General features: G+C 45.3%; 866 protein-coding genes, 12 tRNA genes, 1 other RNA gene, 10 pseudogenes, 3 CRISPR repeat arrays, 4 riboswitches and 2 other annotated features (1 of these 898 only partly in view). Of the genes and pseudogenes, 198 read left to right on the top strand and 691 right to left on the bottom strand.

The window, feature by feature from the left end:
- The 3 genes in view from MMB75_RS11835 to MMB75_RS11825 are tightly spaced (at most 24 nt apart) and all read right to left on the bottom strand, a layout consistent with a single transcriptional unit that may run on beyond the window.
- Window positions 1–2,187, bottom strand: the 5' portion of a protein-coding gene (locus MMB75_RS11835) for a transcription initiation factor TFIID (protein ID WP_039277215.1). Its footprint begins 180 nt before the window's first position; only the first 2,187 of its 2,367 coding nucleotides appear in the window; it begins with the start codon at window positions 2,185–2,187; its stop codon lies off the left edge, out of view.
- Between the two features lie 2 nt (window positions 2,188–2,189).
- A complete protein-coding gene (locus tag MMB75_RS11830) occupies window positions 2,190–5,579 on the bottom strand; it encodes a tubulin-like doman-containing protein (protein WP_025364741.1) in 3,390 nt (1,129 codons plus the stop codon).
- A 24-nt stretch (window positions 5,580–5,603) separates the two neighbouring features.
- Window positions 5,604–7,406 (bottom strand): vWA domain-containing protein, encoded by a 1,803-nt coding sequence (locus tag MMB75_RS11825; RefSeq protein ID WP_016821148.1) that lies wholly within the window; start codon window positions 7,404–7,406, stop codon window positions 5,604–5,606.
- A 301-nt stretch (window positions 7,407–7,707) separates the two neighbouring features.
- Between MMB75_RS11825 and MMB75_RS11820 the strand changes: the two genes are divergently transcribed.
- The 3 genes from MMB75_RS11820 to MMB75_RS11810 all read left to right on the top strand — a co-directional run bounded on the left by MMB75_RS11820 (window position 7,708) and on the right by MMB75_RS11810 (window position 9,672).
- Complete coding sequence (locus tag MMB75_RS11820) at window positions 7,708–7,860, top strand: hypothetical protein (RefSeq protein ID WP_017428401.1); 153 nt, start codon at window positions 7,708–7,710, stop codon at window positions 7,858–7,860.
- Window positions 7,853–8,770, top strand: a complete 918-nt coding sequence (locus tag MMB75_RS11815) for a hypothetical protein (RefSeq protein ID WP_019687097.1) — start codon at window positions 7,853–7,855, stop codon at window positions 8,768–8,770. The genes MMB75_RS11820 and MMB75_RS11815 overlap by 8 nt, the downstream gene beginning before the upstream one ends.
- Before the next feature lie 239 nt (window positions 8,771–9,009).
- Entirely contained in the window at window positions 9,010–9,672 is a 663-nt protein-coding gene (locus tag MMB75_RS11810) for a hypothetical protein (protein WP_155399765.1), read from the top strand.
- Between the two features lie 143 nt (window positions 9,673–9,815).
- On the opposite strand, the gene MMB75_RS11805 is transcribed toward MMB75_RS11810, so the two are convergent.
- The 8 genes from MMB75_RS11805 to MMB75_RS11770 all read right to left on the bottom strand — a co-directional run bounded on the left by MMB75_RS11805 (window position 9,816) and on the right by MMB75_RS11770 (window position 16,248).
- Window positions 9,816–11,039 (bottom strand): MFS transporter, encoded by a 1,224-nt coding sequence (locus tag MMB75_RS11805; RefSeq protein ID WP_230681853.1) that lies wholly within the window; start codon window positions 11,037–11,039, stop codon window positions 9,816–9,818.
- The gene (locus tag MMB75_RS11800; protein ID WP_045243808.1) at window positions 11,039–12,172 is read right to left on the bottom strand and encodes an MGDG synthase family glycosyltransferase; all 1,134 of its coding nucleotides are present in this window, start codon (window positions 12,170–12,172) and stop codon (window positions 11,039–11,041) included. The genes MMB75_RS11805 and MMB75_RS11800 overlap by 1 nt, the downstream gene beginning before the upstream one ends.
- Before the next feature lie 22 nt (window positions 12,173–12,194).
- Window positions 12,195–12,896 carry a polysaccharide deacetylase family protein gene (locus MMB75_RS11795; RefSeq protein WP_045243809.1) on the bottom strand — a complete coding sequence of 234 codons (702 nt, stop codon included), beginning with the start codon at window positions 12,894–12,896 and terminating at the stop codon, window positions 12,195–12,197.
- Window positions 12,897–12,926: 30 nt separating this feature from the next.
- A complete protein-coding gene (locus tag MMB75_RS11790; protein WP_031463414.1) occupies window positions 12,927–14,093 on the bottom strand; it encodes an MGDG synthase family glycosyltransferase in 1,167 nt (388 codons plus the stop codon).
- A gap of 24 nt (window positions 14,094–14,117) precedes the next feature.
- Window positions 14,118–14,639 carry a phosphatase PAP2 family protein gene (locus tag MMB75_RS11785; protein WP_016821141.1) on the bottom strand — a complete coding sequence of 174 codons (522 nt, stop codon included), beginning with the start codon at window positions 14,637–14,639 and terminating at the stop codon, window positions 14,118–14,120.
- Window positions 14,617–15,243, bottom strand: a complete 627-nt coding sequence (locus MMB75_RS11780; RefSeq protein ID WP_045244222.1) for a YqaA family protein — start codon at window positions 15,241–15,243, stop codon at window positions 14,617–14,619. Before MMB75_RS11780 ends, MMB75_RS11785 begins: the two co-directional genes overlap by 23 nt.
- A gap of 153 nt (window positions 15,244–15,396) precedes the next feature.
- Complete coding sequence (locus MMB75_RS11775) at window positions 15,397–16,026, bottom strand: YkoP family protein (RefSeq protein ID WP_045243810.1); 630 nt, start codon at window positions 16,024–16,026, stop codon at window positions 15,397–15,399.
- 21 nt (window positions 16,027–16,047) lie between these two features.
- Window positions 16,048–16,248: a hypothetical protein gene (locus tag MMB75_RS11770; RefSeq protein ID WP_045243811.1), complete on the bottom strand. Its 201-nt coding sequence runs from the start codon at window positions 16,246–16,248 to the stop codon at window positions 16,048–16,050.
- 300 nt (window positions 16,249–16,548) lie between these two features.
- On the opposite strand from MMB75_RS11770, the pseudogene MMB75_RS26230 reads away from it, so the two are divergent.
- Window positions 16,549–17,582: pseudogene (locus tag MMB75_RS26230) on the top strand (response regulator transcription factor).
- A 183-nt stretch (window positions 17,583–17,765) separates the two neighbouring features.
- Here MMB75_RS26230 and MMB75_RS11760 read toward each other — a convergent pair.
- A pseudogene (locus MMB75_RS11760) lies at window positions 17,766–18,857 on the bottom strand (serine hydrolase domain-containing protein); the annotation flags it as partial.
- A 767-nt stretch (window positions 18,858–19,624) separates the two neighbouring features.
- On the opposite strand from MMB75_RS11760, the pseudogene MMB75_RS11755 reads away from it, so the two are divergent.
- Window positions 19,625–20,209, top strand: a pseudogene (locus MMB75_RS11755) (IS3 family transposase); the annotation flags it as partial.
- A gap of 99 nt (window positions 20,210–20,308) precedes the next feature.
- On the opposite strand, the gene MMB75_RS11750 reads toward MMB75_RS11755, so the two are convergent.
- The 3 genes from MMB75_RS11750 to MMB75_RS11740 all read right to left on the bottom strand — a co-directional run bounded on the left by MMB75_RS11750 (window position 20,309) and on the right by MMB75_RS11740 (window position 25,315).
- Window positions 20,309–23,065, bottom strand: a complete 2,757-nt coding sequence (locus MMB75_RS11750) for a PHB depolymerase family esterase (RefSeq protein ID WP_277507785.1) — start codon at window positions 23,063–23,065, stop codon at window positions 20,309–20,311.
- A gap of 194 nt (window positions 23,066–23,259) precedes the next feature.
- A complete protein-coding gene (locus tag MMB75_RS11745; protein WP_016821133.1) occupies window positions 23,260–24,390 on the bottom strand; it encodes a bifunctional cystathionine gamma-lyase/homocysteine desulfhydrase in 1,131 nt (376 codons plus the stop codon).
- A 1-nt stretch (window position 24,391) separates the two neighbouring features.
- Window positions 24,392–25,315: a PLP-dependent cysteine synthase family protein gene (locus MMB75_RS11740; protein ID WP_277507783.1), complete on the bottom strand. Its 924-nt coding sequence runs from the start codon at window positions 25,313–25,315 to the stop codon at window positions 24,392–24,394.
- 253 nt (window positions 25,316–25,568) lie between these two features.
- On the opposite strand from MMB75_RS11740, the gene MMB75_RS11735 reads away from it, so the two are divergent.
- Window positions 25,569–25,931 (top strand): hypothetical protein, encoded by a 363-nt coding sequence (locus MMB75_RS11735; RefSeq protein ID WP_277507782.1) that lies wholly within the window; start codon window positions 25,569–25,571, stop codon window positions 25,929–25,931.
- Between the two features lie 117 nt (window positions 25,932–26,048).
- Here MMB75_RS11735 and MMB75_RS11730 read toward each other — a convergent pair whose 3' ends face one another.
- The 27 genes from MMB75_RS11730 to MMB75_RS11600 form a co-directional block, all read right to left on the bottom strand.
- A complete protein-coding gene (locus MMB75_RS11730) occupies window positions 26,049–26,348 on the bottom strand; it encodes a DUF6509 family protein (protein WP_019687094.1) in 300 nt (99 codons plus the stop codon).
- A complete protein-coding gene (locus MMB75_RS11725; protein WP_277507778.1) occupies window positions 26,342–28,309 on the bottom strand; it encodes an ATP-dependent DNA helicase in 1,968 nt (655 codons plus the stop codon). The genes MMB75_RS11730 and MMB75_RS11725 overlap by 7 nt, the downstream gene beginning before the upstream one ends.
- A gap of 223 nt (window positions 28,310–28,532) precedes the next feature.
- Window positions 28,533–29,537, bottom strand: coding sequence for an ABC transporter substrate-binding protein (locus MMB75_RS11720; protein ID WP_277507775.1), 1,005 nt, complete (start codon window positions 29,535–29,537; stop codon window positions 28,533–28,535).
- 100 nt (window positions 29,538–29,637) lie between these two features.
- Window positions 29,638–30,156 (bottom strand): RDD family protein, encoded by a 519-nt coding sequence (locus MMB75_RS11715; protein WP_025364737.1) that lies wholly within the window; start codon window positions 30,154–30,156, stop codon window positions 29,638–29,640.
- A 386-nt stretch (window positions 30,157–30,542) separates the two neighbouring features.
- Complete coding sequence (locus MMB75_RS11710) at window positions 30,543–31,685, bottom strand: glycoside hydrolase family 88 protein (protein WP_277507774.1); 1,143 nt, start codon at window positions 31,683–31,685, stop codon at window positions 30,543–30,545.
- 56 nt (window positions 31,686–31,741) lie between these two features.
- Complete coding sequence (locus MMB75_RS11705) at window positions 31,742–33,652, bottom strand: glycosyl hydrolase (protein WP_277507772.1); 1,911 nt, start codon at window positions 33,650–33,652, stop codon at window positions 31,742–31,744.
- Between the two features lie 16 nt (window positions 33,653–33,668).
- Window positions 33,669–35,585, bottom strand: coding sequence for a heparinase II/III domain-containing protein (locus MMB75_RS11700; RefSeq protein WP_277507771.1), 1,917 nt, complete (start codon window positions 35,583–35,585; stop codon window positions 33,669–33,671).
- 201 nt (window positions 35,586–35,786) lie between these two features.
- On the bottom strand, window positions 35,787–36,779 hold the full coding sequence (locus tag MMB75_RS11695; RefSeq protein ID WP_016821124.1) for a cation diffusion facilitator family transporter: 993 nt from the start codon (window positions 36,777–36,779) through the stop codon (window positions 35,787–35,789).
- A gap of 230 nt (window positions 36,780–37,009) precedes the next feature.
- Window positions 37,010–37,279 carry a 30S ribosomal protein S14 gene (gene rpsN / locus MMB75_RS11690; protein WP_277507768.1) on the bottom strand — a complete coding sequence of 90 codons (270 nt, stop codon included), beginning with the start codon at window positions 37,277–37,279 and terminating at the stop codon, window positions 37,010–37,012.
- Window positions 37,280–37,543: 264 nt separating this feature from the next.
- Entirely contained in the window at window positions 37,544–38,512 is a 969-nt protein-coding gene (locus MMB75_RS11685; protein WP_016821122.1) for an ABC transporter ATP-binding protein, read from the bottom strand.
- Window positions 38,505–39,488: an ABC transporter ATP-binding protein gene (locus tag MMB75_RS11680; RefSeq protein WP_019687089.1), complete on the bottom strand. Its 984-nt coding sequence runs from the start codon at window positions 39,486–39,488 to the stop codon at window positions 38,505–38,507. Before MMB75_RS11680 ends, MMB75_RS11685 begins: the two co-directional genes overlap by 8 nt.
- 13 nt (window positions 39,489–39,501) lie before the next feature.
- Window positions 39,502–40,428: an oligopeptide ABC transporter permease gene (opp4C, locus tag MMB75_RS11675; RefSeq protein ID WP_019687088.1), complete on the bottom strand. Its 927-nt coding sequence runs from the start codon at window positions 40,426–40,428 to the stop codon at window positions 39,502–39,504.
- A 15-nt stretch (window positions 40,429–40,443) separates the two neighbouring features.
- Window positions 40,444–41,397, bottom strand: coding sequence for an ABC transporter permease (locus MMB75_RS11670; protein ID WP_016821119.1), 954 nt, complete (start codon window positions 41,395–41,397; stop codon window positions 40,444–40,446).
- 107 nt (window positions 41,398–41,504) lie between these two features.
- Complete coding sequence (locus MMB75_RS11665) at window positions 41,505–43,229, bottom strand: ABC transporter substrate-binding protein (protein ID WP_017428377.1); 1,725 nt, start codon at window positions 43,227–43,229, stop codon at window positions 41,505–41,507.
- A 219-nt stretch (window positions 43,230–43,448) separates the two neighbouring features.
- Entirely contained in the window at window positions 43,449–44,363 is a 915-nt protein-coding gene (locus tag MMB75_RS11660; protein WP_277507758.1) for a class I SAM-dependent methyltransferase, read from the bottom strand.
- Window positions 44,364–44,490: 127 nt separating this feature from the next.
- Complete coding sequence (locus MMB75_RS11655) at window positions 44,491–45,429, bottom strand: ArsR family transcriptional regulator (RefSeq protein ID WP_016821116.1); 939 nt, start codon at window positions 45,427–45,429, stop codon at window positions 44,491–44,493.
- 218 nt (window positions 45,430–45,647) lie between these two features.
- Window positions 45,648–46,583, bottom strand: coding sequence for a dockerin (locus MMB75_RS11650; RefSeq protein ID WP_222821748.1), 936 nt, complete (start codon window positions 46,581–46,583; stop codon window positions 45,648–45,650).
- Between the two features lie 191 nt (window positions 46,584–46,774).
- Entirely contained in the window at window positions 46,775–47,932 is a 1,158-nt protein-coding gene (locus MMB75_RS11645) for an amidohydrolase (RefSeq protein ID WP_277507757.1), read from the bottom strand.
- A gap of 54 nt (window positions 47,933–47,986) precedes the next feature.
- The gene (locus tag MMB75_RS11640; RefSeq protein WP_167438428.1) at window positions 47,987–49,003 is read right to left on the bottom strand and encodes an LLM class flavin-dependent oxidoreductase; all 1,017 of its coding nucleotides are present in this window, start codon (window positions 49,001–49,003) and stop codon (window positions 47,987–47,989) included.
- Window positions 49,004–49,017: 14 nt separating this feature from the next.
- Window positions 49,018–49,770, bottom strand: coding sequence for an amino acid ABC transporter ATP-binding protein (locus tag MMB75_RS11635; RefSeq protein WP_025364725.1), 753 nt, complete (start codon window positions 49,768–49,770; stop codon window positions 49,018–49,020).
- A complete protein-coding gene (locus tag MMB75_RS11630; protein ID WP_016821111.1) occupies window positions 49,767–50,477 on the bottom strand; it encodes an amino acid ABC transporter permease in 711 nt (236 codons plus the stop codon). Before MMB75_RS11630 ends, MMB75_RS11635 begins: the two co-directional genes overlap by 4 nt.
- Window positions 50,474–51,253, bottom strand: a complete 780-nt coding sequence (locus MMB75_RS11625) for an amino acid ABC transporter permease (RefSeq protein WP_019687081.1) — start codon at window positions 51,251–51,253, stop codon at window positions 50,474–50,476. Before MMB75_RS11625 ends, MMB75_RS11630 begins: the two co-directional genes overlap by 4 nt.
- A gap of 76 nt (window positions 51,254–51,329) precedes the next feature.
- Window positions 51,330–52,181, bottom strand: a complete 852-nt coding sequence (locus MMB75_RS11620) for a transporter substrate-binding domain-containing protein (protein WP_016821109.1) — start codon at window positions 52,179–52,181, stop codon at window positions 51,330–51,332.
- 160 nt (window positions 52,182–52,341) lie between these two features.
- Entirely contained in the window at window positions 52,342–53,232 is an 891-nt protein-coding gene (locus MMB75_RS11615; protein WP_031463391.1) for a LysR family transcriptional regulator, read from the bottom strand.
- A gap of 107 nt (window positions 53,233–53,339) precedes the next feature.
- The gene (gene ssuE / locus MMB75_RS11610) at window positions 53,340–53,870 is read right to left on the bottom strand and encodes an NADPH-dependent FMN reductase (RefSeq protein WP_016821107.1); all 531 of its coding nucleotides are present in this window, start codon (window positions 53,868–53,870) and stop codon (window positions 53,340–53,342) included.
- Window positions 53,871–53,887: 17 nt separating this feature from the next.
- The gene (locus MMB75_RS11605) at window positions 53,888–55,228 is read right to left on the bottom strand and encodes an LLM class flavin-dependent oxidoreductase (RefSeq protein WP_017428369.1); all 1,341 of its coding nucleotides are present in this window, start codon (window positions 55,226–55,228) and stop codon (window positions 53,888–53,890) included.
- Window positions 55,229–55,257: 29 nt separating this feature from the next.
- Window positions 55,258–55,527 (bottom strand): glutaredoxin family protein, encoded by a 270-nt coding sequence (locus MMB75_RS11600; RefSeq protein ID WP_017428368.1) that lies wholly within the window; start codon window positions 55,525–55,527, stop codon window positions 55,258–55,260.
- Window positions 55,528–55,798: 271 nt separating this feature from the next.
- Here MMB75_RS11600 and MMB75_RS11595 point away from each other — a divergent pair, with 271 nt between their 5' ends.
- Window positions 55,799–56,668, top strand: a complete 870-nt coding sequence (locus MMB75_RS11595) for a DUF421 domain-containing protein (protein WP_019687077.1) — start codon at window positions 55,799–55,801, stop codon at window positions 56,666–56,668.
- A 120-nt stretch (window positions 56,669–56,788) separates the two neighbouring features.
- Here MMB75_RS11595 and MMB75_RS11590 read toward each other — a convergent pair whose 3' ends face one another.
- Window positions 56,789–57,118 (bottom strand): antibiotic biosynthesis monooxygenase family protein, encoded by a 330-nt coding sequence (locus MMB75_RS11590; RefSeq protein ID WP_016821103.1) that lies wholly within the window; start codon window positions 57,116–57,118, stop codon window positions 56,789–56,791.
- A 131-nt stretch (window positions 57,119–57,249) separates the two neighbouring features.
- Between MMB75_RS11590 and MMB75_RS11585 the strand changes: the two genes are divergently transcribed.
- On the top strand, window positions 57,250–58,116 hold the full coding sequence (locus MMB75_RS11585; protein WP_277507739.1) for a LysR family transcriptional regulator: 867 nt from the start codon (window positions 57,250–57,252) through the stop codon (window positions 58,114–58,116).
- Here the strand turns inward: MMB75_RS11585 and MMB75_RS11580 are convergent.
- Window positions 58,113–59,309, bottom strand: coding sequence for a GTP-binding protein (locus tag MMB75_RS11580; RefSeq protein ID WP_025364720.1), 1,197 nt, complete (start codon window positions 59,307–59,309; stop codon window positions 58,113–58,115). The two genes, MMB75_RS11585 and MMB75_RS11580, sit on opposite strands and share 4 nt — an antisense overlap.
- Window positions 59,310–59,493: 184 nt before the next feature.
- Between MMB75_RS11580 and MMB75_RS11575 the strand changes: the two genes are divergently transcribed.
- Window positions 59,494–60,474: a DMT family transporter gene (locus MMB75_RS11575; protein ID WP_045243817.1), complete on the top strand. Its 981-nt coding sequence runs from the start codon at window positions 59,494–59,496 to the stop codon at window positions 60,472–60,474.
- 69 nt (window positions 60,475–60,543) lie between these two features.
- On the opposite strand, the gene MMB75_RS11570 is transcribed toward MMB75_RS11575, so the two are convergent.
- The 5 genes from MMB75_RS11570 to MMB75_RS11550 form a co-directional block, all read right to left on the bottom strand.
- Complete coding sequence (locus tag MMB75_RS11570) at window positions 60,544–61,518, bottom strand: aldo/keto reductase (RefSeq protein ID WP_016821099.1); 975 nt, start codon at window positions 61,516–61,518, stop codon at window positions 60,544–60,546.
- A 274-nt stretch (window positions 61,519–61,792) separates the two neighbouring features.
- Window positions 61,793–64,468, bottom strand: a complete 2,676-nt coding sequence (locus MMB75_RS11565) for a YhgE/Pip domain-containing protein (RefSeq protein ID WP_045243818.1) — start codon at window positions 64,466–64,468, stop codon at window positions 61,793–61,795.
- A 447-nt stretch (window positions 64,469–64,915) separates the two neighbouring features.
- Window positions 64,916–65,089, bottom strand: coding sequence for a hypothetical protein (locus MMB75_RS11560; protein WP_155399767.1), 174 nt, complete (start codon window positions 65,087–65,089; stop codon window positions 64,916–64,918).
- 309 nt (window positions 65,090–65,398) lie between these two features.
- Window positions 65,399–66,028 (bottom strand): sugar O-acetyltransferase, encoded by a 630-nt coding sequence (locus MMB75_RS11555; RefSeq protein WP_017428360.1) that lies wholly within the window; start codon window positions 66,026–66,028, stop codon window positions 65,399–65,401.
- A gap of 69 nt (window positions 66,029–66,097) precedes the next feature.
- Window positions 66,098–67,417, bottom strand: coding sequence for an MATE family efflux transporter (locus tag MMB75_RS11550; RefSeq protein ID WP_045243819.1), 1,320 nt, complete (start codon window positions 67,415–67,417; stop codon window positions 66,098–66,100).
- Window positions 67,418–67,594: 177 nt separating this feature from the next.
- On the opposite strand from MMB75_RS11550, the gene MMB75_RS11545 reads away from it, so the two are divergent.
- A complete protein-coding gene (locus MMB75_RS11545) occupies window positions 67,595–68,485 on the top strand; it encodes an AraC family transcriptional regulator (RefSeq protein WP_039277189.1) in 891 nt (296 codons plus the stop codon).
- A 197-nt stretch (window positions 68,486–68,682) separates the two neighbouring features.
- Here the strand turns inward: MMB75_RS11545 and MMB75_RS11540 are convergent, their stop codons facing one another.
- The 6 genes and pseudogenes from MMB75_RS11540 to MMB75_RS11515 form a co-directional block, all read right to left on the bottom strand.
- Window positions 68,683–69,483 (bottom strand): Cof-type HAD-IIB family hydrolase, encoded by an 801-nt coding sequence (locus MMB75_RS11540; RefSeq protein WP_025364715.1) that lies wholly within the window; start codon window positions 69,481–69,483, stop codon window positions 68,683–68,685.
- A 348-nt stretch (window positions 69,484–69,831) separates the two neighbouring features.
- A pseudogene (locus MMB75_RS11535) lies at window positions 69,832–70,137 on the bottom strand (transposase); the annotation flags it as partial.
- 203 nt (window positions 70,138–70,340) lie between these two features.
- Window positions 70,341–70,949: a DUF2062 domain-containing protein gene (locus MMB75_RS11530; RefSeq protein WP_016821089.1), complete on the bottom strand. Its 609-nt coding sequence runs from the start codon at window positions 70,947–70,949 to the stop codon at window positions 70,341–70,343.
- Window positions 70,950–71,083: 134 nt separating this feature from the next.
- Complete coding sequence (locus MMB75_RS11525; RefSeq protein ID WP_045243820.1) at window positions 71,084–73,537, bottom strand: glycogen/starch/alpha-glucan phosphorylase; 2,454 nt, start codon at window positions 73,535–73,537, stop codon at window positions 71,084–71,086.
- 46 nt (window positions 73,538–73,583) lie between these two features.
- On the bottom strand, window positions 73,584–74,687 hold the full coding sequence (gene glgD / locus MMB75_RS11520; protein WP_016821087.1) for a glucose-1-phosphate adenylyltransferase subunit GlgD: 1,104 nt from the start codon (window positions 74,685–74,687) through the stop codon (window positions 73,584–73,586).
- A gap of 23 nt (window positions 74,688–74,710) precedes the next feature.
- Window positions 74,711–75,856: a glucose-1-phosphate adenylyltransferase gene (locus tag MMB75_RS11515; RefSeq protein ID WP_039277181.1), complete on the bottom strand. Its 1,146-nt coding sequence runs from the start codon at window positions 75,854–75,856 to the stop codon at window positions 74,711–74,713.
- Window positions 75,857–76,108: 252 nt separating this feature from the next.
- Here MMB75_RS11515 and MMB75_RS11510 point away from each other — a divergent pair, with 252 nt between their 5' ends.
- A complete protein-coding gene (locus tag MMB75_RS11510; RefSeq protein WP_014599694.1) occupies window positions 76,109–76,249 on the top strand; it encodes a hypothetical protein in 141 nt (46 codons plus the stop codon).
- A gap of 128 nt (window positions 76,250–76,377) precedes the next feature.
- Here MMB75_RS11510 and MMB75_RS11505 read toward each other — a convergent pair whose 3' ends face one another.
- The 6 genes from MMB75_RS11505 to MMB75_RS11480 all read right to left on the bottom strand — a co-directional run bounded on the left by MMB75_RS11505 (window position 76,378) and on the right by MMB75_RS11480 (window position 83,626).
- Window positions 76,378–77,190, bottom strand: coding sequence for a DUF3891 family protein (locus tag MMB75_RS11505; RefSeq protein ID WP_039277178.1), 813 nt, complete (start codon window positions 77,188–77,190; stop codon window positions 76,378–76,380).
- A gap of 135 nt (window positions 77,191–77,325) precedes the next feature.
- A complete protein-coding gene (locus MMB75_RS11500) occupies window positions 77,326–78,126 on the bottom strand; it encodes a response regulator transcription factor (protein ID WP_045243821.1) in 801 nt (266 codons plus the stop codon).
- A complete protein-coding gene (locus tag MMB75_RS11495) occupies window positions 78,116–80,038 on the bottom strand; it encodes a sensor histidine kinase (RefSeq protein ID WP_045243822.1) in 1,923 nt (640 codons plus the stop codon). The genes MMB75_RS11500 and MMB75_RS11495 overlap by 11 nt, the downstream gene beginning before the upstream one ends.
- Window positions 80,039–80,082: 44 nt before the next feature.
- Entirely contained in the window at window positions 80,083–81,729 is a 1,647-nt protein-coding gene (locus tag MMB75_RS11490) for a type 2 periplasmic-binding domain-containing protein (RefSeq protein ID WP_045244223.1), read from the bottom strand.
- A gap of 26 nt (window positions 81,730–81,755) precedes the next feature.
- Entirely contained in the window at window positions 81,756–82,643 is an 888-nt protein-coding gene (locus tag MMB75_RS11485) for a carbohydrate ABC transporter permease (protein ID WP_045243823.1), read from the bottom strand.
- A 14-nt stretch (window positions 82,644–82,657) separates the two neighbouring features.
- Entirely contained in the window at window positions 82,658–83,626 is a 969-nt protein-coding gene (locus MMB75_RS11480) for an ABC transporter permease (protein ID WP_045243824.1), read from the bottom strand.
- Between the two features lie 255 nt (window positions 83,627–83,881).
- Here MMB75_RS11480 and MMB75_RS11475 point away from each other — a divergent pair, with 255 nt between their 5' ends.
- On the top strand, window positions 83,882–84,772 hold the full coding sequence (locus tag MMB75_RS11475) for a hypothetical protein (RefSeq protein WP_045243825.1): 891 nt from the start codon (window positions 83,882–83,884) through the stop codon (window positions 84,770–84,772).
- A gap of 168 nt (window positions 84,773–84,940) precedes the next feature.
- Here the strand turns inward: MMB75_RS11475 and MMB75_RS11470 are convergent, their stop codons facing one another.
- The 4 genes from MMB75_RS11470 to MMB75_RS11455 all read right to left on the bottom strand — a co-directional run bounded on the left by MMB75_RS11470 (window position 84,941) and on the right by MMB75_RS11455 (window position 89,556).
- Window positions 84,941–85,798, bottom strand: a complete 858-nt coding sequence (locus MMB75_RS11470) for a DNA-binding protein (RefSeq protein ID WP_016821078.1) — start codon at window positions 85,796–85,798, stop codon at window positions 84,941–84,943.
- 177 nt (window positions 85,799–85,975) lie between these two features.
- Window positions 85,976–86,422: an acetyltransferase gene (locus tag MMB75_RS11465; protein ID WP_045243826.1), complete on the bottom strand. Its 447-nt coding sequence runs from the start codon at window positions 86,420–86,422 to the stop codon at window positions 85,976–85,978.
- A gap of 123 nt (window positions 86,423–86,545) precedes the next feature.
- The gene (locus tag MMB75_RS11460) at window positions 86,546–88,045 is read right to left on the bottom strand and encodes a UxaA family hydrolase (RefSeq protein ID WP_045243827.1); all 1,500 of its coding nucleotides are present in this window, start codon (window positions 88,043–88,045) and stop codon (window positions 86,546–86,548) included.
- A 17-nt stretch (window positions 88,046–88,062) separates the two neighbouring features.
- On the bottom strand, window positions 88,063–89,556 hold the full coding sequence (locus tag MMB75_RS11455; protein WP_017428346.1) for a tagaturonate reductase: 1,494 nt from the start codon (window positions 89,554–89,556) through the stop codon (window positions 88,063–88,065).
- A 314-nt stretch (window positions 89,557–89,870) separates the two neighbouring features.
- Between MMB75_RS11455 and poxB the strand changes: the two genes are divergently transcribed.
- Window positions 89,871–91,595 carry a ubiquinone-dependent pyruvate dehydrogenase gene (gene poxB / locus MMB75_RS11450; protein WP_045243828.1) on the top strand — a complete coding sequence of 575 codons (1,725 nt, stop codon included), beginning with the start codon at window positions 89,871–89,873 and terminating at the stop codon, window positions 91,593–91,595.
- A 102-nt stretch (window positions 91,596–91,697) separates the two neighbouring features.
- Here poxB and MMB75_RS11445 read toward each other — a convergent pair whose 3' ends face one another.
- The 3 genes from MMB75_RS11445 to uxaC form a co-directional block, all read right to left on the bottom strand.
- Window positions 91,698–92,702: a LacI family DNA-binding transcriptional regulator gene (locus MMB75_RS11445; RefSeq protein WP_016821073.1), complete on the bottom strand. Its 1,005-nt coding sequence runs from the start codon at window positions 92,700–92,702 to the stop codon at window positions 91,698–91,700.
- A gap of 86 nt (window positions 92,703–92,788) precedes the next feature.
- Complete coding sequence (locus MMB75_RS11440) at window positions 92,789–94,189, bottom strand: glycoside-pentoside-hexuronide (GPH):cation symporter (RefSeq protein WP_045243829.1); 1,401 nt, start codon at window positions 94,187–94,189, stop codon at window positions 92,789–92,791.
- A gap of 151 nt (window positions 94,190–94,340) precedes the next feature.
- Window positions 94,341–95,765 carry a glucuronate isomerase gene (uxaC, locus tag MMB75_RS11435; RefSeq protein ID WP_045243830.1) on the bottom strand — a complete coding sequence of 475 codons (1,425 nt, stop codon included), beginning with the start codon at window positions 95,763–95,765 and terminating at the stop codon, window positions 94,341–94,343.
- A gap of 514 nt (window positions 95,766–96,279) precedes the next feature.
- Here uxaC and alsS point away from each other — a divergent pair.
- On the top strand, window positions 96,280–97,989 hold the full coding sequence (gene alsS, locus MMB75_RS11430; RefSeq protein ID WP_026065499.1) for an acetolactate synthase AlsS: 1,710 nt from the start codon (window positions 96,280–96,282) through the stop codon (window positions 97,987–97,989).
- 163 nt (window positions 97,990–98,152) lie between these two features.
- Window positions 98,153–98,899 (top strand): acetolactate decarboxylase, encoded by a 747-nt coding sequence (gene budA, locus MMB75_RS11425; protein WP_016821069.1) that lies wholly within the window; start codon window positions 98,153–98,155, stop codon window positions 98,897–98,899.
- A 155-nt stretch (window positions 98,900–99,054) separates the two neighbouring features.
- On the opposite strand, the gene MMB75_RS11420 is transcribed toward budA, so the two are convergent.
- From MMB75_RS11420 to murI, 6 genes are all read right to left on the bottom strand, one after another.
- The gene (locus MMB75_RS11420; protein ID WP_045243831.1) at window positions 99,055–99,540 is read right to left on the bottom strand and encodes a tetratricopeptide repeat protein; all 486 of its coding nucleotides are present in this window, start codon (window positions 99,538–99,540) and stop codon (window positions 99,055–99,057) included.
- Window positions 99,541–99,687: 147 nt separating this feature from the next.
- Window positions 99,688–100,668 (bottom strand): S8 family peptidase, encoded by a 981-nt coding sequence (locus MMB75_RS11415; protein ID WP_045243832.1) that lies wholly within the window; start codon window positions 100,666–100,668, stop codon window positions 99,688–99,690.
- Between the two features lie 185 nt (window positions 100,669–100,853).
- Window positions 100,854–102,248, bottom strand: coding sequence for an MATE family efflux transporter (locus tag MMB75_RS11410; protein ID WP_025364701.1), 1,395 nt, complete (start codon window positions 102,246–102,248; stop codon window positions 100,854–100,856).
- Between the two features lie 68 nt (window positions 102,249–102,316).
- Window positions 102,317–102,739, bottom strand: a complete 423-nt coding sequence (gene fosB / locus MMB75_RS11405) for a metallothiol transferase FosB (protein WP_277507702.1) — start codon at window positions 102,737–102,739, stop codon at window positions 102,317–102,319.
- Between the two features lie 14 nt (window positions 102,740–102,753).
- Window positions 102,754–103,605 carry an aminoglycoside phosphotransferase family protein gene (locus tag MMB75_RS11400; RefSeq protein ID WP_025364700.1) on the bottom strand — a complete coding sequence of 284 codons (852 nt, stop codon included), beginning with the start codon at window positions 103,603–103,605 and terminating at the stop codon, window positions 102,754–102,756.
- 103 nt (window positions 103,606–103,708) lie between these two features.
- The gene (gene murI / locus MMB75_RS11395; RefSeq protein WP_045243833.1) at window positions 103,709–104,563 is read right to left on the bottom strand and encodes a glutamate racemase; all 855 of its coding nucleotides are present in this window, start codon (window positions 104,561–104,563) and stop codon (window positions 103,709–103,711) included.
- A 239-nt stretch (window positions 104,564–104,802) separates the two neighbouring features.
- Between murI and MMB75_RS11390 the strand changes: the two genes are divergently transcribed.
- Window positions 104,803–105,429, top strand: coding sequence for an FMN-dependent NADH-azoreductase (locus tag MMB75_RS11390; protein ID WP_016821060.1), 627 nt, complete (start codon window positions 104,803–104,805; stop codon window positions 105,427–105,429).
- A gap of 140 nt (window positions 105,430–105,569) precedes the next feature.
- On the opposite strand, the gene MMB75_RS11385 is transcribed toward MMB75_RS11390, so the two are convergent.
- The 8 genes from MMB75_RS11385 to zwf form a co-directional block, all read right to left on the bottom strand.
- Complete coding sequence (locus tag MMB75_RS11385) at window positions 105,570–106,079, bottom strand: hypothetical protein (protein ID WP_019687054.1); 510 nt, start codon at window positions 106,077–106,079, stop codon at window positions 105,570–105,572.
- Between the two features lie 174 nt (window positions 106,080–106,253).
- Window positions 106,254–106,409, bottom strand: coding sequence for a hypothetical protein (locus MMB75_RS11380; protein ID WP_013370850.1), 156 nt, complete (start codon window positions 106,407–106,409; stop codon window positions 106,254–106,256).
- Between the two features lie 510 nt (window positions 106,410–106,919).
- Window positions 106,920–108,005 carry a lactonase family protein gene (locus MMB75_RS11375; RefSeq protein WP_017428338.1) on the bottom strand — a complete coding sequence of 362 codons (1,086 nt, stop codon included), beginning with the start codon at window positions 108,003–108,005 and terminating at the stop codon, window positions 106,920–106,922.
- A 69-nt stretch (window positions 108,006–108,074) separates the two neighbouring features.
- Window positions 108,075–108,521 carry an OsmC family protein gene (locus MMB75_RS11370; protein ID WP_025364698.1) on the bottom strand — a complete coding sequence of 149 codons (447 nt, stop codon included), beginning with the start codon at window positions 108,519–108,521 and terminating at the stop codon, window positions 108,075–108,077.
- A 55-nt stretch (window positions 108,522–108,576) separates the two neighbouring features.
- Window positions 108,577–109,785: an MFS transporter gene (locus MMB75_RS11365; RefSeq protein WP_017428336.1), complete on the bottom strand. Its 1,209-nt coding sequence runs from the start codon at window positions 109,783–109,785 to the stop codon at window positions 108,577–108,579.
- A gap of 384 nt (window positions 109,786–110,169) precedes the next feature.
- Window positions 110,170–110,844 carry an SOS response-associated peptidase gene (locus tag MMB75_RS11360; protein ID WP_017428335.1) on the bottom strand — a complete coding sequence of 225 codons (675 nt, stop codon included), beginning with the start codon at window positions 110,842–110,844 and terminating at the stop codon, window positions 110,170–110,172.
- Between the two features lie 157 nt (window positions 110,845–111,001).
- Complete coding sequence (gnd, locus tag MMB75_RS11355) at window positions 111,002–111,895, bottom strand: phosphogluconate dehydrogenase (NAD(+)-dependent, decarboxylating) (RefSeq protein ID WP_025364697.1); 894 nt, start codon at window positions 111,893–111,895, stop codon at window positions 111,002–111,004.
- 58 nt (window positions 111,896–111,953) lie between these two features.
- Window positions 111,954–113,456 (bottom strand): glucose-6-phosphate dehydrogenase, encoded by a 1,503-nt coding sequence (gene zwf / locus MMB75_RS11350; protein WP_025364696.1) that lies wholly within the window; start codon window positions 113,454–113,456, stop codon window positions 111,954–111,956.
- Between the two features lie 291 nt (window positions 113,457–113,747).
- On the opposite strand from zwf, the gene MMB75_RS11345 reads away from it, so the two are divergent.
- Entirely contained in the window at window positions 113,748–114,068 is a 321-nt protein-coding gene (locus tag MMB75_RS11345) for a winged helix-turn-helix transcriptional regulator (protein ID WP_014599691.1), read from the top strand.
- A gap of 143 nt (window positions 114,069–114,211) precedes the next feature.
- Window positions 114,212–114,541: a hypothetical protein gene (locus tag MMB75_RS11340; RefSeq protein ID WP_025364695.1), complete on the top strand. Its 330-nt coding sequence runs from the start codon at window positions 114,212–114,214 to the stop codon at window positions 114,539–114,541.
- A gap of 10 nt (window positions 114,542–114,551) precedes the next feature.
- Here MMB75_RS11340 and MMB75_RS11335 read toward each other — a convergent pair whose 3' ends face one another.
- From MMB75_RS11335 to MMB75_RS11305, 7 genes are all read right to left on the bottom strand, one after another.
- Window positions 114,552–115,475, bottom strand: a complete 924-nt coding sequence (locus tag MMB75_RS11335) for an NAD(P)/FAD-dependent oxidoreductase (protein ID WP_025364694.1) — start codon at window positions 115,473–115,475, stop codon at window positions 114,552–114,554.
- A 236-nt stretch (window positions 115,476–115,711) separates the two neighbouring features.
- Window positions 115,712–116,314 carry a nitroreductase family protein gene (locus tag MMB75_RS11330; protein WP_016821049.1) on the bottom strand — a complete coding sequence of 201 codons (603 nt, stop codon included), beginning with the start codon at window positions 116,312–116,314 and terminating at the stop codon, window positions 115,712–115,714.
- A 106-nt stretch (window positions 116,315–116,420) separates the two neighbouring features.
- Complete coding sequence (locus tag MMB75_RS11325; RefSeq protein ID WP_025364693.1) at window positions 116,421–116,699, bottom strand: hypothetical protein; 279 nt, start codon at window positions 116,697–116,699, stop codon at window positions 116,421–116,423.
- A 129-nt stretch (window positions 116,700–116,828) separates the two neighbouring features.
- Window positions 116,829–117,155, bottom strand: a complete 327-nt coding sequence (locus MMB75_RS11320) for a (2Fe-2S) ferredoxin domain-containing protein (RefSeq protein WP_017428329.1) — start codon at window positions 117,153–117,155, stop codon at window positions 116,829–116,831.
- A 35-nt stretch (window positions 117,156–117,190) separates the two neighbouring features.
- Window positions 117,191–117,691, bottom strand: coding sequence for a metallophosphoesterase family protein (locus tag MMB75_RS11315; RefSeq protein WP_025364692.1), 501 nt, complete (start codon window positions 117,689–117,691; stop codon window positions 117,191–117,193).
- 24 nt (window positions 117,692–117,715) lie between these two features.
- Window positions 117,716–118,150 (bottom strand): Rrf2 family transcriptional regulator, encoded by a 435-nt coding sequence (locus tag MMB75_RS11310; protein WP_013310015.1) that lies wholly within the window; start codon window positions 118,148–118,150, stop codon window positions 117,716–117,718.
- A gap of 97 nt (window positions 118,151–118,247) precedes the next feature.
- On the bottom strand, window positions 118,248–118,625 hold the full coding sequence (locus MMB75_RS11305) for a DivIVA domain-containing protein (protein WP_016821045.1): 378 nt from the start codon (window positions 118,623–118,625) through the stop codon (window positions 118,248–118,250).
- Between the two features lie 143 nt (window positions 118,626–118,768).
- Here MMB75_RS11305 and MMB75_RS11300 point away from each other — a divergent pair, with 143 nt between their 5' ends.
- A complete protein-coding gene (locus MMB75_RS11300; protein WP_025364691.1) occupies window positions 118,769–119,338 on the top strand; it encodes a TraR/DksA C4-type zinc finger protein in 570 nt (189 codons plus the stop codon).
- A 115-nt stretch (window positions 119,339–119,453) separates the two neighbouring features.
- Here MMB75_RS11300 and MMB75_RS11295 read toward each other — a convergent pair whose 3' ends face one another.
- The 5 genes from MMB75_RS11295 to hrpB form a co-directional block, all read right to left on the bottom strand.
- Complete coding sequence (locus tag MMB75_RS11295; RefSeq protein ID WP_017428326.1) at window positions 119,454–120,458, bottom strand: Gfo/Idh/MocA family protein; 1,005 nt, start codon at window positions 120,456–120,458, stop codon at window positions 119,454–119,456.
- Window positions 120,459–120,477: 19 nt separating this feature from the next.
- Window positions 120,478–120,840 (bottom strand): replication termination protein, encoded by a 363-nt coding sequence (locus tag MMB75_RS11290; RefSeq protein WP_013310011.1) that lies wholly within the window; start codon window positions 120,838–120,840, stop codon window positions 120,478–120,480.
- Window positions 120,841–121,158: 318 nt separating this feature from the next.
- Complete coding sequence (locus MMB75_RS11285) at window positions 121,159–122,331, bottom strand: acyltransferase (RefSeq protein ID WP_025364690.1); 1,173 nt, start codon at window positions 122,329–122,331, stop codon at window positions 121,159–121,161.
- A 269-nt stretch (window positions 122,332–122,600) separates the two neighbouring features.
- Window positions 122,601–123,185 (bottom strand): general stress protein, encoded by a 585-nt coding sequence (locus tag MMB75_RS11280; protein ID WP_017428324.1) that lies wholly within the window; start codon window positions 123,183–123,185, stop codon window positions 122,601–122,603.
- Window positions 123,186–123,304: 119 nt separating this feature from the next.
- Window positions 123,305–125,833, bottom strand: coding sequence for an ATP-dependent helicase HrpB (hrpB, locus tag MMB75_RS11275; protein WP_045243834.1), 2,529 nt, complete (start codon window positions 125,831–125,833; stop codon window positions 123,305–123,307).
- 343 nt (window positions 125,834–126,176) lie between these two features.
- Here hrpB and gluQRS point away from each other — a divergent pair, with 343 nt between their 5' ends.
- Window positions 126,177–127,172, top strand: a complete 996-nt coding sequence (gene gluQRS / locus MMB75_RS11270; protein ID WP_080942654.1) for a tRNA glutamyl-Q(34) synthetase GluQRS — start codon at window positions 126,177–126,179, stop codon at window positions 127,170–127,172.
- Window positions 127,173–127,235: 63 nt separating this feature from the next.
- Here gluQRS and MMB75_RS11265 read toward each other — a convergent pair whose 3' ends face one another.
- From MMB75_RS11265 to MMB75_RS11210, 12 genes are all read right to left on the bottom strand, one after another.
- Window positions 127,236–127,610, bottom strand: a complete 375-nt coding sequence (locus MMB75_RS11265) for a DnaJ family domain-containing protein (protein WP_025364688.1) — start codon at window positions 127,608–127,610, stop codon at window positions 127,236–127,238.
- 788 nt (window positions 127,611–128,398) lie between these two features.
- Window positions 128,399–129,781: an MFS transporter gene (locus tag MMB75_RS11260; protein ID WP_045243836.1), complete on the bottom strand. Its 1,383-nt coding sequence runs from the start codon at window positions 129,779–129,781 to the stop codon at window positions 128,399–128,401.
- Between the two features lie 5 nt (window positions 129,782–129,786).
- A complete protein-coding gene (locus MMB75_RS11255; RefSeq protein WP_045243837.1) occupies window positions 129,787–130,320 on the bottom strand; it encodes a PadR family transcriptional regulator in 534 nt (177 codons plus the stop codon).
- Window positions 130,321–130,726: 406 nt separating this feature from the next.
- Complete coding sequence (locus tag MMB75_RS11250; protein WP_017427968.1) at window positions 130,727–131,536, bottom strand: SDR family oxidoreductase; 810 nt, start codon at window positions 131,534–131,536, stop codon at window positions 130,727–130,729.
- Window positions 131,537–131,801: 265 nt separating this feature from the next.
- Window positions 131,802–132,638: a hypothetical protein gene (locus MMB75_RS11245; RefSeq protein ID WP_025364682.1), complete on the bottom strand. Its 837-nt coding sequence runs from the start codon at window positions 132,636–132,638 to the stop codon at window positions 131,802–131,804.
- 12 nt (window positions 132,639–132,650) lie between these two features.
- Window positions 132,651–133,403, bottom strand: a complete 753-nt coding sequence (locus MMB75_RS11240; protein WP_013370788.1) for a vWA domain-containing protein — start codon at window positions 133,401–133,403, stop codon at window positions 132,651–132,653.
- Between the two features lie 85 nt (window positions 133,404–133,488).
- Window positions 133,489–135,534 (bottom strand): serine/threonine-protein kinase, encoded by a 2,046-nt coding sequence (locus tag MMB75_RS11235; RefSeq protein WP_025364681.1) that lies wholly within the window; start codon window positions 135,532–135,534, stop codon window positions 133,489–133,491.
- 202 nt (window positions 135,535–135,736) lie between these two features.
- Window positions 135,737–136,012, bottom strand: coding sequence for a WXG100 family type VII secretion target (locus tag MMB75_RS11230; RefSeq protein WP_007430133.1), 276 nt, complete (start codon window positions 136,010–136,012; stop codon window positions 135,737–135,739).
- Window positions 136,013–136,268: 256 nt separating this feature from the next.
- A complete protein-coding gene (locus MMB75_RS11225; protein WP_013370786.1) occupies window positions 136,269–136,805 on the bottom strand; it encodes a WXG100 family type VII secretion target in 537 nt (178 codons plus the stop codon).
- A 5-nt stretch (window positions 136,806–136,810) separates the two neighbouring features.
- Entirely contained in the window at window positions 136,811–137,653 is an 843-nt protein-coding gene (locus MMB75_RS11220) for a hypothetical protein (RefSeq protein WP_016821030.1), read from the bottom strand.
- 16 nt (window positions 137,654–137,669) lie between these two features.
- Window positions 137,670–141,665 (bottom strand): type VII secretion protein EssC, encoded by a 3,996-nt coding sequence (gene essC / locus MMB75_RS11215; protein WP_025364680.1) that lies wholly within the window; start codon window positions 141,663–141,665, stop codon window positions 137,670–137,672.
- Between the two features lie 67 nt (window positions 141,666–141,732).
- The gene (locus MMB75_RS11210; protein ID WP_013370783.1) at window positions 141,733–142,053 is read right to left on the bottom strand and encodes a hypothetical protein; all 321 of its coding nucleotides are present in this window, start codon (window positions 142,051–142,053) and stop codon (window positions 141,733–141,735) included.
- Window positions 142,054–142,442: 389 nt separating this feature from the next.
- Here MMB75_RS11210 and MMB75_RS11205 point away from each other — a divergent pair, with 389 nt between their 5' ends.
- A complete protein-coding gene (locus MMB75_RS11205) occupies window positions 142,443–142,682 on the top strand; it encodes a hypothetical protein (protein WP_013370782.1) in 240 nt (79 codons plus the stop codon).
- A gap of 128 nt (window positions 142,683–142,810) precedes the next feature.
- Here the strand turns inward: MMB75_RS11205 and MMB75_RS11200 are convergent, their stop codons facing one another.
- Window positions 142,811–142,960, bottom strand: coding sequence for a hypothetical protein (locus tag MMB75_RS11200; protein WP_016821028.1), 150 nt, complete (start codon window positions 142,958–142,960; stop codon window positions 142,811–142,813).
- Between the two features lie 215 nt (window positions 142,961–143,175).
- On the opposite strand from MMB75_RS11200, the gene MMB75_RS11195 reads away from it, so the two are divergent.
- The gene (locus MMB75_RS11195; RefSeq protein WP_230681838.1) at window positions 143,176–144,198 is read left to right on the top strand and encodes a flagellar motor protein MotB; all 1,023 of its coding nucleotides are present in this window, start codon (window positions 143,176–143,178) and stop codon (window positions 144,196–144,198) included.
- A 31-nt stretch (window positions 144,199–144,229) separates the two neighbouring features.
- Here MMB75_RS11195 and MMB75_RS11190 read toward each other — a convergent pair whose 3' ends face one another.
- The 3 genes from MMB75_RS11190 to MMB75_RS11180 form a co-directional block, all read right to left on the bottom strand.
- On the bottom strand, window positions 144,230–144,568 hold the full coding sequence (locus MMB75_RS11190; protein ID WP_016821026.1) for a L,D-transpeptidase: 339 nt from the start codon (window positions 144,566–144,568) through the stop codon (window positions 144,230–144,232).
- Between the two features lie 82 nt (window positions 144,569–144,650).
- Window positions 144,651–145,748: a ribosome small subunit-dependent GTPase A gene (rsgA, locus tag MMB75_RS11185; RefSeq protein WP_025364678.1), complete on the bottom strand. Its 1,098-nt coding sequence runs from the start codon at window positions 145,746–145,748 to the stop codon at window positions 144,651–144,653.
- A gap of 472 nt (window positions 145,749–146,220) precedes the next feature.
- Complete coding sequence (locus MMB75_RS11180) at window positions 146,221–146,817, bottom strand: DUF2087 domain-containing protein (RefSeq protein WP_013370777.1); 597 nt, start codon at window positions 146,815–146,817, stop codon at window positions 146,221–146,223.
- A 260-nt stretch (window positions 146,818–147,077) separates the two neighbouring features.
- Here MMB75_RS11180 and MMB75_RS11175 point away from each other — a divergent pair, with 260 nt between their 5' ends.
- The 3 genes from MMB75_RS11175 (at window position 147,078) to MMB75_RS11165 (ending at window position 149,167) form a co-directional block, all read left to right on the top strand.
- Window positions 147,078–148,049: a YpdA family putative bacillithiol disulfide reductase gene (locus MMB75_RS11175; protein ID WP_025364677.1), complete on the top strand. Its 972-nt coding sequence runs from the start codon at window positions 147,078–147,080 to the stop codon at window positions 148,047–148,049.
- Window positions 148,050–148,071: 22 nt separating this feature from the next.
- Window positions 148,072–148,515: a DUF441 domain-containing protein gene (locus tag MMB75_RS11170; protein WP_013370775.1), complete on the top strand. Its 444-nt coding sequence runs from the start codon at window positions 148,072–148,074 to the stop codon at window positions 148,513–148,515.
- Window positions 148,516–148,654: 139 nt separating this feature from the next.
- A complete protein-coding gene (locus tag MMB75_RS11165) occupies window positions 148,655–149,167 on the top strand; it encodes a hypothetical protein (protein WP_013370774.1) in 513 nt (170 codons plus the stop codon).
- 132 nt (window positions 149,168–149,299) lie between these two features.
- On the opposite strand, the gene MMB75_RS11160 is transcribed toward MMB75_RS11165, so the two are convergent.
- On the bottom strand, window positions 149,300–149,602 hold the full coding sequence (locus tag MMB75_RS11160; protein ID WP_016821022.1) for a HesB/YadR/YfhF family protein: 303 nt from the start codon (window positions 149,600–149,602) through the stop codon (window positions 149,300–149,302).
- Between the two features lie 585 nt (window positions 149,603–150,187).
- Here MMB75_RS11160 and MMB75_RS11155 point away from each other — a divergent pair.
- Both MMB75_RS11155 and MMB75_RS11150 read left to right on the top strand, forming a co-directional pair.
- The gene (locus MMB75_RS11155) at window positions 150,188–151,945 is read left to right on the top strand and encodes an ABC transporter ATP-binding protein (RefSeq protein ID WP_025364676.1); all 1,758 of its coding nucleotides are present in this window, start codon (window positions 150,188–150,190) and stop codon (window positions 151,943–151,945) included.
- Window positions 151,945–154,035: an ABC transporter ATP-binding protein gene (locus tag MMB75_RS11150; RefSeq protein WP_045243839.1), complete on the top strand. Its 2,091-nt coding sequence runs from the start codon at window positions 151,945–151,947 to the stop codon at window positions 154,033–154,035. Before MMB75_RS11155 ends, MMB75_RS11150 begins: the two co-directional genes overlap by 1 nt.
- 114 nt (window positions 154,036–154,149) lie before the next feature.
- On the opposite strand, the gene MMB75_RS11145 is transcribed toward MMB75_RS11150, so the two are convergent.
- The 3 genes from MMB75_RS11145 to MMB75_RS11135 all read right to left on the bottom strand — a co-directional run bounded on the left by MMB75_RS11145 (window position 154,150) and on the right by MMB75_RS11135 (window position 157,845).
- Window positions 154,150–155,118 carry an S-layer homology domain-containing protein gene (locus tag MMB75_RS11145; RefSeq protein WP_045243840.1) on the bottom strand — a complete coding sequence of 323 codons (969 nt, stop codon included), beginning with the start codon at window positions 155,116–155,118 and terminating at the stop codon, window positions 154,150–154,152.
- A gap of 276 nt (window positions 155,119–155,394) precedes the next feature.
- Window positions 155,395–157,119: an arginine--tRNA ligase gene (gene argS, locus MMB75_RS11140; RefSeq protein ID WP_045243841.1), complete on the bottom strand. Its 1,725-nt coding sequence runs from the start codon at window positions 157,117–157,119 to the stop codon at window positions 155,395–155,397.
- Between the two features lie 60 nt (window positions 157,120–157,179).
- Window positions 157,180–157,438, bottom strand: a binding site (T-box leader).
- A 77-nt stretch (window positions 157,439–157,515) separates the two neighbouring features.
- Window positions 157,516–157,845, bottom strand: coding sequence for a four-helix bundle copper-binding protein (locus tag MMB75_RS11135; protein WP_016821017.1), 330 nt, complete (start codon window positions 157,843–157,845; stop codon window positions 157,516–157,518).
- Between the two features lie 263 nt (window positions 157,846–158,108).
- Between MMB75_RS11135 and MMB75_RS11130 the strand changes: the two genes are divergently transcribed.
- Complete coding sequence (locus MMB75_RS11130) at window positions 158,109–158,624, top strand: MogA/MoaB family molybdenum cofactor biosynthesis protein (protein WP_016821016.1); 516 nt, start codon at window positions 158,109–158,111, stop codon at window positions 158,622–158,624.
- A 64-nt stretch (window positions 158,625–158,688) separates the two neighbouring features.
- Here the strand turns inward: MMB75_RS11130 and MMB75_RS11125 are convergent, their stop codons facing one another.
- From MMB75_RS11125 to MMB75_RS10610, 104 genes are all read right to left on the bottom strand, one after another.
- The gene (locus tag MMB75_RS11125) at window positions 158,689–160,152 is read right to left on the bottom strand and encodes a nicotinate phosphoribosyltransferase (protein ID WP_019687018.1); all 1,464 of its coding nucleotides are present in this window, start codon (window positions 160,150–160,152) and stop codon (window positions 158,689–158,691) included.
- A gap of 126 nt (window positions 160,153–160,278) precedes the next feature.
- Window positions 160,279–160,845 (bottom strand): cysteine hydrolase family protein, encoded by a 567-nt coding sequence (locus MMB75_RS11120; protein WP_045243842.1) that lies wholly within the window; start codon window positions 160,843–160,845, stop codon window positions 160,279–160,281.
- Between the two features lie 67 nt (window positions 160,846–160,912).
- Complete coding sequence (locus MMB75_RS11115; protein WP_013370763.1) at window positions 160,913–161,701, bottom strand: NUDIX domain-containing protein; 789 nt, start codon at window positions 161,699–161,701, stop codon at window positions 160,913–160,915.
- A 65-nt stretch (window positions 161,702–161,766) separates the two neighbouring features.
- Window positions 161,767–162,189 carry a PaaI family thioesterase gene (locus MMB75_RS11110; protein ID WP_045243843.1) on the bottom strand — a complete coding sequence of 141 codons (423 nt, stop codon included), beginning with the start codon at window positions 162,187–162,189 and terminating at the stop codon, window positions 161,767–161,769.
- Window positions 162,190–162,311: 122 nt separating this feature from the next.
- Window positions 162,312–162,764: a YlbF/YmcA family competence regulator gene (locus MMB75_RS11105; RefSeq protein WP_016821012.1), complete on the bottom strand. Its 453-nt coding sequence runs from the start codon at window positions 162,762–162,764 to the stop codon at window positions 162,312–162,314.
- A gap of 83 nt (window positions 162,765–162,847) precedes the next feature.
- Entirely contained in the window at window positions 162,848–164,401 is a 1,554-nt protein-coding gene (gene miaB, locus MMB75_RS11100) for a tRNA (N6-isopentenyl adenosine(37)-C2)-methylthiotransferase MiaB (RefSeq protein WP_016821011.1), read from the bottom strand.
- Window positions 164,402–164,696: 295 nt separating this feature from the next.
- Window positions 164,697–165,269 carry a phosphate propanoyltransferase gene (pduL, locus tag MMB75_RS11095; protein ID WP_016821010.1) on the bottom strand — a complete coding sequence of 191 codons (573 nt, stop codon included), beginning with the start codon at window positions 165,267–165,269 and terminating at the stop codon, window positions 164,697–164,699.
- Between the two features lie 144 nt (window positions 165,270–165,413).
- Window positions 165,414–166,499 carry a low temperature requirement protein A gene (locus MMB75_RS11090; RefSeq protein WP_031463338.1) on the bottom strand — a complete coding sequence of 362 codons (1,086 nt, stop codon included), beginning with the start codon at window positions 166,497–166,499 and terminating at the stop codon, window positions 165,414–165,416.
- A 187-nt stretch (window positions 166,500–166,686) separates the two neighbouring features.
- Window positions 166,687–167,754: a dipeptidase gene (locus MMB75_RS11085; RefSeq protein WP_045243844.1), complete on the bottom strand. Its 1,068-nt coding sequence runs from the start codon at window positions 167,752–167,754 to the stop codon at window positions 166,687–166,689.
- Window positions 167,755–167,872: 118 nt separating this feature from the next.
- Window positions 167,873–168,133, bottom strand: a complete 261-nt coding sequence (locus MMB75_RS11080; RefSeq protein ID WP_007430104.1) for a stage V sporulation protein S — start codon at window positions 168,131–168,133, stop codon at window positions 167,873–167,875.
- A 129-nt stretch (window positions 168,134–168,262) separates the two neighbouring features.
- On the bottom strand, window positions 168,263–169,057 hold the full coding sequence (locus MMB75_RS11075) for a TIGR00282 family metallophosphoesterase (protein WP_025364670.1): 795 nt from the start codon (window positions 169,055–169,057) through the stop codon (window positions 168,263–168,265).
- Between the two features lie 76 nt (window positions 169,058–169,133).
- Window positions 169,134–170,678 (bottom strand): ribonuclease Y, encoded by a 1,545-nt coding sequence (gene rny / locus MMB75_RS11070; RefSeq protein WP_013309958.1) that lies wholly within the window; start codon window positions 170,676–170,678, stop codon window positions 169,134–169,136.
- Between the two features lie 361 nt (window positions 170,679–171,039).
- Complete coding sequence (locus MMB75_RS11065; protein ID WP_031463337.1) at window positions 171,040–171,789, bottom strand: regulatory protein RecX; 750 nt, start codon at window positions 171,787–171,789, stop codon at window positions 171,040–171,042.
- A gap of 210 nt (window positions 171,790–171,999) precedes the next feature.
- A complete protein-coding gene (gene recA, locus MMB75_RS11060; protein WP_025364668.1) occupies window positions 172,000–173,061 on the bottom strand; it encodes a recombinase RecA in 1,062 nt (353 codons plus the stop codon).
- A gap of 225 nt (window positions 173,062–173,286) precedes the next feature.
- Window positions 173,287–174,555 (bottom strand): competence/damage-inducible protein A, encoded by a 1,269-nt coding sequence (locus MMB75_RS11055; protein ID WP_016821004.1) that lies wholly within the window; start codon window positions 174,553–174,555, stop codon window positions 173,287–173,289.
- Window positions 174,556–174,650: 95 nt separating this feature from the next.
- Complete coding sequence (gene pgsA / locus MMB75_RS11050; RefSeq protein WP_045243845.1) at window positions 174,651–175,238, bottom strand: CDP-diacylglycerol--glycerol-3-phosphate 3-phosphatidyltransferase; 588 nt, start codon at window positions 175,236–175,238, stop codon at window positions 174,651–174,653.
- A gap of 209 nt (window positions 175,239–175,447) precedes the next feature.
- Window positions 175,448–175,939: a YajQ family cyclic di-GMP-binding protein gene (locus MMB75_RS11045; protein WP_013370750.1), complete on the bottom strand. Its 492-nt coding sequence runs from the start codon at window positions 175,937–175,939 to the stop codon at window positions 175,448–175,450.
- A gap of 145 nt (window positions 175,940–176,084) precedes the next feature.
- Window positions 176,085–176,249 carry a hypothetical protein gene (locus tag MMB75_RS11040; RefSeq protein WP_013370749.1) on the bottom strand — a complete coding sequence of 55 codons (165 nt, stop codon included), beginning with the start codon at window positions 176,247–176,249 and terminating at the stop codon, window positions 176,085–176,087.
- Between the two features lie 84 nt (window positions 176,250–176,333).
- Window positions 176,334–177,428 (bottom strand): RodZ domain-containing protein, encoded by a 1,095-nt coding sequence (locus MMB75_RS11035; RefSeq protein ID WP_045243846.1) that lies wholly within the window; start codon window positions 177,426–177,428, stop codon window positions 176,334–176,336.
- A gap of 30 nt (window positions 177,429–177,458) precedes the next feature.
- Window positions 177,459–178,232, bottom strand: a complete 774-nt coding sequence (locus MMB75_RS11030; protein WP_013370747.1) for a DUF3388 domain-containing protein — start codon at window positions 178,230–178,232, stop codon at window positions 177,459–177,461.
- 229 nt (window positions 178,233–178,461) lie between these two features.
- On the bottom strand, window positions 178,462–178,716 hold the full coding sequence (locus MMB75_RS11025; RefSeq protein WP_016821001.1) for a DUF3243 domain-containing protein: 255 nt from the start codon (window positions 178,714–178,716) through the stop codon (window positions 178,462–178,464).
- Between the two features lie 102 nt (window positions 178,717–178,818).
- Window positions 178,819–179,586, bottom strand: coding sequence for an elongation factor P 5-aminopentanone reductase (gene ymfI / locus MMB75_RS11020; RefSeq protein WP_019687012.1), 768 nt, complete (start codon window positions 179,584–179,586; stop codon window positions 178,819–178,821).
- A 20-nt stretch (window positions 179,587–179,606) separates the two neighbouring features.
- Complete coding sequence (yfmH, locus tag MMB75_RS11015) at window positions 179,607–180,887, bottom strand: EF-P 5-aminopentanol modification-associated protein YfmH (protein WP_019687011.1); 1,281 nt, start codon at window positions 180,885–180,887, stop codon at window positions 179,607–179,609.
- A gap of 2 nt (window positions 180,888–180,889) precedes the next feature.
- Entirely contained in the window at window positions 180,890–182,170 is a 1,281-nt protein-coding gene (gene yfmF / locus MMB75_RS11010) for an EF-P 5-aminopentanol modification-associated protein YfmF (RefSeq protein WP_045243847.1), read from the bottom strand.
- Between the two features lie 160 nt (window positions 182,171–182,330).
- Window positions 182,331–183,182 carry a spore cortex-lytic enzyme gene (sleB, locus tag MMB75_RS11005; protein WP_017427950.1) on the bottom strand — a complete coding sequence of 284 codons (852 nt, stop codon included), beginning with the start codon at window positions 183,180–183,182 and terminating at the stop codon, window positions 182,331–182,333.
- Between the two features lie 225 nt (window positions 183,183–183,407).
- On the bottom strand, window positions 183,408–186,089 hold the full coding sequence (locus tag MMB75_RS11000; RefSeq protein ID WP_045243848.1) for an FtsK/SpoIIIE family DNA translocase: 2,682 nt from the start codon (window positions 186,087–186,089) through the stop codon (window positions 183,408–183,410).
- A 103-nt stretch (window positions 186,090–186,192) separates the two neighbouring features.
- Window positions 186,193–186,405, bottom strand: a complete 213-nt coding sequence (locus MMB75_RS10995) for a YlzJ-like family protein (RefSeq protein WP_016820995.1) — start codon at window positions 186,403–186,405, stop codon at window positions 186,193–186,195.
- Window positions 186,402–187,250 (bottom strand): ClpP family protease, encoded by an 849-nt coding sequence (locus MMB75_RS10990; protein ID WP_016820994.1) that lies wholly within the window; start codon window positions 187,248–187,250, stop codon window positions 186,402–186,404. The genes MMB75_RS10995 and MMB75_RS10990 overlap by 4 nt, the downstream gene beginning before the upstream one ends.
- A 229-nt stretch (window positions 187,251–187,479) precedes the next feature.
- Window positions 187,480–189,159 (bottom strand): ribonuclease J, encoded by a 1,680-nt coding sequence (locus tag MMB75_RS10985; protein ID WP_013370737.1) that lies wholly within the window; start codon window positions 189,157–189,159, stop codon window positions 187,480–187,482.
- Window positions 189,160–189,505: 346 nt separating this feature from the next.
- Window positions 189,506–190,387 (bottom strand): 4-hydroxy-tetrahydrodipicolinate synthase, encoded by an 882-nt coding sequence (gene dapA / locus MMB75_RS10980; RefSeq protein ID WP_016820993.1) that lies wholly within the window; start codon window positions 190,385–190,387, stop codon window positions 189,506–189,508.
- 41 nt (window positions 190,388–190,428) lie between these two features.
- Window positions 190,429–191,646: an aspartate kinase gene (gene dapG, locus MMB75_RS10975; RefSeq protein ID WP_016820992.1), complete on the bottom strand. Its 1,218-nt coding sequence runs from the start codon at window positions 191,644–191,646 to the stop codon at window positions 190,429–190,431.
- Window positions 191,647–191,682: 36 nt separating this feature from the next.
- Window positions 191,683–192,720 carry an aspartate-semialdehyde dehydrogenase gene (locus MMB75_RS10970; protein ID WP_016820991.1) on the bottom strand — a complete coding sequence of 346 codons (1,038 nt, stop codon included), beginning with the start codon at window positions 192,718–192,720 and terminating at the stop codon, window positions 191,683–191,685.
- Between the two features lie 134 nt (window positions 192,721–192,854).
- Entirely contained in the window at window positions 192,855–193,448 is a 594-nt protein-coding gene (locus MMB75_RS10965; protein ID WP_016820990.1) for a dipicolinate synthase subunit B, read from the bottom strand.
- On the bottom strand, window positions 193,445–194,344 hold the full coding sequence (gene dpsA / locus MMB75_RS10960; RefSeq protein ID WP_016820989.1) for a dipicolinate synthase subunit DpsA: 900 nt from the start codon (window positions 194,342–194,344) through the stop codon (window positions 193,445–193,447). The genes MMB75_RS10965 and dpsA overlap by 4 nt, the downstream gene beginning before the upstream one ends.
- A 192-nt stretch (window positions 194,345–194,536) precedes the next feature.
- The gene (dut, locus tag MMB75_RS10955) at window positions 194,537–194,983 is read right to left on the bottom strand and encodes a dUTP diphosphatase (RefSeq protein ID WP_016820988.1); all 447 of its coding nucleotides are present in this window, start codon (window positions 194,981–194,983) and stop codon (window positions 194,537–194,539) included.
- Window positions 194,967–196,226 carry a M16 family metallopeptidase gene (locus MMB75_RS10950; RefSeq protein ID WP_016820987.1) on the bottom strand — a complete coding sequence of 420 codons (1,260 nt, stop codon included), beginning with the start codon at window positions 196,224–196,226 and terminating at the stop codon, window positions 194,967–194,969. The genes dut and MMB75_RS10950 overlap by 17 nt, the downstream gene beginning before the upstream one ends.
- Window positions 196,227–196,292: 66 nt before the next feature.
- A complete protein-coding gene (locus MMB75_RS10945) occupies window positions 196,293–197,300 on the bottom strand; it encodes a polysaccharide deacetylase family protein (RefSeq protein ID WP_016820986.1) in 1,008 nt (335 codons plus the stop codon).
- A 224-nt stretch (window positions 197,301–197,524) separates the two neighbouring features.
- A complete protein-coding gene (pnp, locus tag MMB75_RS10940) occupies window positions 197,525–199,627 on the bottom strand; it encodes a polyribonucleotide nucleotidyltransferase (RefSeq protein WP_016820985.1) in 2,103 nt (700 codons plus the stop codon).
- A gap of 214 nt (window positions 199,628–199,841) precedes the next feature.
- Window positions 199,842–200,111, bottom strand: a complete 270-nt coding sequence (gene rpsO, locus MMB75_RS10935; RefSeq protein ID WP_007430074.1) for a 30S ribosomal protein S15 — start codon at window positions 200,109–200,111, stop codon at window positions 199,842–199,844.
- Window positions 200,112–200,243: 132 nt separating this feature from the next.
- On the bottom strand, window positions 200,244–201,182 hold the full coding sequence (locus MMB75_RS10930) for a bifunctional riboflavin kinase/FAD synthetase (protein WP_045243849.1): 939 nt from the start codon (window positions 201,180–201,182) through the stop codon (window positions 200,244–200,246).
- 167 nt (window positions 201,183–201,349) lie between these two features.
- A complete protein-coding gene (gene truB / locus MMB75_RS10925; RefSeq protein WP_045243850.1) occupies window positions 201,350–202,288 on the bottom strand; it encodes a tRNA pseudouridine(55) synthase TruB in 939 nt (312 codons plus the stop codon).
- Window positions 202,285–203,262, bottom strand: coding sequence for a DHH family phosphoesterase (locus tag MMB75_RS10920; RefSeq protein ID WP_016820982.1), 978 nt, complete (start codon window positions 203,260–203,262; stop codon window positions 202,285–202,287). Before MMB75_RS10920 ends, truB begins: the two co-directional genes overlap by 4 nt.
- Window positions 203,263–203,311: 49 nt before the next feature.
- On the bottom strand, window positions 203,312–203,662 hold the full coding sequence (rbfA, locus tag MMB75_RS10915; RefSeq protein WP_013370723.1) for a 30S ribosome-binding factor RbfA: 351 nt from the start codon (window positions 203,660–203,662) through the stop codon (window positions 203,312–203,314).
- Between the two features lie 20 nt (window positions 203,663–203,682).
- Entirely contained in the window at window positions 203,683–206,211 is a 2,529-nt protein-coding gene (infB, locus tag MMB75_RS10910; RefSeq protein WP_016820981.1) for a translation initiation factor IF-2, read from the bottom strand.
- Window positions 206,204–206,527 carry a L7Ae/L30e/S12e/Gadd45 family ribosomal protein gene (locus tag MMB75_RS10905; RefSeq protein WP_007430068.1) on the bottom strand — a complete coding sequence of 108 codons (324 nt, stop codon included), beginning with the start codon at window positions 206,525–206,527 and terminating at the stop codon, window positions 206,204–206,206. Before MMB75_RS10905 ends, infB begins: the two co-directional genes overlap by 8 nt.
- Entirely contained in the window at window positions 206,520–206,828 is a 309-nt protein-coding gene (gene rnpM, locus MMB75_RS10900) for an RNase P modulator RnpM (RefSeq protein WP_007430067.1), read from the bottom strand. The genes MMB75_RS10905 and rnpM overlap by 8 nt, the downstream gene beginning before the upstream one ends.
- Window positions 206,829–206,851: 23 nt before the next feature.
- The gene (gene nusA / locus MMB75_RS10895) at window positions 206,852–207,949 is read right to left on the bottom strand and encodes a transcription termination factor NusA (RefSeq protein ID WP_016820980.1); all 1,098 of its coding nucleotides are present in this window, start codon (window positions 207,947–207,949) and stop codon (window positions 206,852–206,854) included.
- 101 nt (window positions 207,950–208,050) lie between these two features.
- The gene (rimP, locus tag MMB75_RS10890; RefSeq protein ID WP_013370719.1) at window positions 208,051–208,512 is read right to left on the bottom strand and encodes a ribosome maturation factor RimP; all 462 of its coding nucleotides are present in this window, start codon (window positions 208,510–208,512) and stop codon (window positions 208,051–208,053) included.
- Between the two features lie 314 nt (window positions 208,513–208,826).
- Window positions 208,827–213,143 (bottom strand): PolC-type DNA polymerase III, encoded by a 4,317-nt coding sequence (locus MMB75_RS10885; RefSeq protein WP_025364654.1) that lies wholly within the window; start codon window positions 213,141–213,143, stop codon window positions 208,827–208,829.
- 202 nt (window positions 213,144–213,345) lie between these two features.
- Complete coding sequence (gene proS / locus MMB75_RS10880; RefSeq protein ID WP_277507642.1) at window positions 213,346–214,794, bottom strand: proline--tRNA ligase; 1,449 nt, start codon at window positions 214,792–214,794, stop codon at window positions 213,346–213,348.
- Window positions 214,795–214,845: 51 nt separating this feature from the next.
- A complete protein-coding gene (gene rseP, locus MMB75_RS10875) occupies window positions 214,846–216,117 on the bottom strand; it encodes an RIP metalloprotease RseP (protein ID WP_017427940.1) in 1,272 nt (423 codons plus the stop codon).
- 108 nt (window positions 216,118–216,225) lie between these two features.
- Entirely contained in the window at window positions 216,226–217,365 is a 1,140-nt protein-coding gene (locus tag MMB75_RS10870) for a 1-deoxy-D-xylulose-5-phosphate reductoisomerase (protein ID WP_016820976.1), read from the bottom strand.
- A gap of 145 nt (window positions 217,366–217,510) precedes the next feature.
- Entirely contained in the window at window positions 217,511–218,302 is a 792-nt protein-coding gene (locus MMB75_RS10865) for a phosphatidate cytidylyltransferase (protein WP_016820975.1), read from the bottom strand.
- A gap of 17 nt (window positions 218,303–218,319) precedes the next feature.
- A complete protein-coding gene (locus tag MMB75_RS10860) occupies window positions 218,320–219,087 on the bottom strand; it encodes an isoprenyl transferase (protein ID WP_016820974.1) in 768 nt (255 codons plus the stop codon).
- An 85-nt stretch (window positions 219,088–219,172) separates the two neighbouring features.
- Window positions 219,173–219,727, bottom strand: a complete 555-nt coding sequence (gene frr / locus MMB75_RS10855; protein ID WP_014599669.1) for a ribosome recycling factor — start codon at window positions 219,725–219,727, stop codon at window positions 219,173–219,175.
- The gene (gene pyrH / locus MMB75_RS10850) at window positions 219,727–220,455 is read right to left on the bottom strand and encodes a UMP kinase (RefSeq protein ID WP_013309918.1); all 729 of its coding nucleotides are present in this window, start codon (window positions 220,453–220,455) and stop codon (window positions 219,727–219,729) included. Before pyrH ends, frr begins: the two co-directional genes overlap by 1 nt.
- 120 nt (window positions 220,456–220,575) lie before the next feature.
- The gene (gene tsf / locus MMB75_RS10845; protein WP_013370709.1) at window positions 220,576–221,226 is read right to left on the bottom strand and encodes a translation elongation factor Ts; all 651 of its coding nucleotides are present in this window, start codon (window positions 221,224–221,226) and stop codon (window positions 220,576–220,578) included.
- Window positions 221,227–221,358: 132 nt separating this feature from the next.
- Window positions 221,359–222,057 (bottom strand): 30S ribosomal protein S2, encoded by a 699-nt coding sequence (gene rpsB / locus MMB75_RS10840; protein ID WP_013309916.1) that lies wholly within the window; start codon window positions 222,055–222,057, stop codon window positions 221,359–221,361.
- Between the two features lie 445 nt (window positions 222,058–222,502).
- Window positions 222,503–222,820 (bottom strand): MFS transporter, encoded by a 318-nt coding sequence (locus MMB75_RS10835; RefSeq protein WP_277507641.1) that lies wholly within the window; start codon window positions 222,818–222,820, stop codon window positions 222,503–222,505.
- Between the two features lie 431 nt (window positions 222,821–223,251).
- Window positions 223,252–223,899, bottom strand: a complete 648-nt coding sequence (locus tag MMB75_RS10830) for an endolytic transglycosylase MltG (protein WP_045243852.1) — start codon at window positions 223,897–223,899, stop codon at window positions 223,252–223,254.
- Window positions 223,896–224,420, bottom strand: coding sequence for a DUF6115 domain-containing protein (locus MMB75_RS10825; protein ID WP_045243853.1), 525 nt, complete (start codon window positions 224,418–224,420; stop codon window positions 223,896–223,898). The genes MMB75_RS10830 and MMB75_RS10825 overlap by 4 nt, the downstream gene beginning before the upstream one ends.
- A gap of 41 nt (window positions 224,421–224,461) precedes the next feature.
- On the bottom strand, window positions 224,462–224,782 hold the full coding sequence (locus MMB75_RS10820; RefSeq protein WP_016820970.1) for a hypothetical protein: 321 nt from the start codon (window positions 224,780–224,782) through the stop codon (window positions 224,462–224,464).
- An 81-nt stretch (window positions 224,783–224,863) separates the two neighbouring features.
- Window positions 224,864–226,273, bottom strand: a complete 1,410-nt coding sequence (locus MMB75_RS10815; protein ID WP_016820969.1) for a DUF342 domain-containing protein — start codon at window positions 226,271–226,273, stop codon at window positions 224,864–224,866.
- Between the two features lie 44 nt (window positions 226,274–226,317).
- Window positions 226,318–227,106, bottom strand: coding sequence for a FliA/WhiG family RNA polymerase sigma factor (locus tag MMB75_RS10810; RefSeq protein WP_016820968.1), 789 nt, complete (start codon window positions 227,104–227,106; stop codon window positions 226,318–226,320).
- A 14-nt stretch (window positions 227,107–227,120) separates the two neighbouring features.
- Entirely contained in the window at window positions 227,121–227,534 is a 414-nt protein-coding gene (locus MMB75_RS10805) for a hypothetical protein (RefSeq protein WP_013370699.1), read from the bottom strand.
- A gap of 2 nt (window positions 227,535–227,536) precedes the next feature.
- The gene (locus tag MMB75_RS10800) at window positions 227,537–228,034 is read right to left on the bottom strand and encodes a chemotaxis protein CheD (RefSeq protein ID WP_010346358.1); all 498 of its coding nucleotides are present in this window, start codon (window positions 228,032–228,034) and stop codon (window positions 227,537–227,539) included.
- Window positions 228,027–228,653 carry a chemotaxis protein CheC gene (locus tag MMB75_RS10795; protein WP_013309909.1) on the bottom strand — a complete coding sequence of 209 codons (627 nt, stop codon included), beginning with the start codon at window positions 228,651–228,653 and terminating at the stop codon, window positions 228,027–228,029. Before MMB75_RS10795 ends, MMB75_RS10800 begins: the two co-directional genes overlap by 8 nt.
- Window positions 228,654–228,656: 3 nt before the next feature.
- A complete protein-coding gene (locus tag MMB75_RS10790; RefSeq protein WP_013370696.1) occupies window positions 228,657–229,118 on the bottom strand; it encodes a chemotaxis protein CheW in 462 nt (153 codons plus the stop codon).
- Between the two features lie 62 nt (window positions 229,119–229,180).
- On the bottom strand, window positions 229,181–231,277 hold the full coding sequence (locus MMB75_RS10785) for a chemotaxis protein CheA (protein ID WP_016820967.1): 2,097 nt from the start codon (window positions 231,275–231,277) through the stop codon (window positions 229,181–229,183).
- Window positions 231,278–231,310: 33 nt separating this feature from the next.
- The gene (locus MMB75_RS10780) at window positions 231,311–232,855 is read right to left on the bottom strand and encodes a chemotaxis protein CheB (RefSeq protein ID WP_045243854.1); all 1,545 of its coding nucleotides are present in this window, start codon (window positions 232,853–232,855) and stop codon (window positions 231,311–231,313) included.
- A gap of 31 nt (window positions 232,856–232,886) precedes the next feature.
- Entirely contained in the window at window positions 232,887–233,774 is an 888-nt protein-coding gene (locus tag MMB75_RS10775) for a MinD/ParA family protein (protein ID WP_044785607.1), read from the bottom strand.
- A complete protein-coding gene (gene flhF, locus MMB75_RS10770; protein WP_031463320.1) occupies window positions 233,771–235,216 on the bottom strand; it encodes a flagellar biosynthesis GTPase FlhF in 1,446 nt (481 codons plus the stop codon). Before flhF ends, MMB75_RS10775 begins: the two co-directional genes overlap by 4 nt.
- The gene (flhA, locus tag MMB75_RS10765) at window positions 235,213–237,246 is read right to left on the bottom strand and encodes a flagellar biosynthesis protein FlhA (RefSeq protein ID WP_016820963.1); all 2,034 of its coding nucleotides are present in this window, start codon (window positions 237,244–237,246) and stop codon (window positions 235,213–235,215) included. The genes flhF and flhA overlap by 4 nt, the downstream gene beginning before the upstream one ends.
- Before the next feature lie 23 nt (window positions 237,247–237,269).
- On the bottom strand, window positions 237,270–238,382 hold the full coding sequence (gene flhB / locus MMB75_RS10760) for a flagellar biosynthesis protein FlhB (RefSeq protein ID WP_019686992.1): 1,113 nt from the start codon (window positions 238,380–238,382) through the stop codon (window positions 237,270–237,272).
- A complete protein-coding gene (gene fliR / locus MMB75_RS10755; protein ID WP_029514992.1) occupies window positions 238,382–239,167 on the bottom strand; it encodes a flagellar biosynthetic protein FliR in 786 nt (261 codons plus the stop codon). Before fliR ends, flhB begins: the two co-directional genes overlap by 1 nt.
- Window positions 239,168–239,177: 10 nt before the next feature.
- Entirely contained in the window at window positions 239,178–239,447 is a 270-nt protein-coding gene (gene fliQ / locus MMB75_RS10750) for a flagellar biosynthesis protein FliQ (RefSeq protein WP_007430038.1), read from the bottom strand.
- Between the two features lie 37 nt (window positions 239,448–239,484).
- On the bottom strand, window positions 239,485–240,240 hold the full coding sequence (gene fliP / locus MMB75_RS10745; RefSeq protein ID WP_013309901.1) for a flagellar type III secretion system pore protein FliP: 756 nt from the start codon (window positions 240,238–240,240) through the stop codon (window positions 239,485–239,487).
- Complete coding sequence (locus tag MMB75_RS10740) at window positions 240,237–240,773, bottom strand: flagellar biosynthetic protein FliO (RefSeq protein WP_013370688.1); 537 nt, start codon at window positions 240,771–240,773, stop codon at window positions 240,237–240,239. The genes fliP and MMB75_RS10740 overlap by 4 nt, the downstream gene beginning before the upstream one ends.
- A gap of 12 nt (window positions 240,774–240,785) precedes the next feature.
- A complete protein-coding gene (locus tag MMB75_RS10735) occupies window positions 240,786–241,151 on the bottom strand; it encodes a response regulator (protein WP_013370687.1) in 366 nt (121 codons plus the stop codon).
- 29 nt (window positions 241,152–241,180) lie between these two features.
- On the bottom strand, window positions 241,181–242,491 hold the full coding sequence (fliY, locus tag MMB75_RS10730) for a flagellar motor switch phosphatase FliY (protein ID WP_045243855.1): 1,311 nt from the start codon (window positions 242,489–242,491) through the stop codon (window positions 241,181–241,183).
- Entirely contained in the window at window positions 242,481–243,479 is a 999-nt protein-coding gene (gene fliM / locus MMB75_RS10725; RefSeq protein ID WP_016820956.1) for a flagellar motor switch protein FliM, read from the bottom strand. The genes fliY and fliM overlap by 11 nt, the downstream gene beginning before the upstream one ends.
- Before the next feature lie 43 nt (window positions 243,480–243,522).
- Window positions 243,523–243,996, bottom strand: coding sequence for a flagellar basal body-associated FliL family protein (locus tag MMB75_RS10720; RefSeq protein ID WP_013370684.1), 474 nt, complete (start codon window positions 243,994–243,996; stop codon window positions 243,523–243,525).
- Window positions 243,993–244,217, bottom strand: a complete 225-nt coding sequence (locus tag MMB75_RS10715; protein ID WP_013370683.1) for a flagellar FlbD family protein — start codon at window positions 244,215–244,217, stop codon at window positions 243,993–243,995. The genes MMB75_RS10720 and MMB75_RS10715 overlap by 4 nt, the downstream gene beginning before the upstream one ends.
- 60 nt (window positions 244,218–244,277) lie before the next feature.
- On the bottom strand, window positions 244,278–245,087 hold the full coding sequence (gene flgF / locus MMB75_RS10710; RefSeq protein WP_016820955.1) for a flagellar basal-body rod protein FlgF: 810 nt from the start codon (window positions 245,085–245,087) through the stop codon (window positions 244,278–244,280).
- Window positions 245,088–245,180: 93 nt separating this feature from the next.
- Window positions 245,181–245,561 carry a TIGR02530 family flagellar biosynthesis protein gene (locus MMB75_RS10705; RefSeq protein WP_019686990.1) on the bottom strand — a complete coding sequence of 127 codons (381 nt, stop codon included), beginning with the start codon at window positions 245,559–245,561 and terminating at the stop codon, window positions 245,181–245,183.
- Window positions 245,558–246,091, bottom strand: a complete 534-nt coding sequence (locus tag MMB75_RS10700) for a flagellar hook capping FlgD N-terminal domain-containing protein (protein ID WP_017427927.1) — start codon at window positions 246,089–246,091, stop codon at window positions 245,558–245,560. The genes MMB75_RS10705 and MMB75_RS10700 overlap by 4 nt, the downstream gene beginning before the upstream one ends.
- Window positions 246,092–246,110: 19 nt before the next feature.
- Window positions 246,111–247,565, bottom strand: a complete 1,455-nt coding sequence (locus tag MMB75_RS10695) for a flagellar hook-length control protein FliK (protein ID WP_045243856.1) — start codon at window positions 247,563–247,565, stop codon at window positions 246,111–246,113.
- 27 nt (window positions 247,566–247,592) lie between these two features.
- Window positions 247,593–248,594, bottom strand: coding sequence for a magnesium transporter MgtE N-terminal domain-containing protein (locus MMB75_RS10690; protein ID WP_045243857.1), 1,002 nt, complete (start codon window positions 248,592–248,594; stop codon window positions 247,593–247,595).
- Window positions 248,595–248,641: 47 nt separating this feature from the next.
- The gene (gene fliJ / locus MMB75_RS10685; RefSeq protein ID WP_013370677.1) at window positions 248,642–249,085 is read right to left on the bottom strand and encodes a flagellar export protein FliJ; all 444 of its coding nucleotides are present in this window, start codon (window positions 249,083–249,085) and stop codon (window positions 248,642–248,644) included.
- A gap of 10 nt (window positions 249,086–249,095) precedes the next feature.
- Window positions 249,096–250,415: a flagellar protein export ATPase FliI gene (fliI, locus tag MMB75_RS10680; RefSeq protein WP_016820950.1), complete on the bottom strand. Its 1,320-nt coding sequence runs from the start codon at window positions 250,413–250,415 to the stop codon at window positions 249,096–249,098.
- Window positions 250,402–251,238: a FliH/SctL family protein gene (locus MMB75_RS10675; protein ID WP_019686987.1), complete on the bottom strand. Its 837-nt coding sequence runs from the start codon at window positions 251,236–251,238 to the stop codon at window positions 250,402–250,404. Before MMB75_RS10675 ends, fliI begins: the two co-directional genes overlap by 14 nt.
- Window positions 251,231–252,247: a flagellar motor switch protein FliG gene (gene fliG, locus MMB75_RS10670; protein ID WP_045243858.1), complete on the bottom strand. Its 1,017-nt coding sequence runs from the start codon at window positions 252,245–252,247 to the stop codon at window positions 251,231–251,233. Before fliG ends, MMB75_RS10675 begins: the two co-directional genes overlap by 8 nt.
- Window positions 252,248–252,258: 11 nt before the next feature.
- The gene (gene fliF / locus MMB75_RS10665) at window positions 252,259–253,842 is read right to left on the bottom strand and encodes a flagellar basal-body MS-ring/collar protein FliF (RefSeq protein WP_277507640.1); all 1,584 of its coding nucleotides are present in this window, start codon (window positions 253,840–253,842) and stop codon (window positions 252,259–252,261) included.
- Window positions 253,843–253,879: 37 nt separating this feature from the next.
- The gene (fliE, locus tag MMB75_RS10660) at window positions 253,880–254,194 is read right to left on the bottom strand and encodes a flagellar hook-basal body complex protein FliE (protein WP_007430020.1); all 315 of its coding nucleotides are present in this window, start codon (window positions 254,192–254,194) and stop codon (window positions 253,880–253,882) included.
- A gap of 39 nt (window positions 254,195–254,233) precedes the next feature.
- Window positions 254,234–254,686: a flagellar basal body rod protein FlgC gene (gene flgC, locus MMB75_RS10655; RefSeq protein ID WP_013370672.1), complete on the bottom strand. Its 453-nt coding sequence runs from the start codon at window positions 254,684–254,686 to the stop codon at window positions 254,234–254,236.
- A 6-nt stretch (window positions 254,687–254,692) separates the two neighbouring features.
- Entirely contained in the window at window positions 254,693–255,100 is a 408-nt protein-coding gene (gene flgB, locus MMB75_RS10650) for a flagellar basal body rod protein FlgB (RefSeq protein ID WP_016820947.1), read from the bottom strand.
- 407 nt (window positions 255,101–255,507) lie between these two features.
- Window positions 255,508–256,908, bottom strand: a complete 1,401-nt coding sequence (gene hslU, locus MMB75_RS10645) for an ATP-dependent protease ATPase subunit HslU (protein WP_016820946.1) — start codon at window positions 256,906–256,908, stop codon at window positions 255,508–255,510.
- A gap of 36 nt (window positions 256,909–256,944) precedes the next feature.
- On the bottom strand, window positions 256,945–257,487 hold the full coding sequence (gene hslV, locus MMB75_RS10640) for an ATP-dependent protease subunit HslV (RefSeq protein WP_013370669.1): 543 nt from the start codon (window positions 257,485–257,487) through the stop codon (window positions 256,945–256,947).
- Window positions 257,488–257,513: 26 nt separating this feature from the next.
- Window positions 257,514–258,854, bottom strand: coding sequence for an FADH(2)-oxidizing methylenetetrahydrofolate--tRNA-(uracil(54)-C(5))-methyltransferase TrmFO (trmFO, locus tag MMB75_RS10635; protein WP_016820945.1), 1,341 nt, complete (start codon window positions 258,852–258,854; stop codon window positions 257,514–257,516).
- A 27-nt stretch (window positions 258,855–258,881) separates the two neighbouring features.
- A complete protein-coding gene (gene topA, locus MMB75_RS10630) occupies window positions 258,882–260,984 on the bottom strand; it encodes a type I DNA topoisomerase (RefSeq protein WP_016820944.1) in 2,103 nt (700 codons plus the stop codon).
- Window positions 260,985–261,199: 215 nt separating this feature from the next.
- On the bottom strand, window positions 261,200–262,318 hold the full coding sequence (gene dprA / locus MMB75_RS10625) for a DNA-processing protein DprA (protein WP_039277126.1): 1,119 nt from the start codon (window positions 262,316–262,318) through the stop codon (window positions 261,200–261,202).
- A gap of 228 nt (window positions 262,319–262,546) precedes the next feature.
- Window positions 262,547–263,476 carry a succinate--CoA ligase subunit alpha gene (gene sucD / locus MMB75_RS10620; RefSeq protein WP_013370665.1) on the bottom strand — a complete coding sequence of 310 codons (930 nt, stop codon included), beginning with the start codon at window positions 263,474–263,476 and terminating at the stop codon, window positions 262,547–262,549.
- Between the two features lie 49 nt (window positions 263,477–263,525).
- Entirely contained in the window at window positions 263,526–264,686 is a 1,161-nt protein-coding gene (gene sucC, locus MMB75_RS10615; RefSeq protein WP_039277123.1) for an ADP-forming succinate--CoA ligase subunit beta, read from the bottom strand.
- Window positions 264,687–265,026: 340 nt separating this feature from the next.
- Complete coding sequence (locus tag MMB75_RS10610) at window positions 265,027–265,497, bottom strand: MarR family winged helix-turn-helix transcriptional regulator (protein WP_039277121.1); 471 nt, start codon at window positions 265,495–265,497, stop codon at window positions 265,027–265,029.
- A gap of 147 nt (window positions 265,498–265,644) precedes the next feature.
- On the opposite strand from MMB75_RS10610, the gene MMB75_RS10605 reads away from it, so the two are divergent.
- Window positions 265,645–266,073 (top strand): organic hydroperoxide resistance protein, encoded by a 429-nt coding sequence (locus MMB75_RS10605; protein WP_013309874.1) that lies wholly within the window; start codon window positions 265,645–265,647, stop codon window positions 266,071–266,073.
- A 278-nt stretch (window positions 266,074–266,351) separates the two neighbouring features.
- On the opposite strand, the gene MMB75_RS10600 is transcribed toward MMB75_RS10605, so the two are convergent.
- The 31 genes and pseudogenes from MMB75_RS10600 to MMB75_RS10450 all read right to left on the bottom strand — a co-directional run bounded on the left by MMB75_RS10600 (window position 266,352) and on the right by MMB75_RS10450 (window position 294,635).
- Window positions 266,352–267,971 (bottom strand): YifB family Mg chelatase-like AAA ATPase, encoded by a 1,620-nt coding sequence (locus tag MMB75_RS10600; RefSeq protein ID WP_019686984.1) that lies wholly within the window; start codon window positions 267,969–267,971, stop codon window positions 266,352–266,354.
- Between the two features lie 220 nt (window positions 267,972–268,191).
- Window positions 268,192–268,354 (bottom strand): annotated as a pseudogene (locus MMB75_RS10595) (EscU/YscU/HrcU family type III secretion system export apparatus switch protein); the annotation flags it as partial.
- A 1,117-nt stretch (window positions 268,355–269,471) separates the two neighbouring features.
- Window positions 269,472–269,750 carry a hypothetical protein gene (locus MMB75_RS10590; RefSeq protein ID WP_260846456.1) on the bottom strand — a complete coding sequence of 93 codons (279 nt, stop codon included), beginning with the start codon at window positions 269,748–269,750 and terminating at the stop codon, window positions 269,472–269,474.
- A 40-nt stretch (window positions 269,751–269,790) separates the two neighbouring features.
- Window positions 269,791–270,033 carry a magnesium chelatase domain-containing protein gene (locus MMB75_RS10585; RefSeq protein ID WP_260846455.1) on the bottom strand — a complete coding sequence of 81 codons (243 nt, stop codon included), beginning with the start codon at window positions 270,031–270,033 and terminating at the stop codon, window positions 269,791–269,793.
- A 163-nt stretch (window positions 270,034–270,196) separates the two neighbouring features.
- Window positions 270,197–270,748 (bottom strand): nitroreductase family protein, encoded by a 552-nt coding sequence (locus tag MMB75_RS10580; protein WP_103042382.1) that lies wholly within the window; start codon window positions 270,746–270,748, stop codon window positions 270,197–270,199.
- 155 nt (window positions 270,749–270,903) lie between these two features.
- On the bottom strand, window positions 270,904–271,287 hold the full coding sequence (locus MMB75_RS10575; protein WP_017427917.1) for a YraN family protein: 384 nt from the start codon (window positions 271,285–271,287) through the stop codon (window positions 270,904–270,906).
- A complete protein-coding gene (locus MMB75_RS10570; protein ID WP_016819285.1) occupies window positions 271,287–271,586 on the bottom strand; it encodes an EscU/YscU/HrcU family type III secretion system export apparatus switch protein in 300 nt (99 codons plus the stop codon). Before MMB75_RS10570 ends, MMB75_RS10575 begins: the two co-directional genes overlap by 1 nt.
- Window positions 271,583–273,697 (bottom strand): DNA ligase, encoded by a 2,115-nt coding sequence (locus MMB75_RS10565; RefSeq protein ID WP_103042381.1) that lies wholly within the window; start codon window positions 273,695–273,697, stop codon window positions 271,583–271,585. The genes MMB75_RS10570 and MMB75_RS10565 overlap by 4 nt, the downstream gene beginning before the upstream one ends.
- A 90-nt stretch (window positions 273,698–273,787) precedes the next feature.
- Window positions 273,788–274,435 (bottom strand): ribonuclease HII, encoded by a 648-nt coding sequence (locus MMB75_RS10560; RefSeq protein ID WP_080942664.1) that lies wholly within the window; start codon window positions 274,433–274,435, stop codon window positions 273,788–273,790.
- Window positions 274,436–274,643: 208 nt separating this feature from the next.
- Window positions 274,644–275,504, bottom strand: a complete 861-nt coding sequence (gene ylqF / locus MMB75_RS10555; protein WP_044785701.1) for a ribosome biogenesis GTPase YlqF — start codon at window positions 275,502–275,504, stop codon at window positions 274,644–274,646.
- Between the two features lie 86 nt (window positions 275,505–275,590).
- Window positions 275,591–276,217 (bottom strand): signal peptidase I, encoded by a 627-nt coding sequence (gene lepB, locus MMB75_RS10550; protein ID WP_016819281.1) that lies wholly within the window; start codon window positions 276,215–276,217, stop codon window positions 275,591–275,593.
- 101 nt (window positions 276,218–276,318) lie between these two features.
- The gene (gene rplS / locus MMB75_RS10545) at window positions 276,319–276,663 is read right to left on the bottom strand and encodes a 50S ribosomal protein L19 (RefSeq protein WP_007429998.1); all 345 of its coding nucleotides are present in this window, start codon (window positions 276,661–276,663) and stop codon (window positions 276,319–276,321) included.
- Between the two features lie 227 nt (window positions 276,664–276,890).
- Window positions 276,891–277,706, bottom strand: a complete 816-nt coding sequence (gene trmD / locus MMB75_RS10540) for a tRNA (guanosine(37)-N1)-methyltransferase TrmD (protein WP_025364640.1) — start codon at window positions 277,704–277,706, stop codon at window positions 276,891–276,893.
- Window positions 277,706–278,221, bottom strand: a complete 516-nt coding sequence (gene rimM / locus MMB75_RS10535) for a ribosome maturation factor RimM (protein ID WP_045243861.1) — start codon at window positions 278,219–278,221, stop codon at window positions 277,706–277,708. Before rimM ends, trmD begins: the two co-directional genes overlap by 1 nt.
- A gap of 97 nt (window positions 278,222–278,318) precedes the next feature.
- Window positions 278,319–278,549, bottom strand: a complete 231-nt coding sequence (locus MMB75_RS10530) for a KH domain-containing protein (protein WP_013370648.1) — start codon at window positions 278,547–278,549, stop codon at window positions 278,319–278,321.
- Window positions 278,550–278,572: 23 nt separating this feature from the next.
- Window positions 278,573–278,845 (bottom strand): 30S ribosomal protein S16, encoded by a 273-nt coding sequence (gene rpsP, locus MMB75_RS10525; RefSeq protein ID WP_013370647.1) that lies wholly within the window; start codon window positions 278,843–278,845, stop codon window positions 278,573–278,575.
- A gap of 69 nt (window positions 278,846–278,914) precedes the next feature.
- On the bottom strand, window positions 278,915–280,291 hold the full coding sequence (gene ffh, locus MMB75_RS10520; protein WP_017427912.1) for a signal recognition particle protein: 1,377 nt from the start codon (window positions 280,289–280,291) through the stop codon (window positions 278,915–278,917).
- A gap of 51 nt (window positions 280,292–280,342) precedes the next feature.
- Window positions 280,343–280,711: a YlxM family DNA-binding protein gene (gene ylxM / locus MMB75_RS10515; RefSeq protein WP_045243862.1), complete on the bottom strand. Its 369-nt coding sequence runs from the start codon at window positions 280,709–280,711 to the stop codon at window positions 280,343–280,345.
- Between the two features lie 166 nt (window positions 280,712–280,877).
- A complete protein-coding gene (gene trhA, locus MMB75_RS10510) occupies window positions 280,878–281,528 on the bottom strand; it encodes a PAQR family membrane homeostasis protein TrhA (RefSeq protein ID WP_016819276.1) in 651 nt (216 codons plus the stop codon).
- 148 nt (window positions 281,529–281,676) lie between these two features.
- Window positions 281,677–282,693, bottom strand: coding sequence for a signal recognition particle-docking protein FtsY (ftsY, locus tag MMB75_RS10505; protein ID WP_039277112.1), 1,017 nt, complete (start codon window positions 282,691–282,693; stop codon window positions 281,677–281,679).
- 38 nt (window positions 282,694–282,731) lie between these two features.
- Window positions 282,732–286,301, bottom strand: a complete 3,570-nt coding sequence (gene smc / locus MMB75_RS10500) for a chromosome segregation protein SMC (RefSeq protein ID WP_103042380.1) — start codon at window positions 286,299–286,301, stop codon at window positions 282,732–282,734.
- Window positions 286,302–286,557: 256 nt separating this feature from the next.
- Window positions 286,558–287,256 carry a ribonuclease III gene (gene rnc, locus MMB75_RS10495; RefSeq protein WP_013309856.1) on the bottom strand — a complete coding sequence of 233 codons (699 nt, stop codon included), beginning with the start codon at window positions 287,254–287,256 and terminating at the stop codon, window positions 286,558–286,560.
- Between the two features lie 12 nt (window positions 287,257–287,268).
- Complete coding sequence (fabF, locus tag MMB75_RS10490) at window positions 287,269–288,507, bottom strand: beta-ketoacyl-ACP synthase II (protein ID WP_016819273.1); 1,239 nt, start codon at window positions 288,505–288,507, stop codon at window positions 287,269–287,271.
- A 227-nt stretch (window positions 288,508–288,734) separates the two neighbouring features.
- The gene (locus MMB75_RS10485) at window positions 288,735–288,968 is read right to left on the bottom strand and encodes an acyl carrier protein (protein ID WP_007429985.1); all 234 of its coding nucleotides are present in this window, start codon (window positions 288,966–288,968) and stop codon (window positions 288,735–288,737) included.
- A 109-nt stretch (window positions 288,969–289,077) separates the two neighbouring features.
- On the bottom strand, window positions 289,078–289,827 hold the full coding sequence (gene fabG, locus MMB75_RS10480; RefSeq protein ID WP_017427908.1) for a 3-oxoacyl-[acyl-carrier-protein] reductase: 750 nt from the start codon (window positions 289,825–289,827) through the stop codon (window positions 289,078–289,080).
- Between the two features lie 51 nt (window positions 289,828–289,878).
- Window positions 289,879–290,820, bottom strand: coding sequence for an ACP S-malonyltransferase (fabD, locus tag MMB75_RS10475; protein ID WP_103042378.1), 942 nt, complete (start codon window positions 290,818–290,820; stop codon window positions 289,879–289,881).
- Between the two features lie 81 nt (window positions 290,821–290,901).
- Complete coding sequence (locus MMB75_RS10470; RefSeq protein WP_017427907.1) at window positions 290,902–291,891, bottom strand: beta-ketoacyl-ACP synthase III; 990 nt, start codon at window positions 291,889–291,891, stop codon at window positions 290,902–290,904.
- Between the two features lie 8 nt (window positions 291,892–291,899).
- On the bottom strand, window positions 291,900–292,892 hold the full coding sequence (gene plsX / locus MMB75_RS10465) for a phosphate acyltransferase PlsX (protein ID WP_016819269.1): 993 nt from the start codon (window positions 292,890–292,892) through the stop codon (window positions 291,900–291,902).
- On the bottom strand, window positions 292,876–293,472 hold the full coding sequence (gene fapR / locus MMB75_RS10460) for a transcription factor FapR (protein ID WP_014599659.1): 597 nt from the start codon (window positions 293,470–293,472) through the stop codon (window positions 292,876–292,878). The genes plsX and fapR overlap by 17 nt, the downstream gene beginning before the upstream one ends.
- A 277-nt stretch (window positions 293,473–293,749) precedes the next feature.
- Window positions 293,750–293,923 (bottom strand): 50S ribosomal protein L32, encoded by a 174-nt coding sequence (gene rpmF, locus MMB75_RS10455; RefSeq protein WP_013370634.1) that lies wholly within the window; start codon window positions 293,921–293,923, stop codon window positions 293,750–293,752.
- A 190-nt stretch (window positions 293,924–294,113) separates the two neighbouring features.
- The gene (locus MMB75_RS10450; protein WP_017427905.1) at window positions 294,114–294,635 is read right to left on the bottom strand and encodes a YceD family protein; all 522 of its coding nucleotides are present in this window, start codon (window positions 294,633–294,635) and stop codon (window positions 294,114–294,116) included.
- Between the two features lie 354 nt (window positions 294,636–294,989).
- Between MMB75_RS10450 and MMB75_RS10445 the strand changes: the two genes are divergently transcribed.
- Window positions 294,990–296,225, top strand: a complete 1,236-nt coding sequence (locus MMB75_RS10445; RefSeq protein WP_025364636.1) for a nucleotidyltransferase — start codon at window positions 294,990–294,992, stop codon at window positions 296,223–296,225.
- Here MMB75_RS10445 and MMB75_RS10440 read toward each other — a convergent pair.
- Window positions 296,215–297,246, bottom strand: a complete 1,032-nt coding sequence (locus tag MMB75_RS10440) for a YlbL family protein (protein ID WP_025364635.1) — start codon at window positions 297,244–297,246, stop codon at window positions 296,215–296,217. The genes MMB75_RS10445 and MMB75_RS10440 overlap by 11 nt on opposite strands.
- A gap of 196 nt (window positions 297,247–297,442) precedes the next feature.
- Here MMB75_RS10440 and MMB75_RS10435 point away from each other — a divergent pair, with 196 nt between their 5' ends.
- Window positions 297,443–298,726, top strand: a complete 1,284-nt coding sequence (locus MMB75_RS10435; RefSeq protein ID WP_016819265.1) for a nucleoside recognition domain-containing protein — start codon at window positions 297,443–297,445, stop codon at window positions 298,724–298,726.
- Here the strand turns inward: MMB75_RS10435 and coaD are convergent.
- The 8 genes from coaD to MMB75_RS10395 all read right to left on the bottom strand — a co-directional run bounded on the left by coaD (window position 298,689) and on the right by MMB75_RS10395 (window position 305,728).
- Window positions 298,689–299,210, bottom strand: coding sequence for a pantetheine-phosphate adenylyltransferase (gene coaD / locus MMB75_RS10430; RefSeq protein ID WP_016819264.1), 522 nt, complete (start codon window positions 299,208–299,210; stop codon window positions 298,689–298,691). The two genes, MMB75_RS10435 and coaD, sit on opposite strands and share 38 nt — an antisense overlap.
- Window positions 299,203–299,841 (bottom strand): 16S rRNA (guanine(966)-N(2))-methyltransferase RsmD, encoded by a 639-nt coding sequence (gene rsmD, locus MMB75_RS10425; RefSeq protein WP_016819263.1) that lies wholly within the window; start codon window positions 299,839–299,841, stop codon window positions 299,203–299,205. Before rsmD ends, coaD begins: the two co-directional genes overlap by 8 nt.
- A 317-nt stretch (window positions 299,842–300,158) precedes the next feature.
- Window positions 300,159–300,281, bottom strand: coding sequence for a cyclic lactone autoinducer peptide (locus tag MMB75_RS10420; RefSeq protein WP_013370626.1), 123 nt, complete (start codon window positions 300,279–300,281; stop codon window positions 300,159–300,161).
- Window positions 300,282–300,286: 5 nt separating this feature from the next.
- Entirely contained in the window at window positions 300,287–300,802 is a 516-nt protein-coding gene (locus tag MMB75_RS10415; RefSeq protein ID WP_016819262.1) for an accessory gene regulator ArgB-like protein, read from the bottom strand.
- The gene (locus tag MMB75_RS10410; protein ID WP_016819261.1) at window positions 300,795–301,427 is read right to left on the bottom strand and encodes a hypothetical protein; all 633 of its coding nucleotides are present in this window, start codon (window positions 301,425–301,427) and stop codon (window positions 300,795–300,797) included. Before MMB75_RS10410 ends, MMB75_RS10415 begins: the two co-directional genes overlap by 8 nt.
- A gap of 170 nt (window positions 301,428–301,597) precedes the next feature.
- Window positions 301,598–302,716, bottom strand: a complete 1,119-nt coding sequence (locus tag MMB75_RS10405) for an acyltransferase family protein (RefSeq protein WP_016819260.1) — start codon at window positions 302,714–302,716, stop codon at window positions 301,598–301,600.
- Between the two features lie 164 nt (window positions 302,717–302,880).
- On the bottom strand, window positions 302,881–304,698 hold the full coding sequence (locus tag MMB75_RS10400) for an APC family permease (RefSeq protein ID WP_013370622.1): 1,818 nt from the start codon (window positions 304,696–304,698) through the stop codon (window positions 302,881–302,883).
- A gap of 193 nt (window positions 304,699–304,891) precedes the next feature.
- Window positions 304,892–305,728, bottom strand: a complete 837-nt coding sequence (locus MMB75_RS10395) for an AraC family transcriptional regulator (protein WP_016819259.1) — start codon at window positions 305,726–305,728, stop codon at window positions 304,892–304,894.
- Between the two features lie 137 nt (window positions 305,729–305,865).
- Here MMB75_RS10395 and MMB75_RS10390 point away from each other — a divergent pair, with 137 nt between their 5' ends.
- From MMB75_RS10390 to MMB75_RS10380, 3 genes are all read left to right on the top strand, one after another.
- The gene (locus MMB75_RS10390) at window positions 305,866–307,893 is read left to right on the top strand and encodes a beta-galactosidase (RefSeq protein WP_016819258.1); all 2,028 of its coding nucleotides are present in this window, start codon (window positions 305,866–305,868) and stop codon (window positions 307,891–307,893) included.
- A 67-nt stretch (window positions 307,894–307,960) separates the two neighbouring features.
- Entirely contained in the window at window positions 307,961–309,187 is a 1,227-nt protein-coding gene (locus MMB75_RS10385) for an MFS transporter (protein WP_016819257.1), read from the top strand.
- Window positions 309,188–309,396: 209 nt separating this feature from the next.
- Complete coding sequence (locus MMB75_RS10380; RefSeq protein ID WP_016819256.1) at window positions 309,397–310,023, top strand: BclA C-terminal domain-containing protein; 627 nt, start codon at window positions 309,397–309,399, stop codon at window positions 310,021–310,023.
- Window positions 310,024–310,096: 73 nt separating this feature from the next.
- Here the strand turns inward: MMB75_RS10380 and MMB75_RS10375 are convergent, their stop codons facing one another.
- Window positions 310,097–310,927 carry a DegV family protein gene (locus MMB75_RS10375; protein ID WP_016819255.1) on the bottom strand — a complete coding sequence of 277 codons (831 nt, stop codon included), beginning with the start codon at window positions 310,925–310,927 and terminating at the stop codon, window positions 310,097–310,099.
- Window positions 310,928–311,352: 425 nt separating this feature from the next.
- On the opposite strand from MMB75_RS10375, the gene MMB75_RS10370 reads away from it, so the two are divergent.
- Window positions 311,353–311,874 (top strand): hypothetical protein, encoded by a 522-nt coding sequence (locus MMB75_RS10370; RefSeq protein ID WP_016819254.1) that lies wholly within the window; start codon window positions 311,353–311,355, stop codon window positions 311,872–311,874.
- An 88-nt stretch (window positions 311,875–311,962) separates the two neighbouring features.
- Here MMB75_RS10370 and MMB75_RS10365 read toward each other — a convergent pair whose 3' ends face one another.
- The 3 genes from MMB75_RS10365 to MMB75_RS10355 form a co-directional block, all read right to left on the bottom strand.
- The gene (locus tag MMB75_RS10365) at window positions 311,963–312,544 is read right to left on the bottom strand and encodes an NAD(P)H-dependent oxidoreductase (protein ID WP_016819253.1); all 582 of its coding nucleotides are present in this window, start codon (window positions 312,542–312,544) and stop codon (window positions 311,963–311,965) included.
- Between the two features lie 72 nt (window positions 312,545–312,616).
- A complete protein-coding gene (locus MMB75_RS10360) occupies window positions 312,617–313,039 on the bottom strand; it encodes a MarR family winged helix-turn-helix transcriptional regulator (protein WP_016819252.1) in 423 nt (140 codons plus the stop codon).
- A 191-nt stretch (window positions 313,040–313,230) separates the two neighbouring features.
- Window positions 313,231–314,382, bottom strand: a complete 1,152-nt coding sequence (locus MMB75_RS10355; RefSeq protein WP_016819251.1) for an iron-containing alcohol dehydrogenase — start codon at window positions 314,380–314,382, stop codon at window positions 313,231–313,233.
- A gap of 246 nt (window positions 314,383–314,628) precedes the next feature.
- Here MMB75_RS10355 and MMB75_RS10350 point away from each other — a divergent pair, with 246 nt between their 5' ends.
- The 4 genes from MMB75_RS10350 to MMB75_RS10335 all read left to right on the top strand — a co-directional run bounded on the left by MMB75_RS10350 (window position 314,629) and on the right by MMB75_RS10335 (window position 317,823).
- Entirely contained in the window at window positions 314,629–315,663 is a 1,035-nt protein-coding gene (locus MMB75_RS10350; protein ID WP_045243871.1) for a stalk domain-containing protein, read from the top strand.
- A gap of 265 nt (window positions 315,664–315,928) precedes the next feature.
- Entirely contained in the window at window positions 315,929–316,453 is a 525-nt protein-coding gene (locus MMB75_RS10345) for a GNAT family N-acetyltransferase (protein WP_031463300.1), read from the top strand.
- Between the two features lie 33 nt (window positions 316,454–316,486).
- The gene (locus tag MMB75_RS10340) at window positions 316,487–316,858 is read left to right on the top strand and encodes an iron chaperone (protein ID WP_045243872.1); all 372 of its coding nucleotides are present in this window, start codon (window positions 316,487–316,489) and stop codon (window positions 316,856–316,858) included.
- Between the two features lie 287 nt (window positions 316,859–317,145).
- Window positions 317,146–317,823: a tetratricopeptide repeat protein gene (locus MMB75_RS10335; RefSeq protein WP_016819245.1), complete on the top strand. Its 678-nt coding sequence runs from the start codon at window positions 317,146–317,148 to the stop codon at window positions 317,821–317,823.
- Window positions 317,824–317,932: 109 nt separating this feature from the next.
- Here MMB75_RS10335 and MMB75_RS10330 read toward each other — a convergent pair whose 3' ends face one another.
- From MMB75_RS10330 to MMB75_RS10285, 10 genes are all read right to left on the bottom strand, one after another.
- Window positions 317,933–318,571, bottom strand: a complete 639-nt coding sequence (locus MMB75_RS10330; protein WP_045243873.1) for a GDSL-type esterase/lipase family protein — start codon at window positions 318,569–318,571, stop codon at window positions 317,933–317,935.
- Between the two features lie 69 nt (window positions 318,572–318,640).
- Complete coding sequence (locus tag MMB75_RS10325) at window positions 318,641–319,063, bottom strand: GNAT family N-acetyltransferase (protein WP_045243874.1); 423 nt, start codon at window positions 319,061–319,063, stop codon at window positions 318,641–318,643.
- Window positions 319,064–319,104: 41 nt separating this feature from the next.
- Entirely contained in the window at window positions 319,105–319,659 is a 555-nt protein-coding gene (locus MMB75_RS10320) for a nucleotidyltransferase family protein (protein ID WP_016819242.1), read from the bottom strand.
- Window positions 319,660–319,680: 21 nt separating this feature from the next.
- A complete protein-coding gene (locus tag MMB75_RS10315) occupies window positions 319,681–320,934 on the bottom strand; it encodes an MDR family MFS transporter (protein ID WP_017425771.1) in 1,254 nt (417 codons plus the stop codon).
- A gap of 34 nt (window positions 320,935–320,968) precedes the next feature.
- Window positions 320,969–322,702 carry an ATP-binding protein gene (locus tag MMB75_RS10310; RefSeq protein ID WP_045243875.1) on the bottom strand — a complete coding sequence of 578 codons (1,734 nt, stop codon included), beginning with the start codon at window positions 322,700–322,702 and terminating at the stop codon, window positions 320,969–320,971.
- Window positions 322,703–322,751: 49 nt separating this feature from the next.
- The gene (locus MMB75_RS10305) at window positions 322,752–323,816 is read right to left on the bottom strand and encodes a cobalamin B12-binding domain-containing protein (RefSeq protein ID WP_019686963.1); all 1,065 of its coding nucleotides are present in this window, start codon (window positions 323,814–323,816) and stop codon (window positions 322,752–322,754) included.
- 182 nt (window positions 323,817–323,998) lie between these two features.
- Entirely contained in the window at window positions 323,999–324,460 is a 462-nt protein-coding gene (locus MMB75_RS10300) for a MarR family winged helix-turn-helix transcriptional regulator (RefSeq protein WP_013309820.1), read from the bottom strand.
- 197 nt (window positions 324,461–324,657) lie between these two features.
- Complete coding sequence (locus tag MMB75_RS10295) at window positions 324,658–325,107, bottom strand: VanZ family protein (protein ID WP_016819238.1); 450 nt, start codon at window positions 325,105–325,107, stop codon at window positions 324,658–324,660.
- Entirely contained in the window at window positions 325,107–325,775 is a 669-nt protein-coding gene (rpiA, locus tag MMB75_RS10290; RefSeq protein ID WP_016819237.1) for a ribose-5-phosphate isomerase RpiA, read from the bottom strand. The genes MMB75_RS10295 and rpiA overlap by 1 nt, the downstream gene beginning before the upstream one ends.
- 60 nt (window positions 325,776–325,835) lie before the next feature.
- Entirely contained in the window at window positions 325,836–326,306 is a 471-nt protein-coding gene (locus MMB75_RS10285; RefSeq protein ID WP_019686962.1) for a GNAT family N-acetyltransferase, read from the bottom strand.
- Window positions 326,307–326,773: 467 nt separating this feature from the next.
- Between MMB75_RS10285 and MMB75_RS10280 the strand changes: the two genes are divergently transcribed.
- The 3 genes from MMB75_RS10280 to MMB75_RS10270 all read left to right on the top strand — a co-directional run bounded on the left by MMB75_RS10280 (window position 326,774) and on the right by MMB75_RS10270 (window position 333,501).
- Entirely contained in the window at window positions 326,774–328,543 is a 1,770-nt protein-coding gene (locus MMB75_RS10280) for a methyl-accepting chemotaxis protein (protein ID WP_277507639.1), read from the top strand.
- Window positions 328,544–328,688: 145 nt separating this feature from the next.
- On the top strand, window positions 328,689–332,384 hold the full coding sequence (locus MMB75_RS10275) for a non-ribosomal peptide synthetase family protein (RefSeq protein ID WP_090887272.1): 3,696 nt from the start codon (window positions 328,689–328,691) through the stop codon (window positions 332,382–332,384).
- Window positions 332,385–332,502: 118 nt separating this feature from the next.
- A complete protein-coding gene (locus tag MMB75_RS10270) occupies window positions 332,503–333,501 on the top strand; it encodes a polysaccharide deacetylase family protein (RefSeq protein ID WP_017425777.1) in 999 nt (332 codons plus the stop codon).
- A gap of 87 nt (window positions 333,502–333,588) precedes the next feature.
- Here MMB75_RS10270 and MMB75_RS10265 read toward each other — a convergent pair whose 3' ends face one another.
- Together MMB75_RS10265 and MMB75_RS10260 are read right to left on the bottom strand one after the other, a co-directional pair.
- Window positions 333,589–334,209, bottom strand: coding sequence for a TraX family protein (locus MMB75_RS10265; RefSeq protein ID WP_016819210.1), 621 nt, complete (start codon window positions 334,207–334,209; stop codon window positions 333,589–333,591).
- Between the two features lie 22 nt (window positions 334,210–334,231).
- The gene (locus MMB75_RS10260) at window positions 334,232–334,942 is read right to left on the bottom strand and encodes a CBS domain-containing protein (RefSeq protein WP_103042376.1); all 711 of its coding nucleotides are present in this window, start codon (window positions 334,940–334,942) and stop codon (window positions 334,232–334,234) included.
- 184 nt (window positions 334,943–335,126) lie between these two features.
- Between MMB75_RS10260 and fsa the strand changes: the two genes are divergently transcribed.
- From fsa to MMB75_RS10245, 3 genes are all read left to right on the top strand, one after another.
- A complete protein-coding gene (gene fsa, locus MMB75_RS10255; RefSeq protein ID WP_013370592.1) occupies window positions 335,127–335,774 on the top strand; it encodes a fructose-6-phosphate aldolase in 648 nt (215 codons plus the stop codon).
- Between the two features lie 233 nt (window positions 335,775–336,007).
- Window positions 336,008–336,463 carry a MarR family winged helix-turn-helix transcriptional regulator gene (locus tag MMB75_RS10250; protein WP_016819208.1) on the top strand — a complete coding sequence of 152 codons (456 nt, stop codon included), beginning with the start codon at window positions 336,008–336,010 and terminating at the stop codon, window positions 336,461–336,463.
- Between the two features lies 1 nt (window position 336,464).
- Window positions 336,465–337,664, top strand: coding sequence for an MFS transporter (locus MMB75_RS10245; protein WP_016819207.1), 1,200 nt, complete (start codon window positions 336,465–336,467; stop codon window positions 337,662–337,664).
- A 118-nt stretch (window positions 337,665–337,782) separates the two neighbouring features.
- Here MMB75_RS10245 and MMB75_RS10240 read toward each other — a convergent pair whose 3' ends face one another.
- Both MMB75_RS10240 and MMB75_RS10235 read right to left on the bottom strand, forming a co-directional pair.
- Window positions 337,783–339,099, bottom strand: a complete 1,317-nt coding sequence (locus MMB75_RS10240; RefSeq protein ID WP_016819206.1) for an MFS transporter — start codon at window positions 339,097–339,099, stop codon at window positions 337,783–337,785.
- A 90-nt stretch (window positions 339,100–339,189) separates the two neighbouring features.
- On the bottom strand, window positions 339,190–340,908 hold the full coding sequence (locus tag MMB75_RS10235; protein WP_103042375.1) for a methyl-accepting chemotaxis protein: 1,719 nt from the start codon (window positions 340,906–340,908) through the stop codon (window positions 339,190–339,192).
- Window positions 340,909–341,184: 276 nt separating this feature from the next.
- On the opposite strand from MMB75_RS10235, the gene MMB75_RS10230 reads away from it, so the two are divergent.
- A complete protein-coding gene (locus tag MMB75_RS10230; RefSeq protein WP_103042374.1) occupies window positions 341,185–342,135 on the top strand; it encodes a serine hydrolase domain-containing protein in 951 nt (316 codons plus the stop codon).
- 142 nt (window positions 342,136–342,277) lie between these two features.
- On the opposite strand, the gene yicI is transcribed toward MMB75_RS10230, so the two are convergent.
- Complete coding sequence (gene yicI / locus MMB75_RS10225; protein WP_103042373.1) at window positions 342,278–344,602, bottom strand: alpha-xylosidase; 2,325 nt, start codon at window positions 344,600–344,602, stop codon at window positions 342,278–342,280.
- A 181-nt stretch (window positions 344,603–344,783) separates the two neighbouring features.
- On the opposite strand from yicI, the gene MMB75_RS10220 reads away from it, so the two are divergent.
- The gene (locus MMB75_RS10220; protein ID WP_103042372.1) at window positions 344,784–345,713 is read left to right on the top strand and encodes a helix-turn-helix transcriptional regulator; all 930 of its coding nucleotides are present in this window, start codon (window positions 344,784–344,786) and stop codon (window positions 345,711–345,713) included.
- 118 nt (window positions 345,714–345,831) lie between these two features.
- Here the strand turns inward: MMB75_RS10220 and brnQ are convergent, their stop codons facing one another.
- Window positions 345,832–347,184, bottom strand: coding sequence for a branched-chain amino acid transport system II carrier protein (gene brnQ / locus MMB75_RS10215; protein WP_277375894.1), 1,353 nt, complete (start codon window positions 347,182–347,184; stop codon window positions 345,832–345,834).
- A gap of 558 nt (window positions 347,185–347,742) precedes the next feature.
- Here brnQ and MMB75_RS10210 point away from each other — a divergent pair.
- Window positions 347,743–349,017 (top strand): oligosaccharide MFS transporter, encoded by a 1,275-nt coding sequence (locus tag MMB75_RS10210; RefSeq protein ID WP_103042370.1) that lies wholly within the window; start codon window positions 347,743–347,745, stop codon window positions 349,015–349,017.
- A gap of 63 nt (window positions 349,018–349,080) precedes the next feature.
- On the opposite strand, the gene MMB75_RS10205 is transcribed toward MMB75_RS10210, so the two are convergent.
- Entirely contained in the window at window positions 349,081–350,784 is a 1,704-nt protein-coding gene (locus MMB75_RS10205) for a methyl-accepting chemotaxis protein (RefSeq protein ID WP_016819199.1), read from the bottom strand.
- A gap of 31 nt (window positions 350,785–350,815) precedes the next feature.
- Window positions 350,816–352,093: an ABC transporter substrate-binding protein gene (locus tag MMB75_RS10200; RefSeq protein ID WP_031463288.1), complete on the bottom strand. Its 1,278-nt coding sequence runs from the start codon at window positions 352,091–352,093 to the stop codon at window positions 350,816–350,818.
- Between the two features lie 243 nt (window positions 352,094–352,336).
- Between MMB75_RS10200 and MMB75_RS10195 the strand changes: the two genes are divergently transcribed.
- The gene (locus MMB75_RS10195) at window positions 352,337–353,185 is read left to right on the top strand and encodes a copper amine oxidase N-terminal domain-containing protein (RefSeq protein WP_103042369.1); all 849 of its coding nucleotides are present in this window, start codon (window positions 352,337–352,339) and stop codon (window positions 353,183–353,185) included.
- 137 nt (window positions 353,186–353,322) lie between these two features.
- Here the strand turns inward: MMB75_RS10195 and MMB75_RS10190 are convergent, their stop codons facing one another.
- The 5 genes from MMB75_RS10190 to MMB75_RS10170 form a co-directional block, all read right to left on the bottom strand.
- Window positions 353,323–353,664 (bottom strand): darcynin family protein, encoded by a 342-nt coding sequence (locus MMB75_RS10190; protein ID WP_016819196.1) that lies wholly within the window; start codon window positions 353,662–353,664, stop codon window positions 353,323–353,325.
- 84 nt (window positions 353,665–353,748) lie between these two features.
- Entirely contained in the window at window positions 353,749–354,330 is a 582-nt protein-coding gene (locus MMB75_RS10185; RefSeq protein ID WP_025364613.1) for a Crp/Fnr family transcriptional regulator, read from the bottom strand.
- A gap of 126 nt (window positions 354,331–354,456) precedes the next feature.
- Entirely contained in the window at window positions 354,457–356,298 is a 1,842-nt protein-coding gene (locus MMB75_RS10180; protein ID WP_103042368.1) for an adenine deaminase, read from the bottom strand.
- Window positions 356,299–356,401: 103 nt separating this feature from the next.
- Window positions 356,402–358,762: an RNA polymerase recycling motor HelD gene (gene helD, locus MMB75_RS10175; RefSeq protein WP_260846449.1), complete on the bottom strand. Its 2,361-nt coding sequence runs from the start codon at window positions 358,760–358,762 to the stop codon at window positions 356,402–356,404.
- Window positions 358,763–359,122: 360 nt separating this feature from the next.
- On the bottom strand, window positions 359,123–360,154 hold the full coding sequence (locus tag MMB75_RS10170; protein WP_031463284.1) for an FUSC family protein: 1,032 nt from the start codon (window positions 360,152–360,154) through the stop codon (window positions 359,123–359,125).
- A 355-nt stretch (window positions 360,155–360,509) separates the two neighbouring features.
- Between MMB75_RS10170 and MMB75_RS10165 the strand changes: the two genes are divergently transcribed.
- Window positions 360,510–361,679, top strand: coding sequence for a glycosyltransferase family 4 protein (locus MMB75_RS10165; protein ID WP_045243880.1), 1,170 nt, complete (start codon window positions 360,510–360,512; stop codon window positions 361,677–361,679).
- Window positions 361,680–361,712: 33 nt separating this feature from the next.
- Here MMB75_RS10165 and MMB75_RS10160 read toward each other — a convergent pair whose 3' ends face one another.
- The 5 genes from MMB75_RS10160 to MMB75_RS10140 form a co-directional block, all read right to left on the bottom strand.
- The gene (locus MMB75_RS10160) at window positions 361,713–362,345 is read right to left on the bottom strand and encodes a DUF2238 domain-containing protein (protein WP_016819190.1); all 633 of its coding nucleotides are present in this window, start codon (window positions 362,343–362,345) and stop codon (window positions 361,713–361,715) included.
- A gap of 27 nt (window positions 362,346–362,372) precedes the next feature.
- Window positions 362,373–362,576 (bottom strand): YwbE family protein, encoded by a 204-nt coding sequence (locus MMB75_RS10155; protein ID WP_016819189.1) that lies wholly within the window; start codon window positions 362,574–362,576, stop codon window positions 362,373–362,375.
- Between the two features lie 69 nt (window positions 362,577–362,645).
- Window positions 362,646–363,386: a DUF1361 domain-containing protein gene (locus MMB75_RS10150; RefSeq protein WP_045243881.1), complete on the bottom strand. Its 741-nt coding sequence runs from the start codon at window positions 363,384–363,386 to the stop codon at window positions 362,646–362,648.
- 215 nt (window positions 363,387–363,601) lie between these two features.
- Window positions 363,602–366,154 carry a beta-mannosidase gene (locus MMB75_RS10145; RefSeq protein ID WP_045243882.1) on the bottom strand — a complete coding sequence of 851 codons (2,553 nt, stop codon included), beginning with the start codon at window positions 366,152–366,154 and terminating at the stop codon, window positions 363,602–363,604.
- 208 nt (window positions 366,155–366,362) lie between these two features.
- Window positions 366,363–367,430, bottom strand: a complete 1,068-nt coding sequence (locus tag MMB75_RS10140) for a LacI family DNA-binding transcriptional regulator (protein ID WP_016819186.1) — start codon at window positions 367,428–367,430, stop codon at window positions 366,363–366,365.
- Between the two features lie 278 nt (window positions 367,431–367,708).
- Here MMB75_RS10140 and MMB75_RS10135 point away from each other — a divergent pair, with 278 nt between their 5' ends.
- Window positions 367,709–369,400 (top strand): ABC transporter substrate-binding protein, encoded by a 1,692-nt coding sequence (locus MMB75_RS10135; protein WP_016819185.1) that lies wholly within the window; start codon window positions 367,709–367,711, stop codon window positions 369,398–369,400.
- Between the two features lie 62 nt (window positions 369,401–369,462).
- On the opposite strand, the gene MMB75_RS10130 is transcribed toward MMB75_RS10135, so the two are convergent.
- Genes MMB75_RS10130 through MMB75_RS10120 form a run of 3 tightly spaced genes read right to left on the bottom strand, consistent with a single transcriptional unit; the run spans window position 369,463 to window position 371,672 of the window.
- Window positions 369,463–370,686 (bottom strand): MFS transporter, encoded by a 1,224-nt coding sequence (locus MMB75_RS10130; protein ID WP_016819184.1) that lies wholly within the window; start codon window positions 370,684–370,686, stop codon window positions 369,463–369,465.
- Between the two features lie 2 nt (window positions 370,687–370,688).
- Entirely contained in the window at window positions 370,689–371,249 is a 561-nt protein-coding gene (locus tag MMB75_RS10125; protein ID WP_016819183.1) for a GNAT family N-acetyltransferase, read from the bottom strand.
- Between the two features lie 60 nt (window positions 371,250–371,309).
- Window positions 371,310–371,672, bottom strand: a complete 363-nt coding sequence (locus MMB75_RS10120) for a DUF2500 domain-containing protein (RefSeq protein WP_025364603.1) — start codon at window positions 371,670–371,672, stop codon at window positions 371,310–371,312.
- A gap of 408 nt (window positions 371,673–372,080) precedes the next feature.
- Between MMB75_RS10120 and nrdI the strand changes: the two genes are divergently transcribed.
- From nrdI to nrdF, 3 genes are all read left to right on the top strand, one after another.
- On the top strand, window positions 372,081–372,440 hold the full coding sequence (gene nrdI, locus MMB75_RS10115; protein ID WP_016819181.1) for a class Ib ribonucleoside-diphosphate reductase assembly flavoprotein NrdI: 360 nt from the start codon (window positions 372,081–372,083) through the stop codon (window positions 372,438–372,440).
- Entirely contained in the window at window positions 372,427–374,511 is a 2,085-nt protein-coding gene (nrdE, locus tag MMB75_RS10110) for a class 1b ribonucleoside-diphosphate reductase subunit alpha (protein ID WP_045243884.1), read from the top strand. Before nrdI ends, nrdE begins: the two co-directional genes overlap by 14 nt.
- A gap of 217 nt (window positions 374,512–374,728) precedes the next feature.
- A complete protein-coding gene (gene nrdF / locus MMB75_RS10105) occupies window positions 374,729–375,694 on the top strand; it encodes a class 1b ribonucleoside-diphosphate reductase subunit beta (protein WP_013370558.1) in 966 nt (321 codons plus the stop codon).
- Window positions 375,695–375,835: 141 nt separating this feature from the next.
- On the opposite strand, the gene MMB75_RS10100 is transcribed toward nrdF, so the two are convergent.
- The 11 genes from MMB75_RS10100 to MMB75_RS10050 form a co-directional block, all read right to left on the bottom strand.
- Window positions 375,836–377,071 (bottom strand): MFS transporter, encoded by a 1,236-nt coding sequence (locus MMB75_RS10100; protein ID WP_017425800.1) that lies wholly within the window; start codon window positions 377,069–377,071, stop codon window positions 375,836–375,838.
- Window positions 377,072–377,224: 153 nt separating this feature from the next.
- Entirely contained in the window at window positions 377,225–377,698 is a 474-nt protein-coding gene (locus MMB75_RS10095) for a MarR family transcriptional regulator (RefSeq protein WP_016819178.1), read from the bottom strand.
- Between the two features lie 225 nt (window positions 377,699–377,923).
- Window positions 377,924–378,349, bottom strand: a complete 426-nt coding sequence (locus MMB75_RS10090) for a VOC family protein (RefSeq protein ID WP_016819177.1) — start codon at window positions 378,347–378,349, stop codon at window positions 377,924–377,926.
- Window positions 378,350–378,441: 92 nt separating this feature from the next.
- A complete protein-coding gene (locus MMB75_RS10085) occupies window positions 378,442–379,095 on the bottom strand; it encodes a hypothetical protein (protein ID WP_230681840.1) in 654 nt (217 codons plus the stop codon).
- 30 nt (window positions 379,096–379,125) lie between these two features.
- Window positions 379,126–379,656, bottom strand: coding sequence for a GrpB family protein (locus MMB75_RS10080; protein WP_045243886.1), 531 nt, complete (start codon window positions 379,654–379,656; stop codon window positions 379,126–379,128).
- Between the two features lie 87 nt (window positions 379,657–379,743).
- Window positions 379,744–381,852, bottom strand: a complete 2,109-nt coding sequence (locus tag MMB75_RS10075) for a class I SAM-dependent methyltransferase (protein WP_016819173.1) — start codon at window positions 381,850–381,852, stop codon at window positions 379,744–379,746.
- 341 nt (window positions 381,853–382,193) lie between these two features.
- On the bottom strand, window positions 382,194–383,162 hold the full coding sequence (locus tag MMB75_RS10070; protein WP_031463274.1) for a glycoside hydrolase family 43 protein: 969 nt from the start codon (window positions 383,160–383,162) through the stop codon (window positions 382,194–382,196).
- Window positions 383,163–383,202: 40 nt separating this feature from the next.
- Complete coding sequence (locus MMB75_RS10065; protein ID WP_045243887.1) at window positions 383,203–384,588, bottom strand: arabinan endo-1,5-alpha-L-arabinosidase; 1,386 nt, start codon at window positions 384,586–384,588, stop codon at window positions 383,203–383,205.
- A gap of 86 nt (window positions 384,589–384,674) precedes the next feature.
- Entirely contained in the window at window positions 384,675–385,517 is an 843-nt protein-coding gene (locus MMB75_RS10060; protein ID WP_019686936.1) for a carbohydrate ABC transporter permease, read from the bottom strand.
- A gap of 27 nt (window positions 385,518–385,544) precedes the next feature.
- The gene (locus MMB75_RS10055) at window positions 385,545–386,435 is read right to left on the bottom strand and encodes a carbohydrate ABC transporter permease (protein ID WP_013370548.1); all 891 of its coding nucleotides are present in this window, start codon (window positions 386,433–386,435) and stop codon (window positions 385,545–385,547) included.
- Window positions 386,436–386,527: 92 nt separating this feature from the next.
- Entirely contained in the window at window positions 386,528–387,871 is a 1,344-nt protein-coding gene (locus MMB75_RS10050; RefSeq protein ID WP_045243888.1) for an ABC transporter substrate-binding protein, read from the bottom strand.
- A 510-nt stretch (window positions 387,872–388,381) separates the two neighbouring features.
- Between MMB75_RS10050 and MMB75_RS10045 the strand changes: the two genes are divergently transcribed.
- Complete coding sequence (locus tag MMB75_RS10045) at window positions 388,382–389,299, top strand: ArsR/SmtB family transcription factor (protein ID WP_045243889.1); 918 nt, start codon at window positions 388,382–388,384, stop codon at window positions 389,297–389,299.
- A 73-nt stretch (window positions 389,300–389,372) separates the two neighbouring features.
- On the opposite strand, the gene MMB75_RS10040 is transcribed toward MMB75_RS10045, so the two are convergent.
- A complete protein-coding gene (locus MMB75_RS10040) occupies window positions 389,373–390,074 on the bottom strand; it encodes a DUF1361 domain-containing protein (protein ID WP_045243890.1) in 702 nt (233 codons plus the stop codon).
- A 90-nt stretch (window positions 390,075–390,164) separates the two neighbouring features.
- On the bottom strand, window positions 390,165–390,773 hold the full coding sequence (locus MMB75_RS10035) for a DUF1349 domain-containing protein (RefSeq protein ID WP_017425810.1): 609 nt from the start codon (window positions 390,771–390,773) through the stop codon (window positions 390,165–390,167).
- A 190-nt stretch (window positions 390,774–390,963) separates the two neighbouring features.
- Window positions 390,964–391,202, top strand: a binding site (T-box leader).
- A 42-nt stretch (window positions 391,203–391,244) separates the two neighbouring features.
- Here MMB75_RS10035 and MMB75_RS10030 point away from each other — a divergent pair.
- Window positions 391,245–392,429, top strand: a complete 1,185-nt coding sequence (locus MMB75_RS10030) for an aminotransferase class I/II-fold pyridoxal phosphate-dependent enzyme (protein WP_039277073.1) — start codon at window positions 391,245–391,247, stop codon at window positions 392,427–392,429.
- Window positions 392,430–392,476: 47 nt separating this feature from the next.
- Here MMB75_RS10030 and MMB75_RS10025 read toward each other — a convergent pair whose 3' ends face one another.
- The 4 genes from MMB75_RS10025 to MMB75_RS10010 form a co-directional block, all read right to left on the bottom strand.
- The gene (locus MMB75_RS10025; protein ID WP_016819162.1) at window positions 392,477–392,950 is read right to left on the bottom strand and encodes an NUDIX hydrolase; all 474 of its coding nucleotides are present in this window, start codon (window positions 392,948–392,950) and stop codon (window positions 392,477–392,479) included.
- An 84-nt stretch (window positions 392,951–393,034) separates the two neighbouring features.
- On the bottom strand, window positions 393,035–393,586 hold the full coding sequence (locus MMB75_RS10020; RefSeq protein ID WP_045243891.1) for an O-acetyl-ADP-ribose deacetylase: 552 nt from the start codon (window positions 393,584–393,586) through the stop codon (window positions 393,035–393,037).
- Between the two features lie 32 nt (window positions 393,587–393,618).
- Window positions 393,619–394,011 (bottom strand): hypothetical protein, encoded by a 393-nt coding sequence (locus MMB75_RS10015; RefSeq protein WP_016819160.1) that lies wholly within the window; start codon window positions 394,009–394,011, stop codon window positions 393,619–393,621.
- Window positions 394,012–394,033: 22 nt separating this feature from the next.
- Window positions 394,034–394,621: a TetR/AcrR family transcriptional regulator gene (locus tag MMB75_RS10010; RefSeq protein WP_016819159.1), complete on the bottom strand. Its 588-nt coding sequence runs from the start codon at window positions 394,619–394,621 to the stop codon at window positions 394,034–394,036.
- 195 nt (window positions 394,622–394,816) lie between these two features.
- Between MMB75_RS10010 and MMB75_RS10005 the strand changes: the two genes are divergently transcribed.
- On the top strand, window positions 394,817–396,052 hold the full coding sequence (locus tag MMB75_RS10005) for an MFS transporter (protein WP_045244227.1): 1,236 nt from the start codon (window positions 394,817–394,819) through the stop codon (window positions 396,050–396,052).
- 85 nt (window positions 396,053–396,137) lie between these two features.
- Here MMB75_RS10005 and MMB75_RS10000 read toward each other — a convergent pair whose 3' ends face one another.
- From MMB75_RS10000 to fabF (MMB75_RS09985), 4 genes are all read right to left on the bottom strand, one after another.
- Entirely contained in the window at window positions 396,138–396,878 is a 741-nt protein-coding gene (locus MMB75_RS10000; protein WP_025364588.1) for a zinc ribbon domain-containing protein, read from the bottom strand.
- 107 nt (window positions 396,879–396,985) lie between these two features.
- Window positions 396,986–397,939 (bottom strand): helix-turn-helix transcriptional regulator, encoded by a 954-nt coding sequence (locus MMB75_RS09995; RefSeq protein ID WP_181575632.1) that lies wholly within the window; start codon window positions 397,937–397,939, stop codon window positions 396,986–396,988.
- Between the two features lie 21 nt (window positions 397,940–397,960).
- Window positions 397,961–398,485, bottom strand: a complete 525-nt coding sequence (locus MMB75_RS09990; protein WP_016819155.1) for a GNAT family N-acetyltransferase — start codon at window positions 398,483–398,485, stop codon at window positions 397,961–397,963.
- A 121-nt stretch (window positions 398,486–398,606) separates the two neighbouring features.
- The gene (fabF, locus tag MMB75_RS09985) at window positions 398,607–399,845 is read right to left on the bottom strand and encodes a beta-ketoacyl-ACP synthase II (RefSeq protein WP_045243892.1); all 1,239 of its coding nucleotides are present in this window, start codon (window positions 399,843–399,845) and stop codon (window positions 398,607–398,609) included.
- Between the two features lie 164 nt (window positions 399,846–400,009).
- On the opposite strand from fabF (MMB75_RS09985), the gene MMB75_RS09980 reads away from it, so the two are divergent.
- The 4 genes from MMB75_RS09980 to MMB75_RS09965 all read left to right on the top strand — a co-directional run bounded on the left by MMB75_RS09980 (window position 400,010) and on the right by MMB75_RS09965 (window position 405,150).
- Entirely contained in the window at window positions 400,010–400,849 is an 840-nt protein-coding gene (locus MMB75_RS09980; RefSeq protein ID WP_016819153.1) for a helix-turn-helix transcriptional regulator, read from the top strand.
- Between the two features lie 135 nt (window positions 400,850–400,984).
- Entirely contained in the window at window positions 400,985–402,877 is a 1,893-nt protein-coding gene (locus MMB75_RS09975) for a DEAD/DEAH box helicase (RefSeq protein ID WP_045243893.1), read from the top strand.
- A 2-nt stretch (window positions 402,878–402,879) separates the two neighbouring features.
- A complete protein-coding gene (locus tag MMB75_RS09970; RefSeq protein ID WP_045243894.1) occupies window positions 402,880–403,830 on the top strand; it encodes a YqhG family protein in 951 nt (316 codons plus the stop codon).
- Between the two features lie 258 nt (window positions 403,831–404,088).
- Window positions 404,089–405,150: a hypothetical protein gene (locus tag MMB75_RS09965; RefSeq protein WP_045243895.1), complete on the top strand. Its 1,062-nt coding sequence runs from the start codon at window positions 404,089–404,091 to the stop codon at window positions 405,148–405,150.
- Between the two features lie 102 nt (window positions 405,151–405,252).
- On the opposite strand, the gene MMB75_RS09960 is transcribed toward MMB75_RS09965, so the two are convergent.
- Window positions 405,253–405,444, bottom strand: coding sequence for a YqzE family protein (locus MMB75_RS09960; RefSeq protein WP_025364580.1), 192 nt, complete (start codon window positions 405,442–405,444; stop codon window positions 405,253–405,255).
- Window positions 405,445–405,730: 286 nt separating this feature from the next.
- On the opposite strand from MMB75_RS09960, the gene MMB75_RS09955 reads away from it, so the two are divergent.
- Window positions 405,731–406,486: an N-acetylmuramoyl-L-alanine amidase gene (locus MMB75_RS09955; RefSeq protein ID WP_045243896.1), complete on the top strand. Its 756-nt coding sequence runs from the start codon at window positions 405,731–405,733 to the stop codon at window positions 406,484–406,486.
- Here MMB75_RS09955 and MMB75_RS09950 read toward each other — a convergent pair.
- The 3 genes from MMB75_RS09950 to MMB75_RS09940 all read right to left on the bottom strand — a co-directional run bounded on the left by MMB75_RS09950 (window position 406,461) and on the right by MMB75_RS09940 (window position 408,332).
- Window positions 406,461–407,396 (bottom strand): divergent polysaccharide deacetylase family protein, encoded by a 936-nt coding sequence (locus MMB75_RS09950; protein ID WP_045243897.1) that lies wholly within the window; start codon window positions 407,394–407,396, stop codon window positions 406,461–406,463. The genes MMB75_RS09955 and MMB75_RS09950 overlap by 26 nt on opposite strands.
- A 128-nt stretch (window positions 407,397–407,524) precedes the next feature.
- The gene (msrA, locus tag MMB75_RS09945) at window positions 407,525–408,037 is read right to left on the bottom strand and encodes a peptide-methionine (S)-S-oxide reductase MsrA (RefSeq protein ID WP_016819146.1); all 513 of its coding nucleotides are present in this window, start codon (window positions 408,035–408,037) and stop codon (window positions 407,525–407,527) included.
- A gap of 210 nt (window positions 408,038–408,247) precedes the next feature.
- Window positions 408,248–408,332: transfer RNA gene (locus tag MMB75_RS09940), tRNA-Leu, on the bottom strand.
- Between the two features lie 222 nt (window positions 408,333–408,554).
- Between MMB75_RS09940 and MMB75_RS09935 the strand changes: the two genes are divergently transcribed.
- Window positions 408,555–409,091 carry a YhjD family protein gene (locus tag MMB75_RS09935; protein ID WP_016819757.1) on the top strand — a complete coding sequence of 179 codons (537 nt, stop codon included), beginning with the start codon at window positions 408,555–408,557 and terminating at the stop codon, window positions 409,089–409,091.
- A gap of 135 nt (window positions 409,092–409,226) precedes the next feature.
- Here MMB75_RS09935 and MMB75_RS09930 read toward each other — a convergent pair whose 3' ends face one another.
- From MMB75_RS09930 to MMB75_RS09910, 5 genes are all read right to left on the bottom strand, one after another.
- On the bottom strand, window positions 409,227–409,556 hold the full coding sequence (locus MMB75_RS09930) for a carboxymuconolactone decarboxylase family protein (protein WP_016819756.1): 330 nt from the start codon (window positions 409,554–409,556) through the stop codon (window positions 409,227–409,229).
- A 116-nt stretch (window positions 409,557–409,672) separates the two neighbouring features.
- On the bottom strand, window positions 409,673–409,894 hold the full coding sequence (locus MMB75_RS09925) for a hypothetical protein (RefSeq protein ID WP_016819755.1): 222 nt from the start codon (window positions 409,892–409,894) through the stop codon (window positions 409,673–409,675).
- Window positions 409,895–410,034: 140 nt separating this feature from the next.
- Window positions 410,035–410,379: a hypothetical protein gene (locus tag MMB75_RS09920; RefSeq protein WP_013370520.1), complete on the bottom strand. Its 345-nt coding sequence runs from the start codon at window positions 410,377–410,379 to the stop codon at window positions 410,035–410,037.
- A 101-nt stretch (window positions 410,380–410,480) separates the two neighbouring features.
- Window positions 410,481–411,053 carry a xanthine phosphoribosyltransferase gene (locus MMB75_RS09915; RefSeq protein ID WP_045243898.1) on the bottom strand — a complete coding sequence of 191 codons (573 nt, stop codon included), beginning with the start codon at window positions 411,051–411,053 and terminating at the stop codon, window positions 410,481–410,483.
- An 85-nt stretch (window positions 411,054–411,138) separates the two neighbouring features.
- Window positions 411,139–411,744, bottom strand: a complete 606-nt coding sequence (locus MMB75_RS09910) for a DedA family protein (RefSeq protein WP_016819753.1) — start codon at window positions 411,742–411,744, stop codon at window positions 411,139–411,141.
- A gap of 141 nt (window positions 411,745–411,885) precedes the next feature.
- Here MMB75_RS09910 and MMB75_RS09905 point away from each other — a divergent pair, with 141 nt between their 5' ends.
- Window positions 411,886–412,992, top strand: coding sequence for a YkvI family membrane protein (locus MMB75_RS09905; RefSeq protein WP_016819752.1), 1,107 nt, complete (start codon window positions 411,886–411,888; stop codon window positions 412,990–412,992).
- Here MMB75_RS09905 and MMB75_RS09900 read toward each other — a convergent pair.
- Entirely contained in the window at window positions 412,989–414,113 is a 1,125-nt protein-coding gene (locus MMB75_RS09900) for a glycosyltransferase family 4 protein (RefSeq protein WP_031463252.1), read from the bottom strand. The two genes, MMB75_RS09905 and MMB75_RS09900, sit on opposite strands and share 4 nt — an antisense overlap.
- 205 nt (window positions 414,114–414,318) lie before the next feature.
- Between MMB75_RS09900 and MMB75_RS09895 the strand changes: the two genes are divergently transcribed.
- Complete coding sequence (locus MMB75_RS09895; RefSeq protein WP_045243899.1) at window positions 414,319–415,500, top strand: GGDEF domain-containing protein; 1,182 nt, start codon at window positions 414,319–414,321, stop codon at window positions 415,498–415,500.
- 125 nt (window positions 415,501–415,625) lie between these two features.
- Here the strand turns inward: MMB75_RS09895 and MMB75_RS09890 are convergent, their stop codons facing one another.
- Together MMB75_RS09890 and MMB75_RS09885 are read right to left on the bottom strand one after the other, a co-directional pair.
- Window positions 415,626–416,408, bottom strand: a complete 783-nt coding sequence (locus tag MMB75_RS09890) for a pseudouridine synthase (protein ID WP_031463251.1) — start codon at window positions 416,406–416,408, stop codon at window positions 415,626–415,628.
- Window positions 416,405–418,072, bottom strand: a complete 1,668-nt coding sequence (locus tag MMB75_RS09885; protein WP_031463250.1) for an RsmB/NOP family class I SAM-dependent RNA methyltransferase — start codon at window positions 418,070–418,072, stop codon at window positions 416,405–416,407. Before MMB75_RS09885 ends, MMB75_RS09890 begins: the two co-directional genes overlap by 4 nt.
- A gap of 163 nt (window positions 418,073–418,235) precedes the next feature.
- Here MMB75_RS09885 and MMB75_RS09880 point away from each other — a divergent pair, with 163 nt between their 5' ends.
- Window positions 418,236–418,763, top strand: a complete 528-nt coding sequence (locus MMB75_RS09880) for a thioredoxin family protein (protein ID WP_016819747.1) — start codon at window positions 418,236–418,238, stop codon at window positions 418,761–418,763.
- A gap of 85 nt (window positions 418,764–418,848) precedes the next feature.
- Here MMB75_RS09880 and MMB75_RS09875 read toward each other — a convergent pair whose 3' ends face one another.
- The 3 genes from MMB75_RS09875 to MMB75_RS09865 are packed head-to-tail and all read right to left on the bottom strand — an operon-like array spanning window position 418,849 to window position 421,360.
- Window positions 418,849–419,418: a DUF309 domain-containing protein gene (locus tag MMB75_RS09875; protein ID WP_031463249.1), complete on the bottom strand. Its 570-nt coding sequence runs from the start codon at window positions 419,416–419,418 to the stop codon at window positions 418,849–418,851.
- Window positions 419,419–420,231, bottom strand: a complete 813-nt coding sequence (gene yjbM, locus MMB75_RS09870) for a GTP diphosphokinase (RefSeq protein ID WP_016819745.1) — start codon at window positions 420,229–420,231, stop codon at window positions 419,419–419,421. It abuts the gene before it with no gap.
- Window positions 420,232–420,265: 34 nt separating this feature from the next.
- Window positions 420,266–421,360 carry a quinone-dependent dihydroorotate dehydrogenase gene (locus tag MMB75_RS09865; RefSeq protein WP_025364570.1) on the bottom strand — a complete coding sequence of 365 codons (1,095 nt, stop codon included), beginning with the start codon at window positions 421,358–421,360 and terminating at the stop codon, window positions 420,266–420,268.
- Between the two features lie 217 nt (window positions 421,361–421,577).
- On the opposite strand from MMB75_RS09865, the gene MMB75_RS09860 reads away from it, so the two are divergent.
- Window positions 421,578–421,724, top strand: coding sequence for a hypothetical protein (locus MMB75_RS09860; protein WP_016819743.1), 147 nt, complete (start codon window positions 421,578–421,580; stop codon window positions 421,722–421,724).
- A gap of 27 nt (window positions 421,725–421,751) precedes the next feature.
- Here MMB75_RS09860 and MMB75_RS09855 read toward each other — a convergent pair whose 3' ends face one another.
- The 3 genes from MMB75_RS09855 to MMB75_RS09845 form a co-directional block, all read right to left on the bottom strand.
- Window positions 421,752–423,176 carry a L,D-transpeptidase gene (locus MMB75_RS09855; RefSeq protein WP_025364569.1) on the bottom strand — a complete coding sequence of 475 codons (1,425 nt, stop codon included), beginning with the start codon at window positions 423,174–423,176 and terminating at the stop codon, window positions 421,752–421,754.
- A gap of 157 nt (window positions 423,177–423,333) precedes the next feature.
- Entirely contained in the window at window positions 423,334–423,576 is a 243-nt protein-coding gene (locus MMB75_RS09850; RefSeq protein ID WP_013309730.1) for a ferredoxin, read from the bottom strand.
- A gap of 160 nt (window positions 423,577–423,736) precedes the next feature.
- Window positions 423,737–425,017, bottom strand: a complete 1,281-nt coding sequence (locus tag MMB75_RS09845) for a DNA polymerase IV (protein WP_031463248.1) — start codon at window positions 425,015–425,017, stop codon at window positions 423,737–423,739.
- 292 nt (window positions 425,018–425,309) lie between these two features.
- Between MMB75_RS09845 and cimA the strand changes: the two genes are divergently transcribed.
- Window positions 425,310–426,926 carry a citramalate synthase gene (gene cimA / locus MMB75_RS09840; RefSeq protein ID WP_031463247.1) on the top strand — a complete coding sequence of 539 codons (1,617 nt, stop codon included), beginning with the start codon at window positions 425,310–425,312 and terminating at the stop codon, window positions 426,924–426,926.
- 56 nt (window positions 426,927–426,982) lie between these two features.
- Here the strand turns inward: cimA and MMB75_RS09835 are convergent, their stop codons facing one another.
- The 4 genes from MMB75_RS09835 to MMB75_RS09820 all read right to left on the bottom strand — a co-directional run bounded on the left by MMB75_RS09835 (window position 426,983) and on the right by MMB75_RS09820 (window position 431,054).
- Window positions 426,983–427,612 carry a TlpA family protein disulfide reductase gene (locus MMB75_RS09835; RefSeq protein ID WP_031463246.1) on the bottom strand — a complete coding sequence of 210 codons (630 nt, stop codon included), beginning with the start codon at window positions 427,610–427,612 and terminating at the stop codon, window positions 426,983–426,985.
- A gap of 173 nt (window positions 427,613–427,785) precedes the next feature.
- Entirely contained in the window at window positions 427,786–428,523 is a 738-nt protein-coding gene (locus MMB75_RS09830; protein ID WP_031463245.1) for an exonuclease domain-containing protein, read from the bottom strand.
- Window positions 428,520–429,602: a DUF294 nucleotidyltransferase-like domain-containing protein gene (locus tag MMB75_RS09825; RefSeq protein ID WP_017425836.1), complete on the bottom strand. Its 1,083-nt coding sequence runs from the start codon at window positions 429,600–429,602 to the stop codon at window positions 428,520–428,522. Before MMB75_RS09825 ends, MMB75_RS09830 begins: the two co-directional genes overlap by 4 nt.
- A 48-nt stretch (window positions 429,603–429,650) precedes the next feature.
- Window positions 429,651–431,054 (bottom strand): ammonium transporter, encoded by a 1,404-nt coding sequence (locus MMB75_RS09820; protein ID WP_016819736.1) that lies wholly within the window; start codon window positions 431,052–431,054, stop codon window positions 429,651–429,653.
- Window positions 431,055–431,347: 293 nt separating this feature from the next.
- Here MMB75_RS09820 and MMB75_RS09815 point away from each other — a divergent pair, with 293 nt between their 5' ends.
- On the top strand, window positions 431,348–431,779 hold the full coding sequence (locus MMB75_RS09815) for a MerR family transcriptional regulator (RefSeq protein WP_023988024.1): 432 nt from the start codon (window positions 431,348–431,350) through the stop codon (window positions 431,777–431,779).
- 42 nt (window positions 431,780–431,821) lie between these two features.
- Entirely contained in the window at window positions 431,822–432,493 is a 672-nt protein-coding gene (locus MMB75_RS09810) for a zinc metallopeptidase (protein ID WP_016819733.1), read from the top strand.
- A gap of 97 nt (window positions 432,494–432,590) precedes the next feature.
- Here the strand turns inward: MMB75_RS09810 and gltC are convergent, their stop codons facing one another.
- Window positions 432,591–433,520: a glutamate biosynthesis transcriptional regulator GltC gene (gene gltC / locus MMB75_RS09805; protein ID WP_025364562.1), complete on the bottom strand. Its 930-nt coding sequence runs from the start codon at window positions 433,518–433,520 to the stop codon at window positions 432,591–432,593.
- 98 nt (window positions 433,521–433,618) lie between these two features.
- Entirely contained in the window at window positions 433,619–434,242 is a 624-nt protein-coding gene (locus MMB75_RS09800; protein WP_031463243.1) for a rhomboid family intramembrane serine protease, read from the bottom strand.
- Between the two features lie 121 nt (window positions 434,243–434,363).
- Here MMB75_RS09800 and tpx point away from each other — a divergent pair, with 121 nt between their 5' ends.
- On the top strand, window positions 434,364–434,882 hold the full coding sequence (gene tpx, locus MMB75_RS09795; RefSeq protein ID WP_013370495.1) for a thiol peroxidase: 519 nt from the start codon (window positions 434,364–434,366) through the stop codon (window positions 434,880–434,882).
- Window positions 434,883–434,975: 93 nt separating this feature from the next.
- Here the strand turns inward: tpx and MMB75_RS09790 are convergent, their stop codons facing one another.
- The 4 genes from MMB75_RS09790 to cshA form a co-directional block, all read right to left on the bottom strand.
- A complete protein-coding gene (locus tag MMB75_RS09790) occupies window positions 434,976–435,368 on the bottom strand; it encodes a DUF1499 domain-containing protein (protein ID WP_016819730.1) in 393 nt (130 codons plus the stop codon).
- A gap of 215 nt (window positions 435,369–435,583) precedes the next feature.
- A non-coding RNA gene (gene ssrS, locus MMB75_RS09785) (6S RNA) lies at window positions 435,584–435,778 on the bottom strand.
- A 58-nt stretch (window positions 435,779–435,836) separates the two neighbouring features.
- Complete coding sequence (locus MMB75_RS09780) at window positions 435,837–436,598, bottom strand: YesL family protein (protein WP_016819729.1); 762 nt, start codon at window positions 436,596–436,598, stop codon at window positions 435,837–435,839.
- A 217-nt stretch (window positions 436,599–436,815) separates the two neighbouring features.
- On the bottom strand, window positions 436,816–438,393 hold the full coding sequence (gene cshA / locus MMB75_RS09775) for a degradosome RNA helicase CshA (protein WP_013370492.1): 1,578 nt from the start codon (window positions 438,391–438,393) through the stop codon (window positions 436,816–436,818).
- A gap of 326 nt (window positions 438,394–438,719) precedes the next feature.
- Here cshA and MMB75_RS09770 point away from each other — a divergent pair, with 326 nt between their 5' ends.
- The 4 genes from MMB75_RS09770 (at window position 438,720) to MMB75_RS09755 (ending at window position 442,861) form a co-directional block, all read left to right on the top strand.
- Window positions 438,720–439,541 carry a YitT family protein gene (locus tag MMB75_RS09770; protein ID WP_016819728.1) on the top strand — a complete coding sequence of 274 codons (822 nt, stop codon included), beginning with the start codon at window positions 438,720–438,722 and terminating at the stop codon, window positions 439,539–439,541.
- A gap of 172 nt (window positions 439,542–439,713) precedes the next feature.
- Window positions 439,714–439,902 carry a hypothetical protein gene (locus MMB75_RS09765; RefSeq protein ID WP_014599634.1) on the top strand — a complete coding sequence of 63 codons (189 nt, stop codon included), beginning with the start codon at window positions 439,714–439,716 and terminating at the stop codon, window positions 439,900–439,902.
- Between the two features lie 216 nt (window positions 439,903–440,118).
- Window positions 440,119–441,297: a putative glycoside hydrolase gene (locus tag MMB75_RS09760; RefSeq protein WP_044785497.1), complete on the top strand. Its 1,179-nt coding sequence runs from the start codon at window positions 440,119–440,121 to the stop codon at window positions 441,295–441,297.
- 193 nt (window positions 441,298–441,490) lie between these two features.
- Window positions 441,491–442,861, top strand: a complete 1,371-nt coding sequence (locus MMB75_RS09755) for an MATE family efflux transporter (RefSeq protein ID WP_019686907.1) — start codon at window positions 441,491–441,493, stop codon at window positions 442,859–442,861.
- Here the strand turns inward: MMB75_RS09755 and MMB75_RS09750 are convergent.
- The 5 genes from MMB75_RS09750 to MMB75_RS09730 all read right to left on the bottom strand — a co-directional run bounded on the left by MMB75_RS09750 (window position 442,858) and on the right by MMB75_RS09730 (window position 447,317).
- A complete protein-coding gene (locus MMB75_RS09750) occupies window positions 442,858–443,067 on the bottom strand; it encodes a DUF3906 family protein (RefSeq protein ID WP_016819725.1) in 210 nt (69 codons plus the stop codon). The genes MMB75_RS09755 and MMB75_RS09750 overlap by 4 nt on opposite strands.
- Window positions 443,068–443,183: 116 nt before the next feature.
- Window positions 443,184–444,155 (bottom strand): 6-phosphofructokinase, encoded by a 972-nt coding sequence (pfkA, locus tag MMB75_RS09745; protein WP_016819724.1) that lies wholly within the window; start codon window positions 444,153–444,155, stop codon window positions 443,184–443,186.
- A gap of 23 nt (window positions 444,156–444,178) precedes the next feature.
- Window positions 444,179–445,258: a tetraprenyl-beta-curcumene synthase family protein gene (locus tag MMB75_RS09740; protein ID WP_016819723.1), complete on the bottom strand. Its 1,080-nt coding sequence runs from the start codon at window positions 445,256–445,258 to the stop codon at window positions 444,179–444,181.
- Between the two features lie 237 nt (window positions 445,259–445,495).
- Window positions 445,496–446,911, bottom strand: a complete 1,416-nt coding sequence (locus MMB75_RS09735) for an MATE family efflux transporter (RefSeq protein WP_045243900.1) — start codon at window positions 446,909–446,911, stop codon at window positions 445,496–445,498.
- A 208-nt stretch (window positions 446,912–447,119) separates the two neighbouring features.
- Window positions 447,120–447,317, bottom strand: a complete 198-nt coding sequence (locus MMB75_RS09730) for a cold shock domain-containing protein (protein WP_016819721.1) — start codon at window positions 447,315–447,317, stop codon at window positions 447,120–447,122.
- Window positions 447,318–447,490: 173 nt separating this feature from the next.
- Between MMB75_RS09730 and MMB75_RS09725 the strand changes: the two genes are divergently transcribed.
- The 5 genes from MMB75_RS09725 to MMB75_RS09705 all read left to right on the top strand — a co-directional run bounded on the left by MMB75_RS09725 (window position 447,491) and on the right by MMB75_RS09705 (window position 451,446).
- On the top strand, window positions 447,491–447,724 hold the full coding sequence (locus MMB75_RS09725) for a hypothetical protein (protein WP_014599632.1): 234 nt from the start codon (window positions 447,491–447,493) through the stop codon (window positions 447,722–447,724).
- A 7-nt stretch (window positions 447,725–447,731) separates the two neighbouring features.
- Window positions 447,732–447,920, top strand: coding sequence for a hypothetical protein (locus MMB75_RS09720; protein WP_016819720.1), 189 nt, complete (start codon window positions 447,732–447,734; stop codon window positions 447,918–447,920).
- Window positions 447,921–448,119: 199 nt separating this feature from the next.
- On the top strand, window positions 448,120–449,916 hold the full coding sequence (gene pepF / locus MMB75_RS09715; RefSeq protein WP_017425846.1) for an oligoendopeptidase F: 1,797 nt from the start codon (window positions 448,120–448,122) through the stop codon (window positions 449,914–449,916).
- 56 nt (window positions 449,917–449,972) lie between these two features.
- On the top strand, window positions 449,973–450,395 hold the full coding sequence (locus tag MMB75_RS09710) for a LapA family protein (RefSeq protein ID WP_045243901.1): 423 nt from the start codon (window positions 449,973–449,975) through the stop codon (window positions 450,393–450,395).
- Between the two features lie 13 nt (window positions 450,396–450,408).
- On the top strand, window positions 450,409–451,446 hold the full coding sequence (locus MMB75_RS09705; protein WP_017425848.1) for a M42 family metallopeptidase: 1,038 nt from the start codon (window positions 450,409–450,411) through the stop codon (window positions 451,444–451,446).
- Window positions 451,447–451,535: 89 nt separating this feature from the next.
- Here MMB75_RS09705 and MMB75_RS09700 read toward each other — a convergent pair whose 3' ends face one another.
- The 9 genes from MMB75_RS09700 to hemE form a co-directional block, all read right to left on the bottom strand.
- Window positions 451,536–453,485, bottom strand: a complete 1,950-nt coding sequence (locus tag MMB75_RS09700) for an ABC-F family ATP-binding cassette domain-containing protein (protein ID WP_045243902.1) — start codon at window positions 453,483–453,485, stop codon at window positions 451,536–451,538.
- 121 nt (window positions 453,486–453,606) lie between these two features.
- A complete protein-coding gene (locus MMB75_RS09695; RefSeq protein WP_045243903.1) occupies window positions 453,607–454,185 on the bottom strand; it encodes a TetR/AcrR family transcriptional regulator in 579 nt (192 codons plus the stop codon).
- 65 nt (window positions 454,186–454,250) lie between these two features.
- The gene (locus MMB75_RS09690) at window positions 454,251–455,057 is read right to left on the bottom strand and encodes a DUF92 domain-containing protein (RefSeq protein WP_019686901.1); all 807 of its coding nucleotides are present in this window, start codon (window positions 455,055–455,057) and stop codon (window positions 454,251–454,253) included.
- Between the two features lie 163 nt (window positions 455,058–455,220).
- Window positions 455,221–455,844, bottom strand: a complete 624-nt coding sequence (locus MMB75_RS09685) for a fumarylacetoacetate hydrolase family protein (RefSeq protein ID WP_019686900.1) — start codon at window positions 455,842–455,844, stop codon at window positions 455,221–455,223.
- A 39-nt stretch (window positions 455,845–455,883) separates the two neighbouring features.
- On the bottom strand, window positions 455,884–456,654 hold the full coding sequence (locus MMB75_RS09680) for a glycerophosphodiester phosphodiesterase (RefSeq protein ID WP_045243904.1): 771 nt from the start codon (window positions 456,652–456,654) through the stop codon (window positions 455,884–455,886).
- Between the two features lie 81 nt (window positions 456,655–456,735).
- A complete protein-coding gene (locus MMB75_RS09675) occupies window positions 456,736–458,106 on the bottom strand; it encodes a CapA family protein (RefSeq protein ID WP_045243905.1) in 1,371 nt (456 codons plus the stop codon).
- 137 nt (window positions 458,107–458,243) lie between these two features.
- Window positions 458,244–459,689, bottom strand: coding sequence for a protoporphyrinogen oxidase (gene hemG / locus MMB75_RS09670; protein WP_045243906.1), 1,446 nt, complete (start codon window positions 459,687–459,689; stop codon window positions 458,244–458,246).
- Window positions 459,690–459,696: 7 nt separating this feature from the next.
- Window positions 459,697–460,638, bottom strand: coding sequence for a ferrochelatase (gene hemH, locus MMB75_RS09665; protein WP_045243907.1), 942 nt, complete (start codon window positions 460,636–460,638; stop codon window positions 459,697–459,699).
- A gap of 32 nt (window positions 460,639–460,670) precedes the next feature.
- Window positions 460,671–461,717 (bottom strand): uroporphyrinogen decarboxylase, encoded by a 1,047-nt coding sequence (hemE, locus tag MMB75_RS09660; RefSeq protein ID WP_025364552.1) that lies wholly within the window; start codon window positions 461,715–461,717, stop codon window positions 460,671–460,673.
- 231 nt (window positions 461,718–461,948) lie between these two features.
- Between hemE and MMB75_RS09655 the strand changes: the two genes are divergently transcribed.
- The gene (locus MMB75_RS09655) at window positions 461,949–463,169 is read left to right on the top strand and encodes an MFS transporter (RefSeq protein WP_016819707.1); all 1,221 of its coding nucleotides are present in this window, start codon (window positions 461,949–461,951) and stop codon (window positions 463,167–463,169) included.
- Between the two features lie 105 nt (window positions 463,170–463,274).
- Here the strand turns inward: MMB75_RS09655 and MMB75_RS09650 are convergent, their stop codons facing one another.
- Window positions 463,275–463,919: an O-methyltransferase gene (locus MMB75_RS09650; protein WP_016819706.1), complete on the bottom strand. Its 645-nt coding sequence runs from the start codon at window positions 463,917–463,919 to the stop codon at window positions 463,275–463,277.
- Between the two features lie 156 nt (window positions 463,920–464,075).
- Here MMB75_RS09650 and MMB75_RS09645 point away from each other — a divergent pair, with 156 nt between their 5' ends.
- Together MMB75_RS09645 and MMB75_RS09640 are read left to right on the top strand one after the other, a co-directional pair.
- A complete protein-coding gene (locus MMB75_RS09645; RefSeq protein ID WP_013370466.1) occupies window positions 464,076–465,236 on the top strand; it encodes a THUMP domain-containing class I SAM-dependent RNA methyltransferase in 1,161 nt (386 codons plus the stop codon).
- A 186-nt stretch (window positions 465,237–465,422) separates the two neighbouring features.
- Window positions 465,423–467,405, top strand: a complete 1,983-nt coding sequence (locus MMB75_RS09640) for an LTA synthase family protein (RefSeq protein ID WP_045243908.1) — start codon at window positions 465,423–465,425, stop codon at window positions 467,403–467,405.
- A 92-nt stretch (window positions 467,406–467,497) separates the two neighbouring features.
- On the opposite strand, the gene MMB75_RS09635 is transcribed toward MMB75_RS09640, so the two are convergent.
- The 13 genes from MMB75_RS09635 to MMB75_RS09575 all read right to left on the bottom strand — a co-directional run bounded on the left by MMB75_RS09635 (window position 467,498) and on the right by MMB75_RS09575 (window position 476,490).
- Complete coding sequence (locus MMB75_RS09635; RefSeq protein WP_017425860.1) at window positions 467,498–467,767, bottom strand: hypothetical protein; 270 nt, start codon at window positions 467,765–467,767, stop codon at window positions 467,498–467,500.
- Window positions 467,768–467,860: 93 nt separating this feature from the next.
- On the bottom strand, window positions 467,861–468,082 hold the full coding sequence (locus MMB75_RS09630; RefSeq protein ID WP_013370463.1) for a YuzB family protein: 222 nt from the start codon (window positions 468,080–468,082) through the stop codon (window positions 467,861–467,863).
- Between the two features lie 23 nt (window positions 468,083–468,105).
- Window positions 468,106–468,408, bottom strand: coding sequence for an iron-sulfur cluster assembly accessory protein (locus MMB75_RS09625; RefSeq protein WP_013370462.1), 303 nt, complete (start codon window positions 468,406–468,408; stop codon window positions 468,106–468,108).
- Window positions 468,409–468,615: 207 nt separating this feature from the next.
- Complete coding sequence (locus MMB75_RS09620) at window positions 468,616–468,882, bottom strand: hypothetical protein (RefSeq protein WP_017425861.1); 267 nt, start codon at window positions 468,880–468,882, stop codon at window positions 468,616–468,618.
- 136 nt (window positions 468,883–469,018) lie between these two features.
- Window positions 469,019–470,272: a M14 family metallopeptidase gene (locus MMB75_RS09615; protein WP_045243909.1), complete on the bottom strand. Its 1,254-nt coding sequence runs from the start codon at window positions 470,270–470,272 to the stop codon at window positions 469,019–469,021.
- 119 nt (window positions 470,273–470,391) lie between these two features.
- Window positions 470,392–471,201, bottom strand: a complete 810-nt coding sequence (gene racE, locus MMB75_RS09610) for a glutamate racemase (protein WP_016819699.1) — start codon at window positions 471,199–471,201, stop codon at window positions 470,392–470,394.
- Window positions 471,202–471,411: 210 nt separating this feature from the next.
- A complete protein-coding gene (locus tag MMB75_RS09605; protein ID WP_016819698.1) occupies window positions 471,412–471,735 on the bottom strand; it encodes a YtxH domain-containing protein in 324 nt (107 codons plus the stop codon).
- Between the two features lie 97 nt (window positions 471,736–471,832).
- A complete protein-coding gene (locus tag MMB75_RS09600; protein ID WP_016819697.1) occupies window positions 471,833–472,480 on the bottom strand; it encodes a helix-turn-helix transcriptional regulator in 648 nt (215 codons plus the stop codon).
- Between the two features lie 8 nt (window positions 472,481–472,488).
- Window positions 472,489–472,929, bottom strand: a complete 441-nt coding sequence (locus tag MMB75_RS09595) for a DUF86 domain-containing protein (RefSeq protein ID WP_016819696.1) — start codon at window positions 472,927–472,929, stop codon at window positions 472,489–472,491.
- 24 nt (window positions 472,930–472,953) lie between these two features.
- Window positions 472,954–473,241 carry a Dabb family protein gene (locus MMB75_RS09590; RefSeq protein WP_017425864.1) on the bottom strand — a complete coding sequence of 96 codons (288 nt, stop codon included), beginning with the start codon at window positions 473,239–473,241 and terminating at the stop codon, window positions 472,954–472,956.
- A gap of 80 nt (window positions 473,242–473,321) precedes the next feature.
- Complete coding sequence (locus MMB75_RS09585) at window positions 473,322–473,747, bottom strand: phage holin family protein (protein ID WP_045243910.1); 426 nt, start codon at window positions 473,745–473,747, stop codon at window positions 473,322–473,324.
- 330 nt (window positions 473,748–474,077) lie between these two features.
- Entirely contained in the window at window positions 474,078–475,214 is a 1,137-nt protein-coding gene (locus tag MMB75_RS09580) for a polysaccharide deacetylase family protein (RefSeq protein ID WP_031463238.1), read from the bottom strand.
- 964 nt (window positions 475,215–476,178) lie between these two features.
- Window positions 476,179–476,490: a hypothetical protein gene (locus MMB75_RS09575; protein ID WP_031463237.1), complete on the bottom strand. Its 312-nt coding sequence runs from the start codon at window positions 476,488–476,490 to the stop codon at window positions 476,179–476,181.
- A gap of 459 nt (window positions 476,491–476,949) precedes the next feature.
- On the opposite strand from MMB75_RS09575, the gene MMB75_RS09570 reads away from it, so the two are divergent.
- On the top strand, window positions 476,950–477,534 hold the full coding sequence (locus MMB75_RS09570; RefSeq protein WP_045243911.1) for a helix-turn-helix transcriptional regulator: 585 nt from the start codon (window positions 476,950–476,952) through the stop codon (window positions 477,532–477,534).
- A gap of 200 nt (window positions 477,535–477,734) precedes the next feature.
- On the opposite strand, the gene MMB75_RS09565 is transcribed toward MMB75_RS09570, so the two are convergent.
- The 3 genes from MMB75_RS09565 to MMB75_RS09555 all read right to left on the bottom strand — a co-directional run bounded on the left by MMB75_RS09565 (window position 477,735) and on the right by MMB75_RS09555 (window position 480,675).
- On the bottom strand, window positions 477,735–477,983 hold the full coding sequence (locus MMB75_RS09565; protein ID WP_016819689.1) for a hypothetical protein: 249 nt from the start codon (window positions 477,981–477,983) through the stop codon (window positions 477,735–477,737).
- 264 nt (window positions 477,984–478,247) lie between these two features.
- Window positions 478,248–479,333 (bottom strand): GntR family transcriptional regulator, encoded by a 1,086-nt coding sequence (locus MMB75_RS09560; RefSeq protein ID WP_045243912.1) that lies wholly within the window; start codon window positions 479,331–479,333, stop codon window positions 478,248–478,250.
- A gap of 190 nt (window positions 479,334–479,523) precedes the next feature.
- Complete coding sequence (locus MMB75_RS09555) at window positions 479,524–480,675, bottom strand: sn-glycerol-1-phosphate dehydrogenase (RefSeq protein ID WP_045243913.1); 1,152 nt, start codon at window positions 480,673–480,675, stop codon at window positions 479,524–479,526.
- A gap of 167 nt (window positions 480,676–480,842) precedes the next feature.
- Between MMB75_RS09555 and MMB75_RS09550 the strand changes: the two genes are divergently transcribed.
- Window positions 480,843–481,046 (top strand): hypothetical protein, encoded by a 204-nt coding sequence (locus MMB75_RS09550; protein ID WP_016819686.1) that lies wholly within the window; start codon window positions 480,843–480,845, stop codon window positions 481,044–481,046.
- A 109-nt stretch (window positions 481,047–481,155) separates the two neighbouring features.
- Here MMB75_RS09550 and fabV read toward each other — a convergent pair whose 3' ends face one another.
- Together fabV and MMB75_RS09540 are read right to left on the bottom strand one after the other, a co-directional pair.
- Complete coding sequence (gene fabV / locus MMB75_RS09545) at window positions 481,156–482,334, bottom strand: enoyl-ACP reductase FabV (protein ID WP_017425872.1); 1,179 nt, start codon at window positions 482,332–482,334, stop codon at window positions 481,156–481,158.
- 215 nt (window positions 482,335–482,549) lie between these two features.
- Window positions 482,550–482,906: a winged helix-turn-helix transcriptional regulator gene (locus MMB75_RS09540; RefSeq protein WP_016819684.1), complete on the bottom strand. Its 357-nt coding sequence runs from the start codon at window positions 482,904–482,906 to the stop codon at window positions 482,550–482,552.
- A gap of 197 nt (window positions 482,907–483,103) precedes the next feature.
- On the opposite strand from MMB75_RS09540, the gene MMB75_RS09535 reads away from it, so the two are divergent.
- Window positions 483,104–483,634, top strand: a complete 531-nt coding sequence (locus MMB75_RS09535; RefSeq protein ID WP_045243914.1) for an NAD(P)H-dependent oxidoreductase — start codon at window positions 483,104–483,106, stop codon at window positions 483,632–483,634.
- A 92-nt stretch (window positions 483,635–483,726) separates the two neighbouring features.
- Here MMB75_RS09535 and MMB75_RS09530 read toward each other — a convergent pair.
- Window positions 483,727–483,811 (bottom strand) — tRNA-Leu (locus MMB75_RS09530).
- A gap of 374 nt (window positions 483,812–484,185) precedes the next feature.
- Here MMB75_RS09530 and MMB75_RS09525 point away from each other — a divergent pair.
- Entirely contained in the window at window positions 484,186–484,620 is a 435-nt protein-coding gene (locus MMB75_RS09525) for an N-acetyltransferase (RefSeq protein ID WP_045243915.1), read from the top strand.
- Between the two features lie 101 nt (window positions 484,621–484,721).
- Here the strand turns inward: MMB75_RS09525 and MMB75_RS09520 are convergent, their stop codons facing one another.
- Both MMB75_RS09520 and MMB75_RS09515 read right to left on the bottom strand, forming a co-directional pair.
- A complete protein-coding gene (locus tag MMB75_RS09520) occupies window positions 484,722–485,231 on the bottom strand; it encodes a GNAT family N-acetyltransferase (RefSeq protein WP_045243916.1) in 510 nt (169 codons plus the stop codon).
- 71 nt (window positions 485,232–485,302) lie between these two features.
- A complete protein-coding gene (locus MMB75_RS09515) occupies window positions 485,303–485,818 on the bottom strand; it encodes a hypothetical protein (RefSeq protein WP_017425877.1) in 516 nt (171 codons plus the stop codon).
- Window positions 485,819–486,116: 298 nt separating this feature from the next.
- On the opposite strand from MMB75_RS09515, the gene MMB75_RS09510 reads away from it, so the two are divergent.
- Both MMB75_RS09510 and MMB75_RS09505 read left to right on the top strand, forming a co-directional pair.
- Entirely contained in the window at window positions 486,117–486,611 is a 495-nt protein-coding gene (locus tag MMB75_RS09510; protein ID WP_016819679.1) for a hypothetical protein, read from the top strand.
- A 335-nt stretch (window positions 486,612–486,946) separates the two neighbouring features.
- Window positions 486,947–487,444, top strand: coding sequence for a hypothetical protein (locus MMB75_RS09505; RefSeq protein ID WP_045243917.1), 498 nt, complete (start codon window positions 486,947–486,949; stop codon window positions 487,442–487,444).
- A 112-nt stretch (window positions 487,445–487,556) separates the two neighbouring features.
- On the opposite strand, the gene nspC is transcribed toward MMB75_RS09505, so the two are convergent.
- From nspC to MMB75_RS09470, 7 genes are all read right to left on the bottom strand, one after another.
- Window positions 487,557–488,696, bottom strand: coding sequence for a carboxynorspermidine decarboxylase (nspC, locus tag MMB75_RS09500; RefSeq protein WP_016819677.1), 1,140 nt, complete (start codon window positions 488,694–488,696; stop codon window positions 487,557–487,559).
- Window positions 488,697–488,704: 8 nt separating this feature from the next.
- Entirely contained in the window at window positions 488,705–489,904 is a 1,200-nt protein-coding gene (locus tag MMB75_RS09495; protein WP_103042361.1) for a saccharopine dehydrogenase family protein, read from the bottom strand.
- Between the two features lie 316 nt (window positions 489,905–490,220).
- On the bottom strand, window positions 490,221–490,481 hold the full coding sequence (locus MMB75_RS09490) for a bacteriocin immunity protein (RefSeq protein WP_016819675.1): 261 nt from the start codon (window positions 490,479–490,481) through the stop codon (window positions 490,221–490,223).
- 155 nt (window positions 490,482–490,636) lie between these two features.
- Window positions 490,637–492,517, bottom strand: a complete 1,881-nt coding sequence (gene htpG / locus MMB75_RS09485; protein ID WP_017425881.1) for a molecular chaperone HtpG — start codon at window positions 492,515–492,517, stop codon at window positions 490,637–490,639.
- A 181-nt stretch (window positions 492,518–492,698) separates the two neighbouring features.
- Window positions 492,699–493,322, bottom strand: a complete 624-nt coding sequence (locus MMB75_RS09480; RefSeq protein ID WP_016819673.1) for an SMI1/KNR4 family protein — start codon at window positions 493,320–493,322, stop codon at window positions 492,699–492,701.
- A 156-nt stretch (window positions 493,323–493,478) separates the two neighbouring features.
- Window positions 493,479–494,792, bottom strand: a complete 1,314-nt coding sequence (locus MMB75_RS09475) for a PQQ-binding-like beta-propeller repeat protein (protein ID WP_090887423.1) — start codon at window positions 494,790–494,792, stop codon at window positions 493,479–493,481.
- Window positions 494,793–494,847: 55 nt separating this feature from the next.
- Window positions 494,848–495,321: a DUF7716 domain-containing protein gene (locus tag MMB75_RS09470; RefSeq protein WP_029514331.1), complete on the bottom strand. Its 474-nt coding sequence runs from the start codon at window positions 495,319–495,321 to the stop codon at window positions 494,848–494,850.
- A gap of 132 nt (window positions 495,322–495,453) precedes the next feature.
- Here MMB75_RS09470 and MMB75_RS09465 point away from each other — a divergent pair, with 132 nt between their 5' ends.
- A complete protein-coding gene (locus MMB75_RS09465) occupies window positions 495,454–496,584 on the top strand; it encodes a phosphodiester glycosidase family protein (protein ID WP_045243920.1) in 1,131 nt (376 codons plus the stop codon).
- A gap of 130 nt (window positions 496,585–496,714) precedes the next feature.
- On the opposite strand, the gene MMB75_RS09460 is transcribed toward MMB75_RS09465, so the two are convergent.
- From MMB75_RS09460 to MMB75_RS09450, 3 genes are all read right to left on the bottom strand, one after another.
- Window positions 496,715–497,164 carry a DUF6386 family protein gene (locus tag MMB75_RS09460; RefSeq protein WP_045243921.1) on the bottom strand — a complete coding sequence of 150 codons (450 nt, stop codon included), beginning with the start codon at window positions 497,162–497,164 and terminating at the stop codon, window positions 496,715–496,717.
- Window positions 497,165–497,388: 224 nt separating this feature from the next.
- Window positions 497,389–497,487 carry a hypothetical protein gene (locus MMB75_RS09455; RefSeq protein WP_014599622.1) on the bottom strand — a complete coding sequence of 33 codons (99 nt, stop codon included), beginning with the start codon at window positions 497,485–497,487 and terminating at the stop codon, window positions 497,389–497,391.
- Window positions 497,488–497,587: 100 nt separating this feature from the next.
- Complete coding sequence (locus MMB75_RS09450; protein WP_045243922.1) at window positions 497,588–498,061, bottom strand: hypothetical protein; 474 nt, start codon at window positions 498,059–498,061, stop codon at window positions 497,588–497,590.
- A 150-nt stretch (window positions 498,062–498,211) separates the two neighbouring features.
- Here MMB75_RS09450 and MMB75_RS09445 point away from each other — a divergent pair, with 150 nt between their 5' ends.
- Window positions 498,212–498,550: a helix-turn-helix domain-containing protein gene (locus MMB75_RS09445; RefSeq protein ID WP_045243923.1), complete on the top strand. Its 339-nt coding sequence runs from the start codon at window positions 498,212–498,214 to the stop codon at window positions 498,548–498,550.
- 356 nt (window positions 498,551–498,906) lie between these two features.
- On the opposite strand, the gene MMB75_RS09440 is transcribed toward MMB75_RS09445, so the two are convergent.
- From MMB75_RS09440 to MMB75_RS09430, 4 genes are all read right to left on the bottom strand, one after another.
- The gene (locus MMB75_RS09440) at window positions 498,907–499,269 is read right to left on the bottom strand and encodes an ATP-grasp domain-containing protein (RefSeq protein WP_145958747.1); all 363 of its coding nucleotides are present in this window, start codon (window positions 499,267–499,269) and stop codon (window positions 498,907–498,909) included.
- Between the two features lie 650 nt (window positions 499,270–499,919).
- A complete protein-coding gene (locus MMB75_RS09435; RefSeq protein WP_045243925.1) occupies window positions 499,920–500,795 on the bottom strand; it encodes a hypothetical protein in 876 nt (291 codons plus the stop codon).
- The gene (locus MMB75_RS26225) at window positions 500,764–501,249 is read right to left on the bottom strand and encodes a S16 family serine protease (protein WP_194843093.1); all 486 of its coding nucleotides are present in this window, start codon (window positions 501,247–501,249) and stop codon (window positions 500,764–500,766) included. Before MMB75_RS26225 ends, MMB75_RS09435 begins: the two co-directional genes overlap by 32 nt.
- Window positions 501,250–501,588: 339 nt before the next feature.
- Window positions 501,589–502,044 carry a YciI family protein gene (locus tag MMB75_RS09430; protein ID WP_045243928.1) on the bottom strand — a complete coding sequence of 152 codons (456 nt, stop codon included), beginning with the start codon at window positions 502,042–502,044 and terminating at the stop codon, window positions 501,589–501,591.
- A gap of 623 nt (window positions 502,045–502,667) precedes the next feature.
- On the opposite strand from MMB75_RS09430, the pseudogene MMB75_RS26220 reads away from it, so the two are divergent.
- Window positions 502,668–502,754: pseudogene (locus tag MMB75_RS26220) on the top strand (hypothetical protein); the annotation flags it as partial.
- Between the two features lie 124 nt (window positions 502,755–502,878).
- Here MMB75_RS26220 and MMB75_RS09420 read toward each other — a convergent pair.
- The 7 genes from MMB75_RS09420 to MMB75_RS09390 form a co-directional block, all read right to left on the bottom strand.
- Window positions 502,879–504,018, bottom strand: a complete 1,140-nt coding sequence (locus MMB75_RS09420; protein ID WP_017425888.1) for a 5-methyltetrahydropteroyltriglutamate--homocysteine S-methyltransferase — start codon at window positions 504,016–504,018, stop codon at window positions 502,879–502,881.
- Between the two features lie 123 nt (window positions 504,019–504,141).
- On the bottom strand, window positions 504,142–505,044 hold the full coding sequence (locus MMB75_RS09415) for a LysR family transcriptional regulator (protein WP_044785462.1): 903 nt from the start codon (window positions 505,042–505,044) through the stop codon (window positions 504,142–504,144).
- A 135-nt stretch (window positions 505,045–505,179) separates the two neighbouring features.
- Window positions 505,180–506,589 (bottom strand): glycoside hydrolase family 1 protein, encoded by a 1,410-nt coding sequence (locus MMB75_RS09410; RefSeq protein WP_045243929.1) that lies wholly within the window; start codon window positions 506,587–506,589, stop codon window positions 505,180–505,182.
- A 74-nt stretch (window positions 506,590–506,663) separates the two neighbouring features.
- Window positions 506,664–508,544 carry a beta-glucoside-specific PTS transporter subunit IIABC gene (locus MMB75_RS09405; RefSeq protein ID WP_045243930.1) on the bottom strand — a complete coding sequence of 627 codons (1,881 nt, stop codon included), beginning with the start codon at window positions 508,542–508,544 and terminating at the stop codon, window positions 506,664–506,666.
- Window positions 508,545–508,727: 183 nt separating this feature from the next.
- On the bottom strand, window positions 508,728–509,585 hold the full coding sequence (gene licT / locus MMB75_RS09400) for a BglG family transcription antiterminator LicT (protein ID WP_019686863.1): 858 nt from the start codon (window positions 509,583–509,585) through the stop codon (window positions 508,728–508,730).
- A 242-nt stretch (window positions 509,586–509,827) separates the two neighbouring features.
- A complete protein-coding gene (locus MMB75_RS09395) occupies window positions 509,828–510,163 on the bottom strand; it encodes a carboxymuconolactone decarboxylase family protein (protein WP_016819660.1) in 336 nt (111 codons plus the stop codon).
- Window positions 510,160–510,546 (bottom strand): tautomerase family protein, encoded by a 387-nt coding sequence (locus MMB75_RS09390; RefSeq protein WP_045243931.1) that lies wholly within the window; start codon window positions 510,544–510,546, stop codon window positions 510,160–510,162. Before MMB75_RS09390 ends, MMB75_RS09395 begins: the two co-directional genes overlap by 4 nt.
- Window positions 510,547–510,658: 112 nt before the next feature.
- On the opposite strand from MMB75_RS09390, the gene MMB75_RS09385 reads away from it, so the two are divergent.
- The gene (locus tag MMB75_RS09385) at window positions 510,659–511,549 is read left to right on the top strand and encodes a LysR family transcriptional regulator (protein WP_045243932.1); all 891 of its coding nucleotides are present in this window, start codon (window positions 510,659–510,661) and stop codon (window positions 511,547–511,549) included.
- 124 nt (window positions 511,550–511,673) lie between these two features.
- On the opposite strand, the gene MMB75_RS09380 is transcribed toward MMB75_RS09385, so the two are convergent.
- The 5 genes from MMB75_RS09380 to MMB75_RS09360 all read right to left on the bottom strand — a co-directional run bounded on the left by MMB75_RS09380 (window position 511,674) and on the right by MMB75_RS09360 (window position 516,830).
- Entirely contained in the window at window positions 511,674–513,602 is a 1,929-nt protein-coding gene (locus MMB75_RS09380; RefSeq protein WP_016819657.1) for a PTS fructose transporter subunit IIABC, read from the bottom strand.
- 67 nt (window positions 513,603–513,669) lie between these two features.
- Window positions 513,670–514,581 carry a 1-phosphofructokinase gene (gene pfkB, locus MMB75_RS09375; protein WP_016819656.1) on the bottom strand — a complete coding sequence of 304 codons (912 nt, stop codon included), beginning with the start codon at window positions 514,579–514,581 and terminating at the stop codon, window positions 513,670–513,672.
- 2 nt (window positions 514,582–514,583) lie between these two features.
- On the bottom strand, window positions 514,584–515,330 hold the full coding sequence (locus MMB75_RS09370; RefSeq protein ID WP_016819655.1) for a DeoR/GlpR family DNA-binding transcription regulator: 747 nt from the start codon (window positions 515,328–515,330) through the stop codon (window positions 514,584–514,586).
- Between the two features lie 233 nt (window positions 515,331–515,563).
- Window positions 515,564–515,764, bottom strand: coding sequence for a hypothetical protein (locus tag MMB75_RS09365; protein WP_019686859.1), 201 nt, complete (start codon window positions 515,762–515,764; stop codon window positions 515,564–515,566).
- The gene (locus MMB75_RS09360) at window positions 515,748–516,830 is read right to left on the bottom strand and encodes an ankyrin repeat domain-containing protein (protein ID WP_045243933.1); all 1,083 of its coding nucleotides are present in this window, start codon (window positions 516,828–516,830) and stop codon (window positions 515,748–515,750) included. Before MMB75_RS09360 ends, MMB75_RS09365 begins: the two co-directional genes overlap by 17 nt.
- Before the next feature lie 197 nt (window positions 516,831–517,027).
- On the opposite strand from MMB75_RS09360, the gene MMB75_RS09355 reads away from it, so the two are divergent.
- The 3 genes from MMB75_RS09355 to MMB75_RS09345 all read left to right on the top strand — a co-directional run bounded on the left by MMB75_RS09355 (window position 517,028) and on the right by MMB75_RS09345 (window position 519,090).
- Window positions 517,028–517,702 carry a Crp/Fnr family transcriptional regulator gene (locus MMB75_RS09355; protein WP_045243934.1) on the top strand — a complete coding sequence of 225 codons (675 nt, stop codon included), beginning with the start codon at window positions 517,028–517,030 and terminating at the stop codon, window positions 517,700–517,702.
- Window positions 517,703–517,777: 75 nt separating this feature from the next.
- Entirely contained in the window at window positions 517,778–518,590 is an 813-nt protein-coding gene (locus MMB75_RS09350) for a DNA alkylation repair protein (RefSeq protein WP_045243935.1), read from the top strand.
- 89 nt (window positions 518,591–518,679) lie between these two features.
- Window positions 518,680–519,090: a DUF4183 domain-containing protein gene (locus tag MMB75_RS09345; RefSeq protein ID WP_019686855.1), complete on the top strand. Its 411-nt coding sequence runs from the start codon at window positions 518,680–518,682 to the stop codon at window positions 519,088–519,090.
- A 99-nt stretch (window positions 519,091–519,189) separates the two neighbouring features.
- On the opposite strand, the gene MMB75_RS09340 is transcribed toward MMB75_RS09345, so the two are convergent.
- From MMB75_RS09340 to MMB75_RS09330, 3 genes are all read right to left on the bottom strand, one after another.
- On the bottom strand, window positions 519,190–520,884 hold the full coding sequence (locus MMB75_RS09340) for a methyl-accepting chemotaxis protein (RefSeq protein ID WP_045243936.1): 1,695 nt from the start codon (window positions 520,882–520,884) through the stop codon (window positions 519,190–519,192).
- Between the two features lie 343 nt (window positions 520,885–521,227).
- Window positions 521,228–522,997, bottom strand: coding sequence for an ABC transporter substrate-binding protein (locus MMB75_RS09335; protein ID WP_230681842.1), 1,770 nt, complete (start codon window positions 522,995–522,997; stop codon window positions 521,228–521,230).
- A 312-nt stretch (window positions 522,998–523,309) separates the two neighbouring features.
- Complete coding sequence (locus tag MMB75_RS09330) at window positions 523,310–524,188, bottom strand: radical SAM/SPASM domain-containing protein (protein ID WP_016819646.1); 879 nt, start codon at window positions 524,186–524,188, stop codon at window positions 523,310–523,312.
- A gap of 156 nt (window positions 524,189–524,344) precedes the next feature.
- Between MMB75_RS09330 and MMB75_RS09325 the strand changes: the two genes are divergently transcribed.
- Genes MMB75_RS09325 through MMB75_RS09315 form a run of 3 tightly spaced genes read left to right on the top strand, consistent with a single transcriptional unit; the run spans window position 524,345 to window position 526,773 of the window.
- Complete coding sequence (locus MMB75_RS09325) at window positions 524,345–525,139, top strand: helix-turn-helix domain-containing protein (protein ID WP_045243937.1); 795 nt, start codon at window positions 524,345–524,347, stop codon at window positions 525,137–525,139.
- On the top strand, window positions 525,120–525,785 hold the full coding sequence (locus MMB75_RS09320; RefSeq protein WP_016819643.1) for a GNAT family N-acetyltransferase: 666 nt from the start codon (window positions 525,120–525,122) through the stop codon (window positions 525,783–525,785). Before MMB75_RS09325 ends, MMB75_RS09320 begins: the two co-directional genes overlap by 20 nt.
- Window positions 525,769–526,773: an alpha/beta hydrolase family protein gene (locus tag MMB75_RS09315; RefSeq protein ID WP_016819642.1), complete on the top strand. Its 1,005-nt coding sequence runs from the start codon at window positions 525,769–525,771 to the stop codon at window positions 526,771–526,773. The genes MMB75_RS09320 and MMB75_RS09315 overlap by 17 nt, the downstream gene beginning before the upstream one ends.
- A gap of 86 nt (window positions 526,774–526,859) precedes the next feature.
- On the opposite strand, the gene MMB75_RS09310 is transcribed toward MMB75_RS09315, so the two are convergent.
- The 3 genes from MMB75_RS09310 to nrdR all read right to left on the bottom strand — a co-directional run bounded on the left by MMB75_RS09310 (window position 526,860) and on the right by nrdR (window position 527,617).
- Window positions 526,860–526,932: transfer RNA gene (locus MMB75_RS09310), tRNA-Lys, on the bottom strand.
- 11 nt (window positions 526,933–526,943) lie between these two features.
- A tRNA-Ala gene (locus MMB75_RS09305) sits at window positions 526,944–527,019 on the bottom strand.
- Window positions 527,020–527,149: 130 nt separating this feature from the next.
- Entirely contained in the window at window positions 527,150–527,617 is a 468-nt protein-coding gene (gene nrdR, locus MMB75_RS09300; protein WP_013370366.1) for a transcriptional regulator NrdR, read from the bottom strand.
- A 105-nt stretch (window positions 527,618–527,722) separates the two neighbouring features.
- Here nrdR and MMB75_RS09295 point away from each other — a divergent pair, with 105 nt between their 5' ends.
- Window positions 527,723–527,947, top strand: a complete 225-nt coding sequence (locus MMB75_RS09295) for an alpha/beta-type small acid-soluble spore protein (RefSeq protein WP_013309613.1) — start codon at window positions 527,723–527,725, stop codon at window positions 527,945–527,947.
- A gap of 119 nt (window positions 527,948–528,066) precedes the next feature.
- Here the strand turns inward: MMB75_RS09295 and MMB75_RS09290 are convergent, their stop codons facing one another.
- From MMB75_RS09290 to citZ, 15 genes are all read right to left on the bottom strand, one after another.
- A complete protein-coding gene (locus MMB75_RS09290) occupies window positions 528,067–528,630 on the bottom strand; it encodes a lytic transglycosylase domain-containing protein (protein WP_016819641.1) in 564 nt (187 codons plus the stop codon).
- Window positions 528,627–529,223 carry a dephospho-CoA kinase gene (gene coaE / locus MMB75_RS09285; RefSeq protein WP_019686847.1) on the bottom strand — a complete coding sequence of 199 codons (597 nt, stop codon included), beginning with the start codon at window positions 529,221–529,223 and terminating at the stop codon, window positions 528,627–528,629. The genes MMB75_RS09290 and coaE overlap by 4 nt, the downstream gene beginning before the upstream one ends.
- Window positions 529,224–529,233: 10 nt before the next feature.
- Window positions 529,234–530,037, bottom strand: coding sequence for an MntP/YtaF family protein (locus MMB75_RS09280; protein ID WP_016819639.1), 804 nt, complete (start codon window positions 530,035–530,037; stop codon window positions 529,234–529,236).
- Between the two features lie 111 nt (window positions 530,038–530,148).
- Window positions 530,149–530,979: a DNA-formamidopyrimidine glycosylase gene (gene mutM / locus MMB75_RS09275; protein WP_016819638.1), complete on the bottom strand. Its 831-nt coding sequence runs from the start codon at window positions 530,977–530,979 to the stop codon at window positions 530,149–530,151.
- 71 nt (window positions 530,980–531,050) lie between these two features.
- Window positions 531,051–533,705, bottom strand: a complete 2,655-nt coding sequence (gene polA, locus MMB75_RS09270; protein WP_277375880.1) for a DNA polymerase I — start codon at window positions 533,703–533,705, stop codon at window positions 531,051–531,053.
- A 175-nt stretch (window positions 533,706–533,880) separates the two neighbouring features.
- Window positions 533,881–534,540, bottom strand: a complete 660-nt coding sequence (gene phoU / locus MMB75_RS09265; RefSeq protein ID WP_016819636.1) for a phosphate signaling complex protein PhoU — start codon at window positions 534,538–534,540, stop codon at window positions 533,881–533,883.
- A 40-nt stretch (window positions 534,541–534,580) separates the two neighbouring features.
- Entirely contained in the window at window positions 534,581–535,339 is a 759-nt protein-coding gene (gene pstB, locus MMB75_RS09260) for a phosphate ABC transporter ATP-binding protein PstB (RefSeq protein WP_016819635.1), read from the bottom strand.
- A 127-nt stretch (window positions 535,340–535,466) separates the two neighbouring features.
- Window positions 535,467–536,591, bottom strand: coding sequence for a methyl-accepting chemotaxis protein (locus tag MMB75_RS09255; protein WP_016819634.1), 1,125 nt, complete (start codon window positions 536,589–536,591; stop codon window positions 535,467–535,469).
- Between the two features lie 157 nt (window positions 536,592–536,748).
- Window positions 536,749–537,480 (bottom strand): response regulator transcription factor, encoded by a 732-nt coding sequence (locus tag MMB75_RS09250; RefSeq protein WP_013370356.1) that lies wholly within the window; start codon window positions 537,478–537,480, stop codon window positions 536,749–536,751.
- Between the two features lie 128 nt (window positions 537,481–537,608).
- Complete coding sequence (pnpS, locus tag MMB75_RS09245) at window positions 537,609–539,411, bottom strand: two-component system histidine kinase PnpS (protein WP_277507608.1); 1,803 nt, start codon at window positions 539,409–539,411, stop codon at window positions 537,609–537,611.
- A 120-nt stretch (window positions 539,412–539,531) separates the two neighbouring features.
- Complete coding sequence (locus MMB75_RS09240) at window positions 539,532–540,401, bottom strand: SDR family oxidoreductase (RefSeq protein ID WP_277507607.1); 870 nt, start codon at window positions 540,399–540,401, stop codon at window positions 539,532–539,534.
- A 216-nt stretch (window positions 540,402–540,617) separates the two neighbouring features.
- On the bottom strand, window positions 540,618–541,034 hold the full coding sequence (locus MMB75_RS09235) for a hypothetical protein (protein ID WP_017425909.1): 417 nt from the start codon (window positions 541,032–541,034) through the stop codon (window positions 540,618–540,620).
- Window positions 541,035–541,421: 387 nt separating this feature from the next.
- Window positions 541,422–542,363 (bottom strand): malate dehydrogenase, encoded by a 942-nt coding sequence (gene mdh / locus MMB75_RS09230; RefSeq protein WP_016819630.1) that lies wholly within the window; start codon window positions 542,361–542,363, stop codon window positions 541,422–541,424.
- Between the two features lie 16 nt (window positions 542,364–542,379).
- Window positions 542,380–543,675, bottom strand: a complete 1,296-nt coding sequence (gene icd, locus MMB75_RS09225) for an NADP-dependent isocitrate dehydrogenase (RefSeq protein WP_016819629.1) — start codon at window positions 543,673–543,675, stop codon at window positions 542,380–542,382.
- Between the two features lie 147 nt (window positions 543,676–543,822).
- A complete protein-coding gene (gene citZ / locus MMB75_RS09220) occupies window positions 543,823–544,935 on the bottom strand; it encodes a citrate synthase (RefSeq protein WP_277375878.1) in 1,113 nt (370 codons plus the stop codon).
- Window positions 544,936–545,279: 344 nt separating this feature from the next.
- Between citZ and ytvI the strand changes: the two genes are divergently transcribed.
- Entirely contained in the window at window positions 545,280–546,398 is a 1,119-nt protein-coding gene (gene ytvI / locus MMB75_RS09215; protein WP_016819627.1) for a sporulation integral membrane protein YtvI, read from the top strand.
- Between the two features lie 29 nt (window positions 546,399–546,427).
- Here the strand turns inward: ytvI and MMB75_RS09210 are convergent, their stop codons facing one another.
- The 7 genes from MMB75_RS09210 to MMB75_RS09180 form a co-directional block, all read right to left on the bottom strand.
- Window positions 546,428–546,826: an FxsA family protein gene (locus tag MMB75_RS09210; RefSeq protein WP_013370347.1), complete on the bottom strand. Its 399-nt coding sequence runs from the start codon at window positions 546,824–546,826 to the stop codon at window positions 546,428–546,430.
- Complete coding sequence (locus MMB75_RS09205; RefSeq protein WP_017425912.1) at window positions 546,823–547,341, bottom strand: acyl-CoA thioesterase; 519 nt, start codon at window positions 547,339–547,341, stop codon at window positions 546,823–546,825. The genes MMB75_RS09210 and MMB75_RS09205 overlap by 4 nt, the downstream gene beginning before the upstream one ends.
- A 135-nt stretch (window positions 547,342–547,476) precedes the next feature.
- A complete protein-coding gene (gene pelA / locus MMB75_RS09200) occupies window positions 547,477–548,685 on the bottom strand; it encodes a pectate lyase (RefSeq protein ID WP_277507606.1) in 1,209 nt (402 codons plus the stop codon).
- Between the two features lie 206 nt (window positions 548,686–548,891).
- Window positions 548,892–549,734 carry a phosphate ABC transporter ATP-binding protein PstB gene (gene pstB, locus MMB75_RS09195; protein ID WP_016819624.1) on the bottom strand — a complete coding sequence of 281 codons (843 nt, stop codon included), beginning with the start codon at window positions 549,732–549,734 and terminating at the stop codon, window positions 548,892–548,894.
- A 17-nt stretch (window positions 549,735–549,751) separates the two neighbouring features.
- Window positions 549,752–550,648: a phosphate ABC transporter permease PstA gene (gene pstA / locus MMB75_RS09190; protein ID WP_016819623.1), complete on the bottom strand. Its 897-nt coding sequence runs from the start codon at window positions 550,646–550,648 to the stop codon at window positions 549,752–549,754.
- Window positions 550,648–551,580: a phosphate ABC transporter permease subunit PstC gene (gene pstC / locus MMB75_RS09185; protein ID WP_013370343.1), complete on the bottom strand. Its 933-nt coding sequence runs from the start codon at window positions 551,578–551,580 to the stop codon at window positions 550,648–550,650. The genes pstA and pstC overlap by 1 nt, the downstream gene beginning before the upstream one ends.
- Window positions 551,581–551,685: 105 nt before the next feature.
- Complete coding sequence (locus tag MMB75_RS09180) at window positions 551,686–552,609, bottom strand: phosphate ABC transporter substrate-binding protein (protein ID WP_016819622.1); 924 nt, start codon at window positions 552,607–552,609, stop codon at window positions 551,686–551,688.
- A gap of 206 nt (window positions 552,610–552,815) precedes the next feature.
- Between MMB75_RS09180 and MMB75_RS09175 the strand changes: the two genes are divergently transcribed.
- A complete protein-coding gene (locus MMB75_RS09175; protein WP_016819621.1) occupies window positions 552,816–553,703 on the top strand; it encodes a LysR family transcriptional regulator in 888 nt (295 codons plus the stop codon).
- Between the two features lie 96 nt (window positions 553,704–553,799).
- On the opposite strand, the gene pyk is transcribed toward MMB75_RS09175, so the two are convergent.
- The 6 genes from pyk to MMB75_RS09145 form a co-directional block, all read right to left on the bottom strand.
- Window positions 553,800–555,230, bottom strand: coding sequence for a pyruvate kinase (pyk, locus tag MMB75_RS09170; RefSeq protein WP_016819620.1), 1,431 nt, complete (start codon window positions 555,228–555,230; stop codon window positions 553,800–553,802).
- A 125-nt stretch (window positions 555,231–555,355) separates the two neighbouring features.
- Window positions 555,356–556,339 (bottom strand): acetyl-CoA carboxylase carboxyltransferase subunit alpha, encoded by a 984-nt coding sequence (locus MMB75_RS09165; RefSeq protein WP_016819619.1) that lies wholly within the window; start codon window positions 556,337–556,339, stop codon window positions 555,356–555,358.
- Window positions 556,340–557,233: an acetyl-CoA carboxylase, carboxyltransferase subunit beta gene (accD, locus tag MMB75_RS09160; protein WP_016819618.1), complete on the bottom strand. Its 894-nt coding sequence runs from the start codon at window positions 557,231–557,233 to the stop codon at window positions 556,340–556,342.
- A gap of 180 nt (window positions 557,234–557,413) precedes the next feature.
- On the bottom strand, window positions 557,414–557,602 hold the full coding sequence (locus MMB75_RS09155; protein WP_007429680.1) for a hypothetical protein: 189 nt from the start codon (window positions 557,600–557,602) through the stop codon (window positions 557,414–557,416).
- 153 nt (window positions 557,603–557,755) lie between these two features.
- Entirely contained in the window at window positions 557,756–558,253 is a 498-nt protein-coding gene (locus MMB75_RS09150; protein WP_025364511.1) for a phosphatidylglycerophosphatase A family protein, read from the bottom strand.
- Window positions 558,254–558,421: 168 nt separating this feature from the next.
- Window positions 558,422–562,087, bottom strand: a complete 3,666-nt coding sequence (locus MMB75_RS09145; protein ID WP_045243938.1) for a DNA polymerase III subunit alpha — start codon at window positions 562,085–562,087, stop codon at window positions 558,422–558,424.
- 137 nt (window positions 562,088–562,224) lie between these two features.
- On the opposite strand from MMB75_RS09145, the gene MMB75_RS09140 reads away from it, so the two are divergent.
- Together MMB75_RS09140 and MMB75_RS09135 are read left to right on the top strand one after the other, a co-directional pair.
- On the top strand, window positions 562,225–562,554 hold the full coding sequence (locus MMB75_RS09140; RefSeq protein ID WP_013309582.1) for a YtrH family sporulation protein: 330 nt from the start codon (window positions 562,225–562,227) through the stop codon (window positions 562,552–562,554).
- Between the two features lie 12 nt (window positions 562,555–562,566).
- A complete protein-coding gene (locus tag MMB75_RS09135) occupies window positions 562,567–563,064 on the top strand; it encodes a sporulation membrane protein YtrI (RefSeq protein WP_016819615.1) in 498 nt (165 codons plus the stop codon).
- Between the two features lie 44 nt (window positions 563,065–563,108).
- On the opposite strand, the gene MMB75_RS09130 is transcribed toward MMB75_RS09135, so the two are convergent.
- The 3 genes from MMB75_RS09130 to MMB75_RS09120 form a co-directional block, all read right to left on the bottom strand.
- Entirely contained in the window at window positions 563,109–564,443 is a 1,335-nt protein-coding gene (locus MMB75_RS09130) for a DRTGG domain-containing protein (RefSeq protein ID WP_013370334.1), read from the bottom strand.
- A gap of 158 nt (window positions 564,444–564,601) precedes the next feature.
- A complete protein-coding gene (locus tag MMB75_RS09125) occupies window positions 564,602–564,886 on the bottom strand; it encodes a hypothetical protein (RefSeq protein ID WP_039276954.1) in 285 nt (94 codons plus the stop codon).
- Window positions 564,887–564,958: 72 nt separating this feature from the next.
- Complete coding sequence (locus MMB75_RS09120) at window positions 564,959–565,303, bottom strand: YlbF/YmcA family competence regulator (RefSeq protein WP_016819612.1); 345 nt, start codon at window positions 565,301–565,303, stop codon at window positions 564,959–564,961.
- Window positions 565,304–565,465: 162 nt separating this feature from the next.
- On the opposite strand from MMB75_RS09120, the gene MMB75_RS09115 reads away from it, so the two are divergent.
- The 6 genes from MMB75_RS09115 to MMB75_RS09090 are packed head-to-tail and all read left to right on the top strand — an operon-like array spanning window position 565,466 to window position 572,223.
- Window positions 565,466–566,845, top strand: coding sequence for a YheC/YheD family endospore coat-associated protein (locus MMB75_RS09115; protein WP_016819611.1), 1,380 nt, complete (start codon window positions 565,466–565,468; stop codon window positions 566,843–566,845).
- Window positions 566,846–566,888: 43 nt separating this feature from the next.
- On the top strand, window positions 566,889–568,043 hold the full coding sequence (locus tag MMB75_RS09110; RefSeq protein ID WP_045243939.1) for a YheC/YheD family endospore coat-associated protein: 1,155 nt from the start codon (window positions 566,889–566,891) through the stop codon (window positions 568,041–568,043).
- Between the two features lie 12 nt (window positions 568,044–568,055).
- A complete protein-coding gene (locus MMB75_RS09105) occupies window positions 568,056–569,426 on the top strand; it encodes a YheC/YheD family endospore coat-associated protein (RefSeq protein WP_016819609.1) in 1,371 nt (456 codons plus the stop codon).
- Window positions 569,423–570,529: a YheC/YheD family endospore coat-associated protein gene (locus MMB75_RS09100; RefSeq protein WP_017425918.1), complete on the top strand. Its 1,107-nt coding sequence runs from the start codon at window positions 569,423–569,425 to the stop codon at window positions 570,527–570,529. The genes MMB75_RS09105 and MMB75_RS09100 overlap by 4 nt, the downstream gene beginning before the upstream one ends.
- Window positions 570,530–570,547: 18 nt before the next feature.
- Complete coding sequence (locus MMB75_RS09095) at window positions 570,548–571,063, top strand: GNAT family protein (RefSeq protein ID WP_016819607.1); 516 nt, start codon at window positions 570,548–570,550, stop codon at window positions 571,061–571,063.
- A complete protein-coding gene (locus tag MMB75_RS09090; RefSeq protein WP_019686837.1) occupies window positions 571,045–572,223 on the top strand; it encodes a YheC/YheD family endospore coat-associated protein in 1,179 nt (392 codons plus the stop codon). Before MMB75_RS09095 ends, MMB75_RS09090 begins: the two co-directional genes overlap by 19 nt.
- 102 nt (window positions 572,224–572,325) lie before the next feature.
- Here MMB75_RS09090 and MMB75_RS09085 read toward each other — a convergent pair whose 3' ends face one another.
- From MMB75_RS09085 to MMB75_RS09075, 3 genes are all read right to left on the bottom strand, one after another.
- Entirely contained in the window at window positions 572,326–573,027 is a 702-nt protein-coding gene (locus MMB75_RS09085; protein WP_016819605.1) for an HAD family hydrolase, read from the bottom strand.
- Between the two features lie 83 nt (window positions 573,028–573,110).
- Window positions 573,111–573,773: a class I SAM-dependent methyltransferase gene (locus MMB75_RS09080; protein ID WP_016819604.1), complete on the bottom strand. Its 663-nt coding sequence runs from the start codon at window positions 573,771–573,773 to the stop codon at window positions 573,111–573,113.
- 24 nt (window positions 573,774–573,797) lie between these two features.
- Window positions 573,798–576,641: a bifunctional glycosyltransferase/class I SAM-dependent methyltransferase gene (locus MMB75_RS09075; protein WP_045243940.1), complete on the bottom strand. Its 2,844-nt coding sequence runs from the start codon at window positions 576,639–576,641 to the stop codon at window positions 573,798–573,800.
- A 394-nt stretch (window positions 576,642–577,035) separates the two neighbouring features.
- Between MMB75_RS09075 and MMB75_RS09070 the strand changes: the two genes are divergently transcribed.
- Window positions 577,036–578,109: a glycosyltransferase family 2 protein gene (locus tag MMB75_RS09070; protein WP_045243941.1), complete on the top strand. Its 1,074-nt coding sequence runs from the start codon at window positions 577,036–577,038 to the stop codon at window positions 578,107–578,109.
- 162 nt (window positions 578,110–578,271) lie between these two features.
- On the opposite strand, the gene MMB75_RS09065 is transcribed toward MMB75_RS09070, so the two are convergent.
- The 7 genes from MMB75_RS09065 to MMB75_RS09035 form a co-directional block, all read right to left on the bottom strand.
- Window positions 578,272–578,841, bottom strand: a complete 570-nt coding sequence (locus MMB75_RS09065) for a manganese catalase family protein (protein ID WP_016819601.1) — start codon at window positions 578,839–578,841, stop codon at window positions 578,272–578,274.
- 41 nt (window positions 578,842–578,882) lie between these two features.
- Window positions 578,883–579,365 carry a spore coat protein CotJB gene (locus tag MMB75_RS09060; protein ID WP_016819600.1) on the bottom strand — a complete coding sequence of 161 codons (483 nt, stop codon included), beginning with the start codon at window positions 579,363–579,365 and terminating at the stop codon, window positions 578,883–578,885.
- Between the two features lies 1 nt (window position 579,366).
- Window positions 579,367–579,591 (bottom strand): spore coat associated protein CotJA, encoded by a 225-nt coding sequence (locus MMB75_RS09055; protein WP_016819599.1) that lies wholly within the window; start codon window positions 579,589–579,591, stop codon window positions 579,367–579,369.
- Window positions 579,592–579,884: 293 nt separating this feature from the next.
- Entirely contained in the window at window positions 579,885–581,243 is a 1,359-nt protein-coding gene (locus MMB75_RS09050; RefSeq protein WP_016819598.1) for a hemolysin family protein, read from the bottom strand.
- Window positions 581,244–581,349: 106 nt separating this feature from the next.
- Window positions 581,350–582,480, bottom strand: coding sequence for a radical SAM/CxCxxxxC motif protein YfkAB (yfkAB, locus tag MMB75_RS09045; protein WP_045243942.1), 1,131 nt, complete (start codon window positions 582,478–582,480; stop codon window positions 581,350–581,352).
- A 97-nt stretch (window positions 582,481–582,577) separates the two neighbouring features.
- A complete protein-coding gene (locus tag MMB75_RS09040) occupies window positions 582,578–583,738 on the bottom strand; it encodes an HD-GYP domain-containing protein (protein WP_019686832.1) in 1,161 nt (386 codons plus the stop codon).
- Entirely contained in the window at window positions 583,692–585,146 is a 1,455-nt protein-coding gene (locus tag MMB75_RS09035) for a bifunctional metallophosphatase/5'-nucleotidase (protein ID WP_045243943.1), read from the bottom strand. Before MMB75_RS09035 ends, MMB75_RS09040 begins: the two co-directional genes overlap by 47 nt.
- A gap of 273 nt (window positions 585,147–585,419) precedes the next feature.
- Between MMB75_RS09035 and MMB75_RS09030 the strand changes: the two genes are divergently transcribed.
- Window positions 585,420–586,484 carry an HD-GYP domain-containing protein gene (locus tag MMB75_RS09030; RefSeq protein WP_016819594.1) on the top strand — a complete coding sequence of 355 codons (1,065 nt, stop codon included), beginning with the start codon at window positions 585,420–585,422 and terminating at the stop codon, window positions 586,482–586,484.
- Window positions 586,485–586,655: 171 nt separating this feature from the next.
- On the opposite strand, the gene MMB75_RS09025 is transcribed toward MMB75_RS09030, so the two are convergent.
- A complete protein-coding gene (locus MMB75_RS09025) occupies window positions 586,656–587,510 on the bottom strand; it encodes a manganese catalase family protein (protein ID WP_016819593.1) in 855 nt (284 codons plus the stop codon).
- Between the two features lie 227 nt (window positions 587,511–587,737).
- Here MMB75_RS09025 and MMB75_RS09020 point away from each other — a divergent pair, with 227 nt between their 5' ends.
- Window positions 587,738–588,577, top strand: a complete 840-nt coding sequence (locus MMB75_RS09020; protein WP_016819592.1) for a manganese catalase — start codon at window positions 587,738–587,740, stop codon at window positions 588,575–588,577.
- A 211-nt stretch (window positions 588,578–588,788) separates the two neighbouring features.
- On the opposite strand, the gene MMB75_RS09015 is transcribed toward MMB75_RS09020, so the two are convergent.
- The 7 genes from MMB75_RS09015 to MMB75_RS08985 form a co-directional block, all read right to left on the bottom strand.
- Window positions 588,789–589,151: a YmaF family protein gene (locus MMB75_RS09015; RefSeq protein ID WP_016819591.1), complete on the bottom strand. Its 363-nt coding sequence runs from the start codon at window positions 589,149–589,151 to the stop codon at window positions 588,789–588,791.
- Between the two features lie 257 nt (window positions 589,152–589,408).
- Window positions 589,409–590,806, bottom strand: a complete 1,398-nt coding sequence (gene sufB, locus MMB75_RS09010) for a Fe-S cluster assembly protein SufB (protein WP_016819590.1) — start codon at window positions 590,804–590,806, stop codon at window positions 589,409–589,411.
- A 30-nt stretch (window positions 590,807–590,836) separates the two neighbouring features.
- Window positions 590,837–591,259: a Fe-S cluster assembly sulfur transfer protein SufU gene (sufU, locus tag MMB75_RS09005; protein ID WP_045243944.1), complete on the bottom strand. Its 423-nt coding sequence runs from the start codon at window positions 591,257–591,259 to the stop codon at window positions 590,837–590,839.
- The gene (locus MMB75_RS09000) at window positions 591,249–592,472 is read right to left on the bottom strand and encodes a cysteine desulfurase (RefSeq protein ID WP_031463200.1); all 1,224 of its coding nucleotides are present in this window, start codon (window positions 592,470–592,472) and stop codon (window positions 591,249–591,251) included. Before MMB75_RS09000 ends, sufU begins: the two co-directional genes overlap by 11 nt.
- A complete protein-coding gene (sufD, locus tag MMB75_RS08995; protein WP_019686826.1) occupies window positions 592,469–593,773 on the bottom strand; it encodes a Fe-S cluster assembly protein SufD in 1,305 nt (434 codons plus the stop codon). Before sufD ends, MMB75_RS09000 begins: the two co-directional genes overlap by 4 nt.
- Before the next feature lie 23 nt (window positions 593,774–593,796).
- A complete protein-coding gene (gene sufC / locus MMB75_RS08990; RefSeq protein WP_045243945.1) occupies window positions 593,797–594,579 on the bottom strand; it encodes a Fe-S cluster assembly ATPase SufC in 783 nt (260 codons plus the stop codon).
- 392 nt (window positions 594,580–594,971) lie between these two features.
- Window positions 594,972–595,442 (bottom strand): Dps family protein, encoded by a 471-nt coding sequence (locus tag MMB75_RS08985; protein WP_013309551.1) that lies wholly within the window; start codon window positions 595,440–595,442, stop codon window positions 594,972–594,974.
- 309 nt (window positions 595,443–595,751) lie between these two features.
- Between MMB75_RS08985 and mtnK the strand changes: the two genes are divergently transcribed.
- Together mtnK and mtnA are read left to right on the top strand one after the other, a co-directional pair.
- Entirely contained in the window at window positions 595,752–596,984 is a 1,233-nt protein-coding gene (gene mtnK, locus MMB75_RS08980; protein ID WP_031463198.1) for an S-methyl-5-thioribose kinase, read from the top strand.
- Window positions 596,981–598,090 (top strand): S-methyl-5-thioribose-1-phosphate isomerase, encoded by a 1,110-nt coding sequence (gene mtnA, locus MMB75_RS08975; protein WP_045243946.1) that lies wholly within the window; start codon window positions 596,981–596,983, stop codon window positions 598,088–598,090. The genes mtnK and mtnA overlap by 4 nt, the downstream gene beginning before the upstream one ends.
- A gap of 147 nt (window positions 598,091–598,237) precedes the next feature.
- Here mtnA and MMB75_RS08970 read toward each other — a convergent pair whose 3' ends face one another.
- Together MMB75_RS08970 and MMB75_RS08965 are read right to left on the bottom strand one after the other, a co-directional pair.
- Entirely contained in the window at window positions 598,238–598,540 is a 303-nt protein-coding gene (locus MMB75_RS08970; protein WP_017425931.1) for a YunC family protein, read from the bottom strand.
- Between the two features lie 195 nt (window positions 598,541–598,735).
- Window positions 598,736–599,284, bottom strand: a complete 549-nt coding sequence (locus tag MMB75_RS08965; protein WP_045243947.1) for an RNA 2'-phosphotransferase — start codon at window positions 599,282–599,284, stop codon at window positions 598,736–598,738.
- A 919-nt stretch (window positions 599,285–600,203) separates the two neighbouring features.
- Here MMB75_RS08965 and MMB75_RS08955 point away from each other — a divergent pair.
- The gene (locus tag MMB75_RS08955; protein ID WP_045243948.1) at window positions 600,204–601,676 is read left to right on the top strand and encodes an amidase family protein; all 1,473 of its coding nucleotides are present in this window, start codon (window positions 600,204–600,206) and stop codon (window positions 601,674–601,676) included.
- A gap of 424 nt (window positions 601,677–602,100) precedes the next feature.
- Here the strand turns inward: MMB75_RS08955 and MMB75_RS08950 are convergent, their stop codons facing one another.
- The 20 genes and pseudogenes from MMB75_RS08950 to MMB75_RS08855 form a co-directional block, all read right to left on the bottom strand.
- Window positions 602,101–602,874: a Cthe_2314 family HEPN domain-containing protein gene (locus MMB75_RS08950; protein WP_045243949.1), complete on the bottom strand. Its 774-nt coding sequence runs from the start codon at window positions 602,872–602,874 to the stop codon at window positions 602,101–602,103.
- 176 nt (window positions 602,875–603,050) lie between these two features.
- Window positions 603,051–603,227, bottom strand: a complete 177-nt coding sequence (locus tag MMB75_RS08945) for a hypothetical protein (protein ID WP_277507575.1) — start codon at window positions 603,225–603,227, stop codon at window positions 603,051–603,053.
- A gap of 266 nt (window positions 603,228–603,493) precedes the next feature.
- Window positions 603,494–603,617: pseudogene (locus MMB75_RS08940) on the bottom strand (YunC family protein); the annotation flags it as partial.
- Window positions 603,618–603,812: 195 nt separating this feature from the next.
- Window positions 603,813–604,361 carry an RNA 2'-phosphotransferase gene (locus tag MMB75_RS08935; RefSeq protein ID WP_031463190.1) on the bottom strand — a complete coding sequence of 183 codons (549 nt, stop codon included), beginning with the start codon at window positions 604,359–604,361 and terminating at the stop codon, window positions 603,813–603,815.
- Between the two features lie 668 nt (window positions 604,362–605,029).
- Window positions 605,030–605,155, bottom strand: a complete 126-nt coding sequence (locus tag MMB75_RS08930) for a hypothetical protein (RefSeq protein WP_257126825.1) — start codon at window positions 605,153–605,155, stop codon at window positions 605,030–605,032.
- Window positions 605,156–605,284: 129 nt separating this feature from the next.
- Window positions 605,285–606,064 carry a hypothetical protein gene (locus MMB75_RS08925; protein ID WP_230681843.1) on the bottom strand — a complete coding sequence of 260 codons (780 nt, stop codon included), beginning with the start codon at window positions 606,062–606,064 and terminating at the stop codon, window positions 605,285–605,287.
- Between the two features lie 718 nt (window positions 606,065–606,782).
- Window positions 606,783–607,271: a hypothetical protein gene (locus tag MMB75_RS08920; protein WP_025364493.1), complete on the bottom strand. Its 489-nt coding sequence runs from the start codon at window positions 607,269–607,271 to the stop codon at window positions 606,783–606,785.
- Between the two features lie 222 nt (window positions 607,272–607,493).
- Window positions 607,494–607,823: a hypothetical protein gene (locus MMB75_RS08915; protein WP_031463189.1), complete on the bottom strand. Its 330-nt coding sequence runs from the start codon at window positions 607,821–607,823 to the stop codon at window positions 607,494–607,496.
- Window positions 607,824–608,061: 238 nt separating this feature from the next.
- Window positions 608,062–608,304 (bottom strand): DUF1871 family protein, encoded by a 243-nt coding sequence (locus MMB75_RS08910; RefSeq protein WP_045243950.1) that lies wholly within the window; start codon window positions 608,302–608,304, stop codon window positions 608,062–608,064.
- A 10-nt stretch (window positions 608,305–608,314) separates the two neighbouring features.
- On the bottom strand, window positions 608,315–609,469 hold the full coding sequence (locus MMB75_RS08905) for a WXG100 family type VII secretion target (RefSeq protein ID WP_230681844.1): 1,155 nt from the start codon (window positions 609,467–609,469) through the stop codon (window positions 608,315–608,317).
- Between the two features lie 290 nt (window positions 609,470–609,759).
- Window positions 609,760–611,133 (bottom strand): helix-turn-helix domain-containing protein, encoded by a 1,374-nt coding sequence (locus MMB75_RS08900; RefSeq protein WP_045243951.1) that lies wholly within the window; start codon window positions 611,131–611,133, stop codon window positions 609,760–609,762.
- A 232-nt stretch (window positions 611,134–611,365) separates the two neighbouring features.
- Window positions 611,366–611,491: a hypothetical protein gene (locus MMB75_RS08895; protein ID WP_016820449.1), complete on the bottom strand. Its 126-nt coding sequence runs from the start codon at window positions 611,489–611,491 to the stop codon at window positions 611,366–611,368.
- Complete coding sequence (locus MMB75_RS08890) at window positions 611,481–612,812, bottom strand: helix-turn-helix domain-containing protein (protein ID WP_045244230.1); 1,332 nt, start codon at window positions 612,810–612,812, stop codon at window positions 611,481–611,483. The genes MMB75_RS08895 and MMB75_RS08890 overlap by 11 nt, the downstream gene beginning before the upstream one ends.
- A 223-nt stretch (window positions 612,813–613,035) precedes the next feature.
- The gene (locus MMB75_RS08885; protein WP_019686805.1) at window positions 613,036–613,491 is read right to left on the bottom strand and encodes a GNAT family N-acetyltransferase; all 456 of its coding nucleotides are present in this window, start codon (window positions 613,489–613,491) and stop codon (window positions 613,036–613,038) included.
- Window positions 613,492–613,585: 94 nt separating this feature from the next.
- On the bottom strand, window positions 613,586–614,260 hold the full coding sequence (locus tag MMB75_RS08880) for a VOC family protein (RefSeq protein ID WP_045243952.1): 675 nt from the start codon (window positions 614,258–614,260) through the stop codon (window positions 613,586–613,588).
- 45 nt (window positions 614,261–614,305) lie between these two features.
- Window positions 614,306–614,830 carry a hypothetical protein gene (locus tag MMB75_RS08875; protein ID WP_045243953.1) on the bottom strand — a complete coding sequence of 175 codons (525 nt, stop codon included), beginning with the start codon at window positions 614,828–614,830 and terminating at the stop codon, window positions 614,306–614,308.
- Window positions 614,831–615,064: 234 nt separating this feature from the next.
- Window positions 615,065–616,240 carry an MFS transporter gene (locus MMB75_RS08870; protein WP_045243954.1) on the bottom strand — a complete coding sequence of 392 codons (1,176 nt, stop codon included), beginning with the start codon at window positions 616,238–616,240 and terminating at the stop codon, window positions 615,065–615,067.
- A gap of 75 nt (window positions 616,241–616,315) precedes the next feature.
- Window positions 616,316–616,627 (bottom strand): ArsR/SmtB family transcription factor, encoded by a 312-nt coding sequence (locus tag MMB75_RS08865; RefSeq protein ID WP_014599587.1) that lies wholly within the window; start codon window positions 616,625–616,627, stop codon window positions 616,316–616,318.
- 139 nt (window positions 616,628–616,766) lie between these two features.
- Window positions 616,767–618,815, bottom strand: coding sequence for an iron ABC transporter permease (locus MMB75_RS08860; RefSeq protein ID WP_045243955.1), 2,049 nt, complete (start codon window positions 618,813–618,815; stop codon window positions 616,767–616,769).
- On the bottom strand, window positions 618,812–619,807 hold the full coding sequence (locus MMB75_RS08855; protein WP_045243956.1) for an ABC transporter substrate-binding protein: 996 nt from the start codon (window positions 619,805–619,807) through the stop codon (window positions 618,812–618,814). The genes MMB75_RS08860 and MMB75_RS08855 overlap by 4 nt, the downstream gene beginning before the upstream one ends.
- A 171-nt stretch (window positions 619,808–619,978) precedes the next feature.
- Between MMB75_RS08855 and infC (MMB75_RS08850) the strand changes: the two genes are divergently transcribed.
- Window positions 619,979–620,494 (top strand): translation initiation factor IF-3, encoded by a 516-nt coding sequence (gene infC / locus MMB75_RS08850; protein ID WP_019686800.1) that lies wholly within the window; start codon window positions 619,979–619,981, stop codon window positions 620,492–620,494.
- Window positions 620,495–620,550: 56 nt separating this feature from the next.
- Here infC (MMB75_RS08850) and MMB75_RS08845 read toward each other — a convergent pair whose 3' ends face one another.
- A complete protein-coding gene (locus MMB75_RS08845) occupies window positions 620,551–620,853 on the bottom strand; it encodes a hypothetical protein (protein ID WP_031463177.1) in 303 nt (100 codons plus the stop codon).
- A gap of 98 nt (window positions 620,854–620,951) precedes the next feature.
- On the opposite strand from MMB75_RS08845, the gene MMB75_RS08840 reads away from it, so the two are divergent.
- Both MMB75_RS08840 and MMB75_RS08835 read left to right on the top strand, forming a co-directional pair.
- On the top strand, window positions 620,952–621,722 hold the full coding sequence (locus MMB75_RS08840; RefSeq protein ID WP_045243957.1) for an ANT(4')-I family aminoglycoside nucleotidyltransferase: 771 nt from the start codon (window positions 620,952–620,954) through the stop codon (window positions 621,720–621,722).
- Between the two features lie 443 nt (window positions 621,723–622,165).
- Window positions 622,166–622,714, top strand: a complete 549-nt coding sequence (locus MMB75_RS08835; protein WP_045243958.1) for a hypothetical protein — start codon at window positions 622,166–622,168, stop codon at window positions 622,712–622,714.
- 106 nt (window positions 622,715–622,820) lie between these two features.
- Here MMB75_RS08835 and MMB75_RS08830 read toward each other — a convergent pair whose 3' ends face one another.
- Window positions 622,821–623,204, bottom strand: a complete 384-nt coding sequence (locus MMB75_RS08830) for a DUF423 domain-containing protein (RefSeq protein WP_019686797.1) — start codon at window positions 623,202–623,204, stop codon at window positions 622,821–622,823.
- A gap of 219 nt (window positions 623,205–623,423) precedes the next feature.
- On the opposite strand from MMB75_RS08830, the gene MMB75_RS08825 reads away from it, so the two are divergent.
- The 3 genes from MMB75_RS08825 (at window position 623,424) to MMB75_RS08815 (ending at window position 626,562) form a co-directional block, all read left to right on the top strand.
- Window positions 623,424–623,897, top strand: a complete 474-nt coding sequence (locus tag MMB75_RS08825) for a hypothetical protein (RefSeq protein ID WP_045243959.1) — start codon at window positions 623,424–623,426, stop codon at window positions 623,895–623,897.
- A gap of 32 nt (window positions 623,898–623,929) precedes the next feature.
- Entirely contained in the window at window positions 623,930–624,781 is an 852-nt protein-coding gene (locus tag MMB75_RS08820) for a DegV family protein (protein WP_019686795.1), read from the top strand.
- 155 nt (window positions 624,782–624,936) lie between these two features.
- Window positions 624,937–626,562 carry an S-layer homology domain-containing protein gene (locus MMB75_RS08815; RefSeq protein WP_045243960.1) on the top strand — a complete coding sequence of 542 codons (1,626 nt, stop codon included), beginning with the start codon at window positions 624,937–624,939 and terminating at the stop codon, window positions 626,560–626,562.
- A 70-nt stretch (window positions 626,563–626,632) separates the two neighbouring features.
- Here MMB75_RS08815 and MMB75_RS08810 read toward each other — a convergent pair whose 3' ends face one another.
- Both MMB75_RS08810 and MMB75_RS08805 read right to left on the bottom strand, forming a co-directional pair.
- Window positions 626,633–628,222: an amidohydrolase gene (locus tag MMB75_RS08810; protein ID WP_039276946.1), complete on the bottom strand. Its 1,590-nt coding sequence runs from the start codon at window positions 628,220–628,222 to the stop codon at window positions 626,633–626,635.
- A 47-nt stretch (window positions 628,223–628,269) separates the two neighbouring features.
- Window positions 628,270–628,971 carry a 4'-phosphopantetheinyl transferase family protein gene (locus tag MMB75_RS08805; protein WP_045243961.1) on the bottom strand — a complete coding sequence of 234 codons (702 nt, stop codon included), beginning with the start codon at window positions 628,969–628,971 and terminating at the stop codon, window positions 628,270–628,272.
- 226 nt (window positions 628,972–629,197) lie between these two features.
- Between MMB75_RS08805 and MMB75_RS08800 the strand changes: the two genes are divergently transcribed.
- On the top strand, window positions 629,198–630,664 hold the full coding sequence (locus MMB75_RS08800; protein ID WP_045243962.1) for an RICIN domain-containing protein: 1,467 nt from the start codon (window positions 629,198–629,200) through the stop codon (window positions 630,662–630,664).
- 107 nt (window positions 630,665–630,771) lie between these two features.
- On the opposite strand, the gene MMB75_RS08795 is transcribed toward MMB75_RS08800, so the two are convergent.
- Both MMB75_RS08795 and MMB75_RS08790 read right to left on the bottom strand, forming a co-directional pair.
- Window positions 630,772–631,287 carry an acyl-CoA thioesterase gene (locus MMB75_RS08795; RefSeq protein ID WP_014599583.1) on the bottom strand — a complete coding sequence of 172 codons (516 nt, stop codon included), beginning with the start codon at window positions 631,285–631,287 and terminating at the stop codon, window positions 630,772–630,774.
- 99 nt (window positions 631,288–631,386) lie between these two features.
- The gene (locus tag MMB75_RS08790; protein WP_045243963.1) at window positions 631,387–631,935 is read right to left on the bottom strand and encodes a helix-turn-helix domain-containing protein; all 549 of its coding nucleotides are present in this window, start codon (window positions 631,933–631,935) and stop codon (window positions 631,387–631,389) included.
- Window positions 631,936–632,168: 233 nt separating this feature from the next.
- Here MMB75_RS08790 and MMB75_RS08785 point away from each other — a divergent pair, with 233 nt between their 5' ends.
- The 3 genes from MMB75_RS08785 (at window position 632,169) to MMB75_RS08775 (ending at window position 634,632) form a co-directional block, all read left to right on the top strand.
- Entirely contained in the window at window positions 632,169–633,407 is a 1,239-nt protein-coding gene (locus tag MMB75_RS08785; protein ID WP_017426681.1) for an MFS transporter, read from the top strand.
- Window positions 633,408–633,583: 176 nt separating this feature from the next.
- Complete coding sequence (locus tag MMB75_RS08780) at window positions 633,584–634,309, top strand: AzlC family ABC transporter permease (RefSeq protein ID WP_045243964.1); 726 nt, start codon at window positions 633,584–633,586, stop codon at window positions 634,307–634,309.
- On the top strand, window positions 634,306–634,632 hold the full coding sequence (locus MMB75_RS08775) for an AzlD domain-containing protein (protein WP_045243965.1): 327 nt from the start codon (window positions 634,306–634,308) through the stop codon (window positions 634,630–634,632). The genes MMB75_RS08780 and MMB75_RS08775 overlap by 4 nt, the downstream gene beginning before the upstream one ends.
- Before the next feature lie 6 nt (window positions 634,633–634,638).
- Here the strand turns inward: MMB75_RS08775 and MMB75_RS08770 are convergent, their stop codons facing one another.
- The 5 genes from MMB75_RS08770 to MMB75_RS08750 all read right to left on the bottom strand — a co-directional run bounded on the left by MMB75_RS08770 (window position 634,639) and on the right by MMB75_RS08750 (window position 638,946).
- The gene (locus MMB75_RS08770; protein WP_016820478.1) at window positions 634,639–635,373 is read right to left on the bottom strand and encodes an ABC transporter permease; all 735 of its coding nucleotides are present in this window, start codon (window positions 635,371–635,373) and stop codon (window positions 634,639–634,641) included.
- Window positions 635,374–635,386: 13 nt separating this feature from the next.
- Window positions 635,387–636,094 carry an ABC transporter permease gene (locus MMB75_RS08765; protein ID WP_016820479.1) on the bottom strand — a complete coding sequence of 236 codons (708 nt, stop codon included), beginning with the start codon at window positions 636,092–636,094 and terminating at the stop codon, window positions 635,387–635,389.
- A complete protein-coding gene (locus MMB75_RS08760; protein ID WP_016820480.1) occupies window positions 636,091–637,014 on the bottom strand; it encodes an ABC transporter ATP-binding protein in 924 nt (307 codons plus the stop codon). The genes MMB75_RS08765 and MMB75_RS08760 overlap by 4 nt, the downstream gene beginning before the upstream one ends.
- 145 nt (window positions 637,015–637,159) lie before the next feature.
- The gene (locus tag MMB75_RS08755; RefSeq protein ID WP_258957375.1) at window positions 637,160–638,095 is read right to left on the bottom strand and encodes a sensor histidine kinase; all 936 of its coding nucleotides are present in this window, start codon (window positions 638,093–638,095) and stop codon (window positions 637,160–637,162) included.
- Window positions 638,096–638,226: 131 nt separating this feature from the next.
- Window positions 638,227–638,946: a response regulator transcription factor gene (locus MMB75_RS08750; RefSeq protein ID WP_016820482.1), complete on the bottom strand. Its 720-nt coding sequence runs from the start codon at window positions 638,944–638,946 to the stop codon at window positions 638,227–638,229.
- Between the two features lie 163 nt (window positions 638,947–639,109).
- Between MMB75_RS08750 and yhbH the strand changes: the two genes are divergently transcribed.
- Complete coding sequence (gene yhbH, locus MMB75_RS08745) at window positions 639,110–640,276, top strand: sporulation protein YhbH (RefSeq protein WP_031463169.1); 1,167 nt, start codon at window positions 639,110–639,112, stop codon at window positions 640,274–640,276.
- Window positions 640,273–641,718 carry a SpoVR family protein gene (locus MMB75_RS08740; protein ID WP_016820484.1) on the top strand — a complete coding sequence of 482 codons (1,446 nt, stop codon included), beginning with the start codon at window positions 640,273–640,275 and terminating at the stop codon, window positions 641,716–641,718. The genes yhbH and MMB75_RS08740 overlap by 4 nt, the downstream gene beginning before the upstream one ends.
- 68 nt (window positions 641,719–641,786) lie before the next feature.
- Here MMB75_RS08740 and MMB75_RS08735 read toward each other — a convergent pair whose 3' ends face one another.
- The 4 genes and pseudogenes from MMB75_RS08735 to MMB75_RS08720 all read right to left on the bottom strand — a co-directional run.
- A complete protein-coding gene (locus MMB75_RS08735) occupies window positions 641,787–642,968 on the bottom strand; it encodes a hypothetical protein (protein WP_017426672.1) in 1,182 nt (393 codons plus the stop codon).
- Between the two features lie 113 nt (window positions 642,969–643,081).
- Window positions 643,082–644,665 carry a sensor histidine kinase gene (locus MMB75_RS08730; protein WP_016820486.1) on the bottom strand — a complete coding sequence of 528 codons (1,584 nt, stop codon included), beginning with the start codon at window positions 644,663–644,665 and terminating at the stop codon, window positions 643,082–643,084.
- Window positions 644,662–645,348: a response regulator transcription factor gene (locus MMB75_RS08725; RefSeq protein ID WP_016820487.1), complete on the bottom strand. Its 687-nt coding sequence runs from the start codon at window positions 645,346–645,348 to the stop codon at window positions 644,662–644,664. Before MMB75_RS08725 ends, MMB75_RS08730 begins: the two co-directional genes overlap by 4 nt.
- 32 nt (window positions 645,349–645,380) lie before the next feature.
- A pseudogene (locus MMB75_RS08720) lies at window positions 645,381–645,596 on the bottom strand (helix-turn-helix domain-containing protein); the annotation flags it as partial.
- 189 nt (window positions 645,597–645,785) lie between these two features.
- Here MMB75_RS08720 and MMB75_RS08715 point away from each other — a divergent pair.
- The 7 genes from MMB75_RS08715 (at window position 645,786) to MMB75_RS08685 (ending at window position 652,364) form a co-directional block, all read left to right on the top strand.
- Window positions 645,786–646,487, top strand: a complete 702-nt coding sequence (locus MMB75_RS08715; RefSeq protein ID WP_016820488.1) for a response regulator transcription factor — start codon at window positions 645,786–645,788, stop codon at window positions 646,485–646,487.
- Entirely contained in the window at window positions 646,484–647,845 is a 1,362-nt protein-coding gene (locus MMB75_RS08710; RefSeq protein WP_277507566.1) for a sensor histidine kinase, read from the top strand. The genes MMB75_RS08715 and MMB75_RS08710 overlap by 4 nt, the downstream gene beginning before the upstream one ends.
- A gap of 22 nt (window positions 647,846–647,867) precedes the next feature.
- A complete protein-coding gene (locus MMB75_RS08705) occupies window positions 647,868–648,461 on the top strand; it encodes a PepSY domain-containing protein (RefSeq protein ID WP_277507565.1) in 594 nt (197 codons plus the stop codon).
- A gap of 141 nt (window positions 648,462–648,602) precedes the next feature.
- Window positions 648,603–649,124: a PepSY domain-containing protein gene (locus MMB75_RS08700; RefSeq protein WP_346842753.1), complete on the top strand. Its 522-nt coding sequence runs from the start codon at window positions 648,603–648,605 to the stop codon at window positions 649,122–649,124.
- Between the two features lie 204 nt (window positions 649,125–649,328).
- A complete protein-coding gene (locus tag MMB75_RS08695) occupies window positions 649,329–650,339 on the top strand; it encodes an aminoglycoside phosphotransferase family protein (protein ID WP_019686778.1) in 1,011 nt (336 codons plus the stop codon).
- Window positions 650,340–650,357: 18 nt separating this feature from the next.
- Window positions 650,358–651,254: a phosphotransferase gene (locus MMB75_RS08690; protein WP_016820493.1), complete on the top strand. Its 897-nt coding sequence runs from the start codon at window positions 650,358–650,360 to the stop codon at window positions 651,252–651,254.
- A 243-nt stretch (window positions 651,255–651,497) separates the two neighbouring features.
- Window positions 651,498–652,364, top strand: coding sequence for an arylamine N-acetyltransferase family protein (locus MMB75_RS08685; RefSeq protein WP_277507563.1), 867 nt, complete (start codon window positions 651,498–651,500; stop codon window positions 652,362–652,364).
- A 169-nt stretch (window positions 652,365–652,533) separates the two neighbouring features.
- On the opposite strand, the gene MMB75_RS08680 is transcribed toward MMB75_RS08685, so the two are convergent.
- The gene (locus tag MMB75_RS08680; protein WP_277507562.1) at window positions 652,534–653,556 is read right to left on the bottom strand and encodes a globin-coupled sensor protein; all 1,023 of its coding nucleotides are present in this window, start codon (window positions 653,554–653,556) and stop codon (window positions 652,534–652,536) included.
- 249 nt (window positions 653,557–653,805) lie between these two features.
- Window positions 653,806–655,701, bottom strand: coding sequence for a PrkA family serine protein kinase (locus MMB75_RS08675; protein WP_013370145.1), 1,896 nt, complete (start codon window positions 655,699–655,701; stop codon window positions 653,806–653,808).
- Between the two features lie 283 nt (window positions 655,702–655,984).
- On the opposite strand from MMB75_RS08675, the gene MMB75_RS08670 reads away from it, so the two are divergent.
- A complete protein-coding gene (locus MMB75_RS08670; protein WP_107733919.1) occupies window positions 655,985–656,743 on the top strand; it encodes a DUF2161 domain-containing phosphodiesterase in 759 nt (252 codons plus the stop codon).
- Between the two features lie 19 nt (window positions 656,744–656,762).
- On the opposite strand, the gene MMB75_RS08665 is transcribed toward MMB75_RS08670, so the two are convergent.
- Both MMB75_RS08665 and MMB75_RS08660 read right to left on the bottom strand, forming a co-directional pair.
- Complete coding sequence (locus MMB75_RS08665; protein WP_016820497.1) at window positions 656,763–658,016, bottom strand: aminotransferase-like domain-containing protein; 1,254 nt, start codon at window positions 658,014–658,016, stop codon at window positions 656,763–656,765.
- Between the two features lie 49 nt (window positions 658,017–658,065).
- Window positions 658,066–658,722 carry a response regulator transcription factor gene (locus tag MMB75_RS08660; protein WP_016820498.1) on the bottom strand — a complete coding sequence of 219 codons (657 nt, stop codon included), beginning with the start codon at window positions 658,720–658,722 and terminating at the stop codon, window positions 658,066–658,068.
- A 271-nt stretch (window positions 658,723–658,993) separates the two neighbouring features.
- Here MMB75_RS08660 and MMB75_RS08655 point away from each other — a divergent pair, with 271 nt between their 5' ends.
- Window positions 658,994–659,401, top strand: a complete 408-nt coding sequence (locus MMB75_RS08655; RefSeq protein ID WP_017426660.1) for a hypothetical protein — start codon at window positions 658,994–658,996, stop codon at window positions 659,399–659,401.
- A complete protein-coding gene (locus MMB75_RS08650) occupies window positions 659,398–660,465 on the top strand; it encodes a phosphodiester glycosidase family protein (RefSeq protein ID WP_016820500.1) in 1,068 nt (355 codons plus the stop codon). The genes MMB75_RS08655 and MMB75_RS08650 overlap by 4 nt, the downstream gene beginning before the upstream one ends.
- Window positions 660,466–660,569: 104 nt before the next feature.
- Here MMB75_RS08650 and MMB75_RS08645 read toward each other — a convergent pair whose 3' ends face one another.
- The 12 genes from MMB75_RS08645 to MMB75_RS08590 all read right to left on the bottom strand — a co-directional run bounded on the left by MMB75_RS08645 (window position 660,570) and on the right by MMB75_RS08590 (window position 673,343).
- Window positions 660,570–660,818: an AbrB/MazE/SpoVT family DNA-binding domain-containing protein gene (locus tag MMB75_RS08645; RefSeq protein ID WP_014599574.1), complete on the bottom strand. Its 249-nt coding sequence runs from the start codon at window positions 660,816–660,818 to the stop codon at window positions 660,570–660,572.
- Between the two features lie 376 nt (window positions 660,819–661,194).
- Window positions 661,195–661,659, bottom strand: a complete 465-nt coding sequence (trmL, locus tag MMB75_RS08640) for a tRNA (uridine(34)/cytosine(34)/5-carboxymethylaminomethyluridine(34)-2'-O)-methyltransferase TrmL (RefSeq protein WP_016820501.1) — start codon at window positions 661,657–661,659, stop codon at window positions 661,195–661,197.
- Between the two features lie 245 nt (window positions 661,660–661,904).
- Window positions 661,905–662,996 (bottom strand): 3-phosphoserine/phosphohydroxythreonine transaminase, encoded by a 1,092-nt coding sequence (gene serC / locus MMB75_RS08635; protein ID WP_016820502.1) that lies wholly within the window; start codon window positions 662,994–662,996, stop codon window positions 661,905–661,907.
- A 268-nt stretch (window positions 662,997–663,264) separates the two neighbouring features.
- On the bottom strand, window positions 663,265–664,689 hold the full coding sequence (gene glnA, locus MMB75_RS08630; RefSeq protein WP_016820503.1) for a type I glutamate--ammonia ligase: 1,425 nt from the start codon (window positions 664,687–664,689) through the stop codon (window positions 663,265–663,267).
- A 272-nt stretch (window positions 664,690–664,961) separates the two neighbouring features.
- Entirely contained in the window at window positions 664,962–665,999 is a 1,038-nt protein-coding gene (gene aroF / locus MMB75_RS08625) for a 3-deoxy-7-phosphoheptulonate synthase (RefSeq protein WP_045243970.1), read from the bottom strand.
- Between the two features lie 266 nt (window positions 666,000–666,265).
- Entirely contained in the window at window positions 666,266–667,222 is a 957-nt protein-coding gene (locus MMB75_RS08620; protein ID WP_016820505.1) for a 4-hydroxy-3-methylbut-2-enyl diphosphate reductase, read from the bottom strand.
- 111 nt (window positions 667,223–667,333) lie between these two features.
- A complete protein-coding gene (locus MMB75_RS08615; protein ID WP_016820506.1) occupies window positions 667,334–668,812 on the bottom strand; it encodes a sensor histidine kinase in 1,479 nt (492 codons plus the stop codon).
- A 1-nt stretch (window position 668,813) separates the two neighbouring features.
- Window positions 668,814–669,503: a response regulator transcription factor gene (locus MMB75_RS08610; protein WP_016820507.1), complete on the bottom strand. Its 690-nt coding sequence runs from the start codon at window positions 669,501–669,503 to the stop codon at window positions 668,814–668,816.
- Window positions 669,504–669,652: 149 nt separating this feature from the next.
- Window positions 669,653–671,236 (bottom strand): S1C family serine protease, encoded by a 1,584-nt coding sequence (locus tag MMB75_RS08605; RefSeq protein WP_016820508.1) that lies wholly within the window; start codon window positions 671,234–671,236, stop codon window positions 669,653–669,655.
- 195 nt (window positions 671,237–671,431) lie between these two features.
- Window positions 671,432–671,740: a hypothetical protein gene (locus tag MMB75_RS08600; RefSeq protein ID WP_016820509.1), complete on the bottom strand. Its 309-nt coding sequence runs from the start codon at window positions 671,738–671,740 to the stop codon at window positions 671,432–671,434.
- An 84-nt stretch (window positions 671,741–671,824) separates the two neighbouring features.
- Window positions 671,825–672,400 carry a 3D domain-containing protein gene (locus MMB75_RS08595; RefSeq protein WP_016820510.1) on the bottom strand — a complete coding sequence of 192 codons (576 nt, stop codon included), beginning with the start codon at window positions 672,398–672,400 and terminating at the stop codon, window positions 671,825–671,827.
- 61 nt (window positions 672,401–672,461) lie between these two features.
- A complete protein-coding gene (locus MMB75_RS08590) occupies window positions 672,462–673,343 on the bottom strand; it encodes a putative sporulation protein YtxC (protein ID WP_016820511.1) in 882 nt (293 codons plus the stop codon).
- 239 nt (window positions 673,344–673,582) lie between these two features.
- On the opposite strand from MMB75_RS08590, the gene MMB75_RS08585 reads away from it, so the two are divergent.
- The 4 genes from MMB75_RS08585 (at window position 673,583) to MMB75_RS08570 (ending at window position 676,849) form a co-directional block, all read left to right on the top strand.
- A complete protein-coding gene (locus MMB75_RS08585) occupies window positions 673,583–673,978 on the top strand; it encodes a hypothetical protein (protein ID WP_016820512.1) in 396 nt (131 codons plus the stop codon).
- A 197-nt stretch (window positions 673,979–674,175) separates the two neighbouring features.
- Entirely contained in the window at window positions 674,176–674,670 is a 495-nt protein-coding gene (locus MMB75_RS08580; RefSeq protein ID WP_016820513.1) for a cation:proton antiporter regulatory subunit, read from the top strand.
- Between the two features lie 4 nt (window positions 674,671–674,674).
- Window positions 674,675–675,901: a cation:proton antiporter gene (locus tag MMB75_RS08575; protein ID WP_016820514.1), complete on the top strand. Its 1,227-nt coding sequence runs from the start codon at window positions 674,675–674,677 to the stop codon at window positions 675,899–675,901.
- Between the two features lie 84 nt (window positions 675,902–675,985).
- A complete protein-coding gene (locus MMB75_RS08570) occupies window positions 675,986–676,849 on the top strand; it encodes a YitT family protein (RefSeq protein ID WP_016820515.1) in 864 nt (287 codons plus the stop codon).
- Between the two features lie 146 nt (window positions 676,850–676,995).
- On the opposite strand, the gene mqnC is transcribed toward MMB75_RS08570, so the two are convergent.
- From mqnC to metA, 4 genes are all read right to left on the bottom strand, one after another.
- Window positions 676,996–678,129, bottom strand: coding sequence for a cyclic dehypoxanthinyl futalosine synthase (mqnC, locus tag MMB75_RS08565; protein WP_016820516.1), 1,134 nt, complete (start codon window positions 678,127–678,129; stop codon window positions 676,996–676,998).
- 340 nt (window positions 678,130–678,469) lie between these two features.
- Window positions 678,470–679,648 carry an aminotransferase class I/II-fold pyridoxal phosphate-dependent enzyme gene (locus tag MMB75_RS08560; RefSeq protein ID WP_016820518.1) on the bottom strand — a complete coding sequence of 393 codons (1,179 nt, stop codon included), beginning with the start codon at window positions 679,646–679,648 and terminating at the stop codon, window positions 678,470–678,472.
- The gene (locus tag MMB75_RS08555; protein ID WP_016820519.1) at window positions 679,645–680,829 is read right to left on the bottom strand and encodes a PLP-dependent transferase; all 1,185 of its coding nucleotides are present in this window, start codon (window positions 680,827–680,829) and stop codon (window positions 679,645–679,647) included. Before MMB75_RS08555 ends, MMB75_RS08560 begins: the two co-directional genes overlap by 4 nt.
- Window positions 680,830–680,953: 124 nt before the next feature.
- The gene (metA, locus tag MMB75_RS08550; protein WP_016820520.1) at window positions 680,954–681,871 is read right to left on the bottom strand and encodes a homoserine O-acetyltransferase MetA; all 918 of its coding nucleotides are present in this window, start codon (window positions 681,869–681,871) and stop codon (window positions 680,954–680,956) included.
- Between the two features lie 117 nt (window positions 681,872–681,988).
- Window positions 681,989–682,114, bottom strand: a riboswitch (SAM riboswitch).
- Window positions 682,115–682,663: 549 nt separating this feature from the next.
- On the opposite strand from metA, the gene corA reads away from it, so the two are divergent.
- Window positions 682,664–683,599, top strand: coding sequence for a magnesium/cobalt transporter CorA (gene corA, locus MMB75_RS08545; RefSeq protein WP_013370115.1), 936 nt, complete (start codon window positions 682,664–682,666; stop codon window positions 683,597–683,599).
- Window positions 683,600–683,719: 120 nt separating this feature from the next.
- Here the strand turns inward: corA and MMB75_RS08540 are convergent, their stop codons facing one another.
- The 12 genes from MMB75_RS08540 to MMB75_RS08485 all read right to left on the bottom strand — a co-directional run bounded on the left by MMB75_RS08540 (window position 683,720) and on the right by MMB75_RS08485 (window position 692,431).
- Window positions 683,720–684,727 carry an HRDC domain-containing protein gene (locus MMB75_RS08540; protein WP_016820521.1) on the bottom strand — a complete coding sequence of 336 codons (1,008 nt, stop codon included), beginning with the start codon at window positions 684,725–684,727 and terminating at the stop codon, window positions 683,720–683,722.
- A 166-nt stretch (window positions 684,728–684,893) separates the two neighbouring features.
- Window positions 684,894–685,772, bottom strand: a complete 879-nt coding sequence (locus MMB75_RS08535; protein ID WP_181955914.1) for an ROK family protein — start codon at window positions 685,770–685,772, stop codon at window positions 684,894–684,896.
- A 217-nt stretch (window positions 685,773–685,989) separates the two neighbouring features.
- Window positions 685,990–686,886: a 5'-3' exonuclease gene (locus MMB75_RS08530; protein WP_016820523.1), complete on the bottom strand. Its 897-nt coding sequence runs from the start codon at window positions 686,884–686,886 to the stop codon at window positions 685,990–685,992.
- A gap of 72 nt (window positions 686,887–686,958) precedes the next feature.
- Complete coding sequence (locus MMB75_RS08525) at window positions 686,959–687,324, bottom strand: arsenate reductase family protein (RefSeq protein WP_016820524.1); 366 nt, start codon at window positions 687,322–687,324, stop codon at window positions 686,959–686,961.
- A gap of 42 nt (window positions 687,325–687,366) precedes the next feature.
- Window positions 687,367–688,323 carry an RluA family pseudouridine synthase gene (locus tag MMB75_RS08520; RefSeq protein ID WP_016820525.1) on the bottom strand — a complete coding sequence of 319 codons (957 nt, stop codon included), beginning with the start codon at window positions 688,321–688,323 and terminating at the stop codon, window positions 687,367–687,369.
- 21 nt (window positions 688,324–688,344) lie between these two features.
- Window positions 688,345–688,908, bottom strand: coding sequence for a cob(I)yrinic acid a,c-diamide adenosyltransferase (locus tag MMB75_RS08515; RefSeq protein ID WP_016820526.1), 564 nt, complete (start codon window positions 688,906–688,908; stop codon window positions 688,345–688,347).
- Window positions 688,909–688,926: 18 nt separating this feature from the next.
- The gene (locus MMB75_RS08510; RefSeq protein ID WP_016820527.1) at window positions 688,927–689,496 is read right to left on the bottom strand and encodes a hypothetical protein; all 570 of its coding nucleotides are present in this window, start codon (window positions 689,494–689,496) and stop codon (window positions 688,927–688,929) included.
- A gap of 100 nt (window positions 689,497–689,596) precedes the next feature.
- On the bottom strand, window positions 689,597–689,803 hold the full coding sequence (locus MMB75_RS08505; RefSeq protein ID WP_016820528.1) for an aspartyl-phosphate phosphatase Spo0E family protein: 207 nt from the start codon (window positions 689,801–689,803) through the stop codon (window positions 689,597–689,599).
- A 114-nt stretch (window positions 689,804–689,917) separates the two neighbouring features.
- Window positions 689,918–691,129 carry an aminotransferase class I/II-fold pyridoxal phosphate-dependent enzyme gene (locus MMB75_RS08500; protein ID WP_045243977.1) on the bottom strand — a complete coding sequence of 404 codons (1,212 nt, stop codon included), beginning with the start codon at window positions 691,127–691,129 and terminating at the stop codon, window positions 689,918–689,920.
- A 12-nt stretch (window positions 691,130–691,141) separates the two neighbouring features.
- Window positions 691,142–691,642 (bottom strand): Lrp/AsnC family transcriptional regulator, encoded by a 501-nt coding sequence (locus MMB75_RS08495; protein WP_016820530.1) that lies wholly within the window; start codon window positions 691,640–691,642, stop codon window positions 691,142–691,144.
- Window positions 691,643–691,785: 143 nt separating this feature from the next.
- Complete coding sequence (locus MMB75_RS08490) at window positions 691,786–692,169, bottom strand: spore coat protein (RefSeq protein ID WP_016820531.1); 384 nt, start codon at window positions 692,167–692,169, stop codon at window positions 691,786–691,788.
- Between the two features lie 25 nt (window positions 692,170–692,194).
- Window positions 692,195–692,431, bottom strand: coding sequence for a hypothetical protein (locus tag MMB75_RS08485; protein ID WP_016820532.1), 237 nt, complete (start codon window positions 692,429–692,431; stop codon window positions 692,195–692,197).
- 115 nt (window positions 692,432–692,546) lie between these two features.
- Here MMB75_RS08485 and MMB75_RS08480 point away from each other — a divergent pair, with 115 nt between their 5' ends.
- The gene (locus MMB75_RS08480) at window positions 692,547–693,785 is read left to right on the top strand and encodes an NAD(P)/FAD-dependent oxidoreductase (protein ID WP_045243979.1); all 1,239 of its coding nucleotides are present in this window, start codon (window positions 692,547–692,549) and stop codon (window positions 693,783–693,785) included.
- Window positions 693,786–693,855: 70 nt separating this feature from the next.
- Here the strand turns inward: MMB75_RS08480 and MMB75_RS08475 are convergent, their stop codons facing one another.
- The 4 genes from MMB75_RS08475 to MMB75_RS08460 all read right to left on the bottom strand — a co-directional run bounded on the left by MMB75_RS08475 (window position 693,856) and on the right by MMB75_RS08460 (window position 698,824).
- Entirely contained in the window at window positions 693,856–695,109 is a 1,254-nt protein-coding gene (locus tag MMB75_RS08475; protein WP_017426641.1) for an MFS transporter, read from the bottom strand.
- A 116-nt stretch (window positions 695,110–695,225) separates the two neighbouring features.
- Window positions 695,226–695,933, bottom strand: coding sequence for a hypothetical protein (locus MMB75_RS08470; protein ID WP_016820535.1), 708 nt, complete (start codon window positions 695,931–695,933; stop codon window positions 695,226–695,228).
- A gap of 55 nt (window positions 695,934–695,988) precedes the next feature.
- The gene (locus MMB75_RS08465; RefSeq protein ID WP_014599569.1) at window positions 695,989–696,402 is read right to left on the bottom strand and encodes a DUF350 domain-containing protein; all 414 of its coding nucleotides are present in this window, start codon (window positions 696,400–696,402) and stop codon (window positions 695,989–695,991) included.
- Between the two features lie 52 nt (window positions 696,403–696,454).
- Window positions 696,455–698,824: an endonuclease MutS2 gene (locus MMB75_RS08460; protein ID WP_045243980.1), complete on the bottom strand. Its 2,370-nt coding sequence runs from the start codon at window positions 698,822–698,824 to the stop codon at window positions 696,455–696,457.
- A gap of 153 nt (window positions 698,825–698,977) precedes the next feature.
- On the opposite strand from MMB75_RS08460, the gene MMB75_RS08455 reads away from it, so the two are divergent.
- Window positions 698,978–699,337 (top strand): phage holin family protein, encoded by a 360-nt coding sequence (locus MMB75_RS08455; protein WP_016820537.1) that lies wholly within the window; start codon window positions 698,978–698,980, stop codon window positions 699,335–699,337.
- Window positions 699,338–699,486: 149 nt separating this feature from the next.
- Here MMB75_RS08455 and MMB75_RS08450 read toward each other — a convergent pair whose 3' ends face one another.
- The 15 genes from MMB75_RS08450 to ilvB all read right to left on the bottom strand — a co-directional run bounded on the left by MMB75_RS08450 (window position 699,487) and on the right by ilvB (window position 721,163).
- Entirely contained in the window at window positions 699,487–701,511 is a 2,025-nt protein-coding gene (locus MMB75_RS08450; protein ID WP_045243981.1) for a DNA repair protein, read from the bottom strand.
- A gap of 208 nt (window positions 701,512–701,719) precedes the next feature.
- Window positions 701,720–704,167 (bottom strand): phenylalanine--tRNA ligase subunit beta, encoded by a 2,448-nt coding sequence (gene pheT, locus MMB75_RS08445; RefSeq protein ID WP_017426637.1) that lies wholly within the window; start codon window positions 704,165–704,167, stop codon window positions 701,720–701,722.
- A 28-nt stretch (window positions 704,168–704,195) separates the two neighbouring features.
- Window positions 704,196–705,227 carry a phenylalanine--tRNA ligase subunit alpha gene (pheS, locus tag MMB75_RS08440; protein WP_016820540.1) on the bottom strand — a complete coding sequence of 344 codons (1,032 nt, stop codon included), beginning with the start codon at window positions 705,225–705,227 and terminating at the stop codon, window positions 704,196–704,198.
- Window positions 705,228–705,675: 448 nt separating this feature from the next.
- A complete protein-coding gene (abc-f, locus tag MMB75_RS08435; RefSeq protein ID WP_045243982.1) occupies window positions 705,676–707,526 on the bottom strand; it encodes a ribosomal protection-like ABC-F family protein in 1,851 nt (616 codons plus the stop codon).
- A gap of 361 nt (window positions 707,527–707,887) precedes the next feature.
- The gene (locus MMB75_RS08430) at window positions 707,888–708,925 is read right to left on the bottom strand and encodes a pectate lyase family protein (RefSeq protein ID WP_277507550.1); all 1,038 of its coding nucleotides are present in this window, start codon (window positions 708,923–708,925) and stop codon (window positions 707,888–707,890) included.
- Between the two features lie 264 nt (window positions 708,926–709,189).
- A tRNA-Gly gene (locus MMB75_RS08425) sits at window positions 709,190–709,260 on the bottom strand.
- Window positions 709,261–709,367: 107 nt separating this feature from the next.
- The gene (locus MMB75_RS08420) at window positions 709,368–711,509 is read right to left on the bottom strand and encodes a bifunctional diguanylate cyclase/phosphodiesterase (protein WP_019686643.1); all 2,142 of its coding nucleotides are present in this window, start codon (window positions 711,507–711,509) and stop codon (window positions 709,368–709,370) included.
- A gap of 341 nt (window positions 711,510–711,850) precedes the next feature.
- The gene (locus MMB75_RS08415; RefSeq protein ID WP_016820545.1) at window positions 711,851–712,954 is read right to left on the bottom strand and encodes an ATP-binding protein; all 1,104 of its coding nucleotides are present in this window, start codon (window positions 712,952–712,954) and stop codon (window positions 711,851–711,853) included.
- Between the two features lie 337 nt (window positions 712,955–713,291).
- Entirely contained in the window at window positions 713,292–713,708 is a 417-nt protein-coding gene (locus MMB75_RS08410) for a hypothetical protein (RefSeq protein ID WP_016820546.1), read from the bottom strand.
- A gap of 260 nt (window positions 713,709–713,968) precedes the next feature.
- Window positions 713,969–714,508, bottom strand: a complete 540-nt coding sequence (locus MMB75_RS08405; protein ID WP_013370083.1) for a peroxiredoxin — start codon at window positions 714,506–714,508, stop codon at window positions 713,969–713,971.
- A 320-nt stretch (window positions 714,509–714,828) separates the two neighbouring features.
- Window positions 714,829–715,905, bottom strand: a complete 1,077-nt coding sequence (gene leuB / locus MMB75_RS08400; protein WP_016820547.1) for a 3-isopropylmalate dehydrogenase — start codon at window positions 715,903–715,905, stop codon at window positions 714,829–714,831.
- 204 nt (window positions 715,906–716,109) lie between these two features.
- Window positions 716,110–717,651 (bottom strand): 2-isopropylmalate synthase, encoded by a 1,542-nt coding sequence (locus MMB75_RS08395; RefSeq protein ID WP_016820548.1) that lies wholly within the window; start codon window positions 717,649–717,651, stop codon window positions 716,110–716,112.
- A gap of 124 nt (window positions 717,652–717,775) precedes the next feature.
- The gene (gene ilvC, locus MMB75_RS08390; protein ID WP_013309387.1) at window positions 717,776–718,768 is read right to left on the bottom strand and encodes a ketol-acid reductoisomerase; all 993 of its coding nucleotides are present in this window, start codon (window positions 718,766–718,768) and stop codon (window positions 717,776–717,778) included.
- Between the two features lie 162 nt (window positions 718,769–718,930).
- Complete coding sequence (ilvN, locus tag MMB75_RS08385; RefSeq protein ID WP_016820552.1) at window positions 718,931–719,416, bottom strand: acetolactate synthase small subunit; 486 nt, start codon at window positions 719,414–719,416, stop codon at window positions 718,931–718,933.
- A gap of 1 nt (window position 719,417) precedes the next feature.
- Window positions 719,418–721,163, bottom strand: coding sequence for a biosynthetic-type acetolactate synthase large subunit (gene ilvB, locus MMB75_RS08380; RefSeq protein WP_016820554.1), 1,746 nt, complete (start codon window positions 721,161–721,163; stop codon window positions 719,418–719,420).
- 613 nt (window positions 721,164–721,776) lie between these two features.
- On the opposite strand from ilvB, the gene MMB75_RS08375 reads away from it, so the two are divergent.
- On the top strand, window positions 721,777–722,217 hold the full coding sequence (locus tag MMB75_RS08375; RefSeq protein ID WP_016820557.1) for a GNAT family N-acetyltransferase: 441 nt from the start codon (window positions 721,777–721,779) through the stop codon (window positions 722,215–722,217).
- A gap of 34 nt (window positions 722,218–722,251) precedes the next feature.
- Here the strand turns inward: MMB75_RS08375 and MMB75_RS08370 are convergent, their stop codons facing one another.
- The 9 genes from MMB75_RS08370 to MMB75_RS08330 form a co-directional block, all read right to left on the bottom strand.
- Window positions 722,252–722,602 carry a hypothetical protein gene (locus tag MMB75_RS08370; protein ID WP_016820559.1) on the bottom strand — a complete coding sequence of 117 codons (351 nt, stop codon included), beginning with the start codon at window positions 722,600–722,602 and terminating at the stop codon, window positions 722,252–722,254.
- A gap of 258 nt (window positions 722,603–722,860) precedes the next feature.
- Window positions 722,861–723,820: an ABC transporter permease gene (locus MMB75_RS08365; RefSeq protein ID WP_010349245.1), complete on the bottom strand. Its 960-nt coding sequence runs from the start codon at window positions 723,818–723,820 to the stop codon at window positions 722,861–722,863.
- Between the two features lies 1 nt (window position 723,821).
- Window positions 723,822–724,901, bottom strand: coding sequence for an ABC transporter permease (locus MMB75_RS08360; protein ID WP_045243984.1), 1,080 nt, complete (start codon window positions 724,899–724,901; stop codon window positions 723,822–723,824).
- Entirely contained in the window at window positions 724,894–726,432 is a 1,539-nt protein-coding gene (locus tag MMB75_RS08355) for an ABC transporter ATP-binding protein (protein WP_025364391.1), read from the bottom strand. The genes MMB75_RS08360 and MMB75_RS08355 overlap by 8 nt, the downstream gene beginning before the upstream one ends.
- A gap of 137 nt (window positions 726,433–726,569) precedes the next feature.
- Window positions 726,570–727,607, bottom strand: coding sequence for a BMP family lipoprotein (locus MMB75_RS08350; protein ID WP_016820568.1), 1,038 nt, complete (start codon window positions 727,605–727,607; stop codon window positions 726,570–726,572).
- A 367-nt stretch (window positions 727,608–727,974) separates the two neighbouring features.
- The gene (rplT, locus tag MMB75_RS08345) at window positions 727,975–728,334 is read right to left on the bottom strand and encodes a 50S ribosomal protein L20 (RefSeq protein WP_007429517.1); all 360 of its coding nucleotides are present in this window, start codon (window positions 728,332–728,334) and stop codon (window positions 727,975–727,977) included.
- A 52-nt stretch (window positions 728,335–728,386) separates the two neighbouring features.
- Window positions 728,387–728,587, bottom strand: a complete 201-nt coding sequence (gene rpmI, locus MMB75_RS08340) for a 50S ribosomal protein L35 (RefSeq protein WP_007429516.1) — start codon at window positions 728,585–728,587, stop codon at window positions 728,387–728,389.
- A 20-nt stretch (window positions 728,588–728,607) separates the two neighbouring features.
- Entirely contained in the window at window positions 728,608–729,105 is a 498-nt protein-coding gene (gene infC / locus MMB75_RS08335; protein ID WP_007429515.1) for a translation initiation factor IF-3, read from the bottom strand.
- 320 nt (window positions 729,106–729,425) lie between these two features.
- Entirely contained in the window at window positions 729,426–730,664 is a 1,239-nt protein-coding gene (locus MMB75_RS08330) for a glycosyltransferase family 2 protein (RefSeq protein WP_017426627.1), read from the bottom strand.
- A 600-nt stretch (window positions 730,665–731,264) separates the two neighbouring features.
- Between MMB75_RS08330 and MMB75_RS08325 the strand changes: the two genes are divergently transcribed.
- Both MMB75_RS08325 and MMB75_RS08320 read left to right on the top strand, forming a co-directional pair.
- Window positions 731,265–731,792, top strand: coding sequence for a phosphatase PAP2 family protein (locus tag MMB75_RS08325; RefSeq protein WP_013370069.1), 528 nt, complete (start codon window positions 731,265–731,267; stop codon window positions 731,790–731,792).
- 51 nt (window positions 731,793–731,843) lie between these two features.
- Window positions 731,844–732,977 (top strand): MGDG synthase family glycosyltransferase, encoded by a 1,134-nt coding sequence (locus MMB75_RS08320; RefSeq protein WP_404925993.1) that lies wholly within the window; start codon window positions 731,844–731,846, stop codon window positions 732,975–732,977.
- 44 nt (window positions 732,978–733,021) lie between these two features.
- Here MMB75_RS08320 and trmB read toward each other — a convergent pair whose 3' ends face one another.
- Together trmB and MMB75_RS08310 are read right to left on the bottom strand one after the other, a co-directional pair.
- Window positions 733,022–733,735, bottom strand: a complete 714-nt coding sequence (trmB, locus tag MMB75_RS08315) for a tRNA (guanosine(46)-N7)-methyltransferase TrmB (protein ID WP_016820575.1) — start codon at window positions 733,733–733,735, stop codon at window positions 733,022–733,024.
- Between the two features lie 104 nt (window positions 733,736–733,839).
- Complete coding sequence (locus MMB75_RS08310; protein WP_013370066.1) at window positions 733,840–734,037, bottom strand: hypothetical protein; 198 nt, start codon at window positions 734,035–734,037, stop codon at window positions 733,840–733,842.
- 307 nt (window positions 734,038–734,344) lie between these two features.
- Here MMB75_RS08310 and mnmL point away from each other — a divergent pair, with 307 nt between their 5' ends.
- The 4 genes from mnmL to MMB75_RS08290 all read left to right on the top strand — a co-directional run bounded on the left by mnmL (window position 734,345) and on the right by MMB75_RS08290 (window position 738,055).
- On the top strand, window positions 734,345–735,298 hold the full coding sequence (gene mnmL, locus MMB75_RS08305) for a tRNA modification radical SAM protein MnmL/YtqA (RefSeq protein WP_013370065.1): 954 nt from the start codon (window positions 734,345–734,347) through the stop codon (window positions 735,296–735,298).
- Entirely contained in the window at window positions 735,299–735,880 is a 582-nt protein-coding gene (gene mnmM, locus MMB75_RS08300; protein ID WP_044785870.1) for a tRNA 5-(aminomethyl)-2-thiouridylate-methyltransferase MnmM, read from the top strand.
- A 170-nt stretch (window positions 735,881–736,050) separates the two neighbouring features.
- A complete protein-coding gene (locus MMB75_RS08295) occupies window positions 736,051–737,025 on the top strand; it encodes a type I phosphomannose isomerase catalytic subunit (protein WP_019686638.1) in 975 nt (324 codons plus the stop codon).
- Window positions 737,026–737,050: 25 nt separating this feature from the next.
- The gene (locus tag MMB75_RS08290) at window positions 737,051–738,055 is read left to right on the top strand and encodes an alpha/beta fold hydrolase (protein WP_019686637.1); all 1,005 of its coding nucleotides are present in this window, start codon (window positions 737,051–737,053) and stop codon (window positions 738,053–738,055) included.
- 100 nt (window positions 738,056–738,155) lie between these two features.
- On the opposite strand, the gene MMB75_RS08285 is transcribed toward MMB75_RS08290, so the two are convergent.
- The 3 genes from MMB75_RS08285 to MMB75_RS08275 all read right to left on the bottom strand — a co-directional run bounded on the left by MMB75_RS08285 (window position 738,156) and on the right by MMB75_RS08275 (window position 743,026).
- Entirely contained in the window at window positions 738,156–738,686 is a 531-nt protein-coding gene (locus MMB75_RS08285; RefSeq protein ID WP_016820583.1) for a YfiT family bacillithiol transferase, read from the bottom strand.
- 141 nt (window positions 738,687–738,827) lie between these two features.
- On the bottom strand, window positions 738,828–740,123 hold the full coding sequence (gene odhB, locus MMB75_RS08280; RefSeq protein ID WP_045243985.1) for a 2-oxoglutarate dehydrogenase complex dihydrolipoyllysine-residue succinyltransferase: 1,296 nt from the start codon (window positions 740,121–740,123) through the stop codon (window positions 738,828–738,830).
- Between the two features lie 5 nt (window positions 740,124–740,128).
- Window positions 740,129–743,026 (bottom strand): 2-oxoglutarate dehydrogenase E1 component, encoded by a 2,898-nt coding sequence (locus tag MMB75_RS08275; protein ID WP_016820587.1) that lies wholly within the window; start codon window positions 743,024–743,026, stop codon window positions 740,129–740,131.
- 685 nt (window positions 743,027–743,711) lie between these two features.
- Between MMB75_RS08275 and MMB75_RS08270 the strand changes: the two genes are divergently transcribed.
- Window positions 743,712–744,983 (top strand): MFS transporter, encoded by a 1,272-nt coding sequence (locus MMB75_RS08270; protein WP_016820590.1) that lies wholly within the window; start codon window positions 743,712–743,714, stop codon window positions 744,981–744,983.
- A 240-nt stretch (window positions 744,984–745,223) separates the two neighbouring features.
- Here the strand turns inward: MMB75_RS08270 and MMB75_RS08265 are convergent.
- Window positions 745,224–745,297: transfer RNA gene (locus MMB75_RS08265), tRNA-Pro, on the bottom strand.
- Window positions 745,298–745,429: 132 nt separating this feature from the next.
- Between MMB75_RS08265 and MMB75_RS08260 the strand changes: the two genes are divergently transcribed.
- Window positions 745,430–745,738, top strand: coding sequence for a hypothetical protein (locus MMB75_RS08260; protein ID WP_031463148.1), 309 nt, complete (start codon window positions 745,430–745,432; stop codon window positions 745,736–745,738).
- Between the two features lie 85 nt (window positions 745,739–745,823).
- Here the strand turns inward: MMB75_RS08260 and MMB75_RS08255 are convergent, their stop codons facing one another.
- Window positions 745,824–746,189: a hypothetical protein gene (locus tag MMB75_RS08255; RefSeq protein WP_019686635.1), complete on the bottom strand. Its 366-nt coding sequence runs from the start codon at window positions 746,187–746,189 to the stop codon at window positions 745,824–745,826.
- A 284-nt stretch (window positions 746,190–746,473) separates the two neighbouring features.
- Here MMB75_RS08255 and MMB75_RS08250 point away from each other — a divergent pair, with 284 nt between their 5' ends.
- The gene (locus MMB75_RS08250; protein ID WP_045243986.1) at window positions 746,474–746,686 is read left to right on the top strand and encodes a helix-turn-helix domain-containing protein; all 213 of its coding nucleotides are present in this window, start codon (window positions 746,474–746,476) and stop codon (window positions 746,684–746,686) included.
- Window positions 746,687–747,211: 525 nt separating this feature from the next.
- Here MMB75_RS08250 and MMB75_RS08245 read toward each other — a convergent pair.
- Window positions 747,212–748,012, bottom strand: coding sequence for a barstar family protein (locus tag MMB75_RS08245; RefSeq protein ID WP_045243987.1), 801 nt, complete (start codon window positions 748,010–748,012; stop codon window positions 747,212–747,214).
- A 227-nt stretch (window positions 748,013–748,239) separates the two neighbouring features.
- Complete coding sequence (locus MMB75_RS08240; RefSeq protein ID WP_230681846.1) at window positions 748,240–748,608, bottom strand: HEAT repeat domain-containing protein; 369 nt, start codon at window positions 748,606–748,608, stop codon at window positions 748,240–748,242.
- A 202-nt stretch (window positions 748,609–748,810) separates the two neighbouring features.
- Here MMB75_RS08240 and MMB75_RS08235 point away from each other — a divergent pair, with 202 nt between their 5' ends.
- Window positions 748,811–749,569, top strand: coding sequence for a DUF2087 domain-containing protein (locus MMB75_RS08235; RefSeq protein WP_045243988.1), 759 nt, complete (start codon window positions 748,811–748,813; stop codon window positions 749,567–749,569).
- Between the two features lie 155 nt (window positions 749,570–749,724).
- Window positions 749,725–750,066, top strand: coding sequence for a GIY-YIG nuclease family protein (locus MMB75_RS08230; protein ID WP_016820599.1), 342 nt, complete (start codon window positions 749,725–749,727; stop codon window positions 750,064–750,066).
- A gap of 2 nt (window positions 750,067–750,068) precedes the next feature.
- On the opposite strand, the gene MMB75_RS08225 is transcribed toward MMB75_RS08230, so the two are convergent.
- The 12 genes and pseudogenes from MMB75_RS08225 to MMB75_RS08170 form a co-directional block, all read right to left on the bottom strand.
- Window positions 750,069–750,629, bottom strand: coding sequence for a GNAT family N-acetyltransferase (locus MMB75_RS08225; RefSeq protein ID WP_025364380.1), 561 nt, complete (start codon window positions 750,627–750,629; stop codon window positions 750,069–750,071).
- Window positions 750,630–750,659: 30 nt separating this feature from the next.
- Window positions 750,660–751,217 carry a hypothetical protein gene (locus tag MMB75_RS08220; RefSeq protein WP_016820601.1) on the bottom strand — a complete coding sequence of 186 codons (558 nt, stop codon included), beginning with the start codon at window positions 751,215–751,217 and terminating at the stop codon, window positions 750,660–750,662.
- Between the two features lie 279 nt (window positions 751,218–751,496).
- Entirely contained in the window at window positions 751,497–752,441 is a 945-nt protein-coding gene (locus tag MMB75_RS08215) for a class I SAM-dependent methyltransferase (protein ID WP_045243989.1), read from the bottom strand.
- Window positions 752,442–752,555: 114 nt separating this feature from the next.
- Window positions 752,556–753,767, bottom strand: coding sequence for a rhamnogalacturonan acetylesterase (locus MMB75_RS08210; protein ID WP_045243990.1), 1,212 nt, complete (start codon window positions 753,765–753,767; stop codon window positions 752,556–752,558).
- A 60-nt stretch (window positions 753,768–753,827) separates the two neighbouring features.
- A pseudogene (locus tag MMB75_RS08205) lies at window positions 753,828–754,309 on the bottom strand (ribosomal maturation YjgA family protein).
- Between the two features lie 193 nt (window positions 754,310–754,502).
- Window positions 754,503–755,090: a GNAT family N-acetyltransferase gene (locus MMB75_RS08200; RefSeq protein WP_016820606.1), complete on the bottom strand. Its 588-nt coding sequence runs from the start codon at window positions 755,088–755,090 to the stop codon at window positions 754,503–754,505.
- Window positions 755,087–755,800, bottom strand: coding sequence for an HAD family hydrolase (locus MMB75_RS08195; protein ID WP_045243992.1), 714 nt, complete (start codon window positions 755,798–755,800; stop codon window positions 755,087–755,089). Before MMB75_RS08195 ends, MMB75_RS08200 begins: the two co-directional genes overlap by 4 nt.
- Before the next feature lie 36 nt (window positions 755,801–755,836).
- Window positions 755,837–756,007, bottom strand: a complete 171-nt coding sequence (locus tag MMB75_RS08190) for a hypothetical protein (protein ID WP_186290455.1) — start codon at window positions 756,005–756,007, stop codon at window positions 755,837–755,839.
- A gap of 55 nt (window positions 756,008–756,062) precedes the next feature.
- On the bottom strand, window positions 756,063–756,620 hold the full coding sequence (locus tag MMB75_RS08185; protein WP_045243993.1) for an SMI1/KNR4 family protein: 558 nt from the start codon (window positions 756,618–756,620) through the stop codon (window positions 756,063–756,065).
- A gap of 58 nt (window positions 756,621–756,678) precedes the next feature.
- Window positions 756,679–757,074, bottom strand: coding sequence for a hypothetical protein (locus tag MMB75_RS08180; RefSeq protein WP_045243994.1), 396 nt, complete (start codon window positions 757,072–757,074; stop codon window positions 756,679–756,681).
- A 145-nt stretch (window positions 757,075–757,219) separates the two neighbouring features.
- Window positions 757,220–758,305, bottom strand: coding sequence for a saccharopine dehydrogenase family protein (locus MMB75_RS08175; RefSeq protein WP_045243995.1), 1,086 nt, complete (start codon window positions 758,303–758,305; stop codon window positions 757,220–757,222).
- On the bottom strand, window positions 758,292–759,107 hold the full coding sequence (locus tag MMB75_RS08170; protein ID WP_045243996.1) for a class I SAM-dependent methyltransferase: 816 nt from the start codon (window positions 759,105–759,107) through the stop codon (window positions 758,292–758,294). Before MMB75_RS08170 ends, MMB75_RS08175 begins: the two co-directional genes overlap by 14 nt.
- A 175-nt stretch (window positions 759,108–759,282) precedes the next feature.
- On the opposite strand from MMB75_RS08170, the gene MMB75_RS08165 reads away from it, so the two are divergent.
- Window positions 759,283–760,374, top strand: coding sequence for a LuxR C-terminal-related transcriptional regulator (locus tag MMB75_RS08165; protein WP_045243997.1), 1,092 nt, complete (start codon window positions 759,283–759,285; stop codon window positions 760,372–760,374).
- A 75-nt stretch (window positions 760,375–760,449) separates the two neighbouring features.
- Here the strand turns inward: MMB75_RS08165 and MMB75_RS08160 are convergent, their stop codons facing one another.
- The 18 genes from MMB75_RS08160 to MMB75_RS08075 form a co-directional block, all read right to left on the bottom strand.
- A complete protein-coding gene (locus tag MMB75_RS08160) occupies window positions 760,450–760,629 on the bottom strand; it encodes a hypothetical protein (protein ID WP_013370039.1) in 180 nt (59 codons plus the stop codon).
- Window positions 760,630–760,706: 77 nt separating this feature from the next.
- Window positions 760,707–761,708, bottom strand: coding sequence for an NAD(+)/NADH kinase (locus MMB75_RS08155; protein WP_045243998.1), 1,002 nt, complete (start codon window positions 761,706–761,708; stop codon window positions 760,707–760,709).
- A complete protein-coding gene (locus MMB75_RS08150) occupies window positions 761,705–762,766 on the bottom strand; it encodes an SPFH domain-containing protein (RefSeq protein ID WP_016820615.1) in 1,062 nt (353 codons plus the stop codon). Before MMB75_RS08150 ends, MMB75_RS08155 begins: the two co-directional genes overlap by 4 nt.
- Window positions 762,767–762,999: 233 nt before the next feature.
- Window positions 763,000–763,770, bottom strand: coding sequence for an alpha/beta hydrolase (locus MMB75_RS08145; protein ID WP_045243999.1), 771 nt, complete (start codon window positions 763,768–763,770; stop codon window positions 763,000–763,002).
- A gap of 118 nt (window positions 763,771–763,888) precedes the next feature.
- On the bottom strand, window positions 763,889–764,911 hold the full coding sequence (locus tag MMB75_RS08140) for a FecCD family ABC transporter permease (RefSeq protein WP_045244000.1): 1,023 nt from the start codon (window positions 764,909–764,911) through the stop codon (window positions 763,889–763,891).
- Window positions 764,904–765,911, bottom strand: coding sequence for a FecCD family ABC transporter permease (locus MMB75_RS08135; RefSeq protein WP_045244001.1), 1,008 nt, complete (start codon window positions 765,909–765,911; stop codon window positions 764,904–764,906). The genes MMB75_RS08140 and MMB75_RS08135 overlap by 8 nt, the downstream gene beginning before the upstream one ends.
- A 10-nt stretch (window positions 765,912–765,921) precedes the next feature.
- Window positions 765,922–766,902, bottom strand: a complete 981-nt coding sequence (locus MMB75_RS08130) for an ABC transporter substrate-binding protein (RefSeq protein ID WP_045244002.1) — start codon at window positions 766,900–766,902, stop codon at window positions 765,922–765,924.
- A gap of 167 nt (window positions 766,903–767,069) precedes the next feature.
- On the bottom strand, window positions 767,070–767,753 hold the full coding sequence (locus MMB75_RS08125) for an HD domain-containing protein (RefSeq protein WP_025364367.1): 684 nt from the start codon (window positions 767,751–767,753) through the stop codon (window positions 767,070–767,072).
- Between the two features lie 44 nt (window positions 767,754–767,797).
- Window positions 767,798–768,526 (bottom strand): HEAT repeat domain-containing protein, encoded by a 729-nt coding sequence (locus MMB75_RS08120; RefSeq protein WP_016820621.1) that lies wholly within the window; start codon window positions 768,524–768,526, stop codon window positions 767,798–767,800.
- 197 nt (window positions 768,527–768,723) lie between these two features.
- Window positions 768,724–769,758 (bottom strand): NAD(P)/FAD-dependent oxidoreductase, encoded by a 1,035-nt coding sequence (locus MMB75_RS08115; RefSeq protein ID WP_016820622.1) that lies wholly within the window; start codon window positions 769,756–769,758, stop codon window positions 768,724–768,726.
- A 152-nt stretch (window positions 769,759–769,910) separates the two neighbouring features.
- Window positions 769,911–770,414 (bottom strand): DUF1572 family protein, encoded by a 504-nt coding sequence (locus MMB75_RS08110; RefSeq protein WP_045244003.1) that lies wholly within the window; start codon window positions 770,412–770,414, stop codon window positions 769,911–769,913.
- A 24-nt stretch (window positions 770,415–770,438) separates the two neighbouring features.
- Window positions 770,439–770,888 carry a hypothetical protein gene (locus MMB75_RS08105; protein ID WP_016820624.1) on the bottom strand — a complete coding sequence of 150 codons (450 nt, stop codon included), beginning with the start codon at window positions 770,886–770,888 and terminating at the stop codon, window positions 770,439–770,441.
- 25 nt (window positions 770,889–770,913) lie between these two features.
- Entirely contained in the window at window positions 770,914–771,435 is a 522-nt protein-coding gene (locus MMB75_RS08100; protein ID WP_045244004.1) for a GNAT family N-acetyltransferase, read from the bottom strand.
- Between the two features lie 57 nt (window positions 771,436–771,492).
- On the bottom strand, window positions 771,493–771,984 hold the full coding sequence (locus MMB75_RS08095; RefSeq protein WP_045244005.1) for an 8-oxo-dGTP diphosphatase: 492 nt from the start codon (window positions 771,982–771,984) through the stop codon (window positions 771,493–771,495).
- A gap of 88 nt (window positions 771,985–772,072) precedes the next feature.
- A complete protein-coding gene (locus MMB75_RS08090) occupies window positions 772,073–772,534 on the bottom strand; it encodes a hypothetical protein (protein ID WP_045244006.1) in 462 nt (153 codons plus the stop codon).
- Between the two features lie 11 nt (window positions 772,535–772,545).
- Window positions 772,546–772,974: a GNAT family N-acetyltransferase gene (locus MMB75_RS08085; RefSeq protein WP_019686613.1), complete on the bottom strand. Its 429-nt coding sequence runs from the start codon at window positions 772,972–772,974 to the stop codon at window positions 772,546–772,548.
- A gap of 217 nt (window positions 772,975–773,191) precedes the next feature.
- Window positions 773,192–773,551: a FlxA-like family protein gene (locus MMB75_RS08080; RefSeq protein WP_016820629.1), complete on the bottom strand. Its 360-nt coding sequence runs from the start codon at window positions 773,549–773,551 to the stop codon at window positions 773,192–773,194.
- An 84-nt stretch (window positions 773,552–773,635) separates the two neighbouring features.
- Window positions 773,636–774,469, bottom strand: a complete 834-nt coding sequence (locus MMB75_RS08075) for a hypothetical protein (protein ID WP_277507511.1) — start codon at window positions 774,467–774,469, stop codon at window positions 773,636–773,638.
- A gap of 287 nt (window positions 774,470–774,756) precedes the next feature.
- Between MMB75_RS08075 and MMB75_RS08070 the strand changes: the two genes are divergently transcribed.
- The 3 genes from MMB75_RS08070 (at window position 774,757) to MMB75_RS26145 (ending at window position 776,181) form a co-directional block, all read left to right on the top strand.
- Window positions 774,757–775,332, top strand: a complete 576-nt coding sequence (locus tag MMB75_RS08070; protein ID WP_103042313.1) for a class I SAM-dependent methyltransferase — start codon at window positions 774,757–774,759, stop codon at window positions 775,330–775,332.
- A 15-nt stretch (window positions 775,333–775,347) separates the two neighbouring features.
- Entirely contained in the window at window positions 775,348–775,953 is a 606-nt protein-coding gene (locus MMB75_RS08065) for a DedA family protein (RefSeq protein ID WP_016820632.1), read from the top strand.
- A 138-nt stretch (window positions 775,954–776,091) separates the two neighbouring features.
- Entirely contained in the window at window positions 776,092–776,181 is a 90-nt protein-coding gene (locus MMB75_RS26145) for a putative holin-like toxin (RefSeq protein WP_305954445.1), read from the top strand.
- 230 nt (window positions 776,182–776,411) lie between these two features.
- Here the strand turns inward: MMB75_RS26145 and MMB75_RS08055 are convergent, their stop codons facing one another.
- The 3 genes from MMB75_RS08055 to recQ form a co-directional block, all read right to left on the bottom strand.
- The gene (locus MMB75_RS08055; RefSeq protein ID WP_045244009.1) at window positions 776,412–777,722 is read right to left on the bottom strand and encodes an alkaline phosphatase; all 1,311 of its coding nucleotides are present in this window, start codon (window positions 777,720–777,722) and stop codon (window positions 776,412–776,414) included.
- A gap of 183 nt (window positions 777,723–777,905) precedes the next feature.
- Window positions 777,906–779,762: a B12-binding domain-containing radical SAM protein gene (locus MMB75_RS08050; protein WP_016820634.1), complete on the bottom strand. Its 1,857-nt coding sequence runs from the start codon at window positions 779,760–779,762 to the stop codon at window positions 777,906–777,908.
- A gap of 50 nt (window positions 779,763–779,812) precedes the next feature.
- Window positions 779,813–781,711: a DNA helicase RecQ gene (gene recQ, locus MMB75_RS08045; protein ID WP_017426585.1), complete on the bottom strand. Its 1,899-nt coding sequence runs from the start codon at window positions 781,709–781,711 to the stop codon at window positions 779,813–779,815.
- Window positions 781,712–781,934: 223 nt separating this feature from the next.
- Here recQ and MMB75_RS08040 point away from each other — a divergent pair, with 223 nt between their 5' ends.
- Window positions 781,935–782,948, top strand: a complete 1,014-nt coding sequence (locus tag MMB75_RS08040) for an RluA family pseudouridine synthase (protein WP_017426584.1) — start codon at window positions 781,935–781,937, stop codon at window positions 782,946–782,948.
- Window positions 782,949–783,033: 85 nt separating this feature from the next.
- Here MMB75_RS08040 and MMB75_RS08035 read toward each other — a convergent pair whose 3' ends face one another.
- Window positions 783,034–783,882, bottom strand: a complete 849-nt coding sequence (locus tag MMB75_RS08035; RefSeq protein ID WP_016820637.1) for a hypothetical protein — start codon at window positions 783,880–783,882, stop codon at window positions 783,034–783,036.
- A 573-nt stretch (window positions 783,883–784,455) separates the two neighbouring features.
- Between MMB75_RS08035 and speD the strand changes: the two genes are divergently transcribed.
- Both speD and MMB75_RS08025 read left to right on the top strand, forming a co-directional pair.
- Window positions 784,456–785,262: an adenosylmethionine decarboxylase gene (speD, locus tag MMB75_RS08030; RefSeq protein WP_016820638.1), complete on the top strand. Its 807-nt coding sequence runs from the start codon at window positions 784,456–784,458 to the stop codon at window positions 785,260–785,262.
- Window positions 785,263–785,511: 249 nt separating this feature from the next.
- Complete coding sequence (locus MMB75_RS08025; protein WP_016820639.1) at window positions 785,512–786,930, top strand: NAD-dependent malic enzyme; 1,419 nt, start codon at window positions 785,512–785,514, stop codon at window positions 786,928–786,930.
- Between the two features lie 82 nt (window positions 786,931–787,012).
- On the opposite strand, the gene MMB75_RS08020 is transcribed toward MMB75_RS08025, so the two are convergent.
- On the bottom strand, window positions 787,013–787,693 hold the full coding sequence (locus tag MMB75_RS08020) for a protein kinase family protein (RefSeq protein ID WP_016820640.1): 681 nt from the start codon (window positions 787,691–787,693) through the stop codon (window positions 787,013–787,015).
- A 137-nt stretch (window positions 787,694–787,830) separates the two neighbouring features.
- Window positions 787,831–788,562 (bottom strand): HAD family hydrolase, encoded by a 732-nt coding sequence (locus MMB75_RS08015; RefSeq protein ID WP_025364352.1) that lies wholly within the window; start codon window positions 788,560–788,562, stop codon window positions 787,831–787,833.
- A gap of 360 nt (window positions 788,563–788,922) precedes the next feature.
- On the opposite strand from MMB75_RS08015, the gene MMB75_RS08010 reads away from it, so the two are divergent.
- The 3 genes from MMB75_RS08010 (at window position 788,923) to MMB75_RS08000 (ending at window position 791,100) form a co-directional block, all read left to right on the top strand.
- Complete coding sequence (locus MMB75_RS08010) at window positions 788,923–789,780, top strand: hypothetical protein (RefSeq protein WP_045244010.1); 858 nt, start codon at window positions 788,923–788,925, stop codon at window positions 789,778–789,780.
- 109 nt (window positions 789,781–789,889) lie between these two features.
- Complete coding sequence (locus tag MMB75_RS08005) at window positions 789,890–790,645, top strand: threonine/serine exporter family protein (RefSeq protein WP_013370006.1); 756 nt, start codon at window positions 789,890–789,892, stop codon at window positions 790,643–790,645.
- Between the two features lie 20 nt (window positions 790,646–790,665).
- The gene (locus MMB75_RS08000) at window positions 790,666–791,100 is read left to right on the top strand and encodes a threonine/serine exporter family protein (RefSeq protein WP_017426578.1); all 435 of its coding nucleotides are present in this window, start codon (window positions 790,666–790,668) and stop codon (window positions 791,098–791,100) included.
- Between the two features lie 99 nt (window positions 791,101–791,199).
- On the opposite strand, the gene MMB75_RS07995 is transcribed toward MMB75_RS08000, so the two are convergent.
- Window positions 791,200–791,709, bottom strand: coding sequence for a GNAT family N-acetyltransferase (locus MMB75_RS07995; protein ID WP_019686608.1), 510 nt, complete (start codon window positions 791,707–791,709; stop codon window positions 791,200–791,202).
- A 164-nt stretch (window positions 791,710–791,873) separates the two neighbouring features.
- Here MMB75_RS07995 and MMB75_RS07990 point away from each other — a divergent pair, with 164 nt between their 5' ends.
- Together MMB75_RS07990 and MMB75_RS07985 are read left to right on the top strand one after the other, a co-directional pair.
- Window positions 791,874–792,638, top strand: coding sequence for an MBL fold metallo-hydrolase (locus tag MMB75_RS07990; protein ID WP_031463144.1), 765 nt, complete (start codon window positions 791,874–791,876; stop codon window positions 792,636–792,638).
- Between the two features lie 64 nt (window positions 792,639–792,702).
- The gene (locus tag MMB75_RS07985) at window positions 792,703–793,791 is read left to right on the top strand and encodes a M24 family metallopeptidase (protein ID WP_017426575.1); all 1,089 of its coding nucleotides are present in this window, start codon (window positions 792,703–792,705) and stop codon (window positions 793,789–793,791) included.
- Between the two features lie 66 nt (window positions 793,792–793,857).
- Here the strand turns inward: MMB75_RS07985 and MMB75_RS07980 are convergent, their stop codons facing one another.
- From MMB75_RS07980 to MMB75_RS07960, 5 genes are all read right to left on the bottom strand, one after another.
- Entirely contained in the window at window positions 793,858–794,556 is a 699-nt protein-coding gene (locus MMB75_RS07980) for a queuosine precursor transporter (RefSeq protein ID WP_016820648.1), read from the bottom strand.
- Between the two features lie 254 nt (window positions 794,557–794,810).
- Window positions 794,811–796,208: an L-cystine transporter gene (locus MMB75_RS07975; RefSeq protein WP_016820649.1), complete on the bottom strand. Its 1,398-nt coding sequence runs from the start codon at window positions 796,206–796,208 to the stop codon at window positions 794,811–794,813.
- Between the two features lie 241 nt (window positions 796,209–796,449).
- Window positions 796,450–798,351: a beta-glucoside-specific PTS transporter subunit IIABC gene (locus MMB75_RS07970; RefSeq protein ID WP_045244011.1), complete on the bottom strand. Its 1,902-nt coding sequence runs from the start codon at window positions 798,349–798,351 to the stop codon at window positions 796,450–796,452.
- 166 nt (window positions 798,352–798,517) lie between these two features.
- Window positions 798,518–799,351, bottom strand: a complete 834-nt coding sequence (gene licT / locus MMB75_RS07965; protein WP_016820651.1) for a BglG family transcription antiterminator LicT — start codon at window positions 799,349–799,351, stop codon at window positions 798,518–798,520.
- Window positions 799,352–799,555: 204 nt separating this feature from the next.
- On the bottom strand, window positions 799,556–800,791 hold the full coding sequence (locus tag MMB75_RS07960; RefSeq protein WP_045244012.1) for a PTS transporter subunit EIIC: 1,236 nt from the start codon (window positions 800,789–800,791) through the stop codon (window positions 799,556–799,558).
- Between the two features lie 502 nt (window positions 800,792–801,293).
- On the opposite strand from MMB75_RS07960, the gene MMB75_RS07955 reads away from it, so the two are divergent.
- Window positions 801,294–802,997: a methyl-accepting chemotaxis protein gene (locus MMB75_RS07955; RefSeq protein WP_016820653.1), complete on the top strand. Its 1,704-nt coding sequence runs from the start codon at window positions 801,294–801,296 to the stop codon at window positions 802,995–802,997.
- 99 nt (window positions 802,998–803,096) lie between these two features.
- Here MMB75_RS07955 and MMB75_RS07950 read toward each other — a convergent pair whose 3' ends face one another.
- The 10 genes from MMB75_RS07950 to cobD all read right to left on the bottom strand — a co-directional run bounded on the left by MMB75_RS07950 (window position 803,097) and on the right by cobD (window position 813,524).
- The gene (locus MMB75_RS07950) at window positions 803,097–804,716 is read right to left on the bottom strand and encodes a cobyric acid synthase (RefSeq protein ID WP_031463141.1); all 1,620 of its coding nucleotides are present in this window, start codon (window positions 804,714–804,716) and stop codon (window positions 803,097–803,099) included.
- Between the two features lie 38 nt (window positions 804,717–804,754).
- A complete protein-coding gene (gene cobS, locus MMB75_RS07945; RefSeq protein WP_016820655.1) occupies window positions 804,755–805,624 on the bottom strand; it encodes an adenosylcobinamide-GDP ribazoletransferase in 870 nt (289 codons plus the stop codon).
- Window positions 805,621–806,181 (bottom strand): bifunctional adenosylcobinamide kinase/adenosylcobinamide-phosphate guanylyltransferase, encoded by a 561-nt coding sequence (gene cobU / locus MMB75_RS07940; protein ID WP_045244013.1) that lies wholly within the window; start codon window positions 806,179–806,181, stop codon window positions 805,621–805,623. The genes cobS and cobU overlap by 4 nt, the downstream gene beginning before the upstream one ends.
- Window positions 806,178–807,248, bottom strand: a complete 1,071-nt coding sequence (gene cobT / locus MMB75_RS07935; RefSeq protein WP_045244014.1) for a nicotinate-nucleotide--dimethylbenzimidazole phosphoribosyltransferase — start codon at window positions 807,246–807,248, stop codon at window positions 806,178–806,180. The genes cobU and cobT overlap by 4 nt, the downstream gene beginning before the upstream one ends.
- A 40-nt stretch (window positions 807,249–807,288) precedes the next feature.
- Window positions 807,289–808,125 (bottom strand): ABC transporter ATP-binding protein, encoded by an 837-nt coding sequence (locus MMB75_RS07930; protein ID WP_045244015.1) that lies wholly within the window; start codon window positions 808,123–808,125, stop codon window positions 807,289–807,291.
- Window positions 808,122–809,168, bottom strand: a complete 1,047-nt coding sequence (locus MMB75_RS07925; RefSeq protein ID WP_025364343.1) for a FecCD family ABC transporter permease — start codon at window positions 809,166–809,168, stop codon at window positions 808,122–808,124. The genes MMB75_RS07930 and MMB75_RS07925 overlap by 4 nt, the downstream gene beginning before the upstream one ends.
- Window positions 809,165–810,172 carry an ABC transporter substrate-binding protein gene (locus MMB75_RS07920; RefSeq protein ID WP_019686596.1) on the bottom strand — a complete coding sequence of 336 codons (1,008 nt, stop codon included), beginning with the start codon at window positions 810,170–810,172 and terminating at the stop codon, window positions 809,165–809,167. Before MMB75_RS07920 ends, MMB75_RS07925 begins: the two co-directional genes overlap by 4 nt.
- Window positions 810,173–810,381: 209 nt before the next feature.
- Window positions 810,382–810,597: riboswitch (cobalamin riboswitch) on the bottom strand.
- A 95-nt stretch (window positions 810,598–810,692) separates the two neighbouring features.
- Window positions 810,693–811,445 carry a histidine phosphatase family protein gene (locus MMB75_RS07915; RefSeq protein WP_045244016.1) on the bottom strand — a complete coding sequence of 251 codons (753 nt, stop codon included), beginning with the start codon at window positions 811,443–811,445 and terminating at the stop codon, window positions 810,693–810,695.
- Between the two features lie 14 nt (window positions 811,446–811,459).
- Window positions 811,460–812,431, bottom strand: coding sequence for an adenosylcobinamide-phosphate synthase CbiB (cbiB, locus tag MMB75_RS07910; RefSeq protein WP_045244017.1), 972 nt, complete (start codon window positions 812,429–812,431; stop codon window positions 811,460–811,462).
- Window positions 812,421–813,524, bottom strand: coding sequence for a threonine-phosphate decarboxylase CobD (gene cobD / locus MMB75_RS07905; protein WP_031463134.1), 1,104 nt, complete (start codon window positions 813,522–813,524; stop codon window positions 812,421–812,423). The genes cbiB and cobD overlap by 11 nt, the downstream gene beginning before the upstream one ends.
- A 161-nt stretch (window positions 813,525–813,685) precedes the next feature.
- Here cobD and lplA point away from each other — a divergent pair, with 161 nt between their 5' ends.
- Together lplA and MMB75_RS07895 are read left to right on the top strand one after the other, a co-directional pair.
- Window positions 813,686–814,687, top strand: coding sequence for a lipoate--protein ligase (gene lplA, locus MMB75_RS07900; RefSeq protein WP_013369984.1), 1,002 nt, complete (start codon window positions 813,686–813,688; stop codon window positions 814,685–814,687).
- Between the two features lie 162 nt (window positions 814,688–814,849).
- Window positions 814,850–815,650 (top strand): Cof-type HAD-IIB family hydrolase, encoded by an 801-nt coding sequence (locus MMB75_RS07895; protein WP_016820665.1) that lies wholly within the window; start codon window positions 814,850–814,852, stop codon window positions 815,648–815,650.
- 138 nt (window positions 815,651–815,788) lie between these two features.
- Here the strand turns inward: MMB75_RS07895 and MMB75_RS07890 are convergent, their stop codons facing one another.
- Complete coding sequence (locus MMB75_RS07890; RefSeq protein WP_025364338.1) at window positions 815,789–816,700, bottom strand: DMT family transporter; 912 nt, start codon at window positions 816,698–816,700, stop codon at window positions 815,789–815,791.
- 132 nt (window positions 816,701–816,832) lie between these two features.
- Between MMB75_RS07890 and MMB75_RS07885 the strand changes: the two genes are divergently transcribed.
- Window positions 816,833–818,341, top strand: coding sequence for an aminotransferase-like domain-containing protein (locus MMB75_RS07885; RefSeq protein WP_016820667.1), 1,509 nt, complete (start codon window positions 816,833–816,835; stop codon window positions 818,339–818,341).
- 14 nt (window positions 818,342–818,355) lie between these two features.
- On the opposite strand, the gene MMB75_RS07880 is transcribed toward MMB75_RS07885, so the two are convergent.
- Both MMB75_RS07880 and MMB75_RS07875 read right to left on the bottom strand, forming a co-directional pair.
- On the bottom strand, window positions 818,356–819,126 hold the full coding sequence (locus tag MMB75_RS07880) for an MBL fold metallo-hydrolase (protein ID WP_045244019.1): 771 nt from the start codon (window positions 819,124–819,126) through the stop codon (window positions 818,356–818,358).
- Between the two features lie 151 nt (window positions 819,127–819,277).
- Window positions 819,278–820,339 (bottom strand): sulfate/molybdate ABC transporter ATP-binding protein, encoded by a 1,062-nt coding sequence (locus MMB75_RS07875; protein WP_016820669.1) that lies wholly within the window; start codon window positions 820,337–820,339, stop codon window positions 819,278–819,280.
- Window positions 820,340–820,558: 219 nt separating this feature from the next.
- On the opposite strand from MMB75_RS07875, the gene MMB75_RS07870 reads away from it, so the two are divergent.
- A complete protein-coding gene (locus tag MMB75_RS07870) occupies window positions 820,559–820,960 on the top strand; it encodes a secondary thiamine-phosphate synthase enzyme YjbQ (RefSeq protein ID WP_013369978.1) in 402 nt (133 codons plus the stop codon).
- 173 nt (window positions 820,961–821,133) lie between these two features.
- Here the strand turns inward: MMB75_RS07870 and MMB75_RS07865 are convergent, their stop codons facing one another.
- The 3 genes from MMB75_RS07865 to MMB75_RS07855 all read right to left on the bottom strand — a co-directional run bounded on the left by MMB75_RS07865 (window position 821,134) and on the right by MMB75_RS07855 (window position 823,856).
- A complete protein-coding gene (locus tag MMB75_RS07865; protein WP_016820670.1) occupies window positions 821,134–821,715 on the bottom strand; it encodes a TetR/AcrR family transcriptional regulator in 582 nt (193 codons plus the stop codon).
- 5 nt (window positions 821,716–821,720) lie between these two features.
- A complete protein-coding gene (locus MMB75_RS07860; RefSeq protein WP_013369976.1) occupies window positions 821,721–822,353 on the bottom strand; it encodes a YigZ family protein in 633 nt (210 codons plus the stop codon).
- A gap of 147 nt (window positions 822,354–822,500) precedes the next feature.
- The gene (locus MMB75_RS07855) at window positions 822,501–823,856 is read right to left on the bottom strand and encodes a glucose-6-phosphate isomerase (RefSeq protein WP_013369975.1); all 1,356 of its coding nucleotides are present in this window, start codon (window positions 823,854–823,856) and stop codon (window positions 822,501–822,503) included.
- A 251-nt stretch (window positions 823,857–824,107) separates the two neighbouring features.
- On the opposite strand from MMB75_RS07855, the gene MMB75_RS07850 reads away from it, so the two are divergent.
- Window positions 824,108–825,007, top strand: coding sequence for an NAD(P)-dependent oxidoreductase (locus MMB75_RS07850; RefSeq protein WP_045244020.1), 900 nt, complete (start codon window positions 824,108–824,110; stop codon window positions 825,005–825,007).
- 108 nt (window positions 825,008–825,115) lie between these two features.
- Here the strand turns inward: MMB75_RS07850 and ppnP are convergent, their stop codons facing one another.
- From ppnP to MMB75_RS07830, 4 genes are all read right to left on the bottom strand, one after another.
- Entirely contained in the window at window positions 825,116–825,430 is a 315-nt protein-coding gene (gene ppnP / locus MMB75_RS07845; RefSeq protein ID WP_016820673.1) for a pyrimidine/purine nucleoside phosphorylase, read from the bottom strand.
- A 290-nt stretch (window positions 825,431–825,720) separates the two neighbouring features.
- Window positions 825,721–827,766, bottom strand: coding sequence for a transketolase (gene tkt, locus MMB75_RS07840; protein WP_016820674.1), 2,046 nt, complete (start codon window positions 827,764–827,766; stop codon window positions 825,721–825,723).
- Between the two features lie 406 nt (window positions 827,767–828,172).
- Entirely contained in the window at window positions 828,173–829,072 is a 900-nt protein-coding gene (purU, locus tag MMB75_RS07835) for a formyltetrahydrofolate deformylase (protein WP_045244021.1), read from the bottom strand.
- Window positions 829,073–829,094: 22 nt separating this feature from the next.
- Window positions 829,095–830,222 carry a deoxyribonuclease IV gene (locus MMB75_RS07830; protein WP_045244022.1) on the bottom strand — a complete coding sequence of 376 codons (1,128 nt, stop codon included), beginning with the start codon at window positions 830,220–830,222 and terminating at the stop codon, window positions 829,095–829,097.
- A 296-nt stretch (window positions 830,223–830,518) separates the two neighbouring features.
- Here MMB75_RS07830 and MMB75_RS07825 point away from each other — a divergent pair, with 296 nt between their 5' ends.
- Window positions 830,519–831,433 (top strand): TIGR01777 family oxidoreductase, encoded by a 915-nt coding sequence (locus MMB75_RS07825; RefSeq protein ID WP_025364332.1) that lies wholly within the window; start codon window positions 830,519–830,521, stop codon window positions 831,431–831,433.
- A gap of 206 nt (window positions 831,434–831,639) precedes the next feature.
- Here MMB75_RS07825 and MMB75_RS07820 read toward each other — a convergent pair whose 3' ends face one another.
- The 15 genes from MMB75_RS07820 to MMB75_RS07750 all read right to left on the bottom strand — a co-directional run bounded on the left by MMB75_RS07820 (window position 831,640) and on the right by MMB75_RS07750 (window position 848,939).
- Window positions 831,640–833,424 carry a DUF6382 domain-containing protein gene (locus MMB75_RS07820; RefSeq protein ID WP_045244023.1) on the bottom strand — a complete coding sequence of 595 codons (1,785 nt, stop codon included), beginning with the start codon at window positions 833,422–833,424 and terminating at the stop codon, window positions 831,640–831,642.
- Window positions 833,425–833,485: 61 nt separating this feature from the next.
- The gene (locus tag MMB75_RS07815) at window positions 833,486–833,998 is read right to left on the bottom strand and encodes an A24 family peptidase (RefSeq protein WP_013369967.1); all 513 of its coding nucleotides are present in this window, start codon (window positions 833,996–833,998) and stop codon (window positions 833,486–833,488) included.
- Window positions 833,999–834,085: 87 nt separating this feature from the next.
- Window positions 834,086–835,081 carry a pilus assembly protein gene (locus MMB75_RS07810; protein WP_045244024.1) on the bottom strand — a complete coding sequence of 332 codons (996 nt, stop codon included), beginning with the start codon at window positions 835,079–835,081 and terminating at the stop codon, window positions 834,086–834,088.
- Window positions 835,050–837,266 (bottom strand): DUF5702 domain-containing protein, encoded by a 2,217-nt coding sequence (locus tag MMB75_RS07805; RefSeq protein ID WP_045244025.1) that lies wholly within the window; start codon window positions 837,264–837,266, stop codon window positions 835,050–835,052. The genes MMB75_RS07810 and MMB75_RS07805 overlap by 32 nt, the downstream gene beginning before the upstream one ends.
- Before the next feature lie 40 nt (window positions 837,267–837,306).
- The gene (locus tag MMB75_RS07800) at window positions 837,307–837,975 is read right to left on the bottom strand and encodes a TadE/TadG family type IV pilus assembly protein (protein ID WP_016820681.1); all 669 of its coding nucleotides are present in this window, start codon (window positions 837,973–837,975) and stop codon (window positions 837,307–837,309) included.
- Window positions 837,975–838,169, bottom strand: coding sequence for a Flp1 family type IVb pilin (locus tag MMB75_RS07795; RefSeq protein WP_016820682.1), 195 nt, complete (start codon window positions 838,167–838,169; stop codon window positions 837,975–837,977). The genes MMB75_RS07800 and MMB75_RS07795 overlap by 1 nt, the downstream gene beginning before the upstream one ends.
- Before the next feature lie 10 nt (window positions 838,170–838,179).
- Window positions 838,180–839,064: a type II secretion system F family protein gene (locus tag MMB75_RS07790; RefSeq protein ID WP_044785809.1), complete on the bottom strand. Its 885-nt coding sequence runs from the start codon at window positions 839,062–839,064 to the stop codon at window positions 838,180–838,182.
- A gap of 6 nt (window positions 839,065–839,070) precedes the next feature.
- Entirely contained in the window at window positions 839,071–839,862 is a 792-nt protein-coding gene (locus tag MMB75_RS07785) for a type II secretion system F family protein (RefSeq protein WP_045244026.1), read from the bottom strand.
- Window positions 839,859–841,106 (bottom strand): TadA family conjugal transfer-associated ATPase, encoded by a 1,248-nt coding sequence (locus MMB75_RS07780; protein ID WP_045244027.1) that lies wholly within the window; start codon window positions 841,104–841,106, stop codon window positions 839,859–839,861. The genes MMB75_RS07785 and MMB75_RS07780 overlap by 4 nt, the downstream gene beginning before the upstream one ends.
- 13 nt (window positions 841,107–841,119) lie before the next feature.
- Entirely contained in the window at window positions 841,120–842,292 is a 1,173-nt protein-coding gene (locus MMB75_RS07775) for a P-loop NTPase family protein (protein WP_045244231.1), read from the bottom strand.
- A 530-nt stretch (window positions 842,293–842,822) separates the two neighbouring features.
- Complete coding sequence (locus MMB75_RS07770) at window positions 842,823–845,150, bottom strand: histidine kinase (RefSeq protein WP_045244028.1); 2,328 nt, start codon at window positions 845,148–845,150, stop codon at window positions 842,823–842,825.
- Between the two features lie 219 nt (window positions 845,151–845,369).
- A complete protein-coding gene (locus MMB75_RS07765; protein ID WP_016820689.1) occupies window positions 845,370–846,257 on the bottom strand; it encodes a metal ABC transporter permease in 888 nt (295 codons plus the stop codon).
- Window positions 846,254–847,183, bottom strand: a complete 930-nt coding sequence (locus tag MMB75_RS07760; protein WP_045244029.1) for a metal ABC transporter permease — start codon at window positions 847,181–847,183, stop codon at window positions 846,254–846,256. The genes MMB75_RS07765 and MMB75_RS07760 overlap by 4 nt, the downstream gene beginning before the upstream one ends.
- Before the next feature lie 5 nt (window positions 847,184–847,188).
- Window positions 847,189–847,953, bottom strand: a complete 765-nt coding sequence (locus MMB75_RS07755) for a metal ABC transporter ATP-binding protein (protein ID WP_045244030.1) — start codon at window positions 847,951–847,953, stop codon at window positions 847,189–847,191.
- 14 nt (window positions 847,954–847,967) lie between these two features.
- A complete protein-coding gene (locus tag MMB75_RS07750; RefSeq protein ID WP_016820692.1) occupies window positions 847,968–848,939 on the bottom strand; it encodes a metal ABC transporter solute-binding protein, Zn/Mn family in 972 nt (323 codons plus the stop codon).
- A 236-nt stretch (window positions 848,940–849,175) separates the two neighbouring features.
- On the opposite strand from MMB75_RS07750, the gene MMB75_RS07745 reads away from it, so the two are divergent.
- A complete protein-coding gene (locus tag MMB75_RS07745) occupies window positions 849,176–849,964 on the top strand; it encodes a DUF3153 domain-containing protein (RefSeq protein WP_045244031.1) in 789 nt (262 codons plus the stop codon).
- On the opposite strand, the gene MMB75_RS07740 is transcribed toward MMB75_RS07745, so the two are convergent.
- From MMB75_RS07740 to MMB75_RS07730, 3 genes are all read right to left on the bottom strand, one after another.
- The gene (locus tag MMB75_RS07740) at window positions 849,961–850,386 is read right to left on the bottom strand and encodes a thiol-disulfide oxidoreductase DCC family protein (protein ID WP_045244032.1); all 426 of its coding nucleotides are present in this window, start codon (window positions 850,384–850,386) and stop codon (window positions 849,961–849,963) included. The genes MMB75_RS07745 and MMB75_RS07740 overlap by 4 nt on opposite strands.
- A 125-nt stretch (window positions 850,387–850,511) precedes the next feature.
- Window positions 850,512–850,838, bottom strand: a complete 327-nt coding sequence (locus tag MMB75_RS07735; RefSeq protein WP_017426537.1) for a hypothetical protein — start codon at window positions 850,836–850,838, stop codon at window positions 850,512–850,514.
- A gap of 123 nt (window positions 850,839–850,961) precedes the next feature.
- A complete protein-coding gene (locus MMB75_RS07730) occupies window positions 850,962–851,381 on the bottom strand; it encodes an organic hydroperoxide resistance protein (RefSeq protein WP_013369947.1) in 420 nt (139 codons plus the stop codon).
- A 436-nt stretch (window positions 851,382–851,817) separates the two neighbouring features.
- On the opposite strand from MMB75_RS07730, the gene MMB75_RS07725 reads away from it, so the two are divergent.
- The 3 genes from MMB75_RS07725 (at window position 851,818) to MMB75_RS07715 (ending at window position 855,185) form a co-directional block, all read left to right on the top strand.
- The gene (locus MMB75_RS07725) at window positions 851,818–853,137 is read left to right on the top strand and encodes an Nramp family divalent metal transporter (RefSeq protein ID WP_019686568.1); all 1,320 of its coding nucleotides are present in this window, start codon (window positions 851,818–851,820) and stop codon (window positions 853,135–853,137) included.
- A 283-nt stretch (window positions 853,138–853,420) separates the two neighbouring features.
- Window positions 853,421–853,963, top strand: a complete 543-nt coding sequence (locus tag MMB75_RS07720) for a PadR family transcriptional regulator (RefSeq protein WP_016820697.1) — start codon at window positions 853,421–853,423, stop codon at window positions 853,961–853,963.
- A 13-nt stretch (window positions 853,964–853,976) separates the two neighbouring features.
- A complete protein-coding gene (locus MMB75_RS07715; protein ID WP_277507446.1) occupies window positions 853,977–855,185 on the top strand; it encodes an MFS transporter in 1,209 nt (402 codons plus the stop codon).
- Window positions 855,186–855,317: 132 nt separating this feature from the next.
- Here MMB75_RS07715 and kdpC read toward each other — a convergent pair whose 3' ends face one another.
- The 5 genes from kdpC to MMB75_RS07695 form a co-directional block, all read right to left on the bottom strand.
- The gene (kdpC, locus tag MMB75_RS07710; RefSeq protein ID WP_277507445.1) at window positions 855,318–856,046 is read right to left on the bottom strand and encodes a potassium-transporting ATPase subunit KdpC; all 729 of its coding nucleotides are present in this window, start codon (window positions 856,044–856,046) and stop codon (window positions 855,318–855,320) included.
- A 19-nt stretch (window positions 856,047–856,065) separates the two neighbouring features.
- Window positions 856,066–858,096 carry a potassium-transporting ATPase subunit KdpB gene (gene kdpB / locus MMB75_RS07705; RefSeq protein ID WP_277507444.1) on the bottom strand — a complete coding sequence of 677 codons (2,031 nt, stop codon included), beginning with the start codon at window positions 858,094–858,096 and terminating at the stop codon, window positions 856,066–856,068.
- A 52-nt stretch (window positions 858,097–858,148) separates the two neighbouring features.
- Window positions 858,149–859,825, bottom strand: a complete 1,677-nt coding sequence (gene kdpA, locus MMB75_RS07700; protein WP_016820701.1) for a potassium-transporting ATPase subunit KdpA — start codon at window positions 859,823–859,825, stop codon at window positions 858,149–858,151.
- A 145-nt stretch (window positions 859,826–859,970) separates the two neighbouring features.
- On the bottom strand, window positions 859,971–860,048 hold the full coding sequence (locus MMB75_RS26215) for a potassium-transporting ATPase subunit F (protein WP_481857100.1): 78 nt from the start codon (window positions 860,046–860,048) through the stop codon (window positions 859,971–859,973).
- 183 nt (window positions 860,049–860,231) lie between these two features.
- Window positions 860,232–860,627, bottom strand: coding sequence for a hypothetical protein (locus tag MMB75_RS07695; RefSeq protein WP_016820703.1), 396 nt, complete (start codon window positions 860,625–860,627; stop codon window positions 860,232–860,234).
- A gap of 113 nt (window positions 860,628–860,740) precedes the next feature.
- Window positions 860,741–860,912, bottom strand: a riboswitch (cyclic di-AMP (ydaO/yuaA leader).
- A 463-nt stretch (window positions 860,913–861,375) separates the two neighbouring features.
- On the opposite strand from MMB75_RS07695, the gene MMB75_RS07690 reads away from it, so the two are divergent.
- Window positions 861,376–861,861: a glutathione peroxidase gene (locus MMB75_RS07690; protein WP_016820704.1), complete on the top strand. Its 486-nt coding sequence runs from the start codon at window positions 861,376–861,378 to the stop codon at window positions 861,859–861,861.
- Window positions 861,862–862,010: 149 nt separating this feature from the next.
- Here MMB75_RS07690 and MMB75_RS07685 read toward each other — a convergent pair.
- A tRNA-Leu gene (locus MMB75_RS07685) sits at window positions 862,011–862,093 on the bottom strand.
- Window positions 862,094–862,356: 263 nt separating this feature from the next.
- Between MMB75_RS07685 and MMB75_RS07680 the strand changes: the two genes are divergently transcribed.
- A complete protein-coding gene (locus tag MMB75_RS07680) occupies window positions 862,357–863,094 on the top strand; it encodes an urease accessory protein UreF (RefSeq protein WP_031463112.1) in 738 nt (245 codons plus the stop codon).
- A 290-nt stretch (window positions 863,095–863,384) separates the two neighbouring features.
- Window positions 863,385–863,606: a Rha family transcriptional regulator gene (locus MMB75_RS07675; RefSeq protein WP_013369935.1), complete on the top strand. Its 222-nt coding sequence runs from the start codon at window positions 863,385–863,387 to the stop codon at window positions 863,604–863,606.
- Between the two features lie 116 nt (window positions 863,607–863,722).
- Here MMB75_RS07675 and MMB75_RS07670 read toward each other — a convergent pair whose 3' ends face one another.
- The 6 genes from MMB75_RS07670 to MMB75_RS07645 form a co-directional block, all read right to left on the bottom strand.
- Window positions 863,723–864,106: a helix-turn-helix domain-containing protein gene (locus tag MMB75_RS07670; RefSeq protein WP_016818371.1), complete on the bottom strand. Its 384-nt coding sequence runs from the start codon at window positions 864,104–864,106 to the stop codon at window positions 863,723–863,725.
- Window positions 864,107–864,192: 86 nt separating this feature from the next.
- Window positions 864,193–864,567 carry a helix-turn-helix domain-containing protein gene (locus MMB75_RS07665; protein WP_016818372.1) on the bottom strand — a complete coding sequence of 125 codons (375 nt, stop codon included), beginning with the start codon at window positions 864,565–864,567 and terminating at the stop codon, window positions 864,193–864,195.
- 186 nt (window positions 864,568–864,753) lie between these two features.
- Window positions 864,754–865,209 carry a MarR family winged helix-turn-helix transcriptional regulator gene (locus tag MMB75_RS07660; protein WP_017426529.1) on the bottom strand — a complete coding sequence of 152 codons (456 nt, stop codon included), beginning with the start codon at window positions 865,207–865,209 and terminating at the stop codon, window positions 864,754–864,756.
- Between the two features lie 165 nt (window positions 865,210–865,374).
- A tRNA-Leu gene (locus MMB75_RS07655) sits at window positions 865,375–865,457 on the bottom strand.
- A 15-nt stretch (window positions 865,458–865,472) separates the two neighbouring features.
- Window positions 865,473–865,548 (bottom strand) — tRNA-Lys (locus MMB75_RS07650).
- Window positions 865,549–865,634: 86 nt separating this feature from the next.
- Window positions 865,635–865,706 (bottom strand) — tRNA-Glu (locus MMB75_RS07645).
- Between the two features lie 246 nt (window positions 865,707–865,952).
- On the opposite strand from MMB75_RS07645, the gene MMB75_RS07640 reads away from it, so the two are divergent.
- Entirely contained in the window at window positions 865,953–866,714 is a 762-nt protein-coding gene (locus MMB75_RS07640) for a DeoR/GlpR family DNA-binding transcription regulator (protein WP_017426528.1), read from the top strand.
- 72 nt (window positions 866,715–866,786) lie between these two features.
- The gene (locus MMB75_RS07635) at window positions 866,787–867,662 is read left to right on the top strand and encodes a Cof-type HAD-IIB family hydrolase (RefSeq protein WP_017426527.1); all 876 of its coding nucleotides are present in this window, start codon (window positions 866,787–866,789) and stop codon (window positions 867,660–867,662) included.
- Window positions 867,663–867,830: 168 nt separating this feature from the next.
- Here the strand turns inward: MMB75_RS07635 and MMB75_RS07630 are convergent.
- The 3 genes from MMB75_RS07630 to MMB75_RS07620 form a co-directional block, all read right to left on the bottom strand.
- A tRNA-Ser gene (locus MMB75_RS07630) sits at window positions 867,831–867,919 on the bottom strand.
- Window position 867,920: 1 nt separating this feature from the next.
- Window positions 867,921–867,996 (bottom strand) — tRNA-Asn (locus MMB75_RS07625).
- Between the two features lie 44 nt (window positions 867,997–868,040).
- Window positions 868,041–868,553 carry a SprT family protein gene (locus tag MMB75_RS07620; RefSeq protein WP_016821162.1) on the bottom strand — a complete coding sequence of 171 codons (513 nt, stop codon included), beginning with the start codon at window positions 868,551–868,553 and terminating at the stop codon, window positions 868,041–868,043.
- 142 nt (window positions 868,554–868,695) lie between these two features.
- On the opposite strand from MMB75_RS07620, the gene cmpA reads away from it, so the two are divergent.
- The gene (cmpA, locus tag MMB75_RS07615; RefSeq protein WP_016821163.1) at window positions 868,696–868,830 is read left to right on the top strand and encodes a cortex morphogenetic protein CmpA; all 135 of its coding nucleotides are present in this window, start codon (window positions 868,696–868,698) and stop codon (window positions 868,828–868,830) included.
- 103 nt (window positions 868,831–868,933) lie between these two features.
- Here cmpA and MMB75_RS07610 read toward each other — a convergent pair whose 3' ends face one another.
- The 6 genes from MMB75_RS07610 to MMB75_RS07585 all read right to left on the bottom strand — a co-directional run bounded on the left by MMB75_RS07610 (window position 868,934) and on the right by MMB75_RS07585 (window position 875,751).
- Entirely contained in the window at window positions 868,934–871,156 is a 2,223-nt protein-coding gene (locus MMB75_RS07610) for a Tex family protein (protein ID WP_031463110.1), read from the bottom strand.
- 178 nt (window positions 871,157–871,334) lie between these two features.
- Complete coding sequence (locus MMB75_RS07605; RefSeq protein WP_007429335.1) at window positions 871,335–871,685, bottom strand: type II toxin-antitoxin system PemK/MazF family toxin; 351 nt, start codon at window positions 871,683–871,685, stop codon at window positions 871,335–871,337.
- 6 nt (window positions 871,686–871,691) lie between these two features.
- On the bottom strand, window positions 871,692–871,973 hold the full coding sequence (locus MMB75_RS07600) for a CopG family ribbon-helix-helix protein (protein WP_007429334.1): 282 nt from the start codon (window positions 871,971–871,973) through the stop codon (window positions 871,692–871,694).
- A 293-nt stretch (window positions 871,974–872,266) separates the two neighbouring features.
- Window positions 872,267–873,463, bottom strand: a complete 1,197-nt coding sequence (alr, locus tag MMB75_RS07595) for an alanine racemase (RefSeq protein ID WP_045244232.1) — start codon at window positions 873,461–873,463, stop codon at window positions 872,267–872,269.
- 267 nt (window positions 873,464–873,730) lie between these two features.
- Window positions 873,731–875,008, bottom strand: a complete 1,278-nt coding sequence (locus MMB75_RS07590; RefSeq protein WP_016821166.1) for an outer membrane lipoprotein-sorting protein — start codon at window positions 875,006–875,008, stop codon at window positions 873,731–873,733.
- 110 nt (window positions 875,009–875,118) lie between these two features.
- On the bottom strand, window positions 875,119–875,751 hold the full coding sequence (locus tag MMB75_RS07585) for a LysE family translocator (protein ID WP_045244041.1): 633 nt from the start codon (window positions 875,749–875,751) through the stop codon (window positions 875,119–875,121).
- A 234-nt stretch (window positions 875,752–875,985) separates the two neighbouring features.
- Here MMB75_RS07585 and MMB75_RS07580 point away from each other — a divergent pair, with 234 nt between their 5' ends.
- Window positions 875,986–876,957: an ABC transporter substrate-binding protein gene (locus tag MMB75_RS07580; protein WP_045244042.1), complete on the top strand. Its 972-nt coding sequence runs from the start codon at window positions 875,986–875,988 to the stop codon at window positions 876,955–876,957.
- 109 nt (window positions 876,958–877,066) lie between these two features.
- Window positions 877,067–878,788 carry a helix-turn-helix domain-containing protein gene (locus tag MMB75_RS07575; protein WP_045244043.1) on the top strand — a complete coding sequence of 574 codons (1,722 nt, stop codon included), beginning with the start codon at window positions 877,067–877,069 and terminating at the stop codon, window positions 878,786–878,788.
- A gap of 27 nt (window positions 878,789–878,815) precedes the next feature.
- Here the strand turns inward: MMB75_RS07575 and MMB75_RS07570 are convergent, their stop codons facing one another.
- The 11 genes from MMB75_RS07570 to MMB75_RS07520 all read right to left on the bottom strand — a co-directional run bounded on the left by MMB75_RS07570 (window position 878,816) and on the right by MMB75_RS07520 (window position 894,019).
- Complete coding sequence (locus MMB75_RS07570; protein WP_045244044.1) at window positions 878,816–880,447, bottom strand: formate--tetrahydrofolate ligase; 1,632 nt, start codon at window positions 880,445–880,447, stop codon at window positions 878,816–878,818.
- 252 nt (window positions 880,448–880,699) lie between these two features.
- A complete protein-coding gene (locus tag MMB75_RS07565; RefSeq protein WP_025364299.1) occupies window positions 880,700–881,203 on the bottom strand; it encodes a DUF6933 domain-containing protein in 504 nt (167 codons plus the stop codon).
- A 218-nt stretch (window positions 881,204–881,421) separates the two neighbouring features.
- Window positions 881,422–882,311: a CRISPR direct-repeat array (repeat unit 30 nt; unit sequence ATTTCAATACACCTCATGTTGTGGTTAAAG).
- A 177-nt stretch (window positions 882,312–882,488) separates the two neighbouring features.
- On the bottom strand, window positions 882,489–882,770 hold the full coding sequence (cas2, locus tag MMB75_RS07560) for a CRISPR-associated endonuclease Cas2 (protein WP_045244045.1): 282 nt from the start codon (window positions 882,768–882,770) through the stop codon (window positions 882,489–882,491).
- 4 nt (window positions 882,771–882,774) lie between these two features.
- Complete coding sequence (gene cas1b / locus MMB75_RS07555; RefSeq protein WP_045244046.1) at window positions 882,775–883,785, bottom strand: type I-B CRISPR-associated endonuclease Cas1b; 1,011 nt, start codon at window positions 883,783–883,785, stop codon at window positions 882,775–882,777.
- A gap of 15 nt (window positions 883,786–883,800) precedes the next feature.
- A complete protein-coding gene (cas4, locus tag MMB75_RS07550; protein WP_045244047.1) occupies window positions 883,801–884,295 on the bottom strand; it encodes a CRISPR-associated protein Cas4 in 495 nt (164 codons plus the stop codon).
- Entirely contained in the window at window positions 884,292–886,985 is a 2,694-nt protein-coding gene (gene cas3 / locus MMB75_RS07545; protein ID WP_123796910.1) for a CRISPR-associated helicase Cas3', read from the bottom strand. The genes cas4 and cas3 overlap by 4 nt, the downstream gene beginning before the upstream one ends.
- 122 nt (window positions 886,986–887,107) lie before the next feature.
- The gene (gene cas5b, locus MMB75_RS07540) at window positions 887,108–887,908 is read right to left on the bottom strand and encodes a type I-B CRISPR-associated protein Cas5b (RefSeq protein ID WP_123796909.1); all 801 of its coding nucleotides are present in this window, start codon (window positions 887,906–887,908) and stop codon (window positions 887,108–887,110) included.
- 34 nt (window positions 887,909–887,942) lie between these two features.
- Window positions 887,943–888,947: a type I CRISPR-associated protein Cas7 gene (locus MMB75_RS07535; protein WP_123796908.1), complete on the bottom strand. Its 1,005-nt coding sequence runs from the start codon at window positions 888,945–888,947 to the stop codon at window positions 887,943–887,945.
- Window positions 888,931–890,979 carry a hypothetical protein gene (locus MMB75_RS07530; protein WP_277507401.1) on the bottom strand — a complete coding sequence of 683 codons (2,049 nt, stop codon included), beginning with the start codon at window positions 890,977–890,979 and terminating at the stop codon, window positions 888,931–888,933. The genes MMB75_RS07535 and MMB75_RS07530 overlap by 17 nt, the downstream gene beginning before the upstream one ends.
- Window positions 890,980–891,000: 21 nt before the next feature.
- The gene (locus MMB75_RS07525; RefSeq protein ID WP_277507400.1) at window positions 891,001–891,750 is read right to left on the bottom strand and encodes a CRISPR-associated protein Cas6; all 750 of its coding nucleotides are present in this window, start codon (window positions 891,748–891,750) and stop codon (window positions 891,001–891,003) included.
- 264 nt (window positions 891,751–892,014) lie between these two features.
- Window positions 892,015–893,101: a CRISPR direct-repeat array (repeat unit 30 nt; unit sequence ATTTCAATACATCACATGTTGTGGTTAAAG).
- Window positions 893,102–893,797: 696 nt separating this feature from the next.
- Window positions 893,798–894,019, bottom strand: coding sequence for a hypothetical protein (locus tag MMB75_RS07520; RefSeq protein WP_045244233.1), 222 nt, complete (start codon window positions 894,017–894,019; stop codon window positions 893,798–893,800).
- A gap of 126 nt (window positions 894,020–894,145) precedes the next feature.
- A CRISPR array of direct repeats spans window positions 894,146–895,758; the repeat unit is 30 nt; unit sequence ATTTCAATACATCACATGTTGTGGTTAAAG.
- Between the two features lie 416 nt (window positions 895,759–896,174).
- On the opposite strand from MMB75_RS07520, the gene MMB75_RS07515 reads away from it, so the two are divergent.
- The 6 genes from MMB75_RS07515 (at window position 896,175) to MMB75_RS07490 (ending at window position 903,184) form a co-directional block, all read left to right on the top strand.
- A complete protein-coding gene (locus tag MMB75_RS07515) occupies window positions 896,175–896,882 on the top strand; it encodes a response regulator transcription factor (RefSeq protein WP_016821172.1) in 708 nt (235 codons plus the stop codon).
- A 1-nt stretch (window position 896,883) separates the two neighbouring features.
- Window positions 896,884–897,828, top strand: coding sequence for a sensor histidine kinase (locus MMB75_RS07510; RefSeq protein WP_016821173.1), 945 nt, complete (start codon window positions 896,884–896,886; stop codon window positions 897,826–897,828).
- A 102-nt stretch (window positions 897,829–897,930) separates the two neighbouring features.
- Entirely contained in the window at window positions 897,931–898,854 is a 924-nt protein-coding gene (locus MMB75_RS07505; RefSeq protein WP_045244053.1) for an ABC transporter ATP-binding protein, read from the top strand.
- Window positions 898,847–899,539 (top strand): ABC transporter permease, encoded by a 693-nt coding sequence (locus MMB75_RS07500; protein ID WP_016821175.1) that lies wholly within the window; start codon window positions 898,847–898,849, stop codon window positions 899,537–899,539. The genes MMB75_RS07505 and MMB75_RS07500 overlap by 8 nt, the downstream gene beginning before the upstream one ends.
- A gap of 124 nt (window positions 899,540–899,663) precedes the next feature.
- Window positions 899,664–899,808, top strand: a riboswitch (FMN riboswitch).
- Between the two features lie 171 nt (window positions 899,809–899,979).
- On the top strand, window positions 899,980–900,927 hold the full coding sequence (locus MMB75_RS07495) for a DMT family transporter (RefSeq protein WP_044785789.1): 948 nt from the start codon (window positions 899,980–899,982) through the stop codon (window positions 900,925–900,927).
- A gap of 226 nt (window positions 900,928–901,153) precedes the next feature.
- On the top strand, window positions 901,154–903,184 hold the full coding sequence (locus MMB75_RS07490) for a methyl-accepting chemotaxis protein (protein ID WP_277507397.1): 2,031 nt from the start codon (window positions 901,154–901,156) through the stop codon (window positions 903,182–903,184).
- A 139-nt stretch (window positions 903,185–903,323) separates the two neighbouring features.
- Here MMB75_RS07490 and MMB75_RS07485 read toward each other — a convergent pair whose 3' ends face one another.
- Both MMB75_RS07485 and MMB75_RS07480 read right to left on the bottom strand, forming a co-directional pair.
- Window positions 903,324–904,805: a carboxylesterase/lipase family protein gene (locus MMB75_RS07485; RefSeq protein WP_277507813.1), complete on the bottom strand. Its 1,482-nt coding sequence runs from the start codon at window positions 904,803–904,805 to the stop codon at window positions 903,324–903,326.
- A gap of 152 nt (window positions 904,806–904,957) precedes the next feature.
- Window positions 904,958–905,521 (bottom strand): GbsR/MarR family transcriptional regulator, encoded by a 564-nt coding sequence (locus tag MMB75_RS07480; RefSeq protein ID WP_019686546.1) that lies wholly within the window; start codon window positions 905,519–905,521, stop codon window positions 904,958–904,960.
- 514 nt (window positions 905,522–906,035) lie between these two features.
- Between MMB75_RS07480 and MMB75_RS07475 the strand changes: the two genes are divergently transcribed.
- Together MMB75_RS07475 and MMB75_RS07470 are read left to right on the top strand one after the other, a co-directional pair.
- Window positions 906,036–907,259, top strand: a complete 1,224-nt coding sequence (locus MMB75_RS07475) for a quaternary amine ABC transporter ATP-binding protein (RefSeq protein ID WP_017426515.1) — start codon at window positions 906,036–906,038, stop codon at window positions 907,257–907,259.
- Window positions 907,234–909,828 carry a glycine betaine ABC transporter substrate-binding protein gene (locus MMB75_RS07470; protein ID WP_277507395.1) on the top strand — a complete coding sequence of 865 codons (2,595 nt, stop codon included), beginning with the start codon at window positions 907,234–907,236 and terminating at the stop codon, window positions 909,826–909,828. Before MMB75_RS07475 ends, MMB75_RS07470 begins: the two co-directional genes overlap by 26 nt.
- Window positions 909,829–909,917: 89 nt before the next feature.
- On the opposite strand, the gene MMB75_RS07465 is transcribed toward MMB75_RS07470, so the two are convergent.
- The 6 genes from MMB75_RS07465 to MMB75_RS07440 all read right to left on the bottom strand — a co-directional run bounded on the left by MMB75_RS07465 (window position 909,918) and on the right by MMB75_RS07440 (window position 916,640).
- Window positions 909,918–911,141 (bottom strand): ABC transporter permease, encoded by a 1,224-nt coding sequence (locus MMB75_RS07465; protein ID WP_277507394.1) that lies wholly within the window; start codon window positions 911,139–911,141, stop codon window positions 909,918–909,920.
- A gap of 1 nt (window position 911,142) precedes the next feature.
- Window positions 911,143–912,507 carry an HlyD family secretion protein gene (locus MMB75_RS07460; protein WP_019686543.1) on the bottom strand — a complete coding sequence of 455 codons (1,365 nt, stop codon included), beginning with the start codon at window positions 912,505–912,507 and terminating at the stop codon, window positions 911,143–911,145.
- Window positions 912,508–912,531: 24 nt separating this feature from the next.
- Window positions 912,532–913,116, bottom strand: coding sequence for a TetR/AcrR family transcriptional regulator (locus tag MMB75_RS07455; protein ID WP_016821184.1), 585 nt, complete (start codon window positions 913,114–913,116; stop codon window positions 912,532–912,534).
- A gap of 255 nt (window positions 913,117–913,371) precedes the next feature.
- Window positions 913,372–914,739: an ABC transporter substrate-binding protein gene (locus MMB75_RS07450; protein WP_123796901.1), complete on the bottom strand. Its 1,368-nt coding sequence runs from the start codon at window positions 914,737–914,739 to the stop codon at window positions 913,372–913,374.
- A gap of 117 nt (window positions 914,740–914,856) precedes the next feature.
- Window positions 914,857–915,678 carry a carbohydrate ABC transporter permease gene (locus MMB75_RS07445; protein WP_016821186.1) on the bottom strand — a complete coding sequence of 274 codons (822 nt, stop codon included), beginning with the start codon at window positions 915,676–915,678 and terminating at the stop codon, window positions 914,857–914,859.
- Window positions 915,675–916,640 (bottom strand): carbohydrate ABC transporter permease, encoded by a 966-nt coding sequence (locus MMB75_RS07440; protein ID WP_016821187.1) that lies wholly within the window; start codon window positions 916,638–916,640, stop codon window positions 915,675–915,677. Before MMB75_RS07440 ends, MMB75_RS07445 begins: the two co-directional genes overlap by 4 nt.
- A gap of 193 nt (window positions 916,641–916,833) precedes the next feature.
- On the opposite strand from MMB75_RS07440, the gene MMB75_RS07435 reads away from it, so the two are divergent.
- Entirely contained in the window at window positions 916,834–917,154 is a 321-nt protein-coding gene (locus MMB75_RS07435; protein WP_044785783.1) for a hypothetical protein, read from the top strand.
- 117 nt (window positions 917,155–917,271) lie between these two features.
- Here the strand turns inward: MMB75_RS07435 and MMB75_RS07430 are convergent, their stop codons facing one another.
- Entirely contained in the window at window positions 917,272–917,646 is a 375-nt protein-coding gene (locus MMB75_RS07430; RefSeq protein ID WP_277507376.1) for a hypothetical protein, read from the bottom strand.
- Window positions 917,647–918,012: 366 nt separating this feature from the next.
- Here MMB75_RS07430 and MMB75_RS07425 point away from each other — a divergent pair, with 366 nt between their 5' ends.
- Window positions 918,013–918,801, top strand: coding sequence for a polysaccharide deacetylase family protein (locus MMB75_RS07425; protein WP_025364290.1), 789 nt, complete (start codon window positions 918,013–918,015; stop codon window positions 918,799–918,801).
- A 201-nt stretch (window positions 918,802–919,002) separates the two neighbouring features.
- On the opposite strand, the gene MMB75_RS07420 is transcribed toward MMB75_RS07425, so the two are convergent.
- From MMB75_RS07420 to MMB75_RS07400, 5 genes and pseudogenes are all read right to left on the bottom strand, one after another.
- Window positions 919,003–920,328 (bottom strand): prolyl oligopeptidase family serine peptidase, encoded by a 1,326-nt coding sequence (locus MMB75_RS07420; protein WP_045244061.1) that lies wholly within the window; start codon window positions 920,326–920,328, stop codon window positions 919,003–919,005.
- A gap of 100 nt (window positions 920,329–920,428) precedes the next feature.
- Entirely contained in the window at window positions 920,429–921,310 is an 882-nt protein-coding gene (locus MMB75_RS07415; protein ID WP_025364288.1) for an AraC family transcriptional regulator, read from the bottom strand.
- Between the two features lie 268 nt (window positions 921,311–921,578).
- A pseudogene (locus MMB75_RS07410) lies at window positions 921,579–921,653 on the bottom strand (phage terminase small subunit-related protein); the annotation flags it as partial.
- A gap of 64 nt (window positions 921,654–921,717) precedes the next feature.
- Window positions 921,718–922,341 carry a LysE family translocator gene (locus MMB75_RS07405; RefSeq protein WP_263560063.1) on the bottom strand — a complete coding sequence of 208 codons (624 nt, stop codon included), beginning with the start codon at window positions 922,339–922,341 and terminating at the stop codon, window positions 921,718–921,720.
- Between the two features lie 57 nt (window positions 922,342–922,398).
- Window positions 922,399–922,674, bottom strand: coding sequence for a phage terminase small subunit-related protein (locus MMB75_RS07400; protein WP_277507370.1), 276 nt, complete (start codon window positions 922,672–922,674; stop codon window positions 922,399–922,401).
- Between the last annotated feature and the right edge of the window lie 72 nt (window positions 922,675–922,746).

Raw genomic sequence — 922,746 nt, 5'->3', positions numbered from 1 at the left:
GTAAATTCGCGAAGTAATGTCCACTTCCATCGCATAAGGAAGAAACTCGCCTTCGTAATCACCAAAGAAGTACTTTTCTTCATACCGATGCTCATGGGTGTAGTCGAGCAAACGTACATTAATTCCGCCATGCTCTTCTAACGTTTGATACAGTTTTTTAAACAGTTCATCCTTTGGAACGACCAGCCGATTTTCATATGCAGCAGCTACATTGGCACGACGTAATAATTCTTCTTCGAATGTCTGATTAAATGGCTGTGAGCTGAGAATCAAGGTACGGCAGGTCTGTGTAAGTCTATCCACCAGCGCGGATAAACCTCCATCCAGCAATCCAGATACAGGTCCCATATGCCGGGTGTCAAAGAATATAGATTTTCCCCGCTTGCTTTCTAGCTCACGCATGACATCCTCTGTCACACGCTCATAGTACTCGAACAGGTTTTGGCCTGTGTAACTGTCAGCCTGCCGAATACTGTCCGTTGCAGTTTGATGCAGGTCACGCTCTAGGTTGGCAAGCTGTACTGTAATATGCTTGGCCTGTGCATGCCATTTTTCCAATGCCAGCTCATAGCGGCGAAGTAGCTCCAAATCCACTTGAATCCGCAACATGTGCAATTTATGTCCGTAGACTGTCTCGGTCAGATAACGGATCAAGCTGCGCACATTATGTTTATCCATAAGTGGCAGTCGTTGAAAGGGCTGATCCTCCACTCGTCCGCTATACAGCGCATCCAGTTCGGCTGCACTAATCTGCAAATCATTGGACGTATCACGAATCAGTCCCCGAATAGCCGTAAGCACATTTCCTGTTTGATTTTCATCTGTCCAATCTGTCAGCTCGAAAAAGCCGATATGAGGATGTTCTTTAGCAGCTGTATTCACAGCCATCTGCAAACGCAAATCCGCCTGAAAATCTCCCAAGCGTTTATGTACGATCCGTTCGCAGTTGTCACGGAAAAAGGCTTCACAGCCCTGACCAAACAAGGCTTCCTCTGCTTCACGTAATGTCATTCGTTTCAACGAGCCGTAACTGGCTCCGCTGGTCATTAGTGCGCTCATGTCCATGATCGCCTCATTGTCAGGAACTAGATCATTTCGCGTGCGGCCACGCTCGGCAGCATCTAAACCAAAATAATTTAGCTTATCACGTATGTCCCACTCTTGCTCGGTTCTCATACGCTCTAACAACTTCACATAAAAGTGATACAACACCGTAAGGGCAATCGATTGATTAGGGCGGTTAACTCGGGAAAATCCAGCCGACACATAACCCTGCCGCCCGGATTCCGTCATGATGTTGTTCTTAAACGATGTATTATTGTAGCCCCCATCCTGTGACCGATAGGAATCTCCTGCCTGATAACGGTTTTTTAGAAGCTGAATGTGACAAATAATATCACAGCTCTCGCGCAGACTATTCGGTACCGTTACGCCGCGCTCATTCTTGTCTGACAGCACATAGACAAGATCAAACAACGGAGATGGAGCATGGGATACCGGGATGGTCAATTTGTCCTCGGTCATATGCAGCGGTGCGGTAAACGTATATGCTGGGCTCTGGATATAATCCAACTCCCGCATAAAAGCAACGGACGTTGCACTCCTGTAGCCGAATTGGGCAGTCTGATCGCTTTCGCTCACCAACACATACAGATCCATTTGTACTGATTTAAAAGATTGCGCAAAAATATACTCTGCCAACAGCGTAATTTCAGGAATTAATACGTTCATGGGATCATCCGCTGTTGTCAAGATCGACAAATGTACACGCTCGAACGAGGAATACAACCGTCCGTAATCGGCCAGATGTCCACTAGCACGGCGCAACGCGGTGTTAAGTTCAATTAACTTCGATTCATGGGTATAAAAAGCCTGGTGCAAGTCACGGCGTAGCGTTTGGTGGCTACTTTCTTCCGGTACTGCTATCGTATGAACGATGGCATCCACCGAGCGGTCTACAGCCGCATGCTCATCCTGTGAGCGAATCTGAATATAGGTTACCCCTGTGCTGTTATCCCACTTGGTCCGGTTGATATCTGCAATTGTGTTCATCACCGGGCTCATGCGATCGCCGATAAAAAGAAACACGGACGGGAAATGGATGCTGCTGCGTCCATCCCCGCTTCCGATTAATTGGTCCTCTGCGGCTGCATAGTCAGCCGCATAACGTAACAGCTGCTCTCTCATACTTACTTCAACTTTCTGCGGATGTCGTTTAATTTTCCAGCCATTTGAGCATAGAATGCATAAAGTTCCGCTCCATTAGCCAGCTCTACCTTTTCATATTCCAATTGATTGCGAGCCTCTGTGTAAGTTGCAGCCAATTCATCCAACTTCGCCAGCAGTGGTGTAATATCCTCAGATGAAGTCAATACAGCATCACGGCGATCCGCCTTGCGCATTAGAGCTGCAAATTTCTTCTCTTCCAAACCACGGAAGTTTGTGAAGATTTCAAACTCCACATAATTGCGGCTTTTCATGACGTTGGCAAACGGCTCCCACGCCTCTTCCTCTTCATCACGATCATAGACGTACAAAGCGCCTTTTTTCGTAATCGTGTCCGTATAGAGTGCCTGAATGAACTGATCCAGCCATTTTTCTTCATCCTGATATTTGCCCAGTAAAGCTTCCAGTTCGGCGGCTTTTGCTTCGATTTGTATATATTTCGCCAGCTCATCACGAACCACCTGCGTTAACTCTGGTGAACGGATCAGGTTTTCCTTCGCCATCTCTTCATTGATGCTGCCAAAGATGTCCTTGCTTCCGGCCTGTTCGAGCCCTTCAGCCAGTAGACGTTTCAGCTCGGACCATGCTCTTTTCACCTCACCCAAATTCGGCTTGGATTCCTGCAATCGCATATCGTAGGCTGCCAGTAGTGCATTCAGATCTAGCGCTTTTGAGCGAATTACAGTAAAGCGGCTGCTTGTATTTTGATCAACATCCTTCTCCCGAATTACGCCGAGTGACTTGGCACGGTCGAAGTCATTGCGAATGCGGGCGTTGTGGGCTTGCACACGGGAGTTGACGTAAGTTTCTCCCCATGACTTTTCAGGAATCGGCGACGGCAAATTCGTCCAGTTGTTCTGACCTGTCTGCACCAGATGTCGGCCAATACCTTCGCGGTCAAGAATGGTTTTCTCATAGCTCTCTTCATACACTTTGAGCGGCGTATATACAAACAGAGGAACACCATTACGCGTATTGAGCCAGAAAATCCGGTTACGGACTTCACTTTCTTTAATAGTAAAGTGCGATTTGCCAATTGCATTATTTTGATAATTGCGAACGCCCTTCAGGATATTAGGCGACTGTACAGGTACCGAAACGAATCCCCATGACGGGAAGTACAAATTGCCAGAACTATTGCTCAAATGGAAGACAGGTACAGCCTCCTCATCCAGCTTGCTTGCAATGTAACGCTCCACAAATTTTTCAATTGCTTCGTCCTGTCCGTATTTCATGACCAGGAAATCTTCCATGGAACGGGTAATGAGATCACCGAATTTGTCAGTCAAGAAATTAGAAATCGAGCTGATGATATCCATATCCTGATCTTTCACCCATTGATCTGAATTTTCCAGCAATTCTTGGGCAAAATCACGGATCAAATCGTCACCATTGCGATTATCCAGCAGCTTGGTCACAACTTCTGAGATATCCGGTACACTTACCAGATTCCAATAGTACGTCTTGTTTCCTTTGTGATCGGATTGTTCCTCGCCGTTAATCAGCAGATCGCCATTCTTCTCGAAAATGGCACTCAGTGCATTCAAAATTTCAGTAAATACATTATAAATGCGGTTATTTTCTTTATTTAGTAGGTCATACAGATCTTCATAAAATTCAATGAGCTGCTCTGTACGTTCCACATCAGCCCGCAACCAATATTCATTAATTTTTGCTTCAATATATGCATTTTTCTTCTTATCCTTGGATACAAACGCGCTCTTGGCATCACCCAGCTTCTCATTCGCTTGCTCACGCGCCCATTCAATGTCCGTTGGAATACGGTGCAGCGATTCACGCAGCGTTTCAACATAGGAAAGCAGCATTTTCAGCAAGCTAAATCCTTTTTCAGTATAAATCATGCGAGATACATAAAACGGTCCTTGCTCGGGATGCAGGAACATTCGGCGGATTTGGTCTGTAAACTGTCCTGTAATTTCACCGGGAAGTTGTTTCTTCGCTTTGATATACTCTTCGCGGGCACGCGTCAGGAACGTTTGCTCCAACTCAGTGTCCATATTGACTACTTGCATTTTAACAACATTGTTATAACTTAACCGTTCACTGTTCTCAAAACCCGGAAGCGGCTCAGGTACACGAGATTCAAAGTTTTTGATCATGCTATCCAGATCGACACCCAGCTTGCGGGCAAACTTCTCTACATCCTCCTGATTCGGCGCTTGCTCAAACATTTTGGACATTTTACCAAACATCCGGTAAGCCAGATATGTCGTCATTTCCTCCATGGGCAGCACTGCCGAAGAAGCTCCGATAATATTGTAATCGTAGTTTGCTGGATACGCCTTATTCATTTGCGCGATATTGGTACGAATGTTGCTGATATAGTCATGAATGGCGAACTCTTCGCCTGACTGTTTTTCCTCACTCGCCATAAAGTTGGTGATGTTCTCAGCGGTAACATTCATGCAGTAATCATAAGCATTTTCCAGCAGCTTGCCTTCCGTATTCGTAGCCGAAATAAGGTGACACAGATTAAATGGCGGCAGCGGCGAGTTTACAGTCAAAATGTTACCGTACTGTTGCTTAAAGCGTTCGCCACGACTGTCCACATTCATCCAGTAGTCCAGTTCTTTCAATGCAGCATAGCCGTTCTTTTTAATATATTCACGCGTATGCTCGCTCAGGCTTTTATTCGCCAGATTAATATCCGGCGTGAACAGATAACCCAGTGTGTTAACACGGTCTACACCAGCGGAACCATAATCGCGCTCAATGATGCCTCGGACGATATATGAGATATCGAGGAAAGTACCGCTCCCTGTACCGCCTGACAATCCAGACAGCAGGAATACCATAAGCTTCTTGTTGGTGCCTTCAGACAGGGTTTTGATTTTTTTGTCAATGCTTTGTACGACCTGATTGATTTTGGTGAACAATAACAACCGTCCAGCCTGACGCACCCCTGCCGCCCCGTTCATACCGTCGGTAATGCTCAGCTCAGGAGACAGCCAGTCAGTGATATATGGCTCTAGAATACTGCGGTTTTGCAGCAATCCACCGATTTCCGCATTGGATAGCAGTACAAACTCATTGATGGGGTCCAAACCAATCCCTTTGTATTTTTTGTTACGGTCTTGTTCATTCGTTTCAAAAGCGAGAAATTCTACATTATCCGGCTTCTCGCTCTTTTTCTTGGAAATCGGGTCTGCAGGCAGCTTGAATCTGCGGTTTATTTGATATTTCAAGCGGAGAAGGGCGTCAATCCCCGTTCCCCCAAGTCCGATAATTAAAATAGGATTATCAATGGTATCTACTCTGATCTTATCGCTTACGATCCCTCCGCCGAGTGATACGTCTAATTGTTGGATATGCTCTCTAACTACTGGTTTCATAGATATGACCTCCTAAGGGTTCGTTTAGCTGTTTACTGAAATAAACTCCAGTAAAATGGTTTTGTCCACACTAGCCAGCGGGATCGTCAGACGATCACCGTTTTTCAGTTCAAGACCGTTGCCTGTGTCTACAGCACGCCCGGATTTTTCAATCGTAATCTCCGGAGTGCTACGCACCACGATCCGATCCTGATTCGCTGGCGTGAACACGACCTTATCGGTTCCGGCAAATTCCGGCGCCAGTTGCAGCAACTGGTGTAAATTGAATTTGCCCCGGAAGGTGTTCAGCTTCTTATACTGCGGGTATGTCTTTTCGCCGGTATTTTCATCCCGGATTTCCAGTACGATCTGGCCGACAAAGCCACGATTAGCTTTTTTGACAGCCTTCCAGATGAAATATGCCGCTACCAGCAGAACGAGCAGTCCCACCCCTAAAAGAATGAGTGGCAGCAGCTTAGACTTCTCAGCAGGTGTAGTAGGCTGGGTTGTGCCAGTATTCGTACCACTCGCCGCCCCAGCTTTGGCGCTGATGGTTACAGGCTGCGTTTCACGGTAAAAGCTCTTCTCCTCTGCTCTGACGGTTAGTTCATAGTCATGCTCATCTGGAATCGTATAAGAGCCGGTAAAAGCATCCCCTGCGTTAGTTAGGGGCACTTCATTCGTTGTACCCGTATCAAGGTCTTTGACCTTCAGGACAGCATTCATATTCGCATACAATTCCTGATCCTGATACTGCTGGTTATTGCTCGTCAGATAGGAATGAATCTCTACCGTGTCACCTTTTTTGTATGATTTGGCAGGCGGCGCGTCCAGCTTCAACTCCAAATCATAGTTAAATACCAGATTAATATCAATCTTATCCTGCTGCACTCCCTTGACTTGAAGCTTCCAGTCGCCAGCCACAGGCTTGAGCAATTTAATCAGCGAGTAGCTTTTCGACTTGGACAGCAGTACATCACTCGAAGGAATCGGCTTCGTATTGCCCGACGGGTCTATTAATCTCGCGTCCACTGGTTTCGAGGACATAATTGAAATATTGGCTTCCAGCACGCTATCGTTTGGTACGGTTACCGTAACGTCCTGATAGTCGCCGTTGGCCGTAATGGACTGCAAAGGCACCACTTTCAATTTCAGATTGCTGGCGAAAATTTCACTCAAAATGTTCGGCAGATCGTCCGCCGAGCTTGTAATAAAGGACTTGCCGCCCGTTTGCTGCGCGATGTCGGCGAGTTTATTCTTATTTAGCTTTCCATCTGCATTCAAACCGATGGTATAGATCGGCACACCGCTTTTTTTAGCCTCGGCTACAGCCTGCGCCATATCCTGAGTGGATTGGCTTTCAGTTCGACCTGTCGTCTTATTAAAATCGTTGTTACCATCAGCTAACATAACGATCATAGGCGCATGTCCGGCTGTTTTGCCATCCTGCAAAATACGGATCGCTTCCTTGACACCTACGGAGGTGTCAGTATACGCTCCCCGGTTCAGCCCGTCAATAAATGTCTTCAGTTCCTGCTTATCCGCTTCGGATGAAATATTAAGCAAGGCTTTCTCGCGTTGTACGACATCCGTATACGCTACAATCCCAACCTTGTCATTTTGCGTTGACAACATATCAATAAACATTTTCATGGCTTCATTGCCAATCTTCCCAGGATCACTGGTGTTCATCGAATTACTTACATCGACTACCAACACCGCATCCACTTTAGAAGCTGAGGGTGAAGCGGCATTCGCCGTCTGTGGCTGCCAGGCCGAAATCGAAGTCATGATCATTGTACATATGATTCCGATGACCAAAAACCATTTTCTGTCTCTACTAAACATCGCTTGTACCCCTTTGCCGATTAATTCTCATTCTAAATTACAGTTGTACTCCACTACTATTAAATTATAATGAGTTTTACATGAGCGCTAGCTGAAAATCCTGCCCGAACGGCCTGAATGCGACCAAAAAGCCTATTATATCGCGAGATTTTACCAATATCCTGCAGTAATGATATAATTATACCCCAACAAGGGCAATCGGGCACCAGTCTTCTCCTTTATACGACAAAAATAACCCTAGCGAAACCCACTCATGTAAAACAGTAAAAATAAAAATCTAAGCAGAAAGAGGAAGTACACTATGATCTCATACGGATGTTTGGCGATTATGTTTCTTTTTGTCGCCATTAAATCACTAATTTACTATATACATAAAAAACGCGCCCCGTCGATTGCACAAATCGACACCGAGCTTCTTGCGCTGCTGAATCGGAGAAGTGAGCACAATGAATAGTTCCAAGCAGGCTGTGCAATTTCGCCCCTTTACCCGCACAGAGCATGCCTTCCAAAAGCTGAGAGTCTGCAAGCGTTGCGGACAATTCACCGCCCTTTGGGAAGAGAAATGTACAGCATGTGGTCGGGATACGCTGGTTCCTGTAGAGCAATATGCTAAACTCAGAGCCAAACGTTATTTTCATAAAGACCTTGCTGTCGGCATTGCGTTGCTGGCTGCTTCTATCTTTTTCGCTCACTCGTCACAGCAAATGCTACTGTGCGGTATCGTCGGTGCGTTTCTCCTCCTGCCCTTGGTCCTTCTACAGCACCGCATTGTTCTTTATGAACAGCGTAGGCAGCTTATACGCCTATTCAGAGGCCGTATAGGACAGATCCAGGAAGGATTGGGCGTGAATCATAAGAACGCAGTTGCCCTGCGGCAGCTTAGTGAGCGTGTCTGCTATGAAATGCTACGCGAGATTGCCGTACTCATTCACAATGATCGGATAAGGCTCCAGCAGGTCGCTTTGCTGCAATCTTTTGTTCTCCGCAAAGATATGGAATTAACGCTCGATCCTCTTCTGATCAAAAGCTTTGAACCCCTTATGGTCAGATACATTGGAGAGGTTGCCAGACTCAATCGTGAGCTGATTAAGGATCGGACATTCCGATATGTGGTTTTTTATGAGCGTCGTATTTTGGAAATGGCCGGGGGCGAAGATATTCTCGTTCGCGTAGCCAGCGCAGCAGTCCGTAAAAAACGCTACGTAGTCACCCATGCCGCTTTCATCTCCAGATATGTTCGGAAGCTACCAAAGGAACGAATCCAACGTTTATATCATATCATTCAGGAGAATCCGTTAGAACCCTTTGGAGATTTGGCCGATGAAGTGAAGATCATGTACCTGATGGAGCAGTATAAAAGCTGACTGCCATAATGCCCTTTTATATATGACGTATCCCAATCAATGAATCACTGCAATGAATCAGCAAAAAAAACGTCAGGATCGCCAAGGGGAACGGGACTGGCCCCATAACATCAGACAAATCAAAACACCTTCAAGAGAATCAAGCCATGTCGTAAGATATGGAGATAACCTTGGAGGTGTTTTTACGTTGGCAACGAGAGTGAGTTCCCCCTTAGAAATTAAAGATAAAAGCTATTGAAATGAGATTGGCAGGAGTTTCGGTAAGAGAGGTTATGGAGCAGTTGGGAATACGGAATAAGACACAGAAAAAAACATGTATGAGGCGGTATCGAACAGGCGAAGTGCATCGTCTGGAGCAGCAAAATGGACCTAGTAAAAAAGTACAAGGAACTGGAAAGGAGGTGGAACCAGAAGTTCCCGTTGCTTGGATCGAGTCCATTCGAGACGAAGTGACGGTGTCTGAGGCTTGTACATGGCTCGGGATCGCAAGAGCGACCTACTACCGCTGGAAAGCAGCCGTGGAGACAGAGCGCACGGAAGCTATGGCGGAGAAAATCAGTGAGCTTTGCATCCATTCCCCTCGCGCTTCGAGCTTGAACCAGCAACCACACCCCCGCGAGAAAAGCCACTCCGATAAAAAAGAACTTCAAATATTGCTCAATGATGCTGAACATATTTGGCCACTGCTCCTCGATAAAATAGCCGATAAACTGCCGGACTCCAGGAATGAAGAAGCTGACCAGCAGCAATGGGCCCCCGTATTTGTCATAGTAGCGGTGCGTTTTCTCGACCAACTCCTGCTTGAGGAAGAGCCAGTGGCCGTAACGCTCGATCACATGCATACCTGCCTTGTAACCAATCACATACGTGATGGTGACCTCCCGTCAGGGCCATCGCATTAGCCGACAACCCATGAAGCACATCTTTAGAGGCTAAGAAACCGGTATGGGTCAAGGTGCTGTTGCCCCACGGAACGGGGAGCGCCATGAAGTCCAGCGGCAAGCCGATGAGCAAGACCAGGTATCCATATTCGTGAAATAATTGTTCAACTACCCCGATCAGGTCCATGAGCCTTCTCCCTCTTGTGCTGCAAAGTCCCGCCAGCCGAGACAAGCTTGTTTTGCGGCAAAATCAAATAAAAAAGTGCAAGAACCGCCAGTAAAGCAGCGCTGAGGCTAATGGCAGCAGCATTCGTATACTGGCTGGCTATCCATCCCCCGATGACCGGGCCAATCATAATACCGAGCCCTTCAATCCCGGAGAGTACTCCCCACCCGGTCCCCTTCTGATCCTCCGGAACAAGGTATGACAGCACCGCATTCCAGGCCGGAAGCACGGCTGAGTAAGACAATCCCAACATAAAGGCAAACAGCATCGTTAATGCAGGCGGCGGCATGGATACGATTAACAGAGCCAATACGACCGTAAGCGATACGAAACCGGCGAATAACATTTGCTTGTGCCCCCATCGATCGGCCAGCTTCCCCATCGGGACAAGAAACAGCATCGCGCCGGCCCCGCCTAATATGAGCATTAGCGAATATTGCGGCTGGCTCAGACCGAGATGGTCAGCGGCAAAACCGGGCAGTATCGGCAGCAGCAGTCCCGCGGCGGTCATCTGCAGAACCATGCCTGGCAGCAGCCATTTCAGCTGAACGAGTCTTCTTCGCAGTCCTGCCGCTTGTTCGGCAAAGCTGACGTTCTGGAGACGCAAGGAGGTTGTTCTGTTAATCCCGAACGATGCGATGCAGCCGACGGCGAGCAGCGCAACCATCAGCCGGAAGGCAGGTTCGAAGCCATAATCGAAGGTGAGATTGATTGTGACCGGCCCCAGACCGATGCAGGCCAGCCACACAGTGTATATCGCCCCAATCTGGGCCGCCCGCTCCGTCAGCCGGATTTTCTCCAGACAAATCAGCCATATAGGCGACGCCCCCATCCCAAGCATCACGGAACCGACAACGAGCCCCCAGGCATACGGGCTAAAGAACACGACGGCTAGTCCGGACAGCATCAGGACGAAAGTGGTGGGCAGCAGCCAGCGCAGCGAAAACCTGTCCAGCAAATATCCAGCCACACATTTAATCAGCGTATCGGCTGTATAATGAAGTGAGACGGCAAGACCGACCAAAGCAACGGTTTGCCCCGACTCGTTGACGGCAAAGTTCGGCAGAAACGAGAACAAGAAAGCGCTTCGGACAAACTCTGTGCAAAAAAGCACCGTGAACAGCGTCAGAGTAGAAAGCTTGAACGCGCTCCTCCCGCTCATCATATTCCACCCCTTCTTAAGGGACTTGCCTCAGGAAACAAATGCCGGACAATATGGTCCGCAGACGTTTTCTGCCTTACTGCGAGCAGCCCGTTCATCATCGACTGCTTGATCGGCTCAGAGGAGATCATCGCTTGTATCTGCAACACCAGATCATGAATCGTAAAGGCCACGACTGCCGCTCCTTTGCGCTGCAAGTACAGGGCATTTTCCTTCTCCTGCCCCAGAAACGGATTTAGGATGAAAATCGGAACCCCGGCCTGAATCGTCTCGGATAGTGTAACGCCTCCCGCTTTCGTGATGACGCAGCAGGCGCTGCTCATTAGAACATGCAATTGATCGGTGAAGCCGAATACATCCACTCTTGCATCATCCTCCCAGCTCTCCGCAAGCCTCCGTCTCCATCCTTCCTGCCGGCCGCAAATCACTTGAATGCGGACGCCTGACAAGAGCAGCAGCTTCCCGATGAGCTTCGATAGCGAATGCAATGTGCCGCAGACGTTAGCCATAAGCAGAATCACATGCTCATCTATTTCTTTAACGGAGCCAGAACCGATCATTGCCGCATCATAAAATGACTCCTTGACCGGAATCCCGGTCACGGTAATACGACTCTCGGGGACGCCCTGCCTGACCATAGCCTCTTTCACGTCGCTGGTAGGGACAAAATAATGATCCGGCTTGGCGAACAGCCATCTTCGGTGAACGTCAAAGTCCGTTATGACAATCGCAGTCCGGGGACGGATCGCAGATAATGCCTCGCTGCTTGGCAAGCTGCCGAACGGGAATGTATAAATGATGACTTCCGGCTGGTACTGGAGGATGATTTTCTTGAGCCTGTCGCCGCCAAGACTGTTCATCCAGGCTGCGATCTTTCCCTTCATGGGAAGCTGGTTGGTCAGATGGTAGGTCCATCCGTAATAGGGAATGCCCAGGCTGGCTGCATACAGGCTTTGCCGGTACAGATAGCGGATTATTTTGTTCAGTACAGGATAAGCTTCCCGGAACAAGTCGACAACCGCCACCTGGCTATAACCATTGCGAATCAAGCTTTGCTGCAATACCTTGGACACCTGATGATGACCTTCTCCGTAATCGGCCGTTAAAATTAAAATTTGTGGTTCCTTTCCCACTAGTGTCACCTCATTTCACTTATCAAGCCATTTCATCTAGACGAACGAATTGCAAGTTGCGTCCCTGTAATTGATGCAGTACTTCCTCCAGAGCCCGAAGCATAAAATATGGCGCGTGACAGTCCGCTCCCGGCGTATCTCCGCTGTCATGCAGCAAAATAACAGATCCGTCCGTAATTCCGTTCAGTAGCGTTGCCTTCAACTTCTTGCGGCAGCTTCTGCTGCGCCAATCCCCCGCCTTCAAGGACCAGAGTACGATGCGGTACGATTTGGGATGAAAGAAATCGAAAGCGTTCATGAGCCCCCATGGCGGACGATAGTGATCCGGCCTTTTTCCAATTATGGATTCAATAATATCTGCGGTCCGTTTCATATGATCACGCCGCACCGTCCAGGGAAGCATCAGCCAATTAGAGATGTGATCATAATTGTAGATTCCAATCTGATGACCTTCACGATCCATTCTTCTGATCAGATCCGGGTGCAGTTCCGCCTGTGAGCCAAGCACGAAGAATGTGGCCTTCACTTGATAATCCTGCAATAAATCCAATAATTCCGGTGTATACCTCGGATGCGGCCCATCGTCGAACGTGAACGCTACCTGGTTCTTGGTGGTTCCCTTACGAAAGGCTCCAAATCTGATGATTCGCGGCAGAAAACTTGGAATTAACATATACAGACTGATGAAGCCTATGAGCCCAATCATCAAATATTTAACAAGCAACGTCTTTATCCCCCTTAGTGAAAATTAAGCTTAAGCATACTGCTGCAAGGAGCAAACCCATTTTTCTTCCTGTGTATCGTTCTGCATGCTCAGAATTTGCATGACCGCATGTCTGGCGGAATCCTGCTGTCTGCACAGCCCTGCTTTCTCCCTCATTTCTTCCAATAGGGAAGGCTGTTGAACCAGCCGCTGAAGCTGATCCTGCAAATTGTCAATCTGACATAGATAAGCTACTCCCGTTTGAATCAAATAATCGGCATTATCCTTTTCCTGCCCCAGCCGTGGCTCCAGCAGCAGCATGGGAAGCTGAAGCGCCAGCGCTTCGGAGGTCGTCAGTCCGCCCGGCTTGGTAATCAATACGTCTGCGGACGCCATCCATTCATGGATTCCCTCCAGGAAGCCTGTCAGCATGACGTTATCCCTGTCTCCCAACGCTTCATGCAGGCGGTACAGCAGCTTCACATTGCGTCCGCATACAATGACAAATTGCACGTTAGGGGGAAAAGAGTCAGATTGCATTTGCTCGATGAAGGATTTATCGATAATCCCGCAGCCGCCGCCCATCACCAGCACGACAAAGGCGTCAAGATCCAAGGCCAGCTTCTCGCGCAGCCGGTCTTTATTGTCATGCTGACTGTAGGATGGGCGAACAGGGATGCCCGTTACAGCGATTTTGTGGTCAGCAACGCCTTTTCTCTGCAGAGCTGCACGCACGCCTTCAGAACCAACCAGATACAGATCCGTAGACGGATGTATCCAATAGCTGTGATCGGAATGGTCGGTAATGACCGTTGCCGCAGGCAGATCCGTCATCCCTTTTTCCTTAAGCAAGGAAATGGCGGCTGATGCCAGCGGGAACGTGCTGACAATCAACGTCGGCTGTTCCTCATTCAGAAGTTTGAGCAGCCGCTGCAGGCTGGTCGTGAGAAAATGCTTCAGGAAGAAAGTAAGTGTACTGTCCGTCCGGGTCTTCTGATACATATATCCGTATGAGGAAGGAAAATGCTTCACCCATTGCAGGAAGCAATACCGTTCAACCACATGCATGCGGGGATGGATCCATTGCATGAAGTCGACCACCTCTACTCCCTGTTTGTACAGCACCGATGCCTCCAAAATCGCCTTGGCCGCCTGCATATGTCCATCCCCGAGCGCGCCGGACAGAATCAGTAGCTTTTCCCGTTTCATGCTATTCATCAACAATCGCCTCCCTCGTGAAATTTAACTATGCATGAACAAAACAACCAGCACCGCCGTTAGGAATCCGACCATCCCACCAGCCACACAATCGATCGGATAGTGATAGCCCCAATAAACCCGGGATATGGCCACCAACAAGGCCAGACCAATCAAGACAAGCATAATTGCCGGCGATGAGGCCAACATAAAAGGTGTAACCAAGGCGAAAATAGCGGTTGTATGGCCGGACGGGAAGGAATAATCCTTCAACGGGAATTTGCCTACCTTTACCTGCTCCAGCTTGCGGAAAGGCCGGTCTCTGCGCACCTTTTTCTTGATCAGGACAGCAACGATATGGCTAACGGCCAGTGCGATCAAGCTTTGTAGCCCGATTCTGCTGAACTCCCCCTCGGCGAACCATGCCAAGGACACTGCGCAAATGATGGTAAACAAAGCTCCGCCCAAATGGGTAATCCATCCGAACAATCGGTCCAGGGTCCGACTGCTCAGCCGATGGTTGCACCAGAAGAACATCGTTTGATCAATTCGCCTTATCCACTGCATCCTGCTTTTCACCTCCGTTCCCTGTTTTTTCGATTGACTGATGTTCATTCCTTATCTTCCTCCACTCAGACAGCTTCCGTATCAAGAACCATATTGCAGCAATCGCTACACCAACGCCCACCAGCGTAATCGTGAGAACTTGGTTCACCATATTCTCTGCCGCGCGGCCATATATATAGAAGAGAAAACCGACTACATAAAACTTCACCGCTCGGCCAATGGCCGCATAGCTGAGCAACTTCCATAACGGATAATTCATGCATCCGGATAAAATCGTAAATATTTTAAACGGGATCGGAGTGAACGATCCGATCAGGATTGCGGCCTCGCCGCGGCGGGCAAATAAGTCGCTTGCCGAATCCAGCCATTTTTTCTTCATTACACCGCCCATAACATGCTTTCCCGACACCTTGCCGATCCCATAACCGATCGGTGTCCCAAGCAGACTTCCTGCAAAGCCAACCGTAGCGAGCCATAAAGCCGACTCCGGTTGCACCGCGCTTAAAGAAAGCTGCAGGAAGAACGCCGGGATGGGGAAAATAATCGCATCAAGCATAGCGTGAATGAAAAGTCCCGTCGCTCCGAAGTTCTGTAAAAATTCCATAATTTTATCCATGAATGCCTATCCCGCCTTTGTTACAGAGCATGATGAAAAATAGGTTGCCTCCGGGCGGTATGGGTTTCCACTCGCTGTGTTCCAACTCCATACCGCCCTCCAAGAACTTACTCACCACGCTCTTAGTTTCTTTTGTTTTAATTAATTGGAGCATGGTTTGGGTAGACATAACTCCTTTGAAATGGACTGCCTCTTCACCGTCATAAATCGGTTCCTCAACGAGCTGCGGGAGTGAATCAGCATCATCGGTATCAATTTTTCGGTCTTGCGGCCAATCCGCTTCTTGCCTTCAGGGTGCATGACGGATAACAATAATCGTAGATAAGCCGTTGTAATGCGTTGGAGCAGATCGGACTTCATCGGTTGTTGTTCGAAACCAAGACCATGTATCAAACCACGATGAAGCAGCGTAATGCCGACTAACGCCTTCACCTCTCTGAACTCCGGCTGACTTGCGAATGCCTCGCTGATCTGCTGCATGGATTTCCGTGTAAGCCGGGCCGCCACGAGCGCCGCGCGGTCTGAGTCTTCGGATTTGATCAGCGTCAGAATCGTTTCATTATTGAGATGGAGTTCCCCGACCAGATCGCCTTTATCGATGATGGTGGAGTCCGCACAGACGATGCTCTCCCCTCGGTGTTTCTTAATCATGACTTTGCAAATTCCAAAGTGCGATGTATGCGAGCCGCGAAAGCGTGAAATCCACTCGAACCCTCTTTCCCACACCATCCAGGCCGCCTGCATTGAAGATTTGCGTAAACGAAGAAACATTGATCCAACCATCCCTCATTCTTATTTTAATTGACAAATTTTATTGAAATTGTCAAACTGAAATGATATTTCTATGTGAATCTTGTCGATATTGGCAGCTTTATCGATAGCTTGATAAGTTGCCGTCTGACCCTCTGCGTGGACAGTTCCATCAGCCAGTGTACCCGCCAATATAGCTATCAAAGTAAGTGCTACTCCTTTTCGAATGGTGAATGATTTCATAACGCAATCGCTCCAATATTTTAGAATGTTGTTCTGCTTTACCCCTTCACCTTATCTCCAATATTGTTAAATCGAACAGTGATAAAACCGCCAAGCTTTTGATGACATCGTACTTGGTCCTGTCACATATACCGCATGACAAACTGTAAATTGTCTTATATGACGTGCTTGCTAGGCTACGTTTTAACCGCTGTTAGCCCACCCTCTTTCGCTTGGCGGATTGGGAAGTTATATTGCATGATAGGTCTGAATCATTCGAAAATTGATTTGCAAAAAAATATAAAAAGGTGTGCGTAATTCGTGTTCTCGATAATGAAAAAAAGGTTCTGGTATGATTGGATACTTGTAGCCATACGCACGCTTTGGCTAGTCATTATCGCGAGCGCTGGTTTTGTAGATCCGTCATTGACCGTTGTGTCGCTTTGGGTTGTACTTTCTCTTGCTTTCGTCGTTTATCTCGTTCCATTAATCATCCTCTATAGGAAAGAAGACTGGTATCTCACAATCGAAGTCACAGTAATGGGCTTTTTTATCTTTATTTAGCCTACGCAGCCCCGGGATTGCTTTGGTCTTTTGTTTTACTCACGATAGCTATCGGCTTGACGAGCAGTCGAAGAACCTATGTGTGGACAGGTATCCTTAGCGGAATCGTATTCCGGTATTGAACGGTTGGATTGCTAATCGTCTCCCGTATGAGTTTATCGCTAGCTGATCTATACCGACAGATTGAGTTAAATTTTGGATTTAACATGCTGATTTTAACGTCGTTGATACAGCCGGGGACGGGCGCGAAGCATTAGAACATTGTGATCCCTCCCAACCAGATATCGTGCAATGGATATTCGTATGCAGGGAATGGATGGGATTGAAGCTTTACTTGAGATGAAACAACGCTGGCCTAATATGAAGGTTTATTCATGACAACATTTAAGGATTTCTTGCAGGCAGCGACTGCATTGGAACGCGGGGAAGAAGGCTACATGCTGAAGTCGATTCATTCGCGGGAGATGAAGGAAGCCTTGAAACTTATTTATAATGGAGGAACCTGGATCGACCAATCAGTCGCTACGCGAGTTTTCGAAGAGATGAAGTGTCAACGTGAGCAGTTGGAGAAAATCGGTTCAAGTCAGGGAAACTACCGTACGGGCTTACAAAACGCGAAATGGAGATTCTGAAGCATCTGTCGAGCGGGACTGAGCTACAAATCGATCGCCGTCAAGATATTTTTATCGGAGGGAACGATCCGCAATTACTGCTCGATTCTCTACTCGAAACTCGGCGTCAACAACCGCGAAGAAGCAATAGAAATGGCGCGAATGAAGAATATCGTGTAGCTGATGAATTTCCCGATGGTACTCACGATATAGGGGTCACATTCAGTTTTTGCTTCTTGTGCTTCCTGACTCCCTTGCTCTTCGACTTCTATGACTCGGCGGTAAAGAATCTGTTGGCGGGAGTTAACCATAGCAGAAACCGACATCCGCCCTCAAATAAAGGGCACGATGTCGGCTTTAAACTTAACGACCAAACTCCTTATCGATTATTTTATTGTGAGCCAGCTCCACTTCCTGGGCTACCGAGTTGATGCACGTTACCAAAATATGCTGCCCGCCTAAAGATCCGAAGGCTCTCGATTCAAATCCGAAAGTACCGCCGGCATGCCCCCAGTATGATTGCCCGTCAGCTGTTTTTATTTCATAAATCCCTAGTCCGACTTTACCTATAGGTGAATCTACTGTCGTGAACATCTGGTCCATTATCTCTTGATTTAGAAGCTTTCCGCCCAACAGCGAACTAAAGAAGGTGGTCAAATCTTTAGTTGTTGAGACTATATCTCCGGCTGCATTTGCCCATGATTGACTCATTTCTGTTAAATCATACAAATGACCCGATCTGTCCATATTATATCCTGTGGCATGCTTACCTGGAATATTGTGACTATTTTCCATTACAAATGTCCCTGTCATGCCGAGCGGTTCGATCAACCGTTTCCTGATCTGCTCCGCATACGTATCTCCTGTTACCTTCTGAATAATTTGACCGGCTAGTATAGTATTCATGTTCGAATAGTTCCAGCCCTTCCCTGGCGCATATACAGGCGGCTTCGCTAGTCCCATGCTGATAAGCTCGTCGGACGAATAGTAACGGAATGGATTTTGAGGCAAGGTAATATCTCGAAAATCAAGATCAGTATAGCTCGCGAGCCCGCTTGTATGGTTCAATAGCTGACGAATCGTAATTTTGTTGCCGTCATACCCATTACCCTTTATGACCCCTGGCAGCCATTTTTCGACCGAATCATCCAGGTTCAACTTTTTCTCCTGAGCCAACTGCAATACAACGGTAGCAGTGAATGTCTTCGTGATGCTTCCAATACGGAATGAAAAATCCGGCTCCACCGGGCGTGGTACTTCGAAACTGGCTGTACCCGTAGCGTAGGACCAGCGTTCCCCATCCTGTAGCCCGCCTGCCACGACACTTGGAACTCTTTTGTTAGTAACTACTTGATCCATGACGCGTTTGACTTCTTCCCGATGCTTTCTTTTCTTTTCTTTCTCGTTGAGTTCTTTTTTGGATTCTTTTGCGAACTCCGACGATAAAATATTGTCGGTGTTGGCAGCTTTATCAATAGCTTGATAAGTTGCCGTCTGACCCTCTGCGTGGACAGTTCCATCAGCCAGTGTACCCGCCAATATAGCTATCAAAGTAAGTGCTACTCCTTTTCGAATGGTGAATGATTTCATAACGCAATCGCTCCAATATTTTAGAATGTTGTTCTGCTTTACCCCCTCACCTTATCTCCAATATTGTTAAATCGAACAGTGATAAAACCGCCAAGCTTTTGATGACATCGTACTTGGACCTGTCACATATACCGCATGACAAACTGTAAACTGTCTTATATGACGTGCTTGCTGAGCTACGTTCTAACCGCTGTTAGCCCACCCTCTTTCGCTTGGCGGATTGAGAAGTTATATTGCATGATAGGTCTGAATCATTCGAAAATTCATTTGCAAAAAATATAAGAAGGTGTGCGTAATTCGTGTTCTCGATAATGAAAAAAAGAAATGAGATTGGCAGGAGTTCCAGTAAGAGAGGTTATGAAGCAGTTGGGAATACGGAATAAGACACAGAAAAAAACATGGATGAGGCGGTATCGAAAAGGGGAAGTGCATCGTCTGAAGCAGTAATTGGACCTGCTAAAAAAGTACAAGGAAGTGGAAAGGTGGAACCAGAAGTCGTCGTTGCCTGGATTGAATCCATTCGAGACGAAGTGACAGTGTCTGAGGCTTGTACATGGCTCGGGATCGCAAGGAGCGACCTACTACCGCTGGAAGCAGCCGTGGAGACAGAGCACACAGAAGCTGTGGCGGAGAAAATCAGTGAGCTTTGCATCCGTCATAAATTTCGGTATGGTACCGGAAAACCGCACTCCTTCGGGCAGAGCAAAAAATGAATCACAAACGGGTTCAGCGGATGATGCAGCGTGATGGACTACAGTGCCGCGTGAGGATGAAGAAACGAAAGGTCACTGGGCAGCCCGCTCATCCAGCAGAAAATCTACTAAAGCGGCAATTCCATGCCGAAGCGCCCCTGCAAAAGCTCGTCACGGACATCACCTATTTGAATACGTTGAATCAACTTCCAAAACTGACAAAAATGCTGCTTCATAGCGACCAGGGAAGCGTATATCCGTCACACCGCTTATCAAGCAGCAGTAATGAGAAAAGGCATGACCATGAGCATGTTCCGTAAAGGAACGCCCGCTGATCATGCCCCCATCGAATCGTTTCATTCCACCTTAAAATCTGAAACGTTCTACCTTGAAGATCTCATCTATACAACGACTGGAATCGTTGAATAGACCGTTCGAGACCACATCACCCTTTATAACTCAATTCGGATTCAAACGAAACTAAATAACCAGTCGCCCGTAGATTTCCGACGACTGGCTGCCTAAACTTGAAAGGTGTTTTGATCCCTGTCTCACAAACAGGGGTTAGTCCCAAGGTGCATCAAGACGTTTTTTATATGGATTATGATAACACACTTGAATCTTTCATTGGCCTTGTAGCTTATGCTGCGCATGCCTAATGGAAGTAAAGTTAAATGCTCGTACTCCCTTGCTATCATACACAATAATCTCTTTATTCAAATACGGGTGTAGACCATTAAAATATCCGGGCATAATCAGTCTGCGCATAAAAAGGTTTTTACCCAGCAGACGGGGTGAATTGGTCGCTACAACAAGCATCTGCTGGGTTGCTGACCATGGGCTAGGCTGAATATATGACAAACAGTACTCGCCTGTCGTAAAATCGTCACCCCATGTATACCCGTCCTCGGTACATGCAATTTGAAGATGCGCTTGATACTTCTGAAGCAACTCATGTCTGGACAAATCCGAAGTGATACAAATCACGTTGCTTTCAGCTAGCTCTTTCTCTGAAATATCATTAGAAGACACCACCGGATAATGAACACCGATATACGGATTCCAAGTCGCTGTTCGTGGGCTAGCCAAGGCGTTCGCCGTCCGTCTCACCGCCTGCTCCTCCTCCGGTGTAGCATAGCTGGATGGAAGGACAATGTGAAGTCGATCCATATAAACGTCAAGTACACCCATACCATGACTAGCACCATTTCTTCCCACGCTTTGCAAACCCGCAATACTCTTAGCTGCATCCGCATTTTTGGTGGAGTCCTCACTGCTCCCTCCCTCCCGTTCAGCAATCAAACGGTATTCGGGTGAGGGGCGTTTGTGCGAGTGTGTTTTAACAAAGCGAAAGCGGCTGTATTCTCGTAAATCCAACATGAAAATGCGGGCTCCAATACGAACCTGAGCGAGTTCAAAGGACATGTCCTCTTGCGAGAGATGAATCACAAATTCTTCTGCGTGAACAGCCTCAATATCCAATTCACCAGTGGAGCTCATTTCGCCATACAACTCCGCATATTCCTCGTTTTCATCCATGCGCGTCAGTTCCAGCCAGTAAGCTCGATTATGTCTGCCACGTTCCGTCCGATAGGCAATACGCTGAGGCACGACATCTCTTTTCCATTGCATAAGCCAACCCAGTATGCCGTCCAAAAGTCTTAACTCATGCGTATCCCAATGATTAGACTGCCGCTCTATCACACCTTTAAAATGGTTCGATGAAAGCTCTGTTACAGGAGCTGTGTATGCTTGGGCAAATAAATAATCCTGGTCACCACATACATCTAATATTGGCATATTGATCAAATTTTTCAGATGCTTGGGATGTGGCGTCCCTGAGATTACTGCAATAGCTGCAAACCGAGAAGGATAAGCCTGTGCCATCGCCCAGGCAGCATATGCGCCATTCGAGTAACCCGTCAGATAGATACGTTCTTCGTCCACTCGGTACGCTTGCAGTATGACATCTAGTCCCTCCAAAAAAGCTGCTTCTCCAATATAACTGCCCAGCGTAACGCCACGACACGAAAAAGTAACAAATATAGCTTCGTCTTCCCAGCCCTGCCCAAAACCTCTATTCTGAAAATCTGGTAGCCCCAGCTCATATCGCTTGCCAGGCATTAGAACGATCAGAGGATACCGTCGCTCAGCCGTGTAGTTGCTGGGAAGCTGGATTGTATACCGTTGTAAACTATTGTCCAAACGGGAGACAAAAAAACCTTCGCCAATGCCGTCAGCCGTCAAAAAAATATGTTCTTTCTGGAGCAGCGATGGGTGCTGTGACTGTTCGGTATGTCCATGCATAAAAATTTGTTTTAATAGCTTGATATATTCACGCACCACCCGTGAATCCCAAATTTCAAAAGGATCTTCCGGCAAATCCGTTAATCGTTTTAATTCCTCAAGCAGGCCCTCTATTTGTATTTTCTGCGCAGAATGAAGAACATCTTTGGCGCAGGCTTGAATGAAATGATCATACTCTTCCTGTAAGCACTCCACGACGACTGACAAAGGCCGCACAAGTACCGAATACACAAAATGATGTTCTACGGCCTCATGATCCCGATATGTAACGGTGAAGTGCAGCATTCCCGTCTTCCTGGCCTTCTCCTCATCCCAGGCGTAGCTTTGCTCCTGCTCCCAATGGGCTGTAAACCGATCCAGCTTCATACCCTCATCATTCGTTACCTCGACCCATAACGTTTGATCTGAGGGAAGAAGTATCCGATCCTTACGCAGCAAGTAAAATAGGATCGGGCTGTTTTCTCCTTCCCTGCCAGCACTTTGCTCAACTTCTAACCAAGCCATATGATTACGTATATTACGCTCTACGAATTCACGATGCAGTTCTATCACATCTGGTTCATCGCATACCTGATTTCCACTGATACGAATAGAACGAGCCTCATCAGGAATAAACGCAGCAATGATAACGACCGTGTGGTCACCTTCCTCCAGATATAAGCGAAAGGGTCCAGATTCTGCATATACCAATGTTCCATCTATCCAAATTTGTCCAGTTCCTTCAAACGGTCTGAAAATCACTTCCTGTGCTGTCATACAACGTAGATTTGAAACCAGCAAAAGTCTTTCTTGTTCAGCCAAAGGCGGAAAAACACCTAGATTCAGTTCAGAGGTCCGGGGATCAAGCTCGGTCAATAACCGGCATGCTGCCCTTCCCCCTGCTGAAAGCTCAATTCCATCTTCACTACAAGCCTTTTCCAAATTCCATTCCTCATGCGTAAAATGACTAGACCATTCCCTGCCCACACCACAATTTTCCGGAAGCTCGACTGGACCGACTGCATAAGCAGACGCCAGACGTACCGGATGATCCAACAGCACAGTAGTTGCCTTTTCCAGATGTGTGAACCTCATAACATTCCCCCTCCAGGTTTTTGTTTCCTCAGAGACGTAGCCGCGTTATATTCGGTTTAACCTTCAAATGAACTATATAAAACTATTCGTTGTCACCTCTATGTACTCCTTTGTGCTTTCCAAAAAAGAAGCTATTCTCACAACAAAAAAAGAGGCAGCTTCTGCCACCTCTCTGGATCATTATGCTTATTTTCTTACAATGCTGATTGCAAGTCTTCGATCAAATCCTCCAGATCTTCAATCCCAACCGAAATCCGTACCAAGCCCTCGGTAATACCTAGCTCTGCGCGACGTTCTGCGGGAATGGAGGCATGCGTCATACGTGCCGGAACGCTAATCAGACTTTCAACCGCTCCCAGGCTCTCAGCCAGTGTAAAATACTGCACTTTTTTCAGGAGGGCAACCGCGTTGGCATCGCTACCTACATCAAACGAAATGATGCCGCCAAAGCCTTCAGCTTGAGTTTTGGACAGCTCGTGCTGTGCATGGCTTTCCAACCCAGGGTAGTACACCTTACTAACCTTCGGATGCTTTTCCAAAAAGGCTGCAATTTCCTTTGCATTTTTCTCGATTGCTTCCATACGCAGACCCAAGGTTTTGATACCGCGGATCAATAACCAGGAATCCTGCGGGCCGAGAATACCGCCAATGGCGTTTTGTAGAAAATGAAGCTGCTCGCCCAGCTCTTCACTGTTGACTACAGCCAAACCGGCTACAACATCGCTGTGTCCACCCAAATATTTGGTTGCCGAGTGAACGACGATATCAGCCCCGAGTGTAATTGGCGTCTGCCAGTAAGGGGTAGCAAATGTATTGTCCACAATCAATAAAAGCTCATGCTTTTTCACCAGCTCTGAAACCGCGCGAATATCAGTAACTTTCAACAGCGGGTTGGTTGGTGTTTCGACATACAATGCCTTCGTATTGGGACGGATTGCTTGGGAAATAGCCTCCAGATCAGTTGTATCCACAAATGTGGACTCAATCCCGATCCGACTAAGCACCTTGCTTACAATACGATAAGTGCCCCCGTATACATCATCGGTTAACAAAATATGATCCCCTGCTTTAAACAAGGAAAATACTGCATGAATCGCTGCCATACCGGAACCGAAAGCAAAACCACGTTTGCCTTCCTCCAGTTCCTTGATCAGCTCTTCCAGTGCAAACCGAGTCGGGTTGCCTGTACGCGAATATTCGTATCCCTTATGAACGCCGATTTCCTCTTGCTCATAAGTACTTACCTGATAAATAGGAACGTTAACCGCACCAGTATGAGGATCGGTAGGGAGTCCACCGTGAATCAGTTTTGTTTTGCGTCTCATTTTAAATCCCGCCTTCATATATTTTTTTGCTCAGATAACGTTCACTGCTATCTGGGAAAATGGTGACAATATGTGCACCATCCGGTGCGCTCTCTGCTTCCAGTAAAGCAGCGTGCAGGGCTGAACCGGAGGAACTGCCGACGAGAATACCCTCACGTTCCGCCAGTTCCTTGACGCGGTTGAATGCGTCCACATCGCTAATGGTATGAATGGCATTAAAAAAGCCTTTGTCCACAAACTCAGGGATTAATTCCATGCCGATCCCTTCTGTTTTATGAGGGCCTGACTCGCCACCATTCAGAATGGACCCTTCAGGCTCTACGATGACCGTTTTAATGGCTGCATTCTGCTCCTTAAGATAACGCGAGGTTCCCATAAATGTGCCCCCCGAGCCTGCTCCTGCCACAAATACGTCCACTTTTCCGTCCAGATCTTTCCAAATTTCAGGTCCCATTGTCGTATAATAAGCCTCTGGATTATCAGGATTGCTAAATTGCTGTGGCAAGTATGCGTCTTTGATTTCAGCAGCCAATTGCTTTGTTTTTTCAATGGCTCCCTTCATCCCCTCACTTGTCGGGGTATGAACGATGCGTGCTCCCAATGCCTTCATCAGGTCCTGCTTCTCCTGGCTGAACTTCTCAGGCACAGCAAAAATAACCGAGATATCATAATGAAGCGCGGCCATCGCAAGACCAATACCTGCATTGCCTGCTGTTGCTTCTATTAAAGTCCCGCCCGGCTTCAACTGGCCTGTCTTTAACGCTTTTTCAATTAGAGCCTTTCCCACCCGGTCCTTCACGCTGCCGCCGGGATTCATAAACTCCAGCTTGGCGAACAGGCGAATTCCTCTGGATAGAGAATAGCTATTCAGCTCCACTAATGGCGTGCGCCCTATGAGTTCAAGGGTATTGCGATATACATTCATAATTTCAAGCTCCTTTTAATGGCGAATCCAAAATAAACCAACGGTCAAAAATTAGCGCCCATTGTCGGAGAAATTCGCTGTCTTCTCCAAAAACATAGTAATGCGGTAAGTATTGATGCAATAAGATTTTATGTGTATTTGAAGCTTTTGTCAAATGGACCAGTCACAACACCCACACCCTTGATATCCTGCCTCGATATGATGGAGAATAATCTCTCAAAATTCCCTTTTCTAACATAGGAGGATGCTAGCTATGGGTAAGCAATGCTTAAAGATAGCTGCCGTATATTTTGCCCTCGGTGCGCTGCTCAGTGCAATCATTGGCGTGTCGGGTGATTATAGCCTGTCCCCTATTCAGTCTCATATCCATTTCCTGGGTTGGACGACTCTTGGGATCATAGGTCTAATCTATGTGGCCTTTCCTGCACTTTCAGTTACGATTTTGGCACGTATCCATTTTTGGATACATAACATCAGTCTGCCAATGTTGATATTGGCGATTATAGGTAAAAATTACGCGATTGCAGAGGCTGGAGTGTGGGTCGTCATAGGATGGGTGTTACTCGCGGCGGGTATTATGCTGTTTATGGTGAATATGTGGGACAGACTGCGTTAGAGCACATAGGTTCACTTCACTGGTCATAGAAAAAAGGAGCCTGGTCATTGCCAAGGCTCCTTGATGTCCTCATTATAGGTTGCAATATATAGCTGTGCTAGCTATGTGCCCTTACTGTTAATTTACTGCTCCATCCTGTACATGTTCTTTACAGAAGTTTTCAACTGCTTGCAGCTCATCCTCTTCAAGTTCAAGCTCGATGTAACGATCCGTTGCTTTTTCAAATAATTCATACTTCAGCAGTCCTGTCTTTCCTTCGTCTACTAAATAAAGAGCACGGATATATATTCCGTTTTCAGTGTATAGCTCGTCGTCTTCCTCTACCTCTATCTCAATGATAAATTCATAACGCTGTCCACTCAAAATACCAAAAGCATCTTTAATTTGATCTACTGTATATGCTGTAAAATTCAACATGTTTTTATTCCCTCCGGTTTTCCTTCAATTACGGTGCATTCTACGCCCGCAGGCAGTAGTTGTTCAACTTGTGTGCGTACTTCTGGACGATTCAAATCGTGACCCATGATCGAGATCCAGCCCTGATCATTACGCGAGCGGATTAAACGCCCTATGCCCTGTCGGAGCCTAAGTGCCATGTGAGGCATATCTATCTCATTGAACGGATCTGCTGCATCCTTGCGCAAAGCCGTAAAAACCGGATCGTTCGGAGGAAATGGCAGCGACCAGATGATAACATGTGACAGGGATGGTCCAGGGATATCCAATCCTTCCCATAATGTAACAGCGCACAACACACTCTCCTCATCATTCTGAAAAGCGGAGATCAGATGGCTGATTTCAGCCGAACCTTCATACAGAAAACGATAGGCAGATGCCTCTGGGTAAGCAGCGAGTCCCCTTTGGAAGGCAGTCAGTTCCTCCTGAGAAGGAAACAGGATAAGCGCTCTTCCCTGCGATTTCTTCAGTAGCGTCAGCGCTCTCTGGATTGGATTATGTCCCGCTTGCAGCGGGTACAATGCAGCTTGCATCTGATCACTGTAGTCATAAGGTGAAGCGACGGAAAACGTTAACGGGTTTTCGATACCCAGACTCTGCGCCATATAGTCAAATGAACCCTCCACGGAAAGTGTAGCCGAAGAGAATACGATTGGAATATGCTGCGCAAATACTCGTTCTTTGAGAATCTCTTTTACCATCTTCGGCATAACCACAAGCGTTAATCCATCCTGGTCCTCCGTCACCCACGAGATGAGAAGTTCAGGACGCTTAAACAAAGCCAAAGCAGTTTGAATCATTTCCAAATGTTCTTCTACAATTTTGACTTGATACTCATCCAGAGAGAATAACCCGCTTTCAAACACAAGCTCTTCCTCGATCGTGCCGATCAGTTCACCAAAACGGTTCACCTCTCGAATCAACGATTCATTCAGGATAAACTCCTTGCGATTAGACCCCTGTACTGGCTGACTGTTCTTATTGAGCGCGGCGAACAATGCCTCGCTTTGGGAGATTGCATCTTCGATCGTCATAGCCAGAGATTCCCGCACTTCCCCCTCTAGCAGTCGGGTAATAATAGACTCAAATTGAGTGTGCTTAAGCTTGTAAGTAAGCGCATTTTGTGCTGCTGTCTCCAGCAAATGCCCTTCATCAAAAACAACAGAGCTGTGCTCTGGCAGCAACGGCAGCTGACCCTCGCGCTTTCTCGCTTCGTAGGTCCATACATGCTCCATGTAAAAGTCGTGAGAGCAGATGACCAGATCTGCCGCTTTGCGGTAATGATCACGAGACAACGTCTGTCCGCAACGATGGCGCTGATGACAAACGAGACAGTCTTGAAATACATCCCATCCCAGTCTGCTCCACTGTCCATCTGTTAGCTCGGGATACTCTTTCCGGTTCCCGTATGGAGTGAAGGACTGTAACGTATCTGGAAAATGAACAAAATCAGGCAGACCCTGATAAATATCGCGGAAAACATCTGCGTCCTCATCCAGTCCGCTTCGCCCCTCATCCAGCTTGTTCAGGCAAATATATTGATCCGGTGACTTCCCCAATCGAGCATCAATCGTCAAGCTTAAGTGCCGTGCCAGCTTGGCGATATCTCCTTCTGGCTTCACCAGTTGTTCAATCAATGATTCATCCGCACAGGCGATAATCGCCGGTTTTCTCATGTATCTGGCATATGCAATAGCGTACAGCAGGTATACCAGCGTTTTGCCAGTGCCTACACCTGCTTCTGCAAAAATGGTCTTTTTTTCCTTATAGGCACGTTCCAACTGGAATGCCATATAAATTTGTTCATCCCGAACCTCAAAGCCGACTTCAGGCAAAACTTCATAAAATACATCTGCAATCCAGTCACTTGCCTGCTCAATAAACGGCTTGGACGGATCAAAGGCAAAAGGGTAAGTAGTCAATCGGGCTGTGCCTCCAATTCGTTCATAATGTGCATCCTTTCATTATAACGCAAAACAAGCTAAAAAGAACATGTAAACTGTAAGAATAACTTACATTTTTTATTTTTCATGAAATTCTATAAAAGATAGGACGTCGAGGGGTTTGTTTGTGAGGACGTTACACTGCCATAATGAAAAAACAAAGAAACCAGCAAATGCTTTCAGGCACTGGCTGGTTCCTTGTTTACTTTTGCTTCATCAAATCTGGAATTTGTTCCAGCAATCGTTCTCTCGTAATGGCATCATCAAAATTCCACGAGCTGTCAAGCGTATATACCCGTTTATTCTGAACAGCAGGAATTGTTTTCCACACTTCACTACTCATCAGGTTTCTGGTCGTTGCAATTGTTTCTTCACTCTGATCCGACAGAATAAAGAGTTCATCCCCGATAAATGAAGGAAGTACCTCGTTAGAAATGGTAGCAAAGCGCTCTTTTTTATCAATCAAGTCTGTCTGTACCTTGGAAGCTGGTATAAAACCGAGCATATCATACAACGACACGGATATACCCTGATGTCCCATAACATACAGGTTATCCCCCATAACTAACAGCACTGTTGCTGTCTCTCCCGGATTAATATCAACATCCAGCTTGGCCTTCATTTGTTTGGCCTTCTCGTCATATAAGGTTTTAAACTGATCTGCCTCTTTAGTTTTTCCAAGAAGTTTACCTAGCTCCTGCATACGTTCAAAAGTTGCCAATTCGGAATTAAGAACCACGGTAGGTGCAATTTTAGCTAACGTATCAATCGTCTTTACATCCCAATTATCAAAAAGAATAAGGTCTGGTTTCAGCATCGTCAGCTTTTCCAGATTCACCGGGTAGCCTATATCGATAATATCCTTGGTAAGGTCTGCGTACACTATTTGTGACTGAATGACACTCAGACTCGCACCTGCTGGACGTACACCCAAGGCAAGCAAATCCCCTGGATCACTGCCTACATAAACAATTTTCTGCGGATTTACCGGAATCGTGACTTTACGTTTTTGAAAGTCTGTATATTCCCGGGTGGTCGGCGTTGTAGATGCCGTTTCCTTTTGCTCCGTGCTGTTTGTAGCCTGTCCTGCCGTAAGGGAAGTTTGGGCATCATTTTCTTGTGAGCTACAAGCTGAAAATACAATGGCTATAATGAGCATTACACTCGTCAGCACGGGGAATCGAGGCGATATTTTTATATGTTGCATATGATGTATCCTCCAAGTTATGTAGTTTCATAGAAAATGATAATCATTATCATTTAATTTATATTACATAATAGTCCCATCATCTGCAACGGCGATTTCCTTAATTCATTCTATTAGAAGCTACTGGAGGTAGGGACGATTGCTGCTCATGTCGCTGCAACTCTTTTTTATTTACAACTAAGGTGCTGGCACAAAGATCGTGGACTCCCTGTTTTTTCGCAGTAAAAGCGACCACAATGTAAATAAGACGTAAAATCACAAAAGAAATGGCTTTAATCCAATAACGCCCTGAGGCATGTAAGAATCCAAGACGCTTTCCTTCCTTATCTACAACAACTAAAGAGAACACGAGCTTACCTGGTGTTGCTCTTACCTTCGACGACTCCCATAATACACAGTACAGCCATGGCACCATGAGCCAAAAGATTAGCGGCCACCACATAAGCAGTACTTGTATGAACACCGTCTCCTTTATACCCAAAATATCTGGGATGATGTAAATTGCTCCCCCTATTGAAAGGATTATGGCAGTAAGGATGATCAGATCAATCACAAACGCTGCCGTTCTCACCCAAAATCCTCCGTAAATCTTTCTTACACTATCACTTGTTACTGTCATAATGATGCATAACTCCTTTGCATTCGTTAAAATCCATTTTATCCCTTTACCCAAAGAGATATCATAGGTTCACTTCCCTAATTTGTCAATTTAAGAAGAAACGCCATATACAAGTGAAAAGACCTATTTCCATGCATTAAAATGGACATTTTTATAGGATTTAAGAGCTTATATACCGTGATTTCACTCTGATTAGGCACGAAATAAGCGCTGCTACAGTCTCTTATCTACCTACACGTAGTACTTTGGCATCGAATTAAAATCAGCCTTTTCACGCATAAAAAACAGCGTATGTGTAAATGAGTTTACACATACGCTGCCTCACTAGTTATTATATCGATTTGACAAGCAACAACTCAGCTCGAATGAGCTTGTTCCTGACCATCTTACTCACTATATTTTTTGCCCTCCACACTAAACAAACCTTCCTCACCACGCAGCTTTGCCAATGCTTCGACAAAGAAATAATCGCCGTAGATGATGGGCACATTGATGTGTTTTTGCTCAGGATAATGTACGGTTCCGTTCATCAGCAATCCCTCATGTTCTTCGCCCCACGCCGTACACGTGTGATGTAAGCCCTGGAGGATGGACTCTGCAGCTTTGGTAAATGGCTCAGCACGTGTCGAATATTTTGCCAGTTCCAGCAAACCACTGGCGGCAATGGCCGCTGCCGACGAATCCCATGCTTGGCAGTGCCCTTCTACTGCTCTAAAGTCCCATACTGGCAGACAAGCATCGCCCAACTGGGACAGGAAAAAGTCAGCCGTGTTCTCGGCCACCTTTAAATAACGCGGATCGCGTGTGTATCCATACGAAAGCGTAAAACCGTACAAAGCCCAAGACGTGCCACGTGCCCAGGCGGAACCGGGAGCAAATCCCTGTCCGCCATGCTCAGCGACCTTTTTTCCAATCTCCGGATCGAACTCAACCACATGCGCAATGGAGCCGTCCGAACGAACGAACTCACGTGCCACGGTATCTGCATGCTGGACAGCGAGAGCCGCAAAGCGTGGATCTCCACTTTCCTCCGAGGCCCAATAGAGCAAGGGTAAATTCATCATACTGTCTATAATCGCAACACCCCGTGTATCCATATCCTTCGAGTGGAAGTTCCACGCGCGAATAAAGCGGCCATTTACGTTAAAACGGGCAGCCAGCAAATTAGCAGCCAATAACCCCCGTCTTCTGGACTCTGAATCTCCAGTCAACCGATGGGCGGCAACACCGCTGAGCAGCCAAATAAAACCGAGATCATGGTCTACAGCTTCGCTATTATAGAGTATTTTTTCCAACCGGGCCTCACACCGTTGTGCAATTTTGGCAGACTCCCAATCAGGACGTGCCCGATGGGCCAGCCATAGCAGTCCCGGATAAAAGCCTGCTGTCCACCACGCTTCCTCACGATTATCATAACGCCCACCCTCTGCAACATGTGGAAAGGCGTCCCCCAGTCTTGCCGCCAAGGCAAGCGTTTTATCCAATGCCAGCTCCCACGATTGCTCCAGCCACGCTTCTGATTTTGTCATTCCTTTTTCCCTCTCCCTTTCCACATGATTGAAGATAACTATGGCTCCCGAACTATCTATTCAGGTAACCGAATGATAAAGGAAATGCGACTGCCGCCACACTCTAGACGCGCTCCCTTAAGTAAACCATTTCGGCAGGCTACGGCAGTCAATTCATCCGGCCATACGACGTTTGTTCCTTCCGTCGTGGGAATGACTTCAAGACTTGCGCCTGCGTATTCTACACGAATGCTTTCGGTTTCTTCCCCGGCTGCCATCACATGATGAATCACACTTCGTTCCCGACCGTCATACGCTATCAATGGAATAAGTGCCCCCACATTCTGAATATTGCCCTGAAGCTCATACGACACTTCAATTTTGCCGGGCACCTGACGATAATGCGTTCGGATTTCCCTAACCCCCGGGAATGGACCTTCCCACAGCAGAGTGAAATCTGTCTCTCCATCAGACGCTGAGCTGCGCTCCATCTGTACGTTTCCTCCGCCATCCTGCGGATCAATCCCTCCATCACGATCGAATTCCAATGTACCGGGGATTCCTTCTGACAAGCTGTGCCATTTTCCGTCTTCGGTTTGCCAGGCTGGTGTATAGCTCAGCGGGAAAATATCTCCCTCCGCGAAACCCGTAAAGCCGCGATCTGCGTGTCCTGCTGAGGATGGGCCGATCAGAGACGGCAGCGCAGAACGTTGAATACGTACGATGCCCGGAATATTGTACGGATCGTTGATTGAGGTCTGAACAAGCATTTGCTGCCCGTCTACAGCTGCAATGACGGTCTGAAACCAGCCGTCCGTTGCCAACACCCGACTGCCGATCTCCGCCGGGATGGAGGTCGGAGGAATACGATCAATCTCCTTCCCATGTAGGAGGGTATGGGCCAGCACCGCTGCCGTCCACAGACTGTAGCAGGTATGATTCGAGTACACCTCAAAGCCATGGCGTGCCTCAGACGAATAATGGTTGCGAACGATATGCAGCTTGCCATCATCGGTCTGCCATCGGCTAATGGATTGCCAGCATAGATCTGCTGCCCGTCGAAATGCACCTGCAAGCCCATGCTCGCCTGCTGTATACGCCTGCTGAGCATGTGTTGTAAAAACAAAAGCCGCAGCCGCTTCGTTCCATTGGTGCTGCGCGCTTCTTCCACGCGGAGGAATTTCCCCATGTGGGGATAAAGTCAGCAATGAGCTAAGTGCTCCTCTGCGAAGGTAGTCACGCACTTCGAGAGCACAGCCGCCATTATATCCGCTCTCCAGCATCACGCCCAGATGAAACCGTGTGACAATATCGTAGGCGAATGGGCTATTGGGCCGATCCAGCGGACCATCTTGATACAGCCCCAAACCGGTAAAGCGAGGTAAATGGTAGTTGCGGATATACGTCTCCATCCACTCAGAATCGGCTGCAATCCCTTCAGTGGCACGCAAAAACTCGCCGGAAATCATGATCGCGTTCCAGTTGATCATCCGGTTTGGATTTTTCATTTTGCTCATCGTAAAAATGTAAGTCTGCTCAGGTTGAATCCTGCTCAACTGCTGCTTCCAAGCCGTGGCTTGCTCTGGCAGCAGATTTTTAAGGATACGATACGCCCCCATCATCATAATTGGAAAAAAGTCCGGGTGATGATCTGGCGCTTTTTCGTCCACTACACAGGCTATGCTATGCGTCAAGGCCGCAGCAGCAGATTCGAGTAAATCATGCCGGCCTTCTTTGACCAGCACAGCCGCAGCCAACGCATAGGATGGGGTGGAGTAATACCGTTCACTTTCAGAATGAGGGTCAATGATAGCTCCGTTTTCATCTTGATACAAGGCATATGCACGAACCAGCTTTTCCAGCACAGCCAGCTTACGCTCGTGTGTCCATCCATCATTTTCTCGGTTTGGTGCGCTTTCCACCTGTTGTATAAATCTCTCCAGTTCCGTCTGCCAAGGGTATACGCTGCCTGTTTGAAGCTTATTCATTCTGTATGCCTCCCATTCAACATGAAGATTGATGTATGGTAAAAAATAGTTTGCATTCGATACTTGTTGAGCCGCTCCAGCGATTGGAGTCCAGGTGCAGCGATGTCTTATAAAATACAAAGGGCACTCCGTCATGATCTATATGCTTCACGGCCTCCAGCCTCTGCCTCAGCACGCCAGCATCATAATTTAGCCTAACCACTGCATTCGTTCCCTTCCATTCCACGAAGCCTGCTCCTGTATTAGGCTGAATACGGCTGATCAAAAGCTCCTCCACATCCCACGGCTTCACGTTCATACCAGACGTTTCAAACTCAAAATGATCTGTGACAGTAAGCCTTGCTCCCTCGTTTCCCTCCAGTACACTCCAGGCAAAGGAACGGGTGAAAACTGCCATTTCATCAACAGCATAAGCAGATGTCAAGTCGAGCTTAAAGCTTGTGACTGTCTGTGCTCCCTCCTGCTCATCCATAGCAACATCCAGCACAACCGCCCTTGCCTTTGCTCCGGATTGCTGTGTGGTCCCATTGATGATAGGCACGGAATGGCCGCTGGAGGAAATATTGATAATCGACTCCCGTCCGGGCGAAAAATAGGCTTTCGTGTACAAGCCTGCTCCCAGATCACAGAGTAGATTTTCGCCGCCGCCATGAAGGACGAAATGTCCAAGATCATTATGATTGTGCGGCTCATTGTTATGCCCACCCTTGGCTGAAAAAGCAAGTACGGCATCTGAATGATCCTGCTGCCCCCCAGATCCATGATGACTAGATCTGAGGCTACGGCACATCAACCAGCCGAGTTGCGGCAAATAATCGATTACGGCTTCTCCGCATCCATACACCAAGGGGTTCGTCCAGACTAGGTTACGCAATACATGAGCCCAGCGGCGACACGGATCTTCCAACAAACCAGGTACGCGAAAAGGAAGTGTAGATGGGCGTCCTTGCAAAAAATTCACATAGGAGATGAGTCCGGAAGGTAACCGTTCAGTTTCACTACTATCTGAATAATTAGCGAAAATACCGTCCGACAAATGGATCCGTTCTGCGAAGGCTGCGATTTGCCTTACCTTTTCCGAGTTCAAAATATCCACAGCTCCCTCGGTAAACTCACGCAGCATATCGGCAAAATATATAAAGTACCCAAAGCCATACACCCAATAACCTACGCCTTCGGGACATCCCCCGTCCTCTCTGTAGCCTGCCAAAAAACAATCCAGTGCGCCCAGCATACGCTCGATGGCTACCGCTTTGGAAAAGTCGTCTTTTGCCAGCAGCAATGCAGCAATTCCGCAACCCGAAGCGCATACTGCCGACCAGTTATGCTCTGCCGTTTCCCAATCATAATGATGAGGCTGCCAAAAAACAGGTTCCAGTACACGGCGCTCAACCTCTTTGTACACCTGAACGACTACGTGATCAGCCAGCTTTTCTCCAAGCAGCAATAAAATTTCAACCAGCATTTGCGCTGTTTCGGACGCGAATAAATCCACCTGCTGCCAAGGCGGTGTTACAGTGTCCTCTTCGTTGACATGTGCAGGAAGCGCCCAAGTGTACTCGCTGCATATGTCCAGCAGTCCGCTTTCCACCTCTTTCATCTTCCGAGGCACCGGATCGGCAACAGCTGCCAGCACGATAGCAACTAGTCGTCCGCGCCGTTCGAAGTATACATCCTCATACGGCTTGCGCTCCCCTGTATTAGCAAATTGCCGGAACAGAGACAATGGTAGTTCAGGCCAAGGCGCTTCCCGAACATCATTGCAGATGCGTTCGATGTCCTTCCAAAGCTCGGCGAATGCCGGTTTATCGACAGTTGCCCGTAGCCTTTGGGTCCAATTGCTCCTTAACCGTTGTCTTGCTGAACCCTGCACTCCGCCAGCCAGCGCGTTGACGAGCCGCGAAGCAGGCCAAGCCTCCTTCAGAAGACTCATTCGCATTTCCTCCCCATGAGAAGCATTCGTTTCACCCTCTTTTTGTTAACGCTTTCATTGTATCTAACAATCAGCCTAAATTCAAAGGGGTAGGAATACAATTGGAAAAATATAAAAGAACCTCCACGCCACGTTGTCGTGGTCATGAAGGTTCTTATTTACATTCTTAAGCTCCGTCCAGTTTCGCTTTGGTCCGTTTTTCTAAGCTTTAGGCTTCTCTTGTTTCCAGTTTCTAATCCCGTCATCCTCTAGAATCCCCAATGCGGCATCTGAAATATTAGGATCACGCAGCAGAGCATCCTCGACTCTAAATTTGATATCATCAGCATCGGCCAGCGTCATGCCCGAAGTAAGCTCAATTACCCCTTCGACGTGATAGTAACGCCCCTCCTGCAAAATACGCATTTGAGAAATATCGGTCACATGTGTATCTGCCAGGATAATGGAAGCCACACGTTCTTCGATATCGGGAGGTGCTGATACACCAATCAAGCCCACCATGTTGTCATAACCGACCCGGAACGCTACACCGACCATCAGACAGCCGATGAGAATACTCGAAATTCCGTCCAGCAACTTAAAATCTGTCAGCGATGTGACCACTACAGCTAGCAGGGCGAGTACCCCACCTGTCGTTGCAACCAAATCCTCATAGAATACCAAACGGGTTGGTGGCGCAGCACGTCCCACATGACGAAAGGCAGAAGTAAAAATACTTAGCCCCTTCGCTTCCACTCTGGATTCATGCAGCACTTCTTTCATCGCTTTGCTCCATACAAATCCGTCAACCGCCAATGACAAAACCAGCACCACTACATTAATCCAAAATCCTTGTGCAGATTCAGCCGGATGCTGTAGCAAATGAATTCCTTCCAATGCAGTTTCGTAGGCCATAATCGTTACGACAATAACAGCAACCATACAAAAAAGATTAATTACCCGTCCAAAGCCAGTAGGAAACCGTTTCGTAGGTTTTTTCTCTGCCAATACACTGCCCGCAAATACAAACATTTGGTTCACTGCATCCGCAATGGAATGCATCATCGTAGCAAACATAGAGCCACTGCCTGTCAAGGCAAAAGCAATCCCCTTAATCAGGGCAATGCCGGTATTACCCAACGCTGCCGAGCCTGAAGATTTATTTCCTTTTTTGACCATACTCCAAAAGGAGTCCTCTCTCTGTTTCACTTCCATCTTGTAGCTCCTCCTGAGGTATACATAATCTGACATATCCACATTATGTAATCGCTTGTTATGTATTATTTTTAACCCGTCCATATTCTACCTAACCAACTGAGGAGAATCAATACAAATGATAATATATTCCTTCGAAAAAGAATGCTCCACGCCACCCTACTGGCATGAAGCATTCTCGTTACAACCTGCTATCAGATAAACATACAAACAATTAATCGGTTTCTAAATTACCAGCTAGATTTCGTAATACCTGGAATTTGGCCTTTATGGGCCAGCTCGCGGAACGCAATTCGGGACAGCTTGAATTTGCGCAGGTATCCTCTCGGTCTGCCTGTCAGCTCGCAACGGTTTTTCAAGCGGGTTGGGGATGAGTCCCGAGGAAGCTTTTGCAAAGCTTCATAGTCCCCTTTTGCTTTTAATTCACGTCTCAAATCCGTATATTTCGCTACAATTTCCTGACGTTTCTTCTCTTTTACGATTTTCGACTTCTTGGCCATGTAAAGCTCCTCCTTGTTATATATGCCAATCATAAAGGTTCCCCATCGCGATCGCGGGACGGAAGGACACAAATATGGACATGCTTTTGCGTTTTAATAGTAACCATTACGATTAATGTTTAATATACCTCTGCTTCAAGTAGATTGTCAACTCAAACATTTCAAAACACTATACAGCAAAAAGCCGTTGCTCTAGCAGAACCGTTTCATTGCGGTGAACGGTCTGCCGTGACAACGGCACAAAACTTGCTGAGTTAACTTCGTTCATTCAGCCAAATGGCAAGCCACCCAGTGATCTGGGCGAGCTTCACGATAGAATGGAATCTCTTGAGAACAGCGGTCGATTGCAAAGGGGCAGCGCGTATGAAACTTGCAGCCCGAAGGCGGATTCACCGGACTTGGAATATCCCCTTTGAGCAAAATACGTTCTCTTTTTAGCTTCGGCACTGGTATAGGCACAGCCGACAGCAACGCCTTCGTATACGGATGCAGCGGATTGCCAAATAACTCGTCACGCGAAGCTGTTTCGACCATAGAGCCTAGGTACATCACGCCAATACGAGAACATAAATGTTCAACTACGCTCAAATCGTGGGAGATGAACAAATATGTCAGACCCCGCTCGGCCTGCAATTTGGCAAAAAGGTTAATAATCTGCGCCTGTATGGACACATCCAGCGCTGACACCGGCTCATCAGCGATGATCAGATCCGGTTGAAGCGCCAGCGCGCGGGCAATGCCAATCCGTTGACGCTGACCTCCCGAAAATTCATGCGGGAAACGGTCGATATGATATTCCGACAATCCACACAGCTTAAGTACGTCCAGCACGATCTGCCGGACCTCCTCTTTGGTAGCTATACCGTGGTCGAGCAGCGCCTCACCAATGGCATCTCCGATCCGTACACGCGGATTCAGCGAGCTGTACGGGTCTTGAAAGATCAGCTGAATTTTAGGACGAAGTTCCTGCATCCCTTTGGCCGACAAGCTGTGGAGATCCACCCCTTTGTATTTTACGGTACCATCTGTTTTATCCGTCAATCTGACAATTGTGCGGCCCACCGTGCTTTTACCGCTCCCCGATTCCCCCACCAGACCGAAGGTTTCACCCTGACGGATCGTAAAGCTTATATCGTCTACTGCCCGCACGTGCCCTGTAGTACGATTCATAAAACCGGACTTCACCGGGAAGTATGTTTTTAAACGGTCTATTTCCAACAACGGCTCAGCCATAAACAACCGCCTCCTCATACAACCAGCAGGATGCTTTCTGCTGAGCTGAAACTTCTTTTAATGTAGGCTCCTTTACACGACAAATGTCCATGCAATGCCCGCAGCGGTCATGAAAATAACAGGAAGTCGTCAGCTCCAGTGGATTAGGTACCTGTCCGGGGATGGAATACAGCTCCTTTTGGCGCTGATTAAGCACCGGTTTGGACTTGAGCAACCCCTGTGTATAGGGATGCTTGGGGTGATTGAATAGCTGCACCACTTCGCCTTCCTCGACGATCTTGCCCGCATACATCACGATTACATAATCGGCCATCTCCGCAACAACACCCAGATCATGAGTGATTAGCATGAGCGACATATTGGATTGGGCTTTAAATTCACGCAGCATGTCGAGAATCTGTGCCTGAATTGTTACATCTAGTGCCGTGGTCGGCTCATCCGCAATAAGCAGCTTGGGTCCGCAAGAAACAGCAATAGCAATCATAATTCGCTGCAGCATCCCTCCGCTCAGTTCATGGGGGTAGCTTTTTAAAATCTGCTCCGGTCGGGATATGCCGACCTGTTCAATCAGCTCTAGCGCCCGCTTGCGAGCTTGCTTTCGGCCCATCTTTAAGTGCTCAATCAGTGGCTCAGACAGTTGTTCACCAATGGTCATCACCGGATTTAATGAAGACATCGGCTCCTGAAAAATCATGGAGATTTCATGTCCGCGAATCGTGCGCATCTCATTTCTACTAAGCTCTAGCAGATCGGTTTCCTCAAAACGGATACTTCCACCAGCCACTTTACCACCGGGACTCTGAATCAGGCCCATGATCGACATGGCGGTAATACTTTTGCCGCAGCCCGATTCACCGACAATGCATACCGTCTCCCCCGGCTTCACGCGAAAGCTGATATCATCCACCGCTTTGACCGTTCCTTCTTCTGTATAAAAATGAGTGCTTAAATGTTCAATGGAAAGTAAATTGTCCATGGTGCATGATCACCTACCTCTTATGTTTCGGGTCGAGTACATCCCGCAGCCCGTCACCAAAAATATTAATAGCGATGACTGTTGCAAAAATAGACAGGCCTGGTGGTATCCACAACCAAGGTCGTTGCTGAAAATCCAGTACATTGTTGGCGGCATCAATCATATTGCCCCAAGTCGGTGTCGTGGGTAACACGCCAAGACCAAAGAAGCTGAGTACAGATTCACTCAGGATGGCTCCGCCAATGTTCAATGTAGCGATAACGATCAACAATGGCAAAATATTCGGCAGCAGATGCTTAAAAAGCTTTCGGCGATTCGATAGTCCTAGTACCGTCGCTGCCTGCATAAATTCACGTTCTCGCAAACTAAGCATCTGACCTCTCACCATCCGTGCAATCCCCGGCCAGTTGACCAGACTCAGCATCAACATGACGATATACATCCGTTGATCAGGCGGAACCTTCCAGTCAGATAACAGCGCACCCATAATAAATAGCAATGGCAAACTGGGTATAGTCAGCAGCAAATCGGCAATGCGCATAATGATTTGATCCGCAATTCCGCGAAAATAGGCGGATATAACCCCCAGCGTTGCTCCTAAAAAGACAGACAACACCATAGAAGCCAAACCCACAGTAAGAGAAATTTGACCTGCCTGCATCACACGTGTCAGCACATCCCGTCCCAGCTTGTCTGTTCCTAGCCAGTGATGGATATTCGGCGCCTTGTTCATTATTAATATGTTCGTTTTGTTATCGGAATAAGGAGAAAATAACGGACCGATAAAACAGAGCAAAAACATAAATACCACGACGAGCAGCCCAGCCATAGCAAGCTTGTTTCTGAACAGCTGCCGGAGCGCTTGCTGCCACATTGAAGATTTGGCATTTAATCGCAGTCTGCCGTTGCTCTTGCTCAAATTACTGCTCACGGATGACATTCCATAGCCTCCTTCTTACACTTTTACACGCGGGTCAGCAATGCGATACAAAATATCGGATAACAGCGTCCCGATCACGCTCAATATGGCAATCAGCATCGTGAAGCCCATCAGCAGCGGATAATCCCTAAGCGAAAAGGATAGCATGTACAGCTGACCGATCCCGGGCCAGTTAAAAATCTTTTCAATAATCAGAGATCCGCCAAACAACGCAGGCAATTCAAAGCCAACGAGCGTAATGGCAGGCAATAATGCATTTCTCAATGCGTGTGTAAAAAGCACCTTTCTTTCCTTTAAGCCCTTTGCACGAGCTGTGCGGATATAATCCTGCTGGATCACGTCGATCATATTGCTACGGAAGTAGCGGGTCAGCGAACCCAAACCCAGTAGTGTCATCACGATCACCGGCAAGGTCATATGCTGGAGAACCTCCTTCACATACTCCATGCCTGTAGCGTTACTGCCCGTATTGAGCATCCCGCCCGGTGGCAGCCATTTCAGATCGACCGCCGCAATTTTGATCAGATACAGTCCGATAAAAAAAGAGGGAACAGACATCGCGGCAAAAATCACCACCATGACCAGCGTATCGAACCATGAATACTGCTTGTAAGCAGCAACCACACCAATAATGACTGCAATCAGCCAGGTCAGGAAGGTGGATACAATGGCCAACAAGAATGAATTCCAGATATATTCATTAAATAAGGTTAGCACCGGTTTCTGTTGAGCGAGCGAATAGCCGAAATTACCATGCAGCGCATTGCCTAGCCAGTTTCCGTAGCGCTCAAGAATAGGCTTATTCAACCCGTAAATTTCCCTCAGCTCCGCTTTTCTCTCCGGCGACAGCTTCAGATTACCGCTAATGAAATCTCCCGGTGTCATGGCATACAGAAAAAAAATCATCATCGAAGCGGCCAACAAAATAATAATCATATACGTCAGTCTTTTCGTTAAAAACGAGCTCATGACAGACTCCTTTCAATTCATGGTCGGGCTACTCATTACGCGTCCTCCATTTGGCAGACCCCTTGATCCGAACCTGAAGTTCTTCACAAGGGGCCCGCAAAGGTGGCTTATTTAAGGGACCACTCGAACAGATTACCAGACAAACCAATGAATGGGCTGACCTTTACATGTTCCATTCGACCATTGTAAGCATATACAGTCTTCTTGTAGTTGGTGAAAATAACGGGTAGTTCATCATTTAGCAGTACATATAATTCCTTATATATTTTCTTACGCTCTTCCATATTCGTCGTAGCCAAACCTTTTTCATAGAGCTCTTTGAGCTTCGGATTGTTATATCCCTTGATTTCACCATTGACGAATGGCTCGATTCCATCAGATGGGTCTGTCAGCATGGCTGTCGAGAAGGCGGCGAGATCATAATCTTTACCTTCCACTTTGGCGACCATTGCATTAAAGTCTGCAAAGATTTCCGGTTGCAAGTCAACGCCAATCGCTTTATAGTTTTCAGCCGCAAGCGCGATAAAGGTGTCTGTTTCTGGACGTTTGGAGGTCAGCAAGTGAATGGTCAGCTTCTGGCCGTTTTTCTCACGAATGCCATCACTGCCTTCTACCCAGCCCGCTTCATCCAGCAGCTTTTTCGCTTGCTCCGGGTCATAGTTGTATGGATTGATTCCATCGGTCGTGTATGACCAGAATATAGGAGAAGCTGGAATGTTGGCGACCGCCCCTGCTCCCTGTGCTGCGTCAACATAAATGCTTTTGCGATCCAATCCATAGGTCAACGCTTGACGAACCTTTTTATCCTTCAGCTTTTCATTTTCCAGATTGACTTGCAAATATCCATAGGTGCTCGGTGTATAAGGCAAAATATTCAAAAAGCCGAGTCCTTTCAGCTTGTCGATATTTTCTTGCGTTGCGGTAAAGGAAGCAAAATCGGTATCCCCTGTTTCGATGAATTGCCAAGCATCGCCTTCCGCTGTTTTATATATGAAGTGTTTCGTTTTCGGTTTGCCTTTAAAAAAGTGATCGTTTGCCTCCAGACGAACTTCTTGCCCTGGAATGAACTTTTCCAACTTATATGCCCCATTCCCCAGTGGGCTACCATGCAAATTTTTAAAATAATCCAGCTGTCCGAACTTATAATCCTTGCCGTAGTAAGCTTTGGACAATACATATTCACCGAGAATAGTCAGAGCCAGCGCGTTTGGCTTTTCCAATGTCACAGAAATAGTCTGTGGATCTATTACCTTAATTCCATCAATTTGTTGTGCCTTGCCTTCCGTATAGGCTTTGCCGCCTTTAATGTTCAGCTTTCGGATTTGGCTATCGCCCGGATAGGCTTTGTCATAGATTAACGTCCAGGTAAAAGCGACATCCTCTGCTGTCAAAGGTGAGCCATCGCTGAATTGGGTATTGGGAACCAGATGAAACGTATATGTTAAATTATCCTTGGAAATATCCCAGCTCTTCGCCAGATTGGGCAGCGGAAGTCCCTTCTCATCTACCGTAACCAGCGGAGTCCATAACTGCGAAATGACGTTGCCGTCATAGCCGCTTTGGTTAAAATACGGCGTGAATACTCCGGCCGGGTCAGTCAGGCCTACAATAATGGTGTCGTTTCTTTTTTTGGACACTTCCGGCAATTTGGACATATCAGAAGCCTTTACCAGACTTGTTAATGGCTGCGCTGTAGCAGTTGTCTGTGTGTCCCCATTATTTTGGGCAGTAGTATTGTTGTTGCTTTCCGATCCACCGTTAGAGCAAGCTGCCAGCAAGGTAGAGCTCGCCAGAAGTAGACTGCTAAGTAAAATAATACCCTTTTTCAACATAATCCCCCCGAGTTAAATGATTAAATTCCGATAGAACAAGTTGTGATTAAGAAGATAAACCTCATTATAGGAATTTATTAGGGTTCTGTAAAGGGAGAACTGCATTTTTTTATATAAAAACTCTGCTCATCAATATCTATCCAAATTCTTTTACAAATTAAATAAAACCTCTCAATCCCTAATAGTAGATTGAGAGGCTGTCTCTTATTTATTGTTATATTATTTTTTTATAGCATGGATATAATGAATCGTTTCGAATGCGGACAAATAATCTGCCCTCTCACCAAAGAAAAGGCTATTTATTGTATCCGGGGATAGATGTTCATAAATTAGTAAATCTGAAGCTTCTAACATTCCCTCAATTTCATCATAAGCAAAGCATGATTTCATGGGTTCTCCACTTACTGAAGCCATTTTTACCATATTTTCAACTCGATTAGACATGCCTTTCTCTTTAAAAAGGTTTTCATCTGCATAGTCAAAAACGATCGAACTCCCCGATGGGACCTTGGTAAACAAATGATTTATTAATCTTGAAATTTCCTCCTTAGTTAAATAATAAGAAACACCCAGAAGGCTAAAGAATGTTTTTTTATTAGCAAACCCTTCATCCAATAGATTGGAATACGAAAATGGATGGGCAAAGTCCATAGAAACCAGATGAAGATTGCTCGGTATTTTTAAATTTGCATGAGCTAACCTTTTCTTTTTAGATTCCTGTGTTGCTGGATGATCCATTTCAAATATTTCTAAGCTATTTTTCAATTCTGGATGTCGGAAACAAAACGTATCTAACCCGGCCCCTAGTATGACATACTGCTGTAATCCTAACCTAACTTCATTAAGTAATACTTTTTCACAATATGCAGCACGTGCTAAGGTCGTTGGAGAAAGTTGAACTTGTGTAATCCATTTTAAAATTTCATCCGGATCATCTTGGAACCTTTGCGCAATATCTTTATTGAAAAACGCTATTCCTTTAATCATATTCTCTCTGATATCTGAAAACTCATTTTGGGAAATTATATCTTTAGCCATAAAATCATCAAAAATTTTGGGTGTGTCATGTTGACTATGATATGCTCGGCCAAAAGCTGATATTAAGGAAGTTAAACTAGACTCATTTGGCTTCATACATTGATCCTCCCATAAAAACAAAAATAAGATTCCCCTGGCCAGGAGAACCTTATTATAATATCAATATAATTAATTGTAAATTATAGCACAAATAAATAATTTTGTCAATGATTAATATTGCGACCTACCTTCGCTCCATATAACCAAGGATACTCCCATGCATCTCATCCACAGCCGTAAGCCGTGCACTGTAGCCAAGCAATGTTTCGCCATCAAAATGTGCATGAATAAAGCCAGCGGCACGGAGCTTAAATATATGATCATGCGTGATTCCCTTGGATAGCTTGAGATGACGGACAATCTCAATAAAGGTTCGCGGAGACTGGCTTTGGTACAAATATTTTAAAATCTTGAGCCTGCTCTTCTCCCCTAAACTTCGAATCATTCGGTATTCCTGTGGTGATAAAAAATCATCCTCCTGAACATATACTCCTGCGGAATAATGACATAACAAAAGTGACCCAAATCGATAAATAATATTCATCGGCTGAAAATGATATTGCGGTACCAGCAACACCTGCGTCAGTCCAGCGGAAGGCTCGAATCGGAAGCCATTAGTTATACGATCCACCCGCTCCATAGAGCTATATGCGTTCTCCTCCCGTTTTCTGCATTCAGCTTCCAGTTCCAGGCCGCTAAGGATACTTGTATCCACGTGACGAAAATACTCCTCGTTCCAGCCGGATAGCAGTTGCAAAGCAAGTTTACGGAGGTTCTCCATGTCGTCAGACAGCGGAATCCCATAGGCTGATGCCTGTTGCTTTAGTTCCTGTAAAGACTGGCTTTCCAAACGATCCACGACCTCTTCAACGCCCCCCTGATCAGAAAGCATACATACAAGTCCATAAATAATTTTCCAGTCTGCATTGATTTCCATGGACTCCAGTAACGCGGACAGCCTCGGAGACAGCGTTCCACGCACTTGGTCCGCCCATCTGGATGCTATTAAATCTGTCTTCTTATACGCTTTACGACAAATAAAAGTGTGTAAGCTGCTGAGCAGCTCAAACACTGGTCCATATGCTACATGTACATCATAAGGAGCATTCACGTCGTGACTCATCGCTTTCTGTCCTCTTTTCTTTCATATCTGATGTCCATTATACATACTATCGTACATCCGTTCATTCTTAGTGATTCATTCATACGAAAATGAAGGCACAATACTGATGCAAAGCCAAAGTCAGTCCCATCCGAGTCAAACTGTTTATCTATAAAATAAAAAAGGTTGTCTCCCACCAAAAATCGCAGGAGACAACCTTTGAATACATACATTTTCTTTTAACGGGTGGGAAAACGAGAGGTGTCCTTCTTGACCTGGCTCCAGGTATAACGCAACATCCAGGTATCCCACTCCGTAATTTTAGGAGAATTTCCGGCCCACATAATCGTAGGCACAGGGAACCCGCCAGGTGGACGCTCGTGCTCTTCATAGAAATCAGGCAAGCCGAATCCATGCCCCATCTCATGCTCTGTGATCTGAACTTCATCCGAATTCAAGGTGCTCAGGATATAATCATCAGGCATACGTTGTCCCCAGTCACCACCGGCTCCACCCTGAAAATTAGACGTTCCCCATAAGTACATATCAAATCGCTTGTCCAGTCCCCCCGGATACGTATAGTTAGGGTCCATAAAATGTTCAAATCTCGACAGTGCATTAGGAGCAACCGGAAGTTTTGCCGGAATATTGGGGTCTGTTTTACTCAAGTCATCGGTAATCGTATCCGTGTAAACGATTTCATTCGATTGTTTGTTAAGGATCTGCGACGGATTTGCAACGGCCCAGCCTACTATTTTTACAGTAATATAATCATACGGCCAGCCGTCATATCCTTTTAGCTGCTTATTCCAGTTATTTATTTGGCGACTTAGCATGGAAGCCATATCTTTACGTTGCTGAAGAGTGATATTTTTAGAGGATTGCCAGCGCACTACATAATTTATCGTTCCTTTTCCCGCATAAATTTGATCAAAAATCAAATTTTTACGGTTGGTCGAGCCTTCTTTGACTATCCTATTCTTCCAAACCCATTCTACCGAAGGCTTAAATCTAGCAGGTATTTCAGCGGCATCCAAGCTATTATTCGTTATTTCTATATTCGAGGTGCTTTCATAATCTGAGGCTGCTGAACCGACATTAGCTCCGCCAACCAGTAAAGAAGCAGCCATTACCAATGAAAAAGAAGCCATGATCATTCCTTTTTTCTTCGGCATTTTTTCAACCTCCGTACCTGTTATTTTTACGAGCACATTCAAAATAACAAACGTTTATCTCTCACCTACACCCACTCTCAATTTTGAATTAAATAACAATTTTATATTATCATTGGAATAATATACCGTCAAACAAAAAGATCCCCTCTTCATAGAGAGGGGATCAGCATCCATAGAGTAGCGTTGTGTTCCTACTCTATGGATTTCAACGCCGATTCAGCCAGTGAAGCTAGCAGCTTCGCTGTTCCCGGCAGCGCGCGTTCGTCCAGATCAAAGGCAGGATGATGCCATTCCTGGCTTCCCGCAGTGCCGACAAAGACAAACACACCTGGGACGTTCTTCTGATAAAATCCAAAGTCCTCGCTTGCCGAGGAAGGTATGGGGCGAACGACCTCCAGACCAACCGCTTCGGCCGCCTGCACCGCGATTACAGCCAACTTACCGTCGTTCAGTACAGGTGGCGGACCCTCGATCCAGCGAATGGTCGCTTTCGTGCCAAAAGCATCGGCTACGCCCTTGACGACCTGCTCGAAGCGTTCAGCCACCTGGGCTCGAACATTCTCGTCAAATGTGCGGATGGTTCCGTCCAAATGAGCGCGGTCTGGGATGATGTTCCAAGCATTGCCACTGTGCAGCTTCGTGACACTGATGACCGCGCTATCGAGCGGGTTAACGCTCCTGCTCACAATCGATTGCAGTGCCGTAATGATATGCGACGATACCACAATGGGGTCAATCCCTGCATGCGGAACTGCCGCATGTGTGCTCAAGCCCTCCACCTCAATGTAAAATCCGTCTGCCGCTGCCATTAGCGGTCCTTCTTTGATACCGACCGTGCCTACGGGCAGGTCTGGTTTGTTATGCAGGCCGAAGATGGCCTGCACCCCTGCCAGCGCACCGCTGTCCAGCACTTGAGCAGCGCCTTTGGCTTTCTCCTCGGCTGGCTGGAACACCAGTCGAACCGTCCCTTTCAGCTTGTGCTCCCGCTGCTTCAGCAATGCGGCTGCACCTAACAGGGATGCCGTATGAAAATCATGCCCACAGGCATGCATCTTGCCAGGATGTAGCGAAGCATAGGGCAATCCCGTCTCCTCCTGGATGGGCAGTGCATCAATGTCTGCACGAAGCGCAACCGTTGGACCTTCCTGCTGTCCGCCGATTTCCGCTACCAATCCGGTACGCAGCGGCACATCCAAGATCGTTATATCCTGTTCTTTGAGCAGGCGGCGAATATAGGCGGTAGTTTCAACCTCCTCGTTAGACAGCTCGGGATAACGGTGCAGATGACGGCGAATCTCCACCAATTTCTGCTCCAAAACCTGCTCCTTCGTCCCGGTTGATCCACTCATCCCTATTCCTCCTTCGTGGATCCATATTGGTTACAATTTTTATGTCAATAGTATCTAGGACTGCACAGGCAACCCGGCAAAAGCTTCATGCAACAACTCGAATGAGCGCACACGCTTGCCGATATCCCGTATGCCTGTCGTTACAATCAGCTCATCTGCCTGATACTTCGCTTGTATTTCCGTCAGCGCAGTATAGATTTCATCTTTATTTCCTTTGTTAATTTGTGCTTGTGTGACTTCAATTGTATATTTTTCACCCGATTGCTTACCGAATTCCTCTGCACTTTCCAGCGCCCCCACTGTAGCCGTTTTGCCACTGGCCAGATGAATCTTGTACAGCTTCTGCTCACCTGCCAACTCCGCTGCTTCCTCGGAAGTGTCTGCCACAATAACCGATAGCGCAAAAAGTGCCTTTGGTTCACGCCCATAACTGTAATCGAAAGACTCCCGATACGTACGGAATGAATCCAGTGCAACCTGCTCACTACTGTTAATAAATTGCGAAAAAACATAGGGCAACCCCAAACGCGCGGCAATGCCAGCGCTGTCTGTACTTGTACCCAAAACATAAATCTCTGCTGGGATTTCTGGAATCGGATTCGCCTGTAATCCGGCCAGCGGTCCTTCTTCAATCGGGATATTATGAATATAGCGGCTTACTTCATCAATTTTCTCTTCAAGAGAAGGCGCATCATGCACGTTACGTTGTAACGCCTGTGTAGATTTCGGCAACCCGCCTGGCGCACGTCCGATACCCAAATCTACACGCCCCGGTGCAAGAGAGGCTAGCACATTAAAGTTTTCAGCCACTTTATATGGACTGTAATGCTGAAGCATTACCCCGCCAGACCCGATGGTAATACGCTCGGTACGTGCTAATAGATGGGAAATAAGCACCTCTGGTGATGAGCCTGCAACCTGCTCGGAATCATGATGTTCTGATACCCAAAAGCGTGTGAATCCCAGCTCTTCTACACGCTGCGCCAGCTTAATTGTGTTGCGAAGGGCCTGTGCCGCCGTTTCACCTTCGTGTATAGGGCTTTGATCCAATACTCCGATTTTTATGCTCATGTCTCCCTCTCCCGTCAAATGGAATAGTTATATTCTGGTGTAATTCGCTTCAGAAATTGTTGGGTACGCTCCTCTTTGGGGTGGTTAAAAATGGCGTCCGGTGTGCCTTCCTCAATAATATGGCCGCCATCCATAAATACCACATGATTAGAAACATCACGCGCAAAGCCCATTTCATGTGTCACGACAATCATCGTTATGCCTTCCTTCGCAATCTTGCGGATCACCGACAGCACCTCACCCACCAGTTCAGGGTCCAGCGCCGAAGTCGGCTCATCAAATAAAATCACCTCTGGGTTCAGCGCCAAAGCACGCGCGATGCCGACACGCTGCTGCTGCCCACCGGATAGCTGGCTCGGATAATGATTCAGTTTTTCGCCGAGACCAACCTTTTCCAGCACTTCAATACTAATTTTTTTCGCTTCCTCTTGCTTAACCTTACGGACAACGACAAGTCCCTCCATGACATTTTCCAGCGCGGTTTTATGCTTGAACAAATGATATTGCTGGAACACCATAGCCGTCTTTTTACGCAAGGCCAAGACATCCTTCTTCGCAGGTCGCTTGCAGTTCACGGTAAAATCGCCAATGCTGACTTCTCCGTCATTCGGCTTTTCCAGATAATTAATGCAGCGTAGCAAGGTTGTTTTTCCTGAACCGCTTGGTCCTAAGATAACAACGACCTCGCCTTTGTTTACCGTCAAATCAATGCCTTTGAGCACTTCATGTTTGCCGAACGACTTTGTAATATTTTGCAGACGGATCATGATGCTCGACCTCCATTAAACACATTGATTTTTTTCTCTACCAAACCGGATATTCGCTCAATCAATACCGTCAAGCCCCAAAATAGCAGTGCTGCCGCAATATACACCTCTAAATATTTCCAGTTGGTGGATGCCAGAATTTCAGCCTGTGCCTGGATTTCTGTGACCGAAACCGTGAAGGCCAAGGTAGAGCCATGCAGCATCCCAATAACCGAATTCGTCAGGTTCGGCAAACTCACCACAAACGCCTGTGGAAATACGATGCGTCTCAATACTTGCCATGTCGTCATACCAACCGCATAAGCCGCCTCAATTTGGCCCTTGTTGACCGACTGGATTCCGGAACGGACGACCTCAGACATATAGGCGCCACTGGTAATGGAGAACGAAATGAGTGCAAATACCATATAAGGAACGTCTTTGGATTGCAGTGACCAACCGAAATGCTTCGCTCCTGCATCAATCAACAAGGGCAAACTGAAATAAATAAGCAGCAGATGCATCAGCATCGGTGTACCTCGGATAAAAGTAACGTAAGCGTGAGAGATTTGCGACAACACAGGAACGTTATAAATTCGTGCCAACGCCGTTATAATCCCGATGACCAACCCTGCCAGCACGGAAACCACTGTAATGATTAAAGTGTTGGGCAACGCCGAGAACAATCCCAAAAAGGCGGTGTATACAAATCCAAAGTCCAGACTCATATGCCTTTACCTCCTTTACTCAGACGAGGACTTCTCAGGTAACGCACCACAAAACCTTTTCGTTTTGCGGGCTCTTTCTGTACTGAATCTCTATGCTCATGCCGGAGAAGCGTATTTTCCAGCACCTTGAATAATTTTTGTACAATCAGACTGATCACCAGATAGATAAGAGACAATGCGATATACGTTTCAACAAAATGCTGGGTAGCCGAGCCTAATGTTTGCGATTTTCCTGTCATCTCCATCGCACCGATGGTAAACGCCAGCGAAGTATCCTTCAAATTACCAATGACCAGATTGGAAAATACGGGAACCACCACAGCCAGCGCTTGTGGCAAGATGATACGTGTAAAAGTCTGATAGCCTGACATGCCGACTGACTGTGCAGCCTCGATTTGTCCCCGATCTACAGCTCCTACACCAGACCTGATAATTTCAGAAATAAAGGCTCCACTGTTGAGCGCATAGGTCGCTACAGCAAACCACAGCACATCCCACCTGGAGGAATTGATATCCACCAGCTTTAGTAACTCTGGCAGGCCGTAATACACCAGAAACAATTGAATTAGAATAGGGGTTCCACGGAAAAAAGAAACATACACCTGAGAAACACGTTTGAGAAATGGAATGTTATACATGCGAGGCAGCGCAACCAACAGACCAATGATCAGTCCCAACACAAGCGAGCTTGCCACAATAAACAAGGTGATGTGCAAATAGGACAGCATTTTCGGGATAAAGCTAAAAACATAATCAATATTGAACTCTCTGCTCATATGCCTGCCTCCTTTCTATACATCAGCGGTCAGAATACATAAAGTACCCTGACCGCTGAAATGTCCAAGTCTGTCCTTACTTCTTACTGCTGGAACCTTCTTTTTTCACATCCTCCAGGGACTTTGTGAAGTCCTCTCCAAGCCATTTGATGCTCAGCTTCGACAACGTGCCGTCGTCCTTCACTTCCTGAATGGCTTTGTCCAGGTCATCCGCCAATCCTTGCTCATTTTTGTTCAGTACATACAGCACATCCGATTGAGTCAAAGGATCACCGACGGTTTTCAGAGCTACTTCTCCTTTTTCATCGGTGTTAAAACGGTTCGCAAAGTCTGTCGTAATGGTCGCATCTATACGGCCGCTCGTAATTTGTTGCACCGTATCATTGGCTGCACCAGACGTATATACGATATTCAGAGCATCCCCGTGGGTTTTGTTATACTCTTTCAGCACATACGCCGCATTACTGGTTGGACTGGTAAGTACCTTTTTCCCTTTTAAATCATCAATGGAATGAATGCTATTATTATCCTTCGCTACAGCCACTCTGTTCAGAAAAATGCTATACGGATTTTTGTTGAACAGATACTTGGCTTCGCGTTCCGGGTTTTTCTCCATTTGATGCGATACCAGATCAATCTTGCCGGCATCGAGACTGAGCAGCAGATTTCCAAAATCCATCGTTTTGAATTCAAACTCGTATTGAGGCAGGCGCTTGTCCAGCTCCTTAATCAGCTCCACATCAAAGCCTGTTAAATTTCCATTTTCGTCAATAAAGCATACATTTTTAAATTGAGTACCTGTGCCTACGATAATTTTCTTCACGTCTCCGCTTGATCCTGACGCACTAGACGTGTCATCTGAGGAACCGCAGCCTGCCAACACCAGAATGATTGCCATAACAGACAATATTGCAAACCACTTTTTCATATGAATCCCCCTCATCTCTTTGCATATCAGCAGTTTGCGACATACATGGTAGCTATAACATTTGATATTTTATAATTCCTATAAACTTAATCGGTTTTAGGATGTGATTAATTTAACACTTGGAAATCAATACGTCAATCCACCAACCTATAGAACTTTTCTATAACAAAACAGCCTCCCTGAAGCCTTCTGTCAGTGCATCTGCAAAATCCGAGGTCACTGCGCAGTCTTCTTTGGCCGCGATTATGCTAATCTGCATAGATACCCCAGCCACCTCTGGAACATGAATGCGGAACAGCCTCTGATCCTTCACTTCACGGTTCACACAGACATCCGGTAAAAAGGCAATGCCCGCCTCTTGCAATACCAGCTTTTTGGCCGTGACCACATTGTCTACCTGAAAAGCTATATCCGGTGGTTGCTCCAGTGATTCAAAAGATCGATGAATCCTCATCCAATCTAATGATCCGCACTCAAAAAACACCAGTGTTTCACGTTGGATATCCTGTATGCTAGCCTTACCTGTCTTCGTAAACGGATGGCCTTCATAAACATACAGGGAAATCGGGTCTTCATAAAATGCAAGCGTACGAATAGCCGGATGCATCACTTTACGGACAAAACTAATGTCTACCTCACGGTTCAATAGCTTATGTACCAGTTGATCCGTCGTAGCCGTCACAATTTTGTAGTTGATTTCCGGATACCGAGCACGAAGCTGCTTTAATATTTCAGGAATAATGTAGTTCGACACCGATATCGTGCAGCCGATTCGAATTTGCTGAGGGGCTTTCTTGCGCTGTTGAAGCTTTTGCTTCCCTTTTTGCAGCACTTGGAGCATCTGCTCCGCATAAGGAAGGAACTTTCGTCCATCCTCCGTTAGAATCGTTTGTTTGCTTTGACGGTCGAATAACTTACACTCAAGCTCGCGTTCCAGCGTCTGAATCCGGGCTGTGACAGAGGGCTGTGACAAGAACAACGCTTCTGCCGCCTTATTAAAACTTCCATAATGATTCACGTATACAAAGGCTTCCATATTCTCGATATTCATACGCAAGTCCCCCAGTAAGTTTTATATACATTTATCCAATGAGTTAACTTGGTTTTTTGTATCATAAAACTCACTGAACGACCTGTCAATGGAAATATTGAAAATATCTATAACTTTAACAGTTCATTTAGTTCTTTAACCGAACGGTCCAATCGTACAACCAACTCTTCGGACAATCCATATGCTCCACCCGGCAGGCGCTCGACCCACTGATCCACCGCATACACCCCACCAAGAATATGTCTTCCCCCCAGCGCGTTGAGCACCGGCTTCAGGGCGTAGTCAATGACCAGCAGATGGGCCAGTGTACCGCCGATAAATAAAGGCAAGACAGGCTTCTCTCTCAGACCTTCCTGCGGAACCAGATCCAGAAATATTTTCAATAGCCCTGAATAGGCGGCTTTATATACTGGCGAAGCCACAATGACGGCATCTGCGTCTGCAAGCAACGCAAGCGATGCTGTGACGTCGGGACTATTAAAGTTAGCTTTGATCAAATCCTCAGCTGGCAAGTCGACCACATTCAGTAATGTAACCTCTGCTCCAGCCTCCCGTAACTGCTCAGTTGCATAGTGAATCAGGCCGTACAAACGGGATTGTGTAGATGGACTGCCTGATAGGATGACAACCTTGGACATCTCATTCCCTCCTTCTGTTATGCGTCAACTTTCACTTTGGATCTGGCTGCTGTATAACGATTCTCAGGAATCGGTACGCCCAGGTTTTCACGCAATGTGCTAAATTCATAATCCTGACGGTAAATACCGCGCTCCTGCAAAATAGGCACAACTAGATTTACGAAATCATGTAGGCCCGTTGGCACGTCGGAACCGATAATGAATCCGTCTGCGCCTTTTCCTTCAAACCACTCTTGCACTCGATCCGCCACCTGCTCAGCAGTCCCAATAAAAGAGGTTCTCGGCGTAGCTGAACGTAATGCAACCTCACGCAGGGTCAAATTCTGCTCTTTGGCTGTTCGTTTGATTTTATCTGTACCACTGCGAAATGAATTACTGCCAATACCCTCAAGCTCAGGGAATGGCTCATCCAGCGGATATTGTGAGAAATCATGATGATCGAAGAATCGCCCCAAATATTTTAACGCAGCCTCGATCGTTACTAGATTGGTAATCTCCTCATACTTGCGTTCCGCTTCCTCTGGCGTACTGCCAATAATCGGCGAAATGCCTGGCAAAATGACAATATCCTCTTCTGATCTGCCATAGCGCACCGCACGTTCCTTCACATCACGGTAAAACTGCTGCGCTTCCTCCAAGGTTTCATGTCCTGTAAATACAGCATCCGCTTCCTTGGCAGCCAGGTTTTTGCCATCTTCTGAGGAACCCGCCTGGAAAATGACCGGCTGTCCCTGCTTGGATCGTCCAATGTTAAGCGGACCCTGCACAGAGAAAAACTCACCTTTGTGGTTCAGTGTATGCAGCTTGTCGGGATCAAAGAATACGCCGGCTTCCTTATCACGAACGAACGCATCCTCTTCCCACGAGTCCCATAGTCCTTTGGTCACCTGCAAATATTCATCGGCAATTTTATAGCGCTGTGGATGCGATGGATGCTCCCCTTTGTTAAAGTTAAGAGCAGAACCTTCCAGCGGGGAAGTCACTACATTCCAGCCTGCACGACCTCCACTAATATGATCAATGGAAGAAAACTGGCGTGCTACCGTGAACGGTTCGCTATAGGAAGTCGACAATGTGCCGACCAGTCCGATATGCTTCGTCACCCCAGCCAAAGCAGACAAAATCGTAATTGGCTCAAAACGGTTCAGAAAGTGAGGAATGGATTTTTCGTTAATAAACAAACCGTCTGCGATAAATACGAGATCAAACTTCCCTTCCTCTGCCTTTTGCGCCTGCGTTTTATAAAATTCAAAATTAACACTGGCATCCGCCGGTACATCAGGGTGGCGCCAAGTCGTCATGCTTCCCCCAACACCATGAATTATCGCACCCAATTTAATCTGTCTATTCTTAGCCATGGCTCTTCCACCTCTCTTGAATATAATTGTTATACCGCTTGATTATAACTTTCCAGCACTTTACCCAGCTCTTCCAGATCCGGGTTAAGAAGTGCTTCATATTTGTTATCTCCGCCTACCTCTACGACAGGAACATAGCGAATACCATATTTGGTCTCCAACACATCACGCAGTGCATCATTACCGTCCACTTGGATATTTTCATACGGCTGATTTTGGGATTCTAGGTACGATTTGATCTCTCCACAAAAATGACAGCCGGTTTTGCTCCACACTACAACTTTAGGTTTGGATGACATATACATACCTCCGCGAGTTTAATGTTTATAATCCCGATTGATTAAATATGAATTATATCTATAATGTATCCTGCTCCCTTCTTTCCGTCAATCGCTTGACTAATAGACAATGGTAATTGAACGATAGAAAATTTTAATTTTATATTGCATTGAATCGGATAGGTGACAGCCTGTTATTTAAATTTGGGTAGATTAGAGTTTAAATGGGACTTGGCGCGGACATCCTTGGAATAGTAGCGCCCTTATGGCGAAATGAAATGAGGTTGGACAAATGCAGGAATGGACCATTGTAGCTTTACGTACGTTATTAGCCATCGTTATTCTTTTTGTGATTACCAAGATTCTCGGAAAACGTCAGGTATCACAGCTTTCCTTGTTCGAATATATAACTGGAATCACCATCGGTAACTTGGCTGCTTCTATCCCTTTGGAACGCGAATCCTCCTGGTACTTGGGTACTGTATCGTTAGCCGTATGGGTACTGACAACACTTGGCATCGAATTTTTGCAAATTAAAAGCAAGAAAGTCAGGGATTTATCAGATGGAAAGACGACAGTCCTAATCAAAGACGGCAAAATTTTAGAGGATAATCTGAGAAAAGAGCGACTCACCCTGGATGAACTCATGGAACAGCTTCGAAGCAAGAATGTATTCAAAGTAGCTGATGTAGAATTTGCTCTTATGGAAACTAGTGGCGAAGTTAATGTGCTGTTAACCAAAGACAAGCAGCCTGTGACGCTTAAGGATCTGAATATGCTGCAGCTACCGGAGAAGGAACCTACAGCAGTCATTATGGATGGACAACTTATGGAGCAACAAATGGCATACATGGGGATTACTCAGCAATGGCTGGATGCCAAGCTAAAGGAAAAGAGTCTAACGGTCAAAGATGTGTTTTTTGCCCAGGTGGACACACAAGGAGAACTATATATTGACCAATATAGCGATAATGTACAACAATCCAAGGTACAGGACTCTAATCAAGCCGTGCTGACTCTATTAGAACAGTGCACTACTGAATTGCAAAAGCTCGCATCTGGCTCCAGTGAGCAGCAAAGAAAACAACTATACGAACAATGCTCACAAAGTTTGAAAGAAGCTATACAGGAGATGAAGCCGGTAAATACATCTAACTCCTGAGCATATACACATAGCCCGTAAGAGTATAAGCATAGGAACAAAAAAAGGAGCGTCCTGCCAGCCGTTTATGGCTTGGAAGACGCTCCTTTTGTAATTACAGGGCCAGTGCGCATTTCATGTTTACACTGTAAAAAAATAATCTCGCTCTACCTTGCTCACTCTTAAACCGAATGCTGTATACCACTCGGATTTCCCTTTCTCCTGTGCTACCTTGTGCAGCTCGTTATCCTTCCAATGTTTTATAGCGTCCAAAGACTCCCAATAGGACACTGTGATGCCCACTCCGTTTTGGTCACGAACACTTTCCACACCTAGAAAGCCAGGCTGCTTGGCAGCCAGTTCCACCATTTTGTCCCCCATCTTTCCGTATCCACCATCCCCTTCCGAACGTTCAGAAGTAAAAATAGCTGCATAATAAGGGGGCTGTGGTGTCTTTGCAATTGAACTCATAGGTACCTCCCAGAAATTAATGATTAATCGGCATTTTTCTCAAGTTCGATTATAACCACAGAGCTGAGATAAAAAAAATGAATATATATGATACTATGTATGAATATATTTCATTCTAAGTTGGAGGACATATGAATTTGTTTAAATATAAGGTCTTTCTTAGCGTAATAGAAGCAGGAAGCTTTACCAAAGCAGGAGAACTTCTCAATCTTACACAATCCGCTATTAGCCATGCCGTTTCCGCTTTGGAGCAGGAATTGGGCCTGACTCTTTTAATTAGAGGACGTTCAGGCATCCAATTGACCAGCAACGGAGAACGTCTGATGAAGCATTTCAGAGAAATCATACAAATGAATGAAAAGCTGTATCAAGAGGTCGCCCTCATCAAAGGATTGGAAACCGGAACTGTAAAGATAGGCACATTCTCAAGTGTATCCATCCATTGGTTGCCTGGGATTATCCAAAAGTTTAACGAGCAGTTTCCATTTATTGAACTAAAGTTGCTTGACGGGAACTACCATGACATTGAAAATTGGATAGCCAGCGGAGAAGCTGATTTTGGCTTCGTTAATTTGCCTACTCTCGATGGACTGGAAGTATTACCGTTAAAAAAAGAAAGAATGCTGTGCGTACTTCCATCTAATCATGTGCTTCGGGAGCAAACAAGCATACGTGTGGATCAGCTTCTCCATGAGCCCTTCATTATGCCGGCTTCAGGCTGTGACACAGATGTACAGAGAATTTTTTCCCAGCATAAGCTTGTTCCGAAAATCAAATATGAATTAGAAGATGATCATGCCATTATGGCTATGGTGCAAAATGGCCTGGGCGTAAGTATCCTGCCCGAAATGATTTTAGTTCAAAACCCTTATGAAATTTGTATTCTGCCCTTGGATGGACCATATTTCCGTTCCGTTGGTATCGCTACTGTCTCCTTAAAGAACCTGGCTCCAGCCGCCAAAAAGTGTATGGAGTTTATTACTGAATGGATCAACTAGTTTCTTCCTGTTGGCCAAGGCAACGGATTCTCAAAGCTGGACCAGTCCATTTCCATTTCGCTATCGTTCAGCAGACATTCATCTAGCTCTTCTTCCAAGTTCAGCCGATTCATTCCGATACCGATCATAACGATTTCGTTCAAGCGGTCTCCCCATTGCTCATCCCAATGGTCCAGAACCTCAGGGTTGGCCGCGACGATTTCCTGCTGTTCTTCTTCTGGCAACGCCGCAAGCCAGCTTCCCGCTGGACCAAATTGAATAGATGGACCTGCCTGGCTGATACTCGCTGCCCAATCCTGGGGGGCTGCAATCCAGGCCAAACCCTTGGCGCGAACGATTTCCTCCGGCCAGTAGCTCATAAATTCTGCCAATCTTGCAGGATGGAACGGTCTTCTGCGGCGATAAACAAAGGAGTTGATTCCATATTCGTCCGTCTCCGGTGTGTGGCTTTCCAGCTCCAGCTCGCGAATCCATCCAGCGGATTGACTAGCTTTGTCAAAGTTGAACAGCCCCGTATTTAAAATGTCCGTAGGCGTGACCTTTCCCTTGGAGGTGCGAATGATTCGGGCTTCAGGCTGCAATCTCCGCAGCACACCCTCCAGCTTGTCCAGCTCTGCGGGCTGAACCAGATCGCACTTATTCAGAATCAATACATCACAAGTTTCAATCTGGTCAATTAGCAAGTCCGAGATATCACGTGTGTCATCTTCTCCAGTAGCCTGCTTGCGATCCAGCAGCGTTTCTCCTGATTCAAAGTCATGCCAGAAACGGTTCGCATCGACTACAGTCACCATACAATCCAGTTTTGCCAGCGAAGCTAAATCAATGCCTGTTCCTTCATCAGCGTATGTGAAGGTTTGAGCGATGGGTACGGGTTCACTGATGCCTGTAGATTCGATTAATATATAATCAAACTCACCTTGTTCCGCCAGCTTCTTGACCTCAAGTAATAAATCTTCACGCAATGTACAGCAAATACAGCCATTAGACAACTCGACGAGTTTTTCTTCTGTTCGGGACAAGCCGCCCTCTTTTTTAACCAGCTCGGCATCTATATTCACTTCACTCATGTCATTAACGATGACTGCTACTTTCATTCCGTCTCGATTGTTTAATACATGATTCAGAATCGTCGTTTTTCCTGCACCCAAATACCCGCTCAACACGGTTACCGGGATTGGTTTCTTATTCATTGCTGGTGCACTCCCTTTAATATTGGTTTATTATTGTTTTTAATCGTAATTATTACTATTAAATCAGCATTCAGAAATATACATTATTCCTTTTGCTTTGTCAACTGTAAAGAAACTCTTGAAATGAATGATCTTGAGTCATTAATATGAGAAATAACGACACTTAAAGAATTAGGAGAATGCTATGCGCTCAATCTGGTTAGGTGTGTTTGCAGCTTTCTTTTTTGCTTTTACATTTGTTCTCAATCGGTCTATGGAGCTGTCTGGAGGAAGCTGGATCTGGAGTGCTTCGTTACGTTATCTGTTTATGGTTCCTATGCTGTTTGTCATTGTCATGGCCCAGCATAAGCTTAAGCCTCTGTGGAAAGTTATGAAGGAACAACCGGGAAGGTGGCTGTGGTGGAGCTTCATCGGATTTGGTTTATTTTATGCTCCGTTATGCTTCGCATCGGCATATTCACCAGGTTGGTTGATCGCAGGAACTTGGCAAATAACCATTATTTCCGGTTCTTTGCTTGTTCCTTTATTTGCTGAGGTTGTCCATACGGAGAACGGACCTGTCAAAGTACGAGAAAAAATCCCTATCCAAGGACTATTGATGTCTCTGATTATTTTAATCGGAATTATTGTGATGCAGGTCGAACAGTCGCAATCTATTTCTACTCAAGATTTTTTATTCGGTATATTGCCTGTCATACTGGCTTCTTTCGCATACCCTTTAGGTAATCGTAAAATGATGGAAGTTTGTGCGGGGCGGTTAGATGCCTATCAACGTGTGCTCGGAATGACTATAGCCAGCCTGCCTTTTTGGTTATTGCTTTCGTTATACGGGGTTTTTAGCACAGGATTGCCAAGCAAGGATCAGACCATACAGTCTGCTCTGGTGGCCGTGTTCTCAGGGGTCATTGCTACGGTTTTATTTTTTAAAGCTACAGATCAGGTACGTGGAAATATGCAAAAGCTGGCCACAGTAGAAGCCACACAATCGCTGGAAGTGCTTTTTGCACTAATGGGGGAATTAATCTTTTTGTCTATCCCCATCCCATCTGCTTGGTCATGGCTGGGAATGTTCATCGTTATCCTTGGTATAAGTCTGCATAGCTATGTATCACATCAAAAAACGACTGTTCAGCAAATACGATCTAAAAAGGCAGATTCCGTTTAGTGCAAAAGCAGCAGATCATAGAAGAGGCTTCTGATCTGCTGCTTTTTGCCGATTTATGATCAATCCATATTACCAAGCGTAGGCTTCTGGTGCAGGTTTTCCCGGACCCGGGAAAATCTCATCTAGCTTGGCAAGCACATCTTCACTTAATTTAACCTCAGGTACCCGCAGCGCATCCTCTAACTGTTCTAATGTACGTGGTCCGATAATTGGAGCCGTCACGGCCGGATGAGATAGCACCCAAGCCAGGGCAATAACGTCTTCCTTTTCGCCCAGCTCGCGGGACAACGCTGCAAATTGCTCCAGCTTCGCACGATTCTGCTCTACCTTTTCCTTGGCACGTGCGCTGCGGGAACCAGTACCTGCTAATGCATTGCGTCCCAGCAGTCCGCCCGCCAACGGACTCCATGGAATCACACCCAGACCCAGCTCTTGAGCTGCCGGTAATACTTCAAGCTCAGCTGAGCGTTCGTTCAGGTTGTACAAATGCTGCTCCGATACCAGTCCCAGAAAACGCCGTGCCTTCGCTTCGGCCTGCGCCACCGCAATGTGCCAACCCGCAAAATTACTGGAACCGATATAGCCAACTTGTCCCCGATCCACCACGGACTCAAATACGCCCCATAGCTCATCCCATGACACGTTGCGGTCAATGTGATGCATTTGATATAGCTCTATATGGTCTGTTTGCAGACGTTTCAGCGACGCATCCAAATGACGGCGAATTTTGTATGCAGATAAGCCCGACCCTGCATTGGGTCCGTCATTTTCATTTTTCATGTCTCCATATACCTTGGTCGCCAATACGACCTTCTCGCGTCTTCCACCACCCTGTTGGAACCATCGTCCGATAATTTCTTCTGTCCAGCCTTTACGGTCATGGCCATATACATTAGCCGTATCAAAGAAATTAATGCCCGCATCCAGCGCGGCATCCATAATTTTAAAAGCATCCTTTTCTTCAGTTTCCGGTCCGAAATTCATTGTGCCTAGACATAACCGACTAACCTTCAAGCCTGACTTTCCTAAGTATGAATATTCCATACTATCTCCCGCCTTTGCTTAAGGATTTTTTGAAAATTCCGAAAAATTGCATAAAAAAAAGACCATACCTACTTCATTCACCAGAATAACCCCCCTTTGAAACACCCCAAAATGCATTTAAAAAGGTAGATAGCGCATGCAAAAAAGCCTCCGCACCATGCCGAAGCATTACATGCGGAGGCCACCCCTACATACTACACGCCGAATGTTAAGAAAGTGACTTTACGGCGGAGCCGCTCACCTCAGCCACCGTAACTCACTCTCTTTTTAACAATCAAGGAATTAATTTTGTTTCTTTCGCTCGCTCTGCCATTTTCTTCGTATGCTTGCTAAGCGGCTTCTTAAGTACTAATCCAAACAAGAAGCAAATTCCGATAAACACAAACAGCATCACTACATCTCGTGTTACCGTTGACGGCAACATTCCTCCTACCGTTTCCCGTAGTAGACTAACCGCATAGGTGAACGGTACGAACGGATTCAGGGTCTGAAAAAAAGCTGTACTCGTCGCAATAGGAAATGTGCCCCCTGAACTGGAGAATTGGAGCACCAGCAGGATGACTGCCAGACCCTTCCCGATATTGCCGAACACCGAAACCAAAGTATAGGTCATGGCCGTAAACACTAGACTGATCAGCATAGAGGAGAGTACAAATGCTACTTTGGCATCCACATATGTTCCCAGCAGGAACAAATCACCGAGAGATACGCTCAGCGCCTGAAAAATACCAATTGTAGAAAACGTCATGAGCCGTCCAAAATACACCTGGTAGCTTTTATATTGACCTTCCGGGTCATCCACATCTACCCTGAACATGGAGACCAGCAGCATCGCACCTACCCAAATCGATAATGTAGTGTAAAAAGGTGACATCGCAGAACCATAGTTAGGAATCGGGTATATCCGCTCCTGCTTCAGTGATACCGGACTACCGAGGAAATCACTTTCCTTTTTTACATCTCCCTTAAGCAACGCAATAGCTCTTCCGAGGGCATTTTCGCCCTTAAGCTTACGGATCGTGTCTGCTGCCTGACGTATGGAATCCTCGGCAGCAGGAAGATCGGTTCTGACAAAATTGGCTACCTGGTGTACCGCTTTTTCAGCCTCAGGAAACTTGTTTTCAATCAAGTCTGCCATTTTAACAAACTGTTGTTCCGCTTTCGGCAAATCATTGCGTACAAAGTCTGCCGCTTGATGAATTTTACTTTTAACCGTTGGCAAATCGTGCTTCACGAAGTCTGCCGCTTTGTTCACAGCATTCGTAAACTCGCCCATGCGTCCCTGAATCGTCGTAGCGGCTTCATGCAGCTTTTGACGATATTGTGGCAAGTCCTGCTGGAGACGTGTTAGCTCTTGCTGCCCGAATTCGGCTGCGACCTGTGCATCATTTAATAGCTTATCAATATTCGGGAGCTGCTCTTGAGCTGTGGTCAACACATTGGCAGAATTGCGGGCAACAGATTTGATTTGATCCAGCGCCTTTTGAATGGCAGGAGCATATGCCGTATCATAATTGTCCAAAATGCTGTCAATTCCGCTACTGATTTCTCCTGCAAGGCGGTCAGCATCATCCAGCAGATTTTGGGCAGGCTTCTCACCACGCTGAATAGCATCCCCAATGCTAGTGACCGTGCTATTCAATCGGCGGAAGCGATCCTCTACCCCGTTTACCCGGGAAATAAGTGAATTCAGTGGCTGGCTAGGCAAATATCCGTTCACACGGTTCAGCAGTTGAGAAATATGGTCCAGCACACCTACGGCAGTCGTGAGCCTACCGCTAATCCGATTCGCCCCAGCTTGTGCTGCTTTAGGATCAAAATCCACACCACGAATGATGCCTGTAATCTGTGAAACTTCATTCGCAATTTGTTGCACCAGCTGTAAATCTTCTTTAACTATGGTTCCGATCGAATCAAGCGCACCTTCGTTTTTATCCAGAAAGTCAAGTATACCAGTTGTAAAATCCTTGCCTGTATCGGCTATTTTCTGTACTTCCGGCAGTGCTGTCCGGGCAGCATGAATGACCTTAAGGGCCGTTTGCGTATCCTCCAAGGCGGTAGCGAGTGCACTTTCTACCTTACTGAAATTCTGATCCAGCTCAACAATTCGATCACCGGCTTTTTGAATATCGGGCAGTTTTTTTTGTATATCCAAAATAACTGCGGCCACCTTGTCCAGCTCAGGCAGGTTTTTGTCAATTTTAAGCACCAGGTCGCCAGCACGGTTGATTTCAGGAATTTTTTCCTTCAATGCAATGATCTTTTGGCCCTGAGCCTTAATTTTCGGTAAATTCTGCTCCAGCTCTAATGCCTGCTTACCCAACCGATCGATATCAGGCAACCGATTATTCAGCTCCAACACCCGATTTTCAATGTTGCGAATCGTCGGCAACTCCTCTTCCAGCTTTACTCCGGCTTCCTTTAATTTCGTCAAAACCGCCTGGCTGGCCGTTTCAATAAAGTTTTGGCTAATTTGGTTTGTCAGAGAGGTTGCCCCTGAAGAAGTAATTTTCGGAGCGACCGCGTTGATTTTTTCATTCACAGCATAATCAATCTCCGGCTTCTGCGGATTTTCTGTAAGCACACTCGTAATTTTCTCTGAAAAATCTTTTGGGATCAGCAGGCTGGCATAATAATCACCGTTCAGTACCCCTTTTCGCGCTTCCGCTTCATTGACAAAAGTCCAACCCAGCTTCTTGTTATTTTGAAGGCTATGTATAACCTCGTCGCCGATATTAATCTTTTTACCATTTACCTCAGCACCCTGATCTTGGCTGGTTACTGCAATTTTAATACCTGATGTATTCGCATATGGGTCCCACATTGCTTTCAAATTCACCCATGCGTAGACGGAAGGCAAAAGAATGATGCCAATGACTAATAAAGTCCCGGTCGATACTTTGAATACATTTTTCCAGTCTGTTAAGTAGATTTGCCATATCTTCCGCAACTTCACCACTCCTCATATGTACATTAACCTATCGTCCAGTGTTGTATGCACACGTATTGTAAACGATTTGAGCGGCTGAAGCGAATGTAATAAACGAACTCCATTTGCAGGCATAGCCTCCATCAAATAAAAAGCACCCTATTTATTGATTTGGGGACTCCCCCCCCATTTGTGAGACAGGGATCAAAACATTGGTTCTTCGCCATTTCGATACCACCTCATTCATGTTTGTAGCTGTGCCTTATTCTTTATTCCCAGTTGCTCCATAACCTCTCTTATCGAAACTCTTGCCAATCTCATTTCAATAGCTTTCATCTTTATTTCTAAGGATAACTCACTCTCGTTGCTAACGTAAAAACACCTCCAAGGTTATCTTCATATCTTACGACATGGCTTGATTCTCTTGAAGGTGTTTTGATTTGTCTCACGTTATGAGGGCTGTTCCTCTTAAGCTGAAGGCAGTTCTTTCTTTAGTTTGCGTCTTAGTTTATATTTTGCCAGAAACATATAAAGAGACGGTACCACAAATAAAGTAAGGAGTGTAGAAAACAGCAAACTGCCAGTTACCGCGATTGGAATCATGCAGCCGACCACGTTGATCGGTTGCCTTTTAAGTTTCATTGAGTTATCGTCTCCCGTTAGCTTAATAATGCATTGCTATCGATTTGATACAATATGCTGATCATTTTGATGCGCATCTTCATTAAAGTAATGTTCAAACTGTTTTTCCATTTTATCGGCTACCAAGTTTGTGTGGCGTGAATGCACAATTGCTGTAATGACAAAATAAAGGGAAACTATTGTTAGAAAAAAATAAAGTATATTCATCGAAAAACCCCTCTCAGAAGGTAGATGATCGAAGATTGTATGGTTCCATTTGACTTTATGTGAGCTGCATTTTTATTTTATAAAACTATTGGTCACTTTTTCTTACCATTCAACTTGATCAAAACGCATGTCTTTATAGTAGAACTCCCTATCATGATCCGTAATCTCACGAAGAACTCTGCATGGATTTCCAACAGCTATTACATTCGCAGGGATATCCTTGGTTACCACACTACCAGCACCAATTACACTCCCTTTGCCAATCGTGACTCCTGGAACAATAATCGCTCCGCTCCCGATCCATGCCCCATCCTCAATGACCACTGGTAATGCAAACATCCCGCCTTCTTTGCGCTTTTCTGGATGTACAGGATGATTCGTTACAGCAATCGTTACATTCGGGCCAAACATGACATCATTCCCAATCGTAACTTTATAGTCGTCAACCACGGTTAGATTGAAATTGATATATACATTATTTCCTACGGTCGTATTTGAACCATAAGACATGCGAATTGGCGGCTCCATCCATACATTTTCTCCAATGCTTGCAAAGAGTTGTTTCATTAACGTTTTGCGCATTTCAACATCATCCGGATGCAAATTATTAATTTCATAGCATATTGCCTTACCACGCTGGCGTGCTTTCGCCAACTCTGCAGCCTCTTTCGGATAATTAGCATCGTGATCTGTAAATAATTGTTTGCTAGCCATTCGTTCTTGGATATTCATGCAACATTCTCCCTTATAAATGCTTGTATTTATTAGAGTAAATTGCATAACCCTTAGTTATGATCAGGTTTATGCAAAGTTTCTAGTTATGTTGTTAAGCCACTTAAACTGTCGATATCGAATAAAAGCAATGGGTAATTTAATCATCTCGTCTAAGCTGATGACGATATACAAAAAGATAGGCGGCACTTGCCAAACAAAAGCACATAGGTAACTAAGCGGCAGAATAATAAGCCACATGACAACAGTGTCGCACCAAAATCCAAATTTGGAATCCCCACCAGCCGTAAATATACCCGCTATAGTTGTGGAGTTTAAGGATTTAGCCATACAATAATACGCACTAATGTAAAGCATCCCATCTAGGTAACTTTGAGCAATTGAATTCAAATTGACGATGGAGTATACCAATGGTTTAATGAACAGAATCGTGCAGCCTGCAATAACTCCAAATATCAAAGCATAAAAACACATTTTGTTGCCCGCATGCTTTGCCTTCTCGATGTCACCCTGTCCCAAATACTTTCCAACAAGTACAGAGCCTCCAGTAGCTATGCCTCCACAGAGAACAACTGCTAGGTTTTTAACTACAGACGCTATCGAGTTAGCTGCTACCATATCGGAGTTCACATGGCCAATAATTGCAGCCGTAGCGGTAAGAGCTCCTCCCCATACAATATAATTCCCCTGTACAGGCAGAGTATATTTTAAGAAATCTTTTAATAAATTTCGTTGAATGCCATCACGTACAGGCAAACGAAAACGAATGCCCCCCTTGGTTACGGAGTGAATCATACAACATACTAGTTCAATAATCCGTGCTAAAACCGTGGCAAGAGCTACTGCGGAAATGGCCAGTTCGGGTCTTGATGGGAATAAAATAAAAATGCAAAAGGCATTGAACAAAATGTTTAAGATCAAACATAAGGAGCTAATCCACGCACTGAGTTTTGCATTTTCCATACTTCTAATCACACTGAGATACATCTGCGATATTCCCATCACGAGATAAGAAAAGGAATTCATTTGTAAAAACTTAGAGCCATATTGAATCAGTTCAGTATCATTGGTGAATAAATACATAAGTGCCTCTGGAAGAAAGAAGGAAGTCAAAAAAAACAAAATGGAGATACAAAAGGAGAACATGCAAGCAATACTAAGAATGCGCTGTATGGTTGGTAAATCCTCCCTTCCCCAGTATTGCGCAGTCAGGATACTTGCCCCCGCTGACATCCCCATGTAAAACAATGTTAATGCAAAAGTAATTTGCCCTGCGAGTGATACGGCTGACATTGCAGATTGACTAATCATACCCAGCATAAATACATCAACGGATATCACGGTTGCTGATATTAAATTTTGTAATGCAATGGGAATGACGAGCATCATTAACTCTCGATTAAAATCACGACTGCCAGATCCTCTAAATTGTATACGGTTTCTCACCTATACCCTGTCCTCTCGTTGATTTCCACAATATAAGAATAGGATAGTATCATTGTTATTTCCATTAAAATTGGCTATAATTTTATAAAAATCGTATATATTCAAAGGATGATTTTGTTGATGACAAATTTAGAGGTGTTTTCTGATTTATCAGAACGTTTAAATTATAATATTCCTGATTTACCACTTTACGTCAGAAAGGGAAGCCTTCATCAATTTAACAATCATACAGCAGTAGCGCATTGGCATGTGGACGTGGAGTTTATCTACGTATTAAAAGGAGCGATGGATTTCTCTGTTAATGGAACTATCACTCGATTGCAGCAGGGAGATGGACTTTTTGTGAATAGCCAACGTTTGCATTTCGGTTATTCTCTTGCAGACCACAACGATTGTTTATTCCTTGTCATCGTCATTCATCCGTCTATCCTTGGTGTGAAGCCTTCATTTGTTCAAACATACTGGGGGGATAAGTTTAGTTTAATGATGGATGATTTTGTCGTGCTTACAAATCAGATTGATTGGCAGCAAAGAATATTACTTTCCATTCAAGAAATCTATCAGGAAATGCACAAGGACCATACTCCTCCCAATCCGCTTCGTCTGGCATCACAAGCTTTATCTTTGTGTGCTACTATAGGGGATCATTTGCAACCCATTTCTGGGCAATCTGGAGTATTGACACATGTTCAGGAAATGACTCGTTTCATTCATCAAAACTATGATCAAAAAATAACTCTTGAGGAGATCGCATCTGCAGGAGCTGTTTGCAGAAGCCGTTGCTGTACATTATTTAACAAATATGTGGGCCAGACGCCCAACAACTATGTCACTCAATATCGCCTTCAAAAAAGTTGCGAAATGTTAAGAGAAACACGAAGATCCATTAGTGAAATCGCACTTGCCTGCGGTTTTCAAAGTGCTAGCTATTTTTCGTCCATTTTCCGTAAACAGATGGGTGTAGTTCCGCAAAATTATCGAAAACAAGTTTCGAATAACGATTCAACTTGAATGGAAGTAATACAAGCTGTTTTGGAATAATATGGATTACAACAGTCTTTCAACTCAAATATTATTTTGTCAAAAGCGTAATATAGAAATTCAAACAATAAGGAGTACGGGCACTGCAACTCAAATAATAAAGAGCGGGGCAATCACACCATTGCCCCGCTCTTTTACAGAATGCAATACCATTTGACAGACAAGGGTCACTGCAAATCCAGTATTTTTTGAATCGTGAGAAGAACACCATTTTCTTCGTTTGACTTAGTAATGAAGTTTGCTGCCTTTTTAGTATTTTCACAAGCATTACTCACTGCAAAGCTGTATTTCGCGATTGCCATGAGTTCCACATCATTCTCGCCGTCACCAAATGACATTGTTTCCTCGTATGTGACGCCCAACATTTCTTGCAGTTTCTTTACTGTCTCACCTTTATGCGTATGCAATGCCGTGATATCCAGCCATCTAGCTTCAGAATCAACAATATAAATTTGTCCACCCAACGTATTCTCAACATGTGCTCTTAATGCTGTACTTCGCCCCTCCGTGTCGAAGACCGTGATTTTGATAAAACGGCTATCTATGTTTGCAAAAGAGTCTGTTTTTAATACACGTTCATAGGAGCCTTTAACAACTTTATACATATCTTCTGAAATGGAAGAATGAACGTACGCAGCATCACTTGCACATACAATAAGCGTCATATTGTTGTCGAAGTCTTGAATTTGATCAATCGCCTGTAGAGCTAGATTCCGATCAATACTAAACTCTTTAACCACTTGGCCATCTTTTTTAATTCGAGCAGCACTGTCACCCAGTATCCAAACTCCCTTGCCATGTTCGTCAAACAATTTTTCAACACGTTCACATTGTTTACCTGTACATGCGACAAATGTAACTCCTTTTTGCTGCATCTCTGCATAAACTTTTTTGAAAAGTTCGACATCGTACTGACTTTTATTGTTCAGAAATGTTCCGTCTAGATCCGTGACTACAAGTTTAATCATACTTATGCCCTCCAGTTTTTTGCTTGTCTTTTTTGTCCTTTTGATTAAAATGATCTACATGTTTCACTTGCATGTTTTCCACAAGAATTTGAATTTTTTTGCGAATATACAATTGCGCTGATGATAAAATACGAACCTATCAAAATGCATGTGGTCAATATAATTCCCACTAATATTCCCATGAGTATTCGCTTCCTGTGAAGTTCATAAAGGTCTTTTTTTATATACTTTATAATGAATGTTTAAAAAGTATCTAAAAAAATTCAAAACGAGTTGGTAACATGCTTATCTATGATCTCTCGCTACAAAACAAGATTAAAATATGTAACTGGTTTCATGTCAATAAATTAATTTCAGTACATCAGACTTTAGCGTGGAATGAAACGATTCGATAGGGGCATAATCAGCAGGTGTTCCTTTACGGGACATGCTCATGGTCATGCCTTTTCCCTTTACTACAGCTTGATAAGCCTGTGACGTATATACGCTTCCCTGAACGCTGTGGAGCAGCATGCTTGTCTATTTTGGAAGTTGATTCAGCGTACCCACAACCAAGGACGTATCTTGCTTGTCCGCTATACTGTAAGCCATAATCTCCCCGTTGTACAGGTCTAGAATGCTAGAGAAGTACAATATCTTTCCGCCAAACGGTAAATTTTTCCCACAACAGTAGTCGTGCCTTTTTTAAGAATGTATATTCGTTTTTCTATATTTTCACGGTATATCCATCCAGGTTAATCCCAAAAAGAAACATACACATAATCCTTAGACGTGGCATAAAAGTAAAGATTTGCTTAACCCAAAAGAAGCCCCTCAAGGCCTAAACGATAGGCTCAAGGAGCTTCTGATGTACAACATTATCCATTCTTCAGCAATCTGGTCGGCGAAAATCCTGCGCCATGACGCAGTTTCCGCTTTTCCAACCGTTTGTGCAGCGAACGGTTATACAGAACCTGAATGACAAAATACGAAATTATGCCCAGCACCACACCGAAAATAGACATGCCGATCAGGATGTGGAGGCCTCCGTGCAGTAAGTCTCTGAATACAGACCAGTTGCCGTGAAAAAGCTCCATAAAAGAATGCTCGTGAAGTCGACCGCCCCTGACATGTACCGGATAATGTGATGGATAAATCCAAGCTCCCAGTTGCTTGGCGAATGGCATCAGTACAATCGGCAAAAAGGTCAGCTTGCCGACAACGTTACCCACAATGGCGGCAGGCAGCGAACCACCGGACAGCCGAACAATCGGGTAAAACACGAGGTATACGAGAGAGGCCGTGGAAATTACGATCATCTCCAGACCAAAGCCAATGGCGAAGCCCAAAGAGATCTTTTTAACTCCACCAGGGGCGCGCAACAGCTTAATAAAATTCAGACGAATCGCCCGCCATATATTTTGAAACACATTGTATTTCTTCCTTGATTTATGAGGTTTGAGCCTTTTCGGATTGAACTTTATCAATAGGAGGACTCCTTCAACAGTACAATTTCAAGTTTAGGAATGAGTTCAAATAACTCCCCATCCTTACTTAGTCTATACTGTCATTATAACCCTCAGCGTTCGAAAAGCAATGCTATTCCGCCTGTTTCGCTATTTTAGAACACAATTCGCTTATTGACATCGCTGGATAGAGGTACAAGGTCCCAAATCTCAGCCGCGTATTGCTGGATTGTACAATCACTGGAGAATTTCCCGGAATGGGCCATATTTACAATAGCACGTCGTGTCCACTCCGAAGGATTGCGATACACCTGTTCAATATGAACCTGCGTATCTACATAGGCTGCAAAATCCTTAAGCACAAAGTATTCATCATTATGATCAATCAGAGATTGATAAATGGCCTCAAATTCCCGTTCATGCCGCGTAAAAGGTGCATCGTTTACCAGTTGATCCAGCACTTCACGCAATCTTTCATCACTGTTGGCTGTTTTGCGTGCCGAATACTGTCCATTCCGATAATACTCTTCAATCTGATCTACCTTCAATCCAAAAATGAACATGTTGGCATCGCCTACCATTGCATGCATTTCAACATTAGCTCCGTCCAATGTACCCAGTGTGAGCGCGCCGTTCATCATAAATTTCATGTTCCCTGTGCCTGATGCTTCCTTGCCTGCCGTAGAAATCTGTTCACTGACATCCGCCGCAGGAATAATCAGCTCCGCCAGCGAGACCGAATAATTTTCAAGGAAAACGACTTTCAGCTTGTCCTTAACATCTACATCCCGATTGATCGTGTCCGCCACATTATTTATGAGCTTAATCGTCTGTTTAGCGAGAAAATAACCGGGGGCTGCTTTCGCGCCAAAAATAAATGTGCGTGGCGTAACATCCAGCGCAGGATTACTTTTGAGCTGGTTATATAGATGCATCACATGCAAAATATTGAGCAGTTGTCGCTTATATCCGTGCAACCGTTTGACCTGTACATCAAAAATGGAGGATGTATCCAGTCGTACGCCCTGTTTTGCAAACACATGCTCAGCAAGCCTGACCTTATTATTTCGCTTAATCACCTGAATCCGTTCTTGGAACGATTCGTCCCCACTGTAGCGAAGCAGGTCAATGAGTTCGCGTGGACGGGTTCTCCAGCGTGTACCGATAGTCTCATCATACAAGCTTGCCAGCTCCGGGTTGGCATGCATCAGCCAGCGTCTATGGGCAATTCCGTTTGTTTTATTATTAAACCGGTCAGGATACAATTCATGAAAGGACTTCATCTCTCGTTCCTTCAAGATTTGCGTATGCAGTGCAGCTACCCCATTCACACTGTAGCTGCCGACGATGGCCAAATGAGCCATACGAATTTGTTCACCATGAATAATCGCCATTTCACCAATTTTGATGTCCTGACCCGGATAACGCCCTAATAGCATAGCACAATAACGTTTGTTCATTTCTTCAATGATCAAGTAAATCCGAGGAAGCAGTTCTCTCACCATGTTGACGGGCCATTGTTCCAGCGCCTCACTTAATATCGTATGATTCGTATATGAAACGGTCCGTGTCGTAATATCCCATGCTTCGTCCCACCCCAAGCCTTTCACGTCCATCAAAATACGCATCAGTTCCGGTATAACCAGTGTCGGATGGGTATCGTTAATGTGCAATGCTATTTTATCAGGCAATTGACTGTAAGGTAAACGAAGCTTCTCAAACGTACGCAAAATGCTCTGTAATCCGGCCGAGCAGAGGAAATACTGCTGCTTCAAGCGAAGCAGCTTACCCTCATAATTGGAATCATCCGGATAGAGAAATGCCGAGATGGACTCTACCGATCGATTGTAATCGAGAAAGCGGTAATATCCGCCCTCGCCTCGAATCGGTCCTCGAACGGGATCAAGCGCGGATTCCGCACTCCAAATCCGTAGCGTATTCACCTGCGCATGACCATAGCCCACCAGCGGAATATCGTAAGGGACGGCCCAGACCGTCTCGGCATCCTGTGTCTCGAACACAAGACGCCCCTCCTGTTCACGAGTCTCCACACGTCCCCAAAAATGAACCTCGACCTTTTTGTCAGGACGACGTTCCTCCCATACATTCCCTTTCTGTAGCCAGTAATCCGGCAGTTCCACCTGATTTCCGTCTACAATACGCTGCTCAAACAGGCCATATTTATATCGAATCCCGCAGCCATGCCCTGCATAGCCAAGGGATGCTAATGAGTCCATGAAGCAAGCCGCCAGACGGCCGAGACCCCCATTGCCTAGCCCTGCGTCTGCTTCCTGTTCCTCGATTTCCTCCAGATTCCATCCCAATTCCCCCAATGCCTGCCGAACCATATCCAATACGCCCAAATTCAGCAAATTACTGCCCAATAGACGACCTATTAAAAATTCCAATGAAAAATAATAAATCTGCTTCACTTGTCCTTCTTTGTAGGCTTGGTTCGTTTCTGCCCAATTCTTGCCGACTTGTTCACGAATCATGCCACCCAAAACCTTATATACGTCTTCCGACTGAGCCTCCTGCATCGGTTTACCCAGTCTTCCGACTAGTTGCTCTCGAAAGGCCTGCTTAAATGCTTCTTTATTGCTGAACAAAGTGGTACCTCCTGTTAATTCCGTTTTAATGGCTAAGTATGATCTTTTAAATCACGCTATTCTTGGCAATCACATAGGGAACTTTAATGTCTCCAATCAGAGTTCGATCTGGTGAAAGCTGTACATCCTTATCCAAAACCACATTCTGCACAACTGCGCCTTTACGGATGATGCATTTTTGCATAATAATCGAGTTGCTTACCCGCGCGCCTTCCTCTACTTGCACGCCACGAAAAAGAATGCTGTTCTCGACCTTCCCCCCAATGGTGCAGCCATTGGCAACAAGGGAATGATCCACCTCGGCGCTGTACGTATAACGCGTCGGAGCTTCATACTTGATTTTGGTATGCACCGGCTGATTCTGGAACAGGGCTTGATATTGCTCCTGATCCAGCAGTTTCATGCTATTTTTATAATAGCTCTCGATAGAATTAATAACTGCATGATAACCATCATAGCGATACGCGTAGATGCGCAGGCCACTTGGATTTTTCTGAATCGCATCGCGAAAGAAATGATTATCCTGATGAGCAATGCAATGCTTTACCTGATCCAGATACAAGCTTTTGTCCATCACAAACATTTCTAGATAAATATTATGATGATCCTGCTCCTGATGAATACCGGTCACTCGTCCGCTGTCGTCAATCTCCAGCCGTACACACGGTGCATGCTCAGTTTCGAGCTGGTGAATGGGTTTATATACGAGGGTGACATCCGCATTCTTTTCCAGATGATATCGGTATACATCCTCTAAATCAACCTTGTTGATATGCTGAGTTCCTGCATGTACAATGGTTTGCCCCGATGAGCGATGGAAAAAATCCAGATTATTGTGCACATGCTGCAAGTCCCCACGTGATGTGTCCGTCGGATCGTTCCAGTCCGGTGGCAAAATAAACAACCCACCCCTTCTGCGGTCTAAATCCCATGGCCGACCTTCACCCAAATGATCCAGCAGCGAACGGTATTTGCGACGGATAAACAGTGCAATATCCTGCATCCCTGCATGCATCATATTGGATAAGGTGAAATCAATGAGCCGATATCGACTAGCAAAGGGTACTGCTGCCCCGCACCGGAAATAAGTCAACTCCTTCAATTGATCCAATTCGTGATCCAGGTTGATCACTCCAATGAGCCGGCTCATAGCGGACACCGTCCTTATCCGAGTTATATTCGTGCGTGAAGCTGGCTTTCCTGATCGAACAAAATAATCTCATCTAGGCTATCTTCAGGTCCAATGGCTGCGTTGTCTTCAATAACCATGTTCTCATTCACGATGGCCCGGTGAATACGTACATTGCGTCCGATTTTTACATTCGGCATGATGACAGAATCGGTAATAACGCTCCCCTCACCGACTTCAACCCCATAAAACAGTACGGAGTGTCTTACTTCTCCATCCACCATGCAGCCTTCATTTACGATGCTGTTTTTCAGGATCGCCCGCTGGGTGATGTACTGGGCAGGTTGATTGGGGCTGCGGGTATAGATGCGCCAGAACGGGTCATTCAGATCTAGCGGCGGGTCCTGAACCAGAAGATCCATATTAGACTCCCACAAGCTCTGAATGGTGCCCACATCCTTCCAGTACCCAGCAAACGGGTATGCATACAGCGACCGGCCATGCTGAAGCAATAGCGGAATGATGTCTTTACCAAAATCATGTGAAGATTCAGAATCACTTGCGCTTTCCAGTAAGTAGTGACGCAACACATCCCATTTGAATAAATAAATACCCATAGAGGCCAATGTGCTTTTCGGCTGTTCAGGCTTCTCCTCAAAGTCGTATATCTTCAGGTCCTCATCGGCGTTCAGTATCCCAAATCGTTGGGCCTCCTGAATCGTGACATTGATAACAGAAATGGTGCAATCGGCTCCCTTTTCCTTGTGATAGTGGAGCATTCGACTGTAATCCATTTTATAAATGTGATCCCCTGACAGAATGAGCACATGCTCCGGGTCATACTGATCCAGGAAATGCAGGTTCCGATAAATCGCATCCGCTGTTCCACGGTACCAATTATTCCCATTCTCTTTCTCGTGCGGTGGTAAAACGAAAACTCCTCCATCCAGGCGATCCAAATCCCAGTCGCTGCCTACGCCGATATAGGAATGAAGCACCAACGGCTCATATTGGGTCAATACGCCCACGGTGTCTATTCCCGAATGAGAGCAATTGCTGAGAGGGAAATCAATAATACGATAAGTTCCTCCAAAAAATACTGCCGGTTTGGCCAGTGTGCGGGTTAGTCCTTTGAGTCTTTTGCCTTGTCCGCCGGCGAGCAGCATGGCAACCACTTCCTTCTTTCTCATAACAAAGACCTCCCTGTCATGTGCGTCTGAAGCAATTGTGGCAGGATATTTGATAATATCCATTAAACGTGAAAAGACAGTCGTAATCGTTTCATTACCAATGGAACGGGTAAGATGTGATGGAAAGGGTAAATCATAGTTATGCGGAACGAGTGCAAGGAATCACTAAATCGTAAAATCCCGTTCATCATTTCACATTTTGGATGCTTTTTAGGCATTAGCGTATGACAACATGATCATAAGGAGGCGTTATTGATGAAGAATAAAAAATGGGTAGTAGCAGCATTGGGAATGGGTGTTACGTATCTGATGAAAAATAAAGGAGCGCGTGATAAAGTGTTGAATAAGGTACAGACGATGGTCAACCGTGCAAAAACATCTGCAAAATCTTAATCGTAAATTTTAAAGCCAGAAACAAACGAGCCTCTCTGAAAAATTGTTCAGAGAGGCTCTGCTCTGACGCTACTCAGCAACCACGAACAATGCACAACACATCGGTTCGAGGCTGAATCATTAGACGTTCAGGCATTCTCCTTTTGCTCTTCTACTTCCATGATATGTTCGATGGTAAAGGTTCGATGCGTGCATTCGGAGGAACGGTACGCTTCTAGAAGACCCGAGGTACGAATGTTCTCTTTACTCACCTTCTTGAAGGTATGAGTAATCTCTACTTTACCCTTGAAAGGGAAAAAGGACAGACCTACTGTCTGGTCCGATAACCACTCAGCCCGAACCCGTCCGCTTTCATGACGAACAGCCGGGAAGCTCAAACCTTCAGCAAACCATTCATAATCTGCTGTAGGGGTACCCGGCTCTCGGCTGCATAAAAACAGACTCAATTCGTCGCAAAACAACATTCTCCGTACATCCGTCCGCACTTGATGTTCGAAGGTTACACCGCATGCCAACTCCTGTCTGAGCCTCTGGCGACGCTGTTCCTCCGCCTCTTGATAAGCATGCGTAATCTGCTTGTCCTGAGCTTTTTCATGCTCGGTCCGTCCGACGAGCTCCTTGTACATCAAGCTGCACAGCAACGCCGCATACGCATTCTCTTGCTCGACTTCATCAATCCCGAGACGATAAAAAACAAAACGTGGACTAAGCGGAAAATCAATAAACGTATAAGGTGCTGACACATAATCATTCCAGAAAGGAGCAGCGTCCAGCCTAATCCAACCCCGGTCATGCTCCCTCGCTGCATATATAAAATCCTGTTTATGACGTCTATTTTTAAAGGCACTGTCTTCCCATTGTGAAGCCAACTCACCTGAAATACGGGCATGGTCATGCTGCGTCGTCATGATATAAGCTTGATCCGTTTCATAAATAACCATATGCTATCCCCTTCCGTTAGGCGTCTATCTGATATGTGTACAAACTTTCTGATCGAAGGCCATGGTTATGTTTACCTTCATTCATTATATCAGCATAAGGGTAAAAAGGCAGTGAAGTTTTCTCCATCCTTACTTTCAATTACCCCTTAGATTCTTCAGCCGAAACTGCTGCGGAGTCATCCCTTCCATTTCACGGAACACCTTGTTAAAATGCTTGGCATTGTCAAAGCCCACAGTAGCCGCAATTTCATAAATCTTGCCCTCTTGACGCCCTAGCAGCTTTTTGGCTTCTGCAATGCGCAGCCTTTTTAAATATTGAACAAAACTAAGACCTGTATAGGCTTTGAACGCCTGACTAAAATACGTATAATTCAAGGATACTACATTAGATACTACCGCCATGTTCAAATCCTCGCTGAAATGAGCATGGATGTACTGGATTGCTCTCGTCAAGCTGCCGCTTCTATCGGCAATCGCACTAGCAACGTTCGTTCTTCCAGTCAGTCTATCTATCTCCCCGCTATTCACACAATCGTTTATTAGAGAGTTCCTTTGCTGTAATTCTTCGTTCAAAACTGCTAACGCACTGAACAGTTCCTCTCTCACGATCGGCTTCAGCAAATACTCCCGCGCTCCACAACGAATCGCTTCGCGCGCATATTGGAACTCGTCATATCCACTGAGAATGATTACTAAAGGTCTGTCTCTTGGCTCCAGCTTGCGAATATGCTGCATCAGCATAATTCCATCCATAACAGGCATACGGATATCTGTTATCACCAACTCGGGTGAAAACTCCTTTACATGCTGCCAGGCTTCGCCTCCGTCCTTGACCAGCACGCATTCATAGAGATCGGAATACTCCCGTTCGATCATAGCTTGTAGCCCCATTCGAATGTTCTTCTCGTCATCTGCAATCAACAGCTTAGTCGTCATGGTTCGCCCCCCTCGTGATGTGACGTCTAGGCAAAATCAGGGTTACTGTCGTCGATTGTCCAGGAATGCTGGCCAGTTTTATGCCAAACCCTAGGCCATACTGCATACTCAAACGGCGATGCACATTATACAAACCGATCCCCCTATTTACCCCGGGCTCGTGGGAACCCATATCCGTCTGTTCCAGACCAGCCATGATGGCGTTTTTTCTTTCTTCAGACATTCCCACTCCGTTATCCTGTATACGCAGTTCAACGATATCTTGCTTGGAGAAGGCTTCAATGGTGATGCGCAGCGGGCTTTGTAATGCACTCCAACCGTGCTTTATCGCATTTTCGACTACAGGCTGCAGCGACATTTTCAGTATTTCCAGTTCCATAAACGTCGACGACAGGCGAATGTCCAGTGCAATTTGGTTATCATGGCGGATGTTCATAATGGCTACATAATGCTGAATATGACGGATTTCATCCCGCAAAGAAACACACGGCCCAGACCATTGGAGATTATAGCGCATCATCGAACCAAGGGAGGTGAGCGCATCCGACAACGGATACTGTCGCTCGATCTCCGCCATCATTTTTAGATTTTCCAATGTATTATATAGAAAATGGGAATCAATCTGATGTTTGAGTCCTTGTAGCTCGGCCTCCTGAGCAGCGGCCTGCTTCTGTACAGCCTCAGCAATGAGCACGTTAATCCGACTTAGCAAACTGCGAAAATATAGTGCCAGCTCCGCGACTTCTCCCCGCCCATATACGGGGATTGTAAGCTGAAAGTCGCCCTCCTGCTGTACTTTTTTCATAGATTCACGCAGTGTATGCAGCTGCTTGAGAATAAGGGCGTGCAAGGTATAAGAAATGACGGACATTAGCAATATCAATATACAAATAATGAGCAGCATGGCATTGCGTTTTTGACGAAGGTCACCCAGCGGACCGTCCAGCGCCACTACATTTAGCAGATAGGCATCTAGTCCTTCTATATAACGGTACAAACCGAGATAGGGCTTATTTCCATAGGTAAAGTCAAAAGCACCACCCTGTCCCTGAATGCGGGACTGTAACAGATGGTGCACATGGGACAGAGGGATCGGAATGGGATCAGGTTGAAAGGAAGCTGTAGCTATATCGGTAGAAGACACTGATTTTCCACCGTTCAGGATGAACATTTGCCATGCATAATCACGTGGTGCGGTTCCGAATACTCTAGGTGAAAAGAGCTCCAGCCTCATGTTGGTTTCCACCAAGCCTGCGTGTTTTCCCCCGCTAGCCTGAATTTCACGCAGCAATGCTATATACCGTACCGCTTCACTTTCCTGCCCTGCTTGCCCCAGCAATAAGCTCTTAGGTCCCTTGTATATATCCCACCATATTTTTCCTTGCTGATGTTGAGCCGTTGTCAGCCAGGAAGCCTTGGGCAGGCGTGATTCATTGAAAATCATGGGCCATATCTCATGTGCCTGGGGATTACTCGTATATAGCCGGATATTCTCTACGTTGGGATTGCTGTATAGCAAGTGCTGTAAATTGGGAAACACATTTAAGTTGAATTGAACCAGTTCATCGCTGCTTATTTCACGTTCCTCGGTTAGATAACGAAGTACGTTGCGATCTGAAATCGCAAGCTGTGCGGTCCGCTCCATAATTTCCATATTGCTGTGAATCTGGGCCAGCTCTGTATCCAGTACATACTGATTTTGTACGGTAATGTCATGCATGGTGTTCTCGTACAATTGATGAAAGGTATATAGCGAGAACAATACCACCGGGATTAAAATGACGCCGATATAAGCGACAATGAGCTTGACTTGAAGGGAGCAACCGCCTAGCCGATCGACCGTATCCGTCAGCCACTGCCATATATGGCGGCGCAGCAGGCTCTTCAGCTGTGAACGTACACGGCCTGACATGAAATCACATCCTTAACATTCAATAGATAAATGATTGAGCGAGATCATTTTGTGAACTGTTTCATTTTTTTGAGGTTTTCCTCATAGGCTTTTTGTTGATAAGCCATTACTTTGTCATAGCCTGCTTTTCTGCGGTCTTCCAAAAAGCGGGCAAACAGCTGATCGAACTCCTCATCCGAGGAAGCTAGCAGCAGCTTCGGTAATGCCTTGCCCCAAATTTTGTCTATCTGGCCTGAAGCAATGCCTTCTGCCGAGGTTCCGGTCGGTTTGATATTTTCATATTGGGAGAAGCTGTGGGTCTTGCCTTTCGTCCAATCTTCCGGCTGCTTATACGGCTCGACGCTGGGCGGCGCCCACTGCAAATTCATATTCGTATCCATCAGCATCCAGAAAGTGAAGGAGGCGCCATACTTTTTGTCAAAAGCAGAGCGATCCTTGTTCAGCAGTTCCAGTACCTCCGGCTTGAAGGCTGGCTTACCGTTAACCGTGTCCCACAGCTTTCCTTGCTCCCCTAGATATAGATCACGGTTCCCTTCCTCGCTAATCAGATAAGTCAGAAATTCAATAGCCCGCTCCTTGTCTTTGACATCCTTCGAAATGAGCGTCACCGTCCAACCGGAAATGCCCGGACCGGCCAGCGTCGGCGGGTCCAGCTTACTGTTGGAGGGTCCATCCACCGCAATGTAGACGGAGTTCGGGTCCTTCGCATGTAACATCACCTGTTGTGTAGCAAAGTCGGAACGCTGATATAGCATGGCAAAATATCGGCCTTGTGCCACCTTTTCCTCCATTTGCGGACGTTTGTCGATAAAAACGTCCTTGGCGATCAGACCCTGCTCATTTGCTTGACGGAATGTTTTGAGCCAGCGAATGTATTCTTCGTCTGAACGACGGTCGTACAGCTTTCCATCCTTTTCATGCGGAATGGCTAGAAAATTGAGTAAATAGTCTTCAAAAGAATAATTCCCGTTATCCGTAAATTCGTGGAACCCTATCGGGATCAACGGCTGACCGTTCACCTCTGGAAATTTCTCTTTCGCTTTTTGAAGCGCTTTCAAAAATCCTTCCGGTGTTCTCATATCCGGCTTGCCAATCGCCTCATACATATCCTTCCGAACCATAAACGTCTGATTGGAGACAAAATTTTGGCCGTATTTTTGGTAGTCCTGCGGTGAAGAGGACGCGTTGGGATACCCATATACATTCCCGTCTGTTTGACGATACCAGGACATTTTGGCCGGGTCAGCCATTTTAATCAGATACGGATCGTATTTCTCGGCCAGCTTGTTAAGTGGGAGAACCATCTTGCCCTCGATCATTTTTTTGACCGCATCTTCCCCCCAACCAAGCGTGACAAAATCAGGCAGCTTACCGGAGGCGAGCATGGTATTCAGCTTTTCATTTTCATTCCCAGCAGGTACGATAAAATTGACACTGACTCCAGTCTTTTGCGTCACATATTTCGAAGTCATATCCGTCCCCCACTTGTTCGGGAACCAGGAAAAATTTAAATACCAGTCAAACGTAATCGGCTCTGTATCGGCCTTCCATCCTGGCGCATCTGCCGAAGCCTTAGTCTTCTCGTCCTTCAATTCCGTGACAGCGCCACTTCCACCGGATGTACATCCCACGAGCGTTCCTACCAGTAGAACAACAGCCAACAGCCCCTTCTGCCATTTGCGAATGTTCATCATAAATCTCCCCCTTGGATGATATGCTAGCCCTTAACCGAGCCGATCATTAGCCCTTTGACAAAATATTTTTGCAGAAATGGATATACAAGTACAATCGGCAACGTTGTTATGACCATCGTCGCCAGCTTGATGGACTGCGAAGTAACGGACTGGGCGACAATCCCGGGTGCGGCAGACATCATTTGATTAGAGCTGGATTGGGCAACAACCCGGTACAAATACGTCTGAATCGGCTGAAGATCCGTATTATTGATATAGATCATTCCTGTAAAATAATCGTTCCACTGGTACACCCCATGAAACAACGAAATGGTCGCTACTACAGGCATCGATACAGGAAATACAATCCGGCAGAAGATGCTGAAGTCGTTAGCACCGTCTATTTTCGCCGCCTCCTCCAACGCATCCGGCAGCTCCCGGAAAAAAGCCATAAAAATAATAAGGTCAAAAAAGCTGAACATTGCAGGAATGATGTACACCCAAAAGCTGTCCAGCAGCCCAAGATCACGGATCAGCAAATACGTAGGAATCAAACCTCCACCGAAAAATAGGGTAATGGTGCCGATCAGCATATACAGCTTACGCCCGATCAGCTCTCTACGGGAATATGCATATGCAATCATTGCGGTAAAAAACACATGTACAATCGTACCAATTAGCGTCTTGGCAACCGTTACCCCCATCGCAGTCATGATGCCGCTGTTGGCAAAAACAGCCTGATAGCTATCCAGACTAAAGATTCTCGGCCACCAGTAAATGCCGCCTCGCATTGCGTCAGCTCCTTCGTTAAAGGAGTTCACCAGCACATACCACACGGGATATAAGGTCACAAAACAAATAACCAGCATGAAGATGTTGTTGAAGAAATCGAATATCGCTTCGCCTGCTGTTCTGCGTCGCAATAACTGCATACATCCGTCCTCCTTCAAAATAGAGAGGTATTATTCATCCGTTTGGTCACCGAATTGGCTATCAGCAGCAAAATGAGAGCAAGAACTGATTTTAGCAATCCCACCGCAGTAGAATACGAGAAGCGTCCCTGCTGAATGCCCACCTGATATACATAAATATCAACTACATTACTTGCACTTTCATTTAGCGAGTTACGCAGGACAAGAATTTGATCAAAGTTGGAGTTCAATATGCCGCTGACCGCTAAAATAAACAAAATGGATATTGTGCCCTTGATGGCGGGAAGTGTGACGTACCACATTTTCTGAAACCGTCCCGCTCCGTCAATGGTGGCTGCTTCGTACATGTCTGTAGATACGCCCGCCATGGCTGCCAAATAAATAATAGCTGACCATCCAAGCTCCTTCCAAATATCCGAGCTGACGACGATAGTCCAAAAATAGCCTGGCTCCGCTAAATAACTAATTGGCTGGTCGATCCAGCCCCAAGCCAGCAACAGTTGATTGATCATCCCGGTATCTGCCAGCCATGTGGTTAAAATTCCGCCAAGAATGACCCATGATAGAAAGTGAGGAAGGTACGAAATGGTCTGAATGGATTTTTTAAACCGCGTAGACCGGATTTCATTTAGAAACAGAGCAAATACAATAGGTAACGGGAACCCGATTGCCAGCTTGAGCAGGCTAATGCCCAGTGTATTTTTGACAATATACCAGAAGTTATCATCCTCTAAGAAGGCATGAAAATGTTCTAACCCCGCCCATGGTGCGCTTGATATAGTACCAATAATGTCAAAATGTTTGAAAGCAATCAAAATGCCGTACATCGGAATGTAATGGAAAATAATCATCCATACCACTCCAAGCAGTGCCATGGTCTGCAAATGTTTTTGCCCCCTCCATCTGCGGGCTAGTGACGTCCATCTCCCCGATCGGATCGGCGGCTGCGGCTGTGGCTGTGGACTCTTCCATCCTGTACTCATACAGAAGACCTCCCTTCTCCATAATGTAAGCACTTACATTAATTATTTTAGGGGCTTCTGCTTTTAATGAGTAGTACTGGATTTTTTGATTTTGGTGTCTAAAGTTCAGGTGAAGATAGGATAATACGCAAAAAAATTATCCCAGCCCTTGGATTTTCTATTTCTATTAATTTACGAAAAAGACTATCAGATGGTACGATAAGACTATATAGAATTCCAATCATTACCTATGTACCTAGATCAGGAGGATTAAGAATGGAAGAATTAGTTCGTTCGATTCAGAAACAGGTTCGGATTAAAAGGTTTGCCTGCTGGGCAGGGTTCTTCATGTTTGGCCTGTGTACTTTAGTCGGCGTGGCAGCTCAGGAATGGTTTATGACCCTCCTGGGGCTCGGGATGACAGTCCTATCGATTTATGGATTGACCATGCTACGCGGTATGACAAAGTTAAGTAAAGAGTATCAGCCAGGAAAGGGCTATGGTTATTATCGCCGTACGGCACAACAAAAGCTGCGTTATTTGACTTGGGGACAGTGGTTACTCGGCGGCTTTATCGTTTTGATGTTCTTTATATACCACGTCCGCCTTAGTGCTTTTCTTATAGCTATCTTGGGGATCTTGACCATTCAATTCAGTATCAAAAAACGAATTAAAAATCATCAGGAGCCCGACGTCACAGAGTTGGATGAGTTTGTACGGATGGGGATTGTCTCTCCGCATGAGCAAACTATTGGAGTGTATAAAGATTTCCTACACCTTAGCCATACGTTTCAGGGTAACCAAATTGTTATCGTTACTGACAAACGGCTGATATCTGTGTTTGTAGAGGAACAAGGACGTGCGTTGAAAACAGAAATACTACTTTCAGGTATAAACAAAGTACGCGCCATCGGTACGGGTTTTCAGGGTCAAGGTTTATTACTGTCTGTAAGCAACCGTGACCATAACGAGCTTCACATTCATATGGTCGGGAAAAACATTTACTTTTCGCCAGAGCAATTCGTGGGCTGCTTGCTACGAGCACTGGACGCAGCATTAAAAATTGGATCATACAGTACAGAAGAAACATTCCCCGCTTACCAACAGACAAGGATTTCATTGCATCCATTAGAACAAGGTTTGTTGCACAAGCCTACAACCGCTTAAATATTCCTCATAAAAAAAGCTAAATAGCAAGTAAGCTCTGATCTTCATGAGCTTACTTGCTATTTGGTTAATCAAAACATCCTACTTTTTACCATTCTCACTTATTAATGATTGGCTCCATGATAAAACACGGTGATGAGATCATGACTAGTAACAAACACCAGCAAACTAAACAGACTGAGCGACAACGGGCGTGAAATCAATTTTTTCATCCTTTAACACTCCTTTTAGAATAGTTATATATTGGTCTTGCTGTGTTGCCGTAGCTTGGGATCTGAAAATCTCAAATATAGCAGTACATTTCCTAAACTCATGCTCATGTTCCATACCCAGAGTATCGGACAGCTTGAGAGATTGCAGGATATAGCCCAACGCAACCCTAAACTGCCGCAGTTTTATATAATAAAGAGCCAACTGATAGCAGAAGCGAAAATAATATGAAACATTCACAGGCTCTTCAAAATATTTAAAATCCTCAATTTGTTCGGCAAATGATTCAAGCACGCGCTCCAAAGGATAGTCGTGTCTGGTCGCTCCCTCAACAATGGAAAGAAGTCCTGGTAACAGCTCTTCCGGATTGTCACGAAGAAATTGAACGTATTCCTGCAACATTTCGGAACGACCTGACAAAATATCAAGAGCATATAAATTAGCTCTCGCAGCATGGCGATAATAATCCACTTCTGCTTCTCCATATGGATCGAGACCATTAAACCAGCCTAACTCTGCATATTTTTCAATGCAGTCTCGGGCGGCCTCATACTTGCCCTGTTTTTGGAAGGCCATGCCTTTCATAAGATGACTGTAGCCGTAATAGTAGACTAACGGCCGTTTGGTATGTATCGGTTGTATAGGTTTCTTGAATGCTTTGTAGAGCTGCCACTCTTGATACTTCTGGTTGACGTGGTAATACAGCTGATCGCATAAAGCGATCATATGGGTACCATCCATAAACGAAAAGGACAGCTTAATCATGTTAACAAGTGTGTCTAGATCTGTGATGTCGGAGTGAACAAGATCATCCACCCTCCCCACCTCCTTGTCCGACTTTTGTACTCATCAAACAAACCATGATCTATATCCCAATCAAAAATAACTTAATTACGTATTTATAACGTAATTAAGTTATATCATGAAATCAAACATATGACAAGGAAAATTATAAAATATTCCAGTTTTCAAAATGTAGATCCTATAGAGCATTCATTTGTTCAGTTCCATATGAAGCAACGGAAATGCCCGGCCTGATCCATCCAGCGCAGATCGTCCTGTTTGTTTAAAGCCATAATGTCTATAGAAAGCATGCGCCTTCTCGTTTTGCTCATTCACATCTACTTTGAGGTGCGTCCCTTTTATTTTTTCAGCATGCTTGATAAGTCGGCTGCCTGTGCCCTGTCCATGCCGTTCTGGGTCGACAAACAGCATCTCTATTTTCCGCCCGTCCAGCCCGATAAAACCCGTGGGCTCCTGAAGTTCAGTACATTCTACCCAAACCTCAAGTTCTCTAAAAGCGCCGTTACTTACGATGTGATGGTAAAATTGAATGTCCTCTTCAGACAAAAATGTGTGCGTTTGGCGTACTGCCCGAAGCCAAATATCTACGAGTTGATCATGATTTTCTTCTCGATAAGCAATAATGTCATGTGGCACTGTATTTCCCCCTTATGCGAATATCCGTATAGTATGGTTTGCAGTAAGTCTAACATGTGTATTTAGCAGCATTCAAACACAAAAAGGAGGCGGATTCTTCCGCCTCCTTTAGGTTACAACCCTTTACAATGTAACACCATTTTTGAAGATAGCAAGCTCCCTGAAATTGTTTTTCTCATTATTCACCCAGGTTCCACTGGCTACGTCAATAATGTAATCTACAAAGTTGCGTAGCGCATCTTCCATACTGACATCCTCCACCAGTGAACCAGCGTTATAGTCGATCCAGTGAGGTTTAGCCTTATATAGCGGCGAGTTGGTCGACACCTTCATCGTCGGAACGAACGAGCCAAAAGGCGTGCCTCGCCCGGTTGTGAATATGACGAGCTGACAGCCCGCTGCAGCAAGCGCCGAAGAAGCAACCAGATCGTTCCCCGGCGCGCTGAGCAGATTAAGTCCCTTGGTCTTGAGACGCTCCCCGTACTGAATAACATCGGTGACCGTGGAGGACCCGGATTTTTGCGTACAGCCCAGTGATTTATCCTCCAGTGTCGTGATGCCGCCTGCTTTATTGCCTGGTGACGGATTTTCGTATACTGGCTGCTTATAATCCAGAAAATATTGTTTGAAATCGTTAATCAAATGTACGATCTTATCGAATACTTGCTCATCGGCAGCGCGCTCCATTAAAATCGTCTCCGCGCCGAACATTTCGGGTACCTCCGTCAGTACGGTCGTTCCACCCTGTGCTGCCATATAATCCGACAATCGTCCAAGCAGTGGATTGGCAGTAATACCCGACAGACCGTCAGATCCACCGCATTTCAAGCCGATGTTCAGCTCAGACAAAGGTACAGGCTCCCGTCGATCTTCTTGCACAGCTGCAAAAATTTCATGGAGCAGCTTTACCCCTTCCTCCACTTCATCCGACACCTCCTGGGAAAGTAAAAACTTCACCCGCTCCGCGTCATATTCCCCGATGGCTTCTTTAAATTCTTTCATTTCATTGTTCTCACAACCCAAACCAAGTACTAGTACGCCACCTGCATTCGCGTGTTTCACTGCATCAATCAAAATCGTGCGCGTATGTGCATGGTCGTCGCCCAACTGAGAACATCCATAGTTATGCTTGAGCACAAGTGCATTTTCAAAAGGTGAGATATCTCCCACTTCCTGCTTGAAGCGGTTTAAAATGAGTTCGGCAATTCCGTTCACACAGCCTACCGTCGGCACAATCCACAACTCATTGCGAATCCCTACACGACCATCCTTGCGCCGAAATCCTTGAAACGTCCGACTCTCCTGTTCATAAATATGAGGAGCTGGCTTAGGCTTGTAAGTATATTCCTCCACACCTGTCAGATTCGTTTTCGTATTATGCGTATGCACATGTTGACCTGCCTGAATGGGCTGAATGGCATGACCGATGGGATATCCGTATTTCAGAACATGCCCACCTTCAGGGATGTCCTGCAACGCAATTTTGTGCCCACGCGCTACATCCTCCGCCAGCTCCACGCATTGTTCTTGTTGTGCTCCCCATGCCAGCGTCTCTCCCTGCTTGTAATCACGCAAAGCGACAGCCACGTTATCTTGATCATGAATTTGAATGAATTCCAGCATTCCAGTCTCCTCCTTGCTTATGCTCCGGGTACGCTGTTCCCGGTTAGAGAATCGAGCGTCTCCTTCATTCCTCTGCTTGTAATTTCATACACGTGCTGCGCCGTTTGTTCAGCCAGCCCTTCGATCTGATTCAGATCTTGACCCCACCATGTCTGTTTGCTGAGTACCTGCTCGGTCAATTGCTTCGCTCCAGCGAGAGATCCGTCATACGTACTCCACAGTTCGCCAAACGTGCTCAATACTTCCGCTTCGTCGGCCAATGCAATCGACTCGCCATTTCTGTCTCCCCGGTAAAATACGAGTAAGGATGCTAGCGAAAATACGATTTTGGCAGGCAACGCCTTACGCTGTGCCACATACTGTAGCAAGGATGGCAAGTTCCGTGTCTTGAACTTGGATACCGAATTCAATGCGATGCTCATGACATAATGACTTACATAGGGATTACGGAACCGTTCAATCACATCGTCGGCATATACATTCAATTCCGCTGCTGGCGAGTCCAGTGTCGGAATAATTTCTTCTCGAATCAACGACTGGATATATTCGCCCATAACCTTATGCTCGACCGCTTGCCCCACTGTATCCAGGCCATATAGATAGGCTACTGGGGTAAGCGCCGTATGTGCTCCATTCAAAATGCGCACCTTCCGTGTACGATATGGCGCCATATCGTCGACAATCAGTACATTCAATCCAGCCAAATGAGCAGGTAATTCTTCTTTAAGCCACTGTGGCCCTTCAATAACCCATAAATGATACTGCTCGCCCACAACAACCAAATCGTCCTTGTAACCCAATTCCGCTTGGATTTCATGAATCCGGTCTTTGGGATAACCAGGTACAATCCGATCCACCAAACTGTTGCAGAACGTATTCGCTTTCTCTAGCCATGCAATAAATTCGGCCCCAAGCTCCCATTGGTTCGCATATTTTAGCACGATTTCCTTGAGAGCGTCTCCATTACGGTCGATGAGTTCGCACGGAATAATGACCAGTCCCTTGCTTTGATCGCCCTTGAAAAATTGAAAGCGCTTGTACAGAAAGGCGGTCAGCTTGCCTGGAAAGCTTTTTTGCGGGCGATCTTCCAATTGATCCTCAGGTGTATAAGCGATCCCTGCCTCCGTTGTGTTTGAAACAATAAAGCGCAGCTCTGGCTTTTGGGATAATGCTTCATACTCCATGAATTCCGGGCCGTATGGATTAATACCACGAGTGACGCACTCCACAACGGTATGCTCTTTCATGGCTTTCCCGTCCTTAATTCCTTCAAGGATAACCGTATAGAGACCATCCTGTACGTTAAGCTTCTCCACAAGGCCTCCTGGCTGCGGTTGTACAATCACAACCCCTGTATTCCATTCTGCCAGCTTATTCATTTTGTCAATTTGCCAGTCTACAAAAGCACGCAGGAAGTTCCCTTCCCCGAATTGCAGTACCCTCTCGGGATGTGGTTCTGTAATGATAAAGCTTTTTCTGTTTAATTGGTCTAATTCATCTACATGTTTCATCTGGAGTAGCCTCCCACTAGTACCATAATGATTTCACCGTTATTTTATCACAATGCACACGTTAACAAAATAGTTTTATCAACATTTTTAGTTTAAAAAAATAATAATGACAATAATATGAACACGTTAACATATACGTTTATATAAAAATATGCAAGTATATTGTCCTTCTTGCGTTGTTTCGCACCTGTTCCAAGACGGTTAAGGCTAACTATTACCCTATCCCGAGACCTTGTTCATATATACATTTCAGCAGAATAGACGCAAGAAAGCACGGGCAGGATAACACTACTTACTAGGCAGGAGGAGCATCTATGAAGACAATCGCAGATACTATTGTACAAGTTTTAGTTAATGCAGGGGTCAAGCGGATCTATGGCATCGTTGGAGATTCATTAAATAATATAGTGGATTCCATTCGCAGCAATGGTCAAATTGAATGGATTCATGTAAGGCACGAAGAAGTGGCTGCCTTTGCAGCTGGAGCAGATGCTGATCTTAGTGGCAGCATTGCCGTATGTGCCGGTAGTAGCGGCCCCGGGAATCTGCATCTGATTAACGGTTTATATGATTGCCACCGCAATCGAGTGCCTGTACTTGCTATTGCGGCTCATATTCCAAGTGATGAAATCGGAAGTGAATATTTTCAGGCTACACACCCTGAGCATCTTTTTGGAGAATGCAGTCACTTTTGTGAGGTAATTACGACACCGCGTCAAATTCCAAGAACAGTGACCATGGCTATTCAGGAGGCAGTTTCACGTTCAGGTGTTTCCGTCATTGTTCTTCCCGGTGACGTAGCAGCTTTGGAAGCGGAAAAGGTGCCCACTCCTGAACATGTCTATCACCCCACAGCACCTGTCGTCCATCCGTCCGCTTCTGAAATTTCCCGGCTGGCCGAATATTTAAATAACGGTAAACGAATTACGCTGCTTTGTGGCGCTGGTTGTGCTCACTCTCACGACTTGCTTATGCAGCTGTGCGACAAGCTAAAGTCTCCCATGGTATCCGCTCTGCGAGGCAAGGAATATCTGGAATATAACAACCCTTATTATGCTGGATTGACGGGGCTGATCGGGTATTCTTCCGGGTACCATGCCTTGATGGATTGTGACGTCCTGCTCATGCTCGGAACAGACTTTCCTTACAGACAATTTTATCCTGAAGATGCGATTGTCCTACAGGTAGATATAGATCCTTCCCATCTCGGCAGACGAACTCCGTTGACGTATGGTTTATGCGGGGATGTAAGGGCAACGTTGGAAATGCTGCTTCCTCATTTAACGTCGAAGCATGATACCAAGCATCTGGAAAAAACCGTCTCCCATTATGCCAAGGTACGCCAGGAGCTGGACGATCTGGCGGTTGGTAAGCCAGGTCATATGCCGATCCATCCGCAATATCTCGCCAAGGTTATCAGTGATGCCGCCCAGGAAAATGCTATTTTCACTTGTGATGTCGGTACTCCCACAGTATGGGCAGCACGTTATTTGCAAATGAACGGTCAGCGCCGACTTCTCGGTTCCTTCAATCATGGTACGATGGCAAATGCACTGCCGCAGGCGATCGGTGCGCAAGCCACTGAGCCTGACCGACAGGTGATTGCCCTCTCAGGCGATGGTGGACTCACGATGCTGATGGGCGACCTGCTCACCCTAAAACAGCATCAACTGCCTGTAAAAGTTATTGTTTTCAACAATGGCGCTCTCGGCTTTGTCGAGTTGGAAATGAAAGCAGCCGGATTCTTGGAAAACGGGACTGAACTGGTTAACCCTGATTTTGGTGCTGTAGCACAAGCCATGGGACTTAAGGGCATTCGGGTTGAAGATCCGACCATGCTGGAGGATGCCATTCAGCAAGCATTGACTCATGACGGCCCTGTTGTGGTAGATGTGGTGGTGAACCGTCAGGAACTATCCATGCCACCTAAAATTAATCTTAAGCAAGCAGAGGGCTTTACACTGTGGATGATGAAAGCCGTGCTGAACGGACGCGGGGACGAGATTGTTGAACTGGCAAAAACCAATCTCTTTCGTTAAATACATGACGAAGCAGTGCTCATTTCAACAAAAAAGGGGCAGGAACAGTGCTTGAACATTGTTCCTGCCCCTTTGGGGCTTGCCTCTTTTACATAACAAAACTCAGCGTAGTCTGTCTGCCGTCGATTTCCGCTTCATGAGCGCGGTTTCCATAAATATAAGCTCGCCCTCATTGGACGGTGACTGAATTCGTTCCAGAATGCAAGCGGCTCCGCGCTCGCTAATCTGCTCAATCGGTCTTTTGACCGTCGTTAACGGTGGAGTCGTATACATTGAGAAGCCGATATCGTCAAACCCAATGATAGAGATATCCTCCGGTACTTTCAAGCCATTTTCAAATACCGCATTCATCGCACCAATAGCCATATCATCGTTAGAGCAAAACACTGCTGTCGGTGGTTCTTCCAAGGCAAGCAGTTGCTTCATTGCCAGACTTCCGCTTTCCGTATCATAGTGACCCTGCACAATATATTCGTGTCGGATCGGCTTACCACGATCAATTAATGCATTCATGAAACCCTCGCGGCGTTGCTGGGTCGACTTGAAGCCTTCTACCCCCTCGATAATCGCAATGCGTTCATGCCCGCTTTCAATGAGAAAGGAAACAGCTTCATAGGAGCCTTCCTTATCATTAGAAATCACATTTACAATCCCAGCCCCAGACACCTGCCGGTTCAGTACAACTAGCGGAATGCCTTGACCTAGCACATGATAAATAAAAGGGTTGTCCGCTTCGCTTTGGCTCATCAGAATGATGCCATCAAAACGCTTGCGATGAATAGCAGAAAAATCAGCGTAATCGTCAATTCCTCGCACAAACAGATTGTAATCCACCCCAATGACGTTGTTAACTCCACGGATGGTATCCGCAAAAAAGCTGGAGCTGGTGCCTTCTGAAATACTGGTGAAAAACAGGCCTATCGTATGCGAGCGCTGGAGAACCAGGCTTTTAGCATTGTAATTTGGAATGTAATTGAGCTGCTCTGCCAACTCCATAATTTTGCGTTTCGTATCTTCTTTAATCAGCGGGCTGTTATTGAGCGCCCGGGAGACGGTTGTATGGGAAACATTAGCCAGTTTGGCAATGTCTTTAATAGTAGCTGCCATATACGTATCCTTTCCTTAGTAAGGCTCTAAAAAATTATATACTCACCATACCACAGGAGCCGCCCGGAAAAGAAGACCTTCACAAATTATACGCGGTTGTCCGCATGTCGACGCTGTAATTCTTGAACCATTTCTGCATGTCTGCTGTCCGTCAGTTTGTACATTTTACCGATTACTAGCATGGCCAATGCCAAGGCAACAGCCGGATAAAGACAAAGCAAGGCTTTGATTCCAAGCAGCGTTCCAGAGGATTGAATCACATTCGGTACATATCCTACAAGCGCCAGTCCAATACCCGATAGAAAGCCGGACAAGGATTGAGCCAATTTACGTGAAAAGTTAAATAGTGAGTAGGTAATCCCTTCCTTGCGCTCCCCGGATGACCATTCGCCGTAATCAATGATATCGGACACAAATGCCCAGGTAACCCCGTTGGGAATACTAATACCAATGAACGAAATACTCGCCAGAATTGTGAAAATATATACGTTGGAAGGCATCAAAAAGTTAATCGAATCGGCAATAACGCTAACTAGCATCCCTAAGATTGCTGTTTTTCGTTTACCAAAACGCCGTACCAGTTTGGGCAGGAACAATACACCCAGCAGTGACGAACCGATAATAATAAAATTCATATACGCCATTAATTCTACATGTCCCAAATTATATTCGGCAAAATAGATCAACAGTGCGGACTTGATATTGTAAGCGGAAATGGTGAAAATCGTCATTAAAACGAGCACCAGCAAGGGTTTATTATTCGTAAAGGTGTGCACAATCACGCCTAAAGATAGCTTCTCTTTTGGCCCGGACTGGCTAATAATACGTTCTTTCGTTCCTCGGTAACATATGATGAAAGCGATCACACCAATGAATGACATGATCCCCATGACCACCGGATAGCCAACATGATGGTTAGGAAACAATAAAATAAGCGGCATGACCACGACACTGGTTACGAATAATGCACCTAGTGATCCCGCCTGACGGAAAGATGACAACGAAGCACGTTGCTGAGTATCCTGCGTAATGGCAGCACCCAACGAGCCGTATGGAATGTTTACAATAGAGTAACCAATCCCCCAGATCATATAGGACGCGTAGGCGTAAATGAGTTTGCCTGTGGGTGAAATATTCGGCGAAATAAAGGTAAGAACCGTAAGAATTGCTAGGATAACGCTTCCAACGACAAGAAAAGGTCTAAATTTTCCGCGTGTACCGATATGTTTGCGATAATCAACAAAGGACCCTACAATGGGATCACAGACGGCGGCAAACAGCTTGCTGACCAAGAAAATGCCTGCGGCGGCTCCTGCAGAAACCCCTGCTACATCCGTAAAAAATTTCAGCAAATACAACTGCCCCAAATCAAACATGAATCCGTTTCCAAAGTCACCTATACCATACGAAATCTTTTCTTTCAGGCTAATATGCTCACCTGTCTTGTTGTCAGTTTGGACGCTCTCCTGCACGATAGGCACTCCCATACCTACACACTCCTCTACACTTGTAATTATTTTCACATACTCATTGATATCTATTTTGGTTTTTAATTGCTCTTGCCGGGAGTTGGGTACAAGCTCCTAGCAAGAGCTCCTTTTCTCTGAAGTTAGTGAGTCCTCACTTTAGAATGTAGCGTCACTTACTATGAACAACCGTTGGGAAGTTAAAATATTGCTCGGCGTTATTGTAGCAAATATTTTGTACCATGGCTCCGAGCAGTTCCAGATCCTCAGGGGCCTTGCCCTCCTGAACCCACGTTCCGATTAAATCGCAAAGGATACGGCGGAAATATTCATGACGTGTGTAAGATAGAAAGCTGCGCGAATCCGTCAGCATGCCAATAAAGCGGGATAGCACTCCGTAATTAGCCAGCAGCTTCATCTGCTCCTGCATGCCTTCGATATGGTCATTAAACCACCAAGCGGTACCAAACTGGATTTTCCCTACTGTACCACCGGATTGGAAACTGCCTGCGAGACTTGCCAATACTGGATAGTCAACCGAATTAAGCGAATACAAAATGGTTCTTGGCAATCCTCCTGCCAGTTCCTGTGCGTCCAGTAATGCTGCCAGTGGACGGGCGAGGGAACCATCATTAACAGCATCGTAGCCTGTATCCGGTCCCAAACGACGGAACATCGCAGTGTTGTTGTTACGCAGCGCGTGAATATGGTACTGCATCGCCCAGCCGTGTTCTGCATACTGTTTGCCAAGGAAGACCAGCACGTACGACTTATATTTCGCCTCTTCCAAAGGAGTCACACGGCCTTCCTCCAGCCCCTTGCTGAATATGGCTGCTGCTTCCTCCGGTGTTGTTTCTTCAAAAACTACAGTATCCAGCGCATGATCAGATACCCGACCTCCGGCAGCATGAAAATGGCGCACCCGGCTTGCCAGCGCATTCAAAAATCCTTCAAACCCGGAAACGTCCAATCCGCTGACTTCACCCATTCGAGCCACCCATGGCTGGAAGGTTTCACGATTAATTTCCAAAGCTTTGTCGGGGCGGAAGCTTGGCAACACAGCTACTGGGAAATCGGTCAGCTTGCTGATTTGTTTGTGGTATTCGAGATGGTCGGTCGGATCATCCGTGGTGCACACGACAGTTACCTTCGAGTTCACAATCAGATCACGTGCCCCATAGCCCGGACCCTGCAGCTTTTGGTTTACCTTTTCCCAAATCACAGGTGCGTTCTGTTCATTCAGCAACTCGTAGACACCAAAAAAGCGTTGAAGCTCCAAATGTGTCCAATGGTACAACGGGTTGCCGATCAATGTAGGTACAGTTTTGGCCCAGGCCAGAAACTTGTCATAATCTTCACCATCACCCGTGATCAATCGCTCCTCGACCCCATTGGCCCGCATAAGTCTCCACTTGTAATGATCACCGTACAACCAAGCTTCCGTAATATTCTTGAATTTTTTATTTTCATAAATTTCTTGTGGACTTAAATGACAATGATAGTCAATAATCGGCATATCCTTGGCATATTGATGATACAAGGTTTCAGCCGTTGGATTGCTCAACAAAAAGTTTTCGTCTAAAAACGTTTTGGTCATTACTTTCTCATCCCTTCTATAATCGTGTTTCTTAATTAATTGTTAACGTTAACAAAAATATTTGAGCTCTACTTACCTTTTAACAATTACATTCTCCATAACATAGAAATCCACGTGGTTATACAGGATGAAAAAGCTATAATATGATTCCTGTACATCCTATCACGCTGGATTACTTCACCTTAAATTTAATGTTTACGTTAACAACAATTACATTGTAACCGCTATCCTTTGTGGAGGAAAGTGATTTTTATCATGTGAGCGGATAAAAATGATCTGCCCCATTTGAGGAGAACTGTTCTAAACCTTCTCGATGACCGAGACCATAAGAAAATTCCACAAATTTTAATTTCCGCGATAAATCAAACTTTGAAAACGTTTTATACGATTTTCTCTTTTTTTCTGAAAATTTCTTTCTTGAAAATACCAGTTATTGTATTATAATTGCAATATACATCCATTGATTTACATTGAAAGTATTTCATTAGTTTATTTCACACACGAAGAAGAAGAGGTGGTAGCATTGAGTACAAAAGTGCAAGCTGTTCAAACTAAAACTAAAACCAAATCCGATACAAAAGGAGCCGACCTTGTTGTCGACTGTTTGATTAAGCAAGGGGTTACGCATATTTTTGGCATTCCAGGTGCCAAAATCGATTCTGTTTTTGATGTTCTTCAAGATCGGGGTCCAGAATTGATCGTATGCCGCCATGAACAAAATGCCGCCTTTATGGCAGCAGCGGTCGGTCGATTAACTGGTAAGCCGGGTGTATGCATTGTTACCTCGGGTCCAGGCGCGTCTAACTTGGCGACAGGACTTGTCACCGCGAATGCAGAAAGTGATCCTGTCGTCGCCATTGCAGGTGCAGTCCCAAGATCGGAACGCCTGAAACGCACACATCAATCTATGGATAATGCCGGACTATTCGAACCTATCACTAAATACAGTGTAGAAGTAGAACACCCTGATAATGTACCGGAAGCCATTGCTAATGCATTTCGGATTGCGACCTCAGCCCAGCCTGGAGCCACATTCGTCAGCCTGCCGCAGGACGTGTTGACTTCGTCATCCGAAGTAACAGTCATTGAGAAGGTTTCCCTTCCCCAGCTTGGGACTGCACCCGCCGAGCTCATCAAACAAGTCGCAGACCAAATCAGAAAAGCCAAACTGCCCGTACTTCTTCTCGGTATGAAAGCCAGCACGCCTGAAGCCACCGCAGCTATCCGTGCTCTTATTCGAGATACAGATCTGCCTGTTGTCGAAACCTTCCAGGCCGCTGGAGCCATCTCCCGTGAACTGGAAGACCACTATTTTGGAAGAGTGGGGCTGTTCCAAAATCAACCGGGTGATATGCTGCTTGGAGCCGCAGATTTGGTACTGACGATTGGCTATGATCCTATCGAATACGACCCAAAAAACTGGAACATCCCAGCAAATCGAACACTCATTCATCTGGATGACCATCAAGCCGATATTGATCATGATTATCAACCGGACTACGAGTTAATCGGGAACATAGGTCTGATTGTGAGTGGCCTCGCAGAAGAGTTGCCTACCTTAAAGCTACCTAAATCCTCCTGCGACCAATTGAATCGTCTACGCCATGATCTGAACGAGCAAGCAGCTGTTCCAGCCCACAAGCATGATTTTCTGATTCATCCATTACAATTTATTCGCACACTTCGCAGTCTGATTGATGATAACGTCACAGTCACCTGTGATGTCGGTTCACACTACATTTGGATGGCACGGTATTTCCGTTCGTATGAACCGCGACGCCTGCTATTCAGCAACGGAATGCAGACGTTGGGCGTAGCACTGCCTTGGGGGATTGCCGCTACACTCGTCAACCCCGGTCAAAAAGTCGTGTCTATTTCTGGAGACGGAGGATTTCTGTTTTCATCCATGGAGCTCGAAACCGCTGTACGTCTTAACTCACCGCTAGTGCATATTGTATGGAGAGATGGTACCTATGACATGGTCGCCTTTCAACAACAGATTAAATACGGCAGAACGTCTGGTGTAAAATTTGGAGATGTGGATGTTGTGAAATATGCGGAAAGTTTTGGGGCCACCGGATTACGCGTCCACTCTCCTGAAGAACTGGAAAACGTATTGCAGCAAGCTCTTCATACGGATGGCCCTGTGGTCGTTGATATTCCGATTGATTATCAAGATAATATCCAGTTGGGACGCAAACTGCTACCAAATCAATTAAACTAACTTTTACCGAGACTCTCTCGTGACGGTTTCGTGACAATTAAAGAGCAACACGTTATTTTTTATAATTTTTTTGAGCTATTTGTGTTATTTACTGAAACATTACGTTTATTATTGAAAAAGAAAGAAAATGAATGCATACAATTACAAAAGGAAGTGTATTACCATGACCGTTGCAGGACTGGAAACCAAGCAAGAAACTGATCATGATATTTACCAAACGTCCACTATGCTTGCTCTATTAGATGGTCTTTATGATGGAGTTGTTGCCTTTGAGGAGCTGCAAAAGCACGGGGATTTCGGAATTGGTACCTTTGATCAACTGAATGGCGAGATGATCGCGTTCGATGGTGAATTTTATCACTTGCTTCCAGACGGTACGGCCCATCGCGTAAAACCGGAAGAAACTACTCCGTTTTCCACCGTCACCTTTTTCCGCGAAGATTTCACATATACTATTGACCATCCCATGCATCGTGAAGAGCTGGAAGCTTTGCTGCTAAAACTATTTCCAAGCCGTAATCTGTTCTATGCCTTCCGTATGGATGGCACTTTTCGTGAAGTAAAGACACGTACTGTGCCTCATCAAGTGAAGCCTTACAAACCATTTATCGAAGCAACCAAGTCACAGCCTACCTTTACTTTTAATGACGCTTCCGGCGTGATCACAGGCTTTTGGACACCTGCTTATGCACAAGGGATTGGAGTAGCCGGATTTCATCTCCATTTTATTAATGATGAACGCACTGGAGGGGGGCATGTTTTTGATTTTGTTGTCGACAAGTGCACAATCCGTATTTGTCAAAAATCCAATCTACATCTTGTGCTGCCCGATACACCAGATTACTTGAAGGCTAATTTGTCCAGAGTAGACTTGGAGAAAGAAATCGCTGTTACTGAAGGTGCACAATAATTACGCATATAGCTTATCAAGGTACGGTCCCTTAGCTAGACAATAAAAAAGCAAAAGATCACAGTCAGAAAATGAGGCTACTGCTCTCTGACTGTGATCTTTTTATGTAGGCAACATATATACACAATGCCGCTTATGCTCTCACTCCGGCCTACTTATTCCTCGATCTGGTCTAACTTATCAGCATAATATTGAATGGCACGGGAGTACTCCTGTAATGTTATGTCTGCGGTCGTTTCAGCCAACTCCATGAGCAACCCCTCCATGGCCTTCCCGTGTTCCCCCAGATTATATAACACCATAGCGTAGAATACCCGAAACGGTCTGTAATCCGGAAATTCGTTCATTCCTGTGTCCAACCACGCTTTCGCCTTGGCGTAATCCCCTATTACACGATATGTACTGCTTAATCCTAGGATGGCTCCTCTCCTGGAATCTGCGGCTAATGCCATACCTAGGCTTTTTTCATAAAAGGGAACCGCCTCCCTTTCCATGCCCAATACGTCGTGCGTCCAGGCTGTCTGATACCATAACTCCGCTTCTTTCGGCTCCTGCTCAAGGGCCTTTAATAAAAGCTCACGTGCTTCCATTGCCTGTCCTGTACGTCTTAGATCGCTGACTTTTGCAATCATTTGTTCCATGCTAATTCCCCACTTTTTTCTTGACTATTTCCTTGAGATACATGTTACCCGACATTTGAATACGATGTAAATGGAGATTCTCAAATATAATGAAGCGCACAAAAAGACTCTCCGCTTAGGAGAGTCGTTATAGTCCGTTGTTACGACTTATTTAACCTTCAACGATGCTGTACTCAATATTCCCGCTACACGTTGCGTGTCGAAAATACAGGAAAGCTCCTCCACTGCTGTCAAGTACAGCAGGCCGTTGCCCTCCAGCTTAGGAGAATTGCCGAGTGGAATTGTGCGTTTGATGAGTTGGGCGTATAATTCCGGTTCGGTGAGATCACGCTCAAAGCTCGCATTCGCCAGCTGCTTAATCAACGCCAATGCACCTGCTACGTGCGGAGTAGCCATCGATGTTCCGCTAAAGGTCGCATATTTCCCGCCCGGAACTGTGGACAAAATATCTTCTCCTGGTGCAACCAAATCCACCTCATTATTAGAATTACTGAACTCTGAGGCGTGTCTGTCAAAGTTGATAGCACCTACGCTGATCACTTCATTATAGCAGCCAGGGTAGCCGAGCTCGTCCGTTCTGTCGTCACCGTCTCCCTCATTTCCAGCTGCACAGATGACCAGGATTTGGCTGGCTACAGCCTTTTTTACTGCTTCATGAAGCTCAGGCACATCCTCAGGGCCACCAAGCGACATTGAGATGATGTCTGCCTTTTGCTCAATCGCATAATAGATACCTTGGATGATCCAGTCATATTGACCGGAGCCCTGCTTGTTTAGCACTTTGATGATGAGCAGATCTGCCTCTGGGGCGACACCTACGACACCATTCTCATTTTCCGCTGCCGCAATGGTTCCTGCCACATGTGTACCGTGACCGTTGTAATCCTTGAAATTTTCCGGATCACCTTCATCATCATCCGTGAAATTGCGGCCACCAATAATGCGTGCCTTCAGATCCGGATGGTCCGCATCACAGCCCGTGTCCAGTACCGCCACCTTTACTCCTCGGCCTCGAGTCTGGTTCCATACCGCAGGTGCCTGGATCATCTCCACCCCTCGCGGTATTTCATTCACTTGTTGCTCCTGCTTGATCACTTGGTAAGGAATGATATGCACTTTACGTTCCATCTTATTCCCTCCTTCATGGATTCAATTGGAAACCATCCGTCTTTGAAACTTTGAAAACCTCTACTGCATTCGAGGTTACTATATTCTAGCAATTTTTGAAAAGTTTGAACATCCCAATTTGCTTATTTTTGCAAAAAAAACAGACATCAACCAAATCAATTGGGAAATGTCTGCCTCTATGAGCCTTAGATTGATTCCGCTTGTAGCTCAGCCTTAGATAGCAGCGATTTGTGCTGCCATTTCCGGCCTTTCCAGCGTAAATAGTGAAAAATACCTCGTACCCATTCATCGCATGCATGTGCAATCCACACACCCAGCACACCATATCCCATATGAATGCCTAGCACATATGCTAGCGGGATTTTGATCCCCCACATTGAAATAATGGCCATCATTAAGGGGAACTGAACATCTCCTGCTGCTCGCAGGGAGTTAATGACCACGTGATTGAACACACGGCCCGGCTCCAGCAATATACAGAACAACAAAATCGCTGCCCCTAATTGAATGATCGCTGGCTCGTCCGTAAAGATCGCCATCACTTCATATCGGAAAAAGGATACAGCCACGATCACAGCAATCGTAATGACTAGTGACCATTTCAGGCTTCGTAAAAGTTGATGATATGCTTTTTCCTTATCTCCAGCTCCAATCAGGCGAGCCACAATAATTTCGGTTCCCTCGCCGACGGCCATTCCAAATACCATAAAAAAATACACAATCGTATTCGTATAGAAATGAGTTGCAATCGCTGTTGTACCCATAAAGCTGACAAATCGGGTCACCATCATTTGGCTAAGCTGATAAGACAGCCACTCCAGCCCGGCAGGAATACCAATTTTCAGGATCGCCACCAGCTTGCTCCATTGAAGCTGTACATAATATTGGATACGAATCGGCGCACTTACACGTTTGTACAGCAGGATAAAAATCCACACACATGCGACGACGCGGCTAATAACCGTTGAAATCGCTGCTCCCGCCACTCCCATTTGCGGCAGACCAAACCAGCCGTATATGAGCAATGCATTTCCCACAACATGCAATATATTCATACCAATGCCTACGATCATCGTATCTTTGGTAAAACCATGCGAGCGAATGACCGGCCCTGCGGTTAGCATAAGGGCTTCCAGAAACAGCGAACCCCCTGCCAGCATCATATAGATTTCTGCATTTTCCTTAATGGTCGGAGTAATATGATAGAAGGATAGTAAAAAATCCCGGCTCACGATAAACATCAAACTCAGCGCCAGGCCAAATACCAGATTAAAGGTTAGTGCCGATGCGGTAACACGGCTTGCGTCCACATGCTTTCGCGCACCTAATAACTGAGCAATGATCACACCTACTCCAAGACCAAGCAGATTGAAGAGTATAATCGTAAATTCAATTAACTGTCTGGATACACCGACAGCCGATACAACCTCATCTGAAACATGGCTAAGCATGAACGTATCCACGCTACCCATTAAAATATGAAATAGCATTTCTATGAAGATCGGCCAAGTAATCGCGAAAACCGTCATCGTTTTAACGGCCTGCGCTTGCTTGGAGCCACTTTCCTGCGACAATGACATACTTCTGTATTCCTCCCGCTTCTGTATGTAAATCCAAATTTACTCATACATTTTTTGATAACGCTTACTTATTCGTAAAAAGTCATATGTTTTTTATCATTTTTATAGTATTCCAAGCGGTCCTGCAATTGTCCTGTGTGGAATTCGAACTTGTGTCCGTCTGGATCTGTAAAATAGACTGATCTTTTATCCTGTTCATTTCGCTCCCGTCCGGGCAGAATGGGGAGATTAAGAGTTTTCAGCTTGTTTAGCATACTTTCAAAATCCGCTTCCGCTACTGAAAATGCAATATGCGTGTAGGAATGATGGATTTCATTTCTCGGAATATCCTCTTCCACATTGAGAGCCAACCACATTCCCAGGCAATCCAGATAAGCCAGCTTGCGTCCTTTAACGAGCAGTTTTCCATCTAGTACATTTTGATAGAATTGTATAGACTTCTCCAAATTAGACACCGAAAAGCAAATGTGATTCCATCCTTGTATGCTCATGCTTCCTATTCCTTTCAGCGAACCCTGTTCAGCCAGTAGTTCCATGCTTCTGTATATTGGTCTAGATCTTCCGGATGATGGCGAATGCAGGTAGCTATACGAAAGTATAATCCCTGCAGCACTTCCCTGTTCAGCTCATATTCCCCTATCATCTCTGGACTAAGCTTCTCTACCGCCGGCAAAATGGTATCGATGGTCAGCCTATCCGGTGAAGAACAAAAGGCATATATCAAATCATACAGAGGTTCTCCCACCACTGGATCAGGGTCAATAATACCTGTCAATGTACCATTTTCGGCAAACACAAAATTATGTACTCCGAAATCGCCATGAAGCAAATATTTAATATTCCGTTGCGGTGATCCGGCCACAAGAGTATGGATGAACCGATGATTTTCTGAGGGTAAGACGTCTTGTATAATCTTTTCGGATTCTTTTGTTCTGTGGAGCAAAAAATCTCTCCATTCCACAAACGGATGATCCGAATAACCATACTTGCGTTCCTCTCGAAGGGATTTGTAGTGTGCAATGACCTCTGTCGCCAGACTGAGCAGCAAATCACCCTTATTTCTTTCACTATATTGCCTAGTGAACCCTGGCTTGAACGCATATACCAAATAACGATGTAGGGAATCTACATAAATCACTCGAGATAGCTTCTCAATCTGTGCATAGGTAAGCAAAAATTCTGCCTCGGCTTTTACAATCGCGGGATCATTTTGCTTAATGACATATCGTGGCCTGGTACCGTCCATGACAACAACCACTTCACTCGAAGTTCCGCCAGTCAGCGGTTTGAGATTTTGCATATGGCTTTCAAGCACGCCTGCTTCATACAGCTCATTCAGGATAAATTGAATGTCCATGTAAAACCTCCCTATGCATCTGATCCATAAATAATACGACAAATAATGCGGCTGGCGCTTCGGATTGCTAATCTAGCCCACCTGTTCGCCAGCCATTCTTTTCTTACAAATATATTTTTTCATGCTCCGCATAGATTTCAAGCGCCCGCTCCATCTTATGGACATAGGCCTTATCCTGACTGGTACATAGAAAAGTGACATGTCCCTCCTGCAATTGGCCCGTTGTCAACGGAGCTGCCAGTAAATTACGCTCGGACAGCACCTGTTTCAAGCGTTTGACCGTTCCCTGGCTCCCATCAATGAGCTGAATATGAGAAGGCAGCAGTTCTCTCAAAATTTCCTTATAAAATGGATAATGTGTACATCCCAATACGACCGTACCATAGACGTCTAAGTTAAACGAAGACAGCTTATGGTTAAAATAATTGAACAATTCCGTACGGTCAAAATTCAACTGTTCGCAATATTGTACGAGCTCCGGCAAAGGCAATGAGTCCACACTTCCGTGATCGTCAACTCTGGATACTAGTGCCGCATAACCGGATTGTTTTAATGTCAACGGTGTCGCCAGCACCAGAACTCTTTTACCATTGGCTCGGTTCATCTCGACTGCTGGCTTCACGGCTGGTTCCATTCCGATAATCGGAAATTTATATTCCTTCCTTAGCTCCGCCACCGCGATACTTGTAGCCGTATTGCAGGCAATCACCAATGCCTTAATATCCTCTTTTAGAATCGTTTGCACCGAAGCCTTGACATAACCAAGCACCTCTTGGGGTGTTTTCGTTCCATAAGGAACATGAAGCGTATCCGCCATGTAAACAAAATTTTCGTTTGGCAAACGTCTTAGCGCCTCAGACAATACTGTAATTCCACCCAATCCCGAATCAAAAAAACCTATCTTCAAGCTACTCACCTTTTTTCGTTCAACTATGGTGTTAAATCTTGATGGCACCATGTTCATTTCCTTCCTCGCCTATCCAAGCACACTCTTCATTAGACTTTACATTTAAATTTTACCGCAAAACTGATATTTTGCAAAAGAAACACGTAAATTTCACAGTGTAAAAAATAAAGCAGCTTTTCAAAGTAAATTTAATATAGAAGTGTTGACAGATATTATCTTTATATTGTAATATTACGTGGTAACTTACTAACTAAACTTACTTATTCAACTTACTTAGGGGGAAATAAATCATGTCTAAAGTATTATTTGTCAAAGCTAATGATCGTACAGCTGAAGAATCTGCAACAGTTAAATTGTATAACGCATTCGTGGAAAGCTACAAGTCTTCCCACCCATCTGATGAAATCACTGAACTGGACCTGTTCTCCGTCGAGCTTCCTTATCTGAACGCTAACATGATCAACGGCACGTTCAAATCCGCAAGAGGCATGGAGTTGAACGCAGAAGAAGCTCGCCTGGCAAACATCGCTAATGGTTACCTGGATCAATTCTTGGCAGCAGACAAAGTCGTATTTGCTTTCCCGCTCTGGAATATGACGATTCCAGCTGTACTGCACACATACATTGACTACCTGAACCAAGCAGGTAAAACATTCAAATACACTGCTGAAGGTCCTGTAGGTCTTGTAACTGACACTAAAGTAGCCCTGTTGAATGCAAGAGGCGGCGTTTATTCCGAAGGGCCTGCTGCTGCTGCTGAGATGTCTTTGAACTTCATGAGCAACATCTTAACCTTCTTCGGTGTTAAAGACATTGTGAAGGTTGTACTGGAAGGACATAACCAAGCTCCTGACCAAGCACAAGAGATCGTTGCTTCTGCCGTACAACGTGCAGTAGACGCAGCAAAATCGTTCTAATTATATATATGAAAAAAAGAGGATGTCCGCACCCTTTACGGGATGGAAATCCTCTTTTTTTTGATACAAAATACAAAAACACGTGCTCCCCTGATCTGTGATCAAGTAAGAAGCACGTGTCTGTATGAGCTTACCTCTATTTAAGGAATGAACTGCTGCACGATTTTTACAACCCTACCGTCACGAAGCGTAACATGGTATGGAAATTGGCTGAGGTCCAGAACATCCTTTTTAGCAAAATCCTTCTCAAACTGTGCCAAAGGAATGGATTCGTTCCATTGCACGTCTGTGTCTTCTATATTCCCTGTGTGGTCATAAATCTGCACCTCTACCGTAGCATCTGGTGCAACCTGATACACGTCATTTTGTACGGAATTGTTTACGATGTAGTAGCCATCCGGCGCTCCATCCAATCCTGTATTTCCTTCATGCTCCACAAATGCTTTGTCTGCTGCTGCGCCTTCGTACCATTCAATCGGGTCTGCTGACAAATAAATTTGTCCATCGCGAATGTCCATTTGGTTTATATATACGGTCTCCTGATTTTCAGCAGCTGCTACAGGTGTGTAGCCTTGCGCTGTTGCCCCTGCCGTCGTAATCAGCATCATCATCAAAGTCAATACGGTCCATTTCGAAGCTAATTTCATCATGTCTGATCTCTCCTTGCCGTTTGGGTATGTACACGGTGTCTGTAAGCTTCATTACCCTTGTGTACCTATCATAAACTTTGAACGGTTAAAAAGTGTATCAGATACATAAAAAATAAGTTACGATTTTTTAAGACTTGGTCTTAAAACTTGATGACATGTCCTAATTTACCTTTGTTATTTTAGTAATCCCACCTGACGTGCCTGTTCCTCGGTGAGAATAAACTCTTCATTTTGCCATACCTCGTCCTCTTTGGTTACAGCAAACATCCCCATAATCTCTGTCCAGATTCCTTTGTCGGCGGCTTCCTTTTGTGTAATGATTATTTTCATATGAATCCCATCCTCCTTAAGAATGCGTGCAATGTGTAGCCCACTGCGCAAACAGATGGTTTCTCCGATCGCTACTCCAAATCCAACTGCCCGCTTCGTTACTCAGCTTATCCTTGCCATTCTCATCTTTCATGAATTTGTCCAAAACAACAACGATCTAACAAACTGATACCAATACTCAGACTAAAATATATCTTTTCGTTTCAAAGCTCCAACCCTTATATATGGGAGCCACAGTGCTTGTCCTAAATTGCAAAAGGGATAACTGTTCCGCTTATAACATATGTACCCTTTTCCCACCGAGATTATTCGTATTTTATTTATGATCTTAAAACTTTATATTACTTCCGTGGGTAATGATCTATTTGGAACGACTGGGTATAAAATAAAAACGGCTGCAGTTATCCTACAAGCCGTTTCTACTAATAAATTTTTATGTTTGGTCCGTTCTCGTAGCGGTCACAAGCCGCATACCGTTACTTCAATAATTCTGATGTTTTTGCCCTATTTTTACACGGAAAAGTAAAATGGCTGTACGCATACAGGCTTGGACACAGTTACTTGTTGTCCAGTATAGGTCAAGCGGCCGCTTGCCTTGTCCACTTTGAAGGTAACAATATTGTTGGTGTCGCGGTTAGCCACGAGCATATAATCACCATTAGGTGTCAAAGCAAAATGACGCGGATGCTCGCCTTCAGCAGATACATGCTCCACTAGACTCAGCTTGCCTGTTGCAGCGTCTACAGCGTACACTACGATGCTATCATGTCCACGGTTGGAACCGTACAGATAAGCTCCATCCTGTGAGATCGCAATTTCTGCAGTTGTGTTTTCGCCAGTAAAGTCAGACGGCAATGTCGGTACACTCTCCAACTCAGTAAGCTTACCAGCTTCTGCATCATATGCGAAAGAAGTAATGGAAGAATCCACTTCGTTAATAACAAAAGCAAATTTACTGTTCGGGTGGAACGTCAAGTGACGTGGACCTGCACCTGCATGGGTTTTTGTTTCACCGTGCAGCACCAGTTGCCCTTTGCTGTCATCAATGGTATAAATACGGATCAGATCCAGTCCAAGATCTTGTACGAACAGGAAGCGGCCGTCCGGGCTAAAGAAGCTGGAATGTGGATGTGGACGATCCTGACGCTCAGGATGCGCTCCTTTGCCCTCGTGCTGTTTAACATCCAGCAACTCACCGATACGTCCGTCCTCAGTCAGAGAGACCAGCCCTACCATACCTCCGTGGTAGCTGACCACAATCAGGTAACGATCGGATGGATCACGCTGAATATGACAAGTTGTGGAGCCTACGTTTTCCGCACGATTTAGCAATGTAAATGTGCCTTTAACCGGGTCAATTTCAAAAGCAGAGGCTTCGCCTACCTTCGCTCCTGCAGCGGAAGTTGTCTCGCCAATAGAATACAGCTTCCGATTTTTAACGTCCACATTTAGGAATGTAGGATTTTTTAAGCCGGAGAACTCATCCTGTAGTGTCAGGGCTCCTGTCTGTTCATTAAAAGTATACGAATAAACTCCGTTACCTTCCAATTCGGCGTAAGAGCCTGCGAATACGAGCAATTTTTGTTGTGCTGTCATGGTTGTGTCCTCCTTGGATTAAAAAAATGATGGGCAATTGGAATGATTGCTCCTGTTACAGATATTGCTTTAAGAGGCGCGCTCCACCACAGGCTCTGTAGACAATGCTACATTTCCTGCTACGGCACGCGAGATCATGCATGAGGTTTCAGCCTGCTCTGCAAGGCGCAATGCTTGTTCGATTTGTGATTCTGCTGCATCGACGGACAATAGAACTCGCGGACGATGCACGATTCGGCGATATGTAAAAATGTTGTTCGTTACATCGACGATCCCTTCCGATTCCAGTGCCAGTGATACCACCGGGAGACTGGCACGCTCCATCATCGCCGCCAAAGTAATCAGATAGCAGGTAGCAGCTGCACCGAGCAGCATTTCATCCGGATTGGTGCCCACACCAGGGCCTCCCATCTCAGCCGGAATCGAAATCGCTGTTTGCAACTGTCCGGCCTCAATACGCCCGTCGCTGTTGCGCCCCCCGTTCCAGTCTGCCTTGAGCAGAAAGGTATGCTCCATTTCAGGTCACTCCTCTCTCTTGTATTATGAATCTTTACACAGGTGAATGTAAAGGTTAGTCAATCTCCTGATTTTTAGTTTCGGTACCCAGCAACCATACAGCAACTGCTCCGATCAGGATCGCTACGAAGAAAATCGCAAAGATAGATGGTAACGCTATGCCTTGTCCTACGAGTATACCAACCACAAAAGGCCCGATTACGCCCCCAATACGGCCAAATGCAGCTGCCATACCCACACCGGTAGAACGGGCAGACGTTGGGTATAGCTCCGGGGTATAAGCATACATGGCGCCCCATGCACCGAGATTAAAGAAGGACAAGCAGATACCAGCAGCCAGCAGCATCCCTGCCGTTTCCGAAGTTCCAAACCAAATAGCGGACACTGCTGTGAGCAACAAGTAGATAATTAGTACAAATTTGCGACCCAGCTTTTCAATCAGATAGGCAGCGGTAAAATAACCTGGTAATTGTGCAAGTGTCATGATTAGGACATACTCAAAGCTTTTAACCAGCTCAAACCCTTTCATAAACATTATGCTTGGCAGCCACAGGAACATGCCATAGTATGAAAATACAACTGTAAACCATAAAATCCACAGCATTAGCGTAGACTTGCGATGGGGTCCTGACCAAATCGCAGCCAAGCGTGCACGTAACGGAAGTTTGACGCTTTGCTGTTTGTATCGCGGTGAATCCTCAATAGCTCTGCGCAAATAAAGAGCGTACAGGGCAGGTACTGCGCCGAGAATAAAGGCAAGCTGCCAACCATATTTCGGAATAACAAAATAGGCAATAAGAGCCGAAAGAATCCAACCTGCCGCCCAGAAGCTTTCCAGCAGCACAACCGCTCTCCCTCGTTCTTTCACAGGCACTGATTCTGACACCAGTGTCGAAGCAACAGGCAATTCTCCACCTAAGCCTGCGCCAGCAATAAAACGCAGCACCAGCAGCATACCGAGGCCTGTAGCCAAAGCAGACAAGCCACTGGCAATGGAAAAGATCAACAGGGTCCACACTAATATAGCGCGTCTGCCGTAACGATCTGCCAAAATCCCTGCCAAAGCAGCCCCAAATACCATTCCTATCGAATTCATTGCAGTCAGCAGACCAATCTGCTCTGATCCGAGATGCCACTCCTTAGCCAATGCTGCAACTATAAATGAGAGCAGCCCCACATCCATAGCATCAAACAGCCAGCTAAGTCCTGCACTAAACAGCAATTTCCTTTTTTTGGCTGGTGGTAATGAAGTTAATTCACTCATGATCCGCTCTCCCTTAAAAATGCATCGTATGTAGACGTATATTCAGGTGTCTTGTCACCTGTAGTCCAGACTCTATTGTACCGCAAGCTTCCTCAATCCGCGAGCATTTTAACGCAGAAAAAAACGGAAGATTGCCTACGGCAATTCTCCCGCCTTCTGGAACCTGCCACTTACCGGTTTTGGACCAGACCGATGATCGTCACCATGAGCACCAGCAGCTGGATGAGTGTATCGTTACTCATTCCAATCGCCTCCATCCCATATGAGATACTCCTTCGGCCGTTTCCCCTCTCCCCGGATTATGACGCTTGTTCCCCACTACATACCTATGCAGGTGGCGGGAAGCTTATGATCAATATTAGACACAAATCTTCAAACATACATTTAAGGTTTAATCCAGGACCACTGCAAATCCATTTCCTGAATGCATTCACGACTATCATGTTCATCATTAGCCACCAGCGGGGTCACCGGATAGATGCTCATATCACCTTGCTCATACGTGCGCAATAAAGGCAGCAACTCATCAATGTTCTGGAGCGACGGATCTAGCCATGAATCTATTTGGTCTACTTCCAAAATAGCGGGCATACGGCTGTCAAATTCACGTATATCCGTATTAGCTTGAACCGTCATCATCGTACAGGTGCGTAACGGTTCCTTTCGGCTATCCTGCCATATCTCATATAGCCCCGCGACCGCAAACATTTTCTGTTCCGGCAATACCACTCGGACGGCACACATGCGTTTTCCTAATTTTCGCCAATAATAAAATCCATTGCACGGAATAATACAGCGACGGGTTTCCGCCATCTTGCGATAACTGGGATTTACCCGAACGGTATTCAGGTCTGCATTGACACAATCCTTGCCCCAATAGGGAATAAATCCCCAGCGAAATTCATCAAGCACCCGTTCTCCATCCTGATGCAGCACGATTGGAACATGCTGGGTGGGACTCATGTTATAACGTGTTTTATAATAATACATGACACGTTGTATACCAAAATGATCCCTGACCTCATCCAAATCTGCCGATAACGAAAATCTTTTGCACATATGCAATTCATCCCTCCGCCTTTTTTTACCTATTGTGCGGATATACAAGGAAAAATATGCATAAGGAAGAATTTTACAAAAATCTGATACTCAAAAACATATAGCAATATCCCCGCAGTCATGAAGCTACGGGGATAGATACTAACTTATATCGTTATTACTTCTTCTCTACAGCGTGGCCGCCAAATTCATTGCGCAGTGCAGCAACTACTTTTCCGTTGAATGTATCGGCATCCAGCGAACGGTAGCGCATCAGCAAGGACAAGGCAATGACCGGAGTTGCTGCCTGAAGATCCAGTGCTTCCTCAACTGTCCATTTACCTTCGCCGGAAGAGTGCATAACCCCACGGATTTCGTCCAGGTTTGCATCTTTGGAAAATGCGCGTTCTGTCAAGCCCATCAGCCAAGAGCGGATAACGGAACCGTTGTTCCACACACGCGCTACTTGTTCGTAATCAAAGTCAAAGTTACTTTTCTCCAGCACTTCAAAGCCTTCACCGATGGATGCCATCATGCCGTATTCCACACCATTGTGAACCATTTTCAGAAAATGTCCGCTACCGGATTTACCTGCATACAGATATCCATTTTCCACCGCTGTATCGCGGAAAATAGGCTCAACAACTGCCCAAGCTTCTGGATCGCCACCGATCATATAACAAGCACCGTTGCGCGCGCCTTCCATACCGCCAGAAGTTCCTGCATCCATGAAGCTAATACCATATTCTTTCAGACGGGCATGGCGAGCAATGGACTCTTTGTAATGAGAGTTTCCGCCTTCGATAATGATATCTCCTTTGGACAACATCGGTTGAAGCTGATCCAGTACAGAATCAACAATTTGGTGAGGAACCATAATCCACAGCACTCTAGGGGATTGAGTTGCTTGCACAAGCTCTTCCAAAGTAGAAGCACCCTTAGCTCCATATTCCTTCATTTCTTGGATTGCAGTTGCGTTGACGTCATAAGCCACAACTTCATGCTTATGATCGATCAGGTTTTTTCCAAGATTCAAGCCCATTTTTCCCAAACCAATTAATCCTACTTGCATTATAAAGGCCTCCTGCCGTAGCAAATATATATTTTGTATACACTTTTTTTATGTTGGGTTAAGCACGAACGACTGTTTTTTCAGAGCTTTCGGACTTTTCGTCCAACCACCATGTAAAGCCTTGTTCTTCCAACAATTGATCTGAAGCTTCTGGACCGTAAGAGCCTGCCGCATACGTGTGAAGCGGAACTTCACCACGGGCAAAAGCTTCCAGTACTGGTTGAACCCACACCCATGAAAGCTCCACTTCGTTCCAATGAGCAAAAAAGGTGGAATCACCGCGCAGCGCATCATAGATGAGGCGTTCATAGGCTTCTGGAACATCCTTGGCCTCGGAATGATAATTCATCAGAACCGTCTCCAGCTGGCCATTGTTCAGCGGATCTCTACTGTTCAAACGAAGTGTTACTTTTTCATCCGGGTTAACATGGATGATCAGCAAGTTCGGGTCTGTAGGCTGCCCTTGAGCAGCATAAGGATCTGTGTTGTCCTTTTTAAATTCCACGACGATACGAGTGGATTTTTCTTTCATGCGTTTGCCAGTACGAATATAGAACGGCACACCCGACCATTGTTCATTATCAATCCAAAGACGAGCTGAAATGAACGTATCATTTTGCGAATCAGGTCCGATGTCCGGCTCTTCTTTATAGGATGGAACTGCTTTTCCGTTGATTTCACCTTCGGTATATTGTCCTCTAACTACGTTGGATTTAATATCGGAAGGATCGAGGGCACGAAGCGCGTCCATCACCTTACTTTTCTCGTCCCGCACCTGGTCAGCTGTGATATGTCCCGGTTTGTCCATCGCCGTCATCATCAGCACCTGCAGCATGTGATTTTGTACCATATCACGAATAGCACCGGAGTGATCGTAGTATCCTGCTCGCTCCTCTACACCTACAGTCTCAGATGCGGTAATTTGCACATTGGCAATGTACTGGTTGTTCCATATCCCTTGAAGCAATGGATTAGCAAATTTCAAGGCTTCCAGGTTTTGAACCATGGGCTTACCTAAGTAATGGTCAATACGATAAATCTCATCCTCAGCAAAGGTTCTGCTCAGGCGATCATTCAGCTCACGTGCCGATTCCAAATCATGCCCAAATGGTTTTTCAATAATGAGTCGTTTCCAACCCTTCGTTTCAGCCAAACCACTTTCCCGAATGTTGTGGGCAATCACATCAAAAAATTCCGGTGCCACCGATAAATAAAACATGCGGTTCCCCGGAATTCCCAAGTCATTTTCACGTTGCTCAGCAAGCTGTAGCAGCTTTTTATAATCTTCCGGGTGGTTAACGTTCAATGCGCTGTAACGGAAAGCACTTAAGAACTGATCCATCTGTGCACGGTCTTCATTCACATGTCTGGAAAAATCCTTAATGGATTGCTCTACATTACTTTGAAATTTCTCGTCTGCCACTTCACGACGCCCCATCCCAATTACAGAAAAGGAAGCCGGAATTTTACCTTCTACAAACAAATTATACAAGGCAGGGTAAATTTTGCGTTTGGCCAAATCCCCTGTCGCTCCAAATAAGACAAATGTCATTGAATCCATGAAATATTCCTTCTTCCCATTATAAAAGATGAGGTTATTAAAAGTTACCTGAGGAATTAACGTAACCCATAATACACCCAAAATAAGGGGCAAGTCAATCAAATTTTAGCGAAATCGTGAACATTCGATATATCCTGTAATGATAACGTTTTCTGTGGTATGATTGACGTTAGGAAAGAGAAAAAACTGTTAAAATTGTCACAGTTGATACAATGCATTATAGTTACTATTGGTATACAGAGTTACTTTTAGTATACTGTTTAAAACAACAATGAAATTGAGGGGATTCAGATGAGCGACGACAGGCAGCCTAAGCTTTTGTGCGGTAAGGTGGAACAGTCCTTTCAGATCATCAGCAAAAAATGGACCGCTCTCATCATTCATACTTTGATGGAACATCCCAAACGATTTAGTGAAATTCAAGTCTCCATACCTGATCTTAGCAAACGCATGCTCAACGAGCGCATCAAGGAACTAGAGCTTTCCGGCCTAATCCTTCGCAATGTCATCACAGAGCGGCCTGTGCGTACCGAATATTCGCTGACACGTAAGGGTAAAGAGCTAGGTGATGCATTGAATGGTGTGGAGAGCTGGGCCGAAAGATGGCTCTAACCGCTAACAGGAGATCGCCAAACACGCTCTCCTGTTATTGTGTTACTCCATGTGGATCATAATACAAGCAATAGGACGAAAATAATGGGACAACCACGCAATAGCTCATGATTTCAGTAATGAGCCAGGAAAGGATGAGACCGATGGCATTTGGCATCACCCGACAGGAACTACTGACCTGGAAAAGAGAGGTCAGCCGTGGCGAGATTGCTTTTCTAACGCATTATTGGCTGGATGACCGCTTTCCAGGCATTACAACTGTCACCAAGGTGGGCTGTTCTGACTTGAATAAGCTACGCTCATGGTGCAAGCTCAACGGATTGGACCCCCAGTATATACATCAGCGTCAGCCCTATCCTCATTTTGATCTCACCGGTAACAAACAGACGGAAATTTTACGCAAGTATGGCATGAGCGATCAACTAAGACGCTTCGAGCCTCATCTTCAACCAAGTACACGCCCATCGTTCTAGACCGCAGCTCTCAGAGTTGCGGTATTTTTGTTTTCATACCAGATAATACCTTGTGTATCCAGATCGCTGACATAGCTCCTTCTCCCATTGCAACCGTCGCTTGCTCGGCATGAGCCCCTAAGTCTCCGGCCACCCAAACATTTTCCACGTTTGTCATTTTGCTGCGGGGATGCGTCTCAATATGCTTGTTATGCAGCAGATGCACACCCAGTTGCTCCGCAAGCTCTGAATGAACATGGTTGCTTCCAAAGGCTAAGAAGCCCCGCTCTGCTCGAACCACTTGTCCATCAGCCAGCCGCACTCCTTCAAAACAGCCCGGTTGTCCCGTGATAATCTCAGAAATGGTTGCTTCCTTATATTCAATCCCTTTTTCCCGCAGCTTCACGATCAGCTCGTCCGGTACTTCTGAACGCTCATGATTGACATAGACAAGGTGATCGGTACGTGCCGACAAAATCAAGGCCATGGAAGCTCCCGCTTTGCCCGCCCCCATGACGACTGTACTGCGTTCCTGGACCTCATACCCGTCACAGTCCGGGCACACATATACACTGTTGCCCAAGCAGGCTTGTAGCCCTTCCAGCTTTGGAAAACGGTCCGTCAGCCCTGTGGCCAATAACAGCGTTTTTGATGTATAAACTGACCCTGCCTCCACTTCAATATCAAAAAGCTCATCTCTCTTGGTCGCTTTTATCGCCTTACCATCAACAAATTCAGTGCCTAGCCTCGTGGCTTCACTACGTCCAAGCCGTCGTAGCTCTTCACCAGAAATCCCATCAGGAAAGCCCAAAATATTATGATACTGATGGCACAGCGTAGATCGACCATAGCCCGAATCGATCACCAGCACCCGATGACTGCTGTATCTACCCAATTGAATGGCTGCTTGCAATCCGGCAATTCCCCCACCGACAATAATGCAATCGTAGTTCATGTCCTAATTCCTCCTTCAAATACGCGCAAATGCTAAACATCTGCCAAAAAAAGCAATCACACTTATGTAAACTTCTCATCCAATTTCAAACATAATATCACCCACTTACGGATGAATTAACCTCGTGCTCTATGTATTCCAAAGGTCACAAGTTCAAAAAATGAAATGACAAATAGCACTGCGGATTATCCGCAGCGCTATATTCAGGTCAACCCAAGATCATACTATTATGAGCATTATTTAAATGTTTTTACGCGTTCCTCAATTGGTTGGAATTCCTTATCACCTGGTTGGAATGTCGGTTTACCAAATGGCATTTCAGCAATCAGTTTCCAATGCTCAGGAATGTTCCATTCATTTTTCACTTTTTCGTCGATCAAAGGATTATAGTGCTGAAGAGATGCGCCCAATCCTTCTTGCTCCAGAGCCGTCCATACAACCAGTTGCAGCATACCGTTAGATTGATTGGCCCAGATTGGGAAATTGTCCGCATACGCTTCAAATTGTTGTTGCAGACCAGCTACCACGTTGTTGTCTTCAAAGAACAAGACCGTTCCGTAACCGCTGCGGAAACCGTTCATTTTCTCAGCAGTAGATTTGAATTGTTCTTCATTGCCTACCACTTCCCGCAAAATATCTTCTGTAATATTCCACAGTTTGTCATGATGCTCTCCGAGCAACACTACAGCGCGTGAAGTTTGGGAATTGAAAGAGGTAGGTGTGTACTTCACAGCTTCCTCTACGATCTCTTGAATCCGTTGGTCAGAAATTACTTGTTCTTTGCTAATGCCATAATAGGAGCGTCTGTCTTTCAGAGCTGTGAAGAAGTCTTTAGTCATTTTGTTACCTCCTGAGAAAAATTAATTACTTTTCGTAACTTAATATACATCGTATATATCTTAAAGTCAAGAGATTTCTTTTTAAATATTACCAGTTAGTCGAAAATTATACGCCGCCATTATATTTTTTCTCACTAGAAGAGGTGTGCTTGGTTACATCCTTGTCTCTCTCCTCTTGTCTTTCCATCTTTAAATCCTCAACGGGAATGGCATCTACCGTCTGCTCGATTTCAAAACGGTCGAACAAGCTTTCCTGATCTGTCGGATACTGCTCTGCATGATCACGATTAATCGGCTGTTCCTGATGTTTAGATTCCGTTGTCTCTTTCCCCGTCTGGCTTTTTTGCTCATTCTCACCGTGTAGCTTATCTTCAAATGGGTTCATCTTTCTTCCCTCCCTATCGGATTGGTATCCACAGTATACTTTTACCTTTCAGGTTGGGGATTAAACGCAAAAAAGAGAAAATCTCCGAAAGATTTTCTCTACTCATGCTCTTATAGATCGTTGACTGGGTTATTCCGAGCTGGATTTACGTGTACACTCATGAAAAAGATGAGGTTCCAGCTTCTCTCCCGCTACGAGCTTCTGCACCAGCTCTGTACCTGAGGCGGGGGTCATTTGACCATACCAGTCCCCTTGCGGATATACGATCACAACCGCAGCATCATGACAGCGCCCATTACAACGAGTTCTGGTCGTATGAATATAGGCTTCTGCATGTTGTTTACGAATTTCATCCCGAATTGCTTGTGTAACTTCTTCGCCTTCATGTCGCATACATGTGCCTCCATTGCAGATCAACACATGATGCTTCATCGGTTCTAAATCAAAAATAGCCATAGCTTCCCCTTTAATCAACAGTTGTTGGTTTTATATCAATGTTTATCTGGATAAAGAACAAGCTGTGCTTCTAACTGCCCGTCTTCAATCGTCAGCACAATAAATGAATATTCGTCTTCACCGCGCTTGTCCGTCGGAGACCCCGGATTAAGGACAAGCAGATCATCTATCTTTTTGACCACAGGAATATGCGAATGTCCATAAATCAGGCAATCCAATGTTTCTCCCTTAAATGTATTCAGTGCGATATTCTCTGTCGAGCCGCGCCAGCCGTGACCATGAACCATGCCGATCCGCTTGCCTTGGACTTCAACGATTCGTTGATAGCCTAGACGCTCCACGATGTCGGTTCCATCATTGTTTCCGGCAATGCCCTTCACAGGGGCAAATTCAGCTAGACGTTCATATACGAACCAATCCGTCCAGTCTCCGGCATGGAGAATGAGGTCACTGCCTTTTAACTCCTGCACAAGCCGACTAGGCAGTGTTTTGCTTCTGTGTGGCATATGAGTGTCTGAAAGTACGATGATTTTCATATCAATTTCTCCTTACCGGCGTCTTTACACGGATGAACTTTGTTGCCCAACCCGCTGTTGGAGCGCCTGCTCCAGATCTCGCAACGTAACGGTCTCGAAAAACGCCTGGATTTTCTGCTCTGCCACGGTGTATAAACCATCCAACAAAGCGTCTATGTTCCTGCCAACCTCGCAATTGTGATTGCTGTCAGTATGAATGGCAAACAACGGACCTTCATCCTTGGTCGCTTCATAGATCATTTTCAGATTAATGTTTGAACTCGACATGCTTAGACGAAAGCCGCGCGCTCCTGGTGACGAATCCACCAGACCCGCTTGCTTAAGTCGGCTCATAATTCTTCTTACAACTACCGGGTTGGTATTGATGCTGGAAGCAATAAGTGACGAAGTCATTCGCTCGGGTGCCCCTTCGGCAAGAAGAAGCAGACAATGGATACTAACGGAAAAATGGGTACTCATGTTAACCACCTTTATATGTGTGCCTCATTAAATGTTTGGTAAAATGCATGTTTCCATCATACCACAATAGAGGCAACGACACAGTGCTAACTATTCCTTACTCCGGAAAATAGTCATTTTCAGGGCGTACTCTCACTTTTAATTGGCGCACACTATATTCCAACTGCTTAATGATATCCTCCAGTTGACGTCGGTCAAGTGCATTAAAGTCGGTGGCAGGCTTGGGTGCACTTTTCAAATCACGTATGGTTGCCTGCTGCTCCTGCCACTTGTCCATCAGGTCGGCTATATTCGCATAAAAGCGTTCATAATCCTTGATTACTTCATCCAGAAAGGCATCCACCTCATCCGGATCATAGCCGCGCATTTTATTTTTGAACTGTTTCTCATGAATGGAGAGCGCGTCCAGCTGAATGCCCAGTTGTTTAAACAACTGCTTTTGCTTATCCAGACGACGCTTCATATGTTCATCCATCGGTTTTCCCTCCTTAACACACTATTCTTTTTATATCACATTCTAGGCTGGGAATAAAAGTCTCTGCTGATTGCTAGGGTCTATGAACGGGTATAAAAGAGCATACACGCCACTCATACAGACCATGAAGGGGAGAGATGATCATGAACCATTTGAACGATTCGCAGCTTGCAGAGCTGAAACATATGTTATTGGAGCAGAAAAAGGATTTAGAAAAACATTTTAAACAAAATGGTCAGGAAAATACGAAATTGGGAGAAACACTGACAGATTCCACAGGGGAACTCTCATCCTATGATAACCACCCTGCTGATATAGGGACGGAAACCTTTGAACGATCCCGTGACCTGGCGATTAACGAGTCGCTGGAAAACGAACTGGAGCAGGTTAATGCAGCCCTGCAACGGATGGAAGATGGGACGTATGGAAGATGTGTGGAGAGCGGCGAAGAAATTCCTTTTGAACGGTTACAAGCCATTCCATATACAGCCTATACCGTCGAGCACACGCCAACACGGGAATTATCGAATGACCGTCCAATCGAGGAACAGGTTATGACTCCGCCGCCCAAAGGTGCAGGTGAGGTTCGCCAACGGAATGCAGGACGATTTGACGATGCGGGCGCATGGGACGCAGTAGAAAAATACGGCACATCGAATTCGCCTGCGACAGCCGCCAAGCGTGATGTCACAGATTATGATGAAAATATGTAATGCTCGAATGTGCAAAGACTCATTAAAAATACCTATGTATTGGTTCATCTAAAAAAGCAGCTTGTCCTTGGGACAGGCTGCCTTTTTATGCCTTCTGGGAATACGGTAATCCTGCTTATCCAATCTCTATCCGTTTACGACTGCGAGCTGATTCAATACAGGCGTCGATCACTTTCATATTACTAACCGCATCTTCTGGCTCATATGGCAAAGGAATACCGTCAAGCACGGCTTTGGCAAAAGCATCAGCTTGCAGTTCAAAAGAATTAAAACCCTTTAGACGTTCCTCACGCGTAACCGAACCAACGTGAACGAAAATTTGCGGTACGACAGACGTTCTTTCCCAACCGAACATTTTGGGCATCGCAATCGTACCCTTGCTGCCGAGAATTTCCATGTTGGAACGGTTGGCTGCCCACATGCCACAATCGAAAGTAAGGTTGACTCCACCCGGAAATTCCAGCAGACCGGAGGCCATCATATCAACGTTGTCATGCTCCGGGGAAAATAAAGCATGTACCGTCACTGCCTCCGGCTCCCGATCCAAATACATACGAGCGGCTGATATCGGATATACGCCCACATCATACAACGAGCCACCGCCCATGCTTTTATTAAAGCGCACATTATCTGCCTGATCGGTATTGTTAAATGTAAACGTGCAATGAATGCCGCGAATGTCACCAATTTCTCCACTATTGATGATTTCCTTAATTCTTCGATGTTTGGGATGATAGCGATACATAAAAGCTTCTGCAAAAGTCACTCCTGCACGGCGACATGCTTCAATCATACGGCTTGTCCCGGCCGAGCTAAGAGAAGATGGTTTTTCACACAAAACATGCTTGCCGGCCTCCGCTGCTTTTATGGTCCATTCTTCATGCAGATGGTTCGGCAACGGTATATACACTGCTCCGATTTCGGGATCGGCCAACAGCTCGTCATAGCTTCCATAACTTCTCGGAATATCGAACTCCCGGGCGGCCTCAGTGGCTTTATCCGCATTACGACTAGCAATTCCAAGTACTTCTCCGCGTTCGGATTGCTGAATCGCCGGAATTACAGCGATTTTGGCGATCTCCGCCGTGCCTAAAATTCCCCATTTCAGCTTTCTACCCATCATTCTCATCCTTTCGTCGTCAGGAATAGTTGTCTTGTTCCGCTTTATGCAGCATACCTAAGCAACGGTCCAGGTCGGCTTTGACCTGCTTTTTGTACAGCCGAGCTTTCTCCTCTCCATCGTCTGTGAAATGATAGAGCACAATCTCCTGGAAATCTACACGCGGGTCTGTTCCTTTTAATCGTTTGGTACGGTAAAAAACGCCTTCCTGAACCAGTTCATGCAGTGCCCGGTAGACCTCGCTTTGAGGCGGAACATATCCGAAACCACTAAACTCATCTTTCATCGATTCGAGCATCTGATATCCATATCCGCGATGCCTCTCTACCATTGTGATCAGATAAATTTTGATAAAAGCCCGCTGGGATATCATAAACGCCATTTCACAACCTCCTCTACACCTTATTCAAGTCTCTTATCTTCCATTATAAACCACTCTGCGTCCATAGACTATTTCCTTTCATAAATATGAGAGCTTACGAGAATTCTCCCTCCCTTGTGACCGGTGTTAAGATGACGAGAGCTATGGAATGAAGCATTCTAGGGTAGTGTGCGTAGCGCTGAGGGGTGATTTTATGATTTTCTATTGTGAATTTTTCATGTATTGTAATAGCATAATAACATTTAAAAAAGTATCCCTCGGCCTTCTTCTGAGGGCTTCGGGATACTTTTTGTGAAATAATGTAACTTGATCGCTGAATCAAGCTTGCTTTTGTATGGCTGGCGGACTTCCTGCCGGACGAGGACGAATCCGAAGACCCACAATCCATTTACCCAAAGGCAAATGTGCCAGCACCCATGTTCCAGCAATGGAAAAGATCATACAAAGAACAAATGAAGCCAATGTACGAAGAACGTGACTCCAATCGGCAAACAACGCACTATCAAAATAGTAGGTTGCGCGCAACATAAAGGCATGCATCAGATACGCTCCATAGGACAATGTTCCGATGGCCGTTAGCACCCTCGCCGCACGTCCTCCCTTGTGAGCAATCCACGTTGCTATCCGATAAGCTACAAAAATAGACGTGATGCAATATACAGCCATGACCGGACGTAGCAGAGACAAGTAATTAAAGGAAAGAACCGTACCTTGCGGCGTCTGGAACTGACCAATCATCTCATACAGCAAGTACCCTGTAATCACGATAAACAACGGCCAGTATACCAACTGTGCCTTGATGACCCAAGCATTCCAACGCTTGATGTTCATTCCGGCTGCCGCTCCTAATATAAAATAAAAGAAAAAATAGATCACATTCCGGTCAGCATATATGGTAAACCAAGAAGAAATGACGGGAAGCTGGAGCTGATCCATCACTTGATATACGGGTCCAACCGCGAACATAAGCAAAATATAGAGTACGCCGAATCCAGCCAATGCGGTGGGTCGCCATGTTGAAGGCAGTAGCGCAGACAAACGACGTACAGCATAACGAAACACGGGAAATAGCACATAACATTGAATAATCATAACGATATACCACAGATGATAGCTGCTTTTCCCGTTCAACAGCTTCTGGACAAAATCTAACGGGTGAATTAACTCTCCACCTTGCGCAAGCTGATTCCCCAACTCGTATAAAAGAGACCATATAATATAAGGAACAATGATGTCCATGAATCGTTTACGTAAAAACGTTCCATACTTTAAGGCTCCATCATAATTGTAAAATAGCACCATTCCAGTAATAAACACAAACACAGGCACTGCAAATTTGGCACACAGTAGTAATAGTGTCATCACAACTCCGTCCTGGATGCGCGCCCCCTGCGCAACCGCATAGTGTGCGACGGAATGCTGAAGAACAACGGCTGCAAAAGCCAGTCCTCTCAGCAAAGCAACTTCGGAAATTCTCTCTTTTTGACTCATGTCACTCTCCTGTTGCATCTAGCAATTTATAATCCAGGATTTTTGTAAAATCCCCAAATCTATTATAACGACAATTCTATAAAAATATATAGGAGGATAAACGTGCCAATGCAAGCCAAGCATCATCTGACTTAAGTGGTTTCAATAAGTAGTTAACACATAAAAGCAGCAGTCTTCCCTCTCGGGGAGACTGCTGCTGTAGAAATACTCTGTATACAAAGGAGATAGAAAAGCCTGTTAAATCACGTCCTCAAGTAGCCGTTCGGTGTTTACAGGTTCCTTCTAGTATCTGTGTACGCACCTGTCCGCGAATCCGCCACCGTATCATCATATGTTCTGTAACGATCCGCATTCAGAGAACGATTGGTGCGGAAAATATCATAAACATCCCTGTGATGATCAGCGGAATCCACCAGCACTAAAATCTTGCCCTGATCGACGTATGTCTCGTATTGACGGGCATCATCTTCTGGAATGCCTAGTCCGACCAGCCCACCGACCAAGCCACCTGCTCCCGCTCCGACAGCTGCCCCGGTAAGGGTAGCCGCAATAGGTCCAGCTGCAAGAATAGGTCCGATACCTGGAATCGCCAAGGCACCAATGCCTGCCAGCAATCCAGCGACACCGCCTACAACACCACCAGTAGCCGCTCCTGTAGCCACACCCTCCGGTGCTTTGGTGCCTGTCTCTTCACTAATCGTCCTTAAGTCGTCACGGTCACGTGTGATCACAGAAATTTCACTGCTTGGGATGCCTTTGCTCTGCAATTGTCCAATTGCACGAGATGCTTCCTGCTCGGTATCAAAAACACCAACAATTTTCTTTTCATTATAATCGTTTAAGTTATTAGCCATGATAGTTACCTCCCAATATGTTGTTGTTGAGTGGTTCGTTTTTTTATTACCCCACTATCCTGACGTTTAAACGATTTTACAAAATTCGCGGTGATGTCTATTCCAGGTTCGATTGCCGATTATCGCTTGGGCTTTGCTCTATTAGTCGCCACAGCTTCTAGTGGATCATCTGGCCAATAATGCTTGGGGTATCTTCCTTTTAGGTCCTTTTTGACTTCAAAATATGCCTCGCTCCAGAAGCTGGACAGGTCGGATGTCACTTGCACAGGTCGCTGGGCTGGTGACAGGAGGTGCAGCACAATCGGAACTCGTCCGCGTCCAATACGGGGCGTATCCTTCATGCCGAACAGTTCTTGTAGTCTCACGGCCAGTGAAGGTGCCTCAGGTTGCGAATAATCGACAGGAATACGAGAACCACTGGCTACACGTATATGCGTCGGTGCTTCCTGTTCGAGCTGCTGTCGCTGTTCCCAATTCAATCTGCCAAGCAGCAATTCACTACCGTCCAGTCGTTGCAGATCAGCTAAATTTTTGGCACCAACTGCAAATGGCAGCAGCCACGATTCCAGTGAATCCAGCAGCGCGGATTCCGAGCTGTCAGGCCAATCCTCGGGCGCAGAGAAGTGCATAAAAATCAGACGCGCCTGCAACTGAAGGGTTTGCCGATTCCAGGACAGCAGTTTGAGACCACGTTCCCGGACACCCTGCATTAAGGCAGCAGCGATTTCCTCTGCCGGAGGTCGCTCATAGGACGCTTCCTTTAGGATAAGCGAGCCCAGCCGAAGTACCTTGCGAGCTCTCACGGCTGAAGCGGAGCTATCCCAGTATACGTTGGCTTCTTCCAGCAGCAAATCGCTGCAATGCTGGATCAGCTCTTGCAGTTCAATCGGTGCCGCCAACTGAATGGCACCATCTGCTCCCTCGTCGTCCACTTCGGCGGCGACGAGATAGGGTGAACGCGACATCCACTCCACTTGTCGGAGTCGCGCCCCCCGGCCGCCGCTAAGCAAAAAGCGGCCATCCCCTCGGACCTGCGCGATCCGATCCGGATACGCAAAGGCCAGCAGTAGCCCGCAGGCCGCGGAGCCGTCAGGCTCGTCCTGCAATGCGGCTGTGGTCGGCAGCGTGGCTAGCAGCTGCCGACTCTCCTGCACGATACGACGAATCACCGTATCGTCTGCCGCTCCCAGCAGGCTGTGCGTGCTGCGGGCGTGAGCCGCCTCGCGCAAGGCATCCAGCCGCGGGCGCAAATCCGTTCCGCCATGAGCACGGAACGGGTCCCGCTCTTGCAGCAGCACCGCCAGACGGCTGGCGGTTGGGGCCAGGCCGAGAGCTGCTGCGCGCAGCAGCATGTGTCCTAAGCGCGGGTGCGTACCCAAGGCGGATACCTCGCGCCCATGCGCGGTGATGCCGCCTGCTGTGCCATCGGCTGCGACTTCCAGGCAGCCAAGCTGACGCAGTAGACCTGTTGCCTGGAGGTACGCCGCCTCAGGTGGAGCATCCAGCCAGGCCAGCTCGGCAGGCTCGCGCACGCCCCAGGCCGCCAGCTCCAGCGCGAGCGGGGCCAGATCCGCCGCCGCGATTTCCGGGCGGCTGGCATCAGGGAGCGCGGCATGCTCCTGCGCACTCCATAGCCGATAGCATACGCCCGGCTGGAGACGACCCGCCCGCCCGCGCCGCTGGTCGGCAGAGGCCTTGGACACCTTAACGGTGGTCAAACGGCTCATGCCGGTTCGCGCGGAAAACACTGATTCGCGTGACAGTCCGCTATCGATCACCACCGTAATCCCGGCGATGGTCAAGCTGGACTCGGCAATCGAGGTGGCTAATACCACTTTACGGCTGCCCGGAGCCGACGGGCGTATTGCCTCATCTTGCTGCTCCAGCTTCATGCTGCCGTACAGCGGAATGATTTTGACGTAGTCTGGTAAATTTCTGGACATCAGTTCTCGTTCTGTTCTATGAATTTCTCTAGCCCCTGGTAAAAACACCAGTAAATCGCCTTCATGGACATAAAGCGCCTTTTCTACCGTCTCAGCCGTAAAAGACTCTAATGAGGTTGACGAAGGCTTGGACATATGCAAGGTTTCTACCGGAAATACGGTGCCTGGGCACTCCAGTAAGGGTGCATCCCCTAGCAGTCTACATACAGGCTCTGCCTCTAGGGTGGCAGACATGATTAATATTTTCAAATCCGGTCGCAGCAGCGCCTGGCTTTGCAGGGCAAGTGCCAAGCCCAAGTCTGCATGCAAGCTGCGTTCGTGAAACTCATCAAAAATAATCAGCCCGACTCCCTCCAAAGCCTGATCAAGTTGCAACATCCGGGTCAGTACGCCCTCCGTAACCACTTCAATCCGCGTGCTTGGTCCTACCTTTGTATCCATACGAACCCGGTAACCTACGGTCTTCCCAGTTGACTCGCCTAGCGCCCTTGCCATTTGCGCTGCTGCCGCACGTGCTGCCAAGCGTCGCGGCTCCAGCATAATTATCTTTTGCTCCGCCAGCCACGGCTCATGCAGCAGTTCTAATGGTGTTACTGTTGTTTTCCCCGCTCCCGGCTGTGCAATCAGGACCGCCGCTGAATGGGATAGCAAGGCATGCTTAAGCTCGGGGATGACTTGCGTAATAGGCAATTGTTTATCTGTCAATGAAATCTCTCCAATGATACGCTTGAGGCGTAGAATCTAAGTTTTGAATTCTTTTTCTATTGTGAATTTTTCACTACCTGTAATTATTGAAAAGCGAATAAAAAATGTTAAACTGGTCCACAGCAAAGGGATTTCATCTCATCTGTCGTGCATGATTCTTCTAAATCTATTATACAGATATTTAAATTTGCCGTCTGGTCCTCGCAGGTATGCACACTTTCCCGTGCCAGTTCCTATACTTGTCGGGATGCACTCGCGGCAAGATCGTTTTATAATATGGTTGATATGGATTGCTAAAGGACGGATTGTAGAAACACGGAATACAGAATCGAGGTAACTTCGTATGGAATTACAAACCCAACCCATTAGAGGACGATTCGCCCCAACACCATCGGGAAGGATACACTTAGGAAACGCTCGCACCGCCTTATTATCCTGGCTGCATGTTCGTTCCCTAGGCGGAACCTATATTTTGCGCATGGAAGATATTGATATGACACGAGCTTGCAGCGCATTGGCGCAAGGAATTATGGAGGATTTGCGCTGGATCGGGCTGGATTGGGACGAAGGACCCGACATTGGCGGTCCCTATGGTCCTTACACTCAGAGCCAGCGACTGGAACGCTTCCAATCTGCATTGGAGAAACTCCAGGGGCAAGATTTACTGTATCCTTGTTTTTGCAGTCGGGCAGACATTATGGCTGCCGCCCATGCTCCGCACGGACTGTCGGGTGAAGGACCTGCATATTCAGGGACATGTCGTAACCTTAGCTCTTCAGAAGCTCTAGCTAAAGCACAGCATAAACTCCCTTCACTTCGTTTTAAAGTACCGCAGCATTCAGATGATATTATTTCTTTTCATGATCAGGTAGCTGGTCATGTATCCTTCCGTGCGTCGGAGGGGGGCGATTTTATCATCAAACGGGCGGATGGCATGTTTTCATATCAACTTGCCGTCGTCGTCGATGATGCGAATATGCATATGACCGATGTGCTGCGCGGATATGATCTTCTCGATTCGACTCCCCGTCAGCTATTGTTATACCAAGCACTGGGCTTAGTGCCGCCACGTTTCGCACACGTCCCCCTTGTCCTGGGTCCGGATGGACGTAGACTGGCCAAACGACATGGTGGCGTAGCACTCCGAGCCATGCGTCGGCAAGGAATTACACCGGAAGCCGTCATTGGCTGGCTCGCCTATTTTTCCGGGCTGTTGGATTCTCCTGAGCCTGTGAAGGCTATGGATTTAATCGATGGCTTTCATTTGGACAAGCTGCCTCGGGAGCCAGTCATCCTGACCAAGCAATGCCTCACGAAATTATCTGCACTGCAACGGTAATGAGATAAAACACGGAAAGAAAGTGTATGGGCAAGGGCATTCCGCCCTTTGCTCCTCTCGCTGTTATTCCTCCAGTCGCTGACGCACAGCAGACTCATATTCATAAAATACAGACGACATATTCAGCCCTCTTTCCTCCAGCAGCATACGAAGACGAAGTGATTTCTCAGTCAGCCTGCGACTGATCCGCTGTTGCTCTCCTGCCTCATGGCAAGCGTGAAGCAAATCACGTAACTGGACACATTCCTTTTGCAGCTGTAGCTCTTCCGGTAAAATACCTGCATTTTTCAACAGCTTGTACGACATCCGCAGCTCTTCTGGAACATGTGACAAATCCTCAATCACCAGTGGCTTGCCCTCTCCCGGCAAATGATCAAACTCACCTTTGGCCATCGCCTCGGCAATCTTCTGCTCTGCCATTCTAGAGAACATTCTCATCACTCCTTGTAATAAGCGTCCTATGTACAATCTATATTAAATAAACCGGGAGTCCTTTGCCACTGTTGCTTACATATAATGAGGTTGTCCTGTATTCCTGTAGGAGAAAACCGATTATTCTTCGATCCCAAGCACATATATGAGACATGACATGTTGGACGAGCGACATCCTAAAATGATTGGATTGATCCAAGTAAAGTATCCATAGTGTTGACAATGACTGAATTCATTTCTCTATGTGCATTCTCACCAGTAAAAGATATAGAAATTCCATTCAGAAACTCTATTCGATCTTTTAGTAACATGAAAAATCCCCTGATGTGGATGCAATCAAGGGATACATGGGTTTATTTCTCTCGCTTTGATAATACAAAGTTGATTATTAATCCAATCACAATTCCTGTGAAAATTGCAAAGAAGCCCATAGCGCTCATCTTATATCCCAAAGCGTAAAATAATCCTATAACTATTGCGTAGCTCAGCAAAATCGATGCATAACGCTTTAGAAACTTACTCATGAAACTTCTCATAAGCAACTCCTATCTTAAGTTATACTTCAACCATAGCAATGTTAGTTAATTATTGCACAAAAGTAAGGGGGAATTTGTTGAATAAGGAATCCGTTAAAAAGGAATTTGTACTATTTACTGCTGGGCGGGTCACAATACGAGACTTCTTTTTTCATGTCATCCATGCACGTACACGAAGTGAGGGGTATCACTAACATTCCCGACCAAACCCACTCTAAGACGATAAGAAATGAAGATTAGAACCATACAAGAACATACTCAGTTTTTTACATATGCAACGCCGATTGTTGCATGACCAATATTTTTAGGTAGAAACAGTACTTCAATTGCTGGGAATATCATCAATAGACCAAGAAACACAAAACCTAGTTCATATGCGATAGTAATTGGGAAGAAGATTTGTAATAAACCCACAACAACTGTCATAAGTGATATTCCCATCCCTTGAGCTAATGTTGAAACGACAGCATTCAAAGTATTGGCACTATTTCGATCTTTAGTGTCTACTTCAGAAAAACTCAGTCCACTGTAAGCAGTTAAGGCTAGTGATCGTCCTACACCTGAGACTAATGCAAGAAACATGATCATGATAGGAAAAGTATTAATTTGAATGAAAGCTAAAGCAATTGATGTAATAAATATCATCACAAATGATGACAATAATGCTCCACGATAGCCTAATTTACGAATAATTGCATTGGTAAAAGGTTTGATTCCAATATTTCCAATAAAAATAAATAACACATAACTACCTGCTTTTACTGCTGACCAGTGAAAGACCGTTTGTAAAAAAATTGTGAGGATATATGGCAATGCCCCAACACATAGCCACAAAACAGAACCACTTGTCTGGCAGATTCTAAAAGAAGTTATTTTTAATGCATCAAGTGAAAATAGTGGATTGTCTACTTTTTTCAAGTGCTTGAATACTATAAATCCTAGTATCACGCCTAAGATAATTAATCCTATTGCACTAAGCCAATAATTTTTTCCGTGAGTGGCTAGCTCTGCTCCAACTAGAATTATACTGGATGAAAAGGTAATTTCTAAAAATCCCAAAAGATCAAAAGTTGTTGTTTTATTTATCTTATCAGCATCGATTAATTTTATACCGATTAATACGATAATTAAACCTATTGGCACATTGATCAGAAAAATCCACTGCCAGCTCCAGTAAGTAACAATAAATCCGCCAATCAATGGTGCTATTGCGGGTGCTACAAGAGCAGGCCAAATGAGATAACTAAACATTTTCAATAGCTGTGAGGGCGGTGTCTTTTCTAATACAATCAGTCTTGCTGTAGGTGTCAATAAAGCACCAGAAATTCCTTGTATAATTCTCATTATTAAAAGGAAAGTGAAGCTTGGTGCTACTGCACTACCTAATGAGCTAAGGGTAAAAATAATAACAGCAATAATCCAAATCTTCTTTTTCCCGAATCGATTAGCCATCCATCCACTCAAAGGGATAAAAACGGCAACTGTAATCAAATACACACTGATGAGTAAAGCAATTGTTGCCGAACCTGTATGAAAATATTGAGCCATTTTAGGTAGTGCGGTAGTTACAATTGTTCCATCTAAAATCTCCATAAAGAGACTCGCAGCCATTAACAAGGCTATTTTTATTTCTTTTGTCATTCTGTTTACCACCCTCCTTTCTTTAATTCGTGTTTAAATTTCTCAATCCATTCAATTGCCACATTTGCTTGCTGTAGTCGTAACTCAAACCTCTTACTTGCATACCAGTGATCTTTTGAATCTTCCTCAGCTAATTCTTGTAGTGCGTCTTGCGTATCTTCTACGATATCTTTTTGTTCCTGATAGAATTGATCTAATAGTTGTATTTGTTCATCTAGAGCAAGATGCTGCATCACATCAAGCTTTATTAAATAGATATCAGCATTGTGAGCCCCACTTGGAACAGGCATTTTCATTAGTTCAAAAAAACGTTCCTTTCCTTTATCTGTAATAGTAGCAACCTTTTTATTTTTTCCGTCTGATTCTACATTAGTTATTTGTACAAAACCTTTGTTCTCTAATTTTTCAAGTAGGGGATAAATCACGCCATAGCTAATTTTTCTATGACGTCCTAAAGTGGCTTGTAATGCATTACGTAAACTATAACCACTTTGAGGTTCTTCCATTAATTCACCTAAAATAAAAAATTCGTTCATCATTTTAATCCCCCAATATATCTTTTAGATACATCAATTATATATCTTTTAGATATATAATGCGAATTATTTGTATAACAAATTTAAAAGCTATGTTGCAAAGCATCCTACCGACCGCGAATGGTAGCGATATGATGACTCCAATCCCACGCGTATAGAGTGCGACAACAAAAATGCAGGAATTAATACCCTAATGGTATCAATTCCTGCATTTTCGAAAAACACGATGCTTAAAAAGCTTGAATCCACTATTGACTTCTAACGATAAAAGTGAATATGAATTTATTTCTACAAATTCCGAGGTGCGAAGGATCTGTTTTTTATGTGAGCTTCACATTCGCACCGTAACCAATATAGTACACTTAAGATACCACAAAACATTTCTCTGTCCCAGAGAATACTCCATTTTCTAAAACAATAACGACTCTGCCCCATCAATCACAATTTGTGCGCCAGTGATGTGACGCGAATGATCAGAGGCCAAGAATGTTACCAAATCAGCAACCTGTTCGGGCTGTCCCGGTCCATCTGCTAACGGCTGATCTCCCTCGGGAAATTGCACAGGGATGGTAATCTGCTTCAACCCTTCCGATTTCTCCGTGGTTTCATCAATATTTGTCGAAATGGCCCCTGGATAAATGACATTGACACGAATACGGAACTTGGCCAGCTCTAGGGCTGCCATTTTTGCAAAACCGGTTTGACCTGCCTTCGATGTGCTATAGGCTGACATCCCAAAACTGGTAAAGCGCTGATTTCCATTAATCGAGCTGGTAATGATAATGCTGCCGCCACCGTTCTTTTTCAAATGTGGTATTGTATACTTCACCGTCAGGAAGGTGCCATCCAGATTCGTTGACAAGGTTTGCCGCCAATCCTCAATACTCAGCTCCTCGATTGGTCCGACGACCCCGTTAATCCCCGCATTGGCAAAGATGATATGCAGCCCGCCAAACAATTCAACCGCTTCAAGCACTGCTTTTTCCACACGCACCGGATCGGCAATGTCCACGTCAAAAGCCCGGGCTGACCCTTCACGTATGGCATTAATTTCTCTTTCCGTCTCCAAAATGCGATCATTACTTACGTCAAAAAGAGCGACATTTGCCCCTTCTCTAGCCATTTGAATAGCCGTTGCCTTGCCAATGCCAGAACCAGCCCCCGTAATTAGAGCAGTTTTGCCTTCAAAGCGCGCGCCTCCTGCATATGTATAGCTCATACGTATCGCTCCCTTTCAATAATCTGTATAATCACAAGATTACCCAAAAGGGTATACTTTATAATCACCATTTTTGCGCATTTTTTGCTGTTCCTTTGCGATATTCAGGAAAAGATTGAATATTTCGTGCATTAGTGCATCTTTTCTTCTTCTCTCTCGTTACATTCCGTAAATATCTTACCTATTCGCAGTTTTCTATGTATCTATCAAAAAAGGACGTTCTACAACCATCGATATGGATGCATACGTCCTTTGGCTTATTCATTTACCACTGTAGCTCAATAAATGCCGCATCATCATCAAGTCCCCCGGTATGAGACGCATCAAGTAATACCTGTATCTGCTCATCAGGGACAGGCTCGCGAATAGGATCTAAATCGGACAAACCGTCCGTGTATACCTGTAATCTCATTGGCATATCTGCGGGTATGCTTCTTTCGTACCAATGCGGCTTCCCTCCAATCGGTCCACGGCTTGTAGACCAGCGTTCCGCAGTAGAGAAGGTATGATTAAATAGTTCGCTGATTTCTTCCGTACCGTTCCACAATCGCAAACGTGAATCCCCTTGCCAGGCAAGTCGGAGACGACCACGGGTACCTCGTTTCGGCAGTTCGATTTTACCGCAAATATACATGGACTGGCTTCCCTGTCGACGTTTATCTTCCAATACTGAACGCATTAAGCCTGATTCGTGATCCAGAGGCTGCCGATCCAGTTCCTCAGTAGCTGCACCTGCCAGACGCTCAAGATACTCCCTTAATTGATTAGCAGACAGATCCTGTCTCTGTTCCATCCAATCCAGTAAAGAAGAACCCAGATAGCGAGCTGCAAAATCTCCTCGGTAACTGAGCCCGACACCATCACACAAGACAAAACAACAGACAGATTTATGAATACGTACTGCGGCAAAATCCTGTCCGCTTTCTCCCATACTGGCAGATTCAGCAGACCTTCCATAGCCATAACGACACATAAAACGACTGTGATGAGATGATAAAGGCTGATCGCCTGTCTGAGAGCTTATGTAAGCAAATTGCTGAGTCAGCCTTGCATTCAATCCCTTTTTTTTGCTCGTGGGGAGCAGGGACAGCAGTGGATTCATGCTTTTACCTCCTTACCGTACAGGCGTTGCAGCTGACATTTGAAAACCAATGGACACCAGTTCCGCACAGGTTCCAGGCAGCATCATTATGGCTCCTTCACCTAACTGATAATCTGCCTCAAACAGCATTTCCCGATAGCTTTCAGGAAGTACAGAAGACATATTACGTAATTTCACAGCATGCTCATCCTGCAACGGCGTATTATGCGTCAGACCTTTCCAGCGACGGGGGTCCTGAATAGGCGTTTCCAGCAACCTGTCGGATAAAAATATATTTTCCACCAGCACATTGCCATCTGGTACACTCATATTCATAATGCGCTTCGCAATCGGTTCCGGATCATCGCCTGTGGAAACACCATCTGTCATATGGCAGACCAAAGGTGCAGGACAATCCTGCATCCCTGGTAATTCCGCCTGCAAAATACGTTCAGCTTGCAAGAAGGCCTTTGCTGAATCTGAGAATCGTTTGGGTGTCAAATCAGGCAACGATCCAATAGCCGCGATTTCATCAATTCCCTTGACACCATTCAGCAGGTCATATACGTCGTCACTATAAGCCAAAATTGCAATCCGATAGCGCGCAGTCAACCGATTTCCCTTGGTCGATCGGAAAACCATCTGTCGGATCGCCAGCGATATAGCTTCATATACAACGTCAATACGTCGCCGCCCTTCCATCAGCATGTTCATCGACGCGCTGATGTCAATTAGGTAAATGATCAGGGCGGGAGTACGTTGTGAAGCCTGTATTGTATAATTCATGGTTTGTACATGCTCCCCTCAGTTACCTTCGATCTGTATCTGTTTCCTAATCTATCATTCCGCCATTATATAAACATATGAAACATCAAATTTTAGGCAGTCTAAAATTCGTATCTCCTAAAAAGTTATAAATAGAGGAAGCCCGATAGCCCACTTCACCTACTGAACGATAATAAGAAGGATTGCTATCATATAATGCTCTAAAACGTTTGGCAAAGCTCTTGGCCTTCGCGGTGCTTCCACCTTCCTGAGAAGCATACGCCTTGTTATAGAGGGAAATAAGCTGGAGAACATTCTCCTTGTTACGTGCCTGTACAGCATCTTTTCGCTTTTGTTCCGCCTCAGCTGCTGCTTTACGAGCTGCTTCTTCCTTGGCGGCACGAGCTTCCTGCTCCTTTTTCAAGGCCAGGTATTTTTCATACTTTTCCTGTTGATCATATGCTTTTTGCTTCGCCAACTTGGCAGCAGCCTGCTTGTTTTGTTCCTTTTGGGCGAGATAAGCTTCATATTTAACCTGTTGAGCGATCAGGGCTTGTTGTTTCTTCTGCTCTTCCTGTTGCTTTTGAGCAGCAAGAGCCTGTTGTTTAGCCTGCTGTTCAGCTTCCTGACGTTGTTTCTCCGTTAGCGATTTTTGAGCGGCCTCCTGCTCAGCTACCAACTTTTCCTCGGCTGCTTTTGCAGCCTTCACTGCTTCTTCTTGCTTTGCAGCCTCGATTTGTCGCTGATTAGACTGATCCGCAAGAATACTCACAGTTGGAATTCCAGCTGCCAACAGAACGACTGCGGCCGATGCTGTCACGATAAACATTTTGGAGCGATACCAGGCTTTCGATTTCTCAGGTTGCTCTGGCATCTTGGGGTTCAGCTGCTCCTCCAGTCCTGTGATCGCAGCCGACACTTCTACATGCAGAGGACTGCCATCTTCTACAAAGTGATACAACGAACGATATACTTCCAGCGCTGCAGCAGGTTTGTTCTGCTGCTCCAGTTCACGTGCCTGTCGAAACAGCTTGTCCGTTACTCCACGCTCTCCCTGCTCTAGGGCAGCCTGATTTAACATTTCAGCCTGTTCAGCTTTGAGCGGGGCAGGTGTTGCCAACGAGGATACCGCTTCACTGGAAGCGCCGCTCACAGCAGCCACACCGACTGTATCTGTCGCAGCTGGCTCCGTTTCTGTATCCTCCACTAGAATTTCCTGCTCAGTAACCGCATTAAGTACAACCAGCCATTCGCCAAAGGTAGGACAACTGCTTAGATCCTGACTATCCCAAGCACGGCTGAATAGCTCTACCACCTTGCTACCCCAGCGGGCTTCAAGCGATTTCCGTAAAATAAAATAACGTTCGCAAGGCGTCTGCATTTCATGCTGATCAAAATAACTTTCGCCCCACGCTTTATCGACCACCACACGGTCAGACCAGCCTAGCATTTCTCCAATAATGATAGCTCCTGCAAAACGGTCTGCATACGCGCTCCATAACCCGCTGTGAACGGTACGATGTGCAGCATACCCTGGCGATCCTGCCAATAGTGCATCTGGACGATCCATTTTGGTACTATACATTTGCTCCACGTCTACCAATTCCACAGCTGACGTGCCTTCAGGCAGTTCCACTTCAGAAAAAAACGGAAGCATAACATTGGGCGCCGATAAATCACAGTGAGCCAATCCTTTTTGCTCCATCGCTGAACCGATCCCTGCCAGTGCTCTGGCTAAAGCCAGACTATCGGAAGCCTCAAGCTGACGCTGATCTGTGAGACAATCGAACCATGTCATACCATGAACCCATGGCATCAGCACCGCATACAGCAAATCAGGCTGCTCAGCGATCAGACTTCCGTTTCTTTCTGGAGTGAGCACATCACGCTTGCATACCTGCAAACCGGGAATATCCCCGTATGTTTCCATATGCTCAGATTGATAAACCATAGCCGGGATGCGGAACTTCGGAAAAAACACTTTAAGGGCTTTCGCCTCATGCGGTGCTCCGTTTTTGGCAATCAGCTGGTATACAATTCCCTGCCTCCCTGCTTGTGCATAGGCTAAACCGGGTGCAGCGGGATGTCGTCCAACCACATAAGCTGTGCCGTTTATGATCAATTCGTCTCCCGGATTCGGTTGAAAAGACATGAAACATCCCTCTCCTTATATCATTCAGTATGCTAGTTTTCCTCACCTTATTATATACGTCTATGGATGGCAAGAAAACCGGGTATCCGAAGATCGCCCGGTTTTTCCTATACAATCTGTGCCAAACCGTGAGGAATAGGTTCACATATTGCTTCATTATAGAGTGATATATGATAAGTTAATGCCGATCAGGCACGACAACTTATTTCGCTTGGTCAACCGTACGGAATTTGTTAGCGATAGCTGTCAATTCTTGGCTAATGCTATTCAAAGTCGTTACGAAAGCTTGCATTTGTTTGCTTGCTTCTTGGAACTCTTGGAAAAAGCGTTGTTTAGTCATACCTTCCCATTGACCTTCCATACCGGAGATGGACTGAGTCAAACTGGAAACGATCTGCTGGCTTTGCTCACCACTTTGTTTAAATTGGTTAGCTACCTGATCAACCTGTTCTGGGGTAATTAAAATGCGTCCTGCCATTTTTTGCGTCCTCCTTGATGATAAAAAATGTTTTTGTTTAGCTGGTTCAAATTGTACTATGGCTATTTAATCCCCTACAAAAGGCAAAGGACCTAATTGCAATAATCCCACTTTTTAACTATAAAACAGCATCTAACAGTACAATCTTAATAAAACAACCACCTAATAAGTCCCATATTAGTCCCATAAAACCGGGAATGGTATAACAAATTCATATGGATTACAGGCCGATCCAAATATCCCGGAACGATCCGAACTAAGCGACAGGCTGATCTCTTGCTATAGACGGATCAGTAAAATACCAATCCTGCGGACTGCTAGAAGACGCCTGCTTCAGAATATCCTGATGCAAGGTGCCCACATCCGAAGGCTGTACACCTGCAATAGCATGTACGACAGACTGCGGGTTTGAAATTAGACTGCTTCCTTCCGAAGCTTGCCCAGGCAGAATAGACGGTGATTGTTGATTCGACCAATCGAGCATCGTGACGGGTCGTCCCAATGGTTGGCTGGCAAATGGCAGAATCGTTTGATAGTTGTGGTCAACAGACTGAAACTGCTCTGCCTTTCGGTTCAGTTGTGTACCTGATGTATGGAGATAAGCATGAATCTGTTCTGACATTCGTTTGGCTTGCATCCACTGATTCAAGATCGCCTCACGTGCAGATACATCCCAATCCAGCGATTGTAACGCCTGCTCCAAACCTGCTGTTAACTGTTGAATTTGCTCCGCCGCATGCTGTAGCTGCCCGCTAAGCCCCCGAAGCACATCCGGTTCAACTCGAATGCGCATATCCATCACCCTTCTTCTGTCACTTCTTCAGTCACTGCCGACTGTTTCAACCAATTCAATAATAAGTCCACAAACTGATCTCTCGAAGCCATAGCTGCAATTAACCAGTCTCCGTTACCCGCAGAGCTCATCCGAAATATCCAGTTCATTGCAGGACAAAGGACAAAAGCTGCCCGTTGTGACTCCCACTCTCTGCCGTTCCAGACCAGCAATTGCAATTCTCCCTCGGCTACACGGGAACTCAAAGACTGAGCCAGTCTCATTGCTCCCTCTTCATCTCCGCTAGCCTCAGTTAGCTTACTGCTGATTTGAGACAAACTTTCTCCTGCAGATTGCTCGTAAATTTTATTAAAGGCCTGCTTGGAAAACATAAGCGCGGGAGATTCAGGTACAAGCCGATCAACCCAGCCCATTTTATCAATCAATGTTTCGCAAGCCTTTTCCACATTACCCAGATCGTACAGACGATATTCATCGGGTTCGTCAACTGATTTCACAAGCTCCACCACACGCTCATTCGTGCAATGAAGATAGCCTTCAAACTGCTTACCTCCCCTTACATAGCGTATACGGCAAGCCCTGTTGGATAATCCCGCGATAGCAACTCTTGAAAAAACGGTAGGAGGCATAGCCAGCTCTTTACCCTTATCGGCCTGCTTCAGATAACCTTTTTCCAGAAGAGCAGCTTTGACCTGCTCCCACTCTTCCGCCAACTCCTCTGCTAGATAGCCCTTAAACGGATCTTCCACCCCAAGCAGTCTGTCAGAACCCAATACGCCTGCCAGAAAAAACAGTTCCTTTGCCTTGAGGGTTATTAACTTCTGCTTGGAAGCTTGAAACGTTAACATTATGAGCCACCTCCCTTCAAACTACAACATGCCATCGGTCACGAATTTTCGTTATCCAATCCTCACAACTCATTTGCTCTGAGAAGGGAATCGCCGCTTTTATCCTGGTAAATTTGCGTCGTACGTAGTATCCCTGCCCAGGAGGCAGGACTTTTAGGCCACCAGCAGCGGCATTCGCTTCTGAATAAGGGATACGAAAGAACGATAAATCATTCGAATCCAGTGTTCCAAAAAGCATACCGCTTTGGCTTGCTTTGACATCATTAAACCAGTCCACACCAAAGGTAGGAAAATCAGCTGGCACACCCGATAGCACGACATGCACATTGCGATCACGTCCCAACCGTACAATGGCGGAAAGCTGATCCTTTATCATAAAATCGTTCAGTTGCTTGCTTAACATATCCGCATCATCAATGACCAGGAGCAGTTCGGGATCATTTCCATCCTTGCTCCGTTGTTGAACGATATCATGCACCTGTTGTACCAGAGGTCCCATTTCTTCCTCGCTTTCGGCAGCAACCTTGACATGAGGAAGATGCCGTAATCGGGATAGTCCCCCACCTCCATAGCGTGTATCGATCGTATAGACTTGCATTTGATCTGGCGAGGTGTAATAAGCGAGCGATATAATCCAACTCATCAGGAAGGAGGTTTTTCCACCCTCCATTGGACTACCTACGATAAAATTAGGCCCTTCTTTTAAATTTAGGAGAAAAGGCTCAAGATCGTCACTCTGTAGGCCTACAGGTACTTCGTAAGGAAGCGCACCTGATGGTCCACTCGTCCGATCCCACTGCTGAAGCAGTTCCAGCAACGGAATCCGCTCAGGCAATGGGAGAATGGCCGGTGCGTGCTTACCCTTCCATCCCTGCGCAATACCAGCGATATTGCGACGTAGTTGTGCTGATCGTTCCGCTTCATCTTCTCCTGGTGAAGGCAGTGCCGTCTGGAACTCCAGCGGAGGAACATGCCCTTTAACCAGAGCCCGGCCCGGAATTAAAGGTCCTGGTGTTTTGGCCGGTCGTCCTACCGCATAATAGTAGTCACTAGGATCAGCCAATTCGAAAGAAACAGCATTAGGTATGTTACTGCGGAACTTCTCAAACACATCGGTAATCCGGTTCGCTGTAATGATGAAGGTGATGCCTAGACTGCCTCCTTCACGCAAGAGTGATTCCAGCAGTTCATTTTCATCCGGATACGCATTACGAAAATTAAGATATCCATCAATAACTACGACAATTTGCGGCACATCTTCAACAGCAGAACGTCGAAAAGAACTTATTGTTTTGACGCCAGCCTCAGAAAGCATTTCCTTGCGTAGGGCCACCATCTTGAACAAATAGCGGAACAACCGTTTAATCCGGTCATCCTCCTCTGCCATCATAACAGCACCGATTTGTGGAAGCTCTCCAAAGTCGCGCATGGTTCGACCCATGTCAATGATATAACCGTTCCAATGATTCACAGCGTAACGCTGTGCCGTGGACATCAGCAACGTATGCAAAAAGGTCGTTTTCCCCATGCCCGGCATGCCATACACAGCCCAATGACCATGATCCAGCGACGCATACATCGGCTCCTGGCGTTGATTCGGCAAATCATCGACCAGCCCAATAAGAGACTTCAGCTCCAACGATGATGATGTACTATCTATTTCGGTACATTGCGGTAGATTAGTTAAATCCAACATTTCTGGCAGCGGCGGAAGCCACGGTCCCTGAAGACGTTCGATTCCTGCCTTAGCTGCTTCTTTTGCAATATAATCAATAAATACTTGAAGCTGTTTAGGAGCTTCTTCTCCTTTTAAGCCTGAGCTTGCCCGTTCTCCGCCCGTCAATAGCGCTTCACGTTTGCCGTTCAGTCTCACTTCATGAACAGGTAAGGCAGAAGAAATGTCTCTGTTGCCTATATACGGCGCACCGCTCCAAGCAAATTGCATTTCTTCAAACACTTCGTCGCTACCCACTTGAAAATATCCTCGTCCCGGCTTCGTTATCCACGCGGCATTCGGTATTTTCAACATATCACGGCTATCACCTTCGCTTTGCACCCGCAAGCAGATGCGGAACCTGGAGTTACTCCAAATCTTATCATCGACAACACCTGCCGGCTTTTGAGTCGCCAAAATCAGATGGACACCTAATGTCCGCCCAATCGCGGCAATGCTGATTAGCTCGTCCATAAACTCTGGCTGATCCCGCTTTAACTGTGCAAATTCATCAATAATAATAACCAGATGAGGCAGCGGTTGTTCCTGCCGCTGCCGGAGTAGTCTGTAATATTCATCAATATGCTGTAAATTGCCTGCATCGTTCAATATCTTTTGTCGACGAACCAGTTCTGCTTTAAGAGATATTTTAGCACGTTCAATCAAATTATTGTCCAGGTTCGTGATTGTACCCACAACATGCGGCAAGTTAACGAACGTGTTGGACATGCCTCCACCCTTGTAATCGATCAGCATAAAAGCAAGATCATGTGGGTGAAACTCAGCAGCGAGCGAGGCTACGATAGACTGGATAACCTCACTTTTCCCTGAACCTGTCGTACCAGCGATCAAGCCATGGGGCCCATGCCCTTGACGCTCTATTTTATCATGCAAGTTAATCATAATCTTTTTGCCGCCTGCCCGCACGCCCATCGGCACAGGTAATGTATCAGGATGGCGGTTACGTCGCCACCGGTCTGCCACATCCAGTTCTTCCACACTTGCTACACTCATCATATCAAAAAGAGGCAGAACAGCGGGAATATCAGAAGCCGAAGAACGCTTCAAGCGAATAGGCGCCATGTACCGCGCCAGTGCATCGGCTTCCTCTTTGGACAAACGATCCGGTTTAAAACTTTGCTGTTCAACCTCCGCCGATTCTGATTTAAGGGCGTATACACCTTGTTCCTTGGAAGCTTCCACGATCAGCTGACACTGCATTGGCAAAGCTTCTTTACGAGAAGCCAGCACAATTGTACACGCATCTATGGCTCGACCGTCCTCCAGCAACAACGGCAACAAAGGTTCTTCCTCAATCAGTTGGGTGTCAGATAAAACAATCACATAACACGGGGCTTCCATCCCTTTGCCCTGACGTTCATTGCGATTATTTTTTCGACGGTTCAATCTAGCAAACAGAAAGTCAGCTAATTGATGGGCGCTACTACTGCGGTCTGACATCATTCTCTGGATTCGGTCATCATCCCATACATGTGGGAGCCAGCGCATCCAAGTCCATTCACTTTCCTCTCGCTCATCATAGAAGGAGGCGATTTTCACTTCATCTGGCGAATGACGAACCGTTACTTGTGCCAAGATGACTCTTAACGCAGCCAGGGTATGCTCCCGCTCGCCGACCAATCCGATCACTTTGGATTGAAACAGTGGCAATGTAATGGAAGCAGCGTCCACCAAACGAAATTCTTCTTCCAGTTCATCTGCAGCTCCCAACAAAGGATCTCGGTCATAACCGTCAGGTCGTGGGATTTGCAGTTTAATATGAAAGGGAACTTGTCCAGTCCCGATACGTACCTGCAAGAAATCTTCATCCTCCGGTGATCGTTCCCAAAGAGAACTGTTGCGGTTTTTTACGATTTGAGTGCATATTTGCGGATCACCGTGAATTTCATATAGCGTGCGAACTTGTTCTTCGCGTTTCATTTTGAGTTCTTCACGATGCTTTTGGAGCTGCTCCCGGTACATGCGGTCCCGTTCCTCCAACTTGCGCTTATATTCCTTCTTATTATTTAAATAGACGAAAAAAGGAATCGTATAAGATGTAAGCATCATGACCACCGTGACCATCTGGAACATCAAATAGTTACTGTTGCCCATCTTGCCTGTTCTGCTCATATATACATAAAAGCCTATAGTCACCAACGTCATCATTAACGGAATAAGTATAGATATAATAGAAAAAGACGGCTTGCTCGGCTCAGCCGGAGGCCGTAAAATCTCTAGCTTCTCCTCTCGGAGGGCCGGTCTTAATCTCGGGGATCGCTGGTATAATACATTCAAGACAAAAGTCCCCCTTTTCGCTTACTATTTCATTTTACCAAGGTTTCATATTATTTCATGTGTGTATTTACCCATTTTTTTCAGTTTGAAACAAAGAACGCCTTCCATATACAGGCGCCTCGTCCTGAGTTGTCGAAAAAGCTCGCTGAATGCGCACGGTGCAGCCTTCCCGTAAGCCTGCTCCTGTGAGTAGCTGGTTATCCTCCACTCTGAACCAAAGCCCTTCCGGGAACTTTGCTTCCATAATATATTGCATGCCTTCAGCCGGAGGCTCACCAAAAATACGCACACCCAGCATCAATTTTAAATGTTCTACCGAGTATTCATCTGCCACCTCAATATCAAACCACTCTGTTTCCTGTCGTCCTGAAAGCACGGTCAGGATCATCTGTCATCCCTCCCGATCCTTGATTTATACAGCAATACTCACGCAAAAAGCCTATTTCTACGGAAATATGGCTATCGTAACTGTAGCATCCGCCTATTAGACTGTCAATTTGTCACAAAATGCCCACGCTCAAAATAAAACGGTGACTATAGTCATACTTAAAATTAATAGTAGAGTCATATGAATCAAAAATAGGGATTTACAAATTTCATTTGCGTGCTTACGTCATTTTGTCGATTAGGTAGAACTAAATTCGATTGTTACCCAAATTGTTGTGAACACTTTGTAAATTTTTCAGACCTTTATGTTTTTATAAGGTGTTTTTAAGGTAATTTTAAGAAACGGGCACTACAATAAAGCCATGAAATAACTCAGGTGAGGTGATTTTTGTGAGAACATTAATTACATTTCAAAACAAACGTATTCCCGTATACTTCAATCAAGAAAATAAGCAACCGGTACAAAAAACCTTAAAACTTCTAAGTAATACTTTGGAGAACAAAATCTCCAGTGGCAAGCGTGCCCTTCAAAAATGTCTTAACTCTTTGATCAGTATAGAGATTGTCGGTTGTGAAGCCATCCTGCATAGCGTTAGTGAAAATGATTCATTGGCATTGTCCCTCTATTAAGAGGGACTTTTTTTTGTTTGCATTAGACACAAAAAAGAGAGGGGCATTTCAGCACCCTCTCCATATCAGCGGTTACGAAACATGCTACATGTGACTTACCGCAGCCTATGCATTTGATCAGACTCTATTTATAGTATTCTGCGATAACCTTTTTTACCGCCTCGTTCCTTTTTCTGCGCCTTCTCAATTCGTATTCTAAACAGTTCTAGTAAATTAGCGCGTGTATGTTCTTCCCGGCAGTTGTCCAGCTTTTTTAAGATAAAACGGTCAATGGACATATGACTCAGGCTCCTTTACAGCAAGCTGCCCCTGCTTTTCAAGGGGATGATCCGGCTATCCATTTTTAACCATTCCATCTGTTGTTTAAACACGTACGATTTGACTAGGATAAAGCAGGCGGGATTACATACCCTTTAAATAGGGTAAATACATAAAGTTTCGAAAGTTTTATCAGTTTAGCCTGGAAGCTACGGACAAGGAGCGAGCAAAAACCATGAGTAAGCACATAATGACCAAAATAAGCTGGAACCTTTTATGTATGTTCTTCATCCTAACTATGCTGGCTGCATGCAGCAGGGAGAAAGCCTCAACTCGAAGTATGGCCCAACACGAAGCTGAAGCACGTGCCTATACCGTGACAGGTAATCCGAACCAAGCTGCATCATCCCTTGATGAACGAGCTGCCAACGATGCACCTGTCCACCAGCAAGGCAGCAGCTATGTCGAAATATCAGGTGACGTAAGTATAGATAAAAATACAGTGAAGGTTACAGGGCATTCCAATCTGCCGGCTGGAGCACGGATCAAAGGGAATCTTGCAGTCAAAAACTCTCTGTTAACCGGATATACGGACGAGACAACTATTCAAAAGGACGGAAGTTTTATACTCCAAGTGCACCGACCTGGTATACAGGGGAGTATGGATCTGACTGTTCTGTTCCGTCCAGATGACCAAGACAAAGAAATACGAAATCTGTATGGTAGTGGTGGCAACAAATTAGAAGGCCCTTATGTATATCAATACGAAGAAAACGAACAACTTTTGCAAGAAATTCGGATAGGTGCTGAGTTTGATCCTGAACAAGACCGCCATGTCCCTCTAATTAAGCCTGTCTGGAACAAACCAAAGGACTACGGTAATCCTCAAGTGTGGATTAAGCCCGATGTGAGGCAAAAAGGAAATTATTATCACGTATATGCGCGCAGCAATTTGCTCGAGGGTTCGGACGTCAAGCTCACAATTGATTTTCCGGGACGATGGCAGTTTGGCTACGATGATCAAACCAAGGTCATGCCTGATGGTTCCTTCAGCATGAGGGTCAAAAAGCCGAGCCTTGCCAACCGCTACACCCTGGTCATAAGTTTCGAGCCGAACGAAGATATGTGGATCAACGCCAAACAGGCTTATGGTACAAAAGGAGAGCGTCTTGCGGGATCATTAGTTAAATCCGCAGACGACAAAAAGGGCTCCAAACGGATTGAAGCCCGTGTCCAAATTCAACCCAAATCGTACTAGGCAGCCAAAGGAATCCTATATCATCTAGCTGTTATGGCTGTATCGTGACCGGCGTCCCTATACTTACCTTCTCTTGAAGCTCCAGTACATCCTTATTATGCATTCGAATGCAGCCATGTGACACCAACTTGCCAATGGACCATGGCTCATTGGTGCCGTGAATGCCATAATGCGGCTTGGACAGCCCCATCCAGAACGCTCCGAAAGGACCGCCCGGATTGGGCTGTTTGTTAATAATCGTAAAATGCCCATGCGGTGTTTGTGTAGCCACCTTCCCAATACCGACTGGATAACTAAGAACGATCTGACTTCCATCTTTTAAATATAGACGACGATCCGATAAATCCACCACAATGCTGTAGTTCGGCATATGTTCACCCCTCTACACCATATGCCGACTACCACATAGATTTTCTTAAATTTCTACAAATGATGTTTCATGACAGCTCGCCTTACCACTCCACATCACGTCGCCAACCACCTCGCTGATCCCTGCGGCCCGGAGTTGTACTTGAACGGCTATCTTTTCTACGTCGGTCTGCTTCCTTGCGTGCCTGATATTCCAGTTCCCGCTGCATCTTGCGATAATTGTTCACTCTGGATTCAGATAATTCCCCTCTTTGGATAGCTTCCTCCACCGCACATCCAGCTTCTCCCTTATGCTTGCAATCGGCAAAACGGCATTGCTGAGCTGTTTCCATAATATCAGCAAAGGTATGAGCTACACCCGTGGAATCATCCCATAGATTAAGCTCGCGCATACCGGGTGTATCGAGCAGAACGGCTTGCTTTGCAATGGGAAAAAGCTGTCGGTGTGTGGTTGTATGCCTGCCTCGGCTGTCTTCCTCCCTCACATCCTGTGTCAGTTGAACTTCAGCCCCGGATAGCCAGTTCACTATTGTGGATTTGCCACTACCGGAAGAGCCAGTCAAAGCAACCGTACACCCAGGCTCAAGGAACGCCTCCAGCTGCTCTCTGCCTTCGTTCTGCAAAGCAGAAATTACGATAACGGGTACTCCAGGAGCAACTCCTTCCGCTTCTGCAACCCGCTGTTCGACATCTTCACAAAGGTCACTCTTACTCAACACGACAACCGGGTTTACTCCGCTATTCCAGGCCATGATTAAGTACCGTTCTAATCTGCGCATATTAAAATCATGATTCAGCGCATTAACAAGGAAAAGCGTATCTACATTGGTCGCGATCAGTTGCTCCTTCGTCTCAAAGCCTGCGGCCTGTCTAGATATTTGGCTTTTGCGTGGCAAGACAGCATGGATTACTGCATCCGATACTTCGTCCGACGTGGTGATGGCCACCCAATCCCCTACAGCCGGCATTTCCGCCGGGTCAACAATAGCATGTCTTAGCTTACCTGAAGCGGCTCCCCAGCGTTCCCCATCCATCGTAATAAGCTTCACCTTTTGTCCATAATCGGCAATCAAGCGGGCAGGGCGTATCTGCGTGTTTCCTGCTCGTTCCTCATAGTTTTGCTTCCATTGGTCCCACAAACCGTTCCAGTAATCAGACCAACCGTATTCATGTATACTCATTATTTTCCTCCTGAGATCATGTTTAATTTTTTTTGGTGTTACTCAATAGGTGTACATTTTTCTCTCCGCAAGCAAACAACGCAAAAAATCCGCAGGGAAACCCCTGCGGAAGGTATACAGCTCAAGCGATGTGATCCGTTCGTTCACTTATGCAAGCAGTCTTACACGGACTACTTTCGAAACCAACAACCGGATAACAAAACACTTGACCATAAAAAAATCCGCAGGGAATCACTCCCTGCGGATTTCGTTGGTTCTACTGTCCAACCAACTGCTGAGCTAAGACTATAGATCTAACAGTCTTTAGCCGTGCATCGTCCGTGCGGGAGACAAGTCATTCTGCTGCTGAACCCATTCACTCATGTTCGTACGCATATAACATCGCCTCCTCCTAAAATTTCCTTTATCATACAAGTCCATCAATTGTCTGTCAAGGCTGATTCTAAACATTTTAAACTATTTCAAGTTTTGTTTAACGTACCTGATCCCATCGTGTCCACATTTCACGCGGGTTCAATTCGTACATTTCTCGCTCCCTGTACATAAACTGATGCATGATCAGCTCACGCCGAATCGTCGCAAAATCCTCATGGTATTGCTTGATCCACTCGTTTAGTTCACGTTCAGGATAGATGCGCCCTGGCTCCAGCTTTTCGGCGAGCATCTGAAGTACGATCAATTTTTTCTTATACTGGGCAGGAATTTGACGCAACTTGCCGTCCTTGGCAAAAAAATTGCGTAAAACCGTTGCTTCCAGCGTTTCATTCAATTCGGACATATCTTCCTCTTCCTCTCCTTTTTCAAAAATAAAACGCACTGTCGCCTCGGCATGCTGCCGAATCAGCTCTGGGTTCAGTGTAAAATACACTGTGTTTTTATCACGGCGTTCCTTAATCAACCCGACCTCTCGGAGTTTGGAAGCATGATGCGTAACCGTAGGCTGTGACAGATTTAGCTTTTTCGCCAAAGCTTGACCATGCATCTCACCACGGGATAAAAGGAGTAATATTCGCATACGCGTTGGGTCCGCAAGTGCTTTATGATAATTGACCATTTTATCTAGTTGCACCGTAACTGCACCTCTTTTCATTACTACAGATTTGCTATGCAAGCAAATTCGCTTAATCTAAATAGATAATTATCTAATTATATATTTTTCAAATGTGTCTGTCAATTCTCCCTTCCATCATCTCTTTCTGAAAACGGCTGGATATTGTGCACACATTACGGTAGGATTATTATTTGAAAACTTCTCACACACTGAGCCATTTGCATCAATTCTGAGATCCGTTTGACGAAATAAACTAATACAACTGGAGGTTCATCCAAATGCACGACGTAATCATTATCGGTGGCGGACCTTGCGGACTATCCGCTGCAATCGAATGCAGCCGCAGAGGTTTGCGTACGATCATTATTGAAAAAAGCAACATCGTTCACTCCATTTTTCTGTATCCAACAAATATGCAGTTTTTTAGCACCGCTGAACTATTGGAAATCGGTGATGTTCCGTTCAGCACTCCCAATGACAAGCCTTTTCGTCATGAAGCACTTGCGTACTATCGCAAAGTAGCCTCACATTATAACCTGGACATTCAGCATTATGAGGAGGCTCAATCCATTCAGCGGCAGGAAGACGGTACATTTACCGTACATACTCTAAGCAAACGGGAAATAACCAAGAGCTATTCTTCACGCTATGTCGTCGTGGCTACGGGATATTTTGATCATCCGAACTATCTGGGCATTCCCGGGGAACAATTGGATAAAGTCACTCACTATTTCAGCGAAGCCCACCCCTATACAGGAACCCGGGTCGCAGTCATCGGCGGTAGTAACTCTGCGGTAGATGCTGCAATGGAATTGGTGCGGGTCGGGGCTACGATTGATATGGTTTATCGTCGTAATGAGTTGTCTCCATATATCAAACCGTGGGTTCGTCCATTGTTCGACAGTATGGTACAAAAAGGGAAGATCACGCTGCACTTAGGCGCACGCATTACTGAAATTCATCCAGACCATGTCATCGTCACTCCGATGAGCACAGAAGCATTCCAGCTCGAAAATGATTTTGTACTGGCACTGACTGGATTTCACCCAGAACGAAAACTACTGGAGTCTGTCGGCGTCCACATGGCTGAAGATCTGGACAAACCCGAATTTAATCCTGCCACGATGGAAACTAACATCCCAGGTATATATGTCGCCGGAGTTATCGCTTCAGGCAGCAATGCCAATGAAGTGTTTATCGAAACAGGTCGCTGGCACGGGCGTCAAATCGCCGAACATATCCAAAGTTAAACGATCGAAGGAGAACAACTGAATGGATTACAGCTCACTTATCCTACTGGTACTGGCTGGCCTTGGAATTATCAGTGGCAACTCAACCGTGACGATTGCTATGGTAGTACTACTACTGCTGCGGGTAACCAGCTTTCATACTGCTTTCCCCTGGCTTGAAAAGTATGGCTTGACGATCGGAATTATTATTTTGACGATTGGGGTCATGACCCCGCTAGCCAGCGGTAAAATCAGCATCAATCAGGTGACAGAGTCCTTCCTGCACTGGAAGTCCCTGCTCGCGATTGGTATCGGAATTCTGGTAGCCTACCTTGGCGGCCGCGGAGTAACTTTGATGTCCGGACAGCCTATTATTGTGACAGGTCTACTGATCGGGACCGTCATTGGCGTTGCCTTCTTTAAAGGGGTTCCTGTTGGACCTCTGATTGCTGCCGGGCTGCTCTCCTTATTAATCGGTCGCTCCTAAATTTCTAGACACAGGATTGAAAAGAGCCGTTCAACAAATATACAAATGAATGATGGCAATCTGCATATCTGGCTGAATTCAGTCCCGCTTTGTGTTATACTCAAATCGCATAATTTGGTAAATGCAGGAGGCTTGACCGATGTCTCGACAATTTGTAACGGAAGCTGTAATGGTGGCTATATATGGCCAGCTGCTTACATCTCCCGCCCCTGTGGAATATATAGTGCCTTACACATCACTGCTAGAGCTGTACGAATTCCAGGACAGTACAGAGCCTCTCATGGATAACCCTATGGACGATCAACATGTGAAGCGAAAGGTAAGTGAGCTGATCAGTTATTTTGAAGAACCGTTGAATCAGAAAAAAATTCGGCGTGCCCTTCAGATGCCTTGGGCGAAAAGCTTGCCAATCCTATTCGATGCCAATACATCACTCATTGTCATTAATGCTGTTGATACGGCGCATTACGGAGAATATTTTGATCCGATTGAAACCGAACTGGTGTTGACAGCTCAGCGTGAAGCATTACCCATCCTGACTGATCAACTGGACTGGATTCACCGCATTATCGAAGCTTCCGTACCTGTACATGTGTACGATATTGATGATTTTGATTTTGCAGTCGATGGTCCGATGTTTAACAACCCATAACAATACGGCATCCTGCCCTAACCACAATAAAGCGGCGGAGTATCATGTGCAGGTTCATCCCCTGCCACACGATACTCCGCCGCTTTTCATGCCATAAACCATTACTGGCATACTATTTTTAACGTGGAGGCATTAAGCTTGTTCATCCTTTTCATAGGTGTAAATAATGTCGTCATGTTCCTCCAAATACTTAACTTCCAGATGGTGGCCCTTCAGATACCAGTAATCCTGGTCCTCCATATAAAACGTAATGCCAGCCGCTTCATGCTGTAATGCAGGGTGCTGCGGAGGCTCTACGGCAATTCCCAGAGAAAAGCCTGGATGCAACCCACCGCCGGAACTATAGCGAACAAAAAAACGGATGGAATCTCCACGATTCAAACCGAGCTCCTTAATGTACCACTGTGCCGCAGGTTCAGTTACCTGTATGCTCATGCGTTATGCTCATCTCCTTGTACAATGACGTCCTGTTAACTATATCATAGCATCTTTTGGAATAACGACCAACCGTCTCTCCCCATGCGGCTTCCTGGACAAGTCATATACATTTTTTTGAAAAAGGTTTGACAATTCGTAAAAAAGGGTGTTAAGATTCAACCATACGAGATCCATTTTGAAATTTATTACCAATTTGAACGATAACTCATGTAAGAATAACCCAATTTTGAGGAAGAAAGGAGTGTTTCCGGTGCTAAAATTTATGATTGTATTTCACCCACATCTACAAACAAAACAACTTCATACCGGAGCATCTCCCCTGTCGCATCCTTAAGAATTGGGCCATTTCTGTTGTATGGTTTAATACGAGTGGCTGCCTGCGTTTGAGCAGTTTTTCAGTGGTGAGTGTGCTGAAAATACCTGCGCGCCATATGATATTGAGATTTAAGGCATATCGTCTGCGGACGGTATGCCTTTTTTGCGCCTGTTGCCGAATCGTACTTGTGGCAACAAGCCGCTGTTGTTTCTTCAAAATGGTACACAACTCTCGAATGAACTTGACATGAAAGGATGGGATTCCTCTTGTTCTCAGTACTCAAAAATTTAGGCTGGTTTTTTAAAAGAGAACGAAGCCGATACGCCATTGGATTGTTTTTGCTGATTGCGGTTGGCGTTTTGGAGCTTGCTCCACCTCGGCTGCTAGGCAGCGCCATTGATGAGATTGTACGCGGTTCGATTTCCTGGTCCTCGCTTTGGCGTTATATTTTGTACATCATAGGCATTCTTGCCGTCATCTACTACATTACGTACATATGGATGCACAAGCTGTTTGGTGGTGCTAATCTGGTGGAGCGCCTATTGCGCACACGTTTTATGAATCATCTGCTGCGGATGACCCCTCCATTTTTTGAACGCAATCGTACAGGCGATCTGATGGCTCGTGCCACGAATGATCTTCGATCTGTCGCAAGTACAGCAGGCTTCGGTATGTTGACATTAACGGACTCCACTGTCTACCTTACCGTTGTATTGGTTGCCATGGGCACCCTGATTAGCTGGAAGCTAACACTGGCGGCCATTCTGCCCCTTCCTTTTATTGCGCTGGCCATGAGTATTTACGGTAAAGCCGTACATGAGCGTTACACACTAGCACAAGATGCATTTGGCGATATGAACGACCAGGTGCTGGAGTCGGTGGCTGGTATCCGTGTCATTCGGGCTTATGTGCAAGAACGAATGGACGAAAAACGTTTTGCCGATATTACTGAGGATGTGTTTCGTAAAAACTTGGCAGTGGCCCGAATGGATGCTCTCTTTGAACCAACAATCCGTTTATGTGTAGGACTTAGTTACGTTATCGGACTCGGGTATGGTATTTATCTGGTATTTCATAACGATATCACGCTAGGCGAACTGGTATCTTTTAACATGTATCTAGGAATGATGATTTGGCCGATGTTTGCCATTGGCGAACTGATTAACATTATGCAGCGCGGTAGCGCTTCCCTGGACCGGGTCAATGAAACTCTCGATGTCCAGCCAGACGTTCAGGATGTAGCCCAACCTGTTCCAGTGGATCATCCCGAATCCATCACTATGAAAGACGTGACTTTTCGTTATCCTACCTCCACGGTTGACAATCTGTCACATGTTAATCTGGAGCTCAAACGTGGAGAAACACTAGGTGTCGTCGGTCGAACGGGCAGTGGAAAATCCACTTTGCTCAAACAGCTATTGCATGAATATCCGACTGGCAGTGGTGATATTTTAATCTCCGGCACTCGGCTGGAGGATATTGCAGCGGAACAATTACACAGCTGGATTGGCTACGTGCCGCAAGAACAAATTTTGTTCTCCAAATCGGTGCGCGAGAACATTCAGTTCGGAAAGCCTGGGGCCGATGATGATTACATCATGGAAGCGATTCGTACGGCCGCCTTTGATCAGGATCTGGGAACCCTGTCCGATGGGCTGGATACACTCGTCGGAGAAAAAGGCATCGCCCTGTCCGGCGGTCAGAAGCAGCGCGTTTCGCTTGCGCGCGCCTTTATCGGTGATCCGGATATTCTAGTACTCGACGATGCACTATCAGCAGTAGATGCCCGCACGGAAGCACGTATTATTGACAATATACGTCATAAACGCTCGGGTAAAACAACCTTGATCTCCACTCACCGTCTATCGGCTGTAGAGCATGCAGATCGGATCGTCGTGCTGGAGCAAGGACGTATTATTGAGGAAGGAACCCACAATGAGCTGCTTCAAGCTGACGGATGGTACCGACAACAATATGAACGGCAACAAGTGGAATCTGATCTGACCTCAGGGGAGGTATCCTAATGAAACCCAATATCGGCAAAAGGCTGTTCCAGTATGCACTGACGAGCAAAGCGGGTTTTATTGCCGCTCTCATCGCCCTGGCTATTGGAGTAGCCGCTGAGCTGGCCGGTCCCTTCATCGCCAAAACGATGATTGACGACCACATGCTCGCTATTGAAAAACCATTTTATGAAACGACTAGTGTGGACGGCACTATAAGTTATGCTGGAACCCATTTTAAACGTGAAGATCGCTTTGAGGCCGGGGAGACCAAAGGGCGCGAAGCGAGGATATTACAAGTCGGCAGATCTTTTGTATTTGTCGATGGTTCCGTCCAGGTAGCGGATGGTAACCGATCCTTTACGAACGGTACGCTGACCGTGACACGCGGCTCCGACACCTTTCGTTATAAAGCTAAGGCTCTAACGGCTGATGAACTGTATAGCTTTTACAAACCGGAAATGCCCGGCATTTTTCAGCTGATTGGGTGGTATTGCTTCTTTTTAGTCGTTTCGATTTTTGCCGAGTTCGGCAAAACATACTGGCTGCAATCCTCGGCGAACAAAGTCATTCAGAAGCTTCGGCTTGATCTCTATGCACACATTCAGCGCTTGCCAGTTTACTTTTTTGATAACTTACCCGCAGGCAAGGTCGTATCCCGTGTTACGAATGACACGGAGGCAGTCAAAGATTTGTTTGTGGCTGTACTCTCAAACTTCACTTCAGGGATTGTAACGATGACAGGGGTATATGTGGCACTCTTTCTACTGGATTTCAGACTGGGTCTTATCTCTCTATTTATTGTACCGTTGCTGATCTTATGGATTGTATTGTACCGCAAGGTTGCAACCCGCTATAACACGATCATCCGATCCAGGCTCAGCGAGATTAATGCGATTATTAATGAATCCATTCAGGGGATGTCCATTATTCGTGTATTCAGGCATCAGAAACAAACACAGCAAGAGTTTGAAGAGTTAAATGATGACTATATGAAGCATCAGAATAAAATGCTGAATTTGAACGCTTTTACTTCGCACAATTTGGTCAACGTGTTGAGAAACCTCGCCTTCGCTGTCGTGTTGTGGTATTTTGGATCTGCGGCGCTTGGTACTACAGGTAGTGCGATATCACTAGGGGTATTGTATGCCTTCGTCGATGTGCTGGGTCGATTGTTCCAACCTATAACGGGGATGGTCAACCAGCTCGCCGTACTGGATACTTCCATCGTATCCTCAGGACGCGTATTTGAATTGATGGACGAAACTGGAGAGCCGGTGACAGATGGTACGATGCCGCGTTACAAAGGCCAGGTAGAATTTAATGATGTTTCCTTTGCCTACAAAAAGGATGATGTGCTTAAGCATATTTCCTTTACAGCACAGCCCGGCCAAACGGTTGCTCTTGTCGGGCATACCGGATCAGGTAAGAGCTCGATTATCAACCTGCTATTCCGGTTCTATGATCCGCAAAAAGGAACGATCACCATTGACGGAACGCCTGTCAAAAGTATTCCTAAGCAATGGCTTCGCCATCATATGGGTATTGTGCTTCAAGACCCATATTTGTTCACAGGTACGGTAGCCTCTAATGTCAGTCTCGGAGATAGTAGAATTACGAGAGAGCAGGTGAATAAAGCGCTGAATGACGTTGGAGCCGACAAACTGCTAGCCCATTTGCCCCAAGGATTTGATGAGCCTGTTATTGAAAAAGGCAGCACCTTATCCGCCGGGCAACGTCAGCTTATTTCTTTCGCTCGCGCGTTAGCCTTTGATCCGGCCATTTTAATTCTGGATGAAGCTACCGCCAATATTGATACCGAAACGGAAGCGCTCATCCAATCTGCTCTTGAAGTGCTCAAAAAGGGACGTACGACCTTTATCATTGCCCACCGTTTGTCCACCATTCGTAGTGCAGACCAAATTTTGGTGCTGCATCGGGGTGAAATTGTTGAACGGGGTAGCCATGACGAGCTTATGGCCCAGGGTGGACGTTACTTCCAAATGTATCAGCTTCAGTCAGGAACGGTTGCAGCAGAATCTGCGTCTTCCTCAGCTACACCTTCTGCGCAAAATGACTTGCTTACAGGTAAAGTCGCATTTAAAGCTTAAATAATACTAGAGCCTGGGGATAACAATTAATATTTAGCATGAAAAAGCCAGCGGTCTCCATTCATATTGGGGACTCGCTGGCTTTATTTTATATATGACATATGGCTTATCTTTTTATTTAGCCACAGATGTGCCTGTTCCGGTAGGCGGAAGCACGGTTCCATCGACTGCTTTGAGCGTAACCTTATACTTACTGTCTACCAATGTACTGGTATGGGTATCCGTAATGACTTGAATGTTCATTTCACCCGGTTTTGGACTCGTCAGCTTGTAGTAAATGACTGCATTCGTTTCATCTACGTAGTCGATGTGATCCACTTCAATGCCATAACCCGGATTAGGTGCCTGCAGACGAGTGATGGTCACTTTGTTCTGCTGGTCATTCGCCTTCTCTATGCTCATACTAATATTGGTTTGTTGAGCCGGGTCTACAGGCTCAGCTGGATTTTCCGGAGTGGCTTGCACCGGTTTATGATTTTGTACAAACTCGGATGCATGATAGACCATTTCTGCTGCCTCCATCCGCGTTACTTTGCGATCCGGGTTAAAGTTACTCTTTTCATCCAATGTTGCAATTTTGGTCAACAAAAGAAATTGAACTGCTTCGTTCGACTCTTGGTCTAATTTTTTGCCATCTGCTACGTTAATAAGCATACGGACCGTTGGATATTCCCCCGTTGCACTCACTGCTTTATACAGAATATTCGCGAATTGCTCCCTAGTCATGCGGGTACTTGGATCAATATCCGGTGACAGAGGGATTTGGTGCTGGACTGCAATCCGATAGGAATCGGCATACCATGCGGAAGTCGGAATGTTTGCAAAGGAGCCCGTTGTAAAATCAGGCATAACCTGAAGATCCATCGCCCGAACAACCAAGTGTACTCCTTGTGCATACGTGAGCGTTTGATCCGGTGCAAACTTATCCTTGGTTATCCCTTGAATAATTCCTTTGTTCTGAAGTGAACTTACGATCTTCTCCTGCTCAGCTCCCTTTATATCACGAAAAGCAGAAGCCGACGTAGCCACAGCCAATGAACAGACGACAAGCAGCGCAGCTGCCACGCTTTTATTTTTGATCATGAGATACACCTCCATGTTTACTTTGCTTCTATACTTACGGACGCAATAAAACCATCAAATGTTTCAAATATGCACAAATTGGTTGCAAAACAATGGAATACCCTGCGATTAGTGTAACCCGTCTTGCTCTTTTCTGCTCACCATCTCCACACAAACCCAAAAGTGTCTATGATAGTTTTCCTTTTGCAGCGCCTTTTAGAGAAAAGAGCTGATTTGCAGTAATTTTAGCTAGCAAAAGCAGCAGTATACCTAACAAAAATACCCACTTGTGGTAGCTTACATCCGGTTAGGAGCTTTCAGTCCAAGAAGTCGCAGTGTACTTGCCAGCATATTTGCAGTCTGTTCCGCCAACTGAATGCGCCACTTTCCACCATCGACAATCCTTTCCTTAGCATAAAAACGGTTGAACGCCTGTGCCGTATCTAATGCAAATCTCGCAATAACCGAAGGTTCCAGTTGCTGAGCAGCACGTATCAGCTGCCCGTGATAGCGATCCAACTGCTTAAGCAAGGCCCAGCCTGCGTCACCCAGCATTTTATCCGAAACGATATTCCATTCAGGAGAATGCTCTTCTTGACCAAGGGTGTTGTTACTAGAATTAGAATCAACATCAGCGCGTGCGCGAGCTTTCTCCAGAAGACTGCGTATACGCGCATGGGTATACTGCACATAAGGGCCAGTCTCACCTTCGAAGGTCAATGCCTCCTCCAACGAAAAATCCACTTCATTCAGACGGTTATTTTTTAAATCGCCAAAAATAATTGCGCCGATGCCGACGTCTTCAGCTATTGCCTCTTGTTCCAGCAAATTGGGATTCTTCTCCGTAATAATGGCTTGAGCACGCGCTACAGCTTCATCCAGCACTTCCTCCAGTTTCACCACCTTGCCGCGTCTTGTGGACATTTTTTTGCCTGCAAACCGCATTAAACCAAACGGTACATGCTCACATTGCTCTGCCCATGCCTCCCCTGCATGCTTGAGCACCGCAAATACCTGTTGGAAATGTAACTTCTGTTCCCCGCCAACGACATACAGCAGCCGATCAGCCTTCATCACTTCATGACGATAAATCGCTGTTGCCAGATCACGGGTGGGATAAATGGTAGTCCCATCCTTCTTCAAAATAAGACACGGCGGCAGCTGCTCGTCTTCCAGACGAACCACAAGGGCTCCATCACTTTCCTCCAGCAATCCTTTTGCTCTTAATTGGGCAACAACTGCCTGCATTTTATCATTGTAAAAGCTTTCCCCCAACACATGGTCAAACGAAATGTTAAGGCGTTGGTACATACGATCAAATTCACCCAGACTGACTTCAACAAAAAACTCCCATAGTTGTTGAGCCTCAGTATCCCCGTGCTCCAAACGTCGGAACCACTCGCGGCCTTCATCCTCCAAAGACGGGTCATGCTCAGCCTCCTGATGAAAACGGACATATAGCTTCAATGATTCCCCGATCGGATCCTGTTGTAGCTGCTCTTCATTACCCCATCTTTTATAGGCCGCAATTTGCTTGCCAAATTGTGTTCCCCAATCCCCTAGATGATTCACACTAATCGGTACATATCCGGTTTCACCAAGTATGCGATACAAGGCGGCACCGATAACAGTAGAGCGAAGATGACCGATACCAAATGGTTTGGCAATATTGGGCGAGGACATATCAATTACTACTCGCTGTCCATGCCCAATATTGGGCTTGAGAAACTCAGTCTTGCTCAATTCAGCTAGCATCGGTGGAATATGAACAGATCGATCCAATGTAATATTTACATAGGCACCCGATGCTGTAGCGGTTAGACCCGCTTCATGGCTTACTAGCTCTGCCAATTCCATTGCAATATGCTGTGGAGACTTTCGAAATTTCTTAGCCAGCACAAAACAGGGAAACGCCACATCTCCCCATTCAGGCTGCGGAGGCACCTCGAATAAAGATAAAACTTCTTTCTCCTCCAAGCCCGTATGAGCTAAAATAGCTTGGGTAGCAATCATCAACAACATGTTCCTCTCTCCTTCTTTTTATAGGATCTAACAAAAAAAAGCCCTCGCCTCTTGATATAATCAAGAGACGAGAACTTCGATATCCCCGCGGTACCACTCTTTGTAAATCGGTTGTGTGGATAAAGCTAGCTTACACAAATCGCGATTTCACTCCATTGACAAATAACGGTGTCAGCCGGGTTGATCTACTAGAAGTTCTTATCGTTGGATCAACCGTCTCCCGGGTGCGCTTCACATCGGATTTCATACCGGCTTCCACCTCTTCCGGCTCGCTGTAATGATACGGTTCCGTTGCTACTCTCCCGTTCCTTGACGTTAATTCCCACCATTATACAAACCTATTTAGTAGAAAGCAACCTTTTATTCCCTCTTCAGGGACTAGTTCTGTATATGTAATTACACTGCCACCAATTGGCGACAAGCCTCAACACAATGACGGCAGGCCTCTGCACAATGTTTGCAATGATTATGGGAATGCTTGCTGCATTCAGCAGCACATACCTCACAGGCTTTGGCGCATAGCTCACAGATTTCCTCGGCAAAATCCGTTCCGCGCTGCAACATTTGAGCAGCAAACCCACATATCTCTGCGCATTCCCTACTCACTCGAATACATTCACGCAGCATAGCTAAATCATATTCCTTCAAACTTGCTACATAGCATACATTGCAAGCGTTCATACATTCCAGGCAAGCATCCACGCATTTTTGGTATGAATGATTCATAATACATTACCTCCCAGTTGTTGATCCTGCTGTACTATTACCCGCTGAGCCTTGAAATTAATCAATTGATGTTCGCGCTTTCAACAAAATAAACCCAGAAAATCCCGACTTATGTAAGGAAGTGTACTATATTCCAAGGTGCAAGCGCAAGGATATTAATCACATAACTTTTTATCCCTCGTTTCTGACTTGCATCCAGTCGGTCATTCCTCTATTGTAAAAAAAGAATATGCTTAACCATGAATCAAGGAGTGAACATTGTAATGAACATAACATCTGTAGAGGAGCACCGACGGGAGTCTCCGCAGCAGGTTAACTGCATGGTCGTGACCGTCTCTGATACACGAACCATGGAAACCGATACTGGGGGACGACTGCTCAAGGAACTACTAGAAACGAATGGGTATAAGGTTGTTCGATATGTTATCGTCAAAGACGACTATGAGGGTATCCGACAGTTGGTAACCGAAGCTGCAGCACATGAGGACATCGAGGCTGTACTTTTAACAGGTGGTACTGGCATTTCTCCGCGTGATACTACATATGAAGCCATCTCCTCTTTACTGGATAAGGAACTACCTGGCTTTGGTGAAATCTTCCGTTACTTAAGCTTTGCTGAGGACATTGGATCAGCAGCTATATTAAGCCGGGCTGTAGCGGGTACTGTGGGCCAGACAGCTGTGTTTTCTATGCCTGGCTCCCGCGGAGCCGTTCGTTTGGCAATGGAACGCATTATTGTCCCTGAACTGCGACATGTGATGAGAGAAATTTATAAATAAGCTCTTATTCCACACATGCGCCGACACAAAAAGGCACCCCATATGAATGAGGTGCCTTTTCACATTATTCTTTTTCTTCAACTTCGGGCTGCATGTAGCTATCAATCAGCTTTTGCTTCAGCTCCCATACCTTCTCGCTAAGATTAACACGATAAATTTCAGGATTCAGCTTCCGCAAATATTCTGGCCAAAACAGTTTCAACTGTGAAGCATGATAGGCACGAATTTCATCCAGTTCGGGAAGCTCGTATACCTTCTGTCCATTTATAAAAATAGGTTCAAGCATCGGTACAGCTTCGTAATTTTCAACATACTTCTTCATATATGGATGCAAAGGGTTAAACAGCTTCAGGCGCTTACCATTGCGCGGACGTTCTTCATCCGGGAAAGAAATGTAATCAGCTACAGCTCTCCCTTTCTTCTTATCCACAATGCGGTATACATCCTTTTTGCCTGGTGTAGATACTTTTTCCGGGTTACCCGAGATCTTAATCGTCGGCAGCATTTCACCGTCTACTTCCCGCTCAACCAGCTTGTACACTCCGCCTAATGAAGGTTGATCTGAAGCCGTAATCAGCTGTGTTCCTACACCCCATACATCAATACGTGCACCTTGGGCTTTTAGATTGAAAATCGTATTTTCATCCAAATCGTTGGAAGCAACAATTTGTACGTAATCCAAACCTTCGGCATCCAGCATTTCCCGGGCCTGAATAGATAGATAAGCCAAATCACCGCTATCCAAACGGATGGCATTCATACGCTTGCCTTGACTCTCCAGCATCTTTGCTGTCCGAATCGCATGAGGAACACCGCTCTCCAGCGTGTCAAAGGTATCTACCAGCAACGTAACCTGATCTGGCAAAACCTTCGCATACACGTCAAACGCCTCTTGCTCCGTCATAAAGGTTTGTACCCATGAATGGGCATGTGTTCCTTTTGTCGGAATCCCAAAATGTTCGCCTGCCAGCATATTAGAAGTCGCATCGAAACCTGCAACATAAGCTGCACGCGCTCCCCAAATGGCTGCATCTGCCTCCTGCGCACGCCGTGTACCAAATTCGAGCAGTGTATCGTCACTGGCCACCTGCTTGATACGCGATGCTTTTGTCGCAATGAGTGTCTGGTAATTCATAAAATTCAACAACGCCGTCTCGACAAGCTGCGTTTCCATAATTGTTCCTTCAACACGGACCAGAGGCTCATTTGGAAAAACAAGCGCCCCTTCTTTCATCGAATGGACCGTTCCGCCAAACTTAAACTGGCGCAATGCCTCCATGAACATGGGATCGTACTTTTCCTCCTGCTCTGACAGATAGCGAATGTCCTCTTCTGTAAACCGCAAATTTGAGATGTAATTCACAATGCGTTCCAGACCAGCGAACACGGCATATCCATTACCGAAAGGGAGCTTACGAAAATACGCCTCGAACACAGCTTTACGTTGGTGACTTCCGTTCACCCAATGGGCGTACATCATATTAATCTGATATTTATCTGTATGTAATGCGAGGCTCGTTGACTTCATCGTATCATCCTCTCTGACTGTCCCTGGTCCCTGGCTTGGTGACGGCATACCGTCTTATCTGCCCAGATTCAGCAATATCCGACTCCATTTTGTTATCGGACATTGGTGCACAATCATTCAGTTATTTTACTTCTTCTGGCGCAAAAGCGTATCTTCAGCCGACCACACCGTGGCTCCAAGACTTCCCTCAAAATGGCCCAAAGCCCAGTCATGTCCCGCCTGATTAAAGCTCGCCACAGCGTCCTTATATACGGTAATAGCAAAACCTTTGTTATAAGCATCTACAGCCGTATGCAGCACACAAATATCTGTACACACACCAATCAGATGTACTTCCAGAATCCCGCGTTCGCGCAACCTGAGTTCCAGATCTGTTCCAGCAAAAGCACTGTACCGTGTTTTATCCAACCAGTAGATACGATCACTTTGTTGCTCATATAGGCGATGAAGCTTACCATACAATTGTCGTCCATCGGTTCCACGTATATTATGTGGAGGAAACAGCTTACTCTCCGGGTGATAAGGGTCATTCTCCTCATGTAAATCAACAGCCATGACAACAAAGTCCCCTTGCTCTACATAGGCCTGCGTGATGGCTGTGATCCGTTCATCCAGCTCAATCGCAGGTTGCCCCACAGGCAGACTACCGTCCACAAAATCTTTCGTGTAATCAATAACAATCAGTGCTTTCATCGTACAGTCAGCTCCTTATCATCAAAGTGAGATTGCACGCTCTATGCGTAACCTATCCCAATAAACGTTACGTATAGATAGATAAACGCGGTACTCTATCACTAAAGCGATACAACTGGGCCGGTCTTTGTGAATATTGATTGGAACTCAGCGGTTTACCATTCTCATCCCGAACCTCTTCCAGTATTCCCTGTCTGCTACGAGTCGATGTTATTTTGCGAATAAAATTCGGCTCTTCGAAATCCGGTACGACGCTCTGAATCACCTGATACAATTCACCCAGTGTAAAATGTGGCGGTAAAAACTGCTTGGCTATCGTTGTCTGAAGCATCTGCAACTGAATCTTGCGATAAGCATCGACTATGATATCCCGGTGATCGAACGCCAGCTCCAACTCCTCCAACGCTTCTCTGATCGTAAATAACCCGACCTCAGAAGCATCATCAGCCGCCTGCCGCTGCTCTAGCATCCATTCCTCTACCAACGCAAAAAAAGCATGCGATATGATCCACCCGCGCGGATCACGGCCTGGTCCACTATATACGCCCAAATACTCCAGATGCCCGCCGTCTACACCGGTTTCCTCTAACAGTTCCCGCTTGGCCGCTCCATATATGGATTCATCTTCTTGACAAAACCCTCCAGGCAACGCCCAGCGTCCCGCAAACGGCCAACTCCGGCGCTTGATGAGCATCACTTTCAGCTCACGAATCGGCAATGTCTTTGTTACCGTCTTGCGCTCACGCTTCGTTAAAGTAAACATTACGATATCCGCCGGAGCACCATCCGGGGTACGGTATTTCTTAATGTTATAAGACGCCTTCTGCGCCTCTTCGTTTATACGATTGCTATCCATTGGCATCACCATATTATATCGTTTTGATAAATTCATTATGACATAATAAAAATTTTTGTCAAGCGTTAGGCCTTGCCTGAGTCACTTGCTTGTTGACGCAACACTCGGAACGTTGCTGTAGCTGTACAACCGAGTGTACCTTCGCTATCCCTTACTTCTGCCTCGGTGGTTATAGTGCGGCCTCCCTGATGAATAATCCGTGCTTTAACCTCCAGTCGTCCTTGTCCCATGGCTGACAAGAAATGAACATTCAGGTTCGTTGTTACACATGGATCCATATTTCTTGAAGCCATACTGACCATCCCCATCGCCTGATCCATCAATGAAGTGAGCACCCCCCCATGTACAATCCCCATCACATTGGTATGATGTTGTTTGGCCTCCAAAGCGATATGTGCCTCGTTAGCATCAGCTGTGATCAGCTCACATCCTAAATACTCCCAAAAGGTATTATCTTCATCCTCTAGCATCTTACGCAACTTATCCATTCCCTCTCTTCCATCCCTTCTATGCTGTCGCAATTCTCTTGACGTCCCATGAACATATACGATGACTAATTGCTTCCGAAAAAAAGGCGTGGAAGCTAAGCCTCCACACCACAAATCTTATTCTAGTCACTGCAATTAGAGGAGGAAGTGACCTTCCCCTCTTCTACGTTCACCTTTTCAGCAACCGTATCACGGATGGCCGTGATCACCATTTGCAGTAGCTCATTAATTTCCACCTGGCTCTGCTGAAACTCTGTTACAATTGGAATACCGTCAAGCTCTTCCTGTAGCTCCTGAAGTTCAGCCTCTATTTTAGCAATCATTTTTTGATTCTTTAAAGATTCAAATGCTACAATTTCCTTTTGCTTCTTCTTCATCGTTGCAATCAGTTGCTGGATGCGCTCATGGTCCTGAATCTTTTCTTCTGCTTTCCGGAACACCTGGACTTCCTCACTGCTGCCCAGAATACCCGCCAACTCTTTGGCCTTTGCCAATATCATATCGCGATTGACCAAATGATCATGCTGGCGCGCCGCCGATTGAAGTTCTGTTTGTTGCAACCGCTCCTCTGTCATTGTCCATCGCTCCTTTTCTCACTTAGATGGTCTTGCACGCAGCCTTTTATTCAAACCGCATGCAGCCCGCTAGACTATTCTTTTTATCCGTTAACCGCTACTGGCGTTTGAACCAAGTCACCTTTAATGTAGAAGGTCATAGGTTCTGTAATTTTAACTTGGACAAAGGAACCAATCAGATCCTTCGATCCTTCAAAATGAACCAGCTTATTGGAACGAGTCCGACCAGCAAGCACGTTGCTGTCATTTTTGCTCTCGCCTTCCACCAGCACTTCCACCACTTCGCCACGCAATCGACTATTAAAGCGAAGGCTGTTTTGATTCACAGCAATGTTCAGACGCCGGAGACGCTCTTTTTTTACCGACATAGGCACATTATCTTCCATCGAAGCCGCTGGTGTGCCTTCACGTGGTGAATAAATAAATGTGTAGGCAAAGTCATAGCCCACTTCACGCACCAAAGATAGAGTATCTTCGAACTGTTCGTCTGTTTCACCCGGGAAACCGACGATAATATCCGTTGTCAGAGAAGCATGCGGAACAGCTGCTTTTATCTTCGCGGCCAGTTCCAGAACACGCTCACGAGTATATTTTCGGTTCATTTTCTTCAATATATCCGTATTACCGGATTGTACAGGCAAATGAATATGCTCCACCAGATTGCCACCCTTACCAAGGACTTCAACCAAATGGTCGTCAAAGTCACGCGGATGAGAGGTCGTAAAACGTACACGCGGAATATTGATTTTGCGCATATCATCCATCAGATCTCCGAATCTGTAATTCATATCCTTCAAATCCTTGCCATAGGCATTGACATTCTGACCCAACAAGGTAATCTCTTTAAATCCTTGACGGGCCAAATCCCGTACCTCAGCAATAACATCCTCTGGTCGGCGACTTCTTTCCTTACCACGTGTGAAGGGAACGATGCAATAGGTGCAAAACTTATCACAGCCGTACATGATGTTTACCCAAGCCCGCATACCCTCGCGCTTCTTCGGCAGGTTTTCGATAATGTCGCCCTCCTTGGACCACACTTCGACCACCATTTCTTTGCTAAAGAGTGCTTCCTTAACGAGCTGAGGCAAACGGTGAATATTATGGGTACCAAAGATCATATCGACAAAACCATGTTTTTGCATAATGCGGTTCACGACATTCTCTTCCTGCGACATGCAGCCACACACTCCGAGCAAAAGTCCTGGCTTTTCTGTTTTGAGATGCTTGAGGTGACCCAGCTCACCAAACACTTTATCTTCCGCATTTTCACGGATAGCGCAGGTGTTCAGTAAAATGATGTCTGCTTCCTTCCGATCCTCGGTTGCCTGGTAGCCCATTTGCTCCAGCAAACCTTTGATTGTTTCGGAATCATGTTCATTCATCTGGCAACCGAATGTATATACAATATAATGCTTGCCCTCACCGATATGCTTTAGCTCATCCGGGACTGCGTTATCATACAATACCTGTACGTCCTCTTTACCACGCTGCTTTTCTTTTCTATGGTTCGGCTCCGCCATAATGTTGATTTCACGTCCGCGAATGCGAATCTTTTTGCTATGCTCATCTTCAGAAATAATCTTCGCATCCGAGAAATCAAAATATTGGGAGTAATCTTTTGTTTCCTTAGCCATTTGCTGGTCACTCCTTACACCATCTATTTCACGAGCTAATTTGTGATTTACTGTATCTTTAGGCATTGGTTATTTTATTTAAGCTCCAAAAAACCTTTGAAAAAGGCATTACACTAAATTATAGCATGATTTATAGGTCATAGCCATAGATCATCCCCGGATACGAATCAGATGCAGTGTGATGCACAAAGTTTTTTATGTATAAGGTGAGCATTGGTGTATTTATAGTATATAAAAAAAGCCCGACTCTTTTGCAAGAATCGGACTTTTACAACTTGTGTATTCAATACGTGTATTAGTCTACGATTTCAGCAGTGTCACCGTTTTTCACACCGGCTCCGTTCGCTTCATCCGTGTCAATATGCATATCCAAAGCAAAAGAATCGGACACACGTGCAAGAACATTTTCAAATACAAGGCCACGTTCGCCGCCAACACGTACTTTCAGCAACTGCTTGTCCTTAATGTCCCATTTAGCTGCATCGGATGTATGGAAATGGATATGGCGGGCTGCTACGATAACGCCTTCTTGCAGTTCCACTTCTCCGGCTGGTCCTTTCACTGTAATTCCTGGTGTACCATCAATGCTACCGGATTCGCGTACAGGTGCCTTTACACCAATAGCAAAGGAATCTGTGCGAGAGATTTCCAGTTGGGAAGCTGGACGAGCTGGTCCCAAAATGCGAACCTTATCAAATTGGCCTTTAGGACCAATTACAGCTACCGTTTCATTTGCGGCAAATTGTCCTGGTTGGGACAAAGGTTTAAATTCAGTCAATTGATAGCCTGCTCCGAACAAGATTTCAATATGCTCTTGAGTCAGGTGAATATGACGGGCGGAAACGCCGACAGGTACGATTTTAGTCATCGTGTGGTCACTCCTTTTTCTCTATACAATACTTTACACATCTATGCTATTATACTCCTATTTCGACAAGAATGAAAAGGATAGCGCATAAAGTTCCCTTTTTCGCCCTAACCAGCCATACATATCGTCCATATAAAACTGGGATCAAACCGTCATTTTTGCAAACAGAAGAAAGAAAAGCATGATCTCAGCTACGATGAGATGAGGAACTACAATAAATATATTCAGAATAAACAGCGCACAGAGGATTCCAGTTAAGAAAAGAATGACTCTGAGACGAGGTTTAAGATGACTCAATCTGTACTGATGGAATACCAGCAAAACTGACAAAAAATAAATAAAAACAGAAGCAAAAGTAAAGCAAAGCACAAAAGTATAGGCTGCTTGCCCTAAAAATAAGAGCTGTATGGAAGCCGCAAGCATGCTAAGAGAAAGATAAATAAACAAATGACCATAGATAATAGTCTGTCCTGCTGTTTGTTTGGATTTGTCTACGCGCTTCTCTATATTCTCAAAATATTGCCACCAGATTGCGATGACCAATACAAATGTCAAAGCAGCAAAACCAATGGAAGAGATCGTGAAATGATCGGATTGTAAAACAGAAAGTATACTTATCACTGATTCTCCAAGCAGGATTAAGGTGAACTGTGCAAAACGCTCCAAAAGATGCTCTGTATGGATAGGTGTGATCACCAATTTTTTACGACCGATTAATGGAACGAGGATATCAACCGCAATGCCAATATACAAAATTAAATATCGAACCCACGAGTCGAAGAAAAGGGAGAAGCTAGAGATTACGATCCCAACCCAAAGATAGGTTCCAAAAAAACGAGCTGTTTCCTGTTTATGAGCCGTTTCCTTGGGGGCCAAAAGCAAATATTGAACGACAGTCAAACCTCTTAAGCCAATATAGCCAACAAAAAAAGATACATAATACGCATCAAAATCTATATTAAGACTAGCAGTCATGATTAACACAAAAAATAATTGCAAAATCATAAAAATTCGGTGCATTATACTGTCTTGACCAAAACGATTGTTATAGACTGTTTGCCCCACCCATGCCCACCAGATCGGAATAAAAATCAAAATAAACTTCTCTAAATTATGCCAACCAACACTACCATGCTCAACATGTAGTAAAACATGAGTCGCCTTGGAGACAGCTGCTACAAACAATAAATCATAAAAGAGTTCAAGCCAGGTAACCTTTTTTATCAGCATTATGTAACGGAGCTCCCCTCTAGTATGGCGGTATAGCATGGTGCTTTCAGGCTCGCTTCTACGTATGCCCAATTTCGGAAAGCGTTATTTTAGCACCATGCAATCCTCGGATGCTCCAATTATTTCGTAATCGTTCTCGCTTTGTCAAGAAAATGCTCAGCCGAAAACAACTGCGATATTAAGCTATTTAGGACAACATTTTAGATGGCAGATTTGTTCTTAAATAGTCCAGTGCATGTTCTCCAAGCCATCCCTTGACCAGCTCCTCAGAGTAATGTTTCAGCAGTAGTTCTGCAAAAGCCGGATATTTCCCCGCGTGCTCCAGTCCTCTCACATGGGCCTCGATACCGTCAAAATCAGAGCCGAACATCAAATGTCTTTCGCCACCCAATGAACAAATGTGCTCAATGTGCGGTAACAGATCCTCAGCGTGTACTGTACCCTGCTCTTTCAGAAACATCGTGACAAAGGTCAACCCAATTCGTCCGTTACGGGCAATCAGTGCCCGAATCTGTTCGTCCCGCAAGTTACGGGGATGAGCACATCTCGCAAAGGCGTTCGAATGCGAAGCGATGGGCGGTAAGGCCGCCTCCTCCATCACTTCCCAAAAGCCTTGTAAGGACAAGTGTGATACATCTAGCAGCAGTCCCAGACTATTACACCGATTGACCAAATCACGTCCCTTGCGGGTTAGACCACCACCTCTAAGCTCCATAATGCCATCAGCTGCCCAATTTGCATAATTCCACGTCAGCCCGATCAACCGTATTCCCAATGCATAGCACACATCCGCATAAAACGGGTTTCCTTCCAGCGCATCTACCCCTTCAAGTGAGAGTAAAGCCCAAGGTGACTCTGTATGATTCGTTCCATTACCATCCCAATTCCTTATCTTTCCAGCTTGCTTCTCTACGTCTGTCTGGTGTACTTGCTCCATTTGACGTGCAGCGGACATATTTTTAAATGCTGCCAATTCCTCTCTCCATAGCAAAGGTTTTAACCCGCCTGAGGTAGAAGTCACATGCTGCCTGAACAGTTCAATTTGACGAACCACATGCTCAAATTTTGGCGTACCCAATACCTGTGAAATATATATAGCGAACGTTTGCAACTTTACGTTGCCTTCTAGCAAACGCTCTTTTGTGACATCAAGCGATGAATGACTGAAATCTACCTGCGAATCGAGTTGCATTTTACATAACACGTCGCAGTGAAGATCAACAACTGGCCAATTCGCTTCAAACTTATCATTCATGCACTATACCCCCATTGGATTAAAGCCCACAAATTTATTTTGAAAACCATAGTAATTAAACCACAAAGCAAAAAAGCCCGTTTACAAAACGTAAACAGGCTCAGGCAACTTCCATTTATTATCTTGGCTCTACAATCAATTTGATCGCAGTCCGATCTTCTCCATCAATAACAATGTCTGTAAAAGCAGGAATACAAATCAAATCCACTCCGCTTGGTGCGACAAATCCCCGGGCAATGGCTACCGCTTTAATGGCTTGGTTTAGTGCACCCGCTCCAATCGCCTGTAATTCTGCATTTCCGCGTTCACGCAGTACTCCTGCGAGTGCGCCTGCAACTGAATTGGGATTGGATTTTGCTGATACTTTTAATACATCCATAGTAAGTACCTCCCCTGGGAATGATGATGGTTTGATTCCACTATTAGATGTTATTCGAGGGTCAGCAAAAAATTCCTGCTTTTTGGTGACAGTTTTCCTTATTCTTTCCTTAAGTAGCTCACAACAAAGTTAATCCATCCGCCATTCGTCTTCTTTAAGCCTGATTTTCTGAATTTTACGGGCTTTCCCATCGTCATCATTGAGCTCTACGCTGATGGCATGAAAGTGCCATTTGCCCATGTCCACTTGAAAGCGTACCGGAAGCTGGGTCTGAAATTTCTGTAATACAGCCTCTTTCTGCATACCAAGCACGCCCTCATAAGGACCTACCATTCCCGCATCTGTCTGATACGCAGTTCCTTGTGGCAAAATCGTATCGTCATTACTTTGTACGTGTGTATGTGTTCCTACCACGATTGATGCACGTCCATCCAGATGCCAGCCCATGGCAATTTTTTCGGAAGTGGCTTCAGCGTGAAAATCTACTAGAATATGTTTATGTTTTTTGCGCAGCTCGTCTACAATTTCATCTGCTGCCCGAAATGGACAGTCAATAGCTGGCAAAAAGGTTCTACCTTGCAGGTTAACAATGGCTAGTTCCTTACCTCCACCTTTTACAACAGTATAACCCCGACCGGGTGTCCCTGGTGGAAAGTTAGCCGGACGGATGATCCGCGGCTCATCATCTATAAAATCAAATATTTCCTTATTGTCCCATGTATGATTGCCCATCGTAATCCCATGAACGCCCCAATCAAAAAACTCTCTAGCGATGGCTTGAGTAATTCCTCTTCCCGAAGCTGCATTTTCTCCGTTCACAATAATAACATGCGGGTTGTATTTTGATTTTAGCGAAGGGAGATTCTCCCTCAGTGCCTTTCTGCCTACACTGCCGACGATGTCTCCAATAAATAATACGTTGATAGAAAACCCTCCCTAGTCTGCCTTACATAATGAAAAGTGGCCCTACAAGCAGCGGCCACTTTTCATTGAAATGCTTTTATTTTGCGTATTCTACCGCACGGGTCTCGCGAATAACGGTAACCTTAATATGCCCTGGATAATCCAGTTCATTCTCAATCGTTTTCGTAATATCGCGGGCCAGTCGGAATGCTTCCGCATCATCAATTTTCTCTGGCTGTACCATGACACGAACTTCGCGTCCGGCTTGAATTGCGTATGATTTTTCAACGCCTTCAAAAGACTCGGAGATGCGTTCCAGCTTCTCAAGACGACGGATATACGTCTCAAGCGTTTCACGCCGCGCTCCCGGTCTTGCTGCTGACAGAGCATCTGCCGCCCCAACTAGCATGGCGATCACTGAAGTCGCTTCGCAGTCGCCGTGATGTGAAGCAATGCTGTTGATAACGACCGGGTGTTCCTTGTACTTCTTCGCCAGTTCCACGCCAATTTCAACGTGTGATCCTTCCACTTCATGATCCAGCGCCTTCCCGATGTCATGTAGCAAGCCTGCCCGTCTTGCCAGTACAACGTCCTCGCCCAGTTCCCCGGCCATCAGACCTGTCAAGTATGCAACTTCCATCGAGTGCTTCAATACGTTCTGTCCGTAACTCGTACGGAACTTAAGACGTCCCAAGATCTTGATCAAATCCGGATGCAAGCTATGCACACCCACTTCAAAGGTAGCCTGTTCACCATACTCACGGATTCGTTCGTCCACCTCTTTACGGGATTTTTCCACCATCTCTTCAATACGAGCCGGATGTATCCGTCCGTCCGCTACGAGCTTCTCAAGAGCAGTACGCGCAATCTCTCTACGAATCGGATCAAATCCGGACAATATAACAGCTTCCGGCGTATCATCAATAATGAGGTCGATTCCAGTAAGGGTTTCAAGTGCACGAATGTTACGGCCTTCGCGTCCGATAATCCGGCCTTTCATTTCTTCGTTCGGCAATGTCACAACAGAAACCGTCGTTTCTGCTACATGATCTGCCGCACAGCGTTGGATGGCCAGTGTGATGATTTCACGGGACTTTTTGTCCGCTTCTTCTTTGGCCTGCTGTTCAATTTCCTTAATCATCTGAGCTGTTTCATGACGAACTTCCTGCTCTACGTTGGTCAGAATAATACTTCTTGCATCCTCCATCGTAAGATTAGAAATACGCTCCAACTCAGTTACCTGGCTCTTGTAAATCAAATCAATTTGCTGCTGGGTTTCATCGATTCGTTTCTCTTTGTTGGCCACTTGTTCTTCTTTGCGTTCCAGCGATTCCAATTTTTTATCCAGCGATTCTTCTTTTTGCAGCAATCTTCGTTCCTGTCGTTGAATTTCATTGCGACGTTCACGAGTTTCTTTTTCAGCTTCGGCACGGATGCGATGAATTTCATCTTTTGCTTCCAATACCGTTTCCTTCTTCAGCGCTTCTGCCTCTTTTTTCGCGTTCTCCACGATTTGCGCGGCAGCTTCTTCCGCACTGGAGATCTTAGCTTCTGCAATAGATTTGCGAATAAAATAACCAATCCCGAACCCAAAGAATAACGCGGCTACAGCAACGAGAACGAACCAGATCGCAGTCATCATACTGTTCACCTCCCCGTTGGTTCCTCCAAGGCATTCCTTGGGACTTTTTGAAATTGTCACATTTACTTTGATCGTCAAACTAAGATAACGACTCAAGGTCGCTTCATTTCATATGCACATGCTTTCACACGTACAATTCCGCCTGGCATAGCGGCATCACTTGTTATTTGGCGATGAGAACTTTACCGTGGATTCCGCTTTTTTGGAAGGAAAAAGGGCACTCCACAAATATCGTTTCATATATATTTTATTATTTGACAAATGGCATTGTCAAGGGAATGCAAACATTAGTAGACTACCGTGCAGCTGTCCATATCATAATCAGCTCATCTAGCCAGAAGTTCAGCTACCGTTTTGCAACTTATTCCTCCCAATGCAGTAATTCCTCGTCATCGAAAGCTCCGTCTTGCTCAGCCGCACTGAGATGATTGACCACGCGGCGTGTCATATCCCCCGAATATCCGCGTCTCATAAGAAACGGAAATGTTTTCCTTTTTTTATCCATTATATCACCACGTACCTGATTCCATTTTTTACGTCCAATCGACAATGCACTCTCCCACTCCTCATTGTCAGTGATCTCACCTAATGCTTCCCCGATAGAAGCTTTAGAGATGCCCTTCTGACGAAGTTCTTGTCTGATCCACATCTTACCCTTACGTTGGCTTGTTATACGCTGTCTTGCCCACTGACGGGCGTATAAATCATCATCTACAAGCTTCTCCCGTTGCAATCGCACCAATATCTCATCAATAACAGTCTGATCCACTTCCTTTTGCGCTAAACGCTGGGCAATTTCCTGACGTGTACGAGGCTTTTGCCCCAAATAGCGCAGCGCATGTACATAAGCCTGTTGTTTTTCATCTGCCAGAACGATATCTTCTAGTTCTTTTTTGACGAATGACGTTCCTTTGAACATGTTGTACTTGATCATTACATCTTCCAATACAGACAGTGAATATGGACCAAAATGAATGATGTATCTTCCACGGTTGCGTCTCTGCCCCTGCTCCACTCTAGTAATCATCAATTCCTCATGATCTGGAAAAAGAGAAATCCCTTGCTGTTTATCTTCTTCCGAAGTGTATTCATCTTTATCGTCCAACTGCACTATGTTTCCCTCACTTTGAAATTCACGAAAGCAGCCTATGATCACCTGCTACGCAAAAGTTAGATTCTGCTGACAAAGCAGACTGTATTTGATGCAAAAATGCCCTGCACAACTGTGCAGGGCATCAGAATTATGCTATTCAAACGGACTGTACCATAATCCCTAGGCTACAGTTCACATGACAGATCAAAAGCGAAGTCTCAGGCAAGCTTATTCAAGCTCCAGCAATTCCTGTTCTTCCTTGGCCTCCTGCGCTAACTCTTCTTCTGTCGGTGGAGCAATTGTTGTAATCAAATTACTGGCCACCCGGATTTTTTGCTCGATCGTACTAGCAATGTTCGGATTTTCCTTCAAAAATTGCTTTGCATTCTCACGTCCCTGACCAAGGCGCTCGCCTTCGTAGGAATACCAAGCTCCGCTCTTGTCGACAATGTCATGCTCCGTACCGATGTCAATCAAGCTTCCTTCTTTGGAAATACCCTCACCGTACATAATATCCACTTCGGCCTGACGGAAAGGAGGCGCAACTTTGTTCTTCACGACTTTAATACGTGTGCGGTTACCCACGATGTCGTTACCCATTTTCAAGCTTTCGATACGACGAACATCCAAACGTACCGTAGAGTAAAACTTCAAAGCACGTCCACCTGGTGTAGTTTCAGGGTTACCGAACATAACACCTACTTTTTCACGGAGCTGGTTGATAAAGATAGCAATGGTTTTCGATTTATTAATGGCTCCAGACAGCTTACGTAATGCCTGTGACATCAAACGCGCTTGAAGACCGACATGGGAATCTCCCATTTCGCCTTCAATCTCTGCCTTCGGTACAAGTGCCGCTACAGAGTCTATGACGATAATATCCACTGCCCCACTACGCACAAGAGCTTCGGCAATCTCCAATGCCTGCTCACCTGTATCTGGTTGCGATAGTAACAACTCATCAATATTGACACCCAGCTTGCTCGCATACGACGGATCAAGCGCATGCTCGGCATCGATAAAGGCGGCTTGTCCGCCTGTTTTTTGCACCTCTGCGATAGCATGAAGAGCTACTGTCGTTTTACCGGATGATTCCGGTCCATATACTTCAATAATCCGGCCTCTTGGAAAGCCGCCCGTTCCTAACGCAATATCCAAAGCAATCGAACCACTGGGGATTGTTTCCACTTGCATGTGGGTAGACTCACCCAACTTCATAATGGAACCTTTACCAAATTGCTTTTCTATTTGACGGAGCGCCATATCCAGCGCAGCACGACGATCTGACAATAAACTCACATCCTTCATTGTTTGTACTTTAATAATACCTTGTTTTGACACGCTTGCCAAGCATTTTTTCGAACATACATTCGTTTTTTTATTTCCCACAACTCTCTTCTATAATTAAACCTTTCTCATAAAACGAAAAAAGAACCGCTAGCAAAAAGCTTTGCAACGGTTCTTCCGATAAGGAGATTATATCATGGATATCTATCTAAAACAACTCATCGATAATTAAGAGAGTTTCTCGTTCTCTACCAATCGACGCCACAATCTGTACAAGATAGCTTTGACGGATCGCAAGCGAATGGTCTCACGGTTACCGCTTAAATTTAGCTCATATACCTCCGTTTCCTTGTCACGCTGAGCAATACCAATATACACCAGACCGACTGGCTTCCGCTCGGAATATCCGGGCCCAGCTACACCAGTAACGGAAAGTCCGAAATCACTGTCCATAATCATTCTTGCCTGCTCTGCAAGCACAAGGGCTACTTCCTTACTCACTGCGCCTGGCGCATGATCGCCTTCCAAATAATCATAGGGCACATTGAGCAATTTCATCTTCATTTCATTGGAATAACACACGATGCCACCTTGAAACATAACAGCACTGCCAGGTATAGAAGTGATGTGTTCCATCAGCATACCGCCTGTACAGCTTTCCGCCGCACTCACAGTGAGTCCGCGTTTGGCCATTAAATCTACAATCACCTTCTCCAGCGTAACATCTTCACTTGCATACATATATTCGGAAAGACGTTGTTGAATTTGTACTTCCGTGGCAGTCAGCTTAATTAAAGCTTCACTCTCACTGGCCGCCTTGGTGGATATACGGATCGTAACTTCCCCTTCCTTGGCATAAGGAGCAATCGTGGGGTCCGTCTGGGATTGGATCAGATCTAGCAAGCGAGTTTCAAGAGCTGACTCACCGATCCCTGCAAATTTTAGCATTTTCGAATAAATCGGCATCTCCTCACCGCTCAATGCCTGCTGAAGCAACCATGGTTTAGCATGATTTGCAAACATAGGTTTAAGCTCCTTAGGCGGTCCGGGCAAAACCACATAAAATTTACCGTCCTGTGCAATCGCATCCCCTATAGCTAAACCTGTCTCATTTTCAAGCGGAGTGGCTCCTTCAATAGAAAGCGCCTGCCGGCGGTTATTCTCGGTCATTTCGACCCCGCGGTTCCGGAAAAACTGATCAAGCTTGTCCATGGCAAGACGATCTATCTGCAATTTCCGCCCCAATACAGCCGCTATCGCATCTTTTGTCAAATCGTCCTGAGTTGGTCCCAGCCCACCAGAAAACAAAATAATATCCGCACGCTTCTGAGCAAGTCGTACCGCTTCCTGAAGTCGATCCATGTTATCGCCAACTACAGTCTGAAAATATACATCAATTCCGATTGTAGCTAGCTCTTGTGATAAATATTGGGCATTTGTATTTACTATTTGTCCAAGTAATAACTCTGTTCCTACTGCAATGATTTCAGCTTTCATCAATTCGTCCTCCTATGATGCGTATATTGTGGGAATTATGTAAAGAAACAGCAATAAGTTAAGTCCCTATTGCTGTTTCCATAAGATTTATCCTGTTACACTTTAGAGGAGCTCAGCAAATGGATATTCTTCACAAAGTAATCAATACCCGAATAAATGGTGATTAACACAGCTGCCCATATCGCTATTAAATCAAACGGAATACCCAGAAAAACAAACGGGAAATTATTAATGAGCAGTGCTACAATAGCAACGATCTGGATGATCGTCTTTAATTTCCCCCAATTGCTTGCAGCAACCACAGAGCCATCCAATAAAGCGATCTGTCTTAGACCCGTAACCGCAAACTCACGACTGACAATCACAACAACAACCCATGAATCAATTTTTCCCATTTCTACCAAAGAAACCAAAATAGCAGTTACCAACAGCTTATCAGCAAGGGGGTCCAACAGCTTGCCCAAATTGGTGACCATATTATTTTTACGAGCCAAATATCCGTCAAGGCCGTCTGTGCTGGCTGCTACAAGGAAAATAATAGCCGCAATCAGCTGATTATACGGCAGCTTGAAAGCACCGATCTCAATTGGTGGCGGATAAAAACCAAAATCCACCAGCAAAGCCAGCATCATCACCGGGATAAGGCAAATCCGCGTTATTGTAATTCTGTTGGGTAAATTCACAACACACTCTCCCCTGATTATCGTACTTGATTACAAATGGCAGCTTTCAGATTGAAATCAATCCTATGTAAAATCGCTTTCGACGAGCGTTATACACCTCAATGTCTGCATTTTCGTTACAAGTATAATATGGCGCAAAACGCATGTCAAAATAACCTGCTGCACATCAAGCAACGTTTAGTCCTACAAAATCTATGAGAGAAAACGGCTTATTTCATGTTTGTAAATTGAAGCTCCAACGGCAGATCAGCTTTCCGCAGCAATTGAATAATGGCCTGTAGGTCATCCCTATTTTTTCCAGTTACTCGAATTTGATCACCTTGAATCTGACTTTTCACTTTTAGCTTGGAATCCCGAATAAGGATATTAATTTTTTTTGCGTTATCCTGATCAATTCCCTGCTTAAGAGAAAGACGCTGACGCACTGAACCTAAAGAGGCTGGTTCCAATTTTCCAAATTCCACATTTTTAAGGGATAGACCTCGTTTGACCATTTTAGATTGCAAAATATCAATCACCGCATTCAGCTTGTATTCATCTTCCGATGCAATCGTAAGAGCATCTTTCTCAAGCTTGAGGCTACTTTTGCTCCCCTTGAAATCAAATCTCGTTTCAATTTCACGCTCCGTCTGATGAACCGCATTTGTTAACTCCTGCATATCCATTTTGGAGACGATATCAAATGAATTTTCTGAAGCCATCGTTTCACTTTCCTTTCCACAACAAAGTTCAATATCTAATTATAGGCTAGTCATTTACAAAAATCCAATAATCCGTTCACTAAAAAGGCGTTCTTGCCAGTTCCCCGACAAAAACGCCTTTATTTACAATTGCAGTTTAACATTTCTAATAGTGACTTCGTGTTGGATTTCTAAACATATCCAAAATTCCAAGCACAATGTGAGCAAGACCAAAGCCTAATATGCCATAGCCCCATGCATTCGGTGTTAGATAATAGCCCAGTAAACTGACAATAATCCCGAGCCCAGTCACAATCCAGCTGACGGTCATAACGTATACACCTCACTTTGCGGAAAATGAAATGACTGACTTTCCAAGAATTACAGTCATTAGTATTTCCCCGCAACAAGGCGTTTATTCACCATCAGTAGTTGTACTAGAATCTGTCCCACTTTGTGTAGTATCCGTACTACCATTTGTCGTCGTATCCGTTGAACCCGTCACCCCAGTACTCGCTCCAGTGGAAGAAGCTTCCCCTTGCTGTATCAACACCCGGGTCGTCGATTTATTATCGGTTATCGGTTGGCCGGCGACGGAAATATCCGTGGCAGAAGACCGTCCTGATTTGATATATAAGCCTTCTGGACCGATATCGAAAGACATGGCATCTCCACTTTTAGTCATACCATAGCTCAGCTTTTCTCCACGGGAATTTTGTCCCTTGTACACCTCAAGCCAGCTTTCGCCCGTTGCTTTAATATCAACCTTGACCGTGGCCCCCGTTGCACTGGAGACTTTGAAGATCGTCGTCTTGCCTTGCTTACCATCCTGAGCCACAGTTACTCCCTGCGCTGGCGTAGTCGTATCCGGCTGCTGACCAGGATTTGGAGTAGTCGCATCTGTAGTTCCCGTACCACTTGGCTGGGTTTCCCCGGTTTTTCCCGTATCAGGGGTCTGCCCGCCAGCACCATTTGGTGCCGTTGTCTGACCATTATTCGGTGTCGTAGTTGTATTTGGAGTAGACGTGTTTGGTGTCGTACTTGGCGTTGTGTTAGGTGTTGTACTTGGTGTACTTGGTGTTGTAATCGGCGTTGTATTTTCTGCTGTTTTTGGAGTGGAATGGTTGTTACTCACCCAATAAGCATAAATAACCCCAACAATGAGAACTAGAAAAAGCCACATTAACGCTGTAGGCAACCATTTAAGATTGCCGATCGTCGCGGGACGGCTGGAGCGTTTTTGTGTAACAGGCTCCATGACTGCTTCCGGTTCAGGTTCAGGCACATTGCTTTGGTGCCCTTCCAGAAGCTCATCGGGATTCAACCCAACCGTTTCGGCGTATGTTTTAATAAAAGCTCTGACATAAAAGCTTCCCGGCAGCACTTTGTAATCGCCCGTCTCAATGGCTTCCAGATAACGTTTGCGTATCTTCGTCATTTCCTGAACATCGTCAAGGCTCAATCCTTTTTGCAGCCGGGCCTCCTTTAATTGCTGACCCAGTTCTGACATGTCATCATCTCCTTGTGTAATTACACTTATTTAAAGATCTTCTGTATAACTGGCTGTAAAGGTATCATAAATAATTTCCTCAGCCGGATTATTGCGAAGTTCAATAATGATATTGAAATCGTCAAAGCTGTATCCCGATTCACGCACAAATACATCAGGATGCTCAATCACTTTGGTACTTGGCATGCTCATAATTTCCTGAAGCAGGTGATAATGTCTTTCATTGGATCGAATGGTACTCACAATGCCGTCAATAATAAACACATTGTTGGGATTCATTTCTTCCTCAGAAAGCTGACTGCGTACCGTCTGTCGTAATAACGTCGACGACACAAAAGTCCAACGCTTCATTGCACATACACTACTGGCAATAATGGATTCCGTTTTACCAACACGCGGCATTCCGCGAAGACCGATTACCTGATTGCCATCCCTCTTTAATACTTCACCCAAAAAATCGACCAGCAACCCAAGCTCATCACGTGTAAAACGGAAAGTTTTACGATCATCCGAATCCCGATCGATGTAACGGCCGTGTCTTACTGCCAATATATCGACCAGTCTCGGAGCACGTAAGGCCGTGACTGTAATGTTGCTGGCTTTTTTCAACGTATCTCCGAGAATGCGTATTTTCTCGTCATCGTCTGTTTCGAGAAGCATCCCCCGTCTTTCGCCTTCAACACCGTTAATCGTCAGTATATTAACCCCCAGAATACCAAGCATGGAAGCAATGTCCCCCAGCAGTCCGGGTCGATTTTTATGTATCTTGTATTCCATGTACCACTGTTTTGTCTCTTCCGTCACGTTAGCACCTCATTCACATTCAAACCGTCAACAATGCCAAATCAAAGCCTTATTGTATCATAAGATAGCATCATTCGACAAAACCCAATTATTGAAATTCGATAGGCTACAGTGTGTTGTAAGCCTCAATCACGTTTATGATATATAAATTACAATGGAATTACAAGAACAGCTCTGTAACCATTACAGAAAAGCCCCCCAAAAGGGAGCTTTTCATGTTGGTTCCTACTTATGCGTTGCTCTTAGCTAATTTAACCATTAGCCGGGCGATGGTGTGACGTTCGTCCTCATCGGCAACTCCCCACAGTTCTTTCAGTGCGCGGTTGGAATGGTTAGCTGGATCGACCTTCTCATCCAGAAAATCACCGATTTCGTAAGCAAGCTCCGCAATGGTATCTTGACTGATTCCCAGCTTCTCTGCTTGCTCTACACGCTGACCAAGGAACTTTTTCCAAACATCAAAATTCTGAACAACTGTTGACATACTTAAATCCTCCTTAGATGATTCAGATTTAAAATCAACAGTTGTAATATGCTCTTCACAGACGCTTACTATACTGGTGGATTCCTCCAAGCGCTGTTTTCCTTACGTCACCCATCCTCCGTTAGGACTTATGACCTGGCCATTAATATAACCTGACTCAGGAAGCGCAAGAAAATAAACCAGGGACGATATTTCATCAGGCCGTGCCAATCGTCCAGCAGGGATTTCTTCTTCCAAACTGTTAATTTCGCCTGCATCCAAATGATCCAACATCGACGTGTCTACCGCCCCTGGAGCCACAGCATTCACGGTTACGCCAGAAGGCGCAACCTCTTGAGCCAGTGCTTTAGTGAAAGCGTTAATGCCTCCCTTGGTAGTGGAGTACAATACCTCGCACGAAGCTCCACATATGCCCCACACAGACGAAACATTCACAATACGGCCATAGCGTTGGGAAATCATATGCGGCATAAAAACCTGCGTACACAAAAAAGTTCCCTTAACATTCACGGCCATCACTTCGTCCCATTCCTCTTCCGATACATCTGAAAGCAGCCCATAATGAGATAATCCAGCATTATTCACTAGAATATCTGGCTTCAATCCGTGATTATCCAGCTTTTCCCGCATACGTTCAATCTGCTCCTTACTCCGCAGATCGGCTGAAACAGTCATTACCTTGCCTGAATAAGTCATGCAACGACGAGCAACTTCATTTGCTTTTTCATGGGACTTCATGTAGTGAATGACCACATTCATCCCTACTGCTGCAAAACGCTCGGCAATAGCCGCACCAATTCCACCACTTGCTCCTGTAATCAGCACAGTCGTATCGCCAATAGCCTTTAACTCTCCGCCCTCGGTGGTCATCGGTTCCCTCTCCCTGGACATTACGGACTCACCACCAGCGATATTGCCATTTGATCCCACTTTATATGATCTTTCAGACGACGGTTTACATCCTCAAGCGTGATACTTTCATAAACCGGAAGCAATTGAAAAAAATCACTGCCCCGGAAGCGATGTCTTGTAAACTCATGCGCAATATTTTCGGGAGAATTGAGAGTGCGTAGATAACCGCCGATCTTCTTTTTGCGCGCTCGTTCAAAATGTTCTGCTGCAAACCCCTGCTTCTGAATAGACTCTACCTCTTCTCGTATCCTAGCCAACAGCCGATCAGGGTCTTTGGTATCCCCGCCGATCGCAGAAAATGCATACTGTTGCGTACTATTGTACTCATGGCCAAAACTGTCCGAAATCAGGTCCTCATCGTAGAGCTTCTGATATAGCTGTGTACTGGAACCAAACAAGAGATCAAGCATCAGCTTGGTTTCCAGATCATGACGTAGCAAAGCTTCTCCCGTTAGACCTACTTCAGCCTCCTTGAATCCAAACAGCAACTTTGGCAAAGAAACAGCCAGCTTTACCTCATGACGCGGCTCTGCAACCGTTGTGGGTTCATCATCGAAAATCCGCTCGATCTCCCCCTGCGGCTTATAGTCTTTTTTCGCCTGATTATTACGTACCAATTCGATTACTTCGGCTGGATCCACTCCACCTACTACAAAAAGAATCATATTACTTGGATGGTAAAAAGCTTCATAGCAACTGTACAATGTTTCCTTCGTAATCGTACTGATGGATTGAATAGTACCTGCTATATCAATATGCACCGGATGGACCTTGTACAATGCCTCAATCAGACCAAAGTAACTCCGCCAGTCGGGGTTATCTTCATACATATTGATTTCCTGGCCTATAATGCCTTTTTCCTTCTCCACATTTTCATCTGTAAAGTAAGGATGCTGAACAAAGTTGACTAGTGTGGTCAAATTCTCTTGAATGCGTTCGGTTGCCGAAAACAGATATACGGTCTGATCAAAGCTCGTAAATGCGTTCGCCGATGCTCCATTAGAGGAAAAGGTAGCAAAAATATCGCCTTCGGGCTCTTCAAACATTTTATGCTCCAAAAAATGAGCTATGCCATCCGGCACCTTGACGGACTGTTGACCTTCTACCCGGAAATGATTATCAACCGAGCCATATTTAGTTGCAAATGTGGCATACGTCTTCTGAAAGCCCGGTTTGGGCAACACATAAACGTGCAAGCCATTATCCATTACTTCATAGTACAGCGTCTCCTGCAAGTGCTCATACGATATATGCTCCAACGCTATTCCCCCTTCTGGTCTCTCAAGAAATAAATAGTGTCCAGTCGGAACGTCCGGGCGGCATCCTGAACATCCTGCACCTTGACTGCCTCCACCTGGCTCAGCAGCTCCTCGACCGTCCGCTCTTTGCCGGAAAGCTGTCTGTTAAAATCATAGGCAATCATCTCAAAAGCGGAGTCCTGCATTTCCTTTAGCAAGTTGCGTATCATTGCCTGCGTTTGGGTCATTTCTAGCTCGGTAATTGCTCCATTTTGTGTATCTTCCAGTTGCTTGCGGATAATAGTAACCGCTTTTTCATAATTAGGAATTTCGATACCGGATTGTATTGTGCCAATGCCTTTATGCCCGTCATAGCGTGACGAAGCATAGTACGCCAAACTCTCCTTCTCCCTCACATTGACAAACAGCTTTGAATGCGGATACCCACCCAGAACGCCATTGTACATTAATGCAGAAGCATAACGTTCATCGCCATACGTAATAGAGGTTCGTAGCCCCATGTTGAGCTTGCCTTGGTTTACATCAAGACGCTCTACTATAGTTTGAACATCACGTTCTACCGATTTGGGCTGTTCAGGTACATATCCCGTTTCCGCCGAGCGGTTTAATTGAAAATAGCGATCCACAAACTTTTCAACTTCTTCCAGCGTGGTATCTCCCACGACGTATAAATCCATGCTGGCATTATTCAGCCAGTCTCCATAAGCCTCATACAAATTTTGTGCATTTATGCTGTCCAGATCTGATCGTTGACCAAGAGGATGCAGACGATAAGGCTCATCTTTGCACATCTCCTCCATACAGCGCTCCCCAGCATAACGTATTTTATCGTTAACTATAGATTCCAGCTTCTTACGAACATTTTCTCGTTCCTGCTGTACATATCCCGTTTGAAATGCACCGTTTTCCAATGCAGGCTTCGTCAGAACCTCTCCAAGGAAAGAAAACGAACGATCCAGCAAACTATCCGGACTGCTTACAAAGTTGTCATTAATTGTATCCATGCGAAATTGCACGATCTGATAATCTCCACGTTTATATACATCGAATCCAAAACCCGCACCATACAATTGTTCTAACTGCTCTCTAAATTGTGTAGTCTGCGGATACGATTCTGTACCCCGTCGCAGAACGAAAGGCACCAGTCCTACACGAGTTACAGTTTCCTCACGTAGCGGAGTACCTACATACAACGATATGGCGAACGTCTTAAAGCGCTTGGTGGGCAGTACATGAATCCTTAGTTGTCTGCGTGTGCCACGCTCGAAACCTGTTTTGTTCAAGTCCAAAACTCCTTTGTGACGTCAATTTGCGTCTAGCCTTTGATTAGCAATAGCTACTGTACATCTTTTTCCTGTAAAGAGGTAAAGTGTACCAATCTATATTTTAAACGTGCAAAAGCCAAGAAGCAACCGGAGACAAGCTCCCGGCTGCTTCGGCGTTTTACATGCAGAAAATATGTTCCCCGATGGTTTTCACCTGCGGACGGCTCCAAATCCATTTGGAGGTAGCTGTTTTAGGGTTAAAGTAATATAGACATCCTCCGCTTGGGTCCCAGCCGTTTAGGGCTTGACGTACCGCCTTTTGTGCAGTCTCATTCGGCGTGAGCCAGATTTGGCCGTCTGCTACAGCAGTGAAAGCCCCCGGCTGAAAGATTACCCCAGACGGTGTATTTGGAAAACTTGGCGACTTGACCCTGTTCAAAATAACAGCCGCCACGGCAACTTGTCCTTCAAACGGCTCACCGCGGGATTCACCATAGACCGCATTGGCCATGATTTTAAGATCGTTTTCAGACAGTCCCATGGTGTTGGCTGATCCCATCGTTTCCTCATTTTGATCAGATTTATCGTTTTTGTTCGCTGCCTGTCCCTGATCAGAACCTTGATTATTACGATGCATAGGCGTTTCCGTCGGCTTCCAGTGTGGAGTAGCATTCACCAGCTTTAATTTGGTTTTCGCACCAACCACTCCATCGGGTCTGATACCAAACTCCTTTTGAAAACCCTTTACAGCCTTTAGTGTACTGCTGCCAAAATGGCTGTCCACTTTTCCGCCAAAAAAACCCAGCAGCTTCAATCGTGATTGCAGTTCATATACATCCTGGCCATAAGAGCCAAAATCAACCGCTTCTGAACTGAATGTCGGCTGAACAGGCTGCGCCGCTGTTACTTTCTGCTGCGTGCTTGGCGACTCTACTCGCTGCTGTACAGAGTCGTTTTTAAAAAGTCCCGTGTACGTAATAGCCGAGGCTGCGAGGATACCCGTGCAAATCCAGACCATTGTTTTTTTCATATGCTGCGCTCTACCTTTCTTTTGTGGGATTAACAGGATGGCTACGTTTATTATGACAAGCTCCGCTAGAAGCTATTCACCCTTTTAATCTTCTTTGAGCAGGCAGCTCCACACCTCAAAAAAACATCACAAAAAAACGCTATTTGCGTGCATGGAGTTGTCATATTTAACAACTCATCATGCGTACAAACAGCGTTTAAATGGAATGCTGATAAAAGATAATGCTCAGGAGCTAACTTTATTTTGCTGATATTGTTCCATTGAGATAAGTACCTCACGGGGCTTACTTCCCTCGTAAGGACCGATGACACCGCGGGCTTCCATGGAGTCAATCAGTCGGGCAGCACGTGTATAACCGATCCGCATACGGCGCTGAAGGAGCGAAACGGAAGCTTGTTTAGCCTCCAAAATGATGTTGACAGCCTGATCATACAGCTCATCCAGCATTTCATCCGCATCAGTGGATACCTCTTCCACCTCAGGCACAAGCGTTTCATCATACTGAGCTTCACCCTGTTCACGCACATAGTTAACAATGTTTTCCACTTCCTGATCACTCATAAACGCTCCCTGAACGCGGACTGGTTTGGAAGCCCCCATCGGCATGAACAGCATGTCACCACGTCCGAGCAGTTTCTCAGCACCGCCCATATCCAGTATGGTGCGGGAATCCACCTGCGAAGAAACGCCGAAAGCAATACGTGAAGGAATATTGGCTTTAATAACCCCTGTAATTACATCAACCGAAGGTCTTTGTGTTGCAATAATCAGATGGATGCCTGCTGCACGCGCCATTTGGGCAAGTCGCGCAATCGCATCCTCCACATCTCCTGCAGCAACCATCATTAAATCTGCCAGCTCGTCCACAATAACGACAATGTAAGGCAGAAATGCATCCGGGTTATCCTTCATCAAATTGTTGTAGCCCTCAATATTACGGGTGCCTGATTTGGAAAACAGCTCATACCTTTTTTCCATTTCAACTACGATTTTCTTCAATGCCAGTGAGGCACGCTTGGGATCAGTCACGACCGGAGCCAATAAATGGGGGATTCCGTTGTACACGTTCAACTCCACCATCTTGGGATCAACCATCAGAAATTTCACCTCATCTGGCTTCGCTTTGTACAAAATACTCGTGATAATCCCATTGATACACACCGATTTACCCGAACCCGTAGCTCCAGCTACAAGCAGATGGGGCATCTTAGCTAAATTACCAACAATCGTTTGTCCTGCAATATCACGGCCAAATGCAATGGACAAATTGGAAACTGATTCCTGGAAAACTGTCGTTTCCATTACCTCACGCATGGTTACGATAGAAACTTCATTATTCGGAACTTCTATTCCTATGGCGGACTTGCCGGGAATAGGTGCCTCCATACGGATATCCTTTGCAGCAAGCGCAAGTGCAATGTCATCCGTCAGACTTACAATCCGGCTAACCTTCACGCCAATGTCCGGCTGGATTTCATAGCGTGTGACGGCTGGACCACGTACAACCTCCAGCACTTTCGCCCGAACACCGAAGCTTTCCAGCGTGGCCTCCAGCTTGCGTGCTGTTTGCATGTAATCCTTTTGTCCCATACCTTTGCCTGCATTTTGCGGTTTGGCAAGCAAACGGAACGATGGAAGCTTGTACGGCTTAGGCGGTGGTGGAGCTGGAATAGTTACATTGTTCCCTTCAGCTTCTTCGCCTGTCAATCCATTAGCAATCGTCTGAGCCAGTTCCTGGGCTTCTTCTGATGTCCCATGGATCGTTGCCGAATCATTTATATTTATATTCGTATTCGCATCGGCATCCATAAAATTACTATCCAGAGGTTCATCAATGGAATCGTTCCGCACTCCACCTGTCAGGGAGTCTTCAAGTTCAGCCTCTGATCTTTTTTCCTCATTTTTCACTTGTTCGAAGAAGTCCCTAATGATTGGCGATCTTTTTACCGGAATTGAGGCTTCCTGCTCAGCGTGTTCGATTACGTCAGACAGCTCTTCTCCCTGATTGCCATTTCTCCACTGAGGCTGCACATCACCAGCATCATATAGAAGATCATGTTCATCTTCATCCGCATGTGCAGTTTGCTCTTCCTTGTCCGCCTTATCTGTATTTTTAAGGCCAAACAACTGAAAGAAAATTGGCTGCTTACGTGCTGGAGGCTGCATTTCATCAAAATCATCATCCATATCCTCTTCATAGGCAGGAATAGGCTCAGATTTGGGTTTTCTATTTCCACTGCCTTTGCTAGATGCAGAAAGCGGAGTGGCTTTACCAGTCCATTTTTTCCGCACGCTTCCCCCGGCTGTCAGTAGCTTGGTCTTTACAATCCGCACTAAATCCACATAAGACAGCTGGGTCATCAGCATAAAACAAATGACGAACATGACAATCATGATCAGCTTAGCTCCTGTGAGACCAAACAGCCACAACAGAACGGTAAGCTGTAATGCGCCAACGTAGCCCCCGCTAATATCCTTATTCAGCATCGAGGTATGGCCTTGCTGATCAGGCGACAGCAACTGCTCACGCATATCTATATGTATCTGGCTCATCACTCCGCCCGGCTGAAGCTCGTTAATCGGTCCCAAACGCTGTTCCATAGATGAAATAGAACTCATAAGTGTAAAGGCAAATACCAACAACAGCAAACCCGTCTTCCGTGAGTTCCACTGGTTCGGCCACTTGCGGTGAATCATCACCATCAGACCATAATAAATGCCAATCAGGGGAATCACAAAATAGAATTTCCCCAGTACAAGCCCAAACATCTTGGATAGCGACCGACCAACTGCCGCTTCACCCGATAACGCAATGACCGCCAATGTAATCAGCACAATGCCGTAAATTTCATATTTTAAAACTCCACCAAATATGGCTTTCTTTTTTCTTTTTCTTCTTCTGGACATACAAGGTCACCCCCCAGAAGAATATTATACCACGTCACTCGCTATCCGCACATATGTTCTTTTTCAGCAGCAAATGACCTATTTCTGTACTATTCGACAGCTTCTATGACCACTCAATGATCTGACCTGGTCCATAACGAGGATTGAGGTAGGCATTTAATGGACAGTCCAAGAGCCTTACTATGATCCCCCGACGACTTTCAAGCGGCTGTACCTGCATAAGCAGACCATCTACCCGGACCTCTACAAGCTCCTCTGCCTCCTTCCACATACCTTCCCACACCAATTCCATTGGCATTACAGTATATAGTGTCATTGGGGCAGCTCCTTGCTGTGCTCACTTGAAAGGGTTCCTGTAGGGGTGCCTGTGGCATTGGGCGAAAAAGGTGCATAAGGGGGCTGCTGTGGAGTCCCTATCATGCCGTTCTGCTGACGGCGCGTCTCAATGATGGTATTCAACTGTTTCAGCGCCTCTCCTATACCACCAACCGCATCCATCAAACCGTATTTTACTGCATCAATTCCTCCGACCGCTGTACCAATGTCGCGGTTTAATTCACCAGTTTTGAACATCAGTTCCTTAAACCGCTCTTCTGTAATGCGAGAATGAGAAACGACGAAGCGGACGACACGCTCCTGCATTTTTTCCATATATTCAAAAGTCTGTGGGACTCCGATGACCAGGCCGCTCATACGAATTGGATGAATGGTCATCGTCGCACTCTCGGCAATATAAGAATACGTAGAAGATACAGCAATCGGCACACCGATGCTATGTCCACCTCCTATAACAATGGTCACTGTTGGTTTACTCATCGATGCGATCATTTCTGCAATAGCCAGTCCTGCCTCTACATCACCACCAACTGTATTCAGCAAAATCATTAATCCTTCGATACGTGGGTTTTGCTCTGCCGCTACCAACTGCGGAATAATATGCTCATATTTTGTTGTTTTGTTTTGAGGCGGTAAGATGAGGTGTCCTTCAATCTGACCGATAATCGTCATACAAAAAATATTGGACTCGCTTCCGGGCATGGAGGTTTGACCCAGCTGCTGTAAAGCCTCCATAGCAGGTAAAACGGGTCTTTGTCCAACCTCTGGTTGTTCTGGCGCTTCCGTTTCCTCGTTGCCAGAAGATAAATTGCTGTAATGTTCCATATGGGTGATCTTCCTTTCGCTATACGCATCTATGTGCCCCGTCTTCACCCTATAGTATGGGATGGAAATGGAATATTTTATACCTATCTCCATGCCTTTCCTCGACCCTAAAATCAAAAAAAGCCTCTCTTTCCGCGGAAACCGTCCAATATTTCCTGCGGGAAGAGAGGCGACTGTGTGCCTGTGACTTAAGTTTTTAATTCAAGTTTTTGAACATATTTCAATCGAATCACACTTCCATTATAATTGGCAGAATCATCGGTCTGCGACGAGTTTGCTCATACAAGAAGCGACCTAGTGCATCCTTGACATTTGTCTTCAGGGAAGCCCATTCATTTACATTTTCACTCATGAGCTTATGCAGTGTACTTGAAACAATACGATTTGCTTCATCTAGCAAACCTTCTGATTCACGAACATACACGAAACCACGGGAAATGATATCTGGGCCTGACTTAATCGTGCCATCTTGCTTGCTCAGTGTGACAACCACTACCAAAATACCGTCCTGTGACAACAATTTGCGGTCGCGCAACACGATATTTCCTACATCTCCTACACCTAGTCCATCGATCAGTACGTTACCTGCTGTAACTTTACCAGCTCTGCGTGCTCCGCCATTCTGAATTTCAATGACTTCACCGATATCCGTGATAAAGATATTTTCAGGCTCGATACCTACTCCTTCAGCCAGAAGAGCGTGACGACGTTGCATTCTGAACTCGCCGTGAATTGGCAAGAAGAATTTTGGTTTCATCAGATTCAGCATCAGCTTGAGTTCTTCCTGGCTGCCGTGTCCAGAAACGTGGATACCAGGATTAGCTGCGCTGTAGTATACATTGGCACCCAGACGGAACAGCTCATCAATAGTGCGTCCAACATATTTTTCATTACCTGGTACCGGAGTAGCTGCGATGATCACTGAGTCCCCTGGAAGAATATCTACCTTACGATGCGTAGAACGAGCCATTCTTGTCAAAGCGGACATCGGTTCACCTTGACTACCTGTGCAGAGAATAACTACGCGATCCGCTGACATTTTGCCCACTTCTTCAGGCTCAATCAGCATTCCATCTGGAATTTCCAAGTAGCCCAAATCAGAAGCAATACCTACGACATTAACCATGCTGCGACCAATCACCGTTACTTTGCGTCCGGTTGCCTCAGCAGCATTAATGACCTGCTGAATACGATGTACGTTCGAAGCAAAAGTGGCTACGACCACACGCTGTCTCGACTTGCGGAAAATATCTTCCAACACAATGCCAACGCTCTTTTCCGAAGGTGTAAAGCCCGGTTTTTCGGCATTGGTACTGTCTGACAATAAAGCCAATACGCCACGTGTGCCAATCTCAGCCATACGCTGCAAATCTGCATATTGTCCGTTCACCGGAGTATGATCAAATTTGAAGTCTCCTGTATGAACAACAGCGCCTTCAGGAGTATCAATGCAAACACCTACTGAATCAGGAATACTATGGTTGGTTTTGAAGAATGTTACTTTCAATGTGGAGCCCAGTTTGATTTCGGAATCAGCATTGATCAAAATACGTTTGGTTTCACCAAGCAGATTCGCTTCCTTCAGCTTGTTTTCCACCAGTCCCAGCGTCAATTTGGTACCATATACAGGTACATTCAAATGTTTCAGCACGTAAGGCAAACCGCCAATATGGTCCTCGTGACCATGAGTCAGCACAATGCCTCTTACTTTGTCGCGGTTCTCTGTAAGGTAGGAAATATCAGGAATAACGATATCGATGCCAAGCATGTCCTCTTCCGGAAATTTCAGACCGGAATCCACCACGACAATGTCATTGCCGTATTGAACGACATACATATTTTTCCCGATTTCACCGACGCCGCCCAAAGCGAAAATCATCAATTTATCGTTGTTTGTTTTTTTAGACAAATGAATCTAAACCTCCTATGGTAGTTGGACGTCGTACCTTGATTTGTTATTTAATTTTCAAAAAAATACCGCACCCAGTCACTTGACCCCATTATACATGATTAAAATACGAAAAAACAAGTCATCCTGTTCGTTACGCTAGGTTTCCCATTGCCTTCCCAAACCATAAGTAAGTGTCATTTTATCTACATACCTGATTAACAGCATAGCAAAAAGGACGTTCTATAAGAACGCCCCTTCATGCCAGAGGACCTTGTCAGACAATAACCGAGTCGGTGTTGCACCTACCGACTGCCCTTAACAAGGGTACTCCTTATATTTATAAACATCTTACAGCTATTTCTTTTTAGCGGGTAAATAAATTCTTAATAAACTTCGCTTCATCTTCGGTAGGAGGAATAAGCGGCAACCGAACTGAACCTACCTTAATCCCTCGTAATTCTAATGCATACTTTACAGCCACCGGATTAGGTAGAGGATGAGGACAGCCGAACATGCCCTTAAAAATTGGGAACAACTGCTGATGTAGTTTGGCTGCCTCCTGCGCGCGTCCCCCTACAAATGAATCCAACATCCGCTTCATTTCTGCACCTACCACGTGGCTCGCTACGCTGATAATGCCATAAGCACCTACAGCCATGGCTGGCAGTCCGGATGCATCATCCCCGGAATAAACCAGAAAGCCTTCTGGTGCTGACGCTGCAATCTGTGTGACCTGTGCAAGTGATGCACATTCTTTGGTTCCTACAATGTTCGGAATTTGTGCAAGTCGCAGTGTCGTTTCAGCTGTTAGGCTGGCTCCGGTACGGCTTGGAACATTATACAGTATAGCTGGAAGGGATGTGGAGTTTGCAATACTTTTGAAATGCTGATACATCCCTTCCTGATTCGGTTTATTATAATATGGCACTACCAGCAGCACACCGTCTGCTCCCGCCTGCTCCGCAGCACGGGTGAGATGGATGGAATGACGTGTATTATTGCTTCCCGTCCCGGCAATAATTTTACATCGCCCAGCTGCTTTTTCTACAACAAATGCAAACAACTTAATTTTTTCATCATCGCTCAGGGTAGGAGACTCCCCTGTTGTTCCAGATACAACAAGTGACTCTGAATGCTGTTCTTCTATTAAGTAATCAATCAACGAGGACAATGCAGTCCAGTCAATCTCTCCTTGCTGATCAAAAGGTGTCACCATTGCGGTAATCAATCTGCCGAAGTTCACCATGCTGCCTCCTTTTTTTGCAAGTCCGAGCACGGACAATGCGCCTATTGATGGAGTTCAAATTTATTATGCAATGCGCGTACAGCCTGCACCATATCTTCCTTTTTAACAAGTACCCAGATCGTGGTGTTGGAATCTGCCGATTGAAGGATCTGTACGTCTGATTCTGTCAATGCCTCCACAATTGTCGCCATAATACCTGGTACCCCGTTGATACCACCGCCTATGACCGAAACTTTAGCACATCCGGCCAGTATCTTAGGCTCTAGTCCTAAACCGTTAAGTACTTCAACCGCTTTGCTTCCATCATTATCAAATACGGTATAAACCGCCCCTGATGGAGTTACGTTAATAAAATCAACGCTGATTCCATGTTCAGCCATAGATTTGAACACTTGTAATTGCAAGTGCTCCAAACCTGACTTTAATTCAACAGTAATTTGAGTAACATTGCCGACATACGCAATACCGGTCACGAAACGGTCTACGATATCTGCCTGCACGTCTTTAAAGCCTTCTGGGTGGGTAACCAACGTCCCCTCTCCTTCGGAGAAGGTTGAGCGAACCCGTACCGGAATATTCGCCTGCATGGCGATTTCAACAGCACGAGGATGGATCACCTTGGCTCCCTGATGAGCCATATTACAAATTTCTGTATAGCTAACATGTGCAAGCGGCTTCGCATTTTCCACAATACGCGGATCAGCGGTTAATATACCATTCACATCTGTATAAATATCCACCATATCTGCATGTAAAGCAGCCCCCAGCGCCGTAGCTGACGTATCGCTGCCTCCCCGACCAAGGGTAGTCATATCACCATCAGCAGTTTGTCCCTGAAAACCTGTCACAATGACAACTCTGCCTTGGTTCAGCTCTTCCACAATTCGGTCTGGCTTGATATCCAAAATGCGAGCATTGCCATATTGATCATCCGTAATAAAGCCTGCCTGTGCTCCAGTCAGCACCGTAGCAGGAATACCTTCCTTCTCCATCAGGCTGCATAACGTAGCGGCAGAAATGATTTCACCACAGCACAGCAGTAAATCCCGCTCGCGCTTAGGAAGACTGTCACCGTTAGAAGCCGCCCAATCCAGCAGCGTGTCCGTTGCATAGGGCTCTCCTTTTCTCCCCATGGCCGACACAACAACAACCAATCGAAGATTTTGCTCCAGCTCCCGCTTCACATGTGCCAGCACAAGTTGACGCGCTTCAGGTGTGGACAGCGAGGTTCCCCCAAATTTTTGCACCAAAATACCCATTATTTTTCCCCCATATTACTCCCTGCTTTAGGAACGTTACTCCGCCTTTGCAGCAATAATTTCCGCGATTTGCACCGCGTTCCATGCCGCTCCCTTGAGCAGATTGTCGGATACGACCCACAAATTCAATCCACGGCTATTGCCCAAATCACGACGTACACGCCCTACGAATACGTCAGGTTTTCCAGCAGCTTCGGATGCCAACGGATAAAGCTGGGCAGTAGGATCGTCTACCAGCGTTACTCCAGGTGCGGAAGCCAGCAGATTACGAACTTCTTCTAGATCATAATCATTTTTAAGCTCTACATAGACAGATTCCGAGTGACCATATACAACAGGAATACGAACACACGTTGCCGTTACGTCTACAGAATCGTCACCTAGTATTTTTTTCGTTTCGCGTACCATTTTCATTTCTTCCAGTGTATAACCATTATCCTGGAATTTGTCAATTTGCGGAATAGCATTGAAAGCAATCTGATGCTTTACTGGCAACGAACCTACCGGCAGCAGATCTGGCTGGACTTCATCACCGTTAAGAATGGCTGCGCTTTGACGATTCAATTCATCAATAGCACGGCTTCCAGCGCCGGAAACGGCCTGGTACGTGGATACTATGATACGAGAAATGCCATACTGATCATATAATGGTTTCAAAGCAGCTACCATCTGAATGGTGGAGCAGTTCGGGTTCGCGATAATTCCCTGATGCTCGGCAATTTTGTCGCTGTTCACCTCAGGTACTACAAGAGGAGCTGTCGGTTCCATTCGGAATGCGTTGGTGTTGTCAATGCAAACTGCCCCATGACGAACAGCATGCGGCGCCAGTTCCTTACTCACGTCTCCGCCTGCACTAAACAAAGCAATGTCGATTCCTTCAAAGCTGTCGGGGGTAGCAATCTCTACTGGAATCTGCTGACCTTTAAAGCTAATTAACGTGCCGGCAGAACGAGGCGAAGAAAGAAATTTGATTTTGTCCACAGGAAAATCGCGTTTTTCCAGCAGATTTACGATCTGTTCCCCTACAGCGCCTGTCGCTCCAACGACAGCTACATTAAACTTTCTATTGCTCATCTGGTGTATCTCCCCTTCTCGACTAAAAAACCATTTTTTATTCTGAAAGCATCCACCGCCAACAAGAAATTAGACCCGATGGATTATCGAATCATCTTCTAGGCGAGGGATGCTCAGCAGTTAATTATAGTACTTCATGGGGTCTTGCGTTCCACAATCATCGGCTGAATCTGCCTGCCCTGCAATGCTTCATAGGCAGCCTCGGGAATCAATTCCATATTGGCTACAAGCGAGTTCGGCTTTTTAACTGGATTATCCTGTCCGAACGGCACAAAAAAGATGTTCTTGGCTACTAGTAACTTGGCGATATTGGCAGCATTTAGACCAAGTCCATCATTAGTAGATATGGCTAAAAGAAGTGGACGGCCGTTGCGTAATTGCGCCTTGGCAGCCATCAAAACCGGACTGTCCGTCATCGCATTCGCTAACTTGCTCATCGAATTCCCCGTCAAAGGTGCAATCACCAGCACATCGAGCATTTGGGAGGGTCCCAGTGGCTCAGCCTCCACAATTGTAGAAATGATATCATTCCCTGTTATATCTTTCAACTGTTTTTGCCAACTTTGCGAAGTACCGAAGCGAGTATCCGTTGTTAGTACGGTATTGGATATAATGGGAACGACCTTCGCACCCTCATCAACAAAGCGCTGTATAACAGGCATTACCTCTTCAAATGTGCAATGTGAGCCTGTAATAGCATAACCTACCGTTTTCCCTTGCCAACTCATTGTGCATCCCCCCGATCAGGATTATCTTCCATTAACAACTGCACCAGCGTATTCGCTATAATGGTACCAGCAGTTTTGGGAGCAACAATACCGGGAAGACCGGGGGCAAGCATAGCCGTAATTCCACGCTTTTCCGCATACCGGAAATCACAACCGCCTGGGGCGGAAGCAAGATCTATAATCACGGTACTCAGTGGCAATTTAGACAGAATTTGCGCTGTGATAATCATAGAGGGTATCGTATTAAAAATCAAGTCAACTCCCTTTGTCTCATTCGCTAAATCCCTTGTCATAAAAGGCTTCCAACCCATCTCCACGGCTCTCGCTGCATCCTCCGCCCGCCGTACTCCAACTTTCACTTTGGCTCCCAACCCCTGTAGTGCCCTTGCCATGGTAAATCCAGTCCGTCCCATGCCTAGAACCATACAATCTGCACCATGGATCGTAAAATCAGTATGCTGAATTGCCATCATCAGTGCGCCTTCAGCTGTAGGTATAGAATTGTATATGGCCACATCATCTCTCTCCAGCAGCTCAACCAGCTTCAATTCATGCCTGGTACAAATTTCTTTTAAGTACGCTCGCGCCATCCCTGTATATACAACGCAATGCGGTGGAAGAGCAGCAGCATGCTCATTCAGAAACTGGAGCTTTTGTGCTCCGAAAAGTGCATTCACGTTGCCTTCCTCATCGCATCCCACCACTGGCAGAATCAGTGCGTCTGACGATTCCAGCAGCTTGACAGACAATGGCTCTAATGTAACTCCTTTGAGTGGTACTTCGAGCTTGTCAAAGCCGACCACAGTGACAGTAGCATCCATGTCGACACATTTGCGGATTACCTCAAGCTGCCTCGCATCGCCACCCAAAACAACGATGCGCATTCCTGTTAGCATCCGGATCACTCCTTTCCGAGACACGATATGCTTTTATTCTATGCAGATGCCCGGGAAGGGGTGAAAAAACACAAAAAAAGCCGCCCCTCTACGGAACGACTTTTATGTGTATGCTTACTCTTAAGCGAGTAATATTGAAGCTCCCTACAAAATGGACAATTGTATTACACTGCATGCAAGTGAACCGTAGACTCAGCGTCCTGTATGACCAAAGCCTCCAGCACCGCGTACAGTTTCAGACAAATGGTCTACTTGTTTTAACTCCACCTCAGGCACAACCTGAAATACCATTTGTGCAATTCGCTCATTGCGCGTAATGGTGAACGGTTCCTCGCCTAAATTGATAAGAAGCACCTTAATCTCTCCACGATAATCTGCATCAATCGTTCCAGGCGTGTTAAGACAAGTAATACCATGCTTGAGAGCCAGTCCACTACGCGGACGGATTTGTGCCTCTAATCCTGCTGGCATAGCTATTGCAAATCCAGTTGGAATGAGACAACGTTTGCCAGGTTCCAGAACCAAATCCTCCTGTACTGCTGCATACAAGTCAAATCCCGATGCAAGCTCTGACATTTTGCGAGGGAGCTCAATATCTTCATTGCCCCCGAGTCTGTTAATTTCAACGTAAGTTAACAAAATAGTCCCTCCTCATATCCTTAACCGCTGAATCGCTCGCTCCGACCATTGACAGAGCAAACGGCTCCGAAAACATCAGATCCAGCACTTTGTTCACATCATCAGCCGTCACTTGTTCGATGTGTTCGATCATTTGATCCAGCGTATAATGCTGACCCAACATTAACTCATTTTTTCCAAGACGGTTCATCCGGCTACCCGTACTCTCAAGGCTTAAGATCAGACTTCCTTTTAGCTGCTCCTTGCCTTTACGAAGCTCATTAGCGTCCAAACCATTGATAGCCACATCTCGTAACAGCTCCAGCGTCAAATCGAGCACATCCTTTGTTTGCTTAGGAGCGGTACCTGCATAGATTGTGAACATTCCACTATCGGCATGGGAGCTATGATAGGAATAGACCGAATAAGCCAGTCCGCGTTTTTCACGAATTTCCTGAAATAAACGTGAGCTCATGCCCCCGCCGATCGCGTTATTCAGCAAAACCATAGCATACTGGAGATCGTCGCCTATTGCAAATCCAGGCAGAGATAGACAAATATGATTCTGCTCCGTTGCTTTCTCATGGTACAAGAGCTGACCGTTAAACGCAGGTACTGTCAGTGGCGAAACGGTTCCGTGATTATCGAAATGCCCAAAATGTTGCTCCAGCAATTCTACAAGACGATCGTCAACATTACCAGCTACACTGATAACTGTATTGTCGATTGTATAGTGCTCCTTCATATAATGACTGAGATGTGAGCTATCCATAGCTAGCAGGTGATCTTCGGTTCCGAGAATCGGATAAGCCAGTGGGTGTTCGCCATAGGCCGCCCGAGATACAAGATCGTGCACCATATCATCCGGTGTGTCCTCGTACATGGAGATTTCCTCCAAAATCACATTTTTCTCTCTTGCGAGCTCTTCCTGATCCAATTTGGAATTAAAGAACATATCAGACAGTACATCGACTGCGATCGGTAGATGCTCATCTAGCACTTTCGCATAATAGCACGTATATTCCTTCGAAGTGAAAGCATTAACATTTCCTCCGATGGCATCGAATTGCTCAGCGATTTCTTTAGCACTAAAACGCTCTGTTCCTTTGAAAAGCATGTGTTCAATAAAATGAGAAATACCGCTATTGTCCGGTGTTTCGTTCCGGGAACCGGTTTTAACCCAGATGCCGAAAGAAACAGAACGCACGGTTGGAATTTTTTCGATGACCACTCTTAGGCCGTTTTTGAGTTGAATTCTTTCCACGCTTGGCCCTCCTAAACTGAATTGCATACTTTGCCATAATGTTCAATCCTAACAGAAAAAAGACGTTCACTCAACCGGAGCTGGTAGCTGCCGATCAGGGGAAAGCGTCTGACTGACAGTTCCAAGCACAAGTCCTTTACTACGAATGGCATGAATCATACCTTTGAGAGCAGCAGCCGAGGAATCTGTTGGGTGCATCAATATCAGGGAGCCTGACTCAACCTTACTATTGATTTTATGAACCACCGATTCCGGTGACGGATGTTTCCAATCTACGGTGTCCAATGTCCACAACACAGTTTTGAGTCCATACTCTGCGGCTATATCCACTGTTTGTTGATTAAAATCCCCCGATGGAGGGGCAAACCAATTATTTTTGACACCCAAAGTTTCTTGAAGAAGCATTTCCGTCTTTTCGATTTCTTGTACGGCTCTGGCTCGGCTCAAACGACTCATATTGGGATGAGAATAAGCATGATTTGAAAGCTCATGCCCTCTTCTTTGAATTTCCTTGGCGAGTTCAGGATTTTTCTTCAGCCAACTTCCATCAAGAAAAAATGTAGCCTTAACCTTCTCCTGATCCAATGTATTCAGTATAGGCACGATAAACTCATTCCCCCATGCTACATTGATCATGAAGGATACCATCGGTTTTTCAGGATTGCCCCTGTAAATGGGGACATTCCCCAGTTGATTTAAATGTATTTTGGGTGCCAATTGGCGATATACATATTGAATAGGCCGATCTGGAGCTGCAATGGCTTTGCGATAGGTAGCATCCAAATCGACCTCCAGTCCGTTATAACCTGGAATAGCCTTCCATACCCTGTCGACCTTGGCATCAACTGGTTCTCTCCGCTGACGTGCTGCTTCTGTCCTTAGTCGCTGCATAAGCGCATTATCAGGCAAAGCTGCCACCGCCATCGTGGGTGTAGCTTCAAGCTCTTCGGCTCCTGTAGCGTTTCCATTGCGTAATTGACTAGCGTAGTCACGAACCCCGCTAAACTGCCCGATTACCAGTGTGACGGCTAAAGTGGCTACCACCCACACCGCTCGTTTCACCCTACTCATCATTCCTTCATCCTCCCGCTCGTTTGTCCACATTGTATGCGGGGAGGACAAGATCTATGACGTAGTAAGCTATAGAAGCCCACTTGGGTGCAGCTTGTGCATATGTATGAAAAAAGAGCCAGAAACGTAGCTCTGCCTCTTTCCAAAAGCTTAATTTATGCTATTCAAATCCCTTATTCTGTACAAACGTATAGACTCCCTATTACAGTAGTTCGCGGTCTCACAACCTAGGACTTAGCAGGAGCTTCAGCCGTCAGTACTGCCTTACGGGACAAATTGACGCGACCTTGCTGATCGATTTCAGTTACTTTCACCGTAATCGTATCACCAATAGCAATGACATCTTCAACTTTGGCTACACGCTCAGTAGACAGTTGAGAAATATGAACCAGACCATCTTTACCCGGTAAAATTTCAACAAATGCGCCGAATTTTTCAATTCGTTTGACTGTACCGATGTAAATCTCGCCGACCACGACTTCTTTTACGATACCTTCAATAATGGAACGCGCCTTCTCATTCATCTCTTGATTTGTAGAAGCGATGAACACACGACCATCCTGTTCAATATCGATTTTCACGCCGGTTTCTTCGATGATCTTGTTGATGATTTTACCACCAGCTCCAATAACATCACGGATTTTGTCCGGGTTAATGTGCATTGTCATAATTTTTGGAGCGTACGGAGACAATTGCTCACGTGGCTTCTGGATCGCTTCCATCATTTTGCCAAGAATGAACAAACGTCCTTCTCTGGCTTGCTTGAGCGCATCCTGTAAAATATTGCGGTCAATACCGTCAATTTTAATATCCATTTGAATGGCAGTTACGCCTTCCGCTGTACCAGCAACTTTAAAGTCCATATCGCCCAGATGATCTTCCATACCTTGGATATCTGTCAGTACGGAAACATGATCTCCATCCTTAATCAATCCCATGGCCACACCTGCAACTGGAGCTTTAATCGGTACACCTGCATCCATCATAGCCAGTGTGCTTGCACAAATACTAGCTTGTGAGGTCGATCCATTCGATTCCAGTACTTCGGAAACCAGACGGATCGTGTACGGAAATTCAGTTTCGGAAGGAATTACTTTGGAAAGCGCACGCTCACCAAGAGCACCATGTCCGATTTCACGACGACCTGGCGCGCGCAAAGGACGAGCCTCACCTACGCTGAATGGAGGGAAATTGTAATGATGCATGAAGCGTTTGGTTTCTTCCAGATCAATACCGTCTAGAATTTGTACATCCCCTAGAGCACCAAGAGTACAAACGCTAAGCGCCTGCGTTTGCCCGCGTGTAAATAAGCCTGAACCGTGCGTACGCGGCAAAATGCTAGTGTCACTTTCAATCGGACGAATTTCGTCAAGCTTACGACCATCAGGACGCACTTTATCATGCGTAATCAGACGACGGACTTCTTCCTTAACGATATCATAGAGAACTTCGCTCACATCACTCAAAAGCTCAGGTGTCTCTATGTATTGTGCTTCAAAATGGGCAACGGTCTCTTCATTAACGGCATCAATCGCCTCTTGACGAGCATGTTTTTCGGCAATTTTAACAGCTTCTACCAAACGATCAGCTGCATAAGCACGTACTTCACTGTTCACTTTTTCATCAACAGCATGCAGCTTAACCTGCATTTTCTCTTTACCTGCTACTTGCACCAATTGTTCAATAACTGCCACAATGTTCTTAATCTCATCATGTCCGAACATAATAGCTTCGAGCATAACTTCCTCTGGAATCTCATCGCCTTCTGCTTCTACCATCATAATGGCATCTTTTGTTCCAGCTACAACGAGATACAGATCGCTTGCGTTCTGCTGTGCAATATCTGGATTAATTACAAATTGTCCGTTTACACGACCTACAGCAACCCCGCCAATTGGACCGTTAAAAGGAACATCCGAAATACTGAGTGCTGCCGAGGTTCCAATCATGGCTGCAATTTCAGGTTCACAATCCTGATCAACACTCATGACTAGGTTTAACACCTGCACATCATTACGGAAACCTTCAGGGAACAATGGGCGAATTGGACGGTCTGTCAAACGACTGGATAAAATCGCCTTTTGACTCGGGCGTCCTTCACGCTTAATAAATCCGCCAGGAATTTTCCCCACAGCATACAATCTTTCCTCATAGTTCACGGTCAGCGGAAAAAAGTCCAAATCTTTCGGTTCACGGGAAGCGGTCACAGTACACAGCACAACTGTTTCTCCATAACTCACCTTAACTGCCGCATTAGCTTGTTTTGCAAGACGTCCTGTTTCAAGCACCAGCTTTCTTCCGCCGAGTTGCATTTCTACGCGTTGCTCCATGGTATCCCTCCATTTCATTTCATTGTAAATGTTCTATACACATCCAGTATTTCCTGCGCAGGTCTTATTCATAAGAAGCTCACAGACAAAATAGGATATGTAATTCAAAAAAAGATTCCTCATTTCAAAAAAGAACCCGGCTGCTGTCCGCCGTCGCCTTAGCAGGGACAAGCGGTGAACAACCAGGCTTCTTTTCTCATTACATGTCTGAAAATTAACGACGCAGTCCGAGACGCTCGATCAACGCACTGTAACGTTTAACATCAGTCTTCTTCAGGTAAGCCAAAAGTTTACGACGCTGACCGACCATTTTCAACAACCCGCGGCGGGAGTGATGGTCTTTCTTGTGCGAACGAAAGTGACTTTGCAAGTTGACGATGTTTTCAGTAAGGATAGCGATTTGTACCTCAGGTGATCCTGTATCGGATTCATGAGTTTTGTACTCCTCGATCAATTGCTGTTTACGCTCTTGAGTCAATGCCATCCTGTTCACCTCCTTCATTATAATCGCCATTAGCCTCGTAACCGCCGGTGAAAGCGGACAACCAAGCTAAGGTTCATCGTTGTTTACACAACATAAGTCAGTATAACACAGCGCCTGTCTTATGTAAATAAATTAGCCCAACAGCTTTTTAGCCATTTGTGCGTCATTGCCAATTTGGCTGATCAGCTCATCCACTGAAGAGAATTTGCGTTCAGGACGGATGTAATGATGAAGCTCAACAAGCACAGGCTCCCCATAAATTTGTTGATTAAAATCAAAAAGATGTACCTCAAACGACGGATTCAGCACACCTTCATGAAACGTAGGCTTAACTCCTACATTCATTACACCATTTATCCAATGATCACCCACGAGCGCCCGTACAGCGTACACACCCTTAACTGGAATGACATATGAATCATCCAGCTTGAGATTAGCTGTCGGAAAACCAATTGTGCGTCCGCGCTTCTCTCCATCCATCACAGTACCCTGGATACGATAAGGGCGTCCCAACCAGCGTGACGCATGTGCTAAATCCCCCGTCTGTAAAGCACGGCGAATGCCGGAGCTGCTTACCTTATCCCCATCCAGTTCGAACGGTGGTACAGTGTAAACAGACATCAGCTCCCCTCCCAGCTTACGAAGCGTATCCTCATGCCCGGCTCCCCGGTAGCCAAACCTAAAATCAAAACCTACTACCGCCGTTCGAATTTGTAATGGAAGCAGCACGTCTGTTATAAAAGCCTCCGGGCTAACCTTGGAAAACTCTTCGTTAAAACTTAAAATATAAAGTACATCCACACCCATATCGGACAGAATAGTCTGTTTATCCGCAAGCGGTGTTAAATAACCTTCATAATCGCCTTTTTTCATGACTTCTTTCGGATGAGGGTGAAATGTCATGACAGATACTGGCACATTCTGTTCATGAGCGAGCGCGACAGCCTTACGTATTACGCTTGCATGTCCCAGATGAAGGCCGTCAAACTGGCCGATCGCCGTGACTTGTGGACGTCCCCATTGCTGCAATAACTCATCACTCAAAGGATAAGATAACGATACGGTAATCATATTCATTCACCTGCATTTCACATCATTTGACTAACTTCGTCAAAAATTATAGCACAATTCAAGGTGAAAAACGTCTATCAGCATAATTTCACGGAAGCCAGGCCGTGCCTTGGGAAAAATTTCTGGCGTTTATAGTATGGTTCAGCACCGCTGTAATTTTATAAATTCTATAAACTTAAAAAAACTTTAATTGGGGCGATTGCACCTGATTCATCCCGTCCATATATGCCTAAAAACGTTTTATCCTCTTTATATAATCGGAAAGGTTGGTTGTCTGTCACTGGTGGTGTAATCATACTCAGCGACAGGCGTTGGCCTTGCAGAGCTGCAGCTGCCTTAGCTTCAGCCACTGTATGCTCAGACATATAGTCAATCGCTTTATCGGTGGCGATAAGCCGCTCACCCAGGCTACCATCGGCTACATAGCGCTCAATTTCTTCAAATGTTAAACAATGTTCCGCAGAAATTCCCGCAGACATCGTTCGCTCCAGCTTAACCATTGTTGAAGGATATCCCAATTCACGGCCAATATCAACACATAGTGTACGGATATAAGTACCTTTGGAGCACAAAGCACGAAAAGAAATATCCACATGCGGCCCCATCTTCGCAAATCCTGTCATTTCCAGCTCATAAATGCTCACTTCACGGCTTTTACGCTCCACAGTTTTGCCTTCTCGAGCCAGCTCGTATAGACGTTTTCCATCTATTTTGAGAGCAGAGTACATGGGTGGGACTTGGGAGATCGTACCAACGAAACGTTCCAGAACCGCTTTGGCTTCCATTTCGGTAACCTCAACCGGACGTTCGCTCTCTTCTGTAATTGTCCCAGTCAGGTCTTCGGTATCAGTGGCAATGCCTAAGCGCAGTGTAGCCCGGTATTCCTTGGGCCGCTCTTGCATGTACTCCACCACTCGGGTGGCGCGTCCCAGACACAAGGGCAGAACACCAGTTACCTGCGGATCTAGCGTCCCAGTATGTCCGATTCGCTTCATCCCCAATAAACGGCGAGCCTTGGCCACGACATCGTGAGAGGTAAATCCAGCAGGTTTATAGACAGGTAGCACACCTTCCCAAGTTGCCTGTCCCTTCTTTATTGGGTTCATAGCTCAGACTTCACCCGCCCTACAACGGTCTCAATGATATCTTCCAGCTTACCCTCTAGCCGACAGCCAGCCGCACGTACATGACCACCGCCCCCGAACGATTGAGCGAGCGCAGCTACATCAACGTTCCCTGCCGATCTCAAACTTGCCTTGGTCGCTTGATCATTAATAACTTTAAAGAAAATGCCTACTTCAACCCCACGAATATTTCTTGGATAATTCACGATACCTTCCAAGTCCTCATTTACAGCACCGCATTCCGTCATATCATCAGGTGTTACAACGACCCAAGCAACTTTACCATCCTCTGACATCGTGAGCGTTTGCAATGCTTTGGTCAGCACTTTCATTTGGGGAAATGTCATTTCCTCGAGCAATTTCTCGGACAAAAATGGGCCATCAACACCATAAGCAAGTAGTTGCGATACCGTAGACATCACTTTCGGTGAAGTGTTGGAGTAGCGGAAGCCTCCCGTATCCGTTAACAACCCTGTATATACAGCTGTTGCTACTTCTACATCCCAAGTTACTGCAAACTTTTCCAATAAATCAAAAAGAATTTCCGCTGTTGCCGCAGCATCTGACTTAATCACATTAATCGCACCATAAGCGTCGTTCGTTGGATGATGATCAATATTCAGAATAATGGCATCTTCCGTAAAAAACTGCTCTGTCAAACCAACACGACGGTAATCCGCACAATCTACACAAATGATTCGGTTGTATTTCCGTTCTGGCGGTTGTTGACTCATATCCATAATCTCATCGGCATGCCATAAAAAATCCATGCGTTTAGGAATAGGTCCCTCATTCAGCATGGTAAATTTCTTCCCCAGACATGAGAGAAGCCAGCCCACCGTTACGGTGGAGCTGACTGCGTCTCCGTCCGGCTGTACATGCGATACGATCAGGTAATCATCATGCTCCAGAATAAATTCCTTCGCTTGTTGAAGCGCCTGTTCATAGGTATGCATTGCCGTCTCCTTTACATTCAGTTCATGGTCTTCAGACTAACAAAAATCCCTATTTCTCATCCTTGTCGATATCACTCAACAGCTTTTCAATTCGGCTGCCATAAGCAATAGATTCGTCAATTTTGAAAATCAGCTCAGGAATATGGCGAAGCCGTATCCGTTTGCCAAGTTCAGAACGAAGATAACCGTTCGCTTTGTCCAGCGCCTTCAGAGAAGAAGTTTTTTGTTCTTCATCTCCAAGTACGCTCAAGTATACTTTCGCTTGGGACAAATCGTTTGTGACATCGACACCAGTCACCGTAATAAAACCGATACGTGGGTCTTTTAATTCGGTCTGTATGAGTAGGCTTAGTTCTTTCTTAATCTGTTCGCCAACTCGACCTGTACGTATTTTAGCCATGGGTGCTCACCTCTCTGCCGTTAGCGCTCCACTGTTTCCATGACGAACGCTTCAATAATGTCGGATTCCTTAACATCATTATAACCATCAAGGGTGATACCACATTCGTAACCTTGGGCAACTTCTTTTGCGTCGTCCTTAAAGCGTTTCAGTGAGTCGATTTTACCTTCAAAAATAACGATACCGTCACGGATCAGACGTGCTTCTGCTGAACGAGTAATTTTACCAGACGTTACCATACAACCAGCAATCGTACCGACTTTAGTAACTTTAAACACGTTACGAACTTCAGCGTGACCAATCACATTTTCTTTATATTCAGGGTCCAGCATGCCTTTCATAGCCTGCTCGATTTCTTCAATGACATTGTAAATGACTCGATGTAGACGAATGTCCACTTTTTCAGCTTCTGCTGTAGATTTCGCCTGATTATCAGGACGAACGTTAAAGCCAATAACAATGGCATTGGATGCCGCAGCCAAAATAATATCGGATTCGGTGATTGCACCTGCACCACTGTGAAGGATTTTGACGCGTACACCTTCAACTTCAATCTTGTTCAAGGAGCCTTTCAGCGCTTCGACAGAACCTTGTACGTCACCCTTAATAATGACATTCAGATCCTTCATCTCGCCATCCTTGATGTGTTGGAACAGGTCATCCAGCGTTACGCGGGTATTACTGCCCAGATCGGATTGACGTTGTGTAATCGCACGTTTATCAGCGATAGCACGAGCTTTACGCTCATCCTCGAACACCATGAACGGATCGCCTGCAAGTGGAACTTCTGTCAAACCAGTAATTTCAACTGGTGTGGAAGGACCTGCTTCCTTAAGACGACGGCCTTTATCGTTGACCATGGCACGTACACGTCCGAAGCAGTTACCTGCTACGAATGCGTCGCCGACTTTCAGTGTCCCGTTTTGAACGAGAATACGGGCTACAGAACCGCGACCTTTATCCAGCTCAGCCTCAATAATAGTACCACGTGCCCGTTTATCAGGGTTCGCTTTGTACTCATTCACTTCAGCTACGAGCAGGATCATTTCGAGCAAGTCTTCCAGACCCATTCTTTGTTTAGCGGAAACGTTGACGAAAATTGTATCGCCGCCCCACTCTTCGGGCACCAATTCATATTCTGTAAGTTCCTGCTTTACTTTGTCCGGGTTGGCATCGGGTTTGTCGATCTTGTTTACAGCTACGATTATTGGTAGACCTGCTGCTTTTGCATGGCTAATGGCTTCAACCGTTTGTGGCATAACACCGTCATCAGCTGCAACCACAATAATCGTCATATCTGTTACTTGAGCACCACGTGCACGCATAGCGGTAAAGGCTTCGTGGCCCGGTGTATCTAAGAAAGTGATTTTTTTGCTGTTGATTTCAACTTGGTATGCACCAATGTGCTGTGTAATACCACCAGCTTCGCCACCTGTTACATTCGTGGAGCGAATGGCATCCAGCAAAGTTGTTTTACCATGATCGACGTGACCCATAATGGTTACAACCGGTGGACGTGTTCTCAAATCCGCTGGATCATCATTTTCTTCCACAGTTTCAAAACGATCTTCTTCCACTGGGATTTTCACTTCTACCTCGACGCCAAAGTCACCAGCAAGCAAGAGAATGGTATCCATATCCAGTTCTTGGTTGATGGTCGCCATTGTTCCGAGCATAATCAACTTCTTGATGACTTCTGACGCATCCTTATGAAGAAGCTTGGCTGTTTCACCTACAGTCATCTCACCACGCACAATAATTTTCTTAGGCGTGTTGTCGATTTTCTCGCGACGCTCCTGTTGTTGACCTTTACCACGGTTGTTGAATTTGCCGCCACGATTGTTTCCACCGCGGTTGTTGCCTCCACGGCCACCGTTACCACCCCGTCCTCCGCCTTGACGGTTATCGTCAAAACGTCCTTGACCGAAACGGTTACCGCTGTTGTTGGAGTTACCACCTGTACGGTTGCCACCACTGCGGTTGGAATTGTTGCTTCCTGCGGAAGAAGAAGTTCTTACTGCCGCACCACCCTGGCTGCTTCCCTGAGGACGCGAACCTGTGTTATTGCTACCGGTACGCTGTTGTCCTCCCTGCTGTTGACCATTACTGCGGTTCTGAGTGCCTTGCTGGCCGCTTGGTCTACTAGAACCTTGTTGACTGCGGTTTTGACCGCCCTGCTGACTGCTTTGCGCTTTTGGAGCGCTACTTCGGTTACTGTTTTGGTTGTTGTTTGTCCTATTCATACTTACCTGCTTTTCCTGTTGATTTTTGGTTTGCTCCGTTGAATGATTACTATTCTGGCTTGAACCGGTCTGATTCGAGCTTACTTGCGCCGTGCCTGCTTCGCCTTGCTTGACCGCAGCATTGGATTTAATATTCTTAAAAAAGTTTTCCACTTTACCTACGGCATCATGTTCCATGACGCTCATATGGTTGTTTACGGGAATATCCAGCCGTTTAAGAATGGTGATAATTTCTTTGCTGCTCATGTTCAACGATTTGGCGTATTCGTATACCCGCACTTTGTCTTTGCTTTCTTGTTTACTCAATATACTCCACCTCCGACATTATCCCCGCATGTTTCATGATCAATTTCGCGAATCCTTGATCCGTCACAGCCAGCACGACCCGTTCAGGTTTGCCGATGCTGCTTCCCAAGCTTTCCCGGTCAAATCCTATCAATAAGGGGATTTTGTACGTCCCGCATTTGTCGCGGAATTTCTTTTGAGTATTCATTGAAGCATCTTTCGCAAGAATGACCAGCTTGGCTTCTGAAGACCTGATCGCTTTATAAACGATCTCATCACCTGTTAGCAGCTTGCCAGCTCTCATGGCAAGCCCCAATCCAGACAGCGCCTTATTCATCCTGCACGCTGCCTTGTGCCGCCAGGAATTCTTCCTCGACGGCAGCAAAATCACGACTTAGCTGCTCATAAATATCAGGATGGACCGAGTGCTTCAATGCTCGATCCAGTGCCTTGCTCTTTTGAGCCAGCTTGAAGCAGGCGGCTTTGCCGCACAAGTAAGCGCCGCGTCCCGACTTTTTGCCAGTCAAGTCAATCAACACTTCGTCTTCAGGGGTTTTGACGACACGGATTAACTGTTTCTTTGGCATCATTTCATGACAGGCGACACATTTGCGCAAAGGTATCTTTCTCTGTTTCATGCATTAACCCCCCTACACTCCGCTTAATCTACAGAAACGGAATCCTGATGCATTTCATCGGTGGATGTTCTCGGTCTGCCGAGCTCTTCCTCCGCCTGTGTTTCACTCTTAATATCAATTTTCCAGCCAGTAAGCTTAGCAGCAAGGCGAGCATTTTGCCCTTTGATACCAATAGCTAGAGAAAGTTGATAATCAGGTACTATAACGCGAGCCATTTTCTCTTCTTCAAATACCTGTACTTCAAGCACCTTGGACGGACTCAAAGCATTAGCCACGTATTCATCAACATTATCAGAATAGCGTACAATGTCGATTTTTTCGCCACGCAGCTCGTTTACAATGGTCTGCACCCGCGTTCCTCTTGGTCCCACACAAGAACCTACCGGATCAACCTCGGCGTTACGAGAATGAACTGCGATCTTAGAACGGAAGCCTGCTTCACGCGCTACGGAACGAATCTCTACAACACCGTCAAAAATTTCAGGTACTTCGAGTTCGAACAAACGCTTAAGCAGACCCGGATGTGATCGGGACAGCATAATTTGCGGTCCTTTGGTTGTGTTCTCCACCTTGGTAATATAAGCCTTAATCCGATCCAAATGGTTAAATTTCTCATTAGGCATCAGTTCGCTCAACGGAAGAACTGCTTCCACCTTGCCAAGATCAATATAAATATTACGTGGGTCTTGGCGCTGTACAGTTCCTGTTACAATATCCTCTTCCTTGTCCACAAACTTGTTGTAGATCAATCCCCGTTCCGCTTCGCGAATGCGCTGAGTCACAACCTGCTTCGCTGTTTGTGCAGCAATCCGTCCAAAATCACGTGGTGTGACTTCAATTTCAGCGATATCCTCCAACTGAAAATGTGGGTTGATCTCACGGGCTGCTGGCAACGAAATCTCGGTGCGAGGGTCCAATACCTCCTCAACAATCAGCTTGCGGGCATATACCTTAATGACTCCCGAGTTGCGGTTCATATCAACACGCACGTTTTGTGCGGTATTGAAATTCCGTTTGTAGCTGGAAATCAGGGCTGCTTCAATGGCCTCAAACAGCACGTCCTTACTGATCCCCTTTTCTCTTTCCAACTCGTTCATTGCTTCAATAAAATCCATACTCATGGATTACTGCTCCCCCTTTCAAATGATGGCACCTGCGTACTGGTCGGCACACGAGGCAAAAAACATGTAGTACATGTCAAACAGCAACAATCAAATCTGAATTAAAATATGATCGCGAGCCTTGCACCAGCTACCTTGTCATAAGGTATGGTATGCTTCTTTTGTCCGCTTTGGACGGTAAGTTCCCCATCTTCAAAAGAAAGCAAACGGCCTTCGAATTCCTTCAGACCGTTAATCGGCTCGTATGTAGTAACGAATACGTTTTTGCCTACCGCTTTAGTGACATCCTCCGCTTTTTTCAGCGGTCTTTCGGCGCCTGGTGAAGACACTTCCAGAAAATATGCTGTAGAAACAGGGTCATTTTCATCCAGCTTTTGACCCAAATATTCACTGATCATACTACAGTCGTCCAGATCAATTCCTCCGTCTTTATCTACAAAAACGCGAAGAAACCAATTGCTACCCTCTTTGACATACTCGACATCGACCAGTTCAAAACCATGCTCATCGAGGTAAGGTTGGGCCATTTCTTCTACTACTGATTTGATCTTTGGTGTGCTCAAAGATTATAACCTCCAAAAGTGAACTTTCCTGTGGTGAAAAAGAGATACCCTCTTACTGTAGGCAATGCTTCTCCATCACCGGCATTTTCATTTTCATTTGATGTAATGTTCATTTTGGGCTCACTGCAAATAAACCGGCGTACCGGTTGCCTGCCCAAAAATAACCTTTTTTCACGTTGTACCTGTATATCAAACAGTAAAGAGTGGGTTTCCCCACTCTTTTAGCAACGGTTTTATCTCCATGATTACCAAAAAAATTATAACATAACCGTAGTTATGTGACAAGTGCCAGAGCTTGACTACTGTGGTTCAGATTAAAACAGAGACAGCTGATTACTCTCTGGCAGACCTCGAAAGCAACCCATTTGGGACAGCATTTCGACAATGGTTTTACTAGCCTTCGATTTCTGTTGAAAATCCTCAACGGACAAAAATTCACCCTGTTCACGGGCCGCTGCGATGTTACGTGCTGCATTATCTCCAATACCCTGAAGAGCTCCGAACGGAGGAATGAGCGAGTCCCCGTCCACTTTGAAACGAGTAGCTTCGGAACGGTACAAATCAATAGATTTAAAACTAAACCCGCGAGCCGTCATTTCCAAAGCCATCTCCAGAATTGGAAGCATCCCTTTTTCTTTAGGTGGAGCCTGAAAACCAAGCTGCTCAATTTCGACAATCTTCCGTGCAATCGCATCATACCCTTGACAGCACAGATCAATATCAAAATCGGCCGCACGTACTGAGAAGTAAGTTGCATAATACTCGATCGGATGATACAGCTTGAAATACGCTGTACGCACTGCTGAAATAACATAGGCTGCAGCATGCGCCTTCGGAAACATGTACTGGATTTTAAGACAGGAATCAATGTACCACTGCGGCACCTTGCATTTTTTCATTTCTTCAATCCATTCGGCACTAAGCCCTTTACCTTTACGTACGCTCTCCGTAATTTTAAAGGCCAGACCTGCATCCATCCCCGCCTTGTAAATCAAAAACAGCATAATATCATCCCGACAACCAATTACGGTCTTGATGTTACATGTATTATTTTTAATCAACTCTTGTGCGTTCCCCAGCCATACACCCGTACCGTGAGACAAACCGGATATTTGCAGTAAATCGGCAAAAGAACTCGGCTGCGACTCTACCAGCATCTGGCGTACAAATTTGGTCCCCATCTCTGGTACACCATAGGTGGCAACAGGCGTGCGGATTTGCTGCGGTGTTACACCGAGTGCCTCCGTGGAGTTGAACATGCTCATCACCTTGGGGTCATTCATTGGAATGGTCGTAGGGTCAACCCCGGTCAAATCCTGAAGCATTCTCATCATGGTCGGATCATCATGGCCCAGAATATCGAGCTTGAGTAAGTTCGCATCAAAAGCGTGATAATCAAAATGCGTCGTTTTCCATTCCGAGCTCGTATCATCAGCCGGATACTGGACTGGTGTAATGTCCTCGACCTCAATATAATCAGGAACAACAACGATCCCACCCGGATGCTGTCCGGTACTACGTTTTACACCCGTACAACCAGAAGCCAGCCTGTTCAGCTCGGCTCCGCGCCATTTTTTATGATGTGCCTCTTCATATTTTTTGGCAAATCCAAACGCCGTTTTCTCAGCTACTGTACCAATAGTTCCTGCACGGAAAACGCTTTTTTCACCAAACAATACTTTCGTATAATTATGGGCAACAGGTTGATATTCACCAGAGAAGTTCAAGTCAATATCGGGAACTTTATCTCCTTTAAAACCGAGGAACGTTTCAAAAGGTATATCTTGCCCCTCACCTTTGAGCTTGCCACCGCAATTTGGACAGTTTTTATCTGGCAAGTCAAAACCGCTTGGAACACTTCCATCCAAAAACCATTCGCTGTGTTTACAGTCAGAATTACCGCAAATATAATGAGCGGGCAGCGGATTTACCTCAGAAATACCGAGAAAAGTAGCAACTACAGAAGAACCAACAGACCCCCGTGAACCTACCAAGTATCCATCCTGGTTAGATTTTTTAACCAGACGTTCAGAAATGAGATAGTTAGCGGAGAAACCGTATTTAATAATAGGTTCCAATTCTTTTTCAAGGCGAGCTACAACAACCTCAGGTAAGGATTCACCATAAATGGATCGAGCCGTCTCATAGCATGTATTGCGAATTTCCTCATCTGCTCCGTCCAGTAAGGGCGTAAAAAGCTTGTCAGGGAACAGTTCCAGTTCTTCAAAACGCTCTGCCAGCTCGCTAGTATTTGTCACAACAACTTCATACGCTTTTTCCTCGCCCAAAAACTCGAACTCTGCCAGCATTTCATCCGTTGTCCGCAAATGAGCATCTGGCTTTCGGATATCCTTTAGCGGACTAAATCCAGTAATGCCGTGAATGGTAATATCACGGTACAGCTTATCGCGAGTTTCCAAATAGTGAACATTGCCTGTAGCAATCACGGGCTTGTCAAGACGTTTTCCTATTTCGCATACTTTACGTATGGCCGTTTTTAGTGCATCAGGCCCGCTTACCAGTTGCTTTTCCACCAGATGCATATACATCGTCAAAGGTTGAATCTCCAACACATCATAAAACTGTGCAATCTCCTCGGCTTCTTCCTCGGACTTGTTTAACACGGCCTCGAAGAATTCTCCTTTTTCGCAGCCAGAAATAATAAGCAATCCGTCTCTCATCTCAGACAATTTCGATTTAGGAATACAAGGCACACGCTTGAAATATTCGGTATGAGACATAGAAACCAGCTTGTACAGGTTTTTTTTACCAACCGGATTGAGAGCATAAATGCAGCAGTGGAAAGGACGAACAGTCGATAGGTCCTTTCCCACATAATCATTCAAGCGGTCGAGCATTTTAAAACCCTTAATTTGCTCTGCATCGTTTAGTAGTCCGTTTAACACTTCTGCCAATGCAACTGTATCATCAATAGCCCTGTGATGGCTTTCCAACGCGACTTTATATTTAGTAGTCAGTGTGTTCAGACGGTGATTTTTCAACGTAGGAAACAGCAAACGAGCCAGTTCCAGCGTATCTAGCACCGGATTGGTCATTTCGGGCAAACCCATCTTTCGAAGAGTGGCCTGGATAAAGCCGACATCAAACCGCGCATTATGAGCTACCAATACAGCATCACCAGCAAAAGCTACGAACTCCTTCATAACAGGTTCGACATCCGGCGCATCCTTGACCATTTCATCATTAATGTTGGTCAGTTGCTGAATGTTGTAGGGTATACGTTCATGCGGATTGACAAAGGTTGCATAACGATCAATTTCCTTACCCTCATGCATTTTAACAGCAGCAATCTCAATGATTTTATTTTGTGTAACTGACAAACCGGTGGTTTCAATATCAAAAACGACATAAGTCGCTGTTTTCAAATTTAAAGGCTGTGCCTGCATTACAACCTCGACAGCATCATTAACTACATTGGCCTCAATGCCGTAGATCATTTTAATGCCGTTCTTCTTTGCAGCCTTAGCAGCATCAGGGTAGCATTGCACACCGCCATGATCTGTGACCGCAATCGCTTTGTGCCCCCATTTGGCGGCTGTTTTGACATATTGATCAATCGAGGCGACAGCATCCATTGCGCTCATCTTTGTGTGTAGATGAAACTCAACCCGTTTTTCCGCTGCATTATCCTTACGTCCGGGTGGGGCCTGTACTTCAACTAGATCGGAAGGAATCATAACCAACTCAGGAATTTGCATAAAACGGTCATATTCAACTCGTCCCCGCACTTTGACCCATTTACCGTTAGCCAACAGACTGAGAATTTTTAGATCTTCTTTAGTTTTAGCAAACATTTTCATTTGCAAGGAATCACTAAAGTCTGTCAAATAATACGTAAACAACGTACTTCCATTGCGCAATTCTTTACTGTCCAAACCGAAGATTGTTCCTTGTAGGGTGACTTTCTTCTCTTCGTCCTGAATCTCTTGCATCGGAATAGCCGGTTCTTTGATGTCATAACCAAATTGAAGCCGCACGTCCCCTTCTTCTTCTTCCAAAGGTGGCATTTCAGCTTCCATACTTTCCATCATCTGCTGAATGACTTCTCGTTCTTCCTGCATTTTCTTTTCCTGGAATTCCTGTAATGCCTCCTGGTTACTTTCACCCACCTGAACTTTAATACGCATAGAGAGCCCGAAATATTTATCGTAAAACTTAATAATAGCTTGATCTATCTGCTTTTTACGCGCTAGTTCCAATGACATACTATCGCTCATTGTTAGTAATAATAGACCGTCTTCCCACTCATGCACAGCCCGGTTCATCCAACCGTTAACAGATGGAATTTCACGGTGCACCCACTCTAAAAAAAGCTTCCAGTATTCACCGATAATATCACCAGGTTGAACCTGCTCACTGTACTGAAAGCGGAATGTGATTTTAGCGATATGACTCATTTTTTCCTGTACTTGAATACAGAACGTACGATACACCTGAGCGGGGACCAGTGTCTCCTTGGCAATAGTGATATTCCAATCCTTGTTGGTACGGCTAATCTCAACCTGGTCGATCCAACCGTCCAAAAAATAAGGATCCACCACTCCCGCCGGCATTACAACCTGCTTCATTAGCAGCTCCAGCCGCTTTCTCTTTTCTTCAGCTCCGCCCATGGCTCTCCCCCCGATTTCCAATCTACCTTTCTGAAAACATGAAAAGCTTCTGCGTCTAAAACATCTCCGACCGCAAAAGCTTTTCGTAGCCTTCTTCAACCCTCATCACAATAATATAGATAGTAGTCCGGAATATTAATCCGTAACAGCTATTCCTGTTGGCGAAGAGAATGAAGTGAGTATAGGGTATTGCTCTTCTTTATTAGTACGCCCGTGCGAACACTACTGTATGCTTGGCTGGTTTGCCACAGCACAAACATGTTGTCTTTTGCTCGGTTGTTTTAAACGGTATGTTACGGCTTGTAGCGCCTGTCACTTCTTTAACTTTGTCTTCACATTCTTCAGATCCGCACCAACCAGCCAAAGTAAAGCCACGTTTCTCTTCCATGAGAGTCTTCATCTCATCCAATGTATCGACGGAATAGAAGTTTTCTTCCATGAAGTTCTTTGCACGGTCAAACATCTCTTGTTGTACCTGTGCGAGCATCACGTGTACTTCTTCAAGCAGATTGTCCTGTTGGACAATCTTTTTCTCGCCGCTGATACGGGATACGAGCACACAGACACCGTTTTCCATATCACGAGGGCCGATTTCCAGACGAACCGGTACACCGCGCATTTCATATTCATTAAACTTCCAGCCTGGACTTACATCACTGCGGTCGTCCATTTTAACACGGACACCCGCTTGTTTCAACTCGGCAAACAATTCATCTGCACGAGCGATAACTGCATCACGTTTCTTAGGTGGTCCAATAGGAACCATAATAACCTGCGTAGGTGCCACCTTAGGAGGCAGTGCAAGACCACGGTCATCTCCATGGACCATAATCAATGCACCGATCAAACGTGTACTTGTTCCCCATGAAGTCGTATGCGCGAATTCCAGGTTGTTTTCACGGCTCAAATATTTAATGTCAAACGCAACGGCAAAGTTAGTTCCCATGTAGTGGGACGTTCCAGCTTGTACCGCTCGTCCATCTTTCATCATCGCTTCCAGTGAAAATGTATCCTTCGCACCTGCAAACTTTTCAGAAGGTGTTTTCTGTCCAGTAATAACCGGAATAGCTAGAACTTCCTCGATGACCTCACGATAAACTTCCAGCATTTTCATCGTTTCTTCACGTGCTTCTTCTTCTGTTTCATGTGCTGTGTGACCTTCTTGCCACAAAAATTCACTTGTTCGCAAGAAAGGCAGCGTACGTTTTTCCCAACGCACCACGTTAGCCCATTGGTTAATTAGCACAGGCAGATCACGATAGGATTGAATCCATTTCGAGTACATATGACCGATCATGGTTTCCGAAGTTGGACGGATTGCAAGACGCTCTTCCAGCTTTTCCCCACCAGCCTCAGTCACCCATGGCAATTCAGGATTAAATCCTTCCACATGCTCTTTTTCTTTTTGGAAAAAGCTTTCTGGGATAAACATTGGAAAATAAGCATTGCGATGTCCCGTTTCTCTGAAACGCACATCCATAGCTTCCTTAATGTGCTCCCAAATCTCAAAACCATCGGGGCGGAATACAATACACCCGCGAACTGGCGAGTAATCCATCAGTTCTGCTTTTTTAATAACATCAATATACCATCGGGAAAAATCTTCGCTCTGCGGCGTGATTTCCTCGACAAACTGTTTATCGTTCGACATAGAAATGCATGTCCTCCCATACAGACCATTTTTTATAATGACCGTCTCTAATTAACCATTAATTAAGCGTAAAATATCGTTATACGTGACCGCAATCATTAACAGGAATAGCATAGCAAAACCAACGAAATGGACCATTCCTTCCCTGCTCGGATCAACAGGACGTCCTCTTACCGCCTCAACACCAAGGAAAACAAGTCTACTTCCATCCAACGCCGGAATAGGCAGTAGATTGAATATCCCCAGATAAAGACTCATGATCGCAGTCCAATATGTCAACTGCTCAATGCCTTGCTTAGCGATTTGTCCCGTCACTTCAAAAGTACGTACGGGACCTCCCAGGTCATTGATAGAAAAACGTTGGATAAGCTGGCTAAATCCTTGAAAAATAATATCTGTCGTTCTGACCATGGATTGTCCGGCAAATTTGAATGTTTCCCCTACACCAGCTTGGCGTTTTGGAAGTTCAGGCACAATGCCCACCTTGCCACCCTTTTGTCCTTCCATTGCACGAGGTGTAATCGTAAGATCAAAGGTTTTATCATCACGGCGAACTGTCCACTTCATCGGCTTGTCTTGAGAATCCGCAATCAGTTTGATCATGTTTTCAACATTCGCACCAATTGCAACTCCGTTCACCGATTCGATGATATCTCCCTTATGCAAATCAGCTTCAGCAGCTGGCATACCTGCTGTAATTTCACTAATTTGGACATACGTCGGGTTGTCCACTTGTATGCCGACCATCTGGATGTGCAAACCAAACAGAATAAAGGCAAGAATAAAATTCATCAGGGGTCCAGCAAATATAGCCATCGCACGCTGTCCTACTGTTTTACTCCCATACTGTCGATCCTTCGGTGCAATTTGAATGGATTGTCCTTTGGTTACCATCATCGCTTGTGGGTGTACAGTGTATTGCTGATCTTCGCCATCCACATCCAATTTTACAGTTAACGCTTGTTCCAGATCAATCTCCAACACTTCACCGCGCACTACATTCTTGCGGTTATCCAGTTGGTCCAAATAGATGGTCTTAACGACGCCATCTGTCACGCGTACAGCAATCGTTTGTCCGGTTTCAATTTCATTGACCTCCGGATCTTCTCCCGCCATACGTGCAAAACCACCGAACGGCAGTAACCGTAGCGTAAATCGTGTCTCGTTTCTTTTATAAGAGAACAGTTTCGGACCGAAACCGATCGCAAACTCCCGTACCAGAATCCCGGCGCGTTTGGCAAAATAATAATGCCCCCATTCATGCACCGTCACTATGACGAAAAACATGAGCACCGTCATCAACACTATTTGAATCGTTTCCAATCGTTTCCGTTCCCCTTTCAATGAGATCGAGTTTGTCTTCCTAGATTATCATTATTCTCCGAACCCGCACAAGAGAATCACAATTCGTTTCTTGACCCCAACATTAACCTACAACTTCGAAGCTTTACTACGAGTCTCGCGGTCACAAGTTTCAATCGCAGACAAATCAGGATCAGCCATATTGACATGCTGTTCTAGCACCTGTTCAATAATCGCTTCAATATGCAGAAAAGAAATTTCTCCACGTAAGAAACGAGCAACAGCAATCTCATTAGCAGCATTAAAAGCGGTCGGTGCTGTACCACCCATTTTACCACATTCGAAGGCAAGCCTTAAACAAGGAAAACGATTAAAATCCATTTCCTTAAAGTGGAGTTTGCCCACTTCAGCCAATGACAGAGGCTTTGCCGGAGACTTCATCCGCTCAGGATAAGTTAATGCATATTGAATGGGTACTCTCATGTCAGGGTTCCCAAGTTGAGCAACAATGCTTGTATCTTGAAACTCGACGTAGGAGTGAATAATGCTTTCCGGATGAAGCAGCACATGGATCTGCTCATAGCTAAGCCCGAACAACCAATGTGCCTCGATGACTTCCAGCCCTTTGTTTACCATCGTTGCTGAATCAATTGTAATTTTGGCCCCCATTGACCAATTAGGATGCTTAAGTGCATCTTCCACGGTAACTTCACGCAGCTGTTCTCTTGTCAAATCTCGAAAAGAACCGCCTGATGCTGTTAGGGTAATATGTGCCACATCTTTCATACGCTCACCATTCAAGCATTGGAAAATAGCTGAATGCTCACTGTCAATCGGCAGCAACGGCACTCCTTTCGCCCGAGCCCGCGCTGTGACCAGATGACCAGCCGTAACCAGTGTTTCCTTATTGGCCAAACCGATCTGTTTTCCAGCCTCAATCGCGGCCAGCGTGGAGTGCAATCCGACACTGCCCATTACAGCTGTCACAACCATATCCGCCTCTGTGTTCGCGGCCAGCTCAACGAGTCCTTCATTTCCCCAGTGTAGTTCGATTCCAGAAGGCAGTAAAGGACGAATTTCATCGGCTAACTGCTGAGTACCGACAGACACTTTTTTGGGATGATAGAGACGCGCTTGCTCAGCAAGCAACTTTATATTGGAGCCACCTGCTAAAGCCTCAACAGTGAACTGATCTGGGTGCATGGACACCACATCCAACGTTTGAGTTCCAATAGATCCGGTTGAACCAAGTACCGTAATTCTTTTCATGATGCACCTTCCTATCCTGAAAATCACTTTTATCAGGAGCTCATTGTTTGTTATCCAGGCAACTATGGAGCTGATTCTATCCTTCTAATAGCGCAAGGCTAACAGTATAAAGGTTGATCCTCAGCATAAGTTGTAATCACCAGGCTTATGGAAGCAGCATCAGCATATGTACAAATGGAAAAACGACAATCCAGCTGTCGCAGCGGTCTAGTATACCACCGTGTCCTGGCAGCAGATTACCAGAATCTTTGATGCCGTACACTCGTTTGTATGCAGATTGTACCAAATCGCCCAGTTGTCCCACAACAGCACATGACAAACCGATGCCGAAGGCTTTACCCCAGGGTAACAGTCCACCTGACAAACCAGCGAATACCAGAGCTATAACCAGCGCTAAAACAACTCCGCCAATGGACCCTTCGACCGTTTTATTTGGACTAATCGCAGGCCATAGCTTCGTCTTCCCTGCCATTTTGCCTACAAAATATGCCCCTGCATCACTTGCCCAAATACAAGACAACAACAAAAAAGTCCATAACAGTCCATGTTCCATATGACGTGATTCCGCAATATACGAAAATCCAAATCCTATATATACAGTACCAAGAAATAGTATGGCTACCGTTTGAATCGGGATTTTATTTTTCGTTCCTACTGTGATCATCATAAACACTATCATTACCAACCAGAGCAAACTGGCAAAGGGTAGCGGTGAATGCAAACCCAAAGGTTGATATGGGAATACAAATGCTAATATGCTTACGTAGCCAAGTATTGCTGTACCTCCAAAAGGAGATACCTGCGTCATTCGAGCGAACTCATAAAATCCGATTAGGGCCATCACCAATATAAGCAAATGGTAGGCCAAGCCGCCCCACAGGACCATTGCCAAAAAGAATATGCCTGCCAGAATACCGGTAATTAATCTCTGTCTCAACGGCTTTCATCCTCCATTTACTTCAGTCCGCCATACCGTCGTGATCTTTTCTGATATTCGATCACTGCTTCGTATAAGTGCTCTTTCTTAAACTCGGGCCAATAAATATCAGTAAACCACAGTTCACTATAAGCAAGCTGCCAAAGCATAAAATTACTGAGTCTAAGCTCCCCGCTTGTTCGAATCAATAAATCAGGATCTGGCATACCCGTAGAAAGCAACGTGTTGCCAATTAGCTCAGATGTTATATCTTCCGGTTTCAGCTTTCCATCCTCAATTTGACGGCCCAATGCTTGCATGCATTCTGTGATCTCCAACCGACTGCCATAATTTAATGCAAAATTAAGTACAAGTCCGGTATTATTTTCGGTACGTCGAGTCGCTTCAGTCAGCGCTTCAACGGTATGAGAAGGTAAATGCTCCTTGTTTCCCATCATACGCACTTGCACATTTTTTTCAACTAGCTCATCCAGCTCAATTGCCAAAAATTCTTGAGGCAATTTCATTAGAAAATCAACTTCGTCCTTTGGACGTGTCCAATTCTCAGTTGAAAAAGCAAATAAAGTTAAATACTTAATCCCCAGTTCATCCGCTGCAATTGCTGTGCGTTTCACTGCCTTCATTCCATTTTGATGCCCTACAATCCGCGGCATTCCAATCCGTTTGGCCCATCTGCCGTTCCCATCCATGATGACAGCAACATGCTGCGGAATATTGTCTTTTGAAATGGCCGGTGTTTGCTGTTTTTGTTCCCCGTTCCACCAAGACCGAACCCGTTTGATCATTCCAGTTCCTCCAGCATTCTCTGAAAATGTGCCTCAGGCTTGAAAAGAGACAAACCCCACCGTAAGGGAGGGGCTGCCAATCTTTTTAAACTTCCATAATTTCTTTTTCTTTTGCAGCTAAAACTTTATCTACTTCAGCGATAAACTTGTCAGTCGTCTTCTGGATATCTTCCTGATGCTTACGAGATTCGTCCTCGGAAATATCACTTTTCTCCATTTTTTTGATATCATCATTTGCATCACGACGAATGTTACGAATAGCGATTTTTGCTTCTTCACCACTCTTTTTCGTCAGCTTCACCAAATCAGTTCTGCGCTCCTCCGTTAAAGCAGGAATACTCAGACGAATGGTGTTACCATCATTCGAAGGCGTCAAACCTAAATCGGATTTTTGGATAGCACGCTCGATATCAGCCAAAGAAGATTTGTCCCAAGGCTGAATCATCAAGGTCCGACTGTCAGGTGTATTGATATTCGCCAGCTGATTGACTGGAGTCATTGCGCCGTAATATTCAACCTGCACACGGTCCAGTAATGCTGGTGTTGCCCGTCCTGCACGCAAAGATGCAAGATCACGTTGCAATGCCTGGATTGCTTTTTGCATGCGCTCTTCAGCGCTCTTTTTCACAGATTGTGGCATTAATTTACACTCCCTTTGACGATCGTACCAATTTTTTCACCCAGTACGACACGTTTAATGTTACCTTGCTCTGTAATAGCAAAGACAATCAACGGAATATTGTTATCCATGCACAGCGAGGAAGCTGTAGAATCCATGACACCGAGATTTTTGTTAAGCACATCTAAATACGTAAGCTGCTCATATTTTTCAGCTGTGCTATCTTTAAACGGATCGGCGGAGTACACACCATCTACTTTATTTTTAGCCATCAGAATCACTTCTGCTTCAATCTCAGCGGCACGTAGAGCAGCTGTAGTATCAGTCGAGAAGAACGGATTACCCGTACCTGCAGCAAAAATTACGACCCGACCTTTTTCCAAGTGACGGATAGCTCTACGGCGGATGTAAGGTTCTGCAATCTGTTGCATCGCGATGGATGTTTGTACACGCGTAGGCACTTCAATTTGTTCCAAAGCATCCTGTAAAGCCAGTGAGTTCATCACCGTTGCGAGCATACCCATGTAATCTGCCGTTGCCCGGTCAATCCCATTGGCACTTCCAGCAATACCACGCCAGATATTACCGCCTCCGCACACAATAGCAACTTCTACTCCTAGTTCCACCACGTCCTTGACTTGCTCAGCAATCGACGCAATAGTATCCGCATCAATACCGTAACCGTTAGGACCTGACAGCGACTCCCCACTAACTTTCAGAACAACACGTTTAAACACAGGTTTTTCCAAATGATCACCCTCCAATTTCATATATTCTTTATGTAACAGGATAGGTGTCCTGTTGCAAGAAAAGGAACACCGATGTGTTCCATTTCTGTTTATTCATATGCAATTACCGATCGTTGGTAATTATTGTTTCACTTGAGACATAACTTCTTCGTAGAAGTTGTCTTCTTTTTTCTCCAGACCTTCACCCAGTTCGAAACGAACAAAGCGACGTACGGAGATGTTTTCACCAATCGTACTGATTTTCTCGTTGATCAGTGTGGAAATCGTTTTGTCTGGATCTTTAATGAAAGATTGCTCCAGCAAGCAGAATTCTTCATAGAATTTACCGATGCGGCCTTCAACCATTTTTTCAACGATTTTTTCTGGTTTACCTTCGTTCAAAGCTTGTGCTTTCAGGATTTCTTTTTCTTTTTCAATCTCTTCCTGAGGCACTTCTTCGCGACGAACATAACGAGGGTTCGATGCAGCGATATGCATTGCAATGTCACGAACAAAATCTTTGAACTGGTCAGTTTTCGCCACGAAGTCTGTTTCGCAGTTTACTTCTACCAGTACGCCGATACGGCCGCCAGCATGGATGTAGGATTCAACAACGCCTTCAGTAGCAATACGGCCTGCTTTGTTGGCTGCAGCTGCAAGTCCTTTTTCACGTAGAACTTCAACCGCTTTTGTCAAATCACCATTTGCTTCTTCAAGCGCTTTTTTACAATCCAGCATTCCTGCGCCTGTTTTTTCACGAAGCTCTTTTACTGCGCTAGCATTAACTGCCATATTATTTCCCTCCAAATTTGATTTTCAGTGGTATATGCGAGCTTTATTCCTTAAAAAAAGGGTAGTGAGAGGTTTTCCACCTACCAACCACCCTTTTCATTTAATTCGTATAGGTATTTCCGATTGGAAATATTATGCTGTAGTTTCTTCGCCTTGGTTAGCTTCCATAACTGCATCAGCCATTTTACCTGTCAGCAATTTAACAGCGCGGATCGCGTCGTCATTACCTGGGATAACATAGTCGATTTCGTCTGGATCGCAGTTTGTATCAACGATACCCACGATTGGGATACCCAATTTGCGAGCTTCAGCAACCGCGATACGTTCTTTGCGCGGATCAATGATGAACAGAGCACTTGGAAGGCCCTTCATGTTCTTGATACCGCCCAAGAATTTTTCAAGACGATCTTTTTCTTTGCGAAGAATGATAACTTCTTTTTTAGGAAGAACAGCAAATGTACCATCTTCTTCCCAAGCTTCCAATTGTTTCAAACGATCAATACGTTTTTGAATGGTTTGGAAGTTAGTCAGTGTACCACCCAACCAACGTTGGTTGATGTAGAATTGACCAGCACGTGCTGCTTCTTCTTTAACAGAATCTTGCGCTTGTTTCTTCGTGCCTACGAACAGAATTGTACCATTCTCAGCTGCAATGCTTTTTACGAAGTTGTAAGCTTCCTCAACCTTTTTCACTGTCTTTTGCAAGTCAATGATGTAAATACCGTTTCTTTCAGTGAAGATATAACGATCCATTTTCGGGTTCCAGCGACGTGTTTGGTGACCAAAGTGAACCCCAGCTTCCAAAAGCTGTTTCATGGAGATTACTGCCATCTTCACGCACCTCCTAAGTTTGGTTTTTTTGTGTGTCCTCCGCCGACATCATTTTTTATAAAGACTTCCTATTGGAAGCACCCTTTATAAAATTAACCGACGTGCGTTTTTAACACCGTCAATTAATATACCATAACACTTGCAGCGTTGCAACCAGCTTTTCGACAATAATTGAAACGGTGTAAAAAGCAACCCGTACACTTCCATCTGCCTGGCTTCTTAGAAAAATGTTTGTGAAAATAAAGTGTTAGACTCTCGCATTGCATTGAACGGACAGATAGTTCCAATATGTGCCCTGTTAGCCGCATCTGTTCAAGTCTTTCTTATATAGATGGCGCCATGCTGGGCGTACATTAAAAAGCCATGACCGACTAACGGCCAAGGCTTTTTACACACGATCGAAATCGGTACCAATTCCCGATTAGTGCCCCATCATCGCTGGGTCCTAGCTGTCCCCGCCGACGGTACCTTCTTCTTCCTGCTGCTGCGGTTTACGCAGAAGGAGCGACAGAGCTACACCCGCAGTCGTTAGGCACGCGGACAGGAAGAACGTATCGCCGTAACCCGCGACGACAGCATTCAACGGATTCGCGTCCGCTCCCGCATTTGCGGTGTGGGAAGCGATTTGCGACGTCAGATAACCCGTCAGGCCTGCGACCGCGAACGAGAGGACAACTTGCTGAGCCGCTGTTGTCAATGGTGTGACTCGGCTCACCAGGCGGCGAGGCGCAGAGTTCAGAACATGCGTGTTGAGCGGCATCATGGAGAAACCCATTCCGAGACCCATGGTGCAGATGCATAGGATAATAACCCAGAGCGGAGAATCCACCGATATACGGGACATGATGAATAGAGAAAATTAGGAATAGAATTGTTTTATTGTTTTTTATTCATCAATGCCGCTATCGATTATTTCATAGCGTTAATTTGTGTTCAATTTATTTTATATCCCTCTCCGATAGATCTGAATATTGATCCAAATTGAGGATAGTTTTAACAATACACCGTGGTGTAATCCGCCAGGAGATGACCTTTGAATCCTTCAGAGGTCTTTTTATGTCCAACTAGCTCTGAATTGCAATAGTCTATGCTGTAAGCTATTGTAGGCGCTTCATACCCACTTTGAACTAAACAATAAAAAATCACTTTCGTTCGCATCGAAAAAAATAAAAAGCCGTCCTCTTTCCGATTAGGTCAGTTGGACGGCTTTTTCGTTATTTTAGTAATAATAGAACTGAAATCCTCACCTTTAGCAAACTGATAGGTGCCTGTACGAATTTTGGTATTGATTTTTTGAGCCTTAGCTGCTGCCTCAAATGCACTAGCATCCGATACGACTCCTGCCCGTTCCAATCCAGATGCCACACTTCTTAAATTGCTCCCTGATGCAATGCTATATTGCACTTGTGGAGTGGCAGGCTGCTTGGGAATATTGGGAGTGGCTGTAGTGCCAGCTCTTTGAGTTTCCGGCTTGTTCGGACTTTGTGGTACTGACGTGCTGGTCGAAGGCTTAGAAGCAGCCGAAGATGTGCTGTTTGCAGGTACCTTAGGTGTTGAAGGCGTTTGAGCTGGTTTAGCCTTTTGAGGTGCAACTGGAGTCTTGTTGCCTTCCTTGATCAGCTTATTACGCCATTCCTCTTCTGTCATTTTCGGATCAGAACTGTCACTGATCTGAAGATTTAACTCGGCTGCTGCCTTTTCTAGTTGTTCTCGTGTCATGTTTTTCGGGTCTGCCGAAGATTGCTGCGACTGCCCCTGACCAATTATTGCCAGCTGCAACAGCAATGCCCCCATGATAAGGCCAGTACCCATGCCTAACATAAATGAGCGGTTTTTGATCATGTCACATCCTCCCGTTCCGCGAGTTGTAATATGAGCTGTACTTCGCCCCGCTGGATGCCTGATTGCTTAGCTATATAATCCACCGACTTGCCTTGCTCATGCATCGCGAACAACTCTTGATAACGATCTCGGATGGACTCTTGTTCCTGCTCAGTTTTAGGCTCTTGCAATGCCGTTTGCTCCTCTAAAGTTACAAAAGAAGCTTCTGAATCTGAGATTGGCATAGAGACAGTAGCAAGCATTGCCTGACGCTCAAGCTCCACAATACGATTTCGAAGCTCAGCTACTTGCTCCTGTAATGCTGCCTGCTTAACCGCATGCTCCTGCTTCATACCAGATACGAGTTCAATCAGCTCGTCATTATCGTTTTCAATATCGGCCAGATATTGCTCCAATGTAGCCTCAACCTTTTGAACGACGGCCTCTTCAGTTCCCCGGCTTGGCTGGCGCTTTGGCAGAAGCCAGGCGTAGACAACAGCTGCGGCTCCCAGCAGAACAATATAAATCCATGGTTGATCCACTGCCCATCGTCTCCTTTTATAACGCTTCTCCACCCATTGGATCAGAGCGAAAAATCAATATGATGTCCCTTATACGGATGCTCTGCCGGATGCTCCTTAGGTAGCTCAGTCTCATCTGAGCGAGAGCGGCTCTGCTGGGAAGAATCTCTGCTCTGCTCACCTGTTTGCCTCTCACCGACGAATGTTTCCGCAGACTGATCTATGGCACTGCTTCGCTGACGCATGTTCTCCGTCTCCAGCGCAGTCTTTTGTCCAAGTAATGCCTGGTCATTCATTGGCCGCTGCTGGGACTCACTATGGTATTTGCCTGCTTCACTGGTGCGAGGTACAGCAATTTGCAATTCAACAGCCTTCAAGCTCATGGGACCACACCCTTTCCGATTGGGCATCCGTATCAGACTACCGAGAAATATAATAAATTGAATTATTATCAGTGTAATGAATTACATGTAGGAGGACATGCTGATATCTCCCTCATGATAATAAAACGCCATTCTTTCCACAGAATCTTTAATAAATTTTGTATATCTGCCGATAACTATCTTAGAGCCACCGTAAATCACATTTTTCACTTCTACCCGGGCGCGGCTCGTATCTTCTAATGTTCGTTCTATTTCAAGCATTCTGGACTTAGTTTCCAAAAGTTCCTGTTCATTAGATTTTTTAGTAGATGTCAGCTTGATTCGCATAGCCATTCTGTCAGGTGCAAGCTGTCCAGCAGCCGCTAGCTGATCCAATATTGTGAGAGCTTTGTTCGTTTTATCCTGGCTGTCTGTCTGCTGCTTCAACCGTGCGCGAAGTTCTGTCAGTTCATCACGCAGTTCAGGAAGCACACCCACTTCAATATTAGTAGCTGTGGACATCGTATTACCGACGGTACGAGCCACTACCTTTTTACCAGCTTGTACACTGCCACCTACGATAAGCCCTTTTGTGCCTTCGCAGATTACATTATTACTCGCTTTGATCTGGGAATGCATGATGCTCTGGGATACAAGCACATCGGCTCCCGCGATCACGTTACCATCTTGTATAAACGAGCATTTCACATTTTGTGCAGCTTTCACAAATCCTTTATGGTATCCGATAATACCGCCGCTGATTTCCACTGAACCATCTGCCTCAATTTCAGCGCCTTCCACACCGCCAATGACACGAATGTCACCAGCCGCCCGAACGCGAAAACCGGTCAAGACATTCCCGCGAATGACGACGGTTCCAACAAAATCAATGTTACCGACGCTATAATCGACATCCCCATTCACTTCATACACAGGGAACACATTAAGCTTGCCCTTTTCAGTTGTAGTCACTAAACCATCAATAGCCGCATACATCGCAACGCCTTCCGGATGGATCACTACATTTTTTCCAACTTTAAAGCGTGCCTCTTTACCTGGAAGAAAAGGGATTTCCTCTCCGGTTACAGCAATCCCTGGTACACCTGGCAGAGGATCCACTCGTTCGGCAATCAGTTGTCCACGTTTTACATTTCTTAGACGAGTTAATTCTTTATAATCTACCCGTCCATCCACAGTTTCAAGTGGCTTATGTGCATCTTCACCGGTCACAATATCGGCCAGATTAATTTTTCCGTCTGTACCGTGGATCGGCTGCTTTCCCTGAGCAATCAGTAATTTTCCGAAGAAATGATCTTCCGGATTTGCCGCAAATGTGCGGATTGCATCGGTAATTACACCGTAAGATATTTTTTGGTTGCTTAGAAAACGTTCTAATTCTTCCACAGAACAGGCAAAGCCTTCTTCACGTTTGGCAAACTCCAAGTAGGCGGATTGTTTGTCAGGTGAGACAACCACTTTTAAAAACTGATCCAAAGCATACTGCTTCTCCACATGGGTGCTCCTTCCGTCTAACTGTTACTGTAACCTCCCGTACGTTAATCTTTACGCATTAGCAAATCCCGTTGTTTGTCCAGTGTCGCTCTCAGACGTAATATTGCTTTGGAATGCAACTGAGAAATTCGCGAAGGAGAAAGTGACATGACCTCAGCAATTTCGCTGAGTGACAAATCCTCGTAATACAATAAAGAAACAACGATACGCTCTTTTTCAGTTAATTTATCAATGCCTTGTGCCAAGGCATCACGCAGTGTGAATTCATTGACCTTATGATCTGGATTTTTCGCCTTTTCATCTACCAACAAGGAAAGCCGTGTTTCCGACTCTTCTTCGCGGATCGGGTCCTCCAGTGAGACAATCGACATTACAGCGACCTCTTGGATCATACTTTGAAACTCTTTCTCGGAGACATCCAAATAATGACTCATCTCTTCGTCGCTTACTGTGCGTAAATACCTTTGTTCTAAATGCTGGTAGGCGTCTTCGATTTTTTTCGCTTTTTCCCTAACTGAACGAGGAACCCAATCTCCTTGACGAAGACCATCCAAAATTGCTCCGCGAACACGCCAAGAAGCATAAGTCTCAAACTGCAAACCACGCTCATAATCAAATTTCTCTAAAGCATCAATCAAACCCATAACACCGTTGCTCGCCAGATCATCCTTGGATACATTTTTAGGTAAGCCTACTGCAAGACGACCCGACACATATTCCACAATATGGAGATACTTTTCAATTAACTGCTTTTTTGCTTCCTTGTCACCGTGTTCTTTCCATTGCTCCCACAGCTCGGAATGGTTCAAATGAGCGGCTTTTCGCTCGTTCATCGGCTTCACCCTCCTTATTTGTCTGTCAGGTGACGAACGGCCTTGGCCAATTCTTCAGGGTCCTTGTTGGAAACCAGCTTGGGTGGGTTTAAAGGTGCAAAACCATTATTCCCCTCGTCCGTCTGCTCTGGTTTCGGTTTCAGCAATTCATTCAGGTTTTCATTTTCGTCTGGTGTCGTCAGGTCCAGATTTCCCCCTACGCCATCTACCTGAGAGCTTGCCCGGTCTTGGGCATTACCCAGATCTGGCCGCGCTACCACACCCAGTGTCCAGCGCAGCACAAATGCAAGTAGGAACCAAAAAACGAAGGCGATTAAGCCACGAATTAAGCTCGTGGTCAGCAGATTGCTGCCAACGGACAACACAAAAGTCAGAATAAATCCGACTACTCCAGACCAAAGATTAATGCGTAAGCTACCAAATAACATGTTTATAATTCCTTTACACCTTTTTGTACGCTTCGAATATTCAAAACGCCAGTTTCAGAGTCCAACTCAATCGTTCGTCCATAATTGCCACCCGTATCTTCCGCAATTAAAGGAATGCCCAGATCTACAAGCATTTCCTTGCACGATTCTACATTGCGCGGGCCAATCCGCATGGTGTCTCCACTACCTGCAAAGGCAAACATCTGCGCTCCTCCTGCCATTTTGGCAATCAGTCTGCGCCGTTCAGCACCCAGTTTCAACATTCGTTCAAATAACTCTGGCAGTGCTGTATCCGCATATTTGGCAATATTCAACTGCCCTTCACGCGCAATATCCGAGGACGGTAACATCACATGTGCCATGCCTGCCAGTTTCAAATGAGGATCATAGAGGGTCAATCCGACGCAGGAGCCAAGCCCTGTCGTGCGAATCGAGTTCGGGTTGCTGGTAACATTTAAATCTGCCATGCCGACTTTAATGATGCTTTTATCCTCAATCATCGTTCATCGGGACTCCTAACGACCTAAAGATTTTCCCGAACGATTCTGGATCAGGAATCAGGAAAAATTGACCCTCAATCTGATTCTGCCCTTCCAGAAACGATGTGTCAATCAATAAAGCAGCATCCCCCATCTGCCCAAACTGCAGCAGTCCGTAGCTGAGAATAGCTCCTGCCATATCCAGTGCCAGCGCAGGGACTGTTGGATACATGGATAAACGTGTGAAATCCGCCAACGAAGAAAGGTAGGAGCCTGCTAAAATGTTACCGATCTCCGACAGAGCTGAATGCTCCATTTCGTTAAAGCTATCCTCGTCATCCGAAGGAATATTCGCCAAACGGGAAAGTAAGCTTTTCGCCGCCTGAGGTTGCAATATGAAGAATAGATTACCAGGGGCTTCCCCTTCGACTCTAAAAAATATTGCAACAACAAGTTGTTCATTTCCGCCGACTTTGTCCGCAATTTCCTCAAAGGGCAGCATTTGCACTTTGGGCACACCCATATCGACTGGTTTATTGAGAAGCCGGGAGAGCGCTGTAGCAGCGTTCCCCGAGCCAATGTTGCCGACTTCTTTCAATACATCCAACTTGAAGTCTTCGAGATTTCCCAGATTCTCCATATATTAATCCTCTAAACCTTCCAGTTGGTTCATTTCGCTACGGTTCAAAACTTCGGACAAGTTCAGCATAATCAACAGACGTTCTTCACCAATTTTAGCAACTCCGCGAAGATATTTAGCCTTAACACCGCCAACCACTTCCGGTGGTGTCTCAATGTTGTCAGTATTCAGGTCAATAACATCATTCGCTGAATCCACGATAAAGCCGACTTGCATCTCGCCCACAGCAACGATAATAATACGTGTTTGATCGGTATATTCAGCTTCTGGTAATCCAAAACGGCCACGAAGATCAATAACCGGAATAACCACGCCTCTCATGTTGAATACACCTTTAACAAAATCGTAAGTTCTCGGAACCCGTGTAATCGGCACCATGCGTTCAATAGATTGGACTTTTTCTACTTCAACACCGTATTCCTCTTCACCAAGCTTAAATACGATAACTTTAATTTCTTCTCCCATGTTTAAAAACCCTCCTTATTGATGTCCGCAATCTCATATTTCTTTCATTTTTAATGAAGACATTATTTAATGAAAACATTCGGGTCAATGATCAAAGCAACCTGACCGTCACCCAGAATCGTGGCACCTGAAATTCCTTGGATGTTTGGAAGATACTTGCCCAGATTTTTAAGGACGATTTCACTTTGTCCCAAAAAGTCCTGTACGGAAAGAGCTGCCAGACGGTCTCCCTTACGGATGACCACGACCTCTGTCTCTTCTTCTTCATCTTCGTTGAAGTCCGGTACCTCAAACAGCTGACTCAAGGAGATAAGCGGGATATGAGAATCGCGGAAAGCAATCATCTTATTACCATGCACAGAACGGATTTGCTTACGCTTGACGATCGCAGTTTCCACAATGGAAGACAAAGGAATCGCATATTTTTCAGAACCGATCTGTATCATCATGGCTGCAATAATGGATAGAGTCAACGGTAATTGTACAGAGAAATTAGTGCCCTGGCCCAATGTGGAGTGAACCGTAACATTACCACCCAAAGCGGTAATTTTAGATTTAACAACATCCAGACCGACACCGCGTCCTGATACGTCTGAAATGACTGCAGCTGTACTAAAGCCCGGAGCAAACAATACTTGATAAGCTTCCTCGTCGGTCATGGAAGCTGCTTGTTCTGCTGTCAAAATCCCTTTGGAAATAGCACTGTTTAGTACCTTTTCACGGTTAATCCCGTTCCCATCATCCTCAATCTCGATAAATACGTTATTACCGCTATGAAAAGCACGCAGTTGAACGGTTCCAGTTTCTGGTTTACCAGCTGCAATCCGGTCGGCTACCGACTCGATGCCATGATCCACGGAGTTACGTAGCAAATGCACCAGAGGATCACCAATCTCGTCGATAACCGTCCGATCCATTTCAGTCTCTGCTCCAGTAATAACCAATTCCAGTTTTTTATCCAGCGACTTGGCCAGATCGCGAACCATACGCGGGAAACGGTTGAAAACAGTATCTACAGGTACCATCCGCAATTTGAGAACAACATTTTGCAAATCACTGCTCACACGACTCATATGCTCAACCGTTTCCGTCAGTGCTGGATTGGAAGCCTCACTGGCTAACTGTTCTAAGCGCACACGGTCAATGAGCAACTCGCTGAATAAATTCATAAGTACATCCAGACGTTCAATATCTACGCGAATCGTACGGTTGTGCGTAGGAGCAGCCGCCTTGGCTGCTGGCGCTTTACCTGCAGCTGGCTTGGCAACAGAGGCCGCAGCTGGAGACTGCGGCTGAGATGGAGCGGGTGGCTGCACGGCAACAGCTGCTTCCTGTACCGCCGCTGTCTCAGCGAGTCCAGCAGTAACTTCGCTCATTTGTTTAAGCGATTCCTGATCCAGTTGTACCACTGAGACCGTGTCAATTTCAGAGATACCCGTGATTTCCTTTTCCAGCTCCCCAACTTCTTTCTGCGTTATGTAATATAACGAGAAGCTTTGTTCGAATTTTTCCTGCTCGATATCCTGTACGGACGGATAGGCCTTGACGATTTCACCAGAGTTTTCCAGTGTGTTGAATACCATAAAGGCACGTGCCGCCTTCAGCTGGCTCTCTGAACTGATTGTTACCTGTATATAGTGAACACGATGCCCTTCAGAAATCGATTGCTCCAGTACAGAATACTGGAATTGGTCCAAAACCAATCCAGCACTATCGTTAGTGCCTGCTTTTGTAGAAGGAGACTCTTCAGTGGCAGCATTTGAGCCGGACTTTAGGAAATCCCCGCTCACGATAGATTGCAATGAAGATACAATAGAGGAGACATCCGCTTTTCCATCGCCTCCCTCTGTAATGTGCTGCACCATGGATTCCAGGGCATCCAAACCTTTAAATAAGGTATCGAATATAAATTCATGCATCGCCAGCTTGTTGTTACGTACCAGATCAAGAACGTTTTCCATTTGGTGAGTGAGCGATGCCAGGTCTTCAAACCCCATCGTAGCAGCCATTCCTTTGAGGGTATGGGCAGAACGGAAAATCACCTGAACGATGCCTAGATCGGTTGGATTGCTTTCCAGTTGAAGCATATTTTCGTTAAGAGATTGCAGATGATCATTCGACTCATCAATAAACATGTTTAAATATTGGTTCATGTCCATTGTGAGACACCTCCTCCATGAGTTACACTCCGATTATTTCACAACTTGTACAAGCTTGGGGGCGATCTCCTGCATTGGCAGAAGGTGGCGCACACATTTTAATTCAACTGCTGAGCGGGGCATTCCGTACACTACACAAGTCTCCTCATTTTCAGCAAATGTGGATTGAACCCCAGCGTCATAAAGCTTTTTCATCATTTTAGCCCCGTCGCTACCCATTCCAGTAAGCAATACTAGATGTCTTTCCAGCGCGGTTAAAGAGAGCAGCGATTCGAACATCGTATCTACAGAAGGACGGTGACCATTGCGAGCCTCCTCCATCTTCAGTGACACCGTGTATTTACCACCGGCTCCAGGCACAATTCTTAGCTGATATCCCCCTGGTGCGATGTAGGCTGTTCCCGTCTCCAGCGTCATCCCCTGCTCAGCCTCCACAACGCGTAGTGGACTCAACGTGTTCAAACGTTGTGCTAGCGAACGAGTAAAGTTTGGTGGCATATGCTGAACGATAACGATTGGAGCTGGAAAATCCCCAGGAATGCGCTCCAACAGGGTCTTAAGAGCCCGTGGTCCGCCAGTAGAACATCCGACCGCCACCAGTTTTCGAAAGCTGGACGTATGCACACCTTTTTTAAGTGACAATCCCTGTGGTGCAGCTGGAGCTGTAGGTGCTGTTACTGGAGGCGTTGCAGCCGCAGGAGCGGAAGAAGCTGATGAAGTTACCGTCTTCCGTGACTCCGGCTTGACAAGCCCTGCTTTATCCTTACCCTGTATTGATTTGCCAGCAGCCGGATCAGAGCTCTTCAGCTGTCCCGACGTTATTCCCGTACTCATGGACAAGTCTTCTTTTTTCTGCACATGAGGTGCTTGCACTGGTTTCCTTGGCTGAACAGCTGACTTGTCTATGCGGCCACCTGTAGCAGATGTTCCAGACAGCTGCTTTTTAGTTTCCTGCTTGGCAGCTGTTGGGACGGACTTCCCAGCATCTTTCTTGGGTTGAGCCGATGCAGCAGGTGGAGGAGCAAGCGGAACAACAGGAGGCTTGTCTGCCGAAGCTTGACTTCCAGCTCGTTTCTCAGCCGCAGCCTGTCCAGGTGGCTTTTCCATTGGCGTTTTTTTCGCTTGTTCCATTGCAGCTTTGCGCTCATTCGCTTCCTTGCGCTCCAAGCGGCTGCGTACTGCTTGCATAGCAGTATGCATCTGTTCGAGCAACGCCTTGCTCACCTGCTCAATATCTTGCGCATGAGCAATGGAAGGCTTTCTTATAAAATCGAAAGCTCCTGCCTCCAGAGCCATGATGGTCTCCTTCATGCCTTGTTCATTAATGCCTGACAACATAATGACAGGTAGCGGATGGGCTGCCATAATCAGTGGCAACGCTTCAAGACCATTCATTTCAGGCATTTCGACATCCATGGTGACCAAATCAGGCTGCAATTCTTTCACTTTCTCTACAGCCTCTCTGCCATTGGCGGCTGTACCTACGATGTTGAACGACTCATCCCTTACAATAAGATCTGTAATAATTTTGCGCATAAAGGCCGAATCATCTACAACCAGCACCCGGTAAGCACACATGTTAAACACCCCTGTTTCCTCTCATCAAAAATCAATGCATAGAACGCCGCAACCATTTTTGCATAAATCCTTTGATTCCACTCAATGCACCTGGTTGTGGAACCTGTGGCATTGCTGCAAAACGGTGTGCCAGATTCAGTACATCTTTTGAAGCCGCGCATCCCGGAAAAGCAACCATAAAAGGTACTTGTCTTTTGACTGCCTGCATGACATGAGTATCATCACTGATATGTCCAAGCAGCGGGATTTCGATCTCCAAAAAGCGTTTCGCAACAAGTGCGATCTTATCGGCAACTTGACGGGCCTCATTATCGTTATCGGCACGATTGACTATAATTTTGAATACCGTATCTTTCTGCAACCCGTTGACGACTTTAATTAGTGCATACGCATCTGTTAAAGACGTCGGTTCTGGGGTGGTTACTACCATACATTCGTCAGCTGAAGTGATGAATTTAAGATTTTCTTTGGATAAACCTGCACCTGTATCAAAAAGAATATAATCCATGTCTGCTGCCATTTTTTCTACTTCTTCGGCAAAATAATTCAGATTCTCATCTGATAACGCAAACAGTTCGCTTAAGCCTGAGCCTCCAGCAATATAAGGCAAACCACCTATACCCGTTTGAATAATCTCATCAATTGATCTTTCACGTTTTAACAAGTGAAGAAGATTGTATTGTGAATGGGCCCCCATCAACACATCAATATTAGCCATACCGATGTCAGCATCAAACACAAGTACCTTTCGACCAAGAGATTGCAGGGCCAGTGCAAAGTTCAGCGTAAAATTGGATTTGCCCACCCCGCCTTTACCACTGGTGATCGTTATAATTTTTGCGTGACGATTACGTGGGGGTAATCGATACTTATCCAAGGATGAAGCCATTTGTCTAAGTGATTGGGCTTGATCACTCATATGGAATCTCCGTTAACTCCTGACGATACTTTGGCTCCAAGTAGCATATTTGTCACCATTTCTGCATCGGGATGAAGCAGGTCGTCAGGAACATTTTGTCCATTCGTAATATAGGCCAACTGCATCGGAAACTGGTGTAAAAGATTAAACATGCCGCCACAACTGCCCGTCTCATCCATCTTGGTAAATACAACCTTCCCAAGACCAAACTTACTGAAATGTCCAGTTATATTGAGCATATCCCTGCTTTTGGATGTCAGGCTGAGTACCAGATACGTCTCACTTTCATTAATAGGTGAAAGCAGACTTTGCAGTTCTGATACAAGCAGTTCATTACGATAATTTCGCCCTGCAGTATCCATGAGGATCAAGTCACAATGCTCCAGACGTTGAATAGCCCTTTGGACGTCACCGGGAGATTGCACAACTTCAAGCGGTACATTCAAAATCGTAGCATATGTACGCAGTTGCTCGACGGCTGAAATCCGGTACGTGTCAGAAGTAATAAATCCAACTTTGCGATGATGTTTGAACAACTGTTCCGCTGCCAACTTTGCAATGGTTGTCGTTTTTCCTACTCCGGTAGGTCCTGCAACATACACAATTTTGGTATCTTGGGAGATCCCTTTATCCAGTCTTGTCTGTATAAAACTGGTCACTTCCTCACGAAAGGCTTGTTCCCAATCAAAAGTTTCAGGCGCAAAAGGGTGCTCACTTCGACGCACATGTACCTGTTCGATCCAATATTCCAGTAAATCACGTGCCACTTCCTGTTCCAACACATGCTCACAAATCTCTTGTAGCGCCTCAGGCCAAGTACTTTCCATTGAAGAGTTTCTGGAGAACCGAGTCATCATCGCTTTCATTTCCCGCAATTCATTAAGCAATGCCTGATTTTCCTCAGCTCCACTCTTGTCTGGAACACTTGCTTCGATTGGCTGTTTATGCAGCTCACTGGATGATTTCAGGTTCGAAAGCAATACTTCTTGATCAAATGCCTGAGATAGAGTCTCCAGGTTATTAGCAGACCTTGGCGACAAATGCTCCGTTGCTGATGCAACTTGTTCTGTATTAACCGTTAATTCAGCTTGTTCTTCTTTGGAACTACCGGTTATCTGTTGTGAAACCCGTCGATAAGCTTCTGGAGCTGCTTGTCTGGGGACTACAGGTACTGATGGTTTTTCCAGCTTCTCAGGGGTGTTCATTAGAGGCGAAGCAGCCCGGGCAAGCTGGTGTGACGAGCGTTCAGTCCGCCGAGACTTTTGAGGTTGCTGCTCCTCAACTGCAGCAACCACTTCAATTTTCTTTTTACTGAACATCCCCATAAAACCGCCGACCTTCACTTCCTTGGTACTTAAAATGACGGCATCTGTTCCTAAGTCACCCCTGATTTGCAGCATGGCTTCTGGCATGGTATCCACTACATATCGTTTCACTCTCATAAGTTCACCACCCCGACACTTTGAATTTCAACGTTCGGCTCCAGCTCACTGTACGACAGCACCGGGACATCCTGCATCGTCCGCTCCATCACTTGCCGCAAATACATACGTATTGTCGGTGACGTTAACACAATAGGCTGCTGTCCCGATTGAATAAGACGGTTGATTTGCTCCATCATCCTTTGATACACCGTTTGCGTTGACACCGGATCAAGCGCCAAATAGCTACCTTGCTCCGACTGCTGCACGCTCTCAGCAATTTTCTTCTCCAATCCTGGTCCCACGGTAATAACACGCAACGTTTCTCCCTGCTGTGCAAACTGCTGCGTAATCTGACGTGATAACGCTTGACGAACATATTCAGTCAGCACGTCTGGATCTTTTGTATAAGTACCATAGTCAGCCAGCGTCTCGAATATAGTCACCATATCGCGAATAGAGATTTTTTCTTTCAACAGCTTGGCCAGCACTTTTTGTACGTCCCCAATCGCAAGCACAGAAGGAATAAGGTCGTCCACCAGCACTGGATAATTCTCCTTGAGATTGTCAACCAGCGAACGTGTTTCCTGTCTGCCAAGCAACTCATGGGCATGCTTCTTGATCGTCTCTGTTAGATGAGTAGCTACAACTGAAGGTGGATCAACCACTGTATAACCTGACAGTTCAGCAACATCCTTCGTGTTCTCGTCAATCCAGAGCGCAGGCAATCCGAAGGCCGGTTCTGTCGTTTCAATCCCTGTAATGGAGTCGTCGTCGTATCCCGGACTCATAGCCAGATAATGATTCAACAACAGTTCTCCACCGCCTACTGTATTGCCTTTAATTTTAATTACATATTCGTTAGGCTTGAGCTGAATGTTATCCCGAATACGAATAACCGGCACAACCAACCCCAGCTCCAAGGCGCATTGACGGCGAATCATAATGATCCGATCCAGTAGATCACCGCCTTGCTGTGTATCCGCCAACGGAATCAACCCGTACCCAAACTCAAATTCAATCGGATCTACTTGAAGCAAATTAATGACACTTTCCGGACTACGCACCTCTTCGATTTGTTGCTCCTCCTCCAGCTGTTCATCAGCAATTTGCTTGCGTTCCATATTGCCCTGCATTCTTCGGGCTGCAAAAAACAATAGAATCGCAAGTGGAAGAGTTGTAATAATATGAATAGGTGTGAAAAGGCCCAATAATGCAATGGTGGCAGCCACTATGTAGATCAATTTTGGATATGAAAAGAGCTGTCCGGTTAAATCTTCTGCCAAGTTGCCATCCGACGTAGCCCGCGTAACAATCAAGCCTGAAGCCGTGGATATGAGCAGCGCGGGAATCTGGCTGACCAATCCATCACCGATCGTGAGAACAGAATACGTTGACAGCGCTTCTTGAAATCCTTTTCCCTGAACGGCCATACCGATAATAAAGCCGCCCACCAGGTTAATGATCAAAATGATAATACTGGCGATCGCATCGCCTTTAACGAATTTACTCGCACCATCCATAGCTCCGTAAAAATCCGCTTCCCGTTCGATTTTACTGCGTCGTTCACGGGCTTGCTGCTCATTAATTAGACCTGCATTCAAATCAGCATCAATACTCATTTGTTTACCTGGCATCGCATCCAATGTAAACCGGGCGCCCACCTCTGCTACCCGCTCCGATCCTTTGGTAATAACAATGAACTGTACGACCACAAGAATGAGGAAGACAACAAAGCCGACGGCAATTTGGCCGCCTGCAATCCAGCTACCAAACGTAGCAACTACTTCGCCGGCATGACCCTCACCTAAAATAAGTTTGGTCGTAGAAATGTTGAGCGCCAAACGAAACAACGTTGTAATGAGCAGCAATGAAGGAAAGATAGAGAACTGTAAAGCTTCCTTCGTGTTCATTGAAACAAGTAGAATCATCAAAGCAATAGAAATATTAATAACGAGCAGAATATCCAGCAGCCATGAAGGGATCGGGAGAATCATCATAAGAACGATACCGATGACGCCTGCAAGGACGGTTATTTCTTTTATTTTCACGGGTCTCTTGGCCTCCGATCCCTTTATTTCACTTTACCTTTTAATTTATATACATACGCCAGCACTTCAGCAACGGCCTGAAAAAGATCAGCTGGTATCGCATCCCCGATTTCGGCTCTTTGAAACAGCGCCCGCGCCAGCGGCTTGTTTTCCATCGTTATAACGCCGTTTTGCTTGGCAATTTCCTTAATTCGGAGCGCGACATAATCTTGTCCTTTCGCAATAATCTGCGGCGCCTCCATCTCCGAACCGTCATATTTCAAAGCCACAGCAAAGTGCGTAGGGTTGGTGATGATGACATCTGCATTAGGAACCTCCTGCATCATGCGCTGCATAGCCATACGGCGCTGCCGCTCGCGAATTTTCCCTTTGATCAGCGGGTCACCCTCCATTTTCTTGTACTCATCTTTGATATCCTGTTTGGACATTTTCAGATTTTTCTCATGCTCATAACGTTGATACATATAATCCAATATTGCTAAAATGAACAGCACCACACCAATTTTGAGTCCCAGTTCCATTGTTAATGAAGCCGTAAAACTCAACATCTGGTCGCCGGACATCTCAGCCAGTTTGGGTAGGTCAGCCTTTGTTTTCCAAAGTACGCTGTACACCAGATAACCAATTACGGTCATTTTTAAAACAGATTTCAGGAATTCAACTAATGACCTCATGGAAAAAATATTTTTGAATCCTTTAATCGGGTCAATCTTGCTAAACTTGGGTGTAATGCCCTCTCCGGTTAATAAAAAACCGATCTGCATGTAATTCGCTGCGATCCCGATGACAATGGCACCCACAAAAATAGGAGCCAGCATAATCAAGATTTGCACACCATACTCACCCATCATCAGTAGCGTTGTATTCGGTGTTACTTCCATAGACAGCCGATTCACAAAAATATCCCGAAACAAGCGGACCGCATGATCCTTAAAATACCCGCCGAAAATCATGAGGCAAAAAAACGTAACTAGCAGGACACCAGCAGCGGGCAACTCCATGCTCTTGGCAACCTGCCCTTTTTGTCTTGCATCCTGTTTCTTTTTGGGTGTAGCTTTTTCCGTTTTTTCCCCTGAGAACAACTGCAGGTTCATAGCATATTTAAATGACAAACTACGTTCCTCCAGACCAGACATTAAGGACGATTACCCATAACATCCAACAAGTTGCGCATGGATTCGAACATCACAGAAAACAATCTTTCGAATATAAAAGCAAAACCTGGCATAAGAAGCAGTAACATGAACAATCCCACAATTATTTTTAGCGGCACGCCAATGACAAAAATATTAAATTGCGGTGCTGTTTTAGCTAAAAAACCGAGTCCCACATCCGTTAAAAAGGTAGCTACTACAATGGGAGCAGCAATTTGAAAGGCCAGCATAAACGATTCCGCAAAGGAACGTACCAGGAATTCAGTTACACTGCCACCATACAGCTTTATAAAAAAATCATTTGTCAGCGGTACCCAATCATAACTGTATAAAATAGCGTTTAGCAGATGATGGTGCCCGTTTATGCTCAAAAAGAACAATACAGCTATGGCGAACTTGAAATTACCCGTAAGAGGCGTTGAAGCCCCTGTCATGGGATCAAATACACTGGCCATTCCGAATCCCACCTGTAGGTCTATAAATGAACCTGCGGTTTGGATCGCTGTCATGAACAAATATGCAGTAAACCCCAGCAACAACCCGATCAGCACCTCACGCCCTACTAACAGCACATATGCTACATCGGTCGGCACCTGTTGATGCGTACCATATGTAAGATACACGACCAAAGCTAGAAATCCTGAAATTCCGACCTTAAAGATATTAGGTACCCCTCGGGTTGAAAAAATAGGCGCTACTACAAAAAACGAGGTAATCCGACAAAAAATCAGCAAAAAAACAGGAAAACTCTGCAACAATATGTTCATCACTTTCAGCCTAACCTATATATTTGTACAGATTGTCCAGAATGTTATACGTAAAGTCCACTAATGTGGTCAATATCCAGGGCCCGAACAAAAGCAATGCCAGCAATACGGCGACAATCTTCGGAACAAAGGCCAGTGTCTGCTCCTGAATTTGAGTTGTCGCTTGAAAAATACTAATGATCAAACCCACGACTAGCCCCAAAATCAGCATCGGAGCACTCACCTTGAGTACAATGTACACCGCTTGCCCAGCCAGGGAAATAATAAACTCCGAAGTCATTGCCGTCCTCCTTGATTGCTGTCCTTGCAGAAAGTATTCATGTATTAAAACTCAGAAGTAATGATTTGACGACCAAATACCAACCATCTACAAGTACGAAGAGCAGTATTTTAAAAGGAAGCGAGATCATTACTGGTGGTAGCATCATCATCCCCATAGCCATGAGTGTACTGGACACTACAATGTCTATAACTAAAAAGGGTATGAAAATCATAAAGCCCATCTGAAATGCCGTTTTCAACTCACTGATTGCATAAGCCGGAACCATCACCGTTAGTGGAATATCTTGATAATTCTTTGGTTTTTCCATCTTGGTGTATTTCATAAAGAGCAGTAGATCCTTCTCACGTGTATGAGAGAACATAAAGGTCTTAATGGGTACCGATGCCTTATCCAGTGCCTGAGACTGTGTTATATCCCCCTTGAGATACGGCTGAAGCGCAGTTTCGTTCATAGCGGAGAAGGTCGGTGCCATAATAAATAAGGTGAGAAACAAGGCCAGTCCGACAAGCACCTGATTGGGCGGCATCTGCTGAGTTCCCAATGAAGTTCGCACAAAGCCAAGTACAATCACGATACGCGTAAAACTTGTCATAAGTACAAGCAACGCGGGCGCTACACTAATGACAGTAATAAGTAAAATAATAGACAGCGAGGTGGCACCGGGCTGTCCTTTGTCCGAATTGCCGACTTGAATATCAATGTTCGGAATCGGTTCCGCAGAGGCCGCCGTCACCGAAATGAAGCTGAATAAGACAAGCAGCAAACATGCTAGTATAATCTTTTTTCTCATGAATCTCCCGACCGATCTGTAGTATTCTCCTCATTGCGCAGCTTTTCAAGTTTATCCTTGCGATTCGGCATCTGCCGGAGCTTGGATTCAAACATCTCATGAAAAGACGTCTCCTCTTCAGGTTGCTGCTGCTGTGCCGCGTTGTTCCGGCGAAGCTTATCCGCAATTTTAGCGAATAGCGGGGCAATTGGGCCGCGCTGCAGAGAAGCTTCCTGCTCCAGTGCGGCCAAAATTTGCTCCACTTCTTCAGGATCGGATACTTTGTCAACAAGCCGGATATCTTCTCCCACACCAATGAGGTACACACTGCTACCAACTTCAACAAGCTGAAGGGATTTATTGGGGCCAAGCCCCACGCCTCCCAGTATGCGAACGGAGCGGTTGCTGAACCAGCTCTGATTTCTTTTACTCAAAAACCGTATCAAGTACACGATCAGTACGATGATAAAGATTAGCACGAAAAGGACCCAAGCAATGTTTCCTATATTGCTGGATGTACTCAAAGCGTCAGAGGCACCCTGTTGTGTATCCATACTGGATGCGCCTTACACACCCAGTGTTTTGTTGATGGCTTCGATAACCCGATCCGATTGGAATGGCTTAACGATAAAATCTTTTGCGCCAGCTTGAATGGCATCAATTACCATAGCTTGCTGACCCATCGCGGAACACATGATAACCTTTGCATTCGGGTCAATTTGTTTGATTTCCTTCAGAGCGGCAATGCCGTCCATCTCAGGCATCGTGATATCCATCGTAATCAGGTCCGGACGAAGCTCCTTGAATTTTTCAATGGCCTGTGATCCATCCTGGGCCTCTCCTACTACTTCAAATCCATTTTTGGACAGGATGTCCCGAATCATCATTCTCATAAATGCAGCATCGTCCACGATCAAAATACGGTTTGCCATCTGAAATAAATCCTCCCTAAATTATGCTTTTATTGTAATTTTTGAATTCGGTCCCATTGGCTTACAATATCCGTTACACGCACGCCAAAGTTCTCGTCGATTACGACAACCTCGCCCTTGGCAATCAGTTTGTTGTTAACCATAATGTCCACCGGCTCCCCGGCAAGCTTGTCCAGTTCAATAATTGAACCTTGTGAGAGCTCCAGAATATCTTTAATTTGCTTTTGGGTCCTTCCTAATTCTACGGTGACTCTAAGGGGAATGTCCATCAATAAATTTAAATTGTTTTCATCCACTTGCGGAAATCCACCGGACTGCAAGTTAGAAAATTGTACAGGCTGCACATTTACATTGCGCCCTGGCGGTACGGCCCCGTAATGATGAGGCGTTCCATAAGGCACTTGCGGCGGTACACCTGCTGGCATTCCATAACCCGGCGTTCCATACCCTGGAGCGCCCTGCTGCCCATATCCCGGGTCTTGAGGATACATCGGCGGTTGTTGCCCATAGCCTACATCTTGCGGCACCTGTGCGGCTGCAGGCGGCTGTTGGTAGGCTGGTGACGGCGGCTGCGGAGTACTAGCTTGTGTCGGCGCTTCGGGAGCAGCTGTTGCAGCTGCCTGCTGTGCGGACGCTTGCGGTTGCTCGTCATCCTCTCCGCCATTCATTAAGATGCTCACCATCTTTTTGGCGAAATTAACAGGTAACAGTTGCATCAGCGTAGAGTCAATCAGATCTCCAATCAATAACCGGAAGGATACTGTAATCAACGTCTCTTCATCTGGCAGGCTGGATACTCCATCACCGTGCAGAGGATCCAAAATATCAATCCCTGGTGGAGATATATTAACAAAACGATTAAACATGGTAGACATAGAGGTCGCAGACGATCCCATCATCTGGTTCATCGCTTCCTGCACGGCACTGATGTGAATTTCATTCAATTCTTCATCTGCCGGATTTCCTCCACCACCAAGCATTAAATCTGCTATAACCTGCGCATCACGCTTTTTAATTACGAGCGAGTTAATGCCTTCAAATCCATCGACATAATTTACATGTACGGCTACGTGCGGCTTTGGAAATGCAGTTTCAAATTCAGAACGTGTAATAATTGAAACTTTAGGTGTCGTAATATCCACCTTTTGACCGAGCAGTGTGGAAAGAGCCGTAGCTGCGCTGCCGAACGTTATATTACCGATTTCCCCGAGAGCATCTTGCTCCAGGGAAGTCAGAAAATCGTCAACGGTCTTGCCTGCGGGAGTAGAATCCGTCCCCGCTTCAGACTGTTTCAGCAAGGCATCAATTTCCTCCTGGGACAAATAGTCTTTACTCGTCAATTTCTTCAACTCCTTCGTTGACAATTTCATCAATTTGTACGGCAACACGATCTCTTACCATGCCGGGACTTCCCATAAACTTCAATCTCTCGCCTACCCGGATGGATAGTCCTTCTTTGACTGGCTTGTTCAATGAAATGACATCCCCTACCGAAAGGCCCAAAAACTCAGCTACATTTATCCGGGATTCACCCAACTCCGCAATAATAGGAAGCTCTGCTTTGGTGACCCGTAATCTCAAGGCGTCTATCTCTTCAGGCGCCCTTGATTTCTTTTCGGATGTAAACCACTGGTGCGTGGACAGTCTGGCCATAATAGGTTCCAATACCACGTGCGGGATACAGAGGTTAATCATCCCTGTGGTATCACCAATTTTGGTGCTAAGCGAAATCAGAGCAATCGTCTCATTCGGCGAAACAATCTGCATGAACTGCGGATTTGTTTCCATAGCCTCTAGACGTGGTTCAATGTCCAGTACCGTTTTCCAAGCCTCTTGCAGGCTATCAAAGGTACGGCTGAAAATTCGCTCCATGATCGTCGTCTCGATTTCGGTCAATGCGGTAACCTTAGTTGGTGCCGAACCTGTTCCTCCGAGAAGCCTGTCCAGCATGGCATAAGCTACGTTCGGGTGAACCTCAAGCACCATTCGGCCTTCCAGTGGTTCAGCTTCAAAAATGTTTAGAATGGTCATTTTCGGAATGGAGCGAATGAATTCATCATATGGAAGCTGCTCCACCTGAACGACATTAATTTGGACAAAAGTACGAAGCTGTGCTGAAAAATAAGTGGTCAGATACCGGGCAAAGTTCTCGTGTATCCGCGTCAGACTTCGTATATGGTCCTTGGAAAACCTAAGCGCTCTCTTGAAATCATAAGCGCGAACTTTCTTTTGGGTTTCTTCCTTTTTGAGTTCTTCCGCATCCATTTCACCGGACGAGAGAGCTGCTAAAAGGGCATCAATTTCCCCTTGTGACAGTACATCCACCAATGTTATTCACCCCCTTACGTGTTCCTGACAAGATCACCTGGAATCAAATGGCTGCCAGCAAAAAGTCTGTAATTTTGGCGTTCCCCAGGTGACCTTCAGGGAGCGACTTGTTGATGAGATCCGTCAGCTTGTCACTGAACTGATCCCGGCCTTTAGCCGTTCTGAGCTCATCAGGTTTGGTGTCTGCAAGTAATTGAATAACGATGGGCTTAATACTGATGTCCTTAATTTTTTCAAAAGCTTCTTTTGCTTTGGCATCATTCAATTGAAAAGCAAGATTCATCTGCACAATGTAATCTGCGTCTGCCAAATTCGTTTTGATACCGGTAATTTCAGAGCTTACTTCCACCAATTCATCTGCTGACAATCTTGGAAGTTGTTCTGCTTGAGCGGCTTGCGCATTCGGTATGACTTCCGACTTCTTCCCGCTAAGCGCTGGTATAAGTACAAAGGCCGCGCCTGCAATCAAAGTAATCGCGAGTAAAATTGTAATGAGCCATGGCAGCATCTTCTTCATTCGTCTTCCTCCATTTGTTGCACTTTTATCGTGGCGGCATGCATGCCGATTTCACGGCTGTAACTCTTGATCAAGGAGACGACATCTGCCGCTTTTTCCAATACAATCAACCGTTTCCCCGTCACCAAAGTGACGTATGTATCCGGTGTTTCCTCCACAGTCTCAATGAGCAGCGCATTAAGCCACATAGGCGAGCCGTTTAGCCGCGTTAACGGGATCATCGTAACACCAACCTCCTGATAGGTGCGGAGGAGCCTCTACTCCTCCGCGTTTAAATGAGATTATCGTTTCAAGTTTACAACTTCCTGAAGCACTTCATCCGAAGTCGTAATGATACGTGAGTTCGCTTGGAATCCACGCTGAGCCACGATCATTTCGGTAAATTCGCCTGTCAGATCAACGTTGGACATTTCCAGCTGACCCGCGATGATAGCTCCACGCCCCTCTGAGTTGGCTGCTCCAGGCTCAAGTTCATCAATGTTAGAGTTGACCGTTGTACGATACAGGCTGCCTCCAATTTTCTCCAAACCTTCCGGGTTAGTAACTCTGGCTATACCAATTTGCGTGCCATTATTCACTGTACCATCATCTAATTGCTGTACAATCGTGCCATCCTGTGAGATAGAGACTGCCGTAACATTGTCTTCAAGTGTGATTGGATCTCCATCCAAATTTCCCACAAAAAATCCATCGGAAGTAACCAGATTCCGGTTTGCATCTATGTGGAAATCACCCGCACGAGTCAGATAGGGAACTTCCTGTGCATCATTCATTTTGACCAGGAAAAATCCGTCACCATTAATCCGCAAATCCGTTGGGTTATTCGTGGTCATCGCACTACCTGGAAGATGCAGTGTATCAATTGAGCTAACCGAAACCCCCAAACCTACCTGCTTGGCATTTTGACCTGCAGTTGTCGTAGCATCAGGTGCACTTGCGCCCGAGCTGGTTTGGCTCAAAATATCCTTGAACATCACTCGGCTGGACTTGAAGCCTGTAGTATTTACGTTTGCAATGTTGTTACCGATAACGTCCAGCTTTGTTTGAAAGCCCTTCATGCCCGATACACCTGAATACATTGATCTCAACATTGAGTATAAATCCTCCTCTGATTGGTTGCTTAGTTGGCCGCATCAGTCGATCCGCGGCTTTTTCATGGCTTTCCTATTCGGGCCAGCCACTTTTTATGAAATAATTACAGCACTATCTATCTGCGTAAATACGTTATCCTCCATGGACTGCTTGTCCATCGCAGTAACAACTGTTCGATTAGGCACACTAACAATCAAAGCCATATCTTGCATTAAAATCAAAGATTCTTTAGCGCCCTTGGCAGCAGCCTTATCCACAGCAGAGTTAATTTTCGCCATTTGGTCACTTCTCAACTCTATTCCTCGCTGCTCCAGCCGCTTGGCTGCATGGTTGCTGAGCTTGAGCACCTGTTCCTGCAACACCTGACCAAACGGCTTGGTGTCCTTAATTACCGAATTTACTCGGTTTTGAGAAATCGCTGCCGGAGGAACGTTGGTAGGAAAAAGGCGTCCGACCGTTATCCTGTCATTCATGAGTTCTCACCGCTTCCAGTAGAGGAAGAAGATGTAGTATCTGACGTATCAGTAACAGGAGCCGTTGTGTTAGCCTGGCTTACTGATGTTACGTCTTTTAATGCCACCTCAGCCGCTCCCATTTTGGCATACTGCACACCGTCGCGAATAACGATGGAATCTACGATTCCACTTTTCACTGTACCTGCGCCTGCTTCACCTGTAATGGAATCCTTTTTACCTGGCTCAATCCAGCTAACTTCTTTTCCTATCAAACCAGAAGCTGTACCCAAAGACTGGCCCAATGCAGTCAACTGCGTAGATATGTTCATCAGTTGTTCCACCGAGGAAAACTGTGCCATTTGGGCGACAAATTCTTTATCCTCCAAAGGCTGCATTGGATCCTGATTTTGTAGCTGAGTGATCAATATCTTTAAAAATTGATCTTTACCCATCGTCTTAGTATCCTTGGCGCTTGCTGTTTTGACATTATTCACATTGTAATTCGGCCAGACGTTACTGGTGGATACATTGTTGTCTGTAGTCGTCATTGTGTTCTCACCTCCATCATTACGCTTGTGCTGTAAAGGAGCCTGTCCGATTCATGTCATCTGCGCGTTGTTCTGCTGTCCAGTTACGAAGCTCTTCTGTCATTTCAGCTACTTTCAAAGCATCCTCGCTCTCTTCTCTACCTCGAGCTTTAGAACGTTGGTTAGATTGCTGCTGCTGATTAGCTCCAGAACCGCGTCCATCCTGATACATATGGGAGGATAGCGACTCATTGTGCGTTACTTCTACTTTATCCACTTGAATACCTTGACTCTGAAGACTCGTACGCAACTGAGACATTTGCTGTTCCAGCAGATCCTTCGCCCCGCTATGCTCAGTCATAAACTGGGCAACCAGATGGCCGTTTTGCATCGTCAGCTTAACCTCCAGCTGGCCCAGATGATCTGGACGAAGCATGATGGTCGCTTCTGTCAAACCAGTGTGCTTTACAATATCAAGTTTCTGCACTACAAACTCAGTCATCTCCTTGGCAAATTGTCGTACATGTACGACTGGTTGAGCCGGAGCCGAAGGTGTTGTTCCCTGCGTTTGTACCGAAAGCTGCCCCGCAGTCGTGATCACCGGAGTCTGATTATCAGTTGCCGACGGATCCGCTTGCTCAGCTGCATCTACGAATGTACCCGCTTCATCCGTTACAGTCGTTTTAACTGCGGACTGAACGAGAAGATTCGTTGATGAACGTTGTCCTTCTGAGCCTTGCTGGCTAGTTTCACCCTGACTTGCTTGCTGCTGAGGAGTAACCTGTTTGTTTGTAGATGCTGCAGTTAATGTCTGAGCACCGTTTGCCCGTTGTGCAGAAGGCTGAACCACTTGTGAATCTCCACTATCAGCAAGTTCCACAGCTTTCAATACTCCATTCCACTGTTCATCGGAAATAGCTCCAGTCCCAGCTGTTGCGCTTTGAAGCGATTGTAGTAACTGTGTCACCTTAGCCTTTTGGTCGCCCGAAGCCTGCTCTGCTACATTGGCAAGTTGTGACAAAGCGTCCTGTAATGCAAACCGAAGAGTTGCCGGATTAGCTGCCAACGCTGTTAAGCCTGTAGCCTCTGCCGTTTCCCCGCCGTCTGCCTTTTGATTTGTTCCATTGCCTTGCAAAAACTGTTGTACTTGCTGAATCCATGATTGTAAAGCTGCAAGCAGCGCAGGATCGGCAACTACCTGATCATCCAACTTTTCGAGATTTTGCAGCAAAGGAGCCAATGTTTCAACAAGCGGCTCGGTTGGAGCTTCCGCAGATTCTCCGTTTGCAATAAGCGGTAGTACCATAACTAATGGAGAACCATTCGCATCTGTTCCAGCCGAGCCTGTTTGCCCGCCTGTCATCATTTGCGTTAGTGTTTGATTAAAGGCACCCGTGGTTGCTCCAGCAGCCGTGGTTGTACTTGTTGCTGACGCTGTCGTACTGCTAGCTGTTGGGCTAGAGCTAAGAGATACACTTTGAGAAATAAGGGTCATATATTTTTCACCTCCCTTCAATTTAAATTACTTACTGCCCATCAGCTTATTCAAAATTTTCGCGGTCTGACCTGCATCCTTCGCAGACATATTTTGCAGTAAAGAAGCACGTGTCGAATCATCTACTGTATTTAATATGTTTAATGCCTTATCTGGACTGATTTTGTAAGTTTGTAAAATAAGTTCGGCACCACTTTTCTTGTCCATGGAAGCAAATGTGCTGCTGATTTGAGTACTTTGCAGACTTTTACTCGTCGTTCCAGCTGTACTACCCTGATCCTTTTTCAAACGGGACTGCAACGCCGCTACCGATAAATCCGTAGATGGCGTTACGTTTTTCAGAGCCATTGTAATATCCGCTGCTTTTTTAGCGTCCATCTTTTGCAAAATCTTCGCACTGTTGGCAGGGTCCATATAACTTAACAGCTGCACGGTCTCTTCCGTAGTCAGATTCTCCATAATCGGTGCAGCTTTACTTGCCGTCATTCCTTCATACATGCTGGCAAGTTCTCTGGTCTGTTTTACATAAGGATCTTCATTTGTTGTTCCGTCTGTAGTTTGCGTACCTGCTTGTCCCTGCTGCCCGACCTGTCCCTGTTGACCCGTCTGCGACTGTTGTTCCTGTTGCCTTTTCAGTGTATTGACCTGATTCTGAAGTTCAGTAACCTTTTTATCTTGTGTCGTCTTAGCAGCCGTAGCCTTTTTGAGTTCTTCCGTCTGCTTGGCTAAATCCGCTTTTAACTGCTGAATGGTTGCTTCAGAGCTTTCAGACTGTGCCTTCTGATCTGCCTCTTTTGTCTGGGTTGCTTTATCCTTCGGTTCAGGAATCCAATTTTTAACAATTGGTATTTTGTTCCCTAATGAGATCATTTCGCTTCTGAAGTCCATATTGAACAGTGTGAGCAAGACCCCGACCAGAACAATTGTGAAAACAATCGGAATCAGGAAAAACATAAACCGTTCAAATCCCCCGCCTGATTCTTTCCCTAAATCCATATCCAGTTCATTTTCTGCTAACTTCTGTGCCATCGTCTTCCTCCTCAGGCAGCTGATATGCGTATCCTATGACGTTCCGCTTACCGGGCTTTCATGGCAAATCGCACGGAAGCCATTTCATCCAGCTCATTCTGCTCGCGCAGGAGCATTTCCTGTTGGAATTTCACGTTGGCCTTCTCTCTCGCTTTCAGCCAAACTTGTTCATCCAGCATTTTATCGGTCAAAACGGTTTGTTTGCTTTGCACATTTTGCTGCGCATATTGAACATCCCTATGCTTGCGTGTAATACATTGATCCAGATGATTGACATAAGCTTGTAATTCCTGAATGCTAGAGAGTGGCGCGCAATCTTCGGCAGCCTTTTGAATAGCGGATATGACCCGATTCCTTTCGCCTATAAGCTGTGTTAATGTCTGCTCCTCAACCTGCAATTGTCCAACAGCACTGGAAAGCAGCCATTCGGCCTGTGACTTTTCGTTCGTTTTCAAGTCTACAACTTTTTGAAAGGAATACTGAAATCTCATCGTTCAACCTTCATCTCCTCGTAAATTCAGAAATCAAACGTTCTCGTACTTCGTCCAGCTCAGCCTTTTCATCCGTTCTTTGTCTTGTAAAATCCCATATATCCCGTATGCGCTCCATAGATTCGTCAATTTCTGCATTCGAACCCTGTTGATAAGCCCCAATGTTAATCAGGTCCTCTGAATCTTTGTAAATGGCCATCAAGCGCTTAATGTTTTCGGCAGCATCTATCTGATCTCGTGGTGCAATGTCCTTCATGACCCGGCTAATACTTGCTAACACATCAATTGCAGGAAAATGTCCTTTGTTCGCAATCCCGCGATTCAAGACAATGTGTCCATCCAATATCCCACGCACCGCATCTGCGATGGGCTCGTTCATGTCGTCACCATCAACCAACACCGTATAAAAGGCGGTTATAGAGCCAGTAGGTCCTGTCCCTGCGCGTTCCAGCAGCTTAGGCAGACTAGCGAACACAGATGGAGTGTATCCTCTCATTGCTGGTGGTTCCCCTACTGCTAGACCGACTTCACGCTGAGCCATCGCATACCGGGTAACTGAATCCATCATTAGCATGACATTCAACCCGCGATCCCGAAAATACTCCGCTATCGTCGTTGCAATAAGTGCACCCTTAATGCGGATCAACGCAGGTTGGTCGGAAGTTGCCACAATGACTACAGAGCGTTCTAGTCCCTCTGGGCCCAAATCCCGTTCAATAAAGTCCAGCACCTCGCGTCCACGTTCTCCGATCAGGGCAATTACGTTCACATCTGCTTCCGTATTACGGGCAATCATCCCCATCAAAGTACTCTTACCTACACCCGAACCCGCAAAAATACCAACCCGTTGTCCTTTACCAATCGTAAGCAACCCGTCAATTGCACGTACTCCGATACTAATGGGTTCCTGTACACGCGGACGATTCAGCGGATTAGACGGTATATTGAAAGTTGAATATCTCGCCATCCGCGAGGGAATCAGTGATCCGTCCAAAGGCTGGCCCAAACCATCCAGCACTTTGCCTAAGAGTTCCGATCCCACCTGCACATTCAGCGGCTTCCCTGTGCCTACGACATCACAACCAGGACCAATGGATTGTAGTTCTCCAAGTGGCATCAGAAGCACTTTATTGTCTCTGAAGCCAACAACCTCTGCCTGCAATGGCTTTGCCGCTTTGCCCGGATAAATATAACAAACATCCCCGATACTAGCGTCTGGACCTTCCGATTCAACCATCAAGCCGATAACCTGTGTAACCTTGCCATTCACCCGAACTGGGTCCAGCTGTCGCAAATGATCCATGTAGCGCTGCGCATTAAGCCCCTTCATGTCTTCGCTCCTCATTTTCATGTGCCAGACGCAGTAGTTCCTTTTTAATCTCAGCTAATTGTGTATCGATCCGGGCGTCCACACTTCCAAAGGAAGAACGAATGACGCAACCGCGATCCTTTACGGTACCATCAGGTATAATTTGCAGTTCTGCCTGCGAATCGACAGTTAATGACAATTCTTCCCGTGCACCTTGCACAAATGCGAAATGCTGAGGCGACACACACAATGTAATGATTCCTTTTTCTCGCTTACGAGCCAAATTTTTGCGAATTAACTCAATCGTATATTCCGGTTCAAGACTAAGCTGTTTTTCAATCACCTTCTCGGCAATCGCACTACTCAGTTCAACCAGAAAAGGCTCGGCTTCCTGAATCAGTTGTTCCTTAATCTCATAGGCCTGACGCAGAATATCTTGTGCTTCTTCCATCATCTGCTCCGATTTCGTCTGAAGCTCAGCCTCGGCCAGCTTCTGGCCTTCTTCATACCCTTGTTGAAATCCATCTGCTTTTATCGACTGAATCAACTGATCGTCATGTTCGCGTCGTTCCTGCCACCAATCTTCAATCTGCTGCTGTGCTTCCTGAAGCATTCGTTCCGCTTCTTCAGCCGCCTCGCGCACCTGACGTTCGGCAAAGTCCTTAGCATCATTCAGCATTTCATCTCGGAGCCGTTCTGCCTCATAATCTCGCTGAGGCTCCGGCTCCGTATATTCGGTTGTGATTTCTTCATCCGTCGTTTCTGACACGTACGTATGTGCCACATCAATCGTTTTCAAAGCCTCTACAGGCACATATTGGAAAGATTTAATCAAGTTAGACAATGATGTCATCTCCTCCGCCGCGTGCGATTATAATCTCACCGGCCTCTTCCAATCTGCGGATCGTTGATACGATACGTGTTTGTGCTTCTTCCACATCACGCAGCCGCACCGGTCCCATGTACTCCATTTCCTCTTTGAAGGTTTCTGCCATACGTTTCGACATATTTCGGAAAATCACATCGCGTACTTCTTCACTGGACACTTTAAGCGCCAATTGCAAGTCTGCATTGTCGATATCGCGGATAATGCGTTGAATGGACCGGTTGTCCACATTGACGATATCCTCGAAAACAAACATTCTTTTCTTGATTTCCTCAGCCAGTTCAGGGTCTTGAATTTCAAGCGAGTCGAGAATTGTACGCTCGGTTCCGCGGTCTACGCCATTCAAAATCTGAACGATAGACTCGATACCGCCTGCATTCGTGTAATCCTGCGTCGCAGTTGCCGAGAGCTTTTGCTCCAATACTCTCTCCACTTGAGAGATGACTTCTGGAGATGTACTGTCCATGACAGCAACACGCCGGGCCACTTCTGCCTGCTTTTCCTGTGGCAGGGACGATAGAATTGCCGCCGCTTGCTCGAACTGCAAGTATGAAAGCACGAGAGCAATGGTTTGCGGATTCTCATTTTGTATAAAATTCAATATCTGGTTCGGATCCGCCTTACGAGCAAAATCGAAAGGTCTCACCTGTAATGTCGCTGTCAAACGGTTAATGACCTCAACAGCTTTTTGTGATCCGAGCGCTTTTTCCAATATTTCTTTGGCGTAATTAATACCGCCTTGGGAAATGTACTCCTGAGCCAGGCAAATTTGATGAAACTCGGCCATAATGGAGTCCTTTTCAATGGCATCGACCTTCCGTACATTGGCAATTTCCAATGTAAGTTGCTCGATCTCTTCATCACGCAAATGCTTGAATATTTGAGCAGATACTTCTGGCCCCATTGTGATCAAAAGAATAGCTGCTTTCTGTCTTCCCGTTAAACCTTGACTGCTTGCCTTTGCCAATGAACTCACCTCTATTCGTCAGCCAGCCATGTACGAAGCAGATTGACGAATTCGTCGGGTTTCTTTTTCGCCAGACTTTCAAGCTGTTTACGCACTTGACTTTCATTTGTCACACTTTCCATCGTAATGGACGGGAATTCCGTCGGCGTTGGCATGAGTTGCAATTCTTCATCCAACTCTTCTTCCTGATTACGACGACTGCGTACGATGAAGAAGATTACACCCGCCAACAGTGCCAGAACTGCAGCTCCGATGCCCCACATCCACGGGTTGGAAGCTGAGAAGAATGTATTGGTACTCGTAGGCGCCGGAGCAGCTTGCGAGAACACTGAAACCTTTTTAGCCAAATCAGCGTCTGTAAAAGTAGTACCGGAATTCGCTAGCGACGCTCTTACAATATTAACCAAAATGTTTTGAATTGCTGTCTGAGTTGCAGTATCCAACGTTTGCTGACCTGTTGGTGGTTCAACTGCTACATTAATGGTTAAATCTTTTACAGTGTACGGACTTTGGATAATATCCCTTGCAATTCGGTTAACTTCGTAGTTAATCGTACTTGAGCTCTTATCCGAACTGGTATTGCCGGAATTGGCTCCTCCAGGGTAACCCGGGACATCCTGCGTTCCTGTCCCTGCAACTCCTCCAGTCTGTCCACTACTGCCCGTATAACTTTCCTGAATTTGTTGGGCACTGATTTCAATACCCTTCATTTTCGTTTGGTCAACAGGTGTGACCATTTGTTCCTTTGATGTTACTTTGTCGAAATTTAGCTGGGACATAACCAGCACGTTTACCTTGTCGTCTCCAACAATTTTCGACAAAAATTGTTGGACATTATTCCTTACATCGCTCTCAAACTTCTTCTGTAGAGCCATGTTTTCCTGAACACCACTCGTGAGTCCGCCTTGGCCGCCCTTGGCCGTTGGAATTAACTCATACTCCTTATTGGTGATCGTAATGTTTTCTACTGGCAAATTCGGTACAGCCGTTTTTACCAGGTTAAAATATCCGTCGATCGCTTGTTGATTGGGAGTAAAACCAGGTTCGAATTCCATTTGAACCGAAGCAGAGGCTTTGTCCTTTTCTTCAAGTCCGGCAAAGATGTTTTCCTTTGGCATATTAATGACAGCTTTGGAGCTTTGGACACCGTCCATCCGTTCCAACAGTTGCTGTACTTCGCCGTTCAATGCGTTATTGTACTTCACATTGAACTCGTTCTCCGTCATGCCAATGGCCGAGGAGGACTGGTCAAAGGCGCTCATGCCGATTGACCCCTTTTGTATCAGCCCTTGGGACCCAACATCTACCTTCGCCTTATCTGCACTAGCGGTTGGGACTGAAATTTGTGTCCCACCAGCATTAAGCTGATACGGTATACCCGCAGAATCGAGATATTTAATGACCCCAGCGGCATCATTTGCATTTAAATCCCGGAAGGCCACTTCATATTCGGTTTTGGTAAACTGCATCGTTAGCACTACAATGGCGATAATGATGAATGCTAATGTCGAAACAAGTAATATCTTCTGTTTTTTGCTGAAATTATTCCAATACCCGAAAATCCTATCCCGGTATTGGGCGATTCTCTCGTTCACTCCGTCACCCCATCCGAAACTTTGCTAAACCCTCACTTTACATCTGTGTACGCATGATCTCCTGATAGGCTTCGATCGCTTTGTTTCGGACCTGTGTAGTAAGCTGCAGGGAAAGCAGCGCTTGTTGTGAAGTGATCATGACTTGATCTACATCAACTTTGCCTGCCATGAATTGGTCGGACATCTGGTGTGTAGCGGCTTCCTGCTGCCCTACTTCATTGAGAGCATCCTTTAGGAAGGACCCAAAATCCTTCAAGGATTCGGAAGGCGTCGCTTTCGTCAACTCATTGTTAGGCGATTGAATCTGCTGTATTACCGGTGTCTGTACGTTAAACATGGCGTTCTGAATCATGTTTTACTCTCCCTATTAAGTAGTTAGTAGTCCTGGAACTTAGCGGCCGATTTCAAGCGCTTTGGAAACCATCGCCTTTGAAGCATTCAGAGCTGTTACATTGGCTTCGTATGAGCGTGTTGCGGAAATCATGTCGACCATTTCTTTCATTATGTCTACATTAGGCATATATACATAGCCATCTTTATCAGCGTCCGGATGACCCGGATTGTACACTGGCTTCAAAGGTGACTGATCTTCCTGAATTTGCGAAACCTTAACGCCAGCGGCGCTTGTACTACTTCCTTCCATTTGAGCCTTCAAAACATCGGCAAAGCCAGATTGGTTCGGCTCCAAAACAACCGTTTTTCTCCGATATGGAATTGCTTGTCCATTCTCTACCTTCGCCCGAGTCGTCTCTGCGTTGGCAATGTTGCTCGATATAACGTCCATCCGCAACCGCTGGGCCGTAAGAGCAGATGCACTAATATCAAAGCCGTTGTTAATCTTCACCTCGTCCTATCTCCCTTCTACCGCTGTTCTCATCATTTTGATGCGCTCATTAATTTCTTGGATGTAGGTATTATATCTTAGTTGATTTTCAGCCATAAGACTCATTTCTCTGTCTATATCTACGTTGTTCATGTTGTTATTCATGACTGAGTACCCATCTTTGATGACCGTGGCATCAGGAATGGAGTTCACAGGTCCTATTTGGAAATGTCTTGAATTGGTTACTTTTCCACGCAATGGCGTGACATCACCGTCCATTTGCTGCTGAAGCAGTTCTTCAAATGAAACCTCCGAACGCTTAAAATACGGGGTATCCGCATTGGAAATATTATCGGCCATCACACGTTGTCTCGTATTGGCCGCCTGTACACCTGCCTGAAGCTTTTGAAAGCTTATATCACCCAGCAGATTCATTTAGCTCCTCCCTCCAGCGTCTACTCCAAAGTAAGATTCAATAAAACAAGATTTTTCACTTTTTTTCGACAATAAAATTTCATAATTATACATTTCTTTTAGGTCTTAAGTAGAAAATCTTAACTTTCTGTCATATATTCTAAGTTTCGTAGAGTTGGGACCTAATTACAATAAGAAAAAAGCCCTATCTTTTTTAAAAAAGAGGGCTTTAGATGCATAAAATGTTAAATTTTTCAGGTTTTTTTCAAGAAAATGAATGTTTTCTTAGCACTTTACACCTGTAAAAGATTATACGTCCTACTTTTGGAATAGACAGAAAAATCATCAACTTAACCTGTGTCTAGGACTAAACGACGGTGCAAGATAGTGTTATTCTGGACCACACACCCTATTTTTAGACACTCAGTTCACAAAATATACTGACTAAGGTCCCTGTTTTGGGCAATATCTCCCAGCTTCTCACGGACATATTCCGGGGTGATAATCATACGATCCAATGTAAGCTCTGGTGCTTCAAATGACAGATCCTCCAGCAGCTTCTCTAGGATGGTATGCAAACGCCGTGCGCCGATATTTTCGGTGTTGCGATTAACGGACTCGGCAATACTAGCGATCTCACGGATCGCTTCCGTAGAAAATTCGACTTCTATTTCCTCGGTGCGGAGCAGTTCAGTGTATTGCTTGGTCAGCGCATTTTTAGGCTCCGTCAATATCGACACAAACTCATCCAAGGTCAGGCTACTTAGCTCCACCCGGATGGGGAAACGACCTTGAAGCTCTGGGATCAGGTCTGATGGTTTAGCCACATGAAAAGCCCCTGCAGCAATAAACAGAATGTAATCTGTTCTTACCGGGCCGTATTTGGTCATAATGGTAGAGCCCTCGACAATAGGTAAAATATCGCGCTGGACTCCTTCTCTCGACACATCTGGGCCACTTCCCTTGCCTTGGCTGGCAATCTTATCTATTTCATCAATAAAAATAATACCCGATTGCTCAGCACGCTTCACAGACTCCTGAATCACATCATCCATATCGATCAGCTTGGCTGCTTCATCTTGAATCAGTACCTTGCGGGCTTCCTTGATTGGTAGCTTGCGCTTCTTCGTCCGCTTAGGCAGGAAACTCCCGAACATCTCCTGCATATTCATACCCATTTGTTCATTCCCTTGCCCAGCAAACATATCGAGCATATTGGGTGCGGTATCCTCCACATCAATCTCTATGACATCATCCTCAAGCTTACCGGACAACAGATCAAATTTAACCTTACGTCGCTTCTCTGCTAAGGTTCCGTCCTGTTGTGGCGGTTCTTCTTCTACCGAAGTCCCTGTGTTATTGCCAAACAGCATTTCAAAAGGGTTTCGTTGTGATTTATTTGACTTTTCTGCAGGTACAAGGATATTGACAATCCGTTCATTTGCCATGTCCTCTGCTTTGTCTTTCACATTCTCTGTTCGTTCCGACTTGACGATACGGATAGATGTTTCCATCAGATCCCGCACCATGGATTCCACATCACGACCGACGTAACCCACTTCCGTAAATTTGGTCGCCTCTACCTTGACAAAAGGAGCCCCCACTAGCCGCGCAAGTCTACGTGCAATTTCAGTTTTACCCACACCTGTCGGTCCGATCATCAAAATATTTTTGGGCACAATTTCATCCCGAATATCATCCGGCAGTTTACTACGCCGATAACGGTTGCGCAAGGCAACAGCAACAGATTTTTTAGCTTCCTTTTGTCCGACAATATACTTATCCAGCTCGGATACCACTTGTCTGGGCGTCAACGATTGATTATTCATTTTGCATTCCTCCACCCTTGAATACTCAGAGCCGATTTACAATTCTTCCACGATAATCTGACTGTTCGTATACACGCATATTTCCGAAGCAACCTCTAACGCTTCCCGTGCCATGTCCTTTGCTTCCATACCAGAGCCATGACGTTTGAAAGCACGGGCAGCTGCCAATGCAAAATTACCACCTGAGCCAATGGCCAACACATCATCGTCAGGTTCAATAATTTCTCCGCCTCCAGAGATGAGCAGCATCCCGGACGAGTCCATCACAATCATTAACGCTTCCAGCTTGCGTAATACACGATCCTGCCGCCAGTCCTTAGCCAGTTCTACAGCAGCCCTTTGAAGATTGCCGTGATGTTCCTCCAGCTTATTTTCAAACTTTTCAAACAATGTGATAGCATCGGCCACCGAACCCGCAAATCCCGCAACGACCTGACCACGATACAATCTACGTACTTTTTTAGCCGTCTGCTTCATCACAACACTGTTGCCGAACGTTACCTGCCCATCACCCGCAATAGCTCCTTTGCCATTATGGCGTACAGCACAGATGGTGGTAGCATGAAAGGACATATCCATAACGCGCTCCTCCTTTTCCTTCATCCTTATGCCTGTACTTCTGTTGACATAACTCCCGTTTGGTTGATATAACCGCGCAAACTTTCCAACGCGCGATTTGCGAGAGCTTCATTCTTTTCCTTTTTGTTACGAATGCGTGTCTCCAGCTTTGGAAGAAGACCAAAGTTTGCATTCATCGGTTGGAAATGTTTGAAGTCAGCAGTTGTAATATATCGTGCCATACTGCCTAGTGTCGTTTCCGCAGGAAATACGAACATTTCCTGTCCACGTGCTGCTCGTGCTGCATTTATACCAGCCAGCAAACCTGAGGCCGCCGACTCCACATAACCCTCTACACCTGTCATTTGTCCGGCAAAGAACAGATTACTTCTTCCCTTGAACTGATAAGTTGGGTGAAGCTGTTGTGGAGAATTAATAAAGGTATTGCGATGCATCACACCGTAACGTACAAACTCTGCCTCTTCGAGTCCCGGAATCATTGAAAACACACGCTTTTGCTCCCCCCATTTGAGGTGAGTCTGGAAACCAACCAGATTATATAGCGTACCTGCAGCGTTGTCTTGTCGAAGCTGAACAACTGCATAGGGTAGTTCCCCTGTATGTGGATTTACAAGACCTACAGGTTTCATCGGTCCGAACAATGCCGTTTGTTTCCCGCGCTGCATCATCACTTCGATAGGCATACAGCCTTCGAAGTAGATTTCTTTTTCGAACTCCTTGACTTGTGCCACCTCAGCAGTAATTAAAGCCTCATAGAAAGCATCAAATTCCGCTTCGTTCATCGGACAATTTAAGTAAGCTGCTTCTCCTTTATCATAACGGGAAGCCAGATAGACCTTGCTCATATCGATGGAGTCCTTCTCTACAATCGGAGCTGCCGCATCGTAGAAATAAAAATACTCCTCTCCCATCAGCGTTTTGATCTGTTCTGACAAAGCTGGAGAAGTTAATGGTCCCGTGGCAACGACCACAATACCGTCCTCTGGGAGTTCCTGAAGTTCTTCATTAACGACCTCGATCAAAGGATGTTGATGAAGCGTATCTGTAATATGACCGGAAAATCCATCACGATCCACTGCCAATGCCCCACCAGCTGGAACAGCATGGAGATCTGCCGCACTCAGAACCAAAGAGTTTAGTATTCTCATTTCTTCCTTCAATACGCCTACTGCATTCGTCAGACCGTTCGCGCGCAAGGAATTACTACATACAAGTTCGGCAAATTTATCTGTATGATGTGCGGGTGTTTTTACAACCGGTCTCATTTCATATAATTTAACTGGCACTCCACGGCTTGCAATTTGCCAGGCAGCTTCGCTGCCCGCCAAACCTGCTCCGATGACCGTTACCTTTTGTAGTTCACTCACTTTTAAATCCCCCTGCTATCTTTGTTCTTAAGAAGTCTCTACACTCTCATCGCTCTCTTCCAGCATTTCGCTGTGATCGCAGACGGTGCAGTTGAGCTTCGTCCCCTGTTTAGTACGTTTTTCGACCATTAGGCCACTGCAACTTGGACAAGGCTTAATGGACGGTTTATCCCAGGATACAAAATCACATTCTGGGTAGCGGTCACATCCGTAAAAGACACGTCCTTTTTTACTTCGTCGTTCGACGACATGTCCCTCACCGCATGTAGGACAATTCATCCCGATATCCTTGACAATTGGCTTGGTGTTACGGCAATCCGGGAAGGCAGAGCAGGCCAGAAATTTACCAAAGCGGCCTAGCTTATATACCATTTGACTGCCACACTTGTCACAGATAACGTCGGATACTTCATCCTTGATCTCAATTTCTTTCATTTCTTCTTCAGCCACTTCCAGACGCTTTTCGAATGACTCGTAAAAGTCACTCAACACCTTGACCCAATCACCTTCGCCCTCTTCGACGTGGTCAAGATCACCTTCCATATTCGCAGTAAATTCTACATTCAGAATCTCTGGAAAAAATTCTTCCATCTGCTCAATGACCAACTCTCCCAGCTCGGTTGGGAAGAATTTCTTTTCCTCAATAGCGACGTAACCGCGCTTCTGAATGGTTTCCAGGGTCGGTGCATACGTGCTCGGGCGTCCTATACCCAATTCCTCCAGTGTCTTCACCAGTCGTGCTTCCGTATAGCGAGGAGGCGGTTGTGTAAAATGCTGCTTTGGTTCAACCGATTCCTTTTTCAGTTTATCGCCCGGCTGAAGTGGCGGCAACAGCTTATCTTCTTCGGTTTTACCGTCGTCATTCCCCTCCACATACACTTTCATGAAGCCTGGAAAGCGAACCTTCGAACCGGCTGCCCGGAATATCGTCTCGCCTGCTTCAATATCAACGGACAAAGTATCCATAATAGCGGAAGCCATCTGACTCGCCATAAAACGTTCCCATATCAGTTTGTACAATCGGAACTGGTCTCTACTCATAAAAGGCTTAACGGTTTCCGGATCACGCAAGGCGGAGGTTGGACGAATCGCTTCATGCGCATCCTGAGCATTAGCCGATTTTTTTGAATACTGACGAGGACTTTCAGGCACAAAATCTTCGCCATATTTTTGAATAATGACCTCTTTCGCTTCCTCTTGAGCCGAAGTAGCGATCCGTGTGGAATCCGTACGCATATACGTAATCAGACCCACAGTCCCTTCTTTACCTAAATCCACACCTTCATACAGCTGCTGCGCTACAGACATGGTTTTAGATGCCCGGAAGTTGAGCTTTCGAGCCGCCTCTTGCTGCAAGGAACTTGTTGTGAATGGAGGAGACGGATTGCGTAAACGCTCCTTCTCTTTCACATCGCGCACCTTGTAAGACGATTTTCCGATAGCTTCTAACACTTCTTGTACATCCGCTTCGCTAGAGAGCTCTTTCTTTTCGCCGCGTAGCTTATGGAATTTCGCTTCAAAAGTGCTGTCCTTAATAGCTAGTTTAGCTGTTATCGTCCAGTATTCTTCCGGTACAAACTCATTGATCTCGTTTTCCCGGTCCAAAATAATTTTCACTGCAACCGACTGTACACGCCCAGCTGACAGACCCTTTTTTACCTTTTTCCAGAGCAATGGACTAATTTTGTAGCCGACAAGTCGATCCAATATCCGTCGTGCCTGCTGCGCATTGACCAAATCCATATTGATCTTGCGTGGGGTTTTAAAAGCATCTTTGACGGCCTGCTTCGTAATTTCATTAAACACCACACGACAATCCGCCGTATCGTCCAGTTCCAGCGCATGCGCCAGATGCCAAGCAATAGCCTCACCTTCGCGATCCGGGTCAGCCGCCAGATATACTTTTTTTACTTTTTTTCGGGCATCCTTTAACTCTTTTAGAATGGAGCCTTTACCTCGAATGGTAATATATTTGGGATTAAAATCATTTTCGACCTCTACGCCGATCTGGCTCTTAGGTAAATCCCTGATATGACCCATGGAAGCCTTGACGATATATTTGCTGCCTAAGTATTTGCCGATCGTCTTCGCCTTGGAAGGCGATTCCACGATGACGAGTGAATCCGCCATAGGCTCTTCCTCCTCTCAATTACTCACATGAATATGATAGACTTCCTGAAATGTGGTGAGTATAGTTCGTTAGTACGAGCTATAAATTCAACACATTTCAGGAAGTGGGGAAGGAGTAGGTATCCGCGATGCGGATAAACGCCATGTTTCCCTCCACCTATGTTTAAAATTGAATTTTGCGCATTTACTAACTAAGGATTTGACAAAAACAACTACTAAATAAGCTTGTATTTTGTGCCCGCTAGTTGAGCGATCCTTTTTTTTATGATTAACGATAACAGAACTGCGTGTAAAAGTCCAAAATCCCATGCCGTAGCATCAAGCAGTTCATCCAGTGTCATGGTTCCTTGTTCCAGCAGCACCACCACACGATTTTCCTCAGAAGTCTCACTTTCTGATGCTTTGGAGATCTTCTTAAGATTAAGACTCTGTTCTCTATTGTATGAAGAAACCTGCCTTGTACGCAAATCTGCTTCATACTCCTCAATAATATCCGAAGCCTCAGTGACCGTTTTGGCTCCTTGCTTAATCAAGTTCAGCGTGCCTCTACTCTTCGGTGACGTAATGGGCCCAGGAACAGCAAACACATCTCGATTTGCCTCCAGCGCAGCATCCGCTGTAATCAAGGAACCGCTCCTAGCGTCTGCTTCGACAACGAGTGTCCCCTTCGTTAAACCGGCAATAATGCGATTACGTTGTGGAAACATCCCGGGATGCGACCTCGTACCTGGAGGATACTCCGATACGATCAGACCTTTACTAACCATCTCTGCAAACAAAGAGGCATTTTGGGGAGGATAAATTTGATCAATCGCTGTTCCAAGCACACCAATCGTGTTGCCTCCCCGGCGTAGGGCTGTTTCATGGCAAATACTGTCAATTCCTCTCGCTAATCCACTCACCACTGTAATCCCTGCATTACATAATTCCTCTGTTAGTATCTCCGCTGCTCTTCGACCATACGCAGTAGGAACGCGAGTTCCTACCATGGCTACAGAACATGTGTGCAAAAGTGATTTATCCCCTTTTGTATACATTACCCAAGGTGGGTCAACTGTTTCCTTCATTAATAGGGGGTAATCTTCGTCCACATAAGTTACCATACCAATATCACTGGATTGAATTCGCTGATATCGTTCATGTACCCATTCTTCATCGTAACACTGTGCCGCAATGCGTGCCTGGTTGGGACTTAAGCCTATCTCAATCCACTTTTGTTCGCTAAAATGCAGTAGCTCATGCAATCGATAATCACTCGACCAAATACGCTGAATTGTTCTTCTTCCGATTCCTTCTAACTCATGTAGACCTAATAAAAGCCATCTTTCTTCCAAACTGTGGTTCCCCCATTCATGGAAGAGTGAACCCTTCCTTATTTTGTGGCACAATGAATCATTTTGCAAGCGTTTCCCTGACAAGCCTGTCTTAACGCAAAAAAAAGCAACCTTTTCATCCCCTGTTTCAGAAGATAAAAAGGTTGCTTACCTTTCTTTCATTATACACTAGCCAGCAGCAAATTTCGATGCTGATTTACAGCCAGTATATTAATGAAGAAACACGATTTAATGTGTCGTACACAGATTCAAAATACCACGCGCTTCCAACACACTTACCAGTGTCGAGCCCATTTCGGAAGGAGTCGGCGCCACCTTGATTCCACAGGCTTCAAGCGTAGCAATCTTCTCTTTTGCCGTTCCCTTTCCGCCAGAAATAATGGCGCCTGCATGCCCCATCCGTTTGCCTGGAGGCGCAGTCACCCCACCGATAAAGCCAACCACCGGCTTCGTCATATTGTCCCTGATCCACTCGGCAGCCTCTTCCTCGGCTGTACCACCGATTTCTCCGATCATAATGACAGCATGAGTGTTGGGGTCCTCATTAAAGCGATGTAAAATATCAATAAATTCTGAACCTTTAACTGGGTCACCACCAATACCAACCGCGGAAGATTGACCTATACCTCTAGTGGTTAACTGATGCACTGCCTCATAGGTCAAAGTACCACTACGTGACACAACGCCTACATGACCCGGCAGATGAATGTAACCTGGCATGATACCAATCTTACACTCTCCTGGCGTAATAACACCCGGACAGTTAGGGCCAATCAGAACGGTCTTTTTGCCTTCCATAAAACGTTTGACCTTGATCATATCAAGCACCGGAATCCCCTCTGTGATACAAATCACGAGGTCCAGTTCCGCATCCACAGCCTCCAAAATGGAATCCGCTGCGAAAGCCGGCGGCACGTAAATGACGCTAGCAGTTGCGCCCGTAGCTTCCTTGGCTTCGCTTACTGTATTAAACACTGGCAGTTTGACCTGTTGCCCGTTTTCCAGTGTAATTTCTACCTCGGTGCCTCCCTTACCTGGAGAGGTGCCACCTACCATCTGTGTACCGTAATCAAGTGCACCTTTGGCATGGAACAACGCCGTTTTTCCCGTAATCCCCTGTGTAATCACCTTTGTATGCTTATCGACCAAAATACTCACGATCTTCACATCCCCTATCGTTTATTCGGCATATCGGAATGCAAACAGGCTATTGAACAAGTTCAACGATTTTTTGGGCACCATCCGCCATGGAATCGGCTGCCACAATATTCAAACCGGATTCCGCTAAAATCTGTTTGCCGAGCTCAACATTCGTTCCTTCAAGACGGACAACAAGCGGTCGAGTCAGCCCCAACTGCTTGGCAGCCTCCACGACGCCATTCGCAATGATGTCACACTGCATAATCCCGCCGAAAATGTTGACGAAAATACCTTCTACCTTCGGATCGGACAAAATGATTTTGAACGCTTCGGTTACCTTTTCCGTTGTTGCACCGCCTCCAACGTCCAGGAAATTGGCCGGATCGCCACCGTAATATTTGATAATATCCATCGTGGCCATCGCCAAACCTGCACCATTGACCATACAGCCAATATTGCCGTCCAGAGCGATATAGCTTAGATCATATTTAGATGCCTCAATTTCCTTCTCGTCCTCTTCATCCAAATCACGCAATTCCAGAATATCCTTATGACGGAACAACGCATTGGAATCAAAATTCAATTTGGCATCTAGCGCCATTACATTCCCATCACCCGTAACGACTAGGGGATTAATTTCTGCAATCGAACAGTCCTTGTCCACAAATGCTTCGTAAAGCGCCAGCATAAACTTAACCGCTTTATTTACCAACTCATTGGGAATATTAATCTCATACGCCAGCTTACGAGCTTGATACACCTGAAGCCCAATTGCTGGATCAACAACTGCTTTAAAAATCTTCTCCGGAGTAGCCGCAGCCACCTCTTCGATTTCCGTACCACCTTCTTCGGAGGCCATCAATACGATGCGTCCAGTCCCGCGATCCACGACAACGCCTACGTAATATTCTTTGCGAATATCACAGCCTTCCTCAATCAAAAGGCGTTTGACTTCTTTACCTTCAGGTCCGGTCTGATGTGTCACAAGCACCTTACCTAAAATTTCAGAAGCGAAAGTCCGCACCTCATCCAAACCTTTGGCAACCTTTACGCCACCCGCTTTACCGCGTCCACCAGCATGAATTTGTGCTTTTACGACCGTAACAGCGCTTCCAAGCGATTCTGCCGCAGCAACGGCTTCTTCCACCGTGTAGGCAACCTTGCCGTTCGGTACAGCCACTCCGTACTGCTTTAATACTTCTTTACCCTGATATTCATGGATATTCATTCTGGAATCCTCCTATCAACATGACTGCAACAAGGGCGGTTCACAAGGAAATCTATACTAAACCTACATCATTGTAACATGTTTTTAAAACGCTTTCCTTATAATTTAACCTCATGAATTACAGTATTTTGATATCATTATCATTCCCAAAATCGAATGTTTGGATATTATTGGATTTTATTTTTTAATACAAATTCACACAAAAAAAGCACCTCCGCAAAATGGGATTACCTAATCCGCAATGAGAGGTACTTTATTTCATTAGAATTTAAGGGCATTTTTCTTTCAGTTTAGAACAACTCATGTCGTAAGAATTCGCAAGAGCAACTGAAAGTACCTGTTATGATTTTTCAATTTGTACATTCGCTTGATGAACACGATCAAGCAGATCATTAAACTGAAGCAGAAGCGACCCAAATTGATCATGAGTCATACTTGTTTTTTCCTGTATACATCCTGGTACAGACAGGGCTTTATCCCGCAACGCTCTTCCCTCTATCGTCAAAGAAATCAGCACCTTACGCTCATCTTGAGTGGAACGCTTTCGATCGATCAACCCGGCATTCTGTAACCTCTTTAATAGTGGAGTTAGTGTGCCAGAATCCAAATATAACGCCTCACCCAATTCCTTCACTGTACACTCTTCACGCTCCCAAAGCACGATGAGCACCAAATATTGCGAGTACGTTACACCAAGCTTTTCCAGATAAGGCTGGTACAGCTTTGTAATCTCTCTGGAGCATGCATATATGGCAAAGCATAACTGGTTATCAAGTTTCAACGCTGCATCTTTATTAAAATTGTTTTCCATGCTGTCTAGTCACCTGCTTTCGTCATTATTTTAGCACATTATATAACAAAATACATTCTAATTGCCTAAAATACTTTACAAACAATAATTATTTTGATAAATTAAATTGTGTAAAATATAAATTGAGCGAGAGGCAGTGATTGGATTATGATGACCATTCAACAAAAAATGTATGAAACAACAGTAAAAGCAGTTGGTGGGCGTAACGGTTATATCGAGTCTTCTTCCCCTGAACTTCGTTTAGATATTGATACTCCAAAAGAAATGGGTGGCGCTGGTGGCGCAGGTACAAATCCAGAGCAGCTGTTCGCCGCAGGCTATTCTGCTTGCTTTGACAGTGCTTTAAATATGGTGGCTCGCATGCAGCGTGTTAAACATGAAGGTACCGAAGTCACAGCTACGGTCCATTTTGGCAAAGTCGAAGACGGCGGCTTCGGAATCGGAGTAAACCTCGACGTTCTGGTCAAAGGCGTAGATCATGAAACTGCGGTAAAACTGGTGGAAGGCGCACATGAACAATGCCCATACTCCCGCGCTACCCGCGGTAATATTGAAGTGAAACTGAACGTTTTGTAACTTAGAGTTAGAATGAAATTCACAACAAGCCCCTCAACCGTATTGGTCAAGGGGCTTGTTGTTTTTCCATCAAGTAACATGGGAGATGATGCATAATCGTATATACGAAATTGATATACTCATAGTATAATCACTATTGTCATAATCTTTTTTTCTTCTCCAGGTCTTTTTGCCTGGAGCTTTTTTTGTCCTTTTTTCCGTTTTCTCTCGTACACATATCCTTTGGAAAACTTTTCCGTAAAAATGATCGTACTGTATCTGCTAATTTTATCGCCTTTTTACATTTCGGATAAATTGGCGCTTGCTTTATCCATATGGCGGTATTGAATAGCTTCAGCCACATGTGAAGTCGTAATTTTCTCTGACTCATGTAAGTCTGCAATGGTGCGGGACAGCTTGAGAATTCGATCATACGCACGCATGCTTAAACCAAGTGCATCCATCGTCTGATTAAGCAGCTCCGCTGCATTTTGATCTAATACTGCATATTTACGCAGCATCTGACCGGACAGCTCACTATTCCATGAAAAAGGAAGCTTACTGTATCTGCGGATTTGTATTGCTCGAGCAACCAACACCTGCTTTCTCATGTCAGCAGACGACAGGGATTCTTTTTCCTCCCGCCAGTCCTTTGGTTGTGATACCTCAAGCTGAAGATCAATTCGATCCAGCAATGGACCGGAAATACGTGAACGGTATCGAGCTACTGCTGTAGGTGAACAGGTACAGCGCTGATGTTCCGTGTTATTGCCGAAAAAGCCACAGTGACACGGATTCAAAGAAGCTGCAAGTAAAAAATGCGCCGGATACTTAAATACAGCACGTGAACGACTGATTGTCACATGGTGGTCTTCCAGGGGCTGCCGCAGCACTTCTAGCACATGGCGGCTAAACTCTGGCAACTCATCTAGAAATAAAATCCCTCGGTGTGCAAGACTGATTTCTCCTGGTTTGGGTATGCCTCCTCCGCCCACCAATCCAGCAGCAGAGATTGTATGATGAGGCGCACGGAAGGGACGAACATGCATGAGATGAGGCGAGGACTCCTTCCATTTTCCTGCTGCGCTGTATACCTTGGTCACTTCTAGCGACTCCTTTTCAGTCAAAGGCGGTAGGATAGAGGGCAACCTGCGGATGAGCATCGTTTTTCCAGCACCCGGTGGTCCCATAAGAAGAATATTGTGCATTCCTGCTGCAGCGATAACTAATGCACGTTTGGCGTGTAGCTGACCCAGCACATCGCTGTAATCCTCCATATTACTGGCTAGTTCTTCTTGCTCGCACAACGGTATATGCTCTGCTTGAGGTAAATGGTCATAGGAATGGATTATAACTTGCTTACTGGCAGTACAATTTTGATCGGTCACTTGGCCGTCTGGGATGCCTTGTGCATGATCATTAACTGGGATAAGATCCGCCAGATGGTGTATAGCGTAAATACGTATATCCGTAATTAGACGTGCCTCGCTTGCGTTTTCCTGAGGAAGCAGCACGGAATCGAATCCCTCTCGCTTGGCCAGATCAACCATGGACAACACCCCATTTACAGAACGAATGCTGCCATCCAGCGCCAGTTCGCCAATAAACAGCGTTCGTTCCCCCACTGGCAAAACAATCTGTTCACTGGTTGTCAGCAAGCCTAAAGCGATGGCAAGATCAAAAGATGAGCCTTCCTTACGCAAATCAGCAGGAGCTAAGTTAATCGTGATACGCTGGGATGGATATTTGAATCCGCAGTTTTTGATTGCTGCTCTCACACGCTCTACTGCCTCTCGAATGGCTGAATCCGGCAATCCGATTATCGCAGTTTGAGGCAAGCCATTGGACAAATCAGTCTCAACTTCGATCAGAACGCCATCTATCCCATATAGACACGCTCCATGTAATTTTCCATACATATCAAAAAAGCACCTCTCCTCATATTGAAATGTCCCTCTCGGGAATCATTGCCTATATGAAAAAAGGTGCTTCCAAATTTTCATTCATTGCAAATATAATGTTTTAAATTTAGCTCTCAATCCTAATTTCAAACCCTCAACTAAGCTTATCTGACGACAGATTATTTGTCAATCAAGGTTAGCTTATCGGCTGCTGGAGTACGTGGTCTTGATTCCGGGGTTCGTCCAAATCAAGTTTGGACAGCACTTCAACCAGCGCAGCATCCTCCTGAACAGGAACCATGTTCTTTGGCTTTTTCTAAAATGCTATCCGCAATGCGACCGCTCCCCTTGGCAACGACAATCGGCGCTTCGCTCTCACCGGGCGTATATTTAAGGGCGACCTGCGGATGAGCATCGTTTTTCTAGCACCCGGCCGTCCCATAAGAAGGATATTATGATACATTTTCACGCATTGAAAAACCAAGTAATATCAAGGGTTTGACGATACTAAGCGGTTTTCCTTTCGGTGGGAGATCGCTTTTTTCTTTTAGGCTCTATTAAACACATTTGTGATTTTCTTATAATTTCATAAATACTATTAATTTAAAATTTATCAGGAATGATGTATTGTCGAGTTTACTTTCCACGATGATGTAACTCTAAAAAGAAGACAAGTAAGCCGTCTCCCTTTCGGTCGGCGCGAAGAGGAGAAGCCGAAGGCTTGACGAGCGTTTCCTATTGCCGTACGCGAGAGTGCGATTTCCATTCTTTATTGATTTTCTTTACCCTAACTAAAGGATGGATCATCATGGATAACTGCGTTCTCCGATAGATAAGTCTGATGAGAAATTGAAGGAACAAAAAAACCTGAGAGGTCAGGACTTTTTGCTCTGTGCGCTGCCGCGAATTCGACATTTTATTTCCACGTAGTGGCGGGAGTTTTCAGTTTTCACCCGTGAGAAGTGCGTTCAGCAGGTCTAACGATTAGAAAACCACGACTGAAAGTCGTATATTGAGGGGACTACCCCAGCCAGTATTCCCACGTACAATTACTATACCGTCGTCATGCGGAACGACGTTATGGATCGTCATGGTAGCAGCTCCTTGAAACGGCTTAACTTGACCGCCAAAAATACCAATTTCCGTGATCGAGACAAGTACCCTACTTGAGGAATTAACAAACCCAGCCAGGTTCAAGCGACTTTGGAACAAATTCGGACCTACATTGTTGATACTAAAAATGAATGCGGTACCTGCTTTAGTTCTTAGGCGACGCGTAGGTTTCAGAATTTTTCTAGAAGAATTTACTTTTCCCATTCGAATCAACTTCCCTTCTTTTGTAATAATATAGAATATGCTAGTTTTTATAGAATCGAAACAGACAAACAGATTGGAAAAAATGACCATCTTTATCAGTAGGCAATAAAAAAAGCCCCGCGATGTCAGGGCTATGCTCGTAAACTTGATTGAAGTGAGCGAACGAAAAACGACGGAGAGCTGCTCAAGCGGATTGCCACGCTACAAATGAAGATCAAGGAACTCCATCACTTGGCCGTCTGGGGTGCCTTGTGCATGATCATTAACTGGGATAAGATCCGCCAGATGGTGTATAGCGTAAATACGTATATCCGTAATTAGACGTGCCTCGCTTGCGTTTTCTTGAGGAAGCAGCACGGAATCGAATCCCTCTCGCTTGGCCAGATCAACCATGGACAACACCCTATCACACAGGGCGAATGCTGCCATCAAGCGCCAGCTCGCCAATAAACAGCGTTCGTTCCCCCACCGGTAAAACACCTGCTCACTGGTTGTCAACAAGCCTAAAGCGATGGCAAGATCAAAAGATGAGCCTTTCCTTACGCAAATCAGCAGGAGCTAAGTTAATCGTGATACGCTGGGATGGATATTTGAATCCGCAGTTTTTGATTGCTGCTCTCACACGCTCTACTGCCTCTCGAATCGCTGAATCCGGCAATCCGATAATCGCGGTTTGAGGCAAGCCATTGGACAAATCAGTCTCAACTTCGATCAGAACGCCATCTATCCCATATAGACACGCTCCATGTAATTTTCCAAACATATCAAAAAGCACCTCTCATCATATTGAAATGTTCCTCTGGGGAATCATTGCCTATATGAAAAAAGGTGCTTCCAAATTTTCATTCATTGAAAAAAATATAATGTTCTAAATTTAGCTCTCAACCCTAATTTCAAATCCTCAACTAAGCTTATCTGACGACAGATTATTTGTCAATTAAGGTTAACTTATCAGCTACTGGAGTACGGGATCTTGATTCCGGGATAACATCAGGATAGCCTGCATATATCATTCCAATTACCTTCTCACCTGGTTGAATTCCCAAGCAATCACGGAACTTAGGCGAATACAAAAATGGTTTTGTCACCCAAAACGTTCCGATTCCTTTGCTCCATGCAGCAAGCATAAAGTTCTGTACAAGCGCGCTGACCGCTGCAAAATCTTCATCCCAAACCGCTTGACGCGGGTCTTCTTCCATCACCACTAAAAGCTGTATCGGGTTGTGTAGAATCCCATTTTCAAACTTGTTATCCTTACCGATATCGGCGGCAATTGCCTCTGCAAGCTTTCTCCGTCCCTCACCAGCAAACAACAGAAAGCGCCACGGTTCACGCATTTTATGATTAGGAGCCCATACCGCGACGTCCAGTAGTTCTTTAATCGTATCTACCGGGATAGAGTCAGATTTGAATCGTTTAATCGTCCGGCGTTCCTGAATTACATCTATGACATGTTCACTAAAGGTATGCTTTGTCACGTAAATCCTCCTTCACAGGTACAACGACTAGATATTCATTATAGAATGAAAATGATAACTATTCTCAATAAAATATACCTGCAGCTTTCCTTTCTGTCAACCTGTACATATGAATTCAGTCCTGCGCTCCAACCTTCGTAAAAGTTCTTACTCTTTTAAAATGCATCTATAAAATGGTCCGTAACCACAGCCGTTTCATCAGATAATCGTACAGAAATCATATCAAAACGAATTGGAGCATCTCCAATTCCGTTCATATGCAAGTATACTGCGGCTGTTTGACGAACCTGGGTGATTTTACGCGGAGTAACTGATTCTGCTGGTGTTCCATATTTGGAGCTACTTCGGCTACGTACTTCAATAAACACGAGTATATGCTCCTGCCTGGCAATCAGATCTATTTCCCCGCTGCGGCATCGCCAATTGCGGTCTAGGATACGATAACCCAGGGTTTCTAAAAACAAAGCTGCAGCCTCTTCTCCCATTGCTCCTTTGGCTTTCCGTTGATCCTTACCTCTCGTCTTCATGTCATACCCCATCACCAGTCATCTCTTGGAGCAAGCCGATCCATTTGATAAATATAGGTTAGCACCTCTGCTACCAACTGATAGAGTTCAGCTGGGATTTGCTCGTCCAAATCAAGTTTGGACAGTACTTCAACCAGCGCAGCATCCTCCTGAACAGGAACGCCATGCTCTTTGGCTTTTTCTAAAATACTGTCCGCAATGCGGCCGCTCCCCTTGGCAACGACAATCGGCGCTTCGCTCTCACCGGGCGTATATTTAAGGGCGACCGCCTTCTTCATGGAAGGTGAAGGAGGTTCCAAGGGCTCTTTCATATTTTAAGATCGACTCCTTTGTACGGCTGAGGCACATAGCTTTGTACCTCGGAAGAGGCAGGGCTACTCTGTTCAGTCCTTACGGGCATAGGCTCGGTTCGCAACGTTAGAAGTTGGTAGCCTAGCGACTCCAGCGCGGTGCGAATGGACTCACGTCCACTGGTTAGCAGCGAAGCCGCCCAATCCTGATCATTATGAAGCTTGAGACTTACAATCCGATCTACAACCTGCACATCCACCAGCGTCGGACCAAGCCCTTTCATGTCCAAATCAAACCAAAGTCGACAGTTGGAGGCATCCAGTTCTCCGCGTTTGCCACGGCGGGACTGAATCTGGATTGTAGCTGTTTCACGACCGTCCGGTCCAATAAACGGTATAAACATATGCACTTGTGCAAAAGGCGCCGTTCGGTCTGTATTGAGCAGCAGCTGCTGGCCTGTCAGGTGCTGTACAACCTGCTGTGCCGCCTCTTTCAAAGCAGGCGGCAGGTCGTCACTGCTCATTAGCTGGAGTAGTGCCCCTTTTACGGTGTCTGCGGCCGCTGACACGGAGTCGTCTGCCGCTAATCCCGGCAGCGTCTGCGACACTCCCTCGGGCGGCTCCGTACGTGCCGCCGCCCCTTGCGCGAGCTGTGCAGTCGAGCGGTGTACCTGCTGCTCGTGCTCAGCACCGAGTAGCTTCAGCACGCGGCCTACCCACGGATCCTCCATAGGGCTGATCTTCGTGCTCGTCGCCGTAGGCTGTGAAGCGGCAGCATCTGCCGTACGCGAAGCGCCAGCCGCTGGCTGCGCTACCTCTCCCTTGGACTGATCTGGCGCAGCCGTGCTCAGTTCGGGTGGCACTGCTGCACGCAGCTCTTGCAGAAGGAGACGCAGCCGCTGGATCGGAGCCTCTAGCGTAGCAGCGCTGCCCGCCGCGGAGGGCGGCGCAGAGCCAGCTGCTGACTGTGCAGAAGGACGGTCTGCCATGACTACGTTTAAGGCAGACTTCGCCCCCGCAGGCTCTGCCGTGGCCGGAGTTGGAGCACCATCGGCATCCTTAAGCTGCGTACCTGCCGCAGTAGCTTGCTGTGGTTGCTCCACTTTAGTACGGGAGCCGTTTAATGCGTCAGCAGCGTCCGATTCAGGCGCATTTGCACCAGCGTCCAATACCACTGTCGCTCCTCGTCCGTTAACTGCTTCCGGCTCTTTTGAGGCAGTCCCGTTGGCTGCAAATGCAGTAGATCCCGCCGGAGTACCCGAATCGGTAGCCAAAACACTCGCTTCGCTCACTGTAGCAGCAAGATTGGCTGCCTGAGTCCCTTTTAACAATTCCTTGCCGCCTGTGGCTTGTTGTCCCGTTTCTGCCTGTTTTGCAGCGGCAGTGCCAGAGGGCTCCTTGGACAATGTAAGAGTTTGGCCTTCCTGTCCATCTGCAATCATCACAGAAGAAGTGCCTGTTGGACTAGCTGACGTTCGGTCAGCGCTTTTTATTGTTGCTTCCCCAACTGAACGGTCAGTGAGCGTTCCCTGCCCTTGCTGCTTTAACACCGCTTCAAGTTCTTGCTCCAACGATGACAACAGATCATTTAAAGGAGGCCCAAACATCGTTTGGCGCAATCCATTTATGCTTTCGGCTGTTAATGGGAGTCCCCGCTGAAAGGCAACTGCCGCTGCCTGTACAAATGTGCCCAATTGCACATTTCCGCTTTGCTTCGACAAGGCTTCTTGTAAAGAAGCCGCATTTGATGTCAACGGCACACCATTCTTTTGCATTGCCTGTATAAGCTCTCTGTTCTGAGCTGTATCCGGCAGTCCCACCGATTCCAATACATCTGTCAGCGCTACGGTTTGCTGTGGCATATTGGCAGCATCATTCAGAGGCTTAAGCACAGTCATTCCACTGGAAGAAGCCGGCTGTACCTGAAACGTTGCAGTCTGTCCAGGTTGAAGAGGGGTCTCCAGCTTTGCCCTAACCTGAGAACCCTGTATTTGCAACACTGCCTCGTCGCCGTCCTCAGACACCTTTAACACGACTCCTCTTACGACCTGGCCTGGCTGCATATCAAGTTTTTTCGCCTCTCCCGCCTTCACATCTCCAAGTAATCCACGGAATACAGATCCGATGTTCATATCGCCCCTCCCCTCGCTCTTCCCCTATCAAAGGGGCCTGTAATATTAGATATATTTTATATCGGTATTGTCCTGATTCATAATAAGTACCTACAGATCAAACAACGTCGGTTGCTCGGTCAACAAATTGCCCAGAAAGCTGCGTCTATGCATTTCTGTAGGCCCTAGCGCCAAAATTTGTTCTCTATGCAACTTGGTAGCATAACCTTTATGTATACCAATCCCATATTCCGGATATTTCGCATCCCATTCACCTTTGCATAGCCGATCACGGGTCACCTTGGCAATGATAGAAGCTGCTGCAATAGACTGACTGTTCGCATCCCCCTTAATGATGGATAGCTGAGGAATAGGCACATCTAGCTTTTCTGCATCCACAAGTAAATAATCGGGAGACACATGCAAAGCCTCAATAGCCTTTTTCATAGCTAAACGAGCCGCTTGTTTAATATTGATATCATCAATCATCCGCGCGTCTACATGACCAATTCCTACAGCGATTGCCTTCTCCATAATCAGTTCGTAGTAGGCTTCTCTTTTCTTGTCAGTCAATTTTTTGGAATCGTCTACACCCTCCAATAACTCACCTACTGGCAGAATGACTGCTGCCGCCACAACATCTCCAAACAGACATCCACGCCCCACCTCGTCAATACCTGCAATCCGCTCACAAGATTGCTCCCAGCATTTTTTTTCATAGTGTAGCATGTCCTTTACTGCATTCTCTTTAGCTTCCATATTCAATACCTGCCCATCTTTACGTAGTTTAAGCTTCACTCATGCCGTAGCTCTAGCGATTGAATTCAGCTTACCACAGACCTCTACCGTTCAAAACCCTTTTCTATCTACCTTTACATACCAAAAAACCTTCCTCCTCTCCGGAGAGATGAGGAAGGTTCTTCCTTGCCACAAAATGCAATCTTCTGTATCGGGTGTATTAGGATTATCAGTATGGTGCTTCTAAACTGAATCGTCCCAGCTTGCCTGCACGCAGCTCACGCAAAATAATTTTTGACGCCTTTTCGAGATCTACACGCCCGCCACTCACAATACAGCCACGTTTACGTCCGATAGCCTCCATAACGCTCACCACATCATCTGGATTTTCTGTATCCTCAGGACGTTCGGTAAGCTCAAAACGCTCTGCCATGGTATCCCAATAATATTGGACAAAATATTTTGTCGCGAAAAAGGCAATGTCCTCTACATTTAGAATTTCTTCCTTGATCGCGCCTGTAACTGCCAGACGATAGCCGACGTTCTGATCCTCAAATTTAGGCCACAAAATACCTGGTGTATCCAACAACTCAATTTCACCGGTCTTGATCCACTGTTGCGCCTTCGTTACTCCTGGACGATCGCCTGTAGCTGCAATATTACGTCCTGCCATTCGGTTGATCAATGTCGATTTGCCGACATTTGGAATTCCGACAATCAAAGCACGTATAGGACGCGGATTCATTCCCTTCGAAATCTGCCGGTCTATTTTTTCCTTAAGTAACAGCTTGGCCTGAACCGGAATTTCTTTAAGCCCCGTCCCTGTCGTGGCGTCCACCGGAAAGGCCACATGCCCCTGCTTCTTAAAGTAGGCAATCCATTGCTGTGATACTACAGGGTCCGCCAAATCTGCCTTGTTCAAAATAATCATTCGCGGCTTGCCTTGCAAAATATCATCAATCATCGGATTTCGGCTGGAAAGCGGCAACCGAGCATCAATCAGCTCAATAACCAAATCAATCAGCTTTAATTTTGCTTCAATTTGGCGGCGCGCTCTGGTCATGTGACCAGGAAACCATTGAATCGTCACCGTCATCACCCCATTGAGCGTAACCCTACATTTACCCTTAGGCTCCTAGTTAGGGTTACGGCAGCTATGCTGCTTATTAGTTATTTCTAGTGGTTAATCCACTGCATATCTTTCACCGGCCAAAAAATGACATCAGCCCGGCCAACGACTTCCTTCAAATCAATGTATCCAATCATCCGGCTATCTGTACTATTGGAACGGTTATCGCCCATAACAAAAATATGCCCTTCTGGCACTTTTCCATCCTTAAATTTCTCATTTGGAAAATTGGTAAACTTGTTGTAAAGCTCGCCATTTTGATGTGCTTCTTCCAAAGAAGTCTTGAGATAAGGTTCTTGAATCGGCTTACCATTTACTGTAATCGTGTCACCTTCTACTTTGACCGTATCACCCGCAACGGCGATGACGCGCTTGATGAAGTCTCTTTTTTCTTCCGGGACATGGAACACAATTACTTCACCCGGTTTAGGAGCACGAAAATCATACAAAATCTCATTTACAATGACGCGTTCTCCGGTATGAAAGTTAGGCTGCATCGACGGGCCATCCACAATAAAAGGCTTAAAGAGAAGCCAGCGGATTAAAAAGACAAGCACTAACGCAATAATGATTGCCTTGAGCCACTCAAAAATCTCATTTTTTGGTTTACGCTTGGGCGTACCATCCTGATCAGTTGGCTGCTGTACAGCTCCTTGTCCTACTTCTTGTTCCATAGCTCACTGTCCTCTCTTTACGGTCAATAATCCACAGTTCCCTATGTACGTAGAAAAAACGAAAGGAGCTTGTAACCAAGCCCCTTTCGTTATTCGTTGTATTAACGACGAATTTCTTTAATTCTCGCTGCTTTACCGCGCAGTTCACGAAGATAATAAAGCTTCGCACGACGCACTTTACCACGGCGAGCCACTTCGATTTTATCGATTTTTGGGGAATGAAGCGGGAAAGTTCTTTCCACACCTACACCGTAAGAAATTTTACGAACTGTAAAAGTCTCACTGATTCCACCACCACGGCGTTTAATTACTACACCTTCAAACAACTGGATACGCTCACGAGTTCCCTCGATAACTTTCACGTGCACTTTCAAAGTGTCACCAGGACGAAAGTTAGGCAAATCTTTACGCAGTTGTTCTTCAGTAATCGCTTGGACGATATTCATCTATGACTCCCTCCTTCCGTACAGGTGTTCATGTTTCTTCTGGAAACTCTTCCGTTTCCTTCATCATCCACAGAGGACCACCGTATTACACACAACAGATGTATTGTATCATGGAGGTTACCGCATTGCAACAACAAAAAGGGATTTGACCAAACATTATTTAATTGACTTCATTATAAAACAGGTCACCGCCTGCTTTCAAATCCACTCATGTTAATAGTGCTTTATCACTTGTCCCCCGAACGGTCCGATTGGTGCTGCTCCTCAATCCACGCGCGCTCCTTGCTTGTCAGTTCAGCCTGTTCCAGCAAGTCCGGTCGACGTTCCATCGTCCGACGTAACGCCTCTTGTCGTCTCCAAGAGTCAATATTGACATGATGCCCTGATAAGAGTACATCTGGCACTTTCCAGCCCCGAAACTCAGCAGGCCGAGTATAATGGGGGTATTCCAACAGCCCTGTACTAAACGAATCTGTTACCGCACTCGTTTCATTACCTAGTACTCCTGGTAACAACCGTGTCACACTATCGATGACGACCATGGCTGGCAACTCGCCACCAGTCAATACATAATCTCCGATCGAAAGCTCATCCGTCACCAAATGCTCTCGAATACGCTCATCATAACCCTCATAATGTCCACATATAAAAATAAGATGGTCCTCTTTGGCCAGCTCTTCCGCTTTTTTTTGCGTAAAAGTCTCCCCTTGTGGACACATCAAAATAATACGCGGAGTTTTTATGTCTGCGTTATGTTCGGCATCTTCATGTCGAATACCTTCAACGGCAGTTTCAAATGTGGTTTGCTCTGATTTATCCAACAGCTCTTCCACGGCAGCAAAAATAGGGTCAGGCTTCAAAACCATGCCGCCCCCACCACCATAGGGGGTATCATCCACTTGCCCATGCTTGTTACCGGCATACTGGCGAAAATTAACCGCTTGCAGTGATACAATCCCCTTATCCCTTGCTTTTCCCAGAATGCTTGCATTAAAAACTCCATCAAACATCTCTGGAAACAGGGTCAATACATCCACCCGCATTACAGCAGACCTTCCATTAACCGTACTGTAACCCGTTTTTCACGCACATTTACATCCAAAATAACATCCTCTATATACGGCAATAGCAGTTCTTTACCTTTAGGCATTTGGACTACCCATACATCATTGGCTCCCGGTGTCAAAATTTCTTTTACCACACCGAGCTCAGCTCCGTCTTCCGTTACTACTTCCATACCAACTACTTCATGAAAATAGAACTCGTTTTCTTCCAATTCCCCTAGCCGCTCAGCAGAGACCTTTAACAAAGTACCTTTATATTTTTCAACATCATTGATGTTGTGATATTCCTTAAATTTCACGATAACCATATTTTTTTGAAAACGCGCTGTTTCGACAGTTACAGGAATCGGTGCTTTACCATCAGCAGGAACAATCAATAGCTCGCTGCCCTTGGCAAAACGATCCTCAAGAAAATCACTTGTCGTTAGTATTTTTAGCTCGCCGCGAATTCCATGTGTATTCACAATTTTCCCGACATTAAACATTTGCTGCATCGTGTTCCTCCTGCATGTGATCGGTTCCGCTCCATATCATCTTCATCATGTACGAAAAAGGGTTAGGACATACATCCTAACCCACTTTCGTATATCTTTAAGATATGATGTCTACGGTAACCCGTTTATCCATCTTAACGGCTGCTGATGCAACCACAGTGCGAAGCGCCTTGGCGATACGTCCCTGCTTGCCAATGATCTTGCCCACATCCTCAGGATGTACACTAAGCTCATACACTACAAGTCGATCCTTCTCCAAGGTCTTCACGGTCACATCATCCGGATGATCGACTAAAGCCTTAGCAATGATTATCACTAATTCTTCCATGGTTGACCCTCCGTATCAGCACCTTATTTCTGTGTTTTAAGCTCATGAAACTTTTTCAACACGCCCGCTTTGCTAAGCAAGTTGCGAACAGTGTCGGATGCTTGTGCACCATCTTGCAACCATTTCAGCGCTTTATCTTCATCAATTTTTACAACCGCTGGTACTGTAATAGGGTTGTAGTAACCGATTTCTTCGATAAAACGACCGTCACGCGGGGAACGAGAATCAGATACCACGACGCGATAGAAAGGAGCTTTATGTGCACCCATACGTTTCAGACGAATACGAACTGCCACGAAAATTCACCTCCTTCAAAAAGTAGACTGTATATTGCTATCCCATAACTCCAAAGGCCTATCGACCTTTTAACGGAAAGGAAACTTCATACCTTTGCCCATACTCTTCAGCTGCTTCAGAGCCTTGTTTTTGCCACCCTTAGGTCCCATCATATCTGAGAACTGCTTCATCATACGGCGCATTTCGTCAAATTGCTTAATGAGACGATTTACCTCAGCCAGCGATGTTCCACTGCCTACAGCAATCCGCTTGCGACGGCTATGATTAATCATGTCCGGGTTTTGCTTTTCCTGTGTAGTCATCGAATGAACGATAGCCTCAATCCGGCCCATCTGTTTGTCATCCACTTTGATGTCTTTCATTTGCTTCATGTTGCCCATACCAGGAATCATATCGAGAATCTGGTCGATCGGGCCAAGCTTCTTAACCTGATCCATTTGCTCCAGAAAATCCTCGAAAGTAAACTCGGCATTGCGCATTTTCCGTTCCATTTCCTTCGCCTTATCAGCGTCGATGTTGGACTGCGCTTTTTCAATCAGGGACAACATGTCACCCATGCCTAAAATCCGTGAAGCCATTCGCTCAGGGTGAAACGGCTCCATCGCATCCAGCTTTTCACCCAATGTAGCAAACTTGATCGGGCATCCCGTCACAGCTTTAACCGACAAGGCCGCGCCACCACGAGTGTCGCCATCCAGCTTTGTCAGTACAACTCCCGTTAACTCAAGGCTATTGTTAAAGTGCTCCGCAACGTTAACTGCGTCCTGTCCTGTCATGCTATCTACAACCAGCAGAACTTCATCCGGTTTGACATTAGTATGGATCTGACGCAACTCTTCCATGAGTTCTTCATCAACATGAAGACGACCGGCAGTATCTATAATAACGTAGTCATTACCATTATCCTTAGCATGCTGCATACCCTGTTTTGCGATTTCCACCGGGCTTGTCTGGTCTCCCAATGTAAATACAGGTGCATTAATCTGCTCACCGAGAATCTGAAGCTGCTTGATCGCGGCAGGTCTATAAATATCACCAGCTACAAGCAATGGACGATGGTTTTGCTTTTGCAGCAACTTCGCCAGCTTACCTGACGTCGTCGTCTTACCTGCGCCCTGGAGACCCACCATCATGATGACTGTAGGCGGTTTGTTTGCTTTGGCAAGCTTGGCCTGACTTCCACCCATCAACTCGGTCAATTCCTTGTTTACGATGTCGATAATGACCATACCTGGCGTAAAGCTGTCCATCACTTCCTTACCAACGGATTTCTCCTTTACCTTGGCAATAAAGTCCTTTACAACCTTGAAGTTAACGTCCGCTTCAAGCAAAGCCAATCGCACTTCACGCATTGCCTGAGCCACATCATCCTCAGACACCTTTCCTTTGCCGCGCAATTTACTGAATACATTTTGCAAGCGAGTCGATAATCCTTCAAATGCCATACTTTCGCACCTCCTTGTCTACCAGGGTTGTTAGTTCTTCATTTATATATCCTACAATTCCTGCAGGCGATTTACAATTTGTTGGACATGTTGCAATGTCCCCTCATCAGGCTTACCAACTTTACCGAATGCATCATGTAGCGTCACATTCAGCTCCTCTAAATCTTGGAGTCTACGTTCATGCTTACTTAGCAATCCAAGCTTTTCCTCATACATTTCTAATACCTGTTCAGCACGTTTAATATGTTCATAGACTGCCTGACGGCTAATTTGGAATTCCGATGCAATTTCCCCTAAAGAAAAATCATCATGGAAGTAATATTTTAAAAACATCTGTTGCTTCTCTGTAAGTAGAGGTTCATAGAAGTCAAACAGTCGGTTAATCCGGTTTGTCTTTTCCAGCCGATTCTCCTGACTCATCGTGTATACCTCCATCGTCAAGGAAAAACACTTTACAGTTCTTTTCAACGTTCCTTATCATACATAAAAGAAAAGAAGATGTCAAGCGTTATCCCTTGTCATATAAAAAAAAGCCGATCCGCTACCCTTAAACGGGAAAACAGATCGACTTTTTTGTCCCTCTCACTCACACTCTTACCGGAGTAAGATACAGCAGAATAGCCAGAAAATGAAGTATGCTGCCTGCTAAAACAAACAGATGCCAGATCGCATGGTGATATGGAAATGCTCGCCACACATAAAAAATCGTGCCCAGTGTATACATAAGACCACCTACGAACAATAGCGTCATCCCTCCGGCGGGAACAATGGCCATCAGGGGATTCCAGGCAATGGTAATAAGCCAGCCCATTATAATGTAAAACACAGTAGACATAAACAGGAAGCGTTTGGTGAAGAACGCCTTGAACAGTACACCAAACAAAGCGATCCCCCAAATCACTCCAAACAGCGTCCATCCCAGAGTACCTCGCAATGCAACGAGCATAAAAGGGGTGTAGCTACCTGCAATGAACAGGTAAATACAAGAATGATCGAATATTTCGAACAAATCCTTCAATTTTCCTTCACGCAGGCTATGAAGCAACGTGGAATTGGTATACAGCAACAGCATTGTAATTCCGTAAATTGTAAAGCTTACGACATGCCAAGCAGTTCCTTTCATGCTAGCAAAAACAATGAGCAGCACAAGCGCCGCCACACTTAAAACGGCTCCAATACCATGTGTAATCGCGTTAGCTACTTCTTCCCGTCGGGAATAAGTATAGGTGTTTGCCATCGTTTTTTCACCCGGCTTCCTGAGTAATATTTTTTTACAAGAATTTATCCGGCATCGTCAAACCTTTTGCTTTCATTATACAGTTGGGCGGGCTTAAGCAGCAACAGGAGCACTGCTTAGTACTTATAAGCAAGCCTAATCAAACGGATTAGTTCTGCTCTTCCTCGCCAGCAGCAGTTGCTTCGACAGCCTCTTCTTGGATCAAACCGGCGAACAAGGCATGAACGAATTGTTCTGAATCAAACGGTTGAAGATCATTCACTTTTTCACCTAAGCCTACCAGCTTAACAGGCAAATTCAATTCCTGACGGATGGCCACAACAATCCCACCCTTTGCTGTACCATCCAATTTTGTCAGTACCAGACCGGTTACGCCGCTCTTCTCACCAAATAGCTTGGCTTGGTTAAGTGCATTTTGTCCAGTCGTCGCATCAAGTACCAACAAAACTTCATGAGGTGCGTCTGGAATTTCACGCTGGATAACGCGGAATATTTTGTTCAATTCCTCCATCAGATTGCTTTTATTCTGAAGACGTCCTGCTGTATCGCACAACAAAACATCTACTTGACGCTGCTTGGCAGCCTGTACGGCATCAAACATAACCGCAGCTGGATCAGAACCAGATTGTTGTTTAATAACCTCTACTCCTGCCCGCTGACCCCAAACCTCCAACTGTTCAATCGCCCCCGCTCGGAACGTATCTCCAGCGGCTAACAATACTTTTTTGCCCTCTTGTTTAAAACGGTGAGCCAACTTGCCAATGGTCGTTGTTTTGCCGACTCCATTAACGCCTACGAATAGAATGACTGTAATCCCGTCTGGATTCATTTTGAGCTGACTATTGTCATTGCCCCGCAGCAACTCAGACAGCTTTTCCGACAGTACAGGCTGTAACTCGGATGCATCCTCGATTTTGCGTTTTTTCACTTCTCCCCGCAAGTCTTCAATGAGGTTCATAACCGTATTGACGCCTACGTCCGCTCCGATCAGAATTTCTTCCAGTTCCTCATAAAATTCCTCATCAATTTTTTTACGGCGAATCATCAGGTCCGTTACTTTTTCAACAAAACCTTTACGTGTCTTTTCCAAGCCATCTTTGAACTGCTTTGTGACCGATTCCGTTTTGCTTGCGATGCTTTCCTTCAATTTTCTAAAGAAACTCATGGATTCCCTCCGTTGATCTGAAAGTATGTTATTTGATGTCAGGCAATCTCAGCTTCATCGTTGTCCAGCTTGACAGATACGAGTTTAGAAACCCCGCCTTCTTCCATTGTCACCCCGTACAGCACATCGGATTCTTCCATGGTGCCCTTACGGTGTGTAACTACGATAAACTGTGTCTGCTCTGAGAATTCCCGTAAATACTGAGCAAAACGCACCACATTTGCTTCGTCTAATGCTGCCTCTACTTCATCAAGTACACAGAATGGAACAGGTTTAACGTGTAAAATGGCAAATAATAAAGCCATTGCTGTTAGAGCCCGTTCACCGCCTGACAACAACTGCAGGTTTTGAAGTTTTTTGCCTGGAGGCTGAGCTACAATGTCAATACCCGTCTCCAGCAATCGTTCTGGATCAAGCAACACAAGGTCTGCACGTCCGCCTCCGAATAGCTTGGAAAAAACCGTTCCAAATTCACGACGAATCGCATCGAACGTGGTCTTGAAGCGTTTGGACATTTCATCATCCATTTCACGAATAACCTGGTAGAGCGTTGTCTTGGCCTCTACCAAATCAGACTTTTGCTCATCCAGAAACGTATAACGCTCGTGTACACGCTGGTATTCCTCAATAGCACCCAGATTGACCTCACCCAGCGCAGAGATCCCGCGTTTGAGCCTTTCCACCTCACTCTGCGTACCTTCAATATCTTCCGGTATAGGGTAACGCTGCTTGGCCAGCTCATAGCTGAGTTCATAATCATCACTTAATTTTTTCAAAACATTTTCCAGTTCCACATCAAGTCGGTTTACTCCAATTTCTGTTTGGCGAAGCAGTTCCTCCACCGACTTAAGCTGAATTCGCTGTTCTTTTGTATCATTCTCAGCAGCTTCCAGTTTTTTGGATAAGCTGCTACGTGCAGCCCGTTTGAACTCCAATTGCTCTGCAGATTCTTCCTTTTTCAAACGGTATTGATTGAGATTTTCAATCTGTTTTACGGTCTCCTGCTCATTGGTGAGCAAATCCGCTTCAATGGAAGCAAGCAAGGTCTTGTTTTGTCTTGAATCCTTACCAAGGGTATCATAATCCCCACGCAATCTGCGAATCTGCTCTTCCAATGAAAAACGCTCTTGGTCCAGCTTGCCTTCTCTTACCTTGAGATTCGTAAGCTCTCCCTGCAGCTGCTCTTTGGCTGATTCATTCGCTTTACGCGCAAATTCGGCAGCGTGAATGGCCTGATGCGTTTTCTTCTCTTCTTCCTCCAGCGCAGCCAACTTTACCAGTGCTTCTGCACGGGAAGCTTCCAGCTCCTTGATTTCCTGGTCAAAGCCCTTTTTCTCCTGACCAGACGCAGCTACCTGCTCCAGTACATGACGAAGTTCATGCTCGAGTTGTTTGAGCTCCATTGCCATCTGCTGCTCTTCGGTCCGCTTCACATCGCCACCCTGGCGCAGTTCGTCCAGACGGGTCTGTGTCTCCTCCAACTGCCGTTTGGTATCTATTGCACTCTGACGCAATCTTGCAATTTGCTGTTCCGTATCTAGAATGTCTTGATCTAACTGATCCAGCTGACGTTTACGGCCTAGCAGATTAGCATTTTTCTTGAACTGGCTCCCCCCAGTCATGGAACCACCTGCATTGACAACATCGCCTTCCAGCGTGACAACACGATATCTATATTGGCAACGGGCCGCAATGCGATTGGCATCTTCCAACGTACGAGCAATGACCACATTCCCCAAGAGACTGCCTACGATTCCGGCATATCGATCATCGTACTGAATAAGATCTGCACCGATCCCGACAAAGCCTTCTGCGCTTTCCACAATCTGGCGTTCCCCCGCACCGATCTGACGCGGACGGATAACATCCATAGGCAAGAATGTCGCTCTGCCCAGTTGACGTTGCTTTAGAAAACTGATCGCCTGTCTGGATACCGATTCATTTTTCATCACAATATGCTGAACTGAAGCGCCCAAAGCGGTTTCCATCGCCTGCTCTAAATGCTCAGGTACTCGAATCAGCTCCGCTACCGCTCCATGCACACCGTGCAAAGTACCCTTGCGTGAAGCCTTTAACACCTCTTTAACTCCGAGCATGAAGCCGTCAAAGTCATCCTGCATTTCTTTCATTGTATCTCGTCGTGAAATTTGGGCCTCTCGTTTTTGTTCCCATTTACGAACCGTACCCTGGTTTTCTTCCAGTAGTTTTTGCAGGGCCTGGTATTGTTCACTTCCCTGAATATAGCCACTGCGCAAACTGCTAATTTCCTGTCCCAGCTTCTGAATCGCTGCTTCCAATCCTTTTTTTCGCTGTTCAAGCTCAGCTTTCTGGGCTTCCCATTTGCCGGATTCATCACTCACGCGATTCACTCGGCGTTCCAACGCTTCCCTCTGTTGGTCGGTATAACGAATTTCGTTACGCGCCTGCGCCATCTGATTCATCAGCTCCAGCAGACCACCCTTAAGGCTCTCCTCTTGCTCCTGGCTGATTCCACCTGTGACGCCAATCAGTTTGGCTTCTTCGTCAGACAGTCGCGCACGCAACTCGTCCAACTCTACATTCAGCGTTGACAGCTTTTCATTTAGTTGATCCAGTTCGCTTTTGCGTTCGGAATGCCGTGATTCGCTTGTGCTGAGGGATAAGATCAATTGTTCCCGATTGGCCTCCAAATTGCGTGTGCGCTCTTTGAGCAATTCACCGTAGCCTTCACTTTTTTCCGTAGCTTCACTGTATTGCAGCAGATCCTTTTGCAGACGTTCTACTTGCTCTTCCAGTTGCCGTAATTCATTGCGGTCGTTTTCCAACATTGCATCATGGCGGGACACCACTGTAGACAATTGAAGTTGCTCCTGTTGCAACAAAGCTAGTTTGGAAGTTGCTTCGCTCCATGAAGAGTGAATTTGTTCAATTTGATGGACGTACATCGAAATTTCTTTTGATTTTAATTCACTGCGCAGCTCTTTATAATGAATCGCCTTTTCAGACTGTTCCTTAAGAGGTCCAATCTGATCCTCCAGTTCACTGACCAAATCGTGAATACGCAGCAAATTTTGCTCTGTTTCATCCAGCTTGCGAACCGCATCTTTTTTACGTGATTTATATTTTACAATACCCGAGGCTTCCTCAAAAATCCCCCGTCGATCCTCAGATCGGGTACTCAGAATTTCTTCAATACGTCCTTGCCCAATAATCGAATAAGCTTCTTTACCAATCCCTGTATCCATAAACAGCTCTGTAATATCTCGAAGTCTGCATGATTGACGATTAATGAAATATTCACTATCCCCACTCCGATGCACACGTCGCGTTACCGTCACTTCACCAAAATCCAGAGGCAACGCCTGATCTTCATTATCCAGCGTAAGCGATACTTCACCGTAATTAACAGCCTTACGAGCGTCACTACCTGCAAAGATAATGTCCTCCATCTTGCCGCCACGCAGTGATTTGGCACTCTGTTCGCCCAGCACCCAACGAATTCCGTCGGAAATATTACTTTTCCCGCTCCCATTGGGTCCGACGACTGCCGTAATGCCGCGGACAAATTCCATTTCCGTTTTATCTGCAAACGATTTGAAGCCCGCCAGCTCAATGCGCTTTAAAAACATCCTCAATCTCACCTCTAACATTCAAATATGCTTGTACAACACCATTGACCTGATTGATATGAATTATCCCTATTGTAGCATAAGACTAATGTGGAAAAAGCACAGTATCGACGCTCACGTTATAGCAGTAAAGCCACGAAAAAAGAGCAAAACGCAGTCCATTCGCCATTACGGGCCGGGACTCCCCGCGGACTGCCCTTTGCTCTTACTTTGTGTCCTCTGCTTGCGTCACCCGTTCGGGTCGCTCAGGTACCGATTACGATTCCGCCAGCTTCAAACGGTTTAAAGCAACTGCCGCCGCTTGCTGCTCAGCTTCTTTTTTAGAGCGTCCTGTACCTGCTCCCAGCCGTTCACTGTCCATATATACCTCGGCTACAAACTCGCGCTCATGGGCAGGTCCGCGTTCCTCGACAATCTTGTATTCAAGCATCCCCATGTTATGATGCTGTGTCAGTTCCTGAAGCTCTGTTTTGAAATCACTCATCTGAAGCTTACCGTTTAATACAATTTGAGGAAAAATATAACGTTCTAGAAACGACCGGACGGCTTCCAGACCCTGATCCAAATAAAGCGCGCCTACGAACGCCTCGAACACATCAGCCAACAGAGCAGGACGAGTACGTCCGCCTGTCAGCTCTTCACCTTTTCCAAGCAGTACATACTGCCCGAACTCAAGCCCGACAGCAAACTTCACCAAAGAAGGCTCACAGACAATAGCTGCACGCAACTTGGTTAGTTCGCCTTCGGGCCGGTTAGGGTACTGATTGTACAATTGCTCGGACACCGTCAGCTCCAGAACAGCGTCACCCAGAAATTCCAGACGCTCATTATCTGCATGCTGACTGAACCGATGTTCGTTTACGTAGGAAGCGTGCGTAAAGGCCTGCTTCAGAAGCTGCCGATTGTTGAATTGAATATGAAGTTTCTGCTGTAATTGCTTCAAGTCTCCACTCAACGAACTGACCCCTTACGCTTCATATTTTTTTAGAATAACCGTAGCATTGTGACCGCCAAAACCAAAGGAATTGGACATAACCACATTCAGTTCCGCTTTTCTCGGCTCATTAGGTACATAATCAAGATCACAAGCCGGGTCTTGATTATCCAAATTAATTGTTGGCGGAATCGTCTGATGTTGAAGCGCAAGACCACAGATTACAGCTTCAACACCTCCCGCTGCACCCAGTAAATGCCCTGTCATCGACTTGGTTGAGCTGATCGCTACCTTATAGGCATGCTCTCCAAGCGTTTTCTTGACTGCTTCTGTTTCCGACTTGTCACCAACCGGTGTAGATGTACCGTGCGCATTGATATAATCGATATCTTCAGGATTCAACCCAGCATCACGGATCGCCATTCTAATGCAGCGTGCTGCTCCCTCTGGATCAGGCTCTGTCATATGATGGGCATCACCAGAAAGACCGTAGCCAATCACTTCGCCGTAAATATGTGCACCACGCTTCAAGGCATGATCCAACGATTCCAGAATCAGAACACCAGAGCCTTCGCCCATAACAAACCCGTCTCTTTCGGTGTCAAATGGACGACTTGCCTTTTCCGGCTCATCGTTACGTGTGGACATCGCTCGCATGGAGCAAAATCCAGCAATACCAATCGGGCGAATCGTCGCTTCGGCACCGCCGCAAATCATAGCGTCAGCGTCACCACGCTGAATCATGCGGAAGGAATCACCAATGGCATGACTACCTGTGGCACAAGCCGTAACTGGCGATGTATTGGGGCCCTTAGCTCCGAGTGAAATCGAAACTTGACCGGAACCCATATTAGCAATCATCATCGGGATGAAGAAAGGGCTTACGCGTTTAGGTCCCTTTTCGATCAATGCATTATGCTGATCTTCCCAAGTACCCAATCCGCCAATGCCAGAACCGACAGATACACCAACACGCTCGGCATCCACATTCTCTCCGATTACGAGCTTACTGTCCTCAAGTGCCAATTTACTAGCAGCAACCGCAAACTGCACAAAGCGGTCCATTTTGCGTGCATCCTTACGATCGATATAATCCTCTGGATTAAAATCTTTAATGGAAGCGGCTATTTTTGTAGTGTACTCACTTGTATCGAAAGCTTCGATTTTACTGATACCAGATTTACCAGCCATCAGATTATCCCATAGTGTGTTCAAATCCTGTCCCAGCGAAGTGATTACACCCATTCCTGTTATGACAACACGTTGTTTCAAAGATAATCACCTCTATGTCTACTGCAAATTGTATTTTTAGATCGCACACGCTTGTGTACAAAAATAATATAGAATCAACTAAAGTTAGTAATGCCGCATTATACTCAGCCGTTGACGAAGTGAAACTAAGCAAATTCAAAAACACACGACAATTCCGTCTTTAGTTCAATCTGTATAATTAGGAGAAAGTCCCGCCTGTAACAGAACGGGACTTTTGATGACATGAATTAGGTATGAGATTGTATGTACTTCACAACTTCACCTACAGTTGTAATTTTCTCTGCATCTTCATCAGAGATTTCCATATCAAACTCATCTTCCAATTCCATAACCAATTCAACTACATCGAGAGAATCAGCGCCTAAATCATCTTTAAAAGATGCTTCAAGTGTAACTTCGGCTTCGTCGGCTCCCAAACGGTCAACGACAATGCGTTTTACGCGCTCCAATACATCGGACATCCGGCTCACCTCCTCCTTATGGTATTATACGAAAATTACAATTAAAATGCCATAGAAGAGAGTTTTCATTAACTACTCTCCATCGGGGCATGCGGATTGGCAACATGAACTACATATACATGCCGCCATCCACATGCAAAGTCTGGCCCGTCATATATGAGGAAGCATCCGAGGCCAAGAATAGCACCACATCTGCAATTTCCTCAGGCCGTCCAAGACGGGCCAGCGGAATACCGCTAAGCATATTGTCACGCAAATCATCAGCCAGCACCTGCGTCATTTCAGTATCAATGAATCCAGGAGCCACACAGTTGACTGTAATTCCTCTTGAGGCAAGCTCTCTAGCAGAGGATTTAGTAAGACCAATCACTCCCGCTTTAGCAGCAACATAGTTGGCTTGTCCTGCGTTACCAAGTACACCAACAACGGAAGAGATATTGATAATTCGGCCGGAACGCTGCTTCATCATTGGGCGTGTCGCCGCTTTGAGACAATTAAACACACCCTTGAGATTCGTTTCGATCACCTGATCGAATTCCTCTTCTTTCATCCGCATGATTAAATTATCTCTTGTTATGCCAGCATTATTCACCAGGATATCAATCTTGCCCCAAGCGCCGACCACATCCTTGATCAGCTGATCAGCTTCTTCAGCACGTCCCACATTAGCCTGAACTGTAATAGCTTCCACACCTTTGGCACGAATCAGCTCTGCTACCTCAGTCGCAGCAGCTTCACTACCAGCATAGTTAACTGCAACATTAGCGCCTGCTTCAGCCAGCGCCAGTGCGATACTACGGCCAATTCCGCGCGATGCTCCCGTAACCAGCGCTGTTTTTCCACTTAATGGCTTAGACATCATTATCCTCCCTTGCAAGTATTTAACCCGTAAAGGTAATCATTAATACTTTTAACGGGCCTCTAGGGCTTCTGTTATAGAAGCAAACGACTCCAGGCTACTCATGTTATACAGCTTAACCGTTTTGTCAATTTTTTTAACCAGTCCGGTCAAAACACTTCCCGGTCCGAACTCAACAAAGGTGTCCACCCCTTGTTCCAGCAGCCATGCTACGCTGTCTTCCCATAGTACCGGGGAATAGACCTGTTCCACCAACAGTTGGCGAATTTCACTTCCCTCACGTACAGGTTTTGCTGTCACATTGGTCACAACCGGAATCTGGGCTTCGGCAAATTTCACAGTCTCCAATTTATCGGAGAGCTTATCTGCCGCTTCCTTCATCAATGACGAGTGAAAAGGTCCGCTGACCTCCAAAGTAATAGCACGCTTGCCGCCTGCTTCCTTCACACGTTCAGCGACGGCAGCTACGCCCGCCTGTGTACCGGATACAACAATCTGTCCGGGACAGTTGATGTTGGCCAGTTCAACCAGTTGACCAGATTCCGTAATATCACGGCACAATGCTGCCAATGCTTCACGATCAGCGCCCAGCACAGCAGCCATCCCGCCTTGTCCATCAGGAATGGCCTGCTCCATAAACTGACCACGTGCACGAACAGTCTCAACTGCATCCTCAAATGTGAGAACACCGGAAGCCACTAGAGCACTGTACTCTCCTAGACTGTGCCCAGCCACATAATCAGGGCGAATGCCCTTTTCCTTGAACGCCTCATACAACGCAATGCTCGCCGTTAACAGCGCAGGCTGCGTATTGGATGTTTGCTTCAAGGCTATGTCAGGCCCTTCAAAGATCAGTGTGCTTAGCGCGAAACCCAAACGTTCGTCCGCTTTACGGAATACTTCTGTTGCAGCCGGAACTGCTTCATAAACATCTTTAGCCATACCTACAGCTTGTGAACCCTGACCGGGAAATATAAATGCCGTTTTGCCCATCGTGCATGCACCTCTCTGTATCCAATGCTTCTTCTGTAAAACACCAGACAAATTCAATATTATATCAAATCTTCCACTTAATTACCAGATAAGAACCGACGCACCCCAAGTCAAACCGCCACCAAAGCCCACCATTAGTATACGGTCGCCTTCCTTCATGCGGCCTTCCTCAGCTGCTTCCACAAGAGCAAGAGGAATGGATGCTGCGGATGTGTTCGCATATTTATTAACATTAATAACTACCTTTTCCTCTGGCAAATCCAAACGTTGCATTGCTGATTGGATGATTCGGATATTGGCCTGATGCGGAACGAACAGATCGATGTCGTCTTTGGACAACCCAGCTTTTTCCAACACATCAACCGTTGCTGTTCCCATAACGCGAACCGCGAACTTGAACACTTCGCGTCCATTCATGTAAATATAGTGCTGTTTATTTTCCAGTGTGTCTGCACTCGCAGGCAAACGTGAGCCCCCAGCTTCCAACTTGAGCAAGGTGCCTCCAGCGCCTTCAGCCCCCAGATCAAAGGATTGGAATCCTCTACCTTCAGGTACTTCACCAATCACTACAGCTCCTGCTCCATCTCCGAAAAGAACGCAGGTGTTGCGGTCAGTATAATCTGTAATCCGGGAAAGGCAGTCTGCACCAATGATTAATGCATTGTTATAAATACCTGTCTTAATGAAACTCGTTGCCGTAGCCAGCCCGTACACAAAACCCGAGCATGCAGCAGACAAATCGAAAGCCGCTGCGCCTTTGGCCCCCAACTTATCCTGAAGAATGCAAGCAGTTGACGGAAACGCCATATCTGGTGTAACCGTAGCTACTATAATCAGGTCCAGATCTTGTGCCGTCATACCCGCAGACTCCAACGCCTTAACTGCTGCTTCATAAGCCAAATCAGATGTAGCCTGCTCAGGAGCAGCAATATGGCGCTCCTGAATCCCTGTACGGCTAACAATCCACTCATCACTTGTTTCAACGATTTCTTCCAAATCTTTATTGGTCAGAATTTTCTCAGGTACGTATTTCCCTGTTCCGATAACACCAACCGGCCGTAATTTATTCATATCGTCACTCACTTCCTGCTGATTTCCTTGGATATACTTTCCACCAACCGGTTTTGCAAGGCCGTACGAGCCTGCCTTACCGCATTTTTGACGGCAATGCCATCAGACGAACCGTGACTTTTTAAGACGAGTCCGCTCAACCCCAACAAAGGAGCCCCGCCGTGCTCTTTATAATCGAGTTTCCCTTTCAGACCCCGAAGTTCAGGCATAATCAAGGCTGCCGCAAGCTTGGTCTTTAAGGATTTGGTGAACTGCTCTTTAAGGAGAGAAAATATCGCTCCGGCTGTTCCCTCTAGCGATTTTAGCATAATGTTTCCGGCGAATCCGTCGCACACCAGTACATCACAATTCCCGGTTAACACATCTCTGGATTCAACATTCCCCACAAAATTGACAGGTAACTGCTCGATAAGAGGATACGCCAACTTTGTTAGTTCATTGCCTTTTCCTGCTTCAGTCCCAACATTCAGCAGACCTACCCTTGGAGAAGCCACTCCGTGAACTTTCTGACGATACAAGCTCCCCATCAGTGCATACTGGGCAAGATGTTCAGGCTTAGCATCCATATTGGCCCCCAAGTCCAGCGCCAGAATACCTTGATCATCAATCGTCGGTATCATCGGCGCAAGAGCAGGACGCTCAATGCCCTCCATTCTTCCAACCACTAGTAATCCTGTAGTCATTAGAGCGCCTGTATTACCTGCGGAAATCATGGCATCCGCTTCGCCTTCTCTAACCATTCGACCCGCTACGACCATGGAGGCATCCTTTTTACGCCGCACTGCCTTTACAGGTTCGTCCTGTGCATCTATCGTTTCGGACGCATGGCGAATGGTGAGGTTCGTCGGCAGCGCCCTCCCGTTCAAAACCGCTTCAATCCGTTCCCGGTCACCAACCAGCGTAATGTCTGTATCCTTCCATTCCGCCGCCGCAGATAACGCGCCCTCTACTGTCGCCTCAGGAGCATTATCTCCTCCCATGGCATCAATGGCGATCCGCATGCTGACTTCCTCCTTCGCTATACTCTTCCTCCGTGGAGCGATAAATGACAAAGTTGCCTTGGAATACCATTTCTTCTCCTACGTAAGCAAACACTTCCACTTTGGCCTTCCCTTTTTGTTCTGGATTTGAGCGTACATATGCCTTGGCAATACATTTTTCACCCAAATGAACCGGACGAACAAAGCGAATATCCGCTGAAGCGGTCAATGCTATCTCATCGTTAATTACGGCAACGGCCAATGAATTGGCCTGTGCAAACACATAATGTCCTCGCGCAATGCCTGTACGTGAAAAAGTATGTTCCTCTTTGATTTCAAAAATCGAAATACCACTTCGATCCAACTGGAGATCAACGATGTCCCCAATTACTTCATGTAAAGGCAAGGAACGAACCTGATCGTAGGAGCGTTCAGCCATCAGCTTTAGCCGCTCCCGTAATTCTGGGATTCCCAGTTCCATCCGGTCCAGCCGAATGGTCTGAATGCTTACCTTCAACTGTCTTGTCAATTCCTGATCCGTCACGAACGGATTATCATCAATTAATTGAGTCAGCCGTTGCTGTCTCTGTCTCTTCGGCAAACGTTCGATATCAGTGACGCCTCCTTTCCCTACAGTAAACTGCCGTTCAACCGACAGTTCAAGATTACTTCACGTTCTAACGGCTAAATTTCAAGCCGGTTTGTCTTCTTGTATGTATAAAGGAACCCTTTAGGACCTTCTTTCTTAGAACCTGGTACTAAAACAGTATATAGCATGCTGACGCAAAAAGAAAGCATGCTGATAAAAAAAGTAGCGCCTCACTGTAGTGAAGCGCTACTTTCTCTGCGAATATTCCAAAGAATCCGCTTATCGGACATTATTGAGAGATGATCTCTCTAGCTTTGTACGTTCCGCAAACTTTGCACACATGGTGAGCAAGTTTCAATTCGCCGCATTCGGAGCATTTCACCATACCTGGTACTTCCAGTTTAAAGTGAGTACGACGTTTGTCGCGACGAGTTTTGGATGTTCTCCGTTGAGGTACTGCCATTATTCCCACCTCCTTAAACAGATCAACCCCGCATGACGGGTATGACTTCTTATCTCATTCAAGACCGAAAGAAAATGCCAAAAGACAATGATCTTACAGCCGGTGAATCAAGCCTGCAACATCCACGTATCGGTTCAATAACTTCCCGGCACAAGCGGATGATGATTTTTTTCAGAATTGAACTCAATTCTCATTTAAAAAAATCCTTAAGCCCTGCCAGACGCGGATCAATCTTTTCCGTATCACTATCGTTACTGTCGTCGGAGCCAAGGCTCCAGTCTTGTCCGGCCGCTGGCGCGATCCCCTGACAATCCTCACTGCATATAGGCGCAAACGGCACATGCAGTACAAACAGTTCTTCACAATACGGTGCAATGTCGAAGGAATCCTCCGTCACTGCGATAAAATCGCCATCTTCATCCTCCTCTTCAACATTTGAAGATGAGGTTTGCTTAAACCGTTCACGAAATTCAATATTCAAATCCTCGTGCATCGGGCTCAAACAGCGGGAGCAAAGCATGTCCAGACCTGCGGTCAACGTGCCTTCCACACTCATCGAGCCTTGACCCAGACTAACGGCGACCAAGTCGGTCTCCAGCGGGGAAACGGCTGTAACATCAGCACGATCATCCACCAATTCACTCACATTAAGAGATTCACGGATAGGAAAGGGACCGTCACTTGTTGCTACTTTGCGAAAAAATAGTTGCATCACTATCACTCCAAACAAACAAAAATTATTATACCGACTGATCGAGTCGTTTGTCAACACCTTTCACTTTACACCACTTACAAATCCATCGATTTTCCAATGGTTCGGCAAGATCTATGCGGATGCAAAAATGTGTTGTATTTATCATGTACCTGTGAGTATTCGTACCCCCGCCACTCTTCGTGTACAATAATGCGAGTATAAAGCTTTTTGCTCCAGGTCTCAATGGTCTTGTTCAAGTGCATGATGAAATATCAGATAGCTGCCCTGAAAACATGCATTCGCTAGTAGTAAACCACTCATTCAAAATAGTTATCAAATAAGCTACTTCAAGAAAGGAGCCGACATACAGTCTTGAAAACACTCGGTATCATTGTAGAGTATAATCCCCTACATAACGGACATGTCCATCACTGGAAGGAGTCTCTTCGTATCACTGGTGCACAGCGAACGGTGGCTGTGATGAGCGGTCCCTTCCTTCAACGAGGCGAACCCGCGATTACAGACAAATGGTCACGCACCGAAATGGCACTTGCTATGGGGGTAGATCTGGTTCTGGAGCTGCCTGTGGCCTATGCTGTCCAGCCCGCAGAATGGTTTGCCCGCGGCGCGGTGACCCTGCTCTGCGCGACGGGCATCGTCGACGCGCTCTGCTTCGGCAGCGAGAGCGGAGATATCGCCCCGCTGCACACGCTGGCCCGCGTGCTGGCGGCAGAGCCGGCCGAACTCAAGGCCGGCATCGCCCAGCGCCTGAGCAAGGGCGCAAGTTATCCTGCCGCCTACGCAGGAGCCGCAGCCGCGCTGGCGGCCGAAGGAGCGGACGGTGCTGCGCTCGCCGCTCTCATGCAGCAGCCCAACAACACGCTCGGGCTGCATTACTTGATTGCGCTGGAACGGCTGGGCAGCACAATCAAGCCCTTTACGGTGGCCCGCACGGGATCGGGATACCATGAGACGGTGGCGCCTGCGGACGGAGTCATCGCCAGCGCCACAGCCATCCGCCGTCTGCTGCTGGACGGCGGGCCGGAGGCCGCGTCGCCGTACGTACCTGCGGCGACCCTGGAGATTTTGCAGCGCGAGTGGCAAGAAGAACGTGCCCCGCTGCATTGGGAAGCGTTCTGCCAGCCGTTGCTGAACGCCCTGATCACGCGTAGCCCGCAGCAGCTGGCGGAGCTGCACGAGGTCACCGAAGGGCTGGAGCATCGCCTACAGCAATCGCTGTACACGCTGCCTCATCCCTCTATGGAGGCCCTGTTTGCCGCTGTCAAGACAAAGCGCTATACTCGTACAAAGCTTCAGCGGATGTGTACACATATTTTGCTGAATCATGCCAAAGCTGATATGACTCCCACTGAGCTGGCGAAAGGTCCCGGCTATATCCGCGTACTCGGCTTTAATAGGGCTGGACGCGACCTGCTGGCGCGAATGAAAGACACCGCCACCCTGCCAGTATGGGTCAAGCCGTCTGCCGGATCACATGCCCATCTGGACTGGGATACTGCCGCAGCCGCCATACATGCAGCCGGGATGCCGCGTCCCGCCATACGTGACATGTATGCTGATTACTTGCGACCACCCCTTATGGTTTAATAGGCAGCTTTTCCATATAATTCAGCGCATCGCCAAGCTTGCGAACCGGGACAAGCTTCATCTGGGTTCCGATTTGCTCTGCTTTGGCTTTGGCCTCTTTATAATTATCCGCCGGGACGAAAAACAATTCCGCACCCTGACGGTCAGCAGCGACGATTTTATACTTGGCGCCACCAATCGCTCCAACCTGACCGTCCTTATCAATAGTACCCGTACCGGCTACACGATATCCCTTACTTAAGTCACCTGGCGTCAACTGGTTATAGATTTCCATAGTAAACATCAAACCTGCCGAAGGTCCGCCGACATCCGTGGATGTAAAATAAATCGTTTTACGTCCATCCTTTGGCTCTACCTTCTGTACTGTAGCAATACTGACACCAAACCCGGAACGTTGTTTTCTCGTCTCACTGTCCGTGATGGTTGTTAATGGAGCTTGCACTGCCAGCAACTTTCCATCGCGCTTTAGCTTCACTTTAGCCAGCGTTCCGGGTTTCTCATCCTCCAATGCCTTCCGAATGGAATGATTATCAGTTACCCTCGTACCGTTTAACTCTAATATTTCATCTCCGGGCTCAAACACGCTGTTCGGTCCCGGAACCTTAAATACATACACATAATCCGGCACAATGCGATAGGAAACATGGGCACGGGTATAGGCAGCCTCCATCGCGGAAGATTGGGAATCCCCCATATACCATACCTGCTCTGCTGCATATTCATCTTCACTTCTGCCATGCAGACGATCCTCTTTGCGCTGAATCTCCGAGTTGCTGTCCAGTTTGGACATAGCTAGCATGATGACATTGGCATATCGCGCCGATACCGTCGTCATCATAAAGCTCCCCCGTTCGTTGCTATCACCTTCCTGTACTTTAACCATCGGTTTGATCTCGTTTGCCCCACCTGGTCCATAGATCAGATAAGGGGTTGGCATATAAACCAGCACATAGACCATTGCAGCCAGCATTAAGACATAACCGGTTGTAAAAAAGGCTCTTTTCCGGTTAATTCGCATCATTGCTTCTCCCCCTTGCAGCCTAACTTCTCTTATCTTACCCAAGTGCCTCTGCACCACCTGTTCTCAAGCCTTCCAAAAAAGCATACATTGTTTACGACAACATGTACGAGCAACCTATATCCAGACAATGAAGGTGAATAACGCTGGAGACAGTATCCGACTCTCCTTAGTATATTTATGAGAGGTGAAATCTTTGATGCAAAAGGAAGCCCGCCCTGCTCCTTACTGGACAACCTTGCTGCTTGGCCTCGGAGCCATTTTGCTTGTAATGGCTATTGTTGCCTCACCAGAAGAAGTATTTCAAGCCTCTACCCAGGGACTTAAATTATGGTGGAGCATTATTTTCCCGGCCATGCTGCCTTTTTTGATGCTATCTGAAATGCTCATCGCCTTTGGTCTGGTACATGGTCTAGGTGTTCTGCTGGAGCCGTTCATGCGATCCTGGTTTCGGCTGCCGGGACGAAGCGGCTGGGTATTGGCCCTCGGTCTAACTGCGGGATTCCCAGCTGCTGCGGAAGCGGTACGCCAATGGGCACAACAGGAGGATATGACCGCGCTTCAGCTTCGACGTCTGACCGCTATCGCTCATTTCTGCAATCCGATTACGATCCTGCTCGTCATTGGCACAGGACTGCTGCACAATGCTGCTGTAGGTGGGCTGTTACTTGCCGTTCACTGGATTTCCGGGCTGCTGGCAGGCTGGATCACAGCCAGAATACCTGATTCGTCCAGAAAATCGAAAAAACGGGAAACGCCAGCTGCCATCCGGCGCGCTTCTGTTTCCCGCACTACCACCTCCCTGATCCGATCCGCATGGGAAGCTACCCGCTCTGCCAGAGAACGGGATGGCCGCAGCTTTGGAAAACTGTTAGGCGAAACCGTATCCCATGCTGTACAGATGCTGATGGTGACAGGTGGATTCATTATTTTCTTTTCCGTACTGATTCGGCTGCTGACCTTATACTCAGGTCAAGGAACGCTTTCTATGGTGTGGCCTGCCTGGATGGAAATCCATCTGGGTTCCTATGAAATCAGCCGCCTGCCCTACGATCTCCGTACACAAGCAGCGCTGATCAGTGCTGTGTTGGGCTGGGGCGGCTTGTGCGGCTGGCTTCAAATTACCGCCGTCACCAAACCTTCCGACAAGGGCATCACCTTCACCTTATCACGAGTGCTACATGGGATCATTGCTTTTGGACTAACCTTGGCGGCATGGACTCCGCTTAGCCACATTGTCAGTAATACAATTCCTGCTTACGTCAGCCGCAGTTCTGTATCTTCTTTTGCCGAAAGTGTAAATGATTCCGGATCGCAATCTGTCATGGCCGGAGCCAGCAGCTTATTAACACAAATAGTAGGAACATCCATGTACCCCTGGCAACTAACCGTACTGTCCGTTGTACTTCTGAGTACGATTATACTTGCTCTGCTCGCCGTTTCCTTTATGACTTCATGGTGGAGCCACCGCGATTCGCGCTAACCTTGGCACGCAGTGCGTCTTCCACCTCTGGTGACACCAGATCTACGACCTTGCCATCAAAATGCGCAATTTCCTTCACCATACTGGAACTCAGATATGAATAAGCCGGGTTGGTCATCATAAAGATCGTTTCCGCATCCGGGTTCAGCTTATGATTTGTAGAGGCTAATTGGAGTTCATATTCAAAATCGGTCACTGACCGAATTCCTCTGACAATAACCTGAGCCCCTTTTTGGCGTACATAATTGGCTGTCAGATCACGGAAGCTGTCCACTTCAACGTTTGGAATATCGCGAGTTACCGTACGTAGCAGCTCCATTCGCTCCTCAAGTGAAAACAGCGGATTTTTACTAATATTGTTAAGAACCGCGACGATCAGTAAATCAAACTGTCGGGCCGCTCTTTGAATAATATCCTGATGCCCCATCGTCACGGGATCAAAGGTTCCCGGATATACGGCAATACGTGGTTTGTGCTCAATCATGATGGTCCTCCCCGTCTGATTCGGTGATGCCGAATTTGACCCCTTCGGCTTCTGTATGTTCTTCGGCGTCTGACAAAGCATCATCAAAGTGATAAATGGATAACGCTGTTTCACCATAGACCGCTTTTCTAACCTGTTCAAACGGTCCGAAACTTATCGGATACTCATGTCCCGATTCATACTCCAGCACGATGATTGCACCTGAACGAAGCAAGTCCAACTCGGCCATACGGCTCATCAATTCATCCCCGTGCTTGAGACGATAAGGCGGGTCCAGAAAAACAGCATCAAAAAGAGCTCCACGTTTTGCCAGCGCCTTAAGCGCTCGTCCGGCATCATTGCGGAACACTTCTGCCTTTCCTTCCAATCCAGTTTTTCGCAAATTTTCTTTAATGACATCAATGCTTTTGGATTCCATATCAATAAAAACTGCCTTGTCCATTCCCCGACTAAGCGCCTCTATACCCAGGCCGCCACTGCCAGCAAACAAATCAAGCGCGACTCCTCCATCAAAATAAGGACCTATCATGCTAAATAGCGCTTCCTTGACCTTATCCGTGGTCGGTCGCGTCCCGGTGCCGGGAACTGCCTTTAACGGCCTTCCTTTGGCACTACCCGATACCACTCTCACGCTGAAACTCACCTATTTTCTATATGTGTTCATAACCATATAAAGATTATGACGTTATCGTACCACATGCATCGCCGTTTGAAAAACTTAGTGATGAAGCAGGTATAAAAAACCATCTCCTGGGCATCCTTAGGATATCGGCATTCAACCAATGTCGTAGACAACCGCGGAGAAGACTTACGTTTCCCCATAAGCTCTTCGTCCGGTTTCTCCTCTCCCATTCGGGCGCTCTTTCGTAGAGCGCCTGTTTTTTTTGCATAAAAAGAAGCTGCTTTATAGCAGCTCTATGTATTATTTTTTTCTATTCTGCATTTTGCTTATTTCAGCAGTTCCTCGGGTGTATCTCCTTGATAAACATACACATAACTTGCCACTGATACAGCAAAAGTCGCGAACATAGACAACGATGTGGCTAACCCGTATACTACTTTTTTCATCATTCCACTCACCTCCTTCCCCGGATTAATGTTAGGCTTTGAACCAAAAAAGCAACAGCCACTACAGAAGAACCTATTACAAAGTTAGTACATACAAGCAAGGAAGATAACAATCGCAAGAGGGGATAAAATCGCACTGGAATGCGCGACTGCTTTTCAATTCTGGACGGGGCAAAGCATAAAACAAGAATGAGAGCGATTCCGGTAAACAGGTTTGTCAACCCATTATTTAAGGAAATGCAAGATATGTATGTAAAAGCTACAGAGGTCACCAGCACACATGCCATACCCGTTTTCAAGTGAATACCACCAGATACTTGGCGCAGCAAGGCAAAAGCGACGAGAATCGTTACAGCTTCGACCATCCGCCCCGTGAAGAATGAGGCGAATAGTGTCAACACGATGATCATAGACGCATTCAGAATGAGAGCAAGTGCGTATTTAAGTACTGGGACGGAGGCCGGATGATCAGGCACAGTACGTTTAATCTGGTTAGCAAGTTTGAAAGCCATCGTTTCAATCATCTCGGTATTCCTTTCCGACTGCATAGTAGATAAAAAATCCCGATACCAGTGCAAAAAATATCATACTCAACCATACCTCACTATAGTAAAGCACAATAGAGGTTGAAATGAGAGACAGAATGATCAGTGTGATGACAATGCCATATTCCTCTTTGAACTTAAGCTTTTTGAAATTTGGGGAAAAGCCGATCTCTTTTCGATACAATATAAATGAAATAAGTAGTCCTGTCGCTGCGCTAACCACTTGTAACAGATAGCCCTTCAAGGATCCGTTCTGCAGTTCAGCAACCGGCAGGTTACCGAACATAGCTTTCAGGAGTACCGACTGAATAACGGCATATGCAAAATAACCGGTAACTGTCATAATACCTGACCAAACAATCGGAATCTTCACCACCGTAGCAAGTAAAAAAATAAAAAGCAGCATATTAATGACAGGTACTAAATAGGAGAGTGAAAATTCCTCTCGGAGCAAATAGCTTTGCAGGTTCATAATCAGATTCACAAAAATAGCCTGCCATAGATAAGGAGTCATTCTAACTTTAAAGATACTGAGAATCAGCGCAAAAACAGCTACTCCTTCCAGTGTAGAGAAAAGTAAAAAGCCAAGTGGCTCCAAAAGCATACGTGCATCTCCTTTACAATTCCAACAAACCTCATCGGTGTATTCAAAAACTTGGATGTACATCGAATATAAAGGGCTGGGAGCTACTTTTCAAGAGGTCTTTTCAATAATTTCGTAGATTTATTCAAGCACTTCAACCAAATGTTATCTGATGCTGCTTCAAGTTGCAACTAGGCAACACTTTCTTTGACCGAATCTTCCTGCTCGCGTACAGATTTTATACGTGATATAAGCTTTTTCCCCAATCGGATGCCGGGCTGTTCTATCCACGTGTAGGTAAACCAGGAAAGTCCGACGGTGAATAGCAACGTCATGATGAACAGAAGTGAGAGGCTGACTAAGGGAGCAAACAGTAATTTAATCTGTACGATTAGTCCCAGGACCAGCATATGCGTCAAATACATGCTGTAGCTGAGGCGGCCGATCCATGACCACGCGCGATTAAGTAGCCATTTCGGCTGCCAATGATACAAAGCATACGCCCCTAACAGCAAGCCGACACCTATGAGATAATCCGTCATACCTCCAAAAAACGCAAACAGCACAGTAACAAGCAGAAGCGCCCCACTGAGCGGGTCTACATTTTTCCAATGACGCTCGTCTTTCCAAATGAAAAACAACAATATCCCCAGCCCAAAGACAGGCAACTGATTCGGAAACCATAAATACAAATAATGCCTCCATAAAGATTGATCACTAATCAATGGATATTGAGCAAACACCGTATTTAACCCGAAGCTTGCCACAAGCACCATCACGACAAACCAAGTCGCATGGCGAACCGATCGAATCAACTTAAATAAGAGGGGGATAAATAGATAAAACATGCATTCCACCGCAATGGACCATTCCACACCGATAATGCTGTTGATCCAATACGGATTGAGACCGTTCAAAAACAGAGCATGGGCTGCAATATTAGTGACAGTAACTCCCTCCTGATCTCCAAGCCAAAATCGCGGACCTGTCCCATTTACAACTAAATAGATTCCTAACATCATGTAATACAAGGGTGCAATCCGAAAAAAACGACGCAACAGGTAGGCCACCATTCCTTCTCTCTTGTCACTCGAACGCCTGCTCAGAGATAGAAACAGCGTAAAAGCGCTAGCCATATAAAATAAAGCGACTCCTTTGGCTCCTATGCTCAAGCCTTTTTGCAACCAACCGTTTAATCCGTCCACATACTGACTGACATGCACAAGTAACACTCCGATAATCGCCAGCGCCCTTAGCGTATCTACAAATTGCAACTTATCTTGTTCTATCTTCCCCTTGTCTTCGGGCATCGTATCCCTCCATAACAATTCTTGATGATACGTTTTGTATCCATAATACACAAAATGTATCACCCAAGTAAATATCCCCATTATGTAAAAAAACACCCTCCGACCGCACCAAGATGCGGTCAAAAAGTGTTGATTTTATCATACTAATGAGTATTAATATGGCTTTATTTGTTTAAATGAAAAGGTACGGTCGTTACGATGACGTCTTTGTAATTGATTAAATAAGCTCTCATCAGCAAACTGGTCTGATTGTGCAGTATATTTTCCCACCAGTGTTTAGTGATAAATTGTGGAATGAGAACTGTGATATGGTCCTCGTCTGCCTTTTTCCACTCTACTGTATCGATGAACTTGCGGAGCGGATTAATGATGCTGCGATAACGGGATCTCAGCACTACTAAACGTATACCTACATCCCACTCTTCCCACTTCTGTTCCATTTTTTGAATCGCTTCATCATCCACACCCACATATACAGCAACCACATTGTCCGACAAGGTTTTGGCATAGCTGATGGTATTCATAACGACTCGTGTAATGCCTGCCACCGGAATAATAATCGTATTGCCTTTGACCATAGGTTTGTCCTTCGTGATATCAATGCGCAGTTGTTCAGCCGTATTTTTGTAATGTTTGTTGATCTTCATAAAGAAATACAGTACCAAAGGCAGGAAGATAAAGACTACCCACACCTGGCTAAACTTAGTGAAGATAAAGATGAGCGTAATCGACAGCGTGGTTAGCATCCCAACCGTATTAATAGCCAGCTTGACGACCCAGCCAGCAGGTTTGAGCCGAATCCATCGAATCATCATACCAAGCTGCGACAAGGTAAACGGGATAAATACCCCTACAGCATAAAGCGGGATGAGATTTTCGGTATTGCCACCAAAAACGATGACCAGCAATGCCGAGAAGATACTCAAAAATAGGATACCGTTAGAATAGCCGAGTCGATCTCCACGAACCATAAACATATGCGGCATATATTTGTCCTTAGCGAGCATAAAAGCGAGCAACGGAAAGGCTGAATAGGCTGTGTTGGCCGCCAAAAACAAGATAAGCGCCGTCACACCTTGAATGATGTAGTACATCACACCGCGCCCAAAAGTGGCATTCGCAATTTGCGAAATGACTGTTTCTTGCGGATTAGGACGAACACCGTACCAATAAGCCAGCAAACTAATTCCGATAAACATACAGCCGAGAATCAAGCCCATCATCATCAATGTAGTTGCCGCATTTTTGGCAGCAGGCTTGCGGAAGTTCGGAATGGCATTGGAGACAGCTTCTACACCGGTTAGCGCCGAACAGCCCGAGCTGAATGCTTTCAGTAAGAGAAACAGACTGACGTTGGATACCGTAGCTCCAAATTGCGGCGCCGCCGCATGGGCTCCTCCTGCCAGATAGTGAATGATACCACTAATAATCAAAACAAAAATGGCAACAACAAATAAGTAAATCGGTATCGCCAGCACCGAGGCAGATTCCGTCACCCCGCGCAAATTCATAATAGTCAAAAAGATAATCATCACCAAAGCAATTGCGATCCGATGATCATGTAACGATGGGAACGCCGATGTAATGGCATCTGTACCTGCCGATGAGCTAACAGCTACCGTTAGAATATAATCGACCAGCAGAGAGCCGCCTGCAATCAGACTTGGACTCTTTCCCAAATTGTCCTGTGCGACAATGTAGGCTCCCCCACCACCAGGGTAGGAAAAAATGGTCTGTCTATACGACAGGATCAGGATGATAAGCAAACCCAACACCGCAATGGATATAGGGATGGAATACCATAGGGCAGCGAAGCCCGCTGTAATTAAAACCAGCAGAATTTGCTCCGTGCCGTAAGCTACAGAGGACAATGCATCTGAGGACAGAATGGCCAGTGCCTTGAGCTTATTCAGTTTCTCATCTTCAAGGGCCGTCGACTTTCGCGGACGACCGATTAATAACCTTTTGACTTTACTCAGCATTTCGTTGACTCCTTCTTTGGATGAGGGTTTTGCAAAAGAACTATGAATCGTATATTTATTATGTCACCTGCACATCAGATTGATGAAACAAATGAACTATTATTTTATACTCCCTCATCCAGAAAAAAACAATAAGGAATGCTCCCTAAAAAGAGCATTCCCGAGTAAGAAAGAGTATTTTGATAAAATACCCTTATGTATACAGTATTTTGAACCTTTCAGGCGTAATTCCTTCCGCTCGGCGGAATGTTGCCACAAAATGACTGACATCTCGGAAGCCTACGCGCTCCGAAATCTCCTTCACCGTTAATTGCGGATACTCCGTCATCATTTCCTTCGCCTTCCGCAACCGAATTACAATCAGATAAGCATACGAAGTCACACCGAACGCTTGCTTAAACAATGTATTTAAATGACGAGCGCTGACATTCATCATCACGGCCATATCCCTTAAACCCACATCTGGGCTGGCATAATTTTGCTCCATAAAGGTCAGTACAGGGGTTAAACGTTCCACATTATGAGAAAGGGAAGGCATCGAGCTATGTTGTCCATGTTTACGCAGCAGAGTCAGAAAACGGTACATATTGGCCGAAGCATCTAATCCAGACAAATCACGTTCACTAACCATGGAGTGTAGCATGTTTTCCCCAAAGCTGTGCAGCTCGCTATCCGGATCCCAATGATACCCTCGCGTATGCTTCAATCCGAGTACAGTCAATACAGCAGCGGCGATGGGTCCGTCAAATGTGATGTATAACGTTCGCCATACCTTGGTCGCCCGTCTGTATGCATGGGCTTCGCCTGGCAGCAGCAGGACCCCGGACTGCTCGCCCAAACGGAAGGTCCCCCCTTTATATGTAAACATCCCCTCACCAGACACCGTCTGAATCCAGTGAAAACATGGATAGCCCTCTGGACGGGACACATCCTCCTGTCTGCTATTAAATCCGATACTTTCAATAAAAAGAGGTAAAGAGTGCTCACGAGTAGTCAGGAAAAATCGCAAATGATGGGGAGTCAAAATCATAAAAAGCACCTCCGGCGTATGCGGTATTTATGTCTCATGTAGATCCATATTGTTATATACATGTTCATTTTATTATATTTAAAAGCATTAATTTGTATTATAAGATAGGATTATTCTTATATACAGAGGTGATTGGCATGATAAGCAGCAAACTTCCTAAAGTATTTTACGGTGGGGATTACAATCCTGAGCAATGGGATGAGGCCACGCATCAGGAGGATTTACGGATGTTCAGTCAGGCCGGCATTGATATCGCCACACTCAACGTTTTCTCATGGGCTAAAATTCAGTCTGATGAAATCACATATCATTTTGAGTGGCTAGATCAGCTAATTGATAATCTTTATGAAAGCGATATCTTCGTTTGTCTAGCTACTAGTACGGCAGCGCATCCTGCTTGGATGGCTACCCGTTATCCTGACATTCTTCGGGTCGATGCTGACGGGCGTAAGCGAAAATTCGGTGGACGCCATAACTCTTGTCCGAACAGCCCAACCTATCGGAAATACGCGGAGCAGATGGCTGACCGACTTGCAGAGCGATACAAAGACCATCCCGCGATCCTGGTGTGGCATGTTTCTAATGAGTATGGCGGGGATTGCTATTGTGACAATTGTGCCGCAGCGTTCCGAGTGTGGCTTAAACAAAAATACGGATCACTGGAAGAGCTAAACCGGGTGTGGAATACTTCCTTCTGGGGTCACACCTTCTATGATTGGGATGAAATTGTACCTCCAAATAATCTAAGCGAACATTGGGGAGAAAATCACTCCACATTCCAGGGTATATCCCTCGATTATGCGCGCTTCAATTCAGACAGTATTCTGGATTGCTACCTGCTGGAATATAACGCGATTAAAAAACATATTCCCGATGCCGTGGTAACAACCAATCTGATGGGCTTTTTTAAGCAACTGGATTATTTTAAATGGGCTAAGCACATGGATATAGTATCTTGGGACAGTTATCCCGGAGCTAATACCCCGATAAGCTATACGGCGATGGCGCATGATCTGATGCGCGGCTTGAAGGATGGGCAGCCCTTTATGCTGATGGAGCAAACACCGAGCCAGCAGAATTGGCAGGCGTATAATTCACTTAAACGGCCTGGTGTTATGCGTTTATGGAGTTATCAGGCTGTAGCACATGGCGCGGATACGGTCATGTTTTTCCAGCTTCGCCGCTCGATCGGTGCTTGTGAGAAATTCCACGGGGCTGTAATTGAGCATGCCGGGCATGAGAACACACGTGTATTTCGCGAGGTGGCACAGCTTGGCAGCGAGCTTGGTGCTTTAGGCAACACGCTGCTTGACGCAACTGTTCATGCCAAAGTAGCTATTTTGTTTGATTGGGATAATTGGTGGGCTTTGGAAAAATCAAGCGGCCCTTCTGTCGCCTTGAAATACTTAGATCAGGTGCATAAGTATTATGCTACCTTCTTCCGGCGCAACGTACAGGTAGACATGATTTCTGTGGATACAGATTTCCAAAAATATGATCTCATTATCGCGCCTGTACTCTACATGGTCAAGCCGGGTACTGCTGAGAAGCTGGAACAATTCACAGAGCGTGGCGGCACCTTCCTAACGACCTTTTTCAGCGGCATTGTAAATGAAAACGATCTGGTCACAACCGGAGGATATCCTGGTAAGCTGCGTAATCTGCTCGGGATCTGGGTGGAGGAAATTGATGCGCTTCTGCCTGAATCACACAATCGCATTATATTGAAAGAAAAAGTGGGCGTATTAGAAGGTGAATATAAATGTGGGTTGCTCTGCGACTTGCTGCATAGCGAAGGAGCCGAGGTGCTGGCGAAATACGGCGATGATTTCTATCAGGGCATGCCAGTGCTGACACGCAATCGTTTTGGTCAAGGGGAGGCGTGGTACGTCGCTTCCGACCCTGAGCAACCTTTCCTTGATGGTCTGCTGGGCTACATTTGTGAGCAAAAAGGGATTTCATCCCTGCTGCGTGCTCCTGCGGGCATAGAAGCCACTATGCGGTCCAAAGATGGAAAGTCTTATCTATTTGTTCTGAACCATAATGCCCAGACACAGCAATATCATCTGGATGACCAAAAAGGAAAAGAACTAATCAGTGGGAAATTCCTGGAAGGAGATATTTCTATTGAAGGCTATGGCTTTCAAGTACTGGAGCTATCCTAATGATTCAAATCTGACTTATACCATTCACTTTACTGCATGAAGGTAATTAGTACCAAAGGAGTTAATCATGAAACGACTGCTATGGATCGGCAGCTTGTCTTATTTTTTAATTGGTCTAGCCCATGTGGTTGTAGGCTCCCTACTGCCCGTGTTGCTAGAGCATTACGGTAGAAACTATACGGATGGCGGAAGCCTGATATTTGCTCAATTTTCCGGCTTTCTGGCTGGAGTCCTACTGTCACCGTGGCTTGCCCGGACTTTTGGCAAACGCCGAAGCCTGATATTTGCCCTCCTCCTGCTATGTGCGGCTGAAGTGCTATATTCACTACTGCCGCCTTGGGGCTGGCTATATGCCGTCGGGGCAGTAGCCGGATTTGGCTTCGGCATGGTAGAAGCAGTCATAGGTACTATTGTTATTGGGGGTATTACCCAAGGAACGGGCGCGGCTATGAGCCGTCTGGAAGTCTTTTTCGGGATCGGCGCCTTAGCAATGCCGGCTATCGCCAGCCAATTCATTGCTCTAGGTTGGTGGCGACTGGCATTCCCCATCATCTCCTTGTTTGCAGCCGTAGCCACTATAGCCTGGCTGCGCGGGTCCTTTGGCACAATGGACGCTCTATTGGACGAACAAGAACACCGAGGTGACTACCATAAGCGTGCCACTAATTCACTGGAGTCACCTACCGTAAAGGCTTCTAAAAGCAGCCCTATAGGCAATTGGAGGCTCCTTGCATTATTTATCGTTTTTTTCTTTATCTACGTAGGAACAGAGATGAGTCTGGCCAATTTCCTGCCCTCCATGTTCATCGAGCGACTCGGTCTCACACAAGCCGAAGCAGCACTCAGCGTCACCTGCTTTTGGTTGGCAATGGCCTTTGGACGGTTGTTCACAGGCTACATTGCCGATCGATACGGCTACGGTGTCTTTGTCGCTCTGAGCTCACTGGCAGCGACTCTGCTGCTGTGTGTGTTCCCGTTGATCCAAGGCACTGCTGGTGCCTTTGTCCTTATCGTACTGCTGGGACTCGGCATGTCAGGCATCTTTTCCATCGCTCTTGTTTTTGCCAGCAAAATGATGCCAGGTACAGAAGAATCGACGACCAGCCTGCTTATCGGTGCAGGTGGAGTCGGAGGGGCCCTGCTGCCCCTATGGCTTGGAAACAGTATGGATCGTGGAGGGGCAGTTGCTTCAGCTTGGTTACTGGCAGTATTTGCTTGTATCCTGTGCCTGCTTGGCGGTATCCTGTACGCCCTATATGTGCGAAAAAAGCGGCTTCAAACCGCTTCATCATGATATAAGCTACTACTGGCACCCCAAAAGTATCCTTAGTTGACAACCAAGGATACTTTTGGAGGTGCTTTTTACATACTAGACGAATGTACCTTGTACAGAAGCCTGTTTTTAGTCAAAATAGATCGTTTCCTATGAAACACAGGACAGATATCTATGCCTCCTCTAGATGAATGGAGTACTATACAACAAACCATATGGAGGTGTTTGTATTGGGTCGTCCAAAATTGAACCAAAAAAAAGGCCGTAAAAAAGATGTTTTTATTCGTGCCTGGTTTGATAAGCTAGAAAAAAAGTTTGAGGAAATGCCCCCCAAAAAAAGAAGCCGCTCGAAACGGAAATCGTTTGGTAAAGACATCATTGTCAAAAAGCAAGTTGTACGTGTGAACATTAATCATGATGCTGAAGGGGATTCCAGAACCACAGGTGATATAGCGCAGTTCGGTTACATTTATAATGTGAGGCCCCAACTCGTTTCGATTGAAGGGGAGGTCATGTTCGATACGAACGGCATACTTACACCTGGAATTGCTCACCTTCCAGGGACTACACAAATTGCTGTAGCCGATGCAGGAAAGTATGAAGTCCGCTTTTCGGTGTCGGGTGTAGAACCTAACCAATTCGCCATCTTTATTAATGGCGTACTGGCTGAGGGAACCGTGTACGGCTCAGGAGCGGGAACACAACAGAACACCGGGCAAGCCATCCTCGCCCTGGCATGCGGTGATGTCCTTACTCTGCGTAACCATAGCTCTACTGCTGCTGTTGCCCTGCAAACACAGGCCGGAGGAACTCAAGCCAGCATAAACGCCTCTGTTCTCATTAGAAAATTGGGATAGGCTTAGACTCATGAAAGCCCCAATATACTAAAAAGGGTTTATCCATCGCACGAGGATAAACCCTGAATACTTTTTAAAAGGCGATAATGATCCCTTTGTCATTGGCATACATTGAACTAATTCCCCTGGTGGGCACAATATGAATATCTTTAAATTGATAGCGGTTCTTCAAGGTATTCATTAACTTTTGCGCCAGTCCGGGATTATTGCAATGAGTAATAACGATGCTTTCTCCTTCGGTACTTCGACCACTTTTTTCAATGGTATCTGCCAACTTTTCAATGATTTGATTTTGACCACGGGCTTGAGTAAATAATGCGATGTTTCCGTCACCATCTGAACCTAAAATGGGCCTGATATGCAAGAATGAGAGTATCTTTCCAGTAATTTTATTCATTCGTCCGTTCTTGACCAAATTATCCAAATTCTCTAAAACAAAATAGGTTTTCATCTTGCTGATAAAGCTCTCCAGGGAAGAGATAATTTCGCTTTTATGATATCCTTCGTCGATCAGCTTGCGTAGTTTTAAAGCTAACAAGAGTTGCCCAGCCGATGCGCTTTTCGAATCGAATACATGAACATCCGCTCCCTCTTCTTCCGCCATATCCTTTGCTACCAACGCACTGGAATACGAGCTGGACAGGTTGCTGGATAATGTAATGGCAAAAGAAGTATGCGCGCCTTGAAAGGCTTCCTTATACAGCATAGGTGATGGTGATGCGGAACCAATCTTGGTTGTACAGGCTTTCATTTCTTCCATAAACTGAGGCAAGTCCAATGTGTCATCATCTATGAAGCATTTTTCACCCAATGTCATGTTTAATGGAATCGTAGTTACTTGCATCTCTTCTTTAAGCTCTGTCGTTAAGTCGCAGCAACTATCTGCTATGATTTTATATCTCACCCAGTACACCCTCACATTATGTTATTTTTCACTAGAATCCGCATTCATCATATTCAAGGAAAGCTCAATTAACTGCATCAGGCATTTCCATTGCCACATCGCCTTTTTCCTTATTCCCGTAAGCGCTGCCGTAATTCTTATTCTGAATACATGCAGGTAATCACTGAGTAAGGAAAATTAATTTCATTATCTCGACGTTAAACTAAATATGGATACTATGTACTATAAAGAATTGCCAACGATAATAACAATGAAATATTTGTGAATTATTATACTTTCCCCCTACACCTTCAGAGGTCTCTTAGCCCAAAACAAAAAAATTCTTTAATCTCATTCATCGACTCGTTACAATTAAATAGTATACTCCAATATTTGCGATAAAATAAACCATGCTAATCTCTGTGATAGTAAGGAGTCTTCAAACTATGCTTAAGCTAATCTCCAAAAAAAGCTTCATTATATGTATTGTTATCCTGATCGCTTTAACGGCATATTTCACAAAAGATCTATGGACGGAGATGTCGGTAAAATCAACGGATCTATCGGAATTGACAATAAACCATATTCCACTAAGCAAGAATATTGCGGAGATTGATTTGACTGCTTATAGAAAGAATCCGGATTTTAACGATAAACACACGAAAGATGCCGATCACAGATATTTTGAAAATTTCTTGATTGTCTATAGCTCTAGTGGAGAGATTATGAAACTGCAAACCTTGTCCGAGAGTGAATTTTCCAGTATCGATGGTCACAAGCTTCAGAAACTTGATGATGTAAAAAATAAATTGGGTAACCATTTCGTGGATCAAAGCTACGACTCCGCCCAAAGCCTAAACGCCTTAGTATATTATGACAAAACAAATCATACAAAGGCTAGTTTTGTATATCCCCATAATAACAAGCAGGATCAGATCGTTGTCTGGACTATATTAGAAAAGTATTAGCACTTATAAGAAAAGGCCAACCCTCAAATGCTGGTTGACCTTGTCGTTTAAAGAATGTCCTACGCTTCTGAACGAATATGAACTAACTTTACAGCACTGTTTTAACCGTGTCTTGTACTTGTTTCAGCAATCCTTTATAACCGTCTTCATCAAGGTAGCCGATACTTCCAAGCAGCAAGTGGCCAACCGATTCAATTCCAACGAAATCAAAAATTCCTGTATCTGATGTGAGCTTCAATCCTGTGGTCATACCGATTTCATCGTAGATCGCGTTGGGAGTACCATGTGTATTCACGATAAACCCTTTTTTACCTGTAAGCAGCTTATTAATCCCTTCTGTACCAGCCGTATAGGCAAAGCCGTATGCAAATACACGATCAACATAACCTTTCAAGATCGCAGGAAGTCCTGTCCACCAAATGGGCGAAATAAACGTAATCGTATCGGACTGCGTGATATACTCCTGCTCTAATTTGATATCAGCCGGTGTTTGTCCAGCTCTCATCGCAGCAGTATCCTCAGGTTTTAATACCGGTTGAAAATTAAGAGCGTATAGATCGCGTACAACGACTTCGTCACCTTTTTCCTTCAAGGTGGTTACAACCGTTTCCAGTATCGCGTGATTAAAGCTTTCAGCGTTAGAGTGAGCATAGATGATAAGATGTTTCATTTTCATGACCTCCAGATGTTTTATTGTTATTTTGGCATTTGTATAGATATCTATACATTTGTTTAAAAAAATTTAAAACCTGTTTTTTACATGCTCCAGCAGATATTCCAGTTGTTTTTGTTCCTCGTCTTTGAGACCCCCATAGATGGTTTCTTTTAATTTATAGGAGATCGTCTCAAATATAGGCTCCAGCTCTTTTCCCTTTTCGGTAAGATAGATCAGAGTAAGCCGGCTATCCTCCCTTTCTTTTTTCCTCTCCACATACCCCAATTTTACTAGCTTGTCGATCAAAACAGTGACTGTGGGCTGCTGACGAGCAATTTTTTGCGTCAATTCCTTAATCGAAAGTCCATCCGTTTGATACAGAAACATCAGTATTCCACCATGGGTAGGTACAATTCCTTCAACTCCATAGGATTCGAGCTCAGATACAATTAATTTATTGATCGAGTCCCTAATGGTTCCTACAAGTGCAGCTGCATTATTTTTTAACATACAAGCATTATTGCATAGACATCTATACAAATCAAGTATTCAGTCAGTCTGATCGGATTTTCACGTATGAAATGCTTCAAAGAATAAGATTTAAGTCTGTTATAATAAGAATGCAAAGGGCCGTCCCTGGTGTTCTTAATCAGTTCCTGGGACAGCCCTTAAAGTATATAACAAAATAATAGCAGTATGATTTATAGAATTTTCTTAAACATTTCGATAACTTGTTCTTTGCTAGGTATGAACGGATTGCCCGGAGCACAAGCATCCTTCATGGAGTTTTCGGCAAGCAAATCTAAATCCACCTCATTTACACCTAGTTCAGAAAGTTTGGCAGGAATCCCTACTTCCTTCGACAGGTCTTTGATTCTTTGAATTACATAGTCCGCGCATTCTTTATCCGTTTTCCCCTTATCTTCAAAACCGATTACCTTAGCGATGGCACGAAACTTCTCTGGTACATGCTTGGCATTCTCCTCCTCCACAATCGGCAGCAGCATGGCATTGCAAACCCCATGAGGCAAATCGTATACGCCGCCTAGCTGATGGGCCATAGCATGGACGTAACCCAACCCGGCATTATTAAATGCAAGTCCTCCCAAGAAAATAGCGTAAACCATTTGTTCACGTGCTTCTATATCATGACCGTCGCTCACTGTACGGGCCAAGTTGTTAAAAATAAGTTCTACTGCTGCCAACGCGGTCGCATTTGTAACAGGATAAGAACCCGGAGTAACCAAAGCTTCAATGGCATGAGTCAAAGCATCTAGTCCTGTAGCTGCCGTTAATGCGGCGGGTTTGTCTACCATCAGTTCAGGGTCGTTGACTGAAATCGTAGCTACGCTATTCTTGTCAACCATAACCATTTTGACTTTGCGCTCTTCGTCCGTAATGACATAATTGATTGTAATTTCTGCGGATGTTCCTGCCGTTGTATTAATGGCGACAATGGGCAGCGATTTATGCTTGGATTGATGAACGCCCTCATACTCCGTTATATGTCCCCCATTGGTAGCAATAATGCCAATTCCCTTGGCCGTATCCTGTGGGGATCCTCCACCAATAGAAATTAAAAAGTCGCAGCCGTTGTCCTGTAGAAATTGAACGCCATCATGTACGTTTTTACAGGTTGGATTGGGCTTGACCTCATCGTATACTACATAGTTCAAGCCAATATCATTCAGCAAGGATGTGACCTTGCCTGCAATTCCACTCTTCATCAGAAACTTATCGGTCACGACCAGTGCTTTGTTTAAATGTAGTTCTTTTATATAGGGTCCAACTTCATGCAAACAGCCTTTTCCCATCAGATTGATAGATGGTACAAAAAATACATGTGCGCTCATAAAAATCTGCCTCCTAAGGATTCACTTTTGATCCCTCGCTAAATACAGAACTACTCTAAAGTGAAACATTTCACATTTGTAATTCTATCTTTATTTAATTTTGATGTCAACATAAAAACACAGATATGATTTTGTTTTATTTTTGTTTATTTTGGTTTTTGAATTAATCCAATAATTGGTACACAACTAATCGGAGGCAGTCTCGTACAACTTAGATGAACAACTTAACAACGAGGTGATGACAGCATGACAATCAACAAGAAAGTAGGGCTGGCTCTGCTGGCCGTATCACTGCTGCAAGCAACCCCGTCTTACGCCAAGTCGGCGCCGCTAACTCCAGTAACAACCGTTTATGTGGATGACCGCCCGCTTGAGCTTACTGCCCAACCGCTACTGCTAGACGGGACAACGCTCGTCCCTATGCGTCAGTTGTTTGAGGCGCAAGGAGCTGTGCTTTCCTGGAACGGAGCCAGCAAAACCGTAACAGCAACCAAAAACGACACGACGCTGACCTATCGTATTGGAGAAGTTGCTGCCACCCTCAACGACAAAACGCTGTCCCTGAACGTTCCCGGACAGATTGTTAAGGGCAACACAATGATTCCACTGCGTTTTGTGAGCGAAGCACTCGGGAGCACAGTGAAATGGGACGCTCTAACCCGAACGATCCGAATTGCCTCTAAAGAAGACTTTTTCACAACGATTCTTTCTGGAGTCAACTTGCGCAGCAAACCAGATTCATCAGAAGCTTCTCCTTCCCTGCGGCTTATTCCAACCGGTGAAAAGGTTCATGTCATCCGCGAGGTTAATGCTCTCTGGCTGGAAGTACGCACTAAAAACAACCTGACCGGATACATATCGGCTAAACCAAAATACAGTGATTACACCAGCACTTCTCTAGCAGAACGGCAGGGTGATGAACTGATCGCCTACGGGCAAAAATTCCTTGGTACCCCTTATAAATTCGGCGCAGCAACCGGACAGACAGCGACCTTTGATTGTTCCTCATTTGTAGGGGAAGTGTTCCGACATACGCTCTCTATCGACCTCCCCCGTGTCTCTTACGATCAGGCAAAAGAAGGCCGGGAGGTGGGGCTGAACGAACTGCGCAAAGGTGACCTGCTGTTCTTCAGTGCGCGTGGGCTGGAGATCGGCCATGTGGCGATCTATGCAGGGAACAACAAATTGCTGCATACTTTCTCCAAAGAGCGCGGCGTTCATTTTGATACGTTTGACGATAAATGGAAGAAACGTTTCGTAACAGCCCGTAGACTGTTTTAAGACGGACTGGATAGCCAATAACAGTAGCTAATCCAGTACCACATTCAATTTTTTCTGTTTGCCTTTTGCCGGACGCCTCCCTTGCGGTTTGCGTTCAGGCGGCAAAAGGATTGATTCGTTCCCCTTATTCAACACGTAATTCGATCCTCTTCTTTAACACTTTCTCTCAAAATCTTGAATATTCCATCAGATCTGCTTAAATAGGTTTAATAGCTTGTGCAGAAAACACGAATATGTATGCTAATGATGGACAGGAGGAATCGTTATGCAATTTGAAACAGATCGGCTCATCATTCGTGATATTTGCAGATCCGATTGGGGAAGTATACATACCTACACGTCATTGCCCCAAGTTACTAGGCACACAGCATGGGGACCCAATACAGAAGAAGATACAAAGGCATATATAGAACAAGTTCTAGTCTCACAGCAGGAAAAGCCACGACAAGACTACGAACTAGCTATATGTCTGAAAAACACTGGAATTCTGATCGGCGGTGTTGGTATTCATGTCAAAGATACTAATGCAGAAGTGGGTTATATTTTAAACCCAGATTATCAAGGAAAGGGTTATGCAACAGAAGCGGCACGAGCCCTGCTAGGATTTGGATTTAGTACACTTGATGTCCATCGTATTTATGCAACATGTCGTCCAGAAAATAAAGCTTCTGAGAAGGTTATGCAACAGATCGGAATGCAACGTGAAGGTATAATGCGAGAACACTGGTACTACAAAGGCGAGTTTCATGATTCATATTTGTACTCTATTCTTGTTGAGGAATTCCTCTGAACGATACAATTTTGATTTTAGGAGGGAACTTACATGGAAGCTTTTGCAGAATATTTAGCGCATATTGATAACCCGCAACATCAAGCCCGAACGGAAGAGGTTTTAGCTTGGGTAATCAAGAAGTTTCCAAATTTAATGCCAAAAATTGCGTGGAAACAGCCTATGTTTACCGATCACGGCACATTTATTATTGGCTTTAGCATAGCCAAACATCATTTGGCTGTTGCCCCTGAAAGGGCAGGGATTAATCATTTTTCTGATTTAATTGTGCAGGCTGGCTATAATCACACCAAGCAGTTGATACGTATCCAGTGGGATAGTCCAGTTGATTTCTCATTACTTGAGAAAATAGTCGAGTTTAATATTTTGGATAAGGCCGACTGTTCAACCTTTTGGCGGGAATAAAAAAATAGGATGGACCAATGCAACTAACTCATCTGCATATTCCCAAGTTGTCTTCAGTCACTCAATGTAATACTGATATTTCTCATGCTCCTCCATACAAGGAGGAGTCTTTGTACATACGACATTTTCACAAGCATCAATCTAAACGATGTATACTCTTCCATTCCCCCACCCACATAGAAAGCTATCATTCTTCGAAATCTCATCATGCTAATGCCCCTGAAAGCGCCCCTATGCTATAATGTGGAAAGTATGGATAGCTACATATACAGGAGGATTGGAGCAGAATGATTGGGAAATTTTTGATTTTCTCTCTACTGTGGAGTTTGCTCGGTAACCCGTTTTTGGCAATGCTCGTACTCTTAATCTTGATCTATATATTGGATCGCAGCTTTGTCGGTGTATTGCCCAGCATCAGCAAACCGTGGAAAAGAAGACGCAATGCAGCACGATTGCGTCAACAGATTGCGTTAAACACCAACGATGTGGCTGCCAAGTTTGATTTGGCTCGAATTTGGATCGAAAGCAAGAAATACTCGCAGGCTTTGGAGCTACTATTGGAAATTCAATCCCGATATGAAGATTCAGCAGACTATTGGAACGCGCGGGGTACGGCTGAGGTACACACAACCCATCTGGAGGATGGAGAACAGCATTTACTCAAGGCCCTGGACATTAACCCGCGAGTGCAATACGGTGAGCCCTATTTGCATTTAGCCGCTGCTTTCAAGGAACGTGACGTAAATAAGTCACTACACTATCTACAGCAATTTCAGGAGATCCAGTCTTCTTCTAGTGAGGGCTATTATCTGACAGGCCTAATGTACCGTATGCTGGGACGCAAGGATGAAGCCAGCGCTGCATTTAACCAATCCATTGCTGTCTATCGTTCTCTGCCCAAATACCGCAAACGAAGTGAGCGCAAGTGGGCTGCTCGTAGCTTATTCCGTAAATTAATCGGCTAAACCGCACACTGAAACGCAAAAAAAAGAGGCTTATGATGGTCAGTTCCTACTGGCATCATGAACCTCTTTCTTTCATATACTTTGTCCGATCCGAAGCATCCGCTCACACTCATCGTAACGGCGCATAACCAAGTCGATTCAGTTCTTCCGCAATCACGCGATAACCACGGCTGTTCGGATGTATCCGGTCCAGCGAAAGCAATGCCCGTTCATTGCCTTCGAACGCGGGATAAATGTTCGCTACCCGGTAATTGGGTCCACCCAATGTATAGAGAAACGAGTTGAATTGGCGTACATATACTCCCGCCTCTCTTATCCCTGGAAAAGGATTATATAATCCCACCATTCGGATGATAAATGGCTCACGCTGACCGGACTTTATTTGATACAGGGCATGTACAATTTGGCGTACATGTTCTTTGGTATGATTCAGTGCTTGTGGAATGGAAGAACCTGAAGAGCCTGGGCCTCCAGCAAGTGTACTGATATATGGACGTAGATCATTGCCGCCGATCGTCACCGTTATGAGTTCAGCCCGATTGATTGCTGACCGAAAAAGCGGATTGTTGCGAACCATAGACAGCAGCTCCTGCGATGTCAGTCCGTTGATTCCCAGATTCTCGTAACTGACTGGTGTACGGAGATATCTTTCTGCCATTTGCCGATAGACAGGTACAAAGCCGCCACCTAGCAACGTCCCTGCACCTGTCGTTAAAGAATCTCCAATCGCTGTGTAGTGATACGCCAATGAACCCCACCTCCCTCCGACATAACATATATTATGTAGAAAAAAAGGAAGCGGGACCCGGAGATTCGCTTATTCTTCGTCTATTTCATATACACAATGAAATTGCCCACCATCTGGCAAATCCTCTGATCCATATACAGCAAACCCCACGTTGCGGAAGAAATCTGCCCCCTCCGCATCTGTATCCACCATAAGTCGCTTCGGGCTACGCTCCTTAATAAGCGTAAGCAACATCCCTCTGCCGTAGCCTCTATGACGATTTTCAGGCAATACAGCCAGATGATGGAGCACAATCGTTCCATTCTCCCGCTCCTCAAAACCGACAACACCTACAATAAGTCCTTCATCTTCCACACCGAACAACTTCCATTCATCCGAGGCTTGATAAGCACGCAAAGCTGCCTCTCCGCGTTCAGGATGATCTAGCACGGCGTAGGTAAGCAGCTCCAGCACCTCCTCACGAGCTGAATCTGGTTTTATATTTTTAAACATCGTTAGTCGTCTCTCCTTACAATCTGAAATGAGATTACACTTTAATTTTCCACAATAAGCAACGGCCAGTTATCTAGCCACTGTTTTTCAAATACACGCTGACGAAAAGCCGTAGTGTGACGGAACAATGGGCTTTGACGTACCCGCATATCCAGCAGATCTTCCAGCCCATGCGGACAAATGACCTCCATTTGATCCTTGGCATTCAATCGAATGGCTACAGCAGTTGCCGTCTCTGGCCAGCGACTCATCGCATCCTCTATCGAGGAATACGGAGCCTCCCCATTGCGAATATGCATCCGAGCTTGATTTTTGACAGACCAGTTGCGTCCCGCCTGTTTACGATTCAAGGACTGCTCCAGAAATTCATCTCGTTCCTCTAGCGTATTTTTGGGGTCAAAATAAATAACATCGATATCGTTTAGTGGTGTAGCTGTTGTATAACCATGTAGCTTGTCCCACACACGGTTGCGTACATAGCCCGCGGCTATACAACCTTGCGGAAGCTTCAGCTCTCGCACATAGCGCAAGTCTTCCAAGACCTGTGGATCATTCATATATTGTATGATTCGTAGCACATCTTCTTCCGACTTCATCCTGTACTCAGCCCCCTTTTTTTATGATGACAGTTGCTGCACAGACTCTGCTCCTTGAGCCGCGAACCGGGCTGTACGCTGCGCCAAACGGCGGCGTGCGACCAGCAGGAAGGGAATACCGATCACAACCGACAGTGCAACCGGAACAAACACGGCAAGCGGTGCCGTTTGACCATAGACATCCAGCAACCAGCCACCAAATAAAGGAGCCAGTACACTACCCAAATTATTAAAGCCGATCGTACCGAAGTAGGTCCCTTTATATTGAGCATCAGCAATTTGATCAATCAGTACGTCCAGCATCGTGAACAATAATACTTCGCCTATTGTAAACAGCACCATATCCAGTATAAACATCCAGCCTGAGTTTAGCATACCGCACAGCAGCAAGCTGACCGCAATACATATATTCCCTGCTATTAAGGAATTCACTGGAGAAAAGCGGCTTGCCAGCCGCACCAGTGGATACTGAAAAGCCAATACGCAAACCGCGTTGACCGTTAGCATGTATGTAAACCACCGGGTACCTTCCTCGAAGGACAACGATAAAAATTGAGGCATTGTCGAATTGGAATGGGCATAGCCCATTACGCAGAATACAGTTCCCAACAGAATCGGCATAAATATGGGATCCCTGCTGGCTGTTCGGAACGCCTCGCCTATCCGCAGCGGAGCCTCTCCCGCTGTTGTGCCTACATGCAGATCCGATGCATACCGAGTAAACTGGATCAACAGCAGTACCCCGTACAGAGCATACACACCAGCGGCTACCATGAACGGCGTACCTGTAGATGCCGATCCCAACATCAAACCAAGCAGCGGTCCTGCCACCACACCAACATTAATCGCCGCATATCTCATGTTATAGACAAGCAATCTCTTCTCCTTGGGGGTTACATCGGATAATAGCGCCCGCGAAGTTGGCTCGAACAAGGATCTGCACAGTCCATTCAGAGCATTAATGACAAAAAAGGCCCAAGCCGCTTCTGCCAACGCAAAAGCGACAAATACAAGCGCCCAACTCGCGATGGATACCAGCATGACCTTACGTCGTCCGATCCGATCTGAAATATATCCACCGTAAAAGCTGGCAAAAATGCCAACCAGCGAGCTGACCGATACGATCACCCCCGTATGAAAGGGGGTGACCCCCAGACGGGTGGTCAGATAAATAGACAAAAATGGGATGCTCATAGAGGTCGCCATCCGACCAAAAATCGTACCCGCTATAATTGTCCAGGCCAGCGGGTGAATGGAACGCAGCTGTTCTTTCATATATATATTTTAGGTCCTCCTTCTAGGTACAAGTCTAACAAGGGGGAGACAGTCTCGACTGGTGAATATAACGTTCCAGTTCTAAACACGTTGCCTGATAGACAGACTGGAGCGCAGACAACTTCCCTTGTACATTCTCAAGTCGGTTCTCCCGTGCAAGCTGTTCAATATCAGACAGCAATTTGGACAAACGCCCGACACCCAGACTCACGCTGCCTGATTTCAACTCATGAGCAGCCTCTACTACTTTTGTGGCTTCGCCCGCAGCAACCAGTTCTTTTAACTTGTTGATTTTGGCAGGTGTATCACTGGTATACATTTCGACCAATGACTCAAGTAATCCCGTGCTACCATCCTCGTCCAGCAGCATGATCTCACGAATAACATCCTCATCCAAAATAGGCTCGGATTCCGGAATGGGTAGCCATTTGACCAGCTTTTCTGAGAGATTTTCAATCGTCACTGGCTTCATCAAGTAATCGTTCACACCAATCACCCGCCCACGAGCCTGGTCTTCCTCGGACACATTTCCGGTCAAAGAAATGATCGGCACAGGCGGCTGTTGGTTTTCTGCTTCCCACTGGCGGATCGCTTTCGCCGCATCGTGACCATTTAGCAAAGGCATATGATGATCCATTAGAATGCAGGCGTAGGATCGTTCGGAGGCCGCTCTTACTGCAGCTTGTCCATCCTCGACAAAGTCAATATGCTGGAATCCCAGGTGGTTAAGCTGTAATTGCACTACTTGACGATTCACCCGATTATCCTCTGCTACCAAAATAGCTTGAGAATGACTATGCTCACGAAGCAACTCACTACGTACCGTCAATTCACCATTTTCATGTTCTTCTATTTCAACTGCCTGTCCTGATGCCTTCCTGAAGGGAATTTCAAACCAGAACGTGGAGCCTTGGCCTTCTTCGCTAACGACCCCAATCTCTCCCTGCATAAGTTTCACAAAAGAGCTGCATATCCACAGCCCCAGTCCCGTTCCTCCATATTGGGAGGCGCTGCCTTCACCAGCTTGCACATAAGGCTGAAACAGCTTGTCCTGATCCTCCGCTGAAATCCCGATGCCCGAATCCTGCACCTCAAAACGAACACGTTGGGAATCTTTAGTTTCCTCAACCAATTTTGTCCGAACAACAAGGTTCCCTTCGCTTGTAAATTTATTTGCATTGTTCAACAGATTAAGCAAGATCTGCATAATCCTTGCCGAATCTCCTTCGAGATGCTCTGCCACGGCACGATCAGTCTCTATACTCAACTGGTTGCCCATCTGATAAATTTGCGGCTCCAACAACTGGGCAACATGGCTCATAATCGCCTGAACTCTGACATTGCCGATCTCTAACTCCATCTGTCCTGCTTCTACTTTGGATATATCGAGCAGATTATTAATCATGTTTAGCAGCAGAGAGGCCGACTCACGTATCACACCGATGGCCTGCCGCTGATCTGGAGACAGTTTGGATGAAGCTAACATTTCGATCATCCCCAGAATTCCGTTCATTGGCGTTCTAAATTCATGACTAACCACGGCGAGAAAAGTGCTCTTCAGGTCATTAGCCCTTATCGCTTCTTCCTTTGTCCGCTTTAATTCCGCATTGCTTTTGGCAAGCTGACGCTGCAGATTGACCAGTTCGTTGTTCATTGCTGAAAATTCATTCAGCAGCTTTTCTTCCTCAGCCTTGCTTTTCAGAACCTCATCCGTTAATTGTTCGACCGTTCTCCGCAGGACAGCCATTTCTGCTGTCGGTTCCTTCATATTAAAAGGCCCCCTTTACAAAATGACTTACGGGTTGCCAACACTAACATTATCTCTTGAGCGAAAGTATGTCCTCTGCTACCTCCAGCGCTTCCTCCGCACCTGGTGCATATCCATCCGCTCCCACTTCCTGCCATAAGTGTGAATCAAGATTAAAGGGCAATCCACCGACCATAATTTTCACATGACTCGTAGTTGTATTTTGGCGGATCACAGTAATCAGCTTTTTCACCAGATGGACATGGTAAGCCATGGTAGCTGAGATAGCCACCACATCTGCGTTGTAGCTCACAATGGCCTGAAGCAGACTCCGATCAGGTACATTGGCACCTAAATAGTACGTATCCCAACCATCCATCTCGAAAATATCAGCCAGCATACGTAGACCTATTTCATGCTGCTCGCTGCCTACACATGCTGCTACGAGGCTACGTCCCTTATTTCCAGCACCTATCCATCTGGGATACAGGCTGGAAATAATAAACTGAGTCGCGGCAGTACAAAAATGTTCTTGACCAACCGTAATTTTGCCTTCATGCCACAGACGACCTATTTCATATTGCGAAATTTGAAAAATATATTTATAAGTATGTTGAATAGACATACCTTCATCTAGCAAATGGACGATCCAATCCAAAGCCTGTCTGCGATTACCAAACAGTAAATATTCCAAATATTGAGTCACATCGGCAGCATAGGGATTATCATCTGTAATAAAAGAGGCGTACTCCTCTTTCTTCCCAATTTGCTGTATCCCCAATTCCAAATGCTCCAGCACCACCGTTTTTTCCCTGTGATGAAAGTGCTCTACCAATGTCTCCCGAATTAATTGAAAATTGATGATCAAATCTTCTTGGGTTATGCCGAAACCTTCTAAAAGTCTCTTTAACCAGGAAACATAATACGTAAATAAAATAGGACTGCTCACGATTACACTTTCAGCTAAATAGTTCAAACTATATAAAGAGTCCTGTTTTGTCTTTATTTTACCGTTGTCCCCAAAGCGCTCCAAAAGATCTGGCTGTAATTCGTATTGTTTGTGGGTAACTAGCTCAGCCAAATCTCCTGCTTGCATCAATAGCGACTCACCTGCGGTATATTGCTGTATACTCATGTACAGCTCCTTCCCCGACAAGGTATTTGTATATGAAACAGGTTCTAGGGATGACCTCAGATCGAGACTATTAGACAATTATACCTGATTTGCGTCCCCACTGCCCAAAATTAGACAAAAAAATAAAATACCGAAAAGTCGGTATTTTATCTTAAAGCTGATTTAACCAGAAAATGCAACACTTATGATCCGTTACTCTTCTGTCCCTCAGCTGTTAGTCCAAGCTTTTTTAGCAGATGAATAGCCTGCTCCTTCTCTTCCACGGATAAGCCATCCACAGTCTCCATAATAACACGATGATGCTGCGGGAATATTTGCTCAAAAAAATGACGTCCATCATCAGTTAATTCTGCATAAATTACACGCCGATCATCTTGTGACGCACGGCGGGTAAGCAGGTTTTTTTTCTGGAGTTTATCCACCACATACGTAATATTCCCGCTGGAGATCAGTACCTTTTCTCCAATCTTCTGCAAAGGCTGCGGTCCGCGATAATACAAAAGGTCAAGCACACCAAATTCAGTTGTATTTAATCCATGACTATGAATGTCCCGATTCGTGCGAGACGTGACCGAATTATAGGCACGAGCCAGAACAACGAACAAATTAAGCGCTAAGTCCTGATCATCTGGTTTTACAGACATATTAACAGCCTCCGTTACTCATATCTTTATTCCAAGATATCTTAATTGCGTACTTTTGTCAAGTTTAAGCGCTTCCCTTCCTGCTTTTACGGTCTGTATTGAAGGAATTACCATCTATTATGCGGAAGTTGTCGTTCATTATGTAAAAAAGCCTGCCCTCGACCAGTCATTAAATACTGATATCGAGAGCAGGGCGATTATGATTCAATTCTTAATTTCTTACGTAAAAATACGTAGGCAACACGTCCGCATAATACTCCCAGTACATTCAGTATGATGTCATCCACATCCATCGTACCTGCGCCCAGCAGCATTTGGGTTACTTCGAGAATGACCAATGCGGCCACCACCACTAACAGCAGCCTGCCTACCCTTCGCATAGATACCCAAATGATCGGCACAAGAATACCGAAGGGGATGAACACACCAATATTCCCGAGCAAATTAACACCCCATACCCGAAAAGGGGAAGAATGCATGGCCCGCCAGTATCGCCCGATCGTATCCAAGGGAACAACATTATATGAATAGGGAGGTCCTGGCCGCAGCGTGCGACCAAAACCGAGAAACATCCAATATAATAGAAGCCCTGTATATAATATCAATAACACGAATGCTACATTATAAAACAGACGGTTACCAGACATTATTTATTCCGTACGTCAATTTGTCCATTAGCTCGTGCGATAATAACTTGATCCGCCATGTTAATGAACAGTCCATTATCGACTACACCCGGAATCTGATTCAAGCGAATTTCCAGTTCCTGTGGGTTTTCGATCGTACCATAGCGGCAATCGGCAATATAATTTCCGTTATCCGTAAGGAAGCGCTCGCCGTCTTTCATACGCCATTCCGCTTTACAGCCTGTCTGCCGCAGAGCCTCTAACGTCCATTCACTGGCAAAAGGTACCACCTCGACCGGCAAAGGGAATGCGCCCAGCACCTTCACATCCTTGGACTCATCCACAATAATGATTAATCGATCGGTATTGCTTTCCACAATTTTCTCTCTCAGCAGAGCACCACCTCCACCTTTTACCAATACCAGTTGCTCATTCACCTCATCTGCACCGTCAATGGTAACGTCAAGCCTCCCAATCTGATCAAACGGAATGATGGGAATTCCCAGCTCCCTGGCCTGATCCTCCGAGGCTTGGGATGTAGCTACAGCCTGTATATGTAATCCTTGTGCCACACGCTCTCCGATTTTTTGAATAGCCCAATAGGCTGTCGAGCCTGTACCAAGTCCAACTTTCATACCTTCCTGAATCGCCTCAACTGCTTTTTCGGCCGCTTTTTGCTTCAAATTCATTATCATCTCTCCCGCTATATAGGCTAGTGTTGATCAACATCTATTTTATATGAGAACGCTTTATAAAGACAGAGACAGCTTTTTACCATAACATAGACTATTTTCATCGTGTTCATACTCCCCAAATCGTTCAATAGGTTCGTATCCCTGCTTGGTATAGAAGGCAATTGCTTCAGGTTGAGCTGCTCCAGTCTCTAGATTAATCCTTACTACTCCCCGCTTTCTGGCTTCCTCTTCCAGAAAAGATAATAGGCTAACTGCAATTCCTTGTCTGCGATAAGAGGAATCGACATAAAATCTTTTAAGCTCCATCTCTTCCGCATCTATAGGCCTAAGCCCTCCGCAAGCAACTGGTTTTCCATCCATATACACAACAGCGAAAATCATATTTTTAACTTTCGGGTTGGAAAAATCCACCAAGTAAATTTGATCGGCAGGATACCTTTCCAACAAGTCTTCATCCAGCCTACGAATCAAATCATGCAGATCCGCATGGTCGCTCTCAACCTTTAAAATCGTAAACCTCGACACTTTTCTCATCCCTCTCCTCTATGCATAGATACATGGACTCATTTCGCGAACAAATCACGAAAACCGCGATAAATCAAGCATTCGCGGCTTCAAATATGAAAAATGTCCCAAATTGATAAGTGCATTTGACTCTATTATAAAGTATGATGGTTTCTGTTGAATAGTTGCTTATGGACTGAAATGAACTCGAATTTCAAGCAGGAGTATAAATTGGAAAATACTGAAATACACACAACCTTTACCTATTAAAAATTAATTTTTTATTGCGTTAGGTATTCATTTCATGAGCTTTTTGTACGACATATATATAGGGATATCATACTTGTCTGAAAAAGACTTAAGACCTATTTTGAAAAAATCAAGGGTCAATTATCTCTATTTATTGTGTTTGTAAGGGGGACTTGATTATCTCATTCGATAAGCGGTTCAACACCATATACAAAAATACTACCAGGGAGTGGAACATTTTGAAAAAGTGGAGTAGCTTATCATTCTTCACCAAAAACTTATTATTATCCTTCTTCAATATCGTATTGATCGGGCTAGTCCTTATTGTGTCTAGCTATTTGATCCAACGTACGATTTTGATTGACCAATTGCATGGGCAAGTGGAAAAAATCACATTGAAGTGGGCGCAGGGCATTAATTCCGATGAAGTATCCCAAGCGGTTCAAGAAAAAAATTATGATGGACCCATTCAAACCAAACTTCGTACCTATCTAGATAACATCATGGCAACGAACCCGAATATCTCTCACGCCTATATTTTCGGAACAGAGCTGGAAAATGGCAATCAGACATCCATTGTCGCCATGCCAACAGATCTGAGAGAATCATTTGAAAAAGATAAAATGGGTGTCGGCGCTATGTACGAGCAACCCAATGTCGTAGCTGTAGGCGTAACTAGCATGCTGGACTCCGGCAAACCTACATTCACCAGTTTTTACGATGACTCTTTTGGTACATGGACGACTTTGATGACGCCGATTAAAGATCCTAGTGGCAAAATCTTTGCCTATTTTGCTGTCGATGCTGATGCCGGTGCTGTACCTGCCGGATTGACCAAGCTGCTCATTAGCGGCGCCACCATTTTGGTGATATTCCTACTGATCTGCCTGGCGCTTCAATATTGGGTAGTAAAACGCACACTATCTCCGATTAAGCAACTGATGTACGGTATCAGTGAAGTAAGCAGAGGAAATCTGGATGTTCAAATTCATGCTGTCCAAGATGACTTGGGGCTCGTGAATCAGAACTTCAACGATATGGTAAGCCATATTAACAGCATTATGACCAAAGTGAAGCAGACTACTGATGAAGTCAATGAATCTGCGAAGGAATTACTCGCAATCTGTGAGCAAAACGGAATCAATTCCAACATCATCAACCAAAATATCAATGAAATTACGGATAATATCCGTTCACAGGAAAAAGCGACAGGCGATAGTGCACGAGCTATGGCTGAAATGGCATCAGTCATTCAAAATATTGCTACAAGTTCTTCCAATGTGGCGGAAGAAGCCAATTCGGTAGAGAAGCGTTCGAATGAAGGTAACGAGATTGTAGATAAGGTATCATCCCAAATGCATTTGATTACCGATTCAGTAACGAATACTTCCCGTATCATCAAGTTGCTGGACAGCCGTTCACAGGAAATTGGCAATATCATTAGCACCATTTCAGGAATTTCTAGCCAAACGAACCTGCTCGCCCTGAACGCTTCTATTGAAGCTGCGCGTGTCGGTGAAGAAGGTAAAGGCTTTGCCGTTGTGGCCAATGAAGTACGTAAGCTGGCAGAACAATCTGCGGAGGCAACTAAACAAATTACGTCTCTGATTGAAGAAATTCAAAGTGAAATCGGACAAGCTGTGAATTCGATGGAGCAAGGGAACGTTGAAGTTCAAAACGGTATCGTCGTTGCTGGACAAGCAGGCGAGTTGTTCAATGACATTCTTCAAGCAACTAAAAATCTAGCATGGCAAATCCAAGAAGTATCCAGTGCTACTGAGCAAATATCTGCGGGGACACAGGAAATGACCGCGACAGCAGACGATCTTTCCTCCACCGTAACCAAAACAGCCAATAACAGTGTTCACATTATGCAAACGGTAGAGGAACAAAAAGCCTCTTTGGATTCTATCATTGAGTCATCCCATAAGCTGACGTCCATGTCCGAAGAGCTTCAAGAAATTACATCTTATTTCAAAATTGCAGACACAAACCGTACCAAATCATAAATATCCATTTATCGATTTCAATGCATATTTCATAAGTAAGTCGTTCGGTGATGCCTCCCTCCTGTTCATCCATTTGAAGGGATCGGAGGCATTTATTAGCTTCATCACTTATATTGAAACATCAAACATTCAGGAGGTTAGCGTAATGGCTTCATTACAACAAAACAGCACACAGACAGCTCCATCCCCATTCCTAGTTCCCTTGGATTTTGCACGTATACAGCGCAAGTATACATCCTCTACTTATCAAGTAGAGTTAGAGACATCCATCTCGGAACAACTGAATCAACAAAACACTCCGGAAGACAAACAAGCAGTGCTCTTATCAGCGTATACTGCATGGTTATATCGTCTATCCGCAGAGGAAGAAGTTTCTTTCTCTACTTTTGTGCCTCAATCCGGTCTGCTTACAGCATCGTTGACAGTTGAAAAGGAAACGACTTTTCATGAACTGGCAAGCTTATTTCAGGAGATGCTCCGTGAGCCTAATGCATTCCTGGCAGAACCGCAAGCTGATACTTCATTTTCAACAACACTTCCTACAGACAGCGGTGTAGAATCCCGTATTATGGACTGGGCTGTTCGTGATAACAATGGCACTTATCAATTACAGATTCGGTATGATCAATCACTCTTGCTGGAAACAACGGTGGTTCGCTACGCAGAATACTTTGCAACCCTTCTGCGAGGCGCGCTCAACAACAGCCATGCACTTGTAAATTCCATTGACATATTATCGGACGCAGATCGAGCTGCTCACGAAGCTTTAAATGATACCGTCGTAAAATATCCTGAGCATCAGACGATTCACGGAATGTTTGAAGAAGCGGCTTCCCAGTACCCTGATCGTCCAGCTATTGCTTCCCATACGGGGGAGTATACGTACCGTGAATTGAACGAGCGTGCTAACCAAGTCGCACGTGTTTTGTTATCCAAAGGTCTCACCAAAGGTGAATTCGTGACCATCTTCATGGAACGAAGCTTGGAGACCGTTATTTCCCTGCTCGGCATCCTAAAAGCCGGAGGCGTGTACGTTCCTGTTGATCCCGCTCACCCTGCTGACCGGAGTAGCTACATTGTCGAGGACACGCGTTCTCCTTTTGTCTTAACAACTTCCGCACTCACCCAACAAGCGGCTGAACTATGCGGGTCCATTGAAACCGTAAAAGAAATATTAGCTATTGACGGACCACTGGCAGGTTATGCAGCAAGCAATCCAAACGTTGAAGTAAGTCCAGATGATCTAGCTTATGTCATCTACACCTCCGGTTCTACAGGCAAACCAAAAGGTGCCCTGATCGCTCACCGCGGTGTCGTTAACCTAGGAGCTGTCGTACAACGCGATTGTGACATTACGCCTCAGGATGTATTGACCCAATTCGCCACCTATAGCTTCGATGCTTCTGTATGGGATACGATTGGAGCCTTGTTTTACGGTGCAAAATTGTACTTGCTGTCTTCCGAAGAGCGCGTATCTGTGGAAGAATTCGCTGAAGCCATCGAACGTACGGGCACGACGATTATTACCATTTTGCCAACTGTATTCTTTAATCAGCTATCGACGTACCTGTCAGATGAAGGTTATCGCAAGCTCGCAAATGTTCGAATTGTTACTGTAGCAGGCGAAGCACTGTATGGCTCACAAGTTCGGGCGTTCCAAAGCAAATTCGGTACAGACACAGACATCGTCAACGTATACGGACCAACCGAATGCACCGTAGCGACGACGACCCATCGGGTCCGCGGTGCCGTACCTGAACATGTCGTTAATATCCCGATCGGCAAGCCGATTTACAATTACAAAGTGTACATCGTTAACGACGATAACAAGCTTTGCCCAGTCAATATTCCGGGTGAAGTATGTATTGCTACGCCTGCGTTGGCCCACGGCTATCTCCATCAGCCGGAGCGTACAGCCCAATCGTTCGTGGACAATCCTTTTGTCCCAGGTGAAAAAATGTACCGTTCAGGTGATATTGCCAAGCTGCTGCCAGACGGTACGATTGAATACGTAAGCCGGAAGGACTCGCAGCTCAAAATTCGGGGGAACCGGATTGAAATAGGAGAAATTGAAGACCATTTCTCCAAACATCCAGGTGTTCAGGACGTAGCTGTTGTCGCCGTCAAGGATCACACAGATCAGAACATGTTAGTGGGCTATTTCACCACTTCGGACGGACAGTCCATTCCACAGGACGTTATACAGTCTTATATTGGAGGCAAGCTGCCTTCCTATTTTGTACCAACCCATGTCATTCACCTGGAAGCTATGCCTATTTCACCAACTGGCAAGATCGATCGTAAAAAGTTGGCTCTGCGCCCACTTCCTGAAGTGTCTGATCATACGTCCGGCGGAGAACCTCTCCGTGAAGGAACTGAAACACTCATTGCCGAAGCATGGACACAAGTGCTTGGTAAACATAACATTGGCGCGACTGATGATTTCTTCCTGATCGGAGGCGATTCGCTTCGTGTCATTCATGTGCTGGCTATTCTGAAGCCGCGTTATGGCGCGCTGCGTATTGGAGACTTCTTCCGCTACAAAACTGTTCGTGAGCTTGCTGAATACGTGGAGCAATTAGGTACAGAACAAGCGCCGCAGCGCAAGTCACTCGCGATTTCTCGGGAAAAAACAGATTTGAATGAACATCCTATTGAGTTGCCTGGCGCTTCAGATTTAGCTGAAATCCGCGACTTGCGCGTGATTTTGTTAACCGGAGCCACAGGATATCTGGGTTCACACATTCTGTATGACCTGCTCCACCAGACAGAAGCCAAAGTATACGCAATGGTACGCCCTTCTCAGGACGGTCCATCTGGCTTTGAGCGTATTCAATCCGTATTGACAGGATATTTTGGTCAAGATATCTCCAGCTTGATGGAAGGACGGGTCAAGGCTGTCTATGGCGATTTAGAGCAAGCGGATCTGGGTCTCTCTTCTGTCGACCGCCATATGCTAGAGCACCACATCGACGGTATCATTCACAGCGCCGCTGACGTTCGCCATTTTGGTGATTCGGCAACCTTCGATCGCACGAATGTGACCGGAACACTGGAACTGCTAAAAATCGCTCAAGCTAAGCCAGGAGTCTCCTTCCATCATGTTTCCACCATGGGAATACCTGAGGATCTTGCAAACGAAGGAAAATGGGAATCGACATTAGAGTTCTCTGCCTTCCCAGATGAACTGAACGTGGACAACCTGTACACGAACAGTAAACTTGCGGCAGAGAAGTTATTGTTCCAAGCAGCTCAAGCAGGTACACCTGTCTCGATCTACCGTGCGGGTAATTTGACAGCCCATTCGGCCAACGGACGCTTCCAACATAATATCGATAGCAATGCTTATTATCGTATGATGAAGGCGATGCTGCTGCTGGGCAAAGCTCCACAAGCCGATTGGCATACAGACTTTACACCAATTGATTACGCCAGCCGTGCTATCGTAGAACTGTCCGTCAAACAAAAAAGTGCGAACCGCATTTTCCATATCTGTAATCCGAACCCACTGCCATATGATGAACTGATCGCTATGGTAAACCAGCTTGGTTACGCAGTAGAAACGCTGCCTTTTGACGATTACAGCGCTTGGCTGCTGAATCCGTCTTCTGGCATTCAGGAAGATGCACTTCACCTTGCTATGGGACAACTCGAAGGTGATGGTGCCAAGGACTCAGCTTACCGTTACGGCTGCTCTGTAACCACAGCTCTGCTGGAACAAGCTGGCGTACAGTGTCCGGTAACCAACCTGGAGTTTATTCGCAATATGATCCAGCATGCGGTCGAGATCGGTTACTTCCCGGCCTCATCTTCGGTATCTGTACAAGCAACACAGAGGTAACAAAGTTGTGATATTTCCCCCGCGTGTTTTCGGTATGATAGACTAGATTTTGCTAGTTTCATATTTAGTATAAACCTCTATACTTTCAGAATTTTTTGCATGCGGGGGATGTCATTCAATGAAACACACTTTTTTAAAAAGAACATTGCTCATCATAAGCTTGGTAGCTATTCTCGGGATTTTGGTGCATGAAGCACGTAACATTTATCACACACCTGTAGTCAAAGGAACTCATCGTACACGCACTGCTAATGCAGATCGACTGGTACGCCATTTATTTTCACTGACGCCTACGCCAGATAAGGTATATTACCAAAACAAAGTAATTGTCCTGATGTATCATGAAGTAACCAAGACTCCACCTGATCCCGGTGCTCTCAAGCTTAGTAATTTAACGAAACAATTGGACGAAATGAAAGCAAATGGCTTCCATTGGATCACCATGAAAGAGTATACGGATTTTATTTTACATAAAGGCAAGGTTCCCGCTAATGCGGTCCTTATGACATTTGACGATGGTTATGAATCCTTCTATACGGACACTTTTCCCGTGTTGAAGAAGTATCATGTTCCGGCTACCAATTTTCTCATTACATCCACAATCAGCAATCCTAAACATATTGGTATACCCAAGCTGACATGGGATCAAATTCATCAGATGCATGCAGAGGGCATTGATTTTTACAATCATACCAATGACCAGCATGCTTACGGATACTCCAACACAAAGCGCACCAAACAAAAACCACTTCTGATGGGTCCGGTGTATTCGAAAAAGCTGGGGCGAATGGAAACCGAGGACGAGTTCAAACAGCGGGTTTATACCGATTTGGACATGGCTGACAAGAAGCTGTTTAAACATCTACACAATGATCAGAATGTGCTGGCCTTCCCTTATGGTGGGTATACCAAGGAGACGTTGGAAATTTGCCGCTCCTTGGGAATTGACGTTACGTTTACGGTGAAACGAGGAATTAACTCACCAGGGCAAACGAACGGCTATCGCGTCAATGCAGGAGGAATACACAATATTCCCGAAGTATTGGTGCAATATATGAAAGAAGGGGCTCCACTTCGCCCACTTCCTTTTGCTCAAGGTCCCAACAAAGTATCCTGAACACCATAGTATATTTAAGATAAAAAGAACCTTTACAACCACTATAAGTCGTGGTTGTAAAGGTTCTTTTGTTGTATGGATTCGAGTTCAGGGCCAGATACGAATTAGCGCAATAACAGCCAGATGTACGGGATAAAAACTGCGCCACAACCAACGCGGTACCCGACGATAAAATCCGCTCTCCCCTGTGGCAAAACATACAATCAGAATACTGGACAGCAGACTAAAGTGCTGAATATTCGCATGGTGTACCATATCATACACAACATTCAAAACAAAATGGGCAGCAATCATCATATATGAACGGGTGTATCGATAGATGAGAACAAGCAGCAGACCATAGGCTCCGTAATCCATCTGGCTGAGCTCCATGAACAGGGCTGTGAGGACGTACAGACCCGATACAGCCACCCAATGCTTCATGCGAGATGCAGCAGCCAGCGCGAGTAACGACGCCAGTAGCGTCCAGATCACATTGGGTCTATACACATCAAACGCCAGCATATAGGGCACCTGGGAGATCAAGGCCAGCCCTAGCAGGCGAAGCATGTAGCTCCGCATATTTCGGGTACGGGTATAGCCCATATAGAGGGCGTATGCGTAGATTGGAAAAGCAAGCCTGCCGGCAATTCTCCAAGCCGGATCTGTCGGAAAAAACACAAGTCCGACATGGTCAATCAGCATCGTCAGCATGGCCAACCAGTACATATAAGGCCCCCTTATTCATGTTTTAGGTCTTTTCTTCCGTCAAATTCAGAATGGCGTTCATAATATCCGTTTTCGTAACCCGCCCTACTAGCCCCTGAATTGGAGCCGAGGAGGTACATGGCTCGTCCAAAACAGGAAGACAATTAATCTGATGCCGGATCAGTCTCGATATTGCTTCCAGTAAAGAATCTCCTGGAGCAAGCGTCGTCATTTGGGCCCGGCGAGTCATAGCCATGGTCACCGGGACAGTGTGAAGATCAGTATGTCCCAGCATGACCTTCAGCAAATCCTTGCGGGTAACAATACCAATGAGCTTCTGCTCCTCCCCCGTGACCATCAGAGTGCCTGTATTTTGCTGAAATAGCATTAACACCGCATCATAGGCGGTAGCATCATCTGATATCAAAATCGGGTCACTCAGTATATCTGCCACAGTCAGCTTTTTGAGCATACTGCCGATATGGCTATCATAGTTTGGATAACGCCCTGGCAAGTAGCCTACCTTTGGTTTGGCATCTACTAGCCCGAGCATAACGAGCAAAGCAAGGTCAGAACGCAAAGTCGGCCGCGATAGTCCCAGCTCTTCAGCAATTTTATCCCCTGTAACAGGCGCCAGACGCTGGACAATATCTACAATTTCCCGCTGTCTTTCTGACAGTTGAATAATGATTACCTCCTTATGGAATGGGGTAGTATACATTATAAATGAGCATAGGTCGGCCAATTTCAGCATGTTTCGACAATTCATCAAATTTTAATCAAAGACCGCTTGTTTTCAAATTTAAAATGTGTCACAATTAAAAATGTAATACATACTAATTATAAGTTTAACGTGTGCAATATGCTACATTTAAATGAGCTAATGTACGCCATATGATATGTATTATGTACTATATAACCCTGAGGAGGAAAATCAAATGAAATTTTTCTTGGATACTGGTAACATTGAAGAAATCAAACGTATTGAACGTTTGGGTCTGGTTGATGGTGTAACAACGAACCCTTCCCTGATCGCTAAGGAAGGTCGAGTGTTCAAGGAAGTCATTCAGGAGATTTGCAGTATCGTTGAAGGTCCCGTAAGTGCTGAGGTAATTGGCCTGAAGGCTGAAGATATGCTCGCAGAAGCTTATGACATCGCAAAGTGGGCACCTAACGTGGTGATCAAGCTTCCTATGACCGAAGACGGTTTGTACGCTTGTAACGAGCTGACCAAGAACGGAATCAAAACGAATGTAACATTGATTTTCTCCGCAGCTCAAGGTTTGATGGCAGCCAAAGCTGGTGCTACTTTTATCAGCCCGTTTGTGGGACGTCTGGATGATATCGCCGTTGACGGCATGAAGCTGATCCGTGATCTGAGACAAATTTTGGACATTCATGGTTTGAAATCCGAAATCATCGCTGCTTCCATCCGTAACATTAAGCATGTAGAAGATGCAGCTCTGTCTGGTGCACATATCGCCACTATTCCAGGTTCCTTGCTTCCTTCTTTGTGGAAACATCCGCTGACAGACAGTGGTATCGAACGCTTCCTTAAGGATTGGGAAACCGTACCTAAAGCTTAATTCGCCAGTCATGGCAAACTATATTGTACTAAAACCCGAACAGCCCGTTTTTTGCGGGCTGTTTTTTTGCTCTTTTTCCCGCATAGACAAGTAAAAGTAAAGTGGAAAAGGAATGTATGTTTACAAAACGCTGCACAACTTCCTTTGACAAAACAACTTGTTGTCCATATAATTGTTATAACAACTAATTAATTTCAAAGTATCCTGTGCGGAAAATTAGAAAGGAGTGTCATATGAATAATTTGCCTCCCGATTGCTCTATTGGGATGTTGCTTGGAATCACCCATCGCAAAATGAGTCAACAGCTCTCGCATCGGCTTAAACCTTATGATATTTCCCCAGAGCAATGGTCGGTTCTGTACCAAATCTATCAGGCCGAGGGTTTAAATCAGAAAGAAATTGCAGCTAAGGCTGTAAAGGACCAGCCCACCACGACTCGTATTATTGATTTGTTGGACAAGAAGGGCTGGGTACAGCGTGTGAACAGCCCACAGGATCGCCGGGCTTATTTGCTTCATTTGACTGAAGCAGGCCGACAGCTTGTGAAGGAGACTCTCCCCGTCGAACGAGATGCCAACCACGATTTTGTAAAAGGTATTTCCTCTGCAGATCTGAAGCAATTCCGCCAAACGCTTTTACAAATTCATACCAACATGACTGAATCAGAAAAACAAGGAGAGAACGATTAATATGCAACAAGGCAAGCAACCTCTTTGGACCAAGGAATTTATCGTTCTTACGGTTTCCAATTTATTTTTGTTTCTGGAACTACAGATGATTGTATCTTCCATTCCTTCCTATGTGAAAAATGCATTCCATGCTACCTCCGTGCAGGTCAGTCTTGTTACGACTTTGTTCGCATTAAGTGCAATTGTCGCAAGACTTTTTTCTGCCCGTATGCTGGAAAAAGGACATCGCAGCGCCCTGATCTTCGTTGGACTGCTGTTTGCATTAGCAGGAACGCTGGGATACAGTGTTTCACCGACAATTGCGGTACTCCTGCTCATGCGTATGCTGTTTGGGATTGGCTTTGGTATGAGCAGCACTGCCTTTCCAACAATGGTCACTGACGTCATCCCTCCCAAACGTCTCGGTGAAGGAATGGGATTTTTTAGTCTGTCCACTAGTTTAGCCATGTCTATTGGGCCAACCATCGGTATTTCGATGCTGCAATACGGCAGTTTTAACCTGCTTGCCTATTCGACATCTGCTGTCATTGTTGTCATTTTCCCTCTAGCCTACTGGCTCATTCGCACACTGCCTAAGGGGCATGTCGAACCACCTATGGTCCCTTTGGAGGAAGGGCGCAAACCGGCATTCAACCGTAAATTGTGGATTCCCGCCTTGTTGAACATGTTGATGTCTATCACATATGGCGGGTTGCTCGGTTTTATGGCGCTCTATGGAGATGAAGCTAATCTGGCGCACCCGGCTTACTTTTTCCTGTTTAATGCGGTATCTGTACTGATCGTGCGCCCCTTCTCGGGCCGTATATATGACAAAAAAGGGGCAAAGGCACTGCTCATCCCTGGTTCCCTGTTTCTCATTGGTGGTCTGATTCTGCTTTCCTACGCACACAGTGACGCCTTTATGTATCTGTCTGCTCTTTGCTACGGTATCGGGTTTGGTGTTATGCAGCCAACCTTGCAAACCTGGATGATTCAGGTCGTGTCACCTAAACAGAGGGGCATGGCAAACGGTATGTTTCTCAATTCCCTCGATTTTGGAGTCGCAGCCGGAGCACTTATACTTGGCGTTATCGCCAAAGCCAGTGATTATGCATGGATGTATCGTCTTTCGTCACTGTTTGTTGTGCTGTTCTTGCTGATTTACGTCATTCAGATTATCGCAAGCCGCAAGCCTAAAACAAATGTCCCTTTGGAGGGGTAAGACTATTCTTTAAAATGAGTATCCATCTATATTTGCTCAAATATCAAAAGCACCCGTTACCATGGCTTTACATGGAAAACGGGTGCTTTTTTTATTTCAAAGCTTTTTCAATTGCAATTTATTTATATTTCGCAGGAGTTTTGTGTCTTAGCTTAGAAGAAAGAGGCTTTTCTCGAGACACGTATGTCATTCCCTCAGTCTTATGGCTACGATCACTGGATTTGCCCCCTGCGGGTTCATCCTGCTCTGGCTTGACCGCAAATAGCATAAGCAGAGCCGCAATCCCCCCCACTGCGGCCATGACGCCAAAAAGCAGACCATGCCCACTGCTGCCGATCAGCAAGGATACAACCGGAGGGCCTAAAGATACTCCGACAAAGCGCATACTGCTGTACAAGGAAGTGATGGTTCCGCGCTCTTCTTTTTCAATTCCCTTAGTAATCAGTGCATCCAAACAAGGGAGTGCGAGCCCAATACCACCGCCCCCTAGCGTAAACAGGCCAATCACAGCATAAATATGTTGAAAAAATCCGAGAATAGCAAAGCTGATCGTCAATATGGCCAAACCACCGAAACCGATCCATTTCATACGCTTTTTGTGCTTGCCAATAACCTTGCCACCTAAATAAGAGCACAGACAGAGGGAAATAAGCGGTATGGCCAGCACAAAGCCCTTCCAGACGCCATGGAGGTTGTAACGACTTTCCAGTATGTCGGATAAGTAGAACAAGACGCCAAAAATGACAAACATGCAAATACCGCCCATAGCAAAAATAGCATAGAGCCAGCGTCCCTTTTCGGCAAGCACCTGCTTCACATTCCCCACAAATTCTCGAAACCTAATCGGTTGGTTTTTACGCTTGGGTACATGGATCAGCCAAATGACCAAAATAAGCGAAATCAGACAGAGGCCCGGAATCACTGCCAATGGCAAAAACCATAGTACAGCTCCCAGCGCAGCACCAAGAATCGGACTTAATACTTTACCGAATGTGTTGTAGGTCTCGACTACCCCCAGGTTCTTGCTGGCTTCATCCTCGTTCTCATACAGATCGCCCACAAGTGGAATGACTATAGGAAAAGCCCCCGCCGCTCCCGCGCCCTGAAGTAGACGACCTGCAATAATGGTCCAGTAAGCTGCCAGGTCATGTAGCAGCCATGCTCCCACCGCAGAAATGCCCCCTCCAATCACAGTCAGAATCAGACAGGGAACAATCACCGCTTTACGGCCAAAACGGTCGGATAGATAGCCAGCAATCGGTATCAGTAAAATGGCCACCACCGCATACACTGTAATCAACATGCTAATCCGAAAGGAGCTTACATGTAGCTTACGTCCGATTTCCGGTAAAACCGGAATCAGCATGGAATTACCCAGCGTCATCATCAGCGGGATGGAACCTAATGCAACCAGATTCCCTTTATTTTGTTGCATCCCGTTACCACCTTTGCAAAAGTAATAACACAGCTGTCCAAATTCGTTCAACAGATGTTATTGTGTTTACATTGGTGGGAATTTATACGACTATACTTTAAAACCACCGACCCTTGCGTTTAGCAATTGCGACATATCCGCCAGAGTGTGAATGGACGATGCAATTTCCTCCATGGAAGCCAGTTGCTCTTCAGCCGCCGCACTGACGCTTTGGGTTCCTCCTGCCGTCTGCTCCGCTACTTCACGTATGCGTTCCGCCGCCTTCACCATTCGCTCTGATCCACCGGACATTTGTTCTACAGACCGGTTAACACTGTGAATCTGCTCGCTGACCTGTTGAATGGAACTTCCAATCTGGCGAAATGCAGTTTCAGCGGATTGCATGACCTTTACGCCAGATTGCACTTCAACTGTTCCAGACTGCATGGTGGAAGCGACATGCCCAACATGCTCCTGAATGTTTTGCACAAACTGTGTGATTTCTGCTGCTGAAACCGATACCTGCTCGGACAATCTTTTTACCTCAGAGGCCACAACAGCAAATCCTTTGCCCTGTTCTCCCGCTCTTGCCGCTTCAATGGATGCGTTAAGCGCCAGCATTCCAGTCTGTTTGGCAAATCCGGTAATAACAGATCCGATCATGCCAATCTGCTCCGCCTGTTCACTAAGTGAACGTACAGCACGTGCAGAGCTGTCTACACTTTCGCTTACCTTCTCCATCTGACGCATAGCCTGGCCAATCGATTGTTCCCCTGCTTCTGCATCTTTAGCGGCTGTATCAGACAATTCATATACCTGCTCGCTTGTGGTAGCAATCTGTTCCAGCTCGTAGGCAAGTTCTTTCATGGTATCTGTAGTTTGTGTAATATCATCGACCTGATGCTCCATGCCCGTCGCAAGCTCTTCCATTACACCGGAGGTATGACGATTGGCCTGATTCATTTCCTCAGTACTGACGTTAACACGCTCTGCGGTTACCGTTAATGTACGAGCCGTATCCTGAGCATCCACAATGATACTGCGGAACCCTTCAATAAGCTTGTTGTAGGAGCTCGCAATCATACCGATTTCGTCTTTGGACGTAATATCCAGTCGACTTCGCAAATCTCCTCCACCTTGAGACATTTGCAACAACTGCTCATTCATATGGTGTAATGGACGGATCGAACGAATCAAAACGATAGATTGAGCAATGCTGTAAATAATAACCAAAAGCCCTACAATGCTCGTAATCAAAGTTGTATTCGTCATCGTTTGGTGCGCCTGCTGTATTTTCACCGTTACCATATCTTCCTGCGCCTTGACAAAGGCTACCACCTTGGTATCAAGTTGCTTACGCAAAACCCGTTCGTTTTCAAAATCATCGAGCAATTCAGAAAATGGGGGGAAAGCATCATCTCTTGTACTCTTATACCCCGCTGTAGTCAGTAGACTATGAACCTGATTCATATAGGTATTAATCCCTGTTTTGAGCTCAGTCATCTTCTTCTTTGTATCCTCATTACCTGTATTGAGTAGAGCTTCTGTCTCCTGTAGCAACTTTGCAACTTCACTCTGCTTGTTTCCGATCTCGTTCCCATACTGTTCGTCACGAGTCAGCAAATATGCCCGCTCATCATTGGATATCCCGTTTAGCAAAAATTGAAGAGACTTGGAGTTATACGCAATCGTCTCTTCACGATTCATAATATCTTTGTACTCGTTCTCACTATGTATACTTAAAATGTAATTGGTCAGCAGCATGGCAGCAATCACACTTGGGATCAGTATCGCGCTGAGAATCATTTTGGCCTTAATTGTTAAGTTCATGAATTGGTCCCCCAGTTGTTTCAAAATAAAATGTTCAACTTACTATATATCGTTTTATTGGTCTGTTTTTTTAAATGAAAGCGGAAAAGTGTATAGATTTTTAAATATATTTGTGTCTATTAAGTGAACATATATATGTTTTTTTATATCAAAAAACAAAAAAATTCAAATTAGGGAAAAAGATAAGAACTATTATCCGTTTGTACTTGTCGGATTTGGAAGGTTAAAAATGATATACTATGTAATGGTATGCTAAAAGCCTCAAGGAGGAACTGCATGAAAAGTCTGGAGCTCAAACCGCTTATTCACGTACTTAACGAGTTGGAAACCCGCAGCTGTCTTATTGAGCAGCAGGGAAACATGATCATGGATTACTACCGTGAACCTCAAATTGCCAACCAACTCTATAAAATAAATTCCTGTACCAAGAGTGTGATTTCCGCATTAGTTAGTATTGCTATGGATCAACGACTGGTACCCAAACCAGAGACACCGATCCTCGAATTTTTCCCCCAGCTGGCCAAAGAAAGTGACCCTCGAAAGCGCGATATTACGATTGAACACCTGCTGACGATGTCTGCTGGCTTTAACTGGACGGAATTTGGGGGACAAAATTCTTTTCCTACCATGAGCAAAACGTCCGATTGGGTGCAATTTGTGCTTTCACAGCCATTATCGGATATACCAGGTACGCGAATGGAGTACAGCTCTGGCTGTTCTCAACTTTTGGCCACCTTGCTGCGTTCTGCCTCTGGACAAGCCGTTGCTGAATTTGCCGAGGAGCAATTATTCCAGCCACTCGGTATCGATAACTATCATTGGGAAACCGATCCGCAAGGCACTCATACCGGAGGCTTCGGGCTACATCTCAGACCGCTGGACATGCTCAAATTCGGGCGGCTTTATCTGAACGAAGGAAGCTGGGAAGGACGGCAGATCATCCAGACAGAGACCGTCCGATATTCGACTCGTCCATTTCTTCCAGCCTCCAAACCACAAAAAGCATATTATGGCTGTCACTGGTGGGCTTCTTCCTTTTCTGATGAAGAGACTGGAACGGAAATAGACTATTTTTACGCACTAGGCTTTGGTGGGCAATATATTATTGTGGTCCCGTCCTATGACTTAGTAGTTGTCCTCACGGCTGATAAGTTTAAGAAGAAACGGAATTCTGTGGATATTTTCCGGCAATACCTTGTACCACTACTACTTCAAGAGAATGCATAGGGAACAACATCAAGCTAGATTGAAGATATTTTCTATCAGATGCAACATTAAAAAGGGCCTGCCTGGTTTGTATCAGGCAAGCCTTTTTTTCGCAATATAATTGCTATATTATAATCTATCCATCTACAGATAGACTCCTGACCTAGCCCAAGTGAACAGTAAGCTCTTGTTGTCCGCTGGAGGCTGGTGTAATGATTACCCCCTGTTCTCCTGCCAGACTGCTGCCTTCCTCCACTTGAACAGCCTTATGGATACCGCGCAGTACTAACGACCACGGTTTAACGGCACCTTCTGCCTTCACCGTAATGACAGAATCCTTACGGCTGGCAGTAACCGTGAGCTCTTCTTCGCCTGATGTATTCACGATAACCGAACGAGCCTGTTGCCCTTCGCCGAGCTCAAACAAATGAAGCGTCACTTGATCTGCATAATCATAATCCGGACGACGATCCTCATGACCGATGGCCAACAATGTGTTTGGCTTCACGAGCACAGGTAAGGTTGTAAAATCATGATGCTCGTTGACCCAACGACCACCAGACACGATTTCATTCGTTAACAAATTCGTCCATTGTCCCTCGGGTACATAATAGGTTACATTGCCTTCTTTATTAAAGATCGGGGCTACCAAAATGGAATCCCCCAGCATGTATTGTAAATCCAGCGTTGCACAGGTTGGGTCCTGCGGGAATTCCAATACCATAGCCCGCATCATCGGCAGTCCCCTCACCGAGGATTCCACAGCAGAAGCATACAGGTGTGGCATCAGTGAGCATTTGAGTTTGGTAAAGCTGCGCACCACGTCGACTGACTCTTCGTCAAACAGCCAAGGAACACGGTATGACACATTTCCGTGTAGACGGCTATGGGAGGATAACAATCCAAACTGTACCCACCGTTTGTATAAGTCCGGCGCAGCCGTTAGTTCAAAGCCGCTAATATCATGGCTCCAAAAGCCAAAGCCACTCAAACCAAGCGATAATCCGCCCCGCAAGGACTCTGCCATCGACTCATACGTGGACGAGCAGTCTCCGCCCCAGTGAACTGGGAACTGTTGTCCCCCGGCTGTGGCAGAACGTGCAAATAATGCGGCTTCATTTTTGCCCAGCTTTTCCTCCAGCACATCAAACACAGCTTTGTTGTACAAATGCGTATAGTAATTGTGCATTTTCATTGGATCAGAGCCATCATAATAAACTACATCTGTTGGAATACGCTCACCAAAGTCGGTTTTGAAGCAATCCACGCCTTGATCGATCAGCACCTTCAGCTTATCCTGATACCAGGCAACTGCAGCCGGGTTCGTGAAGTCAACCAGCCCCATCCCCGCCTGCCACATGTCCCATTGCCACACGCTGCCATCAGCTGTTTTGACCAAATAGCCATTCTCCATACCTTCATCGAACAAAATGGACTTTTCTGCAATATACGGATTGATCCATGCGCAAATTTTGAGTCCCTTAGCCTTCAATCTCTGCAACATACCTTCTGGGTCTGGGAACATATCTTGATCCCACTGAAAATCGCACCATTGGTATTCCTTCATCCAGAAGCAGTCAAAATGGAATACCGAGAGTGGCAGATCCCGTTCAGCCATCCCGTCGACAAAATGGTTTACTGTCGCTTCATCATAATCGGTCGTAAACGAAGTGGTCAGCCACAAACCAAAGGTCCAGGCCGGTGGCAATGCAGGTTTGCCTGTCAGCTTGGTATAATTGTCCAGTACCTCCTTAGGATTAGCTCCACCAATAATAAAATACTCTAACGATTCGCCAGCAACGCTAAACTGTACCTTCGAAACGTTTTCCGATGCAATCTCGTAAGATACCTTTTCCGGATGATTGACGAATACACCGTACCCTTTATTGGATAAATAAAATGGAATGTTTTTGTATGCTTGTTCACTGCTGGTCCCGCCATCTTCATTCCAAATATCAACGACCTGACCATTTTTCACAAATGGAGTGAAACGCTCTCCAAGGCCGTATACGTACTCTCCCATACCCAGTTCCAGCTGCTCCCGGAAAAATGGCTGGTCCTGCGGGTCTGTAATATAGCCGGGTCCCCGATGCCCACTGCCCGTGACTTTACGATCCTTGACATAAAAGCCTACGTCCCAGCTCTTTCCACGACCGACTCGCACACTCAGATCGCCGCTCTTCAGCACTGCTACGTCCTCACCCACCGTAATATCCACCTCTGTCGGCAAGGTGTGAATTTCAAAATCTGGTCCATGATGCACCCGTCCCTTATGGTGGTTCAGACGCACCCGAATAACATTCGGCATGGGAGAGCTGTAGGTCGCTTTCAGTAACGCTCCATTTAGCGTATCCCCTTTGTGCTCGATCCGGTGGGTTGCTGCATATACCGTCATGGAAGCATCGTCCGTCACGATATCACGGATGTCAGCAGGATTTTGTATTTCATAGCCCTTGCGAACCAACCAATAGCCATCAGTAAATTTCATCTGTCTCTTCCTCCATCTCGACTTTTATATTCCTTGTTCCCAAATCGCTGATTGGATTTTTTCGAAATCCTTACTATAATAATATTGATTTATGTAAGGGTTTACTTCTTTTATTTTGACGTTTAGTATCAATATTTTGATGTTTTCTATATAAATCAGTGTGCCGAAAGGAATCAGTAAAATGCAAAGGGAAATGTTAAGAGAAAACCGTATTCACGGCAATCCCATGTATCCAGTCAGCGTATATCCGAGCGTAGAGCAATTGAACGGAAATAGTATATTGGAGTCCCATTGGCATGAGGAAATGGAGTTTATCGTAGTAGAACAGGGGAGCGCTATATTTCAGACGGATATGGTCTATACGGAGGTTAGCGAAGGTGAAGCCCTTTTTGTACACAGTGGCGAGCTTCACGCTGGTTATTTACAAAAAAGTCCTCGATGTGTATTTTCTGCGGTGGTGTTTCACCCGGATATGCTGCACAGCCGCACGCAAGATACAGTTCAGACGCAGTTTATTGAACCATTTATCCATAAAAAACTCGTCCCTCCCCCTCACATTCGCGGTGTGCAGCCTTGGGAGCAGGAGCTATTGACCGCGTTGAAACGTATTATCACTAGCCATGAACAGAATGCGCCTGCCCGTGAACTGGCGACCAAGGCGCAGCTCTATAGCATAATTGCCTGCCTGTTCCCGCACATGACTACGGCTAGCGGAGAGGACGTGGTTATGGCGAGTCAACGCAACAAGGTCGAACGGATCAAAAAAGCACTGGCGTACATCAACAGCCATGCGCATGAGCCCATTCGTTTGCGAGAGATCTCAGATGAGGTTGGGATGAGTGAGGGACATTTCTGTCGTTTCTTCAAGCAGATGGTGCAGAAAAGTCCGGTTGAATATATCAACTATCAGCGGATTCAGAAGGCTTGCAGGTTGCTAGAGCAAAGTGACCGCAAAGTAGTTGATATTGCGCTGGATGTGGGATTTGAAAATCTAAGCTATTTTATTGCAACCTTTAAAAAATGGAACGGTCTGACTCCTTCGCTATACCGCAAGCAGCACGAAGCAGATCAGGCGCTTGCTGTCCTTTCTATAACAGACGGAAATTTATGATTTTGTTTTGAATAGCTGCGCGTAAAGTTACAAAAAGAAAGAACGAACAGAAGATCAAGTTCTCCGTTCGTTCTTTCTTTTGGTTATACATGTCCAATTCACCGAATAAGCAAATCATTTATTTTTTGGGCTTCATAAGTATAAGGACAATTTTTCTTCGTTTAATATAGTAGAATATATACCCCCCTACTCCTCCTAAAACAGAGGGAATTAACCAGCCTAATCCTACATCATATAATGGGAGAATTTGAGTAAAAAAGTCATTAATTACTTTAATTTTTATTCCAGCAGCATTCAAGCCGTCAAATAGACTAACAATGAAGGTTAATATTAAACTGCCTTGATATACTTCTGATTTTCCTTTAAACACGGAATGTAAAAGTGTTAAAAATATTAGAGAAATCGCAATAGGATATATTGCAATTAACACTGGCGTTGAAACCTTAATGAGCTGTGTTAAACCTATATTGGCTACAATGGTACTAAATATGGATAACATGAGAGCAATTCTTTTATAAGAAACTTTCGGAAACAAGGTATGAAAAAAGGAAGAACAGGACGTAATAAGCCCTACGCTTGTCGTTAAACACGCTACTGTAATCATTAAGCCTAATAAAATGGAGCCGTAAGATCCAAAATAATAGGATGAAACCTTGGCTAACACCTCAGCACCATTTTCTAAAACACCCAGTTTTTCAACGCTAGAAGCTCCCATGTAGGCAAGAGACGTATAGATAAATGCTAAGAGGACAACCGCAATGGTTATCGATTTGGCACAAATGATCATCAGCTCTTTTTTGGCAGTAACTCCTCTTTCCTTAATTGCATTCACAATAATAATTCCAAAAATAAAGGCTACAAGAGCATCCAATGTTAAATAACCTTCTTGAAAGCCTTTGAAAAAGACGTGCGAAGTATAGCCTTCGGCAGGTGCTTGGAAGGCTCCTATGGGGTGAATAAGGGCTACGACCACCAGAATCCCAATGAATGTCAATTTAATGGGTGTTAAAAACTTTCCGATCACATCAATAATTTTTGTAGGGTTAAGTGATAACAAGCATGCAACCCCAAAAAAAAGAATGGTAAATACAAAAAGTGCGACAGGATGATCTGTATGGTTTGAAAAAAAAGGCTTGACTCCAATTTCAAACGACACACTACCGGTTCTTGGAATTGCATATAACGGGCCAATGGCTAGATAAAGAATCGTTGTAAAGACAATCCCGAATACAGGATGTACACGACTCGCTAAAGTTTGTAAATTGCTTTTGCCTGAAAAAACAAAGGCAGTGATGGCTAGTAACGGTAAGCCAACTCCGGTAACCAAGAAACCCGCATTGGCTATCCACACATTCTTTCCAGCCATTTGACCAAGCATAGGTGGGAAGATTAGATTCCCTGCACCAAAAAATAAGGCAAATAGCATCGATCCTATAATAATAATAAAGGACGAAGAAACACTTTTTGACATAATAAATCCTCCAACCATGAAATCACAACAGTTTGTTATCATTCATTTTCTTTTTATTTTGTGTAGTACATGCTCATAGGGTTATAGCAGCACCAAGTAGGGATAGCCATCCGCTAACCCTTCGCGATCGGTGTGAAACGTTATTCAAGATGTGGGGTTCGATAACTCATCATTACACAATACTCTATATACATTTACGGTATCAAGTAACTTTGTACTTGCGAAAGAACCACTTCATCCCCTTGCATTAGCAATTTATTGTGCTATCAGTATGACCATGTCAGCCAGACCTTAGAACAATTCTACTTCTTGCCGTGTTTTTCCTCCTACTAAATGAGCTCAATGAACTATAAAGAATTTTACACGTAGGACTTATTTCTTACAAGATGAGAAAAGTTATGTACAACCCAACCTGGAAATTGATTGCAATAAGCACAGGAAATCTTGGGAAAATGCCCTATGGATTCAATTCAATTCTCCTTACAATTAATAGTACAGACAATGCTTAATGACGTTGTCAACATATTGAGCAGCTACAATTTGAAGGGGTGCTTATACATGAGGAATTTGGCAAAACGCAACTATTGGTCTTTGAGCGTTTTTAACTTCGCTTATCTGTTTACATGGTCTGCCGCCATGTCTTTTTTTGTCATTTGGCTAGGACAAAGCCTGGGGATTTCAGAAACCTACACAGGGTTTTTATACGCGGCTAACTCTATCGTCGCCTTGATCATGCAACCCCTGTTTGGGTACTTATCCGACAAGCTGGGCTTGAGAAAACATCTGCTGTACATACTTTTTACGATTCTTTTGCTCGTCGGACCCTTTTTTATCTATGTGTACGGTCCATTGCTTCAAACGCAGTTCGTCATTGGTGCTATTGTCGGCGCCCTATTTATCGGCCTGGTGTTTAATGCAGGTAATGGTGTCGTCGATTCCTATATGGACAAAGTGTCACGCAAATACGGGTTTGAATACGGACGAGTTCGTATGTGGGGCTCACTCGGGTGGGCAGCTGCTACCTTTGTTGCGGGACGGGTCATCAATATCAATGTGAATCTGACCTTCTGGATTGCCTCCGTATCTGCCGTTGTTGCTATGATCTGCATCTTCCTGACCAAAGTCGAAATTTCTGGACAGGAGCAGCAGAAAACTGAATCGTTGAAGCTCACTGACGTACTGCATCTCGTACGCACCACAAAGTTCTGGTTTCTAATGCTATTCATGGTTGGCGTGACCCAAATTTATGAGGTATATGACCAGCAATTTGCCACCTATTTCGTATCTCAGTTCAGTTCTAAAGCAGAAGGAAATCAATTCCTTGGTGATTTAAGTGCTGTGCAAGTATTCCTGGAATTTGTGTTTCTGTTTGTTACCCCATGGTTTGTCAACAAAACGACTGCCAAATGGGCATTGATTATTGCCGGAGCGATCATGTCATTGCGTATTATCGGTTCTTCGCTGCCGTTCGGTTCCATATGGGTGGCTGCGATGAAGATGATTCACTCCCTGGAAAAACCGCTGATTCTGGTCGCCATCTTCAAGTACATTACCGTCAACTTTGACCAGCGCTTATCGTCCACCATGTACCTGCTGTATTTGTTTATGGGCTCCCTGGTGGTATCTGTTTTCTCACCTATTGTCGGACATATGTATGAAGTTCTGAATTTCCCGATCACTTATGTTATTTTGGGTTCCATTGCCGGTCTGTTCACCATCATTTCCTGCTTTACGCTGACAGCTGACAAGAAAAATGGAGAACGGTATCTAGAGGAACGCCGTAAACAGGATCTGAAAAGAGCTGCTAAAAAAGCTGAAGCCGTTCACTCGTAATCTAATGGTAACAGCGGTAGTCTAGGACTTGTTTTTCTCGTCCAAGGCTACCGCCAACTTACTTTAAATTTTGAATACAGACACCGTTTGATTCATCTCTTCCGCCCGCTTGGCAAGCATGTTAGCACCTGCAGACACTTCCTGCATGGAAGCAGTAGTTTCCTCGACTACGCTTGCGACTGTTTGAGTAGAATCGGCTGCACGTTCGGAGATTTCGGCAATTTTCTTCATAGATTCCACCATAGAAACGGTTCCTTCATTTACGGATCTTGCTTCTACAGCCGCAGTGTCTACCTCACCGCTCACTTCTTCAACGGCACCGACAATTTCAGAAAAGACGTTACCGACACCTTCGACAAGCATCATACCTTCATTTAGTGATTGAACACCTTCATTCATCGAGATGACAACTTCGTCTGTTCTTAATGCGATTTCGTTGACCAGAGAGGAAATCTTGCCGGTTGCTTCACTTGCTTGTGCCGACAAATTGCGTACTTCATAAGCGACAACCGCAAATCCTTTTCCCTGCTCTCCCGCTCTTGCAGCTTCTATACTCGCATTGAGTGAAAGCAAGTTGGTTCGGGCTGCTATATCACTGATCATAGCTGTGATCTGTCTAATCTCCGCTGACTTTTCTCCTAGAATATTTACTACTTCAGCGGATTGAGTTACCTTGGTATGCACATCTCTTATTTGAGAGACAGTGGAAGACATTTGGGTTTTTCCGTTGTTTGCTTTTTCTTGTGCTTGGATTGTGAGATTAGCTACATTCACAAAGCGATTGGTTATGTTCTCTACACTTTTAGAAACACCTACCGTGTAATTCAGCGTTTCAGCAATATCTGCAAGCTGTGTCTGAGATCCCTCTGCGACTTGAGTGGCACTTATAGCTATCTGCTCGGTAGCAATGCTTGTCTGTTCTGCACTGGCTGTTAACTGTTCAGCCGTAGAAGCAACCAGTAAGGAATTATCCACAACTTCCTTTAAAAGGTTGCGCAGTGAATCGCACATTTCATTAAAATCGGATGCCAATTCCCCGACCTCATCTTTGGATCGGACCCTAAGAGGTTCCACTTGCAGGTTCCCCCTCGTTACCAGCTTTATCTGTTCCGCTATCCTTAATATGGGCTTAGTGAACGATTGAGCCAGTAAAAAAGAACCGATAATTCCCAGGATCGTACATATGATAGTCAAAGAAATCATCAAAAGTCTACCTGAATGGTAAGATTGACTCGATTGATTAGCTGCCTCAGTGGCATACTGCTCATTAAGCACCTTCAGTTTATTTACATCGTCTAATGCCGCCTTATAAATAGAAGAATTTCCATGAACGATCATGTAGGCCATCACTTTGTCGTTTTCTTCCATGGCAGCGGAAACCACCTTTAGATGGCGAAGATACATTGCCCACTGACCATAAAAGTTGGTGAACAGTTCTTTTTCCTCCGCTGTAGAGGCTAAACTTTGATATTTATTTACACTCTTATCCATTGAAGCTGTAGCTTTGGTTAGTTCTTCTTGATAAGTGGTGCGAATAGTCTCATCCTCTTCGAGTATCAATCGAACAGTTAGTCTATCGATTTCTGTAATCTGCTTATCCATACCCTGAAGAAGAATAACCGCAGGTAAAGACCTGTTATTTACCTTATCAGAAGCCTCTCCCATTTCCGACATCTTAATGACGCCTATAACACTTGAAAGGGACAGTACGACAACCAGTATGAGAGCTGCACTAATTATTTTTTTCTTTAACGTTAATTTAAACATCCTTATCTTCCTTCCCGTGACTGGTCTCATATCATCCCTGCTGAGCTTTCCAGTATATGCGTATTTGGCGCAACAGCTCAGTCTTATCTATCTTTCCACTAATGTAGCTTTGGATAGATGCTCCTGTGATGGCCCCATGATCAGGTGGAAGTGTTGCCATAAACGGCAGCGTCTTTCCGCTCGACAAATATGACTTGATCGATTTACTCAAGGGATCGGTAGGCACCAAGTCAATACTCTTGAAGGCCGGTATAACATTGGCCTTGTTGACCAAAAGTTCCTGACCGGACTTTTCGTATACCAGCCAGTTTAAAAATTTCTTGGCTTCCTCTTGCTGCTGAGGCGTGGTAGCTGTGGAGTCGATGAATACATACTTTGTCACACCAACTGTGATCTTTGAATTGTTGGGATCATTCGTATTATCATTTAACGGAAGAGGCAAAAAACCGTATTCCTCATTTGCCGTATCATTGCTCTTTATTCCATTCCAAGCCCAGTTGCCCATAAACCAAAGCCCTACCTTGCCCTCTCCCAAAGCTTTGGCTCCATCGTCATACGTACTGTCCAAAGGCGAGTGCTTATTGATGCTGTTATCCTTGAGCAGGTCTAAAGTTTGTACCCATCCAGACATTACACTGTTTTGGGACAAATCGATGGAGTTGTTCTGCATACCTTTAACAAACTCTGGAAAACCTTCGGGTTGAACAGAATAAGACAGAGCTAAAAGATGAGAGCCGAGAGACCAGTCCATTGGTGAAAGCATGACCGGTGCTACTCCCGACTGCTGAATCTTAGCCATTAATGAGTTCAGGCCGCTTCTACTTTTCACCGAAGAAGGATCAAAAGAACCCCCTGTTGTCTTGTCCAATACTTTTTTGTTATAGATTAATCCGTAGCCTTCCACTGCAAATGGAAATCCCAGCACAGCATCGTTTTTCTTAACGGCGTCAAGTCCATTTTCTATCGTATCGGCTACCCACTTCTCTTTACTTAAATCAACGGCTTTATCCAGGAATGTCTGCGTGTCTCCCGGGTCAAGCATCGACATCGTTGCTGGACTTCCTGAGCCGTACATCGACATCAGCTTTTGATATGCAGACGTTCCCTCTGGAGCAGTAATAATTTCTAAAGATACTTCCGGATGCTCTTGATTGTATTGTTTTGCTACTTCTTCCAATTGGGTTTTTATTTCAGATTTGGAATTCAAAAATGTAATCTTGGTCGTCTGCTGTGATACTGGTGATGCTGAACAACCTATAAACATCAATAAACATGCTAGAGAAATCGCAACTTTTAGCTGTTTTCTCATTAACTTTCCCCCTAAAGATTTACTTTGTAAATTTTATGAACAATATTCAATGTTATCGACATAATTCCCCAGGGAGATTAGAAGTTTTTAGTTGGTAAATATCGGAAATCAGATTAAATAGTACAAACTGGTTGTTACGTTAAGTTAATGAATAGGAAAGCGCAACGAATTTTATCCAGTCGCGTCTGAATATGGTGAAAAGTTGCTACGCAACAAATTTAATTAAAAAAGGAGAAGTCATTTATGAACAAAGCATTCTTTGTTTTTTTTCTTGCTATCTTTTTATGTATTTCATCGTCCACTACATATGCAGCACAAAATCAAATCAAAATTGACGGTGTGGCTATTGCAACCGATGCGAAGCCAGAAATGAAGAACAAACGTACAATGGTACCTTTACGTGTTATTAGCGAAAGTTTGGGGGCTAGCGTCGAGTGGTCCGATTCCGGGGTTATTCTCGCTAAGAGCGATATGAAAGTAAAATTAGCAATAAACAGAAGCATAGCGGAGAAAAACGGTAAAAAGATACTGCTTGATGTAAAACCATACGTGAAAAACAATCGCATATATGTTCCACTTCGTTTTATTGCAGAGGCGTTTGGATGTAAAGTCAATTACAGCAACCTTATAGTGACTATTACTACTGAACCATTGTTCATAAACGGTGTACAAGTAAAGTCACTTCAACAGGAATACCGAATGACTTTGGGCGGCGTAGTTCAGCAAATTCACGGCAATGCATATAACAAAACCATTTATAATATGTTTGCAAAAAACAAAGGTGAAAAGGTTGAAGCACCTGAAAACTATTCTTGGAGCTTCACTCTTGACACACCTGGATCTTATTATAAAAATGCCCAATACGATTTCTTAGACCCAAAAGGGAAAAGCTTAGCTCGTTATGATGTTTATTCTTTAATCCAGTCCTTTCCATCCGAAGTTTTAGTCGGGTATCCCAAGTTTTTGATTCATGACGTATCCAAAGATGAGTGGTACTTGTTTAGCGATAGCGCAGCAAAATCTATTAATCAGTTAATTAATAATGCAACAAATAATGGATTTCTGAAGGTTATAAGTGATACCGTTGTATAATACAATTTTTCCTTGCGATCATCTCTAATAGATAAAAGGCGAATTCCCAGCTGAATAAAAACAGCACGGGAACTCGCCTTGTTTAAAGCCTGTACAAACTCAACTCCTACTTTTATATAGTAAGGGAGTACGGAGAGTTATTTGTCCATCTGCAGCATTTCGAACTCATAGGACTGAAATGCATTTTCCATCCCCATTACTACATCTTTAATCTTCATGTACCCTTTAGTATACGGCTCCGAATCACGAATTTCTTCCCACATATAGTGATATTGCTTCATATCCTCTGTTTCGCATACGACGAAATCCGTATAGTCCTTTCCGGGCAGCGCTTCTGCATCAAAAAAACGAACCTGAACATGTTCGCTGTACTTCTGAATATGAGCCTGCAAGGTTCCCGCATGTTTGCGACGTTCTTCCCGAGGAAGAGCCAACCAGGAAGGGTAGAATTCCAATAATACAATCATCATATAACGCATATGCCTATCTCCTTTTTTTTGTGAAGTTTGAATGGATTTATCGTTATTGTACGCTGCTTGTCTGCCAAGCCGCATTAACATAGGTTAATGCGGCTCGCTGCGCAGCAAACGACTAAGTGAGACGGGGGATACACCTATGTACGAAGCTATATGGTATTGTGCAACTCGTTTGTCCAACCCGGGATACTTGAGAAGAAAGGCATCATAACGTTCCCTAGCAGAAAGATACAACAATTCGCGTTCTCGTTCCTCCTTGCGAATGTATAGTCTTTCCACGCTCTTACGCACGAATCTTTCCCACATATGGCTTGTATCCATAAGCTCCTTCAGGACATGATATGGAATTTCAATAACAACCGAATCTTCCATGGCCTCAATCGTAAAAGTGGATGGTTTACCTTGAACCATAGCGCCATAAGAGGTTACATAATCATTTTCTGGTGAAAAACCAACATTATATTCTCTACCATCTGCCAAAGTATAAAACAACCGGAATAATCCCTCCGAACAAAAATAAGCATGTTTCACAGGTTCCCCTGTTTCAATAAGATATGTACCCTGCTGAACATGCCTCACACGGGTTTGCTCTACAAACCTGTTCCAATCCTGATCTATAATTGAGGCTTGATGAGCCATTTTTTCTAATGAACGATAATATAATTGCACATCTGCTCACCACCCCACAAAACGTTGATTAAGGAATTAAAGATACCTTTCGGACTATATAAGAAAACAGGGGCTATCCCTCAGGTCTGGGTAGACCTGCAGGACAACCCCCAGCGACGTATTCTATCAGGCTTCCGTAGCATCCTCTTCCACGAAAAGAGACACCTTGCGTATACCGTCGGCTCCGATCACGACAAGTCCCTGATCCGACAGGCGGATTTCAGGGATTACGACCAGTGCGAGCAACGACAGTGTCATCAGCGCGTTGTTCAGCATGCAGCCGGATTGCTGAAGTGCCCGGCTGATACTTTCGGACTGCGCAGCCACCTCTGTAAACGGAGCTGGGGACATCAGCCCAGCGATTGGGAGCGGGAAGCGCGTATCACCCGAGGCGGATACAACCACCACGCCGCCACGCAGAGCAACGGCCTGCTTCGCCGCCTGGGTCATGAGCTCGTCATCATTACCAATGACAAGCAGGTTGTGGCTGTCATGCGCTACGGTCATGGCAATTGCAGCCGGCTCGGTGAAGCCGACGCCTGTCACAAGCGCCACCGCGTGGCTGCCACTGGCATGATGCCGCTCGAAAACGGCGATTTTGCACAAATCCTGCGCAGGATCTGATGCAACTTCACCATCACGCACCGGAACGGTCATCCGCACTTCCTTCGTATCCACATGATTTTCCGTGACACGAATTACCCGTACAGGTACATTCCCTTCCTGTACTGGAGCCGCAATACGAAAATCTGCACCACTCAGCTCTCGACCCAAATGGACCGTGTCCATCACTTCCGCAGGATAAACAAAGCCTTCCCAGTCGGCGACCATTTGTCCGTACTCAGCCACCAGTTGGCCCGCTGCGATGGTAGCCGTCACATTCACTTCGGCCAAGCGGCCATCAAGCAGGATAATATCGGCAATCGCACCGGGAATAATCGAGCCAATGTCCCGTGCTACGCCGAAGCGCTCTGCCGTATTCAGCGTTGCCATTTGAAAGGCAGTCACGGGCTTAACGCCCTGCGCAATCGCATGACGCACCACGAAGTCCATCTGCCCTTCATGGAGCAGGGATTCCGCACTGCGATCATCCGTCACCAGCATCATGCGGCGCGTGTCGAGACCCATTTCCGTGCTGGCACGGATCGTCTCGGCCACATCATGCCATGCGGAGCCTTGCCGCATCTTGGCATACATGCCGAGCCGGATGCGCTCGGCTACATCCTCGGGCGTGACACATTCGTGATCGCCCGTAATTCCTGCGGCTGCGTAGACCGGCAGCCGCCAATCATCGGAGGCCCATGTAAAATGGCCGTCCGCCACCTTGCCGGCGCGCAGCGTGGCCTGAATTTCCCCAATCATCACGTCGTCACCATAGACGACGCCAGGGAAATTCATTACTTCGCCCAGTCCAATCATATCGGGGCCCCAGCTTAGAGCCTCTGCGACTTCCGCCGGACCGAAAGAGGCACCGGTCGTTTCCAGCTCTGGGCCTGTGGAAGGCACGCAGGAAGCTACCTGCATGTAAGCAGCCAGCGGTGTCGTGCGGGCTTCGTCCAGCATTAGACGAAGCCCTTTTAGACCGAGCACATTGGAAATTTCATGTGGGTCAAAAAAACCGCCCGTCACGCCCAGCGGCAGTACAGCCTTCGCGAATTCAGTTACGGTGAGCTGTGTGCTTTCGATATGACAATGTCCGTCCAGCAAACCCGGTGCCATATAGCGGCCTTCCGCTTCAATGATTACGGTGTCTTCTCCAATCGTATGGCTAACGTCTCTACCAACGTAGGCGATACGAGAGCCTTGCACAGCAATAGACATGCCCGGTAACAATTCGCCCGATACCACATTGACCAGCGTTCCTCCGCGGATCACCAGCGATGCCTTGCGCTCCCCTCTAGCTGTAGCTACCAACTCGGGCACACAGTCCGCCAGCGGTGGGCGTTGAAATACTCTTTTCATGTCCATTACGTTTGTAACCTCCGTTTATGCTTCTTACCTGTTTGGCTTATTTGCTTATGTTACTGGAATACGCTCAATATTGCCAGCGCCCCTAAAGAACCTGGTCACTTTATTTCACTTTACGGATATACGTCTCCGATTCCTGCGAACTCACGAATGGCGTAATCTCCCCTATGCTATAGATATGCAGCAAATGCATCGCTCGCGTACAGGCCGTGTAGAACAATTTACGCTCACTCTCACGCTGGTATTCTTGGGCCGATCCGTCATAAATGAGAACCGCATCAAACTCCACGCCTTTCGCCAGATAGGCCGGAATAATATGAATCCCCTTTTCAAAAGCGGGAGTTGTTTTCTTAATTAATTTTGGCTTTACTGGCAGTTGTCCTTCTAGTGCTGCGTAGGCTGCCGCGCTTTCATCAGCATTTTTACAGATCACCGCGATGGATTCATAGCCTTCTGCCAGCAATTTTGTAACATTCTCAGTTATCAGTTGATGCAGCTTTTCACGCGAGTTCACCTCGGTTACCAGAGGCTTCTCACCCTTACGGTTAAACGGAACAATATGCTCCCCTCCTGCTACCATCCCCCGGGTAAACTCTACAATCTCCTGTGTGGAACGATAGCTGCGTGTCAGGGAAATCATCTCGGTCTGTTCTGCTCCATACAGGTCATACAATGGTTCTGCATCCTGAAGCACCGAAGCATGGGCATAGATAGCCTGATTAAAATCGCCCAGTGCTGTCATTTTAGCCTGTGGAAATAATCGTTTGAAGAACGCCAGCTGGAATGGTGAATAGTCCTGTGCCTCATCAATAAACACATGACGGATGTTGCTATTGGAGCGGAAGCCCAGCATCAGCTCACGCAAATATAAAAAGGGCGTCACATCCTCATACGCTAGTTCTCCAGCCTGAATGCGTTTCAGAGTTTGCCGACTAATTTCACTCCAGTTGACGGGCAGCTCTGCATGATTCGACAGTTCGCTTAATAACGTCTCGTTCATAAACAGCTCGCTGTATAGACGGGTTGTATCCACGAAGCGAAGTGCCTTAATCCACTTGCGCAGGGGCTTTAAGCGATCACTGACCACCATACGCGCCAATATTTCTCTTTCACGCGTAAAGTCGTCGAAGGTATCGCCTTTATTCTTGGATTTCCGGCGCATGCGGTTATATGCACGCTGATAATCCTCCGGCTCCATCAGATCCATCTGCTGGTCCACCCAAGGAGCGGAGCATTCTTCCTTACCAAAGCGAGCCAGTTCTTTGAGCATCCAATCACGCAGCAGCTCCAATCTGTTCGCCAGCCGCACAGCCGAGTCAAATCCATAAAACTTGCTTGTCAATTGCTCTACTGAAATCACCTCACGTCCCTGAAAACGCACCGGTTTAAAACGCATTCCCTTTTGTTCCAGGTGCGCTTTGTAGCCTGTAATCACATGTAAGAACGTCTTGGATGACTTAAAGCGGATACCTTCCATCCTAGCCTCATACCCAGGCTGTGACGACGCTGATAGCACATATTCCAGCTGCTCAAAAGGATCTTCTAGCTGAAACTCCCGGCCCAAACGCCGTTCCAAATATTCCTGAAATGTGGCCTGAAGCATATTTTCCTCACCCAATTCAGGCAATACTGTCGAAACATAACTGTTGAACATGGGGTTTGGCGAGAATAACACGACCTGATCTGCTCGCAAGTGATCCCGATACTTGTATAGCAAATATGCTACTCTCTGAAGCGCAGCGGAGGTTTTACCGCTTCCTGCCGCTCCCTGAACTATCAGCATCCGGCTTCGATCATCACGAATGATGCGATTCTGCTCCTTTTGAATGGTGGCGACAATGCTTTTCATTTGAGCATCCGAGCTCCGGCTTAATACGGCTTGAAGGAGTTCGTCTCCAATGGTGACGCCGGTATCGAACATAAAGCGGATCTGTCCGTCACGGATCGAGAATTGGCGTTTGAGCATCAGTTCTCCTTCCATCTCTCCTGCTGGGGTCTTATAAGAAGCGGGACCTGGCATGTTATCGTAATAAAGATTCGAAATAGGCGCGCGCCAGTCGTAGATCAGAAATTCCTCATCCTGGTTATCCAGCAGGGAGGCAATCCCCAGATAAATACGCTCCGCAGTCTGCCCTTCCTCAGCAAAATCAATACGTGCAAAATAAGGTGAGTCAAGCAACTTTTTCAAACGACCTAACGCCTCAGTGGAATGCTTGTGTCTTCGTTCCCGCTCAGACAAAATCTCAGACTGCTGACGCAAACTGGTGGACGTCTCTCCCACATCATCCGCCTCACTGAAATTGATCGTTACCTCATCCCAGAAGTCTTTACGCATATCGACGACATCGCCTCGCACAGAACCAACCTCTGTCTCCAGCTTCCGAATACGCCCGCTAATGACTGCGGTCACATCTTCTACTCTTCGTTGTTCCTCATTCCATTGCTGCTCAGTAGTCACTGACATCGCTCCTGTTCCGTTTCCTCCTGCTCCGCGCAGGGCTCCCTTGCGTACAAACTATGCTCTATTATGGACCCGGGCATACTCATCGCATCCCCCTGATCCGGGAAAATTGACTATTCCTTTGAAGCATGCTATAATGTAACAAGTAGTGTGTTAACAACTTATGCAATACGGTTTTACTATGTAAAACATAGCATCCTCTATTGTAGCAAGTTCAGTCCCTGTTCGCAACCAGTGGGCTTTTTTTGTGCTTTCTGGCAACCTTTCATTAGCCTGTTCCTACTTTATTAAATTCATTACATAAAAAAGCGACCGTCCATCTGATTGATGAATACGGTCGCCTTTTCTTTTTTCCGAAATCGCCTATCGGCTCTCTTCCACAGGATGAATATGGTCGGCCAGTCTACTCAATCGCTCCAGTTGATGACCATAGTCGTACATCGTCGCAGCTACGATGGAAAGCCGTAGCATCCCCTCCTGACAATGGTCAAAACGTGTAATTGCATGCTTCATAAAATCACCGTTAGCCTGCTGGAACAATTCACTTTCATCCTCATTTGGTTTCAGTTTATTTTCGAATTTCAGCAGAGCGTGCTCGTGGAAACGAATCAGCCGCTCCAGATGGTCGTCAAAAAACGCATCTGTTCCCTCTGGACGTAAAGATTGGAAGTAGTGCCTTTCCACCGCATCCAAGACCTCGTAACCTTTGTGCAAACTTTCGAGCATTTGTTTGTATACGACCATTTGTCTCGTCTGACTGAACTTGGTGCGCTTGAGCTTTTTCTGCTCCTCTTCGAACAAATGATATTTATCCGAGAGTGATTTAATAGCCCCCTCCAAATTTCCTTTTTCCTCTCTAAAGACAGACTCCTTAATCTCATCGGAAATGGCAGTTCGCAGCAGCAAGGACATGCTGTTAAATACATTTTGAATCTGATTGATAAACTGCCTTTTCGGTTTGGGAGGAAAAACGGTAATGTTGATGACAAAAGCAGACACAATCCCGATCAGAGTCAGCGCAAAGCGGGTTACCGCAAATTTCCAGTCCCCTGAAGCTTCCATGACAGAAACAACGGTCACAAGTGTCAATCCAACCGTATCAGCCATGTTTATTTTCAGACATATCATCAGTACCAATACACATACCAGTCCGACCGCAATCGGCTCATTCGAAAATACCATTCCGCCCAGCAACGCCATGATTGCACCTAATGTGCTTGTTTGGAGTTGATCCAGAAAATAACGCCACGACCTATATATCGACGGTTGCATGGCAAAAATAGCGGCTATCGCTGCCCCCACAGGCGAATGGGTGTTCAAAAGCGTGCTCAGAAAAAGGGCGAGCGTCACTGCGATTCCCGTTTTTAACACCCGTGCTCCAAAAGCCACAGCCATCCCTCCTGCTTACCCTTCAAATTTATTCATACCGAATTACTATAATGAAATTTCAAGACAAAGTCCATGTTTTATTATTACCCAAAACCATCGGAGATCAGGAATATTTATGAAATGTACAGCTCCTACTAGGATACATATCAACAGAATTAACCTATATGCATCAACCTCACAAGAGGAACTTATCGTGCTATGGATTAGTAAAATCTGAGAAGAGCGCCTGTCCGCAGGCCAACTTTTACAAAACCCAGCAAGCCCGTAAACAAAATCATGACACAATAAAAGCCGGAGCCTCCAAGCGGACTCCCCTGGAACATCATAGGATAAATGAGAATGGCGGAGGAGGAATGAAGGCATGCTTCGAGTCGCATTATTTACAGACACGTATACGCCTGATGTCAATGGCGCTGCTCTGACACTGGAACGATGGATTGGCTATTTGGAGACACATGGGGTATCTACGCTTGTCTTCGCACCGGAGGCAGATCATCATCTGTCCTCGGGGCCGGGCGTGGAGCGATTCCGAAGTATTCCCTTTTTATTGTACCGGGAATGCAGACTTGCCATCCCTAACGCCAAACAAATCAACGAGCGCCTGTCAGCCTTTTCCCCGCATCTAATTCATGTCGCTACTCCGTTTAACCTTGGCTTGTATGGAACAAGCTACGCTGCCAAACACCATATTCCACTCGTCGCCTCCTATCACACCCACTTTGATAAATACCTCGAATATTACAAGCTTCGCTGGCTTGAACCTGCATTATGGAAATACATGCTCTGGTTTCACAGACATTGTGAAAGGGTATATGTCCCCTCTCGGTCAACCATGGAATTGTTACGCAATAAAGGAATGGGACAGCTCGAAATCTGGGGTAGAGGAATTGATACCGACCGCTTCCAGCCCCCAGTGAATCGCGAAGCGATATGGGAAAAATGGGGCGTTCATGCAGACGCATTTGTGATTTTATATGTGGGCAGACTTGCACCGGAAAAGGGGATAGACACGTTACTGGATTCCTATCTCCAGTTACCCGACGACGTCCGCGCAGCCTCAGTACTGGTCATTGCAGGAGATGGCCCATTGTTTAAGTACAAAACTGCAGCTGATATCGGGGTGCCAGAGCACACAGTTCACTGGCTTGGTTTTGTAAAAGGAGCGGAATTAGCTGAACTCTACGCTGCAGCCGATGTATTCCTCTTTCCCTCCACTACGGAAACCTTTGGTAACGTCGTGTTGGAGGCTATGGCCAGCGGCACACCCGTGATTGGCGCGAATGAAGGCGGGGTCAAAGACAATATAATCGATGGGAAAACAGGGCTACTGTGTCCAGCTGGGGACGCCGCTGCATTTGCCAAAGCTGTACTCCTGTTGTACGAGGATGCCCCACTTCGCGACTTTCTGTCCAGAACCGGTAGAGCATACAGTCTGGAGCAGACATGGGACCGTATTTTTGAGCGGCTGCTGGACAGCTACATGGATGCAGCGACCCTACATCTCGACAGCTACCCTGTGACGCGAATATAACCCTCAAAAATATTGGACTTTCAAGAAACCCTGCTACACCTTTAGCTGCTTGAGCAGCTTGTTATGTACCCCGCTTAACAAAATCACCGCTGTCAGGGCACCGATGAATGCAAGAAGCATATCCCATTGAGTATCCCATATATCTCCCTGTGTTCCCAAAAAGGCCTCTGCCGCTGTACCGGTTGCCTTGGCAACGGCAAACTCAATCAATTCGTACACAGCACTGATCGCAAGACATACACTAACCGTTAGAAAAGTGAGCCAGCTTCCGCTTCCCAAAGCCGTCTTACGTAGCAGCACTTCCCTGACAATGAGTGCAGGTACAAAACCTTGCGCAAAATGCCCAAGTCGATCATAATAATTGCGCTCCAGCCCAAACGTATCCCGAATCCAGTTGAATAGCGGCATTTCAGCATAGGTATAGTGCCCGCCGACAATCAGGATCAATGCATGTAGCCAGATGAGGGTGTATACCAGATTTGTAAAACGAAATCGACGGTAAATAGCAGCCAGCAGTACAGCTCCCAAAACGGCTGGGAGAACTTCCAGTACCCATGTAAAATAATCCGCCGGACGAACCAAGGACCAAATGAGAGCAAGCACCAGCAGTACAAGTAAAACAAGCGGGTAACGATCATTTTTAGACCATGCCGTTGCCTGATTCATACATCATCCCTCCTAAGCCTACAAGCTCTATCCTTCTTTCATTACAATATGTTTGACACGTCCAACCTGCCCGTCTGCCAAACGTACTTTGATTCCATGCGGATGACGCGGGGAATTGGTCAAAATATCCTTCACCGTTCCTCGCGTCAGCTTACCCGTGGGCTGATCCTTTTTAAGCACAATATCCACCTGAAGACCAGCGCGGATATCAGATCGATTCTGTCCGTTCATTGTAGCTATTCCTCCTTTGCCTTTACATTTTATCTTATGATGATATTTAGCCACTCAGCCCCATCGTAATCACCAGCGATGCCATTCGTCCCGGCGGCTGTTCCCCATCCAGACCACGCACATCGTGGATACATAGCTAACGAGCATAATCACGAATATCATCCCGCTAAACTCCACGAAATGCGTGCGTTGCAAAGAGTCTGCCCATATGGAAGATATTTGTGTGTACAACTGGGACGGCGCAGACACAATATCCCATGTGTTTCCTCGAAAGAAACGACCAATATAAATCCCCAGGCTACTTAGCAGAAGTACCGCCAGCATAAACAACCAGCTGACAAGCCCGCCTCGAGCACGCTGCACCAATTGTCGTACGGATTCAAGCGATACAACCCCCATGGTGAGGCCAAGCACAGCTACCAGCAGCATCCCTAATACATGATTCCAAAAGTACGGATTGCCCCAAAAACGCTGCTCCCCGAGAAATGGATATCTGGCGAATACATGCAGCAAATCTGTAATCAAATAGGGTATATTGGGATAAAAGAAAAGCCAGCCAGCCCCTATGATCCAGAGCATAAATGTCCTCGTTCCCCGTCTCCACGAGCAATGAATGACATCTAGCAAAAGCGTCAGCAGCATAGGAATCCAGGCCAGCATCATATTCCACCAAATAAAAAAATAAGGGCGGCCCCCTGAGGGCAATCGCACGTTAATGATCCACAATGTACTGATTACGGAGCATAAGGCCAGTGCGATAAAAATATAAAGTTTGACTGGATAATTTAACGATCTTAAACGGTCATACATATGTTACTTTCCCTCCTTGTAACCTTCCATCCTTCCTGACGTTCCAATTTACACCTGTTCTGGACAGTGTACACCACAATGGCTTCAAGCTCAATGGAAGCGCTCCACTCTGCATAAAATGAAGATAAAAAAACATCTGTTCTCCCGAAGTTGACCTCATGTCCCCGGGAGACAGATGCTTACTATATTCAAGGCGGATAACCTTTTACTGTCCTCTACCCTTGTATCCAATTGACCAATGATTGTACCGTCAATGCACCTGGCGCAGCTGCCTCAAATGCGGAGGCACCGTTACGCAAGGTCAAAAATTCCACCGTTTTGGGAATACCGGGAGCCAGATCCAGGTGGTTGTCACTGAAAATCCCCTCCTGTTCTGCGGTCAACCACACATGTCTAGCAAGTGTATCCGAACAGAGCATGAACCTACTGCCCCCACTTCCCTGTATCTCTGTCACTTCAATTTTCGCCAGAGGTAAATCCATCTCTTTCGTGCCTGCAAAATAAATTTCGCTGGAGGCCACCTGTTGACCGTTTTGTATCAGACGTGCGACCAGCATATGCTCCGTACGATCCAGGCCATTCAGCCATTGGTCGGTAGGCAGTATATGTACGATCCCTGCGCCGCCCGCTGGCTGTTCTACCTTAATGTTCTCATCACGAATAGCCTGACTGCCACGGATATGCAAAAGCGTCAGCCGCAGCGTACCTGCTATCGGCTCTAGCGTATCGTTAACCAGATGCAGTTCTTTACTCCCCTGTTCCGTATCTACTGCACTCAAGAGCACATCGGCAAAGCTGCGTTTAGCTGTATATTGAAGCGCCTTCCAACGACCAAAATAGTCCATACTCGACCAAGAGGCAACGGGCCAGCAGTCATTCATCTGCCAGTATAATGTCCCCATGCAATAGGGCTTGTGACGACGATGGGCCTCTATAGCCATTTTCATCGCCTCTGCCTGTAAAACTTGGCTCATGAGAAGAAAACATGTAAAATCCTTGGGCTGCCGCATGTACCGTCCCATGTATTCTTGAATCAACCGATTGCCTGAACCGTTTTTTTGATGTGCCAGCATCACCGCAGATTCCAGTTCCAAATCCTTCTCTTCCGCATACGTGCGAACAGACTTGTATTCAGGAAAGGACTGAAAACCATACTCACTCATAAAACGGCCCACATGTATGCGATAATTCTCAAACGGCTCAGACGCATGCCATACTCCCCAATAATGAATGTCTCCTGCTGTTGAGGACGGATGAGCATGCTGGTTTCGATCTCCGGTCAGGTCAATTAGCGGTGAGGAGGGCCAATATGCCGTCTGCGGAGCCCAGGTATTTACCGCCTCCGGTAAAATCCGGTGAAAGAGCGTCTCATAATCATCCCATAGGCGTTCCCGTTGCTCAGGCGTGTAGGCCTTTTTCCAGCCCCAGCCCGCATTTTCTTCATAATGGGCCCACGCAGAATCAATCTCATTATTGCCGCACCATAACGCAATGCAAGGATGATGGCGCAATCGCTTGATGTTATCTTCGGCTTCCTGCGTCACATTGTCCAAAAAAGCCTGATCCCCCGGATACATGCTGCATGCGAACATAAAATCTTGCCACACGAGCAAGCCGTATTCATCACACAAGTCATAAAATACGTCTTGTTCATAAATACCGCCACCCCACACCCGCAACATATTCATATTGGAGGCGGCTGCACTGGCAATTTCATGCCGATATCGTTCCAACGTAACTTCGGCAGCAAAGCTGTCATTCGGAATATGGTTGGCTCCTTTAGCAAACACGGGGATTCCATTCAGTTCAAAATAGAAGCTTTCGCCTGCCGTATCCCGCTCACGTACAAGACGAATCGATCGCAGTCCCGTTTTCACTGATTTTTCCGCAATCACCGCTTCCTGTGCTTGCTCCTTCAATTCGGCTACAAACGTATACTGATGCGGCTCTCCCAGTCCACGACACCACCACAGCTTCGGCTCCTTTATCACCAGCCCCAGCTCCACTGTTTGCTTTCCCTTCCGCAGGCGAACCGGTTTGGACCATACCCCGCCGTCAACAGAAATACACAACTCGGCATCTCTAATCTCATCTGCATTTTCAATTTCTACCAATGCCGTGAGTTCAGCCCTCTCCGTACTCACTTCGTCCTGTCGAATAAATAAGTCTCTCACGATCAGTCCAGACCAAGCTTCAAGCCGAACCTCTCTCCAGATCCCGCTCGTCACCAGCCTTGGTCCCCAATCCCAGCCATAGTGATAGGGAGCCTTACGAGCGAAAACGCTTACTTTTTTATCGGACAAGCCACCTATTTCGGACTGATCATTCGGTGCGGGAAGTCCATAGCCCAACCTTTCCAGCTTAGGCACATCTTCCGTAATCGGAGAGCGAAAATGGATTTCAAGCCGATTTTTCCCTTGCTGAACAAATGCCTTCACATCCTGTCTCCATACCCGAAACATATTATTGGCCGATAAGACAGCTTGACCATTTACTCTTACATCTGCGTATGTGTCCAGGCCTTCCAACACCAGCTCTACACATTGACATTGAAGCTGATTTGCATCTATCTCAAAATAGGCTTCGTATATCCAATCCTGCTTATCAACCCACTGTACCTCTATCTCGTTCATACCGATAAAAGGGTCAGGAATTTTACCATGTTGCAAAAGATCGGTATGCACACAACCCGGCACTTTCGCACTGAGCCACTCATCAGTTTGTGCTTCCCTAAACCTCCAGCCATCCAATCCTATTACATTAATCATCGTCGCAAGCCTCCCTATAAGGATGATTGGGAACATCTGGATCACTCATTAACATAACAAAAATAACATTAAGCTAACAAGTTAGTCAATTGTTTTTTTGGAACAACCGGTAAAACACAAAATAAAAGTCGCCCTCTACCCCTAAACAGGCTAAAAGCGACTTCCCTCGTCTTCACTGCGGATCGAATTCATCCCACATATCCGCACATCAACTATATTTAATTGTGCTAAAGGAACGATCACGATCATCATTTTCCCGGCTGATCCGTGGCGCGTGAACTTCCCGTATGAGTAGATCAGCGTGCAGCAGCTTTTTTTCCACAGGCGAGCTTGGATTCATGATGCGCCATAATAACTGGTCCACCGCTCGCATCCCCAACAGTTCCTTATCCACTCTCACCGTGGCATAGATCGGCATTTGATCATTCGTATCGTCAAACCCAGTCACCCCGCACCGCCTCGGAACGTCAATCCCCTTTCCTTTCAGCACTTCCACGACTTGCGAAGCAGTCACGTCATTAGCGCAAACAAAAACCTCTGGCAGCTCATCCTCGGGCAACTTGTCCATTTCCTCGGCAAGTGCCTGCGCTCCCCCATAAATAAGGGCTTTGTTCTGCCGTAATTCTACTCCGCTCATTTCCAGTGCGGACCGAAAAGCTTCCCAACGTTCATAGAAACTGTGAGCGTCGTCAATATGACCCACAAACTGAAAGTGGGCATAACCCCTACACAGCAAATCCTTCATTAATTCATTCATGCATGTGCGATTATCCGTAAACACCGCATCACTTAAAAATGCAGAGTCCCAATGATCCACCATGACGACTGGAATACCCATTCGATAAATGTTCAGCAACAACGTAGTTGAAATTGTTCCTACTGTGATAATCCCTTTAATGGCCTCCGGGTTCAGCAAAGAAAACATATCATCAGTTGAAGGCTCCGTTAACGTGATCATATCCAATCCCTTGCGGTTCAGACGCTCGGAAATCCCTTCAAATACAGGTCCCCAGTACCTGGACTCCCGATTCTGGTGTCGAATATTCGGAAATAACACCAGCACGGTACCCGACCATTCTCTGGCATCTGTGTCCCGAGGCTCTACCCCGGTCATTTTGGGATGACTGCGAAAATAACCCATCTGGGCAGCAAGCTTAACCAGCAGCGCCCTCGTCTCTTCACTTACACCGGGTTTGCCTGACAGTGCACGTGAAACAGCGAACTTTGAAACACCCGCCGCATCCGCAATTTCCTGCAATGTTACTTTTCCACGCATCTCCTCACCCAACCCTATTCGAAATCTTTTTCTACCTTAGTCTTCTAAATATACAGGTATGCCTATAAACTGGTACCATCGTAGCATACTTTGTTTTAGATCATCAAACGATGGATTTGCACAAATCCACACCTTTCATTAAATATGTTTGCTTAATAAAAAACAAAACACATAACAAATAAACATAAATAACTTGACGTAAGGTTCTTTATTTCCTACAATTTACTAATGAAAGCACTTACATTGTGTAAATCATACTTATTAAGGGGGATTTGCAGATGTTCACGAACAGGTCGGTACAACAATGCTCCATCCTGCTTCTGGCTTTGCTGCTGCTCGTTACAACGGGCTGCGCGAATAGCAAAGGCAGTACGGCAGAAAAGGAAGACCCCGATGACACCAGTCCCATTACATTAACGTTCTTTGGCGGTGACTCAAGCTCCAACTGGAATAACATGAAGGACGCTGTCGGGCAGGAAATTATCAAGAAAACGGGTGTTACACTAAATGCCGAACATGCTGTTAACGGTCGAGGTGAGGAAAAGTTTGCCTTAATGGCTGCTAGTGGAGAGTACCCTGATCTCGTGTACCCCAAAGGAGACATTGGAAAGCTGGTCGATGCCGGAGCACTCATTGACTTAACCGACCTGATTGATAAATACGGTCCTAACATTAAGAAAGTGTATGGAGATTATTTTAATCGTATTAAATACAGTAGTGAAGATCCCGCCATTTACACCATCCCAACCAATTTGGGCGTAGATCACATCGCGTTTGATGCACAAGCAGGCTTCGAAATCCAGCACCAAGCCCTTAAGAAACTCGGATACCCCAAAATTCGCACCGTTCAAGATTTTGAAAAAGCACTTAAAGATTATGTCGCCAAATACCCTACTACCAATGGCCAGCCTACCATCCCTTTATCACTCGATGCCGAGGACTGGAAAATGCAGATTACTGTGACAAACCCGGCAGTTACAGCTACAGGTGGACCAGACGATGGAGAATATTATATTGATCCTAAAACACACAAAGCCATTCTTCACTACAAACGCCCGGAGGAGCGAGAGTATTTTCGTTGGTTAAACCATATGTACAATGAAGGTCTGTTGGATAGGGATACTTTTGTACAAAAAAGTGATCAATACAAATCCAAAATCGCCGCAGGTCGTGTCATCGGACTGATTGATCAGGAATGGAACTACCAGGATGCCGAAAATGCGCTCAAGGCAGCAGGTAAGGATGAATACACCTATTCCCACTTTCCGGTCACTTTAAATGAGCAATACGAGGATCATTCCCTCCAGCCCATTGGTTTCGATACTGCGTCTGGGATTGGCATTACAACTTCATGCAAAAATCCGGTGCGAGCGATCAAGTTTCTGGACTTCCTGGCCTCCGATGAAGGGCAAATTTTACGTAATTGGGGAATCGAAGGCCAGCATTACAATGTAGAGAACGGCAAACGAGTCATTCCTGCAGCTGTGCAAGAACGCAAAAACAAAGATAACGCTTCTTTTAGCAGAGAATCAGGTATCGGTTTGTATTGGATATGGGGACCACATTACGGCGATAGCGTGAAGGACCCTACTGGCAACTATTACACAACCAATTATCCGGAGATGATTACCGAAAATTATAGCCAAGCGGAAAAAGAATCCCTTCAGGCATATAAAGCTCGGACATGGAAAGACCTGTTCCCGAACGAAAAGGATTTTCCGGTAAAAGAGTGGGGTGCTGCCTACAACATGCCTGTTCCGACCAATACAAATTACAATGTTATTTATCAGAAGTCGCAGGACATTGTACGCAAACGGATTCCTGAGGCTGTACTCGCCAAGCCAGATCAATTCGATGCCGTGTATGACCGCATGCTCCAAGAGCTGGATCAGGCGGGTGTACCAAAGGCTGAAGAAATCTTCACTGGCCTGATTCAAAATCGTCTGAAGCTATGGTATGGGGAGAAGTAGAGATTGATTGCTACTAAAGTATATAAGGGCTGACAGTCAAGACCTGTCAGCCCCTTTTTACACTAAACATTCTGTTTTGTTACTTTTTCTTTCCAGCTATTATTTTTCCTGGACACCCGGTGGACATAAAGCAACAAAAAGATTGGAATCAATGCAATCCCGCCACACAGCACCCAAGATATCTGAATAGGTGTTTGATCTGAAGCAAGATTGGTAAAATTACGGCTTACGACTCCTGTCACGATTAAACCTATGCACATACCTAGTTGGGAAATGGCAGAATCCAGAGATAGCAGTGTTGAACGATACGCATTAGAGATTCTTTTGTTTAGAAAAATTTGTTTGGCAACCGGGTACATCCCTCGCCCAATTTCATAGATTAAAAAGGTAAGCAGTACAGGATAAAACGTGTTGAAAGCACCGGCTAAAATGAGCCATATCCCAATCATCCCGCAAGCATACATGAGTATATGTACATCACTATAACGTGCGCCTAGCTTTCGAACCAAATAGCTTCCCAAAGTCATACATAGTGAATAACCCGCCTTGATCAATCCCATAATCCAAATTCCTTGTTCAGAAAGACCGACCAGACGTGGCTGTTGAAATGTATTCCCCGCCGAATTCGAAAAGCTAATAAATAAACCAATAACAAACACAATCCAGATCGACTTATTTTCAAAACCGATACGGACACTTTCCCCGATAATCGTTGTAATGCGAGTAGCAGATGTTTCTCGATGGGTAATATTCTTTTCTTTCATATAAAAGCAGCATAGAATAATACATAAGATAATAGAGACAATGCTGGCTGCCCAGGGAAGTGAATAGTTAAATGTTGCAAGGAAGGCCCCCAACAGACCACAAATAAATCCCGAAATGTACTGTATACTGTTTGAGGTTGTAAAAAGAACTTCCATGGGCTTATCACTGTTTTCCACAACCCAGGATTCCAACGAGCCTGATTGCAAGCATATTGACAGCCCCCCAAAAACTTGTGCGAACACAAGCAGCCACATGCGATCTGTCCAAACGAACAATACACTGTAGACTAGAAAACAACAAAGCCCCAAAACAACAGAAATTTTTCTTCCATATTTGTCTGCAATAGCTCCAGTTGGTATTTCAAACAGAAAAATACTTACAAAGAATACAACCAGCAAGAAGTTCGCACTTTGCAGAGAAAGTCCTTTAGCTAACAGAAATAAGATGAGCGTAGTTCCCGTGATTTCACTCATAAAAAATTGAAGAAAGCTGACGGAGTAAAATAGCTTATGTGGCCTCACTTTCAGGGCTCCTTCGCTTGCTCTACAGCCTCATATTCATTTCGCAACATCCCCATCTGAATGATGTCATAGTACTGTCCTTCCCTGAATAGCTTTTCTCGTAGTCGGCCTTCCTCCTTAAAGCCACATGCCAGATAGCAACGATATGCACGTTCATTGAACGCATAGACCTCCAGCTCCAGCCGATGCAGATTCAGTGAATGAAATGCAAATTTTTGTATCAATCGTATCGCTTCCCGCCCATATCCTTTGCCCAGATCACCGTCGCGCCCGATTACAATACCAAGGGTGGCGTGCCGATTTACCCAGTTGATTTTGAATAAATCGAGTTGTCCAATATAGTCCAGTGTATCTTTATGTGCAATGACAAAGCCCTTGATCTCAGAGTTGCCGTCAATCATCATCTGTACAAAAGATTCACTATTAGCCTGTGAATGCGGATAGATAAATACGTCGCTTAATCCATGTGTGATTGCCGAGTCATTAACCCATCTTCGGATATCAGGTATATCCTCCTGACGGTACTCTCTTAATACAATTCGTGCTCCAATGATATGTGGCATCGTCAGCTTCCTCCCTATTATGTATTGGTTCTGGTAATACTCTATCACCCTGTCCCCCTTTTACGCTCCCATTAATCTCACAAACTCCAGGAAACGTGTACCTTTATAATGAACCTCCCCGCGATCCCCGATTACAATCATTCCGAAGTCCGTATCCTTCACCTCCAGCTCCTTACGCTCCCCCCTGTCAAATTCAAAGGTGATATAGTAATCGGTCGAAGCTGAAAAATTGCCTGACCCCCCACGCACTCTCGTTCGCTTATCCACAACCTTGCAAGAACGTTGGACCTGTTCGGCTGCTTGATTGGAAAGACCTGCACTTATCGATTTGACAATTCCCATAATGATTACAAAAGCAATGAGTCCAAACACGACAAAAAAGATAATACTAAACGGTTGAAATGCCATAAAACCACTTCCCATTTGCCTCATCCTTTCTACAGTAAAATGTAAATTTTCCATTCTATTGCCCATTGACAAATCGTACATCCTCAGCTTAAAAAACTCCAATACTTTTTTAACATACTTACGAAAAAAAAGTTCTTTCGCTCTTTTCCGCACCCTGCTTGGACTTACACCCGATCTGGGTCCTCTGAGCCTCTCTAGACCGATTGACAAAACTATATATAGATATAAAATAGAAAATGTACTCTAAATATAGTGTAAAAAACGTATTTATGCCCGATATCTTGAAGATAAAGGTATGAAAATACATGTAAATATAGAGTCAAAAATCTTAAATGGCGCAGCCAGCAAGGGATTACAGCTATGATGGGTCTCTTGGCAATGCCGTTTTCTTTTTTTCGTTAATTGTTAAGGAGGTTGCACACCATGCTGATTGCTTATGATTCCAAGACCGGCAATGTAAAAAGATTTATAAACAAGCTCAAGCTTCCGGCGGTTCAGATTGAGGAGCAAATGACTATAGAAGAACCTTACGTACTCATTACATATACAACCGGGTTTGGGCAGATACCTGAGAGGGTATCTTCATTTTTGAAAAAAAATGCACAAAACCTTGTTGGTGTAGCTGCAAGCGGCAACCGTAACTGGGGTGAGAAATTTGCCAAAAGTGCGGATTTGATTGCCGACCATTATAATGTCCCCGTGATTAGCAAATTTGAATTATCTGGAACGTTCGGAGATGTGGAGCGTTTTAAACAGGAGGTGAGCCGAGTTGCGGCATATTGAATTGAACAACATGTTGATGAAACGCGATACAGACGGCTTTTTCCAATTGGAAAAGGACCAAGAGGCTGTAGCAGAATTTATGAAGGAAGTTCAAGAACGGAGTTTGAAGTTTGCTGACACAGCTGCTCAAGTGCTGTATATGATTGAGAATGATTATTACGAAAATTTCTATAACAGCTATACAGCTGATGAAATTAATGATATTTTCCATATCACTCATAGCTATAATTTTAAATTCCCTTCCTATATGGCAGCATCCAAGTTTTATACTGATTATGCAATGAAGAGTAACGACCGTAAAGTCTATCTGGAACACTACCCTGACCGGGTGGCTGCTGTCGCCCTGCATTTGGGACGCGGCAACGCCGATACGGCGCGCCTGTTGTCCCGCTCGATGATGGAGCAACGTCTTCAGCCAGCTACACCAACCTTCCTGAACGCTGGCAAAAGCCGCCGTGGGGAATTGGTGTCCTGCTTCTTGCTCGAAATGGATGACTCTCTGAACTCAATCAACTATGTATTGAACACTTGCATGCAATTGTCCAAAATTGGCGGCGGTGTTGCGGTTAACCTGTCGAAGCTGCGGTCACGCGGCGAGGCAATTAAAGGTGTAGAAGGCGCAGCAAAAGGCATTATGCCTGTGCTGAAGCTGATGGAAGATGGTTTCTCCTACGCGGATCAAATGGGTCAACGTAAAGGCTCTGGTGCAGCCTATTACAACATTTTCGGATGGGACGTGCTGGAGTTCCTGGATAGTAAAAAAATCAATGCTGATGAAAGAGTACGTCTCAAGACACTTTCGATCGGATTGCTGGTGCCGAACCGCTTTTACAAGCTGGCACAGGATAATGAACCACTGCATGTATTTGCACCTTATAGTGTGTTCAAGGCTTATGGAACACATTTGGACGACATGGATCTGGATGAAATGTACGATACGCTGCTCGCTGACGATCGAGTGAAGAAAAAAATAGCGATGAGCGCACGTGATATGCTGACGAAAATTGCCATGATTCAGTTGGAGTCTGGCTATCCATATATTATGAACAAAAGTAACGCAAATCAGGCGCATGCTCTTAAAAACGTGGGCCAAGTCAAGATGTCGAACCTATGTACGGAAATCTTCCAGTTGCAGGAAACTTCCGAAATTACAGATTATGGACAACAGGATATCATTCGCCGGGATGTAAGCTGTAACCTGGCTTCCCTGAACATTGTAAATGTGATGGAACATGGCAAAATCCGTGAGTCCGTTCATGAGGGTATGATTGCTCTTACCTCGGTCAGCGATATGACCCAAGTAGCTAATGCCCCAGGTGTTGCAAAAGCGAACAGTGAAATGCATTCCGTTGGTCTGGGTGTCATGAATCTGCACGGCTACCTTGCCAAGAACAAAATTGCGTATGAAAGCAATGAAGCGAAGGATTTTGTCCGTACCTTCTTCATGACGATGAACTATCATTCTATTGAAAAGAGTATGGAAATCGCAAAAACAGCCGGACAAAGCTTCTATGGATTTGAGGAGTCCGATTATGCGACAGGTCTATATTTTGACCGATATCTGAACACGGATTATCGTCCAACAACGGCACGTGTGCAAGAATTGTTCAAGGACATTTATATTCCAACTCAAGCGGATTGGGACAAACTAAAAGCAGACGTCAAGAAGAACGGTCTGTACCACGCTTATCGTATGGCGATTGCTCCTACTGCCAGCATTTCGTACATTCAAAATGCAACGTCCAGCGTTATGCCAATTGTTGAGCAAATCGAGACTCGTACCTATGCGAATTCGACGACTTACTATCCGATGCCGTATTTGCAAAAGGATAATGTATTCTTTTACAAATCCGCTTATCAAATGGACCAATTCAAAGTGCTTGATCTGATTGCCGAAATCCAGCCTCACGTGGACCAAGGAATTTCGACTGTACTTCATGTGAACAGTGACGTGACTACGCGTCAGTTAGCACGTTGCTATCTGTATGCCGCACATAAAGGACTTAAATCGTTATACTACACACGTACCAAAAAACTGTCTGTGGAAGAGTGCCTCACTTGTTCCATCTAATGCATATATGGTAACAAGCTATAAAATAAAATTAGATTTTGAATAGATATGAATGCTTGGCATTAGAAGCTGTATCCAGCGCGTGGTTCAGACCTTTACAGGATTGGACAAAGCCCTCACGGATACAGCTTCCGTATGTCAAGCATACGATGACTCTCTGGTAACATCTCACGTGTGTTTCTAGGGAATCTCGCAAGCTGAAGGGAGAATGCTAACAATGACAGGTATACAAGCCGTAAACTGGAACCGCTCGGACGATGATTTCACACTGATGTTCTGGAATCAGAATATTATGCAATTTTGGACGGATGATGAAATTCCGCTGTCTGACGATAAAATGTCCTGGGTAACCCTCAGTGATATCGAAAAAGAAGCCTACATGAAGGTGCTGGGCGGCTTGACTCTGCTAGACACCATTCAAGGCGGTGTGGGGATGCCGCAAATTATGGAGCATGTAGACGGACTGCAACGCAAAGCGGTATTAAGCTTTATGGCGATGATGGAGCAAATTCATGCCAAATCGTACAGTAGCATCTTTACCACCCTGGCTTCCACGGAAGAAATTGACGGTGTATTCCGCTGGGTGGAAGAAAATCCGCATCTTCAGACCAAAGCAGAAACCATTCGTCAGTATTATATGAACATCCATACACCGAAAGACCTGTATCTCGCGATGGCTGCGTCGGTACTGTTAGAAAGCTATTTGTTTTATAGCGGCTTCTTCTACCCTCTCTATCTGGCAGGTCAAGGCAAGCTGACATGCAGCGGGGAAATTATCGACCTGATCCTGCGTGACGAAAGTATTCACGGTGTCTATGTAGGTGTACTGGCACAGGAGATTTATGCAGAACTGGACGAGGAAGAACAACGTGACCTCTACCAGACGCTGGTAGGCTTGCTGCGCTACTTGCACAATAACGAAGAACAATATACCGAGCAAATTTATGCCCCTATTGGACTTGTAGACGATGTTAAAGTCTTCTTGCGCTACAACGCCAACAAGGCCATGATGAACCTGGGCTTTGACCCACTTTTTGAAGAAGAAGAAGTCAATCCCATTGTATTCAACGGCATCAGCACCCACACCAAGCAGCACGATTTCTTTTCTAAAAAAGGAAACGGCTATGTACGGGCAATGAATGTAGAGCCGCTGACAGATGATGATTTTAACTTTGGCGTTTAAGTACACATACGTAAAATTAATTTAGCAAGGCGTTACTGTAAAATAATAGGGTTTCAGAACTTGTTCCTAAGTTCTGAAACCCTATTATTTTCTTAAAACTACCTGCTATGCAGGTGATTACGGAAAGCTTCGAGCGGTAGTTTACATATTCACATCCGTTCTCTTATATAAAACGGGTATTGCCACTGCTATAAGAATCATCCCCATAAAAGCGGGTGTGGCATGACCAAGTGATACATAGATTTGACCTCCAATGATAGGCCCAATCATTCTTGCCAAAGCCTGAATAGATTGACTACCGCCTTGAATCCTTCCTTGTTCACTAGAATCGACAGACTTGGAGAGCATCCCATTAAATGAGGGCCCAAAGATCGAATCACCAAAACCAAATATAAACATTCCGGCGATAATAAGAGGATAGAATGAGAACAAAGCAGATAGCGCAATAAGACTGTAGCCTATAATCTCGGAGAACATTCCAAGAATGGCTATCTGTTTATCACTAAGTTTTTTTAAAAGCTTTGGCATGATGAAACCTTGTGAAATGATGTCTTGGAAACCCATAATTGAAAACATAAGTCCGATTAGTGCAGGCTTCCAACTGAAGGTATCCATTGTAAATTGAGAGAAAACTGCCTGTAAAGATCCATTGGGTATCCAGAGTAAGAACGCTGAGACAAGTAGCCTTTTCACGTTTTTCATGGAAAGTACGTTTGCAAGCTGTGTAAATGGATTCAGTCTTACAAAGGTAATCTCTTTCAGTCTATGTTTCTTGTCAAGGCTCTCAGGCATAAAAAAGAATCCATAAACAACATTCAATAAAGTGATTATTGCTCCAAAATACATAGGTACAGAATAACCAAACTTGGAAAGTAATCCACCTAGAGTTGGACCAATGACAGTGCCGACACCTACAACTGCACTCAACCATCCAAAGTATTTAGTTCTCTGTTCTGGAGGAATGATGTCTGCAAAATATGCGAAGATCGTGCTTATGCTCCCACCTGTTATACCTTCTATGATACGCCCAGCAAATAGTACCCATACAGCTCCTCCTATACCAAAAACTAAGTACCCGATTGCGGAACCCAAAAGGCAGACTAAGAGCAAGGGTCGACGGCCATATTTGTCGCTCAAAGCTCCAAGTACGGGAGCCGCAAAAAACACGCAGAATGCATAAACAGAGGTCAGCAGCGTAACAACTATAGCTTGTTCTCCCGGATTGCTTGTATAAGGCTGCACTAAGAATGGGACGACAGGTATTATAATACTGAAGCTTATTCCGCAAAGAAACACAGAGATAAGGCCGAATATTAAAGCGTGTTTATCTACGGTTTGTTCTGTGGTCTGTTTATGGTGTGATCTAAATTTGAACACTTAAATCCTCCCCTCAAAAGTTGCAATTTTACTTCCTAGGAAACAAAATTATCGTATCACATTTTTTCTTCCCTGGAAACAAAATAATAAAAAAAAGGCAGCCCGTTCTCAATAGAGCCCGGCTGCCTGTGGTTTGATTTTCATTATTCAAATTTATTTCGACTTGATATCTATATCCTTTTTCTTTATTTCTGCATCCAAATGCCTGCTATACTTTTCCAAGAAGCTAAGCATACTGTCAAATTGCTCCTCGGTTACCTGCTCAAATACGGCTTTATCCCGCTCTTGAAACTCCTTGTGCAGTTCCTCATGGATTTTATAGACTACTTTCCCTTGCTCAGTAAGCCTAAAGTAAATTTCTTTCTTGTTATCCGGCTTCTGGTAGCTCTCGATAAGGCCTTTTTTTATGAGCTTCTTAGTTATTTTACTTATGGCACCGCTAGTCATATAAAGGGACTCCGCAAGTGTTGTCACGTTGGAATCTACATTTTTTTCAATGTATTCCATGCAATGTACTTCAGAAGGTTTATAACCCTTAAGACTGTCTTCCATCTTGTCCTTATTAAGCCAAACCATCTTGTTATATAAGTCCCTGAAACCCATTATGACCTGTTCTTCTTTGTTCATGGACTGTCCTCCCACCCGTTGGTGCATTAACAATTTAATATAATATATTTTGGTTTCCATTTCAACAATATTAAAACAATTATTTTAGGAATTGAGCGATACATGAAAAAAGAGATCCGAACACTCCCCATGTTTTATGTATGTATATTTATTTTTCAGACGAGGACATGCACGCAAAAAAACGGCCAGATCGCTAAAGTAGCGGACCGAGCCGTTTTCCATTTCTTAAGACCGAGCCTCTGTGAACATTTGAAAGGTGACACCAAACTTGTCTGTTACATTCCCATAAGCTGGACTAAAATGGGTTTCCTGCAAAGGCATTCCCACCTGCCCTCCTTGCTGTAAAGCATCAAACATTTTTTGAGCTTGCTCCACACTATCGGTTGTAATACAGATACTCACCTGATTCCCGCTGCTAAACGGCGATCCGGGAAAGGTATCCGAAAACATGAGCTCTGTCTCGCCCACTTTAAGGGTGGCATGTCCCACACGTTCCTTGACCTCTGCGGGAATGGGAAAATCGGGGTTTTCCGGCATTTCCCCAAAGGTTTGGATAAAAAGCAGTTGAGCATCCAATGCCTTTTCATAAAATTCGATTGCTTCTTTTGCATTTCCATCCATCGTGATGTAAGGAATCAAACGTTTGGACATCTTCAACACAACTCCTTTAATTCGAGGTAATTAGCCCAGCCATTTCTCCTGTATTATATACAAAACTTGTCAAGAAAAACAAATCTGTATTCTTAGCTTTCATGCACCTGAACGCCAAGCTGTTTTAGCTCCTTTATCGCTTCCCTAACGTTACGCTGTGGATGAAGCGCAGAGATCATCTGTGCAGTAATCGGAACGCCGTTGAAAATCTGGCTTACCACCCCTAGAGAAATCGGCAGCTCATAGTAACTTTCAGCCCAATCCTGATATTCCTCCGGTGTAACTATAATTTTCCCCAGCAAAAAGGATGAGCCATCGTCATATTCCTCAGGAATGTTCACGTTGCCCATACGCCACTCCTTATCTCCCGCTTCCCTCCACATACAAAAGGTAACGTCCTCCTTCTCCAGCGCTTCATCTTCTAAAAGCTCCATCATATCATCAGGTACACCGTCGTACATGCCCGGCCAGATCTCATATTCGTCTCTTGCATGAGGACTTACAGGGGATTCGTGGTCAAAACCTTTTAATAGCACAGCTCCACGCGTCCATAGCATATGAATCGTATCTCCAGCGCTGTTGTTCACCTCACCTAGGCACACATCACCAGACCATTCAGACTGCATACGATACATGCGCAACCAATCTTCTGGAGACAATATAATATCCAGTGCTGACAGCAGCATCATTCTGTCTTTTAAACCATTCGGCGTTACCTGTGCATCAAGCATCCTATTCTTCATCATTCCTCCACCTTGTCCACGCGTACTAAAATTTCATTTGTCTCTACTTTGTCTTTCAAGCTTCGCTTGCTCAACCACCTGTCGAATGAAAGGTCCCTTGGCTTCGGTATACGCTGCACGGTCATGATTGAATTGGTGAGCCAAATCTTTTTTTAAAGTCTCATACGCTCCCAGGCCCTCAGGATGCGCTTTCAAGTAATCTCTGAATAATAGATGGTTTTCCCAATGCTCTCCTTTATACTTGTAAATATGCAAATGATGGGTCCCAGCTCCCCATTCTCCACGGCGAAAGAAAGCTCGCTCTGGAAAATCAGGTTTATGTACATATTCATATTGAATACCTAGCAAACGCTCTCGCTGTTCGGATTGAATCATCGCCAAATCTTCTACTCCAACCATAATGTCGATAATAGCCTTGGCTCCCAAACCAGGAACGGATGTACTACCGATATGCTCTACGCCGACACACACGTCTCCGAGAGCCTCTATCAATTTGGCTCGTTCCTGTATGTACTCTGCTACCCACTGCGGATTATATTCGGATATCACTACCTGCGCGGACATGAACGCACCTCCATTCGTTTTCCAAAAAAATGCCTTCCCAGTGCGCTTGGCACAACTCAGAAGGCATTCTCTTGTTTAAATTAAAAATCATTTAGTTGCTTCATCCCTGTTATTTGGCTTCTCAATTACGATCAGACAGGTACTGTCTGGCAAAGGAACCGGCTGACCTTGCTCATCCATGAACTCAACACGACTGGACAGCGCTTCGGCATAGCCCTCCTGCAAATAGTGGCGGCTCAACCGGATAATCGCTTGTGGTCCAAGTGTGTTACGAATACACTCTTCATACTGTGACGGAGTAAAATAACCAAACTGCTCCTGTACCTCATGCACATAGGCTTCCGTCCCCCATGTATAGGTATACAGGAATTCCATTGCATCGTTTACCGGCAAAACAGCCTCATGCTCACCTATGCGCTCTATTTCAATGGGGCGACCCGCAAAATCCTGCGCATACCGCATCAGCCATTCCATTCCGTCCGGCTCCAAAAATCGAATGCGTCTGCGCTGCTCTACTGGTTCGGTCATAATACCGTCACGAATGATAATGCGCCCGCCGGGTGCAAGTACACGGTAGGCGCTATGCAAAGCAGCCTCCACTGTTTGTGAATTGAACCTTTTTCCATCTCGTTCAATGTAGGAATACAGCTCGTGAAGAATCGAAGAGAAAATAACCGTATCCATGCTCTCCGTTTCCACATACTCTTCTAATTGAAGCGCATCACCTTTGATGACATCCCAACGACGGTGCTCCAATTGCTTTTTGCGTTTAAGAGCCTCAATAACATTCACAGAAATATCAAGACCCAACGGCTTCGAGTCCGGTCTTTCCTGCTCGATCAGGTCCAGCAGTACGCCCCCGCCAGGTCCGATATCCAGTATACGGGTTCCAGTCACGTAATCTAGAATGACCCTTTTGAAATCGGCGGTCTGGTTCATATCTGTAAGGTATGTTTCCTCATTGTGAAAGCGATCATAGGCATCGCGCCGTAATCCGAACAGATCAAACAGCAGCAGGACTGCTTTGTCATACAGAGGCGTCTTTTCTGCCTCAATACAAAAGTCGATCAATTTTTCTGCAGCTGATGAAAATACAAAATTAAAAAATACGGTACTTGGCAGCTCCTCCTTATGCTCTACGACTACACTCAAATGAGGATTATGCTCCCGTTTCCCTTTTGTGATATCCTGCCAGGACAATGCGCTTAAATATTTTTCTATCATTCTTTTTTTGTATACGTTAATTTTCTTAACACCACGATAGTCATAATACATCGTATTCATAAGCGATTCAAAACTAATATGCCGTACCGTTGCAGGCTGTTCCTGCCCTGTGCCATCCCTCAACGTGAGTAAAAATACCTTAACCAATTCTTGAAGTGAAAAATCCTGCAAAGCTGATTCTACATACCAAAGTGTCCGATTCTCCAGCGGAGCTAGCGCCTTCTCTACATTCAGCTCCCGCTCCAGCTCGGCGTAAGCCTGCTCAAACGGCTCACCTTCATGAATCGAAACCGACCGCAATCTCTCCAGTCGCTCCTTTACACTCCAGACTACAGGGGCGTTATCCCAGGCAATCCAGCCGATTAACTGCTCCACTTCACCGCGTACTTGCTCCCATAATGCAGGATCTACACCGGCGATAATGCATTCGTTCAGTGCTCGTAACACAAGCTCCAATTCCTCCGAGCTCAGCCAGCCTTTACGAGTAATTTCAAGCAGCAGTCGATTTTCCGCAAAAGGTATTTCTCCCCGTATATACTGTCCGATCAATCCATGCGTCTCAATCAGAATCCGGGTCATGCTGTTACGCGGGTATGCAGGGGACTCTGCTTGAGCCTGTCTGACATACAGCTGAGAGGAGCCAATATTATGTACAAACAAATTAATGCCCTCATGCTGCCAGCGTAGCCGTTCGCGGACTGTGCCTCCTTTGGCGGTCTCAGACCATACCAATACATCCTCCAGTAGCTCTTTAACCCAGAATGACAATGGAAGGCCGTCCAAAATAAGCAGTGTGCGCTCCACATAATCCAGTACAGGATTAGCATCCTTTAACTCACCTATGGATCGAATGCGCTCCAAATTTACAATACGCTCCTCAGCCGAAACAAGTAGCTTTAGCCAGGTCGGTGTATCCCAGGCCAGATCACTTTCTTTCCTGTAATTAGCAATGGCTTTTAACGATTGTAACATTTTTCTCACCTCGTGTGATTCGATTCGGTATGCACAGGAGACTTTTGAAAATATCTTGTATACCCTACACTTTACCATACATTTGTAGCTTCCATCTCGTGGAAAATATTAAACATTTGTATCAATTATTCGCTTGACATGTTCTGTGTATCGCATCCCATGATTTAAAGTACCCGTAACTTCGCTCCGTCTCCCAAAAGCAAAAAGATACCTTCCAACCCTAAGGTCGAAGGTATCTTATTACCATTGTTATACGCAGCAAAATTATTTTCCTACGTTGTTTATAAAATTATAGTGTCGCTGTGTGAAACGTCAATCATCTAGCATATATTTCGACTGGATTAACCAACAGAAACGCCATCTGGTACCGGGATACCAAAGTCAGGTGTTCCATCCTCATTCCAGTTCAAACGCTGAACACGTGTATGACGATTCGGATCATACAGCGGGTCACCTGTAATTTCCTTGTAATTACGAGCGTGATATACGATAACGTCACTACCATCCTCAGCAACAGTAAAGCTGTTGTGACCAGGTCCGAATTGACCTGTCTCCTCATTCGTGCAGAATACTGGCGCAGGAGACTTTGCCCACGATTTCGGGTCAAGTAAGTTGGCATTCTCGTCTGCCGTTAGCAGGCCCATGCAATAATTGTGATCTGTAGCACTAGCTGAATAGCTGATAAAAATCCTTCCATTCCGTTTCAGAACGGCTGCTCCTTCATTTACCTTAAAACCGATAACTTCCCAGTCATATTCTGGTGTTGAGATCATGACCTGCTCACCACGCAGCGTCCACGGATTGCTCATTTCTGATATATACAAATTGGAATTACCTACGATGTCCGGATCTTTCTGAGCCCATACATAATATAGAACGCCATTATGCTGGAAGGTTGTCGCATCGAGAGCAAACGTCTCCCAGCGAGTTTTGATCTGTCCCTTTTCCACCCATTCACCTTCCAGCGGATTAGCTGAAGCATTTTCCAGCACAAACATCCGATGGTCGAACAGACCTTCCTTCGTTTCTGTAGTACGAGCTGCTGCAAAATAAATGTACCATTTGTCGTTAATATAATGAATTTCCGGTGCCCAAATGTTCGCGCTTAACGGACCCGTTTCATATTTATGCCACACTGCCACTGGTTCTGCTGTATTCAAGCCTTGAATAGTACGTGCCCGCCGAACCTCAATGCGGTCATACTCTGGCACAGATCCGGTAAAATAATAATACCCATCACTATGCTTGTAAATCCAAGGGTCTGCACGTTGCTCAATGACCGGATTATTAAAAGATACAGGATGATTCATGGTTTTTCTCTCCTCTATGTGTAATATGTAGTTCATATGATTAATCGCTGATACGTTTTCCCCAGATGGAAATTCCTTTTTCATTCATACCCGTGAAAATTAGAGTATGACGACCGAGCTCCCAGTCCCATGAAGGAAGCAATAGCAATTCCTCCTTTGGCCCTTCGGACGCATTGCTCCAATCCATTGTTAGCGTACATCTACCATCAAAACTCCAGTGACCTTCCAGAGAACCACTGGTTGCCCGCCCTCCAGCTTCCAGACGAAGCGGTTCAGCTTCCACCTGACCGTCTACTTCTTGCCTTATCATGATGCGCTCCCAGTTGCCGGATAATAACCTTTTGGGTATATCCTGCTCCTTTTCGCCCGCATACCGCTCCGGCGATACGACAGGCCAACCATCAGCCGTCCACAATATTTTGCGCACATGCAAGTAAGGCCAGCTCTTATCCGTTTCTCCCCGCGCATGATGAACAATGTAGTAATCGTCTCCGTCCTTCAGCACGGAATTATGACCTGGCGCAACCCAGCCTTCTCCTTCGCTGAAACGATAACCACCCAGCACCTTGTTCCCAATCTCATATTGAGGCAAATAACTGGTATCCGCCATATCATGTCCATTTATATCCACGTACGGACCTGTAATAGAATCCGAGCGGGCTACGCGAACATTGTAGTCCTCGAATAAAGAATCATACGAGACGAACAAGTAGTATTTACGGAACACAGGATTGTACACAATGTACGGTCCTTCCACAGCTCCGTCCTCGGTTGCCCGATCTCTGGCAGCGATATTTTTACCATAGCCAGATTCCTTGAGCTTCCCAGTCTGCGGATCAAGCGGTGTGACATAAATGCCGCCGAAAAAGGATCCGTATACCATCCATGGATTTCCATCCGCATCCAATACTGGATTAGCATCAATTGCATTCAGCTTGTCATGCTCATCCGTTTTAATAACCAGCCCCTCATCCTTCCAAGGACCTTCCGGGGAGTTGGATGTCTGCAACCCAATAGCTGATCGTGTGCTGCCAAATGTGGAAGCAGAATAATACATTCGATAGGTATCGCCCATCTTTATAATGTCCGGGGCCCACAGATTCGTTGCTGATGACCATGCCCCCGCTTCCTTTGGAATGCCGGGTAAAGCATATTGAACCCAGCTCCAGTGAATCAGGTCGGTCGATTTGCGCACCATAACACCCGGCCTCAATTCTCCACCTGTCTTTACATCCGTCGAATAGACATAATATCCCTGATCAGTTTTGATAATCGCTGGGTCATGAGCATTGTTAATAGTCCAGCGCTGTTCATCGTCTATCGTACTTTGATCATACAAGTGATCAGGAGGCGGAGCCTGCGGATATACAGGGTCCGGAGTGTTATCCCCACAGCCGGATAGACCCAGCATTAGCAGCATAACCATAACTGTAATTCTCCTCCTTCCTTTACTCAGTACATAGGGTGACTGCGTTACATCATTCATCCGAATTGTCCAAGTGCAAGTTTCAATTAACCCTTGACACCAGAAATGGCAACCGACTCAATAATTTGTTTCTGGAAGATTAGGAATATAATCAACACAGGTAACAAGGCTATTATGGAAGCTGCCATAATAAGCGGATAGTCCGTCTGAATGGCGTAAGTCGCATTAAAATTCGCGATAACCAGCTGCAATGTCTGCGTTTCTGGTGAATTCAAGTAAATAATCGGTGCCAAGTAATCGTTCCAAATTCCCATAAACCATAAAATTAGCTGTGCCGCAACTGCTGGCTTAATGAGCGGAAACGTAATCGATGAATAAAGTCGGAAATAAGAGCTTCCGTCAATTTTAGCAGCTTCGATAATAGCATCCGGTACACTGAGCAAATACTGCCGCAAGAAAAAGATCATGACTACATTACCGAACAAGCCGGGAACGATCAGAGGCAACAGCGTATCTACCCAGCCAAGTTTGGAGAACATCATAAATTGTGGAATCATAACTGTTGGGTAAGGAATCATCATGGATGCGATGAGTGCCAAAAACAGCTTGTTTTTATGAGGGAATCTCAGCTTTGCGAATGCAAAAGCGGCCACACTAGAGGTGAAAGTACCCACAACCGTGACACTTACAGCCACAATCACACTGTTCTTAATCCCGCTTAACAGGGGACCTGCCTCCCAAATTTCCTTGTACTTACCAAACTGAAACACCTCTGGTATCCATACTGGTGGAAGTGCAAAGACATCCTGCTTTTCTTTTACCGAAGTGGACAACATCCAAAGCAACGGCGCGATCATCGCAATCGCTCCAATCGCCAGTACAATAAAGATAATGATATTGGTAACTTTCGTTTTTTGACTATGGGACATAATCAGCCTCACTCCTTTCCGCGAAAATCAATCCCCATCAAAGGATGATTTTTCATTCATTTTAAATTGAATCAAAGTTACGATAAAAATGAAGATGCCGAGAATCATAGCCATCGCGGAGGCATATCCCATTTGCAGGTTTTTGAATGCCTTATCCCAAATATAGAAGACAATTGAGGCGGATGAGTATTCCGGACCCCCTGTAGGTGTCATAATGTTCATTTCAGTAAAGATTTGCGAACCACCAATAATGTTGGTAACGACCAGGAAGAAGGTTACTGGTTTCACCATTGGCCATGTAATATTGCGGAACATTTGGAATCCGCTAGCTCCGTCCAGCTCTGCTGCTTCATAATAAGAGCGAGATACGCTTTGTAGCGCAGCCAGATATAGCAACATTGTATATCCGAGACCTTTCCATACAGTCATGAGAATCAGGGCCGGCTTGACTGTGTCCTTATCCATCAGCCAGTTAGGTCCCTTAATACCGAACAATTCAAGGAATTGGTTCACCAAACCATAATCTCCGTTGTAGGCCCAGTTCCACATAATAGAAACGGCAGCCAACGAAGAAATGACCGGAATATAATAGATCACACGAAATGTTGTCGTACCTGGAATCTTGCGATTCAGTCCCAGTGCCAGTAGTAAAGCTAGTACAAGACCAATTGGAATACCCAACATTAAGAAAAGAGTATTGTACATCGATTTGTAAAAGAGTTCATCGCTAAATAAATCCTTAAAATTGTCGAACCCAATAAAGTTCATTTGTCCCAATCCGTCCCAGTCTGTAAAAGAGCCGTATAACGAATAGACAAACGGGAACAACGTAAAGATTAGCAGACCGAGAATAGGCGGAAGAATAAATAAGTATCCATATATCTTCTCTTTGCGGTAGAGATTAGATTTGGTTATCACAGGGCTCACCTCTGTTTCTGATTTGGAATGAAGATGATGTTAGCAGCATGATATTCAGCCACTAACATCATCCTTTTCCCTCTATTTACGCATTATTTCTGTGATTTTTTCTCTTGCTCCACCGCTTTATCCAGCAGTTTCTGCATCTTCGGTTGTTCTTGCTTCACATAATCTGCTGCCGTAATTTTGCCATCCAGCACAGGTTGGATATCTGTGAAGAAAATATCGTACCATTCTGCGTTATACGTATAGTTACCTGGTAATGCACGTCCATAGTCTTTTACGATATCAATAAATTCTTGTTTGTTGTTAGGCTTTGTTTTTGTATCTTTGGCCCACTCATCAGCCATATCCAGCAGATTCGGAATCTGTACCTTGGCATCTACGAGCTGCTTCATGCCTTCTTTGGAAGTAGTCAGATAGTTAACCAATTCTACAGCTTCATCTGGATATTTTGTTTTAGAGGAAACACCGATACCCAGAGAACCAATCCATGTTGCCGGTTTGCCAGTCGATCCTGTTGGGAAAGGCAACAAATCATATTCGAATGGCAGTTTTTCAAATGTACTCATATCCCAAGGCCCTACTGGGAAGAACGCCATTTCGCCTTTCATCCAGCGTTGATATGTGTCCAATGTTTGTGATTGTTCAATGCCAGGTGTAATTTTATATTTGTTTTGCATATCAGCAAAGAACTGAAGCGCTTCCGCAAATTTCGGATCGTCAATCGTTACTTTGGTTTTGCTCTCATCCAGCCAATCAGCGCCATTACTCCATACAAAGGCTTGCAATGCCCACTGAACGTTAAAGCCTGTTCCGTATTGATCTGGCTTGCCGTCCCCGTTAGTATCTTTGGTCAGCTCTTGGTTAACCTTGATGAACTCCTCCCATGTATACGGTTTGTCTTTGTCAGGCAATGGAACACCTGCTTTTTCAAACATGGTTTTGTTATAACCCAAGGCGAATGGACCCAAGTCCTTCGGCATACCGTAAATATTTCCTTGACCAGCCATTTTACCGTCATAGCGATACAAATCTACACCGTATTTCCAAATGTTATCCAGATTTATATCCTTGCTCTTCTCAATATAAGGTGTCAGATCCTTCAACACCCCACTGTTAACATAAGCTTTCAAATCTCCAGGGGCATAATAGAAGATATCTGGAAGATTGTTACCTGTAATTGCAGCTCTAAGCTTTGTAGCATATTGGTCTGCTGCCGTCACGACCATTTTAACCTTTACACCAGGATGTTCTTCTTCAAATTTCTTGATAACATCCTTATAAGCCTTCTGCTCATCCGTTCCTCCACGGAACATGAAAGTCAATTCCTTGCTTCCATCGCTACTGGAACTTCCTCCACTACAGCCTGCCAGTGCAGCAACCATCAACAACAGAACAACCATTGTTAGTCCAAAACCTTTTTTCTTTGTCAACGCGACCCCTCCTAAAATTAAAATGAAACCGCATACATTAAGTGTTAAAATAACTTCATACCACTCGGCCTAATCTTTAACTGTGCGGTACACAACCCGTTGTTGATTGCCGCTGTGATTATCATCCCTCTCATGTACCATATAATTAACATTTACCTTTATCAATAATGAATTCGTTTACAAATAAAATATAGCACGCCATTCTACGGTTCGTCAATGCATTTTTCAATCTTTTTAAATAATTATAAAACATAGATTGGAGTAACTTAAAAAGCAAAATTAAATCGCATTTAAGTATATTTTCGCAATGAATACTAAATAAAATACTTAAATACGATTTATATTATAAAAAACACCTTATTTTAGAACGTCATTTCCTCTCTTCTTCTTTTAGTAAAAAATATTTACAGAAAAGCAGTTTACTTCTTTATGATTTTATTTTAACATAAATCAAAGTAAAAATATAAGCGCTTACATTACATTTTTTATAGATAAGGATGGGCTATAGCTATGATTTATATTAAGGACTTAATGTCGGGGTTAGATATTTTCAAAGCACTGGGCTCGGAAATTCGCATTCAAATTCTTGAGTTACTTGCTGTTCAAGGACAAAGTATGAATGATATTGCGAGCAAGCTAAATTTGAGCAACGGCACCATTACGATGCATATTCGCAAACTGGAAGAATGCGGGCTTGTGGAAATCAATACGGTAAGCGGTAAACACGGGACCCGAAAAATGTGCTATTTAAATAAGGAAAAGCTAATGGTAGATCTGCGCAGCAGAGAACAAAAAAATGTGTATGAGGTAGAAATTCGTATCGGTCATTATAGTAACTACCAGGCGGTTCCTACTTGTGGATTAGTGACCAAAGACAGCATTATCGGCGATTTTGATGATCCACGCTATTTTGCAGATCCCGCGCGACTGGACTCTGAAATGATCTGGATGGCAGAAGGCTTTCTGGAATACCGCATTCCTAACTACTTGAAAGCGAATCAATCCTTTACCGAAATTCAATTTTCCGCAGAGCTGGGATCAGAAGCACCGTGTTATTGTGAGGACTATCCGTCTGATCTTTGTTTTCATATAAATGGTATTGCCATCGGTCACTGGACGAGTCCAGGCGATTTTGGAGCTGTTCCCGGGGTTCTCAATCCTGATTGGTGGCCCCCACACTTGAATCAATACGGCATGCTGAAGTTAATTCGCATCAACCAGCATGGAAGCTTCATTGACGGGTGCCGTATATCAGAAGTCACCATAGACGATATTGGACTTGATTACAAAAGCGATATTACACTGCGTTTATCCGTATCTGATCAATCGCAAAACAAAGGAGGACTCACTATTTTTGGTAAAAGATTCGGAAATTTCGGCCAAGATTTGCTTGTGCGCGTGCTTTACGATGTACACGAAGAAAGATAACTCCAACTCCTAATTCGCCACAGATAAAAGGCCGAAGTCTGTATTCATTGAATACATGTCCTCGGCCTAAATCCTAATCTTCACTTAAAGAGATATAAATAAATAGATAAAAGATGATTGCCATCCCAAACACCAGCCAGCTAAAGGACAGCAAATGAAGCTTCTCCCCTGCATGTACTGCCCATCTCCAAAGATCCGCAAAAAGCACCAGCGGTTGCAGCAACACATCCCAGCTATTCCAGCGGGCAAATCTGCCTATATACACACCTATGCTGGCCAGCCATAACATCACAAAAACTACAGCCCATGCAAGCCAACCTGAACAAATCTTCCTCAACATACGGTGGATCATCAATACACAAAGGGATGTAAGAAAAAGACCAATTCCAGCGGCCGAAAAGGACGTAAATAAGATTAGCCAAAATTGAGTATTCAACCAAAAACGCGTACCAGGATTCACATCGTACAAACGGAATGCATGTAGTAGTTCGGTCACTAAATAAAGAGCATTCGGCAGAAAAAACAACCATACCCATGCGGCGAAAAATAAAAGAATATTTCTTACTTTTGCATTTCGCAATCTGAATAACGCCACCATGAACAATGAAATAAACACCGGAACCCATGCCAGGAATATATCCCAGTACAGAAATTGATATATTCTCGTCCCGCTTGTGGACTGTAGATACATAATGAGTCCGAAACAGCCCAACGTAGCTACAAGCATCACCCCCAACATACCGGGCAGCTTGTAACCCTTCCTTCTTAACAGCAAACTTCCATCTACCTCCTGCCTAAGAACGCGTATTTACGTCTCTTCAGTTCTCTCTTATAGCGCTTTCACATTTAGAAAGAGGGCTTTTATTTATTCCACGTTTCGTATATCCTCGAACACATGATCTGTTATCGTCAAAGTATCAAAGGTAACATTACACCCCGCCCCTACCGGAGATTGTGCGACAACCCCAACTTTTAGCTGGCTGGGAACATTCATGCCAAAATATCTGGCCAGTTTCCAATGTTGACCATCCGAGGAATAATGAAAGGCAAAGCAATTTCCAGCTCGTGTTACTCGCAAATATGGATTAGAAGCATCCATCGCCCCCGATATACAATCATCGGATGTATCCCGTGTGACCACACTAAGGATCGAGGGGGTATTCTCAAAGTATTCAAAGCATACCTTAGCCCAATGAGTATCATCCGCCATCACCATCAAGCATCCTGAATCATAGGGCTGCTTCATATCGACACGAACCCTCGTCCAGATTGTAAAATCTCCATGTAGGGTGGTATGCAAAAAAGGAGCGGACGATTTGATAACTGCGCCGGACGGATCTCTAAAAAAATCTGCCTGTGAAGGTGCAGAGACTTGTAAAGCCTTGGATTCATCGAAGCTCCATACAGTTGGTTCGTTGATCCACCTCCATCCTTGAGGCAAAACCTTTTCGTTAAAGCCTTCAAATACATTCATATGGACACCATCCCTCTCTAGCCAATATAGTCTTAACACAGTGAAATTTTGGGGCAGAATTCCCCATGATACCACTATATACGTAATCTTCCAGTCGTCAATGATGATGCTTCTGTCTTCCAGAATTATAAAAAAAGACTTGCTATTCTGAAATGTTGTGCTTATAATTACACCTAAATTGATACGGTAACAAATTTCAATGACGAGAACGAGTAAGCTATACAGCGGATTTGCAGAGAGTTGGGGCAGGTGAAAGCCAACATTCCGAGGGTAGCTGAACGCCATCTCTGAGAAGCGGGCTGAACCTGAAGTAAGCTCTGCCGCCTTTCCAGCGTTAACCGGAACACGTATTGATGGATACGTGAACAGAGTGTCATTTCCTATGGAATGAAACTAGGGTGGTAACACGGGTATAAACTCGTCCCTTTTACAGGGGCGGGTTTTTTTGTTTTTCAATAAGGAGGAATCAACATGACAAATGTATCGACAGCAGTATCTATAACTGATTTTTTGACTCCGGCTGTACGGGAAATGCCGCCTTCAGGTATCCGTCGTTTTTTTGAATATAGTGCAGGCAGAAAAGATATCGTATCGCTTGGTGTCGGTGAACCGGATTTTATAACCCCTCAACATGTGAGAAAGGCCTGTATCACAGCACTGGAAAATGGTAAAACCTCATACACACCCAATGCAGGTCTCCCTGAGCTTCGCGAGGAAATTGCCGGATATCTGGAGAGCAGCTTCAGTACATCCTATAACCCGGCAGATGAAATCATGGTCACTGTTGGCAGCAGTGAAGCATTGGATTTGGCGCTACGCGCCCTCATCACAACACACGATGAAATACTCATACCAGCACCCTGTTATATTTCGTATTCGCCTATCACATTTTTGAACGGAGGACATACCGTAACGGTTGAAACGTCTGCCGACCAGCAGTTTAAGCTGACAGCTGAGGCGCTCAAATCCAAGCTGACTCCACGATCCAAAGTGCTTATTCTCTGTTATCCGAACAACCCGACAGGCGGGGTGATGACCTATGAGGATTGGCTACCCATTGCCCGTCTGGTTGAGGAGCATAATCTTATTGTCATATCGGACGAAATTTATGCTGAATTGACCTATGGACAGCAGCATGTAAGTTTCGCTTCTCTGCCAGGAATGAAAGAACGCACCCTGCTCATCAGCGGCTTTTCCAAAGCATTTGCCATGACAGGCTGGAGGGTCGGCTATGTATGCGGTCCGAAAGAATTGATTTCAGCCATGCTGAAAATCCATCAGTATACAGCCATGTGCGCTCCTATTATCGGGCAAATTGCCGCGATTGAATCCCTGCGCAACGGGCTAGAGGAGAAAGATCGTATGATGGAGTCCTATAATCAACGTCGAAAATGGTTCGTTGCCGGCCTATGTCAGACAGGACTTCCATGTCATGAACCAAACGGTACCTTCTATGCTTTTCCTTCCATTGCGCATACAGGGTTAAGCTCCGAACAGTTTGCCAAGCGACTGCTGGAAGAACAAGGAGTTATAACGGTCCCGGGTTCCGCATTTGGCCCAGGCGGCGAAGGCTTTATCCGCTGCTCATATGCGTCATCGCGTGAACAGTTGGAAATGGCTCTGGAACGCATCAGCGTATTCCTGAAACGCCTGTAAACCCGATTTTCCATAACATGGACTGAACATGAGCATGGGGTGAACATTTACTTCAGCAACTTCTGAATAAGCTTTTTCTGGTGTGTTGGCAAACCTTCCGGCCATTCCCCTACGCGGCAATAACAAATGTCGGAGATTTCAGCGCTTGGTCGAAAGGTACCCGGGATCACCCGGCCTGTAAAAATAAGATCCACACGGTTCGGCAACTGGCCAAACTGGGCTTGCGCCAATGAGGTGATCTCTACCTCCAGCCCGGTTTCTTCCCGGACTTCGCGCCGCAGGGCAATTTCCGGCTGCTCTAGCTCCATCCAGCCGCCGGGAATCCCCCACGGCTGCTTCCGGTATACGTGCTTTAATAGCAGCACTTCCCCGGCCTCATTCGTGAAAATGCCCAGCACAGCAATTAAAAATTTGTGTTGTGCCCGGTACACCAAAGCATTTTTCAATCGAGTAAACGGCGTATGCTTATACATGAATACAAGCCAATCCCGCGGGATTTTATTTACCAGCTTAGCCAGCATAACACACCTCCAGTTGAGCACTCTTACATCAACTCATTCGTTGGATTAAGGTAAATGAGGAGCTTAAGTATGTATACTAAAAAATTAATCTTTAGGTGACTGTAGCTTACGGCTATATAACTGAGCATTTTCCGCATCAAAACAAACAAAAATAATCTCTTTCAACCCAGCATGTTCCTGTACAAAACATGTCACTTCCTGTATAGCAATCTCGGCCGCCTTTTCTTTTGGGAATCGGTAGATGCCTGTGCTGATATTGGGAAAAGCAATGCTGCTTGCATTCAATTCTAGAGCCAATTGCAGTGTATGACGGTAGCATGTCGCCAATAGTTCTTCTTCCTGATGGTCGCCACCATTCCAGACTGGGCCAACCGTATGAACAACATATTGGGCATCCAGCTTGCCAGCCGTCGTATAAACCGCGCCTCCTACCGGACATCCCCCTTGTTTGTTTCTGATACGGACACAATCCTCCAATATAGCCGGACCACCAGCTCTATGAATCGCACCATCTACACCACCGCCACCCAGCAAGCTTGTATTTGCTGCATTGACGATAATATCCGCCTTACAACGGGTAATATCCCCTTGCACCACACGTATGATCACGTTAAATCGTTCAATTTGGGTATCCATTGATCCTCCTTCTCTTCTAAAAACCAGCTTTGTTATATAGTCATCTTATAGTCTCTACAAGCGATTTCTAATATATCGTCATAGGTTTTCAACAGAAAGTGTCTTAGATTTTTCCCCCGTGCACTAGCTATTGTCGCTAATATTGGCGTATCTGTAAGCTCGTCAAAACTGCTACCTTGCGCATACTTCTGCTCAGACATGTCTAGAGCCACATCCAGTTCAATCATATTAAAGTAATAGACTCCTGTAAATATGAGCTCATAGGGTACAAAATCGTCTACTGCTTCCGGCGCTAAACTCCCATTAATCTCTCCCTTCAAAACCAGCTCTTTTTTCACATAATTCATATGAACCTGATCCAAATAGACCGCATCCCGTCCATGCAATTCACCAAGCGGTGTTTGAATAGCTTTTATGTGTGGCATCCGAGTGTTCTCCTGTCCTAAGTTATTTTCCATCCAGCAACATAAGTGCGGTCGTAATCGCATGATCCACAAAAGAACGCGCTGGGCGTGACTTCATCATCACAGTTATCCCGATTAACAAAGAGACTAAAGTATGTGCCAAAGCTCGTGCATCCATAGTCACCTCAAGCTCCCCAGATTGAATACCACGTTCGAGGGTCGCCTGAAAGACAGCAGAAAGATACATCTGATGTTCTCTGGTTAAAATTTCAAACCTCTCATCATGAGGGGCTAACTCTACCATTGTATTGATGCAAAAACATCCCTTGTTAGACTCCTTCTCGTACTCTTCCGCCACCACTCCCCCAAAAAAATTGTAAAATGCTTCTTTTACAGATGAACTATTTTGCAGTTTAGCCCTTACACAAGCTGCATGAGATTGCGTATATTTACGCAGCGCAACTTCGAATAATTGCTTTTTATCCCCAAAGGCAGCATATATGCTGGGGCGTTGTATTCCCATACGGGAGGTCAAATCACTTAAAGACGTGGCCTCGAATCCCTTTTCCCAAAAAACTTGCATCGCTGCATCCAACGCTTGATCTTCATCAAATTCTCGTGGTCGAACCATATTTAACCCCTTCTTTTTGTATCGTTCAGTATATTAAGATTGTATGATCTTCAGAAGCGGCTGTCAAATATGTACGGGTTAAACCCTTGACAATTCTTATTGACGAGAGTTATATTGACCTAAAATTATTACATACCGATCGGTATATTATACTGATCGGTATGTAAATCACAGAAAGCGACGTGGTATGTGAAAATGAAGACGTCAGAAGAAAAAGCGATACTGCTCCCCCATCAAACGGTAGCCAGCACTGCCGAAATAGCTCCCATTCCGGTCCTATCCCGGTCTGTGGCGCTCTTGTTTGCCATAGCCTGCGGGCTGGCTGTCGCTAACATTTACTATGCACAGCCATTACTGGATGCGCTGGCGCACGAGTTTGGCATTACACACTCATCGGTCGGTATCGTTATTACCGTCACGCAAATTTGTTATGCGTTAGGACTGCTGCTACTCGTCCCGCTTGGCGATCTCTTGAACAGGCGGCGCTTGATTACAGGACAGATGCTGCTGTCTGTGCTGGCATTAATCCTGGTTAGCTCTGCCCCTACCCGTACAATACTGCTTATGGGCATGGCAATGGTTGGGTTGCTGGCTGTAGTGACTCAAACACTCGTGGCATTCGCCTCGACCTTGGCTCATCCGACTGAACGCGGGCAGGTCGTAGGACTGGTAACCAGCGGAGTCGTTATCGGCATTTTACTCGCACGAACCGTTGCCGGTGTATTAACTGATCTGGCAGGCTGGCGTTCAGTTTACCTTATTTCTGCTATACTTACGCTGTTTATGGCTGTGGCTCTATTGCGAGTACTCCCAAAGAACGAACCCACAAGCGCCACACTCTCCTATGCGCAGCTGATTCGCTCGGTTATCGCACTGTTCGCCCAAGAACGAATTCTGCGTATTCGTGCTGTCCTTGCGCTGCTTATTTTCACAGCGTTCAGCATATTGTGGACTTCGCTTGTATTACCTCTTAGTGCTCCCCCATTGTCTCTTTCACACACTGCAATTGGGGCCTTCGGCCTGGCTGGAGTCGCCGGAGCATTAGCAGCAGCCCAAGCAGGGCGACTTGCTGATCAAGGCTTGGGACAACGAACGACAGGTATCGCACTAGTTGTATTACTGCTGTCCTGGCTACCTATACGCTACACCGAGCATTCTCTATTCGCTTTAACTCTTGGTGTCATTCTTTTGGATTTGGCCGTACAGGCTGTACATGTCACTAACCAGAGCTTGATTTTCAACGTTCGCCCTGAAGCACGGAGCCGACTTACCGCAGGCTACATGATCTTTTATTCCATCGGTAGCGCCACTGGAGCCATTACCTCCACTCACATGTATACCTATGCTGGGTGGAACGGAGTTTGCCTATTGGGGGCGGGTGTCAGTGCTCTGGCTCTCATTTTTTGGGCGATGACTCGACGTTCAACTTGATGGTAAATCCATATGGATTGAACAAACAAAAACCGCCCGGGCCTCAACAACGGCCTAGACGGTTCTCTTCTATCACTGTAAATCATCACTTGATTGCAATATAAATCAAAACAGGTTCATCTGGATTGCCATATACTTCAAAATCACCTGTGTAGGTCCGCTCCCCTTGTCCCGTGGCGGCCCATGCCCAAATTGTCTGCCATACACGGAAGACAGAAGAAGGTTCATGGGTTGCCTGAAAAATAGCGTAGCGTGCAGCCGGAATTACAAGTTCTTCAAGATCGTCAGGAGCTTGGAAATCCTCAGCCGCTTCCTTTCCGATAAAAAATGTATACTCGCCCAAAGCTCCATTTTCATAATCAGTATAGCAACCATAGACGGAAGCAAGTCCATGAGGACCTCTGATCCGGCCTGCCACATCCTCACCTACAAAACGTTCCCACATGTTTGGAATGATCCCGTGGGACGTTTGTTCCTTCTGATTATTTGTACGTGCTTTTAGTCCAATTAAATGGATTTCACCTCGGTACTCCTCCCGAATGGGGCCATCAAATTGAAGCTCTGCATCCTCTGAAGATCGCCACCTCTTCAAGTTTGGTAGATAATTACGCAGCATCGAAATCGCCTCTTCTGCCTGCATCCCCTCTTCTACCATGATCGGCACACACTGCTGGATCATTCCCTCCATCGTCAAGTCAGGCTGTACAAATGCACCTTCCTTGTAACAATACTTGCAATACTCATCTGTATTATGATGTTGTGCATCCGTCCCATATTGACCCTCATGCTCCAGTGGCATCCCGCAACTTTGACAAGCTTTATCCATTCTCGTAAATCCCCTTTCGCCAATTCGTATCTGGTATGCCACCAGTATAACGAAACAAACCTGACAACTATGGGTCAGGTTCGTTTTACTTTAGTCTAATAATTATTTTATAATTTCTGTTCTTCTTCATAATTAGACGCAATACGCAACGCCATCTTATAAATCTTATCTCGCAAATGGGCTGGTTCTTTGACAATCACATCCGGTCCGAGGCTTAAAATAAATCCGTACACCCACGCATCCTCAGGAAACGGGACTGAAACCGTGTAAATCCCTTCCTCCTGCTCGTTCAATGCTTCCACACCAAACCAATCCTCCGCCAGATGTCTTGAGGTGCGGTTAAATTGTAGCGTAAATGGTTGTACAGCGCTGGATGCCGTCATCCGCCCCTCATTCCACGGCAGCACTTCATTAGAAAGATCCCTGCGAGTGAAAGCCGTCTCTGTAACCACAGGCTCATTCATACGGGAAAGCTTGAACAACCGAAATTGCCCCCTGTCGGGACAATACGCATACACAAACCATTGTTGCCCTTTCAGCACAAGCGTATGCGGTTCCACATCCCGTTCTGTTCGGGCTCCTTCCGCATTTCGATAGGTAAAAGCAACCGTACGGACTTGACTCATTGCCTCTTTTATCTTGATTAATTTAGCTTCCTGGACAGACTGATTTCCCCATCCCGAATGATCGACGATAAACTGTGTGGTACGGACACTAAATTGCTCTTTTTCAGACTCTGGTATAATGCTTTCAAATTTATGAAGTAACCGGGATACGTTGGGACCGCCCAACGACGAGGACAAACTCTGCAAGCCCATCACAATGTCCTTGATATCATGATCCGTCAACATACTACGATCCAGGCGATATCCTTCCATCAGGCCGATTCCTCCACCTGCTCCCTGAAAAGTTACTACTGGGATACCAGCCAGACTAATCGCTTCAATATCTCTATAAATCGTCCGAATCGAAACCTCATACAAATCAGCGAGTTCCTTTGCTTGTATTCTATTTCTTTTCAGCAGCAAAATGACGATAGAAAGCAATCGATCAATTTTCATGTTTTTCAAAACCTTTCACCCTTAATAAAAATAAGCCATGAGTTCCTCATCATATCCCTGACCTTGATATTCCAAAGCGTTCTTTTCAATACCATAGGTTTTAAACTCCAATTTCCTATAAAGCTCGACAGCTGCTTGATTGGCAGCCACCACACTCAGATTGATTTGTTTTAATCCTTCCACTTTTCTACCTCGACTGATAACTTCCAATACAAGTTTCTTAGCGATCCCCTGACCTCGGTAAATCGGTGGTACATAAACTCCCCAAATCGCACCTTTATGCTGTGTCTTTATTTTGTTTTCTCTTCTAAATCCGGTCATACCAGCCAGCTGATGATCCTTTGTAAATGCACCAAGTATGTAATGGTCTTTCTTATTTTGTATTTGGTTCACTACATCAGATAGCGAAACTTGTACAGCTTCCTCGTAGGAGGTTCCAAAAGCTTCGGGGTTCATTTTTAAGGCTTCCAGTCTTAAATTCCAATATACTTCAGCGTCTGCTGGCTCTATGTTCCTGATTATGATCATGGCTTCCCGTCCCTCCAAATGTTTTCCTCCATCTTACTCTATCTCTTATTTAAATTGAATCTATCATGCCTAGATTAAAATAACCTCAGATGCTAGATCCAGTCGGATAGAGCACCTGAGGTTCAAAACTCATTACGTATTATGACTCATAGCGTTTCAGCACAATGACCGCATTATGACCCCCAAAGCCGAAAGAATTAGATAACCCAATATTTAGTGGAGCCTTGCGTGCTTCGTTAGGTACATAATCCAGATCGCAAGCAGGGTCGGGATTATCCAGATGCATCGTTGGCGGAATGATACCTTCCCGAAGACTTTGAACAAGCGCAATTGCTTCGATACCGCCTGCGGCTCCTAGCATATGACCTAGCATGGACTTATTCGCGGTAACCGGAATCTGATAGGCATATTCACCAAATAGCTTGTGGATTGCCAGGGTCTCAGCAATATCCCCTACAGCCGTACTCGTTGCATGGGCACTGATCACATCCACTTCTTCAGGGGAGATGCGAGCCGAATGAAGGGCCGCTTTCATTGCTAGGTAAGCTCCGGTTCCTTCAGGATGCGGTGCAACCATATGATAGGCATCCGAACTCGCTCCATAACCGATGACCTCACCATAGATTTCCGCCCCACGCCGGGTAGCGTGCTCCAGCGACTCCAGTACCAGGATACCCGCTCCTTCACTCATGACGAAGCCGTCACGATCCTGATCGAACGGTCGGCTTGCTGTAGAAGGCTCCTCGTTACGTGTTGACAAGGCAGTTGCATTAGCGAAGCTTGCCAAGGCCAATCGGGACACTGCTGCTTCAGCTCCGCCGGCAAAAATGACATCCGCATCTCCTGTACGAATGGTCCGAAACGCCTCTCCAATTGCAGTGTTCCCAATAGAACAAGCCGTTACAGGTGAAAGCGTAGGACCCATCGCTCCGAACGCGATACTTATTTGTGCAGCAGCCATATTCGAGATCATCATAGGTACCAGCGTTGGGCTAACTCTGCCCGGCCCACGATGTAGCAGCACGTCCACATTATCTACCAACGAATCCAAACCGCCGACTCCTGATCCCACATAGACACCTACACGCTCCAGATCGGTATGCTCCAGTTCCAGACCAGAATCCTTGAGCGCTTGCTCTGCCGCATATAATGCAAACTGGGTAAATCGATCCATTCGTCTGGCATCCTTACGCCCCCACTGCTTTTCTGCATCAAAATCCTGTACCAGTCCAGCAATTCGTGCTTTTAAATCGGACACATCAAATGAATCAATTTTGCGTATACCTGAATTGCCTTCCAGCAAATTGTTCCACAGCGTGCCTACTTCATTGCCCAATGGCGAAACGACACCCATACCTGTTATCACTACTCTTTGCATAAGCTATTCATTCCTCCTGCTCGATGGCTTACTTATAATCCTCATTTTACCCTCGTCTTATCCTATTACAAGTGTTTGTTTATCCTGGTATAATGAACACTACTATAGTAAGCGCCTGATTTAATTACTTCAGATACACTCATCGAATGGAGAGAAAATATCTAATGAAAACGGAAGCACGTCTGGAAGCACTATCTGTTTTTCTGAAAACAAAAAGGGCCCGCCTCCATCCGCATATGGTTGGTCTTCCCCCTGGATCACGTCGCAGAACACCAGGTTTACGCAGAGAAGAAGTCGCTCAGCTAGCAGGTGTCAGTACGACCTGGTATACCTGGCTGGAGCAGGGTCGGGATATTAAGGTCTCTGCCTCCGTGCTGGATGCTATTGCTGCTGCCTTGCAGTTGAACACGGATGAACGTAAATATTTGTACGATTTAGCGCTGGAAGCCGGGTCTCATAACCTTCCTGCTCCTGAAGAACAAGCGATCATTTCTCCATCTTTGCAAAAGATCGTACAAGAGTTGCACTACTGTCCTGCTATTATTTCAGATCGGCGCTGTCATATTGTCGGCTGGAACGAAGCTGCTGCTCATGTTTTTATGGATTTTGCTGAACTACCACATGAGCAGCGCAATATGATCGAACTGCTATTTACCAAAAAGGAGTTTAAAAGTCTGGCTGTGAATTGGGAACACTTTGTAAAGGGGTTTCTTGCTATATTCCGCGCTTATTACGGGCAATACGTGACAGACCCCTGGTATGCTCAATTTATACAAAACATGAGTCAGGCCTACCCAGAGTTTAACGAGCTTTGGAATCAGAGTGAGGTAAGCTCCGCTCCAGAAGTGCTCATTGAATTTCGTCATGCTAAGGCTGGCAAAATGTTATTTGACCTGACTTCCCTTCAGGTACAAGGCAGTGTCGATCTCCGTTGCAGCATATACACCCCCAATGCGCAAACTTCTACGGAAAGTAAACTCCAAAAGCTAATGGAAGGCAGCTAAAGGATTTTATCCCTCCTGTTATGAAGATATCTTTTTCCGTCCATACTACATCTACGATCTGTGCAAAATAGATGTCATATATGTGACAGAGCCAAGAGCTTCAACGGTGCTACTACTAGGAGGGAGGGAATCACCATGAAAGCCAAACCGACAAGTTCCCAGCACACACAAAGCCAAGCACCATTGCCTGTTCCGATACAATTTGACCGCAGCTGGCAGGACGAGCTGGACCAACGCCTGCACAAGGGAGGTCCTTGGGGAGATTGGGATCTGTATCAGCTGGCAATCGAGGCGGAAAAGGCCAAGCTGGTGCCGAGCTTTGATGAGCTTCAATGTCTTCAGCATTTGCAAGACCTCACTCCACTGCCCCATCAACTCGATACCGCTCGAAAGGTACTGTTTGAGATGTCTGGACGTGCCATTCTTGCCGATGAGGTCGGCCTAGGCAAAACGATTGAAGCCGGAATGATCCTTAAGGAATATCTGGTTCGCGGGCTGGCTTCCAAAGTGCTTATTCTTGTACCCGCTTCTCTGGTTCTGCAATGGGTGCGTGAGCTGAATAGCAAATTCGGCATTCCCGCAGTCGCCCAGAAAAAAGCGTATTCCTGGTCTTCCGAGGTCGTCGTCGCCTCTATGGATACGGCCAAACGGGAGCCACATAGTAACATCCTGCTAGATACCGATTATGACCTGCTCATTATTGACGAGGCTCATAAGCTGAAGAATAAAAAAACATCCAACTACCAGTTCATTATGAAGTTGCGTAAAAAATATTGTTTGCTCCTGACAGCCACACCTGTACAAAACGATCTATCTGAGCTGTTTAATCTGATCACGTTACTCAAGCCCGGTCAATTGGGAAGACAAGGCGATTTTTCAGCCAACTTTGTTGTAGATAAACGTCTGCCCAAAAATGAAGACCAGCTCAAGGATGAGCTGTCTAAAGTCATGATCCGCAATCGTCGTGGAGAAGGTCCTGTTCAATTCACTAAACGAAATGTTTCCAACATTCACTTGGAACTCTCGCCAGAAGAGCAAGCGCTGTACGATGGGGTGACCTCTTTTGTCAAAGAACAATATCAGGCGAATGGCGGAAATTTAAGCAGCATGCTGTCTCTCGTTACCCTTCAACGGGAGGTGTGCAGTAGCCGGGACGCTGTGTTCGTCACGCTGGTCAATTTGTCCAAAAAGATGGCTCCTGACTCTCCCCTACGTGATCGTGTTTGGGACTTGGTCGCACACATTAAAGCGATCAAGGCCAATTCCAAAGCAGAAAAAGCACTGGAGCTCATCCGGAAGATGAACGAAAAAGTGATTATTTTTACAGAATATCGGGCCACACAGGAGTATTTACTAAACTATTTCCGGGATCGCGGACTGTCTGCCGTTCCTTACCGAGGCGGTATGAACCGGGGCCGCAAAGATTGGATGATGGATCTGTTCCGTGGTCGCATTCAGGTCATGATTGCTACAGAAGCAGGCGGTGAAGGCATTAATCTGCAATTTTGTCACCACATGATTAACTTCGATTTGCCGTGGAATCCCATGCGCGTGGAACAGCGGATTGGACGGGTGCATCGACTTGGACAGAAGCATGACGTAAATATCTTCAACCTATCCACTACCGGAACGATTGAAGAGCATATCCTGCACCTTCTGCATGAAAAGATTAATATGTTTGAGATGGTCATTGGCGGATTGGACGTTATTCTGGAAAAGTTTGAGAAAAAAGAATCTATTGAAAAGAGTTTATATAAAATCATGCTTGAGTCCAGTAGTGATGATGAAATTCGTAGAAAAATGCAAAAGTTGGGCCACTCGCTGGATTCCATCAAACAAGAAATAGCACAAATACGCAAAGACCCGTCAGTCTCTCCAAATGTAGTAACCGATAAGTCACCTGGAACAAAACAGCCTAAAGGACGGCTAACAGGAGTAAGCTCAAGTGTTACCGAGGATTTGTTAGGCTTAGCAGGTGATGCAGTTCCTCCAACCAAAGCTCGACGCAGTGTGAAAGGGGGTCGTTAGCCTTGACTATGAATGCACAGCAAGTCCAGCGTTTTGTCCACACTTATCTGGAATCTACTGGGTGCAGCATCATTGAGAGGTCTCCCCACCATGTAACTGTCAAGCTGTCTCCAGAGGCAGATAAAGCCTTGACAAATCGCCCCTACTATTGGGGATACGTAGAGCGTACTGGCGTTCCAGCGCAAACCATGTCCTTCACATTCATCTTTGATGGGGAAGCCTATCGGACAGAACAGGAACGTTTAGCGGATCAGACGCCACCAGCTCCTGTAGCTGGCAACGCAGCACAAGATCAGGTCATGGGGCGTTACTTCGGTCATGTACCGACGTTACCGCAATTAGGGCCTGGTCGCATTATGCAGGAGGAACTCCGATACGGAAGCCGTCGGCTGCATCAAATTTTTGAAGCTGCTCGGGATGGAGGAAAATATGTTTATTTGTTCGAGCAGCCGGATGCCCGTCAGTTGTCTGCCCGTTCTCCTGTAGTCTATGAAGCTTGGCTCAGCGTCTGCTACAAGATTGAGTTTGCCTGCGATTTGAAGCGCGAGGAACTTCAGTGGCTAGGTATTTCACTCAAAAGTGGCACTATTGTAGCCAATTTTGGCGCTATGCTCGAAACCCGGCAGCTCAGCCCGCTGCTGGCAGGCAATATGCATGTACAGCCAGCGCAGCTATCTGTACCTGAGGCTTCCACCTCGCTTGAAAGCTATCTCACCGAACAGCTCCGACAGCAAGATTATGATTGGGCTGAGCAGGCGAAGGAACGACTGCGCGAGGAGCTAGAGGTTATTGACCACTACTACGAAGATCTAATCAAGGAACAGAAAGAGGAAGAGGATAAAAAAGAATCCGTATTAGAGCAGCATCAAGTACGTCGTAAAGAAATGGTATGGCAATATGAGCCAAAGGTACTCGTATCCGCCATTAACTGCGGCATATTTCATCTGCGGTAACTGATATCTCACGCTCCTTCGCAGGTTAGTAGCAGACATGTCGTCAAGTTGTAACATCTTGCTTCAGCCTACATCAGTTTACGCTGCTGGAACCACAAGCGTGGTCAAGCTTGTCCCCTATGTATCGACAGCAAAAAGCGAACCTGGATACGACATTTGCGCCGACAGAGTGCAGCAGTCTTTTCATCGGACAAGCTGTATGCTAGTTAAAAAAGAATGCCTCCGTCGGCAAGCCATCCGACAGAAAGGTGGATTCCATTGAAAAAAAATCATTCCGGGCATTATAGCGTAGGTATGATCGCAGCTGTGCTGATCGGCCTGTCCGCAGTCTGTCCGTTCGCTTCCATTCATGCGGCTCCCTCAGCCGTTCAAGAAAGCAATGTAAGCTTAGCACCCAACTACAACGAAAGCTCCCAGGTTCCTACAATGGAATCCAGAAGCCCTACTACTTCTTCCACATCCCCGGGTGAAGTTTCATCAAAGCCTCCTACTCAGCAGCAAGGGGTGCCTGAGGACGTGAAACGGACAGCGAGCGATACCGTCCAATCTCTATCGTCGCAACCCCCTTTTGCTTCGTGGAAAGACGCCGAACTCAGCTACCATCCGCTCGGACCTGGAACCCATAGCTGGCTTGTTCAAGTGAACCATGCAGGAGAATACATTGGCTACCTGATTATCGGATCAGACTCAAACGGCGCTTATCAACTCAACGAATACGGGAATGGGCCAGGCGGACCTTATAGTATGGATATACTTCGCCAATCCCTGAAGTCGCTCACAGAAACCGAATTTTCTTCTATCGATAAGCTACAAATTACACCTATGTATGAGGAACCTCTATTGGCCTACTGGCAGGTACGTTCCTCTACGGGGAGCCAAATATGTATTGATGCTGTTACTGGCGATCCGCTACCTGCAGAAGTAACAGATGGGAGCTGGAAACATAAGCTTCCGAACAACGCGATTTATTCATCTATACCCTTTTTGAAAACTCAGGCCCAAGCAGTTACTGTCTCGTCTGATCCTTTCGATCCCTATGAGGATCTGGGCTGGCTTCAACCTAAGCAAAAACTTTCCGTTCATGACACAGACCAATTTATAGACGCGCTAAGTAATTCACCACGTATGATTTTTTCAGCCACAAGCATCAATTTTGCCTTTGGGGGACCCTTATCCATTAGCGGGTTTCAAGCTTGGGTATCTACAGATCATCCGTCCGAACCCATTTTATATGCATTAACCTACCACGATGGTCTTTCCCGATTTGTGCCACTAAAACAACTGTTACCTCATGGTCAATTTTACCGTTTGGAATCTTAGTAGTTTTAGGACCATTAAAAATAATTCGAAATTATCCCTAAACAACATAAAAAGAGACCTCAAATGGCATACCCCATGCCTCTTGTGGTCTCTTTGGCGTGTTTAACGTTGCTCTCTTCGCCCTCTGCGTGTGGATTTTATCCACATTTTTAGAGCGAGAGGCAACATTCCAAACCATTTGCTTACCCACGGCTCCTTGGCTTGTTTTTGGCTGCGTCGAACATCGCGCGGCGTTTCCATATAACGCACAATCCGCTCTGTAATGTACGTCACCAGTTCGTCACTCTTCGCCATCCTCCATGACCTCCTTCATCTGACCTAACATTTCCGATCACCGTATCTTGGAAATACCAAATTACACGTTAGGTTCAGATACCACTAGCTTGCACAGTTTTCAGCAGCTCTAACCCTTGCGGGATAACTATGCATGGTTTCCCTTAAATGGAACATACTATCTTCAATATAACAGTTTCCTTAAGGCTTATTGTTATATTTGAAGACAGCTACGCTACTTTAGGTTTGACCTCTGTTATGCATGGTTTTCAGTAAACAATCAATTCGTCCATTGGAGGAATAGAACGTGTTGAATAAAAAGTTAAAGAAGATGTGCCTGGCCGGGCTAGGGTTAAGTTTTTACCTCCTTTGTAGTGCTGTATTTACCCCGTTTGCTTATGCAACTACTCAGCCTGACGAGAAAAGCACCGAAATAAACAAGCATACAGAACCCCCGTTCAACCGGTCCTATCACGCTTTTGCCAAACCCGTGGTCCTGATAGATGTAGGTCATGGTGGTGTGGATGGTGGAGCAAGTCACAAAGGACTTCTGGAAAAAGATATCAATCTTGCTATTGCTCAAAAACTATACTTGATCTTACGTTCCCAGGGTTACCCTGCTGTCCTGAATCGGGACAAGGACTACGCACTGAGTGATGATAACCGTTGGTTGCAGTCCAAATCGCGGCATCTTAAAGATCTCGCCCAACGTAAAAGCCTGACAGAGCAACTGCCTACTTCTTTGGTTGTCAGTCTGCATGTCAATTGGACCAAACGTGCCGAAAAACGCGGACCCATTGTGCTGTATCAGGATGAAGGCAGCAGCTATCTGTTAGCTGAACGGATTCAGCATTCATTAAACCGCTTATTTTGCATGAATAGACAAACCATATATGGAAAACCCTTTTATCTTCTGAATAAAATCCAACATCCCGCTGTAATAGTGGAAACCGGATTTATCAGCAACGAGCAGGACAGAGCCATGCTTTCCGGGGATCACGGTCAAAAAAGGATTGCTGAAGCTATTGCCGAAGGCATTATTGCGCATCTGACGGCATGGTAGTATTCGTGGCTGGGTCTCCTGTCCATCCCCATACATCACGCACCAGATCGCTAATACCGACAAATTGTGCATGCTCCTTTAATTTAGGGACCGATGAATGAAGCCCTGAGGAGGTATACATGCCGGACACGCCGACATGTCCAATCGTTACACAGGTGTCGTGCTCTGCCAACCATTCGACCACTTTACTAAGTTGCCGATTCACATGAGCGAGTGTATGAACATCATCCAAAAAAACATCATTTCGCACCGGTGGCATTCCCTTTTTAGCGGCAAGTTCAGGCACCACTGACCAATAATTAGTACGGCTATCAACAAAAAATAGTCTATATTCCTTACAAACATCAAGAACGACGGACATAATGCGCTTGTCTGAGGTGACCTTGGAGCCCATATGGTTGTTCATTCCTATGGCATAAGGAACATCCTTAATTGCTGCTGTCACCTTGGCGCGTACTTCTTCATCCGTCATATTAGCCTTGATTGCTCCAGGTCCAAGCCATTCAGGCTTGCCCTGCTTGGGCTCCATTGGAAGATGGACGATAACATCATGACCACGCTTATGCGCTTCCATAGCGTCCTGTTTGGTTGTTGGCAGGAAGGGCATGACAGCAACGGTGATTTTGACGGGTAAATTTAGAATCTCCTCGGTACCTTTCATATTGTTCCCTAAATCATCAATAATGACAGCAACCCTTTTTTGCTGCTGGTTCTGCTGGTCTATTGCTTCGGCAACAGCAGTTTTACAGATCATAAATAACATACAGACTGAAATACAAAGCACTACAATTATTTGCATTCTAGATCTTGCATGGTGTGCAAGCGCATAAGACGAATCCTTCCGGCTGCGTGATGCTTTTAAAGCCTTTTTTATGATATTTCTCATGTGCAGCTTCCGTCGTGTACTCATTTGCGGGTCAGCCTCCTTCTCTGTCCCTTCATTGTGTGAGTAAAACCGTTTAAATATGTACAAGGCAGATCTGAGATATAATCTCTGATCTGCCTTGAAGTGCGCATAATAACGTATATTAAAGCCGATTACCAGTTTTTGTCGATAAATTCATCACGACCGGATTGGGCTCGATCTTCCTTATAATGTTTCACATTCTTCTTGTGATAATCCTGATGATAATCCTCTGCCGGATAAAAAATCGAAGCCGGAAGAATCTCCGTTACAATTGGCTTATCAAAGCGTCCGCTTTGTACCAACTGTTCCTTGGATTGCTGTGCAAGCTCACGTTGCTGCTCCGTATGATAAAAAATGGCAGGTTTATATTGTGTGCCTCGGTCCTGAAATTGACCTTCTCCGTCGGTAGGATCTGTTTGCGGCCAATACAATTCAAGTAGCTTTTCATAAGGAAACAGCTCAGGATCAAACGTAATCTGCACCACCTCATAGTGCCCTGTTGTTCCTGTTTTAACCTGTTCGTAGGTCGGATCGGAAATCGCCCCTCCAGTATAGCCTGAGACAATACTATGAATCCCCGGCTGCTCCTCAAACGGAGTCACCATACACCAGAAGCACCCACCTGCAAAAGTTGCTTTCTCCATCTTCCATCCAACCTTTCAATAGCTTCATCATAAAACGTGTTACTTTCTATCATATCTTAAAAATTGAACTTATAAAAGAATTGCTCAAGGACTTGAATAAAATTCAAGTCCTTATATTGTCCTTCCTGGGAAATCTGCAATAACTCCGAAACATAGAAAAGGTTTATAAAACTGCTACGAGAGCAATTCTATAAACCTTTTCTAAATGGATGCGGTCGAGAGGACTCGAACCTCCACGGGGGGTTAGCCCACACGGACCTGAACCGTGCGCGTCTGCCAATTCCGCCACGACCGCATATATATTTGTCGTCTATTTCAAAAGAATCAATCTTTCTTAGCGACAAGATAGATCATACCATGCTCAAATAAAGTTGTCAAACCTTTTATTTTTCTTTATTTATTCTTGATAAAAAAGGAATAATACGATAATATAAGAACATGAGTTCCTATGAACTTATGTTCTTTCACTTCGATGACTATGAATTATCATCACATTTCCCTAAGGCGGTGAATGGTAATGATCTCTTCAGATACTACTCAGCATCCATGCTCTCTTGTGAAAAGTTATCTGCTCCTTACCTTTATTCAAAAAGTATTTGAGCGTGACAGCCTAATTCTTGAGGAAAGCGGCGTGCTGAAAACCCCTGATCTTTATGTCGAAATGGTTAACGCAGGAATAGATCGTACCGGAATCCTGCTATCTGAAATCAAACATGAATTTAAGAAGTATCACATTCGTGTTCTAGACATCCAACAAAACCACTCCGGCGTTCACGCCACCTATATATATAAAGGCGTCAAAGAACAGTTCCGTATGCCTATGTCCGCATTCCGCAAAGAAATGTATGAACGAATGCGAGCTTATTTGGGGCTCCCTACCTCTTTGCCTCATACGGCAGCTCTACCTTTACCAGAGAAATATCACCCCGAATTACCCAATAACTCAACCCCCAAACCCCTACGCGTTGTTGGGCGAAGTTGGGTTGCATCCTCTTCTGCCTACAAGCATAAATCCCCTCGCCCTGCTGCTTTTGCTGCAAGTAAAAGAGCATAATCCCCGCACTACACGCAAAAAGAAGCTTCCGCAGGCACTATCTGTGCTCGGAAGCTTCTTTTCATAACCATCATTTGTTGAGATCAATCTATGTCCGCTATTACGATTATAAGTTATCTGTATGAATGATTCGCTTTAATGTAACGCCTTCTGTACACGGGTAACCCCTTGACTTAGAGCATGTCCTCCACCAACTGCAGCAGCTACAGCAACGGTCTCCATAATCTCCTGATCACTGGCTCCTTTGGAGCGCGCCTCATTCACATGATAAAACGTACACACCTCATTGTTGGCAAATAAGCCAATACCTAGCGCAATCAGTTGCTTGGTTTTTTCATCTAAACTGCCGGCTTGAAAGCATTCTCCGGTAAAGCGATGATAGGCATGAACTACCTCGGGCAACTTATCTTCCAAATGGCTGATTTGATCCTTGTATGCATGTACTTTTTCGTCCATAACCGTCATTGACACAGCACGCCCTCTCTGTTGAGTTTTCCTTCATTACTGTGTCCGATTTAGAGTTTCTGTATGCCTAATGAAACACACCGTTTTTTAGCCAATCCCCATTTGGAACTCGTTTCTTAATCCAGATCTATCGGATTGTGTCGCGGCTCGCTGAACGGCTGATATGTATAGCTGCGATCCAACTTGACCACACGTCGATTCTGGCGGCGAATAAGCACCTGTTCATCATCCCATGCCAGTACAATGCCAACCACATCGTTTGACTCCAATCCATCGCGTACGACGCGTACCTTTTCACCAGAAAGTCGATAAGCATCCAATTCTTCGTCCATTATCATTCATGTCCCCTCCTTATCCATTTTTTTCAACACAACGGCCATAATTTTATATGCATGAAAAAGTTTAAAAAGAGACCTAAACGAATCATTTAGGTCTCTTTCCGCTTACTACTTATATGGATTGCCAACAGAGCAACAAATTATCCCGACTGATTTACACTGTGATCATGTTCTTTTGTATCGTTCTTCTCGTACCAGAAGTCCAGCACTTGTGCAGACAACACTCGCTGTTCTACATACTCCACTTGGTGAGCAGTAAATTCTTCTTTCCAAGAGAAAGACAATTCTTCGCATAGGTTAACCAATGTCAGCAACTCAGACCAGGCCACATAGCGTTTATACCAAAAAAACTGAGGATGTTCAATCATATAGGGATACAAATCGTCGAATTCCGTATGCTTACAATCCAAGGCGCGTTCAAAATGCACTTTAGCCGCTGCCAGTTTTTCCAGAAAAAACTGTTCGGTCAATTGTTCATTCCCCATGTTGCTGCCTCCTCTCCCAAACCTTATATATATTATAAGCGAAATTGATGCTCATGCAAAGGTTATTATTAGAAATAAGGATCCGAAGCTTCGAATTGTTACTATTCAGCAAACGCTATCTTACCGTCAGCCAATGACGAAATTTTAACCAATGATTCTACACGAATGCCCTGCTCACGAATGGTTCTGGCTCCGGCCTGAAACATTTTTTCAACCGCAACTCCGAATCCAACCAACTCCGCTCCGGAGCGTTGAATAATTTTAACCATGCCTCGTGCCGCATCGCCATTAGCGATAATATCATCAATGAACAAGACACGATCATGCTCATGAATAAATTGACGAGACAGCATAATATCTGTGACAATCCCTTTTGTAAACGAAGGTACACGCTCACACAGCGCATCTGGATCAGCTAATAAAGTCTTTTTACGACGAGCAAATACCAACGGTACACCCAACTCCAACGCTGTCGCAAACCCGATGGCAATGCCTGAGGATTCCACGGTCACTACTCTGGTGATCTTCTCTTCCCGAAAACGGGCTGCGAACTCTCGTCCCATTTCCATTGTCAGCTCTGGATCAACCTGGTGATTAAGCAATCCATCCAGCTTTAGTACCTGATCTGACGCAATCACACCTTCATTTAAAATTCGTTTCTTTAGTACTTCCATTCCATGACCTCCCACGGCATTCCTATGCGGTAAAAGTACCATACTTCACCCGTCGCTTTCAAGCTATAGCCTGTTTTCCATGCATTCATGTGATATTTTTTTTACGTTTGTTCCAGAACCATGCGGTGATTCCTCCCAAAACGATTAAAAGAATAACGATAAGGCCCACCCGATGAGTCACCTTCTCCATCAGCTTAGCCACCTGTTCCCAGTGCATGCCCACCGCATGCCCGATCCCCAAAAATGTACCACACCACAGCAACGCTCCTGCTGACGCATAGCCGATATAGCGAAAAACACCTAGACGGGTTGTACCTGCCAGATAGGATGACACATGTCTCAAGCCGGGGACAAAATATCCGAACAAAATTCCCCAGGTACCATAGCGCCCGAACCAATTTTCGGAAGAAGCAATCCTGGAGGGCGTAAGCCTCACCCATTTACCGTATCGGTGCAATAGTGGTTTGCCCAGCAGACGACCTAATGTGTAGCTAAGCATCATGCCTGTCATACTACCGAAAAATGTGACTGCCAGCGCAGCAATAAAGTTGTAGTGTCCTTGAGACACGAGCCCGCCAAAGGCGATCATTAGCACTTCGTCGGGTATCGGCATACCAGCTACTCCAAGGGCAAGCAAGCCGAACATTGCCAAATATCCGTATTCCAGTATCCATGCAAGGATTTGACCCATAAATTACGCTCCCGTCAAGCTATTCATTAAATGCAGTATAATTATTTTCAGTCTCATCCAGTCATGTCCTATTTCAGTTGAACATAGTTTGTATTATATGCTCGCTGCAGCGTTATTCAAGCAGGCAAGGGGGGACTGGGAATGAAACGTAATATTCATGTTTTTCAGATTGCTTTTACATACATTGGTACAATCGTCGGTGCCGGCTTCGCTACCGGACAAGAAATATTGCAATTCTTTACGCAATATGGACGTTGGGCTACAATCACGATTATGCTGTCCACACTCATATTTGTATGGTTGGGTACGAAAATGATGCTGATCGCTCATGATATTTCAGCCCGCTCCTACGAGGATCTGAACAAGCACCTTTTTGGTGCCAATGCCGGAAAATGGATCAGCATATTCACACTTATTGTGCTGATTGGCGTGAACAGCGTCATGCTGGCAGGAGCCGGCTCTGTTTTTGTGGAGCACCTTCACCTGCACTACCAGACTGGACTGCTCATTACACTAATCGGAACTTACTTGCTGCTGAATAAAGGTATTAAAGCGATTTTGCATATGAACACCATTGTTGTCCCGCTGATGATCACTATATCTCTTTTGCTCGTTCACAGTACCCTTTCCATGCCCAATCCGCAAAGCTTTATTACGAATACGACAGACCACAGTGTGCTACGCACATGGATATCTCCGCTCCTGTACACGTCCTTCAATCTGGCTATGGCTCAGGCCGTGCTTGTCCCTCTAGGCAGCCAAACTTTCTCCCGTAAAACGATCCGCTGGGGCGGTGTTTTGGGCGGAATTGGTGTTGGCTTTATGCTGATGGCTGCACATTTTGTCATGTCAGCGCAAATGCCAGGCATTCAGCAATTTGAAATCCCTATGGGAAGCATTGCTTACCGTCTAGGCGCCCTTGTTGAAATCATATACATTCTACTCATTTTCATGGAGATCTTCAGTACCTTTGTGGCCGACATTTATGGAGTCAGTCTACAAATTCGTCAGCATGTCCAAATTTCGCCCAAGCTCATTACATTATTCATTATGCTCACCTGTTTTTTAATCAGTCAGTTCGGCTTCAGCTCACTGTTATCTGTGCTTTATCCTATTTTTGGAATGCTCAGTCTGATGTGGGTCAGTAAACTGATCTTAGCAGGACGCGGAAGACCTTTCCGCTCCTCACGTCCTCGCTCCAGCTTTCGGCATTCTGATTCCAAACCAGGTGATACCCGTCATGGTTAGTGCGGAAATTTCAAATACATTTTCTTCAGTTCGTTAACAGCACGACTTAATGAATAGCTTGATTTAGCCTTGTCGCAGGCGGATCTAGCCAGTTCATAACGATAGGCAGGGTCAGCGATGACCTTTTCTAATGCGTCTGCCAGTGCCTTCGGATTATCGGGTGGCACGAGCAGACCATTTACCCCATTTTCAATCTGCTCCGGTATTCCCCCTACTTCTGTACCTACCAATGCCAGACAGCTCAATGCCGCTTCTGCAAATACGGAGCCAAAGGCCTCCGCCCGCGAAGGCAATACAAATACATCAAAGAAAGGCATAAACTCTTCCGGGTGAAGAGTATATCCATAAAAAATCGTCTCATGGTATATATCTAGCTGTCGCGCCATCTCTTCCATCTCAGGCCGAATCGGACCATCACCAATGATATGAAGTACAAATTCCTGATTTCTTTTTTTCAGCTCAGCGCAAGCCTGTAATAGAATATCAAGTCCTTTGGCGGGAACAAGTCGGCAAACGGTTATAAGCTGTGTCACTTCATTTTCGTGAGGAATGGGCTTAAATCGCTTCTCATCATATCCATTTGGAATAACCACAACATCTTGCGGATGCTGTACATAAGGTGTTAAGTAATGCTGAAAAGATTGCGATACTGCTATCAGGCGATCCGCCTTCTGCTCCATTTCTCGGTACAGTGACACTAAGAATTGGTGTTCAGGCCCGTTCTCCTCTATTTTCCCGTTCAGAATTAACTCCTTCTCATAGGAAGAGTGAATAGTCTGTACGAGCGGGGTATCAGGAAATACGTTTTTCATAGCTAGCCCGGCAATCGGATGATGAGCATGAATAAGGTCAAAGGGCTTCTGAATACGAAGCCGAGTCCACCACAAATAATCACGGTACGTCTGAATATATTTTTGAACGATAGGATATTGCTCATATCTCGTCCAGTCGAAGGTATCAAAGATTACTTCGTCCCTACCCTTGTTACGAATCCGTTTAGGGATTGAAAATAACTCCATTTCCCAACGGGGGGACGTAAATCGCTCTTGCAAATATGGAATCATGGATGAAACGCCTCCCGGTTGCTCGGGTGGGAAAAAGAGAGCTTGTAGCAATTTCATGAGTGCTTCCCCTTTCAAGCATTAAACTGCCCGGAACACAGGATATATGTATAGGTTTCCGGATTTTCTGAAAGATGATATATTGAGAATAAATGTTAGGCACAAAAGAAAATTATAACATTTTAACTGGAATAAATCCTGTCTATTGTATCGGAACGATATCGTCCGTTCAATAGATAGATTAATTTTACAAATGGAGTCGGTGATGTTGACGTTGTTGTCCTTATTGGGAACCTTGGGCTCCCCATCTCTGGCCGGGGCCATAAGTGCAGCCTGCGGTTTGTATATTATACTCATGATGGCGCTAATGTGCGTGATCATATATAGCAGACAACGAAAAAAAGCCTATATCCTTTTTTCGGTTGCCGCTATTTTTATTATGACATATGAAGTGATGAATCTCTATTCGGCAGGCGGCGGCCAAATGCAACTGCAGGGAATCGTGTGGAAAAATGCTTTGGAGGCGTTTGCCTTCGTGCTCATCAATGCCGCTGTATTTCAGCTTTACCGAAAGCTAAAGCTTATGGAAAAATGGGTCTTGCTGTTGCTGGCTGCGTTATTAATACTGCCGGTAATGGCTTGGACTTTAGGTTTGCTGCCCACTTGGATTAGCCCAGTGAAGTTGGTTGGATTCACTTTGTTTTATCGAGTGTTAGTGCTTATATTAAGCCTTCTGTTCATCACCCCGCGAATCGGACAGCCAAAGAAATTTATGGCAGGCCTATTCACTTATCTGCTCTGGCTTGGTTTTCTCTGGCTGCGAAATGACATCCCTGAAGAAGCAGACGGATCAAACACAATCCTGTGGATGTCATTTTTACCATTGCTGTACTACACTACGTTATTTGTCATCCTGTTTGAACGGATTGTGGAGCTACTCCAAAGGATTTATCGTTCTTCCATTACCGATGGCCTGACAGGACTGTATAACCGTAAATATTTTTCGGGGCGACTACGACGATATATGGACCAGGGAATCCGCGTGTCTGTCATTTTTTGCGATATTGACAATTTCAAAAAGCTGAATGATACGCAGGGCCATGCTCGTGCGGATGAAGTTCTCAAGCAGGTGGCACAGATTATGGAGGACGAACTGGATGAAATCGGGCTGACCGGACGATACGGTGGCGAGGAACTGGTCGCAATGGTTGTGGATCGTCGGGCCAAGGTGGCTCTGGTCGCAGAACGAATCCGCGAACGTGTTGCTGAGGAAAGCATCGTCACTATCAGTGTCGGACACAGTACTGTGAAGAAGGAAATGAACCCGGATGAACTCGTCAAACAGGCCGATCAAGCCATGTACATATCCAAAACGACAGGCAAAAACAAGGTTACAGCTTATAAGGCAGCGGAAGTGAAACAAAATCGGGCAGCACGCGCACAATAATTCGCAAATTACGATTCGTTATCGAAGACTGCCTATGAATACTGCTCTGTCTAATTGTCTATATCATAAAATGACGCACAGGAATCTCGTACGAGTCTGTGCGTCATTTATATTTAATCTTACCATCAAGCTTCTGGTGTTGCGGAAACTATATCACGGCCGATCAATGCCAGTTCTTCGCTAGTCAGCTCTCGATAGCTGCCCAGTGGAAGCTGATCATCCAGCTTCAATGGCCCCATGGCTGTTCTTTTCAAGTAGGTCACTTTTTTACCAACCGCCTCGAACATGCGCTTCACTTGGTGAAACTTACCTTCATGGATTACAAGCGAAATATAGGAAATGACTTCCCCATCTGCCTGATGCGGCTGTTCATGCCGAAGAATCGTCAACTGCGCGGGAAGGGTGACATACCCATCGTCCAGTTCCACTCCTGCTGTAAATTGAAGAATATCCTCCTCCGTGACAAGTCCCAACACCGTAGCTTCATACGTTTTGGGGACATGACGCCTCGGAGATAGTAGTTCGTGCGCCAGCTTGCCATCGTTGGTCAATAACAATAGGCCTTCTGTATCTTTATCTAGCCGCCCTACTGGAAAAGGCTCGAAATGTCGTTCCTCCGCACTCAGCAAATCCAGCACCGTTCGTTCCCTCGTATCTTCGGTTGCAGATATAACACCTGGGGGCTTGTGCAGCATGATGTAAATATACTCTCTAAAAACAACAAGTTCGCCGTTCACTTCAATTTGATCTTGATATGGATGAACCTGTAAGCCGCTATCCTTGATGATCCGTCCGTTTACTGTGATCATACCTTGCTTTACCTGTCTCTTGATATCACTACGGGAACCATAGCCCATATGGGTTAAAATTTTGTCCAAACGCTGAGTTTGTCTTCCTTTTCCACTCATACCGATGTCCACCTCCAGCCTGTAGGATATTCATTTTTAAGCATGCCGTCCTGCCATTTGCCCCACCCGGCCGAATAACCATCAATACACACGAGAGTGTAGCCCTTTGGTTGGACTTCATTCCGAAGCTCCATTCTCTCAACAGGGATGGACAAGGTTTCACCTTTTAAATACCGGATGGCTTCAGCATCCGAGCTGGAAAGGTTGATGCTTCTAACCGCCTCAAAAGAGCGCAAAGCCACCGCCAGTGGGTGTGAAGGTACGAAACGACCATTTCTATCGGTTCCCATAAACCAACCCGGACGTACCACCTTAAGACCGTCCAAACGATGTGATGCCAGCGGCGACTGATAAATTCGATCTCCGTAGACCACAGTGTAGCCTGCAAATGAAACCTCCAACTGCTCCTGAACAAATTGATGATAAGATTCCAACACATCATGCGGGGAGCGTACAGCAGATTTTGCATTTTCTTTGCCCATACGTGACTTGTTACCATCAAAGCCGCGCGCGGTCTTTCCTTTGCCTGACTTTCCGCCCATTCCTTTTCCGGTTCGTTTAGGCTCATCAGTCGTGCGCCTTCCTTGGACACTTGGGAGCAGCGCTTCCTTGACGGGCAAATGTTGCTTCTTGTGCGAATATGCTGCTTCTATTTTTAATATTCTTTCATTCTTGTTCGTATATGGAGCCAGTTCCCCTGACTCAGTGTGATCTGCTGTCGAAGTGACACGACCACCACCCTGATGCTGCAATATGGCGATAAAATGCCCTTCACCCTCTACAAGATGCGGCCATAGGCGTGCTGTACCTCGCAGTTCCGGATGTGCCGATGCAATCTCTTCATTCATCCATTCCGGGTGGCCTGGTGCAAAACCTGCTTCCGAAGGAACAGGGACTACGTTAAAATCGGGATGAGCCTCCAGAAATTCCGCAATCATTCCTTCATTTTCTTCCGGGGCAAAGGTGCAGGTCGAATAGACAATTCTTCCCCCATCGCTCAGCATCGAGGCCGCTACACGCAAAATGTCCCGTTGCATGACCACACATTTTTCTACCGAGTGTGTCTCCCATTGTTTGGCCATATCTTCATCCTTACGGAACATACCTTCTCCCGAACAAGGTGCGTCAATTAAAATTTTGTTGAAGAAATGAGGAAAAGCATCTGCGATACGATCCGGGCTTTCATTCAATACCACGGCATTGCGCACACCGTACAGTTCCACATTTTTAGCTAGCGCCTTGGTTCGATCGGCGCTAATATCATTGGTCACCAGTACGCCACTTCCTTGCAGTTTGGCTGCGATTTGGGTTGATTTCCCCCCCGGTGCAGCGCACAAGTCCAAAACAGCTTCACCCTGAGCTATATTGAGCAGTTCAACCGGAGACATCGCACTCGGTTCCTGTACATAGTACAACCCAGCATGATAGTAAGGGTGAAGTCCAGGCTTAGTGCCGTGCGGAATGTAAAAACCTGTGGGGCACCACGGAATCGGCCGCAGTTCGAACGGAGAACGTTCCTTAAAGTCCTCTACTGGAATTTTTAATGTATTGACGCGAATCCCGGCATGGGGCGTGTGGTCATAGGCAGCCATAAAAGCCTCAAATTCATCACCGAGCAGTTGTTCCATGCGCTTTACAAATGCTGTGGGGAGCTGTACACCCATAATCGTAATCATCCTGTCCTGTTAAAATAAATTTTATTGTACCATAATCAACCTGTTATCCGGCAATATCTGTGTGATTTACAAACTTTCACTACAAGCTGTAATGTTGTATAATAATGAGATTCATAGTTACATATTTTAGATTTTGATAGGAGAGATTCCATTGAACGCACAAAAATCCAACAAAAAAAAGCTTATCCCTGTCATTGGCTTTTTTGTTGTGCTTGTCATTTTGCTTGGAGTGCTGCTCGCTTTAAACTCGGGCACTAAAAACAAGCTGTACGGCGTGTCCACAGCCTCGTTAAATCCTGCTACCCAGGAACTGCTAAATGATCCGAACTATCAGCAAATTATTAAGCCAGAAGATTTACAAAGTAAAATTGACAAAAAGGAAAGCTTTTTCGTCTATCATTTCGCTTCCGACTGTGTTCACTGCCGTGCCACTACTCCCAAGCTCATGCCTTTGAGCAAGCAGGAGAATATCACGATGCACGAATTTAACCTGCGTGAGTATGAGGCTGGCTGGGACAAGTACAAGATTGAGTATACTCCCACGCTTGTTTATTACGAAAAAGGCGTGGAAAAGGAACGTATGGTAGGTGGGTTGAAGGAAAGTCCTTCAGACAACGGATACACACTCGACGATTTCAAAGCCTTCTTTGAGAAATATAAAAAGAACGTGACCTCTTAGACAAATCTCCTCACGTCTGACAATGATAAAGCAGCCCGATCCCTATAAAACGGATCGGGCTGCTCGTTTATTATGCGCTACAACATCAAGGCGCATCCTTCGTTTCCACCGTAGCTGAGCGTAAGCTGCCAGCAGCCTGTCTTCGCCTAATCGAAGCTTCCAGCGCCTGCTGACGCTGCTCATGCTTTTCGCCACGCCGAGGACCTCTCTGCTGAGGGACGTTGACCGGAACGGACAACGCTGCCTTCTCCACGGCCCGACGCAGCCCAGGTTCGATGATTTCAATCGTCAAGTCCCGATAAATCGGCGGTTGACGATGAAGCTCTTCCGAACCTTCCATAACAGCTTCAGCAAGCTGCCGGGCGCAAGCGCGCGCCTCGTCTACCAGCTTCGCCATATTAATACCCAGCGCCTGCGAAGAAGCATGTTCCAACCTGTGTACCGCACTGTCCAGCATCATGTATCCACCACGATAGTTACCATTGCGAAAATGATACAGTCCTACAGCAACTTGCAGCAAACCTTTATATACAGGGTCTCGGTCCAGCTTAAGCCACAGCTCTTCCAGTACCTCATGACATTCAAAGTAATCCCGATCCCGATTGAAGTATACCAAATAAGTCACGTACAACGGTTCATAGGAAGGGTTCACCATTTAAAACTCATCCCTGTCTTCTTCCTTAGTTGAAGCTTCCAGCATCTCCTTGACCTCATCATGCAGCTGCTTGATTCCTTCCATGTCGTGCCGCTCCCACAGTTCATTAAATCTGCGCTGCGCCTCAATCGTTTCACTAATTTTATGGTAGAAATAAAGACGGTGCATGCCTGTTAGGACTTTGGATACGATATTGGCTTCATCCTCAAACTTCTTCTGCGCTTCCAATATTTCAAGACGGATGGAAGACATTTCATTATCCAACACAAAGGCTGCCTCCGCCGCCTTTTTCAACCGGGCCCGCATATCATCCGGCAAGCTCTCACGATACTTATAGCTAAGAGAATGCTCTATGGTTGCCCAAAAATTCATAGCCAACGTACGGATCTGAATTTCTGCCAGCACAATCTTTAACCCCACTGCTGTCTGAACCGGGTACTCCACAATCATATGAAAGCTGCGATAGCCGCTATCTTTATAATTGGTGATGTAGTCCTTTTCATACAATACCGTCAAATCCTTACGTCTTCGAATATATTCGGCTACCCGCCGGATATCCTCTACGAATTGACACATAATGCGAATGCCGGCGATATCCTCGATCCCCGTCTCCAGCTGATCAGGTGGAACCTGTAATCTCTTCGCCTTATCGAGGATGCTGGATATTTTTTTAACCCGTCCAGTTACGAATTCGATAGGAGCGTATTCCTCGCGCTTTTTCAGCTCCGCACGCATTGTTTTGAACTTGACCTTAAGCTCTTCCACCGCCTGATCGTATGGCAGCAAAAATGTTCCCCAGTCTCTTCCGTCCATCCCCGTACCTCCTGTCTCTTCCGACAACACTTTTTTATCTGTGAGCTGCACCAACAGCCTCGGTAATATGTCTAAAGCCGTCCTTTCGAAGCAGCTCACGCAGACCGGCATGTATAGCCCGGTTTACTTCCGGCCCCTCATAGATCAATGCTGTATAAATTTCAATCAGGCTAGCGCCTGCTTTAATTTTGTCATAGGCATCACGACTGGTAAAAATACCGCCTGATCCAATAATAGGCAGCTTCCCTTCCGTCTGGCGGTACACCCGTCCAATGACCTCTGTGGAACGGTCACGTAGCGGCTTACCACTCAATCCTCCGGTTTCACTTGCATTCCGATGCGTCAGACCAGTTCTGGATATCGTCGTGTTCGTTGCAATAATGCCGTCCACTCCGCTAGCTGCAATCGCATCTGTCATATATTCCAATTCCTCGTCCGATACATCCGGCGCAATTTTGACCAGTACAGACTTGGCTTTACCATACTTTGTCGCCTGAACTCCCATCTCTGCCCGAACCGCTTCCAGTAATGACTTCAGTTCACTGCCATGCTGGAGTTTTCGTAAATCCGGAGTATTGGGTGAACTAATGTTCACTACAAAGAAGTCCGCATACGGATACAGTGCGGAAATACACTTCTCATAGTCCTTATGAGCATCCTCATTTGGCGTGACTTTATTTTTGCCGATATTAACAGCAACCGGTACAGGTCGATGTTTAAGGGTAGCCAAACGTTGGGCCATGCTCTCAGCACCCAGATTGTTAAAGCCCATCCGATTGACTAATGCCTCATCGGGAGGCAGTCGAAACAAACGGGGCTGATCATTGCCGGGCTGTCCGACAGGTGTCACCGTGCCTACTTCCATAAAACCAAAACCGATGGAAGAAAAACCGGCAACCGCTTCAGCATTTTTATCCAGTCCCGCAGCCAGTCCAATCGGGTTGGGAAAATGAATGCCAAACAGGTCAACGGCAAGATCTTCCGTTTCCTTGACTCCATACATCCCTCGCAACGTCGCCGCACCACCAGGAAGTGAGCCAGCATGTTTTAAGCCGTCAATGACTACATGATGGGCCCTCTCTGGACTCATTTTGAAAAAAACAGGTTTCGCGATCCTTCGATACAACACGATTCATCCACTCCGTTCTATGCCCTTGCACAATCCTAAAAAAACATCTCTACAAAATAGTTTAGCTTTTTCCATACCAAAAAGAAAGTAATTTGCGAGGTCCAACATCAGAACAATTCAGTTGTCATGGAGATGTCATTGAAAATGTATAATCAAACCATTTACAATGGACATAGTAAGACAGGATCTTAGCCCGCAAGAAAAGAGGGATGCTGATATGAAGACCAAGCGTAAACCGCCCAGTCTGCAAAAGAAAAAGGATGAGGTGAACAAGAAAGCGATCGTATGGACCGCCATCAGCTTTGTTCTACTCATCATTGTGATTGTTCTGGTCATTGTTTTAGCACAAGCAGGAAATCGTTAATCAACAAGTAGCAGCGGCACCACAACGTTAATTTAGCCAGTGATAGGTTTTGCGGGGATTCGTCTGGTCGTGCTGCGGCTCACTCGTAAATCGGGAACCAGGTACAAGCACTTGATCAGGCAGTCCCCCGTTACCAATGACCACCTCCGTACCTGAAGGTACGAATGCAAACAATTCCTCCACGTCTTCCTTCCCCATGCGGACACAACCCAGTGACTCATTTTTGCCGATACTGTCTGGCTCGTTCGTACCATGGATAGCATAATTCGTTGCAGACAGTTGCATACCACGGCTACCAAACTCACCGTTGGATTTGCCGTTCGGATTTACGACTTTATCGGTAATCACAAATTTCCCTTCCGGTGTTCTTTCTCCGCCCAAACCGATGGGATAATTGCGAATAAGTATATTGCCGCTCACCAATGCTAGCCTGTGCTTGGATTTGTCTATCACAATTCGTAGCGGTTGCCCCAGAAAAGGACGCCCGTGCAATGACGATGCCAGCAATAGACTTTTCTCAGCCGCTGCGCCAGTGTTCTGATCTTTCCCTGTTCCCTGTCCTGGAGAAGCAAGTAAATTGCGCATAGGTGTAAAAGCCTTCTTCATCCCGTCAGTCGTACCGTACATCGTGTTATCGGGAAAATCTCGGGTCAGTTCCTCAAGACTCTGGGGAAGACGTTGATGCTGCGAGCGAAATGCACGCATGGCACTATTCAGCACAGCCAGTTCTTCCTGTCCGGCAGCCCATTTTAGACCTGATTTGCGGAGAGTTTCACTATCTGACGGCTTGCAAGCACATGCAGCGGCGTCGTAAGACTGAACAGCTAATCCGCCGTTTCCCTTGTTCTGTACACTAAGTAACGGCTTCATGCCTTCTCTCCAGATCAGCCACGCCCCGCTCTGCTCCATGCCCAGCACCGTGGTCTTGGACGGCATTTGACTCGTCTTTGCCAACATATCCGTAAGCGCTGTTCCAGCCCCACTTCCTTGCCTGGCTTGAGCCGTAAACACACCACCAACATAAGTCTCACCGTTCTGCGCCCTCTCCTTTGGATCTGCAGTAGCCACTTTTGCAACTTCGGCATGATCAATCGCTGCGTCCTCAGTTCCGGATGGAACGGATGCGCTCTCAGGTAAAGTGCTCGGTGAATTGGCTGAAGGGACCCAGATGAGCAGAAGTACCATTAACGCAGTTAGAAGGTGGCGTGTTCGAGCGGTTCTCCGCTCCTTCTCCTTGGACATCTGAACCAGTTTATCCTGATATTCCATCCATACGTCTGCCGGAATCTGTTTATGCTCAAAGGCTTCGAACACTTCCCCTGCACGATTGAAGCAATAATTTGCTTTGCCCTCCTGGCCGCTGCTTTCATACTCTTTACCGAGTAAATACCAGGCCATTTTATTATCAGGGTGCTTTTTTACATACGATTTAAGATGAGGCGAATGGTCCATCGGATCCTCCTGATCGTGTAATCTTGCTTACTATTATGTATATCGGTCACAATAGGTCTGATGGACAGCACATAAAAAAAACAGCACCGCCAGCATACTTTCACCGTTATACGGCGAAGGGTACTGGCGGTGCTATGCCTGTCCAAAAAACTTACACTTAACCTTCTTTATTAAAAGGTTCGTCTGCAACTTTGATGGAATCTGTAGGGCAACCGTCACAAGCATCCTGCATATCATCAAACAGGTCTTCCGAGATCGCCTTGATGCCTTGGTTTGCATCCCCTTCAAAGATCACTTCAGCCAAACCTTCATCATCATAATCATAGATGTCTGGTGCTGTAGCGCCGCAGGCTCCGCAAGCAATGCATGTATCTTTTTCTACCCAAGTGTATTTAGCCATAACTTTTCTCTTCCTCCTATACAATCGAACAAACCAGCTTTTGCATTCTATTCACATATTAATACAAACCCAATATTATTACAAATTATTTTCCTTTATCCTTCATGCAAAAAACGCTTATAGCGTGTGTTACTGATACAACAATAACCCTCCCCGAAGTTCACTCTGGAGTGGGTAGATTGTCTTTTTGCAGCGAAGTTCCGCGCAACTTGGAATTGCGAAGAAGTACCGAAGGATCATCTCCCAGCATCCCCGCAGTCAAAATCGCATTTTCACCAAACTTATCGCGCAGCGCATCCATCGTTCTCAGTAAACTTTCTTTTTTAGGCTGGTCCTGGTATTCAAATAGATCTAATTGAACAGCCGCTTCCTCCTTAGGAATGAGCTGTTGCAGCGTAATCCCCAACAAACGCACCGGCTTATCCTCTCCCCAATGGCGACGATACAATGCACAAGCTTCCTTATATATGTCTTCTGCACTTTCCGTAGGCGTACTCCTGACTTGAGAACGCGTAAAGGTCTTCATATCTGGGGTCCGAATCGTCAGTTGAATACCTCCTGCCAGCATACCGTGCCGTCGAAGCCGCCGGGCTACCTGATCACTAATGTTAAGCAGTATCCTTTGGGCTTCTTCGAGCTTTACTACATCCATAGGCAAGGTGGTGGTGTGCCCGATGGATTTGTTTGGCTCCCGCTCAGCGCTGACTGGAGAATGATTAATTCCGTTTGCCGCCAATTTTAACCAAGAACCCGTTACACCAAATATGCTAACCAGCATGTGTTCATCTGCCTTAGCCAGTTGCCCAATGGTACGAATGTTCATTTGTAGAAGCTTGTCTGCCGTTTTTCGGCCCACACCAAACAACTGCCCACATGGAAGGTTCCACAAAATGTTGGGTACATCACGCAAACGTAGAACAGATATCCCGCGTGGCTTTTTCAGATCAGAGGCCATTTTGGCCAGTAGTTTGTTGGGCGCTACCCCAATTGAACAAGGCAAGCCTAGCTCTTCTTCTACTCTACGCTGGATTTCCTCGGCAATATCCAAAGGTGTTCCAAACTGCTTGGAACCGGAAATATCTAGATAACATTCATCAATTGAAGTTGCTTCCAGCATAGGCGTATACGAGTAAGCAATACTCATAAATGCTTTGGAATAACGACGGTATAAATGAAAATCAGGCTGTATTACGATGAGTTGCGGACAAATCCGGCGAGCCTGCTGAACAACCATCCCTGTTGAAATGCCCAATCGTCGTGCCTCATAAGAGCAGGTCACAATTACACCTTTGCGCAGCTCACTGCTGCCTGCCACTGCGGTAGGCAATCCTTTATATTTTTCCGGCTCCTCCGCTGCATGAACGGAACAATAAAATGCGTTCATATCCACATGCAGAATAACTCGTCCACCAACCGGATAATAAGCACTGACATCTTTCATGCTCAACCCTTCTTTTTAACTGTAATTCACTCGTTAGATCAGGAATATGTCCTTTGATTTTATACTTGGGTTACCCTTGAATGCTATTCCTATTTTACATAAAAAATATAGGTTTTGTGTTCAAAAAAGATAATTATATATTACATTTGAAGTCATTAGTTGTTATAATCGACTATCATACGAACACGACAAACTAACGCTTTCCTGTTTTTAAGCGTTAAACAACTAAATTAATGTACTTAAAAAAGCAGAGCATCACCAATCTGAGCAATCCGCGAAGGAGGAGTCCCTCATGTCCACCGCTATTTCTATCTTTGACACAACGCTGCGAGACGGCACTCAAGGAGAAGGAATTAGCTTGTCTGCTGATGACAAATTGAAAATCGCCAAAAAACTCGATGATCTCGGTGTTCACTATATTGAAGGCGGGATTCCCGGGAGCAACAGCAAGGATATCGAATTTTTCAAACGGGTACAAGAGCTGGGGCTTCAGGCAAAAATTGTCGCCTTCGGCAGCACGCGCCGCAAAGATAGCATCGCAGCGCAAGATGTCAATCTGCAACGGATTCTGGAATCCGGCGCTCAGGCCGCTACTCTAGTCGGTAAATCATGGGATTTTCATGTACACACTGCTTTACAGACAACATTGGAGGAAAATCTGTCTATGATTTACGACTCCATCGCCTTTTTAAAGCAAGGGGGCATGGAGGTTATTTTTGATGCCGAGCATTTTTTTGACGGATATAAAAACAACCCCGAGTATGCACTCGCCGTTATGAAAAAAGCTGAGGAAGCAGGCGCGGATTGGCTCGTGATGTGTGATACCAACGGCGGTACCCTGCCACATGAAATACAGGAAATTGTTACTACACTGCAAAGCCAGGTAACGAAGTCACAGTTGGGCATTCATACACACAATGACTGCGAATTGGCAGTAGCCAACACACTAAGTGCAATTCAAGCAGGTGCAAGGCAGGTCCAAGGCACCATCAACGGCTACGGTGAACGATGTGGTAACGCCAACCTCTGCTCCGTCATTCCGAACTTGCAGCTCAAACTGGGCTACGACTGTCTAGATCCCGAGAAGCTAAAACAACTCCACAATACAGCTCGCTTTGTGAGCGAAGTCGCCAACGTTAATCTGCCTGTAAACCAGCCTTATGTTGGCAATGCTGCTTTTGCCCATAAGGGAGGCATTCACGTGTCAGCTATTCTGCGCGACTCACGAACCTATGAGCACATCGCTCCCGAACTGGTGGGGAACAAGCAGCGGGTCTTGGTCTCCGAATTGGCCGGACAAAGCAACGTTGTATCCAAGGCGCAGGAACTGGGCATCACCCTCGATCCGTCCAGTGATGAGGCACGTGGCGTCATTAGTCGCATCAAAGAACTTGAGCATCAGGGATATCAGTTTGAAGGCGCAGATGCTTCGCTGGAATTGCTTATTCGTGAAGCTGGCGGTGAAGTAAAGGAAATGTTCTCATTTGAATCCTTTAAAGTGCTAGTGGAAAAAACAGCGGGCCGATCGGTCGTCTCCGAGGCCTTCTTAAAGTTGAATGTTGCAGGGACAAGTGTCTATACCGCAGCTGAAGGGAATGGTCCTGTCAATGCACTTGATAACGCACTCCGCAAGGCTCTTTCTCAATATTTCCCAGCCTTGCGGGACATGCATTTGGCTGACTATAAGGTGCGTGTGCTTGACGAAAAAGACGCCACTGCCGCCAAGGTACGCGTGCTCATTGAGTCCAAAAATTACGAGGACGTCTGGAGTAACGTAGGTGTATCTGAAAATGTTATTGAAGCGAGCTGGGAAGCTCTCTTGGACAGCTTCCGTTACGCATTGCTGGAAGCACCAACTCCAAAAAATGAACAAACAGAGCTTACTCATCACGGTTTAGTTAACCACTAATCAAGTACAAGCATGAGCTAATAAAGTGACTTTGGCGGTCTAATCGGCCCCTAAAGTCACTTTATTTTTTGAAGAGCTTCTATTTTACCCTCCAATTCCCGTTCACTGAGCATGCCGATTATGATTTCTCGTACATGTCCATGATGGTCAATCGTAACATGAGTTGGGAAAGCCGCTCCTCCAAATTGTTCAAAAAATGCTCCTTGTTCATCCAGTAAAATGGGGAATCGGAGGGCCAAAGAACGGGAAAACTTCTGCACATCCTCTAATCGATCATAACGGGTTACATTGATGCCATACACATCTACAGCATGTTTGTATTTACTATACAATTCATTCAGCATAGGCGCTTCTAATCGGCACGGATCGCACCACGAAGCCCAAAAGCTAATGATCATCGCTTTATTTCGCGGAGCCCCTACATCGTAGGACTTGCCGTTTAATCCCTTTAAAATCATAGAAGGAAGCTGTTGTCCAAGTTTGATTCTTTTCATTACCTCTGCCGCATCTGATTCAGTCCCTACATTCTTCTCAATTTCAAGCTCTTTTTCACCCTTGTATTTTTCTTCCAACCGTGCATTTCTCACGGGAAGGCTTGCTGCATTGACTGTGTTTGCAATAATTCCCCATGAAGCCCCGACCATAACCAATACCATTATTGCTCTGATGAAAAGAAATCTTTTCAAAGTCTTATCACCTATCTTTCATCTAAATGACCTTTATCCTTCCCCATAGGATGCCCATACTGCTCCCACCTCTAACCTTCTAAAATCTGAACAGGACACAAAAAAACAGCAAACCCACGAAAATCGCGAACTTGCTGTTATTATGTGAGGTCAGATGTTATGCCTTGTACTGATCAGGCATGGCTTAAATGCGCGTAGATATCTGCCAAATTGGTCACATTACGCTTCAGCATTTCCTGAACATACGCCACCCATAGCTTAGCGGTCATCTTCGCATCCTCTAACGCATGATGCCGCCCTTCAATCGGAATGGATTGATAGGCCAACAATTCATCCAAACTATAGGTTTGGTGTTGCTGTGGCTCCAGCCATTTGGCGAGCATCATTGTGTCTAGTACACGGTGAGTTAACTGAACTTTAGATGTTTTCCATAGCGCAGCATTTAAAAAGGCCTTATCATGAGCGCTAGCATGCGCTACAAGCACCCGTCCACCTACAAAGGACATAAAGTCATGCAGTCCATTCATAAGCGGCGGAGCTTCATCCGTCATTTCCCGGGTAATCCCAGTTAGCTCAGTGATGTGTTTAGGAATCTCAGTCCGCGGATTAACAAGCGTATAAAACTGCTCTTTTTCCATAATCACATCCCCGACTACCCGAATCGCTCCGAACGATAAAATCTCATCTCCATGCTGTGCCGAAAATCCCGTTGTCTCCAGATCAAAAACTACCGTCTCCAAACGCTCCAGCGGGGTACGCAATACTTCAGAACGCCGTTGTTCCCGTGTTAAGGACCGAATAAACGCCATCTGCTGAGCCGTAGGAGCCCCCATTACAGATGCGATTGCCGACGGTACCCCTCCTCTGCGGAGAGCACTCCAGAAGCCACCTCCCTGCGCTGGTTCCTTCATGACCTTCTCCCTTCCATAAATCGCAGCTGCCTTTGCAACGCACGATGCAGCCGTCGTACTGTCGAAAGAGCCTCGCGCAGCTCATGCCAGCCTTTCCCTTGCTTCAGCGGCTTGACGGCCAAATAGCCATTACTGAGAAGCAATCCACCCTTCTCCTTTACCGGAGTAGCCATTCGAAGCTGAAGTGCGTTCCGAAAAGCTCGCTCGCAAGCATCAAGTAAAGGCAACGGTGCCGCTTCAAGTGATGCGAGACGCCTGAGCCTTTTCAAGGTAGAAGTTTCCTCTACACCATGTTGCAATGCCAAAAAACGGACGGCGTTCACCAACGGAATGTATAACCCATATTTCACATCAAAATCACCTGCATGCTCACCGAATCGCTCGGTAACGATCTGACCTAAAATATTAAGTGTCGCTTTATGCCTTACCGTGTTCCTAAGTACGGCTGAAGGTAAATCGGGATGTTTTCGGAACAACTTATAAAAACTTCGCTTCCATTCTGCAGACAATTGCTGATCGCCTGCGATATGTCTCATATCAGACGAGATAATAAGATAACGAATCGGCTCCCAAGCAAAATCTTCCGACCATTTGGATAGCTGTTCTTGCCATCCAGACAATGTATGGCGCCACAATGGCTCTGAACACATCACTTTCCCCTCGCATTTGGGATATCCCAAATACTCTAGCATCGCAGACACTCTGCGACCAAACTCGCTGAAATACAATTCTTTGTCAGCAGACACAAGGTCACTGATAATCATACCGTTATCCTGGTCACTCCACAGCGTCGATTCCGAGCGCCCCATGCTTCCGAAGGCTATAAATGCGTAAGGGACGGGAGGAGGCCCAAAGCCATCCTCAACCATCCCTTTTTCGCACATTTGTACAGCTCTGGCCGCGATGCGGTCATGCATTTCATTCGCCGTTCGTAACCAGTCTGATAACGGAGCGGAGGCTTGGGAAGCCAGCAGCCATTTCTGAGAATCGATCCTGGCCTGCCTTAAGGACTCAGGTGTGTCTGCATGATCAATCGCTTCGGCGGAACTCACCCAAGGGGCCATATTTTGCAGTTCCATACTTCCATCTCCTCCGCTCATCCATACTGGCTCTTTATATTTTACATATTAGCTGACAATTCCAGAACGCTTTTCAGCTTCGGTAACTAACTTCATTTGCTCTGGATAGCCGTACGTACCGTGTTCACTGATATCAAGTCCCATCGTTTCTTCCTCTTCCGTAACGCGAATCCCCATAATTGCTTTCATCGCACCCAGAATAATGAAGGAAATGACGAATACGAATGCCAAAGTGCCAATCAGTCCAAGCAACTGTACTCCTAATTGCGTAAAACCACCACCATAGAACAGGCCCGCTTGACCTACACCTGTTATTTTTACAAGCTCAGGAGTAGCGAACAACCCTGTGGATACCGCGCCCCACATCCCTGCAACACCGTGTACGGAGAAAGCATATACCGGGTCATCTACTCTCGCACGCTCAAACCATTGCGCTGTGAAGAATGTGACGATCCCTGCAACTGCGCCAATGACCAATGCCGCCCAAGGTGCCACAAAGGCACAAGAACCCGTAATGGCAACCAAGGCTGCCAGCACACCATTTAGCATAGCCGGAATATCTGCTTTTCCGTATACCATCCAAGATACGAGCAATGCGAAAACTCCGCCTGCCGCCGCAGCAATATTTGTAGTCAGGGCTACATATCCAAAGAATCCGTCATTCATCGCAGAAACAGCACTACCTGGGTTAAATCCAAACCAGCCAAACCAGAGAATAATAACACCCAGGATCGAGTACACCTGATTATGACCAGGGATAATGTTCGGCTTGCCATCTTTATTAAACTTGCCCAGACGCGGTTTGAGCAGCAGCGTAGCGACGAGTGCCGCCGTAGCACCTGTCAAATGGACTACTGTTGAACCAGCGTAATCCTGCATTCCCAACTTGCCAAGCCAGCCACCGCCCCATACCCAGTGAGCTACAACTGGATAGATCACGATGGAGAACAAAATACCGAAAATAATGTATACACTTAATTTTGCACGCTCTGCCATCCCCCCGCATGCGATCGAAAGAGATACCGCAGCAAAAGCAAAGTGAAACAAAAACATAATCGTAATTGGAACATCCAAACCTGAAAGAGTATCAAACGATGCAGCAGCATCTGTCCCGCTCATGAAGAAACCCGTCAGCCCCATAAATCCGTTACCACCATCATTGCCGAAGCCGAAGCCAAATCCGAGAGCCCAGAAGGACAAAGCCGCAACACCCGTCGTGAGAATCGTTTTACCAGCGACATGACCCGCGTTCTTCATTCGTGTCGAGCCTGCCTCCAGCAATGCAAATCCCGCTTGCATGAAAAACACAAGTATAAATGCCAAGAACGTAAAGGCCGTGTTTAGTCCAGCTTGAAGTTGGATATTTGTGGGCCCGTCAGCAGCGAACGCACCTACAGGAAAAGCCAGAACCGTCAGCATGGCCAATAATACAACTAACCACTTTTTTCTCATGAAGACCACTCCCTTGAATGTTAGGTTTCTTTACATTTCGTGAAATTCTTATTGTCATTATAAGCAGAATACATGAAAGTTGACAAGATTTTTTTTATTATGTTAAAAAAATAAGCCTTTAAATCTTTCATGTCATATTTTCTGACTATATAAATAGCTCGTTTGTGTTCATAAAAAGCATAACGTTTGACTGTATGGTTGAGAATCATGTAAAATATCCTTTATAAACTCTCGGTTTAAGATGTTATTATTGAAGATTGAACGAAGAGCGCGAGGTGAAGACAGATGGGGATATGAAGCTATATCGAATTGGTGAACTAGCCAAAGCGGCTGGTGTCAGCGAACGAACGATTGATTATTACACTAAACTCGGTTTGATCACGCCTGAAGAACGATCATTGAAAAATTATCGGCTTTATAATGATGAAACCTTAAACAGGCTTGAACGTATTAACCAAATGAAACAAGAGAAGTATAGCCTCGAGGAAATCAGACAGACACTGATTAAATGGAACTCCGTTGCAGGAGAAGAGCACGTTACTGACAAACTAACGAGTCTAGAAATGCACATGCAGCGTCTAGAGCGTGAAGTCAATGAACTACAACCTCTTCTCGGACAGCTCAAGCCCGTCCAAGCTCGCAAGCTGCTTACCGGTCTTTTGCCACAAAGCGCTGCTTGTATTGAGGCTTTGAAGTATCTGTTGGAGCATAGTTCTATGATGTAGATACCCGAGCTAGTAGTATGAATAATAATGGAGGGTTGCTTTATGATGGGTATGTATATATTGATTATTCTTGCGTTCGGATTATCCTTATGGGCGCAATTTCGTGTAAAAGGTACGTTTAACAAATGGTCTGATGTTCCAAACGAAAATGGACTGACTGGTTATGATGCAGCTCGGCACATGCTGGATCGTAATGGCTTGCACGATGTGCCTATTGAGCCAGTACCTGGCGCGCTATCTGACCATTATGATCCGATACAACGAGTGGTGCGCTTGTCTGAGCCCGTTTATTACGAAAAATCCATTTCTGCGGTTGCTGTGGCTTGCCATGAAGTTGGTCATGCCATCCAACATAAAGAGCATTATCCTATGCTGGCACTTCGCCACCGGATTTTTCCGATTGTAAACTTTGCTTCCGGGATTGCACCATTTCTGCTGATTGCCGGTTTCTTATTTAGCTTTACGAACCTGATCGGTCTGGGTATTATCTTCTTCTCGGCTACTGTTGCTTTTCAATTAATTACATTGCCAGTTGAGTTTAATGCTTCTAATCGCGCACGGGAAATCATGGTTTCTGAAGGATTTATCCGTAGTGATGAAGAACGTGGTATAGCTAAAGTTTTAAATGCTGCTGCATTGACCTATGTGGCTGCAGCTCTCGTTTCCTTGCTGGAACTGATCCGCCTAATCGGCATCTTTAATAGCCGGGATTAATCACTTGTATTGCAAAAAAGGTTGTTCCTCCACCAATGACGGTAGAGGAACAACCTTTTTTTCTTGATCTTAAGCCAATAAACTATACTTAGTAGCCTCAATCTGCTTTTGCCGTTTTGTTCGAAGTAGCAGCATTACCATGAAGGCCAAAATATTGCAATAGAAAAGTTCGGAACGATTTAGCAACTAACGGAAGCTTGTCATCTCTGCGATGAATCAAGCCAATCGTTCTTGTCACCTCTGGATCAACAATCGACACCCTTGCAGGTTGCAACGGGTTAGTCTGAAACAGCGCCATTTCAGGCAGAAGACTAACCCCCATACCTGCAGCTACTAATCCGCGAATCGTATCAGTCTCTTCGCCTTCAAAAGCAATATCCGGTGTAAATCCAGCCTCCAGACAGGCCTGCCAGACAATCGGGCGTAACGAATATCCATCTCTGAACAAGATGAATTTTTCTCCCTTAAGCTGGCTCAATGTGATGTGTTCGGCTGAAGCCAAAGGATGATTAGGCGGGAGAACTGCAAATAACTCCTCGGTTAACACCACATCCCCCTCGACATGGTCATGTCGATCTGGAAAAGGAGATACAAAAGCCAAATCCACCTCACCCGCTAACACATCACGAATTAAACTCGGGTACATTCCTTGTTTAAATCTGAATTTAACATTGGGATACCGCTTACGGAATTCAGCCACCACTGTAGGAATAAGATGAATCCCCAAACTGTGCGGAAAACCGATACGGATTTCGCCCCCCTCAGGGTCTAAAAACTCATGCACTTCCAAAACAGCCCGCTCCAGGTCTTTCATGATCGTTTCCACCCGTTTGCAAAATAGCTGTCCCACTGGCGTAAGCTGCAGATTGCGACCCTTTTGCATAAAAAGATTAACTCCCAGCTCTTCTTCAAGCTGATGAATTTGCCGACTTACCGCAGATTGCGCCACATGTAGCTCCTCGGCTGCCTGAGTGACATGTTCTTTTTGCGCTACTTTCATGAAGTATTGCAACTGTCGTAATTCCACTCCGATATTCGCTCCAATCTGTTTTTCAACATCCGAAAGAAGATGTCCATCGAACATCATACTCTTTCTTACCCTGATAACTTACGATAAAGCTGTCTTTAGTGACGTTTGCGCTGGCCAGTTAATCTAATCAATAATCCATAAAAGAAAAACCCACTGAGCAATCCCCCAAAGTGAGCGGTCCAGTTAATGTTCGCTACAGCAAAAGAAAACAGAATACCAAACCCAAGCAGCGTGTACAGCGTTTTGCGCGAAGCATCATCCATCAAGGAACGTTGGAATAAGGCAACGTACAGAAACGCCCCATAGATGCCATAAATCGCTCCTGAGGCTCCTACAGAGACTGTCGTTTCCGCCAGCATGTTGTAATGTGCAATGGACACTATATTCCCTACAATGCCCGTGACTAGATACAATAACACATATCGTAAGGACCCGAGCAAACGCTCCAGCGGAGGAGCGAATACAAGTATTGCAAAGGAATTAAACAGAAGATGATCAAAGCCTGCATGTAAAAACATAGCTGACACATACCGCCACAGCTGGTCAGTGAATGGCGCCTCATTAATCAAAGCCCCATACCGGATCAGCGTCAAACTATTTTCCGATCCACCTTGCACGGTCAGTACAATAAACATCACAATATTGATAAGCAAAATCAGACAGGTTACCGGGTAAAACCGCAAATAACTTTTCCAGTTCTCATAACGTAAAAAAATCAAGGCAATCCTTCCTTCATGGGGTGTCTCCACCTTATTCAAATTGGACAATGTCTTTTATAAAAGATTATAATAGATTTCGGCAACGATAACCAATGCCAAAAACCAAAGGAGGCTATTACATATGGCACAAGAACGTACAGGAGTTGCTACTTTTAAAGGCAATCCTTTGACTCTCATAGGTCCTGAACTGAAAATTGGAGATCAGGCGCCTGATTTCAAATTACAGAAAGACTTATTGGAAGCAGCTACGCTTCAAGACTTTGCAGGCAAAGTCAAACTGATTAGCGTTGTCCCTTCTCTAGATACAGGCGTGTGTGACGCACAGACGCGACGTTTCAACCAGGAAGCAGACTCCCTGGGGGACCAAGTTGTGGTACTGACGGTCAGCGTGGATTTGCCTTTCGCTCAAGCTCGTTGGTGCGGTGCGGCTGGTATTGATCGCGTATTGACACTGTCCGACTACAAAGATCATTCCTTTGGTGAAGCTTATGGTGTATTCATTAAGGAATTCCATTTGGACCATAGAGCTATTTTTGTCATTGACCAAAATGACAAAATCGCTTACGTAGAATACTTGAGCGAAATGGCCGAGCATCCTGACTATGATCAAGCGATTGCAGCCGTAAAAAAACTCGTCTAAATCAGGACCGAATATTAAAAAAGCGAGTGAAGGATTGCCTTCCTCGCTTTTTTTGATGTTTGTCTACCACATCACTGCTCCCACAACCTGCTACTACTGTACGACCTTATAAGCAGACAGCTTCTTGTCGATCATAGCGAACAGTTGCAAAATAATGCGGTAATTCGCACCCAAGTCCCCTAACGATCCACGTGAAGCAGAATAAATATCCACCGCACTTCGAACTGGCGAGACAGATAAAATAGAAACGGTAATGTCGACGGTTCTGCCGAACGCCGTTCGCTTCTCCAACGTAATCTCACCTACGGATGCAACCTCATGGAGTACCTTGTAGCCAGGAATCTTTTTCAAGATAGATGATACTTCTTCCCAAGCCTTGTCTCTAGATAAGTTATAATAGCGTGTCTTCATTTGGGGGTCCTTGACCCGGTCGCTTGTACCTTCTTGGCTGCGCACAATCCCTACCAGAGTCCTCTTCAACGACAAGACATTTCCTCCTTCACGATAATCGCTACCTATCATACGACACATCGGCTTCCTCTGCTGCAAGCGCTTTATAAAACACGATAAACAACCGAAATTGAGTCCGATCATGCCTGTGGTATGCGACCTTAGTACCTCATGTCTTAGTTTAACATTGTTGCATACAAAAAACACCCTGTTTCTGCATAAGCAGTACCAGAGTGTGTTCATTACATTATGGAGTACCCGCCGATGCCGTCCGACCATAGCGTCTTCTGAACCTGCTTTAGCAGGTGGGTGACCGCAGAATAAACTTTTGAAGTCCCCTTGTCAGCAATTGACAGGGCTTTTCAGCTATTCATTCGTATAGATCTCCCTAGACATTGTCATTGGTTCAAAACAACAAATGACCGTAACGTGCATCGCAGGATGTGACCTTATTATAGCGCTTCTCACTCAGAAAGTAAATGCTAGGAGAAATATGTTTTATTTTTAGAGGTTATCACTTTTCTTGTCTTCAATGGTTGCCTTTTCTTCGTCTTTCTGTTTCATTTTCTCCATTTGATCCTGCATTTTGAGGAAGGTTCCGTAAAAATTAAAAAAAGCGAACCAGGCAACTACACTGCCGATGAAGAATAAGAAAAGCACGGGATATTTAACTCCAATGTATATAACAACGGCGCTGCCGAGCATGGTGGAAAATACACGGAATGGTCGAATCAGCGTCAATAAAACCGCATTTTTAATAATTTGTCCGGTAGACATATGATAATGAGCTACCATCGAAAAGAAGTTAAACATAGACACAAGCAAAATAATGATGAGGATCAGCATGATAACGCCCACGATTTGCAAGTTGCTGAGCTGTGTCATATATACAGTGTAATCCACATACATGACGACAAACAGTAACGTGTAAAAGATACCCCCAATCAGACTCTGCTTATAGTTCTCTTTATATCCTTTAAAGAAGGTACGAAACACGCCTGTATCGGTATCGCCCATCACCCATTTGCGAACCACTGAGAACAAAGCCGATGTTGCTGGAAATAAAGTAAGCGGTGCCAAAATAGCCATCGCCCAGTTCATTTGTAACGATTCATTCGCCAAATTCTGATTCATAACCAGTAATTTCAGTATGAGGCAGAATACAAATGGCGATGAACATAACACCCACAACAAATTGCTAGCCGCCAGCCGGGTAATCCACTCGGTTAGGCGGTAAATCCCCCCCATAGCTCCTTTAAATTCCAATGTTAGTCTCTCCCTCCGCAAGCCTTGGCAGTTCCAAGACTTATGTTGCTATGCCTGTTAATTCCGGCTCTTGACTATATCATACCGTATTTCATCCCTAAAGCGCTAGTGAAATCCATACGTGGTCCATTAAAGCAAATCCCATAAAATTCATACTTACCGATCAAAAAAAGCCGAAGCTAGCATTAGCTTCGACTTTTTAATCATTTATTTCTTATTATTCAGAAGAGGAATCTTCACGTCTTGCAGGACGGCGAGTTTCGCCATTGCTGCTTGGGCGTGGTTTGCGATCTCCACTATAGCGGCTTCCGGAATCACGGTTGTAGCCACCGCCTTCTTTGCCACGGTTGTAACCGCCGTATCCACCTTTACTGCCGCTACCGCCACGGTTGGAATTGTAGCCACCGTTGCTGCGTCCACTATAGTTGGAAGGCTTGCGTCCGCCAGAACGCACGTCTGGTTTACGACGTTTTGCACGGATCGGATCTTCCGGAGTCAGTTCAATAGATGCCTCTCTCTTCTCACCAGTCATCAGCTTCAGAGCTGCGGAGAGAAGTTGTACAGAATCATATTGCTCCAGCATTTGAATAGCCAAACCTTTGTACTCGTTCAGCTCGCCTTTTTCTACAACCTCTAGAAGGCGTTCTGCGATGATACGTTGTTTGCCTTCCAGAGCTTCTGCCAACGTTGGAAGAGGCTTACGTGGAATGCGGTGACGGGTTACACGCTCAATGAAATGCAAATGGTCAATTTCACGAGGCGTTACGAATGACCAAGCTTCCCCTTCTTTACCTGCACGTCCAGTACGTCCGATACGGTGAACATAGCTCTCTGGATCTTGCGGAAGGTCAAAGTTCACAACGTGAGTTACGCCAGAAACGTCCAAACCACGGGCAGCAACGTCAGTCGCTACGAGTACGTCAATACTCCCGTCACGGAATTTACGCATAACAGCATCACGCTGGTTTTGAGACAAGTCACCATGCAAACCGTCTGCGGAATAACCACGTTTTTGCAGAGCTTCAGCCAGCTCGTCTACCCGGCGCTTAGTGCGACCGAATACGATAGCAAGTTCTGGGGATTCCATGTCGATCAAACGGCTTAATGCTTCGAATTTTTGACGCTCAGGAACTTCAATATAGGCCTGATCAATCAGCGGAGCACTAACTTGTTTAGGAATAACGGATACATGCTCAGGATCTTTAAGGAATTGCTCAGCCAATCTTTTAATGTTAGGAGGCATTGTAGCCGAGAACAGCATCGTTTGACGCTCGTCTGGAACCTGCTTCAGAATGGACTGAATATCTTCCATAAAGCCCATGTCCAGCATTTCATCTGCTTCATCCAAAACAACGGTGTTTACGTCTTCTAGCTTAATGGTTTTACGATTAATATGATCAAGCAAACGTCCTGGTGTACCGATAATAATTTGAGGTTTCTTTTTCAAAGCGCGAATCTGGCGTACGATATCTTGTCCACCATAGATCGGCAAAGTGCGAAGACCTTTGAAGCGGGAGAGTTTTTCGATTTCTTCAGCCACTTGAATAGCAAGCTCACGTGTTGGAGCCATAATCAGGGCTCTGATTTTTTCATCGTTCTTAGAAATTTTATTGATCATCGGAATACCAAACGCAGCAGTTTTACCAGTACCTGTTTGGGCTTGACCAATCATGTCTTTCCCTTGCAATGCAATCGGGATGGATTTGGATTGAATAGGTGTTGCTTCTTCAAACCCCAGCTCCGTAATCGCCTGAATTACCTTCGGTTCAAGATCAAATTCTGCAAATGTCGTCAAATTTATTCAAACTCCTTCATAATGGTGGATGTGGTGGACAATCCACAATGTTGTCTGTATTCTTAAGTAGCGATATTATTGTATAAGTTTTCCCCAATACAGTGACAGTTTATTTAACTCTATAACTGCATCTTTCTGTAATGAATTCGGGGAACCCTATCCGATACATCTTAAACGAATTTATCCTTTTTAAAACAGTTTAAATTTTAAGTGTTTCTCTGGACATAGGTCCCTACTCAAGAATATCCACATCGCATTATAGCACAGAACAATTCATGAATACCAGTAAGTTGCTTTCTGTATAATTAAAATGAGGTGAAAAAAAGTTGTTAAAAATAGTGTTAAACTGCTTAACTGTTATTCTTGGAGCCGCTGCCATAGCATGCGGTTTTAATCTGTTTCTCGTCCCACATCACTTACTGAGCGGGGGAGTAGCCGGACTTTCCATGCTAATTGGCTATTTCACAAAATTCGATATCAGCACCATGTATTTTATCATCAATATCCCGATGCTTATTGCAGGCTGGTTTATTTTAGGCAAGCGTTTTATTAGTCTGAGCATTCTATCGGTTATCGTTACCACGTGGATTTTGGCCTGGGTACCCGTACAATCTGTTGTGTCTGATCCCCTGCTGGCCTCTGTCTTTGGTGGGGTAATGGTCGGCGTTGGGGCGGGTATTTCCTTTCGGGTAGGAGGGTCTACGGGCGGTTTTGACATTATCGGCTCCATCGTTACCACATATCGTGACTTCCCCGTCGGAACTGTACTTGTGGGCATGAATGGACTGGTCATTCTCGCAGCAGGATATTTGAACGATGATTGGAATATTGCACTGGCTTCTATGTTATCCATTTTTGTGACTGGTAAAGTGTTGGATCAAATCTATGTAAGTCATACGAAGATCACCGTCTACATCATTACAGAGCATACTGACCAGTTACTCAGCCGAATGTTGACCACGCCACGAGGTGTCAGCAAAATAAAAATTGAAGGTGCATTTTCACATACCGAAAAGGACATGCTGATGACTGTTACGACACGCTACGAGCTTGTTGAATTAAAACGCATCATTAAGGAAGTAGACCCTTCTGCTTTTGTCAATATTGTGGAAACGGTTGGAGTAATGGGTTCATTCCGCCGAAGATAAGCACAAACCCAAGTGTCAAAATACTGTTTTTGTGGTACACTATATGTGCGCTGTTCCCATAGTATATAAAGACCAGCTTTACCTGCTATTTCACAGGCACTTTGCTTTTCCGAATCGTATTGAATGATTCTTTTGGAATGATTCCGAGCAGGAAAGGGTGATTTTTGTGGAAATGGAAACGGTAAAACTGTCCGACATTGTCTTAAGATGGTACCCGGAAATGCTCCCTTCTCTCAAAAAGAATGAGCTAAACTCGATGATTGTGCTTCGAGACGGGTTGTCCATACTCAAGCCAACGGATGCGCTTGAAATTATTCAGTACAGTATTTGTGAGCACCAAGACAATAACTATCTTCAATAAATTTTTTTGCCAAGTGCCGCTTCTTCCGGTTGCATCCACAACCGTGAAGAGAGCGGCATTATTTATGCCTATTTACGGATTCATCGAACGATAGTTAGGTTAATCATGTAAGACTATGCCTGATGATACCAGTATTGGTTACAAGCGTGTTGTTTTTTGATCCATAACTTTACGTATAATCAGGTAAGCGCCATACATAAGGGAGAGAGTTAGGAAATGAATATGATTTGGGCAATTATGCTATTGGCAATGGGAATAGGCGGAAACGGGGGCCAGTCAGCCAACGCTCCAAATGTAAAAGATACGGTGGCAACGACAATCAGCAGTGCCATGATCCAGGCACAACACAGTAATACAAAGGTAGATGCCTCCAATCCGCCGGTTAAAATTGACCCACAGCCGACCACGCCAGCTATTAAAGGTATCTATGTCACAGCCTATAGCGCAGGCGGTTCACGTATAACTCAGCTACTCGAATTACTGGACAAGACAGAGCTCAATTCCATGGTTATCGATATTAAGGACGATGCAGGTTACATCACTTATCCAACGACCAACCCCGAGCTTCTGAAATTGGGCAAGCCGCAAAAATTCATTAAAGATATTTCCGGTTTGATGGACCGTTTGAAAAAACATAATGTCTATCCGATTGCTCGTATTGTTGTATTTAAGGATACGGTATTGGCCAACAAAAATCCTGAGATGTCCTTCCGCAATGCTGACGGCTCTGTTTGGAAAAACGGCAAGGGAGATGGGTTCGTCAATCCCTATAATAAAGAAGTATGGGATTATAATATCGCCATTGCCAAGGAAGCAGCAAAACTCGGGTTTAAGGAAATCCAATTTGACTATGTACGTTTCCCTGAAGGTTTTGAAAAAAGAGCAAACAAACTAAAATATACCAAATCCGATCAATCCCGCTCGGATACTGTCGCTGAATTCGTACAATATGCCCGTAAAGAGCTTGCTCCACTAGGTGTGAGGGTATCGGTAGATATTTTCGGATATGCCGCATCCGTTCCTGCTGCCGAGGGTATCGGACAGGATTTCACTAAAATTTCTGAAAATGTGGATGTCATTTCACCGATGGTTTATCCAAGTCACTATACAACAGGCTGGTTTGGTGTAAAGGACCCAGATAAGAACCCCTACCAGACGATCAAAGGCTCCATGGCCGATACACACAAAAAACTCGATCCTACAGGCAAGCTAAAGCCAATTATTCGTCCGTGGATTCAGGATTTTACCGCAAGTTGGTTAGGAAGCGGACATTATGCCAAATATGGGAAAACACAAGTCGAGGACCAAATTCGCGCGCTTAAGGACATGAAGGTGGACGAATATTTACTCTGGAATGCCACTAACCGCTATACAAGCGGAGTAACCTACAAATAACTATCCTTCTGACTCCTCTTTTTTTATACGAATTTTAGAACTTATATCTTTATTATCGAAGACTGCCCCGTTGTTTGACGAACGGATGCAGTCTTTTTTATTGCTGTTCAATTGTTGCAGTATCCCTTACAATAAAATTTACATGTTATGATATGTACAAATAATCAAACCCTAGTAAATGAGGATAACAAAAATGCAATTGACTCTAACCATGGGACAGAAATGGAAGCAGCTTTTTTACATTTTGCTCCCTATTCTGATTACCCAGCTTGCACTCTCTGCCATGACTTTTTTCGACACGAATATGTCGGGACACTTTTCCCCTGCCGATCTAGCTGGAGTAGCTATCGGAGTAAGCCTATGGGTCCCTGTACAAACAGGCCTTAATGGCATACTTATGGCTATTACCCCCATTGTATCCCAATTGGTGGGTGCACAACGCAAAGATAAAGTCTCCTACTATGTCATTCAGGCTCTTTGGCTGTCTCTCGTCCTATCCATCGTCGTTTTAATTGCTGGCATCATTTTGGTAAAGCCTATATTAAACGGTATGAATCTGGAATTGAGAGTTCATAATGTGGCTCTGTACTATCTTTGTGCGATGGCCTTTGGTGTTGTCCCTCTATTTGCCTACACTGTGCTCCGAAGCTTTATGGATGCATTAGGACAGACCCGTTTTACGATGTTGATCACGCTCATGTCATTGCCCATCAATGTTTTATTGAACTATCTACTTATTTATGGTAACTGGGGTTTTCCCCGTTTGGGGGGTGTAGGCTCCGGGGTAGCAACGGCTACCACCTACTGGATTATTATGCTGGTCGCTGGTATTACTGCGCATCGGGGAAAAATATTTGCCGAATACCGAATCTTTAGCAAAATATACGGGATTGCGGCCAGTGCTTTAAAAGAGCTTATCAAAATCGGGGTACCTATTGGATTTGCTATATTTTTTGAGACTGCCGTCTTTTCAGCTGTCACGCTCTTCATGAGCAGCTATAACACAGCTACCATAGCCGCTCATCAGGCAGCCATGAACTTTGCATCTACGCTGTATATGATTCCACTCAGTATTTGCATGGCACTTACGATTTTGGTCGGATTTGAAACAGGAGCTTCCCGTCCACGAGATGCCAAAACGTATAGCGTAATGGGCATTAGCAGCGCAGTAGGCCTATCATTGATTACAGCTATTATACTGCTTATCTGGGGTGAACAGGTCGCTCGACTTTACTCTACTGACCTGCAGGTCATTCAATTGGCCCAGCACTTTTTAATCTATGCGATTTTCTTTCAGATCTCTGATGCTGTCGCTACACCAACACAAGGAGCGCTACGCGGGTATAAAGATGTCAATCCGGCCTTTTTACTCACATTCCTGTCCTATTGGGTAATTGGGCTTCCTGTAGGGTATATACTCGCACGCTGGACCACGTGGGGACCTTACGGCTACTGGATTGGCTTGATTACAGGTCTGGCCGTAGGCGCCATTTTACTTCTCTGGCGTTTGGTAAGAGTGCAACATCGTTTTGCTGAACAAAAACAACACGCAAAGGCTACTTAGTCTTTGCGTGTTTCGATTACATATGCTACACCAGCAGTAATTCGTTTCTTCTCTACGATAGCCACTTCCTTTAACTCGGGGGGATATAAAAAGTGTCTCTCCACATGTTGATCCATTTCCTTAAATGCCTGTTCTTCATTCTCAGCAGCAAGAATGACAGTCAGAGCTCCTTCGGAACTGTCCACTTCCATTTTGAATAAATACATGCATGATTACCTCCTTTTCCTATTCAAAGCTAAAAAAATAGCGGATGACTCAGGTCATCCGCATAATTTTAATTTTCCCCATATCAGAGCCCATCTACTAAACGTAAAGGTTCTTATTATTGGGACAAACGCAGAGCCAACTCATAAAGCTCCATGTTGAAATCTTTTTTGGTGCTTACAACCTTGCCAATATCTGTAGCTACCAGCTTACCGTCGATCGTTCCGCAAGCTTTGTCAGATACACCCTCAATCAATTGACGAACAGCAAAGTCACCCAAACGGCTTGCCAGGTTGCGGTCAAACGCGGTTGGTGTACCTCCACGTTGAATGTGTCCAAGCACTGTAACACGAGGCTCATAATCCGGACAGTTTTCTTGGATTACTTTGGCTACTGTTTCGCCTTTGCCTACACCCTCAGCAACGATAATGATACTGTGGCGTTTGCCATGTTTGAAGTTTTGTTTCATCCGATCGGATACTTCATTCAGGTCAAATTCTACCTCAGGTACCAAGATCGTTTCTGCACCGGAAGCCAGACCCGCATGGAGAGCAATATCTCCACAATGGCGTCCCATAACTTCCACGATGGAAGAACGTTCATGGGAAGACATCGTATCACGCAGCTTGTTGATTGCGTCCACTACAATACTTACCGCCGTATCAAAACCAATGGTGTAGTCTGTGAAGGAAATATCATTGTCAATTGTTCCTGGAAGACACATGGTTTTAATGCCTTGCTTGGTCAGCTTGTTAGCCCCTTGATAAGAACCGTCGCCACCGATGACGACTACGCCGTCAATTCCACGATTACGCAAAATTTCAGCGCCACGCTTCTGACCTTCTTCAGTCGTAAATTCCAGACATCTTGCAGATTGAAGTACAGTACCCCCACGTTGGATAATATCTCCGACGCTTCTCAGGTCCATTGGAAAAATATCATCGTTCAAAAGGCCTTGATATCCACGTTGAATTCCGAATACTTCCAGTCCAAAATACAATCCGCTACGCACGACGGCGCGAACTGCCGCGTTCATCCCTTGTGAATCTCCACCACTTGTTAATACTGCAATTTTCTTAACTGCTGTCATGATTTATGACCTCCTCAAAATAATCATATAAGCCTTCTTATCCATCGACTGTTTAATAAGAAAAACAAACGCATGAGCGGACTATTTTTCATTAAACGTCTCGAAACAGCGCGAACATCCTGCTGCTCACTAACTTTGGGGTCGGATAAATATAAAGCCAGCAATCCCTCGATAATCATCCGGTGAAAGGAGCTGGCAGGGACATCTGCAATATCAGCCCGCGCCCGATTCACAACGTAGGCGATCCGGTCCAGCATCATGTCGGTATCTTCATAATAATTGCAAAAGTTAAGATCTCCGCCCTTCCGGTCTTCGTCTTGATCGATTAGATAATCCAGCAAAATATGAAGACTGCACACATGTGGAAAATACGATGCATGTATTGAGGCAGCCCCCGCATCTGTGAGATGCCGGTCGCTGGCAGCAAGAAACAGCATAAAGACCCCCAGGGTTGAGCCAGTAGCCGCAGCAAACTCGTTCCAGCGCAGCTCGGGTGTACGGTCTTTATGAATCGACCACCAGTCCAAAAGCGCTTGTTCCCGCAGCTCGGGTTTAATATGCTTGTATACTTGCAAATCCGTGTATAATCGCGCCAAATCCTGAACGTAAGGCATTGCCGCCTCATAGCCCGGAAGCCTGCTTACACAAGACTGACAGGTTGTCACCAGCCCGGTCAAATAACCGCCATCCTCCTGCTCACGACGCAACTCATAATAATTCACTGGCCTAGCCGTCGGATTAACCGCATCCAGCATCGACTGATGCAACAACCTGAAATCATCCGGGTCCATCGACGTACTGCGATCACACAGGTTGTCCAGATAATCGCTAATCGTCTGGTACGCCACAATCAGTGGAATTAGCGTCTGCCGGTCAGACATATTGGCTGCAGCATAAACCGCTCCCCCCACGCAGTGAAACGTCTTCTCTGCTATGCTCGCAAGCGCCTGACTTCTCAGCTCAGGGTCCGGAATTTGTTCGGCCTTGCTCTTCCAGTTACTCAATTCTTGTTTCGTTTCAGGGAGAATGTGCTTGTACATTCGGCTCATTAGACCTATGGGGCCTCTCGGTACTTGATAACGTCCTTGCTCAACATAACTCAAATGACGGTGCCTCCACATTGTTGTCTACGTAATTATACCTATCCAAACCATATTCATTATAATATGATCGACCTTTTAGCACAAATGAACAACCTCACTTTTTTCTTTACTATTCAAGAAAAATGAGCTCTTCTCACAAAAACGCTTTGTAGCCGTGCCACTGAATTAGCCAAAAATAACAGTCAAACTAGATCCACCCTTATAAAACTTTAATCGCAAATAGTAGAATTGTCCTATCTATCCCTTGTCCTCGGCCAGCTTCATGCCTTGGTTTCCCTCTCCCATGCTAGCCTGCTTCCATTTTCCGAAAACGTAATAGAAAATAACTGCTACGGCGGAGATCGTAAAACCAATAGGAAAGCTCCACCATACAGCATCCAGCCCATACTCATCGACAAATGCATAGGCCAAAGGTATACGAATGCCCCATAATGAAATAATGGTAATGAACAGCGGCACCATTACAGAGCCCGTAGATCGAACAACCCCTGTAATGACATTGGTAATACCGAATATAACAAAAGACCACAAGGTGATCAGATTAATCTGCATACCCAGTTCCAATGCCCCTACCGTAGAAGGAAGAAACATCAGTAAGGCTTGACGGTTAAATACGTAAATGAATATTACAGCCCCACCAGTCAATACAAAATTATACACAATCCCAATCCAGGTTGTCCTGCGCACTCGATCCCAGCGTCCGGCTCCGATATTTTGAGCGGCGAAGGAAGATACGGCTGCACCTAATGCCATGGCCGGCATCTGCACATAGCTGGACAAATTGTTAGCTGCTGTATAGGCTGCCGCTGCGACTGTCCCGTAGCCGTTGATCAGGTTCATTAAAGCAATCGCACTGGTGGAGACAGCAATCATCTGCAGTCCCATCGGGACTCCTTTACGAATAAGAGTCCAAATAATCTTCCAATCAAATTGAAGTAAGTGAAGCTCTGAAGATGTAATGCGCAGAAAGTATTTTACACGATATAGGTAAATGAGAATCAATACAAAGCTGATCCCTTGAGCAATCAGGGTAGCTGTGGCGGAGCCTCCGATGCCCATAGCAGGGATCGGCCCCCATCCGAATATGAGTAGTGGGTTGAGTAAAACATCCAGTACGACGGAAACGAGCAGAAAATAAAATGGTGTTTTGGAATCTCCAGCCCCTCTCATTACGGTCATGATGTAGTTATAGCCGTACAAAAAGGGCATACCCGCGAAAATAATGCGCGTATAGGTGATCGCCATATCGACTGATTCGGCAGGCGTATTGAGTACATGAAGAATCCAAGGTGAGCCCAAAAACCCAATAATACCTATAGCAAAAGCAAGCACCAGGAAAAAGACAGCGCTTGTACCTACTACACGCTTCGTTTCTGCTATGTCACCCGCTCCGATATGTTGTCCAATCAGAATAGTGGCCGCCATGGTGACTCCAAAAATCGAGCTGATCAGAAAGAACATTATAATATTTCCATTCGAAGCGGCAGTCAATGCGGCTTCTCCCAGAAACTTCCCAACCCAGATTGAATTAATCGTTCCATTCAAGGATTGCAAAATGTTTCCGAACAGCATCGGCAAAGAGAACATAAATAGTGTTTTGGCAATAGGGCCTTCAATCAGGGAAGGATTACGATTAGCCTCTGCTGCACTCATTTTCTCAGCTCCCTCAACTTAAGATAACTCACGCTTAGTTTTATTACGTATAATACCCTATTCCGGCCCAACCTTCTCATATCATAAACGTTTTTATGCAAAAAAGCGCAGCTCCTTAAATGTAAGGAACTGCGCTCTCAATTCATCGTTTAACCGTAATATATAAGACATCCGTAAAAACGGAACATTTCTTACAATTCAGTTACACTTACAGTTTGATTACGTTAGCTGCTTGTGGTCCACGGTTGCCTTCAGTAATTTCGAATTCAACATCTTGACCTTCTTCCAAAGTTTTAAAACCGTCGCCTTGGATTGCGGAGAAATGTACAAATACATCCTCGCCACCATCCACTTGGATGAAGCCATAACCTTTTTCTGCGTTAAACCATTTAACTGTACCTTTCAAGTGAACAACCTCCTAAAAATACCGCCATCTATGGCGAATATCCATATTATACTTCATGCTTTTTCACATTGCAATTGGTGTTTTTCCGGGTTTTACGGTCTGGAATGATTTGCTTTTGCGGCAGAAACTGCGGTATCATGAACCAAAACATCTATAAAATCGGAGACATGCATATGATGAAAAAACACGAAATATACAAAAAAGACAAGTGGAATATGATGACTGTCGAGGTGCAGGGCCGTTACATCGTTCTGCGGGAAATATCTGATGATTGGGGCGAGGAAGCTCACACGTTTTTGAGCCGTCCGGCGCTGATGCATTGGGCTGAAAATCGTTTCCCCAAGCAGTCCTTTCAAGATAATGAGGAAGAGTGGCAGCGGATCATGAACGCTTTCAAACAGGTGTAGCCTATTCATGGTGTCCAACAGCTATCTCATCTTCATTATTCTGGCCTTCACGCTGGGCGGAGTGCTGATCATGAAGCGTGAAACGATACCGACTCCTCTCAAAAAGTGGATGGCCCTCACTGCCGTAATCATGATTTGCCTTGCCTTTTATCTTATTGTATACAGCTTATTAAATATAGGTTCCAACCCACAGTAAGGAAAATTATACTTTCAGGGGCAAAAGGTCATACTATGGCATAACAAGCCATGGTATAAGGAGGATATGCCGTTACATGCATCCTGTAAAACCTCTTGCCCTGCTGCTTACGGTAAGCGTGGCGGTTTCTTCGTTTTGGCATCCGTCCCTTACCGCCGCAGCCCTATCCCACATTACGTTCGATCAGAGGAGGCTCTCCATGAGTGAAATTGTAAAACGCGCTGATGCGCCAGTGGAAAATACATGGAAACTGGAAGACCTGTTCCCCAACCGCAAGGCATGGGATCAAGAATACGAAGAAGTCAAACAATTGGCCAAAAAGGCTGCTCAATTCCAAGGCAAGCTCAATTCAGCCGAAGCGATTGGCAACTGCTTCAAACTCGAAGATGAGCTGTCACTTAAAACCGAGCGTGTATATGTGTATGCCCATCTTCACCATGATGAAGATACGGCTGAACCTACATATCAGGGTCTTTCGCAAAAAGCTAAAAAACTAGGCGTGGAAGTCAGCGAGTCTCTTTCATTCGTGACACCTGAAATTTTGGCGCTGCCCGATCATCAGCTTGATGCCTTCATTGAAGATCCGAAGCTTTCGGATTATAAGTTTACACTTCAAGAAATGAAGCGGGAAAAAGCGCATATTTTAGGCAAAACAGAAGAAGCACTGCTCGCTCAAGTTGGCAATCTGGCTCAAGCCCCGCAAACAATTTTTGGGATGCTTAACAACGCGGATCTGAAGTTTCCGAAAATCAAGGATGAGCATGGCAAAGAGGTCGAGCTGACTCATGGCAGCTACATTCAATTTCTCGAAAGTCCACACCGTGAAGTACGTGAACGTGCTTTTAAAGCGGTATATGACACATATGCCAAAAATAAAAATACGATTGCCTCTACATTGAGTGCTAATGTGAACAAAAATATTTTTTATTCTCGTGTTCGCAAATACCCTTCCGTACTGGAAATGTCACTATACGGTGATAATATTCCGAAAGAAGTGTATACGAATCTTATTGATACGATTCATGAAAGCTTGCCCCTGCTTCACCGTTATATCAAGCTGCGTAAGAAGCTGTTAGGTGTGGATGAGCTTCATATGTATGATTTATTCGCTCCGCTTGTGGACGAATACAAGATGGACATTACGTATGAAGACGCCAAAAAGCAAACCAAAGAAGGCCTTAAGCCTCTGGGCGAGGACTATCTGGCTTCATTGCAAAAAGGCTATGATGAGCGCTGGATTGACGTATACGAAAATGAAAATAAACGTACAGGCGCCTATAGCTGGGGAGCTTATGGCACCCACCCTTATGTGCTTCTGAACCATAAAGATAACCTGAACAGCATGTTCACGCTTGCGCATGAAATGGGGCATGCGCTGCATTCGTACTATTCAGACAACGCATTGAAGTACCGGGATGCACAGTATACCATTTTCCTGGCTGAAGTGGCTTCCACTACTAATGAAGCCTTGCTGATGGATTATTTGTTGAACAAGTCTACCGATCCAAAAGAGAAAATGTACCTTCTCACCTACTATGCGGACCAATTCCGTACAACAGTATTCCGTCAAACGATGTTTGCGGAATTTGAGAAGATTGTACATGAGCGTGCTGAACAGGGAGAATCCCTTACACCGCAGCTTTTGTCGGAGATTTACTATGATTTGAATGTGAAATATCACGGACCTGGCATGAAGGTAGACAAAGACATAGAAATGGAATGGGCACGAATCCCTCATTTCTATAACAGCTTCTATGTCTACAAATATGCTACCGGCTTCTCGGCAGCAACCAGTTTTTCGAAACAGATTCTGGAAGAAGGCCAGCCAGCCGTTGACCGTTACTTAGGCTTCCTAAAGAGCGGTGGCAGTGATTATTCAATCAATATTTTGAAGAAAGCTGGCGTTGACATGTCCTCTCCGCAGCCGATTCGCGAAGCCATGAGCGTATTTGAAGAAGTCATTACGGAAATGGAAAAGCTAACTGAAGGAAAGTAAAACCGTGCACACTTCGAATCCCGCATTAAAAAGATGCACGGATAAATCCCTTGTCCATGGAGGACAAGGGATTTTATAATGTAACGGGAGGAGGTGGCATTTTGAAAACACAATGGTCTTTGATTGCAGCACTTGTTATTGCTTTGTTAACAGCTGTTTTTGCTGTCATTAATGTCAATTCGGTTCAAGTGAACCTTCTGTTTAGCAGGGTCAGCATTCCTTTGATTCTGCTTATTCTCGGTTGCACTCTTTTAGGTGGACTTATTGTCGGTTCTTTCGGAATCTTCCGTCAATATAAACTTCAGAGAGAGATCAAGCGTCTGACTAATCAGCTTCATACACTACAAGAAGAGCACACATCGGCAGTGGAAGCATACGCGAATGTGTCCAATGACACGACTGGTTCTTCCAGCACGGTGTCTACATCCGACCCAGGTATAGAGCAACCGTCCTCTAACCCTGATCGGTTGTCCAAATGAGGAGGAGCAACAAATGACAATTCAATTCAATGAAAACTATATCATGAGCTTTTTAAATCAGCTTTTGAACACGCCCAGTCCTAGCGGATATACACATCATGTGATGGAGCTGATTCGTAAGGAAGCCGAAAAGCTAGGGGTACCCATCGAATGGAATGCAAAAGGTGGTGCTATCCTGACTCTGGAAGGTGAAGAAACGGACCATACAGTGGCGCTTAGCGCGCATGTGGATACATTGGGGGCGATGGTTCGTTCGATTACAGCGCAAGGTACCCTACGCCTGACATCTGTGGGTGGCTTCATGATGAACAGCATTGAGAACGAATACTGCCTTATTCATACCAGAAGCGGACAAACGTATACGGGCACTATTCTGTCCAGCCACCCATCCGTGCACGTCTATGATGATGCACGAAGCTTTGAGCGCAAGGAGAGCCATATGGAGGTACGGATTGACGAGCTTGTCGAGTCGAAAGAAGACGTGCTTCAGCTCGGTATTTCGGTGGGTGATTTTATTTCGTTCGAAGCGCGCCCAGTCGTAACGCCCAGTGGCTTTATCAAGTCGCGGCACTTGGATGATAAAGCCAGCGTAGCGGCACTGTTTGGTTTATTAGAATCATCTGTACATGGAGGCTGGAAGCCTCGACATACTGTTAAATTGCTCATTTCCAACTATGAGGAAGTGGGGCACGGAGCGGCCTACATACCTGAAGGAATCAGTGAGATGATTGCTGTCGACATGGGCTGCATAGGTGAAGATCTGAGCTGCAAGGAAACGGACGTTTCCATCTGTGCCAAAGACTCCTCAGGCCCTTACGACTATAACATGACGACCCGTCTGATTGAGCTGGCCAAGGAGTTGAATATTCCGTATGCGGTAGATATTTATCCGCACTATGGTTCAGACGCTTCGGCTGCGCTTAAAGCAGGCAATAACATTCGTGCCGCACTGATCGGACCTGGCGTACACGCCTCTCACGCAATGGAGCGCACGCATAAGCAGGCCGTATTAAACACTGCCCGTCTGCTTGCGGCTTATGTAACAGCCTAACCATTTTATGCTGCATGGAAAACAGGTGCACATACTTTTACTTCTACAAAAAAGCAAGCCTCCATCTAAATGGAGACTTGCTTTTATTTTTAAGATTTACTTTGTTCAATTTGCTCGGCTAGCTCATTCAAATAGGTCCAACGTTCCATTTGGTACTCTAGATGCTGTTCAGCCTTCGCTTGCTCAGCCATCAGCTCCTGCAACCGTGCCGAATCGCTGAAAGATTCCTCCATCTGTCGCTGAATGTCGGCCAATTTCTGTTCGGCTTGTTCAATCAGCTCATCAATCTGCTCATATTCCCGCTGTTCCTTAAAGGTAAATTTAAGCTTGGGTTTATTTGCCCCATTGACTGATTCGGAAGGACCCGCAGACTTAGGTGCAGAAGACCGATTCGAGGAAGCTGTACCCGGCGAGACAGACGTATTCGCAAAATGCTGTGCATTTTTACTGATCCATTCTGCATACTCGCTATAGTCGCCTACATGTACACGTACCTGTCCATTCCCTTCGAATGCCAGTATTTTGTCCACGGTCCGATCCAGGAAATAACGATCATGGGAAACGATAAAAACTACGCCTGGGAATTCATCCAGATAGTCTTCCAAAACGGAAAGAGTCTGAATATCGAGATCATTTGTCGGTTCATCCAGCAATAGTACATTTGGTGCGGACATAAGGACACGCAGCAGATACAAGCGACGTTTTTCGCCCCCGGACAAACGAGAAATAACCGTCCATTGCGCACTTGGTGCAAACAGAAAACGCTCCAGCATCTGCGCAGCTGTAATCGTCGAACCATCTGCCGTACGAATCACTTCCGCTTCTTCCTTAATATATTCAATGACACGCAAGGATTCGTCCATTTCCTGATGTTCTTGAGTAAAATAACCGAGCTTCACAGTTGGTCCCAATACAACACTGCCGGAATCTGGTTCTACACGCTGGGCAATCATTTGGAGCAGAGTGGATTTTCCACTACCGTTAGGTCCTAGGATGCCCACACGATCACCAGGAACCGCAATGTAACTCAAATCCTGAATCAGCTTACGGGAATCTACCGATTTGGACAAATGCTCGATCTCCAATATCTTTTTACCCAGACGTGTGGAGGCCACGGACATATCTACAGATCCAGAACGAGCTTCCGGTTGCTGATCCCTAAGCTGCTCATATCGGTCAATACGCGCTTTCTGCTTGGTCGAACGTGCCTTTGCTCCTCGACGAATCCAGGCCAGCTCATTACGCAGCAGGTTCTTCCTTTTTTGTTCCGAAGATGCTTCCCGCTCCTCGCGTTCTGCCTTCAGCTCCAGAAAACGGGTATAGTTAGCCTCATAACGGAAAAGGCGACCATGATCCAGCTCTAACATGACATTAGCAACTCTATCCAGAAAATAGCGATCATGCGTGATCATTAACAACGCACCACGTCTCTTTTGCAAATATTGCTCCAACCACGCAACGGAATCATTATCAATATGGTTGGTAGGCTCGTCCAAAATGAGCAGCTCACAAGGTTGGATCAAAGCCGCAGCCAAAGCAACCCGTTTACGCTGACCACCAGAGAGAACGCCCATACGAGACTCAAACTGAGTGATTCCCAGTCGGGTAAGTATATTTTTGGCCTCGCTCTCCAGCTGCCATGCTTGGAACGTATCCATTTGCTGACTTGCTCGCAGCAGGCGGTTTTGGAGCTCCTCGCTACCCGGATTCAATTCCAGTAATTCCATCGTTTCTGTATATTCACGCACTGCTTTCATTTCAGGCTGGTTGCCATGAAAAATATGCTGGAGTACCTTCATTTCAGGATCAAACTCCGGATTTTGTGCCAGATACTGAATTCGCACATCGTTGTTCACTGCAATATTACCGTCATCTGGCGGCTCTAGGCCGGAAATTACACGTAAAAACGTTGATTTTCCAGTACCATTTACACCAACAACCCCTATTTTGTCGCGCTCATCCATACCAAAGGAAACATCCTCGAACAACATTTTCTCGCCGTAGCTTTTGGTTATATGTTCAACGGTCATAATATTCATTACAGATTCCCTACTCTTCCCCAATTTTGTGATGCATCTTGTTTATTTTAACACAGACACAGCCAATGATTAAAAAAACCGTTAGCTGAACAAAGCCAGTACGGTTTTAAAAGACCACATGTCAGAATTTTTGTACTCCGGCCTCACAGCCATGCATAAATAAATTAGCTGCCAATGCAGCCGTCTGATCCACGTCACATGCACGGAAATCTTGATTCAACAAAATATCCATTTTTAGGCGTTCCATCATACCAATGAATGCCTTGGCATGAAATTCGGGCTTCGGCACACCCTCTGACGCCAGTTTATTTTTGACCAGATCGGTATAGTCCTGAATAAATCCCCGCATAAACTCCATAAGATCAGGGTCACTATTCGGAGTCATAAAAAATAATTTAGTATGCTGCTTGCGTTTGTAATAATAGTGGAGATGCAAATTCGCCATCCGCAGCAGTCCCTCTCCCAAAGTACGATTGACCAATGCACCTTGCATTTCGGATAGATATTGTTCGCAATCTCTACGTGTGACTGCTGTAAATAACTGCTCTTTACTTTTAAAGTACAAGTATACCGTGCCTTTAGCAACACCCGCTTGTTCTGCAATTTCGGAAATTTTGCTTTCATAAAAGCCTTTGGTGCCGAAGACAGTGTAAGCGGCGTCCAAAATAGCTTCATATTTATCTCCGTGCATATCCCCCATCTTTGCACCTCCTGAAACAATGATTGAAGCACGCAGTTATTCTCTAGAACGATCTCCAGCCTGGCTCATAGCATAAAGAAGATACCTGCAAGAGCGACCAATCCTCCGAAAATAGAGCTGATGCTATTCACCCGATCATTGCTCATCCAATGCCAGCCTCGTAGATAGACTGTCGTTTGCCCACAATGCGAGTCTACCTCTACTTCCCGTTTGCAAACTGGGCAGAAACGCATCAACTGCACTGTAGCACCAAGATAGGAATCAGCGAAGGCTCCAGCACTGCCAGATAACCCTCCGATCAGTGCCCACAGCCATATTGGCAATTCCGGCATACCAACGACGTGTCCAAAACCCCATGCGCCTATACCGATCAGTATGCCACCGGCCAAGGCCGCAGCCGTTCCCAATACAGATACTCCTCCCGAGGTTCCGGGTGCCAGCACCTTCCCGGTAAGCACCGAACGAGGCGGCTTACGACTCAGGCTTCCAAATTCCGTTGCCCACGTATCAGCTGTGACTGTAGCCATAACACCGACAAATGCCAGTTGCCAAGCAACATGAGGCCATATCGCATGACCTAGACATAGCAGCATGCCTAATCCCCCATTGGCCCACACTTGTCCTGCATCCCGGTTACCGGTTTTGGCATATGACTTTTCGAGCTCAGCCTTGCGCTCCTTTTTGAACTTCGACAATAGAGTGGACGTGATAAAAAATAAGAGCAATGTGCCGAACCAAAACAGGTTGCCCGCCCCATAATACACAGTTCCCATCAGTACAGCCGCAGCAAAGCCGGATAAGGTTAAGGATTTTTTATAAAATGCAGCCCCCGCCACTACAGCAGCGGAAAGTAATCCGATGATCCAGTCCATGATATACCCCCGCATTTGAGATGAATCTCTGTTTTTCGCTTTTAGTTCTGTATATCATTGTACAATGCTATACGCTTATATAAAAGCCGTGCCCCATGCTTTCGCACAGGACACGGCCTTCACAAGGCTTTTTAAATCATCTTCATTAATGCCGTCTGTAGATTTAGCCGATGATGAAGCTTCCCTGACGGTCACTCCCCCAATAAAGCTCAAAGCGGTCCCCGCTCGCTGTAGGCCCTACACCCGCCGGAGTGCCTGTAAAAATAATGTCACCCTCACCCAGTCCATATTGAGTCGCTATATATTCAACGATGTGCTGGATGGAAAAGATCATGTCCTTGATATGCCCACGCTGCACCTCTTGTCCATTTTTAAGCAAGGAAAAATCCTTCTGCTCCAGCATGTCCAAGCTCTCTAAAGGCAAGAACGGTGTCACAGGTGCAGACGATTTAAAGCCTTTGGCAGCAGTCCATGGATGACCTTTTTTCTTGAGCGTACTTTGTACATCACGCAGGGTAAAATCAATGCCAAACGCAAAAGCGTTCAGACACGCATCTGCGGTCATGCCTGGTTCGTAGTTACGTCCTACAGCCACCACCAGTTCAGTTTCAAAATGAATATCTCCCTTACCCTGAGGAAGCTCCAGCTTAGCACCATCCAATGGCACAACCGCATGAGATGGTTTCAAGAAAATCATCGGTTCTGAGGGAACATCATTCCCCAGTTCCTCCGCATGCAACTTATAATTGCGTCCGACACAATAAACATTACGAATTTCCACATTCATTACGATCCGTCACCCTTTCTGCGTATGTAGTCCAATTGATTAACGAATAAGTTTACGTATATAGTGCCACAACCGGGGCTTGGAAAGCAAAAAAACCTGCTCCCAGCGATTCGGCCAGTTGGTACAGATCATCAATTCAGGATGTAATGAGGATAATCTCCGCATGATACGCCGGTCATCCACCGTCCATGCCATGACCGTAATCCCCCGCCCGATCAGATCTTTCAAGAGCTTTCGATCTAACCGTGGATAGCCAATAGACAAAAAAGAACATTGTAAATTTTCTAATTGCTTTGCCAAATCGTCTGGACGGGCATCGATAATCAGTCCAGTACGGATTTCAGGTGCAAGTTCTTTTGCTCGGCGCAAGGCCGCACGCTCAAAAGAGGTTAAAACCACCTCACCCTCCATCCCCCTCATTATAATTTCACGAAGGACGGCTTTCTCTAGTCCCGGATACATATCACCAGCAGTTTTGAGCTCAATATTGAGCGATACACGTCCCTGGCACAAATCAAGCACTTGGGCGAGGGACGGAATAGGTTCCCCATGATATTGTGCATTTTTCCAGCTACCTGCATCGAGTCGTTGTAAGTCTTTCCAGTCTGCATCCTTTACTCGTCCCGTACCGTTCGTCGTTCGCTCCAGCGTAAAATCATGAAAGACCACCGGAACACCGTCCTTTGACAGCTGAACATCCAGTTCAATCCAGTGCACAAAAGGCTGTTCCAGCGCAAGCTTAAAGGCTGCCATCGTGTTCTCGGGAGCAATCCCCGAGAAACCGCGGTGAGCCACGCACATATGATTCATCCCGTTATGACCTCCATTCACAAAGGAGTCGCTCATACGATCGTTCCGTCCATGTCCATATTAACAATTTCTTTCTTACTGCTACTGAACGCTTACCGTACCATCCACACCTATCGAGACATTGCTTGGTGACAGTGCCGCTACTTTCTGCAAAATTTTGCTGGCCTCCGCATCCTTCAATGGAATCGGTTGACCCAGGTCCGCTCGGTAAGGGGTCAGCTTCATCTTACAGTCCCCGTTCCGGGTACAGGTGGCCTGAAATATCGCTGTATCCCAGGTGGCTGGCACCGTTGATTTAGAAAAAATAAAATTGCCTGTGCTGTATGCAATCCATTTGCCTTTATATTGCTCCATCCCTTGTAGCACATGAGGATGACCGCCAACGACAAGATCAGCCCCAGCGTCAATAAAAGCGTGAGATAACTCAGTTTGATGGGGCTCAAGTGCAGTGGCTCGCTCCTTGCCCCAATGGGCAACCACAATCACCAAATCAGCCTGATTTCGTGCCTCACGAATGGACTTTACGATCGCGGTCGAATCATAAGCCCCCGCTACACCGGGCTGCTGGGCACCTGCATTCCAGTTGGCTTCAGGCATGACACGTGTAGCCCCCAACAACGCAATTTTAATCCCGTTACGTTCAAAATAATGCGGCGCATACGCTTCTTTGGCATTGCGTCCAGCTCCAGCATGGGCTATACCCTTTTCATCCAAATAGTTCAGTGTATCCAGTAATCCGCTTGTCCCCTGATCCAAAATATGATTGTTGGCCAAATTTACAGCATCGATCCCTGCCGCTGCCATTGCAGTTAGCGCCTTGGGCGAAGATTTATACACATACGTTTTATTTAACGCACCAACGCCATTAGTGGTCACCGGTGTTTCCAAATTGGCAATCGTTAGATCGTCTTTATGGAACAAGCTCCCGAGATATTGGTATGGAAAATCAAACCCATTCTGCTCCAACCTCTGCTCAACTTTACCAGAGAACTGCACATCCCCTATGAAGTGAAGTGTAACTGCTGGAGAATTGGCATCATCGTTGTTTGCATCCTTCTTTGGCGAATTCTCCTGTGCTTGCCTGTCTTTCTCCGAAGATGATTTTGCTCCTGAAGAGTTGCCTTCGGAGGCATTGGTGTCGGGCGTTGTCACGGGAGAACTGCTTGTGTCTGGAACGGTAGATTCCTTCGTTTCATTAACTTCTTCACTTCCTGAGGGAGTAGGGTACTCATCATCATTAGCAGACCCCGTTGGGATGTTCTTTTCAGTTTGCGAATACTGGGCGTTTTCCGCAAGAGAATCACTACTATCGCGTTCAAATATGTAATAATAACCGAAAAGACCTACGATCATTAGCAGCAAGACTAGATTCGTAATGATCCAAGCCTTGCCTATTTTTGGTTTTCTCGCTTTCTTTCGACCTTCATTTCTCTGTGACCTGGGAGGGTACATTCTTCACTCCTTCTATGCTACTACATATGCATGAATTCCTTATTAGCTGGCGAATTTTACACCTTCTCCATTATATATCAAATTTCTATATAAATAGAACCCCTCGCCTGGATCGCGAAGGGTTCATTATCGAACATTTATACCTGTACCTTAGCGGCTTCCTGCTGTGCCGCTTGAACAGCATGGGAAGCCCATTCCTTGGCCTGACGGATACAGTCCGGCAAACCGATCGCATCATAGCCAGCGCCCAAAACGTACACACCTGGCATCGCACTGCGCAGCTCTTCCCGCAGATCAGCTATAGCCTGTGGGTGCCCCACCGGATATTGCGGCATGGAATGACGAAGTCGCGTAATTTCTGTGAATAGCGGAGTTGCTGTAACTCCCATCATCTCTTTCAAATCCTTGCGGACCACCGCAATCAGCTCATTATCCGGTAATTCTACTGTTTCTTCAGCACCTGCTCGCCCTACATAACAACGCAACAGTACCTTATCGTCCGGGCTGGTATGTAGCCATTTGGCGGACGTCCACGTACATGCAGTCACGCTACGTCCTTCCTTGCGAGGAACCAGGAAACCGGAGCCGTCAAAGACGTTTTCAATATCTGTTTTATCAAAGGCCATGACTACGTTCGCTACGGATACATATTTTACAGCTTCCAGTGCAGTCACATTTACATGATCTCGCAGTAGCGGCGCAGCAGCGAAGTTAGGAGTCGTTACAAAAATATCGTCTGTCTCCAGCGTCTCTCCATTGTCCAACATAACGCGATAGGAACTTCCTTCATTTTCAGTCGTCTTTGTGAATTCGGTAACAGCAATTCCGGTGCGTAAATCACAGTCATACAAATCATTCAGCAATGCATGCACCAAACTTTGCAAGCCTTGACGGAAGGTCAAAAAAGCGCTTTTCTTGGTACCTGTATGCGTTTCAGCAGGTTTTCGACCTGTCATCATTCCGTGAATGAGGCTTCCATATTGCTGCTCCACCTCAGCAAACTGTGGAAAAGTAGCCTGCAGACTTAGCGTCTTCATGTTGGCAGCATAGATTCCCGCCAGCAGTGGCTCGGTTACATTCTCCAGCACTTCTTTGCCCAGTCGGCGTTCAATAAAATCACCCAGCGCCTCATCTCCCGGTTCACGACGAGGCGGAATGACAAAATCCATCATAGCCCGCATTTTTCCACCTAAAGAGATCAAGCCGCTGCGTAAAAAGGGTTTCAGCTCTGTTGGAATGCCCAGCACCAGCCCAGGAGGCATCGGATGAAGCCGACCTTCATGCAAAATATATGTCTTTTTAGCCTCAGGGTTCGTGCTTACAAGCTCATGATCCAGCTCCAACTCTTTTGCCAGATCTATCATAGCCGTTTTCCGGGCCAAAAAGGAATCTGGCCCCTTTTCAATGACAAAACCATCTTTATGCAATGTTTCAATTTTTCCGCCCAGCACGGAAGCTTTCTCCACCAGCGTAATTCGAGGTGTGTAGCCAGCTTCTTTGTACATTTTCCGTGTATAAAAAGCAGTGCTAAGCCCGGTCAAGCCTCCGCCTACAATTACAATATTACGTACCTTTTGCTCCATTATGTCCTCATCCCTTTTTCCATTGGTCTATGATGACATCACTAAGCGTCTCCATATACAGTGGGTCACTGTTGAGTGAATCAATACGCTGAAAACGCATATCCAGTTCCTTTGCCAAAGCCTGTGCTTCAATATCCAGGTCGTATAACACCTCTAAGTGATCAGAAACAAAGCCGACTGGCGCAGCCAGCACATACTCCACTTGCTCTTCCTTCAGACTGTGCATGGTATCCAAAATATCTGGTCCCAGCCATGGTTCTGCTGTACGGCCGGCACTTTGCCACGTAAACTGCCAGTTGGTAATTCCCGCCTTATCCGCGACAGCCTGCGAAGTAGCCATTAATTGCTCCGCATAAGGATCACCCATAGCCAAAATCCGCTCAGGCAAGCTGTGCGCACTGAACAGAACACGAACTTCGTCCCGCTTGGCTCCCGCTTCTTCAAAAAGCGCCAGTTTCGCATTCACACGCTCAGTCAGCGTCTTGATTAGCTTTGGATGAAGATAATAGCTCTCCACAAACGATATGGCCAGATCCAGTTCCTGTGCCTTAGCCTGTGCACGCTTGATGTAAGAGCCTACACTCATAACGGAATAATGCGGAGCCAGCACGACACCCACCGCCGTACGAATGCCATCTTGCACCATCGCTTCGACACCGTCCTCAATAAACGGCTTGGCGTGTTTGAGCCCCTGATAACAGACAAATTCTATGTCCGGGTTGCGATTTTCCTGATTTAAGGTTTCCTGCAGGTTGTGAACCTGTCGATCTGTGTTCTGACGCAACGGAAACACGCCGCCCACAATGGCTTCGTAGCGATCTTTTAATTCTTTTAACTGCTCCGGTGAGGGAGCATGACCACGGCGAATATGTGTATAATACGCTTCAACCTGGTCCAGACTCTCCGGCGTCCCGTAGGACATGACCAGTACACCCACTTTGGTTTTCATTGGCAGATCCCTCTTATCTTTTCTAGTTGTATTTAGTTCTTTGACAAAACAGAGCGAGAATACTCATGTACATAATCGGTAAGCTCTCTTAGCTTATCTAGCGAGGCTTCAGGAAATAAGCCGTGACCAAGATTAAAAATGTAGCCCGGCTCCAGAATGCCTTCATCTACAATGGTTTTTGCATACTGCTTGATCACATTCATCGGCGCAGTAAGTACATAAGGGTCCAAATTCCCCTGTACTCCAAAATTGTTACCCAAGCGGCGACGGCCTTCAGGTATACTTACCCGCCAGTCCAGTCCAATCACATCGGCTTTTACCCCGCTCAAATGCGGAAGCAATTCACCGGAGCTTACGCCTGGAAAATAAATTTTAGGCACATTCAGATCAGATAACTCATGGAAAATACGTACAATGGTCGGCAACACAAAAGTTTGAAAATCATAAGGCGAGAGTGCACCTACCCAGCTATCAAACAATTGAAAAGCCTTACCGCCGTTAGCGATATGGGCCCGCACGTATGTAATAACCATATCCCCTAGCTTATCCATCAAACGATGCCACAGTTCAGGCTCTCCATACATCATCGCTTTGGTGCGAATATATCCCTTGGACGGTCTTCCTTCTATTAAATAGCTTGCAATAGTAAAAGGCGCTCCAGCAAACGTGATCAATGGCACGTTCAACTCACGGTCTAAAATACGGATGGTTTCCAAAATATGACCCAAATCGCGTTCTACATCAATCGGACGCAAGTTGTCTACGTCTGCAGCTGACCGGATCGGATTATCAATAACCGGGCCAATATTTTTGACAATATCAAAATCAACCCCTAGCGAGGCTACCGGATTCATAATATCAGAATATAAAATTGCAGCGTCCACCCCAAGCTTGCGGACGGGCATCAACGTCACTTCTGCGGCCAACTCGGGCTGGCGACAAATTTCAAGCAGCGTATATTTTTCCTTAATTTTGCGATACTCAGGGTCATACCTTCCGGCCTGCCGCATGTACCATACGGGAATATGATCCACAGCTTGCTTGCGGCAAGCGCGGATAAAAGTATCATTGTAGGTCATGACTTCAGCCTCCAGTTCGAATCATAAATACTATATTTTATTATGCCCTTTTTCAAGAGTCGTAACAACCGCCGCTCTCAAACAAACCATGACAAACCCATGACATTTGGATAAAGTTTCAATGAAGTGTGCTATACTAGAGAAATGGCTTTTTTAAAGCTCCGGGTAAGTTATACATGAATAAGTACCTTTACAACAGGATGAGAATGGCAGAAAGGAAGTGAAAGCACATTGAAAACGTGGGAGACGTGGAAAATCAATCTCATTGTGCTTTGGTTCGGTCAGTTTCTGGTCAATGCGGGAATTACAATGATTACTCCGTTCCTTGCCCTGTATTTGGCTCAAGACCTCCATGTGAAGGGCGAGCACGATATAGGACTGTGGGCAGGAGTTATTTTTGCAGCTAACTTTTTGACCTCGTTTATATTTCAGCCATTATGGGGCAAGCTGGCCGACCGATATGGACGTAAAGTCATGCTGCTTCGCTCAGGCTTTGGTATGGCTCTGGTCATCGGGTGTATGGGTTTGGTCACCCACCCATGGCAACTGCTGGCGCTTCGCCTGCTAAACGGTACAATTTCGGGTTTCAACCCGGCTTCTATTTCCCTAGTGTCGGGTACCACTCCCAAAGAGCGAACCGGATTTGCTATGGGAATTATGCAATCCGGTCAAATGGCTGGCACGATTCTCGGCCCTTTGCTAGGTGGATTTTTGGCTGACTGGGTGGGATTCAGACCGATCTTTTACATTACAGGAGCTCTTATTTTCCTAGCCTCTCTAATGGCAATGTTTTTGGTTAAAGAAAATTTCAGCAAAGCGGAAGCCGCACGAATTCCACAAATTTCGGTTCTTGCCGGATTAAAGGAGCTAAGCCATACGCCCCAGCTTCCGGCTTTGTTCACCGTAACGTTCTTACTCCAGTTTGCTATGATCAGTACCGTTTCTCTGCTACCTTTGTATGTGCAAAAGCTATATGGCTCGGCAGAAGGAATTGCACTGGTTGCCGGATTCGTTACCGCTATTACAGGCGTATCCAATATGGTAGCCGCACCGCTCCTTGGACGATTAAGTGACAAAATAGGAGCACACAAGATCTTGACAATCGCACTGCTTGGAACGGCAGTTATGCTCATTCCGCAAGCTTTTGTCAATGAAGTATGGCAGCTTGTCATTATCCGTTTTTTCATGGGTGTATTTATGGGCGGTCTGCTACCAAGCGTAAATGCGCTGATTCGCACCTATACACCGGAAGGAATGGAAAGCCGCTCTTTCGGATTCAATACCAGTTCGCTGGCGCTCGGGAATATGCTGGGTGCGGTCATTGGCGGAGTGCTTTCCGGATTTATCGGCATCGAAGGACTGTTCATTATGTCTGGTGTGCTGCTGATCGTCAATATCATCTGGGTACGTATGAAGCTTTTTGATCGTAAGGCTACGCCTCATTTCAGGTAAGACAACCTTCAGGTAGGACAGCCTGCCTTAACAGACAAGAACCTCCGCTCCACGTTACTGTGGATAAGGAGGTTCTTTTGGTATAGCTTCACTTAGGGACGCCCGTTACTTCACTCGTGCCAATGCCAATCCATCATAAGCTGGCAAAAGCGTACTGACTAGCCGTGTATCCGTCGCTATCGTTTCGTTAAAACGTCTCACGGCCTGCACGGCAGGTCCGTTCTTGTCTGTGTTCAGTGTCCGTCCCCGAAGAAAACAGTTATCTCCGGCAATTATAGCGCCTGGATTGGCCAGTGCAATCGCATACTCTAGATACACTGGGTAATTTTCCTTATCCGCATCAATGAAGAAAAAATCAAAAGTCTTTCCTTCTTCCTGAAGCTTCTTCAGGCTGTCCACTGCGGGTCCAATACGATACTCGACACGATCACCGTAGCCATTGTTTTTCAGATGTTGATGAGCCAGCGCTGCATACGCCTCTTTTAGCTCCAGAGACACGATGCGACCTTTCTCTCCCAGCCCACGGGCTAGGCATAATCCACTGTATCCTCCTAATGCTCCGATCTCCAGTACCTGCTGTGCACCAGAGACTTCAATGAGAAAGGTCAACAACTTTCCATAGGGATGAGCAACCGATACCTCCGGCATCCCTTCTTTAACAATAGCCTCCCTAATGTTGCGCAGCGCTTCATCTTCCTGTACCAGCTGGTCTACATATTGTTCAGGTGTCATATTAGGTGTGATTTCCACGTTTCATCTCTCCTTCTTGCTTTATCATAACGCAGGTTGGACGCGGTGTCCTTCGTAAATTATTTGCCTTAACGATTTGTCTCTTCGAGTACAATGACCTATACTATAGGGATTGAACCAAGCTTACATGATTATGAGACGGAGTGAATACGTTTAATGACTCAACTGCAACTAATTGCAACTGCGCCGATGGGACTGGAAGCCGTTGTGGCCCGAGAACTCAGAGAACTGGGGTACACGGATCTGACCGTCGAGAATGGCCGCGTCGTTTTTTCCGGAGATTATAAGGATATATGCCGATGCAACCTGTGGCTTCGCACATCTGACCGCGTTCTTATTAAAATGGGCGAATTTGCTGCTACTACCTTCGACGAGCTGTTCGAGGGTACCAAAGCATTGCCTTGGCAGGATTGGATTCCTGTAGATGGTGAATTTCCTGTAGAGGGACGTTCACACAAATCACAGCTTAGTAGCGTACCAGCCAGTCAAGGAATCGTCAAGAAGGCGATCGTAGAGAAACTCAAGGAAACCTACCATACAGACTGGTTTGCTGAAGATGGTCCTCGTTACGTCATTGAGGTCATCCTATTGAATGACCGTGCGCTGATAACGCTGGACACAACTGGTCCAGGACTGCACAAACGAGGCTACCGCAAGCTTGTTACAGAGGCGCCTCTCAAAGAAACAATGGCTTCCGCTCTTATTCAGCTTAGTCGCTGGAGCCCGGATCGACCCTTCTATGACCCATGCTGCGGTTCCGGTACTTTATTGGTCGAAGCTGCTATGCAAGCCTGGAACATTGCTCCAGGCCTGAGACGTACCTTTAACTCGGAAGACTGGCCTGTCATTGGCAGAGAATTATGGAATCAGGCTCGCGACGAGGCGATGGATCTGACTCGTGATGACATTCCTTTTGAGATTGCAGGTAGCGATATCGACCCTAGCGCTATACAAGTTGCTGAAGCAGCTGTAAAAGCAGCAGGCTTTGCTAAAGACATCTCACTAAAGGTACTGCCTGCCAGCAAGGTTAGGCTTGAGGGCCAGTATGGTGTGATGATTACAAATCCACCTTACGGCGAAAGACTGAGCGAGCAAGCCGAGGTGGAAAAGCTGATCCGTACACTTGCACGCACGGCAGCCGAAATGAAGACTTGGTCCTTCTTTGCCATCAGCTCCACCAAGCAATTTGAGCATTATTGGGGCCGCAAAGCCGACAAGCGCCGTAAGCTGTTTAACGGCCGAATTGAATGCCAATACTATCAGTATCTGGGTCCTCTGCCTCCGCGCCGCAAAGATACTTCGCCGTTGCAGTCCTAAATGTTCGAGATATAGGCCAGGAAACGAACCCTTTGTTCGTTGTCCTGGCCTCATTTGTGCCGTGTTTCTTTACTTAATCATTGAAATGCGCAGGATGAGCGCTATAATAATTAAAGGCATTTCGGTTTTAACATTACGTTAATGTGTAGTTTATACTAGCCGAACATTTCTGCCGGAGGGGGTAAAGTGTTGGTTATTCGCACGACCAGTGCAAGACGCACTGGTAACATGTTCAGCAGACTGCTGCTGTCTCAATATTTCGGTTTAGTTCTGTTTTTTGTACTTATGATTGGCAAGCTTGTACTGATTCACTATAACCTGCATGCCCAAAATATCGACATGAATCCGCTGGATTATGTCATTGCTATTGGGTCGCTGTTGCTTGTAAGCTTCTGGACCTTGTGGCTGCCACGTCGCGGACGTTTGATTGCTCTTGTGGTGCTCGATATATTGCTCACCGCGCTCATTTATTCCGACATGGTTTATTATCGGTATTTCCAGGATTTCATTACGATTCCCGTTTTGCTTCAAGCTGGACAAGTTGATTCTCTGGGTGGAAGCATCGCATCCCTTATGTACTGGTGGGATATTTTCTTTTTTGCAGACTGGATTTTATTCATTCCGTATGTCATATTCGTGGCTTCGTTACGGCGTCGGTTTACAACGAATGATCATTACTTGGAAGCATCACGAAGCTCTTTCACAAAAAAATTTCTGTTTCGCTTCTCCAAGGGGGCATTGGCTTTCCTGATTGGCTATGTTTTGACATTTGGACCGATCAAAATATATACCTCTACTTGGGCAACCGGCATATTTGTCGGCAACTGGTGGTCAATGGCCTTGTACAACGTAACCGGATTGATCGGATTTCATGGATATGATATCTACCGCTACGGTCAGGACCATCTTGGGCCACAGCCTACATTGGCTCAGGTGGAATCCGATAAAGATAAAGAATGGTTCAATCAACACCAGAAATTACTTCAGGTAAAAAATGACCTCTACGGCAAGTATAAGGGCAAAAATGTGATGGTCATCCAAGCTGAAGCGTTCATGAACTTTTTTATCGGCAAACAGATCAACGGTCAAGCAATTACGCCTAACTTTGACAAACTGACGAAAGAAAGTATGTATTTCAATAATTATTTCCATCAAACTGCACAGGGTCGTACATCGGACGCAGACTTCTCTACCCACGCTTCGCTGCATCCGCTCCCTACGGGTTCTGTATTTATCCGTTATGCGGACCATAAATTCGATACGTTGCCTTCCATCTTGAAGGATACAGGTTATAGTCCTAATGCGTTTCACGTGTACGACAGCAGCTTCTGGAACCGTTACACAATGTATAAGGCGATGAACTATGACAAGTTCTACAGTAAAAAGGATTTTAAAATAGATGAGCCCCTCGGCTGGTCCCTGGGAGACAAATCCTTTTTTAGACAAACGCTCAACGATCTCACAACCGAAGTGAAGCAGCCGTTCTACGCCTATATGGTCGGTATTTCCAGCCATCATCCGTACAACCTGTCACCTGACGCTGTAGATTTGGATGTTGGTGAATTTGAAGGTACGATGTTCGGAGACTATCTGAAATCCGTCCATTATGTGGATGAGGCTTTGGGTGAATTGGTAGATCAGATGAAGAAAGACGGATTGTGGGATAATACGATCCTGATGTTCTACGGGGATCACGACAATTCCATTAATGACAAAGCACTATATGAAAAGTTTTTAGGCAAGCCACTTACAGATCTGGACATGCAGAAAATCATGAATCAGGTGCCATTACTTGTGCATCTTCCTGACGGAAGTCAGGCGGGCACGTATACAGAACCGGCAGGACAGCTAGATCTAACGCCTTCTGTAATGCATCTACTTGGGATTTCTACAAAACCATATCATTTTATGGGTAATGATTTGTTTAGCGGAAAGCCTCGTATGGTTGTGCTGCGTACTGGTGCTTTCACGGATGGACGAGTGTATTACATTCCATCTGAGGATGGTACATTCTCCAAGGGAACCTGTTACAATCTGAGTACAGGTCAACCTACAGATGTGAATGCCTGCGGGCCGGGCTATACTGAGGCTCTCAATCGATTGAACATATCCGATCAGGTCATCACATATGATCTTATTCGCGAATGGGAGACTGAAGCCAAGAAATAACAAAAATCCCGATCCATCAGCTTGTTAGGGCTGTGGATCGGGATTTTTGTATTGACAGTCATTGGACTGCGCTTGTTACCATTAACAAATACTCAGGAACGCAACGTTTTTTTAGCCTGATCAAGACGTTGTACCTCTTCACCAAGCATTTCCTCAGCAACTTCTACTGCATCGTCACCAAGGCTATCCTTTGCCTGCTGTATAGCTTGCTCCGCATGAGTGCGAGATTGCTCCGCTTGCTCAATCAGCTGTTCAGCCGGATGTGACAATGCCTGAGACACGGCATTATGGAGCTTGTCCACCGAGTTTTGTGTTTGAGCTTCGACACTGTGATTGTCGAGATTGGAATCATATTGGGCCATGAGTCACTCCTCCTTCTGGGCATGGTCTACATTCATTAGCATGGATCAGAAGGAGGGGAACTATTCAAAAGGTGCCAACGATGCGCACTCGAACTATTTTATAAAGCGTGCAGCCTTCTCTAATACTTCATCCTCTGTGGCCGCACTCACATAACGTCCGTTCACATACACAAACGCCCGTTTTCCACAAGGACCGCAATACGACTTGCAACCGATTTTGATCTCCGCATCGGGTGCCATCTTTTTCAACTTAGGCAAGATCGTTTTTAAGCGGATATGATTGCACTCATCACATACACGAATATCATTGGCCATCTGTCATCCCTCCGAGCTCCGGCTTAGTGGTCGCCGTGATTACCTTGGGAAGGGTTAGTAATAACAAATCCTTCTTCGGGGAAGTACAAGTAATCAATTTTCACACCATCCAGCAACGGCTGACCGCTTTCCAAAATTACATCAATACCTTTATCTGTAGATACAACAGTATCTGTTTCCTTAGGCGTGTCCAAATCTAGCCCGTAATGAGCATGATCTCCATGAGCATGAGTAATAACAACGCGTAGGCTCTTCCCTTGGTTCTCTTCCTTATCCAATTCAAGCTTCAATACTTTAGCTGCATTACGAGTAATTTTGCAGTTCATTAAACTTCATCTCCTTCATATTCATTAAATGAAATGTGGTTCGATGGAAATATATCCACACCACACAACCTAGCGGATAAAATCAACAATTCCAAAAATTAGCCCCTCTCCTTGATGAAAAGAAGTTGTGCAGCATAGCACAAGGCAATATTCCTATTGTAAAGAAAATCGCAAAAAATCGCAATCACGAAAATCATAAGTTTACATCTATCGAACACGTACGTGCTGTTTTTCAATCACATCAGGATATTTTCGTTCAGCACGGGTGACGAACCAATTCATAAGCAATAACGTCACACCAATGTCATCGATGGGCATAAAAGGCATGACATCAGGCAGTATCCAATAGAGCAATACAGGCACCGCAAAAAGTAATTTTTCACCCAAAGGAATCCTCGAAGAGGTAATCAATCGGGGAATACGACGAAATACATGTGACCACTGACGGAGAGATAGTAGTTTTTTCCACTTCATAGGTTGTTCACTCCATTTCCAATGCTCCTAAGTATATATACCCTATGGAAGGGACAAGTAAAGAGGAACACGTGTAAAAAACGTGCTCCTCCTAATACGCGTAAATGATGCAATACGTTTCAGCAGGTCCGATCTGTTACCATGACAGCACCGTCGCCATTAACATGCCAACTTCTGCTGCAATATCCTCATAGTCACGCATAGGCAGCGGATTTACGCCCAGACCAACTTCAACGGTAAATCCCGGTTTACCAAACCGTTGTATAAACCAATCCTTATACCCTGCATCGCTTCCCCCCAGCTTTACCGCCCGATACCCTGTTGCGGCAGCCAGCTGCAATGCCCAATCTCGGCTCTCCTTAGGCTCTAGATCCCGATAATTCCAATAGATTTCCTGTCCCTGGCTGTGTATGGATAATACCATGTCGAACTGTTCGCGCTCCGTTAGATCGGCAAGGGCCTTGGACTCTGGCTCAGACAAAGGTGCAGGTCCTGCATAGTCTCGTCGAGACGGACCTGTTTTACCGCGTCTGCGCACCTCCTCCTCCCAATACGCCGGAAACTGATCGTTGAGGTCAACACCGCGAATATTGGCCTTCCAGCCACGAAAATCAGCACGTCCTTCATTCCATTTTCTGAGTTCATGATACAGCGGATGAGTTGGGAGTACACCCTGTTGCACCAGCTCCACTCCATCTGGATTGACCATTGGTACCACCCACAAGGATGTATGCTCCATTAAATCCTGCGGAGAGCCTCCATACACCCATGGATTTCCTGTCTGTTTCCCCCATTCATCGTGAAGTTGCTCAGCATCCCGTCCTTCAGCCCCATCAATCCCTCGTGCATATTGTTCTATAAAACGCAGCAAACAAGGTGTCGTCAACCATTCGTTAGCATGTACAGAAGCGTTGGCATGAATTTTCCTCGTTCCCTGCCCAATCCGTATATAAGGGATATCCTTCCCCATGACACTGATGCCAATGCTGCCAACTTCAATAAACGGAAATCTGTGGACCAATGCCTTCAGGTCTTCCATTAAATCTTCATAGCTATACTCTCCACGTAACCGTACAATCTGATCCCGATGGTCTTCAGGAATGATAATTATCTTTCCTTCCACGAAATTATGCTCCGCAAGTCCCGAATTAGCGAGCCGCAGCTCATCAAGCTCTACACCGAACTGTTTGGCAATCTGTCTTGCATTCTCCCCAGGCTGAATAACGTATTTACGATCCGTAGACGGACGAATATATAGCAATTGACCACAAATCAGATAGGGTTGCGTGGCGGCCCACGGATTATCTGCGATCAAAGTATCCGCCGATAGTTTAAAAGCCGAGGCGACCCGGTGCAATGTATCTCCTTTTTGAACGATATATTCCCTCATCTTACTACGCCCCTTCCATCTGCCTTACTGCATGTTATGCAGACGCTGCGTGTCTTGATGTAGCGAAAAGCAAAACAACCAACTTCTTTTGTCCAATGACAAAAAAGTTGGTTGTCTCGTTAATCCAGATGAGTGACTTGCCAGACAACAGGCGTTTGCCGAATCTGCTCCCCAAGCCACTGTGCGGCAATGCGCTGGAACAACTCTGGATCGCCGGAACAAAAAAGCTGATGCACTGGCGTTTCGTCCCCGGCCTCCAATTTGCCCTTGTTATACAAAATGGTACTTGTCTCTCGCGCTGTTTCATCTGCCGAGCTAATGAGCTTCACCGCAGGACCCATGACTTCCTGAATCGTTTCCTTCAAAAAAGGATAATGCGTACAACCAAGAATCAGACAATCAATCGGATACGTTTGAATAGGTCTCAATGATTCCTCCACAACCTGCGATGTCGTTTTGGAGCGGAACAACCCTTGTTCCACCAAAGGCACAAGCGCAGGGCAAGCGTGGCTCACCACGTCTACATAGGGAGACAACTGCTTGAGCGCAGCTGTATATGCTCCGCTTCGAATCGTACCGACAGTTCCAATCACCCCGACATACCCGGTAGCGGTCGCGCTGATCGCAGCACGAGCCCCAGGGTGGATAACTCCGATCACCGGAATGGATACCTTTTGGCTTATATACTCCAATGCCGCAGCCGTTGCTGTGTTACAAGCAATAATAATGACTTTCGGATTAAACTGAATCAGAAAATCAACCATTTGCTCTGTAAATTTTTTAACCTCTTCCGATGGTCGGGGACCATACGGGGTGCGCGCAGTGTCTCCAAAATAAATGATTTTTTCCCGCGGAAGCTGACGCATGACTTCTTTAACAACCGTCAGACCTCCTACACCGGAATCCAATATTGCAATCGCTTGCTGCACGTACACACCGCTTCCTTTTTTTGTTTAAATATGAGTTGTTTCATCTCAGAAATCTATCCGTTGCTACATACTTTATGTCGTATTGGCGTAAAAGGTACCCCCAAAGATTACCCTAAAACGAGAAAGCGATCAACAAAAAGGCTTCATCCCAACGGGAGAAGCCACAAACTCAAGTTATAGTCAGTTGTTTCACCTACGACATACGGACAGTTACAAAGCATCCTCTTCCTTATTCTCTTGATCAGGCACGGATGAAATGCTAACCTCTGGAACAATATTACTCTTTTTACGCCATTGACCTATTTCGTGAATGACGGCTGAGGCTGTTTCCTTAATTTTGTCAGTATACTCCATGGAGGTGTCTGATATTTTCCCTGCAAGCTCCTGCCCCTTGTCACTCACGTGACGTGCCTGGTCTGTAATATCCTGACGCAGCTCGCGACCTGACTTAGGAGCAAATAACAACGCAGCAACCGAACCAGCAATGCTGCCTGCCAACGCGCCACGGATAAAGCTTTTGTAGTTCTCCTTCATATTCATCTCTCCCTTGTGCCCGGGCGAATGCCCATCTGTTAATGCATTATAAGCATGGAGAGCCTGTCATGATACAGAGAACAAGCCAGAAAAATTTCTACTTATTTTTGGAGCGGATACGATACAAGCAGCAACGGCCTCCATCCGCCAAACAATCCTCCCGGACAACCTCGGCATCAAGCAGCTCCTCAAACATTTGCTGTTCGCACTCACAAGCCTTGCGGTAACGATTGGCAATCTGAGAGATCGGACAATTGTACTCCATAATAGAGTAACTTCCATCCTCTTCCTCACGCCACTCTGCCATATAACCTGAAGCGTTCTGAATGCCCGAAAGCTTTTCTACACGTGAAGCTAGTGTAGACTCACTCTCGATGTGAGGGGCGTAGCGCTTCATCATTTTACGTTTTCTACCATCAAACAACGAGTGAACAGCTTCCATTCCCTGCTCTTCATCCAGCTCCTCTAACAGTTCCAGTAACAGATGATCATAATTACGAGGAAACTGCTCGCTTCCCTGATCGCTCAGGCTGTACAAAAACGTCGGACGTCCCATCGCCTGTCTCAGGATCGTAGCCACAATCAGACCATCCTGCTCCATCAATTTGAGATGCCTGCGCACCCCCATTTCGGTAATGCCCAATTGAGCTGCCAAGCTTCCGACGCCCACAGGTCCCTGGGTTTTCAATAGTGTTAAAATCATGCGCCTAGTGGGCATTTCGGGTACGATATACTTATCCGTCACTTTTGCCTTTACACTCCCTCGGGCTGAGGACCCAATTCCTTATTTAAATAATCGTGCACGCTAGATACAAAAAGCTCCAGCAACCCAGGCAGCTTAGGTGTGAGTGGGTGAAGGCTTGTCCGGTCCCAATAAAAATACTCCTGTACTAAGGGTTTGCGCAAGGCTACCAGCTCTAATAGTGAATGAAATACGGTATCATCCAATACACCTTCCTCATGAATGATACCGATAATGTCCTCATAGCTACTGGCGTCACGCATAATAAAACCGTCGATGATATAGCTCCCTACGTCCGTTACCGTCTCAATGGCCAGATGAAGACACCGCTCCTGCACTAGCCCCTGCAACAGATCGCCTTTCCAGGCGGCGGATGTCTGGCGAAGGCCGTCGACAATGTCGGGAACAGCCCCTAGTCGAAGCTCAATTTGTTCCCGGTTGACATAATACAAAGTTCTGCACCTCCAGTAACCGCTTTAGATTTCATAATCAACTGCGATAGATACATCCTTCACTTCATTCATGTGTACAATAATTTCCTGATGAACAGGGTGTACCTGATACGTTTGCAAGTCTTCCAGTGTTTCTACCACAGCGGTAAGGGAAATATCATAAGAACGTTCCGAACGAATCACATCCGTACCTACTTCAAGTGACAGCAGCTCCTTGATCTTGCCAGTCATGCTGCGCAAAATAGATGCCGTATGTTCAATGCTTTCAGGGGAGCGGTCTTTCAATTTGAACAAAACAATATGTTTAATCATGCGATAGGCTCCTTATCTTAAAAATGTTCTCTTGAAAATTTTATCATAACGCCCCACATACGGAAAGAAACTTTGTAATCTTAGCGATCTTTTCCACCATTTTTACCATCAGACTCCTTGTCCTTTAGTAGGGCAAAAAAATTCTTAAGCTTCGGTGGTAGCGGCAGACCCATTCGTGAACAGTTTTCCGTAATCGAGATCAATTCGTTGGATAAATAAAAATACGTTGCCGCCCCCTTCATGATTTCCGTACCCATCAGAAGATCCATATGATGCGCCAAAGAAATCACCATGAGCATTAAAGCCTTTCTCGCCAACCCCCAAAAGCCAGCTTTACTGCTTAACCCTTGTCCAGTCTTCACGGCAGCAGCGACTCCAGTTACATAATCAACAGCCATGGCAAACGTGAATAGCACCATAAGCTGATTCCAGCCGCCAAAGGCAAACGTAATAATGGCTCCTGCGGTGGCACAAATCATACTAAACATACTCGGATTAATATTCATACCTGCTCCTCCTCTCGGGGCGGTTATTGTAATATATGCAGCGACGTCGTCACCCGTAAAGTCATATGACCTGTGCATAGATATCAATTCATAGATTCATATAAAACAAGCTGTGAAATTCACCATTTCCGAGCAAATACAATAAAAGCACCTTCAAAGCCCCTATAAAGGAGCGATAAAGGTGCCTTACTTATTTTTTGAGGGAATATAACAATTGTGCATCTACTTTATCCATAACGCTTGGTTTCTGCTTATCGTTATATAAAAAACAGGCTACCCCTCTCAAAAAATTGAAGTAGGGCAGCCTGCTTTCCTTTCAAATTTATTCAATTAACGGTGATCATTCCAAAAATTAAGCGGAGTCAGGTTATCATTCAACGGCTCGAACGAATATCCTTCTTTCTGCAAGGCCGCCATGATTTGTGGAAGCACCTTGATCGTAGATGGCTTATCATGCATAAGAACGACTGGTGTTCTACCTTGCTTTTTCAGTCTCTTAATATCACTGAGGACCGTCTGTACAAAATGCTGCGGATTTTTAGTATAACGCCAATCATTGGAATCTATATTCCAGTCCCAAATATGATAACCTGCACCCGTCAGTTGATCACGGTATGCTTTCTTCAAATACGGTTTGCTGCCATAAGGTGTACGAATCAAAGAAGTGCGTTTTCCTGTGGCCTTAAATAAAATCTCATTATCCTGATTCATCTCTGCCAGTGCTGCTGCCGGGGATGCATAGATCTTTTTCACCTGATGCGTCATCCCATGCAGGCCCAAGCCATGCCCTGCGTCTACCATTCTCTTCATCACTGCGCTATGTTGGCGAATTTCAGGTCCCAGCATGAAGAACGTAGCCTTGGCATTATATTTGTCCAGAATATCCAGCAGCTGCGACGTATGCGCCGTTGGACCATCATCAAAGCTCAAATAGATTGTACGGCTGGAAGGCTTGGCATTTCCCGTGCTGCCTGTATTGCTAGTTTTGCCTGGCTTAACAGCTGCATACTGTTTAATTTCTGCCGCAAATGTATTCAAGAACTGAGCATCAGACAAACTAGCGTTTGCATTCTGAATTCGATACACATTACTCGTAGGAATCGTAATAGTGAAGCCAAACGCATCGGTCAAAGTGCGGATTGGCAGCATCGTACGTCCTCCACGCTCAAACACATCACCCTTGTTCAAATCCAGCGTAAAGCTGCGATTATGCCCAGTCAGCACCAATGTATTTCCATTGGCCGAAGTAGAAATGCCCATTTTTTGCCCCAGTGTCACGATAGGAACATACAACTTATCATTTTCCATTACGGGCTTAATTGTATTCGAATCTAGCAACACATCATTGACCCCAAGTAAAGGAGCCTTCGCTTGTGCACTCACTGTATTCGTATGTATACCCAGCAACCCCAAACAACAGATTGCCATCAAGCATACAGCCATCCATTTTACTTTTAAAAGCTTCATCATTACACCATCCTGTGCTGTATTTTATAATGTGCGGGAGCTATCTCTAGCTTGTCTATGAAGTTATACAGACATGACGATATAGACATGGCAATATAGACATTCACTCAACATATAGAACATAAACGCATCTCAACCGACTGAACCGGACGTCTTTTGGCCCCCTATACATATTAATAGATTACCAGACTATAGTAGGTAAATATAGTAAAACAATTTGAAAACAATCTCGCAATCCATCTTACCAAATAAGTTACAAAGTTGTGAATAAATCGACCGTATTTAGAAGAATAAAAGTGGAATGGATTGTATGCCTCCTCCTGTGTAGAAGCTATAAACCTCAAATGTCATAGTTATGTTACTAGATTTATAGAATTATACGGGGACGCAAAAAAGCACCTGAAATCACCATAAGGAATTTCAAGTGCTTTATAATTTTGTTTTAAATTACTCGTTATTTGGTTTCAGGAAAATTTCCCTTGATTGGTGGGGTAGAGTCCCAGCTTATCAGTTTAATATGGTACTTAGCAAGTAGTTCATTTGAATTGGAAAATTGAGTGTTAATAGTCCTTCCATCATTTTCAAAAACCCTTTCATCTTTTTTAATGATAAAGCCTTCTTGTTCAATAAATATAGAGTCAGCAGATCCATTTTTTCATTACATTTGAGAATTAATTAGCAGCTTCTTTACCGAATGTATTCTGAAGACCAATACAGGTATCTCTTATAATCCATGCTTGCACACAGTTAGTGTTATGAACCCAAATGTTAGAGGTTAGTGATGTGATAAAGAGATATAATTATCAACCTCTTACATGTGGTAGAGGCATATAAGAGGATCTTCATGCGGATCTTTCGTAGTATACCGCCCGATTCATTGGACATTTGGTGGGGGTAAAAGTAAAGACCTTGAGAATGGTATATTTTCAAAGTCTTTCTCTTGCCCAAACTTTTTTAAATGCTGTTACTTACCATTCATATTCATTAGCCTTCTCTTCTCATCTAGCCATTCTTCTTCTCTTCTCACCCATTCTTCAGGGCTTAATTTTTCGTCCGTCCAGAACGTAGAAGAGTCTACAGCATTACCATCTTTATCGATTGCAATAACAGATGTCCTACTTTTACCAAAAACCAGATTGGGACAAATTTGGTGACCATCTTGGTTGTAAGTTAAACAATGAACACCTATATTTCCCTTACAACATTTTGAATCTTGATTCTCTTCATTATCTTCATAGAAACAATTTGCCTCTAGAATAATATGTTTCCATCCCATAAGACTCCTCTTTAAACTTAATAAGCAGCATTTAATTCCCTAAGGTCGGTCTTGTAGTCGTGTTGATCATTCCAAGTCACTCAATTACACCGTTCTCAAATTTTCCATAAGCCTGATAAGAACCATCAACTCAGGCAGACACATATACCTTTTTACAAATCATCTAGCTGTATAACCTCCCTTTTTCTCGTCAAAAAAATTGCATGTTGGGCTGTAAAAAACCACTTTTCTCTCTGTACAACCTTACAATCATAAGAGAAGAACATATTACCTCCATTTCCATAAAAAATGTCACATTTTAATATATCGACACCTTAAACTTCCATTTTTATAGGCCAAATGGACCTTATTTTCCATAAACCGGTTAAGCCCATGGGATTAAAAGAAAATCAGGAGAAGAGTCACTTGCAAAGCCCCCTTCGGGTATAGTAGTATGTGTTTAAAAAAATCGGAGGGTATATGCCTAAACAACAAGACAAACATTCCATTCAGGCGTGGTCTCTGATCAATCGCAAATATTTGGGAAAAGGCGTGCGTGTCAAACGTTTTCGCAAACCAACACGCTGTCAAGTACGCAATCGCGTTTTGCTTGCCGTTTTGATGGCTAATGACATTAAACTGTCCCAACTTGCCGAGGAGCTTTCCATCTCCTCTCGCAGCGTCAGCGCGTGGGTATATGAAGGTCGCATTCCCGGCAACACTAATCTGGAAAAGACGTGTAGTACACTTGGTTATCCGCACCATATTCTATTTAATGAAGAGGTTGTCCGGCGTTCACCGCTCATTTGTCAACCATCACCGTCCCGTTTCATGAAACGGACTGTAACTCGTTCTCCAGTTAAAAACCGGATTTTGGCGGGTTTGTGCATGGTACATGATATTTCGGTGACTGATGTCAGTCATTGGATTGGCGTTCACCCGGGTACATTTCGGAAATGGTTGCATCAGGGTACCGTTCCTTCGCAAACCTTCCAGGATCAGGCGGAACAGTTTTTCCGTATTCCAAAATCCATTTTGTTTGCTGATGCCATGCTGAAAAAGTAACAATGTCCTTTAAAACGAAACGATTGAAATTTTCATGAAAGTCTTTGAAAGGAACGCATTACCATCTTTCATTCATTGAGACTTTCACATCATGTGATTTACAGAATATAAAAGCAAAAAAGCACAGTCTGCCGATTCTGGCGTACTGTGCTTTTTAGATAGCAAAATTTAAATGCTTCTTGCTTATAATTTGTAACTTCTTAGGAATGAGTGCTTGCCGCTTCAGTTGAACGTCCAGCTTCTGCCTTGGTGGCCTTCAGCCTTTTCATAACCGGGTTGCCCCCACATCCAAAGTAGTCGTGAAGACGGCTGTATTCCTCATAGAGCTTATTATAGATGTCCACGTTCTCAGGGATTGGCTTGAAGCTCTCATCACGCATACGTGCCATATGACGCGCTGTTTCGGCGATTGTCATATCCTCCGCCCCAACTTCAGCTCCCATAGCCATGGCTGCCAGTTGACCTCCCAAACGTCCTTATTTAATGTTTCAAACATACATAGGTCACTCTTCTTACTTTCATTTCTGGCACCACTCTCATCGCACACTTGTACGTACAACTAACTAATCAACCTTTTTTATATATCTTTTTGATAGATTTATGTACACATTTTCAAAATGTATAGAAAAACAGCCCCTTTTCTGCAATCCAGAAAACAGGCTGCTCCGTGTATCCAGTAACATACCATCAACTTAAAATTAACTAAATATTTCCTAAGCTGGCCCCGTGGATTCGCGTACAATTAACTCTGGGGGTATAATCCATTGACGCTCTTCTTCACGATATCCCTTTTCTTCAATCATCGATAGCATGGTATCGGCGGCACGTAACCCCAATTCTTCCTTGGGGTGCCGAATGGTTGTAAGTTTGACTTCCGTGGCTGTCGCCAAAAATGAATCATCAAACCCAACCAGTGACAGATCCTGGGGAATACTGAGGCCCGCCGAACGTACAATATCCAGTAGCCGCACCGCCAATTCATCATTATAGGTCACCCATCCAGTCGGACGTTCCCCTGTCTCCATCGCCAACAGCTGTGATGCGCGTTGTAACGGAAGCTCATTTTTTTCTTCAGTCCGGTACGTCGTTACTGCGTTTGGATGTAACGTCACTCCATATTTACGGTGAGCGGCTACAAATCCCTTCATCCGCAGAATTCCTTGCATATCATCGGTTTTGAAAAATCCGGCCAATCGCCGGTGCCCCAGCTTGATCAAATGCTCTGCCGCCAAAAAACCACCCTTTTCATCATCCAAACGCAAACAAGGTGCATCCATCTCCTCATAACGCGCATTGATCATTAAATAAGGGATTTGGCGATTCTCCACGGTTAAATAATAGTTCAAATTGGGATTACGTTCCCCGCTTTTGGTCGGCTCAATAATAATTCCGCTCAGTGGTTGACTCAGCAGCATTTCCAAGCACTGACGTTCTTGTTCAGGGTCATTGCCTGTGCTTGATAGCAGCAGCTTGTAGCCCTGCCGGCTTAGCTTGGATTCAATTCCCTGTACAATGGATGGAAAAATATAATCCGATATATAAGTTGTCACAACTCCAATCGTCCTTGGATTTTCAGGCTGCTTATGATCCCGTACCGCGACAAAGGTTCCTTTGCCCTGTATGCGAAGCAGCCAACCTTCCTGTACCAGCTCACCCAGCGCCTGACGCACCGTTTGCCGACTAACTGCAAATTGTTCAGACATTTCATGTTCAGAAGGAAGCTGGCTTTGCGGCTCCAGTCTAGATGAATGAATCCATGATAAAATCTCCTGTTTAACTTGTATATATTTGGGCGCCATAATGTCCTCCGTACTTGCCATATCATGTACCTATTCGTATTCCGATTATAGCATATCGTCCATTTGTACATACAAATGTAACAAGAGCAGGTTATTGTTGTATAGCTGCCGGAGGCGTAACCCATTCACAAATCCCTTCCTCATGCTTAAACTGAGTATCTAAAGGACTCTAGTGTAGGTGTAACACACATTACGAACGAAGCAACTGGTGTTCATTCATATACTTGAGTCCGGTATAGCGATCACGCAAAGTATGTGCCGTGCGCAAAGCACGAGCAAGTTGTTCCTGTGTAACCCCCAGCTCGGCAATGGTAGACGGACCTCCCACCTGAGCTAGCCATGCACGCATCTGTTCCGACGTAGGCAAAGTCCGATATACTTCAAAAGCCTCCACATCCTGATTGGCAGCCAATTCCCTATACATGTCAGACAGCAAAGCGGAGGCAACGCCCACCTTGGCACCATGCAAAACTTGCTTGCGCCCCTCTGCAATAAAATCCATTTCAATTCGGTGAGAAATATGATGCTCTCCCCCTGAGGCAGGACGGGAATGATCAATCATCAACATCGAAATACCGGATGCAATCAGCGCATTCATCAACACCTCGACCCCTGCCTTACTGCCGGCCGCGATCTCATCGACATGCTCTACACAAGCACGTAAAGCCTCCTCGGTAATTCGATTAGCTACAGGTGAATACGGCTCGTTTCCCAAATCTCTGGACACATGCCAGTCTGCTAATGAGGTGAACTTACCGAGCATATCGCCAAAACCCGCGGCAGTCATCACTTGAGGGGCACTTGCCAGTACGGACAAGTCAGCGAAGATCGCCTCCGGCGGAACGGCTTGGAACGTCTGCTTGCTGCCATCTACAATTAATGGGGCACCAGCGGAGGTAAAACCATCTACGGAGGCAGCCGTTGGGACTGACAAGAACGGACGATTCATTTTATAGCACACAAAGCGAACCAGATCATGAATCGTACCTGACCCTACAGCAAGCACAGCCTGACTTTGATCCGCCACACCCAGCAAAACCTTCATGATATAAGTTTCATCAGCAATAACATCCCCTACCGCATTCGGAGGCAGCCGAACTACATCAACTGTCAAACCTGCTTCACGGATTAAATCAGCTACTTTCTTCCCTGCTGCCGCTGAAGTATGCTCATCCTCTACTAGAGTAACATGCTTATAATTCTGTTGATTCAAATAAGAAGCAATGGATTCAAGTGCTCCATCCCGTACCTCGATAAACAATTCAACCTTTCGGTGAGGATGATCAGTGTTACTAGCCTGCGCCTCTTCGTTCCACAGCTTAATCTGCTCATTCATATTCATTTCATCAGCCTCCTGAAAAAGGAATAATTTGTACAAGAATGATCCATACTAATAATAGATTCCGTTTGAAAACGATTACTATTTAATTGTACGCACAAGTGTGGGTACAAGTCCAGAAAAAACGTACAAGTTACGATTCAATTCAACCATTTGAAAGGAACAAGATTATGAAATTTGGAACAGATATTGCCTGTGCGCTCGGTTTACTGGCAGGTACAACGTTTGGCAGTGGGGTTGCTTTTTTGTTCGGCTGGCAAGCTTATCGTGCACTGACTTCTGTCACGGTTTTTGGCATTGCAGGGATTATCATTACCATTGCCGTTTTTCGCTTGCTGCACCGAAAGTCGCTTTCTACGTCCAATTCTCAATGAATTCTGTTGAAAGCCAGACCATTTTAATTTGACTGCATACATAAAAAAACGGGCCTCACAAGCCATTTGCAGCTTGAGAGTACCCGTTTTTGGTTTAGCACATTTTCACCTAAGTTGTGTGAACTTCTGGATCAACGTCCAATTCATAATCAATTTCATCAAAACCGAATCCAAACAATTGAAGGAAATCCAGACGATATTGCTCAAGATCACCCAGTTCGGATACGTTTTCGGTAGTGATCTCAGACCAAGCCGCTTTAACAGCTTGCTGTACATCCTCTCTCATTTCCCAGTTGTCCAGACGAATGCGTCCTTCATCGTCTGTTTCCACAGTGGATCCACTGTATAATGCCTCGAACAGACGTTGCGCCTGCTCAATACAACCCTCGTGCAGTCCCTTTTCTTTCATGACCTTAAACAGTAAGGAAATATACAGAGGCACAACAGGTATAGCCGAACTGGATTGTGTAACCAAAGCTTTATTCACTGAAACGTAGGCCTTCCCACGATAACGCTCCAGTTGCTTTGTTAACGTATGTGCTGTGGCTTCCAAATCATTTTTAGCTTGGCCAATGGTTCCTTTACGATAAATAGCCTCCGTAATCTCAGGACCAATATACGAGTAAGCCAGTGTGGTTACCCCTTCAGCCAGCAGGTCGGCTTCTTCCAACGCTTTTAACCACAGGGACCAATCCTCGCCACCCATGACCGTGATGGTGTTATCAATCTCCTCCTGCGTTGCTGGTTCAAGCGTAATTTCCGACACAACACCTGTGTTCGTATTCACCGTTTTATTCGTAAACGGCTGTCCAATGGGCTTGAGAACGGAATTAAAGGTTTCTCCCGTATCAGGATGTGTCCGTCGCGGTGAGGCGACACTATATACAATCAGGTCTACCTTGCCCAGCTTTTCTTTGACCAGCTTCAACGTCTCCTGCTTAATTTCATGGGAAAAAGCATCTCCATTAATGCTCTCCGCTATGTAGCCAGCCGCTCTGGCTGCTCTTTCAAAGGCCACTGTATTGTACCAGCCTGCCGAAGCCGTGCGCCCCTCTGAAGCAGGACGTTCAAAGGATACTCCTACGGTGTCAGCTCCCATACCGAAGCTCGCAGCAATGCGGGAAGCCAGTCCATAACCTGTGGATGCTCCGATCACAAGTACCTTTTTAGCTCCTTGTAATCCCGTGCTGTCTTTGATGTAGTCGATTTGACGATTAACGTGAGCCGCACATCCTGCAGGATGCGCAGTCGTACATATGAAACCACGAATTTTCGGTTTAATAATCATTGCAAGGGTCCCCCTACTTTGGCATTCATTTAATATTGATGGAATGGTTGTCCAGTCATAACTATATTACAAATCAGCTTGCGGCTCAACATATAACATGGTCTTGAAGGTAAGTGATCAAATACTATGATACAGATATCCCCGAGTTGCGACTCTACGCCAAAAAGAAAATCGCCGTAAACATCATAGTCTACAGCGCTCTTTTACTCCAATATTCATTTGGACTTATTTTCTAGCAATATCACATCTTCTCCTTGCTCTCGTCTTATTTTGATATTAGTCCTTCCCCAGGTACACATTAAATCAATAATTTCATTTGCTGTAATTCCATACTCCGTTATATAATACTCCACTTTTGGAGGCATTTGATTATACACATGTCTGCCTATGATTCCATCCTTCTCAAGTTCACGAAGTTGCTGTATAAGAACCTTTTGAGAAATGCCTGCAATACTACGCTGTAATTCACTGGTCCTCTTTCTACCAGACATTAATAAGCATATGATTAAGGATTTCCACTTACCTCCGATGATCTCCAGTGTTGCTTCTATGCCTAAATTATATTGTTTCATACGACCACCTCTTCGAGACTAAAATAACTAAGTTTATCGAATTCATTTTATAATCACATATCTTCATTCTAAGTACCATGCACACTTTCAAGTAACTATATTACTTTATTGTGTGTATTTACTTTTTTTATAGCTTACAGAATAATAGTACGTATCCACAAAAAGCAAATGATGCGATGTAAGAAAGGTGATTTATAATGAAGACTCTCGTGATTTTAGCACATCCGAATATTGAAGATTCCAGAGTAAATCAAAGATGGAAACAAGAATTACTTCAATATACCAATGATTTGACAATTCATGAAATTTATAAAGAGTATCCCAACTGGAACATTGATGTTTTGAAAGAACAAAAGTTACTTGAAGTACACAGCAATATCATATTTCAGTTCCCTTTATACTGGTATAGTTACCCTCCTTTATTAAAAAAGTGGTTTGATGATGTTTTTGCCCATGGATGGGCTTATGGTTCAAAAGGTGATAAGTTAAAAGGAAAGAAGCTAGGGATCGCCATGTCGATTGGTGATAAAAAAGAAAACTACTTATCTACGGGTTCCGTTACATTTACGGTAGATGAAGTTATAGCCCCTTTTAAAGCAAGCGCAGTACATGTGGGCGCCGTAACATTACCCTATTTCGCTGTCTTCGGAGCCTCGTTTCAAGCAAGTGATGAAGACATTAACCAGAGTGCAAAAGATTATATTAAATATATATTCCAGCATAAATAAAATGGCTGTTTAATAGCACACATCTTAACCATATAAAAACAGGCTCTTGGAGGCATTCAGCCAATCCAAGAACCTGTAATTGTTAGGTATAATGCGGTCGAGAGGACTCGAACCTCCACGGGGGGTTAGCCCACACGGACCTGAACCGTGCGCGTCTGCCAATTCCGCCACGACCGCATACTATGTATTGATGGCGATACTTTAATCACCGTAATTAAGATTATATCTTGAATAGAGCTTAAAAGCAAGCAGATTTATATTATATTTTCTATGAATAATGCTAGTAAATATAAGAAAATCACTGGATATCACCAACCAGATATGGTAAGATGAACGCATCAGGAAAGGAGGTGCGTCAACATCAATAATCATATGTTGAGCGTATCCCTTACCCGGTCCGTTATTCTCTAATTTGCAGAGTTGACGGAGGCGCGGGATACGGATCAAGGCTTTAATTAAGCGCCACGGGTAGAAAGACCGTCCACGGACGGTCTTTTTTATTTCAACATCATACTCTACTACAGATACATATTGTGAAAAGAGGCGTTACAATGTCGATTAGACCTGCGAAAGTAGAAGAATTAAAGGAACTGGTAGCCATCTGGCTGGATGCTTCTATAGAAGCCCATCATTTTATTGCTCCGCAGTATTGGACATCTCAAGCTGCCGAGATGGAGAACAAATACCTTCCCCTCGCTCAAAACTACGTTATCATACAAGATGATCATACGATTGGCGGCTTTGTTTCCATGTTGGATGGATACTTGGCTGCTCTGTTTATACGTGTTGACTCTCAAAGAAAAGGCTATGGCAAGTTACTATTAGATGGGGTTAAGCAACAGCATGAGGAAATTCAATTAAAGGTGTATCAGTCAAACACGAAAGCATTTAACTTTTATACTAAAAATGGATTTACCATTCAAGCAGAGTCAGTGGATGCCGAGACTGGTGAGAAGGAATTTGTGATGGTATGGACAAAACATTAACAACAATGAAGCACATCTAGCTTTTTAGAGCAAAGGCCCCACTCCCGTACCCATACGGAACAAGCAGAGCCTTTTACTTTTATCTACTACTGTCTAGTCTCTTATTTAAGCCCATAAACCTCGGTATATAAAATCTCTTTAAACGGAGTAAATTCCTGTTCAGACAGCGCACCTGGATAGCTCATAATTTGAAGCCGCAGATCCGTCTGTCCTTCTCTTAGAGGGGGCTGTACATATTCAAAATGGTTCAGATGGAATCCCAATCGTTCGTAAAAACCAATTCTTCTCCGTGACCATTCATCCACTGGCGGCTCAACCTCCAGCACTACCGGTTGGTTAGACTGTGAGATAAATCTACCCATAAGCTTTTGGCCTAATCCGCCACCTCGTATACGGGAATCTACCGCAATATGCTCTACAAACCGAAAATGCGCGAATTCCCAACCTGCCAAAAAAGCCACAATGTTCCCCTGCTCATTTTTTTCAGTGATAATACGATAGCTAGGATGCTTCAATAAAGCCTTTTGAGCCTCAAACGTCCTGCATTCTGATGCTGGAAAAGAAGATTCCATAATCGCATATATTTCAGAAAAATCGTGTTCATTTATCATATATCCCTAGCTCCTTTACCTCTACATCCCCCCAACGACACAGCCTGTCTTTCATTAAGAGAAAGAGGGGGTTAGACCTTGTTTAATTCCATAAGCGTCAGCAACACGTGTTCCAACAACTCTGAAATATCCTCCATCTGATCTTCGTTGATTTGCCTGGAAAATCGGAGTTCAATCCTGTTTTGGTATGTAGACGTCTTCTCTCCGTAAATCTGACTTAACGTTTGTACTGGTCGAAGTTCGGGCTTCCAAATGTCGGTCAGTATATTTTCAATCTGGCTGCATTGTGTCTCCATCTCTCGAATCTTCATATCAAAATACAGCAACAAGCTACATCCCGGAGTTTGGTCTTCCATTTCCAAAATTTCTGCAGCCAGGTTGTTTAAATCCATCTTTAGTTGAAGCTCTGCCGTCACACCCGGCTGTTCTCTCAGGCTGAACTGTACGCCAAATTCACGGGACATTACCGACATCTCCAACCTATCGGTCCGCTGTGTAATGTTAATACGTGAATCCAGATTATCCAGATCGTAAACCGCATTTTCTATAGCTACTTTTAAATTATCAAAAACGGTCGGGTCGAACATTTTTTCACCTCCAATTATTGAGTATAACATAGCTTCTGTACACTTCTTAGATAGGATACCCCTTTTCATCAAAGCATATTAAGACGGAATTTTATAGTATACAGCAAGTCGGTCAATTCCTATGTCGAAGATTAGTGAATGAATTTGTAAAAACTCATAATTGTGACAAAAAAATATATATTTTTGTTTATTGTTCCATTTTTATTCCAATTTATTGGAATACACTATATAATAATGGATGGGATTAGCAATATATATCATATAAATCTCAAAACAAAAGAAGGGAAGAGATTATTAAATGAAAAAGGCAATTATTTCCACACTAGGTCTTGCACTTCTATTAACTACATCTACCGCCGTTGCATCTGCTCAAGAAGCTCAAGAAGGAGCACCCGCATTACAAAAGGAATCTATCCAGCTCTTTGGAAATGGGACTGACAGAGAGCCTAATAACTGGTTCGATGAAGCTAGTGAAATACTGGTGGGAGTTGACATCTATGGGGAAATAGGCAAACACATCGATGGGGGTTATGACAATAGCGATTATTATAAGTTTAAAGCCTTTCAGTCTGGTTGGTATCAATTTAATATTCAAGGGGACATATATCCTAATACATGGCTGAGACTTGGTTTGGCTGACAGTAACGGACACTTCATTAGATATGCAAATGATCGTGAATACTCTTTAGGTAAAAATCTTGAAGCTGGCAAATGGTACTACCTGGTCGTAGAAACACCCGGTGCTGAGTTAGGACAATTATTCGACTATAAAGTTACTTCTACGATCAAGTAGATCAAAGGATAAATTGAAGTTAACAAAAAAACGCGATCCTTTTACAGGACTACATTTTCACACTTTTTAACAACTCTTGTCTTACCACAAACGCGCTATCCTCGTAGGAGAACTGCCGAATTACGCTCTTACCTTCTCCGTACTTGTGGCTCGTTTATACTTCTTCATCTTGGAAGACCATCATCTTATAACAACAATTCTATTATACTCACACATATTATTTCTTTTATGCATATCATTTATCTAGTGAATGATATGTATAAATAACCCTAAAATAAATTACTAATATACTTATGTAAATAAATATAAATCCAAAAGAGAAAGGACTCTTAATCATGAAAAAGACGTTGCTAGCTTCATTAGGTCTTACACTTATGCTGAGTACTACTGCTGGTATCGCTGCAGCCGAAGAAACAAACCCTACAGCAAACAAGCAACTAATTGCTGTTCCAACCCTTACGGGAAATGAACAGGAACCAAATGGCACCTTCGAACAAGCTAACCCCTTTTTTGTAGGTGATTCTATCATTGGGACCCTTGGTAAAGAAGGGGTTCCTGGAGTATGGGAAGCCTATGATGTATATAAATTTAAGGCTTATGAATCGCAAAAAGTTCATTTTACCATTCAGGGAGACAGATACCCTGATTCCTGGTTGCAAATGACTGTTTATAATAGTAATCGTCATAAATTGAGTCGTTCAAGAGACGATCAATATTTTTTAGATGTAGAATTTGAAAAAGGTAAGGAATACTACCTAGTCGTCGAAGCACCAGGACTTGAACCTTACACAGGCAGAACGTTCTTTTATAAAGTCTCTACTGAACCTAACTAAAATTATGTATTTACTTAGTAGTTAGAAAATCAATAAATACTAACTACAAAAGCCGTGCCCCTATTTCAGGGACGCGGCTTCTTGTGTTAAGTCACTTCACATTATTTATTCCTTACGACAAACGCGAGCTAAAGTCCTCGTAGGAGAACTGACGGATTACCTTGATGCCTTCTTCGTCATTGTAGCTGGCGATGGCTGGCAGGTTGACTCCGTTAAACATGTGGTTTTTGACCATCGTGTAATGGGCCATGTCGCAGAATACAAGCTTGTCTCCCGGCTTCAATGGCTCTTTAAAGGAATAGTCACCAATGACATCTCCAGCCAAGCAAGTAAGTCCTCCAAGTCTGTAAGTATGTGCATACTCACCAGGCTTACCTGCGCCAATGATATTCGGGCGGTAAGGCATAGCCAGTACATCAGGCATATGACATTCAGCCGAAGTATCCAGAATGGCAATATCCATTCCATTTTTCATCGTATCCAATACAGTCGCAACCAGATATCCGGTGTTCAAGGCGATGGCTTCGCCTGGCTCAAGATAAACTTGCACACCGTATTTATCCTGAAAGTATTGAATACAACGCACCAGCGTGTCCAGGTCATAGTCTTCTCTGGTAATATGGTGACCGCCGCCGAAATTGAGCCATTTCATTTGCTTAATATATGGCCCAAATTTCTCATCCACGACTTTAATGGTGCGCTCAAGCGTATCAGAATTCTGTTCACACATCGTATGAAAATGAATACCGTCCACGCCATCCAGATCCTCAGGTCTAAAGTTAGCCAGAGTCACACCCATTCTGGAGTTGTTGTAGCAAGGATCATACAGCGGCGTTTCGATTTCCGAATATTCCGGATTTACTCGAATGCCGATGTCGATTTTTTTGGAAGTTACGCCTTGCACTCTGCTTTTGAAGCGTTTCAGTTGATCAAAAGAGTTGAAAACAATATGGTCAACATATTCCAATAGCTCATCAAATTCACTGTCAACATAAGCAGGTGCGTATACGTGAACCTCCTTGTCCATTTTCTCGCGACCGAGTCTTGCCTCGAACAACGAGCTGGAGGTTACGCCTTTTAAGTATTTGCCAACCAGAGGAAAGGTCGAAAACATCGAAAAACCCTTAAGAGCGAGCAGAATACTGCAACCTGTCCGCTCTTGTACAGAATTTAAAACCTCAAGGTTTTTGACAAGAAGTCTTTCGTCAACAAGATAACAAGGTGATGGGAGTCCGGTAATATCAATATTCATCGCAGACCTCAATCAAGCAACGTTGGCGTAAAGTTCTCATGCCATGGCAATCCGTGTTTATTTAGTGCTTCCATGAATGGATCTGGATCGAATTCCTCAACGTTGTAAACGCCTGGTTTTTTCCAGAGGCCTTTGATAATAAGCATTGCACCGATCATAGCCGGAACACCTGTTGTGTAAGAAATGGCTTGGGAGCCAACCTCTGCATAACATTCTTCATGATCACAAACGTTGTAAACATAATAGGTTTTTGGCTTTCCATCTTTCACACCTTGGATGATGCAGCCAATGTTTGTTTTGCCTTTTGTTCTTGGTCCCAGAGAAGCCGGGTCCGGCAAAATAGCTTTCAGGAATTGCAGTGGAATGATTTGTTGCCCTTCATAATCAATAGGCTCAATCGAAGTCATGCCTACGTTTTGAAGTACGTTCAAATGATTCAGATAATTGTCCGAGAACGTCATCCAGAAACGGATTTTTTTCACGCCTTTAATATTCACTGCAAGAGATTCCAGTTCTTCATGGTACAAAAGATATATATTTTTCGGTCCAATTTCAGGCAGGTCGTATACCTTTTTCTCAGAAAGTGGCTCAGTTTCAATCCATTCTCCGTTTTCAAAGTAACGGCCTTTCGCTGTAATTTCACGAATATTGATTTCCGGATTAAAATTAGTTGCAAAAGGATATCCGTGGTCCCCTGCATTCGCATCCACAATATCAATCGTATGAATTTCATCAAAATAGTGCTTTTGAGCATAAGCCGTAAATACTCCAGTCACGCCTGGATCAAAACCGCTGCCCAGCAGAGCTGTAATTCCTGCTTTTTCGAATCTTTCTTTGTAGGCCCATTGCCAGCTGTATTCAAACTTCGGCGTATCCGGCGGTTCATAGTTCGCCGTATCAACGTAATGAACACCTGTCTCAAGGCAAGCATCCATTATCGTCAAATCCTGATAAGGGAGAGCCACATTGATAACTACATCCGGTTGAAAGCTTCGAATCAAGTCAATGACCATGTCGGTGTTGTCAGCATCAAGCTGAGCCGTTTGGATCTTCGTACGACCTCCACCCAGCTTCTCTTTAAGCGCATCGCATTTCTCAACAGTTCTACTTGCGATACAAATTTCTTCAAATACATCTGGGTTTTGGCAACATTTATGCACCACAACGCTGGCCACGCCACCGGCGCCAATAATCAATGCTTTTCCCAAAATAAATAACCTCCTTATTCCATACGCTAATCGCTATTCATTCTTGCAAACAAAATGATTATAAAGACATCCCACCAAATAATCAAGAAAAACGACAATTTGCTGTGTCAAAATTCACAGAAGCATGTCACAAAAATTTTACAAACCCCAAAATTAGGCATAAATTCTCCGTAAAGCGAGCAAAAAGCAAACATTTCTCCATACATTACAGGGAAGCCAGCACACCTTTAACGGAAGTTTTCTTGAATATAATGCTCATAACCTTTAAAAAAATTATATTATCTTATTTTTTAACAAAAGACTACCCCTCCGCATGCTATGAAGAAGATTCATGAGGGGGTAGAAAAATGGGCTGATAGCGTAATGCTTCATCTACAATCTCTGCCGCGCTCAAATCACGGTCATCCCAGTAGATCAAATTACTAATCCCCGGATGAGGTGTATTTTGCATGACTACGGTCAGCATGCTGTCGAGTTCCTCCTCTGTTCCCTCGCCTCTGATGATTTTTTCCACCAACTGTATAAGCTCACTTCGGCTTAAACTTTGGGGGTTCAATGGATCTCGATCCAGACTCATACAATCGCCCTCCTAGGTATTGAATAGTCGGCACAGTGCAAGGCCTTATGCTTCTACTGTAAGCGTTATATGGCCTATTATGGAGCTTTAAGAAGTGTCATAATAAATAAAGCCGCCCCCGGTGTGGGAACGGCTCTATATCGTAATAAAGCATATTAAACCATGATTTTGCAAATATCGTTCGTGAATTCAACCGGATCTTGCAGTGGCAAGCCCTCGATCAGCAAAGCTTGATTGTACAGTAATGCCGTATAGAGGTTCACTTTCTCCTTATCCTCGGCAAAGGCTTCTTTCAAAGAGTTGAACACCGCATGGTTCACGTTGATTTCCAGCACTTTATTTGCTTTGACATCAGCGTTATTCGGCATGGCGTTCAAAATTTTCTCCATCTCAATAGTCACTTCGCCATCAGCGGACAGACATACCGGATGTGTCTTCAAGCGCTTGGAGGCTTTAACACTGGATACTTTGCCTTCCAGCAAGCCCTTCATGTACTCGAACAACTCCTTGTTGTCGTTTTGTTCCGCTTCAGTTTCTTTCTCATTTTCGTCAGACTCAATGCCCAGATCGCCACTCGATACGGATTTGAATTCTTTCTCTTTATAGCTTAAGAGCATTTTAATAGCGAACTCATCAATATCATCAGTGAAGTACAAAATTTCGTAGCCTTTATCGGCCACCAATTCGGTCTGCGGTAGCTTTTCAATACGCTCATTGGACTCCCCGGAAGCATAATAAATATACTTTTGATCCTCTGGCATACGAGATACATATTCGTCCAAAGTAACCTGCTTTTTCTCTGTAGAAGAGTAGAACATAAGCAGATCTTGAAGGGTTTCTTTATGTCTGCCGTAATCGTTGTAGACACCAAATTTCAATTGTCTTCCAAATGATTTGTAGAATTGATCATATTTCTCCCGATCATTTTTGAGCAGAGTCAACAGCTGGCCTTTAATTTTGCTTTCAATATTTTTGGCAATCAGCTTCAACTGACGATCATGCTGCAGCATTTCTCTCGAAATGTTGAGTGACAGGCTTTCGGAGTCAACCATACCTTTTACAAAGCTAAAATAATCCGGCAGCAGGTCAGGAGATTTTTCCATGATTAGCACACCGTTAGCATACAACTCCAGCCCTTTTTCATATTCCTTAGAGTAAAAATCAAACGGAATATTCTCAGGAATAAACAAAATCGCTTGGTACACTACCGCGCCGTCCGCGCTGACATGGATATGCTGGAGCGGCTTGTCGTAGCCATAGCGTTTTTCCGCGTAGAAATTTTGATAATCCTCGTCGGTTAGCTCGCTTTTATTTTTTCTCCAGATGGGCACCATGCTGTTAATACGCTGTTCTTCTTTGTAATCCTCAAACTCGTTATCGCTTCCTTCTTTCAGACGCTTGCCTGTAACATCCATTTTAATCGGGTAGCGGATAAAGTCGGAGTATTTTTTAATAAGCGCTTTTAAACGGTACTCGTCCAAATATTCGTCGTAGGACTCATCCTCGGTGTTTTCCTTGATTTTCAGAACAATCTCGGTTCCGACCTCGTCCTTCTCAGCCACCTCAATGGTATAACCGTCAGCACCTGTAGATTCCCATTTATAAGCAGTATCGCTTCCCAAAGCCTTGGTCGTTACTGTAACTACATCTGCTACCATGAAAGCTGAATAGAAGCCGACGCCGAATTGACCGATAATGTCATGACCATCCTTGGACTCATTTTCATTTTTGAATGCCAGTGAGCCACTTTTAGCAATGACGCCCAGGTTATTTTCCAGTTCTTCCTTGGTCATCCCAATCCCGGTATCACGCAGAGTTAGCGTTCTATGATCCTTATCGGCAATTACTTTAATATAATAATTCTCTTTGTCAAAGACTAATTGATCGTCAGTCAGTGCTTTGTAATAGATTTTGTCAATCGCATCACTTGCGTTGGAGATCAGCTCTCTTAGGAAAATTTCCTTTTGAGTGTAAATCGAGTTAATCATCATTTCGAGCAGACGCTTGGACTCAGCCTGAAACTGTTTTTTCTCCATTCGAATATCTCCTTTCAAATATAAACCTATGTAAGGCCAGCGGATAAGAGCTATGCAAACGATTCAGCTTTGTTAGCACTCCCATCATTCGAGTGCTAGCCTACCTTTTTTATAACACTCCTCATTTTTTATGTCAATATCTTGGTTAATCTGCATAGTAAAATTCCATTTCAGGGAATCGTTAGTGCCCGATTTGCTTAAACATAACGTTAAACATTTCGACAGTGGATGGAAACAGCCCCTGCACATGGGGAAGCAGGTTACTCCTAATCTGTAGCTCATCCTCATCCAAATGCCGGAGATCCTCGTGAAAGAACCAGACAATAGGATAATCGCCGTCCTTATGTCTGCTGCCTACATTTAAACATACAGGGCCTTGATCGTCTTCTGCAATGGCAAATGGAATATAGCCTGCTGACAGCAAAGGTGACCATTGATCGATCAAATCATAAAATGCCTTTAAGCCTTGACCTGCTGGCAGACGTGGAAACTCTACAAACGTACAATCGCTCCAGTATACTCCTGGGATAGATTCATTATCGAATTGTAAAGATACATAATGGTAGGACATGATAAAATTCCTCAGCAGAAGCGGCAGCTCAAAATGGTATTTTTCTTCCATTTCCCGAACTTCCTGTTCTGTAATCTGTGAAGGAAGGGGCTTCCACTTGATCCATCCCTCCTCATCGACGTTCCCATCACGCATTTCGAACGGTACATTTTCTTCCACATCCATAAAAAAGGCTTCATCCATCTGTGCAAATAACTCTTTCATGGATGTGCGAATATCCGCTTTCTTGTCCATGTCCTCACACCTCTTTCCTTTTTATTCGCATTTTGCATCATAGATGTATGCCTCATGCGTCTCTATATGAGAATAGCATTGCAATCATATGCCACTATACTTTTTATGTTCAGCTTATCAGAACTTGCTTTTTTCACCATTTGCGGAATATTAGTATTACCAGCGCAATGGCTCATAGTTACGCCAGAGCAACCAACGCTCTATCTCGTGAATTGGAGCAGTGCCAATGGTATATTCATCCTTGGTACCATGCTGCAAATCAATCAAATGAAGCATACCGCCATACGTTCCAACCGCCAACATGCCTTCATCAGATGTAACTGCCAGTCCAGATATCGTACTTCCGACAAAATAGCGCCAAAGTTCACGTCCCTCTCGATCCATAAGACGGAGATATCCGTAGGCATCACCTAGAATAGCTCCTTGCGTCAGCGCTACTGCAGCGTATACTCGCATTTCTTCATTTATTATCGGCCATTCTTCCGTATTCTGAGCAAGTCCCTGCTCCACTTCGGCAATCGGCACCTGAATGGTGGCACCGTTGTAGAAATGACAGGCATTGTACCAGACATCCAGACCATCTTTGGAAAATAGAGCATAATGCGGATAGCTGGAGCTCGGCTCCCATGTATGCACCGTCTTATCGGTTAAGTCCATGAGCAAATGCTCACTCATCTGGCTTCCATAAGCGATCCAGCGTCCATCCTTCGACACAGCTCCATGCGCCATATCCACAATCGTGTCTTCCAGCCCCAATTCTCTTCGTTCAGACGCCTTGGGATGGATCAAATCCACCTGATCACCAGCCAGCAAATAAACACCGTAACCGCAAACCAGCAACAGGCGCTGTCCATCGCCAAACGGAATCACTTCATCTAATATATCCTCAGGGTGTTCCTCATCCGCCAAGCATTCCAAGTCAGGAATAGATGCTTTTAAGCGGACACGTATATCCGTCCATTGAAAATGCGCTGTCTCTTCGCCTTCCAGGTTCTGTTCCGGGTGACGAATAATCCGAATCCCTTGTCCGTCCACCAGCGCAAAATAACTCTCGTCCGGCGAACAACCTACACGATGCATTCCGGGGATTTGCCTGATTCCATCTTTCCCCGTAACATAGATCTTGCCACGTTCCCGAGGATTGCCTGCATGCAGAATAACCTCGTTGCTTCCATTCATAAATGCCATCGGTCTAACGGCTTGCAAGGCCTCTTCAAACGCTGGTGTAAGCGGCCAGGATGCAGCCGGAATTTCCCGACGTAACTGCTCTGTTTCCCCTGCCTGATTCGCTTCCTGAATCATACGAAAAATATCTTTGGCCAGCTTAGAGCGTTCGTCCTGCTTTGGCTCTGGTTGCTCCTGCTGCCACTGGCTTTCCATACCGATTCTGACAAATTCGTTCACATCTGCGGCATACCTTTTCCCTTCCTGTCGCCACTGTGCTGCCAATTCATGATTCAACCAGCTCATTCTGCTCCCCCATCCCAGTCGTCTATGTATCCCCGGTTTGTTCTACAGGCTTTATTCATTCTGTTAGGTGGTTTCTCACCTTCGTCAACACAGACCACAGGTCTGTCACTGCTTTTACCTCCTCATAATCCAGGTAGGCATCGTGCTGTTCGTAATATTTGACCGCCACAATCACCATCTGAATCGTCACTGGCTGTCTAGCAGCCTTAAGAACTTCTACAATACTTTCAAAGGTGGCCAGCTCAAACCAAGTTTGAACCTGACGATCTGATATCCATAGGGGAATATACTCGTCCTGTTCGTTGGTTGCGGCTGTACCGTCCTCTGCACATTCCTCCAGCCAATGCTCATCCAAATAATAAATCGGTGTTTGAACAGGGTCCTGATCCCATTGATCCACATTCACATATAACCAGTTATTATGAAGTTGCCCCACGCTGCGCACCAATTCCTGCAATCCTTCAAATACACGATAAGAAGGGCGCTCCCTGCGACGGTAATCCTCAAGTCTTGTCTCATACCTGCTCATCTCCAGCCACCCCGTTTCTGTATCATCCAAACACTCAAAATTCGCGTAACATACATTTATAACTCATAAAACCCGATATAAGTACAAGCACCTTGTCAATAGTTAAGACTACATAAGGAGATTGATCTATTCATGAAAAGAATCACCGCACTTATTATTCTGTCTATGCTCTTACTTGTAACCCCGATCTACGCTGCTGCACCAACACCTATGCTGGTTTATGTGGATCAGAGTAACCACTCCTTCATCCCGCTTCGCCTCCTAAACAGCTATGAAGGGATCACACTCAACCTGAACCCAGCAGACAAAAAAATAGAAATTGCGCAAGGCAATACCCGGCTTACATTATTTACGGGACAATCTACTGCTAAAGTGAATGATCAAACGGTTCGTATGCAAAATGCACCTTTTACCGACAACAGCGCTACCTATGTACCCTTACAGTTCATCAGCCAACATCTAAATCTGCAAGTCTTATGGCAAAAAGAAACCTCAGCTGTGCGTATTACGCAAGGTACAACGTCTGTTACGCTTCCGGTACTTACCGGCAAGCTACCCGGAAATACTTCCCCCATCACGACAGCTCATAAAAGCTTCAAGGTTGGGTCTCGTACCTTTTCCGCTAAGGTAGTCACCATCTCCATGCTCCATCCCAAGGTGAGTTTGGACGTAGCACTGGCGGGGAATACCATTGGTAAAGTGGAAAACTTAAGCAGTCTCGCCAAACGCAATCAAGCGGTTGTAGCCATTAATGGCACATTCTTTGACGCCTATACCAAAAGCTCCTACAAGACACCTTACGGCTATCTGGTCAGCCATGGCAAGATGTTGAAAAAAAGCTCCGGCGATCAACGCACTGTCTTCACCTACGATGCTAACCATTTAGCTGAGCTCGTGTCGGGCTCTGCCTTTGAACAACGGTTAACCCAAGGTAGCGTCGAAGGTGCTCTTCAAGCTGGACCTCGTCTGGTCACGAACGGCCAGGTTTCCCTGAATGTCAAAGCCGAAGGCTTCAAGGACCCTAAAATATTAACAGGCGGCGGCGCCCGCAGCGCACTTGGAATTACTAGGGATCATAAGCTGATCCTCCTGACCACAAGCGGAGCGACTATTCCGCAGCTCGCCCAAATGATGAAGCAGACTGGCGCTTATCAGGCTATGAATCTGGATGGCGGTGCTTCCAGCGGACTGTACTACAACGGTTCTTACCTCACCACACCCGGCCGCCAAATCAGCAACGCCATTATTGTAAAGTATCAATAGACGAATAAAGCGCTGTTCTCACGGATATACAAGCCGTGGGGATAGCCTTTTTCATTTTCCCAGTCACGGTTATTATAGATTCTCTGTGTTGAAGCGGCTTGCCTGATCCGTTACAGTTTGATCCTACAATCTACAATCGAATCAGACTGGCAAAGCTGTTGCTGCCTTCGCTTCCTTTTTTAAAAGAAAGGTATATACGGTTATTTTCTCTGCTGGCCAAGCATTCATAAAGTCCGGGTTGCACAGACAGGAATGACCCTCCCCATACACAATCAGGTTCCAACTCACCACCTGTGGCTTCCTCTCCTGCACCAATAAATATGTTTCCTGAGGGTACCTTCAAAAACAGCCGCACCGTCGGCTGCTCGATATATTCTGCTATCACAACCTCATACGTCCCGTCCGCTCCCAGATTCAAAAAAGCAGCGTTTCCCGCATTTAACTCCCCTAGCTCGTCCTCTTCGATGGACCACCAATCAGGCTCATCGTTCAAGCGATGCTTCAGAGCTTGCGTATCAAATAGGCAAAGAGTCGCCGTGTCTGTCGTAAATTGAAATGGACTACCTGCCATGTTCATCATGCGATCCTCCTGATCATGGTCAGCGAATTTCCGTTTTCTCACGTCTTCCGCTATCCAAATTGCTATACACTTGAGGGAAAATATCCCTGTATGTAAAGTATAACAATGCTTGCAGGGCCAGACAACATACTAGGGCTACCATCCATTCTGCATTAAAAAAGCCCTCCCTCACGCTGTCGTGAAAAAGGGCCGCTTTGTGAATTTTAGAAAATCTGAACCTGCTGTTAGATCAGAAAAGATTTGGTGATAATCACCAGCAAAATGAACAATACCAAAATCGCGCCTGTGGATGTCCATGCTCCACCGTAACCTACTTCACCCATATCTAAATCCCTCCTTGCGTTAAAGCTTACTCTTATCGTATGTAGAAAAGCGGATAACGACCGGGCGAATCGGCAAGTTTATTTGCCATGGAGGGGCTTTTTAGAAAATGGCCTGATACGTTTCGGATAAATCAGTCATGACTCGGGATGACAACTGGCAGAGAATGTCGTCGGTTCTGCGCAGTATCCTGCTCACATCCTTCTGCTTCATCTTTTGAAGGAGCGGGTTTTCTAGCTGGGATGAAAGAAATTGAGTGGTACCTATAAATACAACAACATCCAATCCCGGGTTGGTGTCAGTATGTAATAAGTGCAGCAAATCCGCCATGGACAAAAGTCCCGGAGGGAAAATGCTATTAGTTTCTTTCATATATAGAGCTTTTACCATGGAGGTTAACGTCCAGTCGCAGAGGATAATGCAGCATTGGAGTTGGTTATGCTTGTAAAGAATTTGAGCTAGTTTCATATGGTATTGGGCTAAGGTGTGGAAATCGGTTATGGAATGATGTAGGTGTTGTACGGGTCTGGGTGGTTGAGTGGGACTTGCAATATAGGTAGAAGGAGCTTCTTTCATATCTATTCCTCCAGAGAATTTAAAGAATAGTCTTATTATACTCCAAAGTAATACTTATAGATATAATTAATAACAAATATACGATTCTTAATCTCATGTTTACCCAAGAAAATCTTGTCTACACTTTTTAGTATGAAGGGGTGTAGATGTATGCTGGACAAAGAAGTGTTAAAGCTAGTTGGGGCTAGAATAAGAGTTTTACGCAAAGAAAAAGGTCTCTCGCAAGAAGCACTTGGGGAAAAAGGTGGATTTCATTTTACATACATTGGGCAGATTGAACGTGGAGAAAAGAATGTTTCCTTGATAAATGTAGCTAAAATTGCAAAAGCACTAGAAGTAAACTTAGTTCAGTTGTTTTCATATGTAAGCGAGGACCCCAAAATTGTGGAGTCTGATGAAGATATTATAGAAATTATTACAATGCTCAAAAAATCGAGTCCAGAGAAAGTACGTTTGGCGAGGAATGTGATACGAGAGATTACAAATTAAAAAGATTTTTTTGTTTTCAAAATTATGAAAACCTAATAAACCCTTGTATAATAAGGATTTTTTAATAATTTTATAATTGCAAAACCATGCCAAAATTTCCTGCTATACTCGCCTTAACCCATTTTTTGCAATGGATTCAAATCCAACTTCTTGAATATATGTGAAAAGATTTTCCTCTCAGCGTCCATTGTTTCATCATTTCGTGGATGTAGTATCTTATCCTTAACGAAATAGCCGTAAGAGGATTAGAGCCTTTACACTCTCCCTTTAGCGCTTTTTGTTTTAAAGCTGTTTTTATACGTGTAGAGATAATCTGGATCTCTCACCAAATTTATACGTGCTATCTTCCTTTGAAATTAACTCAGTAATCGTTGTAGTAACCATCTAGAAATAACCGGAACTCCACCGGCATCTATCAAGTGCTGTTCGAAGGAATGATAGCCTGGTGTAGGATTAATCTCAAGGCATCGAAACAAGTGAGCTGCTTCCTCGTAAATGAAGTCGATACCAGCGAACTCCACTCCTTCTCTTCGAGCTGCCTGGATACACCAAGTTGCCACGTCTTGTGGAAGCTCAAACTTGGTCATACTCAATTTTTCTCCATACCGATAGTCAACTCCATCTCCGTCGATACGTACTGCATAAACTTCCTCGCCGCATACATGCGCCCTGATGCAGGCGCCTTGAAGTTTTGGTTGCAGTTGTATAGGGCAATTCAAATCACCCTCCCTATGTAACCGCGTATCGGTTAAAGTGACCACCTCCGATCGTATATAGCTAATTGACTTTACTATCGTTTCATCAGCAGGGGTCGTTCCAAATCTATTACAAATGTTACTCAAGGAGGTAGGAATTGACCTCACAACTTGACTACTTGATCCAGTAATAGCCGCCATTTGAAGCGGTTTTGAGCAGTTCAGAGAAAGTCGAGACGGCCGATTGATAACAATGCCTGGGTAAAAGGTCAATAGATCGTATATTACCTCGAGAATCCCATTCATCTTTGCACACGTTGTTGTCGCACCTCGCAAGTAGATTCCAGGGTATATATCTTGATCCGAAACTATCTGAGTACTCCAAGTAAACTTGCTGATGCAGCCTGGATCCTCGATACCCATAAAATCTACCGAATAACCGTTTTGATGAACGAAATTCTTAAAGTAGGATGCCGTTGGGTCCTCTTCCGAGGCAATGATCAATATAGTGGGTGACTTTTGTTCTTTTTGGATTAGATTTTCCCTATCATTTGTTGATGACGACCGCCCGTTGACTTTAAATCCATGAACATGTGGTCGTAGTTCTGAAGTAATAAAGCTTTTTCGTTGCATAATGTATCACCCCTCAAAATACTAATAGAGTCAACGAGACATCAAGGTGGAGAGCTTAAGGTAGCAGAAATTAATTGCAAAAATTCAGGGATACTAGAACTAGGTATATACCTTACATCAATGTTTGGCCTAATGCTGCCAAATATGTATAATTTATCCTTCTCATCATAAAAGAAAAGAATCTCGCCTAATCGTAAATGGAAGTGCTCCATAAGAGCGTAACAAAGATCGCTCACTTCTTCGAGAGCTTGAGAGTATTGAATGGCATTATGAAGTGGTTGAATCCACATGTGATTATCTAAGACTGTAACGACGAAAGGATTTCCACGTGGACGATGATACCAGAGGTAATGATCGTCATGCGATAGAGTTTGTGGAACCCCTATTTTCCAATACAAAACATTAAAGGGATTATCAGATGCAATTGTGTTATATCCTAGGATCAAGTCGTTGGGCACATGCTTCATTGAACCGAAGAAAGCCCGAGGAACTTGAATATCCTGGGTATACTGTTGAACAAAGGCCCACTGATACGGTAAGCTCTGGCAAAACCCAGACAGAGTTGCACCCCAAGAGGGATTTAAAACATTTTTAAATTGGTTTAGTGCAAATAACAAATAAGATGTAAACTCTGCTTGAGCATATTCCTGATCCTCTTCTGTGAATTCATTAAACAAAGATCGGTCAAGAAAACCGAGCAGGTTGAGTACGCCTGTGGTGCTTTCGGGAGAGATATCCATCCCTCTATAACACCATTTGACAGTTGTTTTATCTGCGTTAATTTCATCATTAACCTTCAGTTCGTTTACAATATCCTGTCCGTCAAGCCATATGACCTGTCCCTTGTTTGACTTTGAAAGATACTCGTATATCATATTTAGGAGTTCATTCGTCTTGTCGCCAAGTATCAAGTTCATGTCTGCCTCCTATCAAGTCTTTGAGATGATGGACTCGAATCATAAAATTACACTCTTCTGGTTGCCTATCAGCAACGATAAAGTACTTAAATCCTGCTGCACGAACAGTTTTAATTTTTTGTGCAATCCCCCCAACTGGCAAAACATCCCCGTTAAGATTTATGTCTCCTGTCAAGACTATTGCTGACGCAGAAAATCGGAGATTTACCCCTAATACCTCGAGAAGAGCATACGTAAATGACAATCTACATGAGATTCCAGAACCATTAATCCTATGGAGAGGAAAGTGAAGGTGACAGTCAAATGGCTCAAAAGTAATGTTAAGATCATGAAGGACACGCTGAACGGCGAATGAGCACAAGACAAAACTTTGCAGTAGGTCTTCATTCAAGGGACCAGACGTCGTGACTTGATAGGTACCACCACGACGTATGCAAATCTCAAATGGAACCATATATCCCTCGGATCCATCCTGGCCAACTAACCAACCTTGGGAGTACCTCATGAACATCCTCCAAATAACCATGATGATTCGCGAAAGAAGATCGATAAACCAGTTTACATACCGATTTGTAGTTCCCCTACAACAGTTGTACCCGTGCAAAGGAACTACATGGTTTAAGTTGCTTAAATACCATAAGGGCAAGAAATTATCCAGTGCTGGCTTTCGCATTAATAGCTTGCTTTAAAACCAGATCTTCCTGGATCAATGTCGCATTCTCCGACAAGAACTTTAAGCCTAGATACTGCATCATTTGATCACACGAGGTGTAGAAATAGGCATTATTTACTCTTACTCTGGACACATTCTGGATAATACTTGATCGATGTCGGCTTTCGCGTAATAGCCTGCTTTAAAAAGTGGATCATCCTCGACAATTTCCGCAGCCTCCAATAGTGATTTGGCCTGTATCATCAGCACTTCCTGATCCCTAGAAGCATACGTACCAGCCATTATCAAGCTAGCTTGTTCAGTCAAACTTTGAAGATATGCAAGATGTTCGTTTAGCAAGTTCTGATCAATCTCATTCTGGGTCGTTTTTTCTTTAAGAATCGCAATATAAGGGTTCTTTTCCTCGCTAATCTCATATCTTGTATTGGATGTTAGTGCTTGCCCTCTACCAAAAATAGTAAGCGCATCGCTTGCATCCTTTCCCTTATCGCTTGCTGGTTTATCGCATGCTTGATCACCATAGAAAATTCGAGCTGAGGGCTGCTCGTGCAGAAGGTCTGAAAAGAGGTCTCGCATATTTCATTCTCCTTTTATTGTTTTATTTTATTGCTTATTTAGTTGCCCAGGCCTAGTTTCTGCTTTTAATGGATTTTTATACATATACAATCTTGCTGTCATTATAAATTTCCTTTTTATGTATTTTATATTCTTTTTTCACCTCCATATTATGTTTAATATCACTTATATCGATTTCTGTTTTCTTAATATGCCGGACTTCCTTGTAAGTTATGTACATCCCCTATTTGAGTTTTAGTTAACATTTTTATTTTATATTTAAAGAAACACCTTCATTCTTTATTTAATGTAAAATACCTAAAATATGGTACCACTCTTCTAGTAGACAAGAGAAAAAAGACATCTGATAAGATGTACTAATCTTGTTGAACGGAGGGGATTTTTCATGGCTAAAAAGGGACAATCATTCCAACAATACTCCTTAGATGTGAACATGGAGGGTGTCATTCTCCATTCAGACCAGGGGTTTCAATATACCTCCAAGCCGTTTAACCGCAAACTTAAGCGGCTTGGCACTTGGGAGCCATTCAAGGCGTGGAAATTGCCTAGACAATGCCTGTATAGAATCTTCTTTCCCCATCTTAAAACAGAGAAGATTTATTTAACGGAACCTTGTAACCCTAGCGGAGGTAGAACAACACGTACGGGATTACATTTCATTCTATAATGAAAATAGATCTCAAAAAATAAAACAACCGTTCCCCGATTGAATACCGAGAAACGGTTGCTGCTTAAAGATGTCTTTTTAGTTCTGTCTACTTGACAGGGGTATGACCAAATTGTGCAGTTTTTTTATTACAAATCTCTCCAATCCAATTCCCCTAAACTAAACCCTTACTTCCAAATCTCATCCGCGATCTCTTTAATGAAAGCAAGCTTTTTCCATTGCTGCTCTTCGGTCAAAATATTGCCCTCTTCTGTCGAAGCAAAGCCGCATTGTGGGCTGAGGCAGATGTGGTTAATGTCCACGAATTGAGTCGCTTCCTTAATGCGGTTAATGACCGTCTGTTTGTCTTCCAGTTCACCTGTTTTGGAGGAAACGAGACCCAATACGACCTGTTTTTCATCTTTCAGATGCTTAAGCGGGGTGAAATCACCCGCACGGTCGGTATCGAATTCGAGATAGTAGCCGTCGATGTTATCGATGCCGAACAGGGTTTCGGCTACAGGCTCATAGCCGCCTGAAGATGCCCAGGTGGAATGGTAGTTACCACGGCATACGTGGGTTGTAACGACCAAATCGGCTGGAAGATCCTTCACGGCTTCCTGATTCACGCGAGCGAATAGCTTTTTGGTATCTTCCACATTTTCACCCGCATGCTGTCTAGCTTGCCAATAGTTTTTATCACAGAGCATGCCCCATGTGCAATCATCCAGTTGCAGGCTGCGGCAGCCTTCATTATACAGCGCTTGGATCACAGATTTGTAGGCTTTGGCAATGTCCGTCACCAGTTCATCCAGATTGCTGTAATACGTATCGGTCGTTTCTTTATTTTCTCCGCGCAGCAGCTCAGCCAGGAACTGCGCAGGTGCCGGAATCGTTTGGCGGGCGATAGCATCCTCTCCTGCGACTTGCTTCAGGAATTTGAAATCTTCAATGAAAGGATGATGAGAATGTCCGATTTTACCGGACAAGCGTGCGGTTTCCGCTCTTGTTTCCACACCTTGGAATTGGTAGCCGTTTGCAAGCTGTACCTTTTCCACGCCGTCCAGTCCCCACATAAAATCAAGATGCCACCAGGACCGTCTGAATTCACCATCCGTCACAGCTTGAAGTCCTACGGATTTTTGCTTTTCGACCAGCTTGATAATTTCTTCATCTTCAATCTTTCTCAGCTCGTCCGCAGAGATTTCATTATTTTGAAATTGAGTTCTGGCGTCTTTGATCGCTTGCGGGCGCAAAAAGCTGCCGACCATGTCATGTCTGAAAGGGGTCACTTTACGTTGGGATGCATTGTCAAGGATGCTGCTCATTAGGTTATCTCCTTTTTCGCTTCAGTAGTGAAGTTGTTGTAAGAAAGATAACATACATTTTCAGCTATAAGGTAACTCCAATAAACTATAGCTAGTTATAGCCTAAGGCTATATCAAACTTTTTTATTCCCCTATCGCCTCATGCAACGCTTCTACATAGACAGTAGCCAGCTTGGAGAGCGCGACGTTTTTATGGCAAATCCATCCTACATTAATAGACTCATCACACTCCAGAGGGACGGAAATTATCTCGTTACCGTTCAGATCCGCACTAATTACCCCAGTAGAAATGGTATAGCCGTTCAAGCCAATAAGCAGATTAAAAAGGGTCGCCCGGTCATTAACATGAATGCTTTTGGGATGCGACAACGTACTCAGAATTTCCTCGGAGAAGTGAAAGGAATTGTACTCCCCTTGCTCAAAGGACAGGTATGGATAAGGATGAAGCTGGTCAATGGTCACGCTAGACTGCCGGGATAGCGGATTATTGGCACTAATAAAGATGTGCGGCTTGGCCGTAAACAGGCTGTTGAATTGCAGATTTGCATCTTTTAGCAGCTTGTTGATGACCTTGGCGTTAAATTCGTTCAGATACAGGATTCCGATCTCACTGCGCAGGCTTTTGACATCCTGTATGATTTCATGGGTTTTGGTCTCCCGCAAAGCCAGTTCATATTCATCCTGTCCATATTGATTCACCAGATTTACGAATGCATTTACTGCAAAAGCATAATGCTGCGTGGACACAGCAAAATGCTGTGGTGAAGGCTTGGCATCCAGATAGCGATTTTCCAGCAACTCCGCCTGCTCAACAACCTGACGTGCATAACCGAGGAATTCCACGCCTTCTTTGGACAAAGAAATGCCTTTATTGGTACGTTCAAAAATGGTGATATGAATTTCTTCCTCCAGATCGCGAATCGCGTTCGACAGACTGGGCTGGGAAATGAACAACCGCTTCGCCGCCTCATTCATGGAGCCACGATTGGCAACCTCGATGACATATTTTAATTGTTGTAGGGTCAATGCATGATGTCCTTTCCGTTTGTGTTTCTTCTATTATATAATACATAATCACGCTTCTGGGCAAAGGGATAATAGAAACACCTCCTCAAAATGGTAACATCCATTTCAAGGAGGTGCTTTTCACTGCTTCTTTAGTTAACGAATTTCACCGTTTGTAGCGATCAGCTTTTGATACCAGTAGAAGCTTTGTTTACGAATGCGGCGCAGATCTTTGAGATCAAATTCCTCACGATCCACATAGATAAACCCGTAACGCTTACTGGAACCCTGGTGGGTACTCACAAGATCAATCGCAGACCACGGACAGAAGCCGAATACGTCTACGCCGTCTGTAATAGCCAATTGAATCTGCTCGATATGTTTCTTGAAGAAGTCAATACGATAAGGATCGTTTACTACATCCCCTTCTTCCAGCTTGTCAAATGCACCCAAGCCGTTCTCTGTCACGATTAAAGGCAAGTGGTAGCGAGAATATATTTGACGTAATGTACTTCTAAAACCGACCGGATCAATCTCCCAACCAAACTCCGTCTTTTGCAGGTTGGGGTTCACAGAGCCCCGGTATGCTCCGGGTTCACCCACAATTTCATGCTGATCGCCTGTATGTGAAAAATCATTTCCATCATCCAAACTTTCCCCTACGGTTTGAGAGGTATAGTAGTTAAAGGCGATAAAATCTGGATTTCCTTTCGCTAATATATCCATATCCCCTTCTTCAATAACAGGCTCATAGCCCTTCTCGACCAAATAGCTCCAGGCAATGTGGTTGTAGCGGCCAAATACAGCCATATCCAGGTAGAGCCAGTTGCGAATAGCTGCATAGTTGTCAGCTGCCAGCGTATCTTCCGGTTTGGAACTAGCTGGATAAATGACCCCAATATTCGGTGCTGGTCCAATTTTCGCATTAGGTAGCATGTCATGGCACAATACCATTGCCTTCGCCTGCGCAACTAACATATGATGATTTTGTTGATACAGTACCTTTTGTGGATTTTCCAGACTTGTATCCAATGTACCAATAGAACCAGGATGGAGAATCAGCATGTTTTGTTCGTTAATGGTTAGCCAGTATTTGACTCTGTCCCCAAAGTTCTCAAACAACGTTTTGGCATACTGCTCGAAGGCATCAATCGTTTCCCTTTTGGACCATCCGCCTTGTTGTTCAAGCGCATAGGGCAGATCAAAATGATACATAGTAACAATGGGTTCAATACCATATTTAATTAATTCGTCAATCAATGAGCTGTAAAATGCAATTCCCTTCGGATTGACTTCACCCGCGCCTTGTGGATAGATGCGTGTCCAAGCGATCGAGAAGCGATACGCCTTAAAGCCCATTTCAGCCATCAGAGCTACGTCCTCTTTGAACATATGGTAATGATCACTGGTTACCTTAAAATCAGTGACTCCTTCGACGTGGTTAGCCATGTCAATGACAGAGGGTCCTTTTCCATCTTCGTCCCATGCACCCTCTACTTGATAGGCGGAAGTAGAACCTCCCCAGAAGAAGTTTTCAGGAAATGCCTTCAATTGATTATGTTTCATGCTATAGTCCCTCCAGTTATCGTTATATCCTTCTGATTTCGCAATTCATGTACGTGAGGATGAGCTTTCCTGTATTACACCACCAAAGTTAGCAATACTTCATTTTTCTGAATCTGCTCCTGATTGGTCTCAAATACGTCCACTTTATGTTTCGTCAGTGTGACGATGACAGGCGTTACGATTTCGTACCCTGCTTCTATAATCTGCTCTCTGTCAAATTGGATTAACAAGTCCCCTTGTTTTACGATATCTCCCTCTTGAACGACCGGATTAAAATGCTTTCCTTTCAGCGCGACGGTGTTAATTCCGATATGAATTAATATCTCCGTACCCGCCTTGGAAGTCAAGCCGATGGCATGTCCTGTAGGGAACAGCGAGGTTACAACTCCATCAATAGGCGCTACGACCTCACCGACAGATGGTTCAATGGCTAAGCCTTTTCCCATTGCCCCTGTAGAAAATGCCGAATCATTCACTTGGCTCAGTGGTGTAGTCTTGCCTGTGATCGGGCTGTATATCGTTTCTTTCTTGATGTCAACAGCCTTAGTTGCTGTAACAGCTAGTAGAGGTTCTTCCGTCTTAGTGGTCTCAACGGTTGCTGCCGTCTCCCCCTTCACTTTGCTTTCATACCCAAAAATAAGAGTCAGCACCGTGGCTACCGCGAACGAGCATGCAATGGCAATCACGTAAACCAAGGTCGGCGTATAGACTGGAATCGCAAAAATGTTGTGAAACACATAAGCCGTCATTTTCACTCCAAAATGTCCATTGATGGCACCGCCTATAGCCCCTGCGATAATGACAATTGGAATGACTCGTTTAAAGCGAAGCACCAGACCATACACAATCGGCTCTGTTACACCCGCCAGCAAGCCTGTAATGCTCGTGGAACCCGCAAGGGTTCTAAGTGTTTTATCTTTTTTCGCCTTCAGGAAGATACCGAATGCGACACCAATTTGAGCAAATACAGCCGTAGCCGCCATAGCCTCAATCGGATCACCGCCAACACCAATATTTTGAATCGTGATCGGGGTAAAGCCCCAGTGAAGTCCGAAGACGACCATAAAGGTCATAAAACCGCCAAGCACAATCCCTGACAAAATGCCGCTTACACCGATTAACCATGTCACACCCGAAGAAATCCAATCTCCTACTGTTGTACCAAACGGTCCGAATGCTAGTGCAGATAAAGGAACCATAATCATTAAAGCCAACATCGGAACTAAAAACAGCTGCAAATCCTTAAGAATGATCTTCTTCAAAAACTTGTCTACCAACGCATAGATGCTGATAGATATGAATATCGGAAAAACACTCGCTGAGTAGTTCATCATGACCACCGGTATTCCCAAAAACGATACATCAGAACCTTTGTCCATCAGTCCCGTAAAGTTGGGTTCCAGGAGAGCTGCACCGATCACACCAGCTACATAAGGATTCGCCTTTAGCTTTATACCGAGCGTAATCCCTAGTAAAATCGGCAAGAAGTAAAATACAGCATTCCCGGCAGCAGACAGGATCAGATAGGTATCACTTGTTGCGGACATCCAGCCCAGCAAGGTTAAAACCGTCAAGAGGGCTTTCAGCATCCCCGAGCCTGCCATCGCCGGAATCAACGGGGAGAAACTGCCGGAAATAACCTCAAAGATTGTGGATATGATGGATGTCTTCTTTCCGCTGGATTCGTGAGCCGTAGAGTTGTCTGACCCAAAATCCCTGTTTTTCATGATTTCCGTATATACATAGGCAACATGGCTGCCAATCACGACTTGAAATTGTCCTCCGCTTTCAACAACAGTAATGACTCCCTCGTGTTTCTCAAGCGCTTCTCTTTCAGCTTTTCGTGAATCATTCAGGTCAAATCGGAGCCGTGTAGCACAATGGACAAGCCCATTAATATTTTCTTCTCCTCCAACGAGACGTACGATATCCTCGCCCATTTTCTTATGGTCCATGTTCATTCTCCTCTTGGGCAGATTGCCTGAAAACAAAAAAATACCTAAACGAAAGGCCTGCATGATCATAGAAAATGATCACTGCCATTCATTTAGGTATCGCCTGCTTATCAGTAACAATCCTTAAATTTAAGTTGTGAGCCTACTATAAAACACTCCGAAATCGTTTGCAAGCTTTTTTTTCTAAGCATCAGCCAAATCATTTCTGGAGGTTACACGCTGTATATGAATCGTCAAATACACTTTCTCGTCAATCGACATCGCACTTTCATGCTTTAATTCCAAGTATTGATTAATTAATTGGGTGCACTGAAAAGCCCTCTCGTATTTTTCTTTGACTTGGTCATACAAGAAGTTATCCCCTGATGCTAATTGCTCTTGTTCATTGCTCAGCAAGCGTTGAGCAAAGTACTGCAAATGTGTAATAAATCGCGAATAATTAAATGAGGTTTCATCCAGTGTAATCTGATAGTAATCGGTTACAATATTGAAAATGTCATCAATGACCTCTGTAATCTCAACCGTTTGTTTCATTCCCTGACCGTCTTGTCTTGCATTAACAAAATGCATGGCAATAAAGCTTGCTTCATGCTCATCCATTTGAATGCCAAATTGAGCATGAATGATGTCCAATGCATTCATACCGATCATAAATTCCTTTTTGTAAAATTTTTTGATCTGCCATAACAGTGAATTTTTAAGTCCCACGGATTTTCTGTATCGAGAGATGGCAAATTGGATATGGTCAATCAACGAAATATAGATATTATCACTAAAAATATCTCCCATTTCTTTTTTGGCGCTGCCTACAATTTCATCCGCCACCTTTAAATACTCTACAGATGTCTCCCCAATGAGATCAATTAATTTTTGTGGAATTTTATCGGACTTTAATACAAAGGTTTTTTCTATTTTTTCTTCATCGACCCTTTGTCCATTTTTCTTTTTAAAACCCAGACCGTTCCCTATGACAACAAACTCATGACCTACCTGATTTTCGGCCCGAATGACATTGTTGTTAAATATTTGCCGGATGATCATCTATCTGCTCACCTCATTGATGTAATAACAAAGTTGGAATAACAAAAAAAACCAAATAACGACTAAGTCCATTAGTCATTATTTGGGTATCGCCTGCTTATCAGTAACAATCCCGAAGGACACTATGCCCCTCATTCAATTACTCTTACTATACCGCTTTCAAAGCAGAATAACAATACAATCATGCCAAAAAACCGCCAAACACTCGAAATCCCTGTGCTCAGCAGTTTTTAAGTTGATGCTTAACGTTCTTTTTCTTTGCAAAATATGTCTTTGGCAACCTGAACTGCTGAGGCTGCCCGCGGCCATCCTACGTAAAAGGCTAGCTGTGTAATGACCTCAATCAATTCTTCCTCCGAAATCCCGTTCTCCTTGGCCAGGTTCAGATGATAAGGAAGTTGATTCACATGCTCCCCCGCTACCAGAGCGGCAACTGTAATGAGACTCCGTTCCCTAAGAGATAGCTCACTTCTTCTCCATACATCTCCAAAAAGAACCTCCTCCGTATAGGTTACAAAAGCGGGTGCAAAATCACCTATCGTTTCCCGAACACTCGATCTAATTAATTTATGCTTCATAATATCATCTGGGCAAGTCCGTTGCCAAAGGACCAATCCTCTAATTCGGTCTCTACCAGTGTCACAAATACATCCTCCGGTCTAATCTTGCATTCAATAGAGATGAGTTCGGCTAATCTTTGGTAAAAACTCTTTTTTTGTTCCGTAGTTCTACCCGATCCCATCGTAATTTGGATATAGAGCAGCTTATCTGTTCTGGGTACATTCAAATAATCGGAACTATAATAAAATTCGCTTTGCTTATGAGCATGAAAAACCTGAAAATAATCCTTGGGCGGGACCTGAAAATGTTCAATCAAAGCATTCATGATACAGCGGCTAATGCCAGGCAGCTCTTGCTCTGTGTATTGTTGCTCCAAATAACCTACTCGTACAAAAGGCATATTCATTCTCTCCTATCCGTTGGGATAAGATGATTGTACTCTCCTTATCTTCATCTGTATAATTGAAAATAATCATAAACATATTCAATTTTATCGATGGAGATGAGTCCATATGGATCTGAAAGAGTTAACTACGTTTCGTACCATTATTGAAGAAGGAACCTTCTCAAAAGCTGCCGCTAAATTAAACTACGCACAATCTACAGTTACGAACCAAATCCAAAGGCTAGAAAAAGAGCTGGGATTTCAGCTTTTTAAAAGAGGCTGGGATGCGGAATTAACCTCCTCAGGAAAAATGTATGCCAAAGAGGTTGACGGCCTTATTCGGCATTGGAATTTTGTAACGGACCAGGCGAAATCGCTGAAAAAAGAAGAGATTGGTACGCTCCATATCGGTGTGATTGAAACGGTAGCTACTATCGCACTGCCGTTGATTCTACGACAGTTTCGAGAGCATAAACCGAATATTACGTGCCACTTTACAGTGGGAAACACGGATGCACTCTCCAAAGCTTTGTTGGACGGTACGCTGGATTCTGCAATCTCTGGAGAACCTCACTCCATTCCTTCCCTACACTTCGAACCTCTGTATCACGAACAAATTGCTTTTATCGTGTCCCGTAGTCACCCTTTTGCGGCAAGAAGTGAGCTTCAGCTCGAAGATCTGTATGAGTATCCGCTTATCGTTGGAGGTAGGAACTGCTTGTACCATATACGACTGGAGAAAGAACTTTCCCGCTTCCCGTCGATGCCGTTTTTTTATACTGTCAGTCAAATTTCGTCTATACCTTCATTCGTAAATACGTTTCCTTCGGTTGGAGTGGTTCTGTCGTCAATGCCTTTGCAGAAGGACCTGGTCACCATCCCTCTCCAGTTAACAGACCCGAATATTCCCATCGGACTATTACAAAACAATCAGCACCCACAATACCTGACTTCGGCCCAAAGGCTGTTTATGCAGCTGGTTAAAAAAACAGTGGGGAATGACACCCGTTGGAGCTGAAAATATTATGAGCCCATAAAAAAACCGCTAAACACCTCGATATACGAGTGTTTAGCGGTTTTCCTATGATAAGACCAAGAGGAGTTCGGCTCCTCTTTTAATTTCTATACTCTTGTGATACTCGTTATTTCGTTTCAACTGGTTTTTTCCACAGTCCCAGAATGAGCGCGGAAATCACGGAGCCGATCGCCACTGCAAGCAAGAATAGCAACGCATGGTTGGCAAGAGCTGCTACAAAAATTCCGCCATGCGGAGCTGGAAGATTGATTTGCCAGAATTGCGTCAGACCGCCAGCGATCGCCGAGCCTACAATACAAGAGGTCAGGACTCGCAGAGGGTCAGCAGCCGCGAATGGAATGGCACCTTCCGTAATGAAGGACAATCCGAGTACATAGTTTGTCAAGCCAGACTTGCGTTCTTGCTCGGTAAATTTATTTTTGAAGAACGTTGAAGCTAGTGCGATCGCCAGTGGAGGCACCATACCGCCTGCCATAACAGCTGCCATCATAGCCCCGTTTGTGTTACCGCTGGAAGTAAAGACACCGATCGAAAATGCGTATGCTGCTTTGTTGAAAGGTCCGCCCATGTCGATCGACATCATTCCGCCCAGAATCAGACCCAAAATAACCGCATTACCAGTTCCCAAATTGTTCAGAACATTGACAAGCCACGTATTAATACCACCAAAAATTGGATCGAACAGGTAGAACATAATCGCGCCTGAAATTAGGAGTCCAAATACAGGGTATAACAAGATTGGTTTTAAACCGTCCAGAGCTTTCGGCAGACCTGCAAAAGCTTTACGCAGGAAGATAACTACATAACCGGCCATGAAACCAGCTGCCAGACCGCCAAGGAACCCTGCATTGGAGTTTACAGCCATCAAACCACCGACCATACCTGGCATCAGTGCCGGGCGGTCTCCAATGCTCATTGCGATAAATCCGGCCAGTATCGGAATCAGGAAGTGAAACGCACCTGTTCCTCCGCCAATCGTTTGCAGCAATTGGAATAGTACATTATCTTCTCCAGCCACTTGTTCGATCAAGAAGGAAATCGCTAACAAAATCCCCCCGCCGACAACGAATGGCAACATATGAGAAATCCCGTTCATTAAATCCTTGTAAATTTTACTGCCTACGCTGGTCTTCTCGGCTTTTGACTCTTCAGCGTTGCCTTTACCTTCACTACGGTAAATTGGCGCTTCGCCGTTCAGCGCTTTGCGAATCAGTTCTTCAGATTTACGGATACCGTCACTTACCGGTCTTTGCAATACAGGTTTACCGTCAAATCTGGCCATTTCAACCTTCTTGTCAGCTGCAACAATGACGCCTTTGGCACGACGGATTTCATCTGCTGTCAGTACGTTTTGTGCGCCTTCCGAGCCGTTCGTTTCTACCCGGATATTTACACCCATTTCTTTCGCTTTCTTAATGAGAGCGTCTTCAGCCATAAACGTGTGCGCAATGCCTGTAGGACAAGCGGTCACCGCAACTACAAACTCGTCAGAATCCGGGTTGCCAACGATAACGTCCGGCGTTTGCTGTGCTTTGGCTGCCTCTTTCTTGGCCTCTTTTGCTTTCTTGGCAGCTTCTTCTTCCGCCTGCTTAGTATCAAATAGCTCTGTTACTTCATCCGGTGTTTGTGTATTCATCAGCTTGTCGATGAAATCAGTATCAATGAGCAACCGAGAAAGGGCAGCCAGTGTGCGAAGATGTGTGTTTGCTGCTCCCTCTGGAGCTGCAATCATAAAGAATACCTTCGCGGGTTCACCGTCCAGCGATTCGAATTCTACGCCTTTACTGCTTTTGGCAAAAACGACGGTCGCTTCATTCACGGCTTTCGTCTTGGCATGCGGCATCGCAATACCACCGCCGATTCCAGTGCTGGATTCAGCTTCGCGTTTGTATATCATTTCTTTGAACAAGGCCCGGTCATTAATACGTCCACTTGCTTCGAGACTGGTGATGAGTTCCTCAATCGCCCCGTCCTTTGTCGTTGCCTGCAGGTCCATGATCATCGTTTCTTTAATCATCAGGTCTGTTATTCTCATTGTTCACACTCTCCTAAGTTCGATCAGCGTGTAGACACACGCATAATAAGCTCATGCTGTAGCCAGATTACCGTTTTGAAATCGTGACTTGCGGCCGTAATTGTTCAATTTTCTCTCTCGTAGCCAGATCATCGGAGAACGCGGTTGCGCTTCCGGATGCCACTCCTGCACGGAAGGCTTCGATCGGATCGCCATGTAGAGCCAGCGTACCCACGAATCCAGCAATCATAGAATCACCTGCGCCTACAGAATTTTTCACCGTTCCTGCCGGTACATTTGCGTGATACACTTCATCTGCCGTAATGAACAAAGCCCCTTCTCCTGCCATGGAAATGAGTACATTTTTTGCACCTGCTTCCAGTAGTTTACGACCGTAAGTGACGATCTCCTCCTCAGAATGAATAGTTACGCCAAACAACTCAGCCAGCTCATGATGATTCGGCTTGATGAGCAGCGGTTTATGAACCAAGGCCTTCATCAGCGCCTCACCTGTGGTGTCGATAACGAATTCAGCCCCGGTTTGCTGACATACGCGAATCAGTCGCTCGTAGAAGTCCCCTCCAAGGGATGGCGGGATGCTTCCCGACAAGACGACAATGTCATTTTTCTGGAGACTCGCCAGCTTTTGCACCAATGCATCGGCTTCTTGCTCACGAATCGCAGGCCCCAAACCGTTAATTTCCGTTTCATCACCATGCTTGAGCTTAATATTGATCCGTGTATCATCTTCGATCATTACAAAATCAGTTTTAATGGATTCTTCCCGCAATGTATCGTCGATAAACCTGCCTGTGAACCCTCCGAGAAAACCAATCGCCGTGCTGTCTGCCCCCAACTGGTTTAGTACACGTGATACATTAATTCCCTTGCCACCTGGCAGTTTTAAATCACGTTTCATCCGGTTCAAATCACCAAGCTTCAAATCGTCAACTTCCACGATATAATCAATGGAAGGGTTCAGCGTTACTGTATATATCATCGTTATCCCTCGATTATCTTAGTTTTCTGTGCGATGGATCGGCGTGAACGTTCCGGCACCGATTCAGTAATAAGGATAGCTTCCTTGAGTTCGAACAATTTGGCGAAGGTTACTTCTCCAATTTTGCTGGAATCGGCCAACACATATGTTTTGCCGGATAGCTGGTGGGCACGCCGCTTGATCAGCGCCTCTTCAGGATCAGGAGTGGTATACCCCATCTCCACGTCTACCCCGTTCGTTCCCAGAAAGCACTTGTCGAATCGGAAATTGTCCAAATTCTGTAGGGCAATACTCCCGATTACGGCTTTGGTATGAATTTTCATCATCCCTCCCAGTAGATAGCTTCTAATTCGTTTGCTTACCAGTGCTTCTACGTGGGAGAGACCATTCGTCACGACCGTCACGTCTTTAGCTTCAATGTAAGGAATCATCGCCATCGTTGTTGTTCCCGCATCCAGATAGATACATTCACCATCCAAAATTTCTTTGGCTGCCATACGAGCGACTGCGTTTTTTTGTTGAACGTTTTTGAATGTTTTTTCTTCCATGCCAGGTTCCTGACTTTTCTGATTCAGCAAGGTTGCCCCGCCATGAATCCGCTTTAACAACTGACGGCCTTCAAGATCTATCAAATCACGCCGAATCGTTGACTCAGAAGCTCCCAAGAGATCAGCCAATTCCTGCAATTTTACAACACCACGCTCTTGTAAGCGCTGTATTATTAACTTGTATCTTTCTTCCGTCAGCATCTTCATTCCCCCAACTGTTCTTATCGTACCACAAACCTAGCAAAAAACAATCATTTTTCTCCAAAAAGATTCAAAAAAATTCATTCCAACTTCATTTTTTTACAAAATGGTGAATTCCTGCTCCAATAAGCATGATTGCGTTTACATTTTAAAGAAAATTCAGCTACTTTTATGTAAATTCATTCTTCTTACATAGGAATTCAGCAGTAAACGTTCAAAAACGTTCTGACACTTTAATATGCCCCATCATATCCCTTGCTCCCTACGGTCTGGATTGCTGTAGCTGTAATTCTCGATTCTTCAGCCAGCAAATCATAAAACTTTCTTATGGCCTGGACGCGAGGGTCAGTGCTGCAAGCTTGGATTAACTCAACAAGAGCCATGACTGCGTGCATACCGCATTCATGGCTCACCTCATTAGGATAAATATTCACCCTCAATCATCTTCTCTAGATAATCTTCCGGCTGCGCAAGAAACTCAGCAAAGCTGCATACATCCGCATATTCTTGATGCTCCTCGTCATAATAACCAAGACACTTGTGCTTCGGATTCCACACCAAAAGGATATCCGAATAGTTATCTACGTTTAGAGACAATCGCAACAGCTTTTGCCGTCCCACCTTCATCTCAACCGTATCTATGAAAGAGAAGAACTCAACAAATTGGATACCTAAATCATTTTCTTGAAGATCCACACGGAGCTGATCTCCCATCAGAAAGGCTACAAGATCCTCAGGAAGCTTGTAGCTTTTTAAGGTATGTCGTTTATTCTCCAGATTATGAAACGCTGGTGGTTCCACAGACTTTAGATATTCGGCCATTTCCACGTTCTTATTGCTAACAGCAATCGTATATGCCCGATCTCCATCCTTTTCTGCCAGTGTCACATCAGCTCCATACTCTACCAGGTACTTAACCATCGCAAAATCATTATTTCGTGCTGCCACAGTTAAAGGAGTCGCTTTATAGGGATATACCATATTAGGGGCATTGTAATTAATATCCGCATCATGCTCCAACAGTAGTGCCACGGTGTTCAGATCATGGTTACTAACTGCGTTGCGCAGCGTTGCCCCACCGTGCTGCTTTATATCGAGGCCAAGTTCGTGAATCAGCAAGATATTCTTTTTATTGCCATAATAGGCTTGCTCATAAGCACCGGCTTTGACCTGATTTTTCCCATCCAGCTTAGCACCATGGGCAACCACATAGCGGACAATCTCTTCTGAGCAGTAGCGAACAGCTGTTAAAAATGCAGGGCGATCTTTCGCATTGAGCTGAGCTCCCTGCTCCACCAACAGCTTCAACACATCCAATCGCTCGCAAATAAGCGCAAGGTCTAATGGACTTAACGTCGAATATTTGCTGAGTTTAATTTCTTGTTCTATATCCCAGCCTTCGGTCAGCGCTTGGCGTAATGCCGATATATTGCCTTCTACAATATGCATTGCGATTTCTGGAAGAACGTCAAATTTGCCGATATCTTTTAATTGGATCATCGTATACCCTCACTATTTATGTATCTGCTATTCATGTACATCTATTTTATACCAATCTTCCGTTTACTTAAATCCGCCTGACTCCCTAGTTTATTGCTCACTCTAATGCAAACAATTGAGAGTATAGGTGAATATGCCTTATAGAAGCTATAATTGTAGTTGATTCTTTATACTCGATGTAACGAAAAGGAGAACATATGAATAGCATTCAATACTTATCCCAATTCAATTTGCTGCATAGTCTCTCACGAGAAGATTTGATTGAAATGGATCAAATGACCTCCATTACGACTCTACCAAAAAATACATTTATTCAAACCCCAGATACCTTTTCCGAAGGGCTTTATTTTGTGAAGAAGGGAAAAGTACGTCTATATAAGCTAAATGCTGACGGGAAGCAATTTACTTTGGATATCCTCAATGAGGGGAATGTATTTGGTGAAATGGATATGATTTCATTAGGGACAAGGGATATGTATATAGAAACGATAGAAGAATGCGATATCTGCCGGATGGACAAAGACCGGTTTGAGCATTTTTTAATACAACATCCCCGGTTTATGATGAACATGATCAAGGTGCTAAGTGACCGAATCTCAGGAATGAGCAGTCTGGCCCAGCATTTAGCCTTGGGAAATTTACAGGATAAAATTTTATATGTTCTTTTAAAATTATGCGATCAATTTGCCCTTCAAAGTCATGATGAGTATTACAAAATTGATTTCCCGCTTTCTCACCAGGAAATAGCACATTTGGTTGGAGCCACCCGTGAGGCTGTAACAACCGCTCTACAGGAGCTCGTCAAAGAAAGGGTCATTAAGACCGGCTTTAAGACAATTTATATCCATCGCCAAAAGCTAATGAAGTTGTAAGCTACATTACATCTTTCCTCCTGACAAAAGAATTATCGTATACCTACCAGCAAATATACGATATGGAGTGATGAAATGCTACACCGCAAAGGGGCTCGCAAAAGAACAGATATCCCTACTGATGTACTTCAATTGCTACAACAGGGACAACTTGAGACTGTGAATCTTACCGAATGGCTGGCTGTAGATCATGTTGTACTTCTGCGGAACGCTCTTGATGAGTTTGGATTGCAGCGATCATTCAATGTCTTCTTGACTGAATTGGATCATCTGAAGGAAAAAAAGATCATGAAAGTAATACCCGCAATAGCACAAGCATGGCTTTATGTGTTTGAGCAACAAACGTTAGAAGAGCGTACTCGTATCTATGACGCGATGGCCTCTCATCTTTCAGATAGCATTCGCTGCTGGGCTGCCTACATCATCGGGGTAGATTCCCGTTTAAGTCTAGAAGAAAAATTAGCTGGTATTCGACCATTTGCAGCAGATTCCCATTTCGGAGTACGTGAAATTGCCTGGATGGCAATGAGAGAACCTATATCCTTGCAACTGGATGAGGCGCTTGTGCTGTTAAACAGCTGGATGCGAAACAAGGATGCTAACATACGTCGTTTTGCTATAGAATTAACCCGGCCACAAGGCGTTTGGGCCAAACACATCCCTGAACTAAAAGAACATCCCGAGTTAGCCCTTCCACTTTTGGAAGTGGTTCAATCTGACCCTGTCAAATATGTTCAAGACTCGGTGAGCAATTGGCTGAATGATGCCAGCAAAACTAACCCGGAATGGGTAATTCAGGTATGTGATACATGGCTGTTGGCTTCAGATACAAAGGAAACGAAGCGAATAGTAACTCGGGCACAAAGAAGCTTGAACAAAATGAAATAATCTGGAGACTCCTCCCCATCCAATCCATAGCTAGAATATTTACATAAACTATGAGATACATCTGGAATATTAGGAATGGAGGAATTCCTATGTCTATTATCCGAATCTATCTGGAAGCAGACAGTGTTGTATCTGGGAACATTGCGATCACCACGAATATAAATGTCACTCCAATTGTCAATCGGTACACAGCCGTTGTTGTGCTCGGCAACATCCTAGGGGGAGTGACCACCATCCCGGCACAAAATTTTACGAATGATAGTGGGACTTCAGTTGCGGCAAACAGTCTGCTGGTTCCGACCAGTAACGGTTACTACAATGTATTTGTGAATGGAACGTTGCAGCGAGGCGGACTAACGACACTTTCTCCTACTAATCTAATCATAAATACTGGCTTGTTAGTTGGCGCTACCGTAGTTATTGAGGTGATCAATTTCAACACCAGCGCTTCCTCAACATCTGTCAACAACGTCACCGTAACGACCACAATAAGCGACTGAAGGAAAACTATCGCAAATTCCACTTAAAAAAACGCCAAACACAGGGCTTATCCTTGATGAATACAGATGGTTTTTCCCGTTACACAATTAAAAAAAATTTTAAATCTTGAAGTTCTCTACAAGTACCTGAAGCTTCTCGGCCAGTGATGAGAGGAGCTCTGCGGAGGATTCCACTTCTTGCATAGCAACAAGCTGTTGCTCTGAAGAAGCCGATAGAGATTCTGCCCCTTTAGCTGTATGGTTAGAGACGAGCACGGTATTCTGAATGGCTTGAACGAGCCCTTCAGAGATCAGTGCCAAATCCCGAACTGTAGCTGATATTTGCTCACTTTGGGAAGAGACATCAGAAACGGAGGCTTCAATCTCGGAGAAGGAACGTCCGGCCGATATAATCAACGCTTTCCCTTGCAGCATTTCGTCCGTGGAACGCTTCACATTTTGTCCCGCCTTGTCCATTTGGGCGATAATCAAACTGATCAGCTCACTAACTTGTGTGGCGGATGTGGCTGAACGTTCGGCCAACTTGCGGACAGAGTCAGCGACAACGACAAAGCCCCTGCCTTCTTCTCCAGCGCGGGCAGCTTCTATCGCTGCATTTAGAGATAGTAAGTTAGTCTCCTCGGCAATACTGGCGATGGTGCCGACAATGTTCTCAATCTCCTTGGAGTGGCTGCCAAGCGTATTAATAATGCTTGAGAGATCGCCGATACTTTCACTCACAACTCCCATTTGGGAGGTGGTGGAATCCATCGATTCCCGACCAAGACGTGCTTTCTGGACATTATCGACTGCCTTGTTCCTTGCGATGTCTGCATTGCCCGCAATATCGCTGATGAAGCGAGATATATCCTGAACCGCTTTGTAGCTTTCTTCTAGATTCTGTAATTGGGTATGCGCCCCATCTGTTAGCTCAATCGTAACATTCACGCTGTGCTCCCCAGCACGGTTCGTTGCTTGTGCGCTGGCTGACAACTCCTGAGAGGAAGAAGCGACCAGTATAGAGGTGTCATTGACCTGAGTGATCAGGTTGCGTAAATTCATTGTCATATCGTTGAAGTCGCGGGCCAGAGTCCCGATTTCATCCTTGCTTTTGAAAAGAAGTGGTTCATGGGTAAGATCGCCCTTGGCAATGGTATTCACAGAGGCTGACAGCTTGGTAAGCGGACTTACCATATGGCGAATCAACAGGTAAGCAACAAGGATAGCCACGATAAAAATAGAACCGCCAATAATAAAGGGATGAACAATAATATCCAACGTCCGTTCCTGAATTAATGAGCCGTCAAAATTGATGGCCATCAGTGCAACAATGGGCTTGGTGGGATCATGATCCTGGTAAATGGGACCATAACCAGTTTTAAGCGAGGTTCCTTCATATGTATAAACCTTGGAATATGCTGAATGCTTCATCGTAGTTATCATTTCTTTGTCTTCATCCGTGAAATAGAAGGAATCGCCAGCTTGGTAGCCTCTTTGCTTGAGGTTGGCGTCGGCGGCCAGAATTTTTCCATCTAAAGACATGATGAAAGCCTCTTTAAAAATAGGCTTATGTGCTACGATCCAGCCAATTCGCTTTTCAATGGCAGTAAGTTTGCTCTTATCTCCACTGACCAGACCCGATATATCCGCGGGATCTATAAGACCTGTCGTAATATTGGCGCAGCCCACCAGCTCGATCCCTGCAGCTTCATCCACTTGATGGTAAGCGGTACGATATCCGAAGTATCCAATGGAGGAGCCTACGAGGAGGAACATGATGAGCATCATCCAGGTTAATTTTGTTGCGAGCTTCATTATTTGAACCACCAATCCTGACTCTAATAAATTTTTATGACAATCAGTTTTCACTGCTACGATTATAGCCTATCAACACTTACTAATAATATGGCATTCCAGTGTCGGAATATGTCGTTTTATGTGAGATTTGTCGCTGTTTTTTGTAAACGGGAACGTTGCAGCGCAGTCGTTCATGACACCATGATAACTACCAATAAGGGACTGATGTAAAAGCCTACATAAAATACGATAAAAAACCGCTAAACACAGAGGTTTACCCTTGTCTTTAGCGGTCTATTTTTCTATCAATCAAGTTATTCCATCAGGAAAATGCACCGATTTGTTTAAGCTACATCCAGTTTTATTTTTTGTGGGCTAATAAGAGATTAACTATAGTGTCCAGTTGAAGCTCCAGCGAATAGGGATCTTCCATCACAAACTCATCCCCTTTATCGCTGAATGAACCGTACATGTACACCTGTCCTTTTTTTACAGCCGGAAGACCCTTCCATAGCTCACTATGTAGAATCTGATTGGCCCCTTCATCTTCTGAGCCATATACAAAGATGTGATCTCCCATATACTCGGGTAAAACCTCAAGCGAAATATTTTCAAATCCTTCTTTCATATTCAATGCTTTCTTAGTGGGTGGCAGCTGTAGCATTTGATATATGGTTGGACTTCCGTAGTTACCGCCTTTCGCCGCTAAAACATAGATTGATTTATTGGCGACTTGTACGATCGAAACCGTCTCTCCATCTTTAATAATACCGTCAATTTTAGTTCTAGCCTCTGCAACTTTCTTCTCATATTCAGCAATCCACTGCTCGGCTTCTTTCTGCTTACCAAATATTTCACTGATTCTGCGGAATTTATCCAGTGGTCCCGCTGTAGATTCACCCTCCCAATACGGCAGGAACACAGTCGTTCCTACCTTCTGGTAGCTGTCGATGTTCTTTTCAATTGAGCCGATAATTAAATCCGGTTGCAGTACGGTCAGTTCCTCCAAATCCATAGGAAAATCCCCGAGATCTTTGATTCCGGCTAACTTCTCTTTGGGATATCCCGATTGATCAATCCAAGCCTCATTCAACATAAAGCTTCTGACCCCTACAGGTATAATCCCCAGTTTTAAAAGATGACCCATATACTGATCCGATGCTACTCGTTTCGGGTTAGCAGGTACTTCCACATCGCCTTTTAGTGTCTTAACCGTTCTGGTCTGTGCTTGTACTGCCGCTTGTCCATCGCTGTTGGATGATGTCGCTGTATGATTGGCTTTCGTTTGCGAGCTTCCATTTGTATTCGTCGGAGCTGAGCAGGCTCCCAGCATCAATGATAAGCACAACATGATCATCATTGCTGTAATTTTGCCTCTTCCGTGCATGAATAAATCCCCTTTCGCATGATACCGATATTGATAATCAATATCAGTATAACGGGTGAAAGCTGTCCGCTGAAGGGCATATTTAAGCTTCGTTTGGGGCATATCCTGATCTTGCGCCTGGATATGCTGCTGCCGTTCTTTTTTGAATCGTATAGGAGATAGTCCCTTATATTTCTTGAAGCTGCGACTTAATGAATGAGCATCTGGATATCCCACACGCTCTGCGATCTCCTGCAAAGTGGCATCCGTCTGCATTAGCAGCTCTGCCGCTCGATTTGCCCGTATCTGGCCCAAGTAATGAATTGGACTGGTATGCATTTTACTTTTGAACAGCCTTGATAAATGTCCGCTACTGCACTCTAGCTCCTCCGCAATGGACTCTAGTGTTATAGACCGACTAAAATGCTCACAAATATAAGTTACAGCTTGCGCTACTAGGTCAGGCTTAAGAGGCTGAATACCTTGTCGATCCAATTGATGCAACAATTCGAATACAAAATGATGAAATAAAGCTTTGACGTGCAGTTTACCAAGTCCCGATCCCTTATGCCATTCTTGCTCCAACAGCTTTACTTTATCATACAGGGGCAGCGGGTAATGAGGTGCGAAAGCATACTGATTCTGAAAAGGATTTCCCTTTTCCAGCAATTGTGCGATCTCCTTCCGACCAGGTAGGGCCAAAGTTGCCTTGTACAGAATGATGTAATATTCAAGCACATCCTCCGTCATGACGCTCAGGCACATTCCTTTTCCCCCATGCAGGACATGAAAACGATCCACCCTATGAACACTGTCATCTAACCATACCCGCGCACTTCCGCGTACAGTATATAAAAACGCACTGACCGGAAGTCTGTAGTTTCAATTCTTCCCCTTTATCCATTTTCTTATGGCGAACATCCATCACCTGTATAAACACATGATTCCACAATAAAATGTGTTCGTTCAACTTCATTACTACCGCTCACCCCCTATCCAAATATAAGAAAAAGCCCTGTAAAGGGCTATCTTTTTTTGTAAACCATTCAATTGTCGCTTGGATTTCCACCGATATGATTAGGTTCCAAATCGTTTGCGATAACCACACTTTCGGCACAACTCTTCCACTGCTTCTCTCTTGGAGAATCCAAAGTACAGACGGTTTGCACGCTCACCTTCCACGATCTCGGAAAAAGTTTGCTCATGGACATTTCCTAAATTAATGACGCCTTCTCCATCAAGACAGCAAGGGACCACTGTTCCATCCACCAAAACCGCCGCTTGACTGCGAAGCGCATGACAAAAGCCTTTTCCGTCATCTTCTGGTGCACTCAGGCTAGGCCATTCAAATTCGTAGTCTTGATTCAAATATACATTGGGGGCGATTTTGACCCCACTGCCCGGCATTACTTTTTCTTCAATCCGATAGTCCAGCCCAAACTCTTGCTCCAATTGCTCCAGTGTCTCGCGGTTGCGCTGACGCTGCACATTAGTCAAATTGTCTTGAGTCAGGTTCCAGAGACGGAATGAAATAATGACATTGTGCTTCACAGCTTCTCTGACAAACGTGAAAATATGACCCAAATAACCTTCTCGATCCACAGAACCTTCATGCCCGTCAAAACTATGAAGAGAAAAGTTCATCTGCCGTAATGCCGGCTGACCAAGCAGCTTATGTCCGGTCTTCGGCAGCAAGGTGCCATTGGTGGTAATGTTGACCTTTAAGCCTTTCTCATGCGCACTCTCCAGCAAAAGATCAATTTTGGGATGGAGCAAAGGCTCTCCTTTGACATGCAGATAAATGTAATCCGTATGCGGCTTGACCTGATCAAGCACATTCCGAAAGACTTCCGGATCAATAAATTTTTTGACACGTTGTGTCTGAGGGCAAAAACTGCATGCAAGATTGCAAATGCTTGTTATCTCAATGTATACCTTCTTAAATGTCTTCAACATAATTTCCCCATTCTAACCTTCATCCTGAACATTTGGTTTATGCACACTAATCTTATGATTATAACGGGTTATGAACGAGAGGTAAACTCTATTGACCTTAGGTCTGACCTAAGGTTTATAGTGAAGTTATTCAATTATCAAGAAGGAGACCTGTCATTGAAAAAACACATTACGATTAGTCAGCTTGCTCAGCTCATGAATGTATCTGTACATCAGCTGCGGTATTTTGAAGAAAAGGGTATCCTTTATCCATTATACACAGATGAAAATCAATATCGAATGTACGGACTTCATGAAATTTATCAACTTTCACATATTTTAATGCTACGTAAATTAAATATCCCTGTCGGTCAAATTGAAGAATGCATGACTTCCTACACTGCCGATGATTACAACCAGCTTTTAGAACATTCGTTACAGAAGGTACAGGATGAAATCGCTAACTTAAAGCTGCTCGAACAGTTTATTCATAAAGTGCTAAAAGAACATCATAACCTTACCCGGCAAAACAATGAGTATCGAATCAAGCTTTTGGATACTCGACATTTAAAGCTGTGGTTTGCATTGGAGAGTGATCAAGAACTCACGGCCAGGAATCTATTTGAGCAGCGGCCTTCACCACCACAATTATTTGAAAATGATCTACATTATCTATCTGATTCTGGACAGGTGAAACTATATTATGAAACGACATCAGGAGCAGCTGACTATATTCTGGAAGAAGGCAGCTATCTTTATAAGCACTTCTCTGCCACTGAAGACGCTGAGATCGAACACCAAGTCCAACAACTGGAGCATTATGCGACCCAGCACCAATATGAATGCCTAAGCAAGGTCATTGTGGTGGAAAAATCCTATCTATCCATATTCGACAGCAACGAGCTGCAATATGAGATTCAAGTACAAATTTCTGATAGCAGGAGGACGTTACATGAGTCCACAATCCTATGACATTGTTGCTTATCAAGAGCAAGACCATGAAGCCGTATGTAAGCTCTTAGTGGAATCGTTTAAGGCAAAATTTCAAGCTCTTGTTACTTTGGAGGATCAAGATATACAGCGTTTATTAATGCAGGTTTGGGTTCAACATCCTGATTCTACATCTGGGAAGCAATTTGTGGTTAAAGAGAACGAAGATGTTGTTGGTGTCCTTTCGCTCAAATGGAAGGCTCCCTCCTCTTCACTTCCTAAAACAAATCTCACTTCTTTGACTTCGCTTATAAAACAGTTTGGCTGCTTCAATGTATTTAAATTTTTGACAGGCATGTATGCGCTGGACTATAAACCTGCCATAGATGAGTGTTACATTGATCATTTGGCGATTCGCTCAAGTCATCGCAATCAAGGGATCGGGCGACGTTTTCTAGCTTTCGCACAGCAGTTTACGGTTGAATCCGGGTTCCATACGTTGACACTTTATGTAGCACATCAGAACCGGCAGGCTATCCGCTTGTACCGCAATCTAGCGTTTGAAATAGAGCAGTCCCGATATAATGGTTGGCGGCATTTTTGGTTCAAGGAGCCTGTATGGCATCTAATGAGCTGGAAAGAACAAAACTGCATTCGAGGAGAGAACAGCATTGAAAAAAACATATAAACTTACCCTTGGTATTGCGGCAGGTCTGGCTGTTGCCTTGATATTGATTGTTTTATATCAAAATTCCTACAAGATGACGGAAGAAAAAATACAAATTGCAACTCCCAAAGGAGTATTAACAGGTACACTGGCTTTGCCTAAAAACTACTCGGGAAAGGTTGGATTGGTTGTTTTTGTCCATGGAGATGGTCCAATCAATGACACCTATGATGATGGATACAAACCACTGTGGGAAAGGTTTGCTTCTAAGGGGTATGCTTCCTTATCCCTGAATAAGCCCGGTATTAACCGCGCTCCAGGCGATTGGCTGGAGCAAAGTATGGAGGACCGGGCACAGGAGATTCGATATGCAGTTGACTGGGCCAAAACCTTACCGATGATTGATAAGCACAAAATCGGCCTTTGGGGAGCCAGTCAAGCAGGCTGGGTCATTCCGAAAATCGTTAAAGAGGAGCATGATATTGCATTCAGCATCCTTGTATCGCCGGCTGTGAATTGGATTACACAAGGGCAATTTAACACAAAAAAAGAGTTGGAACAAGCAGGAGCTAGCCCGCAGCAAATTAAAAAGAGACTGGACTACGACCATAAGGTTCTACAATTACTGAAAAATCATGCTTCCTATGAAGAATACCTAAGCATAGCCAGTCCTAACGATATCATTTCCAAAGAAAGATGGAGCTTTATAGGCAAAAATTTTCGTTCTGATTCTACGGAAGAATTAAGCTACTTTAAATCTCCTGTACTCTTGGTTCTGGCTGGGAAAGATATAAACGTAGATGTAAAAGACACTGAGCGAGTATATCGCCAAAAGATATCTCCAGACCTGCTGTCTGTTATTCATTTGCCAGAAGTTGACCATTCCATGATGAATGAACAAATCGCGCATTCCAAGTCCCTAACCTTCTTAACCGCCGTATTTGCCCCCAGACAATTGGTAAATGATGATTATCTACAAATTCTCGCCGATTATGTTAGTCAGCGTTAAGCTTGGAACTGCTGTATACTCTATTAGACCGGGAATAGATATATAAACAGCAAAAAAACGGCATTTCTGCCGTTTTTTTTAAAGGATGGACTCTCAGGGACTCGAACCCTGGACCAATTGATTAAGAGTCAACTGCTCTACCAACTGAGCTAAGAGTCCATATAAAATTATGGTGGAGCCTAGGGGGATCGAACCCCTGACCTCATCGCTGCCAGCGATGCGCTCTCCCAGCTGAGCTAAGGCCCCGTCTCATGTAAGTTAATTAACGTTTCAAGCGACTTCTATATCATATAAAATATTCGACCCTGTGTCAATACTTTTATAAAAAAAATATTAACATCTTCCCGCCACGGCCCTAAAAAGATACAGTCAGCGATCAGTCGCTGTCTGTATCTTTAGATAACAGTGTTTTCAGTTCCTTCATAAACATATTGATGTCTTTGAACTGCCGATAGACGGACGCAAAGCGTACGTAGGCCACTTCATCCACAGGATAGAGCTGTTCCATGACCAGCTCACCAATCTGCTGGCTATCCACCTCTGTGGCTGCCGTGTTGCGAATGGCGTTCTCCACCTGAGATACAATCAGATCGAGCTGCTCGACTGATACTGGACGCTTCTCACAGGCACGAATGAGACCGCGCAGCATTTTATCACGGCTAAACTCTTCACGGCTGCCATCTTTTTTGATGACCATCAGTGGGGTCTCTTCCACCATTTCAAAGGTGGTAAAACGCCTGGCACACTGTTCGCATTCGCGGCGGCGTCGGATGGACTTATTATCATTCGCTGGTCGCGAATCCAACACTTTCGTGCCGTTGTAAGCGCAATACGGGCACTTCATAATCTCATCACTTCCTTTTTCCAATAAATTCCCGAAGCTTTTTAGTAATAATTTTGTCGAAACGGATCATAATATGTTTACCACGTCGCGAGGAGGTGAACAACAATGGCACAAGGAAACAATGGCAACTCCAACAACCTGGTAGTCAGCAGATCCTCCGGTGCTCTGGAGCAAATGAAATATGAAATCGCTCAAGAGCTGGGTATCAGCATTCCTCAAGATGGATACCAAGGTAACATGACTTCCTATGAGAACGGTTCGATCGGGGGCTACATCACAAAACGCCTCGTAACGATCGCCGAACAACAATTGGCAGGACAATACCAATAATCTCGGTAATAATGAAGAAGTAATACGAAAAAGTGTAGGGATAGGCTGCTAAAAACAGCCTGTCCTGCGCTTTTTTTCATTTTAAAGCGAAAAGGCTCATGTTGTCATTAACCTGTCCCTTAAAACTCATTATAAATTTTTGTATATTGCCTGTAGTAATAGATGACTCGCTGTACATAATGCCGTGTCTCACCAAAAGGGATTTGCTTAATGGACTCTTCTTTGCCATCCCACACCCCCTGATCTAGCCATTCCTGAACTTTACCTGGACCAGCATTATAAGCCGCTACGATGACCACAGGATTATCCTGAAACTTCATAGACAGGTTATGCAGATACCAGGTACCCAGCTCAATATTGGTGCCGGGCTCGTGCTTGACACTGTCCAGCGGGACCTTCTGAATCTGGGCACTCTCCATAATCCAATTGGCCGTGTTCGGCATAATCTGCATAAGCCCCAGTGCACCCTTGTGTGACTGCTTGCTGGTTTTAAAATTTGTTTCCACGCGGATAATAGACGCCACCAAAAATGGGTCCACTTCATAGGTCTGTGAATACTGCCGAATCTCATCCTTATATTGAATCGGGTAAAACCAGGACATCCAATTCGAGTTGAGGAACAGAATCAGGACAAATCCGACAAACAAAATGAGCAGGACTCTTTTCTTACGTAAAATGTTCATGCAAGTCCCTTTCGCTGCCAAAACTGATCAATTTGCATCTGCGTCTCAGACTGTGTTCCGCTATTATCAATAACAATATCAGCTAAATTTTTTTTCTGCTCGATATCCATTTGTGCGGACAAACGAAGCTCGGCTTGCTCTTCTGTCAGACCGTCTCTGAGCATCAGACGTCGGAGCTGAACATCACGTGGTACATATACAACCATAATTTCCTCGTACAGGCTCTCCAGCCCAGACTCATACATTAACGGGATATCTGCCAAAACAAGCTTGTCCGGCTGCTCCCGTTCATAAGCTTCCATGCGCAGACGCATTTCCTCACGAATAGCAGGATGCGTAATATCGTTAAGTGCCTGTCGCTGTACAGGATCTCTGAATACAATCTCTCCCAGTCTTTTGCGGTGCAGGGTTCCGTCACTGTTCACTATAGCTTGTCCAAAATGCTGTATGACCGCCGCCAGCACCGGATGCCCCGGAAGCATAACTTCCCGGGCAATGGCATCTGCGTCGATCAGCAGCGCACCCTTGGCGACCAAAAGAGCCGACACGGTGCTTTTTCCGGTAGCGATCCCTCCGGTTAATCCGATATTCATGCTCTTCACCTCATAACAGCTTCAATATACCCATCATAATCAGTAATAATGCCGGCAATACGCCGAGCGCCTTCATAAATCGAAATGCTGACAGGAAGAACCCTGCCTTCATACCAGCAATCAAAAATACACCACTGAATAACGTAATAGCCAGCGCAGTAGACAGGGGCTGAAAACCAAGCATGGCTGCACCTAAGCCCGCTCCGAACGCATCGACCGATAATGCAATACCTAACCAAACCGCTTCGGTAGCAGATATACTGCCGGAACGGTCCATATCCGCAGCAGACGGGCTTCGAAGAATCCGAATAACAAGCCCCCATTTGCGGAACTCCAGCGAAAATAACGTTCGCTCCTCCTGCTGTAGCTCCAAAGAAGTCTCTGTCGATAGATCTCTTCCTGAGCTGGTTAGAGACTCTGTATTGGCATTCTCAGCACTTTTTTTCTCCGCAAGAGCTGATATATGCCCTGAATCTGAATCAACCTGTTCCGTAAGGTGCAGATCCCGAGGGACTTCCGCTGTTTCTTCCGTCAAATCTTCCTTGCGTTGCAGAGCCTGAATCAAAGAGTAACAGCCGATACAGATCAGAATGACAGCACCGAAAACCGTCGTATATACAGGAGACAGGACACGGGATAGTAATGCGCCGAGCTGCATGGATATGCCGATCACCAAACCTGAACATACGGAGATGATAGCAATCGACAACAATGGAATTTTCATTTTGCGCAGACCATATGTAACACCGACTCCGAAACTGTCCAAACTTAGCGCAAATGCCAGTAACAGCAGGGCTCCCCAATGATTAGCCACTCCAATTCCCTCCCATTGCGAAGGCTGGGCCTTACAGCAACCGACTCCCTTCGCAGTATTGGTACTTGGAACAATATATGAGAGGGATGGGCTTGGGGTGACTGTGCCTGTTTAGCGCAAAGGCTGGCAGACCGGGCAATGATGTGTGCCACGTCCAGCTACGACGGATTTTTCGATCAATGTACCACAGTTAATACAAGGCTTCGCGTTGCGTCCATAGATTTGCAACTGATGCTGGAAATCGCCCGTTTTGCCCTGTCCGTTAACGAAAGATTTGATGGACGAGCCACCAACCTGAATCGACGCGCCCAGCGTGGAGACAATAGCTTCATGCAGTACTCGAAATTGGCTATCCGTTAGGCTTTTGGCTGGCTGTGCCGGATGAATCCCTGCCTTAAATAACGATTCATCTACATAAATATTCCCGATGCCTACCACATATGACTGGTTTAACAGCGCTGCCTTGATCGAAGTCGAACGAGTTCCAACAGCGGCACGCAGCATTTCAGGTGTAAAAGCCTCGTCCATCGGTTCCAGACCGAGTTTATTCAGCGGCTTTTCCAGCAAATCCTGTCCTGCCGGAAATAAGTGCATTGTACCAAATTGGCGCACATCCTGATAACGCAGCTCTGTACCATCTTTAAAATGAAAGATGACATGGGTATGCTTTTCCACAGGATCATCTTGTGAATACAATCCATAGCGTCCTTCCATTCGAAGATGGGAGACAAGCACTAGCCCGTCCAGCAAAATCCGCAGAAACTTACCGCGTCTTTCCACCCCAATAATCCGGTGGTCAGCCAATTCCATCGCAAATGCGTGAATATCATCGGGACGTTGGATAATACGCGGCAAATTTACGGTTACATGATCTATATGTTTATCGACTATAAGCTCGTTTAGTGTTCGTTTAATGGTTTCTACTTCCGGTAATTCCGGCATGATGTCTTCACCTCACCCTATATTATAACGGAAGCAACGTCAAATTGGGACTATCTACTCATTGAAATATCTTACTTGGCCTCATACCAATTGCTGCCATAGCTTACTTCCGCTTTAAGCGGCACAGCCAGCTTTAATGCAGCTTCCATGGTAGCGGGAACAAGCTCTTTCATCGTTTCCATTTCCTCAGGCGGAACCTCGAATACAAGCTCATCATGTACTTGTAACAGCATACGGCTGCGAAGATTGCGCTCACGCAGCGCTGCGTCCATCTGCACCATCGCCAGCTTGATAATATCGGCTGCGGTACCTTGAATCGGCGTATTCATCGCTGTACGCTCGGCGAACGAACGCTGGTTGAAATTGCTGGCGTTTATCTCTGGCAAATATCGTCTGCGTTCCAACAACGTTTTTACGTATCCATCCCTCTTCGCATCCTTCACAATATCATCCATGTAACGGCGAACACCCTGGAACACGTCAAAATACTGGTCGATAAAGCGAGCCGCTTCCTTCCGCGTAATATTCAAATTTTGCGACAGACCATAGTCACTAATCCCGTAAACAATCCCAAAGTTGACCGCCTTTGCAGAACGGCGCATATCGGAGTCTACAGCCTCTGCCGGTACACCGAACACATCGGATGCGGTCTTGGTATGGATGTCCATATCGTGAACAAAAGCCTCTTTCAAACGCTCATCATCCGAAATATCAGCCAGCACCCGCAGCTCGATTTGTGAATAGTCTGCCGCCAAAATCGACCAGCCCGGCTCCGATGGAACAAATACTTTGCGGATTTTGCGTCCTTCTTCGAGACGGATCGGAATGTTTTGCAAATTCGGAAATTGACTGCTCAAGCGTCCAGTTGCTGCAACCGTCTGCCGGAAATACGTATGCACTTTACCTGTCTTCTCCGAAATTTCTTTAAGCAATCCTTCGACATACGTCGATTGAAGTTTGGCAATGGTGCGATATTGCAATATGTTTTGCACAATATCATGATATGGCGCAAGCTTTTCCAGCACCTCTGCATCGGTCGAGTACCCGGTTTTTGTCTTTTTAATAACGGGCAGACCCAGCTTATCAAACAAAATCTCACCCAACTGCTTAGGCGAATTAAGATTGAACTCTACCCCTGCAATACTGTAGATCTCACCCACCAACGTTGTAATCTGGGCTTCAAATTCTTTTCCCAAAGCGCGCAGTTCCTCTACATTCACCAAAATACCCTGCTTCTCCATATCCGCCAGAATGCGGGATAACGGCATCTCAAGCTCATGGAACAGCTTGTGCATTTCCGTTTTTTCCAGCTCCGCCTGCTGCACAGGTACCAACGGTTCGATCACCGCTGCCTTACGCGCCACATGATCGGATAGTACATCTACGTCAGGAACTTTATATTTAGCTCCTTTACCAAACACTTCGTCGTCTGGACGAATCGATGACAAGCCATACTTGGCTGCCAGCCCACTCAATGTCTGATTGGCGTCTGTCGGATCTAGCAAGTATCCGGCCAGCTGCACATCAAACTCAGCTCCAGCAAACTCAATTCCATGCCAGTGTAAAGCCAAGTCCGTACGATGCAGATCATGACCGCGTTTTTTGCGTTCAGGGTCGGCAAGCCACTCCCGAATAGGGGTAGCTGCATCACTTTGTAGAACTTCCAGTGTCATAAAAAACTGACGCCCTGTTGCGGCAAATATCAAGCCTACAATCTCAGCATGATGCGGATTATCACCATGCGTCTCAACATGCAGCACATCTACGTTATTCAGCACTTCTACCAATTCGCTGATCCGCTGTTCATCCAGCACAGTCACGTCTGCTACGGCTTCCTCTACGCCGACTCCAGCACTGCCGACCTCGCCCGAAAAGGATAAACGCTCCAGCAGGGACTTGAACTCCAGCTTCGCCAAAGCTGGTCCAGCCGTCTCTGCCTGTAGCCCGCTGAAAACCACATCTTTCAGTTGCTTGTCCAACGTTACATCCCGATAAATGGTCGCCAAATCCTTGCTCATTCGCGCATCGTCAGCATGAGTCTCCACGCGTTCTTTCATTTTACCCTTCAGCTCATCCGTATGCGCCAGCACCTCTTCAACTGAACCATATTGATGCAGCAGCTTGAGCGCTGTTTTCTCACCCACGCCCGGAATACCAGGAATGTTATCCGACGTATCGCCCATTAGGCCCTTAAGGTCTATGATTTGCAGCGGCTTTAAGCCGTAACGTTCCTGAATCTGCTCAGGTCCATACGTTTCCACCTCGGTAACCCCTTTGCGGGTCAAGCCGACTGTGACATGGTCTGAAGCCAATTGAAGCATATCCTTGTCGCCGGTCACAACCAGCACATTAAAACCCGCTTCGTCCGCTGTTTTGGACAGGGTGCCTATAATATCGTCTGCCTCATAGCCATCCAGTTCAAATTGGGCAATGCCGAAGGCGGTCAATAGCTCTTTCAGCAGCGGAAATTGCTGGGACAGCTCCGGCGGCGTTTTCTCCCGTCCACCTTTGTAATCCTCGTACCCTTTGTGGCGAAACGTAATTTTACCAGCATCAAACGCAACCAAAATATGCGTTGGTTTGTGCTCCTCCAAAAGCCGCAATAACATTGTCGTAAATCCGTACACCGCATTCGTCTGCTGTCCGCTTGAATTCGTCAACGGCGGCATAGCAAAAAACGCCCGGTATATGATACTGTTACCATCTATAAGCATGAGTTTATCCATTTCGCACCTCGCAAGTTCATCAATGCATTCGTAACGTTCTTACGTATTACGCATTCCTCTTCCTATCTTAACATACAAGACTCTTTTTCAGAAAAAAACGGCTGTTTCCTAGCCAAATTTGCCTTTTGCTCAAAGACAAATCTGGATTAGAAACAACCGCTATATACTAAAAGCCTTACTGGTTCAGATCTGGCCGCTCTCCTGTCACGAGATATACAGTGCTTTCACCGATATTCGTAGCATGGTCGCCAATGCGTTCAATGTAACGTCCTACGAGCAGTTGCAGCATGGCTTGTGAAGCCTCTGCTGGCTTTTCTACCATAAAAGCGTATAGATCGCTGATCATGTGGCTGTACAAGGAATCCACCCGATCATCCTCTTTAGCCATTTTGTAGGCCAGATCTGTATTTTCATCCAAATAGGATTTGATCGCATTGTCGATCATTTCTTTAACAATGGAAGCCATGTGTGGAATATCCACCAACGGCTTCATCGCCTGCTGTCCTTCCAAGCGAAGTGTGACCTTGGCAATATCAAGTGCCAAATCACCCATACGTTCCAAATCACTGGAAATTTTAAATGCAACAATGATCCGGCGTAAATCCTTCGCTACTGGCTGCTGGGTAATAATGAGCTTGGAGCCCATATCCAGAATATTTTCTTCCATTGTATTAAGGGATGCATCATTTTTGACTACCTGTTGGGCCATTTCTGTATTTTTGGTCTGCAAACATTCAATAGCCTGATCGAGCGCCTTCGAAACGTGTGCACCCATTTCGCGCAGTACGGCTCTCAGTTCTTCTAATCCTTCATCAAAACCTTTTCTACGTATCATTTCGAAGTCACCCCTTCTCGCATAATCATCAAATTTGGCTTTAGCCAAAACGCCCGGAAATATAATCTTCCGTACGTGAATCCTGTGGCGTGGAAAACATCGCCTCTGTATCCGCTGCCTCTACTACAACCCCATTCAAAAAGAACGCAGTTCGACCAGACACACGCGCTGCCTGATGCATGTTATGCGTCACCATGACGATGGTATACGTGTCTCTTAATTCTTGAACCAGCTCTTCAATTTTCATCGTCGAGATCGGGTCCAGCGCAGATGTAGCCTCATCCATAAGTAAAATATCTGGCTGTACAGCAAGCGCCCGGGCAATACATAGCCGTTGTTGCTGTCCGCCGGACAAACTCAGAGCAGAACGCTTGAGAAAATTTTTAACCTCTTCCCAAAGTGCTGCCTGCCGTAGGCTTTGCTCTACCAGTTCATCTAACTTGTCCTTTTGCCGGATTCCATGCAACCGCGGACCATAGGCCACGTTATCATAAATGGATTTGGGAAACGGGTTAGGCTGTTGAAAAACCATTCCCACCTGTTTACGCAGCGTTTCTACTTCCATAGTATCGCCGTAAATATCCTGACCTGCGATGCTCACGGTGCCTTCAATACGCGTTCCCGGTATCATGTCATTCATCCGGTTTAGCGTACGCAGCAAGGTTGATTTTCCACAGCCGGATGGGCCGATGAAGGCTGTTACCGTTTTTTCAGGAATATCCAGGTTTATATGTTTCAGCGCGTGGAATTTTTCATAATACAAATTCAGCTTATCAATCCGGATTACGGAATCATTCATGGATTTATGATCTCCTTCGTGTTGCAGTTATGGTCCTCAAGCATTGCACCTGATTTGCACAATATGAAGATTATATAAGCTGTGTGTAAATTCAGTGTGGTGGATTTGTTAACGGTATGTAAAATGATCAAGAACTCAGCATGAGCTCAAGCTCCTGTGCTATTCCAGCTGCATTCAAGGCAGCTTCTTCTGCGGAACGGGACATTTCACTATTTTTAGCCTCTATTTCATCGACTGCCTGCAATAATTTGGTAAACGTTTGGGTTCCGGCAGATATAAATTTAGAGCCTGTATGAATCTGCTGCATACTCGTATCCGTCAGTTCAGCAGTGTCACGCAGCATTTGCTCAATATGAGTGAGTAAGCCGGTAATCTGTACAGAAAAAGCTTTGGTCTGGAGTGACATATTCCGAACCTCTTGAGACACAATCTGAAAGCCACGCCCGTGTTCGCCAGCATGGGCCGCTTCAATAGACGCATTGATCGCCAGCAATCCGCTGTGATCTGCCAATGCACGAATGGATGAGGCCATGCCCGCAATATCATTCAGCGATTGGGTTAAGGCTGTCATCTGCTCATGCTGGCGCTTCATTTGTTCCGTTACTGCATGATAAGAAAGCAGAACATCCTCCAGTTCCACTTTACCACGGCGGGATAATTCACTCATTGAGCGAGTTAGCTGCACACTGTCATCCGCCTCTTTCGCTGCATCCAAAACAGTCATCCGAATACGCTGGACTCCATCATAGCTATGTCGAATCACATCGCCCCGATCTTCGTCTGCTTCTCTTTGCATTCGCTGAACGACAGACAGGATATCACGAATTGTGAGTACACCGAGTAATCTTGTCCCTTCCTTTATCAATAAACAATCGTAAAAACGCTGATCTTCACGCATCATCGCCTGTTCTACAATTTCCGCTGCCGGACTTTTCAAATCCACAATTAATGTATTCGGATCGGCAAATAGGGAAGCCGGTTTATCATAGAACAACGCCGCAGCGAACCTGCCCGTAAAATGACGATTGTATGCATCTCTCATGATAATGCCCAATGGAAGGTCATTTTTATCCACGACGATGACACAGGGGATATCTTCCTGTGCTTTCATGAGTGCTAACAGTTCTTTGCAAGACATATCCGTGCCAATGATCGGAACCTCCCGGCATGGCACATAGGTAGTAATCGGCTTGAACGTTTCACGTTCAATCACGGCAGTGGAACTCGGCTGGGTCTTTGGTTCCGTTATCATCGTTCTGAAGTCCCCTTTTTTTACTTACTTGGAGTGACGGGAACATCATATCGGTCATTTGTTGATTTTAATGGCTAGTTTTGTCAACGAAATGTAAAATCACAAAATGGACATAAAAGTTGCTGCTACGGCCTGGAAAGAGAAAAACGCTCCTCATTTATAACAAATGAGAAGCGCTTCTTTTTTTATTTACAACCAGCTTATACCCCACTCCGCGGATCGAATCAATATGAACCGAGTCGGGATCAAGCTCCAGCTTTTTACGTAAGGAGCTGACGTGTACATCCACCGTCCGTTGACCACCGATGTAGTCAAAGCCCCACACGGCATTCATTAGATCATCCCGAGTCAGGACGACGCCCGGCTTGCGTGACAAATAGAGAAGTACCTCAAATTCCTTGGGTCTTAAGCTGATGGATTGACCTCCAAGAATGACTTCATATTTTTCAGGGTAGATTTCCAGCTCGCCCAGTTGAATTTTGGAGCCATCCTTCTGTTCAGACAACACTCCCTCATCCCCTCCGGATGTTCTTCGCAGCACAGCCGTTACACGGGCCAACAGCTCAGAAACGCCAAAAGGCTTTGTGATATAGTCATCAGCACCCGACTTCAGTCCTTGGACCACCTCAGCCTCCCCGTTTTTAGCGGTGAGAATAATGATAGGTGTCGTCAGCCCCTGATGGCGAAGTCTGCTCAGAATGTCCAGTCCATTCATTCCCGGCAGCATCAAATCCAGCAGGATCAAATCGTAGGATTCTCTGGAGGCTCTTTCAAACCCAGCACTGCCATGATCCTCCGTGTCCACTTCGAAACCTTCTTGTATCAAATTGTAGGATAGCAATCTGGCAAGCGTTGGTTCATCCTCAATAACCAGCAAACGTTGTCCCATTAATAACTTCATCTCCTGTTTACCTGTTAAAGGCGCATTAGTCAAAATCCTGAAATCTTTTCCATGCTCATGCGACACCCGTTTATTTTATCACGGCATTGTTAACACAATGTAAAAAATGTTATAGTTCATTCTTCCTGTTGCAATAACGGTAATTCAACGGTAAACGTCGTACCCAAACCAAGCTCGCTTTCGACCGAAAGTGTACCATGATGCAGATCAACCAGGTGCTTGACAATAGATAATCCCAAGCCCGTTCCGCCCGAGTTGCGTGAGCGACCTTTGTCCACCCGATAAAAGCGCTCAAAGATACGTGGCAGGTCCTTTTTCGGTATCCCAATACCCGTATCACTGACTGTAAATACGACCTTTTCCGTGTCATGGTCTCGCTGTAGCGTTATAACCTTGATTTTTACCTTGCCGCCATCAAGTGTATAGTTAATGCCATTAGACAAAAGGTTCAGGAAAATCTGCTGAAGCTTATCTTCATCTGCCTCCATAAACAATTCATCCGGGATATCCATGTGCAGTGTAATCCTTTTCTTCGCTGCTACATTGTTCAGTTTCTCCAGCAATGATTCTATGAAAGAAGAGATATGAATTGGAGAGCAATCCAGCGGAGAGCGCTTGGACTCGATTTTGGAAAGCTCCAGAATATCGCCGATCAGTCGATTCAGTCGTTCGCTTTCGTCATATATAATTTGTAAAAAGGAACGGGCTGTTTCCTCATCTTTGACCCCGCCACCAAGCAATGTCTCGGCAAAACCCTTGACTGCGGCAATCGGTGTTTTTAGCTCATGAGAGACGTTTGCCACAAATTCGCTTCGCATATTTTCCAACCGTCGAATAGCTGTAATATCCTGCAAAAGGAACAGCATCCCCCGGTATCCCCCTTCATCCTCATACATAGGGACACCATCTAGCAAAACGAGTCGTTCTTCGGGATTGTACAAATGCACCTCACCATGTAGCCTTTCTCGGCTTTGTATACTGCCCTCAATTAGCTTTGTGAGCTCATAGTGCTTCTTCAGTTCATGATACGGCTTGTCTGTCACCCGCTTACCCGCGACACCGAGCATACGCTCAGACTCACGGTTGACAAGCGCAATGCGTTCATTAGCATCGATCATCAGAATCCCGCCTGTCATATTACTCATGACGCTTTGCAGCAGATCCTCATTGTCACGAATCGTTTTCATTTGGTTTTGGAGGCTGTCAGCCATACGATTAATGGCTTCACCCAGTTGTCCTACCTCATCCCGGCGCTGTACGCCGACCCTTGCGTCATAATCCAGTCCTGAAATACGGTTGGCTACCCCTGTAATATGTTCAATGGGCGAGGTGAGGCTGCGAGCAATACGATAGCTCATCAGTCCAGCAGCAATAAACAGCAACACAAGACCAATCCCGATGGCCGTCCAGCCGCGCTGCATTCCCTCTTCCACCGCTTTCAGACTCATGGACAAACGGATATATCCGTCAAAGCCCTTCTCCGATACAACAGGCTCAGCGATGTATAGCATGTTTCGTTGCAAAGTTTCACTGTAGCGTATCGTCCGTCCGATTCCCTCCGACGTAGCTTGTCGTATTTCTTCACGCGATGCATGGTTTTCCATCTTGCGTGGATTGCTTAACGAATCACCCACCACCGTCCCGTCCTTACGAATGAAGGTCACTCGCGAATCGGTCAGATGGGCAATTTCCTTCGCCTTCTCAGAATAATAGGAGACATAATCCGTACTGGATAGGGCATCAGCATTAACAAATGGGAAAGTAGCGCGGAGCAAGTCAATCTCGCGGCCCATGTTCTCCTCTAGCACCTTCATATTCGAATTTTTGAAAATTTGTCCCATAGTGATTCCAGCAGCAAGGACAGATACGCCAATCAAAATCAGCATGATCAGGGTAAGCCTGAAACGAAACGATTTCATAGAAATTTGCCCATCCTTTTATGTAAGTTAATCTCATTCTACAGGCTACCTGCATTATGTTCCACCGTGAAAAGAAAAAAGGCCGGAGCAAAAGACTGCCCCAACCTTTTCTTTATCCTCTTACCCGTTTACAACTTCACCGCCATTGATATGAATAACCTGCCCGCTTACATAAGACGAATCGTCTGAAGCAAGGTACACATAAGCTGGCGCCAGTTCTTCCGGCTGACCCGGTCGCTTCATGGGCTGTGCTCCTCCAAATTCGCTGACCGTCTTGGCATCAAAGGTAGACGGGATTAACGGTGTCCAGATCGGCCCTGGGGCTACAGCGTTCACTCGAATACCTTGTTCCGCCAAATTGAGTGATAGGGAACGAGTGAATGATGTGATTGCCCCTTTGGTGGAGGAATAATCAATGAGTGTCTTATTCCCAGCGTATGCGGTAATCGACGTTGTGTTGACGATCGCGCTCCCTTTCTTCAAATGTGGCAATGCCGCTTGTGTTAGGAAGAACATACCGAAGATATTCGTGCGGAAAGTGCGCTCCAGCTGTTCCTTGGTGATATCTTCCAGCTTTTGCTGTGGATGCTGCTCGGCCGCATTGTTCACGACGATATCGAGCTTGCCCAATTCGTTCACCGTCTGTTGCACCGCTTTTTTGGCAAATTGGTCATCTCCGATATCGCCAGGAATCAACACGCATTTGCGTCCTTCCTGTTCGACCTGACGTTTGGTTTCTTCCGCATCCTTATGCTCATTCAAGTAGACGATAGCTACATCCGCACCTTCTTTGGCATACGTGACAGCTACAGCCCGCCCAATTCCACTGTCTCCACCAGTAATCAGTGCAACTTTGCCTGTTAGCTTGCCAGCCGCTTTGTAAGTTGGTTTTTCAAATTGCGGTGCAGGCGTCATTTTGGACTCAATCCCCGGTTGCTGTTCCTGGTGCTGCGGGGGCAAGGTTTGCTGAGGTTGGTTGCTTTTAGCCATTGTACATTCTCCCTTCAAAATCAGATATTTTTTAGGATGCAACATTTGCATCCACTCTACTCCTGATTTACCACACAAACTTATCCGTTAAACGAAAAAAGAAAAATCCAGCTATGTGAGCACACAAAAAAACGACCTATGCTTATTCTGCACAGACCGTTTTTTCAACGTTAGCCGTTGTCATTATTCAATTCCAACCGCTCATAAAATGATTCATTAAATAATATGGCTGTATACCATTAAAAACGTAATTAAGATCATGAAAACGGCCAACAGCGTACTGAACATTCGCACTTTACCAGCGTATTGCGTAATTGGCTGTTGGTTGCGAACCGCTTCCAGTGACAATCGTAATGGCTTACCCATAGCACCTGCGATACCAGAAATAGCAAGAAACAACAACAACACGACCACGATCCATGCTACCGAATAAGACTTCCAAGCAAAAATCATATAGATGCCGCTAATAAGCACAAGGATTAGTGCAAATTGCGCCAAACGGTTCAATAGCTGCACAGCCGATATCGTTCCCTCCTGCGCACTTGGAGCCAATTTGTCGATTTTGCCCACGACGAAGGGAAGCAATAAATAAAAGCCCATTGCCAGTGATCCAATAATGTGAATAAAAAACATTCTTTATAACCTCCAATTCTTTGTTTTCTTACAAACTGATTTTTCCATAGAACGATCATATTCCAACGAATGACTAGCATCTTTGCAATGTTTTGGGACATGCTTTTCTATGTAACTATTAATGCATATGAACTCTATTATACCGGGGAAGTGGGTTAAAGCAAAGGAATATGAGGGGGAAAGTTTCAACTCGGGTGGATGCTTGTCCGCAATCATTCCGCTCGCTCCGCTGGTGCCAGCAAATCCAAACTGAAACTTTCAATATTAAAAGAAAAGGAAGAAAACAATAGACTATTTAAAAATAAAAGAGGTGGCCGACAGCCATAACTATGACTTGTGGACACCTCTTTAAGTAAAAAAGTATACCGTTTTAGTAGCAAATCGTATTTATACGTTGACTATTTTAGTCACATTACGAACCGCTTCGGCAGATTGATCGAGCGCTGCTTTTTCTGCAGCTGTCAATTCCAACTCGAACACTTTTTCGATGCCGTTCCCACCAAGAAGTGTAGGTACACCGAGGAACAGGTCCTGATAGCCATACTCTCCTTCCAGGTAAGCAATGACTGGAATAATCCGTTTTTTATCTTTTACAATCGCTTCTGTCATTTGCGCAAGCGAAGCTGCTGGAGCATAATATGCGCTGCCATTACCCAATAGGTTAACAATTTCTCCGCCACCCACTCGTGTACGTTGTACAATCGCTTCGATACGTTCCTGAGAAATCAGGTTATCGATAGGTATACCTCCTACGCTGGAATAGCGTACGAGCGGTACCATATCATCACCGTGACCCCCCATAACGAAGCCGCGCACGTCTTCAACCGAAACATTCAGTTCCTGGGCAATAAAGGTACAATACCGAGCCGTATCCAACACACCTGATTGGCCAATAACCCGATTTTTCGGGAAGCCAAGCGTTTGGTACGCCGTATAGGTCATAGCATCGACCGGATTACTCAGAATAATGACGATAGCATTGGGCGCGTACTTCTTCACATTCTCACATACGGATTTTATAATTCCTGCGTTCGTGTTGACCAAATCATCACGGCTCATCCCCGGCTTGCGCGCGATCCCGGCTGTAATAATGACGATATCCGAGTTGGCTGCATCCTCATAATTAGAAGTGCCCATGATCTGGGTGTCAAATCCCTGCACTGGACCAGCTTCCAAAATATCAAGCGCTTTGCCTTTAGTCGGATTCTCTAGTTGCGGAATATCAATGAGTACGATATCACCTAACTCCTTTTGAGCCAGCAGCAATGCGGTAGTGGCACCGGTAAAACCGGCGCCAACAATGGATATTTTTTTGCGTTGAATGGTCAAGTAGTATTCCCCTTCCTTACAGGTTACTAATAATAGTGTCCGCGAACTCGGAGCATTTCACCTGTGTAGCACCGTCCATCAGACGGGCAAAGTCATAAGTTACGATCTTTTTATTAATGGACGTCTCCAGCCCCTTGTAAATCAGGTCAGCTGCTTCTTTCCAGCCCAAATGTTCAAGCAGCATAACGCCGGACAGAATTACGGAACCAGGGTTCACTACGTCTTTGTCTGCATATTTTGGAGCTGTACCATGCGTAGCTTCAAAGATAGCATGCCCGGTTACATAGTTAATGTTTGCACCTGGCGCGATCCCAATTCCACCAACTTGAGCAGCCAAAGCATCGGACAGATAGTCCCCGTTCAGGTTCAGCGTAGCAATGACATCAAATTCAGAAGGACGAGTCAGCACTTGTTGAAGTGCAATATCAGCAATCGCATCCTTAATAATGATTTTGCCTGCATCTTCAGCTGCTTTTTGAGCTGCATTTGCCGCATCCTCACCTTCTTTTTCCTTGATGACATCATACTGAGCCCAAGTAAATACTTTATCTGCAAACTCTTGCTCAGCTACTTCATAACCCCAGTTTTTGAAGGCACCTTCGGTAAATTTCATAATGTTACCTTTGTGTACGAGCGTTACACTCTTGCGCCCATGGTCAACGGCATACTGAATAGCTGCCCGTACCAGACGCTTTGAACCCTCGGAGGAAACTGGCTTAATCCCAATTCCTGAGGTTTCAGGGAAACGGATTTTATTCACGCCCAGCTCTTGCTGAAGGAACTGAATTACCTTTTTCACGTCTTCAGACCCTTCGGCATATTCGATCCCTGCGTAAATATCTTCTGTATTCTCACGGAAAATGACCATGTCTACCAACTCAGGACGTTTTACTGGAGATGGGACACCGTTAAAGTAGCGAACAGGACGCAGGCATACGTATAAGTCCAGTTCTTGGCGCAATGCCACATTCAATGAACGGATACCACCGCCAATAGGTGTCGTAAGTGGACCTTTAATGGCTACAATATACTCACGGATGGCTTCCAAAGTATCGTTAGGGAGCCACTCGCCGTATGTATTGAAAGCTTTCTCACCAGCGAATACTTCATACCAGGCAATCTTTTTCGTGCCGTTATATGCTTTTTCTACAGCCGCGTCCAGTACGCGCTTGGAAGCTTTCCAGATGTCGCGACCTGTGCCGTCACCCTCGATAAACGGAATTACCGGATGATTTGGAACCTGCAGTTGACCGTTATCAATTGTAATTTTTTCGCCTTCAGTTGGGAGCTCAAACTTTTCAAATTTCGCCATAAGTTCCTTTTCCTCCTCAGATATGAATGGGTACAGGACGAAAGACATGATCTTTATCACAGACAAAAACGTATATCTCTCGCCGACCCTTCTATTGTACCTTATTTTTTAAATTCAGGGTATACAACCTCAATCTTCCTCCAAAGGTTAGCGCAACTCTGGTGACACATATTTTTGATCCATCGGACCTGTGTATTCCGCACGCGGACGAATCAAGCGGTTATTTTCATACTGCTCCAAAATGTGTGCAGTCCACCCCGATACACGGCTTACAGCAAAGATAGGAGTAAACAGGTCCCTCTTGATACCCAACTGGGTATATACGGAGGCAGAATAAAAATCCACATTCGGCTTCAAGCCTTTTTGCCCTGTTACAATACTCTCAATTCGAACTGACATATCAAACAACGTAGTGTCGCCGTTCATTTCTCCCAGCTCGCGGGACATTTTGTGCAAATGTTTGGCACGCGGATCACCGTTTTTATAGACACGATGCCCAAAGCCCATAATTTTTTCGCGGTTATCCAGTTTGGCCTGAATATAGGAGTCCACCTGATCCAATTCGCCAATCTCCTCCAGTGTTTTGGCAACAGCCTCATTGGCCCCACCATGTAACGGTCCTTTTAAGGCCCCAATGGCAGACGTGATCCCGGAATAAATATCTGATAAAGTGGCTACCGTTACACGCGCAGCAAAGGTCGAAGCATTCAATTCATGATCCGCATGCAGCACGAGAGCCTGATTGAACGCCTTAATAGCCGTCTCCTCCGGGTCCTTGCCAGTCAGCTGATACAAAAAGTTTTCAGCAATGGAAACACCTTTTTTAGGCGCAATTGGTTCCAAGCCTTCGCGTATACGCGCTATGGCTGCCACAATTGTGGGCAATTGCGCCTGAAGCTTGACGGTTTTGGTCACATTGGACTCTCTTGACATATCATCCGCCTCTGGGTCATACAAAGCAAGAGACGATACAGCTGACCTCAAGGCAGCCATCGTACTCAATTCTTTCGGGTATAACTTTAATTGAGTAATAATTTCATCCGGAATAGCAGCATATTCGCTTAACTGGCTGCGAAGCTCTTGCAATTGCTCTTGGTCAGGTAATTTTCCAAACCACAACAAATAAGCTACCTCTTCAAAATCGGCGTTAACAGCCAAATCATCAATGTTATAACCCCGGTACGTGAGAACGCCATCTACGATAGAGCTTATGGAGGAAGTGGTCGCTACGATCCCTTCCAGACCTTTAGTCGCTGTCATCGTTACATCTCTCCTTTGTAAAAACATTGTGAACGGACTTGCAATGTAAACATTTTCAAAAGTAAGATATGTCTTTTATTTAGCTGAGTAATGTTAACGCCATATGTCAATATTTAAACCTTCTTTCACTATACTGGATTTTGTCGTTTATGTGAACATTGAGGGCTATTCCAACACATTCAAATGTTTTATCGCATCTATAAAGAAATTTTTGAAACCCCTTACAAAATATATGCGTTCATTTGCACTTTTTTACATAGGTCTTGTCTTACCCTCCTCCCGCATAAGTATAGTAGAGCACTTCCTTTAAGGAGTGCCATCGAAAAGAAAGGAGTCGTGAGAGCTTGAGTCGGTTAATCTTGAATCGCATATTTCGTGCTCTATGGGTCGTAATCGTGATTGTAGCTCTGTTGCTGGGCATATATATGCTGTTCCCTCTCGTTTATCCTTTCCTATTCGCCTGGCTTGTGGCCTATGCTATGAACCCATTGGTCGTTTTTTTGCGTAACAAGGCTCGTATGCCACGTTGGGCGGCTGTCACGGTCTCCTTATTTGTATATTTAGGCGGAATCGCAATCATCCTGTCTGCTGCAATCACCCGAATGGTTCGAGAAATGATTAAGCTGGCCATGACTTTTGACGGGCACATCGAGCGTTTTAAAAGCCTGTTTATTGATTGGACGCAAAGCGATTTAATCCAAAATATAATTATTGAAATCAACCATTTTATTCGGGATAATCCCGATTACCAACACACCATTAACAGCAATATTGATAAAACGACTCAAACCGTCAGTTCTGCTGTTACTACGCTAGTCGGTCAATTTTTTAATGGGGTTTTAAATTTGCTAACCTCTCTACCTAATATGGGAGCTGTGCTAATGGTTATTGTATTAGCGGCCTTTTTTATTAGTAAGGATTGGGATCGACATAGTCGAATACTTTCGAATACGGTTCCTGATACGATCCGCAAACCATTGTCAGATATTTGGCACGATCTGCGTAAAGCATTGTACGGCTATTTGCGTGCACAGTTTATTATCATTTCCATTACCGCATTAACGGTTATCATTGGGCTGTTCATCTTGCGTGTGGAATCGGCCTTTACCATCGGTTTGATGATCGGGCTGGTGGATTTGTTACCTTATTTAGGGGTTGGCATTGTGATGATTCCGTGGACACTGTATGCGTATATGTCAGGGAATTTGGCACTAGGGGTTGGATTGTCGATCCTCTATGCCATCCTGTTGATTGGACGGCAGATCGTGGAGCCTAAGGTGCTGGCCAGCAGCGTGGGATTGAACCCGCTTCCCACCCTCATCGGTATGTTCATCGGGCTCAAGCTGTTTGGCGTTTTAGGACTCATTATCGGACCTGTATCACTCATCGTTCTTGATGCACTGAATCGTGCAAATGTCATTCAGGACTTGCGCAACTACATTCTTGCTGGAAGAGTCCGCTAGGTTATAGAGAGGGGACAACGGCAGCTCAGTCAAAACCGCCGAAACGTAATACTGCCGTTTTTCATTTTTTTCTCCAGCCACTTTAATAAAAAACGTCGGTACAATACTCGTGTTAAAGGAAACACCAACGTAAAACCAATAATATCCGTTATAAATCCAGGGATAAGCAGCAAGCTCCCGCCGAAAAACACACATAATCCATCCAGCATTTTACGGCCAGGCATTTGGCCACGGTTCATTTCATTTTTGGCATCGGCAATCACCTTTCGACCTTCAAATTGCATCATGGCAGCGCCAATCAAGGTCGTCAGAATAATGAGCAGAATAGTTTTCCCCGCTCCAATCCAGTGACTTACCCATATAAACCCGTACAGCTCCGCCAAAGGAATGAGCAGCAGCAACAGCCACAGACGTTTACGCATCATCATGACTTCTGTCCCTCCCCGCCTGTAAAAGCAGACCTTAACGCAGTGTACAACTCAGGCAGTGCCTGATCGAGCCGAACGGGCTTCCAGTCGGTATTCAGCCACACATGTCGTGTCGATCCTGTGACCAGCAGTTCTCCCGGCAGCGTGTCAGCCTCTGTCCATACCTTTCCCACATTGTTTTGGTGCTCCTCATCCGTTACCCGTCGAACCTCATAAGTATAGTTCAGACGTAGTCTGGAGAAGTCCGTAATAGCGGTATAGATAGTAACTAAATCATCATATCGAGCAGGGCTCGCATATTTCGCATTGATTTCAATAACTGGCAGCAAAACTCCTCGATCTTCCATGCTCCGGTAGTTAAAGCCTGCCTGCCGAATCATTTCCGTACGTCCGATCTCAAACCAGTTTAAATAATTCGCATGATACACGACCCCCATCTGGTCGCTTTCCTGATAACGGACACGTAGAGGTGCGCCATACCATCGTAGTTGCGTTTGTTTCTCCTCTTGAGTCATACAAGCTCTCCTATCTTTGTGCATCTTTATCTCTATTTTGCCCTCTCTCCATTAAACCATATTTACCGCCTGGGAACAAAAAGAGGGCCGAACCATACGGCTCTCCCTCTCAAAGCATTTACAATGATGGCTTTATTATTGTGGCAACGGCTTGGACAGTTTATAATATCCACTTTCCGAAGCCAGTTTCAATAAGCTCTTGGCCTGACTTCCCGCCCAGGCGTAACCAAGTCGTCTTTCTTCACTAATTTTCATGATGTCCGTATACTTTTTGCCATCTCGGTCTGAGAAGAAATACTTATTGTCCTCCACGTTGTAGAAACGATACCACATCACGCTTGATGCATCCTTTTGGAAGAACTCCGGACCTTGACGATTGTATTTCATACCGTCGATCCGATTCGTGTCAAACCATTTCAAGGCACTCTGAGCTGCTTTTTTCACCTCAGTCGTCTGCGGTTGAGACATTAAGAATGCGGTAATGCCTACCGATTCCGTCGTTGTTTTGGAAGCAAGCTCGAATGCTCGCGCAGGCACAGATTCATAAGTAACCGGATCATGCTGTGCTCCCCAAATTGTTGGTGTGCCATTGTTTACAATTTGAGCTTTTAGTGTATACTGTACGCCTTTATTCAGAGCCTGCTGAAGTCTGGAGCGATATGTATTGTCAAGAATATCGCTATCAAACGGCTGTCTTTTGTTTACAATGTCATCTGCCAGTACCATCACTCTAACCATAGCATCATCGTTGTAAGTTGCGGCATCTGAGTAATTACCACGTTTAGGGTAAACCTGTGGCCAAGCGCCAGAGGAATATTGAGAGGTTAGTACGAAATCAACTGCTTTTTGTACACTGTTTTTAATGTCTTTGTTTTTAGTTTTTTTGTATACATCCGCTAAAAAGCGGATCTCGGTTGTCGTGGCCTCGTTATCAAACGTTCCGAGTTCAACACCATCCTTGCTCTTCCATGTAGAACGTGCTGCCTTGCCATCCCATTTGGATTTATAATTCTTTTCCATCGCTTTGAAGAATCCACCATGCGGCAATTGCCACGATACAATATTCAAAGCAAGCGTAGTGTCCTTGGATGTATTTCCTGTAGAAAATTTACTAAAATCACGATACTTATCCAGCAAACTACTCACATTCACACTAGCCAGTGGAACAACAGCATTTTTGTAAACGTTTGCATAATTGTATACGGCTTGGGTAACACTCGCACCTGCATCAGTCACATTCTGCTCAGCTGCTGCCCATGAAGGGCTAACAAGTCCAGTTGTTAGGGTAATAGCCATTCCAGAAAAAGCAATCCATTTGACAGATTTTTTAACGTTAAACTTCATTGCAAACCTCTCCTTTAATTGGATTGTGGTATTTCAAGAACTATTAAACACATGTATTATATGAAAATATAACCAAATAATCAATATATTTTATTATATACAAATGTAAGAGTTTACTAAACTAATAAAAAAACATCTTACTAATACTAGATTAGTAAGATGTTTATCATGTTTTATATCTATAACAAGTCGTCAATCTGGACGGCTTATCCAAAGCGACCCATGATATACTCTTGAGTCAACTCGTTTTCAGGATTGGTGAATATATCGTTTGTTTTCCCATGTTCCACCAAACTTCCAACATAAAAATAGGCAGTATAATCGGAAATTCGTGCAGCCTGCTGCATATTGTGCGTCACAATAACGATGCGCAGTTCTTTTTTCAATTCGGTAATAAGCTCTTCCACCTTGCCTGTAGACACAGGGTCCAGCGCGGAAGCTGGCTCGTCAAGCAACAGAATTTTCGGTTGAACGGAAAGTGCACGTGCAATACAAAGCCGCTGCTGTTGCCCGCCAGACAGAGCAAGAGCCGAATCGTGAAGACGATCCTTGACCTCATCCCATAATGCCGCCTTACGCAGGCTGCTTTCGACGATTTCATCGAGCTGCTTCTTTTTGCGCACTCCCCGGTATTTAGGACCGAACGCAATGTTATTATAAATCGATTTGTAAAAAGGGTTAGGCCGTTGCCACACCATGCCTATTTGCTGACGCAGCTTGATCACGTCCGTCTCAGGTGCCGTTAAATCCTGTCCGTCCATCCAAATATGTCCCGTTGTCGATGAAGACGCAATCTCATCATTCATTCGGTTAAGGGAACGCAAAAAAGTCGATTTACCACAGCCGGAAGGCCCAATCAGGGCGGTCACGGTCTGCTCTGGAAAAGCTAAGTTTACTTTTTTCACGGCCTCAAAGCTTCCGTAATAAATACTCAAATCCTCAGTACTGAACGGATGTGGCGCTTGCCCCGCAAGTTGTTCTGAACGCGTAGACTGAACGGATGTTGCTGGTGTGGCGGTTTTTGCCGTTCGTGTAATCACATGTTCCATTGTTCTCCATCCCCTTTCTAATCCATTCGTTTGGCAGCTGTCAACCGACGGTAAACGACTCTTCCGAACCATCTTGCACTCAAGTTGAAGACCAGAACGAGCAGCACCAATACCGCAGAAGCGCCTGCGGCGATATCTTTGGAGTCAGGAGCAATGCCTTCACTGTTGACCTTCCAAATATGAACAGCCAATGTTTCGGCAGGTCGCATCGGATTAATAGGCGATCTGGCATGCAATGGATTCCAATCGGTAAAATCAAGCGGCGGTGTACTCATCCCTGCTGTAAACAGCAATGCGGCGGCTTCCCCAAAAATACGGCCTGCGGCCAAGATGGTACCCGTAATCAAGCTTGGCAGCGCTGCTGGCAACAAAATGGAGGTAATGATTTTCCACTTGGACAATCCGAGCGCAAGTCCGGCTTCCTTTTGCTCCTTCGGTACAGCACGGAAAGCCTGCTCAGTTGTGCGAACCATCAGCGGCAGATTGAATACGGCTAGAGCCAGCGCCCCTGACAAGAGGGAAAAGCCAAAATTAAATGTATTGACGATGAGTAATAGTCCAAACAATCCAATGACGATCGACGGGAACGAGGACAATACTTCGACGACAAGTCGTATGAAGTCCGTAATTTTTCCCGGCTTTGCATATTGCGCCATGTAAATGCCGGCGCCCCAGCCAATTGGAATGGTGATAATCAAAGTTAAGATTAGCAAAAATACAGAATTAAACAGTTGCGGACCAATGCCGCCACCTGCACGTAACGTTTGCGGAGCACTGGTTAGAAAGTCAAAAGAAATATGACTGACTCCACGGGCCAAAATGAAGCCCAGCAATCCCACCAAAAGTGCAACAATGAACAAGGCGAAGAAACAGATTACAAATGTAGCGATCTTGTCGGTCGTTTTAGCTTTCATCAAACCCGGTTTCTCCTTTCAAGCAGCCTTACCAGCAGCACGAAAATAAATGTCATGAGCAGAAGAACAAGCGCCATACTCCAGAGTGCATTGTTATGAACGGAGCCCATCGCTGTGTTGCCCATGCTAAGTGTAATGACGCTGGTCAAGGTCGAAGCGGATTCCAGCAAGGAATGCGGTATGTGCGGAGCATTCCCGATGACCATCTGTACAGCCAACGCTTCTCCGAAGGCACGAGCCATCCCGAGAATAATTCCTGTTAAAAGAGCAGGCAGCAGCGTCGGGATAATAACACGGGCAATTGTCTGCCAGCGGGTAGCCCCCAATGCATAAGAGGATTCTCGCAGTCCCCCCGGCAGGGAAGACAACGCATCCGCCATAATACTCGTAATCGTCGGTAATATCATAACCGACAACACAAGGCAACCTGCGAGAATACCGATGCCTTGTCCCCCGAACACGTTTCGCAGCAATGGGACGATTACGGTCAAGCCGACAAAGCCATAGACAACCGACGGAATGCCGGATAACAATTCAATGGCAGGCTGAAGGATACGTTTACCCGATTTCGGCACGATTTCCGTCATAAACAAAGCTGCGCACAAGCTAAGCGGACTGGCAATTAAGGCCGCTAGTATGGTTACGGCAAAAGAACCCGTAATGAACGGAAGCGCGCCGAAGGACTTGGGCTCGCCATCCGGGCTCCATTTGGTTCCAAAGAAAAATTCTCGCAGACTGACTCCATTCACCGCAAATGTAGCTACACCTTTGGAGGCAACAAAATATACGATGGAGACAATGACTGCAACTAAAAAAACGACACAAACCGACGTATAGATGCGGCCGGTCCATTCTTCCCAGTAATGTCTTTCTTTCATAACTCGGGATCGTTTATTCTGTTCCATGTATGCCTTCCCTTCAATTGGTTCCATACTGTAACTCCTTTAAGCGAAGAATAGAGGCCGGACGTTAGTCCGCCTCTTCTTCGTGAATATACTCGCGTTAGCTGCGTTCATCCGAACAGGAGATCGCTCTCCTTATTTCGTGATATTACCGTCAGCATCACGTTTCACTTGCATACCTGATACCGGGATGTATCCCAGGTCTACAACGTCTGCTTTTTGGATTTCATCAGACAGAATATAGTCCAGGAATGCTTTTACATGTTCTTTTGGCTCACCTTTAGTGTACATATGCTCATATGCCCACACTGGATATTTACCTTGTTCTACATTTTCAACGTTAGCTTCCACACCGTCGTACTTCAAAGCAGTGACTGTGTTGTCGATGTAGGACAGAGCCAGGTAACCAATCGCACCAGGTGTTTCAGCAATCAGCTTTTTCACAGTACCAGAGGAATCTTCCTGAATGGAGCCTGGCAGATCTTCTGTTTTTTGTCCCAGCGCGTATTTTTCAAAGGTTGCACGAGTACCGGAGCTACTTGGACGGTTCACGATCACGATTTTTTGATCTGCACCGCCAACTTCTTTCCAGTTCGTAATTTTACCTGTGAAGATTTGTACCAGTTGATCTTTTTTCAGGTCTGTTACGCCTACTTTAGGATTCGCTACCGCTGACATAGCTACAACAGCTACTTGGTGATCGACCAGCTCTTCTGCGCCGCTCTCCAGTTTTTCCTTTGCAAATACGTCAGAGTTACCGATATCCGCTTGTCCACCGGAAACTTGGGTCAAGCCAGTACCGCTACCGCCACCCTGCACTTGAACCGCAATGCCTTTATATTTATCGACAGCCATAAATTTTTGTCCCGCTTGCTCTACCAATGGTTGAAGTGCAGTGGAGCCAACAGCCAGAATGTTACCTGTCAGTTCAGCAGCTGCTTTATTGTCTGTTCCTGCAGCAGCGTCTCCTTGTGGTGCAGCATTGTTACCGGATCCGCAAGCTGCAAGTGCAAATACCATGGTGAGAGTCATCAGAATGAACGGCCATTTTTTCAACATTTTTTATTGTCCTCCCCTTAGTTAAGTGACGGTTTTTTATTTATGACCATCAACACTTTTACATTGTAGGCCCGGAATGTTAGACGAACGACTAGGTTTTGTAAAACAAATATAAAATATTGATAGATAAATTATTTTTCGGTATATAATTAATCTATAGTTTAAATTCACGCATAAATATCAAGTAAGGAGAGTTGTTCGATTCTATGAATATTTTAAAATTGCGCATCTTAGTGCTGATCGATAAATACCATAAAGCGACGGAGGTGGCCGAAACTTTACAAATCAAACAGCCCACCGTCAGCTTTCATATGAAAAGTCTGGAAAAGGAAATGGGTGCGACTCTGTTCTCTCTCCAACAAGGCAGAATTATGCTAACCGAGGCTGGTAAAAAAATGTTGCCTTACGCAAAGCAGATTCTCTCTCTTGAGCAAGAGGCCCGACAAGCTGTAGATGAACAGACAGAAGAATCTCAGAGCCTCTTACACCTGGGGGCAGAGTCGATTTCAGGCATGTATCTTCTCCCAACTATCATGGCTGAATTTGCACAACAATATCCAGAATGGCGTATTCAGTTAGAGATTCAATCTCCGGATGTAATCAAGCAGCTACTGAAAGAGGGGGATATTGATTTTGCTTTTCTCGACGATGGAGAATCTCTTCTGGAAAATACGGTGGCAGAACCAGTGGCTTCAGATCAGGTGGGGATTATCCGCTCAGCATCGGCTGAGACATCCAAGTCACTGGACATCAATGGGCTCGATACGCTGGATAAGCACATATGGGTAAAATATAGCGGGGCATCCGTTGTAGATTCCTATTCTTCGCTAATTAAATCCCATCTGGAAATCAACTCTTGGGAAGCAGTAAAGCAAGTGGTAAGTGGCGGTGACGCGCTTGCCTTCTTTCCTGCCTGCGGAGTTCGTAGCGAGGATCATACTGTCCCCTCGGTGGAATGGCTTCCTTTTCCCGAAGCTGACAAAAAAAAGAGCTATTATCAAATAAACATCGTGTATCAACAAGATACACATAGGAACATGATGCAACAGGCATTCCTTGATTTTATACGACGAGAAGGAATAAGAACCAGTTAACAAAAAAAAGAGCATTCAGGTCTTATGGACCTGAATGCTCTTTTACTTATTGTAACGAGTAAATGCCATCCCTGTATTACTTTGCGGGGACTACAATTATGCTTGTGCTGGAACGCAGCTAATTTTGATCAGGTTCGTGGAACCGGAATCACCAAGAGGTACGCCCGCTGTAATCACAACCAAATCGCCCTCTTTAACGAGGCCAGATTTGCGACCACCTTCCAGCGCATTGTCAAACAGACTGTCTGTTGTGTCAACGATGGGTCTGCCTTGTACTGCATGTACGCCCCAGATCAGAGCCAAACGGCGAACTGTTCTTTCCTGTGTTGTCACAGCGACAATCGGAGCTTCTGGACGGTATTTAGAGATCATACGCGCCGTTGTTCCGCTTTGTGTGGACGTCAGGATTGCTTTGGCATGCAGGTCAAGTGCAGAAATAGAAACGGATTGGCTGATTGCTTCTGTAATACTAATTTCTTGAGCCGTTCTTTGTTTTTTGAACAAATCGCGGTAGTTCAGAGAAGACTCAGCTTTTTCGGCAATACGTGACATGGTCAATACAGATTCTACCGGATATTTACCCGCAGCTGTTTCGCCGGACAGCATAATTGCATCTGTTCCGTCAAAAATAGCATTGGCTACGTCACTTGCTTCCGCACGAGTCGGACGCGGGTTACGTTGCATGGAATCCAGCATTTGTGTTGCTGTAATAACAGGCTTGCCAGCTACATTACATTTGTTAATCATCAATTTTTGCGCCAAAGGCACTTCTTCAGCAGGAATTTCCACACCGAGGTCACCACGGGCAACCATCAGACCATCCGAAGCTTCCAAAATTTCATCCAGGTTGTCAACACCTTGCTGATTTTCTATTTTGGAGATGATTTGAATGTGGCTTGCGTTGTGCTTCGCCAGCAATTCACGAATTTCCTGTACATCACTTGCTTTACGAACAAAAGAAGCCGCGATGAAATCAATGTCCTGCTCAATACCAAAAATGATATCATTCGCATCTTTCTCCGTAATACCAGGCAATGAGATAGCAACGCCTGGAACGTTAACGCCCTTCTTGCTTTTGATCGTTCCGCCATTGACAATGCGGCATTTGATTTCAGTGCCTGATACTTCAATAACGGTGAGTCCGATCAGACCATCGTCGATCAGAATGGTGGAGCCGGGCTCCACGTCCGAGGGAAGATCCTTGTACGTAATGGAGATACGATCTTGCGTACCGAGAATTTCTTCCGTTGTCAGCGTAATGAACTCGTCCTGAACAAGCTCAATAGGTTCAACTTCGAGCTTTCCTGTCCGGATTTCCGGCCCCTTCGTATCGAGCAAAATAGCAACATTTTTGTTAAGCTCCTTACAAGCTTGACGGATGTTTTTAATCCGGTTGCCATGCTCCTCGAAATCACCGTGAGAGAAATTCAGGCGGGCTACGTTCATACCAGCCATAATCAGTTTCTTCACATTTTCCAATGATTCACTGGAAGGACCGATGGTACATACAATCTTAGTTTTGCGCATTTGGGTTTTTCCTCCGTTTTCAAAGGTGCTACTCTTTATATCTTTTTCCAACAATTAAATCTACTACACTTTTTCCTATTTGTATAGGAAGTTCGTCATATTTATTGTTACCCGTTTCCAGCGTATTACAACATAGGTTCAGATTCCGAAGGTTTTAAGAAAGTATATTGTCCTATTTTCCGGAATTTTTGATACCTGTCTTCTCTCAATTCATCGCAGCTCATATTCGTAAGGTCTGCCAAATGACGTTCTAATAACTCCTTGATTGCGGCAGCAGTCACTTCATAGTTACGATGTGCGCCCCCTTTCGGCTCTGGCACGATATCCTCGATAATCTCCATGCGCAGGAGGTCATTAGCGGTGATCTTCATCGCTTCAGCTGCCTGATCTGCCTTAGAAGCATCTTTCCATAGAATCGAGGCTGCGCCGTTCGGAGAAATGGCCGAATAAATGGCGTGTTCCAGCATCAGCACACGGTTACCCACTGCAAACGCAAGCGCACCGCCGCTTCCACCCTCGCCGATGACCACACAAATAACAGGCACCGAAAGCTTTGCCATCTCCCGCAAATTGCGGGCAATCGCTTCCGATTGACCTCTCTCCTCTGCTGTATTACCCGGATAAGCGCCCTTCGTATCAATAAATGTAATAATAGGACGCTTAAATTTTTCAGCTTGCTGCATCAGCCGCAAGCCTTTACGGAATCCTTCCGGATGGGCACTACCAAAAAAGCGTGCAATGTTATCTTTCGTATCCTTACCACGTTGCTGACCAATGACGGTCACCGGAATACCATTTAGCTTGGCAATCCCGCCCACAACCGCCAGATCGTCTCCGAACAAGCGGTCGCCATGCAATTCAATAAAATCTGTAAACACCTGCTCGATCAAATCAAGGGACGTTGGTCTTTGATGATGACGAGCCAGATGCATCTTTTGCGATGCTGTAATGTTCGTGTATATTTCTTCTTCCATCTGGAGATAACGTTCTTCCAGACGGTTAATTTCATCTGTAAAATCAATTTGCTTGTCCTGTCCGAATTGCTTAAGTTCTTCGATCTTCTGTCGCATCTCGACCAGGGGCTTTTCATAAGGCAATTCGCCAGCCATTTATTCCTCCCCTTTCACACTGTGCAGATCAAGCAATTGCCCAAGGGTATCACGCAGTTCCTTGCGATGTACAACCATATCCAATTGTCCGTGCTGCAAATTAAATTCGGAAGTTTGGAAATCATCCGGCAGCTTCTGTCTGATCGTTTGCTCAATTACAATACGACCTGCAAAACCAAATACAGCACCTGGCTCTGCAATAATAATATCTCCAAGCATAGCAAAGCTGGCGGAGACTCCACCTGTAGTCGGATCAGTGATCACAGAAATATAGAGCAATCCCTGCTCGTCCAGACGAGCGAGAGCAGCGCTTGTTTTGGCCATCTGCATCAGACTCAGAATACTTTCCTGCATACGTGCCCCACCGGATGTGGAGAAGATGATAAGCGGCAAGCGCTTGTCAATCGCCTGCTCAATGGCACGCGTAATTTTCTCTCCTACGACCGAGCCCATACTGCCTGTAAAAAAGTCAAAGCTCATCACCGCTACGACAACAGGATGCCCATGAATAAGGCCGTCGCCCGTAACGACAGCCTCGCGCAGGCCAGATTTCAGGGTCTGTTGCTCCAACTTACTTGCATATCCCGGAAAGTCCAGCGGATCAACCGAAATCATATCGGCATCATATTCCGTAAACGTGTCTTCGTCGAGCACCATGCGAATGCGATCCATTGCATTCAAACGCATATGGTATCCGCACACCGGACACACTTTCAAATTTTTCTCCAACTCTTTGCTGTATTGAATACTTCCACACTTGCCACATTTGGTCATAAGACCTTCGGGAATTTCCCGTTTGGGACGATCCGGCATGTCCGCTTGATCGCCGCTCAGCGCCCGTTCCGAAGGGATGGTCGCGTATTTACGCTTCTTTTGGAATAAATCTTTAAACACAACTACACCTCTCCAGCCGTTTATTTGTCAGCCGTAACCGATACAAGGTCCTCTGCCGTCGATGCGGCACCTCTAAGCATTATGTTCATACACACGTCAACGCCTGTTAATACAACATTACCGCCGATCGTGCATCCTTTGTTCCATTCATGCTGCTGTATCACTTCCGCCGTTCCGGACTCAAGGGCGCAAAATCGAATTAAGCACTTCCTGTATTTCTTCGACTTCACCCGAAGGCACAAGTATCTCAAACTGTTGCTTGGATGCACTGATGGCCCGGGTCTGCACCATAAAACCTTCTTCAGACAGTTTGAGCTTAATCATGTCAGCCAGTCTGGCCGTCGGTGCAATATATATCACCGTCCACATGCCTTGTTTCTACCCCCTAAGCCTCAAGTTTTGAGCCCATATAATAGACTCATGATAACATACCTTACTTTTTTCCCGCAACAAAAGCCCTCCTGATCATTCAAGTTTCGTCGGAGGGCCTAGATAATCATTAATTCTGTTTATTCAGGCCAATTAAACATCCAATGATGCAGGATAATGCTTGGCATGAAGGCTCCGATGGGCAATACGCGAAGAAGCGGCGGCAGCCAATCCGGCGACAAGATCGTCTAAAAACACATGAATACCACTGCCTTTTTGGTTCAGCTTATCGATAATTCCAATCTTTTCTTTATCCAGATAGCCAAAACTGGTCAAGCCAATCATGCCGTACACGCTCGTAATGCCAAGAGCCATTGTCTCGTCCACTCCATACAGCGGTTCGTCTGCCTCCATAATGGCTTGAAGTGGCTGGGGAAGAAGTTTTTTTTCGGCCAGCTCATCGAGTGCAATGCCTGTCAGCAGTGTATATTGTACCTCTCGCTTTTGCAAAACCGCTTTGACACTTTCTACACATTCTTCCATAGTCAAATGAGGATAATATTTTAGCTGAAGCTGAAAAACAATGTCCGCAATGGACTCGATCCGAATGCCTCTGCGATTTAACAAGGTTTCTGCATATTCATAGGACATAATTTCCCTCCCGCTTTCACCATGCAGTTCTAATTCTTCCACCGTGCGGGACCTAATGGTGCAGGACACGTGTTGAATCTCCTGTTCCGCCAGTTTTCCAAGTGTATGCGAAAGGGAAGGAAAATGTTCATTAAACCGTTACAATAAGGGCGGGTTGCTGTGTGTCTGTCATTTGACTTTCACGGTGCCTTCACCTAGCATCGACTCCATTCGATCAAAAAGCTGAGGAGAAGGCTTAATGCTGTAAGCATCACTCAACGCCAGCAGACGCTGGTTGCTCTCGTAAAAAAGTACGGTAGGCACAGCACCGGGATGCTCCTGTAGCAATGCCTTGAGGCTGACCAGCAAGCTGGCGTCCTCCTCGGCCTGGCGGGTGATTTTGACAAACACCCGCTGACGGGCGGACGCTTCCGAGCCGCGCGGGGAAGGCACCTGCTCACCGTGAGCCGCTTCGCCTCCGCGTTGTGAGGGGGCCGCTACGGGACGAGCCGCCTTCTGCTGCGGCGAAGCTGATGGAGCGGCTGCTGAAGGCAAGGGCGACGTACGCGGCGCTCTCCCGCCCGGACTGCCAGCAGCTGACACGGATGTTCCAGCTGCTGCGGACGAACGTGCGCCGGTACGCCGGCGCTGAAGAAGCCTTGCCAACGCGTCTTCCGCCAGCGGGGCTGCCTCATCCGCAAGGAGCTTGAAGTGCTCGTCCTGCTGCTGCATCTTGGCACGTAGTGCAAGCAAGGCACCCTTTTCAATCCACTGCTGGCTTCGCTTCCATACCTCAGGAAACAGCACAACCTCACAGCGCTCAATCTGATCCTCCAGCTCAATGAAGGCCATGGCCTTTCCCTGCTTGGTCGTAATCGTCTTGAGTGACACCACCATGCCTGCGGTTACAATAACTGTTTCATCTGGCACGTCGCTCAGCTCCATCAGACGATCCGCTTGGCTGCTTTCCAGCAGCGATTCAAAATCATCTAGCGGATGCCCAGACAAATACAGTCCCAGCAGTTCGCGTTCCAGCTCTAATTGCTGGCTGGTACTAAATGGAGGTACATTGGGGTATTCAATATCCCAATTAGGCATTTCTACAAAGCCAAACATATCAATTTGCAAATCGTCACGTTCCTTGCGCCATTTGGCAGCTGCATCCACCGTTTCATCCAGCATGGCAAGCAACTGTGCCCGATGGCCTGTCAATGAATCAAATGCCCCTGCCTGAATGAGCGATTCAATCACTCTCTTATTACACACCCTCAAATCAACGCGTCGACAAAAATCGAGCAAGCTGTCGAAAGGGCGTTCCTTACGAACAGCAAGAATGCTTTCCATTGCTTGTGTGCCGACATTTTTAATGGCAGCCAGTCCAAAGCGGATATCACCCTGCTGTAATGGGGTAAACAGCACCCCACTCTCATTCACATCAGGCGGCAACACTGCGATATCCATACGACGGCATTCGACGACATATTCAGCCACTTTTCGATGACTTCCCATGACGGCCGTCAGCATGGAAGCCATGAATTGTACTGGATAATGGGCCTTAAGATAAGCCGTCTGGAATGCTAGCACACCATAAGCAGCTGCATGGGCACGCGGAAAACCGTAGTCAGCAAAACGGACGATCATATCGTAAACCCTGCCGGCTTCCTCCTCTGTGTACCCCTGTTTAATACTGCCTTCGACAAAATGACCACGCTCCAGATCCAGCACCTCGCGTTTTTTCTTAGACACCGCGCGGCGCAGCAGATCGGCCTCTCCCAAGGAAAAGCCAGCCATGCGCGATGCAATCTGCATGATTTGTTCCTGATACACAATAATACCGTACGTATCCTTTAAGATCGGTTCAAGATCAGGATGCGGATAAGAAACCTCAATCTGTCCGTGCTTAGCCTGTATAAAGTTGGGAATAAAACCCATCGGGCCCGGACGATACAAAGCCAGGACAGAAATGATATCCTCGAAAACACTCGGTTTCAAATCCTTGAGTACCCGGCGTATACCGGCCGACTCCAGCTGGAACACGCCTCCTGTATCTCCTTTGCCCAGCAAGTCATAGGTATGCGGGTCATCGTCGGGAACACGGCTAAAGTCAGGTGTTTCTCCATGCTGCTCCGCAACCCAGCGCATGCACCGTTCAATAATGGAGAGCGTACGTAGTCCAAGAAAATCCATTTTCAACAAACCGATGCGCTCCAGATTTTCCATTGAGTACTGCGTTAAAGGAACCCCTTCGCTCCCCTCTTGCAGCGGAACCGCATCGGTCAATGGAGTCCGCGAGATGACAACACCCGCCGCATGTGTCGAAGCATGGCGAGGCATTCCTTCTACTTTGATCGCCATATCCAGCAGTTCACGTGTCTTGGGCTTCGTTTCATACAGAGCCTTCAGCTCGGGGGTGATCTCCAACGCATGCCGGATATTAATGCCGAGCTGCGCCGGGATCAACTTGGCCGCCTTGTCCACCTCGCCATACGGCACGTTCAATACACGGCCGACGTCACGGACTGCGGCTCTTGCCGCTAATGTCCCAAAGGTAATAATTTGCGCAACATGCTCATTTCCGTACTTCTGTACTACATAGTCGATAACCTCGTCGCGGCGTTCATCGCTAAAATCAATATCTATATCTGGCATGCTGATCCGTTCAGGGTTCAGAAACCGTTCAAAGAGCAGATTGTATTTTATCGGATCGACATTCGTGATATTAAGCACATAGGCGACCAAACTACCGGCGGAGGAACCCCGTCCCGGACCGGTTGCAATCTTATGCTTATGAGCAAAAGCAATAAAATCCCATACAATCAAGAAATAATCGCTGAAGCCCATACTGTCGATCGTATTTAATTCGTAGTTTAGCCGCTGGTCCAGTTTTTCCCGCTCCTCCGGCTGCTCCCATACAGGATCGCCTCCGTAGCGACGCTCTAGCCCTTGCATGCACAGACTACGCAAATAGGACGAAGACGTCATGTCCTCTGGCAGCGGGCGATATTCAGGCAAAATCGATTGGCCGAATTCCAGCTCCAGCTCGCATTTTTCAGCAATACGCACCGTATTAGCGATGGCTTCTGCTACATGTGGAAATAAACGAGCCATGTCCTCCTGACTTTTCAGATACAACTGACGTGTTGGTATACGCAAGCGCTCCTCATCGTCAACTGTCTTCCCTGTCCCGATACAAATTAGAACGTCCTGGACATCAGCATCCGGCTCGGTTAAGTAATGCACGTCATTCGTCGCCACTAGTGGAATATCCAGTTCCTTCGCCAATGCGATCAATTGAGGATTTACGCGTTTTTGCTCAGACAGACCATGATCCTGAAGCTCCAGATAAAAATCTTCGCCAAAAATGCTACGGTATCGTTCGGCCGCACGTCGTGCTTCGGCTTCCCGACCATGCAGCAAATGCTGCGGCACTTCACCGCCCAAGCAAGCGCTCAAGCATATGATGCCTTCATGATGGGCAGCCAAAGCATCCATATCGATGCGCGGCTTATAGTGAAAACCCTCCAAATGGCCAATGGAGCACAACTTCATCAAATTTTGATAGCCTGTTTTATTTTTGGCGAGCAAAATTAAATGATATATGGGCTGATCCTTCCGGCTGCCACGCTCCTTGCGCGAGCCTGCCGTCATATAAGCCTCACACCCGATAATCGGCTTAATGCCGTTCTCTACACATGCTCTATAAAAAGGAATGGCACCGTACATGACCCCATGATCTGTAAGAGCCAGCGCCTCCATTCCATAAGCTGATGCCTGTTTGACCAATTCCGCGGTACGAGCCGCGCCGTCCAGCAGGCTGTACTCGCTGTGAACATGCAAATGCACAAATGAACTCATGCGCTTCTCTTCCCTTCACCGCTTGATTTTCTTCAAACTATTTTATCATATCCACGTTAGTAGCGCCCATAGAATAAAAGTACAGACCCGGGCGGACAAGCGCGGTCCTGATTCGTATACCCAAGGAGGAAAAGAGCATGAGCACTTTTATATCCAAAGCGATTCTCGACTTCTTCATTGCCTTCGGCATCGTGCTCGGAGGAGCCATGCTCGGCGGAATGGGAGCTGTAGTATCGCTTCAGCCGCCTACCCAGACGATGCTGGAGGTTGCAGGAAGGATTAAAATATGGGCGCTTGCCGCCGCTGTGGGAGGAACGATGGACCCGATCCGGGTCATTGAGAGCAATATGTTGGATGGTAATTTGTCACCTGCCATTAAGCAAATATTGTATTTGATTTTCGCCTTTTTAGGCGCTCATATGGGTGCAGAGCTGGTCAAGTGGGTATGCGGCAACGGACGGCCGTGAGGTGAAACGTCTATGAGAGTCCCTCCCTTTGAGCGCCTGCGCCCTTTTATGCAATTATCCTCCGTTTTTGTACTCGGTATGATTACGGGAGGATTGATCTACAATGCCATCTGGCATGCGAGTTTCAATCAGCTGTGGATGAACAACCAGGACCTTCAATTCCAGCTCCAGCAAGCTGAAGAGGACAACAAAACATTACGTAAATACAGCAAGCGCCAAACCGTCATCAAAGAAATCAAGCTGATTGCGGAGGAAGCCACGGCTGAAAAAATTGACTCTATTAATCTGAAAGAGCTTCTTCGCCGCGTCAGTCGTGATCTGGAGGTGCTGCGCGGCAGAGATATGTTTGAGATTGACTCTGACAGCAAGCTGGTACGTATGTTGCTGCACCAAAAAAAATACACCGTTCGTGACAAGGAGTATACAATCCAGGTCAAAACGATGCTTGTAATGGAAGGTGTGCTGCAAATCTGGCTGGAGGCCAAAGAAAGACTGCCTCAAAGCCACTAAGTCGATCTATTTAACTCCATCTTCTGCTCCAATCCAAAGGTGGATTAACCATGTTCAATGGATTGAAGCGTCATCACTGCCTTGCACACCAAATGATTTTCCCTAGAAATCGCAATTTCTAGCTTGCAGGTGCGGCGACTCATCTCAAGCAGCAACGGACGAAGAACGACAGCATCCTCAATCTGTACTGGTCGAATAAAATAAGTTGTCAAATTATCCAGCACATAATCCTTGCCGCTCATATCTCTAGCTGCCCGGTAGCCCGCTTGTGTCATCACGTTGACCAGTACGCCTTCCGAGATCGTCCCTAAATTGGTAGCCATCTGTGGAATGATAAAGCCGCGAAAAAATAATGATCCGTCCTCATTACGCTCCTCAGCAAAACCGTTCCAGATCAACTGGTCGAACGTCTCGCCAAGTTGTGGCTGCTTTTGGGCGTTACGCAGCGCCTCCAGCACCTCACGCCGTGTAACGGACCCGAGCAGCTTACGGTTGCGGTCCACGACCGGCAAGTAATCTACACCTTCCCATGCCATCATTTGAGCAGCAGAAGCCAGCGAGGTCTGGTAAGTGACCGTAATTGGGTTACGGATCATACATTTATCCATCGTATGCTCAGGTTGAAGTCCTTCCACATCTTTACGGCTGACGATACCAATTAAACGATTCCATTCATCCACTATGGCAAAATGATGATATCCCGTGGTCGCTGATAGCTCTTCAAATTCGGTCAGCGTGCTGTTGATTTTCAAGGTCAGCGTCTTCGGTTTGCTGGCCGCAATGTCTTCAATCAACATAATTTTCTTTTTGATCAAACGGTCAAATATCGCTCTATTAATCATAGAAGCCACGGTAAATGTATCATGACGCGAGGAAATAATCGGCAGGCTGATCTGGTCTGCAAGCTGCTTAACCTCCCGACTCGTACCGAACCCCCCTGTAATCAGCACACCTGCTCCTTGCTCTAATGCAAGCGAATGCGCATCCTCTCGGTTACCTACGATCAGCAAACTGCCTGCGTCAATATAACGAGCCATGGCTTCCTCACGCATCGCCCCGATCACATACTTGTGCAGCGGCTTCTCGAGCCCCTCGCTTCCGCCCAGCACATGTCCCTCTACAATATTCACGACATCCGCAAAGGTCAGCTGCTCAGACAAGCCGCGTGGACGCTTCTCCACTCGTACTGTTCCGATCCGTTCCTTGGTAATGACAATTCCCAAATTCTCTGCTTCTTTCACAGCCCGATAAGCCGTGCCTTCGCTAACGCTCATTTCTTTAGCCAACCTGCGTACAGAAATTTTGGAGCCTATTTTTAACTGCTCGATATGACGCAATAGCTGCTCATGCTTCGTAACTGTTTCATCTAGCCCGTCCAACTCTGTTACACCCCCAACGTTCAATCTGTATCATTCTGTATCTATTATACCACAAAACCCCTTTGTTTTAGACCCTTGTTATTAGGATATCTTTGCTTTGAAAATAACAAAAAAGCGGTCCCTTGTTACAAGAGACCGCTTCGTACTAGGAGAAACACTTACAGCATATTGCCTTTGTCAGCTTTGTTATCCCATTTCATCTGCCACTGCTGCATTTTGGCCCGTCGCACACGCTCCAGCGTTTTACGCTTTTCCTCATCTACACCCAGCAAAAAATGCAGGTTCGCTCCGATGACAAGCAACGCAAAAAGTACCCATACCATCCCAAAGCCGTTGACCCAATTCAAACCACCTGCCAACGAGATGCGTGGTAATGCGACCAATACCATAGCCAATGCAATCAGTGTGTACAAACCGTGTTTCCATTTTTTAAATGAACCCAATCGTATCCCTTCCTCTCCCTGTGACTCTATGTATCTAGTCTATGAGAGGACAGGAAGGAATATGAGACAAACTTACAGAGACGAACCGTACAAATGTTGAAGACTGTCCGCAATAATCTTATTTACGTCCTCAATAATCACACTCAAGCGACGTTCAGCGTCAAACAGACGACGGATGTTGAGGTTCAAGCTGAGTACCTCGAACATTTTTTCCATCTTTTCCATCTCTTCCTGTGCTGGCATATCGCCGCTCATCATCCGCTGTTGCACTTCCATTTGGCGTTCACGGAAATCGTCGAGCATTTTCTTGGCTTCTGGATCCGTTTCAATCAGCTTCATCGCTGACGTAATTTCCTCTACCTCTTTGCTTTCTTTCAATGCTTTTGCTAAATCATGGGCTTTGTCATAGATATTCATGATTGTTCATTCCTCCATTACAAGTTTTGTGTCAACATTTCACATTGTCCGTCAATCACCAAGGTATATATGTCCTCATATGATGAATCAGTGCTATTACAGCCCATTCACGTTTCCCGTTACTTTCAAGACATCAAGTTGCTGCCCGGAAGGAGATCCACGATGTCCATCAAAAAAACAACGATTCAAATCATCGGATCGGGCATCTTGCAGGATGACGTACTCATGGTCGGCGAGTCCCTGCTTCGCAAATGGAAAATATCCGCAGGCCACCCCGTTCAGCTCGCCTTCGGTTCGTTCCGCCAAGAGGTTACCGTCATATCGGTACCCCGATACAGCGGTCTACGCGTGGGAAGCGTACTGGCCCGAAAAATGGGGCTTCATGCCAGTCATGACAGTTGTAATCTGCGAGTAACCTACAGCCGAGGCCGCCGGACACTTCGAGTGGGCCCACTTATTAGCGTGCTGGTTAGTCGGGACTATCCCGAACAACCCGACAAGCCTTTCGGGTCGATCACCCTGTTCTGCCGTGAACTAGTCGGGGAATGCCGCAGACAAGGAGCATATGTGTATTTCTTCACCCCGGAGCATATCGGAAGTCAGCCCGGGCGAGTTCAGGGATGGGTGTATGACGGAGGCTGGAAAAAGACGGTCATGCCTGCCGGCGATGTCGTCAATAACCGGCTTACCTCCCGTAAACTCGAGAACAGAACTAGCGTACAGCATTTCATGAAAGAAGTAAAATCGCAGTACGGCACGGCCTTTTTTAATGAAAAGTTTTTGGATAAGAATGAAGTGTTTGATGCACTCAAATCGAATTCTTCCCTACGCAAGTATTTACCCGAGTCCCACTTGCTGCAAACCTTTGCCGTTTTCAAAAAAATGTGCACCCAGTATCCCTCTGTTTTTCTCAAACCCGTGCGCGGAAGCCTTGGTAAAGGCATTATGCGCATTAACAAGCAAACCGATGGTACCTTTTCTGTGCTATCCACAACAGCGGGCACACCCCGAAAGCAAACGTACGCCAACGTCGATAAACTGTACAAAAGCTTAGCGGGAAAAATGAAATCGACACGCTTTCAGCTGCAACAGGGCCTTACCTTGATTGATCACGGTAAACGTCCGGTCGATTTTCGCGCGCTTGTACAAAAAAATGCGTCTGGAACCTGGACCGTAACATCCATTGTCGCTCGGATCGCCGGAGGCAGCCACTTTGTATCCAATCTGGCAAGAGGCGGTACGCTCAGTACAGTCAAGGAAGCACTGGCCAAAACCACGCTGCCCGCAACTGTTAAATCGAATGGTCTTACCTCTCTCAAAACAGCAGCACTGGATATCGCAAGCGGAGTAGAAAAGGCAATTCCCGCCCATTTCGCGGAATTTGGTATTGATTTGGCGATTGACAGCACGGGGCGTATCTGGTTGCTGGAGGTCAATTCCAAACCATCAAAAAATGACAATACGCCGTTAAATGATCAGAAAACCCGCCCGTCCGTAAAAAAAATGATTGAATACTGCTGTTATTCAGCCGGATTCAAATGAATCCATCTCTTCCAGAGTCCGGCTGCCAAAGGAGCTGTTGTCGGTGTCTCTTGTTATGCCAGGCATGCTGGGCGTGCTTGTTAGCCGAAAGCAGGACGCTACTCCCCCTATTACCGAAGCCGATTTCTGTCGCAGGCTAAGCTTGTTGGGCAAGCGCTCTGGTATTAGCGTAATGGCGTTTACCGCCGAAGGAGTTTCACCTGAAGATCATTCCATACGGGGTTATGTTTATCGTGCTGGAGTATGGACATTTGGCCGCTTTCCCTTGCCGGATATTGTTTATAACCGCTGTCTCCATATCCATGAGAGCCAGAATGTCAAGCGCACACTGGGAGACATAGCGGAGCAAAAGTCGCGCAAGCTCATCTACTGGTCGCGTAACTTGCCTGGCAAATGGCAGGTGTATCGCGCTCTGCATACGGTAGATAAAGTACGGCCCTTTGTGCCGCCTACGGCCCCATACCGGGATACGACCCAGCTTGTGGAGTGGCTGCAACGCCATTCGGAGCTATTTATGAAACCACAGTCCGGAACACATGGCAAGGGCACGCTGTATCTCCGGCTGGCGGAAGGAGGTCAGGGACTGTACGTACAAGGCAGGAACTCCCAAAACCGCCCGTTCCGTCGCTTGTTTACTGAATTGGATGCAGGATTGTCATGGATTGACGGTATTGCACACAAACGCGCCTATATCGTGCAGCCTTATTTGAAATTAACAAGCCAAAGCAATCATCCCTTTGATGTTCGCGCGCTCATGCAAAAGGACGGCAACGGCTGTTGGCGCCTGACGGGCTTTGCCGTGAGGGAAGGCAGAAAAGGAACTCTGACTTCCAATCTGCACGGTGGGGGCGAAGCCCATCCGGCAGAGCCTTACCTTCGTGAACAATTTGGTGTGGACAGCACACGTCTCATCATCGGACAGATGATAGAGCTGTCCTTGACCATTGCCGGGGCGTTGGAGGAACGCTATGGCCGCCTTGGCGAGTTGGGAATTGATTATGGTATTGACCGGAGCAGGAATATCTGGCTGTTGGAGGTTAATTCCCGCCCTGGCCGGGCCTCCTTTTTTCAGACTCGTCAGCCAGAGTGCGCTTTTCGGTCGGTCAACCGCCCGCTCGAATATGCTCGATATTTAATGACCCATTCCAAAGCGACAGGGCCAAAGGGCGCGGGCGCCTCCCTTGAACATACGGTATAGGAGGATAAACAGATGAGTTTAACGCATTGCAATGTGCATTTCTCACAGCAGCCCGACAAGGTGGCGTATATATCCACTGCCTTGTTGAAAAGCCTTAAGTTATCTGGAGCCAAGTCCATTCGTCTGCGACTTGGCAAGGATCAGATTCCCGCAACAGTAAAACCCATTCAGAAGGCGGGACGTCATCTATACTTGACCTCCGGCTTGCGTAACGCAATTCGTGTTCCCAAAAGCGGGTCTATTTATTTGCGGAATCTAGACGGAGATGTTCAGCTTGGACCGTTGATTGGAGTATTGTCTGATGCTACTAACTCCACCACCCGCCCTTTTGGATCACGCACAGGCTTTATTAAGCAACTTTTGAAGGAAGGCAGCAAAAAATCTTATATTTTTGCCTTCACCCCACGGGATATCAACTGGCAAAATGATACGATTAACGGCTATTTCCTGTCATCCAGCGGGGAGTTTACACGTAAACTCGTACCTCTGCCGGACGTAATTTATAATCGTTTGCCGAGCCGCCGCTCAGATTTTTCCCCAGCGATTAATCAACTACGCGAACGCTTTTCCCGCAAACGAATTCCTTTCTTTAACTGGAGCTTTTTCAATAAATCCGATATCTATCATCTGCTGGAAAATAATCCAGAGGTTAACCGTTATGTCCCTGAATCCTATATGAATCCCAGCTCTGAACGTATCCGAGGTATGCTGGAGCGGCATCAATTTGCTTATTATAAGCCAAGTAGCGGCAGTCTGGGCAAAGGAATCTATCGTCTGTCCTATGTCCCCAAACAAGGATACTATGTGAGGTATCGGAAGAAAAATAGCAATGTACTGCTGCGGTTTACCACTTTTAACTCCATGCTGCGGATGCTTCACTCCAATAAGGGACAGACGCTAAAAGGCTACGTCATTCAGCAGGGCATTCAACTAATCGAGATTGATAATTGCCCGATTGATTTCCGGTTTCATATGCACAAAGACGGCAATAACCAATGGGTCGTCGTTGGCATTGGAGCCAAAAAAGCCGGACGTGGCAGTGTCACGACTCATATCAAAAACGGCGGTTCCCTGATGACACCCGAGCAAGCACTCGGTCGGGTATTCGGAGACCGAGCGGGTGAAGTGCTTCAACGTGCCAAGAATGTAGCAGTTACGCTAGCAGAAGCCATTGAATATCACCACCAGCATCTACTGGGTGAAATCGGGTTCGACCTGGGCATTGATCAGGATGAAAAGGTATGGATGTTTGAAGCCAATTCTAAGCCAGGTCGATCCATTTTTCAGCATCCATCGTTGCGTGCGGAGGGTAAAGCATCCGTGGAGCATATTTTGGACCACTGTCTTTACCTCAGTAAATTCCGCAGAAAAGAGGAACTATGAATACCCGGGCGGAGCAAAAACCAGTTGTTGCTGTATTGACAGTGCACGACGATGAACAATTTTTCAAAGGAAATCAGCGAAACTTCAGGGATATTCTAGAAACGGGAACGCGCATGGGGTATCAGGTGTACATTGTTACTGTCAGGGACTTGAAGCTGGCAGATGAAACAGTGAAGGGCTACATCTACAACAAAAACTCACAGATATGGGAGGAACAAGATTTCCCATCTCCACAGGTCATTTATAATCGTATCCCCAACCGTAATTATGAACTTAAAACTTCTGTGCGCGCAAAGCTGGATGAAATTTCACATGCCTCAGGCGTTGAGCTGTACAATCCGGGCTTTTTTAACAAATGGGAACTGTTCAAATGGCTCCGTACCTCGGAATCCACTCGTCAACTTGTTCCAATTACCAAACGGTTGAGCAACCTGTCTTCCTTAGGAAAAATGCTGTCTGCATATCCATACCTGTATCTCAAACCGGAAAACGGTAAGGCCGGAAAGGGAATTATGATTCTCAGATTCAACCCTGAGCATCTGATGGCATACAGGTTGACCATTCAACATGACAAAAAAAGCATAACCTACCGATCTGTATCCTTGTCTCGGTTATGGGGACGTATTCGCCGAGAAACAGGCAACTCGCCTTATATCATTCAGCAGGGTATCGATCTGGCAACCTATCAGAAAAAGCCCTTCGATTTGCGGCTTCTGGTGCAAAAAAATGCCCGTGGCGCATGGAGCATTACCGGAGTAGGCGCCAGACTAGCGGGTAAGGGAAGTATTACAACACATGTTCCGCGTGGGGGAAGTGTGGAGGATCCGTTCAAGCTGCTATCCTCAATCTTTGGACCTGAGGACAGCACAGATTTGCTGGATAAGGTTAAAAGTACGGCCATTCAGATTGCACGTCAAATTGAACGCGCATCCGGTCTTTCTCACGGTGAAATGTCTATGGATTTGGGCGTAGACACACTCGGGACCCTCTGGTTTTTTGAAGCCAATGCCAAACCGATGAAATTCGACGAGCCCGAAATCCGTCAAAAATCACTTAGACGTATATTTCAATACAGCTCCTTTTTGGCCGAACGAATGAAATAATCTCAAGGAAGTGGAATCATGCCGCAAATTAGCGATGTTCAACATTTGCCTGCCCGGAGTTGGGTACTGAGACGACGACAGTTGCTGTTTCTGGCTCGCAGTTCGGGCGGCATGCGCATTACTCGCAATGCTCTGCGGCAGTTGGCTGTTTTAACGCCGGAGCAATTGAACACCCCTGGCTCCTCCCTCCTGTGCGCATATGTGCGCACGGAGAAGGGGCTACGGATTGCGGGATTTTCCCTCGCTCTGAATTATGGGAAAGATGCTTGCATCGTGATTGTTCGTCCGCTTTACCGGGGCCGCAGACTGGGCGCTAGACTGCTGTCCGCCCAGCTCCAACAGCTGCGCCGTCTGACGTGCAGCGTAGCCACCGACAATATGGCCAGTCTCAAAACCTGTTTCGGCGCTGGACTTATTGCGCATGAAATGACGACTGGACCGACGGGAAAGCCCACGCTGATATTTTGTGGGGAGTTGTCCGAAGATGAGCAGACGGCAGAGGAAGGTGGAATGCTGTGCCAAAACCTGTCCTAGGCATCATGACTTTGTATTTGAACAGTAAGAAGCAACTGGAGGAACGTGACATATATGAACGCATGATCGCAGAAGGCAAAAGGCTGGGGCTGGATATGTATGTATTCACTCCTGCGGATGTCCATAAGGATCGCAGACTGCTCCTTGCCCAAATTTATGATCCACATAGCGGTAAATGGACTCGAAAATGGCGAGAATTTCCGGATATGATTTTCGACCGCTGCCGAGTGCAGCGCAGTGAGCGGTATCGTCAATTAAAGAAATTCCGATTGCAGTATACAGACCTTGTTTATTTAAACCGACCGCTGAGCAATAAATGGGCCATTCATCAGCAGCTTGCGAGAAAGGCTGCCTTTCGCCCCCATCTGCCTGCAACAGAGCCGTTCGATGGATTTCATAGTGTAAAGCGAATGCTCAAACAGAATTCACTAGTATACCTCAAGCCAATTAACGGCACAGGAGGCCGCGGCATTTTACGCATTGAGCCTGTTAACAAGCAGAGTGGCCTGTATCTGATTGAGGGACGCAATCGCAAGCGCCATATTATTCCCCAGCAACGGGTACGTCTGGATCGTCTGGAGCCGCGTCTGAGTAGCTGGAACATGGATAACTACATTGTTCAGGAAGGCATTCCTGTGCAGTTGCCGAATGGCAGGGTCCATGATTACCGTATGCTGGTACAGAAAAATAGCCAGGGAGTATGGGAGCTAACGGGATGTGCCGGGCGCATCGGGGCACATCGGAGTGTCACTTCCAACCTGCATGGCGGAGGCAAGGCAGTACCGATGAAGCAATTGCTGACGCAATGGATTCGTGATGAAGGCCACAGAGAGAAAATCATCAAGCAAGGGGAAAAGCTCGGACTGGACATTGCTGCATATCTGGAAGAAAGCTATGGGGCATTATGTGAGCTTGCGCTCGATTTGGCAATTAATAAGGACGGTCATATCTACGTGCTTGAGGTCAACCCGAAGCCGGCTCGCGAGGTATTTTCACGCATTGGCGAAAAAGAAACCTATCGTCGTGCCATCACCAAACCTATGGAATATGCCCTATGGGTCTACCACACTCAGATTAATCCGAAGCCGCAGACGGAACAAAAAGCAGAAGAACAAACAGAAGATAAGACAGAAAGTAAAGCAAAGGAAGGCTCCGCCTAAGTGGCTGCCTTCCTTTGTTTTGTTATCTGCTTAACATCGTTTGCATGTATTATTTATATGGTACGCCACAGCGATTTATAACGCTTATCTGCGTTTTCACCGTTACTCGGCGTTTTTATAAAGCGTAAGCAACTGCGTAAAGTCTGTAATAATCGCATCGGACCCTTCCAACTCATCATTCACACCAAATCCAGCATAAGCACAGCCGATCACCGTCTGTCCGTTCTTTTTGCCAGCTTCCACATCTGAGGAACGATCTCCTACCATCCATACATTCGAAATATCGTGCTTGCTCAACAGAATTTCTAGCAAATTCACTTTGGAAAGCGTACTGTATTCCCCAGCGCTGTACAGTCCTTCAAAAATAGGAACCATTTCATACGCTGCAGCGATCCCCTTTACATAATCCTCCAGCCCGTTACTGGCTACGAATAATCGGACACCTTGCTCATGAAGTGCCTGAAGTGTTTCTTTTACATGTGGATACAGAGCATGACTTCCATTCTTCAATCCCTCCAGCTCCAGCTGAAGCAACAACTCGTCCGCTCTTCTGTGAGCCGCTTCACTGGCTTCTGGCATCACTCTTCTCCAGATTTCATCCAGCAGCATACCCAAACTATTCAAAATAAGCTCCTCGGGAGGAGTCTCTCCTTCATAAAGCCCTTCGGCGCGCAGCGTATCAAACAGCTTGTGGTACGCAGGAAGCAATAGCGTCTCTGTCTGAAAAAGCGTACCGTCCATATCAAATACCATAGCCTCAGGTTTCTTCAACACAGGTGCATTGTTCATGTAGTTATCAGTCATTCCTTTCCTATGTAAGTTTACACTCCAACCCCTCTCATGATAAGCAATAAGAGAGGTCTGTGTAAACCTCATTGCGCATATCGTTAACTCTTATATTTTTTTAGAACAGTCCTAAAACAATGTAAACCGCCCCACATATCTGTGTGTAAAGCCCCCCGTGGAAGCTTAAGATCCACCCCACTCCAATACGAAAACCCCGCCTCTTCTATCCACTGTTCCATCGCTGAAAGGTCCACTGTAGGATAATCAAATGTCAGTAAAAGCATTCCGTCATCCCTTAACGTTCGGTGAAATTCACGCAAGGCTGCCAAAGATTCATCGGGGGTTAAGTGCTCCAACACTGATATACATACAATTTTGTCAAAACTGGCATCCTCATAGGGCAGAGCAGTTAAATTGGCATGTGCGGAGTGGAGCCGAACCGGTAAAATCTCCTGAATGCGCTCAGCAGCCTCCTCCCCAATATCCCGCCGCACCTCAGCCAAGATGGCATCTACAGAAACGATGCGTATATCCAAATCGCAGGCATAAACCTGAGCGCAACGGCGGGCAAGCTCGAATTTGAACGGGTGCGGTATTCCACAAGCCGCGTCCAATACTGTATCTTGCCCGGACATAAATTGGAGACACCACTCATACTCATAGGGACGACTCCACCAGCTTTGAGGGAGTCTGTAAATCATATTGGACGAATTGGGATCAGAATATACAAAAAAGCGAGACAGATACGGGTCAGCCATATTCATGAATGTAGCCTCCTTTGGAGATGTTTAGATTACTCTTGCTACACAGCATAATTCATGACCCCGTTTCTCACCTTGAAGCTTAGCCAACAATCCCATTTGCTCTGTAAAGGCAAGCTCACCGTACAAAGGATGTGCTTGCAGCAAGGCATCCAAACCAGCAGGAAGCTGGCGGGTGAACAAAGCCACCGGGCGCAAGCCGGACTTTTCCAGCAAGAGCGTCAGTGTATGATCCGAATAATGGTACAAATGATCTTCCTCCGTAAATAAAGGCGAGTGAACGCCATAGGCCTCGTTGGTAAACGAGTTTTTATTGGGGACCGTAATATATAACGTTCCATCAGGTTGAAGCTGATCACGCAAATCCGTCAAAAATGTGATCGGGTCCGCGATATGCTCCAGTACATGCCAGCATGCGATGGCTTCGTATTGGTGCTCCAGAGGTAAGTCCGCTTCTTCCTCTAAACTTTCAGTCTCAATCCCTTCCTGATCTTCATGATCTCGGTGAATTTCCACAGTTTGTTGTATTTGAGCATCTAATTCTGTTTCACCGTTCCAATAGCCTGATAATAAATCTACCTCATATTTGCATTTGGCATAGGCACGCGAGTCACTGGACGGCTCAATGCCCACTGCATTCCAGCCAGCTTGAAGGGCAGCATGGATAAATTCTCCGGTGCCTGAGCCAATCTCAAGCAATTTTCCTTTTCTGGGACTGAACATATCGAGCAACATAAGTCCAAAAAGAGCATGATCCCCATAGGTGGACGTCGCCGCACTATCCCGCATAGCAACCCAATCGGCATTATAAATCTCTGCTATCATTTCCTCAGACTGAATATGATCTACATCCTTACGAAAAACCAATCCACAGGAGCCGCATCCCATCAAGGTAAAGCGTTGATAATCATGAAATACTACCGTGTCAGATGAGCCACACAGTTTGCATTTTACACTCTGCTCTGCTCCTTTCCCCTTCTCCGTAGCATAAAAGGTGTCCTTGGCTTCACTTTTTATTTGTAGTTCGGGTTTGTTCATGACCTGTACACTGGCCACCTTGGCGACATCCAAGGCGTTCACCTGATGGTCAGGTTCATATTCTGATGTAGGTTCTTTTTCTGTATTTTTGTTGTCCTGATCCACCCAGAGCGTGAGTCGTGGGTTCGGGTCCAAAATGGATTCATATTGCTCTTTCCATCCATAACGAGCACTTGGGTCAAGCAGCTGGTACCGCTCAAATTTAGCCATGCGAATAGCAGGTGTATACCAACCCCAATGTTGAATACGGTAGTTGCTGATCTCTGTGGGAAGGTCAAGTACATTTTCGGGTAATCTCCCACAGTGCAAGGACTGCTCCTTCCATTTATAAGGGAACCCCTCTTTATAGCGAATTAAAAAAGGACGGTAATACCGATGAGCCTGCCAATAGTCATCATCACGGTAATGCGTCGAAGACCACATATCAAACAACCTGAAACAAATCGTATCCGCTTTCGTTCCCGCTAACAAAGAATGTACCCCTTGGGCAAAGCGGGATTCGAACATTTCGTCAGCATCCATGCTTAATATCCATTCGGGAGAAGAAGCCAATGTCTCTCTCCACTGCTGCTTTCGAAGTTCGACTTCATTGATAAAAGAGGGTGTTTCATTGCGGATCAGACGCAGAGGGATTCCTTGTAAGATTTCCCGGCACAACGCTCCGCTATCGTCATGACTACCATCATCAATAATGACTGCTTCATCAATGTATTCCCGGTGACTCAGCAGCACGTCTGTAAGCTTGCGATCTGCCTCATTGCATACCGTCATGGTCAGCGTCAATTTAGGATTAGAGACAGGCGGTGTATAAAGCTCACTTTGTCGTGGACCAGTGAACGCCGGGGGTACAACAAACGAATCTGCCGTGTACTTGGCAAAGACAGCAGTTTCGCGGAGATCATCGGGTATAACTGGAGGTTCGTTGAATTTAGGGGTTCTTGACGATGCTGGACGATTGAAGGCTGGAGAGCTTGGAGAAATATCGGAGTGTTCCGCATGTGTTACATGCTCTGGGCGGTTCGATGTAAAGTACTTTAGGGTGAATAATAGCTGTTCTGCCTTCATTCGATCGGCTTCCCGATATAGATGCATTGCCGGATAGTGTGTGTCTACAAAAAGTGGAAATCCAAATGCAGCCGCTCGAATACAAAAATGTCGATCTTCTCCCCAATAAGAAACGTTTTTGATTTTACCAAAATGAATCCCTGCTTCCAGCGCCCGTCTGCGGATTAAGGTACACGCCCCTAGACCACCCACCTCATACAAACCTGGAACATGCAACTGGTGTATAAAATGCAACTCACGTTGCGCTCGCTCCTCTGCGGACAACACTTCGCCATCTTCACGATGGAACAAGTTATATTCATCACTAACCCACACTTGAGGCAATAGCGGTCCTTCCGGTTGCCAGCGTGTCCAGAAAATCTCTGATACAATATCCTTCTCCGTCTCCACCAGCCTGCACAAGGTACGGGAATGGAGAACCAGGTCTGAATCGACTAGAAACAACGCGTCATAATTGTGCTGAAGTGCATAATCAATAAGACGATTTTTAAAGCCAGCCACTTTCCAGACAAGAGCAGGCGGCCAATAATGAGTGTGCTCATCACTTCGGTTCTCCACTTGCTGCGAGCCTGTTAACAAGGGTAAAACCCGTCCCGGAAGTCGATTGGAAAAGTCAACTAGCCACTGGCTTGAAATCGGATTGTCATTATCATCGACAAACAAATAATCCGGTAGCACGTCAGGTGCCTCCAGACGCTCCAATGCTTGAAGGAACAAAGACAAAATTTCCGGCTTCTGGTGCACCGGGCTGCCGATTAGTATACGCATGTGTCAACGCCTCCATCAGGCGGAAGCCTCATAACCATTCCCCCTCCATGTCCTAACGCATACCATAATTGCGACCAAGCGATATGGGAGTGAGCGTGGTATGAATGGACTTACACCTGGAAATATCAATGAAAACGACATCAATACAAAATACAATTTCCCCACTCAACGATAAAACCCATCCTGTCGCACATCCTAACCCGGAACGTCACCCACATCTTCAATCCATACCCTTCCCCCAAACATCCAGCTTTGATTTTCTAATTTATTAGAGCAGAACTGAATTTATGATCATCATATCCCCTTTACATGTTCAAGCCGAATTACTACATAATGAGCAAGCTATCCTAATAAAATGGAAATTATACCAAGTTTTTTGGGAGGGACTAAGAGCATGGTGACTGTCAGCTTATGTATGATTGTCAAAAACGAAGAAGAAGCCCTTCATACCTGTCTGAAATCAGTCCATGACCTGGTGGATGAAATCATTATCGTTGATACTGGATCTACCGATAGAACCCAAGAGGTCGCTGCATCATTCAACGCTCGGATATACAACTTTGAGTGGTGCGATGATTTCTCCGCTGCCCGTAATTATGCGTTTGATCAGGCCACGCAAGAATATCAATTTTGGCTGGATGCCGATGACATACTGGAAGAAAAAGATCGACTATCCTTTCTCAACTGGAAAAAACAAGCCACCCTCTCTTATGACAGCATTACAATGGATTATGTGCTATCCGTAGATGAACAAGGACAGCCGTTGTATAAGCTCAAAAGAAACCGAATTGTACGGCGTGATCGCAGATTCAGATGGACCGGATTTGTTCACGAGTTCCTGAATGTAACAGGCAGCATCTTTCACAGTAATATGGCGGTGACTCATAACAAAACACGAGCTTATACTGCTCGTAATTTGCACATATATCTCAAGCATCGGGAGCAGGGCACCGTATTTTCTGAACGAGATCACTACTACTTCGCCAATGAATTATATGATAACGGACGCACACTAGAAGCCATTCAGCAGTACGAACATTATCTAGGGCTAAATCAAGGATGGATAGAAGATCGGATTGCTGCTTGCTTTAAGCTTGCGGATTGCTACGGTCGTCAAGCACAAAAACAGGAGCAACGGATGGCACTGCTCCGCACACTTACCCTCGATGTACCACGCGCCCAATTCTGCTGTGCTTTCGGCAATTTGTTCATTGAAGATGAGCAGTATGCTCAAGCCATTTATTGGTTTCATCAGGCGACGCTGATTGAGCCCCCGCAAAATGTGATGGCCTTAACCAATTCGTCGTACTATACCTGGTTTCCACACTTGCAATTATGTCTCTGTTATGACCGAATCGGTGACATCGAAAAAGCAAAATCGCATCATCGCATAGCCCAGTTGCACCATCCTACTCATCCAAGTGTTTTATATAACGAGCAGTATTTTGCACAGCTAGACCAAAAATAATATTCTGTTGAGCGCCATTGAAAAAGTCGATTTCTTTTGTAGAAAATCGACTTTATTAGCTACAATCTGCTTTGTTTACAAGTTACTAGTTTTATAGATAGGAAAGGCCACCTGCACGTGATGCTTGCAGATGGCCTTTCCTATTCGTCATACAAGACTCCTTCAGAACACCTTTTTCCGGTCTCTTTCTCCCTTCAAAATTTCTACTGACTCACGGAAACGCAACGAATGAATCACCTCACGTTCACGCAGAAACTTCAAACTATCCTGCAAATCCACATCGTCTGTCAAATCAATCAGCCACTGATATGTAGCTCGCGCCTTTTCCTCTGCCGCAATATCCTCATACAGATCAGCAATCGGGTCACCTTTAGCTTGGATATAGGCCGCTGTAAAAGGCACTCCGGAAGCGTTTTGGTAAAATAACGCATGGTCGTGTGCCGCATAATATTCGCCTAGACCGGCTGCCTCCATTTGCTCCACACTCGCATCCTTGGTTAGCTTGTAAATCATAGTCGCAATCATCTCGAGGTGCGCAAATTCCTCCGTGCCGATGTCATTGAGTACACCGATCACTTTATCGGGAATCGTATACCGCTGATTCAGATAGCGCAAAGCCGCTGCCAGCTCGCCATCCGCTCCGCCATACTGCTCCATCAGCAGTTTGGCCATATGAGGATCACATTTACTGACACGTACGGGATATTGCAGTTTTTTCTCATATACCCACATTTATGTTCCTCCTTTATACAAAAGGTTGTACGATTCCCTACCTATACCTGCCACGGCCAAGGTGATTGGCTCCACTCCCAAGGATACTTGGAATAGGCACGACCAAAATTCTGTAAGGGTCCATATAGGAGTTGATACTCGTTAGCAATCGCCGTTCTTTCCTGTGTCAGCTTGTTGAACTGTTCGATGGCCTGCAAATCATCCGGGTGTGTATCCAGATACAAATTCAGTTCCACCAGCACAAAATCCACCGCTTGGAGCTTCTCCAATAGCGCATAAAACTGGGCATCACCTGGCTTGGTTTGAGGCGCATAGGCTTGGGGCGTATAACCTTGGATCGGTTCTCTGGGTTGACTATAGTCCTGGGCTTGATTTTGATACTGGTTCTGATATTGATATTGGTTCTGGTATTGATATGAATTTGAATAAGGGCTTTGAGACTGATTCGGCTGTTGATGTCCACCCTCAGGCTGATTTGGCTGTTGGAATTGATTTGGGGACTGACCCTGATTTGGATTCTCCATTTTATTCGCCTCCCCCCTGGTTTCTCCTAGGCTCATAAGGACTGTAAAGCAATGGCCATAGCGTTCCTTTCGTCAGTGCCTCCTCTGGACTGAATTGTGGCAGACCAGGGGGCTGAAATTGTATAAACAAGTTTGGCGGGAGCACATAAGTCTTGCACAGAACGGGCGGACACGGATCGAACGGGCCGACAAACGGGGCATACTGACCTTGCTGTGGAAATTTCACGGGCCGGAACCTCCTTTAATTGATCCATCTGCTTTACTATTCAACATATGCCGCATCGCCCAAGTCTCGAACAAAAAAATAACGGATACAAATTTTTGTTCAAAGAAATAAACTATACAACTGCTGCTCAAGCTGATTATGGCATCCTCCCCGCTATCTATATTTCGATTGAATTGCAGTAGTAACTAACTCAAAAAGAGCCTTTAAAACCACGGTAACGTGGATTTAAAGGCTCTTTCTTTCCGCACTCTATATAACTACATATCTGAACTAATCATGGCTATCTCTGTGGATTAGGATTCCTCATCGTTAGAAAGCTCATCTTCAATGACAGGCTCAGTTTTACGGTGAATTTTCACTCTCATAATGCGAAGCCTTGTTGCTTCCTCCACTTCAAAGGTCAGATTATAAAACTCTATTTTCTTCCCTTTCACCGGACTGCCTTCCAATTCCTTGAACAGCCAGCCTCCGATGGAATCCACTTCGTCGTCTTCAATGTTCACTCCAGTTAAATCATTCACATCCTCAATGAGCATACGACCGTCCACAGAGATAAAGTCTTCCTTCATTTCCACGCTTGGACGTTCATCCTCAAACTCATCATAGAGATCCCCGACGATTTCCTCCAGAATTTCCTCCGCTGTCAGCAGACCGGCGGTTCCACCGTATTCATCCACCACGAGAGTCATTTGGGAATGCTTTTTCTGCATAAGGCGTAGCACATGACTTACTTCCATGGACTCAGGCACATTCAGAATAGGACGCACCACCGAGGCCAGATCCAGTTGCTCACCCTGCTCAGCTAACAGAAGATCTGTAATATGGACAAAACCGATAATCTGATCTTTATCTTCAACCGCTACCGGGTAACGGGAATGCTTGGTCTCACTGATAATCTTCAAATTTTCCTTAAACGACAAATTCGTGTACAAGCAATCCATATCTGTACGCGGCAACATGATTTCACGAGCAAGCAAGTCGGAAAAATCAAAGATATTATCCATCAGCTTGATTTCATCCTTATCGATTACACCGCTCTTGGCGCTCTGATTCATCAATATACGGATCTCTTCCTCAGAATGTGCCGCTTCGGCTTCACTCGCCGGCTGAATGCCGAATGCCCGTAACAACATGTTTGCGGCAGCATTTAACACCCAGATTACAGGTAGAAAAACCTTATAAAAAAGCAGCAAGGGCGCCGATAAAAACAACGCCACACCTTCAGTCTTTTGAATCGCCAAAGACTTGGGAGCCAGTTCGCCCAATACAATATGCAAAAAAGTAATGACGCAAAATCCGACGACAACGGATACCGTTGTAATCAGTGTACCGTCAGTTACACCGAGTTTGTGCATGAGTGGCTCTATCAGGTAGCCGGATATTGCTGGCTCACCAATCCAGCCTAGCCCCAATGAGGCCAGCGTAATGCCCAATTGGGTGGCAGACAGATAAGCATCCAACTTTTGGTTCACCTTCAGCGCATAGCCTGCCAGGCGATGACCCTCACTTTGGAGCTGCGTCAATCGGGATTGGCGCATTTTGACCAGCGAAAACTCTGCGGCCACAAAAACACCGTTTAGAAAGACAAGCAGCAGTACCAAGAAGAGATTCACCCCTAGCAATCCCCAATGAAACTCGGTATGACCATCCAATACGAACTCCCCATTTCTTTAGTTAGCATTTTGCACCATTCGACTTGTAAGTTATTCAATTCAGTATTTATGATCGGAAACTGTAATTAGAATCATGTAAAAATGCTTATAATTGCAAAGCTTTTCTTGATTTAAAGTCTACACCCTTGTAATACATATCTGCTACGAGTAGGTTTGGTCCGCAACACGCAGCCGCATCACAATGACAGTTCACGGTCTGATTCAGCGGATGCTCATTCAGCCATTCACCGAAAATATTATCTAGACTGTTTTCCTGAATGTTTCCAAAATCTGGAATGTCTGCAAAATCCGTCACATATACGCTACCCGTGAACATATTCACATTTACACGGTTTCTTCCGTCTGGATCATTACGCACCGTAATATTCGGTTCTTGTCGCAAACGGCGAAGCAATTTACGGTCTTCCTCCCGCTCTGAACAAGCAAAGAATGGTAGTGTACCAAATAACATCCACATATCCTGATTCCGTACATCCAGCAACTTATCAATCGAGTTCCGCATATCGTCAAGGGACAGTACAGGCAAGGCAGAAGCAAAATTCGACGCATACATCGGGTGAACCTCATGCCGGCGGCATCCCATTTCGTTGATCAACTGATGAATGCCTCCTAGCTTCGTATGTGTCCGATAATTAATCATGGACTCAGCTGAAATGAACATTCCCATTTCGCTCAATTCGCGTGCATTCTCTATCATTTTTTCATACAGGCGCACAGCACCCGCGCGTGGAGTCGGACGTCCGGTATTTGCAAATCCCACTTCATAAAAATCGTCAGCATTTAAATAATTAAACGATATATGCATGACATCCAGATACGGAAGCATCTTCTCATATCTTCGGATATCCAATGTCAGGTTGGAGTTGATTTGCGAACGAATACCGCGCTCTTTAGCATACTTCAACAGCGGAACGATCACATCGTCCACTGTTTTATCAAGCAAAGCAGGTTCTCCGCCTGTAATACTTATTGTCTCCAGATGCTCAACTTCATCCAGGCGCTTCAGCATCAGATCTAAAGGAAGAAAAGGGGCCTCCTTCATAACCAGCATGTCACCGACGGCACAATGCTCACAGCGCATATTACATAAATGTGTTACGGTCATTTCCACACTTGTAAGCAAATGACGACCATGCGTACGCAGTGATACAATCGGGTCCCACGGATCATACGTTGGCGATATTTGGGGTAGCGTGTTATTTTGTAGAACTGTCATTATGTTTTCACCTTATTTCTGTTATTAACCTCAAAAGACGTATAATTATCATATCATGATGTGTAAAGTGTCTGCATGCTTTCTTCCACATCCTCTGCTAATCTACGTGAACTCCTCCGAAAGGACCGGTAGCTGCACCCAATGTGTTTGTAATCATAACCGAAAGGGATACGGACAAATCCACATCATAAGGCGCCTTCAGTTCCTGTCCATCCTGGTCTCTTACAATACGAATGACAGGCCTTTGCGGGATTTTGGGGTGTATACGCACTACGACTCCCTCTTCCCCTGTGTTGAGCACCACAGAGAGCCCCAGAGGATAAATAGCTACACAGTCACGAAAGGCTTCCAGCATCCGCTGCTCATACAGCGTTCCTGCCCCGGCGTATAGCACCTCCATCGCTTCATAAGGCAGCAAAGCCTGCTTGTATATTCGACTTGCCGTCATCGCGTCATACGAGTCCGCCAGACCGATCCATTTCGCATATTCGTGGATTTGGTCCTTTTTCCAACCATGTGGGTATCCACTGCCGTCAATACGCTCATGATGCTGTAATGCACAATGAGCTGACAACAAGGGAATCCCGGGTTCGTCTTTAAGTAGCTTATAGCCGATCACTGTATGTGTTTTCATGTGCTCATATTCCTCGTCCGTCAATTTACCCGGCTTATAGAGCACTTGAGGTGAAATCTTCATTTTACCGATATCGTGCAGTAATGAACCTATCCCTAGCTCCATGAGCTGGTTATTATCGTAGCCATTGGATATCCCCAGGACTAGTGAATACAAGCATACATTCAAAGAATGATGATACAAATCCTGATCCGCAGCCCCGATATCCATCAACATTATGATGGCATCCTGGCGGCCTCCAATATCGTCCAGAATGGATTCCATTACCTTATAAAAAGACTTGCCAAAATATTTGTGCTTATGATCTACGGAGTAGGATGACAAACCCTGAAACTGCTTTTTGATTTCCTGTAGCGCCGCCGCCCTTGTCTGTTCATGGATCATCTCGGGTATGACGATATCTTCTGTCACTGCATCCTCAATGTATACATATCCAATTCCGACTTGGCCTAGACGTTCAATCAATCGCGAAGTAAGCTCAACACCTTCCGAGAGCAGCACCATTCCATTTTCATTGTATATTTTTTTGCCCAGCTTCATGCCGGCTCTCAATAATGTAACAGGTACCAGTCGCAGCTTAATCCTCTCCCGATTGTTTTGATACCTGAAGCCACCTAGCTGCAAAACATTCTTCCATCGCGCCCGGACGCTTCAACTCCATTTCAATCAAATCCCGTAAAAATTCTGGAAGCATAAATTGGAGATCTGTTCCGTTCGCAAGCACCTTATAGCCTGCTTTGAAAGTGAACATATCCAACGTGCCCACTGTGTATTCCTCATCTTCTTCCAAGGTTTGACCCGCTACACGAATGTCCGTCACTTTTTCATAAGGAGCACGGTCCGGATCATACTGAATGGTCAACCCTTCCACACACATGGTGCCAAGTACTTTGCCTCTAAAGCCAAAGCCGGTCATGGGCTTGTCTGTAAATTCAGGCAGCAGGGACTGCTCCAGTGCCAACCGAATGTCTCTTCCCCGCAACTTCATAACACAGGGATTAATCGGCGATGGGCATAAGGAATGTAGTATTCCTTTGCTAATATCTCCTTGAGGCAACGGACCAAGCAGTTGACCTGCATTGACGAGGGCAATTTCGGTTCCTGTAAAATGGGATACCGATTGTGCCAGCAAATTCCCGAAAGGGGACTCCTCATTATAGGCGATCTCCAATTCCCGATCCGTTACTGCCACCGTGCTCTCCATGGCGCGTTCTGCTTGTCTGCGATGCAACACAATGGCCGATGCCACTTTTTCGTCCAGCAGCGTCTGATTCACAGGAACTACGCCGCCTGAGGTAACTCGAAACGGTTCAAGACTATGGTTACGGGTTAGTGTCACTTCACCGAGCAACGTTCCGAACTTCCCGGCCCCACATAGAACGGTGTTCCCGATCTGAAGCGGTTCCTCCAGCACATGGTGGGTGTGACCACCAAGAATAACGTCAATCTCAGGAAACTGGGACGCTAATTTCTCATCAGAGGGTAAACCCAGATGAGACATCACGACCACCACATCCACCTGCTTTCTGAGTGCCGCAATCTGCTTCCCCAGCACCTCAAACGGATCAAGCACATCCCAGCCCAACAATTGATAAAACTCTGTAAAAGGAGCCGTCACACCTAGTAAACCGATCTTGATTCCTGCTTTGTTCAAAATAACGGATTCCTTCATCCACGAAGGATTCCTCCCCGTAGCACGCTCTGTCAGATTGCCACATACAACTGGACAATGAATGCCTGCATATGCCTGTTCAATCATATCCGAGGTAAAAGTCAGTCCCTCATTATTGCCGATCGTAATTGCATCGTATCCTGTCAGATTAATCACATCCACATTTGCCCCACCGAGCGTTCCTTCCGTTTCGGGGGCCATCCGATCCATGTGGTCTCCTATGTCCAGCACAAGAAGCGCATCCCCTGATGCAGCTCTTCGTTCATTGATCATCGCGGCTATCGAAGGCATACTGCCAAAATGACTATGGATATCATTGGTATGCAAAATGGTCAACGTTTGCCGAGTCGTCATCTCCATAACCGCCCTCCTCTATATTTTATATATCGACTTTGGAGCTTCTAATGTTTAAGCATACCATGTTATTTAGCAATATGGTACATATGAGGTGGACATAGATAGTGAAAATCATTGACATTACCTTCTATATGTAACTCAGAGGTGACGGGTCCTTGGGACCTATTTTACAGCTTGGAATAATAGTAAATTAGTCGTTGTCATCCCATATAATTCTTGATATATTAAGTTTGTTTCGTATTTTCGACAAATTTACGACAATAAGGAGGTTAGCGCATGAGAGTTCACGTTACCGATGCCAAGCCGGGCGATCGCCTCAAATCCGATACATACAATGGGCATGGTGTGCCTGTCATGATACAGGGCACCGAGCTTCAGCATGACGATATTTCCAAGCTCATTATGCACGGTGTCGATTATATCGACATTGATGCTGGTTCTACGAGCATTCCGGTTGGCTTTGCCCCCGATGTTCCAGCTTCCCCCGAGTCCCTTAAACGCGCCGTTCCCCTCATAGAGCAGACGATCAGCGGCTTTGAAAGCATGTTCCTCGAAGCTTCCTCAACTGGAAAATTTGATGAATATCGAGTTGATGAGCTGTTCGGCCCTCTCGTTTCAGAACTGGCTCGTCAAAAAGATGTCGTATCTCTGCTGTTAATTATGGAACGAGGAGACCACTATACCTATAATCATTCTCTCCAAGTAGGCATACTGTCATATTACATTGCCACTTGGCTAGGATATACAGAGGAAGAGGCATATGCCGCTGGTAAAGCTGGATATTTACACGATATAGGCAAGTCCATGATACCGGATGAGATTTTGAACAAACCGGGTAAACTGACACCTGAAGAATTTCATGAGATGAAAAAGCATTCTCTGTATGGCTATGATATTATTCGCAATTCAACCAGCGATGAGATTTCAGCAATCGTCGCCTTGCAGCATCACGAGCGCGAAGACGGAAGTGGGTACCCCCATGGACTGTTCAAGGAAGAAATTCATCCTTTTGCCAGCATAACAGCTGTTGCCGACGTATACAGCGCGATGATTTCCAATCGTGTGTATCAGACGAAGCAGGAGTTGCTGACTGTATTACGCGAGCTGCACAGTATGAGTTTTGGACATCTAAATCCAGAAACTACTCAAGTGTTCATCAGACATATGCTACCGAATTTTATTAATAAGCAAGTTCTATTGACTACAGGCCAGACAGGAACCATTATTCTGAACAATCCTGTGGATTACTTCAGACCGTTAGTAAGAATTAACGACGATGAATATATAGATTTATCCAGGGAACGCCATGTATCCATTGATGAGATTTATCTGGAATCCTGATCTGCCACTGCCACCCCGCGTTACTTTGTTTGTATGGAATGATTGTTCGAAGCACAGGTTACACGAATGAAAAGAGACTGTCCTTAATCCGTAGGTTTTTCCTACAAGGGACAGCCTCTTTTTGTATTACGGATATAAGCCTAATTACTATCTGTATTTTTATATTTAATCCTAGGAGTTAAGATCTTGTAGACCTGGGCTATGTTCATTAGGCAATTCAGGCATATACGGAAGAGGAAAGCCTTCTGGAGGGTCAATGACATTCAAATCCCCACCGTTTCTGCTTGGAGTTTGCCCATTGAATATTTCTCCAATACGGGTAGAGTCCAATCGAAAATTAAACTGTGCATTGTGAAAGCCCATTTCAACATACTTCCGACATTCTGGATACTTGTTAATATCGTAGTTTGGAACCGGGAACAATTTTCCCCAATCCACTCCAAGTGTCTCTAATGCTTTGGCAAATGCATTTTGATGAGCATTATCCCGTACAATCAAAAAAGCCAATGTTTCCCGAAATGTTTTGTTCGAGCTCATTTCGTAAATTCGAGATTTTTGCAGAACCCCTGTAGATTCGAGTACGAGATTATCAAGCAAATCACTAATCAGATTGCCGTGGGAATAGACATAACTGCCTAACCAAGGATTTCCACTTGCATCAACGGGTAAGGAACTTTGAGCTCCCATAATAAAATGATGAGGATTGGCATGTTTTATCGCTTCATCCAAAGGAGCATGATCAACTCCAGCATCGCCGGCTTGGTCTTCACCTGAGCCAGTCAGAAGTTGATTTATGGTATGTTGGACCAGTTCAACATGACTAAGCTCCTCTAGAAAAACTCCTCGTATCAAATCTCTATACTGTACAGCGTTACCACGAAAATTATTACTTTGAAAGAAAAACTGCATCATGGTACGCATTTCTCCAAATCGACCACCCAATACCTCCTGAATCACTTTTGCAGCAGCTGGGTCGGGTTTATCAGGTACTATTAAGTTAATTAAATCTTCTTTATAAAAATACAATACCAAAACCCCCTTAGAGTTTTATTTTGAAGTGAAACATATGCTACCCTTTTTTATCATTTTTATACAAGTCAAAGAACCAGAAAAGTTATTTTCATGAAGGCTCCTATCATTCTAGTAGTATTAGGGGATTTTATGGTTAGGCAGATCCTCGTTTTGTTGCGCATTGAATGGGTTAATATAGCTTGGATTCACTAAACTGCTTTTAACCTATAGGAGGACTAATTATGTTTAGACATCAAAAAGAGTTGCAGTTCGAAGTGAAAGTAGAGCGACCTGACCCTCTATTTGCCCGACAGGTACAAGAAGTTTTGGGAGGCCAATTTGGAGAAATGACCGTGATGATGCAATATTTGTTTCAGGGGTTTAACTGTCGCGGTGATGAAAAATATAAAGATATGTTAATGGATATTGGAACAGAAGAAATAGGACATGTGGAGATGCTGTGTGCTTTAATTAGTCAATTACTTGATGGGGCTAAACCAGAAGATCAGGAGCAAGCTGCCAAAGACCCTGTTACAGCTGCCATTATGGGAGGAATTAACCCGCAGCACCTGCTGGTCAGCGGTCTTGGTGGATTGCCTACTAATTCCAATGGAGTTCCATGGAATGGTTCTTACATTGTGGCTAGTGGCAATCTTTTGGCAGATATGCGGTCCAATCTGCATGCAGAGAGCCAAGGTCGATTGCAGGTAGCCAGACTATATCATATGACGCAAGACGAAAGCGTTAGGGCTACATTACGGAAAATGCTAGCACGCGACCGCTATCATCAATATCAATGGATGGCGGCAATTCAAGAATTAGAAGAAAAAAATGGTGTTGTGGTACCGGCTTCCTTCCCTCCTGAAGCAGAGCAAGAATCTCAGCCTGAAGCATATGAGTTTTGGAACTTGTCAGAAGGCGAAGAATCTAGTGAAGGTCTGTGGGCAACAGGAAGTGCGCCGGATGGAACCGGAAGCTATGTATACATCTCTAACCCCATTGCCAAAGGACAGATCTATAATGCCAAAATACCAGCAACCGAGTTGCATCATGACTTAGACCATAAAACTTCAGATAAATAAATATGTAGAAGCGAGCTGTCCCAACTTTTGGGGCGGCTTTGGCTTTTTGTCGACCTATTAAGGATCTGTAAACCCACTTCAAACGTAAACACGTATTTACACGTAACCAAAAAAAATAGAAGAAGACGAACTTAAAAAGTTCGCCTCCTATACTAGCAGGAGATCCGAGTCGGTACACAATCGGCCTCTGCTTCAGTCAAACCATCGTTCATTAAACAAGAGGTTCCTCAATCAATGTTGCGAAATTAAACTGGTGTACATGACCATCATTTAATGTAGTTTGGCCCGTAACGAAATGTACGTGTTTTCCATTTCCGACTGGAATAGCTGGTCCTGTTCTAATCCTTCTCAGATTATGAAAATGGTTCACAAAATCAGTTTTCGTAAGATCAATTTCGTGGACATGACTTCTTCCAACTCGAATCGCTTGCCCAGTAACACCTGCAAAGCGGTGGTTATGTCGGTCTGCGCCTGCTTCAGCCAGTTTGGTACTACCTTCAAATTCATGTACATGCCTCTGTGTCTGTTTAGCTGAGATTGTTTTCTTCTTGACTACAGGTTTATTCTTCTGCATCCGTTGCCTGCCTCCTTATGTTTTGCAGTTTTTACAATATCCTATTAAGCAAGCATAGTTACGTGCTAGGCGATTATCTGCAGTCCTAACAATAAATTTTTGGTTTCACATGGCATTAGAAAAAAAGAAGAAGACGAACTTAAAAAGTTCGCCTTCTACATTTAAAAGGAAATTCGAGTCGGCACAAAATCGGCACGACTCGGATTAAACAGCTTTAATTACCTCAAGTACCTTGTCTCACCAAGGGTTACCGCGTTTTAACCGATACTACCTTCCATTTCGAACTTGATCAAGCGGTTCATTTCTACCGCATATTCCATCGGTAGTTCTTTGGTGAACGGCTCAATGAAGCCCATAACGATCATTTGTGTTGCCTCAGCTTCGGTCAGACCACGGCTCATCAGATAGAAGAGTTGATCTTCCGATACTTTGGACACCGTTGCTTCGTGCTCAAGTGTAATATCGTCATTCATGATCTCATTATAAGGAATAGTATCTGAAGTTGACTGATTATCCAAAATCAACGTATCACACTTAATATTCGATTTTGCACCTTGAGCCTGACGACCAAAGGAAGCTAATCCGCGATACGTTACTTTACCACCGTGCTTACTGATCGATTTGGATACAATGGTGGATGTAGTATCTGGTGCCAAGTGGATCATTTTCGCACCTGCATCCTGATGCTGGCCTTTGCCTGCAACAGCGATGGACAAGACCATCCCTTTCGCTCCACGACCTTTCAATACAACGGCAGGATACTTCATTGTCAGCTTGGAACCGATGTTGCCATCAACCCATTCCATCGTTGCATTTTCTTCAGCAACCGCACGTTTAGTTACCAGGTTGTAAATGTTTGGTGCCCAGTTCTGAATCGTTGTGTAACGAACGCGTGCGTTTTTCTTACAAATAATTTCAACCACAGCACTATGCAGCGAGTTCGTGCTGTAAATTGGAGCTGTACAGCCTTCTACATAATGCACAAAGCTGTCTTCGTCAGCAATAATGAGCGTACGCTCAAATTGACCCATGTTTTCCGAGTTGATACGGAAGTAAGCCTGCAATGGAACTTCACATTTCACACCTTTAGGCACGTAGATAAAGCTACCGCCTGACCATACCGCACTGTTCAGGGCCGCAAACTTATTGTCCGCAGGAGGTACGACTGTGGCAAAATACTCTTTCAGAATCTCAGGATGCTCACGCAACGCTGTATCGGTATCCATGAAAATGACACCCTGCTCTTCCAGGTCCTTTTGCATGCTGTGGTAGACAACCTCGGATTCATACTGTGCGGATACACCAGCCAAAAACTTTTGTTCCGCTTCAGGAATCCCCAGTTTATCAAAGGTTTCCTTAATTTCTGTAGGAACCTCTTCCCACGTTTTCCCTTGCTTCTCGGAAGGTCTTACATAGTACTGGATATCATCGAAATCCAGTTCATCCATGTCTCCGCCCCATTTTGGCATTGGCATTTTTTCAAATTGCTTCAATGCTTTCAGACGGAACTCCAACATCCAATCCGGTTCACCCTTAATTTTGGAGATTTCCTTTACAATTTCCGGAGTGAGACCCTTACCTGTTTGGAAAATGGACTTGTGCTCGTCACGAAAGCCATACTTATACTCTTCCATTTCCGGTGCTTTCTTGGCCATGTTTCTCAAACCTCCTCTGTTCTATTTAAATTATTTATCTTCGTCAATCCCTTTGCGCAGCGCGTTCCAAGCCAATGTCGCACATTTAATGCGAGCCGGGAACTTATTGACCCCTGACAAAGCTTCCAATTCTTCATAATCATCAAATTCGACCGCTTCGCCCTTCATCAGAGAGGAGAAGCGACTCGCCATATCCAAGGCCTGATCAATCGTTTTTCCTTTGACCGCTTCTGTCATCATCGAAGCCGAGGACATACTAATCGAGCAGCCTTCGCCTGTAAAACGGGCATCCTCGACTACGCCGTTTTTCGTTTTGAGTTGAAGGGATATCCGGTCACCACACGTAGGATTATTCAAATCCACTGTAACAGCATCGTCCTCAAAACGTCCGCGATTGCGCGGATTTTTATAATGATCCATAATCACGCGTCGGTACAAGTCATCAAGTTGCATCGCCAAAATACTCCTTCGTTTGGATTAAGGCGCTGACCAGAGCGTCGATATCCTCTTCCGTGTTATAGAGGTAAAAGCTGGCACGTGCAGTTGCACTGGCTTTCAACCAGCGCATCAATGGCTGGCAGCAATGATGGCCCGCACGTATGGCCACCCCTTTGCTATCCAGTACAGTAGCTACATCATGCGGATGCACATCATCCAAGTTGAATGTTACAAGCCCGACATGACGTTCAGCAGGTCCGTAGATCGTCAAACCCTCCACTTCACGGAGACGTTTGAGTGCATAATTCGATAGACGGCTCTCATGCTGTGCAATGGCGTCTAGTCCGATGCTTTCCAGAAAATCAATGGCAGCTCCCAAGCCAACTGCCCCAGCAATAATCGGGGTGCCACCTTCGAATTTCCAAGGTAGCTCCTTCCATGTGGATTCATACAATCCCACATCGTCGATCATTTCACCGCCAAACTCAACGGGCTCCATGTTTTCCAGCAACGCCTTCTTGCCGTAGAGTGCACCAATTCCTGTAGGAGCACACATTTTGTGACCAGAGAAAGCATAAAAATCAGCATCTATGTCTTGCACGTCTACTTTCATATGTGGCGTACTTTGTGCACCGTCGACAACGATAACTGCACCTTTGCGATGTGCAATAGCAGCAATCTCTTTGACCGGATTCACAACGCCAAGCACATTGGAGACATGCGCAATCGCAACAATTTTTGTGTGTTCTGTGACGGTTTTCTCCACGTCTGCAAGATCAACGCTACCGTCCTCTTGAAGCGGAATATATTTTAAAGTCGCACCAGTGGCTTTGGCTACCTGTTGCCACGGAATCAGATTACTGTGATGTTCCATCGGAGTGATGACAATTTCATCACCCTCCTTACAGTTAGCTCTACCGTAAGAAGAAGCCACCAGATTCAGCGCGGTTGTTGTCCCGCGTGTAAAAATGATTTCCTGACTGCGCTTGGCATTCAGAAAACGGGCTACCTTCTCCCTCGCACCTTCATAAGCATCCGTAGCACGGCTACCCAAGGTATGCACACCACGGTGTACATTCGAATTATCAAACTCGTAATAGTGCTTGATCGCCTCGATGACCGCTAGCGGCTTTTGCGAAGTGGCCGCATTATCCAAATAAACCAGCGGATGACCGTTAATCTCCTGATGTAAAATCGGGAATTGTTCACGGATCAATGCAGTGTTCATTGGCCTAACTTCCTTTCAACAAGGCTTTGCAGCTGATGTTGAAGTCCTTCGAGCGGAATTTCAGATACGACAGGTGCCAGGAAGCCATAAATAATCAATCGTTCAGCTTCTGCACGGCTAATTCCGCGGGACATCAAGTAATACACTTGCTCACGGTTAACCTGACCAACCGAGGCTGCGTGTCCAGCCGTTACATCATCTTCATCAATCAACAGGATCGGGTTAGCGTCACCACGTGCTTTCGGGCTGAGCATCAGTACACGCTCCGTTTGCTGACCGTCTGCTTTGGTAGCGCCTTTTTCAATTTTCGTAATTCCGTTAATGATGGAAGATGCTTCTTCACGCATAACTGCGCGTGTAATCATCTGACTAGCGGAATTTTTACCAAAATGCTGTGCTTGTGTCGTATAGTTCAGCTTTTGTGAACCAGAACCTACAGCAATAACCTTGGCATCCGAGTTGGAGCCATTGCCTTTGAGCACAGACATGGTATTGCTCGCTGTATTGCCGTTGTTCATTTCGCCTACAATCCATTCGATAGCAGCGTCATTTCCGAGCGTGGCACGACGAATGGAAATATCCGTTACTTGCTCTCCAAACTGATGCACTGTCGCATAGCGTACTTTAGCGCCTGCATTCGCAACCACTTCTACCGCACCGTTATGAAGAACAGGTGCCGCCAAATCTGCAGATACATAGTTGTCTACGTACGTCACGGAACTATGGTTTTCAGCTATGAGCAGCACATGCGGCGCAAAAGTTGCAGTCGCATCATCCGTGAGGAACACAGCTTGAAGCGGTACGTTCAGTTCTACATTTTTAGGCACATAAGCAAATACTCCACCGTTCCAGAGTGCTGCATGCAATGCCGACAATGAATTTTCTTCAGCCTTAATAACAGTGTTCAGATGAGCTTTGACCAAATCAGCATGCTCTTTGACCGCCGTTTGCAAATCCGTGAAAATAACACCTTGCGCTGCCAGTTCCTCGCTCAGCTTCACGTATACCGCACCGGAGTTGCGCTGGATGATCAGACCGCCCTCTTGTTGTTCTTTGACCAGATCAGCAATGGCTGCAGGAACCTGACCTACAGATGCAATGACCTCGCTCAATTTATGTTGACCGTAATCGTTTAAATTCCAACGTTCGATTTTTGTTTTTTCAAATACCGGAAGCTCCAGTTGGCCTGCAAGCTCAAGTGCTTTTTGTCTGTCTTCGACCAGCCAAGATGGCTCGCCATTACGTTCGGACAGAACACGCAGTTGCTCGGAATCTACCGGAAGGATTGTTTGTGTTGTCATCAGTTTTCCTCCTCGCTTCCGGCTTACGCCTCTTGTCCTACAGTTTCATCAACGATACCCAGCTCTTCCTTGATCCAGTCGTAACCGTCCGCTTCCAGACGCTCAGCAAGCTCAGGACCACCGGATTTAACGATACGTCCTTGCATCATTACGTGTACATAATCTGGTTTAATATAGTTCAACAGACGTTGGTAGTGAGTAATCACAAGGAAGCCACGGTCTTCAGAACGCATAGCGTTTACGCCGTTAGCTACGATTCTCAAAGCATCGATATCCAGACCGGAGTCAATTTCGTCCAGAACGACAATTTTGGGATCAAGCATCATCATTTGCAGAATTTCATTCCGCTTTTTCTCACCACCGGAAAAACCTTCGTTCAGGTAACGGTGAGCAAACTCAGGATTCATTTCAAGCTCTTTCATTTTGCCTTCCATTTGGCGGATAAACTTAATCAGGGAAATCTCTTGTCCTTCTTCACGGCGCGCGTTGATAGCACTACGCAAAAAGTCGGAGTTTGTTACCCCTGCAATTTCACTTGGATACTGCATCGCCAGGAACAATCCTGCACGTGCACGCTCATCCACTTCCATATCCAGCACGTCTTCTCCATCCAAAGTTACTTTGCCATCTATGACTTCATATTTAGGATGACCCATCAAAGCAGATGCGAGCGTACTTTTACCCGTTCCGTTAGGACCCATGATGGCGTGGATTTCTCCGCCCTTCATTTCGAGGTTAATCCCCTTCAAAATTTCTTTACCTTCAATGGTCGCTTTGAGACCTTCAATCTTAAAGTTTGTAGCCATATTCGCAATACCCTCCAAAAAATGTAGTGTGGTGTCGAAATCAGAAAGATATTTAAACAGGGGAGCCCCCTGATTTCAAGCAAATGTAATAATTAAAAATTTATTTATAATCATTCTAAACTGATTCTCAATGATTCTCAAGTTATTTTATAATAAATATCTTTAAGGGTGCAACCAACAGACGCACGTTATCCACCTTTCTTCATAAAATGTTCATCCTACCAATCACACAAATGGCAAAATACATCCTTCGAATGATTACATAGTTATAGTGTAGTACAAAAACCATGGGATACATAATCTCTTTTTTAGCCATAAAAACGCTACTGACAGCTTGACGTCAGTAGCGTTTTACATGTAAAGGGGTTATTTTAGTGCGAAAGCCTGATGAGTTAGCCCAAATAAGAGCGAAGCATCCACATGTGTTTCTCCAAATCTGCTTTGTAGCCGATCAGCAAATCTGCAGTAGGCTGGTCGGAATTACTTTCCGCCAATTCGATACCTTCCTGAAACTCCTCACATACCGTCGCAAAATCCTCAATCAGGGTTTGCACCATTTTTGGAGCATCTTCATTACCGGTAGCCTCTTGAATTGAGGACAGCTCCAGGTATTCCTTCAATGTTGCGGAAGGAGAACCTTTCAAGGCAAGCAAGCGCTCGGCAATCTCATCCATTTTCAATGTCACTTCATTGTATAATTCTTCGAATTTAACATGGAGTGTATAAAAGCTGGAGCCTTTCACGTACCAGTGATAGTTATGAATTTTTACATATAACACATTGAGGTTAGCGACTTGACGGTTTAAAAGTTCCTCCACCGATTTGGTTTGCGTATTTTTCGAGTTACTTGTTGTTTTAGCCATCATAAATCCCTTCCTTTTTCATCAAATTGACTTTCAGAAGCGTTTACGTATCCATCACCGTCCCTGCTGACGGTAAGACGCCAGCGGGCATTTGAATATCACCTGCCGGACGTCTGTTTCATATTTACCCTTTCTATACAGAGACGAAACAAAAAGAAGAAGCCCACCTCTTCCAATCCATCATAAAAAAAATGTACAAAAATTCAGTGATTTTCGTTATACTTTCTCTATCCTATCAAAATACTTGGTTTAATATTGTGATGTTTTTTCTTACCATTTACATGTGCGCAATTTACGGAGGTGACCTCATTGTCCAAATATCATCCCTTAACGACCGAAGAAGCAATCGAATTCGTGAAGAACATTCCCGGATTTTTTAGCCAGGAAGCTCATCTGGAATGCCGAGAAATCGGCGATGGCAACTTAAATCTGGTTTTTCATATTACAGATTCCAAATCTAACAAGAGTATCATTGCCAAGCAGGCACTTCCCTATGTAAAAATTGTGGGTGAATCCTGGCCGTTGTCGCTGGATCGCGCCCGTATTGAACGCGAGGCACTTCAGCAGGAGCACCAGCTTTGCCCCGAATTGGTTCCTGCGGTACTAGGCTATGACGATGAGCTTGCGTTAACCGTGATGGAGGATCTTAGCTCACACACAATCATGCGCAAGGGACTAATTGAAGGCAACACATACCCTCTTTTTGCTAATCATATTGGGGAATTTCTGGCACGCACGCTCTTTTTCACCTCAGATTTGGGCATGAATCAGCAGGCTAAAAAAGAGCTGGTTAAACGCTTTATAAACCCTGAACTCTGCAAAATAACTGAGGATCTGATTTTGGATGAACCCTACCGATTTTCAGATAATAACAACTATGGTATGTACATTGAAGACGAAGCAGAGGCACTCCGTACAGATCAGATCCTTCATCTGGAAGTAGCTTTGCTGCGAGAAAAGTTTATGACACGAACAGAAGCACTGCTACACGGCGACCTCCATACAGGTAGTATTTTTGTAACAGCTGAATCGACTAAAGTCATTGATCCTGAATTTGCCTATTACGGCCCCATGGGGTTTGATATCGGAGCGGTCATCGCCAATCTGCTGTTGAACTACGCAGCACAGCCCGGATGGACTTCTAGCGAGACGGCGCTAAAGGAACGACGTGACTGGCTCCTGGAGACCGTCATTCAAGTATGGGAGCAGTTTGAGAGCAGGTTTCGTACACTGTGGAACGAGCACGTCACCGATCATTTGGCACGTACACCCGGATATCAGGACTTATACCTCCAGAAAGTACTGCAAGATACGATTGGCTTTGCAGGGTGCAAAGTGATCCGCCGGATCATCAGCCTGTCGCATGTGGCGGATATCGATACCATTGCCGATCCTGATATCAAGGAAGCTGCGGAACGTCTCGCGTTATCGATCGGAAAAGCCTTGGTTCTCCGCAATCGCGAGCTTCATTCGATCCGGGAACTAGAAGACATTGTTCGGACAGCAACAGCGACCCAAACTAAAGGAGCATCACGCATATGAGTGAAAATAAAGAATCTCTTCCCGCATCCTCCCATGAAGCAACTGTGTCTGGACAGGCTCTAACTTCACTGGTGTGGAAGGGAAACCACTTGTCCATGCTGGATCAGCGTCTACTGCCCGAAAAGATAGTCATGCTGGATTTATTCACCACCGAAGAAGTGTGGGATGGCATCCATGCCATGAAGGTACGGGGCGCCCCCGCCATCGGGATGGCCGCAGCCTACGGTGTGGTGCTGGGGGCTACCTCCTATCGCGGCAATGACGCTGCTGAGTGGCTGGAGCATGTACACGCGGTGTGCAGACATTTGGCTACCTCACGGCCGACTGCCGTAAATCTGTTCTGGGCTCTGGACCGCATGAAGAAGCGAGCCGGCGAACTCGTCACAGAGGCTGAGGTGGGCCAGATCGAAGACTGGAATGCAGGGCTGGAGCGTGAAGCTATAGCCATTCAGGCAGAGGATGAAGAAGTTTGCCACCTAATCGGCATCCATGCTTTACCTCTGTTCAAGGATGGGATGGGCGTACTCACTCATTGCAACGCAGGCGGCTTGGCAACAGCGAAATACGGAACAGCGCTCGCGCCTATGTATTTGGCTCAGGAAAACGGAATCCACCTGAAAGTATTTGCTGACGAAACCCGCCCCGTATTGCAGGGTGCGCGTCTGACCGCCTTTGAGCTTCAGCAGGCAGGCATAGATGTCACCCTGCTCTGTGACAATATGGCAGGCATGGTGATGTCTAAAGGATGGGTGCAAGCTGTCATTGTCGGTACAGACAGAGTCGCCGCTAATGGGGATGTGGCCAACAAAATCGGCACCTATAGCCTGGCAGTGTTGGCGAAGGCGCATGGTATACCTTTTTACGTTGCTTCGCCACTATCTACCATTGATTTACAGACCGCTACAGGCGCAGATATTCCGATTGAGGAGCGTTCTGCGGAGGAAGTTACCGAGAGCTTTGGCAAAAGAACTGCCCCACAAGGTATCAAAGTCTACAACCCGGCTTTCGACGTTACACCACATGAGTACATTACCGCCATCATTACCGAAAAAGGAATTGTCCAAGCCCCCTTTAGCGAGAACCTTACCGCTTTGTTTGCCGATTAATTGTTCTTGCAGGTTATACACTTCGTATATAATTCAAATAGTTCCACTCGATAGAATGAAAAATTTCACAGAAAAAACCGGAGCCGTAGCGCCCGGTTTTTTAACTTTTTCTTTTTTGCTTTTATCCAACAACTATTACTAGGCTTCTTACACCAGTTTCAATAATGCTTCATAGCCTGGCATCCCTGGCTTAATTCCAAGTTGCTCAGCTTCCGTCGTCACTGACTCCATTGGTGCTTCCAACAGTTCCTTTAGTGTTTTTACCCCTACAGCACGTGCGGCCAGAATTTTCCGATCCGCCAGCCGTTCATTGAGCAATCCGACATCCAGCGCACCACACATGATGTAACCACGGGAGTTGGAGATCGTCAACAGCGTTGTTTTAGGCAGTTTGACCTCGACTCCGATAAATGTATGCTCACCCACTTGAATGGGTTCCATGTGTATCATGGTTATTACATGCACCTCCTCTTTGTTCATCCGGGATATTTTATGCGGCATTTGCAGGTGGGTGTGGACACCCGTGGATACATTCAAAATTTTAGGAGGATGATGTATGTACAGCAAAAAAGGCGATATTAAAAAGACTAGACGAATCGTTCCATCTAGTCTCTATGATCATCGTTAATGTTCTGGAGTTATGCTTTATTCACACTTCTTTAAATACTGTGGGGGTACAAAGTCGGCAAGCCAAACTCCATGGTTGGCTTTATAAAACTTCACTTGATTAGCTAATGCCTTTGCTGTGTCGACTTCGAGGATCACGAGTTCTCCACGTCTTTTGCCTGCTAAAATTGCAAACTCAAGCGATTCAGACAGATGTACATACTTTCTCCCCATCGGCTTAATTCCTTCGGTGAAAATGTTATGGATTACCTTTGTGTTTGTACCATGATAGAGAATCGTTGGTGGAGTAGCTTCCTCATAATTTAATCTGCCTGCACTGTGCCCATAATTAGCTCTTATGTACCCATTAACCATTTCATATCTTTGTTTTGGACAATGGCTTACTACTTGTTCGATATCCGACTCACTGACCTCAGACCATCTATTCTCTGATCTTATTCCTTGAATCAGGTCTTGAACGTCACAATAACCCTCATGGTCCAGCTCAAGACCAAACTGTTCTGGTGTATGCCTAAGAATCTTACTCATAAATTTACTGAGGCTCTCTTCTTGTTTTGATGTTAACATGATGTACTCCTTCTAATAAAATATTTATTTATATATTGATCTGGAATTTTAGATATAGCTTTCCATCCTTTAAATAGTCCACCATGATTGAAAGTATTGAGCATTTCACCGAATTGAGGGATCACGAGTTGAATGTTTCTTCGTTTAACTAACTGTGTAATTGAAGATTCTCCTTTTTAACATCATCTCTTAATTCTAGGGTAGATGAGAATTTTCCTCTTTATCAGATGGATTGCTATGAAAAAAAGCCTACTCTCATTTTATTATCAAAGGAGCAAGCTTGGTTCATATTATTGAATTACTTTATGATTCAAATGTCATCTTATCGGGAAATATCCCCCCTTCTTTAACGAAGCAACGTGCCATCCTCTGTGCAGCCCTATCAAAATAAAATTTATTTGAATGGCTCGGATCTGGTAAAGGTTCAATTTCAGAGAATAACTTAGTCTCTTTGTTCAATTGAATTTTCCCCATAATGTGTTCATTAGGGCCATATCTATAAATAACTACATTCTCATCTTCATGTTCTTTTAAAAAGTAAAACAAATGCTCCCATTATAAAATCTCCTCCACTCTATTTCCCATGGACGACCCGACCTTACCGCAGCTTTATGAGCAGTCTCATAGTCTGTTTTAAATATACCCTCAAATCTGGATTCAAACAATTCATGGTTAAGCAAATCCATATCTTTTTCTGTTTGTAATCCTTTTTTGTAATCTGTCCCATACTTGAACTATTTCGTAATCAGAGTTATCACATATACCGTAGGCACTTCCATAGACTGACTATAAGCAGAATATGAAGCGATAACGGATATAGTAGGGAGTTCCAACATATGGTAGTATAGAAGATAGTATACAAAGCATAGATTTCATGTGATTTCTAATAGAAAAGTTCATCATTGGAAGGAGCAACTAAATGGAACCTAATTTTAAACTTAAGAATCTAAATGGTGAGGAAGTAACCATTTTTGAATTGCAAGAAGCAATGGGAAAAGGGGAGGTTACTTCTAGGGAACTTGTTATGTACTACATGTATCGTATTGCAACACACGACCAGAGTGGTCAAAATATAAATTCTATAATGGAAATCAACCCAGATGCGATTTTTATTGCAGAAGCCCTAGACAAAGAAAGAAAAACAAGAGGAATTAGAGGGTATTTACATGGTATACCTGTTTTGTTGAAAGAAAACATTGAAACAAAGGACAAAATGCGGACGAGTGCAGGAGCGTTGGCACTGGAAAACAACATTAGCGAAACGGATGCCTTTCTTGTAAAAAAACTTAGAGAAGCTGGAGCCATTATCCTTGGAAAAACAAACATGACTGAATTGGCAAACGGCGTATCCACAAAAATGTGGGCAGGTTACAGTTCTAAAGGCGGACAAGTATTAAATCCATACGGTGACTTTTTCGTGGGTGGGTCAAGCTCTGGTTCTGCTGTAGCTGTGGCGTCAAATTTTACAAGTGTTGCAGTTGGTACGGAAACTTCAGCATCAATTTTAAGTCCAGCTATTCAAAACTCGATTGTTGGTATAAAGCCTACAGTTGGGCTTATAAGTCGTACAGGTATAATACCTTATTCCTATTCTCAAGATACCGCTGGAGCAATTGCAAGGACCGTATCAGATGCGTCAATCTTACTTAGTGTACTTGCAGGTAAAGACGATAATGACCCTGCTACATGGAAAAATGATGATACGATTGACTATTCAACTTACTTAGACAAGAATGGCTTAGAAGGGGCGAAAATTGGGGTTTATAGAGATGTACCATTAGAGCAATTTCGTGACCCTGACGAATATGATAAAATATTATTTAATAATACTGTAGAGGAACTAACAAAAGCGGGAGCAATCGTCATTGAAGACATTGAAATGCCAGCCTTTGATAGGAAATGGAATTGGAACAAGTTGAATAACGAATTTAAGCATGGTCTTGATAACTATCTCCGAAACCTTCCACAAAGTATGCCTGTACATTCATTTAGTGAATTGGTTGAGTGGAACGAAAAAAACTCCGAGAAGGCTTTGAAATATGGACAAGATTTACTGAAGAACCGGCAACATTTAGTGAATCCATTGAAGAATCCGAACTATATATTAGAGTCTTTAACTGATTTATATTATTCCCAGAATGAAGGCATAGATTATGCCATAGCGAAATACGGATTGGATGCAATTATGTTTCCATCATATGTGGGAGCAGAAATTTGTGCAAGGGCAGGGTATCCATCAGTAGCTGTTCCCGCTGGCTTCAAAGACAACGGCAGACCATTTGGAGTTACGTTTGCAGGAAAGGCATTTAGTGAACCTATGCTAATTCGTATAGCATTTGCATATGAACAACGAACAAAACATAGAAAAAAGCCGTTACTCAGTTATAAGTAAAAGAGAAGTTCCATGCAAAGAAACCACTCCATTGTAAGGAGTGGCTTTGTCTTTATATAGAGGTATATTTTGTGGTCAAATTGTACTTTATGTTTAAATACACTACGGTACGGTGAACCGTATCATATATTCAAATATCATGGCTACGCCATACTGCCCGTTAGCTTAATACCAGCAGCCAGTCTATGTTGTTGAGTCAATTGGAGAAAACAAACGACATTGGACAAAATTTTGCCCGATGTAATTCACCAAATACAACAATCCGCCAAATAGACGTGTTGCAGCAATTCGGAGACAACTCCGATTTCCAAACTGCTCAAATTGACGTTTCGCGTAATTTAGATATAAAAAATTCCAGTCACCGTCAATATGAGGGCAACTGGATGGTAAAATTGGTGTTTTATATGGTCTTCATTTCTCCAAACTACCTCATATGCTCATTAACTACATCAATTACATCAATTAATAGCTCCCAAACCTCTAGTACCATTTTTTTGGTTTCACCTGATGAAGTATACACAATATGGTCTCCAGAAAGAGATTTAGTTATTTTATATTCTTCTCCCCCCAAGTTAGTCACTGGCCTCTCCTTATCTTTATAAAAGATTACACCTGATGTGGGAGACGAAGGAGGATGATTATGCGTAAAGTCATTTCTAATTCGTCTAAAATCTTTATAAATTGGCTTATCTATAATTTCTCTTAGAGCAAAGTAAAGCTGTTCATTTGATAATTTTACAGCACTTTCGGTTTCCTTTTTATTCCAACATTTCTCAAAGGATGGCTTATGAATGTTCCAATTATATAATCTATTACTAATGTGAGATAATACATCTAAAGCAGAAGAAACTTTATAGAAGAAATTATCAACATAATAATCAAAATAAAATTTGAGGAAGTAATCCTTCTGTTCGAAATGAGGAAGTAGGCGAATAGTTCCCTTTCCCTTGACAAGCCACTCATCATCATTAATTCCTTGCTCAAATATATACAATAAATTGATCAGACTAAATTCTGCCTGTGTCACTTTATCAAAAAAAGTTGTAGACCATGTAAAGATATCATAACCTTCTAAAAACGGGATCTCCGATTCGGTTATAGATAAATGATTATCTTTTTTTAAAGGAATTCTTAATTCTTGATCAAGGCGTAAGTAATCATCATACTTTGGATGAATTAAGTTATAAAGTTCCTCCACTTATTCAACCTCTCCTTTTAATTGAGATATTTACTCTAATCAAAATATTAGCCTATGCCAGTTCATTATTTTAAGAATAACATACACTCCACAACCAACATACTCCTGAGGTGCTCTCACGTTCATTCTAAAGCTTTTATTTATATTATGAATGGGGAATAAAATCCCCGTAACGCTCACCTGTGTTGGCTTAACACTCTCTTTGAACTTATTTCATTTACTATTCTCTCCTGCTGATATTCGTAATCTTTTAAGGTCATTTCACAATTCACAGTTGCAGTTTTTTTCTCTAGAATAAAGTTTCCAAAACCACTGTTACGAAGAATGCTATTTCCTTCGATCATTTTGTCCATATACAAATATCTTCTTTTTAATAGATTTTTTATGGCTCAACTCAAACAACCATTTGAGCAGACCTCACAGGAGTAAAATGCACAGTTACATGCTTGCCCCCCAAGAGGTCACAAATGCGGTCACAAAATTCAGTCATTTATAAGATTTTAATAGAATGAATCAGTACAGATCAGTAAATTGAAAATTGCTATGAAGGCTTGTCCCGTTTGACATTATGGCTTAAACAGCGAAAAATTTTACTACCCCAAATTCGGTACATCTTAGACGCACCACACATGATGTAACCATGGGAGTTGGAGATCGTCAACAGCGTTGTTTTAGGCAGTTTGACCTCGACTCCGATAAATGTATGTATGCTCACCCACTTGAATGGGTTCCATGTGTATCATAGTTATTACATGCACCTCCTCTTTGTTCATCCGGGTTATTTTATGCGGCATTTGCAGGCGGGTGTGGACACCCGTAGATACATTCAAAATTTTAGGAGGATGATGTATGTACAGCAAAACAGGCGATATCAAAAAGACTAGACGAATCGTTCCATCTAGTCTCTATGATCATCGTTAATGTTCTAGCTCTGTGCTTTATTCAAACTTCTTTAAGTACTGTGGCGGTACAAAGTCGGCAAGCCAAACTCCATGGTTAGCTTTATAAAACTTCACTTGATTAGCTAATGCCTTTGCTGTGTCTACTTCGAGGATCACTAGTTCTCCACGTCTTTTGCCTGCTAAAATTGCAAACTCAAGAGATTCAGACAGATGTACATACTTTCTGCCCATTGGCTTAATTCCTTCAGCGAAAATGTTATGAATTACCTTTGTGTTTGTACCATGATAGAGGATCGTTGGTGGAATAGCTTCCTTATAATTCAATCTGCCTGCACTGTGCCCGTAATTAGCTCTTATGTACCCATTAACCATCTCATATCTTTGTTTTGGACAATGGCTTACTACTTGCTCGATATCCGACTCACTGACATGAGACCATCTGTTCTCTGATCTTATTCCTTGCATCAGGTCTTGAATGTCACAATAACCCTCATGGTCTAGCTCAAGACCAAACTGTTCTGGTGTATGCCTCAGAATCTTACTCATAAATTTACTAAGGCTCTCTTCTTGTTTTGATGTTAGCATTGTATACTCCTTTAATAAAATATTTGTCTATCTATAATAACCTATCCAATGATACATAGCGCCTTGTGAAGTAAAGCCCCAAACCTCCGATAAGGAAAGATGTAGCTCCAATTAAAAAACCTCTTAGACTGTATCTGTTATAAGCCTCCAATATTTTTGCAAGTCCCAGCCCACAATGAAAATAACTGAAAATACCTCTTATCAAATCCATGATAAAAAATTTCCGATTCTTAAATCCCTCCTCTCTCTAATAGTTGTCCGATGAAAATAAAGATTTAGACTGGATTTGGTGCTCCTAAGCTGATTCTGAATTGCTAAATCGTCAGACTTGGAATAATAAGTTTTAGACTGACCCAAATATAAAACCAGCGGCAGTCAAGTACCTGAAAATAAAGTCCTAGACTGCCGCTGGTTTATTGAACTAACGTTCTCTGTTAGCGTAATAAGTGGTGTAAAATTATTTCATGCGATAAGACTGGCTGTTTTGATAAATTTTATTTGATACAAGATGAGGTTCTTGTCATCCGCCGTACCGATCCAGCTAGTCGCGCTGCCACGCCTCGAAGGACTTGCCACTTATACTCTGCAGCGGCTTGCCACTAGGGAGCGAGAACATGCCACCCCCGTTGATATCTACAACCGTTTCGGTGCTACCGATCGGCTTGTCGTCAGTAAGAAATACCGAGGTCGATAAATTCTCCCTGAATCGCTAGGCTTCCAATCGCCTTAAATCGTTCCACCTCTATGGTTTTGCCGAAATAATTGGCTGGATCAACGTCTTCCATCAGTTCCATTCGACCATATCTGGCGTACGGGTCAGCACTTTCCGATGCGACTGTCGAGAATCCTCTCTATCGCTGGATATTCCTCGAATCTTCGTTCGATGAAACGTTGAATAACCGCCCCGTAAAGGGGCGGTTTTCTTATGCTTGCATGAATGCTTCTAACGGCTCCAGAGTTGAGAACGTCTTCTTTGCATCCTTCTTCCGTTGTTCATCATAGAGTTTGGTCAACTCTACGAATGATTCAGCTTTAATCTTCGTATAACTCGATTTGGTGTATCTGTTTATGTACGTCTTTTGCCCTTCCTCTTCAACCCACTCGTAAACGACGTCATATTTGTCCCTCAGATTCTTCAAATGAAGTGCCCGGCGCAACACTGCATAGTGTTCTTCAATGGCTTCATCGCATTCTTCCATAATCTTCTCGTATGCGCAGCCAACTCGCATCAGAATCTCTGATGCCCGTTCATCGCCGTATCTCGCGAGAAATTCCTTCAACGAAACCAGCGCATATAGCGTTATTTGTTCCTTGTCATTCGGATTCTTATATTCATAACAGCCTACAACCAAATTGCGGTCGGTCATTTCCTCCTTACTGAATTGCATCTTGAACAAATACTCGAGTGTCTTCTGCTTCATAACGGTTTCCAACATCTGTTCTTTATCAATCTTGATGCCCGTTGTCACCCACGGAAACGGTAGTTGGCCGTTACTTTCACGCGATAAGCTACCCCTAATATTTAAAATCGGTAGACCCGTAGCAATTGCGTACGACCTATTATATCCTTTGCCCACGAATATTTCCTGTTCTTCTCGCATGTGTCCTACCCCTCCTTTTAGTACCAAGTTCCATTCGGCGCGTAGTGCCTCCAGTTGTCTGCGAAGTGAATCTCCGCTCGATTCTAGCGAATTGCGATCCAAATTATCCTCCGCATTTCCCAGTGATTTCCTGGTTAAGCTATAGTTCTCCGTTCGTATTATGAGCTGTGACCTACGCTTACGGGCTTTGCCACTTCACTTCCGCTCTTCCAATCCCGCTCTGTCCATTGTCAGGCAACACTTTTATTTCCATATCTCCAGGCACTTCATGAATCTCCGTTACAATCGGTTCAGACGAACCGAGGAATAAGATCCTATAGTAAACTATTGCATATCCATAAAACTACCACTTTTTTGTGTTGGTCTCCTATTAGTTCGTCACCGCTGCTTTTCATTAACCCGCGAAGATACTTCTGGGATAAATTGTATCATATGAGAACCATAAGTCCATCTAATGGTTGCGTTGTCCTGCCCGTCTGCTAACGCCGGCTGCCAGTCTACAACTTTATTTTTCACGGTCTAATGCTTTGTTTTTCAGTCTAACACTTTATTTTCACAGAACAATAGTCTCATTAGACTATTTTGTTCTTCCCATAATTTTAAGAATGTATCATACTTCATAACATTCACGCACCTTCTGTATACTTTACCCATATCGCTAAGTTAGTAGCCTGACTGAAGACTCTCCTGTTTAAACCCGCCTCTTAATTCTTAGGTGCATGCAAATTATCTTCTTTATCAGATAAATTACTATGAAAAAACTTGCTCCCATTTTATTGTTAAAGGAGCAAGCTTATAGATATTCATTAATCGTTGTGAATTATATTGATTTAGGATTTTTATAGCACCAGTTTGGATCATAGGGCAGAGATCTGAACTTCTGCATATCTTCCCAACTGTAGACCCAATCGTAATCAGGAATCCAAAAATAGTCAGTAGGATTTAGCTTGAAATATTCATATATAAATCGAGAAATCAGTTCTTCAACACCATAAACATCTTCAATACATCCTACTTGATACAAAGACAAGCTTGAATCTAATCCACTAATATTCTCATCATGTTCATAATTAATTTCGTAATTATCAATTCCGTCAATATAGAATATAAACTGCTGGTTGTTTTCAGCACCCAGTGGGTTATAGGATATATTTAGAGTTGTTGAAAAAAACTGTTCATTTTTATATTTTTTATCATTCTCAAAATATAATCCAGCATCTGCATGAAAGGCAGCTACGATTGCATCTCCTAGTAATTTCTCAGGTGTATATTTTTCTCGTTCTATTAAAATAAAAGCCGAACTCCCCATCACTTAACCACTTTCTTAATTCCTCCAAGGAATTTACAACAGTTACTCCTAGTTTCTTGATATTATCTAATTTTTCTATATTGCTTTGAGATAGATTGCCCAAAGGCTTATCAATATAAAGTATAACTTTCTTCTGTTCTGCATTAAAATAAAACTTATCAGTCGTAATAGTCATGAACATCCTCAATTCAATGAAAAATACTCAATTGAGGATGGTCTAAGCTATTCATTTTTCCAGATAATAGACCCATCTGAAGATGTAATCATGCTAGGGGGGTCGTCATGGAGAGAAATTTCAATAAAGGAGCTTTTTCCTTTTTGCAACCATTTATAGATACTTCCTTCCTCGTTAATCGGCTTAGATACTATTTTTTTGACTTCAATAACCGCAGCATCATATTCAAGGAACCCATGATCATCTTCATCTAAACCATTGTTTGTTTCATAGATGGTGTCCCTAGTACCAACAATTTTTAATCTATTTCCCCAATGAAAAGTTAATTCTTCTTTTGGCACTGAAATAATTGCTTTAATTAAGGAATCATATCCCATATCCTTCTCCTTGGTTTAAGGCTCTTCTCGTCTTTGAATTCAATGGTACCGCTAGTGTTTCGCTATAAATTAACCATTATCCCAATTCCTTATTTCCCTATCCAGGCACAACCATCTTATCATGGATGATATTATTGTTTGCTGTATTCAAAAACTCGTGTCCTTTATTTTTGATTGACCAATTATGCAAAAAAAGCCTACTTTATTTTATTGTTAAGGGAGAAAGCTCAAAAATAAATTATTTTGTAACATTAATTATCTTTTCAGCGATTAACCGACATTCTTCAATACTTTTATCGAATTCCTTTTTAAAAGATTGAGCGAATACCGAATGAATCTGCTCTGCTAATTCTTCAACAGAGTTTGTTTCCTTACTTTTTTCATGGATTCTACGTATTTCTGAATAATATTCATCTTCTAATAGAGGATATATTTCGACGGGGTTCCATTCATTAATCATTTGTACAATATCATCGTTCATTTCTATACTCCTACTCTCCAAATAACGATTTTGATAGCGCTTTATATGCATCATCATACTTACTCTTAGGAATAACTGTAACAAGTGTCCCATCGTTAGCAACTACAGCAGCACCTTCTTTTGAAAAAAACAAATGCTTACTACCATTATTCTGGGAAAGGGTCTTCCCATTCTCCACCCAAGAATCTGCCATTTCTTTGGTTACGCCTCGCTCCTGCATTCTTTCTAAAGCATGATTAGAAGAATTAGACCAATCTATTTGTGTCCCCGGATTTTCAACTAATGTCCCTGACTTGCCAAAAGTGTCACCAATCTGTGCAGTTTCACCGTTTCCTTGTGTATGAGGTACACTTTCTGCCTTAGCTCCCGAAGAAGGGGTAGATTTTGATGAGCCTCCACCTTCTCCTTTCACCATCTGCCACAATTCGGCTGTTTTTTCTCCTATTCCACTTGCACCTTTAAATGCGGTGGTACTTCCATGCGCTGCCAAAGCTGCAGATCCAATTAATCCTGGTACTCCAACGATACTTCCAACTCCTGTAGATGAAACAGCAACTGATAATCCTTCTCCACCTAGTCCAGCTACTACCTCACCGGCGCCCTGCAATGTCGTAGCTACGTGACCGAGAATTTCGCCTACTTTAGCTGCCATAGGATGATCATAATCCCGTTCTTTATCAGGCAGTATCCCTAAGGTTAAATCTTCCTGAATAGCACCTTTTGCTCCCTGTGCAGTATCCCAGAAAATTTCTCCTTGTAGCTTGCTAGCTTCCAGTTGGGCTTCGGCCTTGGTGATCTCCGCTTTTCCAATCTGTTCAAAAATTTTATGTAACCAACCTTCACCGCTGGATGCTGTTTTGATAGGTACACCATTCCCTGGCACATCTAATACGACTTTTTCCCCGTCTACCTGTGTGAAGTTATTTGAAATAAAGATGAGTTCTTGTGCAACCGTAGAAAGTCGTTCAAGCGTTACACTCATGGATTGTCGAGAAACCTGAAAATCCTGAAAAAATCTTTCTCGGGTAGCTCCAGACCAGCCTTGTTGGACAAAATCAATTCGTCCACTCAGAAAATTCAGCATACGATCCATTTCATGCTTTCCGTGTAAGAACTGATCAGCCACTTCCATCAATTTGTCAGGTGGAACTAAAATTCTCCCCATTCTACCACGCCCACTTTAATTTTGATGGAAATAATCTTATCAAAAGGGGTGATTTAGGAAAATCCATCTACTATCCTGTTATTTCCTTTTAATCCATGTGACGTTTGAACTGAAATAAACAATTCTATTATGTCTTAAGTATCACTCCCTTGTTATAAGTTATTTGAATCAATGAGCAACACTGTTAGCTTTCAAATCTCGAACAACATACCCTGTAACTCAGGAATCAATGTCAGGTGTAGTTTTGAACTTAAAAGCATTTTATTTGCAATTGGAATGGTGGGATCAGCTTACTCTTCCTCTTCGTTAACCGCTTTAATCAGATCTCCATAGACTGCCCTCGTATGAGCAGATGCATGTTCTTTAAAATGTGTAAACAATCTCATACATCTGATTGCTTGTATTCTATTATTAGCTTCAGCAGACTTTTCCAAACAGCTGAACAAAAATGTGAATCCTTCCGAAAACCTCCCCTTACGCAAAAGATAGATCGCCAATTCCCTTGAGAAATGAGTGTATCGCTCTGTTGTGAATCGTTGAGTATACAATCCTTCAACTTTTTTCTGCTCCAGAAAGGAGATGATTTCTTCTTCGAATTGATTTAAAATATTATCTACATCAAAATGGTATCGGTTAGCTGCCTCAAGAATATTATCAAGTGCGGGAAGAATCTCATCTTTTCTTGAAGAAATATAAGCTACATAATCAGGTAGAACGCTCTTATCACCAGAAAGAAGCTTATTTAAGTACGTATTTACTACCGCCCAGTCTTCATACTTTTTTTTCCATTTCAAAGTAGTTTCATCAGTAGCATTGACCCAACTCAAATCGGAATAAGCATAAGTGTGCTGAAGCGCTTGATCATAGTCTTTCCTTCCTTCACATACTTCTGCCCGAAGTAAATGCGAGAATGCCCAATACGCAAACAAAGGAAAATTGGGTTTCTTCGAATTGTCTCTATGTACATGATGCCGCTGTTGTTCAAGTTTGTATTGAATTTTTGCCTTGTCTCCCATTGCTTTAGCAAACAGTTCTACTTTATCCCATTTTCGTAACGAGCGGTATGTATTTGCCAAGTCTTTTAATGCCTCTAACTGATCTATCTCATCTAACCGTTCAACATAGGGCTCAAATTGAAGAGCAGCATCATAGTTTTTCTCTTGATCGTCTTCAATACGAATCGTAAACAATCGATACTGGCAAACGGCCAATCGTTCTGAATATTGATACTTTTCCCCTTCTGCCACATTTTCATAAAGGAACGCCGCTGCTTCAGTAAAACCTTTTTTATAAGAATCCTCGGCTACTTCAAAAAGTGAAGGAAGATAAATAGGATTATCTAGCAACATACCTACAACTCTTCGCAAGCAATCAAGTCGCCCTAACGCCACACAACGGTACAAAAAAGGACTAATTCTTCGCCAGTTGAGCGGTTCTTCTTCAATACATTCATCAATATAACGTCCATAAAAATAATCCGGTGGTAAATTCATTCCCATAGTGATGCGATCTAGCTGGTGAACAGAAATAGATCGGTTGCCCGTCACAATGCCACTAACTGTTCCTACATTCAAATCAATCATGTGGCCAAACTCGGTCATCGTTAAGCTTTTCCGTATCAAATAGGTTTGAACTTCTGCTCTAATCGTAGGTATGATCTCCATAGATAAACAACCCTTTCAACACAAACTCGGCATACAATACATAATACATTTTTGCACTTTTTACATATATTTCTCAAAAAAAGATTTCCTCATATTACTTATATACCGCAAAACACGCAATAAAAAGGCTAGACGGATAACTCCATCTAACCTGTTCCCTTATCCATTTGGTTTATACTCTGTACCTTTTAAGTGCTTTAAATATCATGCATCTTTTTTCTGTTAAGAATAATTACATTTCGCCATGGTGACTCGGTTGATAGCCATGTTCTTGATCATGAAAAAGTAAAGGGGCAGTAACTATCGCTACTAACATAAAGCTGGTTGCTAAAAAGGTCAGAATTATTTTACGCTTCATCTTGATCCACCTCATTAATCAAATTTCTGTAAGCTGTCTTCGTCTCAAATGATGAATGCTCTTGATAAGACTCAAAAAGCCTCATACATTTAATTATATATGATTTATTATTGATTAATGTAGATTTTTCCAAACAACTTAATAAAAATTTAAAACCATCAGAGAATCTTCCTTTAGTCAAAAAGTAGACTGATAATTCCTTAGAAAAATGTATAAAACGTTCTGTTATGAATCTTTGAGTATAAAAGCCTTCGATTTTTTGTTGTTCTAAATAAGATGAAATGTCCTCCTTGAATTGCTCTAAAATATCATCTACATCAAATTGGTATCGATTAGCCGCCTCCAGGATATTATCAAGTGCGGGAAGAACCTCATCTTTCCTTGAAGAAACATAAGCTACATACTCGGGAAGTACGCTCTCTTCGCCTGAAAGAAGCTTATTTACATAAGTATTTACTACCGCCCAATCCTCATATTTATTTTTCCATTTCAATGTTTCTTCATCTCTATCCAAAACCCAGCTTAAATCTGCATATTTTTTGATATGATGAAGTCCCTTTTCATAGTCTTTCCTCTCGTCATATGCTTGTGCACGAAGCAAATGAGAAAAAGCCCAATACGCAAACAGAGGAAAGCTTGGTTTCTTTGCATTTTCTTTTTTGGATGGATGGCGTTCTTGCTCCAGTTTATATTGAATTTTTGCCTTGTCTCCCAGAGCTTTAGCGAATAATTCTACTTTGTCCCATTTTCGTAACGAACGGTATGTATTCGCCAGATCTTTTAATGCATCTAACTGTTCTATCTCATCTAGTCGATCAACGTATATTTCAAATTGAACGGCTGCTTCATAGTTTTTCTCTTGATTATCTCCTTGCCTTGTATGGAACAAGCGATACTGACACATAGCCAGACGTTCTGAATATTGCTTTTTTTCACTTATAGCCACATTTTCATAAAGTATGGTTGCCGCTTGATACATTTTTTCATGAAATAATTCTTCGGCAAGCTCAAATAAAGATTCTGAATAGCCTAACTTATCCATCAATAAATTAACCACATCATGAATGCAGTCCAATTTATTGAGTCTCGCACAATTATGTATAAAAGGACTCATTCGACGCCAATTCGGATTAGCCTCTGCTAAATACTCAGACACGTAGCGTTCATAGTAATAACCAACGGGATAGCCCATCGCTTGTGTAATTCGGTCTAACTGATCGACTGAAAGTGTGCGATTCCCATTAATAATACTGCTCATGGTGCCCGGATTCATTTCGGCTGCTCTAGCTAAATCACTTAGGATTAAATCATGATCTCTCATATGTTTTGCTATCTCTGTGAGTATCGTGGTTGTTGTGTTGTACAAAGTAACCACCCCTTGTCAGGAACTTAGTAGGATATCAGCTCATTAAAAAAGGACTATTGCAATCCAATGATTGTATAGCCTTTCCGCAATTCATTGTACCATCTTTTGGCACAATATCATATACCTTTCAGAACCTTACTTAAGATACCTTTGAAGGGTTTGCAAAGAAAATTAAGCTCTACAAATCCTGAGACATACGAATCATATCTCTACACTGTATGCCATTCTCATAAATTTCTTCTACATAGTTATGTCTGACAAAGAAATCTAGATCTACACCTACAATTCTGAAACCACATTTTTGGTAGAGAGCTAACTGTCCAATGCTAGAGTTTCCTGTACCAATTTCTAATGTTTTATAGCCTTGTATCCGGGCTGTTTCAATCGCATGTGTCACTAATTGTCTGCCAATCCCCTTACCATGCATGACTTCCGATACTGCAATATTCACCACCTCAATTGTTTCAGGTCTTGTAGGTAAAAGAACATAGACTCCCACAATTTGATGGTCGATTTCTGCTACATAACACTGCCCTCTTTTCAAATATTCCTCAACAAGTTGGCGCGAAGGATCAGCTAGTAACAAGAGCTCTAACGGATAATTTTCATTTGAATTTAGCAATCTAATATTCATCTATTCTCTCCTATATGTATGGTAATCCCCGGATTTTCCGCTTATTGATCTATTCTAGAAATCCAGGGTGGTGGCGTTGAGATGAAGCCTTAACTCAGGTTGATCTCAATTCATACGACCCATTATGAAGCGAAAGACGGGCAGAGCATATACCTTCAAATAAGATACGGATGCTGAACACGGTCGGAAGCCTATCATCAGGAAACCAGGGACGTTGCTTGTCTGTAACAATAAAGGAACCTTCCACATCCCCTAGCGGTACAAATTTCTGTCCAGCCCCTCCCCATGAATTAAGTTGGAACGTTTCGGTAATTATTCTAGAACCCTCTGGAACATCATCGACCGGAAGACCAATCTCGCTTATACGAAGTATCGAGTGAGACCCGAAAGCTTCAGCGACTGCATTATCGAGTGTATGGTGAGCAATGAATTCAACGAGGTTTTGATCCGGATCATAGAAGTAAAACGCGGTTGCATTCCAGTTTTCGAAATAAAACTCATCTTCTTGATGCCTTGAAATCAACGAAATTCCTCGGTTGATAGCCCACTGTTTGGCTTCTATAAATTTATTTGTTGGAATCGTAAAGGCAATATGGTAAAACTCATTTTCCATATGGGAGGATTCCTGAAAAGCAAGCACCGATTCCCCTACTTGGAACGACAACCGCGATGGACCCTCCTCTATAACCTGCAAATCCAAGAGAGAGCCGTAAAAAGCTTTCATCGCTTCGAAGCTGTGTGTGCCTAAGAGCACTTCTTTTAATTTCAAAGCAATCGTCCTCCTCAAATGTAAAAGATAAGCCCATAACATTGGTTATTGGCTATCTTTTAATTCGCTCAAAAGTTTGGCATTCACATCCAACGCCTTAAATCGAAGTAATACATCCTGTTCATCCAGAGCTTTACTTTTCGCCATTTCGAGATAAAGCTTGGGCTGATCCCGAAATGCCCGTGCGCCCCCAATCGAGTATGCCTTCTGGAGATATTCATGAGCTAATACAGGCTTGCTTTGAAGAAGAAGTGTTTCCGCCATCTGAATATAAGGTTCAGCATGTATAATCCGGTATCCTGCACCTTCCAAATCTAAAATTTCCTCATTTAAAAGCTCTACTGAGCGCTGAGTATGCCCGTTATAATTGAGAATTTGAACGTATTGATGCAAGGTTACACCTGTGATGCCCCATGTATGCTTAGGCTCGGGTATTAGATCCCAAGCCTTCTGTGCTTTTTCCACAGCCAAGTTGCTATCTAATGGGAGTGTATGAGTTGCATCCTCTCCAAGCTCCCAAATCTCTTCTTCCAATCGAGCCTCCAGATCGTGGTACATTCGAATATTCATCTATTCCTCCCAATTGGATAATATAATTTCAACACATAGAGATTTCTACTCCTTCATTGCGATTAGCGAAAACGCTTGATTAAGGATATCACTCCCCAGATGAGCAACGCCAAGATCCCGCTAACGATTACGAATGTCATTAAGATCGAAGTCCATACGAAATGCAATCAACATCACCCCATGTATCATTTTATGGTCATAATGTAGAGTACTCTTCTAATGTCTCTCCATATTTTAACGCACGTTGGCTTCCGCTGCATTTGATTTGAACATTTTTATTTTTGTGATAATCGATAAAAATGCTAGCAGTGCAAACATCATTCCACTCCAGATGAGCTGGTGTATTCCCAAGTGAGAGATAAACCACCCACCCATAGCAGCCCCTATCGTAATACCGAGATTAGAAAATGAGACAAATAGGCTATTACCGAACTCTGGAGCTTCTTTCACTTCAGTGGTTAACCATACTTGACTAATAATTAGCCCTCCGGAATGTACAGCTCCCCAGATGAGCACAACCACAATCATCGGTAGGAAAGAAGTACCCAGAGCATAAGTGAGTACGTAAATGACCATATATAGCAACGGGAACGTGATGACAGTCTTTGTCAGATTTTTATGTAGTAATCCCCCAAATAAAAAGTTCCCAAAAATCATAACGATTCCAAAGCCCATCAGCATCATGCTGATCCATGACCCGTTCATACGGGTTATTTCTCCAAGATATTCAGCAAAATAGCTATACACTGAAAACATAGCTGCAAAGATAAAAATAACTGACACAATATTGAACCATAATTGAGGCTTGCGTAATACACTTAGCTGTTTGCCATAAGACATTTTTTCCTGAACAGGTAGAGAAGGAAGCCATATGAGGATTCCTACAAATGCAATCATGCTTACGACAGCTCCAAACCAGAAAGCAGCTTCTAACGCTATTTTCTCAGCAAGATAAGAAGTCAAGGGTACGCCAAAAGCAAATCCTACCGTGATTCCGGCGAAAACCTTGGTGACGGCTTTACTGCTCTTTTCAGGGGGAACAAGATTAGATGCGGTCACGAGGGCAACTGAAAAAAAGACAGGATGAAATATTGCAGGAAGAACACGAAAAATGAGCATGACCTCAAAATGAGTAGTATAGGCATAGACAAGATTTGAAATAACAAAACTGAATACAGCTATTAATAGAACAACTTTACGATTCATGCCAGAAACGAGTAAGGTCAAAAACGGTCCTGAGATCGCAACAACGAAAGAAAATATACTGACGAGCCAACCAGCTTGGGAAGCTGATATATTGAATTTTTGAGTGACTTGGGGAAGAACACCTATAATACCCATTTCCGTTGTAATAATGCCGAACACGCCCAAAGCTAGAATGATAATAAGTAACGGGTTAACCTTTTTCATATTTAAGTATAAGCCTCCAATTAATTATATATATAGATTTATAGATATGTTATGTGAAAAAAAACTCCTTTCTGTTTATAGTTCTTTTTGGATGTACTCGGCAAATTCCTGTATTGTTTTTTCATTCCGACGGTAGTACGTCCACTTTCCTACTCGCTCAGACTCTAACAAACCGGATTTTTGCATCGTTAATAAATAACTTGAGATTACAGACTGTGCAAGTCCCGATTTGGCCTGAATATCTCCCACACATACACCAATTTGAAAATTGAGCCCTTGCTTTAAATAAGCCTGCTCATCAAAATAATCTTCTGGTTTTTTTAACCACTGCATAATCAGACGACGAGTCTCGTTCGACAAAGCTTTATAAATCAATGACGGTTCCATACTTCACATTATATCTACTTTATTAGATTTGTAAATATTTAATTCAGATGATTCCTCAGATGATTACATAGAAAAAAATAATAAAGGCTGCTTCCTCACGGAGAATCCGCTTGGAAACAGCCTGTTCGTGTCATTTCAACTACACAGATTTACTCTTATTCGAGCGGTACATCAAGTACAGAAAATACGGTGCACCGATTAGTGCAATCAGCAATCCAGAAGGAATTTCGGTCGGCGCAAGCACGGTCCGTCCAATCGTATCCGCCAGCACCAGCATGACCGCTCCCAAGATGCTAGACAGAACAATGGAACGGCGTACATGGTGCCCGATCAACGTACGCACGATATGCGGAGCAATCAGCCCAATGAAGCCGATTGTACCCACACAGGCTACTGCTCCACCCGCCAGTAGCACACCTACTACCATCGCCCACAGCCGGGTGCGGCGCACCGGAAGCCCCAGTCCCATAGCGCTGCTATCGTCAAATACCAAAAGATCGAAACGGCGAGCCAGCCACCATGCTACTGGCAACAACACGAGTAGAAAGGCCAGAATGGTTGCCACCTGCCCCCAGTTTCGAGCGTAGGTGCTACCAGTCAGCCAGATATAGCCTGTGCTACCCCAGAGCGAACCTTGGATGATCAACACCTGAATACCGGCTGATCCGATGGCAGATACGGCAATCCCAAGCAGGATGACCACTGACGGATTTAGGTGCTTGTTCCACGATAAAAAGAAGATCACCGCTGCCGACACTGTCGCTCCAGCAATCGCCGCGATGGGCAGCATATAAATAGGCAGCCCAGGCCACACGATAATCACTGCAAGCGCACCGAAACCAGCCCCTGACGAAACTCCAATGATCGAGGCATCCGCCAAAGGATTACGAACCGCTAGTTGGATCAAGACGCCGCTGACCGCAAGCGCGATACCAGCCCCGGCCGCCACCAGCGTACGTGGTATTCTAAATTGAAGCAAAGCCGAATTCGCACTCTCCCCGCCAAACAGGCCGGATAGCAGATCCCCCACTGGAATGCGCATTCCTCCAAACATCAGGCTGAATACCGTTAGCAGCACAGCACAGCACGCAAATATTGTAGCCAGTCTGCCAAACGGTAATTTCCGAGAGCGCACACCTATGTTCATGGAAGACTGTCCGCCGATACCGGATGGCAGCTTCATTTTCCGCAAAATCAGCCAAATCAACCAAGGTGCCCCAATCAAGGCCATGACCGCTCCGGTTGGCAGATCCATGCTTGATTTGTGAATCATTTTCGCCAGCACGTCTGCGCCGATCAACAGCAGTGCACCCCAGAGGAAGGAACCGGGTAGCACCCAACGATGCATTTTCAACCCGCTTAGGCGCACCAAATGCGGAGCCACCAAACCTACAAATCCGATGGGACCAATGACGCTGACTGTAATGGTCGACAGCAGAACCGCCAGCACAATTCCCATCGCCCGTGTTAAGCTAACCTTTTGTCCAAGGGATGTGGATGTGGACTCATCCAGATCCAGCACATCAAACTGCCTTGACAGCATAACAGCAATGACCGAGAGTCCTACGACCCAAGGCCAAGCGTAAGTCGTCCCACTCCAATCATTTTGCACCAGTGAGCCCGAACCCCAGAGAAACAGCCCCTGTGTTTCAAATGAATAAAAAATATGCAGTGCTCCAGTAAACGAACCAAGAACCATGGATACGATCAAGCCGGCAAGCGCCAACCGAATCGGAGTTCCCGCTCTTCCCCCGCCCATAAAGTAAGCCAGCACCGCTGCCAACAGACCGCCAGCAGCGGCAAATAGAAATGGCGCCTGGTGCAGCAATCCGGGAAACATCACCGCACCCAGTACGACCACAAAGTAGGCACCAGCGTTTATCCCTAGGGTATCAGAAGCTGCCAGTGGATTTTTGGTGATGGCCTGAAGCAAAGCACCCGCGATGGCCAGCGCACCGCCAGCCAGAATTCCAATGACCGTACGCGGCATCCGAAGATCCCAAACCATGTTATGCTCAAGCGTATTCTGACGCTGGGTCAACGCCTCGATGACTGTATGGAGCGGGATCGAAGCCTCCCCATAACACAAGCTTACAAAAAAAAGCACGATGAGGACGATCAAGCCGCCCCCAAAGATGCTTCCTATACGCCAAGTCTTCGATAATCCCGTTGTGTCCGTTCGGGTCATTTCGTCAGAGCTCCAACTACTTGATCAACCAGTACTTTGGACGAAATTGGGCCGCCGAAAGTCCATGTTGTACCGTCCAGCGGGTAGGTGCGTTTTTCTTTAACAAAGTTCAGTCCGTTCCATACCGTGTTGTTCTTCATCGCAGCGCCAAAAATATCGTCCGTCTTCTGCGTAATGTAGATAAAATTACTGTCCTGTACAGCTGGAAGAGCTTCGATTCCAACGGTACTAAATCCGTACTTCTCAGTCTGGTCCGACTTCCAGTCGTTCACCATGCCGATTCTCGCAAGTGTACCCGCTACAACTGAATTATCCTTGAACATTCGCAGACTGGCAGCATTTTGAGCTGTAAAGGCTTGTGTCAACGCATAGTGAAAGTCTGCTTTGCCTGCCTTCTCCAATGTTGCCTTTGCCTCTACATAGTGCTGGTCAAGTTCGCTTAAGACTTTATCAGCCTGTTCCGTTTTACCGGTAGCCACCGCGATTTGCTTGAAAATCTCGACCATACGGTCGTAATCATAGCCGTTCCCCTTGTAAGGATCGAACTCTATCGTCGGTGCAATTCCCTTAAGCTGTGCATAGATCGCTGCATTGTTATCGGCGTTAGTGATAATAAGATCCGGCTTGAGTGCCGCAATCGCTTCGAGATTGGGTTCGCCTCGTGTACCGATATCCGTTACAGTATCAGCCAGCTTCGCCTCTGGTGTCACCCACAGCTTGTAATTGGCATTGTCCGCATTCCCGACCGGCTGTACGCCAAGTGCAATCAGATCTTCGGTAAACGTCCATTCGAGTACGACGACACGTTCCGCTGGCTTGTCCAGCTTGACTTCGCCATGGTCGTCCTTAACCGTAACCGGACCAGCTGCTGTAGATGTCTGCTCAGACCCTGTAGCCCCTTCCGTCTTCGAGCTATTCCCAGCCGAACCGCAGCCTGCCAATACAATCGCTAAAACTACAAATAACAATAGTCCATTCAACATCTTTTTCATTTCTCTCAATCACCCCTGTATGTATATGCATCGGAAAATGATAATCATTATCAGTAAAAGAGTATAGGGGTTAGTGATTTTTGTCAATAAGGATATATTGAAGTTCAATTGAATCGCACATAGGTTCCGTATATGATAGTTTTATCATTGTTTAAGGGAGGCTACATTGAAGTGGCAGTATTAATCAACGAGCAAATTAAAGCTGACGAGGTGGTGCTCACCGGACTCTCAGGGGAGAAGCTCGGCGTTGTTTCCAAGTCAGAAGCCTTGGCTATGGCCCGATCCAAGGGAGTGGACCTGGTCTGCACCTCACTGATGAGTAGTCCGCCACCGTGCAGCTTGGTTGCAAAGGGCAAAGGAAAAGCGCTTGTGCAAAAAAAAGCCGCAGCAAGCAAAACAAATAACGGCCAAGCCGCAGGAAACCATGGTAAAGAAAAGGTCAAGGAGCTTCGCTTCACCGCTCACATTGAGGAGCATGATTACGACACGAAGCTGCGTCAGGCGGACAAACAACTCCGTTCTGGTAAACCGGTACAGTTGGTCGTTAAGGCCTCAGGCGCAAAAGAAGCACCTGTCGCCAAAGCGGTGCTGGAGCGTCTACTGGGCGATCTGAAGGAAGTCGGTGTAAAGGAAACTGGAATCCAGACGGGCGGCAAGGGCTCACAGGTGAAATTAAACCCTCGCTGAATGGCGAATCAGTAGATTGGACAAATCTCTTAGTTCGTACGATCAAACACTTCACCTTAGTCCTCTAAGCCTAGTTCGGCTATAAGAAAATCAGCCTGATCCATTTTCATCTGTTTCTTTTCTTGGCTGTAATCCCATCCGAGTGCTATAGCATATTTAATGATACGGGCACAAGTATTGGGTTTATGAAGGTTGATGGACCAGCTCCCCTTCCATGAAAAGCTCACTTCAAAAAATGAAGTTTTGGAAGAGTATATTCTAAGACTGACAAAATCTTTGCTAGGCATTTCATTAATCACACAATGAAAAATAAAATTATTGACCGTAATGTTTTTAGTTCTCTTAACAAAGGGCTTCATAAGTCACCACACTACTGATAAAATAGATGTTTTCACTTGTCGCTATTTCCCCACAGCACTCCATACCATGCTTGCTAAAAACGGAGGGAGAATCACAAATGAACATGAATGGACCTGTCCACATTTCCCGAAATGAGAGGCTTCAGACGTGCCATGAAATAGCTGCTAGGTTACATGAAGTATACAAAGACAAAATTCTAGCTATAGGGGTCTATGGCTCTGTTGCCAAAGGTACGGACGGCCCTTTCTCAGATATTGAAATGTTTTGTGTACTAAGTGAATCCAGCGCTCCCGTAGATTTTAGCCATGAATGGTCGGCGGGTCCTTGGAAAGCCGAGGTGAACGTCTGTAGTTCAGACATTCTTCTGAAAACCGCCTCTACTGTTGAGGGTACGTGGCCGTTGACACATGGACCTTTCTTTTCCCCACTTCGTCTGTATGATCCTAAAGACTTTTTTTCCATATTAAAGGAAGCTGCCGAATCCCCAACAAAGGAAGATTTCAGGCATGCAATCAACGAAGTGCTTGTAGGTGAAATGTATGAGTTTATTGGAAAGCTTAGAAATGTCACTATAAATGGCCCTCGTACCTACTTGCCGTACTTGATCATGCAGTTTGCCCAATATGGAGCTATGTTAGTTGGGTTACACAATCAGAAGCTTTTCTCAACGGGCTCAATGGTTCTACCAGAAGCACTGGAACTGCCGGATCGTCCAGAGGGATTTGATCATCTAGTTAAGTTGGTTATGTCCGGAGATTTAGCGGAACCAACAAAGATCATTTCAGTCTGTGAAAATTTCTGGAGTGGTCTTGTGAGTTGGGCAGTCGAACATGACTATCATATTCAATCACAACGAATCCCATTTTGATTGAAAATACCATCCACTTTATTTTTTGCTTACTATAATATACCATGTTTTCGATATGCCAAATCCCTCTTTCGTTAAGGGGGATTTTAATTTTTTTCTCGGCGGAAAAAGATCCTTAATGAAGATATGCCACGCTATACTTTTTTGTAAAATATTTAAAATTCAAATTACTTGATTTCATTCCCCACCTCACTTATTCTCGGTATATGCATACTTTAGCTCTATTAATTCTTCTCATATACAGTCCTCATTCATGTACACATATGCTAAAATGTACATTTCCTGTGGATTCAGAAAAAATTTAGCGCATAGGGCTTTATATAGAACTTATTTTTGCTAATGTCCAACAACAGGGCCCTAGGCCCTATGACAGATTACATTTTAATGATATATTGATAGGTACTACAAAAGACTAATTACCCAGGGCTTGGGCTGGAGGATGTATGAAAAAGGAATCAAATCAAGACGAAACCAGTTATTTATTTAATGTTGATGTATTAGTTAAAGGTCGTTCGAACGTAGAGGCCCTTCAGTTCCTGCTTCATCTCTTGAGCCAAAACGAACAAATTGCGGATAGTCGGATTCAATCCGGTATCGAACTTGGTAATTTAATTGAAGCTGCATTGTATCTAAAAAAACAGTCGGCCGTTAATAGCCCGTCTGATGCAGCCGCTACGCTTGCGGAAAAATTCTCCAAAAAGAAATCAGCCGCAATTACGAACAAGACACCCGCTATTCAAGAGATCAAGCAATCCCACGTACAGCCAAAGCCTGCAATACAACAAGACCTTAGTACGTACGAATGGATTAAACGCTATATACATGATAATACGCTTGTACGGTTAATCGTGAACCGCTACGGCGGACAGCGCAGCATTCCATGCCGCATACTCAACCTGGACCATGATAATAACCTGCTGAGTGTGTATCATGTTGATGAGAAGCAAGTGTACTCCTTTAAAATGAATGAGATTGATGAGATCACATCGTAAATGTAATATCTCACTAGAAACAAGTAAGCATGAAAAAAGAGAATCGGTGGAAAAGCATGGCGTCTTTCCTATCGATTCTCTTTTTTAAAATGGGGCAATGAGCTTTCTAATTCTCTTTCTTTGGACCGGCAGCAGCCCATGTCAACAATATCCATCCTGCAATAAAACACACGCCTCCTAATGGGGTGATCGCACCCAGCACACGGATTCCGGTTAAACTTAGCACATACAGGCTGCCGGAAAATAAAATGATACCCGTGAACAACAGACGCGCAGCCCATCTTAAGCGGGTCGAAGGGCCCCACTGTCCGGCAGCCAACGCAATGATCAGCAATCCGACAGCGTGAATCATATGATATTTCACACCGGTTTCATATACGGCCAATGCATCCGCGTCAATCCGTGCTTTTACAATGTGCGCCCCGAACGCTCCAATGGCTACCGCCAACATCATCATTATAGATCCTACCATAATCCATCTTCGTTGCATGTTTTTTATACTCCTTTTCCCTGATCCTTTTACCCGAATGTTCTTCTTATTTTATCGGAACAGCATGAAGTTTACCAGCCAGTGTGTGTAAACAAACCGCATACAAAATTCGATGATTAAGCTCTGTCTATTGGAGGGTAATGTGTAAAGTGGCTTGCTTTTTTGTTTATTTTGTGGAAAATTAGTACCTGTTCGGACTATGTTCAAGGAGTTGAAAAAATGAGTAACCAAGATCCTAATTTGCAAAAGCCTGCTGCGTCTGAGGAGCACCCTGTTTTTTCAGAAGCTCCTGTGTTCCAGCCTCCGGTCAAGCTCAAGCATTCCGGTCCCGGAATTGCTTCTTTTATTATGTCGCTCGTCAGTCTGATCGGATATATTATTCTGGCTATTATGGTCATTAATCTGATGGCTCATTTCAGCCAATACCAAACTATGAACCCGGAAGTCGCCTTGCAGCAAACCGGAACCATGCTGATTCCCTTTATTTTTTTAGCCAGCCTACTGCTCAATTGTAGCGGACTTGTGGTCGGAATCATCGGCATTGCGTTAAAAAACCGTAAGAAAACCTTTGCTATTATTGGATTAATCATTAATGCACTCATTATTGTAGGCTTTATTGCACTACTTGCCCTCGGTCTCGCCATTCCGAATAGCACGGCGGATATTTATCCTTCGTCTGTGCAATCTTTATGATTTTTCTGCATCTCACAGAGAGGATTTAATGTATGAACAAAATTAAAATTTTTGCAGACAGTACCAGTGATGTTCCTGCTCACTGGCGTCAACAGTACGAGATTAGCATTGTACCATTGTATACCGTATTTGGTGATGAAGCATTGCAAGATGGGGTGAACATTCACCCGGAACAATTATTTCAGCGTGTCAGCCGCGAGGGACGCTTACCTCGTACCGCCGCACCTTCTCCGGCAGATTTTATTCAAGCCTTTACGCCCTACATAGAACAAGGAGAAGACATTTTATATATAAGTCTGTCCTCCGAGCTATCATCGACGTACCAGAATGCGCTGCTCGCTGCCTCCGAATTTCCAGAAGGTCGCATTACGGTTTTTGATTCCCTAAATCTGTCATGCGGCTTTGGCCTGCTTGTGATGAAAGCTGCTCGCGCGGCAGCAAACGGTAGTACGATAGAGCAGATTGTAGACATGTTGACGGCAACCAGACCGCTAATCGACACGGAATTTGTGATTGATACACTCGAATATCTATATAAAGGCGGAAGATGCTCAGGCATGCAAAACCTGATCGGCAGTCTGCTCAAAATTCGTCCGGTAATCAAAGTGATTGATGGAAAAATGACGCCTGCCTACAAGGTCCGCGGCAAACGTGAAAAAGCACTGGAACAAATGCTGCAAAATGCCCTGAACCAGCGGGATTTGATGGATAACGATATGATCATTGTCGTGCACGCTCTGGCTGAGGAAGATGCGCTGATGTTGCAAGCACGTCTGAAAGAGGAAACGAACGCACAAGAGGTACTGTTAACAACAGCAGGCTGTGTTATATCCAGTCATTGTGGTCCACAAACGATCGGTATTATGTATGCCAAAAAAGCATAGTTTATCCAATATCAAACCTGTTACCCATCGGTAGCGGGTTTTTTGGTATTTTTCCAGCAATTTAGCAATGAATAACCTTCCTCTTTTTGATAGTATTATTCGTCGAGTAACAATATATACACTTACAATCTATCATAAAAAAGAAGGTTATTGGGATGAGTTCCAAACGATCGCGTTGGCTAACCAGGTTTACTCTATCGGCAACTACAGCCATTACAATATTCACAGCATTCACTTCATACTTAGCTGCCCCGGCAGCAGCAACCGGCGTAGCTTTTCGAGATATTTCACACAGCTACGCCTATCAGTCTATTATTTCCCTACACGCTAAAGGAATTTTGAACGGTACACAACCTGATTACTTCTCACCTAAAAAGGCCGTTACCAGAGCTGAATGGGTTACCGCATTGGATCGTGTCCTCGCTCTGGAGCCTGTACAAGCAGCTGTCTCCTCCTATAGGGATGTTCCCAAGCAAGCGTGGTACTACGGTTGGATCGAAGCGGCTTCGCAGCTCGATATCGTACAGGGAGGAACGTCCGGCACATTCCAACCCAACAGTCCTATAACCCGGCAAGAAGCAGCCTTAATGATTGCACGTCTCATCCGCTCTTCGGGCGGATCAGGTAGCACCCCATCCTCTTTCACCGATCGTGACGAAATTGCAGATTGGGCTCTTGAAGGGGTAACCACCGTGAATCGTTACGGATTTATGAAAGGTGGAAATAACTATTTCCACCCGGCATCTTCTCTCACTCGTGAAGAAACAGCGGCACTATTGGAGCGTCTGCTGACGTATTCAACACAGCATGCTCGCCAAGCTGCTTCCACTGCTTCTTCCATTCGATTAGGCTGGCAATATGACCAAACCGTTCAGCAATTTGAAAATACGGTGCTTCAATCCAACATCAACACCCTGTCACCACGCTGGTTTTTTCTGAACGAAACGGGCAGTATCAGCGATTACACTAACTCTTCGCTGCTTTCCTGGTCCAAACAGCATCAAAAAAAAATTTGGGCTATGGTGGGCAACCGTTCCAACCTGGCGTTGACACACCAAATTCTGTCCAGTGAGGTTCTACGGGCTAAAACCATAACTCAGCTTGCCAATGCTGTGTCTGTACATGGTTTAGACGGGCTTGTCATTGATTTTGAAAATGTAGATGGCCAGGATCGTGCCTATCTTACATTGTTCGTCCAACAATTAAAAGCGAAGTTGAAAAGTCAAAATGCAGTACTGGCGCTCTGTGTATCTCCTGATTACGGAACGGACTGGACTGCCGCTTTTGATTATCAAAAGCTTGGCGCTGCTGCAGACTATCTAATCCTGATGGGATATGACGAGCATTGGGGGGGGAGCTCGATCCCCGGCTCCGTGTCCTCCCTGCCATGGCTGCGTGAAAGCGTGCGGCGCTTTGTACAAACCACCGATCCGGAAAAAGCAATTTTGGCGCTGCCGTTATTTACACGGAATTGGACACTTAACGCTAACGGGCAATCCATCGCTTCCTCTGATATTTCACTAGATCTGCAAAATCTGCTGGTGTCCCGTATCTCCTCCAAACCGATCTGGGACGAGGATATTCAGCAGTATACCGTGTCTTACAAAGATACTCAGCTTCATAAGCTATGGCTGGAAGAAGGGCGATCCATCACTCGTAAGTACCGCTTGGGTCAGGATCAAGGATTTGCTGGCTTCGCCTACTGGTATCCAGGCGGCGCAAGCTCTGATCTGTGGGTCAGTGTGAAAAATGCGGACCGCTTCATACAGCGTGGCTTGTAAAAGTCAAAAGCCTTCAACCTCACGTAAAAAGTGAAGGTGAAGGCTTTTGCCATACATACGTATTACCAGCCTACGACCGGTATGCAACTTGCCCGTTCACAACGGTCATTCGTACCTTAACATCAAGCAAAGCTTGGTGACTTTCCGATACATCGCGGTCAATAACGGTAAAGTCAGCGGCTTTGCCTTCAGCGATTGTCCCTCTTTCATCAGCTTCCCCAGCCGCTACTGCGCTTCCCATAGTAAACAGATGAATGGCTTCGTGAACATCCAGCTTCTCAGCGGGAAGATAGCCCTCATGCATTTCTTCCGGCTTGGCGCGAGTCACTGCCGCATGTATACCCAGAAATGGGTTTAGGGGCTCGATCGGCGCATCACTGCCTCCAGCACACGGAATGCCTGCTTGCAGCAGCTTTTTCCAGGCATATAAATACTCGGTCCGTTCTTTCCCAACTCGATCCAGCACCCAGGGAAAATCACTTGCGACAAAACGAGGCTGGATGTCTGCAATCAGCGGCAGCTTCGCCATTCTTTTAACCAAATCAGCCCGTAGCACCTGCCCATGAATCAGACGATCCGGCAACCCGCTTTCCTCCGTTAGTCCATGGGCCTCCATCGCTGTCAAAATCATGTGCGCCGCCCCATCTCCGATGGCATGTACAGCCACTGGAAAGCCTGCGGCTCTGGCTGCTGCCACCATCTGATTCAGCTCTGGCTGTGGTTGGATGGCCATTCCACACGTATGTGGAGCATCACTATAAGGTTCGGATAATAAAGCCGTTCTTCCACCAATAGCGCCGTCAGCAAATATTTTAATCGCACCGATTTTGAACCACTCATTTCCAGTACCTGCACGCAGCTCTTGTGCTTTCACTTCTTCCATAAATGGATGATAGATGAGCTGGTGTGTGCGAAAAGCAAGACCTTCTTCTCGCAGCTCCTTGTAAATTCGCTGCATCGTCTCTATGCTGCCCAAAAAACGTAAATCCTCCGTGTGCGCAGCAGTCAGACCCAGCCGTAGCGCATCCAGACAAGCTCGCCGGATCGTATCCTTCTTCGCCGAATAATCCGGCTCTGGCTGCACGCTTGTAAAGGCAAAGGATGCTTCCTCATAAATCAATCCATTTAACCGTCCCTCTGCGTCTCGTCCATAGGCTCCTGAAGCCGGATCAGGGGTGTTCTCGTGAATACCTGCACGCCGAAATGCCTCTGAATTGGCCAAAAACGTATGAAAGCACGTACGAGTCAGATATACCGGGTGCTGATCTGTAATGGCATCCAGCTCAGCTATATTTGGAATTTCAACAGGAATAAACGCGTTTTCGTTCCAATTAAGTCCTAAAATCCACTCTCCCGGCGGTGTTACAGCGACCCGCTTGCGCAGCATAGCCAGCATCTCGTCCTTGGAAGTAGCTGATGTGAAATCCAGCATAGCCAGCTTCATACCATGCATAGACAAATGCATATGGGCATCAGTTAAGCCCGGCAGTACATTGGCACCCTCCCAATCCACCGTCTCGTACTCCTTACCGGACAACTGCAATTCAAGCTCCCGGGCATATCCAATGGCCTGTATGCGGCCATGCTGTACAACGATGGAGTCTCCTTTGGAAGCCCAGTCCCCATATAACCTGCCGTGCTTGAACAAAACGAATGTCAACGCCACTCATCTCCTTTTCTCCAACTATATGCTTGATCTGCTGCATATTACGCCAAGGTTGCCACTTCCAAACGTAGTGTATTTATATCTACCTGCTGTACCTCCTGCGCAAAGTGATCATGAGCTGCACAGACAGCCATTTTATAATCTGGGTCTAGCTCATTATATTGCTTAAAGTGACAATACTCTGTAGTAAAACCCTCTGTCGTGAAACCTATAGACGGTCGTGCTTCCAACTCGAATGAAAAAGACTTTAACGGCAACGTCAGCCCCTGCCCTTCGGCCTTCACAAAACTTTCCTTGAGCGTCCAAAGATCGTAAAAATAGTCTAAACGACTCTCTGCATCCTGCTGCATTAATGCATCGTACTCTGCGTCTGAAAAGCATACCCTGCCTACCTCAAAATCAATAGGACGGAGCTGTTCAATATCAATACCAAGCGGGTGATCATCAATGGCGCATACTACCCATTTTCCCGAATGGGAAACATTAAAATGGAATGCCGGCGCATTCAACAAGGAGGGCTTGCCAAAAGCATTGTATGTAAACTGAAGGCTGGCATTTGGTATTTTTAATTGCCGACAAACCAACCACCTTAACAGCACATCGGCGTATAACCCCCTCAAAGCGTCTTCTCGATGTAAAAAACGATCCAACTTGTGCTGTTTTTCCAGTGAAACCTGATTTACCAGTAATTCATAATGTTCCTCAGCCTCCGGCTTGCTTGTATCAATCGCGTATATTTCCATGGTCGCCTCCTGTATACCTAATGGATATTAGCCAGTTTGTAACACTCACCAGTCGATTGAAGTCTGTTAAACTAGGATGACACTTGCCATATACATGGTCAATATACTACTCTAGCACTTTCAATTCAATATGGATACAATTGGGATAAGCAGCTCTATCAAAACTACTTCATAGACCCTATTAATGAAAGCGCTTTAAAATAACCATACAGAGGAGGACGAAACAATGAAATATGATTTTGCCCGCTTGCTGTGTATTATGCTCACTATTTTGCTTTCGTTAAGCATTTTTCAGATGTTTTCACCTAAGATCGCTTCAGCTGCTTCAGCGAATGTAGTAAATGGCATTCAGTTTAAAGATACAGATGGAAACGTGGTCCATGCCCATGGGGGCGGGATGATTAAAGTGGACGGTTATTATTATTGGTTTGGTGAAAATCGTAATCCGAATGGAACATTCAAGGCGGTCTCCGCCTATCGTTCCTCTGATTTAAAAAATTGGGAGTTTCGTAAAAACGTGCTGACCAGCAGTTCGGCCGCAGAGCTGAATGTATCGAATATTGAACGTCCGAAAGTGATTTATAACGAAAAAACACGCAAATACGTATTATGGATGCACAAGGAAAACGGGATTAATTACAACGAAGCCCGAGTGGCAGTTGCCTCATCCGATACTGTAGACGGAGATTATACGTATCAGGGCAGCTTCCGTCCGCTAGATTATGATTCGCGCGATATGACCGTATACAACGATAACGGTACTGCATACCTGATTTCGGCTACCCGTGTAAACGCGGATCTGAACATTTATCGTCTGACACCGGATTTCCTTCAAGTTGAATCGCTGGTGACTACACTTTGGCCAGGACAATATCGTGAAGCTCCAGCGATGTTCAAAAAAGGAGACGTCTACTTCCTGATTACATCCGGGGCAACCGGCTGGAATCCCAATCAGGCCAAGTATGCTACCGCATCGAGCATTGAAGGAACCTGGAGCAATACGATGAACTTCGGGGATAGTACAACCTATGGTTCACAGTCGGCTTACGTCATTCCTGTTGAAGTTACGCAGACGACCTCGTATCTGTATTTGGGCGACCGTTGGGCTGGGGCGTGGAGCGGTCCTGTGCAGGATTCTCAATATGTATGGCTGCCGCTGCGTTTTCCAACCGCGACCTCATTAGCTATGGATTGGTTCGACAGCATCAGCATTGATACTGCCAGTGGTGTAGTTGAGGGCGTAACTACGCCGATGGTCATCGACCCGGATAGTTATTATCAGCTGGTAAGCCGCAAGAGCAACAAGCCGCTAGGCATCATTGGCAATGCGACGACAGACGGAGCAGATTTAGAGCAGCGTGCGAATTCCGGAGCGCCAAACCAGCAATGGCAGCTTAAGGATGCAGGCGGCGGATATTATAAAATTGTGAATCGGAACAGCGGGAAGCTGATTGGTGTTGAAAGCGGTGCTACAGCAGACGGCGCAGTTATTGAACAGTGGAATGATGGAGGCTGGTCCAGCCAGCATTGGCAGCTCGTATCCGTAACCGGAGGCTATTATAAGCTGAAAAATCGGGCAACGGGCAAGCTAATCGACATTTCCGAAGGTGCCACTGCCGATGGAGCCAAAGCCATTCAATGGGGCGATAATGGCGGGACGAACCAGCATTTCCGTGTAGTCAAAGTGGAATAGCTCAGATCCTTATCAAAAGGAGCCGTCATCCGAACAGATCGTAGTGATCTCTAACGGAAAACGGCTCCTTTTTATGCTAAAACGGTAAAATGGGGATGTCTAGTACACTACACTTCCCACGGAAAATCTGTCGTCAGAAAACTAGCCAGCTGCTTGCTTTCTTCCCTCCGCTGACGCCGTATGGCTGCGCGCGATGGAGCCGTCTGGTGTAATTGTATTTGCTCCTCTGTTTCCGGAATCACCTGTGGGACGGTCACTTTACGATTGTTCTCGTCCAATGCCACAAAGGTCAGGAAGGCGGTAGCTGCAATTTTGCGATCGCCAGTCATCAATCCCTCGCGAATCACTTTTACGAACACCTCCATCGAGCTGCGGCCTGTCCAAGTTACGAACGCTTCCAGCGTGACAGAATCGCTCGGGTGGATAGGCAGCAAAAAATCTACCGAATCCGTCGAGGCTGTAACTGTGTTCGTACGGCACAGCTTGGCGGCAGCAATAGATGCGATATCGTCGATATACGACATCAATCGGCCTCCAAAGAGCGTGTTATGATTGTTGATATCGTTGGGAAATACTCGGGACGTCTTAAAGCAGTAGGTTTCTCGGATGTACTTGCTTTCCATGGGTTCTTTCCTCTCTTTTCCTCGTTGCTCTCTTTTTATATCTCAGGATTTTGCAGAATCCTGTGTGGAAGTCTGTTGTAGACTATGTTAATCATCCCACTAATCCGCATAATAAATCAATACATAAAAATCGGCATCCTCATCCGAATCATTACGATAGGTATGGATATCAGATCCTTGAAATTGTACGGCGTCCCCTGCACTCAGTTGGAGCTGTTGCCCCTGCATTTCAAAGTACATTTCCCCACGGATCATGAGAATCGTTTCCTCTCCCAGATGCTCTTCTGCCTTGTGTGTAAAGCCTGGCTTCAGACTTACCGTGAATATCTCGAACTTCTTTTCCGAGTGATACGGGAAGACAGGGTAAACAAAATAGTTACCGTCCTCATCAATAACTGGATGCAGATCTGCTCTACGAATTTTGGTGATTTGCGGCGGGTCTTCCTTAAGAAAGGTGGAGAAGGATACGTGCAAGCCGTTCGCAATCTTCCAAAGTGTGGTTACCGTAGGATTAGATTTCCCCTTCTCAATTTGAGCCAGCATCCCTTTGCTAACCCCTGTCAGTTCAGCCACCTTATCCAAACTAAGTCCTCTAGTTTTCCTAATTTGAGCCAAATTAGAACCAATAATATATTGCATTGAATCCACCGAATTATACCTCCTCGTATCCCAAAGTCTATATATGAAGAATACACAAAAGTGTCCGCTGTAGCTATAATTTACTGTTGACATTAACTATAAATGTCCTTAAACTTCACTTACTAAAACGTTTTTCAAAACTATTGTAATATCCTGAAGGGGGCCGCTATCCTGTGACTTTTTCATCCCTGAACACCCAACAGGCGAGAAAATCAACGTTGACTATCTAGGAGGGACTAAATTTGAATCCGCAAACCCGCAAGTCCCGCCACATGTACATGATGCAGCTGGCGACAATTTTTATTGGCTTTATTGTATTTGGTATCTCGGAAAATATAAAAGGTCCTGCCATTCCACGCATTCAATTCGACTTCAATCTGGATGAACAGCAGCTCGGAACATTGTTGTCTCTAAACGCACTTGGTTATTTGATTGCCTGCTCGTTCACCGCTGTCCTTGTCCGTAAGTGGGGAATCAAGGCGGTCAGCATCATTTCTTTTGCTTCCATGATCATCTCGGGAGTGTTCATCTACCTGTCGCACACGTATCCGTTCTTCGCTTCGTCCTACTTCTTGATGTATATCGGGAACGGCATGCTGGAGATTGCACTCGCAATTTTGGGGGCGAGGATTTTTGTGAAAAATACCGGCACGATGATGAATTTGTCTCACTTTTTCTATGGGCTTAGCTCAACAGTCGCCCCTTTGCTGGCGACGGGAGTCATGTCACTGACGGTATTTGGGCATACGCTAGACTGGCGGGGAATGTATCTGGCTATGCTGTCGCTCTGCCTGCTGCCGATTGTGGCCGCGCTGCTCAGCACCTTCCCGGGAGACGATCTGCAGCATGAGGAACGGACCTCACTCAAGACCCTAACCCGCGATCCGGCACTCTGGATGATGGTAATGATCCTGTCGTTTGGAGTAGTCTCTGAGCTCGCAGTTGGGGGCTGGCTAGTTAACTTTTTAGAGAAAGCGTATTCATGGAGCACGGTGAAGGCGTCCAGCATGCTCTCAGCGTTTTTTCTTACCTTCTCGTTGGGGCGCCTGTTGCTTGGTCCGCTCACAGACCGGATGGGGTTTGTACTTTCGACGATTCTATTCTCCGCCTTCTCAGCGATATGTACGTTTGCAGCAATCGCGGGTGGGGAGAGACTGGCGTTTCTCTTTGCCGCATCGGGTGCCGGCATTGCAATGATCTATCCGACCGTGATGGCGTTCATAGCACGGAGATATCCGAAAGACAGTGATACAGCTATTACGTTCGTCGTCACGCTGATGGGCATAGGTAGTGTCATTGGCAACTATGTGATCGGCTGGGTAATCGAAGGGGTCAAGATAGTCTACGGAGCAACCACTGAGCTTGGCATACTGCGCGGGCTTCAGGCGGGATATGGAGTTATTGGTCTATGTGCAGCCATCTGCGCGGTCTCGGGAATGATCCTCTACGGATATCTGAAAAAACGGCAGGAGCTTATATAAGTCACCACCTTAGGGTTGTCCCATAAGTCATGAACTGACTGGGGCGCCCTTTTTTTACGAACTACTTGTTCGCTATAGGGATTATTCAATATAACATACAATTGTATAATATATTGATACTTCGCAATTTCCGTTATATACTATTATAAAATTTATACACTGGGGGTAAGGTTAACATGTCCATAGCTTCGGAATTGAGCGGAACGAAGCCCGATTCACTGAGCGTTTTACAAGGGGTTAAAGATTGTATTCCTACACTGCTTGGTTATGTATGTATTGGATTCGCAGCTGGCATTGTGGGCGCTTCATCAGGGGTTAGCACCATGGAAATTGGTCTGATGTCAGCGCTTGTATACGCAGGCGCCTCCCAGTTTATTATGTGCTCGATGCTGGCGGCAGCCAGTCCTCCGTCTGTCATTATTTTAACGACATTTATTGTGAATGCTCGCCATCTGCTTTTAAGTGCGTCATTGGCTCCTTACTTTTCTAAATACTCACTGTGGAAAAACATAGGCATCGGTATCCTTTTGACGGATGAATCCTTTGGGGTAGCGTCGGATAAATTGGCTAAAGGCGGGCAGGTCAGTGACCGCTGGATGAACGGACTTAATATTACGGCTTATCTCGCTTGGATTGCTTCCTGTGTGGCTGGTGGAGTGCTAGGGAATTGGATTTCCCAGCCGGAAGCATTTGGTCTAGACTTTGCCTTACCTGCAATGTTTCTGGCCCTACTCATTTCCCAACTCCAAAGTGTCCAGACCTCCAAACTCAAGCATCGCCTGCTGCTTGCGCTATGTATGGCCGTTCTAATGTACCTTTTGTCCTGGTGGGTGCCATCACATATCGCAGTCATTGTAGCGACCATGATCACCGCAACGATTGGAGTGTTAACTGACAAATGAATATTAGTCCCAATGTCCTGTATATCATTATCGGCGGCATGATTGTCACGGCAATTCCGAGAATCATCCCCTTCGTCGTGCTGCAAAAACTGACGTTGCCCAAACCTGTGTTACAGTGGCTGTCCTACATCCCCATTTGCATCTTCACGGCACTGGTCATGGAAAATATGCTCGTACGAACTGAAACCTCGGTCACTCTTAATGGACAAGTGCTTATAGCGGTCCTTCCTACGCTGGTGACCGCTTTGTGGAGCAAAAATTTGCTGGCTACTGTGGTTGTGGGTATTGTGAGTATGGCTGTAGTTCGAGTTTTGTGGTTGTAATACTAGCTACAGCCAATCCCTATTCACAAACATCTTTCTTCCAGCAAATAGATAGGCTAAAAACGTAAAAAGTACAATCAAACCAAGACTATAAGGCTCAACTCTAGGAGCATAGCTCGCTGTTTGCGGCAACATGATATAATAAGGAATCGTAAAAGGAAACCATGCGCCTATGGAAGAGTGAAAGCCTGTCATAACAATATTAGGCACCACACAGCAAATAGCCATTCCTAGTGAAGCTCCAAAATTGCGAATTTTCACCGAGAGCATAAGCTGGAGGGCTGCCAATGGTAGAATCCCGAACCACCCTCCCCATCCGGTAGAAAGGACGAGCAACCAAGGGATTTTTCCTGGAGCACCTGCTATATACCCACCTACAAAATATCCTACTATGAATGTAAGCTGATCAAGAAACAGGATGAGAATGAGCAATATATATTTTGCATAATAGATTCGCTGACGGGGATATGGACTGCTCAATAAAATCTTCCATCCCCCGTCTCGATGTTCGTATGCGCACAAAAGAGAAGCGATAATTCCACAATAAAGCGGATAAAAAAACATCGAGTGAAATTGCGCCGCATAGGTGTATAGCATTAACCAGCTAGGCTCATAAAACTGCTTCAAATCGTTCAGTTCCAGGACTCCCATTAAAGAATTGATAACCGCATCTAATATAATGAGAATCCATACCATGACCCATTGAAGCTTCATCGCTTCCACGCGTAAAATGGATCCCATACTTCTCCTCCTCCTATTTGAATTCATGCTTTCTAAACTGTAGAGTACCGAGTCCTGTGAAGATGACCCCTGCACATAAAGCAATGATCACCCACATTACGTATCCCTTAATTAGAGGACTTGATAGAGCCGGATACGACCAAGGTAATAATTTAATCCAAAGAATACTGGTTCGTGCCAAAAACAAGCTGGCAATAGAACCAAATATGCCAAATGCTAACGGGAATGCCTGATTAGTAAAAAGCGTAGACAACCAAAGTTGAATTGCAAGTACAGGCAGAGTAGCCAAGCTGGCGTTAATCGGCTGCAGCAGCATAACTCGCCAAGGAATGGGCTCGTTTGTATACAGCACCCAGATGAGACTCATCCCTGCTATCGTAATCAAGGCAGTACCAAACTGCAGAATCACAATCCAAAACATTTTGGATAAGTAGATGTAGCTTCTGGGAACCGGCATGGCCATAAGCTGCTTCCATGTTTGGGTATCATGCTCTGTACCCGCCATAATACTTGCTAGAAGTGTACCGCCAAGCAGCATCACGAACGAGATGAACATAAACATAACCGCAAAACCAGCATAGACTCCTCCCGGCCCCTGACGAAAGTAGAGATACCATTCCATGACAGTCATCCCTGTAAGGACACAGCCCTGTATTAGAGGAAGCCACCAGCATATTTTTTTCAGCTTATATCCTTCCGCCTTGATAACTTGGAGTATCATAAACTTCGCTCCTTACCCGTCAGCTCCAGGAATATTTCCTCCAATGTTTTTTTCTTCTCCCTTACCCGATAGACGGGGTGATTGTGCTCTACCAACACTTTGATCATCTCCGATGATTGTTGCCGATCCACAATAGGAGTTATGACCTCTTTTTGCTCCATGGATTCAGCTCCGGCAATCCATCCATGCTGCATCAGGGCTCCAGCAGCCTGAACAGGATTTTGGGTTTCAATGAATAATTGAGGCTTGCTTTTGTCTGTAAGTTCTTTCATCGTTCCCTGGAAAATCATTTCTCCTTGATTAATAATCCCTACATAGGTTGCGATCTGTTCGATTTCACTTAGTAGATGGCTCGAAACCAATACCGTCATTCCGTAAGCATCAGGCAGGCTCATAATTAACTCCCGAATTTCCTGGATACCAGACGGGTCCAAACCATTCGTCGGTTCATCAAGAATCAACAATTTGGGATCAGCAATCAACGCCATGGCAATTCCTAGCCTTTGCCTCATCCCCAAGGAGTATCCTTTTACCGGTCGATACGCATCTTTGCTTAATCTCACCAAATCCAGCACTTTATGAATTTTTCGGGTCGGCAGCCCACGTATTGTTGTAACGATTTCCAAATTTCGATATGCAGACAAATGGGCATAATAGGCAGGTGATTCAACCAGAGAACCTACATCCTTTAATATTTCCATGCGATGATCCTTGAGCTTTTTCCCAAAAATCTCAATCTCCCCAGATGTGGATTTAATCAGCCCGAGTAGCATACGAATCGTGGTCGTTTTTCCCGCCCCGTTTGGTCCCAAAAATCCGTAAATTTGCTTCTCAGGTACCTGGAGATTTATTTGTTTGACAAATTCTCGTTTTCCAAAACGCCTGGTTAGCTGCTGTGTATGTATTACATATTCAGACATTTCCTGATCTCCTCTCGACTTTTAATGCTGAAGTTTTAGTTACATACAGTTTACAGAAGGAAAGTTAACATCAGGTAAACAGTTCCTAAACAACAGGCAAAAAAACGAGCGGACTCCAAAATGTGAAGGCACAGATGTTAAAGAGTTACATATTTAGCGGCAAAGTAATTTCCACCCTGGTACCCTTTTTACTTCCCGGAAGAATATGAAGCGTTCCGTTATGAGCTTCAATAAAGCTTTTGGCAATAGATATGCCATGCTCTTTGGAATGAGACACCTGTATACATTCAGTTGGATTCATTCCTTTTCCATCATCTTCGATCGAAATATGAAGCTTATCGCTCTCTTTATTTACATCCATTGAAATATGTGTACCTGAAGGATTATGAATGATTGCGTTCATCAGAAAATTTTTCAGCGCTCTACCTAATAATTTACTATCGAAGGGCATGGTACATACTGCCTCCAATGCCATAAAAGAAAATTCGTACTGCTCGGCCGAAGGATGGTTAGCGATATCTATGACTGTATTGCGGAGAAACTCCACAATGTCCTCCTTCTTCAGCTGGATCGGCAAGGCACCCTCCTTGAGCTGCATAGAAGCATTCAAATCCTGAATTAACTGCTTCATTTCCGTTACTTTCTCACTGATAGCCATACTAAAGCTTCTTTTTTCTTCATCGGACCAATCATACTCTTGAGTAGTCAGCATGGCTGCATATCCTTCAATATAGGATAATGGTGTTTTGAGATCATGGCTTACGCCTGCTACCCACTGCTGTTTTCGCTTTTCTATTTCTATTCTCTCTTCCTCATTACTGCGCAATTGAGCAGATAAGATGTTCATTTGTTCAAAAACTTCTTTATACAATTGATACGGAGGCTTATAATTATTTCTCTGATTTTTTTTGCGCTCTGGCAGTTCTAGCTCACTTAGCGGTGCCTGGAATTCCCCTGTTGCTATATTTCCAATCCATTTAATTACATACACCAAGGGTTTGCCTATATACCATCCATAGACAACTATAAACACAAGGCTCTGCACGATTCCAAGTCCGATCCAGAAGAGATCAATATTCATATTATGAGATGTACCAAATGTACTTTTTATAAAAATATATATAACAGTACAGATAAGAAAACAAAGAACATAGGCTAGAGCAAAACATAATGTTACTTTTATAAAACGAAAGGACATCTTGACGAGAGAGTTCATTCTTGCTCCCCCCTCTTGACTGATATCATTTTATAACCTAGCCCTCTTACATTAACTAAAAATTGCGGGTGCTTGGGATCAGGTTCTATTTTTTTTCGCAAACGAGAGATATGAATGACTACTGTCTTTTCATCACCAAGGAAGGTCTCGCTCCATATTGCTTCGTATAGCTGACGCACACTGAATATACGGTTAGGATGCTTGCACAAAAATACCAGCAGCAGCCATTCACGTGCAGGACAATCGACCTCTTGGTCTTGCACATACAACACACCTGATTCCAATTCCAGACAAAAATATCCAAAATCTAAGGTTCGTAAGGCAGGCTTCATGTCCGCTGTTGTCACTTTTCGATATTTCATTCGAGCTTTCATACGTGCAACGACTTCCAACGGATTAAACGGTTTGGTAATATAATCGTCCCCACCAATACCAAATCCCATTAATTTGTCCAAATCTGTATCTCTTGCCGTCAAAAAAAGAATAGGAGCTTCTGTGTATAGACGCATCTGACGACACACCTCAAATCCATCACGATCAGGAAGCATAACATCAAGCACAATCACATCAATACGAGATTCCATCACGATTTGCAACGCTTCTTGACCCGTGGCTGCATGCTTAACATGTAGAAACCCTTCTTTTTTTAAAACTGTTGTCAGCATATCTCGCAGTCCCTGTTCATCGTCTACGATAAGCACTGCAATTTCTTCCATAACCAAGGTTCTCCATTCTTTTTTTACATTTTTTACTTTCATTATAAAAGCAAACGGGCAGAATTTAAATCGAGTTCCATCACATATCGTACATCCCCGTGAATATACTTAATAACCAACAAGGCCAAACTGTGCCGTGTATCCACTTGGGGGGTGCCTAACAATGACGGAACCACGCCAGCCATATTCATTCGTCGTATCCCGCGAAGATTGGTCGCTGCATCGCAAAGGGTACCAGGACCAGCAACGCCATCAGCAGAAGGTCAAAGATGTCATTAAGCAAAATCTACCCGATCTGATAACGGAAGAAAATATTATAATGTCGGACGGTCAACAGATTATCAAAGTGCCCATTCGCAGTCTGGATGAATATCGCTTCATTTATAACTACCAAAAGCAAAAGCATGTAGGTCAAGGGGATGGCGACAGTCAGGTGGGGGATGTCATCGGACGTGATCCTGCTTCCCAGAAGCCAGGTAAAGGTGAGAAAGCAGGCGACCAGCCAGGACACGATATTATGGAAACTGAAGTCAGCATAGAAGAACTCGAAGATATGCTGTTCGAGGAAATGGAATTACCGCATTTGCAGCAAAAAGATAAGGATCAAATTGAGGTTGAATCTATCGTATTCAATGATATACGTAAAAAAGGCATGCAAGCGAACATTGACAAGAAGCGAACGATACTCGAAAATCTGCGCCGCAACGCTCGTGAGGGGAATCCGGGCATCCATCATATTAGTCCGGACGATCTTCGTTACAAAACATGGGAAGAGAAAACCGTTCCCCAATCCAATGCTGTAATTATCGCTATGATGGACACCTCAGGCAGTATGGGATCTTTTGAAAAATATTGCGCCCGCAGCTTCTTTTTCTGGATGACTCGCTTTTTGCGTCGCCAATATGAAAAGGTGGAAATTGTCTTTCTTGCGCATCATACCGAAGCCAAGGAGGTTACGGAGGAAGAATTTTTTACTCGCGGTGAAAGTGGTGGCACAATCTGCTCTTCTGCTTATTTGAAAGCATTGGAGATTATCGATAAACGCTATCCTCCTTCGACTTATAATATTTATCCCTTCCATTTCTCCGATGGCGATAACCTAAGCTCAGACAATGAACGGTGTGTGAAACTAATCGAGGAGCTTATGAAGCGCAGCAATATGTTCGGCTATGGAGAAGTGAACCAATATAATCGCAGCAGTACACTGATGTCAGCCTACAAGAATATTAAGGCAGATCAGTTTATGTACTATGTCATCAAGGAAAAAGGTGAGGTATACCAAGCCCTACGCACCTTTTTTCGTAAACGGGAAGGGGGAACGGTGGGATGAGTACCGACCAGAAAGAGCTGGAATACGCGATATCAGAAATTATGGAGATTGCTGATGGATTCGGGCTCGACTATTACCCAATGCGGTATGAGATTTGTCCGGCGGATATTGTATACACATTCGGGGCGTATGGTATGCCTACGCGCTTCAGCCACTGGAGTTTCGGAAAAACATTTCACAAGATGAAAATGCAGTACGATTTTGGATTGAGTAAAATCTATGAGCTGGTCATCAACTCCAATCCCTGCTACGCTTTCCTGCTGGATGGAAATTCGTTGGTGCAAAATAAACTGATTGTCGCTCATGTGTTGGCGCACTGCGACTTTTTCAAACACAACGCCCGCTTCTCGGCCTCCAACCGCAATATGGTCGAGAGCATGTCTGCCACTGCAGAACGGATCAGCAGCTATGAAATGGAGTACGGCTCAAAGGCCGTAGAATCCTTCATTGACTCTGTACTGGCGATACAAGAGCATGTAGACCCACAGCTCATCAAACCAAGGCATCTAGATAAACAACGATACATGGAACTCAAAATCAAGGAGCAAAAAGAACCTAAAAAACACCAGCGTCCCATCGGACCTTACGATGATCTATGGTCACTGGACACAGTAAAGCAGCATGATTCGGCGGAGACCGAGGGGATCAAGGTACGCCAGTTCCCACCGGAACCTGAAAAAGATATTGTCTGGTTTATTCAGGAATTCTCCGAGGTACTGGAGGATTGGCAGCGGGACATCATGACGATGCTGCGGGATGAAATGCTGTATTTCTGGCCCCAAATGGAGACCAAAATCATGAATGAAGGCTGGGCCTCTTATTGGCATCAACGGATTGTCAGGGAACTGGATCTGACCGGGGATGAAACTGTTGAATTTGCCATGCTGAACGCTTCCGTTGTGCAGCCTTCCAAGCAAAGCTTGAATCCGTATTATTTGGGATTGAAGATATTTGAAGATATTGAAAAGCGATGGGATAACCCGACTCGCGAGGAGCAAGAGCGCCAAGGACGCAAACCGGGCGAGGGCCGAGCTAAAATGTTCGAAGTGCGAGAATTTGATTCGGACACCTCTTTTATACGCAATTACATGACCAAGCAGCTAACAGAGGATTTAGATTTGTACGTGTTTGAGAAACGGGGGCCGGATTGGAAAATTACCGATAAATCCTGGGAAAACATACGGGATCAGCTTGTGTTCTCACGCGTAAATGGAGGCTCCCCTTACATCGTCGTTGAGGACGGAGACTACCTGCATACGGGCGAGTTAAAGCTCAAGCATCAGTATGAAGGCATTGAGCTGGATTTAAAATATATGGAGCGCACGCTTCCATATGTATATCAACTGTGGGGGCGTACCGTTCATTTGGAAACGATGATTGAGGGGAAGCTCGCCTTATTTTCATATGATGGGAAGAAACATCATCGCAAGTTTGTGCAGTGACCCACAATCGAATAGCCAGCCTAATTTAAAAAAGGTACATTCCGAAGAAGGAAATGCGCCTTTTTTTACTACTTTTTCTTAAATTCGACGATGTAGCTCTGATTCAGTTGTTTTCCACCTTCCGAAATGTTCTGGTACATGGATAAAAACCGGGCGGAAGGGCTCCACACTGTTGGACTGTCATAGGATTGGATATCGGTCGTAACGGGAGTGGTTTTACCCGTGGATTGGTCAAACACATACAGCCCTCTCATTCCTTGCTGATCCTCATCATAAATGGAAAAAGCAAGCTTGGTCCCGTCGCTGGACCAGCTTCCACGACTCATTAAAGTCCCTTGACCCACGATCCCTTTCTCTTTGCCTTGTTCATCCAAAATGATCATACGGGCTGGTTCGGATGTATTCCATTTCCGCTTTTCAATGGCAATAGATTTACCATCAAGCGACACAGCAAAAGACATGGCCCCCTCTGCAATGGTCACAGCTTGAGGATGATTGAGAGAGAACCGATTCAGTACCGGATACCCTTGTTTATCATTGCCTGTATAAAATATGTCGTTACCCACCTTCTCGACATGAGCAATTAATTCTGAGTGATTCGGATCTTGAAAGCTTAGTTCTTCTGCTTTGCCGTTCAGACCAATCAGATGTATCTTACCGTCTGGTGTACCTGTAATGAGATGATCCTTATCGCCCCAGCTCACTTCGTTAGTCATGTCCAGCTGACCAACCGATGTAACCTTACCACTGCTGAGTTCTAAAATATAGCCCTGGATATCATACTTGCTGCTGGCACTGCCCTCCGTAAAAAACACATGGCGTTGATCCGGTGATACCACAGCAAGTAACTGTAGAGCGTTACGACCTGGTGTTAAAACTCGCTCCTTGTTGGTCTTTACATTATGAATCCATAACTGATTCTGGCGCTCCACAATCAATTCTTCATCACTCAGCCATGACCTCGCGTAGACATCTCCCAGCCTGTCGATGGACTGTACCACCAGTTCGTCCGATACTTGCTGCCGAGCTGCATCCATGTCAATCACAGTAAGCTTTTGCCCCGTTTTCATACCGGATGTTGGAATTGTCTCTCCTGCGCTTTTTATGCCGCAGCCGCTGAGCAATCCTCCAGCGATCAAGCCAGTCATGAGCAAGCCTGTGACTTTGTGTCTGAAAAAGCGTGCATAGGGATATTCGAGACGAGGAAAGCCGTTCTTTTGCCCGTAGCTGTCTAGGTTTTTCTTCATCATGTATAACGGCCTCCTTGTTAACGTTACCCCCAGCTTAATGCCTGAACATCTCGTGAATACATCGAATTGTTTCCAAATTGTAAATAAGACAACATTTTCAGTTCTAAAGCTATCTACTGAGAGCCATCATGAACCAACAGGGGGAGCCTGAGCGAAAATTCATTGCCACTTGCAACTGAATGACCATTGCTATTTTCCAACCCAGTACGGCCCGAAGCTGTAAGCTGCAACTCTCCACCCATGCGCTCCGCCAGTCTGCGTGCCAGAGGCAGGCCAAGTCCCGTACCACTGTCCTGGCGAGAACGATCACGGCTTAAGGTAACAAACGGCTCAAAAATCATGTCCCATTCTTCCCTAGGAATCCATGGACCGGAATTGCATATATACACTATCACGGTGTCCTTTTCCACTCGATTGGATAACGTGATCCAGCCTTTGTCCTGATTATATTTTACTGCATTATCCAGCAAATTCAGTACAATATGCATTAGATGCTTAGGATCTCCACACACCTTGGCTGGAATGGTATCCATCGAAAAATTTAGTCCACGCGCCGCAGCTTTCCCCCGGATTCGGCTACCTGCATCTTCGAGCAGCAAATGCAGCTCCACTTCCTCCGTATGTAATTCAAAATCGTATTTGTCCAGCACAGATAGTCTCAGTGAATCCTCGACAAGCTCATACAACCGTTTTGTTTCCTTACCGATACTTTCTCTGGCTTCACGCACCAATTCGGGATCATCCCCATACATATCCAGCAAATCAGCGTAAGCCTGAATAGAGGTCAACGGAGTCTTCAGTTCATGACTGATATTGCCAATAAAAGTCTTCTGCTGCTGCTCCAGCTCTCGCAAACGCTGAACTGCTTCTTCCAGCCGAAGCTTTTCATTCTCGAGCGCGGTAATACTAGCCCGGATCACATGACTCATCTGGAGCATCCCTTCATCCAGCCTTCCTAGCTCGTCCTGACGTCGCAGCAATCGAGCTTCTGGATAGTGCCCTGCAGAGATCTGCTCAGAAACGCGAGTCAGTCGTCCGATGTCCCTCGTCTGGCGGCTGACATAGCCTAAGCCCAGAACAAAGCTCAAGACCAGCACCGCACCTCCTGTCCATAAAAACAAGCGGGCGATCGCCCGGTAAAACTGCTGCTGCGCTTCTGTTGAGCTATGAAGCTGTACCACTCCCAGCAAGCCGTCCGGACCTTGCAGCGGAGCCAAATAAGTAACTGAGCTACCTTCCGTAATATACGCAATTTTCCCTTGGAGCGCATAAGAAAGCGCCTGGCCGACGTCTGTTCTATAAGCCAGTGGTAGAGAATTTCCGACCTCATCTCCCCGACCATCATATAAAATAACGCGCATATTACTGGATACGCCGAGCTCCACAGCAAGCTGTGGCGCTTGCTTTTTCATGAAGTCTTCGGGCGATTGGTGAACTCCCAACAGGTAAGACTGTTTTACGCGCATCTCCACGATTTCCGCCTGACGCTTTAAGCCGCGTTCCATTTGGTCTGTCTGATTAGCACGAATACCGGTAAGTACGAGCCAACTCAGCACACCGACAGTAAACAGCAGTAAAGCCGCCAGGACCAGCGGAAATTTCCAGCGCAGGCTCAAGCCTGTACGCTTACGTTTGCGCTTTGGCTGGTCAGTGGACTGCAAGCTTCCTTCTGGATGGAGTGAATGATGCTCGTTCACGTCATTTTCTCCGCCTTATAGCCGATTCCATACACGGTCTGTAGCATCGACTGGTGCGGCTCCAGCTTCTTGCGCAAGCGCTGAATATGAATATCCACCGTCCGCGTTCCCCCTGCATAATCGATGCCCCATACTTGTTCCAGCAACTCGTCCCGCGTATATACCCTTCCAGCATGGGACACCAGTAGCGCCAGCACATCAAACTCCTTGGGGGTCAGATCCAATGCTTTTGCTCCGAGTTCAGCCGTTCGACTGGACGGACGCACTCGCAACGGGTCCAGTATTATTTCCGTTCCTTCCGGCGCAGGCGCTCCTTCTCGTTCCAGTCTCCGTACCAATGCCTTAATACGTGCGAGCAGTTCTCTTAGGTCAAACGGCTTGCTCATAAAATCGTCCGCCCCCAACTCCAGTCCAAGCACCTTATCGACGATATCGTTTTTTGCGGTTAGCAGTAAAATACCGATGCCCTTTCGGCTTTCCAAACGGCGACACACTTCATATCCGCCCAGTTTGGGCATCATCACATCCAGTATGAGCACATCCGGGTGAAACAAACGCACTTTTTCCAATGCATCCTCTCCATCCACGGCAGTTTCCACCAAAAAACCTTCCCGCTTTAACGCATAGGCCAGTGCATTCCGAATACTCGCCTCATCGTCCGCTATCAGTATTCTTTTATCCATGTCCTTCCCTCCCTGCCTCAAAAAACGTTCGACTACTTATACTCCCGCAAATAATAATGTATTAGACATGTATGGCATATAAACTGCTCGCGGGAATCATTAAGATCAAAATCCGTCATGTCGCGTATCCGTTCCAGTCTATATTTTACCGAATTATGATGTATAAAAAAATAATTTGCTGTATCTATCAGACTGCCCCTGTTTTCCAAATAATAAAATAATGTTTTGAGTAAAACACTGCCATGTGACCCACTGACTCCCCGGTCGCTAATGCCCTTTCTATGATAGGGGCTACATCTGATCGAGGGGATTGTCCATAATTATAACGCATTATGCTAAGCTCTTTCTCTCCCAGTCCCGTGCTTTGAAGTGTCTTACCTGTCCGTATATGCTAAAATACTTCCGTATCGGCTATTCGCCTACAGGAGGGCATGATTATGAACCAATCCATTTTGATCGTAGAAGACGAAGAGAAGATTGCCCGACTTCTAGAGATCGAACTTGAATTTGAAGGCTATCAAGTAAGTAAAGAAAAAAACGGAATTGACGGACTGGAGACCTATTGCAAAGGTAGTTGGGATCTGGTTTTACTGGATATTATGATTCCCGGTCTTAATGGCATCGAACTCCTTCGAAGGATTCGTAAACATGATGCGAACGTTCCTGTCATTTTACTAACGGCTAAAAGTTCCATTGCGGATAAGGTAGAGGGACTCGATTTGGGAGCCAATGACTATGTTACCAAACCTTTTGTGATCGAAGAGCTGCTTGCACGTGTAAGGGCCGCGCTCAGGGTAGGTGCAGCGAAAGACATGGCTTCACAAGTGGCAGATCAATGGCTTAGTGCCGGGGACTTACGTCTCCATGAAGGTACTCGTGAAGTTCTTCGTGGAGAGCACAACATTGAGCTTACGCCGCGAGAGTTTGACTTGCTCGTTCATTTACTTCGACATCAGCGGCAGGTACTTAGTCGTGAACAATTACTGGAGAATGTATGGGGCATTGATTATATTGGTGATACCAATGTGGTCGATGTGTATATTCGCTACGTGCGGAATAAAATTGACCCTTCGCGCCAACTCCCTGAGCTGATTCATACTGTACGCGGAATTGGCTATGTTCTGAAGGAATCGTTATGAAGCTGCAGAACAAAATCCATACGTACACCTCGTTACTATTCGGGGTTTTACTTGTAGTCATTAATTTCTTAGTCTATTTTCTATTCAGCCAACTTTCGATAGACAGTCGAAAAAACCAGGTAGAAGCCGCAGCAGAAAACATGATTCATGGCATTCAACGCGCTCCAGTATCCGTAGCCACTGAGGATCTTCTACGAGCTTATGTGCCGCTGGATGGTATGCTTCGGCTAATGAGACCGGAAGGCGACTTTCTTGCCCCTATCACCTCTTCATCAGAGCAGTCTCTCAGCTTGGTGAAGGGCGTTTTTAATGAAACACGGCAGGTTCGCATCATTACCTATGAAAGCAACCGTTATATTTACGTATCGGTTCCCATGATTTGGTCGAATGGAGAGGTTGTCAATCTTCAGGTGACCGAGAGCCTGCAACCGACGATGCAGACGCTTCAGGTACTCAGGATCGTACTTATTGCAGTCACAGGAATTGCTTTTATTCCTGTCGTCCTATCGGGAAGACTGCTGGGCAGACTGATTACACATCCAATCACATCCATGATTAACACGATGAAAGAGATTCAACGTAGCGGGAAATTCAAACGTCTTCCGCTCAATTCGTCATCACGCGACGAGCTAGTCGAAATGGGAGAAACGTTTAATGACATGATTGAATTGCTGGAGCGGAATTTTGTTCGCCAAGAACATTTCGTTTCGAATGCGTCCCATGAATTGAAAACACCTCTAACCATTATTGAAAGTTATGCCAGTCTGCTTAAACGACGGGGATTGCAGAATCCCAGTATTTTTGCCGAATCCGTTGAAGCGATCCATTCTGAGGCGCTCCGAATGAAGGATATGGCAGAGCAGCTTCTTCTATTGGCCAGAAACGAAGAACAATGGAATGTCGTGTTAGAACCTGTACGCTTGACCAAAGTAGGGACAGAACTGAAAGCTACATTTGAAAATGCTTTCGCCAGACAAATTCAACTGGATGTACAAACAGACTGCATCGCCTATACGGACGAAAATAAATTAAAACAACTTTTATTTATATTTTTGGATAATGCGCGCAAATACAGTGACGAGCCGATACACCTGATGATTGATATTGTGGGCGGTACGGCTCAACCTTGCATAAGAATCACAGATCAAGGAATTGGAATCCCTGAAGAAAAGTTATCTAAAGTTTTCGACCGCTTTTATCGTGTGGACGAAGCCAGAAGCCGCGAGGAAGGTGGGGCCGGGCTAGGCTTATCATTAGCTACAGGAATTGCTCAAGCTATTCAAGCACAAATTGGGCTAGAAAGCATAGAGGGAAGTGGAACAACTGCAACGATCATCCTCCCTACTGTTCCAGAATAATAAGCCAAAGGAGGCAAAACCAATGAAAACGATCTATACCTGGATGATTGGAGGTATGGTAGCGGCTATATTAATCACCATTTGCCTTTTACAGTGGCCCTGGGCACGATCGTTATCAGCTTCGCCCTTGGAAGAAAAAACCGTGGTCCAATCTGTATTGCATCAGTATCCCGGTGAGGTGCTCGAATCCCAACGTTTGGATAATTTTTATGTGATCAAGCTAGAACGCACCAAAGGGAAGTATGTAATAAAAGTCAATGCCTATGATGGTGTCATTCAATCCATTAAGCGGACACAGATGTATACAGATGCAAAGCAGGAACCCCAAGATCCCCCCCCCGGTTCCTCACAACCCAGTGACAAATCAAATCCAGTCCATAAACCTGACCCGGTTTCTCTTGTCATTACAGAGAATGAAGCAGCCAAGCTTGCTGCAAAAGCAGTGAATGGAACATCCGATGATATTGAACTGCACCGCAATGACAAAGGCCTCTATTATCTTGTTGAGGTTGAGATACAAGATGGGCGTGAGGCAGTGGTGCAGATCAATGCAGTATCAGGCTCAATCGACTCTATCACTTGGGAAAAAGAAAAACAGGATCACGACGAATCATGACGCCCTGATGATATTGCTTATAGCTTCTCATTGTTTTCTCATGATTCTATTATGTTCCTCTCATATTTAAGGGTTAAGCTGTATTCAAGCATACAGTTCAAGGAGGAATTAGGTAATGAAAAAAACTATACATTAGGAATAATAGCAGCCACGGTTCTGCTTGGAGTTACGGTTACAGGTGTCTCGGCAAATGCCGTATGGGCTGCTAAACCTACGGGATTAATTGGAGCGACTGCTGCTGCTAATATTGCCAAGAAGGCTGTGGGAAATGATGCGCAAGTTGAGGATGTCGAACTGGAGCGCAAGAACGGAAAGGTATACTATGAAGTGGATCTTCAGCAAGGAGATAAAGATTGGGATATAGATGTTGATGCTTATACCGGGAAAACTATCCGTTCCCATTCTGAGCTTGATCATGACTCGAATGACGAGTCTTCCTTTTACAAGCCCAACCACGTCACTCTAACTGAAAAGCAGGCTGGACAAATTGCACTTAAGCATGTGCCTGGGAGTACCCTTCTGTCTTCTAAATTAGATAAGGAAGACGGACAGTTCATCTATGAGGTCAAGGTACTCACCAACGAAGGAACTGTCGAGCTTGAAATCCATGCATCGTCTGGAGCGATCGTGGATACAGACGAAGAAGATGACAACGATAACTGATCAATCATTCATAATCAGGCTTGCGTAATACAGAGCAAATTAAAACGGAGCAGCGAACTTTCGCTGCTCCGTTTTTTTGACGAATGTGAACAGGAAAAGTAAGAGAATAGCTCCATAAAACTGCACCTATTATTTCCTCATGAATAGACTGATAACTAACAGAGGATTACCTTTTTCTTCAATTAAAAGTCAAGTGAGGTTCTTATGGCGAAATCCTATACAAAAGCACAGATTCGCGAAATCACCCGTCGTTTCGGCCTGATCCCCTTAAAATCAAGCTTAGTCTCATCACTGTACCGAAAAAATGCAGTAATCCAAGTAAAAACGAAAAAGGGAACTTATGCATTAAAGCCCTTTAGTCGTTCAAAGATGGCTCGTTCCAATACGATTCAACAGATGGAACGAGCTGCGAGCTATATAAGGCTTTTGAAAAAGAGAAAGTATAACTACATGCCCACATGGCTCCCTACTCATTCCGGCAAGCTATGGACACTACATCAAGGAACGCCATTTTATGTAAGTCAATGGATCAAAGGACGGGGACTGGAAACCGCTGAAGATTTCGAAAAACTAGGGTTAGCCCTTGCCACACTTCACGCTACATCCACCGGCTTACATCGGATGGAGAAAGGAAATTCCCCTTCGACCATTCAACAATTGCGGATATGGAAAAAGCAAGACCGTCTTTTCCAAAAAAAAATGACAAAAATCAGCCGCAAGGATAAAGAGTATCGCAACTGGTACAACACTCATGGCAAGGACTGTATACGTTTATCCAGACGTGCATGGAAGGATTTGCAGGACGCATCCATTATAAGACTACTTCGAACGGAACGCCGGCATCCCTCCTTGATACACAGTGATATCACCACCCCGAATGTCATTATTTCAGACGACGGTCATCTCAAAATCATTGATTGGGATCGGGCTAAGATTGGCTCCGTCTATGCTGATTTGGCAAAGGCTCTTATGAATACAACTCAATTCAATCCTGAATTTGTGCAATCCTTGTTAAGGGGATATCAAAAACGCAAACCACTCAGCCGAACTGAGCGGAAGATTGTTACAGCTTTATATAAACTGCCACGAGAAGCTTGGCATGCTTCTCGACATCCGAATCGTTCAAGAGACCGCGAAATCCTAGACAACTGGGATCAGTCGTGGCCTCTTCGATTACAAATCATCCATATTTTGCAGGAATGGGCCCGTGTATAAAAGAAAGTGAGGAGCAAAATGTCGATTTTATCGAACGTTGAGCAAATGTACGGAATCAAAATTCAGCGTAGCCGTCAAATGAAGGACATTCACAAGATTGAAACCGCTAATACAACTTATTGCTTAAAACCCTACAAATTTCCGGAAGAAGAGATTCGTTTTATTACACGTGTCTTGTCCTACCTGGATGAACGCGGGTTTACACGTAGCCAAAAGGTCTATCCAACCGTACAGCAAACAGCCTACATGACCTATGAAGGTGTTTCGTATACACTAACTAATTGGGTTCATGGACCCAGACCGGAATTTACAAAAAGAATAGACTTCAAAAAGGGAATTTCTACTTTAGCCAAATTCCACACCAGTGCCGTAGGCTTTCCTGTCACGGAAGCGCCGCCTTCCAGAATCCGTTATGAAGGCTTGAGCGATGAAATAGCTGAATATAAAAAACGTCTCAGTCCTTACAAAGGCACAGCACATCTCCTAGCTCTTTGTGAAGAAGTGTTATATCGTCTACAGCAGCCCAAAGTTCGAGCTGCAATCCAGCAGGAGCAAAAAGCAGCTGCATTAATACACGGTGACTATAACTATCCCAATCTGGTCAAAGACAGGCAGCTCAAAATCCATTTGATTGACTTTGAAAATTGTTCCCTACACGTAAGGATGAAAGATCTCTCCCATCTTCTTCATCGGAATTGTCTTTGGAACGCGACAAAGATGCTGCGCGCGATAGACTTTTATCAACGATATCGACCGTTGAGTACTCAGGATCTGCATCTGCTTCATACGCTATTGATCTCTCCCTATCATGTGGTCCGCAACCTTAGAATAGGTGGCTTCCGTTCTGCCAAGCGAGTCATTCCATCGTTCGTGCATTTGAACAAATACCGACGTGAACTTAGATCACTGCTATAATTAGTTAGCTTGAAAATAAGAAAAAAAACAGACCCGATCATCAGGTCTGTTTTTTTGTGTTCTGACAGCCATCTACGGGAAATCGACATGTTACTAAACGAATTGATTTGATGATTGTACCGGTACAGCCATAAATTTATAGCATTGTACACAGCACGTACCCCTTTTACAATGATGCTAAGACTCAATGCTCATTTGTTTCGAGAAGAGAATTTGGCAAACTAACAATAGAGGTGACTGCACATGTACACCATGACAAAAGAAGAAATAAAGGCTTATTTGAACAGAATTGGAATTTCCGAAGTTCAGCCTCCTACCCCATCCTATTTAGTGGAGTTGCATAAGGCACATGTAAAAAATCTTTCATGGCAAACGTTGGACATTTTTGCAAGAAAGCCGGCTGCCATTGGTTTTCAAGAATCCGTTCAGCTCATTCTACATGGGAGAAGTGGTTATTGTTTTCATCTGAATGGTGCCTTTAGTGCGCTGCTACATTCGCTAGGGTACAAAGTTTCTTTGCATCATGCTGGGGTACAACCTTTAGGAGCTGAGCCACGCATTAATTCATTTCATCTTGGACTAACAGTGAACTTGCTAAATGAGCAGCAAGAAGATGAAGTATGGATTGTAGATGTCGGACTGGGCGATATGCCATATGAGCCTCTTCCACTCCTTATGGGGACTTATGAACAATCCCCTCTTCGTTATAAAGTTATGGAATCTGAAGTTGTTACTAAAGGTTGGCGTTTAGAACATGACCCGCTCGCTTCATTTGTTGGCGTTGATTTTGCCCCTACGGTTGTTCAGGATTTGGAAGAATTTAAGCCGAAACATCATTTCTATAGCCGCTCCGTGGAATCTCCATGGTTTAACCTGTTTCTAATTCGGCAAAGGCAAGCATTAGAAGCGAATGAACTCAGAGGATGTATGTGGAAAAAACGCGGGCTAAACGGTTTGGAAAAAATAGAGCTGGATAAGAAATCGCAGTGGCTGGAAGTATTGGCTGATGTATTTGGTGAGCCGCTCGTTAACTACAGCCACCAGGAACGGGACGAGTTATGGAAAAGAGTACTTGCGGCTCATATGGAATGGAAAAAAAGCTTCCTCTAATTCCTTGTTTCAAAAATTCGGTCATTCTTTCATAGGAATATGCACTTCCTCTGTTGCCTCTGTTGTGTTGACTGGACTGCCAACAGGAAGATCGTCGCTTTGCCAGTATCCAGCCAGCTAACGCCCCGAAAACTTCCAATTCCCCAGGATATACTGCTCAAGCTACATCTCACACCTCCAGCAATTCCGAGGATTGCTGCAACATTTCCAATTCCTTCACCATGTTTTCAATCAGCTTTGTGAATGAAGCCAATTCTTCGGAGCTGGAGGCCTGTTGCCGGGCACTGGCTGTTGTGGCAGCGGTTTCGGATTGCACACTGTCAAGCATACGGGCAATATCCAGCACCTTGCGCTGAATTTGCTCCTGTGCTTGCTTTGAATTAGATGCCAGCTTTCGCACTTCCTGCGCCACCACTTGAAATCCACGCCCTGCTTCTTGTGCATGGGCTGCCTCAATTGCCGCATTCAGTCCCAGCAAATGAGTCTGATCGGACAATTCTCGAATGGTACTGCTCATCTGTTCAATATGCTTAATCTCATCGCTCAATTGCAGTACCAGTTCCTCTGTATGTTCCTGTGAAGAAGCAGTGTTGCAGGCACTCTCCGCGATATTATCGGTATTTTCCCTAAGTTCGGCAATCATCCCCGTCAAATTTTGTGCAATTCGGGACACCACAGTCAGCATCTGCGTTTGTTCATCGGCGAGCTCGTTAACTTGTTCCTTTTCCTTTTCCTGATAAGCTTCCAGCACAAGTTGGGAATCCAGATTGAACATTTTGGAAAGAGCGTGCACAATAGAATACCAATCCTCTATCCCCGAACGCTTTAAAATGTCTACTGCAATATCCAGATAAGCAATGTACGTACCCAAATAATAATCGGAAGATAATCCAATCCGGGAATGTACCTGCCCCACAAAAAGGCGGTGCTCGATAAACTGATCATCTATTTTCCCATCTGCGAGAGAAAGCCAGTATTCACGTTGTGTTTGCTTTAGTCGATCAATATTCGACCATTTAGAGATAATCGACATGAGATGGGGAACCTTTTCTACATGCTCATAAAAACGATCCACTACCTCATTTACAATAGATTGGAATAGCCCCTGATAATGATGCAATAAAGCCAAATCGCCATCAGTAATACCAATGTATTGTATCTGTTTTAATCTACTCTCAGCGACATGAATCATAAGTTCCTCCAAATAATAGTTTACATAGATTTTACATTACCATATTTATCGGCAACTTTTTAGAAAATGTTAAAAAAGCAGAAGATTGATTGTGATTGTTTACATATTAATTTCAGAAAAACATATAAATCCAACTCTCTATTCATACAAAAAAAGAACCCGTCAGCACCTCAAACGCTCTGTGCCTGCCGGATTCTCTTCACCATCCATTTCAATCCATAGCCTCATTACACAATTGTTTATTTCCCCTTACCGATTCAGGAGGCTGCCTACATACCTCAATAGATCGTTGGCGCTGGCTCCAGTGTAGCCATGCTCCTCAATCAGCCGCTTAATCACCTCATTCATCCGTTTGAGCTGATTAGCATCAGGCGTTTTGGTTGAAGTTGTGATCTTCACAATATCCTTCAAATCGGCGAACAGCTTCTTTTCAATGGCTTCTCGCAGCCGATCATGATGATGATACTCAAACTTTCGCCCCTTGCGGGAATAGGCAGAAATACGGATTAATATTTCCTCACGGAATGCCTTTTTCGCATTTTCCGACACCCCGATTTGCTCCTCGATGGAGCGCATAAGCCGCTCATCCGGGTCGAGCTCCTCATCTGTGAGCGGATCGCGGATTTTCGCCCAATTGCAAAAAGCCTCGATGTTATCCAAATAGTTATCAAACAGCGTCTTGGCTGATTCTTCGAAAGAGTACACAAAGGCCTTTTGTACTTCTTTTTTCGCCAATTCATCATATTCCTTACGAGCCACGGAAATGAAATTCAAATACCGCTCCCGCTCTTCCTTTGTGATAGAAGCGTGCTGGTCTAAACCATCCTTAATGGCTCGTAAAATATCCAGAGCATTGATGGACTCCACATTTTGCTTAATCAGCGCACTGGAAATACGATTAATGACGTACCTTGGGTCTACACCGGACATGCCTTCTTCCAGAAACTCATGTTGCATCTCCTTCAGATCGGCCTCCTTATAGCCTTCGACCTCCTCACCATCATACATGCGCATCTTTTTAACCAGATCCATCCCCTGCTTCTTGGTTTCTTTCAACCGGGTGAGTACAGAGAAAATGGCAGCCGTTCGCAGCGCATGAGGAGCGATGTGAATATGACGCATGTCACTTTGCTCAATGAGCTTGGCATAAATCTTTTCTTCCTCGGAAACTTTCAGATTATAGGGAATTGGCATTACAATCATCCGCGATTGCAACGCCTCGTTCTTTTTATTCGCAATAAAGCTTTTATACTCCGATTCATTGGTGTGAGCTACGATCAATTCATCTGCACTGATGAGCGCAAACCGTCCGGCCTTGAAATTTCCTTCCTGGGTCAGAGACAGTAAATTCCACAAAAATTTCTCATCGCACTTCAGCATTTCCTGAAATTCCATCAGTCCGCGATTCGCTTTATTCAGCTCTCCGTCAAATCGATAGGCGCGTGGATCCGATTCCGAACCATACTCTGTAATGGTGGAAAAGTCGATGCTGCCTGTCAAATCGGCAATATCCTGCGACTTCGGATCAGAAGGACTGAACGTACCTATGCCGATCCGGTTTTCTTCCGATATAAATACCCGCTCCACGCGAACCTTCTCAATATCACCATCAAATTCCGTACGTAATCTCATTTGGCAGGATGGGCACAAATTACCTTCAATGCGCACACCCAGTTCTTTTTCGAATTCGGGACGCAACTCATGAGGAATAAGATGAAGGGGATCTTCGTGCATAGGGCAGCCTTCTATGGCATACACGGCTCCCTGATCTGTTCTCGAAAACTTCTCCAGACCACGCTTTAGCAAAGTGACCAGTGTTGATTTCCCTCCGCTAACAGGTCCCATTAAAAGAAGGATACGCTTGCGGACATCGAGCCGCCTGGCTGAGGAATGGAAGTACTCCTCCACCAACTTCTCCAGTGCACGATCCAGTCCAAAAATCTCCTGCTCAAAAAATTTATATCGCTTATGTCCCCCAACCTCTTCTACACCAAAAGATTCAATCATTTTGTAAACCCGTGCATGAGCGGTCATCGCCGGTGTCGGGTCTTTCTTGAGTATCTCGATATACTCTCTAAAAGTGCCGTTCCAGGCCAAGCGGTTGTTCTCCGCTCGGTACTCCGCAAGGCGGTCAAAAATATTCATGCTCGGTTCCTCCCATGACTGCGTAATGACTATCCTCCACTCTTGATGATTATGGCTACACTCGTCACGCCTTTCAGGATATAATGCGATCCTCTTAAAAAAAGTGTAATACATACCTATGCAGATTGATTTCAGAATTGACCTATTTTTTTGTGACAGGTCTCTAGGCTTTTTCCAAAAACAAAGGGATTCACTATGCTAAAATAGACAACAACGACGCGGACCTGACGCATTATGGTACAATATAAGCTCGGAATAATGGGATAAAGGAGCGGGAGAATCCATGGCGGTTCGGCATGAGACGGAGCTGTACGCTCCGGTCAAAGCCTTTTTTGAAAATTTGGGATATGAAGTCAAAGGAGAAGTGCGCAACTGCGATTTGATGGGGATCAAGCCAGGGCAGCAAGCGCCTCTAATTGTGGAAATAAAAAAGACGTTTAACCTGGCGCTGGTACTGCAAGGCATGCAGCGCTTGAAGCTAAGCAGCAATGTATATGTGGCCGTAGAACGGAATCGTGCCAAAAAAGGGGCGGTGAATCAACGCTGGAATGAGCTGGTCGGACTGTGCCGCCAGTTGGGTCTTGGCTTGCTCACCGTCACGCATTTTAAAACAAAGCCTCCGCTCGTTGAGGTGCTGTGTAAGCCCGTCGCATCTAGTGATGATGTTTACAAAACGACTACCGTTCGCCGCGGCTCGCGCAAGGAAAAGCTGCTGCGGGAATTTCACGCACGCAGCGGTGACCACAATGTCGGCGGGAGCACCCGGCGCAAGCTGGTCACCGCCTACCGGGAAAAAGCGCTGCGCGTAGCCGCTGCTTTACAGGGTTTGGGGGAAGCCGCCCCGGCGCAGCTCGCCCGCACAGCAGCCGTCAGCGACGCTGCTGCCGTACTCCAGCGCAACTACTACGGTTGGTTTGAACGTGTAGCCCGCGGGCGTTATCGGCTGACTCCGTTCGGTGAAGCCGCTCTGAGCGAGTATGCAGAAGTACTGCAGCAACAGGGCATTGAAGCGGCGCCTGGAATGACGGCAGAGGATGACTGACCCCGGATAGTGATTATTACTAGCTTCGCGCAGTAAATTCACCGATCGTCTCACCGATTAAATTCATACCCATAAGCAGTTGTTCCCGGCCTGGGTGGCTAAAGTTAAGGCGAATATGGGCCGCACCTTCATCGCCAACCGCACACAACGCACCTGGCATAAAGGCTACGCCCTTGGGTAACGCCGCTTTGAGCAGCAAGGCGCTGTCCAGCCCAGCGGGCAATTTCACCCACACATACATCCCACCAGATGGAATATGATACGTCACGTCTTTCCAAAACGGACGCTTCAGCAGCTCTAAGAGTAATTGGAGCCGAGTTGAATATTCCTTGTTCAACATTGCCAAGTGCTCATGCCATTGAAAACGCGAATTGGTCAGCAATTGGAACAGCAGCCGTTGGTTCATCGTACTGGATTGCACGTCAGCCAGCTGCTTCAAGGCGTACATCCCTTCGATCAGCGGCGCAGGACCAGCCGCCCAGCCAGTTCGCAGTGCAGGGGCAACTGTTTTATTAAATGAACCGATATATAGCACTTGACCGCCCTGACCCGCATGATCCAGTGCGAATAGTGAGGGGTAAGCCTCTGCAAACTTTCGGCTCTGGGCATGTGGACTCTTATCATGGGTTTCGTGTTTTTGCTTAAAATGCAATTCACCGTAAGAATCGTCCTCAACGACCAACACCTCATGACGCCTACAGAGGTCCAAAATTTCCTGCCGTCTAGCCGCGCTCCATAAGGCGCCTGTCGGATTCGTAAACGTTGGCGTAGCAAAAAAAAGCTTGGGGCGATAACGGATCATTAAAGCTTCAAGCTTATCGGGAATAACGCCCTCCCCATCCGATTCTACAGGAACGACCTGCGCCCCTTGCATAGATAGTACCTGTAAACATCCAGGGGATGTCGGGTTCTCGACCAATACCGGATCACGTTCATCCACCATCAGCCTTACGATCAAGTCAATGGCCTGCTGGCTGCCTGTGGTGAGAAGAATTTGACCTGGCGGTACTCTTACTCCTTTACGCTGCTCCCACTCTCCCGCAAGCCATGCCCGCAACGGAAAATAGCCCTCCGGTTCACCATACTGGAGGGCGTCAGGGCCGGAGCCAAACACATCATGAGCTGCTTCTTCTAACAGTTTCACCGGAAACAGCTCTTGTGCAGGCAATTCTTCAGCCAAAGATATAAAGGAATGTCTTCTCGCATTTTCCCGGATATGACGCACTGGAGAAGCCAACATCGCAGCCGTTCGTGAAGCAAAGGAATATTGCATGAACATCCTCCTTCTCCTGAAAAATAGTCATGATCTCCGGGCTGACGCGTCAAGCATATAACTGCTTCATCTGACGCGCATATAAGGCATAACGTTCAATCGCCTGCGCCCGGCTGGACACACCTAATTTCGCATAAATTTTACGTAAATAATTATCAATGGAGCGCCGGCTAACTTCGATCTCGATAGCAATTTTGTCATATGTAATTCCTTGTACAATACGTTCCATAATAAAAACTTCGGTTTGCGTCAATTCGTCAAAAGGCTCAGAAGCCATTAACGGCATAAATGGCCAGTTTCCACAACGAATCCAATCCATTGGTAATGAAGCAAATCCTTCGCGCAAACCGTTGATCAGGTGAATTAACTGGCTCGGTGATGCCTGCTTGGATAGCATTCCATTTGCGCCAAGCGAGATTAACTGCTGGAACAACGTAATATTGTCCTCATCCGTCATAATAACAATATGGCTGTCCGGAGACAAGACCCGCATTTGTGTCAAAAACGGTTCCGCCGTTCCCTCAGGCAACCTATAGTCCATTAAAATAATTTCCGGGCGAATGGAGCAAACCAGCTCCAGGCCTTCTGTGCCGGAGGAAGACATCCCTCTCACAAGCAAATCCTGCTGGTCTTCCAAAATAAGCTTTGTTCCCAGCATACTTGTAGGATGGATATCTATGATGACCACCTGCCATACTTTTCTCATATCTAAACCTCCTGATTTACAAAAAAATACATATTTAGCGAAAGTAATCACAAAACTAGAGAGTGCTTATGTAGAAATTGCGTAAATGTGAACGTATAGGAAGCGAAAACGATTTAAGGAAATTGTATCCTAGGACTTCCTTCCGATGCAATCTCTTTTTCCAATATTTTTATATGACTATTTCGCTTTTGCGAAATAAATAGGCCCATGATAGAATTGGTACTGCAAATAAAGACTGGAAATTTGAATTTACACGGGAGTTGAAAATCACATGCAAGCTTCACCTGAACGTCCTCCTGCCGAAGCCCGGCGGAGCAATTCAAGAAAGGGGTTGCCCGTAAAGACTTTTCTGCTATTTTGGTTCATTCTTATTATACTAGGTGCTCTCGCAACCTATTTGTATAGCAATCACTTAAAGCAGCAAATGCTAAACGAAATGCAAACCCATACAGACCAACAAATTCAAGTACTCAAATCCGACTATGAAAAGCAATTGACTGCACTTTCCAAGGAAGTTAGCGGATTGCAGGGCAAGGTTCAGTCCTTCAACGAACTGCTGACCTTTACAAAGGATAATGCCAATAACAAGACCGATAATAGCAATAAACTGTATACTCAATTAAATGAAGTCAAGCAGCAGCTCAATACACTTCAGAAAAAAATGGACTTGCTAAAATGAATGTAGATGCAAAGCTAGTAAACCGGTTCTTTATGTTGGCCCTTGCTCCTTTTATCGGTTTGTTAGGGTGTATTTTGTTAGTGCATCCCCCTTTGAGCTTTCCTGAATCTACATCTCCGAGTCTGCAAAAAGCCGAAATTACTTTACAAACGCAATCAGTAGGCAAGCAGCTTGATGAAGCCAAGCAAACGGCAACGTATACCTTATCTACGATTCGCCGGACGTCTGAGCTCTACAAACAAACGACCCAAACGATGAATCAGCTTGTCGTGACTGCCTCTGCGCAGTCCAAGCGACCCGCGGTTATCTATAATCGGCGCATCACTGCCAAACTGGGGGTGCCCTATTACCAGGTAGATAGCAACCGGATTACCATTGAATTGTTTAAAGTAAACCCGGGAATTTATCACGGATATGCTATGAAAGTCAAACTTAAAGATCCTACGGCAATGAAAATGTCTTTGGGAAATGACAAATTGGGTGGCTCAGAAACGACCATGCGTGCAGTCTTGAGACACGGAGCCATTGCAGGCATCAACGCAGGCGGCTTTGCCGATGGAGATGGCAAACGCTATCCATTAAGCACTACTGTCTTGAACGGCCGCTACCTTACTGGCTTTCAGTCGAGTTTTAAGGACTTGTCATTCGTCGGATTGAGTAACGATGGCAAGCTTATTGGGGGCAAATTTTACAATCAAAGTGCTCTTGACAGCTTGAAACCTGCCTTTGGAGCTACCTTTGTTCCCGTTCTGTTGCAAAGGGGACAAAAAGTGCCTATTCCTGACAAATGGAAAGTCTCTCCCAAGCGGGCTCCACGTACGGTCATTGGCAACTATAAAGATGATCAGTTGCTCATTATTGTCGTAGACGGCTACAATGAAAGCGGGGGTTCAGGTGCAACGCTCGAAGAACTCCAAGGGAAGATGTTCAATCTGGGTGTTCAAGATGCTTATAATTTGGACGGCGGCGGTTCATCGTCCCTTATACTAAACGGCCGAATCGTAAACAAACCGTCAGATGGTAATTTGCGTCCAGTCCCTACTCATTTTTTGTTCTATAAATAGTTAGGTGTAGTGTAGTTTACCATCCAATTAAATATATGCTGTTCAGGCATAGCTCTATCCGAAAAAAAGCATCACGAACGAATGTCGTGATGCTTTTGCCTCATTTAGGAGGAGTACTGTGTCATTTCTGTCAGGCATTGAGCACAAATATAACGTTCTTTGAAATCGTTCACTTGTTCTATTGAGCCGCAGAATACACATTTTGGACGATAACGCTCCAAAATAATATGGTCGCCCTGAACCAAAATTTCGACAGGATCTCCCTCATTCATTTGATATCTTTTACGCAATGACTTAGGCAGAACTATTCTCCCCAACTGATCAACTTTACGTACCACACCGGCAGGTTTCATCGTGATCGTACACCTCTCCTATTGAGTATTAGCTTGCAATTTTCTTTCCAGGCGAAAAACTAGGTACAAAGACACTATTCTTTATGTAGTATTCGCTGTCTTTTTGTCGAATCCTGCTGATCACAGGAAATTTTATTACATTTTTTCATAAAATCATGAACCATATCAAAGTATGGTACAGAATGTCTATAATATTTTTATCGACCGGAAAGCCAATTATCATTAGCCTTCACAAAGAATTTCCGCAAATTTATGACCATATATCCTTTATTTAAGCTCTACTGTCATGTACTTTCGAGCAATAATAGTGCAACTTTTATCAGCAACTAAGGTCCTGGTTCTTTATTCGCATTTATACTTGATCGATTGATGTTCGTTACGATAAACCTGGAAAATCCAATTGTCTCAGCGCTTCATATACGATAATCGCAGCGGAATTCGACAAGTTTAGAGATCTTACTTTATCTGACATAGGCATCTTGATACATGTATCAGGATTAGCAGCTAACAGTTCAGGAGGCAAACCTTTCGTTTCTTTACCAAACACCAAAAAGTCTCCATCCTGAAATTCAATATCACTATACTGCTGTTTTGCCTTTGTCGTCGCATAAAAAAAGCGACCTTCTTGATATTTCTCTTGTACTTCAGCAAAAGAATCGTGATACTCAATATGAACAGCATACCAATAATCAAGCCCAGCCCGTTTTAACGTAGCATCATCGGTACGGAAGCCCAGTGGCCTAACCAGATGCAGATGAGTTCCGGTTGCTGCACACGTTCTGGCAATATTCCCTGTGTTAGCTGGAATTTCCGGCTCGACAAGCACAATATGTAATGGCATCAGTTTTTCGTTCCTTTCATTATTAAATTCATTAGACAAATAACCTAAAGTCTAACTAAAATGTGTATACTGAAAACATACACTTTCTTCATTTTAACAAAATCAGAGGGATATAGACATCAAACGACAAAAAAATATCAATTTCCCTACACCACTAAAAGCCTTCCCCTATACACATTCAGGGAAGGCTTTATTTTTACTTTTTCGATATCAAATATCGTGTATCGAAATATATGTCTGTATAATCAACTGTTACGTTGCTTAAATCCATCCATAAACTCGGCTAATGCTTGACAGTTCTCCAGTGGAACCGCATTGTAGATTGAGGCGCGAAGCCCTCCTACACTGCGATGCCCCTTCAATCCGATGAAACCCGCTTGTTCGGATTCTTTAATAAATTGTTTTTCCAGATCCTCATTCGCAAGGCGGAAGGTTACGTTCATAATAGAACGATCAGCGCTGTCCACACAACCACGATAGAAGCCTTCGCTTCTGTCAATACGGTCGTATAGCAGATCAGCTTTCTGCTGATTCACACGCTCGATGCCTTCTAAACCGCCTTCCTCCTGGATCCATTTGAGCACTTCATTCACCATGTATATGGCAAAGGACGGGGGAGTATTGTAGAGAGAGTTATTCTTTTCATAAGTACTGTAACGCAGCATCGTAGGAATATTGCCTGGTGAGGAAGCCAGTAGCTCTTCACGGGCAACCACGACCGTTACACCAGAAGGTCCCAGATTTTTTTGCGCACCAGCATAAATCAATCCAAATTGAGTAACATCAAAAGGCTTGCAAAAAATATCACTGGACATGTCCACAATCAGCGGTACGGAACCCGTATCCGGGAATTGCTTAAATTGTGTACCTTCAATCGTCTCATTGGACGTCATATGCACATATGCAGTATTCTCAGGCAAGTCCAAGGAATCCACATTCGGAAGACGCATGAATTTCTCATCAGCGGAGGAGGCGGCAATGTGAGCCTTGCCCAATAGCTTAGCTTCTTTATATGCCTTGTCCGACCAGCTGCCTGTCATTACATAGCTTCCGATCTGTCCTTCGCCTAAGAAATTTAAAGGCAACATGGCAAACTGCGTGCTTGCGCCCCCTTGCAAGAACAACACCTTGTAGCCTTGTGGATTGCCCAGCAGAGATAGCAGACGTTCCTGCGCTTCATTATGGACAGATTCATACACGGCTCCACGGTGAGACATTTCCATGATGGACATCCCTGTCCCTTGGAAATCTACGAATTCAGCTTGTACACGTTCCAGTACTTTGAGCGGCAATGCCGCCGGTCCTGCATTAAAATTGTAGGCTCTCTTACTCAACAATTTCCCATCCCTTCTCTACTCTGGTGTGGATATTATCGCTATGATAGCAGTATTCATAAATGCGTTCAATACTTGTATAAAAATGTTTCCGATTTACTTTATGATGTGACAAAGCTGTGAATGTTAATATATTTAACATCTTCATTTTGTAATATTTATCATAATGGTAAAAGGTCTCCGGCATAAGACCGGAGACCTATCTTGAACAACAACTATTCCCCGCAGGCTAATGAGTGTTATTCAAATCTGCTATGCTATCAATGTAGTATTAGCAGTCAAAATACAAGCTGTATTCATGTGGATGAACACGGATGTTCACTGATTTAGCTTCAGAACGTTTGAACTCTACATAGTTATCGATAAAGTCCTTCGTAAATACGCCGCCTTCAGTCAGGAATTCGTAATCGGCTTCCAGAGCGTCCAGAGCTTCATCTAGTGTACCAGGTACACTGCGGATTTTGCCTTTTTCAGCGTCAGACAGCTCATAGATGTTAGTGTCGAGTGGACCATAGCCCAATTCGACTGGGTTCAGTTTGCGCTTGATGCCATCCAGACCCGCCATCAGCATTGCTGAGAAAGCAAGGTATGGGTTAGCTGTGGAGTCTGGTGTACGGAACTCGATTCGACAGCCTTTAGGCGTTACAGCCGCTACTGGAATACGTACAGCCGCAGAACGGTTACCTTTGGAGAATACCAGGTTAACCGGCGCTTCGTAGCCAGGAACGAGACGTTTGAACGAGTTGGTGCTTGGGTTGGTCAAAGCGATCAACGCAGGTGCATGGTACAGAATACCGCCAATGTAATGAAGAGCCATCTCGCTCAGATTAGCATAACCACCTTTTTCGTAGAACAAAGGAGTGTCGCCATCGAAAATAGATTGGTGAACGTGCATACCGCTTCCGTTGTCCCCGAAAATCGGTTTCGGCATGAATGTTGCCACTTTACCATATTGACGCGCTGTGTTGTGTACAATGTATTTATAAACGAGCAGGTTGTCTGCTGTTTTCTTAAGTGTATCAAAACGGAAGTTGATTTCCGCTTGGCCTGCCGTAGCCACCTCATGGTGATGGCGCTCAATTCTCAGACCTGCTTCTTCAAGCAAACGGCACATTTCACTACGAATGTCTTGTTGGGTGTCTACTGGTGCTACAGGTACATAGCCGCCCTTCACACCCACTTTAAAGGCCAGGTTGCCGCCTTCTTCCTTACGGTTCGTGTTCCAAGCTGCTTCCTCGGAATCTACGAAGAAGGAGGAGCTGTTCATGCCACTTTCGTAGCGAACATCATCAAAGATGAAAAATTCAGATTCAGGTGCAAAGAATGCCGCTGTACCCACTCCTGCGGATTGCAGAAATTCCTCAGCTTTTTTGGCAATACCACGAGGATCACGGTCATATTTTTCGCCGTCTGGCGTAGCAATATCACACAGGATATTCAGTGTAGGATGCTGAGTGAAAGGGTCGATAAAAACCGCTTCTGGATCGGGCAGCATAACCATGTCGGATTCCTCAATGCCACGATAGCCGGGAATGGAAGAACCGTCGAAAGCAACACCGTTAACAAATGTTTCTTCATCTACTTCGGAAGCTGGCAATGAAATATGGTGAGCACGACCAGACAAATCTACAAAACGAAAATCTACCCACTCAATATTATTTTCCTGAATTGTTTTCAATACGTTTTCAACGGACATGTCTTCTTCCTCCCAATTTTTCCGAACATTAAGTCTTATACAACCCTGAAATGTTCATGATCGAATGTTTTTTTCTGTCGTCATTATAAATCTCAAACATGACACGGGTCAATAGCTATGTAAGGTATTTTTTAAACTAATGTTAGATATGCTTACGCCCTTGATAACATTTGAACAATACAAAAAGCCCGAAACATCGGGCTTTTAGGTGATTTTACTCTTATTTACTGCATTGCGGCAAAACTTTTATGCATTAATGTTAATAATTAGTTTTAAGATACAGCACTAGGTGTGTGGAATTTTTTTCCAATTGCAGGAGCCAACAATTCCAAATCTTTTAGTAAATCTGCAAATTGATCCGGGAATAGGGACTGTACACCATCACCCGTCATCGAGTTGTCAGGGTCTGTATGCATTTCAATAATTAAACCATCCGCTCCCGCTGCTACCGAAGCCTTCGTCATAGGAACAACCAGTTCACGTCTACCTGTGCCATGGCTAGGATCGGAAATGACCGGCAAATGGCTCAACTGTTGCAAAACAGGGATCGCGGACAAGTCGAGCGTATTTCTAGTGTAGGTTTCGAATGTACGGATACCGCGCTCACACAACATAACGTTCGGGTTGCCGCCTGCCAAGATGTACTCAGCAGCATTCAAAAACTCGTCATAAGTCGAGCTGAAACCTCGCTTGAGCAATACTGGCTTGCCGCAAGTACCCAGCTTGCGCAGCAAATCAAAGTTTTGCATATTACGTGTACCTACTTGCAGAATATCGGCGTATTCCGCGCAGATGTCTACGTATTCAGGTGTCATGACCTCTGTGATGGTCAAGAGATCGTGCTTCTGCCCCGCCTCAGCCATCATGATTAAACCTTCTACACCCGTTCCTTGGAAGCTGTATGGCCCTGTACGCGGCTTAAAGGCACCTCCACGAAGGACTTGCGCGCCTGCAGCTTTGACCAATCCGGCAATTTCATCGATCTGTGCAGCAGACTCAACAGCACATGGTCCCCCCATAACGACAAGCTCGCCGCCGCCGATATTTACACCTTTGATGGAGATCACCGTATTTTCCGGATGAAAATCACGGCTGGCCAATTTGTAGGACTTCGAAATTTTAACTACATTTTCTACACCCTTCATTTGGCGTAGATGTTCTGCCAGCTTCGGCTCTACGCTACCAATCAGTCCGATAATCGTACGATCCGATCCTCGGGATACATGAGCCTGCAATCCTTCTTTTTCAATCACTTCAACAATAGCTTCAATATGTTCTTCAGGTGTTTGAACACCAGCGATAACGATCATTTTTTTCTTCCTCTCTATAAACCATATTTTATTATCCACATAGAATAATGTTATGACACTTAGACGCTTGTTCGCTTTTAAGCTTTTATTCGTTAAAGCAACTATACCTGTTTTAACTTGCCTCGTCAAGGCTTAATTATCCCTAATAGTTCTATTTTTTGACTTAGTGAAGCTGATCTAATTGAATAATATCGGTACTTAAACAATTTGAAAAAAGCCGCTACCCGGATGTTTGTATCCGAATAACGGCTGTAATCAATGACATACTATTTCGTCGTTTTTGACTTTTCTCGTACAGGAGGCAGCAGTTTTTTCATATCAATGGTTCTCCGAATCTCCCATGTTTCCGAGTTATCCGCATCATACTGTTCCAAATACGTAATGACCTCTTTGGTAATCAGTGTAGGTGTTGAAGCCCCGGAGGTCACAGCTACTTTGGCTACGCCCTTAAGCCACTCCCTCTTCAGCTCGGTTAAATCAGAAATACGATAAGCCGTAGTACCAGCTATTTCCTCTGACACCTGAGCCAATCGGTTGGAATTGTTGCTTCGCGGGTCACCGACCACGATTACCAGATCCGCCTGTCCTGCCTGCTCAGCTACCGCTTCCTGACGTACCTGTGTCGCCAAACAGATTTCATTGTGTATCTCGGCACCTGGGTACTTTTCTAGAAGCTTTTTCATTATGTGCTTGATGTCCCATTGACTCATGGTCGTCTGATTCGTAATGAGGATTTTGTCTGCTGACAGTGTAAGACTGTCAATCTCTTCTTCCTTTTCAATCAGATGAACATGGTCAGGAGCAATACCGATAGCTCCCTCTGGCTCTGGATGATTCTTTTTGCCAATATAAATAATCTGATAGCCTTCGGCAGACTTCTCCCGAATCAGATCATGTGTCTTCGTGACGTCAGGGCAGGTTGCGTCAACCGTAGTCAATCCTTTATCTCGTGCCAGCTTGCGAACCTCTGGTGATACGCCATGAGCAGTGAAAATGACAGTACCACTCTCTACCTGGCTTAAAATCTCCATGCGGTTCGGTCCGTCCAATGTAATGATCCCTTCGTCTTCGAAGGAATTGGTGACATGACTGTTATGAACAATCATGCCTAGTATATAAATAGGCCGGGGTAAGTCCAAATTTCTGGCTGCCTGACGAGCCAATACCATGGCATCGACTACGCCGTAGCAGTAACCCCGGGGCGAAATTCTGAGTACCTCCAAAAATAGCCCCCACTTTCTTCGACACAGTATACAGCCCCAATAACTGGACAGCTGTGGGCTTTTATGCCTCTACCGGCCAATTCTATGATGTAGTTCCCCTCCTATTATAGCCTATTCCAAAGGCGCGGAAAAGCTGACTGGAAGCCAAATGACAAAGGTCGTTCCTTCTCCTTGGCGCGTAACCACTTCCACAGACCCCTGATGTTCATCAATAATCCACTTGGCAATAGATAATCCCAAGCCAATTCCCTCTGTCACGCCGCGTGACTCATCTGCCCGGTAAAACCGGTCAAAAATAAAGGGAACCTCACTTTTGTCCATACCAATACCTGTATCACTGATCCGTAGCCCCACCTGTCCCTGATAAACAATCGCATCAAATCGGACTGTGCCTTCAGGTGTATATTTAAAAGCATTATCAATGAATATGAATAGCATTTGCTGCAAATAATCTTTGCTTCCGTCCATATAAATACCATTCAACAACGAAAAGTCGCCCACATTCCATTCGGCCGTTCGCTCCAAAAACTGAGCACGACGAGCAACCTCGTTTACGAGCGGCTCCAGCGCAACAGGCATTTTATCGAATGTTTTCCCCGTGTCCGCTCTTGCGAGTGACAACATATCGCTCACCAAGCGACTCATTCGCTTGCCTTCATCCGCCATGTCATTCAGCGCCTCCATGGAAAGCTCGCGAATCATGGCTTCATCCATATTCGGTCGCTCGTCCGGTTCGGTAGTCCACATTTTGAGCAGAAAATCAACGTTGCCACGAATCGTCGTCAAGGGTGTGCGCAGTTCATGGGAAGCATCGGCCACAAACCGGCGCTGCGCACCATATGCATCTTCAAGTTCCTTGTAGAACACTTCTGTACGCCCCAGCATGTTGTTAACCGTCCCGATCAATTGTCCAATTTCATCTGGTGGTCCGTCATATTCAATCCGAACACTCAAATCATTACTCGATTGAATCTGATTGGCCCCCTCAATGACCTTAACCAGCGGCTTCATAGATTTACGAGCCAGGAAGAGGCCAGAGGTCGCAGCAGCGAGTAAGGCAAATAGTGAACCGTACACAAGCACATTTTGTAACCTGTTCATAAGTCGGTCCTGAGAGCCCGTGAATTGCCCTACCTGTAGCAGCCCGACCACCAAGCCCAACTCCTCGGATTTGATCGGCTGTTGAATAATCATAAAGGAATCACCATTTACGTTCACACGCCGAATTCCTTCATTTTGAACTGCTCCTGCCGCTGTAGACGGAACAGGGAAGGTGATACTGAGGTCTTTCATATTTTGGGTCGTTTTGGTTACACCGGACGTATAATTGTAAATTTGAACATAGAGCTGTGAGTCATCTATTCCACGCCCCTGCTCCAATCCCAAATCCAGATTAGGGACCTCAAACAATCCTCCTTTTATAATAAGGCGTAATTGCTTGTTAATCTGTGGCGCCTGAGTCATAAGCTGACTTTTCACTTCATTATATGTGTAGTAATATACTAGTCCGTAAATAGCCAGACCAAAAATGACAAGCACTATAGCCAAGATGCTCGAATACCAAGCTGTCAGCCGCCACCGAATAGACATATTACACATCACCTCTTAAAATATAGCCAGCTCCCCGAATGGTACGAATAAGCCGTTTGCCACCATCCTGCTCCGTTTTTTGTCGCAACATGGCAATATATACTTCCAGCACATTCGATTCTCCGCTATAGTCATAGCCCCAAATTTTATCCATAATCAGATCACGCGACAGAACGCGTTTTGGGTTTTGCATGAACAGATGGAGTAGTTCAAATTCTTTGGCCGTCAGTTCCAAGCGTTTGCCACCACGAACTACTTCACGTGATTCGTTATCCAGTTGTAAATCCTCGAAGGTAAGCCGATTCCCATTATTGTCCTGCTGTTCAGTTTTACGCCGCAAAAGCGCTCGTACGCGTGCCAGCAGCTCCTCCAGAGCAAACGGCTTCACGAGATAATCATCAGCCCCCAGGTCCAGACCCTTCACCCGGTTCTCCACCTCATCCTTAGCTGTAAGCATCAGGACAGGTACCGTGCTTCCTCCCTCCCGCATACGACGGCAAACCTCAAAACCATCGACCTGCGGCATCATTACATCGAGCACGACCAAATCAGGCTCAGCTGTTAGCATTTTATTTAATCCCTCTGCTCCATTGGCGGCTGTCAGCACTTCATATCCTTCAAAAGCCAGCCCTCTGCGCAGCATGGATACAATTTTTTCATCATCATCAATAATCAGAATAGTAGAGCGCATACACGATCAAACTCCTTTATCTCTTCTTCTTTTCCCTCTATTGTAGCAGGAGTAAACGCGTGTAGCATCTTGCACCCCATGCAGCAAGAAACGGAAGGGTCGTTTTCCTTCCGTTTCTTACGTTCATGTTCAATTCTAGAGTTATTCTCTTACTGCTGAAGAGTCGAGCTAAAGTCATTTTTGTTGCCTATTTTTAGCTGAATATCTTTTTTCTGCCCGGCTCGTTCGATGTTAAGCGTAAGTGCTGTACCCACTTTTTGTTTTTGAATGAATTGAATTAACTCCTGTGATGTGCTATAAGGCGTGCCATTAGCTCCGATAATTACATCATAAGGACGTAGATCGGCCTGATAAGCTGGTGATTTGTATATAATATCCCGAACAACCGAGCCTTCGGTCAGAGATGTACCCAATTCCTTGGCTACTTCAGGGCTCAAGTTCAACAGACTTGCACCAATGAAAGGTACAGGTTCTTTTGGAATAGGCTGGTTATTTTTCAGCTTATCGACGACTTCCAAAATCGTATTGGACGGAATTGCAAACCCGATCCCCTGTGCATCTGCACTAACAGCTACGTTCATACCGATAACCTGCCCTTGCAGATTTAACAACGGTCCGCCAGAGTTACCAGGATTAATGGAGGCATCCGTCTGAATGAGATGCTTGTATTGTGTCGGTTTTCCAGTTGACTCACTATTAATGGTGATGGTACGTTCTTTCGCACTTAGCACACCGGCTGTTACCGAATGCTCAAAGCCTTCTGGGTTACCGATTGCAACCATCCACTCGCCGACTTTAGCGTTATCGGAGTCTCCCAAGGTTACGGTCGGGAAGTTATTTTTGCCTTCAATTTTAAGAACTGCCAAATCTAGATCTGCATTTTTGCCCAAGACTTTGGCTTCGTAAGGCTTGTTGGTTCCCTCTACTGTAACCTGTACCACACTCGCGCCTTCCACAACATGGTTGTTAGTCAGGACGTAACCCGATTTATCAAAAATAAAACCGGAACCAATACCCAGCGGAGTCAGCTGTCCACTGTTGCTGCCTTCATTTTCATTACTGTTGCCGCTGCTGCCACTATCCCCATACTGGTTACCGAAAAAGTATTGATACAGCGGGTCATTGTAATAAGGGCTGCTTTGTCTGCCGCTTCCAGCACTAGATTGCTTGGCAAGTGTTTCAATTTTGACGACTGCCGGGCCAGCCTTGGCTACAACAGATTGAACATCAGCCGTACCTGAAGGCATAACAGCCGGAACTGCGCTTGGAGACGAGTTAGTGGTTCCCGAATTCGTCGTTTCTCCGCTTTCAGCTGCCGCCGAAGTCAACGCTGTCTCCGGTGTGAACATATTGGTTCGGTCAGCTGTATACATCAATACCGTAATGACCAGCATTCCGGCTAAAAAAGATAACAAAATCGTTTTTACCTGCGATTTGGGCTTATTCGGTTTAAATTGCCAGTTGCCGCTATTCCGATCAGAACCATCCTGTTGCTCAGGCATAGCACGTTGATAAGAGGAAGGAAGCGGTCTCACTGCCTGCGGTGGCGTAATCTCAACGTCCTCCACCGACTGCCCTTCCCTGCGTTGTCCGTCCGACTGCACTGAGGAGAAAGGGCCATAGGAATAGTAATATGAGGAACCATTTGAATCGTTTGGCCGAGTTGTTTTATCGTTATCAACCTGATCATTGTCGTTCCGGCGCCCGGAATTATTATTTTTAAATTCGTCCATTGTATATCTCCTCCCAAACCCTATGCTTCAAGGTGGTGTTGTTTAGCTGACTTTATTTTGCACTTTAAACCTTAATTCCACCTTAAAAAAAATTAAAAAGGAGATAAAACCTCAGACCTATTGTATCTAGCCACTTTTACTCAACACGAAATGCCCCGGAATTCAATCCGGAGCATTTCGTGTTGAGTATGCTTTTTATTTTGTGTTAAAGTTCTCGTCGAACTTTTCGTTCGGTGTTTGTGCATTGCTTTGAATTTTGCTGCGACTGGAGTTTTGAACTTTTTGCGCTACTGCACTTGTACCGCCTTGATCTGTTGCAAATTCTTCGTCATACTTCTCATTTGGTGTTTGGAAGTTGTCTTGAATTTTATTTTGTTCAGACTGCTTCACCTTTTGAGAAACAACGCCTACCGTATCGTCTTGTGCAAATTCCGCTTTGAACTGATTTCCTGTGTTTGCTTTGAAGCCTTTGTTCATGAAAGAACTACCGCCTTGATTTGGCATATTCCTCGACCTCCCAGTATGGTTTGCGGGATAAGCTCATCCCGAAACATAGTATGTGAAGTCAGGAAAAACAATATTCAAGGATTATATGGAAGCATCCAGTGTCTCGGGCGGAATGGTCTTATGCGTTTCTATCGCCTTTTGCAGCGATTTTATCATTTTTTCGGTACACTTGCCGTTTCCTTTTTTTATGATTTGAACATCCACATCTTTCTTGCCCCATTCAGAATACACCTGCCGGATTGTTTTAAAATACAAGTCAATTTTATTGCCCTTAATCGCTGAACCTGTATCTGCTACAATCCCGTAACCGTAACCTGGAATGTACAATATGCTGCCCAAAGGAAACATCTTCGGATCAGCCGCAATCGTGGACAGTGTATTTTTGTCACGACGCACTTTTACACCGGAATACGTAATACCGTAACCGGGATGATTCGGCCGTTTGCCAGTGGATTCATACCCTGCTGTATAACCTGTTGCCGTGACCGTCATGGTCGTAATAACCTGCTCTTCGCGTGGAGCTATAACAGGTGCGGATTGCCATTTCTTATGCTGGACCGGTTCTTTGTGACCGTAAACCTCATTGCCGGATAATACCAGACAGATTGCGATTAACATGGTTCCCAAAACCCGTTTCCATACCAACATGGATCTCATAAAAAACCTCCCCTTGAGGCAAAGGCTTTCCAGAAATCCATGAGTTTATACGGACTATTAATTATTTTTGAACATCCTGCCCCGGATAAAGTCTGCTCAGCTTCACTTTGTCTTCAAAAATATGCAGAAGCGTCCGCACAATAGGGGTGTGCTCATCGTCTGTGTGCAATATAATGGAAGCAGGAGATATCGAAATAAGAGTGCTGACGATTCGATCCTCTACCTCCATCTCCAGTTCAATACCGGGCATTTCCACAATAATATCATCTGCATCAGGAGTCGGTATGGGCACCATGGCACTATCGAGAATGATAAAATCATGCCCGCCTTGGTGAAGTACATGCACGAGTGGAACTTTGCTCTCCTGAAAAAACACAAAATATTTAAGCAGCCCCATAAATTCTTCGTATTGCCGATCTGCCCAGAATTCTTCCATCGCATAGTCAACGATTTCTTCAAGCTCTTTTTTGTACGCATGCAGTCTGAATTGAATAAGCCCTTCCAAATTGATTACACGAAGCTCCTTAAAGTCCTTTTCCAAGAGGGTGGTCAGCTTACCATGGCGCTTTAAACGTCCTCGGGGACCATCATCATTTAACAGTGAGCGAATCATGCTACGAATTTGTTCAACGTCCTCTTTCTCCAGCAACGAGCAGGCTTTGTTGAGAATATGATCGAGAATCCCCCACTCCCTGACTTCGATAATATAATCCGCTATTGCCGAAGACATGATGCTGTATACACAGGGAAGAAAGCTTTCAAACGCTGAATTGCTTTCAGTGCCCTTGCAGGTCCATGCCACTTTGTTGTCCAGCTGTCTGAAAGTGAATCGAAATCCGCGCCGTGACATATGTAGTCCCTTGGTTCTACTTTTGACCACTTCGTAAAAACGGTCGGTTTCTTGATCTCCGTCTGTATTGGTCCACACTGTAAACAGTTCCATTGGCTCACTCCTTTCGATCACTGCTTTCAGTATATGGCGGCCTCTGAAGGGTTATACGAAGTGAACGACTGGAAACAAAAAGACATATGCAAAAGAGGCCGATCAGGTTTCAAAGAGACGTTAAGCGTGTTATAAACAATTACCGTGATTAGGTAAAAACCGAAAGACGTTTGAATATTTAGGGCGGGGTATGTTAAGGTTATAGTGATATGAATTTTTCACAAGAGGGAGGAGATAAGATGTCAACGATGCTGAACATGCTGCGCACATTCATGATCGTCATATTGAGCCTCGTTCAGATTTTGTCCCTTCCTGTGACGTTTCACGCGGAAGATACCACTCAATCCCTTCAGTTTACTTCGGGATCTTCACTTATGCTTCATGCTGATGTTACTTCGTTAGAAACGGATTCTCACGGTCTGGAACATCATTCCAAACCAGCGGTGCGCAAATCCTCCCCATTACTGCATCTGGTGATCGCTGCGGCTAAATCACTTCCCTTTGTCATTCTGATAGCGCTTGTGCTGCTAATGAGCATCCCTAAGCTACGTCTGCCTTTTATACCTGTCATCTGTAAGCTAAAGAAGCAATTGTTCTTGTTCCCCATCAAATTTACCTCTAGTTATGTGGCTTAACCTCCTTTTAGCATGCATATCACCACATTTGCATGTCTCTTTGCTAACTTTTCCTATTCATCTACTGCGTAAAATTTAATTTTCCATTTTTTATTTAAAATTTAATGCAATCTAATTTTTCATATCACTTCCAAAGTATGTGATTTATTTCCCATATCATTCACTTAAATAAACGTATTATACAGGAGGCTTTATAAATGGATATTCGAGAGTCTATTTTGCCAGGAATCGGAATTAAGTATCGAATTGATGCGGAGAGTGGCGACCGAATTGTCATTATTATTCATGATGACGGCAGACGTGAGCTATATCACTTTGATTACGAGGATCTGGAACAAAGCATTTCTATGACAACCCTGAATGATCAGGAAGCACGATTAATAGCCTCCATCATCGGTGGTATGACTTATAAGCCCAAGCAGCTCGAAAGTGTAGAGATGACATTTGACGATTTTATTATCGAATGGTACAGAGTGGAATCCCACTATGCAAGTATAGGCAAATCCATTGGGGAGCTTGATGTAAGGCAAAATTCGGGTGCCACGGTTATCGCCATTGTGGAGAAAAAGGGAAAAAAATATGTAAATCCTGGCCCTGAAGTGATTATTAGCGATGATGCCACTGTAGTTGTTGTTGGAGAACGTGACCAGCAGAAACGCTTTAAACAAATCCTTATGAACGGAAGCGGGTGATTGGATGGATCATCTGGTATTTGAGGTTGGATTGGCTATTGCTCTAATCGCTGCAGCGGGGCTGATATCCTCCAAACTGCGCTTCTCGGTCATCCCTTTTTATATTCTGATCGGAATGGCAGTTGGACCTCATGCGATGGAGCTATGGCATTTTGATTTTCGGTTTATCGAAAGCGCCCCGTTTATTGATTTTATGGGGAGAATCGGAGTGCTGTTTCTTCTCTTCTACCTAGGGCTGGAGTTCTCAGTAGGTCGGTTGATTAAATCAGGTCGTTCCATTGCTGTGGGCGGTACCATTTATATTGGCATCAATTTTACACTGGGGCTGGCTCTCGGCTTCCTGAGCGGCTTTCCTGTAGCCGAGACACTAGTTATTGCCGGAATTACGACAATATCATCCAGTGCGATTGCAGCCAAGGTGCTAGTCGATCTCAAGCGTACCGCTAATGCTGAAACAGAAATGATTTTAGGTATTATTATGTTTGAGGATGTTTTCCTCGCCGTCTACATCTCCATCCTCTCCGGATTGGTTCTTAGCGACTCTTCCTCGCTCGGGGGTGTACTGCTATCGGCACTCATCGCACTTGGCTTTATGCTTGCAGTTATTATTATCGGTCGAAAGGCCGTCCCTCTGCTAAATCGGATTCTCCGTATCCGCTCCAATGAGGTATTCGGCCTCGTTGTTTTTGGCTCACTGTTTCTGGTGGCTGGTTTTTCAGAAACGATCCATGTAGCAGAAGCTATTGGAGCCCTGCTGGTCGGTCTGGTACTGGCCGAAACGGAACACGCCAAACGGATTGAGCATTTAATTGTTCCTTTCCGCGATTTCTTTGGTGCCCTGTTCTTCTTCAGTTTCGGACTGTCCATTGATCCGCTGTCTCTAGGAGGTAACGCCATATGGCTTGCGCTGGCAGCAGTCCTTCTCACACTACTTGGTAACATTTGGGCGGGTATGCTGGCTGGGCGTACAGCGTCCCTATCTCCCAAAGCATCCGCAAATATCGGTTTGACTATTGTGGCGCGAGGCGAATTTTCGATCATCATGGCCAACTTGGGTAAAGAAGGCGGTTTGCTTGATATTGTTCAACCTTTTGCAGCCATCTATGTACTCATACTGGCCATTCTTGGACCGCTTCTGACAAAGCAGTCAAAGCCTATCTTTAATATGCTAAACAAAATATTCAAATTTAAGGACCCTCGCTTACGAAAGGAAGAAAGCAAATCGGCGTAACTGTAAAAGCTGGATACGACAATCCATAGGAGGGAAGGCTATGCCGCACGTTGTAAAACATGCCGAAACTTTATGAGGCGGCTTGTGAAGCCCGCTTCAGGAGATGCGAGCAGGTTCCCTGTCTTTTATACGGTAATTGGCGGAATTACGGCATCCGTCGGTCTGGAATTGTTTTTACATCCGCATGATATGATCGCTGGAGGCGTTACGGGAATCTCCAGACTCATGTCGCTTTATACACAGGAGCATTTTGGGTTACTGCTATTCATTTTAAACTTGCCACTAATGCTGCTGTATTCTTTGTCTACTCACAAACCCATGCTGCTTCGCGCACTCCCCGGCTTGTTTGCCTTTTCAGGCTCAGCCATCATTCTCTCGCCTTTTCCGGCAGTGAGTGGCCATCCGGTCGTATGCGCTTTGGGAGGCGGAATCTGTATTGGGCTTGGGGCAGCGCTGACAGCTCGTCACGGAGGGTTGCTTGATTCATTAGGACTCAGCGAATCTGACGATGGCCGTCCATCCACTTTGTTGCTAATTCATCGGAAAATTCCGTTAATACAGATCGTAATGTTGTGTAATGGCCTGCTGCTCATTACGGCTGGTTTTGTGTTAGGCTGGGAGCCAGCCCTCTATTCCGCCTTATCCTGTCTCGCTGCCTATGAAACGACTCGGCTGATGTTTACTGGTCTGAGACGCATGGTCTGTGTTGTCAGCAAAAAACAGCCAACTGTCGAAGATGCCATATATCGCAGGTTGCGTTTACACAGCACACCTATTGAAGGTTCTGCCGCCCAGATAAAGGGCAAGATTAAAAGCGAATCAGATAAAAAAGAACAAATGGTCATCATTTACAGTGTTCATCTTTTGGATTTGCAGCGCTTTAAGGCGGCCATCCAAATGGCAGACCCACAGGCTGAGATCATGTATATGAAGCGATTGGAAACGTAGCAAAGCCCAAATATATTAACCATAATAGAAAAAAGATTAAAGATATTGTAGTATTCACTCTTCCGCACAAAAACGCTTATCTTCACTATCCTTGTACATAGGATAGTGAAAGATAAGCGTTTTATAATGTACGATATTAGCTGATATTAATTTTGCATAATAAAGTCATGCTCAATACTGCTGGCACTGTCAAAAGTACGAATAATATCATAACGGGTATTGCGCTGTGCCGGAATGTGACCCGTCTCACGGATCAACTGTAAAATGGATTCGATGTTAACCTTATACGTTGCGCCTGCAGCGGAAACTACATTTTCCTCAATCATGGTGCTGCCAAAATCATCACACCCGTAGTACAGTGATTTTTTACCGATTTCCGGTCCCATCGTTACCCATGAAGACTGGATATGCTTGATGTTATCCAAAACAAGACGACTGATCGCTACAGTCTTCAAATATTCCTCTGGCGTCTGGCGTTCTTTCTTCAAATTAGTGTTGTCTGGTTGGAAGGTCCAAGGAATAAAGGCCAGAAATCCTTCAGAATTATATTTGTTTTCAATGCATTCGTCCTGAGCATCACGGACACGCAGCAAATGCAGCGCACGCTCCTCCATCAGCTCGCCAAATCCGATTACCATGGTAGCCGTTGTGTTCATCCCAACCTTGTGAGCTGTTTGCATGACATCCATCCAATCACGCCAGGAGCCTTTGAGACGGCTAATTTTGCGGCGTGTACGGTCATCCAAAATTTCTCCGCCTCCACCCGGCAGCGAATCCAATCCAGCTTCATGAATGGCTCGGATCGTTTCCTCCATGGATAGGCCGGATTTTTCCTTCATTTTGTGAATTTCAGCTGGTGAGAAGGAGTGCATTGTAATATCTGGAAAACGTTCCTTAATAGCTTTCAGCAAATCGGTATAATAGCTGAACGGCAGGTTTGGATTTACACCGCCTTGCATTAAGATTTCGGTGCCACCTACATCCTGCGTTTCCTTAATTTTTTGGAAAATCACCTCATCCGGCAAAACATAACCTTCATCGGAACCCGGTCTGCGGTAAAAAGCGCAAAAGCGGCAGTATACGTCACACACGTTCGTATAGTTAATATTTCGTCCGATGACGAAGGTTTTTATGGGATCGGGATGCATGCGATTCATGACTTTATTCGCCGCATGACCTATTTTTTCAACCTCGTCTGATTCGAACAAAGCAACGGTATCCTCTAAATTCAGGCGTTCGCCGCGCAGGGCTTTATCTAAAATATGGTCGATTACACTCATGGTGTATCCTCCTTCGCTGTCACAGGGCGACGAAATGAAAGACAGGACTTATGAACGAGAATGCTTTCACAAACCTGCGTTCGAACCCTGCCGTAATGTATGTTCATGACTAGCCTTGTATGTTGTCTGTGCTATTTAGCATAGTAAAACCTAATGATAATACTAACATATCTTTTGGTAAGGAACCATACTTAGACTGAAAAGTGCCTTTTTTCACACTGTCTATCATGTCTTTCATATAGAAAACAGCAAGTCTCCTGAATACCGGAAACCTGCTGCTTAGGGCTGTACCTATTTGCTTCCTTCGTATAACGTTGAGATGCTATGGGCGTCTAACATTCTAGCTCAGCGCCTCATCCAGATCACGGATCAGGTCATCAATGTCCTCCAGACCTACGGAGAAACGAAGTAGTCCGTCTGTAATCCCGCGCTCCAACCGTACACTTTGCGGCATTGCCGCATGTGACATCATTGCTGGGTACGACAAAATACTTTCCACAGCTCCCAGACTCACCGCCACAATGGGAATACGTACGCGACTGAGGACCTCTTTTGCACGTTCACCCGAACCCACATCAAACGATATCACTGCACCATAACCGCTCGATTGACTCTCATGAATCACACGCCCTGGATGATTTTCCAGGCCCGGATAGTATACCGCTTCAATGTCATTGCGCTCGTTTAGCCAATTGGCAAGCTTAGCTGCACTTTTTTCGCTGTGAGCCATACGCGCCTCCAGTGTCTTCATACCACGCATGAGCAGCCAAGACTCTTGCGGTGCCAGCACAGTACCTAATCCATTTTGAAGCTGCTTGATTTGTCTCCCCAACGATTCGGTACGAGCTACCGCAAGCCCTGCCAGTACGTCGCTGTGTCCACCCAAAAACTTGGTCGCACTGTGCAATACAATATCGACTCCCTGCTCAATCGGACGTTGATAATAAGGTGTCATAAAAGTATTATCCAACAACGTCAAAAGTCCATTATCCCTAGCCCAAGAGGTTATTCCAGCTACATTGGTAATTTTGAGGGTCGGATTAGATGGGGTTTCCATATACACAGCCCTTGTATTTTCCTGCAACGCCTCTTTCACAAGGTTGAGATCCGTCATGTCAACGAAGGTCGTTTCGATATTCATCCGTTTCAAGATGGAGGTCAGCAGTCGATATGTTCCTCCATATACGTCCTCCGAAACAATGACATGATCACCAGCGGATAAGAGCATAAATGTAGTGGAGATAGCAGCCATACCTGATGCAAAGGCAAAACCACAAGCTCCACCTTCTAATAAGGCGATATAATCTTCCAATGCTTGTCGTGTCGGATTACCTGATCGGCTATAATCATGCTGTGGAGGATTAAAAATATCATGATGGTGAAAGGTCGAAGCTTGATAGATCGGGACACTTGATGCCCCTGTAACACTATCAATTTCAGAGCCAAAATGCAGCAGCTTGGTTGCGAATTTCCGCCCTTTGTCCAGATCCTCTCCGATCTTCCTCGCATCCTCTATCATTGCTGCTCCCCTCCTTCTACTTCTTGACGTGCCGCTTCCAGTGCCGAACGCAAATCTTCAATCAGGTCATCTGTATGCTCGATACCTACGGAGAAACGAAGCAACCTGTCATCTACCCCGACTGCATCCCGAATTTCTGCCGGTATGTCCGCATGTGTCTGCACAGCAGGATAGGTCATTAGCGATTCCACACCGCCTAGACTTTCGGCAAACGCAATAAGCTTAATATGACGAAGCAAAGGCTCCACATAGCGAGCATCCTTTACTTTGAAAGAGAAAATACCCGTGTTTCCGCTGGATTGTTTATTTTGTATCTCACGACCTGGATGGCCCTCAAGCGCCGGGTAAAATACTTCCGCCACTGCTGGATGCGTCAGTAAATAATTAGACAACACCGTAGCATTATGCTCATGTCGATCCATACGTAGCGCTAACGTCTTCATCCCCTTCATCAACTGATAGCAGTCGCTTGGGGAAAGCACGGCCCCTATGGAATTGTGCAGGAAGGAAATTTCAGCTGACAGCTCTTTTCCTTTGCTTACAATCAACCCTGCCAGCACATCGTTGTGTCCGCCCAAATATTTGGTTGCGCTATGTACCACAATATCCGCACCAAGTTCCAATGGCCGCTGGAAATATGGTGTTAGCAGCGTATTATCTACAATAGTAAGCAACTCATGTTGTGATGCCCATGTAGCCACCGCTTGAATATCAGTAATCATCATTAACGGATTGGTAGGCGTTTCTATGAATACGGCTTTGGTATTCGGTCGACATGACTGTTGGAGTGCTTCGAGATCGTTTGTATCCACATAAGTTGCGGTCACACCAAATTTGGATAAAATACGCTCTAGCAAACGATAGGTCCCGCCATAAAGATCCAGCGATACAATGAGGTGGTCTCCCTGTCCAAACAAAGCAAATACCGTTTGCAGCGCTGCCATACCTGAGCTGCAAGCAAAGCCTGCATCACCAGATTCAAGTGCAGCAGCAGCCTCTTCCAGTACCTTTCGCGTGGGATTAATCGTCCGAATGTAATCAAACCCTGTGCTTTGACCCAGACGGGGATGGCGGAACGCCGTAGATTGGTAAATCGGGTAATTAACAGCCCCGGTTACTGGCTCCTCTACTGAACCGATTTGTGCCAATCTGCTTTCGATTCTCCACTGCTTATCACTCATATGAATCCTCCTGTTCACTTCCATAGTAGGTGCTATAACATATGCTGCAAAAATGGATGTCCAAGACTATACTGCTGCGCTACTGCAAGGTGGTACTGTATAAGGGTAAACTACAAGCCCATTTTTAAATCTGAGGTCCGATATCATAAGGTGTTTCTTGGTATACATAATAGTTAAGCCAATTTGAAAATAATAAATTGGCATGAGCCCGCCAGATCGAGGGCGGTATGCGTCCAGGATCATCATTAGGATAATAATTTTTGGGGACGTCAATATCCAGTCCTTTGGCTATATCGCGATCGTATTCCCATTTCAGCGAAAGTGGGTCATATTCAGAATGCCCTGTTACAAAAATTTGTTTACCATCAAGCGTGGCTACCAGGTACACTCCAGCTTCCTCGGATTCGGATAAAACTTCTAATTCGGCAATATGGTCAATATCTTCCCGCCGAACCTCGGTATGCCGAGAGTGGGGAGCATAAAACAGTTCATCAAAGCCGCGTAGCAGTTTCACTTTAGGTTTAATAACGGTGTGTGGGAATACCCCAAAGCATTTGGTATCGAGCCCGTATTTCGGAACATTGAAATGATGGTATAAGCCTGCCTGTGAGGCCCAACAGATATGCATGGTCGAAGTAACATTTGTTTTCGTCCACTCAAAGATTTGCCGGATCTCCTCCCAGTAGGTCACATCCTCAAACTCAAGTTGTTCTACGGGGGCTCCTGTAATAATCATGCCGTCAAAACGACTGTTCTTGATCTCATCAAACGTTTTATAAAACATGTTCAAATATTCTTGCGATGTATTTTTAGATACATGTGACTTCATATGCACCAACGTGACATCCACTTGTAACGGCGTATTGCCGACCAGACGCAACAGTTGGGTTTCCGTTGTTTCCTTCGTAGGCATCAAATTCAAAATGGCGATGCGCAACGGACGAATATCCTGATGATAAGCCAGGCTTTCGTCCATTACGAAAATATTTTCGCCCTCCAGTACTTCCTTAGCAGGCAGTGTATCTGGAATTTTAATCGGCATGTAAACTCACTCCTTGATCGGTAAGTTGTGCGAAAATCGTCTGGTAGAGATGCCGGGCATATAATAAAAAGACCTTTCTCGGTTAGAGAAAGGTCATATTTGTATCCATATGCGCCTCTCTCATCTGTCAGGGCTACGCTTCTTTGTACAAAGCGCGAGTCCTGCAAGAATTAGCACCGTGCGATAAAATCGCCGGTTGCCGGGTATCATCGGGCTAGTCCCTCCACCTGCTCTTGATAAGATTTCGCTATATTCATTTTGGGTTCACAAAGTTCTTGTTGTTCACTTTAATGCATCGGCTGGGCTTCGTCAAGATGGACTTGTAAATTTGTGCCCTGCATTCACATTTTGTCTACCTTTTCCATAGGTTAAATCATATGCCCCCTTTCGCAGAAGCTCATATGACTGCTGTTGATTTAGCCCATGATTTTGCCCTTGAAAGGCCGTAGGCCGAGCGTTATACTATACAAGTGCTAATAGGCAAAAATACGGTGCAACAGTGTAGATTAGAGTGTTTTCTTCGATACTGTGGCAACCTAAAAAAGAACATTTGTGAGGTGAATCCGGAATGGAAGGCGACCCGAGTCCGAATAGGCGGCGATCCCTGAACAACAGCATAGGAATGACTTCAGCTTGCCGAAAGACGGGACGCCAGGCTCCGCATGCTCCAAAAGCCTTCTGCTTTTGATGGTATGCACGCTTACCCGCACCGGCTAACTGGCTAACTGAGTCCATTCCTTATGCTTAAGGTAAACGTATTTCCGTTACGACGGAGCATAAGGAGTGACATATATGAAAATCCGTTTGGTTAACAACGGGGTTTTTACCCCTGTCGAAGAAATTGAAATGGCGCTCACTGCACCGGCAGAAGGCTTTTATTGGATTGATGCCGATGTCGAGGATCTGACAGTGCTTCAGCCCTTATTTTCTATGCATGATCTTGCAGTAGAAGACTGTTTGAGTGAAGAAGAACAGCGTCCAAAGATTGAAATTTATGAAAGCCATTATTTTATCGTTGTAAATAGTATTCGTTTTGATGATGAAGAAATATTTTTGCGTGCTTTGAACATTTTTCTCGGCCGCCATTTTATCATTACGGTGACCAAGCAGAAAATCAATGAGCTTCGTACTCTCAAGCCTATGCTGTGGGAGCAGGAAGTTAGCCAGCCTGACCGTTTTATGTATCTGTTGGTCGATTTGATCGTTGATAACTATTTTCTGGTTGGTGACCGGATTGAAGTTCGTATTGAAAAGCTGGAAGAAGACATTCTAATGCATACGAAAAAGTCGCACTTGAACGAAATCATCGGATTGCGCAGTGAGATTCTATGGCTAAAAAAAGTGCTCGGCCCGCAAAAGGAAGTCATCAATACCCTGAACAAACGGGATTTGCGGCTTATCGACGATCAACTACAAAAATATTTTAGCGACATTTATGAAAATGCTGTGAAAATTTCGGAGACTTTCGAAACTTATCGCGACTTGATGGGGAACCTTAGAGAAGCTTATCAGTCAAGTATCGCCAACCGTGCTAATGAAATCATGCGTGTGTTTACCGCCATTACAACCGTATTTATGCCGTTGACGGTCATTACCGGAATATATGGGATGAACTTTGATAATATGCCTGAGCTTCATACACGTTATGGTTATTTTGTCGTCATTGGGATTATGGTGGCACTAGGTGTCAGTATGTTCTGTATTTTCCGCAAGAAGGATTGGGTTTGAATTATTTGGTTTTCAAGCTTGGTCATCAAAAGCAGCAGCCGAGTCCTATGAGGAACTCGCTGCTGCTTTTTTTATGCTGCACCTTATTTGTACTTTAGGACACTTTCAATCGTCTCTATATTATCCAACATGTCGGTCAGGTACCTCCTGATGGCGGAACCGTATACGAATCAGTCGCAGTCGCTCATAAATTTGATCCAGCCCTGCTTCCGTCGCTTTTTCTTCTCCATACACTTTTAGCATAATGGGCTTGAGCAGCGTATCTCCCAACTCTGCATAAGCAGACCAGATGGCTGCCTGCTCCTCCTCTGATACATGTGCCAATTCCTTGCGGATCAGCTTCTCCATATCCATTCCATCCCTATCCAAATGCTCCACAGCTTCAATCATTTCTCGACGGTGCAAGCCTGTCTTCATTCCGATATGCTCCAGTGAAAGACCGTCCGAAATGCCCTCGATAATCGCTCTAGTCAGGCTAAACTTATTCAGTTCCTGTCTGTACTGGTTTTCTTTTTGCTTGTACAGCCATGACAAAAAAACTTCTTCTTCAAGTGTCTCTGTTACCCAGTTCAGCGGAAAGGGCGTGGTCCGATCATTTTGTTTCGTTATAGCCAATAGCTCCGTCCCATATTGCGACACCTTACCCAGGCCCATACCAGGTAGTTCTAACAATTCTTCTTCGGTATGAGGAAGATAGACGCTGATGAGTCGAAGTAGTCGATTCGTAGCGATAAAATAAGGTGCTTTTCGCTCAGTTGCTGCCTTTTGCCGTCTCCACAATGTTAATTGTTCATACACTTCATCACGCGGAAACAAATCACTATAGCAATACAGCTTTTGTAGCGTTTGTCCACGTCCTGATGATCCTTCTTGCTCATGAAAAACGCCATGAATTAGAGGCCTGTAGCCCTCAGCCATCTTGAGTGCCAGCTCATGACGGTATACATGCAGTAATTCCTGCCACAAACTGCCTTCATACCAAAGGTCGTCTATACTTTCATCTGGTACATGATGTGTGCTCCAGCCTGCACTCCATCCCCCTTCATGTTGTCCGATCCATACCTGCGCAAAGTCCTCACAGCCCTGTTCATTCCGTTTGGACAAGCGATTTAAAAATACAATCTCCATGGTTCTTCCTCCCTCATAAGGTTAAAATGACTGACTCGCACAATACACAAACGTAAAAAAAAGCACCTATCCTGCGTATTCGCAAGAAAGGTGCTTCCCTTTTTGATCCGTACTATGCTGTTGCCTATATGATAACCGGACCTCGGAGTACCGTCAACCATAAATTCTAAGAATTCAGCTTTTCCTTGGCCAAAGCCAGAGCACCGCACAATCCAGCATTGTCACCCAAGCCCGGAGATACGATATATTGCTCAATTTCTGTAGTCAGACTCAGATGCTGTACGTACCCATTCAAAAGTTGTTGAAGCTTGGTACGAATGAGCGGGAACAATTGATCCTGCTTCATTACTCCGCCGCCCATAATAATTTTTTGCGGTGACAGGATTAATACATAGCTCATTAAAGCCTGGGCCAGATAATGCGCCTCCATTTCCCAGGCCGGGTGATCCACAGAAAGCTCATGCCCTTTAACCTTCCATCTTTTTTCGAGTGCTGGCCCCGCTGCCAGTCCTTCCAGACAATCTCCATGATATGGACATGTGCCCTCATAGTGATCTTCTGGATGACGACGTACCAAAATATGTCCCATTTCCGGGTGGGATAATCCATGTACCAGCTTTCCGCCAACCAAAGCACCCGCTCCGATGCCTGTACCTATTGTAATATACAGACAGTTGTCCAATCCTTTAGCGGCACCCCAAATGGACTCACCCAGTGCTGCTCCATTCACATCCGTGTCAAACCCCATAGGTACATCGAAATGCTCCTTCAGTTTGCCAATCAGATTATAATTTCCCCAATGCGGCTTTGGCGTTGTTGTAATATAACCATATGTATCACTGCCTTCGATAGGATCAATCGGTCCGAATGAGCCTACACCCAGCGCTTCAATCCCCTTGCCTTCAAAAAATGCAATGACATTCTCCATGGTTTCTGCTGGAGTCGTTGTTGGAAAGCTTGCTCTTTCCAATACCTCTCCTCGTTCATTTCCAATTCCACATACAAATTTGGTACCGCCTGCCTCAATTGCTCCCAATACTGTCATAGCTGCTGTAATCCCCTCTCCATGATCTCTCTCCATTATATTCACCTGAAACGAGCCTAAGGTCAATCCCCTTATCACAATTGTATAAAATCCTTCACATGGTTATATACCTAAGCTGAGTTAGTTGTATACAAATAAGGACACTAACGCACCAAGCGCCAGCATCCCTATATAACTTAGTCCACCTGAAATGCACAGCACAAGCCTAACAGCTTCATTATGATCCGGTTGCGACACCCATCAACGTACACAAGCTCTTCATTTCAAGCTGCTCAAACTTATCGACAATTTGCACGTGATCCAGCGTCAACAGACAGCTGTCTAAAGCACACGCAACAGGCACATCACAGTGAATTTTAGCAAGTTTGCGTGAAAGATGCAGCATATCCAAATCACTCTCGATCTTTTTACGAACCGATGGAGTCAATTGATCCAGATTTTCCAGAATGCCTTCAATGGAGTCGTACTCCTGCACCAGCTTGAGGGCAGTTTTCTCACCGATTCCGCGTACTCCCGGGTAATTGTCACTTGCATCACCCATCAAGCCTTTGAGGTCGACCACTTGGCTTGGCTTAAGCCCTTTTTCTGACAGCAGGGTCTCCGGGGTATATACCATATAATTTCCATGCCCTTTTTTCATAATAATGACCCGTGTCCGCTCATCTACCAATTGAAGTAAATCATGATCTCCCGAGAGAATCATGACATCCATATCCTCATTTTGCGAATAATGACGTGCGAGCGTACCGATACAATCATCCGCTTCAAAGCCTTCCGCCCCAATGTTGGGAATGCCGAGGCTGTCCGTCACTTCACGGATCAAAGTAAATTGAGGAATCAAATCATCTGGCGCGTCGGCACGGTTGCCCTTATACGCAGCAAAATGTTCCCCACGGAATGTCGTTCCACCCATATCCCAGCAGCAAATGACATGTGTAGGATTAAAGGTTTGAACTGCATCCCAAAAATATCGAATAAAACCATATATGGCGTTCGTTGGTACTCCAGCTTTTGTACGACGGATATAACCGTTTGCAGCGGTTGCATAATAAGCACGAAAAAGCAGGGCCATGCCGTCAACCAGCATTACGGATTGTTCATTGCGTTGTGTCACAGATTGTATTGCTCCCATTCATCATAATATTTAACCCTCACAGTATAACATAATGTGGGGGTAAATTGGGCTTTACTGAGCTCCCCATGTCCCCTCAAATGTTTCCTCTTTGAATCCTACCGTTACTTTATTCCCGTCAGTTATAATCGGGCGTTTAATTAATCTTCCATTCGAGGACAAAAGCGAAATTTGCTCTTCACGGCTCATGTCTCCAAGCTTATCTTTCAGCTTTAACTCTTTGTATACTTCACCGCTCGTATTGAAAAACTTTTTCAGTTCCAGCCCGCTTTTTTTAATCAAGTCTTCCAATTCCTCCGGGCCGGGCGGTTGTTCAAAAATAGGAATCAGTTCCGTCTCATGCCCCTTGTTTTGCAGCCATTTCACTGCATTACGACAGGTGCTGCATTTAGAATACTGGTATACTTTCAGTTGGCTCATCGCTAGATTAACCTCCATTTGGTTTCAATCTTTGTTGAATATTTATTCTGGATATTGAGCCCTTAACAGCTCTTGCATTCCGATCATATCATCCGGTAGAGGAGCACAAAACGACATTCGCTCCCCGGTCACAGGGTGCACCAAGGATAATTCTGAAGCATGCAGGGCTTGTCGAGGCATCCTGGCATCAAGCTGATCATATCGCTCACGTTGCACAGCGTCATCGGGTGTAATCCGGTACATTTTGTCTCCGATTAACGGGCATCCGATATATGTCATGTGAACCCGAATTTGGTGCGTACGTCCGGATTCCAATTTTAGACCGATGCGGCTTCCTTCGCTCCATACTTCCTCCAGCTTATATAGCGTAAGGGCAGGATAACCATCTGGAGTCACCATACGCAAATGCGGATTATCCGGGTTGCGGTCAATCGGTCCGTCCACCCTGCCTTCCTGCTGCTCAGGGCGCCCATGCACCAAAGCTGTATAGCGCTTGTCCACCGTTCCCGCAATCATCTGTTCGGAAATATGCTGGTGTACATACGGATTTTTAGCTACAACCAGCACGCCGGTCGTCTCCTGATCAAGACGATGAACAGGCCGAAACCGAAACAGCTCTCCCTTGGTCTGCCAATAATGCACAACCCCGTTCGCCAGCGTTCCTGTGTAATGACCGTGAGTCGGATGGACAATCATCCCCGCCGCCTTGTTCACTACTAACAGATGTTCATCCTCAAACAAAATCTCAAAAGGAATGGGTTCCGGTAAAATATCATCGGAACGCTCGCGCTCCATGCGGATCTCTACTCGATCCCCGGACTTCACCTTTACGCTGATATACGCACGTATCCCGTTCAGCATGATCCCCTGTTCGGTCAGCTTGAGTTTGGATATGAGCTTGCGAGAAATGTTCATACGTTTTTGTAGAATGGTCTTCAGCAGCATGCCCTCCTCCTCAGGAGGGATCATATATACGATAGGTTCATAGTACAAGCTCATCACAAATTCCTGATTGCCTCCTTATTTGCGGAACACTTTTTTGCTGCGAACATATTCGACATCAGGTACACCCTGACGTACATTCGCAGTGCGAGCCACAACAAAGAAATAATCGGACAGGCGGTTCAAATACCGACGTACCGCAGGATTGATATCTGTGTGCTTACCTAGTGTAACAGCACGGCGTTCCGCACGTCGGCAAACCGTGCGGCAAACATGAAGCGTCGAAGATAATGTACTGCCTCCCGGGATAATAAAGCGTTCCACCTTCGGGTTTTCCTCTTGGCATGCATCAATCCAGCCTTCCAGCCGCTCTGCCAGCTCGTCTTTGACCTTATATTTACTTTCACTGATTTTAACAAACGCCAAATCTGAACCACAATCGAACAGCTCCTGCTGTATTTCTTCCAATTGAGTCCGAATGTCCGCAAACTTTTCCCCTTCGGCAAAGCTGATCGCTTGTCCCACAAAGCTGTTCAGCTCGTCAATGGTACCGTACGCCTCCACACGGTCGTCATCTTTAGACACTCGACCGCCGATCACAGAAGTTTGTCCTTCATCACCTGTTCTGGTATAAATCCCCATACTTTTTCATCCCCTTTATCATTCTGTGAGTGCTTTCAGCACCTTGATGGCTTCTTCCTTATTGCTTGTGCGTGGCGGTACGGTAGCAAATAATGTGTTTGAGTTATATTTTAGGTCCTTAAACATCTTCATCTGCTCCACCGGAATTCCGAACAAATGAGTTTCCTTGATGACATCCGTTCCTTCTTCCCCTTGCTCCTTTTTCTTAAATACGCCGCCTTCGAATACACCCCGGGCATATGTCTTCTTGTCAAAGGCATCATCTAAGGGTAGATTCGAACCATTTTGTCCATACAACTTCATGTCCTCTTCCGGCAAAAGAAACAAATCATGTTCTCCGGCCGCATATTCTACGACCAGCTTCTGCTGATTATACAGTGGGCTGACTGAAATCTCGATTGTCGGAGCCTGTTCGCCCAGCTTATCCTTAAGCTTTTGTGCCAGCTCGTCACGAATGACTGAAGCATCCCCTTTATCCATAATAAATATGGAGAAGCTGTCCTTGTCTCGCCCCCCACATCCAGCCAATAGTACAAGTGCTATGATTCCGATGATCCATGGCGATAGCCTTTTTAGCCCTGCTTTCATCTGTACGCCCCCTCTTCCATGCCACTAATATATCATAAGTTGTGAACGCAAAAAAAGAAGGCCCTGCGGCCTTCTTCGTAGCTATGGTGACTTCACACAGTTACACTCTGCATTCCGTACCGTACAGCTTCATGTATTCATTGATTTTCAAATCTAGTTTGCAGCTAATCTCGATGACAAGATCAGAGGTCAAGGACTGCTCTTCCTGAAACGTCCGCATCATCTCATTGCGCAGGAACAAAATTTCATCTTCCAGGGAAATGTCGTATCCTATTGAACTCGGCGAATTATATCCAACATATGACATGAGCACTCCTCCTGTAATTGAAAAATTGAACTTCCTGCTTCCGATTTCAAATTATAGCATAGAAATTTAGAAATAAAAGACTATTTTCTATGAATTACCCATAAAAAAATAAATTTAACCTTCTTTTTTCACTTTTTCTACAAAATGACCAATTCGATCCAAAGCTTCCGTCAGCTGAGTGACAGAAGTCGCGTATGAGCAACGAAGATACCCTTCGCCTCCCAAACCAAACACATTGCCCGGTACAGCCGCAACTTTGGCCTCTGCCAGTAGGCGCTGTGCAAATTCATCCGAGCTGAGGCCTGTGCTTTGAATACTCGGGAAAACGTAAAAAGCCCCTCTTGGCTCGTGGCATTCCAGACCAATGTCACGGAATCCCTCAACCATCAGACGACGACGCTGATTATAGGCTTCTACCATTCGATCTTTTTCACCCATACCATTTCGCAAGCCTTCCAAGGCTGCAACTTGGCCCATAGAGGGCGCACACATGACGGTGTACTGATGGATTTTGAGCATAGCAGCAATCAAATCAGGATGCCCGCAAGTATATCCAATACGCCAGCCAGTCATAGCGAAGGCTTTGGAAAAACCACTGACGAGAATCGTACGATCCATCATACCTGGTACCGAAGCAAAGCTGACGTGCTTATCGCCATAATTCAATTCGGCATAGATTTCATCAGAGATGACGATCAAATCATGTTTTTCCACGATTTCTGCAATCGGAAGCCAATCTTCATAAGTCATCGTAGCACCGGTCGGGTTGCTCGGATAGCATAAAATTAGCACCTTGGATTTAGGTGTAATTTTGGCCTCCAGCGCCTCAGCCGTCAGCTTAAACTCGTCCTTGGCAAACGTTTCAATGCCGACCGGAATCCCGCCTCCAATCGAAGTGATTGGAGAATAGGAGATGTAACACGGCTCAGGCACAAGAATTTCATCACCAGGTACAATTAAGGCGCGCAACGCAAGATCAATCGCCTCGCTACCTCCAACTGTTACGATAATCTCATTTTTAGGATCATAGCGGACGTCAAATTGCTCATTCAGATACTCACTAATCGCTTCACGCAGTTCTGGCGTTCCCGCATTAGATGTATAGCTGGTGAAGCCTCGCTCCAATGAATAGACACAGGCTTCCCGCATGTGCCAAGGGGTTGTAAAATCGGGTTCGCCTACCCCCAGGGTAATAATGTCCTTGTTACCACCCACCAGGTCAAAAAACTTACGAATACCCGATGATGGGATCTCGCGTACCAATGGGGATAAATAAGAACTCATGGCTTTGTTGGTGTCGGTAAATGCTTCTGTTTTGAGATTCATCATGATCTTCCTTTACGGCGAAATCATCAGACGATTATCTTCCTCATGGTCCTCAAAGATAATTCCGTCCTGCTTGTATTTTTTAAGCGTAAAATTAGTCTTGGTAGACAAAACAGAGTCAATAGGCGACAGTTTCTCCGACACAAAATTAGCGACTTCACGGAGGTTTCGGCCCTCCACCTCTACCAGCAAGTCATATGCTCCGGACATGAGATAAACAGATTTAACTTGCGGATACAAATAAATCCGCTCTGCAATCCCTTCAAATCCTCTTCCACGCTCAGGTGTAATCTGTACTTCAATCAAAGCGGTAACCTTTTCGTCATCAACTTTGTCCCAATTGACTACAGCGGCGTACTTGACAATCACATGTTGATCTTCGAGCTCTTTAATTGAGGTGCGTACATCCTGCTCGTCAACCCCCAGCAAAGTAGCCAACAAAGTCGGTGTTCTTCTTGCATCTTCTTTTAACAATTCCAGTACTTTTAATTTCAATTCATTCAGCTCTGTCATTCTACATAAGGCCTCCATCGAAAGAGATTACTATACATCATACAATACGCACTTTAAACCTGCAAAGAAAAACCGTCCTCCCCGGTAAACCCGGCAGACGGACGGCTGTTATGGGAAATTGCTTCAAAAACGGAAAATCCCGTTTACATATAATAAGGGTTACTTTGGTGAGTAGACTGGCCTTGATGCATAGGCTGGCCATATGCTCTGGCGGATGATGACTTCTGCTGAATGAACTGTTGGCATTCCTGTTGGGTCTTGCGAGCTTCTTGAATCTGTTTGTCCAAATCAATGCGCAGTGCTTTCGTTGGGGCGGCGTACATATTGTTCTGGCTCATTAGATGATACAAATCACCTTGCATACGCAATGTATCATTCGTAAGGTCGGTGAACATCTGACGCACAGACGGACAATTGGATTCTGTCGTCGCTGTTGTGTACTCGCGTACTGTACGTTTCATATCAGCAAGAATGCTATAGAGCAAATCTTCTTCGGGCATAAATGACATATTGTTTTGTGAATACATCTGGTCAAACCTCCTTTTGTAGTAATTACTGCTGCGGTTGCATAGGAGCAAGCTGTTGATGTTGTTGAAGAGCATTGAAAAGTACATTCAAGTGGTGCTCATGAGTTTTCGCCAGTTGCAAACAGGCTTGTTGAATGGCAGGCTGCTGAATAGACGCTGCTGTCGCCGCACATTGTTTTAACAGGAGTTCCTCATTGGAAATGGAGTCAACGATGTACTCCAGTTCTTTGCCTGACAAGGGTTGCATGTTCATAGATTGCATAGTCTTTTTGTCCCTCCTTAAATGTTTTGTTGCACGCTGGTTATCTTGTCCGTTTGGCGAAATACTATGTACACATAAGAGATACTACATATTGCCTATGGGGAGTGCTATTTATATGGAATTAATAAGCGGGAATACGTATTGGCCGAGTACCTTGGAGCAAACGCTGGATTTTCCTCCTTTAGCTGAGGATATAAATTGTGATGTACTAATCATCGGCGGCGGGATGGGTGGATCCCTCTGCTCCCGGTTATTGGGAGAACGACAGGTCGACACTGTACTTATTGACAAGCGAAGGCTGGTACATGGAAGTTCTTCAGCCAATACTGGATTGCTGCAATATAGCAATGACAAGACTTTAACCTCTTTTATTAACACGTTTGGCGAGACCAACGGCGTACTGTTTTACCGTATGTGTAGGGATGCTCTGAATCAGCTAGATCAACTGGCTGCCACACTGGACAGAGACCCTTCCTTTATTCGCCGCAGCAGCCTGTACTACGCAAGTACTGCAGAGGATGTGCAGGTGCTGCAGGAAGAATATAAACAGTTAACCCGTTTTGGATTTCCAGTGGAATACTGGGATGAGCAACAGGTTGCTGCCCGATTTCCATTTCGAAAACCAGCAGCCTTGTATACGCACGAAGATGCCGAGGTTAATCCATTTTTGTTTGCCCAGGGACTGCTGCAATCTGCCAGCCGTCTCGGTGTTCGCTTATATGAGCATACAGAAGCTAAGCATTTTGAATTCAAAGAGAATGAGGTCGTTTGTCATGCCAATGGCCGGATGATCCGTGCAAAAAAAGTTGTTTTTGCAACAGGTTATGAAACTCAAGAGATTAAAACAGATCGCGGAGCCGTGCTAGAAAGCTCTTACGCTATCGCCACCAATCCAATCGGAGAGGCGCCTTTATGGCATGAACAGTGTCTGATCTGGGAAACTGCTCGTCCTTATCTATATATGCGCTCAACACAGGAAGGGCGCATCATCATTGGTGGTTTGGATGAACCTGTACTGGTTGCCAAGCAGCGCGAAATCAGGCTGTTGCACCAACAGCACAAGCTGCTGCAAGCACTACAGGAGCATTTTCCCGGTGTCCCATTTCAAATCGATTATGCTTGGGCGGCTGTATTCGGCTCTTCTCACGACGGCTTGCCGTATATTGGTCCACATCCGCGTTTTCCTAACTGCTACTTTTTGGAGGGTTACGGGGGAAATGGGACGGTTACGAGCATGGTGGCCGCACAGCTATTGGCTGATGAACTGACGGGCACACACCGACCTGAAATGGAGCTTTTTTCTCTGACCCGTCCCACCAAACCCTCGCCTGAGACTACAGAACCGATAATTTAAATGTGATACAAAAAGACCTCCTTTTCCTATATCAACGGATTTGGAGGCTCTTTTGTATTGAATTTTTCAATTATTCGGTTTGCTTGTGCAAGCGTCGTGCATGGGAATGAGACTTGCTTTGCTTCGTTTTTTGTTCCATTTTCAGCACACTTCGCATAAAAACCCATCCAATCACTGGCATTAATGCCAGCCCAATCAACAACCAGATCATCGCCGTAGGAGCCTTGCTAATACTTAGGACACCCAAGAAAACGAGTGTTCCTGTCAACCGACCTATCATTAAACATAGTTCGCGCAGTACAACCAGTTCCACTCTCTGATTAGCATCTCCTTCACTCGTACCCATTAGATCAAAGCTCGCAGAGATCATAGGAATTAAATACAAGGGCATGAACAAAGCGGTGCCAATCCCCATAATCAGCAGCGTGCTATACTCCATACGCCACAATAATGGTAAAAGCGCGATCACCAACAGCACGGCACCCAACAACATACCAGCCGAGCGATAGTGTGGCTTGAGCCATTTTCCGACAGCCCAAAAGCTGAAAAATGAAACCCCCGATGTAATAAGTGAAAACTGTGCTAGCTTCCATTCCTGTTGAGTAACTACATACACGAGCAGCGTAATCAGGAAAGCAAACACTCCTTCACGGATGCCCTGTGTAACAAGTGATAACGACAACGGACGCCACATACTTCCTTTTTGCGACAAACGCTGCTTAGGCTCTTTCCAATTGTACTTTCCTGTCGGTTTACGCTTGCGAAGAAAGAAACTTAACACCACTCCTACGACATAAAAGGCCAAAGAAATACTGAATATCACGCGATAACCCGCGTCATCCTCCATACGTGCAATAATCCAACCAGAGAGCCAAGGACCCACTATACCGGAAAACGAGCCCAGCAGACCCACCCATCCGTTAAAATGATCACGGCTTGCCTGATCCGTGACTTCGAAAAAAATGACATTAAACGCTAGCCAAAATAAACCTAAGGCTGCACCCAACAACATTCCTAGCGGCCATATGTAGTTTACAGCCTGCGGTCCTGTATACAACACGATGAGATAAAATAAGCCGGACAATGCGGTTCCCACGCGCAGGGCATTCATTTTGTTATGTTCCTTGACCCACTTTCCAGCTACCCAGACCATAATTCCCAGCGCAATTTGTTGACTGACATTAAACCAGCCGATCATCGCGTAATCCTGCCTGCTTTTCCACAAATACACATTAAGAAATGTGCCGGACAATGCTGCTGCAAACACAAACAATCCATTCAAGCTTAATAGCAGAATGGATTGTCCGTTCAGGTTTGATTTCAATGCAGTTCCCCCTAACGGAAAAATCACCAATCAGCTTATTACGAGTCAGCTTGTTCAAAGATTTCTTTGATTTAACATGCCCGTATTGAGCTGGGACCTATCCGGGGAATTGCCATTTAATTATTGGAAATACCGCTGAGTTTCTCCAGCATTCGCAGTCGGTCATTCTCTGACAAAGTCTGCTGAACATGGAAGCAGCTAGGACACACATAAACATTCAAGACGAACGGCAAGTCCAGAACAGGTTTGCCGAGCACCGGAGACATCGATGGTTCGAAGCCCTCTCTGGTTACGGTTTGCGAACCCGCATGCAGCATATACTCTCCACATTGGGAACATTCAAGAACCTCATCTTGTCTGTCGAGTAATTGTTCAGCACCTTGCTCATAAGCCATTAGATCCGCACCGCTTTCTTCGAATTTTTGTAAAGTATGCAGCACAGGCAGCTTATGAAGCTCATTATCCTGCAATAACGGTGCATCAGCTGGCTTTTCAGATACGATTTCATCCTCTGCCTCGTATAAAATATCCTGCTCCTCATCATCGCCGAGCTGAATACTTAATGTACGATAACCCTTGAGGTCTTCTTTTCCATGAGCGCCGAGCGCCGGACTTACAGAAACCGCATGATCGTGTGTCGCATCTTCATGCCCATCCGTATGTCTGTGAACAGATGGAGAAACTGACTCAGACTCCTCTTCGTCATCGGCTATGTCTGAGTATCCTTTCAGATCATTATGGCAATAAGGACACTCTTCTTCAGGTCCTAATTCTTCATCCCAAATAATTTCCATGTTACACCATGGACAAATAGTCATTTCCAAGCTTTATCATCCTTCCGTTCCGATGCGTATACCAAGCTTTAGTATACAGGATGTGTCAAGTTACACTCGCACCAATCACATACGACAACGATATTGAAATAATCATAGAGAACAAGCCGACCGCACGGTTATCTTCTTTAATCTCTTGATCGATAGAAAATACCGGTGTCAGAAATTCAAAAAGAAAGTACGCCGCAAGTAGCAGTAAAAAACCAACGAATGACCAGATCATCGTATCATATACGCTGGATTTAGCCTCCATCGCAAAGCGGAGCACGTTGCAAATACCAAACATTTTCCCACCCGTTGCCATGGCTACCGAAACATTGCCTCGCTTGATCTCTTCCCAACATTTATAACGGGTTACCAGCTCAAAGCAGGACAAAAATACAATCAACTCCAGCACCGCCACGGAGAAATAACCCAGCATCATCCCCAACGGATGTGATAGCAATTCATCAATCGCCATCTTCACCTCGTCCCTCCCGTTCTACCAAGCGTTCTCGGTCAGCAACCCATATCTATTCCAATTCAGCAACCGTTACACCCGTGCCGCCTTCATTGTAGTTACCGATACGGTAGCTTTTCACATGCTTATGCTTGCGAAGGTACTCCTGAATACCAGTTCTCAGGACCCCCGTACCTTTGCCGTGAATAATGTATACCTGACCCAGATTGGCTAAAAACGCTTCATCCATGAAGCGGTCCACTTCCATCAGCGCTTCCTCCACGTTTGCCCCCCGAAGGTCAAGTTCACTTCGCACGTTATCATCCCGTGTCCGCTTAACGCCAGTCACTGACTTTTGGACCTTTGGAGTAGTCGTTGGGGCTGGTTGCAGCAGCTCCAGATCATCCAGACTGACCTTCATTTTCATGATACCCAGTTGAACGATAGCTTCCTTGCTGCCAGTTAGTTCAACCACATGGCCTTTTTTATTCAGACTGTGAACTGATACTTCATCGCCAGCCATGATGGAACGAGTACGCGGAGTCGCCGGACGTTTGACTGTACTTTTCTTGCGTTGTTTCGGTTCTGCTTCATCCAGTTCTCTACGAGCTGCAATCAGCTTGTGCTCCTTAACCGAGGCTCCCTCTTCCTGAGCCAATTTACGCAAATCCGTAATGATTTTCTCTGCTTCACTACGAGCCTTATCCACGAGAACTCTTGCTTCGTCTTCGGCCTTTTCTAGCATACGGTCCCGTTGTGACTCCAGCTTATCTAGCTCGGTCTGATGACGTGTACGCAATACTTCCATTTCCTTACGCAGCTGCTCTGCTTTTTCCCGTTCTTGCTCAGCGGTCAAACGGTTCTGCTCCAGTGACGCAATCATGTGCTCGACGCGCTGGTCTTCTTCGGTTACCTCACCACGGGCATAGTCTAATATACGTCCTGGTAATCCCAATCGCTCGGCAATGGCAAAAGCGTTACTTCGCCCAGGTACACCAACCAGAAGGCGGTAAGTCGGGCTTAATGTAGCGACATCAAACTCCATACTTGCATTAATAATTCCTTTGCGCTCATAGGCATACGCCTTCAATTCACTATAGTGAGTCGTCGCCACCATGCGGCAACCCAGAGCATGTATATGCTCCAGAATAGATACAGCCAGGGCAGAACCTTCTGCCGGGTCCGTTCCTGCTCCCACTTCGTCAAGCAATACAAGACTTTTGGGTGTCATATTTTTCAAGATGCTAATAATATTGGTCATGTGACTGGAAAATGTACTCAAGTTTTGCTCAATGCTCTGCTCGTCACCAATATCGGCATAGATTGCATCAAACACGCAGAGCTGGCTTTCATCCTCAACAGGCACAAACAGTCCAGACATCGCCATCAAGCTTAGCAGACCTATAGTTTTCAGGGTAACGGTTTTCCCCCCTGTGTTCGGTCCGGTAACGATAATGGAGGTGTACGAATTACCCAGTTCCACATCTATGGGAACGACCTGTTCCAACGGAATTAGAGGGTGTCTACCCTTTTTCAGCTTCAAGTACCCGCGATCATTCATTAAGGGCAGCGTTGCCTTCATTTCACGAGCGAGACGAGCTTTCGCAAAAATAAAATCAAGATTGCCTAAAATATCCACATCATACAGCAACATATCCGCTTGTTCTGCGACAAGTGCGGTCAGCTTTTGTAAAATGACTTCAATTTCACGCTCTTCTCTCAGCCTGGTTTCCCTCAGCTTGTTGTTCATGGCCACGATGGATTCTGGCTCGATAAACAAGGTTGCGCCAGACCCGGATTGATCATGCACAATTCCGCCAAAATAAGAACGGTATTCGGCCTTGACCGGGATGACAAACCGATCTCCACGAATCGTAATCAACTGATCCTGAAGCATTTTGGACACAGTTGAGGAACGAATCATGGAATCCAGCTTTTCACGAATACGCACTTCACCGGAGCGCAGTTCCCGGCGAATTTGTGAAAGCTCTGTACTGGCAGAATCCAGTACCTCTGCATTTTCGTCAATACAGCCTTTAATGGAGTTTTCCAAACTTCTTTGTTCCGAAAGTTGCTCACTCCAATACAGCAATGTTTCAACCGGATTTTCCTCATGCAGACTTGTTACATACACCTGTATACGGCGTGCAGCTTGAACCGTTGTCCGAATACCATGTAACTCCTGCGGACTTAACGTTCCTCCAATACGGGCACGCTTCACCGTAGGAGTGATATCCACCACTCCGTTAAATGAAGGCACTCCTTTCAGCCGATCAGCAGCATAGGCCTCATCCGTACCTTTTAGCAATTTCTTGATATGCTCCAAATCATCGCTGGGCTGTAATTGAAGGGCTGTCTGTTGTCCCGTTGCCGTTTGGGCATAGTGACTTAGTTTATTTAGAATTTTTTGATATTCAAGGGTTTTAAAAATTTTAGAGTCCAACTTCACTGCTCCTTTCACTTATATCTATATTATACCGAAAGCAGCAAACTTACGCTATTTGCCAACTCTGCTTTACACATAAGAAAGCTCTTCATGCCACACACTAACCTTTGTCTAACCCTGTTAATTCAAAAAAACAAAGGAGGTTATTCCGTGAGCATTCTTGGGCACATTGTACGTTTCATCGTTGCCGCTCTGGTTCTGATGGTCGTAAGCTGGATCGTTCCCGGATTTAGTGTAGGCGGCTTTTGGAGTGCGCTGATCCTTGCCATTGTCATTGCCTTGATTGGCTATATCGTCGAGGCGATATTTGGTCGACGCGTTTCTCCATTTGGACGCGGTATCGTTGGTTTCCTAGTGAGCGCTCTGGTTATCTGGGTCGCTCAATATGTCGTGGCCCATGTTAGTGTTTCGATTATGGGCGCATTGCTCGCTGCATTGGTTATCGGGATTATCGATCTCTTCATTCCGGTATCGACACCATTTGAAGCCGGGCGCAAGGAAGGGAAATAATTTCGGCAAACACTTCCAGCATAGCTGTCCCGAAGCAGATTCATCTGCCAAAGGACAGCTTTTTGTCATTTATACTTCTTAGCGATACCATAAACAAACAATCCCCGGCCATGAGCAGCCGGGGATTGCCTTACATTTATAATCCGTATCTACTGATCCTGTTCGATAAGCTCAATCCATTCATTATACTCGGTTTGAAGCTTGGTGTATTCTTCCTTTAGTTGACGTAATTCTGTTGAAATCTTCTCTGCATTTTCTCGGTCTACGTCCTGTTGTACTTGTAGTAAACGAAGCTGATGAGCCGCCATTTCATATTTTTGACCTACTTCATCTAACTCAGACTGCAAGGCCATGCGTTCCTGCTCTATGGACTGCTGTTCTGCCTTTGCGGTGTTGGCAGCTTCAACCGCGGAACGAATCTCCTCCTGAAGCTGTTCTTTTTGTTCAATCGTTACCGCTATTTCCCGTTCCCAAGAAGCAAATTCTTCCTTGCGGGCAGCATCTTCAGCTTCCAAACGTTCCGCTTCAGCCTTCAACTGATCGTATTTAAGCTGCCATTCCACAGAGGCCTTCTCAGCACGTTCCAATTCACTTTGCCGGTCATGATTTTCCTGCTGGAGTTGCTTAATATGTTGCTCCAGCTGTCCAGCTCGGCTCTTCATGCTTCCATATTGCTCCTGAAGCGATTGATACGCCTTCGCACTCTCTTGCTCTCGGACTTGGGCTTTCTCAAGCTCGTCCTGAACACGAATCAGCTCAGGCGACAGCTCCTTGATTTTCGCTTCAAGTTGAACCAGCCGTTGCTGTTGTGAAGCATATTTATCATTAGCAGCCTCAACCTCAGCCACAGTCTGCTGTAGTTGTTCCTCTGTCGCTTCCTTCTGTTCACGCGCTTCCAGCAGGGAAAGCTCCAACTCATCGGCTGCCAACTGACGTTCTTCTGCAAGCTTCTTCCATGCCTTCTCACTTTCAGCCAGCGTAGCCAGCTCGCTTTGCAGCTTGCGAGAAGATACATGAGCTTGCTCCAGCAGCTTCTGCATCCGGCGCTGCTCTTCCTCCAGCTTAGCCGCCTGCTGCTGCGTAGCCTTGGCTTCATTCACCAACTGATCATATCTGCTTTGCAGTTCTTCACGCGCAAGCGTGTTTGCCTGCTCCCGCTCTGTTGCTGCCTGTTGCTGTGTTTGCAGTTCAGCCTCCAGCTCGGACTGTTGTTGCTCCAATGCTGCAGCTTGCTCTTGAGCCTTCTCCAGACGAGAAGAAAGCTCTGCATTTCCTGCTTGTACTTGTTCTAATTGCTCCTGAAGCTCCTCCATCCGAATCTCCTGCTCCAGTGCAGCTTCTTCAGCACGTTTCTGCGCTTCCTCATGCTGGAGCTTTTCCTCATTTAGAGCCAATTCAGCCTGTTTACGTTCCTGCTCCAGCTGCTCATTCAGCCCGGAGCATTTGATCTGCCATTCGCTTATCTTCTGGCTATGCTCTTGCTGCAAAGTAGATCGCAAATTGTCCAGCTCTATACGTTTTCGCTCCTGATGAGCCTTTTCCGCAGCGGAAAGCTTAGCTTCAGCCTGTTTAGCCGCTTCGGCTATTTCCTTCTTCAACTGCTCTTCTGTCTGCCGGACACGCGCATTTGCAGCCTCTTGCTGCTCTTTCAGCTTACGAGAAGCCTCTTGACGAGATTCTTCCAATTCACGCTTAGCTTGTTTTTGTGCATTTTCAAGTTCAGCCGCTTTTTTCTCCTGCTGTTCAAGCTTTGCCCTTAGTTCGGCAATTTCCTTGGCTGATGTAGATTCGGTCTCCACCAGTTTCTTCTGCGTCGTTTCTTTTTCTTCCCTCAATTGAACAAGGGCTTGGTGCATATCTGTATTTTTCTGCTGTTGTTCCCCTAGAGCCGTCTGGAGTTGGGCCAGATCTCCCCGGAGCTCCGCCCGTTCCGCTGCCAAGCGGTTCATATGGCTCTGAATCTCCTGAATTTGTACAGCTTCTTCAGCCATATGAACCGCAGCCAGCACGGCAATTCGGGGCATATCCAGACGCGAATGTGCTTGAGAAATGCTGTGCATACGTTCATCTACGTAATTAGCAACCTGCTTCATATAATCGCTATTGCTGCCGACAAGTTTATAAGAAGTACCGTAGATCTCTACAGTGACGCGAGTACGATCTGGTGTAGTCACAATTATGCCCTCCTTCAATACTACTGTATGTTGATTCTAAGGTGTATCCGGTACTAGGGTAACCCGCCTTCCGTGAAGCGTTCAACCTTATTAGTCCGGCTTCCCCGCAGCGGGTGAATATCAGAGTAGAGAGCTTCTATGATGATAGGCCAAAAAGCCGTATCGAACCTCTGTCACTAAGATTCGATACGGCTTCCCGCATTTCCTGCTACTTTCTCAATTCCGCTCCAAAAGTTTGTTCTAGAGACGTAACGACAGGAGAATGCGCCGCATTAATCTCTTCATCCGTCAACGTATGCTCCCAATGACGATAGGTCAGGGAAATAGCCACGCTCTTCTTGTCTTCACCAAGCTTGCTGCCTGTAAATACATCAAACACCCGTGCATCCTGCAACAGTTCTCCGCCTGCAGCGTGAATAACACGAAGCAGTTCACCTGCCTCAACGTCTTTATTCACCACGAGGGCAATGTCACGTTCCACGGACGGGAAGCGAGCCAGCTCTCTGAACTGAATATGGGAGTTTGCATGCTCAACGAGCTGTTGCAACGCGATTTCAGCTACATACGTATCGTTCAGCCCATAGGACTGTTGCAGTTCAGGATGAATCTGCCCAACTGTACCGATCCGTTGGGAGTTTCCGTTCACATCCAGCCATACCGAAGCGGAACGTCCTGGGTGGTAGCTTTGCGGCTGGTCAGCCACATAGCGAATGCTGGCACTTAGTCCAAAATAGTCGAACACTGTTTCAAGCGCACCTTTAATATCAAAGAAGTCAACCTTTTCGGCTCCGATGTTCCATTGTTTTTCACGGCGCACTCCAGTCAGCAGCAGACTCAGCACTTGAATTTCCTGCGGCTGGCGGGTTAATGTTTGCTCTTCTGTATAAAATACAGTTCCCATCTCAAAAATCGCCAGATTATCTTGCTTCCGATTCATGTTGTACACCGCTGTATCCAGCATTTGCGGAATGATGCTTGTACGCAATACACTACGGTCTTCGCTCATAGGCATAGCCAAACGTACCGGATGGCTGCCTTCTGTCAGAGCATTAAATAAAGCTGTGCTTTGCGGATGCACAAAAGAGTAACTGATCGTTTCCTGCCAGCCACCATGAGCCAGCAATCTGCGCAAGGAACGACGCAGGGACTGCGATGCCGTCAAAGCTCCTGGAGTTGTCGGTCCCTCAATAGGCGTGGTTGGGATATTGTCATAGCCATACAGACGTGCCACTTCTTCGATTAAGTCCACATCAATGGTAATATCTCCACGACGTGTAGGTACTTCAACTTCCAGCACCCCTTGTTCTGCATCGCCACATCCAAAATGAAGTCTACCAAGAATCGTCTTCACCTCAAGCAGGGACAGTTCGGTTCCCAAATATCGGTTTATTTTATCTAGCGACAGCTTGATAATGTGGTTTTTAGCTTTTGCAGAAGCAGACTCTACGATGCCCTGGTGTACAGTGCCCCCTGCATAACGCTGAATCAGCGCAGCTGCACGATTTACAGCAGGTATAACAGCTCCTGGATCAACCTCTTTTTCAAAACGCAGACTTGCTTCCGAACGCAGTCCCAGTTGGCGGGATGTTTTACGAACGGTACCGCCGTCAAACTTCGCAGATTCCAACGCAATGCTAACCGTCGCATCCGTAACCTCAGAATTGGCTCCACCCATCACGCCTGCCAATGCAATCGGCTTTACACCGTCTGTGATCAACAGCATATGTGGTTCCAGCTTACGCTCCTGATTGTCAAGTGTAATCAAAGTTTCGCCTGTACGAGCAAGTCGCACCTCAATATTTCCATTTTCCAGCTTATCCGCATCAAAAGCATGCAACGGCTGACCATATTCCAGCATAACGTAGTTCGTAATATCTACGATATTGTTTATCGGACGAACACCTGCCGCCATCAGACGGTTTTGAATCCATAACGGTGAAGGGCCCACTTTAACACCTGTGATATAACGCGCTGCATAGTGTGTGCACAGTTCAGGAGTATCCACCTTAACGGACAAGTGATCTGCCGCAGCATCGCTAATTTCCACCAGATCCTTAGCAGGGTCAGCGAGCGAAATGTCACGTCCTAGAATGGCACTTACTTCATATGCAGCTCCATGCATGCTCAGGCAATCCGAGCGGTTGGGTGTCAAATCAAAATCCAGCACCTGATCATCCAGGGCAAGCAGCTTCGTAATTGGCGTACCAATTTCAGCATCCTCTGGCAGCACCAAAATGCCTTCCTGCAATTCTTTTGGCAATAGCTTATCATTCATGCCCAGTTCTTTGGCCGAGCAGATCATGCCCATGGACACAACACCACGCAGCTTGGCCTTTTTAATATGAAAATCTCCTGGTAGCTTGGCACCTACAACTGCAACAGGAACCTTTTGACCTGCATCCACGTTCTTGGCACCACACACAATTTGCAGGTCTTCTCCCTGACCCGCATCGACAATACACACATTCAGCTTATCCGCATCCGGGTGCTTTTCCTTGCTTTTGACATAGCCTACAACGACGCCAGTAATTCCTTGGTTACGATGTTCAACTTCATCAATTTCAATGCCCGAACGGGTGATTTTTTCTGCTAGCTCCTCCGCACTCACTTGATCCAGTGATACATACTCGGACAGCCACTCGAATGATACTTTCATATGGGTTCACTTCCCTTGATATAGTTGTTTATTGACGCGCAAACTGCTTCAAGAACGACAGATCGCTGTTATAAAAATGGCGAATATCGTCAATGCCGTATTTCAAAATGGCTATCCGTTCTACACCCATACCGAATGCAAAGCCACTGTACACCTCGGGATCAAAACCACCCATTTCCAGCACTTTCGGATGCACCATACCACAGCCCAAAATTTCAATCCACACGCGCTCGCCGTTTTTCTTCACAAAAGTCACGTCTACTTCAGCACTTGGCTCGGTGAACGGAAAGAAGCTTGGGCGCAAGCGGATTTCGGTCGATTCCCCGAACATTTCGCGTGCAAATTGCAGCAAGGTTCCTTTCAAATCACTCATACGAATGTCTTTTCCAATCACAAGGCCTTCAATTTGGTGGAATTGGAAGGAATGCGTTGCATCGTCATCATCACGTCGGAATACCGTACCCGGACAAATCACCTTAATAGGCGTTTCACCCTTCATCGCCTCCATCGCGCGAATCTGAACTGGTGACGTATGAGTACGCATCAACAGATCCTCGGTCAGGTAAAATGAATCCTGCATATCACGTGCCGGGTGGTTTTTAGGCAGATTCAATGCTTCGAAGTTATAATAATCGGTCTCTGCCTGCGGTCCCTCAGCCACTCGATATCCCATACCTGTAAAAATATCCTCGATTTGCTCGATCACTTTGTTAAGTGGGTGGAGCCCGCCTTGCGGCATTGCGCGTCCAGGCAACGTAACGTCGATTTTTTCTGCTTGCAGGCGCTCATTCGTTTCTGCTTTCGTGAACTCGTCCTGCTTACGGTTAACGACCTCTTCAATCGCCTCACGCACCTCATTGGCTACCTGGCCAACAACTGGACGCTCTTCCGCACTCAGCTTGCCCATACCGCGCAAAATTTCGGTCAGTGCACCCTTTTTACCCGAATATTTAACTCGTAGATCAGCCAGCTCCTTGGGTGTTTCCACCTTCTCCAATACTTCCAGTGCTTCTTCCTTCAAGGCCAGCAAATGTTCCTTCATTTGGATGGTTTCGCTCATCGCCTGTTCAGTCCCCTTTCTTCATATCCAGCTTTTCAGACAACAAAAAAAGGTCTTTTCTCCCGAAAAGGGACGAAAAGACCGTGGTACCACCCTCGTTAGACAATGAAGTTCAGCTACCCGATGCGTTGCCTTGTGGCAATCAGTACGGGGGTTCATTCATGCTATGCATCATCATCTCGCTCTGCACGTTGTAACGGTCGTGAACCGGTATCCCCTACTTGCACAACCGCCATTTACATGACGCTTGAGGTTCAAGGAACTGCTCCGGAGCGAACTTCAACAGCCCAATATTTGCAGAAACGCTCTCAATCCTACGGCGCTTCCTCCCTGTTCAATCGGACACTGCCTACTCTTCTCCATCAAGACATTTTCTAAATACGAACTATTGTTCATTATTATATGCAAACTACTGCACTTTGGCAAGCAGCGCCTATATTTCATTCCTTCAGATATCGGGATCATTCAACTGATCCAGCTTGGCACGAATGCGCCTGATATCGCTCAAGAGCTCCTCATTTGCTTCACTCGTCCCCGTCATTCCCATCAGTTCGGTAAGACGCAGCTGTAATCGTAGACGTTCCTCCCGCTCTCCCTGATCCTTGGGCTCTCGGATGCTTCTCCGTTCATCTTCTTGTTTTTCGTCGGCCGTCCCCTCGTAGATTTCATATCCGCCCCCCGGCTGCATATCGAGTAATCGAGTTGCCGTACAACGCACCAGCTCCCGGTCATGCGAGACGAGTACCAATGCCCCATCATATCGGCGTAAAGAGTCCTCTACAATTTCACGGGTTTCAATGTCAAAGTAATTCGTCGGTTCATCCAGCACCAGCAGATTGGCTCCACTAAAGTACAGACGCAGAAAAGCTACCCTGCATTTTTCTCCCATACTGAGCGTTCCGATCCTTTTGAATACATCCTCTTTGGCAAATAAAAAACAGCCCAGCACCGTTCTCGCTTCTGTTTGGGTCATGGTTGGGAGTGCAAGCAGACTGTCGAGCAACGTCTGATCCTCTGGAAGCTGCTCCAACTCCTGTGAAAAATACCCGATATTCAACTGTGGGTTGGCTGTGATTTTTCCCGTCTTCGGTTCAAGCTGACCTGTTAATAACCGAAGCAGCGTGGTTTTGCCAATTCCATTGGGTCCTCGAACAGCCAAACGATCCCCACGTGCAACGTTCAGATTTAGATTTTTCACGATGACATGGTCGTCGTAGCTAAAGTCAACCTGCTCAGTACGCAGCAAATATTTAGCCTGAAACCCGCTGTCATTTAATTTCATGTGCAAAGACGGAGCTTCACGTGGTTGCTCTATCCTGTTAGCCTCCAGTCGCTCCAATTCCTTCTCCTTTGCATGATAACGGGAAATATTTTTTTTAGCCTTGGCCTTGTAAAAGCTCTGCGTAATGGCCATTTCAACCTTGGATGCGCTGCGATGCGCCTGATGAAACCATTCCCTGTAATTTCGAATCGTTTCCTCCAGCGCCTGTCTCGCCAGTTCCTGCTTCCGATAGCTCGCCTCCTGCTCTCGCAGTTCCCGCTCCTTCTGCGCTTTATATTCCTTATAACCACCTTTATAGCGCTCAATACCTGTGGATGTAAGCTCAACTATACTCGTAGCCACCTGATCCAAAAAGGCTCTGTCATGCGATACAAACAGCAGTGTTCCAGGATACGAGGACAGCCACTGCTCCAGCCAGAGCATACTTTCGGCATCCAAATGGTTGGTTGGCTCATCCAGTACCAGCAGCTTGGGCTGCCTGACCATCAGGCCAGCCAGTCGTACTCTCGTCTTCTGTCCGCCACTCAGATCACCATAAGCAATGGACCAGGTCTGTGTAGGCATTCCCATTCGGGTGAGCGCCTTTTCCACCTCAGACTCCCAAGCAAAGCCTTGCAGGCGTTCGTATTCATCCATCAGCTCGCCGTAACGCTCCAGTTGCTGCTCCATATCCTTACCAGCATCGGCTAGGTCAGCTTCCAGCTCTCCCAGCGTTTGCTTGAGACGCCAATGCCGAGGGCTGGCCTGCTGTGCGGCCTCCAGTGCGGTTCGAGACCTATCCACTGTATCCTGCTGCTTCAGCCAGCCTCGCTCTTCCATGGGCAAATCATATTCTACTTGACCGGAGGTTGGCGCTTCATCTCCCAGCAATATTCGTAATAACGTTGTTTTACCGGCTCCATTCCTCCCAAACAACGCGAGCCGTTCTCCTTCCGTCACATCCATCGACACATTCTCAAATATAGATGTCCCGTTCCATTCCTTGACTACATTGCGAACTCGCAAAATGGTTTTCATACCACGATCATCCTTTCCCAGCCCGGTTTTTACACCGGAAGCAATAAAAAAAGCCGCAGAAGGCTGCGGCTTGCATACAGGAAAATAGAATGACTGCTATGAATTATTTCAGAACATATGCATATGAAAAATAACACCGCGAACGAAAAAAACAAATCCCGTTTCGGAAATATACGCATACGTCCCTACTTTCATTTCAGACACACTTCTCCCGTTGCAGCTTGCAGCCGCCTGCCAGTAACGTGCAGTTGAGTGGGAAAATCAGTGTGCTTACTTCATCGGACGTATGGTTACCTTCCTTTTTATGGGATACTTACTTGCAGTCAGTATAGCAGATCACAGTATTTTTGCAATACCAGTTTTATTTTCCAAATACCAACGTTGTATTGGACGAACCTGCATACTTAGTTACAAATTCTTTAGTATATTCAGGGGTTTGAACTTGATAACGGTAGTTCTTGCTCGGATTCCATCGGGTCACAGGCGATTTTTGGTTGGTGATGGCTGGAAAACTACCTACATCTTTAAATTCACCATTGGCTTTATCATTCAGAATACCGCCCTTTTCACTACCTTTTCCAAAATAATTATTTTCGGAATAAATTCGTGCATTGGTTGCTATTGTGTAAGCCAACTGAAAATTATTAATATAATTATTTTTCACATGGAAATATCCATATCTCATCAGACCTGGACCGCGTACAAGTAAGTTTTCAAAATAATTATTAGCAATTGTAATATGCGGCATGCCATCATAATTTTTATTGCTGTCATCTGGATAACCCAGAATAAGGCCATATTTATGATTAGCAAATTTGGAGTTGCTAATGGTTACATAATCAGCCGATTGCCCTATGTACAAAAGCTTGTCCAGATCCGAGCCATTTGCATTATAATTATGACCTGCAAAAGTAACATGATCAATCCAATAATTTGTGCCCGCAGTAAGATATAACTGGATATCATCATTACCATTAATGCTGGCGCTGTGCTCAAAAGTTAAATTTTGAAAGATCACATTTCCCGAGTTAGCTGTTGTTTTCAAATGAATATTGATTAGCTTATTTTGCGCATAAGAGCCGATTAGCGATTTGTTGGAACCAATATTGATCACGGTTTTAGAAGAAGCAGAAATATTCTTTTCGATGACCAGAATTTTAGGTGTTGAGTCCCCTAGCTGATTTTTCAATTCGTTTAGATTATTGATATAGATGACCTGACCATTTTTGCCCCCTGTTGTAGCAGGCTTTGAAGCTCCCGTTTCGCTTTTAGCCTGTCCAGCAAAACCAATCATGCCATTCGTCGACGTATTTGGGAAATCAGTCGCAGCGAACGTAGCACTTGCTGAAAAAGTAAAAAACACAAAGGCTAAAGCTAAAAGAAAAGAGATTTTTCTCATCGCAGCTACACCATCCTTTTTTTATATTAAATTCCAATTACGAGACTATACTTTTTTCGCAAAATGGTAAATAGTTCTTTTTATCTGTTTATTTATAGCATATAAGAAAAATATTTAATATTGTATTATTTATCAGCGTGAAAATAGTTCGCAGGAACGCAAAAAGCCGGGATCCCCCATTGGTATCCCGGCTAAAATATATTCTTATTGCAAACAAAATAAAAACCCTTGAGTCACAAGGGTTTCGAAATTTTAAAAATCGTAAGCGGGTGATGGGAATCGAACCCACGCTATCAGCTTGGAAGGCTGAAGTTCTACCATTGAACTACACCCGCATTATATAACATCTTGATTCTTATGTATGACATGCACAAAACTTTGTCAACTAACTGAATCAGGATGGTATTTAGTATAACTTACCTTTTTGTAAAATGCAAGCATACTAGACGCCATCCTGAGCCAGCCAATTCACAGGTTTACGTAAAAACAATTTTTCAAAAACTTCTGCCGGAATGGGACGGCTAAAATAATACCCCTGACCTTCATGACAATCCTGCGCCTGCAAAAATTGAAGCTGCTCCTCATTCTCCACCCCTTCAGCCGTAACCTTCAGCTTCAAATGGTGAGCCATAGAGGCAATGGTAGATACAATGGCCGCATTTTTGCTGTCAACCAGTACCTCATTTACAAAGGACCGGTCAATTTTCAGACGATCAATCGGAAGATTTTTCAAATAATGCAATGAGCTATAACCCGTTCCAAAATCATCAATACTGATTGCAACACCAATAGCTTTTATTTTTTTCAACTGTTCAAAGGCCCGGTCCTTATCAAAAGTCATACTCTCGGTAATCTCCAGCTCTAAATAGCGTGCCTCCAGTCCCGTATCGGACAAAATGCCCCGAATGACATCAACCAGCTTTTTTTGCTGGAATTGGCGCATGGATAAATTGACCGAAATCGGAATCGATGGATACCCCAGCTCCTGCCACTGCTTATTTTGGAGACATGCCTCACGCAACACCCATTCCCCCAAGGGCACGATCAGGCCACTTTCTTCAGCTACTGGAATAAAATCACCCGGCATCACCATCCCGCGATGAGGATGATTCCAACGCACCAGCGCTTCTAAACTCGTTAGCTCGCCACTTTGCAGGTGGACGCGTGGCTGATACACCAATGAAAATTCTTCATTTTCAAGCGCACGCCGCAAATCATTCTCCAACTGGAGTCTTTCATGCGCTCGCATCTGCATCGCACTAGCATACCGCTGAAAATTCACCCCTTGCTCCTTGGCACTATGTACAGCAGTATCCGCCTGTTGAATAAGTTGTTCGCTCTGATTCGCATCCGACGGGTACAAAGCTATGCCAACGCTCACCATCACATGATAAGACTCCCCATTAATATCAAACGGCTGATCGAACAGCTTCACCATATCATCAATACGATTTCTCATGACATCTGAATCTTCGTAGCCCATTAGAAGAAAGGCAAATTCATCTCCACCCATGCTAAAGACCGCTTCACCTTCGCGGCAAAAATGCCCCAAGCGTTCGCCTACCGCATACAGCAAATAATTGCCTGCCGTATGCCCAAGCGAATCATTAATCGCTTTGAAACGATCAATATTTAGCACTAAAAGCGCTACTGTCTCATCAGATTTCAATGAATGGCGCAATATTTTATCCAGGCGCTGGGAAAGACGTCGCCGATTGGGGAGGCCTGTTATATCATCGTTATAAGCAATATGATTAAATTCAGATTCTGCCGCCTGTTTTTCCCGATAAGGAACCAGAACCATAAGCCGGACCAGACCGCTCAACAAATTATAAAACGCAATCACGTTAGTCAAAAGTCCTATAAGATGATTGATATCACTCATTTGCTCAGCAAATAAATAGAACAACTGGCTCACAACACACAGCCCAATCCCACGAACCATAAGCAACATGCCCAATTCCGCGGGGCGAACTTTCCGATATTTTCGTACTCCAAAAATAAATGTGAGTACCAGCAGTAACATGACAACCAGATTCAACGTCCAGCCCAGGTTACCTAATTCGTACCGTATACGTAGATCCGGTAAGCCTGCATCATATGCCTTTATAACTCCTAGAATCAGCAACGTGCAGCCTATCCCTGCCCACAAAGCCACTGTCTTGTATTCTGACTTCGTCTTTCTAAATGGAAGGGAACAAACGAATAAGAGCATGACCGAGGTAAAGGCACGATTTACAAACAGCAGCCACAACGAAATGCCCGGAGACAAAGCAAAGTCCGTCAGGCTTACGAAACTAAACGAAACGATATGAACAAGATAAAGCAGACCAGCCACCAAAAACGTTGGGGCAATAAGAAGTCTCTGCCAGGTTAACTGTTCCAGCAATACGGACCAGGATTGATAAAAAATAGAAAAACAAATCGCCGCACAGGCAAATCCTATAATCGGATATACCAAGAAAAATACATTATAGGAGTATATTTTATTCAAAGTTACGTGAAATAATTGCACTAAGACAAATAAAACTATGGCGGCAATTCCAATGCCTATCGTTTTTTTTACTTCCAGCCGTATATTCATTCAGCCTCTTCAGCCCCCTGCATATCGGAGATTCCGATCATCTAAGACGTTTGACAGCTTTGGAAGCCGTTGTTTAAGTCTATAGTATCAAAAAAAATGTTGTATTCTGGTATATAATAGCATTTAATCTGTGAAAGGTGAATCATTTTTTTGTTCTATATTCATGAATTTATTTTCGCATTTATGCAAATGCACATGCTTACAGTACCAAAAAAGCGCATCATCTTTTCAGATCATGCGCTTCAGATGACATTTTTCAAATAGGTGATACCTATACCCCAACGCTGCACACCACAACAGAAATAGTATGTACAGGACCCCTCTGCGAAAATCTCATCATATTAGACTACAGGAAGTGTGATTTTAAATTGTGTACCGCTTCCATGTTTACTGTCTACATGAATGAAGCCTCCGTGATTTTTGATAATACGATAGCTCACAGCCAATCCCAAGCCGGTTCCACTTTCTTTTGTTGTAAAAAAAGGATCGAATAAACGCGCCAATGTATTGTGATCCATACCTAAGCCGTTATCCTCAATGCAAATGTGCACATAAGAGCCCTCAAGCACGGTATGGATATCAATGCATCCCTCTCGTTCCCCGCTGATGCTTTCAATGGCATCCATCGCATTTTTAATCATATTGAGGATAACCTGCTTAATCTGCTTCACGTCAATGGAAACCTTCATGAGCTCATCATTTTCATCCAGTGCGATCTGGCAGCCCTTCATCAACGCCTCGCTTTCTGTCAGCATCACTACTTCTTTCAACAGTCCCATCACAGATACAGCCGTTTTTTGTGGAGCAGAAGGCTTGGACGAATTTAAAAACTCATAAATAATGTCGTTCGCACGATCAATCTCGGTTAAAATAATACGGGCATACTCATCCCTACCCAACTCCACCAAGTGCGGCCGAAGCAATTGAATAAAACCCCGGATTGCAGTAAGCGGGTTACGGATTTCATGGGCGATAGAGGCCGAAATACGTCCCAGCATCGCCAGCTTGTCGTTTTGATACGCCGTTTGCTCAATCTGCTTATAATCCGACACATCCTTTACACTAAACAAAAAATCGCCATCCATCTGATCACCGTAGGTCACTGTTATCAACCAATGCCGACCATACTCATCAATCAACTCATGATAGCGCTTTCTATGAAAGATAGTTTCTTTATAAATCCGCATAATTTTCTTCTTCTTAAACCGACTTAACTCAGGATGATGCAAAATTTGCATCAGGTTGCGACCTGCGAGCGAACTACGTGGTAGCTCCAGTAATCTCGCCATTTGCACGTTAATAAAGGTCAGTACCCCGTCACTGTCAAACAGCATGATACCACTATCCAGGTTCTCCAGTACATTTTCATACTTATTATTGGCGATCTGTGTGGAAGGGCAAGCTCCCACGGTATCAAGCAAGGCTTCTTGGAATTCACTGATCATGCCAGGCTTCCCCCTTGTATCGGAATGATAAACTGGCCGTATCGGACGTGTAATATTCTTGAAGAATAGAAAGGTATCTATCGATTACCCTTCAAATGGTGTAGAAAACAGTTTCAATCAACTCCGACCATTTTTTTCGATTCGAGTCTTATTTTATGATAGACAAGATTAAGGATCACAGTCAATCGGAAAAAGTGTCGAATCCACATTTTTATCTTATTTTCTTTCGTCATAATATCTGCGCAACATTACCAAAATAAAAAAATAAGTTAAAAATAAGCGCCCTACACACCAAAGAAGCTCTCCAGATTTGAGAGCTTCTTTGGTGTGTAGGATGTCAACTGCCGCTCTTATTATGTTGAAGCCGGGATCGTCTTTGACTCATAACAGCCAGTCTTCTCTTAAGCTCTCCCTGCCATTTCTCATCGTTCATTTGTTTGGCTACCGTCAATAAATCCAGCGACATGTCAATTTGGCGCTTCACAATTTCAACTGCATCTTCACTCTCACGATTTACACAATTTTCAAATATCGTATCATCGTCTTCCATGACATAATCCTGAAAATCAATCTCGGATGCCCCATCTCCATGTGCATACTCAGCCAAAATTTCATACTCATTTTCGACTTTATAATGAACTTCAATGCGACGACATACCGGGCAAAACAGCAAAGGAACATTATGGACTTGGGTGCGGTAATGCTTCAGCGTTCCCTTGGTTCCTACCATGCTTGCTCCACAGCAATAACTCATCCGGGCTCAGCCTCCTCTGAACAAAACCTGTTCTGCCTTGTTTATCTTCTACAATACCTTATTCGCTTTCATCAGGCAAAATTCCTCCAGAACACAACAACATTTCCATAATTATTTGTTACTTCACTCTGTATTACATGAATCAGACAGGCTATTCCTATATCTTCGGCTGCATAGTGCAGGCAAGCAAGCCCCCAACAACGGTAAAGTAACCGCTTGTTGGGGGCTTGCTTGTTTAAGTTCAACTTGTAAAGCTAATATTACAGATTTTTATCGCCTGGTTTCCAGTTCATTGGGCACAAGCCACCGGATTGCAAAGCTTGCAGTACACGCAATGTTTCTTCTACACTGCGGCCTACATCGTTGTGGTTAACCACTTGATATTTCAGTTCGCCTTCTGGATCAATGATGAACAAGCCGCGCAATGCAACGCCTTCTTCTTCGATCAGAACGCCATAGTCGCTTGCTGTTTTTTTCGTGATGTCAGAAGCCAATGGGAAGTTCAGTTTGCCCAGACCGTTGTTTTCTTTAGCTGTGTTGATCCATGCTTTGTGGCTGTGCACGGAGTCTACACTGATACCCAAAATTTCAGTATCAAGCTCTTTGAATTGGTCAGCAGCATCGCTCAATGCTGTAATTTCTGTTGGGCATACAAACGTGAAATCCAGTGGATAGAAGAAAAATACGAGCCACTTGCCACGGTAATCGGAAAGTTTCACCGAGCCAAATTCTTGACCGTCTCCAGATACTGTTTCCAATGCAAAATCAGGTGCGGGTCTTCCTACCAATCTTTCTGCCATAATGTGAAATCCTCCTTTAAAATATGTAAGAAAAACACCAATTGTGCTTTCCTCAATCATCTGTATTGTAATAAACAACCTACTTGATAAATGTTATCATTCGCTGAAATCAAAGTCAATATTATAACCATTACTTTTTTATAATTATTTTAAACTAGCTTAAAAATTCACGATTTATTCACATTTGGAGTTTTCTGATACGCAAGTAGCTCCTGATTGCTCAGGAGCTACGATGTTAATTATTTGCTGTAAAGTTATACTGTATAACCGCCCTATATAATAGGAAGCTTTTTTTCAGAACGGGTGCGTTTTCGGAGCCTTTAGCGAATAGCTGCTGCAATTAAATCGCCCATTTGGGTAGTCGAGATCGCTTGTGATTTATCCACTGCGATATCTGCCGTACGGTGTCCTGCATCCAGTACCTCAGCTACCGCCTTCTCAATAGCGTCAGCTGCTTTCTCGTACCCGAAGGTGAGGCGGAACATCAAAGCAACGGACAAAATTGTTGCAATAGGATTCGCCAGTCCTTGGCCTGCAATATCAGGCGCCGAGCCGTGCACCGGCTCGTACAGACCGAAGCTGCCTTCTCCCAGTGATGCAGAGGAGAGCATACCGATGGACCCGGTCAGCATAGCTGCTTCATCACTAAGAATGTCACCAAACATATTTTCCGTTACGATGACGTCAAAACTAGATGGACGACGCAACAATTGCATGGCACAGTTATCAACCAATACATGCTCAAGCTCGACATCTGGGTAATCTACAGCGACCCGGTTAACGACTTCACGCCACAAACGGGAAGTTTCCAGTACATTAGCCTTATCCACCGATGCGAGTTTTTTGCGACGTTTTTGTGCAATTTCGAAGGATTGACGAACAATACGCTCTACTTCTGTTACATTATATGCGCAAGTATCGACCGCTTCTTCACCCTGAGCACTCTCTCGTCTATACTTCTCACCGAAATAAATGCCGCCCGTCAGTTCGCGCACCACGATCAAGTCCGTTCCTTCCAGTACCTCTGGTTTCAAAGTAGATGCGTCCTTAAGACAATCGAAAACGACAGCAGGACGAAGATTTGAAAACAGACCAAGCTCTTTGCGAATACCGAGCAATCCGGTTTCAGGACGAAGCTCCTTAGGATTGTTGTCCCATTGTGGTCCTCCTACCGCTCCCAACAGCACGGCATCTGCAGATTGACATACGGCCAGTGTTTCTTCCGGCAATGGAGTCCCTTTCTTATCAATGGCAATCCCGCCGAACAGCGCATGCTCTGTTTCAAATGAAAGGCCAAATACTTCTTCCGTACGTTTCAAAATTTTCTCTGCCTCTGCGACCACTTCAGGTCCGATTCCGTCTCCCGCTATTACTGCAATCTTTTTAACGTCTGCCATCACGTACACTCCTCTTGTTATACAGCCATACAGCCGTATTTCTCATACCTTCTTTGTAACATATAAAGCAGGGCTTTGACCAAGATATAGAATCTATCAATTCAATAGGCTCAGCCTATAAGCTGATTTTTCCATCAGAGAACAAGAAAACAGGACCGGTAACACCCGATCCTGTCTATATTCATTTCATAGGCATGTATAAACTTAGGATTTATAATCTACGCGATTGCTGTAATTTTTACGCTTGTCGATCAAACCATTCAGTGCATCCACATAAGCTCGTGCACTTGCTTCCAAAATATCAGTGCTTACCCCGCGTCCCTGTACAGATATTCCGTTTTGAGTCAGCACCACATGTACTTCACCTAGAGCGTCCTTGCCATGGGTAACAGATTTGATGGAGTAATCAGAAAGTACAACACTCTCGCTGCTGGCTTGGTCAATCGCATTATAGATCGCATCGACTGAACCATTTCCCTCAGCTTCTGTCTCGATTACCTGACCTTCATCGTTAACCAGGCGCACTTGTGCGGAAGGCGTAGCCTTGTTCCCGTAAGTTACGAAAATGGTTTCCAGCTTGAAGACTTCAGGTGCATCGGCCAATTTTTCTTCCAACAATGCCAAGATATCATCATCCGATACTTCCTTCTTCTTATCAGCCAAATCCTTAAACTGACCAAAAGCGCGATTCAGATCTTCATCGTTCAATTCGTAGCCCAATTCGACCAAACGCTCTCGGAAAGCATGACGCCCTGAATGCTTGCCCAGTACTAGCTTGCTTTCTTTCAGACCGATACTTTCCGGTGTCATAATCTCATAGGTCGTCTTTTCCTTCAGCATGCCGTCTTGGTGAATACCTGATTCGTGCGCAAAAGCGTTAGCACCCACGATCGCCTTGTTGCCCGGCACTACCATCCCCGTCAAACGGCTAACCAAACGGCTCGTACGTGCAATTTCAGACAGTTGCAGAGACGTTTTGGCCTGGAAAAATTCCTGTCTCGTCTCCAGTGCCATGGCGATTTCCTCAATGGCCGTGTTTCCAGCACGTTCACCGATACCGTTAATCGTTCCCTCAATCTGATCTGCACCGTGCAGGATGGCAGCAAGCGTATTCGCAGTAGCCATTCCCAAGTCATTGTGGCAATGTGCACTCAATTGAATCTTCTCCACATCAACCACATTTTGCTTGATATGTTTGAATATATTTCCGTATTCGTATGGTGTTAGGTAACCTACCGTATCTGGAATATTGACGACAGAAGCCCCTTCCTGTACAGCCATGGTGACCATTTCAACCACAAAATCAAGCTCCGTTCGCCCTGCATCCTCCAATGAAAACTCCACTTTTGGCAAATACTTCAATCCATAACGAATGGCTGCACGGGCCGTTTCCAGTACCTGTGCCTTCTCCATCCGCAGCTTATGCTGACGATGAATTGGAGAGGTTGCCAAAAAGATATGGATACACGGGTCCTGTGCTCCCTTAAGTGCCTCGCGAACCGCATCAATATCCTGTTCCCTTGCACGCGAAAGGCCAATAACAGTCGAATTTTTTACAGCTTTTGCTACTGCATTAACAGCCGCGAGATCACCCGGAGAAGCAGCTGGGAACCCAGCCTCCATACGATCGATTCCCAGCTTCTCCAACTGATGAGCGATCTCTACTTTCTCACGAGTATTCAAGTTCACGCCAGGTGACTGTTCTCCGTCTCTCAACGTTGTGTCAAATATATATATTTTGCGCAACCTAACGCACCTCCTCAGGATTTGGACCCTTAAATTACAATGCGGCTCACGCAATAAGCAGGGCCGCATTGTAATTAATATTTATAAATAATTCATGTTGTCGAGCTTATAGTACAAAAGGTTATTACTTTTTGATCCAATGCATCATTTCACGCAATTGTCCGCCCACTACTTCAATCGGATGGTTAGCTTCATTACGACGAGTAGCCGTCAGGAATGCACGTCCAGATTGATTTTCAAGGATGAAGTCACGAGCAAATTTACCTTGTTGAATGTCAGTCAATACATCCTTCATAGCTTTCTTCGTATCTTCTGTTACCACACGTGGTCCAGTTACATAATCGCCATATTCTGCTGTATTACTGATGGAATCACGCATTGTTGCCAATCCACCTTCATACATCAGGTCAACGATCAGCTTAAGCTCATGCAAGCATTCGAAGTATGCCATCTCAGGAGCATAACCTGCCTCAGTCAATGTTTCAAAGCCCGCTTTTACGAGTGCGCTCACACCGCCACACAATACCGCCTGCTCACCGAACAGGTCCGTCTCCGTTTCTTCACGGAAGGAGGTTTCAATTACGCCCGCACGTGTACAGCCAATGCCTTTTGCGTATGCAAGACCGATCTCCTTGGCTTGACCTGTTGCGTCCTGCTCAATTGCGATCAACCCCGGTACGCCAAACCCTTCTACATAGGTACGACGTACCATATGTCCTGGGGATTTTGGAGCAACCAGCAATACATCGCTATCTTTAGGAGCTACGATTTGTCCAAAATGAACATTGAAACCATGGGAGAACAAAAGTGCTGCGCCTTTTTTCAGGTTAGGTTCGATTTCATTTTTGTAGACAGAAGCTTGAGTTTCATCAGGCAACAAAATTTGAACCACATCTGCACGGCTTGTTGCATCAGCTACGTTCAGAACTTCAAAACCGTCGTTTCTTGCGACATCAGCTGATTTGCCTTCACGCAAACCAATAACAACATTCACACCACTGTCACGCAAGTTTTGTGCTTGGGCATGTCCTTGGCTACCGTAACCGATAACGGCCACTGTTTTTCCTTTCAATACGCTAAGTTCTGCATCTTTTTCGTAGTACGTTGTAACTGCCATGGTTAATTTCCTCCTTTTAATTGGACCCTTCATAATGAGCGGGTAGTCCAAGAGACTTCGCCTCTGAATGGCATTTAAAAATCTCTTCGAGCACCCGCTCTTATGCGGGCGGTTCTTTAATGATGTAATGCGCTATAAGCGGTAAATCGTTAAAGCTTCATATTATGCATTGCCACGTATCATAGCTGTAACCCCGGTTCGGGTCAACTCGCGAATACCATAAGGCTTCAGCAATTCGATCATTGCATCAATTTTTTCGGTATCGCCAATGACCTGAACAATTAAGCTCGTCGTTCCAACATCAATTACAGCTGCTCTGAACGTTTCTACCACGCCCATAATTTCTGGTCGCTGGGGCGGTTCAGCCTTTACCTTAATCATTGCCAATTCCCGAGCAACCATCGGCTTGGAACTGAGATCAATGACCTTGATCACATCAACCAGCTTGTAAAGCTGCTTTTCAATCTGCTCCAGGTTGTTCTCATCTCCTACAGTCACTATGACCATACGGGATAATCCAGCTTCTTCCGATTGACCGACGGTGATGCTCTCAATGTTAAAGCCACGGCGGCCAAACAGTCCAGATACACGTTGCAAAACGCCGGGATGATCATTTACCAGTACAGCAATGGTATTTTTCGTCGTCATTTTACTCGTCCCCCATCAGCATTTGATCAATGGTCGAACCTTGCGTCACCATCGGATATACATTTTCTTCCTTGCTGACTACAAACTCGACAACGACCGGTCCGGGTGTATCAAGCGCCTCCTGCCAAGCCCGACGTGCTTCTTCCTTATTCGTAGCACGCAGTCCTTTGACACCGTATGCTTCGGCCAGTTTCACAAAATCCGGGCTTCCAGCCAGATCAATGTGACTGTACCGATTGTTATAGATCAATTCTTGCCATTGGCGAACCATTCCAAGTACCTGGTTGTTAATGATTACGATTTTGACCGGAATGTTATTGATTGCACAGATGGCTAATTCCTGCGAGCACATCTGCATACCGCCGTCTCCGTTAATCGATATTACCAATCTGTCGGGATTGGCCATCTGAGCGCCGATGGCAGAAGGGAAACCAAATCCCATCGTACCCAGTCCACCCGAGGTAACCCATGAGCGTGGCTGATTGAATTTGTAATACTGTGCTGCCCACATTTGATGTTGTCCTACGTCCGTCGTAACGATTGCTCCGCCCTTGGTCGTTTTATCCAACAATTCGATAACCCATTGTGGCTTAAGCACCGTTTCAGAATCCTTATAAGAATAAGGCTTCTCTGCCTTCCATTGCTGAATTTGCGCTCTCCATGCATCTGCCAGGTCTGCGCGTTTCACATCCTGATTCAGTAATTCCAAAACTGCCTTCACGTCGCCTACGATTGGAATATCCGCGGCAACATTTTTTCCAATCTCCGCAGGGTCGATGTCAATGTGTACGATCTTTGCTTGAGGAGCAAATCCATCCAACTTGCCAGTCACCCGATCATCAAAGCGGGCACCGATACAGATCAGTAAATCTGACTGCTGAATCGCCTGGTTGGAAGTGTATGTTCCGTGCATTCCCGGCATCCCTGTCCAGAGCTCATGTCCACTTGGGAATCCTCCCAATCCAAGCAATGTTGTCGCAATTGGAATTTCCGTTTTACGAACAAACTCGTAAAGTGCTTCATGTCCGCCGGAGTATACAACTCCACCACCTGCCAGAATGAATGGACGTTCTGCTTCGGCAATAGCTTGCGTCAGCTTGTCTAGTTGAATTTTGTTGGGCAACACTTTCGGGTTGTAACCCCGCATGGTCACAGGTTCCGTCTGTGGAACAAACAACGTCTGGGCTGCGGAGACATCCTTCGGAATATCAATCAGTACTGGTCCTTTTCTGCCTGTGTTGGCAATATGAAATGCCTCATGGATGATTCGCGGCAGATCCTCTACATCTCTCACCAGATAGCTGTGCTTCGTAATCGGCATTGTAATTCCCGTGATATCAGCTTCCTGGAAAGCATCTGTACCGATCAGGGAAGATACAACGTTGCCCGTGATGACCACCAACGGCACCGAATCCATATAAGCCGTCGCAATGCCAGTTACCAAGTTTGTTGCTCCAGGTCCGGAAGTCGCGATACAGACACCAACTTTACCGCTTGCCCGTGCATAACCATCTGCCGCATGAATAGCTCCCTGCTCGTGACGAGTGAGGACATGCTTGAAATCCTTGAAGCCGTACATGGCATCATAGATATAAAGCACCGCACCACCAGGATATCCGAAGACACAATCCACTCCCTCCAGCAAAAGGCTACGGAGTAAAATTTCCGAACCTGTAATCACTTCAGGTTTCATCCACTTTTCACGTAATTCATCGGTTGACCTAACTTCAGGAATTTGTGCACTCATTGGTCATCCTCCTTTACAAAATTTACATACAGCTGACATTTGTGAAAACAAAAAAACCTTTCATCCCTAGAACAGACTTGCTGTTACTGAGGGACGAAAGGCTGTAGCTTCCGTGGTACCACCCGTATTTGCCCGATATTTTGCAATATCGAACCTTAGTAGGTACAGAAATCACAAAGGATCTCCATATCTGGCGTCTGTAACGTAGACCGTACGATTTTCCCTAATAGGCGATTCAGCGCACCGTTAATATCATTGGGCCCAAATACTTTTCAGGAAAACAGCTCCAAGGTGAGCTCGTTAAAAAGGGATTTTGGTGAAGCTTGCAGCTAATGCCTCACTCTCTGAACAAAAGAGCCCTAATCACTTCGTCCTCTTCATTGCCGTTGTGTTCATGTCATTCTTTCAAATGTTTAGACACATTATATGTCCCCCATCTGGGATAGTCAATACCCATATTTCATAAAAATTTATGTTTCTCTTCTTAAGCACCTTTGAGTCGCACGCTTGTAAGAGGTGCCCGCATATGATAAAAAAGACCGCACAGTGAGACTTTGTACTCCTCCGAAGCCATGACATATCTTGTTAAAAGGGTAAAAAAGGAGGCCCGTTTATGATTCGCAAACGATGCGCCCAAGATGACAAAATGATCTTTCGTCTAATCGAGCAAGAGCTTGTCCCCCTATCGCATTTAAGTGCCCAGGAAATGGATCAAATACGCAAAGAATTACCCCGGCGCTTAAACCGGGGCATCACTTTTGTAGCTTGCAGACCGGATAATGCACAGGTTGTTGGCTTCATTCATGTTATGCTGCATGGAGAACTATTATACATTGATTTGATCGCAATCTCTTCGGCTCAGCAAGGTAAAAGATACGGAAAAAAGTTGCTGGAGTATGCCGAGCAATATGGCCGATTGCGACGTTGCAAGCGGGCTAAAGTGATGGTGGACGAAGACAATGTGCGAGGGATCCATTTTTATCTACGTCATCAATATCATATGCTACGATACGTGGCTCTAAGCCGATGTCACGAACTCGAAAAGTCACTGTGAAAAATATGGTTTTCGGGCTCAGGATTTTGTAAAACTAAAAAAAGTTAGGGTAAAAAGGATTGCCTATCCCGGGGTAGCCCCCGTCTGTGTACGGTCCATATTGCGGACCATATCCTGGACCTCCATAACCTGGTCCTCCATAACCTGGACCGTAGCCACCGTAGGCACCCACGTATGGAGCTGTGCCAATGGCCAGCAAATCAAAAAGCACCAGAGGAATAATCGCTTTCGTGTTTACTTTTTTCTTACGGTTTGGTTGGAGAATCAGTCTGTTACCCGAAATGCGAATCAGCTTGCCACTGACCCGAGAGCCATCCTTACGTGTAGCGAAGATGACTTTGCCGACAAGCTTCTCCACCTGCTTTCTGGTTACTGCCTGTTTCATCGTATTTCCTCCTTCTTTCTCAACGGATGGACAGATTGAACGGCTCCTTGATAGCTCATCACCACCACAAAATAGACTGGAGCTGACAGGGGCCGAGCGTCCGTCCAATCTGCATAGCACAGTCTATTCCATTCAAGCCATAAGCGTATGTTTAAATGCCTGCACAATGTAAAAAAAATCTGGTACCTGCACATGCAGATACCAGATTTTCATATACACCAATATGTGTATTTAAAAACATTAGTTGTCTATGAGTCATTAACGCTTGCTTGGATCATACAGTTGACCCAAAGCGGCCGGAGCACGTGAACGTCCAACTGCCGCTACCAGCACAATAATTGTCAGGAGATACGGCAACATAAAAATAATTTCCTGGGGAATACTTTGCGACCATGCAAACAACTGCACATAGTTGCGAATGGCTTGTGAAAAACCGAAAAACACTGCCGCTCCAAAAGCACCGAGCGGATTCCATTTACCGAAAATCATAGCCGCAATAGCAATATAGCCCTGCCCTGAAACGGTATTATGTGAGAACATATTGGTTGTAGTCAAAGTGATCGTAGCTCCACCAATCCCAGCCAACGCACCACTAATCATAACACCGATGTAACGAAGGCGATTGACTTTGATCCCCACTGTATCGGCTGCACCCGGATGCTCCCCTACTGAACGCAAACGCAAGCCAAACGGAGTTTTATACAAAGTAAAGTAGCCGATAATAACTAATAGAATAGCTAGATATGTCGTTGGATAGGCTTGGAAGAATGCTTTTCCTGCAATCGGAATATCCACAAGATAAGGAATGGATATCTCGTTAAAACCTTGAATTCGACCGGTGTCCCCATCACCCTCAAATAACAGCTTAACCATGTACAGTGTACTACCTGCTGCCAAGAAGTTAATGACAATCCCGCTGATTACCTGATCAGCCTTGAACGTAATAGAGGCTACAGCATGAATTAGCGAAACCAGAATACCGAACACCGCAGCTGACAGCACACCTACCCAAGCCGCAGAGGTGCCACCTAATCCTGCTTGCTCAGCATAAAATCCGCCCACACCTGCCGCAAACGCGCCAAACACCATAAGACCTTCCAGTCCAAGATTCGTTACACCGGATTTTTCCGAAAAAACTCCGCCAAGAGACGCAAAAATAATCGCCGTCGCAAAAACGAGCGTTGTATGGATTAATTCACCAAGTGTTAACCAACTCATTTTACAACACCTTCTCTTTCTTCCGCTTGGAGTAGAGCGGCTTCACAACCCAACGCACAATACCTTGGGCCGCAATGAAGAAAATAATCGAGCCAATGACTACCCGGATAATTTCTGGCGGTACATCCGCGCTAAAGCTCATCCCCGCAGAACCATACGTAAGTGTTCCGAACAAAACAGAACCGAGCAGTACACCGAACGGATTATTCATCCCAATCAAAGACACAGCGATACCGTCAAAGCCCGTTCCTGGTGATCCTGCCATGACAGATTGATAATGGAAAACCCCCAGCACCTCAAAAGCGCCAGCCAATCCGGCAAAAACACCACTAATAAACATCGCTTTTATGATATTACGATTTACATTCATACCTGCATAACGGGATGCATCCTGATTAAATCCGACAGCCCGAAGCTCATAGCCCTGCTTTGTTTTCCACATGAAAATATAGAAAAACACTGCCGCCAGCACAGCAATAACTGTGCCCCAATGAACCCGAGCATTCCCCATCATCTGGGACAGCCAATCAATGGAAATAGAAGCGGAAGGTTGGATATCCACAGAGCGATTTTCGCCTTCCATAAGTGCGAACTGATTAATCACCAAATTAGCCAAATACAGACCGATCCAGTTCATCATAATACATGTAATAACTTCGTTCACGCCTCGCTTGGCCTTCAAATAGCCAGCAATCGCAGCCCACAAGCCTCCGAAAACAGCTCCTGCGATCACAGCCAGCGGTGCATGAAGGATAGCAGGCAGCCCATGAAGTTTGATACCTACAATCGAAGCAGCTGTCATACCGACCAAAAATTGACCTTCGCCACCGATGTTAAACAACCCGGCACGAGCCGCAAAAGCAAATGCCAAGCCTGTTAAAATCAACGGTGTCATCTCACGGATCGCTTCGCCAAAATTGTAGGAATCTCCGTACACACGGCTAAACAAAGCGGAATAAGCCACAATAGGATCATACCCGCCAATCAACATCACGATAGCACCCAGAATGAGGCCTAGAATAATAGAGACCAGAGCCAGAACTAAGGAGTCTTTTGTGAATATTTTCAATAGGTTAGCCATTCTCTACTCCTTTCTTCACTGCACTTCCTGCCATCATTAGCCCCAGTTCCTGGTCATTCGTTTCTTCAGGCAGCACTTCCCCGACAATCTTACCCTCATAAATAACAGCAATTCGATCGGATACATTCATAATCTCGTCCAGCTCAAAAGAAATGAGCAGTACCGCTTTACCTTGATCCCGCTGAGCAATCAATTGTTTCTGGACAAATTCAATAGCTCCGACATCCAGCCCGCGTGTAGGCTGCGCCGCAATGAGAAGGTCTGGGTTTTTATCAATTTCACGCGCTATGATTGCCTTTTGCTGATTTCCACCAGATAGCGATCTTGCCTTGGTATGAATATCTGGTGTTCTAACATCAAACTTCTCAATAAGACTTTTTGCCTGTTTTTCTATAGCGTCCTTGTTCAAGAAGCCGTTTTTACTGTAAGGCGCCTGATAATACGTCTCCAGCACCATATTTTCACTCATGGAAAAATCGAGCACCAACCCATGCTTATGGCGATCCTCCGGTATATGTGAAACGCCTGCCTCTGAAATTTTGCGCGGTGGCTGATTTGCCAGTTCTGTTCCGAGCAAACGGATACTTCCGCTATCCACCTTGCGCAAGCCTGTCAAAGCTTCTATTAGCTCACTCTGTCCATTGCCGTCTACTCCGGCAATCCCCAAAATCTCGCCGGCCTTAACCTGCAGGTTCAATTCATTCAGAACATGAATGCCATCCTTGTTTTTAGAAATTACTTTGTTCATTTCCAGTACAGTTTGTCCTGGTTGAGCAAGCTTCTTATCCACTTTAAAGGACACACGACGGCCCACCATTTTCTCAGCCAACTCATTTGGTGTTGTTTCAGATGTTTTGACCGTGTCAATAACTTTACCTCGGCGAATAATCGTAACCGTATCTGCAATTTGCATAATTTCTTTGAGTTTATGAGTGATAAGAATAATTGATTTGCCTTCAGCTACTAAGCGCTTCATAATGTCCAGCAACTCAGAGATTTCCTGTGGTGTCAGCACCGCTGTTGGCTCATCAAAAATTAGAATATCTGCACCGCGATAAAGCGTTTTGATAATTTCCACACGCTGTTGCATACCAACAGATATATCCTCAATTTTGGCATTCGGATTTACCTGAAGTCCGTATTGTTCAGACAACCGCTGTACTTCTGCGGCAGCCTTTTTATAATTGATTTTCAGACCTTTACGTGGCTCCGACCCAAGGACAATATTTTCGGTTACGGTAAACGGCTGTACGAGCTTAAAATGCTGATGCACCATGCCGATCCCCAGATCAATTGCCTTATTTGGACTATCAATCTGTACGGGGTTCCCTCCCATTTCAATGGTCCCTTCATCCGGCTGATACAGTCCGAAAAGAATATTCATAAGCGTAGATTTGCCCGCGCCATTCTCACCCAAAAGGGCGTGAATTTCTCCTTTATGCAGCTTGATGCTGATGGAGTCGTTGGCAACGATGCCGGGGAATCGTTTTGTAATTTGCTTTAACTCAACGACGGGGGTCGCTGCATCCATGAGATCACCCTTATACACTTTATAGTATGTGCTCCAATGAGCTGATTTTGACCGTTATAATCTTATAACTCCAGACGTAAGAACAAGGCTAGTCTTATGAACCAGCCTTGTCGCCACCTTTATGTTCTTCACCTAACTTATTTCGAAGGAACTGTAATTTCGCCTTTAATGATTTTTTGCTTGTATTGTTCTACAAGATCAAGCACGTCTTTAGGAACGTTTTTCGTAGATGTATCTGCCAAACCAATTCCGTTATCCTTCAGAGCCAGTGTTTCGACACCGCCCTTAAACTTACCGTCAATTACTTCTTGGGATACGCGTTTTACTGCTTCATCTACGCGTTTTACCATCGACGTTAATGTTACTTCATCACCAAACTCAAGGGATTGGTCTTTATCTACGCCGATAACCCATACTTGCTGACCTTGCTGCTTACGTGCAAGTGCTTCGTTAAATACGCCTGTTCCTGATCCGCCAGCTGCATGGAAAATAATATCTGCACCATCGTTGTAGATCGTTGCTGCTGCAGCTTTACCTAAATCCGGCTTATCAAACGCACCCGTATAGTTCACAATCAGTTGTGCTTTTGGATTTACAGCCTTAATCCCTGCTTCAAACCCTTTTTCAAAACGTTTGATCAACGGGCTGTCTTGTCCACCCACAAAACCAATTTTGTTTGTTTTAGTAAGCTTACCAGCTACAACCCCTACCAGGAAGGAACCTTCATTTTCAGCAAATACAACCGATTTGACATTAGGCGCATCCACAACACTGTCAATGATCGCCAAATTTTTGTTCGGATTGTCTTTTGCTACTTGTCCAATCGCATTCGCCAGATTAAAACCGATACCCCAAGTCAGGTTAAAATCACCTTTAACGAATTGGTTCAGGTTAGGAATATAATCTTGGTCGGATTTACTTTGCAGGTATTTAACTTTAACGCCTGATTCTTTCTCAATAGCTTGAAGTGCCTCCCAAGCAGATTGGTTAAACGATTTGTCGTTTACTCCGCCCACATCTGTAACCATGCCAAGTTGGACATTTGATGTTTTGGCAGAACCGCCTGCTTCTCCACCATTTGCGTTGGAAGCACCTTGATTTTTGTTACCGCAGCCTGCGAGAATGACCGAGATCGCCAGCAGCATAACCAAAGACATACTAAACAATTTCTTCATGCTGATACTGTTCCCCCTTAGTGTTAGATCCCTGGACTGTCTCTTTTCTTTAGAAAATGTATTTCATTTTCATGTCATTTACTGACGAGACAGATCGTACAGAAGACTTACTTTAGAGATTATACAATTATGATCGGCTAAAATCTAGACAATTAATAACCTTGGGTCAATTTTTTTTAGAATTTCAAAAATGTAAGCGTTACAAAGTTAAAAAAACCATACATTCTATCATCATACGTCATATTTATTCGTATTTTGAAGAAAATGAAGTCTTTTTTAATGTTAAGTATGTACAAAAAAAGGCGTCCCTACACAGCGTACTGCTCGGGACACCTTTGTTACCACTTCCGTGGTTTTCACGCCTTAATTAAGCGTTGATTTTACCTTTAGCAACAGTTGCCAAAGAGTTGAATGCATTAATATCATTGACTGCAAGATCAGCCAAGATTTTACGGTTAATGTCTACACCAGCCAATTTCAGACCGTGCATCAATTTGCTGTAAGACAAACCATTCAAACGAGCTGCTGCGTTGATACGCACGATCCACAGTCTGCGGAAGTTACGTTTCGTCTGACGACGGTCACGGTATGCGTAAACAAGCGATTTCATTACCTGCTCGTTAGCTGTTTTAAAAATGCGGTGTTTGGAACCAAAATAACCTTTAGCAAGCTTCAATACTTTTTTATGACGACGACGAACGACGAATCCGCCCTTTACTCTTGCCATATCAAAAGACCTCCCAAATAATGTTTATACTTTATTTATTGCCGTGCTTATGCTATTTCAGGTTAGCAAGACCTTGTTTCAAACGTCTAACGTCCCCAGGTGCCATCTCAGGGTTAGTACCCAGAACGCGTTTTGCACGTTTGGATTTGTGGGAAAGCAAGTGGTTTCTGTAAGCTTTGTAACGCGTTACTTTACCAGTACCGGTAATTTTGAAGCGGCCTTTAAGGCTGCTATGTGTTTTCATTTTTGGCATTGAACTTCCTCCTTAATTTGTCATTGACTCTTTGGAGCCAATATCATAATCATGCTGCGTCCTTCGAGCTTGGGTTGGCGCTCCACGGTACAAAGATCAGCAACTTCCGTTTTCACACGTTCGAGAATTTTTTGACCCACATTAGCATGGGTAATTTCGCGACCACGGAAACGAACAGAGCATTTCACCTTGTCCCCTTCATTCAGGAACTTCACCACATTGCGAAACTTGGTTTGGTAGTCATGTTCCTCGATGTTGGAACGGAACCATACCTCTTTGATGTCAACGATCTTCTGGTTTTTACGGGCTTCCTTTTCTTTCTTTTGTTGCTCATAGCGGAATTTTCCGTAATCCATAATCCGACACACGGGCGGCTTCGCTTGAGGCGCCACGTTCACGAGATCCAAGTTTGCATCAATCGCCATTTGCAAAGCTTCACGAGTCGGTTTAATCCCGATTTGTTCCCCGTTTGCACCAACCAGACGTACTTCTCTCACTCGAATCTCATCATTGATCATATGTTCCTTACTAATAACCCTCCACCTCCAGAACCTGTTATTGTTGTATTGTGTTTAAGCACAAAAAAGGGATGACGACTATGCAGCCGACATCCCTGTCTGATACTCAATTCATCATGAAAGTTCAATTCACAAATCATTGGATCATGACCAGCCGGCAATACCGGACAGGTGAGAAGTCGGTCCTTCTACTTGTTAATCCATACTTTTCAATTAACATACTCAAATATCATATCATGTTACTACTGAGTCGTCAACACTTTTATAAAAACAGTTGAAGCCCAGCCTCTGTAGGACACAAAGTTTTACTTTATCGTCCATTAACCTTGCTTGCTCTGAACCTCTTCCAGACGAACGACACGCGTATGCTGGGTGTGGCTCCATTGCTTGTTGTTCTGTGTAAAGAACGCATAGAACGTAATCGGATACCACGAAATCAGATAGACCGGGAACAGCAGCAAGTACAAATATACTTTTTTGAACGTGACCTTTTCCAAGATCATCGCGATCAAAAAGGTAACAATATTCAACCCCACAGCCACAAAACCGGTCCAAGCAGGGAATTGTACGTAGATATTTTCAATATTGGGTCCACCAAATAATGCAATATCTACCCACATCGCTACTGTCATCAAGAAGGTAAACAGTACGATATACACGTTTAGACCATAAAGAGCCATATCGAATTTAATCAGGCTTCTATGCTTGATACTCTGCCACAACAATGGGAAGAAATAACGACGAGCAACCGTAAAGTGACCTTGCATCCAGCGCAGACGCTGTCTGGACGAAGCTTTGAACGTCAACGGCTTCTCATCATAAACCTTGGCATCGTAATTAAATCTTGGATATACGTTGCGTTGTGTACAACGCATAGTGAATTCCAAATCCTCTACCAGACTTGTTGCACCCCAGCCCATTTCCTTGAGCAGATTTGTTTCAAAGCACATGCCTGTACCACCGAGGAAATTAGCCATATTCAGGTTGTGACGTGACAACTGCCACAAACGGTTGATGTACCAATAAGATACCCCGTATGCGGCTGTGATCCAAGAGTCCTCAGGATTCTTAGTATCAATGTATCCCTGGATAACACGGGCGCCTGAGCACAAGTCATTGTTCATTTCGCTCAAGAAATTGGTATGCGCCAAATTGTCAGCGTCAAACATGACAATGGCATCATATTGACGCGGCATAGCCCATAGCTCCTTGAGCATCCACTCAATAGCATAGCCTTTACCACGCAAATTCGGATTCGTACGTTCACATGCATTCATGCCATGAGCACGAACGATGTCCGCTGTCTTATCTGTGCAGTTATCACAGATTACGAATACGTCGTACAGCTCCTTTGGATAGTCAAGCTGCTTGAGATTTTCCATCAATGCTCCGACAACTTGTTCTTCATTGTGGGCAGCGACTAAAATGGCAAATGATTTTTCTGGAGCCGCCTGCTCTTTCCTTTTCTTGCGAACCAATCCGAACAAGGAGAATGCAAACTGATAGACTGCGATCAACGCCAGTATAATCTGGAGCGTCACAAAAATAGCGTCTAACATGATCTCTTGTTACCCCCTTTTTATACCCCTTTAAAAATCTTGCGTTTGTCTGTTTTCTATCTGTGTAGCGCAAGTTGCGGCGCTTTGTGCGCCTTTTCTGTAGTTTTGACCCGACCCTTGCTTTCTTCTTTCGGCTCTGCGCAGCCCCCTTTTGGCTGACACAGGAATGCCATTACGATTTTCGTTGGTTTTCAATCTTTTGTCAAAGCCCCTAAACGGGTCTCAGCAGCAAAAAAACACGACAAATTCCCGTTTGAACCGAGAATGCGGCGCTGGACCTTTCATTCATGACGCTTAGGTCTTATTTTCATCCATTTGCTAACTTTTTATTTCTTTGGTCCCTCCTTTTTGTGGGCCAATTAGCAACCACTTCTAATCACTCTATCTTATTAGACGGATGAACGCAAAGAAAGTTATACAATACTGCTTATATTCCATTAACATTTTTGTGTAGAATTGAACCAGATAAGTGGTGATTCTTGAAATGAACAGCGTTTAAAAATATGATGAGAGCAAGAGAATAATTACTTAGATCTGATTCTGTCAAATTGATTCAAAATATTTGCCGACAGACCTGAACCGGCAACCGGAGGAAACCAAATGCAACGTCTAGTCGTAAAACTTGTAAATCTGGAGCAGCGATTGTTCAAATGGATCAACGGGCGCTTACACAACCGTTTTTTGAACTTTTGGCTGTACTATCTCACACATTTAGGCGGCGCTACCTTTACTATAGCCTCTACGCTTCTTATCTGGTGGCTCGCTCCGTATCCATGGAAAGATTCCGGCATGAAAGGAGCTATCGCTCTTGCGGTCAGTCACATCCCCGTGGCTATCGTTAAAAAGCTGTATCCGCGGATACGTCCGTACTTGGCGCTACCAGGTACGAATACATTTCGCAATCCCCTGTCGGATCATTCTTTTCCCTCAGGACACACGACCGCAATTTTTTCGGCTACCGTTCCTTTTATGCTGCAGTCACCCATGCTAGCACTGTTGCTGTTGCCAGTAGCGATAATTGTAGGTTTTTCTCGAATTTATCTGGGGCTTCACTATCCCACGGATGTACTTGCAGGAGCAGTCATCGGAACGTCTGCAGCAATAGGAACGGTTGCATTCTGGCCTTAAAGCCGATATGGTATGATTGAGAACATCCCAGCAGGAACAGGTGAAATGAGAGTGGCTAAAAAACGAGTGTTATTATTATCGGAAGGTTTCGGTGCCGGACATACTCAAGCTGCCTACGCGCTCTCAAGCAGCTTGCGGAAGCTTTCTCCGGATGTGCAGACAAGAGTGCTGGAGCTGGGGAGCTTTTTGAATCCGAGAATGGCCCCGCTCATTATTACAGCATACAAGAAGACTGTTGTATCGCAGCCTCGCCTAGTCGGATTGGTTTACCGTCATCAATACAAAAAATCATTAAACCGTCTTACAACGCTCGCTTTGCACCGTCTGTTCTACACACAGACCCGAAATATTCTTCGGCAGCTTCGTCCCGATTTGGTGGTATGTACTCACCCCATCCCAAGCGCGGTCATTTCACGTTTGAAGCGCTTAGGTCTACATGTCCCGCTGTGTACCGTCATAACAGACTACGATGCACATGGAACATGGATTAGTCCTGAGGTTGACCGGTACTTTGTATCTACGCCTGAAGTCATGCGTAAGCTGCGCGCGCGTGGAGTACCCGTATCAAAAATCCAGGTGACCGGCATTCCGGTGCATCCCAATTTTTGGGAACATCCAGGGCACGATGAAATCAGAGAACAATTTGGACTTAAACCCATCCCGACAGTACTTGTTATGGGCGGCGGCTGGGGCCTGATGAATGACGAATTTATACATCGTTCACTTACCGATTGGAGAGAAAAGATTCAATTTATTTTTTGTTTGGGGCATAATGATAAAATTCGTCGTAAAATGGAGCTAGATCCCCGGTTTAATCATCCAAATATTCATATTTTCGGATTCACACGGGAAATCGACAAATTAATGGAAGTATCGAATTTGCTCATTACCAAACCCGGCGGAATGACATGCACCGAGGGGTTGGCCAAAGGGATTCCGATGCTGTTTCACAAGCCTCTCCCTGGACAGGAGGAGGAAAATTGTCAGTATTTTACGGCTCAAGGCTTCGGAGAACCGATTACTTCGCTGGATGTTGTCGTTAAATGGATGAACCGACTGCTATACGATTTTCCAGAAATCGTTCGCAAGCGACAGGAGCACATTCATAATATAGCGCGATATTATCCTCTTCAGAGCGCACAGAGTATTTTGGATATACTGGAACCGAACAGGGTGCTTTCCTAAAAGGAAGCACCCTGTCTTGTTTACTTTATTTATTTTGTCTGCTTTTACTTTCCGTATTTTTCAAGCCGTGTTTTTCCGTACTCTTCCAAAGCGTCTTTACCAATCAGCACCTCGACGCGATGAATATTCATACCTTTACCCATGAACTTTTGTTCATATTCCGTCATGACATGCTCCTCATTGATTCCATCACGATGAAGGTTTAACGAAATATTCGTCATTTGCAGACCGCTGTCAGCGAATGAATTCAGAGAAAACTCAAACAATGTCTCCGAATCCGTCTTAAAATGAATTTGTCCTCTGCTATTCAAAAGCTGACGATACTTGTCCAAAAAACGCGGATGCGTCAAACGACGGCGAGCATGCTTGGCTTTAGGCCAGGGATCGCTAAAATTCAGATAAATGCGTTCTACTTCCCCTGGTTCGAAAACATTCTCGATCTGTTCGATGTTTGCCAGTGCCAATTTGATATTGGGCGGTGTAACAACCTCTGAATCACTCCAGGCCAGGCGGGACTTTTCCGTAGCACGGCGAACCAGCTCATCATACATATCAAAGCCGATATAGTTAACCTCTGGATTTCGGTAGCTCATTTGGCTTATAAATTGCCCTTTCCCCATACCAAATTCCACATGAATGGGGCGATCATTACCAAAAAGCTGCTGCCAATTCCCCTTATACTGTGATGGCTCCAAGATGACCAGATCTTGCTGTTCTTCCAGACTTTCACGTATTCCTTTTCTTCCGCGTAAACGCATGTTACTCCTCCATATGCTCTGTTATCAAGGAAAAAGGAATTCCACCCCCGCTTGAAGATACGGAAATGAAATTCCTTTTTCAATATATTTGGATTGGGGTCCAACTAGTTTAATTGTTCATAGTCTACCCCATCAGCAGGTGAAAAATCAATTGTCTTTTGGCAAGCGGCTCTGATTTTTTGACGTGCAGCCGTTCCAATCTGACGATCCTGCCCAAAACGGACACCAGTCAATGCTAACGCCTCATCAAAGGTTAACTCAACAGTAACTTTATCCATACGCGTCTTATCCTGCGTATTCATAAAAGATCACCTCACGGGTTATTTGTGATGGAACCGACGTGCACTTCCCCTAAAGCAGGCGATAGAAACAGCATAGCTGCCTCCCTGAAGAATAATCATTAGCAGCTGATAACTTTTTATCTTCAGGATTAAAAACAGTCCTTTTATCATATGTCTGGTACCGCTTACAATATAACATATTGTGTAACCTTTTTCAATCCGGAAAGCGATAAAATCCGCACTTTTTAATGACTTTCTCGGTCAAGTGATTCCCATTTAAGATTGAATTTTGTTACAATAGGGTGATCGTAAAAAAAGGAGTCCTCCCATGAAAACAGATTTGTTGCCTGCTCCTCTCCTGTGGGGAGATAAACGGTTCCATACATGGAATTACGAAATGCGCGAGCAATTTCAAAATAAAGTGTTTAAAGTCATGCTGGATGCGGGTTTTACTTGTCCAAATCGCGATGGATCCATTGCCAAAGGGGGTTGTACCTTTTGTAGTGCACGCGGATCAGGTGATTTTGCCGGACGTCGCCGCGATGATTTGGTCACCCAGTTCAATACGATTCGGGATCGCCAGCATTTAAAATGGCCCAATGCTAAATATATTGGCTATTTTCAAGCCTACACCAATACGTATGCCCCGGTTGAGGAACTACGAGAATATTTCGAGGTTATTTTGGAACAGCCCGGTGTTGTCGGTCTGTCCATCGCTACACGTCCCGATTGCCTGCCTGATGATGTAGTCGATTATCTAGCCGAGCTGAACGAACGCACGTACCTGTGGGTCGAAATGGGCCTGCAAACTGTCCATGAATCGACCTCTGAGCTGATTAATCGTGCTCATGATACTCAGTGCTATCTGGATGCTGTAGAAAAGCTACGTAAGCGGAATATCCGTGTGTGCGCCCACATCATTTATGGTCTACCGCAGGAGACGCATGAAATGATGCTCGATACAGGACGTGCAGTAGCTGCTATGGATGTGCAGGGCATCAAAATCCATCTCCTGCATCTCATGCGTAAAACGCCAATGGTCAAGCAGTACGAAGCCGGATTGCTACGCTTTCTGGAAAAGGACGAGTACATTAAGCTCATTGTAGATACCCTGGAGTTTTTACCCCCTGAAATGATCGTTCATCGGTTGACCGGAGATGCACCACGTGATTTACTGATGGGGCCTATGTGGTCGCTTAAAAAATGGGAAGTGCTTAACGGCATTGATAATGAACTAAAATCACGTGAAACGTGGCAGGGAAAATACTGGAGGAAATCTTAAATGGGATTCCTGTCTGTTCTGAGCTATGCTCATCAATTAGTAGCTGCGCGGGTGCAGCCAGGCGATACTGCTATAGACGCCACTGTCGGCACAGGAGCCGATACGTTGTTTCTGGCTAAAGCTGCTGGCAAACGGGGCCGCGTCTATGGGTTCGATATCCAGCAGGCAGCTTTGGATTACGCTCGTCGTCGGCTAGAAGAAGATTCTTCCTCTTCATTAGCAGAAGTATCACTATTGCTGCAAGGCCATGAGCAAATGCGGGAGGCCGTTCCAGATCTGCTGCATGGTAAAGTGGCTGCGGTCATGTTTAACCTTGGCTACTTGCCGTCCGAAGGCGCCGATCTTACGGTCATCACACATACAGACAGCACGCTCGTCGCACTTGAAGCTGCCTTGCATTTGCTGCGCCCGCGCGGTATTTTGACTGCCGTATTATATCCAGGACACGCCGGAGGCAGGGAAGAAGCGGAAGCGGTTCTTCAATGGGCTTCTGCCCTCCCAGTCTCCAGCGGTCAAAGCATTATTTACCGTCAATTACAACGAGACGCTTCGCCTTACGTAGTCGCGGTTGAAAAGAAATAATGTCGGGTTGTTAAACTCGCATATTTGGTAATGAGCGACTTTCTTAGCCGCCTTACATATATTTTTAGCGCCATATGGGTCTATTCATCCTGGTCTATTGCCCAGCGGCACGTTTTGATTGCCTGATTCTGTTAGATCGTACTCATTACTCATTATGGAGGAGAGAAATCATGCTAAAGCCATACCCGCTGCAATTTCAACCTGAGTTCAAAGAGAGAGTTTGGGGAGGACGAGCCTTAGAACAATTTGGTCTGACCCCACCAGAAGGACATATTGGTGAAGGATGGATGATTGCCGATCATCCAAATGGAACAACAACGGTTATCAATGGCGAGCTGGCTGGAAAAGGACTGGATGAAATCCGCCAGACCTACGGACAGGATTGGCTTGGCGCAAAGGGCGTATCGAAAAAAGGCGGACGTTTTCCACTTTTGATCAAGCTACTGGATTGCAACGATGACTTATCCGTTCAGGTGCATCCGACGGATGATTACGCTGGACTTCCAGCAGGAGAATTAGGAAAAACCGAAATGTGGTACGTGCTTGATGCCAAGCCGGATGCCAAAATTATTTATGGTCTGACCGAAGGTGTAACCCGTGAAAGTCTGCGTACAGCTCTTGAAAGCGGAGATATCATGGGCAGTTTGCGTCAGGTTCCAGTTGAAGCAGGCGATACATTCTTCATCCCCGCTGGAACCGTGCATGCACTGTGTGCAGGTGTTGTGGTTGCTGAAATTCAGCAAAATTCGGATACAACCTATCGCTTATATGACTACAATCGCCCCGGTCTGGACGGCAAACCTCGTGAGTTGCACATCGAGGACTCCCTTAATGTAACTTCTTACGAAGGTGCAGGTGCAACAACGATGAAAACGGACGGCTTGCAGCCTGGAGAATGGCTCCAACTGGCATCCTGTGAGTATTTTGTTGTGGAAAAGGGTATCGTAGAGGGAAGTTGGACACTTTCTACAACGGAAGACAGCTTCACTATCCTTGTGATTTGCGAAGGCAGTGGAACCATAACATGGGACAATAATACGGAGTCTCTTTCCTGTAAAGCTGGAGATTGCTTCCTGCTCCCCGCTAATCTGGGCGGTTACACACTGAATGACGGAATGACCGTACTTAGATCTTATCTTCCTTAAAGCTTAAAGGATGTGATGTCTAATCATGCGGGAATACACCTTCACCATCGCTGAAGATGACGGAACAGAGCTTTTTGCTTACCGATGGCTACCCGAGCAGAATGTTCCCGTCAAGGGAATCGTTCAAGTTTCGCATGGCATGTGTGAGACGTCCTACCGCTACATTCGGCTGGCCGAAAAACTTACCGCTTCTGGCTACGGTGTGTATGCCAACGATCATATCGGCCACGGACGCACAGCTGGTGATCCTGATAAGCTCGGTATGCCGGGAGCCAATGCATTCAATCGAATGGCAAAAGGCATGCTGGAGCTAGGCGAAATTGCGGCCAAGGAATTCCCTGATCAATCTCGTTTTTTACTGGGTCACAGCATGGGGTCCTTTTTAACCCAGAAAATTATGTATGATGATCAGCAGTCGTATCACGGGTTTATTTTATCAGGGACCAACGGACGACGTAGTCTGCTGAAACTCGGAGAGCAGGTTGCCCTGCTGCAAGCCAAACTGCAAGGAATGGATCATCGCAGCATGCTGCTCAACGCTATGGTCTTTGGCGGCTTTAACCGTGCCTTTCGTCCGGTGCGCACAGCGTTCGACTGGCTGTCCCGTGATCCTGAGGAAGTAGATCAGTTCGTGCACGACCCATTATGCGGAGCTATTTGCACGACAGGCTTTTTCCTCGATTTTTTCAGGCTTTTACAAGAAATCCACTGGCCTTCCTCGCTGCAAAACATTAATCCAAAACTGCCCGTTTATATTTTTGCCGGGGATCGTGATCCGGTGGGCTTGTTTGGAAAAGGTGTGTTGTCGCTAGTGGATATGTATCGAAGCCTGAAGCTTCAAGACGTGGAGTATCGCCTTTATCCTGACGGTCGCCATGAGATGTTGCATGAAACCAATCGTAACGAGGTAATGAGTGACATCGTGGACTGGCTCGACCGTCATATTAACACAGGAGCAACCTCTGTTTCGGTTTTGTCTGGAGCCTCCGAAGCGCCCTCTTTATCAGCTTCGCCCAAGTCATCATCCTAGTGAGGAATAAGCAAAAGAAACCTTTAAAGCACGATAAAAGTGGCTTTAAAGGTTTCTTTTGTATTCCTTTATATTTCATCAGAGCATCATTTTTAAGTTATTACCATGCATTTCGTTCTTTCAGGGAAGTAATATGAGCTATGTGATGTTTGCCATGCCAGGCATAGATGCCAATGTTTCGTTCCAGGCGGATCGTCTGGCCCGATTCAGGATGAATAAATGTTCGGTGTAGCTGATCTTCCCCTAACGAGCGTAACATGGTCACCCATCGTGCATGCAGTCCTTCCAGCAATTGCAACGAAGGTTCCAGTGGAAGCTCTCTGGCATCTGGTATTTCAGCCCAACGCCCTTCATCATAGGGTTTGATTGTCGGTGTATCCTCGGTCAGCGCCAGCTTAAAACGGATATAACTGTTCATATGGCTGTCTGCCAAATGATGAACAACCTGTCGAATTGTCCATCCTCCTTCGCGATAAGGCGTATTTAGTTGTTGCTCATTCAGTCCTTCGACCGCCTGACGCAGTTGTCCAGGCAATTCAGCAATGTCGTCGATCCATGTGATCAGCTGTTCTTCTGTAATGGTATCTGGAACCACGAACGGTCCAATCGGGTAGCGCAAGTCTTTGTCCAAAACAATTCCCGCCCTTCTCTATATCTGAATGTCTGCAATGCCTATAGCCTTATGTTAGTACTATGCAGGAAAAAAAGCAGACCCGCAAGAGTCTGCTTTTGTCATGCACGTACAGAGGAAATACACTCGCCTAATTTATTTTTATCCTTCCAGCAACAATGATTCGGGATCTTCCAGCAATTCTTTGACCGTTACCAGGAACCGGACCGCCTCGCTGCCATCAATAATACGGTGGTCATAGGACAAGGCGATATACATCATTGGACGATTTTCCATGCGTTCCTCGTCGATGGCAATCGGGCGAAGTTGGATTTTATGCATTCCCAAAATACCCACTTGCGGTGTATTCAGAATTGGCGTAGACAGCAGGGAACCGAAAATACCTCCATTGGTTATGGTAAAGGTTCCTCCTTGCAAGTCTGCCAGAGAAAGTGAATTGGAACGAGCTTTGCTAGCCAAATCGGCAATGCTCTTCTCAATTTCAGCAAAACCAAGACGATCCGCATCCCGGACAACGGGAACGACCAAACCTTCCTTAGCAGATACAGCAATCCCAATATCATAGTATTTTTTCAGTACGATATCATCGCCATTGATTTCTGCATTCACAGTAGGGAAGCGCTTGAGCGCGCCAACCACTGCCTTCGTAAAGAAGGACATAAAACCCAACCCTACATCGTGTTTCTCCTTAAACTTATCTTTACGGCGTTTACGCACATCAAGAATGGCGGTCATATCCACTTCATTAAAAGTAGTAAGCATGGCGGCTGTTTGCTGTGCTTCAACAAGACGCTTGGCAATCGTCGCTCTCCGACGGGACATCCGCTGCCGCTCCACAGGCTTGCTGTACTCTGTTTGAGCTGGAGACGGTGACACAGACTTGCTGGCAACGGGAGGCGCAGGTACAGATGCTGTACGTGATACTTCAGCACCATTATGCGTTTTTACGTCCTCCTGGAACACACGTCCAAGCGGGTCCTTTCCCTGTACCTGCTCCAGATTAATCCCGCGCTCACGCGCCAGCTTCCGGGCGGATGGTGATGCCGTCTGACCATTTCCGTCACTATTGGAGGGAACTGGCGGCGCAGACTTTTCTACTGCCTTACCGCTGCTTTCTACGGAAGTTGGTGAAGTTGCTACGGACGGCGCTTCAGGCGCTTGGGTCGCTGCGGCTTCTCCGGCACCGGTTGCTTCCGCGCCACTGCCGCTTCCGATCAAGCCAACAGCTTCACCGATAACCACAGTATCCCCCTCCTGACGAAGGATTTTCTGAACCACACCTGCTTCTTCCGCACTAATTTCCAGATTAACCTTATCCGTTTCCAGCTCCAGTAGAACATCTCCCTGTCCTACGGAATCTCCTTCCTTCACAAGCCATTTGGAGATTGTCCCTTCCGTGATGGATTCTCCCATTGCTGGCACTATAATGTCGCTCACAGCCGCTACCTCCCCAGTGTAATATTGTTTTTGGAATCCTGCTTCAACGCCGATTGAATAATTCGCTGTTGTTCTAGGCTGTGTACTTGCTGATAACCACTCGCCGGGCTGGAACGATCCGGTCTGCCTGCGTAGCGAATTTCCGCTCCCTGTGGCACAACCTCTCGCAGACGAGGCTCCATATAACTCCAGGCTCCCATATTTTTAGGTTCTTCCTGAGCCCATACGAACTCCTTAACATGTGGGAAGCGATTGAAAATATTCCGAATTTCCTCTGCCGGGAAAGGATAGAGCTGCTCCACACGAATAATATGCAAGTGCTCTTCTGCCTCATTCCCGTTCTTATCTTTCTCCAACGCTTCCTCCAGATCAATGGCAATCTTGCCACTGCACAATACAATGCGCTCTACCCGATCTGGACGTGATCCCAGACCAGGTTGCTCCAACACAGGACGGAATGTTCCCTCACTGAATTCAGAAGCAGGCGAAGCAACACGATTGTTGCGAATCAGGCTCTTCGGCGACATCATCACCAGCGGGCGAGCTTCCTCACTTTCGCTTAATGCAGCCTGACGGCGCAGCAGATGAAAATACTGTGAGGCGCTACTCAAATTGGCGACAGTCCAGTTATTTTGTGCAGACAGCTGGAGGAAACGCTCCAGACGTGCACTCGTATGCTCAGGTCCTTGTCCTTCGCTACCATGCGGCAATAGCATCACCAGACTGGATTTCTGTCTCCATTTGGCACGACCAGCAGAAATGAATTGGTCGAAAATAACCTGCGCACAGTTGGCAAAATCGCCAAATTGCGCTTCCCAAATGACCAACGTTTCGGGAGAAAACACGTTATAGCCATACTCGAAGCCGAGGACTGACGCCTCAGACAATGGACTGTTATGAATACTGAACGAAGCACGCGCTTCCGGCAATGTATGCAGCGGGCAATGGGTACGCCCGGTTTCGGGCTCATGCAGCACAAGGTTACGGTGAGCAAAAGTAGCACGCTCCGCATCCTGACCTGTCATACGAATAGGCTTGCCGTCTGCTAGAATGGTGGCCAAAGCCAGCGTCTCTGCCAAGCTCCAATCTACCTTTTCACCCTCGTTCAGAGCTGTTTTTCTACGTTGTAAAATTCGTTCCAGCTTCGGATATACATGAAAAGCCTGTGGCCATTTGAGCAAGTTTTCATTGATTTGGCGCAGCTTTTTCAGTTCAACCGCAGTACGGACCGGAGAGCTCTGATTTTTTTTCCCCTTCACAGCTGTAAATTCAGGTTCCTCTTCTGGTTGATTCTTCACATGCTCATGTGCTTCCTTCAGTCGGTTTTGGACCTTCTCAATCAGAGCAGTACTAAATGCTTCATCAACTATGCCCTGCTTCATCAGCTTTTGAGCATACAATTTGCTAACCGTCGGATGATTCTTCACCTTACGATACACTAGTGGTTGTGTTGTTTCCGGATCATCGGATTCATTGTGACCATAACGACGGTAACCAATCAGATCAATCAGAAAATCCTTCTTGAAACGATTGCGGTATTCGCCAGCCATACGAGCCGCTGCAATACAAGCCTCGGGATTATCCGCGTTCACGTGTACAATCGGAATTTCGTAGCCCTTAGCCAGATCGCTGGCATAACGGGTCGAACGTGAATCAACACTCTCTGTCGTAAAACCCAGACGATTGTTCACAATAATATGCACTGTACCGCCATTACGGAAGCCACGCAAATTGGTGAAATTGAGTGATTCGGCTACGATACCTTCACCCGGAAACGCCGCATCACCGTGCATAATAATGGTAGCTGCCTTGCTGACATCCAGCTTCGGATAGCCTGCTTCACTGCGGTCTTCCTGCGCCGCGCGCGAAAAGCCTTGGACAACCGGATTGACATATTCTAGGTGACTTGGGTTGTTCGCCAACGTCAGACGGGCTTGCACAGCTTCCCCATCTTTTACAAAACGATCCGCGCCCAGATGATATTTTACATCCCCAGTCCAGCCGTAATTAATTCCCGTAGAACCTTCCGACGGAATCAGATCCTTATTCGGTGAGTGATGAAATTCAGAGAAAATTTTGCTGTAAGGCTTGCCCAGCACATGTGCCAATACATTCAGACGGCCGCGATGCGCCATCCCCATCAGGACATGACTTGCTCCTGCATTTGTGGTTAGACGAATAATCTCGTCGAGTACAGGGACAAGCACATCATTACCCTCGATGGAAAAACGCTTCTGTCCGACGAATGTTTTATGCAAGAACTCTTCGAACTGTTCTACTTCTACCAATCTGCCTAGCAATGACTTGCGTTCCTGTGTAGTGAGCGGCTTGGAGGACCAACCGGATTCAGCATAGCTATTCAACCAGCTACGTTCCTCCTCGTTATGAATATGACTAAATTCATAGGCAATCGGTCCTGTGTACGCTACACGTAGCCGTTGAATGGCTTCCCACCCGTTCAGTGTTCCCGCAGGAGCGTTATCCCATATTAAAGAGGCTGGAAAAGCCTTCAGGTCTTGTTCAGTTAAACCGTAAGATGCTGGATCAAGCAAACGTGTATCCTGCTCTGCATCCAGTCCCAGTGGGTCAATTTGGGCGGCCAAATGTCCGTATTCACGGATATTCCACACCATTTTGCCCGCTGTAACCGCTTTCTGTAATATGTTTGAATCAAGGTGCCCCAGAGCACTTGTAGGGGGGCCTTGCAACTTGTTGTCTATCATGGAAGCAGCCGAATATTCGGATTGTGGCGGCTCGCCCCATTGATCAAACAGCTCGCGGTAAGCCGGATCAACTGTTCCGGGGTCCGCTACATACTTTTCATACTGGTCCTGCACATAACCTAGATTAGGTCCGTAATACGTCTGCCAAGGTACCTGTCTGCTGCTCTCTTCCATTGTCATCTCGTTCCCTCCGTCAAATTTTGAAATTCATAGCTGGACGGAAATCATTTTCATTTTGATGTTTTGTTAAATCTTTAATTTGAGTAATTCACACTATGTTCACATTATATGAAATCCATCATCAAAAGTCGAATTTCACAGTGCTTATTTCTCTTCCATTGTATAAAGTTTTCTAGCTATGAGCATTTCCTTTTTCTCAACATATCCATGCGTAAATGAGATGAATCGGGTTGTTCTGTAATTCTGCAGCCTTGATCATTTAAAGATTAGAATGTGGTATAAAAGGATATCCTAATCAAAAAAAAGTTAACAACGCTTTCAGATCATACAACTTATCCGTAAGGCTTGTTATCGGTAATATGGGCAAAACCACAATGGAGATGATATTTAATTTCAGGAATCAAACACTTGGCAACTTAAATAACCAGCCACCGGATATCAACCGACGGCTGGTTATTTAAGTTATGTTGCTCTCATACTACGCCAAACGAGTTAAAAACAACTTTCCAGTCCAACCCACTATGATTATCGTTGACAGCAGAATTAAAAATGGTAGATGGCCGTTACGATGCAAATTCAAACTTAAAGTGACATTAAAGTCACTTTTCTGTACAATTTTCCTACTTTTCACTATTATTTTACTTAGGCATCTAAAAACCGCTTTGAAAGCGAAAGGGATGGAACTGTGACTGGACTAAAACAAATACTCAGAAACAAGAATTATGTCAGGTTTTTTCTGGCAACCTTCGCCTCACAAATGGGGGGAATTATCGGGGTTACTGCATTCATGTTTTATTTGTTGAAACGGTTTACAAATCAGCCTTACTATGCAACACTTGCCGAGTTAATGTATTCGCTCCCGATGTTGGTAGTATTTCTCGTGGTTGGAGTGCTGGCAGATCGGATGGACAGACAAAAAATTGCTGTTAATTGTGACTGGATTAGCGCTTTTTTATCTTTATGCTTACTTATTTTTATTTGGGTCGATTCGATTCCTTTGGTATTTGCCCTTCTCTTCATCCGTAGTGCTGCCTCCAAATTTTTCTTCCCAGCCGAAAGTGCCATTATACAGGGGATATTAAACGAAGAAGATTACACCATTGCCGCAGGCCTCAATCAAATGATGGGGAGTCTTTTCATGTTATTTGGAGGAACTTTGGGGGCCGTCGTCTACTGGCACCTTGGAATTACTGGAGCCATCCTCATTGATGCTGTTTCTTTTATTGTGTCTGCACTGCTTATTCGTTCCTGCAAAATTCCCAAGGAAGTACGCCTTCCGAACGGGGCACATCAATTTAAACAATTAAAATTCAAACTTGTCATGATCGATTTTAAACAAGGGTTTCTTTACATATTACGTAACAGACTATTGCTTTGGTTGGTTTCAGGCTTTTTTATGTTCGGTATTTTAAATGGTGGCTTTAGCGTTTTACCGATGTTTATTCTTAAATATAAGCTAGCTCCAGGCAACTATGAGCAGTATATGGTTTGGACAGGTATTATTTTTGGGGCTGGTGTGTTACTTGGTACCCTAATCGCTTCGCTCATCTCCGCCAAGCTAAAGCTACACCAAATGATTGCAGCCGGAGTTCTGGTTGCCGGAATAGGTATGTGCATACTTGGATTTGTTAACCACCTCTATGCTTTTCTGATTATCAATTTTGTCATTGCACTGATCCTTCCGTTCATTAACATCGGCATAGGAGGATGGCTGCCTCGTATTGTAGATCCTCAAATGATGGGACGTGTGCAAGGTTTGATTAATCCGTTAATGATGCTGTCCCAGTCACTTACATTAGGTTTCATTGCTGTAAGCTTTCCTTCATTTATTTCAATTGAGCTTTTGTTTTTATTAGTTGGGGTCTGTACCGTTATGGTAGGCATATATTACACTATTGTGCTTCCCCGTTATGCTGATTACAGCACTTCTTCTAAGACCCTTCAGGAATCTCTATAGGTAAAATAAAAAGTCATAAATGGCAGCATTGAGGAATTGTTGATTTGCCACTTTTGCTTCCGAATCCCGTGCAGAAGTGGCTTCATCCTATCTCCCCTCAATACTTCACAAGTACATACATTTGTTGTCTACGACTAGCTCGTCAAAACCAAGTAGAGACAAAGACTGATAGAGTATGTAATAAACAAAAAAATGCCCGGCAGGTGCACTATCCGCACTAGCAGGACATTTGGATTATAATCGGAGTAGCGGGATTCGAACCCACGACCTCACCCACCCCAAGGGTGCGCGCTACCTAGCTGCGCTATACCCCGATAAACCAGTGTATGTAAATCGTTGCTGTTATTTATCATTATAATATGGTGATAAAATGATGTAAAGGAATTATTTAGATTGATTGATAAAAAATATAACCTAAAATCTGAGATCACAGGAGCTAATAAATCATGCAGAGCAAAAAAATAATCATTTCCGCAGTACTATTATTTTTTTTAGTACAATTAAGCATTCCTATGTGCTATACCTTTGCACAGGATGAACTTGTCATAGATCAAAAAACGAAAGAGAGACTAGCAGAGCAATATGGCTTGGAAGAACCTCAGCCACCTACATCTGAGCAACAGCAAAAAATATTATTCGGAGCTGATTGGGGATTTAGTTTTCCTGTTAGTGCTGTTGTGCAGGACTTAATTAGCTTAACTCACGACCCACTTATATTTATTAGTCATCAATTGATTCATTCGCTAAAATCATAAGCCTTTTTTCATATTTGGAAAATTCAATAATGTAAAACATTAGGATCATTTTTTTGTAGCAAGTTGCCTGCTGCCTGGAGTCATTTCATCCTTTTTTAAGAAGGTTTAATTCAATGGGGCCCCTACCATATAACCACAGCAGTTCATCGAATAAAAATGTCAGTCCATCCTTAGCGCGTAAGCGTTCGATAATCTCCGTGACAACTTGCATAACTTCCCCTTGTACACCCTCTGCCAGTTGCAAGCCTCCGCTCTCTCCATCCAGGTAAAGATGCGTATGATATGACTGCTCCACCTTCTTCACATGGCGCAAACACAGTATGCCATTTTCGAGGTAAAAGAAATATTGACAGTCATAAAGAACTCCTTCAAATATCTCATACATATGAGGGTAATCATACGGCCCCTGTACCATGGATACCCGCTCCAATTCTATTACCGATTCTGTCATACATCCTCGCTCCATTCCTTTGTTCAAAGTTTCTTATTTGCCAATAAGCTTTCTTTTACAGGTAGTTTTTCAAACTAGGCTGTTGAACGATAATTAATTGCTAATTGCAAAACCTTTTGATACGATAAGCATATTACTATGACGTTCACAAATAACATTTCAACAAACTAAATGCACATTACAGTGTTACTTTTGTTGTTTTCAGAATACATCCAACAGTGTTTATTGTCAATACTTTGATGTTTCTTTTTAACACTATAGAATGCATTAAGCTGGAGGAAAATATGATAAAGATTTATCTTTCCCGTATTATGGGTGAAAAACGGATAAATATTGCCGAGCTTTCCCGCATGACTGGATTACATAGAAACGGAATCACCAAACTTTACAACGAAGAAACAGACGGTGTGAAATTTGATACGCTGGATAAAATCTGTAAAGCTCTAGATTGCCATGTTCAAGATGTTATCGAGTATGTAGAGGATGATACAAATTAGTAAAATGGCACTTCTCTTGTTATGAGAAACTGTTTCAATTAGGTTTAGAACCTTGGCGTACTCCCTGGTGAACTGATCGAATACTTGCCAGAAGACGACGAAGAGAGCCGTTAACATGTTAAGGGCTCTCTGTTCTTTGTATAATATTTAAAATACTTTTTTACCGATCTTCCCACTCAATTAGATTTCACACCGTAATCCCTTTCTATAAGGTAATTTTAAATATATTTTTCCCACGTATGATAAATGTCCAATAAAGCATCAGGATTACGATCACCGTCTAAAACTCGATACATTTTATTCATTACGATCATGATCACATCCATATCCTTAGCTAAACCAATGTTAACAGGGCTATTTACACTAAAATAAGACTTTGGTTTCTGAATGTTCCTCTTCTAACTCCAAAGCACTTTTACTTTGAATCTGTACATCCCCTAGATACCATCCCCCAATATCTATGTGCAAAAAGGTGGTTGCATTAATTTATATTCCATTTCAAAATTCCCTTCTAGCTTTGCCATCTTAATTCGAAGAAAAATTCACGGTGACACCACCTGATACTAAGATCGTTAAAAGATCCATAAAATATTGCTGTGGTGAAAATCCATAACTTCTCTCTTCTTGATCCCATTCTTCCTCGAATCTTTCCAAGAAATAATGTGCGTTTTTCCAATGGATCGTGAACGGTCCTACTGCCCCAAAACCTCCACAGAGACAGTCCGATATACTGTCCAGGCTAAATCCATAGTACCCACCGGGCCCATTAATCGCTTCACCAAGTGCTATAAAAAATGTTGTAACATCAAATATGTATTCCCCGTCTAAGGTGTAGACTTCTCCTCGTTTATCCGGTCTGGCAAAATGATTAGATGCAGAATGTATTCTAGTCACATTTAGCCATCCAGACCGTTCTTCGTTAGAAAAGCCTTGCCATATATTATTTTCAAGCGACTGAGAGCACTTTAAGAACTCCCATAATCTTAATTCAACAGGAGAAGGCTTCGTTTCAAGTATACCGGTTAGTTCCAGATTGAAGTTTCCTTTATTGTAATTTAGTTTATGGATTATAAAGGATTCAGGTAGGTGATAATAATAGCTTCCAATCCCTTTTTCTTCGTCATTTAAAATCACAATGCACAAGTTGGATACAGATTGTTTTGTCTTTGCTATGTTTCTTATGAATTCCTCATTAAAGACAAATTGTTCAAAAATGACCTTTTCATACGTTTCGACCATAATATCACCCGTTAGCCCAACCACATCTTGACAATAACCAACTGTGAGCCCACTTTCATCATCCATGACAGCAAATCTCTGCCTCATTTTGTATCATATCTCCTCACAATAATTTTAAGGAATGTAGCATTTAAGGTATCATTTTTAGCTTCTTAGGTAGAATAATCAATTATTTTGAAGCCGATAAGGTTTAAAGTCCTCATGTAAAAAGCCCTAAAGACTCCAACAAAAAATCACGCTTATGTTTGTTTTTATGATCGGCCAGCTTTCTTCTTATCATTTGCCTACATAGTTCCTTTTGAGCCTCAGAGATTTTATCTTGCACGGTACTTATCAATTGATAGGATTGTCGCTTCAAAGGTATCATCCAGTAAATCTACCAGCGCCATAACATGAGTAGATACGTCAAAGAATCCTAGAGCATATAAAATTGTGCCTCTATTCCCCTTCGTCTTGGGATTTCTTAACAAGTCGAAAAGAGGCAACACCGCTTCATTGTCTCCTAGATCGGCTAACGTAACAGCGATTGCATTTCTCAGCAATATACTATCCGTCGTTACTAAATATCTCAATAATATTGGAGTGAATGTATGATCCTGCTTTTCACCCACATCCTCTATAATCCTTATCGCTTCCTTTAAATCTCCACTTTCTATGGCTTCTTCTAATCGCATTTTGTTCATAGTCCCCCGCCTTATTACAATATATAGAAACTATCCAACCTTATGCATTTCAACAATTTACATATGATAACAATCCTATATCTGTTTTGTATATAGCGAACATGTTCGAGATCCTAAAGAAATATCCACCCATTGATTTAAAATAAACAAAATGCTATATTGTCTATAAAATAATCATCATTTAATTGAGGTGTTTGCTAAAATGGACCATTCCGAACTATTCTGGAATGCTGGTATCGAAGAACTGAAGCGCGGATATATTCGCCAAGGGGAGCAGGTGGTTTGCCTGCTGGACGGACAACGATATGAACAAGGCATCATATATCAGGATCAAGGGGTATTTTATGACGCGGAGCGGTATATGCGTCTTCATATTGAGCGGACGTACGGTTCGGTCTTTGACTATTTGATCGGTCTGGACAAAAAGCTGACCGGACTGACGGATCACCAGAATCGGTTACTTCAGTTATTTTATCAAGGCATGGGTGATACGGACATTCAAAAGGAAACCGGAATCGGCAGCGCATCTACCATACGCAATCATCGCTTTGGTCTCAAGGAAAAAGAACGACAGGCCAAAGTATTTCTCACATTAATGGAACTGTTAAAGGAGAAAGACCATCACGCTCCCGCCATGGTAGAAGTACCCGTACGAGCACGGATGGTAGATGAACGCTACAACATTACGGAAGACGAGAGGCAAAAGGTACTCACGAAGTATTTTCCGAAGGGTACAGACGGGCGCCTAAAGACCTTTAAAATGCAAGAAAAGCACAAGCTGATTGTGCTGCGTGAAATTGCGGACCGTTTTGTGAAGGGACAAATATATCATGAGAAAGATATCAATGCGATTTTACAGGAAGTATATGACGATTATGTCACGGTGCGAAGATATATGATTGAATACGGTCTATTGGATCGCAAACCGGATGGCAGTGAATATTGGTTGAAGGAATCTTGAAGCTAGGCGCTTATAAAATCAGCATTTTGCATAATTCGATTCTCGACGCTCGTAGGTACAATATATAGACGAACTAAAGCGTTTCGATCTATACATTGCTGATTTGAAAACGCTCTTGGGATTTATGCAAAATGCTCAAATAGGAGGATTGGACAATGGATCGAAGAAAAGAACTAGTTCAGCAATACATGGAGATGAAGACAGAGGCAGGAATCTATTGTATTCGCAATACACGCAATGGGAAAATTTTTGTCGCTTCCACGCCGAATTTAAAGTCGCTGAATGGACGGCGTTTTGAGCTGCAAATGGGTGGATTTAAGAACAAACCACTACAACAGGAATGGAATGAATATGGCGAAGATTCGTTTGAATTTGAAGTGCTGGACGTTTTGAAGAAAAAAGATTCGGAATTCTTTGATGTCAAAGATGCATTGGCAAAGCTGGAGCAGACCTGGCTTGATCGACTCCAGCCTTACGGAGACAAAGGATATTTATAAACTTACTGCTTTACGGGAAACTCCGTCCGAAGATAGCCAAAAACAACAGCGTCAACAAACTGACCTTTTTCATAGAAGTAATCTCTCAGGTGACCCTCTTTAGTAAAGCCACTTTTGAGCAGCAGCCGTCTGGAGCCTTCGTTATCTGGATCAATGAAGGCTTCTATACGGTGAACCTGCGGCAATTGAAAGCCATAATCCACTACCGCTCTCAACGCTTCTGTCATCAGCCCTTGTTGCCAATATTCCGGCGCCAGCTCATAGCCAATTTCAATACGAGAGTGCTCCTTCTGCCAGTTATGAAATCCAATTGTACCCACCACCTGCTCAGGAGCTTCTTTTAACGTAATTCCCCAACGAAAACCCGCTTGCTTCTCGTATCTGGTTAGCATGGAACGAATAAATTTCTCAGCTTGCTCTACCTCCGTAAAACTTTCCAAATCATAATATTTTGTGACCTCATCTCTGGAAAAATAGGCAAATACATCCCTCGCGTCTCCTAATGTAAGCTGTCTTAAACGAAGCCGATCGGTTTCCAGAATCGGAAACGTTTCCATTGTCATCATTCATCTCCTCCTTCACATTCACAGAACCTACCTTGTCAACCACCAGCCGATCCCCACCATCAATCCATTGATGAAGAATAATGCGATACATGCTCTCCACTTGTTGATTTTACTTGTTTGAAAAAAGCCGGTTACCGTACTACGGCACATAAACAATGTAAACAATAAATTCCAAATAATACGCATACCATATTTAACGTAGTATAGAGCAGGGCTTAGCTGCACACCGCCTAACATTGGGGAGACATCGGGAATAAACAGAATTGCACACGCATAACGCATGGTCTCATATGTAAAATAAAATAATGCCAGCCACCAAGCCCACTTCTTACCGAACAACATACCAATACCGGCAGCCGTTCCTGCCAAACCGAGCAATGCGATAAACCCTTGAAACATGCCTCTGCACATGCCTAATAACGTAGAAGCCTCATTTAGTGCATTGAGCGTCAATAGCTGTGTCACCAACAGGAGTGCTCCATTAAAAATTAGTAAAATAGCTGCAATGCTTACACCTAAAGGTCGTTCGAAAACTACGTTCGTTACATAATCTTCTACTTCTTTTTTCGTATACAAATCGGACACTTCTTCTACTCTCCTAACCCAATTATATACCTCCATTTTGCGGCGGGCATAATAACAGTGTGTTCTCGCCTCATTTCCATATATCGGCTTTTAGGAAAATATGGTTTAATCTTCCCTGAAAAATTCCGTTATCTATACAATAATTTATTATTCAGGGCAACTATGCTATCAAATTAACGTCATGGGAATCCCGATCATTAACAGAATCCCAAATAGAGTAATATCTATCCTTATACTACCATTCCAAGAGTGAATCTGACAAATGATTGATACTAGCACTTATGAATGTATACGCGTTATTTTCGTAGCTCTGTAACCTTTAGAGGACTCGATATACTCTACTTGATACCCCATGCGGGCATCCAAAAGCTCTTCCATGAATAGGAGACATGGACTGTAAATAAAGCTCCCTCCTGGCCGAATGGCTCTAAGCAATTCCATATATTTATGAGCGTACTCATGAATATTACCGTCTGTCTTCAGATGATGATGTATAAAATGATTGGAGAATGCCATATGTGAAACGATCGTTCCCCATGTACTTTCTTCAAAAGTAGTCGCTAACCAATCTCCTCGGGTGATACAACCGTCTGTTTCAGCCAGCCGATCTGTTCCGTATGCCTCAATTCCATAGGCACGTAAATAAGTAACCAACCGTGCCTCTGATCCGCAGCCAACATCTAGAACAGGCTCTTGCAAACGAGCAATGTCTAATCCTAGCAGATTCGCTTGCAACTCCGGTGTATATTCCTCACAAGGTACCCAAAAGGTATATTCATTCTCTGCATACTTAGCAAACATTTCACTTCCATTGGTACGAATTAAAAAATCTCTTAAATACCCATAATGCTGCTGGAGCAGTAATTCCAGAGTTGCCCCTGCCATAGATTTTATTGGGAACAGCTTTTCAATCCGGGTGAAGAATCGATCATACAGCTCCGCAAGCTCCCTCGCATGATCTGTGTGAAAATGTAGATACTGATTGGTATTTACAAACTGAGACAGTATTTTGGCCGCTACATCCTTCACAAAAACATGATACGTATGCTGGCGCTTCAAGCTTTGAAGCATGAGGATCAGTTCCGAGCTTCGCTGCGTCAGCCAGTACGTCATTTCCGTTGATGGTCCTAACAGAACAGAGCCCTCGCGCATATAAAATAAACTCCGATGCTGATTATGCAGGAGTTGACCGTTGATAAGATTATGAAGTTGAGCTACTGTCATACTACTTCCTCCTTAAAGTCCAGAACATTAAAGCCCCACCCAAGCCTAAATCATGCTGGGTTTGGGTAGGGCCAGCTTATTTTCTGAGTATATCATGGTTATGGAAATTCGGTGCTATTGCAGATTCTCCGTCTTTACATTTGAGGATAAAGGAATATTCAAGTCACGAACCCCTTGGGCTACCAAGCGGGCTATTTGCTCCGCACCATACTCCTGAAAATGTGTATCATCCTTCACGCCATCAGGAAATGCAGGAAACACACCTGGCTCCAAATGTAAAAACAGTGGAAGTGTTCCTTCCAGGCCTAGTGTATCATAGTAGGCTACACTCAATTGACTAAGATTGATCAGTGCTACCCCCGTCTCTGATGCTGTTTCCTTCATCGCCTGCACATATTCCGGGAAACTAATCCGAAACGAAGCACTTGCTGCATCATAATCGCGGCGGCCTACAGGAGTAATTAGCACAGGGATCGCACCGCGTTGGGTGGCTCCTTGGATGTACGTTTTCAAGTAAACTTTATAATCGGCAGGTGAAACATAACGCTCCTGATTATTGATAGCGGCATCATTATGCCCAAACTGTATGAACAGATAATCTCCTGGACGGATATTCCGTAAAATATCATCTAACCGCCCTTGAACCAAAAAAGTCTTCGTGCTACGTCCACCAATAGAACGGTTCACAAAAATAGTCTCATCTGTAAAAAATGGAGCAATCATTTGCCCCCAGCCTGCCTGAGGCTTCATCGAGGCTTTGTAAGTTTGAACCGTAGAATCGCCCGCCAGGTATACGGAAGGATGTTCTCCAGCCGTTCGAGCTTTATTGGGAGTGATAACCAAGGCGTTAATCTTCGCTTCATCTCCCGAAAGATACAATTCGAGCTGACCGTCGATGAGTGCTAGCTCAAACCCAGCCTCAACAAATTGTCCTGCTGTTTTGGTGGTAGGTTCTACTTTAACAATGGATTCGGCTTTAACCGTAATATCCGTGTTTCCGGCAGTATCTCCGGCAATTAGAGAAAGCGTGTAATCCGCAGGTGGTAAATTGACGACAAAGGATGAGCCTTGAACACGCACAAAATCTGAGCGGATAGCATCACTTCCACCACGGTTCTCTTCATTTACCTTGGAAAGATCGGTAAATCCATAGCCACGCTCAGGCGTGTAAGCATCCTTAGCAGTGACCTGGGTGTAGCCGTCTGCTACATCCCCAGGGCCAAAATCAAAACGAAGAGGCGCTGCAAGCTGCTTTTCGGCTAATGCCTGCCCTGGAATAAGTATGGTTGCAAACAACAAGCTGAACCCCGCGCATAACCCAACCATCTTACCGAACAACCTGTGACGCTTTCTCTTTTGTTTCAAGCGCAACCCTCGCTTCTCAGATTATTTGAGTGGTTTGTCATCGTCTAACGTTTATTGATCCCCGCCAGCCTTTGGCAGCCTTGGTCCAGTGCCCAGGATATCATAATACCAACCGTGTACCTGATCAGATCCACGGTCAGAAACCCTTTGCCCAGCACTAGGCCGCCCAGGGTCGTCGCCCGGATGTGGTTAATCCAGGGAGCCTGGTACATCTGACTGAATTCAATAGCGAAGCAAAACAGCAAACTGCACCAAAGGGCTACAGACAACCGACGATTCACCCACAACATTCTCAGCCCAAAATAAATCATGCACGCCCACAAGGCATCCCCAAAGTGATTGGCAACGAATGCAGGTAACCGGGTGGAGAAAGCTCTGCTTCCCAAGCCCAACAAGATCATGACCAGCACGGCAACCAGATACGCAGCGCGGGTCTTCCAGTGGAACTTTCCCTTTATTTCCCGATTAATTTCCCAATTGCTGCTCTTATGAAGTTTTCTCATACTAAACTACCTTTCCTGACACTGGAAAATCTCCGCAATGCTGCTGTAAACTTTGTCAATCCTTCTTTTGGGATAGCGCTTGCAAGATTGCTGAACCTTAAGCTGCTGTCATATTGTATGCACACCAACTTGTCTGTATTTTTCGTCATATCATGAATCATAATAAGCCCCCGCAATATCATACTATCGCTTGCTAAAATTCAACACCACGCACCTTGGCAAAAACCATTTGGTGTGCCATGCATCCCTCTTCATCATACTCGATGTTTCTTAAAATTCCCTCCAGTGTAAAACCTGCACGTTCTGCTACCTTGGCGCTGCGCGTGTTTCTGGAATCACAACGAATTTCCACCCGATTGGCATGCAAATGCTGTATGGCAAAATCCGTAATACCGTGCACAGCCTCGGTTATAATACCTTTTCCGGTCCATGATGTTCTGAGCCAATATCCAATTTCAAATCTTCGTGCATCCCAATTAATTCGATGCAGACCGCTGCTGGCTACAAATTGTCCTGAAGCCGTATCAAATACGTACAGCACCATGTCAGACCGATCCAGAAATTTAAGTCTGGCTTGGCGTGAACGGATTTCAGATTCCTCTACCGTAGGGAGATTTCTCGCAAAAGGAAGCCAAGGCCGCAGCTCATGTACACTCTCGCGTATCGCCTCATTGACCGCCGCACCATCGCCCCATTGCGGAGCGCGTATAGTCAATCGCTCCGTCTGGAATTGTTCCGGGAATGATAACAGAATGGGATTCGGTTGCTGCTCCATACTCATGATGCTCCCTCCTCCATATTGGATGGATAACTGAGACGATCCAGCCAGCCAGTGATTTCACGTAGGCTCTGAATCTGATGATCCGGTACAATGCCTGCTTCATTCCACGTCATAAAGCCTTCCAGCCAAATGGTATGCAATCCTGCACTTTGCGCACCCCGAATATCATTCGTCGGATGATCGCCTACATAGCAGGCATGACCAGGTTCGGAAATGTCCAACTCACGCAGTGCCAACTCGAAAATACGAGGATTAGGCTTCTCGACGTTGACTCCGCCCGATACAATAATGGAATCCACATAATCTCTCAGCATCACTCGGTCAATCTTCGCCTGCTGTGTACGGAGTGAACCGTTGGTAATCATACCAAGCTTCAAGCCCCGAGACCGCAGTTCGGACAGCACTTCCTTGACTCCGTCCATCAAAACCGTAAACTTATGAAATTTACCATACCAAAAGCCCAGCATCTCCTGTACTGTCGTATCGGGATTTTTCAGTTTCAGGTCTGCATGCAGCTCCGTATACAGCTCCCTTTTATCCCGGTAGCCGTCCTGATCTGCCAGACGTATTCGTTCAATGACCGCCGCACGGCTGGCTGGTTCTTCTGCCACAATAAATCGTTCTATAAACCGCTCCGTATATGCAGCAAATGCCTGTTTACGATTAATCAGTGTATTATCCAGATCAAAAATAATGGCTTCTATAGACATAACAAGCTCCTTTCTGTCCATAAAAATTTTTACCGATCAGCTCGAGACAAACTGGACAACACCGATCACAACAAGCAAGAAAAAAATAGACAAGAAAATGATGATCATGTACTTTAAGATTTTGCTGGAAGCCGACTTTTGTTCCAGTTTGGTCTCGATCTGGGTCAACCTTTCTTTGATCTCTTCCAATTCTTGCTCCTTCTTCACCTTATGTTCTCCTTCCTTTATCTCGACTTATTTAATTTCCTAACGATTCGGCGATTCAGCTACATAAATCACTCCAAAAGCGAACTGTTTTTACCGCCTCAAAATTAATCTGTTCGTAAGTCTTCTCCCCAAATTCCAGCTTGAAATACTCCTGCAAACTTTCTCCATACACGATAATATCCGTTTGATACACTGAAAATACCGGATTTCCTTCTTCACATGGCTGCTCTGGGATATATCGGTGACCATAGACGGGGATCAGCTTGGGCACACGCAAAAACTCACGTTTACATGTATCAACGGCTTCCTCCAAATCTGTTGGTCTATTCCCCCATTCAGAATGCCAGAACATATTCTGTTCTACATCAAAAATCATACCTTCAAGCGGCCAATTCAGCCTTTGCTGAATGACACCCATCCGCTGTGGTGACGTATCTCTCCATGGGATGAAGCTTTTACCAACTGGAAGAACGTTCATCAGCAGCTCTCTTAAGTCGGGCGGAAAGTGAATATCATACCTGTCTTCGACCTCAGTAATCTCCTGGGTGGATAAGCCTGGGGTTAAGGTTACATCGTCTTTACGTAATAAATCGATAATATAAGCGATATCCATCTTGGCTTGAACACCTCCATTCGCTGTCTGACTGCACCTTCTGATTGATTTCTAGCAGTTAGTCTAGCGGATTGGTCAAGAGGCCTACCAGACTTGTAACTTCAACTTCACCGACTCGGCGTGGGCCTTCCATAAAATATCCCCTGGTTCCTACATGTATCCGGTGTCGGTGTACCTTTTCCCTCATTTCTCCAAACAAAATCCACATTCTTGCCTGACCTTCCCGGTGAACCGGGTGCCTGGTATCCATGATCAATTGACCCTCTTCATCTTCAAACTCAGGATGTATTGCATAAATTCCCGTTGTTGTAATATCGTCGCCCTCATAGGAAAAATCGCAGCGATAACCCTGAATAGGCAGTTGTTTCCTGCCTCCTTCTTCCGGTGTGTAAAATCGATATTTTACTATAAAATCGTGCGGATGCTGCCTACTATGTTCATAGGGATTCCACATTTCATATCATCCCCTCTGGTCTTTCCCAGAAATATGTACTTCCTTCTAGTGTAATCCAATAGGAAAAGAAATCCAAGACCTATCCGCAAGGCATTGCCGAATAAGCTTGGATGATATGAGAGTCCTTTTTTCAGATATATGACTTTTATACTTGCTGTCCGTTCACCTGAATATCTACGTCTACCTGCTGTCCCAGCCAAGCCCGCATGCGATTCCACGAAAAAACCTGCTCCATGTGAAAAACACCATATGGAAGTTCTGAACGATACAGGGCAAGCGCCGCAAAAACGGCGGCTTTAGCAGTCAAATCAGACTGATGATGTCCCCTTAGCCTGCATTCAACCCTCGTCTCCTTGCCATTGCGAGTTCCTTGGGCGTCTACCTTGACCGCTACAGCATTTCCTCCTAGATGCACTTTGCCAAAGCTGCGAACTACTGCATCACGAACAGTTGGCTGTCGGAGCAGACCTAATATTCCTATCGTCCGGAGCCCTGCCAGAAGACGGGTGGTCAAGCGCGAATCGAAGCACAGGCGTGTGCTGACCGTAGGAACATCGAGTGTACGTGGAAGTGTCTGTTGATCCGAAAAAGGAAACCGATACGCCCGATGACGACCCACTCCTGCACCAAAGTCTGCCACTATGCCGTCGGTAAAGCTTCTTCGAGTCACTGGGCGTCCCTGTTCTATCACCTCCAAGTCGGTATGAATCTGATCTACAGTCCACTCAATCGCAGCCTGACCGTGTCGATCACCCAAGCCCAGCATCAATGATATGTTCAGCTCATCCGTTTGATCCATGAGCTGTGTCGCTTGCAATGCCAATAGATTAGTTAGCCCTGGAGCTAATCCTACACTTAGCAGCACAGTGGCCTGATAAGCTCGGGCCTCCTGATGACACTGCTCCACCTGACTCAAAAAGGCCGCATTTGCAGTAATATCCATGTAATGCACGCCATGCTGAAGACAGGTGCGTATCAAGGCTGTATTGTCCTGATCCAGACACATAATAATCATTTTGACTTGCTTTAATATCGACGGGTCCATCGGCTCATGAATATTAAGCTGCAAGGGTCGTATCTTGCCATTCGATTGTTGGCTGAATGCAGTGGCGCGTTCCAGACTGCGGCCTGCGGCAAATACCTTGCCGGGAAACATTTCACTTAATTCCGTACATACAATTTTCCCAACATGGCCATACCCACCAATAATGATGATGTTATCCTTTGTCATAAGCCATCTCTCCCCCTTTAACCGCAAACCATGCATTTACTAAAAAAGCTCCATAATACCGGGTGATGTGAGTAAAACCTGCATCTATCAGCAACTCCTGTATTGCTGCATTGGACACCGGATTTGACTCGCGACCGATGGAAGCAGCGAATCGCTCCCAATCCTCCAGTGAAATGCCTTGACTCAGCATATGAGCTTTCCACGCCTGCATTTGAAGGGAAAAAGAAGGCTCCTGCGGATTCCCATTAATAGATGCTAGACAAAAAGGTGCACCTGGCTTGAGTCGAGCGGATATCTGGTGCAACAATGCCTGTTTACTCTCCAAGCTCTGAAGAAAATGAAGCACCAGCAGGCAGGTAGCAGCATCATAGACTGCTTCTCTACATGACTCTTCGCCATGCTTCTCGAGCTGTTCTTCAGGCTGTTCTTCAGACAACTCTTCCAACGTACCTGCAACAAATGATATTTTTGAACTGATACCCGCTTGGGACACACGCTGACGCGCCAAATCCAGCATGTGCGCAGAGGGATCAACTGCCGTAAAGGACCATGTCTGATGCCGCCCTCCGATCGTAATCAATTCCTGACCGCCCCCAGCTCCGACAATGAGCACATTCGGGTCGATCTTTCGGGTATGAGCCTGTGCTGCAACCTGTGCAGTTATCAAACAATCTGTCATCTCATACAGATGGGCATATCCTGGTATTTTTAAAGCAATCGTATCCGCGTATTTATGCACATTCGGATGATTCCAGCTCATCGGTTGATTTGAGTCGGTATTTCCAATATGAGGTTGTTTCATATATGCTCTCCTCCAAACATTTAGCCTTGATCTTCAGCGACCATTCGTTTATTGTAGATTTAATTAAGAATCATTCTCAATTATAAAGACAATACGAATATCCACCATCCCATAAATGTGGGATTTAAAAAGACGCGCTTTGAAGAGTCTCCAGCTTTCACGATAGGAGTAAAGAATGAACGCACATCGTACACCATTGGCACAGCTTAAGAATGCTCGACAGCCATTTATAGAACTGGAAAAAAAAGCTCTATCCCCACCTTTGTACAAGCACACGCTAATCGACCGCTTGCGTACCCAGGTTACTTTCGATGCGGCGTGCTGCACGTCGGTAGATCCGCGTACGCTGCTTTCCACGGGTGCATTTACGGAGTCGGGTGTAGAGGACATTCATAGCAAACTGCTAGAATACGAGTATCTGCACGATGATATCATGAAATACGATCAATTGGTGCGAGAAGGACAGCCTATCGCGACGCTTCATGGATCTACACAAGGCCAGCCGGATCGCAGCACACGTTTTAGAAATGTTTTGCAGCCCAGCGGATTTGGCGATGAGCTGCGTATTCCATTTATGTACAAAGGAAGCTGCTGGGGATTTCTTACGTTGTTCCGCCACTATGGAAAGCCTGTATTCAGCGCGGAAGAGCAACAACTGCTTGAAGCGTTAGCGCCATCCATAGCCTACCATCTGCGTCAAACCAGTGTCGGTGTATCTCCAGCCCCCGCTATGGCTATGGAACATGAACTGGAGCCAGGGGTTTTGACGCTTTCCGCCCAACTAGAACCCCTCTCGTCCAATACAGTAGCAGAGCAGTGGTTAAAGCTGCTACGTCAGCAAGAAGGAATCCATGATGGCGATCTGCCAGCCTCTGTCCGGGCGGTAAGCTTGCGAGCGCTATCCACTACTACTGCACCAGCCAGACTATGTATCCCTTCCGCAGACGCTGAAACTCCTTGGGTCACGATCAGAGCCACTCTCCTGCAAGGCGGATGCGAGCATATGGGCGAGAAGCAACTGGCCGTATGGTTTGAGCCTGCTAAAGCAACGGACATGTTGCCGCTTATGGCTGAGATCTACTCATGGACTGAACGAGAGAGACAGCTTGTCCGGCTCATTGTCCAAGGCTTTTCTACCAAGGAACTGGCAAGTGCACTTCATATTACGGCCTACACGGTGCAGGATCATCTGAAAGCCATTTTCTTGAAAACAGAGGTAAGCAGCCGTCGTGAGCTAGTATGGAAGGTATATTCCAGATTCAATTAATTATGTAAAAAAGACAGATGACCCGGTTAAGGATCACCTGTCTTAGCATCACTGCTCTATTGAGACGCAAGAGTCTTATTTCTGCGAAGAGGATTTCGTATCATCGTATGATACTGGTGAGGGCTTCGCAATCCATTCATCAGCCTCAGGCTCGATATCCACGCCATTGTCCAGCTTCGTTTTCTCCATCAAGGAATCTCCGTCCTCGTTCTTCTTGTTGCGGATTTTCGCTTCGTCTTGAGTGTGGTCGCTCATGTTGATTCCTCCTTTTTTAATTTCATCTGATGGTTGTACCTTACTCATAATTACCCATTGCCGTCCTGTACAAACCTCTACACCACCAGATGCCCTTTTTTCTCCGCCGGTCCAATGGTCGCCTCAATGCCAGCATTAAACTCCAGAAAGTCGCTCTCTACTCCATCACTAAAAATAACTCCATTCTCCGGCATCTGCGAAGCAATTCGCAGCGGTCTTTCAACGGCCACCTGTCCAAACACCAGCTCCGCAGCAGTCGTCCGACTGGGGAATGGTTCTCTCACTGTAAAATAAAGCGAAGGCGAGCTCCAGGTTGCACGATGATCATGCCCCATTCCTTCTACTGTCCCTTCCTGGCTGAAAGCAGCATCTGACATCAGGTGATCTGGAGTCAGCGAGACCGGATGCCGTGTAGCACTGCCGACAATCCCGGCCGCTCCAGCCAGCACACTGGTCAGCCAGCCCGTCGCCCCCAACCCGGTAGAAACAATAATACCGCTGGACGATTGCTGCTCTACCTGATCCTCCAATCTCAGCTCATATCTCGCAGAAACATGAGTTTTGCGCCCGATGAACAAATCGTTCACAGCATATATGGATTGGCCATCATTTAGTTGGGCCTTAGCAAGTGTAACCTCCTTAATCGGCCGTCTGTGCACGAACACATCCGGCACCACCCAGCGCAGATCAGATACAGTAAACGGCAGCAATAACCCATCCCAGCGCAATGGATCTGGATTTACGCCGATTAGCGGCTGCTCGGTCAAATATTTTAACGTGTTGGCTACCAGCCCATCCTGACCCAGTACCACCACCGTATCCTGCTCACCAAAAATAAAGTTCGGCACATGTTCCCGCTCCACAATCTGGACACGCCCCAAGGCCGATAACTCGGACGTCGCCGTTGCCACCGCCCTGCGGTAATTTTCATCCTCCAGCACATAATCACTAAAATCCGCACCCAGCCGTTCCATAAAGAAGCGAGCCTGCTGCACCGTATTGTAACGAACAATCAGTTCCTCCAGTCGCGTTTTACGCTTCACCAAAATAATCTTCTGCTCAGTCATTCGGCTGCTCATCGTGATCTTCCTCCAGACCCTCTCGATCCTGCTGATCCACTTGTTCCCGTATCTGACATGAGACCTTGCAGCAGATCAGGCGTAATATTCAACTGACCAATTTTCCCTGCATTTTCTGCTAGCTCCTGAAAGGCGATCGCAATCAGCTTATCCGGGCTCATATCCATGTTGGCCATAGCTTGAAGTACGTTAGGCTCGACATCTTGCAACGATTTCATCACCGCTGTCAGCTCATAGGCCTTGGCATCAGCTTCGGCCTTTTTATTCGTTACGGTCAGCTCAATCAGTTCGCGCTTTTTCTCTTCCAAAGCCGTGTCAAACCGTAGCTGCTCCTCCTTCATCTCACTTTGCTTTTGCTTTACGGAACGCTCGGCATCCAGTTGGGTTTCGCGAATCTGTCTCTTTTTCGTCTCCACCGCAATTTCCGTATTCAGCTCATTTTCCTTCACACGCCGCTCCTGCTCAATGGATGCGTTACGACGCTCATACAATGCGTGATCCGCACTGCGAAGAATTTCTTCTCTCGCCTGCGCTTCCAGTGCTCTCATCGTCTCCTTATTTGGTAAAACCGCCAAAATGGACAGCCCCATAACCTCAATGCCCAGTTTCTCCATTTCAGTATGCTGAGCAATATCCTTCGTCATGTTTTGGGCCAGACGTTCACTGGACTGAACCGCTTCTTTGAGTGGAACACGTTCCAAATACTTTTTGGTAAGCACCTTGGCGATGTTAATCACCCGTTGAGCCAGCTTGCTTGGATCGTCCGAAATGTAGCGACGTTCCTTCAAATCATACGTGTAGTTTAAAATCTGCGTCGTTCTGCGGTAATCCACAATCCGATAAGTCAGTTGCCCCTGCACGGTCACCGCCTGGAAATCATTTGTCATATCTTCAAACATAAACGGTACATCAATGGAAGAGACAGGCACGACAACGACCGAGGTGGTCGGCGCGTAGTAATAAAAAGATAACCCAACACCCTCTCGAACTACCTTCCCGTTCTTCACCTTCATGACATACTCACTGGGCTGAAATTTAACAAAATTAAATCCAAACATCAGCGCTTCCTCGCTTTCTTTACAGTATTTATTTTTTGTTATTTCTATATTGTTATTATCAATTTGTTATTAACAATAAAATAACACAGATAATCCATAATATCAATATGACATTTACAAAAAAAATAAAGGCCGCTTCCTCTCCGATACGCTCGGTTAAAGGAAACAGCCTCAGATTTCTTGCAATTTATTTTATAAGTACACTTTCAAAAATTTTATACCTAACTGCATATTTAAATGGAATCAGCAGCAAAACGAACCGCTCTGCTAACTAAAACAGGCAGCACGGATATATGACCTTCATCTGTAAATTCTCGGTACTCTACGTGTAGTCCTAGATCGTCCCTAGTCGTTAAACGCGTAGCTAAGTCCCTGGCCTTTTCCTGCATGCCAGTAAAATGTCCAGTCTCTAACTCCCCTACAGCAATCAGCAGCTTTTTATTCCAATGCTTCTGCGCAATGGAAGCTACAAACTGCTTCTCTTCAGCCATAATAACTTGTCCTCCCCAGTGTATAGACGGACTTCCCGCCACATACACCTGAAAAGAGTCTGGTCTTGTAAACAGGGTATGCAATACGAACAGTCCTCCAAGCGAATGCCCGAAGATCGTCTGTCGGTTGCGGTCGATAAGAAAATCACGCTCGATCATTGGCTTAAGCTCATCTTCAATAAATGACAAGAAATGCTCGGCGCCCCCGCTTTCTTTGGAGGCATCTTCATTTGGCTTTACCGGAAGCTCCACAGCCGTCCCAGGCAGTGTAAGATCGTAATATCGTGAAGGATGAAAGGGAGCCTCTGTTGGATAGCCTATTCCTACAATGATAGCTGGAACAACCCCCGTTTTGTCAGGTCGTCTCCCCTGAACGCGCACCGCTTCCACCATGGTTCCAAAAACAGAATTGGCATCCAGCACATAAATAACGGGATAGCCAGATACAGGAGGTTCCTCGGCAGGAATGGCAATATAAATATGGTACTCACGGTTTTCAGCCTGCGAGTACATTACTCGATGCTGACTGCGAGGAACATACACAGCTCCATGTGCATCGCTGGAATGATAAGCTTGCGTAGATAGATCTTTAATGGGAACAACCTCCTTTAGAGCCCGAATTCGAATGAAATTAGGCCGTTTTTTTCATAAGCAAGACTACAAAATAAGGGACCCCGATCACCGCAATAATCAGTCCAACGGGAATTTCCGCAGGCGCAACCACCGTTTTGGCAACAAAATCAGACAACAGCACCAGTACCATACCGACCATACCGCATACGGGAATCACAAAACGATGATGAAGGCCAACAAGCCTTCTGGCGATATGAGGAGACAATAAGCCTACAAAGCCTATTCCTCCAGAAACAGACACACAGGCACTCACCAGTCCAATGCTGGACAGCAAGAGAATAGACTTTTCCTTTTCGGTCGCAACGCCAAGACTTTTAGCTGTATGTTCATGTAATTGAAATAGATCCAGCACATACGATTTCAACCAAATAACAGGAATTAATATGACAAGCCATGGAATTACGGCAGCAACCAGCTTCCAATCAGCACTCCAAATACTGCCCGACATCCATACTGTCGCCATCTCGAAATCCGAGGCTTTCATTTTCAGCGACAGATATAAGCTTAAGGAACCGAATCCAGAGCCAATCGCGATACCTACAAGTAGCAGTCGCTGCGAATCCAGACGTCCTGCTTTCCAAGCAAATAAATAGATCAGCAGCGCAGCTACCAAACCTCCAATCAAGCCGAAAAAGGGCATAGCCAGCGCCGCAGTCCAGCCTGTCGTCTCCATCTGTCCCTGGTAAAAGAACATAAATATGACGATTGCTGCCCCTGCCCCTGCGTTAATGCCTAAAATGCCGGGATCGGCCAAACCATTCCGTGTAACTCCCTGTACCGCCGCCCCAGCTATCCCTAGACCTAAGCCGACCAAGGCCGCAATCACAATACGCGGTAGCCGAAAATCAAAAATCACCAAATCCAGCTGCGGAGTAGGGTGGATACGGAACAATGTCTGAATTACTTCCTGAAGGGTCATGTCGAACTCTCCATGGGTCAGACTAACATAGGAGGCTGCTAAAATAAGTGCAGCCCCACCTGAAAGTACGAACCACAGCCGTTTCACACTGATTTTACGCATGCTCTCCCCCTCCTTTTCTACGTATTAAGTACAGAAAGAAAGGGATGCCAATGACCGAGGTAACCACTCCAATAGGCGTTTCAAACGGATAATTAAGAAAACGGCTCAACACATCAGACATGCCCAAAAAAACACCACCGATCAAACCAGAGCATGGAATGACCCAACGGTAATCTACCCCGATTAAATATCGGGTAATGTGCGGAATCAACAAGCCAACAAAAGCAATTTTCCCTGCCAGCGCAACAGAAACACCTGTCAGCAATGCTACACAGAGCATCGCCCCCAACTTGACTGGTAATGCCCGCTGTCCCAGACCTGTGGCCACGTCGTCGCCCAAAGACAGTAGTGTTATGGGCTTGGCCAGCAGCATTGCTCCTACAATTGCCACAAGAGCAAAGGGAATTGCCAATTGAATCATCCCGGGGTCCATTTGGTGCAGACGAGCGTTAAACCAGAAGCTTACATTTTGCGATACATTAAAATAAATGGAGAGAACGGCCGACAGGCTGCTTAAAAACGTGCCAATGATCGTTCCCAAAATAGCCATACGAACCGGGGCAAGACCGCCGGGAATCATCCAGGCTAAACCGAACACAATAGCCACCCCCAGAGTCGATCCCACAAAAGAACTTCCAATCAGGCCCATCGAAGTGGAGTTCGGTGCAAGGATCATCATTAAGGTGATCACAAACGCCGCCCCATCCGACACCCCCATAATTGAGGGTGAAGCCAAGAAATTCCGCGTCATTCCTTGCATAATGGCTCCTGAAATCGCGAGAAAGGCACCGATTAATATAGAGCCGACCGCTCTAGGCAGACGCGAGTTTAAAACGACCTGATGGTCCACGTTTCCAGCATCAAAATGAAAAAAGGTAGCAGTTACCGTCTCCCATTCTATCGTCTTGGCTCCGTACATCACAGACAGCAGTAATGTTAGTACGATAAACAAGGGAGAGACGAAGATTACAAGGTAAGGAGAGATCAACTTTTTTCCCATGTTCCTACCTTTACTGCGAAAGTCGGTTCATAACCGCTTCCAAAAAGGCAAGTTTGCTCCATGAAGTACCACCTTGAGCATTCGGATCTACAATGTTGACGAAGGTTTTCCCATTCTTGACGGCATTGATGCTGCTCCAAATCGGATTCTTCTCCAAATCTGCCAATGCCTGCGGCTGGTCCTTGTTCTCTCCTTCCGAGAATTGCACGAACAGATAATCGGGGTTCATATCAGCCAATTTCTCCAGAGAAACCGCCTCTTGTGCTTTAACTGTATTTAACTCTTCCGGTACCTTAGCTCCTAGATCAGCATACAGCGAAGGATTAAAATATACATCTGCAGGATATACATACAGATTGCCTGTACGAATCCGTACCATGAGTACCTTTTTATTTTCCCATATTGGCTTTAGCTTCTGTTGGGACGCCTCCGCATCTTGCTTGTACTTGTTCAGGATCTCTTTTGCCTTCGCCTCTTTGCCTGTAAGCTGCCCTAACATTAGCAGATTCGCTTCCCAGTTCGTTGAAATATGGGAGACAGGAATCAATGTAGCGACCTTCCCTAGCTGTTCTGCCACCGCAGGCCGAAATTTAGAACTCCCAAGAATCACATCTGCCTTCAGTTTCAGGATCGTTTCAGCGCTAGGCTGCATTCGGTCACCAACGTCTGCGGCTCCTTCCATTGCTTTCTCCATGTACTCAGGAAATTTCCCGCCCGTAGTAACCGCCCCAGTCGGCTTTACTCCCAGGACCGCTGCATCTTCCATTGCTTCCAGGCTAGCTACAATAATATGATCCGTCTTGGCCATCTTATAAGTCTTATCTAGATATGTAATCGTCTTGGCACTTTCTACGTCAGAAACAGACGTTTGTGTCGATGCATTGGTATTCTTTTGAGCTGAGCTATCCACCTCCTGCACCTTTCCACCACATGCCGTCAACAGCAAACTTGCCGATAATAAGGTACACATCCATACTGCAAACTTCTTCATAAACTGAAAGACTCCCCTCTACCTACTTGAATTTACAGATAATAATTATCATTATCATTGATAACTATTATCAATAGTAGGAGAGAAATCGGCGTATTGCAATATTTTTTCTAATATTTATTAAAAAGAGAGCTAGCTTCCCCTGGAATCATTGCAATTAGGAAGCATCAGCCTCCCCTGTTTTGTTGGATATCATTCACATTCCATTCTTTATAAAACTGCTCCAAATACATTTCCATCCATTGATGCCGAACCTCCGCCAGTTCTCGGGCATAAGGGGTATTCATTAAATCCTTGAGCTTGAGCAGCTTTTCGTAAAAATGATATATGGCACTTTTACCTGCGGCGCGATAATCATATTGTGAATAGTCTTGATCCGGATCGTGCATGATACTGCCTTTTGAGCCTGCATACATAAAGGTTCTTGCAATCCCAATCGCTCCCAGAGCATCCAACCGATCTGCATCCTGTACAACCTGACCTTCCAGCGTTTCCATAGGCGGATTTTGTCCACCATTGTAGGACATTGTAGCAATAATGGTCATCACGTGTGTGATCACATCCGCATCGTTTACATGCAGATGCAGCCACTGCTCAACTTTATCCAGCCCCGCTTGTTTGGATTCATTTAATTTTTCATCCGCTACATCATGCAGCAGTGCTGACAGCTCGCACACGAACGGATCTGCACCTTCTTTTGCAGCAATTTCAACAGACAGCTTCCTCACCCGGTCAATATGCCACCAATCATGACCACTGTGGTCATGCTCCAACTGCTGCTGTACATACGGCTCTGCCTTTTGAATAATATCTTCCATCATCGCTTCCTGCTGCTCTGTTCGTCTCTTCATAAGTCACCTTTCCATCCCGTCCATATTTGCTATGTGAGGTTGGTTTATTTTTTTATATGATTGTCCATTTGCTTAGCGCGAATCATCGAGAGCGCCTTACGGGCTGCCAGCTTCCCATTCGGGCTTCCATGCTTCACTACTTCTTTTAACAATTCGGTCGCGGGTCCATACCCATGATATCCCAATAGAATACATGCACGTTCCTGTACATACATATCTTCATCATCCACATAAGGAAGCAATGAATCCGCCTCACTAACAGGTGTAATCGCCATTAAGCTGTAAAGAAGCTGGCACCTCACATCATCCTCCATTGATGAATCCTTTTCCAGTATAGCCTGCAATTCATGCATACAGCGAATATCTTCTGCTAGTTGTTCAGTGCTTATGTCGTTGTCAGACGGGTAATCCTTACGCAGCTGTTCCCAATCCAGCTCTGGGTTTTGCTCTAACTCTGCAATCAGCGAAGCTGTACTTCGGTACATCGGTGACAAATCTGTTTCCTCGTGATTGATGTAACATAATTTATATACTAGTGGTCCCTCTACATATAGACCTACATAATTAGAATGATCATCGGTCCATAGCGGGACGATATGTTTGAACACCTCGATCTGCGTCATCCACTCGATACTCTCGACAAGCTCCTGTTCACTTAGCAATCGTAGCTGAACCTTCCGCCCTTCCTGCTTCTTGCTATGGATTAGTAAAGCTTCCAGCGTATCGTCAGGTAGATCAATCGCTTGGCGTTCAAGCACCTCTTGTAAGCTCATTTTTCCACACTCCTAATCTTTTCTACTCCAAATCTATTATCTAATCCCTGAAAAGGACAGGCTATCTCCATTTTATTCTATATGTGTATGGTATCCAACCTTAGGTCGACAAGTCCGTAACTATGCAAAAAAAAGAACCCCCTTAACCACATCAGCTGTAGTTAACGGAAGTTCTTTATTAAACTGATTCCCTTATTTTATTCCACGACACCAAGCTCGCGGTTTTTTTCCTTGAAGCGGCTGTTGTGAGAAGATACATATGCGGCTTTATCAGCTGTCGGATCAATGTACAACTTGGCGCTGTTGAGGGCAAGAGCAGCATCTGTGAACGTACCTGCAATCAGATACAGCTTGCTTCCGTACTCGACAAAATCGCCTGCAGCAAAAATCCCCGGTAGATTCGTTTCCAGCTTGTCGCTCACGCGGGCATGCCACTCTCCCATATCCAGTCCCCAATCTCGCAGGGGGCCGAAATCGGATTTTAGGCCATGATTTACGATAACTGCATCAACATTCAGCATCTCTATTTCGCCCGTATCTACATGATTGATCGTCACCTGCTCAATCGTTTCTCCGTTGTTGCTATGTAACTGACTTACCGCATAAGGTGTGAGAACACGGACCGAAGAGGACTTCATACGGGCTACATTTTTCTCATGTCCGCCAAAATGATCCCGACGATGTACAACTGTCACACTCGCCGCAATAGATTCCAGCTCATTCGCCCAATCTACCGCTGAGTTGCCTCCACCGGAAATCAGGACATGCTTGTCCCGGAACGGCTCCAGCTCTTGTACGGTATAATGCAGGTTTGTAACCTCGTAACGGTCAGCACCCTCAATCTCCAGTTTAGCCATTTTGAGAATACCATAACCTACAGCCAGAACGATCGTACGCGTCCAATGCTGTTCCCCTGTGGCTGAAGTCAGCAGGAACGTACCATCTTCTTGCCGATCCATACCTGTAATCTGTTGTCCCAATACAATGGTAGGCTCGAACGTTCGTGCCTGCTGCTCCAGCTGGTCAATCAGCTTTTCACATAAAATCGGAGTTACCCCTCCAACATCCCATATCATCTTCTCCGGGTATATGCGCATCCGTCCGCCTAGCTCATGCTTGGCTTCGATCAGCTTGGTTTTCATATCTCTCATGCCACTGTAAAACGCAGTATACATACCGGCAGGACCGCCGCCGATGATCGTTACATCATATAATTCCAAGGACTCTGTCACTCTGCAACTCTCCCTATCATAGCGTATTATGTCTGCTTCTATTATAAGTGATAATAATTATCAATATCAATTAAGAAATAAAAACATATCTGTGACAGAGGTATTAGTGACTTTGGAACTACGTTTATACAGTTATTTGGCTACTGCTTTCGTTAACCTTGTGGATTAGGCAGGGATTGCTGCACTATTGCACGCAATGCTTTTTCATTCAGCCCAGTCTGTACAAATTGAAAACGGTGACTTGCCAGCCTCTGAACTCGATCTATGATCTGACCCAGATGATAAGCCGTATGCTCCACCACATGGTAAACGTCATACATATTTATATCGCCTGTGTTGTCCAATGCTGCACAGAAGGAAGAAAAAGCATCTTCAACTTCCTCCATAAGCTGTTCTTTGTTTTGCACTGAAGGCTTGAAGCTATCCTCCATACCTTGCTTGTATGTAATCGTCGGATCCATGAGTTTGACTGCATTTCTACGCACATGCACCATTATATGATGGACAATTCCTCCAATACTGTTCTGTTCCGCTTCACCAGTGCCCCATAACATGGTTTCATCCAAAAGCTGAATGCATGCCCGCAGCTTAACCAAGTATTGATCGTACATTCTGTGCTTGGATATGATCTTAAATTCATGCATGGAAGAATTCATATGTTCATTTCCTCCTTTATCTTTTCAGGTGTATTTTTTGAAAAAGTCACTTCCGTGGATCATCCAATATCGTTCAGCAGGAGGGACCTCTTCCAAAAAGTTCTGATATTCCCCTTTCCACCCCACCGGGACATAGTGTTCGAAAGAAGCTGGCTCCGGAAATAGAGAGTAGAGAACTTTCTGGTCAAAATCAACATACAAAGCAGGACAGAATTCCAACACTTCATCCTTATGCTGGATTGCTTCATCTAGCATTTGGAGCATTGTAGTGAGTTCTCCCGCAGCCACCTTATATTCACAGATGTGTTCCAAAAATGCTCCGGCTGTGGTCTCATCCAAAATAGCGATGCCAAACCGTTCCTCCATCTCGGTATTCAAAAACCAATACTCTCTTTCCGTCACATACCAATTCCATTGTCCCTGAAACATGACACCGACAATGATATTTTTCGCATATTCTGGCCATATTTTCATGAGCTTTTGCGTTCCCCTCCCTCACTTACAGCTCGATCCAAAACCGGTTTACACGGTTTCCATCTTCCTCTATGTAATCCTTGTCCGGTATTCCGCCGTTTCGCAGAATCGTTCTTTTGGAACTGATATTATCGGAGTCGCATACGACGAGGGCTTTGGAAATACCCAACTCTTTTGCTTTGTCCAATGCTAACCCCAGCATAGTCACAGCATACCTGTTCCCTCGTGCAGAAGGACGGATACCATAACCGATATGACCGCCAGCGTTTAACAGATGCTCATTAAGATCATGACGGATATTCACTGCTCCGACGACCTGATCATCTGCATCCACCAGCCAGTAGGTCGAACTTTTAACCCAGCCTTCAGACAAGCCAATTCCATTTTTCTGGTGACTTAAAAGCGTCAGCATACCTTCAAAATCATACGGTTCTATAGAAATCACCCAAGGCACCATATGCTCCTGGCTCTTTTTCCATTCCTCATAAAATGAAAGATAAGCATCCTTCCAGCGCCGATCCGGCTCAACCAATCTGATGGCCTGCATCCTACTCACCGCCCCCTCATTAAGCACTCCATGTATCTACTAATGGTCTCGTCATCTCTACACCCCATAGTTCTTCATCGTTGCTTCCAATGTTTCATCCGTCTCTGCCAGCCACACGGAACTAACCTCAAAGGTTCCCGGCTTGAAAAACAATGGGAATCTCCGCTTAAACCAATCCTGCATCGGCAAATGTAGTGCTTCCTTCATATCCACCCACAGTAGTTCTCCCTCAGGAGGATTTTTTAATAGCTCACCTTCCGTTGCTGTAGCCAAATAATTAAAGACCATATATCTCAGCCCTTGGTTTGGATCACAATATTCGTCGATTCCTTTAAAAACAATTTCCGTAACCGTTAAGCCTGTTTCCTCTTTTACTTCGCGAATGGCTCCATTCACAATGCTCTCTGGGAACTCTACTTTTCCTCCTGGAGCAATATAACCCGGAAACCCCTTTCGATTGGGTCTGTTCATTAGCAATACCTTGTTTCCATCTTGAATCATGCACATGGTATATATTTTGTGTGTCACTTCTGTACTCAATCCGATCATACCTTTCTTTATTCACATGCTCTATGATCTAGCTTTTAACTTTCTCACCGACATATCTTGGTTGAATATGGTATTCACCATAGAACGATTACAGTCCCTCGTCAAACAACTGTAGACCTATGATTTCAAAGGCGACACCGTCACCCGCTTTAACGTGGATATCACCATTCAATTCGTCAGAATCCAAAACAAACGTAGCCTCTCCTACAACAATCTCCAGACAGTCTATCCCGCCTGCTTCGCCTTGTATCACTTGTTGTATCATCCCTTGAATCCAATAGTCACCTAGCTTTGGTTGAGGTTGAACAATGCCTGTCTTTTCCGTAGGCCTCAGTCTTCTGAACCCTTCTATACTGGATGGAGAAGTCTCGACCGAAATGACACAGCCGGGAATTAACTTTTCCAAGCTTTGTTCATACGGAACAACATACGCATATCCCGAGGTCAGTTCATGCCGAAAATATGTCCAGTAGCCGTATATCTTTTCCTTGCCAATATTACGAATGATAATCTTTTCATCTTGATTTACTTCCTTGATCTGTACGCGCATTTATGAAGTCCTCAGTAGATATTTTTCTTATAATAATAATGTTTAAAGCCTCTAGGAGCCTCATCAATGACACCGACTACTTCATACCCCTGCTTTTCATAGAATTCAGGTGCTTGAAAAGAAAAGGTATTCAGTTGTATCAAAGTACATCCTTTATCTCTAGCGATTTGTTCAATTTCACTAAGTAATTGCGAACCGTAGCCCCTTCCTCTATGGCCCTGATCTACCCACAAAATATCAACCTCCACCCAGTTCCAACAAAGTACACTTAGAAGACCGCCGATGACCTGACCGTCTCCTTTTTTGAGCGTAAGATTAATTTCTTCATATTGGGTTTGAATATCTGCCGGGACGTGTTTTGCATTAAACTCAATCAACTTGTTTCTGACGAAACGAGCTTCATCCCTACTACTTCGACTCCATTGAGGTTCCAATGTCATGGCTTAAATCCTCCAATTAGAATGTATAACAATCTATTAAATACTAAAGTCAAAAGCCTTCCATCTGCCCACTGTTATTTATTGTAATACTTTTTTAGGTTTAGTCACATGATTCATTTTGAACTACTATAAAACGCGAAAGCAGGCTCCCTATGTAACAGAGAGCCTGCTGTCTTTTGTATCCATCGTCTGGCTTACAGGAGAAGAGATAGGATGACTAAATAGAAATATCCAGTGATTTTCCAACCCCAGTAATATCACTGCCATTCGAGCTGCTGGTACGAGTCATTTCCATATTACTTGGAGCGGACCTTTCCATTTTTGGTGTGGACGTGCTGCTGGATTGAGAACTTTGCTGTGCAATCTGAGCTTCAATTTGCTTAATTTGCTGCTGAAGCTGCTTCATTTTCGTTTCTTTTGTATCCTTATTATCTTTGCTTTGCTGGACCTTATTGTACTCTGCTTCAAGCTGGGCTTTTTGCTTTTCCAAACTGGCTGTATCGTTGGTACTAGATGAAGATGAAGTTGAAGTATTGGCAATAGATATAGAGCTACTAGATGTGGCTGAAATATTCACAGAAGGATTCTCCTTTTTAAAAGCTAAGTTTGAGTTACAAGTGTGGGCTAAGCGTTTTTAAGGTATGCTATGGCACCCTCAAGATTATGACGAAGACGATACAGATTGTTCAAAAATCTTAGCGATTTTATCGAATAAAACTGATACTTCTTCATCTGTCGCATTCGATTCATCTGTGTTTCCCCAAGCGTTTTTTAATGCAGAAATCAGGTCTGTTTGCTCATCTGTTTCTGAAGATATGGAGCCAGATAGAAGATCGGAACTCAGGACGTTTTGCAAATCATTCAGTAAGGATCTTTTTTCATCTACGGTATGCTCTTCTTCAGATGTAGTGGTGTTATCCTCTTGATGAGTAATCTCCTGAATATTCCATGCAAATGGGGGCATAATTCCACCCATCGCCTGCATCATTGGAGGCAGACCGCTGCTATCAACCTCAGGTCGGAATGAGCCACCTTCAGGCGGCGGTGTAGGGCGGTTATTCTGGATCGTTTCAGCTACTTTATCGAATAAATCTGATACTTCCTCATCTGTTGCTGTCGAAAGATCCACCCCGGATAACAAGTCGCTGACTGTAGCCAAAGGATTGTTTGTACTGTTATTGATTTCATTCGTTTCAGATAAAGCACTTGAAGACGTCAAGTAACTTTGTAAATCTGACAATAACGCTTTCTGTTCGTCCATAGTCAGCGCCACAGTATTCTGGTCGTATTTGTAGCCATAACTGTAGTTTTCCGTAGGAAGCGGAGCCTGCATACCTCCGGCGTATCCCATAAATTCCGCACTTAATTCGAGTGAATCGCTGGATTTCTTGTGTGTGATATGCCCCGCGTTATTTAGTCCATTCTCATTTGACTTCAGCGTATTCGAGTTATCGTAGGAAGTCGTGATGAGATGCCTGTTGATGGATAATGACAAAGTAGATCCCCTCTCAGTGTACATAATGTTTTTAGCTGCCCACCTCTCTTTCATCGGTTGTAAAACTGAAGGCAGCCTGAGAGAATGCTGAATGATAACTGAATGAATTCGGACTGTCCCATACTGTACTCCTTTTCCTTCTTCCTAGACTATAGTCAAGGAAAATCCCCTCCGCAGGACGGGGAACCGAGCCCTACTCCAGACAGGAGCAAGTAAAGGGATAATTTGTTACTCTTAGCAGAGAATAAATGAACGCATTTTGAAAATTGAAGGTAGGGGAAAGAAGTATGATCCGTATTAGTCATTTAGTTCACGAGAGACTTATGTTCCTATTCAAATTTTTGTACTCGCCTGCATATGTGGGTAGCGTAACACCCAGTTCCAGATTTTTAGCTAAAAATATGATAGAATCCATTCCATGGAGTGATGTTCATGCCGTGGCTGAGCTTGGGGCTGGAACAGGCGCAATTACCCAATACATCCCGTCTACGACAAAAATTCAACCTAAGGTTTTGCTCTTTGAGAAGGACCCGACCATGCAGCAGAGTTTAAAAAGAAGATTCCCGAATTATCTGTGCTATTCCGACTCGCGTGAGCTTCAGCTTGCTATGAAAAATGCTCAAATTGAAAGGCTTGACTGTATAATCAGCGGGCTGCCATTCTTCAACTTTCCACAAGCGATGCGAGATCAAATCGTAGAACAAATTCATCGGTCACTCAGGGATGGAGGGATGTTTGTCGCCTTTCAATACTCTAAACAGATGAAACAGCAGTTAGGTGAATGGTTTGATATTGAAGAAATCAAGTTTGTACCTATGAATGTTCCACCCGCATTCGTGTATGTATGCCGAAAGAAAGCTTAAGAAAGGAGTATGGGGATGGATGTTGAATATTTGATTTCCATTATCGAACAATATGGCTATGCAGCATTATTCTTCTCTCTATGGCTCGGAATTGTGGGACTGCCCATTCCAGACGAAGTTATAGTGATGACTGGCGGGGCCGTAACAAGCATGGGGATACTTCATCCGTTACCTGCTTTTTTAATTGTATATCTCGGGGTTGTATCAGGCCTATCCTTAGGTTATGTGTTGGGGAGAAGCTTGGGTACACCCATTTTGGATCGTTTGCGCCGAAAGAAGAAAATGGACAAGTACATTACTTTTTCAGAAAATTTAGTACATAAGTATGGAAACTTCACGATATGCATCAGCTACTTGCTACCGATCGTTCGCCATATTGTCCCTTATATTGTGGGGATCAATAAAATGAGTTTTAAGCGCTACGCTCTATTCTCTTATTCAACGGGCTTGATTTGGACGCTGATCTTCTTTTTGCTCGGACGTCTCTTTGGCGATCATGTACAAGCAGCAGGAGAATTGATTCATCGTTATGGCTTGCAGGTGGCACTGCTTCTCATCATGCTGACAATTATATTTTTTATAATGAAATTTGTGTGGGGGAAGAAAACAACGGAGGATTAGTCTGAGATAAAGCTCACCAAAGTCAAAAAGACGTTTTTAAGTATTTTATCACTTTGATTATTCCTTATTTATGGTATACTTTTCTAATACAATATGCGGCTATAAAGGGCGGTCGGCTAGTCTCCCAGAAGGGAGGTGATGCCCATGGAGGTCAAAGATGCTATCTCCTTAATGATCATGTTTGGTATGTTCATTTTGGCGTTACTTACCTACATGAAAAAGAAATAGACCGCCCTGACCAAAGGTAAACGGTCTATTCTCGACCATATCTTACGCGGCCGACTGCTCTTTATGCAGTTATTGTATGGTGGAGTCGTGTTAGCGCACGGCTCCTTATTTATTCTTACCTTATTATAACCGATTTTATTACGTAATTACATGTCTTTGTTACTCGAATTTCTAAATTAATGGATTAATTAAGGGTTCATACTGCGATGAATAAGCCCTCTCACCCTAGGCTATTTTTTAAATTGAAGCAGCTTAACCAGCTTATCATGAATGGCCGTATTCGGGTAATTCCCGCTAAATTGGGAGGAACCCGGACCCATTGCGGTTAGCGCTACATCAACGGATGTATGCCCTCCTGTGGTCCAGTCGATATAAAACTTCTCATCAGAGCCTTTTACGGTAAAAGGACCGTCTTCTTTGGAAACACCTTCACCGGATTCATCCTCTGCATCTTCGCCTTCAATGGCCAAACCGCCTGTCTCATGGTCTGCCGTCACTAACACCAAAGTATCTGGATGCGCTTTGGCATAGTCTTTAGCTACTTTAACAGCCTTATCCAGCTGCTGCCCGGCTTTAATGGTTAATTCACCTTCATTGTCGTGCGCCATCTCATCCGTTCCTTCTTCCTCTACCATCAGGAAAAAGCCTTTTTTGTTTTTGGATAGAACATCAATCGCTTTCGCTGTCATATCCGGTAAAGAAACCGTTGGGTTGTAAGAATTGCCTAGTTTGTTGTGAGCTTGGAACATTTCTTCATTGGCGAACAGCCCTAGTAATTTAGAGCCTTTGGCTGCTTTCATTTCAGCCTGGTCTGTCACATAGCTATAGCCCAACTTCTTCGCTTGTTCCACCAAATTTCCTTGAGTTCCCTTACTAGCTTCCTCAGGATCTTCTGCCGGTGCATCTGGATGTTTGCCTGCTGTTCCTGCAGGGTACCAGAAATCCTCACCCCCGCCCAGAATCACATCTAGCTTGCTTTTCTCAATATACTGCTTGGCAATCTCGCTTTGAGCAGAGCGCTTCTCAACATGCGCACCAAAGGCAGCGCCCGTCGCATCTGTCACTTGGCTTGTCGTCACTACTCCTGTAGACATGCCTGCTTTTTTAGCCAGCTCCATAATGGTTGTCACTGGTTTTTTATTCAAATCCATTCCGATCGCGCCGTTATACGTTTTCACACCTGTTGCAATGGCAGTCGCAGCGGCGGCAGAATCTGTAACTAGGTTGTCCCCTGAACTCGTACTAACCAGGCCTGTTACAGGCATCTTGTCCATTTCAAGCAATCCCGATTTTCCAACCGTTGCTAAGCGAATCGCGTTGCGACTGGCTTCTCCCATACCATCACCGATAAAAAGAATGACGTTTTTAGGAGTATCCGCTTTAGCTGATACAGCCTTCTGTGCCTTGGACTCTGCGATAGTGGACTTCGTAGGAGCCGCGGCTGCAAAAGCTTTAGGGATATCAGCAGATAATAAGGGTACAGTCAAAACAGTCACAGCACTCAACGCAAGGATACTCTTTTTCATGGAACGCTTTTTCACAAGGTCACACTCCAATAAATTTAATATTCATATATGATAAATTCATCATATATTGGTTTTGTAAAAAATCGTAAAGCACTAGGTTTCCCGAATGTAAAAAATTGAAGTGGTCATCTATATTTTATAAAAAAAGAAGACATCGACTCCTGGTATTCCAAGAGTTGATGTCTTCTGGTGTTTATATTAAATCGCGGCGATATTTTTGCCGATGGGCATGGTGTAGTATAGCGGTTTTTGCTGTCCGTTTTGCTGATAAACTACAAGCAACAGTGTGCGGCCTTCGGCTGTTAATGGGCTACCACCACTCAGGATATGATCCAGACTGAACGGCAGGACATCCAGCACAGCGTGCTTTTGCAGTTCCTTTTCACCCAGCTTCAAGGAAGCAAAGGCTGGGATCATCTCGCGGTATGGCTGCGGCTGTTGGCTAGCCACATCCATCTCACCCGTGCTTTCCTCGCCCACATCTGCCACCGCAGGTGACAACAGCGCATCCGGGTGCTGAAGGGCCATTTTCATATAGCTGGACCAATCGTCCTTCTCCAGGGTATGTTCCCACCAGATTTTACGCGGCTTATATTTATGGTTTAAGAAATAATCAAGCTTCATCAGCCCAAGTACCATTTCCATTCGCTTGGTTCCCCGCGATTCCAAAAAGGACTGGAGACGCGTAAACAGGTCTTCGAGCTGATGTCCGATTTTTTGCCAGCCCTGTCCTTCCCAGTAGTCTCCAAATTCCTGAAAGAAATCAAAGGCGGACGAGAATTCACGCTCAATCAGGTAGCTCACCGTATGGTCCATACGATGAGAGTTCCAGTATTTCTCCAATACATCTTCCAAGCGTTTGAGCCGTACAATGTCGGCAAAGGAAAGGACGTCATTGCTCAACATTTCATACGGCGCAACATCCATATAGGTATAGTTATACTTATCAGCGTCAATGCGCAGACCTGTACCACGCAGCATTTTGAGGAAGCCAAGCTGAAGCTCTTCTGGACCAAGCGCAAAAACGTCATTAAACGTTTTACGGAATGTGTTGTAGTCCTCCAACGGCAATCCGGCGATCAGATCCAGATGCTGGTCGATTTTACCGCTTTGCTTGACCTTTGTAACGGTGCGGGAAAGCTTGGTAAAGTTCTGGCGGCGCTTAACCAGTTCATTGGTGGGATCATTCGTTGATTGGACACCGATCTCAAAGCGAAATACCCCCGGTGGTGCATTCTCCGCCAAATAATCCAACACCTCGGGACGCATAATATCTGCCGTAATCTCAAACTGGAAGACACAGCCACGGTGATTTTCAATCAAAAACTTGAACATTTCCAGCGCATAATCGCGTTTAATATTAAAGGTTCGGTCCACAAATTTAATCAATTTAGCCCCATTGTCAATCAGATACAGAATATCCGACTTAGTGCGCTCAATATCGTAATAACGCACCCCGACCTCAATGCTGGACAAACAAAATTGGCAACTGAACGGACAGCCCCGGCTCGTTTCAAAATAGACAACCCGTTTCCCGAGCTCCGGGATATCCTCTGCAAAACGATATGGAGACGGCAGCTCGTTCAAGTCCGCTTTAGGGCGACCCGGCATGATAATAACCTCTTCTCCCTTACGGTAAGCCAGTCCATATACAAAATGAAACTTGCGATCTCCTTCCAGTTCCTGCAGCAGTTGATGGAAGGTTTCCTCTCCCTCACCAACAACAATAAAATCCACATTCGCCAAGCGCTTCATCCAGTGCTCCGTATCGTAAGATACCTCCGGGCCACCCAAAACAATTTTGACCTCGGGCATAATCTTTTTCAACACATCAATGACTTTAATCGTCTCTTCAATGTTCCAAATATAACAGGAAAAACCGATGACATCTGCTCCCCGTTGAAACAGATCAGATACGATGTTCATCACCGGGTCCTTAATTGTATACTCCGCCAGCTCGATATCAAAATCCTTTTCACTGTAGGCTTTGAGGCATCGGATGGCCAGTGAGGTATGAATGTATTTTGCGTTTAATGTTGATAAAATGACTTTCATAGGTCACAACCTTCTATAAGTTTGCATGGACTCTTATATCCTTAGTATAGCTATTCAAAATCCTCGTACACATCGTCTGCAAAAATCTCATCCTCGCTCACCATTCCGCCGGTATTCCCCTGATTTTGAAAGAAATCAAGAAACGGCTTGCCATACTTGCGGAACTTCACTTCACCAACACCCTTGATCCGCAGCATGTCTGCTTCGGATTGCGGACTCGCTACGCTCATCTCTCGCAGCGTGGCATCATTGAAGATGATATAAGACGGTACATGCTCCTGAGCGGCCAGATCGCGACGGATTAAGCGCAATTGCTCAAACACAGTTTCGTTGACCGCAGCAGGATAGGTATCGCGTCCCTTTCGTCCACGTGATCCCGCTCCCCCTGCTAAAGCAGTGGCATGCCGCACCACACGCTGCATGACTTCGCGCTGACCTCTCAGCACTTCAGCAGCAAGCTGTTGCAAGCGGACAACTGGATATTGCCCCTCGGACAGCATCAGATAGCCTTCCGAAACAAGAACATTGATAATCTCAGCAATTTCTTTCTCCGTTCGGTTGCCCATCACGCCATAGGTTGGCAGGCTGTCAAAACCATACTGCAGCACTTTTTTGTTACGCGAGCCTTTCAACACTGAGGCCACCATGGAAACCCCATACCTCTCCCGCATACGATGAATGCACGAAAAAATCTTTTGCGCATCTATGGTCATATCGACCAGTTCCCGCTCGTCAGTACATGAACTGCATATGCCGCAGGCTTCATGCTCCTCCGCTTCTCCGAAATACTCCAGCTGTGCTGAACGTAGGCAGCGAGTTGTGTAACAATAGTCAACCATCTGCTGGAGCTTACGGTAGTCGTTGCGCTTGCGGTCTTCATCCTGTGGATTTTGCTCAATCAGGAACTTCTGGGTCACAATATCTTGCGGTCCGAACAGCAAAATACATTGACTCGGGTCGCCATCACGTCCTGCGCGTCCCGCTTCTTGTACGTACGCCTCCATATTTTTAGGCATATTGTAATGAATGACATAGCGTACGTTTGATTTATCTATGCCCATACCGAAGGCATTGGTTGCGACAATGACACGGATATCGTCGTACAGAAACCCTTCCTGGCTATCTGCACGTTCCTGATCTGTCATTCCTGCATGATAACGTCCGGCTGCCATGCCAGCGTCGCGCAGGCGTTGATATAAATCATCCACGTCCTTACGTGTCGCCGCATAAATAATGCCCGATTCACCCTCATGTTCACGGGCATAATTCAGTAAAAAGCTGCGTTTGTCCTCCCCTCGCAGCACACTGAACGCCAAATTTGGCCTTCCAAGCCCCGTAACGAACGTTTCCGGTGAGCGCAAACGAAGCAGGCGTACGATGTCATCCATAACCTGTGGTGTAGCCGTCGCCGTAAACGCAGCTACGATTGGACGTTCATATAGCCCGTCCACGAATGGAGCCACAGCCAGATAGCTGGTACGAAAATCATGACCCCACTGGGATACGCAGTGAGCCTCATCTACCGCAACGCAGGAAATCGGTAACTGAGCCATCTCATCACGGAACCAATCCAGTTCCAGTCGTTCAGGGGCGACATACAGCAACTTCAAATCTCCGTTCCGTGCGGCGCGTATACGGTCATTGACTTCTCGACCGCTCAACGTGCTATTAATGTAGGCAGCTGCAATCCCCATCGTGGTCAGCGCATCCACCTGGTCTTTCATTAACGAGATCAGTGGTGACACAACAATGGTCAGCCCCTCATGCAACAACGCGGGAATCTGGTAGCATATCGATTTTCCGCCACCTGTCGGCATGATGCCCAGCGTATCGTTGCCTTCCAGCATACTGGCCACAATTTTCTTTTGTCCCTCCCGGAAATCGGGATAGCCATAAAATTTTTGCAGCAAGTCCTGCGCCCGTTCCAATGTTGGTGCTTGTACACTCATAGTTTCAAAACTCCTCATATTTCTAGCGTCCTCGACGCATATCTGCTTTTCTTTCGTTACCTTATAGTTTACCGGGGTTAAGGGCAATGTTCAACCGCTGGAAGTCTGTCCATCGGGTTTTAGTCTCTTATGGCATTCGCTGTTTTCTCATGATATAGTGAACACGGTGCCGCAAATGGTCCACAATATGAAGAGATACGGCTCCAAGAAGGAGAAAGAACCCATGAATAATCGGAAACCTCAAAGGAAAAATCATACAAAATCAACTTCAAACACAAGCCACTCCAGACGCAATCACAAACCCGCCGGAAAATCTGGCTCCTATAGACCGGAAGCTCAACGGAAAACCCATACTTTGGATAAATCCCCTGCCAAAACATACATCGTTCAGGAACCTGCAGAGCTATTGAGCTTTTTAGTTGAGCATGTGACTGGCATGGGTCGTAATTCCATTAAATCGGCATTGGCGCGTGGGCAAGTTTCCGTCAACGGTACTCCTCGTACTGTGCATAATTTTCCGCTGGAGCAAGGACAGACTGTCGCGCTCTCCAAGGAAAAGGTAGCTCCTGTGGTGCCGCTAACCGGGCTGCGTATTTTGCATGAGGACGAAGCTATTATCGTTATCCATAAAGATGCTGGGTTACTTTCTGTCGCTTCTGCGCAGGAACAGGAAGTCACAGCCTATCGCCAGCTTACAGCCCACGTACGACGCGAGCATCCGTACAACCGTATTTTTGTACTGCATCGTTTGGATCGTGATACATCAGGAGTGATGATGTTTGCGAAAAGCGAAGCCATACAGCAGGAAATGCAACAAGCGTGGAAGGAAGTTGTGTATGAACGAACATACATTGCTCTCGTAGAAGGACAGGTTAAAAAAGACGCGGGCACAATCACCTCATGGCTGAAAGAAAGCAAGACGCTGAAAATGTACTCCAGTCCTTATCCGAATGACGGCCAGCATGCAATCACTCACTACAAGCGGCTTCAGGCCAATCGGCATTTTTCTTTGCTGGAAGTACGTTTGGAGACCGGACGCAAAAATCAAATTCGCGTGCATATGGAGGATATCGGTCATCCGATTGTTGGAGATAAAAAATACGGTTCCAAGAGCAAGTCGATTGGGCGCCTTGGTCTGCATGCACAGGTATTGTCGTTTATTCATCCCGTCACCGGAGTATTGCTGCGTTTTGAATCCGACATTCCTAAAAGCTTTTTGAATCCATTTCGGGAGTAGCCTGGAGTGAAGCACACGAAGAAGAGTGTAAAAACACAAAAGGAAATTAGGGGGCTGTAAAAAAACAGCCCCCTTTTTTTGTTGGTTAAGCGGTATGCCTCCGAACACCATCAGCCATTTTCATCAACTCATCCCATATGTATATGGGTGAATTACACACTGGACATTCTACCCAACCGTTTAAGTAAGGTAACTGGGCAAGAAGTAATTTCTCATCTATTTTTTGAGCATATTCGTATAGCCACTGTATATCGGCACCTCTATGGTCCAATGAACGGGGGCGAATCGGATAGGGGATTAGATTGCCTGAACTGACAGGGTCTTTATCATAGACAACGAGAGTGTCACCCTGTTCATCAGGCCAAATATAGAGCGGGGTACCGCAATGGGGACAATCCAGCATATATTCGTCACCTGTATCAAAAGTTTGTAGCATATAGGCTACGCAATGATCCCCCTCAAAGGCGGCAGCCGCAGCGAGAACATAGCGCTTGCCGACATCTTCTTCGTGTTCTTTCGCATAGAGCACCATTTCTTCCGTCAATTCTGCAAGGCGAACGATGGCACTTCGATATTGCGTATAAATATATTCTGCCAGGCTAGAATCCACTTCCACCTGATCCCTTGCAAATTCCAACGGGATTTTGGTATGTAAGGGATTATTATTTTTCGCTTCAAATATTCCGCAAATGGTATATATATCTGCCCGAATCTCTATATCAGAACTTTTTAGCGCAATGTCTACTAGGTAAGGTACAGCCGCAAAAGTACAAGTATACAACGTATTTTGGTGATACAATTCCTCCCAATACAAGGTGTCAGCCATTTCGCCATCATATCCGGCTTGGAGCTGTTTTAACATTTCTGGAACGTATTGAGAAGAACCGTAGGGGCCTTGGAGCAGAGTCCAGGCCGGATCGGACAAAGCCAGCATCTTGATACTCCTTCCACCGTTTTTCTTACAGTCATGAGATAGGTTTATAAAATGAGTTTGCGATCAAAATTCATTTTAACTTCATAATTCTTAGCTTGTTACGTTTATTTCATTATACGCATAACAGTGGCTGAAGTTGCTTTTCTCATTTTATGCAATGTACAAAATCACTATTTTTTAGGGCCTATAATCATATTCGGTTAAGCTTTCAGCATTATGAAGGTAACATACATTAAATTCATGAATTACGAACCTAGATCTTTTGTTGTACTACGAACCTTCTGCCAATTCCGTTCCCTTCCTGTATACATATATACATAGTCCACATTATAAGCTCTGTTACTTAAAAATTGCTGAGTAAGAAATAAAGTATATTAACGTTTAATTCCCATACATGTAAAATCGAGAGGATCTCAAGTGAATCTGGCTGTTTTTAATGATACCAATCGGGTAAAACATACATGTTCAAGTCTTTATTTTATCCGCTACAAAGCTGATTTTATGAATCGGTATATGAAAAGGCGTGTTGGGAATATTACGTATGAATACTGCGACTATAAGGGGAAATAGCCTATGACCATAACACCGGAACAGCGGATTACCCTGCACGGATTTAACAATTTGACCAAATCATTGAGCTTTAATATGTACGATATTTGTTACACCAAAACCAAAGAAGAACGCGAGGCCTATATTGAATATATTGATGAACAATATAACTCGGATCGACTGACAGCTATTTTAAAAAATGTATCCGATATTATCGGTGCCCATGTACTCAATGTTGCTCAGCAGGATTATGTCCCTCAAGGAGCGAGCGTGACAGTGCTTATATCAGAAGGGCCGATTGTGGAGGTACCGAATGATTCGTATGCAGAATCACCAGGTCCCCTACCTGAGTCTGTCGTGATACAGCTGGATAAAAGTCATATTACGGTTCACACCTACCCTGAATATCATCCAGACGAGGGGATCAGCACGTTTCGTGCAGATATTGATGTTTCTACCTGTGGGGAAATCTCCCCGCTCAAGGCACTTCACTATCTGACTCATTCTTTTGACACTGACATTATGACGATTGATTACCGGGTACGCGGCTTTACACGTGACACGAATGGTCATAAGCTTTTTATCGACCACGACATTGCCTCGATTCAAAACTATATTCCCGACGAAGTGCGCAATCAGTATGACATGATCGACGTAAACGTGTATCAGGAAAATATTTTCCATACCAAATGCAAGCTAAAACAATTTGATCTGGACAACTACCTGTTCGGCTACACAAAAGAAAGTCTGAGTGAAAAAGAGCAACAAAATATATCAACACGACTCAAAATCGAAATGGACGAAATTTACTACGGCAAAAATATGACGTAAACCAAAAATGGATCATTTCGTTATACAAAGGACGATTGCTTAGACTGGAATTCAGCCGGGCTTTCGTCTTTTTTGGATACAAGATCATATATATTACTCAGCTTGATCTGTACAAGTGGAAGAATGTTCACTATGATAGGGGAAGAAACCACTAATTTAAACTATCAGCCTAGATCTTAGACTTGCTCCCGATTGTAAGCGCAATCAATTGATCACTATTTTGTTTTAAAAGACAAAGGAGGAATTTGCATGCAAGGCGGTATTGGCGGTAAAAATATTATTTTACGACTGGAAATTTCCACCGAGCACATCCAGTTTGGTCAATTGATTACGTTGGTAAACGAACATGGCGGAGATGTCATCGCCATTGACGTCATCCGCACCTCTGAGAAGGCCACTGTGAGAGATATTACAGTCACCATTGCTGATCCAGCAGAAATCGACCGAATGATCGCCCGGATTAAAAAAGCACAAGGTGTAAAGGTACTGTCCATCTCTGATCGCACCTTCCTCTTACATCTCGGGGGCAAGATTGAAATGCAGCCTAAGGTCCCGATTCAAAACCGCGATGACTTATCCCGGGTATACACTCCTGATGTGGCACGCGTATGCATGGCAATTCATGAGGAGCCAGACAAAGCTTTCCGATTAACAATTAAGCGTAACACCGTCGCTGTCGTCTCTGACGGAAGCGCTGTCCTCGGACTCGGCAACATCGGCCCGTATGCAGCCATGCCAGTTATGGAAGGCAAAGCCATGCTGTTCAAGCAGCTTGGGTCCGTCGATGCCTTCCCCATCTGCCTGGATACGCAGGACACGGAAGAAATCATTAAGGCCATTAAGCAACTGGCCCCAGCCTTTGGCGGTATTAATCTGGAGGATATTTCATCGCCACGATGCTTTGAAATTGAACAGCGATTACGTGACGAGCTGGATATACCTGTTTTTCATGACGATCAGCATGGCACAGCTGTTGTTTTGTACGCAGGGCTGATTAATGCGCTCAAGGTGGTCGGCAAAGCTCTGTCTGACGTCAAAATTGTCGTCTGCGGTATCGGGGCTGCAGGTGTCGCCTGTACCAAAATTTTGCTATCTGCAGGGGCAGTGAACATTATTGGTGTAGACCGTCACGGTGCGCTTACAGCTGATGAAACCTATGAGCACCCGATGTGGAACTGGTATGCGCAGCATACCAACCCTGAGCGGCTGTCCGGCACGCTATCTGAGGTTCTGAAGGACGCAGATGTGTTTATCGGTCTGTCGGCAGGCGGAATATTGCAACGAGAAGACGTGAAGCGTATGAAGGAAGCTCCTGTCCTGTTCACCATGGCGAACCCGGTCCCCGAAATTAACCCAGAGGATGTCGAGGATATTGCAGGGGTCATCGCCACCGGACGTTCAGACTATCCTAACCAAATTAACAATGTACTTTGCTTCCCCGGCATATTCCGAGCAGCACTGGACTGTCGCGCCCGTGAAATTAACGAAGAGATGAAGCTGGCTGCCGCAGAGGCCATCGCAAGCACAATCCGTCCCGATGAATTAAACAAGCTATATATTATCCCGGGTGTTTTTAACGAAGGCGCTGTACAGCAGGTGCGTAAAAAGGTGATTCAAGCTGCGATTGCGAGCGGTACAGCCAGAAGAGTTCCTAGAGATTTCAGATAGAAGAAAAGGATTACTCCCGTAAAATGGGTGCAATCCTTTTGTATAGAAGGCTAGGTCTGTATTTCGATACTCTTCACAGCAGTTATGACTTCCATTTAGAAAACAATTGACTGGCACGCTGGGCAAACTCCTCCAGGTTGATGCTGGAGTTGTCCAGCTTGTAATACCATTTTTTGATCGTATCTAAAATCCATGAAGGAACCTTAACCTCGGAGAAACCGGAATAGAACGTATGATACGCCCACACCAAATGCTCCCAACGCTTGTCATCGCCTTCTTTTACATATTCAGATACGTCTAATACCTTGGCGCGTCCGTCTTGCATGAGTACATTCTTGAGATGAATATCACGGGGATTCAGTCCCCTGGACCGAACAAATTCCCTCGCCTTTTCCACGTCCAAAATGACCTGCTCCGGCACCGGAATTCCTTGCAGCAGGCAATCTAACAACGTAACACCAGATTCGTAACTAATGACAATATACTTATCGCCTTTTCCGTAATAATGAGGAAAAAAATCAGACCCTTGCAAACGCTCATATACATCGGCTTCTGCATCTTTTTTTTCGATCGCCATGTCTGAATACACCTTGAACGCGTAGCCTGGCAACGTATCGAGTGTAAATACAGCCGCATCTGTCCCAATGCCAATACAGCGTACGCCTTGGGTGGCTGTTTTAATGGTAACTGGGTCATTATCCTCCGTACTATATACGGTCACTTGACTTATGATGTCGTCTGCCTGCCTCCATGGTTCTACCATGCGCGGGTCCCTCCTTCTCTGTTCTACCCATTTCAAATGAAGTTAGATTTATAACAGATAAATAGTATTACGGACCAGCTTTTGAAATAGCTTCAAAATAGGTTAGATTCTTTTGGATAACACGATATGTACCGTGTCTAACGTGCGTCTGGCAGGAGCAGCCTTCTTAACTCTGTGTAACTTGCCGCGGTTTTATAAGCCCCCGACACATCAGATTCCGGGAAAGCGTTCCTGTGATTGAACCAAATGACCTGCCAATTTGCAGCTATAGCTCCCGCCACATCATTACGCCAGGAATCCCCAATGTAGCAGCAATGCTCTGCTAAAGTTCCTGTCCGTTCGTTCACTATTTGGAAAATACGTGGATCAGGTTTAGCATAACCAACGGTCCCAGACACAAAAATATGCTCTGCTGCAACATGATTTTCCAGTGTCATGGCTTTAATTTTGCTCATCTGGTGTTCTTCAAGACCGTTCGTAATTAAACCAACCACATAGCCAGCCGAGCTCAATTCATCAATTAACGAAGTAGCCCCCTCAAAAGACTCAATTCGGTACTGACGATCCAAGTATTCTTGTTGGACATGCACTGCCTGCTCACGGGTAATATCTACCCCGAATTCTTGTAGAGCCAGAATAAAACGACCTTCCCTCATCTCATCCAGTTCTTCCTGCCCTGCTTTCCCCTCCAATAGTCCTCCTTTAGCCGATAGTAAATCGCTGTAATAGCGAATACGGTGGTAGACTTCCTCATATGGAAAACGCTCACTTAATCCTAATACTGTACGTAATGCATCACGTGTAGGGTGCAAATGATCGTACATCGTATCATCTACATCAAAAAAAACAGCCTTCTTTTGCAAGTTCATATGCCCACTTCTTTCTGTTAAATCTTTGGATGACACTCCTCTATACCTTGTCCTGATATTATACCCGTTGACCTATTACGTTGCACCCTGACCTACCCACCCCGTATCTGTCATTCACCCTTCTCAGATAATAACATACACTGAAAAGACTGCATTTTGGCAAACTCACTTTACTTCACTACTGCGCTAACATAGGCATCTTGTCCTAATTTGAACGAAAGCGTTTTATTTTGATAGCACACGGGTAAAAGGTCACATTTTTGAAAATATTCGTCATACAGGTTTACATTTCGTGTAAAATCACGTACCTTTTAGGGATGAACGCTTTACAGATGTACTTGGATAAGGGAGGTATACACAATGGATTCCGGTTCTAACCTAGCCTATGGATCAGCCACACCTTTGATTGAGGCACTTATAGAGTTTGAACAGGAGCTTGAAGCGAACCGGCATTCTCTGAGTTTTGATTTGGGATTGATTATAGAACAAGGCCGCGCTCCGCGATATATGGCTACACCGCCTGATGTTATTCCTTTTGCCCACGCTGGAGTGGACGGGATACATTATGGCTTTTTAACCGATTTTGGTCTTGAAAAGGACCTTTCACAGGCTCCGATTGTATGCGTCTCTCCCGTCGATTGGACGGGGGTATGGGTGGTTGCCCGCCATTTGCAGGATTTTTTAAGCGTTGTTTATACAGAAAACAGTTCATTAAAACGATACTATGCCAGTGGAGCAGACTATTCTGGACATGCTGGTCAGCGTCCTCCGCAGGCTGTGGATGAACGTACCGCGTTTGTACGCGAATGCTTTCGGGAGCGCTTTGACATTCTGCCGATTCAAGATATGGCCGCCTACATCGACAGCTTGCGAACAGAGCGTAAGCAAAATGAAGTTGCTCCTACACTGAATGGCTTGGGTATTCAGGCACCTTCTTCTTTGAAGCGTAGCTCTTCTATTGAGAGCGACTTCTTGAACGTAACGGAGCCATTCCTTTGGGAACAACAAGGTGAAGCTGTACGTGATTTGTTCCGCAGCGGTTCGCGTGAAGCCAGACTGGCCTTTATTCGGGATGCTCAGACACGGCATCTGTTCACCCATTCAGCCCTTCGAGCTTTTGTAACAGGACAGCTTAGGCTGATGGGCTTGTCTGAGGCCGCAACATACCTAGAGGAGTCCTACTATACCGTTATTCCCGATACGATAGAATCTCGATAAACTCCATAGATTCCCCCATTTTAACCGCCTCTGAAAAGGCGGCTTTTTGTGCTACAATAAATGAAAACAACAGGGTCGAACGACCTGGGGCGCATGAAAGAGAGCGAGCATGAATAATCATTCCTATCCTACTCCTGAAATCATTGAGGTTTGTCTGCTAGCAGGCAAACTGATGATGCAAAATGGAGCCGAGACCTATCGTGTTGAAGACACGATGTCCCGCATTGCTTCAGCCTATGGCATATCCCAGTCCCATAGCTATGTAACACCCACTGGAATTTTTTTTGCCATTAATGATTCGGAACCTGCCAAGCTAATCCGGATCGTAGAGCGGACTACAGATTTGCACAAGGTGACCGAGGTGAACTCCATTTCACGTAAAATCAGCGCAGGCACTTTGTCTCCCAGCGCAGCCGTAAAAGAGCTTTCGGAAATTGAACGTGGTCCCCTCCGCTATTCCAATCGTGTACAACTGATCGCTGCAGCGTTGGCCAGCGGTTGCTTTATGATCATGTTTGGTGGAGTGTGGCGAGATTTCCCCGGAGCTGTGTTGTGCGGCGGTATCGGATTTGCAGCCTTACAATATTTCCACAGGCTCGTTAAGGTTAAGTTTTTCTCAGAATTTTCTGCATCTTTTTTAATCGGCTTGCTGGCGGCTCTGTTAGTGATTGTTGGCGGGGGTCAGATGATGGATAAAATTATCATTGGCTCCGTTATGCCACTGGTGCCGGGCTTGTTAATTACAAATGCTCTTCGGGATTTAATGTCCGGGCACCTAGTCTCAGGGCTTTCCAAAGGTGCAGATGCTTGCTTGACGTCTTTCGCCATTGGTGCTGGTGTTGCAGTTATCATTTCTTATATGTAATTTGGAGGAGATTCAAGCTTATGCTTGCACAATTATTCACAAGCTTTATTGCCACCGCTGCTTTCGGTATACTGTTCCACGCTCCTCGGCGTTCGCTGCTGCAATGTGGTTTTGTCGGTATGCTGGGCTGGCTTGTCTATTATTCAACCACGGATAGCATGGGCCCTGTGAGCGCCAGCCTTTTAGCCACGATCCTTATCGGCATCGTCAGTCAAGGTTTTGCTAGACTGTACAAAATGCCTGTGATTATTTTCAGCGTGGCAGGCATGATTCCCCTGGTGCCAGGAGGAATGGCTTATAATGCCATGCGCCAGTTCGTACAACAACATTATCCTCAGGCACTGGAGCTGGCCATGAGCACACTCATGATCGCCGGGGCAATAGCAGTCGGTTTGGTGATCTCTGAGGTGCTTAATCAAATCTTTCACAACGTACGTTTTAAACCTCAGCGTTAAAAACGAAGAAATAACAAAGTAAAAAAGGCTGCTCCCAAAATCGCCACACTGACAGTGTATGAGACGATGGTGGGGACAGCCTTTTTGTGTAGCTCAATATTAATCTACTCGCTTACCTAATATAGCCAGATCTCGCTCTATGCTGTCCAGCACGGCAACACGTGGATAGTATCCCCACTGCTCAAAGCCAAACTTCCGCAGCAGCGCAATACTCGGTTCATTATGACCAAATACAAACCCCAACAACGTTGTAATTCCTAGTCTCGGACATTCATTTAGCAAATGCTGTACCAGACGGCTTCCAGTGCCGGTTCCACGAGAATCCTCATGGACATAAATGCTAATTTCTGCTGTACCGTTATAAGCTGGACGGCCATAAAAGGACTGAAGGCTGGCCCATCCGGCAATGTTCCCCTTTTGTCTTAGTACCCACAAAGGGCGGTGGTTTTCCTGATGAGCTTCAAACCATGGAATGCGGCTCTCCACTGTCACAGGCTCCAGGTCTGCCGTGACCATTCGTCCTGCAATTGTAGAATTATAAATATCCACAATATCGGGAAGATCCTCCCTGCATGCAATTTCAATGGAAAAAGATTGGTCCTTGTTCATTATCGTATCTGCCCCCCTATTGTGGTGATTTATTTATTGTACAGGACAAGCGCTGGAACAGCCATATCGAGTTGTTTTGCGGATTAACCCCAAAGGGTCTTATAATAGAATTTGAAGATAAGCCAGCACTACATTAACCAATTTAACAACATGAGACAGGAGGTATGCTTCGGAATCAAAGGAATCCGAAGCAGCTTAATATGAATATTGGAACTCAAATTTTGATTTTGGAAGTGTCTATGGGACCTTTTTTTGGACATTCGATCATTCATCCTGTACTGCTCAAGGACGAGGATGGACTTACATTGATAGACTCGGGCATGCTTGGCCAATTGGAGCCTCTGCGCAAGGCTATTTCAGATGTGGGTGAGGATATAAGCCGTCTGAAAAGAATTATTATAACGCATCAGGATATTGACCATATCGGAAATGTTCAAGCACTGCTGGACTTGCTACCGAACACTGCCCTGCTGGCCCATAAGGATGACATTCCATATATGACAGGAGAACGACCATTTATAAAGCTGACGCCGGAACGCATCAATCTGATGGAGCCTGCACTCAAGCAACAAGCAGAGGATATGATTCGCCGCCTGCCAGATTTGCGCTTTGCTCATATGCTTGAGGACGGTGAACATCTGCCTTATGGTGGAGGCATACAGATTATTCATACACCTGGTCACACGCCCGGACATATCAGCTTGTATGTGCCTGCACACAAGCTGCTGTTGGCAGCAGATGAACTGCGTGTAGTCGAGGGTGAGCTGGTCGGTCCCGCTGAGTCGGCTACGCCGGATATGCCGTTGGCTCTGAAGAGCCTCGATAAACTGACCGTATTGGATGTAGATAAGGTACTCTGCTACCATGGTGGTTACTATGATCAGAATGTGCAGGCACGTCTGCAAGCATTAAGTCAGTCAAGAGAATAAGCCATATAAATTATGATGTAATAAGAGCTATAATGAATAAATGGACAGAAAGGAATGAGACTCTATGAATGATAAAATTACCAGATTGTATGATGAACTGAAGTCACAAGCTTGGGATGGCCTACTTGTGACCGATCCCAAACATATTTACTACCTGACAGGCTTCGCCAGTGATCCGCATGAGCGTTTTCTAGGGCTCGTGCTGCTTCGTGACCAAGAACCAGAACTAATTGTACCCGCCCTGGACGCAGAAGCTGCCCAAGCTGCTTCCTCGGTGACGCGTATATCCACCCACACCGATACGGACAATCCGTATGATCTGTTACGCCAACGCACAGGTACCGGAGTGAAAGCATTCGCACTGGAAAAGGAACACGTCTCCGTCCTCCGTTACGAACAACTACATACTGCCATTGGCGCTGCTCAATATGTTGACTTGGGTCCGGTGCTTCAAGACATGCGCGTGAGAAAAACTCCTGAGGAAGTACAACGTTTGAAGCATGCAGCTCGTTTGGTGGAAGATGCTCTTCGTCACGGCCTAACCCATGTTCGCGAAGGGGTGACCGAAGTCGAGTTGGTAGCCGAAATCGAATACCAGATGAAAAAACTCGGTGCAGATGGTCCATCCTTTGACACTACAGTGTTGTCTGGACCCAAAACAGCCTTGCCACATGGTGTCCCAGGGACCCGCAAGCTGCAACACGGTGATCTGCTCATGTTTGATATGGGTGTATATTCCGATGGTTATGCTTCGGATATTACGCGCACTTTTGCCTTTGGCAAGCTTTCGACTGAGCTGGAAACGATATATAATACGGTTCTTCGCTCAAATGAAGCCGGAATTGCCGCCATTCGCCCGGGAGTTTCCTGCGCATCCGTAGATCAGGCAGCACGAGCCGTTGTTGAAGCCGCTGGATATGGCCCTGCTTTTAACCATCGGGTTGGACATGGTCTTGGTATGAGTGTTCATGAATATCCATCTGTACACGGAGGCAATAACGATCTGCTTCATGAAGGGTTTGTGTTCACGATCGAACCCGGCATCTACGTACCAGGTCTTGGGGGTGTGCGGATTGAAGATGACGTTCTGGTCACCTCTGAGGGTGTTGAAGTGCTGACTTCTTTTCCGAAGGAACTGACCGTGCTGGGGTAATCTAGTGCTATTCTTTATATTGATATGTTAAAAGTACGAAAAAAAAGAGGGGCGACCCCAAGCCAATTAAGGCTTGAGGGTTTGCCCCTCCTCTTCTATCAAACGGAAATTACGTGCGATGTATAAAATCGGTGTACCTGCCGCAGTCAGTACAAATTTTAAGATGTAGGTGGTGAACAGCAGTTCGATCCATATCCCCCACGCATAGCCGTAAAAGGCAATACTACAGAAAATGAGGGTGTCTATAAACGAGCTGATCATCGTGCTGCCATTGCCGCGAATCCAGAGCTGATGACGCTCCGGGAAAAACTTGCGAATCCAGGCATATAGACGCACGTCCAGCAATTGACTGACCGCATAGGCTGTCAAGCTGGCAAGCGCAAGCCTTGGCAACAATCCGAAGAGCTGTTGCATCGGTGTCTGGGCAAAATCGGTTGCAGTAGGCTCAAATAACAGCACCATCTGCATCGTGATCGTCGTCATAATCAGAGTAAAAAAGCCAAACCACACAGCTTTTCGCGCCTCTTTAGGCCCATATTTTTCATTTAGTAAATCGCTGGCCATATACATAGAAACATACATTGTATTTCCCAATGTCGTGGTAATGCCGAGCAGATCAATGGTTTTGGTTACCTGAATATTGGCCAAAACAGTAGCAACGCCAATCCAGGCGTATAGCCCTTTTTTACCAAACAACCGATAACATAGCAAAAAGAACATAAAATTGACGAGGACAAATGCTGCCCCCCATAACAGATTAAACATGAAATCCTCCTAGTTTTGATAGCGCGGGATGGTTGCGAACCGCGGTTCATCCGAACAAGCCGGAAAAACATTATTTTAATGTATCATAGATTAGGATTTGTGAACAGCTATAATTTACACGGCCACCAGCCCAAAATAAAGAGCCGACCTTAGGGTCGGCTCTGAGTATGGAGGTGCACACTGCATGTGTTACATATACATATGCGATAAATGCGATATGAGGCTGCAGTGTATACCATTCGTCTATCTTTTACTTAAGAGTGTGCCGCTGCATCCAGATCCGTGCCATGGTTGTTGAACACGTCTTGATCGTTCTCCTTGAGTACTTTGCCAGAGATAAGACCTGCGGTAATAGAATCATTAACATTCAACGCGGTACGGCCCATATCAATTAACGGTTCAACCGAAATGAGCAATCCTGCCAAGGCCACGGGAAGGTTCAGGGTAGAAAGCACGATCAGGGAAGCGAAAGTGGCGCCCCCGCCTACACCTGCCACACCGAACGAGCTCACCGTAACAACCAGAATAAGTGTGAGGATAAAATCCCAGCTTGTAGGATCTATGCCCACCGTTGGAGCAATCATGACCGCCAGCATGGCAGGATAAATACCCGCACAACCGTTTTGCCCAATGGTTGCACCCAGGGTCGCGGACAGATTTGCGATGCCGTCGGACACACCAAGCTTTTTCGTTTGTGTTTCAACATTTAATGGAATGGTCGCTGCACTGGAACGAGACGTAAAAGCAAAAACCAGCGTAGGCAATACCTTTTTCACATATGTCACTGGATTATAACCGAACAAGGCCAGCAAAATAAGATGAATAACGAACATGACCAATAAAGCCACATAAGAAGCAAGTACAAACTTGATCAGCTTCAAGATTTCATCCGGATTTGTTGTAGCTACAACTTTCGTGATCAGTGCTAAAATACCGTAAGGCGTCAATCTTAGCACCAGCGTTACAATCCGCATCACTACAGCGTACACTGCGTCGATCACTTTGCGGAAGGTTTGCGCCTGCTCCGGTTTTTTACGATCCAATCCGAGTACTGCCACCCCGATAAAGGCTGAGAAGATAACCACTGCCAACGTCGATGTACGGCGTGCCCCTGTCATATCTTCAAAAGGATTCGAAGGAATAAATTCCAGCACCTGCTGTGGAATAGTCATATCCTGAACTGTTCCCAGGCGTTCTTCCATCTTCAGTCCCTGCGCTTGCTCCTTTTCACCACTTTGAATCTCAATTGCTTTTAGATCAAAAGACAGGCTGGTTACAATACTTACTGAAGCTGCAATCGCCGTTGTAATCAGTAGCACTGCAATAATGGACACGCTTATTTTGCCTAGGTTCTGTCTTCCCTTCAAATTCATAATAGCCGAAATAATCGACACCATGATAAGCGGAATAACGACCATTTGCAGCAAACGGACATAACCATTACCTGCAAGGTTGAACCAATCGACCGATTTGGTAATGACCTCTGAGCCAGCCCCATAAGCGTACTGAAGAATAGCCCCGTAGATCAGTCCGAAGCCGAGCCCGGTAAAAACTCTTTTTGTAAAAGAGATGCGCTTTTTCTGCATCCAGACCAACACGCCGAGCAGTGCAAGCAGCACGATAACATTTAAAATAATAAAGAAGGTATCCATATATCTTTTCCTCCAAACTTAAACGTAAGATGTTTTCTAAAGTGACCCTTCAATCCGAAGATTACTATATCACAAAGCCAACTATTTTTGTAGGTTTTATTGAAATAAAAATAATAAAACTGCTTCAGCCTTAGATTTTATGAAAACGACAAACAGCAAGCCTTCGTAAGATGAAGGCTTGCTGTTTGTTATCCTGAACACAACAATTCGTTTTCAATTTATACGTAGATTTTTTTAGCTGTTAGACGATCACTGTATATAACAGTTCTTGTTCCTTAACGACTTTATGCTGATTCCCTGCGGGCTCCAATTCGCTAAACTGATCTACATTTGTAACAATAACAGGCGTTATCGTTTCGTATCCAGCCTTGCGGATTTCCACCAGATCAAACTCCAGTATAAGATCGCCTACCTTTACGCGATCTCCTGCTTTAAGATGAGGTGTAAAATGAAGTCCTTTTAGTTTAACAGTGTCCATCCCTACGTGAATGAGCATTTCAAGTCCTGAATCACTCACCAAACCTACAGCGTGCCCACTTTTGGAAATGGAGAACACTGTGCCCTCAACTGGGGAAACAACCCGACCTTCGGAGGGTTCAATAGCCCATCCTCTACCCATAATTTCTTGAGAAAATGCAGGATCATTGACTTCACTGAGCGGTTTAACTTCACCCACAATTGGGCTGAATACCGGGATTTTCTCACCTTTTGGCAGTGAGCTCATCGCAGATTGTGCTACTTCCTCAGTAGAGATCTCGCCAGCAGCATCTGCTGCTTGTGTCGCTTCTTCGTTCTTTTCATCTGTAAAACCGATCACATAGGTAACAATCGCAGCAACCACAAATGCAATAATAAGACCAAGAATTGCGTACAAGAAAGTCGGTCCAATAAACATAGCCAGACCAGGCAAACCAACGAGTCCCCCAACGACGTACGCTTTTGTACCAAACAAACTCATGAAGCCCCCACCGACAGCTCCGCCGATCAACGCTGCCGTAAACGGTTTTTTAAACCGCATATTCACACCATACATTGCAGGCTCGGTTACACCCATAATAGCTGTCAAGCTCGTGGAGAAGGCCACTGTTTTGACTTTGGCATTTTTGGATTTCAAGAATACGCCGAGTGTTGCACCAGCCTGAGCCAAGTTAGCTGCTCCCATAATTGGAATCATGTAATCATAGCCCAACGTTGCAATCGATCCGATCATAATTGGAACCAATGCGTAGTGCATACCTGTCATAATGATCAGGGAGAAGGTACCGCCCAGCAGTAGACCTGCAAGCGCACCTGTATTTTCAAACAACCAAGATATCCCTCCTGACAGGCCATTACCAATAATGGAGCCGAGCGGCCCTACAGCAATCAACGTCAAAGGTACGATAATCAATAGAGTCAGTGTTGGAACGACAAGCAACTTCAGTGATGCATGAGTATACTTATCAATGAATTTTTCAACATAGGATGCCAGCCAGATCGCGATAACAATTGGAATAACGGTCGACGAATACGTGGCCGCTGTCACTGGAAGGCCAATAAAGCTAACCTTCACATTCGAAGCCAGTAATGCTGTAATGTCTGGATGTAAAATTGAAGCACCAATCGCCGCACCAATAAACATATTGCTACCGAGTTTTCTAGCCGCACTCACAGCCAAAATAATCGGCAGGAAGTAGAACGCACCGTCACCTATTGCGGCTAAAATCGTATAGGTTTGACTCTTGTCAGACATCCAGTGCATAGCTACCAGTAGGGCAATAATCCCTTTGATCATACCTGCCCCGGTGATCGCCGGCAGAATAGGTGTAAACATACCCGCAATAAAGTCGAACAGTTGGCTGATCGGGTTTTGTTTTTTCTTGGATGCAGTGCTTGCGCCTGTTTCACTTTGCGGTGCCTTGGACATGTTACTCACCAATGATTTATATACATTAGCTACATCATTTCCGATAATCACCTGAAACTGGCCGCCACTCTCCATGACTCCCATGACACCATCCGTTTTTTGCAACTGCTCTTTTTGAGCTTTCTTATCATCATGAAGGTTGAAGCGCAAGCGCGTCATGCAGTGAATGACCTGCTCTACATTTTCTTCTCCACCGACCAATGTAAGTATCTCTTTGGATAATTGATTTCGATCCATGAGGCATTCCTCTTTTCTATTTAAGGTATATAGTGTGAAATTTGGGAATAAAAAAAACCTGAATACAGAAAGCAGACAGCTTTATAAAAGCCAATCTTCTTTCAGCATTCAGGTTTTGCCTTCTTGTTTAGAAGTAGCAATCCTAAATCCCTGATCATCCATAAAATCATTGATTCTTAATGATGCGTTCGATATGAATCGTGAGATACAGCATCTCATCCTGGGATAAGCTTCGACCATAGATCTTAGACGTATAATCTCTTATTTTTTCCGCACAAGCATAAGCGTCCTTATATTGTACCTTAACCATATCATGAAGCGAATTATCTGTATTTTGTACAGGAGTTCCGTTCATAACCCGTTGGGCAAAAAATTTGAGATGTGTAATAAAGCGGTAATAGCTTAACGACTCTTCATCCAGCTCCATTACAAAAAAGCGGCTTACAATGTTTATGATATCCTTGACGATATTAGTCAGGGTTATCGTTTCGCGCATTTCACTGTTCAGCTGTGCATTCACCAAATGTAAGGCAATAAACGCCCCTTCATCATCTGGAAGTGTAACCCCCAGCTTGTCCTGAATCATGTGCAATGCTTTGGTCCCAATCGCGAATTCCTTGCGGTACATTCGTTTGATTTCCCAGTAAAGTGCATTCTTGATGTCCATACCCAAACGGTAACGCTCTATGGCAAAATGGATATGATCTGTCAGCGAAATATAGATGCTGTCATGCAACTCTACACCAAGTATCGTTTTGGCATACTGGATGATTTCATCAGAAAGTTCAACATACTCAATAGGGATATCAGACATCAGGGTCATCAATTTACGGGAAACCTCGGTACTTTCAAGCTTGAAAATTTTCTCGATTTTCCCCTCTTCAATCTCATCGCCTGTGTTTTTTTTAAAAGCAATTCCTCTTCCCATAATGACTAATTCTTTCTGCTGTTCATCAATGACCGTTACGACGTTATTATTCAGCACCTTTGCTATCTTCATTCCATCACCTTAAGCCGCTTGGAGTAGTAAAAAAAGGCAATACCAAAACTGACACATAGTGCCTGTTTATGGTTTTGCCCGATATGGTAACAATCCATGATTGTGCAGTTTTGATTAACTGTCATCATAGTATCATATAAACACTGAGCTGACAAGATTTTTTTGTAAACACTTACATGAGGTAATTAGCCGCTGCGTGACACCTTAATTGCTAGGGCTCTTTTCCACATTCAAATCCGAGGAAGCACGAATACGGGATGCGGATGCAATTTTTGATAGCTTCTCTTTATCGTCCACAAAGCCCATAAAATACGTAATTACACCAGCCGTAACAAACGAAATCAGCATGCTCAAAATGGCGTAAACAAATGTAGTGTCGGAAAACAGGGGTAAGCTAAGCAAGCCAGATAAGGCTGCAAAAGCAGTCAACTTCACTTCAAACAGACACATACACGCCCCACCAATAGCCCCGCCGACCAGTCCCGCGATAAGCGGTTTTTTGAAGCGCACATTAACGCCGTATAATGCTGGTTCAATGATTCCAAACATAGCCAACAGGCCTGTGGAAGCAGCAAGTATTTTGACTTTGGCATTTTTGGATTTAACACATACACCGAAGGCCGCGCCTGCCTGAGCCATGACTGCCGCCGCAACAACAGGGGTAATAGAATCATAGCCATTCGTAGCCATGGATTCTATTATGTTCATCGACATCATATATTGCATGCCCGCAAAGTGGAGCACAGGTATTGTCCCACCAAACAGCAGACCTGCAAATACGTCCGCATCGTCAAACAGTGAAGCAAAACCATCCGACAAATGATGTGCCAGGGTCGTCCACAGCGGACCAAAAACAAACAGCAATAAAGGCACAATCAAGATAAGCGTCAATGTCGGAACGACCAGTAGTTGAATTGAATAACGGTCGAACCTACTCAATCCCTTTTCAATCTTCGATGCAAGCCAGACAACAATAAGAATCAGTATAAAAGAAGCAACATACTGTGGCTCCACCACGGGTAAATCGTCTGAATTCATTTTTAGGCCGGATTGCAGTAGTTCCATAATACCAGGATGAAATGAGCAGGCCCCAATTGCCGCCGCAATAAATAAATTGCTACCAAGCTTTCTTGCCGCATTTACCGCTATCATAATGGGCAAAAAATAAAATACGACACCACCAATGTACCCTAAAGCGGTAAAGACTTGAGTATCAAAAAAATCTAAGAACAAGAAAACAGTCGCAATCCCCTGAATGATTCCTCCAGCAATTAGCAATGGCAAGAGCGGAGTGAATACGCCTGAGATAAAATCAAACAGGCGGCTGAACGGATTCCCTCCTCTATTCGCTTTATCTTGCTCTTGATCTATAGTCGGTTCCTGGTTATCTTCTCCCTCTACCTCCACATTTATTTCCTTAGAAAGCAATTCCCGATCCATAACTGCCTTTTCCCCTTTTATATGTATATTGAAGACCACATCCGAACTTATTAAAGCAAGCTTAAAAGAAGCTTGTAAAAAGTGGCATTCCTTATACTACTTATATTCCTTCTTTTTTACAATAGTTATAAAAGCACGGGTAAAGCTTTTTAATTTCCTACTCCTGATAATTTACATCAAACTTACATCTAAACACCCAAGACCATAGTTATATATTTTTTGTTTGTTTTTGGGCAAATATGACTATTCAACCGTCTGTTAATTATGTAAAATAGGTCTAACCTACTTTTTAGTAAATCATGGATTACTTCCCTTTCTCATATCTTGTGTCCTTGAATACAGCTGAAATATACATAGAATCCGAACATTTTCAGTCTTTTCTTCAAGTAAAGAAAGGAAAACAAGTAGATCATGGCGTGTCTAGTATCTCATTGGACAAGCGGCCTACATCAAGCAGGGCAATTCGTCTGTTTTATCACCATCATGTGAGAGGAGAATTTTCATGAAGCGTTTTAATCGTTCCCTTGGCGCAAAGCTACGAATTATGTTTTTGCTGATTCAGCTCTTTGCGTCTCTTCTGTTCAGCATCAGTTTTTATGCAGTTTCCATGAGTATCATTAATAGCAGTGTCATGCCTCAAGTAGATCAATTGCTAGAAACTGGGGCTAAAAATGTGTATCAGGATCTCAATATTTCCTTAGCCGTTCAAGCTGGGCAAGGAAGTGGGTCTGGTTCCAGCTCTGCTATGCAGATGGAAGCTTATCTTCAGGACAAGGTCGACACCCTCAAATTAGAATCCGCATATATTGCGGTGCTGAAGGATGATGGTAAGGCCGAAGTTGTCGCACGAAACGTAAAATCAGCATATAAGGTCAAGGATACCCTCGTTCCTGTTGAGGATATTAAAAAAGCCAAACAAGGCGAGATGAATATCAGTGACATTTACAGCGACTCGCATGGAGTACACAAAACCGCCTTCTTTGCCATATCAGGCAGTAATCTGATTCTTGGCGTGAACGAAGATGTTGGATTCGTACAGGAAAAATCCCAACAAATCCTATGGATTTGCATTGGTATTACGCTGGTAACACTTATACTGGGCGGAGTTATTTCTACCCTTGTCATTCGTAAAGTTGTACAGCCCATTGCTGAATTGGTTCGTCATAGCGAAAAAATTGCCCAAGGTGATCTTTCGCAAGATACAAAGGTTCAAGGAGTTAATGAAATTGCTCAACTTGCCCGCAGCTTCCAATCTATGTCTCTTAACTTGAAAGAAATGATCGGCCATGTGCTTACTACATCAGGTGCAGTTGTTAAAGGGTCGGACGAGCTGCTTCGTCGAACTGAGGCTATGAGTGTAAAAGTCCAGGACTCTACAGCTGCCGCTGAAGAAGTAGCCAAGGGCAGCAACAGCATCGCTTCTGCTGCTGCTGAAAATGCACAGGCTATGGAGGAGATTGCTCAAGGTGTGCAGCATATCGCTTCCTCTGCCAATGATGTATCTGACCAAATCAGTGAAGCAACGAAAGAAACGGTTAACGGGAATACGCTTGCTCAAAAAGCTGTAGCTCAAATGTCACAGGTAGGACATGCTGCTGATGAGTCGCTTCGATACATACATAGTATGAATGAACGCTCAGAAGCTATTGGTAGCATCGTTTCTGCAATTTTCGATATTACAAAGCAGATTCAAATGTTGTCCCTGAATGCCTCCATTGAGGCTGCCCGCGCGGGCGAGCATGGACGGGGCTTCGCTGTAGTTGCCGGGGAAGTTCGCAAGCTCGCAGAGCAATCCAAAGCAGCAACACAGGAAATTTCGGACTATTTGGTTACCATTCAGGAAGTATCTCAGCAATCTGTGGACTCAGTGACTCAGGTTAGTCGTGAGATTCACTCGGGAACGGAAATGGTTCAACAGGCGAGTTTTGCTTTTAACCAGCTAAGTGAGCTCATGCAAAAGATCAACGCTACGATTCAAACCGTATCCGCAGCAACGGAGCAAGTATCCGCCAGCTCGGAGGAAGTATCTGCTTCCGTGGAGGAGACAGCTCTCATTGCTGCCAACGCACAACATATGATTCAGGAGATCGGTTTAAATGCCGATGAGCAACTGAATGAAATGGAAAGCCACAGTGAGGTTGTTCGTCAATTAAGCCAACAAGCAACTGAACTGCAAAAGGCGGTTCAAAAATTTAAAATTAAGTAAGCTGATCTGCTAAAAAAGGTATCTCTCAGTCACAAAAATGACTGTAGAGATACCTCTTTATTTTTTTAAAGCTTTTTAAAGGATCTTCCATGAAGAAGTTTATGAATCCATCCCGAGAATGCGGTAAATTTGTCCCATATCCAAATGAGCGCGTATCACCTCTGCGACACGGTCAAATTCTTGTTCCTTGGCTTCACGTACAGTAAAAGTGCTATCCAAAGCTGGCAAGCCCTTGGCTTGTCTCAGTCCATCCAACCAGGACCGGCGAAAACGGTCATTATCAAACACACCATGCAAGTAGGTTCCCCATACCTTACCGTCTGTCGTACCCCAACCTTCGTCAAAGGCAGTCCCTTCCCCACGCTGAATCTGGAATAATGTTTTCATTTTCGTTGAGTCTGGAGTCCTGTCTATAGATACATGTGGTTCCGTGACATACTCTGTAACACCCATATGTATTTCATATCCTTCAATGACTGGCTTGGAGGTAGAACCCGAATCAAGTGCAGTGCTTAGCAAAAGTGGGCAATGATTAGACAGGGTTCCTTGAACGCGCACGGTTTGCTTTTCCTTTAAGAAGGTCGTGGATAGAGCTAGCCAACCTAACCCATCTGCCTGCTGCGGCAACCCAGATTCGACGGCATCGGGATCAAATAACGCTGTACCCAGCATTTGATAGCCCCCACAAATACCAACCAGTTGCGTGCGTCCTATCTTCATGGCCTCTCGAATGTCATCCTCTAGCCCTCTTTCACGCAATTCCAGCAGATCTCCGATGGTGTCTTTGGTTCCCGGTAAGATAATGGCATCCGGTACGCCCAATTGTCCGGCCTCTGTGACATAACGCACGCTCACATCCGGCTCTGCGGCCAAAGCATCCGTGTCCGTAAAATTGGAAATACGCGGATAACGTATCACCGCAATGTCCAATTCTTTATCCTTTGCTGACCGCTTAGGCTTCTTGTCCAGTACGACCGAATCTTCTGCTTCAATGCGAATGTCCGGTAAATAGGGCAGTACACCGAGTACAGGAATGCCTGTCCGTTCTTCCAGCCAGTCTAATCCTGGTTGAAGCAGGGACAAATCGCCTCTGAATTTGTTAATGATAAATCCACGGATACGCTGTACTTCATGGGGTTCCAGCAACTCAATAGTCCCTACCAGAGAGGCAAAGACACCACCCCGGTCAATATCCGAAATCAGCAATACTGGAGCATCCGCCCAGCCTGCAAGGTTCATATTTACAATATCGCGGTCCTTTAAATTAATTTCTGCCGGGCTGCCGGCCCCTTCCATAAGCACAATATCATAGGTATCGCGCAGCCGATTCAGCGCATCCATAACGGTGTGCTTGGCTTGTGGCAAAAAATCCTTTCGGTAATCGGAAGCGCTCATATAGGCATAAGGTGCACCGTGTACAACAATTTGTGAGTGCATATCCTTGACTGGCTTAATCAGAATCGGATTCATGTCGGTCGTCGCCTCAATACCACAAGCTTCGGCCTGTACTCCCTGTGCACGTCCAATTTCCTTGCCGTTCTCGGTAACATAAGAGTTTAACGCCATATTTTGTGACTTAAACGGTGCGGGACGGTAGCCGTCCTGCAGAAAGATCCGGCACAGCGCGGTCGTCACCACGCTTTTACCCACATCCGACGCTGTTCCTTGAAGCATTAATATAGCTGCCGGGTTCGTGCGGGACGGTTCGAAAGTTGACAATTGCCTCTTCCCCTTTAACGAATTCATTTCAAATTTGATCACAACCCGTACAAAATGACAATAAACAGCAACAAAACAGTCTCCAGCAATTCGTTCAAAGCTCCGTATATATCTCCCGTAAGTCCCCCAAGACGGCGATTAATACGGTTTGCTGTAAAGGTTCCAACTCCGTAAGCCAAGAGCGGAAGCAACGCAAAGCCTATCCAGATTGGAAGGCTTTCAGAATACGAAAGGAGCGTCTGTAAGTGTGTCCCTGCTAACGACAGGTTTCCTGATCCCTCTGTTGCTGTAGCTGGTCCTGCAAGTATATACTGGCCTGCGGCAGCACCTAGAGTCACGACTACAGCCCAAAATACGGCCAGTCCGGCACGTCCACCACTCATATCAGCAAAACGCGCAGCCAGTCCATCATCGTTACGGGCTTTAGGCCAGCGCTTCATTGCATGTACCATAAACCAGCGGCTCCAAACCATCGGAAGCAACAACAAGCCGGACACATTTTGTTCAACCAGCACGGTATACAGCAAAGCAGCCTTGAGCATGAGTAGCAGCACACAAGCAATAACCCCCATTGCTCCTACACGGCTATCTTTCATAATCTCCAGCATCCGTTCACGGGAGCGGTAGCTGAATAAGGCATCCGCAGCATCCATCCACCCGTCCAGATGCAGTCCGCCCGTCAACCAGACCCAGACTGCAAGGGTAAGAATCGCACACGGCAGCGGTGGCAGCACCATAGCCGTAAGCGCCGCAACGCCCCAGACGATAATACCAATAATCACTCCAACCAGCGGATAATAGCTTGCACTGCGTTTCAGCAGCTCCGGGGAAAAATCCAGCTCCGTCTTGACCGGTAGACGGGTTAAAAATTGAAAAGCCGCAGCAACAGCCTGACGTTCGCGGCTCATAGCTTATATTCCAACTGTTTAAGTTCTACGGGAATGCCCGCCGTCACTAAAAAAACTTCGCCACAAACACGGGCTATCCGCTGATTCATAATCCCGCTCAAATCCCGGTACAGCCTTCCAAGCGGATATTCTGGTACAATACCGTCACCGACCTCGTTGGTTACGATGACGAGCGATCCCGGATACTGCTCCACAGCTACCGCCAGTTCATCCATGGCGGCTCTGGCCGCAGCTTCGCCGTCCTCACCTGCGGCCAGCAGCACGTTCGACAGCCACAGGGTCAGGCAGTCGACCAGCACCATAGGCGCAGGCTGCGACGCTTGATCGTCGCCAAGCCGCCGCAGCAGCTCCGGCAGCGCCTGCGCTTCCTCCAGCGTCTGCCAGTCATACCCGGCAGAATCGCGCTGGAGCCGATGAAGAGCGATGCGCTCCTTCATCTCCACGTCATAGGCTTGGGCCGTTGCAATATAGCAGGCGCGCGGAGCGCGCGCCATGCATAATTGCTCGGCAAAGCCGCTTTTTCCGCTGCGTGCCCCGCCGGTCACGAGCGCCTTCATCGCTGCGCGGCTCCATGACCGTCCGATACGCCTGCATCGGCAAAGGTCGCCATTTCGCGCATAATGCGGCACGCCGCATCAATCAGGTGCAAGCTCAGCGCACCGCCCGTGCCCTCACCGAGCCGCATGTCCAGATGGAGCATGGGCTCCAGCTTAAGCTGGCGGAGCACCGCCGCGTGTCCACGCTCGTCCGAGGCGTGCGAAGCAAGCATGTACGCCGCGCTCGCAGGCGCAAGCGCGCGTGCAGCAAGGGCTGCCGCGCCGGAAATAAAGCCGTCCAGCACCACTGGACAGCGATGCGCGGCTGCGCCGAGGATGACGCCTGCCAGAGCGGCAATCTCCAGACCGCCGACCTTGGTCAGCACGTCCAGCGCGTCATTGGCATCCGGTTGATTCACATCCAATGCGCGGCAGACAACGGCTATTTTACGGGTAAGCCCCGCCACATCTACCCCCGTTCCCCGGCCCACGATCACTTCCGGATCAAGTCCGGTGAGCGCACATACAACCGCAGCGCTGGCTGTCGTATTCCCGATCCCTAGCTCTCCGGTAACAAATAGCCGTGTGCCACCTTTAACCGCTTCTGCTACGGCTTCAGCTCCGGCCAAAACCGCTTGTTCCGCTTCCGTACGCAGCATGGCTGGCCCTTTAGCCATATTCGAAGTGCCCATACGCACCTTACGATTCACCAAATCCGGGTGAGCAACGTCCGCATTCACGCCAACATCTATTACCTGGACATCAGCGCCTGCATGACGTGCCAGCACATTAATTGCTGCGCCGCCTGACAGCATGTTATACAGCATTTGCTGCGTAACCTCAGCTGGAAAGGCGCTAACTCCCTCTTCACACACCCCATGATCCGCAGCCATGACCATCACCGTTTTACGATCAAATTCAGGCTTGTCCACGCCAGTAATTCCTGCTAGCTGGATGGCCAAGCTCTCCAGCTTTCCAAGACTTCCAGGTGGCTTTGTTAATTGGTCCAAATGTGCTGACGCTGCCGAAGCCGCCACTCCATCCGGCTGGGCTATGCTATCGATCAGCTGACGCAGCTTGTCGTTCATACCTTCCACTCCCTGCTCTTTTTAGTATGTTTACAATCTCCTATTGATCTGCTGTAGACGCAGCGCTTCTGCGCAGCAAGAGCTGCGGCACACCGCTATCGGGATGCGGAAGCATCACAGGCTCCACACCATATACACGCCGAATCCGATCCTCCGTTAGCAAATCCGTTGAAGCTCCCAATCCTTCAACCATTCCATCCTTAAGTACAAGCAAATTATCGCAAAACTGTGCCGCCAAATTCAGATCATGCAAGACAGCAATGATTGTCACGCCCGTTTCTTGACGCCATTCTGCCAGCAATTCCATAAATTCAAGCTGATAGCGCAAATCCAGATAGGTCGTAGGTTCGTCCAGCAGCAATATCTGTGGTTCCTGCACCATCACCTTTGCCAAAGCTACACGCTGTCGCTGTCCTCCACTCAAGCGGTCCAATGTTCTGTCGGCCAGTGAAGTTAGACTCAATCGCGCTAGGACCCGATCCGTAATCGCCTCCACATCAACTCTCTTTTCCCTGCCTAGCCAGTCCTGATGAGGAAACCGCCCCATTTCTATAACTTCCCTGACGGTGTATCTCACTGGAGGAATGCCCTCCTGCTGGAGTACGGCTACAAGTCGGGAAAGCTCTTTTCTGCTGTAGCTACCGACCTTTTTGCCATAGATATGAACACTTCCAGAAGTCGGCTGATCTACGCCAGAAAGCAGATGCAGCAACGTCGATTTACCACTCCCATTCGGACCAATGATCCCCCACCAAGCTCCTTCGTCTACGTTCCAGCTAACATTCTTTAGCACATGGAAATCCCCATAAGCACGGCTCAGGCCCGCTACCTCTAATGCTCGAGCACGCACCTTTAGTAATTCACTTGGTTCGGTCACAGCAGATCCCCCCTGCGCAGCTTCTTGTTCCGGTACAGGAGATATGCGAAGAACGGTGCTCCCACAAAGGCTGTCATCACGCCCAAAGGAATTTCCGTCGGGGCTAACAGCGTACGAGCTGCCGTATCTGCCCAAGCCATAAAAATAGCTCCACCCAGTGCTGACAACGGAACGATCATCCGGTAATCAGGACCTGTCACCAGACGAATGATATGTGGTACAACGAGTCCGACAAAGCCAATGACTCCGCATACTGAGACAGCGGCAGCTGTCAGCAAGGTAGATATGATCAGGACAGATAGCTTCGTCGCATCTACATGAACCCCCATATGAGCCGCTTGACGTTCACCCAAAGCCAGAATATTCAGCACCCGTGCCCGGTTCCATAGAAACACCAGCCCAACGATCACGTAAGGTAAAAGAATTCCCGTATATGACCAACCTCGCAGACTAAGACTTCCCAACGTCCAGTACAATATTTCATTGACTGTTTCCTTCGACATGGCTGTCAGAAAAGAAACAATGGCTCCCCCAAAAAATTGCATCACCACACCTGATAAAATGAGGCTTTGGGTCGGAATTTTCCCACCTTCACGCGCCAACGTCAACACCATCCACAGCGTCAGCATGCCGGTTATAAATGCGACTAGCGGAAGGGTCCATATACCCACAAATGAAAATTGAAGCCCCCAATAAATCAGCACTGCCGCTCCTACCGAAGCTCCCGAAGACACTCCCAGTGTATACGGATCAGCCAAAGGATTACGTAGCACACCCTGAAATCCGGCTCCCGCCAGCGCCAGCGCTGCTCCAACCAACATTCCCAGTAACACCCGTGGCAGTCTGACCTTCAAAATAATCTGCTCTGCAGATGTATTCCAATCCGGTGTAAACGTATCACCTAACCACGGTAGGTGGTTGATCAAAATACCTGTGATCTGGCTGACCGGAAGACTGACCGAGCCGATGCCAAGACAGAGCAGCAGCGTCAGCAGCAGCAAGACAAGACCAGTCCCCCCAAAACCGATCAGTCTACGATTCATTTGAAAATTTCAGGGTACACGCCCTTGGCTACTTCCTTGAGCCCTTCTGTTACGCGTGGACCTGGACGGCTAATCAAATTATCATCCACGGCAAATACACGATTGTTACGAACAGCCGATATTTGATCCCATCCACTACGAGCTTTTATGATATCGCCGAGGGACTGGCCTGTTTTGTCATCCTTCACACTTTTGCTGTATAAAATCACGTCAGGGTTGGCAGCTATAATATTTTCCTCACTGATTTGGTACCAGCCCTTCTGCGTGGCACCCACGTTTTCGCCGCCCGCCAATGTGATCAGTTCGTCCATAAACTCGCCTTTACCCACTGTCCAGCCTGGTGAAAATTCGACGTATACCCGTAGCTTCTGCCCTTTGCCGATATTTTTAACTCCTTCTTTCACTTCCGCTACATCTGCTCTCATCTTGTCGGTCACCGCTCTCGCTTCTTTCTGATGATCGGTGATTTTCCCATACAATTCGATGTTAGCTATGACATCTTCAACGGTCTTCGGTTCCGTTTTAAAAATCATAATTCCCATGTCACGTAGCTTAGTCGTAGCCTGTTCACTAAGTGAAATTCCTGCAAAAACGACATCAGGGTTCGCAGCAATGATCGCCTCTTCGTTCGGTTTCATAATACCGCCCACTTTAGGCTTTTTCGTAGCTGCCTCCGGGTAATCAGAGTAGTCGGATACACCAACAATTTCCTTATCCAATCCGATAGCGAACAACGCCTCGGTTTCTGCCGGGGAGACGGAAACGATCTTGTCCGGTGCCTTTTTAAATGTAAATTCCTGTCCTGTTGCATCCTTAACCGTTAGCGGGTAAACCGTTTTGCCCGGAGGCTCTTGTGCGGTTACGGTCTGTCCCGGCTGCTGTGAAGAAGCTTGGCCCTCTTTATTTTCTACATTTTTTCCATTCGCGCCACATGCACTCAGCACAACTGCCAATATCAGCGCCAATAGACCTGTTGTCCATACCTTTATTTTTTTGCCTGCCATGATTTGCACCCCTTCATACAAAAATCGTTAAGAGCGTTACTTGAACATCATCCGATATTTTCCTCATTCCAGCCTTCTTTTCCTATCAAAAACCCCCGCATCCTCATATCAGGATACAGGGGTCACGTTAGCACAGATCGTGCGCAGGCGGGCAGCTTCTTTCCGCATGGACAGTCACTGCGAACACGTCATCCTTTCCTCGAAGGATTATGGTGACAGGCGGACGGGCAGGTATCCTGACTTATGGAAGAGGCATGCCCTGATATTCTTTCACATGCTTGGCGGCACATGTAACAGGGCTAATGAGCATGTTTCCATTTACAGTGGCGGGACCGCGTCGGACTCACACCGACTTCCCTTTTAACAGCGCAATGAAGAAAAGCAAGTTCCCTCACACGGCGCCGACCTCGTCTGCTGGATATTTGATGTAGTGTAGTCAAGCCGTTCTTTTACTTGATGATTATAGGTTAAAAAGAGTTAGCTTACAACCCAAACAGCTGCTTGATTCGCCACAACTACCCTAGTGAAAAAGCAATTTTGCTATACAATTGTGCAGTCCTGCCAGCCTTAACTGAAGCCTAATCGCTTCTCCCGGTTTTGGATTCAGACTCCAAAAATCATGACCTGGTATCAGCATACAAACCAATTGGCGAATTACTCCACCATGCGTGACAACCAAAACAGAGGGCGGTGCAGCATTCGACTCTATTGGCTGAACCTTCAAAGCAATGCGCCACGCAAACAGAGAGTCACGGAATTCGCGCAGACGATTCACAAAATGGACCCAAGACTCTCCTCCAGGCGGGGTGATTCGTTGCGGCTCATCAATCCAAGCGCGATACAACGCCACATCCTTAAGCATGTCATACGTTTTTCCATCCCACTCGCCAAAGTGAAGTTCTCGCAGACGTGGTTCCATGATAGGAGGCATAGCAGACAGGAAACGTTCAGACGTCTTTGCTGACTCCGGCAAAATGATCTGCAAGGTCTGGCGACATCGCATCAAGTCACTGCAATAGATTTGAGCAAAGGACTGGCCCTGCAATTTTTCCCGTAAAGGCTTTAATTCCTGCTCTGCTCCAGACAGCAAACTCAAATCGGCATGTCCCACATATCGACGTTCCTTATTCCATAAGGTTGTGCCATGACGAACTAGCACGAGCTCCATGTCCCATTGCAGACCTTCTTTAGCATCATTCGGCTCACTATCCTGTTGTGGGTTCGGACTTAGTGCACGTTCTCGCACTCTTTTCCCTTCTGTATTTTGTTTCAAAATAATGTCACTCCTCACCGCATCCATCCCAAGGCAAAACACCCCGCAACTCCCAACAAACACAACCCTACAAACATAGTGGATACGGCGAACATCAGCCGGATTGTATGCCGGATATCCTTCGACTCCAGTGGTCGTATCTCTTCGCCCATATATGCCCGAAAGGAGCGTACGCCGTGATACACGTTATAGCCACCAAGACGAATCCCCAAGGCACCTGCCACCGCTGATTCGGGAAAGCCGCTGTTTGGACTGGGGTGCAGACGGGCATCCTGCTTGACTGTGCGCCAGCTTCTTGCAGCATCCAGCCGATACAACCACGCCGCTATCACAAGCATAACTGCTGTCAGGCGAGCCGGAATGTAGTTAGCTACATCGTCCAGACGTGCCGAGGCCCAGCCTAAATGCAGGTACTTTTCATTTTTGTAGCCAACCATTGAGTCGAGCGTATTTACGGCACGATATGCCAGTGCCAAGGGGGCTCCCCCGATCAGGGCATAAAAAAGCGGGGAAATAATGGCGTCCACGATATTTTCAGCGACTGTTTCGACGGTACCGCGTACAATTTCAGGCTCGTCAAGCTGCTGCGTATCCCTCCCAACAATCATGCCTAGCTCCCGACGTGCCACAGTCAGGTTATTCGCCTGCAACGCTCGGTATACGGCCATCCCTGCGTCCTTTAGTCCTTTGGAAGCAATTGTGGTTGCAACCAGAACAATTTCTACGACGACAGACAACCATGGGTGAATCCAGGCAAGCACACGCAATAGCCCCCAAGCAAGCCCAAAGGAGCCTCCTGCCACAATGAGTGGAAGCAGTATACCCGCACGTTTCAATCCCCGGTCACTGCGGACCTTACGACGAATCGCTTTTTCCAATGCTGAAATGGCATGTCCCATCCCGATGACTGGATGTGGCAACCATCTCGGATCGCCGATTAGCCTGTCCAGCAAATAGGCTGCCATTATGATCAAGCTAACTATCACGCCCCTGCTCCTCCTCCAGCACTTCACTGAGTGCGGACAGCAGCATATTATTGGCTTCGGCGTCCTTGACTGCAATTCGAAAATGGCTCGCCGACAGCCCCGGATACATGGCACAGCTACGTATAAGAATCCCACGTTGTCCAAGCGCCTGCTGAATAGCCGATGAACTCCACGTTCCCGGCGCCCTTGCTAGCACATAATTGGCTTCGCCGGGAACGACACCGCAGCCCCATTCCGCTAAGGCAGTCAGCAAGCGACTGCGCTCCGTCGCAATCAGTTCCTGTGTGCGGCGCTCATAAGCTTGCCCACTTCTCAGACACGCCTCTCCAGCCAGCAACGCCAATCCATTAACACTCCAGGTCACCTGTTTGGCCGTCATTTGCCGGATATAGTCCGGATGAGCAATCGCATAGCCCAATCGCAAGCCAGGAATGGCATAAAATTTGGTCATCGATCGGATCAAAATCACATGAGGATAGCGATCCAGCACAGGCAATAGTGAGATTTGCCGTTCCAGTGGGATAAAATCAATAAAGGCCTCATCCACCACCAGCACGGTACCCGTTCTGCCAGCCGCCTCTGCCAGTTCATATAGCTCCTGCTCACCATATTGCACACCGTTCGGATTATTCGGTTGCCCAAGGAACAATACATCTACCTGCTCCATGAGCTGAAGGATGTCCTCCACGTCTGCCTTCCATTGAAGCGAAGCCTTCCCGTATACCCGGTGGATCTCGGCTCCAAATTTGCCAGCCAGCTCGGCATATTCCGAAAAACACGGCTCCACTGTGCCCACACGCTTGGGAGCCAGGCCCAATAGCAGCAGCGCCATGCTTTCAGCAGCGCCGTTACCGATGCTCAGCGACTCCGGTGGAACGTGCAGCCGCCGTGCCAGCATATTTTTAAAGTGGCGATGCCCAGGGTCAGGATAGCGAATCACCGTGTCCAATGAGCTTTGCAGTGCCTCAAGCACCTCCGGTGGCGGACCAAGCGGATTAATATTTGCACTAAAATCCACAAAATCCGCCGCAGCTCCGCCAAATGTCGCGGCAGCTGTTTCCCTGTCCCCGCCATGACCGTAAACCTCTATCATTGCCTCATATCCTTTCCGCCCGTTTTCAATCATTTAGCTCCATTATGAGGCTGCTTTTTGCGTCCCGTCAATGCAAATGAGCTTTTGTACATGGCTCACTTGGGTTACAATAGGGGGAGGCACACATAAAATACACAGTTTGTATATACGGAGGAATGGACATGCTGTTCATCGACAACCAGGGCATACACGATCCAGCCATTAATCTTGCTATTGAGGAATACGCGCTCAAGCATTTACCGCTGGACGACAGCTATCTGCTGTTTTACATTAATCAGCCTTCTATTATTATAGGCAAGCATCAAAACACCGTTGAAGAAATCAACGCTGAGTTTGTGAGAGACAATAATATTCAAGTCGTTCGTCGCCTGTCCGGCGGCGGGGCTGTATATCATGATCTCGGTAACTTAAATTTCAGCTTCATTACCAAGGATAACGGGGAGTCCTTTCATAATTTCCTCAAATTTACGCAACCTGTGATTGACGCCCTCCGCCAAATGGGAGTAGAAGCCGAAATGACAGGACGCAACGATCTGCAAGTCGGAGAACGTAAAATTTCAGGAAATGCTCAATTTGCCACACGTGGACGTATGTTCAGCCATGGTACATTGATGTTCAACCTGAATCTGGACAATGTGGCTGCATCGCTGCACGCCAATCCCGAAAAATTCAAATCCAAAAGCACAAAATCCGTCCGTAGCCGCGTGGCTAACATCAGCGAACTGATGGACCGTGAGATGACCATAGAACAATTTCGCGAGGAACTGCTGCGGTCCATCTTTGGCTCAGAATTGGATCAGGTGCCTCAATATAAGCTCACCGATGCGGATTGGGCTAAAATCCATGAAATTTCCAAAGAACGCTATCAATCGTGGGATTGGAACTACGGTCTATCCCCTGAGAGCAATATCAAACACACACGTAAATTCCCGGTCGGTATTATAGATATCCGCATGGATCTGAAGGAAGGCTACATCCGTGATATTAAAATCTACGGGGATTTCTTCGGTGTAGGTGATGTCGCTGATATTGAAAATATCCTGCGTGGCAAGCGTTATGATGAAGGTGAGGTCCGTCAAGCCTTATCCTCTCTCGATTTGAAGCATTACTTTGGTAATATTGAGCTGGACGACTTTGTTGGACTTGTATTTCTGGAAGACTAAGCGTTACTTTTTTCCATGGTTTCAAGCCAATACTTCAGTGGTTATAAGGGGACAGGCTCTTATGGGCGTCGTCCCTTTTTCAATGCGATATTGTCATTTTGAATATTATAAGATACAATTTTAATATTGCCCCATGATAGAGATAAAGGAGAGAATACCGATATGTATAAATTAATTGCCATTGATATTGATGATACTCTCATTAATGACCAGAAAGAAGTTACTCCAGCGACACAACAGGCATTGGAAGCTGCTGTAGCTAAAGGTGTGGTGGTTACTCTCGCTACTGGACGAGCTTATGCCTCCGCGCACAAAATTGCACGCCAGACGGGGTTGAACGTACCGATCATTACGTACCAAGGAGCTTTGGTTAAAAACCTGCTGGACGAAAACGTGCTGTATGAGCGTTATGTTCCACTCGTAGCTGCACGTCGTCTGTATGAATTCTGCGTGGAACGCAATCTGCATTTGCAAACGTATATAGATGACAAATTGTACACTCGTGAAGATAATCAAAAAATTAAAGATTACACCGAGCTGAACAACACGGAATATTTTGTAGAGCCTGTGTTCAGTAAAGTTATAGAGCAACCAGCTCCTAAATTGCTGATTATCGACGAGCCGGAAGTGTTGGACGAATTAATTCCCGAACTTCGCGAATTGCTTGGCAGTGAAGTGCATATTACAAAATCCAAGCCTCATTTCCTGGAAATTATGCATCATGAAGGCACCAAGGGCCACGCTCTTGCCTTCCTTGCAAACCATTTTGGCTGTGATCTGTCGGAGACCATTGCGATCGGCGACTCTTGGAATGACCATGAAATGCTGGAATGTGCCGGTCTTGGCATAGCGATGGAGAATGCGATTCCTGATTTAAAAAAGCTGGCTGATTACATTACTCGCAGTAATAACGAAGACGGTGTAAAGCATGCCATCGACAAATTTGTACTCAATGTTGAATAAGCAGAAACTGACTGTACCCATAATACTTAAATAAAGTATTACAACAACAAAGCCTCCAAACGCCGCATGTTTAGTAATATACGGCAGTTTGGAGGCTTTTTCTATCATATTACATCATATTCTAACAACTTCGAAATATCAGGCAGCAGAGCGTACTTTGCGTCTGTTCACCAGACGGATGATTCCGTTATTCATACACATCAACCCAGTCACAATGAGCAGCACCCCTGCCAGCATCCACCAGCTTACATGTTCTCCATATAAAAAAGCACCCAGGCCTACAGCAATTGGTGGTGAAATGTAGAGCCATGTGGTCGGAAACAATGGATTCGTACGCGCCATAAGCCAGTAAAATAGTGTTTGCGCAATCATGGAGCCAAACAGGATCAAATAAAACAGAGAGCCCATGGCAGGCAGCAGATTCCATCCCTCAGAATTCCAAGGCTCAGTGAAAGCCGACAGTACTAGCAGCATCCAACCACCATGGAACATTTGAGCTGCATTTAAGGCAATCGGATTCGTATCACGAAATGCATCCATGACTCGCTTGGAATACAGGGCTCCACCCGAATAGCATAGCTCACCCAGCAAAATGGCTATGCAACCTGCCAACCACAGGCCGCTGACTTGAACGGTCAAGCCGGGCAATACCACCAACACGACCCCGAGAAAGCTGATCATACAGCCCATGAGCGTAATTCTCGTCGTTTTTTGCCGCAGTATTGCAGACTGCATTAGCACAATCATCATCGGTCCGGTGGCTGACAAAATAGCGCCGATCCCCGAGCTGACATATTGCTCTGCCCAATACAGTGTTGAGAATGTGCCGAAGGTCGTTCCCGTCCCAATCAGCAGCATTTCCTTACGCCATAATAACGACCACCGAGCCTTTCCCGACAGCCTCATCGCTATAAACAAGATTGCCCCTGCTGTCATAAAACGTGCTCCTGCCGATAAGAACGGTGGAAGTCCGGCCTCCACTCCCACTTTGATAGCCAAAAATGTGGTGCCAAAAATAAGACACATAACTGTAAAGGCGATACCAATCATGACACTTCTCTCTCCCTTCTGTTATTCACAAGCATACAAGGAGACATACAGAACAGATGGGCAACCACAGAACAGTTGTATACGTTTTTGAAGTGCTGTATAGTACAATACACACAAAGGAGCGTGGACAGCATGGGCAAGGTTAACAGCGAATTATTGTTTTCAACAGAAAATAACTCGGCCGATCCGAGCTTAAAGCTGTATGAGCAGGTCGTCCATTACGTAAATGTGCGGATTGAGCGCGGGGACTGGCCAGCAGACGTTAAATTGCCGTCGGTGCGAAGTCTGGCTCAGGAACTGGGTGTGCATCGGTTAACCGTATTCCGGGCTTATCAGGAGTTAAAGCAACAAGGACGCATCTATGTAAAAGATAAATCGGGATATTACGCTCATGCTTCCCATGCAGCAGAATTGGGAATATGTACTGCCTATTCGGAACGATCATCCACAAAGCGGATCTTCCAATCGGAATCCACTTACATGGCAGACGATCCGTCTGTTTCCGTCTGGAGGGGGCTGGATGGACTCACCCAGGTTCATGCCGTGAACGCAGACTTCCAATTTTCCAAGGCCCTGATTGATCCCTCTCTCCTGCCTAACCGATACTGGAGAGAATTAATGATGCAGGTGTTTGAAAAGCATCCAAAAATCGCAGCTACCTATTCTTCTGTACAAGGAGACGCTGAGCTTCGTGATGCCATGGCGCAGCATTTTAGCACAGATAAGCATTTTGCAGTATCAACGGACGAAGTACTGATTACCTCCGGCGCACAGCAAGCCATCGATTTAGTTTCCCGATCTCTGATCCGTACAGGAGACCGTGTATTAATCGAACGTCCGGTCTATGGTCCCGCCATGGAAATATTCCGTAGACAAGGCGCCCGCCTGACTGTAACTGATATACGGCCGGAAGGTTATGATATGGATCAGATTGAATGGTGCCTGAAAACGGAAAAACCGCGCCTCTTTTATGTGAATCCGACCTTTCACAATCCGACCGGCTTTACGATCCCCGATGAGCAGCGCAAACGTCTGCCCGAACTGGCTGAGCGCTACGGCTGTCTTATTGTCGAGGATGACAGCACCTATGATATCAGCTTTGGGCAAAAGCCGCCTTCTCCGATTTTCTCCTATGATATCTCGGGAAGCGTCGTCTATATTCGCAGCTACAGCAAATATGTCGCACCCGGTCTGCGAATCGCAGCCGTAACCTGTAGGCCTCAGCTCATGGACAGTCTATTGAGCGTCAAAGCGCTAGTGGACAACGGATCGCCGCTGCTGAATCAAAAGCTGTTTTTACAATACTTTCAATCCCCACGTATGCAGCAGCATATTAAAAAGCTATGTATCGCGCTCCAGATTCGTAAGGAAACGATGGAGACCAGTCTCCGCGATTCCGGCTGGACATGGACCAGCCCGGCGGGAGGACTCAACCTGTGGCTCCAGCTACCTTCTACGATACAACCTAATGAGCTGCTTGCCAAAAGTATACAAGAGTCCGTTTCCTTTGTCCCAGGCAATGTATTTGATCCCATCGGTGCAGAGGGTAAAACGCATATACGGTTGTCCTATTCATACGCCAATGAGCTGCAAATCAAAGAAGGGATCTCCACACTTCTACGCATCAGTCGAACGATGTAAAGGTAAAACCATCGTTATTCTAACGGTAAACTCATACCTGTATGTGCCAAACTGATCCCTTCCAGCAGCCCGTAGTTGTGTATGATATCCACATCATGGGACATATGTGTAAATACCGTGCTTCCGGGCTTCAGTCTTCCTACAAGTTCCTGAGCCTCCAGCATGTCATATACCGAGCGGGTGGTATACTCCGCTTCCTCATGGTAAAAGCTCGTCCCCAGCACGAGTAAATTCAGATTATGTAAAGGTAAAATTTCCGCCTCATTCAGTCCAATCGAATCCGAACAGTAGGCCCATGAGAAGCCGTCTTTTTCCAAACGATAAGCGTAAGCATATCCGTTCTTCCCATGATTCACACGCCATCCTCGGATATTCCACCCGCCAAGTTGGACTCCCTGATCTACTGGAATAAGATCCAGGTTTCCAGGAAGCCAGGAAAATTGACGTAAGATCGTATCGATCACTTCCTGTGGAGCGAACAAGCGCCCTCTATTACCGGTCCAGCGACAGGCATCCGCCCATTCTGGCAATCCTCCAATATGATCAAAATGTGCATGTGTCACGAGGATTGTAGGGATAAAACGCAAACTGCGCAGTTCTAACTGTCTACGCCAGTCGGGGCCACAATCAATCATAAAATCCTCTGTCTCGCTTTCGATCAGCACAGACGATCTCAACCTTACATTCGTTCCTATCGTGCGGGCCTCTGTGCACACGAGACAATCACAATATACACGCGGAACCCCCATTGCATCCCCTGTGCCAAGAAAAATAAGCCGATTCATGATTTAACTCCTATCTATCTGGGTGTTTTTACTCCTATTATAACGAACATATCAAGCCTGCGTAAATCACCCCAGCGACCAACGACAAAAGGAGCATGTCCAAAGCCGTAAAACAGGCCAGACACCCCCCTTATATGTGATCTTTTTATTTTCAAATAATAATAGGCATGGGGTCTTCCTTCAGTCGGTTTTCCACCATCCAGCTGGACTCCTCATTATATAGATAGGCCCGATGCACCAACACTCGCACCTGCTGACCAGGTTCCAGTGTAGACTTTTCCAATGAACGGTATGTCATGAGACGCTGATCCCCGACCTGGACTTCAACCATCCATTCACTCCCACGAAAATGTAAATGCTTCACAATGCCTTCCTCGGTTGCCGACAGGAGCGCAAATTCCTCACTAGGTCCGACATCAATGTACTCCGGACGAATCAAGGCACGTGTTCCCACTCCGGCAGCTTCCTCAAAGCCCCTGAGACTACTCGCCTGTTCAATCACCGTGGATTCCCCAATAAAGGAAGCTACAAACGGAGTCCCCGGTTTTTTATAAATATCCCAAGGCGTTCCCTTCTGCTCCAGCCGTCCTTGATTAATCACCATAATCTCATCCGCTACTTCAATCGCCTCGTCCTGATCATGGGTGACGAAAATGGAGGTAATACCTACCCGCTCAATCAACTCTCGCAACCAGGTGCGCAGTTCCTGACGAATCTTGGCGTCAATAGCCGCAAATGGCTCATCCAGCAGCAGTAGTTGAGGCTCCGGTGCCAAAGCACGCGCAAAAGCAACCCGCTGTCGCTGTCCACCTGACAACTGATGCGGATAACGATGCTCAAAGCCTTTGAGCCCCGTGAGTTCGACCAGCTCAGTGACCCTTTCCTTGATGCGGGCTTTGGAGCTTTTTTTCACTTTCAAACCAAAGGCAATATTGTCGTACACGCTCATATGCTTGAACAAAGCATAGTTTTGAAATACAAATCCGATTCCACGCTCCTGTGGTGTCAGCTCGTTTACCCTTTTTCCGTGAAAGCGGATCTCTCCTGCATCCGGTTGCTCCAGCCCCGCCAAAATGCGAAGAATGGAGGTTTTCCCCCCGCCACTTGGACCGAGCAAACCAATAAGATGACCCGTCTGAATATCAAAAGATACGTCCTTTACCGCATGAAAATTACCGAAATGCTTGTTTAATCCTCTTACTTCCACATGCATATCCGTACACTTCCTTTCCGCTTCTGGACCAGTTCAGGAACAGCAGCAGCCTTGCTTATCGCAAAGCACGCACCTCATTTGAAAACATTCAATTATTCCAATAAACTTACTTTGTTTTTCTTATGTGATACTTTATCAAAGGAAAGTAATTTTCGTCAACTCTATATATTATCTTAAGAATGAAAAGGGTAAAGTAATACATAGAAAGGAGATGGATTTATGTTGCATACTTTTGAATTATCCACTACACGGCGAGATGAAATGCGTGATATTACGCGTGAGGTTGCAGCACTCATCGAAAAAAGCGGGGTGCAGCAAGGAACAGCTCTAATTTATTGCCCACACACGACAGCCGGCATCGCCATTAATGAAAATGCCGACCCAGATGTCAAACATGATGTCATTTTAAGGCTGGATGAGGTTTATCCCTGGGAACATCCCCAATATCGTCATATGGAGGGAAATACGGCGTCCCACCTAAAATCCATTACAACAGGCCCATCACAAACAGTTATCATTCATGATGGAAAGCTGTTGCTTGGACGATGGCAGGGTCTTTATTTTTGTGAATTCGACGGCCCACGCAGACGCCAATACCATGTGAAAATTATGAAGGGCTGACGGAGGCATGCAAAAAAACAGACGATGATGTTCTCCCTCTGGATACATCATCGTCTGTTAAATTCTTAGTCGCTTTCGCAAAGTACCGTAATGATAAGTCACCGTCATGAAGTGCAAACACCTAAAAAAGCGCCCTACATGTTCATGGCTGAAGCGTATGAATGCAGGTACGCTCATAGGTGTCTGCACAGCAGCTTTACATGTGCTAAAGCAGCGGGCCTGATCTCTTCAAATGTTAAACCGTCCTGAATATAAAATGACACAAAGCCATGCATGGATAAAAACAGACTTTTTGGTACTCTTGAGCATTCTTCCTCCGAATGTCCCTGACCATTCAATTCCTGGCGAATCATAGACGCAAATAATTCCACACAACGGTTTTGCTCTGTCCGACAGTATGCAAAGAGCTCTTCATCGTGCATCATGAACATAATTTCGTACTGATATGGATTTTCCAAGCCAAAACGGATATATTCCAGCATCAGGTACTCCAATCTGCTCAAGCCATCATCAGGCGTGCCTGTTGCTGCTTGCAGTAGAATCCCACGCAATGTATTGAAATCTTCAATCACAATGGCGTAGAACAGTTCAGCCTTCTCTTTAAAATGATAGTATAACGAACCATGACTGTAACCCAGATGCTGGCCAATGCTGCGCATTGAAATCGCACGGTAGCCCTTGGTGATAAACAAGTGCCTGGCCGCTTCCAGAATCCGCCCTCTTGACAACTCCTGTTCTACTGCTCTTCTAGCCATATTATTTATTCCCCTTCAATAAAGTAAAGCTGCTCTCCCTCCGACACAAGCGATTGTCCCTGTGTCAAGTCGGTTATCCAGTTGCAGAAGGATTCCGCATCACCAGCCAGCGGCAGACAGGTTAAGGTAACTTTATCCGTAAACATCGTTTCTCCGGTACGGATGCTGCGATTACGTAATTCATTTTCCACTTTGCCCAACCAAGTATAATCCAATTCCACAAAAACTTCACGATGCAACACACGTGTAATCGCATCCCCTGCCTCGATAGCTGCAACAGCACCATCTGAGTACGCGCGAATCAGTCCGCCTGCTCCCAGCAAAATCCCGCCAAAGTAACGGGTAACCACAATAGCGACATTTTTCAGTTTCTGATTGCGGATGACCTCCAAAATAGGCTTACCCGCCGTCCCGCTCGGTTCTCCGTCATCCGATTGCTTTTGGATTTCGTCTCTTTCCCCAATCATATAGGCCGAACAATTATGGGTGGCATTCCAATGCTCTTTTTTGATGCGCTCTATAAAAGCAACTGCTTCTTCCTCAGTTTGAACAGGCTGAATATGGCCGATAAAACGGGATTTTCGGATTACAATTTCCTTGTTGCCGGCACCGCGTACGGTTCGGTATTGTTCCAACATACACGTATAACCTTCCTTACTTCATTTTACAAGAAAGCAGTTCCCCGCTTCTGGCAGCTGGCGAACTGCTTTCCTGTACTTAATTGATGCTATACACTATAACGCTTCAGACCGAAAGCCTGTTTCGAATCAGAAATTATAGTTCCCTTATTCAGACAATCTCGCTTCAAGCTCAGCTTTTTCTTTTTCGAAGCCCGGTTTGCCGAGCAGCGCAAACATGTTCTTTTTGTAAGCTTCTACGCCCGGTTGATCGAACGGATTTACGCCCAACAGGTAGCCGCTGATACCGCAAGCTTTTTCGAAGAAATAAGCAAGGTAGCCAAAGGAGTAAGGGCTCAAGTCAGGAATATTTACAATCAGGTTTGGTACTTGTCCGTCTGTGTGAGCCAGCAATGTACCTTGGAATGCTTTTTTGTTTACAAAATCCACTGTTTTGCCTGCCAGGAAATTCAGTCCATCCAGATCATCCTCATCTGCTTCGATGGTGATGTGACTAGGTACATTTTCTACTTGGATTACCGTTTCGAAAATGTTACGGCTGCCTTCCTGAATAAATTGTCCCATAGAGTGCAGGTCTGTCGAGAAGTCAACAGAAGCTGGATAAATACCTTTATAATCCTTGCCTTCGCTTTCTCCGTACAGCTGTTTCCACCACTCGGATACGAAATGCAAAGACGGCTCATAGTTTACGAGAATTTCAATTGCTTTACCTTTGCGGTACAAAGCGTTACGAACGGCTGCATATTGGTAAGCCTCGTTCTCAGCTACATTCGGGTTGCTGTATTCTTTGGAAGCGTCTGCTGCACCTTGCATCATTTCTTCGATGTTGATGCCTGCTGTAGCAATCGGCAACAAGCCTACTGCTGTCAGCACGGAGTAACGGCCACCCACATCATCAGGAATAATGAAGGATTCATAGCCTTCCTCGTTAGCGAGCTTCTTCAGAGCACCACGTTCTTTATCCGTTGTAGCGTAAATACGTTTGCGCGCTTCTTCTTTACCATATTTTTTCTCCAGAGCCGCACGGAATACGCGGAAAGCGATAGCTGGCTCGGTTGTTGTACCTGATTTGGAGATGACATTCACAGAGAAGTCTTTTCCTTCAATCAGTTCCAACAGATGATTCACATATGTAGAGCTGATGTTGTTGCCTGCAAAATAGATAGCTGGACCCTTGCGTTGGTCTTTAGGCAGCGCATTGTAGAAAGAATGCGACAGCATTTCAATCGCAGCACGTGCTCCAAGGTAAGAACCGCCAATACCGATTACAATCAATACCTCGGAATCGCTTTGAATTTTAGCAGCAGCCTTTTGGATGCGTGCAAATTCTTCTTTATCATAATTGGTAGGCAGGTCAATCCAACCCAAGAAATCGGAACCTACACCTGTTTGATTGTGCAGTTGCTCATGAGCCAACTTGATGGGCTCTGCAAAATAATCAATTTCGTGCTGCCCTACAAAGGAGAGCGCTTTAGTGTAATCAAAAATAACTTTTTTAGACATGTTTGGAACCTCCTGTTTGGTATTACTAAGACCATGAATACGAACATAAGGACTTAGGAATAGGATACTTTAATTTGCTGAGCCTGACAAGCTTGCGTTACCTGTGTGTCCTGTGCCTCGACAGACCCTGCTGTAGATAGGGTAGCATGCCCATGCTACAATGAACTGAGAGCAATCTGTTTCAATATTCAATTCAAGCCGAACTCGCATCTGCATCGGACGGCAACTTCCAACAAGAAAGGTGATTAGCAATGAAAAACATCGGATTTATCGGACTGGGCACGATGGGCGCCCCGATGGCATCCAATCTGCTAAAGCAGGGATTCGAAGTCACAGTTTATAATCGTACCGCTTCGCGCTGCGAGCCCTTGGTAGAGCAAGGCGCACGTGCAGCTTCAACCCCTCGTGAAGCGGCCGAAGGGCAGCACCTGGTCATTACCATGGTCAGCGATGATCAATCAATACGTGACGTGTATTACGGTCAGGACGGTGTGTTTGCTGGTCTTACGACTGGTATGACCGTGATGGACAACAGCACAATTTCACCTGAGCTGGTCAAACAATTGGCCGTCGAAGCGGACAAGCTGGGCTGCTCCTTCATTGATGCCCCCGTAACAGGCAGCAAGCCTGCCGCTGTAGATGGAACACTCGTGTTCATGGTCGGCGGTCATGCAGAAGCGATTGCGGCGCAATCAGATGTTTTTGATACCTTGGGCAAAAAGGTGCTCCATATGGGACCAAATGGTAGCGGGGCCGTGGCCAAGCTCGCTCACAATACGATGGTCGGTATAAATAACCTCGCTCTGGCTGAAGGCTTTGCCATCGCGGCTAAATCCGGCATTCCAGCAGACAGCTTCCTAGAATTGGTACAGCTCGGATCGGCAGGTAGCAAGGCCGCTGACCTGAAAGGGCGCAAAATCATCGAACATGATTTTAGCAACCAATTCTCACTTGCCCTGATGCTCAAGGATTTGAAGCTCGCTGCCTCACTAACAGACAGCCTGTCCATCCCTACGCCTATGTTGTCCATTGCCAAAAGCTTGTTTCAAGCCGGACAAACACAAGGCTATGGCGACGAGGATCTATCTGCTGTTGTAAAGACATACGAAGCATGGATTGGCCGCACCATTGGTGGTCAGCCTCTTGAGTAAGCTGTACTTTTCTTTGTAACCATGCTGCTGTGTGTTTGTATTTATAACACAGCTTTAGGGTAAGAACACTCGGCTTGTAGCTTGAGTGCTCTTACCCTTTTCAGCTCATTATTCCGGATAAGAACAGCAATAATCCGTTACACTTCGTACTTCCAGCTTGAAGGAAGACTTCGCAGGTACATGGAAGGTCGATGTGCCATGTATCTCCAGCCATTCCTCAGTGCCTGGAAGCATCACTCTCAGGTCCCCTGCCAAAATCTCCATAATCTCACGGGAATCCGTACCGAACTCGTATGTTCCCGGCAACATAATCCCCAGTGTTACCTTACTACCATCACCTAGGATAACTGTGCGGCTTGTAACCTGACCATCGTAATAAACATTTGCTTTTTTAACTACGCTTACTCCATCGAACTGTGTCATTCGTTATCCCCTCATCTGCTCTCAATGGTGAATGAATATGGTGCATCATAACATAATTTGGATTCCAGCTTCAGTATGAAAATACACACTGTATCTGCGTACTCTATCCACTGATAATTCAAAGACATTTTATCGCAAAAAACAAATGTATGAAACAAACAGCCGTAAGCCTTACTCAGGTTACGACTGTTTGTGATACATGGATTGCCACAGCAGGTAAGTCGTTTGCCAGCAATACACGATCATTGCTTTATGGACAAACTCTTCCTAATTGCTGATGCTCCAATGTTTTATTTCAACAAAGCTTTGACACGGCTAACAACATTCTCTACTGTAAAGCCGTATTCCTTAATTACACGGTCACCAGGTGCGGATGCGCCAAATGTGCTGATACCGAGAATGTCGCCTTGGTCGCCAACATATTTTTCCCATCCCAGTGGATACGCCATTTCTACAGCCAAACGAGCTTTAACTTCAGGCAGCAGAACGGAATCTTTGTAAGCTTTGTCTTGTTTTTCGAACAGATCCCAGCTTGGGAAGCTGATAACGCGTACTTGAATACCTTCTTCTGCCAGTGCTTCCTGTGCTTTAACAGCCAGTTGTACTTCGGAGCCTGTAGCCAGAATTTGAGCAACCGGTTTGCCGTCTGCTGCATCTGCAACCACATAAGCACCGCGTTTGATACCTTCGCGTGCATGCTCAGCAGTAGCAGCCAGGATTGGCAGGTTTTGACGAGTCAATACCAGTGCAACCGGGTTTTTCTTGTTTTCCAGCGTGTAAGCCCAAGCAGCAGAAGTTTCATTACCATCAGCCGGACGAATGACCGTCAGGTTCGGGATAATACGCAGAGAAGCCAATTGTTCGATCGGCTCATGAGTCGGGCCATCTTCACCAACAGCAATACTGTCGTGAGTCAGAACGTAGGTTACAGGCAATCCCATCAGAGCTGCCAAACGAACGGCTGGACGCAGATAATCTGTAAATACGAAGAATGTACCGCCGAATACTTTTACGCCTTGGTGCAACGCCATACCGTTCATCGCAGCAGCCATACCGAACTCGCGGATACCGAAGTAAATATTACGGCCAGCGTAGTCTTCTGGCGTAAAGTTCGTCAGGTTGTTCAAGTGTGTCATTGTGGAGCTTTCCAAGTCAGCAGATCCGCCTGTCAGGAAAGGAACGTTTGGAGCCAATCCGTTCAGTGCATTCCCAGAAGCTACACGAGTTGAAACCGCTTTGTCTTCTGTAGAGTATTTCGGAAGGTCACGATCCCAACCTTCTGGAAGATCGCCGTTTACAGCAGTTTCAAACTGAGCTGCCAAATCAGGGTGAGCCGCTTTGTATTTCGCAAATTGTTCATCCCATGCTTTGTTAGCTGCGATACCGCGCTCTTTTACTTTAGCAAAGTGCTCGCGAACCTCTTGTGGTACATGGAAATCCTCTTCGTATACCCATTTGTAGAATTCTTTAGTCAGTTTAGCTTCTTCTGATCCCAGCGGGGAACCATGAGTACCACCGTGTCCGCCTTTACCTTGTTTGTTCGGGCTTCCGTAACCAATGACTGTTTTTACTTCAATCAATGTAGGACGTGTCGAATCGGCTTGTGCTTCTTCAATTGCTTTTTGGATCGCTGGAAGATCATTTCCATCTTCTACGCGCAGCACTTGCCAGTTGTATGCTTCAAAGCGTTTGGCAACACTTTCGGAAGAGGACAGATTAAGCTTGCCATCCAGTGTAATATCATTGGAATCGAACAATACGATCAGCTTACCCAGTTGAAGGCGACCAGCCAACGAAGCGGCTTCATGCGAAATACCTTCCATTAGATCGCCATCGCCGCAAATAGCATATGTGAAGTGATCCACAACTTTAAAGTCATCTTTATTATATGTTGCACCCAGTTGTGCTTCTGCCATAGCCATACCTACGGACATTGCCAAGCCTTGTCCCAGAGGTCCAGTTGTAGCATCTACACCAGCAGTGTGTCCAAACTCAGGGTGACCCGGTGTAAGGCTGCCCCATTGACGGAATTGCTTCAGCTCTTCCATAGGTAGATCATATCCGCTCAGGTGAAGAAGGCTGTATAGCAACATAGAACCGTGTCCTGCAGACAGTACAAAACGGTCACGGTTCACCCATGTTGGGTGATTTGGGTTATGGTTCATTGTTTTAGCAAAAAGTTGGTAGCCCATTGGCGCGGAGCCCATCGGCATACCAGGGTGTCCCGAATTCGCTTTCTCGATGGCATCAATTGCCAACGTACGGATCGTTGTGATGGACAAATTGTCAATGGTGGAGTTTTCATCCTTTTGAATCGCTTGATTCTGGTCAGTCATGGTTTGCCTCCTCATATTGTATAAAGTATGTCAATTGCATTCCGTCATACTCTCCAATGCTCCCGTCCGATATAGAAACAGGGCTATCGAAGTGAGTGAATCTGCTTGAATGTTTCAATATGACTTATACATTCTTAAGTATTGTACCATTTGCCGTGAAAGTTTGCCAGATCGTTTATAAAGATGATTGTCGAAATGGTCGAATTGTAGTACAGCCCTCATATCAATATACCCGTTATGTATTAACATCATTTAAAAAATAAAGAAATCGCAAAAAAATTTTTATAGGTTCCAGATATAATGCAAATACCTACCCCACACAAAAAAACAAAGCCCATTATGCACTGGGCTTTGTTTAATCTGACATGTAAACTCACAAGTTTTCATGAATTTGAAATTGTTAAGTTCAATTAAAAACGACCGTTTTGTTCTCATGAACCAATATACGATCCTCTGTATGCCACTTCACGGCTCTTGCCAACACGACCCGTTCAATCGTGCGACCGATCCGTTTTAGCTCATTTACATCATCTCCGTGGCTCACCCGCTGCACGTCCTGCTCAATGATCGGACCACCGTCCAATTCTTCGGTTACATAATGCGCAGTAGCACCAATAATTTTCACACCGCGATTATAAGCTTGGGCATACGGCTTGCCACCCACGAATGCAGGTAAAAAGGAATGATGGATATTGATAATCCGGTTGCGGTAATGCTCAATAAACCTAGGCGAAATAATCTGCATATACCGGGCCAAAATGATCACGTCAATCTCTTCGCCAATGACCTCTAGCTGACGACGCTCTGCCTCTGGCTTCGTGTCGGCTGTCACTGGTATATGGTGATACGGAATGCCAAAGGATTCCACATACTCCTTCATATCCGGATGATTACTAACCACCAGTGAAATATCCGCATCCAGGTCCCCTGCCTGCCACTGCCACAGCAATTCTACCAAACAGTGATCTTCTTTGGAAACGAAAATAGCCAATTTTTTCTTGCGGCTGACCGCAGAAATCGTCCACTCCATACGGAATTGCTCGGCAACAGCGACAAAGTCCTGCTCCAATTGCGACTGAGCTGCACTCAAATTAGGCAAATCAAATTCAATCCGCATAAAAAACATACCGCCGGACGGGTCCATTGTATATTGGTCAGATTGGACGATATTGGCCCCATGCTCGTACAAAAAGCGGGACACGGTCGCTACAATACCTGGCCCATCTGGACAAGATACAAGCATGCGCGCACGGTTTTCATGTGTAGATACAGTGCTGTTTGGCTGATGTTTTACGTGAATTTCCATGTGGCTATTAGTCCCCCTTATCTTATACCGTCACAGGCAGATGACTACCGGCAAACCAGGCAATCAACCGTTGATTAATGTGTTCTTCGCTCATCTCTGGAAAGAGTGCTGCTTCCATTATCATGTCATACAGACGCTCCAGCGGCTCACGTGGATCTGCTTTTCTTGCTTTAGCATCATTTTTCAGCAGAGTCCAGGTATCCAGTACAAATTCACGGACATCCACATCCTGTTTTTTGAAAAACGAATGCAGCTGTTCCACCTGACTCAAAAACTCATCTCCAAAGCGTTCCTTTACATTTCCGCGAAGCAAGGCAATCTCAACCTCATACATTGGTCGTTGAGTTTTGGCTTCTTTCCCGATCCACGGCGTCTCCAAAATAAACGGACGTCCCTGAAGTGCTTCATGATGTACCACGTTATGAATAGTCTGATAACCAATCCAGCCCGATCCAATCGGTGTATGGCGGTCTTTATGCGCACCAACTGGATTTTTGCTGTCATTAATGTGGACAACTGCGATGCGATCCAAGCCGACAATACGGTCAAATTGCTCCAGTACACCGTCCAAATCATTGACAATGTCATAACCCGCATCATGAATGTGACAGGTATCCATACAAACCGTTAGACGCTCGTTGTGCTCTACTTTATCTATAATGGAGGCAATTTCCTCAAAGCTACGACCCATTTCTGTGCCCTTGCCTGCCATCGTTTCAAGTGCAATATTGACATCTGTCTCCTTCACACCGTTCAGTACCTCGTTCAAACCATCAGCAATGCGTCCAATTCCGTACTCTGCATCTTTATCTGTAAAAGCCCCCGGATGCAGCACGATATTTTTCACACCAATCGCATGTGTGCGCCGTATTTCCTCCTGTAGAAAACTGACTGCAAGCTCATAGGTATTTTCTTTATAGGAGCCGAGATTAATGATATATGGAGCATGCACCACGATATCTTCCATTCCCTTTTCCGCCATTAGCTGCTTGCCTTCCTCCAAATACATGGACTCCATCGGCTTACGGCGCGTGTTTTGAGGTGCCCCCGTGTATATCATAAACGAGCTGGACCCGTAAGAAGACGCTTCTTTTGTAGCGCTGAGCAGACCCTTGTCCGAGAAGGACACATGAGAACCAATTTTCAGCATGATTTTGATTCATCCCCCTATCCTGTTATGCTTGTCTTATTTTAATTTAATCATTTTAACGTGATTATTGAAATCAAACAACATAGCGTTTATGGCAACTTTTTTTAAATGACTCCCTTTATGGAACATACAGACATAGTGCACATCAGAATATATGTTATTGAAATGTAGGTAGATTAAAGCGTGAATGGACCTTCTCAGCGTACACAGATATGTTCAATATGAAGCTTTTGTATCAAAAAGGGTTATATTTTATAACAGAACTATTTTTTCGAATTGGAAGGAGAACTGACTCCATGAACATCATCGTATGCGGAGGAACTGGATTGGTGGGAAGTGCGCTGGTCAAAAGCTTGCTAGATGACGGATATACGGTGAAAGTCATTACCCGCAAGCCGCTGGTTGGACACGAAGCGAGCCCCCGCTTGCAGTATATGAGCTGGAACGAATTAAAACAAAAGCCTGAATTACTAGAAGGTACAGATGCGGTCGTTAATTTAGCAGGTGAGACGCTGAATCAGCGCTGGACGGACAAGTCCAAACAAAGAATTCTTCAATCACGACTGCTTTCCGTTGCCCGGTTGGCTCAAGCGTTGAATGCTCTGCAAAAAAAACCGAAAGTTATCATTCAGGCTTCGGCTGTTGCCGCCTATGGTACCTCCTTGACCGAAACATTTGACGAAAAAAGTCCGCGCCGTTCGGAAGATTTTCTGTCTCAGGTGGTTGAGCAATGGGAGGAAGCTGCCAATGCCTACCCTGCCGATGTCCGTCTAATTAAGTTACGCATCAGCCTAGTGCTGGACAGAAAAAAAGGAGCATTCTCACTCATGAAGATGCCTTACGTCTTCGGATTCGGTGGAAAAATAGGTAGCGGCCATCAATGGATGAGTTGGATTCATATTGCCGATATCGTTCGTCTGATCTCGTATTGCATTCATACACCAGAGATTTCCGGGGCAGTGAACGCTTCATCACCACACCCTATGACGAACGACCAATTTGGGAAAACAGTAGCTAAGGTATATCGTCGTCCACACTGGTTTCCCGTTCCTGGCTTTCTAGTTCAAAAGCTATTGGGTGAGATGAGTACGCTTGTATTAGACGGCCAAAAGGTAATACCGCGTAAAGCGCTGGAGCACGGATTTAAGTTTAAGTATTCTTCACTGAAGGAGGCGCTAGAGGAACTTCATTCTCCTCACAAGCAGCGTTGAATTAAAAAATGAACTCTATGGAGGATAGATAATATCTTTGTATCTCTACCAGCTTAGGGTTCATTTTTGATTTAGACATAATTTATCAATTAAACTTGAGATCTTTGAGTTGCCTTGCTTCAGGCCTATGAATAATCTTCTATTTATAAAAAAGAAGCCCAGAATATAACAGGCCTCTTCTTAACATATATCCATTTAACGTTTACTCAAGATGCATTAGAGGATTTAAAAGAGTCCAATCGATAAGTATAAGAGACTCCAGCGATTTTAAAAGTGTCTCCATCCTGCATGGTATACTCCTTATAAGGCACCATAGGCTCTCCATTCAGCACAGTTCCGTTCGTCGAGGATAAATCCTTTACAATGTGGCTTTTCCCTCCTGTAACTATACAAATCTCAATATGAGAACGAGAAACTCCATCCGTATGCTCTACAAACTGGACCAATTGCGGATCTCTACCGATGATAAAGCTGCCTCCAACGAATTGGTCGGGCTGCAACCGTATGCGCTCGGTTTCTCCACTCCCAGGTAACTTACGATCCAAGCAAGCAATTGGCGAGTGCTGAACAGTTGGACTCTGTATGTCTTGATCTGGACGAAGCAGCACGGTTTCCTGCTTGGATACCGTATTGAGTAGCTCCGTTACCCCGGACAAGGACTTATAATAAGCCTCGCTGGTATCGCTGTCGTCCAATTCATTTCCCGGCGCGGAACCTTTCCTCGAAGGCTCGTGCAAGTCATAATTTGTACTTACTTTCCCTCTATCCTCCGTCGTTCGGCTTCCCATGCTTTTAGGTTCTAAGTCTGGAAAAGTCCAACGCCAGCTCTCCTGTGCTTGATCACTTGAATCAGTTGATGGCTTGTCTTGATGATGGCGTCCCGCTACAAACCCAGTCAGCTTATCTACCTGATAACGGTCATTTTTTCGTTGTGCTGGAGGAGTAGTTCCTAACCATTCCGAATCCAATACAGGTACTGCTTCACTATAAAAATGAGATGAAGCTCGATTGCGCTCTAATTTCCCCGTCCAGCTTATATAAGCAACAGCGACAAGTACCGAAGTCAGCACAATTGAAATAAGCAAGGACACCGTCTCAGGATGATCCAAATAAATATAACGCCAAACAATGGCCGAAGCGAGCAGACATCCGAGAGCAATGTATGTTTTATATTTTTGTAATTTAGGCTCCGCCTGTTCATCTTCCATTTCGTTGTCGGCTCCTAACTCGACATTCTCCTCTGATTTTGTGGACTGCTTGAGTCGATTGACTCGCTTAAGCTCCTGAATTTCCTGCAGAGTCTCCCGATGTTCTTGCCCGTACGTTCTTCCTCCACGATCTGTATCGTTACCCTGTATGGTATGAGAGGAATGAACAGATGATCTACCTTTATCCTGACCGCCGACGCTCTGTTCACTGGCCGTCATCCCTTGCAACAGTAGTTCCTTCAACGCGCCCAACTCAAATTCATTTCTCTCGCATAGATCGAGTATGCGCTGTATAGATTCTCCCTGAGGGTGAGCCACACGAGTCATCAAGCGAATAACCATCTGCTTAAAATAACTACCTGTTTGTTCCGTATACTGTACACTGCACAAAGGAACATAGGTCAAACTGACGCTTTCCCTTGTACCTAAACCGCTTATAAAAATGTAATCCTCGTGCAAAATAAACTGGCGGATATTTAACATATATTGTGGGCTACGATGAAGAGCATCTACTATTTCAAAAAGAATCCGGTAGAAATCAGAAATCGACACATTCCCACCTTTCCATACTTGGGAAAGCATACGTCGCCCCGAAATATCGTAATGTAACTCGATCTGAAAATCGACTTCTTTGATTCTAAGTTCCAGTAGACCGGGAATCCGATTGCCAGTCATCATTCGGGTCTGTACAGAATTTAAATCATCGGTCTTGAGCCCGCCTTCCTTGTTTAGTATCATAAACGTTCCGCCATTACGAACAAAATCCCTACTTAAACCAAACAATTCATGACCTCCTTACAAATTCTTATTCCCTGAGGTAGCATGATCTCACGAATCGGACACGTCATGACAAGAAGTAAAGATAAGCACTGACCGCTCCCGGAATAACTGCTGTCATAAAAGGAAACCTGAGGTGTGCTTCTCTCCCGCTTGTCAGCGCTTTGCCGCTGCGAAACAGGAAAAATCCTCCCAAATTAAACGCCACGCGTCGCAATCTCATGATGGTTTCCCTCCTCCATAGCAAAATCCCTATACCAATAATGCCTGCAAAAAAAATCGAATATAGAGCCGATTGCCATGCAAAAGCAGCTCCTGTCCAGGCTCCAATTAAGCCGAACAGCTTTACATCTCCTGCACCAATTGCTCCCATCCAGTACAAAATCAGCATGAATCCAAAGCCGGTGCCAAGACCAGCAATAGCAAATAGAAAACCGTGCCAACCTCCGAACAGAGTATTGAACAGCAAGCCTACCGCTATGCCGGGCAATGTAAGCTTATTAGGTATTTTCATGCTTCGTAAATCTGTCACTAGCGCGATCGCCAGCAGAACTCCGCACACAATATACATCCACGTCAATGCGATCTTCCCCCTTATAACAATGAAAATTAACAGGCCTGCTAAATCATTTTTCATTGTAGTTATCTCTATACATCTATATCTAGCCTATCCATCAGTTGTCTTCTGCACAGAAAACGGAACCTCAATACGTTGGCCATCCTCCGTTTCAATTACAAAGCTCCATTGACCTGGTGTTGTGTTTGTTCCCACAAACCAGTTCCATTCAACAATCCCGTCTGCATCGGCCGAGGTCCAGCCCAAGTGCTGAGCTGTGCTTTCACCTGACTTATAGAGTACAGAAAGGGTAGCATTCGTCCCAGGTTCAACCTTGGCCTTGATCAAATTGTATACACCCTTCACAGCAGGTTCAGGCTTGACGAGCAACTGTATGGAATGCTGCGCATCCTTCTCCCCTGTTGCATCACCTGTACCTGCCCCCTCTCCTGTATCACCAATCCAAAGACGTTCCTCAGCTGCCGCTTGGAGCACAATGTTGCGATACAAAAAGGGAACCTTCATCGGCAGTTCATACGATAGCTCTACTCTAAAATAAGGGTCCTTAGTTTCTGTAAGAGAGGGTACATGTACGCTCGTTATGTGAATACGGTCATACTCCAGAATACTTTTCTCCATAAAAGGCTTTAGCATCGGCTTCAGAACAGGATCAAGTGCAGCCTCCGTCAAGCGTCCCTGTAACTCCTCCAGCGGCTTTTTGCCGCCTTGAATAGCAGTTTCTACCCAATCACCGATTGGAGGTGGCAGTTGGGCAGCGAATTGGCTTGCGTATTCACTCACAGATAACTTGGGCAGTTCATCCAGCGGTTCGCGGACTGCATCTATTTTCGCGGACGTCGCCTCCACGGCTAGAGACACTGGGTAGATTTTAGCCGAAACCTGCTTAACTGTTTCTGAAGCAGTAGTCTGCAAAGCTGTGGAGACCAGTGTCATTTGGACCATATAAATGAGAAAAATAATAAAAAACAAAAACAATGGCAGCACCAATGACGCTTCTAAAACAATACTTCCTTGTTCACGCTGCTTCTGTCCACACACCTGTTGTAGATACTGATTAGTAGGAAAAATGCGCTGTTTTCGTGACATAGTACACACTTCCCTTAATACTCTCGCCTTCTTTGGAGGCGGTTCCGAGCATCTTCATTACTCCAGGTAGAAACCACAGCCTCATCCCATTCTTGACCTCACCCTTTGCATACGTCCGTCGCTCAGCGGGATTGACATCTGTATTCAAGCGAATCAAAGCAAGCATACGAGACATTTTTCGTTCATTATTGCTATGAAGCATCAGGAACAATCGCAAATGATCCTTGTAAGTCATTCGAAATTTCAGAAAGTCAGACAAAGGCACATCCCCTTTTTGTGCCAGCATGATCATATCTTCAATCGCCTTCTCTACTCCATATAACAAAGCTGCCGCCAAAACGACCAACGGGTTACCCTTTGAACTGTTTTTGACCAGTCCCTCCATCGTTCGAATGGCAAGCCTCATAGCAAAAATTTCCCCATAGGCAGATGCCAGGTTACCTGTCGGATTATGAAACCCATACAAAATGTACTCAACTTCCTGATTATTCACCTCCAACTGGTCCCCTAAAATCTGTGCAGCATTACCCACATTTCCACCTGATCCAGCCAAATTGCCAAATCGGCTGAAATCCACATGATGGAAGTAAGAAAGCGCATATTCATTCTGGTAAAACTCGTCTCCCAGTTGAGTCAGTAAGTTGGATGCCGCCTCGTATAGACCATCCATACTATCCATGGAATCCCCCGCTGCATCATAGGTGTCATAGGACAAATCAGCGGATACAGATGGACTGGATGAAGACTGATTAAAAGAAATACTTTCATTGTAATACTGCTCCACCACTCGGAATTGCTCAGCACTTTGTTTACCTTTAGAAAGAACCTCAATGATCCGATAAGCTTGCTTGAGCTTGTTTTTCGCCTCTTTTTCCATTTTCTTGCGTTCTTTGTCCGGTCCGCGTCGCGTATCCATCGTTCTAGCCTCACCGTCGAGAACATTGGCGGGTCCCGCCCAAGCATACGTATTTAAGTATTTATCTATCTCCTTGAGCGTTGAAGCAACTTCTTGCTTGAGCATGTCTGCATTCAAAAATGGATCTGTATAGAAAGATAGCGTACGCATCATACTCGTTAATCTATTGTTAGCAGCATTTATTGCAGTCCGTTGCTTTTCGATTTCTGCTTCCCATTGCTCAAATTCATTGTTCGGAACCAACAAATCCTCTGCCCTTTGCCGGGCACTTCCTACAGACGGATCGGCGTTGGAGCCTGCTCCGCTTGGGGTGGGGGCTGCGGAAACCTCGTCATAACCTGCATTGGCCGCTCTCTGTTTATATTGGACAATGACTTTGCGCATTTCTTCATTAATTTGCCGAGCTTCATTCAAAGGTTCCTTGGCTTCCAGAAGCAGCTTATCATGCTCCTCTCCAGTCTGAACCATGACCTGTCGCAGGCGATCCAGCGCTATCCTTGCCCTTCTTGCATATTTCTCCATCTGCATGATTTTAACATCGTCCACACTCTTCTTGTTGTCCTCATATACATGCACGTAATGCTTATATTGAGCAGCAATGTCGGCTACAACTTCAAGTGGGTCCCATATATACTGATTGGGCATATATGTCCCACTCTGTTTAATAATCCGTTTGCGAACCTCTTCCATATAAGCTCCTGCCTTACGCTGTTTCTCCAGCATGTCATCCAGTTTGGCCTCTCGTCTGTCGTACAGCTTTTGCAGCCGTTTCAGCAAATCTACCGTGTGTGAAGCCTCTTTCATATTTTGAGAGAGCGGCTTTAGCTTTTCTAGCACTTCCATCGTAAAATCGACAGGTGCTTTATACTTCATCTCTTCACGGATTTGCTCGTTAAATATGGCATATTTACCAAGCTCCCTTTCCATTTGCAGTGAACTGGAATCCAGCTTCATATTCATTAGAGGCAGCGTTTCCGCGCGCGCCGTACGCCGTGTACTGTCATTCAGCACTTTGACCATAATTTGTTCTCCGCCACCTTCACCATAAGCAAACAAACCGTATTCCTGCTGTAATGCCGGTTCATAAGCAGACATCACAGACCGAACCGCCGCATGGGTCAGACGTTCAGTCTGTACATGCAGCGCAGCAATTCTCGCATAATCAATAAATACAGCAATAAAACCAAACATGACCGCCAAAATCAGAATGAGGAAAACCGTGACAGCCCCTGATTCCCTGTCCTTTGTATTACGTCCCTTACCAAACACCCGCTTCCTCCTTTCCAGTTACATTCCCGTTACTTACTCCTTACTGACCGTTTTGCCCATATTGCATCAATACTTTCCCTACAATTGCCGGATCTACCTTTTCACCTGAGCCTCTCCCCATAAACTTCGCACCATAATAACGGACCAATTCCACTGTACGAATCCATTCCACAGGTTCCACCACACCCGAGCTCATTTTTCCTTGTAAATCTGTATGATCTAAAAACTGATTCAACAAAGGTACCTCTACGATTTTATTTAGCTCTGTGGTCACCTTACGGTGAATCATACTGTTCTCATATGTCATCTGCCCATGCATGCCCGCAGGCATTCTATTTTCTGCATTGGACAACTTCTGAGCAGGTAACGAGCCTCCTTCATTGCCGCCCGGTACCTGTACAGTTTCCTGATTATAGGCTCCGGCCCAGCCAAACAGGGCGCCTAACATAACATCATCCTTCAAGCGCCAATAGAGAGAATCCCGTTGTCCTTGCGCAAATGCTCCCGTACGTGGGTCCTTAAAGCTGTTATCCCAACTGTAAGCGGCTCTTTCCGAAGCAGTAGAAGCAACCTGCACCAATATAGATTTTTGATATATATACAGGCAAAAAAATAACATTATAAAAATGACCAACAGCAGAATGGGAAAGACGAGGGAAGCCTCCAAGGAGAAGCTCCCGTCCTCTTTTTGTACCAATTTGCGCAGCATTATGAATCCATAAAGTCGTTACTTTTTTTATCTGCCTTTTTCAACAGCCCTTCTACAATTTTCTTAATCTGATCTTTAAAGATAATCGCCACCGCAATCAGAATCGCAATGATCAAGATCATTTCTAACGTCCCCAAACCATCCTCATTCTTGTACAATTTACGAATACTACCTGCTACAATTGTCATCATCATTTTATTCCTCCTACATATTCATCATCATTAAAGCCGGAGCACCCACCAGCACAATGACCGTTAGCAAAATTAGTGCCATCGGGAAGACTAACTTTGAAGAAGCCTGTTCCCCTCTTGTGCGGCTAATTGAAGTCCGCTTGCTCCATAACGTCTGAGATAACTCACGTAAAGCCATTACAAAATCGCTCCCACCACGCCTCATATTCAATAAAACTGTCGTTGTAAATATCGTCACTTCTTGAATACCACAACGTTTGCTCAGATGTTCAAATGCCTGTTGAAAGGAATAGCCACTTTCCCATTCCCCCACTGTCTGCCGCAATTCCCGATACAATGGATGTACCGTATCCGCCCCTTTACGTTCCACGCAATGAAGCAAAGCCCGTTGTACCGTCTCTCCCGCACCAACTAGAAGCATCATTTTACTCAATAATTCAGGCAATTCCATTAAGATTTGCTGATCCCGCTTCTGTACTTTCCCATGTAAATCCTTGACCAGCGCAACTGGCACCAGAATACCGAGCCCCAAGCCAAGCACCAGCCCAGTCGCTTCCCCGCCCATCATAAGCGATATTAAAGCTCCACCAGCAGCCACCATATATCCGTAACCCAACATTTCTGCCAGAAAAAGCATCGTTTTTTCTCCGCTGTGGCGCATACCATACAGCTTCTGTATCGAACGCTGTAGCTTGAACATCAGCAAAGGCAGCCTATGAGTGGCACGTGAAACATGAAGCATGTGTACAAAAGGCACCGAAAGTTTTTGCAGCCGCAGTCCTTCCAGTTTCATATGGCGAAAATGTGCATACTTAGCAGCGTACATTTGGTTCAGCACCACCCAACCTCCCACTTGCAGAACCAGCATGACCAGACAAACCAACATCAACACACCCATCACTCCTTACACCTCAATCTTCATAATGTGGTTGATCCACACGAGACAGCCACCAAGCACCAGAAGACAAAAGGTTGATAAAATCCTACCTGTACCGCTGTATAACGGCATCATGTAGTCTCCCGCTGTCACTGTCATAAACAAAACAAACAAAAAAGGTGCTGCAAACATAACCCTCGATTCAAAGCGCTTCTGCGCAATCATTACACCGATCTCCTGCTGAATTTCCAGCTTCTCCCCAATGACACTTGAAGCCCGTCGTACGACTTCCACCAGATCACCTCCGGTTCGTTTGCAAGCCGCAAATACGTCCGCAAAATTCGTAATATCCTCCATCTGGGCCCGACGAGCCAAATCCTGCAAAGCAGCCTCTACAGGCTGTCCGATTTCAAGGCAGGCTGTAATAATGTTAAATTCAAAAATCAGATCGTGATCTCCATCCGGACTAAGCAACCTCAAATCCTCTACAGCCTCACGAAACCCATTCTCCACCGACCTTCCCGCTGAAAGAGAAGAAGAAAGCGAGTATAAAGCCTGCTTGAATTGAATGCTTAAAGCAGACCTACGTCGTTGCAGCAAAAACTTTCTAAAATAACGAGGCATCACCACAGCTCCAGCAGCACACAGCAACGATAATATCCATTGGTGATAAAATAGATATCCGATCATCGCGAACAACACTCCACTAAAGAGAATGCACATACTTTTTTGTACAGTCGATAAGGTATACACCGTATAATCCGGCAGAGAAGGGACCTCACGTGACACTTGCTTGCCAGTCGCCTTTCCTGTTCTCATACCGATACTCCTTCTCTGTGCCAGCTTTCCGGCTTGATTCCGGCCATTTGCAGCTTCAATGTATGTTGCAGCCCCACACCACAACGCTCCAGTTCCCCTACGATTTGTCCTTTACTTTCTCCGCGTTCCTGGAAGCGATAAAGGGGATTCAATCTTACCTCACCATTCTCAAAGCCAATCACTTCGCTAATTTCCAGCACCCTTCTGGATTTGTCACGTAGTCGTGACAAATGAACGAATATATCAATGGCCGAGCTGATCTGCTGCCGTACTACTCCAAGCGGAAGCTCTGCTCCTCCGAGTACCATCGTTTCCAGCCGGCTGACCATATCGCGGATATTGTTCGCATGCCCAGTTGACAATGATCCATCGTGTCCTGTGTTCATCGCTTGCAGCATATCCAACGCCTCACTCCCTCTGACCTCACCCACCACGATGCGGTTGGGCCGCATACGAAGGGAGGAACGAATCAGATCACGAATCGTGATTTCTCCCTTTCCCTCGGTGTTCGCGTTCCGTGTTTCCATGGAAACCAGGTTGGGGACAGTCACAATTTGCAGCTCTGCCGAATCTTCAATCGTAATAATCCGTTCAGACGAAGGGATGAACTGGGATAATGCATTCAGAAAAGTTGTTTTACCAGAACCCGTTCCGCCGCTTATAAAAATGTTGTACTTGCTACGTACCAAGTCTTTGAGCATAGCGGCGGCTTCTGTATTGAGCGCACCTATTCGTATCAAATCATCCATCGTCATGGGACGCTCGGGAAACTTACGTATGGTCATTGTCGGCCCCTTGAGAGCAACTGGCGGCAGCACAATATTCACACGTGATCCATCCTTTAATCGGGCATCCACAATGGGAGAAGCCTCATTCACAATTCGGTTCACCCCGGCTACAATCGTCTGGATCAAATCCTCCAGTCGTTCGCGGGATTCGAATTGGTCGGACACCTGAATCACCTCACCTGCCCGCTCTACAAAGATTTCCCGATGACTGTTGATCATGATTTCCGTAACGGTCGGGTCATCAATCAATGGCTGGAGCACATCCAACCCACGGAAAGAGTTGAAAATTTTGCGGACAAGTGCATGCTTCTCTCGGGAAGTTAAGCTCGCTAGCTCTACGTCGTGTAAAATTCGCTTTTCGATATGCCGTACTAGATCTGTATCCTTTACTGAGGACGTTACGTCCAGCCCGTTACGAATATCTGCGCGCAATGCCTTAAATTGTTCCTCATTCATGTTCATCATCCCCTTAAGACCAAGCAGCCGTCGACTGTGCAGCGCTCTCCATATCCAGCAGCTCGCGGCACAAATGGCGGATTTCCCGCTGATAAATCGGTGAACTTAGCAGCAGTTCACGATGCTGCATCTGTTTCCATGAAGGTATATAGGGTAACGCACCGTTCAGCTCCATAAAGTCACGAGGTAACGAGTTGATCATAGTTCCCATGTAGCGGTTCACCACAAAGCTGGTTTTGCATATCATGGCTTCAAGCCCCTCAGGCTGCGTAGTTTCTAAAACATCCAGCCATAATCCGCACTTGTGCATACTCATTAAATCGTCAGCGAGCAACCAGATTAGCTTATGACTAGCTTCAAGCACGGCTTGAGCCCGCTCACCATGTTCAGAATCGCTATCTACGATCACTACATCATACTGCCCGCTTTCACCAATCGTTCGAATGAGCTCTTTCGCTTCATCACAAGTCATATCCGTCAATTCCTTGCGATTATAGACAGGTTGAAACGTATCAGCCTGAATTTCAGGACGACGTACACAATAGGAAGCCACAGATAACGAAGCACCCTCATTTCCTACCGACTTGAGATCATACAGTAGTCTGGACAGTCCTTCTCTTTCTCCTTGTGCTCCGCTAGAACTGTCTGAACCAGTAAACAACGAGCTTGAATCCACCGTTTCCAGATTCAAATAAAATACCGAATATCCCTCATTCCCCAGTTGCTTGGACAGATTGAGCGCGGCCGTTGTCTTGCCCAATCCGCCTGAAGCTGCCACCATGCCGATAATCATTCCACCTTCCCGACTGTTTACGCTTTTCCGACCATTCGACCTCTGTCTCGCCGTTTCCAAAATAAAACCGACCAGCTCAGATAAAGGCTGATATTTTAATACAGGCTGCCCATATTCGCTTACTTGTTCTCCCTCATGTAATACCAAACAAGGAATATCTGCATCTTCCCGAGCTGTCCATAGACTCAGAAAAGACATTTCACCTACTACCACATCTGGTCTTTTCATTCCGCTGGTTTCCATCATGTATTGATGAAATGCCTCCGGCTGCGAAAAAGCTGTTATTCTGAGCCTTCTGGCGTACTCGCTTCCATGAACATAATTCAGCAGAGGCTCAATATAATCCCGGCCTTCTACGGCCAATACCACTTTTACCGGAACCAATACGCTCATCCCCTTTCCCAACACAACAACGCAAAAAAGCACCGTTCATCCATCCGTAAGTACATACGGTTGGTGAACGGTGCTTCCGTCACGTGCAATCTATTTACTGGTAGAATAGCATAGCACCTATGTTAGAGCAAGTATTTTTTGCGCACGTATTTTCCTAGAATCCTGGTACTAGGAGAAGGCGGGCAAGTCTAGCCCCGCCTCCTACGATCTTCAACTTAGTAGAATTTGTGGTGACGACGATGACAGTCATGATGGCGATGATGACGATGATGACGACGTTTCCGGCAATGACATTTCTTATCAAAGTCTTCATGTTTCCAGTGATCACGTTTAAATTTTGGTTTAAACTTAATGACAGTCACCTTAATGATTTTCTTAAAAACACGTTTTTTTGGCTTTGGAAAATGACAATCATGTTTACGATGTTTATACATTCAAACTCGCCTCCATTTCTTTGAGATAGAATATACTATGGAAGCAGTGAACAACCGGTAACCAGCATATGACTATTTATGAATGGATTGGGCATTTTAATAATCTGTCTCCAGCTTAATATCCGGATCATAATCCGCCACGATAAGAACATCCATATGACGTGCTTGACGGAGAATCCTCGGCACGACCGCACTCTTCCCCCAACAGCTACTTCGGGAAGACTGCCCCACAATGAGCTGCGTGCCTGAATATCCTTCCACTGGAGCAATCAAAATGTCGGCAATCTCGCGGCGACTGGAAACAAGCCGAATTTCAAAGGTTCCCCCCAGTCGGTGGGTCAGCAACTTTAGTTGTTCCAGACGAGGGAGTAACCTCTCCGGTATACGCTCACCAACATGAACATAAGTCACAATCCATACAGCCTTCAGGCGAAAGGCGATCCGAAAACCGCGGCGAATCAACCGTTCAGCATTTTCGCTTAGCGTCACGCCTACAAAAATCACTTCCTCCCTGCGCCACGGTCCCCGAAGTGACTCATGCCGATCCCAGGATTCCAGCCGCTCATCTACATCATCTGCCAATTCCCGCAAAGCAAGTTCACGCAGCGCAATTAGATTACCCAGCTTAAAAAAGTGGCTAAGTGCCTGCTCCACCTTTGCACGATCGTAAATTTTGCCTTCACGCATACGCTGCTGTAACGATTTGGGAGCCACATCCACAAGCTGTACTTCATCGGCCAGACGCATCATATGGTCGGGGACAGTCTCTCTCACCCGAATGCCAGTAATTTGTTCTACGGCGTCATTCAAGCTCTCCAGGTGCTGCACATTCATTGTGGATATAACAGAAATACCTTGCTCCAAAATGGCCAGTACATCCTCATAACGTTTAGATTTCAGACTTCCCGGAACATTGGTATGTGCCAGCTCGTCAATTAGCACTACCTCAGGATTACGCCTGAGAATGGCTTCAGTGTCCATCTCTTCCAAATGTGCACCATGACGCTCGATGGACTGGCGGGGTATCATCTCCAGAGAGCCTACCTGGGCTAGTGTTTCTGCTCTTCCGTGCGTTTCCAGCAATCCGATCACCACATCAATCCCGCTTTCCAGCAGATCATTTCCCTCTCTCAGCATGGTGTATGTTTTGCCGACCCCCGGAGCAGCACCAATGTATACTTTGAGCTTGCCCCTCAGGATTTTGGCTTCCTCAGCCTGTACTTCCTCAACACTCAAACGATGATACGGGTCAGTATCTCCTTCTTCCTGTCTCATCGTTGGCAAAATCCGTTCACCCTCCTGCTCGGCTCGGTCCGCAATCAACAGCAGGTCCATATTTTTCATTCGTTTTAAAATTCCGTTCACCAGTGATCCTCTAACCAGTTCCTGCCATGGAGTCTGACGAGAATGACCCATAACAATTCGGGTAACATTGTGAGTGACCGCATAATGGATAAGTTGACGTGGTAGCCTTCTACGGGAAAGGAGCGGGATTTCTTCAAATGTCGATCCGATCTTGTCAGCCAACTGCTCAATGGAGCGCTTGAAGGCTGCTGATTCCTTGGACAACTTGCTTTTCGAGCTGACAAAGGAGACCACCAGCATATCTCCACCCAACCGCTTGGCCACCTGTTCCCCCCTGCGTACATAAATGGACCCATTCCAATGATACTGGACAGGCACCAAAATACGCTCTGCTGCTCCTGACGCCCCGTGTAAGCCTAGCTCCTCCCGGTGACGTTCCAGCGAATCATTCACATCCTCTGCCACCAATCGCAGAGCGAGCTCACGCAATTTACCCAGATTTCCCCGGTGAAACATCTCAGGATTGGGCGTATGCATGTAACCTTTCGCCAGCCGTTCCAGAATCATCTCCGGGGTGGCATCAATTAAACGAATTTCATCCGCTAGCTCCAATGTATCAACCGGAACCGTATACTCCGCTTCAAAGCCTGTCAGCTGATATACCCACTCCGTGATCCCTTCGAGTTCATAAACATTGACCGTCGTAATGACGCTAATTCCCATCTCCAGCAAATAGCGTATATCCTCCAACCTTGTTGGAAATGAGGCGTCTTTTCGGTTATGATGTGCCAAATGATCCACCAGCACCACCTCAGGATTTCGTGCCACCAAAGCTTCCACATTCAGATCCTTTTGCTCCTCGCCATCCTTCATCCAATGAATACTGGGTACTCGCTCTAGGGAACCGACCTGTTCCACGGTCTCACGCCGCTGCAGAGTCGATACCGCACAAATTACAACATCAATCCCTTCATGCTGCAGCGATTGTCCCTCCTGCAGCATATGATACGTTTTGCCCGAGCCACTGACCGCACCAATGTATATTTTGAGTCTGCCTCGATGCAGTTTGTTAATGGAATCCAGTATTTCCTCTGGTGATTTACGTTTGAAGCTCTCCAATTTCGTTCCTCCCCGCAGCGTAACAGCTCGTTCCGAACCCTTTTGTGTGGTTGTAAAGAATGTACTCCCGTGTCCCGGTTAATTCAAGATGACCCAACAAGCTTGCTTCAAAAAAAGCAGCACAATTTAGCATAAGCGTAAAAAAGCGTGCATTCAGGCACTTTATGCCCGTCTGCACGCTATTTTGAGTAATTCATATAGGATCACTTCCTACGAGACTCACTTGCTATTTTCGCCAACGATTCCTCGCTGTTGAAATAACTTTCGCCATACCACACCATGAGACGGGGAAAATAGAAAAGCCAAAAGCAGCAACACACCCGACACACACAGCATACAAGCCGCAATAGATGCATCCAATACAGTTGCTGTATAAAAGCCTACGATCGAGCTAATGGCTCCAACTCCCACGCTGTATGCAATCATACGGGACAGCTTCTCCGTCAGCAAATAAGCGGTAAGCGGCGGTACAACGAGCATGCCAACCACTAGAATTGCACCCACGCTCTCAAATGACGCCACTGTTGTTAACGATACGAGACTCATTAGCAGATAATGAAAAAAAACAACCGGAATGCCTAATGAAGCTGCCAATGCAGGATCAAAGGAAGTGACTTTAAATTGCTTGAAAAAGCCCCCTACCACGAGCAGATTGATCAAAAACATCGCGCCCGTAATCCACACAGCCCTCGGACCTATATCGAAGCCAGCAATCTCTATCGTATTCCACGGGACATAAGCAATTTCCCCATACAAAACGTGGTCCATATCCAGATGGGCATTGGAAGCAAACACGCTGATCAGCAGTACACCGATAGCAAACAATGTCGTAAACACCACGCCAATGGCAGCATCACTTTGCAGACCGCTTTGTTGGAATAGCTGAATCAGATACACGGTTAGAAGCCCCAGCACAGCTGCACCAAACATCATCCACACCGAATCCCTCGATCCACTGATTAGAAAGGCAATGACAATACCAGGCAGTACCGCATGACTGATTGCATCACCAATCATAGCCATTTTCCGAAGCACGAGAAAGCATCCGACGATACTACATCCCCCTGCCACTAACATTCCCGTCAGAATCACATAAAATGAACTCATAGGGCACGCTCCTCCCTTGGCTGTGCTCCGACTCCCTGCTCCAGACTTTTTCTGGCGTTCAACCGAACGATAGCCTTGGAAATCATTCCGCGCTGCGGCGCAAAGATCAGACTTACACCAAATACCACAGTCGCACACAACACGCACAATGGTCCTGTAGGCAGGTTTTGTCCCAGAGAGCTAATAACGGTCCCACCCAGACCCGCTATAGCACCAAACAAGCCTGAGAGGCATACCATAACACCCAGCTTCTCTGTCCAGTATCTTGCCGACACGGCCGGGGTAATTAGCAGAGCAGCCATCATAATGACGCCCACAGCTTGAATACCAGCCACCACCGCAATAACAATCAACAGCATCAATAACTTATCCAGTAAACCTGCCGGAAAACCAAGTCCACGGGCAAAGCCGGGATCAAAGCTAAGCAGCTTAAATTCCTTGAAAAATAATATACATATTCCGATGAGCACCACCGAAATTACCGCCATCGTATAGACATCAGACAACATCATTGCCGCAGCCTGGCCAAATAAAAATTTATCCAATCCACTTTGGTTGCCTGCACCACTATGCTGAATTTCGGTCAACAACACAATGCCGAAGCCAAAAAATACGGACAGCACCGCTGCAATCGCCGAATCGCTTTTAATTCGCGAATACCGGGTTAACGCACTGATGGCAAAGGTAGCAACAATCCCTGCAATGGCTGCCCCAATCATAAATCCAAATATGGATTTTGTGCCTGTGATCATAAATGCCACACATACCCCCGGCAAAGCCGCATGGGCCAAAGCATCTCCCATAAGCGATTGCTTACGCAAATACATGAAACTGCCAATCACCCCGCTGCTTAAACCGAGTAAAATGCATCCTAGCAGAATCCACTGCATGTTCGGGTCTGTCAAAAGCGCCACCAAGCTTGTCATATTGCTCACCTCACTCCGAGTATCGTGCCGGATTCCGAGCCTGTTTTGAGTATACTCAGACGTCCACCATACGTACGTTGCAGATTTCCCTCGGTAAAAATATCTGCGGTCTCTCCAAACGCCATCAGATGCCCGTTCAACAGCATAACCTGGTCAAAATAATCCGTAACTGTAGATAAATCATGATGGACGACAAGCACGGTTTTCCCCTGCTGTTTTAGATCGTTAAGTAATGAAATAATAGCTTTTTCTGTTGCAGCGTCCACACCGACAAACGGTTCATCCATAAAATAAAGCTGAGCGTCCTGCGCAAGTGCTCTCGCCAAAAAAACACGTTGCTGCTGCCCGCCTGACAATTGACTAATCTGCCGGTCTGCAAATTTGCTCATTCCAACCTTGTCCAAACTCTCCATCGCAGCCTGACGATCTGCTGCTCCCGGACGCTTAAACCAGCCCAGTCTGCCGTACCGTCCCATCATAACCACATCCAGGGCATTCGTCGGAAAATCCCAATCCACCGACTCCCGCTGCGGTACATATCCAACCTTGAGTAGCTGTTGCTTATAGGGCTTGCCGTATACCAGCACCTCACCCCTGAGCTTTGGAATTAGCCCAAGCACGGCCTTGATCAGTGTAGATTTGCCAGCTCCGTTGGGACCAATAATACCAATCAGCTTGCCTTCCGGCACCTCAAAGGAAACATCGAACAAAACGAGCTTTTTTTGATATGCTACCGATAAATCACGAACAACAAGTGGTGAATGTCCCATGTGTCTACGCCTCCTTATTTAAGAGCTCTAACGATCGTATTCACGTTATGCTTGACCATTCCAATATATGTTCCATCTTCTGTACCCTCTTCACCCATAGCATCCGAATACAGCTCGCCGCCAACCTTTATGGTATGACCTTGCTGAGCTGCACCCTGGATAACGGCATCGATGGCCTTTCTCGGCACACTCGATTCTACAAATATGGCTTTAATTTTATGCTCCACCAGATAATCTCTCAGCTTGGTCACATCTTGTGAGCCTGCCTCTGACTCGGTACTCATACCTTGAAGGCCTCTTACTTGAATTTGGTAAGCGTCTCCGAAATAGCCAAAGGCATCATGTGCTGTGACAAGTACGCGCTGAGCCTTCGGTATACTGGCAATCTGCTCTCTCGTGTAATCGTCCAGTTCTCGTAGCTCAGCGAGATAAGCTTCGGCATTGGCCTTGTAATCCTCCGCATGAGCAGCATCCAGTTCCGACAATTCATCTCTGACGGTTTCTACCGCAGACACCCAGTTTTGTACATCAAACCAGATATGCGGATCATACTCAGACCCCATTTCTGGGCTAGCTGCACGCAATAGATTTTGAGCAATGTTTTTGGACACGGGAATAACGGGCTTTTGCTTGCTGATTTTCTCCAGAATGTCCTGCATTTTTCCTTCCAGATGCAACCCGTTATAAAAAATGATGTCGGCTTCATCCAGTTTGCGCATATCTCCCTGAGACGCCTTGTACAAATGTGGGTCAACACCTGACTTCATAATTCCCGTGACCTCCACATGAGCACCGCCGACCTTCCCGACAATGTCAGAGATCATACCGATGGTAGTTGTAGCCTTTATTTTTTGCCCAGCCTCCTTCGCAGCTCCCTGCTCTGTCTTCTTGGCATCTGTACATGCCGTCGCTAGGACTAGAACCAGAGACAACACTCCAACCGTCGCTACCCATTGCGGCAAAGCCTTCTTAAACTGCTTGTTCATGTTTTAAAATCCTCCTCTTAATATTTGTTTTGGGACAAACTATTTCCTTGAGACAATTATTTTTTAACTACGCTATATTTTAGAGTATACACTAAAGTTTTTACCTAAGGAAACATTTTTGAGATATAAATCTTAACTATTCTTTTATATCGTTCGATTTTGGCTCTCCGAATGTGTAATATATAGAAGATATCCAGTCGTTATACCAAAGAAACCATACAAAGAAGGTGCAGGTCATGGACCCAACAGGATACAGCCCTTATCGGAACAAACGTCGGCAAATACAGTTACGAAAAATAATGCTCATATTTATGCTGGTATGTTGTCTGCTTACCCTAACTTCCTGTGCTCGGGGTGACATTCATGTAGATGTTCATCTGGATCAAAGTGTAGATATGGATGCAACGTTCAGCGTAAACAACCAGACACTGATGATGTTGGACAATCCGGGGCTGCTCGATCGATTAATTCAACGTATACAAAGCAACAATGTAGACGTACAGCCGCTATCGGAGCAGGGGAGAAAGGGTTATCAAATAAAGGGGCATTATCAAGGGGATTGGAGTACAAACCAAAAAAATCCCGATCAGGGTTCAAATCTGCCTGAGGGATTAGAAATAAATCGCGCAGTGAGCCAGCATTTTTTCACAACCAATATGGATCTTACGCTTAAGCTCGATCTACCTCGGATGCTTCCTGAAGAAGCTCGTGGCCTGAGTGATAAATTAGAACAAATGAATGTGTTCGCACGCAAATTACTAGAGCGGCAACTGGATCTTAACTTCAGCCTATCCCTACCCATCCAGCCTGCTTCCAGTAATGCGGACCGTGTGTCGGATGACGGAAAGACACTCTATTGGGACATTGCTCCATTAGAGTCTAACGAGCTAAAATTGTCGGTCAACGTACCCAATGTACGCCATATCGTGTATGTATCGGTTACGGGGCTTCTACTGATCGCAGTAGCTGTAATATTACTGATTCGTAATGATCGCCGCAAAAATAAACACAAAAGAAGCAACTAAAAAAATCGTTTCCTAATTTCTGGTGGGGGGATCTGACATTGATCCTCTTCATCCTTGCCAAACCAACGATATCGGTTACGAGCTACCCAGTTATAGACTGCGTTGCGCACAAAGCGGGGAATCAAGATGAATACATAAGCCAGCGGATATGGAAAACGAAGGCGTTTGGCAATCCGTAAAGCTGCGGTTGACCTTGTATAATACGTACCGTCTTCAATCAGCACGAATGTATCCAGTTGATCTGTAGACAGTCCACCTGCACGTAAAAGTTCTTGTCCTGCCTCGGATTGCAGGGAACCAAAATGGAATATTCCCTTAGGATCACGTTTGATAATGAAGCGGGTTGCTCCCTGACAAAAGTGGCATACCCCATCCACCAATACAATGGAATGTTCGATATGGATATGACTAGACTGGTTCATCAACGTACTTCACCTCCACAGAGAAATCAACGGCATGAAAACGCAACGATTCAATTATAAACAAAAAAACGTCGAAAATATCCGACGCTTGTCTAGAACTGTATAATCCTTACCTGTTCGAAAAACTAGCTCAATGCTTTCTCAAACAGCTGTTTAGCATTAATTTGCTCTAAAAACTCTTCATGGAACTGATCCATACACTTGCAGATAAAATCCTTATGGCATACCGGGCAAGGTGTCGTTAGCAGTCGACTAATATTCGTCAAAGTCCACTCCGGATTACGTTGAGAAAAAACGCGGCACTCCGTTCCATCGGCCAAACTCATTTTAAACTCATAAAGCCCTTCCTTTTCGTTGCTACCAGCCAGCGTGAAATTAACAATATTCGGTCTGTAAGACATCATATCACCCGTATTTTTCAAATTTGTTTCGTACCTGATGACCAGAATCACCTATGACATCTTAATGAATTTTGGCGGTGATGTCAAATGGTTGCACATATCAGCGGATCAAGATTTAGGTGCAAAAGCCGCCGATCCATCGGCGGCCGTGTGTGAAATCTTTAAAAAATGCGGTCAAATGACGTTGAGTTCAACATCAATATTACCGCGAGTGGCTTTGGAGTACGGACAAAAATCATGTGCTTGGCGTGCCAAATCTTCCGCCTGAGAACGCTCAATCCCTGGTATTTTTACATCCAGACGCACTGCCAACTGGAAGCCGCCGTCGCTTGGGTCCTTACCGATCGATACGTGGCTGGTGACTTCTACATTGTCCACCTTTACCTTGGCTTTGCGGGCCACATTCGCCAACGCACTCTCATAGCATGCGCCATAGCCTGCTGCAAACAATTGCTCCGGATTCGTAGCGTCTCCACCTGCGCCACCCAATTCCTTCGGTGTGCTCAGCTTATGCTTCAATACTCCGTCTGAAGAAGCCACTGAACCGTCTCTTCCACCATGTACCGTTGCTGAGGCTGTGTATAACGCTTCCATGATTTCATCTCTCCTTCATCCATCTTATTTGCATTCCGCAGGAATCCTCGTCATGTTAATACATGATTTCCTTCTCGTATGTACTTTAAACGAGCCACGCAAAATGAATCATTTCAAAAGGGATAATAACCCTTTTATTTACCGTTTAGTTCCACTTCTTTTATGTTTACACTATATGTTATAAGCCCCTAACTTGATGAGCCGCCTACACTTAGAAAATTCAAAACGACCAAGCTGCCCCTTGAGAGCAATATAGCTTGGTTTTTTCCAATGTTTAGTTTTAATTAAGATGGCCAATTGCTTCAAAAATACGATAAATTTGCTTAACCACATAAAAGTTGCACTAGACAAAAACTATTGTGGGTGTACAATAGGGATAACGCAATCGCTATGTCACTAATAATATATTTCAATATGAACAAAGAAGGTGAAGCGTATGAAAAATTCAAAGGGCAACTTCGCGGAAATCGCTTCACTGTCGGAAGTGAATCGTTCTTTGAGCGTCCCGAAGGATGGCACCTGGTTTCGGAAGTTTCTTGCCTTTGCTGGACCAGGCTATATGGTCGCTGTCGGCTATATGGACCCTGGCAACTGGGCTACAGACATCGCTGGGGGATCAAAATTCGGCTATACACTGCTTAGTGTCATTCTTATCTCCAACCTGATGGCCATTCTGCTGCAAGCCTTATCTGGCAAGCTCGGTATTGCTACAGGTAAAGATTTGGCTCAAATGTGCCGTGATGCTTACAGTCGTCCTGTCGCGATCGGCTTATGGCTTTTATGCGAAATTGCCATTGCAGCCATGGATTTGGCCGAGGTCATCGGTTCAGCCATTGCACTGAAGCTGCTGTTCGGTCTCCCGTTGCTATACGGAGTCATCATTACCGCATTTGATGTTATGCTCATTTTGCTGCTGCAAAATAAAGGTTTCCGGGCATTGGAAACACTCGTCATTGTATTAATGGCTACGATTGCCGGCTGTTTTGGCATTAATCTCATTTTGGCACAACCGGAATGGGGCGGCGTATTGGGTGGCTTTGTACCGGACTCACAAATATTGACGAATCCAAGCATGCTGTATATTGCCATCGGTATTATGGGAGCTACTGTAATGCCACATAACCTGTATCTGCATTCTTCTATTGTACAAACTCGCAAATATGAGCAGACATCAGCAGGTAAACGGGAAGCTATTACATTTGCAACTTGGGATTCCAGTATAGCGCTCATGTTCGCTCTATTCATTAATGCAGCCATCTTGATCGTAGCAGCTGCCGTGTTCCATACAGCAGGAAGAACAGATGTAGCAGAGATTAGTGATGCCTATTATCTGCTTTCGCCATTACTGGGAACCACACTTGCGAGCATACTGTTTGGAGTGGCATTACTCGCCTCAGGTCAAAACTCGACCGTGACAGGTACTTTAGCCGGACAAATCGTGATGGAGGGCTTCTTGAACCTTCGTCTCTCACCTTGGTTGCGTCGTTTGGTGACCCGCCTTATTGCAATTATTCCGGCAGTCATCGTCACTGCGATTGCAGGTGAAAAAGGTGCAGAAGAGCTGCTTGTGCTAAGTCAGGTTATTTTATCCATCCAGCTCCCTTTTGCCATCATTCCATTACTGCTCTTTACCAGTGACAAAAAGATTATGGGTGAATTTGCAAATAAAATGTGGCAAAAAGTAATAACCTGGATCGTGACTGCTGTCATCATTATCTTGAATGTAGTCCTCATTATTCAGACGATTACAGGTTGACAGACTGTTTGCAAGTAACCAATAAAAAAAGAGGTATTCCTGGAGTCCAAAATAGCCATGGAATACCTCTTTTTATTCATTTATTTTTCCAATATGCTTAGAATCAACGCTGCATTCTGTTCAACAAAAAACATAATACCTACTGTTTCTTTCGTATATTTACAGCTCTCTGTTTTTGTAAACCTATACATCATTGGATTGTAATGATATAATCCGACTATAATCCTTTACTAAATATTTAGTATAAAACATTTAGCAATAAAGTTATGGAGGAGATATCATCATGAGTACGACACGTGTAATGGTTCTTGGGCTCTTGCTACAATACGGAGCAATGTCTGGATATGAAATACAACAGAAAATGCAATCAGCACAAACGGATAAATGGGCTTATGTGCAACCAGCTTCCATATATCACGCCTTAAAAAAACTGGACTCAGAAGGTATTGTGCGTTTAGAAACATTGGAACAGACAGGGAATCGGTCTAAAGCTATATATGCTATTACGGAGGCTGGGAAAAGCGAGTTTAGTCGGCTTTTAATCGAATCATTTAAAGAAACTTCTGTTGTGTTTCCAACAGCCCTGTACACAGCTTTGACTTTTATGGATGAGGCTGGCCTCCATGAAATAGAAGAAGCTTTAAGTTTTCAGCATCAAGCCATTGAAAAAATCTATAAAGAAATGAAACTAGGGCAAGAGCAAAAAGCTGAACTTATGGATATCCCTGTAAACGTCATGCTAATTTTCAAAAATATTTATGATCAATGCGAGCTTCAATTAAAATTTGTTAAGCAAATTAAAGAGGAAATCAGAAGAAATTCATAAGGAGGATGTAGTAATGAAAATGAGTAAAGGGGTACACAATAAGCAAAAGGCTGCTCTAATCGTTGTCGGATTAGCTGTATTCATTGACATGTTAATCTATGGATTAGTCGTACCCATTTTGCCAAGATACGCAGATTCTCTCGGAGCCACTCAAACCGAAATCGGATTTTTGTTCAGTAGTTATGCAATTGCACTATTTATAGCTACTCCTATTTTGGGTCTGTTAACGGATCGAATTGGGAGAAAGACTCCTCTGTTATGGGGGTTAATTGGACTCATAGCTTCCACTTTAATGTTCGCCATAGCCCACACCTTCTGGCTGCTTGTACTGGCACGTGCTCTTCAAGGGGTCGCAGCCGCAATGACCTGGACAGCAGGGCTCGCTCTGCTGGCTGAGCTATACCCATCTGAAGAACGCGGCAAAGCCATGGGCTTGGCGTTATCTGGGCAAGCCGCTGGAACCCTTCTCGGACCGACAATTGGCGGTTGGTTGTATCAATGGGGAAGTTACCAACTCCCTTTTTACTTTGCCATCGCATTGGCTGTCGTTGATGCTATACTTCGATTAGTACTCCTGCACGATATTCCGGAAGAGAAAAATGAAAAGTACGTATCTCCTTTTTCGTTCATGAAAAATAAAGATTTGCTTTTGGTTATCGGGGTTGTAATTATCGGAGCATCTGTCCCAAGCGTACTTGAGCCAACATTACCGTTACACCTGCAGCACAATTTTAGCGCTAATCCAGGAGTTATCGGATTGTTATTTGCTATTCCCACACTTGCTTATGGCCTGGCAACACCCTTTATAGGTCAGTTCTCCAGCAAGATCGGCTATAAAAATGGAATTCTCCTCGGTCTACTTATGATATCCATTGCTCTTCCTCTGACAGCACTTCCAGCAATATTATCGCTTCAAGCTGTTATTCTAGCTGTTTTAGGGGTTAGCATGGGTATGGTTCTTGCTCCCTGCTTACCTCAACTTGCTGATATTTCTCAACGAAGTGGAATTCATTCTTATGGAATTACTTTTGCACTCTATAACACGGCATACTCGATTGGTCTAATGATCGGCCCTATTTTGAGCAGTACTCTCACTGATTTAATGAATATTCAATTATCTTACTTAGTCATTGGTATGATTGTATTAATATACATGTTGGTACTCGCTTCAGCCTTAAGGAAAACCAAAAATTCATCAAACAATGTAAAGCTAAGTAAATAAGTGAACAACAAATTCATATCACCTATAAGAAATAAAATACTTCCTTTGCAGCTATCCATCCCAGAGCATCCTAATCCATAGAAAAAGGTATCCCCCCAAACTTATCGCTAGGGGGATACCTTTTTCATTCATCTATGGCTTAACTGGCTTAACCTTCATTAGCGCTTCAAGCGCGAGATTCAGCTTGAGCACGTTCACACGCGGCTCGCCGAACACTCCGGCGCTGCGGCCTTCTGTCTGCTCCTGCACCAGCGCCTTCAGCTGGTTCTGCCCCATCCCCGTCAAGCCACTAATACGCGGAATTTGAGCCTGTGCCGCCTGTGGCGAGATGTGCGGGTCCAGACCGGAGCCGGAGTTCGTAATCAGGTCCACTGGAACCTGACTGATGGGTACATCCGGGTTATGCTTCTGCCAATCCGCAATAGAATCCTTGATCCGCTTCACCAATGCCGGGTTCGAGGGTGCGTAGTTACTTGAGCCTGAACCAGCTCCATTATAATCGATACTTGATACCCGGCCTTGGAAAAACGCTGGATTGGTAAAGGCCTGCCCAATCAGCTCAGAGCCGCTTACCCGCCCCTCCGTGTCACGAAGCATACTGCCGTTTGCTTGCTGCGGAAACAGGACTTGCGCCACTCCTGTGCTGACCAGCGGGTATGCCAATCCGCACAATAGGATCATTAGCACAGAAGTTCGCACAGCCACTCCAATAACCGCGCTTCCTCGCATCTCTTGTCTCTCTGGTTGTTTTTCCGATACTGCCTCCGTCCCTGTATGCATATTCTGGCCTTGTCCACCAGATCCGGCTTTCTCATGTGCAGCAAATCTGCGTCCAGACAACATCCGATAAAAACCACTCATGTCGCTCACCCTTTCTGCACTAAATCCACAAATGTACCAGCAAATCAATGGCCTTAATCCCGACAAACGGTACCACCATACCGCCCAGACCATAAATCAGTAAATTCCGTCCCAATAGCCGATCCGAGCTCATTGGCTTATACTTTACACCCTTCATTGCCAGCGGAATCAGAAGTGGAATAATGACTGCATTAAAAATAAGCGCCGATAAAATAGCCGATAACGGGGAGCCCAGCCTCATGACGTTCAATGCACCCATTTGCGGAATAGCCAGCATGAACATCGCCGGGATAATGGCAAAATATTTAGCCACATCGTTCGCAATACTGAACGTTGTCAATGCCCCACGTGTCATAAGCAGCTGCTTACCGATGGCGACCACCTCAATAATTTTGGACGGATCAGAATCCAGGTCCACCATATTAGCAGCTTCCTTGGCCGCGACTGTGCCGCTATTCATGGCAAGACCGACATCTGCCTGCGCCAGCGCAGGCGCATCATTGGTACCATCTCCGGTCATAGCCACCAGCTTACCCTGTTCCTGCTCACGGCGGATAACCGCGATTTTGTCCTCCGGCTTGCTCTCAGCTACAAAGTCGTCCACTCCCGCTTCCCGTGCAATGGTAGCTGCTGTCAGCGGATTATCACCTGTACACATAATCGTGCGGATGCCCATTTCCCGGAGCTGATCAAAGCGCTCCTTCATGCCCGGCTTCACCGTATCCTTCAAATAAATAATGCCGTATATCCGATCATCCAGCGCCACTGCCAGCGGTGTCCCCCCTTCTGCGGCTACCTGATTCGCTTTTTCCTCCAAATCGGTCGGAACACTGCCTTTTTGCGATACAACCCACTGCCGGACAGAGTCCACGGCGCCTTTGCGTACTTTTCGTCCATCGACGAGATCCAGACCACTCATCCGGGTTTCTGCCTTGAACTCGATAAAGGTTCCACCTGCTGCCAAGGATTCATCCAGCGTGTATTCCTGCTTACGCATCAATTCCAGTACCGAGCGTCCCTCAGGCGTCTCATCCTTTAGTGAACTCATCGCTGCCCATTTCGCTAGCTCTGCCTTTTCTATACCATCTACAACCACGAATTCACTCGCCATCCGGTTACCGAAGGTGATGGTACCCGTTTTATCTAGAATCATCGTATTGATGTCCCCGGATGCTTCTACCGCCTTGCCTGACATGGCCAGCACGTTAAACTGGGTAACTCGGTCCATACCAGCAATCCCAATGGCCGACAAAAGCCCGCCAATCGTGGTCGGAATCAGACAGACCAGCAACGAAATCAGCACGGGGACAGGCAAATCAATCTTAAAATGACGGGCTATCGGGGCCAGTGTCACCACCACAATGAGAAAAATAATCGTTAAGCTAATCAGCAATGTATTCAGCGCAATTTCATTTGGTGTTTTTTGCCGCTGTGCACCTTCCACGAGCGAAATCATTTTATCAATAAACGTTTCACCCGGCTCAGTCGTAATCCGCACCTTAATGCGGTCACTGACTACCCGCGTCCCGCCGGTTACCGAGCAAAAATCACCGCCCGATTCCTTAATGACCGGAGCTGATTCTCCCGTAATTGCAGATTCATCCACCGAGGCCAGGCCTTCAATAACCTCACCATCGCTTGGAATCATTTCGCCCTGAGAGACGATTACCAGGTCACCTTTACGCAATGCTGTTGAGCTGACCACCTGAATCTCATTCCCGACGAGCTTATTAGCTTGTGAGTCCTGCTTGGATTTTTTCAAGGAAGCTGCTTGTGCTTTCCCCCGTCCCTCCGCGAGCGCTTCAGCAAAGTTAGCAAAAAGCAGCGTGAACAACAAAATAATAAATACAGCCAAGTTAAAGCCCATTTCCTTGCCGGTTCCAAAATAACCGGGAAGCAGCAGCATGAGCAGTACGACCAATGTGCCGATCTCCACGACGAACATGACAGGATTTTTCATCATGATCATCGGATTTAATTTGATAAAGCTATCCTTGACCGCCTGCTTCAAGATGCTTCTATCCAGCATGCGTTTGCGTTGTTCCTTCATGATCAAGCACCCCGTTCATCCATTCTCATTTTCCTTCTATGCTCATTCTTCATCACATGGTCAAAAATTCAGCTACAGGACCCAGTACGATCACCGGCAAAAAGGTTAACGCACCAATCAACAGGACCACTCCGATTAGGATGGCTCCAAACAGCTTGTTGTCCGTGCGCAGTGTACCCATCGTCACCGGGGTCGGCGCTTTGGCATTCAACGAAGCCGCCACAGCCAGCAATGCAATCATGGATACATATCGTCCAAAGAACATAACCGCTCCTGTTGTAACGTTCCAAAACACGTTGTTATCCGAAAGACCTTCAAATCCCGAGCCGTTATTTGCCGCAGATGATGCATATTCATAGAGCACCTGAGTCAACCCGTGATATCCGGGGTTAGAGACCGCATCATATCCCCAATGACTCATAAACGCAAGCGCAGTGGGAGCAAGAATAAGAAACGGATGTACCAAAATAGCAATTGCAATCAGTTTCATTTCCTTGCCTTCAATTTTCCTACCCATAAATTCCGGGGTTCTTCCGACCATCAGTCCGCATATAAACACTCCCAGAATCGCATACATCAGCATATTCATCAGCCCGACGCCCTTGCCGCCAAAAATGACGTTTAGCATCATTTCTCCCAAAGCAGCCATACCACCTAGCGGGGTCAATGTATCATGCATATTATTGACCGAACCTGTCGTTGCCGCCGTTGTGACCGCAGTGAATAATGCCGATTGGCCAATACCGAAACGAACTTCTTTCCCTTCCATGCTTCCCTGAGATGCATCCATACCCAGTGCCTGGATTAACGGATTACCTGTTTTCTCCGACACATACGTTATGGATAGAAAAATAAGGAACAAGACCATCATCGAGCTGAAAATAATCCAGCCCTGCTTGCGATTACGGGCAAACAATCCAAATGTATACGGCAGCGAAGCCGGCATTACCCACATTGCCAAAATTTCCAGTACGTTCGTCCAAGGATTTGGATTTTCAAAAGGATGTGCAGAATTAGCTCCCGCAAAACCGCCCCCGTTCGTGCCCAAATGCTTGATGGATTCCAATGAGGCAATGGGTCCCATAGCAATCTGCTGCTGTGTACCACTTAAAGTCGTAATATCCGCCGTGGGTTGTAGCGTCTGTGGTACTTTTAATCCCACCAGCACCAGCGTAAGTACAAAGGCAAGCGGCAGGAAAATCCGTATGTTGGCTTTAATAAAATCTTGAAAAAAATTACCCAGCCCTTCACCGCGCCGCGTCAATCCCCTCATAAAAGCCGCAGCAACCGAAAACCCCGAAGCAGCCGAAGTAAACATCATCATCGTGACGAACGCCATCTGCGTCAGATACGTAAGCCCGCTTTCTCCGCTGTAATGTTGGAGATTCGTATTGGTCATAAAGCTGATTACTGTATTAAATGCCAATGATGCTTCCATATTACTGTTCCCAACCGGATTGCCCGGAAGTATAGCCTGCAAGCGCAATAGCAGGTAGCTGATCCCCACAAGCACCACATTGGTTGCAATGAAACTCATAGCGTACGTGGTCCAATGCATGCTGTCCTGTTTCTTCAAGCCTACAGCCTTATAAATCAGCTTTTCCGTTCCACCAAAAATCCGATCCGTCCGATTCGGTTCATTCGAGAATACGTGATACATATAGGTGCCCATCGGCTTTACCAAGAGCAACAATATGATGATCACAATCCCAATTTGCAGTAGCTCCATCCTCTATTCCTCCTTAAAATGCTCCTGCATTTGGAACAACAGACCTGATTCAGACCATCCATTGAGTGCACACGTTTGCGAAAATCTGCATCTCTGATGCTGCATTCTTGATCTGCTGTTCCCGCCTGCTCGATCCTATAGTTGACTAGAATTTTTCAGGATTCAGGAGTGCGTAGATTAAATACACCAACACAATAGCCGTAAGTCCTAGCACAACGATCATCCTCTTCGCCCTCCTTTTGAGGTCTGCGCATCACACCAGCGTACAAACAGCAGTATCACTCCATAACTCACAGCCATCACGAGCAGCATGTATAAATCCATCATGTTCATACCCTCCGTATCGCTTTTCAGATTGCCCTTTTGATTCCATCATAAAATCATAAACCAGCTATGTTATAAGTGCTTATCCGTTCAGCAGGAAACCCACCTCTCCGTTCAATGTGTAGATCACATGGTCCGCTCCCAATCCCCGATAAATTCCTTGTGGATTACAGCCGTGCGTAATAACATAGATCAATTCTGATGTTAGTGGCCGACATATTTGCAGGAAACGGCAAGTTAGATTCAAGCTGTTTTCAAACAAATACACACTACCAATTTCTTTTTTAGGAAAATTCCATTTTCCCGCTTGCATCGTATTGATGCGCACAATGTGCTCCACACCCATTTTTTTGAGCTGTCGTTCCTCCTGGGTGCTATTTGTGAGAACTGCAAACGCCAATTTTTTGAACATAAGCAATTTCACAAAACTTCTGCCCGCTTCATTCGGTGCAGTGACAATAATTAACCGACCTTCCATCAGTAGCTCCTCTCCCGGTATAAAAAGACAACAAAAAGAAGCCGAAGGAAAAAGGCTTCCTCCGGCTTCATACATTCCATGATAAAATAAACCATGGCTGCACACGGCGGTTTGTTGCCTCTCCCTGTACGCTTACGAGGTTAGCTGTCGGATTCGGACGTGAGAGTCGCCCTATTTACGGCACTTGGCCGGAAAATTCACCCCATGAGACACACGGCTTGCAAAGCCGTATATACTCGTTGGTTCCCCCGCTTTTGCAACTGCAAAATTCAGCGCTTTAGACAATTCGTTGTTGCTTCATTGTTGTTAATTTGAAATTACGTCTTGAATCATACACCCGTGCAAGGAAGACTGTAAAGCTCAACGGCAAGGCTATAAATCACCCTTTAGAGCATAGAAGATTAAGGATAACGCTTACAACCAACCTATGCTTCTCGTATCTCTCTAAAACTCTGTATTTCACCTCTTTTTGAAAATGAAAGGCATGTCAATATTGGCGTAGGGTATGGTACGGTTGCCCTTTATTTATAAAAAAGAAAGAAAATGCGCTATATGTACTAGATAATTATCGAATGAACCCTCTTTTATAAGAAGAAACACCTCAATTTGCTCCATTTGAAGTGCGATTTACCGTTTTGAACAAAAGACGATTTTACAATGCACAATGTCTGTAGACTCTTCTGGACTTGCAACCCCTTGTTGAATTGTTCACAATTTAATTGTAGAATATTGAATTAGGAGGGATATCATGAGCGTATATAAATATGATGCACAGACCCTACAAGGGGCACAAATTCCGTTATCCACATACGAAGGGAAAGTTCTTCTTATCGTGAATACTGCCAGCAAATGTGGGTTAACCCCCCAGTACAAGGCGCTACAAGAGCTATATGACCAGTATCATGAACAGGGGCTCGAAATTTTGGGATTTCCCAGCAACCAGTTCGCCAAACAAGAGCCGGGTTCCAGCGAGGAGATCTCCGAGTTTTGCCAACTCAATTACGGAGTGACTTTTCCCATGTTCGCCAAGACAGATGTTAACGGTGATCAGGCACATCCTCTATTTCGCTACCTGACCCACACTGCTCCAGGCGTATTAGGCTCCAAAGCGATCAAATGGAATTTTACTAAATTCTTAATTACACGAGAAGGTAACGTATTTAAGCGTTATGCGCCGCAAACCACTCCAGACAAGCTTGTAGGAGATATTAAGAAGCTTTTGCAGAAAAACTGACAATCTTTATGCATTACAGTTAACGAGCGGTCCGTTGTCCATACGACCGCTTCTGTGACGGGAGGATATGACGAAAAGTATTTAACAAAAAAAGCATCCCTTCACGTAAAACGTGTCAGGATGCTTTTTCAACTGGGTATTGCATATAATGCGGTCGAGAGGACTCGAACCTCCACGGGCGTACGCCCACTACCCCCTCAAGATAGCGTGTCTGCCATTCCACCACGACCGCATGTCATAATGTATTGAGGCAACAGATTTATTATACTCTCTCAGCAACAATTTGTAAACAAGAATATTATAATTATTTTTAATGTAACTTTATATAACATATATAAGCAATAAAATTATTTAATTTGACATAATTGAGTTCAAAGTGTAAATATATATTACATAAATATTTGAATTATTATTATAAAAATAAGATTCAAGTCAAATAACATCACACAAATATTCACTTCAAGGAGGCGAACCGTCCTGCATAAAGGTAACCGGTTGCTAAACTACGCATTATTGTTGGACCCTTCCTTACCTATTGGTGGTTTCACCCGTTTCTACGGATTGGAGGAGCGTTTCCGCGCCGGACACCTGAACAGTCTTCAGGATCTGAAACATTACATGCGAGACGATTGGTATCCTCAAATCACAACCCTTGACGGCATGGCCATTAAAAGTCTGTATGCAGCCATCCAGCAGAATGACGGTTGGCGGATCGCCCTTATTGATAAAATGTTGCACACCCAACATCCTTCCTCGCAGCATGTAAAAGAGTCGCGACTTTCTGGCCAGCGACTGCTCAAGCTCACCAAGGCTCTTTATCCTTGGCTCGCATTTGACCAACTGGAAGACACACTCACTCAATACAATGCAATTGGCACACTCGCTACTGTCCACACTTGGATTAACTCCCTCCTCGGAAGCGATATAGAACAGACCATTCACGGCTATTTTGCCACAGCGGTATCCTTCTGTATCGAAGATGCCTTTAGACTGCTCAATCCTCCTTATGAGGAAAAAAATCCTCTTATCGATCATATGACCAGCGAGTTGCTTACCACCTGGAAGAAGATTAACAAACCTACGCCAAGCTCATATCAGCGCCATCTTTTCCACAGCCATCGGACCAGCTCCTATATCACTCAGCCACCCTATATGAGCCATAGCAGCCAATTGAATGCATCCAGACCCTTTTCCTCCTCCGTCCTATTTAAACACCTTCCAGCATCCCTCTGATGCGTCGTTTACCAATCTAGCAGTCACAATAAAAATACTCTGCCCTTTTCTCAAGCGGCAGAGTATTTTTATTCATGTATCCCAAATTCACACCAATAACAGACCATAGTCGGATTATTTTCACTTTTTGCACTTAATTAAGTAATTATTTTAACGAAATACCGTATTTAAGATTGTATAAACACGTATAAAAGTGTATCATAGTTTTAGATGGTTAATTCTAACATGTTTACTGATGATTATTATATCACACCAATTATTCCGTAAGAATCCGTAAGGGGCGATTTCTCTTGAACAACAAAATGCCTGTCACCTCCTTCGGGTGGGCCATCAAACAAAGGCTTGTCGAGCTTCGGCTGGATCAGAAAACATTTTGCGAGACACATAATATTCCGCCTTCACGCTTGTCCAATCTGATTCACGGCACCCGCAAAGCACAAAGGTACAGAAAACAAGTTGCTGCAATTCTGAATATCGACGATAACGATTATAAGGAGGCGACACCACACTAAACCGAACAAGCATTTCAGCAACCAATGCGTCGCCATATTATCAGGAAACCAAATAAACCCGTAAACCGAACCCTCAGTTCGTTTTACGGGTTATCACCCAGGCGTTTAGCCATAGATTATTCAAGTTTTGTTTTGTCCTTCTCTCTTTTTTGCTTACGGTACTTCGCAAATTCAACGTATTCTAAAATAAAGTTCTGTTCTTCTGTCTCAAGATCTTCAGCCTGGCAATTCAGTGGCCCCATCACCCCAAAAAAATAAGCAGCCTTCTGCTCCTGAAGCACGCCTTCCCCTGGCTTAATCCCTTTCATCAACCAGTCGAGCGATACATTAAAAAAGTCCGAAATCTGAATCAAATGGGCGGTACCTGGCGTTGTTTTTCCCCTTCTCCAATCACCGAGATTCCCTGAGCTAATTTTAAGCTTTTCACAAAATGCCTTCTTGGTCATTCCTCGATCCTTAATTAAAGCTTCAATCCGCTGATAAATAGTTTGATCTCCCACAACGTTTCCCCTCCGACACTGTAGCTTTTTCTAATTAATTTTCAATTGTCACATTAGAATGTCCTTATCAAATCCCACAGCAAACATTAATCAGTAGTTGAATTGGGCTGGTTTTTCTCTTTACGAAAGCGGGTAAATTCAATATACTCAAGTATAAAATCTCTTTCCGCCTCACTTAGCGATCCCCCCTGGCAATTCAGTTGCCCTGAAGCTCCAAAAAAATAAGGGTCCTGCGACTCCTTCAGCACCTTACTCTGCACGTCTCGACCCAGCATAATCCAATCCAGACTAGCGTCAAAAAAAGAAGCGATTTCTATGAGTTTATTCGTGCCTGGTGTCGTTTTTCCTCTTTTCCAATCTCCAAAGTTCCCTGTACTAATGCCCAACTGCTGGCAAAACGCCTTTTTCGTCATACCTCGTTCCTTAATGAGCTCCTCAATGCGTTGGTAAATAGATTGCATAGAAGTTCCTTCCTCCCTAGCAGGCTCTCCAAATAACGATATCATGTCCCTTGTTCCCTTTTCAAAGATCACGTGTGCTAAAATTACCGAATTATGTATGTTGGTTTTCATTATACCACAATATGCAACAAAAACCGCCTGTTTTCCGAAGAAAGGGCGGTCTTTAAGTCAGTTCGCTTACGCCAATCACGTAGCAGAGTTGTCGATTTTAAGTAAAATCCGCTTCAATTCGTTCAACGTTTCACTTAAGTGCAATAAATCTTCTTCCGGCAGATACACCAGTCTCTCTTGAATTTTATTAGAGAAGGTATGAAACACCTGTTCACAAAAAGCGTCGCCTTCTTCTGTAATGGCTACGTTCACGACTCTACGATCCGAGTCGCACGATTGACGGTCAGCCAACCCATGCTCCACCAGCTTATCCAGAAGAGGAGTCATGTTTGGACGAGAGACATTTAGTTGTTTGGACAAATCGGATACCGTAGACGAACGCACTTCACGCAGAAGCAAGAGTACCTGAAAGTTATTAGGCGACAAATGCAACGGAAAATCAAGCGGACCGTAGGTGAAAAATTTCTTCTTCACAATCGGAAACAAGCCCAAAATATTTTCTGATATATTTCCTAACAGTTGAGTGTCCATATTTTTCACCGTCACTTCATAAGTTTATATATTTATTATTCTATAACATTATGGCGTTATATTATACTATGGAATCATTATTTCATCATAATCATTGTTTAATTGCATCCATGCACAAATAAAAAAAGCCTCTAACGCGAGAGACTTTTCCGTTTATTCCATTGATGCGGTCGAGAGGACTCGAACCTCCACGAGCGTACGCTCACTACCCCCTCAAGATAGCGTGTCTGCCATTCCACCACGACCGCATAACAAAATATAAATGGTGAGCCATGAAGGACTCGAACCTTCGACACCCTGATTAAAAGTCAGGTGCTCTACCAACTGAGCTAATGGCTCATGCTGTTCATCCTAGCTGTCCGCCATTAGATCAGACCTCAGGAATTCCCCTTAAGCATGCAACATGTAGTCTGTAAAGACAACAATGACCCGTAGGGGATTCGAACCCCTGTTACCTCCGTGAAAGGGAGGTGTCTTAACCCCTTGACCAACGGGCCTTATGAATGTACACCAACTTGGCGACAAGAAAGAGTATATCAAATAGAATAGTAAATGGCAATACTTATTTTTAAAATTTTCAAAAAAGCTATTTTATATAATTGTAAAATGCATATTTACTTACATCAACTTATTTATTATCATCTAAACCCTGAAAAATCACGATAAATGATTGCAAAATCACTTACATTTACTTATAATCACTTACGAGATACCGAAATGATTATATATTAGAGGAGCTTTTTATGTATCAGGAAGAACGAATGTTAAAAATCGTTGATTACTTACAGCTTCACAAGCGTATTTCGGTGGATGATATTTGCGAAATTTTTAATGTTTCACGGGATACGGCCCGCCGAGACCTGGTAAAACTTGAGGAGCACCAAAAAATTATTCGTACCCGCGGCGGCGCCCTTCTCCCTAAACTGCATCACGATCCAATTGGAAATTATAACGAAAGACTGCTTACTGTATCTGAGGAGAAGCAAGTGATCGGACAATTGGCTGCCAGTATGGTACGAGATAGGGATCGTATTATATTGGATTCCTCTACCACCGTACAGGCGTGTGCAGAAAGACTGAATGTGCAGGAATGTTCGGTTATCACCAATTCAATCAATCAGGCTGACGTACTATCTGGAAAAGATGGTGTCTCCATTCATCTATTGGGGGGCCGCCTCCAAAAAGAACACCGATATGTATACGGCTCGTCCGTAATCGCCACTTTGTCTCACTATTTTGTAGACAAAGCTTTTATCGGGATTGGAGGCATATCTGCTCACGGACTAAGCCTGATTCATGAAGAGGACGGTATGCTGAAGCATCAGATGATGAAACAGGCAGATCAGGTGATCATCCTTGCGGACCATTCGAAATTCGGAATCAATTTCCCGTATCGTTTTGCTGATTTGTCTGAGGTTAATATCGTGATCACCGATCGCTTACCAGAACCGGCGATGCTGGAAATTTTACAACACCATGATATCGAAGTTGTTGTCCCCTCATAAACTTGAAGCCAATCGCTCTAACTAGACGCAATATGTATAACAGAGATATCAGAAGACAGGAGCTGGAGAGAAATGAAACTGTTTGCGATTGATATGGATGGAACGCTATTGAACGAGGAAGGAAAAATAAGCAAAGCCAACGCAGAGGCAATCCGCAAGGCACAGCAGCAAGGTGTTCAAGTGACGATTGCCACTGGCAGAGCCGCTTATGATGCCTGGACAAAGCTAGAGGAAGCAGAGCTGGTTACTCCCGTCATCGGGGCAAACGGCGCCACTGTGCACGATGTGCATCGTCGCCAGCTAACCTCTACTCCTATGGGCCGGAGCGAAACATTTGAAGTGCTGAGCTGGCTTGAGGGTAACGACTTCTACTATGAGGTCATGACAGACCGGGCTATTTATTCTCCACAAAAGGGGCATCAGCTACTTGCTGTTGAAATGGACCGCTTGCTGAGCGCCAACCCAGATATTTCGCTGGATACTTTATTACATGCAGCTGAAAAACAATATGAACAGACCGGGCATACCCGCATCGCTTCATATGAGCAGATTCCACTGGATGTAGAGATATATAATGTGCTCTGTTTCTCCTTTGATCATGCCAAATTGGAACGGGGGCGTAAACGTTACCGAGATTTTCAAGGTCTAAACATGGTCATCTCCTCAGATCGCAACTTTGAAGTCGAGCATAAGGATGCGTCTAAAGGTAATGCATTGCTTTATCTCGCGAATTATCTGAACATCCCTATGCAGGAAGCCGTAGCGATCGGTGACAGCTATAACGATATTTCCATGCTGACGACGGCCGGAAGAGGTATTGCCATGGGCAATGCAAATGACGACATTAAGGCTGTCTGCTCTGAAGTTACCCTGACCAATGTGGAAGATGGCGTTGCTCATGCTCTGTTGAACCTCCTCAACACCGTCGAGGCTGACACTGTAAAATAGAAGGGATGAGTTGCGTACTGCGTACAACTCAGGCTAACGCTGTTTCATGCTGTACGCAACATGTCCGTCTTACATATAACAATTCTTAAAAAGCAGATCTAGACGAAAAAGACGCTCGCAAGCATGGTTACCATGCATACGAGCGTCCTTTTCTGTTTGAAATACCAACGGAGAGAGAGGGATTCGAACCCTCGCACCGCTTACGCAGTCTAACCCCTTAGCAGAGGGTCCCCTTATAGCCACTTGGGTATCTCTCCATGGCTCCCCGAACAGGACTCGAACCTGTGACAACTCGATTAACAGTCGAGTGCTCTACCAACTGAGCTATCAGGGAATATTACTGTAGATTATCATACAGTATGGTTAATTTACCATGAATCAGGGGGCCTCGTCAAGTGCCAACAAGCGAAGTTTACCTCCACATTTCCCACAGCGATATCGCTGTGGATTCATTTTACGCTTACGCATATACTCCTGTTGACAGGAAACACACACAAGCTTGTAACGATAAGGCTGAGGCTTTCTTCCCACTCTTCCCGGTAGGGTCTGACAATGCCTGCTTCCTCCTACGCGAGCCAGCCATGCTTTGAAATCAGCATCACGATGCTGGTAGCCCATTCCGCGCAGATGTAGATGATAATGGCACAGCTCATGCTTTATAATTTTTTCCACCTCAGAACGCCCATAAGCTGCGAGTTGATGTGGATTAATTTCAATATGGTGACTTTTCATAAAATATCGACCGCCTGTAGAAGACAGGCGCGCATTAAAGGTGGCTTGATGTTGAAACGGCACGCCAAAGCTCTCCAGCGAGATGCGCTCTACCCATTCTTGAAGTTCTTTATTACTCATGGAAGGGTTCATTGAATTGCTCAGAGACTTGGACTCCATCCTTATGGTTTCCCTCCTTTGCTTCATACTGACAAGCATATTATAAAATGACGGCCGAAGTCTAACCCTGGTTCATAAGCACACTTTAGGTATCCACCCCATATGCTAAACATACAGATGTAACGCAGAGGAGGAGATCGGCTTGCCTCAATGGCTCAGCAACCAGCTCATGCGGGCCTTTTACAAGAAGGACCGACGCCAAATTAAACTGTTGAACGATTGTTGGTTTTTTTATCATAAAGCACCTGGTATAGAATTTGACGCCAACAACGGGTAGAAGCAGAAAAGTTCCAGAAATGAAAAACCGGAGTCTCCAATATGATTCGGAGATTCCGGCTTTTTTTACTCTCACAAAAGGTTATACAGCTTTATTTAAAGCACTATGCCTGTGACTGCGCATCTGCGGGAGGTTTCATAGTCAGACCTACCCTGCCTTTTTTCAAATCAACATTCAACACCCACACGGTTACGTTATCACCAACAGATACAACATCCATCGGATGCTTAACAAAACCACTGCGCAGCTGTGAAATATGAACCAACCCGTCACTTTTAATACCGATATCCACAAATGCACCGAAATCAATGACATTGCGGACCGTTCCCTGAAGTTCCATACCCGGTGCCAGATCCTCGATCTTCAACACATCCTTGCGGAATACAGGCAATGGCAACTCGTCGCGCGGGTCACGACCTGGTCGCTGGAGGCTGTCCAAAATATCCCGCAATGTTGGTACACCAACTTCCAGCTTCGCAGCCAGCTGATCAATATTAGACACATTCAGCGCTTCTGTTGCAACTTTCGAACCCAGATCATGGGCACTGATACCTAGCTCCGCCAACAGACGGTCTACGACAGCATACGATTCAGGGTGAATCGGTGTGCGATCCAGTGGATTTTCTCCACCCGGTATACGGATAAAGCCAACGGATTGCTCGTAGGTTTTTGCGCCAAGTCGCGGCACCTTCTGCAACTGACGACGGTTGCTGAATTTACCGTTTTCCTCACGGTACTTCACGATGTTTTTAGCAATGGTCGCGTTGATCCCTGCTACGTAAGACAACAGCGCCGAGGAAGCCGTGTTCACATCCACACCGACATGGTTAACAGCCGATTCCACAACGTCCTTCAAGCTCTCATCCAGATGTTTCTGCGACACATCATGCTGGTATTGACCTACACCAATGGCCTTCGGCTCAATCTTGACCAGCTCAGCCAGCGGGTCCTGCACACGACGCGCGATGGACGCCGCACTGCGCTCAGCTACGTCCAAATCAGGAAATTCTTCCTGTGCCAGCTTGGAGGCAGAGTATACGCTCGCACCTGCCTCATTGACGATCAGATACGCGAGGCTGTTGTCACCAATATCCGCGATAACTTCGGCTACGAATTGCTCTGTCTCGCGTGATGCGGTTCCGTTACCAATGACAATCAACTCGATGTCGTATTTGGCAATCAGCTGCTTGAACGTTTCGGCAGCCTCACGTTTCTTGTTGTTCGGCGGTGTTGGATATGTCACAGCCACTTCCAGCAGCTTGCCTGTGTCATCGACAACTGCCAGCTTGCAGCCTGTCCGATAGGCCGGATCGACTCCAAGCACACGACGCCCCTTGATCGGAGCCTGTAGCAACAGGCTGCGCAAATTGCCTGCAAAGATAGAGATGGCCTGCTGTTCACCCTTCTCTGTCATTTCAGCGCGCACTTCACGTTCGATAGATGGCGCGATAAGTCTTTTATACGCATCCTCAATGACACTGCGTAGCAGGTCTTCCACCACAGACGATCCTTTAATCACTTGGCCAGCCACATAATTGTAGATGGAATCTGGTGCTACCTCCAGACCAACCTTAAGAATGCCTTCCCGCTCCCCGCGATTAATCGCCAGAATACGGTGAGGCGGCATTTTTTTAGCCAGCTCACGATAGCTATAGTAATTCTCATACACAGACTCTTGCTCGGTATCCTTCGCTTCAGAGGTCAGCATCCCATGATCCAGCGTGTATCGACGCACCCATTGGCGAATAGCCGCATCATCAGCTATATTTTCGGCCAAAATATCCATGGCTCCTTGGATGGCTGCCTCAGGGGTTTCGACTCCCAGTTCAGCATTCACATAGGATTCAGCTTCTTTCAAAGCATCACCCTGCTTCGGCTGACCCCAAATCCAGATGGATAGCGGCTCCAACCCCCGTTCCTTTGCCACACTGGCGCGAGTCTTGCGCTTTTGCCGATATGGACGGTATAGATCTTCCACTTCCTGAAGTTTAACCGCAGAGGTGATAGCAGCCTGCAGCTCTTCAGTCAGCTTGCCCTGTTCATCAATAATGCGGATGACCTCTACCTTACGATCCTCCAGATTACGTAAATACAGCACACGATCTTCAATTTCACGCAGCTGATTTTCATCCAGCTCTCCTGTCATTTCCTTACGATAACGCGCGATAAAAGGAATTGTATTCCCTTCATCCAATAAACTGATCGTTGTCCGGATTTGCTTGAGTGCCAGCGACAGCTCTCTCGCCACTTGTTTGACAATCCGTTCTTGGCGTTCTGCTTCGTTCGGCTCCTGCCCAATTTCCGTCTTCATTTCCTCGTTAGACAAACCTATCCCTTCTTCCTCACAGCTCTTGTCATACATCATGTCTTTTATTATCACAAAAAATGATTCAAAGCGCCAGCAGGTGACGTAAAAGCAAGCCCTACCTGTATTTTTCTTCGGACATGCAAAAGGACAGCGCTAGAGCGCTGTCCTTTCCCGTTTCACTCGTCGTTCCATCATACTAAAAATCAATCAAACCGAGACTGATCTGTAGCGAATCGCTCACTTTGCGCATGGTTTCTTCATCCAAATGGGTGATTTTGTCGGTAAGCCTTTGCTTGTCGATCGTCCGGATTTGCTCCAGAAGAACAACAGAATCACGATCAAAGCCATGCGTCGCCGCGTCGATTTCCACGTGTGTAGGCAGCTTTGCCTTCTGAATCTGTGCTGTGATGGCTGCTACGATCACGGTAGGGCTAAACCGGTTGCCGATATCATTTTGAATGATCAGCACAGGTCTGACGCCACCTTGCTCGGAACCGACTACGGGTGAAAGGTCTGCAAAAAAAACGTCGCCGCGCTTTACGATCAATATGGATTACACCCCGCTAACTGTACGGCCCAAGGTGCTGTTTGCATCTTCCTCCGCGTGAAAGGCTTCAGATGCCATGGTCAGGTTAATTTTAGCCATTTCCATGTATCCACGCTGCATAGCTTCACGAATGTAACGTTTTTTACGTTCACCTACATAAAGCTTCATTGCCTGCCTGATAAATTCACTGCGGTTGGAATTCTCCATAGCTACGATCCCGTCCACTTCCTGCAAGAGATGATCTGGCAAACTGATCATTATTCTTTTGGTGTTCTGCAAATTGGCCAACTTCTCTTCCACCCCCAAAACCTTGTCGCCATTGTACCATTATAACGTTATTCCCGGTAATTTATTCAAACGGAATATAAGAGAATGTATATGATATGCGTATATCATCTATGCTGCATTCCATTATAAACTACGCAGTTCGTTTTCGTACAGGCGTTTGATCCCCGAAATACAAGTGTCAGCGGAGCCTAGTGCGTCTTTTGACAGTTATAGCGCTCTTTTCTTTCCTTTGTACATATTTCGGGACGTTCTACGAAAACTCCTGCTTTTATCCGGTAATTTGCGTTATGAAATTAATTCCAGCGGGTTGGAAGAAGCGAGTTCACCCGAACGACAGGAACATGATCTCGCATGTAAACACGCGGTACCCTGTCTGCGATCATGCAGATCACCTCGTAGTGGATTGTACCAAGCTTGGATGCCAGCTCATCCGCCGCAATGATTTCGCCGGACTGCTGGCCGATGAGAACAACCTCTTCGCCGGTTTGGATTTCTTCCGCATCCTCTGCGAAAGATTGTAAGGATACCATACACTGGTCCATGCAGATCGTACCGAGTACAGGGACGCGACGACCGCGTATCAACACTTCGACCTTCCCACTTAGCATGCGGGAGTATCCATCCGCATAACCAATTGGCAGTGTGCCGATCCGCTCTTCATCAGAGGTCACATACCGGGTGCCGTAGCTAACCCCCCAGCCGGGAGGAAGCGTCTTGGTATAAACCACCGCCGTCTTTAATGACAATACAGGCAACAGTTCAATGACTTGCCGGTTAACCTCATCAGACGGATACAGACCGTATATACTGATGCCAATCCGCACCATATTGGGGGAAAGGGAAGGGGTATCAATGGTGGCCGCGCTGTTGCCCGTATGTATAATGGGAATAGAAATACCTTGTTCCCTTAGCGCATCCGCCACGCCCCGAAACCGATCATATTGTAGCAGTGTATAGCTTTTATCTTCTTCATCCGCACGGGCAAAATGGGTGTACATGCCTTCCAGCAGCACCTGCTCTAATTCGTGAACCTGCCGGACAAAAGCCAAAGCTGCTTCTCCAGGCAGCAAACCGAGTCTTCCCATACCGCTGTCTATTTTGATGTGCACCTTCAGCTTGCGTTCGCTTCCTTGGCGGTCCAATCTGCGGATACCCTCCAGCACTTCCTCACTAAACACAGTCAATGAGATATCATGCTCCCAAGCTGTTTGGACAGCTTCAGGTGAGGTATAGCCGAGTACAAGGATCGGCAGTCCAACCCCCGCATGACGAAGCTCCAGAGCCTCATCCAGAAAAGCGACGCTCAAATAATCCGCACCAAGGCGTTCCATTTCCTTTGAAATTTCTACGGCACCGTGACCGTAGGCATTAGCCTTGACACAGACCAGCATCAGCTTATCCGCAGGCAATACCTTGCGAAAGGCCTCATAGTTGGCGCCAAGGTGATCCAGGTTGATTTCGGCCCGGGTCGATCTGTATTGTGCTTGCAAAATCCAGTCACCTTCTTCAATTGTTAGCCTGTAACGTAACCTTTTACCATTTTGGATATAGCAAAATCCTTGCTTCCAAAGGTTAATGGTAATGTTCAGAGACGTGGCTGTCAATGGCAGGGGGCTCTGCCAGCCTCCTCTACCATCTTTACAATAGAACAAGATATACAAGCGATGCACATCTTAGACTGCGAATGAACAAAAGACGGATACGGGCGGTAGCAGAGCATTTTACACTCTAGACCGTCTGCATCCGTCTATAAAATTTTATTTACCCGATTGTTCCTGTATAGAAGCGGCAATTTGTATCATTTCGCTCACAGGCAAGTCAGCACTGGTGATTCTGAACTCTATTCCATCATTCATCCAGGTCATCGTCTGCTGTTCACTTCCTGTCAGCACGGCAAAACTTCCTCCAATATCAACCAGTTCGCCTGCCGTCAATGCGACCGCCCGATCTTTTGGACGCGCCTCCACAATGGTATAGTTATACGTTCCGCTGTACCGCAGCATCACTGCATGTGTACCATTATCCTCCAGCTCCGGCGTATCCTTGATTTGTACTCCGGCTGGCGTGTAGGACGGTTCAATCAAGCCGAACTCACCCAACACAGCTTCTGCGGCATCCGTTCCCGCTGACGTTCCAGTTGCAGCATCCGCTGTGCCCGGTGTCTGTTGCTGCTCCTCTGCGTTAGCTGCTGCTTGCGGCTTGGACGTATCGCCAGTGACAGCTCCGTCGCTCTTCGCTTCACCAGACGGTTGCTGGACATCGCCCCCTACGGTTCCCTGCTCTTGTCCGGCTTCACTGGACGTCACGCCAGTCGTCCCTTCTAACGTACCGGTCGTATCAAGCGGACCGCTGGAATCCACTGCCCCTGAAGATGGCGATCCCTCGCTACCTGCATTCGTTTTTCCGGAAGCCATATTCCGCTCCATATCAAAGGAATCCTTGTCAAACTTCGTATCAAAAGCGAATTGATCGAATTTCAGATCGACAACCACCTTGGCATTCGCATCAGATACCTGTACCTGAGTAGGAGCATAGTTGTTTTTGGATAGCCAAATCTTTTGCCTTACCAGCGCATGGCTATTGTAGTTCGCGGCCACATCAAACACATAGGATTTATCGTCGGTAGCCAACTGACGGGAGGCATCACCGATAATGCTGCGAACCAGCGTTTCATATAAATATACCTGACCCTGATTGTTTGGCCAGTCGCTTTTGAAACGGAAACTCTTGTTCAGGCTGGGGGTCAGTACAAATACACCCTCATCATTACGAAGCACGATTTGCGTAACATCCTTTTTCTCGTTCGTCATGGCAATTCGGTAATAGGACGGCTTGCGATAGGAAATATCCACCTTGTATTCCTGCGGCGTGTCGCCGGTATGCAGCGTCATCAAAGCTGTACCGTGGTAGCTGTTCAGGTCGCTCACCACGTCACTCAAATCTTTAACCACATCGTCTGCGCTCTTCTTGCCGCACCCGGCCAGCAGCAACGTTACACACATGACCATGGCAAGCATCCATGAAATCCGGCGCATGTCATCAACCCCTTCAGCACATGTTTTAAATGAATTAGTACATGTCTATGAAGGACTTGTTCGATTTATGCAGACTGGCATGACAAGCTTGAGCGTATCCTTGTGTAATGCTATAAAATCTTTTGAAGACTGATCATAAATTCATACAGGAAATAAACCGAAAAACCAACCAAAACCACACCGGCACAGATTGTAACCCACTTGATGGCGGTTCTGTTCATGGCTTTTCGTGTTGTCGCTACGAGGGTCATCAAACCTAAATCATGAATAAGAATACCAAACAAAATACCTAAGCCAACAATCAAAAATTGACTTGTATTTGACCGATCAAATGAACTTGCCAGCACAGTCCCAAAAACACTTACCCAGAACACTAAATTCCCTGGTGAAACAGCTACAAGCAGCCCATTTTTATAGGAAGAAAATAATGATTTCGTCTTTTTCTCTCCTTCTAGTGCAATATCATGATCCGCATTTTTAATGCTGTCGTACCCCACGTAGCACAGAAATATGGCTCCAACGAGCCACATGATCACCTGTACAACAGGTAAGGACAGAACAGAGGCCAGACCAAAATATAAACCAATGATTAATAACAAATCGATGGTCATCCCCCCGAGCCCCACAATCCATCCATGCATAAATCCATTCTTTAGCCCTTGCTTCGTCATTTCAACCGTAATGGTACCTACAGGTAGTGCTATGGAGAAACCTAGTAAAACATATGTAATAAACAATGCCATTTCAAACCCCCTTTCAAATGTATAAAAACGTTATTCTATATTATAAAAAATGACAAATCAATAAAATGTTGAAGCCTGTATGAGCTTAAAACACATGAGACTTATTTTGTACAAAATCGGATTCATTGACCAAGTTTGTCCATTGAGTATTGAGGTTCCAGCACTTATCATTGCTTTTGTGATAATAATTCTCATTTGCAAATTTATGAACTATTATATTATACGGAGGCTGCTATGACCAACAAAAAATCTACTCGGCAATACACTGCTCTGATCTGTCTATTCTCTCTTATGGGGGCATTGCTACTAGGATGCGGCGCATCTGATAAGCAGACTGCAAGCAGCAACACAACAGCATCTACAACCTCGGAAGCTGCCACAACTCGTGCCTACACAGACTATAAGGGACATACAGTAAACATTCCCACGACTCCTGGGCGCATTGCTTACTTCGGAGAAAACTATGGGGATCTATTGGTTTTAGGCGTACAGGCTGTTGGTACATCGACTTCTATGATCGAGGGAAAGATATATGAGGAAAAAGTTCAGAATGTATCGGACCTAGGATTTCCCATTGATTTAGAAAAAACATTGGCTCTACAACCAGACCTAATCATCACCGCCGATACGGATGAAAAACAATACGCAGCGTTAACGAAAATTGCACCTACAATTATGTTCGATACCTTCGCTCCACTGAACGATCGTTTGCTACATCTCGGAGACATTGTGAACAAGAAAAAGGCTGCTGAGGACTGGCTTGCCCAATATAAAATCAAGGAAGCAGAGATGTGGACCAAACTTCATGCGCAAGGTGTTAAGTCGGGTGAAACAGCTTCGGTCTTTACCTACTATCCCGGTGACCGTTTGTTCGTCATGGCACGGACAGGCCTGTCACAGATACTATATGAAGAGAATGGTCTCAAGCCTACTCCTCTTATTCAGAAAGCGCTGGATGAGGACAAAGGATTCGTGCAATTATCACAGGAAGTAATCGGACAATACGCTGGAGATCGGATTTTCATACTAAGCACTCCAAGTTCAGAAGCCCAGCAATCCACCGAACAATTAATGAAAAGCAAGCTGTGGCTTCAGCTCCCTGCTGTCAAGCAGGGACATGTGTACATGCAGGACATTGGCAAAACCGAAAGTGATGCATCTACTCGGGAATGGTTGCTGGAGGAATTGCCCAAGCTCATAAAATAAGATTGGAGAAGCCTATCGTCCTTGTTGATAGGCTTCTTTTTTGTTGAACCTAAAGGAGGTATACTTATGCATATATGATAACCATTCTCAGTAAAAGGAGCTTTACACCGTGAATCAGCCTTCGTCGTCTGTAAATTCACCTCCACCCAACACACTGCTTTTTCATTTTAAAGGAATTGTGTTGGTTAGTGAGCCTACCGTTGGACTAATATCTCAATCAAATTCCGATCACTGTCTGCTTATGTTCATCGGCGGGGCTGGTAGGGTGGATGTGGGTCAAGAACAATATGTATTCCATTCAGGTCATGGGTATTGGTTAACTCCTGGCGAATCCTATCGCATCGCTCCCTTGGATGGAACTGTTCCTGAATACTACAAAATCACGTTCAAGGTCATTACCATGCCGTTGGAGCCACAATCGGACGCGACCTTGGTTGAAAACGCAACGGGCATGCCATCCATATATCATGGATCTGTCCTGCCAGAACCGCGTGAATACATCGTTTCCTCTTCCTTCAAGCCTATTCAGTTGGCCGAAGAGTTATTTTATAGCACCCAACAAACAATACAGCCGCATAGACAAACCACTGCATTGCGTCAGCAAATCATGTTTCAAGAGCTGCTCTTACTGTGGCAGGAAGCCCACGTCCCTATTAAGCATAACGAGGGCTTTAATCCGACATTGCCTGCATCGGTGGAAAGCACCCTTGCATATATGGAAAACCACTACGAAAAGCCTATTACCGTCAAGCAGCTTGCCGAACAGGCCAACGTTTCCATATGGCAATACTCCCAGCTGTTTCGCAAAATAACGGGCAAAAAGCCGTTGCATTACCTCACTGAGCTGCGCTTGAACCATGCCAAGCGGCTGCTGCTGGAATGCAAACGGCCTTTACGTGAAATTGCCCGTCAGGTGGGTTTCTCTGACGAATATTATTTTAATCGGCGTTTTAGGCAAATGACCGGGGTTCCGCCGGGTAAATATGCGCTTTCCGCTCCCGGTTCTGTGTGCGTTAAGGATTGGACTGGCCACCATATTCATATCCCTCGTCGAGCGAGCCGCATCATCTACCACGGAGAAACGATGGGCGATTTGCTCGCGTTAGGAGCCACAGCCATAGGCGGAAGCCTACGGCTCAGTGAATACAGCGTCTATAAGCATCGTCTTGAGAACGTAACTGACGTGGGACTTCCGCTGGATACCCGCTTGACCAGCGCTCTTGATCCTGATCTGATTATCATCGCCAACTCGGATGAACAGGAATACGAGCGTATTGCAAGCATCGCGCCCACCCTCACCTTCAACTCCTTTGCCGCCCTGGAGGAACGACTGCGTACACTTGGCGCATGGCTCGATAAGGAACAAGAGGCCGAACGCTGGTTAGCTACCTTCACCGCTCGTAATCTGGCGATGTGGCAGCAGCTCAGCACGCATATCACAGCTGGAGAAACCGCCTCTGTCTTTATCTACGACCATGGCGATCGGCTCTTTGTCATGGGCATGTCCGGATTCTCATCGGCCCTCTACCACCCGCACGGCTTCCAGCCTGTCGAGCCAATCCAAAAGATGCTTGATGAGGGACTGGGCTTCGCAGAAATTAATCCAAACGAATTGCCTGATTACGCTGGCGATCGCATATTTATGCTCGTCCCTACGGCACCAGACTCCAAGCATACGCTGGAATGCATGCTCAACAGCCCTCTCTGGCATAGCCTCCCTGCTGTACGTCAAGGCCAGGTATATTTCGTAGAAGCAGACCGCTGGAACTGGAGCGATGCCATGACTCGGCAAAAGCTGCTCACTGCACTGCCCAAACTGCTCGTTCATTGATGCTGAAATGCTGCTATTTTTCAAAAGCTACATGAGTCCTTGAATAGTCCCATCTGCCTCCAGCGACATATGCTCAGCTGCTGGAGATTTGGGCAATCCTGGCATCGTCATGGTATTACCTGTTTCCACGACTACAAAGCCTGCGCCTGCGGACAATGATACGCTGGACACGTGAATGGTGAACCCCTCCGGCGCACCTAGCAAGGAAGGTTGATCTGAGAAAGAATACGGCGTTTTGGCCATACATACAGGCAGTTGTCCAAAACCAAGCAGCTCCATACCAGCCAACGCCCGTTTGGCTGCAGGCGTGTAAGCCACCTCTGCCGCACCGTAAATCTCCTTGGCAATGACACTAATTTTCGCTTGCAAATCAAGCGTATGATCATATAGCGGCGCAAAATGGGCTTTATCCTTCTGAAGTAAGTTCAGCAGGCTTTGGGCCAATTTTTCTCCCCCTTGGCTTCCCTGCGCCCATACTTGTGAAAGCTCTGAGGGTACACTCAGCTTGCGGCATTCTGAGAAAATCAAATCCAACTCAGCTTCGCTATCTGTTACAAAATGGTTAATCGCCACCAAGACAGGCACACCAAACTTTTGCAAATTCCGTACATGCCGGCTCATATTGGCTAATCCGAGTTGCAATTGCTCCAAATTTTCCGCATCCAGCTCCTGTTTAGCTACACCGCCGTTATATTTCAGCGCTTTGGCGGTTACAACCAGCACAGCCGCATCAGGTTGCAAGCCGGATTGACGGCACTTGATGTCAAAGAACTTTTCCGCTCCCAGCTCAGCCCCAAATCCCGCCTCTGTGACGACGACCTCTCCCAGCTTCAACGCCAGCTTTGTACCGATCAGACTGCTACATCCATGGGCAATATTAGCAAAAGGTCCACCATGCACAATAACCGGAGTGCCTTCAAACGTCTGCACTAGATTAGGCTTTAATGCTTCCCGAAGCAGCACAGCCATTCCTTCCACCGCGTGCAGATCCTCTGCTGTTACCGCTTCACCGGATTCGTTATATCCAATCACCATCCGACCCAACCGTACTTTAAGATCGTTCATATTTTCACTTAAGCATAGCACCGCCATGACTTCCGAGGCCGAGGTAATCAGAAAGCCGCTTTCTCTCACCGCTCCATTCCCCGTCCCCAATCCAGTCACAATACTTCGCAAGCTCCGGTCATTCATATCGACAGCCCGTTTCCACACGATTCGGTCTGGCTTCAGCCGCAAAGCATTTCCATGGAACAAATGGTTATCAATCATCGCTGCCAGCAAATTATGTGCTGCCGAAATCGCATGTATATCCCCTGTAAAATGCAGATTAATGTCTTCCGCCGGAACAATCTGGGCCTGTCCTCCCCCGGTGGCTCCACCTTTCATCCCAAAGCAAGGTCCAAGGGACGGCTCACGCAGCGCAGCAACGGTTTTATGCCCCATCGCGTTGAGTGCCTGGGACAGCCCGATGGTTGTCAGCGTTTTTCCTTCTCCAGCCGGAGTGGGATTCATCGCTGTAACCAGCACCAGCTTTCCATTCGGGCGATCCTTTAACTGTTCCCACAGAGATGGATTCAGCTTCGCTTTATATTTTCCATACGTCTCCAGATGCTCTTCTTCAATTCCTGCTTCTTTGGCTATATCAATAATCCTCTTCATCTTTCGTTATGTACCCCCCGTTTTATAAGTCTGACCCATGGTGTCGAACCCTTTATCATTTCATTCTACCAAAGTGTACCGTTTATTGCGCTATGATTCATTTCATCGCAAGCATGACTATCCTGTGAGTTATAAAAAAAGCATCCCCTGCTCGCAGGAACTTTGAGGATACTCTTTTGGCATGTCCTAATCAGCAGAAATCCTTTAGAAATCAGGACAGCTTGGAACAACAAACCATCCATATGTAAACGCTCAACTACTCTCTACTTTATAATGCTTTTCCAGCAGTTCTTTAAAAACGTTAATCGGGTACTTGTATTGATCCGTTTTGAACACAATCCGGTTATTCCACTGGTTCTTTTCCAGCTCGCACCCATGCTCCATGTCCAGTTCCTTCATAATAAATATAATCTCATCTAAGGTTACCATCACACTATGTCTATTCGTCGTAGTCGCCAGCATCTGCTCGCCTTCCTGTATGTATGCCTTAACGATCTGTTCATCAAACCCTTCGCTGATCATTAATTCCTTCAAGGTTTGTACAAAAAGAGACGGCAGGTTTTTGTACTGCGATTTTTTAATCCCAAACAGCGTGACGCTTAAGCGGGAAATATCATGCATAAACACAATGTTTTTTCTCCGGTTCAATAAAAACAAGCTGGCATGCCAACTATTCAAAGGCGGATAAATATCAACTTGAAGTGGTTCAGTCTCCCATTCCTTCAGCAGTTTTTGGGTTCCCCGTATAACAAACATCATTGCTCTCCTTTATTGACGGTTCTGTACCGTAGCTCGTGATCTGACATCCCTAATCTCTCACACTAGGCTTGCCCCGGAAATTATAACACCGTATTCCAAACATCGGATTATAGACTATTTCAGTATAGGATAGGGGAATTTCAACTGCCAGTAATTTGATTACATGTTGTGCTTAAAGACAAGTCGCCTTTTGGAACACCCGCACCCGGATCATAATTTCAATACACCTCATGTTGTGGTTAAAGCAAGAAAGCAGAGATAAAGAACCCAGCGCATTCACGATTTCAATACACCTCATGTTGTGGTTAAAGTCATGCAGCAGTTTGTTAAGAACTTGAACCAAGACGCATTTCAATACACCTCATGTTGTGGTTAAAGGAAGAAGAAAAAATAGAAAAGGCGGTCTAATTCAAATTTCAATACACCTCATGTTGTGGTTAAAGTAGTCACTCATGAATGCCAGGACTTGCTTTACATCGCATTTCAATACACCTCATGTTGTGGTTAAAGAGCCTCACGAAACCCATTCTCCACCGACCTTCCCGCAATTTCAATACACCTCATGTTGTGGTTAAAGCCTATTACAAATGCCATCTTTTGCCCCTCCTCACTGATTTCAATACACCTCATGTTGTGGTTAAAGTTAGCAAAATATGAAAAGCAAACTCAAAGATTAAATATTTCAATACACCTCATGTTGTGGTTAAAGCTCCCTTCCGTGGTAGAAGTAGAATAGCCTGAGCCGATTTCAATACACCTCATGTTGTGGTTAAAGAGTATCTCGGGTGCAAAAATTTGTCTGTTTTCCATAATTTCAATACACCTCATGTTGTGGTTAAAGATGGATTTCGATTTTATTAGCAATCAATTTATAAAAATTTCAATACACCTCATGTTGTGGTTAAAGCAAGGACATGATCGCCGAGGCACTACGGATATACTTATTTCAATACACCTCATGTTGTGGTTAAAGTACTGGTTCTGATACTTGTATTTGTGCAGATCTTTGATTTCAATACACCTCATGTTGTGGTTAAAGAATTGGAAGGAGAACTGACTCCATGAACATCATCGTATTTCAATACACCTCATGTTGTGGTTAAAGGCTAGTAAAATCAAGCTTTTTTTATTTCAGCAACGTGCTTAGTTTACTACAGCACCAAGGGTTTCGAAATTTTTTCCCAACCGGAAGACGGATGCAGCTAATTGCACAGAGAATCTCCGATAACCCTTGTGGCTGTAAGAAGTAGAGGCTATCTATCCATTAAGGCGGTTGGGAAAATTACAGCAATAAGGACTCCGAATCATTCAAACGGACACCGATGATTTCCTCATCGAAAACATAATCGCCAGTCATTTTAAACACAGCCACAAAGTCTGTTCCCTCATCAATTATTTTTTTCAACTCCGCCCGTAATTGAATTAGATTTGCGGGTGTAATCTCACCCCGAAACACTGATTTTTGAAAATGGACGAGATACTTCTTGCATATTTTAAATACCTTACCCACTCGCTTTTCTCCGATATCATAGACCAAGATAACATAGTTGTAATTTTTCGCCATAACTCTATCTATGCTCCTTTTCCAAGAAAGGGACAAAGGGCACTCCCTCGACAATATGCTTTTTTAATTTATAAGCGTCATATTTAATAGCAGATAAATAACTGACTTTCCGTTTGAGTGTGCTGTGATCAAATACCTGCTTCATCCGATCCTCCAGCGCCGTAATAAACACATCCCGACCCGTCCCGTTCAGAATACAGTAATTATAATCCTTCTCAAAGTGCTTACTCACCTGTATTCGACGGTTGTTCACCAACTCAAAAATAGTACGATACACCAACAATGGCTTGAACGGCTCGGACAGATCAAGACTGAGAGAAAAACGACGGTCGCTCGGCTCATGCAAAAAGCTGATACTTTGATCCAAATGAGTGTGGTAAATCTGTGAAATCGTTTTGGTATACAAAATCGTATTTCCAAAGCTAATCAACGCATTTAACGGGTTATCCGGCGGACGTTTGACTCGTTTGTTCATCCGGAAGTCTTCAGGCAGAAAGGTTTTGAAGGTATCGTAAAACCGTCTCCATATTTCTCCTTCCACACTCATTAGTCTTGGGATGTCCTCCATTTTCTCCAAAAGGAGAGGTACGTCCTTCTTTAGCCAATCCAAATAAGGCTTGATCTCTTTGTTCCCGTGTTTGTAATAATGATACAGCACTTCATGGATGTTAGCTGCAATCGAACCGATGAAAGCCGCAGCAATAGGTATCCTTCTTTCCAAACAAGCTTTAGCCTGTAAAAGCTTGACCTTACCGCTCACTCTTGCCTCCTTCGGATAAAAGGTACCTCTAAAATGACCATAGTAATCGAAGAAATGAACGGTTATACCAGCCATCGACAGAAAAGAAAGAAGCTTGCTGTTCAGCGATATTTCGTTCAATAAATAAAGCTCCTTCAAACCATGAATCGGCAGATAAATAATTCCTTTTTCACTCCGAAAGGTCAGCGAATTATCTTCTCGACCCAAAGTGCCCGGCGTGCGTATATATCTGGTGGATGAGGCTGTTTTGGACATATTTGTTCTCCTCTCTTATAAAAAACAGTAGGCGAGATATGCGCAGCGAGTGCATTTTTTCTCTCGTACCGCCGGGTCAGGCTGCTCTTGCTCCAAGTATTGCTCCAATTCTTGAAGTAACCGGGTCATAGCCTGTTCGGTTGCTTCATCCAGCTCCAGTTCTATAGTTTTACTAGCCTGCTTGTTACGCTCGCTGAATTGAATTTTCCCCTTTCGCTCCATGCCTTTTTGCTTAAGTACATAGATATAGTACAGCGTCTGCCATTTAGTAGCTTCAACATCGGCGTCAGACTTTTTAATCTCGGTCACATAATCACTGGTCAGCTTGTCCACTTTAATGCCCTCAATAGCGACTTCGCGGTTTTTCTTCCCTTCACTCTGTAGCTCATGCATGACCTTGCCGATCCGCACGTCCTCGCTATCATCTTCAAAACCCATCCCATTGGCAAATAACCAGCATTGTCTACGGCAGTGTACATAATAGTTCACCATCGTTCCGGTAATTCTCATAGGAAAAGCCCCTTTTCATCCTCGGTATACTTGGCACGATTAAACTTTTTGGTTCTAGTTAATTCATCCCATTCCATATATTGTTCGCCTTCTGGCACGTAGTAGAGTGTACCTATACGCCGACTATATATAGCCGGCTCCTCTCCCCTTTGAATTCGATACGTATATGAAAAATGATTCATTCGAGCGCGCACCGCAGACAGACGAATTATTCTTTCGGAATAGTCTATCGCCAATCGTTTATCCGATAATCTCACATATTCATCCCATACCTCCTGGCCGCTCAGTATAGCGCCATCTTTCAACTGACAAATATAATTCAGGAAGAGCGTTACGCTTTTATCCGGAATCAGGTCCATATGTTTTTGTACGTCAGGAAAGTTAAGCTCTTGTACCTTTTGGGTAAACTCACCCCAATAATGCTGATCCGGCTTTTCACGAGACTCATTAATTTCACTAATAACTCGATCATAAAATCCACTAAAATCCTTGTATATTAGCATTTCTTGGTACGATTCATCTGTAAGGTCATACTTGATGCGCCAGTCTTTTCTGTATACACCGCTTGCCTCATCACAATCAAAGAAATATGCCCGACAATGATCACGCAAACAAGAACGATTCAGCCGACCCAAAAATTGCTCCTCGCTATCCAGCAAAGAAATATCTTTAAAGCCCACATCCATGTCAATATCCACCCCGGCCTCAATCACCTGTGTTGCAACGACGATCACATCACTCAAATAAAAACTCCCCTGTTCGTCCTTTCCTAATTTCTGCATGAGCTTTTGACGATATGAGAAGCTATCATCCCCGGTAAGCTCATAGACATCTAAGCCCAAATTCTGCTCCAGCAGCATGTTATAAAATCGGCGTGCGGTCTTTTTCGTAATAAACTCGATCAGTACCCTGTTCCCTTGTCCTTCCTGCTTTCGCTGCCCTATTACAGATTGAACATGCTCCAATACTTGCTCCGGCAGCATCTTACCCCGTTTTAACAAATCAAAATCCAGCTTCACACGATCCCTAAACAACGAATGTGTAAAGTAACGGTTCCGGTTTTGCACCAGTGAATAAGTTTGTATTGGTTTCTCATGATCCTGCTGTTCCAGTAACAAATCCAGATTCGGCAATGTGGCAGACATAACAATGATTTTAATATTCAGAATATCTGCAAAAAATCGTAGAAAATGAATAATCTCCTTCCACAGCTCATTCCGGTAACTCTGAATTTCGTCCAATACAATGACACTATTACACAAATGGGCGAATGCTAGATTGACCTCTCGTCCTGTCCCAAATAGATAATTAAAAAAATTGACGTGAGAAGTCAATGTTACTGGATATTGCAGTAATTGCCGCTCCAGCAGCACCCTTTTATAATCGGTGTTATCCGGCTCCTGGTCCTTCCATTCTGAAGAAGCTTCTGCTTTTAATTCTTCCAAGGTCACCATTGGTGTGATTGAATTAATAACCTCCACCTGATAGCCATTCATCTGCTCCTTATGGAAAATCCCATTCAGCGTCTGCTTTGTCTGCTCGATCAGGGAGTTGAACGGAAATACGTAAATCAGCTTGTTCAGTCCTAAGCCACTATTCAGTAAATGCAGCGCCAGATTAATAGACATGTTTGTTTTACCTGAACCTGTAGGAGCTTCGAGATAAAAAACAGGCTCTTGGAGCCGCTCCAACAGTCGTCTTTCCGTTTCAAGAAACAACGCCGCCCGTAGCTGATTCATCTCAGACAAGCCAGAGGCATCAGGATTTTGGCGATAGGACTCAATTCCCTGCACAATTCCCGTCTGACGATAAGCCTCAAGCATGGGCTCCAGTGGAAGACGTTCTCCAAAATAATGCATCTCCGGTACTTGCTGCTCTATATATTGATACGTTGCCCGAAAATCCGATGCGACCATCGTGGAGTACAGCAGCTTGACCAACACATAGAAAGGAAAAGGCCTGTGTATTTTATTCTGACGTTTATTGCCTTCCAGACGGATGCACCCAAATACGTTGTCGTTCTGTAGCAAGTCCTGCTGATCACGGTAATAGCGAATATAATCAGGATTTTCTTTGACCCGGTTATATTGATTTTTTATTTTTAACTCAAATTCGTTTACCTGTCCTCCCATATCTTCATCCATATTTCCCAGGTACGTGTGGTGACGGGAGATCGCATATGCGAATGAATATAAAAGATGATGTAGGAAGGCAAGTACTTTGCGTTTATGCTTCTTACGGTTTGGATACAGTTCTGTTGTATCATGCCATTCCTGCACCTGTCGTAAATGAATATGCAAGTAAAGCACAGCAGACAGCATGGAGTGGTTACTGTCTCCCAACTCAGCGTTCCTTTTAACTTCATTGTTCTTCATTTTGATACGTTGGAAGGCCGGGTTCACCTTGCCAAGATCATGCAAATAAATGGCTTGTCTAAAATAGTACATGATCATTTGCCTTAATGATTCATCCAGCGGTTCTCCATCTATGCCGAGACGATCCAGCGCCCTATGTACCGCAGCTTCCACACCGTTATCCCTCATCAGTATCTCAGCATGATGCATGACCAGATCGCTATGCTCCTCCAGCATTTCATCCTGTTGAAGCCCCTCTTCTTTTGCCGTGTGCGCCTTCAGCCTCCCTTTCCCTTCCTCCGTTAGCCAATGCTGTATGGATACATGAATACGCAAATCGTCTTCCCTCTTTTCCTTGGGTACAATTTAAAAATCCATATAAAAAACCGGGCGCTCCCCATCCTGACAATGGAGAATACCCGGTATTGATTCCATCTATGAAAACGACTGCCCTTTATTTAGATAAAATACAAGGTGCGGTCATTATCAGCATCCCGGTACATTTTTTGTAGATCTTCGGCTTTCAGCTCATCTGTATCTATTTCCTGATTAGAAAATACAAGTGGCTCCAGAATGTAACCGTTGTTGGCTGTATTCAGCCCTACGGGTAGATACTCTTGCAAGTAGGATTGCATCTGATCATCTTTCACATATCCTCCCGTATCCACAAGTACATGTGCAGCCCGGAGGGAGTCGATATATTCCGGTTCACTCGCTGGCTCCAACTCAACTAACCGAGCCTTGGATATCGTAGCCGGATGATCATTTTTCCCCAGATAAGGTATGTATTCAGCCTTGGAATGCTGTACATAATCTGCAAGCCGATCAAATACCTCCCGATCTACACCCCCATCATCTGCCACGTAGATCGTCCAGCGTGGACGCTCCAACCATTGCTCTCGCACATTCAGCACACCGCCCTCTTCCTGGCTTGCATAACCGACTGTGTTGTTGAAAATCTGGATTTTTTTTGAAAAATATCCCCGATCCCCGTGCGGCACGATGCTTACCGAAGCATGACGAAACACCTCATAAAATTCAGGGTACGGCATCGCCGGATTATCCTGTTTGGCTTTACCGCCCAACGCCATATTCCGTTCATACTGCTGCGTATAGCCGCCAAGTCCGAGTACCGCACCGAGCAAGCCATATAATGCAACCTTATGAATATGGCTGTATGTAAAATACGCATATACGTTAACATCCGGCTTTTTAAAAAACGCTGTTTCTCCGCTCAACTCAAAGCGTAACGCCTGCATGGTTGCTTCCCTCCTTCCCCGATGTAATCATCCTCTAGCCTTGAGGAAGCTTGCTACGCGTAAAGATGTTAAACGTCCGCAGCCCCGGAAAATCCAGCTCTACACGCGATGCATACGGATTAACGTATAATTCTACCGTTTCAATTTCCTCGTTTACATCGTTCAAAAGCGGTGCAAGGGCCGACAGATCATAAACCGTTTGCTCTCCATCCTTGTCCTCATCTACCTTCACATAAGGGTCCAAATTCGGTAAATACGCCGAGCTCCCCGCTTTAAATTCCACAAATAGGGCAAAAGCATTTTCCGCACCGGATTTACTGTTGGTATTTTGCAAAGTAGCCCCTGTCAAAGCTCCCGTTTTGAAAGCCTGAAATGCTTCCTCCGTATACCCTTCAAAACCCTCGGCTGCCAGCAGTTCCACATAGTGATCATAATGCTTCGGATTGACGGAAAAAGGATAAATATAATGGGATTCGTCCACCGTTCTCTTTTTACCAATGGAGGTGGCGTCATTGTCCTCACTCTTTTCGTTCGAGTTACGGAAGGGTGACAAGATATCCTGTACCTCAAGATTCGACCAATCAAATTTATTAAAGCCCTGACCAATTTGCACCGGACCCGCCAGACCGATATTCTGATCCTTTACTGCAAACGTTGCACCAAAATTCATCACATCCACACATTGAAACAGCTTGCTCAGCACTTCACGTGAATTTTTGGATACTTCTTCACCAAAAAGATATTCATAACGCTCTGCAAGATTACGAGGCTGGAGCTTCTCTTCTTTCCCTTTGTCCGCATCCTTTGCCTTGTCCGCCTTCTTGTCCTTGCCACTACTCACTTTATATGAACGAATATATAGTACCTTCTGTCCTTCCTCCGCCCATAAGCGCTTGATGCTATATTTTAACGCCTTGTCGCTACCAAAAATTTGGCCCGTGCTGGTTGTCTTTGGCTGCCCGCTAAAGTCTGCATTCCAGTTCGCCATCCGGCTCACAATCCCGATTAGTCCCACTACACGATTAGTTTTCTTCGCCATGTCCGTTCTCCCCTTCGCTGTTTGGTTTCTCGCTCTCGCCTTTCTTCCAGAACCAGTTGTCCGAAAATAGCCCCGCTAAGAACATCTCCCTTGCATCTTCATGCTGGAATTCTTTGTCTGGCTGGTAGGCGTTCACATTCGCTAAAGCCCAATTTAATTTAGTATATTGCAGCAGTATTTTGTGGCGATGCAAATAATACGCTTCTTCGATTCGTTTTTTGAGCTGTGCGCTGCGCTTTGCCATGAAAAAAGACCCGAGTAAATCTCCTTTTTTCTGCTGGGCTTCAGACTGACTTTTCAAATAAAAAGCGAGTTGTCCCGCCAAATAATAAAACTCATCATCTGTTACTACATAGATTGGCTCTGAATAGGCTGTTTGCTCCGTTTGTCCTGCTCCATCTGCGTTTTCCTTCTGTTTCCGCTTATCCAAGGTGTCCAGCTTTTCTTTGAGTTTATTAGACACTTCAATCAGACGATTTCCCATAGCTGTGTATTCCTCCCCTTCCAAATAAGCCATTAGCGAAAGTCTTACATTCATCGCATCGGCCAACCCACGTAGATCCAATCTAGACTTCTCTTGTCCTGCTGGCTCTACTCGTAATAGCTGTTCCTCTATGAGCCGAAGCGTTACGCGTGCAAATTGAGAGCGGATCGTGGCGGTCGTTCCTTTGAAGATCCAGTCATAAAAGCCCTTTTTGCTCTGCATAAACAACGCGACCATCACACTCGTAAAATCCTTTTCTCTCGCTTTCGGCTCATCTTGAAGAAAATCACCGTTCATCCGTCCGCGAAAAAAGCGTTTGCTGATTTCCTTTTGCAGTTGCTCCACATTTTCCAGATAGCCGTAATCCTTCACAAACGCTTCGCCATCGTTATTTTTGGTCATCACACCCAATACATTCTTGAGTCGGATATTGACATGAACTTTTTTGGAGAAAGGTACATTTTCAAAGTCTTGCACCTCGTTATCCTTACCCTCCATGTAAACCAAAAAATAGCCTTCTGCTATCTTCTCAGAATTCTTGGAAAAATCCGTATGATAGCCGAATTTGTTCATTCGAAACTTGGGCTGAGAAAGAAGCCATTCAGACGCTTCCTTTACCAGCAATGCTTCCTCTAGAGATAAACGGATGGGTGCTCCGACACGCATCGTTTTATGCTCCAAATACGGCTTTTTGCTGTTCATGCTCATATTAAAACCAGGAAGACCTGTCAAAGCTCCGTCTACCATTTGGTTATAGTCATTACTATTAAAGATTTTTGGGATGGTATATAGCAAATATTCATAGCCATACATTTCGTCCCATGAATAAAAGCTAGAAAATTCGTTAGATGGGTGATCCGTTGCTGAGTGAAGTGGAGTAGATTCTGAGGTGAAAAAGATTTTAACGTAATTCTTAAAAGGAATGGTTCGGATATGGTCGATGAAAGCAGACAGATTTGTAGCGTACCATTGCTCAATCTGTGCAATATGTGTTCGGCGCTCCTCACTTACGAGATATTCCAGTGCAGGAGCATAATCTGTATCAGAAAAAAATTGCTGTGTAGGACTGGTGATGATAGTCTCGGTGCTGGTTTTCTTGCTGCTAGTCTTCTTGGTACCTATCAGCTCATCCCACTTTTTCTGCACCTCAGATGCCTGAGTCTTGTCCAGAAAACGGGCAAGATGCGTCCTCATCCCGGTGGTTCCATCTGCCAGTGGCTCGGCTAAAAAAACATCCCTTTTTGCATATAGGGTGTACGGATTATTGGAATGAAGCTGTTTGCCGGGATCTACGGCTTTGTTCATGGAGATCAGAGAACTCACATAATCTTTTTGTTGGAACCATTCAAAAGGTTCCTTGCGTGATAGATCGGGTTCTTCTTTAGTAATAATCACATGCTCGCTATCAAACACGCTGACCTGTTCATTCCAGCTTTGATCTAGTCGCAGTCGAATATACAGCCCTTCCTTGGGTTGGTGTCTTAGAAATGTGATGTTGGGAAAATCATTCTTCGCCAATAGATAGCTGTTCGTCAAATCCTTCAGCATACCCTGTGCCTCCTTTCCACGTTATTCCAGTCCTTTGGCGATACAAAAGCCTGCCCCAAGAATACTATTCTTTTCTGCCGCTCCTGAACCTAATACTACACTTGCCAACTTCTGTGAATATTCATCTTCTCTGACAAGCAGGCGCAGTTTATTACCTAATAGCTTACGTCCTTTATAGGCCAAGGCAATCGGTTTATGGTTCAACACCTGAATCCCTTCGACAAAAGGTTGTTCCAATCGAACAGGTTGATCCGGGTATAAATGATTGTATTTTTTCTCCGCATTAGCATGAATCCGTTGTAGTAAAAGCTCCACACTCAGACCCGGTACCCACGGTTTGCCTTCAATCGTAACAATAGCAGGAGTAACAGTGGTAAGCTCGGTAATATGCGTCAGCTTCTTGGACTGCACAGGGGATGCCGCGATAAACTGGAAATACTCATCCTCCTGCAAGGCTTGCAAAGCTGCAGATATTCGACGTAACGTAAGCTCTATGGAACTACGAATCGTAATGACGTATACACGACCTTGCTTGTACATCCCCTCCTTTTCACGCGGAAAAGGCGCCCCAAATGTATAGTGCTTGTAGTCCTTGTCGTAGTGCGTCTGCTTCAACGCTTCGTCCTTCAACCCAGCCCGACCAATCCAGGCTCCGATACGCTCCGGTATCTCCAGATGATGAGATGATTGTTTAATTAACGTTGTTATGTGAATTTCATAATACAATACGTTCACCTCCTGATCTGATATAGAGTATAGACCTCGCTCCATGATTTGTAAACCTCGTTTTATTTCTGTTTTAAAATCGGCTCAGATGATACCTGGACCGCTACGCGTGCAGATTGTTCTTGCGATAGCTGTTATTCCCAAATTTTTTAGGATTGTATAAACCCTTCAAAGGTTAAAATTCGGGGATAAAGGCAACCGCTTACGCTTCTCCAGAACAATTCTGCCCGCTCCGCTGCTTAAGACTTCGTACATTTATGTTGAGGTTAAAGCTATTGGTATAGGTAGTAGGAGGTGTATCCCCCTTATATTTCAATACATTTCATGTTGTGGTTAAAGACGGAGGTAACATGATCATATCAGTCACCACGGAGCCATTTCAATACATCACATGTTGTGGTTAAAGGCTCCGTGCTGATCAACAGGGAATGATTGCACATGAATTTCAATACATCACATGTTGTGGTTAAAGCCCGAAAGGAAATATAAAGGTGCCAGACGGTGGGTTATTTCAATACATCACATGTTGTGGTTAAAGTCGCGCTACTCGGCGGGGAGGTCGAAGCTTGATGCGATTTCAATACATCACATGTTGTGGTTAAAGTTACGTACAAGACCATGCTTGCAACGATCACCGCAAATTTCAATACATCACATGTTGTGGTTAAAGGTCACATTTTCATAGCAAAAATTATGGTGGTGTTCGATTTCAATACATCACATGTTGTGGTTAAAGGGAATAAGAAAAAGCCCACCAAAAATGATGGACTCTATTTCAATACATCACATGTTGTGGTTAAAGCCAATACAGGATGTGCCAATACAGGGTGTATCGGCATTTCAATACATCACATGTTGTGGTTAAAGAGAAGTGGAGAACGCTGGGCTTGATCCTGACTATGTATTTCAATACATCACATGTTGTGGTTAAAGTTTGCATAAGGTTGGTGTTGAGGCGGTAGCATATGCATTTCAATACATCACATGTTGTGGTTAAAGTTCGCATAAAGGGTGAAAAAGAGTGATCGTTACAATATTTCAATACATCACATGTTGTGGTTAAAGAAAAGGCTCTTGAGTTTATCCGGGCGGTTGAATCGGATTTCAATACATCACATGTTGTGGTTAAAGAAATATCTTCAACGATTCGCAGATATTCATCTTCCAATTTCAATACATCACATGTTGTGGTTAAAGACGATGGGTTCAATCACCTGGAACTATCAATCTTATCATTTCAATACATCACATGTTGTGGTTAAAGGTGTATCCCCTACTAGCCCTTCTGTAATGGCAACCTATTTCAATACATCACATGTTGTGGTTAAAGCGTATACATCTTTCGTTACCGCTGGTGCTTCCGGCAATTTCAATACATCACATGTTGTGGTTAAAGCCTAGTAAAATCAAGCTTTTGAGATTTAACAATGTGCTTATTCTACTACAGCACCCAGGGTTTCGCAATTTTCTCCCAGCCGTTAGTCCCTTCTTTCCAAATATATAGAAAAACGGTTATATCCCTTGTGGTTCTAAGGAATTCACTCTTTCACACTAGCTATGAGGTTGGGAAAAAATAGACCTTCGGTCTATGTTGAGTTCCCTTGCCCAAGAGTATAATGTAAAATGTGTATCGAAGAAAAAATATGATTTCAACTAAACACTCGGTGTATTGAAATTTTTAATTCTAGTTTAAAACTACTGCAAACTAGACTAAAACCTTAACATTGGATGTTTCTCTCATCTTGTTCGTGAGTCTTACCAAAAAAGATGCAGCCACTAAAGTTGACCACATCTAATGAAACATCATTGATCAGTAAGTTAAAATTACATGAAGATAACTATCACCGTATCTATCAAAAGCATAAGTGATAAGTGATAACTGATGCCTTTATTTTAACGCCTCCTTTCGACATACGGGTCCAGTCAGTTGGAACAACTACCCGTTACTTGAAGGAACTAATGCTTTCCCTGAAACATTCAAGACAAACGCCTTGCCTTGATTTTCTACGAGTACAACCTTCTTTTTAGCATACTATACAAAAAAGCTCACTCCCATTTTATTGTTAAAGGAGCAAGCTCAAAATATACTTTTTCAAATTTCTATGTTATCCCACAATTCTAAAATAGTCTTATCGTCAATCTTCCCATTAGCAAACAGCTCTCGTGCTGATTCAAACGACTGCGAAAAACTGTCTCTTACCCGAGTAAGAAAGTATTCTTCTTCATTCTTGCTAATCCAGTAGCTATCGTTTTTATAGCAGAACTGAAACTCTTCTCCCATTTCAAAACGTTCTACCAGTTCAGTGTACTCCAAAACTATCCCCCTACTTTTTATTGACTCTTTTAAATGTCCCATCTTCTTTCCATTCAAAAACATGTTCATGAGGCCACTCTGGATGCTGTTTTGAATTCCCATGATTGGATTAGTAACACACTCACGCATTTTAATACATTTCATGTTTTGGTTAAAGTTATTTAGAGAGATCGAAGCGCGGAGAACGTATGTTATTTCAATACATATCATGTTGTGGTTAAAGTGATGAAAAAAGCGTGGTGTATGACAAGTTATCCATATTTCAATACATCACATGTTGTGGTTAAAGGCGTCCAATCTCGCATTCTCTCGGATTTTGAGCACCATTTCAATACATCACATGTTGTGGTTAAAGCTGAAATTTTTCAGCTTCAAGAAACTTCAGAAATCAAATTTCAATACATCACATGTTATGGTTAAAGTCCAATTGCTCACTTCTTAACATCACATTGTATTGATTTCAATACATCACATGTTGTGGTTAAAGAATACGAAATCCAATGAGGTGAACTCTCTTTACACAATTACAATACATCACATGTTGTGGTTAAAGGGTGCTGTCGCTTTCCATAGAGACCCGAAACAGCATATTTCAATACATCACATGTTGTGGTTAAAGGCCTCAAAGAGATGCAGCGCGAGATGAATGACTGGTATTTCAATACATCACATGTTGTGGTTAAAGACCGTAACATGATGGGTACGGTTTCGCCGTTTGTAAATTTCAATACATCACATGTTGTGGTTAAAGTTCCTGAAATGCTTAAAACGTCTATTAGCTTTCTGAATTTCAATACATCACATGTTGTGGTTAAAGAATGCGGACAGCGGTCAAGGCGCAGGGCGGTACGGAATTTCAATACATCACATGTTGTGGTTAAAGTATGTACGGTACTACGATACGCGAGGACGCAGATATATTTCAATACATCACATGTTGTGGTTAAAGTGGAGGATATTATTTCAGTAAATGCGTAAAATACCTATTTCAATACATCACATGTTGTGGTTAAAGGTGAGAAAGTGAATTCTTCTCTTCGCCTTCTAAAACATTTCAATACATCACATGTTGTGGTTAAAGCCATCGTGTTTAAACTCATACTTTTGACCAACACCCATTTCAATACATCACATGTTGTGGTTAAAGCAAGAAGCCATGATTGCTGAATTGCTAGAAACTAAATTTCAATACATCACATGTTGTGGTTAAAGTTTGTGGATGCACGAATGTATACCCGATTTACATACATTTCAATACATCACATGTTGTGGTTAAAGTTTTTAATATATAAGGAGATTGTTTTTTTACGCTGATTTCAATACATCACATGTTGTGGTTAAAGAGCAAATACTTGTTCGTATAAAAGGTGGGAAAAGAGATTTCAATACATCACATGTTGTGGTTAAAGTACCTCCTAACTACTAAACTTTTATGTGATTAAAGTATTTCAATACATCACATGTTGTGGTTAAAGAGATATATTAGATGCTGATCCGATATTGGGGTCTAATATTTCAATACATCACATGTTGTGGTTAAAGAGACTTAGATATGGCAGTCTCTGAAAAAATAAACTTATTTCAATACATCACATGTTGTGGTTAAAGAGGGAACGATTGGTGAGGTCATAGAGTCAGAAGTCAATTTCAATACATCACATGTTGTGGTTAAAGATACAAATGGCTATTTTTTACGTATATAACTTCTTATTTCAATACATCACATGTTGTGGTTAAAGGCTAGTAGAATCAAGCTTTTAGTTTTAATAATGTGCTTATTTTACTACAGCCACAAGGGTTTCGCAATTTTTTCCCAACCGTAGACCCCTCCCCTCAAATTGTAGAGGAAAACGTCTAAATCCTTGCACCTCTAAGAAATTCCGCGTTTCACCCTTTTAAGAGGTTGGGAAAAAATCACCTACATCGCTTAATGAAATACCCTAATTTATTAGGAACATCACTGGATGTACACCGTTGAGAATCATTCTTGAAATAAAGCCAATGCATCGGGAAAAACGCCCCTTTAAATCTCCTACGAACATTCCCCACTCAACTTCAATGAATATTTTTTATGGAAATCCCCTCCACTGCTCTATATAATTCAGGTACAGTTCGTCACACGAGCTAATCTAAAAATTAGGGGTGTTTCACACCTATGTCACAGCATATTTTACTTATTGAAGACGATCTATCCATTGCTGAAATGCTGCTCAAAGCACTCACCAAGGAGGGCTACAATTTAACCACCGCCTATGACGGAGAAGAAGGACTTATTGCCTTTGAACGTCACACTTACGACCTGGTACTCGTGGATCTGATGATGCCGAAGGTCGATGGTATGGAGGTAATCCGGCAAATTCGTACCCGCAGCGCCGTGCCGATTTTGATTATGTCGGCTAAGGACAGCGATGTGGATAAAGCGCTTGGACTGGGCTTCGGGGCAGACGATTATGTTGCCAAACCTTTTTCTATGCTTGAGATGACAGCTCGTATTCAGTCCGCGATCCGCAGATCGACTACATATGCCCGTCTGCAACAGCAGGAGGAACAGCCGCAAGCACAAGTTTTGACCTATGGAAATCTACGCATTGATTTTGATCATTTTACAGTCATCCGCAATGAAAATGAAATTCAGCTAACAGCCAAAGAATCTGATATTCTGAAGCTGTTTGCATCCAATCCGAATCGGGTATTTACGAAAGCTCAATTATACGGATTTATTTGGAAAGACGATTATATGGGTGACGAGAACGTGATTAACGTCCATATTCGTCGCCTGCGCGAGAAAATTGAAGAAGATCCCTCCCACCCTGTCCACATTAAGACGCTGTGGGGCATCGGCTACAAATGGGAGAATGGTTGATATGAACATCGAAATCATTTCCGAATGGATTGTCGTCCTCATGATGTCAGTCGTTATCATATGGCTTTGGCGGGAACGTGTAGCCTACAAGCGCAAACTAAAGGATATCCGAACCGCACTAGAGCGGATCGTCACCGTGAATCATGCCGAAAAGCTGCTATATGTCACAGGTGACGTTGAACTGCAACGACTCATGACGGAAATTAACCGACTACTAGACTTAAATCTGAGAGTATCAGCCGATTACAACCGGGGCCAAATCGCTATGCGCAAAATGATTTCGAACATCTCCCACGATCTCAAGACTCCGCTGACCGTTGTGCTTGGATATGCCGAGATGCTGGATGGCGATCCGGATATTTTGCCAGAAGAACGTATAAAGCTGCTATCCAAAATTCATCAAAAGACCAGCGAAGCGATTGAGCTGATCGGAAGCTTTTTTAGCTTGGCGAAGCTGGAAGCCAACGATACGGACATTCCACTGACCCGACTGGAGATAGGAGAACTGTGCAGACGCAGCATTTTGGAGTTTTATGATCTGCTGACGGCTCAGGGGTTTACGGTACATATTGACATCCCGGAGCATCCCATTCATGCCTTGGGGAACGAAGGAGCCATTGGGCGGGTGCTGAGCAATCTGATTTCGAATGCCATTCGCTACGGGACAGAGGGCCAAACGCTTGGCCTGGCGCTGTCAGAACAGCAAGATACGGTACGCGTAGAGGTGTGGGATCGTGGAAAAGGCATACAGGAGCCGGAGCAGGATAAGGTTTTTGAACGCATGTACACACTTGAGGATTCCCGCAATAAGGCGGTACAGGGCAGTGGGCTGGGCCTTACGATTGCCAAGCGCCTGGTTGAATGCATGAACGGAGAGATACAATTGACCAGCAAACCTTATGAGCGGACCGTCTTCTCTTTTACCTTGAAGAAGATCAATTATTAAGCGAACTGCTCAACTTAATAAATTTGTAATAATTACGAAAGAAAAATGAACATTTCGCCCTGTATTCTTGAATTATCAACAGTATACGAAGGGAGAACACCCATGACTTACATAGTACGTACACATCATCTGACCAAAGCCATGAAGGGCAATGAAATTATAGCAGGGGTCAGTATGAATGTGCGCAAGGGGGAAACCTATGGCTTTCTCGGTCCCAATGGGGCGGGCAAGACAACGATCATGAAAATGATTACCAACCTGCTCAAGCCGACATCGGGTGAGATTGAACTGTTCGGTGAAAAGCTAACGCCAAAGTCTTATCATCTGCTCGGACGGATGGGTTCAATTATTGAATACCCGATTTTTTATGATAGACTGACGGCTCATCAAAATCTCGAACTTCATTGTGAATACATGGGCTATTATAATAAACAGGCTGTCCGGGATGCGCTAGAATTAGTGAACTTGCGGAATGCGGGTGACAAGCCGGTAAAAGACTTTTCACTAGGAATGAAACAGCGTCTCGGGATTGCCCGGGCCATTGCGACCAAGCCAGAGCTACTCATTTTGGATGAACCAATTAATGGTCTGGACCCAGTGGGAATTAAGGAAATTCGGCAGTTATTCCACATGCTATGCAAGGAATATGGGATGACGCTGCTCGTATCCAGTCATATTTTAGCGGAAATAGAGCAGATTGCGGATACAATAGGCGTGATTAATCACGGACAGCTGATTGAGGAAGTTTCGATGGAACAGGTACGGGATACCAATACAGAATACATCGAATTTACGACCAACGATTGTAAAAAAGCGGCCTACGTCCTCTCCCATCATCTGAGTCTGAATAATATAAAGGTACTCAATGAACAGAGTATACGTATTTACGATCTGAGTGTACCGCAGAAGCAAATTACGAAAACGCTCATTTTAAATGATGTAGAAGTCGATTCCATTCATCAGAAAAGCAGTACGCTGGAAGACTACTTTTTACGTCTGTTACATGGAGGTGAGCCCCATGCTTAGATTAATACAGTTGGAGATGAAAAAGCTTCATCTGGCGGGTTATATCCGTTCAGCACTGATCGCCAACGCCTGTATTTTAGGGTTGCTCTGTATTATTGCGCTGGACAGCCAAAATGAAGGAGTACCCGAATTTACACAGTACGCTCAGCTTCTTGATCTCATGGACAATATGGTGAGAGCCACATTTATTGTATTTGCCTCCGTTCTGCTATGCCGTTTTATCGTAGGAGAATTTAAGTCCAAATCGATTACAATCTTGTTCATGTATCCGATTCATCGTCAAAAGCTGATGATCGCCAAACTCTTGATTGTGCTGCTGTTTACGTTCTTGTCTGTTGTTATATCGGAAATCATCATTACGGCTGCGATTCATTTGCTCAACCAGTTTGTCATGATTGTACCGGATAAGCTTACTCTTTCCATACTGGCCGAACAATCCGCGCGGACGCTAATCAATGCCGTGGCCGCCAGCTTTATGGGATTGGTTCCGCTGTATATGGGAATGCGAAGATACTCAGTACCCACGACTATTGTGACCTCGATTCTGGTTGTAGCCTTGCTTTTCTCCAATAATAACGGCGCTACACTTAGCTCCATTGCCCCTGTGCAAATCAGCTTCTCTGTGCTGGGAATGATTGTGGCTTATGCGGCAATTCGGCGCATTGAGTATAAGGATATTGCTTAGTAATATAGATTTTAGTGAAACGCTTTCAAAAAAAGATGAAAATCCTTGTTAGATATACACACATTTTTCACTGGACTTCATTCTAAAACAGGTATATCCTATAGGAGAAATTAAAAAACGGAATAAGGATCTTCGGGGTAGGGTGAGATTCCCAACCGGCGGTATGGCTCATGGAGCTAAGCCCGCGACTCTGTATCTGGCAACAGGATACGGACTGATTTGGTGAGATGCCAAAGCCGACGGTAAAGTCCGGATGGAAGAAGATCGAAGTATGAACATGCCGCAAAGTGAATGAATGCTGCGCTATAGTTTTTGCAGTAACTTCATTTAACTTGTATCAAACGGCAAGTTTATTTGATCAACCCCCGTCTTGCATGGCTTTCGCCATGGACGGGGGTTTTTGTGCCACCGGTCCTGTATTCGCAAGGAGCTAAATAAGTATGAGTCAATCATCAACTGTACTATCATCCAAAGGTTTTGATCGTAGCTCCCACATGAAAAGCGGTTTTTGGCTAGTCGCGATCGGAGCGGCCTTGTGGGGTGCAGACCCGCTGTTTCGTATTATTTTGTTAAAGTCATTTACCTCAGCACAAATCGTACTGATGGAGCATGTGCTGCTCTTTATCGCTCTGACGCCGATGCTGTGGAAGCATCGCGAGGAGCTCAAAACGATACGATTTCGTCAGGTTTTCGCTATTTTGTTCGTCTCGTGGGGCGGCTCGGCACTGGCCAGTGTGATTTTCACCATGGCACTCAGCAACGGTGATCTGAATGCAGTTCTTTTGCTCCAGAAGCTTCAGCCTTTGGTTGCTATTATTTTGGCCCGCGTTATATTGAAGGAAATGCTACCGCGTCATTTTGGAATATTAATTGTCATCGCTCTGTTCGGAACGTATCTTCTAACCTTCGGTTGGTCGCTTCCCTTTGGGCATGTTCATGATTTTGTTCACATTGGTAGTCTGCTCGCACTAGGTGCAGCGGTTCTGTGGGGCGGTTCGACCGTTATGGGTAGCTACTTGCTTCGTTCGATGAAATATGAGACAGTAACCTCCCTCCGCTTCATGGTGGCGCTCCCTCTGCTCATTGTTCTCACCTCGGTGGAGCATGCTCCGTGGAATATGCCTACAGGTACATGGGCGGGCGCAGCTGTAATTATCAACTTGCTGCTGCAAGCATTGCTTCCGGGTCTTCTCAGTTTATTACTGTATTACAAAGGCTTAAGTACAACCAAAGCTTCTTATGCTACGATGGCAGAATTGAGCTTCCCCATGGTTGGTGTCGTAATTAACTGGATCGCTTTCCAGCAAATCGTTACCGTAGCGCAATTGACTGGTTTTATGCTGATCTGGATTACACTCTTTATGATTTCTCGTCAGCAGAAAAATTAATAGCTTAATCTTCTTTCATGCTCATCCAAGCCAAATCGTGAAGATGCTTTTGTATCTCTGATTTGGCTTTTTATGTATTCATATTCATATTAACATTAGTTCCTAAGACCTATTTTCTCAAAAAAAGTGTACTATTCCTCGTTTTTAAAGATTACATCTATAAAATTAGTCGATTTATGTCGAATAAAACTATGTAGTGATCATCTGACACAGAGGAGAAAAAACGATGACTAAAGCAAAACAAACAGTTCCGTGGTGGAACAGGTTTCTCAGGCAGTTTTATTTAATGAGGACAAAATTAATAATATCTTTTTTGGCTGTGTTATTGATTCCAAGCGTACTTATTGGATACTTTTCTTACCAGGGGGCCACGACACAGCTCAGTCAGCAGATGGCTGCTTCCGTAAACACGAATCTGTATCTGATCCGAAGCAATGTTAATCAGTATGTGGCACCGATTATAAAAGACGTAGACGTGCTTACCAGTGAGATCGAATCTGATTCCATTGGTTCCAACCAAGAAGCCCTTCAGAAAAAGTTGGACGTCATCGTCAAAGCTCATCCTGAGTTAGATGCCGCGCTCCTTGGCAATACGGAAGGACAATATATCCGTTCGCCGATAAAAAAGGAGGCTGATTATGATCCTAGGGAGAGAAAATGGTACAAAAACGCAATGCTACATAAGGGCAAGGTATTCGTCGGTGTTCCAGTTGCCAGCGTTACGACAGGGAACTTAGTAGTTAATGTATCGGCAACGCTCAAGGACGGTGAAGGAGCTGTTGCATTGGCTTTGAATCTGGACAAGATGGGTGAAAGTCTACAGTCTGTGAAGATAGGTGAACGCGGAGGACTCATCATTGTTGATTCTGATCATAAAGTTGTATCCGGGACAGGGACAGCCTTTACTAAGACAGGCAAAAAACCAGCTGACACCATGGAGGGCCTTCCCGAAGTGGCGGCAACCGGTGAAAATGATACTCCTTCTGTGTCGCAAATTCAATTTATGAATCGGGACGTACTGGCCTTTACACTTAAGGACCCTCTCACCGGCTGGAACATTGTTGCACTATCGGATCTGGAGGATTACAGTGATGCAGCCCAACCGATTCTGAAGCAAAGCCTGATTGTAATTGTTATTTCCATACTGGCCGCTGCGATCATCATAGTGCTTATGGTCCGCTCATTCCTGATCCCACTCAAAAAGCTGCAAGCAGGCACACGGATCGTCCGTGATGGAAATCTGACCGAACGTGTTAATCTGTCTAGAAAAGACGAGTTCGGCGAGCTGGCACAGAATTTTGACCAGATGACGCATTCCTTGCATTCAATGGTCTCCGAAGTCAACCAAACCTCCTCCCGTCTTGCTTCCTCTTCCCTGATAATCAAGGAGAGCACAGAGCAAACGACGGAGTCCGTGCAACATGTAGCGGAAACAGTTATGGAATCCGCGGAAAATGCAGCGACCAGCGCCGAGGCATCCGAGCAAACCGCCAATGCTGTTGAAGAAATGGCGAAGGGTGTCAGCACGATTGCCGAATCGGCAAGCTCCATCGTGGATTCAGCAGGACAAACCGAGCAGGACGTAGCTCAAGGTAGTCAAATGATCAGTCATGTGCGGACACAAATGGACCGCATTTTGGAAGCTGTAAGCCAAACGGCTAGCCTGATGGATGAGCTATCACAGCTCTCGGACGATGCGAAGCAAATGAATGCGGCTATAGCTGCCATTGCCAAGCAAACTAACTTATTGTCCCTGAACGCATCTATTGAAGCCTCCAGAGCAGGCGAAGCTGGGCGCGGATTTGCTGTAGTCGCTATAGAGGTACGCAAGCTGTCGGAACAGTCCAAGGAAAGCGCCGATTCCATCAGTCAGATCATTACGCAAATGCTCGATTTGATTCAGCGCTCTACCGCCACGATGAACGGTAATGTTCGTAATCAGGTAGGTGAAGGATTACGAATCAGCCAAGATGCAGAAGGTGCTTTTACGAATATTGAACGCTCTACTTCTCATATCGTGGAACAAATTCAAAGTGTGTCCGCTGCTGCTGAACAAATCTCTGCCAGTACAGAGGAAGTTTCCGCCACTGTCACCCATTTGGCAAGCCTATCCCGCAATTCGGCGGACAGTTCGCAGACAACCTCTGCTGCCGCTCAAGAGCAAATGGCAGCCATGGAGGAAATCGCCTCTTCCTCACAGGAGTTGTCCAACATGGCACAGGACCTGCAAGAGCTTGTTAAGCGATTTAAGATTTAGCTTCCACAGCTATTATTGAAATTTCACCAACGAAAGCTCAACAGCACTGCATCTGTTTAGTAACAAAAGCCTTCGCCCGCATACAAAATACGGGCGAAGGCTTTTTCGTTGATTCCTTTAGACGATGCCTCGTACTTACCTATATGCTCATCTGCCCCGTTAGCTGGCGGCGTCTATCCCCTTCTGGATCATGTTCCACCATAATATCCTGATGAAAAATGGCTGTAGCTCGCTGTTGCCTGTCGTACATCGGCCATGCTCGCTCAGGTAGCATAGGCTCCCCATCCCGTGCAAAAGCAACCCATGCCTGCTGCATATCATGAGCAAGCTTCTCCATCGAAGGTTGAATCTCTAATCCCAGCTTATCCAGCAGCTTCAGATTATCGAAAACAAAAGCAATTTCTGCACCGTGAACCGCTTGTCCAAAGGTAGGATGGCCCGGCAGTGTCCAATCAAAACGGTACATCCATACCGATGCATACACCGACTGTTCAGCGGCAAGAGCCAACGCGGGACGCCAAAAAATGAGATCGGTCAACATTTGTGCCTGTCCCTCAATGGTAACTGGAAAAGGTTCTATCAGGTCGCCAATGTCGGACATACCTGTCATCATTTCCAATGCCTGACGTGCTGTTAGCTTGTTCATCAGATGGGATTCTTTGCGGATAAAATAGTTCCCTTCATGCAAGTTCGTTCCAATCATAACAGATACCTGTTTTGCTGAACCTTGGGCGATTGCCGACAGGGGTAGATCCGGCAAGGTCACCCCGTCTACAACGGGTTGATAAATCATCGCCATCCCAGGTCCGATGACTTCATGTGTTTTGGCCATAGCGAGCATCAACGCATCTGTCGGCAGCGTAAACAATCGCTCAGGATGCTGAGCATCCACACCCAGTTGCTGCAAATACACAGCCGCCACTTGCTCAGCCTGTGCAGCTGGCAACACCTGCGATGCTCCACTTTGCAAAATTGCACGCTGGAACAGCCCCTCAGCGGCTGGCATCGCCAATAGAGCGGCAATACTCATCGCGCCTGCCGATTCACCGAACACCGTTACTTCGTCCGGGTTGCCGCCAAAGGCAGAAATATGATCCCGAACCCATTCCAGCGCAGCGATTTGATCCAACAGTCCGGCATTTGAGGTCAGCCCATTCCCCTTTGGAGTCAAATGCAAAAATCCTAACGGTCCTAACCGATAGTTGATCGTAACTACAACAACATTGCCATTCTTCGCCATGCGTTCCCCGTCATATAAAGGTATAATCCCAGACCCGGTGACAAAGGCACCGCCATGAATCCACACCAGCACCGGACGTCCCTTCTCAGGAGCCTTCGAAGCCGGTGTCCAAATGTTCAGATACAAGCAATCCTCGGACTGCTGCGGCGGTTCCACCAGATTTCCGGTCATACTTTCAGCGGAGGGCATGGGTTGCGGACAGATGGGTCCGAAACTCGTCGCAGCCCGTACACCCTCCCAAGGCTCCAAAGGCTGTGGTCCGTGAAAACGAAGTTTTCCAACAGGAGGCTGCGCATATGGAATACCTTTCCACACATGATATCCATTCCCCGTTTCTCCACGTAATTGACCTAGACGAGTATGTACTGTATTACTCTCCATCATGAACCCTCCTTTATTTTGTATGTTCAACATAACGGTATACTATCAATCTTTACATATCTCTATTATACCCTTTGCGCAGGACCAAACCAAAAAATACCGGAAGCGCTTTTGCGCTCCGGCATTTTGTAGACAGAATGAGTGGATCTTGCTTAATCCCGAACCTCTTCTTTCGGAATCAGCTTGTAAATTTCTTCGCTTTCCATCGAATCAATCAATCGGTCTAGCCACTTGTAATAAGCCACGGCCTGCTTCATTTTCATACGGTCTTGCTGAAGAATGGTCTTAAATTCCTCGTATTCTTCACCCTGTGCCATCAATTTGTCCAGTTCCTCAATGGCTTTGCGCAGTACGAGTAAATTTGTTTCTACTGCTTTTCTCCATTTAATAGCGAAGAAGTCAGTAAAGGTTTGATACCAGTCATACTCGACTTCATACAAGTCCTTGCGTGAGCCTTTGCTCCATACCTTGTTCACCATTTTCAGATCCAACAACGTTCGAACTCCTGTACTCATGCTCGTTTTGCTCATTTCCATTTCACGGCCCATCTCATCCAGCGTCATCGGTTTATCCGCAAAAAAAAGCAAACCGTACAAATGCCCCGCAGACAGAGTGATCCCATATAGGTCCATGTTTTTACCTATAGCTTCTATGACACGTTTGCGAATTTTTTGCAGCGACGCCTGCTGCTCATCACCTAACTGGTACAAGCTCATGCTTGCAACCTCCTAATTTTAGAGCATTTTGCACAACCTAGTATGAACGACTTACCCGTAAAGGATTAGCTTTGACGCAATATATGAAATCTTTCAATACTGAATGAAATGTTTCAAAAGCAAAGCTTCTGTCTATATTACAACAGCATGATCGTTCAAAATCATAATTCGCAAAATTGCTAATGATAGTAAACTTTTAAAATTATGGATATACATAAATCTTTTTGTTATGGTCATATTTCATTGTCTATTTTAAAAAAAGCACTATCGGTTGTAAAGTTCCGAATGTTTGAGCATTCTAAAGAACGAAGGAGCATATCGAAGGAAAGTTTGTACAGTTTTTTCTGTACGTACTTTACGAACAGTTTTTTTGTTTGAAATGTAAGCAATGCTTCTGTTACAATTAATTTTGTCATTAACCGTTCAGGATGTACAGAATTATGATTTTTATACTCAATCCATCATGCAACATGGGGTTAATACCAAGCAAAGTATAGAAAGAAGAGGTGTATGTATGACGATTTTGGAAGTCAAAAATGTCAGCAAACTCTTTGGTCCTCACGCAGAGCAAGGTGTTCCGCTCCTGGAGCAAGGCTGGGGCAAAGAAAAGCTGGCCAAAGAAAAACAGATTACTGTTGGTGTTAACAAGGCCAACATGCAAATTAAGCAAGGTGAAATTTTCGTAATTATGGGGTTATCAGGTAGCGGCAAGTCCACTTTGGTGCGAATGCTAAATCGCTTGATTGAGCCTACCTCCGGTGAAATTCTGGTCCACGGCAAAGATCTCCGTAAGATGAACAAAGAACAACTCCGCGAGGTTCGTCGTAAAACCATCAGCATGGTTTTTCAAAAGTTCGCCCTGTTCCCACATCGGACTGTATTGGAAAATGTAGAATACGGTCTTGAAATTCAAAAGGTAGATAAAGCACAACGCCAGGAAAAGGCACAAACAGCGCTGGAACTGGTTGGTCTTAAAAACTGGGGCGATAAAATGCCCGATGAGTTGAGTGGCGGTATGCAGCAGCGTGTCGGGTTGGCACGAGCGTTGGCAAATGACCCTGAAGTTCTCCTGATGGATGAAGCATTCAGCGCATTGGACCCTCTCATTCGCCGTGACATGCAAGATGAGCTGCTGGAGCTTCAAGATAAAATGAAGAAAACGATTGTCTTTATCACCCATGATCTGGATGAAGCGCTGCGGATTGGTGACCGGATTGCATTGATGCGGGACGGAGTGGTCGTACAAATTGGTACACCGGAAGAAATTATGATCCAACCAGCTAACTCTTATGTAGCCCGCTTCGTCGAGGATGTGGATCTGTCCAAAGTGTTGACGGCTGCTCATGTCATGCTTCGTCCAGAAACCATCACTATGGACCGCGGTCCACGTGTAGCTCTGGAATTGATGCGGGAGCGTGGGATTTCCAATCTATTCGTCATTGACCGCACTAAAAAGCTACTGGGTGTTATTAATGCCGAGGATGCTGTCCATGCACTGCGCAACAATTTGAAGATTGAAGATATTTTGATCACGGACGGACCGCAGGTTCCTGCTGAAACTGTCATTAATGATTTGTTTGAAATTACAAGCTCGTCCAAGGTGCCACTGGCTGTCGTCGATGACAAGCAGAAATTGCTGGGCGTTATCGTCCGTGGAGCTTTACTGGGTGCACTAAGTGGAGATGTACCTACTACAAAGGAGGTGAATGCCCATGATACCGAAACTGCCAATCGCTGAGTGGATTCAATCCATTGTAGACTGGATGGGTATTCATCTGGCTGGATTGTTTAATGTTATTTCTTCGGTAATTGAAGCGGTAGTAGGCTTTTTCTCTGGCTTGTTCATGCTTCCGCACCCTCTGGTGTTCATCGTGATCATCGGGATTATCGCCTTTATGATCGGGCGGGTGCAGCTTACACTGTTCACTGTCATCGGCTTCCTGCTGATTGATAATCTCGGCTATTGGAGTGAAACGATGAACACGCTCGGACTGGTCATCACATCTGCGCTTGTATCCATTGTTATCGGGATTCCGATCGGAATCTGGTGTGCATACAGTAAATCAGCATCACGCATTATCACGCCTTTACTTGATTTTATGCAGACGATGCCTGCGTTCGTGTACTTGCTCCCGGCGGTTACCTTTTTCAGCTTGGGTGTTGTACCAGGTGTTATCGCCTCTGTAATCTTTGCGATTCCCCCAACCATTCGCATGACCAACCTGGGGATTATGCAAGTATCGGATGAACTGATTGAAGCTTCTGATGCTTTTGGTTCAACATCGGCGCAAAAGCTGTTTAAAGTACAGCTGCCACTGGCATTGCCTACCTTAATGGCTGGTATTAATCAGACGATTATGCTGTCACTGTCCATGGTTGTTATTGCTTCCATGATCGGTGCGGAAGGTATCGGTGCGGTTGTGTATCGTGCTGTGACCCAGCTGCAAATTGGTAAAGGCTTTGAAGCCGGCTTGGCTGTGGTCGTTCTGGCTATTGTACTTGACCGCTTTACACAAAACCTGTTCAAACCGACAAAAAAAAGCAAAAGTCGTGTATCCAGCAAGCAAAAAGTATGGATCACCTCTGCAGTTACAGCGGTTATTCTGATCGCTGGCGCATCTCAATATTTTGTTGGAACAGATCATTCTGCTGCTGGTAAAGGTAGTGCTGCTGCCAATCCGATTGGCGCAGAGGTTGATTATAAAATTATTGGTATTGATGCCGGGGCAGGCATTATGAAGTCGACGGCTAAAGCAATTCAAGACTACAATTTGTCTGATTGGAAGCTAGTCGAGGGTTCCGGTGCAGCCATGACGGCCACATTGGACAAAGCCATCAAAGCGAAAAAACCGATCATTATTACCGGTTGGACTCCTCACTGGATGTTCAACAAGTATGATCTCAAATATTTGGAAGACCCTGAAAAGTCTTATGGTGAAGCTGAGGGTATTCATACGATTGCCCGTAAAGGTTTGCAGCAGGACGCTCCTACTGCTTATGAGTTTCTAAAACGTTTCAAATGGACAGCAGAAGATATGGGTGAAATGATGGTTGCTATCCAAGAAGGGACCAGCCCTGAGCAAGCTGCCAAGGATTGGGCGGAGAAACATGCCGACAAGGTTCAGGAATGGACTCAAGGACTGCAACCTGTCAATGGCGATACCTTTAAGCTAAGCTATGTAGCTTGGGATTCGGAAATTGCGAGTACAAATTTGCTGAAATATATTATGGAAAATAATCTGGGTTACAAAGTAACCGCACTGCAAGTTGAAGCAGGTCCTATGTGGACGGGTGTCGCTAGTGGCGATGTAGATGCCTCACCGGCTGCATGGCTGCCGTTAACGCATGCGGATTACTGGGCTAAATACAAAGATAAACTCGACGACCTAGGTGCAAATATGACTGGTGTTAAAACTGGGTTGGTCGTTCCAGCTTACATGAATGTTAAATCAATTACTGAGTTGCAGGGGAACGGAGCCGAAGCGGCTCCAGCCTCCGCCGCTACTGGGGACTTTGGCAAGGAGGTCGGCTACCGCATTGTCGGTACCGACCCTGGTGCCGGACTGATGAAGCTGACTTCTAAAGCTATCAGTGACTATGGATTGTCCGACTGGAAACTGCTTGAAAGCTCTGGAGCTGCAATGACCGCTACACTGGATAAAGCTATCAAAGCCAAGCAGCCTATCGTTGTAACCGGTTGGACTCCTCACTGGATGTTTAACAAGTATGATTTGAAATACTTAAAAGATCCTAAAAAGGCTTATGGTGATAAAGAAGAAATTCATACCATTGCCCGCAAAGGGTTGAAACAGGATGCTCCTGTGGCTTATGAATTTCTAAGCCGTTTCAAGTGGACTGCTGAAGATATGGGTGAAGTGATGATCGCAATTCAAGATGGTACTCCCCCACAGCAGGCTGCCAAGAACTGGGCTGATAAGCATCCTGATAAAGTACAGGAATGGATCAAGGGTTTGCAGCCCGTCAACGGCGATCCTCTGAAGCTGAGCTACGCTGCTTGGGATTCGGAAATTGCCAGTACGAACGTATTGAAATATGTCTTAGAACAAAAATTGGGCTATAAAGTAACCGCGCTGCAAGTGGAAATCGGCCCAATGTGGACAGGCGTGGCTGGCGGAAGTGTAGATGCTACCGCAGCCGCCTGGCTTCCATTGACGCATGCTGATTATTGGGCTCAATACAAGGATAAAGTAGATGACATCGGAACCAGCATGACTGGCGTTATGTCCGGACTTGTCGTTCCATCCTATGTACCCATTGATTCTATTGAGGATCTCAAAACGCAATAATACTTCACTTTTAAACCATACTAATAAATAAAAGGCAGATCAGGGTTACATCTGATCTGCCTTTTGAATATCCATATTTAAAATTGCTCTCAGCCTTTAAGTGTGAACCCTTCTTGAGCGGGCACATCGGCATGCTGTGCTGTCGTCTGATGTTGTCTAAAGAATAACGGATAGATCACGAAGGCTACCAGCAGACTCACACAACCAATGACGCCCAGAGCAATCAAATCCTTAAAGATGTATGTGATATCCAGACCCTTGAGCGTAATGTTCCGTACTGCGTCCAGATAATACGTCAGCGGCAATATTTCAGCAAGCCCTCGCAAGAAGCCGGGCATTGCTTCTAATGGCCACGTATAACCTGACAGCATAAAGGAAGGAACAGCAATGAGCATCAGAGTTTGTGTTGCATCCACTCTGGTCTTGGAAAAGAGACTGAACAGGAACCCTAATCCACACAAAGCAAAGTTAAAGACCAGCGAAACCAAAATCAATGGCAGTACCTGTCCCCTAAACGGAATATCGAAGCATAAAGCGCTAATACTGAATACAGTCAGCACATTAAAAGCTCCCGCCGCATAATAGGGTGCTAGCTTGGCAATAGCCAAGCGCCAAGGGGTGTTTTTCCATGCGCCAAATCTTCCCCAAGTCCCAGCTTCCTTATCACGCGTGCAAGACAACGCAATACCTAGCAGCAAACACTGCTGGAGAGCCGCAGAAATAACCCCCAACGGCATGAAAAGCTTATAATCATATACCGGGTTAAATAGCACTCTGGATCGGAACGGGATGGTAGTCAGCGTCGAGGCGGCCTGATCGGCGTTCATTCCCTTTTGCTTCATGGAATTGAGCGATACTCCGGCACTCACGCTACTAATGACCTGATTGGCAATCCGACTGGCACTATTGGAATACATCATATTACTGCCGTCAATCAGCGTAAGCACAGGTGGATTTTCCCCATGCTTAAGCCGAGTGGTAAAGTTATCTGGAATGACAATTCCGACCTTGGCTTCCCCAGTCTCCACCTGGCGGACTACATCATCCTGATTGGTCACCTGCCGTGTAACGGCAAATGAATCAGTCGCGTCGAACGCCTGAATGATTTGGCGACTAAGCTGCGAATTATCTCCGTCATACACCGTAACAGGCATCTCGGTAATCCGCTGATGCGAATACAGGAAGCCGAACAGTATCGTATACACAATTGGCGTAATCAGCAGAATAGCCATAAAGCGGCGGTCCCGGAAGATACTCAGCCATTCCTCGCGAAACACATCGCGGATACGAAGTCTTTCCTGTGAACCCTGCATATTACTGCGCCCCTTTGCCTGTAAACAGAACCGTGGAGCCTGTTGGAACGGAAGCCGCAAGATCCGGTAATGCTACCTTCACACCAAAGGAACGGACATCCTTATCACCTGAGCTTTGGCTCGGTTTTTGAATGGCAAAGTCCGCAGCCGATTCTAACAGAATGACTTTGCCCTTCAGCTCCTTACCGCCTGACAGTAATTTAACTTGAACTGTATCCCCTGCTTGAAGACCGTTCAGAGACGTTTCCGGTACATAGAATTTAGCCCAACGCTGTGTGGATGTTTCAATAGTATAGACAGGAAATCCTGCGCTAGCCATCTCACCCAAGCTAAGCGACTTGGATTTTACGATCCCATCCTCAGGCGCACGCAGCGTAGTATAGCCCAAATAGGTCTGAGCCTCCTGAAGTGCAGCTTCCGCTTGGGCTACCTGAGCATTGGCACCTTCAACCGCAGATTGTGCCTGCTCTACCGTCGATTGCGCAGCCTTCACAGCGGATTGCGCTTGCTCTACCGAAGCCTGAGCAGCTTTGACATCTTCCTGTTGCACAGCCACTTTGCCCGCTCCTGCCTGTGCTTCCTTCACTGCAGCCAAGGCTTGACGGTATTGAGCTTCAGCCGCCGTAATTTCCTCCTTACGGCTTCCCTCCCGCGCCATATCCAATTTTTGCGACTCAGCATTATACTTGGCCACTGCCTGTTGATGTTCCAATGTCGCTTGATCCAGTGAGGCCTGAGTTGCTGCACCGGCTTCTTGAAGTTTTTTGGCACGCTCCAGATTTTTAACAGTCAGGTCCAGCGTTTCCTTCGCTACCTTCACAGATGCTTGCAATTGCTCAAGCTCCTGCGGTCTTGCCCCGCTCTTGAGGGCATCCAGTTTCGCTTTGGCGGCGTTCGCAGCCGCTTGGGCCTGTTCTATCTGGCTGGAGGAAGCCTCAGCAGTCACACTGACCGCTGTCGTACCTTGGCTCTTCTTAGCCTGAGCGGCGCTCACGGTAGCCTGTGCCTGGCCTACGCCTGCTTGAGCCTGCAATACGCTGGCTTTCGCTTTGGACACATTGCTCTTGGCTGCCAGCAAAGCAGCCTGTGCTTGCTTCACCTTATCTTCCAGCTCACGGCTTTCCAGATGGGCTATCACCTGCCCTTTTTTTACCTTGTCGCCCTCATTCACCAGCATCTGATCAATACGTCCCGCCATCTTAAAGCTGGCATTGAGCGTATCGGATTCTACATAAGCCGTAGGGATAGAAGAAGATTCATCTGCGGATAAGCTGCTGCTCCCTCGTGGGAAAGCAGTCAAAGCATAGATTCCTACAGCGATTAAAATAATAAGTACGATGTAAATCGCATATTTTTTGGCTTTCATGTTCTCATCACTCCACTTGTCTATTTAATGTTGCATCCCCAGCGCGTTACATACAAATACTTCGGTACTTTCACGAACTTCCTGCAGATTCATCGTTTCGCCCCATACCATCGACCGCATTGGAGTAAAAATGTAAATGCCGAATAAACAATTTGCAGTCGTTTTTGCATCCAGCTTACTCGAAATTTTTCCATAGAACTTGCCGGAATCAATCTCTGCCTCCATAAAATCAAAATAGTCTGCCAGCACCTGCCTAATATTAAAATGCTGTTCCTGCGAGACCCATCCCTTACTGACCAGTAGACGGCAAAAATCCGGCTCTCTCCCAATGAACTCAATATGTACTTGGATCAGCTTGCGAACCCTCACTTCTACCTGATCCATAGGAATTTGAGCCATCGCTTCATGGATATCCTGGACAAAACGTTCCATTCCCATCTTCAAAATGTAAATGTACAATTCTTGCTTGTTTTTAAAATTGTAGTACAGGGTTCCTTTGGCTATGCCACATACCTTGGCAATTTCCTCCATATTTGTATCATTAAATCCTCGTTCGGAAAAAGCCTTGAGTGCGCCGTTAAAAATAATTTCCTTCGTTTGCTGTTTCATGCTTCCTCCTTTTTTGAACTGACCGTCCAGTACAAAAATTATGTATTTATTATAAGCCCATTTTCAGTTATCCAGCAATAGGAAATGTGCAAAAATGACCATTTTAGACACTTCGTCTAAACGATTATTCTAAAATGAAAATGCAAAAACGGATCGAATAAGTGAGGGGGTCACTCATTCGATCCGTTATTTCATAAAATCGGCTAATAAGGGGGCACATCTACGGATTATCAGTCGATTTTAAGGGAGGGCCGATTATTTCTTCACCGTTTGATTGTATTGCGCAATTTTGCCTGTAATTTCTTGTGCAGCTTGATCCAGAGCCTGTTTTGGCTGTTGCTGGCCACTCAGAACAGCCTCAATCGCACCTTCAACAATCTGACGCGCTTCTGGGAATACACCCATTACTGCGCCTTGTGTAGCAGTGGATTGTGCCGATGCATGCAATTGGTCAACCGCTGTCTGGAATTGCGGATATTTTACCATATTATCTTTGAGTACCTTCTCGTCATAAGCTGCTTTCGTGATCGGGAAGTACCCGGTGTTCACACTCCATTGTGCCTGCACTGCTGGGGAAGCGACGAATTTAATGAACTCCCATGCCGCCTTTTGCTGGGCTTCAGGTTTGTTGTTCATGATGTATAAGCTCGCGCCGCCTACAACTACGCCGCCTTCTTTTGCTTCATTGGCTCTTGGCAGAAACCCTGTGCCTACTTCGAATTTATCGCCAACCTGCTCCACAATATTACGCAGCGAAGCGGTAGAATCCAGCGTCATCGCAATTTGTCCTGCGGAAAAGGCTTTCGCTGTATCGTCCGAGTTACGTCCCAAATTGGATACGACCTTTTCATCGATCATTTTCTTCCACCATGTCAGCGTTTTTACACCGGCATCCGAATTCAGCAACGATTCCGTAGCTGCTTGCTCACGTCCATTGCCATTATTCACATAGTCCGCGTTCTGATTGGCAAACAGTTGCTCCATAAACCAGCCGTAAATGGCAATGGATGCACCAGATTTACCATCCTTACTTAAGGCTTTGGCAGCTTTTTCGAATTCATCATACGTTTTCGGAGGATTAGCTGGGTCAAGTCCTGCGGCTTTGAAAGCATCCTTGTTGTAATACAAAATCGGGTTTGACGTATTGAACGGCATGGCGTTCAATTTGCCATCAATCGTGTAGTATCGTGTAATATTCGGTTCAAGCTGCGACAAATTGAACTTATCCGCATCAATAAACTGTTGTACAGGCGTGATCATTTTGGAGTCGATCATGAATTTACTGCCGATTTCGTATACTTGAATGATGTCTGGTCCGCTATTAGAACCAAGCGACGCTTTCAGCTTGTTCAAGCTGTCATCATATTTACCTTGATATACTGGCTCTACCTGAATGTCCTTATGACTAGCGTTAAAGTCAGCAGCAATCTGCTTGATCGCTTTTTCACCGTTGCCGGACATTGAATGCCACCAAGTCAGCTTTACAGGTGAAGTTGCTGCTGCCCCTGTATCATTACCATTACTCGGCTTCTCCGCCGCTGTATTGTTGCTACAGCCTGCTGCAACCACCATAGCAGTCAGAATAAGCAGGGTCAAAGCACTTTTCAAACGAAAAAATCTCATAATCTCTCTTCTCTCCCTTTGATTAAATGATTCTTGAATGAAATGTTTGTACTCTTGTGTGTTAAAGCTTTGTATATAGGCTGCTTGCGCAGGTGTTGCTGTCTTTTGCTTCTATAATTAGCCTTTAAGCGCACCCGCTGCCATTCCACGCACCAGCTGTTTTAATCCAAAGATCAGCAGGAGCAGAGACGGTAAAATGACAAGTGCCGTACCCGCAAACACCAGATTCCATGAAGTCGATTCCTGAAACTCCAACATAGATATGCCGATCTGTACGGTACGCATATTCTCGCTATTTGTGACCAGTAAAGGCCAGAGATATGAATTGTACATGTTCAGGAACGAATACACAGCCAGTGTTCCGAGCGCAGGGCGCGATAACGGAAGCACATGAAACAGGAAATATCGGATATGTCCGCACCCATCCATACGAGCAGCCTCGAACAGTTCCTTGGGAAGCTGGAGAAAAAATTGTCTTAACAGGAACGTTCCGAACGCCGTCGCCAGAAATGGAACCGTCAACCCTTGATATGTATCAAGCCAGTTCCAGCTTCGTACCGTCAGATAGTTGGGAATAATAGTAACTTCCCAAGGGATCATCATCGTCGCGACAAACATGCTAAAAATGAAGTTTTTTCCCTTGAATTCCATTTTGGCAAAGGCATAGGCCGCCAAGCTGGCTGTAATCAGTTGTCCGATCATTGTCAGACCCGAAATGAGAAAGGTGTTGCCGATAAAGGCTGCAATCGGAACGATTTCAAACACTTCAGAAAAATTGGCCATATGAAAGGAATGCGGGAAAAAGCTTGGTGGGTAAGCGCTCGCTTCCTCCGGTGACATGACCGCCATAAAAAATGTATAAATAACTGGGTACAAAATCAGAGCGGCTGCAATCGTAAGCAGCACATACAATAATGTTGAATTCAGGTGTTGTTTCATTGGTAATGCACCTTTCTTTCCACCCACTTAAACTGAATCATCGTAAGCAGCAAAATGACAGCAAACAAGACAATGGCCTGCGCACTCCCTGTTCCGAACCGGAAATTAACGAAAGCTTCCTGATAAATGGAATATACAAATACATTCGTACTGTTCACCGGACCACCTTTGGTCAAGATATTAATTTGAGCGAAAGACTGGAAGGCACCAATGATGGAAACTACGGTCACAAAAAAGATCGTCGGTGATAGCAGCGGCATAGAGATACGCCAGAACGTGACCAACGGTCCGGCTCCGTCCATTTTGGCACTTTCGTACATGTCATCTGGAATCCCTTGAAGTCCGCTTGATAAGATAATGTAATTGAAGCCAAGATTCATCCAGATGGTCATTATGGCTACGGAGAACAACGCCCAATCTGGGCTGGTCAACCATGGAACTGGATTGATATGTAATAGGGAAAGCACATAGTTGAACATCCCCAGTGTAGGATGGAAAAGGAATTTCCAAATGACCGCAGATGAACCCACCGATAACACCATCGGTAGCGAGAAGGCAAACTGGAAGATACGCATTCCACGTAATTTACTGTGTGTAAGGGCAGCGAGTACCAGCGCCAGTAAAATACCCACAGGTACCGTCAATAGTGCAAAAAGCAGCGTGACCTTAATCCCCTGTAGAAACTGACCTGAGCTGAACAGCATAGCAAAGTTATCTAACCCCACATAATCTGCAACGTTTCCTGCGGGATCTGTAGAATGCAAGCTGAGATAAACGGACTTTATCATCGGATAAAACATAAATACAGCAAACAAAATAAGCGATGGAGCCAAAAAGGTATACGCCAGCGCGTTTTCGCGCAGTCTTTGAATTTTTAGCGAACCCGTGCGTATGCGAGCTTTAGACGATGTCCGTTGCTGGCTCCTCGTCCCCAGTCCCAAAGATTTGTTAAGTTCACCCAAAACGGAACGCCCCTTTCTTTTCAAACCAACCTCAGTAAGTGTATCGTTTTGATGTAAAGGGAACATCAAGTGAACTGGAGTAAAATGTTAATGTTTTGACTCTTTGTAAAACCTGTCTTACTTGGGTATTTGCACAAGGGCACAGGCTCCTGCATACGATATATCATTATATGAGTATGGAGGTCAGAGGCGAATGTCGTACAACACCGTCAGTCCGCAAACCTTATATCAAGCTAGACCGGAATTCCAACAAGAACTCAAAAAAGTCCACGATCATTTGCATTATCAATTGAGTCCCTACATGAACCACACGGTTAGGGTACAAACGATGGATCATCAGGTATATGAAGGAACGATTGCGCATATGGATGCGGATCATTTGTATTTGAGAGTGCCTCAGCAGTATCACTCATCCTCCTTAGGAGCCCCGATCCCTGATCGTTCCTATGCCTACAACAATGTCATTCTGCCGCTGGTGCTATTTAATTTGTTGGTTATAGTCCTGTTGAGCTAGCGCTCGATCCATGCAATCTGTCTAACTAAAAGACAAAAAAACCTCCAAATCCGTAAGGAGCCTACCCTTGGCACATTACGAAGTTGGAGGTTTTATTTATTTGTGTTTTTATAATCATTAGTTCTCACAGGAGATGCCTGCTTCCTGCTCTAGTACAGCTATAAAACGCTCTATACGTTCTTCATTCGGCAGGTGGCAGAACACCTCATTTACCCCCTGATTGATCAGCAGGATGCTCCCCTTAGTATCCGACAATTCCTTTTCCAGCTTAGCCAGCGAAATATGGTGATAATTAATGAATTTGATCCAAGGAATACCCATAGTGCAGGAATAAAAGATGATTCGTTGGGACGTTACTGCCAGCATTCCACAAAGCGGTATCTTCTCGGAGCTTTGCTGCAAATCATACATACACCTAATAAAGGATCGGATGTGTTCGCCGGCTTCTAACGTCAGATTAATGGCTCGTAGCTCTTTTTCATCTGTTTTCATCCCGTCTCATCTCCTGTTCGAAGTTCAGGAACGAGTCGCAGCTCCATGACCTCAAATCAGCTTTTGCGGCTTGCCCCGTCGACCTCTTCCATTTTTCGTCAGAATAAGAACTGGACAATGACTGATCTCCACTGCACATTAAAACCAAGGATGGATATGTACAACTTAACATGGGCACAGGATGTTATCAACAAGCAAGCGAGCACTGTTATTGAGCAAAAATCAGCAATCTGTACCTTATACACTAGATAGTATTTTGGTGATTTATTTAGGTGATTGGTAATGTGAATTTCAGAAATGAGGAATGGTATACGCTTCTTCTTGGCAAGCTAATGTGAGAATACGTCAGAACGGAGAAGAAGCCTGATGAAATATAACCGTTTGCTATGCGCTGGAATCGCTGTTTCTTTGCTGAGTATTAGTCCTTGTCCCATTCCATATACGAATGCACAAGACACATCATACGCCTCTCCCGCTCCTACAAAGGGAAGAGCCTATTACGAAGAACGGGGCGACATTGTATGGGAAGTTCCTACCCATCGTAAGCTTATCGCTCTCACATTCGATGATGGACCGGACGAAAGCAATACTCCTGCCATTCTTGATTTACTTCAGAAATATGATGCGAAAGCGACCTTTTTTGTCGTCGGCAGCCGCGTAGAAAAGCTGCCACACCTTGTAAAACGGGAACGAGAGGAAGGACATGAAGTTGGCAACCATACCTTCCTTCATTCATCCTTTCAATATATTTCCCGCAATAAAGCTCTGTCCGAATTGAATCAAGGTCAGGCCAGTATCGTTCAGGCAACTGGAGCAGGGACCCATCTATTTAGACCACCAGGCGGCTCCTATAACGATACACTGGTCAAGCTATCCAAAGAGAAGGGACTGAAAATTATTTTATGGTCCTGGCATCAGGACACCCTAGATTGGCGAAAGCCCGGTGTACACCGTATCGCTGATAAGGTGCTTCGCAATGCCCGTAACGGCGATATTGTCCTCATGCACGATTATGTACATCAAAGCACACAAACCGTTGAAGCTTTGAAGATTATTCTCCCTGAGCTCAAGAAAAGAGGTTATTCCTTCGTCACTGTATCTGAATTACTCTCTAATCGAGAAAAGCCGGATGGGCTGATTGAGGTAAATAAGTGAAAGAGCAAAATAACATGAACTAAACACAAATATTTCAAGAAGAATTAAAGTGGGCTCGCCGTTGACTATGCAAAAAATATGCAGGATCGACATGGGAATTAGATAATACAAGAGACCTCTCACAAGTTTATTTAACTTGTGAGAGGAGAAATCGCAACCTGAATAGTGAGTACCGCATCTTATTTTACATAGCTATACTTCTCAGTCCAATGTTTTGGAGGCCAGCCATTGCATCATTGTTGTTTTCTTTCCGTTAATCAGCTTTGATACTTCATTGTTATATACGTAAATCCAAGACCAGTGGCCATTATATTCATACGGTGTTTTGTCGCTCTTTTTGTACAAACCAGAAGTATCCACTACATTATCAAACAACGACATATGGACATCCTTTGCTCCCGCATTCACCAAACGGTTATAGGTCGGAATCATGTAATCGTTGGGTGGAACTACGGTGTCGGTTTTGGCGGCGACAAACCAGATCGGCAGGTCCTTCATGTCATTAATTTGTTCATCGGTGATAAGGCTATCCTTCAAGGCTTCACACGCCACCACAGCTGCTGCAAAATAGTCTTTATAATCACGGATCAGCAGCATAGTCATGTATCCGCCGTTGGAGTCTCCACCAATGTAGATTCGATCTGTATCAATGTCTTTGTTCTTGGCCACGTACTCCTTAATTAAGGACATCAATGCTTGCTCGTACTTCGAAGTTCCGTCTCCAAAGCCTGTAAAACCATCCATCCAGTAGGTTGGGGTCTGAGGTGCCAGCACATAAGCCCCGCCAAAATAAGATTGAATATCTTTAGAAGCAAAATTCGCTGCCTTATTCCCTGAAATCGGAATCGTCGGATCTGTACCTCCCTCTCCCATACCGTGCAGCCAGATCACCAAAGGGTTCTTCACTTTGTCTTTTGCTGGTGCATAGTCGGCGTAAGTTAAAGTAACCTCATCAAATGTAGCTTTGCCAGTTGTAAACTGATCAACAAGCTTCCGGATTTCACCTGAGGAAGTATCAATCTTCCATCCGGAAATTGTTCCTGATTGGGTTTTAATAGCCTTTTGCTGCGTGATCGTATATTTGTTATCATTCCATCCGTTAAACCCGGAAGCTGCATCATAATGAATAGCGGAACCCAATGTTAAGGACGGACCGATTTCCATTTCCAGAACAACGTAGCTTCCGGTTTTTTTTACAGGGTTGCCGCTTTTGTCCGATACATAGGCCTTGGTGACCTTCCTGTTACCTTTTTCAATAAAGGAATTTACCAACCTGTTGTCGCTTCTTTCCACATGTACCTTAAATGTATCGTTTGTTATCGCATCTTTGGGTACCGGCTTACCCAGGTTAACAATGATCTTCGTAATGGCTGCTCCCCAATCCTTCACCTCCGCAACCGTCCGGTATGAGGTGGGCTGTACCTTGGCATCCTTGGCCCATGCACCGGAGCTGAAAGCAAAGGTCGTACTGACAGCTAAAGTGAATAACATAGATGTTTTAGCAACCTTTTTAAACTGTTTAAACATGATGTCTTACCTCCTAGATCCATTAATAAAACGCTTACATTATTAATTTTAACGATTTTTTTATTTGCATCCTGCCTTTTATTAGCCTAATTCAGGTCAATTACTGACTCCTTGCTTCAGAAAGCCTCTTGTGCTTTTTACGATATTGATGAGGCGTCACGTGATAAACCTTTTTAAATACCCTGGCAAAAGACTTCTCGTTCGGAAACCCGTGTTCCAGCGCAATTTGTATAATAGAATGGTCTGTATTCATAAGAACACGGAAAGATTTCTCCAGACGGATGGCGTTGATATATTGAAAGAGCGTCAACCCTACATGCTTTACAAAAAAACGGGACAAATATTCGGGAGACAATCCAAAAACCTGAGCGATGGAATCCAGGGATAGGCTCTGATCGTAATTTTCTTTGATATAATCAGTTATCAATGTCAGCCTCTCCAAATATTTATTCGTGTTAAAGCCAGGGAGCGATTCGTTGTCAATTTTAAAATGCATTAATAAAAGGTACACCAATCTATAAGATAGGGACGTTAAGTGAATATGTACTAAAGGGTCATTGTGCTGGTTGAGGTAAGCCACAAATAATGTGTTTAACAGATCACGCAGCTCCTCAAAATGCTGTAATCTCTGCTCGTTGGTTTCGAAAATGGATATACAATCAAATAAAATGGGATTACTATCCTTTATATTTTCTCGAATAAATCCTGAAGGAATCAGAACGGTTATAGCCTGTCTACCTTGGCCCTTAGCCACAGAAAAGGAATGAATAGCATTCGAATTAATGAGCACAATATCTCCTTCTCTGGAGCTATAATTCATGCCATCTATATAGATATTGTCGATTTTTCCTGAGAGTACATAGGATATTTCGATGCTGTCGTGCCAATGCCTAGGTATGTATGCTGGTTCATTGGAGGAATGAGCTATAATTTTTAATGGAAAATGATTGTCTGCCTGAACTAGCTCATATTTGTATTCCAAGTTTGTCGCTCCTCTCAGATGTGAACATCATAATAGAAGAAACGGCTTCAATAGGTTGCCAAAACCGCCATATTTAATCTTCCTGTCTCTATAAACAAAAAAACCTAAGATAACCAAATACATAAGATTCTTGGATCTTAGCATTTGGTTCCTTAGGTTTTGCCTGCGTAACAGTAACAATCCCAGTGCTATTCATTTTCAATTAACTAAGCTAAGTATATAGAGGGTTGAAATTTATGTCAACGCTTTCACTTAAGGCGTCTAACCCTCAACTAGCGGCGATGTCCTTTAGCTTCATATGCCCGTAGCTCTCCAGCCACATCTGTTTTGCCTTATGCCGCTCGGTATCTCTTTCTGGTCGTCTCCCCTAACAAAAAAGAACGAGCTTCCATAGCCCGTTCCTTTATTTATGATCCTGTTTTTTGAACTTTGAAGATCATATTTAAACCAAAACCAATCAGCACGAGTCCCGTGACCTTATCGATCATATTTTGAACTTTGGGTGACATTAACCATCTTCTTATGTAACTTAACAATAATACGATTGTAGTAAACCATATAATCGAAAGTAGAGCATAAAGAGAGCCCATCAGTAAAAACTGCAAACTGGGATTATAGCCCGGTAGAACAAATTGCGGTAAGAACGTGAGAAAAAAAATAGCAACCTTCGGATTGAATGCATTGGAAACCAATCCTTGTGTAAACGCTGATTTTCTAGAATTCTCTTGCTTCTCTTGAACCAAATTACTCTTTCCTTTTTTTATAAAGGAAGACAGCCCCATATATATCAAGTAAACTGCCCCTGCATATTTGACTACCTCAAATGCTACAGCCGACTTCATTAATATGATAGAAAGCCCCAATGCGGCTGCCAATGTATGAACGAGAGCTCCGCTAGTTAAACCTAGTGCAATTTTGAAACCATCCTTCTTGCCATCAGTGAGAGTTCTTTTCGTTATTAATGCAAAATCAATCCCTGGTGACATGACAATAAAGATGAGCAGTATCGTAAATGCCAATATATCATTCATAAAGTGCCTCCAGATGAAATTTCAGATACACAATACTAACGCGTTATCAGCTATATTTCAATACCTAACATTCATCCTTTTGAAGCTAATGCGCCACTCGTACGATTTTAAGAATCTTCTGAAAATAAGATTTTTTTGTGAATAATGTTTTTTTGATAACAGAAAATAATCAAAGTATCCTACCAGCGGTTCATGAACTTCCATTTGCGAACCAGACTTTTCAGGAACAGAAAGAGCAGCGGCGATGTCCTTCAGTCGCATCGCCCCGCTGCTCTCCAGCCACATCTGTCTGGCTTTGTCCCGTTCAGGGATTCTCTCTCTAGGCATTTCCATATCTCAGGTCTCTGAATAATTAGACAAACTGACCGGATAAAAGACATAAACCTTAAACCTTTTACTGAATAA

It is taken from the genome of Paenibacillus sp. P2(2022) (assembly GCF_029522175.1).
In the GTDB taxonomy this organism is placed as follows: Bacteria; Bacillota; Bacilli; order Paenibacillales; family Paenibacillaceae; genus Paenibacillus; species Paenibacillus polymyxa.
The sequence above is the reverse complement of the archived record's forward strand: the minus strand, read 5'-3'. Positions and strand labels throughout refer to the sequence as shown.

What these genes read in the sequence shown, in the direction of transcription:
- MMB75_RS09120 (WP_016819612.1), bottom strand. Translation starts at nt 565,303, where the DNA reads ATGAATATCTATGACAAAGCCCATGATTTAGCAAAAGCATTGAAAGAA.
- MMB75_RS11165 (WP_013370774.1), top strand. Translation starts at nt 148,655, where the DNA reads ATGTCTCGACAATTTGTAACGGAAGCTGTAATGGTGGCTATATATGGC.
- smc (WP_103042380.1), bottom strand. Translation starts at nt 286,301, where the DNA reads ATGTTTTTAAAGCGCATTGAGCTGGCGGGCTTCAAATCGTTTGCAGAT.
- MMB75_RS08660 (WP_016820498.1), bottom strand. Translation starts at nt 658,722, where the DNA reads ATGAGAAAAGTATGGCAGGTGGTCATCATAGATATCCATCCTACAAGT.
- MMB75_RS10785 (WP_016820967.1), bottom strand. Translation starts at nt 231,277, where the DNA reads ATGGACATGAACCAATATTTAAACATGTTTATTGATGAGTCGAATGAT.
- MMB75_RS07460 (WP_019686543.1), bottom strand. Translation starts at nt 912,507, where the DNA reads ATGAAAGCCAAAAAATATGCGATTTACATCGTACTTATTATTTTAATC.
- MMB75_RS09355 (WP_045243934.1), top strand. Translation starts at nt 517,028, where the DNA reads ATGAATAGCATTCAATACTTATCCCAATTCAATTTGCTGCATAGTCTC.
- poxB (WP_045243828.1), top strand. Translation starts at nt 89,871, where the DNA reads ATGAAGACAATCGCAGATACTATTGTACAAGTTTTAGTTAATGCAGGG.
- MMB75_RS10410 (WP_016819261.1), bottom strand. Translation starts at nt 301,427, where the DNA reads ATGCTTTTGGAGCCACTTGGCTTTTTACTTTTCTCTACACTGGAAGGA.
- ppnP (WP_016820673.1), bottom strand. Translation starts at nt 825,430, where the DNA reads ATGACACAGTTCGATGGAGTAAGCGTAGTTAAAAAAGCAAATGTTTAT.
- MMB75_RS11175 (WP_025364677.1), top strand. Translation starts at nt 147,078, where the DNA reads ATGCACGACGTAATCATTATCGGTGGCGGACCTTGCGGACTATCCGCT.
- MMB75_RS08355 (WP_025364391.1), bottom strand. Translation starts at nt 726,432, where the DNA reads ATGGATGCAGCGACCCCCGTCGTTGAGTTAAAGCAAATTACAAAACGA.
- sufB (WP_016819590.1), bottom strand. Translation starts at nt 590,806, where the DNA reads ATGGCCAAGAAAGCACCGGAAATGGAAGAGTATAAGTATGGCTTTCGT.
- MMB75_RS08705 (WP_277507565.1), top strand. Translation starts at nt 647,868, where the DNA reads ATGAAAACGATCTATACCTGGATGATTGGAGGTATGGTAGCGGCTATA.
- pyk (WP_016819620.1), bottom strand. Translation starts at nt 555,230, where the DNA reads ATGCGCAAAACTAAGATTGTATGTACCATCGGTCCTTCCAGTGAATCA.
- MMB75_RS11665 (WP_017428377.1), bottom strand. Translation starts at nt 43,229, where the DNA reads ATGTTGAAAAAGGGTATTATTTTACTTAGCAGTCTACTTCTGGCGAGC.
- MMB75_RS10275 (WP_090887272.1), top strand. Translation starts at nt 328,689, where the DNA reads ATGGCTTCATTACAACAAAACAGCACACAGACAGCTCCATCCCCATTC.
- MMB75_RS11560 (WP_155399767.1), bottom strand. Translation starts at nt 65,089, where the DNA reads ATGAAACTTAAAAGGCAACCGATCAACGTGGTCGGCTGCATGATTCCA.
- MMB75_RS09550 (WP_016819686.1), top strand. Translation starts at nt 480,843, where the DNA reads ATGAAATTTGGAACAGATATTGCCTGTGCGCTCGGTTTACTGGCAGGT.
- MMB75_RS07525 (WP_277507400.1), bottom strand. Translation starts at nt 891,750, where the DNA reads ATGGAGCGAGGTCTATACTCTATATCAGATCAGGAGGTGAACGTATTG.
- MMB75_RS11340 (WP_025364695.1), top strand. Translation starts at nt 114,212, where the DNA reads ATGGCATTTGGCATCACCCGACAGGAACTACTGACCTGGAAAAGAGAG.
- MMB75_RS07455 (WP_016821184.1), bottom strand. Translation starts at nt 913,116, where the DNA reads ATGAAACAGCAAACGAAGGAAATTATTTTTAACGGCGCACTCAAGGCT.
- MMB75_RS07740 (WP_045244032.1), bottom strand. Translation starts at nt 850,386, where the DNA reads ATGAACCAGTCTAGTCATATCCATATCGAACATTCCATTGTATTGGTG.
- kdpC (WP_277507445.1), bottom strand. Translation starts at nt 856,046, where the DNA reads ATGAGTGGTTTTTATCGGATGTTGTCTGGACGCAGATTTGCTGCACAT.
- MMB75_RS08835 (WP_045243958.1), top strand. Translation starts at nt 622,166, where the DNA reads ATGAAAAAGGAATCAAATCAAGACGAAACCAGTTATTTATTTAATGTT.
- MMB75_RS10075 (WP_016819173.1), bottom strand. Translation starts at nt 381,852, where the DNA reads ATGTTACAATCGTTAAAAGCCATTGCTAATTACAGGAAAGAAAGTGAT.
- MMB75_RS10005 (WP_045244227.1), top strand. Translation starts at nt 394,817, where the DNA reads ATGAAGACGTCAGAAGAAAAAGCGATACTGCTCCCCCATCAAACGGTA.
- MMB75_RS07960 (WP_045244012.1), bottom strand. Translation starts at nt 800,791, where the DNA reads ATGGATCGGGAATTGCTTTCTAAGGAAATAAATGTGGAGGTAGAGGGA.
- MMB75_RS08195 (WP_045243992.1), bottom strand. Translation starts at nt 755,800, where the DNA reads ATGTCTATAGAAGCCATTATTTTTGATCTGGATAATACACTGATTAAT.
- trmD (WP_025364640.1), bottom strand. Translation starts at nt 277,706, where the DNA reads ATGCGGGTGGATGTATTGACCCTGTTTCCAGAGATGTTTGATGGAGTT.
- MMB75_RS09855 (WP_025364569.1), bottom strand. Translation starts at nt 423,176, where the DNA reads ATGGACCATTCGCCTCATCTTAAATCGTATGTAAAAAAGCACCCTGAT.
- MMB75_RS09295 (WP_013309613.1), top strand. Translation starts at nt 527,723, where the DNA reads ATGGCACAAGGAAACAATGGCAACTCCAACAACCTGGTAGTCAGCAGA.
- truB (WP_045243850.1), bottom strand. Translation starts at nt 202,288, where the DNA reads ATGAACCCAATAAAGAAGGGACAGGCAACTTGGGAAGGTGTGCTACCT.
- MMB75_RS07720 (WP_016820697.1), top strand. Translation starts at nt 853,421, where the DNA reads ATGAGTACGACACGTGTAATGGTTCTTGGGCTCTTGCTACAATACGGA.
- MMB75_RS07800 (WP_016820681.1), bottom strand. Translation starts at nt 837,975, where the DNA reads ATGCTGCGCAAATTGGTACAAAAAGAGGACGGGAGCTTCTCCTTGGAG.
- MMB75_RS08415 (WP_016820545.1), bottom strand. Translation starts at nt 712,954, where the DNA reads ATGATCAGTGAATTCCAAGAAGCCTTGCTTGATACCGTGGGAGCTTGC.
- MMB75_RS11580 (WP_025364720.1), bottom strand. Translation starts at nt 59,309, where the DNA reads ATGAATAAGAAACCAATCCCGGTAACCGTGTTGAGCGGGTATTTGGGT.
- topA (WP_016820944.1), bottom strand. Translation starts at nt 260,984, where the DNA reads ATGGCGGATTCACTCGTCATCGTGGAATCGCCTTCCAAGGCGAAGACG.
- MMB75_RS09620 (WP_017425861.1), bottom strand. Translation starts at nt 468,882, where the DNA reads ATGAAGTGGAAAAAACTACTATCTCTCCGTCAGTGGTCACATGTATTT.
- MMB75_RS07775 (WP_045244231.1), bottom strand. Translation starts at nt 842,292, where the DNA reads ATGAGCGTATTGGTTCCGGTAAAAGTGGTATTGGCCGTAGAAGGCCGG.
- MMB75_RS11820 (WP_017428401.1), top strand. Translation starts at nt 7,708, where the DNA reads ATGATCTCATACGGATGTTTGGCGATTATGTTTCTTTTTGTCGCCATT.
- pstC (WP_013370343.1), bottom strand. Translation starts at nt 551,580, where the DNA reads ATGGAACCAATTGAAGGGAAGGCATACATGGAACAGAATAAACGATCC.
- MMB75_RS09250 (WP_013370356.1), bottom strand. Translation starts at nt 537,480, where the DNA reads ATGGGACAACGTTTGCTGGTTATTGAGGATGAACCAACGCTTGCCAGA.
- MMB75_RS07875 (WP_016820669.1), bottom strand. Translation starts at nt 820,339, where the DNA reads ATGCATGTGGAAGTAAGAGGATTAAACAAGCATTTCGGTAATTTTCAT.
- MMB75_RS10080 (WP_045243886.1), bottom strand. Translation starts at nt 379,656, where the DNA reads ATGTCCGCGCAGGTAGTGATATCCGAATATAATCCGCAGTGGGTAGCA.
- trmB (WP_016820575.1), bottom strand. Translation starts at nt 733,735, where the DNA reads ATGCGTTTACGCGGAAGAAAAGGAATACGTGAAAGTCTGGAAGAACAG.
- MMB75_RS09680 (WP_045243904.1), bottom strand. Translation starts at nt 456,654, where the DNA reads ATGAATCATATGTGCGTGGCTCACCGCGGTTTCTCGGGGATTGCTCCC.
- argS (WP_045243841.1), bottom strand. Translation starts at nt 157,119, where the DNA reads ATGTTGTTGATGATTGCTACCCAAGCTATTTTAGCTCATACGGGCTTG.
- MMB75_RS11515 (WP_039277181.1), bottom strand. Translation starts at nt 75,856, where the DNA reads ATGAGAAAGAAGGAAGTGGTTGCCATGCTGCTCGCCGGCGGACAAGGC.
- MMB75_RS09515 (WP_017425877.1), bottom strand. Translation starts at nt 485,818, where the DNA reads ATGTTCGACCCGACCGTTTTTGATAATTTAAAAGTAGCTATAGAAAAT.
- MMB75_RS11625 (WP_019687081.1), bottom strand. Translation starts at nt 51,253, where the DNA reads ATGAGCAGAGAGTTCAATATTGATTATGTTTTTAGCTTTATCCCGAAA.
- MMB75_RS09320 (WP_016819643.1), top strand. Translation starts at nt 525,120, where the DNA reads ATGAGTCCACAATCCTATGACATTGTTGCTTATCAAGAGCAAGACCAT.
- flgF (WP_016820955.1), bottom strand. Translation starts at nt 245,087, where the DNA reads ATGTTGAGATCAATGTATTCAGGTGTATCGGGCATGAAGGGCTTTCAA.
- MMB75_RS08680 (WP_277507562.1), bottom strand. Translation starts at nt 653,556, where the DNA reads ATGATTCATGTCGCTGAGAGTAGATTAAAACAGATACAATACATTGGT.
- flhB (WP_019686992.1), bottom strand. Translation starts at nt 238,382, where the DNA reads ATGTCTGGTCTGGAGGAACGTAGTTTGTCATTTAAATATGCTATGAAC.
- corA (WP_013370115.1), top strand. Translation starts at nt 682,664, where the DNA reads ATGAAAATCCGTTTGGTTAACAACGGGGTTTTTACCCCTGTCGAAGAA.
- MMB75_RS07750 (WP_016820692.1), bottom strand. Translation starts at nt 848,939, where the DNA reads ATGAACAAGCAGTTTAAGAAGGCTTTGCCGCAATGGGTAGCGACGGTT.
- MMB75_RS07860 (WP_013369976.1), bottom strand. Translation starts at nt 822,353, where the DNA reads ATGTTGGAACAATACCGAACCGTACGCGGTGCCGGCAACAAGGAAATT.
- MMB75_RS10350 (WP_045243871.1), top strand. Translation starts at nt 314,629, where the DNA reads ATGACAATCAACAAGAAAGTAGGGCTGGCTCTGCTGGCCGTATCACTG.
- MMB75_RS10870 (WP_016820976.1), bottom strand. Translation starts at nt 217,365, where the DNA reads ATGAAAAGAATTACGGTACTTGGTTCAACCGGATCTATTGGAACTCAA.
- MMB75_RS07530 (WP_277507401.1), bottom strand. Translation starts at nt 890,979, where the DNA reads ATGCTGAAGGATTTGACGAACAGCTATCTATTGGCGAAGAATGATTTT.
- MMB75_RS08370 (WP_016820559.1), bottom strand. Translation starts at nt 722,602, where the DNA reads ATGAAACAGGCAGTAACCAGAAAGCAGGTGGAGAAGCTTGTCGGCAAA.
- MMB75_RS10945 (WP_016820986.1), bottom strand. Translation starts at nt 197,300, where the DNA reads ATGATGAGTAGGGTGAAACGAGCGGTGTGGGTGGTAGCCACTTTAGCC.
- MMB75_RS08130 (WP_045244002.1), bottom strand. Translation starts at nt 766,902, where the DNA reads ATGAAGAAGTTTGCAGTATGGATGTGTACCTTATTATCGGCAAGTTTG.
- MMB75_RS11305 (WP_016821045.1), bottom strand. Translation starts at nt 118,625, where the DNA reads ATGGATGAACATATGAAGCGTCGTCTGGATAAGCAAAAGCAGTTGTTT.
- MMB75_RS08090 (WP_045244006.1), bottom strand. Translation starts at nt 772,534, where the DNA reads ATGCGCGTACAGATCAAGGAAGTAAATCAAGATGAAAAGATTATCATT.
- MMB75_RS09065 (WP_016819601.1), bottom strand. Translation starts at nt 578,841, where the DNA reads ATGTGGGTATATGAGAAAAAACTGCAATATCCCGTACGTGTCAGTAAA.
- MMB75_RS09175 (WP_016819621.1), top strand. Translation starts at nt 552,816, where the DNA reads ATGAATATTTTAAAATTGCGCATCTTAGTGCTGATCGATAAATACCAT.
- MMB75_RS11300 (WP_025364691.1), top strand. Translation starts at nt 118,769, where the DNA reads ATGAACCATTTGAACGATTCGCAGCTTGCAGAGCTGAAACATATGTTA.
- MMB75_RS11555 (WP_017428360.1), bottom strand. Translation starts at nt 66,028, where the DNA reads ATGAATATCCAAGAACGAATGGCTAGCAAACAATTATTTACAGATCAC.
- MMB75_RS26215 (WP_481857100.1), bottom strand. Translation starts at nt 860,048, where the DNA reads ATGATCGTTGTGCTAGGACTTACGGCTATTGTGTTGGTGTATTTAATC.
- MMB75_RS11360 (WP_017428335.1), bottom strand. Translation starts at nt 110,844, where the DNA reads ATGTGCAAAAGATTTTCGTTATCGGCAGATTTGGATGAGGTCAGGGAT.
- MMB75_RS08295 (WP_019686638.1), top strand. Translation starts at nt 736,051, where the DNA reads ATGCTAAAGCCATACCCGCTGCAATTTCAACCTGAGTTCAAAGAGAGA.
- MMB75_RS11255 (WP_045243837.1), bottom strand. Translation starts at nt 130,320, where the DNA reads ATGATGAACGAATTTTTTATTTTAGGTGAATTAATGGAAGAACCTCAA.
- MMB75_RS07565 (WP_025364299.1), bottom strand. Translation starts at nt 881,203, where the DNA reads ATGTTTGTTATACGGGGAACCCAAAAACTGCTGAAGGAATGGGAGACT.
- MMB75_RS10015 (WP_016819160.1), bottom strand. Translation starts at nt 394,011, where the DNA reads ATGCCACACATAAAAGCTATTCAAACACCGCTTGGTGAATTGCATGGA.
- msrA (WP_016819146.1), bottom strand. Translation starts at nt 408,037, where the DNA reads ATGGAGAAAGCAACTTTTGCAGGTGGGTGCTTCTGGTGTATGGTGACT.
- rpsB (WP_013309916.1), bottom strand. Translation starts at nt 222,057, where the DNA reads ATGGCAGTAATCTCCATGAAACAGCTTTTGGAAGCTGGGGTTCACTTT.
- MMB75_RS07885 (WP_016820667.1), top strand. Translation starts at nt 816,833, where the DNA reads ATGGGCAAGGTTAACAGCGAATTATTGTTTTCAACAGAAAATAACTCG.
- MMB75_RS08890 (WP_045244230.1), bottom strand. Translation starts at nt 612,812, where the DNA reads ATGAGAGATCATGATTTAATCCTAAGTGATTTAGCTAGAGCAGCCGAA.
- MMB75_RS08070 (WP_103042313.1), top strand. Translation starts at nt 774,757, where the DNA reads ATGATCCGTATTAGTCATTTAGTTCACGAGAGACTTATGTTCCTATTC.
- MMB75_RS11045 (WP_013370750.1), bottom strand. Translation starts at nt 175,939, where the DNA reads ATGGCTTCAGAAAATTCATTTGATATCGTCTCCAAAATGGATATGCAG.
- MMB75_RS09755 (WP_019686907.1), top strand. Translation starts at nt 441,491, where the DNA reads ATGCAATTGACTCTAACCATGGGACAGAAATGGAAGCAGCTTTTTTAC.
- MMB75_RS11585 (WP_277507739.1), top strand. Translation starts at nt 57,250, where the DNA reads ATGAATTTGTTTAAATATAAGGTCTTTCTTAGCGTAATAGAAGCAGGA.
- MMB75_RS09290 (WP_016819641.1), bottom strand. Translation starts at nt 528,630, where the DNA reads ATGAACATTTTACGTAAGAAAAGAGTCCTGCTCATTTTGTTTGTCGGA.
- proS (WP_277507642.1), bottom strand. Translation starts at nt 214,794, where the DNA reads ATGTCGAACGATAAACAGTTTGTCGAGGAAATCACGCCGCAGAGCGAA.
- MMB75_RS09615 (WP_045243909.1), bottom strand. Translation starts at nt 470,272, where the DNA reads ATGAGGGAATATATCGTTCAAAAAGGAGATACATTGCACCGGGTCGCC.
- fliI (WP_016820950.1), bottom strand. Translation starts at nt 250,415, where the DNA reads ATGAAGGGGCTTAATGCGCAGCGCTACATGGATCATTTGCGACAGCTG.
- trhA (WP_016819276.1), bottom strand. Translation starts at nt 281,528, where the DNA reads ATGGCAAACACCTATACTTATTCCCGACGGGAAGAAGTAGCTAACGCG.
- MMB75_RS07830 (WP_045244022.1), bottom strand. Translation starts at nt 830,222, where the DNA reads ATGCTGAAAATTGGTTCTCATGTGTCCTTCTCGGACAAGGGTCTGCTC.
- MMB75_RS08780 (WP_045243964.1), top strand. Translation starts at nt 633,584, where the DNA reads ATGTCCATAGCTTCGGAATTGAGCGGAACGAAGCCCGATTCACTGAGC.
- MMB75_RS07405 (WP_263560063.1), bottom strand. Translation starts at nt 922,341, where the DNA reads ATGAATGATATATTGGCATTTACGATACTGCTCATCTTTATTGTCATG.
- fliP (WP_013309901.1), bottom strand. Translation starts at nt 240,240, where the DNA reads ATGAGAAAAAAGATTATACTAGCATGTTTGCTGCTTGTCTTATTCAGC.
- MMB75_RS09000 (WP_031463200.1), bottom strand. Translation starts at nt 592,472, where the DNA reads ATGAACACTGCATTGATCCGTGAACAATTCCCGATTTTACATCAGGAG.
- MMB75_RS08250 (WP_045243986.1), top strand. Translation starts at nt 746,474, where the DNA reads ATGATAAAGATTTATCTTTCCCGTATTATGGGTGAAAAACGGATAAAT.
- MMB75_RS07495 (WP_044785789.1), top strand. Translation starts at nt 899,980, where the DNA reads ATGAGTCAATCATCAACTGTACTATCATCCAAAGGTTTTGATCGTAGC.
- MMB75_RS08735 (WP_017426672.1), bottom strand. Translation starts at nt 642,968, where the DNA reads ATGATGAAGAAAAACCTAGACAGCTACGGGCAAAAGAACGGCTTTCCT.
- MMB75_RS11415 (WP_045243832.1), bottom strand. Translation starts at nt 100,668, where the DNA reads ATGGAACGTAAAGTGCATATCATTCCTTACCAAGTGATCAAGCAGGAG.
- MMB75_RS09105 (WP_016819609.1), top strand. Translation starts at nt 568,056, where the DNA reads ATGAGTTTAACGCATTGCAATGTGCATTTCTCACAGCAGCCCGACAAG.
- MMB75_RS11650 (WP_222821748.1), bottom strand. Translation starts at nt 46,583, where the DNA reads ATGCCGAAGAAAAAAGGAATGATCATGGCTTCTTTTTCATTGGTAATG.
- MMB75_RS09380 (WP_016819657.1), bottom strand. Translation starts at nt 513,602, where the DNA reads ATGAGAATAACAGACCTGATGATTAAAGAAACGATGATCATGGACCTG.
- coaE (WP_019686847.1), bottom strand. Translation starts at nt 529,223, where the DNA reads ATGAATATCGGATTAACCGGAGGGATCGCTACCGGAAAAAGCACCGTG.
- MMB75_RS07475 (WP_017426515.1), top strand. Translation starts at nt 906,036, where the DNA reads ATGACGATTTTGGAAGTCAAAAATGTCAGCAAACTCTTTGGTCCTCAC.
- MMB75_RS09765 (WP_014599634.1), top strand. Translation starts at nt 439,714, where the DNA reads ATGGAAACGGTAAAACTGTCCGACATTGTCTTAAGATGGTACCCGGAA.
- MMB75_RS07890 (WP_025364338.1), bottom strand. Translation starts at nt 816,700, where the DNA reads ATGATTGGTATCGCCTTTACAGTTATGTGTCTTATTTTTGGCACCACA.
- MMB75_RS07430 (WP_277507376.1), bottom strand. Translation starts at nt 917,646, where the DNA reads ATGAAAACAGATGAAAAAGAGCTACGAGCCATTAATCTGACGTTAGAA.
- rnpM (WP_007430067.1), bottom strand. Translation starts at nt 206,828, where the DNA reads ATGAAACAGAGAAAGATACCTTTGCGCAAATGTGTCGCCTGTCATGAA.
- MMB75_RS07695 (WP_016820703.1), bottom strand. Translation starts at nt 860,627, where the DNA reads ATGGAAGGTCGGTTAATTATTGTCACTGCACCGAATGAAGCGGGCAGA.
- MMB75_RS07400 (WP_277507370.1), bottom strand. Translation starts at nt 922,674, where the DNA reads ATGGAAATGCCTAGAGAGAGAATCCCTGAACGGGACAAAGCCAGACAG.
- MMB75_RS11120 (WP_045243842.1), bottom strand. Translation starts at nt 160,845, where the DNA reads ATGAAAGCACTGATTGTTATTGATTACACGAAAGATTTTGTGGACGGT.
- sleB (WP_017427950.1), bottom strand. Translation starts at nt 183,182, where the DNA reads ATGAAAAAAACAATGGTCTGGATTTGCACGGGTATCCTCGCAGCCTCG.
- MMB75_RS10820 (WP_016820970.1), bottom strand. Translation starts at nt 224,782, where the DNA reads ATGAGCTTGAAGGCTGTTGAATTGCAAATTGCTGTACCTCGCACCAGT.
- MMB75_RS10405 (WP_016819260.1), bottom strand. Translation starts at nt 302,716, where the DNA reads ATGCCCGAAGACAAGGGGAAGATAGAACAAGATAAGTTGCAATTTGTA.
- MMB75_RS08290 (WP_019686637.1), top strand. Translation starts at nt 737,051, where the DNA reads ATGCGGGAATACACCTTCACCATCGCTGAAGATGACGGAACAGAGCTT.
- MMB75_RS08815 (WP_045243960.1), top strand. Translation starts at nt 624,937, where the DNA reads ATGAGTTCCAAACGATCGCGTTGGCTAACCAGGTTTACTCTATCGGCA.
- speD (WP_016820638.1), top strand. Translation starts at nt 784,456, where the DNA reads ATGACCATAACACCGGAACAGCGGATTACCCTGCACGGATTTAACAAT.
- licT (WP_019686863.1), bottom strand. Translation starts at nt 509,585, where the DNA reads ATGATCATCCGGCAAATATTTAACAACAATGTCATTCGGGCCGAAAAT.
- MMB75_RS08135 (WP_045244001.1), bottom strand. Translation starts at nt 765,911, where the DNA reads ATGGGAAAAAAGTTGATCTCTCCTTACCTTGTAATCTTCGTCTCTCCC.
- MMB75_RS08725 (WP_016820487.1), bottom strand. Translation starts at nt 645,348, where the DNA reads ATGGATAAAAGAATACTGATAGCGGACGATGAGGCGAGTATTCGGAAT.
- fliJ (WP_013370677.1), bottom strand. Translation starts at nt 249,085, where the DNA reads ATGAGATTTCAGTATTCCTTTCAAAAAGTTGTAGACTTGAAAACGAAC.
- ssuE (WP_016821107.1), bottom strand. Translation starts at nt 53,870, where the DNA reads ATGTCCAAGGTTGTCATCCTATCAGGCAGTCCATCTACACAATCCCGT.
- MMB75_RS11605 (WP_017428369.1), bottom strand. Translation starts at nt 55,228, where the DNA reads ATGGCTAAGAATAGACAGATTAAATTGGGTGCGATAATTCATGGTGTT.
- MMB75_RS11310 (WP_013310015.1), bottom strand. Translation starts at nt 118,150, where the DNA reads ATGAGTACCCATTTTTCCGTTAGTATCCATTGTCTGCTTCTTCTTGCC.
- pfkB (WP_016819656.1), bottom strand. Translation starts at nt 514,581, where the DNA reads ATGATATATACAGTAACGCTGAACCCTTCCATTGATTATATCGTGGAA.
- MMB75_RS11505 (WP_039277178.1), bottom strand. Translation starts at nt 77,190, where the DNA reads ATGGTTATTTATGAAACGGATCAAGCTTATATCATGACGACGCAGCAT.
- pfkA (WP_016819724.1), bottom strand. Translation starts at nt 444,155, where the DNA reads ATGACAGCAGTTAAGAAAATTGCAGTATTAACAAGTGGTGGAGATTCA.
- MMB75_RS07490 (WP_277507397.1), top strand. Translation starts at nt 901,154, where the DNA reads ATGACTAAAGCAAAACAAACAGTTCCGTGGTGGAACAGGTTTCTCAGG.
- MMB75_RS08330 (WP_017426627.1), bottom strand. Translation starts at nt 730,664, where the DNA reads ATGTTAGACGCTATTTTTGTGACGCTCCAGATTATACTGGCGTTGATC.
- MMB75_RS08010 (WP_045244010.1), top strand. Translation starts at nt 788,923, where the DNA reads ATGGATTCCGGTTCTAACCTAGCCTATGGATCAGCCACACCTTTGATT.
- MMB75_RS11490 (WP_045244223.1), bottom strand. Translation starts at nt 81,729, where the DNA reads ATGAACATTCGCAAATGGCAGAAGGGGCTGTTGGCTGTTGTTCTACTG.
- ffh (WP_017427912.1), bottom strand. Translation starts at nt 280,291, where the DNA reads ATGGCATTTGAAGGATTATCGACTCGCTTGCAAAATGTATTCAGTAAA.
- MMB75_RS10270 (WP_017425777.1), top strand. Translation starts at nt 332,503, where the DNA reads ATGAAACACACTTTTTTAAAAAGAACATTGCTCATCATAAGCTTGGTA.
- MMB75_RS11225 (WP_013370786.1), bottom strand. Translation starts at nt 136,805, where the DNA reads ATGCGCATTCGAGTTGAACCGGATGTGCTTCGGGGGCTTAGCGGGCAG.
- MMB75_RS09165 (WP_016819619.1), bottom strand. Translation starts at nt 556,339, where the DNA reads ATGGCTGGCGAATTGCCTTATGAAAAGCCCCTGGTCGAGATGCGACAG.
- dapG (WP_016820992.1), bottom strand. Translation starts at nt 191,646, where the DNA reads ATGGGTATTTTGGTGCAAAAATTTGGGGGAACCTCGCTGTCCACACCT.
- fliR (WP_029514992.1), bottom strand. Translation starts at nt 239,167, where the DNA reads ATGAACATATTGTTGCAGAGTTTTCCTGTTTTTTTGCTGATTTTTTGT.
- MMB75_RS09465 (WP_045243920.1), top strand. Translation starts at nt 495,454, where the DNA reads ATGAAAAGAATCACCGCACTTATTATTCTGTCTATGCTCTTACTTGTA.
- MMB75_RS11115 (WP_013370763.1), bottom strand. Translation starts at nt 161,701, where the DNA reads ATGGATAGCAATCGTATAAACGAAGAGGCGCAGAAGGCGTCTTATAAC.
- MMB75_RS11785 (WP_016821141.1), bottom strand. Translation starts at nt 14,639, where the DNA reads ATGCAGTGGATAAGGCGAATTGATCAAACGATGTTCTTCTGGTGCAAC.
- MMB75_RS07790 (WP_044785809.1), bottom strand. Translation starts at nt 839,064, where the DNA reads ATGGGTGTGTTGATGTTGGTTTGTCTGGTCATGCTGGTTCTGCAAGTG.
- MMB75_RS09390 (WP_045243931.1), bottom strand. Translation starts at nt 510,546, where the DNA reads ATGCCTTTTGTACGAGTAGGTTATTTGGAGCAACAATACACAGAGCAA.
- MMB75_RS08180 (WP_045243994.1), bottom strand. Translation starts at nt 757,074, where the DNA reads ATGTGGAATCCCTATGAACATAGTAGGCAGCATCCGCACGATTTTATA.
- MMB75_RS07505 (WP_045244053.1), top strand. Translation starts at nt 897,931, where the DNA reads ATGACTTACATAGTACGTACACATCATCTGACCAAAGCCATGAAGGGC.
- lepB (WP_016819281.1), bottom strand. Translation starts at nt 276,217, where the DNA reads ATGGAACAAGAAGTAGGACAAGGAGCTGTACAGCAGCCAACTGATCAG.
- MMB75_RS10325 (WP_045243874.1), bottom strand. Translation starts at nt 319,063, where the DNA reads ATGTTTAAAAATATAAAACCAGATTCAGCTCGTGAGGAGGTGCTGGAG.
- MMB75_RS09950 (WP_045243897.1), bottom strand. Translation starts at nt 407,396, where the DNA reads ATGAGTACACGACGGAAGCTGCACATGAGAAATATCATAAAAAAGGCT.
- MMB75_RS11500 (WP_045243821.1), bottom strand. Translation starts at nt 78,126, where the DNA reads ATGACGACTAAGCTGTTGATTGCAGATGACGAGAAGAACATTCGAATG.
- MMB75_RS09890 (WP_031463251.1), bottom strand. Translation starts at nt 416,408, where the DNA reads ATGAGTGGAAAAGGAAGACAAACTCAGCGTTTGGACAAAATTTTAACC.
- MMB75_RS09445 (WP_045243923.1), top strand. Translation starts at nt 498,212, where the DNA reads ATGCTGGACAAAGAAGTGTTAAAGCTAGTTGGGGCTAGAATAAGAGTT.
- MMB75_RS11745 (WP_016821133.1), bottom strand. Translation starts at nt 24,390, where the DNA reads ATGAGACGCAAAACAAAACTGATTCACGGTGGACTCCCTACCGATCCT.
- MMB75_RS08675 (WP_013370145.1), bottom strand. Translation starts at nt 655,701, where the DNA reads ATGAATATTTTTGACCGCCTTGCGGAGTACCGAGCGGAGAACAACCGC.
- MMB75_RS09455 (WP_014599622.1), bottom strand. Translation starts at nt 497,487, where the DNA reads ATGGGTGAAGTAGGTTACGGTGGAGCATGGACATCCACAGGCGCGATT.
- MMB75_RS11735 (WP_277507782.1), top strand. Translation starts at nt 25,569, where the DNA reads ATGGGTAAGCAATGCTTAAAGATAGCTGCCGTATATTTTGCCCTCGGT.
- fosB (WP_277507702.1), bottom strand. Translation starts at nt 102,739, where the DNA reads ATGAGCATACAAGGATGGAATCACATTTGCTTTTCGGTGTCTAATTTG.
- MMB75_RS07850 (WP_045244020.1), top strand. Translation starts at nt 824,108, where the DNA reads ATGAAAAACATCGGATTTATCGGACTGGGCACGATGGGCGCCCCGATG.
- MMB75_RS07635 (WP_017426527.1), top strand. Translation starts at nt 866,787, where the DNA reads ATGAAACTGTTTGCGATTGATATGGATGGAACGCTATTGAACGAGGAA.
- MMB75_RS10295 (WP_016819238.1), bottom strand. Translation starts at nt 325,107, where the DNA reads ATGTCTGGTAACCGTCTGTTTTATAATGTAGCATTCGTGTTATTGATA.
- MMB75_RS11290 (WP_013310011.1), bottom strand. Translation starts at nt 120,840, where the DNA reads ATGGCGTTTATGATATCCCAGCGGGCTTTTATCAAAATTTATCTGATC.
- MMB75_RS07780 (WP_045244027.1), bottom strand. Translation starts at nt 841,106, where the DNA reads ATGAATGAGGAACAATTTAAGGCATTGCGCGCAGATATTCGTAACGGG.
- MMB75_RS11375 (WP_017428338.1), bottom strand. Translation starts at nt 108,005, where the DNA reads ATGACAGCACAACAAAAATTGCTCGTATTCGCAGGCTCTTACGCCGAA.
- MMB75_RS11250 (WP_017427968.1), bottom strand. Translation starts at nt 131,536, where the DNA reads ATGAGCTATACATATGCAGGAGGCGCGCGCTTTGAAGGCAAAACTGCT.
- MMB75_RS11720 (WP_277507775.1), bottom strand. Translation starts at nt 29,537, where the DNA reads ATGCAACATATAAAAATATCGCCTCGATTCCCCGTGCTGACGAGTGTA.
- MMB75_RS10575 (WP_017427917.1), bottom strand. Translation starts at nt 271,287, where the DNA reads ATGGGGTATGACATGAAGACGAGAGGTAAGGATCAACGGAAAGCCAAA.
- MMB75_RS09240 (WP_277507607.1), bottom strand. Translation starts at nt 540,401, where the DNA reads ATGGCTAAAAGCAACCAACCTCAGCAAACCTTGCCCCCGCAGCACCAG.
- MMB75_RS11825 (WP_016821148.1), bottom strand. Translation starts at nt 7,406, where the DNA reads ATGTTTAGTAGAGACAGAAAATGGTTTTTGGTCATCGGAATCATATGT.
- MMB75_RS09635 (WP_017425860.1), bottom strand. Translation starts at nt 467,767, where the DNA reads ATGGCCCAATATGATTCCAATCTCGACAATCACAGTGTCGAAGCTCAA.
- MMB75_RS09830 (WP_031463245.1), bottom strand. Translation starts at nt 428,523, where the DNA reads ATGAAGGAACCAGCGCAGGGAGGTGGCTTCTGGAGTGCTCTCCGCAGA.
- MMB75_RS10780 (WP_045243854.1), bottom strand. Translation starts at nt 232,855, where the DNA reads ATGTGTGCTTACCGGGTGCTGGTTGTAGATGATTCGGCCTTTATGCGC.
- MMB75_RS11110 (WP_045243843.1), bottom strand. Translation starts at nt 162,189, where the DNA reads ATGGATAAGTTGCGTAAGATGCTAGAGGATGAAGATAATACCTTTTGG.
- MMB75_RS09475 (WP_090887423.1), bottom strand. Translation starts at nt 494,792, where the DNA reads ATGAGCTGGTTGAATCATGAATTGGCAGCACAGTGGCGACAGGAAGGG.
- MMB75_RS08775 (WP_045243965.1), top strand. Translation starts at nt 634,306, where the DNA reads ATGAATATTAGTCCCAATGTCCTGTATATCATTATCGGCGGCATGATT.
- MMB75_RS11460 (WP_045243827.1), bottom strand. Translation starts at nt 88,045, where the DNA reads ATGCTGGAATTCATTCAAATTCATGATCAAGATAACGTGGCTGTCGCT.
- MMB75_RS09070 (WP_045243941.1), top strand. Translation starts at nt 577,036, where the DNA reads ATGGTGACTGTCAGCTTATGTATGATTGTCAAAAACGAAGAAGAAGCC.
- MMB75_RS08245 (WP_045243987.1), bottom strand. Translation starts at nt 748,012, where the DNA reads ATGAGGCAGAGATTTGCTGTCATGGATGATGAAAGTGGGCTCACAGTT.
- MMB75_RS09210 (WP_013370347.1), bottom strand. Translation starts at nt 546,826, where the DNA reads ATGATGATGCGTAAACGTCTGTGGCTGTTGCTGCTGCTCATTCCTTTG.
- MMB75_RS08000 (WP_017426578.1), top strand. Translation starts at nt 790,666, where the DNA reads ATGCTTGCACAATTATTCACAAGCTTTATTGCCACCGCTGCTTTCGGT.
- MMB75_RS10030 (WP_039277073.1), top strand. Translation starts at nt 391,245, where the DNA reads ATGACAAATGTATCGACAGCAGTATCTATAACTGATTTTTTGACTCCG.
- murI (WP_045243833.1), bottom strand. Translation starts at nt 104,563, where the DNA reads ATGGTGCCATCAAGATTTAACACCATAGTTGAACGAAAAAAGGTGAGT.
- MMB75_RS09395 (WP_016819660.1), bottom strand. Translation starts at nt 510,163, where the DNA reads ATGAAGCATAAATTAATTAGATCGAGTGTTCGGGAAACGATAGGTGAT.
- htpG (WP_017425881.1), bottom strand. Translation starts at nt 492,517, where the DNA reads ATGGAGAAAAAACAGTTTCAGGCTGAGTCCAAGCGTCTGCTCGAAATG.
- MMB75_RS07865 (WP_016820670.1), bottom strand. Translation starts at nt 821,715, where the DNA reads ATGGCTAGAAGAGCAGTAGAACAGGAGTTGTCAAGAGGGCGGATTCTG.
- MMB75_RS07690 (WP_016820704.1), top strand. Translation starts at nt 861,376, where the DNA reads ATGAGCGTATATAAATATGATGCACAGACCCTACAAGGGGCACAAATT.
- MMB75_RS11695 (WP_016821124.1), bottom strand. Translation starts at nt 36,779, where the DNA reads ATGGAAGTGAAACAGAGAGAGGACTCCTTTTGGAGTATGGTCAAAAAA.
- MMB75_RS08360 (WP_045243984.1), bottom strand. Translation starts at nt 724,901, where the DNA reads ATGGCTAACCTATTGAAAATATTCACAAAAGACTCCTTAGTTCTGGCT.
- MMB75_RS11320 (WP_017428329.1), bottom strand. Translation starts at nt 117,155, where the DNA reads ATGGCTATTTTTGATTTAGAACCGATGAAGCATCATGTGTTGATCTGC.
- MMB75_RS09330 (WP_016819646.1), bottom strand. Translation starts at nt 524,188, where the DNA reads ATGTTGAAGACATTTAAGAAGGTATACATTGAGATAACAAGCATTTGC.
- MMB75_RS11195 (WP_230681838.1), top strand. Translation starts at nt 143,176, where the DNA reads ATGAGTAAGCACATAATGACCAAAATAAGCTGGAACCTTTTATGTATG.
- MMB75_RS10165 (WP_045243880.1), top strand. Translation starts at nt 360,510, where the DNA reads ATGCTTCGAGTCGCATTATTTACAGACACGTATACGCCTGATGTCAAT.
- MMB75_RS08310 (WP_013370066.1), bottom strand. Translation starts at nt 734,037, where the DNA reads ATGAATACGCAGGATAAGACGCGTATGGATAAAGTTACTGTTGAGTTA.
- kdpB (WP_277507444.1), bottom strand. Translation starts at nt 858,096, where the DNA reads ATGAAGGAACAACGCAAACGCATGCTGGATAGAAGCATCTTGAAGCAG.
- MMB75_RS11730 (WP_019687094.1), bottom strand. Translation starts at nt 26,348, where the DNA reads ATGTTGAATTTTACAGCATATACAGTAGATCAAATTAAAGATGCTTTT.
- mtnA (WP_045243946.1), top strand. Translation starts at nt 596,981, where the DNA reads ATGAGTGAAAATAAAGAATCTCTTCCCGCATCCTCCCATGAAGCAACT.
- MMB75_RS10090 (WP_016819177.1), bottom strand. Translation starts at nt 378,349, where the DNA reads ATGTCCAAACGTTTGATTCCTTACATCACGATGGATGGAAATGCAAAA.
- MMB75_RS10605 (WP_013309874.1), top strand. Translation starts at nt 265,645, where the DNA reads ATGATGACCATTCAACAAAAAATGTATGAAACAACAGTAAAAGCAGTT.
- MMB75_RS08905 (WP_230681844.1), bottom strand. Translation starts at nt 609,469, where the DNA reads ATGGGGAGAATTTTAGTTCCACCTGACAAATTGATGGAAGTGGCTGAT.
- MMB75_RS09030 (WP_016819594.1), top strand. Translation starts at nt 585,420, where the DNA reads ATGAGAGTTCACGTTACCGATGCCAAGCCGGGCGATCGCCTCAAATCC.
- nrdR (WP_013370366.1), bottom strand. Translation starts at nt 527,617, where the DNA reads ATGAAGTGCCCGTATTGCGCTTACAACGGCACGAAAGTGTTGGATTCG.
- nrdI (WP_016819181.1), top strand. Translation starts at nt 372,081, where the DNA reads ATGCTGATTGCTTATGATTCCAAGACCGGCAATGTAAAAAGATTTATA.
- MMB75_RS07500 (WP_016821175.1), top strand. Translation starts at nt 898,847, where the DNA reads ATGCTTAGATTAATACAGTTGGAGATGAAAAAGCTTCATCTGGCGGGT.
- nusA (WP_016820980.1), bottom strand. Translation starts at nt 207,949, where the DNA reads ATGAGTATGGATTTTATTGAAGCAATGAACGAGTTGGAAAGAGAAAAG.
- MMB75_RS10205 (WP_016819199.1), bottom strand. Translation starts at nt 350,784, where the DNA reads ATGTTTAAATTAACGTTAAAGAAAAAAATAATTAGTGCAGCTCTCATA.
- MMB75_RS09860 (WP_016819743.1), top strand. Translation starts at nt 421,578, where the DNA reads ATGAAGACCAAGCGTAAACCGCCCAGTCTGCAAAAGAAAAAGGATGAG.
- flhF (WP_031463320.1), bottom strand. Translation starts at nt 235,216, where the DNA reads ATGAGAGTGAAACGATATGTAGTGGATACCATGCCAGAAGCCATGCTG.
- rpmI (WP_007429516.1), bottom strand. Translation starts at nt 728,587, where the DNA reads ATGCCAAAAATGAAAACACATAGCAGCCTTAAAGGCCGCTTCAAAATT.
- MMB75_RS08085 (WP_019686613.1), bottom strand. Translation starts at nt 772,974, where the DNA reads ATGACATTGGAACCTCAATGGAGTCGAAGTAGTAGGGATGAAGCTCGT.
- MMB75_RS09910 (WP_016819753.1), bottom strand. Translation starts at nt 411,744, where the DNA reads ATGGGTCAAATCCTTGCATGGATACTGGAATACGGATATTTGGCAATG.
- MMB75_RS11575 (WP_045243817.1), top strand. Translation starts at nt 59,494, where the DNA reads ATGCGCTCAATCTGGTTAGGTGTGTTTGCAGCTTTCTTTTTTGCTTTT.
- MMB75_RS11615 (WP_031463391.1), bottom strand. Translation starts at nt 53,232, where the DNA reads ATGAATATCGAGAATATGGAAGCCTTTGTATACGTGAATCATTATGGA.
- MMB75_RS10930 (WP_045243849.1), bottom strand. Translation starts at nt 201,182, where the DNA reads ATGATTACCGTATCGTTATCTTATCCTTTGAGTGATGAGTTATTGCAG.
- MMB75_RS10485 (WP_007429985.1), bottom strand. Translation starts at nt 288,968, where the DNA reads ATGTCCGATGTATTGGAGCGCGTAAAACGCATTGTCGTTGACCGTTTG.
- MMB75_RS10585 (WP_260846455.1), bottom strand. Translation starts at nt 270,033, where the DNA reads ATGTTTGGAAAATTACATGGAGCGTGTCTATATGGGATAGATGGCGTT.
- cobU (WP_045244013.1), bottom strand. Translation starts at nt 806,181, where the DNA reads ATGAAGGCGCTCGTGACCGGCGGGGCACGCAGCGGAAAAAGCGGCTTT.
- MMB75_RS09915 (WP_045243898.1), bottom strand. Translation starts at nt 411,053, where the DNA reads ATGGAAGTACTAAAGAAACGAATTTTAAATGAAGGTGTGATTGCGTCA.
- MMB75_RS11685 (WP_016821122.1), bottom strand. Translation starts at nt 38,512, where the DNA reads ATGGCTGAGCCGTTGTTGGAAATAGACCGTTTAAAAACATACTTCCCG.
- MMB75_RS07485 (WP_277507813.1), bottom strand. Translation starts at nt 904,805, where the DNA reads ATGGAGAGTAATACAGTACATACTCGTCTAGGTCAATTACGTGGAGAA.
- leuB (WP_016820547.1), bottom strand. Translation starts at nt 715,905, where the DNA reads ATGGCAGACGTTAAAAAGATTGCAGTAATAGCGGGAGACGGAATCGGA.
- MMB75_RS08375 (WP_016820557.1), top strand. Translation starts at nt 721,777, where the DNA reads ATGATTCGCAAACGATGCGCCCAAGATGACAAAATGATCTTTCGTCTA.
- rpsN (WP_277507768.1), bottom strand. Translation starts at nt 37,279, where the DNA reads ATGGCCAAGAAGTCGAAAATCGTAAAAGAGAAGAAACGTCAGGAAATT.
- cas1b (WP_045244046.1), bottom strand. Translation starts at nt 883,785, where the DNA reads ATGTCCAAAACAGCCTCATCCACCAGATATATACGCACGCCGGGCACT.
- MMB75_RS09905 (WP_016819752.1), top strand. Translation starts at nt 411,886, where the DNA reads ATGAAACGTAATATTCATGTTTTTCAGATTGCTTTTACATACATTGGT.
- MMB75_RS07745 (WP_045244031.1), top strand. Translation starts at nt 849,176, where the DNA reads ATGGACCCAACAGGATACAGCCCTTATCGGAACAAACGTCGGCAAATA.
- MMB75_RS09695 (WP_045243903.1), bottom strand. Translation starts at nt 454,185, where the DNA reads ATGGGGGATATGCACGGAGATAAATATGAAGCTATTTTGGACGCCGCT.
- MMB75_RS11235 (WP_025364681.1), bottom strand. Translation starts at nt 135,534, where the DNA reads ATGTCTTTTCAACCGAATCCGGGAGACGAATTGATCATAAACGGCACA.
- cas2 (WP_045244045.1), bottom strand. Translation starts at nt 882,770, where the DNA reads ATGGCGAAAAATTACAACTATGTTATCTTGGTCTATGATATCGGAGAA.
- MMB75_RS07880 (WP_045244019.1), bottom strand. Translation starts at nt 819,126, where the DNA reads ATGAATCGGCTTATTTTTCTTGGCACAGGGGATGCAATGGGGGTTCCG.
- MMB75_RS10145 (WP_045243882.1), bottom strand. Translation starts at nt 366,154, where the DNA reads ATGATTAATGTAATAGGATTGGATGGCTGGAGGTTTAGGGAAGCACAA.
- MMB75_RS09675 (WP_045243905.1), bottom strand. Translation starts at nt 458,106, where the DNA reads ATGTACCCTCCCAGGTCACAGAGAAATGAAGGTCGAAAGAAAGCGAGA.
- MMB75_RS08465 (WP_014599569.1), bottom strand. Translation starts at nt 696,402, where the DNA reads ATGGCGATTGATGAATTGCTATCACATCCGTTGGGGATGATGCTGGGT.
- MMB75_RS10230 (WP_103042374.1), top strand. Translation starts at nt 341,185, where the DNA reads ATGAAAAGTCTGGAGCTCAAACCGCTTATTCACGTACTTAACGAGTTG.
- MMB75_RS08065 (WP_016820632.1), top strand. Translation starts at nt 775,348, where the DNA reads ATGGATGTTGAATATTTGATTTCCATTATCGAACAATATGGCTATGCA.
- MMB75_RS09340 (WP_045243936.1), bottom strand. Translation starts at nt 520,884, where the DNA reads ATGAAGCTCGCAACAAAATTAACCTGGATGATGCTCATCATGTTCCTC.
- MMB75_RS11035 (WP_045243846.1), bottom strand. Translation starts at nt 177,428, where the DNA reads ATGTCAGAACTGGGTCAGCAATTAAAGGAGGCCCGGCTGCAAAAAGGA.
- MMB75_RS09560 (WP_045243912.1), bottom strand. Translation starts at nt 479,333, where the DNA reads ATGGCGCCCAAATATATACAAGTTAAACAGGAGATTTTATCATGGATT.
- MMB75_RS08685 (WP_277507563.1), top strand. Translation starts at nt 651,498, where the DNA reads ATGTACACCATGACAAAAGAAGAAATAAAGGCTTATTTGAACAGAATT.
- MMB75_RS07810 (WP_045244024.1), bottom strand. Translation starts at nt 835,081, where the DNA reads ATGTCACGAAAACAGCGCATTTTTCCTACTAATCAGTATCTACAACAG.
- ilvC (WP_013309387.1), bottom strand. Translation starts at nt 718,768, where the DNA reads ATGGCAGTTACAACGTACTACGAAAAAGATGCAGAACTTAGCGTATTG.
- MMB75_RS09750 (WP_016819725.1), bottom strand. Translation starts at nt 443,067, where the DNA reads ATGTATTTATTCAAAATGGAAGTGGACAGTTCCGAAGGAGCTCTGACT.
- MMB75_RS10320 (WP_016819242.1), bottom strand. Translation starts at nt 319,659, where the DNA reads ATGAAGTCGGAAGAAGATGTGCTACGAATCATACAATATATGAATGAT.
- sucC (WP_039277123.1), bottom strand. Translation starts at nt 264,686, where the DNA reads ATGAATATCCATGAATATCAGGGTAAAGAAGTATTAAAGCAGTACGGA.
- MMB75_RS09875 (WP_031463249.1), bottom strand. Translation starts at nt 419,418, where the DNA reads ATGGTGAACCCTTCCTATGAACCGTTGTACGTGACTTATTTGGTATAC.
- MMB75_RS11200 (WP_016821028.1), bottom strand. Translation starts at nt 142,960, where the DNA reads ATGTCCATTGACCGTTTTATCTTAAAAAAGCTGGACAACTGCCGGGAA.
- MMB75_RS09235 (WP_017425909.1), bottom strand. Translation starts at nt 541,034, where the DNA reads ATGTTTTTTATTCACATTATTGGATCACTGGCAATGGGCTTTTATTTA.
- MMB75_RS10335 (WP_016819245.1), top strand. Translation starts at nt 317,146, where the DNA reads ATGATTGGGAAATTTTTGATTTTCTCTCTACTGTGGAGTTTGCTCGGT.
- MMB75_RS08595 (WP_016820510.1), bottom strand. Translation starts at nt 672,400, where the DNA reads ATGAGATCCATGTTGGTATGGAAACGGGTTTTGGGAACCATGTTAATC.
- MMB75_RS10035 (WP_017425810.1), bottom strand. Translation starts at nt 390,773, where the DNA reads ATGAATGTATTTGAAGGCTTTAACGAAAAGGTTTTGCCTCAAGGATGG.
- MMB75_RS10340 (WP_045243872.1), top strand. Translation starts at nt 316,487, where the DNA reads ATGGAAGCTTTTGCAGAATATTTAGCGCATATTGATAACCCGCAACAT.
- MMB75_RS10435 (WP_016819265.1), top strand. Translation starts at nt 297,443, where the DNA reads ATGCAAAAGGAAGCCCGCCCTGCTCCTTACTGGACAACCTTGCTGCTT.
- MMB75_RS07435 (WP_044785783.1), top strand. Translation starts at nt 916,834, where the DNA reads ATGTCGTACAACACCGTCAGTCCGCAAACCTTATATCAAGCTAGACCG.
- MMB75_RS11210 (WP_013370783.1), bottom strand. Translation starts at nt 142,053, where the DNA reads ATGATCCTGACCGTGCTTTCAGGACGACAGGAAACAGAGTGGTTTGAT.
- yfkAB (WP_045243942.1), bottom strand. Translation starts at nt 582,480, where the DNA reads ATGACAGTTCTACAAAATAACACGCTACCCCAAATATCGCCAACGTAT.
- glnA (WP_016820503.1), bottom strand. Translation starts at nt 664,689, where the DNA reads ATGTCCGTTGAAAACGTATTGAAAACAATTCAGGAAAATAATATTGAG.
- MMB75_RS10450 (WP_017427905.1), bottom strand. Translation starts at nt 294,635, where the DNA reads ATGCAACTATTTTTTCGCAAAGTAGCAACAAGTGACGGTCCCTTTCCT.
- MMB75_RS08235 (WP_045243988.1), top strand. Translation starts at nt 748,811, where the DNA reads ATGGACCATTCCGAACTATTCTGGAATGCTGGTATCGAAGAACTGAAG.
- MMB75_RS09825 (WP_017425836.1), bottom strand. Translation starts at nt 429,602, where the DNA reads ATGGAACTGCAAAATATGGCCCCTTGGGTGAGTTCCGCCGAAGCGATT.
- MMB75_RS11495 (WP_045243822.1), bottom strand. Translation starts at nt 80,038, where the DNA reads ATGTCAGGCCGTGTACGTTCACAGCTGAAGAGCCTGCTGCGCCGCCAT.
- pduL (WP_016821010.1), bottom strand. Translation starts at nt 165,269, where the DNA reads ATGACTAAAATCGTACCTGTCGGCGTTTCCGCCCGTCATATTCACCTG.
- MMB75_RS11445 (WP_016821073.1), bottom strand. Translation starts at nt 92,702, where the DNA reads ATGGCAGCTACTATTAAAGACATTGCCAAACTGGCTAATGTTTCCCAT.
- MMB75_RS09645 (WP_013370466.1), top strand. Translation starts at nt 464,076, where the DNA reads ATGACTCAACTGCAACTAATTGCAACTGCGCCGATGGGACTGGAAGCC.
- MMB75_RS09410 (WP_045243929.1), bottom strand. Translation starts at nt 506,589, where the DNA reads ATGAAACATAATCAATTGAAGGCATTTCCTGAAAACTTCTTCTGGGGA.
- MMB75_RS10395 (WP_016819259.1), bottom strand. Translation starts at nt 305,728, where the DNA reads ATGATTTTGACTCCCCATCATTTGCGATTTTTCCTGACTACTCGTGAG.
- MMB75_RS08515 (WP_016820526.1), bottom strand. Translation starts at nt 688,908, where the DNA reads ATGGGGATTTATACCAGAACAGGTGATGAAGGACAAACTTCTGTGATC.
- MMB75_RS09820 (WP_016819736.1), bottom strand. Translation starts at nt 431,054, where the DNA reads ATGAGAAAAAAGTGGTTAGTTGTATTATTGGCCATGCTGACGGTTCTG.
- MMB75_RS11440 (WP_045243829.1), bottom strand. Translation starts at nt 94,189, where the DNA reads ATGGGAGTGCCTATCGTGCAGGAGAGCGTCCAAACTGACAACAAGACA.
- MMB75_RS10250 (WP_016819208.1), top strand. Translation starts at nt 336,008, where the DNA reads ATGAATAATTTGCCTCCCGATTGCTCTATTGGGATGTTGCTTGGAATC.
- fabG (WP_017427908.1), bottom strand. Translation starts at nt 289,827, where the DNA reads ATGTCTAAGCCATTAAGTGGAAAAACAGCGCTGGTTACGGGAGCATCG.
- MMB75_RS11750 (WP_277507785.1), bottom strand. Translation starts at nt 23,065, where the DNA reads ATGAGGTTCACACATCTGGAAAAGGCAACTACTGTGCTGTTGGATCAT.
- MMB75_RS07725 (WP_019686568.1), top strand. Translation starts at nt 851,818, where the DNA reads ATGAAAAATTCAAAGGGCAACTTCGCGGAAATCGCTTCACTGTCGGAA.
- MMB75_RS08420 (WP_019686643.1), bottom strand. Translation starts at nt 711,509, where the DNA reads ATGAATATACGGCTGGAAGTAAAAAAAACGATAGGCATTGGAATTGCC.
- MMB75_RS09480 (WP_016819673.1), bottom strand. Translation starts at nt 493,322, where the DNA reads ATGGACAAGAAAGCGGATATTCGCACATCCATGAAAGAGTTATTTGCA.
- MMB75_RS08590 (WP_016820511.1), bottom strand. Translation starts at nt 673,343, where the DNA reads ATGGAACTGTTTACAGTGTGGACCAATACAGACGGAGATCAAGAAACC.
- MMB75_RS11810 (WP_155399765.1), top strand. Translation starts at nt 9,010, where the DNA reads ATGAGATTGGCAGGAGTTTCGGTAAGAGAGGTTATGGAGCAGTTGGGA.
- MMB75_RS11280 (WP_017428324.1), bottom strand. Translation starts at nt 123,185, where the DNA reads ATGGCTAATAACTTAAACGATTATAATGAAAAGAAAATTGTTGGTGTT.
- MMB75_RS10600 (WP_019686984.1), bottom strand. Translation starts at nt 267,971, where the DNA reads ATGTATGGAAAATTACATGGAGCGTGTCTATATGGGATAGATGGCGTT.
- MMB75_RS09015 (WP_016819591.1), bottom strand. Translation starts at nt 589,151, where the DNA reads ATGCAGAAGAATAAACCTGTAGTCAAGAAGAAAACAATCTCAGCTAAA.
- MMB75_RS07895 (WP_016820665.1), top strand. Translation starts at nt 814,850, where the DNA reads ATGTATAAATTAATTGCCATTGATATTGATGATACTCTCATTAATGAC.
- gnd (WP_025364697.1), bottom strand. Translation starts at nt 111,895, where the DNA reads ATGCAAGTAGGATTAATTGGTTTGGGAAAAATGGGCTTGAATCTTGGA.
- MMB75_RS08225 (WP_025364380.1), bottom strand. Translation starts at nt 750,629, where the DNA reads ATGACAATGGAAACGTTTCCGATTCTGGAAACCGATCGGCTTCGTTTA.
- MMB75_RS08525 (WP_016820524.1), bottom strand. Translation starts at nt 687,324, where the DNA reads ATGAGCCAACTGAAAGTATACCAGTATTCTAAATGCAGCACCTGTCGT.
- MMB75_RS08035 (WP_016820637.1), bottom strand. Translation starts at nt 783,882, where the DNA reads ATGCTGGCTTTGTCCGATCCGGCCTGGACTCTGCTCCAAGGCCCCTAC.
- nrdF (WP_013370558.1), top strand. Translation starts at nt 374,729, where the DNA reads ATGACAGGTATACAAGCCGTAAACTGGAACCGCTCGGACGATGATTTC.
- MMB75_RS08910 (WP_045243950.1), bottom strand. Translation starts at nt 608,304, where the DNA reads ATGAACGATGATATTGTACAAATGATTAATGAATGGAACCCCGTCGAA.
- MMB75_RS11485 (WP_045243823.1), bottom strand. Translation starts at nt 82,643, where the DNA reads ATGCAGTTATTGCGACGCAGAACAGCAGGCGAAGCGATATTCGATTTC.
- MMB75_RS08555 (WP_016820519.1), bottom strand. Translation starts at nt 680,829, where the DNA reads ATGAGTGATAAGCAGTGGAGAATCGAAAGCAGATTGGCACAAATCGGT.
- MMB75_RS10245 (WP_016819207.1), top strand. Translation starts at nt 336,465, where the DNA reads ATGCAACAAGGCAAGCAACCTCTTTGGACCAAGGAATTTATCGTTCTT.
- MMB75_RS10260 (WP_103042376.1), bottom strand. Translation starts at nt 334,942, where the DNA reads ATGCTGAAATTGGCCGACCTATGCTCATTTATAATGTATACTACCCCA.
- gluQRS (WP_080942654.1), top strand. Translation starts at nt 126,177, where the DNA reads ATGGAATTACAAACCCAACCCATTAGAGGACGATTCGCCCCAACACCA.
- MMB75_RS07515 (WP_016821172.1), top strand. Translation starts at nt 896,175, where the DNA reads ATGTCACAGCATATTTTACTTATTGAAGACGATCTATCCATTGCTGAA.
- MMB75_RS10120 (WP_025364603.1), bottom strand. Translation starts at nt 371,672, where the DNA reads ATGGGAAGTGGTTTTATGGCATTTCAACCGTTTAGTATTATCTTTTTT.
- MMB75_RS10140 (WP_016819186.1), bottom strand. Translation starts at nt 367,430, where the DNA reads ATGCGTGGAAAAGTAACATTGCAGGAAATTGCGGATGCGGCGGGTGTT.
- MMB75_RS11600 (WP_017428368.1), bottom strand. Translation starts at nt 55,527, where the DNA reads ATGTCATCCAAACCTAAAGTTGTAGTGTGGAGCAAAACCGGCTGTCAT.
- MMB75_RS11125 (WP_019687018.1), bottom strand. Translation starts at nt 160,152, where the DNA reads ATGAAGTCAACGAGCCTCGCATTACATACAGATAAATATCAGATTAAT.
- MMB75_RS11815 (WP_019687097.1), top strand. Translation starts at nt 7,853, where the DNA reads ATGAATAGTTCCAAGCAGGCTGTGCAATTTCGCCCCTTTACCCGCACA.
- MMB75_RS10305 (WP_019686963.1), bottom strand. Translation starts at nt 323,816, where the DNA reads ATGAGTATACAGCAATATACCGCAGGTGAGTCGCTATTGATGCAAGCA.
- mnmL (WP_013370065.1), top strand. Translation starts at nt 734,345, where the DNA reads ATGAAAACAGATTTGTTGCCTGCTCCTCTCCTGTGGGGAGATAAACGG.
- ilvB (WP_016820554.1), bottom strand. Translation starts at nt 721,163, where the DNA reads ATGAGTGCACAAATTCCTGAAGTTAGGTCAACCGATGAATTACGTGAA.
- MMB75_RS09605 (WP_016819698.1), bottom strand. Translation starts at nt 471,735, where the DNA reads ATGAAGGAGAACTACAAAAGCTTTATCCGTGGCGCGTTGGCAGGCAGC.
- fabF (WP_045243892.1), bottom strand. Translation starts at nt 399,845, where the DNA reads ATGCAAAGAGTAGTGATAACAGGTATGGGTGTCGTTTCGCCATTGGGC.
- MMB75_RS07785 (WP_045244026.1), bottom strand. Translation starts at nt 839,862, where the DNA reads ATGAGAACAGGAAAGGCGACTGGCAAGCAAGTGTCACGTGAGGTCCCT.
- MMB75_RS08740 (WP_016820484.1), top strand. Translation starts at nt 640,273, where the DNA reads ATGAGTACCGACCAGAAAGAGCTGGAATACGCGATATCAGAAATTATG.
- MMB75_RS09135 (WP_016819615.1), top strand. Translation starts at nt 562,567, where the DNA reads ATGAGAGTCCCTCCCTTTGAGCGCCTGCGCCCTTTTATGCAATTATCC.
- MMB75_RS08655 (WP_017426660.1), top strand. Translation starts at nt 658,994, where the DNA reads ATGCAAGCTTCACCTGAACGTCCTCCTGCCGAAGCCCGGCGGAGCAAT.
- MMB75_RS07855 (WP_013369975.1), bottom strand. Translation starts at nt 823,856, where the DNA reads ATGTCTAAAAAAGTTATTTTTGATTACACTAAAGCGCTCTCCTTTGTA.
- MMB75_RS11090 (WP_031463338.1), bottom strand. Translation starts at nt 166,499, where the DNA reads ATGCTGATAAAAAAGGTTACCTGGCTTGAACTCTTTTATGATTTATTG.
- MMB75_RS10095 (WP_016819178.1), bottom strand. Translation starts at nt 377,698, where the DNA reads ATGAACAAAGAAGAACAGGTCATAATGGGTTTCAGGGACTTATATAAC.
- MMB75_RS11540 (WP_025364715.1), bottom strand. Translation starts at nt 69,483, where the DNA reads ATGATTAAACTTGTAGTCACGGATCTAGACGGAACATTTCTGAACAAT.
- MMB75_RS10370 (WP_016819254.1), top strand. Translation starts at nt 311,353, where the DNA reads ATGCTTAAGCTAATCTCCAAAAAAAGCTTCATTATATGTATTGTTATC.
- MMB75_RS08275 (WP_016820587.1), bottom strand. Translation starts at nt 743,026, where the DNA reads ATGACAATGGAAGAGAGCAGCAGACAGGTACCTTGGCAGACGTATTAC.
- MMB75_RS08410 (WP_016820546.1), bottom strand. Translation starts at nt 713,708, where the DNA reads ATGAGTTATTGCTGTGGAGCAAGCATGGTAGGAACCAAGGGAACGCTG.
- MMB75_RS08935 (WP_031463190.1), bottom strand. Translation starts at nt 604,361, where the DNA reads ATGCTAACATCAAAACAAGAAGAGAGCCTTAGTAAATTTATGAGTAAG.
- MMB75_RS11590 (WP_016821103.1), bottom strand. Translation starts at nt 57,118, where the DNA reads ATGAGTTCAATTGCAAAGACACCACAGCCCCCTTATTATGCAGCTATT.
- MMB75_RS11830 (WP_025364741.1), bottom strand. Translation starts at nt 5,579, where the DNA reads ATGAAACCAGTAGTTAGAGAGCATATCCAACAATTAGACGTATCACTC.
- hslV (WP_013370669.1), bottom strand. Translation starts at nt 257,487, where the DNA reads ATGGATATGTCCTTTCATGCTACCACCATCTGTGCTGTACGCCATAAT.
- MMB75_RS10830 (WP_045243852.1), bottom strand. Translation starts at nt 223,899, where the DNA reads ATGATCAAAAACCGCTCATTTATGTTAGGCATGGGTACTGGCCTTATC.
- coaD (WP_016819264.1), bottom strand. Translation starts at nt 299,210, where the DNA reads ATGATTGAGCACAAACCACGTATTGCCGTATATCCGGGAACCTTTGAT.
- MMB75_RS08350 (WP_016820568.1), bottom strand. Translation starts at nt 727,607, where the DNA reads ATGAAGAAATTGTTTAGTATGTCTTTGGTTATGCTGCTGGCGATCTCG.
- uxaC (WP_045243830.1), bottom strand. Translation starts at nt 95,765, where the DNA reads ATGACCAAAACGTTTTTAGACGAAAACTTTTTGTTGAGCAATCCAACG.
- tkt (WP_016820674.1), bottom strand. Translation starts at nt 827,766, where the DNA reads ATGACTGACCAGAATCAAGCGATTCAAAAGGATGAAAACTCCACCATT.
- MMB75_RS09995 (WP_181575632.1), bottom strand. Translation starts at nt 397,939, where the DNA reads ATGAAAATTGATCGATTGCTTTCTATCGTCATTTTGCTGCTGAAAAGA.
- MMB75_RS08825 (WP_045243959.1), top strand. Translation starts at nt 623,424, where the DNA reads ATGAGTAACCAAGATCCTAATTTGCAAAAGCCTGCTGCGTCTGAGGAG.
- dpsA (WP_016820989.1), bottom strand. Translation starts at nt 194,344, where the DNA reads ATGCTAACAGGAATGCGCATCGTTGTTTTGGGTGGCGATGCGAGGCAG.
- MMB75_RS09565 (WP_016819689.1), bottom strand. Translation starts at nt 477,983, where the DNA reads ATGGCTATGGGAGCTGAAGTTGGGGCGGAGGATATGACAATCGCCGAA.
- MMB75_RS07970 (WP_045244011.1), bottom strand. Translation starts at nt 798,351, where the DNA reads ATGGATCGAAATCAATTATCCAAAGAGATACTTACATTGGTCGGTGGA.
- MMB75_RS10690 (WP_045243857.1), bottom strand. Translation starts at nt 248,594, where the DNA reads ATGGCACAGAAGTTAGCAGAAAATGAACTGGATATGGATTTAGGGAAA.
- MMB75_RS08770 (WP_016820478.1), bottom strand. Translation starts at nt 635,373, where the DNA reads ATGGGATCCATTTTACGCGTGGAAGCGATGAAGCTTCAATGGGTCATG.
- MMB75_RS11240 (WP_013370788.1), bottom strand. Translation starts at nt 133,403, where the DNA reads ATGAATTATACAATACAGGCTTCACAACGTACTCCCGCCCTGATCATT.
- MMB75_RS11230 (WP_007430133.1), bottom strand. Translation starts at nt 136,012, where the DNA reads ATGGCAGGACGCATTTTAATTACCCCAGAACAGGTTGATCAGGTAGCT.
- MMB75_RS08805 (WP_045243961.1), bottom strand. Translation starts at nt 628,971, where the DNA reads ATGGAAATATACGCGATTGATACAAGCAAGCCGGAGGCTGAGGAACAT.
- MMB75_RS11715 (WP_025364737.1), bottom strand. Translation starts at nt 30,156, where the DNA reads ATGACAGTAACAAGTGATAGTGTAAGAAAGATTTACGGAGGATTTTGG.
- MMB75_RS11400 (WP_025364700.1), bottom strand. Translation starts at nt 103,605, where the DNA reads ATGGACATTCAATTTATCCTGAATGAGCTGTATGAAGCAGGCGTGCTT.
- opp4C (WP_019687088.1), bottom strand. Translation starts at nt 40,428, where the DNA reads ATGTCATCCGTGAGCAGTAATTTGAGCAAGAGCAACGGCAGACTGCGA.
- MMB75_RS08860 (WP_045243955.1), bottom strand. Translation starts at nt 618,815, where the DNA reads ATGACCCGAACGGACACAACGGGATTATCGAAGACTTGGCGTATAGGA.
- MMB75_RS08615 (WP_016820506.1), bottom strand. Translation starts at nt 668,812, where the DNA reads ATGTCTATTCGGTGGCGGCTGACAGCTTGGTATTCGAGCATCTTGGCT.
- MMB75_RS09585 (WP_045243910.1), bottom strand. Translation starts at nt 473,747, where the DNA reads ATGAATATTAATCCGAGTATGTTTAGTATGATTTGTGCCACCGCAGGA.
- glgD (WP_016821087.1), bottom strand. Translation starts at nt 74,687, where the DNA reads ATGAGCCGGCTCATTGGAGTGATCAACCTGGATCACGAATTGGATCAA.
- MMB75_RS08715 (WP_016820488.1), top strand. Translation starts at nt 645,786, where the DNA reads ATGAACCAATCCATTTTGATCGTAGAAGACGAAGAGAAGATTGCCCGA.
- MMB75_RS11710 (WP_277507774.1), bottom strand. Translation starts at nt 31,685, where the DNA reads ATGACAAAATCAGAAGCGTGGCTGGAGCAATCGTGGGAGCTGGCATTG.
- MMB75_RS09555 (WP_045243913.1), bottom strand. Translation starts at nt 480,675, where the DNA reads ATGAATATGAATGAGCAGATTAAGCTGTGGAACGAAGAGGCGCAGGCT.
- icd (WP_016819629.1), bottom strand. Translation starts at nt 543,675, where the DNA reads ATGGCGAAATTTGAAAAGTTTGAGCTCCCAACTGAAGGCGAAAAAATT.
- MMB75_RS08255 (WP_019686635.1), bottom strand. Translation starts at nt 746,189, where the DNA reads ATGACAGAATCGGTAATAGAATTGGAGCGGGTATCCATGGTACAGGGG.
- MMB75_RS08830 (WP_019686797.1), bottom strand. Translation starts at nt 623,204, where the DNA reads ATGCAACGAAGATGGATTATGGTAGGATCTATAATGATGATGTTGGCG.
- MMB75_RS07920 (WP_019686596.1), bottom strand. Translation starts at nt 810,172, where the DNA reads ATGGCAGGCAAAAAAATAAAGGTATGGACAACAGGTCTATTGGCGCTG.
- rpiA (WP_016819237.1), bottom strand. Translation starts at nt 325,775, where the DNA reads ATGAATTTGAAGCAAAAAGCGGCCGAAAAAGCAGTTGAGGCGATTCAG.
- MMB75_RS11475 (WP_045243825.1), top strand. Translation starts at nt 83,882, where the DNA reads ATGGAAGAATTAGTTCGTTCGATTCAGAAACAGGTTCGGATTAAAAGG.
- MMB75_RS08875 (WP_045243953.1), bottom strand. Translation starts at nt 614,830, where the DNA reads ATGAATATTCGAATGTACCACGATCTGGAGGCTCGATTGGAAGAAGAG.
- MMB75_RS11770 (WP_045243811.1), bottom strand. Translation starts at nt 16,248, where the DNA reads ATGAAATCATTCACCATTCGAAAAGGAGTAGCACTTACTTTGATAGCT.
- MMB75_RS10070 (WP_031463274.1), bottom strand. Translation starts at nt 383,162, where the DNA reads ATGAATCATCCTGTATCTTTTAATAATCCGGTCATTGAGCAACGTGCA.
- ilvN (WP_016820552.1), bottom strand. Translation starts at nt 719,416, where the DNA reads ATGACGACGAAAAATACCATTGCTGTACTGGTAAATGATCATCCCGGC.
- MMB75_RS08920 (WP_025364493.1), bottom strand. Translation starts at nt 607,271, where the DNA reads ATGGGGAGTTCGGCTTTTATTTTAATAGAACGAGAAAAATATACACCT.
- MMB75_RS10125 (WP_016819183.1), bottom strand. Translation starts at nt 371,249, where the DNA reads ATGCCACATATCATTGGAGCACGAATTGTATTAAGAGAGTACCGTCAG.
- tpx (WP_013370495.1), top strand. Translation starts at nt 434,364, where the DNA reads ATGGCACAAGAACGTACAGGAGTTGCTACTTTTAAAGGCAATCCTTTG.
- rplS (WP_007429998.1), bottom strand. Translation starts at nt 276,663, where the DNA reads ATGAATATCGTCCAAGCGATTACTGAAGAACAACTGCGTAAAGATTTG.
- MMB75_RS09020 (WP_016819592.1), top strand. Translation starts at nt 587,738, where the DNA reads ATGTTTAGACATCAAAAAGAGTTGCAGTTCGAAGTGAAAGTAGAGCGA.
- MMB75_RS08240 (WP_230681846.1), bottom strand. Translation starts at nt 748,608, where the DNA reads ATGAACAAAATGCGATTAGAAGAAGCCATAGAAAGTGGAGATTTAAAG.
- MMB75_RS09575 (WP_031463237.1), bottom strand. Translation starts at nt 476,490, where the DNA reads ATGGGATGGAAACATATTATTCTAGAGGCAAATTGTTTCTATGAAGAT.
- MMB75_RS11480 (WP_045243824.1), bottom strand. Translation starts at nt 83,626, where the DNA reads ATGAGTACAGGATGGAAGAGTCCACAGCCACAGCCGCAGCCGCCGATC.
- MMB75_RS10905 (WP_007430068.1), bottom strand. Translation starts at nt 206,527, where the DNA reads ATGAATAAGGCGCTGTCTGGATTGGGGCTTGCCATGAGAGCTGGCAAG.
- MMB75_RS10705 (WP_019686990.1), bottom strand. Translation starts at nt 245,561, where the DNA reads ATGAATGACAGGATAACGGTCGGACGCCTTTTTCCTACCAACGTTCCT.
- fliE (WP_007430020.1), bottom strand. Translation starts at nt 254,194, where the DNA reads ATGATTCAGAACGCCATGTTTAACGTACAGACACCGGTAATACAGCAG.
- recQ (WP_017426585.1), bottom strand. Translation starts at nt 781,711, where the DNA reads ATGAGTGTACAAGCACCAACATTGGAACGGGCGCAGGACTTGCTGCAA.
- MMB75_RS09420 (WP_017425888.1), bottom strand. Translation starts at nt 504,018, where the DNA reads ATGAGCAGCATCCTTGACAATGCATCCCAACGTAAAGTGACCCCTTTC.
- MMB75_RS08485 (WP_016820532.1), bottom strand. Translation starts at nt 692,431, where the DNA reads ATGCAATCTATGAACATGCAACCCTTGTCAGGCAAAGAACTGGAGTAC.
- MMB75_RS10530 (WP_013370648.1), bottom strand. Translation starts at nt 278,549, where the DNA reads ATGGAAGAATTAGTGATAATCATTGCTAAGGCTTTAGTCGATCATCCG.
- MMB75_RS09405 (WP_045243930.1), bottom strand. Translation starts at nt 508,544, where the DNA reads ATGGACCATAAGAAAATGGGCGAGGATATCGTACGTCTCGTTGGAGGA.
- MMB75_RS07715 (WP_277507446.1), top strand. Translation starts at nt 853,977, where the DNA reads ATGAAAATGAGTAAAGGGGTACACAATAAGCAAAAGGCTGCTCTAATC.
- MMB75_RS10860 (WP_016820974.1), bottom strand. Translation starts at nt 219,087, where the DNA reads ATGATCAAACGGGTTCGGTCTTGGTGGAACGGGGAACAAAAACAGCAA.
- purU (WP_045244021.1), bottom strand. Translation starts at nt 829,072, where the DNA reads ATGGAAATTCACGTAAAACATCAGCCAAACAGCACTGTATCTACACAT.
- MMB75_RS08600 (WP_016820509.1), bottom strand. Translation starts at nt 671,740, where the DNA reads ATGCCAAATCAAGGCGGTAGTTCTTTCATGAACAAAGGCTTCAAAGCA.
- MMB75_RS11805 (WP_230681853.1), bottom strand. Translation starts at nt 11,039, where the DNA reads ATGAGCGGGAGGAGCGCGTTCAAGCTTTCTACTCTGACGCTGTTCACG.
- hemG (WP_045243906.1), bottom strand. Translation starts at nt 459,689, where the DNA reads ATGGAGCAAAAGGTACGTAATATTGTAATTGTAGGCGGAGGCTTGACC.
- MMB75_RS11130 (WP_016821016.1), top strand. Translation starts at nt 158,109, where the DNA reads ATGAACATAACATCTGTAGAGGAGCACCGACGGGAGTCTCCGCAGCAG.
- MMB75_RS10415 (WP_016819262.1), bottom strand. Translation starts at nt 300,802, where the DNA reads ATGATTGAAACGATGGCTTTCAAACTTGCTAACCAGATTAAACGTACT.
- MMB75_RS10920 (WP_016820982.1), bottom strand. Translation starts at nt 203,262, where the DNA reads ATGCATACCTATGAACAGGCGCTTCAACAAGCGAAGGAATTTATTCTG.
- MMB75_RS08885 (WP_019686805.1), bottom strand. Translation starts at nt 613,491, where the DNA reads ATGAATATTAGATTGCTAAATTCAAATGAAAATTATCCGTTAGAGCTC.
- MMB75_RS09385 (WP_045243932.1), top strand. Translation starts at nt 510,659, where the DNA reads ATGGATCTGAAAGAGTTAACTACGTTTCGTACCATTATTGAAGAAGGA.
- aroF (WP_045243970.1), bottom strand. Translation starts at nt 665,999, where the DNA reads ATGATCGTTATCGCTGGTGTTCAAACACCTGAAGAACATATTGAAGCT.
- MMB75_RS08040 (WP_017426584.1), top strand. Translation starts at nt 781,935, where the DNA reads ATGAATAATCGGAAACCTCAAAGGAAAAATCATACAAAATCAACTTCA.
- MMB75_RS09095 (WP_016819607.1), top strand. Translation starts at nt 570,548, where the DNA reads ATGCCGCAAATTAGCGATGTTCAACATTTGCCTGCCCGGAGTTGGGTA.
- MMB75_RS11700 (WP_277507771.1), bottom strand. Translation starts at nt 35,585, where the DNA reads ATGAGTCTTCTGAAGGAGGCTTGGCCTGCTTCGCGGCTCGTCAACGCG.
- MMB75_RS10800 (WP_010346358.1), bottom strand. Translation starts at nt 228,034, where the DNA reads ATGATTGAGGATAAAAGCATCATTAAAGTCGGCATGGCAGATTTAAAT.
- plsX (WP_016819269.1), bottom strand. Translation starts at nt 292,892, where the DNA reads ATGCGGATCGCCATTGATGCCATGGGAGGAGATAATGCTCCTGAGGCG.
- rpsO (WP_007430074.1), bottom strand. Translation starts at nt 200,111, where the DNA reads ATGGCATTGACTCAAGAGCGTAAACAGCAATTGATCGAGGAGTACAAA.
- MMB75_RS09580 (WP_031463238.1), bottom strand. Translation starts at nt 475,214, where the DNA reads ATGAAGCTTTTAAAAGTAAAATGGATGGCTGTATGCTTGATGGCAATC.
- MMB75_RS08930 (WP_257126825.1), bottom strand. Translation starts at nt 605,155, where the DNA reads ATGGAACTGATGGAAGACGTTGATCCAGCCAATTATTTCGGCAAAACC.
- MMB75_RS09350 (WP_045243935.1), top strand. Translation starts at nt 517,778, where the DNA reads ATGCTACACCGCAAAGGGGCTCGCAAAAGAACAGATATCCCTACTGAT.
- MMB75_RS09205 (WP_017425912.1), bottom strand. Translation starts at nt 547,341, where the DNA reads ATGACTCAAGAGGAGAAACAAACGCAACTACGATGGTATGGCGCACCT.
- miaB (WP_016821011.1), bottom strand. Translation starts at nt 164,401, where the DNA reads ATGGCTAAGGAAACAAAAGATTACTCCCAATATTTTGATTTCTCGGAT.
- MMB75_RS10020 (WP_045243891.1), bottom strand. Translation starts at nt 393,586, where the DNA reads ATGGATACCCAAATTGAACGATTTAACGTGATCATACGTGTGGTGCAA.
- cas5b (WP_123796909.1), bottom strand. Translation starts at nt 887,908, where the DNA reads ATGCAGGCGTTACGCTTTGAGTTGAGCGGAGAAACAGCGTTTTTTAAA.
- MMB75_RS09155 (WP_007429680.1), bottom strand. Translation starts at nt 557,602, where the DNA reads ATGTGGACGGTGATATATATTGCACCGACGGCCAGACTGGCTGACATG.
- MMB75_RS10390 (WP_016819258.1), top strand. Translation starts at nt 305,866, where the DNA reads ATGATAAGCAGCAAACTTCCTAAAGTATTTTACGGTGGGGATTACAAT.
- phoU (WP_016819636.1), bottom strand. Translation starts at nt 534,540, where the DNA reads ATGATACGTAGAAAAGGTTTTGATGAAGGATTAGAAGAACTGAGAGCC.
- MMB75_RS09885 (WP_031463250.1), bottom strand. Translation starts at nt 418,072, where the DNA reads ATGGGTGTACAGCTCCCCACAGCATTTGTAAAGCGCATGGAACAACTG.
- MMB75_RS09255 (WP_016819634.1), bottom strand. Translation starts at nt 536,591, where the DNA reads ATGATAACGGAACCAAAGACCCAGCCGAGTTCCACTGCCGTGATTGAA.
- MMB75_RS07660 (WP_017426529.1), bottom strand. Translation starts at nt 865,209, where the DNA reads ATGGACACTCAACTGTTAGGAAATATATCAGAAAATATTTTGGGCTTG.
- MMB75_RS11170 (WP_013370775.1), top strand. Translation starts at nt 148,072, where the DNA reads ATGGATTACAGCTCACTTATCCTACTGGTACTGGCTGGCCTTGGAATT.
- cobT (WP_045244014.1), bottom strand. Translation starts at nt 807,248, where the DNA reads ATGAACGACAAGCTGCGTCAGCTGATCGATAGCATAGCCCAGCCGGAT.
- MMB75_RS08510 (WP_016820527.1), bottom strand. Translation starts at nt 689,496, where the DNA reads ATGAAAGCAGGGCTAAAAAGGCTATCGCCATGGATCATCGGAATCATA.
- MMB75_RS08005 (WP_013370006.1), top strand. Translation starts at nt 789,890, where the DNA reads ATGAATAATCATTCCTATCCTACTCCTGAAATCATTGAGGTTTGTCTG.
- MMB75_RS11655 (WP_016821116.1), bottom strand. Translation starts at nt 45,429, where the DNA reads ATGAGTCACGACGTGAATGCTCCTTATGATGTACATGTAGCATATGGA.
- MMB75_RS11040 (WP_013370749.1), bottom strand. Translation starts at nt 176,249, where the DNA reads ATGACCGTCAGCTGGATTGTGACTGGGCTCGGGATTATTGTCAGTTTA.
- MMB75_RS08200 (WP_016820606.1), bottom strand. Translation starts at nt 755,090, where the DNA reads ATGAGTATGGAGCAGCAACCGAATCCCATTCTGTTATCATTCCCGGAA.
- MMB75_RS07640 (WP_017426528.1), top strand. Translation starts at nt 865,953, where the DNA reads ATGTATCAGGAAGAACGAATGTTAAAAATCGTTGATTACTTACAGCTT.
- MMB75_RS10085 (WP_230681840.1), bottom strand. Translation starts at nt 379,095, where the DNA reads ATGATGAAGAATAGGATGCTTGATGCACAGGTAACGCCGAATGGTTTA.
- MMB75_RS10235 (WP_103042375.1), bottom strand. Translation starts at nt 340,908, where the DNA reads ATGAACTTAACAATTAAGGCCAAAATGATTCTCAGCGCGATACTGATC.
- MMB75_RS11640 (WP_167438428.1), bottom strand. Translation starts at nt 49,003, where the DNA reads ATGAGCATAAAAATCGGAGTATTGGATCAAAGCCCTATACACGAAGGT.
- MMB75_RS11670 (WP_016821119.1), bottom strand. Translation starts at nt 41,397, where the DNA reads ATGAGCTCGTTTTTAACGAAAAGACTGACGTATATGATTATTATTTTG.
- MMB75_RS08535 (WP_181955914.1), bottom strand. Translation starts at nt 685,772, where the DNA reads ATGACAGTATTGGGAGCAATTGAGGCAGGCGGTACCAAATTTGTATGT.
- MMB75_RS11295 (WP_017428326.1), bottom strand. Translation starts at nt 120,458, where the DNA reads ATGGGTAGAAAGCTGAAATGGGGAATTTTAGGCACGGCGGAGATCGCC.
- MMB75_RS11365 (WP_017428336.1), bottom strand. Translation starts at nt 109,785, where the DNA reads ATGAGTGAATTAACTTCATTACCACCAGCCAAAAAAAGGAAATTGCTG.
- MMB75_RS08795 (WP_014599583.1), bottom strand. Translation starts at nt 631,287, where the DNA reads ATGGAAAGCAAGTACATCCGAGAAACCTACTGCTTTAAGACGTCCCGA.
- MMB75_RS08575 (WP_016820514.1), top strand. Translation starts at nt 674,675, where the DNA reads ATGGATCATCTGGTATTTGAGGTTGGATTGGCTATTGCTCTAATCGCT.
- MMB75_RS11410 (WP_025364701.1), bottom strand. Translation starts at nt 102,248, where the DNA reads ATGTCATTGTCGCAGGAAAGTGGCTCCAAGCAAGCGCAGGCCGTTAAA.
- abc-f (WP_045243982.1), bottom strand. Translation starts at nt 707,526, where the DNA reads ATGAAAACCATTTTGCGAGTTCGCAATGTAGTCAAGGAATGGAACGGG.
- MMB75_RS07480 (WP_019686546.1), bottom strand. Translation starts at nt 905,521, where the DNA reads ATGAGCTTGTACCAGTTAGGTGATGAGCAGCAGGCGTCGCTGCAAAAA.
- MMB75_RS11635 (WP_025364725.1), bottom strand. Translation starts at nt 49,770, where the DNA reads ATGATCCGTCTGCAAAATATTACAAAGTCGTTCGGCAAACATGAAGTG.
- sufD (WP_019686826.1), bottom strand. Translation starts at nt 593,773, where the DNA reads ATGACAACACAAACAATCCTTCCGGTAGATTCCGAGCAACTGCGTGTT.
- MMB75_RS07990 (WP_031463144.1), top strand. Translation starts at nt 791,874, where the DNA reads ATGCTTCGGAATCAAAGGAATCCGAAGCAGCTTAATATGAATATTGGA.
- MMB75_RS08670 (WP_107733919.1), top strand. Translation starts at nt 655,985, where the DNA reads ATGGCGGTTCGGCATGAGACGGAGCTGTACGCTCCGGTCAAAGCCTTT.
- MMB75_RS08840 (WP_045243957.1), top strand. Translation starts at nt 620,952, where the DNA reads ATGAACATGAATGGACCTGTCCACATTTCCCGAAATGAGAGGCTTCAG.
- MMB75_RS11775 (WP_045243810.1), bottom strand. Translation starts at nt 16,026, where the DNA reads ATGTTTCTTCGTTTACGCAAATCTTCAATGCAGGCGGCCTGGATGGTG.
- MMB75_RS08605 (WP_016820508.1), bottom strand. Translation starts at nt 671,236, where the DNA reads ATGGACGAATTTAAAAATAATAATTCCGGGCGCCGGAACGACAATGAT.
- MMB75_RS08610 (WP_016820507.1), bottom strand. Translation starts at nt 669,503, where the DNA reads ATGCGCTCTACTATTCTGATTATTGATGATGATGAAAAAATTGTATCC.
- MMB75_RS08900 (WP_045243951.1), bottom strand. Translation starts at nt 611,133, where the DNA reads ATGGAGATCATACCTACGATTAGAGCAGAAGTTCAAACCTATTTGATA.
- MMB75_RS08170 (WP_045243996.1), bottom strand. Translation starts at nt 759,107, where the DNA reads ATGAAACAACCTCATATTGGAAATACCGACTCAAATCAACCGATGAGC.
- MMB75_RS08955 (WP_045243948.1), top strand. Translation starts at nt 600,204, where the DNA reads ATGGAACCTAATTTTAAACTTAAGAATCTAAATGGTGAGGAAGTAACC.
- MMB75_RS08145 (WP_045243999.1), bottom strand. Translation starts at nt 763,770, where the DNA reads ATGTACTCGCAGGCTGAAAACCGTGAGTACCATATTTATATTGCCATT.
- MMB75_RS07425 (WP_025364290.1), top strand. Translation starts at nt 918,013, where the DNA reads ATGAAATATAACCGTTTGCTATGCGCTGGAATCGCTGTTTCTTTGCTG.
- MMB75_RS08405 (WP_013370083.1), bottom strand. Translation starts at nt 714,508, where the DNA reads ATGGCAGAAAGATTGGTAGGAAGACCCGCACCTGATTTTGCATTGGAA.
- MMB75_RS09705 (WP_017425848.1), top strand. Translation starts at nt 450,409, where the DNA reads ATGACAATTCAATTCAATGAAAACTATATCATGAGCTTTTTAAATCAG.
- MMB75_RS09035 (WP_045243943.1), bottom strand. Translation starts at nt 585,146, where the DNA reads ATGGAGATGACGACTCGGCAAACGTTGACCATTTTGCATACCAATGAT.
- MMB75_RS08050 (WP_016820634.1), bottom strand. Translation starts at nt 779,762, where the DNA reads ATGAAAGTCATTTTATCAACATTAAACGCAAAATACATTCATACCTCA.
- MMB75_RS08025 (WP_016820639.1), top strand. Translation starts at nt 785,512, where the DNA reads ATGCAAGGCGGTATTGGCGGTAAAAATATTATTTTACGACTGGAAATT.
- MMB75_RS11260 (WP_045243836.1), bottom strand. Translation starts at nt 129,781, where the DNA reads ATGACAAAAGAAATAAAAATAGCCTTGTTAATGGCTGCGAGTCTCTTT.
- MMB75_RS10470 (WP_017427907.1), bottom strand. Translation starts at nt 291,891, where the DNA reads ATGAATAAATTACGGCCGGTTGGTGTTATCGGAACAGGGAAATACGTA.
- MMB75_RS10400 (WP_013370622.1), bottom strand. Translation starts at nt 304,698, where the DNA reads ATGCTGAGTAAAGTCAAAAGGTTATTAATCGGTCGTCCGCGAAAGTCG.
- MMB75_RS10835 (WP_277507641.1), bottom strand. Translation starts at nt 222,820, where the DNA reads ATGATGCCGCTCAACACGCATGTTCTGAACTCTGCGCCTCGCCGCCTG.
- MMB75_RS11385 (WP_019687054.1), bottom strand. Translation starts at nt 106,079, where the DNA reads ATGATGAAATTAGCTTCGAAATGGACCGTATTGACTTTGATGATGATG.
- MMB75_RS08140 (WP_045244000.1), bottom strand. Translation starts at nt 764,911, where the DNA reads ATGCGTAAAATCAGTGTGAAACGGCTGTGGTTCGTACTTTCAGGTGGG.
- MMB75_RS07985 (WP_017426575.1), top strand. Translation starts at nt 792,703, where the DNA reads ATGAATGATAAAATTACCAGATTGTATGATGAACTGAAGTCACAAGCT.
- MMB75_RS09085 (WP_016819605.1), bottom strand. Translation starts at nt 573,027, where the DNA reads ATGACTGATAACTACATGAACAATGCACCTGTGTTGAAGAAACCTGAG.
- MMB75_RS11025 (WP_016821001.1), bottom strand. Translation starts at nt 178,716, where the DNA reads ATGTCAACAGTTGTTCAGAATTTTGATGTTTGGAAAAAGTTCCTTGGT.
- MMB75_RS10170 (WP_031463284.1), bottom strand. Translation starts at nt 360,154, where the DNA reads ATGGCTGTGGCTTTTGGAGCACGGGTGTTAAAAACGGGAATCGCAGTG.
- MMB75_RS07765 (WP_016820689.1), bottom strand. Translation starts at nt 846,257, where the DNA reads ATGAGTTCATTTTATGTGATTCTGACGGGAATGTTAGTGGCAGGGGGA.
- MMB75_RS10045 (WP_045243889.1), top strand. Translation starts at nt 388,382, where the DNA reads ATGATTTATATTAAGGACTTAATGTCGGGGTTAGATATTTTCAAAGCA.
- MMB75_RS08110 (WP_045244003.1), bottom strand. Translation starts at nt 770,414, where the DNA reads ATGAATTCTTCCATGCATGAATTTAAGATCATATCCAAGCACAGAATG.
- MMB75_RS11790 (WP_031463414.1), bottom strand. Translation starts at nt 14,093, where the DNA reads ATGAATAGCATGAAACGGGAAAAGCTACTGATTCTGTCCGGCGCGCTC.
- MMB75_RS09975 (WP_045243893.1), top strand. Translation starts at nt 400,985, where the DNA reads ATGAAAGCCAAACCGACAAGTTCCCAGCACACACAAAGCCAAGCACCA.
- MMB75_RS11000 (WP_045243848.1), bottom strand. Translation starts at nt 186,089, where the DNA reads ATGTCCAGAAGAAGAAAAAGAAAAAAGAAAGCCATATTTGGTGGAGTT.
- MMB75_RS08985 (WP_013309551.1), bottom strand. Translation starts at nt 595,442, where the DNA reads ATGGCTAAAACAACAAGTAACTCGAAAAATACGCAAACCAAATCGGTG.
- MMB75_RS10210 (WP_103042370.1), top strand. Translation starts at nt 347,743, where the DNA reads ATGAGGAATTTGGCAAAACGCAACTATTGGTCTTTGAGCGTTTTTAAC.
- zwf (WP_025364696.1), bottom strand. Translation starts at nt 113,456, where the DNA reads ATGGATTCAATGACATTTGTCTTATTTGGAGCGACAGGGGATTTGGCC.
- rimM (WP_045243861.1), bottom strand. Translation starts at nt 278,221, where the DNA reads ATGCAGCAAATGTTTAATGTCGGGAAAATTGTGAATACACATGGAATT.
- MMB75_RS09360 (WP_045243933.1), bottom strand. Translation starts at nt 516,830, where the DNA reads ATGATCCAATTAAAAGATATCGGCAAATTTGACGTTCTTCCAGAAATC.
- rsgA (WP_025364678.1), bottom strand. Translation starts at nt 145,748, where the DNA reads ATGAGTATACATGAATACGGTTGGTCTGATTACTGGAACGGTTTGTGG.
- MMB75_RS10735 (WP_013370687.1), bottom strand. Translation starts at nt 241,151, where the DNA reads ATGGCAAACCGTATTTTGATCGTGGACGATGCTGCATTTATGAGAATG.
- MMB75_RS07585 (WP_045244041.1), bottom strand. Translation starts at nt 875,751, where the DNA reads ATGGCATTGTTTATTACATATGTTTTACTAGGTTTCTCCATAGCACTA.
- rny (WP_013309958.1), bottom strand. Translation starts at nt 170,678, where the DNA reads ATGATGACTGCGATCTGGTTCGTTCTCGTTGCTGTAGCCGCGTTATTC.
- MMB75_RS09490 (WP_016819675.1), bottom strand. Translation starts at nt 490,481, where the DNA reads ATGAGTCTGGATCGAGATCCATTGAACCCCCAAAGTTTAAGCCGAAGT.
- MMB75_RS10025 (WP_016819162.1), bottom strand. Translation starts at nt 392,950, where the DNA reads ATGCTGGCTAAGCTGGTAAATAAAATCCCGCGGGATTGGCTTGTATTC.
- cimA (WP_031463247.1), top strand. Translation starts at nt 425,310, where the DNA reads ATGTCCACCGCTATTTCTATCTTTGACACAACGCTGCGAGACGGCACT.
- MMB75_RS10990 (WP_016820994.1), bottom strand. Translation starts at nt 187,250, where the DNA reads ATGGAACATTACAGCAATTTATCTTCTGGCAACGAGGAAACGGAAGCG.
- MMB75_RS10565 (WP_103042381.1), bottom strand. Translation starts at nt 273,697, where the DNA reads ATGAACATCGGATCTGTATTCCGTGGATTACTTGGAGATGTGAAGGCG.
- MMB75_RS09150 (WP_025364511.1), bottom strand. Translation starts at nt 558,253, where the DNA reads ATGTCCTATGAATATGCAGAAACCTTGTTAAATCGCAGAGGCATTCGG.
- MMB75_RS11135 (WP_016821017.1), bottom strand. Translation starts at nt 157,845, where the DNA reads ATGAATCATTCATACCAAAAATGCGTGGATGCTTGCCTGGAATGTATG.
- pstA (WP_016819623.1), bottom strand. Translation starts at nt 550,648, where the DNA reads ATGAAAGCTAAAACGACCGACAAGATCGCTACATTTGTAATCTGTTTC.
- MMB75_RS07470 (WP_277507395.1), top strand. Translation starts at nt 907,234, where the DNA reads ATGATACCGAAACTGCCAATCGCTGAGTGGATTCAATCCATTGTAGAC.
- MMB75_RS10805 (WP_013370699.1), bottom strand. Translation starts at nt 227,534, where the DNA reads ATGTTATTTGGTAGCTTACGCATTAATCTTTGGTCTGGAGTAGTCGGA.
- MMB75_RS08095 (WP_045244005.1), bottom strand. Translation starts at nt 771,984, where the DNA reads ATGATCGGATTGAGTACAGAAGTGACACACAAAATATATACCATGTGC.
- MMB75_RS10310 (WP_045243875.1), bottom strand. Translation starts at nt 322,702, where the DNA reads ATGAAGGAACCGACAGCAGAAATGGCTGTCCTGCGGAGAACGGTCGAA.
- MMB75_RS08125 (WP_025364367.1), bottom strand. Translation starts at nt 767,753, where the DNA reads ATGAAGAGACGAACAGAGCAGCAGGAAGCGATGATGGAAGATATTATT.
- ylxM (WP_045243862.1), bottom strand. Translation starts at nt 280,711, where the DNA reads ATGAGTCAGGAGAATCGGCTGGAAAAGACAAACCGGATTAACCGACTG.
- MMB75_RS08760 (WP_016820480.1), bottom strand. Translation starts at nt 637,014, where the DNA reads ATGTCTGAATATGTAATACATACACAGCAGCTAACCAGGCGTTTTGGA.
- MMB75_RS10720 (WP_013370684.1), bottom strand. Translation starts at nt 243,996, where the DNA reads ATGAAGAAGATGCTGCCATGGCTCATTACAATTTTACTCGCGATTACT.
- MMB75_RS11190 (WP_016821026.1), bottom strand. Translation starts at nt 144,568, where the DNA reads ATGCCGAACTACAGCATTGTGGTGGATTTATCGGATCGTCGTCTATAT.
- mqnC (WP_016820516.1), bottom strand. Translation starts at nt 678,129, where the DNA reads ATGAGTGTAATCGACCATATTTTAGATAAAGCCCTGCGCGGCGAACGC.
- MMB75_RS11660 (WP_277507758.1), bottom strand. Translation starts at nt 44,363, where the DNA reads ATGAAGCCAAATGAGTCTAGTTTAACTTCCTTAATATCAGCTTTTGGC.
- licT (WP_016820651.1), bottom strand. Translation starts at nt 799,351, where the DNA reads ATGAAGATAGCAAAGGTGCTGAATAATAACGTCGTAACGGTCATTGAT.
- MMB75_RS07510 (WP_016821173.1), top strand. Translation starts at nt 896,884, where the DNA reads ATGAACATCGAAATCATTTCCGAATGGATTGTCGTCCTCATGATGTCA.
- MMB75_RS10150 (WP_045243881.1), bottom strand. Translation starts at nt 363,386, where the DNA reads ATGTATGACCGTTTAAGATCGTTAAATTATCCAGTCAAACTTTATATT.
- MMB75_RS10795 (WP_013309909.1), bottom strand. Translation starts at nt 228,653, where the DNA reads ATGGAGAATCTGGGAAATCTCGAAGACTTCAAGTTGGATGTATTGAAA.
- MMB75_RS09525 (WP_045243915.1), top strand. Translation starts at nt 484,186, where the DNA reads ATGTCGATTAGACCTGCGAAAGTAGAAGAATTAAAGGAACTGGTAGCC.
- MMB75_RS09895 (WP_045243899.1), top strand. Translation starts at nt 414,319, where the DNA reads ATGTTGACGTTGTTGTCCTTATTGGGAACCTTGGGCTCCCCATCTCTG.
- MMB75_RS09760 (WP_044785497.1), top strand. Translation starts at nt 440,119, where the DNA reads ATGAATATGATTTGGGCAATTATGCTATTGGCAATGGGAATAGGCGGA.
- pstB (WP_016819624.1), bottom strand. Translation starts at nt 549,734, where the DNA reads ATGGAACATGTGATTACACGAACGGCAAAAACCGCCACACCAGCAACA.
- brnQ (WP_277375894.1), bottom strand. Translation starts at nt 347,184, where the DNA reads ATGTCAAAAAGTGTTTCTTCGTCCTTTATTATTATTATAGGATCGATG.
- MMB75_RS11550 (WP_045243819.1), bottom strand. Translation starts at nt 67,417, where the DNA reads ATGATGCTCGTCATTCCCATTGCATTACAAAATTTAATATCAGCAACC.
- nspC (WP_016819677.1), bottom strand. Translation starts at nt 488,696, where the DNA reads ATGAATATTGATATTACCGGACTCCCATCACCTTGTTATCTTGTTGAC.
- MMB75_RS08895 (WP_016820449.1), bottom strand. Translation starts at nt 611,491, where the DNA reads ATGAAGCGTAAAATAATTCTGACCTTTTTAGCAACCAGCTTTATGTTA.
- MMB75_RS08710 (WP_277507566.1), top strand. Translation starts at nt 646,484, where the DNA reads ATGAAGCTGCAGAACAAAATCCATACGTACACCTCGTTACTATTCGGG.
- yhbH (WP_031463169.1), top strand. Translation starts at nt 639,110, where the DNA reads ATGACGGAACCACGCCAGCCATATTCATTCGTCGTATCCCGCGAAGAT.
- hemH (WP_045243907.1), bottom strand. Translation starts at nt 460,638, where the DNA reads ATGAAAACCAAAGTGGGTGTACTGGTCATGTCCTACGGGACGCCGGAG.
- MMB75_RS07980 (WP_016820648.1), bottom strand. Translation starts at nt 794,556, where the DNA reads ATGTTTAATCTGTTATGGGGGGCAGCATTTGTCCTCGTCAATTTTATG.
- MMB75_RS11265 (WP_025364688.1), bottom strand. Translation starts at nt 127,610, where the DNA reads ATGAGAATGTTCTCTAGAATGGCAGAGCAGAAGATTGCCGAGGCGATG.
- MMB75_RS08540 (WP_016820521.1), bottom strand. Translation starts at nt 684,727, where the DNA reads ATGGAGATTGTATTTTTAAATCGCTTGTCCAAACGGAATGAACAGGGC.
- MMB75_RS10970 (WP_016820991.1), bottom strand. Translation starts at nt 192,720, where the DNA reads ATGAGCAATAGAAAGTTTAATGTAGCTGTCGTTGGAGCGACAGGCGCT.
- MMB75_RS09720 (WP_016819720.1), top strand. Translation starts at nt 447,732, where the DNA reads ATGGTGTCCAACAGCTATCTCATCTTCATTATTCTGGCCTTCACGCTG.
- MMB75_RS09810 (WP_016819733.1), top strand. Translation starts at nt 431,822, where the DNA reads ATGATGGGTATGTATATATTGATTATTCTTGCGTTCGGATTATCCTTA.
- MMB75_RS09725 (WP_014599632.1), top strand. Translation starts at nt 447,491, where the DNA reads ATGATGAAAAAACACGAAATATACAAAAAAGACAAGTGGAATATGATG.
- MMB75_RS10265 (WP_016819210.1), bottom strand. Translation starts at nt 334,209, where the DNA reads ATGTACTGGTTGGCCATGCTGACGATGCTGATTGACCATGTCGGACTT.
- MMB75_RS10200 (WP_031463288.1), bottom strand. Translation starts at nt 352,093, where the DNA reads ATGAGAAAACAGCTAAAAGTTGCGATTTCTCTAGCATGTTTATTGATG.
- MMB75_RS07925 (WP_025364343.1), bottom strand. Translation starts at nt 809,168, where the DNA reads ATGAATCGTAGACTGATCGGTTTTGGGGGGACTGGTCTTGTCTTGCTG.
- MMB75_RS07665 (WP_016818372.1), bottom strand. Translation starts at nt 864,567, where the DNA reads ATGCAATCTATTTACCAACGCATTGAGGAGCTCATTAAGGAACGAGGT.
- MMB75_RS10135 (WP_016819185.1), top strand. Translation starts at nt 367,709, where the DNA reads ATGTTCACGAACAGGTCGGTACAACAATGCTCCATCCTGCTTCTGGCT.
- yjbM (WP_016819745.1), bottom strand. Translation starts at nt 420,231, where the DNA reads ATGGACGGAAGAGACTGGGGAACATTTTTGCTGCCATACGATCAGGCG.
- sufU (WP_045243944.1), bottom strand. Translation starts at nt 591,259, where the DNA reads ATGCAACTTGATGACTTGTACCGACGCGTGATTATGGATCATTATAAA.
- MMB75_RS10560 (WP_080942664.1), bottom strand. Translation starts at nt 274,435, where the DNA reads ATGGAAGCTAAAGAGAATGCAGTAAAGGACATGCTACACTATGAAAAA.
- MMB75_RS08820 (WP_019686795.1), top strand. Translation starts at nt 623,930, where the DNA reads ATGAACAAAATTAAAATTTTTGCAGACAGTACCAGTGATGTTCCTGCT.
- lplA (WP_013369984.1), top strand. Translation starts at nt 813,686, where the DNA reads ATGCTGTTCATCGACAACCAGGGCATACACGATCCAGCCATTAATCTT.
- rplT (WP_007429517.1), bottom strand. Translation starts at nt 728,334, where the DNA reads ATGGCAAGAGTAAAGGGCGGATTCGTCGTTCGTCGTCGTCATAAAAAA.
- tsf (WP_013370709.1), bottom strand. Translation starts at nt 221,226, where the DNA reads ATGGCAGTTAATGCTAGCGCAGTAAAAGAGCTTCGTGAAAAAACAGGC.
- MMB75_RS09335 (WP_230681842.1), bottom strand. Translation starts at nt 522,997, where the DNA reads ATGTGCCTGAGCGTCATGACGGAGGATGTGCTTGAATATTACATCATT.
- hslU (WP_016820946.1), bottom strand. Translation starts at nt 256,908, where the DNA reads ATGAATAATCAATCGTTGACGCCCAGACAAGTGGTATCCGAGCTGGAT.
- MMB75_RS08800 (WP_045243962.1), top strand. Translation starts at nt 629,198, where the DNA reads ATGAAATATGATTTTGCCCGCTTGCTGTGTATTATGCTCACTATTTTG.
- mutM (WP_016819638.1), bottom strand. Translation starts at nt 530,979, where the DNA reads ATGCCGGAATTACCGGAAGTAGAAACCATTAAACGAACACTAAACGAG.
- MMB75_RS07730 (WP_013369947.1), bottom strand. Translation starts at nt 851,381, where the DNA reads ATGGAAGCGTTATACACAGCCTCAGCAACGGTACATGGTGGAAGAGAC.
- MMB75_RS08650 (WP_016820500.1), top strand. Translation starts at nt 659,398, where the DNA reads ATGAATGTAGATGCAAAGCTAGTAAACCGGTTCTTTATGTTGGCCCTT.
- MMB75_RS08520 (WP_016820525.1), bottom strand. Translation starts at nt 688,323, where the DNA reads ATGAGCTTGTACTATGAACCTATCGTATATATGATCCCTCCTGAGGAG.
- yicI (WP_103042373.1), bottom strand. Translation starts at nt 344,602, where the DNA reads ATGAAATTTACTGATGGCTATTGGTTGGTTCGCAAGGGCTATGAAATA.
- fsa (WP_013370592.1), top strand. Translation starts at nt 335,127, where the DNA reads ATGAAATTTTTCTTGGATACTGGTAACATTGAAGAAATCAAACGTATT.
- MMB75_RS09735 (WP_045243900.1), bottom strand. Translation starts at nt 446,911, where the DNA reads ATGAGTGCAGCAGAGGCTAATCGTAATCCTTCCCTGATTGAAGGCCCT.
- MMB75_RS11390 (WP_016821060.1), top strand. Translation starts at nt 104,803, where the DNA reads ATGTCTAAAGTATTATTTGTCAAAGCTAATGATCGTACAGCTGAAGAA.
- MMB75_RS11545 (WP_039277189.1), top strand. Translation starts at nt 67,595, where the DNA reads ATGACAAATTTAGAGGTGTTTTCTGATTTATCAGAACGTTTAAATTAT.
- MMB75_RS08160 (WP_013370039.1), bottom strand. Translation starts at nt 760,629, where the DNA reads ATGAGCGACCACACTCAAGACGAAGCGAAAATCCGCAACAAGAAGAAC.
- MMB75_RS08020 (WP_016820640.1), bottom strand. Translation starts at nt 787,693, where the DNA reads ATGGTAGAACCATGGAGGCAGGCAGACGACATCATAAGTCAAGTGACC.
- MMB75_RS08580 (WP_016820513.1), top strand. Translation starts at nt 674,176, where the DNA reads ATGGATATTCGAGAGTCTATTTTGCCAGGAATCGGAATTAAGTATCGA.
- MMB75_RS11780 (WP_045244222.1), bottom strand. Translation starts at nt 15,243, where the DNA reads ATGGAATTTTTACAGAACTTCGGAGCGACGGGACTTTTCATTCACGCT.
- pnpS (WP_277507608.1), bottom strand. Translation starts at nt 539,411, where the DNA reads ATGAAATCGTTTCGTTTCAGGCTTACCCTGATCATGCTGATTTTGATT.
- MMB75_RS10715 (WP_013370683.1), bottom strand. Translation starts at nt 244,217, where the DNA reads ATGATCCCGTTAACGCGGCTAAACGGCTCGCCTATGTGGCTTAATGCG.
- polA (WP_277375880.1), bottom strand. Translation starts at nt 533,705, where the DNA reads ATGGATAAACTCATGCTTATAGATGGTAACAGTATCATATACCGGGCG.
- MMB75_RS11055 (WP_016821004.1), bottom strand. Translation starts at nt 174,555, where the DNA reads ATGAAAGCTGAAATCATTGCAGTAGGAACAGAGTTATTACTTGGACAA.
- MMB75_RS09345 (WP_019686855.1), top strand. Translation starts at nt 518,680, where the DNA reads ATGTCTATTATCCGAATCTATCTGGAAGCAGACAGTGTTGTATCTGGG.
- MMB75_RS09845 (WP_031463248.1), bottom strand. Translation starts at nt 425,017, where the DNA reads ATGAAAGATGTCAGTGCTTATTATCCGGTTGGTGGACGAGTTATTCTG.
- MMB75_RS11705 (WP_277507772.1), bottom strand. Translation starts at nt 33,652, where the DNA reads ATGAATAAGCTTCAAACAGGCAGCGTATACCCTTGGCAGACGGAACTG.
- MMB75_RS10220 (WP_103042372.1), top strand. Translation starts at nt 344,784, where the DNA reads ATGCAAAGGGAAATGTTAAGAGAAAACCGTATTCACGGCAATCCCATG.
- MMB75_RS08560 (WP_016820518.1), bottom strand. Translation starts at nt 679,648, where the DNA reads ATGATAGAGGATGCGAGGAAGATCGGAGAGGATCTGGACAAAGGGCGG.
- MMB75_RS08695 (WP_019686778.1), top strand. Translation starts at nt 649,329, where the DNA reads ATGGCGAAATCCTATACAAAAGCACAGATTCGCGAAATCACCCGTCGT.
- MMB75_RS09080 (WP_016819604.1), bottom strand. Translation starts at nt 573,773, where the DNA reads ATGAATATGGCTGACCCGTATCTGTCTCGCTTTTTTGTATATTCTGAT.
- pnp (WP_016820985.1), bottom strand. Translation starts at nt 199,627, where the DNA reads ATGGAGCAACGCGTAGAAATGCAACTCGGCGGAAGAAAGCTGGTGCTT.
- MMB75_RS11335 (WP_025364694.1), bottom strand. Translation starts at nt 115,475, where the DNA reads ATGAACTACGATTGCATTATTGTCGGTGGGGGAATTGCCGGATTGCAA.
- fabD (WP_103042378.1), bottom strand. Translation starts at nt 290,820, where the DNA reads ATGGGCAAAACGGCATTTATATTTCCCGGTCAGGGTTCACAAGCTGTA.
- MMB75_RS09180 (WP_016819622.1), bottom strand. Translation starts at nt 552,609, where the DNA reads ATGTTGAAAAAATGGCCGTTCATTCTGATGACTCTCACCATGGTATTT.
- fabV (WP_017425872.1), bottom strand. Translation starts at nt 482,334, where the DNA reads ATGATTATTAAACCGAAAATTCGTGGTTTCATATGTACGACTGCGCAT.
- MMB75_RS08230 (WP_016820599.1), top strand. Translation starts at nt 749,725, where the DNA reads ATGGATCGAAGAAAAGAACTAGTTCAGCAATACATGGAGATGAAGACA.
- MMB75_RS08755 (WP_258957375.1), bottom strand. Translation starts at nt 638,095, where the DNA reads ATGAATATTGATCTCTTCTGGATCGGACTTGGAATCGTGCAGAGCCTT.
- MMB75_RS07450 (WP_123796901.1), bottom strand. Translation starts at nt 914,739, where the DNA reads ATGAGATTTTTTCGTTTGAAAAGTGCTTTGACCCTGCTTATTCTGACT.
- MMB75_RS10385 (WP_016819257.1), top strand. Translation starts at nt 307,961, where the DNA reads ATGAAACGACTGCTATGGATCGGCAGCTTGTCTTATTTTTTAATTGGT.
- MMB75_RS10195 (WP_103042369.1), top strand. Translation starts at nt 352,337, where the DNA reads ATGAACAAAGCATTCTTTGTTTTTTTTCTTGCTATCTTTTTATGTATT.
- MMB75_RS07975 (WP_016820649.1), bottom strand. Translation starts at nt 796,208, where the DNA reads ATGGATACCTTCTTTATTATTTTAAATGTTATCGTGCTGCTTGCACTG.
- MMB75_RS08260 (WP_031463148.1), top strand. Translation starts at nt 745,430, where the DNA reads ATGCAGAGCAAAAAAATAATCATTTCCGCAGTACTATTATTTTTTTTA.
- MMB75_RS07755 (WP_045244030.1), bottom strand. Translation starts at nt 847,953, where the DNA reads ATGGGACATTCACCACTTGTTGTTCGTGATTTATCGGTAGCATATCAA.
- MMB75_RS08480 (WP_045243979.1), top strand. Translation starts at nt 692,547, where the DNA reads ATGGAATTAATAAGCGGGAATACGTATTGGCCGAGTACCTTGGAGCAA.
- MMB75_RS08505 (WP_016820528.1), bottom strand. Translation starts at nt 689,803, where the DNA reads ATGTCATATGTTGGATATAATTCGCCGAGTTCAATAGGATACGACATT.
- MMB75_RS09460 (WP_045243921.1), bottom strand. Translation starts at nt 497,164, where the DNA reads ATGATGAACATGGCAGGTAGTCCATTTCAATTTACGACAGACACGGCG.
- MMB75_RS26225 (WP_194843093.1), bottom strand. Translation starts at nt 501,249, where the DNA reads ATGGTTCCATTTGAGATTTGCATACGTCGTGGTGGTACCTATCAAGTC.
- MMB75_RS10775 (WP_044785607.1), bottom strand. Translation starts at nt 233,774, where the DNA reads ATGAGTGATCAAGCCCAATCACTTAGACAAATGGCTTCATCCTTGGAT.
- flgB (WP_016820947.1), bottom strand. Translation starts at nt 255,100, where the DNA reads ATGAATCTGCTGGGTGATATAAGCTTTCAAAAGCTTCAGGCAGGTGTA.
- MMB75_RS11420 (WP_045243831.1), bottom strand. Translation starts at nt 99,540, where the DNA reads ATGGAACAAATGATTGCAAAAGTCAGCGATCTAAGACGTACAGGACAG.
- MMB75_RS11330 (WP_016821049.1), bottom strand. Translation starts at nt 116,314, where the DNA reads ATGACTAAAGACTTCTTCACAGCTCTGAAAGACAGACGCTCCTATTAT.
- MMB75_RS08915 (WP_031463189.1), bottom strand. Translation starts at nt 607,823, where the DNA reads ATGGGATATGATTCCTTAATTAAAGCAATTATTTCAGTGCCAAAAGAA.
- MMB75_RS07535 (WP_123796908.1), bottom strand. Translation starts at nt 888,947, where the DNA reads ATGGCGAAGAAAACTAATCGTGTAGTGGGACTAATCGGGATTGTGAGC.
- MMB75_RS09060 (WP_016819600.1), bottom strand. Translation starts at nt 579,365, where the DNA reads ATGGAGAATCCAAATCAGGGTCAGTCCCCAAATCAATTCCAACAGCCA.
- MMB75_RS08870 (WP_045243954.1), bottom strand. Translation starts at nt 616,240, where the DNA reads ATGAAAAAGGTTAACCCGTTACTTATTATCATTCTAGCTTTGGGCGTG.
- helD (WP_260846449.1), bottom strand. Translation starts at nt 358,762, where the DNA reads ATGTCAGTGACTACTGAGCAGCAATGGAATGAGGAACAACGAAGAGTA.
- MMB75_RS09540 (WP_016819684.1), bottom strand. Translation starts at nt 482,906, where the DNA reads ATGAAACAATATAATTTAGGCATAGAAGCAACACTGGAGATCATCGGA.
- MMB75_RS08665 (WP_016820497.1), bottom strand. Translation starts at nt 658,016, where the DNA reads ATGCAATATTCCTTTGCTTCACGAACGGCTGCGATGTTGGCTTCTCCA.
- MMB75_RS11680 (WP_019687089.1), bottom strand. Translation starts at nt 39,488, where the DNA reads ATGGACAATTTACTTTCCATTGAACATTTAAGCACTCATTTTTATACA.
- pepF (WP_017425846.1), top strand. Translation starts at nt 448,120, where the DNA reads ATGAGTGAAATTGTAAAACGCGCTGATGCGCCAGTGGAAAATACATGG.
- MMB75_RS10700 (WP_017427927.1), bottom strand. Translation starts at nt 246,091, where the DNA reads ATGACGACTACAGACAACAATGTATCCACCAGTAACGTCTGGCCGAAT.
- MMB75_RS10420 (WP_013370626.1), bottom strand. Translation starts at nt 300,281, where the DNA reads ATGATGAAAAAAGTAGTATACGGGTTAGCCACATCGTTGTCTATGTTC.
- pelA (WP_277507606.1), bottom strand. Translation starts at nt 548,685, where the DNA reads ATGAAGTTTAACGTTAAAAAATCTGTCAAATGGATTGCTTTTTCTGGA.
- MMB75_RS10160 (WP_016819190.1), bottom strand. Translation starts at nt 362,345, where the DNA reads ATGAATCAGGCAACGGCATGGTCTAAAAATGATCGTTACCCGCTTGTT.
- MMB75_RS08175 (WP_045243995.1), bottom strand. Translation starts at nt 758,305, where the DNA reads ATGACAAAGGATAACATCATCATTATTGGTGGGTATGGCCATGTTGGG.
- rbfA (WP_013370723.1), bottom strand. Translation starts at nt 203,662, where the DNA reads ATGGCTAAAATACGTACAGGTCGAGTTGGCGAACAGATTAAGAAAGAA.
- MMB75_RS11645 (WP_277507757.1), bottom strand. Translation starts at nt 47,932, where the DNA reads ATGAGTGGATCAACCGGGACGAAGGAGCAGGTTTTGGAGCAGAAATTG.
- cas4 (WP_045244047.1), bottom strand. Translation starts at nt 884,295, where the DNA reads ATGAGAATTACCGGAACGATGGTGAACTATTATGTACACTGCCGTAGA.
- MMB75_RS08150 (WP_016820615.1), bottom strand. Translation starts at nt 762,766, where the DNA reads ATGTTTGGATTTAATTTTGTTAAATTTCAGCCCAGTGAGTATGTCATG.
- MMB75_RS07420 (WP_045244061.1), bottom strand. Translation starts at nt 920,328, where the DNA reads ATGTTTAAACAGTTTAAAAAGGTTGCTAAAACATCTATGTTATTCACT.
- MMB75_RS10065 (WP_045243887.1), bottom strand. Translation starts at nt 384,588, where the DNA reads ATGGTTATGCTGCTAATGCTGGGTCTATCCGGCTGTGGGGATAACACT.
- MMB75_RS08120 (WP_016820621.1), bottom strand. Translation starts at nt 768,526, where the DNA reads ATGAGCTTACAAGAGGTGCTTGAACGCCAAGCGATTGATCTACCTGAC.
- pheS (WP_016820540.1), bottom strand. Translation starts at nt 705,227, where the DNA reads ATGAGCGAAACCATCCAAATGAAGGAACATTTGCTGGCCTTGAAGGAA.
- MMB75_RS11145 (WP_045243840.1), bottom strand. Translation starts at nt 155,118, where the DNA reads ATGATCAAAAATAAAAGCGTGGCAGCTGCGCTGCTTGTCGTCTGTTCA.
- MMB75_RS09075 (WP_045243940.1), bottom strand. Translation starts at nt 576,641, where the DNA reads ATGCGTATACTAATCGGCAGCCCGGTGCACCAGAAGCCGGAAATTTTG.
- MMB75_RS08185 (WP_045243993.1), bottom strand. Translation starts at nt 756,620, where the DNA reads ATGGATATCGCTTATATTATCGATTTATTACGTAAAGACGATGTAACC.
- MMB75_RS08945 (WP_277507575.1), bottom strand. Translation starts at nt 603,227, where the DNA reads ATGGACAAAATGATCGAAGGAAATAGCATTCTTCGTAACAGTGGTTTT.
- MMB75_RS11150 (WP_045243839.1), top strand. Translation starts at nt 151,945, where the DNA reads ATGAAACCCAATATCGGCAAAAGGCTGTTCCAGTATGCACTGACGAGC.
- MMB75_RS11630 (WP_016821111.1), bottom strand. Translation starts at nt 50,477, where the DNA reads ATGAGTCTGGACTTTGGATTTGTATACACCGCCTTTTTGGGATTGTTC.
- MMB75_RS11740 (WP_277507783.1), bottom strand. Translation starts at nt 25,315, where the DNA reads ATGAATGTATATCGCAATACCCTTGAACTCATAGGGCGCACGCCATTA.
- MMB75_RS10885 (WP_025364654.1), bottom strand. Translation starts at nt 213,143, where the DNA reads ATGGGCGGAGCTGAAGAAAAGAGAAAGCGGCTGGAGCTGCTAATGAAG.
- MMB75_RS11620 (WP_016821109.1), bottom strand. Translation starts at nt 52,181, where the DNA reads ATGAAAAAGTGGTTTGCAATATTGTCTGTTATGGCAATCATTCTGGTG.
- MMB75_RS11285 (WP_025364690.1), bottom strand. Translation starts at nt 122,331, where the DNA reads ATGAGTCAAAAAGAGAGAATTTCCGAAGTTGCTTTGCTGAGAGGACTG.
- MMB75_RS07995 (WP_019686608.1), bottom strand. Translation starts at nt 791,709, where the DNA reads ATGAACAAGGACCAATCTTTTTCCATTGAAATTGCATGCAGGGAGGAT.
- MMB75_RS07570 (WP_045244044.1), bottom strand. Translation starts at nt 880,447, where the DNA reads ATGAAGAGGATTATTGATATAGCCAAAGAAGCAGGAATTGAAGAAGAG.
- MMB75_RS09685 (WP_019686900.1), bottom strand. Translation starts at nt 455,844, where the DNA reads ATGAATGTGGAAATTCGTAATGTTTATTGTGTCGGACGCAATTATAAG.
- metA (WP_016820520.1), bottom strand. Translation starts at nt 681,871, where the DNA reads ATGCCGATTAAAATTCCAGATACACTGCCTGCTAAGGAAGTACTGGAG.
- MMB75_RS10440 (WP_025364635.1), bottom strand. Translation starts at nt 297,246, where the DNA reads ATGATGCGAATTAACCGGAAAAGAGCCTTTTTTACAACCGGTTATGTC.
- MMB75_RS07580 (WP_045244042.1), top strand. Translation starts at nt 875,986, where the DNA reads ATGACCAACAAAAAATCTACTCGGCAATACACTGCTCTGATCTGTCTA.
- dapA (WP_016820993.1), bottom strand. Translation starts at nt 190,387, where the DNA reads ATGGTGAACTTCGGCAGATTGATTACCGCAATGGTGACACCTTTTGAT.
- MMB75_RS07825 (WP_025364332.1), top strand. Translation starts at nt 830,519, where the DNA reads ATGAACATCATCGTATGCGGAGGAACTGGATTGGTGGGAAGTGCGCTG.
- MMB75_RS09570 (WP_045243911.1), top strand. Translation starts at nt 476,950, where the DNA reads ATGCCTAAACAACAAGACAAACATTCCATTCAGGCGTGGTCTCTGATC.
- MMB75_RS10995 (WP_016820995.1), bottom strand. Translation starts at nt 186,405, where the DNA reads ATGACACTATATACTGTAATGCCAATGGAATTGGTGTGGGAAGGTATG.
- MMB75_RS09710 (WP_045243901.1), top strand. Translation starts at nt 449,973, where the DNA reads ATGGAGGACAAGGGATTTTATAATGTAACGGGAGGAGGTGGCATTTTG.
- MMB75_RS08965 (WP_045243947.1), bottom strand. Translation starts at nt 599,284, where the DNA reads ATGTTAACATCAAAACAAGAAGAGAGCCTCAGTAAATTTATGAGTAAG.
- MMB75_RS08750 (WP_016820482.1), bottom strand. Translation starts at nt 638,946, where the DNA reads ATGGAAGAAATTGCAGTGCTTATCGTAGACGATGAACAGGGACTGCGA.
- MMB75_RS11595 (WP_019687077.1), top strand. Translation starts at nt 55,799, where the DNA reads ATGCAGGAATGGACCATTGTAGCTTTACGTACGTTATTAGCCATCGTT.
- MMB75_RS10365 (WP_016819253.1), bottom strand. Translation starts at nt 312,544, where the DNA reads ATGAAACATCTTATCATCTATGCTCACTCTAACGCTGAAAGCTTTAAT.
- MMB75_RS07955 (WP_016820653.1), top strand. Translation starts at nt 801,294, where the DNA reads ATGAAGCGTTTTAATCGTTCCCTTGGCGCAAAGCTACGAATTATGTTT.
- MMB75_RS09435 (WP_045243925.1), bottom strand. Translation starts at nt 500,795, where the DNA reads ATGAACTTGATACTTGGCGACAAGACGAATGAACTCCTAAATATGATA.
- MMB75_RS09625 (WP_013370462.1), bottom strand. Translation starts at nt 468,408, where the DNA reads ATGAACTGCAAAATTACTCGTAATGCAGCTAAAGTATTGAAGCTTGAA.
- MMB75_RS07465 (WP_277507394.1), bottom strand. Translation starts at nt 911,141, where the DNA reads ATGCAGGGTTCACAGGAAAGACTTCGTATCCGCGATGTGTTTCGCGAG.
- MMB75_RS10810 (WP_016820968.1), bottom strand. Translation starts at nt 227,106, where the DNA reads ATGAACGAGCGAAAAGCCGCTCATTTGAACCATTCCGAGCTGTGGGAG.
- cobS (WP_016820655.1), bottom strand. Translation starts at nt 805,624, where the DNA reads ATGAGCCGCGAACGTCAGGCTGTTGCTGCGGCTTTTCAATTTTTAACC.
- MMB75_RS10315 (WP_017425771.1), bottom strand. Translation starts at nt 320,934, where the DNA reads ATGAAAGAACAGCTGCGTTCCATTCACCCGCTGGCCTGGACAATTATA.
- MMB75_RS10010 (WP_016819159.1), bottom strand. Translation starts at nt 394,621, where the DNA reads ATGGTTCGACCACGAGAATTTGATGAAGATCAAGCGTTGGATGCAGCG.
- MMB75_RS09930 (WP_016819756.1), bottom strand. Translation starts at nt 409,556, where the DNA reads ATGACGGTTATGGACGAAAAAGTACATGCATACAAGGATCAAATCAGC.
- MMB75_RS10695 (WP_045243856.1), bottom strand. Translation starts at nt 247,565, where the DNA reads ATGACCCTTATTTCTCAAAGTGTATCTCTTAGCTCTAGCCCAACAGCT.
- MMB75_RS09510 (WP_016819679.1), top strand. Translation starts at nt 486,117, where the DNA reads ATGAAAAAGGCAATTATTTCCACACTAGGTCTTGCACTTCTATTAACT.
- MMB75_RS26145 (WP_305954445.1), top strand. Translation starts at nt 776,092, where the DNA reads ATGCCCATGGAGGTCAAAGATGCTATCTCCTTAATGATCATGTTTGGT.
- trmL (WP_016820501.1), bottom strand. Translation starts at nt 661,659, where the DNA reads ATGCCATTACATATTGTGCTTGTCGAGCCGGAAATTCCAGCTAACACA.
- MMB75_RS10300 (WP_013309820.1), bottom strand. Translation starts at nt 324,460, where the DNA reads ATGTCTGTAAAACCAGATGATCAGGACTTAGCGCTTAATTTGTTCGTT.
- MMB75_RS07445 (WP_016821186.1), bottom strand. Translation starts at nt 915,678, where the DNA reads ATGAAACAACACCTGAATTCAACATTATTGTATGTGCTGCTTACGATT.
- MMB75_RS11455 (WP_017428346.1), bottom strand. Translation starts at nt 89,556, where the DNA reads ATGAAACATGTAGATGAATTAGACCAATTAAACAGAAAAAGCTTTATC.
- MMB75_RS10190 (WP_016819196.1), bottom strand. Translation starts at nt 353,664, where the DNA reads ATGCGTTATATGATGATTGTATTATTGGAATTCTACCCTTCCTGGTTG.
- budA (WP_016821069.1), top strand. Translation starts at nt 98,153, where the DNA reads ATGACCGTTGCAGGACTGGAAACCAAGCAAGAAACTGATCATGATATT.
- pheT (WP_017426637.1), bottom strand. Translation starts at nt 704,167, where the DNA reads ATGAAAGTATCATTCGAGTGGCTGTCCGAGTATGTATCACTGGATCAA.
- MMB75_RS08585 (WP_016820512.1), top strand. Translation starts at nt 673,583, where the DNA reads ATGTCAACGATGCTGAACATGCTGCGCACATTCATGATCGTCATATTG.
- MMB75_RS09960 (WP_025364580.1), bottom strand. Translation starts at nt 405,444, where the DNA reads ATGGCGAAGAGTGACGAACTGGTGACGTACATTACAGAGCGGATTGTG.
- MMB75_RS09450 (WP_045243922.1), bottom strand. Translation starts at nt 498,061, where the DNA reads ATGAAAGAAGCTCCTTCTACCTATATTGCAAGTCCCACTCAACCACCC.
- MMB75_RS09815 (WP_023988024.1), top strand. Translation starts at nt 431,348, where the DNA reads ATGAAGCTATATCGAATTGGTGAACTAGCCAAAGCGGCTGGTGTCAGC.
- MMB75_RS09535 (WP_045243914.1), top strand. Translation starts at nt 483,104, where the DNA reads ATGAAGACTCTCGTGATTTTAGCACATCCGAATATTGAAGATTCCAGA.
- MMB75_RS09700 (WP_045243902.1), bottom strand. Translation starts at nt 453,485, where the DNA reads ATGAATATTATGACCGTTGAACATATAACCAAAAGCTACGGCGAGAAA.
- MMB75_RS08500 (WP_045243977.1), bottom strand. Translation starts at nt 691,129, where the DNA reads ATGAATCTCAAAACAGAAGCATTTACCGACACCAACAAAGCCATGAGT.
- MMB75_RS09935 (WP_016819757.1), top strand. Translation starts at nt 408,555, where the DNA reads ATGATCTCTTCAGATACTACTCAGCATCCATGCTCTCTTGTGAAAAGT.
- MMB75_RS11105 (WP_016821012.1), bottom strand. Translation starts at nt 162,764, where the DNA reads ATGACAGAGGAGCGGTTGCAACAAACAGAACTTCAATCGGCGGCGCGC.
- MMB75_RS09430 (WP_045243928.1), bottom strand. Translation starts at nt 502,044, where the DNA reads ATGCGAGACCTCTTTTCAGACCTTCTGCACGAGCAGCCCTCAGCTCGA.
- MMB75_RS11325 (WP_025364693.1), bottom strand. Translation starts at nt 116,699, where the DNA reads ATGAACCCATTTGAAGATAAGCTACACGGTGAGAATGAGCAAAAAAGC.
- MMB75_RS10790 (WP_013370696.1), bottom strand. Translation starts at nt 229,118, where the DNA reads ATGGGAGAAGAAATTAAAGTTATCGTATTTAAGCTTGGTGAAGAGGAA.
- infC (WP_007429515.1), bottom strand. Translation starts at nt 729,105, where the DNA reads ATGATCAATGATGAGATTCGAGTGAGAGAAGTACGTCTGGTTGGTGCA.
- MMB75_RS11080 (WP_007430104.1), bottom strand. Translation starts at nt 168,133, where the DNA reads ATGGATGTATTAAAAGTATCAGCAAAATCCAATCCCAATTCAGTTGCA.
- MMB75_RS09925 (WP_016819755.1), bottom strand. Translation starts at nt 409,894, where the DNA reads ATGATAATGGACGAAGAATTGGATGCTTATCGACTTTCTGGTGAAAAG.
- fliQ (WP_007430038.1), bottom strand. Translation starts at nt 239,447, where the DNA reads ATGACTTCGGAGTTTATTATTTCCCTGGCTGGGCAAGCGGTGTACATT.
- MMB75_RS08845 (WP_031463177.1), bottom strand. Translation starts at nt 620,853, where the DNA reads ATGAAGCCCTTTGTTAAGAGAACTAAAAACATTACGGTCAATAATTTT.
- cobD (WP_031463134.1), bottom strand. Translation starts at nt 813,524, where the DNA reads ATGATAGAGGTTTACGGTCATGGCGGGGACAGGGAAACAGCTGCCGCG.
- MMB75_RS08765 (WP_016820479.1), bottom strand. Translation starts at nt 636,094, where the DNA reads ATGATACTCCAAGTTATCAAGGCGGAAGGATATAAGCTGAAAAAAATA.
- MMB75_RS09505 (WP_045243917.1), top strand. Translation starts at nt 486,947, where the DNA reads ATGAAAAAGACGTTGCTAGCTTCATTAGGTCTTACACTTATGCTGAGT.
- MMB75_RS09470 (WP_029514331.1), bottom strand. Translation starts at nt 495,321, where the DNA reads ATGAGCAGGTATGAGACAAGACTTGAGGATTACCGTCGCAGGGAGCGC.
- MMB75_RS11315 (WP_025364692.1), bottom strand. Translation starts at nt 117,691, where the DNA reads ATGAAAATCATCGTACTTTCAGACACTCATATGCCACACAGAAGCAAA.
- MMB75_RS10360 (WP_016819252.1), bottom strand. Translation starts at nt 313,039, where the DNA reads ATGTTAAAAAATAATGCAGCTGCACTTGTAGGAACCATTAGGGACTCG.
- MMB75_RS11245 (WP_025364682.1), bottom strand. Translation starts at nt 132,638, where the DNA reads ATGAATCCACTGCTGTCCCTGCTCCCCACGAGCAAAAAAAAGGGATTG.
- MMB75_RS08325 (WP_013370069.1), top strand. Translation starts at nt 731,265, where the DNA reads ATGCAACGTCTAGTCGTAAAACTTGTAAATCTGGAGCAGCGATTGTTC.
- MMB75_RS10000 (WP_025364588.1), bottom strand. Translation starts at nt 396,878, where the DNA reads ATGGATAAAGCTTGTCAAAGTTGCGGGATGCCACTGGAGCATGAGGGT.
- frr (WP_014599669.1), bottom strand. Translation starts at nt 219,727, where the DNA reads ATGCCACAATCTGTGAAAAAGAGCGCTGAAGAGCGCATGCAAAAAGCA.
- MMB75_RS07795 (WP_016820682.1), bottom strand. Translation starts at nt 838,169, where the DNA reads ATGATGATGACAATTGTAGCAGGTAGTATTCGTAAATTGTACAAGAAT.
- MMB75_RS08165 (WP_045243997.1), top strand. Translation starts at nt 759,283, where the DNA reads ATGAACGCACATCGTACACCATTGGCACAGCTTAAGAATGCTCGACAG.
- MMB75_RS08430 (WP_277507550.1), bottom strand. Translation starts at nt 708,925, where the DNA reads ATGAGAAAAATCTCTTTTCTTTTAGCTTTAGCCTTTGTGTTTTTTACT.
- MMB75_RS10155 (WP_016819189.1), bottom strand. Translation starts at nt 362,576, where the DNA reads ATGAACGGACAGAATCGATCTGATATCCGCGCTGGTCTTCAGGTGGAT.
- MMB75_RS08365 (WP_010349245.1), bottom strand. Translation starts at nt 723,820, where the DNA reads ATGAGTTGGTTAACACTTGGTGAATTAATCCATACAACGCTCGTTTTT.
- hemE (WP_025364552.1), bottom strand. Translation starts at nt 461,717, where the DNA reads ATGACCTACAATGATACTTTTATCCGCGCTTGCCGCAAGCAAGCTGTG.
- MMB75_RS08490 (WP_016820531.1), bottom strand. Translation starts at nt 692,169, where the DNA reads ATGTATTCACAAAACAATATGTCATTTATGCCCGAAGAAGATTTGCTC.
- MMB75_RS08690 (WP_016820493.1), top strand. Translation starts at nt 650,358, where the DNA reads ATGTCGATTTTATCGAACGTTGAGCAAATGTACGGAATCAAAATTCAG.
- MMB75_RS10610 (WP_039277121.1), bottom strand. Translation starts at nt 265,497, where the DNA reads ATGGAAAACAATTTTAATAAAGATGCAGCGTTGAAACTTGATAACCAG.
- ftsY (WP_039277112.1), bottom strand. Translation starts at nt 282,693, where the DNA reads ATGAGTTTCTTTAGAAAATTGAAGGAAAGCATCGCAAGCAAAACGGAA.
- MMB75_RS09145 (WP_045243938.1), bottom strand. Translation starts at nt 562,087, where the DNA reads ATGAGTTCATTTGTGCATTTGCATGTTCACAGCGAGTACAGCCTGCTG.
- MMB75_RS07760 (WP_045244029.1), bottom strand. Translation starts at nt 847,183, where the DNA reads ATGACAAGCTTGGTGGCGCTTTTGACAGACCCGAACATGCAGTGGATT.
- MMB75_RS08495 (WP_016820530.1), bottom strand. Translation starts at nt 691,642, where the DNA reads ATGACAGAGCTGAATGAATTGAAATTAAAAGTACTGGAATTGTTAAAA.
- MMB75_RS10740 (WP_013370688.1), bottom strand. Translation starts at nt 240,773, where the DNA reads ATGGATACACAACAGGGTGCCTCTGACGCTTTGAGTACATCCAGCAAT.
- MMB75_RS09370 (WP_016819655.1), bottom strand. Translation starts at nt 515,330, where the DNA reads ATGCTGACGGAAGAAAGATACAAGTTAATAATACAGCGCTTACAAGAG.
- MMB75_RS11380 (WP_013370850.1), bottom strand. Translation starts at nt 106,409, where the DNA reads ATGAAAATAATCATTACACAAAAGGAAGCCGCCGACAAAGGAATCTGG.
- MMB75_RS09590 (WP_017425864.1), bottom strand. Translation starts at nt 473,241, where the DNA reads ATGATTAAACATATTGTTTTGTTCAAATTGAAAGACCGCTCCCCTGAA.
- MMB75_RS08105 (WP_016820624.1), bottom strand. Translation starts at nt 770,888, where the DNA reads ATGAAAATATGGCCAGAATATGCGAAAAATATCATTGTCGGTGTCATG.
- MMB75_RS08645 (WP_014599574.1), bottom strand. Translation starts at nt 660,818, where the DNA reads ATGAAACCTGCCGGTGTGGTACGTAAAGTTGATCAGTTGGGGAGAATA.
- MMB75_RS11345 (WP_014599691.1), top strand. Translation starts at nt 113,748, where the DNA reads ATGAGCGACGACAGGCAGCCTAAGCTTTTGTGCGGTAAGGTGGAACAG.
- MMB75_RS09630 (WP_013370463.1), bottom strand. Translation starts at nt 468,082, where the DNA reads ATGGCCAATGATATTCGTGTATGTGATGAGTGCAATCATATCCGCTTA.
- MMB75_RS08970 (WP_017425931.1), bottom strand. Translation starts at nt 598,540, where the DNA reads ATGATACACATGGAACCCATTCAAGTGGGTGAGCATACATTTATCGGA.
- MMB75_RS07870 (WP_013369978.1), top strand. Translation starts at nt 820,559, where the DNA reads ATGTTGCATACTTTTGAATTATCCACTACACGGCGAGATGAAATGCGT.
- MMB75_RS11570 (WP_016821099.1), bottom strand. Translation starts at nt 61,518, where the DNA reads ATGGAATATTCATACTTAGGAAAGTCAGGCTTGAAGGTTAGTCGGTTA.
- MMB75_RS08855 (WP_045243956.1), bottom strand. Translation starts at nt 619,807, where the DNA reads ATGAAAAAGATGTTGAATGGACTATTGTTATTTGTAGTTTTAGCGATT.
- MMB75_RS09140 (WP_013309582.1), top strand. Translation starts at nt 562,225, where the DNA reads ATGAGCACTTTTATATCCAAAGCGATTCTCGACTTCTTCATTGCCTTC.
- MMB75_RS11370 (WP_025364698.1), bottom strand. Translation starts at nt 108,521, where the DNA reads ATGGAGCATACCTTTCTGCTCAAGGCAGACTGGAACGGGGGGCGCAAC.
- MMB75_RS08215 (WP_045243989.1), bottom strand. Translation starts at nt 752,441, where the DNA reads ATGACAGTAGCTCAACTTCATAATCTTATCAACGGTCAACTCCTGCAT.
- MMB75_RS09850 (WP_013309730.1), bottom strand. Translation starts at nt 423,576, where the DNA reads ATGGCTAAATACACTTGGGTAGAAAAAGATACATGCATTGCTTGCGGA.
- MMB75_RS09100 (WP_017425918.1), top strand. Translation starts at nt 569,423, where the DNA reads ATGAATACCCGGGCGGAGCAAAAACCAGTTGTTGCTGTATTGACAGTG.
- MMB75_RS10345 (WP_031463300.1), top strand. Translation starts at nt 315,929, where the DNA reads ATGCAATTTGAAACAGATCGGCTCATCATTCGTGATATTTGCAGATCC.
- MMB75_RS07620 (WP_016821162.1), bottom strand. Translation starts at nt 868,553, where the DNA reads ATGGAGTCCAAGTCTCTGAGCAATTCAATGAACCCTTCCATGAGTAAT.
- MMB75_RS08155 (WP_045243998.1), bottom strand. Translation starts at nt 761,708, where the DNA reads ATGAGCAGCCGAATGACTGAGCAGAAGATTATTTTGGTGAAGCGTAAA.
- MMB75_RS09980 (WP_016819153.1), top strand. Translation starts at nt 400,010, where the DNA reads ATGAAAACGGAAGCACGTCTGGAAGCACTATCTGTTTTTCTGAAAACA.
- MMB75_RS10570 (WP_016819285.1), bottom strand. Translation starts at nt 271,586, where the DNA reads ATGAAAGAGCCCTTGGAACCTCCTTCACCTTCCATGAAGAAGGCGGTC.
- MMB75_RS09920 (WP_013370520.1), bottom strand. Translation starts at nt 410,379, where the DNA reads ATGGGGAATGAACAATTGACCGAACAGTTTTTTCTGGAAAAACTGGCA.
- MMB75_RS11160 (WP_016821022.1), bottom strand. Translation starts at nt 149,602, where the DNA reads ATGAGCATACAGGTAACTGAACCTGCGGCACAGTGGTACATTAAGGAG.
- MMB75_RS07590 (WP_016821166.1), bottom strand. Translation starts at nt 875,008, where the DNA reads ATGCGCCGGATTTCATGGATGCTTGCCATGGTCATGTGTGTAACGTTG.
- MMB75_RS11220 (WP_016821030.1), bottom strand. Translation starts at nt 137,653, where the DNA reads ATGTTAACGTTTCAAGCTTCCAAGCAGAAGTTAATAACCCTCAAGGCA.
- ymfI (WP_019687012.1), bottom strand. Translation starts at nt 179,586, where the DNA reads ATGACCACCGAGGGCGGAGAGTTAAAGGCTATTGGCGATACGACTGTG.
- MMB75_RS11085 (WP_045243844.1), bottom strand. Translation starts at nt 167,754, where the DNA reads ATGAATGATAAGTTTGAAGCGAATTGGCCAGTTGTTGATCTTCACTGC.
- MMB75_RS08100 (WP_045244004.1), bottom strand. Translation starts at nt 771,435, where the DNA reads ATGCAGGCCATCAGATTGGTTGAGCCGGATCGGCGCTGGAAGGATGCT.
- MMB75_RS09690 (WP_019686901.1), bottom strand. Translation starts at nt 455,057, where the DNA reads ATGGACTGGATCATCGGATTACTTTCCGCTGCTGTAGTGGCGGGGGCT.
- MMB75_RS09520 (WP_045243916.1), bottom strand. Translation starts at nt 485,231, where the DNA reads ATGATAAATGAACACGATTTTTCTGAAATATATGCGATTATGGAATCT.
- MMB75_RS09900 (WP_031463252.1), bottom strand. Translation starts at nt 414,113, where the DNA reads ATGAAATTGCTACAAGCTCTCTTTTTCCCACCCGAGCAACCGGGAGGC.
- MMB75_RS10180 (WP_103042368.1), bottom strand. Translation starts at nt 356,298, where the DNA reads ATGGACATGAAAAGAGTATTTCAACGCCCACCGCTGGCGGACTGTGTG.
- MMB75_RS10240 (WP_016819206.1), bottom strand. Translation starts at nt 339,099, where the DNA reads ATGCAACAAAATAAAGGGAATCTGGTTGCATTAGGTTCCATCCCGCTG.
- kdpA (WP_016820701.1), bottom strand. Translation starts at nt 859,825, where the DNA reads ATGGAGCTACTGCAAATTGGGATTGTGATCATCATATTGTTGCTCTTG.
- MMB75_RS10355 (WP_016819251.1), bottom strand. Translation starts at nt 314,382, where the DNA reads ATGAGCGCACATGTATTTTTTGTACCATCTATCAATCTGATGGGAAAA.
- MMB75_RS08210 (WP_045243990.1), bottom strand. Translation starts at nt 753,767, where the DNA reads ATGGTTGGGTTATGCGCGGGGTTCAGCTTGTTGTTTGCAACCATACTT.
- MMB75_RS10965 (WP_016820990.1), bottom strand. Translation starts at nt 193,448, where the DNA reads ATGAGTTGGCAAGGGAAAACGGTAGGTTATGCTATTACAGGCTCACAT.
- sufC (WP_045243945.1), bottom strand. Translation starts at nt 594,579, where the DNA reads ATGGCTACAAACTTTAAGATTGAAGGTCTCAAAGCGACCATTGAAGGT.
- pstB (WP_016819635.1), bottom strand. Translation starts at nt 535,339, where the DNA reads ATGAATGATTCCGTAATCCGGATTGATAAGCTGAATTTGTATTATGAA.
- citZ (WP_277375878.1), bottom strand. Translation starts at nt 544,935, where the DNA reads ATGACAGCGACTAAAGGTCTGGAAGGGATCGTAGCGACCACTTCCTCC.
- MMB75_RS08015 (WP_025364352.1), bottom strand. Translation starts at nt 788,562, where the DNA reads ATGAACTTGCAAAAGAAGGCTGTTTTTTTTGATGTAGATGATACGATG.
- MMB75_RS09115 (WP_016819611.1), top strand. Translation starts at nt 565,466, where the DNA reads ATGTCCATCAAAAAAACAACGATTCAAATCATCGGATCGGGCATCTTG.
- rpmF (WP_013370634.1), bottom strand. Translation starts at nt 293,923, where the DNA reads ATGGCAGTACCTCAACGGAGAACATCCAAAACTCGTCGCGACAAACGT.
- mnmM (WP_044785870.1), top strand. Translation starts at nt 735,299, where the DNA reads ATGGGATTCCTGTCTGTTCTGAGCTATGCTCATCAATTAGTAGCTGCG.
- MMB75_RS08865 (WP_014599587.1), bottom strand. Translation starts at nt 616,627, where the DNA reads ATGGAACCGTCATTGATTTATAAAGCTTTGTCGAACGAGACTCGTCGT.
- MMB75_RS10060 (WP_019686936.1), bottom strand. Translation starts at nt 385,517, where the DNA reads ATGTCCCATAGTCAAAAAACGAAAGTTACCAATATCATTATCTTTATT.